A 916899-nucleotide genomic window follows, 5' to 3' on the forward strand; every position below is an offset into this window, starting at 1 on the left:
GAGCCATGAGGTTCGTGACGACGCCGAGGTCGTTCTCGGCGGCCTGCCGGTAGCTGTCAGGATTGCCGACCACCGCGACGTACAGCGGTGGCCGATCTTGGATGGGCCGCGGCTGCGTGCGCAGCGCCACCTGTTTGCCGTCACCTGTGGTCGTCGTGACCTCGCCGCCGGCCCAGAGGGTTCGGACGGTCTCCAGCTGGCTGTACACGAGTTCCCGGTGACGGCCGTAGTTCTCCGGCGCGAGCGCGAAATCGTTGGCGTGCCAGCCGCTTGCCACGCACAGGCCCGCGCGGCCGTGCGAGATGTTGTCCACCACGGCCCACTCTTCGGCCACGCGGAACGGATTGTGCAACGGCAGGACCACGGAGCCCGCGTGTAGACGCACCCGCTCCGTTCGAGCCGCCAGCGCGGCCGCCAGCACCGACGGATTCGGGAAGAGCGCCCCGAAGGAGTGGAAGTGCCGCTCTGGCAGCCACAACGCGTGGAAGTCGTGTCGGTCGGCGAAGGCCGCGGCTTCGTCGATCAGACGGTACTTGTCCGTCGCGGCCGTGTCCGGATAGTCGCCGAAGAAGTACAGGCTGAAGTCGACCCCGCTGCGGGGAACGGATCCATTCCAGGGCAACGGTTCTCGCGTGGATTTTACCGTCACCTGAGGACGATGTGGTTCGGCCTCCTGCCGCGCGGGGACCGGTGGTTCGACCAGGTGGACCGCGTTTTCCCGGGCGAGCAGACCGAGTTGGCCGCGCATCAGGTCGGCGAGCTGTTCAGCCACGGACAGTTGACGCTCGACCAGATGCCGGACGACATCCGATGCCCCGCCGCGGAGGGAGGTGGTGGTGACCACTGCCGGTGGCGCCGGCGGGACCTCGAGCGGACTGGTCGAGGCGGCCGGGACGACGACGGATGCAAGGTGAGCGGGCGAAGCCGCGGCGGTGGGGGCAGGAAGCAGCGCTGCCAGCTTTCGTGGAGTGTCCACCTCGGCGAACAGGTCCCGGACGGGGATCTGGACGCCGTGCCGGTCGGCCACACCGCGCACCAGAGCCATCATCGACAGGGAATCGGCGCCCTGCTCCAGGAAGGTCCGGTCCGGGGCCACCTCGGTGGCGGGGATGCCGAGGCGGTGGCCGACCAGGGCCTGCACCTCGGCGAGGGCGAAGTCGTTCATCGGCGTGGCCTCGCTGACTGGAGGGAAAGGCTTGGTGTGGAACGGATACGTGGGCAATGGGAGGCGGCGGCCACCGGTGGCGAGTGGATGCCAGGTGACAGGGAAACCCGCCTCGTACAGGTCGGCGAGCGCGGGCAGGACCTGGTGAGAGCCCGAGCGGCGTTGGGTGGCGTGCCAGACAGTGCCGGGTAGGGCTTGACGGCCGAGGGAAGCCACACCGCCATCGGGGCCCAGGTCGAGGAAACGCTGAGCACCCAGGCGGACCGTGGTGGCGAGCGCGAGATCGAAGCGGACGGGTCGGCGGGCGTGCTGGACAAGGTGGTCGGGTGTGAGCAGGGCACCCGTGGGAAGGACCGCGCCGTCGAGTGAGCTGACCACAGGGATCTTCAGTGGGCACAGCGACAGTTTCGAGGCGGCGCGGCGGAGATCGGGTAGCACGGGGTCCATCAGACTGCTGTGGTACGCGCGGTCGACGGAAAGACGCCGCCAGCGGATGTCCTCGCGGTCGAGCAGGGTGATGGCAGCGTCCATGGTTTCCGGTGCGCCGCACAGGACGTGACGGTCGTTGCCGTTGACGGCAGCGATCTCGGCGCCAGAGCGGTCGGCGATGTGGCGTGCGGTGTTTGCGTCGGCGAGGACGGCGATCATGCCGCCGGCGGCGGTCGACGCCATGAGCTCGCAGCGCCTGGTCACGAAGCGCAGGCCGTCCTCGTAGGAGAAGGCGCCGGCCACGCACAGTGCGGCCAGTTCGCCGATGCTGTGGCCCACGACCATGGTGGGTTCGATCCCGAACGAATGCCACACCCGGGCCTGGGCCACCTGAAGTGCGAACTGCGCGACCTGGGCGGAGCCGGGACGGTCCAGGAGTTCGCGGACGGCAGGGAAATCGGCCCGGAGCATGTCGGCCATACCGGGGTACGACCCGCCCTGGCCGGAGAACGCGAACACCAGGGCGGTCGCCGGCGATGGCTCGGCGACGGGGCGCGTTCGCAGCGCGGCGGCCAGGTCGCGGGCGGACTCGCCGACCACGGCCACGCGGTGGGCGTGATGGGCACGGCCCAGGCCCAGGGTGGTGACGAGGTCAGCCGGAACAAGGGTGGGGTGGGCATCGAGGTGATCGGCCACGCGGACCACCAGACGGGCCAGGCTGTCGGGGTTCTTGGCTGACAGCGGCAGCACGACGGCTCGCGGCGGGACGGCATCCCGCTGCGGCGGGGCCTGTTCGAGCACCACGTGGGCATTGGTGCCGCCAACGCCGAAGGCGCTGACACCGGCCCGCCGGGGGCCGGTACACACCCATGGCTGCCGTGCGACGGCCGGTGTGAACGGGCTTCCTTCGAGGCCCAGATCCGGATTCGGGGTGTGGAAGTTGAGCGTGGGCACGATCTCACCGTGCCGAAGCATCAACACCGTTTTGATCAAGCCGGCCATGCCGGCGCACGTGTCGAGGTGCCCGATGTTGGGCTTCACGGAGCCGATCGCGCAGAAGCCCGTGCCCGGGGCGTTGCCGAAGGCCTCGCGCAGGGCGCTGAGCTCGATGGGATCGCCGAGCCTGGTGCCGGTGCCGTGCGCCTCGACGTAGCTGATGCTGTCGGCGGCGACACCGGCTCGGCGATGTGCGGCGCGCACGACGGCCGCCTGCCCGGCGACACCAGGAGCGGTGAAGCCGACCTTGCTGGCACCGTCGTTGTTCACAGCGCTGCCCAGGATCACGGCGTGCACGGTGTCGCCGTCGGCGATTGCCTGGTCCAGCCGCTTCAACAACACCGCGGCGACCCCGTTGCCGCCAACCGTGCCGTCGGCGTCCGCGTCAAAGGTCCGGCAGCGGCCCGACTCTGACAGGATGGAGCCGGGCTCGTGCCGATAGCCGCGCTCCTGTGGCACCCGCACGGCCGCGGCGCCGGCCAGCGCCAGGTCGGCGTCGCCGGTCAGCAGCGCCTGAACGGCGAGGTGCACGGCGACGAGCGAGGTCGAACACGCTGTCTGCACGCCGATGGCCGGCCCGGTCAGGCCGAGTCGGTACGCCACACGCGAGGCCAGGAAGTCCGGCTCGCCGCCGATCGCCGCTTGCATCGCGTGCTCCGCGTCGAAGGCGGGACCGACGCCGTCCTGATGTCCGTAGAGTTGCATGCCGGAACCGGCGAAGACCCCGATCCGGCCGTCGAAGCCGGCCGGGTAGCCGCCGTGCTCGAGGGCGTGGTGGCAGCACTGAAGAAACAGCCGATGAGCCGGGGCGGTCAGCTCGGCCTCGCGTGGACTGACGCCGAAGAACTCAGCGTCAAATCCCGTCACGTCGTCGAGCACGCCGGCGACCGGCCGGAAGCCGGCCGCCTCGGTGACCGCGACCGGCACGCCCGCGTCGGCGAGTTCCCCTGCGGTGAACACCCGCACGCTGTCGACGCCGTGGCGCAGGTTCGCCCAGAACTCGTCGATGTTGTCGGCCCCGGGGAAGCGGGCGGCCATACCGATGATCGCGATTCGGTCGTCTGCCGCGGTGTCGGTATCCGACCGGTCTTCCACGGGGCGGTCGCCGACCAGATGGGCGGCGAGAGCAGCAACGGTTGGATGCTCGAACAACACCGTGGGACCGACCGGCATCCCCAGCTCCTTGGCCAGCCTGACCCGGGCCTGGCTCAAGGTCACGGACGTGAGCCCAAGCTCGTAGAACGGTGTGTGGTCGTCGACGTCGGCGCCGACCAGGTCACGCACCACGGCCCGCACCGTGTCGAGGGGGTTGGCCGGCAGATCGTATTCGCCGGCGAGCAATCGCTCCCGCAGTTCGACCCGTCTCACCTTTCCACTGCTGGTACGTGGAAACTCCGTGTCCGGCAGCACGATGACCCGAGATGCCGTCAGCCGCAACCGGTCGAACACGGCCGCCTTCACCTCGGCCGCGATGGCGCGGCCCGCCACCACGAACACCACGAGCCGCTCGGTGCCGTGCTGGTCGTCGGGCACCCCGACCGCGGCGGCGGCCGTCACACCGGGCACTGTGCCCGCGACGGCCTCGATCTCGTGGCAGTAGTGGTTGTGGCCGTTGAGGATGACGATGTCCTTGGCCCGTCCGGTGATCACCACCTCACCATCGGCGATGTAGGCCAGGTCGCCGGTGTCCAGCCAGCCGTCTACAAAGGACGAACCGGTCGCCGCCGGGTCCTCGGCATAACCGGGTGTGATCCGATTGCCGCGCACCTGAAGCCGGCCGATGTGCCATTCCGGCCGTACCGCACCGGCCTGGTCGGTCACGCGGACCTCGGCCCCGGGCGCCGGGCGGCCGACGCTGACGAAGGTCAGGGCGTCCTGCTCCGCGACGCCCGGATCGGCCTGTCGGAGCCGACCGGCCAGGCTGGACTTCAGCACGGTGTGCCAGCCCCGGTCGGCGGTGAGCCGGCCCCAGGTGATGCCGGTTGTCGTCTCCGCCATGCCCCAGGCCGGCCGGAACGCGTCCGACGGCACGCCGAATTGTGTGGTCGCGGCCAGGAATCGGGCCACCGCCGGCCGCGTGATCTGCTCGCCGCCGGACACCAGCGTACGCAGACAGGTCAGGTCCCAGCTGCGTCCCGGTTCGGCCGCCAGGGCGTCGGACACCAGTTGGTAGCCGAACATCGGAGCCCAGGTGTGGTTCGCGCGGTGTTCGGCCACGAGGTCGAGCCAGCGCAGCGGCTCGCCGAGCACCAGGTCGGTCGGCGTCTGCACGTTGTCACAGCCGACGAACACCTCCAGCACGTGGTACAGCAGGAATGAGCCGCTGTTGTCCACGGGCAGCCAGTTCAGGCTGGTGTCCGACGGCGTGATGCCGAGCTCACGCCTGGTCCCGGCGGCGAATTCCGCGAGCGCCCGGTGTGTCAGCTGCACGGCCTTGGCCGCTCCTGTGCTGCCCGAGGACAGCATCAGCACAGCGGTGTCGTCTTCGGACGGTCGGTGCAGCGGCTCGTCCGGGTCGCCGTCAAGGCAGGCGATGTCCTGTGCCCGATCACCCACGGTCTCCGGCAGGGCGTCCACTCCGTGGGCGTCGGTCACGACAATCGGCCGCCGCAGCAACTCCCATGTGTCCACCACGCGGCTGACGACCGGACCCGTCCGCGACGACGGCACTGGATCCGCGATCGCAACCGGCTTGGCCCCGCCGAGCACGCATGCCCAGAACGCCGGGAAGAAGTCCGCCAGCGGAAGGCCTTGCAGCAGGACGTGATCACCACGGAGCACCCCGGCCGCTCGCAAGCCACCGAGCAGTCGTCGGGACCGGGACAGGAGGTCCCGATAAGGCAACCGAGTCGAGCTGCCGTCGGCGTTCACCGTCACGACGCCGTTCTCCGGAAACTCCTGGGCGGCCCGCAGCAGCGCGGCCACCGCGTCGCGAGGCTCGTCGGCGGCGAGGACCAGCCGCGGCCCACGGCTGAGTGCGAGTGGCATCACAACTACCTCCCTGATCGGGACCTGACCAGCCCGGCCAGGAGGAACGCACCCGCACCCGCTACGGGCACGGCGTGAAAGATCGCGACGACCTCCAGCGCCGGAAGCCTCTGCAACAGAGCGGAGCTGGCCAGCAGGCCGCCGCCGAGGCCGGCGGTCTCCACCGAGCTGGACAGGCCGAACAGGTATGCCCTCGCCGCCTCCGGTGCAGCCTGGAGCCGGGTGGTGTAGGCGATTTCCGTGAATCCGTCAGCGAAGCCCGCCACCAGCCCGACAACCGTGAGCAGCACCGGCGGAGGTCCGGTGAACGACAGCACGAACGCCGCCGACATCGCGCAGGTGCCGACCGCGAACGCCCGACCGCCGAGCGCGCCCGGCCGACGCTTGATCACGCGGGACACCACGCGGTAGGTCACCAGGCTGCCGACCGCCCATGAGGCCATGAACCGGCTCATGTAGCCGGCCGGATCCGCCGGGTCCACGAGGGTCGCGAATACCGGCAGCGCGACGTTGTGCGAGCCGGAGCCGAAGGTGTCCGCGCCACGCAACAGAATCATCGCAAGCAGCGGCGCGGACAGCATGCGCAGGCGGCCAGGTCCCGAACCCGGTTCGGCCGAGGACCGCCAACCGCGGTCGGCAGGCAACCGCAGCAGCGTTGCGGTGGAGAAGAGGAACGACCCCGCGTTGATCAGGAACGCCGCTTCGTAGCCGCCGATGGAAACCAGCGGCGCCGCGGAGGCCAGCCCGAGCACGGTGGCCAACGACTTGGCGGTGACGAGATAGCCATTGGCGCGCAGAGCGTTCGCCTCGCCGACGATGCCGACGACACTTGTCCGCAATGCCACCGTGAACAGGCTGGCGCCGGCCCCGAGCACCACCGTGGCCGCGACAAGCGTCACCGGGTTCGCCCACAGCACCAGCGCGACCATCGCCAGCGCCTGCGCGAGGTCCGTGCCGATCATCAGTCGGCGGCGGTCCGTCCGGGCCGCGAGCCGACCCGCGACCGTGCCCGCCGCGAACCCGGCGGCGAGCCGCAGCGCCATCACCTCGCCGGTGCCCACCGCGTTGCCGGTGATCCGGTAGGTGAACAGGCTGAGCGCGACCAGGTTCAGGTACGTGCCGTAGGTGGAGACGGAGAAGCCGACGGCCAGTGCCACCAGGGGCCGACCAGTAGTTCCAAGGATTGCGGTGTTGGCCATGAGACTCCCCGTACCTCCACGTGCCGGGACCCGGCGCTCATGTCGGCCACAAACCGTTGTCTGACAACCGGTCCCGCGCATTCACCAACGTGGCGAGGGTCGGCCCGAGGTAGAGCCGCACGTAGCCGGTGGCGTCGCCGCCGCTGGCCCGGGCAAGCGGCCACGCATCGGAGAGCACGACACCGCACTCGAGCACTGCCCGCCGCTGATACTCCTCGGTCGTCAGACCAGAAGGCACCGGATAGAGCACGTACGGCGCCGCCGGCCCGGCAATCGTCCGGTCCAGTGTGGACGGGGGAAGCCAACTCAGCAGAGCTGCCCGTTTCAGTGCGGTCTCGGTCCGCTGTGCCTCCAGATACGCGGCCACCTCCACGCGATCGGCCAGCCACTGTGCCATTGCCCACTGCAGATGGATGGCGTAGTTGAAGGTGTGCTGCGGCCGAACCTCGTTGACGAGGTCGTCCAGTGGGCCAGGCTCGGCGATCACCGCGCCCAACGCCCAGCCGTTGCACCGGAACTGCTTGCCGAGGGAACGAACGCCCAGCCATGGCACCGGCGACGGCCGACCGCCCAACCGGTCGAGCAGGATCTCGACCGCCGAGGTCGCCGGGCCAGGGCACATGCCGAAGTAGGCGTCGTCGATGAGGATCGCGCAACCACGCCGCAACGCCAGGTCGACCAGCGCCGTGACCAGGCTCGGTGCCCAGTTCGCCCCGGTCGGGTTGTGCTGTGCGTTGATCACGACCATGGCGAGGTCGTCAATCGCGTCGGCGGCCGCCAACACCTCGTCCGAGGTCGGTCCGCCGTGCTCGGCCGGATCGAACGGGACGTAGCCGGAGGTGAACCCCAGCGGCTCGAACACGCCCGCGTAGTCCCACGCCGGGGCGACGGCAAGCACGGTGCCCCGAGGCAGATCGCTCGCGAAATCCCGCATCGCGCTGCGGGTTCCGGTCCAGCTGACGGCCACCTCCCAGGAGCTGTTCCCGGGAAGGCGCTGGGTGTCGGCGACGTACTCCTTGACCAGTCGTCGCAGTAGCGGCAGTCCGTACATGGAGAGCTGGTACCCGTGCGAATCCTGCGGTGCGTTCCGCAGTGCCGACAGCAACTGCGGCGGTGTCTGGCTCCAGGTCTCGCCGAGGCTGAGCAGGATCGGCTCGCCGGCGGGCGCACCCGACCGCAGGTACTCGTTCAGCCACGCCACCTCCCGCAGCCGGTTGGGCCGCACGTCGTCAGCCAGCAAGGAGCGCAGCGGGGACTGCTCGACGCTGGTCATCGCGCCGGCCGCGTGGCGTGCAGCACCGGCTCCGGGTTCGGGTGGCCCGCCCGGAACAGCAGGATCGAATAGCCGCAGTACGACAGGTTCTCATCGAAGAGTTCGTAGAAGTAGGTCAACCGTTCCCGGAGCGCGTCCACCTTGTCGGTCGGCTGGGCGTCCAGATGCGCCTGGCCCATCACGGTTTCCACGTACTCGGCGATCCGGTCGCCGGACTGCCGCACGTACTCGTACGGCTCGTCGGCGATCAGGCTCACGCCGGGACGCGAAAACACGTCGACCCAGTAGTCCTTGCTCGTCACCGGCAGCGGTACGCCGATGGCCTGCTCGACTGCGCCGCGCAGCGACTCCGGCGGCGCGGAACGGTAGTAGATCGGCACCGCGGCCAACACACCGCGCGGCGCCAGGACCCGATAGTACTCGTCACCCGCCTTGCCGTGGTCGGACATGAAGGACGTGACGTTGCTGGCGAAGACCAGCTCAAAGGTGTTGTCCCGGAACGGCATTCCCTGGCCGTCGCCGAGCACGAAGGTCACGTTGTCGATGCCGGCGGCCCGCGCCTTGGCGTCGGCGAAGGCGTTCGACACCGGGTTGACGTCCAAGCCGGTCACGGGTGCGTCCAACCAGCTCGCCAGCTCGATCGTGGTGTAGCCCGTGTTGCTGCCGACCTCCAGCACCGGCCGGCCGGGGCGCGGACGGGCCAACTGCAGCACGCGCCGCACGGTGTCGCCGCCTCCGGACGGCATGTTCGGCTCGTTGATCAGGCCGACGACGCTGGAGAAGTCCAGCGCCCTGATCTCGGCGACGGACAGTTGTTCGACGGCCGCCGCGCCGGTGGCGATCGTGGTGGCATCCATGGGAACTCCTCAGGTTGGTAGTTGGCTCAGTCCACGTTCAGCGGCGAGGGGATGCCCAGTTCGACAGCGACCGCGCCGACCGCCGATGTGCGCAGGTTGACGTTGCTGAGCTTGTGCAGCGCCTCCTCGCGGGTCATGGCGCCGATACGAACGTGGTGCGCCATCTCGTAGACGTAGGGGTGGTACCCGAATCTGCGGATGTGGTCGATGATCAGCAACCCGTTGAGCCGGCAGTTGGTGGAGCAGGAGTCGGTGTCCTCCGGCGCGGACCAGCCATGGTCGGCCAGCACCTTCAGCGCACCCGCCTCGGTGTACCCGGTGGCGTACAACGGGTTCAGCAGGCCGACCGGCAACTCGCCGGAGTCCCGGGTCCACGCGTCCAGGTCCGTCGACAGCTCGGGCGCGGTGGCCCGGACCGGGTCGATGTTGCGGTCGATCACCTCTCGCAGGAAGGTCGTCGGCACGAACGCGGAGTTCGTGAGCTGACCCGGAGTCCAGCCGCCGGCCAGCAGCGGCACCCCGTACGACGCGGCAGTGCGCATGCCCGCGGCGAAAACCATGCCGATGCACGACCCGCACGCCGCCGTCGAATACTTGACGGTCTCCGGGCCGAAGGTGCCGGTCAGCGCGCTGCGGTAGACGCCGTGCATGACGTGCCGCCTCGGCCGGACGATGATGTGGTCGGCGCCGACACTGTCCAGCACCGCGCTCATGTTCGCCGCGGTCACCTGGGACAGGAAACCGTTGTCGAGCGTCAGCGCCAGCACCCGCAGCCCGTGCTCGGTGACGAGCTGGATCAACGACAGCGAGCTGTCCTTGCCGCCGCTGTAGAGCAGAACGACGTCGTGGTCGCCATCGCCGGCGCGGCGGCGGCTCTCCGCGAGCACGGCGCCGACCTCGTCGCGAGAATGATCAACTCGTTCGGCCTCGGAGCGGCAGTACTCGCACACGCCGTCGGAGTCGAAATCGGCGCCGGGGAAATGCTCCGGCAGCACGCATCGGGTGCAGATCGGATGGTTGGCATGCACGACGACAGCACCGTTGTCGTCGGTGAAGTAGCTGCCGGTCACGGCGTCCTCCTCGGGGTGGGGGTGGTGGCAGGCGCCAGCAGAGTGAGCTGGCACGCGGTGGCGTCCAACACGGCGCGGCTGCCGACCGGCAGCGTGACCATCGGCTCGGTGTGGCCGAAGTCCACGTCGACGAGCACCGGGAGATCGCGGTCGCCCACCACGGCGCGAACAACGGCGTCAAAGTCGGTGGATCCCCCGGCCGCGGCGCGTGCGCCGCTGTGTCTGCCGATCACCAGTCCGGCGACGCGGTCGAGCAGGCCGCTGTCGGCCCACTGAATCAGGTGCGCCCACACCTGGTCCGGCCCCATGCCGGTGAATTCCAGGCACAGGAGCGCGCCGTCCACATCCGGCAGGTAGGACGTGCCGAACAGATAGGCGGCCGTCTGCGCGCAACCCGGTAGCAGCCAGCCCTCGGCGGTCCCAGGGACGAGGCACCGCCACGGTCCGGTCCGCTCGACGCGGCGGCGGGTGTCCTCACGATCCCACCACAGCGTCTCGTCGGTCCAGGATGCCGGTGCCCGCAACGGCTCTGGCCTCATCGCCGGATCGAGCGCGCGGCGCAGGGCGTCCATTGTGTACGCCCACGGGCCGCCCCATTCGCCCCATTCCGACATCAGCATCGGCCCGTGGAAGGTGACCAGCCCGGCGCAGGCCAGGGTGGCCCACAGCATGGACGTGACGTCGCTGTATCCGATGATCGGCAGTGCCGCCTCTCTGACCAGTTCCCAGTCGATGTGCCGAAGCACCGCGGAACAGGTGTAGCCGCCAGTGGTGCACAGCACGGCCCCCACTCGGTCGTCGAGCAGCAGCTTGTGCAGCTCGTCGGCCAACTGCCGGGGATCGGCGGCAGAAATGCCGTTGTTCGTCGCGGATGACGGTGTCACCACGACTTCGCGCCCGAGTGCCGCGAGCGCGCGGCGGTAGCGGCGCGGGAACAGGGCGGGCGCGGGTGACGACGGCGTCCAGACAGCGATCGCGGCGTTCGGCGCGGGTTGATGGGGAAGCCGAGTCACCATGTCAGCTCCAGCCTCGGGAAGAGGTGCGGCTTGACCACGATCTTCGCGTTGTCGCCGGTGCCGAGCGCGGCCGCCATCCGGCTCGAGGCGCCGGGCAGGATCGGACCCAACAACCTGGCCGCCATGCGTAGTACCTCGACGAGCGTGTGCAGCGCCGTGTCGAGCACGTCGTGGTCCGTGACAGCCCACGGCGCGCGCTCGTTGACGTAGGCGTTGGCGGCGTGGACGAGCTGCGTCAGTTGCCGCACGGCTTCCTGGTGATCGAACCTGTCGAACGCCTCGTCGTAGCTTGCCGCTTGCGACTTCGCCGTGGCCAGCAAGGAGATTTCCAACGGCCCTCGTGCGCCCGCCGTGGGCACGATACCGCCTCGGTAACACCCGACCATCGCGGTGACCCGATCGACCAGGTTGCCAAGACCGTTGCACAGATCGGTGTTGTACCGGGTGACCAGCCGCTGGTCGGTGAACTCCGCGTCGGCCCATGGCGAGAACTCCGCGAGCATCAGGTATCGGACGGCCTCAGTGCCGTACCGGTGTACGAGCTCGAGTGGATCGACGACGATGCCGAGCGACTTGCTGAGCTTCTGTCCGGACAGGGTGATGTGCCCGTGCACCACGAGGTCCGTCGGCAGTGGAAGGCCGGCCGACATCAGCATCGCCGGCCAGTACACGGCATGGAACCGTGCGACATCCTTGCCCAGCACGTGGATCCGACGCGCGGCATCCCGCCAGAACCGCCCGTAGTCGGCGTCATCGCGCACCCAGCCCAGCGCGTTGACGTAGTTCGTCAGCGCGTCGAACCACACGTACATGATCTGACTGTCGTCGCCGGGGACCGGAATACCCCAGCCGTGCGCCCTCGATGTCGACCGCGAGATGCTGATGTCGGTCAGGCCGCCGCGGACCAGGCCGAGCATTTCGTTGCGCCTCGATTCCGGCCTGACCCTGATCTGACCGCTGGCCAGGGCGGTGGCCAGGGTCTCCTGGTAGCGGGACAGCCGGAAGAAGTAGTTCCGCTCCTTGACGACGACAGGTTCCCGCTGGTGTGCCGGGCATTTGCCGTTGACCAGATCGGCGGGCACGCGAAACTCCTCACACCCGACGCAGTACACGCCCTCGTAGTAGCGGGAGTAGATGTCGCCCCGCTCGGCCATTCGCCGCCAGAGCGCCGCGGCGCCGGTCATATGGTCCTGATCCACACTGGTCCGCACGAACCGGTCCACCGTCACGTCCAGCTGCTCGGTCAGGACGGCGAAAGTGGCCGCGTGCCGCGCGACGACAACTGCCGTCGGCTCGCCGAGGCGTTGTGCGGACTGAACGTTCTTCAGACTGTTCTCGTCGGTGCCGCTGGAGAAGAAGACGTCATCGGCCCGGGACAGGTGCCTGGCGAGTGCGTCGGCCTGCACGAACTCGAGCGCGTGACCAAGGTGCGGGCGTGCGTTGACGTACGGGATCGTCGTGGAGAGGAAGGTGGCCATCAGTAGAACCGTCCTTCGTCGCTGACGAACAGCTGCTCGCCGGCGGGCCCGCCGCAGGTGTCGCAATGCCCGGCGACGCCGGGCACCACCGCGCCGAAGACCGCGAGATCACGGGAGCAGCTTCCGCACACCGAGCGCAGATGACCGCCTTCGGCCATGCCGGACTCGAACACCGCCGTCGCCCTGGTGGCCAACCTGGCGTCGGCGGCCGCCAAGAGGTCGCGAACCTGTTGCGGCTCGGGAAGTTCCGGTAGCTCCACGCGGGCCATCGGCAGTCGGGTGCACACCGCGACCGCCTCACGTGCTCGGCCCAGACCGATGACGAGCGGCACTCCGCGGCGGTGCCAGGCCCGCTCCGCCCGATCCCGTCCGGCCGCCTGCCCGGCGACCACGACATCGCACCGCAATCCACCGGCCCGCAGTCGGGACAACCAGTCGTCGGCACCGTGCTCCGGGGGCAGCGTGACACCTACCTGTGTCGGGGCGATCGCGCTGGGCAGAACGAGACCTCGAGCGTCCGCGTGCAGCATCGCTGTCGTTGCCAGAATTTTTCCGGTGAAGCCGACATCGATCACGTCCTGCTCGACGCCGAGCGCAGACCGCAGTTCGTCGGTGAGCACGTACAGGGTGGCGAGCACGGTAGGCCGTTTGTTCGGGAGCACGGCGACCGTGAGGTAGGACAGCTTGCCGTAACCGGCCAACGCCGGAGTTCTCACGGTCACCGTCGGGATTCCGATGGCGGCCAGCAGGTCTTCGACGATGGTCGCGTACGCGGTCAGCAATGACTCGGCGTCGGCCGCCGCCACGATGTGATTGAGCTCGACCACCGGCCAGATGCTGCGGTCCCGGAACAGCGGCGGGGTCTTGCCCGGCGCGTCCCTGATCACCTCGCCGATCGACACCACCGGACCGCGCTGGGCCGCCCGAGACCAGCCGGTGACGACCGTGACGATGTTGTCCGAACGGAACTGCACGCCCCGGTGCCCCGGTAGGTCCCGCACGTCGTAGACGTTGTCGTAGGCGCCGAACACCTGCCGGCCGGCCGCGGCATCCGCGAGGAACCCGTGTTGCAGGACGGTTGGCTCGCCGTGGCGCGCGACGAGATCCAGAAAGAGGTCGGTGAGCAGGCGCACGGCCTGGATGCCGGCGGCCCGCCACAACGGGATGCCTTTGATCATGGGCGGGCCGGTGATGAATTCGGCCGCGTGCAAGGCCTGGGCGTAGGGGAGCGGCCACGTCAGCACCGCCCCTCGGGCATTCGGTCCAGCGTCGCACACACCCGCAGCTCGCGGCCGTGACGGCCGAGCCCGACCGAGCTACAGGCCCGCACGCTCGACAGCGCCGCGTTCACCCTGTCCAGCACGCCTTCCATCTCGCTGTGTGGCAGTACTGCCTGTAGCAGCAGCAGTTCGGCGACTTCGCGACCGTCATGCAGGCCCCAGCCGACCGAGTACCAGCGGCCCACGGCGGCGCTCCGGATCGGGTCGACCAGGTCGAAGCCGGTGCCGAACGAGCGAAGGCACCACCGAGCTCCGTCGACGCTGGTCCGCACGGTGACCGGGTATCGCATCCGCCTCGGGTTGTTGGCCGGGATGGCGGGCAGCGCAAGCAGTTCCTCGAACCCCAGGTTGTCCAGTGCCGACATCACGGCCTTGGTCGGGGCGGTGGCATAGAGCATCGGGCTACCTCCGTCGTGCGCGAGCCGAAGTCCCGGCGACCTGGCGTCATCGCCGTGCGCTGACTCCTGCTGGGATCAGGGAATCGAGATCTCGCCGTTGTAGCGCTCGACCAGTTGCAGATCGCGGATGTCCGGGTGGCGCAGCACCCACATCAGGAAACGCTCGACGCCCATGCCGAAGCCGCTCGTGTGCAGCGGGCGGTGCTCCTTCATGTCGACATACCACTGGTAATCGCATTCCGGCACGCCGTGACCCCGTAGCGCGGCCCGCACGTCTTCGGCCAGCGTGTGCCGTTCGCCGCAGCCGATCACCTCACCTGGACCAAGGAGGAGGTCCGCGTTGAGCGCCTTCTCCCCGGAGGCGTCGACGGCTTGGTAGAAGGGCACGGAGAGCTGGTCGTAGTGGTCCAGCCAGACGCCGGGCCCGTACTGCTGAATCAACTTCTGCTCACCGGCGCGCGTGATCGTGCGCCACCCGTCGTGAGTCTGGAAGCACGTCGAATCCCCGTCCAGGGCGTGCACGGCGTCGTCGAACGTCATCCTGGTGGTGGTGGAGTCCAGGAAGCTCTCGATGTGCGCGATGCCGCCGGCCAACGGGCCGACCTTGGGGGACAGCTGCTCCAGCACGGCCCGCGCGAGGTGGCGGATGTAGTCGTCGGCCACGGCGATGACGGTGTCGAGATCACCAGGGATCTCGGCCTCGCTGTGGAAGAACTGGCTCAGATGGGTTCCGTCGGCCTGCTCGCCCCGGAAACTGGGCATCAGGTAGTAACAGCCGTCCTCGGCCAGGCGGCAGCCGTACTCCAGCATGAACTGCATGGAATCCGCGAGGTAGGTCGGTATGCCGAACATGTCGATCATGACCGGAAGGGAGTCGCTGCCAAGGCCCATCGGTGAGGAGACCGAGCTGGTGGTCACCGGCAGGTGCAGCGCGCGAACCCGGCGTCGCCGCCAGAACTGCGCCGTCTCGTAGTTGACCAGGTCTTGCAGTTCGACCAGGCAGGAGTACAGCGGCTGATCGAGGATCGCCAAGTAGCGCTGGCCGGCGTCGGCGGCACGCCGTAGGGGTACGGATTTGGCGACAGCAGTCACAGGGACCTCCACGGTAGATCGGGGTGGTGGGCGCCGGTCGGTGTGCTCGGCTTGCCCGGAATCCTGATCGCCATGCCCTCGTCGGGCGTCTCGGCGGGTGATGTCAGGTTCATGACCTCTGCTCGATGTGAACCTAGCTCACCGAACCATCCCGAACATGCGGCGAACGGCAGGAGGGAAGCGGTGGCGTTCGTTTGTTGCATGTTCTGACCTGTTTCCAACCGATCTGGCCACCGTTGCGCGCCGACAGTCTGTGCGCCGAGTGTCTGATATGGACAGTTGTGGTCCGAGGCGGCGGAATGCGCTCGCACGTAAGCAAAGTCGGACAAGCGCGCACTGGTCTGCCGTCGCACGTACGGTCTATGGTGGTGTCGTTGGGTGACCCGGTCGGTCACGTTGGCCCGCTCATGCGAGCACCGAGAGTCTGGAACTTCCGCTATGTTCGGCTGGTTACGCCCTCCCGCGCCGCTGACAAGGCGACTGGCCTTGCAGGCCGCGCTGTTCGCCCTCGGGCACGGCACCTTCCTTTCCGGCAGCGCGGTCTTCTTCACGCAGATCGTCGGCCTGTCGCCGGCCGAGGTCGGCCTTGGCCTGACGATCGCCGGCGCGGTGGTGTTTCTCGCGGCGGTGCCGCTGGGCCGGGCGGTCGACCATGTGGGGCCGAAGAAGATGTGGGCGATCGCGGCAGCGGTGCAGGGAGCGCTGTACCTGGTGTACCCGTGCGTCCATGGCTTCTGGGGCTACGTGCTGGTCATCCTGATGGTCGAACTCGCTGACACGGCCGGTATCGCGGCTCGCGGGGCGTACACCCTCAACGCCTTCCCGAACGGTGAACGGGTCAAGTCCCTGGCCTATATGCGAGGTGCCCTCAACCTCGGCTGCGCCGTCGGCGCGTTGCTGAGCGGACTGGCGCTGGCCAGCGGCAGCGAGGCCATCGTCCGGGCAATCCCGCTCGGCACCGCTGTGGTTCTGTTGGTGAACGCGGTTCTGATCACCCGACTGCCGGTCGTCGCGTCCGGCGCCGTGGCGCCCCGGCTCGACGGACCGGTGCTGAGGACCCTTGGCGCGTTGCGTAACCGAGGATTCCTCGCGGTCAGCGTATTGAGCGGGGTCCTGAGCACCAACCAGGTCTTGTTGAGCGTGGTCATCCCGCTGTGGCTCGTGCGGGACACCGACGCCCCGCACTGGCTGCTGGCCTGGCTGTTCGGCACCAACACCGTGTTGGTCGTGCTGTTGCAGGTGGCCGCTTCGCGCGGGGCGAACACTGTCGCCGGTGCGTTGCGCGCGGCCTTGCGCAGCGCCATCTTTCTGGTGGCATCCTGCCTCGTGGTGATGCTGACCGGCACCACGATCGGCTGGATCACGGCCGGGCTGATCTGGTTGGGACATGTTGCGCTCACCGCCGCCGAACTGTTCGGCGCCGCGGCGGACTGGGGTCTCACATCCGAACTGTCCGACCCGGCCCGCCGCGGCGAGTATCAGGGCGTCGCCAGGGTCGGCACGACGGTGGGCACCGTGTGGGCCCCGGCTGTCTACACGTTCCTGGCCGTCAATTGGCACACCGCCGGCTGGCTGGCCATCGGTGGCATCGTCGTGGTAGCCGCCTTGGCCATGTGGCCGGCAGCCAAGGCGGCCGAGCGCTACCTGGCCAAGCACGCGGGCGTCCCAGTTGCTGACGCGATGGTCAACCGTCAGCGCCCGTGACGGTGAAGTCGAGGGCGGCCAAGGCATTCGCGGCCCGCTGACGCAGCTCCTGCTCGTCGCGCCCGGTCACCATCACCGCGGCGAAGAAGTTCTCTTTGTCCACGGACGACACCTGGTAGCCATCGATCACGTAAGCGTCCATGACACCGTCGATCGCCCGCAGCTCATCGGCGGTCGTACGGCACCGTACGACACCGACCGATCCGGCTTCCACCGGCACGATCGCCAACAGGTCGTCGTGCCCGGCCGCCGACGGCGGGAGTCGATTCCCCAGGGCGAGGTCCAGCGAGACCTCGATCGGATCCACTCCGGACCGGTGCCGGATTGCCGCCGGGTACAGGCCGCCGCCCGGCCGGGGATTGACCTCGATCAGCCCGATGCGCCCGTCCGGTCCGACCCGGCCTTCCGCGTGCAGCCAGGTCCGGTCCAGACCGAGCTGGTCCACCAGCGCCTGAAGCCCGTGCACGAACCGGTTCACGGCGTCCGCTGGCACGCGGACCGGCGGAGACACCCGCAAGCCACGGTCGTGCAACCGGACCGAGTCGTGGTCGGGCTTGTCGGCCACGAAGGCAGGGTGGAACCGGCCGTCGACGACGTAGCCGTCGACCGAGAACTCCTCGCCGTCCAGGAATTCCTCGAGGATGAACGGTTCTTCGCCGCGTTGGCCCAGGCCGGTGGCCACGCTGGCCAGCTCCACCATCGAGGACGCCAGGTGCACGTCTCGCGAGGCGCCGCTGACCACGGCCGGTTTGACCACGACCGGGTACTCCGTAGGGGGATTGGCGGCAATCTCCCTGACAGTGCCCGCCGTCCACCGGATCGGGAACACACCGGCCGCATCCGCGGCTCGGCGTACCTCGGCCTTGTCGGTCAACGCGGCCACGCCGGCGGTGGGGTCGGCGAGGCCGAGTTGGGCTATCAGCGAAGCTCTGCGGACCACGAGCGACTCGACCATGTTGACCACCGCGTCGGCACGGATGCCGGCGTGGTCAAGCGCATCCGCGACGGCCTCGTCACCGCCGTCCCAGTCGACCATCACGTGATCGTCACAAGCCTCGGCGTTGGGATCGTCGGCCACCTCCGACAACAGCACGACCCGCCACCCGCGTCGCCGCATCGCGGAAGCCAGGACCCGCACCCCGCCCGCCAGCTTGGCGGACAGCAGCAGCGCGGTCCCGTTGTGAGGGATACTCATCCGCTCGGACTGATGTCGTCGTGCTCGACCGGCACGGTGCGCACCGGCAGCGCTTGGGGAATCGTCTTGAACAGCTGGTGCAGCTCGTCGGCGGTGTCGGCGCCGACGAAGGCGAACGCGACCCACTCCGAGGGATGCCGCATCTGCAGCACATCGCCCTCACCGCGCCAGACCTGAGCCTGGATCACCCCGGGCGTCGCCTCGATCTCCGCGACGGTGGGAACCTCGACGATCCGGCCCGGGCCGTCCGGCCGCAGGTGCAGCACGCCCAGGTACGGCGCGTCCGGGCGGGGCGGTTCGGTCCGACCGTCGATCGCGATGTCGGCCATGGCCGACCAGATCGGACGGCCCATCGCATGGCTGATCAGACCGCTCACCCAGCCGCCGCCGACGCGGCTGGCGATCTCGGAGAAGACGAGCCGGCCGTCCGGCTGGCGGAACACCTCGAGGTGGATCATGGTCTCGGTCAGGTCGAGACCGTCCATGACCTGCTTGGTGAGCGCCTCCAGTTCCGCGTACAGCTCCGGGTGGTCCTCTCGACACAGCAGCTCGCTGCCGTCGGTGTTGAGCTGTCCGTATTGGACTGTCAGTCGCGGCGCGAAGTACCGCGACACGAACAGGAAGTGCGGCCCATCCGCGCCCCAGTAGCTGTCCACATGCAGCTCCTCGCCGTCGATGTAGGTCTCGACGGTGAGTTGCCTTGAGGCCAGCTGCGGCTCGTACGCGAACGACTCGCAGATCGCCGTGAACTCCGCGGCACCGCGCGCCAGGTACGTGCTCATGGTGCCGAAACCGGCAGCCGGCTTCACCACCACGGGATAGTCGATCTGGTCGGCCAGCGCGGCCACCGCAGCCTCGTCGGACCGATCCGGCAACGAGTGGAACGGCGGCACGGCCAGCCCCTTGACAGCCAGCAGGTGCTTCATCCACCGCTTGTCCCGCCCGGCCACCGAGCCGGGAACGCAGACGCCGAGTCCGAGCACCTCACTGAGATAACCCGCGCCCAGCTGGGAGAACTCGGTGAAGCTCACCACCTTGTCCACACCCTGGTCCTGCAACCGGATGGCCACCGCGGCCGTGCCCAGCTCTTCGAGGGCGTTGAAGCTGCTCACGACGTGCACCGACGCCGCCCTGGACAGGACCTCCTGGTCGATACCGGCGTGCGCCACGTCGAAGTCGTCCAGCACGACGTGCACGCGGACGCGGTCGATCAGGTCCTTCGCCAACTGCGGCTGCCACTTGCACAGCACGATCGACCGCCCATTGGTCGGGCTGTTCATCGTCACTCCCCACTCCGTTCGCGCGAACTCGCGGTCAGATGTTCATGAAGGCGTAGGTGCTGCCGCAGTCGAACACGTCGCCCAGGCGCAGGTTGTCGGACTCGCCTCGCAGGTACTTCGCGGTGGCGTCCAGCTTGGCGTCCCACTCCTGGGGCGTCAGTGCGACCGCCTTCTTGAGGATGTCGGAGTTGTCGCGGTGAAACTCCGCCATCGCCGGCACCATGTACGACTTGGGGATCTGGGTCGTCTCCGCGCACAGGAACAGCGTGATCGTCGGTCGGTCGGTGGCCGTGGTTCGATCCACCTCGACGTCGTGGATCTGGTCGGTGGACATGTAGTAGCTCTCGCCCTGGCTCAGCAGGAGGCGGTCTTCCAGTGTGCGCAGACGGTTGGCCGCGTACTCGTTGTGCGGTGGCCAGACGCCGTCCACCCGCTCCAAAACCATGTCGTGGTACCGATCGCCCTCGGTGTCGGCCGTCGGTTCGGCCAGCTCCTCGTAGATGGACTGCCGCATCTGGCCCTTGGACACGTACGAGACGAACGAGAACGGGTGCGAGTGCGGCGGCTCGACGATCGCGCCCGGCTCGTGCCGCTTGGTCGACTCGAAGCCCTCGGCCGTCGGGTTGGGCTGCCAGATGTGAATGCTGGCATGCCATTCCGAGACCGGGTACCCCATGAAGTCCTCGACGCCGTCGGCCGGTGGCACCGTGGTCGCCAGTGGGTGGTTGCCCGAGGCCAGCACGATCGACTGTCCGGCCCAGCCGTAGATGCAGTGACTGCGGCCGGACCGCGACCGTTCCGCCACCTTGTGGTCGTCCGGCCCGCCGGTCTTCAGCGACGCCCGCATGATCTCGAGGAACGCGGCCAGGTTGTCGGCCCGGCCGAGCGTGCGCACGAAGGAGTTCATGCGGGCGACCCGCTCCGGGCCCGCCGGTGTGTCGCGGATGTCCTCCAGCAGGTCCTGGAGATCCAGCAGGGCGCCGTTGGGGTCGTTCACGCCCTGGTCGGCGGCGGCCAGGACATCAGTGATCGATTTCTCCACCACTTGGTCGAAGTACCCTGTCGACAGCGCATTCCTTGACTCGTCCAGGGAAACCCTGTCCGGGTTCTCGTTGCCAAGCCAGTGTGCCATCGCTCATGCCTTCCTTCTGTAGTCCGTTCACATGACGGCCGTAAGGTCAGTGCGGCCGGCTTCGGGTGCGGGTAGTTCTCGTCGCGGCCGCCGAGCTTGTTGCCGGCACTCACCTTGCGGCTAATGCGTCGGCCATCGGCATCATCATGACGCTCCCTCATGATTACCGGTCATGAGGGGCCGGTGGCCGAGACAGTACGAAGAGGCACACAATTCGAGGTGTCACGCGGCCGTGCGCACACATTGTGCCAACATCCTGGCCGATGTGTGCGCTCAGGATCCGTGGCGGATTCGGTTGTGCTGTCGCTGAAATCGCGGGCGGCGTAAGCACTTCCGCCGACGGCCTGGAACCGTCCGGTCCAGCCGGTGTCGGGAAGGTCGATCGTGGTGCGGGCCGGGGCCGCGACCGGAAGACTCACGCGGGTCCGGGTGCTCGCGGCGGCCTCGGGCAGCGGCACCAGCACCGCCGGCGGTATGAGCGCGGCGATCACGCCTGGTCTTCGGTTCATGGCGGAAACGTAATCGACAGGGCACGGGAATGACCGCCGTGCCACGGATCCGGCCACAGTCGGACCGAACCCGTTGGTGTGCTTACCGGCCGACCTACGGCGACAGCGTCATCCGACGCTGTCGGCCGCCGGGCACGGTTGTTACGTTGTCGCGAAACCGCCGTTCGCGCCGTGAGGAGTCCTTGTGGGGGAGGAAGTGTTGGCCACCAAGCTGGCGCGCTGGGTGTTCGACCTCGATTTCGACCAGCTGCCGCCACTGGTGGTCGAGACCGCCAAACAGATGGTGCTCGACCAGCTAGGACTGCAACTGCTCGGCGCGACGCTGCCCAACGTGCAGCCGGAGAGGCGGCTGGTCGCGAGCATGCAGGCCACCCCGGAAAGCACGGTGGTGTTCTCCGGATCCGGGACGGTCGCGCCGTACGCGGCCTACGTCAACGGCGCGCTGGCGACCAGTTGCGAGTTCGACGACGTCCATGGGCATGCCGGGCATCCGGGCGCGAACGTCGTGCCCGCCGCACTCGCGTTCGGCGAGTACACCGAGGCCTCCGGCCGCGAGGTGATCGTGGCGATCGTCGCCGGTGTGCAGGTGATGTCGCTGCTCGGCGCGGCCACGCAGCTCGACATGCTGCGCCGGGGCTGGCACGGGGCCAAGGTGCTGGGCGTGTTCGGCGCGGCGACCGCCGCCGGCGTGCTGCTCGGCCTGACCACGGACGAACTCGCCAACGCCTTCGGCATCGCCGGCAGTGACGCCTCTGGAACCATGGAATACGAGCTTGCCGGCGGCGAGGTGAAACGAATGCACGCCGGGGCCGCCGGTCGCAGCGGCGCGCAGGCGGCACTTCTGGCCCGCGACGGACTCACCGGCCCACTGACGATCTTCGAAGGCGAGCGCGGCATTCTGCGCCAGTTCACCGGCAGTGCGGACCTGTCCCGTATCGATCGGAACTGGGACCATTTCCACATCCAGGACGTCATGTTCCGGCGCTACCCGGTCATCGGATCGGCGGCCGTGGTGCTGGACGGAATTCGCCACCTGATGCGCGACGCCGACTGGCGATGGCGCGATGTGGCCGAGATCCGACTTGGGCTGCCGGCGTTCGCCATGGGGCACGGCGCTGTCGTCACGCGTCCGTCGGATGCGGTGTCCGCGCAGTTCAGCACGGCTTTCAGCGTCGCCCTGCGGCTCGTGCGGGGCCGCAACCGGGCCAAGGACTACTTCGACCCCGTATTGTGGACGGACCCCGATGTGCTGTCGGTGGTCGACAAGGTGGTGCCGTACGAGGCGGATGTCGCCGCCGAACCGCAGTCGTTGCACTGCCGTGTCGGCATTCGGCTCTACGACGGCCGGGAGCTGTCCCACTTCCAGCGCGGCTTCACCGACGGCTCGGTCGTCGGCAAGTTCCGCGACAACGTGACCGGGCTGCTCGAACCGACCGTCGCGGACGAGGTCGTCGACCTGGTCGCCGGCCTTGACGAACTCGACGAGGTGGCGACGCTGATGCGGCCGCTGGCCGTCGACCCGTCGCGCCGGGTCAGCCGATGACGTCGCGCAGCTCGCCCCCGGCAAGGCATACCATCGAGACGACAGGATTTGAACCTGCGACGCCTTGACGCCCAGTTGAATCCAGGGCCACCGGCGTGCTCGTAGCCGTTCTCCAAGCTCATGTCCAAGTCTACTTGCCCAAGTAAAGGAGTCCTCGATTTATCATTTTGATCATGGGTGTGGGCGGATTCCGCGGCTGCTTCGCAACCTGCTGACATTGAGTCGTGGACGGCCTTCAATCGGCGGGAACGTCATTGTGCCGGTTTTGGCCTGATTGGCCGGCTCACCGAATTCTCCTCGGCGGTCGACGGCGAACGTTGCGTTGGGTAGCAGTGTCCCGTGCGCTTGCCACCCGATCGGCCCATTGTTCTGGGCAAATGCTTAACCCACTCTTAGGCAGCGGTCACGCGGACGTCGGGGGACGCACCGCCTACCTGTTCCGCAACAACCGGGGGGATCGGTGTTTCCAGCCCGTCATGGCTGGGTGCGGCGCGCGCCCAGCAGACCTGCCCTGCATTTGATCAGTCTGGCCACGGCGTTCCTCCTTGCGGTGGCCCTGGTGCAGATCGTGGTGACGCCGGCCGCGGCCGCTGCGTCCAAGGCCTCCGACCCGCGCGACGTCGCGTTGGTGCACAGTGAGCAGCCGAGGCCGGCGGCCGTCGAGTCGCCGAAGACCACAGCGGACTTCACGGTTCAGTCAAGCCTGGCCGGGGTGAGCGGCAGTCACTTCGACCCGAAGCGTTCGAAGGTGATCTCCCGGTCGATGTTCACCGAGGAGTACCTCAACCCGGACGGCACGCACTCGACTCGCGAGTCGACGGCGCCGTTGAACGCCAAGGACGCCGCCGGCAACTGGCAGCCGGTCGACACCGGCTTGCAGGTCGACGGGTCGAGCAAGCGGGCCAACGCCAAGCGGCAGGCCCTGAACCCGTCACTGGCCCAGCGGGCCGACGATCCGGCCGTGGTGTCGGTCCAGGTCGACGGCAAGACCGCGTCGCTGGCGCTCGACCAGGCCGCTCCGGCGACGGCGGCGGTCGCCGGGGACAAGGCGACCTACGCGAATGTGCAGCCGGACACCGACCTCGACTACGAGGTGACCGCGTCCGCCTTGAAGGAGACCGTGCTGCTGAAGAAGGCGCCGGCGAAGTCCTCGTGGCGTTTCAAACTCAAGACCGGCGGCCTGACACCGGCGCTGGACGGCGACTCGGTCCAGCTCAAGGACGCGAACGGCGCTGTTGTTGTTGTGCTGCCGCCGATCGAGACCTGGGACTCGTCCGGTTCGGACCGCACGGCGCCGGCCCGGACCGGCGGCACGTACGGCCTGGACAAGACGGCCGACGGCTGGTGGCTGACGGTGTCGGTCGACCCGAACTGGCTGAGGGACGGCAAGCGGGTCTACCCGGTACACGTCGATCCGACGTTCGCCTTCGGTGTCAACGAGTCGCATGTGTACCGCACCGACGGCTACAGCTGCCTCAACTGTGCCCTTCAGATCGGCAACAGCCTCAACAAGGGCGATTCCTACAGCCGCAGCGTCTTCCACTTCGACTACTCATCACTGTGGGGCAAGACCGTGGTCGGCGCGAAGATGGACCTGACGCGGGACACCGCGTCCACGGGTTCCCTGCTGACCTGGAACGCGAACCTGTACCACGCGACGGCTTTCGACTTCAACGGCGTCGGTGAGTACTTGGCCAGCGCCAATGTCGGCGATGTCGGCACGCTGGTGGGCGACGCGTTCACCAACTACCTGCGCGACCGCGTCAACGCCCGTGACATCACGCCGTTCTTCATGCTGATCGGCGCGGAGAATCCCGGCACTTGGACGTACAAGTACCTCAACGCCACGCTGACCGTCGACACGGGCACGGCCCCGCCGGCTCCGGGCCTGGTCACGCCGGCGGACGGTTCGGTGCTGGCGTCGCTGACGCCCACGCTCCAGGTGAGCCCGGTGACCGACCCCGACGGCGATCCGGTCAAGTACTGCTTCAAGGTGGCCACCGGTTCGGACGCGAAGTCCGGTGTTGTCGTGGAGTCCGGCTGCCTGGACTCTCCACAGTGGACTGTCCCGTCAGGTGTTCTGCACGACGGCGTCTCCTACACCTGGCAGGCCACCGCCTACAGCGGGATCACCACGACCACGCCGACGTGGATCGGACATCTCAAGGTGGACCTGCGGATCGGCGCGCACAGCCCGTCCCCTGTCGACTCGGCCGGCCCCGTTGCGGTGAACCTGGCCAACGGCGACGTCTCCACCACGGTCGCCACGCCCACCTTCACCACGGTCGGCGGCAACGCCGGGCTGACCTTCACGTACAACTCGCAGCAGGTCGACGACAAGGGCCTGCGCGCGTCGTACTTCAACGACATCAGCCACAACGGCAACATCAGCTCCTCGCAGCAGCCCGTGCTGGTGCGCAACGAGCCCCAGGTCAACGTGGACTACGGCACCGACTCGCCGTTCGCGCCCGCGCTCGGTGCGGACTACTTCGTGGTCCGCTGGGAGGGCTACTTCCAGGCTCCGGCCACCGGCACCTACCAGTTCGCCGGCGTGCACGACGACGCCGCGCAGGTGTGGATCAACGGCAACAAGGTGTACACCAGCACCGGGGTCAGCGACCTCAACTGGACGCAGGCCACCGGCGTGGCGCTGACCCAGGGTCAGCGGGTGCCGATCAAGGTGGAGCTCCAGGAGATCACCGGTGCGGCCCGGATGCGGCTGTTCACCCGGACCGCCGACGGCACGACCGTGCCGGCGCAGATCGTGCCCGCGGACTGGCTGTTCTCCGGCGACCTGCCGGCGCTGCCGAAGGGCTGGACGCTGTCGGCCGATCTTGACGGCAACGGCACCACCTACACGACCGCGCAGGTCACCGACCAGAACGTGGTGCTGACCGACGGCACCGGCGCCAAGCACACGTGGACCAAGAAGTCCGCCGGTGGCTACAGCCCGCCGCTGGATGAGGACGGCGTGCTGGCGCTGGACAGCGGCGGCCGGGTGACGCTGACCGAGGGATCGGACGTGTTCGTCTTCCGGGCCGACGGCAAGCTGGACAGCCAGTCGGCCACGGCGGATTCCCGCAAGCCGGCGGCATTGCAGAACATCTACGACGGTGATCCGTCGCGGCTGTCGCAGATCAAGGACCCGGTCAGCGGCCGAGCCCATGTGCTGCACTACAACCGGGCCGGCGACGACTGCTACGGCGGCGCCACCCCGCCCTCCGGCGCGGACACGACGGCTCCGTCGCAGATGTTGTGCCGCATCAGCTACTGGGACGGCACCGAGACCCGACTCTGGTACAGCGGCGGACGGTTGAGCCGGGTGGAGGATCCCGGTTCGCAGGTCACGGACTTCGGTTACGACGCCGACAGCCTGCTCACCTCGTCGCGTTCCAGCCTGGTCAACGACTGGATCGCCGCCGACCCGGCCAACCGGTCCGGTGCGACCGATGTCGTCACGGCTGTCGCGTACGACAAGTCGTCCGGCAAGCCGAAGGGCAGCGGCGTGACCCAGGCCGCGCCCGCCCCCGGCCAGCCGCGACCGGGGCACGGCTACCGGTACGACCCGGCCAACCGGATATCCTATGTGGACACCGTCGGGCTGAGCCCGGCTGTCGGCTTCACCACCAAGGTCGCCTACGATGACGCCGATCGGGTGCTCAGCTCGACCGACGCCACCGGCCGCACCACATCGCAGTCGTGGAACGTCAAGGACCAGCAGTTGACGTCCACCGACGCGGCCGGCCGGGTCACCACCAACGTCTACGACTACGACGACCGCGTCACCGACAACTACGGCCCGGCGCCCGCGTCCTGCTTCGCCGGCCAGCTGCCCACCGCGGCGTGCGCGAACACCGTGCCGCACAAGCACACCAACTACGACGAGAACATCAACGGGCTGTCCGTCGCCTACTACGACAACCTCGACCTGGCCGGTGCGCCCAAGGTCTACGGCACCGGTGTCGGCGAGCCCAGCGGCAAGCTGGTCGCCAACTACAGCGCCACCACGCCACCGGTCGCCGGCCTGTCGTCGGCCAGCTTCGCGGCCCGTTTCACCGGGGAGATCCAGTTCCCGGACGCCGGCACCTACACGATCAAGGTGTGGGTGGACGACGGCGTGCGCGTGTGGATCGATGACCAGCTGATCGTCGACGCCTGGGCGGACGGCGGCTCGCACGCGGTCTCGGGCACGTACAACAACACCGATGCCGGGGCGTACAAGCGAATTCGGGTCGACTACTACAACCGGGTCGACGTCGGACTGATCAACCTGAACTGGATCCGGCCCGGCCAGGCCGAGGAGAACGTGCCCGGCCAGTATCTCAAGCCGCGCTACGGGCTGACCACGTCGAGCACCTCGTCGGAGTCCAACGGCGTGCCGGACAAGACCAGCGCCAGCAGGTTCGGTGACGGCAACCTCGACCCGACCTTCGGGCTGCCCGGCTCGACCGTCAACGACCCGGCCGGTCTGGCGCTGGCCAGCACTGCCGGCTACGAGGCGGTCGGCAGCGGCTACCTGCGCCGCACCAGCGAGGCCAAGCCGAGCGGCGCCACCACGGCCTACGCCTTCTACGGCGATACCGAGACGCGGGCCAACCCCTGCGTCGCCGGCAGCGCCGCGACCAACCAGGGCGGTCTGCCCAAGCTGACCACCGCCGCCACGCCGGCGGCCGGCTCGGCCCGTACCGACGAGGACGTCTACGACGCCTCCGGCCGGGTGGTCGCCAAGGCCACCAGCGGTGACTGGGCGTGCACCAGCTACGACAGCCGCGACCGGGTCGTGCAGCAGACCTACCCGGCCAACCCGACCGCGGGCGCCCGCACCGTCAGCTACGACTACGCCGTCGGCGGCGACCCGCTCACCAGCTCGGTCACCGACTACAACGGCACCGTCACCACCAAGCTCGACCTGTTGGGGCGCACGGTGTCCTACACCGACGCGGCCGGCGTGCGGACCGACTCGGCCTACGACCAGATCGGCCGAACGGCTAGCACCACCGTGACACCGCCGAACCAGGCCAACAGCCCACTGGCGACCACGTCGACCTATGACGACGCCGGCCGGCTGTTGACCACCAAGCTCGGCACGACCGTGCTGGCCACGGTGACCTACGACGCGGCGGGCGAGCTGGCCTCGGTCGCGTACGCCAACGGCAGCGCGCTGTCGGCCGTGGGCAAGGACGCCGCCGGGCAGGGCACGTCGCTGACCTGGAACACCAGTGACGGCAAGCAGATCGTCTCGCAGGTCACCCGCAGCCGGGCCGGCACCATCACCGACGAGTCGCTCGGCGGCCTCGACCCGAATCCGACCGGCGCCAACTACGTCTACGACGGAATGGGCCGGCTGACCCAGGCCTTTGTCACCGGGCACCACTACACGTACGACTTCACGTCGGCGGCCGCGGCGGCCTGCCCGACCGGCACGCAGGCCAACGCCGGCCGCGACACCAACCGGGTTCGGCTGCTCGACCAGACCGGTGCCGGCACCGCCGAGACCGACTACTGCTACGACGCCGCGGACCGGCTGCTGGCCACCGTCGGCGCCACCGCGCTGTCCGGTTTCCAGTACGACAGCCACGGCAACACCACGCAGTTCAGCTCGGGCGGCACGACGAGCTACTTCGGGTTCGACTCCGGCAACCGCAACGTGTCCGCCCGCACGACAAGCAGCGATCCCAACCAGGTGGCGGACATCTCCTACACGCGGGACGTGCTCAACCGGATCGTCCGCCGGGACGCCCATACCGGCGACGGCACGACCGCGGTGCTCTACGGCTACACCGGCACCGGCGACTCGGCCAGCCTGACCATGGACGGCAACAAGAATCTCCAGACCTTCAGCATCGTGTTGCCGGGCGGCGTGCTTTACACCAAGCAGGTCGCCGGCGGCCAGGACACCTGGGACGCCCCATCGGTTCGCGGCGACCTGTCCGTCACCACCAACGGCAGCGGCGTGCAGGTCGGCTCGCTGCGCACGTACACGCCGTACGGCGAAGCGCTGCGGACCGACGGCACCGTCGACAATCAGGCCGTGCCGGACAACCAGCCGGGCAACATGGACTACGGCTGGCTCGGCCAGAACCAGCGGGAGTACGAGCACGCCGGCGCGCTGTCGCTGGTGCAGATGGGCGAGCGCCCGTACAGCCCGCTGCTGGGCCGATTCCTGTCCGTGGACCCGGTCGACGGCGGGTCGGCCAACGACTACGACTACGTCAACGCCGACCCGATCAACCACGTCGACCTGGACGGCACCTCGTTCTGGGGTTGGCTGGGCAACACCGTCAAGAGCGCCTTCACCGATCACCTGACGACCACGCTGAGCGTGCTGGCCGTGGCCACGTCGTGGGTGCCGTTCGTCGGGGTCGCGTTCACCGTGGCCGCCGCGGTCAGCAGCGGCTATGACGCGTACAACGACTTCCGACACGGCGACATCCTCGGCGGCATCCTCGACATCGCCGGCGGCTTCACCGGTGTCGGCGGCCTCGTCAAACACGCTGCCGCCTACGCCGCCAAGAAGGCCGCGGCCAAATTGTTCACCAAGGCCAAATCCTTCCGAGGGGTGGCAAACAGCGGGCGGTGGGCGCGAAAAGCGGCTCGTCAGGGCGCAAAACAGGTGCGCGCGGCGGCCAGGTACTCCGCTCGTGAGAAGCGCTACACCCGATATGGAATTGCCGCGACCGCGCTGTACGAGGGCAGTGCGCAGGTGCGGAGCAGGTATCATTTCTAGCTGGACCGGCTGATGGGGCCGGGCTGTGTCCACAGCCCGGCCCCTACGGCGTTGAAGGGAGCTGTGCGCGTGGGCACCCCGTACCTGCCCGAGTGGTACCTGACGCTGGCCGGGAAGCTGCTGGACCGCAAGGGAACGGCGGCCCGTGGCAGCGGGCGGATTCTGCGCCGGGTGGCCGACGGCAAGGCCGATGACGTCGACTGGCTCTATTTCTACGCGATTCAGTCCTACGGCTGGGGTGGCGTCGCCGCGGCCGGCGCCGTGTTCGCCGGCGTTGCCGGTGTGCTCAGCGGTCCGTTCGGGTACGGGCCGGTTATTGGATTCCTGGTGTTGTGCGGAGTGTCGGTCGTGGCCGCCGCGGCCGCGTTCTTCGCCATTATCCAATTGCACATCATGTTGGTCGACAAGGAGGCGTCGTACTTCCACCGGCCGCGGGCGGTGAACGTGATCGTGGTGCCGATCGTGTTCGTGGCAGCCCTCGTCGTGCTGCTCTTGCTCACTCGCTCATAGAGCGAATACCCACTGCCAGAGCGAGTTGATCGACAGCCTCCGGAGGGTTCATCGAGGGCCAACGCGCCTGAAGCGCCAGCCGGATAGGCTCCACCGGTGTCCCGCGAAATGGTGTGCCACCCCATGACCGAGTCTGATCAGGACCGCGCCCTGTGCATCGAGGTCAGCGAGCCGATCTGGTGGCTGGGCGCCGACGCCTGGCGCGCCGAGGCAGCCCGGCGCCAGTACCGTCCTGAATGGACGTGGATCGCGGAGGACGAGGGCCGGGTCCTCGCCCGCGCCGTGTGGTGGGGCCAAACCGACAGCGAGCACCCGCTGGCGCTGGACTGCCTGGTCACCGACGACGCCGTCACCGACCGCGCCGGCGTGGCGGCCGAGCTGCTCACCGCCGCGCACAAGGCGTTCGTGGACGCCGGCGCGCAGCGGCTGCCGTTGTACAACATCATGAAGCTGCCCGGCGGGTGGCGGGGCGACCCCGCTCTGGCCGCCGCGGTGGCCTGGCGGCAGGACGCGGCCCACCGCGCCGGGCTCACCGTCGAGGTCGAGCGGCTGCAATACGAGTGGACCCCCGACGCGGGCGTCCCGGAGCCGGGCGGGCGGCTGGTGTTTTCCCCCGAGCCGGACGACGAGGTGTTCCTGCAGGCGCTGCTGCGGGTAGCCGAGGGCAGCCTGGACGCCCACACCCGCGAGAACGAGGCGGCCCATGGCGCGGAGGCCACCGCCCGCGAGGCGTTGGAGTTCTACCTGGACCGGCCCGGCAAACGGGAGTGGTGGCGGCTTGCCCACACCCCCGACGGCGTGCTGGCCGGCCTGGCCATCCCCTCGGCCACCCCGTACAACCGCAATGTCGGCTACCTCGGCGTCGTGCCCGAGTTGCGCGGCCAGGGCCTCGTCGCGGAGATTCTGGCGGAGATCACCCGGTTTCACGCCGCCGACGGCGCGGACCGGATCACCGCTACCACTGACCTGGGCAACCGCCCGATGGCTGCGGCGTTCGACCGCGCCGGCTACCGCAACACCGAAGTCCGGGTGATTCTGTCCGCCCCCGCGTGACACCTCGACGAAGCGCGCCCGCGACCCTCCGCCGCCCCGCAGAGGGGCCGGTGCGTAGACGTGCAATCCGGCGGCACCGCCAACGGTGCCCGCGTGTAGCTCTGCGAATGCAACAGCACCGCGTCGGCCGCTGCGGCCTGTGGGTGCCGGAAACATTGGCGTAGGTGCTGGCCAGCTGGTTTGTCGTGCGCGGGCTACGTGGTCCGACTGGTGGTGATGCTATGTTTCATGATCACAGGCTGTGGTCATGAGGCTGCTGTATCTGTTGATGGCGCACGTGTCTGGATGGCTGACGCTGCTCTCGCAGTCTCTGGAACGAGCCCGGTAAGGGCGGCCACTTCGCGGCGTTCGAGCAGCCGGCGTTGTTCGTCGACGAGGTCCGGTCATTCTTCCGGCTGGTCCGCTGATGGTCACCCGTACTCGGTGAGCGGCTGGCTAAAGATCAACAAGTGCCCATCGGGTGTCCGTACGTTGAAGTCGCGCATCCCGTAGGGCCGGTCAGCCAGTGGCTCGACGATGTCGGCGCCGCGGGCGCGCAGCTCGTCGTGGCAGGAATCGACGTCGTCGACGACAACCGTCACCCTGGCCGGGCCGACGCTGCTTTCGGCATACAGGTGGAACTCGGCGGTGTCGCGGATCACGGCTGCGTAGCTAGGTGGGGTCTCCCAGGTGAATATGGTGTCGAATCCGAGCGCGTCCGTGAAGTACGACCGCGCTGCCTGCACATCTCGGCACGGCAGCACGGGAATCGCCACCCGCATGACCATTCCGTCACCTTACCCGTCTTTGGTTCAAGATCGCTGATCTTGGGTAGGGTGCTGGCAGTTGACCTGCGGTTTCGTCGTGTGAACGGCGAAAATCTGCGCACGGTGAAGACGGCGTCGGGGGCCAGGGCGGTGCAGATCGTGCACTCCTCGCGTCGCGGGTCGCGGGACATCGAGCACATCGGCTCGGCGCATGACGATGCGGCGTTGGAGGGGCAGATCACGATCGGGCTGCTCACCGACGCAAGCGGGTTTCCGTTGATGGTTAACGCGTTCGGGGGCAACCGGGGCGAGACCACTACGATGCTGCCGACCATCCGTGCGTTCATGGATGCCCACCAGCTGGCTGATGTCACGGTCGTGGCCGACGCTGGCATGATCTCTGCGGCCAACCAGCAGGCCATCGAGGCCACGGGGTTGTCGTTCATCCTCGGCGCGCGGACCTGGCAACCGAGAACCCCAGCGGTCCGTCAGGCCGCAGGCCTGGCCGCACAGATCGACGAGGGACGGCGCCCGATATTCAACCGGCGCCGCTGAGTACCCGGCGTTGCATCGGGTAGTCAACCGGTGTGCCTGTGGAACGGACTGTCCTACTGGGCCTGTTGGCCGATCCCGGTCTGGCCACCGAGCTCGCGGAGCCGCTGGCCGACCGGCTGCCCCAACTGCTGGCGCGGCGGGTGGACAGCGGCGTGCGCTGGCGGGTGATGCTGGTGCGGGATCAGTTCGCGGCCGACGAGCACGGCAGCGTGCGACACGTCGTGGGCATGGTCCGTGGGCAGGTTGTCGAGGACCGGTGCGACCTGTGGGTGTGTCTGACCGACCTGCCGCGGCGTGCCGGCACGGACCCGGTCATCGCCGACGTCAGCGTGGCGGACGGCTTGGCCGTCGCCTCGCTGCCCGCGATGGGTGGCTGGGCGCTCAGCCACAAGGTGGCCGACACGGTCACCGCGCTGGTCGGCGAACTCGTCGACCGGCCGCGTCTGTTGTCCGGCCTGGCGCGGCGGATCGAGGCGCCCACCGACGACATCGGGGTGCGGTACGTCGCGCCGGGATTCTTCGGTCGGCTACGCATGATCGCCGGCATGGTCCGGGCCAACCGACCATGGCGGCTGGCGATCGGGTTGTCCAGCGTGTTGGTCGCCGCGTTGGCCACCGGTGCGTACACGATGATCAGCCCGACCATCTGGCAACTGGGCATCCAGTCGCATCCGCTGCGGCTGCTGGCCGCGATGCTGCTGTCCCTGTCGGCCATGGTCGCTTGGCTGATCTCGCGGCACCGACTGTGGGAACGCCCGGACGACGCGCTGGGCCGAGGCCGCGCCGTGTTGTACAACCTCACCACGATCATCACCCTGGTGTGCGGCGTCCTCGCGTTGTACGTCGTGCTGTTCGCGCTGGTGTTCGTGGGGGCCACGCTGCTGCTCGATCCGGCGGTTCTGCAGCGCCAGATCGGCCATCCGGTCAGTGTGCTCGACCACCTGCGGTTGGCCTGGCTGGCCGCGTCGGTGGCCACCATTGCCGGCGCGCTCGGCGCTCGCCTGGAAAGCGAGGAGGCGGTGCTCAGGGCGACGTACGGTTACCGCCAACGCAAGCGCCGGGAGCAGTTCGCCGCCGAGTGAGCACCACGCGTTTGCCCCGGCATCGCGCGGGCCACCTGCGGCCATGGTGTCGAACGCGCTCGCCGTCGTGCGACCGGACGACCTCGCGGCCGCCCGTGCCCAGATGGGCTTCTCGCTGGCCTGGCACATCGTGGTCGCCTGTCTCGGCGTCGGCCTGCCGCTGCTGACCGTGCTGGTCGAGTGGCGCGGGATACGCACCGGCGACCGGAGCTACCGGCTGTTGGCCCGGCGCTGGGCGCGGGCCATGGGCGTGCTGTTCGCTGTCGGCGCCGTATCCGGCACGATCCTCAGTTTCGAGATGGGGCTGTTGTGGCCGGGGCTGATGGGCCGCTTCGGCCAGGTCATCGGGCTGCCGTTCGCCATGGAGGGCATCGCGTTCTTCGTCGAGGCCATCTTCGTGGGTATCTATCTGTACGGCTGGGATCGGCTACCGCCCCGCCGGCACGTGCTGACCGGTGTGCCGATCGTCATCGCCGGCATCTGCTCGGCCTTCTTCGTGGTCAGCGCGAACGCGTGGATGAACCAGCCGCAGGGCTTCACTCTGCGCGACGGCCACGTCGTCGACGTGCAGCCGTGGGCGGCGATGTTCAATCCGGCGACCCCGCCGGAGACGATCCACATGATCCTGGCCGCGATCATGGTCGCCTGCTTCTTCACCGCCGCGGTCTACGCGGTGGCCCTGCTGCGCGGCCGCCGGGATCGTTACCACCGCATCGGTTTCGCCCTGCCGTGCGCGGTCGGCGCGGTGGTGACCCCGTTCCAGATTGTCGCCGGTGACTACGCGGCACGGTTCGTCGCCCAGTACCAGCCGGCCAAGCTGGCCGCGATCGAGGGCGTCTACCACACCGGCTCGCACGTTCCGTTGACCGTTGGAGGAATCGCCGGCAACGGGCAGCTCGACTACGGCGTGCAGATCCCGGACGGTCTGTCGCTGCTCGTCGGCTCCAACCCGGACACGGTGATCACCGGGCTTGATCGCGTGCCCCGGAACCTGTGGCCGCCGGTGACGGGCGTGCACCTGTCCTTCGATCTGATGGTCGGTGTCGGATTCTTCCTGCTGGCGCTGGGAGTCTGGTTCGCCGCGGCGCGCTGGTGGCGAGGCGTGCCGAGCCGCGTGTTCCTCGTTCTGGGGGCGATCGCCGGTCCGGCCGCGGTTGTCGCGCTGGAATGCGGTTGGACCGTCACCGAGGAGGGGCGGCAGCCGTGGGTGGTGCAGGGCGTGATGAGCGTGCACGACGCCGTGAACCCGGCACCGGGCCTGATGGTCGGACTGTGGCTGGTGCTTGTCGTGTACGCCGGCCTGACCGTCGCCGTGGTCCACGTGATGCGCCGGCTGGCCAGGCAGACGCCGGTGCCGACCGCACCCCAGGAGCGGGACGTCGAGAACTACCCCGTGACGTGAAGGGAATCCGATGCTGGCCGATGTCTGTCTCGCCGCGATGTGGATCGGATTGAGCTGCTACGGGCTGTTCGCCGGGGCGGACTTCGGGGGCGGCGCATGGGACCTGCTCGCCGGCCGCGACGACCGTCAGCGGCGGCAAGTCGAACACAGCATCGGTCCGGTCTGGGAGGCCAACCACGTGTGGCTGATCTTCGTGGTGGTGTTGCTGTGGACGTGTTTCCCGACTGTCTTCGCGGCAGTGATGTCTACTTTGTACATTCCGCTCACGTTGGCCGCGCTGGGCATCATCGCGCGGGGTTCCTCGTTCGCGTTCCGCAAAGTGACCGAGCAGCCTGGTCTGCGACGACTGTTCGGCGGCCTGTTCGCGCTCTCATCGGTGTTCACGCCGTTCTTTCTCGGCACGGTCGCCGGCGCCGTCGCCTCCGGCCGCGTGCCGCTGGGCCTGGCGGCCGGCGACCCGGTCACGAGTTGGACCGGGCCCAGTTCGCTGCTCGGAGGCGTGCTCGCCGTGCTCGCGTGCGCGTATCTGGCGGCTGTGTACCTGTGCGCCGACGCCGTTCGTGAGGGCGAACCCGAGGTGGCCGCGGCGTTTCGTGCCCGTGCCCTGGCCACCGGCGTGGCGACCGGCGTCGTCGCGCTGGCCGGAATCTGGATCCTGCGCGCCGACGCTCCGCTGTTGTTCGCCGGTCTCACCGGCCGGGCGCTGCCGCTGGTGGTGTTCTCCGCCGTGGCCGGCGTCGCCGAGTTCCCGCTGCTGTGGCTACACCGCTACGGCATCGCCCGCATGGTCGCGGCGGCCGCGGTGGTGGCCGTCCTGTGGGGTTGGGGTGCCGCACAGTACCCGACCATGCTGGAGCCCGACGTCACCGTCGGCAGCTCGGCGGCGACCGACAGCGTGCTGGCGCCCGTGCTTGTCGTGCTGGCCGTCGGCGCGGTGATACTGATCCCGTCGCTGTGGTGGCTGTACAGCATGTTCTCGCGTCCTGCGCCGGGCACCGGCACTGGTGCGCGGACCGAATGACGACCGTTGCGGCGAGTGGCGAGGGTGTCGGGGTCCGGCGAACACGGCGTGGCCGGCGCGCGGCCCGTCTCCGGTCACTCCATTTCGCGCATCACCTGCCAGGCACGGGCCGCCATGTGCAGGTTGAGCCGGCTGTCGACATCGTTGAGATCGAGCTCGGTGATCTTCCGGATCCGGCCGAGGCGGTAGCGCAGGGTGCTGCGGTGGATGGTCAGCGCGGCCGCCGTCTCGTCGTAGCTGCCACCGCATTCGAGGTAGTGGAAGAGCGTTCGCACCAGGTCGGCGCGCTTGCTGCGGTCGTAGGCAAGCAGCGGCCCGAGCCATTCCTCGACGAAAGCCACAATCTCGACGCGGTTCCGCCCCGTGTCCAGCAGCCGGTAAACCCCCAGCTCGTGGTACGCGGTGACGCCGTGGGGGGCGCGGGAGTGCTGCCGGATGTCCAGTGCCCGAATCGCCTCGCGGTAGGACCGCGGGAAGTCGCCCGGGCCGGCGCAGGGACCACCGATGCCGATCGCGCCGTCCGGACTGCCGAGCAGCTCCACCATCACGCGATGCATCGCGTCGCCGTCCGGGCGGCCGGACACGACCAACACCGCCGCCTCGGACCGACGTGAGCAGAGCCCTCGCAGGCCGAGCGCGGACACCATGCGACCGGCGGCATCGGTGGTGGCCTGCCCAGGCCAGCGCAGTACGACGACATGGTGCGGGCCGCGCAGGTCGTGGCCGACGGCGTCGGCCCGCGTGTACGCGCTCTCGTCGTCGACGCCGGTGATCAGGTCGTCCACCAGCTCGCGGTGCACCCGCAGCTCCACCTCGGCCAGATTGCGCTCGTGCGCCAGTTCCAGCGAGAGCACGGTGGTGCCGTACTCCAGGGCGAACAGCTCGTGCCGGCCGACGGTCCCGGCCGGGTCGATCAGCGCCAGCACGCCGAGCACCTCGTGGCGCGGCCGGACCACGGACACCACCCGGTCGCGGATCCGGACCGGGTGCGGTGTCGTCGCGGCCTGCCGCAGCAGTTCCGTGCGCTCGGCCGCGCCCGGCTTCGGATACGGGTCCAGCCGCCCCGGCCCGCTCCACACGCGCAGATTGCCGAACTGGTCCTCGATCGCCACCGGCAGCGCCGTCAACCGGTGCAGCGCGTCGGCGATGCCGGCGTCGCCCGCGCCGGCGGCGGACACGCGGTTGAGCTCCTCGTGCACGGCGGTCCGCTCCTCGAGCCGGGCGACCGCCGCGGACAGGTCAGTGTTGAGGTCGCGCAGGTCGTCGATGTAGGCCCGCTCGCGGCTGTGCATGGAGGCGTTCGCCAGCGCGGCGGCCAGCTGCTGCCCGAGTGCCCTGAGCAGGAAGAGCTCGTCCGGTGACGGGCCGTGGGGGGCTTTCACCACCAGCCGGCCGGTGTCGCCGCCCAGTCCGGTCAGCGGATAGGCCCACCGCCACATGCCGTCCCCGAGGACGATCTCGCCGCCGCCCTCGCCCAACTCGCGGACGTGCCGGTCCAGCTCGGAATCCGCCGCCGGACCGCGTGCCGCCGGCTCCAGCCGGCCGTCCGCGACGACGTAGACAGCCACCACCTCGCCGCCGCCCAGCGACGGCACGGCGGAGACCGCGAGCGCGACGATGTCGTCGGCGTCCCGGCCGTCGAACATCATCGTGGAGATCGCGAGCAGTCCGCGCCGGCCCGCCAGCTGCTGTTGCCACCAGCCGTCCGGCCCGTCCTGGCCATGTACCGAAATCGCGATCCTCCACGCGTGCCCCTCGCCGAGAACCCTACCCGCGGGCACCCGACCCGGCAGGGCGACCGCGAGCCGGAAGTTCGACCTCGCAGGCGCAGGCGGCCGGATCGTCCCGGTGCCAGGGTTGTCAGTGCCGCCGGTGCCGCGTCCAAAGCGGAAAGCCTGAGCAGGCAATGGAAATACGGCCGTGAGCCGTGCCGCCGGCGGTGGACGTGCTGTGGACAAGGGAGGAGCGAAGCTGTGACATTGATGCGTTTTGACCCGTTCCGCGACCTGGACCGGCTGACCGAGCAGGCCTTCGGCCGCGCGGCTCGGGCGATGCCGATGGAGGCGTTCCGCCGTGGCGACGAGTTCGTGGTCGCGCTGGACGTGCCCGGCCTCGATCCGGCCGATGTGGACGTGACCGTGGAGCACAACGTGGTGAGTGTGCGGGCGCATCGCCGCCCGCTGCACGCGGACGGTGACGAGCTGGTGATCGACGAGCGGCCGCAGGGCGAGTTCAGCCGGCAGCTGTTCCTCGGCGACAACCTCGACAGCGCCAAGCTGTCCGCGAACGTGGACCGAGGTGTCCTCACCATCACCGTGCCGGTCGCCGAGTCGAGCAAGCCCCGTCGGGTGGAGATCGGTCACGACACCGGCGAACGCCGCACCATCGAGACCGGCTCCCGCGAGCCGGCACACGCCTAGGAGGAGCGAAGATGGCCGCGCAGCAAGACGCGCCCGCACCCTCGCGCGCGAGCGGGCACCGCACGACGATCGCCGAGTACCCCGATTACGGTGACGCCGAACGGGCGGTGGAGTACTTGACCGATCACGACTTTCCGGTCGAGCGGGTCGCCATCGTTGGCGCTGACGTGCGGCTGGTCGAACAGATCGTGGGCCGGGTGAACTACCCGGGCGCCGCGCTGCGCGGAGCCGGATCGGGCGCGTTCACCGGCGTGCTGATCGGCTGGTTGTTCGGACTGTTCAACTGGGTCGCTCCGGTCGTCGCATCGCTGGCACTGGCCGCGTACGGGCTGGTCATCGGCGCGGTGCTGGGCGCGGTCTTCGGTCTCGTCGCGCATGCCCTTCAGCGCGGCCGCCGGGACTTCGCCTCCGTCCGCGCGATGGCCCCGAGTCGCTACCAGGTGGTCGCCGACGCCGACGTGGCCGACCGGGCACGCGGCCTGCTGGCTCAACTGGACGGTGGTCGGTGATGGCCAGGGCCGTCGGCATCGATCTGGGCACCACCAACTCGGTGATCGCCGCATGGGAGGGCGGCGAGCCCGCCGTGATCCCCAACGCGGAGGGCTCCCGCACCACCCCGTCGGTGGTCGCCTACACGGAGTCCGGCGAGCGGCTGGTCGGCCAACTGGCCCGCCGCCAGGCGATCCTCAACCCCAAGGGCACCATCTACTCGGCGAAGCGATTCATCGGCCGCCGCTTCGACGAGATCGCCGAGGAGGCCCGGGCGGTCGGCTTCGACGTGGTCGAGGGCGACGGCGGCGTGGTCCGATTCAAGGTCCGCGGCAAGCTGTACGCGCCCGAGGAGATCAGCGCCCAGGTGCTGCGCAAGCTGGCCGACGACGCCGGCAAGGCGCTCGGCGAGAAGGTCACCGAGGCCGTGATCACCGTGCCGGCGTACTTCAACGACGCGCAGCGGCAGGCCACCAAGGACGCCGGCCGGATCGCCGGCCTCGAGGTGCTGCGGATCATCAACGAGCCGACCGCCGCGGCGCTGGCCTACGGACTGGACAACAAGGGCCACGAGACCGTGCTGGTGTTCGACCTGGGCGGCGGCACCTTCGACGTGAGCCTGCTCGACGTCGGCGACGGCGTTGTCGAGGTGCGGTCGACGGCGGGCGACACCCACCTCGGCGGCGACGACTTCGACCGCCGGATCGTGGACCACCTCGCCGAGCAGTTCCAACGCGACAACGGCATCGACCTGCGCTCCGATCCGCAGGCGCTGCAACGGCTGTTCGAGGCCGCCGAGAAGGCCAAGGTCGAGCTCAGCTCGGTCAGCCAGACCAGCGTGAACCTGCCGTTCATCACCGCCGACCGGGACGGCCCCAAGCACCTGACCACCACGCTGATGCGGTCGGTGTTCGAGGAGATCACCCGCGACCTGGTCGAGCGCTGTCTCGAGCCGGTCAAGCGGGCGATGGCCGACGCCAAGGTCACCGCCGACGACATCGACGAGGTGATCCTGGTCGGCGGCTCCACCCGGATCCCGGCCGTGCAGGCCCTGGTCCGCCGGCTCACCGGCGGCAAGGACCCGAACATGAGCGTGAACCCGGACGAGGTCGTCGCGCTCGGCGCGGCGGTGCAGGCCGGCGTGCTCAAGGGCGACGTGAAGGACGTGCTGCTGCTCGACGTCACGCCGCTGTCGCTGGGCGTGGAGACCCGCGGCGGGGTGATGACCAAGATCGTCGAGCGGAACACCACGATCCCGGCCCGCCGCACCGAGGTGTTCTCCACCGCCGAGGACAACCAGCCCGCGGTGGACGTGGTGGTGCTGCAAGGCGAACGGGAACGCGCGGCGGACAACCGGGTGCTCGGCCGGTTCCAACTGACCGACATCCGACCGGCGCCGCGGGGCGAGCCGCAGATCGAGGTCACCTTCGATGTCGACGCCAACGGCATTCTCGACGTCACCGCGAAGGACAAGGACACCGGCGCCCAGCAGAGCATCACCATCAGCGAGAGCTCGAACCTGGACCAGGCCGAGATCGAGCGCATGGTGAGCGAGGCCGAGCGCAACCGCACCGACGACGAACGGCTGCGCACCGAGGTCGACGCGCGCAACGCCCTCGACACCGTCGCGTACCAGGTGGAACGGGCCATCAACGACAGCACACCCGAACATGAGCGGGCCCGTGCGCAACTGTTGGTGGAACAGGCCCGTGACGCCGTCAAGTCGGAGGCGCCGCTGGACCAGGTTCGGTCGCTGACCTCGGAGTTGCAACAGGTGCACGCGTCGCTGAGCGCGGCCCGTCGCGACGACGGCGGCGGCAGGAGCACCTCGTCGGACAGCGACGACGACGTGGTCGACGCCGAGTTCGACCGGGCGTGAGGGACAGTCATGACCAATCCGGAGCACGCCGCGGCGGACCACGCTGCCACCGCGGCCGATGTCGGGGCCGGCGCCGACGCGCGCCCCCAGGAGCCGGTCCCGACCCGGCAGGCTCGGATCGAGGATCTCGAGGACCGATGGCGGCGGGCGATGGCGGAGCTGGACAACACGCGCAAGCGTCACGCGGTCGAGCTGCGGCGGGCGACGGCCGCGGAACGGGCGAGGGTCGCCGCGGCGTGGCTGCCGGTGCTGGACAACCTGGAGTTGGCGCTCGCGCACGCGGATGCCGACCAGGGCAGCGTCCTGCAAGGCGTCCGCTCGATCCGGGACCAGGCCGTCCAGCTGCTCGCCGCGCTGGGATATCCCCGCGATGACGAGACCGGCGTGCCGTTCGACCCGAGCCGGCATGAGGTGGTCGCCGTGGTCAACGACCCGGAGACGGAACCGAACACCGTGGTCGGGGTGGTGCGGCCGGGCTACGGCGGGAGTGGCCACGAGCTGCGTCCGGCCGCCGTCACGGTGGCCGGGACCAGGGAGTGATGGTCCGTGGCGACCGACTTCTACGACTCGCTCGGTGTACCCCGGGACGCGTCCGCCGAGGACATCCAGCGGGCGTACCGGCGACTGGCCCGCCGCTACCACCCTGACGTGAACTCAGATCCGGGAGCCGAGGAGCGGTTCAAACAGGTCAGCGAGGCCTACGCGGTGCTGTCCGATCCGGCGCAGCGCCGCCGGTACGACCAGTTCGGCACGGACTTCCGCCGGGTTGCCGAGAACGCCGGCCGGCCGCGCCGAACCTCGGCGCCACAAGGCTTCGAGGGCATCGACATCGAGGACCTGCTGAGCGGGCTGTTCCGCGGCCGCGGGCCGGTTCCCGGCGCCGACCAGGAGGCCGTGCTCGAACTGTCCGTCGAGGAGGCGTACCGCGGTGGACACCGGCGGCTGACCCTGCCGGGCACCGACCGGCAGTACGACGTCACCGTGCCGCCCGGAGTCCTTGACGGGCAACGGATCCGGCTCGCCGGACAGGGCGGGCGCGGCGGTGGCGACGCACCGGCCGGGGATCTGTACCTGGTCGTCAGCATCCGGCCGGATCGGCGCTATCGGTTGTCCGGCCGGGACATTCACCTCACGCTGCCGGTGACGCCGTGGGAGGCCGCGCTCGGCTCGACCGTGCCGGTGACCACGCCCGGCGGCGAGGTGAAGGTCCGCGTCGCCGCCGGATCGTCCAGCGGCCGGCGGCTTCGGCTGCGCGGCGAGGGCATGCCGAATCCGCACGGCCCGGCCGGCGACCTGTACGCCGAGGTGCGGGTGATGGTGCCCAAGCACCTCACCCGGCGGGAACGCGAGCTCTTCGAGGAACTGGCCGCGGTGTCCGAGTTCACCCCAAGGAGGACCTGATGGCCGCATACCAACTCGTCCGGCCGGTGCTGCTCAGCGCCGAGACGGTGGCCGCGCGCAGCGGGCTGCATCCGGACCTGATCCGCCGCTACGCCGCGCTGGGCCTGGTGGAGAGCACGACCGACCGGTCCGGACGGTTGTGGTTCCCGCCGGCGACGGTGCCGGCGCTGGCCCGCGTGCAGCGGCTGCGCACCGGGCTGGCACTGAACTACGCGGCGATCGGGCTGGTGCTCGACCTGCTCGACCGGATCAGGGTGCTGGAAGCCCAAGTCAGGAGCCAACAGCGATGGACATGAGCGAACTGACCCAGAAGTCCCAGGAGGCGCTGCGAGACGCGCAGGCCGTCGCGACCCGGCAGGGGCACACCGAGACCGACGCCGAGCACCTGCTGCTCGCCCTGCTCGACCAGCCCGACGGCCTGGCGCCCCGGCTGCTGGACCGGGCCGGTGTCGACGTGTCCCGGTTGCGCGCGGCGGTGCAGGAGGAGCTGGGCCGCCGGCCGAAGGTGACCGGGCCGGGCGCGGCCCCCGGGCAGGTGTACCTGACCCGCCGGCTGGCCGCGCTGCTGGAAACGGCGGAGCGGGAAGCCAAGCGCCTCAAGGATTCCTATGTCTCCGTCGAACACCTGCTGCTGGCCCTGCTCGACGACGGCCCGGCCGGCCGGCTGCTCGCCGATGCCGGGCTGACCAGGGACCGTTTCCTGGCCGCGCTCACCGAGATCCGGGGCAACCAGCGGGTCACCTCGGCCAGCCCGGAGGGCGCGTACGAGGCGTTGGACAAGTACGGCCGCGACCTGGTCGCCGACGCACGGGCCGGCAAGCTCGACCCGGTGATCGGCCGGGACGCGGAGATCCGGCGGGTGGTGCAGATCCTCTCGCGCAAGTCCAAGAACAACCCGGTGCTGATCGGCGACCCCGGCGTCGGCAAGACCGCCATCGTGGAGGGGCTGGCGCAGCGCATCGTGCGCGGTGACGTGCCGGAGGGCCTGCGCGACCGGACGATCTTCTCGCTGGACATGGGCGCGCTGGTGGCCGGGGCCAAGTACCGCGGCGAGTTCGAGGAGCGGTTCAAGGCCGTGCTGGCCGAGGTGAAGGCGGCCGACGGCCGGATACTGCTGTTCGTCGACGAGGTGCACACCGTGGTCGGCGCGGGCGCGACCGAGGGCGCGATGGACGCCGGCAACATGCTCAAGCCGATGCTGGCCCGCGGCGAGCTGCACATGATCGGCGCGACCACGGTGGACGAGTACCGCAAACACGTCGAGCCGGACGCCGCGCTGGAGCGCCGGTTCCAGCCGGTGCTGGTGGACGAGCCGACGGTCGAGGACACCGTGTCCATCCTGCGCGGGCTGCGCAAGCGGTTCGAGGTGTTCCACGGCGTCAAGATCCAGGATGCCGCGCTGGTCGCGGCGGCCACCCTGTCGCACCGGTACATCACCGACCGGTTCCTCCCGGACAAGGCGATCGACCTGGTGGACGAGGCGTGCGCCCGGCTGCGCACCGAGATCGACTCCATGCCGGCCGAGCTGGACGAGCTGACCCGGCGGGTGACCCGGCTGGAGATCGAGGAGGCCGCGCTGGCCAAGGAGGACGACCCGGCCAGCCGGACCCGGCTGGCCGACCTGCGCCGAGAACTGGCCGATCTGCGCGCGGAGGCGGACGCCAAGACCGCCCAGTGGAGCGCGGAACGGCAGGCCATCCGCCGCGTGCAGCAGCTGCGCTCGGAGCTGGAACGGCTGCGGCACGATGCCGAGGAGGCCGAGCGCAACTATGACCTCAACCGCGCCGCGGAGCTCCGCTACGGCCAGATCCGCGAGCTGGAACGCCGGCTGACCGGCGAGGAGGAGCAGCTGGCGGCCAAGCAGGGCGGCGCGCGGCTGCTGCGTGAGGTCGTCACCGAGGACGAGATCGCCGAGATCGTCGCCGCCTGGACCGGCATCCCGGTCGCCCGGCTCCGCGAGGGCGAGCGGGCCAAGCTGCTGCGGCTGGACGAGATCCTGCACGAGCGGGTGATCGGCCAGGACGAGGCGGTGCGGCTGGTGGCCGACGCGGTCATCCGGGCCAGGTCGGGCATCCGCGATCCGCGCAAGCCGATCGGCTCGTTCGTATTCCTCGGCCCCACCGGCGTCGGCAAGACCGAGCTGGCCAAGACGCTGGCCGCGGCGCTGTTCGACAGCGAGGAGAACATGGTTCGGCTGGACATGAGCGAGTACCAGGAACGGCACACAGTCAGCCGGCTGCTCGGCGCGCCGCCTGGCTACGTCGGCTACGACGAGGGCGGCCAGCTCACCGAGGCGGTCCGTCGGAAGCCCTACTCGGTGGTGCTGTTCGACGAGATCGAGAAGGCGCACCCGGACGTGTTCAACACGCTGTTGCAGGTCCTCGACGACGGTCGGATCACCGACGCGCAGGGTCGCACCGTCGACTTCCGCAACACCGTGGTGATCATGACGTCCAACATCGGCTCGCAGCATCTGTTGGACGGCGTCACCGCGACCGGCGAGATCAAGCCGGACGCCCGCGAGGCGGTGTTCGGCGAACTACGCCGGCACTTCCGGCCGGAGTTCCTCAACCGGGTCGACGACATCGTCCTGTTCACGCCGCTGGGGCGGCCGGAGATCGAACGGATCGTGGAACTCCAGTTCGGGCAACTGCGGGACCGGCTGGCCGAGCAGGGCGTGTTCATCGAGCTGACCGACGCGGCCCGCAAGCTGATCGCCGGCCGCGGCTTCGACCCGGTCTACGGGGCCCGACCGCTGCGACGGTTCATCTCCCACGAGGTCGAGACCAGGATCGGCCGGGCGCTGCTGCGTGGCGAGCTCGTCGACGGGCAGGCGGTGACGGTCGACGCGGAGGACGGCGAACTCGCCGTGCGGCTCGGGGCGGTGGCAGCGGCATGACCACGGTGGTGTGTGCCCACTGTGGACACCGAAACCGGCTGCCGTCGGCGGCCGCCGGTCGGCCGAGGTGCGGCAACTGCCACGAGCCGCTGCCGTGGATCGTGGACGCCGGCGACGACGACTTCGCGGAGGTCGCCGAGCGAGCGACGCTTCCCGTGCTCGTCGATCTGTGGGCGACGTGGTGCGGGCCGTGCCGCATGGTCAGCCCCGCCCTGGTGCAGCTGGCGACGGAGAAGGCCGGCGAGCTGAAACTCGTCAAGGTCGACGTCGACCGGGCGCCGATGCTGTCCGAGCGGTTCACTGTGCGCGCCGTGCCGACCCTCCTGGTGCTCAGGGAAGGTCAGGTCGTCGCACGGCAGGCCGGCGCCGCGCCCGTGCCGGAGCTGCGGTCCTGGGTGGACCGCGCGCTCGCGGACCGCAGCGAGGAGGCCAGGACATGACCGCGATCGTGGATCCGCATCTGATGTGGGTGCGGAACGTGCTGCCCCGCACCCCGCAGGGCTGCGAGGAGTGCCTGGCCGGCGGCACTTCGTGGCTGCATCTGCGCCTGTGCCTGACCTGCGGGCACGTCGGCTGCTGCGACTCGTCGCCGATGCGGCACGCCAGCCGGCACGCGCACACGGTCGGCCATCCGATCGTCGAGTCGTTCGAACCGGGCGAGAACTGGCGATGGTGCTACGTCGACCAGGCCTTCGTGTGATCGCCGGGTCGGGGCAGTCGCTGATGGAGACGCCGGACCCGGACGGCGCCTTCCCCCGCCTGACCGACGAGCAGATCGACACCCTGGCCCGACTCGGCTCCGTGCGGCCGACGAGGGTCGGCGACCGGCTGTACGAGCAGGGTGCGCAGGCAGGCGACTTCTACGTGGTGCTGGCCGGCATGGTCGCCGTCGTCGAAGGCGCCGGCGCACGGCAGCGCATCGTGCAGGTGCACGGCCCCCGCCGCTTCCTCGGCGAAGTCGGTCTGCTGGAAGGACAACCGGCCTTCGTCGGCGCGGTCGTCGTGCAGCCGGGCGAGGTGCTCGCCGTGCCGCTGGACTCGCTGCGGCCGGTGGTGCTCGGCGACCCGGCGCTCGGCGAGGAGATCCTGCGCGCCTACCTGATCCGCCGGTCGCTGCTGATCGGGCACGGCGCCGGCCTGCGGATCATCGGCTCGTGTTTCTCGCCGGACACCCGGCGACTGCTGGAGTTCGCCGCTCGCAACCGGCTGCCGCACCGGTATCTGGACGTGGAGAAGGACGCCAAGGCGGAGACGTTGCTCACCCGGTTCGGCGTGCCGCCGGACGAGACACCGGTGGTCGTCCTGGACGGCAAGGACCTGCTGCGCAACCCCAGCAATGCCGAACTGGCCAGCAGGATGGGGTTGCGGCGACCGGAGCCGCGGCCCGAGGTGTCCGACCTGCTCGTGATCGGCGCCGGTCCGGCGGGACTGGCCACGGTCGTCTACGCCGCGTCGGACGGGCTGACGGTCGCCGCGGTGGAGGGCACCGCCACCGGCGGCCAGGCCGGCACCACCTCCAGGATCGAGAACTACCTGGGCTTCCCGGCTGGGATATCGGGCGCGGAGTTGGCGGAGCGGTCCACCATCCAGGCGGACAAGTTCGGCGGGCGGGTCACGGTGCCCGCGGCGGCGCTGACTCTTCGTCCGTGCGGGGGCCATCACCTCGTCGGCCTCGACGACGGCACGGAACTCACCGCCCGCGCGGTGGTGATCGCCACCGGCGTGCGCTACCGGCGCCTGCCGGTGCCGGGCATCGAACGCTACGAGGGGACCTGCGTGTACTACGCCGCGACCGCGCACGAGGCTCGGACCTGTCGCACCGCGCCGGTCTCTGTCGTCGGTGGCGGCAACTCGGCCGGGCAGGCCGCGGTGTTCCTGGCGCGCGAGTCGTCGCAGGTGCACCTCCTGGTGCGCGGTGGCGACCTGGGGGACAACATGTCCCGCTACCTCGTCGATCAGGTGACTTCTCATCCACGGATCGCGGTGCTGACGCACACCGAGGTGCGGGACGTGGTGGGGGACGAGGATCTGCGAGGACTCGTGGTCGAGGACACCGCGGCCGGCGAACGGCAGGTGGTGGACACCCAGGTGTTGTTCGTGTTCATCGGCGCCCGCCCGCACACCACGTGGCTGGCCGGCGCGGTCGCCCTCGATCCGGACGGATTCGTGCTCACCGGCCCGGACGCGGATGGCCATCGGGATGACGGCGTGTGGCGGCATGTGCCGCGGCGACCGCTTGCGTTGGAGACGACCCGGCCCGGCGTGTTCGCCGTCGGCGACGTGCGCCGTGGGTCGGTCAAGCGGGTGTCCGCCGCGGCGGGCGAGGGCGCGACGGCGGTGCGGATGGTGCACGACCATCTCTTCGAGGAGGACTGATGCCGGTTTTCAGCGTGACCCGCTTCGAACGGTTCTTTCGCGAGGCCGCGGGTCTGCACATGGACAAGAGCGACCTCAAGCGGTTCGAGGACTTCCTTGACCGGAACGTGCACGACCTGTTCGTGGCGGCCGGTGTGACCGCGAAGGCGAACGGCCGAGACGTGATCGAGCCGGCCGACCTGCCGATCACCAAGGGTCTCCAGGAATGCGTGCGTGAGTTCCGCAAGCTGGACGAGGAACTGGACGTGGCGCCGATGCTGGCGCAGGTGATCGCGCTGCCGCCGCCGTTGCACCGGACCGTCAGCGCTGACGCGCGAGACCGGTTGCCGCACATCGCCGGCGGACTCGGCGTCGCTCTGGCGCGCGCGTTCCCGATCGTCGCCCCGTCCGTGAAGAACCCGGGCACCGCCGAGTGGGAACAGGTGTTCGCGCTGTTCGACCTGTTGCTGTAGATCCGGGCCGATGCCGGGCCTGGCTCGAGGTTCTGCGAAAGGTGGAGACGAAGACAGTGGCATACAACGGAAAATTCGAGTCGGCCGACCGCGGCACCTGGTGGCGGACATGACCGCCACGCACGTCCGGCCGGTCCGCCGGCAATGGCCCCGGATCTTCGGCGTCGGGCTGACGCTGTGGCTGCTGTCGGCGGTCGTCACCTACCTCACCGGCAACCCCAACCTGCTCCCGACGCTGGTGCTGGTGGGCAGCTTCCTGCTGCCGGTCACGTTCGTCGCGTGGGCGTTCGAGCGCCGCGACTCCGGCGAGATCACCGCGGAGCTGGTGTGCGGCACGTTCCTGGTGGGCGGCGTGCTGGGTGTGCTGGGCGCCTCGGTGCTGGAGGCGTATCTGCTGCACCCGTCGTCCTGGCTGTACCTCGGGGTCGGTCTGATCGAGGAAGCCGTCAAGCTGGTCGCGCTCGCCCTGCTGACCAGGAGACTCGTCGTGCGGTCGCCCCGGGACGGGATGATCCTCGGCGGCGCCGTCGGTTTCGGCTTCGCGGCGTTCGAAACCGCCGGCTATGCGCTGACGGCGCTGTTCACACCGCAGGGACTGTCCCTGTCGGACGTGGTGACCACCGAGCTGCTGCGCGGCGTGCTCACGCCGGTCGGACACGGACTGTGGACCGCGATCCTCGGCGGCGTCCTGTTCGCCACCGTCCACAATGGTCGGATCAGGTTCACGGTCCGGTTGCTGGTGGCGTACCTGGGTGTCTCGCTGCTGCACGCGGTGTGGGACTCGATGTCCGGTATCGCGTTGACACTCACGCTGCTGCTGACCGGCGGCCCGCACTGGGAGTTCGACCTGTCCCGCGGCTGGCTGGCGGAGCCGACAGCGGGCCAGGTGCGGGTGTACACCGAACTGACCTGGCTCGGCTACGCGGTGGTAGGGCTGATCGGTGTTCTCTGGCTGGCGGCCATGGTCAGGCGGGCCCGCAGGTAGCACGGGTGGTTCCCGCGATGCGGAAAGTGGACACGAGTCGGCGCATAGCGGACGGACAACGGTGTGTGCCGTGGTTATGGTCAGCGGTGTGGTCGAAGATCGACAGGCCGCGGTTGCTGCGGCGATCGGGAAGGTCGCCCGCCTCGACGACGTGCCGATCGCGTTGGACCATGTCTGCCGCGCCTGTGCCCAGATGCTCGATGTGGACGGGGTCAGCCTGTGCACGATCAGCGACCTCGGCCTCGGCGAGCCGATCGCGGCCACCAACGCCCTGAGCGACCACGCGGTCGAGCTGGAGATCACCATCGGCGTGGGACCGGGTATGGAGGCGCTCGACGAGGGGGAGACGGTGCTCGCGCACGACCTGACCAGCGTCAGCAGCAGCGCTCGATGGCCGGCGCTGGCCGCGATGCTGGTGGGGCTCGGCGTGCAGGCGGTGTTCGCCTTGCCGCTGACCACCAGCGATGTGACGGTCGGGGTCCTCGAACTGTATCGGCGCAGGCCGAAACCGTTGACCGAGGCGGAGTTGGCCGATGCGCAGCTGTTCGCCGACTACGCCCTGCACCTGCTCGTCATCGGCGATCGCGACCCGTCCGGGTGGGGGATAGACGCCCTGCTGACCGGTTCGCTCAGCGCACAGTGGGCACGGGTCCACCAGGCCATCGGCGTGGTGTCCGCCCAGCTGGAGATCGGTGCCTCGCAGGCATATCAGCGGCTGCGGGCCCACACGTTCGCGAGCGACCTCGGATTGCGCGAGGTGGCCGGGGCCGTGCTGGACGGCCGCGTCCGGTTCACCGCCTGACCCGCGTCGGTCAACGCGGCGTGGCCCGGCGAAGCGTGGTCGACGGGCCGACCCCGTAGCGTGTGCGGTAGGCAGCTGCGAAGCGGCTGACGTGCCCGAAGCCCCACTTGTGGGCGATCTGGGTCACGGTCACCTGGTCGGGCCCGAAGGCGCTGAGGTCCTGGTGGGCGCGGACCAGGCGCACCTGGCGCAGATAGCTCATCGGAGACATGCCAAGGTGCCGCTGGAAGCCGTGTTGCAGGGTTCGGACACTGACGGCGGCGACCTCGGCGAGCGCCGACACGGTGAACGGCCGTTCGGGATGCGCTTCGATGACGTCGACGGCGGGTTTGATCTGGGACGCCGAACACGGAGCCGGATTCATCAGGGCGTCGTGGTGGCGGTGGTTCACGGCCAGCAGGAGTCCGGTGAGCAGCGCTTCCTGTATGCGGCCCGCGAGAAGCGGATTGGTGAGCAGGCCTCGTGGGTTGGCCATGTCTCCCGCGACCATCGTGGCCAACTGCGCCCAGGTGCGTCCGGGACCTTCGGTGACGTCCATCGTCGGGTCCAGATGCGGTGGCGTGCCTATCGTCGTGCCCAGCAGTTGTTCCAACTGGCCTTGCAGTGCCGTGCGTTCGATCTTGACGGCCAGCAGACGGCAATCGTCGTTCCAGCGGTCCAGCGTGGTGTCCCCGATCGGTTGGAACACGGCGGCGCGGCTGGTGGTGGCCAACGAGGGATCGGCGCCGCCCTGGTGCCAGGCCAGGGCACCGGACAGCGGAAGGTCGACGTGATAGGCGCCGAGTTCGCCGAACCGCATGCGGAGGTCGCTGGCGAAGCGGAGGTCTCCCAAACTGATGTCCCCCATGCGTGAGAGGTCGAAAGACGCACCGAACTGCTCGGCGGGTGCCAGGAGATCGATCTTGTTGGCGTAGAAGTAATCGGCCAGGACGAGTCGGGCCTCGTCGAGATGGGTCGTGCGGTAGTCAGCCTTTCGTGCGAACTCTGCCCCATGTAGATCATGCATGTTGTTCGCTCCCGCAGAACCCGGCCGTAGACATAACGGTCCCAGGATAGGGTGGTGCTCGCGTCCAGGGCCCGCTCCGCACAGCCGGAAGCACGCTCGCGTCTCCCCGATTGGTCCCACGGTTGTGTGTGCCGAAAACCACGTGCACGCAGGCCAAGCGAGCCGCGCCGACCTGCGGAAGTTGCATTCCCGCAGGTCGGCGGGGAGTGAACCACGCCGGGATCGGTGGAGGCCCGGGGACAGCGTGTGGCACGTTCGACTGGACGTGTCCTGCTGTGGATCATGACTGCCTTCGCGGGAATCCTGGAGCTGGGAGTGGTCGTTGGAACGGTGTCCGGCGGGTTAGGCGTGACGGTGTTCGGGATAGGTGGAGACGGTCAGGTGGGACTCGGCCAGCACCAGCACCATGGTGACGCCGTGGGGCTGGAACTGGACCGGCAGCTCGCCGACGACGGTGCAGCCGAGCTGGGCGACGGCTTCACGCATCGCCGTGGCCAGGTCGGCGGAGCCGTATTTGACGTAGAGGGTCTTGGACAGCTTGCCGCCGGAGCGATGCCGAGCGTCGCCAGGGCTGGCGCGAGGACATGGGCGTGTTGGCGTCGTGCCAGCCGGTCGTGCCGGCGATGTCGATGACCTCCTCGTCGCTGCCGCGTATCGGGCAGCGGTAACCGAGGATCACTCGACTATCGCCCGACGAGTCGCAGTCTGCCCCGTCGCTCGGCCCGGGGCTCCGGTCGATCGGACCAGAGAGAGACCGCCGGCTCCTTCGTCGAGCCGACCGGCAGGGGAGTTGCGGATGGCGTCACACCATTCAGCTGCAACCTACCAGCGGATGGCACGTCCTGGCGGATCAGCTGGTGTCGCCGTCGAGTCCGGCGATTGCCGCGATGTCCTCTTGGGACATGTGCAAGACCGCAGCGATCTCCTTGACGAGAACCGGATGCGGGTTCAGGCGTCCGCTACGAAGCATGTGGATGGTCGAGATCGACCGAGCGGTTTGCTCCGCCATGTCCTTGACCGGGATCCCGCGCAGACCGTGCCTGGCACGGATACCTCGGTGAATCTTGTGTCGGAGCGGTCGTGATCGCTTGCGACCTCTAGGGGGAGACCGGGCTCGACCTGGGTGACTTTCCAGTCGCGGTTCCACCATGGCAGGTCCCGCAACATGTCGTTGAAGAAGGAAGGCAGGACGGCGAGATCCACCGGGTCTGGTGGGAACTTCCGACCTGGGACAATGGAGCCTGGCCAATATGTCAACGCCGCGATCACGTCTGCACTCAGCGTTCGGCTGGCGGGACCCATCGCCAGAGCCTATCGATCGCGGGCATCAGCAATCCATGGTCTGGCTCAGGTGGGCTGTGGGACGATACGACGTGCACTCCAGGTAGGCACGTCACTCCACGGGTTTCCTCTCCGCGGGCTACCACACGGATCTTGCGCCCGTGCGGGCTCTGCTGGACCGCGCACACCTGGGCTTGACCACGTGGGATGAGCTGCCGGCCGGCGGGAACCCGCCCCGCCAGTCCGGCCCCAGGCTGGCCACCAACGCCCGGGCCCAAGATCGTCAACCCGTGGCATTGTCGGCCCCACTGCTTCGATTGATTCGGGCGCTGCGTTGAACGGCCGGCCCGGAAACATCTCGTCCCGGCAACGAGCGGCGCAATTCGGTACCGCGGCCGCCACCCGACCGCGAAGATGCCTACTCGTGTCCGACCAATGCCCCCAGTGCGCGGGCCCGCTCGTCAGCGAACAGTCGACGGTTGCCTGGTGCGCCGTGTGCGACTGGAATCTCGACGCCTACGAGGCGGTGAAGCCGCGCCGGCTGGCCCGGTGGCAGCACCGCACGGCCTACCGGCTGAACCGGGAGATGTTCGACTCGCTGGCTGCCTCGGCGCCCGGGTCGCGCGGCTGGTCGACGGCCCGGGTCACGCTGGTGACGGCGGCGGCGCTGCTGTTCGCGACGACGGTCGGCCTGGCCGCGCTGGGCATCTGGCTGCTGGTCAGTTTCCCGCTCGCGAATGTCGCGACGGTGCTGTTGGGCCTGCTGACACTAGGCCTGGCCTGGCTGCTGCGCCCGCGCCTGGAGCGGTTCACCGACGACCGAGGGGTGCTCTCCCGCACCGACGCGCCGACCCTGTTCGCGCTGGTGGAACGGGTTGCCGCGGCGATCGGGGCGCCGGTCCCGTCGATCATCGTCGTCGACGAGGACTTCAACGCGTCGGCGATGACGGTCGGCGTGCGCGGGCGCCGGGTGCCGCGGATCGGCTTGCCGCTGTGGGGTGTGCTCGACCCACAGGTGAGGGTCGCGCTGCTGGGGCACGAGCTGGGGCATTTCGTGAACGGCGATCCGACGCACTCGCTGCTGACCCAGCAGGCTTTCCGGACACTGGGCCAGGTGTCCGTCATTCTGTCGCCGGACACGCTGACCATGCGCCGCCCGTCGGAGCGGCTGGTCCAACTGGTCGTGTGGCCGTTCTTCTGGCTGGCCAGCCGCTTCGCCGCGGTCGGTCAGCTCCTGCTGCTGTGGGTAGGCATGCGCGAGCACCAGCGCGCCGAGTACGCCGCCGACGCCGTGGCCAGCCGGGTCGCCGGCAGCGCCGCGACCATCCGGCTCATGGACGACCTGGTCATCGGCGAGTCGCTGGTGCTGGCGATCCGCACCACCGAGCTGAACGCCCGCGCGCACCGCTCGGGCAGTCCCGGCGTCGGCGAGTGGCGGCAGGCCGCTCAGCGTGTCCGCGCCACGCTCGCCGACCGCCTGCCGGTGCTGCGCCAGCAGACGATTCGCAGCAACGCCAACCTGTCCCACTCGCACCCGCCGGCCGGCCTGCGGGCACGGATCCTCGAGTCGTGGCCGGAAGAGGTCGCCAGCCTCGAGCTCAGCACCGCCGACTCCGACCGCATCGACGCCGAGCTGGCCAAGCGCTACGCCCGCGCCGGCCTCGACCTGGTTCAGTCGTAGTACGAGTCCACCGCCGGCTGGCCGGTGTAGTTCGGCCCCGCCCGATCGTCCGCTCCGCGGTATCGAACCGGCAACCGCACCTCGCGCCGTCCCCGGCAGGTGATGCGCCGCCGCCGCCCGTCGTACTCGAATCCGTTGGCACGCAACGTAGTACCCAGCCTGCGTCCGAGTCCCGTCCGCACGGTGGCGACGTCCAGGTTCGCCACCAGCAGGCCATCCTCGGCGAGACAGGACGCCGCCTTGGCCAGCACACCGAGCTTGTCGCCGACATAGTGCAACCCGTGCGCACAGGTGACCAGGTCGTACCGGTCGTCAGGTGTCCAGGCGGTGACCGACGCGACTATCAACCGCACGCACGGATGTCCCGGTCCGGCAAAGAAGTCCACGAGGTCGAGTCCGGTGATGCGCAACCGCTCGTCGCCGATCAGCCGGGCGCATTCCAGCAGCGCCGTTCCCGTGCCGCAGCAGAGATCCAGCCACCTGACCGTCTCGGCGCCGTGGTCGAGCCGTTCCCGGATCATCCCGGCGATGTCGACACCCAGCTCCCGCACGTACCCGGCGAGGCGCCGTTCGCGATTCATGTCGCGGTTGGCCACGACCGCCGATCGTTCCAGCGCGTCGTCGTCGAGCAGCACCCGTCGATTTTAGCCGCGGTGGTCGGTCGACGTCGTCGAGCGGCCGGCACGAGCGGTGCAGGATGTATCCCTCGGCGTGTGAGGGTGGCGGAGAGCAGACGGTGGCCTCGGGCAGCGGCTCCTATTCGCCTGACGATGGGCTGATGGTCAGGCAGTATGGGCTGGTGAACGGCCGTGGCAGTCTTGGTGACCGCTTCCGGGACCCGCTGGTCTGGGTGGAACGGTTCGCGGATGAGGTGTTGGTGAGGTGTCCGACGTGCGCTGAGTGCGCGATCGTGCTTGACCATCTGGGAGTGCCGGAGTGTCAAGCCAGCCGCGGCAACGGCCGCCTGGTGGCTCGGCGGCGTCTGCGCTGCCTGGCCTGCGGCCTGACCAAGGACGGGTTTCCGTCGGAGCGTGTGTTCGGCGTGCCGGTGGATCCCTACTTCCGGCTTCCCTTGTGGCTCCAGGCGGACTGCTGCGGCAAGCTCTTGTGGGCCTACAACGCCGAACATCTTGATCTCTTGGAGTCGTATGTCGCCGCCCGGCTTCGCGAACGTCGGGCAAGTCCTGGCTCGATGAGCATGCTGGCGCGACTCCCGGCCTGGCTCAAGTCGGCGAAGAATCGTGACGAGATTCTGCGGGACATCCGGCGGTTGCGGTTGTCGCTGCCAACTGCGCGACAGTGAGACGCGGTGCGTCTTTGGATTCGAAGGCGTGGCGGTCATGGGGTCTTCACCTGCGCTGCGTCGTGGTCGAGCACTGCGGCCAAGTCGCCCTGACCGCCACGTCACGCCGACGAGCCGGTGATGTCCTTCATGTACTGCGGCTGCGGAACTCGGAGGGGGTCTGCTTCGCGTGCTGGCGGAAGAACTTGGTGAACGCCGTGGCCTCGGGGAAACCCACTCGCTGACCGATGGCTGCCGCGGTCAGGTCGGTGTGTGTGAGCAGGCGCTTGGCTTCCAACAGGACCCGGTCGTCGATGAAGCGCTTGGCGCCACGGCCCACGGTCGCCTGGCTGGCCCTGGTCAGGGTGCGCACGCTGTACCCGAGCCGGACGGCGTAGTCCGCGACGCGATGGGTACGGGCGAAGTCCCGCTCCACAGCGGCCTGAAAGCGCCGGAACGCTTCTCCCTCAACCGTTTCCCGGTCGGTGCCGTACGTGACGGACAGCCGCAGCACGAGCGCGGCCAAGAGGTGCCGCAGGAGCTCGACCTGGATTTCCGCCGGCCGCTCGCCCCACTCCACGTACGCGGCTTCCAGCAGGTCGAGCACGGGCTGCGCGCTGTCGCCCCGGACCTCCGCAGACGGCAAGGCGGGCCCGCGGTCGACGCCGGCGATCTCGGCCGTGGCGCCGTCCAGGAAACCGGACAGGAACAGCACGACCCGCCCCTCGGCGCAACGGAGGTCCGAGTCGTACCGGTGCACCTGTCCGGGGCGGACCCACAGCCAACTGCCGGCGCGCAGTTCGTGATCGGTGAAGTCCAGCGAGCAGCGCAGCGTCCCGGACCGGACGGCGATCAACTTGTGGAACTCAGGCCGCTGCAGGCTCCAGGGGTCGACGCCGTGCCCGGCGGCTCGTGCGGCCAGGCCGGCGAAGTCCACCACCTCCACACCTGGCGGCGCGCCGACACCAGCCCGGTAGGGCAGCGCGACGATCTCAGACTGACCGCTTTTCACCATGACGTGTCTCCAAATGCCCAGCTGAGTGCCCTCTTAGCATCTTAGCCTTGACTTTGCTCGACCGAAAAAGTCTAGGAGCTGACTGTGCGACTCATCGTGGGAATGACCGGGGCGACCGGCGCGGTGCTGGGCGTGCGCCTGCTGGAGCAGCTGGCCACGATGCCGGAGGTGGAGACCCACCTGGTGGTCTCCCGCTGGGCTCGCGCCACCATCGAGCTGGAGACCGGCCGCTCGGTGCGGGAGGTCGGCGCGCTGGCCGACGTCGTGTACGGGCCCGACGACCAGGGCGCGGCGATCTCGTCCGGCTCGTTCCGGGTCGACGGCATGGTCATCGTGCCGTGTTCGATGAAGACGCTGGCCGGCGTTCGCGCCGGCTATGCCCACACGCTGGTCGGCCGGGCCGCGGATGTGGTGCTCAAGGAGCGCCGGCCGCTGGTGCTGGTGCCCCGGGAGACCCCGCTGAGCGACATCCACCTGGAGAACATGCTCGCGCTGGCCCGGATGGGCGTGCGCATCGTGCCGCCGATGCCGGCCTTCTACCAGCATCCGTCCACTGTGGACGAGATCGTGGACCACATCGTCACCCGAGTGCTCGACCAGTTCGACCTGCCCGTGCCGGCGGCCAGCCGTTGGCAGGGCATGCACGCCGCCCGGACGTCGAGCGTCTGACCCGAGGAATCACCATGGCGTATGACGACCTCCGCAGTTTCCTGCACGCTCTCGACGACGAGGGGCAGTTGCTGCGCATCACCGAGCAGGTGCGGCCCGAACCCGACGTCGCCGCCGCGGCCAACGCGGCGGCCCGGATGGGTGAGGCCGCGCCGGCACTGTACTTCGACAACATCTGGGGTTTCACCAGCGCGCGGATCGCGATGAACGTGCACGGCTCGTGGGCCAACCATGCGCTGGCCCTGGGACTGCCCAAGCAAACCGGTGTCGAGCAACAGATCCGCGAGTTCGTGCGGCGCTGGGACCGGTTCCCGGTCAAGCCGCAGTGGCGCGACGACCCGCCGTGGGCACAGAACAGCCTTGCCGGAGCGGATGTCGACCTGTTCCGGGTGCTGCCGCTGGTACGTCTCAACGAAGGCGACGCGGGTTTCTACATCGACAAGGCGGCGGTCGTGTCCAAGGATCCCGACGACCCGCACGACAGCGGCAAGCAGAACGTCGGCGTCTACCGCATCCAGGTCAAGGGCCGGGCGCGGCTGGCGGTGCAGCCGGTGCCCGTGCACGACATCGCCCTGCACCTGAGCAAGGCCGAGGCGCGGGGTGAGGATCTGCCGGTGGCGATCGCGATCGGCAACGAGCCGGTGATTCCCATCGTCGCGGCCACGCCGATGCGGTACGACGAGAACGAGTACGAACTGGCCGGTGCGCTGCGCGGAGAACCGGCGCCCGTCGCGGCGGCCCCGTTGACCGGTCTGCCGGTGCCGTGGGGCAGCGAGGTCGTGATCGAAGGTGTGATCGAGGGGCGCCGCCGGGAGATCGAGGGGCCGTTCGGCGAGTTCACCGGGCACTATTCCGGTGGGCGGCGGATGCCGGTGATCCGGGTCGACCGGATCTCCCACCGCACCGATCCGATCTTCGAGCACCTCTACCTGGGGATGCCGCCGACCGAGATCGACCACCTGATCGCCGCCAACACGTGCGCCCCGCTGTACCGGCAGCTCAAGGCTGATTTCCCGGAGGTGCGAGCGGTCAACGCGATGTACACGCACGGCCTGGTGGTGATCGTGTCGACGGCCAGACGGTACGGCGGGTTCGCTCGGTCGGTGGGCCTGCGCGTGCTGACCACCCCTCACGGTCTCGGCTACGCCGCCACGGTGATCGTCGTGGACGAGGACGTCGACCCGTTCAACCTTCCGCAGGTGATGTGGGCGTTGTCCAGCAAGTTCAATCCCGCTCACGACTTGATCACCGTCCCGGGCTCGCCGGTGATGGAACTCGCGCCGCAGGCCGATGTCCCCGGCGTGGTCGACAAGCTGATCATCGACGCGACCACACCGGTTTCACCCGACAGCAGGGGCAACCACGGCAGCCAGGTGCACGACCTGCCCGAGGCGGCCGCGTGGCTGACCAGGTTGCGGGAACTGGCCGCGAACCGCTGAGCCGTGATCACCACAGGAGGCCACCTCATGCCGACGACCTGTCCGCGCTGCGCATACGACGCCATCGAGTTGCTGCATACCTCGCCGGTCGCCGGGGCGTGGGAAGTGCTTCAGTGCCAACGATGTCTGTACGGCTGGCGGACCAGCGAACCGGCCAGGCGCACCGAGCGCGCCGCCTATCCGGAGGGCTTCCGGATGACGCCGGAGGACATCGCCGGCGCTCCGGAGATTCCGGCGATACCCGCACTGCGGTGAACAACGAACACCCCTCGAAGAAAGGACTGTCTCGATGAACGCACTTGTCCTGGGCGGCGGTGGACCGGTCGGTGCCTCGTGGACCGCGAGCCTCCTGCACGGGTTGATGGCCGCCGGGGTGCCGGTGGCCGACTCCGACGTGGTGGTGGGGACTTCGGCCGGATCCGTGGTCGGCGCCTGGCTGACGATGCAGCCGGACGGCGTCGGCTCGATCCCCGGTCTGATGCGCGAACGCGCCGCGTGGCATGCCGGGAACGCCACAGCCGGGCGCCGCGACAACAGTCTGATGCGACAGCTGGTCGGCCAGCCCGGGCAGGGGGCCGAGCTGTCGAGGAAGCTGGGCCAGGCGGCGATCGCGGCGATACCGCCGATCTCCGTCGATGAGGCCGAAACGCTCTGGAAGGCGTTTCTGCCGGAGGGGCCGTGGTCGCCGCGGCTGCGGGCCGTCGCGGTGAACGCCGACACCGGACTCGCGCACGCCTGGTCGTCCGAGGACGGCATCTCGGTGCCGGTCGCGGTCTCGTGTTCGACCGCGGCGCCCGGCGCCGCGCCGCCGGTCTCGGTTGCCGGCGGGGTCTGGGTCGACGGCGGGGTGCGGTCCGGGGCCAACGCCGACCTGGTCACCGAATTCACCGAACCTGGCCGGGTGCTGGTCGTCGCGCCGATGGCCACCGACGACCTCAGCAGCCAGGAGGCCACTCTCGCCGAGCGCGGATACGACGTCCGCGTGATCGTGGCCGAGCGCTTCTACCAGGCGCCCACCGATCTGCTCGATCCCGGCTTCATCGACGTCGCGGTGGATACGGGTGCGAGTCAGGCTCGCGAGGTCGCCGAGAGTCTGCGAACGTGGTGGCAGGACTGACGGGACGGGGCTGGACAGCCCCTGCCCGGCCGTTGTCCGTCAGCCGCGTCCACGGTGGAACTCGATGACCGCGCGACCCGCGCCGTACAGCAACGCGGTGACGGTGGTCGCGTCGCCGAGGTAGCCGCCCACCATCGCGCCGTCGCGCAGCATCACCAGCCGGTCGGCCGCTCCCGGGACGTCGTCGGTGACGCCACTGCTGCGCAGCAGGTCGGCGAAGGCCTCCCGGAACCAACGGCGATGGGCGTCCACGACCTGTCGCACCGGGTGGTCGGCGTCGGGGTACTCGGCCGCGGCGTTGATGAACGGGCAGCCGCGAAAGCCCGGGGAGCAGCTCGGCGCCGATCCCCTCGGCGATCATGCGGAACACCTCGGTGATGTCGTCCCCGGCGGCCTGTCGGGCCCCTTCGACGGCGTCGCGCTCCCACTGGGCTCGACGTTCCAGGTAGGCCACGATCAGGTCGTCCTTCGACGGGAAGTGCCGGTAGAACGTCACCTTGGTGATGCCGACCCTGGCGATGATCTTCTCCGCGCTGACCGCGCGGATGCCCCGTGAGTAGAACAGCTCCGCCGCCGCCTCGATGATGCGCTCCCGCATGGACGGTTTGCCGGTCCGAGGGCCGGCGGCCGGCGCGGTCTCTGCTGCTTCGGGGTCCTGCGACGTCATGCCGTTCACCCTCCCATCCTGCCTCGTTCCCCGCGCACGCCGCGGTTCCCATGCCCGGGAGCGCGTGCTACGGTCCAGTAGAGTTACTAGTTAGTCTACCTCTGAGCGGGAAGAAGGTCGATCATGTCCAGTGGCACCCCGGTGGTCTTCGTCCACGGCCTGTGGATCCACGCCAGCGCCTGGCAGGGCTGGGTGGAGCGCTATCGGGCCGCCGGCTACGACCCGATCGCTCCGGGCTGGCCGGGCGACGCCGAGACCGTGGCCGAGACCCGCCGCAACTCCGCCGCCGTCAGCGATCGCGGCCTCGACGAGATCACCGCGAGCTATGTCCGGGTGATCAACGGCCTTGACGCCAAGCCGGTGGTCATCGGCCACTCGTTCGGCGGCCTGTGTGCCCAGAAGCTGCTGGCGGACGGGCACGCGGCGGCGGCCGTGGCCATCGACCCCGGCCAGATCAAGGGCGTCAAGCCGGTGCCGATCGCCCAGATCCGCTCGGGACTGCCGGTGCTGTCCAAGCCCGGCAACAAGAAGCGGGCCGTCGCGCTGACCAGGAAGCAGTTCCGGTTCGCCTTCGGCAACGCCATCCCGCAGTCCGAGTCGGACGAGCTGTTCGAGCGCTGGACCATCCCCGGCCCCGGCCGGCCGCTGTTCGAGGCCAGCTCGGCGAACTTCAGCAAGAACTCGCCCGCGGCGGTGGACACCAGGAAGAACGACCGAGGTCCGCTGCTGATCACCGCGGGCGGCCGGGACCACACCGTTCCCCAGAGCGTCGCCAAGGCGGCGTACAGGCTCTACCGGCACTCGACTGCCACCACCGACTTCCAGGTGTTCCCCGACCGGGGCCACTCGCTGGTCTTCGACCACGGCTGGCCCGAGATCGCCGAAGCGACCCTCACCTGGCTCAAGCGCCAGGGCATCTGAGTCCGCGGTGGCCATCGCCACAGCGATCGTGCCCGCCGCCTCCGGCAGCACACCGGCGCGCGGCCGCCGCGATGACAGGACAAACACCCGACGAACCGCGTGAGACGTTGCGCCGAAGGGTGCCGGTCCAGCCGGACGCACTCTGTGGATGTTCACCCCCAGTGCGTGGACTCGCCCCCGTGACCTTCGGTCGACTGTGCCGAGCGGAACTCTGGAAGGCGGCACATGGGCGAGATCACTCGGCGGACATTCCTGGCCACGACGGGCGCGGCAGCGGCGATGACGGGCCTGGGGGCCACGGCCGGGACGGCGCGGGCGGCGGCGACGGGGACCATCGCGGACGTCAAGCACGTCGTGGTGCTGATGCAGGAGAACCGGAGCTTCGACCACTACTTCGGCACGCTGAAGGGCGTCCGGGGCTTCGCCGACCGGGCGACGATCCCGCTGGCCGGCGGGTACTCGGTGTTCAACCAGGCCAACGGGAGCGGGCGGCAGTATCCGTTCGCGCTCAGGGGCACGGCAAGCAACGCGGAGACGCTCGCGCAGTGCCAGGGCGACATCTCACACTCCTGGTCGGACCAGCACGCGGCGTGGAACCAGGGCAAGATGGACAGCTGGATGGCGGCGAAGAACAAGATCGGCTGCCTCGGCTACCTGGACCGGGTGGACCTGCCCGTCCACTACGCGCTGGCCGACGCCTACACGATCTGCGACGCCTACCACTGCTCGGGCCTGACGGCGACGGGACCGAACCGGACGTTCCTGTTCAGCGGCATGATCGACGCGGCCGGGCAGTTCGGTTCGCCGGCCAACGACGGTGGCGACGAGTCGGGGCTGACCTGGCCGACCTATGCGGAGGTCCTGCAGAACGCGGGCATCAGCTGGCGGGTCTACCAGAACGCGAAGGACAACTTCGGCGACAACGCGCTGGCGTATTTCAAGCAGTTCACCAGCGCACCGGCGGGTTCGCCGCTTCAGGTCCGTGGCATGGGCAGCGTGCCGGCGAAAACCGGCAGCACCCCGGACGACATCCTGGCCGCGATCAAGGCGGACGTGCTGGCCGGCACGCTGCCGCAGGTGTCCTGGGTGGTGACGGACCAGATCACCTCCGAGCACCCGATCGGCCCGCCGGTCAACGGCGAACGCTTCGTCAGCGGCCTGCTGCAAGCCCTCGCCGCGGACCCGAACACCCTGAACAGCACGGTGTTGTTCCTCAACTACGACGAGAACGACGGGTTCTTCGACCACGTCCCGCCACCGTCGCCGGCGGCCGGCACGACCGGCGAGTTCGTCGGTTCAACCCCGGTCGGCCTGGGTTTCCGGGTGCCGATGCTGGTGATCTCGCCGTGGAGCCGCGGTGGCTGGGTCGACTCCGAGGTCTTCGACCACACCTCGGTGATCCGCTTCCTCGAGACGTGGTCGACGGCCATCGGCACGCCGGCGATCTGCCAGTACATCAGCGCGTGGCGGCGGTCCGTGTGCGGCGACCTGACCTCGGCGTTCGACTTCGCCAACCCGGTGCCCGGCCTGCCGGCGCTGCCCACGCCCGGCGCGGTGATCTCCGGCGGCACCTGCGCCCTGCTGCCCAATCCGTCGCCGAAGACGAATGCCCTGCCACCACAGGAATCCGGCACCAAGCCGGCGCGGGCGCTGCCGTACCAGTCGAACGCCTCCATCTCGTCCTGGTACTACTCCGGCGGCACCGTCCAGCTCAACATCACCATGGCCGACGACGGCACCAGGGCGGCGCACTTCGCCGTGTACGCCAACAACTTCCGCACCGGAGGCCCGTGGCAGTACACGGTGCCGGCCGGCGGGTCCACAACCGACTTCTTCAACTGCGGCACGGGGTTCGGCGGCGGCAACTACGACCTCACGGTGGTCGGCCCGAACCGATTCCTGCGCCGCGTGCAGGGCAACGCCAACAGCGCCAGCAAGAACGTGGAGGCGCGGTCCCGGATCGCCGTCACGTCCAGCACCGGCAAGCTCGCACTGTGGCTTGACTTCGTCAACGGCTCCGGCGCCGCGGCGACGTACACGGTGACATCGAACAACTACCGCACCGACGGCCCGTGGACCTATCAGGTTCCGGCCGGCCAGACCGTGAGCGACTACTTCAACGCCGTCGCCTACAACGGCGGTTGGTACGACTTCACCGTCACCGTGTCGGCCGACAGCACCTGGTCGCGGCGTTTCTCCGGGCACATCGAGACCGGCGCGGCCAGCGTCACGGGCTGACCAGATGGCGGGAGCGGATGACAAAGGGGCTGAGGCCGGGCTCGATTCGACAGGCTGCGCGGCTGAAGGGGCGTCGGCGGCATGGTCCGCAACCACACGCCGCCGACGCCCGGCTCACTCAGCCCGCCCAGGGGGCCGCCGGTTGCCAACTGGTGTCGTCGACCCAGCCGGCCGCCACGTCACCGACCCGTGGGCCGCCGTCGGCGCCGATGTAGACGGTGCCGCCGAGCTGCCGTAGGTAGTGGTCCTCATAGGCGTAGGCCTGCCACGAGACGCCCTTGCCGTTGTGCCCGGCCGTTGCGCAGAACGTCGCGTCCTCGGCGTAGAGCGAGGAGTCGTCCTTGCGGTTGAGCACCACCTGGAAGTTGTAGTGCCGCAGGTAGTAGCCCGGGAAGTTGACGGATTCGAACGAGTAGCAGGAGTGGTCGGCGAGGCCCGGGACCAGGTTGAACGTGGCGTCCTGCCGGTCGGTGACCGAGCTGTCGGCCGTGATCGGCGCGGTCTTGCCGACGAAGTTCTGGTGTCGCAGGGAATCGCCGCTCACGCTCAGCCAGGACGAATGCCCCAGCGGGACGGCGACGTCGCTGCGCCACCACGGCTCGCCGATGGTGAAAGTGCTGTCGGCGCAACGACTGTCGTTCAACCTCAGGCCGCCGTCGTGATAGCTGAGGAAACGTCCCGGTTCGTCGTACGCCCGGAACGACACGCCGGTCCCGCTGGTGCCCACGACCGCGCAGAAGGTGGCGGACCGCTTGCTGACGCCCAGCGTGATGCGATCGCCCTGGTGGCTCAGGTACTGGCCGGGGTTCGCCCGCGACTCGAGGGAGTAGCAGGACGGGTCGGCCAGGCCGGGCCGCAGCAGGAAGGTGGCGCCGAGCTTGTCGGCGTCCGGCGACGACGCGGTGACCGCGGTGGTCGTGCCGACGCCACCGGCCACCGCGACGGACCGGTCGGTGGCGCCGGGCGTCGTCACGTGCAAGGACAGGCCACGGTCGACGTTGAGCACCGGCGAGATCGGCGCGGAGGTGTTCACCTTCAACGCCACCACGGAGTTGGCCGGGAAGGTGTAGGCGAAGGAGCTCGACGCCGTGAAGGCGGCGGTTGTCGGCGCGATGGTGTTCGGCGCGGTGATGGAATTACGCGCGTTCGGGTCGCCGGTCAGCACCGTCGCGGTTCCGTTAGGACGGACGGAGGTGGTGCCGTTGAGCCGGATCTGGCTCGTCACGGGGGAGTTCGTCGGGTTGGCCACCGTCACGTACACCGTGCCGGACGCGGTCCGGGTGACGACCTCGTTCACGGCCGCGTCGGCCCCGGTCAGCGAGGAGGAGACCACGTAGTCGCCGGTGTTGTTGCCGAAGATGTGCTGCACCCAGTACGACGGCGAGCCGAACGACATGGCGGCGTCGAACGCGATCTCGTTGGTGGGCCACTGAAAGTTGTTGACGTCGGCCAGCGCCGGCGCGTAGGACGCGCCGACCACCACGTCGGCGTTGCGGACCATGCCGGTCATGAACGCGGCCTCGCTGATCGCGCCGGCCAGCGTGCCGGTCGGATTGTCGTTGCTGCCGTTGGTGGTGGCGTACTCGCCGACCAGGTGCTTGGGGCCGTTGCGCGAGGTGCCGTCGTAGGTGTGCGCGGCGTTGGTGAAGTACGACGTGTCGCCGCTGTAGTAGTGGTCGTCGATCACGTCGACCGACCGGCTGGAGACGCTTGCCGAGGCGACGAGTTGCAGCTGCGGGTAGGCGGCCTTGATGGCGTCGTGGAACATCGGGAAGCGGTAGCTGTTGTAGCTGCCGGTCCCGTCGAACCAGTCCTCGTTGCCGATCTCCACGTAGCGCACGTCGTACGGCGCGGGGTGTCCGTCGGCGGCGCGCTTGGCGCCCCACGTGGTGTGCGGGCTGCCGATGGCGTACTGGATCTCGTCGAGCGCGTCCTGCACGTACGGCGCCAGCTGGTCCCGCGGCACCACGGTGTGGTCGAGGGTGTAGCCGGCGAACACCGCCAGCAGCGGCTGCGACCCGGTCTGCTCGGCCATGTCCAGATAGGACTTGATGCCGGCCTGGTCGGTCGACCAGTAGCCCCACGCGTCGTTCTGGTGGCCGGGGCGGTTCTCGATGGGGCCGATCGTGGTCTTCCAGTCGAAGCGGGTCGACAGCGTGTTGCCCTCGAGGTAGTTGCCGCCGGGGATGCGGAAGAACCCGGGCCTGGTCGCCGCGAGCTTGTCCATCAGGTCCTTGCGCAGGCCGGTGTCGTGGTAGGTCGGCGGCTGGCAGGTCACGACGTCGAAGTACAGCGAGGAACCCGCGCCGACACCGTCGGCGGAGATGACGAACCGGTTGGCCGTGGACACCGGCGTGTTCGCCGCCGTGGTCATGGTGAGGCTGTACTTCGTCCACGTCGAGTTGACCGAGTGGACGGGCGCCTTGGCGTACACCGTGCCGGTGTCGCTCTCCAGGTCGACAGTGAGGCCGCCGCGGAACGGGCCGTCGGACCGGGCGAAGAAGGTGGTGGTGTATCTGGTCGACGGCGCCAGGCCGATGCCGTAGAAGCCGCTGTTGGCCACGCCGACGCGCTGGCCGCGGGCGTTGGCGGTGATGGACAGCTTGAGGGCGTTGCCGTTGGCCGAGTTCAACGGCCGGGTGGTGTCCAGGGCGATCGTGCCGGCCCCGCCGCCGGACGTGACAGCCGACCAGGAGGAGACGCCGTTCTCCTTCATGGTGCTGTTGCGCACCAGGTTCGCGTCGAGGCCGCCCTCGACGGAGTGGTTGATGTCCTCGACGATGTCGCCGAACTGGGTCTTGTTGACGCCGGTGGTCGAGCGGCTGACGTCGGCGGTGAGCGTCGGACCGGACCCGTCAGCCGCCGACGCGGACCAGACGCCGGCGGCCGTCGATCCAGTCCCTAAGAGTGTTAGCGCCAACATTGTGGCGATCAACCGAGGCCTGTGCACAGTGGGACTCCCGAGTTGGCGAAGGATCGACTTCCACGACGGTCAGGCCAGTGCCTGTGACCGCCGCCACGCGCCCGTCGCCGACGGTAGGTGCAGCTCGGGGCCCCGACAATGATCGCGGGGGCCTTTGTTGCCGACCCGTTACCGCGGCGGTTCCGACCGGTTGCCGCTACCGACTCGTTACCTCTCGGCCATTGACCGGAGGTGCTGTTATCGCTAACACTGCGCCGGCGACTGGCGTGAGTTCAGCAGGGGTTCGGGTCGACCGCGGGTCCCGTGGTCGACGAACTGGTCGGTGGCGTCCAAGGTCGCGAGGTGGGCGGCGGCGAACCGGGCGTCGGCGGCGCAGACGGCGACCAGCCGGTCGCCGTCTGCCTGGGCCTGGCCGGCGTGGAAGTCGGATGCGTCGAAGCTCTTCGGGTCCCCGGCATCGGTGGTGGACACCTTCGTCCATTGAGGACGGTGAGGTTCGCGCTGTAGGTCGGGGTGACTCCGGCAACCACAAAGCCTTTGCTGGCCAGGTTCTCCGCCAGCGTGGTGTACTGCGGTGCGGCGAAACCGAGACCGGGTTCGAGCACGACAACGGGAAACCGGCCGGCCGCCACGGGAACATCGGCGAACGCATGGCTGTGCACGTGGTCGAAGCCGGTCTCCGCCAAGCCGACCGGGCCGCCCAGGGCCGGTGGGCGCGGGCAACGTGACCTGCTGGGCCGACCTGATCGCCACATAGCCGACGTAACCAGCGACCACGACGACGACCACAAGCGTCACCGCGAGTGGGGGCTTCAGAACGCGGCGCGCCATGGTGGCGATATCACCGGCGCCGGTCACATGACGTCAGGCGTCGCGGCGACGCAGCAGCACCGCGCCGGCGACCAACGCGACGGCCGCGTAGCCGCAGAAGACGCCGAATCCAGGCCACGGTCCGAGCAGAGCCGCCGGGTCGGGGTGCACGACCATCAGTTGCTGCCCGGCGTTGCTGGGCAGGTAGGGGTTGATGTTGGTGGCCCAGTCGGTGGGCAGGGCCTCGCCGAGCACCGGCAGCACCAGCAGGATGCCGAACAGGCTGGCGATGGCGCCGGCAGTGCTGCGCACGACGAACCCAAGACCGACGCCCATCAGCCCGACGACCGTCAGGTACAGGGCCGTGCCCACGACGGCCCGCGCCACGCCGTCGGCGCCGATGGTGGTCTCGATGTGTTGTGAGCTCAGCAAGTACTGGCCGAGGAAGAACGCCACGAACGCGGTCGCGACGGTCACCCCCAGCGTGATCACCGCGAAGACGACGGCCTTGCCGATGAGGACGGGCAGCCGCCGGGGCGCGGCGCCGAGGCTGGAGCGGATCATGCCGGTGCTGTACTCGCCGGTGACGATCAGCACGCCCAGGACGCCGACGACCAGCTGGGCGAGGTAGAAGCCGCGCAGGCTCACCGCCGTCGGGTCGAAATGCGCCTGCTCGATCGGCCGCATGTGCGTCCAGCGGTTGGCCGTGACAGCGGCGAACAGGCCGCCGAAGCCGATCATCGCGATCAGCGTCGCGGCCAGGGTGAAGTAGGACGAGCGCAGCGACCAGAACTTGTGCCACTCCGAGCGCATGACGCGCCACTGGGTGACGCGGATGTCGTCCGGCAGCGGCTGCGGCGCCGACGACCGCTGGGCCTCGGGGAGCGTCGCGGTCATGACGCGGTCCTTTCGGTGAGCACGTCCGGGTGGACGGAGAATTCGACGGCGTCCTGGGTGAGGTCCATGAACGCCTCTTCCAGCGACGCGACGACCGGCGTCAGCTCGTCCAGCGGGATCGCGTTGCGGCAGGCGATCTGGCCGATCTCACCGCTGGTCAGCCCGTGCACCTCGAGCAGGCCGGTCTCTGGCGCGGTCACGCTCACCTCGGGCCCGACGAGCAGATCCCGCAGTGTGCCCGCTTCCTGAGCACGGACGCGCACGACCTTGCGGGAGAAGCGGGCGGTGAAGTCGGCCATCGAGGTGTCGGCGATCACCCGGCCCTTGCCGATGATCACCAGGTGGTCGGCGGTCAGCTCCATCTCGCTCATCAGGTGCGAGGACAGGAACACCGTGCGACCGTCGGCGACCAGCGCCCGCAGCAGCTGCCGGATCCACCGCACGCCTTCGGGGTCAAGGCCGTTGACCGGTTCGTCGAGCACCAGCGTGTGCGGATCGCCCAGCAGCGCCGCGGCGACGCCGAGGCGCTGACCCATGCCGAGGGAGAAGCCGCCGACCCGCTTGCGGGCCACCTCGCGCAGACCGACCAGGTCGATGACCTCATCGACGCGTCGACGAGGAATACCGTGCGTCAACGCCAAAGCGAGCAGATGGTTGTACGCCGACCGTCCGGTGTGGACGGCTTTGGCCTCCAGCAGCGCGCCGACTTCACGCAGCGGCGCAGCATGGTCGGCGTACCGCTTGCCGTTGACCCGCACCTCGCCGGCCGTGGGAGCGTCCAGGCCGAGGATCATCCGCATGGTGGTGGACTTGCCGGCCCCGTTCGGGCCGAGGAAACCGGTGACCAGGCCGGGACGGACGGTGAAGGTCGCATCGTCCACGGCGACCCGGTCGCCGTACCGCTTCGTGACACCGACGACTTCGATCATGGGTTCCTCGTCCCTGCGGGGTGCGTGCCGGACACCGGCATGCCAGCGAGGTTGACACGGCTCGGCACGGCAGGCAAAGGCACGCGCTGAGACCGGCCTCAGTACGGACAAAGCACCCGGCGAACCTGTCAATTCCCATTCGATGCCAACGGAATGCGTAACGGATGGCCACCGGCCGACCACGCTCAGGCTCGGCCCACCGGCCAGCGCGAAGAACTCGTGGCCCGCCGCCAACCGGAGACGGAAGGCGGCGGCATCACCGCAGGGGGACGCGCGACCGCCGCCGAACGGAAGTTCGGCGGCGGCAGTGCGGGTTTGCCTCAGACGTGCGGGTTCAGCGTCATGCCGAAGGCGCCGAGGATGTCCGGCGACTCCGTCCAGTACGTGTCGGAGTCGCTGTTGCCGGCCGACACCATGCCGCGGGCCTGCCGCGCGGTCGAGCTGGTGACGGTGAACACCAGGGCGCCGGAGTCGCCGTCGGTCGACGAGTAGCTCGCCGTCCCGTGGACGCCGCGCACGGAGTGCGTGCTGCCGTCGTCCCATGACTCGGTGTAGGTGACGTCCTGGTTGTCGACCTTGGTGCCACAGGGCACGCCGTGGCCGTTGTAATAGGAGCGGGCACCGTCCTGGCACACGGTCTGACCGTTGTAGGAATAGGCCGACGAATTGACCACGTACCACTTTCCGGTGGGCGTGTCGGCTTCGTCCGAATTGGATCCGGCGCCACCCGACGAGCCGGTGTCGATCACCTCGGCATCCCAATGGGCGTTGAGCGAGGTGACGGTGCCGATCGAATTGCCGAACGTGTAGTTGAAATGGCCGACGGCGTCGCCCTCGCCGTAGACGTGCGCACCGTTGGGGAAGCAGTGGGCGGCGGTGAGCAGATAGTCGTGGCCGCCCTTCTCGGTGGCCAGGCCGGAGGTGCACTGGGCCAGATAGCCGGACTTGTGGTCGTTGCCGACCAGGACGTCGCCGCCGATGAACGGCTTGGTGTCGTTCCACCGCCACGAGCGCGGCGTGATCGGCTTGCCGGCCGTGACGGTGACCGGGATGCCGCCGCCCGCGCTCGCCGACAGCGCGGACCGGAACGAGGGCGACGTGGCGCTCTGCTTGGCGGTGACCTGGATGCCGGAGCCGTCGGGCGCGGCCGCCGCGCTGTAGACCGTCAGGTCGGCGGCCTTGACGCCGTCGTTGCCGGCCATGATCTTGGCGATACCGGCGTCCAACGCGACCTTGGTGTAGTCCGCGTGCACGACGGTGGCCAGCGCCAGGTCGATGTCCGGGTGCGCCCTCTTGGCCGCGGCCAGCAGCTTCGCCGCCCGGCCCGCGTCGGTCGCGTAGACGGTGACCCGGTGGTGGTCGGTGTCCACGTATAGGTTGCTGTAGGTGTCGGCGAACGCGCCCCGCCCCTGCTCGCCGACGGCGTTGGCCACGGCGTCCAGCGGCGCCTCGGCCTGGAACTGGGCGATCACGGCCGGGTCGAAGCCGCTGGGCTTGGCGATGGCCGCGGCCGGCGCGCCGACCAGGCAGGCCGCCGCCAGCGGGGCCACGAGCAGCAGGCGTCTCGCCCGTGTGGTGCTCATCATGGTGAATCGTTTCCCTTCCGATTCATGACGCTATTGCATGCGTTCAAGACGCACGGCACACGGCATGGACAGAAGGACACGCTGGAACCGGCGGCAATCCATCCCTTTTGCCGCGTTCCGGTCGCGTGAATCCCCCCGGTTATGCCCCCGTTTGCTGATTTCCCCTAGCTCGCTAAATTTCGCCCGTGACTCCGCGACCCGGTACCGCCGTTCGGTCGACCGGGCGTGCCCGAAGCATTGACGCCGGGGTGGATGCCGACCCGGGTCAGGACGGTGCACACCCGGGTGGCCAGGGTGTCGAGGGAATGGCGTTGGGCGCGGCAGGTGGCGACGGCGTCGGAGAGGGACCGGCGGCGGAAACGGAGGACGTCGCCGGGAGCGGCCTGGCCGAGGGCGGACCGGGCGACGCTGGTGGCGACGGCGGCCACCGGGTAGCCGGCGGTGACCGGGCGGCCGCGTTGCAGGACAAGCAACTCACCGGCCGGGGTGACCTCGATCGCGCCGACGGGAACGCCACGGGAAAGGATCTCGCCGCCGTCCGTGCGGACCGGCGCCGGACCCCGCAGGCGAAGGCCGATGTGATTGCTGTCGGGGGTGACGAGGTACGGCGCCGCGAACAGGCTTTCCTCCAGGCGGCCGAAGTGCAGGAGGTCGGGGCCGTCGGTGACGGAGATGGTCCACGGGCTGCCGAATCGGGGTACGGGCACCGACAGTCGGAACAGCGGGTGGCGGAAGACGGGATGGTCGAACGGAACGTAGTCGGTGTCGAAGGGGACGCGGCTGCCCGCGCGCAGCCAGGTGCCGACGCCGAGGAGGGTGTCCGGCGCGCAACTGCCGTGCGTCAGGGAAACCTGGAGCGTGCCGCACACGGCCAGATAGCACCGGAGTCCACTATGGACGTCCGATATGGACAGAGTAGCGCCGGCGGGCACGCAGATGGGTTGCCAGGTGCGCTGGAGTTGTCCGTCGCAGGCAACGGTGGCGGGTGCTCCGGTGACGGCAACCAGCGCGGCGCGGGCGAAGCCGACCGTGAGGGCCGACGCGGTGATCTCGACCAGTGGGGCGGACTCCGGATTGCCCACCAGGATGTTGGCGGCGGTGGCGGAGAACTGGTCGGCGGCGCCGTTGACCGCGATGCCCTTCCTGGACAGTCCCGGCCGGCCGAGGTCGGTGACGCAGGCGATCCCGGCGGCGAGAACCTCAAACACCGGTGGGCCAACGGGTGATGGGCTCGAATCTGACGACATCGCCCGGGCGCGGCGACAGGTGCGCCGGGGTACGGCCGATCAGCCGCCAGCCTCCCGGTGACGACACGGGATAGATCACGCACTGACGGCCGGACACCGCCACCGATCCGGTCGGGACGCGGGTGCGAGGACTCGGACAGCGGCTGATCGGCCCGGGCAGACGGGACCCGTCCATCATGGGCGCGCCAACGGGTGAGCCGGTGAAGCGAACCACCCAAGAAGTCTCCACGTGCAGGCCGACCACCGCCTCGGGGGACAGTCCCAACTGGACCGCCACGTCCGGCAGGTCCGGGCCGTGCTCGCCGCCGTAAACCACCGGGACTCGCCACGTCGTCGGCGGGGTCGTGGACCGGACCGGGCGGCCTGAAGCGGCGCGGCACGTCGACGCCACCTCGTCGTGGGTCGTGAGGGTGCAGTCGAACTCCACCAACACGCTGTCGTAGGTCGCCACGAGGTCGCGGACTCCAGTGACCTGGTCGGCTTCGATGACGTCGGCGAGGCGTTGCACGGCAGACCACCGTTCCTCGGCGGTGCCACCGGTCGCGGTGACGAGCACCGCCGAATCGCCGTACGGCACGGTGTCCAGGGTGATCACAGTCGGGCGGCCAGGGGTTCGATGCCGACGCCGGCCGACGTCAGGGCGGCACGGACGGCTCGCGCCAGATCGACGGAGCCGGGAGTGTCCCCGTGCAGGAGCACGGTGTCCGGCCGCAGCGCGATGTCCCGGCCCGTGATCGCCCGCACCACGCCGTCGGTCGCCATGCGGACCACCCGTTCCGTCACCTCTCGTTCTGCGGTGATCACGGCCCCCGGGGACGAGCGGGCGACGAGTGAGCCGTCCTCGCGGTAAGCCCGATCCGCGATGCCCAGCACGGCCACGGGCAGGCCGGCGCTGCGGGCCGCCTTCGTCAACGCGCCTTCCAGCGCGACAACGGCCAGCGAGGCGTCGAAGTCGCGCACGGCATCGACGATCGCCTCGGCCCAGTCCACATCGGACACCGCGACATTGCCGAGTTGCCCGTGCGGCGTGACATGGCGGATTCGGGTGCCGTGCACCCGGGCGAACGCATCCAAGGCGCCGAGTTGGCACAGCACGTAGGTGTAGACCTCGTGCCGGCTGAGCGCCATGGTGCGGCGGCCGAAGCCCTCGCGGTCCGGTAGACCCGGGTGGGCGCCGACGCCGACGCCGAGCCGTACGCACTCGGCGACGGTGGTGTGCATGATGCCCGGATCGCCGGCGTGGAACCCGCAGGCGATGTTGGCCGACGACACGACCCGGAGCAGGGCCGCGTCGTCGGCCGCGCGGTAGGCGCCGAACCCCTCGCCGACATCCGCCGACAGGTCGACCGTCATCACGCGCTCGTGGCGTCGATCAGGTCCCGGATCGCCGTGATGCCTCTGGCCACCCGGTCCACCGGCTCGGCGCCGACCGAGATCCGGATGTGCCGGTCGCACGACCTGCCGTACGCGATGCCGGGCACCACGCTGACCCCGCCCTCCCGCAGCAGCCGGGTGCAGAACGCGGTCGAGTCCAGCACCGAGTCGCCGAGCGAGGCGAACAGGTAGAACGACGCCGAGCCCGGCACGACGGTCATGCCCGCGTCGGCCAGCTGGCCCGCGACCTCGTTGCGCAGGGCCACGACCCGGCGGATCTGGGGCCGGGTGATCTCCAGGATGTCGTCGAAGTGCTCGGCCAGGTAGCAGGACAGGATGGTCGGCGCGCACGTGATCAGGTGCTGGTTGATCTTGAGGACCTCGTCGACCAGCCGCCGGTGCGCGATGACGTAGCCGATGCGCCAGCCGGAGATGCCGTAGTTCTTGGACATCGAGTTGACCGTGACCGTGTGGTGCTTGTCCGGGTCGAACGCGCCGCAGGCCCGGAACGACGTGCCCGGCGGGACGAACTCGTTGTACGCCTCGTCGGCGATGACCAGCAGGCCGTGCGCCTCGGCCAGGTCGTGGACGTGGGCCAGCTCGGCGACGGTGTGCACGCGGCCGGAGGGGTTGTTCGGATTGTTGATCACGATCGCCCGGGTTCGCGGCGTCACGTAGCGGCCGAGGTCGAACACGCTCACGTCCTGCGGCACCATGACCGGGACGCCGCGACAGAGCCGGACCTGTTCGGGATAGCTCAGCCAGAACGGCTCCGGGATGATCACTTCGTCACCGGGTTCCAGCACCGCCAGCAGCATCATGTAGATCGCCGCCTTGGAACCGGCGGTGACGATGATCTCCTGCTCCGGGTCGACCGGCACCTGGAACTCGTCCTGGTAGTACTTGGCCAGCCGCTGGCGCAGCTGCGGCAGGCCCCGCGAGTGCGAGTAGTGGTGCAGCCCCACGCCGGACAGGTCGTCGAACCGGGGCAGCGGCAGGTCGAAGAACGCCTCGCCGAGCGACAGCGTGATGATGTCGTGGCCGGAGTCGCGCAGCTCGTAGACGAGGTTGTTGTACTTGATGGACAGTGCCTGGTCCACGGCGCTCATCAGGGACGCCGGGTGGGTGGCTGACATGCTTCTCCTCACACGACCCGGGTCTGGCCGCTGCCCCAGACGATGTTCTTCACGGTGGTCAGCGCCGCCAGCCCCATCGGGCCGCGCACGTGCAGTTTCTGCGTGGACACGCCGATCTCCACGCCGTAGCCGAACTCGCCGCCGTCGGAGTAGCGGGTGGAGGTGTTCACGAACACGCTGCCGGAGTCCACCCGCGTGACGAACGCCCGGGCCACGTCGATGTCCCGCGCGACGATCGCCTCCGCGTTGGCGGTGCCCCAGCGGTCGATGTGGGCGATCGCCTCGTCGAGGCCCGGCACCACGCGCACGGCGAGCACGAGATCCAGGTACTCGGTGCCCCAGTCCTGCTCGCTCGCCCGCACCGCCTTCGGCCAGACCTCGCACACGGTCGGGCAGCCCCGGATCTCCACGCCCGCGGCGGCCAGCTCGTCGAGCACGTCGGGCAGCCAGTCGCGGGCGAGATCCTCGTGCACGAGCAGGGTCTCCATCGCGTTGCACACGCTGGGCCGGGAGGTCTTGGCGTTGACCGTGACCGCGGTGGCGACGGCCCGGTCCGCCGAGCCGTCGATGTAGACGTGGCAGTTGCCGGCGCCGTCGATCACCGTCGGCACGGTGGCGTTGCGCTCGACAGTGTCGATCAACTCCGGGCCGCCGCGCGGCACCAGCAGGTCGACATACCCCTTGGCCCGCATGAGCTCCAGCGCGGCGTCGCGGGACGGGTCGGCGATCAGCTGGACCGCCGCGCCCGGCACCGCCTCGTGCCGGGCGATCGCGTCGGCCAGCGCGGCCATGATCGCGGAGTTGGTCGCCGCGGCCATCGACGATCCCCGCAACACCGCGCAGTTGCCCGACTTCAGGCACAGCGCGGCCACTTCGGCGGTGACGTTGGGCCTCGCCTCGTAGATCACCGCGACCACGCCGAGCGGTTCGCGGACGCGCTCGATCAGCAGGCCGTTCGGCCGGGTCCAGCCGGCGACCACCTCGCCGACCGGGTCGGCCAGGTCGGCGATGGTCCGGATGGCCTTGGCCAGCCCGGCCATCCGGCGGTCGGTCAACGTCAGCCGGTCGACCAGGGTGGCGGAGACGCCGGCCGCCCGCGCCGCCGCCACGTCGACCGTGTTGGCCTCGATGATCGACGGGCGGTGTTCCTCGATCGCCGCCGCCATGTCCAGCAGCACCGCGTTCTTCTCGGCGGTCGGCAGGCACTTGACCGTGGCCCACGCCTCGGCCGCGGCGCGGCAGACTTCGATCACAGACATGGCTGTTCCTCCACGATCCGCACGTAGTCGCCGGCGGCGACGAGGGTGAGGCGGGGTCGGCCGTGCACGGTCCGGCGCAGCGAACCTCGCCGCGCGCCACCGGACGGCCGTCGGGGGCACAGATGTCGACGACGTCTCCGTTGTCGAAGGTCTGGTGCGACTCCACGATGTGCTGGTGGCGCAGGGTTTCACCGCGTTCGACGGCGGAGAGGCCGGCCGGCGCGCAGCGGACCGACCCTCGCGGTGGGGTACGGAAGGCCCGCCACAGCGTGCCGATCCCCGGGGTCGCGCCGGTCACGGCCCGCGGCCGGAAGGCGGTGCCCACCGGGTCGGCGCTGTGCGCCGCGACGAGCACGTCGGGATCGGTGGTGTCCGCGATGACCGTGCGCACGCCGGAGAACGTCGCGATCCAGCACGCGCCGAGCTTCATCCGCATGCCGCCCGTGCCGCCGCCACCGGCCGATCCGCCGGCCAGCCGCTCCAGCTCCGGGGTCAGGGCGACGACGTCGCCGATGGGCCGGGCGTCGTCGGACCGGGTCGGGTCCCGGTCGTAGAGGCCGGGCACGTCCGTCAGCAACAGCAGCAGGTCGGCCTGGAGGAAGCCGCTGAGCAGCGCGGCGAGCACGTCGTTGTTGCGCACACCGAGCGCGTCGTTCTCGTTGACCACCGGGATCATGCCCAGCGTCAGCATGGTCTCCAGGGTGTGCCGGACGCCGCCGCGGTGGGCCTCGACCAGTTCGTACGGCGTGAGCAGGAGTTGGCCGGTCTGCAGGCCGCGGTCGGCGAAGGCGGCCTGGATCGCGGAGTACAGCCGGGACTGGCCGAGCGCGGCGGCGACCTGCTGCACCACCGTGCCCGCCGCGGCGAGGGCGGGGTGCCGGGTGCGGCCGATCGCGATCGCCCCGGACGTGACCAGCACGGGGGACAGGCCGGCGATCACTCCTCTGTGGACGGTGTCGCACAGGCGGTCGAGCTTGGCCGGGTCCAGCCGTCCGTCCGTGACCAAGGACGACGTGCCGATCTTGAGCACCACGCGGTCGCCCGACCCGGCGGGCGAGCCGGCGCGCGTGCCGGTCGCGGGCGAGGGGTCGGCCGGGGTATTGGTCAGCATCGGTTCTCCTGCTTCGCATGACGTGTGCGGCAAGGGCCGGCACGGCAGATCGTCGTCGCCGCCGATGTACCGGCGATGTGCTCCCGATACGCCGCCGTTGTTGCCGCCGACGATCACAGCCCGCCCCCGCGCGGTCGCCAACCGCAACCGACCATTGCTTCACCCGAGTGACACGGCAGACCGTTCGGAGTACGCGCCACAAGTCCCGGCTCCCCAATCGGGAACGTCCCGTAGCACGATGGGCCGGCGTCACGTTGCGCGGGCAACAACCGCGCCGCGGCGTCCGCATTGTGTCCTACCGACCTGGGGGAGAACCAATGCCACCGAGTTCGTCCCTGCGCGCCGCGCCGACCCGATTCCGGGTCCTCGGCACGCTGGAGTTCTTCGACGGACAGCGCTGGTCGGCCGTCGGCGCGCCCAAACAGCGCGCGCTGCTGGCCGCGTTGCTGCTCAACGCCAACCAGATGGTGCCGGCCGAGCGACTGGTCGCGGAGCTGTGGCCGGACGAGGTTCCCGACAGCGCAAGCGGGTTGCTCGCGGGATACGTGTGGCGGCTACGGCGCGCGCTGGGCAACGGAGACGTGTTGGTCACCCGGCCGCCCGGCTACCTGCTCAGGCTGCCCACCGGCGCGCTGGACGTGCACGACTACGAACGACTGGTGGCCGCGGGCCGGAAAAGCCTGGCGGCGCACAATCCCGCCGCGGCCACCGCGTCGTTCACGGCGGCGCTCGACCTGTGGCGCGGCGCGCCGCTGGCGGACGTGGCGCCCACCCCGTGGGTGATGGCCGAGGCGGCCCGGCTGGACGAGTCACGCCTCGCCGTGCTGGAGGCGCGCATCGGCGCGGAGATCGAGCTCGGCCGGCACGAGCCGCTGTTGCCCGAGCTCAAACAGCTGGTGTCGCAGTTTCCGTTGCGGGAACGGCTGCACGCCCATCTGATGGTCACTCTGTACCGATGCGGACAGCAGGCGGAGGCGCTCGGCGCCTACCACGACCTGCGCCGGTTGCTGGTCAACGAGCTGGGAATCGAGCCGAGCAAGCCGCTTCGCGAGTTGCAGCAACAGATCCTGCGCGAGGACCCGCAGCTGTCCGTGCCGGTGGCCGAACCCGCGGCGGCCGCGCCGGTCCAGGTGGCCAGGACGCCACAGCTGCCACCGGCCGATTCGGACACCGACATCGTGGTCGGCGGGGAAGCCGAGTTGTCCACGACGGTCTCGTGGCTGGTCGACGGCGGCGCGTGCGCGGTGTACGGTCCGGCCGGCACCGGGAAGAGCACTCTCGCACGGCGAGCGGCCCGTGCCGTCGAGGCGCACTTCCCCGACGGGCAGGTGTGGTTGGACCTGCGGTCATCGAATCCGTTGACAGCACAGGAAGTGAACACGGCGCTACACCGTGCGCTCGGCGTCACCGCCGAGGAGGGCACCCTTGCGCGCTGGCCGGAGGTGGTGGCGCGGCGCCGAGCACTCGTCGTACTCGACGATGTGGTCGACGCCGACCAGGTGCGTCCGCTGCTTTCCCCGCCGCCCGGCTGTGCGGTGCTGATGACCGGCCGCGCCGCCGTCGGTGCGCTCGGCACCCACCGGCAGGCCCGACTGGGCCGGCTGTCCCAGAGCGCGTCGGTCCTGCTGCTGCGCCGACTGCTCGGCGACGAACGGGTGGACGCCGATCCGACCGCGACGGCCACGGTGGTCCAGCTCTGCGAGCGGCTCCCGCTCGCCCTGCGGATCGCCGCGGCCCGGCTGGCCACCCGTCCGGAGTGGACGATGGCGGAGTTCGCCACGCGGCTCGGCGATCCGCGGCGAAGACTTGACCTGCTCTCGTACGGGGAACACAGCGTGCGCGAAAGACTGCTCACGAGCGTGCGTCTGCTCGAACGGGATCCCGATCCGCGACCGCGCGTGGCCCTGCAACTACTCGGTGCGCTCGATCTGCCGGTGGTGGATTCGGGCACCGTCGCCGCCCTGCTGGACCTCCCCGAGCACACCGCCCAGCCGGTGGCCGAGCGGCTGGTCGACGTCGGCCTGATCGAGACCATTTCCATCGAGCGCTACCGGCTGCCCGACCTGGTGCGGCTGTTCGCCCGCGAACGACACGATCCGGACGTCGACACGAACGCCGCGGTGCACCGGGTGATCAACCGCCTCGTGCAGCTCGTGCGCGAGCAGCTGGCCAAGCCGCCGGGCGCCAGGCTGGCCTGGTACCGCCGGGAGTTGAGCTCGCTGCGGGCGCTGGCCGACCGGGACGACACCGACACGCTGCACAAGGTCGTGGACGAACTGCGCCGGACGCTGCTGGGCTACTCCGCCTGACCCGGTGGCACATCGACGCAACATCGGCGGTACATCGCGGCTGGCGATTCTTCCAGCGGTGAACAGTACCCACGAGGAGGCGGGGAACCGGCGATGACGGCACAACTGGACCTGGACTCGACGATCGCCAAGTACGCCACGGCCTCCTTCGACGACGACACACCGCTGCTGGACGCCGGCCTGGAGTCGCTGTCGCTGCTGCGCCTCGCGGTCGACGTCGCGGCCGACGACGACGCCGAGATCGACGCGACGCGGCTGGTCGAGCTGCACACCGTCGGCGAGTTGAAGGTGTGGCTGCGCGAGCTCGCCGCGGCGGGGAGCAGCGATGACGGCGTTGCCCGTGACAGAGCCGGAAACGCTGCCGATCACCGAGTCCCAGAAGGGGCTGCTCGTGGTCGACAGCCTGGTGCCGACCAGGCAGATCTACAACCAGGTCATGCAGTTCGACCTTGACCCGGGGCGGTGTGCGGCTCCGTTGCGGGACACCGTGACGCGGGCGCTGATCACCCTGGTCACCGTCCAGCCCGCGCTGCGACAGGTGTTCGGCCTGAAGCCGGAGATGCACGCGACACTGCTGCCGCCGCCCGACACCGGGAGCCTGCCGCTCACCGTGGTCTCCGCGGCGCCGGCCGACTACGCGGCGGCGTTGACGGCTCTGGGCCACGACATCGGGCGCGTGCCGTTCGACGTGACCGTGGGACCGTTGTACCGGTTCGGGTTCGCGTGTGCGGAGGACGGCAGCGCCGCGTCGATCATCCTGTGCGGGCACCACCTTGTCGGCGACGGCGTGTCGATGGGTCCGATCGTGCGTGACCTGGACCGGCTGCTCACCGGCACGTTCGACGACGACGTGGAAACCCCGCGGCAGAACCGGGAGACCGCTTTCCTCAAGGAGATCCGCGCCCAGGAACGGTCGGCCGTCGCCGAGAAGACCGCGGTCAAGGCGGACGCCTGGGCGCTGCGGCTGCGGGAAGTGCCGCCGCTGGTGCTCTACCCGCGGCCCGACCGGCCCGACCGGACGGACTTCTCCGGCACGCGGATCTCCTACACCACCGACGAAATCCAGACCGAGCGGATCCAGGCCGCCTGCCAGCGTCTGGGTATCTCACCTTTCGTCTTCTTCACCGGTCTCTACGGCGCGGTGCTGGCCCGTCACGGGGGTGTCACCTCGGTGCTGGTCGGCAGCCCGTTCGCCGCGCGGCGCACCGTCGGGGCGTTCGACCTGTGTGGATTCTTCGTCAACACGCTGCCGGTCACGGTGGACGTGGACTGGACGCGCACGGTCGACGAGCACCTCGGCAAGACCGTCCGTGAGGCGGTGGACTTCTGCCGCGCGGCCGTGGACGTTCCGTTCAGCCAGCTGGTGGCGCGGGTGCAGCCCGACCGGCCGAGTGACCGCAACCCGTTGTTCTCCTGCATGCTGGCCATGCAGAACACGGCCGACCCGGGCGCGGCCAACGGCGCGGTGATCGGCGTGCGCGAACCGGGCAACGGCACCGCGAAGTTCGACCTCTGGCTGGGGGTGACCCCGATCGAGGGGCACTGGCTGCTGGAACTGGAGTACGACCGCGCGCTGATTCCGCCGGCCGTCGCGGACGGCCTGCTGGACTCGCTGCGCTCGGCCGTGAGCCGTGCTACCACGGACGGCACGCGAAGGCTGGCCGACCTGTTCGTGGACGCGCCCGTCTGGCAGAGCCTGCGCAACGACGGCCTGCCGGTCGAGGTGCCGACGCCGACGCTGAGCGAGTGGTTCGACAACACCGCCCTCCGCACGCCGGACGCGATCGCGGTCGAGGAGCCCGGACGGCGGCTCACCTTCGCCGAGCTTTCCGCCGCGTCCCGCCGCGTCGCGGCCGGGCTCGCCGCGCGTGGAGTCGGCCCTGGCGATGTCGTCGGCCTGCGTCTTGACCCGTTGTCCGAGAACCTGATCGCGATGCTCGCGACGCTGCGGCGCGGTGCGGCGTACCTGCCGCTCGAACTCGGCCTGCCCGCCGATCGGCTGTCCTACATGGTGCACCAGGCCGGTTGCCACGTCATCGTCGGCGCCGGGCTGGACATCGACGGCGCGGTCACCGTGCCGCTGGCCGAACTGGAGTCCGAACAGGACGTCCCGTCGGCAGCGGATCCCGGGTCCGGTGTGTACGTCATGTTCACCTCGGGCTCGACCGGCCGCCCCAAGGGCGTGCTGGTGGGGCACCCGACGCTGCTGAACCTCACGGCCTGGCAGCTCGCCGCGCTGGACATGAACGGGGACAGCCGGTTCCTGCAGTACGCACCGGCCGGATTCGACGTGTCGTTCCAGGAGATCCTGCCCACGCTGCTGGTCGGCGGCACGGTGGTGTCCCGGGAACCGGCCGACCGCCGCGACTTTCCCGCGCTGGTGCGCCGCATCGCGGACACCCGCGTCACCCACGCGTATCTGCCGGTGGCCGCGCTGCGCCCGTTCACCCAGTGCGTGCGGTCCCAACAGGTTCACCTGACAGCGCTGCGGTACCTGTGCGTGTCCGGGGAGCAGTTGCTGGTCGATGACGACGTACGGGCCTTCTTCGACGATCACCCGCACTGCACGCTGGTCAACCACTACGGCCCGACCGAGGCCCAGGCCGTCACGTCGTGGCGGCTGGCGGCCGACGATCCGCCGTGGCCGCACCACGTTCCGATCGGCCTGCCGATGACGAACGTGACCGCCCACGTCGTCGACACCACCGGTCACCTTGCGCCGCCCGGGGTTCCGGGCGAGTTGCTGCTGGGCGGCTGCTCGCCGGCGCACGGCTACATCAACGATCCGCAACGTACGGCCGAGCGTTTCGGGCCCGATCCGTTCATCCCCGGCGGCACCTGCTACACGACCGGTGACCAGGTCGTCCGGGACGAGCACGGCGTGCTGGTCTTCCTCGGCCGCGCCGACACGCAGGTGAAGATTCGGGGCCACCGCGTGGAACTGGGCGAGCTGGAGACCGTCGCCAACGGCATCGACGGCGTGCGGCAGGCGGTGGCGGCCGTGCGGGGTGACGGCGCCGACCGTGAGCTGCTGCTGTTCCTGCTGCCGGAACCGGATGCCGTGCCGGAGCACGAGAACGTCAAGGCGCGGTTGGCGAAGGTGCTGCCGGGTCACATGGTGCCGACCCGGGTCTTCGACATCGAGTCGGTGCCGACGTCCGGCACCGGCAAGACCGACCGCAAGGCGCTGCTCGCCCTGGCGGAACAGTCGATCGACCGCCAGGCCGGGGAATCCGCGCCGGTCGCCGAGTACGCGGACGACCTGGAACGGGAGCTCGCCGGGATCTGGGCGGAGCTGCTCGGCGTGCCGACCGTCGAGCGGGACCGGCCGGTGCTGTTGTACGGCGCGCACTCGTTGAACATCTTCACCGCGCTGAACACCGTGCAGGAGCGGTTCGGGGTGGCCGTGCAGGTGGTCGACTTCTTCCGGTCGCCGACCGTGGCCAACCTGGCCGCCCTGGTCCGCGGAGGAGCCGCATGAGCGGGACCACGCTGCCCGGCCGGCTGATCACCCTGGTGCGGCGCAAGGACAGGCCGGTCTGTGTGATGCTGCCCGGCGCGGGCGGCGGGCTGACGCCGTACCTGCGGCTGGCCTCGCATCTGGGCCGGACCCACAGCGTCTACGCCGTGCGGGCGGCCGGTCTGCTGCCCGACGAGACACCGGAGGACACCGTCGCCCGGATGGCGGACTCGGCCGTCGACGCACTCGGCGGCCTCGCGCCGGCGCTGGTGTTCGGCTGGTCCCTCGGTGGCACGGTCGCCTGGGAGGTGTGTCTGCGCCTTGCCGACCGTGGCCTGCGGCCGGACCTGGTGATCGTGGACAGCTCGCCGCTGCCGCGGAAGTCCTCCGCCGAGGACGACGAGCGGGTCCGCGCGAGCGTCGTGTCCGGCCTCGGACCGCGGCCGGACGAGCAGACCTCCGCCAGGGTCGAACGTACGGTCCGCGCGCAGATGGCCGCGCTCGCCGACTACGCCGCCACCCGGGAGTACGGGGGCCGGGTGTTGCTGCTGATGTGCCCCGACGACACCTTCGCCGAGCGTGCGGAGTCGGTTCACCGCTGGCACGAGCTCGCGCCGGATCTGCGCAGCGGGACGCTCGACGCGGACCACTACGCCGTGTTCGACCCGGCCAACCTGCCCCAGCTGACCGACGCGATCGGCGACTTCCTCGGCCATGAGAAGGCGGAGGCAACGACATGACCCGCCCGCTTGCGGTGGTCAGCGGCGGTACCCGGGGCATCGGGCTGGCGTTGAGCGACCGGCTGGTCAAGCTCGGTCACCGCGTGGTCGCGTTCTACCACTCGGACGCCGAGGCCGCCGGCCTTGCCGCCGATCGGTTGGGACTGCACGTGATGCGGGTCGACGTCGCCGACGCGGATGCGGTGGCGCGGGCCGCCGAGACGGTGCTGGCCGAGCACGGCGCCCCGCGTGTCCTGGTCAACAACGCCGGGTTGAACGTGGACCGGCCGTTCCTGGAGATGTCCCTCGACGACTGGCGTCGAGTCGTCGACACCAACCTGTCCGGTGTTTTCCACCTGTGCCGTGCGCTGGTGCCGGCGATGCTCGACAGCGACGACGACGGCGGAGGGGTGGTGGTGAACGTCGGCGCCACGACCGGGATCCGGCCGCGCCGCAACGGCGTCAACTACTGCGCGAGCAAGGCGGGCGTGCTGCACCTGACCAAGTGCCTCGCGCTGGAACTGGCGCCACGGGTGCGGGTCAACTGCCTGATCCCGGGCCTGATCGAGACCGACGAGGTGGTTGCCCGGCTCGACCTCGACGACCCGGACAGCCGGGCGGCGGCGCTGGCCGAGATCCCGCAGCGGCGCATCGGCACGCCCGAGGACGTCGCCGACGCACTCGAGTTCCTGGTCGGGTCGGGCAGCGCGTACCTGACCGGGCAGAAGATCATCGTGGACGGCGGGCAGTTCATGTGGTGAACAACGACACGCAGACCTACGACCGGGTGTGGTCGCCGCTGCTGGAGACCGTGCGCGCGAACGCGTTGGACTGCGTCCAGGCCAACCTGGCCGTCGTCGCCGATCGCCACGCGGGCGCCGGTGCCCATCTCGAACTGGGCTCCACGCTGCGGTTCGACACCGAACCGGGGCCGGACGGCGTGCCACGGGTCGTCTCGTCGGTGCCGTACCGGCTCGCCGCCGCGCACGATGTGCTCGGCCTGCGGGTGTCGCAACGCTGGGACGGGATCGGCGGCGGGCAGCTCCGCCGGTTGGTTGCGGACACCGGCCCGCTGTACGTGGTCGCCGACGCGTACACCCTGGGCTGGACGCCGTACGCGGGCCGCCAGCACACCGACCACACCTTCATCTTGTCCACATCGGACAGTGTGGTCGACGCCTACCACGACGAGACGCCATGGGGATCGTGTCGACCGGGCGTATGGCGCCTGTCGACCGCCGAGCTCGACGCGATGGTTTCCTCGGCCACGGCGTTGCTTCTCGCGGCGGAACCGGTGACCGCCCGGCCGAGTCCGCTGGCCGCCAACGCGTGCGCCATGGCCGACGCCGTCTCGTCGATCGAGGCCTACCTCGCCGCCCAGCGCGGCCTCAGCGACCAGCTGGTGCTGGACGTCTGGCTGCTGAGCCGATCCCGCCTGCTGCATGCCGCGTGGCTGGCTCATCACGGTCGGCCTTCGACGGCGATGGATGAGCAGGCGCAGGCCTGGCTCACGCTCGCGTCTCAGGCCTATGTGGCTCGGCGCAGGGCCAGGACTCCGCACGCGACCGTGCTCGACGAACTCGGTCGGCTCCTGGGTGAGGACGTCGCCATCGCCAGCCGGCTGGCGGCGATGGAGCCGGCCGTGCCGGCGTCGGCGGACGCCGTGCGCGCCGCGGTTCTCCTTGCGGTGCAGGAGGTGTTGCACATCGACGAGCCGACCGTCCTGGCCGCGCGGACGCTGCGAGCGCTGCCGAACTACAACTCCTTCCGCCTGGTGGACATCATCGAACGTGTCGAGACCCGGCTGAACGTCGAGCTGGACGACCTGACCCCGGAGGCCCTGCGGGACATCGACTCGCTGTGCGCCGCGTTCGCCGGACGGTCTCGGTGATCCATCTGGCCGTGCGGAACCGGCCAACTCCGGACGTGCTGACGCTGTTGCGGCGGCTGTTGGCGGAGGTGGCCGACGAGCCGGCGGCCAGGATCGCGAAACGCCCGTCCGGGCAGCCCTACCTGCCGGACCGTCCCGATCTCGCGGTGAGCATGTCCCACGACGGGAATTGGGTGGCGGCGGCGGTCGGGATCGGGGTGTCCGTCGGGATCGATGTGCAACAGCCGCAGCCGGTGACGGCCGGACGGCTGCGCCGGTGTGGGTCGCCCGAAACGCGTCTGGCGCTTGCCGCGCTGCCGGACGCGGACCGCGAGCGCGAGTACGCCCGGATCTGGTCTGTGCAGGAGGCGTGCGTGAAGGCGGCCGGCACGGGCCTGGCCGGGCGGCCCTGGTCGATCCCGGTCGGCGTCGGCCAGCACGACGGCGAATGGCAGAACCTCGTCTGGCACAGCCACTCAGAACACGGAGTCCCGGTCGCCGTCGCGCACGGACTCCCGTCTACCGAAGGGGAAGCACGATGACGAGCCAGACCCTCTACGGGTGGTTCCTCGCCTCCGCCGACGCGCATCCGGACGACATGGCGCTGGAAGTCACCACGACCGCCTTGACGTACGCGCAGCTGCGCACCGCCGTCGAGCGCATGTCGGCGCTGATGCACGACGAACTCGGCCGGCCGCCCCACCGGGTCGGGCTGTTGACCTCGCGCAGCCTGGTCGGCTACATCGCCTACCTTGCCGCCCAACGCCTCGGCGCGGCCTGCGTGCCGCTGAACCCGGCCGCGGCGGCGGGCCGGAATCTGGCCATCACCGCGGACGCCGGCCTTGACCTGACCGTGGTCGACGACACCTCCGGCGACGGCGCGACGGAGTACCAGGTCACCACGGACGCGGCGATCCTGGACATGCGCGGCGACCGCACCGGTGTGGTGCTGGCCACCGAACCCGCGCTGACCATTCCGCCGCGGGTGGCACGTGACACCGACGACGTCGCCTACATCATCTACACCAGCGGCACGACCGGGAAGCCGAAGGGCGTGCCGACCACGCACGCCAACGTCTCCGCCTTCCTGGACGACGTGATCACCCGGTACTTCCTGGCGCCCGGCTGCCGGGTCTCGCAGACCTTCGAGCTGTCCTTCGACGGCTCCATCGTGGAGATCTTCGGCAGCTGGGGCTCCGGCGCCACCCTGTGCGTCGCGCAGCACACCGACGTGTTCACCCCGGTGAAGTTCGTCAACGCCAAGCGGTTGACGCACTGGATGTCGGTGCCGTCGCTGATCTCGTTCGCCCGGCGGCTGCGCGCGCTGCCCCCCAACAGCATGCCGAACCTGCTCGGCGGCTTCTTCGGCGGCGAGGCACTGACCATGGAGCAGGTGCAGGCGTGGTCGGCCGCGGCGCCGAAGGCCCGCGTCTTCAACTGCTACGGCCCGACCGAGACCACCGTGACGGTGACCGGCTACCAGGTGCCGCTGGCGCAGGACGAGTGGGTGGAGACGTCCAACCGGTCCATCCCGATCGGCGACCTGTACCCGCGCATGGAATACGTGCTGCTGGACGCGGACCTGCGGCCCGGCGACGACGGCGAGCTGTGCATCCGCGGGCCGCAGCGGTTCCCCGGCTATCTGGACTCGAGCGAGAACGCCGGCCGTTTCGTGTCCTTCGACGGCGAACGGGCGTCGGTCTACGACGGCGCCGAGCCGCTGACCGCCGAGCACTGGTACCGCACCGGCGACCGGGTCCGCCGCGAGGGCGGCGAACTCGTGCACCTCGGCCGGATCGACGACCAGATCAAGATCCGGGGCAACCGGGTCGAGCTGGGGGAGATCGAGTCGGCGCTGCGCAAGCACCCGGCGATCGCGGAGGTCGTGGTGATCACCCTGACCGCGCCCGACGGCGAGATCGACCTGCACGCCCTCTACACCGGTGGCGAGGTGCCCGACGCCGAGCTCGCGGGCATGGTGGAGGAACTGCCGCAGTACATGCGCCCGCGCGGTTTCCACCACCGCGCCGAGATCCCGCTGACCACGGTCGGCAAGGTCGACCGCAAGCGGCTGACCGACGAGTTCGGCATGACCCCGGCGACGGGCCAGCGGTGAGCGTGGACCTCGATGCCGCCACGGTGACCGTGCCGGCCACGGCCATGCAGGAGGCGCTGTGGTGGGTGCACCAGCGGGCCCGGAACCAGTCGGTCTACAACCTGACCTGGCGCCTGGCCTGCGACCGCCCAGTCGACGTCGAGGCGTTGGCGGTTGCCTGGCAGGCCGTGGTGGACCGGCACGAGGCGCTGCGCACGTCCGTCGTCCAGTCGGACGGCGCGCTCTGGCTGGCGGTGGCGCCACACGTGGAGTCCACGATCCGGCGCGTCGAGGTGGACGATCCGGGCTCGGCCGGCACGGACACGCTGTTGCGGTTGGTCGCCGAGGAGGTGCACGAGCAGACGATCGAGTTGGACCGGGCGCCGCTGGCCCGGCTCACCACCGTGCGGGTCGGCGACGAGCATGAACTGGTGCTGACCGTGCACCACGTGGCGCTGGACGGCTGGGCGATCCAGCTGCTCGTGCAGGACCTCTCGTCGGCGTACCAGGCGGCCCAGCGCGGCGTCCGCCCGGCCTTCGACACGGTGCCGGTGCCGTTCTCCGTCTACGCCAAGGAGTCCCAGGAGGCCAGGGACGCCGGCAAGTGGCAGCCTTCACTGGACCACTGGCGGTCCACATTGGACGGTGCGGTGTCGACCACCATCGCGGCCGACCACAACCGGTACGCCGGCACCGGTGCGGCCGGCGTCACCCTGCGCTATGCGTTCAGCCACGAGGCCAACGCCGGCTTCGCCGCCCTCGGCGCCTCCGCCTTCGCCACCCCGTTCGCGGTCGCGTTGGCCGCGCTGCACATCGTGCTCGCCCGCGGCGGAGCCGGCCCGGACGTGTCGGTCGGCGCCGTGCTGGCCAACCGGATGACGCCCCGCGACCAGGAACTCGTCGGCTACCTGGCCAACCTCTGCATCGCCAGTACGACGATCGGGACCGGCGACACCATCGCGGACGTCGTCGGCCGGTCGCGTGATGCCATGTGGACGATGCTGTCGCACCAGAGCGTGCCCTACGCGGCGGTGTTCGGCGCGCTCACCGAGTCGACGCAGGCCATGTTGAACGACTATGCGCCGCTGCTGCTGAACTACCTGGGCCCCATCGGGACCGGCGCCCGGCTCGGCGACGTCGGCCTGCGGTTGCACCGCACGCCCAACCGCGCCGCCCGGTCGGACATCGCCATCGCCTTCTGGGAGACCGAGGACGGCTTTCTCACCGAGATCGAGTACAACACGGGCCGCTACGAGCGGCAGACCGTGCTGCGGCTGCTGCACGACATCGACACGGTCCTGGCCGCCGACCCGAGCACGCCGGTGGCGAGCCTGCCGATCAGATCCCGTTCCGTGGCCGGGCACGTCGACCACCGGGCGGAGTCGCCGCGGGCGACGAGCCTGCCCGACTCGCCGGTGTGGCGGCAGGTCGCCCGCCTGTGGGGTGACGTGCTCGGCACGCCGCCGGACGATCCGGACGAGGACTTCTTCGCGGTCGGCGGCCGTTCGCTGAAGGTGCTGCAACTGGCCGCCGTGATCGAGGCCGAGTCCGGCCACTCGCTCGACGTGATCCGGTGGCTGGCCGACCCGACCCCGCGGCGGCTGGCCGACCAGCTGGGCTCGACCGACCGGGAGCGGCCGACCAGCACCCTGGCCGTGCTGCGCGACGGTGACGGTCCGCACGTGCACCTGGTGCACGGGGCCGGCGGTGCGGCGCAGGACTACCGCCATCTGCTGGCCGCCCTGCCCGCGCACTGGCGGGTCACCCTGTCCCAGGAACGTGATCCACTGCCCGGCGTGCCGGAGATGGCCGCCCGGTACCGCCGCGACCTGGATGCGGTCTGCTCGCGGCCCGATCTGTTGTGCGGCTGGTCGATGGGCAGCCAGATCTGCTTCGAGATGGCCGCCGGATATCCCGATCCGCCGCGACTCGCGGTGCTCGACGGCGCCCCGCCGGTCGGGTACGAACGGGATGCCGCCCGCGAGGCGGAACGGCTCGGGGCGTTCGCCACCGCGATCTGCGACTCGTTGGGCGTCGAATGGTCCGGCTCGCTGCCGCGAACCTCTGGCGACGACGTCGAGCTGCCGATGCGGGCGCTCGCGGCCTGCCTCGGCGCCTCCGGGGAAACGGTCCCGGCGAGCACGCTCGTCGAACGCTGGCAGACCTATCGCCGGCACACCAATGCCGTGGCCGACTTCACCACCGACCGGGTCGTGCACGCACCGGCGCTGCTGATCGGCGCCGACCTGCTTGACGTCCAGCTCGACCAATGGGCGCAACGGCTTTCGCCGGCCCCGCGCCGCGTCCGGATGCCCGTCGGCCACTACGGGTTGCTCGGCGCCGAGGCGGCCGAGCGGATCGCCGCCGAGCTCAAGGCCCTGCTCGACGCGTGACGACCGTCAGGCGCCGTCGCGTCCGCGCAGTTCGGACGCGAGGCGCCGACGGTCGATCTTGCCGCTGGCGTTGACCGGGAACGCGTCCACGGCGGTGACCGTGCTCGGCACCATGTACTCCGGCAGTCGCCGGGCGACAGCGTCGGTCAGCTGCTCAGCGGGCACGACCTCGCCGGTGTACAACGCGTGCAGGTGGATCTCGCCGCCGGCGGCGGGCAGTGCCAACACGATCACATCCTGCACGGCCGGCTGCTCCCGCAGCACGGATTCGATCTCGCCGAGCTCGATGCGGTAGCCCCGGATCTTGACCTGGTCGTCGATCCGTCCGATGTGGACCAGCTCGCCGTCCTCGACCCGCACCCGGTCGCCGGTGCGGTACCAGTGCTCGGGCCGAACCGGCGTGTCGGCCACGACGAAACGCCCGTCGAGGCGCAGAAAGCGATCCTGGTCGTGGCGGGGATCGAGGTAGCCGTCGAACCGCTGGCCGCCACGGACACACAGCTCGCCGTCCTCGCCCGCCACACCGTCCTCGGTCACCAGGACGGCGTCGAGCCGTTCGTGCGCACGGCCTATCGGCACGGTGCCGTTCGAGGTCCGCGGCCAGTCGTCGTGGTCGGCCGGCAACCGGTACACCGTGCACGTGACCGTCAACTCGGTGGGACCGTAGGCGTTCTCCAGCACGCTGTTCGGCGCCGCGACGGCCCAGTCACGCGCCTGCGCCAGCGTCAACTGCTCGCCCGCGAAGACGCTCCAGCGGACGTCGGGCATGCTGCCGGGGCGCAGGCCGCGCAGCCGGCGGGCCAGCGAGATCACCGACGGCACGGAGTACCAGTGGGTGATCCGGCGGTCGGCGACGAACCGCGCCGGGGTCAGCACGTCCGCCGGTTGCGGCACCACGAGCGTCGCGCCGGTGCTCCACGCCACGAACATGTCGAACACGGACGGGTCGAAGGTCAGGTCGAACGTCTGCGACAGCCGGCACCCCGGCGTCACGGCGTACCGATCGATGCAGTGCTCCAGGTAGCCGGCGAGGTTGCTGTGCCTGATCGGCACTCCCTTGGGCGTACCGGTGGAACCGGAGGTGAACAGAACGTAGGCCACGTCGTCGTTCTTGCCGTCGTAGCGGACGTCCCACGCCGCCGGCAGCCGGTCGCGCCACGGACCATCCAGCGTGAGCGTGCCACCGTCGATGACCCGCGGCGCGTCCACGTCGTCCGTCAGCACGACATCCACACCGGCCGCCGCGCACATCGACCGGTTGCGGTCAGCGGGGAAGCTGGGATTGAGCGGCACGACGATCGCGCCGAGCCGCAGCGCCGCCAGGTACCCCGCGTAGACGGGAAGGCTACGTGCGGCCAGCAGGCCCACCGCGCGCGGCCGTCGACCAGTCACCTCGACGAGCTTGGCCGCCAACCGGTCCACGAGGGCGAGCAGCTCGTGGTAGGTCAGCGCATCCTCGCGTACCTCGATCGCCGTGGCGTCGGGGAACCGCCGTGCGGCATCACGGAACCAGGTGTAGAGAGTGCCGTCCGGGTCGATCGTCATGACGGTTGTTCAACTTCCGCCACCGCCGCCGGGGTGACCACTCGCAGGTACGGATAGGCGAGCAGCAGGCAGATGGCCGCGAAGAAGCCGAACGCCACCCGGAAGCCGAGCAGTTGGGCCAGCCCGCCGGCCACCGCCGCGGCCACCGGTGTCATGCCCCAGGAGATCAGCCTGCTCGCCGCGTTGAACCGGCCGAGCAGCTCGTTGGGCACCAGCGACTGGATGATCACCCGCGAGTTGACCGTCCACATCGTCCCGCCGGCCCCGGCGACGAACGCGGCCAGCCCGACCAGCCAGGCGCTCCACTGGGCCGCGGGCACCACGGCGGGAATGCCGACCATCACCACGGTGCCGATGATGTCGGCGAACATCGCCCACCGCCGGCCGAGCAGGCGGTTGACCGGCCCGACCAGCACGGTGCCGAGCACCCCGCCCGCGCCGAGGCTGGTCAGCAGGAAGCCGTACTGCTGCACGGTCAGGCCCAGCGGGCCGCCGACCGCGAACGCCGGGATGATGGCGTACCAGGCGGCCCAGCAGCCGGCCATCACCGAGATGAGCCCGGCCATCGTGCGCAACAGCTTGTGCCGCACCAGGAACTGGAGCCCCTCGCGGATCTCGACGTGGGCCGGCCGGCGCTCCTTCGTGGCCGGGACCGCGAAGTTGCCCACCAGCATGGTCAGCAGCACCGCACCCAGCAGGTACACCGCGCCGGTGGCGCCGAGGGCGATCGCGAATCCCGCGGCGACCAGGAAGCCGCCGATCGGGGCCCCGACGAAGCTGAAGCTGACGTACTCCATGGCGGTGATCCGCGCGTTGAGCGACTGCCAGCGGCTCTTCGGCACCACGGACGGAATGATCGACACGGCCGACAGCTGCGCGACCACCTCGGCGACACCGAGGACCAGCGCCACGGCGTAGATCAGCGGCAGGCTGGCCGCGTCCAGCAGCGCGGCACCCAGCGCAACCGCGATCGACCCCATCCGGGCGAACTCGGCCGCCACCATCAGCGTTCGCCGGTTCATCCGGTCCACCAACACGCCGACGTGCAGGGCGGTGAGCAGCCACGGCAGCGTCAGCATGATCGCGACGCCGGCCACCAGCGCCGGTGAGTTCGTGAGCCGAACGGCCAGCAGCGGCAGCGCGACCCGCATCACGGCGTCCGCGGTGTTCGTCGTGCCGGTGAACAGCACGAGGAGCCATTCGTTGCGCCACGTGGACGCCTGTTCCGGCGCGGCCGCAGTGTTCCCGGACACGACACCTCCGCGTGTTCGCCCGAATTGGCCGTGACGGCAAGGGCAATCCTCGGCCGTGCCCGGTCGGGTCGTCAAGACCCGTTACAGGACAAGCACATTCTTTCCGTAACCGGTCGAACACCGTACATCGGCGCTCCACCCGGCGCGCCCCGGGCGCGTCAGATGTCCAAAAGGGAAGCGGTTTCGTCCTTTAGGGCAACAAACCGTTGACCTCGGCGGACGGCCGTTCCATCGCCGTTCCATCGGGCCGATCCGGACGTGCGCAGACGCCGTCCGGGCCCCGGGACATGCGGCGAACGGGGGACGGGTGACGACGCTGGTCGCGGCGAATCCGCTGACGTACCGTCGCGATCAGGGGCAACGGCCGCTCGACGGCCGAGAAATCCGCGTCATCGTTCGCGTCTGGGAGGCGGCCAGTGGTCGTGTCAGCGTTGCAGTACGGCGAATCCGTGGCCGCGACCGTCGCGGAGTTCGCCGAGTCCGAGCCGTACCGCCCGCACACCGCGCCGTTCGTGTCGGGCGACCCGTACCACCGGCCGCTGGACGCCGCCCGGCTGGCCGCCGTGGACTGGTCCCGGCCGCTGACCGAGGAGCAGTTCGTCTCCGACGAGAGCCTGATGGCCAACCGGCTGCTGATGAACGTCTACGAGAGCGACGCGCTCTTCCTGCCGCGGGACGGCCTGCGCGGCCAGGAGCGCGGCTTCGAGGCCTTCTACAGCAGCAGGAACCGGCAGCTGGCCGACCGGCTTCGCCCCACCGCCGAGCACTTCGCGCTCGGCTTCCTCGGCGACAGCGTGAAGATCACGGGGGCCTGGGAGTCGGACGCGCTGGTCGCGCATCTGGAGCACACCATCGACGAGACGGTCAACGCCGACCGGCCGGTGCTGCGGGCGATCGAGGCCGCACCGGACGCGCGCCGTGCGGCCGGCATGCTCATCGCGCAGATGGCGCTGGACGGGCTGACCGAGGCGACCGCGATGTCACAGAACCTGGGCGGCGCCTTCGGCCCGGAGCAGAGCGAGCTGTTCAAGATCTTCATCGACGAGTTCGGCTACGGCGTCTTCGCCGCCAAGCACAGCACGCTGTTCACCGACCTGTGCACGAGCGCCGGTATGGCCACCGACGCGCACCACTACTGGTTCTTCTACCTGCCGACGTCCATCGCGGTGAACAACTACTTCTACACCGTGACCCGCAACCGCACCGGCTTCTTCCGCTACGTCGGGGCGATGGCGCTGCTGGAGGCGACGTTCGCGCCGTACTTCGACGCGCTGGCCAAGACGCTGCGCTCGGTGTACGGCGACGCCGTCGACCTCAAGTACTGCGACGAGCACGCGCACATCGACCAGCACCACGGCCGGATGGCCGTGCACGACCTGCTGGTGCCGCTGGCCCGCAAGCACGGCCCGGCGGCCGCGCGGGACCTGATCCGCGGTGTGGAGGAGATCCGCCTGCTCGGCGCGCTGGCCGACCAGGACGTGCTGGCCCAGCTCCGCTGGACGCCGTCCGTGGTGAAGGCCGACCCGTCCCCGGTGGATCCGGCCGACGCCGTCGAACTGACCGCGCGGACACCGTTCGAGACGCGGGTGGCCGGCGCGGACTGCGTGGTCCGGGTGCTCGGCGGCCAGGCTCAGCTGCACTGGTCGGCGACCGGCGATCCGCTGACGCCGGCCGCCGGCGAGGCGGTCGTGGTGCCGAAGGGCAGGCTGTACGGTATCCGGTCCGATATGGACAGTGCGATCGTCGTGAGCCCGGTCGGATGAGCCGGGTCAGGCGCGTCGAGCTCTTCTTGCCGGAGCACAACACCGTGCTCGTGGGCGAGGATCTGTACTTCACCTTCGCCACCAACGGTTCGGTGCACCTGATCGCCAGCCGGTGCGCGCACCGGGGCGGTCCGCTGCACCTGGGCGAGGTACGGGCCGACCGGCTGCGATGCCCCTGGCACGGCAGCACCTTCAAGGTGGATCGCCTGTGTGCGCGTGCGGTGTCGGTGGTGCAGCGCGGCAGCACGGTGATCGCGTACGTGCCCGTGCCGGAGTCCACTTCGGACGACCTGGTGGCGGCGCACACGTTGGTCTTCGCCAGATGAGTGAACGAGGTGGTCCTTGACAGCGCAACGCTCAGCGGAGTCGACGCATCCCGGACACGCGGACGTCGAACGGGTCTATACGGTCGAGGAGCTCCAGGACCGCGGCCGGATCGCCATGGGCCGCGCCGACTACGCGGCCGCGGCGAACTACTTCGCCCTCGCCGACAAGCTGGCGCCCGGGCACGACGACGCGCCGGGCCGGTTGTTCAACCGGGCGATCCGGCAGCTGGTGCCGCGGTGGCACTTCGCCATGCTCAACGACGAGGACCGCAACACGGCGTACGCGACCGCGATCGCCCGTGCCGTCCGCCCCGGCGACGTCGTGCTGGACATCGGGACCGGCACCGGGCTGCTGGCGATGCTGGCGGCCCGTGCCGGCGCGGCGCACGTGTTCAGCTGCGAGGCGGAGCCGCTGATCGCCGACGTGGCCCGGCAGATCATCGAGGCCAACGGCTACGCCGACCGCATCACCGTGATCGACCGGAAGTCCACGACACTGCGGGTCGGCGTCGACCTCCCGGCGCCGGCGGACGTGGTGATCACGGAGATCTTCGACTGCGCGCTGCTCGGTGAGGACGCGCTGCCGACCCTCGACCATGCCCGTGAGCAGCTGCTCGCGAAGGACGGCCGAATGGTGCCGGCCCGCGGCCGGCTGTGGGGGCAGCTGGTCACCTCCGACCGGCTGCGCGCGCACAACCAGGTCTCCACCGCGTGCGGGTTCGACGTCAGCGGGTTCAACCGGTTTCGGTCCCTCGAGTACTTCTCCACCTACCTCGGCAATCATCCGCACCAGCCGCTGACCGCGCCCTTCCCGTTGCTGAGCCTCGACTTCACCGGAGACTGCCCGGCCGGCCGGGAGGTGGTCAAGGTGGTGCCCGACGTCGACGGCACGTGCGACGCGATCGCGTTCTGGTTCGATCTGGACCTGGTCCCGGGCGTGTCCCTGTCCAACGGGCCGCAGCACCGCCACACCCACTGGCGGCAGGCCGTGCAGACCTTCGAGGAGCCGTTCCGCTGCGAGGCCGGCCGGCCGGTCCCGCTGGAGGTCCGGCACGACCGCGAGCGGGTGCTGGTGCTGACCGACCCTCGACCGTGGCGCAGCTGATCCCGGGGACCGGGCGCGGTCAGCAGGACGGCACCAGCTGATAGTACCCGGTCGAGGTCTCGGACAGGTTCGTGGTCACGGCGACGTGCCGCCGGGATTCAGGCCCCAGAACACAGCCGTGTAGTACGTGGAACAGATGTAGTCGAGGTAGTACGTGCCGGTGCTGCCGCAGCTGCCGGGATGCACGGCCAGACCGTGGGCCATGCCGGAAACCGAGTACACCTCGACCGCGGGTTTGCCCTGCGGGTCGTGGTAGATGCTTTCCGTGGTGTTGCCGATTCCTACCGTGCTGGACGGCGTCTGGCTGAGGCCCCAGACGTTCGTCCACTGATCACGCAGCTCGGTGGCGTTCACCGGGGACACGGTGGTGTCGGCGGTGCCCTGCCAGATGGCGACGCGCGGCCACGGCCCGCCGTAGCCGGGATCGGCGGCGCGGACCAGATCGCCCCACTGCGCCGGCGTCTTGTTCTGGTTGTTGTACTGGCAACCCGTCGCTTGGACGAGACTTCCCGCGCACTGTGCCGGCAGGCCGGAGTTGATCGCGCCCCCGGCGAAGACGTCGGGGTAGTCGGCCAGCAGGTCGGCCGTCATGCCGCCGCCGGCCGACAGTCCGGTGACGAAGACGCGCTCGGCGTCGGCGTGGTACGTGGACTGCGCGTACGACACCATCTCGCGGATCGACTCCGCCTCGCCCTTGCCGCGGCCGTCGTCCGACGGTGTGTACCAGTCGAAGCAGCTCTGGGGATTGTTGGCGGAGCTCTGCTGGGGGAAGACGACGGCGAAGCCCCACTGGTCGGCGTACTGGGACCAGCCGGAGTGCTGGTAGTAGTCGGTGGCGCTCTGGGTGCAGCCGTGCAGGGCGACCACCAGCGGCGCGTCGGCCGGCAGCGACGCCGGGACGTAGCTGTACATCGAGAGGTTGCCGGGATTGGCGCCGAAGCCGGTGACCTGGCCGAATGACCCGGCCGGGGCGGCGGCGACGGCGGAGCCGGCGACGACCAGCGCCGCCGCGGTCCAGGCGAGCGTGCGACGAAAAGCAGGCAGGGGATGCATCGTTGCACCTTTCCGACGGTTCGCCGTTCGACGGTAGGGGCGTGACCGGCGTCAGGACCATGTCGCCGCGACCCACCATCCGCCGCACCCGATGTGGCAAGCACACATGACCCGCATATGGGGTTCAGAGCCATAAGCGGCCGGCAAGACATGGTTGTCGCACACATGTTCAGCCGGGGCGTCACTGCCTACGGTGGGCGACCATGACAAGCCAACTCGACGGCAGAACCGCCCTGGTCACCGGCGGCGGCAGCGGCATAGGGCGGGCCTGCGCCGAGGAGTTGGCCGCCGCCGGCGCCAAGGTGCTGGTGGTCGACATCGACCCCCGCACGGCGGCCGAGGTCGCCAGCCAGGTCGGCGGCACCGCGCACGTCGTGGACCTCGCCGACCCGGCCGCCATCGACGAGCTGCCGTCGGACGTCGACATCCTGGTCAACAACGCCGGCATCCAGACGGTCGCGCCGGTGCACGAGTTCCCGCCGTCGCGGTTCGCCCACATCCAGCAGCTCATGGTCACCGCCCCGTTCCTGCTGGCCAGGCGCTGTCTGCCGCACATGTACGGCAGCCGCTGGGGCCGGCTCGTGCACATCTCCAGCGTGCACGGTGTGCGGGCCAGCCCGTTCAAGGCGGCCTACGTGGCGGCCAAGCACGGGCTGGAGGGCCTGAGCAAGGTGATCGCCCTCGAAGCCGCGCCGCACGGCGTGACCAGCAACTGCGTCGCCCCCGGCTACGTGCGGACGCCGCTGGTCGAGGGGCAGCTGGCCGACCAGGCCGCCGCCCACGGCATCGACCCCGACCAGGTGCTCACCGACGTCGTGCTCCAGCGGCCGGCGATCAAGCGGCTGATCGAGCCGCGCGACGTCGCCGCCCTGGTCACGTGGCTGTGCGGCGAGCGGGCGGGCCACCTCACCGGCGCCAGCCTGCCCGTCGACGGCGGCTGGACCGCCTCCTGACCTGCTGATCCCGCTCGACGACCCGGAAAGCGTGAGTCAACGATGACCCAGACCCTGTCCCCGTCCAGAGAACGTATTGCCCGCGTCGTCACGGCCAGCCTGATCGGCACCACCGTGGAGTGGTACGACTTCTTCCTCTACGGCTCCGCCGCCGCGCTGGTGTTCAACAAGGTCTTCTTCCCGACCGCCGACCCGCTGACCGGCACGCTGCTGGCGTTCGCCACCTACGCCATCGGCTTCGGCGCCCGCCCGCTCGGCGGCCTGGTGTTCGGCCACTTCGGCGACCGTCTCGGCCGCAAGAGGCTGCTGGTGCTGAGCCTGCTGATGATGGGTGGCGCCACGTTCCTGATGGGCCTGCTGCCCGGCTACGCCTCGATCGGGATCGGCGCGCCGCTGCTGCTCACGGCATTGCGGCTGGTGCAGGGCTTCGCCCTCGGCGGCGAGTGGGGCGGCGCCGTGCTCATCGTCGCCGAGCACGGCAGCGCCAAGCACCGCGGCTTCTGGGCGTCGTGGCCGCAGGCCGGCGCACCCGGCGGCAACCTGCTCGCGACGGCGGTGTTGGCGGTGCTCGCGGCCGTGCAGTCCGATCAGGACTTCGCGTCCTGGGGCTGGCGAATCCCGTTCCTGCTGTCCGGTGTGCTGGTCGCGATCGGACTGTGGATCCGGGTGCGCGTGTCGGAGACGCCGGTGTTCCAGGCCGCCGCCTCACGGGCAACCGAGAGCGTCGAGCGGATGCCGATCGTCACGGTGCTGCGGACGCAGTGGCGTGAGGTGTTGGTGGCCATGGGCGCGCGCATGGGCGAGAACATCTCGTACTACGTGATCACGTCGTTCATCCTGGTCTACGTCGTTGAGGCGCTGAAGCTGCCGAAATCGGTCGCCCTGAGCGCGGTGCTGATCGGCTCCGCGGTGGAGTTGGCGGCGATTCCGTTGTGGGGCGCCCTGTCCGACCGCGTCGGCCGCCGCCCGGTGTACCTGTTCGGCGCGATCGGCATGGCGGTGTGGGTCTTCGTGTTCTTCGCGATGCTGGGCAGCCGCTCGGCCGGCTCGATCATCGTCGCCACGACGATCGCCCTTGTGTTGCACGGCGCGATGTACGGGCCGCAGGCGGCGTTCTTCTCCGAGCTGTTCGGGACCAGGGTGCGGTATTCGGGTTCCTCCATCGGGTACCAGCTCGCGTCCATTCTGGCCGGTGGGCTCGCGCCGCTCGTCGCCACCGCGCTGCTGGCGGCCTTCGCCTCGGCGACGCCGATCGCGCTCTACGTGGCGGCCGGGGCGGCGATCTCCGTGCTGGCCGTGGCGCTGGCGCGGGAGACCACCGGTGGGTCGCTGGAGGACGTAGAGTCCTGACCAGATGGAGGCTTTGTGGCGACTGCTCGAACTGCTCGACCGAGGTGGCTCGGCCGAGCAGTTCGCGCATGTCGCCACCTCGGCCCGCCGTGCCGGCCTGAGCCACGAGGAACTCGCGGACGTCGAGCGTGCGACCGAGGCCGCGCTGCGGATCCGGGCCACGCTCACCCAGCACCGCCGTCGTGAGGCGGAGTTGGCGGCGCTGTTCGACACCGCCAGCGACCTGGCCAAGCTGCGCGACACCGACGGCGTCCTGCGGGCGATCGTGCACCGGGCGCGGATGCTGCTGCACACGCACGTCGCGTACCTCAGCCTCAACGACCTGGCCGCCGGCGGTACGTACATGCGGGTCACCGAGGGCTGCACCTCCGCGTTGTTCCAGCAGGTCATGCTCGGGATGGGGGAGGGGCTCGGCGGCCTGGTGGGGCAGACCGCGCGGCCGTACGCGACGACGGACTACCTGCCGGACCCGCGGTTCGAGCACACCGTGACCATCGACGCCGCGGTGCAGGACGAGGGCTTGGTGGCCATCCTCGGCGTGCCGCTGCAACTGGGCAGCCGGGTCCTCGGCGTGCTGTACGCCGCCGACCGCACGCCCCGTGACTTCACCACCGCCGAGGTGTCGCTGCTGGGTTCACTGGCCGACCATGCCGCCATCGCCTTGGAGGCCGCGCAGCGTATGGAGGAGGCGCGGTCGGCCCACGAGACGATCCGGCGGCACAACGAAGCCATGCGACGCGCCGAGGACGCCCACGACCGGCTGTCCGACCTCGTGCTGCGTGGCGGCGATGTCGTGCAGGTGGCCACCGCGCTGGCCGAGGTCTTGCACGGTGGCATCGTCGTGCACGATGCCACCGGCGGTGAGCTGGCGCGCGTCGACACCGTCGCGTTGGAGCAGCCGCTGCGGTTGGTCGAGGAGTCGCGGGCCAGCGGGCGGGCCGTCGCGGACAACGGGATCTGGGTCTGCGCCGTGCTCGCCGGCCCGAAACCGTTGGGCAGCATCACGTTGACCGGTCACCGCGAACTCGGCGACGCCGACCGGCGGTTGTTCGAACGCGCCAGCGTCGTCACCGCCCTACTGCTCCTGCTGCGGCAGTCCGTCGCCGAGACCGAGGACCGGGTGCGCGGCGAACTGGTCACCGACCTGCTCACCGCCCCGGACCGCGACCCCGGTGGGCTGGTCGCCCGTGGCAAGCGGCTCGGCGTCGACCTCACCGCGCCGCACGTCGTCGCCGTTGCCCATGCCGCGCAGGAATCCCGGCATCGGTTGGCCACCGCTGCCGCCGCCCGCGTCCCTCGCACCAGCCTCATCGGCACCCATGCCGACCGTCTGGTGCTGCTCGTCCCGTCCACCGACGCTGCTGAGCTGGCTTCTTCCCTAGCGCGGCAACTCGGCGACGCCCTCGGCCGCCCCGTCACCGTCGGCGCCGCCGGTCCGGCCGCCGACCCGTCCGCGCTGGCCGCCGCCCACGCCGAGGCCGAACGGTGCCTGCGCGCCCTGCTCGAACTCGGCCACACCGGCCGTGGCGCCTCCCTCGCCGGGCTGGGCTTCGTCGGCGTCCTGCTCGGCGACCGCCCCGACCTCGACGGCTACGTCCGCCGCACCCTCGGTCCCGTCCTCGACTACGACTCCCAGCGCGGCTCCGACCTCGTCGCCACCCTGCACGCCTACTTCGACTCCGGCGGCAACCTCAACCGCGCCAAGGACATCCTGCACGTACACGTCAATACCGTCACTCAGCGCCTCGACCGCGTCACGGCCCTGCTCGGCCCCCACTGGCGCGACCCCGAGCACGCCCTGGAGATCCAACTCGCCCTCCGCCTCGACCGCATCACCCGCCGCTGACCTCGGCCGGGAATTGAGTAATTGCCCGGATGCCCGGGCTGCGGCCAGGCGTGAGGATTCCCGCTGTGCACAAGCGACCGGCCGCGTCGGCCGAACAGGTTCTTCCCGCGCGTGGGCTGGCGGGGCAGTGCGCTCGGGCCGCGGCTGTCGGCGGTGCGCTCGGGCTCGTGGTGATCGTGTTTGCCTCTACCATCCGCAACCAGGAACTGGAGGCGCTGGGCGAGTTGGCGGTCGCTGTGCTGGCAGCCTGGGCGTTGTCCTGGCCGCTGCTGCGGATCGTCCGAGTAGGGCGGCCCTGGCTGACAGCCCTGCTGGCCCCAGTGGCGCTGGTGGCGCTGGCGCGGGGCCTGGCCATGCTCGCCTCCTCTGTCTCAGTCCTTGGCCCCTGGTATCAGGCGACCACGGTGATCGCGGTGACCGTGGTGACGGCCGGCAGCTATGCAGCAGCCGCGTTCGTCGGCGGGCCGGGTGCCAGGGCGCATTGGCGGATCACCGTGGCGGTGGCGGTGGTTGTGCTGATCTCCGTGTCGATTGTGGTGGAGCCGATCTAGCACGCCGCCCGCGATGCCGGCGAAACCGACCAGCCGGCGGCCTTCCCGCATCCGCTACCGGCAAGGCGTTCGCGGTTCCCGGACTCACACGTAAGTCCTCAATGGACAGTTATCGCGTCCGGCGCGGCCGTTTCCCACTTCAGTGGGAAACGGCCGTTCAGGCGATCAGCTGACGTTCGGGCACTCGTCGTCGGCCGACAGGGTGCCGTACTTGCCGCCGACCAGGTACGCGGCGCTGACCCACAGGGGCTTGCGGTCGTCCGGGCTGATCCGCACCCAGATGTAGTTGATGACGTCGTTCACCGTGACGCTGTCGCCGACCGTCCAGCAGTAGCCGTTGACGGGAATGCCGGGCTTGAGCACGCCGGCGAGCCGGCAGACGGTGGACGGGCACTTCTCGCGCACTTCGTCGTCGTGCCAGGCCAGCACCTTCGTGTACGTCACCGTGCCGTGCGGTGCTGCCGTGCCGGCCGGCGTGGCCGCGGTCGCGGTGGCCACCCCGCCCAGCAGCATCGCGAACACCAGGCCGAGGGCGGCGGTGATCCGGGCGATCGTCATGGGAGTCCTTCCTCGTGGTTGTCGATCACCGGGCATGACGACCAGCAGGGCAGGACAGTTGCCGCATGGTCACGCTAGTTGATCCGAGCAACCGGTTGGCGCGCGTCGCTTGGAGGACCAGCTGCTGTTTCGGTAGTTGTGCGAAGTTGTCCGCCTTAGGATCGGCAGCGCACAACTGCCAAGGGGGACATCGCTTTGAGACCTATCTTCGTGCTGGTCGCTGCCGCCACCACGCTCGGTCTGCTGGCGGCCTGCTCGACTCCCGTCGCGGCGCCGGCAAGCACCACGAGCACGACGACCACCAGTACGGTCGCCACTTCAACGACGACTCAGGCACCGGCCGACGGCAGCGCCACGCACCCGTTCGCGTTCGGGCACACCTGGGGCGGGCCGGGCACGTTGGCTGTCACCGTCGGTGTTCCGGCCGGCTACACGCCGAGCGGCGCCTTCGCACCGGGGTCGTTCCCGCGCGCGGTCGTGCTGGACATCGAGGTCGCGAACCCCGCCGACTCGCCACCGCTGCCGGCGGCCGCGATCATCTTTCAGGCCACCGCCGGCAACACGACGGCCGAGCAGATGAAGGACCCGACCAACGGCGTCGGCCGGCCGGAGGCGTCCATCGAGCCCGGCAAGTCGCTCAAGTGGAAGGCGGCCTTCATCGTGCCGGCGACCCCGGTCGACCTCACCGTGCAGGTGAAGCTGGTCTACAGCAGTGTGCCGGCCTACTTCGCCGGCAAGATCTGACGGCGATCCGGCTTGGTGTTCCTCGCGGCCGTCAGTCGAGGCCTTCGACGATGCGGAAGTCGCGCTTGAAGCCGTCGGGGAGTGCGGCCAGCGCCTCCTGGTAGGCCGCACTTTCGTAGGCGGCGACCGCCTGGTCGAAGCTGTCGAACTCGATCAGGACGACGCGCTCGGCGATGCCGGCTTCGTGTGCCACGACCCGGCTGCCGCCGCGGGCGAACGTCCGGCCGCCCGCGGCCTTGACGGCCAGACGGGCCAGCTGGTTGTAGGCGTCAAGCCCCTCGGGGTCTGTGATGGCGGGGTAGACGCTGACCCAGTAGCCCTTGGACATGGAACCTCCAGTGTCGGAATGCACGTGTCCTATCCTGCCTGCCAGGACTTGCGGCGCACCGGGGAATCGACAGCTGACACGGGTGATCGCCACCACCTGCCGGGTCAGCGGACCAGTGACGCCGGATACGTGCGGGTGACTCGGTAGACCCCGAAAGGGTGGGCCAGGCGCGGGTCCCGGTACGGCCGCAGCGATGCGGTCGAGCGGCGGTGGTCCGGGCCTTGCTCCCACCGGGAGAAGGCGTCGAGATCGGCCCAGCGGCTGGCGACGACGAACCCGGTCGGATCGACGACGGATTCCAGCAGTTCGTTGCCGAGCAGGCCGGGCACGTCCCCGAGGGCCAGGCTGACCTCGCGGTAGGCGGCGCGCAATGACGAAGCGTCGTCGGCCTGGTGGTAGACCAGCACCCGGACCTCCTCGCCGGTCAACGGGTTCCCCTTCCGGTCAGCGCGGCCACGATCCGCATGGTGACCATGGAGCCGTCGCTGCGATACGGGTGCAGCTTCTGGCGGTGGGTGAGGTGCCGTTCGCTGCGCTCGAACTCCCGGAACCGCTCCTCGTCGGTCCAATCGCTGGTGATGTAGTAGACGCCGTCCTCGTCAAGGCTGCGGGCCAGCCACTGGCCGAGGTTGGCCGGATGGTCGGTGACCGAGTCGCCGACCTCCTGCCACACCCGCTCGAACTCGGCCTCGCAGCCGGCCTTGATCCGCATCCGCAGCTGGACCCGGAACATCACGAGATCCCTCCGTCCACATGCAGCACCTCGCCGGTGACGTACCCGGACAGCGCGCTGACCAGGAACAGCACGGCCCCGCCGACCTCGGCCGGCGCACCGAGCCGTCCCAGCGCGGTCTTGCCCTGATATCGAGTGCGCAGCTGCTCGCGCTGGTCCGCCGGCATGGCCAGCATCGCCTCGGTCTCGATCACGCCGGGAGCGACGACGTTGACCCTGATCCGCTCCGGCCCGAGCTCCTTGGCCAGCGACCGGGCCAGGCCGACGAGCGCCGCCTTCACGGCGGTGTAGTGCGCCCGCAGCGGAATGCCGACCTCGGCCACCTTGGATCCGATGTAGATGATCGACCCGCCCTCGCCCATCAGTGGCAGGGACAGCTGTGTGAGCAGGTGGGCGGCGGTGAGGTTGACGTCGAGAGTCCGCTGCCACTCGGTCAGCGCCAGCCGCGGGTACGGCACGTGGCTGATCACGCCGGCATTGCTGACCACCGCGTCCAGCCGGCCGAAGCGGTCCCGGCACTCTTGCGTCAGCCGCTCGATCTCCGCCGGATCGGCCAGATCGGCCTGTATCACGTGGTGCTGCCCCGTGGTTTCCTTCAGCTCACGCTCCAGGTCCGCGGCGGCCGCGGCGTCCTGCCGGTAGCAGGTGATCACGTGGGCCCCGGCCCGCGCCAGCACGGTGACGATGCCCCGGCCGACACCGCGGGTGCCGCCGGTCACCAGCACCTTGCGTCCACTGATCGACCATTCCATCGCCGTCACTGCTCCGCCCCGGCCAACGCCGCCTCGATCTTCTGCTTGATCAGTCCCATCTGGATCACCGTGTTGGCGTTCATCCGCTCGGTCATCCCCGCGTCGTCGATCGGCGCGCTCGGCTTGAGGTGGAAGTCCTGCACCCAGCGCATCCGCACCCCGCCGACGACGTCCGAGTACTCCCAGTAGATGCGCATGAACTCGAAGACGCCGGTTTCGACCCGGTGCGAGCGAACGGTTCTGGACGCCGGATCCGCCGTGCGCTCGGACACCCAGCTCCAGACCCGGCCCTGCTCGTCGGGACGCATGGTGAGCCGGAACGTCACCCGATCTCCTTGCCGTGACAGGATTTCGGCCGCCTGGTACTCGCTGAACAGCTCCGGCCAGCGCTCGACGTCGTTGGTCATGTCCCACACCAGCTTCATCGGCGCGTCGATGACGATCGCGTTGTCGATGTGCCCGGCCATCTCACGCCACCCCGGCCAAGCGCGCGTTGATGTAGGCGACCGCCGCCCGTGGCGTCGGCATTTCGCCGAGCGCGTCGTCAGGGATGGCGACGCCGTATTCCCGCTGTACCCGCCCGGCGAGGTCCAGCAGCGCCAGCGAGTCGTAGCCCAGCTCCGTGAACGGCTCGTCGGCGTCTGAGCCGTCGAGGTCGACCGGGTGGTCGCCGCCCGCGCAGGCGACCAGCAGCCGCGCGAGGTCGGCAAGGGCGAACCGCATCATCTTCTACACACTCCCGTCTGTGGTGGTGGGAAAGTCACGGCCGAGCACGACGGCCGAGGTGAACCCGCCGTAGCCGCGGGCCAGCACGACGACGTGTCGCACCCGGCGCTCGCGCGGCTGCCCGAGCACCAGGTCGATGTCGCAGCCAGGGGCCAGTTCGGACGGTCCGACCGTGGGCGGAACGACACCGTCGCGCATGGCCAGCAGCGCGGTCGCGACGTCCAGCGCGGCGCCGCCGCCGTAGAGCCGGCCGGTGAGGGTCTTGGGCGCGGTCACCGGCACCCGGCCGGCGCCGAACACGGCGCTGATCGCCTGCGCCTCGACGAGGTCCGCGTCGACGTCGGCCATCGCGTCGGCGAACACGACGTCCACATCGGACGGTTCGAGCCGGGCTCTGGCCAACGCCAGTTCGATGGTGCGGCGCAGTGCCGGCGGTCGAGGCGATCCCGGTGGCGGGTCGAAGCCGGCCGCGTAGCCGAGCAGGACGCCGTATCCGGCGCCGACGCCACGCCGCCGAGCGGCCGTCAACTCCTCGGCGACCAGGATCGCCCCGCCCTCGCCCGGCACATAGCCCGCGGCGGCGACGTCGAACGGCAGATACGCGCGGGCTATCTCGTCCGAAGTGGACAGCAGGCCGGTTGGCAGCTGCGCGACCAGCCCGTACGGGCACAGCGAGGCGTCGGTGCCACCGGTGACGACCAGCCGGCAGCCCGCCTCGGCCAGGCGGCGAGCCTGGCCGAGCGCGTCGAGGCCGCCGGCCTGCTCGCAGGCCAGCACGCCGCAGGGACCGCGCATGCCGTGCCGGATCGACACCTGGCCGGTGGTGGCCGCGTAGAACCAGGCGATCGACTGGTAGGCGCCGACGTGGGACGGCCCGTCGTGCCACAGCCGCTCGATCTCGCGTTGCCCGAACTCGGTGCCACCGGACGAACTCGCGGTCACCACGGCCATCTCGTACTCGGGCAGGTCGGCCGGATCGATGCCGGCGTCGTGCAACGCCGCGTCGGCGCCGGCCAACGCGAGATGGGTCCACCAGTCGGTCTGCGGGATCAGTCGGCCCGGCACGAGCCCTGTCACGTCGACGTCGGCGACCTGCCCGGCCAGTCGCACCGGATACCCGCTCGCGTCGAACCGGGTGATCTTGCCGACGCCGGTCCGGCCGGTGAGCACCGACGCCCAGTGCTCCTCGATGCCGACGCCCGTCGGTGCGACGATGCCGAGGCCGGTCAGCGCGATCGTGGTCGGGCCGTGGTCACGCCGCCTCGACATCGCCCCGCCCCAACACCATCGCGGTCTGGAAGCCGCCGAACCCGCTGCCGACGCTGAGCACCACGTCCATCGGGTGCTCGCGCGCGGTCAGCGGCACGTAGTCCAGGTCGCACTCGGGATCCGTGGTCCGCAGGTTCGCCGTCGGCGGCACGGCCTGCTCGCGCAGCGCGAGGGCGCACGCGGCGACCTCGATCGACCCGATGGCGCCCAGCGAGTGCCCGACCATCGACTTGATCGAGCTGACCGGCACCTCGTAGGCGCGGTGGCCGAGTCCGCGCTTGAACGCGGCGGTCTCGTGCCGGTCGTTCTGCTTCGTGCCGGAGCCGTGCGCGTTGATGTAGTCCACTTCGGACGGATCAAGCTCGGCCGCGGCCAGCGCGCGGGTGATCGCCTCGGCCATCTCCCGGCCGTCCGCCTTGAGCCCGGTCATGTGGAAGGCGTTGCTGCGGCTGGCGAAGCCGAGGACCTCGGCGTAGATCCGGGCGCCGCGCCGACGGGCGGCCTCGCGTTCCTCCAGCACCATGACGGCCGCCCCCTCGCCGAGCACGAAGCCGTCCCGGTCGGCGTCGAAGGGGCGGGACGCGTGCTCCGGGTCGTCGTTGCGGGCCGAGGTGGCCCTGATCGCGTCGAAACACGCCGAGGTGATCGGCGAGATCGGGGCGTCGGTCGCGCCGGCGAGCACCACGTCCGCGCTGCCCTCCGCGATCAGCTGCGCGCCGTGCCCCACGGCGTCGAGGCCGGACGTGCAGCCGGTGGAGATCAGCGCGACGGGCCCCTCGGCCTCGAACTCCCACGCCACTTCGACGGCCAGTGTGCTCGGCGCCATGTACCCGTACAGCTGCGGCACCCGGTATTCGTGGTCGAGCAGCCATTTCCGGCCGCCGTCGGAGAGCACGACGTACTCCTGTTCCAGGCCGGTGGTGCAGCCGACGGCGCTGCCGATGCTGACGGCCCGGCGGTGCGGCGGCCCCGCCGACGGCTCGATCCCGCTGTCCCGCAAGGCTTCTCGGGTGCAGACCACGGCGAACTGGGCGGCCCGGTCCATCCGGCGGATCTGCTGTGGGGACAGGCCGCTCGCCACCGCGTCGAAGTCGCACTCGGCGGCGATGCGCGAGCGGAAACCGGTGGCGTCGAACAGGGTGATGGTCCTGGTCGCCGTCCTTCCGGAGATGATGGTGTCCCAGAACCGCTGCCGGCCGACCCCGCCGGGTGCGACGACGCCGATGCCGGTGATCACCGCCGTGCGGCTCATCGCGGACCGCCCACCGCAGTGTTCGGCGACGCCGCGTCCGCCACCGGTTCGGTGTCGACGTGTCCCAGTTCGGGTCTGGGAGCCAGCGGCGAAAGGTGGAAGACCACGCGCGCCGTCGAGTCGCCGGCGTTGACCAACCGGTGCCGCACGTTCATCGGCACCAGCAGCGAGTCGCCGTCGGTCAGCGCCACCGGCGCGCCGTCCAGCGTCATCACCAGGTCGCCGGCGACCACGTGCAGGAACTCCTCGGAATACGGGTGGTAGTGCTCGGTGACGTGCTCGCCGGGCGCCAGCAGCAGGACGCCGCCGAATCCGGACGTCGCGCCGACCGTCTTCGGGCTGAGAGTCACTCTGATGTCACCGCCGCGCCTGCGGTTGGCCACCACCTCGGTCGCGGCAATCTTGCGCGGCTGGGCGGTCATTGCGCCGTCCATTCGTAGAAGGACGTCGCCATGGCGTCCTTCGGCTCTCGCCAGTTCGGGTCGTACGGTGACACCAGTGCGGCGAGTTTTGTATTCAGCTCGGCGTACAACGGATGGGAGCGGGCCCGGTACAATGCCGGAGAAATGTCTTCGTCGGCCTCGACGAGATGGAAATAGAGGTCGTGGAAGCGGAACAGCGTCCGTCGTGACACGCCGATCATGTGCGGCAGGTCGGACGCGTCGGACGCGGCGAACGCCGCGGCGACGGCCTCCGCGTTGCCGTCGCGCATCTTTGCGACAATGAGCGTGCGGTGTGCCATACGGCCTCCCCGTGCCGGGCGAATCGACGGCGGCAACGGTCGGCGCGACGGCTCGGAGTCGGCTCGAAGTGCGGTCGAACCGGAGAATGCTCGATTCGGCCGAACCCGGCCCGCCGGCGCGGCGGATGGTGCATGATGGGTGTCATCGCCCCGTTTTCGCACCACAGGGCGATGCAAGCGCGGAAAAGATACCCCGCGGCTCACCCAATTGGCCGCGCGGGTAACGCTGACAGGCTTCAATCGCCTTGCCGGTTTCGGCATGGGGGATACGGGGACGGCGAATGCGAATCCATTTCAGGATTCTCGGTCCGCTCGAGGTGGTCGTCGACGGCGAGGACGTCACGCCGGCCGCGGCGAAGCCGCGGCAGGTGCTGGCGCTGCTGCTGAGCCGGGCGAACCGGCCGGTGCAGGCGCACGAGCTGGTGGACGAGCTGTGGGGCGAGACGCCGCCGGCCAGTGCGACGGCCACCCTGCAGACCTACGTCTACAAGCTGCGCAAGGTGCTGCCCGCTGGCACGCTGAGCCGGATCGGCGGCGGCGCCGGCGGCCGTGACGCCTATCAGCTCAACGTCCCGCCCAACCGGATGGACCACTGCCGCTTCGACGATCTCGTCGAGCAGGGCATGGCGGCGTGGCGGGTCAGCGACCCGGAACGCACCGCGGACCGGCTGGTCGAGGCGCTGCGGCTGTGGCAGGGCCCGGCACTGACCGGGGTGTCCGTCGGCACCCTGCTCACGCCGTTCCTGACCAGGCTGGACGAACGCCGGCTGGGCGCGGTCGAGTCGCGGATCAACGCCGAGCTGGTGCTCGGCCGGCACCAGTCGGTGATCAGCGACCTCAAGGAGCTGACCCAGACCCACCCGCTGCACGAGGGATTCGTCGCCGAGCTGATGGTGGCGCTGTTTCGCAGCGGCCGCCGGTCCGAGGCGCTCATCGAGTACCACCGGCTGCGCGAGCTGACCAGCGGGGAGCTCGGCGTCGAGCCGTCGGAACGGCTGCGGCAGCTGCACCACGCGCTGCTGGCCAACGACCGCGACACCATCGGCGGGCACGGACCCGGCCGCCGGCGGGTGCTCGGCCCGGCCCAGCTGCCGCCCGACACCGACGACTTCACCGGCCAGCAGGAGGCGTTCGATCGGGCCCGGCGGTGGCTGACCGATCCGAACCGGCGTGGCGCGCCCGCCGCCGTGCTGATCACCGGCATGCCCGGGGTCGGCAAGACGGCGCTGGCGGTGCGGATCGCGCGCGGTCTGCGGTCGGAGGCGCCGGACGGGCAGTTCTTCGCCGACCTGGCCGGCCTCGGGTCAACCCCGGTCGATCCGGCCCAGGTGCTCGGCGGCTTCCTGCGCGCCGCCGGCCTGAACGCCGGCGAGATCCCGGACGACCTCGACGGACGGGCCAAGCTGTTCCGCGGCTTGACCGCTGACCGCGCGGCGGTGGTCGTGCTGGACAACGTGGTCAGCACCGAGCAGGTGCTGCCGCTGTTGCCCGGTGGCGCGCGCTGCGCGGTGATCCTCACCAGCGATCTGCGGCTGTCCGGTCCGCCGGGCACACTGCTGGTCGACCTCCCGCCACTGTCGATGGACGACGCGTTCTGCCTGCTGTCCAAGCTGATCGGGGCGGAACGGGTGGCTTCCCAGCGCCGGGACGCGCAGGCGCTGCTCGACCAGTGCGGCGGCCTGCCGATGGCGATCCGCTGGGCCGCCGCCAAGCTGGCCGAGGCTCCCGGCTGGCCGGTGGCCACGCTGCTGGACCAGCTGGCCGGGCCGGCGACGCCGCCGCCGGACTGGGGCGTCGGCGGGCCGGACATCCTGACCAGGCTGCAGTCCGGTCTCGGCCGGTTGGACGACCAGGCGCGGGACGGCTTCGCCCGGCTCGCCGCGCTGCCGGCCGAGGGGTTCGACGCCGACCAGGCCGCGGCCGAGCTCGGCGTCTCGGCCGCGGAGGCGGTCCTCGATCGGCTCGTCGAGCACAACCTGCTGGTCGCGGTCGGGCCGACGCGCTTCGCGTTCCACCGGCTGGTGCTGCGCTATGCCCGCAAGCTGTTGGTCAGCACCGACGCCGGAACAACACGGCCACCAGGGGAATCGACACCGCCATGACCACGGCGAGCCAGCCGACGCACAGCGCGAGAGAGGATCCGACCGGCTCGCCGAGCATCAGCGCGCGCACGGTGTCGACCACCGACGTCACCGGGTTGAGCCCGACCACGACGCGCATCCAGTCCGGCATCGAGTCGGCCGGCGCGAAGATCGAGCTGGCGAACGTGAGCGGCAGCACGACGAGGAAGACCACGATCTGGACGCTTTCCAGGTCGCGGACGGCCAGCCCGACCACGGCCATCGGCCAGCACATCACCACGCCGAACAGGATCGCGAGCAGCACGGCGGCGACCGTGCCGGCCGGGCCGCCGGCGAACCGGAAACCCAGCACCGCGCCGACGCCCACCAGCACCGTCGCGCCTGCGGTGATCCGGACGGCGTCGGCCAGCACCCGGCCGCCGACCAGCACCGCCGGCGGGACCCGCAGCGAGCGGAACCGGTCGACGATGCCGCCACGGAAGTCGGCGTTGAGGCCGATGGCCGTCTGCATGCCGGTGAACACGACGGCCTGCACCAGCATCCCGGGCAGCGAGAACTGCAGGTACCGCTGGCTGGAGCCGGCCACGGCGCCACCGAAGACGGACACGAACAGCACCAGGAAGACCACCGGCTGGATCAGCATGGCGATCAGCTGCTCGCGGTCGGCGCGCAGGTGCAGCAGGTTGCGGCGGGTGATCACGCCGAGCCGGCGGATCACGTCCGGCGTCCGGTCAGCGCGAGGAAGACCTCGTCGAGGCTGGGCCCGCGCATGGTCATGCCGGCCGGGGCCATGCCCCGTTCGTCCAGTCGCCGCAGCACCTCCGCGACCTCGGCCGGCGGTCCGGCCGGCACGCTGACCAGCCTGGACTGCTGGTCGACACGGGCTCGCTCGCCGGTCAGGTCCGACAGCAGGGCGGCCGTGTCGACCAGGTGCTCGGGCCGAACCGGGCCGATCTCCAGCCGCTGGCCGCCGACCCGCTTCTTCAGCTGGTCCGGCCGGCCCGCGGCGACCACCCGACCGTGGTCGACGATCACGATGTCGTCGGCCAGCGCGTCGGCCTCGTCGAGATACTGCGTGGTCAGCAACACCGTCGTCCCCTCGGCGACCAGCCGGCGGATCTGGTCCCACAACTGGTTGCGGCTGCGGGGATCCAGGCCGGTCGTCGGCTCGTCGAGCATCAACACGCCCGGCCTCGTCACGATGCTCACCGCGATGTCCAGGCGTCGCCGCAGGCCGCCGGAGTAACCGCCGGCGGTGCGCCTCGCGACGTCGCCGAGGCCGAACGCGGTGAGCAGGTCGGCGGCCCGGCCCACCGCGTCCCGCCGGGACAACCCGGCCAGCCGGCCGACGAGGTAGAGGTTCTCCTCGCCGGACAGCAGTTCGTCCACGGCGGCGTACTGGCCGGTCAGGCCGAGCAGCCGGGCGACGTCGTTCGGCCGCCGGAACACGTCGACGCCGTGCACCCACGCGCCGCCCGAGTCGGCCCGCAGCAGGGTGGCCAGCACCCGGACCGCGGTCGTCTTGCCGGCGCCGTTGGGGCCGAGCAGTCCCAGCACCGTCCCGTGCGGGACCGAGAAGCTCAGCCCGTCCAGCGCCCGCGCCCCGCCGCGGAACGTCTTCACCAGCTCCTCGACGACGATCGCCGGCCGCATCTCAGTCGTCGAAACGGGTGCCGGTGCCGGCCGAGTGGAACGTGCCGATCTGCGTGCCGGCCAAGTTGAACACGGTCGCGACCGCGGTCACCGAGACGGTGTCCGGCGAGGTGAAGGTGGCGTTCATCCGCACCCGGAGCTCGGACTCGATCTCGTTGTCCACGCTGAGCAGGAAGTCCCGGAAGCTGATCGTGAAGGCGTTCGGCCCGGTGCGCCTCCACCGGCCGACTCCCGGCGTGCCGCTGCTGCTGGAGTGCAGGAACATGCCGTCGGCGAACACTCCCCACAGGGTGCGCTCCACCCGCTGGATCTCCTGGATGGTCAGGGTCACCTCCCACGGCCCGGTGATCTGGTAGGCCGGTCTGGCGCCGTCGGTCGGCTCCTGGCGGGCACTCGCGGTGGCCGCCGGTGCGAGCGCGGCCGCGCTTGCGCCGGCCGCCCCGAGCAGACCGAAGGCCGTCGACATCCGCAGCATGGACCTGCGGTCGAGATCTGGCTTCACGGGTTCCACTTCCCTTCTCGGCAATGGCGTGCAGACGGTGCGGACGACGGCTCGCGGCGGCCTCGAAAGGCGCTCGACGAACCGGCCGCGCCGGTGTCGAGCGCGAGCCGAGCCGGTCTCTAGCGGCCGTGCCGACCCTGCCCGACGCCGGAGCAAGTAGTCGAGAAGGAGCAGCCGATGCCGCGTGAGCCGGCCGAATTCACCTTTCCCTTCCACAGTTCGCATCCCCTCGATCCGCCGGCGGAATACGCCGCGCTGCGGGCCGACGAGCCGGTGGCGCGGGCCACCCTGCCCAACGGGCACCGCGTGTGGCTGGTGACCCGCTACGAGGACGTCCGCACGGTGTTCGCCGACGGCCGGCTGAGCCGGCAGGCGATCACCGCGCCGGGCGCGCCGAAGATCCTGCCGATCGCCACCGGCTCCAAGTCGATCTTCGTGATGGACCCGCCCGAGCACACCAGGCTGCGCCGGCTGGTCGCCAACGCGTTCACCACCAGACAGATCGAGCGGCTGCGCCCGAGGATCGCCGAGCTCGCCGACCAGATGGTCGGCCGGATGCTCGAGCAGGGCCCGCCCGGCGACCTGATCGAGCACGTCGCCGAGCCGCTGCCGATCACGGTGATCTGCCAGCTGCTCGGCGTGCCGGAACGGGATCGCGCGGTGTTCCGGGACTGGACCGAAGTGATGCTCAGCTTCACCGCGCACACCCCGGAGCAGATCCGGTCGGCGGTCGGGCAGCTGCGCGGCTACCTCGCCGAACTGGTCGCCCACAAGCAGCGCAACCCGGCCGACGACCTGCTCACCAGCCTGGTCGAGGCCCGCGACGAGGACGACGCGCTGAGCACCGAGGAACTGCTCGCGTTCGGTCAGACGATGCTGGTCGCCGGCTACCACGCGACCTCGGCCGAGATCGCCCACGCGGTGCTCAACCTGGTGAGCATGCCGGACGCCGTCGCGCGGCTGGCCGCGGATCCGGCCCGGCTGCCCGTCGCGATCGAGGAGCTGCTGCGGTACTCGCAGGCCGGCGGCGGGGTCGGCCCGGTCCGGATCGCCACCGAACCGGTGCGGGTCGGCGACGTCACGATCCAGCCCGGCGAGGCGGTGCTGCCGTGCATCAACTCGGCCAACCGGGACGACACGGTGTTCGCCCAACCCGACCGGTTGGACCTCGACCGCGAGCGCAATCCGCACGTGGCCTTCGGACACGGCGTCCACCACTGCCTCGGCGCGCAGCTCGGCCGGGTCGAGCTCCAGGTGGTGCTGGAAACACTGCTGCGTCGGCTCGGCGAGTTCTCCCTCGCCGTCGAGCCGCAAGAACTGGCCTGGCGCACCGGAACCGCGTTCGCACGGCCACTGTCCCTGCCACTGCGGTGGCGAGTGTCCACAAAGGAAGGAGCGGCATGCTGACCACGACAACGGTGAGCCCGCGCCCGCTGATCGAGCTCGGCACCGCGTTCTGGGCGTCCAAGACGCTGCTGACGGCGGTGGAGATGGGCCTGTTCACCGAGTTGGCGGCCGGCCCGGCGAGCGAACCGCAGCTGCGCGAGCGGCTCGGCCTGCACTCCCGGTCGTCCCGGGATTTCCTGGACTCGCTGGTGTCACTGGGCGTGCTGGACCGCGAGGACGGCCGGTACCGCAACACACCGGCCAGCGACGCCTACCTGGACGAGGGCAAGCCCGGCTATCTCGGCGGCTGGATGCGCCAGGCCAGCAGGCGGCTGTTCGTGGCGTGGGGCGGGCTGACCGAGAGCCTGCGGACCGGCAAGCCGCACATCGGCTCGGACGGCCAGGACTACTTCCGGAAGCTGTACGCCGACCTCGACCAGCGGCGGGCCTTCATCGCCGCGATGGACGCGATCACCAACCAGATCGGCCCCGAGCTGAGCGCCCACCTGGACTGGTCCTCGTTCCGCACGGTGCTCGACGTCGGCGGCGCCCGCGGCAACCTGCTGACGTACCTGCTGGCCGACCATCCCGAACTGCACGGGGCCGTCTTCGACATGCCCGAGCTGCGGCCGCTGTTCGAGGAGCACACCGCCGCGCACGGCATCGCCGACCGGACCCGGTTCCTCGTCGGCGACTTCTTCGGCGAGCCGCTGCCCGAGGCCGACGTGCTGATCTTCGGCCATATCCTGCACGACTGGGACGAGCAGCAGCGCCGGGAGCTGATCAGGCAGGCGTACCAGGCGGTTCGGCCCGGTGGCGCGGTGGTGGTGTACGACCGGATGATCGACGACGACCGCCGGGAGAACTCGGTGTGCCTGCTCGGCTGCCTGAACCTGCTGCTGGTCACCCCCGGCGGCTCGGAGTACACGGTCGCGCAGTGCCGGTCCTGGCTGGCCGAGGCCGGCTTCGCGGACCTGTCACAACTGTCCCTTGTGGACGGTCTGGAGACGGCGGTGATCGGCCGCAAGCGCTGAACGCACGTCGATCCGGCCCCCGCCGCGTCGGCAGGGGCCGGATCGATGCGCGTCAGTGCAGCGTCGTCGCCACCGCGACCAGGTTGAGCACGAACGCCGCGACGGCGAGCGAGGACCTGACCAGGTTCCATTTCGCCCAGCGCGCCCGGGGATCACGCTGTTCCCAGTCCGCGGGCAGGCGGCCCGGATCCAGCGACATCACCCACCGCTTGATCGGCACGTTGCGGGTCAGCGACACCAGCAGCACCTTGACCGCGAGCATGCCGGCCGTGCCGAACAGCGGCCCGGCGGGCAGGCCGGCGATGATCGCCAGCGCGATGTCGCCGGCCGCCGTCAGCACGACGCAGATCGGTTGGAAGGGCTCGAACCGGTTGCCCCAGAACTGTTCCGTCTCGACGTAGCGGGCGGCCGGCAGCCAGCGCAGCATCGGCACCCCGCCGATCACCGACCAGAGCAGCACGCCGGCCGCCAACCCGTTGGCCAGCAACACGATCGGCACGAGTACCGGGAACATGCTCACAGCTCCAGCCGGGGACGGTAGCCGGCCAGCCAGGTGTTGACCTGGAGCACCATCTCCACGTCACCACGGCCCTGCCAGCCGGTCGCGAGCTGGTCGACGTCGGAGATGGCCGCCCGCGCCGCGGTGGTGTCGATCAGCGGCAGCACCGGGGCGTGCGGATCGGCCAGCAGCGCGGTCATCTCGTCGCGCAGCAGCCGGGCGTGCGCGGTGTCCGGCGTCGACGGGAACGGGTTCTTCGGACGGTCCAGAATGGACGCCGGCACCAACCCGTCGGCGACCTTGCGCAGCAGGCCCTTGGTCTTGCCGCCGAGATTCTTCATCGACCACGGGATGTTGAACACGTACTGCATCAGCTTCGGGTCGGCGAACGGGGCCCGGAACCGCAGTCCGTGCGCCGAGGTCAGGCCGTCGTCCTGGGCCAGCCCCATTTCCATCCAGCCGCGCAGGTACAGGTAGCTGATCTCGCGCATCCGGCGGTCGTGCGCGGACTCCTCGACACCGGGCGGCATCTGGGCGATCTCGTCGTGGTAGCGGTCGGCGCAGTAGCCCGGCAGGTCGAGCTGCTTGAGCAGGGTCTGGTCGAACAACCCCGAGCCCAGTCCGGTGCTGCGCACGTGCAGCTGTCCGGACGCGACCCATGGCAGGGTCTGCCGCGCGACCACCGCCGGATCCTCCATCCGCAGGTATGCCCCGAACAGCGTGTCGGCCCACTCGCCCATCATGGTCACCGAGCTCTCCGCCGCCACCGCGCGGAAGAACACGTACAGCGCGGTCGTCATCTCGCCGACCGGGCAGGGCAGGTCGGGATAGGACCGCAGCGCGGCGGCCCTGGTGATCGGGCCGAGCAGCTCGGCCCGGTCCAGTTGGATGTCCCGGTGGTCGGTGCCGATGTGCGCGGCCATCTCGGCGGCGAAGGTGCCGTCGTCGGTGCCGCTGCGCTGAGCGTTGCGAGCGTGCTCACGGAAGTCCACGGCCAGCGTGCGCGCCGCCGGCGCGCCGCGCCGCCGCAGTTCCCGCATGGCCAGCGCGGTGACCAGGCTGGAGTCGAGGCCGCCGGACAGCATGATGCTGAAGCCCGGCTCGGTGTCGATCCGGCGGCTGATCGAATCCGTGAGCATGCCCCGGATCGTGGCCACCGTGGTGTCGAGGTCGTGGGTGTGCGGGGCGCCCGTCAGCTGCCAGTACCGCCGGGTGGTCAGGCCGGCCCTGCTGACTCGGATCAACTCGCCGGGCAGCGCCTTGCGCATGCCCCGGTAGACGGCCTCGCCCGGCGTGCCGGCGAAGGACAGCACCTCGCGCAGCCCGTCCATGTCGACCACCGTGTCGACGACGGGGTGCGCCAACAGCGCCTTGGGCTCCGACGCGAACAACACGCCGGACTGGGTCGGGTAGTAGTACAGCGGCCTCAGGCCGACGTGGTCCCGCGCCAGCAGCAGCTCCTCGCGCGCGTCGTCCCAGACGCCGAACGCGAAGCTGCCGCTGAGCTGCTCGACGCACTCCTCGCCCCATTCGAGGTAGGCGGCCAACACCAGCCCGGCATCGCCGTCGCCGACCGGAGTGAGCCGGGCCCGCAGTTCGTCCCGGTTGACCAGCTCGCCGTCGAAGGTCAGCGCGACGGTGCGGTCCCGCTCGTTCGCCACCGCCGGCTGCGGCCGTCTGTCAGCGGCCGCAAGCCTTCGATGACCGAGGACGGCGTGCGTCGCCGCCCACAGCTGCTCGTCGTCCGGGCCCCTTGTCGCCAGCGTCGCCGTCATCCGCCTGGCTGTCGTCAGGTCCTGACCGACGTCGCGGCGGTAGTCCACCCAGCCCGTGATACCTGCCATGTGCGCTCTGCCTCCCGCGGATCGTGTGAGGCGGACAGGGTGGGAGGCCGCACTCGAAACGGCTTCGAAGACGGCGCAGTCAGCGGGTCTGGCCGCGCAGATAGGCGAGCACGGCGAGCACCCGGCGGTGGCCGGCATCGTCCGCGTGCAGCCCCAGTTTGGCGAAGACGGCGCCGATGTGCTTGGACACGGTCACCTCGGAGATGACCAGCGCCTGGCCGATCCCGGCGTTGGAGTGCCCCTCGGCCATCAGGCGCAGCACGTCCATCTCGCGGTTGCTGAGCTCGCCGAGCGGATCCCGCCGGTGGGCGATCAGCCGCCGCACGATGTCCTGGTCGATCACGGTGCCGCCGCCCGCGACCTCCCGCACGGCGGCGACGAACCGTTCCCCGTTGGCGACGCGGTCCTTGAGCAGGTACCCGACACCGGCGCCGCCGGTGGCCAGCAGCTCGGTCAGCGACTCGGTGTCGGTGTGCTGGCTGAGCACCAGCACCGGCAGCGTCGGATGGTCGCCGCGCAGCTGGATGGCGGCGCGCAGCCCCTCGTTGGTGAAGCCCGGCGGCATCCGTACATCGGTCACCACGACGTCCGGCCGGTCCCGGCGCACCACGGTGATCAGCTCGGCCGCCGTGCCGACCGCGGCGAGCACGTCGTGCCCGAAGTGCGAGAGCAGGGACACCAGACTTTCCCGCAGCAGCCCGGAATCCTCCGCGAGCACGATCCGCATCACCGGCCCTCCGGCCCGCAGGGGATCTCCACGCACAGCACCGTCGGGCCGCCGCGCGGACTGGACAGCTTGACCCGTCCGCCGACCGCGGCGACCCGGTCGGCCAGGCCGCGCACGCCGCTGCCCTTCGCCGGATCCACGCCGCCGCGTCCGGTGTCGCCGATCTCGACCGTCAGCACGCTGCCGTTGGTCCTGCCGTCCACCCAGGCGCGGTCCGCGTCGGCGTGCTTGGCGATGTTGGACAGCGCCTCGCTGACCGCGAAGAAGGCCGTGCTCTCCACCGCGGATGGCAGCCGGCCGGCGATCCGCATCCGGACGTCGACCGTCAGCGGAGAGCGGGTCACCAGCTCGGCAACGGCCGCCGGCAGGCCGCGCTCGGTCAGCACGTGTGGATGGATGCCTTGCACGAGCTCGCGAAGTTCGGCCAGCGTGGTGGTGGCCTCGCCGTGCGCCCGGGTCAACATCTCGGCCAGTTCGGGCGTGTCGCCCGCGCGCATCCGCGCCATGTCCAACATCACGGCCAGTGCGACCAGTCGCTGCTGCGTGCCGTCGTGGAGGTCGCGCTCGATACGCCGTCGCTCGGCGTCGAATGCGTCGAGCATCCGCCCACTGGAACGCACCAGTTCCATCACCCGGTCGTCGGTTTCGTTGCTCACCAACAACATCCGAGCCAACGCGGCATGCAGCGCGGAGACGGCGGCGACCAGATACGCGCTGAGCACGAGCAGGGGAGCGGCCACCGCGGCCGAGATCAGTGCCGATCCAGGTGTCGGCAGGTCGACGCCGAGGACGACAAGGCCACCGGGACCGGCGAACAGCGCGTACAGCAGCGGGGACGCGACGAACACCAGCAGGACCAGCGGCACCGCGGCGGTCACGTAGTCCAGCGGCCACAACCCCGTGGCCAGCAGCATGGTGTAGCCGAGCTCGCGCCAGGTCACGGTCTCCCGCAATCTGGTGCGCACCCAGGACCGCACGTCCACACGGGGCAGCGGCCGATGCGGACTCGGCGCCACCGCATCGCCCAGCAGCCGCAGTCGTCGACGCTCGACTGCGCCGACGGGCAGACCGGCGAGTCCCACCGAGACGAGCATCGCCAGTCCGACGGCGACCGGCGACAACAGCACGCCGAGCCCGGTCAGCACCAGCGTCACCGCCAGCGTGACCAGACCGAGCGGCGCCCCGGTCGCGACGTACAGCCACCCCCGCCACGGCACGGAGGTTCTCAGCAGCCGCGGCGAGCGCCACGTCATCCCACCCTCGCCCATCACCGGCAGCTTACGAGGTCTCACGCCGCGCGCAGTACAGCTGGCTATACCCCGGAAGGGGAGTTGGCCGTGATTCGCCCGGCGGTGGTCCGCGGTGTGCTGGACGCGGGACGACGAGGGAGGACCCAGATGTCCGAGCACACGACGACCGCGGTCGTCGCGACCCGCGGGCGAAGACTGACCTGGCAGATGAAGCCGCCGGCCCGCAAGGCCTGGCTGCTGGCGCATGTCGCGGTGTCGGTGGGCTGGTTCGGCGGCGGCTACGCGATGCTGGTGATGGGCATCGTCGCGATGACCAGCGCCGGCACGCCACTGCGGCCGGCGGCGTACGAGCTGATGCACCTCAGCGACACGGCGATCATGATTCCGGGCAGCCTCGGCGCCCTGATCACCGGCCTGGTGGTCGCGCTGTACAGCAAGTGGCGGGTCCTGCACCACTGGTGGGTGGTCATCAAGCTGCTGCTCACGGTCGGCGCGATGGTCTTCGCCTACGCCTACATCGCGCAGAACGTGAAGACCGCACTGGAGGCCACGCTGGCCAATCCGGCCGCCGACGTGGAGCGGATCGCGGAGAGCGTCATCTCGGGCAACGTGGTGATGCTGCTCGCGCTGCTCGCCACCACGCTGCTGTCGATCTTCAAACCGTGGGGGCGCACGGCTTATGGACGCCGGGCGCTGGCCGGCCGGCGGCCCGTGCGGAGGTCCTGATGGGCCGGCCACTGCGGGTCGCGGTGGTCGGCGCGGGGCCGGCCGGTGTCTACACCGCGGAGGCGCTGGTCCGGTCCGGCACGCCGGTGTCGATCGACGTGCTGGACCGGCTGCCGACCCCGTACGGACTCGTCCGGTACGGGGTCGCGCCGGACCACCCGAAGACCCGAAGCATCGCCGACGCGCTGCGCCGCACGCTGGAGCATCCGGCGGTGCGCTTCCTCGGCAACGTCACGCACGGCGTCGACGTGCATCTGGCCGACCTCAAGGCGCACTACGACGTGGTGGTCTACGCGACCGGCGCGGACGACAACCGCCGCCTCGGCGTGCCGGGGGAGGACCTGCCCGGCAGCTGTTCCGCGACCGAACTGGTGGCCTGGTACAACGCGCATCCCAGCGTCGTCCGGCCGCCGTGCGGGGTGCTGGCGGCCAAGGCGGTCGCCGTAGTCGGGGCCGGCAACGTGGCGCTGGACGTCGCCCGGGTCCTCGTGGCCGGCGCCGACCGGCTGGGCGACAGCGAGGTTCCCGACCGCGTGCTCGCCGACCTCCGCCGCCGCGCGGTCACCGACGTGCACGTGGTGGCTCGACGTGGACCCGCACAGGTCAAGTTCACCGTTGCCGAGCTGCGTGAGATCGGCACGCTCGAGGACGTTGACGTGATCGTCGACCCGGCCGAGCTCGCCGATGTCCCGCCACCGGCGGACCGGCGGACGCGCGGGAACGTGGCGCTGCTGCACGAGTGGTCGCGACGGCCACGGGGCGACGCGCGGCGGCGGATCCACTTCGCCTTCTGGCGACGGCCCGTTGCCGTTGTCGGCTCCGCCGCCGTCGAGGCACTGCACTTCGCCGACGCCCGGCCGCTGCCGGTGCAGGCGGTGGTTCGAGCCATCGGCTACCGCGGGCGGCCGATCCCGGGGCTCCCCTTCGACGAGGTCGCCGGCATCCTGCCGAACCGGATGGGCAGCGTGGTGGACCACGCCGGGGTCGCGGTTCCCGCCGTGTACGTCGCCGGCTGGCTCAAACGCGGCCCGACCGGCGTGATCGGCAGCAACAAGTCCGACGCCGCCGAGACGGTCCGTCAACTCCTCGCCGACGGCCCGGCCCTGTCGGCGACCGAGCCCGAACCCGACGCGGTCACCGACCTGCTCGACGCCCGCGGCGTCCAGTACGTCACCTGGGCGGACTGGCAGCGCCTCGACGCGTACGAGCTCGGCCTCGGGCGGGCCCGGGGGCGGTCCCGGGTCCAGACCGACGGCCTCGCCACGATGCTCGCGGTGTGCCGGCCTCAGACCCCGTCCAGGCACACCAGGGCCGGTTCCAGGCGGCCGGCGGCGACCAGCCGGACCAGCGGCGAGAACCCGTAGCGGAACCTGTCGTCCTCGACGTCACCCGGCGGTGCGACATCCGCGAGCTGGAACTCGACCAGGCTCTCCAGAATCGACTCGGCGGCCTGCTCGTCGACACCGAGAACGGTGGCCGCCTGTGCCGACGAGAGTGGTTCGGCGGCGGCGCCGGCCAGCGCCGGGAAGGCGGCCCGCGCGGCCGGCGGCAGCAGCAGGCAGGTCGCGTGGACCGACCCGCCGATGCCCAGTTCGCCGACCAGCCGCTCGCGGGCCGACGCGTCGTCGTTGGCCAGCCGTCGAACCAGCCGCCGGATCGGCCAGTGTAAGCGAACGCGGAGCATGGTCGCGGCGGCATGCAGCACCTGTGGGCTGCCACCGCACAGCTGCACCAGGTTCTGCGCGTCAGCGATCTCCCGCACCACGCGGTCGTTGCCCAACTCGGCGACGAGCAGCGCGAGGGCGTCAGCTTCGCCGAGCGGCCGCAGGTCGACCAGGCCGGTCGCCGACGGCGCGAACATCCGGCAGCGCGTCGTGGCCAGGGTGGCGCAGCGGGAACCGGTGGGCAGCAGGGGAGCCAGCTGCCCCGCGTCGACCACGTCGTCGAGCACGACCAGCACCCTGCGGTGCGCGGTCCAACTGCGGAACAGCCGGCCGCGCTCGTCGAGATCCCCGGCCAACCCGTCGCGCGGCATCCCGGTGGCCCGCAGGAAATCGGCCAGCACGTCGCTCGGATCGACCGGCGCGCCCGACGTCGACTGTAGGCGCGCGTAGAACTGGCCGTCCGGGAAACTGGCGCGGACGCCGTGGGCGCTGTGCACGCAGAGCGTCGTCTTGCCGATGCCGGGCGGTCCGCTGACCAGCATGACCGGCGGCGTCGCACTCGGCGCGGCCGTCAACGCCTCGCGCAGATCCGCCTCGTCGGCGTCCCGGCCGATCACGCTGGGCACGTTCGCGGGCAACTGGGCCGGCGGCTCGACGGCCTTTCCGGTCCGTGCGGCGAGCCCGGCCGCCGGGCGCGTGTCCAGCGACGGGGCGGCCGACAGCACGTCCCGCTGGAGCTGTTGCAGCACGGCGGACGGTTCCAGACCGAGTTCCCTGGCCAGCGCGTCCCGGGCGCGCTGGTAGACCTGTAGCGACTCGGACCGGCGGCCCGCGGTGTAGAGGGCCTGCATCAGATTCGCCTGGAAACCCTCGTGCGTGGGATGCAGCGCGACCAGATTGGTGAGTTCGCCGATCAGCTCGTGGTGCCGGCCGAGCTGAAGGTCGGCGGCGATACGCAGCTCCAGCACGCTCTTGCGCAGCTCTTCGAGCCGCACGGTCTCCGAATGCAGGAGCCGACCGACCGGCACGTCGCGCAGCATCTGCCCGCGGTAGCCGCGCAGTGCGGCGCGCAGCGTCTCGGCCGCCGACTCCACGTTTCCCGCGCCGAGTTCGAGCCGGCCACGCTCGGCGAGCTGCTCGAACACGTGCGCGTCCACCGAGTTCGCGGCCAGCCTGAGCAGGTAGCCGCCGGGCCTCGTGGTCAGCACCGGGCTGTCGTCACCGCTTGTCCTGAACACCTTCCTCAATTGGTAGACATAGGTCTGCAGGGTCGTCATGGCACTGACCGGCGGTCGCTCCGCCCACAGTTCGTCGATGATCTGGTCGATGCCGATGACCTTGTTCGCGCTCACCGACAGCAGGGCGAGCACCTGCCGCAGCTTCGGCGCCGACGGCGTGATGATCACACCGCGGTGCACCACCTGAAAAGATCCGAGCACAGAGACCTGCACCTCAGCATTCCCCCTCGTAATTGGCCGCGAAAACCGCGATCCCCCGGTCGCCGGGCCATCCAGATCCCCCCATGTCCCCACCCGTTCCGGGCGACCCTACGTGCGCGCTCTAGCACGTCAGTAGCACGACACTCGAACGGCACTCGAAAGCGGTGGCCCCCTCACTCGAATGCGACAACCCCTATCCTGTGAAAACTTGGGCAGCAGGATAAACGAAGTGCACGGAATGTGTCGGTGGAGTCACTCCAGGTCGAAGTGGGTGAGCGTCAAACAATTTTTCCTGCCAATATTCCAGCAATCCACACATGCGCTCCCGGGCGGCCGAGGCCGACTGTATCCTGCGCCGGCGCGGTCATCGCCCGGTCATCGCCGTGAGCCACGCGCTGCTCGGCGGCTGCCCCGTCGCAAGTGTTTACGCGGAACGGCGCATCCAGATAGCGGGTTCGACGGGGGTGGTCACCCGGTGAGCGGTGGTGTCACGATGAGGTGGCTGACCGTCGTCGTCGACGTAATGTGCGTCTGGGGGAATGGATGCCATGGCACTGGAACCCGCATTACAGCACGCGTTGGCGGTGTGGCGGACCGAACTCGGTTACGCCGCCGAGGGACGTCATCCCCGGCTGAGCGAATCGGAGCTCGCGGGTCGGCGTGTCCCGGTGATCGTGCGGTACTCCGGCGACATCGAGGCGTTGCGGGAGGCGGGCCTCGACACCGGCTACGACCAGGGCGGAACGGTTTCGGGAAGTATCGCGCTGGCCGACCTGGAACGATTCGGCGCGGTGGCGGGAGTCGAATCCGTCGCGCTCGTGCCGGAGGTGCGGCCGTTACTCGACAACACGGTCAAGGAAATGCGGGTGCCGTGGAAGGTGCCGCCGTCGACGCCGTGGCCGGGGCAGGGCCTCCACGTGATCGTCGCGGTGATCGACACCGGCATCGACGTCTTCCACGATTCCTTCCGCGACGAGGACGCCGACGGGTCGACCCGAATTCTGGAGTTGTGGGACCAGAGCGCGACGACCGGCGGCTCGCCGCCACCGGTCGGGTTCCAGCAGAAGGGCCGGCTCTACTCGGCCGCCGACATCAACGCGGGCATCGCCGCCGGGCCGCCGTTTGCGAGCGTCGACAAGGACGGCCACGGCACCCACGTCGCGGGCATTGCCGCCGGGGACGGCAGCCAGACCGACAAGTGCAGCGGCCCCGGCACCTACACCGGGGTTGCGCCGGACGCCGATCTGGTCATCGTGAAGGCGGTCGGGGTGCCGGACGCCAAGCTGGCGGATGCCATCCGGTGGTGTGCCCAGGCCGGCGCCAGGAACCCGGTGGGGAATCCGCCGGTCGCGCGCCCGGTCGTGATCAACTGTAGCTTCGGCGCCGACCTCGGTCCGCACGACGGCACCGACACCCTGGACGGGGTCGTCAACGAGATCCTGCGCCCCGCGGCCGGCCCGCCGGCCGGCATCGCCATCGTGGTGGCGGCGGGCAACGCGGGCCGCGACGAGATACACGAGGCCGGCACGGTCCCGGCCAACGCGTCCGTCACCGTTCCCTTCTTCGTGCCGGCGGATTCGAAGACGCCGGACACGCTCGACCTCTGGTACTCCGGCGGTGCGTCGCTGAACGTCGAGATCGTCGCGCCGCCCGATTCCGCGCGCGGCGGCACGAACACGACCGGCGTCATCGTGCCCGGTGGTGCCACGGTGAACCGCAATATCGGCGGGATGACGCTGAACGTCATGTCCTCCGCGCCGCAGCCGGCGCACAGCGCCATGCGGCAGATCATGGTCACGATCTCGGTGCCGGCGAACCAGACGGTCCGCAACGGGGTGTGGCAGCTGAAGCTGACCAACACGACCGCGACTCCGGCCGTCTGGAACGCGTGGTGCCAGACCAAGCACGCCGACAGCTTCCCGACGTTCCGTCTGCCGTCGGAGTCGGATCGGGTCGAGCGGCGGCGGCTGAACACCATCGCCTCGCCGGGCACCTCGCGCAACGCCATCACCGTCGCCAGCTACGACGACCGGGGCGGGGATCTCGCCGAGTCGTCCTCGCGGGGCGCGCCGACCCAGCCCGTCGTCCCGGCCGGCGAGATCAAGCCGACGATCGCGGCCCCCGGTGTCTCGGTGGCGGCCCCGCGCAGCCGCGACGACGCGCACGAGAACTCGTCCTGCTGCGACCAGTTGGTGATCGACAAGAACGGCACCAGCATGGCGTCGCCGCACATCGCCGGTCTGGTGGCGCTGATGTTCGAGAAGAACCGGACGCTGACCTTCGAACAGGCCCGCGCGCACCTTCAGCAGTCGGGCCGGATCGACGGCATCCCGGCCGACGAGGCGCCGCCGGAGATCGACCCGGCGACCCACATCCGCGGCAACCACATCTGGGGCTCGGGCAAGGTCAACGCCGCGGTGGCGCTGGCCGGCATTCCGGTCTTCACGGGCGTCGCCGCGAGCGGTGGCGCCGCCGGAGCGCGGCCGCTGGCGTACGCCCCCGAGGACATCGGCCTTACGCCGCACACGTTCCGGTCCCGCCTCGCCGACCTGCAACGGCGCTTCGGCTCCCGTCCCGGCTTGCAGTTGTTCGCGTCGCTGGTGAGCGAGCACGTCGACGAGGTGCTGCGGCTGGTCAACGAGAACCGCAGGGTGCTTGTGGTTTGGCGGCGGCGCGGCGGACCGCAGCTGGTGCGTCGCCTGCTGCACGGCCCCGCGCCGAGCAACACGCTGCTGCCCGAGGTGATCGACGGTCACGACGTGGCCGAGCTGATCGCCGGGTTCGTCGCGGTGCTCGACCGGTTCGCCGGCCCACGGCTGCGCGCCGACATCGCGCGGTTCGCCGACTTCGTCCGACTGTGGCCGGGCGCCAGCCTCGACCGGCTCGACGAGGTCGCGCTGAGCTACGGGGCCGGCCGGTGAGCGGCGCGGGCACCCTGGAGGTGCTTGCCCGGGAGATCGCCAACGCTTTGCTGCCGCTGCAACAGAATCTCGCCGCGGACAAGCGTGACGCGTTCTTCGCCGACCTCGGGTTCCGGCTGCCGAACGGTCTCGGCGCGGCCGGCGACGCCCTCGCCACCGTCGTCCGGCAGGTCGGCGCCGCCGCGCCGATCATCGTCCAGCTCACGCAGGCCATCACCGACGGCGACGACGCGGCGATCGTCCAAGAAGGACTGGCCCTGCTGCGTGGCATCACGGAGACGTTCACCGCGATCGACGCACTGGCGCCCGCGCTGACCGCGGCGGTGAACGGCGCCACCGGCCTGACCGCGGCGCAGCGCACCCGTCTGCTGGCCGACGCGGCGCAGATGCCCCAGCGGCTCGTCGAGCTCGCGGTGATCTCGTACATCGAGAGCAAAGGCCGCGCTGCCACCGAGTTGCTCGCACTGCTCGGGGTCGTGGACGACAGCACGGTGAGCGATCCCGAAGACCCGGAGACGGTGTCGGGGCGCCGCCGGCGGCTGCGCATCGATCGCTTCCTCACCATCCTGACGGACCCGGCCCGCTGGCTGCGCGACACGTTCGGCTTCGGGACGCCCGGTTTCGACGGGTCGCTGCTGTGGCCGCGGGTCTCCGAGCTGCTTGCCGGGCGCGACATGGACTTCGTGCTGCTCACGCCACCGGGCGCGCCGCCGGTGCTCGAGGCGTACCTGTTCCGGCTGAGCGTCGACCCGGCCACGAGCCCGCCCGCACTCACGGCACGGCTGCGGGTGCCGGCGAAAGAGGACGTCCTGCTGACCATCCCGGTCGGCTCGCTGTGGAAGCTGACCCTCGCGGTCGCGTCGCGTTTCGAGTTCGGACTGGACGCCAGCGTCCAGCCGCCGTTCGACGTCGAGCTGACGCCGCCGACCGGCGCGCTGGAAGTGGACCTGAGCGCCGGCGTGCTCGCCGAGCGAGCCGGCGTGCCTATCGTGCTGATCGGCCAGACGGGTTCCTCGCGCCTGGAGGTCGGCCGATTCGCCATCGACGTCGGGCTGCGGGCGACCGCCGACACGGGTGGCCACATCACTGTGGAGCCGTCCGCACGCGTGGAGCTGAGCGGCGGGCACGTGCTCATCGACCTGTCCGGCGCCGACGGCTTCATCGGCACCATCGCGGACGGCGCGAAGATCGAGTCGAACTTCGCGATCATCGGGACCTGGTCGCCGTCGACCGGGCTGCGGCTGGAGGGCAGCGGCGGGCTCGACCTCGAACTGCCGCTGCATGTGGCGGTGGGGCCGATCGAGATCACCGCGCTGCACCTCGGCGCCGCGCTCGGCGCGGACGGCTCGGTGCCGATCGAGGTCTCCGGCGCGTTCAACGCAAGCCTCGGCCCGATCAGCGCGGCCGTCGACCGGGTCGGGCTGATCGCCGACCTGACCTTCCCCGACGGCGGCGGCAACCTCGGCGTGGCCGACCTCGCGTTCCGGTTCAAGCCGCCGACCGGTGTCGGGCTGGCAGTCGACGCCGGGATCGTGGCCGGCGGCGGGTTCCTGTCCTTCGACGAGGCACGCGGCGAGTACGCGGGCGCGCTGGAGCTGGAGTTCGCCGGCTTCATCGACGTCAAGGCGATCGGGCTGATCACCACCCGGATGCCGGACGGCAGCAGGGGATTCTCCCTGCTGATCGTGCTGACCGCCGAGTTCGGCAGCGGCATCCAGCTCGGCTTCGGGTTCACCCTGCTCGGCGTCGGCGGCATCCTCGGGCTCAACCGCCGGATGGACCTGGACGCGCTGGTCGAGGGCGTCGTGACCGGGTCGATCCAGTCGGTGATGTTCCCCCAGGACGTGATCGCCAACGCGCCGCGGATCCTCAGCGACCTGCGGAAGTTCTTCCCGCCCGAGGACGGCACGTTCCTCGTCGGCCCGATGGCCAAGATCGGCTGGGGCACGCCGACGCTGATCAGCGTGTCCCTCGGGGTGATCGTCGAGATCCCGCCCGGCAACATCGCGGTGCTCGGCCTGCTCGAATGCGTGCTGCCCAGCGAGGACGTCGCGCTGCTGGTGTTGCGGGTGAGCTTCGTCGGCGCGCTGGAGGTCGACCGGTCGAGGCTGTGGTTCTTCGCCAAGCTCTTCGACTCGCGGGTCCTGTCCATGACCATCGAGGGCGGCATGGGCCTGCTCGTGGTCTGGGGCGACAACCCCGACTTCGTGCTGTCGGTAGGCGGGTTCCACCCGGCCTACACGCCGCCGCCGCTGCCGTTCCCGGTGCCGCCACGGATCTCCGTCGACATCCTCAACGCGCCGGGCCGGCTGATCCGCGTGTCCGGGTATCTGGCCGTCACCAGCAACACCGTCCAGTTCGGCGCGAAGGCCGAGCTGCGGCTGGGTTTCAGCGACTTCGGCATCGAGGGTCACCTCGCCTTCGACGCGCTGTTCCGCTTCTCCCCGTTCTCCTTCGTCGTGCACGTGTCCGCCGGGGTCTCGTTGAAGGCGTTCGGCGTCGGCATGTTCGGCATCGACCTGGACTTCACGCTGGAAGGTCCCGCGCCGTGGCGGGCGCACGGCCGCGGCTCGATCTCCCTGCTGTTCTTCGACATCTCCGCCGACTTCGACATCACCTGGGGCGAGGCGCGGACCACCACACTGCCACCGGTCGCGGTACTTGCGCTGCTGGAGGCCGAGGTCCGCAAGACGGAGGGCTGGCAGACCAGGCTGCCGGCCGGCGGGTTCAACCCGATGGTCACGCTCCGGCACCTGCCGCCCGGCGACGACCTGGTGCTGCACCCGCTCGGCACGCTGGCCATCCACCAGCGGGCCATCCCGCTCGGCGTCCGCATCGACCGGGTAGGCGCGCAGCGTCCGAGCGACGGCAAGCGGTTCACCGTCGCCCCGGCGCAGAACAGCGGGCTGGTGCGGCAGTCGGACGTCGGCGACAAGTTCGCCATGGCCCAGTTCCAGGACATGTCCGACGCGGCGAAGCTGTCCCGTCCCGCGTACGAGACCCAGGACGCCGGGCTGGAGCTGGTGGCCGCCGGCGGCGCGATCGCCTCGCCGCGAGTGGTGCGGCGCAGCGCCCGCTACGAGCTGCACGTCATCGACAGCGAGGCCCCGTCGCAGCCGGCCGCCGTGCGCATCACGGCCGTGCGGGCGACCGCCCGGCGCGCCCCGCGCCTGTACACGCCACCGCCCGCCGTGTTCGGGCAGCTCCTGGCCGGCAGCAGCACGGCGAGGTCGGCGCTGTCCCAGCAGGAGGCCCGGCAGCGACAGCCTTTCGCCGCCGACGAAACCGTGCAGGTCGCCGGCAGCCGGTACGTGGTCGCCTACCTGCGTAACAACCAGCAGGCGTTCCCGCCGGCGACCGCGAGTGCCACGACGTCGAGCTTCCGCAGCGCGGCGACCGCCGAGGACGCGATGGCCGACTGGATCCACGCGGACCCGACGCTGGCCGGTCAGCTGCACGTCCTGCGGCAGGCCGAAGTGGTCGGCGGTGTGCTTGCCCAGTCCGGTGTCTGGTCGGCTGCCGGCTCGCCGCCGGTCGCCGTTGCGGACACCGACGCGGTCCGCCTGACCACCAACCGGATCCTTGTTGCGGGCGGCGCCGATGCCACCGGTGCGGCGGTGGCATCGGCAGCCGTGTTCGACCCGATCGCACGGACGTGGGCGGCCCAGGCCGCGCTCGCGACGGCCCGCCGGCGGCACTCCACCACGAAGCTCGGTGACGGCCGGGTCGTCGTCGCGGGCGGGCTCGCTGCTGACGGGGGCTCGCTGGCCGGCGTCGAGGTGTTCGATCCGGCAGCCGGCACGTGGACGACCCCGGCGAACGGGCTCGCGACCGCCCGATCGAGGCACTCGGCCGTGCTCGCCGGCAAGCGGCTGCTGGTCGCCGGCGGCACGAGCGGCCGTGGTGCCGCGCTCGCGTCCGCCGAACTGCTCGACCCGGCGACCCTGACCTGGACCACGGTCGGGTCGATGATCGAGGCGCGGACCGGGCACGGTGCCGTGGTCCTCGGCACGGGCAAGGTCCTGGTCGTCGGCGGCGCCGTGCCGACCGGTGAGTCGGAGCGGGCGCTCGCGTCCTGCGAGCTGTACGACCCCGCCACGGGGACGTGGTCCCCGACCGGCAGCCTTACCGTGCCGCGCAAGGGCCATCAGACGACGCTGCTGCCCGACGGCCGGGTGCTGGTCACCGGCGGCGACGCCGTGCCGGCCATCCCGTATCGGCTCGACAGCCTGGCCACGGCCGAGGTGTACGACCCGAAGACCGGTGTCTGGACGCGGGTCGACGACCTGCCCGGCGGCGGCCGCAGCGGGCACCGGTGTGTCCGCACGCCCCGTGGTGCCGTCGTTGTCGGCGGTGTCGGCCGTCCCCATGCCACCGCTGGGTTCCCGACCGTCCTGGCCTTCGACCCGGCCACCGGTTCGTGGACGCCGACCGGCGCCCTGGCGGCCGGCCGCTGGGACTTCCCGGCCGTGGACCTGGCCGACGGTCGTGTGCTCGTCGTGGGCGGCCGTGCTTTGACCGGACCGGCCGCGCCGGACGGCGACCAGCTCGCCACGACCGCCGAGACCTACCTGCCGTGACCCGAGGGGAGCCACACCATGACCACCGTTCTCGCGGCCGCCACGTGGTCGACCGCATCCGACTACGCCGTCGCCGCGTGCTGGCGTGGCCAACACGACAACGCCGTGGCCCTGGATGGCGCGAAGTTCCTCGTTGCCGGCGGCGCGGACGCGACCGGTGCGGGCCTGCGCCAGAGCGCGGTCTACGACTTCGCCCAGGACAAGTGGTCGACGACCGCCCTGCTCGGCACCGCCCGGCAGCTGCACGCGCTGGCGCTGCTGCCCGGTGGGAAGGTGCTGGTCACCGGCGGCGTCAGCAGCGCGGCCGCCGCCCTGCTCGGCACGGCCGAAATCTACGACCCGGCCGCGAACAGCTGGCAGCCGACCGCGCACGACATGACGACTCCCCGCTTCGGGCACAGCGCCACCACGCTGTCGAACGGGCTCGTCCTCGTGGCGGGCGGCAGCGGGCCGCGGCCGGGCGGCGGGGTGATGGCCCTGCGTTCGGCGGAGCTGTTCAATCCCGCCGACGGGACGTGGCAGCCGGTCGCGCACGACATGGCCGACGCCCGCACCGGCCACACCGCGATCTCGTTGCAGGACGGGCAGAAGGTGCTGGTCTGTGGCGGCACGGTGCCGGTCGGCGCCGGCGGCGGCGCGGACCTCGCCTTCTGCGAGCTCTACGACACGGCGACCGGGACCTGGACGCCGACCGGAAGCATGCACCACCCGCGCAGCGCGCACTCCGCGACCGCGCTGTCCGCCACCACCGTCCTGGTCGCGGGCGGGCGCGCCCCCGGCGCGAACGACGACGGGGGCTTCGATCCCTTCGCCCGCGCCACGGCCGAGACGTACGACCTGGCGACGGGCGTCTGGCAGGACGCGCCCGCGATGCCGGCCGGGCGGGCGTTCCACCGTGCGGTCGCCCTGGGCGCGGGAACGGTGCTGGTGGTCGGCGGAGCCGACCACGTCGACAACGAGTCCGGTTATCGGGGCGCGATCCAGTTCACGGCCGGCGCCTGGACCACGTTCGCGGGGCTCGGCGAGGGCCGGTTGGCGTTCGCCGCCGCGGCGTCCGGCACGAAGGTGCTCGTCGTCGGCGGCGTCACCCGCACCGGGTTGGCCGCGGCCGCCGCAGCCGTGGAGCTCACCGCGTCGGCCGAGCGAAGCGGCACGTGACCGACGGCGCCTACTCCTTCCTGCCCTGGCTGCGGACCGGGCTCACGACCAAGATCGCCGGCCCGCCCGGGGTGGGGCGCGCGACCATCCCGGTCCAGCTCGAGCTGACCGGCGACGCGCTCACGGCCGGCGCCACGGCGCCGCACAAGCTGATCGAGCAGCCCGTGCAGCTCTACGGCCCCGGCGACGTCATCGGCGTCGACCCGCGCGAGATCTCGCGGATGGAGCCGCGGCCGTTCACCACCAACTTCGAGCCGAACTACCTGGCGCACATCGAGTTCTACGAAGAGGACTTCGCGTGGCGGTACAGCCCGGCGGCGCCGGACACCGCCACCCGGCGGCTCGCCCCCTGGCTCGCGCTCGTGGTGCTCGCCGCCGGTGACGAGTCGAACCCGGCGGAGTTCGAGGAAGGCGGCGCGGGCGACGGGCCGCTGCCGTTCATCACCGTCACCGCGCCGGACGCCTTGCAGTCGCCGAGTGAGCTGGGTGCGTTCGCGCACGTCCACGTCAACGGCGCGCTGGACGCCCCGCTCGCCGTCGACGACAGCACGGGCATGGGCACGGCACTGGCCAACCTCGGGCAGGTGCTGCGCAACGCGCCGGACAGCGCCTGCTCCCGGCTGATGTGCCCACGACACCTCAAGCCCACCACCACGTATCACGCGTTCCTGGTGCCCGCGTTCGAGACCGGCCGGCGGGCCGGGCTGGGCATCGAGCCGGGGAACATCCTGTCGACGACCCCGAGCTGGGGCGTCGCGGGCATGCCGGCGTCCGGCCGGCTGCCGTACTACCACCGCTGGCAGTTCGCCACGAGCCCGGCCGGCGACTTCGAGTTCCTGGTGCGGCTGCTGAAGCCGATCGAGGCCAAGGAGCCGGTCGGCCTGCGCGACCTGGACGCGCACCGCGCGCCCGGCTTCGGGCTGAAGGGCGTGACCACGCCGACCCAGCCCGACGGCGTGCTCCGGCTCGGCGGCGCGCTCCAGGTGCCCGACTCGGACAAGGTCATCGACCTGCACGAGAACTGGGACAACTACTACGGGCGGCAGAACCCTTCCGACCCGTCGGCGCCGCCCTACCCGAACGACTGGCAGCGCTCGCTGGCCGGGCTGATCAACCTTGCGGACGCGTACCAGCACCAGTCGGCGGCCGACGCGAACACCGCCCTGTCGGCGCAGATTCCCGTGCTGACGGGTCAGGTCGACCCGGTGATCACGCCGCCACTGTACGGCCGCTGGCACGTGCTGACCCCGAAACTGCTGACCGGGCCGGACGGCAGCCCGCTGCCGGACGCCGAGGTGCACAACTGGGTGCACCGCCTCAACCTGGACCCGCGCTTCCGGGTCGCCGCGCACTTCGGCACCAAGGTCGTCCAGGCGCGGCAGGAGGAACTGATGGCCGCCGCGTGGGAGCAGCTCGGCGAGGCCCGGCGGGCGAACGCCTGGATCAGGGCGCGCAGCTGGCCCGAGAAGTCGGAAACCTCCTGCACGACAAGCACATCGAGCCGCACACCGCGCCGGCCCGGTTCGCCGCCGACGCACCGCCGCTGCCCAACGGCCGGGCGCTGACGATCACCGCGCCCGCGCACCCGAAGGTGCTGGACCGTCCTTCGGCGTTTGCCGCTGCGGCCGGGGAGGTGTTCGCCGTCGGCTTCAAGGTGGCGCAGAGCCGGGTCGCGTCGGCCCCGGTGTCGCCCACCATGCGCCGGATCACCCGGCCGGGCGGCCGCCTGATGAAGACCCTCGGCACGTCGCTGGACACGCTCGTCGCACGTATCGACGAGCAGCAGGTCGCCGCCGCGCCGCCGCTGGCGGCGCCGCCCGGACTCACCGCACAGGACCGGCCGCCGCTGAACGTCGCCGGCACGACCACCTCCGTGGTCACCGGTCTGGCGGCCGACACGACCGTCACCGAGAACATCTTCGCCGCGGTGAACCTGCCGGCCCGGCTCGCGCCCAAGGACGGCGAGCTGACCGAGGTGATGGCGTACCCGAAGTTCGACCTGCCGATGTACGCCGACCTGCTGAAGATGTCGACCGACACCTTCGTGCCCAACCTCGGGCTGCTGCCGCCGAACTCGATCAGCCTGCTGGAGAACAACCGCCGGTTCATCGAGTCCTACCTGGTCGGCCTGAACTACGAGATGGCGCGCGAGATGCTGTGGCGGGAGTACCCGACCGACCAGCGCGGCACGCCGTTCCGCCAGTTCTGGGACCCCCGCGCCGCGCCGGCGCTGGCCAACGAGACGGCGGCGGCGCGCCGCGAACGCCTGTACGACATCCCGCCGATCCACGAGTGGGGCACCGCCGCCCTGCTCGGCGAGAACCCGAACCCCAAGCCGAAACCCGGCGATCCGCCGCGCACCAACGATCTCGTCCTGGTGATCAGGGGCGAGCTGCTGCGCAAGTACCCGACCGCGGCGGTCTACGCGCACAAGGCCGACTGGCCCGACAAGCCGGGACAGCCCGGCGTCCCCGACAAGACCGGCGAGCGGACGCTCGCGAAGCTGCCGGCGGGCGTCGACCCGCCGCGGAGCCTGGTCCGGCTGCCGATCTACGAGGCCAAGGCCGAGCCCGACATCTACCTGCTCGGCTTCGACCTGGACGCCGACACCGCCCGCGGCAAGGGCGGCGACCTCGGCTGGTTCTTCGTGCTGAAGGAACGCCCGGGCGACCCCCGGTTCGGGCTCGACGAGGACCAGCCGGGGCCGCCGACGCCGGTCGAGGTGTGGAACGACCTCTCCTGGGGCCGGGTCGACCCGACCGGGCACGGCTTCATCCGCTTCGACGGCAACGTCACCGTCGCGCTCGACCCGTTCAACGGCGACGAGGACGACCAGGAGAAGACCGAACAGCGCGCCGACGACGTGCAGGTCTCGGCGTGGCAACCGGACGTCAGCGCCGCCGACGCCGCCTACATCCTCTTCCAGGCGCCGGTCCTGGTAGCCATCCACGCGCAGGAGATGTTGCCGGATGCCCCGCTCAGCCTTGACTTCCCGGTGCTGCTGGGCCCGGTCCGGGTCGAGACCAGCTTCACCGCGACGGAACTGCTGGTCCGCGTGTTCCCCGACGAGTGGTCGGTGACCAAGCTCGAGCCGCTGCCGACGCCGGCGGAACTCGCCGCGCTGGACGCGTACTGGGTCGCGCTGTGGGCCTCCGGCGGGTCGCCGGTGAGGGAGCAGGCCGCCTGGCACGAACTCGTCGCCCGGATCCCGGCCGGGCGCGCCGCCTGGCTGCTGCGCGGCCGGCAGCCGTCCAATCCGAACGACCGCCCGCTCGGCGTGCCGGCCGGCACGGCCGTGCTCGTGGTCGTGAGCCCACAGGCGGTCGCCGCCAACGACCGACCGCCGACGATCGCGTACTGGACCGCCGTGTGGCAGGCGCACGGCGACCGCGTGCGGCTGCGGAACGCCGAGATCGCGTTGGTCGCGGCGGTCGGCCAGAACCAGACCAGGGCCACCGCGATCAAGGCACTGCGTCCGTCCGGAGTGGACGCCGCGCCCGCCACGCCGGGCGACAACGTCACGATCGCCTTCCTCGTGCTGCCAACCCGTGACGCCGGGCAGATCGCGGCACAGTCCTGGACCGTCGCCGCCACTGCCACGCTGCTTCCCGACCGCTTCACGGTGTTCGGCTACGTCGGCGGCACACTCGTGTTCTCACAGACCGGCGGGCTCGTGCGTCAGGGGCTGGCGGTGAGCCCCGACCCGAAGGAACCGACGGCGACGCAGCTCAAGATCGACGAGACGGCCGGCACGCTGTCCGTGCCGCCGGCACTGCGCTGGCTGACCGACTTCACCGAAGCCGTCGCTGCCGGCATGGGCCTGCGGATCCCGTTGCAGGACAGCTTCCGCAACGGCGTCGACCGGCTCGTGGTGCTCGGTCTGCGCGAGCAGGCGACGCCGGCGCAGACCGCGACGGCGCTCGGCGGCCTGCTGTCCGACCAACTGCACAGCCCGGCCGGTCTGAGCCTGCTGCCGCAGGGCACGCCGACCAACAACTCCGAGGACCAGGACGCCGGCCAGGATCCGACGGCCGAGGCCGACGCCGCCCAGTCTGCGGCAGCTCGGTCCGCGGCCGCCGGGTTCGCCGCCGCGGCGGTCGACTGGACCACCAAGACCGACGGCCAGTGGTTCGCCGAACTGCTCGGACTCGACCCGGCCGTGCTGGCCGGCGTGCCGAACTCCGACGGCACCGACCGGCGGGACGCCCGCGCCGCGCAGACCGCCCTGTGGCCGGCGACCTCGGGCTACTTCCTGCCGGCGCTGCTGAACGGCGGACTCACCGCCGACCAGATCGAGCAGACCCGGCAGTTCTTCGTCGCCAACGTGTCCGGCCGGGGACCGCTGCCCGCGGTGAAGATCGGCCGCCAGCCGTACGGGATCCTGCCGACGACCGTGTTCTCGCGGCTCGCTTTCCCCGCCGCGGCAACGCATCGGACCGCGCTCAACGCCGTGCTGAAGCAGCTGGCCCAGCGCTGGCACGACGCGCTCGCGCACGTCGCCGACCTCGACGCGCCGAGCGCCGACCCGCACCAGACGCTGCTGGACATCCTGGCGCTGCATCCGACCTCGGCGGAGTACCACCTGCTCGCCGACGCCGCGCACCCACTGGCCACGCCCGTGGTCGACGACCGGCCGCTGTCCGAGACGGACCTGGTCCGGCCCTACACCACCGACGGCCGCGACTACCTGACCTGGCTCGCCGAGAGCGACCTGTCCACGATCGGCGGCCAGCAGGGCTTCACCGACGACGTGCCGCCGGCGACGCTGCTGTACCTGCTTGCGCGGCAAGCGGTGCTGGCCGCGTCGACCGGGACCGTGCCGGCGGAGCTGGTGCAGGCGCTGACGTTCCTGGCCGGGCTGTCCACCGCGAAGCTGGAGCGGGTGTTCGCCGAGCACGTCGACTGCGCCACCTACCGCCTGGACGCGTGGCGGCTCGGGCTCGTCAACGAGCGGCTGGCCGAGATGCGCTACGGCCCCGACGGCACCGGCCAACCGGTGCCGGGCCTGCACCTCGGCGCGTACGGGCTGCTCGAACAGGTCACCAGGAACACCGACCCGGTCGACATGGTCACCGTGCCGACCGACCTCACCGCGGTGTTCGGCACCGGCCAGATTCCGCATGACCGGAACAACGCCGGCTACGTCCACACCCCGTCTCCCGCCCACGCCCGCACCGCCGCCGTGCTGCGGGCCGGCTACCTCGCGAACGCCGATCCCGCCAAGGCCAACGTGTTCGAGGTGAACCTCAGTTCGGAACGCGTCCGGCTGGCCATGACCATCGCCGACGGGATGCGTCAGGGCCAGGCCCTCGGCGCGCTGCTCGGCTACCGCTTCGAGCGCGGGCTGCACGACCGCGACGCCGGCCTCGATACCTTCATTGCCGGGCTGCGCCTGAAGTTCCCGTTGCGGGCCAACAAGATCGACGACACCGCGCTGGCGCCGGACGACCCGGCCGCGCCGACGAGCATCGAGCAGGTCGAGGCCGGCAACGTGATCGACGGGCTGGCCCTGCTGCGGCACGTCAACGCGCTGCGGGACGGCGGGAGCCCGGACGACTATCCGTTCGGGTTCACCGACCTGACGCCGGCGAGCCCCACCCAGATCGGCCACATCAGGGCCGAGGTGAACTCGCTGCGCAACACCCTGGACGCGGTTGCCGATGTGGCCGTCGCCGAAGGCGCGCACCAGGCGTTGCAGGGCAACGCAGAACGCGCGTCGGCGGCGCTCGACGCGTACGCCAAGGAGGGGCTGCCGCCCGCGCCATCGGTGGTGGAGACGCCGCGCAGCGGCACCACCCTCACGCACCGGCTGGGACTTCAGCTCACCCCCGGCCTTGATCCGGACCACGGCGCCCCGCTGTTCGGCCACAACAAGCCACGAGCGCAGGCCGAGCCCGCGGTCAACGACTGGCTGCCGGAGGTGCTGCCGAAACCGGAGACCGTGGCCGCCCTGGTGACCTGGCACGACGAGGACGGCCATGCCCACGACCACACCGTCAGCCAGGCGGACGCCGGGCTGTCGCCGATCGACCTGCTGTGGGCGCTGCGGCCGACCGACCAGGCCGCGATGACCGACCTGGACGACCGGATCATCGGCGTGGTCGTCGACCAGGTGAAGCCGCGGCCGGACTTCGAGCTGCACATCGAGTACACCACCCAGATCGACGGCATGGTCACCTTCTTCGAGGTGTCGCCGCTGGTCGCGGCCGTGCGCACGTTGCTGACGACGGCCAGGCCGCTGCGCCAGAGCGATCTTGTGCCCGCCGCCGGCCCCGCGGACGTGAACCGCGCCGCCGACGACGCCGTGACGCTGCCGAAGAACCGCCCGACGGCCGTGCTGGCGTCGCTGACCAGCCTGATCAGCGACGTGGCCAAGTTCGTCGCCGACCTCGGACCGCTCTATCCCGACGGCGCACCGCCGAATCGGACCGCCGTGCTGAACGGGATCGACACCTTCCCCACCCGGTACGCGAAGCTGGCGGTGACGGCCGGCGGGTTCGGCCTGCTGCGCAGCGGCTGGGGCGAACTCGCGCAGTGGCGGCGCGGAGTGTTCGCCGACGTCCTCGCCGCCGTGGCGGTACTAGCCGCCCGGATGGCGGCCGCGCTGGCCGCCGCCAACGCGCTGCTCGACCAGTACGAGCACCTGCCGAACTCGACCCCGAACGAGCCGCGGTTCCAGTTGCTGGAGAAGGCCGAGCGACTGCTCACCACCAGGCCGAAGCCGCGGGACGACACCCCGGCGCACATGCGCACGCGGGTCCGCAACCTCCGAAATACCTTCACCAACAACGTCAACGCGCTCCAGCAGCTGGCCGGCACCAACAGGACGGCCCTGAGCGACCTGCTCAAGGACGTCGCCGCCATCCTGCCGCCGGCCGAGTTCGACCCACAGGGCCTCGACCTCACCCCGTTCCGGGACCGCGTCGTCGTCTTCGGCGCGGACCTGTTGGCGCGAGGGAGAAAGCTCGCGGACGAGCTGGCCGCGCGACGCGACGCCGCCACCACGGCGCTCCAGCTCTACGACCAGGCCGTCCCCGGGCCGGACCAGGTGCGGGCCGGCACCGACGCACTCAAGGCCTTGCTGGGCGAGGACGTCCTGTCCGTGCCCGAGTTCACCCCGCCGGCGGCCGTCATCGACCAGTGGCGCAAGGCCCGCAACGACAGTGACAAGCTGGTCGCGCACCTCAAGCCGGCACGGGATTTCCCGGTCGACGACTGGCTGCACGGCATGGCGCGGGTGCGGGAGGCGCCGAGGCTGTGGGAGCAGACCGTGCTGCTCGCCGACGCGCTGCTCGGGCCGGGCGGGTTGCTGGGCGTCAGCATCCTCGACTGGACCGAACCCCAGCTGTCGCCGATCCAGCTGCCGTTCGTCCAGGGCGACCACTGGCTCGGCATGGAGTTCGCGAAGGACCCCAAGCTGCCCGACCAGCTCGGCCAGGACCGGCTGCTGTTCACCGCGCACTATGCGACGGGGCTGAGCGGAAACCGGCAGTGCGGGCTGCTGCTCGACGAGTGGACCGAGGTCATCCCGGCCGAACGCGAGACCACCGGGGTCGCCGTGCACCACAACGGGCCGGACTCGGAACCGCCGCAGTCGATGCTGCTGGTGGTCCCGCCGGTGCGGGTGACCGGCGGGCAGTGGGCGGCGGCGGACCTGGTCGACGCGATCACGGAGACGTTCGAGATGGCCAAGACCCGCGCGGTCGAGCCGGCCCATCTCGGTGCCGCTACGGACCGGAGGACCGACCGATGACCGATCCCGGCGCCCGGCTCGAAGGCCGGCCTCGCACCACCGAGTTCGACCGGGCCCTGCGTGCCGAGGTCCGTGATCCACTGTGGCTGCTCACCCGGCAGTGGCAGCTCGGCGAGTTCCACGGCACCGACGGCGGTTCGCCGGTGACCGTGACGTACTCCGTCGCGCAGTCGCGGCCCACCCGGTTCCGGCCGTTCGGCGGTGCACCGGAGGACCTGCCGACCGACCGTCCACTGGAGACGGTCGCGGAACGCCGGCCGCTGACGTTCACCTACGGCGCCGAGAAGATCTCGTTCGACCTGCGGCTGGCGATCGGGCACCGCTGGTTCAAGCTGCTCGGCCAGCTGGGGCTGCTCGGCCACGTGCTCAAGTTCGAGGAGCAGTACGCCGCCAGGTACCCGATCAAGCTGCCGACCGCCGACGACGTCACGCAGCGGGCCAACCCGACGGTGTGGGCCACGATGCAGGCGGTCGCCGGGCGCCGGATGGACGGGTACGAGCTGTACCTGTTCGTGAAGGGCGGCGGCAACGCCGACGCGGGCATCCACACGATCCCGATCCTGCACCACACCCCGCTGGTCAACGCGGGCAAGCGGCTCGTCGCCTGGTTCGACGCGCTGATCGACCAGCCGACCGGTATCACGCAGGCGGATCCGGACGGGGACGCCACCTGGGACCCGCGGCGGCTGGAGCACCGGTTCACGGTGGCCGCGTCGATGCCGGGCGGCGCCGAGAAGACCCTCACCGCGCGGGAGTATCCCGGCGGCGAGCTCGACTGGCACGCGTTCTCGGTGGACCCCGGCCCGCCGGTCGGCGGCGCGAAGCCGCCGCTGCCCGCGCTCGCGAGGACGGTGTTCCCGGCGCCGGTCCGCTACTCCGGGATGCCGCTGCCGCGGTGGTGGGCGATCGAGGACGGGAAGACCAACTTCGCCGCCGTCCGCCCGGACAGCACCGACCTGGCCCGGCTGGTGTTCCTGGAGTTCGCGCTGGTGTTCAGCAACGACTGGTTCCAGGTGCCGTGCGACCTCCCGGCCGGGACCGTGGCGCGGATCCGCGGCCTGGTGGTCACCGACGTGTTCGGCAACCGGCAGTGGATCACCCCGGCCGGCGCCGGCTTCGACGAGGACTGGCAGCGCTGGTCGATGTTCACCCTGGACACCATCGGCGACGACGACGTGCCCGCCGACACCGACCTGTTCCTGCCGCCGAGCGTGCCCAAGGTGGCCGAGGGACCGCCGCTGGAGGAGGTCCTGCTGATCCGGGACGAGAACGCGAACCTGGTGTGGGGCATCGAGCAGACCGTCCGCCTGCCCACCGGCGATCCGCACCGGGGCTCCGAGGCAGCGGGGGAGGTCCTGGCCTACCGCCGCCGGCAGGCCGGCACCCCGCCCGTCACCGATCCGCCCCGCGCCGCCCTCTCGTACGAGGTGATGAACTCCATCCCGGAGCACTGGATCCCGTTCGTGCCGGTGCACGTGCCCGGCGACAACCGGGAGATCCAGCTCCAGCGCGCCGCGATGCCCAGCGCCGTCGACGGCCAGCCGGTCCGGCCGCGCACCACCTTGCTGCGGGAGGGATTCGACCGGGGGAAGCAGTACTTCGTCAACGAGGAGGAGGTGCCGGCGGCCGGCACCCGCCTGTCCGTCGCGTACAACCGAACCCGCTGGCGCGACGGCCGGGTGGTCGTCTGGCTGAGCGCCCGCCGCGGCGAAGGCCGGGGCGAGGGGTCGAGCGGCCTCGTCTTCGACCTGCTCGTCAACACGCCACCGCCGGCCTGACCATCGTCCGGGGCCGACGACTCGGTCACTCCTCGGTGATCGACACCAGGCGGGCGTCGAGCCTGGCCGGCACGGCCGCCAGGGCCCGGGACACCAGGCAGCTGCGCTTGGTGTTCTCGGCCATGGCCTGGAACTGGGCGTCCGGAATGTCGGCGACGGTGGCCTCGCAGCGCAGTTCGATGTCGCTCAGGGCCATGCCGCCGGGGCCGGTCTCGGTCTGGACCTCGGCGAAGGTCTCGATGCGCAGCGGCGCATAGCCGGCGGCGTCGAGGTCGGAGGCGAGCGCCATGGAGAAGCAGCCGGCGAAGGCCATCCCGAGCAGCGCCTCGGGGCTGCCGACGGTGTCGTCGGCGTCCTCGATGAGCTCGGGGTTGGCGCGATGCGCCAGGTCGTAGCGGACCCGCACGGCACCCTTGATCATCTCGCCGGCGCCGGTCTGCTCGGTGCCGGTCCACACGGCCCGCCCGGTGTGCGGGGCGCTGCGGTCGGGGGCGGTGCTGTCGCTGGTCAGCAGGTCGCCGGGGGAGAGGTCGAGCGCGGCGGCCAACGCCAGCAGCGCACGCAGCGACGGGGCCCGCTCACCCTGCTCGAGCCGGTAGAGGTGCACCTCGCTGAGCCCGGTCATGCCGGCGACGTCGATCAGCCGCAGCCCCCGTGCGAACCGGGCGGTGCGCAGCCGCTCGGCCATCACCTGCAACTGGGCATCGATCTGGGCCTCGTCAAGGGTCACCGAGCCAGCATGCGCGAGAGGCAAGTGGTAGGCAAGTGCTTGACTGGGTGGCAAGCGATAGGCAAGCTGGCCTTCGAACCGGAGGAGGCAAGCCATGGGCATCCAGGTCCGCCGACGCGCCGAAGCCCGCTGGACGGGGCCGGTCCCGACCGGGGTCGGCCACATCAGGACGGCCAGCAAGGCCCTCGACAGCGACTACTCGCTCCGCTCCCGCGAGTCCGACGACGCCCCGCTCAACACCAACCCCGAAGAGCTCATCGGCGCCGGCCTGGCCGGCTGCTTCGCCATGTCGGTGGCCAACCTGCTGGAGCAGGACGGCTACCAGGACGTGCAGGTGAACGCGAACTCGGTGGTACGGCTGGAGGAGACCGACGCGGGCTACCGCATCACGGAGATCGCGCTGTCGGTCACCGGGACCGCCGACGCGCTCACCGACGACGACTTCGCCCGCATCACCGACCAGGCCAAGCGCGCCTGCCCGGTGTCGCTGGCGCTCGCCGGCACGACAATCACCTTGGCGCAGACGAAGGTGGTGAGCTGATGGGCTCTCGTTACGTCGTGTACCGCGACGACGTCGCACCGCAAGGCATGAGCCGGCCGGTGTTGACCGAGGCGTTCGGCTGCCGGTACCTGACCGAGACGGTGCACTGCCTCGATTCCGGGGCGACACCGCAGTTCGACTCCGGCGACCACGAGGAGCTGCTGTTCGTGCTGCACGGCCGCGGCCGCCTGCGGCTGGGCGACGAGGCCGAGGAGTTCGGACCGGAGAGCGGCATCTACCTCGCGCCGGGGGAGCGCTACCGGCTGGAGATCACCGACGCGGCGGAGATCGTCAGCGTCCGGGTGACCGCGCCGGAACCGGACGTCGAGATCGGCGATCGGCGCACGGTGTCCGCGCTGGACGCACAGGAGATCGGCCACGCGACGGCCGGCCGCGAGTACCGGATCCTCGCCGACCCGTCGACCGGCTTCCGCTCCGGCACGCACTTCGTCGGCGACGTGCCGACCGGCGAGCCCGCCCCGGTGCACTACCACCGGTACAACGAGGTCATCTACGTCATACAGGGCAACGGGATCCTGCACATCGACGGCGAGCGCAACCCGATCCACCCGGGCGCCTGCATCCACCTCCCGGCCCGCACCCTGCACCAGGTGGAGAACACCGGCGACGTGCCGATCCGCGAGGTGGCGGTGTTCGTGCCGGCCGGTTCGCCCGCGGCGGCGTATCTGCCCGACGGCACCAGCGCCTACCCGACCCAGCCGGACGACCCGCAGGGCGGCGTTCGTTAGGAGCAGCCATGGACATGCCGACCCTGGCCGGACACGAGGTCGTCGACACCACCGACGTCGACGAGGCCCGCCTGGTCGGCAGCCGGCTCTTCCGTGACCACCAACTGCTGCCGGACACCCGCGGCGTGAAGTTCCGAGCAGTGCTCAGGTCCACTGTGGTCGGTGGTCTGACGCTGAGCCACGTCGACCATCGGGCCGGCGTCCGGATCGTCACCGCCGCGCCCAGCAACGGATTCCTGGTGCACGTCCCGCTCACCGGCCGGGCCGACATCACCTGCGGGCGCGATCGGATCACCTCGGATCCGGCGACCGCCGTGGTGATCGACCCGGCCGAGCGCCTCGACATGACCTGGTCCAGCGGCACGCCACAGCTCATCGTCGGCATCGACCGTGAGCGCCTGGAACTCCATCTCGGCCGCGTCCTTGGTCGAACCCTGGACCGTCCGCTGCGGTTCTCGCTCGGCATGGACCTCACCAGCGCGGCGGCGCGGGCCTGGCTCGACGTCATGGCCCTGCTGCTGCGCGAGGTCTCGTCCGGAGAACCTGTTGCGCCGGAACAGATGGAGGCGCTGATCTTCCAGCGTTTCCTGCTCGCCCAGGCGAACACGTACAGCGAGGCGCTCGGCGAGGACCGGCCGGTCGCGTCGAGGGCCGTGCGCAAGGCGATGGCGCTCATCGAGAGCCATGCGGCCGAGCCGCTGACGGTCGAGGATCTCGCCGAGGCGGTCGGTGTCGGGGTTCGCTCCCTACAGATCGGGTTCCGCCGTTTCGCGGACACCACGCCCATGAGCTACCTGCGGGACGTCCGCCTGCGCCGAGTCCACGCGGAACTCCTGGCCGCACAGCCCGGCGGCGAGACGGTCACCGATATCGCCACGCGGTGGGGATTCCTGCACGCCGGCTGGTTCTCCGTGCTCTATCGGGAACGTTTCGGCGAGAAGCCGTCCACGACGCTGCACCGCTAGCGTCTGCGCGACCCGGACAGCGGGTTCGCCGGCCGGATAGCGACGTGGTGGCGGCCACCCTAAGCTTCCGCCCAATTCGTCGAGAACGAGAGGGAAACACCGATGTTGACCTCCGGAGAGTTCCGGCTGCGGTTTCCGGCACTGGCCGAGATGACCTACCTGGCGTCGTGCAGCCAGGGTGCGTTGTCCGACACGCTGGCGGCCGCGCTGCTGGAATTCCAGCACACGCTGCTGAAGTACGGTGCGCCGTGGGAGCGGTGGATGGGTGAGGTTGACCGCGCCCGCCGGCTCTTCGCGGAGCTGATCAACGCCAGTCCGGACGAGATCGCCGCGCTGCCGTCGGTCTCCGCGGCCGCCTATCAGGTGGCGTCCACAAGGGACTGGCGCGCGCGGCCGCATGTGGTCAGCACCGACATGGAGTTCCCCTCCGTCGCCCACGTGTGGTTGGCGCAGCAGGCAAACGGCGCACACGTGCGCTACGTGCCGGACCGTGACGGCGTGGTGACGGCCGAGGACTACGCCGCCGAGACCGACGAGTCGTGCGGACTGGTGTCGGTGCCGCTGATCTCCTACCGCAACGGGGTTCGGCTGCCGGTACGGGACGTGATCGCCGGCGCACAGGCCGTCGGCGCACTGACCTTTGTGGACGCATATCAGGGCGCCGGTGTCGAGCCCATCGACGTCCAGGAACTCGGGTGCGACTTCCTCGCCGCCGGTGCGCTGAAGTACATGCTGGGCATTCCCGGCATCGCCTTCCTCTACGTTCGAGGCGGCACAACCGATTCCCGCGATCCGCAGGCGACCGGGTGGTTCGGCCGCCGAAACCCGTTCGAGTTCGACCCGCGGCACATCGACTACCCGGCCGACGCCCGCCGCTTCGAGGCCGGCACACCCGCGATTCCCGCCGCCTACGGCGCAGTCGCCGGCCTACGCGTGCTGGGCGACCTTGATCTGAAGGCGGTCCGGCAGCACATCGCCGAACTCGGCCAGTACGCGCACGACTCGCTGACCGCGGCCGGAGAACACCTCTGGTCGCCGGCCGACGCGGTCCTGCGTGGTCCCCAGGTGGCGGTGCGTACCGGCGATCCCAACCGCCTGGCCGGCTATCTCGCCGACCGGAACATCGTCACCAGCCCGCGCGGCGAGCTGCTGCGGATCTCGTTGCACTACTACTCCACCGCCGACGACGTCGATGCCGTCGTCACCGCCATTCGCGACTTTCGACGTACCGGAGGATGATCACCATGGACGCCAGCGGGTCACCGCATCCCGAGCTGTCGAGACGGCTGAAGTCCCGGCAGCTGGCCATGATCGGCATCGGCGGGGCGATCGGCACCGGGCTCTTCCTCGGCTCCACGCTCGCCATCAGCAACGCCGGACCGGCGACGATCGTCGCGTACATCCTTTGTGGACTGGTCGCCATGGTCATCGCCTGGGCGCTGGCCGAGATGGTGGTGGTGCATCCGGAGGCCGGCGCGTTCGGCGCCATCGCGCACCGCTATCTCGGCGGCTGGGCCGGCTTCGTCGTCCGGTGGACGTACTGGGCCGGCCAGGTGATCGCGGTCGGCGGCGAGGTGATCGCGGCCGGCATCTACCTCCAGTACTGGTGGCCGCAGCTGCCGCTGTGGATCCCGGTCGTGCTGTTCTCGGCGGTGATCCTGGTGGTCAACGCCGTGACGGTGAGCTTCTTCGGCTCGCTGGAGTACTGGTTCTCCATGATCAAGGTCACCGCGATCGCCGTCTTCGTGGTGCTGGGCTTCGTGCTGATCTTCTTCGGGCTGCCCGGCCAGCCGGCCACCGGCTTCGGCAACCTCGCCTCGCACGGCGGTTTCCTGCCCAACGGCATCGGCGGGCTCGGACTGGCCATGATCTTCTCGCTGTTCAGCTACATCGGCACCGAGGTCGTCTCGGTGACGGCCGCGGAGTCCAAGGATCCGGTGCGCGACATCCCGCGCGCCGCCCGGAAGATGGTGCTGCGGATCGGGTTCTTCTACGTGCTGGCGATCGTCGTCATCGTGTCGATCGTGCCGTGGACGGTCGCGGCCCAGGGCGGCTCGCTGGAGTCGAGCCCGTTCGTGAAGGTGTTCGCCGCGGCCAACATCCCGGCGGCCGCCGGCATCATGAACTTCGTCGTGATCACCGCGGCGCTCTCCAGTGCCAACACCAATCTGTACGTGACCACGCGAATGGCGCATTCCCTTGCCCTGCACCGGCTCGCGCCGGCCTGGATGGGCCGGCTGACCGTCACCGGCGTGCCCCGCAACGCGCTCGCGCTGTCGGCGGTGGGCATGGCGATCGCGGCCGTGCTGTCGGCGCAGTCCAAGTCGCAGGCCTACCTGGTGATCTTCGGCATCTCCATCTTCGCGGCGATCGTGGTATGGATCCTGATCATGTTGTCGCACTTCGCGTTCCGGCTCCGGCGACGCCAGCAGGGCCTGCCGCCCTCGCCGGTCCGGCTGCTGGGCGCGCCGGTGACCTCCGGGGTGACCACCGTGTTCCTGGTGGCCGTGCTGGTGTCCACGTTCTTCGTGCCGGGGCTCGACCCGGCCTGGGAGTTCGGCATCCCGTTCTTCGTGCTCCTGCTCCTGGTGTACGGTGCCCTGCGGCTGCGTCCGGGGCGGACCGTGGCGCCGGTGGAGGAAACGGCGTGATCCTGGACCTGGAGCGCTGGATCCGTGGCGAGTTCACGGAGATCAACACGGCGCTGGAGGAGATCTACTTCGCGGAGCAGGCGATCGTCCTTTCGGAACGGTCCGATGTGGACGACCTGACGCGAAGGCTGGTGCGGGACGGCGAGACGCTGATCGGACGGGTGGCGCAGCGGCGAGAGCTGCCGGCCGGCCCGGACGCCCGCTACGAACTGCTCGGCCTGGTCGGGTTCTACCTCGGCGCCTGCCGCCGGCACGAGGTGGAGCCCGACCAGGCCCGGGTTGCCCCGCTGGCCATGGCCCTGTCGTCGTCCCTCGGCGTCGCTCCCCGGTTTTCCTCGGCACACCAGCACATCCACAACCGAGCCGTGGACGGCGCGTTCTACACCTTCACCACTCTCGACAGCGAGCGGATCTTCCTCACCTACAACGGGTTGGCGGTGATCGCCTACCGCCGAGCCGCCAATGCCCTGCTCAGCATTCCCCGGCTCGGCGTGTCCAATCCGTTGGCCGCCTACCACTTCGCGGACGCCGTGGCCGCGCTGGGCGACGTCCTCCGGCACAGCAGGAAGCTCGCGGACGAGCTCGACCGGGACCGGTTCTTCTACAACATCCGGCCGTACTTCAAGAGTCATCGCGTCGGTTCGGCGGAGTACCGCGGCGCGAACGCCGGCGACTTCGCCGCGATCAACGCCATCGACGTGCTGCTCGGGCTGTGCTCGCCGCACGACCCGTTCTACCAGTGGGTGACCACGGACAAGTATCCGTACGTCGCGCCGGAGGACCAGCGGCTGCTCCGCTCACTGGTGACCACGGAGTCGTTGCTGGACATGATGGTTCGCGAGCTCGAAGGGCCGTTGTCGCCGTCGCTGCGGGAGAACGCGGAGCTGTTCCTGGAAGCGTGCCGGCAGCACGGCGCCGCCACGGTCTTCCACCACAACCGGTTGGTGCTGCCCTTCCTTGCCGAGCCCGCGGCCGATGCGCCGAGCCGGCCCGACCTGACCGCGAGCGGGCCGCCGCTGGAGGTCGTCATCGAGACCTTGGCCCGGCTGCGGGACCTGCGTGCGGCCCGGCCGCGTCCCGGCCTCGACACCGCGCGGCCGGCCCTCGACCGCGTCCGTGAACTCCTGGAACGGTAGGAAATGCCCAGCACCGACGTGCACACCCACCTGGCCCCGATCCTCGAACGCCCGGTCGACGGGGTTGACCAACGCGATGGACGCCTGGTGATCGACGGCCACCTGCTCGGCGCGCCTGGCCTCTATGATGCGTCGAGGCTGGCCAAGCACTTGGCGGGTAACGGAATCGAGCGCGCTTGGGTGTCCGCGCCGCCGCCCTTGTATCGGCAGGGCCTGGACCGTCACCAGACTCGGGCGTGGGTACGGGCGCTGGACGACGGTCTCCGCGCCCGCCTGGAGCACGAGCCGATGCTGGACCGGCTCACCTATCTTCCGTTGGACCGGCCGGATATCGCGCTCGAACTCGTCGAGGACGTGCGAGATTGCCTCGGCTGGACCGGATCCGCCGGCGGCGGCTCACCTGCCCTCGACGACCCGGCGCTCGAACCCCTGTGGTCAGCGATCGCTGCCCAGCGCAAGCCGCTCCTGCTGCATCCCGGCGAGTCGCCGGACACCCGGCTACAGCGGCACTATCTGTCGAACCTGCTCGGCAATCCCGTGGAGACCGGCCTCGCCGCCGCGCAGCTCGTGTTCGGCGTCCTGACCAGGCACCCTGAGCTGAGGATCGTAGTGGTGCACTGCGGCGGGATCGTGCCGGCCCTCGTCGGCCGCTGGTCACGGGGCGTGGCGACCAACCGGCCCGGGATCGCGCCCGGCACACCGGATCCCGCGGCGACTGTCCGTCTACTGTGGAGCGACTGCCTCGGACACGGCCCGGGAGTTGTCGACCTCGCCCGTGCGACCTTCGGCGACGAGCACCTTTTGCTCGGCAGCGACTACCCGTTCCCGATGGGCCTCGACGACCCGTACCAGGCGATCGCCCATCTGCCGGCCGAGCTGCGGCACCGCATCGCCACCAACGCCGACGCACTCACGCGCGTGTGACCACCCGGTTTCGAAGCGTGCCAAGGCCCGACGCGCGGGTGACGATCACATCGCCGTCGGCCAGGAAGACCTGCGGATCACGGGCGTTGCCGATACCGCTGGGAGTGCCGGTGAGCAGCACGTCACCGGCCCGCAGGGTCATGCCGCGGCTGAGCTCGGCGATCAGCCGTTCGAACCGGAACGCCATCTGGCCGGTGGACGCGTCCTGGCGCAGCTCGCCGTTGACCTCGCACTGGATCCTCAAGGCCTGAGGGTCGTCGACCTCGTCCACGGTGGTGATCCACGGGCCGAGCGGCATGGTGGCGTCTATGCTCTTGCCCTTGAGCCACTGGCCGCCGTGCGCACGCTGGAGATCACGCTGCGAGACGTCGTTGGCCAGGCAGAAGCCGAAGACGTGCCGCCAGGCGTCCCGCTCCGGGATGTCCCGGCCGTCAAGGCCGATGACCAGCGCGACTTCCGCCTCGTAGTCCCATTTCTCGGACAGCCGGGGGTCGTAGGCGATGTCGTCGGCTGGCCCGATGACGGTGTCCGGGCCCTTGGTGAAGAAGGTCGGATGCTGGGGGACCTCGGGCGGGTCCTGGCCCTCACGCTTGCCCTTGGACTCCTCGAAGTGGTCCCAGTAGTTCCAGCCGGTGCACAGGATGTCCCGGTTGAACCGCCGCAGCGGCGCCCCCAGCCGCACGTCGGCCAGCGGGACGGTCGACGCCCGCGACACGGCGGTCTGGACGGCGTCCAGCGCGGACGGCCCGCCACGGACCACGTCGTCGAGCGAACCGGGGATCAGCGCGATCTCCTTGTCGTCGGCGACGATCGCGCCGAGCCACCACTGGCCGTCGGCGAAGGCACGGGCAAGCCTCATGACAGCACCCCGATGGCGTTGATCTCGATGAGGTAGTCCTTCTTCACGAACCCGGAGACCTCGACCATGGTGGAGGCCGGCGCGACGCCGGTGAAGTACTGCCGCCGCACGGCGTGGACGGCCTCGAAGTCGGCCATGTCCCGCACGTAGACGTCGACGCGGGCAATGTCGTCGAGGGTGCCGCCGGCAGCCTCCATGGCGGCCGCAAGGTTCTGGCACACCTGGTGGGTCTGCGCGGTGATGTCGCCGACGCCGGTGATCCCGCCGTCGGCGTTGCGCGCGGTCATACCGGAGATGAACACCAGCCGGCCGGGCGCGGCGACGGTGGCCTGGGCGAAGTGTCCATTCGGGACGGCCAGGTCCGGCGACACGATTTCGTTCTTGGGCATGGGTTCCTCGTCAGCGGGCGTCGTCGGGGCTGGCGTACCAGTCGGGCTGGGTCGGGTAGTGCGGGCCGTCGTAGATCTCCAGCAGCACGGTCTCCTCCTCAGCCCGGGTGGGGCCGTGCAGGCTGCCCTTGGGGTTCCAGTAGAAGGAGCCCTCGGTCAGGGTGAGCCCGGTCGGCACGTACGTGTAGCGGCCGCGCAGGCAGAACATGAACTGGTTGGAGGCGTGCGCGTGCCGGGACGGGATACCGGCTCCCGGCTGGAACCGGACCAGCGCGATGGACGCGCCGGAGGCGTCGTCGCGCCACAGCATCTTGTGCGACAACCCGGCCAGGGTCTTGTCCACCCAGTCGAGGTCGTCGGTACGCAGCAGGATTTCCCGGAAGCGGCCCATCACCTCGCCGCCGGGGCCGGTCTCGAGGCGCTCACGGGAGCGGTCCGGGGCCTCGCCGGAGTAGGCGGCGGGCTCGGACAGGTTCGCCGCCCACTCCTCGTCGGTGATGTCGGTCATCGGCGCTCCCCGAGGTAGGTCAGCTCGATCAGACGGCCGGCGCCGGTGATCTTCTCCGGCCGGTAGGAGACCTCGCCGTCGGGCAAGGTGATCAGGACGAACGCCCGGTCCGACGGCAGTTCCAGCTGCTCGTCGGCGACTGCGTGGACGCGGACCTCGTCGCTGGAGAACACGATCGGCAGTCCGGCCAGCGGAGTGCCCGGCCGACCCGTCACCAGGTCGCCGACGGCCTCCTCGCCCAGGTCCTTAAGCTCGACGATCCGGTTGCGATAGGTCTTCTCGCCGTCGTTGGTCAGCATGTGCACGGGCGAGGTGGGCCGGAACAACACTCCACCGGGCGTCTCCTCCAGATACCGCGGCGGGTCCCCGTTGAGCCAGTCCATGTGGCACGGCGAGGAGGCCAGGTTCAGCACGAGATACGGGTTGTGGTGCAGGTGCCACGGCTGGACCTCGCCGGGCGCCAGCACCACCTCCCAGACCCGCACCCGCGGGTTGTCCAGCAGCACGGTCTGCCCGATCTCGCCGAGCACGATCCGCTCGCCGCTCGGTGAGTACACGATCTGGCCGGCGGTCATCGGGTCGCTCCAGTGATCTGTAGGTACCTGTCGCGGACGGGGTCCTTGGTGTCGTCGGCCGGATCGAACGGCAGGATCGCCGCGACATGGCCGTCGGGCCGCACCAGGACGGCGGTGTCGGGCAGCACACCGATCCGGTGGGTGGCGTGCTCGCCCGGGTCGAACAGGGCCACCTCGCGCAGGCCGGAGTCCAGCGGCGCGTCCCACCGGCTCACCAGGTACCGGCTCAACCCGGGTGACACGGTGCCGGGTAGCCGAGGCCGCCGCCGTACGTCGGTGAAGTAGAAGGCGGCGAAGGAGTCGCGGGTCAGGTCGTGCAGCGACACCTGGCCGTGTGGGCCGAAGAGCGGCACGTCCGGCAGCCGGTCGCCGGTGCGGACCGGCTGCGGGGTGTCCCCGGCGGCGATCATCGACCAGTCGCCGCTGCCGTCCACGTCCAGCCGCACTCCCAGCAGTGACCGGGTGACCGCCACGCCCCAGCGGCCACCGTCCATTGCGGACACTTCGGTGGCGCGCCGGTCCATGTAGGCCCGTGCGGCCTCGGCCATCTCGCCGGAACCGCGGACCGCCACCGGCGACTGCTCGCGCTCGTAGCCGTCGAGCAGCGACTCGTCCGCCCAGCCGCGCAGCACCCAGGCCAGCCGCCACGGCAGGTTGGACGCGTCCAGCACGCCGGTGTTCAGGCCGAGCGCCCACATCGGCGTGATCAGGTGGGCGGCGTCGCCCATCAGGAACACCCGCCCGTCCCGCCACCGGTCGGCGACCCGGTGGTGCACGGGGTAGACGTTGGTGCCCAGGACCCGCAGGCCGTCCACGTCGCCGATGAAGCGCTGGGCCTTGGCTGCCAGCTCGGCCCGGTCGGGTTCGGGTCGGCCCGGCTCCAGCGGGTAGAGGAACCGCCAGCAGTGCGGCTGCCGGACCAGGATCATCCACTCGGTCGGATCGCCGAAGTAGGCCAGGTACGGGAAGTCGCGCGGGTTGGCTTCGTCCAGGTCGACCTCGAGGTCGACGAGCATGTAGCGCTGCGCGAGGGTGTGGCCGGCGACCGTGATGCCAAGCGCCTCCCGTAGCTGGGACCGGCCGCCGTCACAGGCGAGCAGGTAGCTGCCCCGGATGGTCTTCCGGCCGCCGATCGACTCGACGACCACATCGACATGGTCGCCGCCCTGGGTGAAGCCAACCACCCGGTGTCCCATGTGGACGGTCTTCGGAGCGAGCGCCTCCAGCCGCTCGCGCAGCACGGGCTCCAGGTGGTGCTGGGGAATGTTGAGCACGAACGGGAACCTGGTGTCGTGCACGAGTTCGCCCGTGTGCACGCTGGCCCGGGCTTCGCCGGTGGCGCGGTCGATGTCGCCGATCTCGTCGATCCGCAGCGCGGCGGCCAGCACGTCCCCGGCGGCGTCGTAGCGGTCGAGGACCTCCAGCGTGCGGGTCAGCACGGTGCCGGCCTTGGTGTCCAGGGAGAGCTGGTCGTCCTCCTCGAACACCACGACGTCGATGCCGTAGTGCGCCAACCCCAGCGCGGTGATCAGCCCGACCGGGCCGCCACCTGCGATGATCACCGGTAGCATCCGGGTCACTCCTTGGCGTAGGCGCGGTCGCGGGTGAGGGTGGAGCCGGTCATCGTGGCCGCCTCGGACAGCAGGAACAGCAGCGGCCCGACCACGTCCTCCGGCGTGCCGATGCCGGTGGTGGCGGCCCAGTGCGCGCGCTCGGGGCCGTCCGGGTTGGCCGCGCGGAACTGCGGGGTGTCGATCACGCCCGGGAACACGGTGTTGACCCGGATCCGGTGCGCCGCCACCTCGGCGGCCAGCGACTTTCCGTACGAGATCAGCGCCCCCTTGCTTGCCGCGTAAGCGGATGACTGCGCCCGGCCCATGTGCGCCAGACCGGAGGCGAACACCAGGATCGAGCCCCGCCGCCGCTTGATCATGTGCGGCAGCACGGCCTGACACGCCCAGACCACGCCGTCCAGGTTGACCGCGAGCGTGTGCCGCCACACGGCCGGATCCATGTCGACCACATCGGCACGGGGCTGAACCGCGGCGGCGCACACCAGGCCGTCAACCCGGCCGTACTTGGCCACCACCTCCGCGACTGCGGCGAACACCGCGCCGCGGTCGGCCACGTCCACCCTGAGCTGGGTCACGCCCGGCACGTCGGGGGAGTCGACGATGTCCAGCACCACGCTGCGGCCGCCGGCCTCGGCGAACCCACGGGCCAGCGCGGCGCCGATCCCGCTGGCCCCGCCGGTCACGACCAGGACTTCGCCGGAGGCGTCGAAACTCGTCTTCATCGGCTCGCTCCCAGCGATACGTGAAGGCTCTCGGCCGTCTTGTGCAGGGCCGCCAGGACGCTGTTGTCTATCGGGATTCCCTCCCGGACTGCGGTTTCGGCCCGTTCGTGCTCCAGCTGTCCTGGTAGGTAAACCCTCTCGACACTCGGCCGGGTCGGTGATTGCTCGATCTCCTCGGCCAGGCGCAGCGCGTTGCGCGTGAAGTCGTCCGAGCCGAACGCGGCCGGTTCGATGGCCAGGAAGAAGTGTGCGCAGTTGTTGGGCACCGACGTGTCGGCGTACAGGCCTTGCACACCGGAGCCGAAGGCGCCACCGGACAGCACGCCCGTGAGCACGTCGATGATCAGTGCCAGGCCGTAGCCCTTGGGGCCGCCGGTCGGCAGCAGCATGCCGTCCAACGCGGCCAGCGGATCGGTCGTCGGCGCGCCCGAGGCATCGGTCGCCCAGGTCGCCGGGATGGCACGATTCTCTCGCGCCGCCAGGCGAATCTTGCCCAACGCGGCTTCGGACAGCGCCATGTCCAGCACGATCGGCGGCCGGTCGGGCAGCGGGACGGCGATGGCGATGGGATTGTTGCCGACAACCGCCCGCGCACCACCGGGCGCGGGCATCAGCGGCCGGGTGTTCGCCGCCGCCACGCCAATCAGGCCGGCGTCGGCAGCTGTTGTGGCGTAACGGAAAGCGGCACCGAAGTGGAACGCATGCCGCACCGTGACGGCCCCGATGCCGAATCCGCGGGCCTTCTCGATGGCCATGCCCATGGCGTGATCACCGCTGAGCTGGCCGAGGCCGTGGTGGGCGTCGAGGGTCGCGATCGCGCCGAAGTCATGCAGCACCTCGACCGCTTCGGCGCGGCTGACCGAGCCGCGCCGGATGCGCTCCACGTACATCGGCACCAGCAGCGCCCCGTGCGACGCGACGCCGCGAAGATCCGCGGCCACCAAGGATTCCGCGACGGTCCGCGCCGCGGTGGAGGAGTAGCCGAGTGCCGCGAAGATCTGCTCGATCGCGTCGGTCAGCCAGGACGCGGTCACCACGGCACGCTCGGTCATAGTGGCAGAAGGTAAGCGGGTGGCACCGCACCCGCTATCCCGAAAGCGCAGCCCTTGTGAGGATCGCGCGCCCTACAAACCCCAGCCCCAGCGCAGCTGCACGACGCCGGACGCGTTGTTCACCGCCAGGCCGCTGCCACTCTGCCTCGTGATCGAATAGGTGTCCCCGGAGCGCAGACCGGGCCAGTAGACGACGCCGATCTGCCGGGACCGCGCCAGATCGGTGGTGGCGGCGAAGTACGCGGTGAAGTTGTTGCCGTCCTGGTGCCCGGCGGAGTAGTCCAGTCCGGTCGTCATCGGGGCGCCGGCCTCGTCGATGATGGTGCGCGACGAGTACGACCCGAGCCGGTTGCTCAGGTTGGTGGTCCAGGCCGCGCGGGTGGTGTCCGAGGCCCAGTAACCGTAGAAGTGCAGCGACAGCAGGGTTCCGGTCAGTGCGCTGGCGGCGCCGACACCGGTCACGTTGTCGTTGTAGCCGGTGCCGCTGATCACCACCCGGCCCCGCGGGATGCCCGAGTGCCGGGACAGCCAGGTCGAGCAGAGCGACACCCAAGCGTTCAGGCTGTAGCCGAACGGCTCGTTCATCGGTTCGAAATAGACGTTGCCGTTACCGCCGTAGTCGGCGGTCACCTTGTCCCACATGGTGTTCCAGGCGGCCAGGTCGTCGACGAGGCCGTCCTTGTTCGCCTCCCAGTACCCGAGGATGACGTTCATGCCGTGGGCCAGCGCCGAGTCGATGGCGCCCTTGTACCGCGACCACCAGTCGGAGTTGACGCTCTGCGGGTTGACCGGCAGTCGTACGGTGTTCGCGCCGAGTTGCTGCTGGAAGCCGGTGATGATGCCGTCCGCCTTGGTGTGGACGGTGTCGTAGCTGTCCCCGGCGGTGAGACCGGTCGGGATGACCCACCCGTCCACGTAGTTGTCGCGGGCGTCGGCCCAGTTCACCCCGCGGAAGCCGTTCGTGGCGCCGGAGGCCGCGGGCGGGACCGCGAGCAGAGGCGCGACGAGAACGGCGATCATGGCTGCGCGTAGCAGGAAGCGCGTCATGCGAACTCCGATGTCCGAGAATGCCATCCCAGGATGTTGACGTCAACATGCGCTGCGAAGAATGCGCCAACGTCGTCGCCGGTGTCAAGGACCGGCGTCCGGCCGGCCGGTACGCGAAGAACAGCCGGGAAGCCGAGCCATACACGACTTTCGGCGGATGGCCTTGGCGGCGGCGGGTGCCTACCGTGGTCCGGCGCGCACTCCGACGGCATCGGTGCCCCTGCCAGCCCGAGACCAACGAACGGAGCTGACCTCGTGATCCCTGCACGCTGTCACCACCCGGCCAGAACACTCGTGGCGACCAGCATCGGTGTGCTCGTTGCCGGTCTGACCATCGCTGCGCCGGCCGCGAACGCCCAGACGCCCCAGGCGAAAGCGCCGCTGTCCGCGCGCCAGGCGGCGAACCTCAGCAGCACGGCGAAATCCCTACTCGGTGACCGCACCATCGGCTCCTACTATGACGGCAAGCGGCTGGTCGTCACCGTCACCGACGACAGCGCGGCCGCACAGGTCCGTGCCCTCGGCGCGGTGCCGGCCAAGGTGCCCTACCGCGCCTCCGAACTCGCCGCCGTGACGGCACAACTCGGACAGAAGGCACGGATTCCCGGCACTGCCTGGCGAATCGACGTGCATACCGGTCAGGTGCTGGTGACCGCCGACTCGACCGTCACCGGCGCCAAGCTCGCGGCGCTGACCAGCACCGTCAACGAATTCGACGGCAAGGCCAGGCTGCGGACCACCGGCGGCAAGCTACGCCCGCTGATCGCCGGCGGCGATGCCATCTGGGGCCAGGGACTCCGCTGTTCCCTGGGCTTCAACGTGCGCGACTCCAACGGCAATCCGGCCATCCTCACCGCCGGCCACTGCGGCGTCGCCACCAACGACTGGTGGGCCGACAGCGGCAACAACCAGCACATCGCCACTACCGCCCAGGCCGACTTCCCCGGCACCGACTACTCGTACGCCACCTACGACCAGGGCGTGGACGCACCCAGCGCGGTCAACACCGGCCAGGAGATCTCCCAGGCCGGTGACGCGACCGTCGGCGAGCAGGTGACGCGCAGCGGCTCCACCAGCGGCGTGCACACGGGCTCCGTGACCGGCCTCAACGCCACGGTGAACTACGAGGAAGGCTCCGTCAGCGGTCTGATCGACACCGACGTCTGCGCCGAGCCGGGCGACAGCGGCGGCGCCATGTACGACGGCAGCACCGCCCTCGGCCTCACCTCCGGCGGCAGCGGCGACTGCCAGTCCGGCGGCGAGACCTTCTTCCAACCGGTCCCGGCCGCGCTCTCCGCGTACGGCCTGACCCTGCCCTGATCGATGACCATCGGCGCCCGGCCACCCGGCCGGGCGCCGATGGTCACGAGCGGTCGGCCACGTGGTGCCTGGCCAGCAGGAGGTACACGCTGGCGGTCCAGGTGTAAGCCCGGTCCCGCAGGGCCGCGCCGGTGAGTGCGTCGAAGTTCTCGGCGAAGCCGGACGCCTCGCACAAAGCTCGGAACCGGTCGGACACCTGGCGGGCGAGGTCGACGTGGCCGGCGCGGCGAAGGCCGTCGACGACGAGCATGGTGGCGGGGGCCCAGATCGGGCCCCGCCAGTAGCCGTCGGGGCGGTAGTGCGGCGAGGTGGGCAGTTCGCTGGCCAGGCCGTGCGGCGTGAGGTGCGCGGTGATCCTTTCGGCGAGCACGGTGGCGACCGACGCGGGCAGGTGCTCGCCGAGCACGATCGGCATCAGGTCGAGCAGGCTGCCGGTGGACCACTTCTGTCCACTATGGACGCCGCGGGCGTAGAACCGGTCGCCGCTCCACAGCTCGTCGAGCAAGGCGTGACCGGTGGTGGTGGCCAGGTCGGCCCAGCGGGTGGCGTCGTCGGCGAAGCCGAGTTCGGCGGCGAGGTCGGCCAGTTCACGCAGTTGCAGCACGAGGAACGCGCTCAGGTCGGCGGTGACGACAACTCGTTCGGGGTCGAACGTGGTGGCGTTGTCCCAGCCGCTGTCGTTGCCGTGCTGGTAGTGCGGCAGCCGGTCGCCGGGCGCGCGCCGGCGGGTGAGCCAGAATTCGGTCCAGCGGACCAGTCGGTGGTACGCCTCGGTCAGTTCGTCACGGCCGAGCCGGTCGGCCAGCAGCCGCCGCAGCTGGCCAAGGGCCCAGCCGTGGATGGGGGGTTTGACGAAGTTGTACAGGACCTCGGAATGGGTGACGGAGTCGGGCAGCACGCCGGCCGGGGCCTGGTGGTCGAAGATGACGGAGAACTGGTCCCAGGCCAGCTCCGGCGCGCCGGGCGCGAGGGCCAGCGCGTTGAAGCAGTGGTCCCAGCTCCACACCTTGTCCATCCAGTGCTTGGACATCAGCACGCCGGGGCGGTTGAGGAATCCCTCCGCCGCCACCGTGGCCGACCACAACGTGTAGCAGGCCAGTTCGGCGGCGGGGGTGTCGGGGAGCGCCACGGCGCGACCGCGTCCACGAAACCGGCGAAGGCGTCCGTGCCGGCCTTCACCACCTGCTCGAAGTCGTTTGCCGCACGGTAGGGCACGCCGCCGCCGGTCAGTTCCTCGATCGCGATCTCCCACGGGCTCGAGCCGTCGCCGGTGATCGTGAGCCCGCGCTCGGCCTCACCGAGTGCCTGTGCTCGAACACCGCCGGCTCGCCGGCGAGCACAGTGATGCGGTAGCGGTGCCCAGTTTCGTAGGCGGTGAAGGTGTATCCGCCGTCGGCCGCGTCCGGGTAGAAGTAGGTTCCGGTGAACGGGGTCAGCGCCGCGGCGGCTGCTTCGACCCGCAGACCGAGGCCGACCCCACGCAGGCGCACCGCGTCCACCGTGTCGTAGGCGATGTCGATGCGCCCGCCCGCATGCTCCCAGCTCAACACGGCGGGCGTGGCCCGGACCGTGGTGTCGACGCGTTCCCCGGTCGCCGGGTCGACCGGCACCAGCCGCAGCACGCCGTGCATCCCGTTGCGGTGCGACACCAGATGCAGGTCGTCGGCCCGGGACCGCTGGCCGAGCACCGGCGAGATGCCGAACCAGGAACCGTGACGGGAGAACGGGATGTCGTCGACGGAGAACTCGAGGACGGTGGTCATCGAACGGCACTCGATTCGTTCACGGGGCACGGTCAGTCCTTGACCGCGCCTGCGGTGACGCCGGCGGCGACATAGCGCTGGGCCAGCACGAGTATCACCGCGGCCGGGATGGACGCGAACACGGCGGTCGCCATGATCGCGTTCCACTGCTGGTTGTTGTTGCCGATGTAGTGGTAGATGCCGAGCGTGATCGGCTCGTGCGCGCCGCCGTTGTCCAGCGTGCTGGCGAAGACGAAGTCCGACCACGCCCACAGGAAGGCGAACACCGACACCGTGACGACCCCGTTGCGGCTCATCGGCAGCACGATCGACCAGAAGGTGCGCAGCCGGCTGGCCCCGTCGGTCTTGGCCGCCTGCAACAACTCGTCGGGAATCGACGACATCAGCGCGGCGAAGATGAGCACGCCGAAGGGCACCGCGATGGTCGAGTCGGCGACGATGAGGCCGGGAACCGACTGGAGCAGGCCGAGGTCGAGGTAGATGGCGTAGAAGCCCATCGCCATGATGATCCCCGGCACCATCTGCGCCGCCAGCAACAGGAAGTTCAGCACGCCGGCGCCGCGCGGTCGCAGTTTGGCCAGCGCGAACCCGGCCGGCGCGGACAGCGCCACGGTCAGCACGACCGTGCCGAGCGCGATCACCACGCTGGTGCCCAGGTAGGGGAGTTGCTCGGTCAGCGCGGCCCGGTAGCCGTCGAGCGTGCCGTGCACCGGGAACAGGTCGGGCGGCGACTTGCGCATGTCCTGTTCCGGCGTGAAGGACACGGTGAGCATCCAGTAGACCGGGAACAGCATGATCGCGGTCAGCAGCACCGCGATGCCGGTCTGCCATCGCCGTGTGGTCACGACGTCACCAGCTTGCGCTGGAACCGGATGTAGGCCAGGCCGAACACCAGCGCGGTGACGACGAGCAGGTTGCCGACGGCCGCCGCGGGGCCGAACGACGGCAGCAGGGTGCCGAAGCCGAGCCGGTAGGACCACGTGGCGAAGGTGGTGGACGAGTCGGTCGGGCCGCCCCGCGTCATGATCCAGATGACGTCGAACACCTTGAGCGTGTAGATCAGCCCGAGTAGCAGCGTGATGGCGGACACCGGGCGCAGCAGGGGAAAGGTGATCCGCCAGAACCGCTGCCACGCGCTCGCCCCGTCCAGCGCCGCCGCCTCGTACAGGCTGTCCGGGATCGTCTGGAGTCCACTGTAGAGGATCACGAGGTTGAACGGGATGCCGATCCAGATGTTGGCGATGATCACCGAAACCAGCGACCACTGCGGCGAGGTCAGCCAGTTGACCGGGCCGAGGCCGACCAGGCCCAGCGCCGTGTTGACGATGCCGGAGTCGCTGTTGAGCATCCACGACCACGTGGAGGCGGACACGATCAGCGGCAGCAGCCACGGCACCAGGAACAGGGCGCGTAGCGTGGCCGACAGCCGGAAGCGCTGCCGGAAGAACACTGCCAGCGCCAGCCCGATGGTGTACTGGAAAGCGATCGACGCGCCGGTGAACACCGCCGTGTGCGCGAGCGCAGGCAGGAACGTCGGGTCGCTGAGCACGGTCCCGTAGTTGGCCAGGCCGGTGAACGGGGCGTCGCCCTGGACGAAGGACCGGACGGTGTAGTTGCGCAGGCTCAGGTCGACGTTGCGGAACAACGGGAACGCGTAGAACACCGCCAGGTACACAGTGACCGGGAGGAGGAATCCCCAGGCGGCCCACTGGTCCAGGTTGCGGCGACGGCGGCCGGCCGGGACGGCGGCCGCCGTCGCACGCGCAACGGTGGTGGTCATCCCTTGCCCACGGATGCCTGCGCGGCTTGCAGCGCGGCGGCCGGCGCCTTCGAGCCGGACAGGGTGGCCTGCACGGCGGTCCACAGCTGCTCGGAGATCTTCGGGTACTTGGTGCCCAGGTTGTCGCTCGTGCGCCCCTTGGCGGCGTGCACGGCATCCACCCACACTTGCAGCGCCGGGTCGGCGGCGGCCTGCTTCTGCTGCACAGCAGCAGCTGGCGCGACGTAGGACAGTGTGGTGTCGGTGGCGTAGATGTTGTCCGGACTGGTCAGGCAGGACACGATCTTCTGGTCCGTGGCGTAGCGGGCGGCGTCCTTCTGCGTCGGCACGGTGACGAATTCGCCGCCGGTCGGCACCGGCGCGGCGCCGCCGTGCTGGGCCGGCACGGTGATCGTCCCGTACTCGAAGCCGAGCTTCTTGGCGTTGCCCAGCTGCCAGGTGCCGTTCTCGGCGAACGCGACGTTGCCGGCGGCGAAGTCCTGCCAGCTCGTGGTCTGGGTGTTGTTGAGCACCGAGTTCGGCGCGTAGCCGGCCTTGAGCCAGTCGCTCCACAGCGTCAGCGCGGCGGCGCCCTGCGGGGAGTCCAGCTGGTCGAGCCGGGCGCCGGAGCCCCAGAACCAGGGCAGGAACTGGAAACTGCCCTCCTCGGTGCCGATCGCGGAGAACGTGATGCCCTTCTTGCCGGTGCCCGCGATCTTGGCCAGCGCCGCCGTCAGCGTGGCCCAGTCCTTGACCGACGCCGGGTCCACGCCGGCGGCCTGGAGGATCGTCTTGTTGTAGAACAGGGCCAGCGTGTTCGCGCCGATCGGCGTGCCGTAGGTCTTGCCGCCGAGCTGGCCGGCGCCGAGCAGATTCGGGTCGACGCCGGACGTCTCGATCTTGGTGTCGTCGGTGGTCGCGAGCACGCCGGCGTCGGCCAGTGTCGACACCACCGGGTTGTCCACGATCAGCACGTCGGGGGCATTTCCCTGCTGGGCGGCGAGCAGGACCTTGTTGGTCAGGTCCGTGGTGTCGAACGCGGTCCGCTTGACCTTGACGCCGGCCTTGTCGCCGCACGACTCGACCAGCTTCGTCCACGCGGCGTTGCCGTCGAACTGCGGATACGGGTCCCAGATCGTGTAGTCGGCGCTCGAGGCGCCGGAACCGCTGCCGGCGGAACCACAGGCGGTGAGTCCCACCGCGGCGGTGACGGCGACCGCGACGCCGGCTAAGCGTCTGGGCGTGGAAGTCTTCATCACGGAGATCCCTTCGGGAAGCAGGGGCCGGCGGACCGGCGGTGGTTCAGCAGGTCGGCACCGGTCCCGTGCTGCCCCGCAGCGAGACCGGTGGGGCGAGCAGGTGGTGCCGGGGCGCGCCGGCCGGATCGGCCAGGCGAGCCATGAGCAGGTCGACCGCCAGCCGACCCAGTTCCGCCGCGGGCACATCCGCGGCCGTCAGCTGCGGTGACACCATCTGGGCCCAGTGCGGCAGCGCCACTCCGGCGATGGAGAAGTCGCCCGGCACGCTGCGTCCGGCCCGGGCCAGTCCTTGGTACAGACCGCCGAGCGCCGCCTCGTTCAAGGTGACGATCGCGGTGGTGCCCGGGTCGTCGTGCAGGATCTGCTCGACCCGGGCCTGGCCCGACGCGGCGTCGTCGTCGCACGGGTAGTGCCGGCCGGTCAGGCCGCGCGCGGCGATGGCCCGCTCGAAGCCCTCCAGTCCACGGTGGGCCGACTCGTAACCGATGCGCAGCAACCGTTCCGGCCGGTTGACCAGCGCGATCCGCCGGTGGCCCAGATCGGCCAGATGATCGACGCAGGCCGTGACCAGCGCCCCGTGGTCGACGCCGACCCAGCAGGTGCGGTCCGGCGCGGCGGTGCGGCCGATGGTGACGAACGGGAAGTCGGCCTCGAGCAGCTGGTCGACGCGCTCGTCGGCCAGCCTGACCTCCATCAGGACCACGCCGTCGACCCGGCGTTCGGCCAGCAGCCGCCGCAGCGACGAGGTGCTGTCCGGTCCCGCGGTCGACAGCAGCACGTCGTATTCGTGCACGGCCGCCGCGTCGGCCAGGCTGCCGATGAAGTCCAGCTGCATCGCCGTGTAGTGGTGGCCGACGGCGGGCGGGAACACCAGGCCGATCGTGCTGGTGCGGCCGGCGGCCAGCGCGCGGGCGCTGGCATTGGGTTGATAGCCCAGTTCGTCGACCACCTGCTGGATCTTCCGGCGGGTGGCCTCGGACACCGACCGCTTGCCGCTGAGCGCGTAGGAGACCGTGCTCCGCGACACGTTGGCCCGTCGGGCGATCTCTCCGATGTTCACGCTGCTCCCTTGTCGAACCGGTTCGCGTGAGAGGCAGGTTAGGGAGGTGTGTCCGGCGTGTCAACGGGCCAGCAGTTGAGGGTTGACAGGCCTGGCCTGCGCTCCTAGCTTTCTCGGCACGACGCGAACCGGTTCGACAATCACTGGTCGACAGACCGAGAGATTCCCGCCGCGCCGACCTGCTTCCCCATACCCCAGACCGGTATCCGCCGGCGCCATCCCGACTTCACCCACCGGGAGGAACACGCATGCCCACATCCTGTCGACGCGGGGCCGCCGTCCTGCTCACCGCGCTGGCCACGGCCACGCTGGCCGCCGCACCGGCCCACTCCGCCACCACGAGCGTGACGATCGACTTCGCGACGGCCGGCGGCGCACCCACCTATCACGCCGCGGGCACCCTCTACGGGATGTCGCCCGACGGCTCGCTGCCGCAGGACCACTTCTACACCGACATCAAATGGCACTTCGAACGGGCCGGCGGCGCCCAGCTGAACAACGGCGGCTACGCCACCAGCCTGGCCGACTACCAGACCCGCTGGGCCTCGACCCTGGCGCAGTACCGGCGGACCGCGGCGCTGGGCGGGACCTTCATCCTGCTGCCGCACGACCTGTGGGGCGCCGACGGCACGACCAACCAGGGCTGGCCCGGCGACAACGGCGACTGGACCCAGTTCGACAACTTCGTCACCCAGCTGATCGGGGACGTCAAGGCCAACACCATGACCGTCCAGTGGGACCTGTGGAACGAGCCGGACGGCAGCGGCTTCTGGGGCCGTTCCCAGGCCCAGTACCTCCAGATGTGGTCGCGGTTCTACGCCCGCGTGCGGGCCGCGTTCCCCGGCCAGCTCGTCGTCGGACCGAGCATCGCGAACAAGCCAGGCTCCGGCAACCCCTGGTGGACCACGTTTCTCAGCTACGCCAAGGCGAACAATGTCGCGCCGGACATCTGGAGCTGGCACGACGAGCCCGGCGACCCGGTCGGTGAGACGGCCGCGGCCAACTCGACCCTCGCCGCCGCGGGCCTGGCCAACACCCGGCCGTACCAGATCAACGAGTACGCCACGTTCGACATGCAGACCCCCGGCGGCGGCGCCTGGTTCATCGGCCGGCTGGAACGGGCCGGCGCCGACGGGCTGCGCGGCAACTGGGCCTCCGGCACCGCACTGCACGACTACCAAGCGAATCTGCTCACCAGGAACAGCGCCGGCCAGTACCTGCCGCTCGGCGAGTGGTTCATGTACCGCTACTACGGCTCGCAGACCGGCAACATCGTCAACTTCATTCCCGGCAGCGGTGTCGACGGGTTGGCCACCAAGGACAACACCGCGCACAACGCCAAGGTGCTGCTCGGCAGCAACGGCAACACCGGCACCGTGACCGTCAACCTGGCCGGTCTGAACACCACCTCCGTCGTGACCAACGGGCAGGTTCGTGCTGTCCTGCAACGGATCCCTGGCAACGGCGGCGGCGCGGTGACCGGGCCGCAGACGGTGTCGGACCAGATTCTGACTGTCAGCAACAACTCCGCCGCGGTGAGCGTGCCGTACACGAACGCCACCGACGGCTACACCGTCACGGTGCTTCCGCCGACCAACGCCACCATTTCGACGGTCGCGGTCAGCGAGAACAGCGGGCAGTGCCTGGACGACACCAATCGCAGCACCGCGAATGCCGCGCAGTACCAGCAGTACTACTGCGAGGGCGGCTACCAGCAGATGCTCGATCTCACCCCGGTTGCCGGCCGGGCCAATACCTACACGGTGGTCAACAAGCTGAGCGGCAAGTGTCTTGACGTCAGCGGAGCGTCCACTGCGGACGGTGCCGCGGTGATCCAGTACACGTGCAACGGCCAGACCAACCAGATGTTCACGCTCACTCCGGTGACGGCGCTGGGCAACAGCCAGGACTACCAGTTGGTCGCCGTGCACAGCGGCAAATGCGTTGATGTCAGCAATGTGTCGACCACGGCCGGCGCGCTGGTTCACCAGTGGACCTGTGACGCTGCCGGCGCGCTGAGCACCAAGAAGAACCAGATCTGGCGGCTACAGGGCAAAGCCTGACGCCGCAACGCTTCCCCGGCTGGTCACTTGCAGTGCACCCCGTGCCAGGGCCCGGCCTGGCCGACGCCGTAGTACGAGTCGACGATCTGCGCGAGCAGGCTGATGCACAACCCGCGGGCCGGCACCGACACCGGGCCGGCGTAGTACTTGAACGACCCGTCGTCGGTCGCGGTCGGGCTGACCTGGTCGCAGTCGCCGTCGGCGCCGTAGGCGCACGGATACATGCTGATCGACATCTCCTTCTGCCGGCCGTAGAACGATCCGTAGGCGACGTTGACCGCGCAGTTGCGGCCGGTGTTGTTGTCCCAGTACAGATAGACGGTGCCCATCTTCAGGGTGCCGGCGGTGACCGGGTAGCTGTCGATCTGGCTGCCCGCGCACCCCCAACCGTCGGCCGAGGCCGTCGCCGGAACGGCCACGGACAGGCCGAGGAACACCGCCGACGCCGCGAGCATCCCCGCGATGCCGTGTCGCCCCATTCGTGTGCCGGTTCTGCCACGTCTGAACATGCGAGATGCCGCCTTTCTCCGGGAACGCAGGCTTCCCAGCCTGGCGCGGTCCACGGAAGAGGCGCGGAAACCGCACTGCAGCGTTTCTGCAGCGGCCTGTGCCATGAGCTCGGCAGTCCACGTTGCAGCGAAACTTCCGCGTTAGTGCAGCCGGTCGGGCCAGGCTCACGAGCCTCACGCCGACGAACCGTGGCCACGGTCCACGGGGGTCCGACAGAAGGGACTCACCTGCCCATGCGTCCACTCGTTCGCACGCTCGCACCGGCGGCCGTCGCCGTTCTCGCCATGACCGGTGCCGCCGTGATCGCCGACACCGGCACCGCCTCCGCCGCCGGTTGGGGCTGTTCGGGATCCGAGGTCAGTGACTCGCCGTACCCGGTGAAGACCCCGTCCGGCGCCATCTTCAGCTACGTCCACCTCTACTGGGACGGGTCGACCGGGCGCAACTGCGCGGTCAACGTCAAGACCGGCGCCCTGTACGGCACGCCGTCCCTCACCGAGGTCGCCCTGCGCGAGTGTTCCGGGGACACGCCCAGCCCGCATTGCGACCAGATCAACGTGGCCGGCGACAACAAGGTCTACAGCTACTACGCGGGACCCGTCAGCGTGCCCGGCGCCGGTCACTGCATCATGGTCGAGGCCTGGACCCTCGACGCCAACCGCGACAACCAGGCCCTTCTCGACCTCGGTCCCTTCCACTGCTGACCTCGCCGCCATCCTGGAAAGGACTCTTCCCCATGCACGCCATGCGCAAGCTCGCACCCGCCGCCGCGGCCGTCCTCGCCATGACCGGCGCCGTCACGATCGCCGACACCGGCACCGCGTCCGCCGCCGGTTGGGGATGCTCGGGCTCCGAGGTCAGCGACTCGCCGTATCCGGTGGTCGGCCCCGCCGGCTCGGTCTTCAGCTACGTGCACCTGTACTGGAACGGGTCGACCGGCAAGAACTGCGCGGTCAACGTGAAGACCGGCGCCCTCTACGGCACCCCGACCCAGACCGAGATCGTCCTCTACCAGTGTGCCGCCGACACGCCCGCGGCCGGGTGCAGCGCGACCCTGGCGGCGTCCGACGGAGGCAACTTCGCCTACTACGCGGGACCCGCCTCCATCCCGGGCGCCGGCCACTGCCTGGTGGTTCAGGCCTGGACCGACGACACCAGCGGCAACGAGGCCAACTTCGCGCGGGGCCCCTTCCACTGCTGAGATCACCGTGTATCCGTGAATGGTCGTCGCTTGACCGGTCGTGACGGGCCCGCGTACCTTCGTCGCTGCATAAGGAAACCTTCTTAACAATTAAGCAGGTGGCCCATGAGCAGGGTGACGACTCGGCGTGCCGTGCTGTCGGCGGTGGCCGGCGCGGCGTCGGCGGCGGTGATGGTCGGCGCCGCGCCGGCCGCGTCGGCCGTGCCACGGGACGGTGTTTCGGCTCCCTACGGTCCTTTTCCGCCGCACCTGCTCGAAGCCGAGCAGCTGTTGGGCTATCTCGATCTGCTGGTGTGGGAGGCGGGCAACAACCAGTACCGGTATCCCGCGCCGCCGGGGCAGCCCAACGTTCCGGACCAGATGACGTGGGGTGGCCCGGGCGATCCGGCTTCCTATCGCAACCTGGCCCAGTGCGCGTCGTTCCAGACCGGCCTGCTCAAGCACTCCTATCCGCAGTGGGCGACCGACGGCTTCTTCGCCCAGTATTTCGGCTCGACCAGCCCGCAGGCCTGGCAGTACCACCGCATGTTCACCGGGCGGCATGGCGCGGTGCCGCACTTCACCCCGGTGTCGACGATCGATGATCTCCAGGTCGGCGACCTGATCGCGCTCGACGACAAGGACCGCAAGCCCGGTGACACCGACACCGGTCACATGATGCTGGTACGCCGCCGCGGCGGCACGTATCACGGGGTTGGCGAGCAGGCCGGCAGCACCCAGCATGCCGTCCAAGTGGTGGATTGCACCAAGACTCCGCACGGTGTCTACGGTGTCGGCGACTATTCGTCCTATCCGGACAGTCGCATCACCAAGTCCGGCGCGTGGCCCGGCGGGGGTTTCGGGCATCTGATGCTCTACGCCGACACGGTCACGGGCGCGTTCACGGGCATCCGCTGGAGTGTGAACTCCTCGGTGTTCAACCCGATCACCGAGCGGGCCATCGCCGCCGCCCACGTGAGCTGACGTGCCCTGCCGGGTGGTTACGCGATCTCCGGCGAGGCCAGCAGCGCGGTGATGGTACGGGCGGCGAGGGCCTCGGCGCCCTCCCTGATGCCGACCGCGCGGAACTTGTGGCCGATCTGGAGCAGCGCGATGCCGTGGATGACCGACCACAGCGGTCCGGCGACGGCGCGGGGATCCTGCGCCCGGAGCAGGCCTGCCTGCTGGCCGGCCTCGATGGCGTTGAGCAGGACCAGGAAGGTGTGCCGGCCGGCCGGGCGCACGTCGGAGAAGTCCTCGACGCCGTACGCGTCGTCGAACATGACCTTGTAGTGGTCCGGGTTGGCCAGGGCCCACCGCACGTAGCCGCGGCCGAGCCGGACCAGCAGCTCGCGCGGATCCCGGCCACGGGCGGCGATGCGGTCCAGCGCCTGACCCAGCGCGACAAATCCCTGCTCGGCGACCTCGCCGAGCAGGGCGTCCTTGTCCGCGAAGTGCCGGTACGGGGCGGCCGAGCTGACTCCCGCGCGTTTGGCCGCCTCGCTCATCGTGAACCCCTGCGGCCCCTTCTCGGCCACGAGCTCCAGTGCGGCGGCGAGCAGCGCCCGCCGCAGGTCGCCGTGGTGGTAGGAACCGGCCGGCTTGGGCATGTTACCGAGGCTAACATTCACGCGCTGTCACGCCACCAGGAGTCCGTTGTGGGCGCGTCCGTCACGAATTCGCCCGGGCGCGGCACCGCCACGCGCAGGTCCGGTGCGGCGGCCAGCAGTCGTTCGATCGGCTCGGACCAGGAGTGCCCGGCGAGCGCGAAGGTGCCCCAGTGCACCGGGATCAGCAGCTCGCCGCGCAGGGCTCGGTGCGTGGCAACGGCTTCCTCCGGCGTCATGTGCACATCCGGCCAGAGCCGGGAGTACGCGCCGATCTGGATCAGCGTCACGTCGAACGGGCCGTGCTGCCGGCCGATCTCACGGTATCCGTCGAAGTAGCCGGAGTCGCCGGTGTAGAACACCCGGTGGGTCGCGCCGGCCGCCACCCAGCCCGCCCATTGGGTGACGTTGCTGCCCGGACGAACCCGCCCGGAGAAATGCCGCGCCGCCGTTGCCGTGAGCGTGACGCCGGCGACGGTCACCGACTCCGTCCAGTCCACCTCGTCGATACGGTCGGCCGGGACGCGCCAGCGTTGCAGGTGCGCGCCGACGCCGAGCGGCACCACGAACCGCGTCTTCGGCCACCGGGCGGCGATCGCCTTGATGGTCGCGGTGTCGAGGTGGTCGTAGTGGTCGTGCGAGATCACCACCGCGTCAACCGGTGGCAGGCCGGACAGCCCGACCGGCACCGGATGCAGCCTCTTCGGGCCGACCAGCGCGGACGGCGAGACGCGGTTGCTCCACACCGGATCGAACAGGACGGTGCCGCCGTCGAGTTCCACCAGCACGGTCGAATGCCCCAGCCAGGTGGTGCGCACACCGTCCGCCGGCACCGTGAAGTCGGGCCGGACCAGCGGCACCGGTCTGGCCGGGCGGCGCCGGTCCGCGCTTGCGGACGGGTGGTGTCCCGACGGGATCGGCTCCGCCGGGCCGGCCGGGTTCTGGAAGGCGCCGTCCCGGTAGTTCGGGGACTGCCGGATCCGGACGAGACGGTCCCCACCGGGCCGTCCGCCGAGTGCCGTGGTGCCGATCAGGGTCATGACTCCTCCTCCGGGGCGCCGCACCCACTCCCCAGAATGTAAGAGGTCATAACATCGCGGGACAGGTGTCGTGCTTGACGACACAACGCCCCGCCACGAGGCGATGTTCCCCGGTCGGATCCCGTTCACCCACAGCCGAACCCCGGCGCCGGCATGCCCTGGTCGCGGTCAGCGCCGTGAAGTGTGCCGTAACGCCATGTAGGCGAGCACACCGCCGCCCACGGCGACGAACAACAGGGCGGCCATGATGGCCGTGAGGATGTCGTCGGGCCCCTGCCCGGCGGCGCTGGCGGCAAGCACGAGGTTTGCGGTCATGACGATCGGGTGCCCGCAACCGTGCCGGGTTATTCCCGCTGCGCCCTGTCAACCGATCAACCGGCACAGCGCGCCGACCAAGCCGGCGTGGCGGCCAGGGCCTATTTTGAGGAGGGCACTCCGCAGGAGGCCATCGACATCGCCACGAAGTGGCTCGGCGACGGCGACTTCCCGAAGTAGGCAGGAAATGTCTGACGGTTTTGTGCGACTGTACCGGCGGGACTGGACGCCGGCGCGGGTACGGCGGCGGGTCGACTCGCTGGCGGCGACCGGCATGGTGCTGGCCTATCCCGGCACTGGCCGGATCACCGCGTTCGACGAGATCGGCGAGCAGGTCGAGATGTTCCGCGAGGAGCTGCTCGCCGCCATGGCCGCGGTGGGAGACAAGCACTTCACCTTCCGGTACTGGCTGGAGGACGACCCGGACGCCACCGTCATCGCCTCGGTGCGGCGGGTCGGCGGCGATGTCGTGGTCGAGGAGTACAGCCTCGACGGCTTTGGCGGCCCGGTCTACCGGAAGGGCCAGGACACGGTGATCCGCCGGCTGCTGGCCGAGTTCCGGGCCACCGAGTCGGCCATCGGCCTGATCGTCGACCGATGGGGGCCGTCGGGTGAGGACGACCAGGACGACATCGTGATCGGCGGCCCCGCTCGGGTGACGGTCGTGCCAGAGCTCATGGTGCTCCGGCCGGACATCGCCCGGCGCAACTGGGCTTCCTCGGAACTGGTGCCGCACGGCGATTTCCTCGCCCACGACACCGACGGGATCCTCACCCTGGCGGGATGACCCGTTCCTCACGCTATTCCTCGTCCGGGTGGTAGGGCGAAGACCAAGCCGGTTCGACGTAGAGGCCGAGGGCTTCCACCGCGGGCACGACGTCAGAGATGTCGGCAACCGCTCCGGCGTACAGGTAGTAGTCCCAGCCGATGTGCACGAAGCAAGCTTCGGACGACGTCGAGTGCCTCGGCAAGGTCGAGCCGCTGTCCTTCTTGGAGGTCCAGGGCCGGCTTGCCGTGGCGTTCGAGGCCTCGTACGAAGAACTCGGTGATGCGGGCGGTCTCGGCGAAGATCTGCACGACGCCGCCGAACTCGCGGCCGATGTTGGAGAACGCCGTCCAATCGTCGTCGGGATGGGCGCCGTGCTTGTCGGCGAGGTCGCTGCCGCGCTCACCGGCCGCGTGGCGCAGTTATTAACTATGACTTCAGTGACGAGTGAAACTGGCACCTTCGGGCCAACCGCTTCTGCCAAACAGCCTGTGCCGGTCGTGTAGGCGGGCTGCACTACACAGGCTGGCCGAGGCGTGTTACGTTCAACAGCACTGAACGAGCGGTTGACAGTGCTGAACGTTGAGCGACCGTCTGGCCCGATGGAGTGCCGATGTCCGATCCCCGTGTTCACGTCGATCTGGGTGGCCGTGCTCGTCGCCGGCGCGCGGGTGGCCGGCTGGCGGCGACCCCGGGCCGAGCGGCGCCTAGTCACGGAAGGAATCGGGTGCCATGTCACGCAAGCTGATCAAGAACGCCTGGGTTGTCAGTGTCGACCCCGACGTGGGTGAGATTCCGAACTGCGACATTCTCATCGAGGACAAGGTCATTCGCGAGATCAGGCCGGGACTGGAGGTCGCGGGGGCTGAGGTGATCGATGCTACGGGCATGGTGGCTATTCCCGGGTTCGTCGACACTCACCGGCACACGTGGCAGGCGCTGGTGCGGGGAGTGGGCTGCGACTGGACGCTGGATGACTACTTCCAGGGAATCCGCGGCATGCTCGGCTGGAATTACCGGCCGGAGGACGTCTATGCCGGCAACCTGGTCGGAGTGTACGAATCGCTCAACGCCGGGATCACGACCCTGCTCGACTGGTCGCACATCATGAACAGCCCGGAACACGCGGACGCGGCGATCAGCGCGCTCCAGGAATCGGGCTCGCGGGCGATGTTCGCGCACGGGGACTCCAATGCCGGCTGGCAGCCGGTGAGCGATCTGCGGCACTCGGACGACGTGCGCCGGCTTCGCGAGCAGTACTTCTCCAGTGACGACCAATTGGTGAACCTCATGGTGTCACTGCGCGGACCGCAATGGGCGACCACCGAGGCCACCATCGACGACTTCCGTCTCGCCCGCGAGGTAGGCGCCCGCATCACCGTGCACGTCGGTGACGGTCTGTGGGGAATTCGCAGCAAACCGGTCGAACAGCTCGAAGCCCACGGTCTGCTCGGCGACGACACCACCTACGTCCACTGCAATTCCCTGACCGAGCGCGAATACCGGCTCATGGCCGACACAGGCGGCACGGCGTCCGTGTCCGCCGAGCTCGAGATGCACATGGGCCACGGCTACCCGCCGATCGAACCGCTGCTGAAGGTCGGTATCCGCCCGAGCCTGTCGATCGACGTCGTCGACTCGGTGCCGGGCGACATGTTCGGCGCGATGCGGGCGACGCTGGCCATGCACCGGGCGGTGACCCATCAGAGGTATCTCGACCAGGGCCTGATGACGCCCGCCGGCGGCATCACGACCCGCGACGTGCTGGAGTTCGCGACGTTGCAGGGCGCGCGGGCCTGCGGCATCGACCACAAGGTGGGCAGCCTGACCCCGGGCAAGCAGGCCGACATCGTGCTGGTGAACACCGACGCCTGGAACCTCATCCCGTTCAACGACGCGCTCGGCACGGTGGTCGGGCAGGCGACGATCCACAACGTCGACACCGTCCTGGTGGCCGGCAACGTCGTCAAACGCGACGGGCAGCTGGTGAACGTAGACTTCAACCGGGTCAAGAACCTCGCCGAGCAGTCGCGGGACCACCTGCTGGCGAAGGTCGGCGTCGAGGTGGGCCAGCGCTGGTTCGACCGGGTCGAGTCCAACTTCCAGGCGGCGAATCGATGACCAAGCCCGACGCCGTCCCCGCGGATTTTCGGGGTATCGCCGCCGCCCCGGCTGAAGTGGACCTGGCGCCGAGATTCCCGGATCTGGCCGGCAAGCTGATTCTCGTCACGGGAGCGACGACCGGAATCGGTGCCGAAATAGCTCGGCAGGCGGCCCGGAATGAGGCGGTTCCGCTGCTGATCGGTCGACGCAAGGCGGAACTCGAGCGGGTCGCCGTACAGATAGCGGAGGAGACGGGCGTGCGCGCTCCGGTCGTCACCGCGGACATCGGCGATGACGACGCGATACAGCGGATCGTCGCCGCGGCCCGCGAAGTGGCGGCGCAGATCGACGTGCTGGTGCACTGCGCGGGTGTGTTCCACTATCTGCCTTTCGCCGACACCGACACCGCATTGCTGGACGAGATGCATCGCGCTAACGTGAGGGGCCCGTTCGCGCTCACCAAGGCGGTGCTCCCGCATCTGTCGAAGAACGCGAGCATCGTGTTCATCGGCAGCAACGTCAGCACAATGGGGTACGCCTACACCTCCGCCTATACGGCGACCAAGGGCGGGGTCGAGGCACTGGCCCGCTGCCTCGCGGTCGAACTCGCGCCACAGGGGATCCGGGTCAACACGGTGTCACCCGGGCTCACCAAAACCGATATGACGATTCGCATGCGGGAGGAGCCGGAACTCGAGCGCGCCGCCCGTGCGGTGATTCCGGCCGATCGAATCGGGGAGACGAGGGAGATCGCCGCGGCGACCCTGTTCCTCTGCTCGGCGTCGTCGTCCTACGTCGTCGGGGCCACGCTGACGGTCGACGGCGGTCACAGCGCCCCCTGAGCCTGCGGCTGAACCTCACCGGCGGCGCACCGCTGCCTACGTCGGGAGGAAGAATGGGCCGCGGTGACGACGGCGGGAGGAACTGGCGTGAAGCGGGTGGGGTCGGCCGAAGGTGGTCCGCTGCGAATCGCGGTGATCGGCCTGGGGAGCATCGCCCAGAAGGCTTATCTGCCAACGTTGGCGGCCCGGCCCGGCCCGGCCTGGATCTGCACCTGATGACGCGCAGCCGGGAGCGGCTGGACGCGGTCGCCGGCACCTACCGGGTGCCGGCCGACCGCCTGTTCACCGATATTGAACAGCTGCTGGCCGCCGGACTGGACGCGGCGTTCGTGCACGTGCCGACCAACCAGCATCTGCCGGTGGTCGGTCGGCTGTTGACGGCCGGCGTGCCCGTGTACGTGGACAAGCCGTTGGACAACACCCTGGCCGGGGCGCGGCAGCTGGTCGACCAGGCTGAGCGGGCCGATGTGCTGCTGCGGGTGGGTTTCAACCGCCGGCACGTGCCGGCGTACGAGCAGGCCCGTGAGCGGCCGCGAGACCTGATCTCCGTGTGGAAGAACGAGATCGACAGCACCGGTCCGGTACGGGAGATCGTGTTCGACGACTTCATCCATGTCGTTGACACACTGCGGTTTCTGCTGCCGGGCCCGGTCGAACGCACTGTGGTCTCCGGCCGCGTCGCGGCCGGAGACCTGCACCACGTCTCCCTCACGCTCAGCGGCCCCGGGTTCACCGCGGTCGGCTCCATGCACCGGTTGAGCGGGGCGAAGGAGGAACGGCTGGAAGTGACGGGAGACGGGGCGAAGCTCGCGGTGCTCGATCTCGATCAGGTGGTGGTGCACCAGGCGGGGACGCGGACGCTTCGCCCGGCCGACGGCTGGAGTCCGGTCGCCCGACGGCGCGGGTTCGAGCAGGTGTGCACCGCCTTCGTGGACGCCGTACGAGCTGGGGCGCCGGACCCGGTCGGGCTTGCGGATGCCCTGCTCACACACGAGCTGTGTGAGCAGGTGGTCCAGCAGCTCGAGGCCCGGTGACTCAGCTCCACACGAGTCGCAGGACGAGCGCGACGACGGCGAGGATCAGCAGCACCACCGCGGGCGGCGTGCCCTGGATGTCCTTCCTTCGCACGTGTTGGCCGGCCGCGAGCACGAAGTACAGGATCACGCCGACCGCGGCCGCGATGCCGAGGGCCGGCCGCCAGATCCCGACGACCAGCCCCGCCGCCCCGGCGAGTTCGCACAGGGCCAGCGGTGGAAACGCCCGCAGCGGCACGCCGACCCTGGTCATGCTGTCGACGATCGCCTTGGCGCGAGTGAGCTTTCCCAGGCCCGATGCCACGAGGGCGGCGGCGAGTACCGTCGCGACCACGACGTAGGGGATTTCCATGGAGACTCCTGTGAGTGGGGCAGGGGTGAGCCGGCGTCGATCCGGCCAGCACGGTGGTTCGTCACGCGAAGACGGGAGTCAGGTCGTAGTAGAGGCGGAAGTCCGTGATCAGGTCGTCCTCGCCGACCCGCCAGATGGACACCACGGGAATGGTGACCTGCTTGTCGTCCTGGCGTGTGTAGGTCACGTCGGTGACGGCGATCGTGGTGTCGTCGACCGTCCACTTGGAACGGATGACGTGCCGGATGCCCTTGAGCATCGCCATGTACGCGATATTCGCGGCCAGGATCGCCGGCCGGCCGAGCACCGGATCGCCGTTGCCGGCCACCGCCGTCGCGTCCTCGGCGAAGAACTCGGCAAAACCGTAGGCGTCCAGCCGGTCGATCGTGGCGAACATTTTCTGCGCGTTGACCATTGCAGGCTCCGAAAGAGTATGAGTGAGACGCCGTCGCGTGGTGAACGCTTCAGCGGTTGTCGGCAACAGTGCGAATGAATCGGGCAATCCTGGGAAACATCGGTCGAACGGGGGCGGTCACGCCGTCAATTGAGCGGTGAGCTGAAGGAGTTCCTCCGCATGTCGGAGTTCGGTGACCTTCCCGTCGACGACCCGCATGAGGTCGATCCCGGTGAACGACACCGCTCGCCCGGTCGCGGCCGTGCCGAACCAGGGGCCGGTGTGCGTGCCGGTCATCCGCCACTGGCAGACGGTCCACCCGTCGGCCGTCTCGCCCTGGTAGATCACCTCGTGCCGGGTTCCCGTGAATCCGTCCCTGACCGCGGCGACCAGCAGCCGCAGGCCGTCGATGCCGGTCTCCGCTCCGGGAACGGGATTGTGATCGATCATGTCCGGCGCCACGACGTCGTCGATGCCGGCGACATCGCCATCGTCGAAAAGCTGGTAGATCCGAACGGGAACTGTCATATCCGCATCGTACAGACCGGTATTCTGACGGATTCCGTGAATTGCGCCGTCCTTTCCGGAAATTGCAGATAATCGCTCGCCGTTCCGTGATCACTGCACGAGCGGTCAACCGGCTTGAGTCCGAGCCGGTCGCCTACCTACGGTCACCACCGCAATGTGACGGTCACTCACGCCGGCCGCCGACGGGTGGCGGCCAGGACGTGCCACTGCGAAGGGCTTGTCATGCGGATCTTGCGTTGGACCGTGCTCATCGGATGCTTCATCGCCTATCTCTTCGACGCGTTCGAGATAACCCTGCTGTCGCTTGCCCTGCCGGCGATCCGCCACGATCTCGGGTTGTCCGGCGGGCAGGCCGGACTGCTCGCCACCGCGACGCTGCTCGGCATCGGCGTCAGCAGCCTGGCCATCGGCTACCTCGCCGACAACTTCGGGCGCAAGAAGGCTCTGATCCTCTCGCTGGCCGCGTTCGGCGTCTTCACCTCGGCGCTCTGGGCAGTGCCAGGGTTCGGCACCTTCCTGGTGATCCGGTTCCTGGCCGGGCTCGGTCTCGGCGGGGTGTGGAGCGTCGTCTCGGCCTATATCACCGAAACCTGGCCCGACCGGAGCCGCAACCGGGCCTCGGCCTTCGTCATCAGCGCGTTCCCGATCGGCGGCGCGCTCGCGGCCGTCACCTCCGGCCTGTTCCTGCCCGACTGGCGGCTCATGTTCCTCATCGCCGGCCTGCTGGTCGCGCTGCCGATCCTGATCGTCGCGGCGTTCTTCCGGGAGTCCTCGAGTTGGCTGGCCGACCGGACGGACAGCGAGAAGCCGGTTGTCGTCGGCGATGTCCTTCGTGGTCCGCTGCGGCGGGCGACACTGCTCGGCACGCTGATGGCCGCGCTCGCCCTGATCGGGTTCTGGGGCTCGTCCACCTGGCTGCCGACCTACCTCGGCACCGAGCGAGGCCTGTCCCCGGCGTCGGTCGCGTGGTCCCTGACCGCGTTGAACCTGGGAATGTTCCTGGGATACAACGCTTTCGGTGTCCTGGCCGACCGCATCGGGCAGCGGGCCGCGATCCTGCTCTCGCTCGTCGGCGTCACGATCGCCCTGCCGGTCTACGCACTCACCACCCGGGCGGACACCCTGCTCTGGCTCGGCCCGCTCTACGGGTTCTGCACCGCCTTCTTCGGGCTGTTCGGCGCCTATCTCGGCGAGCTGTTCCCCACGCGGGTGCGGACGACCGGGGTCGGCTTCTGCTTCAACGTGGGGCGGGGCATCTCGGCCTTCGCCCCGTTCGCCCTCATCGGTGTCGCCGGCGCGATCGGGTTCAGCGGCGGTCTGGTCGTCTGCGCCTTGTTCTTCGGCCTGTCGGCCGTGGTTGTCGCGGTCCTGCCGACGACCCGCTCCGCGGTGCCGCAGGACACAAGCGTTCAGTATTGAACACTAGTGTCTCACCCGGTACGCTCCTGTCCAGTACGATCGATCCAAGGGGTGACGGTGAACGCGACGGAGAAGCGGCTCCACGCCGCGGCGCTGCGACTGTTCGCCGCTCGGGGCGGCACCAACGTGACCATGAGCGAGCTGGCCGAGGAGGCGGGCGTCGCCCGGGGCACGCTGTACCGGAACGTGGAGTCGGTCGAGCAGCTGTTCGTCCAGGCCAGGACCCAGCTGGTGGCCGACCTGCACGACACCAACGCGCGGGTGATGGACGCCGATCGTGTCCTCGACCCGCCGCTGCGGCTGGCCACCGGGATCCGCATGATCGTGCGCCGCGCCCACGAGGACCCCACGATGGGCCGGTTCCTGGTGCAGTTCGGCATGACCGACGGTTCGCTGCGCGAAGCCCTCTCCGGTCCGCCGATGCGTGACGTCGAGGAAGGCATCAGGACCGGTCGCTACACGGTCGCGCCGGACATGGCGATCAGCCTCATGTCCCTGGTGATCGGCGCCGTCGTCAGTGCGATGTGGACGGTCCTCGAAGGTCACCAGACCTGGCGCGAGGCGGGGACGGTCACCGCCGAGCTCATCCTGCGCGCCTTCGGCGTTCGCGGCGAGGAGGCCGCGAAGCTCGCTTCGGGGCCACTTCCCGAGCTGCCCGCCCTCTGACCGGAGAAGGAGGACGGCCTGAATGTCCGCCGACGAGATACCGTCACACGTGGCGGCTGTGGCCACGATCCGGCAGGCCGACCGCACCCTGCCGTCCTCGCTGCTGCTGACCAGCGAGGGGCTCGGGTGGACGACCATGCTGGCGCGCACCTACGCCGATCCGCTGGTCGCGGAGTTCACCACGACACCGACCGCCGCGCTGCACGTCGTGGTGGCCACTCGAGGGCGCTGCATGCTCGAAAGCCGGGAGCAGCGGGTCGCCTACCAGCCCGGGTCCGCCCGGATCACCGCCCCGCAGACCTCGCGCACACTGCGATGGCAGGTCACGGAACCGCAGCCGCCGCGGTCGGTTCACCTGTACCTGTATCCGCATCTGATCGACGAGGTCAGCTGGGAACTCGGCGGGCTCGGTCTGCTGCTGCCCGAGGAACTGCCCGACCGCCTCCTCATGAATGACCCGTTCGTCGCCGCGACCGGCTACGCGGTCGCCGACGCCATCCACGACCGTGCCTCCGCGTTCTACGCGGACTCCCTCGCGACCTCGCTGGCCGCGCACCTGCTCCGCGTCACGTCCGGCGTCCGTCCGGTCGAGCGGCGGGCCGCGCTCGACCGGACCACGCTGCGCAGCATCATGGCCTACTTCCACGACAACCTGGCCGAGGACATCACCCTCGACAGCCTCGCCGCCCACGTGAAGATGAGCAAGTATCACCTGCTGCGGTCGTTCAAGAACGCCACCGGAACCACGCCGCACCGCTGCCTGGTGATGCTGCGGCTACGACGGGCGGCGCACCTGCTCCAGACCACCACGCGACCGCTGGAGCAGGTGATGAAGGCGAGCGGCTACCAGAGCATGGGCCAGTTCTCCACGGCGTTCCGGCGGGAATACGGCCGGCCGCCGGGCCAGTACCGACGACAGACCGGCAACTGATCGCGCCTTGGCGGATCTCGTCAGTTGATCGTGAAGTTGGCCATCATGCCCATGTCCTCGTGCTCGAGGTTGTGGCAGTGGAAGACGTAGCGGCCCTTGTAGTCGCTGAAGCGGATGGCGATCCGCACCTTCTCGCCCTTGTTCAGGAAGACGGTGTCCTTCCAACCCCGGTCGTACGGGCCGGGGTCCTGGCCGTCGCGGGAGACGACCTGCATGGTGGCGTTGTGCACGTGGAAGGGGTGGTGGAAGTCCGAGGTCACCGTCCACACCTCGGTGCTGCCGGCCCGCACGTCGGCCTCGGAGTACGTCGGGTCGAAGACCCGTCCGTTGATCTCCCAGTCGGTGCCGGCGCGGTGGAACGTCATGGTCCGGGTCGCCACCGACGAGCTCGGGTCGATCGGGTCCACAGTGGACAGTGTGGCCGGGACGCTGCTGGTGTCGGTGGCCGTTCGGGCTACTTCGAAGCGCATCACGACGCCGGTGGAGTCGGAGCCGAGCTGGTTGGTCAGGGTGATCCGGTCGCCGACCCTGTGCCTGCTGAAGTCGATCACCACGTCGAACCGCTGGGCCGGCGAGAGGGCGATGGCGTCGAGCTGCTGCGGCGCGGCCAGCAGGCCCTGGTCGGTGCCGATCTGGGTGAAGCCGGTCGAGTCGTCGAGGGCGAGCTGGTAGGTGCGCGCGTTGGAGGCGTTCAGGATCCGGAAGCGGTAGCGCGCCGCGTCGACCTTCATCGCCGGCCACGGCGCGCCGTTGACCAGGATCACGTCGCCCATGACGCCGTTGCCGGCGTCCCTGTCCACGCCAGGGGTCGACCGCATCGCGGGATCGAGTGCGGGGTAGCGGAAGGAGCCGTCGGCGGCGAAGGCACGGTCGACGATCATCAGCGGCACGTCCCGGGATCCTTGCGGCAGGGGAGTTCCTGCTCCTCGGCGTCGTGGGCGAGGTGGAAGCCGGCCAGGCCCCGGTGCACGCTCGCGCCGGTGAAGTCCATCCGGTGGTCGTGGTACCAGAGCGTCGCCGCCCGTGGCGGTGTCGGATACGTGTAGTCGCGGGTCTGCCGGGTGACGACGGCCTGGGGGTCGGTCATGGCCGGCATGTCGCCCATCGCCGGCATGGCCGGGAAATCGCCGTAGGACGCGGCGGGCAGCACGAAGTCGGTGGGGTAGCCGTCGCTGTCGTGCGGGATCGCGCCGCCGTGGAGGTGCACGACGGTCGGCACCGGCAGGTTGTTGCGATGGGTCACGACGACGTTGCGGCCGGGGTTCTGCACGATGGTCGGTCCGGGGAAAGTGCCGTTGTAGCCCCAGATCGGCGTCTTCAGGCCGGGCAGGATCTCCGCGGTCGCCGCTGACTGCACGATGTCGTAGTAGTCGGTGTCCGAGGTCTGGCGGGTCGGCTGGAGCTGCTTCGGGATCGGCAGCGTCGCACTGAACTGCGCCGGCAGCGGAGCCTCGCTGGTGAGCGTCTTGATCCCGGAGTTGGGGTCGTTGCCGCTCTGCGTGTTGTCGTTGTGGTGCGTGCCCGGAAACGGCTCGCCGAACGGGCTGTCACCTCCGCCGCCACGGCCGAACGCCCCGGTGACATCGGCGATGACGGTGGCCGCGGCCAGGGCACCGGCGATGCCGGCGGTGGTCAGCACGGTCCGGCGGCTCAGCGCGGCCTCGATCAGTGGAATCTCGTCGGCCGCCGCGAACGGTGGCGCCTGCGCCGGCTGCCCGAGCGCCGACTGAACGGCGTTCGACCCGAGGTAATCACGGATTCGCGCCGCCAATGCGGAAAGGGCGCGCCGAGGCGGCTCCGGCCGTAGGCATGAATGGGCCGGATGACGAAAAGCAATCCTCATGCGGAAAGCGTCGCCGCGAACTCGGTCGCCGGCATCGCGCCACGGGAGTCAGTTGGTACTCCCGTGCTACTCCTGAGGAAGTGTCGCCACCTACTTCGTGGGGAGTACGGTCGGCCTTCCCGCGGCAGATGACCGCCACCCGCGTTCTCCCTCTACCATTGCGAGGTGAGCACCCAAGGCTTCGCGCCAGGCGTCCACTGGCGGCTGCCACCGCTGGTCGCCGACATTGTCCTGGCCGTAACGGTGACTGCCGTCACGGTGTGGGGCTGTTACAGCGAGTCGAATCCGTCCTTCGATTCCGGACCGTTCTATCATGGGAATGTCATCGTTCCCGCTCCCGGATGGGCCTATCTTCTGGTGGCCGCCGCGGGAATGGCCCTGGCCTGGCGGCGCCGACACCCGCGGGGCGTGCTGGCGGCCACGATTGTCGGTGTGCTGGCCTTCGCGCTGCTGGGCTACGTCAGCGACGCCGCACTGGTCATCCCGCCCATCGCGCTGTACACGGTCGCGCTGATGGTGCCGGTGCTCGACGCCGTCCTGCTGGCCGTCGCGACGCTGGCCGCGCTCGCGGTGGCCATCGTCGTCGGCCCGGCGGTCGCGGTCACCAGCGGTGACATCGCGTTGACCGGCCTGGTCGCGGTGGCGCTGCTCGGCGGGATCGCCAGCGCCAACCGGCGTCGCTACATCGAGGAGGTCCGGGTGCGCACGGAGCTGCTCGAACGGACGCACCAGGAGAAGACCCGCCGCACCGTCGACGCCGAGCGGCTGCGGATCGCCCGCGAGCTGCACGACGTCGTCTCCCACACGATGTCGACCATCAACGTGCAGGCCGGCGTCGCCGCCTACGTCGGCAGCGATCTTCCCCCGAACACGGCCAGCGCATTGCAGGCCATCAAGACCGCCAGCAAGGACGGTCTCCGTGAGCTGCGGGCCATCCTGGCCGTGCTCCGGCAGGTCGACGATCCCGATTCGACCCAGCCGCAGCCGGGCCTGGCCCGGCTCGACGCCCTGGTCGCCGGCGTCATCGCCGCCGGGCTGCCGACGGCCGTGGTCACCAACGGCGCGCCTCCGGCCGCGCTTCCACCGGCGGTCGACCTGGCGGCCTACCGCATCGTGCAGGAGTCGCTGACCAACGCCATCCGCCATGCCGGTCCGGCCACCGCAACGGTCGAGATCACCTACGGCCGCCGGGCGGTTCACCTGCGCGTCACCGACACCGGCTGGGGGCCGCCGGCCAGTTGGCCGACGAGCGGGCACGGCGTGATCGGGATGCGGGAACGGGCGGCGGCCGCGGGCGGGCGGCTGGACATCGGCAAGGCGAACACCGGCGGATTCGAGGTCACCGCGCGACTTCCGCTGGAGTCCGTGTGATCCGCGTGCTGCTGGCCGACGACCAGGCCCTCATCCGCGCCGGCTTTCGCGCGCTGCTCGAGCACACCGACGACATCGTCGTGGTCGGGGAGGCCGCCGACGGCGAACAGGCCGTCAGCCTCGCGGCATCCGCCCGGGCCGACGTCGTCCTCATGGACATCCGGATGCCCGGCGTCGACGGGCTCGAAGCGACCCGGCGCATCGCCGACAGCGAGGATCTCGCCGGCGTGCGGGTGTTGATCCTGACCACCTTCGAGTCCGACGAGTACGTCTACGAGGCGCTGCGGGCCGGCGCCGCCGGCTTCGTCGTCAAGGACACCGAGCCCGCGGATCTGGTGCAGGCCGTGCGGATCGTCGCCGCCGGGGACGCCCTGTTGTCGCCCGGCGTCACCCGTCGTCTCATAGCCGACATCGCGGCGCGGGGACGTCCCGGCACAGTGGCGTCCGAATACCGTATCGACCGGCTCACCGATCGGGAGCGGCAGGTGTTGGCCCTGGTCGGCCGCGGCCAGTCCAACGACGAGATCGCCGGCACGCTGTTCCTGAGTCCCTTCACCGCGAAGACGCACGTGAGTCGGATCATGACCAAGCTCGCCGCGCGGGACCGGGCGCAGCTCGTCGTCATCGCCTACGAGACCGGGCTGGTGACCGTCGGCCACGACCCCGGCAACGGCGTTGTCGGATGACCCGTGATCAGGCGCTTTCCCGGTCCTCCAGTCCGACCGCGGCGCGCAGTTCGGTCCGGCACTCGGCCAGGTCCAGTTTCTCGCCGGCGTGATGGCTCATCAGCACCGCGAGTCCCTCGGCGATGGCGTTCAGCTTGTGCTGCACGGCGTCGTCGGCGCGTTTCTGCGTGTTCTGCAGCAGCGCCACCAGCAGGAAGGTGACGATCGTGGTGACGGTGTTGATGATCAGCTGCCAGGTGTCGACGCTGCCGAACAGGAAGAACGACGGCGCCCACACCACGACCAGCAGCACGCACAGCGCGAAGAACCACGCACGTGACGCGAATCCCTCGGCGTGGGTGGCCACCCGGTCGAAAAGCGACAGTCTGCCGCTGATGTCGGTGGGCATCGTTGCCGGATCACTCAGCGTGATGTGTCGGCGGGAGTGGGTGGGCGTACTCATCGCGCTGACCTCCTTGGCCACACGTACAGGGCGTGGACATACCCCGATCGGGTAATGGTGAAACGCCACGACCCGTCGTGGCGGCAGGTGTAGACCACTCGGTGGCACGCGCTGATTTTATGAGTGATGCTCGGATTACCGAATGCGGTCGTCCGGCACGCTTTCGTCGGCGGGGTGGAGAGATAATCCTTCCGTAACAAGCTGATCGGCTTGCGTGGCGGTAGCGTCGGCGGTGCCGAGATCAGACCGTGTCGAGCATTCCCTTGCGCGGCAACATGTCCGTCTCGCGCTTCCCGTTCGAACAACAGCAAGGAGTCTCCTGTGGGGATTCACGGTCGTAGACACGCGGTCGCCCTGGCCGTGGTGGGCTTGGCGGTGGCGTCGATCGTCACCACCCAGGCCAGCGCCTCGGCGGCGGGTGGTGGCTATCCAGGCGGGGCGACGCCGGGCACCGGGGCGACGTCGGGCACGCTGCCGGTCAGCAAGACCATCCTGCCCAGCGCGATCAAGGTGGACCTGCAGAACGAGTACGTCCGCTTACCGCTGCACCGGGGGGAATTCAAGGGGCAGACGGTCTGGTACGTGCTGACCGAGGCCTCGGACCAGGGCGCGGCCGACGACCTCGGCCTGAACTTCGCGCCGAAGCTGGCCAACGCGGGGATCGGGTGTGCCACCTGCGTCCAGGACGTCACCCTCAACGGCCCGTCGGACAACATCTTCGGCGAGGGGACTGTTCACTTCGCCGGCATCCCCGACTTCAGCCCGACGCGTGTGCTGACGGCCGGCCCGACCGGTTTTCCGCCCAGCCAAGCCACTCCCGGCGCGGTCGGTGACGCGAAGTACAGCCCGTTCATCCGGGTCGAGGGCTCGCAGACCGTCTACAACGCACCGATCGTGGCGGTCGGCGACGGCCCCTTCGACGTCGAACACCACACGAACACCGCGGACCGCGTGCTGGCGATCCACCCGGCGGCCAAGGCCACCGGCCCGTCGCAGTTCCACGGCGCCTCCGTCGATCTGCTCTTCATCCGGGGCTTCGACTCCGGCAAGCCGATCGTCTACCTGTCCTCCGACGCCAGCGACGCGACGACCGCGGTCCTGGAGCGCGCGACCTACGTTCCGGCGCTGAACAACGTGGCGTTCACCGGCGGCGACGACTTCCTCGGCAGTGCCCGCGAGCGCATCTTCCCGTTCGTCAACGGGCAGACCGGCGCGACCAACCCGCAGGCGCAGGGTTTGGCGCACCTGATCGTGGACGGCCACGCGAGCGAGGACGCGTCGCTGGGCAACAAGGCTCTGCTCCAGGCGCTCAGCCATGGCGGCGACGCGCTCAACGTCCAAGGCGATTTCCCGACGTTGAGCCAGGACAACCGGCGTGACGCCTACAGCCCGCTGTGGGAGGCGCAGTTCGGCCAGTGGACCCCGAAGGCGGTCCAGCAGGGACTCAACACCCGGCAGACCGACGAGTTCCAGATCCTCAAGCTCGCCGCCGCGCATCCCGACCTGCTCACCGGCCCCGGTGGCGCGCCGTACGGCAGCGTCAAGGCGCTCATCGACTGCCCGGTGATCGCCTACCTGGACACCGAGCCGCAGGAAGACCTGATCCAGCCCGCACCGGGCTCGGCGGTCGACTTCTCGGGCGCGTACTTCCAGGGCTGACAACGCCCGCGGGTCGTGTGTGCTGCCGTGTTCACGCCGGCAGCACACACGGCGTCGATCGGCCGGCCTGGCAGAATCGACGGCTGACGGCAGCCGAGAAACTCGAGGGGGCGTGGGTGTCCGTGGATACCGCCGCCAGCCGGCTCGCGTCCCACCTGCGGCAACTGCGCAAGCAGACCGGGCGCAGCCTGAAGGACCTGGAAGCGGAGCTGCACGTCAGCGACTCGTCGCTGTCCCGGTACTTCAGCGGCCAGTCGGCGCCGCCGTGGCCGGTGGTCGAGCAGCTGGGCCGGCTGGCCGGCCAGGACGTCGCCGAGCTGCGGGGGCTGTGGCAGGAAGCCGGCCAGCGCCGCCGCGCGACGGAGCCGGAACCCGACCCGGAACCGGCGCCGCAGCCGGAGAAGCCGCGGAGTCGCCGCTGGCTGCTGGCCGGCGCGTTTGTGCTGACGGCCGTCGTGTTCGGCGGTCTCGGCCTGTACGCGGGCGTGCGGATCGGGCAGTCGAAGCCGCCGGCCGAGGACGCCGCGTGTGCGAGCTGGCCGTGGCCGGGCGGCAACGGCGAGGACGTCGTCCCGTTCGTCTCCTTGAACGCGACCGAGCACAAACCGACCGTGGAACTGATCATCGGAAAGGGTGACGACGGCCGGAGCGCGGCATGGGCGAAAATCTCCGGCGCGAAATTCGGCGATCGGGTATGGCTGGACTGGAGCTCGGACGGCGGCCGGAGCTGGGTGCAGTGCGGGCCTTTCCCGGTGAGTGCGGAGTCGGGCACATCGCGTGCGCACGACACCGGGCCGAATTGGCTGTTCCGGGCCTGCGGCGACGTGCCACAACCCATTCGCCGCACCGGCGGCGAGGGCTGCACCGACTACCACTGACGCCCCACGTCCCGGGATGAACAACCGAAACCCCTGGTAGCGGGCATCCCGCGTCCCGACATCGCCGGTTGTCCCGCGCCGGGTCCGGCGGCTGCCTACGCTCCGCGTCATGACAGTTCCAGCGCCACCGGAAAAGCGTCGAAAAATTGTCCTCTGGGTGGGTTTCGCCGTTGCCGTCGTGGTGCTGCTCGGCGTGGTTCCGTTCGTCTTGTTCACATTCATCGACGACAACACGGACTCCGGGCTCCCGGCGAAGGCGGCCGATTACGTCGGCAACGATCCCGGTATGCCGACCACCGGCGCGCGAAACTTCAGCAATGGCCTCGGTGCGCTCGTCGGACCGCATTTCGCGCTCCGGTTCACCACCGTCGAGGTCAGCCGCACCGCGAGCTACCAGTACGAGGCCGCGCCCGGCTATGAGTTCCTGCTGCTGACGATCGACCCCGCGACGCTGGCCGACGCCCCTGGTCCGGACGACGACGTGACCGCCGCGATCATGGTGGACGGCGCCGGTCACAAGACGAGCGTGGCCGCCATCCAGCGTGGCTCCGGCCTCGTGGTCAGCGTGGCCACCGGGCACACCGCGCTGCTCAAGATCACCGACACCGGCCGTACCCAGACCCTGGACCTGCGCACCGGGAAGCGCGCTTCGGACGAGATCCAGGGCTACTACCCGGAACGGGCGCTGAACCTGAGCCCTGACACCTACGCGCAGAGCGGCAAGACCAGTTCGGGCGGCTGCCGCCGGCAGACCACGATGTCGATCGACTTCATCGGCGGCGGCACCGGCACGGCCGTGCTGCCGTGGGGGCCGGACGTCGGCTGGGCCAAGCCCGGCCGGGCCTGGCTGCCGATCAACTACACCATGCTGACCAACCCGGTGTCGGTGCCCGACTACGACACCCTCTTCGACCTGCCGCCGGCCTGCGCAGTCGACCTGAACTTCCAGTTGGACCCGAAGCAGACCTTCGCCGTCGAGTTCGACGGCGGCACCGCCGCGCCGGTCAAGGTGACCGACCAACTGCTGCTGTTCGACGTGCCGGTCACGATGACCGGCGGCACGCTCGTGATCCACCCCGCCGGCACCTTCAACGACGGCAGCACCCATCCCGTGGTGTGGTCCGAGCCGCCGCCGGACGGCCGGATCACCTTGGCGGCGGCGAAATGAGGGCCGCCGCCGGCGTCATGGCCCTCATCGGGGCCGCGATCGGCCTGCTGCTCACGCCCGTCGAACTGGTCCTGCTCCTGCGGCTCACCCGTGACCTGGTGCCGGCCGTGCTCACCGCCGGCATGCTGATGACGGCATTGGCGCAACTGGTGCTGTACGGGCTCGGTGGCGTGGGGCTGTTGGCCCGCAAGCGATTCGGACCGCCGACGGCCATCGGCGGGTGTTGCGCAGCCGTTGCCTGGATCGCGTTTCGAGTGGTGGACGCGGTGGTGCTGGACAGTGGTATCGGCCCGCTGCTGATCTTCGTGTACTGCGTCGGACTGCCGGCGCTGGCCGTGCTGGCCCTGACCATCGTCAGCCGTGAACGGTCCGTCGTGGAGCCGGCCACAGCACCGATTCCGATGTCCATTCCGGCGTCGATTTCTGGGCCGGCGTCGGTCGAAACGCCGCGACGATCTTTCGACGCACCGCCGCCGGCCGATGACCAGACCGCCCTGGTCCGGATGTTCGCCGGCTGCGCCGCGGTTGCCGCCGTCATCGGCGTGGTGGGCATCATCGCCGCGTTCGCCCCGGTGTCGACCGACTTCCAGCTGCCCTCCGTGCCGGGCATGCCGCAGCGCTCGGGGCCGACCAACCAGACCGGACCGCCGTCGGGGCTGCCGAGCGTGCCGTCCACCGTGCCGACCTTCCCGTCCCTGCCGTCCGACTTTCCTTCCCTGCCCAGCTTTCCGACTTTTCCGACGGCAGGATGACCGCCGTGTCGCGAGCGATCCTGCTCATGGCCACTCTGCTGTCCGCCTGCTACGCGGTCGCCGTGCTGCTGGAGTTCCTCAAGCCGGCCAACGGGGGAACCACCGCCGGCATCTTCTACCCGGGCGTGCCGGTGGAGAACTTCATCCCGTTCTGGGGCGCGATCGCGAGCTGGCCGCTCGCGTTGGCGCTGGTCCTGTTGCGCCGCAAGCTGATCGCTGCGGCGGTGCTCGTGCTGCCGTTCGTCATCGACCCGGTCATCGACCTGGTCCGGTTCTTCCCGCTCACGCTCTCGTGCCTGCCGACCACAGCGGCGGCGGTCTGGGCGATCCGTCGCACGCAGCGGCTGCGGCGGCTGCCCGGCGGCGTGCTGCCGACGGCGTTCGCGGGCGGCTTGCTGGTGGCGACCGGCTTCGGTGGCTCGATGAACGCGCTGAACATCGACTACGCGCCGGCGTTTCTGGTGTGGTCGAAGGTGCAGGGCATGCTCGCCCACCCCGACCTGGCGCGGCTGCGTGACGGCTCGTTCCAGCGGGAGTTGTTGGCCGCCAAGCAGTTGACCGGCACCTTGCTGGCGGTCGACGCCGGCGTGTTCGAGGAGCTGGGCAAAGGGCTGGTGATCGGCGCGATCTACCTGGCCACCCGGCAGCGCTGGCACGGCGTGGCCTCGGGCATCGTCGTCGGCGCCACCGTCGGCCTGGGGTTCAACCTGCTGGAGAGCGTCGAGTACATGACCGGCGACGGCGCCTTCCAGTTCTGGATCCGCCAGGCCGTGGGTCTGTTCGGCGCGCACACGGCATTCTCCGCGCTGGTCGGCGCCGGGTTCGGCATCGCCGGCCGGCTGGCCGATCCGCGCCGCCGCCGGCTGGTGATCGGGCTCGGCTTCGGCATGGCCATCTGCGGGCACTTCGCCAACGACTCGATCCTCACCGTGGTCGCCGGTCGGCTGACCGTCGGCGACCCCACCCTGTCCGCGCTGGTGGTCCAGCCGCTGGCCGTGATCGCGTTGCAGCTGCCGTTCGTGCTGATGTACGTCTTGTTGCTGCGCAAGGGAATGCGTGACCAGTCCACGGCGATGGCGGCCGGCCTCACCGCGGCGGCGGCCGACGGCTCCGGCGCGGTCATCGGGGCCGAGGTGCCGATCCTGCTCGATGCGCGGCGGCGGTTCGGCCTCCGGCTGGCCACCTTCGCGCAGCGCGGCCTGCCGGCGTATCGATGGCTGACCGAGTTGCACGACCGGCAGCTCGAACTCGGCGTGACCATGGCGCCGGAGCTGCGCGCCCGAATCATCGACATGAAACGAAACCCCTGGGTGGTGGCCCCGTGAGGTACCTGGTCGGACTGGTCGGCACCGTCGTCCTGATGCTGCTGGTGATGCCGGGGACGGCGTCGGCGTGCGAAGTCCGCTACGCCGCGGCCGCGGCCGCCGGCAATTGCGGTGACACCGGCAAGATCGTCGCCGTCTCCGTCACCGTGGCCGGCGGGTCGGTCAGCCTCGCCGCCGCACGATCGCTGATCCAGGCCACCGGCTTGTCCGCACGGGAGCTGGCCTCGGTTGACGCCCGGGTGCTCGAGTGGGCGTTGCGGCGCGCCGGCACCGTCGGCGACGAGCTCGAAGAGGTCGAGGCGGCCGCGGACGGACTGGCGGGGATGCGCGGCGCCGCCCGAAGCGGCGCCGGCAAAGTGGGCGATGTCGTGGGGTTCACCGAGAAGGAGATCCAGCACCCCATCGTCGAGGCCGAGGTCGCCCAGCAGTCGACGCCGCTGTACGACCCGCTCACGCCGTTGGCCCTCGGACTGACCTTCGGCATGCACGCCTGGGCCTTCCGCGACCGGCTGATGGTTCCCCTTCGTCGCATCGCCGGCGCGTTCCGGCGCTAGGGCTTGCGGGCGACCAGGCCGGCGATGCACTGCTCGACGTCGTTGAGCGGGGTCAGGCGGGGGCCGTCCGGCCACCAGTCGTCGCACAGCGCCAGGCCGGGGGCCTTGTTCAGGCCGGGCGGCATGAGTTCGAGGCCCTCGACGAAGGCCATGAGCTCCCGCTCGGTGCGGAACCGGCCGGAGCCCATGGGGCTGTGGATGAACAGCTGCTCCATCTTCTGGGCCAGCTCGGTCAGGCCGGGCGTCTCCGGGTCGAAGAAGTGGGCGATGATGACGAACGAGCCGCTGGGCAGGGCGGCGATGTACTCGCGCATCATGTCCGCGCCGTCGTCGGCGTTGTAGTGGTGCAGCGTGCCGACCTGGAGCAGCGCCAGCGGCCGGTCGAAGTCGATGTAGCGCCGGATCTCCTGATTGGCCAGCAGCTGGCCGGGCTGGAAGATGTCCTCGGCGACGACGTGCGTGTGCGGCGCGTCCTCCAGCAGCGCGCGGCCGTGGGCCAGCACCACCGGGTCGTTGTCGACGTAGACGACCATGCTGTCCGGGTTGACCCGCTGCACGACCTGGTGGGTGTTCTCGGCGGTCGGCAGCCCGGAGCCGCAGTCCAGGAACTGCGTGACGCCGCCCTGCTCCGCCACGAACCGCACGGCCCTGATCAGGAAGTTCCGGTTGGACCACGCCAGGTCGCGCACCTCGGGCGCCCGGGTGGCGACCTGCTGGAGCACCAGCCGGTCGATCTCGTAGTTGTCCTTGCCGCCCAACGCCGCGTCGTACACGCGGGCGATGCTCGCCCGCGTGGTGTCCACGCCCACCGGTACCGAGCTCGGTGCGGCGTACCCCAGATCCGACGACGACATCTCGCCCCTTTCGTGGACGGCGCGGAATTTCGCGGACTTCAACCGTAGTGGGTCGAGTGCGGACCGCAACGTCAACCCGTGTCCATCACCGGAACGAGGTAATGGCGCGGCTGGCCATGGTGAACACCGTGTCGCATAGTTCGGGATCGTCCTGATCGGGCAGCCAGCGGTGGGCCGGGGTGTGGGCGGCGAGGGCGAAGGCGCAGGCGCGCAGGACGTCGAACTCGGGGCGGGTGCCGGGGTAGGCGAGCAGGGCGCGGACGAGCCCGGGTAAGGCGAGTAGTGGGTAGGCGGGGTCGTCGGCGGCGATCAGAGGTGGTTGGCCGGTTTCGGTGGAGGGCAGGACGACGGGTACGCCGCCGCCGAGGGGGTCGATGACGGCGTCGGAGTGGTAGGTGATCTGGCGTAGTGGGTAGCTGAGTGCGTCGGTGGGTTCCCACGAGACGATGTCGCCGATGCCGGCGGCCAGCAGCAGCGTGCACAGCGTCGGTATGGCGGTCGATTCGACGATGACCACCCGTGCCGATGCCGGTGTTCGGCCGGTGCGGGAGAGCAGGACCAGTAGCCGTCCGGTGAGGCCGACGGCGGTCATTTCCTCGCGGGTGAGGCAGGGGACGTCGGTGAACTCGGCCTTGCGGCGGCGGGCGTGGGCTTGATCGATGCCGCCGAGGTAGATGGCGTCGTAGTGGCTGGTCAGGGGCACGATGTCGAGGCCGGGGATCTTTTCCGGCAGCTCGGTGTCGGCGTCACCGATGATCGCCACGCGCGGCGTGTGTTCCATCGGTCCTCCACTGCCCCGCTCCATGCAATTGAAGATTATCGCAACTCTTTGACACCGTGGGGCGGGGGTGAGTCCCAGGTCAGGGTTCCGGCGTCGATGTCCGCGCACACGGCACGGATCCAGTGCAGGTTCAGGAACGAAGCTAGCCGTGCTTGCCGTTCCCCGGCCCCGGCTTGCCGTGGCCGGTCTTCTTGGCCTGACCGGGCGGCACACGGTTGACGGCGCCGGGATCACGTTTTTCAGGGCTGTCGACGCCGGCGGCCAGGTCAACACCTGGCGTCGTTGTGGCGGTTGGCGTTGTGGTCGGCGCCGGACTGGTCGTGGTCACGGCCGGGGCAGTGGTGGTTGCCGGGGAATCGGTGTCTCGGAGCGTGACTGCCAAAGCCGCGCCCGCCACGAGAAACACGACGGCCGCAGCGACCACTCGGCGCCGGCGCGGTTGCCGCGGCAGCGGCATCGTCGGCACGTCGACGTTCCCGAGCTGGGCGAACCGCTCAGCACAGTGCGCCGATGACGGCCGCTGTGCCGGATCGGCGCTGGTCATCGCGGCCAGCAGCGCCGCCAGCTCGACAGGCAGCCAATCCGGGATCACCGGGTCCCGCGTCAGCCGGGCGAGTGCGGCTTCCGCCTGCCCGCCTTGGAATTCCTGGTAGCCGGTCAGACATTGCAGCAGCACCAGACCCAGCGCGTAGACGTCGCAGGCCGGGGTGGCCTTCTCGCCGCGCACCTGTTCCGGGGCAAGGTAGGCGGCCGTGCCGACGATCTCCCCGGAGCGGGTGATGCTGTCGGCGTCGACCAGCCGGGCCAGGCCGAAGTCGGCCAGGTAGGCCTCGCCGTCCAGGTCGATCAGGATGTTCGACGGCTTGATGTCGCGATGCACGATGCCGCGGGAGTGCACGTACGCCAGCGTCGGCAGCAGGCGGTTGGCCAAGGCCACCACCTCGTCGACAGTGGGTCGCTCCTTGGACAGCGCCAGGTGCAGGGCCGGGCCGTCCACCAGCCGCATCACCAGGTATCGGCCGTTCTCGTGCTGGCCGGCGTCGTAGACCGTGACCAGTCCCGGATGGGAGAGGCCGGCCAGCAGCCGGGCCTCGTCGTCGAACCGCCTGCGGTTGATCACGCTGGACGTCGAGGTGAACCGCTTGATCGCGACCGGGCGTTCCAGCTTCAGGTCGTAGGCCCGGTACACCTCCGCCATCGCGCCGGCGCCCACCAGCGCGCCGATCCGGTAGCGGCGGGACAGCAACGGTCTCTCGCCCGCCGCGCTGAACGGGTCACCCTCCATGTGCCGGCCCTCCCGTGCTCTGCGACGACCACCGGGGTTACCCGCGGCGGCCCCGCATACACCGCCGAATCACGTGACCTTTTGCGGCACAAGCACGACCTTGCCCGTGGTGCGCCGGCCGACGAGATCGGCGAAGGCCCGGCTCGCCTCGGCCAGCGGATACCGCGAGCCGGTGACCGGACGCAGGCGGCCCTGCGCGGTCAGGCTCAGCAGCTCGGCCAACGGCTCCCGGTAGCCCAGCTCCAGCGCCGGCCGCAGCCAGAACCCGGCCACGGTGAGGTTGCGGCGGGACAGCACGGACGGGTCGACCGCCGGACGGCCGCGCTTGCCGGCGTCGCCGTAGCTGACCAGTCGTCCGAACTGGGCCAGCGCGTCCAGCCCGGCGGTGATCGCGTCGCCGCCGTTGGCGTCCAGCACCACGTCCACGCCCTGGCCGTCGTTGGCCTGCCGGACGCGCTCGGCATAGCCGGTCGGCTCGCTGTCCACGGCGACGTCCGCGCCCAGATCGAGGGCCAGCCGGCGTTTGTCCGAAGTGGACGCTGCGGCGATCACCCGCCCGGCGCCGAACTCCCGGGCCAGCTGGACCGCGAGCGAGCCGACGCCGCCGGCCGCGGCGTTGACCACCACCGACTCGCCGTCCCGCAACCGGGCTGAGCTGCGCAGCAGGTGCCAGGCGGTCAATCCCTGCACCAGCAGGGCCAGAGCCTGCTCGTCGGTGACGCCGTCGGGCAGGTCCACCGCGGCGTCGGCCGGGATCGACGCCTGCTCGGCGAAGCCGCCGCCGTCGAAGGTCAGGCCGACGACCCGGCGGCCGTCGGCCGTGCGGCCGGCCACCTCGGTGCCGGGCACGAAGGGCAGGTCGACCGCGGGGGAGTAGGTGCCGGCCACCCGGGAGACGTCGGCGTAGTTGACGCCGGCCGCCGTGACCGTGACGACGAGGTCGCCGACGGGTGCGTCGATCTCGCTGACCGTGAGGACCTCGGGGCCGCCGAACCGCGTGACGTGGATTGCCTGCATGCCTTCGCACGATATCCGAGCATGATCGGGTCGGGCACGGCATGTGCAGGATACGAAGTGGAGGCAGTGTGAAGCTCTTGCTGACGTCGGGCGGCGTCACCAACCCGAGCATTCAAGCGGCGCTCGTGGAGCTCCTCGGCAGGCCGATCTCGGACTGCCACGCCCTCTGCATCCCGACAGCGCAGTGGGGTCACCCGATGTGCGGACCGAAATCGGTGCGGGGATTCGTGGCGGCCGAGCCCAGGTGGCGGCATTTCTCGGGTCTGGGCTGGGCGTCGCTCGGCGTCCTCGAACTGACCGCGCTGCCGACGATCGGCGCGCGGCGATGGGTTCCCTGGGTTCGGGAGGCGGACGTGCTGCTGGCCGACGGCGGCGATGCGACGTACCTGTGCCACTGGATGCGGGAGTCCGGTCTGGCCGATCTGCTGCCGTCGCTGACCGACACGGTCTGGGTGGGAGTGAGCGCCGGCAGCATGGTGATGACGCCGCGGATCGGGACGTACTTCGTGGAGTGGCCGTCGGCGGCGGACGACCGGACGCTGGGAGTCGTCGACTTCTCGATCTTCCCGCACCTGGACGCCTTCCCGACGAACACCCTGGCCGACGCGGAGCGGTGGGCGGCCGACCTCGGTGTCCCGGCCTACGCCATTGATGAGCAGACGGCCATCAAGGTTGTGGACGGGACCGTCGAGGTGGTGTCCGAAGGCCGCTGGACGACGTTCGGCGATTGACTCGGCCGGAGCCGTCATGTTTCATGTCGGCATGAAACATGACGGTGCCGAGGCGCTGCGGGCGGCGGCGGAGGCCATGGCCGAGCTGGGCAAGCAGCTCGCGCACCCGTTGCGGTTGCTGCTCCTGACGTACGTCAGCGAGCACGGCCCGTGTGCGTTCAGCGAGTTGGTGGAGGTCGCGGGGGCGTCGCAGGCCCAGGTCGGCAACCACCTCACCGTGCTCAGATCGGCCGGCCTGCTGGTGACGGAGCGCCGTGGGCGGCAGAGCCTGTACCGGCTGCCGAACGCGGATCTGGCCGAGTTGCTGGCCAACCTCGGTGCCGCGGCCGGCGTGTCGGCCGTGGACGTGCCGGTGGCCCGGCCCGGGGAGGAGGCCCGCTGCTGCTACGACCACGTCGGCGGTCGTCTCGGCGTGGCGGTGTTGCGGACGCTGCTGGAACGCGATGCCGTGATCGGCGATCCGGCCGGTGCCGACGATCTCGTGCCTGGTGCCGGTGCGGACACCGTGCTGCCGGAGTTCGGCGTTGCCGAATGGGCGCAGCTGCACGGAACCAGGCGACGGTTTGCCTACGGGTGTCCTGATTGGACGGAGAAGGCCCCGCATCTGGGCGGTGCGCTCGGTGCGGCGGTGGCGGAGAGCATGCGCGAACGCCGCTGGACCAAGCCGCGATCCGGCAGCCGGGCCTTGGACCTGACGCCGCGGGGCCGCAGCGCCCTGCGTGAACTGGGGGTATCGGTCTGAGCCCATGAGTGGCTCGGCTGGGGGATCAACCGCACCGGAATCGACCGATTCCGTGCTCTGCCCTGCTCATAAGCAATCCCCGGAGGATCCCCATGTCACAGAGACCGGCCCTCGCGCGTGTCCTGGGCACGCTCGTCGTCGCGGCCGCCACGCTGGCCGCCGAGTACGGCAGCGGCGTGAATCTCGTCCTGGTCAACGCACTTGGCACGCAGCCGCAGGTCACCTACCTCGTCCCGGTGGCGCTGATCGTCGCCGGCGTGGTGCTCGGACCGGCGGTGCTGCTGTTCGCGCGCTTCGCGCAGGCGATGCCCCGCGCCGGCTCGGCCTACGTCTGGATGACCCGTACCGTCGGGCAGCGCACGGGTTTCGCGGCGAGCGCCCTCTATCTGGTCGGCGTGATCGGGTCCATCGGCTTCCAGAGCTACGGCTTCGCCGTCTTCTTCGCGAGCCTGCTCGACGCCGTCGGCTGGCACGCGGGTGCGGTCGCCGCCGCCAGCAGCGTCGGGCACATCGTGTTGGGCGGTCTGCTGATCCTCGCGTTCACGATCGCGCAGCTGCGGGGCATCAGCTCGTTCGGCCGGATCATGGCCGTGATGCTGGGCATGGTGCTCGTCGTGGTGGTGCTGACCGTGGTGGTCTGCCTGGCCGGCGATCCCGGCGCCTACCTGCGGCACGCGGCAGACCTGCTCGGCCATCCGGTGCAGGCCCCGGCCGACAGCACGCCGACCCTGGGCGCGTTCGTCGGCGTGCTGGTGCTGTTCGTCTACTCCTACGGCGGCGTGAGCGCGGCCCCGTCGCTGGGCGGCGAGACCCGTGACGGCAAGTCGTTGTCCCGTGGGCTGGTTCGCGGCTGGCTGATCGCGATCCTGTTGTACGCCGCCGTCGCGTTCTCCGTGTTCCACGCTGTGCCTTGGTACGCCGTGCATCCGCTGGTCGCGAGCGGCCACCAGGACGCCGCGACGGTGCCCGGCATCATCGCCGTGCTCGCGCCGCGAGCCGTCACCGTCGTCTTCGATCTGTTCGTCATCGTGGTGGCCGGCAAGACCGTGGCGCCGCTGATGATCGACTGTTCCCGCATCATGTACGCCTGGAGCCGTGACGGGCTGCTGCCCGCCTCCTGCGCCCGCACCACCGACCGCCAGGTGCCGATCGTCCCGATCCTGGTGACCTCCGTGCTGGGCCTGCTGTTCGTGGTCGAGGAGGCCACAGCCGGGTTCCAGATCGGCGTCGCGCTGCGGTCGGTGACCTTCATGCTGGTCATCGCCATCGTCGGGCTGGGCTGGCTGCGGCTGCGAGCGCTGCCGGCCCGACGTCCGAGCTGGGCCACCGAGCTGGTCGGCCGGCGTGAGCTGCTGGTCGCGGCGCCGATCGCCGTCGCCGTCGCGGTGGCGTTGATGATCTCCGGCTTCGTCCAGCCGAACACCCCTTTGCTGCTGCAGCCCGGTGTGCAAGCCCTGATCACACTGGCGATCGCCGCCGTGCTGTGGGTGCTGGCCGTGCGCCGGAACCAGGGCCGCCTCGGTGAGGACCAGGCGGCGAGCGAAATGGAGCGAATTTCCGGATGACCCCGCAGGTCCAGCTCGTCCACGTGTTCCCGGCCGGCCCCGGCGGCGGGAATCCGGCGCCCATCGTGGTCGACGCCGACGGCATGTCCGACGACGACATGCAAGCCGTCGCCCGGGAATACGGCCACGAGAGCGGCTTCGTGCTGGCCGACGAGCACGGCTACGAGCTCCGGTTCTGGGTGCCCAACCACGAGATGTCGATGTGCGGGCACGCCACGGTCGGCGCGGTGTGGCTGCTCGGCCGGCTCGGGCGGTTGCCCGACGGTGAGGTGTCGCTGCGTACCCGCAGCGGCCCCGTCACCGCGCGGCGGATCGACGGCGGCGCGGAGATCACCCAGCCCCGGGGACGAATCGAGCCGGTGGCGGACGAGGCCGTGCCGGCCATCCTTGACGTCCTGGGAATCGGTCCGAGCGATCTCGCTGAGGCACCGGTTCGCAACGCCTGCACCAGTCGGGTGAAGACGCTCGTGCCGGTCGCGGACGTCGCCGTGCTCGACGGGCTGCGGCCGGATTTCGCCGGTGTGAAACGGGTATGCGACTCGGTGGGGTCCACCGGGCTGTATCCGTACGCGCCGTCCTCTCCGGCCGGCCAGGTGTTCGACGCGCGGCAGTTTCCGCGTTCCTCCGGCTATCCCGAGGACGCCGCCACCGGGATCGCCGCCGCCGCACTGGCCTTCGGCCTGGTGGACACCGGATCGGTCGACCCCGGCCGGCCGATCCGGATCCGACAGGGGCGGGCAATGGGCCGGCCGTCCGAGATCACGGTCCGTTTTCGTTGGCAGGACACTGTGATCGACGGCGTTTGGCTCGGTGGAAAGGTGACCTCGTGATCATCGAACAGCGCATCGCCGAACTCGGCTTCGCCCTGCCGCCGTCTCCCGCGCCGCGCGGCGTCTATGAGCCGGTCGTGGTGCACGGCACCGTGGCCTACGTCAGCGGCCAACTGTCCCGTGTGGACGATACGGTCATGCGCGGCCCCGCGGAAATGCCGTCCCGGCTGACCACTTCCGCCGCCCAGGCCTGCGTCTTGCGGGCGCTGAGTGCGCTGCGGCACTCCCTCGGCGATCTGGACCGGGTGAGCCGGATTCTCTTCCTACGCGGATTTGTCAACGCCCGCAGCGATTTCCAGGATCACTCGGCCGTACTCGACCCGGCGTCGACCCTGCTGCTGGACATCTTCGGCGATGCCGGCCGCCATGCCCGCTCCGCCATCGGCGTCGCCAGCCTGCCGAGCGGCGGCCTGCTGGAGGTCGAGCTGACGGTGGCACTGACCGACCTTTGACGGCTGTTGTGCGACGGCCACTACTCCTAGCGTCGCCTTCGTCACGGCTCGGATCCGTACGAAGGAGATCGGATGCTTCGGTTAGCAGCGGCCGTCGCGCTCGTCGCCACGATGGTCGTGCCCTCGGCCCATCCCATGGACGACGACGATGACGGCGGCCCGGCGGCCCCGGCGGACTACAGCTACGTGCAGAAAACGGTGCCGGGCCAGACCCTTCCCCGGCACGCCTACGACATCGCCGCAGCTCAGGCCGGCCGCCTGCCGAAGGTTGGCGGCACCTGGCAGTCGCTCGGCCCGACGAACATCGGCGGCCGTGTGGTCGGCATCGCCATGGACCCGACGACCACCGACGCGCTGTATGCGGCGTCAGCCAGCGGCGGCCTCTGGCGGTCGACGGACGCGGGCCGGACCTTCACCGCCGCCTGGCCGCAGGATGCGACGCAGGCGATGGGGGCCGTCGCGACGGCCCCCGACGGCACGGTCTTCGTCGGTACCGGCGAACCCAATCCGGGCGGCGGCAGCGTCACCTACGAGGGCACCGGCGTCTACCGCTCCACCGATCACGGCGCGACCTGGCGGCCGGTCGGCCTGCCCGACTCCGGCACCATCGGCGCGATCGCCATCGACCCGGCCAACCCGCAGCGGATCCTGGTCGCGGCCAACGGATCGCTGTACACGGCCGGCGGGGATCGCGGCGTCTACCTCAGTTCCGACGGCGGCAACTCCTGGCACAGGGTGCTCGACGTGCCCAACACGTTCACCGGGGCGGTCGACGTCCAGTTCGATCCGGCCGACCCGCACCGTGTCTACGCCGCGCTCTGGGATCACCGACGCCAGCCCGACCAGCGGGTCTACGGCGGTGTCGGTTCCGGCCTGTACCGCTCGACCGACAGCGGGGCCACGTGGCAGCAGCTTGGTGGCGGGCTGCCGGCCACCGGACCCGACGTCGGCCGGTACGGCTTCGGCATCTCCGCGTCCCAGCCGGGACGGGTGTACGCCATCGTCGGCACGGCCGCCGGCGCCTACGGCAGCGCCTACACCTCGGCCGACGCCGGCACCACCTGGATGCGTCTGCCCGACGACCCCGAGCTCGTCGACTCGCAGTCCAGCTACAGCTGGTGGTTCGGCAAGGTCTGGGTGGATCCGCGCGACGCCAACCACGTCCAGCTGGCCGGCGTGCCCCTGCTGACTTCGCACGACGCCGGCAAGACCTGGACTCCCAACGACTCCGTGCACTCCGACCAGCACGTCATCGTCTGGGATCCGCGCCATCCCAAGCGCGTGTACCTCGGCAACGACGGCGGCGTCTACCGCTCCGACAGCAACGGCGACAGCGGCTGGACGCACGCCGTCAGCGAGCCGTTCACGCAGCTCTACAGCGTGGCGATCACGGCGGCCGACACCTCGCGGATCTCCGGTGGCGCGCAGGACAACGGATCCCTGCGGTCGTGGGGCGGGACGCGGTTCAACGAGTACTTCGGCGGTGACGGCCAGGAGAACCTGATCAACCCGGCCAACGACAACATCGTCTTCGCCTGCCTCCAGTACGGCGCGTGCGCGCGGTCGACCAACGGCGGCACGTCGATGACCGAGTTCACCACCACCGCCGACCGCCGCAACTGGTTCACGCCGGTCCAGTTCGACCCCACCAACCCGAAAGTCATGTACTACGGCGGAAACCGGCTCAACCGGTCGACCGACGGCGGTGTCACCTGGACCGCGATCAGCCCCGACCTGACCGGCGGCCCCGGCAAGGACGACTACCCGTTCGGCACCATCACCACCGTCGCCGCGGCCGGCGACCAGCACACCGTCTGGGTCGGCACCGACGACGGACGGGTCTGGGTCACGCACGATCTCGGCACCACGTGGACCAACGTGCTCACCGGTCAGCCTTGGGTGACGCGGGTCGTCGTCGATCCGCAGAACCCGGACTCGGCCTACGTCACGCTGTCCGGCTACCGCTCGGGTTCGCGGCAGCCGCATGTGTTGCACACCAGCGACAACGGCAGCCACTGGACGGACCTGTCCGGAAATCTGCCGCAGGCGCCGGTGAACACGCTCGTCATCGGCGCGGGAGGCCTCCTCTACGCCGGCACCGACCAGGGCGTCTTCGTCGGCACGGCCGGATCCGCCCAGTGGGCCCGGTTGGGCCAGAATCTGCCGCTGGTGCCGGTCGACGACATCGCCTACGACCCGTCGCACCATCGACTCGTGATCGCCACGTTCGGGCGCGGCTTCTACTCGCTCACCGTCGCCTGACCGCCGATGCCGGCGGCCTGAGCGGGGTCGCCGGCACGGGCGTCGTAGCGGCAGTGGGTGCCGGTGCGCACGGCGGCGTCGAGGGTGGCGCCGAGTTCGGGCGCCTGGTCGGCGATGCGGCGGATCGCCGTGCGGATGGCCCGGGTGACGTTGACCCGGGCCCGCTCGGCGTCCGACCCCAAGCGGCGGGGCCGGCCGCCGAGACCGACCGCGGCGGCCAGTTCACGGACCAGGAAGTCGCGCTCGACCTCGAGACCGGCCTTGCGCTCCGTGTCGTGCCAAGCGGCGGCCTGATCGATCTCCTCGTCCAGGTCGTGCAGCCGGCGGCGATAGGCGGCGCGGGCGGTGGCGTCGAGCACGACGTCCGCTGTCTGTCCGATGTGGACGTCCACATCGGACACAGACTCCGTATTGCCCGGGGTGGTGGCCAGCTGCTCGGCCGCGATGTCCTGGCCGGGGTTGCGGACCAGCTCGGCGAGATGGGCCAGCCCGCGGCTGCGGGGGAGCCGCACGACGACATCACCCTGCCGTACGGTCCAGACATCACCCTCGCGCGCCATGGAGATCGAGGCGGTGACGACCGGACCGGTCAGGAGTGCGTCAAGGCGGTGCACCCGGGCCAGCCGTTCGCCCTCCTCGGCCAGCGACCGCGCCTTGGTCCTTTCCCCTTGGCGGCTGAGGAAGCGGGCGAACTCCAAGCAGGACAAGGCAAGCCAGGCCGGCGTGCCGGCCGCGCGATGAGCGGCGACGGCGGCCTCGAAGTGCTCCCGGGCTTCGTCGTCACGGCCGGTCAGCGCGGTTACCTGCGCCAGACTCAGCTCAACCGACCCCAGGCAGCTGACGGCGCCAGCGGGGACAGCGAACCGGCCGGCGAACGGCGTGAGAGCCGCGCGAAGCACGGCCGCGGCGTCTCGATCCTCGAGCGCGGCGCAACCACCGGCCAGCAGACAGAGCGTCCACACGTAGACCATGTCATGCGGCAGATCGGGCAGCTCGGCCACCATCCGCGCGAAACGCGCACGGGCGTCTTCGTGCTCGCCGCGCTCGATCAGGATGAGCACCAAGGCGGCCTCGTGGGCGGCGCGGAGCCGGGAGTGCTCGACCAGGTCGACCAGCATGCGCTCCATGTGCTCGGCGTCGTCCGCGTCCAGGCCGCCGAACCGCCACACCGAGAACAGTTGGCCCCAGTACACGGCGTCGGCATCGGGCAGCCCGCAGCGTTGGGCGAGTTCCCACGCCTCCCGAGCCAGGTCGCGCGCGTCGGCCAGCCGTCCGTGCAGCGCGCCTAGGGTTGACCGCCGGGACAGCGCCAGATGCAGGACCGTGGGCCGGCGCAGGTCAGCGGCGAGGCGGTCCAACTCGGCGAGCACGGCGTCGGCCTGGTCGAGGTCGCCGCATTCCAGCGTGAACACCAGCCGCCACATCTCGCCGTCGAGCGTCAGGGCGGAATCGCCGGCGGCTCGGCCCAGCTCGGCGATCCGAGCTCCGGCCGCCAGCGCTTGGACGGGATCGTGCGCACCCCACGCGACGTAGAGCTGCGCGGACAGGGCGATCGCCAACGTCGCCGGGGCGCCGCAGGATTCGGCCACCGACACCGCCGACCGCGCGTGGCCGGCCGCGGTCGGCCGGTCGGCGTGGATCGAGGCGACCGCGAGCCGGGCCAACACCCGGCCCCGGGTCGGCGTCGCGGCCCCGGCCCAGGCCAGGTCCGCTCGCCGGAGCAGGTTGATGACGTCCTCGTCCACCGTGTTGAAGTCAAGGTGTTCGGCGCGCAGCAGCGCGGCCGCGCTGTACCGCTCGGGATCGTCCAGGCTCGCGGCCAGCTCCACCGCGTGGTCGGCTTCGCGGCGAGCCTCGGCCAGCCGGCCGGACCGCTGCAACGCCGAGGCCAGGGCGAGCAGCAGATCGACCCGGTCCGTCGTGGTGTCCGCTGTGGACCGTCCCACTGCGACGATCGCCTGGCGGTAGTGCGCGACCGCGTCCTCGTAGGCCAGCGCCGCGACGGCCTCGTCCCCGGCCTGGCCGGCGTAGTGCAAGGCCTCCACCTGCCCGCCCACCGGCCAGGCCGCCAGGAAATGCCGGGCCAGGGTCGGGGTCGCCACGTGCGGATCGGCGGCCAGCGCCTGCCCGACGGCGAGGTGCAGCGCCGCCCGGCCGGTGCTCTTCTGGTCGTCGTAAAGGACGTCCCTGACCAGGGAGTGCGTGAACACGTAGCGGTCCGGTCCGGCCGGATCCCGGCCGAGCAGGTCGGCCCGGACGGCCTCGTCGAACGCCCGGCGGACAGCGTCGGGCGGCTCGCCGAGCACGCCGGCCACCAGGCCGACGCGGATCTCCCCGCCGAGCACCGCGGCCGCGTCGAGCGCCGCCGTCACACCACCGGCGACCCGCTCGGCCCGGCGGCGGATCGCCTGCCGCAAGCCGGCCGGAATGTCCGTGCCCGCCGGCGAATCGCGGTCGAGCTGGCGCAGCACGTGCATGACGAACAACGGATTGCCCTGCGTCCGGTCGAGCACCTGGTCGACCAGCTCGGCCGGCGCACCGGCCATCAGGGCCTCGACCTCCGGCCGGGCGAACGGCCGCGGCGCCAGCTCCGCGCCGTGCTCGGCCAGCCGCTCCACCACCGCCGACAACTCCGGATCGAGGCGGACCTCCGCGTCACGGTAGGTCGCGACCAGCAGCAGGCGGGTGTGCCGGCAGTGCCGGGCGACGAACTCCAGCATCAGGGCGCTGGCGCAGCCGGCCGCGTGCAGGTCCTCCAGCACGACCACCACGGGCGCGGCGTCCGCGATCGAGTCCAGCACCAGCGTGACCGCTTCGTACAAGGAGAACCGGTCGGAGCTCGCGACCTCGCCGGCGCCCGGCCACAGCGGCGACAGCGCCGCCCCGAACCCGTCGATCGCCGGCCCGGCGCCGGCGGCCGCCGCCCGGCGCATGACCTGCACCCACGGCCAGTACGTCGGCGCGCCGCCCTCGTCCCAGCCGGCGCCGACCAGCACCGCAACGCCCTGACCTCGGATCTCGTCGCAGAAGGCCTCGACCAGCGTGCTCTTGCCGATGCCGGCCTCGCCGCGGACCAGAACCAGCTCGCCCGCCCCGGCGCGCACCCGGGCGAGCGCGGACCGCAGCGCCGCGAGTTCGCCCTCGCGGCCGACCACAACCCTGGGAACAGCCGATCCGTGGTCCATCCGTGCCCGCCGATCCGGTGTTCATTCGCGATGAACACCGCGTGCATTCTAAAGTCACGCCTTCCTGTCGAGCGTGAATCCACTCATCGACAGGAGAAAGCCATGGACGAGCAGCAGGCAGCCGAGTTCACCGGACGCGTGCTCACCGACACCGCCGCCGCCGCGACCACCGTGCTGGCCGCGTTCGGCGACCGCCTCGGCCTGTTCAAGGACCTGGCCGCCCAGGGTCCGGCCACCAGCGCCCAACTCGCCGGCCGCACCGGCCTCAACGAGCGGTACGTGCGGGAGTGGCTCGGCGGTATGTACGCCGCCGGCTACCTCACGTACCAGGAGTCCGACCAGCGCTACACCCTGCCGGCCGAGCACGTGCCCACCCTCGCCACCGAGCCCGGGCCGGCCTTCTTCGGCGGCGTGCACCAGGAGCTGCTCGGCGCCGTGCAGCGTTACGACCAGGTGTTGGCCGCCTTCCGCGTCGGCGGCGGCGTGCACGCCGAGCACCTGCACCCCGACGTCGCCGCCGGCACCAGCCGGTTCACCGCCCAGTGGCACCGCAACCTGCTCGTGCAGGACTGGCTGCCTCGGGTTCCCGAGACCGCGGCCAAGCTCCGCGCCGGCGGCCACGTCGCCGACGTCGGCTGCGGCGCCGGCCTCGCCGTCACCACGCTCGCCGAGGCCTTCCCTTCCGCCACCTTCGTCGGCTACGACGTCTCACCCGCCGCCGTCGAAGCCGCCCGTCACCACGCCAAGCAGGCCGGCATCGAGGACCGGGTCCGCTTCGAGGTCCGTGACGCCGCCGCCGGCCTACCCGAGCACTTCGACGTCGTCACCACCTTCGACGTCGTCCACGACGCCGTCGACCCCCTCGGCCTGCTCCGCTCCATCCGTGAGGGCCTGCGCCCCGGTGGCCGCTACCTCTGCCTGGACATCAACTGCTCCGCCGACCCCGCCGAGAACGCCGGCCCCATCGCCTCCCTGCTCTACGGCTTCAGCCTGCTCTACTGCATGACCACCTCGTTGGCCGAGGACGGCGCCGGTCTCGGCACCCTCGGCCTGCCCGAGCCCGCCCTTCGCGACCTCGCCACCCGTGCCGGCTTCTCCGCCGTCGACCGCGTCGCCATGGACAACCCCTTCAACTCCCTCTACGAACTGACTCGGTGAGGTGGCTCGTTCCTGACCGCAGCGCACGAGAGCGGCCGGCATTTAGGTCGGCCGCTCGCGTCGGTGCGTTCAGGGCATGGTCTCGCGTTGTTGGGGCGTCGCGTGCTGTCGACCGGCCAGGTCCAGGAATCCTTTCTCGGACACGATTTCCTCGGGGCCGGGGCGCTTCGCTCTCATCGGGCCAGCGTCCCCGACGGGCATGACGTTGCCAAGCTGACATGGCCCGGGACGCGTGTCAGGGCTGTGTCAGGGGGGTGACACCGGGCGCGAAGACAGTGCTGGGTATGACGAATCTGGCGATTGCGGTGTCGGGGCTGCGGAAGGCGTACAAGGACAAGGTGGTGCTGGACGGGGTGGACCTGGAGGTGGGGACGGGGACGGTGTTCGCGCTGCTGGGGCCGAACGGGGCGGGGAAGACGACGGCGGTGAACGTGCTGACGACGCTGACGGCGGCGGATGGGGGAGAGGTGCGGGTGGCGGGGTATGACGTGGGGAAGGAGGCGAAGGAGGTGAGGAGGGCGATCGGGGTTACGGGGCAGTTCGCGGCGGTGGATGAACTGCTGACGGGGGAGGAGAACCTGCGGCTGATGGTGGATCTGAGCCGGCGGGCGGAAGAAGGGGTCGTCGGGAGGCTGCTGGAGCGGTTTGAACTGGGGGAAGCGGCGAAGAAGGCGGCGGGGACGTATTCGGGAGGGATGAGGCGGAAGCTGGATCTGGCCATGACGCTGGTGGGTGATCCGAAGATCATCTTTCTGGATGAGCCGACCACGGGGCTGGATCCGCGGAGTAGGCGGACGATGTGGGAGATCGTCAAGGAGCTGGTGGGGGAAGGGGTGACGGTTTTCCTTACCACGCAATACCTTGAGGAAGCGGATCAGCTGGCGGATCGGGTGGCGGTGCTGGACGGCGGCCGGGTGGTGGCGGAAGGCACTCCGGAGGAGCTCAAGCGGCGGATCCCGGGAACGCACATCAGGCTGCGGTTCACGAACGTGGAGGAGCTGGAGGCGGCGGCGCGGGTTCTGACGGACGGGAAGCGTGAGGACGAAGCGCTGACGCTGCGGGTGCCGGGCGACGGGGGGACGAGGTCGCTGAGGGTGCTGCTGGACCGGCTGGACGAATACGCGGTCAGCGCGGAAGAGCTGTCGGTGCACACGCCGGACCTCGATGACGTCTTCCTTGCCCTGACGGGCCACGCGACGGAGGTGTCGGCGTGATGAAGACCCCATCGATGGTGATGCTGCGACGCAACCTCAAGCACGTGGCCCGGAATCCGACCTCGGTGTTCAACGCGGTGCTGATGCCGGTGGTGGTGATGCTGATGTTCGTCTACCTGCTGGGCGGCGCCTTCAGCGTGGGCGTGGACTACGTCGACTACGCGACGCCGGGCATGCTGCTGCTGGCGGTTTGCTACGGCCTGGGCGCGGTGGCGACCTCGGTGAACGCGGACATGACCAAGGGCGTGATCAACCGGTTCAAGGTCATGGATGTCTCCCGCGGCGCGGTGCTGACGGGCCACGTCGTCGCCAGTGTGCTGACCAACCTGGTGGCCATCGGGGCGATCATCGGAGTGGCTTTCCTGCTGGGCTTCAGCCCGGCGGCGAGCCTGCTGGACTGGCTCGGCGTGCTCGCAGTGGTGCTGCTGCTCGCGGTGGCGGCGGGCTGGTTCACGGTGGCGCTGGGACTGTTCGCGAAGTCGCCGGAGACGGCGGGGCTGGCGGCGGTGCCGCTGGTGATGCTGCCGTTCTTCAGCAGCGCGATCGTCCCGGCGGCGAAAATGGGGCCGGGCGTAAGGGAATTCGCGCAGTACCAACCGTTCACGCCGATCATCGAGACGTTGCGGGGACTGCTCGACGGCACGCCGGCGGCCGGCGACGCGATCGCGGCGGTCGCCTGGTGCCTCGGTATCGCGGTGGTCGGCTACCTGTGGGCGCGGTCCACGTTCACGAAGCGAGCGTGACGGCGGCCAGCTCACGCCAGCCAGCCGTAGTCCCCTCCTCAGTCGCCTCGGCGAATCGCGATTCGCCGAGGCGACGAAGCGCGGCCTGCTCGATACGGGTCACGTCCGGCTGCGAACGGTCCCAAAGGCCGCGAAGGCCGACACTCGCCGCCAACAGCCGCGCCGCCTGCTCGTCCTGATCCTCACGCAACGCCAGGTCGGCCAGCCCGAGCAGCGCCTGGGCGATCACCGGCGGGTTCCCGTGCTCGGCCGCGGCCTCGAAGGCGGCGACGCGATGGGTCCGGGCCGAGGCGATGTCCGAGGCCAGGTAGCCGAGGAGGTCCTGCCGCATCGCCCGGACCTGAGCCCGCTCGGCGGCGCTGCCCAACAACCCGGTGGCGACGTCGAGCTGCCGCCGCGCCTCCGAGACGTCACCACGCCAACGGGCGAGGTTTGCCTTGCCCAGAGCCAACTCGACCAACGCACCGGGCCACGCGACCCGCGAAGCGGTCCGCTGCGCCTGCGCCATGGCGGCGGCGCTCGACGAGTCGTCCCCGGCCAGCCAGTGCAGCTGGGCCTGCCGCGACCGCATCCGCACGACGTCCTCGATCGCGCCGACCTCGGTGACCACGGCGATCGCCTGCTCGTAGTGCTCGCACGCGCCGGTGAAGTCGCCACGCATGGCGATCCGGTCGGCCAGCTCGGTCAGCGCGAACGACATGCCCCACCGTTCGCCCAGCGCCCGGTACTCGGCCAGCGCCGTCTCCAGGCACGCGTCGGCCTCCAGACTGCCGTCGCCGGCCATGATCCGCATCTTGCCGAGCTGAAGCCGAGCCAGCGCCCGCACCCACGGCTCCTCGTCGGCCAGCAGCGGCTCCCACACGGCCACGAACGCGTCCGGCTCCCGGACCAGCCGCTCCAGCGCGGCGACGAGCCGCACCGCCGGGTGGCAGCCGTCGACCCGGAGGTTGATCTCGTGCACCTCGTGGATCCACTCGGCGGCCTGGTTCTGATCACTCTCCAGCCCGGACGTGACGAAGCCGGTGGCCAGCGCGTAGACCGCGGCCCGGATCCGGTCGGGCACCTCGCCGGGCACGGCGGCGGCCGCCACGATCAGCTCGTTGCCCTCGTTCTTGTGCCCGCCGAGCCACCAGTACCAGCCGCCGGCCGCGGCCAGCCGCATCGCCCCGGTCGCATCGCCGGCCGCGAGCGCGCCGCGCATCGCCGCGACGATGTTGTCGTGCTCGACCTCGAGCTCGGCCAGCCATTCCAGCTGCTCGGCGCCGCGAAGACGCGGGTCGGCGGTCTCGGCGAGGTCGGTGAAGTACGTGAGATGGGCCCGACGGGCCAGTTCCGACTCACCGGCCTCCGAGAGGCGTTCCTGGGCGTACTCCTTGATGGTGCCGAGCAGCCGGTAGCGCGTCGCCGTGTCGCCTTCGGCGACGACCAGCGATTTCTCGGTCAAAGCGGTCAGCAGATCGAGCACGTCCCCCGCGCAGACCCGCTCGGCGGCTTCCTGGCTGGCGCCGCCGGCGAACACCGACAGCCGCCGCAGCGCCGACCTTTCGTCGTCGGTGAGCAGCTCCCAGCTCCAGTCGACCATCGCACGCAGCGTCCGGTGCCGGGGGAGCGCCGTGCGGCTGCCGCCGGTCAACAGCCGGAACCGGTCGTCGAGCCGGTGGGCCAGCTGATCGACGGACATCGTGCGCAGCCGGGCCGCGGCGAGCTCGATCGCCAGCGGCATGCCGTCCAGCGCCCGGCAGATGCGGGCCAGCGTGGACGACGTGCCGGCGTCGGTCCCGAGGTCCTTGCGCACCGCGCCGGCCCGGTCCCGCAGCAGCCGTACGGCCGGCGACGACTCGATCTTCTCGGGATCGGCGTCCTCGGCCGGCAGGACCAGCGGCGCGACCGGCCACAGCGTCTCGCCGGTGATGCCGAGCGGTTCCCGGCTGGTGGCGAGGATGCGCAGCCGCCGGCACTCGCCGAGCACCCGGTGGGCGAAGGCCGCGGCGGACTCGATCACGTGCTCGCAGTTGTCCAGCACCAGCACCATCGCCCGGTCGCGGAGCGCCGCCACGACCCGGTCGGTCGGCTCCGCGTCCGGCGCGTCGCCGAGCAGCGAGTCCCGCAGCTTGAGCGCGGCGAGCGTCGCCTGCGCGACGTCGCTGCCCGCGCCGATGGGCGCCAGCTCGACCAGCCAGACCCCGTCCGCCTGGTCGTCGAGCAGCGTGCGCGCGGTTTCCGTGGCCAGCCTGGTCTTGCCCGAGCCACCCGGCCCGATCAGCGTGGTGAGCCGGTGGTCGGCGACGAGCTCGCGGACCGCGGCGACGTCGCCGTCCTTGCCCACGTAACTGGTCAGCTCGGCCCGCAGGTTGGTCCGGCGGGTCTCCTCCCGCCGCCCCAGCTCGCCCCGCAGCAGCGCGACGTGCACGGCGGACAGCTCAGGTGATGGGTCCACGCCCAGCTCGTTGGCCAGGGTTTCCCTGGTGCGCTGGTACAGCAGCAGCGCGTCGGTGTCACGGCCGGTCGCGGCCAGCGCCCGCATCAGGGCGGCGACGAGCCGTTCGCGGACCGGATGGGCGACCACGAGGTCGGTCAGCTCCGTGATGGTCTCCGCGCTGTGACCGATGCTGGTCTCCGCGTCGAAGCGGTCCTCCAAGGCGGTCAGACGCAGTCCCTCGAGCCGGGTGACCGCCGCGTCGAAGGCCGCGCTGTCCAGCAGACCGACGTCCTGCATGGCCCCACCACGCCACAGGGCCAGGGCATCGCGCAGCCGTCGTGGATCCTCGCGGGCCTCGCTGACCAGGCGCTGGAATCGCACGGCGTCGACGGCGTCCGGTTCGATCACCAGCCGGTAGCCGTTCGCCTGCCCGTCGACCGCCCCGTCCGGCAGCACCTTCCGCAGCCGGGAAACCAGGCGCTGCAAGGCATTCGCCGCGTCGGCCGGCGGGTTCTCGCCCCAGATCCAGTCGACCAGCGACGCCTTCGGGACCACGTGACCGGGATCGAGCGCGAGGGCGGCCAGCAGCCCACGCAGCCGGGCGCCCGGCACGTCGGCCACCGCGCCGTCCGTACGCACCTCGAATGGTCCGAGCATCCCGATCTGCACCGGCCGATTTTGCCACGGGTGATCGACGCGAATCGGTAAGTTGCGCTGACAGCGGTGTCAGCGCCGTGACCGTCCGGTGTCAGCGGGCCCGGCGACTGTGGTGACAGCACACGCCACGAGAGGAACTTCTGATGAGCCAGGGCATGCCCACCGAGCGCGACGCCGGCCCGTTCGACCCGCCGAGCCGGATGAGCGAGCTGCGCGCGACCCGCCCGGTCAGCCCGCTGGTCTTCCCGGACGGCCACGAGGGCTGGCTGGTCACCGGCTACGACGAGGTCCGCCAGGTGCTGGCCGACACCCGGTTCAGCTCCCGCCAGGACATCGGCGTCCTGCACGTGCCGTGGGAGACGCCGGGCATGCCGCCGGCCACCGAGCCGTCCCCGCAGATCCCGGGCCTGTTCATCGCCATGGACCCGCCGGACCACACCCGGTTGCGGCGCAAGCTGATCGGCGCCTTCACGGTGAAGCGGATGAAGATGCTCGAGGAGCACATCATCGAGATCACCGAGCGGCAGCTGGACGAGCTGGCCGCCATGGCCCGGCCGGTCGACCTGGTCACGGCGTTCGCGCTGCCGGTGCCGTCGCTGGTCATCTGCGAGCTGCTCGGCGTGCCCTACGCGGACCGGGCGACCTTCCAGGCCAACTCGGCCCAGTTCCTGGTCAAGGACCAGTCGCTGGAGGAGAAGATGGGCGCGTGGAACGCCCTGACCTCGTACCTGGCCGGGCTGATCACCGCCAAGCGGGCCGAGCCGGGCGACGACCTGCTGTCCGACCTGGCCCGTGACGAGGACCTGAGCGTCGAGGAACTGATCGGCATCGCCTTCCTGCTGCTGCTCGCCGGGCACGAGACCACCGCGAACATGCTGGCACTGGGCACTTTCGCCCTGCTGGAGCACCCGGACCAGCTGGCCGAGCTGCGGGCCGACCCGGAACTGATGCCTGACGCCGTCGAGGAGCTCATGCGCTACCTCGCCGTCGCCGACACGTTCCTGCGCTACGCCACCGAGGACATCGAGCTCGCCGGCGAGACGATCACCAAGGGGACGACGGTCGTCGTCTCGCTGCTGGCCGCCGGCCACGACCCGCAGCGGTTCGAGAACGGCGACACGCTGGACGTGCACCGCAAGGCCCGTGGCCATGTGTCCTTCGGGCACGGCGTGCACCAGTGCCTCGGCCAGCAGCTGGCCCGAATCGAGATGCGGGCCGGCTTCGCCGGGCTGCTGCGCCGCTTTCCGACGCTGGAGCTGGCCATTCCGGCCGGCGAGGTGCGGCTGCGGACCGATATGAGCATCTACGGCGTGCACGAGCTGCCGGTGACCTGGACGGACTAGAGTCGGAGGCCGGACCGGCGGTGAGGAGACGGTGATGGACGAGGACCGGCACGACGTCGTGGACGGCGAGATCGTCGACGACGCCCCGAGCACGGCGGTCGCGGTCCCCTCGACACCGGAACCGACGCTGCCGGAGCCGGACTACAGCGACGGCGGCGTGCCGAGCTTCGACTTCGTCCGGGACAAGATCGAGAACCGGTACACGACGTCGGTGGGCTCGACCGAGCTGGCCGGGCTGGGCACGGAGAACACCGCGGAAGCCCTGGACAAGCAGCTCGCCGACCGTGAGCAGGCGGCCAAGGACCGGCTGGCCGAGATCCGCCGGTCGCTCGGCCAGTAGCTCAGAGGAGGTGGGCCAGCGCCTGGTCCACCACGGGGTGACGGAAGCGGTGCCCGGCCAGTTCCAGCCGGCGGGGCACCACCCGCTGGCTGGCGCTGGCCAACTCCTCGGCCCCCTCCCGGCCGAGCAGCAGGCGGGGACCGATGGACGGAACCGGGAGCACGGCCGGCCGGTGCAGTGCCGAGGCCAGGGCCCTGGTGTAGTCGATGTTGCGAACCGGTTGCGGGGCAACGGCATTGACTGCGCCGGACAGTCCACTGTCGACGATCGCCCGTAGGTAGACGTCGAGCAGGTCGTCGATGCCGATCCACGGCAGCCACTGCCGGCCGGTGCCGAGCCGGCCGCCCAGTCCGGCCGCGAACAACGGGAACAGCAGGCGCAGGCTGCCGCCGCGTGGCGACTGCACGATGCCGGTCCGCACGGTGACGACCCGGACGCCGTCCTCGGCGGCGGCCGAGGCCGCGTCCTCCCAGTCCGCCACCAGGTCGGCGAGAAAGCCTTCGCCGCGCGGACTTTCCTCGGTCAACAGCTCGTCGCCGCGATCGGGGCCGTAGATGCCGACCGCCGAGGCGCTGACAAACGTCGACGGCCGATGCCGCCCGCGTGCGGCCAGCTGTGCCAACCGTAGCGTCGGCTCGATCCGGCTGTCCCGCACGGCGGCCTTGTGCGACGGGGTGAATCGCCCCGCGATCGACGCGCCGGCCAGATGGACAACTGCGTCCACGCCGGCCAGCAGGTCGGCGTCCGGCTTATCGGGACGCCACCGCCGCTCGCTCGCCGAACGCGGTGCGCGCCGGACCAAACGGATCACCTTGTGGCCGCCGGTGGTCAGCAGGGCGGCCAGCTGCGTGCCGATCATGCCTCCGCTGCCGGTGATCGCAACGGTCAGCGGGTCCGGCCGAAGGTCGCGGGACCACCGGTGCGCGGCGAGATCGCCGGCCAGCTGCCGGTGCCGATAGGCGACCATGGACCGCAGCAGCGCGCCCGGCACCGGCGTTTCGATCCGGTCGGTGACCTTGGTCTTCGAGTCACCCTCGGCGGCGAATTCGTGGCTGTGCCGCCAGGACAACACTGTTCGCAGCGGCTGCGAGGCCAGTTCGTCGACGAACCGGTACGGCGGGTCGTACGCGCCCGGCTGGTGCGCGGCCAGCCACCGCAGCCCGCCGGGAAGTCCCAGCACCGCCTGCCCGTCCCGCAGCGACGAGGCCTCCGCGATCACCCGCAGCGGCGCCCACGGCGGCGTCAGGCGAGGCATGGCTCCGGGCCGGCTGTGCCAGGCGAACACCTCGGCCAGCGGGAAGTCGACGACGGTCGACTGCACGATGCTCACGGGTTGAGCTGCCAGACGGCGTAGGTGAGCACGGTGGCGAAGGTAGTCCACGCCCAGTAGGGCAGCAGCAGCACGGCGGCGGCGCGTCGGATCCGCGCGAACAGCACCACTGTCACGCCGATGGCCAGCCACAACACCACGATCTCGGCGAAGGTCGCCCCGAACAGCCGCAGGCCGAAGAAGATCGGCGTCCATGCGGCGTTGAGCAGCAACTGCACCCCGTACGTGGTCAGCGCCCAGCGTGCACCGCCCGTGCCGGCGCGTCGCCAGACCAGCCAACCGGCCACGGCGATCGACACGTAGAGCAGGGTCCAGACCGGGCCGAAGACCCAGGCCGGAGGGGCCCACGAGGGCTGGGCCAGCCGTCCGTAGTCCTGGGCCGTGCGGGTGCTGGCCAGCGCACCGGCCAGCGCCGCGAGCGCCACCGCCAGCCCGAACACCGCGCCGGCGCCGGCCTGCCGGCGGACCGTGAACACCGTCATCATCGCCTCCCGACTTGAACCGATTTCGAATCGATTCTAGGCTCACGGGGACCGGCCCGCCCGGCGAGCGACAGGAGACCGCCATGTCCGACCTGAGCCGACTGCCCGGTCCGATCGCCGAAACCTGGGCCGGCCGGCGGGGCACACCATGACCACGGCCGCCGACCGGGTCACCACGCTGATCTGGACGGTGCTGCTCGACGCCGGCCGAAGCGACCTGACCGACGTGGTGGCCGAGCGCCTGGCCCGAATTCCCGGCCCCGACCTGCGGACTCGCGCGGCGAGGGCGTTACGGGCGGTGCTCGGTGCGGTGATGCCCGAGCGGGACGCGGTGGAGCTGCTCCGGCGCGGCATCGCCCGTGACGAACTCGGCTTGCTCGAGGACGGCGATCGGCGGCTGGTCGAGCGTGCGCGTGACCTCGATGCGGACGGAAGGCGTCGAGCGGTGCGGGTGGTCGCCGAGCTGCTGGACCGGGTGGCTCAGGTGCTGAGCGCGGCGATGCCGCTGAGCTCCGACACCACGGTCACGGCCTCCCGTAGCGAGCTGACCTGGCGCACGTCCGGCGGCACCGACTGCCAGCCGGGACCGGCCACGACGACCGTCGTGTGACCGGACGCCAGCAGGTCGTCGAGCGGGACGAGACCGGCCAGGACCTCGGTGTGCGCCCATACGACCGTCACGGCGGGACGGAGCTGGTCGACGGCCTTGACCAGCGCCGGGGCGGGTACCCGTGCACCGAGGCTCCGATGGGCGCAGCCCTGCTCCGACAGCACGGCGGCCAACGCGTCGAGAGGCAGCGTGTGCTGCTCGTCCGGGGCGCACGCGAGCAGCACGGGCAGCCGACCCCGTTCCCGCGCCGCCGGGATCTGCCGCAACGCGTGCTGGATGCTGGCGCTCGCCATGTGCTCGACCTCGATCGCCGATCCGGCCCCGAGTTCGACCAGTACGGGAGTGAACACTTCCTCCCACGCCGTGGCCACGTCGTGTTCGGCGATCAGCCGCCGCGCGAGCTCACGCATCAGCGGGGCGTCCAACCGCGCCGCGGCCCGGCGAAAGCCGCGCACCGCGGCCGCCGGCGAGAACGGCTCAACCGCAACGCTCGGAGCCTGCGATGCGGACTCGCCGCGAGCAATGGCGGCGGCCGCCGCCGTGCTCATGCCGCTGGCGATCAAAGCGACCATGCGACGGAGCCGGCGCTCGTCACCCTCGCTGTAGCGCCGGTGCCGCCCGTCCTGGCGGACGGTCGGTCCCAGGCCGTACCGGCGATCCCAGGTGCGCAGCGTGTTGGGCGAGACGCCCAGCATGCGGGCCAGCGCACCCGGGGTCCACTCCGGCTCCATCGGCACCTACCTCAGTGCTGGCGTTCATCACCGTCGAGGCGGATTCTAGCCCGAAATCGATCCGAAAACGATTCATCCTGCCGGTGTTACACCGTCCGCAGACCCCAGACGCTGCGGTAGGTCTGCCCGGGCGCCAGCACGATCAAGCCGTCGCCGCTGTTGAACGCGTTGGCGGCGGAGGTCAGCGGCTCGACGGCGATGGCCTGCCGCGCCGGGCGGCCGGGGTCGGGGTAGTCGTCGGAGTAGACGGCGAGGAACTTGTGGTTCTCGTCGGCCCACAGCTGGACCTTGTGCCCGTCCGGCGCCTCGATCTCGGCCAGCGTGCTGTCGGCGGTGGTGCGAACGAGGTCGGTGAAGGCCACGTCGACCTGCGCGGGGCCGATCGGCTTGGGGGAACGGAAGTCGACCGCGGTGCCGGCCACCGGGGCCTTGCCGGTCGGGATGCCGTTGTCGTTGTTGATCAGGTACGTCGAAGCGTTGACGGTGAGCTTGGCCTGGTCCACCGACGGCGGGACGGCGAAGTACGGGTGGTAGCCGCTGCCGAACGGAGCCGGCTGCTTGCCGATGTTGGTCGCGGTGAGGCCGACTCGCAATCCGTTGCGGTCCAGCAGGTACTCCGTCTGGAAGCGCAGCATGAACGGATAGCCGTACTGCGGATACAACGTGCAGCCCAGCACAAGCCGGTCGCGGTCCTGGCGAATCGGCGTCCACGGCAGGAACAACGCGAGGCCGTGCAGGGCGCAGTTGCTCCAGTGCTCGCTGATCGGGGTTTCCTGGGCCGTGCCCTGGAACGTGTAGTTGCCGCCGGCGATGCGGTCCACCCACGGCAGCAGGATCTTGCCCATGTGGCTGTCGCCCAGGCTGTCGTCGGCGTGGTTGGCCAGCACGGGCCGACCGTCCACGATCCATGAGCGCAGCTCGGCCCCGACCTCGGCCACCACCAGACTCTGCTTGCCGCTGGCGACCCGGTACTGCCGCCCGGTGGGCAGAAGCGGCTCGGTCTCGGTCGTGGCGACGGCCGGCGAGCCGCCGAAGGCCAGCGCGGCGCTCGTGCCCGCGACCGTGGCGAGCGCGGTTCTGCGGGAGAACATGCGCATGATCGGACCTCGAATCCTTGTCGTACTCCGAAGAGGCGGCGTGCGATCATGAGAACACGCTGTCCCGCCGTGGATCGGCGGCCGGCCGAGGATTCGGGCGATGAGGGCTCAGGATGTGCCCATCCGGTCGGAAGCGTGCACCAACTCGACCGGTGCCTCGACGTGGCGGGCGCGCAGGAACTCGCCCAGCGACTTGCCGATCTGGTCCAACCCGAGGTGGGCCGAACCGCTGGGCGGGAAATAGTCGCGCAGCACGAAGGAGATGCCACGCAGATTCGGCAGCTCGTACCGTTCGATGGCAACGGAGTCCGCGCAGCCCAACAGTTCCCGCAGGCGATCCGCGGTGAGGTAGGCGGCCAGCCACGGCCAGGCGGCCTCATGAGGGGTCCACACGCCGAGGTTGGCGTTCGCCCCCTTGTCGCCGGCGCGCGCGTAGCCGATCCGTCCAAACGGGACAGTCACGGTTGGTTCGAACGACGTAGGCGGCACGGTGCTGGCGCCCGAAGGCTGGCCGGTGAACGGCGCCATGACCGGAGGGGAGCGATGTCCAGCACCCGGCCGTCGGGCAGGTGCACCTGGTGCGCCAGGTCGGCCTGCCGGATCAGCCCGGGCCAGTAGTCGATCCGCGGCTGCGCGTTGGTCGACCAGCCCTGGTTCATGTCGACGTAGAAGCCGGGGATGCTGCTCAGCGCGTACGAGCCGAGCTGGGCCAGGAACGCGGTCACGGCCCGCTGGGTCGGCGCGGCGACGACGACCTGCGTGGCGACGGTGGCCTGCCACTGGTCACGCGGATCGGCCGCCGGCCGGCCGCACACGAAGAAGTGCAACTCGTCCACCGGGCGGTCCTGTCGGACCTGTTCGGCCTGCGCCTTGAGCATGTCGACCTTGGCATCGACGTCGAGACCGGTGGGAAACAGCCACATCGCACCGCGGTAACCGCGCTGGAAGTTGATGCCCACCTTGGTCGTCTCCGACGCGGCGCTGCCCTTCGCGCCGGTGACCAGGACCCGGTCCGGGCCCTGCTGGGTGAGCTCGATGGCATCGGTGTGCCAGGTGACGTCCGGGTTGAGGTAGCGCGGCCCCTGGATCTCGTACATCAGCTGCGCGGTGACGGTGTCGACGGTGACCGCACCGCCGTCGGCGGCCCGCTTGGTGATCACGAAGCTGCCGTCGTCGGCGACCTCGGCGATCGGGAAGCCGGGCCGCGTGTTGTCGGCGATGCTCGTGAAGCCGGCGAAGTTGCCGCCGGTGGCCTGCGGGCCGCACTCGATGACGTGCGCGGCGGCGGTCGCGCCGGCGATGCGGTCCAGGTCGTCACGGGCCCAGCCGTGCCACCAGGCAGCGGGCCCGGTGACCAGTGAGGCGTCGGCCACGCGGCCGGTGATCACGATGTCCGTGCCCTCGTCCAGGGCGGTCTTGATGCCCCAGCCGCCGAGATAGGCGTTGGCCGCCAGGAAATCGTCCGGGTCGACCGTCGGCGCGGCGCCCGTTTCCAGATGGGCCAGCTGCCCCTGGGCGACGAGATCTTTCGCCGTGTCGGTGAGATCGTCGCCGGTCACGTACGCGACGGACAGGTCGAGACCCTGGTCGGCGATGTCCTGCCGGATCGCCTCGGCCAGCCCGGCCGGGTGGTAGATGCCGGCGTTGGTGACCACCTTGATCTTGCGTTCGGCGACCGTCGCGAGCTGCGGTCGCAGCTGGCGCAGGAAGGGCTCCCAGTAGAACCCGCGCCGGGCGTCCGCATTGTCGACGAAGCCGGCGACGATCATGGACATGGTGATCTCGGCCATGGCGTCGCCCATCACCACGTCCACCGGCTCGCCCCGGACGGCCTCCTCGAACGCGGAGAACCGGTCGCCGATCGCCCCGGCGAAGTTCGCGATCCGGATGGGACGCGCCATGGTCGCTGCCTCCAGAAATGGTCAGCTGGGAACGGTTTCGGTCGTGCGGAGGTGGCGGCGAAGGCGCTCGGCCTCCTCGTTCCGGTGCTGGGCATGGTAGAGCTCGATGGCCTCGGACCACACGCCGTGCGCCTCGGCGAGCTGGTTCAGGGCGTGGTGGGGATGGCCGAGCGCCTCCAACGTGCTGGCGAGCTGATAGAGGTCGCCGACGGTACGAAGCAACGCGACCGACTGCCGGTAGTGCTCGATGGCGTCGGCATGACGGCCGAGGTGGTGGTCGATGTAGCCGAGGCTGTCCAGGACAACGGCTTCGCTGTCCTGGTCGTGCAGACGTCGTTGCAGCGTCAGGGCTTGCTGGCAGTACTCCCACGCCTGGTCGAAGTCGCCGAGCTTGGCGGCGTACCACCCGACCGAGTTGAGCGCGTCGGCCTCCCACTCCAGGGCGTGCAGGTCCTGGTAGATCCGCAGCGCCTGGACGGCATGCCGGTACGCCTGCCGATCCTGCCCGGCCCGGCCCAGCACATACGTGAACATCTGATGCACGTTGGCCAGTTCCTCAGGTCTCCCACGGCCTTCCGCGAGGGCGAGGGCCTGCTGGAGGTGATCCAACGCCGCCGTCGGCCGGCCGTCCCGGACCAGCGCCAGTGCCACCAGGCGGCGGGTTTCGATGCGCGCCGAGGTGTCGCCGAGCCGTTCGGCCGCGGCGAGGCCGAGTTCCGTGACGGCGATGTCGTCCACGAGATAGCTGCGTCGGTAGTGGAAACGGTTCACGCTCCACGCCAACTGCCACACCACATCGTCCCAGCCGGCGGTGACGGCCGAGCGCTGGACGGCGAGCAGACACGCGTGCTCGGCGGCGAACCACGCCATGACGGCGTTGTCGTCCTTCAACGCGACGGGAACGACATCGGACGGCGGCAGGCTGATCGGATGCCGCTTGGGGGCCAGCTGCCGGTCGCCGGCGAACGCGGTGTGGAGGTAGAACTCGGCCAGCCGGCGTAACGCGGCGTCCCGGTCGTCGGCCGACAGACAGCAGTCGGCCTGCTCGATGGCGAGCTCGCGAACGAGGTCGTGCATCGAGTACCGGTCGGCCGGCTGTCGATCGATCAGCGAGGATTCCTCCAACTCGCGCAACACCTTCCGCAGCCGAGCCGGCGGAAGACCGGTCAGGGTGGTCGCGGCCGGCACACCGATGTCCGGACCGGGCGCGATGCCCAACAGCGCGAACACCGTGCGTTGCCCGGTGCTCAGGGTCCGCATCGACCACGACAGCACCGACGGCACGCTGGCCGCCGGATCGTCGTCGTCCAACGCGGTCAGGCCGGATTCCCGCAGTTCAGCGGCGAACTCGGCCAGCGGGATGCGCGGGCGGGTCTGGGCCCGGCCGGCCACGATGGCCAAAGCCAGGGGATACCGTCCGCACAACGCGATCAGCTGCGCCACCGCATCGGGTTCGGCGGCAACACGCGGCTCGCCCAGTCGCAACGTCAGCAGCGCGGAGGCGTCGTTCTCGTCCAGGGTCCCCAGCGGCAGGTGGTACGCGCCGTGCCGGAGCACCAGTGCCGTGAGGGTCCGCCGGCTGGTCGCCAGCACGGTGCAGGTCGGCGTGCCGGGCAGTAGCGGTACGACCTGGTCGGCGGTGGCGGCGTTGTCGAGGACGACCAGCATTCGCCGACCGGCGACCAGACTCCGGTACAGGGTGATCTGACCGTCCAGGGTCGTCGGCAGTCGGCCGTCGTCGACGCCGAATGCGTCGAGGAAGCCGCGCACCGCGGTCGACGCGTCCAGGGGTTCGTGGTCGGGACTGAACCCCTGGAGATCGACGAACAACTGGCCGTCCGGGAAGCGGTCGGCGTGTGTGTGGGCCCAGTGCAAGGCCAGCCAGGTCTTGCCGATGCCGCCGGAACCGACGACGACCCGGATCTCGCTGTCGCCGGCCCGGTCCAGCGCGGTGAGCTCGGCGTCACGACCGGCGAACCCGGGCGACGGCGACGGCAGCTGCCGGATCGCCCGGCTCGGCGGCGGCTCCTCGGCCGTGCCCAATCCGGCCAACTGCTCACGTTCGTGCGGCGTCAGCCCCAGCGCATCGGCCAGTTGGCGCAGCGACGCACGCCGGGGATTGCTGCGGGTTCCGTTCTCCAGCCCGCGGATCGTCCGGGTCGAGACGCCCGACAGGTCGGCCAGCGACTCCTGGGTGAGGCCGGCGCGCAGACGGAAGTGCTTGAGCATCGTGTCGTACTGCTCGACCACTCCGGCCTCCACCGTCCGTACCGCTACGGGTGCCGACAGTAGCGTCCGGCCGGCACCATGTGTCCGGTTCGTGGCCGGGTGCGCCCAAGAGAGCAATGGTGCTTGCCCATTGCCGTGTCGGCTAGTACTTTCCTGGTAGGAAAGTACTGTCGGGGAGGGAACATGGAAGTCGAGCCGGAAGACGCCGCGCGGGCCCTGGACGAGATCCGCCTGCGGCGGGAGCAGGTGCTCACGCGGAAGGTCATTCCCGCCTGGCACTGGTGGGGGCACGCGGCGCTGATCGTGATGCTCTCGGCGTGCATCGAGACCGGTGGCGTCTTCGTCTGGGTCGGTGTCGGCGTGTTCATGGCCGTCGGGCTGGCCATCGACCTGCCGGTGCGCCGCCGGGCCCGCGCCGCCGCGCCCCGCCGCAGCCTGGCCGGCCCCGGTTCCGGCTGGCGAACGCTGCTCGCGCTGTTGACGTTCCTGGTGGTCGTGCTGGGGGTGTGCCTGGCGACCGGGCTCACCCTCAAGGCGTTCGGCGTGCCCTATCCGGGGACGATCGCCGCCACCGTCGGCGCGCTGGTGTTCGCGGTGGCCGGGCAGCTGCTCGTGCGCTACGAGCAGACGATGCTGGTGCGGCTGTCCAGGGGGCGCGGATGACGCCGCGGTTCGACGAACTGATCCACGCCCCCACGCGGTTGTCGCTGGTCGCCTTCCTGGCCGCGACCGGCTGGGCCGACTTCGCCGTGCTGCGCGACAGCGTGGGACTGTCCGACTCCGCCTTGTCCAAGCAGCTCACAACGCTGGAGCAGGCCGGCTACGTGGAGATCCGCAAGGCCTTCGTCGGGAAGCGGCCGCGTACGTCGGCCCGGCTCACCCCGGACGGCCGGACCGCCTTCGACCAGCATGTGCTGGCCCTCCAGGAGATCGTCGCCGGGGCGGGCGCGTCGGTAGTCCCGCCGGGTCAGTCCCGCAGCGCCGGCACGGTCACGCCGGCCAGCTCCGAGTAGATGATGAACTTGAACGGGGCCAGCGCCTGGTTGCGTTCGACCAGCCGCAGCAGGGTTTCCTGGCGCAGCTCGGCGATCGTCGTGCTGGCGGGGTTGGTACGCAGGGCGAGGTCGGCCAGGCGCAGGGCCGGCGGCAGGTCGTCACGGTCGAGCAGGTCGCGGATGACCCGGGTGTAGACGCTTTCGTCGCCGCCGGTCAGCAGGTCGAGCACCGCCGCCCACGCGGACGGCGTGACCGGGTCGATGCTGTCGAGGTCGGGCTGCCAGTAGCCGGTGCGCTGCCGGTGGACCCGACGGATCATGTTGTCCCGCATGATGAGGTACGGCAGCACGACGTCCGGGTTGTCCCGTAGCACCGCCGGCAGGTGGTTGCGGTCGAGCATGTCGAACACCGTCGCGCCGGCCCGGATGTCGGCCCGGATCACCTGGTAGAGGTCGTCGAAGGCGATACGCAGCGCGGGAATCACGCCGACGGTGAAGTTGGCCGTCAGCGTGGGGTGCCCGTGGATGAGCAGGCGTGGCCCCAGATCCTCGACGGTGCGCAGCGTGTCGATCAGGCCCTCTGCGGAGCCCTCGGCGAAGAACGGCGCGCCGAGATACGGCATCAGCACGTCACCGACGAACGTGACTCCGCGCTCGGGCACGTCGACCAGCAGCGCGTCATCGGTCTCGCCGCCGTGCACCGGAATCAGGTGGAAGTCGACACCGCCGATGGTCACCGTCTCGGGCTCGGTGACGAGGTGGTCCGGCGCGGCCTGCACACGGTGCTCGGCGCCGGCCGGCATGAATCGCTTCCACAGCAAGGGAACGTCGTTCTGGTGCTCGATCTCCTCGGCCAGACCGGACTGGGCGATCACCTGGACACCGTGTCCCAGCAACGCGTTCAGGCCGCCGACGTGGTCGAAGTGCCCGTGCGTGATGATCACGTGGCTGAGCGGCAGCGCCGTGTGGGCCGCGACCGCCTGCAACGCCGCCCGCGCGTTGTCCTCGGTGCTGCCCGCGTCGATCGCGACCAGTGAGCTGTCCGTTGCCACGAAGGCGATATCGGCGAAGTCGTAGCCCTGGGCCACGAAGACCCGGTCGGCGAACTCGCGCACCGCCGGCGGCGTGAACCGGAAGCCGTCCGCTTCGGTCATCCAGTAGTCGATGGTCAGCTCGGGCAGGTCCGATTCAGCCGTCAGACCGACCTTGCGCAGCGCCGTCGCCGAATCCTCGGTCCGGCCGGCCACTCGGTAGGCGTTGCCCACCGCACGCAGGGCGGCGCGGCGCAGGCCGATCGGGAAGTCGTGCAGTGCCGTCACGAATTCGAGATCGGCGATGGCGTCGTCGGTGCGGCCGAGCTGCACCGGCAGCTGGGTCAGGACCAGGCCACGGAAGTAGTTGGGCAGGCCGGGGCCGGCGGCCACGGCCTTGTCGAGCTTGTCCAGCGCGTCGGCCAGCCGGCCGTCCATCAGCCTGGCCTGGAAGAGCCCGGCGGCGGCGAGCAGTAACGGGTCCCCGGGCCGTTGGCCGGACAGCTCGGCGAAGAGCTCGTACGCCTCGTCGTCGCGGCGGGCCGCCGCGAGCTGGCCGATGAGGGCGAGCACCGTGCGGGGGAGGGAGTGGGCCACCGGATGGCGGCCGTCAGGGCTTCAACCGAGGAAAACCGGGCTACACGAGGCTTGCTGGTCATCGTCAGGGCCTTTCGTGGTGGGTTCGTGGTTGAAGACTACACACACATGGTTGATTTTTTCTACTTGGTGATTGAGTTCCTGACCCTTACCCTGGTGGCATGCGCAGCTACGGCCACTTCTGCTCGGTCGCCCGGGCCCTCGACGTCGTCGGCGACCGCTGGACCCTGCTGATCGTGCGCGAGCTGCTGCTCCAGGGCCCGTGCCGGTTCACCGACCTGCGCAACGGCCTGCCGGGAATCGCGCCGAACCTGCTGTCCACCCGGCTCAAGGAGCTCGAGGCGGCCGGGCTGATCACCCGCGAGGACGCGCCGCCGCCGATCGCCACCGTCCTCTACACGCTGAGCGAGACCGGCCAGGCGCTGGCGCCGACGTTGAAGGCGCTCGGGCAGTGGGGGCTGCGGTTCATGGCCGAGGAACGGCCGGAGGACGCGTTTCGGGCGCAGTGGCTGGCCTACGCCCCGGAATGGTTCACGGTGGACGCTGGCGGGCCGCCCGCGGTCATCCAGCTCGTGGCCGGTGGCGAAGCGGCCGTGATCGAACTGGGCGACGGCGAGGTCCGCACGCGGGTCGGTCGCGCCACCGAGCCCGACCTCGTCCTGGACGGGCCGCCGCGAGCCGTGCTCGGCCTGCTCAACGGGCTCATCGGTGTCGAGGTCGCCGAGCAGCTCGGCCTGGTCGCCACCGGCCGCCGTGAGCTGCTCGGCCGCCTGCGGCCGATCGCCTCAGTTGACGCCGAAGGTGACGGTGATCAGCCGTAGCCCGGTGCCGTCGAACGTGACGTACAGGTCGCATTTCTCCTTGAGCGGGGCCAACTTCGCCGTGATCACCGCGGCCCGTGAGTCCGGCTGGACCGTGATGGAGGAGAGCAGGGGGCCGTCCACGGCGTCGGCGTGCAGGTGCACAGTGACGGGCTGGTCGCCGACGTGGGCCGCGACCAGCCCCAGGATCGCACTCCGGTGGTGTCACAGCGAAGGAAGCCGAGCCAGGCGCCCGGCCGCGTCGGCCACATCACCGGGCACGCCCGGTCGTCGGTGTCCACGACGACGACACCGGCCGACAGGTCCGCCGTGCTCGCGCGAACTCCGCCCTCGGCCAGCTTGCGGCCGCGAAGTGTGGTGCCGTGCACGGTGATCGTGGCCGTGCCGACGAAATCGTCGGACGAGCGGCCGACGCACACCTCGTGGGTGCCGGTCTCCACCACCCAGCGCTGATCGACGACGTCCCAGAAGGCGAGGTCGGAGGCCCGCAACAGGAAGTGCACCGTGCGGCTGGACTGCGGCGCCAGGGTGATCTTCTGGAAGTCGCGGAGTTGCTTGTGCGGCTGGGGGACCGCGGAATCGAGTTGGCGCGTGTAGAGCTGCACGACCTCGGCGCACTCGCGGAAACCGGTGTTGCGCACCGGAACCGAGATCACGATCTCCTGGTCGTCGGTGAGTGTCGTGCCGCTGAGCCGTGGTTGGCCGTACTCGAAGGTGGTGTACGTGAGGCCGTGTCCGAAGGGGTACAACGGCTTGCTGTCGGTGTACATGTAGGTCCACCCGCCGGCAACGGCGTCGCGGTCCGGCTCGGCTGTGACGTCTTCGTCGCTGCGATACCAGGTCTGCGGCAGCCGGCCCGACGGAGCCTGCTCGCCGAACAGGATCTCGACCAGCGCGGCGCTCGTCGTCCGTCCACTCGGGACGGACCAGAGGATCGCCGGCACGTAGTCGTCTTCCCAGGCCAGCGCATAGGGCTGCGGACTGAGCACCGCCAGCACGCTGTTCGCGTTGGCGGCGCGGACTTCTCGGATGAGACGGTGCTGCTGGGCGGGCAACGCCATGCTCTTGCGCAGCCGACCCCGGTTGTCGTCCGCCGCCGGGTTGTCGCCGACGGCCAGCACGACGATGTCGACGTTGCGGGCGAGTTCGGCCGCGTGCGCAGCACCGTCCACAATGGTCTCCCATCGCAGCGGAGTGGCCCGGGAACGGTCGGTCGTGGTGGAAATGCCGTGGTCGGACCGGTCCATCGTGAGATAGACGCCGGCCGACACGTCGCCGGCCAGCAGCGTGCCGTCGGGCTGTAGCTCGGCGGTCATGTGCAGGTCGCCGGCCTGCAACGTGAAGCGGCCGGGCTGCCACTCGGTCATCTCCAGCTCGATGTCGAGCCGTACGTCGGTGTCGGCGGCGGTCAGCCGCACCCGGTCGGCGCCGGTGCCGTGACGGACCACGTCGACGCGCTTCTCCAGTTCCTCGACGAGTTCGGCGCCTTGCGGACCGAGCACGGCGACGCGGAGACCGGGGCTCGTGAGCAGTGGCAGCAGACCGTCGTTGCGCAGCAACACGATCGACTCTCGGGCCGCCTGCCGGGCCAGCCTCCGGTGCGCACGCCGATCGACCCGGGTCTCGTCGCCGGGGCCCAGTCGTTGGCGCAGCGTCAGGATTCGGCGCGCGGCAAGGGAAAGCCGCTGGTTCGGCACCGTGCCGACGCGGTGGCCCTCGGCCAGCTCCGCGCGGACGTCCCAGGGCCCGAGGAAGCCGTCCACGTCCATCCGCAGTGTCTGCACCGCCGCACCCCGGGCCGGCGGCGTCTTGGCCTCGAACCACACCACGGCGTTGTCGCCGCTCCACGTCCGGACGACCTCGCTCACCAGGAACGCCGCCATCGCGGGCGCACGGCCGAAGCGTTCCAGCGACAGCACCGCGCCGACCGCGCCGCCGAGCTCGAAGCACGCCCGGTAGACGGTCAGCTGGTGCTCGTGGGTCAGCCGCAGGTTGAACGACTCGCGGGGATTGGTGTCCGCGTTCTCACCCCACCACATGACCGGCGCGGTGCGCAGTTGCTCGTCGTCCGGCCCGCGCAGGCCGGCCGTGTGCAGGGCGGCGAGCTTGGCGCACAGCAGGGGGTCCTCGGCGTAACGGTGCTCGTTGCGGCCCAGCCGGGGATCCTCCAGCGGGACCGGCGCCGGCATCTCCCGGACGGGTCCCGCGCCGGCCGCGCGGATCTCGTCGGCCACGGCCGCCCCGACCTGGAATGCCAGGTGCGGATTCCAGCTGCTGCCAAGCCCGAGTGGTGGCGGGAAAACCGTCGAGACGTCCTCGGTGACCGCGTGCACGGTGAAATCCGTCTCGGGAAGACGCAGTCGCGGTACGGCCGGCTGGGCCGGTCCGAACAATTCGATCTTGTCGGCGGGACTCAATCGAGTCAGTTCGCGTTCGACGGTTCGACGATCTGCGGTCGGATCGTCGTGAAGCACGCGTGCGGATCGCACCGCTACCCCCAATGCTGCGCCGCCGCCCCGATCGGACGGCCGCCTTCGATCATGTGGAGCAGCAGTGTTTACGCTGGACGCGGCGCGGTCAAGACCGTCGAACATCGAATGTGTCGAATTCTCATGTTTTCCCCCATAGGCACGAACCCGCAGGTCATCGGGTCACTGATGGTCAAGTCGGCGGCCGTCCGGTCGGGTGACGGGCGCGATGGAGTGGATCGGGACGCGGGTGAAGAATCGGCACCGTCGAATCTTCGACTCGTCGTACTACGTTTCTTTTGTCGAATTGCCGTCGAAGGCGCAGGTCGGTGCCGACCGGTCGGATCGGCCCTGTTCAGCTGTGAAACGTCGGTTCTTGACCGGTCGGCAATTGGCCTGCGACAGTGCAACCGGTCGGCGGCATTCTCCCTGGTGAAGAAATTCGACGGCCGCCATCTGTGCAACGTCGCCCAGAAGGGAAAGTCTTTTCATGCGCACAATCCTGCGATTCGCCCTGCCCGTCGTGGCCGCGGCCGCCGCCGTGGTGCTGACCGCGACCTCGGCCCAGGCCGCCACCTGGTCCTCGTCCGACAAGTTCGGGTCGTGGTCCAACGGCGGATACACCATCAGCAACGACGTCTGGGGCGGCGGCGCCGGCCCGCAGACGATCTGGGCCAACTCGTACAGCAACTGGGGAGTGTCGTCCAACCAGCCGAACACCGGCGGCGTGAAGTCCTATCCGCACTCGGGACGGGCCATCAACCGGACGCTGAGCAGCATCGGCAGTGTGACCAGTTCCTTCAACGTGTCGGTGCCGGGCGCGGGCGCCTATGAGACGGCCTACGACATCTGGGCCAACAACAACGCCTACGAGATCATGCTGTGGATGAACAAGACCGGCGCGGTCGGGCCGATCGGCAGCCTCCAGACCACGGTGTCGGTCGGCGGCCACACCTGGGACGTCTACAAGGGGTCCAACGGCTCCAACGCGGTGTTCTCGTTCCTGCGGCACGGCAACACCAGCTCCGGCTCGGTGGACATCAAGGCGGTGCTGAACTGGATCAAGTCGAAGGGCTGGTTCGGCGATGTCACGCTGGGCGACGTCCAGTTCGGCTTCGAGATCACCTCCACCGGAACCTCGCGGAGCTTCACCTCCAACAGCTTCTCGGTGCACTCCTCCTGACTGGGGGTCGGCGGGGCGCGCGTGCGCCCCGCCGACATTGCGAACGGGTTTCTGGCTCTTGACGTCCGGAGTCTGACTGCGTAGACATGACTACGCAGTCAGGCTCCTGACCTGCATCGATACTGTCGAACGTGCGGGAGACGTCATGGTGCGAGTGACCCGGGACGGCGACGGCCACGCGCCGGTGCGCAGCGTGGACGTGGCGCGGCTGGCCCAGGTCTCGCAGAAGACGGTGTCGCGGGTCTTCAACGACGAGCAGTACGTGTCCGACGAGGTGCGCAGCCGCGTGCTGGCGGCCGCCGACCGGCTCGGGTACCGGCTCAACAACGCGGCGCGGGTGCTGGCCTCCGGCCGTACTCGCTCCATCGGCGTCGTCACCCTGGGCACCGCGATGTACGGTCCCGCCTCGCTGCTGATGGGCATCGAGCGCGCGGTTCGGGACGCGGGGTACACCCTCCGGGTGGCCACCACGGCGGAAGGCGACCCCGGGGGTGTCGCCGGTGCCGTGGAGTCCCTGCTGGACCAGGGCGTGGACGGCATCGTCGCGTCGGAGCCGATCGACGAGGGCACCGGCTCCGTCCGGGTCGACGTGCCGGTGCTGGTGCTCGGCGCGCCGCCCGTGTTCAGCGCCCCGCGCGTGGTGACGGCCGGTGTCGACGCCGCCCTGCTGGCCCAGGTGGCCACCAAGCACCTGCTCGATCTGGGGCACCAGACGGTGCACCACGTTGCCGGGCCGCAACAGTGGTTCTCCGCCCGTGATCGGCTCGACGGCTGGCGTACCGCGTTGCGGGCACACGGCTGCCGCGAGCCCACGGTCGTCGAAGGCGACTGGACGGCCGAGTCCGGTTACGCCGCCGGACGCGAACTGGCCGGGATCGGCGACGTCAGCGCGGTGTTCGCGGCCAACGACGACATGGCCATCGGTCTGATCCGGGCGCTGCTCGAAGCCGGCCTGCGGGTGCCGGAGGACGTCAGCGTGGTCGGGTTCGACGACATCCCGCTGGCCGCCTACGTGACGCCGCCGCTGACCACCGTGCGGCAGCCGTTCGACGCCGTCGCCCGTGAAGGCCTGAAGTTGTTGGTGCACGCGATAGAACAGCCGGACGCCCCGGCCGGGAGCGCGACCGAACCGCCGGTCGAGCTCCTCGTCCGCCGCTCGACCGCGCCGCCGCGCGGAGCAGCTCGAACCGAATAACCCGACGAGCCGGCCGAAAACCCTCGGGGCGCACCGGCTCGGCCACACCCCCGCACACGCCGCCGCCAGGTGTGTCGAACGCGCCTGCCCATGACGGGAGTCCCACCATGTCCCCACAACCCTTGAACCGCAGATCCTTCTTCGCCGCGGCGGGCGCCGTGTCGCTGGGCGCGGCGCTGGCCGCCTGTGGCGGCGACACCGGCAGCGCGCAGTCGGTCAGTCAGTCCGATGTGGACAAGGCGCTGTCCACGCCGACCGAGCTGACCTTCTGGACCTGGCTGCCCAACGTCGACCGGGAAGTCGCGCTGTTCCAGAAGAAGTACCCGGCGATCAAGGTGAACGTGGTCAACGCCGGGCAGGGCACGCCGCAGTACACCAAGCTGCGGACCGCGCTTCAGGCCGGCGCGGGCGCGCCGGACATGGTGCAGATCGAGTACCAGTACATCCCGACCTTCACCATCACCGACAGCCTGCTCGATCTGCGGCCCTACGGCGCCGCCGCGCTCAAGAGCCAGTTCGTGGACTGGACGTGGGGCCAGGTGACCGGGGCCGGCGGCGAGATCTGGGCCATGCCGCAGGACACCGGCCCGATGGGACTGCTGTACCGGCAGGACATCTTCGACCAGCACGGCATCACGGTGCCCAAGACCTGGGACGAGTTCGCCGACGCCGCGCACAAGCTGCACGCCGCCGACCCGAACGTCTATCTGACCAACCTGGCGGCCAATCAGGCCGCGGCCTGGCACGGGCTGCTCTGGCAGGCCGGCGCCAAGCCGTACGTCAGCACCGGCAAGAGCGACATCGCCATCAGTGTTAGCGATAACATCAGTAAGCGGCTCGGGAGTTACTGGGGTGGACTGGCCCGCGACGGTGTCATCGGCACCGAGCCGGACTTCACCGACGCCTGGTATTCGGCGCTGAACAACGGCAAGTACGCCACCTGGATCACCGCCGCCTGGGGGCCGGTCTTCCTGTCCGGCTCGGCCAAGGCCACGGCCGGCAAGTGGCGGGCGGCCCCGCTGCCGCAGTGGGACGCCGGCTCGCCGCACTCGGGCAACTGGGGCGGCTCCACCACAGCGGTGATCAAGACGACCAAGAACCCCATCGTCGCCGCCATGTTCGCCAAGTTCCTCAACACCGATCCGGCATCGACCAAGATGTTCGCCACCGAGCAGTTCCTGTTCCCGGCGACCAAGGCGGTGCTGGCCGACCCGGCCTTCGCCGGCGACAAGCCCGCGTTCTACGGCGGCCAGGCCGTCAACCAGGTGTTCGCCGACATCGGCAACACCGTCAGCTCCTCGTTCCAGTGGCCGCCGTTCCTGGACCAGGTGGTCACCGACTGGACGGAGACGGTCGGCAAGTCGTTGGCCGACAAGACCGACACCGTCGCCGCGCTCGACCAGTGGCAGTCGCGGATCACCGCGTTCGCCAAGAACCAGGGATTCACGGTCGGTGGGAAATGAGGGCGGTGACCATGGGACCGCGTCGGGCCGGGGCGCTGTTCGTCGCCCCGTTCCTCGCGCTGTTCCTGCTGCTCTTCCTGGCCCCGCTCGGCTACGCCGCCTATCTCAGCCTGTTCCAGCACCGGCTGATCGGCGGCACGGTGTTCGTCGGGCTGGACAACTACCTCAAGGCCGTCACCGATCCGGTGTTCCTACGCGGAGTCGCCCGCGTTGCCACGTTCTTCGTGATCCAGGTGCCGGTAATGCTGGTGCTGGCCCTGGTGTTCGCGCTAACACTGGACAGCGGCCTGCTGCGGCTGGCGCGGGTGGTGCGGCTGGGCATCTTCGTGCCGTACGCGGTGCCGAGCGTGGTCGCCGCGCTGATGTGGGGCTACCTCTACGGCCGGGACTACGGGCCGTTCGCCCAACTCGGGCGGCTGCTGCACGTGCCGGTGCCGGACTTCCTCGGCGGCAGCTGGCTGTTGGGCAGCCTGGCCAACGTCGTGACGTGGGAGTTCGTCGGCTACAACATGATCATCCTGTACGCGGCGCTGCGCACCATCTCGCCCGACCTGTACGAGGCGGCCGCGGTGGACGGCGCCGGGGCGTGGCGGATCGCCTGGTCGGTCAAGCTGCCGGCGCTGCGGCCGGCGCTGGTGCTGACCCTGCTGTTCTCGGTGATCGGCAGCTTCCAGCTGTTCAACGAGCCGAAACTGCTCCAGCCACTGGCTCCCGCCGTGATCGACAGCGGCTACACGGCCAACCTCTACGCCTACTCGCTCGCGTTCACCGGCCAGCAGGTCAACTACGCGGCCACCGTGTCCTTCCTGCTGGGCCTGGTCATCGTGGCGGTGTCGTACGGCTTCCTGTTCGCCTCGAACCGGAGGAGGGAAGTGTGACCGCTACCATTTCCGCCCCACCAAGCACTTCGGTCGCCGGCCGGGTGTCGACGCCCCGCCGCCGGAGCCGCCGCAGCACACCGCTGACCATCGCCATGGTCGCGGCGCTGGCGTACTTCCTGTTGCCGCTGGTGTGGCTGCTGATCTCGGCGACGAAGAACACCCAGGACCTGTTCACCACGTTCGGGCTCTGGTTCTCCCGGTCCCCGCAACTGCTGGCCAACGTCGGCGCGACGGTGACCCACGACGGCGGCGTGTTCCTGCGCTGGCTGCTCAACACCGTGCTGTACGCGGGCGTGAGCGCCGTCGGCGCCGCGCTGCTGGCCGCGGCGGCGGGCTACGGCTTCGCCAAGTTCCGGTTCCGTGGCCACGGCGCGTGGTTCAACCTGGTCGTCGGCGCGGTCATGGTGCCGACCACCGCGCTGGCCATCCCGACGTACCTGCTGTTCGCGCAGGTCGGCCTGGTCGACACACCGATGGCGGTGATCCTGCCGTCGCTGGTCAACCCGTTCGGCCTGTTCCTGATGCGGGTCTACGCGCAGGACGCGGTGCCCGACCACGTGATCGAGGCGGCCCGCATCGACGGCGCGGGGGAGTGGCGGATCTTCGCGCAGATCGCGTTGCGGCTGCTGGCCCCGGGACTCGTCACGGTCGTGCTGTTCACGCTCGTCGCGACGTGGAACAACTACTTCCTGCCGCTGATCATGCTCAATGACCCGAAGCTGTATCCGGTGACGGTGGGGCTGGCCTCCTGGGCGGCCCAGGCGCAGAACGGCGGCGCCGGCGCCAGCGGCGAGATGCTGCCGCTGGTGGTCACCGGATCCCTGCTGTCGATCGTGCCCCTCGTCGTCGCTTTCCTGCTGCTGCAACGGTACTGGCAGAGCGGCCTGGCCGCCGGCAGCGTCAAGCAGTGACCACCCCGCTGGGAGGTTCGTCCATGGCGGTGTTGCCCGCCCGCGTCCTGTTCGGTGCCGCGTACTACCACGAGTACCAGCCGACCGACCGGCTCAAGACCGATCTCGCCCTGATGGTCGAGGCCCGGTTCAGCGTGATCCGGGTCGGCGAGTCGGTGTGGTCGACCTGGGAGCCGGAGAACGGCCGGTTCGACCTCGAGTGGTTGCAGCCGGTGCTCGACGGCGCCCACGAGCGTGGGATCTCCGTCATCCTGGGCACGCCGACCTACGCCGTGCCGCCGTGGCTGGCCCGTCAGTACCCGGAGATCGCGGGGGAGCGGGCCACCGGGCACCGCATCGGCTGGGGCGCTCGGCAGGAGGTCGACTTCACCCACGCCGCGTTCCGGTTTCACGCCGAGCGGGTGATCCGCCAGATCCTCGGCCGGTACGCCGCGCACCCGGCCGTGATCGGGTTCCAGGTGGACAACGAGCCGGGCTTGGAGTTGCTGCACAACCACGGTGTGTTCCAACGGTTCGTCGACCACCTGCGGGACACCTACGGCGACGTCGAGACGCTGAACCGCGAGTGGGGCCTGGTCTACTGGTCGCACCGACTGTCCACCTGGGCCGATCTGTGGACGCCGGACGGCAACGCCCAGCCGCAGTACGATGTGGCCTGGCGGGCCTTCCAGGCCGCTCAGGTCAACGAGTTCATCGGCTGGCAGGCGGACATCGTCCGCGAGTTCGCCCGTCCTGAGCAGTTCGTGACCACCTGCATCTCCTACACGCGGCGGGCCGTCGAGGACGACCAGCTGACCGACCGGCTGGACGTCACGGCCGGCAACCCGTACTACGACATGCAGGACGGGCTCGAGCTGCCCGATCCCACTCCGGACGGCCACCAGCAGAAGTGGAAGAACACCGGGGTGTGGTCGTTGTACGAGACCGCCGACCAGATGTTCTCCTCGCGCCAGGAACCGTTCCTGGTCACCGAGACCAACGCCGGCAGCATCGGCTTCCCGTGGGACAACCGCCCGGGCTACGACGGCCAGTGGCGGCAGGCCGCCTGGGCGTTGGTGTCCCGGGGTGCGCGGATGATCGAGTACTGGCACTGGCACACGCTCCACTTCGGCGCCGAAACCTATTGGGGCGGCGTCCTTCCGCACAGCGGCGTGCCCGGCCGCACCTACGCCGAGCTGGCCCGGCTGGGCGCGGAGTTCGAGACCGCCGGCCCGCTGGTCGCCGGCCTCGAGCCCGATGCCGACATCACGATGGTCTACTCCACGGCCAGCAAGTGGCTCATGGAGAAGTATCCGCCACTGTCCACTGCGGACGGAGGCCCGGATTCTGCTGCGTACCACCGGTTCTTCGACCCGTTCTACCGGGGAGCGTTCGACGCCGGCCGGCAGGTGCGGATCGTGCATGCCCGTCAACTGCACGACCTCGACCCGGCACGGCATCCCGTGCTGATCGTCCCCGCGCTGTACGTCGTCGACGACGCCACTCTCGACTGGCTGGAATCCTATGCGCGGGCCGGCGGACACCTCGTCATCGGCGCGCGCACGGCTTACGCGGACCAGGAAGCGCGTGCCCGCAACGAAGTTGCGCCCGCCCGACTGGTCGAGGCAGCGGGCGTTCACTACGACGAGTTCAGCAACCTGACACGCGACATTCCCTTACGCGGCAAGGGAATGGACCTGCCCGAGGGGGCGGCCGCCACCCGATGGGTCGACGGTCTCAAGGCCACTGACGCCCAGGTCCTGGTCGAGTACGATCACCCGCACTTCGGCCGGTGGCCGGCGGTCACGACCCGTCGGCACGGCGAAGGCCGGGTCACGTACGTCGGCACCGTGCCCGATCGCAAGCTGGCCCGGGCATTGGCGTCCTGGCTGGCCCCGGTGGCGTGCAGCGGCTGGCCCATCCTTCCCGAATCCGTGACGGTGTCGACCGGGACCTCCCCGGACGGCCGGCGCGTCCACGTGGTGCACAACTGGGGCTGGTCGCCGAACGGCGTCCCGGTGCCGGTGGACCTGTCGGATGCGTTGGACGGCACCATTTTCCGCACCGGCCAGGCATTGCGCCTCGGCGCGTGGGACGTTCGTGTTCTCGTCGGCGCGGCCCCTACGACGAAGTAGAGAGGCATCGATGTTCCCTGCCAACAGATTCCTCCGGGTGGCGCTGCTGATCGCCGTCGCCCTGGTGCTGTCGGTCTGCGCGCCCGCGCAGGCCCAGACCAGCTCCGTGCAGACCGTGTTCACACCGACCGCGGCCGCCGGCTACGTCAACCCGGGCGTCATGTACGCGCGGGCGCTCACCTTGCAGCACAACGGCTCCGCCAACGGCACCATGCTGAGCACGTTCGAGGTGTACACGAACTCGACGCCGTACTTCCCGGTGTACCAGAGCACCGATGGCGGGCACAGCTGGTCGTACCTGTCCAGGGTCACCGACACCGTGAACGGCTTCGGGATGCGTTGGAATCCGCAGATCTACGAACTCCCGGCCCCGCTGGGCACACTGCCGGCCGGCACACTGCTGGAGGCTGGGCTGTCGGTGCCGGCCGACCGAACGTCGACCGAGATCCTGTTGTACGCCAGCACTGATCGCGGCAGGTCGTGGAAGTTGCTGAGCTCGGTGGCCAAGGGCGGCCCGGCGTGGGTGAACGACCCCAACACGCCGATCTGGGAGCCATTCCTGCTGATGAGCAACGGAAAGCTCATCGTCTACTACTCCGACCAGCGGCAGAATCCCGTGCACTCGCAGAAGCTGGTGCACCAGACCAGCACCGACGGCGTGCACTGGCGGCCGGTCGTCGACGACGTCGCCTACCCGGCCCAGTCCGCCCGGCCCGGCATGGCCACCGTCGCGGCCATCGGCGGCGGCCGGTGGATCATGACCTACGAGTACTGCGGCGCCCCGGCCGGCAGCTGCCCGGCGTACTACCGGATCGCCACCGACCCGGAGAAGTTCGCCGCCGCCGACGATCACCAGATCGTGCTCAACGACGGCACCAAGCCGTGCTGCCAGCCGTATGTCGTCTGGACGCCCAGTGGCGGCCCGAACGGCACCATCGTCGTCACCACCGGCGGCCAGACCGCACTGTCGATCAACACCGCCGGCGGCGATCCGACCGCCTGGCGTTCGCAGGCCTCCAACGCCCCCGGCGGCTACAGCCGCTCGCTGATGCTCATGCCCGACGGCAACACTGTCATGACGCTCACCGGCGGCTACCACGACAGCAACTACCTCAACCAGGTGCAGTACGCGTTCGACCACATCGCACCGGGCATCTCCTCCGGCGCGACCTACACCCTGACCAATGGCCGCACCACCCTGACCTCGCCCATCACCCGCCAGCCCGACGGCTACTTCCGCTTGAAGGACGAGCAGGAGTGGTCCATCGTCCAGCAGACCGACGGCAGCTACACGCTGACCAGCCGCCGCAACGGGGACAGCTCTCCACAGTGGACGCTCACGCAGACCGCGCTGCCCGACCTCACCGCCGGTGATTTCACCCTGCAGAACGACTTCGGCAAATACCTGGAGATCCCGGCCGGCTCCACCGCTGCCGGCACGCAGGCGGACCAGTGGTGGTATGCCGACCAACCCTGGCATCTGTGGCACTTCACCGCCGCGACCGGCGGCTACCGGATCGTCAACGTCCAATCCGGACTCGCGCTCACCGACACCGGCTCGATCACGCAGACCGCGGTCGGCGGCGACAACCAGGTCTGGACGCTCGTGCCGAAGGGCAGCCGGTTCCTGGTCAGGAATGTCGGCACCGGGCGGTTCCTGACCATCGCCCAGGGCGTGCCGACCGATCTGGCCAAGGCGTTGTCCTGGACCGAGATCGACACGCCGGACCAGTACTGGACGGTCCGCCGGATCAACAACTGAGCAGTGATCGGGCACCCGATGTTCATGTGCCGGCAAGGGAGAACGGCGTACCGTGGGCCGATGAACACAGGAGACCTGACGCGGACGGCGCTGGCGGCGATCCGCATCTTCAACGGCGCGGTGGGACTGTTCGCGGCCCGGCGCATGGCCGCGCAACTCGGCGGCGAACTGGGCGAGGACAAGAGATTTGTCTATCCGGCCCGAATGTTCGGGATCCGGACGATCGTGCTCGGCGTCGATCTCCTGACCCTGCGGGCGAACGACCCGGGGGCGCGCCGGGTGCTGCAACAGGCTGTCCTGATCCACGCGTCCGACACGGCGTCGGCGGCCTATGCCGGCTGGCGGGGCGAGCTGCCGGCGAAGGCCGCCAAGTTCACCACGGCGGTGTCCGCGGTCAACACCGCCTTGGCGGTCGTCTCGTTGGCTACCTGTCGCCGGCAGTGACCGAATGCCGGAACTCGCCCGGCGTCGTCCCGGTGTGGCGGGTGAAGAACTTGCCGAAGTTGGTGGGTTCGCTGAACCCCAGTCGCCGGGCGATGGCGGCCACGGGCTCGTCGGTGTGCGCGAGCAGCCGGCGAGCCTCCAGCGCTACCCGCTCGTCGATCACGTGCTTGACCGGTTGTCCGGTGGCGGCCAGGCAGGCGCGGGTGAGCGTGCGCACGGTATACCCGAGCCGCTGCGCGTAATCCTCGGCGCGACGGGTCGTCCGGTACGAGCGCGCCAGCTCGGCCCGGAACCGGGCGTACGGCTCGCCGCCGGCGTGCGGGTCGTCGGCCTCGTCCGGGCGCGGCAGCCGGTCGATCTGGAGCAGCAGCGCGGCCAGCAGGAACTGGAGGATCTCCGTCGAGACGAGCCCGTCGCCCCGGGTGAACTCGGCCCGCAGCTGGTCGAGCAGCGCGGCGACGAGGGTGTGGTCGGGGCCGGCGTCGAGCTGCCAGCAGACCGGTCCTGACCAGTCGGCGACCAGGCGGTCGGCCCCGCTGAACGGGGCCGGGAAGGCGGACGTGAACAGCACGTGCGGGCCGTTCATCGCGCCCGACCAGTCATAGCGCTGCACCTGGCCCGGCCGGATCCACAGCAGCGTGCCCGGGCGGCAGGGGTACGTGGTGAAGTCGGCCGCCCGGTCGCCGTGGCCCTCGGTGACGAGGTTGATGGTGTGGAAATCCGTGCGGTGCACCGCATCGGGCAGTTCCATCCGGCCGCGCAGGGTGGCGAGGTCGGTGACCTCGAAGCCGGCCCCGCCCGCGTCGGGCGGGTTGAAGCCGTACTCCGGGATCGACATCGGGCCGCTCCTGTCCGATTTTGACCATTGCCGGTCGTCAGCGTACCTCGCCCGTTCGGCGTGTCCGGGACGAGAGTGTCGGCGAACCACCCCGCTCGACCACCCAGGGAGCTCATCATGTTCGGCACCATCACCGTCCTCGACCGGGGTGCGGTCCGCATCCACACCTACGTGGCTCCGGACGACAGCGTGAACGTCACCACGCACCTGATCGAGACCCCGAACCGGATCATCGCGGTGGACGGGCAGTTCCTGGCGGGCTACGCCGACGAGGTCGTGGCCTACGCGCACACCATCGGCAAGCCGCTGGACCGGCTGATCGTCACGCACGCCCACCCGGACCACTACTACGGCGCGGCCCGCTTCGGCGCGCCGATCCACGCCCTGGCCGCTGTGCGGGACCAGATCGCCGCGCTGGGCGACGCCCTGGACCCGACCGGCGCCACCGTGCTGGCCGCCGATGTCACGCCCACGGTCGAGGTGGTGCCGGGCAGCGAGGTGATCGACGGTATTCCCTTCGTGTTCGAGGCGTACTCGGGTGGCGAGGCGGCCGACGAGCTGGTGATCAAGCTGCCGGCGCAGCGGGTGCTCGTCGCGCAGGACCTGGTGTATCACGACATTCACCTGTTCCTGGGCAACAACGACATCGCCGGCTGGCGGCAGGCGCTGGACAAGCTGGCCGTCGACGGCGCCTACGACGCCGTCCTGGCCGGGCACGGCGCGCCGGCCGGCCCCGAGGTATTCGCGGAATTGCAGCGATACCTGGACGATGCGGGCGTGCTGCTCGGCGACGACGGCGACGCGTACAAGGCGGCAATCATCCGTCGGTATCCGAACTACTCCGGCCGGCTCCTGATTGACATCGCCAACGGATACCTGTTCGGCACCGGACATTGAGTCGTCGAACGCGAGTTCTCTTCGCGTTGATGGTGGACATGAATTTACGGTGACAGGCTTGAGCCGGAGGAATTCCGGTGGTTATGGTCCACCTGCCCCAGCAGCGGTGTCGAATGAATCGAAAGCGCCATAACCTCTCGGTTGAGCACTCCTCACGTATGGAGCCCCGGCATGAGTGATCTCCACTTCACCGTACTCGACCTCGATTTCCCGGTCGGGTCGAAGAACAAGACCGCGACCCTGGTGACCGGCGGGCACGACGCGCTGCTGGTGGACGCCGGCTTCACGCGCGCCGACGGTCACCGGATCGTCGCCGCCGTGCTGGACTCCGGCCGAAGACTCACCACGGTGTTCATCAGCCACGGCGATCCGGACTTCTACTTCGGCGCCGAAGTGATCGCCGACGCGTTCCCGGACGCGGTGTTCGTCGCCACGCCACCGGTCATCGACCACATCACGCATTCCTACCAGGCCAAGCTCAAGGCGTGGGAGGCGCTGGGCCCGAACCTGCCGACGCGGCTGGTCGAGCTGACGCCGCTGCTCGGGGACCTGGTGCTGGAGAGCTATTTCTTCCAGCTGCGCGGCGGGGTCGACCCGCTGCCGGATCGGCACTACCTCTGGCAGTACGAACATCGGGCGATTCTCGGCGGCGTGCTGCTATTCGCACACGAGCATGTGTGGCTGGCCGACACGCCGAAAACGGCGCAGCGCGTCGCATGGGACGCCCTGCTGAAGGAGATGGCCGCGCTGGAACCGCAGCTGGTCGTGGCCGGACATCGCCTGCCGGCCGCGCCGGCCGACGCCGCGGCGATCGCCGACACCCGGGAGTACCTGGTGGCGTTCGAGGAGGAACTGGCCGCGGCGCCCGACGGTGCGGCGCTGACCGAGGCGCTGCTGGAACGCTTTCCCGATCACGGCATGGTGATCGCGGCGCAGATCGGCGCCAGGGTCGCCAAGGGCGAGATGATCTGGGCATGAGCGAGCACACGCTGGCCGCGGTGGTGCGGCGGCAGTACCTGGCCGCGGCGGCCGGCGACCTGGAAGCGTTGCGGGCCACGCTCGCCCCGGATGTCGAGTGGACGGAGATGGCCGGGTTCCCGCTGGCCGGCACCTACCGCACGCCGGAGGACGTCACCGCCAACGTGATGGAGAAGCTGACGCAGGACTGGGAAGACTGGACCGCGCACGACGACAGCTATGTGGTCGACGGCGAGAACGTCGTCGTGCTGGCCCGGTACACCGCGGTGAACCGGGCCACCGGGAAACTGCTGAACGTGCGGGTGGCCCACCACTTCGTGGTGCGCGGTGGGCTGATCGTCCGGTTCGAACAGTTCGTCGACACCGCCCTGGTGCGGGCGGCCATGGCCGACTGACGGCGGGGGCCGGGAATCCTGCACCAGATTCCCGACCCCCTTTCGTCGACCCGAACCCGCCGCCGGGCCGACGAGTCAGGAGACGGCGATGACCGCGTTGTGGTCGCCGCCCGGCGTGACGCTCACGGTGAACAGGTGGGTGGAAGCGTTGTAGGACACCGTGCCGGCGCTGCCGTCGGTCGCCGTCACCTGCGGGGCCGACGGGGCGTAACCGTGCAGGGTGACCGACTTCTCGCTGGATGCGAACGCCACCGTGGCGTGCACTGTGCCGTTGTCCGACAGCTGCGAGATTCGCTTGCCGCCCAACGACACGAACTTGCCGGCGTCGCCGAGGAAGGCGATCCCGGACTGTCCGACCGGTGCGATCACGTAGTACGAGCCGGAGTTGACCGTGTCGGTGAAGGTGCCGCCGGCCGGCACGATCTTGCCGGTGCCGGTGAAGTAGTTGTACACGTAGGCGTCGCCGGCCACCCCGACGTTGCTCGGGCTGAAGCCGACCGCCTGGGAGCCGTTGTTGCGGGCATAGGCGAAGACGTAGCCGTCGCGCAGTCCATTGTGGTCGGTGTAGGTGCCGGCCACCATCGGCGCGCTCGAGTTCTGCGCCACCGCCGGGTAGACGGAGTCCAGCGGCACCAGCGAGACGTCCGGCTTGACGATCACGCCGTCGCCGCGGACCGTCTTGGCCAGGTTCGACACGCTCTCCTTGCCGATCGCGTCACCCACGCCGACCATGCCGCCGGACAGCGTGGACAGCACCAGGTTGTTGGTCTCGGTGCTCATGAAGACGTCGGTCCACGGCCATTCGCCCAGCGCGCCGGCCATCCGCGAGTCGAACAGGAACGTGTCCCACTTGCTCCGGTCGAACCGGTCAAGGCTGACCCTGGTCGTCTGGAGGTTCTGGTACTGCGTGCTCTGGAGGTTGTTCCATGGCAACGCCATGCAGTACTGGAGGGTGACATTGTCCGCGGCGGCCGAGTGGGCCATGTTGCCGAGGAAGGCGTTGGGGTCGCTGAGGTTGTAGTGCGGCTGGGCATCGGCGGACAGCCAGTCCTGCTCGTACGTGACGACCCCGGAGTTGGCCAGGTAGCTCATGGTGCTGTTCCAGAAGTTCGGGTCCGTGATCACGGAGCCGGACATCGAGTACTGCCCGTGGTAGGGACTGGACGGGTCGATCCACCGGGCGTGCGTGATCAGCGGGAGGTTGACCTGTTTCTGGAACGCGGCCAGCCCGCCGGGGAACAGATCCGGTGCGGCGCGGTAGGTGTACTCGCCGCCGCGGTTGGTTCCATTGCCCTGCCAGCTGTTCGACGACCCCTTCGGATACCACCAGCTGTCCAGCTGCATGTAACCCAACGGAATCCCGCGTGAGGCGAAGTCCTGGGCGACGGCGGTCAGCGTGCCGGCATACCCCTTGGACGTATCGTAGTTGTAGTAGTAGGTGGCGCCGTTGTCCGTCCAGTAGCCCAGCTTGTTGAGCGTGGCGTTGGCGTCATTGGCGATCGTGTGCTTCCCGCCCAGCGCCATCAGCGCCGAACCCCAAGTGCCATAGGTGTTGTTGACGCCGTCACCCAGCGCCAGCACCGTGCGGTGGGTGAAGTTCGCCGGCAGCGTCGACACGCCGGAGATGATGCCGGCCGCCACAGTGTTGCTACTGCTGCGAGTCAGGTTCGCCACCGCGAAGTTGTCGGCGGCGGATATCAGGTAGCCGTGGTTCTGCGCGTCGAACGTCAACAGTGGACTGTCGTGGGCCACCGATCCGTTGAACTGGTACGGGGACCAGGCCGCGTCCTGAAAGGACTCGTGGTAGGGCAGCGCGGGCGCGGCCAGCGACGGGAACGGCGTGCCGGTGTTGGCCGCTGAGGTCGTGTTGGTAGCGCTGAACAGCACCACCGGAGTGTTCTGGTACACCCGGATGCTGGCCGTGCGCCGCACGCTGTCGGTGTAGGCGAAGTCGATCTCCTGGTACGGGCCGACAGCGTCGCTACCGGATGCGTTGCTCTGGCTGGTGACCGGGTGGCCGACGCCGCCGGTGAACGTCCAGGCGGCCGGCTGGGTGGTGTGGAGCTGGTAGCTGCCGTCGGCGGCCACGGACGCGGTGATCCCGGACGCGGCGACCTTGGCCGGCGGCGTCTGGGCGCTGGCTGTGCCGCCGGTGCACGCCAGGCCGGCGACCAGCAGCGCCGCCACCGGAAGAGTGAGCTTGTTCATCAGGGGCGTCTCCGAACAGTGTGATGAGGTGGTGGCGGCGACGAAAACGGGGCTCAGCCGGGAATCGGACCGGAGAAGGTCAGCTTCACGACGTAGGCGAGGGCGTTGAAGGGCGCGGTCGCGGACGGCATCGTGAAATGGAGTCCCGCGCTGTCCTGTGTCGGCCGGGGCAGCGTGAGGTAGCTGCCGGTGACGTTGTTCAGCAGCTGCGCTGAGACCAGCGTGCCGAGGTTGAGGCGGCTCGACGTCAGCGTGCTGACGGTCATCGTCCCGCCCTGCCAGCCCAACGCGGTCGCGTACAGCACCTTGCTGTCGGTGCTGCGGGTGAAGCGGATATCCTGCGGTGTACCGGGTTTGGGGCCGGTGAACGAGCCGCCGCCCATCTTGGTCGGGCCCTCGCCGTAGGAACTCCAGGCCCGGGTGCCGTAGATCGACTCGCCGAACCGGCCGAGGTAGTCGCCGATGGTGAGCAGGATGCTCTGCTGGCCGGCCGGAATGGTGCCGTCGGCCATCGGCGCGATGTTCAGGATCGTGGTGCCGCCCTTGCTGACCCGGTCGATGATCGAGTGCAGGATCGCCTTGGCCGCGTAGTAGCCGATGCCGTTGGTGTAGCACCAGCTCGAGCTGGAGATGCTGTCGTCGGTCTCCCAGTACGGCGTCAGCAGCCCGGCCGGACCGCCACGCTCGTAGTCGAACACCTCGCCGCGATTGTCGAGGCCGTCCTTGTAGGTGGCGACCACGTCCTTGTTCCAGGACACGGCCTTGTTGTAGTAGTACGAAAGGAAGTTCAGCCGCTGCGACTCGGTCACCCGGGACAGGTCGAAGTCCTGGTAGATCAGGTCGGGCTGGTAGCCGTCGATGACCTCACGCAGCTTGTCGTACCACAGCTGGTTCTCCGCGGTCGTGCCGAGCTGCCCGTACAGCTTTTTCAGCGTGGTCGTGGACTGCGCCGGCACGTGGTCGTAGTACCCGTTGAAGTGGTAGGCGTGGTGCAGGGCGCACATGAATTTCAGGCCCTGCCCGCGGATCGCCTGCCCGTGCAGGCCGACCAGGTCCAACTTGGGGCCGGTCCGCACCGAGTTCCACTCGTTGGCCTGGCTGTTCCACATCGAGTACCCGTCGTGGTGCTCGGCCACCGGGCCGGCGAACTTCGCGCCGGCCGCCTTGAACAGCTGGGCCCACGCGGTGGGATCGAATTTCCCGCCCGCGGACACCAGCTTCGGCGCGAACTGGGTGAAGTGGCCCGACTTGTCGTTGGCCCCGTTGATGAAGTTGTGGTACGGCCAGGCCGTCGGGCTGCCGTAGGTGTTGACGTGGTGGGTGTTGCAGCTGTCACCGGAGATGTACATCCGGCGCGGGTACCACTCGTTGCCGTAGGCCGGCACGCTGAAGACGCCCCAGTGGTAGTAGATGCCGAACTTGGCGTCCTGGAACCAGGTCGGGGCCGGTGGATGCTGGTCGACCGAGGCCCAGGTCGGGGTGTAGCTGCTCGGGCCGGTGGTCGCGGCGGCATCGGGGGCGAAGCGCAGCAGGCCGAACGCGGTGGCGGTGCCGGCAGCGGCGAGCAGGGTGCGACGGTTGATCGGGGACATTGCGGACACCTTTCGGGCAGGGCTTCGCGGCGTGACGGCCGCCGCAGGCGGCGGCCGTCACGGGATCGGTCAGCGGTATCCGGCGGAGACGACGTTGGCCTGCACCGCGTTCTCGGTGGCGTCGGACGGATAGCCCGACGTCATCACGCCTTCGTAGAAGGTGCCGGCGGAGCCGTGGCTGTTGTCGCCACCGATGCCGAGGATGATCGCGCCCTGCTTGCGCATCGGGTTGTAGCCCGAGACGTTGGGGCGCTTGCCGTCGTAGAACGTCGACACGCCGCCGGACTGCGCGTTGGCGCCGCGGATGGCCCAGTGGTTGGCGCCGCCCTTGACGATGGCTGTCAGGTAGCGGTTGCTTATCGTCGGGTCGTTGGCGTTGTAGTGCTGGTTCACGCCGGAGAACAGGCCGTTCTCCAGGTCGGCCATGATCCACGGGCCGTTGCCGGCGCCGTAGCCCCAGACCTTGATCTTCCCGAAGTAGATCGCTTCCATGGTGCCGTTGCCGTCGTCACGGGAGTTGGTCTCGGCGTTGCCGTAGTCGAAGCAGCAGCCGCCGTTGGAGTGCGTGCCGTCGAGGATGGCGTACATGCCCTCGGGCTGGTCGCCGGTGGCGATGCCGTTGGTCTTGTTGTTGCGGTAGCCCGTTCCCGGGGCGACGAAGACGCCGTAGGCCTTGTGCCCGCCGACCGTGGTCGGCGCGGCGGTGGCGTTCGCGAGGTTGTCGTAGCCGCCCGCCGCGGGACCCTGGAAACCGCCGGGCGGCGCCTGGGTCAGGTTGTTGCCACGGCCCGACTGGTCGTATATCACGGTGATCAGACAGGTCGTGTTGGCGCAGAAGGAATCCTGCGCGGCGGCGTTGGCGTAGCCGCCGGCCGAAAGCAGGCCGATGTTGGCGGTGTGGCTGTCCGAACTGCGCCGGACCTGGTACAGCGGGCCGTTGTAGGCCGAGTAGAGGGCCCGGGTGGTGCTGTGCGCGGCTACGCACGGTGTGCCGCCGGCCGCGTAGATGTCGCACGGGCCGCTGCCGGCCGCCGAAGCCGTCTGTGCTCCGACGACGCCCACACCGGTGAGGGCGAGGCCGACAGCCGCGGAGGTGACTGCCAGCCTTCCGAACTTCCGCACGGATGTGCTCCCTTCTCTGTGACGATGTCCGTCAGCGGTAGCCGGCGGCGACGATGCTCGCCTGCACCGCGGTGTCGGTCGCGTCCGACGGATAGCCGGACACCATGGCCCCCTCGTAGAAGGTCCCCTGGCTCAGATTGGTGTTCTGGGCGCAGCAGTCGCCGCCGCTGCCGAGCACGATCGCCCCCTGCTTGCGCATGGGGTTGTAGCCGTGGGGGAGTGCGCCGTCCCATAACGTGCTGAGGGCGCCGGCCTGTGCGTTGCTGCCCTTGAGTGCGAACCGTGTGGTGCCGTTGTTCTTCAGCATCGCCGTGACGTACCTGTCGGTGAACGCCCGCTGGTTCGGGTTCCACTTCGAGCTGCCGCCGGGGAACAGGCCGTACTCCAGGTCGGCCTGCACCCAGGGGCCGGTGCCGGTGCAGCCGCCGAACCAGCAGCTGGTGCTGAAGTTGATGGCGTCCATCGCGCCGGCCCCGTCGGCGCGGCGGTCGGTCTCGCTGTTGCCGTAGTCGAAGCAGCAGCCGTGGTTGACGTGCGTGCCGCTGGTGACCATGTACTCGCCCTCGGGGGCGCTGCCCTTGGGTACGCCGGTGCTGGAACCGTTGCGCCAGTAGCTGTTCCCCGGGTTGATGTACAGCGAATAGACCTTGTGCCCGCCGGCCGTGAGGGACTCGCGGGCCGCGGCGGCCGGGGTGTCGTGGCCGCCGGCGCCGCCCGGTCCCTGGTAGGCCAGGTCGTTGCCGTGGCCGGACTGGTCGTAGAGGACGGTGATCACGCAGGAAGTGCCGGCACAGAAGGCATCCTGGGCCGCGGCATCGGCGTAACCGCCCCTGGCCAGCACGCCGATGCTCGCGGTCCGGCTGTCCGAGCCGCGTCGGACCTGGTAGAGCGGGCCGTTGTAGGCGGCGTAGAGAGCCCTGGTGGTGCTGTGGGCGGCTACGCAAGGGGTTCCGCCGGCCGCGTAGATGTCGCACGGCAGGCTGGTGGCCGCCGCTGCCACCGGGGCCGTGACGCAGGCGATCGCGACAGCGACGGCTAGGGCCCAGATTTTACTGCTTCGCATGGCTTCCCGGCCTTTCGGTCAGCGCGTGATGCGGAAGGTCACGAGGGATCGCCCGGGCACGGTCGCGGTGAAGGCGCCGTTGGTGAGCGGAATCGAGGCCTGGGCGGCGATGTTGCTGCTGCCGTTGGTCAGGTAGGGCGTCACGGTCCCGCTGGACAGGCCGGTATTGGCCGTGGTGTACGCCGCCGACGTGCTGCTGGTGCCGGAATTGAGCGCCACCACGATGATCGAGCCGTCTGGGTTCTTGTAGGCCGACACCTGGAGGCCGCCGGTGGTGCTGCTGGCCGAGATCCGGGTCGCGCCGGGGCGGATGAACCGGCTGTAGTTGGCCAGCGAGTAGTAGCGCTTGGCCGGGGTCAGCGTCGAGCCGCGCAGCCCGATCAGCGAGCTGTCGTGGCTGGTGGTGCTGATGCCCCAGAAGTAGAAGAAGGCGTTGAGGTTCGCGCCGGTCAGGCCGGCCTGCACGTGCTGGGCCCAGGTGAAGCCGTCGGCCTGGTTGCCGTCGTCCCACGCCCCGTCCCACTGGTTGCCGTTGACCGACCACTCGGACTGCCAGACCGGCTGGCCACTGGTGTTGACGGGCGTGGTCGGCGCGCCGGAGTAGCCGTGGCTGGTGTAGACGCCCGCGTTGCCCTGTACCGCGCTGACGTAGCTGGGGAGCTGGTTGAAGCCCAGCGTGTCGCAGCAGGTGATCTTCGTGGACAGCCCGGACGAGCGCAGCGTCGGGCCGAGCACGGACAGGAAGTTGGCCGCCTGTGTTGGCGTGAACAGCATGCTGCCGAAGCCGCCGGTGCTCGTTGCCGGCTCGTTGACGAAGCCCAGTGTCGAGGGCGTGACCCCGGCTGACGCCCAGAACTTGGCGTCCTGCACGAGGTAGTTGGCGTAGGCCTGCCGCCAGTCACCCGAGGAGCACGAGACGCCCGGCACGCCACACAGCCCGCCGCGCTGGGCACTGTTGGTCATGAAGCTCGGCGGCTCCCAGGCGTTGTTGTAGAAGTTCGTGACCCCGTAGCCGTTCTTGGCCTGCTGGGCCAGCCACAGCTGCCCCTCCTCGGTGCCGCCGTTGCTCGGGTTCCACACGTACTGCGGGGGCGCCGACGGGCTGCCGGGGCTGCGCGGCTCGATGGAGGCGCTGCCGGACGGGATGTCGTTGCGGATGATGGTGAAACCGGCGCCGCTGGTCGGGCTGAACAGCATGTCCAGCGCCTGCTTCTGGGCTGCGCCGGTGAGCCCTCGAATGGCGTTGGCCATGCCGAAGGACTCGGAGATGCCGAATCCGTCGATTCGCTGGTAGGTGGTGGCGCCGTTGACGGACACCGTCGTCGCGGCGTCGGCCGGGATCGCGCAGAGCGGGCCGAGGCCCGCGATCGCCGCGGCGACCAGCGCGATACGACGGGTGGGTCGGGACATGGTGGCCTCCGTATCGGCCGCAGGGAGGAAGTGTTAGCGCTAACATCACGCGCCGCGGGGCTGGTGGGCAGGGTTGCCGTGCGATGGGCTAGCGGCCCTCGTCCGATGGGACGTCAGGCCCGGGGCGGCGAGGCCCGAATTCCTTGGAACACCGATACTTGGTCACGTTCGCACGTCCTTGGGCGAGTGTGGGCGGGGCCGAAGCGCTCGTCACGGTCCGCGACTGCGCTGTTGCTCGGACCGCATGCCGATGCTGGAACCTGGCTGTCGGCGGTGTCAACAGGTTGAACAAATTTCACCGAATGGTCCCACCGGCTCGTCGAATTGCCGTCGAATATGGTCAGGCGTACGCGAGGCACACCCGGGATTTTGTTCACTGCTTGTCGGGCCGGCGGCCACGGGTGTACATCTCGGTTCGTGCACAGGGAGATTCCGGCGGCGCGGCCGGGAAATCGCGAGCGGGTCGTCGAGCTGCTGCGGACCCGCGGCGCCCTGAGCCGAGCGGACATCGCCCGGTTGCTCGACGTCTCCCGGGCGACAGTGTCCAATGTGGTCGCCGTGCTCCAAGCCGCCGGGTTGCTGGTGGAGAGCGGCAGCACCGGCAGCGGGGCTCAGCAGCGGCGCGGCCGTCCCGGCAGCCTGCTCACGCTCAACCCTTCGGCCGGGGCCGTGGTGGGGATCGACTTCGGGCACACGCACGTCCGGGTCATCGTGGCCGACCTGGCGCACACGGTGCTGGCCGAACACGTCCGGACGTTGGAACGTGACCACGACGCGCGCGACGCGCTGCGCATGGCCAGCGTGCTCGCCCGTGAGGCGCTGGCCGCCGCGGACGTGGCGCAGGGCAAGGTGATCGGGGTCGGGGCCGGCCTGCCGGGGCCGATCAACACCCGAACCGGCGCGATCGGGTCGTCCAGCATCGGCCCGAGCTGGGTCGGCCTGCGGCCCGCGGACGAGCTCGGCACGCTGCTCGGGCTGCCGGTGATCGTCGACAACGTGGGCAATCTCGGCGCGCTGGCCGAGGTCACCTGGGGCGCGGGCCGTGGCGCGCAGGTGGCCGTGTACATCAAGCTCGATGCCGGTGTCGGCGCCGGGTTCGTGCTCGGCGGGCGGCTGTACCGCGGGGCCTGCGGGACGGCGGCCGAGTTCGGCCACATGACCATCGACCCGGCCGGGCCGATCTGCCGGTGCGGCAACCGAGGCTGCCCGAGACGTTCGTGAGCGTGCCGGCCCTGCTGGACCAGTTGGGGTCACGGCACGACGGCGCCCGCACCGCCCAGGACATGGTGCGGTCGGCGCTCGACGGCGACCGTGCGGGGGTGCGGGTGCTGGCCGACGCGGGTCAGCGTATCGGCGCGGCCGTGGCCATCATCTGCAACCTGGTGAACCCGGACCGTGTGATCATCGGCGGCGAGTTGTCGGCCGCGTATGACATTCTGGTCCCGTCACTGCGCACCGCCCTTGAACGGGACGCGCTGCCGTTCGCCTCCGCGCAGGTGACCGTGTGCCGAGGACAGCTCGGCGACCGTGCCGTGGCACTGGGCTCCGTCGCTGCCGTCCTCCACTCCACCAGCGGATTTCTCCGACGCTCGCGACCCGATGGGCCTGGCGCTGAACAAAATGCCGCCATGCGGTAGCGCCGATCGGCCGTGTGGACGGCTTTTCGGTCGAATATGTTCAAGTCGTTGACATCCTCCGCTTCCCGGTCCCACCATCGGTCCTCGCGACGACGGGCCGGCGGAAGTGACCGGTCCCGCACCGCGCTCTCGGCTTTCGCACCTCGCCGGAATTCCCTGACGTGACAAGGAAGAGGGCGTCATGAGAAGCTCAGTCCACGTGCGCCGGCGCACCGCCGGACTCGCCGCAGTGGCGGCGGTTCTCGCGCTCATCACCGCAGCGCCACCGGCGTCCGCGCAGCCGTCCGGCACCACTCGCGGCCCGAACCCGACCATGGCCATGATCGAGGCCAGTCGTGGCCCGTTCGCGACCGCGCAGCTGAATGTCGCTCCGGGCAACGGATTCAACGGTGGCACCATCTACTACCCGACCGACACGAGCCTCGGCACCTGGGGTGCGGTCGCCATCGTGCCCGGATACACCGCCCTGTTCCGCAACGAGGAAGCCTGGATGGGACCATGGCTCTCCTCGTTCGGCTTCGTGGTGATCGGCGTGGAGACCCTCAGCCGCACCGACAGCGCCGACGCCCGGGGCACGGAACTGTTGGCTGCCTTGACCTATCTTACCCAGCGCAGCCCGGTGCGCGATCGCGTCGACCCGGCTCGTCTGTCGGTCATCGGCCACTCGGCCGGCGGCGCCGGCGCCATCCTCGCGGCCGAGCGACAGCCGTCGTTGCGGGCCGCGGTGGGGCTGGCGCCCGGCTCCCCGGTGGGGAGCACCTCCCTGGCCACCGACCACGTGCCCATGATGATCGTCGGCGGACAGCGCGACGCCGTGGTCACACCGACCTATCTGAACAACCTCTACGCCACGGTTCCGGCCGCGACCCAGAGCGACTTCGTGCAGATCGCCGGCGCCGATCACGTCTACTACACCCATCCGAACAACGTCGAGATGAAGGTCTTGATCCCGTGGCTCAAGACCTTTGTGGACGGTGACGCCCGCTACACCCCGTTCCTGTGCCCGAAGCTGCCGGACCCCAGCGGAATCTCGCTCTACCGACCCAAGTGCCCGTACACGCCGCCGGCCGGGCGGCAGCCGTGAGCCGACCGCGCGCGTACCGGCTCGCGGCGCTCACCTGCGGCTTGCTGGTGATGGTGACGCCAACCGCGCCGGCGATGGCCGCGAGCCAGACCGTGACGGTGGACCTGTCGAGCACGCAGGGGCCGCCGCAGTACCGGGCCTCGGGCACGCTGTACGGGATGACGGAGAACGGGGCCAACCCGCCGGACCACTTCTACCGCGACATCAAATGGCACTTCGAACGGGCCGGCGGCGCCCAGCTGGACCGGCCCGGCGGCTGGGTGTCCGGCAAGTTCGCCCGGCGCTGGAACTCCACGCTCGCCCAGGCTCGCCGTACCGCCGCGCTCGGCGGGACGTTCATCATCCTGCCGCACGATCTGTGGGGCGCCGACGGCACGTCCGGCCTGCGGTTCCCCGGCGACAACGGCGACTGGACGGATTTCGACGACTTCTTGGCCACCGTGCTGTCGGACGTGAAGGCCGCCGGGCTCACCGTGGAGTGGGACATCTGGAACGAGCCGGATCTGAGCGGGTTCTGGGGACGGCCGCAGTCGCAGTACCTCGCCATGTGGTCCCGCGCCTATCGCCGGATCCGCGCGGTGTTCCCGACCGCGGTCATCGTCGGGCCGAGCACGGCCGGCAAGCCGTCGGCCGGCAGCGGGTGGTGGCGGGCGTTCCTTGATCAGGCCAAGGCCGACCACACGCTGCCCGACGTCTACAGCTGGCACGACGAACCCGGCGACCCGGTGGCGGAGCGGGCGAGCGCGGACGCGCTGCTGGCCGAGCATGGTATCGCCAACACTCGCCCGTACCAGATCAACGAGTACGGCACCCACGGCCAGCAGAACGCCGGCTACGGCGGCTGGTTCATCGGCCGGCTGGAGCGCGCCGGCGCGGACGGCCTGCGCGGCAACTGGGGCAGCGGCGCGAACCTGCACGACTTCGCGGCCAACCTGCTCGTCAAGAACGGCGCGGGCCAGTACCAGCCGCGGGGCGAGTGGTGGATGTATCAGTTCTACGGCGGCATGACCGGAAGCCTGGCCGCCACGACACCGAGCGCCGACGTCGAGGCGGTGGCCACGAGAACCACCGGCGCGGCCAAGGTCCTGCTCGGCAATCGTGGCAGCGCCGGCACTGTGAGCGTGAACATCAATCGCTTGGACGCTGTGCCCGGTCTCGTGACCGGCGGACAGGTCCGGGTGATCGTGCAGCGCGTGCCCGACAACAACGGCGGCGCCGTCACCGGCCCGGTCACCGTTACCGACCACATCGTCGGCGTCGAGGGCAACTCGGTCGCCGTGTCCGTGCCGTGGACCAACGCCAGCGACGGCTACACCGTCACGGTGCTGCCTTGACGTGTTTCGTTCGACAGTAGGGAGATCACGTGAAACTCACTCCACCTGGGCGCATGCTGGCCGTGATAGCGGCCGCCGCCGCACTGCTGGCCACGTCGACCAGCCAGGCAGTGGCGGCCCCGACGGCCTCGGCAGTGCCGGCGGCGTCGACCGCCGGCTGCGGCCAAGCGCCCACGTTGTCCAGCGGCACGCACACGATCACCAGCAGCGGCAAGGCCCGCAGCTACATCCTGACCCTGCCGAGCAACTACGACCGCAACCATCCGTATCGACTGATCTTCGGCCTGCACTGGCTCGGCGGCAACGCCGAGGACGTCGCGACCGGGCGAACCGTGCTGGCCGGCGTCTGGGCCTACTACGGGCTTCAGCAGCTGTCGGACAACAGCACCATCTTCGTTGCGCCGCAAGGGCTCAACAACGGCTGGGCCAACTCTGGCGGCCAGGACGTCACGCTCATCGACGACGTGCTCAAGCAGCTCGAGGGCGGCCTCTGTGTCGACACGACACGGGTCTTCTCGGTCGGCTTCAGCTACGGGGCAGCGATGACCTACGCCTTGGCCTGCGCCCGGCCGACGGTGTTCCGGGCGGTCGCGCTGTACTCCGCCGGCCTGCTCAGCGGGTGCAGCGGCGGCACGCAGCCCGTCGCCTATCTCGCCTCGCACGGTGTGAGCGACCCGGTCCTGAGCATCGCCGGCGGCCGGTCGCTGCGTGACCGGTTCGTCAAGAACAACCAGTGCACGCCACAGAACCCGCCCGAGCCGGCGAAGGGCAGCCGCACCCACATCGCCACCACCTATGCCGGCTGTTCGGCCGGCCACCCGGTGGAGTGGGTCGCGTTCGACGGCGGCCATGACGCGAGCCCGGCGGACGGCGCGAACGCCACCGCGCCCGCGCCGGTGAAGGGCCGCACCACCTGGCTGCCCAAGGAGACCTGGAAGTTCTTGACGCAGTTCTGAGTGGACACGGCGCCGGGGATCCACGGATCTTCGGCGCCAGTTCATCGAAACAGCCGTCGAACGACGTTGACGCCGTCACGAGGCGACTCCTAGCCTCCGGGCAATCGGCTGTTGCGCGCCACCGGAGGTCCCTGTGCCCAAGCCCGAATCTCCGTTGTGCCAAGGGCAATTCCTCTCCGGTGGGGTGCCGCTGCCGCCGTTGCGCATACCGCGGTCCGATATGGACCTGGACCAGCAGCCGATTTCGCTTGTCCGCTGGCGGGAGGACGCGAAGATCGGGTTGTTCGTCCACTGGGGCGTGTATGCCGGGCCGGGCAAGGGGGAGTGGCACCAGCACGAGGCGCGGATCAAGCCGAGCGTGTACCGCGGCTTCCTCGAGGACGATTCGCCGGAGCAGTTCACCGCCGATCGCTACGACCCGGCGGCGTGGGTGCGGCTGGCCGAGGAGATGGGTGCGAAGTACGTGGTGCTGACCGCGCGCCACCACGACGGCTTCGGCCTCGCCGCCAACTCCCATCCGAACGCCTGGACGAGCCTCCAGCCGCCGCTCGAGCGGGACTTCGTCGCCGAGTACGTGTCCGCGGTGCGAGCAGCCGGTCTGAAGGTCGGGCTGTACTACTCGCCGATCGACTGGCGCTACCCGGGTTATTACAACGTCACAGGTGCAGCGAGGCCTTCACCGTGGAACCTGGAGGACTCCTCCGACGCCTTCGACTATCACGCCGACGCACGCGTGTTGAAGGAGGAGGTCTACCAGGCGGTCAAGCAGTTGGTGACCGAGTACGGCCCGATCGACGACCTGTGGTGGGACGGGGGCTGGCTGGCCGAGGAGGGCCTCGACGCCGACGCCGCCTTCTTCTGGGAGCCCGGCCGTTTCCGCGATCCGGCCAACGAGTGGCCGGTGGACGAGTACGGCTCCATCGACGACTCGACCGGGCGACCGCTGGGGTTGATGGGGATGGTCCGTGCCCACCAGCCGCACCTCGTGGCGAACTCCCGTTCCGGTTGGGCCGGTGACTATGGCGTCGAAGAGGGCAGCTACGTGTCGACCGGGCCGCTGCGCCGAGGCCTGGTGGAGAAGACCTTCACCATTCGGGGCCACTGGGGCTACACCGCGGCGGCCACGTCGATGAGCTACGACGAGATCGTCGCCTTGGTGGTCAACAGCCTCGTCCGGAACATGACCACCCTCATCAACGTCGGTCCGGACCGGCACGGCGAGGTGCCGCAGGACTCGGTCGACGTGCTGCGCCGGCTCGGCACCTTCCTGTCCGAGTGCGGCGAGTCCGTCTACCACACGCGGGGCGGCCCGTGGCAGCCCGTCGACGGCCAGGTCGGCTATACCTACCGTGGCGCAACCTTTTATGTGCACCTGTTGCCCGGGCAACCCGCCGGCCGGTTCACCACACCGGCGATCGGCGACGCCCGCGTCCGTCGCGTTTTCGACGTGCGCACCAAGCGGAATCTGCCGTTCCAGGTGAGCCTGGACGGCCGCGTGACGATCTCCGACATCGACCGCCGCGGACATCGGCCGGATACCGTGCTCGCCGTGATGTTGGACCGCTCAGTCGTGGCCACCGATGTCGCGGCCGCCGGAATCGCCACGGCGGACAGCGAAGTTAGCGGTAACACCGCCGCCAGCGCGATCGACGGCGACACGGCCACTCGGTGGTGTGCGGCCGATGATGCCGTCGGTCATCGGCTCCAGGTCGACCTGGGCCGCTTCGTCGACCTCACCGGCGTCCGGATCGCGTGGGAGCTGCCGGACCAGACCTACCGCTACCGCCTCGACAGCTCGATCGACGGCATCACGTGGTCCACCGTCGCCGACCGCACCGACAACACCGACACCGCGCAGGTCCACACCTTGGCCTGCACCGGGACGACACGCCATCTGCGCGTCACGGTCACGGGCCTGGACACCGGCCGTCGGGCCTCGATCCGTTCGTTCGAGGTCTTCGACCGCCCGTTCAGCTGACCCGCGACGCTGGGAAGGGGGCCTTCCTCGACTCCGAGTGGAGGAAGGCCCCTTCCCAGCATGCGTCGGGAGCGTTGTGCTCAGGTGGTGCCGGTGATCGTGGTGCCGGACTTGGTCACGTGGTAGGTCACGGTGGTGCCGCTCCAGAAGTGGAAGGTCAGCGTCACCGGCGACCCGTCGGTGATCGCGTTGACGAAGGTCGGGAGCACCGTGATGGCGTTGTGGGGGTAGTCGGGGGAGAACGCCGTGTTGAACTGCTGGTACGAGGTCCAGTTCGCCGGGCCGGCGTTGGTGCCGTCGGCGTACCGGGCCTCCATGGTGGCCAGCCTGTCTCCACGGAACTGGGCCGGCACGGACAGGGAACCCGTGCCGGTGGCGGCCGACAGCACGGGCTGGTCGAACGTGGCCACGGCGATGGACCACGGGACGCCGCTGGAGTACCGGGCCTGAATGGTCGCGTTGACACCGTAGGCGCGGTTGCCGACCAGGGTGGTGAGCTCAGGAGCGGTCAACGTGATCTGGTTGCCGGCCACGGTGTAGTCCCGGCCGGGGACGAGCGGTGTGGTGCCCCGCCACAGCCCCAGGAACCTGGCACCGTTCGGGTTCAGCGTGAGCGTCTGGGCGGTGACGGCGCCGGACTTCGGCACGTAGACGGTGTCGGTGGACGCGGTGCCCGAGCGGGTGGTGTAAGCCGACTTGATCTGCGCGAACAGGCCGGGGTCACGCCACTGGAAACTGGTGCGGTTGAGGAACGAGCCGGCGTCCCACAGCGCGGTGGTGACGCCGCTGAGGCGAGCCTGGTAGCCGAGCTGCTCGAAGTACTTCATCGCCTCGCCCCGCTCGACGGCGTCGGGCTGGGTGTAGTCCGGGTAGCTGAGCAGGCCGAACTCGCCGACGTAGACCGGGATGCCCTTGGCGACGAACGTGCTGCGCATGCGGGCGAAGGTGTCGACCATGTCCTGCTGGGTGGTGGCGTCGAACCTTGTGGTGCCAGCGATGTTGGCGCTGAACGGCCAGTAGCCGTAGTAGTGCACTGTGGCGACGAGGTTGTGGTCGTGCAGCGAGGTCATCTCGGCGGACAGGTTGTCCATCAGCGTCTGGTCCGGCGTGCAGCCCAGTGTGGGGAGGACGAGAAGACGTGAGGCGTTGCCGCCGCCGGTCTGCCGCACAATGGTGTGGAACGACGTGTTCAGCTCGTTCATGAACTGCGTCTTCTGGGCATCGGTCGCGTTGTTGAACTGCGGTTCGTTGACGCTTTCGAGCAGCAGCGATCGTGGTTCGTCCCGGAACGCGGTGGCGATCTGCTGCCAGGTGGCGTTGAACCGGGCCAGCACGGTGTCGTGGTCCGAGGCCATGTTGGCGATCCACTGCCACGAATCGTGGTGGACGTTGAGCTCCACGTAGAGACCGTCGGCCAGCGCCCAGTCGACGACCTGCTTGACCCGGGTGAGGAACGTGGCGTCGATCGTGTACGGGGTGCCGGCCGACTGATGGCCGCTCCACGTGACCGGAATCCGCACGCTGTGGAAGCCCTGGGCCCGGATGGTGTCGAAAAGTGGCTTGGTGACAAGAGGATTGCCCCAGGACGTCTCGTCCGGGATGGCGTCGAGGGTATTGCCGAGGTTCCAGCTGGGCTGCATCGCGGCCACGGCCGCCATCGGGTCCGACGGCACGGACCGATGCGCCGGTGCGGCTGCGGCGGTCGTGCCGCCTGCGACGAACATCGCCACGAGCGCAGCTGTCGCTAATCGGCGTCCCGCTTTCCTCCACTGTGCCATGAGCTGTTCTCCTCAGATCTCGAGCGGTTGGTAGTCGAACCAGTCGAAGTGGACAGTGCCCGCGCCGGCGTACATGCCGATGACGCGACCGGTGAAGCCGCCGGCCACCTCGGTCGACAGGTAGCGCCCGTCCAGTTCGGCGAGTGTGGTCAGCACGCCGGCCGCGTCCTCGATGCCGAGGCGGATGAGATCGGGGCCGGAACGGGCGTCGTTCTGCGGCTGGGGAACGATGTGCGCGCTAACCACCAGTGGCCCGGCGGCAACCGGCTGGGACGCGACCACCGTGCGGAGTGGACCGATGCGGGCGAGCACCGACACCTCCCCGTCGGCCACCTCGATCTCGTAGTGGTGTTGCTCGTCCATACGTACGGCCAGGCCGCCACGGCCATCGGCCAGGTCGATCAGCACCCGGGTCACACACGACGGATGTTGCTGGCGCCGACCGACGAAGACGACATCGGGTTCGTCCATCGACGATCCGACAGCGTGCAGGGTCAGCCAACCGGGTTGTTCCCTGGTGGTACAGGTCTTCTCGCTGCGGCTGCGCAGCGACAGCCATTCCGGCGCGAGCTCGCCGAGGTCGAAGTCGTCACGTGGAGCCGGCGCGGAGCCAGGCCGGAGCGGCCAGGGCGGCACGGCCATCGTCGGCGACAGCCCGCCGACGACCGGCCAACCGTCCACAAAGGTCACCGGCACGAGGAACGTCTCCCGCCCGAGTACGTGCCAGCCGGGAGTGCCGCCGCCCGGTCGAACTCCCAGCAGCACCATCCACCATGACCCGTCCGGCGCCTGCACGAGGTCCGCGTGCCCGGTGTTCTGGATGGCGTAGTCGGTGCTGCGGTGGCTGAGGATCGGGTTGGCCGGGCACGGCTCGAACGGTCCGGCCGGCGTGCTGCCGCGAGCCACCGAAACCCCGTGTCCCCGTTCGGTTCCACCCTCGGCGATCATCAGGTACCAGAACTCGCCGATCCGGTAGAGGTGCGGCGCCTCCGGTGCCTTCGCACCCGGCGTGCCGGACCAGAGCTGTTGCGGCACACCGAAGGTCTCACCGGTGTGCGGGTCGATGCGGATCTGGGAGACGCCGGCGACCGTGCACCAGCAGTTGCCGTCGTCGTCCCAGGCCAGATCGGGATCGATGCCGCCGACCCCGGGCAGTCGCACCGGATCCGACCACGGTCCGGCCGGATCGGTCGCGGTCACGATCAGGTTGCCGCCGTCGCTGACGTTGGTCACGATCAGCCAGAACCGGCCGTCGTGATGGCGTAGGGTCGGCGCGTAGATGCCGGCCGACGACGGCGTGTCGACCGGCAGCCGGAGCTGGCCCGGTCGGTCAAGGACGTTGCCGATCTGCTGCCAGTGCACCAGATCCCGGCTGTGGAAGATCGGCACACCCGGGAAGTACTCGAAGGTGGAACACACGAGGTAGTAGTCCTCGCCGACCCGGCAGACGCTGGGGTCCGGGTGGAAGCCGGGGATCACGGGATTGGCGAACACAGGGTCAATTCCTTCGGTGCGAAGGCGTAGCAGCACGGCGGACGGCGCGGTCGGCAGGGTCACCGTGAGATCGGCGGCATCCACCGTGAACACGGCCTGGCTGGTCGAGGGGTAGAGCAGTTCGGCATCGCGGACATGCGGCAGGCGCAAGGTGGTGGTGTCATCGCCGCCGCGACGCCACACGGTGAGGTAGGTGACGTTTGAGGCGCACAAGGAAAGCGCTATCCATGGGTCGTCCCACGCCGGCAGGCCGAGTGGCCAGGACGGCACGGCGGTCGGGATGTCCGCGCGAATTGCTTTGTAGACGGCGACCGCCTCGTGTACCAGGTCACGGGCCTCTGGTGTGAGCTCGGGGAGGTTGCCGGACAGGTGGATCCGGCCCAGCATCGCGTTGGCCATGGTGAAGGCGACTTCGTCGAGGGTGTCGGACGGTTGCGGGTACGCCCAGACGGCGCCTTGCTCCGGGGTGACGGCAGTGGGGGCAGAGGCCGCGATCGGCGCGTAGCGGGCCAGGTTCTGCTGGTCGCTGGTGGAGTGCAGTTGAAGCCGTGACAGCAGGGCGTAATCGGTGCGCATACCGCCGGAGGCACAGTTTTCCAGCACCAGACCGGGATGTCGGTCGAGGACGCCGTCGAGCCAGTCGAGATGGGCCCGGTTGTGCCCGAGCAGGCCGGCGGCCGGGGTCTCGTCCGGGCCGGCGCTGGTGCCGGAGCCGGGGTCGATGTTGTGGTCCAGCTTGAGGTAGCCGATGCCCCAGCCGACCAGGCGATCCACGACCCGGTCCAGGTGGTCGCGGGCAGCGGGGTGACGCAGATCGAGGTGGTGCCGGCCGGTCTCGCTGATGCGAACCCCGTTGCGCCGGAAGAAGGCTTCGTCGGGCAGCGTGGTAGCCAGTGGACTGCGCACGCCGATCACCTCGGGTTCCAGCCAGAGCCCGGGCACCATGCCACGGTCACGGATGCGATCGAGGACCTCGTGGATCCCGTTGGGGAAGCGCGAAGCGGCCGGCTCCCAGGCGCCGACACTGTCCCACCAGCCGGCATCGTCGTCGTACCAGCCGGCGTCGATCACGAAGTACTCCGCGCCGGCAGCCGCCGCCGCGTCGATGTGCGGCAGCAGCTTGGCCGTGGTGGGATCTCCCATCAGGCAGTTCATGTAGTCGTTGAAGACTACGGAAAGCCAGCGGCGGTCGGGATGTGGCCGGCGGAGCGCACGCCGGTATCGTGTCAAAGCGGCGAACGCGTCGTAGAGTCCACTATGGACCGCCAGGGCGACGGGGACGGTACGGAACTCTGCGCCGGGCGGGAGCACGTGCCGCCAGCCATGGTGGCCGTCACTCGGGCCGGACAGCGCGAGGTAGGCGGTGTCCTCCCGTTCGCCGCATTCCCACCGCCAGCCGCCGCCGTTGTGCTCGATCTGCCACAGCCAGGTGCGGCCGGTTCGATGGTCGGTGAGGCCGCCCATCGGCAGGTGGTCGCAGCTGGACCACACGCCCTGCCCGGCTTTGGTGAAGCCGCCTTTGCCGTTGCGGTAGTGGACCCGGCCGCCGAGTTCGGGCGACGTCAGCCGCAATGGCCCTTGCTGCCAACGGTATTCGGCCAGCCAGTCGTTCTCGGCCCACAGCACATCTGTCGCCTCAAGTCCGCCAACCACGAACGAGGTCACCGACTCCAGTGACAGCGGCGTTTCCCCTTCGTTGCGCAGGATGACTTCGCTGCGCAGCACGGGAATACCGTCCGGCGTGCGGTAGCGCACCGTCGCCGCAAGGTTGCTCACCGGGTCGTGGAGTTCGACGGCGAGCACGTGCCACTGATCCACGCATCCGCTGACGTGCCGCCGATAGCGCATCCGGCTGCCGATGGCGGTGTCGATGAGCCGGTGGCTCGACCAGTGGCGACCGTGGCCGGCGGCGGTCACCTCGATCAACGGCAGGTCAGCGTCGAAGGAGTGACGCAGTCGAGCAACGCCGTCCTGGATGCCGATCTCCACCGTCAGGGCCTCGTGGCCCCAGCGGATCGTCTGTTCGTCGGACACTGGGCCCTTTCTCAGCGCAGCACGGCGCAACCGCCGGGCGGCAGTTCGCGCACGGTGGTGGCGGTGACGAGGTCGTGAGCGGCTTCCGGTAGGCGCACCGGTTCGGTGGTGTGGTTGAGCACGAAGCGCCAGTGCCGGCCGTCCGGGGCATGACGCGTGACGCACTCGACGCCGGGCGGCAGGTCCGGCAGATCTGGTGTGACATCGGCATCGGCCAGCAGACGCGCCACCAGAGCGGCATAGGCGGCGTCGTCGAGACGGGTGGACACGTACCAAGCTCGGCCGTGCCGGGTGACGGCCGGAGAGTCGGCGAGCATGCCGGTGGTGTACGTGGCAACGGCTTCCGCACCGTCCAGTCGCACGGACTCGCTCCAGACGGAGGCAAATGTGCCGTCGGACAGCGGGATTCGCTCGTCGCGCGCGAGCGGCCGGTGCTCCTCGACTCGAATGCCCAGCGCCTGCCGCAACTCAGCTGTCGGGTAGCCGCCAAGCCGCGCGTGGAGGCGCTCATCGACCACGCCGGTTGCGTACTGCACGAGCAGCGTGCCCCCGGCCTCGACATAACGGCGCAGGTTTGCCGCGCCTGCATCGGAAAGCACGAACAACGCCGGCGCGAGCACGAAGCGGTAGCCGTGAAGGTCATCCTCGGGATGGGCGAAATCGGTGGTGACGCCGGCATCCCACAGCACCCGATGGACGCGGCCGAGGGTTGAGTGGTAATTGAGGTCGGCAGACGGTGAGCCGTCGCCTGTCATGGCCCACCAAGAGTCGGAATCGTGGAGGACGGCGACGTCGGCCCGGACGGTGGAACCGGCCAGCTCGCCCAGCCGACCGAGGATCTCCCCGAGTTCCGTCACCTCACGGTGGATGCGGCTGTCCGGCCCGGCGTGCGGGACCATCGCCGAATGCCACTGCTCGGCCCCGGCCTTGGACTGCCGCCACTGGAAGAACAGGGCGCCATCGGAACCGTGGGCGATGTGGGCGAGGCTGTGCCGCAGGATGTCGCCGGGTTCCTTGGGGAGAATGCGATCGCCCACGTAGACGGTGTTCGTCCCCTGCTCCATCAGCAGCCACGGGCGGCCAGCGCCGAACGACCGGGCCCGGTCGCCGCCGAACGCGGTGTCGGCGGCGGCGTCGATGCCGGGCGCGATCGGATAGTGGTCGATGGCGACCACGTCGACTTCCCGGCCGAACTGCCACAGGTCGAGGTTCTGGTAGCCGGGCACCATGAGGTTGGTCGTCACCGGGCGGTCGCTGTGGGCGCGGATCGCGTCGCGCTGTTCGCGGTAGGCGGCGAGCACCTCGTCCGACCAGAACCGCCGGAAGTCGAGCGCCTGACCGGGGTTCTTGTGCCACTGGGTGGCGCGCGGCGGCAAAATCTGCTCCCACGCCGTGTAGTGCTGGCTCCAGAAGGCCGTTCCCCAGGCTTCGTTCACCGCGTCGAGCGAGAGGTAGCGCTCACACAGCCAGGCGCGGAACGCTTCGGCGACATGGTCGCACCAGCACAGTGTCGTGTATTCGTTGTGCACGTGCCACAACGCCAGCCCGGGATGGTCGCCGTAGCGTTCGGCCAGGGCGGAGGCGATGCGGCGGGCTGCCGTGCGATAGGCCGGCGCGGCGGTGCAATAGGTGTCGCGGCTGCCGTGCACGAGCCGAACGCCTTCGGCGGTGACCGGCAGCGCATCGGGGTGGGCGAAGGTGAACCAGGGCGGGGGAGAAGCGGTCGGGGTAGCCAAGTTAGCGCTAACACCGTTGGCATGTAGGCGATCGAGGTGGGCGTCGAGCCAGGCGAAGTCGAAGACGCCCTCCGCCGGTTCCAACAGAGCCCAGGAGAAGACGCCGACCGTGGCCAGGTTGACCTTGGCCCGGCGCATCAGCTCGTCGTCCTCCTTCCAGACCGGCTCGTCCCACTGTTCGGGGTTGTAGTCGCCGCCGAAGGCCAGCCCACCGAGCCGGTTGGTCAGGCTCATGACCGCCCCCTGACCGGGAGTTCGGTGCCGTCGCGCAGGAACAACGGGATCCGCGAGAGCGGGGCCGGCACGGTGATCATCTGGCCGCCCTCGTGCTCCTCGCCCGTCCACGCGTCCGTCCAGCCGGCGCCACCGGGCAGGTACACAGCCCGTTCCCGCGCGCCGGCCGCGGTGATCGGGGCGACGAGCAGGTCCGGGCCGAGCAGGAAGGCGTCCTCGACCAGCCAGGAGCCGGGGTCGTCCGGGAACTCCAGGAACAGCGGGCGCATCGGCGGCACACCGGTCTCGGCGGTGGTGCGCATCTGCGCCATCACGTACGGCCGCAGCCGCTCCCGCAGCCGCAGGTGCTCGGCCAGGATCTCGTAGACCTCCTCGCCGTACGACCAGACCTCGTTGGGCAGGCCGGTCATCGAGGGCTCCAACACCTGCGATGGACCGCGGAAGCCGTGCAGACGGAACAGCGGGCAGAAGGTGCCGTACTCGAACCACCGCACCAGCACCTCACGATAGGCCGGATCGTCCGGGTCACCGCCGTGGAAACCGCCGATATCGGTTGTCCACCAAGGGATTCCCGACAACATCACGTTCAGTCCGGCCTTGATCTGCACCCGCAGCGAAGCGAAGTCGGTCCCGATGTCGCCCGACCACAGCGCGGCCCCGTAACGCTGCGCGCCGGCCCAGGACGAACGGTTCAGCGACACGATCTCGGTCTCGCCGGCGGCCCGCAGGCCGTCGTGCACCATCCGCGCGTTCTCCCGTGGATAGAGATTGCCGACTTCCAGACCAGGACCGGCGTGGTAGCGCAAACCGTTCTGGTGGCCGGGCTTCAGCTCCGGCTCGGAAGCATCCAGCCAGAAGACCTTGATGCCGAGCGAGTGATAGCCGCGCCGGATCTGCTCCCAGACGTAGTCCCGCGCCTCGGGATTGGTCGCGTCGTAGAAGGCGACCTGCGCGGAGTACGCGCCCAGGCCCTTGTCCGGCCAGTCGGCGTGCGCGACCGGGCCGTACTCGGAGCCGATGAACAGGCCCTGGTCCAGCATCGGATGGAAGTTGTCGCTGCCCGGGCTGACCGACGGCCACACCGAGACCATCAGTTTGACGCCGAGCTCGTCCAGTTCACGGACCATCGCCGCCGGATCGGGCCACTCGGCCGGGTCGAACCGCCACTCGCCCAGATGCGTCCAGTGGAAGAAGTCGCTGACGATCACCGACAGCGGCAGCCCACGCCGCTTGTACTCGCGGGCGACTTCGAGCAGCTCCTCCTGGGTGCGGTAGCGCAGCTTGCACTGCCAGAACCCGGCCGCCCACTCGGGAAGCTCGGGGGCGTGACCGGTGGCGTCGGCGTAGCGGCGCAGGACGGAGGCCGGCTGGCCGGCGGTGATCCAGTAGTCGATCTGCCGGGCACTGTCAGCGACCCACCGGGTGCCGGTCTCGGCCAGCTCGACGCGACCGATCGCGGGGGAGTTCCACAGCAATCCGTAGCCACGGTTGGAGATCAGCAGCGGGATGGTCACTTCACCGTTGCGCTGCACCAGGTCGACGACCGCGCCCTTCTGGTCGAGCAGACCGTGCGTGCGCTGGCCGAGCCCGTACAGCCGCTCGCCGGGATAGGCACGGAACCGTTGTTCGAGCCGGTGATAGCCGTTGCCGGTGGCGGTGGCCAGACGTGGCCCCGGCCACCAGAAATGGGCCGGCTGCTCGGCGAGGAGCTCGCTGCCGTCCTCGGTACGCAGGAAGGTCAACCGCCCGGCCGCCGCCGGCAGATCGGGCGTGAGCCGGCCCTCGGTGCCGGCGTCGATGCACACGGCGATACCGCCGTTGATCAGGGTGGCATAGTGCTCGTTGACCGTGATCTGCGCCTTGCTGCCGGGTGGCGGCGAATCGAGCAGCGCGCCGGGCACGTCGACGAGCGGACCACCGTACGTGACCCGGACCCGGAGGGCGTCCGGTCCCCACGGCTCGATGCGCAGAGTCTCGCCGTGGGCCCGCCACTCGAGGGCGTCGCCGAGGTCACGGAAGTGCATGGGAGTGCTCCTTGTTCGGGCGCGCTGAACCGGACCATGCCGTGGGCATGGTCTGGTGTGGGTGACCGGCTAGCGCGGGGCGGGGCCGGTGCTCTCGCGGACGGTCAGGACGGGATCGAGCAGCACGAGCTCATCGGTGGGCCGACCGCCGCGACCGGCCGCGACGATCCGGCCCATCACCTGCTCGACGGCCACGCGGCCGAGTTGCTTGGTCGGGCCGGTCACGGCGGTCAGCCGCGGGGAGTACTGCTCGGCCAGCTGCTCCGGGCACAGCGCCACCACGGAGGCGTCCTCCGGCACTGTACGACCGAGGCCCCGCAACAGGTTCAGCAACGGACCGATCGCGCCCTCGTTCTGCACCACGAAACCCGTGGTGTCGGGCCGGTCGGCCAGGATGCGGGCCAAGGTTCCCGCAGTGCTCTCGTACGTCCCCTCGCACGGCCGATGCAAGAACCGAAGCCCACGGAGTTCGGCGCGGGCACGAAAGCCGGCGAGGGTGCGCTCGGCATAACCCGCATGCCGGTGGTACACACCGGAGCCGTAGCCGATGAACGCGATCTCACGGTGCCCGAGGTCGGCCAGGTGATCAGCGCACAACGCCCCGGCGGCGGCGAAGTCATGGTCCACACAGGACACACCGGCCGGGTTGTCCGGCAGGCCGATCAACGCGGCCTGTGTGCCCTGCGCCCGTAACGCGGGAATGCGCTCGTCGTCCAGTTCGACGTCCATCAGGATCACGCCGTCGGCCAGGCCGCTGGCCGCGACCCTACGCACGCCGTCCACACCCTCGTCGTTGGTGATCAGCAGGACGTCGTAGCCGTGCTGGCGGGCGGCCATGGTCACCGAGATGGCGATTTCCATCATGATCGGCACGTAGACGTCGGCCCGCAGCGGCACCACCAGCGCGATGATGTGGGAGCGCCGCGCGGCCAGCGCCCTTGCCCCGGCGTTGGGGTGGTAGCCCAGCTCCACCACCGACTGCTCGACCCGGCGGCGGGTCTGCTCGGAGATGGACCGCTTGCCGCTGAGCACGTAGCTGACCGTGCTGGCCGAGACGCCCGCGTGCTTGGCCACATCGTTGAGTGTCACCATCGATGCTCCTCGGGTCAGCCCTTGATCGCGCCGGTGAGCACACCGGTGCGGAAGTGCTTCTGCATGAACGGGTACACGATCAGCAGCGGCACCAGGGTCAATACCACCACGGCCATCTGGAGCGACAGCGGGGCGGTCTGGACCTGGCCGGTGCCGAAGCCGGAGTTGACCGAGCCGGGCATGCCGTTGCCGCGGTTGACGAAGGTCAGCAGCACGTACTGGAGCGGCCATTTCTGACTGTCGGTCGGCAGGTACAGCATCACGTTGAAGAACGCGTTCCAGTAGCCGACGGCGTAGAACAGCGCGATCACCGCGGTCACCGCGCGGGATGTCGGCAGCACGATCGACCACAGGATCCGCCACTCGCCCGCGCCGTCCATCCGGGCCGCGTCGATCAACTCGGACGACGTGTTCGAGTAGAACGACCGCAGCACCAGGATGTTGAACACCGAGACGGCGCTGGGCAGGATCAGCGACCACCACTGGCCGTAGCCGCCGAGGTCGGTCACCACCAGAAAGGTGGGGATCAGGCCGCCGCTGAGGAACATGGTGACGATCAGCGTGATCAGGATGACCCGGTGGCCGAGCGAACGGGGCCGGGACAGGCCGTAGGCGCACAGCACCGAGACCACCATGGACACCACCGTGCCGACCAGGGTGATGCCCAGGCTGACCAGCAGCGCTGTCCGTACGGTCGGGTCGCTGAGCATCTCACGGTACGGCTCCAGCGTCAGGCCTTCCGGCCAGATCACCAGGCCGCCGGCGCGGTTGATGGCGGCCGGCGTCGACAGGCTGGTGACCACGATGATCCACAGCGGCACCAGGACCACGGCCAGCACCCCGCCGAGGGTGAGTCCCTTGGCAGCCTGGCCGACCGTCGTCGGCGGTTCCTCCCACGGCGCCCGCCTGTCCACCCGCGAAGCGGCCGTGACGGGTCGTTCGATCGTCAGTGTCATCTGCGGTACAACCCGTCCTCGCCGAAGGCGTGCGCCAGCCGGTTGGCGCCCCAGATGAGCACCAGCGAGATGACGCTCTTGAACAGCCCGGCCGCCGCGCCGTAGCTGTAGTTGTTGGTGGTGATGCCGTAGTAGAAGGAGAACGTGTCGAGCACGTCGGCCGCGTCGTGGCCGACCGCGTCGCGCTGGATGAGGAACTGCTCGAAGCCGACGGACAACGCGTTGCCCAGGCGCAGCACCAGCATCAGCATGATCACGCCGCGCAGGCCGGGCAGGGTGATGTGCCACATCCGCCGGAACCGGCCGGCCCCGTCCGCCGCGGCCGCCTCGTACAGGTCGGTGTTGATGGCGGCCAGCGCGGCCAGGAACACGATGATGCTCCAGCCGGCCTCCTTCCACACCGCCTGTGAGGTCACCAGCAGCGCGAACGTGCTGGGGTTGGTCATGATGTCCCAGGTGCCGATGTCGTGCGTGCGCAGGAACTGGTTGAGCACGCCGGCGCCGCCGAGCATCTGCTGGAAGATCGTGATGGCCAGCACCCACGAGAAGAAGTGCGGCAGGTAGACGATGGACTGGATGAAGTTGCGCAGCCGCTCGGACAGCACCGAGTTGAGCAGCAGGGCCAGCGCGATGGGAATCGGGAAGAACAGCACCAGCTGCACGAAGCTGAGGTAGAGCGTGTTGCCCAGCGCCTGCCAGAACAGCGGGTCGCCGAACAGCGCCCGGAACTGGTCGAGGCCGACCCAGTCGCTGTGCCACACGCCGACCAGCGGGTCGTACTCCTGGAACGCGGTGACCAGGCCGAACAGCGGCGCGTAGTTGAAGACCACCAGCAGGACGACCGCGGGCACGACCATCAGCAGCAGCGCCCGGTCCCGCCGCAGCCGGACCCGCCAACTGAGTCGCGGGTTGGTCATTGGCCGGTGCCGTACTTGTTCAGCACGTTGTCGGTCATCCACTGCTTGAGCCGGTCGCCGCCGCCGGACTTCCAGCTGGCGATGGCCGCCTGCACGTCGGAGACCTTCTTCTTGCCGTGGTAGCAGTCCTTGATGGTGTCCTCCACGGCCTGCGCGGCGTCGGCCGTCGCGGCCCACTGCGGCATGCTGATGTTCATGCTCCAGAACACCGGCTTGGCCAGCGCCTTCACGTTGGCCGCCTGCCAGGCGGTGTAGTCCTTGGTGACCACGTCGGCGCCGGGGTTGCTGATCACCGAGGACGGCGAGGCCAGGAACGGGTAGGTGGTGGCCTGCACGTACTTCTTGCCGTCGTCGGTGGCGGTCGGCACCCCGTTCTGGCGGTTGAAGTGCACGCCCTCGACCCCGAAGTTGACCATGGTGTACTCGGCCGTGCCGTAGGGCGCGGCCAGGTAGTTGGCGACGGCCAGCAGCTCCTCGATCTGCTCGGGCTTGAGATTGGCGTTGAGGTAGCTGAGCGCGCGGGCCGATGCGTCGGCCCACTGCCGGGGCGTGGACTTGCCGTCGGCCGACAGGGCGTTGAGCGCGCCGCGCCGGTAGCTCGGGGTCGCCGCGGTGCCGGACTGGTGGTCGCCGAGGTTCCACGCGCCGGTGCCGTCGCCCTTGACCAGGATCTGGCCGGCGTAGAAGCGGGTGTTGCCGCCGGCGTTGCTGTTGGAGATCGCGTCCGGGTGCAGGTAGCCCGAGTTGGCCAGCTGGTAGTGCCACTGCATGGCGTCGAGGAACTGCGGCAGCTCGTACTTGTGCACCAGCTTGCCGTCCTGGACGGTCCACTTGAGCGGCAGGTCCCATGACGGGAACAGGTAGGTCCACACGTCGCCGAAGGCCCACACGTTGCGCTTGGCGTCGGTCAGCTCCTTGCCCAGGTTCATCAGGTCCTCGGCGGACTTCACCTGGTCGGCGGTGATGCCACGGGCGTCGAAGATGTCACGGCGGTAGAAGAGCGCGCCGATGACCGAGAAGCCGCTGGAGTACGAGGGAATGCCGTAGAGCTTGTCGCCCCAGGCGCCGGCCCGCCACGCGGCGGTGGGGACGGCGGCCAGGTTCGGGTACTTCTTGATCTTGTCGCCGGCCAGGTACGGGGTCAGGTCGGCCAGCTGCGTGCCGGCCAGCTCGCCGACGTTGAAGTTGGGATTCCACCAGGCCGGCAACTGGATCCAGTCGGGCAGCTTCCTGGCCGCCGTCATCGTCGGCACGATCGTGTTGTAGTTGGTGCCGTCGGCCGGCTTCATCGTCAGGGTGAGGCCGAGCGCCGCGTTCATGGCCTGGTAGAACGAGTTGTCGGCGGCCGGCACCGTTCCCCACAGCGGCGTGACCGCGGTGTAGCTGCCGCCCTTGCCCGGCTTGCCGGACACGGTGGCGACCGGAGTGGCCGGGTAGCTGAGGAACCCGGGGTCGGTCATCATGTCCGGCCCGCCGGCGACCGAGGCGATGTCCGGCTTGACCGCGGTGCTGGGCACGTAGGCCGGCAGCGCGTCCTTGAGGCCGGCCGCGCTGTTCGTGCCGGTCGAGGCGGCCGTGCCGCCGCTGCACGCGGACAGCAGCGGGGCCGCCGCGACGGCGCCGGCGATGGACGCGGCGGTACCGAGGAAACGTCTGCGGTTCAACTCGTTCATGGCAGCGGCGGCCCTTCTCCGGTGAAGTGTCGAAGCGCTTGAATTGACGCCGACCGTAGCGGGCCGTTTTCTTCTTCGACAAGCGTTTCGATGAGTCCGGAAACCGCACTGACCGGGCTCGTTGACAGCACCAGGGCCGCATGCGACGGTCGAAGCGCTCCACCTTCTGCCGCTGCCCGAGGGGTTCCCCACGTGAGTTCGCTGCCCGACGCCGCCATCGAGCGGCCGCCCTTCCGCGACCCCAGGCTGGATCTGGACAAGCGCATCGACGACCTGCTGCACCGGCTGACGCCGGACGAGCGGCTCGCCATGCTGCACCAGTACTCGCCGGCCGTGCCGCGCCTCGGCCTCGCCGCGTTCCGCACCGGATCCGAAGCCCTGCACGGGGTTTCCTGGCTCGGCCCGGCCACCGTCTTCCCGCAGGCGGTGGGGCTCGGGGCGACCTGGGACGACGAGCTGGTGCACCGCGTTGCCGAGGCCGTGTCGACGGAGCTGCGGGCCTTCCACTACCACCGGCAGCCGCTGGTCGGCGACGGCGCGATCAGCCTGCAGGCCTGGGCCCCGGTGGTGAACCTGCTGCGCGACCCGCGGTGGGGGCGCAACGAGGAGGGCTACTCCGAGGACCCGGTGCACACCGCCCGGCTGGCGATCGCGTACTGTCGCGGGCTCACCGGCGACGATCCGCGGTTCCTGCGGACGGCCACGGTGCTCAAGCACTTTCTGGCCTACAACAACGAGAACGACCGCTGCACCACGTCGTCCAGCGTGCGGCCGCGGGTGTTGCAGGAGTACGACCTGGCCGCGTTCCGTCCGGTCGTCGCCTCGGGTGCGGTCACCGGCGCGATGGCCGCGTACAACCTCGTCAACGGGCATCCCTGCCACGTCAGCCCGCTCATCGAGACCGAGCTGCGGCGCTGGACCGACGACGAGCTGTTCGTGGTCAGCGACGCCGAAGCGCCGTCGAACCTGGTCGACCCGGAGCACTATTTCGACGATCACGCCGAATCCCATGCCGCGGCGCTGAAAGCGGGCATCGACAATTTCACCGACCACGGTCAGGACGGCGATGTCCCGATCGGACGGTTGCGTGATGCGTTGGCGCGCGGGCTGATCGCTCAGTCCGATGTGGACCGTGCCGTGCGGCGGCAGCTGCTGGTCCGGTTCCGGCTCGGCGAGTTCGACGCTGATCTCGACCCGTACGCGGCCATCGGCCCGGAGGTGATCAACTGCGCCGGGCACCGTGGACTCGCGCTGCGCGCCGCGACGGAGTCCGTTGTGCTGCTGCGCAACGACGGTCTGTTGCCGTTGTCTGATGGCCTTCGGGTTGCCGTGATCGGGCCGCTGGCCGACATGCTGTGCGAGGACTGGTACAGCGGCACGATGCCGTACCAGGTCACGGTCGCGGCCGGGCTGGCCGAACGCCTTGGCGACGTGTCGTGGGTGGAGGGCTCCGATCGCATCGCCTTGCGGTCGAGCTCGACCAGCGAACCGCTCGGTTCCTTTGACGTCGTCGACTGGGGCGGCGGCGCCGTGACGCTGCGGTCGGTCGACAACGGCCGCTACCTGAGTCTCCAGGAGGACAACACCCTCGTCGCCGACAAGGAGTTGTTGAAGAGCTGGGAGGTTCGCGAGACCTTCCGGCTGGAGGCCGATGGCGGCTTCGTGCTGCTGCGCAGTGTCCACACCGGACGGTACGCCGTCGTCGATCCGGACGACGGCCTTGTCACCGTCACCGCGGAGTCGCCGGTCAACGCCGAGCGTTGGCATCGTGACGTGCTGCGCGACGGCACGGCGGTGGCAGTGGCCGCGGCCAAGGCGGCCGACGTCGCGATCGTCGTGCTCGGCAACCACCCGATGATCAACGGCCGTGAGACCGAGGACCGGGCGAACATCGCCCTGCCGGACGGGCAGGAATCCTTGCTGCGCGCGGTCGCCGCGGTCCGGCCGCAGACGGCGCTGGTCGTGATGAGCAGCTTTCCCTACGCCCTCGACTGGGCCGACGAACACCTGCCCGCCGTGGTGTGGACCTCCCACGGCGGGCAGGAATCCGGCAACGCGCTGGCCGCCGTGCTGCTGGGCGACGCCGAGCCGGCGGGCCGGTTGCCGCAGACCTGGTACCGGCGTGACGACACGCTGCCGCATCCGCTCGACTACGACATCATCAAGGCCGGCTGGACCTACCAGTATCACCGCACGATGCCGCTGTACCCGTTCGGCCATGGCCTGTCCTACACCGACTTCGCCTACAGCGACCTGCGGTTGTCCAGTGCCGCGGTGGCTGAGGACGGATCTGTTGACGTGTCGGTGATGTTGGCGAACACAGGACCGAGGCCCGGGGCCGAAGTCGTCCAGCTCTATGTCCGGCCGATACACCCGCGCTACGAGGCGCCCCGCCTGCGGCTGGCCGGTTTCACCAAGGTTCGGCTGGACGTGGGGGAGCGCCGTGAGGTCACCTTCCAGCTGCCAGCCGAAGAGCTCGCCCACTGGGACGTCGGCACGAACGCCTTCACCGTCGATCCTGGCGAGTACGAGGTGCTGATCGCCCGGTCCGCCGAGTACATCGCGTTGTCAGCCCCATTGACGGTGACGGGACCGCCGCCTGCCGCAAGGGTCGTGCTCGATCGCCGCACCGGTGCGGTCGACTTCGACGACTACGCCAACGTCACGCTCGTCGACGCCACCCGGACCGCCGGCTACGCCGTCGCCTCGTCGTGGCCGTCCACGCCTGCGCACCTGTGGTTCCGTGCCGTGGACCTGTCGGGCGCCACCAGCGTTGACGTCGAGGTTGCCCGGGAAGTCGACGGCCCGGCCCGGCTGGAGATTCGCGTCGGTGGTCAGCGGCTGGGCGAGATCACCGTGCCGGTGACCGGTGATCGCTACGCCTGGACCACCGTCGGGACCGACCTGCCGGCGCGGTTGGACGGCGTCCACGACCTCCAGCTGGTGCTGCACGGGGACTTCCGCCTGGCCGCGTTCCGACTCGGCTGATTCACCGCTGGACGCTCGCCGGCGGCCCGAGGTAGCTCGGCCGGAGGCCGCCGGTGTCGACCACCAGCTTCTGCACGATGACCGTGGGATCGACCATCCAGAACTTCAGCGTGTGCGGTCCCGGCGTGCCGATGGTGTGCCGGGTCCGCGTCAGGTTGATGTTGTCGGAGGTGTTGCGCTCCCACTGCCGGTTCAGCGCGGTGCTGTCCGACCCCGTCGCCGCGATCACGTCGACCACCTGCGGCGCCTGGTCGTCGAAGGCGACGGCGTAGCGGAGCCCGGGTGTGGGCAGGACGTCGTTGCGGGGTGAGAGATAGGCCCAGACGGTGACGACGCCGGTGGTGAACAGCGACATCCGGTATTCAAGGCGCGGGCCGGTGCCGGCGGGCTGGCTCGTGGCGGTGACCGGGAACGGCTTCATGCCGGCTCCGTGGCGACCGATGTCCGGAATGCGTTGCCAGGTCACACCGTGCGCAGCAATGTTCGCGCTAACATCATCGGCGTTGACGGACACGTATCCATTGGCTTCGACGAAGCCGTGTCCCCAGGTGGGCGGTAGCTCCCGGTGGGCGACCACGGCCCGGACGGTCACGCTCTCGCCCGCGCCGGTGATGACCACCGGCACCGTGGTCGTGCCGATCGGGGCCCGTCGCCAGTCGACGTGGAACGTCACCCGGGTCTGCCGGTCCACGACGCCGGCCGGGCGATCGGCCACAAGCCACGGCGTATCGGTCCACACGCGATAGGTGAACCGCTTGGCGCCACGGTTGAACACGTCGATGTACTGCGCCGGCTGGCTCTGGAACGGGCTGAACTCCGGCAGCATGGCGGTCTCGGACGCACCCGGCCAGGACAGCGCGGAGCCGTCGATAGCCACTCCCAGCACGCCGTCCTCGGCCAGCGGGATGCGGCGGACAGCCGGGAACAGCACATCGGGAATGGCGGCGTTGTCGACCTGCGGCTGCTGCCAGCCGGCGTCCGGCCCGTAGCGGGCGACGTCGCCGTAGTCGATGTGCGGCTGCGTCTGGAAGCCACGCCACTTCCCGCCGGCGATCTCGGTGTTGAAGCGGTCGGCCAGGGCGAGGTCCTGGGCGAACCGGGCCTCGGCCTCGTCGGCCAGGTCGTTGGCTGCCGCCCGGCCCTGCTCGGCGTACAGGAGGTTGGTGAACTCGGCCCGGCGCAGTGCGTGGAGGTTGGCCATCGAGGACACCTCGTACTGCACCAGTTCGAAGTACGGGTCCCGCGACGCGGCCGGCAGCCGGTCGCCGATCTGTTCGGCTCGCACGGCCAGCTGGTGCCACTGATCGGTGACCCGGTCCAGCTCGCCGTAGTCGACCAGGCTGTACGGGCTGGCCTGGTCGTCGTAGACGATGGCCGTCGGATCGGTCGAGGGATCCTTGCCCGGGGCGACACTGATGCGCCGGTTGAGCAACTCGGGTTTGCGCAGCGCTTGCAGCCGGCCGTAGTCGTGCAGCAGGTCACCGAGCTCGTCGGCGACTCCGGCGCCGAGGTTCTGTCCGGCGTACCCACGTTCCCAGGTGGACAGTTCCGACAGCGGCAGCGCGGTCGGATTCCAGGCGTAGTCCAGGAAGAACTGCAACGGCAGCTCGTTGCCCTTCAGGTCGCCGACGTTGGCCACCCACAGCCGCCTGATCCCGTACTCGTAGGCCTGGTTGAGCTGCTCCCAGGTGTTAGCGATAACACTGGTGTCGTTCCACTTGTAGCAGCGGCCCGACCCGACGAAGTCGAAGTGGTAGTACAGGCCGTACCCGCCGGACCGTGACGGCAGGCCCGGGTCAGGCAGCTTGCGCAGGTTTCCCCAGTTGTCGTCGGGAAAGACGACCGTGACGTCGTCGGCCGGCCGCAGGCCCTCGACCCAGTACCGCATCACTTCGGTGTAGAGCGTCCACACCTGGGGGACCGTCGCCGGGTCGCGCCCGGTGACGTCGGCCAGGATCTTCCGCTCGGCGGCCAGGATGTCGCGCATCAGGTCGATGCTGTCACCGTCGGGCAGCCGGGTGTCGCCGGTGCCGCGCATGCCGACGGTCACCACGCCCTCGAAGTCCTGGGTCACCATGCGGCGGATGCCGTCGGCCCAGTACGCCCGGAGCGCGTCGGCGTTGTGCCGGAAGCTCCACTCGCCCGTGCCGCCATACGGATCGTGCCCCGGCGTGGTGATCGTGCCGTCCGGGCCGCGGACGGCCGGGACGGCGTGCCGGTTCCACTCCTCTATGCCCCGCATCATCGGCGCTTCGTGCGAGGTCCCCATGACGATCCCGTACCGCTTGGCCGTGGCGTGGTTGAGCGGATCGTCCTCGGCGAAGGCCCGCCCCCACACTGCCGGCCACAGGTAGTTCGCCCGCAGCCGCAGCATGGTCTCGAAGACCTTCTCGTAGAAGCCGTGGTTGAAGCCGCCGGGATGGCCGGGCGCGAGTCCCGGCCCGAAGAAGGCCGGCGCCCACGTGCCCAGCGCCGGATTCTCGTCGTTGATGAACAATCCTCGGTATTTGACCGCCGGCGGGCCGAGGCTGTGCCGGCCGGGCCGCACGTGCAGCTCGTGACGGTGCAGCGGCGGCACATCGTCCCACCAGTACCACGGCGAGACACCGATCTGCCGGGAGATCTCGTAGATGCCGTAGATCGTGCCGCGCTGATCGCTGCCGGTCACCACCAGCGCGCGCTGCGCGGACCGGGTCACGGTCTCGGTCAGCGAAGTCTCCCACCGGCCGGCGATCCCGGTCGTGTCCAGACCGACGGCCCGCACCAACGGGCTCGCGTCCAACGAGCCGATCAGCACGACTTCGGCGACCGCCGGCACATGGTCGACGTACAGTCCCGGGCGGACGCCGGTGACCCGCTCGATATCGGCCTGGAGGTCACGGGCCGCGCGCACGACACCGGGGTGGTCAGCGGAGCTGACCACCAGTGGCGTGGCCTTTCCGTTGGCCACCAACGGAAAGTCTTCCGGGCCGCCGCGGGACGACAGGTACTGCCCCGCGGCAAGGGCTCCTGCCATGCCGAGAAATCCTCGTCGTCCCAACGGTGCCATCGCGTCCTCCCCGGCAGGGCGGGCAGCGGGAGATCCGAAAGATTCGGTGACAGCCTCGAAACTAGGGCGGTCGCCGCATCGCGTCAAGGGGGACCGTTCCGGCCGCCGATGGCTTACCATCCGAAGCCATGGGTGCCGAGCAAGCCGTGACCGCGGACGGAGTTTCGACCACGCCGGCCGGCATCCCGACGCTGGCCGAGATCGCCGCGACGGCCGGCGTCAGCGTTCCGACAGTTTCGAAGGTCCTCAATGGCCGGGCCGACGTCGCCCCCGGCACCCGGGCCCGGGTCGAGGAACTGCTGCGGGACCACGGCTACCGGCGCAAGCGCGGCGGCGCGCGCCCGTCCAAGCTGCTCGACCTGGTCTTCCACGAGCTGGACAGCGCGTGGGCGATGGAGGTCATCCGGGGCGTGGAGAACGTGGCCCGCCGCGAGGACATGAGCATCGTGCTGTCCGAGTCGGCCGGCCGGCTCACCCCGGGCCAGACCTGGGTGGACGGGGTGCTGGCCCGCCGCCCCAGCGGCGTGGTGCTGGTGCTGTCCGGCCTGGACCAGGTCCAGCGGGCCCAGCTGACCAGCCGGGACATCCCGTTCGTGGTGCTGGACCCGGCCGGTGACCCGGCCGACGGCGTGCCCGCGGTCGGCGCCAACAACTGGCTCGGCGGCCTGACCGCCACCCGGCACCTGGTCGAGCTGGGCCACCGGCGGATCGCCATGCTCGGTGGGCCGTTCCGGATGATGTGCAGCCGCGCGCGGGTCGACGGCTACCGCACCGCGCTGGAGACCGCCGGCATCGGCGTCGACCCGGCGCTGGTGCGGGAGGGCACCTTCCACCACGAGTCCGGCTACACGGTCGGCCGGGAGCTGCTGACCCTGCCCGACCGGCCGACCGCGGTCTTCGCCGGCAACGACCTGCAGGCCCTCGGCATCTACGAGGCCGCCCGTGAGCTGGGCCTTCGCATCCCCGACGAGCTCAGCGTGGTCGGCTTCGACGACCTGCCGCTGGCCCGCTGGGTCGGCCCGCCGCTGACCACCGTGCGTCAGCCGCTGGTGGCGATGGCCGAGACCGCCACCCAGCTCGCGCTCGACCTCGGCCGGGGCCAGCGGCCGGCCGTCACCCGGGTGGACCTGGCCACCACGCTGGTCGTCCGCAACAGTACAACGGCGGTCCGCTGACGGCGTCGAAACTTTCGATGTCCGCGACCGCGGTGGCCGGACCGCGCCACCGGTCGAAGGTCCATTGTGGACATGGTGCGGGATTCCCGAAATAACAACGAAAGTTGTTGCCCACGGGTCGTGACCAGGTCGACACTGCTCGACACCACACGGTTTCCTCATCGAGGAGGACCATCGCCCATGGACCACATCCCCCCGTTTCCGATCACGCGCCGAGGTCTGCTCACCTCCGGGGCGCTGCTCGCCGCCTCCGCGCTGGCCCTGCCGGCCACGGCGCACGCGGACACCACGATCACGACCAACCAGACCGGCACCAACAACGGGTACTACTACTCGTTCTGGACCGCAGGCGGCGGCTCGGTCGCGATGACCCTGTCGTCCGGCGGCAGTTACCGCACACAGTGGACCAACTGCAACAACTTCGTCGCCGGCAAGGGCTGGAGCAACGGCGGCCGGCGCACCGTGAACTACTCGGGCAGCTTCTCCCCGTCCGGCAACTCCTACCTGTCGCTCTACGGCTGGACGTCCAACCCGCTGGTCGAGTACTACATCGTCGACAACTGGGGCTCCTACCGGCCGACCGGCACGCACAAGGGCACGGTCAGCAGCGACGGCGGCACCTACGACATCTACGAGACGACCCGGTACAACGCCCCCTCGGTCGAGGGCACGCGCACGTTCAACCAGTACTGGAGCGTCCGGCAGAGCCGCCGCACCGGCGGCACGATCACCACCGGCAACCACTTCGACGCGTGGGCCCGCAACGGCATGAACCTGGGTAGCTTCCGCTACTACATGATCCTCGCCACCGAGGGCTACCAGAGCAGCGGCAGCTCCTCCATCACGGTGAGCTGAGCCATGCGAAGGACTTCCTGCTGCTTGCGGCGGCCCTGACCGCCGCCGTGCTCACCCCGGGCGTCGCGGACGCCGCGCCCTGCAACGGCTATGTCGGGCTGACCTTCGACGACGGTCCGTCCGACGCGCATACCCCGGCCCTCCTCAATGCCCTGCGGCAGAACGGTTTGCGGGCAACGGTGTTCAACGAGGGCCAGTACGCCGCCGCGTATCCGGCGCAGGTACGGGCCGAGGCCGCGGCCGGCATGTGGATCGGCAACCACAGCTACACCCACCCGCACATGACGCAGCTGAGCCAGGCGCAGATGGACAGCGAGATCACCCGGACCCAGCAGGCGATCGCCGCCGCCGGCGGCGGCACGCCGTCCCTGTTCCGCCCGCCGTACGGGGAAACCAACGCGACGCTGCGGACCGTCGAGGCCAACCACGGCCTGACACAGGTCATCTGGGACGTCGACTCGCAGGACTGGAACGGCGCGAGCGTCGACGCGATCGTGCAGGCCAATGCCCGGCTCACCAACGGCCAGGTCATCCTGATGCACGAGTGGCCGGCCAACACCCTGGCCGCGATTCCCCGTATCGCGCGGGGACTCGCCGGCCGTGGACTGTGCGCCGGGCGGATCTCGCCGCAGACCGGCCGCGCCGTCGCACCGTAACCACGCCATCCCGCCACGCAAGAGGGGACCATTGTGCCCAGAACCACCACGGCGCTCGCCGCCGCGGCCACGCTGGCTGTCGGCGGGCTGCTGCTCGCCGCCGTCACCAGTCAGGCCGGCGCGGCCGGCACCGGCCTGAAAACCCTGGCCGAGGCCAAGGGAATCTACTTCGGCACCGCGCTCACCCAGTCCAACCTGAGCAACTCCACCCTGACCGCGGTGGCCGGCGCCCAGTTCGACATGGTGACGCCGGGCAACGAGATGAAGTGGGACACCACCGAACCGTCCAACGGCAGCTACAACTTCGGGCCGGGCGACGCCATCGTGTCCTTTGCGCAGTCGCACGACATGCGGGTGCGCGGGCACAACCTGGTGTGGCACAGCCAGTTGCCGGGCTGGGTCAACGGCCTGCCGAGCAACCAGGTGCAGGCGGCGATGGAAGCGCACATCACCACCGAGGCCACCCACTACAAGGGCAAGCTCTACGCCTGGGACGTGGTCAACGAGCCGTTCAACGAGGACGGCAGCCTGCGCCAGGACGCCTTCTACAACGCCATGGGCAGCGGCTATCTGGCCGACGCGCTGCGCACCGCGCACGCCGCCGACCCGAATGCCAAGCTGTACCTGAACGACTACAACATCGAGGGTCAGAACGCCAAGAGCGACGGCATGTACCGGCTCGTGTCGCAGCTGAAGTCGCAGGGCGTGCCGATCGACGGCGTCGGACTGGAGAGCCACTTCATCGTCGGCCAGGTGCCGTCCAGCATGCGGGCCAACATGCAGCGCTTCACCGCGCTGGGCCTCGACGTCGCCATCACCGAGCTGGACGACCGGATCCAGTTGCCGGCCAACAGCTCCACGCTGGCCCAGCAGGCCACCGACTACGCCACGGTGGTGAACAACTGCCTCGCGGTCAGCCGCTGCGTCGGCGTGTCCCAGTGGGGCGTCGGCGATGCCGACTCGTGGATTCCGGGCACCTTCCCGGGCCAGGGCGCTGCCACCATGTACGACAACAACTACCAGCCCAAACCGGCCTACAACTCGACGGCCACGGCGCTCGGCGGCTCGACCACGACGACCACCACCACACCGCCTCCACCGCCGAATTCCACCTGCGCGGTCACGGACTCGGTGAACGCCTGGAACACCGGCCTCACCGAGAGCATCACGATCACCAACACCGGCACCGCGCCGATCAACGGCTGGTCGCTGGCCTTCACCCTGGCCGGCGGGCAGACCGTCACCTCGGCGTGGAACGCCTCGATCACGCCGGCCAGCGGCCAGGTGGCCGCGAAGAACGTGGGCTACAACGGATCCGTCGCCCCCGGCGCGTCGGTCTCGTTCGGCTTCCAGGCCACTCATACCGGCAACACCTCCGCACCCGGCGACTTCACCCTGAACGGAACTCGCTGCGCCTGACCGAACGCCGGCCCCGACCACGGTCGGGGCCGGTTTTCGGTCAGAACGAAGAGAAGTGAGCGCGAACACCCGCACCGAACGCCGTCGGCGTGCCGTCGTACGAGGTGATCAGCGACGGCCCGCTCGAGCAGTCCCAGGTGTTCCAGGTCCACGCCAGGTAGGAGGCGGCGTGCTGGTCCAGCCACGACATCAGGCCGTCCACATAGGAGTGTCCGCAGTCGTTCTCGCCGATCTCGCCGGCCACCAGCGGCACCTTGGCCGCCACCGGCGCGATCTGGCTGTCCCAGCAGGACGACGACGAGCACGTGTTGAAGTTGTACGAGTGCCAGGACGCGGCCAGGTTGTGCAGTGGATCGGTCGGCTCGTAGGTCAGCCACTGCGACAGGTCGTTGGCGTACGCCAGGCCGCCCACCATGATCACGTTGTCCGCGCCGGCCGATCGCACGGCGCTGACCAGCGACTGCGTTCCGGCCACCTGGTACGGGATGCCGGCGCAGGTGCCGCCGTCGCGCAGGCAGGCCCAGCCGTTGGCCGTGGCGCGGTCCGGATACGGCTCGTTGAACAGGTCGAACACGGTCGAGTCGTCGCCCTTGAAGGCCGCCGCGACCTGGCTCCAGAACGTCGGCGCGTACTGCGCGTCCGGCATGGGCTTCTGGCAGGTGGCGTTGACGTCCGAGCAGCCGGCGGAGTTGCCGGTGTACTGGCCGTGCGTCCAGTGCAGCTCGACGATCGCGACGATCCCGTTCTGGTGCAACAGGTTCACGTAGTCCTTGATCGCGTTCTGGTAGGTCGTGCCGGCGTACTGCGGCTTCACGTCGGACAGCGCCAGCCAGCAGTCCTCGTTGAGCGGCACCCGGACGGCGTTGACGTGCCAGCTCTTGATGGCCGCGACGGACGTCGCGTCCACCGGGCCGTCGAAGATGCCGTTGCCCTGCACGCACGCGAACTCCGCGCCGGACCGGTTGACCCCGTGCAGCGTCACCGTTTTCCCGTCGGCGTCCACGAAGTGGTTGCCGGACACCCGCAGCGCGGGTGCGGGTCCGCCGGGCGGGGGAGGCGGCGGGGGAGGAGTGGTTCCGTTGCAGGGACTGCCGTTGACGGCGAAGTCGGTCGGTTTGTCGTTGCTGCCGCTGTAACTGAAGTTCGCGCCCGCGGTGACCGAGCCGCTCGGCGGCACGGTCGCGTTCCACGGCTGGTTGGCCACGCTGACTGTCTTGCCGGACTGCGACCACGTGCCGTTCCAGCCCTGCTGGAGGGTCTGGTTGCCGGCGTACGAGTAGGTCAGCCGCCAGCCGGACAGTGGCGCGGCGCCGAGATTGCCGATGGTGACCGAGGCGGTGAAGCCGGTGCCCCAGTCGTTGACGGTGTAGTCGACGCGGCAGGCGAGCGTGCCGTCGGCGGCGGCCGGCGCGCTCGGCCCGGCCAGGCCGACCAGGGCGAAGGTCGCGGCGAGCAGGGGTGCGGCGAAGGTGCCCAATCGCATTGTCGCTCCTCGAAGGCAGGGTTACACCGACTGGGAGCGCTTCCAGAGTGCCAGGAGAGTAACTCCGGTGGAACTCGCTGTAAACAATTCTGGGCCGAGCGGGGTAAAACACATCCGGCGAATGACCGCAGACCGGGCCATGTGTGGTGAATGTGAACGCGAACCCTTCCGGTCGGGTTGCTGGCTCGTTACAGTCGGCGTCGACTGGAAGCGCTTCCAGAGCGATCGGTCAGCACTCCCCCAACGCTGCGAGGAGTACTCCGCACATGCCTGCAACCGCATCACCCGGCTCCCGTCGCACCCGTCTGATCAGCGGGCTGTCCGCGCTCACCGCCCTCGGACTGACCGCGGGCTTCCTGGTCGCCACGGGCAACGAGGCCTCGGCCGCCACCGCCTGCAAGGTCGACTACTCGGTCAATCAGTGGAGCACCGGCTTCACCGGCACGGTCACCGTGACCAACCTCGGCGACGCCATCGCCAACGGCTGGACGGTCGGCTGGGACTTCGCCGGCAACCAGCAGGTGCAACAGGGCTGGAGCGCCACGGTCACGCAGTCCGGCCAGCACGTCAGCGCCGCCGGCCCGGACTGGGCGAAGTCACTGGCCACCGGTGCGTCCGCGACCTTCGGCTTCAACGCCTCCTACTCCGGCACGAACGCCGTCCCGGCCGCCTTCACGCTCAACGGCACCACCTGCACCGGTTCCGCGCCACCCACCACGACGACCACCACCACGACAACGACCACGACGACCACCACGACCGGCAACCCGCCGCCGCCCGGGACCCACGTGGACAACCCCTACGCCGGCGCGAAGGGCTACGTGAACCCGGACTGGTCGAGCGAGGTCACCGCCGCCGCGGCGACCGCCGGCGGCACGCTCGGCAGCAAGATGTCCAAGGTGGCCAACACCTCCACGGCGGTGTGGCTGGACCGGATCGCCGCCATCGCCGGCACCGACACCCAGCGCGGGCTGCGCGCCCACCTGGACGCCGCGCTCGCGCAGGCCACCGGCGGCACGCCCGTCGTCGCCCAGTTCGTGATCTACGACCTGCCGAACCGGGACTGCGCCGCGCTGGCCTCCAACGGCGAGCTCCAGGTCAGCCAGGACGGCCTGAGCAAGTACAAGTCCCAGTACATCGACCCGATCGCGGCGATCATGGCCGACCCGAAGTACGCGAGCCTGCGCATCGTGAACATCGTCGAACCGGACTCGCTGCCCAACCTCGTCACCAACACCTCGATGGCCAAGTGCGCGGAGGCCCAGTCCAGCGGCGCCTACGTGCAGGGTGTGCAGTACGCGCTGAACAAGCTGCACGCGATCAGCAACGTCTACAACTACATCGACATCGCGCACTCGGCCTGGTTGGGCTGGGACAGCAACCTGCAGCCGGCGGTCAACCTGATCACGCAGACGATCAGGGGCACCACGGCCGGCGTGAACAGCGTTGACGGCTTCATCAGCGACACCGCCAACGACACGCCGGTCACCGAGCCGTACCTGACCGACTCCAGCCTGAACGTCGGCGGGCAGCCGCTCAAGTCGGCCACCTTCTACCAGTGGAACCCGTACTTCGACGAGTCCCACTACGACAACGCGATGTACAGCGCGTTCGTGGCGGCGGGTATGCCGAGCAGCATCGGCATGCTGATCGACACCTCGCGCAACGGCTGGGGCGGCTCGGCCCGGCCGACCGGCGCCAGCGGGTCCACAGTGGACACCTACGTCAACTCCGGGCGGATCGACCGGCGGCTGGCCCGTGGCAACTGGTGCAACCAGGACGGCGCCGGCCTCGGCCAGCGACCGACCGCCAGCCCGGCGCCGCACTTCGACGCCTACGTGTGGATCAAGCCGCCGGGTGAGTCGGACGGGGCCAGCAAGTCGATCCCGAACGACGAGGGCAAGGGCGCCGATCCGATGTGCGACCCGACCTTCCACGGCAGCCAGCAGGCCAACGGCGGCAACCTGACCGGCGCCCTGCCCGACGCGCCGCTGTCCGGGCACTGGTTCCAGGCGCAGTTCGCGCAGCTGGTCACCAACGCCTACCCGCCGGTGCAGTAGTCAGCCTCTCCCGTCCCGGGCGGTGCCTCCTCCTCCGACCCGCCCGGGACGGGAGTCCCATTCCGGAAAGGAATCCCTGCGCATGCGTCGACGACTGCGGGTCGCCCTTGGCGCCGTGGCGGCGCTGATCGCCGCCCTGATCACACCGACTGTTAACGCCAACGCGGCGGCCGTGGCCTGCACGGTCGTCTATACCACCAACGACTGGTCCAACGGCTTCACCGCCAACGTGGCCCTCACCAACAACGGCCCGGCGCTGACCAGCTGGTCGCTGACCTGGACCTTCCTGGACGGCCAGCAGGTGCAGCAGGGCTGGAGCGCCACCATCACCCAGTCCGGCGCCAAAGTTACCGCTAACAACCTGAGCTACAACGGGAATCTGCCGACGGGTGCGTCCACGTCCTTCGGCTTCAACGGCAGCAAGGGCGCGGCCAACCGGCCGCCGACGGACTTCGCCGTCAACGGCACCGCCTGCACCGGCCCGAACCAGGCCCCGACGGTGTCGCTGACCTCGCCGCGCGCCACCGACACCTACAACGCCCCGGCGACCATTCCGTTGGCCGCCACGGCGTCGGACAGCGACGGCACCATCAGCAAGGTCGAGTTCTACGCCGGCGACACGCTGCTGGCCACCGACACCACCGCCCCGTACGCCGGCAGCTGGACCAACGTGCCGGCCGGCACGTACTCCATCACCGCCAAGGCGTACGACGACAAGGGCGCGTCCACGTCGTCCAGCCCGGTCGCGGTGAAGGTGTTGTCCGGCCCGACGATCGTGGCCTCACCGGCGACGGTCAGCGTCAAACAGGGTTCAACGGCCACCTTCGGTGTGAGCCTGGCCAGCGCCCCGACCGCCAGTGTGACCGTGAACATCGCCCGGACCTCCGGCAGCGCCGACCTGACGGCGTCGCCGACCAGCCTGACGTTCACCCCGTCGAACTGGCAGACCGCGCAGAACGTCACGGTCACCTCGGCCGACAACGGGGAGACCTGGGTTCCGCGGTCTTCACCGCCACGTCCGCCGGCTACGCGTCCGGCACGGTCACCGTGACCGAGGTGTCGAAGTCCACTTCGGACTACCAGGTGGAGTTCCTCAAGCAGTACAACAAGATCAAGGACCCGAACAGCGGCTACTTCCGCAAGCTGGGCAACCTGCTGGTGCCCTATCACTCGGTGGAGACGCTGGTCGTCGAGGCCCCGGACTACGGTCACGAGACCACCTCCGAGGCGTTCAGCTACTACCTGTGGCTGGAGGCGTCCTACGGCCGGATCACCCAGGACTGGGCCCCGTTCAACGCGGCCTGGACCTCGCTGGAGACCTTCGCCATCCCGTCCAGCACCGACCAGCCGACCAACTCCGGCTACAACGCGAGCAAGCCGGCCACCTACGCGGCCGAGTACCCGAGCCCGTCGAAGTACCCGTCACAGCTGCAGTCCGGCGTGTCCGTCGGCAGTGACCCGATCGCCGGCGAGCTGAAGAACGCTTACGGCACAAGCGATGTCTACGGCATGCACTGGCTGCTGGACGTGGACAACATCTACGGCTTCGGCCACTGCGAGGACGGCACGAACACCGCGCCGGCGTTCATCAACACCTTCCAGCGCGGCTCGCAGGAGTCGGTGTGGGAGACCGTCACGCAGCCGTCCTGCGACATGATGAAGTTCGGCGGCAAGAACGGCTACCTGGACCTGTTCACCGGGGATTCCAGCTACGCCAAGCAGTGGAAGTACACCGACGCGCCGGACGCCGACGCCCGCGCCGTGCAGGTGGCGTTCCAGGCCGAGCAGTGGGCCAAGGCCCAGGGCAAGTCCTCGGCCGTCGCCGACGTGGTCAAGAAGGCGTCCAAGATGGGCGACTACCTGCGCTACTCGCTGTTCGACAAGTACTTCAAGAAGATCGGCAACTGCGTCGGGGCGAGCACCTGCGCCGCCGGCACCGGCAAGGACAGCGAGCACTACCTGATCTCCTGGTACTACGCGTGGGGCGGCTCGGCCGACCCGTCCAACGCCTGGGCCTGGCGGATCGGTGACGGGGCCGCGCACCAGGGCTACCAGAACCCCCTTGCGGCCTACGCACTGTCCACCGATCCGGGACTGAAGCCGTTGTCCAGCACCGGGGCGAGCGACTGGGCGACCAGCCTCGGCCGGCAGCTGGAGTTCCTCCAGTGGCTGCAGTCCGCCGACGGCGGCATCGCCGGCGGCGCCACCAACAGCTGGGACGGCCAGTACGGCACGCCGCCGGCCGGCGACCCGACGTTCTACGGCATGTACTACGACTGGCAGCCGGTGTGGCACGACCCGCCGAGCAACCAGTGGTTCGGCTTCCAGACGTGGGGCATGGAGCGGGTCGCCGAGTACTACCAGGCGACCAAGGACGCCCGGGCCAAGAAGATCCTGGACAAGTGGGTGCCGTGGGCGATCGCCAACACCACCGTGGGCACCGGCGGCTCGTTCCAGATCCCGTCCGACCTGACCTGGACCGGCGCCCCGGACACGTGGAACGCCAGCAACCCCGGCGGCAACACGAGCCTGCACGTGGCGGTCAAGAACTACAGCCAGGACGTCGGTGTCGCGGCTTCGCTGGCCAAGACCCTGATGTACTACGCGGCCGGCTCCGGCGACACGAAGTCGAAGACGACGGCCGAGGGTCTGCTCACGGCGCTGACCGGGCACGAGGACGCCAAGGGCATCGCGGTGCCCGAGACGCGGGCCGACTACAACCGGTTCGATGACGCGTACAACGCCTCTACGGACCAGGGTCTGTACGTGCCGCCGGGGTGGACCGGCACCATGCCCGACGGGGACAAGATCAGCTCCAGCTCGACGTTCGAGTCGATCCGGTCCTTCTACAAGAACGACCCCGACTGGTCCAAGGTGCAGTCCTATCTGGACGGTGGCCCCGCGCCGACGTTCACCTACCACCGGTTCTGGTCCCAGTCGGAGATCGCGACCGCGTTCGCGACGCACGTCGACCTCTTCGGATGAGGTGCACATGAAGCGATGGCTCGCCGCCGTTGCCGCAGTGGCCGGGCTCACCGCTGTCACGGTGAGCCCGGCCCACGCGGCCGCGAGCGCAGGCTACTACCACACGGTCGGTTCGCAGATCGTGGACTCGACCGGGGCGCCGGTCCGGCTGACCGGGCTGAACTGGTTCGGCGCGGAGACGGCCAACTACACCTTCCACGGCCTGTGGTCCCGCAACTACAAGGACATGGTCGACCAGATGGCGTCGCTGGGCTACAACGCCGTCCGGGTGCCGTACTCCAACCAGCTGTTCGACCCGGGTTCCACGCCCAACAGCATCGACGCCAACTCGAACCCGGAGCTGATCGGCCTTTCCGGCATCCAGATCCTGGACAAGGTGATCGACTACATCGGCCGCAAGGGCATGCGGGTGGTGCTCGACCAGCACCGCCCGGACAGCGGCGCGCAGTCCCCGCTGTGGTACACCGCGCAGTACCCGGAGAGCCGGTGGCTCTCCGACTGGACCATGCTCGCCCAGCGGTACAAGGGAAATCCCACCGTGGTCGGCATGGACCTGCACAACGAGCCGCACACGATCCAGGGAGGTGGCGGCGCCTGCTGGGGGTGCGGCGACACCGCCCACGACTGGCGGCTCGCCGCCGAGCGGGCCGGCAACGCCATCCTGGCGGTCAATCCGGACGTGCTGATCATCGTCGAGGGCATCGACTGCGTTTCCGGCACCGGCGATCCGCAGTGCGGCTGGTGGGGCGGCAACCTGTCGGGCGCCGCGCAGTATCCGGTTCGACTGTCCAAATCGGACAAGCTGGTGTACTCGGCCCACGAGTACGCCACCTCGGTGTTCCACCAGACCTGGTTCGACGACCCCACCTTCCCGGCCAACATGCCGGCCCTGTGGGACCACTTCTTCGGCTACCTGGTCAAGCAGCACATCGCGCCGGTGCTGGTCGGCGAGTTCGGCAGCACGCTGGTCGATCCGAAGGACACGGTCTGGTTGCAGAAGCTGTTGGCGTACATGGGAACCGGGCCGACCGGGATGAGTTTCACCTACTGGTCCTGGAACCCGGACTCCGGGGACACCGGCGGCATCCTGAAGGACGACTGGAAGACCGTCGACCAGAACAAGCAGTCGATTCTCCAGCCGTACCTGATCCCGCCGGTCGGCGGCGGCGGAGGTGGCGGTGGCGGCCCCACCCCGCCGCCTGCCTCCTGCGCGGTGACCTATCACGTCGACAGCAGCTGGAACGGCGGTTTCAACGCCACCGTCACGCTCAAGGACACCGGCACCGCTCCGCTGGCCAACTGGACGCTGACCTGGACCGAGCCCGGCGGAGTGCAGATACTCAACGGCTGGAACGCGACCGTGAGCCAGAGCGGCACGACCGTCACCGCCAAGGCTCCGAGCTGGGCACCCACGCTCAATGCCGGGGCCAGCGTGTCGATCGGCTTCCAGGCCAACGGTTCCTCGTCGGGACAGCCGACGGGGTACGCCGTGGACGGCACCGCCTGCGGGGTGAGCTGACATGCGGATGTTGTTGGCAGCAGCGCTGATCACGGCGCTGCTGCCACACCCGACGACCACGGTGCTCAGCGACGGTTTCGAGACGCAGACCGGGTTGTGGACGACCGGCGCGGCCAACTGCCAGGGCACCGGCACGGTGTCGGTGGACAACACGGTCGCGCACAGCGGCAGCCATTCGATGCGGGTCGACGGCAAGGCGTACTACTGCAACCACGCCTTCTTCGGCACGAAGCTGTCCGGCGGCACGCCGCTCTACGTCCGCTTCTACTTACGGCACAGCACACTGCTGCCGACCGGACACGTCACTTTCCTCGCCATGAAGGACAGCAACGACAACGGCCGTGATCTGCGCATGGGCGGCCAGAACGGTGCGTTGCAGTTCAACCGCGAGTCCGACGACGCGACACTGCCGGCGCAGAGCCCGGTCGGCGTGGCCCAGAGCCGGCCGCTGCCGGTCGGCGACTGGCACTGCCTGGAGTTCGGGTTGGACGGCAGCCATCTCCAGACCTGGTTGGACGGCGCCGTGGTGCCGGGTCTGGTCGTGGACGGCGTGCCGACACCGGACGTCGACCAGCAGTGGCTGGCTCGGGCTCCTGGCGTCCCGCGCCGGTGGACCTGCGGTTCGGCTGGGAGAGCTATGCCGGCGGCGACGACACCCTGTGGTTCGACGACGTCGCCGTGGCCACCACGCGAATCGGCTGTTGAGGAGTTGATCGTGAAGATGTGGAGATCGCTCGTCGTGATCGCGGCGAGCGCGGCACTGGTGCTGCTGGGCGCGGGACCCGCCTCGGCCCACGGCGCGATGATGAAACCCGGTAGCCGCACCTTCCTGTGCTGGGAGGACGGGCTGACCTCGACCGGCCAGATCGTGCCGCAGAACCCCGCCTGCTCGTCGGCGGTGAACGTCAGCGGCACGAATTCCCTGTACAACTGGTTCGCCGTGCTGCGGTCCGACGGCGCCGGCCGCACCCGCGGCTTCATCCCCGACGGAAAGCTGTGCAGCGGCGGCAATCCCAACTACGCCGGCTTCGACCAGGTCGGCAACTGGCCGCTCACGCACCTCACGGCCGGCGCCCGGTTCGACTTCGCCTACAACGCCTGGGCGGCGCACCCCGGCTGGTTCTACACCTACGTCACCAAGGACGGCTGGGATCCCACGAAGCCACTGACCTGGGACGAGTTGGAGGACCAGCCTTTCCTCACCGTGGACCACCCGCCGGTGACCGGCCAGGTCGGCACGGTCAACGGCCAGTACGACTGGTCGGGGGCGTTGCCGGCCGACAAGACCGGTCGGCACATCATCTACTCGGTGTGGAAGCGTTCGGACAGCACGGAAACCTTCTACGGCTGCTCCGACGTGACGTTCGACGGCGGGCACGGCGAGGTCACCGGCATCAAGGACGCGCCGCCGCCCCCGCCGCCCGGCAGCGGCGACCACGGGTGCATGGCCGAGTTCGCCATCACCAACCAGTGGAACGGCGGCTACCAGGCCACCGTGCAGGTCATGAACCACGGCACCGCGCCGATCAACGGCTGGACCGTCAGCTGGACCCAGCCGGCCGGGCAGACCGTGAACAGCCTGTGGAACGGCGTGATGAGCCAGGACGGTTCACTCACGGTCGTCCGCAACGCCGACTGGAACCGAACGGTGCCGGCCGACGGCTCGACCACGTTCGGACTCACCATGAACGTGACCGGGTCCAATCCCGCGCAGCCCACGGTGAACTGCTCTTCGCCGTGACGTGACCGACGCCCCCGGTTCCCCGGCCGGGGGCGTCACCCGCCGGAGGCCGGGCGGTCACTGGCTGTGAGCGGGGTTCGGCGGCGTCCGTCTCGGGCATTCTCAAGGTGACGAAAGGACGTTGCCTTGACCTCATCGCATTCTCGTCCCGTCCTGGTCGGCACCGACGGGTCGCCCGGCGCCCGGGACGCCGTGGTGTGGGCGGCGCGGGAGGCGACCGTGCGTGGCCGGCCGCTGCATCTCGTGCAGGCCGTCGAGACGCAGTGGCCGGTCGGCTACCTGCCGGGCTCGATCGCCGAGTACCCGCCGGAGCCCGACCGCGACCAGATCCGGGAGGTCCTCGCGGAGCAGTTGGCCGCGCAGGCCGCGGAGTTGGATCAGGAAGTCACGACTGCGCTGCGTGACGGCCCGGCCGCCGACGTGCTGGCGGCCGAAGCCGAGGCCGTGGAGGCCGAGCTGGTCGTCGTCGGCGGGCGCGGTCACAGTGCGTTGGCCCGCACGCTCCTCGGCTCCACGGCCTCCGAGCTCCTGCACGTGACATCGCGGCCGGTCATTGTCGTCCGAGGGACGGCTCCGGGATCGTGTGTCGTGATCGGTGTCGGCGGTCTGGGCGGCGGCGATCACGCCGCCCGCTTCGCCCTCGACTTCGCCGCACGGCACAAGCTGCCGGTGCGCGCCGTGCATGGCCGGGCCGACAGCCTGTTCGCCCTGGTCGCCGAGCGGCTGACCACTGAGCAGCGCAATGCCGCCGCGGCCGAGCACGACGTCGTGAACGCGGCCGTCGCCGCCGAGGTCGACGCGTGGCGCACGGCGCATCCCGAGCTCGACATCCAGCGCGAGGAGGTCGACGAGCAGCCCGTCCAGGCGCTGCTCGACCGTGCCGGCGACGCCGCGCTGCTGGTCGTGGGCAGCCGCCATCGCGGCGCGCTACAGCGGGTGATCCTCGGTTCGATCAGCCACGCTGTGGTCCATCACGCGCCCGTCCCGGTCGCCGTGATCCGCGAACCGGGCTGACAGGGGTGGGCGTCGGTCGAGTCGGTGGCGGCCGTCAGCGCGTTACACCCGAAGGTGCGGTGTCGGTTGGTGAACGGGTGACGGTTGCCTCCTGGCGTTCACGTTGACTGTGCAACGACGACGTCACGGGCGCATCCACCCTGTGACAGGAGCCAACCCTTGGAGCCCTTCCGGCAGACGCTCGACGCCATGTCCGAACGCGTGCGGGCGCAGGACCGACGCCCGGACTGGCGCGAGGTGCTCGGCCGGGTGCTGCTCGACGCCCGCCCGCAGGAGCAGCCGCGCGCCTTCCTGAGCACGTTGCTGGACAGTGCGGCGGTGTGCGGTTCGGCCGACACCGCCGTGTTGGCGGTGCTGATCGACGGTGGACGTTGGCTGCGGGTCGCGATGACGGCCGGCGGTTTCGGCGACTGGGCCGGTCGGCTCATCCCGGTCGAGGGATCGGTGTCGGCACTGGCGATCGAAGCCGGCCGGGCCGTGCTGCTCAGCGACATCGAGCGGGACAGCGGCGCGGTGCGGGCCGAACGCAGCGTGCGGGTCGGTCCGGCGCTGGTCGCGCCGGTGTGGCTGAACTCGCGGATGGTCGGCGTGGTGGCGCTCGGCCGGCACATCGGCCGGCCGGAGTTCCGTGCCGGCGACCGGGACATGCTGGTGGGCTTCGCCGAGCACATGGGCTGGTCGCTCGTGCTCGGCGAGCACGACGACGAGCCGGCGCCGATCACCGTCGAGGAGTACGCCGGCATCGCGACCAGAACGGCGGCCGAACTCTTCGACGTCACCATCGATCTGTCGCGGATCGGCACGGCCGCCGACGAGCACGTCCACCGGCGGCTGGCCGGCCCGATCGCCGCGCTGGCCACCGCGATCGAGCGTCTGCACGGACGGCTGCCCGGTGGTCCGCGGCCGGACCTGCGTCAGCAACTCGTGGCGGCCTTGCTGACCGAAGCCGGGCAACGGGGTCTGGTGGCGCATGTCGACGTGCCCGCGGAGCTGGGGCCGGTTTCCGCCCAGGAGCGGGCCGATCTGGCGGCGTGGGTGGAGCGTGGTGTGCGGATCGCCGCGACCTGCGCGGAGAAGCCGCACGTGGGCTTGATGCTGACCGCCGAGCGCGTCGAACTCCGTTACCAGGGACGAAGACCCGGCCATCACCTGGACGGCGTGGAAGTCCAGGACGACACCGTCGTGCTCACGCGGGCCTTCGAGCCGCAGCCGTGAGCGCGGCGGCACGGCTGTCGTCCGCCGCCGTACGTCGTGCGCTCCAGGTCGCCGCCGTCGAGTACGCGGTGCATGGTTGGCCGGTGGTGCCGGTGTCGTTCTTCGACGGCCGGAACTACGTGTGTGTGCAGGCAGATTGTTTCGAGCAGACGCTGCATCCGGTGTGGCGGCTCTGGCACGACCGCGCCAGCGCGGACCCGAAGGTCGTGGCGGCGTGGTTCCGTATGCTCACCGTGTCGGTGGGCATTCGAACCGGCGTGGTGTTCGACGTCGTCAGCCTGCCCGAAGTGGCTGCTACCAGGGTGCAGGGCGTGCTCGAGGAACGCCGTACCCCTACTCCGGTTGCGGTGTGGCGGGAACGTGGCCGGCGGCTGTTCTGGGTGGCGCGGGATCTGCCGTGGCGGCCCGCGTTGGGACGGTTGGATGCCCGCGTGTCCAGCCGTGACGGGTGGGTCCCGGCCCCGCCGACCCCGACCCGGCACGGGCCGGTGCAGTGGGCGGTGGAACCGGCGCAGACCGAATGGGGCATCGTCCAGCACGCCGATTTCCTTGCCGCGGCAGCGTCCGTGCAGTGAGCGCCATTGCTGGCGGGCAGTGTGAGTTGCCGCCATGACCCTTGTCGGCCCCGGTTCCGCAACGGCCGTCCCACGATCGCGTCGATCAATACTGGGCCCGATGAGCCCGCCAGGGTGCGGAACTGAGGGCGATTCACCAGTCGCGAGCGAGGGAGACAGGCATGGTCCGGATCGACACCGGCGACATGATGGCTGGTCCACGGGATATTGGTGCGGCGGCAAGACGGGTGGAGGCGGCCGGGTTCGACGGTGTGTGGATCGCCGAAGCCCAACACGATCCGTTCGTGCTGGCGGCATTGGCCGCGCAGGCCACCACCACGCTGAAGGTGCAGACGATCGTGGCGATCGCGTTTGCCCGCAACCCCATGTCCATGGCCGTCGCGGCCAATGACACGCAGCTGGTGAGCGCGGGGCGGTTCACCCTTGGCCTGGCCTGTGGGGTGGAGAGCCAGATCCGGCACCGCTACGGCATGCCGTGGTCCCGCCCCGCGGCCAGGATCCGGGAGTACGTGCTGGCCGTGCGGGCCATCTGGACGGCGTTCCGCACCGGGACGCAGCCCGATTTTCGGGGCGATTTCTTCACCCACACGGAACTTCCACCGTTCTTCGACCCCGGCCCCAACCCGTACGGCTACCCGGACATCAACCTGTCCGGGGTCGGCCGGCGCATGGCGGAGGTGGCCGGTGAGGTGGCGGACGGCTTCCTGTGCCACAACTTCATGACGGAGCGCTACCTGCGGGAGGTGACCCTGCCGGCGTTGGCCCGGGGCCGGGCCCGGGCGGGAAAGACCATGGCCGGCTTCCGGATCGGGCCGCCGTCGTTCCTGGTGACCGGCGCCGACGAGGCGTCGTTCCAGCGGTCCAAGGACATGGTCAAGCAGGAGATCGCCTTCTACGCCGCCACTGCGAGCTACCGACCGGTGTTGGAGTTGCACGGCTGGGACTCGCTGGCCGACGAAGCGGTGAAGCTGGCGGCCGACGGCCGGCTCGATCTCCTGGGACCGTCGATCGACGACGAGATGCTGGCGGCCTTCGCGATCGTCGCCGAACCCGATCACGTGGCCGACCGGATCAAGGCCCGGTTCGGCGACATCGCCACCCAGATCATCGTGCCCATGCCGGCGGAAGGCCACGACACCTGGTCCGGTGTGCTGGCCGCGCTGCGGTAGTCGACGCCTTCGCCGTCCCGGCCGTTCGGCCGGGACGGATGTCCTCGGCCGAACAGCTGAGTGGTCGTCGAATTCGACGGATTCCGCCGCGGTCGGCGACGAACCGGTGACGGGCGGGGGAATCTCGGGTTCTGCCCTTGACGGCTCCCGGCGGAACCGCTGATCATTCCATTCGACCGCAAGAGATGTTAGCGCTAACGCTGCGCTGTGGTGTTCCGTTGGCACACGCGGAAGAACGCCGGTCGACGTCGTAGGGGAGAGCCCGTGAGGAAAAGCCTTGTCGTCCTTGTTGCCGCAGCGGCCATGGTCGCGCCGGCGATGGTCCACGCCGACACCGCGGACGGGGGCAGCTTCTCGGTGCTGAGCTACAACGTGGCCGGGCTGCCGGAAGGGATCTCCAGCGCGCCGACGCCGCGCCAGTCGGCGACAACCGCCATCGGGCAGCGACTCGGCCCGTACGACGTCGTGCACGTGGAAGAGGACTTCAACTACCACGCCGCGTTGTACGCCGCCGACAGCCACCCGTACCGGACGCCGACCAGTGGCGGCGCGGGCATCGGCAGCGGCCTGAACTCCCTGTCGTCACTGCCGTACGACGAGGACGACTTCGAGCGCGTGCACTGGAAATCGTGCCAGCTCGACTCGGGGGACTGCCTGACGCCCAAGGGTTTCACCTTCATCCGGGAGCGGCTCGCCGAGGGCGTGTACGTGGATGTCTACAACCTGCACACCAACGCCGGCGACAACAGCGGGGACGAGTCGTCGCGGGCGTCGAACCTGGCTCAGCTGAGCGACTTCATCCAGAGCCACTCGGTCGGCAACGCGGTGATCGTCATGGGCGACACCAACACTCGCTACACCCGTGCCGCCGACACCATCGCCGGTTTCGCCGCCGCCAACGGCTTGACCGACGCGTGGGTGCAGCTCGTCCGGAACGGCAGTGCCCCGGCCCCGGGCAGCCCGGCGCTGGTGTGCGACGAGCAGCACGTCACCAATGACTGCGAGGTGGTGGACAAGATCCTCTACCGCGGCAGCCGGCTCATCGACCTCACTGCCACGTACTACAACAACGAGCACGCCAAGTTCCTCGACGACGCCGGGCGGATGCTCTCCGACCACGACCCCGTGACGGTCCGGTTCACGTGGACGCGCAACCCGGCGCTGCGCCTGTCCGACCAGTTCGGCGGTCCGCACGGCGACTACTTCACTGATGTCGCAACGGTTCCGTCAGCGGCGCGTGTCCGCACGGTATCGCTGCGCAGCGGCTCCCGGGTGGACCAGGTCGGCGTCACCCTGGCCGACGGCACGACACTGGCGCACGGCGGCAACGGCGGTGACCCGGCGTCATTGACGTTGGCCGGCAACGAGTTCATCACCTCGGCGACGCTGTGCCAGGGCAAGTACAAGGGCAACACCCGCATCTTCTCGGCCCGGTTCGTCACCAACCTCGGGCACACGCTCGCCGGCGGCTCGCCGACCTCGGACTGCGTGACGCGCACAGCACCCGACGGCTGGCAGATCGCCGGCTTCCACGGACGATCCGGCGACGAGGTGGACAAGGTCGGTTTCGTCTACACGCAGCGCTGACCGGCGGGAAGGATGGGCCGCTGTCGATCTGCGACCGGGGCCGGCAGTCGCGTCCGTCCGCGACGGGTGGAGCGCGACCAACCGCGGCACGATGATCTCGGGCTACGCCGTCACCGTCCACGCGCAGGCGGCGGTGCTGCTCGCCGTGACCGGCGCCGACAAGGCGGGCTCTTGATCGTTGGTTGCCGTGACAACCATCGTTGGACTTACCCCGCGCCCGGCAACTCGCCGGCTGCTGTTTGGCCGCCATGAACAACGGATCGGCAACGGCGTCGACCGGTCAACGCCTTTTTTCGCGAGTCGGACAATAGGCCGTGGCGGCCTCGTTTGAACATGGGATGTTTTCCCCGCCGCAGGCTCGTGACCAGGTGATATCGGGCACAGTGAATTGCCGTCCAGTGGTCTGGACATATTTCCGGCCGTGATGTGTTCGACACATTCGACGAGTGTCAATGCTAACGATTGCCATCCATGCTTGTGTGCCGTCTCCGCTCTCGTCTACTTTCCCTCCTCATCGACGGAATTCGACGGCAAAGGAGCCGGCGCGTGGTGACGATCATCGACGTGGCCCGTGCGGCCGGGGTGGCGCCCAGCACGGTGTCCTACGTGCTCAACGGGAAAAGGCCGATCTCGGCCGACACCCGCCGGCTGGTGGAGCAGAGCATCCGCCAGCTCGGCTACCGGCCGCACAGCCGGCGGACGTCCGCGCCCCGACAGCGCACGGGGGTCATCGGCCTGCTGGCGCCGCTGCACTCGGCCAACACCGTGCCCACGTTGACCAGGTTCGTGGGCTCGGTGATGACCGCCGCCCACGCCCGGGACCACGACCTGTTGCTGCTCACCCACGGCACCGGCATGGCCGCCCTGCGGCGGGCGGTGTCCACCGCGGTCGCCGACGCGCTCATCGTGACGGACGTGCAGGCGTCGGACCCGAGGATCCCTGCGCTGACGGCTCTTGGCCGCCCGGTGGTGCTGGTCGGCGAGCCGGCGCAGTCGACGGGCCTGTCGTGTGTGACGCTCGACTTCGATGCGGCGGCCGCCGGCGTCGTCGAACACCTGGCGAGTCTGGGCCACCGGACCGTCGGGCTGGTGGGCTCGCCGCTGTCCACCACCGTGTGGGGGCCGACCACGCGCGGCAGTGCACGCGAACATTCGAGGCTACGGCGGCACGGTCCGGCATTCACGTGCGTCGGCGTCCGTGCGGGGATTCCGCCGATGCCGTGCGGAGCTGCCTCCAGGCGTTGTTGGCCGGGGAATCGGGCGTCACGGCGCTGGTCGTGGAGAACGAGGTCGTGCTGCCGGGCGTGCTGGAGCACCTGCACGCGCTGGGGCGACGGGTGCCCGAGGACATCTCGGTTGTCGCCGTTTGCCGGGATGAGACGGCCAGGCGAGCGCCGATTCCGCTCACGTCCGTCGCCGTGCCCACGGCCGACCTCGGCGCGCTCGCGGTGGACACGGTGTTACGCCAGTTCGAGGGGGAGGACGAACCCGAGGTGCGGCGGATCGTGCCCCGGCTCACCGTCCGGCAGAGCTCGGGACCCGCACCGGCCATTTCGTCGTGCGCATGATGTTAGCGCTCACAGCAGATCCGGCCAGAGGGCGGACGACGCCGTTCGCGCCGTACCAGGCCGGTTCGGCGGCCGGCATCGAACCGTTATCCGACCGGTCATTGACCCGCGGCCTGTTATCGCTAACACTGTCCACCTCGACAAGCGGTGGTGAACCGCGGACGACGGGGGCTGACACAGGTGGCACGCACATCCTCGACCGACGGCGGTCGCAAGAACGCGGGGACGCCCGGCGTACGGCAGGCGAGCCTGACGGACGTGGCCGAGGTGGCGGGCGTGTCGCACATGACGGTGTCCCGGGTGATCAACGGCACCGGGCCGGTGCGGCCGGAGACCCGCGCACGGGTCGAGGCGGCCATTCGCGAGCTGGACTACCGCCCCAACTCGGCGGCGCGGGCGCTGGCCACGGGCAAGTCCGAGACGCTGGGCGTGGTCGCGCTGGACTCCACGCTGTTCGGGCCGGCCAGCATGCTGTACGGCATCGAGCACGCGGCGCGTGAGGCCGGCTACGCCATCACCATCTCCAGTGTCGGCCGGCCGCAGCCACAGTCCATTTCGGACGCCGTGGAGAACCTGCGCCGGCAGGCGGTCGAGGGCATCCTGGTGATCGCCCCGCACGTCTCGGCCGGTCACGCGCTGGACGTCGTGCCGAGCGACGTTGCGCTGGTCGCCGTCGGCGCCGCCGATTCGGCACCGGTTCCGGTGGTGACCGTGGACCAGTTCGACGGCGCGCGGCGGGCCACCGAGCACCTGCTGGCCCTTGGGCACGAGACCGTGTGGCACGTGGCCGGTCCGTCGGACTGGCTGGAGGCCGGGGCCAGGGAGCGGGGTTGGCTGGAAACGCTGCTGTCGCACGATCTTGTGGTGCCGCCGGTCCTGCGGGGCGACTGGAGTCCTCGCTCGGGCTATGAGGCGGGGCAGGCCCTGGTGAAGATGGGCAACGTCACCGCCGTGTTCGTGGCCAACGACCAGATGGCCCTCGGCATGCTGCGGGCCTTCGCCGAGGCCGGCGTCGCCGTGCCGCGGGACGTGCACGTGGTCGGGTTCGACGACGTGCCCGAGGCGGCGTACTACAGCCCGCCGCTGACCACCGTCCGGCAGGACTTCATCGAGGTCGGCCGGCAGGCGTTCGAGTTGTTGCTGCTGCGGCTGCGTGAGGAGGCCCGCGGGGCGCGTCAGCTGATCACGCCGGAGCTCATCGTGCGGGAGAGCACCGGCCCCCGATAACGGGCGGGACGGCCCGGCACGCCGCCGCCGAGCCCGTCGAATGTTAGCGCTAACGGATCGGATCAACGGTGATCGAGGAGTGAACGTGTTACGTACCAGAGTGGCGTTGCTCGTGGCCGGCGCGCTCGGCCTGACCATGCTGGCCGGCTGCGGTGGCGGTTCCCCCGCCGCGGGCGGCGACGGCGCCATCACCCTGGGCTTCGCCCAGGTCGGCGCGGAGAGCGGCTGGCGGACGGCGAACACCAAGTCGATCCAGGAGTCGGCCAAGTCGGCCAACATCACGCTGAAGTTCTCCGACGCACAGCAGAAGCAGGCCAACCAGATCCAGGCCATCCGCTCCTACATCCAGCAGAAGGTCAGCGTGATCGCCTTCTCGCCGGTGGTGGAGACCGGCTGGGACACCGTGCTCAAGGAGGCCAAGACCGCGAACATCCCGGTGATCCTCACCGACCGCGCGATCGACTCCAAGGACACCTCGCTGTACAAGAGCTTCCTGGGCTCCGACTTCGTCAACGAGGGCAAGGAGGCCGGTGACTGGGTGGCCAAGGAGTACGCGTCGGCCACCGCGCCGGTGAACGTCGCCGTGCTGGAGGGCACCACCGGCTCGGCGCCGGCCAACGACCGGTCCAAGGGCTTCAACGACGTGGTCAAGGCCGACCCGAAGTTCAAGATCGTCGCCTCCCAGAGCGGTGACTTCACCCGGGCCCAGGGCAAGCAGGTGATGGAGTCGTTCCTCAAGTCGCAGAGCAAGATCGACCTGCTCTTCGCGCAGAACGACGACATGGGCCTCGGCGCGCTGGACGCCATCCAGGCCGCCGGCCTGACCCCCGGCAAGGACATCAAGATCGTCACGGTCGACGGCACCCACGACGGCCTGCAGGCCCTGGCCGACGGCAAGTTCAACTACGTCGTCGAGTGCAACCCGCTGCTCGGCCCGCAGCTGATGGACCTGGTCAAGAAGGTCGCCGCCGGGCAGAGCGTGCCCGAGCGCATCCTGACCAAGGAGACCGCGTTCGACCAGGCGGCGGCCAAGGCCGCGCTGCCGAGCCGCCAGTACTGATCGTGTCCGCCCGCGTCCACCCCAGAACGGCCATGCGATGAACCAATCCCGAGCGATCCTCCGGATGACCGGCATCAGCAAGCGGTTCCCCGGCGTCACCGCCCTCGACGGCGTCGACTTCCGCCTGTTCCCCGGCGAGGTGCACGCCCTGATGGGCGAGAACGGCGCCGGAAAGTCGACCCTGATCAAGGTGTTGACCGGGGTCGAGGGTGTGGACGCGGGCGCGATCGAGTTGTCCGGGTCGCCGGTGGCCTTCGGCGGCCCGGACCAGGCCCAGCGGGCCGGCGTCAGCACGGTCTACCAGGAGGTGAACCTGTGTCCGAACCTGTCGGTCGCGGAGAACATCTTCATCGGCCGTGAGCCGCGCCGGTTCGGCCGCATCCAGTGGTCGCGGATGCGCAAGCGGGCCGAAGAGCTGTTGGCCCGGCTCGACCTTCGCGTCGACGTGTCGGCCGAGCTGGGCACGCAGTCGATCGCGGTGCAGCAGATGGTGGCCATCGCCCGCGCCCTCGACGTGCAGGCGCGGGTGCTGGTGCTCGACGAGCCGACGTCCAGTTTGGACGCCAAGGAGGTCGAGCAGCTGATGACCGTGCTGCGGGCGCTGCGCGCCGACGGCATGGCCATTCTGTTCGTGTCCCACTTCATCGACCAGGTTTTCGCCATCGCCGACCGGATGACCGTGCTGCGCAACGGAAAGCTCGTCGGCGAGTACCTCACCGCCGAGATGACGCCGGTCGAGCTGGTCCGGAAGATGATCGGCAAGGAACTGGCCGCGCTGGACGAGCTGGAGGTGTCCGAGCGGTCCCGGCCCGACGCGGACCCTCCGGTGCTGGTGTCGGCCGACGGGTTGGGCCGCAACGGCGCCATCGAGCCGTTCGCGTTAACAGTCAAGCGGGGCGAGGTGGTCGGGCTGGCCGGGCTGCTCGGCTCCGGCCGCACCGAGCTGGCCCGGCTGCTGTTCGGCGCCGACCACGCCGACGCCGGCACCGTCGACATCGACGGCCAGCGCGTGCACCTGCGGTCGCCTCGGGTGGCGATGAAGCACCGCATCGCCTTCTGTTCCGAGAACCGCAAGACCGAGGGCCTGATCGCCGAGCTGACCATCCGGGAGAACATCGCGCTGGCCGTGCAGGCCTCCCGCGGTTGGCTGCGGCCGATCCCGCGGCGGCGTCAGCTCGAACTGGCCGCCCGCTACATCGAGGCGCTGGACATCCGCCCGGCCGATCCCGAGGCCGTGGTGGGCACGCTGTCCGGCGGCAACCAGCAGAAGGTGCTGCTGGCCCGGTGGCTGGCCACCGAGCCGCGGCTGCTGATCCTGGACGAGCCCACCCGCGGCATCGACATCGGCGCCAAGGCGGAGATCCAGCGGCTGGTGGCGTCGCTGTCCGAGGACGGCATGGCCGTGCTGTTCGTCTCCGCCGAGCTGGAGGAGGTGCTGCGGCTGAGCCATCACGTGGCCGTGCTGCGTGACCGGCGCGTCGTGGCCCAGCTGGCCAACGAGGGGCTCACCCCGGAGGAGATCATGTCGACCATCGCGGACGGGACCGGATCATGACCAGGCATCGGCTGTTCTGGCCGGCCGCGGCGCTGGTGGCGCTGCTGCTCGGCAATGTCGCGGTGTCGCCGCGGTTCTTCGCGATCGAGATCCGTGACGGCCACCTGTACGGCAACGTCATCGACATCCTCCGCAACGGCGCCCCGCTGATCCTCGTCGCCGTCGGCATGACCCTGGTCGTCGCCACGCGGGGCATCGACCTGTCCGTCGGCGCGGTGGTCGCGGTGAGCGGCGGCATGGCCTGCGTGCAGCTGGGCAGCACCTCCGTGGTCCTCGCCGTGGCCATGGCCCTCGGGCTGTGCCTGGTGCTGGGCGCGTGGAACGGCTGGCTGGTGGCGGGACTGAAGATCCAGCCGATCGTCGCCACGCTGATACTCATGGTGGCCGGCCGTGGCCTGGCCCAGCTGATCACCGGCGGCCAGATCGTCACGGTGTCTTCGGCGCCGTTCCTGGCCATCGCGGGCGGCTACCTGCTCACGCTGCCGCTGTCGTTCCTCATCGCCATGGCGGTGTTCGCGCTCACATCCCTTGTCGTGCGCCGAACTGCGCTCGGTCTGCTGCTGGAGTCGGTTGGCGGCAACCCCGAGGCCAGCCGGCTGTCCGGGCTGCGGTCGGGCCGGCTGATCTGGCTGTGCTACGTCTTCAGCGCGCTGTGCGCCGGCATCGCCGGGCTGATCATCAGCTCCAACGTGACCGGGGCCGACGGCAACAACGCCGGCCTGTGGATGGAGCTGGACGCCATCCTCGCCGTGGTGATCGGCGGCACCCAGCTCACCGGCGGCCGGTTCTCGTTGGGCGGCACCGTGATCGGCGCGCTGCTCATCCAGACCCTGACCACCACGGTGTACGCGCTCGGCATCCCGTCCCAGGAAACCCTGCTGTTCAAGGCAGTTGTCGTCACCGCCGTGTGCCTGGTGCAGTCGCCGGCGTTCCGCGCCAAACTCGTCCGTCGCCGACGACGGCCAGAACCGCCGGCGTCGCTGCCCGCGCCCGAGAAGAAGGTGGAGGTGGCCTCGTGACCGCGCTGGCCGTTCGTCTGCGGTCCTACCGGCCGCAGCGCCGCTACCTGCCCGTGTTGGCCGCCTTCGCTTTGTTGGTCGGCGCATACGGCTTCGGTGCCGCCCGGTACCCCGCGTTCGGTTCCGGCCAAGTGGTGCTGGACATCTTCATCGACCATGCCTTCCTACTGGTGGTCGCGGTCGGGGCGACGTTCGTCATCCTGACCGGCGGCATCGACCTCTCGGTCGGTTCCGTCGCCGCACTGTCCACAATGGCCTCCGCTGATCTGTTGCAGCACAAGGGCTGGCCCGCCTACGCCGTCATCCCGTTGGTGCTCGCGATGGGCGCGATCCTCGGCTTCGCGATGGGGCTGGTGATCCACTACTTCGAGATCCAGCCGTTCATCGTCACGCTGGCCGGCATGTTCTTGGCCCGGGGGCTGTGCTACACGATCAGCACCGAGTCCATCGCCATCGACAACGGCACCTACACCGCCATGGCCCAGACGCCGATTCCACTCGGTGGCACCCTGCACGTGTCGCCCAGCGTCGTGATCGCCCTGGTAGTCGTCGCGATCGCCGGCTACGTCCTGCACTTCTCCCGCTTCGGCCGGACCGTCTACGCCGTCGGCGGCGGTGAGCGCTCCGCGCTGTTGATGGGCTTGGCCGTCGCGCGCACCAAGGTTGCCGTCTACACCATCAGCGGCCTTTGCTCCGCCCTCGGCGGTGTGCTCATGGCCTTCTACACCCTGTCCGCCGACCCCCTCGGGGGCGTCGGCATGGAGCTCGACGCCATCGCCGCCGTAGTCATCGGCGGCACCATCCTCACCGGCGGTTCCGGCTACGTCCTCGGCACCGTGCTCGGCGTGCTCGTCCTGGGCATCATCCAGACCCTCATCACCTTCGACGGCACGCTGAGTTCGTGGTGGACCCGCATCGTGATCGGCGTGCTGTTGTTCGTGTTCATCGCCCTCCAGCGCCTGATCGCCCGCCGCTCGCGCTGACCGCCACGTGTCCCTGCCGATCCCCACCACCTTGTCCGGCCAGGAGGAGTTGTTCATCGCCTACCTGACCCGGCCCGTTGGTCGCCTGCTCCACGCCGCCGTACACCGCCTTCGGCACCGCAGCCGCCAGGCAGGGCGCACAAGTGATCCCGGCCGCCGCCCGATGTGATGCGGGTGGGTGGGTGGCTTTTGCGCCCCGCCCGCCCTCGGCGGTCTAGCGGTTGGGGTTGGTGTCAGCGACTGCTTCACTTCTCGGCCGGGCTGAGCGCGGGTACCCACGTCACACTCTGCCGTTGCGAGCTCGACGACCACGTCCAGGACACTGCCTCGCGCCGTGTGTGACCTTGGTGCCCCACCCGCCCGCCACTCCGGTGTACCGCCCGTCGTCCGAGCAAGCCCGCGGAACCCAGCCCCACCAACACCCGTGCGGTGATCCCGACGCAAAATCGAGCCCGGTGCGACCGAAGGTCGCACCGGGCTGTCGTGCTCAGGGATCCGACTCACAGATACCAGGATCGGCCGCAGTGGTGTGAAGGGATCCACTGCGGGGCAACGCTTTCCAAGGTGGGCTTGACCGCCGCGATGGTGCCGTCGCGGTTGAACGTCAGCTTGTCGATGGTGGTCTCACGGTGTGTGCCGTCCCCGCCGGGAATACCGAAGCGGTGGTAGGCGATGTACCAGTCGTCGGTGCCGGGCACCTGGAGCATGGAGCTGTGGCCGGTGCCGAGGATGCCGAGCTGAGGATCCTTGCTCAGGATCACGCCGTGGTTGGTGAACGGCCCGGTGGGGCTGGACGACGTGGCGTAGCCGACCCGGTAGTTCTGGCTGCCGGTGTCGTCGATCGACCAGCTCAGGTAGTACGTGCCCCGCCGCTCCACCATGAACAGGCCCTCACGGAAGTCGGCCAACCCGGCGAGGTGCGTGATCTTCGTGGGATCGTAGGAGATCATGTCGTCGCCCAGCGGCACGACGTAGGCGTTGCCGTTGCCCCAGTACAGGTACGGCTGTCCACTGTGGTCGATGAACACGGCGGGGTCGATGGCCTGCCCGCCGTCCGGGTTGGACGCGATCAAGGGCTTGCCGGTGTCCTTGAACGGACCGGTGGGCGAATCGCCGACGGCGACGCCGATCTTGGCCTCGGCGCAGAAGTAGAAGTAGTACTTGCCGTTGCGCTCGGCGATGGTCGGGGCCCACGCGTTCTTGTCGGCCCAGCTCACACCGGGACCGAGGTCGAGCACGACGCCGCGGTTCGTCCAGTGCACGAGATCCTTGGAGGACCAGGCGGAGAACGAGGTGCTGCCCCAACCGGGAAAGCCGTCGGTGGTCGGGTAGATGTAGTACGTGTCACCGAACGCCACGATGTTGGGGTCCGCGTTGTAGCCCGCCAACACGGGGCTGCGCATCTCGTGTGCCTCGACCGTCCACACGCGACTGCTGCCGTCCGGCCCGGTGACGGTGAACCGACGGGGTCGGCTCAGATCCACCGTGCGGCCACTGCCGGGCTCGATCCGCGAACCCGGTGCGAGCCCGAACTTCGGGGCCAGCCGGCGCAGGTCGGTGCCCGGTTTGACGGGCAGCACGACGGTGCCCGCGGCGCTGTCGATCACGGCCGGGGCCTTGAGGGAAGCCAGGTCAACGGAACGGATCAAGGTGCTGTTCGACGGCAACGCGGCGACCTCGTCCCCGGACAGCGCCCGGTCGTACAGGCGGACGTCCTTCATCCTGCCGGTGAAGAACTTGTCCGGCGCGTACACCGACCGGCCGAGATAGTTCGCCGCGGTCACGCCGCCGCCGATGTCCGACGGCTTGATCGTGGCGCTGGTGTTCCGGCCGACCTCGACGCCGTCCAGGTACAGCACCTCCACGCCATTGCCGACGGTCAAGGTCAGGTTCTTCCAGACCCCGCGTGGCAGTGGTGTGGTGGACTGCGCCTGCTGTTCGGTGGTCCAGTTGCCGGTCGCGATCGCGCCGCGCAGGCCGCTGTCGGCGGTGCCGCCGGTGGCGAACAGGTAGCCGTTGCCGACGCCGGAAGGTGCCGTATTGCCGAAGCCGTAAAGGAAGTACGGCGTCTGCTGGTTCGGATCGACGAAGACGTCGGTCGAGACCGTGGCGGCGCTCGCCCCGGTCAGCAGGTTGTTGGGCAACTGCACGTGGCCGTTCGTGCCACCGAAAGACAGCGCGCCGCCGGACCACGCCACGTCGCCGGCCAGTGCGCCGTCATAGCCGTGACCGGTGGTGTCGGCGGCGACCAGGCCCGACTTGGCGTCGAGCGGCCAGTGCGCGACCAGGCCGTTGGCATCGGCCTTGACCGGGGCCGGGGGAGCGGTCAGCCGGTTCAACTCGGCCTGCGTGACCGGCAGGACGGTGCCGTGCCGCGGCGACGCCGGCAGGTGCGCGCCGGTGGACATGGTCCACTTGCCCGAATTGAGATCCGTGGTCTCGAACGGCACGTAGCCGCGGCCGCCGTACTCGTCGATGAACAGGTACCACTTGTTCTCGGTGTTGGACTTGAAACCGGTCGGCCCCTCGCCGGCGGAAAGGCCGGGACTGTCCACAGTGGCCTTGCCGATGCACTCGGCGACGAAGTCGAAGTTCGGGTCGAGCAGGTCGGCGGACTTCTGCTCAAGGATGTACTTGCTGCACGGCGACGAGGACGTGTTGTTCCGCTCGTCCTTGGTGAACCGGTAGTAGGTGCCGTTGTTCTGGATCACCGTGGAGTCGATCACCGAGTAGCCGGGGTCGATCCACACCTTGGGCGCGCTGAATGTGACGAAGTCCCGCGTGGTCGCGTACATCATGCGGTTGTAGCTGTCGCCGGTGTGGCCGGGGTCGTTGTCCGCGTACAGCTTGGACGCCCAGAAGACGACGTAGTCACCGCGTTTGGCGTCCCAGAAGGCTTCCGGGGCCCAAGTGTTGCCGGCGTTCGGCGGGGCGACCTGTGCACTGCGTTCCTGCGACCAGTGGACCAGATCGTCGGACTCCCAGATCATGATCGACCGGCTGCCGGTGCGCTGCTCGGCGTCCCAGCCGCGGCCGCCGTTGATCTTCAGATCGGTGGCCAGCAGGTAGAACTTGTCGCCGTCGGGGGAGCGCATGACGAACGGGTCGCGCACGCCCATCTCGCCGAGGCTCGACTTGAGCACCGGCTGCCCGTTGTTGAGCTCGGTCCAGTTGAGCGGGTCGTTGCCCTTGCTGGCCGCGGAGTAGATCTGTTCCCCGTTCGAGTTTCCCTCGCCGGTGAAGTAGAAGAAGCTGTAGCCGGCCAACGGCTCCTTGGGCGGCAGCGGCGCGACGGTCGCGGTGAACCGACGTGTGGCGCTGTCCCGCCCGAGGCGCACCGTCGCGGTCAGCCCGACCTTGGCCGGCTTGCCGCCGGCGGCCGGCCGGGTGACCTCGCCGGTCGGCGTGATCACCTTGCCGTCGGACGACGTCCAGGTGACGGTCGCGCCGTTCGTGCCGGTGGTGGGCAGGGTGATGTTGCCGCGAACATCGTCGATGTTCGGCACGGACAGGGAATTCGCCGCGCTCCGCACGGGTGAGTCGGCCTCGGCCCGCACGGTGGGGCGTGGCGCCGCGTCGGCCGTCACGCCGCCGAGCGGGAGGACCGTGGCCGTCACGGCCAGTGCGACGCCGAGCCGGCGTAACAGGAACAACTTCATCGTTGTTGTCTTCTTTCTCGCCGCCCTGCCGTGCGATCACGGGAGTGTTAGCGCTAACACAACTGAGGGCATGTCGACATTAAGTTCCTGTGTGGTCGACGGTCAAGATTCGGCGGCCCGCGTTCACCCCACGCTCGATCAGTTCGACGGTGGCGCGGTGCTCGACCGGACGACGAGCTCGGTCGGGATGCGGACGGTGGTCGACTCCTGCCGGCCGCTGCTGATCTCCGCGATGAGGGCGGCGACGGCGTGCCGCCCCACACTGTCGAAGGACTGGCGGACCGTGGTGAGCGGCGGCCAGAAGTGGGCGGCCTCGGCCATGTCGTCGAAGCCGACGACGCTGACCTCACCCGGCACGTCCCGGCCGGCTTCGTGCAGTGCCCGCAGCAGCCCGAGCGCCATCTGGTCGTTGGCGGTGAACACGGCGGTGACGGACGGATCCGCGGCGAGCCGTTTGCCGTGCGCATAGCCGGCCGCCGCCGACCAGTCGCCGACCAGCACGGGCGGCACGCGACGGCCGGCCGACTCCAGAACCTCCCGCCACGACCTGAGACGACGCTCGGCGGCGTAGGACTGCGGCGGCCCGGCGATGTGCCAGACGGTGTCGTGGCCCAGCTCCAGCAGGTGCCGGGTCGCGGAGGCGGCGCCCTCGGCCTGGTCGGTGTCGATCACGGGGGAGGGGTAGCGCGCGCTGGAGTCGATCACGACGACCGGCAGGCCCTGCGGCAGCTCGATCTCGTTCTGGTCCAGCTGGTGCTGCTCGATCAGGATGATCACGCCGTCCACCGCCTGCTCGCCGAGCCGGCTGAACGCCCCGGTGACCTCGCCCTGGGTGGACCGCGGCACGGTCATCAGCACGATGGAGAAGCCGTGCTCGACCATGGCGGCGGCGATGGCGTCCAGGGTGCGGCTGTTGCCGAAGGTGGACAGCGACGAGACGATCACGCCGATGGTGCGGAACCGGCCGTTGCGCAGGGCGCGGGCGGCGCTGTTGGGCCGGTAGCCGACCCGGCGCATCGCGGCCAGCACCCGCTCGCGGGTGTCGGCGTCGACATTGGACCGGCCGTTGGCCACCCGGGACACGGTCTGCCCGGACACGCCGGCCTCCCGGGCCACATCGGCCATGGACGGCCCGCGCTGACCTGCTCCGGGACTCTGTCGCACCGGTTCGTCTCCCTCGATGTCGACGCTGGACATGTTTACGTCAACAAGTTAGCCTCGCCGAACTCATGTTGACGTAAACATCTGGGTCGAATCGGCGATTCGGCCACGAATCCGGAGGGACGATGACGTCCACGGTTGGCTCGCCCCCGATGCGGGCCGGCGCGCGCGGCCGACGCCAGCATCGGCGCGGGTGGATCTTCGTCGGGCCGTTCGCGGTGGTGTTCGCGCTAACATTCCTGGCCCCGCTGGCCTATGCGTTCGGCCTGAGCCTGTTCCGCGACCAGGCCTTCTTCGGCGGCACGGTGTTCGTCGGCCTCGGTAACTACACCCAGGCGCTGGCCGACGCCAACTTCTGGGCGGCGTTCCTGCGCGTGCTGCTGTTCCTGGCCGTGCAGGTGCCGATCATGCTGGTGCTGGCCCTGGTCGCGGCCTTCGCGATCGACAGCGCCCGACTGCACGCCGCCGGCTTCTTCCGGATGGTGATCTTCCTGCCGTACGCGGTTCCCGGCGTGGTCGCGGTGCTGATGTGGGGCTTCATCTACGGCGACCACTTCGGACTGGCCGCCGACCTGAACCACCTGCTCGGCCAGGACGCCGTGCAACCGCTGTCCGACAACTGGATCCTCACGTCCATCGGCAACATCGTGACCTGGGAGTTCGTCGGCTACAACATGCTGATCTTCTACTCGGCCCTCAAGGTCGTGCCGCCGGACCAGATCGAGGCCGCGGCGATCGACGGCGCCGGCCCGCTGCGCACGATCCTCAGCGTCAAACTGCCGGCCATCCGCGGCGCGATCGTGGTCGCCACCATCTTCTCCATCATCGGCAGCTTCCAGCTGTTCAACGAGCCGAACATCCTGCGCACGCTGGCCCCCAACGTGATCACCACCTACTTCACGCCGAACATGTACGCCTACAACCTGTCCTTCTCCGGCCAGCAGTACAACTACTCGGCCACCGTGGCCATCGTGATGGGCGTGATCACCGCGGTCATCGCCTACGCCGTGCAGCTGCGCGGCCAGCGGAAGGAGCGCTGACCGTGAGCTCCGTGCTGCGGCCCCGCCGCTCCCGCACCCTGACCGCCGTGATGGCGCTCTACCTGCTCTACACGCTGATCCCGTTGGCCTGGCTGGTGATCAGCGCGACCAAGACCCAGCCCGACCTGTTGTCCACGCCGGGCCTGTCCTTCGGCGGCGTCTTCGCCCTGTTCGACAACATCGGCCAGACGTTCACCTACAACAACGGGATCTTCCTGCGCTGGCTGGGCAACACCGTGCTCTACGTCGTGGTCGGCGCCGGTGGCGCGACCGTGCTGGCCACCGCCGCCGGCTACGGCCTGGCCAAGTACCGGTTCCGGGGCCGGCGGGCGGTGTTCGCGGTGGTGCTGGGCGCGATCGCGGTCCCGGGCACCGCGCTCGCGGTGCCGACCTTCCTGCTGTTCAGCCGGCTCGGCCTGACCGACACCCCGCTTGCGGTGATCATCCCGTCGCTGATCAGCCCGTTCGGCCTGTACCTGATCTGGGTGTACGCCACCGACGCCATCCCGGACGAGATGATGGAGGCGGCCCGCATCGACGGCGCCGGCGAGATCCGGATCTTCCTCGCCGTGACACTGCGGCAGCTGGCGCCGGGCATCGTGACCGTGGCCCTGTTCGCGGTGGTGGCCACCTGGAACAACTACTTCCTGCCGCTGATCATGCTGAGCGACCCGGACTGGTACCCGCTCACCGTCGGGCTCAACCAGTGGAACGCGCAGGCCATCGGCGCCGCGGCACAACCGGTGTACCACCTGGTGATCACCGGCTCGGTGCTCACGATCATCCCGCTCGTGATCGCTTTCCTTTTCCTGCAACGGTTCTGGCAGTCCGGGCTGACCGCGGGAAGCGTCAAGCAGTAACCAGTCACCACGTCGCGAAGGAACCTCCCGATGGCACTATTCCGCCGCCACAGAGCACTTGCCGCGCTGGCGCTGGCCGCCGCGCTCGCCACCGCGTGCGGCTCGCCCGCCCAGGACACGGCCAAGGCCACCGGCACCCAGGACTCGGTCGACGCCGCGCTCAAGGCCGGCGGCACGATCACCTACTGGACCTGGACGCCGTCGGCCAAGGCGCAGGTCGCCGCGTTCGAGCAGGAGTACCCGAAGGTCAAGGTCAACCTGGTCAACGCCGGCACCGGCAAGGACCAGTACACCAAGCTGCAGAACGCGATCAAGGCCGGCTCCGGCGGCCCGGACGTGGCCCAGATCGAGTACCAGGCGCTGCCGCAGTTCGCGCTGCCGGGCTCGCTGGTCGACCTGAACCAGTACGGCTTCGGCACGTTCCAGAAGGACTACACGGCGTCCACCTGGACCAGTGTTACCGTGAACAACGCGCTGTTCGGGCTGCCGCAGGACTCCGGCCCGATGGCGTTGTTCTACAACAAGGAGGACTTCGACAAGTACGGCATCGCCGTGCCGAAGACCTGGGACGAGTACCTGGACGCGGCCAAGAAGCTGCACGCCGCCGACCCGACCAAGTTCATCACCTCCGACATCGGCGACCCCGGCTTCACCACGAGCATGATCTGGCAGGCCGGCGGCCACCCGTTCAGCACCGACGGCCGCAACATCAAGATCAACCTGGACGACGCCGGCGCGCAGAAGTGGACCAAGGTCTGGGACCAGCTGGTGCAGGGCAAGCTGCTGTCCACGGTCAAGGGCTGGAGCGACGACTGGTACCGCGCCCTGGGTGACGGCTCGATCGCCACGCTGGTCACCGGCGCCTGGATGCCCGGCGTGTTCAAGTCCTCGGTGACGGCGGGCAGCGGCAAGTGGGCGGTCGCACCGATGCCGACCTACGACGGGCAGCCGGTCAGCGCGGAGAACGGCGGCAGCACGCAGTCGGTGCTCAAGCAGAGCTCGAATCCGGCGCTGGCCGCGGCGTTCGTGCGCTGGCTCAACCACGGCAACGGCATCAAGCCGTTCATCGCCAGCGGCGGTTTTCCGTCCACCACGGCGGATCTGAGCTCGCCGGCGTTCCTGAACGCGGCCGACCCGTACTTCGGCGGCCAGCAGGTCAACCAGGTGCTGAGCGCGTCCAGCGGCGTGGTTGCCAAGGGCTGGAGCTACCTGCCGTACCAGCTCTACGCCAACAGCGTCTACGGCGACACCGTCGGCAAGTCCTATCTCAACGGCACGGACATCGGCAGCGGTCTCAAGGCCTGGCAGGCCACGCTGGTCGACTACGGCAACCAACAGGGTTTCACCGTCAGCGCGGGCTGACCTGACCGGAGGCACGACCACGCATGGCTGAGTTCGCCATCGGCGACGCCGACTTCCTGCTCGACGGGCAACCGTTCCGGATCCTTTCCGGTGCGCTGCACTACTTCCGGGTGCATCCGGAGCTGTGGGCGGACCGGATCGACAAGGCCCGGCGGATGGGCCTGAACACCATCGAGACGTACGTGCCGTGGAACGCCCACGCGCCCGAGCGCGGCACGTTCGATCTCACCGGTGGTCTGGACCTTGACCGGTTCCTTGGTCTGATCGCGGATGCCGGCATGTACGCGATCGTGCGGCCCGGCCCGTACATCTGCGCCGAGTGGGACAACGGCGGCCTGCCGACCTGGCTGCCCGCGTCCGGCGTCCGCAGCTGCGAGCCGGGTTATCTCGACGCCGTCCGGGAATACCTGGGGCAGGTATACCGCGTGGTCGTGCCGCGCCAGATCGACCGGGGCGGCCCGGTGCTGCTGGTGCAGATCGAGAACGAGTACGGGGCCTACGGCAGCGACCAGCGCTACCTCGCCGAACTCGCCACTCACACCAGGGAAGCCGGCATCACCGTGCCACTGACCACAGTGGACCAACCGGTGGGTGACATGCTGGCGGCCGGCAGTCTGGACGGACTGCACCGCACCGCCTCGTTCGGATCCCGGGCCGCCGAGCGACTGGCCGTCCTGCGGGCCTACCAGCCGACCGGACCGTTGATGTGCAGCGAGTTCTGGTGTGGCTGGTTCGACCATTGGGGCGCGCACCACCACACCACATCGGTCGAGGAGTCCGCGGCGGAGCTGGACGCGCTGCTGGCGGCCGGCGCCTCGGTCAACATCTACATGTTCCACGGCGGCACCAACTTCGGCCTGGCCAACGGCGCCAACGACAAGGGCACGTACCAGCCGATCGTCACGTCCTACGACTACGACGCGCCGTTGGACGAGGCCGGCAGTCCCACGGCCAAGTACCACGCGTTCCGGGACGTCATCGCGCGCTACCACAAGGTGCCGGACAGCGTGCCGCCGCCGGCCCAGCCGTTGCCGACACCGGTCACGTCCCTGCACGATCCGTTCCCGTTGTTGGCGTTGACAGGGCAATGGGAGCAGTGGTCGACGCTGCCCACTTTCGACGACCTGACGCCGACTCCGCGCCTGGTGTTGGCGCGCACGCAGATTGCCGGCGACGGACCTGGTGTGCTGGTGTTCGGCGAGATTCGGGACCGTGTCACGGTTTTCGTCGACGGCGTGCGGCTCGGCACGCTGCTGCGGGAGCACCACGACGAGGCCATGGGGCTGCCGGTCACCAGCGGTGAACTGACGTTGCTGATCGAGGACCTCGGGCGGGTGGACTACGGTCCCCGGCTCGGCGAACCCAAGGGGGTCATCGACGGCGTCAGCCTGAACGGGCAGGCGCTGACCGAGTGGGACGTGCTCCCCATCGACGCCGCGACGCTGCCGGACCGCTGTCCCGGCAGCGTCGACGGCCCGGCCGTCAGCGGGCCGCTGGCCGGGCCGGTGCTGGTACGCGCCTCGCTGACGGTCGAGGAGTCGACGGACCTGTTCCTCGACACCGCCGGCTGGGGCAAGGGAATGGTCTGGTTCAACGGGTTCCTGCTCGGCCGCTACTGGCGCCGCGGGCCGCAGCGAACGCTCTACGTGCCCGCGCCGCTGGTCGAGGCCGGCGGCAACGACCTCGTCGTGCTCGAACTGGACACGATGATCGATCCCGTGGTCGCCTGCGCCCCGCGGGCGCGCCTGGGCCACACCGAAGCCTGAGGAAGGTCGACAATGAGCTCAACCCTGCGCCGCCGGCTCGCCGCGGTCTGCTGTGCCGTCGGCGTGGCCGGCGCGATGGTCGCCGCCGCTCCGACCGCAGGCGCCGCGACCACCAGCGACTTCCGCGGCGTGAACTGGGCCGACCCACGCGACAACTACGCCTCCGACGCGGTGGTGCCGTCCGGTCTGTCCACAACGGACAGCTACGCCACCACCTTCGCCAAGGCCAGCGCGATCATCGGCCAGTTCCGGGCGAAGGTTGGCGCTAACACTGTTCGCCTGCCAGTGAATCCGACCTCGGTGAACGGCCCGTTCTGGCAGTCCTACACCGCGGCCGTCGACGCGGCGACGGCCAAGGGCTTCAAGGTCATCCTCGGCTACTGGGAGTCGCCGACGGCCAAGGACGGCCGTATCGACGACCAGTCCACGTTCAACGCCATGTGGCAGCGCATCACCACGCGGTTCGCGTTCTACCCCAACGTCTACTTCGAGCCGATGAACGAGCCGTTCGGCTACAGCAGCCAGGAATGGACCGGGATCGCCACGTCCTGGCTGTCGACCTACTGGTACGTGCCGCGCTCCCGGGTCGTCGTCGACGGCACCGGCTACGCCGACGACGTCAAGTCGGTGTGCGCCGACGACCGCCTGGCCGGCACTCACCTCGCCCTGCACTTCTACGGCTTCTGGCACAGCACGTGGACCGACCCGCAGCAGTGGCTGGCCGATTTCGACCAGCGGCTCGGCACCTGCTCGTCCCGGACGATCCTCGACGAGTTCGGTGCGAGCATGACCACCGGCCTCAACTACAACGGCCCGATCAACGGCTCCAACGAGATCGCCTACCTCCAGACCGTCACCAACCGGCTGCGCGAGCTGCACATGGGCTCGGTCTACTGGCCCGGGCTGCGCACCGGCGACACCTACTCGCTCACCGAGCTGCACGGCAGCGGCACCGTGCTGTCGCTGAGCGTCACCAATGCCAGTGGCGCCGATCTCCTGGCTCGGGCCTGGGGCCGATGATCACGGCGTGACGGTGAGCAGCCGGGTCACCGGCCGCGCGCCGATGCCGTGCACCAGCACGCTGCCCAGCACACAGATCACGGTGATCACGAGGATGACGTCGGCCGTCGGTCCTTCCGGCAACCGGTTGAACGCCAACAGGCCGAACACGATCGACGTCGTTCCCCGTGGTCCCAGTGCCCCGACGAGCAGCCGCTCACGGGCCGAGAACCTCGAGCCGATCAGCGAGAGGAGCACCGGCCCGACCCGGACCACGGTGAGGGCCAGCGCGCAGAACACGACCACCTGCCAGGGGATCCCGATCAGCACCGTGAGCACGGCCGCGATGCCGACCATGAACCACATGGTCATGGTCAGCACGGACGTGATGTCCTCCAGCAGATGGAAGTCCTGGCTGAGGGCGTGCGTCGCGCCGGCCGGCGTCGACCGGAGGCGGCGGGCCTTGGCCAGCCGGTGCACGTACCGGAAGGCGATGCCGCAGATGAACGAGGCGACGAACCCGTTGCCGTCGATGCCGACCGTGACGGTGTAGGTCAGCAGCGGAGCCAGCAGAACGGTGATGCGACCGGACTGCCCGGTCATCCAGCCGGCCCGTTCGGCGAGATTCATCAGCAGCGCCAAGACGGTGCCGAGCACGACACCGACGACGAGGGCCTTGAGCGCGAACGGGATCGCGGTGCCCAGGGCATCCAGCGGCGTGCGCTGCTGGTCGTGGTCGCCGGCCAGGATCAGCGCGAACAGGAACAGCGGGGAGACGATGCCGTCGTTGTAGCCGCTCTCCACGTTGAGCACGCTGCGCACCCGCGTGGGGAGCCCGCGGTCGCGGACGAGGCGTTCGGCCGGCGCGAAGTCGGTCGGCACGACGACGCCGGCGATGAGCAGCAACACCGGCCACGGCAGCCCGGGGAACAGCAGCCAGCCGCACGCCATTGCCAGCAATAGGCTCAGTGGTAGCGCTATCAGCAGCACCCGGGCGACCAGGCCGCCCGATCCGCCGAACAGCCGACCGCCGCGGACCTCGGTGGCGTCGGTGAACAGCAGCACCGCGAGGATGATCTCCGCCGCCTGCTGCACCGCCTGTGTGTTCAGCACGGCCGACAGCGAGTCCTCGTTGAGCAGCCCGACGGCCACGCCGGCGAGCACCAGAACGACCGGCGCGCCGAGGTTCAACCGGTCGAGGCGCGCGGCGGCCAGTGACCGGACCATGAGGGCGACGGCGATCGCGAGGAAGAGGGAGTTCATTCGACCGGTGCTCGTTTTCGTCGTCGGGCCGGTTGGTCGGCTCGGATCATAGACGAGGTCAGGCCATGTCCACATCGGACCGACCGGGCGTCGCGCCACTTCGACGAATTCGACCGTGACCAGTGCGCGAAACGGCGGCGGAAGGGGAGAGGCCCGACCTAGCCTCACGTTCATGTCGAGACACACCTGGGCTGTGGCGGTCGCGCTGGTCACCGCCCTGCTCCCCGCCGGCGCCGCCGCGGCGGCGGGCACGCCGCACACCGTCGTCGCCGACCCGCGACCCGAGATCGGCTCCCTCTCGGACGGCTCCGATCCCAGCAACCACCACTGCTCGGCCAGCATCGTGGCCAGCCCCAAGGGCAACGTCATCGTCACCGCGGCGCACTGCGTGGCCGGCAAGGCCCACGTGTACTTCACGCCCGGCTACCACGACGGCCAGGCCCCGTACGGCACGTGGCGCTCGGCGGCCACCTACCTCGACCCGGGCTGGGCCACCAGTCACGATATCGACGGCGCCGGCTCGCCCTACGACTACGCGTTCGTGGTGCTCGAGCCGCGCAACGGCAAGAACGTCGCCGACGTGACCGGCGCCTCGCTCACCCTGAAGACCGATGCCACCCTGCCGGCCGACCTGAAGGTGTACGGCTACCCGTCCACCGGCACGTCCGGATACCAGGACAAGCCGTACGTCGGGACTAGCACCGCTAACAAGGACGGCCAGTACTGGGAAACGCTCCAGTGCACCGGCATTCCCGGCGGGTTCAGCGGCGGTCCGTGGATCCTCGGCGGCGGCAAGGACCTCATCGGCGTGATCGGCGGCAAGGGCCAGAACCTGCCGGCCAGCGATCCCCGCAACTACAGCGTCCGCTTCGACGAGCGCGTCAAGGCCTTGTACGACAAGGCCGTCGCCGCGCCGGTGCCGCCGAGCGACGGCAACCTCGGCTATCCGCTCGGCGACGGGCCGCTGTGGAAGCACGCCGACCTGATCACCAGCGGCGACTTCACCGGCAGCAGCCAGCTCGACATGATCGTCAAGTGGAGCGACGGCGAGGTCACGCTCTACCAGGGCGGGTCGACCACCGATCCGCAGAAGCCGTTCGTCGGCGAGACCCAGCTGGCCGCGCCGGGTGGTCTCTGGACGCACGCCAAGGGCATCGCCACCGTCAACCGCGGTGTCGTGGTCACGTGGAGCGACGGCGAGGTCACCTACTACGGCTCCGTCGGCAAGGGCGGTTTCGGTGGCGAGGTCCAGCTCACCGCCCCGAACGACCTGTGGCGCGACCACGCCTCCCTCATCGCCGGTCTCGGCGGCGACCTCGCGGTTGTCTGGAACGACGGCGAAACCACCCTGTACCAGGGCATCGCCGCCAACGGCATCCACTCGGAGCGTCAGCTCGCCGCCCCCAACGGCACCTGGACCCACGCCCAGACCATCTCCGGCGGCGACTGGGTCGGTTCCGGGGCTTCTGACCTGCTGGTCCGGTGGAGCGACGGCGAGTTCACCATCTACGGCGACGTCGCCGGCGCCGGCCTCGGCCAGGAGCACCAGGTCAAGGCCCCCAATGAGCTGTGGACCCACGCCACCGTCACCGCCGGCCGCGGCAACGCGATCGTGGTCCGGTGGAGCGACGGCGAGGTCAGCCTCTACCCCGCCGTGGACGGGCAGCTGCACCGCGAGATCCAGCTCGTCGCGCCGTGACGCGAAGGGCCAGGCCGGGTATCGCCCGGCCTGGCACCGTCACGTCACCAGGTGTCAACAATGTGAGCGTTAACATAATCGAGGTTCCAGTCGTCGCCGAGTCCTGGCACGGTGGGCATGGCGACCATGCCGTCCTCGTCCACGGCGTCGAGGATCGAGTTGCGGTGGGGTGGCAGGCGGTCGAAGTCGACGTGGGGGTGCAACAGGCCGCGCTCGTACCAGCGGGGATTGGCGGTGGCGCCGAGGACGGCGAGATTGCCGGAGCCGTTGCCGTGGATCTCGCAGTCCATGTTGAACGCCTCGGCGAGGTGCACGGTCTTGAGCGTGGCGCTGATGCCGCCGCAGTCGTCGACGCCGGCCCGGAGGATGTCGCACGCGCCGGCCCGGATCCACTCGGCGCGGACGAAATGCTTGCCGGCGGCGGTTTCCGGCCCGATCACCGGCACGGCCAGCTGCTCGGCCAACCACCGGTAAGAGCTGATCGACGCCTCGTCCATCGGCTCCTCGTACCAGGCGAAGTCGAGCTTCTCCAGGGCCCGCCCGAGCTCGAGGGCTTCGGTCCGGCGGTACCAGTGGTTGGCGTCGAGCATCAGTGCGACGTCCGGCCCGACGGCCTCCCGCACGGCGGCGCACGTCCGGATGTCCAGCTGGAGATCCGGGGCGAACGGCACCGGCGGCATCCAGGTGTGCAGTTTGATGCCCCGGTAGCCGCGTTTGGCCAGCTGCTCGGCGAACGCCGCGTAGTCCTCGGGGCTGCTCAGACCGCCGGGGATCTCGTCGCCGCACATGGTGCTCGCGTAGGCCGGCACACGGTCGCGAGCGCCGCCGAGCAGCTTCCAGACCGGCAGTCCGGCGCGGCGACCGAGCAGATCCCACAACGCCTGGTCCACGTAGCCGAGCGCACGATCGGTCAGGCCGCCATGGGCGCCGCGCTGGCGTCGGGACAGCGTCTGCCAGATCTGCTCCCGCTGCCACGGGTCGCGGCCGAGCAGCGCCGGCCGGATGTGCGCGGACAACACCGGTTCCCGCAGATGGTCGGGCTGCACCTGGCAGTAGCCGGTGTGCCCGTCCTGGTCGGTGATCTCCAGCAGCGCGGCCCGGACCTCGTGCTCGGGCGCCGGATGACGGTGCCCGGCCTCGTCGACCTCGGTGCACGCGGTCGTGGCGAAGACCCGGACGGCCACGGCTTCGATCAGCATCGGCGGTGTGTTCCTATCCGTTGTGCGAACGCCGGTCGCGCTCGGCGGCGGTCAGTTCGTCGGCCAGCTTGCGCAGGAAGTCCTTGGGGGACAGGGAACCGAGCAGCACCTTCTGGTACAGGGGCTCGCTGTCGGCCTTGGTGATGGCGGAGAACTGCGGTAGTGCGAACGGCGCTGTGGCCAGCACCGTGTCCTTGGCCCGCAGCACGCCCAGCGCCATGGCCACCGGTTGGTTGGCGCGCAGCCAGTCCTCGGTGTACACGTCGGTGTTGGCCGGGATCTGTCCGACCTTCTGGTTCCAGTAGCTGTTGCTGTCCTTGGACAGCAGGAACTGGACGAACCGCCAGGCGGCATCCTTGTGTTCACTGCCCTTGAACACGCCGAAGCCATCGGTCGGGTTGGGCACCACGGTGCGCTTGCCGGACGGCCCGACGGGCAGCGGAACCGCGCCGACCTTGTCCGGCCCGAGCGCCTTCAGCAGGTCGGCGGACGAGCCGAGATTGTGGTGCATCATCGCCACCGTGCCGCCGGTGAACTCGGCGACCATCTGGGTGTAGCCGTTGTTGACGTCGGCGCTCGGCGTGGCCTTCCCGTACAGCGCGGCGACCTTGCCCACAAGATCGACGTTGCCCTGGTCGGCGACGGTGCTGACGCCGTCGGCGGTGAAGAACGCCGGCACACCTGAGTAGGCGTAGGCCTCGCTGAGCAGTTGGAACACCGATCCGCCGCCGCCGCGAACGGTGTAGCCGTAACGGTTGGCGGCCTTGTCGGTCAGCCGGGTCGCGTCGGCCAGCAGTTCGTCCCAAGTGGACGGTGGCTGGAGACCGGCCTGCGCGAACCAGTCCTTGCGGTACCAGAGCACATCCAGGTTGGCCGAGGACGGCAGCTCGAACAGCTGCTTGCCGCCGCCGGCCCGGCGGACGTCGTCGACCAGGTCGGGCAGCAGTTTGCCGTTCAGGGGACCGGCCGACACCCGGTCGTCCAACGGCTCCAGCGCGTCCTGGCCGACCAGGTCGGCCAGGTACGAGGTGGTGATACCGCCGACATCGGGAGTGGCGCCGCCCGCGATCGCCGTGTCGTACTTCTGCTGCACCGACGAGCTGGGGATGCCGACGTACTCCACGTGGACGTCCGGGTTGGCCTGCTCGAACTGAGCGATCAGATGCTGGAACACCGGTGTCCGAGCCGGCCCGCCGTTGTTGTCCCAGAACGTGATCGTCTCCTTGCCGCCGCCACCGTCGTCGCCGCAGCCGGCCATCGCCAGCCCACACGCCAGGATCAGCGCCACAGCCTTGGCTCTGCTCATCCCTTCACCGCTCCCGCCGTCAGTCCCTGCACCAGGAATCGTTGGATCACCGCGAACACCGCGACCACCGGCACGGCCGCGACCAGACCACCGGCCGCCAGCGCGCCGAAGTCGACGTTGAACTCGCCGAGCGTGTAGCTCAGCCCGACCGGCAGCGTGAACCGGTCCTGCCGGCCGGCGAACATCAGCGCGAACAGGAAGTTGTTCCAGGAGCCGATGAACGCGAACGAGCCGACCGCGACCAGCGCCGGCCGCAGCTGCGGCAGCACCACCGCGAGAAACGCGCGCAGCCGGCCGCAGCCGTCGACCATCGCGGCTTCCTCGAGGTCGACCGGAACGCCCCGGACGAAGCCGCTCATCAGGATCAGCGCCAGCGGCAGCTGGAACGCGCTGTCGGCGATCACCAGGCCCTGCAGGCTGTTCAGCAGGTGCGTGGCCTTGAACACCAGGAACAGCGGGATGAGCACCATCGCGCCGGGCACGAACTGCGAGCACAGCAGCGCGAGCAGGAACGCCCGGCGGCCGCGGAAGGCGAAGCGCGCCAACGCGTAGCCGCCCATCAGCGCGAAGACGCTGACCACGACCAGGGTGCCGAGCGCGACGATCAGGCTGTTGCGGAAGAACACCGCGAAGCCCAGATCCGTCCACACGGTACGGAAGTGGTCCAGCGTGATCGGCCACGGCACCAGCGCCGTCGACCCGGTCGGCCGGAACGCGAACACCACCATCCAGTAGAACGGCACCAGTGTGACCACCAGATAGGCGCCGAGCGGCAGGAACAGCCGGGCCACCCTGTCGTGCATCCTCACCTCCGGTCGAACTTGGACAGTCGCAGGTACAGCACCGAGAAGAACAGCAGCACGACGAAGCCCGCGGTGGTCAGCGCGGAGCCGTAGCCGAAGTCGTGCGAGTCGACGGCCTTGCGCGCCACGTACAGCGGCAGCGTGGTGGTCTGATCGGCCGGGCCGCCGCCGGTCAGCGTGTACAGCAGGTCGACGTTGTTGAACTCCCACACTGCCCGCAGCAGCGTGGACAGCACGATGGCGTCCCGCAGATGTGGCAACGTCACCAGGCGGAACCGTTGCCACCGCGTCGCGCCGTCCACCTCGGCCGCCTCGTACAGCTCATGGGGAATGGTCTGGAGGTCGGCGAGCAGCAGGATGGCGAAGAAGGGCACGCCGCGCCACAGCTCCGCGACCACCGTGGCAGGGAAGACGGTGGCCGGGTCGCCGAGCACGGACGTGCCGTGGTTGCCGACGCCCCACGACGCCAGCTGCTCGAAGATGCCGGTGGACGGGTTGTAGAGCAGGATCCAGATGCCGGTGGTCAGCACGCCCGACACCGCCCACGGCGAGAACACCAGGGCCCGTGCCAGGCCGCGGCCGACGAACGTCTCGTTGACGATCAGCGCCAGCACCAGGCCGAGCAGCAGCTGGAGTCCGACCTCGACGACCACCCAGCGCGCGCTGAACCCGAGGCTCTGCCAGAACAGGGGGTCGTGCAGCAGCATCTGCCGGAAGTTGTCCAGACCGGCGAAGCCGTTGGCCCAGCTGCGGGTGGCGTTGTAGTGCTGGAGGCTGTAGTACACGACGCTGCCGACGGGATAGGCCAGGAACACGGCCATCAGCAGCACCGTCGGTGCGATCAGCAGGTACGGCGTCCATCGGGCTCGGCTCACGCCGTGTCTGTCCTTTCGGGATGAAGGGCGCCGGTGCGGCTGCGCGCACCGGCGCCTCTGGCGGGACGGCGGCCCGTCAGCCGAGGTGGCCGGCGCCGGTGCTACCGGGAAGCTGTCGGGGCAGCACGGATGCCGGTTGCAGATCGGTGTAGAGGGTCGGTGTCCAGTCGACCGTCGTGCCCAGTTGCTTGCCGGGATTGGCCGCGTCGTACGCCGCCACCACGTCGACCGCCTTGCCGTCGACCACGCTGCCGGTGGCGTGGATGCCGGTGCCGCCCCAGTTGTAGAGCGCCTTGTCCGCCGACACGCCACCGAACTGGAAGTAGTTGTTCTGGGCGTAGATCTGCGACTGCTTGCCCACGCCGAGGCTGTAGTCGAACCCGGCGCCGGGGCGGTAGAGGTTGTCGTAGACGTGGACCTCGCCGAAGCGCACCCGCGGCGACCGTTCCTGCACGCCGTCGAACACGTTGTGGTGCACGGTGACCCGGAGGTGCCCGGCGTCGGAGGTCTTGCCGTCGGAGTTGCCGATCAGCATGGTCTTGTCGTGCTGGGTGAACACGTTGCGCTCGACCGTGACGAGGTCGGCCGCGTTGGTGATGTCCAGCTGCCCGTCGTGCTGCTGGTACGGCCGGCCGAAGTAGGTCGGCTCCTTGCTGTCCGGGTAGGGCGCGTCGGTGAACGTGTTGTGGTCGACCCACACGTGCGTCGCGCCGGCCAGCGACACGTTGTCGAACAAGGAGTTCCAGTTGCCGGTGCTGCCGTCGGTCGGGTCCCACTGCGGGAAGCAGTCGGCCGCGTCGGCCAGGGTGAGGTTGCGGATGATCACGTTGTCGCCCTTGACCATCAGGTTGGCACCGAGCAGCCGGGCCGTCGGGCCGATGCCGACGATGGTGGTGTTAGCGCCAACACTGATCTGGACCCTGGCTGCCTGCCGGGATTCCGACGCCGCGCGGGCGCTCTCCAGCGGGCCGGACGGGACCTTGGTGCGGCCCCAGGTCGCCGGGTCGTACGCCTTCAGGTAGCCGGCGAGCGTGTAGCCGCCGGTCGCGTAGTCCTGGCAGGACAGCGACTTGCCCGACGCGTCGGTGTTGGCGTCGATGGTCCCCCGGACGTACACGATCTTCGGCGTGCTGCCGGCCACCGCGGCGGCCAACTGGTCGCGGGTGGTGACCGTGGTGACGTGACCGGCGGTGGCGGCGGAACCGCCGGTCGTGCCGTTGGCCCAGCCGTCCTTGGCCGGCAGCGGCTGGTGGCCGGGGTCGGCGGCCGGGTGGGACAGCAGTGCGACGACCGAGAGTGCGGTCATGAACAGCTTCATTGCTGTTGCCTTCCAGGGTGATCAGCCGACGACGCCGGTGCCGGCGCCCGCGGTGACGGAGCTGACGACGGACGAGGTCGGCGTCAGGGTGTAGCCGTAGGGCGGCTTGGTGAAGGTGCCGGTGCGGGTGATGTCGGTCTTGGCGCCGCCGAGGTCGTTGCCGGACAGGTTGGCGTAGCCGTCGGTCTTGCTGTCGCCGGTGGTGGTGACGGCCGTTCCGACGCTGCGGAACACGTTGTTCTGCACCAGAGCCTGGGCGTTCATCCGCGAGTGCACGGCGCTGTCGGAGACGTTCTGGAAGTAGTTGTCGTAGATGTGTGCCGTGCCGAACCGGACGCTGGGCAGCCGCGAGTTGACGTTGCTGAACCAGTTGTGCGCGTAGGTGACGTGCAGGTGGCCGGTGTCCTCGGCGGCGTTGCTGTCCGAGTGGCCGACCAGCGAGACCTTGTAGTGGTCGTGGAAGTGGTTCCAGGACACGGTGATGTAGTCGGCGGCGTGGGTGATGTCGAGCAGGCCGTCGTAGTAGTCCTTGCCGTGGGACAGATCCGAGGACAGGTCGTCGTGGTCGACCCAGATGTGGTTGGCGCCGCGGATGACCGTGATCGCGTCCGTGCCGACCGCCTTGCTGATGCGCAGGTTCTGCACGATGACGTTGTGCACGCCGTCCAGCGACAGTCCGCCGCCGGTGAAGCCGGAGCCGGAGCCGACGCCGACCACGGTGGTGTTGGAACCGACTTTCACCTGACCGGACAAGGTGATCGTGCCGGAGACCCGTACGGTCTTGGCGGCGTCGCCCTTGACCGCCGCGGTGAACGCGGACAGCGAGCTGACGGTGGTCGTGCCGCCGCCGGCGCCGCCGGTCGTGCCCGCGCCGTAGCCCTCGGGGCCGGCGGCCGCGGCGTGCGCGGGGCCGCCGAGCAGGTTCACGGCGAGGGCGGCGCAGGCGGGCAGCAGGGCGAGCGTGACCTTTCGCCGAAGTGTGGCAGACATGGAAACCCTCTTTTCCAGCAGGATGGGGCGAGTGGTTTCTGCGTATGTGAAACACATCCGGATGTGTGAACGAAGTGTTGTGCCGCTGTTCGTCGAATGTCAACTTTCGATGTCGTTCGATGAAAGGCGTCGAATTGCGTTCGACAGTTTCGGCGTCCGGCCGTCAATTGTGAACCGCTTGTCGGCGCGATCGGCCGCCGGTAACGTGGGTTGGTGGTCACGATCGCCGACGTCGCCCGGCATGCCGGCGTGGCGCCGAGCACGGTCTCCTATGTGCTGACCGGAAAACGTGCGATATCGGGGGAAACCGCGGACCGGGTCCGCGAGAGCATTCGGTCGCTCGGTTACCGCCAACGTGCCGCCGCCATCGGTGTGCTGCTGCCGCTGCGGGACGGCGTCAACGTGGCCGTCGCGATGCGATTCGTGCGCGCGGTCGTCGCGGCCGCGCGCGTCCGCGACCGGGACGTCCTGGTGATCTCCGCCGACGAGGGGGCGGACGGCGTGCTGCGGGCGGTGGAATCGGGCGTGGCCGGCCTGGTGGTGATGGACGTCGAGATGGACGACCCGCGCGTGCCGGTGCTGCGGGCCTGCGCGGTGCCGTCGGTGCTGATCGGCGTGCCGACCGACCCGTGTGGCCTGAGCTGTGTCGATCTGGACTTCGCCGCCGCGTACGCGCTGTGCGTGGACCACTTGGCGGACAAGGGACATACGGACATCGCGCTGCTCGGCCCGGCGCGCGCGGTCTACGAGCGGCGCACCGGATACGCCGAGCGCGGCGTGGCCGGCTTCAGCGCGGCGGCCCTGCGTCGCGGCGTGAACTTCGTGGTGCGTACCTGCGAATCCGACGGCCTCGCGGCCAAGCAACTGCTGACCGACCACGCCGAGATCACGGCTGTGGTGGTGCACAACGAAGCCGCGCTGTCGGCCGTGCTGGCTTGCGTGCAGCCGCCGATCGACCTGGTCGCTATCTGCCCGGACGAGGTGGCGCGGCGGACCGAGCCGAAGGTGTCGTCGGTGCACGTGCCGGCCGAGGACCTGGGCCGGCGCGCCGTCGAACTCCTGATGGCCAGGATCGACGGTGCGCCGCCGCAGGGTGTGGAGCTGTCGGTGCCGACGTTGACCGTCAGGGACTGATCAGCCGAGCGTCCACTGCTGGTTGCTGCCGCCGTTGCACGGCCACAGTTCGAGCAAGGCGCCGTTGGCGGTCGACGCACCCGTGACGTCCAGGCACAGCCCGGACTGCGCGCCGACTATCGTGCCGTCGGAGTTGACGTTCCACTGCTGGTTGGTCTGTCCGTTGCAGGACCACGTGATCACCTTGGTGCCGGCGCTGGTCCCTTGGCCAGAGGCGTCCAGACACAAGGTGTTACCGCTAACAGTAACCGTCAGCTGGTTCGACGAGGAGTGGGTCCAGGCCTGGTTCGCCTGGCCGTTGCACGTGTAGATCTGCGTCTGCGTGCCCTGCGTCGAGTTCGGCACATCCGCGCACTTGCCCGCGCCCACGGCGTGCAGCGGACCGGTGGCAGCAGTGCTGGTGGTGGCGTACCCGGCGGCCGTGATGTTGGCCTGGACGGCGTTTTCCGTGGCGTCCGAGGGATAGCCGGTGGTCAGCACGCCTTCGTAGAAGGTGCCGGCGGAGCCGTTGCTGTTGTCGCCGCCGATGCCGAGGATGATCGCCCCCTCCTTGCGCATCGGGTTGTAGCCCGAGACGTTCGGCCGCGCGCCGTCGTAGAACGTGGACAGCGCGCCGGACTGGGCGTCGCCGCCGCGGATGGCCCAGTGGTTGGGGCCGCCCTTGACGATGGCGGTCAGATAGCGGTGGCTCACGCTCGGGTCGTTGGCGTTGTAGCCGGCGTTCACCCCCGAGTAGAGCCCGTTCTCCAGGTCGGCCATCACCCAGGGGCCGTTGCCCGGGCCGTAGCCCCAGACCTTGCTGTTGCCGAAGTAGATGGCCTCCATGGTGCCGTTGCCGTTGTCCCGGCTGTTGGTCTCGGCGTTGCCGTAGTCGAAGCAGCAGCCGCCGTTGAAGTGGGTGCCGTCGAAGATCGCGTACTCGCCCTCGGGCTGGTCGCCGGTGGCGACCCCGGCGGTGTTGTTGTTGCGGTAGCCGGTGCCTGGGGCGACGAAGACGCCGTACGCCTTGTGCCCGCCGACCATGGTCGGCGCGGCGGTGGCGTCGGCCAGGTTGTCGTAGCCGCCGGCGGCCGGGCCGTTGAAGCCGCCAGGGGTGCCTGGGTCAGGCTGTTGCCCTTGCCGGACTGGTCGTAGATCACGGTGATCAGGCAGCTCGTGTTGGCGCAGAAGGAATCCTGCGCCGCGGCGTTGGCGACACCACCGACGCTGAGCGGTGTGATGTCACGCGTCGAGCCGTCGGAGGAGCGCTTCACCTGGTACAGCGGGCCGTTGTAGCCGCCGTAGAGCGCTCGGGTGGTGCTGTGCGCGGCGACGCAGGGCGTGCCACCAGCCGCGTAGATGTCGCACGGGCCTTGTGTGGCGGCGGTGGAGGCGGGCGCCGTGACGACGGCGAACGCGGTCGCCGCGGTCGCGGCCAGCAGGGCCCGCCCGAGTCGGGGCAGCCGTGCCCGAAAGACCATTGTGAGCTCCTTTGCCCATGGTCGAATGAATGGTGGCGGCCGCATTCGACAGCGCGGCCGCGATGATTTCCGAGCGAGAACGACGGCCGTGCGGGCCCGATTTCCGGGGCACGTTCGCCGCGTACTGTTAGCGCTAACATCTCACGTCGCTCGTATTTGCAGGCGTGACCTCCGGCAGGGTGCAGGGTTGCTGGCGCATCACTATCCCGGCGGGGTGATGGCGCGTCAAGGCTCGTCCCGGGTGATCACCGGGCCGGCGCCGCCGTGGAGTCGCGAATCACCAGCCGGCACGGATGGATGTGCCGTCGTGGCGGCGTCTCGCCGTTGATCGCGGCCAGCAGCAGTTCGGCCGCGGTCCGGCCGAGCTGCTCCAGCTCCATGTCCACACTGGTCAGCGGCGGCTGGCAGGCCAGGGCCATGACGTCCCAGTTGTCGAAGCCGATGAGGGCGACGTCGTCGGGCACTCGTCGGCCCACTGTCCGCAGCGCGTCGGCGACGCCACGGGCGATCTGATCGCTGCCGCAGAACACGGCGTCGAATCCTTGATGGGGCAGGATCTTCGCCGCGTGCCGGCCCCAGGCCTCGCTCCACTCACCGAAAAGCGGTGGTGCGACCAGGTCCAACCCGGCCTCGGCGAGCCGTGCCACGGTGGCCGATGCTCGCACTGCCGCCGAATGGTGGTGCTCGGGCCCAGTGACATGGGCGATCCGGCGGCGGCCGATCGCCAGCAGGTGCTCGATCGCCTTGCGCGCGCCGCCGGCCTCGTCGGGCACGACCGACACGTCCCGGGGATCGGTGGAGCTGGTGAACGCGTACACCACGGGGATCGGCAGATCCGCGCCGATCGGCGGACGGGCGTGGCTGCGCCGTCCGGTGACGATGATGCCGTCCACCCGGCGGCTGAGCAGCGTGCGCAGGTAGTACTGCTCCCGGATGCGATCGTCGCGCGCGTCGCACAGGAACACGGACATCTCGCCGGCGCCCAGTGCGTCCTCGACGCCCATCAGCAGCGGGATGCTGAACCGGCCGATGGTGTCGGTGGTGATCATGCCGACCGTGTAGGTCCGGCCGGAGTTCAGCGTGACCGCCGCCCGGTTCGGGTGGAAACCCAGCTGCTCGGCCGCGGCCAGCACGCGGTCACGGGTCTCGGCGCGCAGCGTGCCACGACCGTTGAGCGCCTTGGACACCGTGCCCGTGGACACGCCGGCCAACTGGGCGACGTCGGCGATGGTGGTCGGCCGGTCCCGGCCATCGGTTGCCGAAAGTTTCCGTGAGGGCATGGTCGGAGACTACCTGGAGCCGGCCGACCATAGCGCCGGAACCATTGGTGAACAAGGTTCTTGACGCCGCTCGCGGCCGGGTCTAGCTTGGCGGCAACCGGTTTCCGGTTTTCTCTCCTCGAAGCCAGCAGAGCCGCTAGCGGCCGTTAGGAGAAGCAGATGATCGCGCGGGCCCGTGCCGCGGTCGCCGTGGCCGCAGTGTTAGCGCTAACAGCCTGCCAGGCCGGCCCGCCGTCGACAGCGGACGGCGGCACCGGGGCGGTGGACGACGGCACGACCATCACCATGTGGACCCGGTCCCCGACGGCCACGTTCAGCCAGACGCTGGTGGACGCGTACAACGCGAGCCACAAGAACAAGGTGAAGCTGACCGTGTTCCCGGCCGACTCCTACCAGCAGAAGGTCGGCACGGCCGCCGGCGCCAAGCAGCTGCCCGACCTGCTGGCGTCCGATGTGGTGTACGCGCCCAACTACGCCGCCAACGGCGTGTTCATGGACCTCACCGCGCGGGTGAACCAGTTGCCGTTCAAGGCTTCCCTGGCCCCCGCGCACATGAAGGCCGCCGCGCACGACGGCAAGGAGTTCGCCGTCCCGCACGACATCGACCTGTCGGCCATGTTCTACAACAAGGCGTTGTTCACCAAGGCCGGCCTCGACCCGGCCAAGCCGCCGACCACCCTCGCCGAGATCGTCGCTGACGCCAAGCAGATCAGCGCCCTCGGCGGCGACGTCAAGGGCTACTTCTTCGGCGGCGCCTGTCCCGGCTGCCAGCTGTTCACCAGTTGGCCGATGATCTGGGCGTCCGGCGGCACCGTGCTCAACGAGCAGGGGACCGCGTCCACCATCGACAATCCCGTTGCGTCCCAGGTGTATGCGACGCTGCACCAGCTCTACGCCGACGGTCTCGTGCCGGCGTCGGCCAAGGACGAGTCCGGTCCGACCTGGACCCAGTCCTTCCTCGACGGCAAGATCGGCATCCAGCCCATGGGCGCAACCGCCTTGCAGGGCATCAAGGAGGGCCCCGACCTCCAGGTCGGCGTCGCCCCGATCCCCGGTCTTACCGGCGGCAGCTCTTCGTTCGTCGGCGGCGACGTCCTCGGTGTTGGCGCCAACAGCCAGCACGCAGCCGCCGCGTGGGACTTCATCTCCTGGACGCTCTCCGACCAGGCTCAGGTGGACGTCGTGGCCAAGCACAAGAACATCACCGTCCGGTCCGACCTCGCCGACAACACCTATGCCAAGCAGGATCCCCGCCTGGCCGTGTTCAACAAGCTCGCCGGCCAGGGCCAGACGCCCATCTCGGTCAACTTCGGCAAGACCTACAACGACACCAACGGCCCCTGGACCCAGACCGTGATCGACGCCGTCTTCGCCGCGACCGGCCCCGCGACCGCCCTGCACGACCACAACGCCGCCATCACCGAGTCGCTGGCAAGTGGGGGCTGACGTGGTGTCACTGTCGCCGCCCCGGCCCTCGGTGCGCCCGGCCCCGACGCCGACGCCCCGGCGAGCGTCGATCAGTCGGCATCGGGCCAGGCTCGGCCTGCTGTACGCGGCGCCGATGGCGGTGCTGGTGGGGACGCTGTTCGTGGTGCCGCTGCTGTTGATGGTGTGGATGTCGGTCAACCACTGGCCGCTGCTGGGGGCGTCGGCGCCGAACGGCGTGGCGAACTACAGCGCGCTGGGGGATCCGCTGTTTCTGCGGGCGGTGTGGTTTACCGCCAAGTACACGGTGGTGACCACGGTGGTGCTGGGCCTGATCGCGTTTGGGCTGGCCCTGCTGGTGCAGAGGAACCGGCGTGGGGTGGGGGCGGTCAGGACGGTGCTGTTCCTACCGAGCGCGGTGGGGCTGGCGTCGACGAGCCTGCTGTTCTACGGGCTGTTCACGACGGATTCCTCGCCGCTGAACGGACTCGTGCAGGCGATCGGGCTGGGGCGGGTGGACTGGCTGGGCTCGACGGGCACGGCGCTCGGCTCGACAGTAGCGATGATCACCTGGCGGTTTGCCGGGTTCTACATGCTGATCCTGATGACGGGCCTGCAAAGCATCGACCCGGTGCTGTACGAAGCGGCGCGGATCGACGGGGCCGGACGGTGGCAGACGCTGTGGCGGGTCACGCTTCCGCTGCTGCGGCCGACGCTTGCGCTGGCAATGGTGTTATCGCTAACAGGATCGCTGCTGGCCTTCGACCAGTTCTTCATCCTCACCGGCGGCCGGCACGACACGGCGACGGTGGTGATCGACATCTATCGCGAGGCGTTCCTGTCGCAGGACCTGGGCCGGGCGGCGGCGGTGTCGGTGGCGACGCTGGCCGTGCTGATCGTCGTGAACGTGGCGCAGCTGCGGCTGATCCGGCGGGAGGGCCGGTGAAGACACGCGGGTTCTACCTCACCGGAGCGGCGCTGGCGGTGCTGTTCCTGCTGCCGATGGTGTGGACGTTGTACGCCTCGGTGCACGGCAGGGAGGCCGCCGGCGGCGGTGACGGCTGGGGATTGTCGAACTACCAAAGGCTTCTGGACTACGGCAGTGGCCTGAGCACGTATCTGGTCAACACCGTGGTGGTGGCGGTCGTCGCGGTGAGTGTCACGGTCCTGACGACGACGCTCGGCGGATATGCCATGGTGCGGCTGCCGTTTCGCGGACGCAACGCGCTGTTCCTGGTGACGTTGGCCGTGCTGATGGTGCCGTACACCACGATCCTGGTTCCGCTCTACATCCTGCTCGGCTGGATCGGCCTGCAGAACTCGCTGGTCGGCCTTGGCCTGGTGCTCGCCGTGCTGCAACTGCCGTTCGGGCTGTTCATGATGCGCAACTCCTTCGAAGCCCTGCCGGCCGAACTGGAAGAGGCGGCGCTGGTCGACGGCTGCACGATCACCGGCGCGCTGCGCCGGGTGCTGCTGCGCGGCGTGCTGCCCGGCATCGTCACGGTCGCCCTGTTCTCGTTCCTGGCCTCCTGGAACGAGTTCGTCGCGCCGCTGATCTTCCTCACCGACGGCGCGAAGTTCACGCTGCCGGTCGCGTTGTTCAACCTCCAGTCCGGCAGCCTCGGCTCGGTGGACTTCGGGGCGCTGCAAGCCGGCGTGGTCGTGTCCGCCCTGCCGTGCGTCGCCGTGTTCCTGGTGTTGCAACGCTACTACGTGCGTGGTTTTACCTCTGGTGCCCTCAAGGGCTGACAGACAGGAGAGGCCTCGATGGCCGAACTTGGTCCCGTCCATCCAACCGAGGACGCGGTCGCGGCGCTGGGCCCGCTGCCGCTCACCGCGACCACCGTCGCTGACGACAGCCTGTGGGGGACATGGTTGCGGCGCAATGCCGTGCACACCCTGCCGCACTGCGTGCGGCAGCTGCACGCCAGCGGCGCGGTCGACAACCTGCGGCGTGTCACCGGTGAGGTCGACGGCGAGTTCCAGAACATGTGGTTCGCCGACTCCGACGTGTACAAGACACTGGAGGCGGCGGCGTGGCAGCTCGTTCACACGCCGGAAGACCTTGAACTGCGGTCGTTCCTCGACACCACCGCTGCGCTGTTGGTGAAGGCCCAGGGAGAGGACGGCTACCTCAACTCGTACTTCACGGTCGCCAAGCCGGAGAAGCGGTGGCAGGAACTGCATTGGAGTCATGAGCTTTACTGCGCCGGCCATCTCATCCAAGCGGCCGTCGCGGCCGCCCGTGCGGGGGTGGGGGCCGAGATCGTCACGGTCGCCCGCCGGTTCGCCGACCTTATCGTGGAACGGTTCGCCGACGTCAACGCGGTCGACGGCCACCCGGAGATCGAGACCGCCCTGGTCGAGCTGTACCGGGTGACCGGCCACCGGCCGTACCTGGACCTGGCTGCGCGGTTCGTCGACCTGCGCGGCCACGGGCTGCTCAACCCGGATCGCTTCGGGCCCGTGTATCTCCAGGACCACGTGCCGGTCCGACAGGCGGAAGCCGTTGCCGGCCATGCGGTGCGGCAGCTCTACCTGCTGGCCGGCGTGGTGGACGTGGCGGTGGAGACCCATGACGACGAACTGCTGGCGGCGGCGAATCGTCTGTGGGAGGACGCTTTCGGCAGCAAGACGTACCTCACCGGTGCGCACGGTTCACGGCATCGCGACGAGGCGTTCGGCGACCCGTACGAGCTGCCCGCCGATCGCGCGTACGCGGAGACCTGCGCCGCGATCGCCAGCTTCCAGTGGAACTGGCGCATGCTGCTCGCGACCGGCGACGTGCGCCACGCCGACGAGATGGAACGCGTGCTGCACAACGCCATCGCCGGCTCGATCGCCGCGGACGGCGAGCACTTCTTCTACTCCAACCCGTTGCACCTGCGTACCGGTCACGACGGCTCGCACGAGGATGCCCCGTCGCAACGCCTGCCGTGGTACAGCTGTGCCTGCTGCCCGCCCAACCTCGCCCGCCTGATGGCCTCGCTGCCCGGATACGCGGTCACCACCGACCACAGTGGACTCCAGATCCAACTTTACACGGCTGGCGAGATCGAGACCACTGTGGACGGACACGCGGTGCGGATCTCCCTGCGCACCGACTATCCGTGGGACGGTCGGGTCGAAATAACCGTGACCACGGATGCGCCACTGACCCTGGCCCTGCGGATTCCGGGTTGGTGCCGCACCGAGGACGTGCGTCTGGACGGAGCGGCCGTCGATCCGGTCGGCGGTTACGTGCGGCTGCGGCGGGATTGGGCACGGGGATTCACCCTGACGCTGGATCTGCCGATGCCGGCCCGTGTCGTCCGACCGCATCCGCGGATCGACGCCGTGCGCGGGTGCGTCGCCCTGGCCCGCGGGCCGCTGGTGTACTGCGTCGAGCAGGCGGACCTGCCCGACGGCGTGACGTTGGAGGACGTGCGAATCGACCCGTCGACAGTGATGGTCAACCGTACGTCCGTGGTGACGTTGGCGGTGGCCGGCAGCGTCCGGAGCGCCGACACCGAGCTCTATCCGCCGGCGGTCGACGAGACCGCCGAGCCGATCACCCTCACCGCCCTGCCTTATTTCCTGTGGGGGAACCGGAAGCCCGGCCCGATGCGGGTGTGGATCCCGCTCTCCTGACCCTGCCCTGGAGGAAAGACCCGATGTCGTCACGACGTCTGGGTATCGCCGCTGCCGTCATCGCGGTGACCACCCTGCTCGCACCGCCCGCCCAAGCCGCCGGCCACACCCTGCTGGTCGACGTCGGCTCCCCGTTCCGGCCGGTCACGCACGTCGCGTCCGGCGGACTGTACGCGCTCGCCGAGAACAGCCGGCCGGCCGACTCGACGCTGCTGCCGATCAAGATGAACACCCTCACCCAACCACCGCCCGGGGTGGGCCAGCGGCCCAACGGCCAACCACCCGGCGGCGACGGCCTGCTGGTCGCGCCGCAGGCCGACCGGGTCGGCGCCGGCGAGGTGATCCGCATGCCGGACATCTATCCCGACTTCCCGTACAAGTGGGTCAGCTGGGACGACTGGCTGTCCAAAGTGGACACGATGGTGTCGGCCCGGCTGGCTGCCGGCTCGGTGAGCAACGTCGCCGCGTGGGAGATCTGGAACGAGCCCGACGGCACCTGGAACACCGCTGCCGCCGGCGACTTCAACGCCGGCTGGACCCGGACGGTGCAACGGATCCGCACCCGTGACACGGTCACGCCGGTCGCCGGCCCCGGCTACTCGCACTGGGATGCCGCCCGGATGCGCACGTTCCTGGTCAACGCCAAGAACACCGGCACGGTGCCGGACATCATGGTCTGGCACGAGCTGGACCACAGCAGCGGATCCGTCGCCGCCGACGTGGCGGCGTACCGGTCGCTGGAGTCGTCGCTGGGCATCAGCCCACGGCCGATCTTCATCAACGAGTACGCCTGGACCGACGAGGTGGACGTGCCGGGCCGCGTCACCGACTACATCGCCAAGTTCGAGCGGGCCGGTGTGTGGGCGGCCGACCGCGCGTTCTGGTACGAGTACGGCACGGTCAACGGCTTGGTGGTGAACAACAACCAGCCGACCGGCACGTGGTGGCTGTACAAGTGGTACGGCGACATGGCCGGCTCGATGGTCACGACAACGCCGCCGGCCCAGACCGGGCTCGACGGATTCGCCTCCTACGACTCCACCCGCCGCCGGACCGACGTCGTCTTCGGTGACGAGTCCGGCACGAACTCCGTGCGTGTCAACGGTCTTTCCGGCAGTCAGGTCCGGGTGACCCTCGAGTCGACTCCGGCCTCCGGTCGGTTCACGGCGGTCACCGCACCGATGGTGATCGCCGACTCCACCTACACCGTCGCCAATGGACAGATCACCGTGGCCGTGCCGAATATGGTGGCTGGCAGCGCGTACCACCTGGTGATCCAGCCGACCGCCGGTGTCCCGGCGTACCAGCAGCGGTACGAGGCGGAGAACGCGTCGGTGTTCCGGGCGCAGCGGCTGTCCAGCTCGACCGCATCCAACGGCGGCTATGTCGGCCGGATCGACAACACCGGCGACCCGCGCGCTGACAGCTACGTCGACTTCGTGGTCAATGTCCCGAACACCCGGGCGTACACGATGACCATCGGCTACGCCAACGGCACCGGGGCCGTTGCGACGCAAGGCCTGGCCTACAACGGCGGCGCCTGGTCGACCGTGAGCTATCCGCCGACGGCCGGCTGGGGCAAGTTCGCCACCACGACCACCACCGTCTCCCTGCACGCCGGCTACAACGTGATCCGGCTGGCCAAGGGCTCGCCCTACTTCGCCGGCGGCACCGGATACGCGGAACTGGACTACATCCAACTCAACTGAACAACCGATTCCCTGCGAGGGCCCGATGAAGCGTCCTGTCGTACCACGACGATCGGTTCTCCTGGCGGTCGCCGCGCTCGCCATGATGGTCCCGGCGACCGCGGCGCACGCCGCCGACGGCTTCACCAGCACGATGGTCAACCAGGCCAACGGGAACTGCGCCGACGTGCCAGGCGGCGCAGGCACCAGTGGCCTGCAACTCGTCCAGTGGTCCTGCAATTCCGGGACCAACCAGTCGTTCACGTTCACCCCCGTCTCCGGTGACGTGTACACAATCGGCACGGTCACCGCCGGGGACTGCGTCGACATCTCCGGCGCGTCCGGCAGTGACAACGCCGCGGTCATCCAGTACGGCTGCCACTCCGGCACGAACCAGCAGTTCCACGTGTCGGCTGTTAGCGCTAACATTTACAGCATTGCCTCGGTCAGCTCCGGCAAGTGCATCGCGCCGTCCGGCGACAGCTCGGCGAACAACACGGCGCTGGTTCAGTTGCCCTGTACGAACGTCGCCAGCCGGACCTGGCGGCTCCCGGGCTTCGGCGGCGGCACGACCCCGCCGCCGAGCGGTTACCAGGGCATTCCGAACCTCAACCCGAACGCGTGCCACAACTCCGGCCTGCCGCGGGCGTACGGCACGAACTTCCAGACCCCGACCGACCCGAACGGCCAGGGCTTTCAGAACACCACGGCCCTGGGCTGGGACGGCAACTACTGGCCGGTCTTCGCCTACCTGTCCGGCTCGTTCTTCGCCCGTGGCGTGAACAGCACGTACAACGGCGTTTGCGGTGGGATGTACTCGTTCAGCGCGTACAACTACGGCGGTGCACCCGGCCGCCAGAGCGTGCAGTGGACCGAGGACAACGGCTACCTGCCGGCGATGAAGACCAGCCGCTCGTCGGGCAGCGTCGGCATCGCGATCAAGAACTTCGCCGACAAGGAAACCATCAACGGCAACAGCTTCATGCTGGTCTACACCCGGGTTTCCGTCACCAACAGCGGATCCGCCGCGGTGACTGTGCCGCCTGGGGGCTCCGGTCCGAACCTGGTGCGGCTGACCAGCTCCTCGCTGGACACCGTCCAACCCGGACAGACCAGCAACCACGACTTCGTGGTGGCGGTGGACAACTTCGGCAACGGCGCGGCGCTGCCCACGGGGTCGGTGCTGTCCGGTGGCGCACCGAACTACGACACTGCCTACAACCACATGGCCTCGTACTGGAACTCGAGGCTGGCCGAGCTGAACACGTTCACCCTGCCCAACACCACGCTGCCCAACACCGGCAACCTGGCCAACCCGGGTACCGCGCTGGCCAACGCCGACAAGGCCGGCACCATCTACAACCTGATGATGCAGATCGGCCAGGCGCAGTTCTCCGGGGCCAACAACTACAACTGGATCCTCAACCATGACGTGCCCGGCGAGCTGACCGCCAAGTTCGAGACCGGCGACTTCCACGACGGCCGCAACCTGCTGCTGACCGCGCGGATCTCCGAGCAGGACAACTGGGACGAGGTCGGCGCCAACTGGTACTGGGACGGCGTGTGGAAGACGATGGGCGCCTGGGCGACCTATCTGGCCAAGACCGATGACACCTCGTTCGTCAGCCAGTTCTTCCACGACGACAGCAGCGGTTCCGGGCAGTGGGGACCCAGCCTGTACACCATCGCCCGGGTGAAGTACCCGGCGCAGCTGGCCTCCGATGGCACGCTGCAGACCAACTTCGACAACGACTCCACCGGCCGCTGGCTGTTCAGCAACTTCTCCGCGTTGCAGATGCTGGCGTCCTACAAGTACATCGCGACCAAGATCGGCCAGACCGGCGAGGCGCAGTGGGCCGACGGGGCCTACACCAAGCTGCTCAACGCCCTCAACACCGTGGTCGGCCGCAACCAGTCCGCGAACGGCTTCAACTACCTGCCGTGCGAGGTGGACAAGCCCAACAGCGCCAACCGCTGCAACATGACCAACGACGCCAACTGGGCGTCGCCGGGCTGGGTCGGGCAGAACCAGTGGTCGACCATGCTGGCCGGTGGGGCACTGACCGGGATCATGGGCGACCCCGGGCAGATCGACCGGATGTACCAGTGGGGCTTCAACCGGCTGTCCGGCGCGGGCTATCCCTATCCCACCTTCGGTGCGTTCAACGGGTATTCCACCGCGTACAACACCTCGTACTCCTCGGACGGCTTGTTCTCCAACACCTATCGTGACCTGCCGATCACCAGCTACGCCTGGCAGGTCAAGACCACGACCGGCGGCCCGAACGCCTGGTGGGAGGCCAACGGGGACGGTCCGGACCCGAACAACCCGTGGATCGGCAGCCATGCCGGGCCCGAGTTCGGCGCCTGCCCGTACGCGTGGCCGGTCGCCGGCCAGCAGCAGGGCCTGCTCGAATCCCTGGTGGCGGAAGGACTGTCGGCCAGCGGCTCGGGGCCGTACACCTACACCCGGCCGCTCTACATCGGACGCGGCGTGCCGAATGCCTGGCTCACCGCCGGCCAGACGCTCTCGGTCGGCAACCTGACCACCAGCTACGACGTCTCGTCGGGCAGCCGGTCGACGTACGGCGTCTCGATCTCCGTCGCCGCGGGTCGGACCGTGACGGTCACGTTGTCGGGTTCGCTGCCCGGCGGTCCGGTCTACATCCAGCTTCCGGCGTTCCTCAACACCGGCGTGACCGCCGTCAGCGGCGGCAGCTACAACGCCGGCACGCACACCGTCACCGCGAGCTCGAACACCGTGACGATCACCCTGGCCAGCTGAGCCGAACAGCGCCGGTGCGCGTCCGCGCACCGGCGCTTCCTGGGAAAGGTGCACACGATGATCTCTTTCGACCGACGCACCATGCTCAAGGCCGTCGGCGCGGCCTCGGCCGGCGTCGCACTCGCGCCGGCACTGGCGCCGACCGCGGCCGCCGCGCCGACTCCCGTTGGCGTGGCGGCGAATCCGTTCCCGCTGGGCGCGGTCCGCCTCCAGGCCGGACCGTTCCTGGACAACATGAACCGCCAGCTGGCCTACTTCCGGTTCGTCGACCCGGACCGGCTGCTGCACATGTTCCGGCTCAATGTCGGCCTGCCCAGCTCGGCCCAGCCCTGCGGCGGCTGGGAAAGCCCGGACACCGAGCTGCGCGGCCACTCCACCGGCCACCTGATGTCCGGCCTGGCCCAGGCTTACGCCAACACGGGCGACACCACGTACAAGAACAAGGGCGACTACCTCGTGAGTTCCCTTGCCGCGTGCCAGAACGCGTCGCCGAACGCCGGCTTCCACGGCGGCTACCTGTCGGCCTATCCGGAGAACTTCTTCGACCGCTTGGAAAGCGGCCAGCAGGTGTGGGCGCCGTACTACACCCTGCACAAGATCATGGCCGGCCTGCTCGACCAGTACAACCTGGCCGGCAACAGCCAGGCACTGACCGTGCTGACCGCCATGGCGGCGTGGGTGAAGTGGCGCACCGACCGGCTCAGCCAGTCCCAGATGCAGGCCGCGCTGAACACGGAGTTCGGCGGCATGCCCGAGGTACTGGCCAACCTCTACCTTGTCAGCGGTAACAGGGACCATCTCACCACGGCCCAGCGGTTCGACCACGCCCGCATCCTGGACCCGCTGGCCGCCAACCAGGACCAGCTCGCCGGCAACCACGCCAACACCCAGATCCCGAAGATCATCGGGGCGATCCAGGAGTACCACGCCAGCGGCACGACCCGGTACCGGGACATCGCCGACAACTTCTGGCGGATCGTCACCGCCCACCACAGCTACGTGATCGGCGGCAACTCCAACGGCGAGTACTTCCAGACCCCCGACGCGATCGCCGGCCAGCTCTCGGACACCACGTGCGAGGTCTGCAACACGTACAACATGTTGAAGCTGACCCGACAGCTGTTCTTCACCGACCCCACCCGCGCCGAGCTGATGGACTACTACGAGCTGGCGCTGCTCAACCAGATCCTCGGCGAGCAGGACCCGACCTCCGCGCACGGGTTCGTCACGTACTACACGCCGCTGCGTGCCGGCGGCATCAAGACCTACGCCAACGACTACGACGACTTCACCTGCGACCACGGCACCGGGATGGAGTCGCAGACCAAGTTCGCCGACAGCATCTACTTCTACGCCGGCGAGACGCTGTACGTGAACCTGTTCACCGCCTCGGTGCTGACCTGGCCGGGACGGTCGATCACGGTCAAGCAGGACACCGCTTTCCCGAGCTCGACCAGCACCCGGCTCACCATCGGCGGCACCGGCCACATCGCGCTGAAGATCCGCATCCCGGCCTGGACCTCGGGCGCGACGATCAAGGTCAACGGCGCGGCGCAGAACATCGCCGTCACGCCGGGGACGTACGCGACGATCGACCGCACCTGGGCCAACGGCGACGTGATCGACGTGTCGCTGCCGGCAGTGCTGAGTTTCCCGCGGGCCAACGACAATTCCGGCGACGGGGCGGTGAAGTACGGACCGGTCGTGCTGGCCGGCCAGTACGGCACCACCGATCTCGGCGGTGTACTTCCCACGCTGCGTACCGACACTCTCGTGCAGGACGCGGCGAATCCCTTGCGCTTCACGGCGACCGCGAGCACCGGGTCGGTGTCGCTGCTGCCGTTCCATCAGACCCACCACACCCGCTACACGGTGTACTGGAAGATCGCCGGTACGCCGCCGCAGGGCACCTCGTACGAAGCCGAGGCCAGCGGCAACACCCTCGGCGGCCAGGCCGCCGTGCGCAGTTCGTCCGGTGCCTCGGGCGGCGCGCTGGTCGGCTACGTCGGCAACGGCACCGCGAACTACCTGCGGTTCAACAACGTCACCGGCACCTCCGGCACACACAAGATCACTGTCTACTACGCCTCCGGCGAAGATCGCTCGATTGCAGTTAGCGCCAACAATGGCGCGGCGACAACGGTCGCCACCCCCAACACCGGCGGCTGGGACACCGTCGGCTCCGTGACCGTCACCCTCACGTTGGCGGCCGGCGCCAACACCGTTCTGATCACCAACCCCGCCGGCTGGGCGCCGGACATCGACCGAATCGTGGTGAGCTGATCATGGGGACGATGGTGGCCGCCCTCATGCTTGTGCTGTCGATGACGACCGGCGTGCCGGCCGGGGAGTGGTGCCGGGACTGACCGGCCCCGCCGCGCTGGCCGACGCCGGCGCGGCGGCCGACCACTTCCGTGCCCTCACCCCACATCGGGTCGCCGAACTGCACGACGCGTGGGGAATCTTCTTCAACGACACCGCCAGCAGCGGCCTGCGGGCCACGCACACGGTGCTGGACATCACCGCCAGCGGCGGCGATTACGTCTACGCCCCAACGGCTCTACCGCCCGGCAACGCGTGCATCGAACTCACCACGGCCTACACACCGGACGGACCCAAGCTGTGGGCCTGGGACTGGTGCGGCGGCCGGGACACCATCGGCAAACTCGTCGACATGGACGCGGCGTTCACCGCGACCTACACGACCGTCGTCAACGGGCGACGTGTGTACAGCATGGATGAACACCGCACGTCAACCACGGCAAACACCTGGACCGTGTACCTGATGAACTACCGGACGCACGCGTGGGACGTCTTCTACACCAGCAGCGGGCAGAAGGACATTCCTGGCTCCAGCTGGGACTTCTTCGAGGTCTACACCGCGTCCGGCAGCTACTGCAACGACCTCCGCGGGCGGACGATCGAGGCATCCAGCGTGAAGGTGTCCCGCAACGGCGCCTGGGTGTCGGCCGCGCCGAGCAACTCCACCATCGACCCGCCGCCGTCCGGCGCGGCGTTCGACTGCCCGTCGATGACGTTCACCGTCACGCACGCGAACGACGACTGGACGGCCGTCACCAGGTGACGGGGAGTTCGTGGACGCCGTAGGCCGACATGTCGTGCCGGAACTTGACGTCCTCGAACGGAATGGCGAGCCGCAGCGTGGGCAGCCGGCGCAGCAGGGCCGGCAGCGCCACCTGGAGTTCGGCTCGGGCCAGTGACTGACCGAGGCACTGGTGGATGCCATGGCCGAAGGCCATGTGACCGCGAACATTGCGGTCGAAGGAGAAGATGTCGGGCTGGTCGAGGAACACCGGGTCACGGTTCGCGGCCGGCAGGTTGATGGTGAGCAGGTCGCCGGCCCGGACGGCCTGCCCGCCGATGGTGAGGTCCTCGGCCGCGACGCGCAGGATCATGTCCTGGGCGATCGACAGGTAGCGCAGCAGCTCCTCGACCGCGTTGGCGATCACCGCCGGGTCGTCGGTGTCCCGGATCCGGGCGGCCTGGTCGGGATGGCGCAGCAGGGCCAGCGTGGCCAGGCCGATCATGTTCGCCGTGGTCTCGTGCCCGGCGAACAGCAGGATCATGCCGTTCATGGCCACCTCCGGCCGGCTCAGCTCGCCGGTCGCCACGCGGTCGGTGAGCAGCCGGCTGATCAGGTCGTCCCCGGGCTCGGCCTGTTTGCGCTGCACGAGACCGGCCAGATAGCCGAACAGTGCCTTGCCGGCCGCTGCCTTCTCCTCGGGGGAGGCGTTGGCGTGGTTGATGGTGGCGCTGTGCTGCTGGAAGAACTCGTGGTCGGCGTACGGCACGCCGAGCAGCATCGAGATCACCAGCGAGGGGATCGGTAACGCGAAGTCGCGGACCAGGTCGGCCGGCCGGCCCTTGTCGATCATCTCGTCGAGGAAGTGGTCGACCAGCTCCTCGATGTGCGGGCGCATCGCCGCCACCCGCCGGACCGTGAACTCGCCGGTGAGCATGCGGCGCAGCCGGGCGTGGTCGGGGTCGTCCATGCGTGGGAACGAATGCGGCTGCCCGTTCTGCGCGCCCGGGTTGAGCTCGGGATAGCGGCGCGCGTCCGCGCTGATCCGGGAATCGGCCAGCACCGCGCGGACGTCGTCGTAGCGGCTCACCACCCAGGCCGTCGCGCCATTCCAGAGGGTGGCCCGTTGCAGGCCGTCCGCCGCGCGCCAGTCGGCGTACTCCGGCGGCGGGTCGAACGGGCAGCGCTGGGCGCGGACGCCGGGGTAGACGGGTGTCGACACGGTTCCTCCCGATGATATCCAACAACCGATGGTTATCCGACAACTGTTGGATAGTCTACGCTGAGGGCGTGCCAGCGCAACCAGTCGACCCCCGCGCCCGGCGATCACGCGCGGCGCTGGAAGCCGCGCTGCGGGAGCTGATCGCCGAGCGGGACCTCGCCCAGATCTCGATTTCCGACGTCACCAAGCGGGCCGACGTCAACCGCTCGACGTTCTACGACCACTACACCGACCTCGACGACCTGGCCGCCGCCGCGTGCACCGGGCTGTTCGACGAGCTCGTCGCCGCGCTGTCCGGCCACGACCTGGATGCCGCCGAACCCACGTCGCTGGCCGGGTTGTTCGCGCACGTCGCCGAGCACGCCCACCTCTACCGAACCCTGCTGGGGTCGGCCGGCAGCGCCCGGGTGATCAACCACCTGCTGCGGCGCATCACCGACAACGCCCAGCTCCGCCGCGGCACCGTCGACCACGATCCCGTTGCCGCGTTCCTCGCCGGCGCCGTCCTCGGCACCGTGATCGACTGGCTGCGTCGCGACTGCCCCGGCACGCCCGAACAGATGGGCGCGGCCATCTGGCCCCACCTCGTCGCCGCGTCGTCAGGGTGACCCCGCCCCTTCGGGCGCATCGCCCGGTGGCGATCGTGACACCGGACCGGGCGGCGCGGATAGTCGAGGAATGACGAGTCCGTTCGCGGTGAGTTCGTCGAGCCCGACCACGATCGGGATGTCGCTCGCGGAACTGGGGCGGGCACGGGCGACGGTGTTCGACGAGCACATGGGCGCGCTGGTTGTGTTGCGGCACAAGGACGTCTCCGCCGCGCTGCGGGACACCGGCCGGTTCGGCACCGGCTTCTACGCGGCCAGCCCCGCGGTCGAGTCGATGATGATCGCGCACGACGGGGCCGAGCACAGCCGCCAGCGGCGCGTCCACAACCGGTTCTTCAGCCCGGGGGCGAGCGCGCGGTACGCGGCCAGGATCGCGCCGATCGCCGAGCGAACCTTCGGCGCGCTCGCCGGCCGGGACCGAGCGGACCTCGTTGATGACGCGTTCGCGCGGTACCCCATGGAGGTATTCCTCGACCTGCTCGGTATCCCCGACGAACTGGGCGACCAGGGTCGGGAATGGGTGCGGGCGATCGTCACGTGGCTGGGATCGCCGATGGACGAGCAGCTGGCGGCTGCGGGTCGGACGGCGTTCACCGACCTGAGTGCGTACGCCGGCACGCTGATCGAGGCCGAAGTGGCGAATCCGGGGGACAACCTGCTGGGCGAGATCATTCGGGCCCATCTGACCGAGGGCGGGTTCACGGTCGACGCGTGCACGGTCGCGGTGGTCAGCCTGCTGCTGGGCGGCCTGGAGACCACGATCCAGATGCTGTCCGCGACCGTGTCTTCGTTGCTGCTCAACCCCTCCGCGCTGGACCGGGTCCGGACCGACCGCGATCGGCGGGACGACGCGCTGGACGAGTCGTTCCGGTGGGCCAACCCGTCCGCCGGCCTCTACCGGCTCGTCAACGCCGACACGACGGTCGCGGGCGTGCCGGTCAGCGCCGGCAGCATGATCTACCTCTGCATCGCCGCGGCCCACTACGACCGTGACGCCTATCCGGATCCCGAGGTGTTCCGCCTCGACCGCAACCCCAGCCACCTCGGCTTCGGTCTCGGCCCGCACTGCTGCGTCGGAGCACCGCTGGCCCGCATCGAGGTTCGAGCCGCGTTGGACGCCCTGCTCGACCGGTTCCCGCGGCTGCGTCTCGACCCTTCTCAACCGCTCGCTTTCCGTTACGGCGCACGAGGTTTCGTGCAGCACGGCACGGAATCGCTGCCCGTGCTGCTCACGTAGCCATCTGCTGGCGGATCCAGTCGGCGACGACGTCGAGGGTGTAGGAGTGCAGCGCGGCGACGGTGAAGGTGCAACGCGGCCGGGGCGTTCCTCGTTGCACCTCGGGCTGTCGGGATCACTATCTTTCCTGTCGGATTCGCCACTGATGAGCCGCGGTATCGGCCGTCTAGATTCCTTCACGTCGAACGGCTCAGGAGGAGAAAATGCCGCTGCTCACCGCGTCAGCCACGCCCGCGGGATTTGTCGAGGAAAGGCGTCAGGTCAACGGAATCACGATGAACTACGCGATCGGCGGCGCCGGTCCGACGGTTGTGCTGCTGCACGGATATCCGGAGACCTGGTATTCGTGGCGGAAGATCATGCCGGCGCTGGCCGAACGGCACACGGTGATCGCGCCGGACCTGCGCGGGTCGGGCGGCTCGGACGCGCCGCCGAGCGGGTACGACAAGGCGACGCTGGCCGAGGACGTGCACCAGCTGCTGGTCGCGCTGGGCCGTGACGAGGAGGTCGACGTGGTCGGCCACGACATCGGCACGATGGTGGCGTACGCCTACGCGGCGGCGCATCGGAGCACGACCCGGCGGCTGGCGTTGCTGGAGGCGCCGCAGGTCGACGAGCTGGCGTACCAGCTGCCGGCGTGGACCCGGGAAGGCCCGGGCCTGTGGAACTTCGGCTTCTTCACGCTGGACAACGGCTTGCCGGAGAAGATCGCCACTGGCCGCGAGGATGTCTGGGTCGAGGGGTTCATCGACTGGATGGAGGTGGTGAAGGGCGGCGTCGGCGACCAGGCGCTGGCCGAATACGCGCAGTCGCTGCGGCGTCCGGGCTACCTGCACGCGTCGATGGAGTACTTCCGGACGTTCCCCGGCGACGCCGAGACGACGATCCGCAGCCGGAACCGGCCGCTGACCATGCCGGTGCTGGCCGTCGGCGCGGCCGGCGCGCTAGGAGTGATCGTGCCCGACCAGGCCCGGCACTACGCCGAGGATGTGACCGGCGTGGTGATTCCCGGCGGCCACTGGATTCCCGAGGAAGCGCCGGAGATTCTGCTCGACCATCTGCTGCCGTTCCTCGACAAGTAGGTTGTGCCTCCCAGCTGAGAGGAAATGCGTCGTAGCAAGATCTCGTGGCGGAAAACAATGCGTTGCTAGTGTTTCCGACGTGAAGATCGCGGTCCTTGTCTGTGACGGTGTGTTCGATTTGGGGCTGGCGGCCGTGCTCGACGTTTTCGACACCGCCAACGCAATGGCCGATGAGCCGCGTTGGACCGTGACGAAGGTCGGGTTCGCGCCGCGCGTCCGGACCTCGGCCGGCAGCCTCGTCGACTGCGCGCCGGCTGCCCAGGCGGAGTCGGCGGACCTGCTGGTCGTGCCGGCGGTGAATGAGCGTGAGCCGAAGGGCATGGTCGAGTTCGTCAGCGGCGACCGGTCCCGCCGCGCCCGGGAGTTGATCGTGCGGACCCGGGCGCGCGGCGCGGCGGTCGCGTCCGCCTGCTCGGGCACGTTCCTGCTGGCGGAGGCCGGCGTCGTGGACGACGTGCGGGTCACCACCACCTGGTGGCTGACGCCGGTGTTCCGGACGCGTTATCCCCACGTCCGGCTCGACCAGGACCGCATGGTGGTGCAGGAGGACGGGATCACCACGGCCGGCGCGGCCTTCGGTCACGTCGACATGGCGATGGCCCTGGTCCGCGAAGGCAGCCCGGCGGTCGCCGATCTCGTCGCCCGCTACCTCGCCATCGACGAGCGTCCCTCGCAGGCCCCGTACGTGCTGCCGAGCGTGCTGGCCCAGCACGATCCGACGGTCGCCGCGTTCGAACGCTGGGTGCGCGACCATCTCGCCGGGCCGATCAGTGTGCCCGCCGTGGCCCGGCGGCTCGGCGTCAGCGAACGCACGTTGCAGCGAGCCGTGCAGCGGACCATGGGCACGTCCCCGATTCGCCTCGTGCAGGACCTGAGGATCGAGCGGGCCACGGAGTTGTTGCGTACCACCGATCTCTCAGTCGAGACGATCGCGCGCCGGGTCGGCTACGAACAGGCCAACACCCTGCGGGTGCTCCTGCGCGAACGTACCGGCAAGACCACCACGGCGCTGCGGGCGGGCTGACCTGCTCGAACCCGAGTGGACAGTTGCTCGAAACGAGCCGTGTCGCGGTCGCGAAGCGCTTACAGTGTGCCGGCCGGGCCATCTGGTGGCCTGAGATGGAGGGGACATGCTGGCTCGAATCGTGCCCCCGGCCGGGCCGTCCAGGGCGCTGGCGCTGGCCCAGTTGACCAATTCCATCGGTGACGGGGCGTACTACGTCTGCTCCGTCCTCTACTTCACGCGAACCGTGGGGCTCTCGGCGACGGAGGTCGGCCTCGGGCTCACGCTCGGGTGGTCGCTCGGCACGCTGGCCGGGACGCCGCTCGGGCATTTCGCCGACCGGCGCGGCCCGCGGGGCGTCGCCGTGTTGCTGGCGGTGCTGACCGCGTTCGCCGTCGCCGGGTTCGCGTTGGTCCAGAGCTTTCCGGCGTTCCTCGTGGTGGCGTGTGTCTACACGGTGTGCCAGTGCGGGTTGGTCGCGGCGCGTCAGGCGTTGTTGGCCGGCGTGGTCGACGCGGCCGGTCGCACGCAGGCCCGTGCGTATATGCAGTCGACCGCCAACGCCGGCATCGCCGTCGGCGCCGCGCTCGGCGGCGTCGCGTTGCAGTTCGACACCGCGCCCGCCTATCTCGCCGCTTTCGGCCTCGACGCGTTGACCTTCCTCGCCGCCGCCGTGGTGTTGCGACGGCTGCCGCGCGTCCCGGGGACCGCCCGCGCCACCGACGGCGAGCCGGCGTTGGTTGTGCTGCGGGACCGGCCGTACGTCCTGATCACCGTGCTCAACTCGATCATGATGCTCTACATGCCGCTGTTGAGCGTCGTGCTGCCGCTGTGGGTGGTCGAGCACACCTCGGCCCCGCGGTGGATGGTGTCCGCGCTGATGGTGGTCAACACCGGCTGCGTGGTGCTGTTCCAGGTGTCCGTGGCCAACCGTGTCACCGATCTCGGTATCGCCGTCCGGTACGTGCGGTGGGCCGGCGTGCTGCTGTTGACCATGTCGGCGGTGTTCGCCTGCTCCGCCGGCACCATGGCCGTGTGGGCCGCCGCCGCCGTGCTCCTGGCCGGCGCCTTCCTCCAGGTGGCCGGCGAGATGATGTTGGCCTCCGGTTACTGGGAGATCAGCTTCGGGCTCGCCATCGACGGCCGGCAGGGCCAGTACCAGGGCTTCTTCGGCAGCGGCATCGCCGTCGCCCGCGCCGCCGGGCCCCTGCTGCTCACCACCCTCGTCATCGGCGGCGGCCCGATCGGCTGGCTGGTGCTCGGCGGCCTCTTCCTGCTGGCCGCCCTCGCCACCGCCCCGGCCGTCGCCTGGGCCAAGCGCACCCGCGCGGTCAGCCCGTCACTTCCCAGCTCGACGTGACACCTCGGCCGCGTATCCGGACAGCACGGTCTTGACGGCGTCGTACGGGGCGGGGCTGCGGCGGGCCCGTGAGGTGATCATCGCACCTTCGACACCGGCGATGACGGCGTCGGCGAGAGTGCGGGCGGCGGCGCGGTCGACGCCGAAGGTGATGAAGTGGAACGCGAGCCGGTCGATCATCTCGGTGAAGGTGCGGCGGCCGGTCTCGTCGATCGCTGTGGACTCCTGCATCGCGCCCTCGGTGACGAGTGGAGCGATGGCGCAGCCGCGCGAGTAGTCGCTGGTCACCATGCCGTCCCGGCCGAGGTCGACGTACCGCTCGACGAGCTCGGCGGCGGAGGACGACGCCTCGGCGGCGCGGTCGATGATCTCGACCTGGTCGTGGGCATGGGCCTCGGCCGCCGCCACGGCCAGTTGGGTCTTGCCGTCGGGGAAGTGGAAGTACACCGAACCGCGGGGCGCGCCGCTGAGCTTGAGCACGTCGGAGAACGCGGTGGCGTGATAACCGCGCTCCCGCATGAGCTGCTTGGCCGCCTGCACCATCTTGACCTTGGCGTCGGAGCGCGCGCCCACGGCTACCTCCAGCATATATGTCGGATTACATACTACCAGGCCAGTTCGGTCGGCAGGAACGGGACGGCCTCGGAGGCAGCCTTCCGGGCCTTGAGGAGCTGCTCGGCCGGCGCGCCGACGGGCACGCGCAGCGGGGGATCGGCGCGCTCGATGGTGTCGGCCACGGCGGCGGCGACCTCCTGAGGTGTGATGACTTCGCCGCGGAGGACGCCGAGCTGCTGGAGCAGTGGGAGGTAGGGGTCGTCGTCGGCGAAGATGGACTTGGCCCCGGCGGCGCCGTCGGTGGCCACCGCGCTGGGCTGAATGATGCTCACTTTGATGCCGAAGTGGCCGACCTCCAAGGCCAAGCCCTCGGAGAGGGCCTCCAAGGCCCACTTGCTCGCGCCGTACGGGGCGATGATCGGCAGCACGACCCGGCCCTGCACGCTGGACACGAACACCAGCCGGCCCGCGCCGCGTTCACGCATCTGCGGCAGTACCCCCTGCGCCACCCGCAGTGCGCCCAGGGTGTTGAGCTGGAACAGGTTGTCGATCTCCGCCAGCGGCACGCTCTCGAGCGGCGCGCGCACGGTCGCCCCGGCGTTGCTGACCAGCACGTCGATCTCGCCGGCCTGCTCAAGAGCCCGGTCGACGCTGTCCTGGTCGGTCACGTCCAGCTGTAGCCGCTGGTCGACGGGCAGATCGTCCAGTGTCGAAGGCTGTCGGGCGGTGGCGACGACGCGGTGGCCCCGGGCGGCCAGCTCGACCGCGACGGCGCGGCCGATGCCCTTGGACGCGCCGGTGATGAGCACGGATGACATGGCGGAACTCCTCCTGGCCGGGTGACGGTCCTATAATATGTCGGGCGGCATACTTGTCAAACTGGCCCCTGCCGGCGGTGGGGATGAAGCGCGGACGCCGTTGGCCAAGTAGTGCGGGCCGACGTTTGTCTTGCGTGCAAAGCGTTTCGACGCGTTCGAATACTCACGGCCGGCGACCTCTTCTCGGTGCCGGACACCAGGATCGTTCGAAGCCGGCCCCAGCGGCGGCTGTCACGGTCGGCATCCGAGGGGTCCACGTGCGCCGCGGGAGGGTCGTTGAACGGGCAGCAGGTTCTGATCACCGGACTGGGAGTGGTTGCGCCCACCGGGGTCGGCGCGGACGCGCACTGGCAGGCCGTGTTGGCCGGCAAGTCGGGGATCGCGAGGATCACGCGCTTCGATCCGACGGCCTACCCGGTGCGTATCGCCGGTGAGGTCAAGGAGTTCGACGCGGCCGAACGGGTGCCGCGCAAGGTGATCCCGGAGACCGACCGGTGGACGCACCTCGCGCTGGTGGCGGCGGACGAGGCCTTGCAGGACGCGGGCGTCGACCTGTCGGTGATGCCGGAGTTCGACGTCGCGGTGGTGACGTCGAGCTCGTCCGGCGGGACCGACTTCGGCCAACACCAGATGGAGCAGCTCTACCAGAACGGCCCCAGCTGGGTCGGCGTGTACCAGTCGATCGCCTGGTTCTACGCGGCGACCACCGGTCAGCTGTCCATCCGGCACGGCCTGCGCGGCCCCTGCGGCGTCCTGTGCGGGGAGCAGGCCGGCGGCCTTGACGCCATCGGCCAGGCCCGCCGGCTGCTGAGCTCGGGCACGCGTCTGGTGGTCAGCGGCGGCACCGACGCGTCGCTCTGCCCGTACGGGCTGGTGGCGCAGCTCTCCTCGGGTGAGCTGTCCACAGTGGACGACCCGGCCGGCGCCTACCTGCCGTTCGACGCGGAGGCCAGCGGCCACGTGCCGGGCGAGGGCGGCGCGATCGTCATCACCGAAACCGCCGACGCGGCAAGGGAACGTGGCCACGAGGCGTATGCGGGAGTCCTGGGCTACGCGGCGGGCTTCGACCCGCGCCCCGGCTCCGGTCGCCCGCCGGCACTGAAGCGCGTCATCGAACGCGCTCTCCAGGACGCGAACCTGACGCCGGCGGACGTCGACGTGGTGTTCGCCGACGCCGCCGGCGTGCCGCAGCGAGATTTGGACGAGGCGCAGGCCATCGGCGCGATCTTCGGCCCCCGCGGGGTCGCCGTCACCGCGCCGAAGACGCTGACCGGCCGCCTGTACGGCGGCGGCGCGGCGCTGGACGTGGCCACCGCGGCGCTGGCCCTGCGGCACGGGGTGATCCCGCCGACGACGGGCCCGACGCGGCTGGCCCCGGGCATCGAGCTCGATCTGGTCACGGCCCCGCGCGAGCCGGCGCGACTGCGAACGGCCCTGGTGCTGGCCAGGGGGCATGGCGGGTTCACGGCCGCGCTGCTGCTCGGCCGACAGTGAAGAGAGGGACGGACATGAGCACCTTCACCCTGGACGATCTGCGCGACCTGTTGCGCGGCGGCGCCGAGGAGGGCGCCGTCCTCGACGGCGACATCGCCAACACCCGCTTCGACGAGCTGGGCTACGACTCGCTGGCGGTGCTGGAGATCGCCGGCGAGATCCAGCGCCGGTTCGGCGTCGTGGTGCCCGACGACGCCGTGTCGGAGATGCCGACCCCGGCCAGGGCGGTCGAGTTCGTCAACTCGCTGTTCGCGCGGGCGGGGGCGTGACGATGGCCGGGCACACCGACAACAGCGTGTTCATCGACGCCCCGATGGACCTGGTCTGGGACATGACCAACGACATCGAGTCCTGGCCGAACCTGTTCAGCGAGTACGCCAAGGCGGAAGTGCTGACGCGGCAGGGCAACACCGTCACCTTCCGGCTGACCATGCACCCCGACGCCGGCGGCACCTCGTGGAGCTGGGTGTCGGAGCGCACGTCCGATCCGGCGACCAGGACCGTGCGCTCGCACCGGGTGGAGACCGGGAACTTCGAGCACATGAACATCTTCTGGGAGTACGTCGAGGAGGACGGCGGCGTCCGGATGCGGTGGGTGCAGGACTTCCACATGAAGCCGGCGGCGCCGATCGACGACGCGGCGATGACCGACCGGCTCAACACCAACACCGGCATCCAGATGGCCCTGATCAAGACCAAGATCGAGGCGGCGGCCGCGAGGTCGCGGGCCTGATGTCCGTCCTGACGGCGTTGGTGCTGCTGGCCAACGGATTGTCGGCCGGCGTGCTGGTCGGCACGCAGCTGGGCGGCTGGCCGCTGCTGGTCGCCCTGCCGCCCGACCGGTACGTGCACGCGCACGCGTTCTTCTCCACCCGCTACGACCCGTTCATGCCGGTGTGCCTGATCGCGACCGTGCTGGGCGACGCCGCCCTGGCGGTGTTCGGCACGGTGCCGCCGGTTCGGCTGGCGCAGGGGGTGGCCGGACTGCTGGCGCTGGCCGTGGCGGTCATCTCGCTGACGAAGAACGTGCCGGTGAACAAGTGGATCCGCACGGTTGACCCGGACCGGCTGCCGGCCGATTTCGCCGCCCGGGACCCGCGGCCGAGCTGGGGCCGGTGGAACCGGCTGCGCAGCCTGTTGGCGGTAATGGCGCTGGTGGCCAACTGCGCCGCCGTCGTGCCGTAGAAACCTCTGGAAAGGTGGACATGGACCTGTCGTTGAAGGGCAAGAAGGCGCTGGTGACCGGCGGCAGCCGGGGCGTCGGCCGGGGCATCGTGCTCGCGCTGGCCGAGGCCGGCATGGACGTCGTCACCTGCTACCGCGAAGGCAGCGATTTCGTTGCCTCGCTGGAGAAGGAGCTCGGCCAGACCGGCGGCAGCCACCGCGTGCTGCAGGCCGATCTGGCCGATCCCGCGCAGATCAAGGGCTTCGTGGAGGAGGCGGGCGAGGCGCTCGGCCACTTCGACCTGGTGGTGCACAACGCCGGCGCGATCACCCACGTGCCGTACGGTGAACTGCCGCTCGAGCAGTGGCACCGGATCATCGACGTGAATCTGACGGCTGCTCATCTTCTCGTGCAGTACTCGCTGCCGCTGCTGGCCGAGGGCGCGTCGGTGATCACCATCGGCTCGAAGTCCTCCGAGGTCGGCATTCCGCAGCGGGCCCACTACACGGCGGCCAAGGCGGCGCTGCGTGGGCTGACCCGCTCGCTGGCCAAGGAGTTCGGCGGCCAGGGCCTGCGGTTCAACACGCTGGCGCTGGGCGTGATCGAGACCGAGGCGTTCGAGACGATGCCGCCGGAGCAGGCCAAGCTGATGCGCGAGCGCTACAGCACGAAGACCGCGCTCGGCCGGCTGGGCACCCCGCGCGAGGTGGCCGGGGCCGTGCTGTGGCTGGCCAGCGACCTGTCGAAGTACGTCACCGGCGCGGTGATCCACGTGGACGGAGGCATTTCCTGATGGCCGACAAGGTGTTCCGGGTGATGCTGCGGATGCAGATCAAGCCCGGCATGGAGGCCGACTTCGAGCGGGTCTGGCTGGAGGTCGGCGACTCGGTCACCGGGCACCCGGCCAACCTCGGCCAGTGGCTGTCCCGCGACCTGGAGACCGACGGCGTCTACTACATCGTCAGCGACTGGGTCGACGAGCCGAAGTTCCGCGAGTTCGAGACCAGCGACGGGCACCTGGCGCACCGCCAGAAGCTGCACCCGTACCGGTCCGGCGGCTCGATGACGACCATGACCGTCGTCGCTCACCTCGCCGGAGCCGCGACGTGACCGAGGTTCGGGTGCTCATCTACCACGCGACCGGCGACGCCGACGGCGTGCTGGAGGCGTACCACCAGGTGAGCAAGGAGATGGCCGGCGTGCCCGGCCAGCTGGGCAACGAGCTGCTGCACGGCGTGCACGAGACCGACCGGTTCATCGTGATCAGCCGGTGGTCCAGCCTTGACGCCTTCACCACGTGGGAGCAGGGCCGGGACCACAAGGGCTCGACCGAGCCGCTGCGCCAGTACCGCGACACGTCGATGGCCCGGCCGTTCGGGGTGTACGCGGTGACCGCCCAATACTGAGGGCGCAAACCCAAGGGGCCGTTCGGACTCTGTCCGAACGGCCCCTTTGTGTCGTGGCCTCAGGCGGCCTGGTGCACCAGCTTGGGCACGGCGGCCTCGGGCTGGGCCGGCATCACGAAGGCCAGCACGACGCCGATGACCAGCGCGGCGCCGCTGAACGTGAAGGCCAGCACGAAGCCGGCGCCGGTCGGCAGCTGGCTGCCGGGCGCGATGCTGGCCGTGATGATGGTCGTGGTGATCACGCTGCCCAGCGCGATGCCGATGGCCCGGGCCAGGTTGATCAGGCCGGTGGCCAGCCCGGTCTCGTGCGAGCCGGACGCCGAGATGCCCAGGTTGTACATGCCGGCGCTGGCCGCGCCCATGCCGAAGCCGAAGATCACGGTCAGCAGCAGCACCGTGCCCAGGCTCGGCGACATGACCAGGCCGGCCACGCCGACGAGCTGGAACACCGAGCCGACGGCGATCACCGTGCGGGCGCCGACCCACTGGCCGGCGATGCCGCCCAGCGGCGTGCCGATGACGCCGGCGATGCACGACGGCAGCAGGTACAGGCCGACCTCGGTGATCGAGCCGCCGAGGCCGCCGTTGGCCGTGGGCAGGGTGATCAGCTGCGGCAGCAGGATGGTGCCGACGACACTGCCGACGCCCTGCACCAGCGCGGCCGCGTTGGACGTCCAGATGCCGCGCCGGGCGATCATGGCCAGCGGCACGAACGGCGCGCGGGACCGCCGTTCCAACGTGAACCAGCCGATGCCCAGCGCGACCACGACCGCCGCCATCACCAGCGTGCCGACGGAGGCCAGGCCGGTCTGCGGGATCGTCTCGATGGCCATGATCAGCGCGACCAGGAAGACGGCGAACGAGAGCGCCCCGGGCCAGCCGATGACCAGCACGTGGTTGCGGTTCGGGGTCGTGGACGGCACCAGGAACCAGGCGGCGACGGACGCGACAGCGGCCAGCAACGCCGGCAGACCGAACAGCCAGTGCCAGGACAGCAGCGTGGACACCGGGCCGACCATGACCAGGTTGACGGTCGCACCCAGCACGTACATCGAGGTCACCGCGCCGACCACGCCCTTTACCCAGCGCTCGGGCAGCTCGGAGCGGACCAGCGTGAAGGTCAGCGAGAGCAGACCGGCGCCGAGGCCCTGCAGCGCCTCGCCGACGATCATCAGCGGGTATGACGCGCCGATGCCGGACAGCACGGCGCCGACGATGACGATCGCCGTGGTGCCGAACAGGATCCGGCGTGGCCCGAAGGCGTCGCCGAGCTTGCCGATGATCGGCGTGGAGATCGCCGCCACCAGGGTGAGGGCGGCGATCAGCAGCCCGCCGGCGGCCGGCGTGATGCCCAGCGCCGGCTGGATGACCGGCAGGGCCAGCCCGGGCATGGTCTCGAGGATCGCGTTGGCCAGCACCAGGGCGGCCAGCGCGACGGTCATGGCGATGGCGCGGGAGGACGGCTTCTCGGTGTCTCTCATCGGGCACCGCTGATCGAACATAACATGGCGCGTTCACCTTGGTTTCGTTGTGCGAGTGGACATGTGACTGGGTGAGGAGCAGGCCTAGCTGGCCTCGTCGGCGTCCCGCCGGACGTGCCGGTTCTTGGCGTCCGGGTCGAGCCGGACGACCCTCGGCAGCGGCCGCGAGTCGGGATCGCGCTCCGGCAGCTCGCCGGACAGGTGTTGCTGGTCGCTGCGCTCGAGGGACAGCCGCAGCGCGAGCGGGCGGCCGGTGGCGGCGACCATCAGCGCGCGGGGCTGGTGGCCGATAGTCGTTGCCACCAAGAGGAAAGTGCCGGGGGCTGGGGTGGCGAGGCCGAAGCGGCCGCCGTCGCCGGTGCGGTACTGGTCGACCTGACGGCCGAGCAGGTCCATCAGCACCAGCGTCACGCCGGGGATCGGCGTGCCGTCCGGGTGCTGGACCATGCCGTGGATCTGTGCCCCGGGCATGGTCGGCATGAACCACTGGAACGGGGCCGGCGGACGTTCGAAGTCGTTGCTGGGCCAGTCGATCCGCGGAATGGGCACGGTCATCTCGACCATGGGGATGTCCGCGTCCAGCCCGGACCGGTCGACCCCGGACGCCTCGACGCCGGACGCCTCGACCGCGGCGGCCAGCGGCCGTTCCCGGACGAAGAACATCAGCACCACGCCGACGACCACCACCAGGCCGATCAGGAACCCGATGGTGATCGACGAGGAGAAGCCGACCAGGAACGGCCGGGCCAGCTGGGGCCCGAGCTGCTGGATGAACGTGGAGTCGGTGAGCACCCGGGCGGCGAAGGCGTCGGTCGTGCCGTCGTGGACCGACTGGGCCAGGTTCGCGCCGACGCCGGTCGCCGACCGCAATGCCGCCTGGTACGCGGGATCGGCGAGCGAGGTCCGCAGCGCGTCACCGATCCGGCCGACCACGCCGCCGAACACCGCGGCGATCACCACCGAGGTGCCGATGATGCCGCCCATCTGCTGGAAGAACGTGGCCAGCGAGGTGGCGACGCCCATGTCCTCTGGCGGCACGGTGTTCTGGGCGGTGAGGATGAGCGGCTGGATGGACAGGCCGAGGCCGAGTCCGAAGATCGTCAGGTACGCCTCGGAGGCGAACAGCGAGGTGTCCGCGTCGACGAAGCAGAACAGCACCATGGCCACGCTCATCAGCGCGATGCCGATCAGCGGGAAGATCTTGTACCGGCCGGTCTTGGAGATCAGCACCGCCGAGATGCCGGAGGTCACCGTCAGCCCGACCATGACCGGGATCATCAGCAGGCCGGCGGTGCTGGCCGAGGTGCCCTTGACGATCTGGAAGTACTGCGGGTACAGCGACATCGCGCCGAGCATGGCCGCGCCGACCACCACCGTGGCCAGGCAGGCCACCACGAACGACCGCTCGCGGAACAGCCGCAGCGGCACCAGTGCCGCGTCGGCCATTCGCCGTTCCACGAAGAAGAATGCGATCAGGCCGACGACCGACGCGGCGTAACAGGCGATGGCACCGGGGAGGCCCAGCCCCAGTCCGGGCCCTCGCTCGACACCAGCAGCAGCGGGACGACGCCGACCGAGATGGTCAGCGTGCCCCACCAGTCGACGCGTTGCTTCTGGCGTTGCTGCCGGTTGCGCAGGGTCTTGGCCACGACGGCCAGCGCGGCCAGGCCGACCGGCAGGTTGACCAGGAAGACCCAGCGCCAGCCGGCCACGCCGAGAATCGAGGACTGGGCCGCGAGCAGCCCGCCGATGGCCGGCCCGAGCAGGTTGGACATGCTGAACACGCTGACGAAGGCGCCCTGGTACTTGGCCGCCTCCCGGCCCGGCGCGATGTCCGCGATGATCACCAGGGCCAGCGAGATCAGCCCTCCGGTGCCCGCGCCCTGCACGGCGCGGAACGCCGCCAGCTCGATCATGGACGTCGACGTCGCGCAGGCCACCGAGCCGACCAGGAAGATCGTGATGGCGGCCAGGTACATCGGCTTGCGGCCGAGGATGTCGCCCAGCTTCCCGTACAGCGGGGTGCTCAGCGTCGAGGTGATCAGGTAGGCGGTGGTGGCCCACGCCTGAAGGCTCAAGCCTTGCAGGTCGTCGGCGATGGTCCGGATGGCCGCGCTGACGATCGTGGTGTCCAGCGCCGCCAACAGCACGCCCAGCAGCAGGCCGACGACGATCGCCGCGGTCCGGCCCCGGCTGAGCGGCGGGTCGGTCACCACGGGCGGCGCGGTGCTCGGGCGACCATGGTCCTGGGTACCTCTTTCGCTGCGGCCGAACGGAGAAGACCCGCGCCACGGTCCCATTCCGTGGACGAGGCTCGATGGTGTCCGGATCCAACCGATCCCCAGCGGCGGCCGCCATGCTGCTCGGGTCCGTCCGTCGAGACAGGAGTGACCATGCTGCGCGACGACCTGTGGGAGCTCGGGGAACCGGTGCTGCGCAAGGTGAACGACCATCCGTTCTGGTCGGGGCTGCGGGACGGCTCGCTGCCGGACGGCGTGCTGACCTACTTCGTGGAGCAGGACACCGGCTACCTGTTGCCGACCTTCGGCCGGGCGCTCAACCGCTGCGCCGCGATCGCCGTCGCCGACCAGCACGCGGAGCTGCTCACCCTGTGCGCCGGGGCGACGTTGGCCTCGGCCGGCCGGCTGCGGGCCGCTTTCGACGAGCTGGGGCCGAAGATGGACCAGCCCGCCCGGGCCTCGGAGCCGCCGGTCGACCCGGCCGTGCAGGCCCATTGCGCCTTCTTCACCGCGACCACCGCGACGTCGCTGCCGGCGGCGATCGGCGGCGTGCTGCCGATGGTGTGGTTCAACCTGCACCTGAGCAACGCGATGACCGCCACCACCGGGTCCCGTTACCAGCCGTGGATCGACGCCTACGACTCCGGCTCCGGCTTCGAGCAGGCCGTCGAGCAGGTCCTGGTCATGGTCGACGAGATCGGCGCCGACTGCACTCCGGCCGAGCGCGACCGTCTGATCACCCAGTTCACCCTGGGCGCTCGCCACGAGCTCGCCTTCGCCGAACTGGTGGTGCGCCGGGACAACTGGGCCGTCCGTCAGTCCTCTTGACATTCGAGGGATCTCTCAGCAGACTCAACTCCCTTGATCATCCAGTTATTTTGTCTTTGAGATACCTTTTTTGAGAGGAAGTTGTCGTGCCGGACCGCACCGTCCTGACCGAGGCCGACGAGCACACGCTGCTCACCGCCGCCTACGGCACCGTCGTGCTGATGACCGCGGCCAACCCCGGCCCCATCGCCTCCGCCAAGTCGAGCACCGCGGCGAGCCTGGCCATGACCTCGGCCACCGGCCTCACCGGTCACGTGTTCGCCATCAAGACCAAGGCGAAGGACCTGGACCTCAACGGCGGCAACACCGCCGAGATCGCCGAGACGGTGTTCCCCGCGCTCACCGCGTCGGTGGAGCTGTTGCAGGCCAAGGCCCCCGACGAGGCCGAGAACTTCCGCGCCACCATCACCACGATGACCGCGGCCGCCATGCGCTCCCACCACGGCGAGCCGCTGCCCACCGAGCTCGAGATGGCCCGCAAGATCCACAAGGCCTTGGAGGCCGCCGGCGCGTGACCTGACTCCGACAGAAAGAAGGGGCGCCGCCGGCGCCCTTCCCTGCTATTCCACGACCAGCTATGCCACGACTGCCCGGAACAACGCCGTCGTGCCCTTGATCACCAGTTGGTGGTCGGGCAGATGGCGCTTGAGCTGTCGCCGCAGCCCGTCCGGGTCGTCGCCCTGGTTCTGGAAGTTGCCCCGCTCGTGCTGCTCCAGCAACGCCCGGTGGGTCACGGCGTTCATCGGCACGCCCTCGGCCAGGATGGTGGTGCCGAAGATCCGACCACCGGGCCGCACGACCTTGGCCAGGTGCTCGAAGATGATGCCCTTCTCCTCCCAGCCACCGGGAATGCAGTGCAGCACCAGGTTGAGGCCGACGGAATCGAAGTGGTCGGGCGGCAGGGGCAGCGGGTCGAGCAGGTTGGCCTGGCAGGTCTCCGGCTTGAACCGGGCCAGCCGACGAGCCGACACGGTCAGGCACTCGGTGTTCAGGTCGAGCAGCGTGATCTCGGGATCCTTGACCCGCCACCGGGTCTTGTCCACGAAATAGCCCGTGCCCGGACCGACGTCCAGGTGCCGCCGCCCGACGGAACGGTCGTAGAGGCGGCGCATGGGACCGATTCCGCAGCCCCACACCAGCGGACAGAACAGCCGGAGCACGAGCGTGTCGTAGATCCGGAGGGTGCGCTCGTCGTACGTCTCCAGCGAATGCGTGATCCGCGGATCCAGCTCGTCGGTCATGCCGAGGTCTCCCGGTGGGAAGGGGGCGCCGGCGGGCCTGGGGGAGTCCGCCGGCGTCCCGGGGTCAGTGCAGGGACACCGGCAGGGACCGGATGCTGTTGGTGAAGTTGGTGTGCGCCCACACCGCCGGCCCGCCCAGCGCAATGCCGGGCTCGGCCACGACGTGCTGGATCAGGTGCCGCAGCTCCATCATGGCCAGCAGCCGCCCGATGCAGACGTGCGGACCGCCGCCGCCGAAGGTGATGTGCGGGTTGGGGTGCCGCGTCACGTCGAACTTGAGCGGATCGGTGAACACGCGCTCGTCGTAGTTGGCCGAGCTGAACCACAGCGCGACCAGCTCGTCGGCCTTGATCTCCTGGCCGTTGACCACGGTGTCCTCGGTGACCCGCCGGGCGAAGTGCGTGACCGGCGTGACCCAGCGCAGAACCTCCTGCACGGCAGTGGGAATCTGCGTCGGGTCCTTGCGGAGGATGGCCAGCTGCTCGGGATTGTCGAGCAGCGCCAACACCGCGCCGGTCAGTGCGCTGTACGTGGACTCGCTGCCGCCCAGCATGGTCATGGTGAACTGGGCGATCTCCTCGGTGGTGAGCAGCATGTCGCGCACCGGGGTGGACAGCAGCACGCCGATCAGGCCCTCGCCGGGCTCGGTCCGACGGCGGTGCTCGGTGAGGTCCTTGAGGTACTCGAACATCTCCCGGAACATCTCATCGGTCTGCTGCGTGTCCTGGGTGTAGTCCGGGTGGCTCCGGTTGACGGTGCGCTTGGCCCACTCGTACGCGTACGGCCGGTCGGACTGCGGGATGCCGATCAGCTCGGCCAGCGCCCGTACCGGCACCTCCAGCGACACCTCGGTGGCCAGGTCGAACTCGCCCAGCTCACGGGCCTGGGCCCAGACCTGGTCGACGACCCGCCCGACCGGCTCCTCCAGCCCGGCGATGCGGGTCGGGGTGAACGCCTTGAGCGCCAGCCGGCGCATCCGGGTGTGGTCCGGCGGGTCGATGAAGGAGATGTCCCGCAGCTTGGACGTCACCTCGCGGAACCGGGTCATGGTGGTCGGATAGGACGAGAACAGCTGGGTGTCGCGAGAGGCGGCCACCACGTCGGCGTGCTTCACGATGTACCAGAACTGGTCGCCCTCGTGATTGTCGCCGCGGGCCAGGCCCTCGCGGTCGCGCAGATCGCGGAAGTACTCGTGCGGTATGCCGTCGACGAAGGCCGTGGAATGCATGAGATCCGGTTCGGTAGTCGTCATCCTGCTCTCCGCCGCGAAGTCGGGTGCTGTGGCCTGCGAGCGTCACAGGCGGCAGTGGGGAGCCGATCCAGCGGCGGTGGGAGGGTGCCCGAGCGCCTGACCAACGGTGCACCAGAGCCGTCGGCCACGCTGCACCGGTCGTAGACCCGGAGCTGACGCGAGGAGTTCGCGGTGGACATCAAGGACGGCTTGCTCGACGTATTCTCCGCACTTCTGCCGCCACGGCAACGGGTGCTGGCGCTGTTCACGGCGAAGTGGACGATCGGCGCGCTGCGGCCGATCGTGGAGCTGGGCATCCCGGAGCTGCTGGCCGCCGGCCCGCAGACCGCCGACGACCTGGCCGCGGCCACCAGCGTCGACCCGGACGCGCTGTACCGGGTGCTGCGCTGCTGCGCCGCCGCCGGCATCTTCGCCGAGACTGAGGGCCGCACCTTCGCCCACACGCCGGCCTCGGACGCGCTGCGGATGGACGTGCCGGACACCATCCGGGACATGTTCCTGTTCGCCTCGGACATGATGATGTGGCGCCCGTACGAGGACGTGCTGCACACCGTGCAGACCGGCGAGACCGCCTTCGACCACGTCTTCGGGATGTCGTTCTTCGAGTTCCTCAAGGCCAACCCGGACCGCAGCGCGCTGTTCGACCGGGCCATGATCCAGAACCGCTACCCGGCGACCAACCAGATCCTGGACGAGTTCGACTTCGGCCGGTTCCGCAAGATCGCCGACGTCGGCGGGGGCAAGGGCCAGTTCCTGGCCGACATCCTCACCCGCTTCCCCGAGTCCACCGGTGTGCTGTGCGACCTGCCGCACGTGGTGGTGGACGCGAAGCCGGTGTTCGAGGCGGCCGGTGTGGCCGAGCGGGTGGAGATCGTCGACACCGACTTCTTCGCCGAGGTCACGCCGGGCTGCGACGCGTACCTGATCAAGCACGCCATGCACAACTGGAACGACACCGACGCGGCCCGCATCGCCCGCACCATCCGCACCGCCATCGGCGACGACCAGAACGCCCGGCTGCTGATCGTGGACATGGTGCTGACCGCGCCGGGCGGCTGGGACATCGGCAAGCTCACCGACATCGAGATGCTGGCCGCGCTGGGCGGCCGCGAGCGCAGCGCCGACGAGTGGCACCGGATGCTGGCGGCCGAGGGCTTCGAGCCGGCCAACGACCCGCAGCCGGGCAACCTGGCCATCCTCGAATACCGGGCGAAGTCGTGAAGGCGCCCGGAAAGAAGGCGATCGTCGTAGGCGGCGGCATCGGCGGTCTGTCCGCCGCTGCCGGCCTGCACCGCATCGGCTGGGACGTCACGGTTCTCGAGCGGCACGACACGCTGCGGGAGATCGGCGCCGGCATTTCGCTGATGCCCAGCGCGCAGAAGGCCCTCGATCAGCTCGGCGTCGGCGACGAACTGCGCGCGATCGCCGCGATCGTGCCGCCGCCGGGCGTGCGCGCGCCGAACGGCCGGCGGATCATGCACGGCATCGACCCGCTGGTCATGCAGCAGCGCGGTCTGGTGTCGGTGGCCCTGCTGCGGGCCGACCTGCTGTCGGTGATCGGTTCGGCCGTGCCGACGGCGTCGGTGATCACCGGGGCCGAAGCCACCAAGGTCACCGAGGACGGCAGCGTCGCCTACACGAAGGGCGACGATCACCTGAGCCTGCAAGGTGATCTGGTCGTGGTGGCCGACGGCATCAGCAGCCGGCTGCGCCGCCAGCTCTGGCCGGACGCGCCCGCGCCGTCCTACAGCGGGCACAGCGTCTGGCAGGGCGCGACCTCCCGTCCCGTCCCGCACCCCGAGTTCAGCGGCAACACCTGGGGCCGTGGCCACCAGTTCGGGCGGATGCCGCTGGCCGGCGGCCGGGTCGGCTGGTACGCCGTGGCCAACACCCCGGCCGGCACCCGCTACGACGACGAGCACGCGGAAGTGCTGCGCCGCTTCGGTTCCTGGCACGACCCGATCCCGGAGATCATCCGGGCCACCGAGGTCGTGCTGCACCACGACAGCAACGAGCTGCGGACCCCGCTGTCCACCTTCGTGCAGGGCCGCGTCGCGCTGCTGGGCGACGCCGCGCACCCGATGACCTCGGACATCGGTCAGGGTGCGTGCCAAGCCATCGAAGATGCCGTGGTGCTGTGCGCGCACCTGCAACGCGCCAACGATCTGCCGACCGCGCTGAAGCAGTACGACGAACAGCGGCGGCCGCACACGTGGAAGATCACCGAGGCCTCGCACAGCATGGGCAAGATGACGATGCTGGAACACCCCCTTGCCGTGCTGCTGCGGGACCGGGTGGCCGGAATTCTGCCCTCGGGCCCGGCGGTGAAGGCGACGGCTGACGTCGGTGGCTGGCAGCCCCCGACCCTGGACGTCAATGGAGGCGGCAAGTGATCCTGGTTCTCGGTTCCACCGGCAACGTCGGCCGGGAGCTGGTGGCGCAGCTGGTCGCCGCCGGCGAGTCCGTGCGGGCGTTCACCCGCACGCCGGAGAAGTTCCCGTCACTGCCCGGCTGCGAGGCTGTCGGCGGCGATCTCGACGACACGAACACCCTGTCCGCCGCCATGGAAGGCGCGGACAGGGTGTTCGTGGCGGTGCCGGCCGGCCCACATTCGTCCACACAGGACGCCAACGTGGCCGAGGCCTTGACGGGGAGCAAGGTTCGCCACGTGGTGAAACTGTCCTCATTGGACGTGCTGCCGCCGGTCGACAACCTCTACGCCGAACTGCTGGCCGCGGGGGAGCGGAGCCTGCGCGAGTCCGGCGTACGGTGCACGGTGCTGCGGCCGACCGGGTTCATGACGAACGCGTTCCAGTGGCTGCATTCCGTGAAGTCCCAACGAACCGTGTACGGCATGTACGGCACCATCGCCCGTGCGCTGATCGACCCCGCCGACATCGCCGCGGTGGCGGTGCAGATGCTGCGCTCCGAGGACGGCGACAACGAGATCCACGCCCTCACCGGACCCCAGCCGCTGACCATGCCGGAGCAGGTGGCGATCCTGGGTTCCGTGCTGGGCGAGGAGATCAGCTACGTCGACGCGCCACCGGAAACCGTGGGCGAGGCGATGAAACAGGCCGGTATGGACGCCGATTTCGTGGCCGGCATGCTCACCGCGCTCGGGAACACCGATCCCGAGCGCGGTGGCGTCGCACTGCCGACGGTCGAACGGATCACCGGTCGACCGCCCACCTCGTTCGCGGCCTGGCTGACCAGCAACGTCAGCCGCTTCCGCTAGCGGCCGCCGGCGGTCCGGACGACCTCGCCGGTGACGTTGCCGTTGGCCTCGGAGCCGAGGAAGACGATCAACCGCGCGATGTCCTCCGGATCGCTGAGCCGGCCGCTCGGCGTGATGGACAGCTCGTGGTCGGCCATGCCCTTGGTGATCGGGCTGGCCGCCATCGCCTCGTAGGCGCTCTCGGTCAGGGTGAGCCCCGGCGCGACCACGTTGACCAGCACGCCGCTGCCCTCGCCGCCCCACATCGCGCCGCGGGCGAAGCCGTGCATGGCCGCCTTGGACGCGCTGTAGATCTCCGAGCCGGGCAGTCCGTTGTGCGCGGTGGTGGAGGACAGGATCACGATCCGCCCCCACTTCCGCTCCCGCATGCCCCGCAGCGTCAGCTGGGCGGTGCGGATGGTGCCGTCGACGTTGGCCCGCAGCCGCGAGCCCCACTCCTCGGCCTCGGTGTTCTCGAACGTGGGCGTGGTCGCCGGGTCCTCCCACGTGAAGTACAAGGCGTTGGCCACCAACACATCCACGCCGCCCCAGCGGTCGTCGACCGCGTCGACGGCGGCGTCGATCGAGCCCATGTCGCGCAGGTCGTACGGGACGGCGAAGGACCGCTCCTCGCCGCCCAGCTGCGCGACCACCTTGGCCGCCTCGTCGGCGGCCGAGTTGTACGTGATGGCGACCTTCGCCCCTTCGGCCCCGAACGCCAGGGCCACGGCCTTGCCGATGCCCCGGGTCGCCCCGGTGACCAGAACTCTGCGGTCCCGCAAACCAAGATCCATGTGCCGCGCCCCTCGTCGTAGCCGCGCGGCCCGACCGGGCCGCTCATAGTAGAAAGTATACTAGTCGACGAGCGGGCACTAGCCGCGGCCGAGCACCATGGCGCTCTGGAAGCCACCGAACCCGCTGCCCACGCACAGCACCGCGTCCGTCTTGTGCTCACGGGCGGTCAGCGGCACGTAGTCGAGGTCGCACTCGGGGTCACGGGTGCGAAGATTGGCCGTCGGCGGCACCACCTGCCGTTGCAGCGCCAGCGCGCACGCCGCCACCTCGATCGACCCGATCGCGCCGAGCGAGTGCCCGACCATCGACTTGATCGAACTGACCGGCACCTTGTAAGCGTGGTCGCCCAGCGACCGCTTGAACGCCGCGGTCTCGTGCCGGTCGTTCTGCTTGGTGCCGGAGCCGTGCGCGTTGATGTAGTCCACATCGGTCGGGTCGAGCCGGGCCCGGTCCAGCGCCACCCGGATCGCCTCGGCCATCTCCCGCCCGTCCGGCTTGAGGCCGGTCATGTGGAAACCGTTGGCCCGGTTGGCGAAACCGGAGATCTCGGCGTAGATGCGGGCGCCACGCCGCAGCGCCGCCTCCCGTTCCTCCAGCACCAGCACGGCCGAGCCCTCGCCCAGCACGAATCCGTGCCGGTCGGCGTCGAACGGCCGGGACGCGGTCGACGGGTCGTCGTTGTCGGCCGAAGTCGCCTTGATCGCGTCGAAACAGGCCGACGTGATGGGGGACAGCGGGGCGTCCGTCGCGCCCGCGATCACCACGTCGGCACTGCCCTCGGCGATCAGCTGCACGCCGTGCCCGACCGCGTCGAGCCCGGACGTGCAGCCGGTGGACACCAACGTGACCGGTCCCTCGGCGTCGACCTCCCACGCCACTTCGACGGCGAGCGTGCTCGGCACCATGTAGCCGTACAGGTGCGGCACGCCGTAGCTGTGGTCGACCAGCCAGCGCTGCCCGGCGTCGGACAGCACGGCGTACTCCTCCTCCAGGCCCATCGTGCAGCCGACCGCGCTGCCGATGCTGACGCCGATCCGCTCCGGCGACAGGCCGCCGAGCTCGATCCCGCTGTCGGCCAACGCCTCGCGCGTGCAGACGATGGCGAACTGGGCCGCCCGGTCCATCCGCCGGATCTGCTGCGGGGACAGGCCGGCGGCGGCCGGGTCGAAGTCGCACTCGGCCGCGATCCGCGAGCGGAAACCGGTCGGGTCGAACAGGCTGATCGTCCTGGTCGCGGTGCGACCGGCGGTCAGCAGGTCCCAGAACGCCTCGCGGCCGATGCCGCCGGGCGCGACCACGCCGATGCCGGTGATGACCGCGCGGCCGGTCATCGGCCGCCCTCGGGCTGACCCACCGGCGTGTGCGGGATCTCCGGGTTGGGCACGGCCTCGGTGTCCACGTGGCCGAGATCGGGCCGAGGGCCAGCGGCGACAGATGGAACACCGCGTGCGCCTCCTCCTGTCCGATATTGACCAGGCGGTGCCGCACCCCGATCGGCACCAGCAGCGAGTCACCGGGACCCAGCGGCACCTCGACGTCGTCCAGGGTCATCGTCAGCGATCCCGTGACGACGTGCAGGAACTCCTCGGAGTACGGGTGGTAGTGCTCGGCCACGAACTCGCCGACGCCCAGCCGCAGCACCCCGCCGAAGCCCGACGTGCACCCGACCGTCTTGGGGCTGAGGGTCACTCGCAGATCGCCGCCGCGCCGCTTGTTGGGCACGCAGTCGTCCGCGGCGATCTTGAGCTCTCGGGAAGTCGTCACAGGACCCTCCCGTCGGCCGGCGTCCACACGTAGAACGGGGAAGCCATGGCGTCCTTGGGTTCCTTCCAGTTGGGGTCGTACGGCGAGATGTACTTGCCGAGCTTGGTGTTGATGTCCTTGTACAGCGGCGTGCTGCGGGCCTTGTACAGGTCCGGGTTGATGTCGGCGTCCGCCTCGACCAGGTGGAAGTACAGGTCGTGGAAGGCGAACAGGGTCCGCCGGGACACGCCGATCAGGTGGGGCAGCTCGGTGTTGTCGGACTCGGCGAACACGTCGGCGACGGCGGACGCGTCGGCCGCGTCCATCCTGGCCACGATGAGGGTGCGATGCATCGTGTCTCCTGTGGGGGACGGGATTTCCTTGCGACGATGGCAGATCGGCCTGGGAGCGGACTGGGGCCGATCTGGAATCACCAGTCGGTCTGCTTGCCGTGCCGGAGAAAGGCGCCGGTGGGCCCGTCATCGGGCAGCTGGGCCGCGTCGACGATGTCGGCCGAGGCGTCCCAGGCCGAACGGTGCGCCTGCGGGGCCATCCGGGTCTTCACCAGTCCGGGATTGACCGCGTTGACCAGCACCCCGGTGCCTTTCGTGGCGGTGGCCAGCAGCTGCATGACGCCGTTGACCGCGGTCTTGGACAGCGAATAGGCCGGCGCGCCGGGGAACAGGCCGTTGGTGAACGAGCCGGTGCCGCTGGACACGAACACCACCCGGCCCCAGCCCCGCTCGACCATCGCCGGCACGAACGCCTGCGAAACCCGAAGCGCGCCAAGGGCATTGACGGTGAGATGCCGGTGCACCACGTCGATCGGCACGGTCAGCGGGTCGTAGCCCTGGTCCGACATGATGCCGGCGTTGTTGACCAGCACGTCCACCGGTCCGGCCAGCTTGACCGCCCGCTGCACGCTCTCGTCGTCGGTGACGTCGAGCTCGATGCCGGTCGCGCCGTCGCCCAGCTCCTCGGCCACGTCCCTGGCGTCGCGGCCGTCCCGGCCGGCGACCACCACCCGCAGCCCCAGTCCGTGCAGCCGCCGGGCCACGGCCCGGCCCAGTCCCCGATTCGCGCCCGTGACCAGCGCCGATCGTGCGGTGTCCACCATGCCGACATGGTGGCGACGGCCGGTTGTCGGCCGCTGGGCGCGACCACCAGCCCGGCCCGATCCTGGCCCCATCCGCCGCTGCGACGGTGGCCGGGCGAGGTCCGCTGGCCTGGGAGGACGAGACAGATGCGCGTGTTGTTCACGACCTGGGCCTGGCCGTCGCACCTGGCCGCGATGACCCCGCTGGCCTGGGCGTTCCAGTCCGCCGGGCACGAGGTCCTGGTGGCCGTGCAGCCCTCGCTGCTGCCGACGGCGGCGAAATGCGGCCTGTTGGCGCACCCCATCGGCGATGACGTCGACTCGGTGGCCATGGTCCGCCAGTACGTACTGCCCTCGGCTGCCGGCGGCACTGCGCCGAGTGGCGGCGGCAAGGGACCGCGCGCCCTCCAGATGTTCCTGGCCCACACCGAGGCGATGACCGACGATCTGGTCGAGGTGACCCGCCGCTGGGCCCCTGACTTCGTCGTCTTCGACACCACGACGTGGGCCGGCCCGATCGCCGCGGCGGCGGCCGGCGTGCCGCCGGTTCGACACCTGTACGGGCCGGATCTGTTGCTGCGAGCCGGAAACCTGCTGCCCGAGCTGCTGGCCCCGATCGCCGATCGGCACGGCGTGTCGCACGTCGACCCGATGGCCGCGGTGGCCGTCGACCCGACCCCGCCGAGCCTGCGCTTCCCGGGCGGCGGCGACCGGATCACCATGCGCCACTTGCCGTTCACCATCGACAGTCGTCGGATCATCGACCCGCCCCCGGACACCGGCAAGCCCAGGGTGCTGGTCAGCTGGGGACACACCATCGCCAAGCTGGATCCCGCGCTGTTCCCGGTCGGCGACATCGTCCGCGGCCTCAAGGGCCTGGACGTCGTGGTGGCAATCTCGGCGGCGCAACGGGATCTGCTCGGCCCGCTGCCCGACGGCGTCACGGTGGTCGAAGACGTGCCGCTGGATCTGTTGCTGCCGCAGTGTCAACTTCTGATCGGCCATGGCGGCGCTGCGACTGTCCTAACCGGACTGGCGCACGGGGTCCCGCAGCTACACGTGCCCCAGCTCCCCGACCACGCCGGCCATTCTGGCCGGGTGGAGGCGGCCGGCGCCGGCATCGTGCTCACCAGGGACGAGGCCGTGACGGGAGCGCTGCGCGTCGAGGTCGAGGAACTCCTTGCCGGCGAACGGGAACGGGACAACGCCCGCCGGATCGCCGCCGAGATCGCCGCGTCGGCCACGCCGGCCGAGGTGGCCCGATCCCTGGTGGCGGCGGCGGAATCGGCCACCATCGGCCTTGGATCGGCCCCACAGCCGGCTGCCACACACTGACGCCATGTGCGGCATCACAGGATGGGTCGACTTCGAGCGGGACATGCGACTTGAGACGAGCACCGTGCGCACGATGGCCGCCACCATGGCCAATCGCGGGCCGGACGCCGAGGGCGTGTGGGCGGACCGGCACGCGGCGCTCGGCTACCGTCGGCTGGCGGTGATCGACATCCCCGGCGGCAACCAGCCCATGGTGGCCGAGGAGTCGGGCCAGGTGCTGGCCGTGCTCGCCTACAACGGCGAGGTGTACAACTTCCGAACGCTGCGAACGGAACTGGAAGGCCGCGGCCACCGGTTCCGCACCGCCAGCGACACCGAGGTGGTGCTGCGGGCCTACCTCGAGTGGGGCGAGGACTGCGCGGAGCGCCTCGAAGGCATGTACGCCTTCGCGGTCTGGGACCCGCGCAACGACACGCTGCTGCTGGCCCGCGACCGGCTCGGCGTGAAACCCCTGCTGTACGCCAAGACCGGCAACGGTGTGGTGTTCGGCTCGGAGGCCAAGGCGCTGCTGGCCCACCCGCAGATGGACGCCGTGGTCGACGCCGAGGGCCTGGCCGAGCTGCTGGGCTACATCGCCACTCCGGGCCACGCCGTCTACCGCGGCATGCACGAGGTCCAGCCGGGACACGTCGTCACGGTCAAGGCCGGCCGGATCACCGCGCGGCGCTACTGGTCGCTGCCGGCCATGGAGCACACCGACGACTGGGACACCACGGTGTCCACGGTCCGCGAGCTGCTGGCCGAATCGGTGTCCGCCCACCTGGTCTCCGACGTGCCGCTGTGCACGCTGCTGTCCGGCGGCCTGGACTCCAGCGCGATCGTCGCCCTGGCCGCGAAGGCGACCGGCGCCAAGCCGACCACCTTCGCCGTCGACTTCGAAGGCCACGAGAAGCGGTTCCGCAAGGACTTCTGGCACGAGGACCCGGACGCCCCGTTCGCCACCGCGGTCGCCGAGCACGTCGGCACCGACCACGAACGCGTGGTGCTCCAGACGAGCGACATGGTCGACCCGCTGGTCGAGGCGGCCGCGCTGCGCGCCCAGGACCTGCCGCGGCCGATCCCGGACATGGACCGCTCGCTGTTCCTGCTGCTGCGCTCGGTGCAGCAGCGGTCGAAGGTCGCCCTGATGGGGGAGATCGCCGACGAGCTGTTCGGCGGCTACAAGTCGTTCCGCGACCCCACGCTGGTCGACACCGGCAACTTCCCCTGGGTGAGCATGGGTTTCAAGGTCGCGCCGCACGGCATGGGCACCGGCCTGCTCGACCCGTCGCTGCTCAACAAGGTCGACGTCCGCGGCTACACCGCCGACCGGTACGCCGACACCCGGGCCGAAGTCCCGACCACGCCGGGGGAGTCGGCCGAGGACCGGGCCAAGCGCGGCATCAGCTACGCCCACCTGACCCGCTGGCTGCCGCTGCTGCTGACCCGTGACGACCGGCTGAGCATGGCCGTCGGCCTGGAACTGCGGGTGCCGTTCTGCGACCACCGGCTGGTCGAGTACGTGTTCAACATCCCGTGGTCGATGCAGACCGCCGACGACCGGGAGAAGAGCGTGCTCCGGGCCGCGGTCGCCGACCTGCTGCCGGAGCAGGTGCTCAACCGGCCCAAGAGCCCGTTCCCGGTCACCCAGGACCCCGGCTACGGCCAGGTGCTGCGGGAGCGGTTCGACGCCGTGGTGGCCGATCCGGCCAGCCCGGTGCGGCCGCTGCTGGACGGCCCGGCCGCCGCCGCGCTGCGCGACGAGCGCCGCCCGATCGCGGTGGACGGCTGGGGCGAGCGCAGGAACGTCGAAATGGTGCTGCAACTGGACTCGTGGCTCCGCCACTACCGGGTTCGCCTGGACGTCTGAGAGAGGATCGCATGCTGCACAAGGAACTTCTCGCCATCGCCGAGCCGGCGCTGGAGAAGGTGCTGGACAATCCGTTCTGGGCGGGGCTGCGGGACGGCACACTGCCCCCCGAGGCGTTGCTGCACTTCGTCCGCCAGGACTCGGAGCACCTGCTGCCGACCTACGCGCGTGCCCTGCACCGCGTCGGCGCGGCCGCGCCCAAGGACTCCCAGGCGCTGCTGTTCGGTCGCTCGGTCGTGGGCAGCCTCGAGGCCGCCACGCGGCTGCGGGCCCGCTACGAGGAGCTGTCCGAGGAGCTGGAGCTGCCGGCGCTGGGCACCGAGCCGACCCCGGTCGACCCGTACACCCACGGCTACATCAGCTCGCTGGCCGCGGCCAGCGCCACCTCGTTCGCCGCCGGTGTCGGCGCGCTGCTGCCGATGGTGTGGTTCAACGACAAGGTCAGCCTCGACCTGGTCGAGCGGCACAAGCTGGACTCCCGCTACGACAAGTGGATCGAGGCCTACCTGCCGGGCCACGGCTACGCCCGCACCGTGCAGTGGTTCCTCGACCTGGCCGACGAGGTCGGCGAGAACTCCTCGCCCACCGAGCGGGACCGGCTGGTCGAGCAGTTCACCATCAGCACCCGCTACGAGTTTGTCTTCGCCCAGGCGTGCTGGCAGCAGCCGGCCTGGCCGGCCTGAGGAAAGGCGAGCCATGACCACGGAAGCCCCTAGGTACCCGTTCGCCTGGGAACCGCCGATGCAGGTGCCGCAGGCCCTGCAGGGCCTGCACGACAAGTCGGCCGTCCAGGTCACGCTGCCCAGCGGGGACAAGGCGCTGCTGGTGACCCGCTACCGGGACGTCCGGTCGCTGTTCGCCGACCACCGGCTCAGCCGCAACATCGCCCGGCCCGACGCGGCCCGCATCTCGGCCGACAACGACCTGTTCACCAACCCGCACATCGATCCCGACCCGCCCAAGCACACCCAGGTCCGCAGCCTGGTGACGCGGGCGTTCACCGCCCGGCGCATCGAGGGGCTGCGCCCGGTGGCCCAGGAGATCACCGACGAGCTGCTGGACGCCATGGAGGCGGGCCCCCGCCCGGCCGAGCTGAACGAGGCGTTCGCCTTCCCGCTGCCGATCCGCGTGATCTGCAAGCTGCTGGGCATCCCGCCGGAGGACCGCAGCCACTTCCGGGCCAGCGTCGACGGCTTCCTCTCGGTCAGCAAGCTGCCGCCGGACGAGGTGGCCAAGGCCCGTGGCGACCTGTTCCGCTACCTGGCCGAGCTCATCGAGTCCAAGCGGTCGACGCCGGGCGACGACCTGATCAGCGCGCTGATCAAGGTGCGGGACGAGGACGACAACCGGCTCAACGAGCACGAGCTGCACTTCTGGGTGACCGGCCTGCTCATCGCCGGCTACGTCACCACGGCCAGCCAGATCGGCACCGGCACGGCCGTGCTGCTGCACCACCCGGAGCTGGTCAAGGAGATCCGCGACGACTGGTCGCTGGTGCCGTCGGCGGTGGAGGAGCTGCTGCGGACCCAGATCATGGGCTCCTCGGTCGGCACCCTGCGCTACGCCATCGACGACATCCCGCTCACCGACGGCTCGGTCATCACCAAGGGCACCAGCGTGCTGCTGTCCGAGGAAGCGGCCAACATGGACCCGGAGGTGTTCGACCGGCCGTTCGAGATCGACATCCGGCGGACCGAGAACCACCACATGACCTTCGGCGCCGGCCTGCACTACTGCGTCGGGGCCGCGCTGGCCCGGATGGAGCTCCAGGTGGCCACCGAGTCGCTGCTGCGCCGGTTCCCGGACCTGCGCCTCGCGGTGCCCGGCGACCAGCTGCCGCGGGCGCTCGGCGGCTTCATGGAGGGCTTCACCGAGGTCCCGGTCGAATGGTGATGCGGGTCGCGGCCAACCGGGAGACGTGCGTGGTGAGCAGCCTGTGCGTGTACCGCGCGCCGACGGTGTTCGCCCAGGACGACGACCTGGGCCAGGTCGTGGTGCTCGACGAGGAGCCCGGCGACGAGCTGCACGCGGCCGTTCGCCGGGCCGCTCGCGGCTGTCCGACCAAGTCGATCAAGGTGACCGAGCCGGACGGGTCCACCGTGGCCAGCGCGTTCGACTTCGACTAGAGGGAGCACGATGGCGATCGCGGCGATCAGGTACGACATCAAGGGCGGCTACGAGAAGGAGATCGAGGAGATCTTCGGCGGGTTCCGCCGGGTCGGCGCGGCCGACGTGCCCGGCAACCCCGGGACCCGCATCCTCGGCACCGCCCTGTTCATCCGGGACGACACCATGGTCCGGTTCATCGAGTACGAGGGCGACCTCGACGTGGTGGCCCGGCACATGGCGAGCCACCCCGGCGTGCAGGAGATCGAGCGCAAGCTCGCGCCCTACCTGACCATTCCCCGGGACACCGGCACCGTGGACGGGTTCGTGGCCACGTTCCAACGCAGCCTGCTGCGGTGCATATCGCAGCTGTCGGTCAAGGAATGACGAAAGAGGGGCCAGCCGCGCTGGCCCCTCTTTCGTCACATGCGCTTCCCGCTTGTCGCCAGAGCACAAGTAGGAAGCGCATGTGGCATTACTGCCGGTGGGAGTTGCCACATGCGCTTCCTATGTGGCACCAGACGCCACATGGGAAGCGCATGTGGCGCCACCCGGTTGGTGGCTCACTTGGCCTTGCGGCACACCACGATCGTGTCGAAGTCGCTCAGCGGCTCCTGCGTGATGGACTCGAAGCCGGCGGCGGTGGCGTGCTCCACCACCTCGGCGGCGGTGTACTCCGAGCCGCCGTCGGTCACCAGCAGCATGTCCAGGCTGATCACCAGGTTCTCCACGTGCCGCGGGTCCTCGTCGAGCATGCGGTCGTAGACGATCAGCGCGCCGCCCGGGTTGACCGCCCGGAACGCCTTGGTGATCAGGTGGCCGCGCTGCTCGCGGTCCCAGTCGTGCAGGACGTGGCCGAGCACCACCACGTCGGCGTTGGGCAGCTCCCGCTCGAAGAAGCTGCCGCCGTGGAAGGTCAGCTTGTCGGTCAGCCCGAGCGCGGCCGCGTGCTCGTCGAAGAACGGCTCCATCTCCGGCAGGTCGAGCACGTTGCCGGCCAGGTGCGGCTGGGCCTTCACGATCTGGCTGCACAGGTTGCCCCGCGCGCCGCCCACGTCCAGCACGGAGGTGAAGTCCGACCAGTCGAACGCCTCGATCAGCGCCGGGCCGAGCACCTGGGTCAGCGCGTCCATCATGCCGATGAACTGGCGGAGGATATGGGGATTCTTGGTCACGGCGGTGAAGTCGGAGCCGGACTGCTGCTGGCCGGTGCGCAGCGCCTCGCCCAGCTTGCCCCACGCCGGGTACAGGTTCCGGTTGGACCGCTCCAGGAAGCCGCCGACGTAGGAGCTCTTGCCCCGCACCAGATAGCGGTCCGCGCCGGTGGCGTTGCCGTAGCGGCCCTCACCGTCGCGGACCAGCAGTTCCAGTGCTGTCAACAGGTTCAGGAAGTCGGACAACCCCCGGCCATGCAGAGTCAGTCGAACGCGGATGTCCTCCTCGGTCAGTGGCCCGGTCTCGTGCAGCGTGTCGAACAAACCGAGCTCGACCGCGGTCAGCAGTGCCTTGGCGTCGCAGAAAGCGTTGCCCAGTCGGATGATCCCGGCGGGAGTGCCGGTGTCCTGCGCGATGCCTGTCATCCGCGTCGTTCCTTTCCTGGTCGGTGTCCGTCACGCTGGCACGCCGGTGTGGGGCCGACTTGGGGCGCGGGTCCAGGACCGCCGGGCCACCACGGTGTCACCAGGATTTCCCGACCGGGGCACGGAATGCTCCTTCCGAGCTGGTCTACCCCAGGGAGTCGCCGTGTCTGACATGAACGTCCCCGTGCTGATCGTCGGTGGCGGGCCGGTGGGCCTGGCCACCGCCGTGTTCCTCGGCCGGCACGGGATCCAGAGCGTGCTGGTGGAGAAGCGGGGCGAGACCTCGCTGCTGCCACGGGCGCCGGGCCTGCAGGCCCGCACCATGGAGCTGTTCCGCGCGGCCGGCATCGGGCCGGACATCCGCGCGCTGGAGATCGGCGACTCGCACGCCTTCTTCGAGGGCGGCATCATCAAGGTGAACACCTTCGCCGAGATCGACGACAAGGTGGTGCTCGAGGCGCCGAGCCTGGACGGGCCGCGGGTCAGCCCGGAGCGGGTGATGGGCTGCGGGCAGGACCGCTACGAGCGGATCCTGGTCGACAAGGCCCGGATGTTCGGCTCGCAGGTGCTGTTCGGCACCACGTTGCAGTCGTTCGAGCAGGACGACGAGGGCGTGACCGCGGTCGTCGAAGAGGCCGGAAAGCTTCGTACCATCCGGGCCAAGTACCTGGTCGGCGCGGACGGCGCCGGCAGCCGGGTGCGCAAGGCGCTGGGCGTCGAGCGGCACGGCCGTGGCACCGTGTTCAACGCACTGAGCATCTACTTCCGTGCCCCCGAGCTGGAGGACCTGCTCAAGGGTGCGAAGTTCATCCTCTGCTACGCCAACGCCCGTGACTCCATGATGGGCCTGTCCCGGCTGCACGGGCGTGACCCGTGGCTGGCCGCCCCGCTGTACTTCCCGGAGCGCGGCGAGTCCCCGGCCGACTTCACCGACGAGCGCTGCGTGGACATCGTGCGCTCGGCCGCCGGCCGTGACATCGACGTGGAGATCGTGGACAAGGTGCCGTGGACCGGCGCCCAGCTGGTGGCCGAGCACTTCCGGGTGGGCCGGGTGTTCCTGGCCGGCGACGCCGGGCACGTGCACCCGCCGGCCGGCGGTTTCGGGGCCAACACGGGTATTCACGATGCCCACAACCTGGCCTGGAAGCTGGCCGGCGTGATCAACGGCTGGGCCGGCGACAAGCTGCTCGACACCTATCACGACGAGCGGCACCAGGTCGGCAACGCGATGGCCGAGCAGGCCTTGGCGCGCAGCCGGATCCGGCACGGCCACGGGTCCGAGGAGGACCTGGTGGCCATGGTCGACGACGTGATCATCACTTTGGGCTACCGCTACCTGTCGTCGGCGGTGATCGGCAGTGAGGACGACCGCGTGCTCACGCCGAAGCTGGAGCTGTCCGGCGAGCCCGGCACCCGGGCCCCGCACGTGTGGCTGGAGCGCGGTGGGGCGCGGCTGTCCACCATCGACCTGTTCTGGGACTCGTACGTGCTGCTGCACGGCCCTGACGGCGCCGCATGGGCCGCTGCCGCTGAGGACGTCGCCCAGCGGCTCGGGATTCCGTTGGTGGCGCACGAGATCGGGCCCGACAGCCCGCTGCGGCCGGCCGACTGGGACTTCGCTGAGACGTATGGCCTCAAGCCCGAGGGCGCCGTGCTGGTCCGTCCGGACGCTTTCGTGGGGTGGCGTTCCGCCGAGGGCGTCGCCGACCCGGCCGCCGTGCTGGCCCCCGTTCTCGCCGGCTTGGCCGGCCTCGACGCGTGAGCAGGAGCGAGTAGATGAGCACCATCGACCTGGCCACCGTGCAGCAGCAGGCCACGGCCTTCCAGACCGCGAAGTTGGTGTTGACCGGCGCGGAGATCGGCCTGTTCACCGCGCTGGCCGACGGTCCGGCCACCGCCGCCCAGCTCTGCGACCGTCTCGAGTTGCACCCGCGGGGCACCGGCCTGTTCCTCGACGCCCTCGTCGCGTTGGGGCTGCTCGAGCAGTCCGGCGGCAAGTACGGCAACGGTCCCGTGGCCAACCAGTTCCTCAGCGCGAACGGCGAGAACTTCCTCGGCGGCTTCCTCAGTTGGGCCGACCAGGTCATGTATCCCGCTTGGGGTCAGCTGGGGGCGTTGCTGCGCACCGGCAAGCCGCCGCTGGCCGCCGAGAGCGGCCACGAGATGTTCGACGGCCTGTGGGACGACCCCGTGCGGGTGGCCCTGCTGACCAAGATGACCGAGAGCATCAGCCGGCCGCTGATTCCCACGCTGGTCAAGGCTTTCGACTGGGAGAGCCACCGCAGCGTCGTCGACCTCGGCGGCTGCCGTGGCGACACGTTGGCTCTGGTCGCCCAGGAGTACCCGCACCTGGACGCCATCGTCTTCGACCTGCCCGCCGTGCGTCCCCAGTTCGACGAGCACATGGCCGAGCTCGGCCCCGACGCCGCCCGCCTGCGGTTCCACGGCGGCGACTTCTTCGCCGACGACATCCCGGCCGCCGACCTGCTCATGCTCAACCACGCGTTGGTCGACTGGACCGAGGACCAGCGCCGTGAGCTCCTCGCCCGCACGTTCCCGGCGGTCAACCCCGGCGGGGCCCTGCTCATCTGCGACTCGGTGATCGTCGAGGGCGAGCCCAGCTACTTCCGGAACCTGGTGCGGGGCATCAACATGCAGCTCATGACCCCCGGCGGCGGCGGGCACCGCCTGTCGCAGCTCACGGAGTGGCTGCACGACGCCGGCTACGGCAAGGTCGAGCACCGGCCGCTGAGCACCGACATGTCCCTGGTGATCGCCAACAAACCGGCGTGACGTGGAACCGGCCGGTGACTGGTGCCACCGGCCGGTTCGGGGCCCTACCGAACCGTGGTCCCCGCGTAGTCGGGCAGCTCGACACCGTTGATCGCGCGCCCGACCAGCTCGGTGAACCAGTCGCCGGTGAAGTCGGGGCTCGGCTCGGCGTCCGGTCCGGGCACCTGGCGGCTGCGGGCGTTGAGCCGGCCGATCTCCTGGTTGGCCTCGACGAACGAGCGCATCCGCGCCTCGTAGCCGGCGAACCCCTTGTCGGGATCCCATCCGGCGGCGGCCAGTTCACCGGCCAGCACGTAGGCGCCGACCAGGGCCAGCCCGGTGCCCTGCCCGGACATCGGCGACGAGCTGAACGCCGCGTCCCCGAGCAGCCCCACCCGTCCGCTCGACCAGCGGTCCATCACCACCTGGGCAACCTGGTCTAGGTAGAAGTCCGGAGTGTCGTCCAGGTGCGCGAGGATGTCCGGGGTCAGCCAGCCGAGGCCGGCCATCCGGGCCCGCAGCAGGACCTTCTGGGCCGCGACGTCACGGTGGTCGACGTCGAAGTCGGCCGAGGGGAAGTAGAACATCGCCATCGCGCGGGTGGCGTCCTGGATCGGGCGCAGGAGGGCCGAGCGCCCGGACTCCTGGTCCTGGTGTTCGAGCAGCCACTGGTCCAGGCCGAACTCGTTGGGCACGCTGTAGAAGGCGAGCACGTGCCCGAGGTGGTGGAGGAAGCGGTCGTGCGGCCCGAAGACCATCTCCCGCAGCGACGAGTGCAGCCCGTCGGCCCCGACCACCAGGTCGAAGCGCCGCCGGTCGCCGCCCGCGAAGACCACGTCGACCCCGTCCGCGTCCTGCGTGAGCTCGGCGATCCGGTCACCGAAGACGTACTCGACGCCGTCGCGGGTGTCGTCGTACAGCACCCGCGACAGGTCCCCGCGCAGGATCTCGATGTCCGCGATGAACCCGTCGCCACCGTCGTCCTCAGCGCGGAAGGTCTCCAGCACCTGCCCGTCCGCGTCCACGATCTGCGCACCCGCTGTGTCGGTGCAGGCCGCGCGTACCGTGTCGGCCAGCCCCATCCGCGCGATGACCTCCCTGGCCACCCCGCGCGCGTCCACCGCCTGTCCGCCGGGCCGCAGCTCGGAGGCCCGCTCCACCACCGTCACCTCGGCTCCCCACCGCCGCAGCCAGTGGGCCAGCGCCGGGCCCGCGATGCTCGCCCCCGCCACCAACACCCTGGGACCGCGCGTCCCCCGCTCCTGCTCGGCGTCGCCCATCAGTGCCTCCCCGTGCTTCCTCCCGCGCTGGAATGGTGCCAGCACCCGCCCCTCCGCCGTCGGGAGTCGGCCAAACCCGCGTGTCGCGGGTCCGGGAGCACGAGGCGAACGGCCCTGAATAGCGAGCCGAGCCGGGCGAGTTGGGCAGGGAGATGGTAGGTGCGCGGCGCGGGCGCTCGACGCGACCACGGCACGTCCGGGACCTAGACGGTCGCGACGGTGTTGACCGCCAAGGCCAGGATCGCTGATCCCGTGTGCACGGCAAGAGAGGCGCGGCCCGGCACCTGATTTGCCGTGGGGTGGTGGTGCTGTGTGGTGCCCGCGCCGCGCGTTCGCCACTCTGCTGCCTACCACCCGCCGGCCGCCGACCCGGACCGGTGGGACAGGGAGGCGGTAGTCGCGCGGCGCGGGTGCCAGACGCGACCACCGCACGCCCCAGACCTAGACGATCGCGACGGCGTTGACCAGCAGGGCCAAGATGGCCAACACCGTGCGCAAGGTGTGGAAGCGGCGCCACAGAGGACGTGGATCGGGCCACTCCGCCGGGATGGACGACGTGTCCAAGGCCTTGACGCGGCGGTTGATCGGCACGTTGCACAGGTGGGAAACGCCGGACACGGCAAGGAGAAGCACGGCGCCGGTGCCGAACAACACGGCGTGGTCGGTGAGCACGGCCAAGGCGACGTCCACTGCGGTCGAGGTGAGCACGATGACGGGCATGGTGGGATCCCAGTTGCGGCCCAACAACCGGTGGGTCTCGATGTAGCGGTCCATGGGCATGGCGAACAAGGCCGGCAGGACGCTCAACGCCACGGCGAACAGGACGCCGGCGGTGAGGCCGCTGCCGAGAAGCTCCACAATGGACAAGGCGCTGACGATCACGGCAAAGCCTCGGCGGCGATGAGGTCGAGCTGGGCGGGATCGGTGGTGCACGGGAACAGGATCAACTCGTCGCAACCGACTGAGGCGTAGGCGGCGATCGTCTCCCGCAACCGGCCGGCGTCGGTGATGGCGCCGGCGGCGGCCATCTCGGCCTTGGGACCGGCGAAAGCGTAGTACGCACGGAGGTAGCTCTGCGCCTGCGAACGGCCGTCAGGGCCGAGGCTGACGTAGCCCAAGGACATCATCCGCGGCGAGTCCGAGCGGCCGGCCTTCTTCCACGCCGAGCGGGCCTGCTCGGCCAAGGCGGCGTAGCCGGCGGTGGAACTGCCGCCGCCGATCCAACCCTGCCCATGCGCCGCCGCCCGGCGCATGGCGGCGGGGGAGTGCCCGCCCATGACGAGCGGGGGAGCGGCGGCGGGGCCGACGCCGGAGCCGGCCCACACCTCGCGGAAAGTGGCGACGATGTCGTCCAACCGCTTGCCACGCCCCGCGAACGCGGTGCCGGCCTCGACGAAGTCGTCCTCACGCCCACCGGCGGCCACGCCGACCACCAACCGGCCACCGCTGAGATGGTCGACGGTGGCGAGCTGCTTGGCCAACACGGCAGGACTGTCCCGGTAGGCGGCGATCAAAATGGTCGCGGCCAACCGAATCCGCGAGGTCACGGCGGCGGCCGCGGCCAACGCGACCACCGGCTCGTAGTTGTCGTACACCAGCCGGTCCAACACACCGAGGCTGGCGAAGCCGAGGCGCTCGGCCCGGCGGGCCCACTCGGTCAGCACCGGCCCGGTCACTCCCGGCACAGTGGTGGGCAGCCCGACCCCGATGTCCATGCTCACTCCTTGCGACCGATCACCACAGCGTTGCCCCGTCCGATCCTGGTGCTCGTGACGTCGGCGAAACCGGCGTCCTGCAACCACTGCTGGCACTCGACGACCGGATAGGCCTGGCCGCCCTCGGTCATCAGCAGCATGTGCAGCCCGGCGACCGACGCGTCGCGCACGGGGCGCTCCAGGTCGGTCATGGGGTCGTAGACCAGCAGTGCCCCGCCCGGCTTGACGGCCTCGAACGCCTTGAACACCAACGAGATCCGCTCGTTGAGCGAGAAGTCGGCCAGCACGTGCCCGATGACCAGCACGTCGGCCCGCGGGAACGGGTCGCGGAACAGGTCACCGCCGGTGAAACCGGCCCGGTCGGACACGCCGCGCAACCGCATGTGGTCGCTGAACGGACCCTCGTTGGCCGGCTGGTCGAACACGTGCCCGTGCAGATGCGGGAACGCCGTCAGCATCAGGCTGACCATGTTGCCGCGCGCGCCGCCGATGTCGGCCATGGTGTTGTACTTGGACCAGTCCAACGCGCCGGCCAGGTCGTCGGCCAACGGGCCGCTCAAAGCGTCCTGCATGGCCAGATACCCCAGCTGCGCCCGCGGATCGGCGACCGCGTCGGCGGCGGTGCCGGGCACCTGGGCCTGGCCGGTACGCAACGCGGTGGTCAGCTGAGCCCACGCCGGATACAGGATGTAGTTCGCGCCTTCGAGGAAGCCGCCCTGGTAGTCGGGGCCGCGCACGAGCTGGGCGGCCGCAACAGCGCTGTTGCGGTACCGCGTGCCGTCACGCACCAACAGGCCCAACGCCACCAGGGCGTCGAAGAACTCGCCGGCCGCACGGGCGTGCAGCCCGAGCCGGGCCCGCAGCTCGTCCTCGGTCGCCGGCCCGCCGGCCAGCTCGGTGAACAGCCCGAGCTCGACCGCGCTCAGCACGATCTTGGCCGTGCAGAACGCCGTGCCGAGCTCGATGATGTCCACCGCAGGTTCCGTCGCCGTCACCCCTGCTCCCTTTCCCGTCGCACCTCGACCAGCACGGCCGCGTCCTCGTCGCCGCGGCCGGCGGCCATCACGTCGTCGTAGCGCGACACGGCCGCGTCCACCACCGGCAGGTCGATGCCGTTGGCCCGGGCCTGCTCGCCGGCCAACAGCAGGTCCTTGCGCATCAACACCGTGCGGAACGCCGCCGGCGAGTACCTCCGCTGCCGCATGAAACCCGACCGGAAGGCCAACACCGGCGACTGCCAGCCACTGTTGTCGATGGCGTCCAGCAACACGTCCCGGCCCAGCCCCGCGCCCTCGGCGAACTCGACGGCCTCGGCCAGCCCGGCCACCTGCACGCCGAGCATCAGGTTGAACGCCAGCTTCAACGTGCTGGCCCGGCCGGTCGGGCCGAGGAACCGGATCTCCTGGCTGAGCACGGACAGCACGTCCCGCACACCGTCCACATCGGACTCACGGCCGGCCGCGAACACGCGCAGCTTGCCGGCCAGCGCCATCTGCGGATTGCCCAGCACGCACGCCTCGACCCGGGTGACGCCGGACGCGTTCAGCCTCAGTTCGGTGTTGCGGGCGAAGGTCGGCGACACGGTCGAGGTGTCGACCACCACCGTGCCGGGCTTGAGCCGCCCGACCGCGTCGCCGAACAGCACATCGTCCACAGCGGACTCGTCGGCCAGGCTGATCAGCACGACCTCGGCCCCGTCACAGGCCTCGGCGGCCGAGGCGGCGAGCGTCGCGCCGGCCTTGACCAGCGGTTCGGCCTTGGCCGCGGTCCGGTTGTACACGGTGACCGGCAGGCCGGCCGCGACCAGCGCGGCGGCCATGCCGGAGCCCATGCCGCCGAGGCCGAGGAACGCGATCGGGCGGCCCATCAGACGCCCCCGTCCACGTTGAGCGTCACGCCGGAGATGTAGCTGGACGGGTCGCCGGCCAGGAACAACACCGCATTGGCGACATCGGAAGGCTGGCAGATCCGCCCGAGCGCCGTCATCCCGACGATGCGCTCCACCGCCGCCGGCGGCAATCCCGCCCCCGGCTCGGTTTCGGTGAGGCCGGGGGAGACCGTGTTGACGCGGATCCGTCGCGGCCCGAGTTCCTTGCACAGCGCCCGGGTCAGGCCGATCAGGGCCGCCTTCGACGTGGTGTAGTGCACGCCGTTGACCCGCCCGCGCAGCGCGACCGAGGAGCCGACGTTGATCACCGAGGCGCCGTCGGACAGCAGTCCGAGGGAGGCCCGGGTGACCAGGTAGGCCGTAGTGACGTTGTGGTCGAGGACCCGGTGCCACTCGTCCTCGGCCAGGTCGCCGAACGGCACGAAGCCGTCCACGCCCACGTTGTTCACCACCACGTCCAGGCCGCCGAGAGCAGTCCCGACGTGCTCGAGCAGCCGCGTCACGTCGGCCTGGTCGGTGACGTCGGCCCGGACGACCTCGTTGCCGTCGCCGAGTTCCTTGAGCCGCAACGCCAGGCTCGCCGCCGCTTCGCTGTCGTTGCGGTGGCACACGATCACCGACGCGCCCTCGCCGGCCAACGCCAGCGCGGTGGCCCGGCCGATGCCGCGGGTGCCGCCGGTGAGCAGCACCCGCTTGCCGGTCAACCCGAGATCCATGACCCGCCCCTACTTCTCGCCGGCGACGGCGGCCAGGGCCTTGCGCAGGCCGAACGGGAAGAAGCTCAGGTACAGCCCGTCGACCGCCTGCTCGGGGTTGATCGGCGCCTGCTTCTGCTCGTGCACCTTGTTCAGGTTGGCCAGCGGGTTGGGGTTGCCGCTCTCCGCGCCGTGCAGGTGCTGCTGCACCCGGGCGTAGACGTCGGCGGCGTCCTCCATGTCCTCGATGCCGGTGATGATCCGGTCGAAGGCGGACTGGAGGTTGAGCCCGTCGCGGTCGGCCTGGCTGAGCGTCTGGGCCTGGTAGAAGTGGTGCTCCTTGCCGCGGTAGGACTCGTAGAACGTGGAGACCAGCACCAGCAGCCGCTCGTAGGCGTGCCGGTACACCGTGGAGAAGAAGCTCTGCGCGTGCTCGATCTCGACCTCGCCGCGCTCCACGCTGACGATCGCCGCGGCGGCCAGCATCGCGCTGTAGGTGGCCAGGTGCACGCCGGTGGACAGCAGCGGGTCCAGGAAGCAGGCGGCGTCGCCGATCAGGAAGTAGCCCGGACCGGTGAACGACTCGGCGGCGTAGGAGTAGTCCTGCTCCACCTTCATCTCGCTGACCTGGGTCGCGCCCTCCAGCAGGCCGGCGATGGACGGGCACGTGCCCAGCGCCTCGTCGTAGACCGCCTGGATGGAGCCGAGCTCGCTGCGCTTGGCGTTGAACCCGTCCCGGCCGGTCACCAGGCCCACGCTGAGCGTCCCGTCGTGCAGCGGGATGCCCCAGAACCAGCCGTCCTCCACCGAGCTCACCGTGATCGCGCCGTCGGGGCCGCGGTCCAGCGGCTTGGCGTCGCGCCAGTACGACCAGGCGGCGACGTTGCGGAACACGTTGTGGAACTTGCGGTTGCGCAGGTTGCGGACGGCCATCAGGCCGTTGCGGCCGGAGGCGTCGACCAGGTAGTCGAAGGTGATCCGGCCGCCGACCGAGGCATCGTCGCTTTCCGCCCAGACCGCCGCGACCGGGCGTTCCCCGTCGAACTCCAGCTCCTTGACCTGCACGCCCTCGTGCACCTCGACGCCGAGCTCACGGGCGTGGTCGAGCAGCAGCTTGTCGAACTCCGAGCGCACCACCTGGAAGGCGTTGGCGCCGTCGTCGCCGAGCTCGCTGAACACCACCTCCCATTCCTCGGTGCCCCAGAAGAAGTAGGCGCCGCCCTTGGGCTGGAAACCGTGCGACTGCACCTTGTCGAACACCCCGAGCAGCTCGAGGATGGGCCGGCAGGAGGGCAGGATCGACTCCCCGATGTGGTAGCGCGGGAAATGGTCGCGCTCCAGCAGGGTCACCTCGAGACCCTCCTTGGCGAGCAGGCCCGCCGCGGTGGAACCGGCGGGACCGCCGCCGATCACCAGCACCCGTGTCGATTCACGCATGTGCCACTCCGTCCCTGACGATCGCTGGCAATGCCGTGGACGATGGCAGCCGTTCTTGGTGCGTCGCTGTGGAAGCGGTCCAGAACGGCGGGTGACCGTTACCATGGGTCCGGTGAGCCGTGCGCATCGTCGATCCCCACTCGCCCTGGCCATCCTGAGCCTGCTCAAGGTCGAGCCCATGCACCCGTACCGGATGCAGCAGCTGATCAAGCAGTGGGGCAAGGACGAGGTGATCAACGTCGAGCCGCGGGCGTCGCTGTACAAGATGATCGAGCGGCTGCGCAACACCGGGCTGATCGCCGTGCTGAACACCGAGCGGGACAGCCAGTGGCCGGAGCGCACGGTGTACGAGATCACCTCGGAAGGCGACGAGGTGGCCGCCGAGTGGCTGCGGGACATGCTGTCCGACCCCAAGAAGAGCTTCGCCGAGTTCCCGGCGGCGGTGTCGTTCATCCCGCTGCTGGAGCCGGCCGAGGTGATCACCCGGTTGGAGACGCGCCTGGAACGGCTGCGGGCCGAGGCCGACCGACTGGCAGACGGCATCAAGGCCACCGCGTCGGTCGTGCCCGCGGTGTCCCTGTTGGACGCCGAATACCTGCTGGCCGTCACCTCGGCCGAGATCCGGTGGGTCGACGCGGTGCTGGTGGAGCTGCGCGCCGGCCGACTCACCTGGACCCAGGAGGGTCTGCGTGCGGTCACCGAGTCGGAGGCCGACGGCCTGCCGACCCGGTGACCGGCGGGGTCACACCGTGGCCAGCTCGACCTGGACCGGCGCGTTGAAGTCGATGTGGTGCGACAGCAGCCACGCGTCGGTCGAGTCGGGCTTGTAGAAGTACTTCAGGCCGATACCCATGAAGGTGTCCCGCATCATCGCGGCGAACGGGCCGGCCGCCTTGGAGTTGGCGCTCTTCTGGCCGTACGCGATGATCTTCTCGGCCCGCTTGCGGCGGATCTGCTCGTAGGTGGTGAAGGCCTCCTCCGGGGTGGCGCAGTCACGCAGGCACCGGCCCAGCGTCACCGAGCTCTCCATGGCCATCGACGCGCCCTGGCCCGAGCTGGTCGACGCGGCGTGCGCGGCGTCGCCGACGATGACCACCCGGCCCTTGTGCCAGTGCTTGACGTCCGGCAGGTCGTACTGGGCGCCGAGCACGATCAGGCCGGCCGGACCGGTGGCCCGGATGACCGCCTCGGCCTTGGTGTTGTCCTTCTTGAACAGGTCGATCAGCTGGTTGCTCCAGCGCTCAAGACCGTCGTTGACGATCTGCTCCTTGGACAGCGGCTGGTCGCGGGGCACGTTGATGAACCACCAGACCTCCTTGGCGTTGGGCACGAACACGCCGAGGAAGGCCTTGCGGCCGAAGGTCATGTGCCAGCCGGTCGGGTCCGGCTTGAGGCCGGGGTTGGCCGCGAAGCCGCCGAAGGAGACCAGCCCGGTGTAGCGCGGGCTGGGCGCGGAGCTGTCGATCATGTTGCGGATCTGCGAGTGGATGCCGTCCGCGCCGATCAGGATGTCGGCGGTCACCGCGCTGCCGTCGGCGAAGTGCGCGGTGACCGAGTCGCCGTTGTCGGTGTAGCGGACGAACCGCTTGCCGTACTCGGTGCGGATGCCGCGCCGCTTGAGCTCGCCGTTGAGCGCCGAGAACATGTCGGCCCGGCGGAAGCTGGTGCTGTTCACGCCGTCCGAGCGCGGGATGCCGGTGGCCAGCGTGCCGATCAGCTTGCTGTCCGCGTTGTACATCTGCATCCGCGGCGCCCGGTAGCCCAGGCCCTCGGTCGCCCCGAGGGCGTCGATCGCGTCCAGCGCGTCGAGGCCGTTGGTGGCGATGGTGAACGCGCCGCCGACGTTGGCGGCCCGCCCGTCGTAGGCCTCGAAGATGGTGACGTCGATGCCGGCCTTCTGCAGTGCCATCGCCGTCACGGGCCCGGCGATGCCGCTGCCGATGATCAGGGCGGATTTCACTGCGGTCATGATTCCTCCAGTTGGTGCGAGCGCCCCCGTGCGGCGGCGGTCCGAGTGTGACGCCGACCGCTGTCGGCTGGCTGGTGCTCGATACGTGCGATGAGACGGTCCACGAAGTCCTGTTCCAGTTCGAGCTGGGCCCGGCGGTACTCGTCGACGAGCGGGTGGCTCGGTGCGGCCCTGACCGTACTGATCTCGGCCGCCAGCGCGGCGCACCGCGCCCGAAGCAGTGTGGCCGCTTCGGCCGGCGGGAGCACGGGCAGCAGTCGCAGGCCGGTGGGGAAGGCGCCGTGCTCCGTGCTCGGCACGGACAGCAGCTCCTTGGCCCAGTCCAGCAGCTGCGCGCGGCCGGGCTCGGTCAGGGTGAACACCGTGTGCGTGGGCCGGTTGGCCGTGCGGCCGGTGGCCACCGCTGCCACGTGTCCGTCCTTGGTGAGCTGGCCGAAGAGCAGGTACACCGTGCCTCGGCTGATCTTGATGCTGCGGTCGAGGCCCTGTTCGCGCAGCGTGCGCTGCACGGCGTAGGGGTGTGTCGGGCCCTCCCACAGGACGGCCAGCACCGCCGCGGCCAGGGTGTTGCTGTGCCTGCGTGCCATCACCGCCTGCCCTTTCGTCAGTGGGTCTCGCTCGAACACCGCTAACGCTAGTATACTTTCGACTAGTCGAACATCAGGGATATACCCTGAGGTCGATCAGGGGTCGGCGAGGAGGCGGTCCGCTGGTGCCGGTCGCGTCCGGTTCTCCATCGATCTCCGATGATCGGCTCCGACGATGGGCACCGATCCGAGCCGGTGGCGGGGGTGTTCGACAGTTGTGTTCGACATCGACGGTGAGGCGGTGATTCGCGCTGTGGACTTCGACTTCGGGCAAGTGAATCGTGACTTCAGCGGCGCGGAGGTGCTCTTCCACGCGGTCGTCGGCGAGACCCTCGGTGTCTCACCGACCGACTACAAGTGCCTCGACCTGCTGATGCGGGCCGACTCGATGGTGACCGCGGGCCGGCTGGCCGACATGTCCGGCCTGACCACCGGCGCGATCACCGGCGTCGTCGACCGACTGGAGCGCGCCGGCTACGTGCGCCGGCTGCGCGACCCCAACGACCGCCGCCGCATCCTGGTCGCGCCCTGCGACGGCGTCGACGCCAAGCTGGCCTGGGTCTTCGAGCCGCTGCGGCAGGCGGTGAACGCGTTGGTGGAGAGCGAGTTCCGCAACGGCGAGCGGGAAGCCATCCGCCGCTACCTGCAACGCATGACCGAGCTGCTGCGCGAGCACACCGGCCGGCTCCAGACCGCCAAGCGCTGATCCCCGCACCCCTCACCCTCCCCGAACTCCATACGGCTCAACCACAAGGCCGCCTCCCCGTCCTTCGACGGGGAGGCGGCCTTGTCAGTGCTCAGGCGGTCGCCGGGTGGTTGGCGACGTCCAGCTGCGAGACGCACCGCATCGTGGCGTCACGGAAGTAGGCGGCGAAGCCCTCGGGCGAGGTGGTGTCCCGCTCGTCGAGCAGATACGGCGCCAGCGCCTCCTCGAGCTTGTGCACGCCCTTCTGCCGAGCCATGTGCCGGCCGACCGCGGCGAAGTCGCCCTCGTAGTGGATCACGCGGACCAGGTTCTCGCCCTTGACGAACACCGCCGTGCCGAGCAGCCGCCCGACCTGCTCGCCCGTGTCGTCGCTGAGCTCCGGCGTGTCCACGCGCTGGAAGTTCGCGAAGATCTGGGCGATCTCGTCCTCGTGCCCTGGCTTGATCCGATAGCTGATTGCCGCGTACGGCATCGTGTTTCTCCCATCGCCGGGTCAGGTGCGCAGCTGGTGTACGGGGAGCCGGTCGTGCGTGCCCGCGTACGGGCTCGGGGTCAGCGGCAGGTTCCGCGCGCTGTCGTCGAGCACGGCCGCCGCGGCCCGGTACAGCGCGTGGGTCCGGTAGACGAACGTGCCGTCGGCCTGCCGGTAGGCGTCGGCCAGCAGGAACTCGACGAGATCCTCCAGGTAGGACTCGGCGGTCGCCTCGTCCATCCCGGTCAGTGCGGCCACCGCGGCGGCGGTGATCGCGCCGGCGTCGGAGTCGAGCAGCACCAGGAACACCCGCCGCGCGCCCGGCGGCAGCAGCCGATGACTGCGCAGCATGCTGTCGGTGATCTCGGTGTCGCCGACCCGCATCCGGTCCACCTGCCGGCCGATCAGCCAGTGTGTCCGCAGGCTCAGCCGCGTCGCGGCCTCGCGCAGAGCCAGCGGCAGTCCGGCACAGAGGGTGAGCAGGCGGCCGGTGCCCTCGGGGTCGGCGGCCAGTCGCTGCGCGCCGAGCACCGTGGTGAGCAGCTGGGTTGCGTCCTCAATGGCCAGTGGCGCCAGGTCCACGGTCATCGAGATGGCCGGGCCGGCGATGCGGCGGCGGCTGGCCACCACGGTCGCGCAGCCGGCGCCGACCGGCAGCAGCGGCAGCACCTGGTCGATGCCGGCCGCGTCGTCCAGCACGATGAGCACCCGTCGGTTGGCCGTCCAGCTGCGTAACAACTGGCTGCGGGCGGCCAGGGTCGGCGGGATCTTCTCCGGGGCCACCCCGATCACGCGCAGCAGCTCGGCCAGCACCTCGGCCGGCGGCTGCGCGGTGCCGTCGTCGTCGGTCAGCCGGTGGTGCAGCTGCCCGTCGGGATAGCTGGCCCGCACCTTGTGGGCCAGGTGCACGGCGAACGCCGACTTGCCGATGCCGGGCGCGCCGGCGACCACGATCACCGGGGCGGTCGTGCGGTCCGCCCTGGTGAGCAGTTCGCCCGCCGCGGCCAGCTCCTGGTCCCGTCCAACCTGGACGGCGACGTCCGGCGGCAGCATGTTCGGCGGGGTGGCGGCGCCGGCGAAGCCGCCGGTGGTCGCGGTGCCCGGCGGCACATCCAGCCGCAAGTCGTTGTCCAGGATGGCTTTCTGTAGCCGGCGCAGCTCGGTCGACGGCTCGAGCCCGAGCTCGTCGTGCAGGGCCGCGCGGGCCCGCTGATAGGTCTGCAGCGCCTCGGAGCGCCGGCCGACCCGGTACAGCGCGAGCATCAGCTTGGCCTGGAAGCCCTCGTGCGTCGGCTGTTCGCTGACCGTGCTGATCAACTCGCTGATCAGGTCGTGGTGCCGGCCGAGCTGGAGGTCGATGTCGATTCTCTGTTCCAGCACGCTCTTGCGCATCTCCTCGAGGCGGACCGCCGCCGCCTGGAGGACCGGGCCGGTGTTGACGGCCGTGAGCGCCGGGCCCTTCCACTGCTGAAGGGCCAGCCGGAACGTCCAGGCCGCCGTGGTCAGCTCGCCGGCGGCGAGCTGACCACGGCCCTTCTCGACCAGCTGCTCGAAGCGCAGGGCATCGAGCGCCTCCGGCCGAAGCGTCAACATGTAGCCGCCGAACGTGGTGTGCAGCATGCCGCTGCCGTCCGGGTCGTCCGCGCCGAGATCGTGGCCCGCCTGGTCGTACTGCCGGGTGACCTTGCGTACCTGGTAGACGTAGGTCTGCATGGTGGTGGTGGCGCTGGGCGGCGGGCGCTCGTCCCACAGCTCCTGGATGATCTGGTCGATGCTCACGACCCGGTTCGCCTGGACGGCGAGCAGCGCGAGCACCCTGCGCAGTTTCGGCGCGGAGGGTGTGACGTCCGCGCCGGAGCGGGCAACCTTGAACGGGCCAAGTATGGAGACGTCCACGAATACCGCCTAAGGATCCATTACCCCAGTAATGCTCGTCCGGGCGCCGGGCATACGCCGGAGGAGGTCAAGCAGATGGAACTTTTCCGCGCCCCTTGTCAGCCTTGTCAGTTCGGGTAGGCCGAGACGCACGTTAGCACTGAGTGGCTTGACCGCACACAGGACGTGATCATCAGCAGCGACGGAAGTACGCCGATCCTTACCCCCAAGTCCACAATCGTTTAGGCCGTCATTGGTCGACGGGGCAGGAAGTTCCAGCCTATTGATGAGCCCGTAGGGCTGTGACCTGCTGGTTTGTCGGTTACTGGTTGGTAGCCGGGACTATGTCGGGGTCACTGTGAGCGCGTTGGGTGACCGGAGGTTCGGCCGAACGGCTGATGCGCGTGAATCATCTCCCCGGTCACGGTTCGACCGTTCTCGTGGCGGAATGGCAATGGGCCGTGCGGAAGCACGACGGCTTGTCCACTTTTGCCTGCTTCTGTCAGGGTGGGGGAGGGGGTATCGTTTCATGGGGCTTCTGGGGGCTGGGTAGCTGCATGTTCCGATATGTCCGTTTTGCTGGGTTGTCAAGCATCTGCTGGCGGTGTTCCCACAATTTCACCGACAATTGAAAGGGTCGTCATGACCGCGCTACCCGCGGCCGATCCGGTCGCCCACTTCCTCTTGGCACTGGCAGTGATCGTGGTGGTCTGCCGCCTGTTGGCCGGCGTGGCGAGACGGTTCGGCCAGCCACCCGTCGTCGGTGAGATCCTGGGCGGCATCGTGCTCGGGCCCAGCGTGTTGGCGCCGCTGTGGCCGGCCGGCTCGGCCTGGCTGCTGACACCGACCGTGATCGGCAGCGTCACCGTGGTCGGCCAGTTGGGGCTGGTCACCTTCCTGTTCCTGCTCGGCAGCGAGGCCCGGCTGGAGAATCCGCGGGCCGACGGCCGTGTGGTCGCGGGCATTGCCGCCGGCAGCATGCTGCTGCCGTTCGCCGGCGGCGTCGGAATCGCCGCGCTCGGCCAGCCGCTGATCGCCGGCTCCAACCAGCACCCGGTGGCCTTCCTGCTGGCCTTCGGCCTGGCCATGTCCATCACCGCGATGCCGGTGCTGGCCCGGATCCTGGTCGACATGGGCATGGACACCTCGCGCATCGGTCGGATCGCGATGGCGTGCGCCGCGATCGGCGACGGCACGGCGTGGCTCGCCCTCACCCTGATCCTTGCCCTGTCCGGCCTTGCCGGGAACTCCGGTCCACTGACCACCATCGTGCTCGTCGCGGGGTTGGTCATCCTCACTTTCGTGGTGGTGCGGCCGCTGCTGGCCTGGCTGGTGCGCCGCATCGGCGACCGGGCCCTGCCGCTGGTGATCGCCTGCGCCGCCGCCTATGCGGCCTGCACCCAGATCATCGGGCTGCACGCCGCGGTCGGCGCGTTCCTGTTCGGACTGCTGCTGCCGCGACACGAGGCACTGGTGGAGCGGGTCCGCCGACAGCTCTACGGCTTCACCGAAATCGTGCTGCTGCCGTTGTTCTTCGCCACTGTCGGCCTGAGCACCGTGATCACGTCGGTCACCGGCTCGGCCGACGGCTGGCTGCTGCTGGCCGCGGTCGTGCTGGTCGCCACCGTGACCAAGTTCGTCGGCGCCGGCGGCGGCGCCCGCCTCGCCGGACTGCCGGCCAGGGAGTCGCTGCGCGTCGGCACGCTGATGAACTGCCGAGGCGTCACCGAGCTGATCGTCGCCTCGATCTGCCTGCAGTATCACGTGGTCAACACGCTCGGTTTCACCATTCTGGTGCTGATGGCCCTGCTCACCACCGCGATGACCGGTCCGCTGCTGCGGCTGATCGGTGTCCGCGAGCCGGAGCTGAGCGTCGCTGCCTGAATTGCCCGTCCCCGGCGCCGGAACTCGACGCCGGGGACGGATTTGTCGTGCCGGTACTGCGGTTGCGGTCAGTGCGCCAGGCCCGGGCCCTGGTAGGCGCCGATGTTGTTGTAGCAGGTCGAGTTGCCGTAGAAGTCACGGCCGCCGTCCTGCGTGATGGCAACACCGGTGCCGAGCGCCGGGGAACCGGTCGCGAGCTTGTAGCCGTCCAGGTTGGCGATGCTGGTCGCGTCGCCACCGTGGAGCAGCTTCGGGTCGCTGACCGCGGTGTTGTACGAGCCGGCCGGCGCGGCGACGCCGCCACTGGCCAGGTTGTGGTCGTAGGCGCCGTTCGGGTCGTCGATCGCACCGGAGCCGACAAAGATGTTGTTGGCGAAGTGGACCGAGGTGGTGGCGGAGTTGGCGATCAACTTCGCCGCCGACGGGCTGTAGACCACGTTGTTGTAGAACTGCGCGCCCACCTGCGGGGTGCAGGCGATCGTCACCACGCCACCGGCGCCGGCGGCGTCGTTCTGGCTGATGTTGTAGCGCACGATGGCGTTCTTGGAGACCATGCCCGGAACCGCGCAGAGCAGGGCCATGCCACCGTTGTTGTCGTGCGTGAAGTTGTACTGGTAGATGGTGCTGTTGTCGCCGCCGTCCACGTCGAACGCCTCGGCCGGCAGGCTGCCGCCACCGTGGGCGATCTCGTTGAACTGGATCACGGTGTTGTCCGAGTCCCACGTCCAGATACCCGAGTGGTACTCGGCCGCCCGCAGGCTGTACCCGTTGACGACGTTGTGCTCCACCTTGGCGTTGACGCCGTTCTGGACCACGATGCCGTCGCCGCCGAGGTTGCTCAGCTGGTTGCCCGAGATCAGGATGTCCGGGATCGCCACGTAGGTCGAGCCGGCGCCGCCCGGGAACTCGGGGCTGCGCTTGGCCCACTGCGACGAGGTGCTGATGCCCATGCCGTTCACGCCGTCGACGTGACTGTTGGTCACGTGCACACTGCTGAACCCGGTCGGTGTGGCGGAACCGTTGACGTTGAACAGGATTCCGCCGCTGGGCTCGTCGTAACCGGTGCAGTCGCAGCCGTTGACGTCGTGCACGTGGACGTTGTCGACCACGTAGTGGTGACCGGTGCCGAAGTCGGTGAGCTGGACGTAGATGCCGGTGCGGGTCGGCCCTGCGGAGCCGCCTGCGTCGGACACGTCGAGATCGTGCAGCTCCCAACCCTCAACGTTGTGCAGGTAGACGGCCGCCCGCACGCCGGAGGGCGCGATCTTCGGGGCGGCGCCGCTGCCGTACGCGTTGAGGATCACCGGCGCGGGGGCCGTGCCGGAGCCGTGCGGCGCGAAGGCCTCGGCGCAGGTGGTGCCGCGCTTGAGGCTGATCACGTCGCCGGGCCCGAAGGTCACCGTGCTGGCCCGGGCTAGGGTTTTCCACGGCGCGGTCTGGGTGGTGCCTGCCGCGCTGTCGTTGCCGGCCGCGCAGTCGACGTAGTAGTGCGTCGCGGTGCGCGGCGCGGCGGCCTCCGCCGAGCCGACGGCGATGGCGCCGAGGGCAAGGACGGAGGACGTCACGAGTGCGCCAGCGCGAAAGGCTTTTCTGGCCATGCTTCCTCCCATTGGGGGCGTTGCGTAGTGGACACCCGCACGACCGGTTCTGTGGGCGTGCGGATAAGCACAGACGTCGGGCCGTGTGTGGTCCGGTCTGATACTGTGGTATTGCGGTTGGCGCGTTCGAATACCCCTCCGCTGCGGGACAATACACGATCGGCGGTGGCTCGTGACGCTTTTGGTCACGGGAGAACGGGCACTCATCGTTGCCTGCGAGTAGTCACAATTCGCTTACGTGTCGTGTTCAGCTGATCACCCTGTGCGGCGTATATGGTCGCCGTTCATATACGTGTGATGACCCGATGGTGGTTTTTTCATGATCGATCATCCGCTGACCTGCTGGTATGAGGTTCGCGTTGGCCATGCCGCAAAACGCGTCGATGACCGACCAGTTGGTATGTGGTTGCGCGCGCTCATCATTTTCCATGAAGTTGCTCATGCCAACTAAACTATCAACTGCGTCGGGGTTTTCGGCAATTTTGTGCAGCGTTACGTGGTAGCCGGGTGTCATTCACGTCAATCTTCGGCACCATGGCGGTGTGCCATCGGTGTGCCGTTGTCGGGTCACGGTAAAAGGTCACGGTTGGTTGCGTTCTGGTTGGGGAATCAACACCAAGGTCCCCGGTTCGTTGCCCCTTGGGGCACGCTCGCCCGGTGACGACCAACGAGTTCGACGGTGAACCGACCGGGTCGCTGATCCAGGCCGGTGTGATCAACGCCGAGTCGATCACCTTCGGTCCCGGGGCGGGGCGGGGCGGCCCGGTCTCGGCTCCGCCGAGGTCCCGTGGGGCCGCCTCACCGACCGCATCCGCGGCCGGGACTCCTCGGTTGCCGATCTGGTGGATGCCGTGTGCACCGGCACCGGAGTCGTTGTGCTGCACGGTGGTGGCGGCACCGGAAAGACCACAGTGGCCTTGTCGACGGCTTCGGCCGTGCGCAACGAGATCCCCGTCCGGTGGGTGGATGCAACGCGCGATGGAGCTGTCGGCCACCCTCGATGGCCTGGCCGGCCTGGGTCTGATGGACCTGCCGACCGAGGGCTTGGTGCTGCACCCGGCGGTCCGCGACTCCTGCCGCTGGCCGCCCGATGCGATTGCCGATGCCGTGGATTGCCGAGTGCTGGCGATGAACTTGCTGTTCGGGGCGTGGGGGTGCTTGAACGGCTGGCCTTCGACACGTGGACGCAGTGGCGGCCGGTGTGGCCGTGCACCTGCTGGCCGATCTGCGGATGCTGGATGGGGCGGACAACGACCAGGACTGGATAGTGGCGGCGGTGGCGACCATGGCCGCGGAGCTGGCCTTCCAGGTGACCGGCGGTCCCGAGACCGAACGCTGGTTCCGTCGCGCGGTCGACATCCGGCTGCGGCTGCACGGCCCGAACTGGGCGGACACCGTGCTCGCGCGCCAGGGTCTCGCGATGGTGCTGATGGACTTGCAGGACTACCCCGGGATCGAAGCAGAGCTGCGCGCGGTTGCCGCGAGCATCGCCCGCTCCGTGGGCGCGGATCATCTCAATGCCGTTGGCGCTCGACACGACCACGCGATAGCACTGCTGGAGTTGGGAGACCTGGCAGGAGCCGACGCCTCACGTACGTTGGCCGCGCGACACCGAGACCGCCACGGCGGAATTCCGAGACATTCTCGCCGTGGCGGAAGCCGACCTCAGTCCGCGGCACTGGATCATCGCGAACGAGTGTGAGCAACTACGGGGCCGGTGACAGGTACTCCTCGCGGATCTCCTTGGGGCCGAAGGGCCATACGCGTTCGGCGCGAGCGTAGATCAAGAAGGCGACAGCGCCGACGATGACCCAGACGACGGACAGCACGATGGAGACGGTGTCGGTCGAGAGGTAGACGAAGACCCAACCGGCGACGGCGACGATGAGGGGCAGGGGGAACAACCACATCTTGTACGGGCGGGGCAGGGTGGGCTGGCGGCGGCGCAGGACGATCAACGCCGCGGCCTGGGCCAACGCCTGGACGAGCACGATGGCGGTGGTGAGGGCGTTGATCACGACGGTGAGCGGGAGCAGGGAGCCGACGGCGGTGATGACGCCCATCACCAACAAGCCGACGGTGGGGAAGTGGCCCCGAGGGTGCAGACGGGCGAACTGGGGCAGGAACAGCTTGTCACGAGCGGCCTCGTACGGGACGCGAGAGCCGGCGAGGAGGCCGGCGAAGACGGACGCGAAGGCGGTGACGACGATGAGCACGGTCACGATGTCGGCGGCGGTGGAGCCCCATGCGGTGGACACGGCCAGGGTGGCGATGGAGGAGGACTTGGCGACGTCCTGCCAGGGGAGTACGCCGAGAATGCCGACCTGCAACAACAGGTACAGGCACATGATGCCGACGATGGACAGCACGATCGACCGTGGCAGCGTCCTGCCGGGCTGCCGGACCTCGGCGCCGAGGTAGGAACTGGTGTTGTAACCCAGGTAGTCGTACACGGCGAGGACGAGTCCGGCGCCGAGGCCGGTGAAGAACGGGCCGCCGGCGGCGAACGTGCCGGGGGCGTAGTCGAAGGCCATCGCGCCGTTGAAGTGGCTGTACGCGGCGACGATGACGGCCAGGATGCTGACCAGCATCACGCCGAAGAACACCGTCGTGATCCGGGTGGTGTCGCCGACCTTGCGGTACAGCAGGACGACGACGAATCCGGTGATCACGATGCCGACCACGTGGCCGAACGTGTTGACGGTGCCGTCGCCGGCGACCACGGCCGGCCACAGCGCGCCGAGGTACTGGACCAGGCCGATGACGCCGGTGGCCATGGTCAGCGGGATGTAGAGGATCGCCGTCCAGACGAACAGGAACGGCATCAGCCGCCCGGTCCGGTACTGGAACGCCTCCCGCAGGTAGATGTACGTGCCGCCGGCGCCGGGCAGCGACGCGCCGAGCTCGGCCCAGATCAGGCCGTCGGCCAACGCGATGATCGCGCCGATGATCCAGCCGAACACCGCCTGCGGACCGCCGACATCGGCCACCATGAACGGGATCGTCAGCAGCGGCCCGACGCCGCACATCTGCGTCATGTTGATGGCGGTCGCCTGCCACGGCCCGATCTGGCGCTCGAGGCCGGACTGCCCCTGCTGTGGGATCGCAGCCACGCCCACCTCCCTATGGTTAGGAAAGTTTCTTAACATATAGGCGCGGTGTGCGGAACCCTCACGAACTCACGACACCGGACAGGAGGCGTGGCTTTCGACGGGGGTCCACGGGCTGACCGCGACCTTTCCGGTGTTGCCGAGGTCGATGGGGCCGTCGGGCGTTTGGGTCTGCCACGGCTGGCCGGCGGCCGGGGCGACGTCGAAATAAGCGCCGTTGGTGGCCTCGACGGTGGAGTCGGTGACCCGGTTCTTCCACAGCACGGCGGCGTCGGCCTGCTGGCCCGGTGTCAGCGTGAACGTGGTGGGCGGGTGCTGGAGGCTGGGCACCAGGGCCACGGCGTCGGCCCCGCTCTCCACCTTGACGTCGATGGCCTTGCGGTCCTCGTCGAGCACCCGCAGGGCCGGGAAACCGGTGACCGTCAGCGCACCGGCACCGCAGTTGACCAGGTGGATCGGGATCACCCGAAGCCCGGACGCCGCGTCGGACGGGCCCAACGAGATCCGCGGGCCGAGGGGCTTCGCGGGGGTGGTGCTGGTGGTCGTCGCCGGGGAGGCGCAGGGGCGGGAGCCGTGCAGCCGACGAGAAACGCCGCCGTGCCGAGCAGGGAGAGGTACCGGAGCTTCACCTGATCAACTGTGCCACGAAAGAGCAGGCACCCGCGTCGCCGAGCGCTGCCGCCCTCGGCGACGCCGCCGGTGGTCAGCCCACGGACGCGCCGCTGGACAGCCGGTCCGCGTCGGTCGACCACAGGTCGGCGCCGAACACCTCGAAACGGATGCGCTCGGCCGGCATTCCCCGACGCAGCAAGGATGCGCGCACGTCACGCATGAACGGCAGCGGACCGCACAGGTACGCCGACGCGCCCGCGGCGATCGGAATCTCGTCCGGCCGGATCAGCCCGGACCGGGCGCTGGGGCCGGCCTCGTACTCGTAGTACCGGATGTGCTCGAAGGAATGCAGCCGTGCGCCGTGTCGAATCATGTGCCCGTGGAACGCATGCCGGCCGGGCTCGCGCTCGGCGTGTACGGCGACCACGGGCCGCAACGGCTGTGCGCGGGCCACGTGCTCGATCATGGCGGCCATCGGCGTGATGCCGATGCCGGCGCTGACCAGGATCAACGGCGACATGTCCTCGTCCAGCACCAGATCGCCGAACGGCCGGCTCATGTCCACGGAGTCGCCAACCGTGAGCTGATCGGCGAGGAAGTTGGACACCAACCCGCCCTGCACCGGACGGACCGTGATGCGCAGCGCCGAATGCCCGGCCCCGTGCGAGATGGTGTACTGCCGGGCCTGCCGGCCCGCGCCGGGCAGATCAACGGTGACGGTGACGTACTGACCGGGCCGATGCGGCGGCACCGCGCCGGATTCCGGGGCCAGCAAAAGGGAAACGGCGTCGTGCGCCTCGTCGTACTTGCCGACCACGCGCCACGGCGTGTGCGGCTGCGCCGGGTCGACACCGTTCTGTTGGTACAGCAGGGTTTCGGCCTCGATGAGGCGGACGGCGAACAGCCAGTACACCTCGTCCCACGCCGCCTCGACCTCAGGCGTCACCGCAGCGCCCAACGTGTGGGCCACGGCGGCCAACAGGTAGCGCCCGACCAGCGTGTACTGCTCAGGCCGGATGCCCAGCGACGCGTGCTTGTGGGCGATGCGGTGCAGCACCGGGCCGACCGGCACGTCGTCGACCAGGCTCTGCGCGAACGCGATCACCGCGCCGGCCAGCGCCCGCTGCTGGTCCCCGTTGGCCTGGTTGCCCCGGTTGAACAGGTCGAGCAGGCCAGGGTGGTCGGCGAACATGGTGGCGTAGAAGTGTTTGCTGATGTCGACCGCCGCTTCACGGACGGCGGGCAGCGTCGCGGCCACGACGGTGGCCGATGACGAGGACAGCATGGTTTTCTTATCCCCTAGGTGAGTGTGAGCAGCGTACTGCCCGTCGGGGGCGCGATCAGGTCCTGCAGGACCACCTCGTCGAGGGACGCGAAGAACGCCTCCTGCGCGGTGCGCAGCGCGCCGCGCAGCCGGCAGGCTGCGCGCAGCGGGCACGGGGGCGTCTCGCAGTCGATGACCTCGGCGACCCCTTCGAAGTCGCGCACGATGCGACCGACTGAGGTCCGCAGGGCGGTGTCGGGCAACGAGATGCCGCCGCCGCGACCGCGCGTCGTGGTCAGCCAGCCGGAGTGCCGCAGTTGCTGGACGATCTTGGCGACGTGGTTGCGCGGCGCGTTGAGGGCCGCGGCGAGCTCGTCGATCGTCAACTGCCGGCGCTGGGCGGCCGCCAACATCAGCACCCGGAGGGCGATGTCGGTGGCTCGGCTGAGATGCACATGATCACCGTAGCCAAAGAGGTATCGCTCGTACTTGTTTTGTGTCGGCGATCACCGGTCGCGTCCGTCGTGACCGTGACGCGCTGGTGATCGGTTACGGCGCACCGTCACGGAGCGCGTGGCCGTGTGCGCTCGACGCGTTGCGGAGCGTGTCACCGTGAACATCGATGGGGCGCATCGGGCAACTGTCGTTGCACCTGCGGTGCCGAACTTCGTGTGGAACCGTTGTCCCGGTTAGGGTTTTTGCCATGTCTTCGTCCGGCGACCGTCCCGCGCTCGAACAACTGGCCGACCTGCGCGTCAGCTGGGCCGCGCGCGCCTATCGGCACAGCCTGGTGCGGCTGGAGATGGCCAGCACCCAGCTGCTGACCACGGTGGAGCGCAACGACATCGGCACGCGTGGCGCGGTCCGGCGTGGTCGGCCGGTCGAGATCGTCAGCCCGCTGGCCTCGGCCTACATGTCCGCGCTGGACGCCAAGAACCTGGCCGATCGGGTATTGACCGCGGCCCTGGTTCGTGAGCGGGACAAGCGTGCCGACCGCCTTCGTGCGGTGCTGGCCGGCCGTGGCACGTGCTGGCCCGATGGGCTCGGTGAGCTGGACCTTTGTCTGATCCTGCAACGAATGGCGGGCGAGCCGGCAGCCGAACGCGAGTGGTCGATCGAGGAGGTCGGCCTGGCCGAGGAGCTGTCGGAGCTGGTACTGGCCCATCTCGACGGCGACCAGGCGGTGCTCGACTCGCTGCCCGGCACGGACCTGAGTGATCTGCCGCTGGTCATGGTCGGCGACTTCGCGCCACGCATCGTCGTGGGCGATGTTTCCGTGCAGCACGCACAATGGTGGTTCGCCCGCGAGGAAATCGTTGGCGCGGATCCGTTCCGGGCTATGCAGCGGCTGCGCGGTCGGCACCGGCTGCCCCGGCACTGCGTGGCCAGATCAACCGCCGATCCGGCACAGTTCCTGGTCGATCTGGACGTGCCAATGCTGGTCGAGGCCGTGGTCCACCACCTGGCGCAAGGGGGCGACCTGCTGCTGACCGAACGACCCGAAATGGTTCAGGACAGCGGGCGGGCAGCCGCTGCCGAGCCGGGGGATGAGCTGACGGCGAAGTCGTCGGCGTAGCCGACGCTGACCGATCAGCGCGGCTCCAATCGGAAAACCCTGATCTCGCGGTGGTCCGCGCGTTCGGCGTAGGTCGCGTACGCCGGCCAGTAGGTGATGATCGCATCCCAGGCCTCGGCGCGTTCCGTGCCGGTGAGCAGCTTGCCCCGTACGGGAATGGTCGTACCCGCGACAGTCGCCGTCGCCTCCGGCTGCGCCAGGAGATTGACGGTCCACGCGGGATGGTGCTCGCCGCCCCAGTTCGAGCCGACGACGAGGAAGCCGTCGCGCTGCCGAAGAAAGACCAGCGGCACCTGCCGGGGTTGGCCGCTGCGCTTGCCGACGGTGTTGAGCAGCAGCGTGCGCAGGCCGACCGTCACCCCGACCCCGAGCCGGCCGCGGCTGACCCGCAGCAGCGTGGTGTCGATCGGCGCGAGTGCGCGGCCCACCGTGGCATAGAACTTCGTCTTGCCGATGCCGAAGAAGGCACGGCGCAGGTCGGCCATGGGGAAACCTTAGCAGGCAACGTTTTCGGCCAACGGCACCGGGCGGCGCGCAGTAATGTTAGCGCCACCATCGGACCGTCCTAATCGGTCTCAGTCACTGTCCTATGTGGACCAACACCGCCGGGCCGCGTGCCGAAGGAGTCTGCGGGGCGCCACGACACGACGTAACGGTTGGGTAACGCCAGTGTGCCGCGTCTTCAATTTGTCGAGCATTCAGGGATCTACTCGGTAATCACATATATGTCCATCGTTCATGAATGTGAACGGAGTGGTAGTGGTGTCCCTGAGATCCCTGCGACGGGTCGGCGTGCTGGCCACCGTGATGGCCGTGCTCAGCCTGCCCATGGCGGCCGGCGTCGCGTCGGCCGCCCCGGCGGCCGGTGACGGCCTCTGCTCGCTGCCCGTGCTCTCCCGCCTCTGCCCGCCCAAGACCGTCGTGCTCGACGGCAACCGGCTGCTGGTCAACCGGCTGGCCCTGCTGGCCGGCGAGAAGACCACCCGGACAGCGCTTTCCGACCTGCTCAAGCAGGCCGACGTGGCCGTTGACGCCGGGCCGTGGACCGTGGTCGACAAGGAGCGCGTGCCGCCGAGCGGCGACAAGCACGACTACCTGAGCCTCGCCCCGTACTGGTGGCCCAGCAAGCCGAAGACGCCGGACAACCCGCTGGGCTGTCCGTACGTGCAGCGTGACGGCGTCCTCAACCCCGAGACGACCGCCGTGCCGGACAAGGCCGAGCGGCTCAAGGCGTTCAGCGCGATCTACCAGCTGTCGCTGGCCTGGTACTACACCGGCAAGCCGGCCTACGCCCAGCGCGCGGCGCTGGACCTGCGGACCTGGTTCCTCGACCCGGCCACGAAGATGAATCCGAACCTCAACTTCGCGCAGGGCATCCCGTGCCGCAACGACGGGCGCGGCATCGGCATCATCGAGTTCTCCTACACCTTCACCCAGGTGCTCGACGCCGCTGCCATCCTCAGCACCGGCGCCCCGAGCTGGACCAAGGGTGACGAAGCGGCGTTCAAGGGCTGGTCGAGCGACTTCCTGAGCTGGCTGCGCACCAGCCAGTACGGCAAGGACGAGGCCGCCGCGAAGAACAACCACGGCACGTTCATGGACATGCTGACCGCCGGGACCGCGCTCTACACCGGGCAGCCGGCCGTGGCCAAGGACATCGTGGAGCAGGCCAAGGTCGGCCGGATCGACCACCAGATCGCCGCCGACGGCAGCCAGCCCGAGGAAGTCGCCCGCACCCGGACCTTCCACTACTCGTCGTTCAACCTGGTGGCGCTGACCCGGCTCGCCCAGATCGGCCGGCACGTCGGCGTCGACCTGTGGGGCTACACGAACCCGGCCGGCGGCAGCATCGTCAAGGCGGTCGACTTCCTGCTGCCGGCGGCGACCGGCGGCGCGGCCAACTGGCACTACCCGGATCTCAACTTCACCCAGTACGCGCCGCTGGACAGCGTCCACGCCGCCGCGGACGCCGGCGATCGCCAGGCCCGGGCCGCTCTGTCACAGGTCCCGGCCCCGCCCGGCGGCGATCTCTACCCCGTCCGTCCGGCGTCCGAGCAGCTCGACGACATCTCCACCACGGGCTGAGAAGCGAACGCCGAGGCCACGCAGCGCCTGAGCGGTTGCGTGATCATCGGCCGCGGTCAGCCAGATGTGCCCGTCGGGCCGGATGAGCATCGTGTCCGGCCCGACGCGCACGTCGATGCCCAGGTCTGCCGCTGTGGTGACGGTCTCCGGTCCGGGCTCCGGCGCGGTCAGCACCGGCCGGCCGTTGAGCGAGACGTGGTCCCGCACGCGAGGGCCGGCCTGGTAGGTGACGTCCAGCCCGGACAGCTTCCGCGCCAGCGTCAGCGCGAGTTCGGGCACGTCGGCCAGCAGGGTGTTCAGCAGTGACCGCAGGGCCATGGTCTCCGGCGTGGTCGCGGAGATCAACGCCGCCTGGGCCATGGTGTGCTCGATCAGCTCCTCGCCGACGGCATGGCGTTCCTCGTGAAAGCCGTCCAGCAGTGACGGATCCGCGTCGCCACGGGCCACGGCGGCCAGCCGCCAGCCCAGGTTCATCGCGTCCTGCACGCCGACGTTGAGTCCGACACCGCCGGCCGGCACGTGCCGGTGGGCCGCGTCGCCGGCCAGCAGCACCCGACCCTTGCGGTAGTGCTCGGCCAGCCGCGTGGCGTTGCCGAACCGGGACAGCCAGGCCGGGTCGTGCATGCCGAAGTCGGTACCGGCGACGCGAGCCACCGACGTCCGCAGCATGTCCATGGTCAGCGGGCCGCGTTCGCTGCTGTCATGCGCGTCCGTGCCGGCGAAGCGATAGCGGCCGTCGGCCAATCGGACGCTGATGAAGGCGCCGTGCTCGTTCTGTGCGCTGACCACCGGCGTTTCGGTGACGTGGACCTCGCCGAGGTAGTGGTAGGCCGTGGTTTCGGTGCCGGGGAAGGCAATTCCCGCTGCGGTGCGTACGGCGCTGCCGACGCCGTCCGCGCCGACGACGTAACGCGTGGCGAGGGTGTAGGGGCCGTCCGGCCCGTCCACGTGCAGCCGCACGCGGTCATCGTCCTGGTCGAGGCCCGTCACGGCATGACCGCGTCGAATCTGCACGCCCAGCTCGACGGCTCGCTGTTCGAACAACTGCTCGGTGCGCAGCTGCGGAATCGCCAGCATGAACGGGAACGGCGTGTCCAGCACCTGGTAGTCGAGGCGGTTGGCCAGCATGCCGAAATGCCAGTTCGGGATCTGCCGGCCCTCGTCGAGGAAGGGCTGGACCAGGCCCCGCATGGCCAGCACCTCCAGCGTGCGCGGCTGCACGCCCAGCGCCTTGGAGTGCGGGCTGCGCTCGACCGCCCGCTCGAGGATCACCGTCGGCACGCCGCCCAGGGCCAGTTCCATGGCCGTCCACAGGCCGACCGGGCCGGCCCCGACCACCACGACCGGTTGGATGCTGTCACTATTCATAGTAATGACGTTACTACGAACTCGGCGCGGTAGCATCCGTCGCATGGCTGAGCGCGGCTACCGGTCACCGGTGCGGGAGAAGCACGCGGAGGAGACCCGGCGAATGATCGTCGAGGCCGCCACGGAGCTGTTCGCCGAGCGCGGGTACGGCCGGACCAGCGTCGCCGCCGTGGCCGCGGCGGCCGGTGTCGCCGTGAACACCGTCTATACGAGCGTCGGCGGCAAGCCGGCCCTGCTCATCGCCCTGGCCGAGGACGGCGTGGCCGACGAGGCCGCGCTGGAGACGGACCGGCTCGTCGCGGCGAGCAGCGATCCCCGCGAGATCATCCGCCTGGTCGCCGAGGGCACGGGCAAGGTCCGCCGCCGCCGGCAGAAGGCGTTGGCCGTGCTGCTGGACAACCGTGACGCTGATCCCGACGTCGCCGCGGCGGCCGAAGTCGCGCTGCGCGGCATCCGCGACCGCATCGCCGTCGTCGCCGCGCGGCTGGTCGAGGTCGGTGGGCTCCGGGGTGGCCTGTCCCGTAAGAAGGTCGAGCAGATCCTCTGGTTCTACTTCGGCATCGAGGCCTGGCGCACCGCCCGCGGCTTCGGCTGGAGCTGGGCCGAGGCCGGCGGCTGGCTGGCCGAGCAGGCCACGAAGGCCCTGGTCAGCGCAGGTGTGACGCCCCGTTGACGTCGAGGATCGTGCCCGAGCTCCAGACCGCCTCCGGCGAGGCCAGGTACAGCACGGCGGCGGCGACCTCGGCCGGCGTGCCGACCCGGCCGAACGGGCTCTGCCCGCGCACCGCGTCACCGTCGGCCCCGGCCAGCTTGGCCGTCTGGCGTTCGGTCGCCACGAAGCCGGGCGCGACCGTGCTCACCGCGATGCCGTGCGGGGCAAGGGCAACGGCCAGCGACTGACCCATCGCATGCAGCGCGGCCTTGCTCGCACCGTAGGCCGGGTGCTCCGGCTCGCCGCGAAAAGCACCCCGTGACCCGACGTTGACGATGCTGCCGGCCGCGCCCCGTTCGATGAGGTGGCGGGCGACCGCCCAGGAGACGTTGGCCGCGCCGAACAGGTTCACGTCGAACGTCCGCCGCCAGATCGACACCCAGTCTTCATACGCGACTTCGGTGATGTCGTGACGGGTGGCGGCGGTCGGGGCCACTGCGGCGTTGTTGACCAGGACATCCACCGTGCCGAGCGCGCTGACCGCTTCGGCGACGACATCGGTCGCCGCCTGCGCGTCGCCAAGATCGCCGCCGACCAGCGCATGTCCATCGCCCGGCAGCCCACGCAGGGTTTGCTCGGCGTCGACTCGACTGTTTCCGTAGTGCACGGCAACGCGATCGCCTCGCGCGGCGAATCCCTCGGCCACCGCCCGGCCGATGCCCCGCGATGCGCCGGTGACCAGCACGCCCCTCACTCGGTCGTCCATTCGCCGAGCCTAGCGTGTCCATAGTGGATGGTCATGAGGTCACGTGATCATCGTCTCTTCTTGATCGCGGCTGAACGGGCCGGCGCTGGCACAAGGCCTGCCACGAAACGGATGTTGAACAACCGTGGAACGCGGCCGCGCATAGTCGACATAGGGATCAATACGGATATTCGAGTTCACAGAACCGAGCGTCCCTGTCAAATTTCGACCTGTTCCGCTCCCGCCGGAACGTGTTTACGGTGCGTTTCGGCCCGCCGTGATTTCCCTGCTGCGGCATGGTCGTCCGCCCGAGCGACATCGTCCCTGCGAGGAGCTCTCGAATGTCACGCCCTGCCTTTGCCATCGCGGTTTCCGTGTGCGCCACCGCCTTGCTCGTCGCCGCGCCCGCCGTGGCGTCGCCGTCGGCCCCGCACAGCACGGCTTCGACCTGTTCGACGTCGTATCTGCCGCTGCCGGATCCGTCCTGCACGCCCGGCGCCACCAACCCGGACGTCAGCCAGGGCACCATCAACCAGACGATCTGCGTGTCCGGCTGGACCAGCACGGTCCGCCCGCCGACGTCCTACACCAACCCGTTGAAGGTCAAGCAGATCGCCGAATACGGCTACTCCGACACCAGCACCGCGGACTACGAGGAAGACCACCTCATCCCGCTCGAACTCGGCGGCGCGCCGCGTGACCCGCGCAACCTGTGGCCCGAGCCGCACTACGGCAGCAAGACGGCCTACACCAAGGACTCCGTCGAGAACGCGCTCAAGAAGGCCGTGTGCGACGGCCGGGTCAAGCTGGTCCCCGCGCAGAACGCCATCGCCACCGACTGGACCACCGCCGAATCCGTCGTCGGCATCGGCTGACCCCGCCCCGCCCGCCGTCGCACCCGCGTCGGCACTTTTCCGCCCCACAAGGAGATTTCGTGCGCCTCACCAAGCGCGTCACCCTGACCCTGTCCGCCCTGGGCATGATGTTGGGCCTGGCCCTGGTCGCCACCCCGGCGGCCAACGCCACCGTGCACAACTCCTGCTCCATCTCGGGCTGCTCGGCCGCGGCCTCGGCCAACTCGACCTGGCAGTCACTGGGCTACCCCGGTCAGCGCGGTTGGTACGACTGGCCCAACGGCCAGTGCAGCTACGCCGGCGGCACGTACTACAACAACGACGGCCAGCTGCCCGGCGGCGACTCCTTCCAGGAGTTCGACGTCTACCCGCGCACCTGCGGCGCCCACCGCGACGCCGCCCGCATCGTCGTCGACATGGACAACGGCGAGGTCTGGTTCACCCCCGACCACTACAGCAACTTCTACGAGCTGTAGGCCACTCCCCGAAGCCCGTGCCGTCCCGACCGGGACGGCACGGGCTTCGTCCATTGTGGACAGCTAGACGTGCCAGTGGCGTTGCTGGTCGGGCAGGTACGAGCAGCTGGTGCCGGTCCGCAACGCGGCGCGGAGGTGGTCGGCCAGCGGGGGATGGACGCGCTCGATTCGGCGCAGGGTGTCGTGCACCCGGGCGGAGATGGTCTTGCGGGCGCGCTCGGTCTCGGAGCCGAGGGAACGGGGACGGCCGCCGAGACCGGTGGCGGACTGGAGCTGGGCGACGAGTGCGTCGCGTTCGGTGCGAGCGCGGGAGGCACGGTGCAGGTCGCTCCAGGTCTCGGCCTCGGCGATCTCGGTCTCGAGGTCGGCCAGCCGGGACCGGAACTCGGCGACGGCACGGCGGTCCAGCACGGGATCGGAGCCGGTGGCGGGGGCGTCCCGGCCGAGCAGGGTGAAGACGTGGACCGGCCGGCCGGGGGAGCCGAGCAAGGTGGCGATGTCGTGCATCCCCTTGGCGTCGGGCAGCTGCGCCTCACGGCCCTCGAAACGCATCCGCCACGTGCCGTCGACGAGCTGGAAGGCGTCACCACCGGAATCGAGGTGCCGCAAGGAATCCCGGCTGCGGGCAGCCCACGCGTCGGCGCCGAGCCGCTCGTACAGGTCGATCGCGGCGGTGAAATGCGTGCTGGCCTCCGAAGAACGACCGGAAGCGGCGGCGAGCAGACCGAGGTAGTGGTCCACGACGCCGTGATAGGCGGCGCACCCGCCGACGACGGCGTGCAGCCCGGCGAACGGCGCGAACCGGCGGTAGGTCAGGTCCCGCTGCGTCTCCGAGCCGACGGCGGCAAACACCGTGCACGTGATGGCGACGAACTCGAGGTCGTACTTGTCCGGCACGGTCTGCACGGAAAACCCGTGCACGGAGGCGGCCGCGGCGGCGAGATCACCGACGTGCACCTCGTTCCACGCCCGCAGCAGTGGATAGACCGGCCACATCGGATCGGCGGCGGGCATGAGGTCCTCCCGCGGCTCCGGCGGCCCGCCGATCTCGGCCAGCGAGAAGATCAACGTCCCGTAGCAGCCGTTCGCGTCGGGCAGCCCGATCGCCTCGCCCAGGGCCCGCGCCTCGGTCGCGAGTGTGACGGCCTCGTCGACCCGGCCGGCCAGCTCGGCCAGCGTCGCCCGCCGGCTCAACGCGCTCCACCGGCCGCGGGCGTGGCCGAGGAGGTCGGCGAGCCCGGTGTAGCGGGCGAGTTCGGCCGGCCCGGCCGGATCGCCCTGCTCGATCAACGCCGCCGCACGCAACAACGACGCCTCAGCAACGAGATCGGCGTCGCCGGCGGCCTCGGCGGCGTCCGCCATCTCGGCCACCAGGCGCAGCCGCGTCGCCCCCGAGCCCGGTACCCACGCGACGTCATGCGCGGCGAGTAGCACATGCGCGAGCGCACCGGGATCCTGAGCCTCGCGGGCCAACGACACCGCCTCCTGCGCGGCCGATGAGGCCCGCGGATCGACGAATTCCGGCGTCGCATGCCGCCGGGCCCGGGCCAGCTCGGCGAGCACTCGAGCCCGCAACGCGCCGGCGGCCAGCAGCCGATCCGCCTCCTCGAGCAGCCCGATGCTGACGGGATCGACGCTCCCGGCTCGTGCTCCGAGACCGGCAACGCCCAGCGCCGCCTCGGCCAGAGCGTCCACGTCCGGCACGGTGCGAGCCAGTTCCGCCGCTCGCAGGTAAGCCTCCCGGGCGGCCTGCGCGTCGCCGGCCCGGTCATGTGCCCCGGCCAGCCCGAGCAGCAACGCGACCCGGTCGGCCTCCGCGTACGTGAGCGCGGTTTCGTAGTGACGAGCTGCTTCCTCGTGACCCAGCCGCGCGGTGGCCTCCTGAGCCGCCACCACGGACCAATGCAACGCCTCGGCCGCGCTACCGGCGGCCACGAAATGTGCGGCCAACCTCGCGGCGCCGCCAACTGCGGCCGTATCGGCCCCGTCGGCCGACAAGGCGAGCAGCCCGCGCCCGACCGCGGCGTGCAGTTTCGCCCGGCGCGCGGGCGGAATCTGCGCCAGCACGGTCTCGCGATAGAGGTCGTGCGCGAAACTCCAGCCGGCCGGCTCGGCAATCAGGATTCGGGCCCGTTCGGCCTCGCCGAGCAACTCGGGCACGTCGTCCGGGCCGATACGGGCGAGCAGGTCGAGCCGCGCCTCCGAACCCGCGACGGCGACCACCCCGAGCAGGTCGGCACACGGCTGCGACAGCCGCGCCAACCGCATCCGCAGCGTGTCCCGCACCTCGTCGGGCACCGACACGGCCGCTGTGCCCCACTTACCCCGCGCGACCATCAGCCGGGTCAGCTCCCGGACGAAGAACGGGTTGCCGCCGCAGCGCCGCCGTACCGCATCGGCCAGCTCCGCGTCCGGCCCCGGCCCGGCGACGGCCGCCATCAGCGCGGCGACGCCGGCGGTGTCCAACCCGGCGAGCGGCACTCCCGGCGCGGAACCGACGAGCGTCCGCAGCACCGGCCCCGCTTCGCCGTCCCGGTACGCGCCGAGGAACAGGATCGGCGCGGTGACCAGGCTGCGGCGCAGGAAATCCAGTAGCCGCAAGGAATCGTCGTCGGCCCAGTGCAGGTCGTCGAGCACCACGAGCAGCGGCGCGGCCTCGGCCAGGGCCACGCCGACCGCGTCGAACAACCGGAACCGGGCCTCGGCCCCGCCGGCCGACGCCCGGTCGAAGATGCCGGCGGCACCGAGGCCACGGAGCACCTGCGTCCACAGCCAGAACGAGGGTGCGCCCTCCCACCCGGCTCCGTGCAGCACACGGACGGTGGCCCGACGGCTCTGCTCGGCCAGCAGCGCCGACTTGCCGATCCCCGGCTCGCCGGCCACGAGCAGCAGCCCGCCGACGCCCGCGACGGCGTCGGCGAGCGCGGCCCCGGTGGCCGCGAGGGCGGCATCCCGGCCGACCAGGCGTCCGCCGGTGTCCACAGTGCTCGGTGAGCGCACGTCAACCACTGTCTCAGGGCTTGAGCGCCAAAACCAGGTTCATCGGCGCCGGCACGTCGACGCGGCGAACCCGGCCGAACCCCGCCGCGGCGGCGGTCGCCCGCAGCAGCGGCTCGCCGGCCTGCGTGCCTAGCGGCGCAGCGTCTTCCTGCCCGGTGACCTGGGAGACGGCGTTCGGCGTGCAGATCAGCGTGGAGACGGCGTAGAACATCCGGCCGGACGGGGTGAGGTTGTCCTCGACACGGTCCGCCGCGGCCGGTTCGACCAGCAGCACGACGCCGTCGTCGGCCAGCACGGACCGGGCCTGGGCCAGCGCGCCGACCGGGTCGCCGAAGTCGTGCAGCGAGTCGAAGAACGTCACCAACCCGTAGCCGGAGCCCGGCAGGTCGGTGGCCGAGCCGACCTCGAACCGCAGCCGGTCGGCCAGCCCGGCCTCGTCGGCCGCACGCCGCGCGTGCGCCACGGACGCCTCGTTGTAGTCGATGCCGAGCACCCGCGCGGCGGGGAAGTGCCGGGCGATGGCGATGGTCGGCGTGCCGTAGCCCGAGCCGACGTCCAGCACGGAGCCAGGGGCCAAGCCCACCTGGTCGAGCACAGCCGAGATCAACTCGTCCGGCAGCGCGACCTTGGTCAACGCGTCGCTGCCGTGCCAGAACCGCTCGTCGTGCCGGTGCCAGCCGAAGCCGCCGCCGTTGCGGAACGCCGTGACGAACTCGTCGAACTCGGCACCCTGCGAGCACAGCATCTCGGCACAGGCGTCGACCATGGCCGCGCCCGGGCCGTGTAGGAGAGCGCCGGCAACGGCATCGGGCAGCTCGAACGAGTTCGTGTCGGACCGGTAGTCCAGATAACCGCCGGCGGCCTGCGCCCGGCACCACTCGCGGACCAGAATCGTGTTCAGCGCCGTGCGGCCGGCGATTTCCTCCGGCGACAGCGGCCCGGCGCCGGCCATGGCCGTCCACAGGCCGGCGCGGTTGCCGAGCGCGGTGAGCAGCACGCCCAGCGAGCCACCGAGCTCGCCGATCAGCTGGCCGATGACCATCTCGGGCGTCCGCTCGTCGACAGTCGGGATCATCTCGCACCTCCGGGTGACGTGGGGTTGTTCGCTCAGTCACCGCGCGAGATGGCGCCTCGCGAATCGCGAGCCGCCATCTCGCGCCCTCGCGGGCAAACCCGACAACCGGAGGTCACCATGTTTCTCAGCGCCTACCACTTCGACGGCGACCCCGCCGTGCTCATCCCGGCCTACGAGACCCTGATGAGCGGCTTCCCGCCGGACGCCGCCCAGCTGCACGTCTGCGTGGTGACGGACAGCGGCATCACCGTCTACGACGCCTGCCCGTCCCGGGCGGTCTTCGAGGAGTTCAGCCGCGAATTCCCGGCCATGGTGGTCGCCGTAGGGCTGCCGGCGCCCCGGATCACGCCGCTCGGCGACGTGCACAACGCGATCACCGCGGTGTCGCGATGACCACCGTCGAGCTGTCCACAATGGACGCGACCGCGCAGGCCGAGCTGGTGCGGTCCGGCGAGGTCACGGCGCTGGAGCTGGTCGACGCGGCGATCGAGCGGATCGAGCGCCTCAACCCGACGCTGAACGCCGTGATCACGCCGATGTTCGACCGGGCCCGCGCGGTGGCACGCACGAACCCGACCGGACCGTTCGCCGGGGTTCCCTTCCTGCTCAAGGATCTCGTCGCCGAAGTCGACGGCGTGCCGTTCAGCGAGGGTTCCGTCTTCGTGCGCGGCACCACGTCCGGCTACACCAGCGAGCTCGTCACGCGGCTGCACCGGGCCGGGCTGGTCGTCGTCGGCAAGACCAACACGCCGGAGTTCGGTATGGCCCCGGCCTGCGAGCCGGTGCTGCACGGCGCGACCCGCAACCCGTGGGACCTGAGCCGGTCGACCAGCGGATCCAGCGGGGGATCGGCCGCGGCGGTGGCTGCCGGGCTGGTGCCGATGGCCCACGGCAACGACCTTGGCGGCTCGATCCGGTTCCCGGCCGCCGCCTGCGGGCTCTTCGGCCTGAAGCCGACCCGGGCCCGGACGCCGCTCGGGCCCGAGTACGGCGATGTGATCAACGGCTGGGCCGTCGAGCACGCGTTAACCCTCACTGTACGAGACAGTGCAGCCCTGCTGGACGCCATTGCCGGCCCTGCGCTCGGCGACCCGTACCAGGCGCCGACGCCGGTCCGGCCCTTCGCCGAGGAGGTCGCCGTCGATCCCCGGAGGCTCCGCATCGCGTACAGCCCGCGGACCCCGGGCGGCGAACTCGGCCATCCCGACTGCGTGGCGGCCGTCGAGGACGCCGCCGCGCTGTGCGCCGCGCTCGGCCACGAGGTGATCGAGGCCGACCTGCCCGGTCTTGACGGCGAGGTCGGCGGCGCGATCGGCACCGTGTTCAACGCCGCTACCGCCTGGATTCTCGCCTACTGGATCCGTCGGGTCGGCCGAGAGCCTCGCCCCGGCGAGCTCGAGCCCCTCACCGTCGCCTACTGGGACGCCGGCCGGCAGGTCAGCGCCTCCGACTACCTGCTCGCCATCGAGACCCTCCAGCGGTTCTCGCGCACCGTCGCCCGCTTCCTCACCGGCGTCGACCTCTGGCTGACCCCGACCATGTCCGAGCCGCCCGCGCCCCTCGGTGAGATCACCGCCTCGCCCGACGACCCGCTCCGCGCCATCAGCCGCGGCGCCCGTACAGTCGCCTACCCGGCTGTTATCGCTAACATCACTGGCAATCCAGCAATGTCCGTGCCGCTGTGGTCCAACGCCGACGGTCTGCCGATCGGCGTGCACTTCCTCGGTCGCTACGGCGACGAGGCCACCCTGTTCCAGCTCGCCGGCCAACTCGAACGCGCCCGACCCTGGGCCCACCGCCGCCCGCCAACTCACGCGACAAGGCTGTAACCGCTCCGCCGGTGCCGGACATCTACCGAGTATGGGCGGAACGGATGGGGGCCCGATGGATGTCGAGGCGTTCGAGCAGCTCTACCACGCGCACCACGCCGCGCTGATGCGGTACGGGACGCGAAGAGTCGGCCACGACGCCGCCAAGGACGTGGTGGCCGAGACCTTCCTGGTCGCGTGGCGACGGCCGGATGCCGTGCCGCTGGACGACCCGCTGCCGTGGCTCTATGCCACGGCACGGCGCGTGCTGGCCAACCACGTGCGGTCCGAGACCCGGCGCGGACGCCTCGACGAGCGGATCGGCGCTGTTGGCGTTAACAGTGCCGTTGAGGCCGACCATGCCGACGGTGTCGCCGTGCGGGCCGATGTGCTGCGCGCCTTGGCCGAGCTGCCGGCGGCCGACCAGGAGGTCCTGATGCTGACCGAATGGGACGGCCTGTCCGCGCAGACCGCGGCCGAGGTCGTCGGCTGCTCGCTGTCGGCGTTCAAGGTCCGACTCCATCGGGCCCGCCGGCGCCTCGCCGCGCGGCTCGCCCCGCCCCGACTGGCCCCGGTGAGAGGAGAAGCGAAGTGAACGACGAGCTCAAGGCGCTGCGGGAGGCCAATCCCGTGCCGGCCGACGCCTATCAGGACGCCAGCCGCAGCCCCGAGGGACTGGAGCTGCTGGCCCGGATCACGAAGACACCTCAGGTCAAGCGGTCCCGGCGCGGACTCGTGCTGGCCGGGGTCGGCGCCGCCGCTGCCGTAGCGGCGGTGATCACCGGCGTCGGACTGTTCCCGGTCGGCGGCGGTGGCGGCGCGCCGCCTGCGTTCGCCATCGAGCGCACCGCCGACAACACGCTGATCGTCACGATCAACGACTTCAGTGGTTCGTGGGGACTCAACGCCGACCTCGGCCAGTACGGCGTGCGAGGCCGGGTCGTGGAGATGCAGCAGCCGACCAAGGACTGCGTGGTCAGCGAGGCCGGCAAGGCCCAGCTGCCGGCGGACGCGCTGCGCCCGGTGCCCGGCGCACCCAACCGGATCGAGATCAAGCCGGGCGCGATCACGCCGGACACCACCCTGGTGTTCGGGCGGGTGGCCGGCGCCGGTTCACCGCCTGCCCTCCAGGTGTTCGCGGTGAAGTCGTCCGTCGACCACCCGATCACGTGTCCGGCGGCCGGTGGCGGCAGCACCCCGGCACTGACCACGCAGCCGGTGGTCAACCCGAACGCCGTCAACGGCAACGGGGCCGACTCCAACGGCCTCACACCCACGCCGACCCGGCGATAGCTCCTGAGCGGGGCTCGGCGAACCGATAGGCCCGTGGCCGACGAACACCGGCCATGGAGCAACGTTCGCGCTTGCCGGTGACGGCGGCGATCACTGTCGGCGTGCTCGGGGTCGGGGCGGCACTGGCGGTCGGTGACCTGGTGGCGGCGTTCGTCGATGCTGACGCGTCGCCGCTGCTGGCCGTCGGCAACAGCGCGATCGATCTGACGCCGTTGCCGCTCAAGGACTTCGCGGTCCGCACGTTCGCCACGTACGACAAACTGGTGTTGCTGGGCGGGATGGGGCTGTTCCTCCTGGCCGCGGCGGCGCTGGCGGGGCTGGTGTCCCGCCGCACGCCGTGGCCGGGCACAGTGGTGGCCCTGCTGTTGGGCGGCCTCGGCATCATTGCCGTCCTGACCCGCCCGAATCTGACGCCGGCCGCGGTGCTCGCACCGCTGGCCGGCGTCTTTGTTGGTGTGGCGGTGTTTCGCTGGCTGCATCGGCTGGCCCGTAGAACGGCCGATCCACCACGTGAGGGCCGGCGCGCATTCCTGCTCGGCGCAGTTGGTGCCGTGGTCGGCATTGGACTGGCCGGCGCTGGCGGACGCCTGCTCGCCGGGCGCGTCGACGTCGAGAGTTCGCGGGCGAAGGTCACGCGAATGTTGACGGCATATCCGCTGCCGGCGAAGCCTGCTGGCGCGGACTTCGCCCGGGACGGCACGCCGAGCTTCGTCACGCCGAACGCCCAGTTCTACCGCGTGGACACGGCATTGTCGGTGCCGCAGCTGCGAGCCGAGGACTGGACCCTGCGGGTGCACGGCCTGGTCGACCGGGAGTTGCGTCTGACCTTCGCCGACATCATGGCCATGGAACTGGTCACCAGGACGATCACCATGACCTGCGTGTCCAATGAGGTCGGTGGCCCCTATGTGTCCACGGCGGACTTTACCGGCGTGCTGCTGCGTGACCTGCTGGCCAAGGCCGGCGTCAGACCGGAAGCCGATCAGGTGCTGTCGTCCAGTGTGGACGGATACAGCGCCGGAAGCCCGGTTTCGACGGTGCTGGACCCCGATCGGGACGCGATGCTGGCGATCGGCATGAACGGCCAGGCGTTGCCACCCGAGCACGGCTTTCCGGCGCGCCTGGTCGTGCCCGGTGTCTACGGCTACGCCTCGGCGACCAAGTGGCTCAAGGAGATCGAGCTCACCACGTTCGCCGCGAAGCAGCAGTACTGGGTGTCACGTGGGTACAGCCAGCGGGCGCCGATCAAGACCGAGTCCCGCATCGACGTGCCCCAGGGCTTGCAGTCCCTGTCCGCCGGCCGCGTTGTGGTGGCCGGAATTGCCTGGGCGCAGACCAAGGGCATCGCCAAGGTCGAGGTGCGGATGGACGGCGGTCCGTGGCAGGAAGCCGATCTGGCGGTCAGCGTCACCAACGAAACGTGGCGGATGTGGCGCAAGGTCTACGACCTCAAGCCTGGCACGCACACCGTGATCTGCCGCGCCACCGACACCACCGGCTATGTCCAGACGCAACAGCGGGTCAGCCCGATCCCCGACGGTGCAACGGGTTGGCACACGATCGTGTTCACCACCTCCTGATTTCAGGCCGTGACCGAAGCGTTACCGACCAGGTCGAACCGATCGGGCTCCAGGGTCGAACGCCTGGCAGATACCGAGGACGTCCCGCCGATCGATCGGGGCGTCGATCCCTCACCATTACCGGAGGTTTTTGTCATGCGCGCATTCCACCGCGTCCTCGGCGGCGTCGCCATCACCGCGGCGGCTGTTTCCCTTGCCGCCTGCGGCAACGGCATGGGCTCCACGAGCTCGGGCAGCACCAGCACGTCGATGGCGTCGCCGACCACCACGACCACCGCATCGGACGGCGTCACCAAGACCAGCGACACCTTCGGCCCGGCCTGCGACAAGATTCCCAGCAGTGGCAAGGGTTCCCTCAACGGCATGGCCTCCGACCCGGTTGCCACCGCGGCCGGCAACAACCCCCTGCTGACCAAGCTCGTCGCCGCCGTCGGCGCGGCCAACCTGGGCGACACCCTGAACTCCCAGAAGGCCATCACCGTGTTCGCCCCGTACGACCCGGCCTTCGACGCGCTGGGCGCGGACAAGTTCGCCGCCCTGGCCAAGGACCCGGCCACGCTCGCGCCGATCCTCCAGTACCACGTGCTGCCGCAGCGCATGGACGCCGACGGCCTGATCGCCGCCGGCTCCGAGAAGACGCTCCAGGGCGGCACCGTCAAGATCGCCGGTGACAAGACCTCCGGCATGACGGTCAACGGCGCCAAGGTGTTGTGCGGCAACATCCCCACCGGCAACGCCACCGTGTTCGTCATCGACAAGGTGCTCACCCCGGGCAGCTGAGCCAGCCGCCGTCGGGCCCGCCGGTTCTCGGCGGGCCCGACGAACGGGTGACGCGGTGCAGGTCGAGCCGGCACACGGTCACCACCGGGAGAAAGTCTGCACGTGACTGGCGCCGCGGGTGCCCGCGAGGTCGGCCTTGACCAAGATCCTCCCCTCGTAGGTCACGGTGATCGAGCCGGCGGTCTGGGTCGGATCGCTGACCGCGACGGTGAGCGCACGGCCGGTGCGCCGGATCAGCACCGAGCAGGGGGCGTCCACGGACAGCGGGCTGGCGCTGCCGGCGGCGAAGAAAGTGGCGGCGATGGTGTTGGTGACCGGGTCCTGGATCGCTTGCACCTTGGCGGTGTTGGCGATGATCCGGGGCAGCAGCCGCAGCTGCGGCTGCGCGTCGCCGGGCATCAACACGTAGCTGTACGAGGCATTGACCGGGTCCACGCCATGGTCGAACCACAAAGTCAGGTAGTCCCGGGTGATCGGCTGGGTGCTGCTGGAGGCGTTGATGTCGTGCCACGCACCGGTTCGGCTGATCCGGGCGGCGTTCACGGTCGCGCCGCCGGGGAACAGATAGCTGGCGGTGTCGCCGACAGTCGCTATGCGGGCGCGGGGGAGTTGCCGAGACCAGCCGTCGATGCGCGGCTGCTGTCGCCCGTCCACGGACAGCGCCTCGGCGGTTCGCCGATTGTCCACAATGGTCTCTACCGCCACGCCGTCGGTGGCGGTGATGCCCGCGCCGAGGCAGACCACGATATCGTCAAGGCAGAACCAGGATTTCTTGGCCACCAACGTGCTGCCCAACCCGCGGATGTCCTGGCCGAGTGCGGCGAACACGCCGTCGGTGGCGCCGCCGGCAAAGGTGGCGGCCGGCTTGGGCGCGCCCCAGGCGCCGCCGAAGCCGTCGGCGAGCTTCTTGGTCGACACGGTGGTGCCGGGCAGCCGGTACGGGTCGACGGTCGGCCAGAACCCGTCGGAGTACTGGTCGTCGGATTGCCGGTCACTTGGGCCCCACCAGTACAGCATGCCGGCTCCGGTGTGCCAGCCGCGCAGGTTCTCGCCGTTGCCGTTCTCGTAGTACGTGGTGCGGACCGAGCACATGCTGATCGCGACCGTCCACTTCGGACGCCGATGCACCGCGCGGTCCATGCCGAACACGCGATGTCCGACCGGCTCCGGCGTGCCGGACACCGTGCCGTCGGCCAGCAATGCCTGCGCTCGGGCCAACTCCGGCACGCCGACGCCCGGATCCTGAAGATACGGCTGGAACTTCTCCCGTTGCAACCAGCCCTTGACCATGGCCCGCCAGGTCGCGGTCTGCGTGGCCGTGCCGATGCCGGACTCGGCCAGCCGCAGGATGTCGGAGATCAACAGGTGTCCACGGGTGTGATCGCTCTGCGGCGTCGGATTCGCGCCCTGCCGGCCGCGGCTGATCGCCCGCCCGGACACGCCGTCCATGGCCAGCCCGTTGACGATGAACGGCGCGAACGCGTGCTGCACGGAGTCGAGCACGGTGCTGCGCAAGGGATCCGTCACGGCCCAGGTCGAGCCGGCGAGCAGCGTGAACAGCCGGCTGAAGTCGCCGAGCATGACCTCGCCGTAGGAGTTGGTGTACGGGACCCAGGTGTGCTGGATGAACGAGCCGTCGGCGTAGAGGCCGTCGCCGGTGGTGACGTACGGGAAGATCGGCGACAGTGCCGCCGACGCCGTGGCGATCTTGGCCGCGGACCGGCCGAGCACGCCGCGCAGCGCGATCACCCGGCACAGGTCGGCCCGGTTGGCCCCGGTGCTGGTGCCGCTGTAGACGGCGACGGCCGAGTCCGGCACGAAGTGGTCGACGGCAGCGCTGTACGTCGCCAGCTGGGCGGCGGTGAGCAGCGGAAACGCCAGCACGCAGGCGTCGAGCATGGCCTGCGGCGAGCCGATCTGCCAGTCCCACCAGTTGTCGTAGGTCGCGGTGGTCGGCGTGTACGCGGTCGCGACGAGCCGGTCGAGGCCCGCGGTGATCTGCGCGCCGAGTGTGGCGTCGCCGGTCAGGCCGGTGCCGGGCTGTGCGTAGGCCAACGCCATGGTGGCCAGCCGCTTGTAGCTCTGGGTGATGTTGTTGGATGCCTTGCCCAGCGGCAGATCCGGCCACAGTGTCGCGGTCATCGTCTTGGCGTGGCCGGCAGCCTGCGTGCCCAGGGCGGTCAGCGCGTCCCGGTACGGCTGGGCGGCGGGGTCGAATCCACTGCCGGTGAGCAGGTTTCGCCACCGTCCGCGCAGGGTGTCGAACTCGTCGTCGGCCATGGCGAGCGACGGCGTCGCGGCGAAGGCGGTGATCGCGGCGGCGCTGCCGAGCACGAGACGCCTGGACAGGGGTCGTCCGGAGAGTTCCATGAGGTGTCTCCCGACTGTCAGGGGAGCGCTTACGGTAAGCGGTTTCATGGATGGCCGTCAATGGGCGATGATGAGCAGCGGGAAAGCCGTTTCTCAGGGCAGCCGTGGGGCGACGGACTGCCGCACCACGATGTGTGTGCCCAGCACGACGTGCTGTGCCGGCAGGTCGGGGTCGTCGCGGTGGAGCGCGAGCCGCAGCGCCGTGCGGCCGATCTCGTCGTGCGGGATGTGCACGGTGGTCAACGCCGGATAGACGTCCTCGGCCGGGCTGAGGTCGTCGTAACCGATCACCGACACCTGGCCCGGGACGTCCACGCCGGCATCGCGCAGCGCCGCCACCGCGCCGGCCGCGACCAGGTCGTCGCAGCCGAAGATCGCGGTGAACGCCGGCCCGTCGGCCAGCAGTCGTTTCGTGGCCTGGTAGCCGAACCGCCGCACCAACGCGCCCGGAACCACCATCGCGGGATCCAGCTCCAAGCCGTAGGCGGCCATCGCCCGCCGCACCCCGGCCAGCCGTCCCGTGGTGGTCGTGTCCTCGCCGCCGCCGAGGAAGACGATCTCGCGGTGGCCGGCCGACAGCAGGTGGCTGGCGGCGGCGAAGGCGCCGCCCTCGTTGTCGTACTCCACCACCGTGACCGGCAGATCCGGCCCCGGCGACGGCCGACCACACAGCACCAGCCGGGAGTCGGCCTCGTGCAGGGCGTTGGCCAGCGCCGCCATCCGCGACCGGTACTCGGGCGTGTCCCGCACGCCGCCGATCAGGCACACCGCGCCGGTGTTCTGCTCGCGCAGCATGGACACGACGGCCAGCTCACGGTCCGGATCGCCGTCGGTCGAGCTGATCAGGCACAGCCGCTGCTCCACCGCCGCCTGCCGCTCGATGCCCCGCGCCACCGTGTTGAAGAACGGGGCCGACACGTCGGTCAGGATGATCGCGACCGTCCGCGGCTGGCGGCCCGACAGCGCCCGCGCCGCCGCGTTGACCACATAGTCCAGTTCACGGATGGCGCGCAGCACCTTCGTCCTGGTCGCGCCGGAGACAGGATGGTTGCCGCTGAGCACCCGCGACACCGTCGCCGCGGACACGCCCGCGTGCCGCGCCACATCGCTGACCGTCGCCTTCGCGCTCATCCGTCCGTCCTGTCGGAGCCTGAAGTGATCAGGACGACGTTACCCTCACGCGATGCGCGCCAGGTCCTCGACGCGCACGGCGCCGGCCAGTGGCTCGCCGGCCAGCCAGCGGCCGATCTCGGCGATCGCGAACTCGCCGAGCCGCCGGATCTCGCTGCCCAGCGCGCCGGCGATGTGCGGTGTGACAAGGACGTTGGGCCGGCTCAGCAGGGGATGGCCGGGTGGCAGCGGCTCCGGATCGGTCACGTCGAGCACCGCGTCGATACGGATGCAGTGGCGGACAAGGGCATCGGTGTCGACCAGCCCGCCGCGGGCGGTGTTGACCACCACGGCGCCGTCCCGCATCAGACCGAGACGGCGGTCGTCGATGAGCAGCCGGGTCTGGTCGAGCAGCGGGGCGTGCAGGGTGACGACGTCGGCCGCGGCGAGGAGATCATCCAGCGTTGCCAGCTCCGCGCCGAGCTGCCGGGCCGTCGACGGCGTCAGGTAGGGATCGCTGACCAGCAGCCGGAAACCGTGTTCGCGCAGCTGGGCCAGCACGAGCCGGCCGATTCGGGACGCCCCGACCACGCCGACCGTGCGACCGGCGTTGCCGGTGCCGAGGCCGGGTGGGACGTGGTGGAAGTGCCCGGCGGCGTAGTCCGCGGCCAGCCGAAAGGCCCGTTTCCCGGCCAGCAGGATCGCCGCGACGGTGTACTGCGCCACCGGCACTGCGTTCACGGCGGCGGCCGAGCTGACGTCAATGCCGCGCTGCCAGACCAGCGCGCCGAGGCCGGCTTCCTTCACGCTGCCGCCGGTGTGCACCACCAGCCGCAGCCTCGGCATTGTCGCCAGACGCCCGTCGTCCAGCACCGGCCCGCCCCAGCCACTGATGATCACCTCCGCCGCCGGCGCCGGGCCTTCGGCGAAGTCCGCCGTGCTGACCAGGCCGTCCAGTGTCGCTCTCAGGTCGGGCGGAAACACCTGGTCGCGCAGATCTGGACCGATGGCGAGCAGCGCGTGGGGGGCCGTGCGGTCAAGATCCCCACCTCTCGTCGTCTGGCATGAAACCGAATTCATAGTAGGACGAGCAGGTCAGATGGCAAGCATTGAGACTGCGATGGAAACCGATTACCATCCCGCTGTCACAGGAAGGGCGGTGAACAGCATGGTGCGGTACGCCTTCTCCACGCTCGGCGTACCTGGGCTGGAGCTCGGCTCTGTGCTGGCGTTGGCCGCCGAGCACGGCTACGACGGCGTGGAACTTCGTTGTGCCGCGGGGGAACCCGTGCACCCGGAGCTGACGCCGCCGGAGTGCGGGTCGGTGCGGCGGGCGTTCGCGCGGAACCGGATCGAGCCGATGGGACTGGCGTCGTACGTGCGAGTCGCCGAGCCTGGCGACGATGAGCGGGTGATCGACGACCTGTGCCGGCACGTCGAGCTCGCGGCGGCGCTCGACATACCGGCGGTGAGGGTGTTTCCGGGCGGGGAAGACGCCGAGGCCGCGGTCAGGCGACTGAGGGCTGCCGCCTCGATGGCCGACCAGCGTGGCGTGAGACTGTTGCTGGAAACCCACGACACGCAGCGAAGCGCGGCCGCCGTGACCGGATTGCTCGAGCGGGTCGGGCAGCCGGCGGTCGGCGCGATCTGGGACGTCCTGCACACCCATCTGGCCGGTGACGACCCTGCGCACGCGGCGGCGACGTTGCGGCCGCACCTCGGATACGTGCAGGTCAAGGACATTGTCGCGGCTGACGACCTGACCCCGGCGCGGCTCGGGACCGGGGTGCTGCCGCTGGCCCGGTCGGTCGATGCCCTGCTGGCCGCCGGCTATGACGGCTGGCTGGTCTGGGAGTACGAGGGCCGATGGTTCCCCGCCGCGCCACCGCTGCCGGCGATGCTGGCCGAGGGCCGCGAGTGGCTCGGACGGGCCGCCTGATAGCGAATTCCGTGTGTCGAATGGCGTACCGGCTGAATTCGGTGGAGATGAGAACGTTCGGCGAATGGCCCCATCGCCGCGTCCAGAAGTCGGAGTGAAACAATTCGCCGGGGAGAGTTGGTTCCGTGCCTGACGCTGTCATCGCCTCGTTGACATCGGGAATGTCATCCAGCAGACTCGTGGCGTAGCGGCGGCTTTCACGTGTTTACGGTGCTGCGCGAAATGATTCATCGGGGTAGGCTGCTGGTGTGGCGCGATCCAGCGGAATAGCGGCGAGCGCGCGCGGTCTCGGACTTCACGACCATGTTTGTTGGAGTTACGACGACGGCGACGGCTTCCGTCGCCGTGCCCGCGAGTTCCTCGCGGAGGGGCTGGCCCTGGGGCAGCGCGTCGAGTACATCGCCGACGATTCGGCCGACCGGTTGGCGGCGGACCTGCGCAAGAACGCCGACCTGGGGCAGGCGCTGCGAGCCGGGGCGGCGCGCGTGGTCGCAGCCCGGGATCTCTACCCGCCCGACGCCGTGATCGAGCCGGCGGAGCAGGTCGCGGCCTACGCGGCGGCAACCGAAAAAGCGCTGTCCGACGGCTACACCGGCCTGCGCGTCGCGATCGACGTGACGGGTCTGGCTCGGAAGCCGAGGCAGCGCGAGGCTTTCGCCCGCTACGAGCACCTCATCGACCAGTACATGACCACGCGGCCGTTCGCGGCGTTGTGCGGCTACCACCGCCCCGAGCTGGGTGAGCACACGGTGGCCGAGCTGGCTTGCCTGCACCCCACGACCAACAGCCGTACCGCGCCTTTCCGGCTCTACGCGTCGACCGACGGCGAGTACTCGGCCGAGCTCGCCGGGGAGCTGGATCTCATGGGCGCCGAGCTCTTCCCGCTGGCCCTGCGCCGCACGCGTCCCAGCGCGCGCCGCGGCCGCGTGCTGCTCGACGCGGCCAGGGTGAGCTTCGTGGACCACCGGAGCTTGATCGCGCTGGACGACCACGCGCGCGAACACGGCACGACGGTGGTGCTGCGCACCGGTTTGTCCACGCCGGCGCGGGTGATCGCCGCGTTGCAGCTCAGGTCCGTACGGGCCGAGGCCGCCGGCTGACCGGTGTCAGCTCGAAGGCCGCCGTGCCTGCTCGCCCTCGTCGGTGACGGCCTCGATGCGGTCGGCGAGATCGGGATGGCTGGCGTGCAGGTGCCGAAACGCGTCGGTGAGCGGGCCGAGCAGGGTGGCCGAGTCGGCGTCGCCGAGCGCCGCCGTGACCATGTCGATGTGCTGCTGGGCGTCGCCGACGAGCGTCTGGTCGCCGTCGAGGGCGCTGACCAGTGCTGCCAGCTTGCGCAGGCCGATCGCGTTGTCCCGCGCCCACTTCGTGACGGCCCGGTCCCCGGCGCGGCGGTCGCGCTCGGCCCGGACGCGCTGCTCGCCGGTGGTCGCGGAGCCGGTGTCGTCCGGCCGTAGTCGCAGGTAGCGGCGCTCGGCGGCCTGCCGGCTGGCCACGCCGAGCGCGGGGGCCAGCTGGATCCAGCTCGCGCCGTGGGCACGGGCGGCGGCGATCAGCCGCGGCTCCCAGTCGGCCAGCTCGTCGCGCAGGTGGCGCAGCAGCGTGAGCGCGGCCAGCGCGTCGGCCAGCGCCTTCTCGTCCTGGTCCGGGTGCTCGGGCTGGTGGTGGGTGACCTGGTTGATCAGTCCGAGGTCGGTCACGGCCTCGTCGCCGTCGTGCGTGTCCGGCTCGGCCGGCCGGTCCACCAGCCACTGGCGCGCCTGCTCGCGCTCAGTGCCCTCGTCCGCCATGTCATCCCTCCGTTGACCCATGGCCTGTCATCTCATGGATGACATCTTAAGGGCGTAGGGGTCACCGTGCAGCAGGGCGAGAGGGAAAATCCTAGAAGGTCAGCGGTCGGCGAACCTTGGCCGTCCACTTCGCGAGCAGCGGACCCAGTGCCGTGTAGACGGCCGGGTCGAACGCCATGCCGGTGTGCGTGCTGGCGACCTCTACGCAGGTGGCGTACGGGTCGAGGCACAGCTGCCACGGGGCGATGGCGTCGTTGCGCGAGTAGAAGGCGACGGCCGGCACCTCGGGCGGCAGCGCGGCTCGAAGGGCCTCGGAGTTGACGGTGTAGCAGTCGCCGCGGAAGCAGTCGTCGTCGAGCAGGCCGCGGATGCCGAGCGCGGACAGGCGGGCCAGCATCCGGGCGACCGGGATGACGCCCAGCCGTGCGCCGAGCAGGTCCAGCACCGGGCTGCCGAGCATCACCAGGCCACGCACCAGTTCCGGCCGCCGGGCCGCGACGAGCCGGGCCAGCGCGCCGCCCCGGCTCTGGCCGAGCAGGACGACCTTGCCGCCGGTCGCCATGGTGTGGGCCACCAGGCGGGCCTCGATCCGGTCGACCAGTGTGGACGTGCAGCCGACGTCCAGGCCGATACCGGCCGGCAGCGGGCGGTATCCCCGTGCGGCCAACCACTTTCCGGTCAGCGACAGTCCGATGTCACCGACACCGAAGCCCGGCACCAGCAGCACTCCCGCGCCGCGGCCCAGTGTCGGGTCGGCGACGCGCCAGGCCGCGTGCCGCAGCAGCGCCGGCACGCCCAGCGCCGCGACCAGTGCCTGCTCGCGGGCGTAACTCCGCGCCATCTCGAGCACCTTGCGGACGTTCATGCCGTGGAATACCCCGAAAAGCCGGTGCGAATCGACCGGCCGGCGCAGGCACTCGTCAGAGCGAACTTGCCGCTCGAAATCCCGGGACGGCGGGCCCAACATCCACTAGGCTGGTGCGGTCCAGGACTTCCTGGCCACGCAGGTGATTCGGGGGGAACACCATGCCAGCAGTCGACCGGCCCCGGCCGCATACACGGCGCATCGGCGCCGCCTGTTCGACGTCAGCTGACCGCGCGTAAACCTCGCTTCGACCACCACCCGACAGCCCGTACGGGCTGCCGTGTGCTGCCGTGCGCCCCGTCACTCAACCAGAGAGGGAAATATGAACAAGTTCGTCTCCGCGCTCGCGGTCCTGACCGTCGGCGGCACCGTGCTGGCCAGTGGCGTCGCCACTGCCGCCGCGGCGCCGGTCAGCTCCAACGCCCACAAGCCGCACAACGTCGCGAGAAGCACTGCGGCGGCGCACGGCAAGGCGTCCACGCTGAAGTCGACCACGGCGGGCAAGGCGCAGGCCAAGGCCGCGACGCCGAAGCTCGACGCCAATGCCTCCGTCGTGCTGAAGCAGTACAACTTCCTCAGCTACCGCGCGCTGGACGCCGACACCGACACGCTCGGCGCCAACGGCACCCGCGTGCAGCTGTGGGACGACGCCGGCAGCGACGCCGCCAACCAGACGTGGGTCTACACCGGCACCGACACCGCCGGCCTGTACAAGATCAACAACCTGGCCAGCGGCCGCGCCCTCGACGCCGACTCGGACACCCTCGGCGGCAACGGCACGGTCGTGCAGCTGTGGGACGACCTGGGCAACGGCCAGGCCAACCAGCTGTGGTGGCTGATCGACACCGGTTACTACGACGTCGACAGCGGCAATGAGCTGTACAAGTGGCAGAACTACGCCAGCGGCCGGGTGCTCGACGCCGACTCGGACACCGTCGCCGACAACGGCACCACCGTGCAGCTGTGGGACGACCTCGGCGTGGACGCGTTCAACCAGGACTGGGAGTTCTGAGTCTTAGCGCGAACAACGGGGTGTGGGGCCGACGGCCTCACACCCCGTTCGTCAGTTGCCGCGCAGCGCCGGCAGCAGCTCGTCACGGGCGAAGGTGAAGAACTCGTCCTGGTGCTGGCCGCCGATCTGGACCAGGGCGACGTCGGTGAACCCGGCGTCCAGGAACTCCGTGACGGCATCGACGATCGGCTTCACGTCCGGTCCGCACGGGATCGCGGCGGCGACGTCGTCCGGCCGCACGTACTGCGTGGCGGCGGCGAAAGCGGCGGGACCGGGAAGCTCGGAGTTGACCTTCCAGCCGCCGCCGAACCAGCGGAACTGCTCGTGCGCGCGCTGAACCGCGGCTTCCTCGTCACGGTCGAAGCAGATCGGCAGCTGGCCGATGATCCGCTCGGCGTCCGGCGCGGCCTTTCGCCACGCCTGGCACAGCGCCTTGTCCGGCTCGACGGCGATCATCAGGTCGGCGCTGGGCGCGAACAGCTCGACCGACTGCGGCCCCGACACGGCCACGCCGACTGGAACCCGCTGCTCGGGCAGGTCCCACAGCTTGGCCGAGTCGACCCGGAAGTGCTTGCCGGTGAAGTCGAGGTGGCCGCCGTTGAACAGCCGCGAGATGATCTCCAGAGCCTCGCTCAGCATCTCGTGCCGCACGTTGACCGGCGGCCAGCCGCGGCCGATCACGTGCTCGTTGAGGTTCTCCCCGGCGCCGAGGCCGAGGGTGAACCGGTTGTCCGACAACAACTGGACGGTCGCCGCCTGCTGGGCCACGACCGTCGGGTGGTAGCGCATGGTCGGGCAGGTGACGTAGGTCATCAGGCGTACCCGCTCGGTGGCCCGGGCGATCGCGCCGAGCACGGCCCAGGCGTTGGGCGCGTGGCCCTGCTCGGTCAGCCAGGGGAAGTAGTGGTCGCTGATCACCTCGAAGTCGAAGCCGGCCTGCTCGGCCCGCACGGCGTGCTCGACGAGCTCGCGCGGCCCGGCCTGTTCCGTCATCAGGGTGTAGCCGATCATCACGAACCTCTCCCGGGTGGACGTCTGTTCGGCCCGGATACCCGAACGTCGGGGACATAAGCCGGATTGTGCCGACGGCCGGCGGGGTAGCCGGTGCCCATGACGACCACAGACGTCCCGGCCCGGATGGATCGGCTGCCGTGGTCGCGGTGGCACTGGACGGTCCTGATCGGGCTGGGCACGGTGTGGATCCTGGACGGCCTCGAGGTCACCATCGTCGGCGCGCTGGGGGAGCGGCTGACCGATCCGGGCAGCGGCCTGCACCTGACCGAGACCGAGGTCGGGCTGGCCGCGTCCTGCTACGTGATCGGGGCCGTGCTGGGCTCGCTCGGCTTCGGCTATCTGACCGACCGGCTGGGCCGCAAGAAGCTCTTCCTCGTCACGCTGGCGCTGTACCTGGCCGCGACCGTGCTGACGGCGTTCTCGTTCAACCCGATCTGGTTCTTCGCGATGCGGTTCCTCACCGGGGCCGGCGTCGGCGGCGAGTACGCGGCGATCAACTCGGCCATCGACGAGCTGGTCCCGGCCCGCCTGCGCGGCCGCGTCGACCTGCTGGTCAACGGCTCGTACTGGCTGGGCGCGGGTGCCGGCGCGGCCCTGACCCTGCTGCTGTTGAACCCGGCCCTGTTCGCGGAGAACCTGGGCTGGCGGCTGGCTTTCGGCCTCGGGGCCGTGCTCGGCGTCGGCATCCTGCTGGTACGCCGCACCGTGCCGGAGAGCCCGCGCTGGCTGTTCACCCACGGTCGGGCCAAGGAGGCCGATCGGCTGGTCGGCGAGATCGAGGAGCAGGTGTCGGCGCAGACCGGCCAGAAGCTCGAGCCCGTGCACGACACGATCGACGTGCACGAGCGGGACAGCAACGGTTTCGGCGTCATCGGCCGCACGCTGGTGCGGAAGTATCCCCGGCGCACGCTGCTCGGGCTCGGGCTGTTCGTCGGGCAGGCGTTCCTGTACAACGCGGTGTACTTCACGCAGGCGTTGGTGCTGGCCAAGTTCTTCGGCATCTCCGGCACGAGCGTCGGCGGCTTCCTCATCCCGCTGGCCGCCGGCAGCCTGCTCGGGCCGCTGGTGCTCGGCCGGCTGTTCGACACCGTCGGCCGCCGGGCGATGATCGCCGCCACCTATCTCGGCTCGGGCCTGCTGCTGGTCGTGACGGCCGTGCTGTTCGAGCAGAACCTGTTGTCCGCGTGGACGTTGACCATCGCCTGGAGCGTGGTGTTCTTCCTGGCCTCGGCCGGCTCCAGCGCCGCCTACCTGACCGTGTCGGAGATCTTCCCGCTGGAGATACGGGCCATGGCGATCGCCCTGTTCTACTCCGTGGGCACGGGTCTTGGCGGCATCATCGGGCCGGTGCTGTTCGGCAGCCTGGTGTCCACCGGCAGTGTGGCCATGGTGGCCATCGGCTACTACCTGGGCGCGGCCGTGATGATGGCCGGCGGCGTCATCGAGCTGTTCATCGGCGTGGAGGCGGCGCAGAAGTCGTTGGAGGACATCGCCAGCCCGCTGTCGGCCGAGGAGCCCGAGGCCGCGTGACATGATCGTCAACTGACAACGGGTGTGAAACCCTTGCCGGCCGGGAATCCCACGGTACAACGGTCCATTTGGGACCGTCTGACAGCCAGGGGTTCGACGTGGTTGCACGCAGCGAGCGGAGACGGACCGCGCTGTTCATTCCCAGTCAGGTGATGCGGGTTCGCCCCGGTCGGGTGACCGTGGGCACTGACGGTTCGTACTGGGGACAGCTGGCCCTGGGCTGGGCGGTGCGCCATGCCCACCGCGCCGGGCTGGAGCTGGACGTCTACGAGGCCGACCGGCGGTTCGAGCTGATCCCGGCCGACCTGCCGGCCGACATCGGCACCGGCTCGGCGCTGCGGTCGTATCCGATGCTTCCGGTCCGGATCCGCAGCAGCGGACCCGACCCGGCGGCAGCGCTGCTGGAGGCCGCGACCGAGACCGGACTGCTCGTGGTCGGTTGCCGTGGCCAGCACAAATGCCACCTCGGCGTCGGCCACCACGCCCTGTTGCTGGCCCAGACCGCGACCTCCGACGTCGTTGTCGTTCGGGGCCGGCCGCAGGCCGTGCACGGCGAGTTCCGCAAGGTCACGGCCTGGGTGGGGGAGGACGACACCATCGTTTCCCGGGCGCGGGAGTGTGCCCGGGCCACCCGGTCGGTGCTGGAGATCGTGCGGCAGGAACCCGGTGGAGGGGTCCCGGATACGACCGACCTGGTCGTGGTGCGGCGCGGTCCGTCCGTCCGAACCGCGCTGCACCACGCCACCTGCCCGGTGTACGTCGTCAGCTAGACCGGCGTGAGCTCGGGCAGCTCACGCAGCACGTGCTCGGTCCAGAACTCGAAGAACTGGTCCTGGTCGGGCCCGATCTGCTGGATGTAGACCTCGTCGTAGCCAGCGTCGATGAAGGTGCGGAGCTGGTCGAGGTAGCGCTTCGGATCGGGCCCGCACGGCACCGCCTCGGCGACCATGTCCGGCGTGACCAGGGTGCTGGCCTGCTCGAAGTGCCGCGGCGTCGGCAGCACCTGGGCCAGCTCGCCGGGCAGCTGCTCGTTGGGCCACAACCGGTGGGCGGTTTCGATCGCCTCACGCTCGTCGGGCGCGTAGCACACCTTGAAACCGCCCTGCGCCGGCCTGCTGCCGCCGCCGGACTCGCGGAACGTGTCGATCAGCTCCGGATTCGGCTGCACGCAGGCGAATCCGTCGCCGATCCGGCCGGCCAGGGTGGCGGCCTTGGGGCCGAAGCCGGAGACGTAGATCGGCACCGGGTCGGCCGGCCGCGTGAAGATCTCGGCCTGCTCCACCGTGTAGTGCTGGCCGTGATGGGTGACCGGGCCACCCTTGTGCAGCTTGCGGATCACCTCGACGGCTTCCTCCAACATGGACAGTCGCACGTCGGCGGTCGGCCAGGCGTCGCCGAAGATGTGCTCGTTCAGTGCTTCGCCGCTGCCCACGCCGAGCGTGAACCGGCCTTCGCACTGGACGGCGGCCGTAGCCGCCGCCTGGGCCAGCACGGCCGGGTGGATCCGCACGGTCGGGCAGGTGACCGCGGTCGTGATCGGCAGCGTCGTGCGCTCGGACAGCGCGCCGATGACCGACCACACGAACGGGCTGTTGCCCTGCTCGTGGTTCCACGGGTGGTAGTGGTCGGAGATCCACAGCCGGCTGAAGCCCGCGCGTTCGGCGAGGGTCGCCTGGCGCACCAGCTCCCGGGGGCCGAACTCCTCGCTGGACAGGAAGTAACCGATACTCACCATGTCGTGCCGGGTACCCGGCGGATTCCGGTCGAACCGGGTTAGGCTCGGCCATGGACCTGGACGAGGCGATGGACCGGCTCTACGGGCGGCCGCGGGCGGAGTTCATCGCCGCGCGGGACAAGCTGGCCAAGTCCCAGCCGGGGTTGGCCGACCGCATCCGCAAGCTGCGCAAGCCCACCGTCGCCGCGTGGCAGGCCAACCACCTCTCCCGGACCCGCCGCAAGGACATCGCCGCCCTGGTCGACATCGGCCGTCAGCTGCGGGCCGCGCAGGAAAGTCTGAACGGTCCCGAGCTCCGTGAGCTGTCCGGCCGGCGGGCCGGCGCCCTGGACAAGCTCGTGGCGCGGCTACCCGATGCCGCCCCCGACCTGCGGGAGCTGCTGGAACGTTCCATCGCCGACCCTGCCGCCGCCGACGACCTGCTGGCTGGCCGCTTGGTGACCATGCCCGAGACCACCGGCTGGGGCTTTGGCGACGCCCCGCTCGTGGCCAGCACTGCTCCCGTCGACCGCAAGCGCGCCGAGGAACGCCGCCGCGCCCAGCAGGCCTTCGACGACGCCACGGCCGCGTCAGAGGAGGCCCAGCAGCAGCTCGACGCCGCTGAGGCCGAGTTGCAGTCGCGTACCGACCATGTGCAGCGGCTCCAGAACGACCTGGTTGAGGCCCGCCGCGCCCGGGACGCCGCCGCCACCGCGGCAAAGGAGCGTCGGCAGGAGGTTCAGCGCCGCGCCAAGGACGTGCGGACGGCGGAAGCCAGGCTTGCCGGCTTGTAGCTGTTTGATCATCAGACGGAGCGGGTATCTCAAGGTTCCCTGAATGTCCTCCACGGAGGTGTCTGATGCTTGGTCTTATCGGTCTGCTGCTGGTGATCTGGCTGGTGTGCGCCGTTGTCGGCGCGGTGGTGAAGGGCCTGGTATGGCTGCTGATCCTCGGCGTCGTGCTGTTCGTCATCACCGCGGTGGTGGGCTGGGTGAAGCGCGAGGCGCTACGCCGCTGAGGCCGGTCGTCGTCGGCCGCCACTGAGTGGCGGCCGACGACCTGCCTCAGGATTTCTGTGGCGTGACGGTGTATTTCGGGTCCTCGGCGGATTGCACGCCGGCCTGGAACAGGCCGAGCCTGGTGCACGCGGAGCCGGCCAACAACGCCGCCCCGGCAACGGTTGCGGCGATGCGGCTGCGACGGCCCAGCAGCGCACCGGTGATCGCGCCGCCGATGGTCAACACCTCGGCCGCCTTCAGCAGTGTGCCGGCCTTTCCCTCATGATGGGTCTCGGCAATCATACCGAGTCGTGACCGCATCCGGTGCATGGCAAGGGTTTCCAACGCCGTGCCGAACACGGCGGCCCTCCGCGCCGGACCGGCTTCGGCCGGCGAAGCGGCGATCATGCCCAGTCCGGCCGCCGCCGTCGCCGCCGAGCCGACGAACACGAACGGCATCTCCCGATATCCGTTGTGCCAGGCGGGCGTGGCCGTGTCGGAGATCAGCACGGCCGTGTACGAGGCAACCGCCGGCCCCAGCAGACCCGCCCCGATGGTCGCCGCCCGGCCAACTCCCGGCAGGATCCCGGTGACCGCGGTCGCCGCCGCGACGCCCGCCGCCGGACCGTATCCGGCCAGCAGCCACGATCCGACGCTCATCGGCGAGGTCGGCTTGACCACCCGCAGCATGTTCACGAACCGGCCCGGCCGACCCAGATCGTGCACCAGCGCCGCCGCCGACGCCGAGATCGCCCCCAGCGCGGCAATCTTCCCTGCCCGCGCCAGCCCCGGCCTTGCGGTCAGCTCTGCCCCGGCGGCCAGCACAGAGGACGCCCCGGCCAGCCCGCCCAGGAACAGGTAGCCACCGATGTCCACCGGCGACCACACCGGCGCTTTGACCACCGGCCGGCCGTAGTACGACACCGGCCGTTCCTTCTCGCCCTTCATCGCCGGCCTCCGAAGAACGTGGCCGCCAGGCCGACCAACAGCGTCGCGGCGGCGACCCCGGCATGCCGCCACATCGACGGCAGATCCCTTGTCGTGACAACGGGATCCGGCGGCAGGCCGTAGACCTCGGGCTCGTCCAACAGCAGGAAGAACGCGCCGGCACCGCCCACGCCGTCGGCCGGATTCTCGCCATACAGCTGAGCGGCGTCCATGCCTTGCTCGTGAAGCTCCTCGAGCCGGCCGGCGGCCCGTTCCCGTAGCTCGTCGAGCTCGCCGAACTGGATGGAGTCGGTCGGGCATGCCTTGGCGCAGGCCGGTTCCTGCCCGGCGCCGAGCCGGTCGTAACACATGGTGCACTTGAAGACGCGGCCGTCGTCGGGACGTTGGTCGATCACCCCGTACGGGCAGGCCGGCACGCAATAGCCGCAGCCGTTGCACACGTCCTCCTGCACGACGACCGTGCCGAACTCGGTCCGGAACAGCGCGCCGGTCGGGCAGACGTCCAAGCACGCGGCGTGCGTGCAGTGCTTGCACACGTCCGAGGACATCAGCCACTGAAAGTCCGGAGTGGACTGTCCAACCGTCGGCATTCCCAGATCTACGGCCGGCTTTTCGATAAAAGCGACGTGCCGCCAGGTGTCGGCGCCGAGCCCGCCGGTGTTGTCGAACGAGTTCCCGGTGAAGTTCAGGCCGTCCTCGGGGACGGCGTTCCACTCCTTGCACGCGACCTCGCACGCCTTGCATCCGATGCAGACGCTGGTGTCGGTGAAAAAGCCCATCCGCGCCACGCTCACACCTCCATACCCGTCTGGTCGGTGATGCCGGCCCGCTGCTGGTAGTCGCGGACGAGATCCACCCGGGCGGCCCCGCGCGGCCGACGCCCGGGCCGGATGTCGGCGGTCACCGCCTTGTCCTCCTGGATGTGCGCGTTCGGATCCAACGCGATCGCGGTGAGCTCGTTGGCGGCGTCGCCCTTGGACAGGCCGTTGGGACCCCAGTGGAAGGGCAGCCCGATCTGGTGCACCTGCCGACCGAGCACGGTCAACGTGGGAATTCGGTCGGTCACCAGCACCCGTGCTTCGATCGCGTTGCGGGCGGTGACGATCGTCGCCCAGTCACCGTGTTCCAGCCCGCGTTCCTCGGCCAGAGCCGGTGACACCTCGCAGAAGAACTCCGGTTGCAGCTCGGCCAGATACGGCGTCCAGCGCGTCATACCACCGGCGGTGAAATGCTCGGTCAGCCGATATGTCGTGACCACGTAAGGGAAGACCGGCGATCCGGTGGGGTGGTAGCGGTTGTGCTCGCCGTCGAACACCAGCCGGCTGGGACCGCGCTGCTGCGCGTAGAGGGCATTGGCGAACGGGGAGTCCTGTGGCTCGTAGTGCGTCGGCAGCGGGCCGTCGTCCAGCCCGGCCGGCGCGTACAGCCAGCCCTTGCCGTCGCCCTGCATGATGAACGGATCCTTGCCGCTCAACGCATCCGAGCCGCGAGCGTCCTCATCGGGCTCGTAGTCCGGCAACTTGTCGGTGTCGAAGTCGGGCACGTCGTGGCCGGTCCACTGCTCGCCGTCCCACCAGACCAGGCTCTTCCTGTCGCTCCAGGGCTTTCCGTCCGGATCGGCCGACGCGCGGTTGTACAGGATGCGCCGGTTGGCCGGCCAGGCCCACGCCCACTCCGCGGCGATCCAGTCCTGCTCCTGGCCCGGTTTGTGGCGGGCCGCCTGGTTGACGCCGTCGGCGTAGACGCCGCAGTAGATCCAGCAGCCGCACGTCGTCGAACCGTCGTCCTTGAGCTCCTTGTACGAGCCCAGGTGCTTGCCGTCCGGCCCGAAGCCGTTGATCTCGGCCAGCACCGCCGCCGCGTCCGGGTCAGCGGTCTCACCGACCACCGGGTAGTCCCAGGTCAGGTCGAGCACGGGCCGGTCACGGGGATCGGTGGAGCCGGCCAGCTCGGCCCGGATGAGCCGGCCCAGGTGGAACATGAACCACAGGTCGCTGCGGGCGTCGCCGGCCGGCTCGACGGCCTGCTCGTGCCACTGCACCCAGCGGTTGGTGTTGGTGAAGGTGCCGGACTTCTCGGTGTGCGCGGCGGCCGGGAAGAAGAACACCTCGGTGGCGATGTCGGCGGTGCGCAGCTCGCCGGACTCGATCTCCGGGCCGTCCTGCCACCAGGTGGCGCTCTCGATCAGCGAGAAGTCCCGTACCACCAACCAGTCCAGCTTGGCCATGCCCAGCCGCTGCATCTTCGCGTTGGCCGAGCCGACGGCCGGGTTCTCTCCCATCAGGAAGTAGCCCTTGCAGCGGCCGGCCAGCTGCTCCCGCACGGTGTCGTAGGTGGCGTGCGAGCCGGTGATGCGGGGCAGGTAGTCGAAGCAGAAGTCGTTGTCCGCGGTGGCCTTCTCGCCCCACCAGGCCTTGAGCAGGCTGACCAGGTACGACCGCATGTACGCCCAGTAGCCGGTCTCGGCCGCGTCCGCCGCGACGAAGTCGTCCAGCGACTCGTCGGCGTGCGCGTGCGGCATCGGGATGTAGCCGGGCAGCAGGTTGAACAGGGTCGGGATGTCGCTGGAGCCCTGGATGCTGGCGTGGCCGCGCAGCGCCTGGATGCCGCCGCCGGGACGGCCGATGTTGCCCAGCAGCAGTTGCAGGATCGACGCGGTGCGGATGTACTGCGCGCCAACGGTGTGCTGGGTCCAGCCGACGGCGTAGGCGAAGGAGCTGGTGCGGTCCCGGCCGGAGTTCTCGGTCAGCACGTCGCAGACCGCCTGGAACTTCTCCACCGGCGTGCCACAGATGTCGGCCACCATTTCCGGCGTGTAGCGGGCGTAGTGGCGCTTGAGGATCTGGAACACGCAGCGCGGGTGTCGCAGCGTCGGGTCGGTCCGCGGTCTGCCGCTGAGGCCCACGCCGCCGGAGCCGCGTCCCTCGGCCTTGCCGGCCTTGTGCTGGCTCGATCCGCCGCTGCTGTGCTGCTCGTAGCCCTCGTCCCGGTCGCCGGTGGCCGCGGTCATCTCGACGCCCTCGTACTGCCAGGTGTCGAAGTCGTAGTGCCGGGTCTCGGCGTTGAAGCCGGAGAAGAGGCCGTCGAGGTCCTCGGTGTCGCGGAAGTCCTCGCGCACGATGGCGGCGGCGTTGGTGTAGTTGACCACGTAGTCGTGGAAGTACTTGTCCGTGCTCAGCACGTGGTTGATCACGCCGCCGAGGAAGGCGATGTCGGTGCCCGGCCGGATCGGCACGTACAGGTCGGCCAGCGCGCTGGTGCGGCTGAACCGGGGGTCGACGTGGATGACCTTCGCCCCGCGGGCCTTGGCCTCCATCACCCATTGGAAGCCGACCGGGTGCGCCTCGGCGAAGTTCGAGCCCTGGATGACGATGCAGTCGGAGTGTTGGAGGTCCTGGAGGAACATCGTCGCGCCGCCGCGGCCGAAGGACGTGCCGAGGCCGGCCACCGTGGCGCTGTGGCAGACCCGGGCCTGGTTCTCCACCTGGATCACGCCCAGTGCCGTGAACAGCTTCTTGATGAGGTAGTTCTCCTCGTTGTCCAGGGTGGCGCCGCCCAGGCTGGCCAGCCCCATGGTGCGGGCCACGCGGACGCCGTCCTGCTCGTCCTGCCAGCCTTCGGCGCGGGCCTTGAGCACCCGGTCGGCGACCATCTCCATGGCCTGGTCCAGCGGGATCTCCTGCCAGTCGGCGGCATGCGGGGCCCGGTAGAGCACCTTGTGCCGCCGCGACCGTCCGGTGGTGAGCTGGAGGCTGGCCGAGCCCTTCGGGCAGAGCCGACCGCGGCTGACCGGGGAGTCCGGGTTGCCCTCGATCTGCACGACCTTCTCGTCCTTGACGTACACGTTCTGGCCACAGCCCACCGCGCAATACGGGCAAACCGACTTCACCACCCGGTCCGCCGTCGCAGTCCGCGCCGTCAGCCGTTCCGTCGTCGGCGACTTCACCGCCGAGCCGCGGCCCAGCGGGTCGTCGCCGTGCAGTTGCCGGTACACCGGCCAGCCCTCGATCCACCGGCGAACGCCCACAGCTGGCTCCTCGGCTCGACAACAGATGGCCGGGGCTACCCGATACGCGGCCGGCTATGCCTGGCCGGTTAACTCTTGACGATCCATGTCGGACCCGGCCGGCCCGTGCCATCATGGTGGTTGTGAATCATCTTCACGTTCAACCGGTCCTCCTGGAGTTGGCGAGTGCACGGCGGCGGACGAACCGCCGCAGATGTGTATCGCAGTAGGAGGACCGCATGACCCTGACTCGCATTCTCGTCGGTCTGTCCGCCGTCGCCGGCAGCGTGCTGCTGGCCGTCCCCGCCTACGCCGCCACCGGCCAGGTCGACGGCAACATCACCGTGGGCGGCTCGAGCTGCTCCTGGACCAACGCGACCACCAGCGACGTCGCCCCCAACACCCTGACGATCGACCACACCACCGTCCACCCCAGCTGTTCCGGCAGCATCACGGCCAGCCTGACCAACGACCCCACGGTGACCTTCGACGACACCGCCGGCACGGTGACCGCGCCGGAGGTGGACGTCAACGGCACGGTGCTCGGCATCACCTGCTCCTACAAGGTGAGCAACGTGTCGTACGCCCGCCAGGGCACCGGCCGGTCCTACACCGGCGGCCCCTTCACCGCGACCCTGAGCGGCGGCGGCGGCCTTTGCCCGGCAACGGAAAACGTCGACTCCGCATCGTTGACCTTCCACTGAGCGAAAGTCGCGTGGCGACTCCTCCCCAGGAGTCGCCACGCGACATCACCCTTTCGCCACATGCGCTTCCTATGTGGCATCAGACGCCAAGTGGGAAGCGCATGTGGCGAAGGGGGTTATGGGGTGCTGTGGGCCAGCGGGGGAGTCGCGGCGTCGGCGTTCTCGGCCAGGCCCCGCAGCAACGCGAGGACGGCCTCCTGAGCGGAATGCCTTGGCCGCCAACCGAGTTCGGCGGTCGCCCGGGTCGTGTCCAGCACGGGAATCGAGTCGGCGAGGTCGAGCCAGCCGGGCTCGGTCGGCTGGAGCCGGAGCCGCCAGCTCAACGCGGCGAGCATCCGCAGTGTACCGGTCGGCGCGGGCAGGTGCACGGCCCCGAGCAGGGACGCGAGCCGGCGCGGGGTCATCGGCGGGTCGGCGGCGAGGTTGATCGCGCCGGGAAGACGTGAACGCAGGGCCAGCACGACGGCGTCGGCGACATCGCTGGCGTGCACGAACTGAAGCGTGAGGCTGCTGGGCAACGGCAACACGGGCAACCGGCCGCGCGCGGCCAGGTCGAACAGGAGGTTGGGGACCAAGCCACCGATGAAGTACCGCCGGATCTCGCTGGCGGCGTCGTGCTGGAGCACCAGCCCAGGCCGGAAACGAGTGACCGTCAAGCCTGGATCGCCGACCTCGGTCAGATCGAGAATCCGTTCCACGGCAGCCTTGTGGGTGCTGTAGCTGGAGGACGGCACGCCATCGACCGGCCACGACTCGTCCACCGGGCGATCGGTCGGGCCGGGCGAATACGTGCCGACCGAGGACATGTACACCAGATGCGGCACGCCGGCGGCGACGGCGGCGTCGAACACGCGCTGGCTACCGTCCACATTGGTCCGGGCCAGCCGGGCGACGTCATGGCTGGGCTGGAGCAGCCACGCCAGGTGGACCACGGCATCCGCGCCCTCGAAAGCGGCCCGGAGCAGCACATCCGCGTCCGGACGGGAGATGTCGATCTCGTGCCACGGCAGGTCGACGGCCGGCGCGCGGCGGGACACGCCCACGGCGTCGATGTCGGCGGTCCGTGAGATCGCGTGCAGCAGGGCGGTGCCGAGGTTGCCGGACCCGCCGACCACTACCACTCGCATCGTGCTCACTCCTCGAGGTTGGTCACGCCCCGTCGACTACCCGCGCCACCTGCGCCGAAACGGAGGGGGACCGCCTGGCCGGCGACATGGTCCGGACCAGTACTGTCAGCGGCGAGCAGCGACACCGACCGGGGGATGCCGTGCCTACCTTCACCGAACGACTGGCCGACCTCGCCGGCGGCGCGTTCCTGCAGGCCGCAGATGTGACGGCGGTCGAGCCGTGCGCGCCCGGCTTCGTCCGCGTCGAGCTGCGGGCCGACGCCTTCCGCCGCACCGAGTGGGTGCCGGGCATGAAGGTGCAGCTCCGCACACAGCGCGGCACCATGAAGATGCGTGCCTACACCCCGGTGAGCTGGGTTGATGACACGACCGAGCTGATCGCCTACACGCACGGCGACGGCCCGGCGGCCGACTGGTTCCGAGGCGTGCGGGTCGGGGACACGTGTGAGGTCTTCGGGCCGCGCAAGTCGATCGACCTGCGGGGGCTGGACCGCGTGGTGTTCGTCGGCGACGAGTCGAGCATCGCCCTGGCCTGCGCGCTGACCGTCGTGACGCCGCAGGTCAAGCACGTCTTCGAGGCATCGGACCCGGCGGCCGTCTCAGCACTGCTGGCGGCGCGTGGGCTCGCCGAAAAGTCGGTCGTCGTGCCCAGGACGAACGTGCTGGACCACGTGCGCGAGGCGCTGCCGGACGAGCCGTTCGACCTGGTCGTCACGGGCGACGCCGCCACGGTGCACGCGGTTCGTCGGGACTCGCGGAACTGGCCGCGCCGGCCGGGCGAGATCAAGGGCAAGGCGTACTGGGCCGAGGGCCGTACGGGCCTGGACTGAGGGTTTTGTCGCGGTCGCCGGCGGGAATCCGAGCGGCATGACCACGACCAACCGGGACGCGTGATGGCCCGGCCGATCTGGAGCGGTTCCATCAGCTTCGGGCTGGTGACGATCCCGGTCGCGCTGTACAGCGCGACCGAGGACCACACCGTGCACTTCAACCAGTTCGAGCGCGGCACCTCGGACCGGATCCGCTACCAGCGCGTCAACGAGCGGACCGGCAAGGAGGTGCCGTACGACGACATCGTGCGCGGGCACGAGGTCGGCGACGGCGAGTACGTGCTGGTCGAACCGGACGAGCTGGCCGCGATCGCGCCGGGGCGGTCCAAGTCGATCGAGATCACCGGCTTCGTCGACCTGGACGAGATCGACCCGATCCACTTCCAGAAGACCTACTGGCTGGCGCCGGCCAAGGAGGAGTACGGCCGGCCGTACGCGCTGCTGACGGCCGCGCTGGCCAAGGCCAACCGGGTGGGCATCGCCTCGTTCGTCATGCGGGGCAAGCAGTATCTCACCGACATCCGCGCCGACGACGGCGTGCTGGCGCTCGACACGCTCTACTACGCCGACGAGATCCGCGATCCGCGCGACATGCTGGACACCATCCCGGCCGGCAGCCGTCCGCACGCCAACGAGCTCAAGATGGCCGCGCAGCTGATCGAGTCCATGACCATGCCGTGGCAGCCCCGCGACTTCCGCGACACCTACACCCGCAAGGTGCGCAAGCTGATCGAGGACAAGCGCAAGGGCAAGGAGATCGTCGTCGAGGCCGAGCCGCCGGAGCCGACCGGCGCCACCGACCTGCTGACGGCGCTGCGCCGCAGCGTCGAGGGCACGCGCAAGCGGACCAAGTCCGAGCTGGACGACGCGGCCCGCGAGCTCGGCATCAAGGGCCGGTCGAAGATGAACCGCGACGAGCTGGCCTCGGCCGTGAAACGTGCCGAGGCGTCCTAGAACCCCCAGCGGGACACGGGTTTCACCGGGAGCGACACGAAGTTGTACGGCGGCAGCGGTCCGATCGCGCCGGCGGTGACCGGCAGCGCGCCGATCGCGTCAGCCAGCCGGTCCAGTTCGTCGTGGCGGACGAGCAGTGCCCAGCGCTGCTCGCCGTTGTCGTTGTCCGCCAACCGAACCAGGTCGTCGGCGATGGGCCGGAGCAAGGCGTCGGCCTGTCGTGCGGTCCAGGCGTCGACCCGGTCGGCAATGCGCCGGCCGCGCTCGACCGTGGCATCGAAGCCGACGACCGCGCGGGCCAGGGCCGGATCCTCGGCCAGCAACGCGTTCAGCACCGTGGTCTCGTCGAACGTCAGCTGCACGTGCACCTCGGCCATCCCGGTCAACCGATCGAGTTCGTGCCGGACGGCCGCGGGATCGGCGATCACCGCGTTGTCCCGCACGGAATCGTCGTCAGCGGCCGTGCTGGCGAACCGCAGCGGCAGCACCGGCCCGGTCTCGATCAGTCCACAGAGGACGTCCAAATGCGACCTCGCGTCCTCGGCGGTCGGCTCGGCCGCGCCGAGATCCGACACGACCACGGCGAGATCGTCCCGTACGACGGCCCGCAGCCCGGCCGGGAGCCGGTGATCGGCGCGGACGATTCCGTACAGCAGGAGGGTCACGTGGTCTCCATCGGGGTGGACTGCTGCGGGTACACCGCGACCGGCGGCGCCACGGGGGTGGTGAGGGCCGGCGGGGTTGCGCGGCGAGGCAGCGCGCCAAGCTGCTGCATCGCCTCCACGTAACGGATGTACGTGTCGACGCTGGCGATCACGATGCGGGCCTCGATGGTCAGCAGCTCGATGCCGATCACCGAGACCCGCACGAACGCGTCGATGACGATGCCCTTGTCCAGCACGATGTCCAGCACGTCGGCCAGGCTGGTGGACCCGCCGCCGGGCCGTTGGATCATGGTGGTCACGCGGTTCCTCCGTCGTCGAAGAGGGTGCGCAGCTCGCGGAACTGCCGGTCGAGGTCGATCAGTGCGACGCCGAGCCGCTCGATCTCGTCGGCGGTGAGCGTGCCGGCGTCGATGCGGCGCAGCACCTGCCGTTCGATCAGCTCGCGCAGGATGTCCAGCACGGCCACGACCAGCCCGCCGAGCCCGCGGCCGGCATCCACGGCGAACGTGCGCGGCGGCGTCGTCACGTGAGCTCCACGGTGTCCACGGCGGCGAGCAGGGCGCGCAGATCCAGCCGGATCAGGTCGACGCCGGCCAGCGAGATCAGCACGTCGCCGTGGATCACCACGCCGCCGGCGATCGCCCGGTCCAGCAGGTCCACCAGGTCGTCGGCGGTCATCCGGCCGCCGTCCGCAGCTCGCTGAAGGAGTACGGCGGCCACGGCCCGGTGGTGTCGACCTCGCCTTCGATCCGCCCAACCTCGGCCAGGAACGCCTTCTCACCGATCCTGGGCACGAGATAGACCGCGTCGAGCCGGAGGTCGCCGCGGCGGATGGTGCCCCGGCTGGCGTGCCGGACCAGGCGTTGATGAAGGTGGACGCCGTCGCGCTCACGCCGCCGCATGGCCAGGTACTCGGTGCCGCTGAGGCCCTGCGCCGGCGCCCCGCCGGGCCGACGGACCCGAACGCCCCACTCCCGGTGGTCCGCGAAGGCGGTCAGCATGGCAACGGCTTCGTCGTGACAGCGCCGCAGCATTTCCCGGGCCGCGTCATCGTGCGCGAATAGCGTGCCGAAACGCAGCGGCAGCACGGTTGCATGCTGGAATAACGCATGGACGACATCGTGATGCCGTCGAACGAGTCGAAGCATCGCCGGATCGGTGAATTCTGCCGGATTTGTGTCCGTCACGACGAGGGAAAGTTGCCCCTCCGTCAGGATGCGAAGTGGCGGTGCCGGTGTTGTCGGCGACGTCATCGCATAGGCGTATACGGCGGTCTCACGGCGAATGCTCGGCGGGCAGTTCGCGTCGGCCGGGGAGAAGAACGGATCATTGGTCCACCAGTCCATGCCCATTTCCTGCGCGGTCTGCGCGGACGCGATGAACAGCCGCACCCGCAGCGTCAGCAGCTCGACGTCGACGACGCTCACCGAGATGTCGCCGACGATCACGACGCCCTTGTCCAGCACCCGTTCCAGCACGTCGGCCAGTGATGCCCCGGCCAGTGACGCTCTGGGCCGGGCCGCCAGCTCGTCGGTCACCCGTCGGTCGCTCCTCTCGTGTACCGGCGCAGCCGCTCGTACCCGCACAGCGCGCCGGCCCCGTCGATGTCGACGCGATAGGTCGCCATCACGCTGGTCGATGCCGGAATTCGCGCCAGTTCGACCACGTCGAGCAGTACCGACCAACCGCCTTCCGGGCGCGGCTTCAATCCGGTCACGGAACTTTTCTCGTGACCGGTGAGACTCTCGAACTGGCCCCTTGCGCATTCCGCGGCGGCCGCCGCCGTGTTCGGCGGCTGCTGTTCCGGCAACGGTGTTCACCTGCCCCGTTCGTCACAGCGACCCTATCGCCATTCGGACTCGGCAGGCTGCGTAATTTCACCGGGCACGAATGCACCACGTGTCGGGCTGCCATTCGGCGGTTCCCGGTCCTAGCCGAACCGATAGCGCAGGTGCAGGATCGAGTCCCGCGTCCAGCCGGCCTCGATCGCGCGGAAGTACAGCCGCCCGAACAGGTTGCCGCTCATCCGGGACACGAGTTCGGGCAGTGTCAGGAACGGCACCGAGTCGGTGAGCTTGAGCTCGGGCAGCTCGGCCCGCAGCGCCTGCGGCAGGCCGGTGTGCAGCTGGACCGGCGTGCGGCCGAGCTTCGAGGCCAGGGTGACGACCTTCGCGGTCGACGCGGCGTAGACGTCGAAGATGAACTGCCCACTGGGAAACGCGCCCATGATCCGCCGGAACAGGGCGACGTCCTCGGCGGTCGGCACGTGCATCACCAGCCCCTCGCCGACCACCAGGACCGGCCGCTCGGCGGCCAGCTCCTCGACCCAGCCGGGCTCGGTGATCGACCGGCTGACCAGCTCGTAGCCGGCCCGCGACGGGTAGAGTTCCCGGCGCAGCGCGATGATCTCGGGCTGGTCGACGTCGTACCAGCGCACGTCCGGCCCCGGATCGACCCGATGGACGCGGGTGTCCAGCCCGCACCCGAGGTGCAGGACGACGGCGTCGCGGTGCGCGGCCAGGAACTCCCGCGTCCAGCCGTCGAGCTGCTTGGCCCGCACCGGCAGGCTGATCTGACCGCCCTTGGGCAACTTCAGAGTGCTGAAGTCGAAGTCCATCTTGTGCACGGCTGCGTCGGCCATGGTGTCGCCGAGGATCGGGTCGTCGGCCCGCGCGTCCAACGCCTTGCCGTACATCGTCATCAGCGCGGTTTGCTGGACGTTGGTCAGGTCCATGCCTCATTGTGCGCCTTGAGCAGCGCCTCGGCAGTCTCCACGATCGTGGTGCGCACGGGACGGGGCTGCCAGCCGAGCTCGGTGCGGGCGCGGTCGGCGCTGATCACCGGACGGCGTCCGAGCTGTGTGAGAGCGTCCCGCAGCGCGGGATTGGCCCGCACCTCGGCTTCGGTGAGCTCGACGGTCGGGACGTTGGCGGCCGCGTCGCCGAAGTGATCGCGGAGCATGGTGGCCAGGTCGAGGAAGCTGATCGTCTCGCCGCTGACCGCGAGGTAGCGGCGGCCGGCCGCCGCCGGGCTGGTCATGGCGCGAAGGTGCAGGTCAGCGACATCGCGGACGTCGACGACGCCAAAGCGTGTCGGCAGCGCGAACGGCATCTGCCCGTCCAGCATCGCCTTGACGATCCCGACCGAGGAGTTGACCCGGCTGTTCAGCGGCGGTCCGAAGATCCCCACCGGGTTGATCACCGACAGCTCGGGGCCGCCGTGCGCGGCCACGTCGTCCCACGCCGCTCGCTCGGCGATGGCCTTGGACCGGATGTAGGCGGTGTTCGGGTCGCCGGGGTCGGTCCAGTCGTCTTCGGTGTAGCGGGACTGGGGGATCGCGCCGTAACCGACAGCGGCGAACGAGGACGTGAGTACTACTCGCTCAACGCCGGCGGCCCGCGCCGCCGCGAGCACGCGGAGCGTGCCGCCGACCGCCGGGGCGATCACGTCGTCGTCGTGCTTCGGGCTGCCGGGCGGGAATGGCGAGGCGGTGTGCAGCACGTACTGGACGCCGTGGTGCGCGGCGGCCCAACCGTCGTCGGCTGACAGATCGGCTTGGACGACCTCGACGTCCGGCAGGTCTGCCTTCGGGCTCCGCACAGTCGTGCGGACCCGATAGCCGGCGTCGAGCAACTGCGCGATGGCGTGCGCCGCGACGTAGCCCGTGCCGCCGGTGACCAGCACGAGCGGGGAAGCGTTGGTGGACAAGGTGAATCCTCTCAGAACTGGGCGATGAGCGCGGTCAGCGCGACGATGGCCGCCTGCTCGGCCGGCTCGTCGCCGCGTGCCCGCGCGGCCCACAGCTCGGCTTTCAACGTGAGGTAGTCGAGGCGCAGCCGGAGACCGTCGATCTCGGCGACCAGGCGGGCGGCGTGGCGTTCGAACAGCTCCTGCTGCTGCTCCGCGGCGGCATTGCCCTCGGTCAGCAGCTCCAGATGTACGCGCATGTCGCCGATACCCATGCCCGCGCCACGCAGGCAGGCCAACGCTTCCAGGCGCTCCACCGCCTCGGCGCTGTAGCGCCGGTGGCCGCTGCTCTCGTCCCGCGGCACCGGGTCGATCAGGCCGATCTGCTCGTAGTAGCGCAGCGTGGGCTCGGAGAGCCCGCTGCGCCGGGACGCCTCCTGGATCGTGGCCCAGGGACCTGCCTCGACTGCCATGGACCCATCATGCGGAACTTCAAGCGCTTGAAGTCAAGGTAACGATTCGGTCTCGGGAGGTTTGAGAATCAAATGTGAGGATTCGTGTCGCTTTTACGCGGTGTGCTCGGATTTCCGTGAAGTTCACGACCTTCGTCGGGTTGTCCGCTGTTCACCCGAACGTGAACGCTTGATCACGGCCGACCCCTTCCCCTGCCCGGAGGAGCACCCGCCGATGACTTTGCGACGACCACTCATCCTTCTCGCCGCGGTGGTGACCGCTGCCGCGACGACCACCGCCGCCGCACACGGCCTGCCCGGACCGTCCGAACCCCAGGCGAAACCGGCCGCCGTGCTGGCCGCCGACGCCGCCCAGAGCCTGGTGGCCGCCCGCCCGGCCGCCCTGCACGCCAGCGCCAACGACAGTTTCGTGGCGCACAAGGTGATCTCTTCGACCAACGGCCTCAAGTACGTGCCGTACGAACGCACCTACAAGGGCCTGCCGGTGGTCGGCGGCGACTTCGTCGTTGCCACCGACTCCGCCGGCCACGTGCTGAGCACCTCGGTCGCCCAGGACAAGACCATCGACCTGGCCTCCGTCACGCCCAAGCTGACCGCCAAGCAGGCCGAGGCCGTGGCCCGCACGCAGGTGCCCAAGGTGGACAGTGTGAGCGCCGCTCGGCTCGTCGCCTACGCCCTGGGCACGCCCGCGCTGGCCTGGCAGAGCACGGTCATCGGCCGCAACGCCGAGGGCCCGAGCAAGCTCGACGTCGTCGTGGACGCCACCAGCGGCAAGGTGCTGCACACCCAGGAGCACGTGCTCTACGGCGACGGCCAGGGCAAGTGGAACGGGCCTGAGCCGCTGCACATCGACACCAGCCAGGCCGACGGCGGCTACTCGCTGACCGACCCGAACCTGACCAACGTCAGCTGCCAGGACGCCGACACCAACACCACGTTCACCAAGTCCACCGACAGCTGGGGCAACGGCGACGCGACCGACAAGGAGACCGGCTGCGTCGACGCCATGTACAGCATCCAGGCCGAGAACAAGATGCTGACGCAGTGGCTGGGGCGCAACAGCTTCGACGGCGAGGGCGGCGGCTGGCCGATCCGCGTCGGCCTCGACGACGAGAACGCCTACTACGACGGCAGCCAGGTGCAGATCGGCCACAACCAGGCCGGCCAGTGGATCCCGTCCATCGACGTGATCGCGCACGAGCACGGCCACGGCATCGACGACCACACGCCCGGCGGCATCTCCGGCAACGGCACCCAGGAGTTCGTGGCCGACGTCTTCGGCGCGTCGACCGAGTGGTTCGCCAACGAGCCCGCGCCGTACGCCGTGCCGGACTTCCTCGTGGGCAACCAGGTCGACCTGGTCGGCTCCGGCCCGATCCGCAACATGTACGACCCGTCGCAGCTGGGCGACAAGAACTGCTACGACAGCTCCATCCCCAACACCGAGGTGCACTCCGCCGCGGGGCCCGGCAACCACTGGTTCTTCCTGCTGGCCGAGGGCAACAAGCCGACCAACGGCCAGCCCACCAGCCCGACCTGCAACAACAGCAATGTCACCGGTCTCGGCGTGCAGAGCGCGCTGAAGATCTTCTACAACGCGATGCTGCTCAAGACGTCCGGCAGCTCCTACCTGAAGTACCGGACGTGGACGCTGACCGCGGCCAAGAGCCTGTTCCCGGGTAGCTGCACCGAGTTCAACACCGTCAAGGCGGCGTGGGACGCGATCTCGGTGCCGGCCCAGTCCGGCGACCCGAGCTGTAGCTGATCCGAACGCCTCGGGGAGGCGGCGGCCGCCTCCCCGAGACGTCAGTGCTTCTCCAACGTGGCGGCGTGGTCGGGGACGAAGTTCTGGATGGACATGGGCGGCCGGACGTAGCCGTGGGACTCCGGACGGTCCGGCAGGTGCACCGGCTGCTGGCGCACGTCGTGGTACGGGATCGACGACAGCAGGTGGGCGATCATGTTGATGCGGGCCCGGCGTTTGTCCTCGCTGTCCACGACGTGCCACGGCGCCTCGGGGATGTCGGTGTGCACGAACATCTCGTCCTTGGCCCGGGAGTAGTCCTCCCAGCGGGTGATGGACTCGGCGTCCATCGGGGACAGCTTCCACCGGCGCATCGGGTCGTCCAGCCGCGAGCGGAAACGCTTCTGCTGTTCCTTCTGGGACACCGAGAACCAGTACTTGCGCAGCAGCAGACCGTCCTCGACGAGCAGCCGCTCGAAGATGGGGCACTGGTGCAGGAAGCGGTGGTACTCGTGGGGCGTGCAGAAGCCCATCACGTGCTCGACGCCGGCCCGGTTGTACCAGGACCGGTCGAACAGCACGATCTCGCCGCCGGCCGGCAGGTGCGCGGTGTAGCGCTGGAAGTAGAACTGGGTGCGCTCCCGCTCGGTCGGCGCCGGCAGCGCGGCGATCCGCACGACGCGGGGATTGAGGTACTCGCTGACCCGCTTGATCGCGCCGCCCTTGCCGGCCGCGTCCCGACCTTCGAAGATCACGGCCACGCGGGCCTTCTCGGCGCGGACCCATTCCTGGAGCTTGACCAGCTCGGCTTGCAGCCGGAACAGCTCCGGCTCGTACAGCTCACGAGCGAGACGCTTGCCCATGAAGGCCACCGTAACCCGCGCCGCTCACCCCGCTGGCGGCGGCCCTTGGCGATGGCGAGGGGATCACGGTCGGTGCGCGGCACCTCGGGGTCGCCGAAGAGCTCGCGGGTCGCCGCGGGGGACAGGGTCTGCTCGGCGGGATGCTCGCCGTTGGCGACCGGCTCCGCGTCCTCGCGGCGGGACTTGCGGCCCCACCAACGGCGGCTGGGCTCGCGCTCGTCCCGGCCGACGACCCGCAGGCCGGGCTGCCGCCACTCGGGCTCGGGGGCGGGCTCGTGGTTGCCGGCGGCCCGCTCGGCGGCCTCGAACAACGCCGCTTCACGCTCGGCGGCCTCGCGTTCGGCGGCTTCCTGGAGCGCGGCGGCCTCCTGCTGGGCGGCGAACTGGGCCGCCTCCTCACGCTGGGCGGCTTCCCACTGGTCGGCCTCGAGCTGCGCGGCCTCACGCTGGGCCTGCTCCCGCTGCGCCGCTTCCCGTGCGGCGACGTCACGGTGGAAGGCGTCCCGCCGGGCCATCTCGCGCTGGGCGGCCTCCTCCTGAGCGATCTTCTGCTGCGCCGCCTCCCACTGGGCCACGTCGATCCGGGAGATCGGCTGCGAGTGCGGCACCGGGGCCTGCAAGTTCTGCACCGCCCCCCAACCCGATTCCCGGGCCACCAGCTCACGGAACTCGGAGTCCCACTGGTCCTCGGCCCACTGGGACGACGCCCGCTGGGAGCGGTCGACCGGACGCTGATCAGCCTGCGGCCGCTGCTCGTACTGCGGGCGCTCGGTCCGGGACGGCATGGGGCGGGACTGCTCGGCACGGGGTCGTTCGTACTGGCCGGACGCCGGCTGGGCGTTGTCCATGGCGCGCATGGCATCCCGACGGGCGGCCAGCTCGGCGGCGCTCATCTTGGTGGTCTCGAGGTGCGCCGGCTCGGCGCGCGGCGGCGTGGGACGGGGCTGTTCGACGTGCGGCGGCTGGGGCCGGACATGCTGGCCCGACGGCGGATTGGTCCGCCACGCCTCCATCCGCGCGGCCAGCTCAGCTGCGCCCAAGACGGTGGTCTCAAGATGAGCCGGCTCGACGTGCTGCGGTTCCATCCGGGGGCGTTGGTGCTGGCCCGACACCTGCTGGATCCGCTCGGGAATGCGCTCGGCCGGGGGCTGCTCGACGGGAGCGCGCTCCGGTCTCCGCTCGGCCGGCGCCCGCTCGTACTGGGCCGCTTCGTACTGGGGTGCCTCATAGTGGGCCGCCTCGTACTGGGGCTGCTCATGGTGCTGCGCCGGCTCGACTTCCGGCCGCTGATGTGCGCCGGACCGCTGCTGGCCGGCCTCGGCGGCCCGCAGCGCCTCCACCCGGGCGGCCAGCTCGGCCGCGGTCATCACGCTGGTCTCGAGGTGGGCCATCTGCTGCCGGTTGAGCTTCTGGGCCTTGGGGGCCGGGGCCGGCTCCGTCGCCGGCCGGTCGACCGGCCACAGCTCGCTGCCGACGGTCTTGTGCACGTCGCCGCGGCTGGCGAACTTCTCGACGTACTCGAAGAAGCGGGTGAAGGCGTGCGACCGTTCCCACTCGTCCAGGTCGTGCTGGTCCTCGAACCGGTAGAAGAGCTGCCACTCCCGTCCGCCCGCCGCGACACCGGTGATCCCGGCGCCGAGGTAGCCCGGCTGCTGCGCGGCCGCGCCGAGCAGCGCCGTCGCCGCGGCGGAGAACTGGCTCGCTCGTCCGCGACGCACCTGGTAACTCAGAGTGACGGTGATCGGCCCGCTCATCTGCGCGGCACACCCCCTTCAGGCATCCTGACGTCGATACGCGACAAGGTGGGCCCCGGTTCAGCCCGGTTCGAAAGGGCGTCCGAACGGGCGATCCGGTGTACCCCGCCGAGATCACCGAAGGCTGCCGCCGCCACCCCGGTTTTCGGTAGGGTCGAACCGGAGGAGCTGTCGTCAGGGGGATCATGCGAAAGCTGTGCGCGACCTGCGCAATGGTGGCGGTGACGGCGCTGGTGTCGACCGGTGTGGCGCAGGCCGACGACCCGCCGACCACGGTGGCCGGCCTGATCGGCCGTTACGTGGATCTGAGCCGCCAGGCCGAGAAGGTCAACGAGCAGTTGCTCAAGGCCCAGGAGAAGGCGCAGGGGCTGCGCGAGCAGGCGGCCACGGCGGATGCGGCGTTCCAGGCGGCGGACAAGAGCTGGAAGCAGGCGCAGCAGCAGGCCGACGGCGTGGTGGCCGATCGCCGGCACCGGGCTGAGTTGCTCCGGTCGCTGGTGCCGGCCAACAGCGTGGCGGCGGTGTTGAACAGCTCCAGCGCCGACGCCTTCACGTCGGCGTCGATCGCCGTCGGACTTGCTCACGATGCTGATGACGCGGTTGCGGCGGCATCGGCTCAAGCCCTCGCGCAGACGTCCAAAGCCCGCGAGGAAGCCCAGAAGCAGCAGGACGCCGCGAGCAAGGCCGCCGCGGCGGCGACGGCGATCGAGGCTCAGGTCGGCAACCAGCGCTCTGATCTGCAGAAGCGGGTCTCGCAGGTGCGGGCGGCGCTCGACGCGCTGCCGGCGGACGAGGTCGCCATGTTGCAGTCCGGCGTCACCGCCCCGAACGTGATGACGCCGCCCGGCGCGGTCGGCGTGGCGCTGCGGTTCGCCATCGCCCAGCTGGGCAAGCCGTACGAGTGGGGTGGCACCGGGCCGATCGCCTACGACTGCTCGGGTCTGGTGCAGGCCGCCTACCGCGCCGCCGGGATCGCGCTGCCTCGCGTCGCGGCCGACCAGGCGCAGGTCGGTGTGCAGGTGTCGCGGGCCGACGTGAAGGCCGGCGACCTGATCTACTTCTACCAGCCGGTGCAGCACGTGGCGATCGCGTTGGACCACAACCAGGCCGTGCAGGCGGCGACCTTCGGCGAGCCGATCAAGGTGAGCCCGATCGACGCCATCGGCCCGATCACGGTGATCCGCCGAGTCGTCACGAATTGAGCAGCTGTTCCACGGCCAGCACCACGCCCAGCACGATCAGCACGACGCCGGCCAGGCGTTCGGCTGCCTCGCGGAACCGTTCGGCGATGCGGGCTCCGAGCCACAGGCCGAGCTGCGTGGCGATGAGCGCCTGCGCGGCGATGCCGACGATCACCGGCACGAGCGGCAGGTGGGCCAGGCCGAGGCCGAAGCCGATGGCCAGCTCGTCCAGGCTGATGCTGACGCCCAGCCCGAGCAGCGCCGCACCACGCGCACTGGCCAACCGCTCGGCCTGCTCATCGTCGTCATGCAGCAGCATCCACAGGCCGACCGCGACCACCGCGGCGGCGGCGACGTAGTTGGCCACCGGACCGATCGCCGACGCCAGCGGCGCACCGAGCGCCAGCCCGAGCAGCGGCATTCCCGCCTCGAACAGCACGAACAGCGCCGTGATCCGCCATCGGGCGGCTGCCGTCACCTTCCCGGCGGCCCCGACCGCCGCGGCCACGGCAAACGAGTCGAGGGCTAGCGGCAGCAGAAAACCTAGCAACGCTAGCGTCACCGCAAGAACTCCCGGGCCGGCAGCAGCAGGCCGACCAGCGAGAGCACGATGAACACCACCTGGTGCACGTGATCGGTGCCCGGTGGCAGGGCGAACACCAGGTGGGCCAGCCACAGGATCGGGTAGAACCAGAGCACCCACCAGGCCCACCGCTCGCGCCGCCGGAACGGGACAACCGTCAGCAGCAGCCCGAACAGCCCCAGGCCGACCGAGGCGAGCCCGTCGGCCCGGTAGAGCTGGGCGTCACTGGCCGGCGGGGCGACGATCACCACCAGGCCGAAGCCCAGGATGCCGACGCCGACCACGGCCAGGCAGAGCCAGCTGATCCGCATCACCGCTGTGGACTGCACCCGGCGAACCTACCGCCGGTGTATCGCGGGCATATCGAAAATCGCATACGCCCCGGCAACAGCGGCACCGGTTGGGTGAGGACCCGGCACATCCGATCTTGGGGGGACCATGGACTCGGCACGGGGTATCGACCGACGGACACTGCTCGGCCTGGCGGCGGCCGGCGCGGTGGCGGCGCCGCTGATCGGCGCGCCGCCGGCCAATGCCGATGACACGCCGCCGGGCTGCCGACCGGGCGGGGCATACGACCGGTACGTGGCGGATCTGGCCGCGCGGGACGAGTTCTCCGGCGTGGTGATGCTGGCGCACAACGGACGGACGGTGCTGTCCCGCAGCTACGGCCTGGCCGACCGGGAACGGGGCATCCCCAACCACGAGGGCATCGCGTTCAACCTCAGCTCGGCCGGCAAGCCGTTCGGACCGGTGGCGATTCTCCAGCTGGCGCAGCAGGGCAGGCTGCACCTGTTCGACACGGTCGGCACGCACCTGTCCGGCTTCGCGCCGGAGATCGCCGACCGGGTGACGCTGCACCACCTGCTGTCCGGCACTTCCGGCCTCGACACGCCGGACGAGGACGTGCACCGGATCTTCACCAGCCGGGACGAGGTGCGGGCGTACAACCGGCAGTGGGCCCGGTCGTCCAAGGCGGTGGCCCCGCCCGGCACGCCGACCGACCACTCCGGCGCCGAGGTGGCGATCCCGGCGGAGATCGTCGAGGTGGTCAGCGGCATGTCGTACTGGGACTACGTCGAGCAGAACATCTTCCGGCGCGCGGGCATGACCGGCACGGGCTTCTACACCCGGCCGCAGTGGCTGACCGATCCGCACATCGCGCACGCGTACATGACGGTGGCCGGCGGCGGCCGGGTGGACGCGGTCCGCAACCTGGACCAGGACTGCTCGAGCCCGCTCAGCCTGGGCAAGAACCCGGGCCGCGCCTTCATCGACGCCCCGGGCGACGGTGGTTTCGCCACCGCGCCGGACCTGGTCCGGTTCGCGCGGGCGCTGGGCGACGGCACGCTGCTGAGCAAGCCCTACGCCGACCTGTTCACGGGGGCCAAGATCCCGCACGTGCCGCAGGGCGGCGGTTTCCGCGCGGTGGCGTCGGCCGACGCCTCGTTCGGTGCGTACGGGCTGCCGGTCGGGATCGTCAACGGGCAGTGGGTGTACGAGCGGGCCGGTGGCAATCCCGGCAGCGGCGCCAACTGGCGCATCTACGCCGACAGCGGCTGGGTCGGCGTCATCCTCGGCAACCGTGACGACTTCCCGCTCCAGGACATGATCGCGCGTGAGACGCAGGCCGTGCTGGGACGGGGCTGACGTGCTCAAGGACTGGCACGACTGGTTCGAGACGTTCACGGGTGTGGTGGCGCTAACGGTGGTGGCGTTACCTGTGGCCGTGCTGGCGGTGGTGGCGCTGGCCTGGTGGCGGAGGTCGTGGCGTACGGCGCTGGCCGATGTCGGCATGGTCTACGGGACGCTGTTCCCGGTCTGGATCACGCTGCTTCCCGGCGGCCCGGGCACTGAACCCGCCCGGGTGAGCCTGGTGCCGTTCAGGGATCTGTCGGCGATCATCGCACACGGCCCGGCGTCGGCGACCGTCCAGATCGTCGGCAACCTGCTGGTGCTAGCGGCGCTAGGGTTGTTCGCGCCGCTGCGGTTCCCGGCGTTGGCGTCGGTGCCGAGGATCCTGGCCCTGGCCGCGGTGTGCTCGACGCTGATCGAGACCGCCCAGTACGTTTTCCAGCTGGACCGAGTGTCCTCTGTGGACGATGTGCTGCTCAACACCGCCGGCGCGGGGCTGGCCGCGCTGGCGTCACGGCACTGGTGGCGCGTGCCGGTGCCGTTAGGCTGCTGACATGCGCGTGTTGATCGTGGAGGACGAGCCGTTTCTGGCCGAGGCCGTTCGTGACGGCCTGCGGCTGGAGGCGATCGCCGCCGACATCGCGGGCGACGGCGACACCGCCCTGGAACTGCTCGGCGTCAACACCTACGACCTCGCCGTCCTCGACCGCGACATCCCCGGCCCGTCCGGCGACGAGATCGCCCGGCGCATCGTCGCGTCGGGCAGCGGCATGCCGATCCTCATGCTCACCGCGGCCGATCGCATCGACGACAAGGCATCGGGCTTCGAGCTGGGCGCCGACGACTATCTCACCAAGCCGTTCGACCTGCGCGAGCTGGTGATGCGGCTGCGGGCGTTGGACCGTAGGCGCGGGTACGTCCGGCCGCCGGTGCGCGAGCTCGCCGGCCTGCGGCTGGATCCCTTCCGCCGTGAGGTTTTCCGGGACGGCCGGTACGTGGCGTTGACCCGCAAGCAGTTCGCCGTGCTGGAGGTTCTCGTCGCCGCCGAAGGCGGGGTGGTCAGCGCCGAGGAGCTGCTGGCGCGGGCCTGGGACGAGAACGCCGACCCGTTCACCAATGCCGTCCGCATCACGGTTTCCGCTTTGCGCAAGCGACTTGGCGAGCCGTGGCTGATCGCCACCGTGCCCGGTGTCGGCTACCGGATCGACACGCATGGATAGGCGTCCCGGGCTCAGCGCCCGGCTGCGACTCACGATCAGTTACGCCGCGGTGGTCTTCGTGACGGGCGCGGTGCTGTTGGCCGTGGTGTGGCTGTACCTGCTGCGGTACGTGCCGGACAACTCGAAGGGCCTCATCGGGATCTCGCCCAATCGCTACCTGCTCTCCCGCATCTTCGGCAGCGCCGCGGCTGTCGCCATGGCCGTCCTGCTCGTGCTCGGCCTGGTCGGCGGCTGGTTCCTGGCCGGGCGGATGCTCGCGCCGGTCACGCGGATCGCCGACGCCGCACGGCTGGCCGCCCAGGGCTCGCTGTCGCACCGAATTCGCCTGGCCGGCCGCCGAGACGAGTTCCGGGAACTGGCCGACGTGTTCGACACCATGCTGGACCAGCTCGAATCGCAGGTCGCCGAGCAGCAGCGGTTCGCCGCCAACGCCTCGCATGAACTCCGTACGCCGCTGGCGATTTCCCGGACCCTGCTCGACGTCGCCCGCAACGACCCCACGTACGACCGTGCGGAGCTGATCGAGCGGCTGCATACCGTCAACACACGGGCTATCGACCTGACCGAGGCCCTGCTGCTGCTCAGCCGGGCCGACCGGCGCGGTTTCGCCCGCGAACCCGTCGACCTCTCGCTCATCGCCGAGGACGTCGTGGAAACCCTGTTGCCGCTGGCCGACCAGTTCAGCATCACCGTGGACGTCAGCGGTGAGGCCACGCCGGCTCTCGGCTCCGAAGCGCTGATCCTGCGCATGGTCACGAACCTCGTGCAGAACGCCATCGTGCACAACCAGGACGGCGGCACGGTCACCATTCACACCGAATCAGGGCCCGATGCGGGCGTGTTGCGCGTGGAGAACACCGGGCCCCGGTTGCCGTCCGAGCTCCTGCCCACCCTGACGGAACCTTTCCGCCGTGGCACGGAACGGATCCGCGCCGATGAACACGCCGGTGTCGGCCTCGGGCTGGCCATCGTGCACAGCATCGTCCGGGCCCACGACGGCACCCTCGACCTCACGCCGCGCCCCGGCGGCGGTCTGGTCGCGACGGTTCGGCTCAGACGACCGGGTACACCTGGAACTCGAAGATCGAATAGCCGAAGCGGGTCGAGCGGCTGACGCCCTGCATGCGGAGGAAGCGCACGCCGTTCTGTTCCAGCCACACGGTTTCGGTGCCGCCCTGGCTGTCGGCGACAGTGGCGGCCGTGGTCCAGGTGGTGCCATCGGGCGAGGTCTGGATCTGGTAGGCGTTGGCGTGCGCGAGCTCCCACTGCACCACGACTTTGCCGACGTGTTGGGTCTGGGCGAGCTGAACCTGGAGCCACTCGCCGTCGGTGTAGTTCGAGGACCAACGGGTGCTTGTGTTGCCGTCGATGGCGTGATCCGGGGTGAACTGCGGCAGATCGGCCTCGGTGCTGGACGCCGTCGCGGCGGAGGTCAGGGCGACGTTGGTGGCGGCGGTCTTGGGGTGCACGTGAACGACCACAGTGGACTTTCGTGCGCCGAAGGCGATCGGCACCTCGTAGGTGCCAACGGATAAGCTCGTCACGGTCAGGTTGCGGCTCGGCTGCGCGCCGCGCGGCACGGACACCAGGTTGGCCATCGGCGTGACGCGCACTCCGCGCGGCGGCGTCGCGACCAGCAGGCCGTGCTGGTCAGCGACGCCGAAACTGCTCAGGTGGACGGACAGCGTCCCCGGGATACCGACCTGCACGTCCAGCTCCAACGGCACCGGATTCACCGCGACACCCGTATCCGCGTATCTCGGCACCACTTCGGAGACCGACGGCGGGGCGCTGTGCGGCGTCCACAGTAGACGGATCGAGTCCGCATCGGCGTGGTGCGCTGGCAGGTCGGTATAGCCGTCGGCCAGCGCACCGATGCTGTGCCAGCCGTTCGCCTCGTGCACCTGCACGGTGCCGGAGCCGTGACCGACCACCTCGACCGAGCTCAACGCTCGGCCGCCCGGCAGACCGACGACCAACGAGTCACCGGATGCGGGGAGGAGCCGGCGACATACGCGGTGTCCGCATTGCCGTCCGCAGCGGCGGCCAGGTTCGAACCGGTGGGCGTTCCGGTGACCGGCAGCGGACCGATGCCCGGCCCGGTCACGGAGAACTCCCGCACCACGACCCAGTTCGTCTGCGTCCCGGTCGCGCGCAGCCGGACGTAACGCGCAACCGTGCCGGCCGGCAGATCGGCGTGCACGGTGGTCGTGTTGGCGAACGCCTGCACTGCCTGCCAGCCGCGGCCGTCACCGGAGTACTCCAGCACCCCGCTGTGCAGATAGTCATCCGGACTGTCCGATTTGGACATCGTCACGTTCACGGCCGTGACGGCTTGGGACACACCGAGATCCACGCCGACATGATCGCCGTCCGCCGGCGGCCGGTTGCTCCAGAAGTAGCTGCTGTCGTCCCCGTCGACCGTCTTCACCGCCGTGTGGTCCAGGTACGCCGACAGGGAGATGTCGGCCGCCGGCCGCCGACCGGCCAGGCCCAGCCAGCGATCGTTCTCGGCCAGGGCGTCCGTGACGAACTTGTCCAGTACCCCGTCGCCGACGCTGACGTTGACCGACCCGCTCAGCCCGACGTACTGGTACGACGCGGCCTTCGCCGCCAGCGACTGGGCCTGCGTCCGATCGGCCATGGCCGCCGCGCCCTGGCCGTTCCGCTCGTCGACCAGCATGCGCAGCGCGGCCCGCGTGGCCTGCCCCCACGTGCCGGCCGAGTCCACCCACGGCCGGGCGTCCGTGACGAAGGCGGCGTTGGCCAGGTCCGTCGGGATGCTCTCGATCGCCCGCAGGTACGTGTCGAGAAGGTCGGCGGCCGTGTTGTCGCCGTTCTCCCACGACGGCCAGAACGCGGCGATCCGGTCGGCCAGCACCGGCGCCTGCGTCGGGTTGAGCAGCGAGTAGTGCTCGAGGTCGGCGAACGCGTCCATGGCCTGCCGGCCGGCCAGACCCGGCCCGGCCAGCTCGTTCAGACCGGCCTGCCACGACCGCTGCGGGTCGTACGCCTGGTCGTTCCAGGTGAAGTCGGCGACGCCGAACAGCGCGACGTCCGAGGCGACCGGCTGGATCATCGGGTTGGCGGTGATCCCGTACAGCGACGACGCCAGCCCGGTCTGACGGCCGGTGTACGGGCCGAGCAGCAGCCGGTTGGCGGTGTAGTCGTTGACCGGATAGTTGTCCCAGACCAGGATGTCGTGCCCGAACGCCGCCTTCGCCGCCGCCACCTGGTCGGCCCTGATCGTCGTCGCGATCACGCCGACGCCGGTCCACTCCACCACGATCGACGGATCGAGCTGCGCCTTCAGCGTGTCCTTGTACGGACTCGAGGCCACGTCGGAGTACTCGGTCGGCACCATCTCCAGCCGGGCCGCGCCCGGGTGGGTGGCGATGAAGTCGTGCTGGACCTCGTTGAGCAGCAACGACTGCGCCGCACCGGCCGCCGCCCCGCCGTCGCCGAACCGCGCCTGGTCCTCGTCACAGTTCCACTTGGTGTAGCTGATGTCGTCCAGCGGCACGGCGAAGGTCCGCACGCCGACGTCCCACAGCGACTGGAGCTTGGCGACAAGGGCCTGCTCGTCGGCCGCCGAGCTGTAGCAGACCGACAGACCGGGGGAGACGGCGTAGGTGAAGTCGACGTGGTTGGCGACCGCCCGATCGACCAGGGTCTTGAGCTGCGCCAACTGATCCGGCGGGTATTGGTCGCGCCAGCGGGCCCGCAGGTAGGGGTCGTCCTTCGGGGTGTAGACGTACGTGTTCAGCTTGTGCCGGCCGTCGAAGTCGAACTGGTCCGCGCGGGCGGCGTTCGACCACGGCGTGCCGTAGAAGCCCTCGACCACCCCGCGCGCCTTGTACGACGGCCAGTCGCGGACCTCAACGCCTGGCACCGCGCCGCGGATCGCCAGCTGCCGCAGCGTCTGGGCCGCGTAGAAAGTGCCCGCCGCGTCGTGCCCGTCCAGCACGATCACCGGCCGTCCGTTGAGCTGTCCGGCAGCCAGCACGTAACCCTCGTCCGGCAGACCGCTGGCGTCCTGGACCCCCAGACCGGCCAGCGCCGACCCGTCGTCGACCAGGACGGTGGCCTCGTTCGCCCGCGGCTTGTCGTCGATCTGGCGCACGCCGTTGGCCTGGAGGGTCTCTCGGATCACCCGCACCGCCGCCGGGTCGCTGTCCGGCCGGGCCACCAGGCCCATCGACGGCGTGAGGGTCACTCGCTCGCCGTGCCGTTGAATCGACTGCGGCGTCGGATAGACGTTCGGCACGGCTTCCCGATCCGGGTCTGCCGATGCCGGCGGCAGCGCCAGGCCGACCGCCAGCAGCACCACCGACAGGGCACACACCACGTGTCGCGACATCGCCCCTCCAGAGTTCGGCGTGCCACCCCTCGATCAAGTCTTACCGTGACCCCTGCTCGCCTGCTACCCGCAATCGGGTCTACCTGGCCCCGTCGAACATGCGACCGGCAAACGTCAACAGGTAGGGCAGGCTGGCCCGGGCAGTGTGCCAAGTATGGTTGAAACCCTGCTCCATGCGCACGACGACGTCCTGCCCACGGGCCTGCAGGGCCTTGCCGAGCCGGTCGGCGGTGGCCGCGTCGGTCGGGGCGCCGGTGCCGGCGGTGAGCATGACGGACAGCTTCTGCGGGAACGGCATGGTCGGGATGTAGTCGCGAGGAGTGTTGGCCCGCACCAGTTTCTGGTTCCCGCCGAGGAAACCCTCGTTGCCGTCCAAGGTGTCGTACGGCAGCGAGATCAGCAGCGCCCCGAACTGGTCGAGGTGGTGTAAACCAACATTGAGGGCGGCGAAGCCGCCGCCGGACATGCCGCCGAGGGCCCGGTGGCCCCGGTCGGGCCGGGTGCGGTAGCGCTGGTCGATGGCCGTCACGACGGTGCGGGAAAGGTAGGTCTCCAGCTGCGGACCGCCGGGCACGTCGAGGCCGTCCCACGCGCGGCTGGGCTGCCCGGCGGTGAGGTCGACACTGACGACGATCACCGGCTTGAGGGCGTTGTGCTGGTAGAGCCCGCGTAACGTGCCGGCGGCGTCGCCCGCGGCCAGCCAGTCGTCGGGGCTGCCGTACGGATAGCCGTGCACCAGGTAGACGACCGGATAGCGCTGCTCAGGGTGGTCCCGGTAGCCGGGCGGCAGCAGCACGAAGGTCCGTCCCGACGGCACCGCCAGCGCGGGGTCGGCGATGTCGATCCGCTCCACGTCCGAGTCACCGACGCTGCCCGTCCGGTCGTTGTCCGGACGGTCGATCGACTCCCCGAGCCAGCGCAGCGGCCCACCGCCCCGGGCGATGAGCTGGGCCAGGTCGTGCCGGGTCCGGACGTAGCCGACGTAGCTGTTCAGGCCGGTGATGCCGGCCAGCAGGGACAGGCAGACGACGGCCACGATCGCGCTTCGCCGGAACCGGCGTAACCAGATGGCCGCGGCCAGCGCCGCCACCGCGAGGAAGATCAATGTGAGCCAGATCCAGGGCGACTCCAGCGGCCCCGTCTGCCGAGCGTGCTCGGCCACCTCGTCCGGGACCATGGTGTCACTCATGCTGTCCATGCTCCGTACGGGTGACGCGGCCGGACACCGGTTGACCGGCCTGGAGCACCCGCCACCTGGCTGCCCCGGGCCAGCCGGTCGGCTGGCCGCGCCCTGCCGGGCCCCGGATGGCCGCCCCCGCCCGGGCCGACGAGACTGGATCGGTGGAGAGCACGATTCGGGTGGTCGTCGTCGACGACGAGGAGCTGGTGCGGTCGGGGTTCCGGCTGATCCTGCAGGCGGCCGGTGACATCGAGGTGGTGGCCACCGCGACCGGCGGACAGGCGGTGCGCGAGGTCGGCCTGCACCAGCCCGACGTGGTGCTGCTGGACATCCGGATGCCCGATGTGGACGGCCTGACCATCCTGCGCCAGCTGCGCGGCCTGCGCCGCCCACCGGTGGTGGCCATGCTGACGACGTTCGACTCCGACGAGTACATCGCCACCGCGCTGCGCGCCGGGGCGGCCGGCTTCATCCTCAAGGACACCGGCCCCGACCAGCTGGCCCAGATGGTCCGCACGCTCGCGGCCGACGGCGTGGTGCTGTCGCCCAAGGTCGTCCGCACGGTGGTGGACGGCTACCTCGATGCCGGCAGCGGCTCGGCCGCCGCCGAGCAGGTCAGCCAGCTCACGGAGCGTGAACGGGCGGTGCTCGTGCTGATCGCCGACGGGCTGTCCAACACCGACATCGGGGCCCGCATCCACGTCAGCGTCGGCACGGTCAAGGACCACGTCAGCGCGATCCTGACCAAGCTCGGCGTGGGTAGCCGCGTGCAGGCGGCGCTGGTCGCGCAGCGGGCCGGCCTGCTCAACGGGGACCAGCAGTGAACCGGGCGCTCCGGCTGCTCGCCGAGGCGGCGCTGATCGCGGCCGCCGCGCTGGACGCCGGCCTCAACGCCGACCCGGCCTGGCAGGAGATGACCTACGCCGTCGTCGCGGTGGCGGCGCTGCTGGCCCGCCGGTGGTGGCCGGTGCCGGTGTTCGTGCTGACGCTGCCGGCGCTGGTCGTATCCGGCTCGGTCATCGCCACCTTGATCGCGCTGTACACCGTCGCGAACCGCTACGCCAACCGCTGGCTGCTCGGCGTGTGCGGGGTGCTGGCCGCGACCGCATACCTGTTCCCGGGCATGGACTTCGACCTGCTCAGCGCCGACCTGCTGCTCGGTGTCATCTACGCGACGATGACCGCCGCCGCGCCGATCTTCCTCGGCCAGTTCGTCCGCACGCAGCGTGAACTGGCGCTGCGACTGACCGACATCGAGGCGGCGCGGGAGCACGAGCGGCGCCTCGATGCCCAGGCCGTGCTGGCCAAGGAGCGCAACCAGCTGGCCCGCGAGATGCACGACGTCGTCTCACACCAGGTCAGCCTGATCGCCGTGCAGGCCGGCGCGCTCCAGGTCAGCACCACCGATCCGGCCGCCCGGGACGCGGCGGTGAACATCCGCCGGCTGTCCGTCGACACGCTCGACGAGCTGCGGCACATGGTGAACCTGCTGCGCGCTGCCGGCACGCCGGCCACCGAGCTCACGCCGCAGCCGACGCTGTCCGATCTGGAACGCTTGCTGGACGGCAGCGGCATCGAGACCCGGCTGGTCGGCAGTGCGCCGTCCGGCATGGACGCGCCGATGCAGCGCACGATCTACCGCACCGTCCAGGAGGCCCTGACCAACGTCCGCAAGCACGCGCCCGGCGGTGTCGCCACGGTCGAGTTCGCCCAGGACGACACCGATGTGACCGTCACCGTCACCAACACGCCGCCCACCCGACCGACGCTCACGCTGCCCAGCGCGCGCCACGGTCTCGTTGGTCTGCAAGAACGAGCGGCGCTGCTGGGCGGAACCGTCCGCACCGCGCCGAGGTCCGACGGCGGCTTCGAACTCCAGCTACGGCTGCCGCTGTAGGGCTGCCCGCTGGTGGCGCGGGACGCCGTAGCGGCGCTGGATGTAGAACTCGGCGGCCACCACGACCATCAGCACCCCGACCCAGATGCTGCTGCTGGCGATGTCGTGCGTGATGGCCAGGCTGTCGCCCTTGTAGGCCGGCCCCGTGGCCTGCGACACGATGATCAGCGCGAGCGGCACCTGCACGATCCGGCTGAACAGCGAGGAGAACGTCAGCGCGTAGTTGCGGATCATCCACCGGCGGTGGTCGGCGAACCGGCGCTGCCGGGCCGCCCGGTAGCCGGCGATGGCGGTGCCGGACCAGGCCAGGTCGACGATGAGCAGGCCGGCCTGGTTGGACACGCCGAACGGCGCGGCCAGCGCGACCGGCACGGCCAGCACCATGGACGGGAAGACGCCGGCGAAGAAGTAGGCCCGGCCCACCCAGCGGTGCACCCGGGGATGGTTGTTCCGCAGCCACGGCACGAACTGGGCCAGGCCGCTCACCGTGGCCACGGTCGCGGTGAAGATGTGCCCCACCAGCAGCCAGAAGAACACCGGGTTGTCGAACTTCGCGCGGCTGGTGCTGATGTCCGGCGGGATGTACGGCGTCAGCATGTAGACCAGCAGCGCCGCGCTCACCACCGCCAACGACACCAGCGGCCACCGGCGCCAGCGCCGCGGACGGGCGGTGGTGGCGGTCGGCTCCGGACGTGTGATCACGGACATCTGTTGGGCCCCCTCGGCTTTGCGTGCCTTCAGGGTTCAAATCCTGTCGCGACCCGGCCGGCCGAGCACTGGTCCTGAGATCCGTCTCCATGGTGGTGCTAGGTCCACCCGTGACCGGGTCGCGTCCGGCCGGACAGACCGGACGCGACCCGACCGTCAGCGGCCCGCCGGTGCGGGCCACCGCACGGCGAGCGGGCGATAGTCGTTGGGGCGGTGGGAATTCCCGGCGACCCAGCCGCTCGGGCTGATGGCGTTGGCGATGGCGTCGCCGTCGGCCGGGTTCACACCGAGATCGACGACCTGGCCGTCACGACCCCACTGCACGCCGTGCGACGGGGTGCCGGCCGCGTTGGCGAAGCCGACCGCCACGCCGTCGCGGTTGATGGCCTCGGCCCCGCTGTTGTCGCCGCCGGGCAGGGTCGGCAGCACGGTGATCGTGCCGTCGGTGTTCCACCGGGTGGCGTAGTTCTTGCGGTCGGCCGACTGCGAGGTGCCGACGATGGTGCCGTCGGCGCCGATGCCCGCGGCCCAACTCGTCACGGCACCCGGCGCGGTGCCGAGATCGGTGACGGTGCCGTTGGTGTTCCAGCGGATGGCGTGCTTCTTCTTGTAATTCTCGTCCCACGCCGAGCCCACGACGGTCCCGTCATCGGACACCGCGTCGGCCTCGCTGCTCCAGTAGCCCGTGGGCACACCGAGATCCGTCACCGAGCCGTCGGCGGCCCAGCGCAGCGCGTGGCTCACGAAGCCCTCGGTGCCGACATAGGCGGAGCCGACGACAACGTTGCTGTTGTTGATGGCGCGGCCCTGGAAGTAGCTGGCGCCGGGCAGCACGTCCAGCTCCGTGATGGAGCCGTTGGCCGACCAGCGCACCGCGTGGTTGTCGATGTTGGCGGCCTCGGCGGTGCCGGCGATCACGCCGGCGTCGTTGATGGCCGCCGCGTGCGTGTACTCGCCGGCGACCAGGCCCGGCAGCGGCTTGGCCGTGCCGTGCACGTCCCACAGCGTCGCCCGCACCGGCCCGCTGTTGGCGGCCGTCCAGCCCACGGTGGTGCCGGCGTCGTTGATGCCCTCGGCCGCCCCTTCGACACCGCCCGGCAGCAGCGCCGGCCCCGTGGTGTCGGCCATCGCCGGCAACGCCGTGCTGATCGTCAGCGCCACGGCCGTGCCGCAGGCAGCCGCCAGCAAACCCCGTCTGTTCACGGTTGAGCCCCCTGAGTACCTGTCAGATCTGGCGACAGCGTAGCAACCGGGTCCGACGGACCGGGCAATTCGCCCTCATCTTGCCGCCACGGTCTGAGATCATCGGCGCATGCCGAGACGTCGGGGATCGAAGCACCTGCTGGTCTACCTGACGGTCGTGCTGGCCGTGACGGCCGTCGTGCTGTGGTCGCTCGTGCTGTTCGGGCCGCGCACCGAGTACCTGGCCCTGATGTCGACCCTGATCGGCACGGTCACGGCCATGGTCACGCTGTTCAACACGCTCAAGCAGAACAAGGCCCAGTCCGCGCCGGCGCCGGGCGTGGCCGAGATCGTCAAGCAGGCCGGCGACCAGCTGTGCGGCAGCGTGCGGGCCGAGATCGAGCAGCAGCAGAACCGGTTGCAGGTCAAGCGGGATCTGCTCGACGTCCGGTGGCGCACGGTTCACGGCGAGGACGTGCCGGCGGAGGGTGACCTGGCGACGCTGGTGGACGCGCTGCGGGGCATGCCTCGGCGGCGGCTGCTGATCCTGGGTGCGCCGGCCTCCGGCAAGACGGTGTACGCGGCCCGGCTCGCCCTGGAGTTCATCAACGACCGGGCCGGGTTGGGCAGCATCCCGGTGCTGCTGCGGTTCGCGTTGTGGGAACCCGGAATCGACCTGTCGCAGTGGATCGCCGACCAGGTCGAGAAGGACTACGCCGGCGCGCTGCCGCTGCTGGCCGGTGACGCGCTGGTGCCGATCCTGGACGGCGTGGACGAGGTGGGGCCGCTGGTGCTGCCGGCGGCGCTGCGTGAGCTGGACCGCAGCCTGGGCGATCGGTCGCCGCTGGTCGTGGTGTGTCGGACCGACCTCTATCACGCGGCCGTCGAGGCCGGTGGGCCGGAGTTCGACAACGCCTGGGTGATCGAGCTGCGCCGGCTCGACCGGGACGCGGTCGTGCGCTACCTGGCCGGCACGGATCGCGACCGCTGGCCGGAAGTGGTCGCGGAGCTGGAGGGCGGCGCGCCGTCGGAGACGGCGCGGGTGCTGCGCAACCCGTTCAACGCGTGGCTGATGAAACGGTTGTATCCCAAGGGAAACGCGCAGCTGGGCGACGGTTTGCAGGAGCGGCTGCTCAGCGATTTCGTGCCATCGGTGCTCGGTCCGGCCATGGACGCCCGCCCCGAACGGCTCATCCGCTTCACGCTGCCCGGGGCCGTGCGCTGGCTGCGCTTCCTGGCCCGGCACCTGGTGCGCGACGGCCGCGAGGACTTCGCCTGGTGGGAGCTCGGCCGCGCCATCCCTTTTCTGTTGACGGAAGCGGTGGTCGGGGTACTGGCCGGCGCGCTCTACGGGGTGCTGCTGTTGCTGGCCGGGTCGAACGCGCTCGGCGTGGGTGTCGGCGCGGCCTTCGGTGTCCTTTTCGGACTGACGTTCTGTTCGGCGTACATGCTGGTGTGGAAGCGTGGATCGCAGGAACTTCGTTCCGGCGGCGGGGGATTCCGTGACAACGCGGACCTGCGCACACAGGTGCGACGCCTGGCCGAGGGCATGGTCACCGTGGCAATCGCCTGGGCGGTGGCGCTGGGCGTGGTCGCGTTGTGGGGGAGCCTGTCGACATTGTTCGCCGGCGCCCGACCGGCCGTGCTCGGCGTGATCGGCCTGGGCGCGGTGGTGTCGCTGATCTTCGGCGCGGCGGTCGGGGCCATCGCGGCGTTGCTGTTGCGCATGATGACGTCTTACGTCGTGCTGGCGACCGTGCGGGCCACCACGCCACGTGATGCGCTTAACCGGGACCGGCTGTCGTCCATCGTCTGCTACCTGATGTTCGCGGTGCTCGTCGGGGCGGTCACGGCCAGCTCTTTTGCCGTGCTGTCCACGGATCCGCTGTTCATCGTGCTGACCGCCGTCGGTGGCGGCATCACAGGCGGCGTCACCGGGGCGATGATGTTCTTTGCCTGGCCGCCCTATCAGGTGCGGCACGCCTGGCTGGCCGTGCTGAGGCTGACGCCCTGGCGGCTGATTCGGTTCCTCCAGGTGGCGCGGGATGCCGGCGTCCTGCGCCAGTCCGGGGCGCACTACCAGTTCCGGCACAAGATCGTGCTGGACCACCTGGGAACTAGGCAATCGCGCTGAGCGCGCGGCGCAGCGCGGCCAGGAACAAGGCCACGTGCCGCTCTTCCCAGACCAGCGGCGGTCGCACCTTCAGGACATCGCCGCGAGGCCCGGTGTTCCCGGCCAGGACGCCCTGGTTGACGAGCTCGGACACCAATGCCTTGGCGGCTTTGCGGGAGGTCACGTCGACGCCGGCCAATAGGCCGAGGCCGCGGACCTCGCCGAGCAGCTTGGACTCGGAAGCCAAGTCGCGCAAGCCGTTCCGCAGCAGCTCGCCGATCGCGACGGCTTGGTCCGGCAGTCCGGTCAGCGTGAGCACATCGAGCACGGCATGGCCGGCCGCGGCGGCGGCCGGCGTCGCGGCGAACGTGGAGAAGTATTCGTAGCGGCTGGCCAGCACATCGGCGATCTCGCGGCGGGTCACCACCGCGCCGATGGGGTAACCCGCGCCCATCGGCTTGCCGAGCGTCACCAGGTCGGGCGTGACGCCGGCGAGCAGGAACCGCCACAACTGCGGGCCGCTGCGGCCGTAGCCGGACTGCACTTCGTCGGCCAGATACAGCGCGCCGGCCGCGTGAGCCCCGTTGACCAGGCCGGCGACGAACTCACCGGGCACGTCGAGAATGCCCTCGGACGTGAACTGCGAGTCGGCCAGCACCAGCGCCGGTCGTTCGGTCCGTAGTGACTGGACGGCGAGCGAGATCCGGTGCGCGCCAACGGATTCCGTCATGCCGTCGCCGCGCGGTGCCGCGAACGTGGCGACATGCGCCGGGCGGTAGCCGGCGGGCCACTCGTTCGAGCTCAGGTCGGCCAGCCATTTCGACGACCCGTGATACGCGTGCTCGGCGATCACGGCCGCCGTCGCGCCGGTGTACTCGGTGGCCAGCCGCCACGCGAGCTCGTTGGCCTCGGTGCCGGACGTGGTGAACAGGATGGTGTCGAGCGGGTCCGGCATGGTGGCCAGGATGCGTTCGGCCAGGTCGACGATGCCCGCGTGCAGGTACCGCGAATGCGTGTTGAGCTCCGCCAGCTGTCGCCCGACGGCGCGGGTGACCGCCGGGTGGGCGTGGCCGATCACGGCGACGTTGTTGTAGGCGTCGAGGTAGCGGGTGCTGTCCCGGGCGAACAGCCACGGTCCCTCGCCCCGTACGAGTTCGAGCGGCTGCCGGTAGAACAGCGGCGACAGGGGGCCGCCCATGGCGTCGGCCCTGCGCCGGGGCAGGCTCGTCGGCGCGATGGCGTTGGTCAGATCGCGAGTGCCGGCCAGGCGGTCGAGGCGGTCGGCGAGGTCGTCCGGCGGCGCGCCGAGGAACTCCAACGCCTGGCTACTGCTCCTGTCGTACTGGGTGATGTAGCGGACGTTGTCGGCATGCGTGTCACGGCGAAGCGCCGACACCGCCAGCGTGGTGAGCAGACGGGCGATGACCAGCTCGCCCAGCACGGCCACCTCGGCCGTTGACAACAGTTGTTGTCGCTGATAGCCGCGCAGCACGGCTTCGGCCAGCCGCCAGAAGTGGTCCTCGTCGTCGGTGCCGCGCAGCACGGAGGCCAGCGTCACGGCCAGGTCGGCCACCTTCGCGGTGTGGTGCATGTCGCCGAAGTCGATCACGCCGGTCACGACGCCGTCGCCGGCCAGCACATTGGTCAACGTGACATCGGCGTGCTGGATCCCCGACGGCAGCGTTGCCGTGGCGGCCAGCGCCGGCCGGACCCGGTCGACCAGCTCGGCCTGGCCGATACCGGCGGACGTCACGACGTCCGGCGTCCGCCGGACGTCCCACAGCAGCGACCGGCCGGCCGCCGGGTGGAAGAAGCCTTGCAGCGCAACGGAGACCCGGCCGGCGATCGCGCCGACCTGCGCCGCCAGGTCGGGGTCGAGCGGACGGCCTTCCAGTGGTGCACCGGGCAGCAGCGTGATCAGCCGCGCCAGGCACTCCCGTCCGGAATCGTCGCCGACGCGGACGATCTCGCCGACGGTCTCCGGCACCAGCAGACTCGGGTCGGCCGCGCGCACGTGCGCCAGCGCCCGCGTCTCCATGTCCACGACGTCGGCCGACTCCGCGGGGTTGGAGATCTTGAGTACGAACCGGCCGTCGACCAGCACGTTCAGGTCGCGCTCACTGTCCAGCGGACCCAGTTCGACGTCCGCCAGCCCCCAGTGCTCACGCAGCACGGCCCGTAGGCAACTTCGGGGCCGGTTCCGCGAAAATCCCCAGCATGCCCGTCACACCTCGGTGACGTGCTCCACCTGCGGCGTCGCCGCGAAGTACCCGCCGACCAGCTCACGCCAGCGGCCGAAGTCCGCCGACTCGCGGAACTGGACGGTGTGGTGCTCCACGGTTTCCCACTCCACCACCAGGAGATAGCGCTGCGGGTTCTCGATCCCGCGGTGCAGGCTCGCGCCGAGGCAGCCGGCTGCCCGCTCGAACAGCGGCCTCGCCTCCTTGAACCCGGCCTCGAAACCGGCCTCCTGGCCCGCCGGCACCTCGATCCGCGCGATCTCCCTGACCATCCGCACTCCTCGCTCGCCGGGTCTTGATCGGCATCATACGGGCCTCATGCGCCGGGAAGCCGGTGCCAGGGCGTGACGGAGTCGATGTAGACCACGGCGTCGAAGGCGTTCGGTTCGATGGGGTGGGCCGCCGCGCCGTTCATGATGTGGGTGGCGGCCACGGGCTCACGGCGTAGGTCGGTGAGGGACAACGGCAGGCCGCCGAGCGCGGCGTCCACAGTGGACGGTTCGAACGGTCCGACGGTCTCGTTGAACACCTCGACATGCCCGGGCGGGCCGTCCAGCAGCGGACGGTACAGCTCCAGGGTGCCGCCGCCGAAGGCCGAGCCGATGACCACGAGTTCGTCGCCGAGCACGTGGGTCAGCTGATGGCCGACCGTGGTCAACCTGTCGTTGATAACCGGTGGCGCCCACAGCGGACACCGCTGCACGTGACCGTTGTGGGCAGTGATGACAATCCGGGACTCGCGCTTGAGGATCCACTCCACGGTCTCGGCCATGGCGAAGTCGCGGATGTTGGCGCCGGGATATGTGCGAGTGGCCCCCTCGGGCATGGCGGCGCAGAAGGCGTCGGTGTGGCGGGCCATGGTCGCGCAGTGCAGGGCCAGCTCGACCCGGTCGCGGTCCGCGCTGGCGGCGTAGTCGACCCGCATGGTGTGCAGCCGCTCGGCGAACGACCCGATCCGGGCGGTGATCTCGTACCGCAGATCGGAGCCAAGAGCCATGTACGCCTGGAGCGCCGGGGCCGCCCACGCCCGACCGGTGCGATCGGTCGGCAGGTAGTCGAACAGCGGCAGCAGGGTCTCGCGAACGACCTTGGCATAGGCGGGATCGACCTCGTCCAGCAGCGGTAGACAGGCTTCGATCGCCGGGACGGCCGACGCGCTGTAGCCGGAGATGTCCATGCCGTAGAAGCGAACCCCGTGCTCGCGCAGCCACGGCAGGTGCTCGCGCATCTCCTCGCAGCGGCCGAAGTGGTAGGTGATCCCGTGCTCCAGCACGGCATCGAGGTCACCGCCGTCGCTGATCCACGAGTTCACGGCCAGCCCCTCGGCGAAGCCGGACTCCATGACAAAAGCCCCGAAACCCAGCTCCCGCACCAGGAATCGGGTCAGCCGGTGGCGCAGGTCGTAGAACTCGTGGGTCCGGTGCGCGCTCTCGCCGATGGCCACCACGCGGGCGTCGCCGACGATCTCCCGCAGCGGTTCCAGGTCGCTGAAGTCCTCGTCGGCCGGATCGAGCGTACGAAGCGGATGCATGCGTCAACCGTAGGTTGACGCATGGCCGAAGTCAACCTCAGGTTGACGCCGTCAGTCCGGCGAGCACGGCGGTGGTCAGCTCCTCCAGCCGGCGCGGGAAGTCCGTGAGGGAGTGCCCGCCGTCGGGCTGCTCGGCGTAGAACCGGGCCAACGTCTCCGGCGGATGCGAGACCTGCCAGAACGTCGCGGCCAGCGAGCTCACCGCAGCGACGGCCTTGCGTCCGCCGTCCGGGCCCAGTCCGGGCAGGGCGTCGCTCAGCAGCTGGCTGATCGCGGCCACCCGGTCCAGCGTGGCGACCTTGAACGCCCGCACGGTCTCCAGTGACACGTTCCGCTCCAGGTTGAGCGGCGCGTGGGCCAGCAGGTCGCAGAACAGCGGCCGGGCCGCCAGGGTCGACGTGATCACCGCCGACCCTCCTGACGGCGTGGGTTCGGCGTCGGCCAGGGCAATCCGCAGCGCCTCGGTCCACTCCTGCCAGCCCTCGGCGGTCAGCTGGAGGTAGATCTCCTCGCGGGTCTCGAAGTACCGCAGCAGCGCCGATTTGTGCACACCGACCTCGGCCGCGATGTCCCCGAGGGTCACCGTCCGCACGCCGTCCCGAGTGGCCAGCACCCGCGCCGCCGCCAGGATCGCCTCGCGCCGCTGCTCCTTGTGCTCGGGCCGGCGCGCCCGCTGGAACTCCGCTGTGACCACGTCCCCAGGTTAACGCAACAGGGTTGCCTTGTTGCTTGCCAAGGACGAGCGGCGGGCCTAGCTCGGCTACTTGGCGGTCAGCACGGTCTGCCGGGCGAGGACGACCTGCACCGGTCCGCGATGGCAGTCCGGGCACAGCGTCTCCGCCGCGGCCGGCGCCTCGCAGGGCAGGCCGCCGCGGCTGTAGAAGGAGCGGACATTGCTTCGCTGTCGGTGATCAGCAGGGCCTCCGAGAACATCCGCCTCATCTCCTTCGGCCACGACCATTGTATGCTGCAACTGTTGTCATGGACAGCAATTTCTGGCCGAGCGTGGACGGGCAGCTGTTGCCGCCATCGAGAGCGTGGTGCCGACGACGCCGGCCTTCGACCTGACCGCGTAGCCGGTATCATCCCCGGCCGTGAGCAGCGAGTTCGACGACCAGGACGACATCGCCGACGAGATCGGCGACGAGCTGGTGTCGGGGGAGGCCGACGACGGGCCGCGGGCGCTGCCGCGGGGGATCCGGCCGCTGCTGGTGCTGGGCAAGATCCGGCAGATCATCGAGGTGTTCGCGCCGGACCGGCCGGAGCTGACCTTCCTGGAGATCCGCAAGGCGACCGGGCTGCCGGCCAGCACGTGCCAGCGGCTGGTGGCCAACATGGTGGCCGAGCAGTTCCTCGACCGGCACGGCGACCGCTACCGGATCGGCCTGCGCTTCGGCTACTGGGCCTCGCCGGCCGGGGCGGGCATGGACGTGAGCGAGGTGGTTCGCCCGGCGCTGGAGTGGCTGCGGGACGCCACCGGGGAGACCTCGTGCCTGTACCGGCGGGAGGGTGACGTCCGGGTCTGCGTGGCGATGGCCGAGACGTACCACGCCATCCGGCGTGAGATGTACGTCGGCAAGCTGATGCCGCTGCACGCAGGCTCGGCCAGCCGGGTCCTGCTGGCGTGGGACGAGTCCATTGTGGACTCAGTGTTGGACCGCGCGTTGGAGCGGTTCACCACCACCACGGTAACCGACGCCGCGCTGCTGCGGGCCTTGCTGGCGCAGACGCGGCACCAGGGCTACGCCGTGACGTTCGAGGAACGCGACCCCGGCGCCGCGTCCGTATCGGCCCCCGTGTTCGGGCCGGGCCGGGTGCTGGTCGGGGCCTTGGGCATCAGCGGCCCGACGATGCGCATCTCCACCCAGCAGAGCGCCGAGTGGGCCCCCTCGTCGTGCGTGCCGCCCAACAGGCTACCCGCCTCCTCGGCGGCCAGTAGCCCTCCTCCCGCCCCACCGCCGCCTCCTTCGCCACATGCGCTTCCTACTTGGCGCTGTGTGCCACATAGGAAGCGCATGTGGCGAAGCAGTGTCACTCGATGGGGTTGCTGAGCTCGATGAGGTTCTGGTCGGGGTCGCGGAGGTAGATACTCACAATCGGGCCCCCGGCGCCGGTTCGCTCCACTGGCCCCTCCTCGATCAGCGAGCCTAGCTCACGCACGATGTGCTCGACGGGGTCGTCGACGATGAAGCACAGGTCGGCGCTGCCGGGCGTGGGCCGCCGGGCCCTGGGGGTGAACTCCCGCCCGGCCTCATGCAGGTTGATCTTGGCAGATCCGAACACGAGCGCCGTCCGGCCGCCGCGAAAAGTGACGGCCTCCATGCCCAACACGCCGGTGTAGAAGGCAACGGAAGCCTCGATGGAGGCGACGGTGAGCACCAGATGATCAAGCCGGTCGATCCTCATCCGAGCGCCCACGGGTGCGTGCCGGGCGACCGCGCCGCACCCTCGGCGGCCCGGCTCCGTGACGGCTCGCCGAGCTGCACAACCAGATCTCGCCCGCGTGCCACCAACTGGCGGAATCCGTCCTGGCTGAGCCACGAAGGCCGCAGCGCGTAGACAACGTCCTCCAAGGCGGTGTTGCCACTCGCCCCCGGCGCGAACGGGCAGCCGCCGAGCCCACCCAGTGACGCATCGACGGCAACGGCCCCGGCGTCGATAGCGGCGAAAGTGTTGGCCACGCCCAAACCCCACGTGTCATGCCCGTGGAACCACACCTCGTCGGCCACCGCGCATACCGCCGCGGTGAGGCTGGTGACGTCAGCCGGCACGGCCTGCCCGATGGTGTCGCACAGGACAACGCTGTCCACGCCGGCGGTTCGGGCGTCCGAGACAACGGCCAGCACGGCGTCCTCCGGCGTCGCGCCCTCGAAGGGACACGTGAAAGCCGTGGCCAGCGCCAACTGCACCCTCACCCCGTGCTTTGACCCGAGCACGACGGCGGCGGCGAGGCCGTCGAGGCTCTGTTCGACATCGCAGCCGACGTTGGCCTTGTTGTGTGACGGTGAAACGGACAGCACGTACTGAATCTGCCGCACGCCGGCCTCAACCGCCAGCCGAGCACCTGTCACATTCGGCACGAGCACCCAGCAGCGATCCAACTCCGAGCTGTCCAGCGCGGCAACGACGTCCACCGTGTCGGCCATCGTCGGCACGCGCCGCACGACCGCGCCGATCTCCAACGTCGGCAGGCCACACGACAGCAGGAATCGCACGAGGTCGACCTTGTCGGCGGTCGGCAGGAGCGTGGACACCAGCTGCAAGCCGTCCCGCAATGTCACATCCCGCACCAAGACGTCGTTCACAGCACCTCCTCGGCGTAGAGACCGTCGATCTGGTCGGCGGTGAAATCGAGCAGCCCGCCCAGCACCTCACGAGTGTGCGCACCGAGATCCGGCCCCAGCGAACGGATCTCGGCCGTCTCGTCGTCGATCCTCGGCACCACACCGGGGAACCCGACGGGCGAGTCGAGCCCGGGCACGTCGAACCGCTGCACCATGCCGCGCGCCCGGTACTGCGGGTCGCGCGCGATGTCCGACGCCTGGTAGATCCGCCCGGCCGGCACACCCGCGTCCTCCAGCGCGTTCAGCACGAACGCGATGTCGTGCTGCCGGGTCCACTGGCCGATGGCGAAGTCGAGCTCGTCGCGACGGGCCCAGCGGCCGTCGTTGCTGGCCAGCAGCGGGTCGTCGGCCAGGTCCGGCCGGCCGATCACGCCCATGAACCGCCGGAAGATCGAATCCCCGTTGCCGGCGATGATGACCGTGCCGTCGGCGCAGGCATAGGCGTTGCTCGGCGCGACGCCCTCCATGCGGCCGCCGAGGCGTTCCCGCCGCACGCCGAAAGCCTCGTAGTCCGGCAGCAACGACTCAGTCAGGCTGAACACCGCCTCGTGCAGCGCGACGTCCACGGTGCCGCCTTCCTTGCGTAGCAAGCACATCACCGCCCCGATCACGGCGTACAGGCCGGCCACCGAGTCGGCCAGGCTGACGCCCGTACGAGCCGGCAGCCGGTCGGCGTCACCGGTCAGCTCGCGCAGGCCGCCGACCGCCTCGGCGATCGCGCCGAAGCCCGGCCGGTCGCGGTACGGGCCGTTCTGGCCGTAGGCGGAGATCCGCACCAGCACGATGTCCGGCTTCACCGCCTTGAGGTCGTCCGGTCCGAGTCCCCAGCGCTCCAGCGTGCCCGGCCGGAAGTTCTCCAGCACCACGTCGCACTGCGCGGCCAGCTCCAGCGCGATCTTGCGGCCCACGTCGCTGCGCAGGTCCACCGTGACGGATCGCTTGCCGCGGTTGATGGTCCGGTACAGCAGCGAGGTGTCGCCGTCGACCAGCCGCCACCGCCGCAGCTCGTCGCCGCCGGCCGGCCGCTCCACCTTGATCACGTCGGCGCCGAAGTCGGCCAGCAGCCGGCCGGCGGTCGGCGCCGCGATGTAGTTGCCCAGCTCCAGCACCCGGATACCGCTCATCGGCCCCACGGCCCCACCTCCGTAACCACGATGTGGTGCACTCACCACAATGAAGCTACTCCGCCCTCCACCCCCGTGAACTGTCACCTCAATCACCCCGCCCGTTCGGTGGCACATGCGCTCCGCACTTGACGTCTGGAGGCAAGTGCGGAGCGCATGTGCCACAAGAGGGGGTGTCCAGGGGTGGGACCGCGGTTGTGAGCCCGGATGAAGAGGTTTACGGTCGCCGTCACTGGGTGGCCAAGTAATCACATCGTGGTGGTTGGAGGCGTCAAATGCTCGACGGACGATCGGCCCGGACCCGGGTGGCCCAGCGGTTGGACGACCTACCGGTGACCCGGACCCACGTGCGGGTGGTGCTCGCGGTCGGCCTCGGGCTGTTCTTCGACATGTACGAGGTGTTCCTCGCCGGCACCGTCAGCACTGCCCTCACCTCGAAGTTCGGCCTGTCCGGCAGTGGACTCGCACTCGTGCTGGCCTCGGCCTTCCTCGGCATGTTCGTCGGCGCGTTCTTCGTGTCCCGGCTGGCCGACAAGCTCGGCCGCCGCCGGCTGTTCCTGTTCAGCCTGCTCTGGTACTCCCTGTTCTCGCTGCTCGGCGCGTTCAGCCCGAACGCGGTGATCGTCGTGGTCTGCCGCTTCCTGGCCGGCATCGGCGTCGGTGCGGAGTACCCGGTCTCGGACACGTACCTGAGCGACGTGCTGCCGGCCAGTTCCCGCGGCCGGCTCGCCGCCTGGGCGTACACCTGCTCCTTCCTGGCCGTGCCGGTGCTGGGCTTCCTGTCCCTCGGCCTGGCCACGAAGGCCCCGCTGGGCATCGACGGCTGGCGCTGGCTGCTGGCCATCGGCGCGGCCGGCGCGATCGGCGTGCTGGTGCTGCGCCGCCGGCTGCCGGAGTCGCCGCGCTGGCTGGAAAGCGTGGGCCGGTACGACGAGGCCGAGACCGCCTACCAGCAGTTCGCGCAGGCCCAGCCGCTGCGCCGGCAGCCGAGCCCGTCGCCGTTCACGGCGACCAAGGCCGCCGAACCGGGCCAGCCGCTGACCACCGCCGCACTGGCCAAGCAGCCCTACCGCGGCCGGATGGTCATGCTCGGCGCGTTCCACCTGCTCCAGACCTTCGGCTACTACGGCTTCGGCACGCTCGCCGTGCTCGTGCTGGCCACGCGTGGCTTCACCGTGCAGCATTCGCTGCTGTACACCGCGCTGTCGTTCCTCGGCTACCCGATCGGCTCGCTGCTGTCGGTGCCGCTGATCCACCGGGTCGAGCGCAAGTTCCTGGTGATCGGTTCGGTGCTCGCGATGGCCGTGGTCGGCATCCTCTTCGCCACGGCCGGCTCGCCCGCGCTCATCGTGGCCGCCGGCTTCGCGTTCACTGCCGTCAGCAACATCTTCTCCAACGCGTACCACATCTATCAGGCCGAGATCTTCCCCACGGAACTGCGTGCGTCGGCCACCGGCTGGACGTACTCGCTGTCCCGGCTGGCCACCGGCGCGATGCCGTTCGTGCTGCTGCCGCTGCTGGGCAGTGGCGGTCCGGCCGTCGTGTTCACGGTGGTCGCGGCCGCGCTGGCACTGGTGGCCGTGGACATCGCGGTGCTCGGTCCGCGGACCTCGGGCCGGTCGGTGGAGGCGATCAATCCTCGCTGAGGTGTGGTAAACGGACAGTGTGCAGATCCGGGTGCTGGGCACGGTCGAAGCCCAAGTCGGCGACGAGCTCGTGGCGCTCGGACCGCGGCAGCGACGGCTGGTGCTCGGCGTGCTGGCCTGGGAAGCCAACCGGGTGGTGACGGTCGACCGGCTGATCGTCCTGGTCTGGCCCGACGACCCGCCGCGCTCCGCGGCCCATGCGGTCCGCGTGGCGGTGTCCGACCTGCGGGCGCGGCTGCCCGTGGACATCGAGACGCACGGGACCGGCTACCTGCTGCGCTGTGACCCGCTCATGGTCGACGTGCACCGGTTCCTTTCCCTGGTTGCGCAGGCCCGCAAGACCGCCGACGACCGGGCGCGGCTCGGGCTGCTGGACGAGGCGCTGGGCCTGTGGCGGGGCCCGGTGCTGGCCGACGTCGCCTCGGATCGCACCCGCGACCTGCTCGCTTCCGGCGTCGAGGAGACGCGCCTGGTGGCCGTTGAGGACCGGGTCGAGGCGTTGCTCGGTCTCGGCGGGCATCGGGACGTCGTCGAGGAGCTGCTGGGCCTCGTCGACCTCCACCCGACCCGGGAGCGGCTGGTCGGGCAGCTGATGCTGGCGCTCTACCGCAGCGGCCGGGCCGGCCAGGCCTTGGACGTCTTCCGGCGCACGCGGGCGTATCTGGCCGACGAGCTGGGCATCGATCCCGGTGCCGGGCTGCGGCGGCTGGAGCTGGCCATCCTCCAGAACGACGAGGAGCTGGACCTGCCGGTCGTGTCCACGGCCCTGGTCGGCCGGCGGCACGAGCTGGCCATGCTGGGGGAGTGGCGGGCCAAGGCCCTGTCGGGCCGGACGACGGTCGTGCTGCTGGAAGGCGCCGCCGGCATCGGCAAGAGCACGCTGTTGGACGAATTCTCGCGTGGCATCAGGGTTTTGCGGGGTCAGGGCGTGGCCGAGGAGGGTGCGCCGGCGTACTGGCCGTGGCGGCAGGTCTTCCGGCAGTGGCTGGCCGAGACCGATGCCGGTGTGGCCGCCGAGGTGCTGGGCGAGGCGGCCGACAAGATCGGCCGGATCGTGCCGGAGCTGGGGCGGCCGGCCGACGCGGAACGGTCGGCCGAGGAGCGCTTCGCGCTGTTCGACGAGGTCACGGCGCTGGTCGGCCGGATGGCCGCCGGCGGGCTGGTGATCGTGCTCGACGACCTGCACTGGGCCGACCCGGCGTCGCTGCTGCTGTTCAGCCACCTTGCCCGCGGGGCAAGGGATGTTCCGCTGCTGCTCGTCGGGGCGTACCGGCCGTACGAGTTGCGGCAGGCCCGCGACACCCTGGCCGAGATCACCCGGCTCGGCGGGGCGATCCGCCTCGAGCTGCCCGGGCTCTCGGCCGACGAGGTCGCCTTGCAGCTGACCGCCGAGCTCGGCCGCCCCTGCGAACCAGCCGAGGCCGCGGTGATCACCACCCGAACCGGCGGGAACCCGTTGTTCGTCCGGGAAATCGGCCGGCTCCGGCGCGCCGATCCACGGGCGTCGATCAGCGAGGTGCCGACCGGCGCCCGGGACGCGATCCGCCAGTACCTCAGCGTGCTCTCCCGCCTTGTCGAGCACTGCTCGCCACGGCCGCGGTGCTCTCGGTGGACATCGACCCGGTGACGGTCGCGGCGGTTTCCGGCGTCACCGTCGAGGACACGCTGACCGAGCTGGACGAGGCCGTCGCGATAGCCGCGGTGCTGCCCGGGTTCCGCTTCGCCCACGACCTCGTGCGCGACAGCCTCATGCTCGACCTGGCCCCGACCGACCGGGCCCGCATCCACCTCCGCGCCGCCGAGCACTTCGAGGCCCGCGACGGCCATCCGGCCCAGATCGCCCACCACCGCCTGGCCGCCCTGCCGCTGGGCGATCCCTTGGCGGCGTCGAGGGCCGCCGCCGCGGCAGCCGAGGAATCGTTGCGCCAGTTCGCCTATGAAGACGCCGCCCGGCTGTTCGACCAGGCCCTGTCCGCGCTCGGCCGGCCCGACGGCGAGCTGCTGATCGGCAAGGCGGTCGCCCAGTACCTGGCCAACGACATCCCGTTGGCCCAGCGGACCAGTGAGCAGGCAGCGGAACTGGCCCGCCGCACCAGCGACCCCGTCACGCTGGCGCGGGCCGCGCTCGTGATGCCGGAGCAGGCCGACCCCATCTGGTTGCGTACGATCAAGCCGTGGTGCGAGCAGGCCCTGGCCGAGCTCCCGGCCGAGGACAGCGTGCTGCGGTCGAGACTGCTGGCGATGCGCGCGGTCATCGAGGTCACGGACTACGCCGCCGATGAGGCCATGCGCACCAGCAGTGCCGCGCTGGCCATGGCCGAACGGCTCGACGACCCCACGACCCTGATCGAAGCCCTGCGGGCGCACAAGCACGCCCACTCCGGTCCCGCCGGCGCCGAGGTGCGGCTCGAACTCGGCCGCCGGGCCGTTGCGCTGACCGTCCGGGCCGGTGATGCGGCGGCGTGTTGGGGGCACCTGTGGAGGTACGACGCGTTCATGCAGCTCGGCCGCGTGCACGAGGCCGAAGGCGAGCTCGATCTGTGCGAGCGAGTGGCCACTCGGCTCAATTGGCAGCTGGTGCGCTGGCACCTGTGCCTCGGCCGGGCCGCGATCGCCCAGGGGCAGGGCCGGTTCGCCGACGCCGACGCCCAGCTCGACCGGGCGAGCCGGCTGGCCGACCGCGGCGACAACCCACACGCCCACGCCGGCACCGAGATCACCCGGGCCTACTACACGGCGGCGTCCAGCAACCAGGTCGGCGACGCCGTGGCCGCCATCGTCCGCGGCTTCGGCTCGTCGCTGATGACCCGGTTCACGCTGGCCGGTCTCTACAGCCTGATCGGCGACCTCGACCGGGCGCGGGCGCAGTTCGACACCTGGCCGCCGATCGCCGAGGCCCAGGTGCAGGAGTGGTACCGGCTCTCCGTCTACGGCGGGTACGCCCAGGTGGGCGCCGCCCTCGGTGACACGGTGGCCTGCGCCGGCGCGTACGAGCGCCTGCTGCCGTACGCCGCGCTGCACATGACCACCGGCTCCAACGCCGTGATCACCGGCGGTTCCGTGCACTTCTACCTCGGGCTCGCCGCCGCCTGCTGCGGCCGGACGTCCGTCGCCGCCGACCACTTCCGCGCCGCCAACACCTCCAACGCCGCCGCCGGTCTTGTGCCGCATATCGCCCAGGGTCACTTCCAGCTCGCCCTCGTGCTCCCTCGCGCCGAGGCCCTCGCCCACGCCCGGGAGGCCCACGCCATCGCCGTCCGCCTCGGCATGTCCCGGCTCAGCGCCCGTACCCAGGAGCTGCTCACCTCTTATGTCTGACTTGCTCGACGTCGCCGCCGCCGTGCTGCCCGGCCAGTCCCTCCGCGGCGCTTTCGTCTCCCAGGGCGGTTCTCACCACGCCGTGGTGATCCCCGACGTCGCCGTCGTCCGCATCGCCCGCAAGCCCACCGCCGTGTCGTTGTTGCCTCGGCGCACGGAGTTGTTGCGGCGCTTGGCTCTCATGGACCTACCCTTCGCCGTCCCCACGCCGTTGACCGATGTCGTCTCGATCTCCGGCTACACAGCCGTTGCCCTCTCCTGGCTGCCCGGAACCGCCTTGCCCCGTGGCACCGCCGTCGACCCCGCTTCGTTGGCCGGACTGTTGGATGCGTTGCGGGGCATAGACCTCGCCGACCTGGACGGCCTGCTCGGCGAGCCCCACGAGTACGCCGGCGGTTCCCGATGGCCTTCGCTCATGCTCGACGAGGTCATCCCTCGCCTGCCCTCTTCCGTCCGCCCCGACGCCCGTCGTCGCATCTCAGCCGCTTTGGCTCTGCCTCCCGTCACGCCTTCCCTCGTGCACAACGACCTGGCCGGCGAGAACATGCACTGGTCGCCCGATCACCGTCTGATCGGCGTGCTCGACTGGGACCTCGCCCAGCCCTTCGACCCCGCCATCGACGTCGCCTGCCTGGGTTGGTACGGCTGGCCCACCATCGCCGCGGCGGTGCCTTCGTCCACTATGGACCGCGCCAGGGTCTGGTACCGCACCTTCGGTCTCGAGCAGGTCGCCTTCGCCGTCCTCAACGGCGAGTCGCCCGCGTCCATCGCCCAGCGCTGCACCACCGCCGCCGCTTGGCTCGAGCGCACCGCCTCCTAATTCGCTTCGCCTACCCACGTCGGCCCGCTACCGTTGCGCCGATACCGAAGGAGGCTGTCATGGACCGCCACGAGATGTCCTTTTGAGCCGACCAGCAAGCGCCGCAGGGGGTTCCCTCTAGCGAGGCCAGGGTCAAGCGCGGTCACCGCGTCGTCGGCGAGGACACCGAGCTCATCGAGAAGCTTGGCGGCAACGACCCTTGCCCGTGCGGTTCCGGGCGGCGTTTTCAAGCGCTGCTGCCGTCCGCTCGGCAGGTTCGACGACACGCTGGGCCACTACTACGTCCACGACTGAATTGAGTCTCCACCATGAACGACACGCAGCCCGGCCTTGACGAGATCGAGGCATGCCTCGCGGCTGTGGTCGAAGGACGCATCAGCCGGGATGCGGCTGACCGGTGGGCCGGACGATGGTTCGTCGACGACACGCTCGAATGGGACGAACTGGCGTGGTGGGCGCTGGATCTCCTGTACGGGATCGACATGCGGACGGGGCCTGGCGCGCAGTACCTGTACGGGGATGACCAAGTGCGGGGATGGCTTGCGGAGTTTCGACGCCGCCGCGCCGAGTGACGCAGCGCTGCTCACCCCGGCCTGACGGCCGGGGTGAGCGTGGGGGTCACCAGGGCAGGGGACCGTTGGCGTCGAAGTAGCCGCCGGTGGGGCCGTCGGGCCCGATGAGGGCCAGACCGATGATGACGGCGGCGCCGTCCTCGACGGACTGGTGGCCGGTGTTGTGGTTGAGGTCGGTCTTGGTGAAACCGGGCTCGACGGAGTTGATCCGCATGCCGGGGAAGGCCTTGGCGTACTGGACGGTGATCATGTTCAGGGCGGCCTTGGAGGTGGGGTAGGCGACGCCGGGATAGCCGTAGCCCTGGAACGACGGGTCGCTGAGGCTGGCCAGGGAGGCAAGGCCGCTGCTGACGTTGACGACGACGGGGGCGGACGACTGCTGGAGCAGCGGCAGGAAGGCGTGCAACACCCGGACGGGACCGATGACGTTGGTCTCCAAGGTGGTCCGCATGATGTCGCCGGTGTGCTCGCCGGCGCCGAGGACACCGGTGGAGCTCATCTCGGCCTGGATGCCGGCGTTGTTGATCAGTACGTCGAGCCCGCCGGCCGCGGCGACGACCTCGGCGGCGGCCGCCACGGAGGCGTCGTCGGTGACGTCGAGCTGCACGGGCATGGCCCCGACGTCGTTGGCGGCGCGAAGGCCGCGGGCCGCGTCCCGGCTGCCGAGGAAGACCTTGTGCCCGGCGGACACGAGCTGGCGGGCGGTCGCCAGCCCGAGACCCTTGTTCGCGCCGGTGATCAGGATTGCCGTCATGGCTCCCGACCGTAGGGGCTGGTGCGCGGTCCAGGTCAACACCCTGCCGCTGGTAGTCCCGGTCCAGGCCAATCGTCAGATGACTGGTCGCTGGAACCGGTCAAATCGCCGGTGTAACGCGGTGTAAACGTTCTTGACATCGGATGTCTTGCTGCCTAGCGTGGTGACGCCGCCGCACGTGATTCTCTGGACGACTGGGCGAAAGGCGCTGGTCATGAGGCACTTAGGGCTGGCCGCAGCTGTTCTCACCGCCATGAGCCTGGCCGCGCCGGCGGCGGCCGCACCCGACACGGCGATCTACGCCGCGCCCGACGGCTTCGGCCGAACCTGTGCGCGCTACCTGCCGTGCACAGTCCAGACGGCCATCGACCGCCTGCACCACGGCTCCGTCCTCTACCTGCGCGGCGGCACCTATCGGCTGACCGACACGATCCAACTCAACCAGAGCGACGTGTCCATCCGGGCCTATCCGGGCGAAAAGCCGGTGCTGACCGGCGCGAAGCGGATCACCGGCTTCACGCCGCACGACCCGGCCAAGAACATCTACGTCGCCCGGGTGCCGCGCGGCACCGACACCCGCCAGCTGTTCGTCGACGGCATCAGGGCGGAACGCGCCCGCACCGCACTGAACCCGGCCACCTTCATCGCCACGCCGACCGGCTTCACCACACCGGATCCGAGCTTCGCCAACGTGACCAACCAGGGTGACGCGGAGGTGGTGCAGGAGAACAAGTGGAAGCACATGCGCTGTCCGCTCTCCGCGATCACGGCCACCGGCGCCGGGTCGAACCTGGTCGTGCAGCCGGACTGCTGGCAGGACAACAACACCGCGGTGATCAACAGCCAGTTCCCGTTCAACGGCAACGGACTGCCCAAGTTGGACGGCATCAGCTGGCTGGAGAACGCCTACCAGTTCCTGGCCAAGCCGGGCCAGTGGTACCTGGACCGCGAGGCCTCGCAGCTCTACTACATCCCGTTGCCCGGGCAGGACATCGCCCGGGCCGACGTCGAACTTCCGTTGCTGGACACGCTGATCGAGGCCAGCGGCACGCCCGGCCACATCGCACCGGTCGACGACACCGCCGGCACGTACACCGGCACATGGACGAACTCCACCGGTCGCCAGCTCGGCGACTTCCAGGACGGCGTACACGCCACCCAAGCCGTCGGCGCATCGGTCAGCTACACCTTCACCGGCACCGGCCTGGACGTGCTCAGCGAAACCGCCACCGACGGCGGCCAGTTTACCGTCACCGTGGACGGAAAGCGTGACCCGGCAACGTATTCCGAACACGGCGACGTCCGCCTGGCCCAGCAGGTCGTGTACTCGACCCAGAACCTTCGTTCCGGCCGCCATACCGTCACGCTGACCAACGCCGGCCCGAACCTCCTGATCGACGCGTTCACCGTTACGCCACACCAGGTCCGGCCCGTTCACGACGTAACGATCACCGGACTGACCTTCACCGGCACCACCTGGACGCTGCCGTCGCACGTCGGCTACATCGACAACCAGGCCGGCGTGCAGTGGGCCGTCAAGGCGCCGCACGCGCCGCTGCGCCCACCGGCCGCGCTGGAAATCCACCGTGGCAACAACATCACCGTCAGCGGCAACACCTTTGACCACCTCGGCGATGTCGGTATCGCGTTCACCGACGGCACACAGAACTCCGCCATCACCCGCAACACGATCACCGACACCAGCGCCGGGGGAGTGGCCGTCGGCGAAGTCGACGACTACTACCTCACCGACCCGGCCCGCATGACCCTCAACACCACGATCGCCGACAACACCATCACCAACGTGGGCCAGGACTATCACGACGCCGTCGGCGTCTGGGTCGGACACGGCCGGCGCACGGTCATCGAGCACAACGAGATCGCCCACACGCCGTACTCCGGCATCTCACTCGGCTGGGGATGGGGCTGGGCGTCGCCGTGCGAACTCCAGGCCAAGCAGGGGCTCGCCGTCTGCCGGCGCGGCACCATCTACTCCGGCGACAACCACATCCTCGGCAACAACATCCACGACGTCATGCGCACCCTGCTCGACGGCGGCCCCATCTACACGCTCGGCGGCCAGGACATCAAGGCGGAGAGCACGGTCGTCGGCAACTGGGTGCACGATGCCCCGAACAACAACAACATGCTCTACCACGACGAGGGCAGCTCCTACTGGGACACCCACGACAACGTGGTGAGCAACCGGACCGGCCGCTGGGTCGGCATGTGGACGCCGACCATCCACGACATCACCATCCACGACAACTTCACCGACAACACCGTCGTGAAGAACCTCGGCACCAACGTGATCATCAGCAACACCACCGTGGTCACGAACAACAACTGGCCCGCCGCGGCGCAGGCGATCATGGCGGCCGCGGGACCACGGCCGTAGGGGAGTTCTCTGGTGGCCGGCCAGGGCCGGCCACCAGAAAGGTCAGGCGACGAGCAGGCGTGCCAGCGCGAATCCCTGCGCCGTCCGACCGACCAGGACGACCTTCCCGTCGGACTGGACGTGGATGCCGTAGGCCCCCGACTCGGACCCGAAGTCGACGGTGGTCCGGCCCTGGTCGAGGAATCCCGAGGCCGGGCGGCCGTTCTTGTCGTACCAGGCGACAGCGAAGTTGTAGCCGTCCGTGCCGGCCACCGCGAAGTCGCCGTTGTCACGGAGGATGATCGCGCGTGCGGCGTCGTTGCTGATGACGCTGATGTTGGTCCGCACCCGGCCGTGGTCGCCGAACGTGTCGTCCAGCGTGCCGTCGCTGTTCATACGCATCGTGCCGAAATCCGTGTCGCTGTTGCCGATCCGCACCTTGCCGGTGACCAGGAACTTGCCGTCGCCGGTGATCGCGAGCGCCGACGAGGTGCTCGAGTTCTCGTCGACGGCGAAATAGTCGGTCACGGCGAAGTCGGTCGATCCGTCGGTGTTCAGGCGTTCCAGGTAGAACTTCTGGCCTTGTTCGAGGGAAGCAGCGGGAACCTCGATGGTCGCCGCCACTTTGCCGTCGTCCTGGAACACCAGCGCGCTGACGTTGCAGTAGTAGCCGCCGGGTTGGTACGTGGCCGAGCCGTTCTCGCCGAAGGAGGTGCGGAGCTTGCCGGTGTTGTCGAACTCGACGATGAGAGAACGGCCAAGGGTGAGACGCGGGGCCGCGCTGCCGCCGACCGCGATGGTGCCGTCCTTCGCGACGGCGACGGCGTCGGCCTCGGCATAGGTGTCGCGGCTGTACTCCACCTTGCCGCTGCTGCCGAACGTGGTGTCGACGGCACCGTCGGGCAGGTACCGGCTCACCATCACGTGACTGGAACTGACGTCGGGCGAGACCGTGCTGGCCACGACGAACTTGTCGTCCGCCTGAACCACTATCGCCGATGCCCGACCGGGATCGAGCGTGATCCGCCCACTGCTGCCGAAGCTCTTGTCGCGCTCGCCGTCCGGCGTGTACCGGTAGACGTAGCCCTTCTTATCGCCAGGATAGGTCACCAGCACGAGGGTCTTGTCGTCGTGCTGGACGGCGGAACGGACCCAGAGGTTCTCGGCTCGCAGGTTCGGCGCGACCTTGCCGGCCGTGCCGAAGCCGGGGTCGAGCTCGCCGGGACTCGCGCTGGCGACGCCGGCTGTCAGCACAGTGCACAGGAGCGCCGCGGATGATGCCCCGATCGCGCGGCGAAGGGCTGCCGATCTGACGAATGATCGCATTGCCTCAGTTTTGAACGCGCGCGATCGTGGGTGAAGGAGGTTCACGCCACGGTCGCGTGACATCGCCCGTCCGGTGCACCCGGCGATGACGCAAAGTGCGTCGTCCGAGGCCGGCAAACGTGATAGACAACGCGCGTGGAAGAGACCTTTACGTTCGCCGACCTGCTGCGGCTGATCGACGAACGGTCGAACGCGTTCGTGGCCGCGGTCGCCGCCGCGCCCAGCCTCGACGTGCCGGTGCCGACCTGCCCCGAGTGGACGTTGTTCGACCTCGTGCAACACCTTGGTGTCGGTCGTCGGGCCTGGGCCGCGACCATCGCCGCCGGGCCGGCCGACGCCAAGGCCGCGCCCGACGAAGCGACCGCGCCGCCGGACCGTGAGGCCCTGCTGGCGTGGATGGCCGCGTCAACGAAGCAGCTGGTGGACGCACTGACAGCGGCCGGTCCGGACCGCGGCTGCTGGACGTGGTGGGGCGACTCGCAGTCGCCGGAGACGTCCGGCGCCGCGGCCCGGCACCAGCTCCAGGAGATCGCGATGCACACCTACGACGCCCAGCTGGCCGCGGGCCTGCCGGCGGCGCTGGTGGACGAGATCGCGTACGACGGCGTGGACGAGTTCCTGTTCACCTGCAACGCCACGAAGTCGCCCTGGCCGCACGAGCCGGCCGTGATGAACTACCACGTCACCGACGGCCGCTCGTGGCGGCTCGAGTTCAACTCCGACGGCCTCCAGGTCACCCGCATCACCGCCCCCGACACCGACGCCGACCTGTCGGTCACCGCCAGCGCCGCCGACCTCGAGCTGTCCATGTACGGGCGGATCCCGGTGGACCAGCTCAAGCTCGACGGCGACCGGCGAGTGCTCGACCAGCTCGTCGAGTGGGAGCCCTAACGGTAGGCGACCACCAGCCCCTGGCTGGTCGGCTGCCTCGGCGTCGTCACGGTGATCGTCCGCTTCGCGCTGTCGTACGTCCACGTGCTGACGGCCAGGGCGTTCACCGTGACACTGCTCGGCGCGTTGGCGTTGGCGAACACGACCGTCCACTGCCGTCCCGCCTGAGGGCTGGCCGCCGGTTCGATGGTCAGCTGCTGGCCCGCGTAGCGGATCGTCGTGGCGGCGCTGTGCGACGCGTCAGTGCCGTTGTCCTCATACAGCGCGGTCTGCCCATTGGCCCCGGCGGCCACCGTGACCGTCGCCTGCGTCAAGGCGTTCTGCACATCGTTGTTCACGTTGGCTGTACGGGTGGTCACGATGCCGCCGGATCGGATGAACACCGGCATGGTGCCGAGGTCGGTCGTCACGTTCTGCGTCGAGCCGCCGGCGTAGGTCTTGCCGGTGAAGTAGTCCGTCCAGCTGTTGCCGGGCGGGAACCACACCGACGTCGTGGCCGTGCTGCCCGGCGTCGTCACCGGCGCGACCAGCACGTCCGGCCCGTACAGGTACTCGGCCCCGTCCTGCGCGTACGCGTCCTGTGAGTCCGGGTACTGGAGGTACAGCGGCCGCACGACCGGGATGCCGGTCACGGAAGCCTGCTGCGCCAACGTGTACGTGTACGGCACGAGGTTTTCCCGTAGGTTCAGGAACTTCTCGGCGGAGTTCTTCGCGTCGGTGCCGTACTGCCAGGGCAGCCGGTCGCTGTGGTTGCCGTGCAGGCGATCGATCGGCTGGAACGTGCCGAGCTGCACCCACCGGGCGTACAGGTCGTCGGCCTCGCGCGTGCTCCCCGGCTCGGCCCCGGCGGCCTGAGTGCCGTCGTTGTTGAAGCCGCCGATGTCGTGGCTCACCGCTGACAGCCCGGTCGACGCCGATTCCCCTGGTGTGTAACCGACTTCCCACTTCAGCACGGACCAGTTGGACGTGGTGTCGCCGGTGAAGTGCACGGTGCTGCGCTTGTCGGCCCACGGCCCGGTCGGCAATCCGGCCTGCCCGCTGTACCCGCCGGCCTGCAACGATCCGTACGCCCGGGAGAAGGCGAATCCGCGACCGATCTGCTTGTTGGAGTCGGCGGCGTACTGCTGGTTGATCCACGCGTCCGGGGTGACGCCGGGCAGCGAGGAGTACGAGCCCTCGCAGCACCAGTCCAGCCACCAGAAGTCCGCGCCCTGCTTCTCCATGGTCTGGTGCAGGTCGAAGTACGCCTTGAGCTGATCTGCCTTGCCCCAGTCGAAGATGTAGTTGTCGCCCTGCTTGGTCAGTCCGTTGTGGGCGGTCGCCTGCGCCTGGGCGTACTGCGGGTCGTTGGGCACGATGCTCGGGTGGATGTTCAACGTGTTGTGCAGGCCCTGCGCCGCCGACCAGTCGAAGAATGCCTTGGGGTCGGGGAACTTCGCCGGATCCATCTCCCAGCCGTCCCATGTGGACGGTGACTTGAAGTCGGTGTCGGTGACCAGCACGTCCAGCGGCACGGCGTCGGCCCGGAACCTGGGCAGGATGTCGTTCTCGTACTGGGCGGCGGTGCGGTCGTAGTACTCGGAGTACCAGACGCCGTAGGCCCAGCGGGGGAGCAGCTTGGACGGGCCGGTGAGCTTGGCCAGGTCGGACAGTCCGCGCTGGTAGTCGTGCCCGTAGCCGAAGACGTAACCGTCCTGGTAGGGGAGACCGGCGTGGGCGGGCCGTTGGGAGACAACGCCATTGGTGTAGAGCGCCGAGGTCGTGTCGTCGAGCAGGCTCCAGCCGTCCTGATACAGCAGGCCCGGCGTGGTCACGGCGTAGCCGCTCACGCCGTCGAGGCCGCGCCGGTAGCCGCCGAGGGGAGCGTGCGGCGCCAACATCTGCGTTCCGCTGTCCGTAACGGCAACGGTGTCGATGTTCAGCTCACAACTGGCGGCATCGGGACAGCCGATGGTCACGTCGTTGGCCCCGGCGGCCAGCGTCACCGGCGTGGCGATCGTCCGCCAGGCGTCCCAGCTGCTCGTTGTCGGCAACGACACCGAACTGCCCTGCACGGTGATCGGCCGCGCGGCCGGCTGGGCGTTGGAATACCGCAGCTGCAAGGAATACGTGCCGGCGGCCGGCACGCCCGTGACGTGGATCTTGTCACTCGCGCCGGTGCTCAGGCCGGCGACGAAGCCCGCGCCGGAGTAGTCGTTGTGGTCGGTGGCCGTCGCGGCGGAGCCTCCGAACGTGCCGGTCTCGGCTTCGCAGACCGCGCCGTACGAGCAGTTGCCGGCCACCGGCGGGGAGGGGCGGGGTAGCTCGAGCCTGGGGTGACGAGCGCCAGGCTGTCGATGTTGACGTTGCCGGAATCGTTGGCACCACGGGCAATGGTCACGGTGTGCGTGCCGGCCGTCAGCGAGAACGAGGTGTTGACGAGCGCCCACGTGTTCCAGTCGGCCGTCGTGGGCAACGACAGTGTGTGCGACACGCCGTCCGCCGAGGCGGTGAGCGTGCGGGTGGTGTTCTGCCCGTCGCCGCCGGTCGCGTTGGCGTAGCGGGCATCCAGCTGATACGTGCCGGCCGAAGCCACCGTGACCTGGAACGACAGTGAGTTGCCGGCGGCCTGGAAGCCCGCGGCGAAGCCCCGGCCGGTGTAGCCGGTGTGGTCGTCGGCCACGGCGATGCCGTTCAGGGTCAGGTCCTCGGCCTCACACAGCACGCCGGGGAGCAGGACGGCACCGTCCACGGCCGCGCGGTTACGTCCTGCACGCCGGCCTTCACCTGGACCTGGAGGTTGTCCGTGTTGAACGCCCCCGAGCCGACCTTGTACCGCAGGGTCAGCGAGCCGGTGTCGATGGTCAGCCAGCCGTCGACCGTCTTGGACGTGAACGGGGAGGCGTGAAGGAGTCTCGCCCGATCGCGTTGAACGTCGGTGCGTCGACGAAGTGCGTGTCGCCGGCGTACTCGGTACGGACCAGCGTTGGTGACAACACCTCGAATCTGGCGTTGCCCGAGGTCACGGCATGGGGATGGGGTGCGGCGACGGCCGTGGGTTGGACGGTGGCAACGGTCAGGAGCAGGGCAGCGGTCAGCGCGGTTCGGCGCATGTCACTCCTCGGCGGTGGTTCGAGGTGACGCTCGCAGACCGGTTTACGGGCTGGACACAACGTTGTAAAGGATTCTGTCCACCATGGTCACGGGGTTGACGCGGGGGAATGCCGGGGACGTCCCCGATGTCGGTTGATTAAAGCACTATAGCTTCAGTGACAACTGAATCTTCTCTCTACCTGAGTGGCTCATATGGCCCCTGAGCGCAAATGAGCCACTCACGTGCGGATTTCGGGGCCACGTGAGTGGCTCATTTGGTGCTTGGGCGCAAGTGAGCCACTCAGGTGGAGCACCCGGGGAGTCTCGAAGATCGGGACGGCCGGCCGCGCGGTGGTAGGAATGGCTGGTGAGCGAGAACGGGCTGCGGCTGGCCGAGCGGGAAGCGGTCGAGCTGGCGAGTGAGCTGATCCAGATCGACACCACCAACACCGGGGATCCCGCGACGCTGGTGGGGGAGCGGGCGGCCGCCGAGTACGTGGCGGGCAAGCTCGCCGAGGTCGGCTACGAGACGACGTACGTGGAGTCCGGGGATCAGGGCCCGGGCCGTGGCAACGTCGTCGCCCGCCTGGCCGGCGCCGACCCGAGCCGCGGCGCGCTGCTGGTGCACGGCCACCTGGACGTGGTGCCGGCTGAGGCGTCCGACTGGTCGGTGCACCCGTTCTCCGGCGCGGTACAGGACGGCTACGTCTGGGGCCGCGGCGCCGTGGACATGAAGGACATGGTGGCGATGAGCCTGGCGGTGGCCCGCCGGCTCAAGCGGGACGGCATCACGCCGCGCCGTGACATCGTGTTCGCCTTCCTGGCCGACGAGGAGGCCGGCGGCCAGCAGGGCGCGAGCTGGCTGGTCGACCACCGGCCGGAGCTGTTCGAGGGCTGCACCGAGGCGATCAGCGAGGTCGGCGGCTACTCGATCACGCTCAAGGACGGCGTCCGCGCCTACCTGATCGAAACGGCCGAGAAGGGCATCGCCTGGCTGAAGCTGCGGGTGCGCGGCCGCGCCGGGCACGGCTCGATGGTCAGCGAGGACAACGCGGTGACCAAGCTGGCCGAGGCCGTGGCCCGGCTGGGCCGGCACCGGTTCCCGGTGGTGCTGACCGACTCGGTGCGGGAGTTCCTGGCCGGCGTCACCGAGCTGACCGGCCTCGACTTCCCCGATGACGACCTGGACGGCGCGATCGCCAAGCTGGGCGGCATCTCCCGGCTGATCGGCGCGACGCTGCGGGACACCGCCAACCCGACCATGCTGGCCGCCGGCTACAAGGCCAACGTGATCCCGGCGATCGCCGAGGCCACCGTGGACTGCCGCATCCTGCCCGGCCGTGAGGCGGCGTTCGAGCGGGAGCTGGCCGAGATCCTCGGGCCGGACGTGGAGCGGGAGTGGCTGAGCCTGCCCCCGGTGGAGACGACCTTCGACGGCGCGCTGGTCGACCAGATGCACCGGTCGATCCTGGCCGAGGACCCGGCGGCCAAGCTGCTGCCGTACATGCTGTCCGGCGGCACCGACGCCAAGTCGTTCCAGCGGCTGGGCATCCGCAACTTCGGTTTCGCGCCGCTCAAGCTGCCGGCCGACCTGGACTTCACCGCGCTGTTCCACGGCGTCGACGAGCGGGTCCCGGTCGAGGCCCTCGAGTTCGGCACGCGCGTCCTCGACCGCTTCATCCAAGAGGCGTAATAGCACTATAGCTTCAGTGACGACTGAAAGCAGGCCTCTTCAGGCGCACACTGCCCAAAACCGGCTCAGGACTTGGTGATCACCCGGCCGATCGGGTCGGGCGCCGCCGGCCACGGCTGCTTGTCGAACTGGGCGTGCAGGTAGGCGGCGGTGAGTCGGCCGATGGCCTCGACCTGGGCCGGGTTCTCGTCGTCGAGCATCGCGCTCTCGGTCGAGTCGTAGCCGGAGATACCGCCGAGGATGTGGCCGGAGTCGACCACGGTGAGCATGGCCTTGGGGGCGGGGGAGAGGTGGTACGGGTCGGCGTGCCAGTCGGGGCCGAGGTCGGTGAAGTGCTGCGAGTCGTCACGGTCGCCGTAGACGATCAGGGCGGGCGTGGTCATCGTCGAGTAGTCGATGACGCGCATGAACGGCACGGCCTCGGCCATCGGCCCGTTGAGGACGTCGCCGCCGCGCCCCGGCGCGCCCAGCAGCACGCCGGCCTTGACGCGCGGGTCGAGCAGGTCGCCGTTGGCCCCCAACAGAATGCTGGCCGCCCAAGCGCCGTAGGAGTGGCCGGCGACGGCGATCTTGTCGTGGTCGATGCGGCCCTGGAGCAGTGGCACGGCGCGTTCGATCTCGTCGAGCCGGTCGATGATGTGGATCAGGTCCGTGGGGCGCTCGTCGGCGAACAGCGGGGCTCCGGGGACGTCGGTGAGCTGGTCCCGGAGGGTCGCCGAGTCGAGATGGGTGGGCTGGACGACGACGAACCCGGCCGCCGCCCAGAGGCTGACGATGGGGGCGTACCCGTTCAGCGAGGACAGGTTGTTGGTGGCGCCGTGGCCGTGCGAGAAGACGATCACCGGCAGGTCGGTGCCGGTGGCGGGGGAGGAGACGCGGACCTGGAGGTCCACGGGCCGTCCGGGCATGGCCAGGGTCAGCGGGCTGTACGACAGGACGGGTGCGGTAGTGGTCATGGCTGAGGTCCTCTAACCTTAAGCGGAACGTTGCTCCACAAGTATCCGGAGCGATGTTCCGCTTTGTCAACCCGAGGGGAGTCCCATGGTGGAAGCTCGCGCCAGGCGGGCCGACGCGGTGCGCAACCAGCAGGCGCTGCTCAGCGCCGCCGCCGAGGTCTTCGTGACCTCAGGCGTCGACGCGCCGATCCGCGAGATCGCGGCCAAGGCCGGCGTCGGCATGGGGACGATCTACCGGCACTTTCCGACCCGAGCCGACCTGATCACCGCCGTCTACCAGCACCAGATCGAGGCCTGCGCCGAGGCCGGGCCGGCCCTGCTGGCCGCGAGCTCCTCGCCGTTCGAGGCGCTGAGCCGGTGGATCGACCTGTTCGTGAACTTCCTGGTCACCAAGCACGGCCTGGCCGACGCCCTCCAGTCCGACAGCAGCCGCTTCGCCGCGCTGCACACGTACTTCCTGGAACGCCTGGAGCCTGTCTGTGCCGCGCTGATCACCGCCGCGGTCGAGTCCGGCGACATCCGGCCCGGCTACCAGCCCTACGAGCTGATGCGGGGCATCGGCAACCTGTGTGTCGGACGAGACGGAGACCCCCGCTATGACCCCCGCCGACTCGTCGAGGTCCTCCTCAACGGTCTTCGTCCCTAGGAATAATATCACTATAGCTTCAGTGACGACTGAAAGCAGTATCCAACACAAGACAGAAGACCCAACAACGCTCAGAGGGAAGGGCCAGGTCATCGCCGTCTGCGGCTCTCCAGGAGCCGGCAAGACCACCGTCGGCCGGGCCATCGCCAGTCACCTCGGCGTGCTCCTGCTGACCCGTGACGAGATCACGACCGGCCTCCGGCGGTCCGCCGGCGGCTCCCACCGCGAGCAGGCCGAGGCGATCATGATCGACCTTGCCCAGCGACTCGCCGGCGTGCGCTTCGTTCTCGAGACGTCCTTGGTGCCCAAGGAACTCGCGCACATGGTTGGCCTGTGGGTGCACGTCGTCGCCCGCCCCGAGGTGATCGACGCGCGCCTGCACGCCCGTCCGGACCAGCGGCTGGCGGATCAGTTCCGGCGGGGCGAGATGCCGGCGGCGATCTTCGCCCCGCCGGCCGGGGTCGACGTGATCGAGATCGACACCTCCGACACCGAGGCCCCGGACCTCGAGCCGGTCATGACCAGACTCGGTCCAGGTCCTCGGCGTACAACGTGATGGCCCGTTCGTAGCGCCGGATCTCCTGGTCGGACGTGGTGTCCACCAACAAGGTCAGCAGGCCGGCGACGGCTTCCTTGGCGTCGCCGGCGTTGTACCGGGCCATGGCCAGGAACACCGCGAGCGCCCGGTCGGTCGGGAACTCGAGCACACCCGCGGTCAGCACGTTCACGGCTTCGACGTACTGGCCGAGCGTCCGATAGGTGCTGCCCAGCCCGAGCATGGCGCCGCGGCGTTCGACGGAGGAGAGGCCGTCGCCGTCGAGGGCCCGTTCGTAGAACGGGACGGCTTCGCGTTCCAGGCCGAGGGCGTCGTGCACCCAGGCGGTCTGGTAGGCGACCTGGCTGTCGTCGGGGGCGACCGACGACAGCTCCAGCAGCAGCTCGCGGGCCTCGTCGAGGGCCCCTGCTTCCCGCAGCGCCACGGCTCGGGCCAGCTCGGCTTCGGTCACCCGCTGACTTTCTCACGCCGCATGAGCAGCGCGCGTTCGAATGCGGTCCAGGCGGTCGTGGTGAGCAGGTAGATGCCGGCGGCGAGCGGCACGAACATGGCGAAGACGACCGACGCGTACGGCGCGGCCCGCAGCAGCTTGGGTCCGCCGGTCATCCGCAGGGCCGACCATGTGGCGACGGCCGCCATGAGCAGGAAGAGGCAGACCGCGGCGATGCTGGGGGAGGTGAGGAACACCGTGCTGAGCGGTGTGCCGAGCAGGGTGTGGGTGAGCAGGAGGTTGGGCTGGCCGGCGACGGTCGGTGAGAGGAACAGCCGGTACATCACGGAGAAGATGGGCAGCTGGATGAGCATGGGCAGGCAGCCGGCGAACATGCCCTTGCCTTCGCCGCCGTAGAAGGCGGCGAGTTCCTGGTTGAGGCGGTCGAGGTTGTCGCGGTGCTTGTCCTGGATGTCCTTGAGCTTGGGCATGATCTCGGCGCGCGTCTTCTCGCCGCGGACCTGGATGCGGGCCAGTGGGTGCAGGCAGAGCCGGATGATCATGACGAAGACGACGATGGCGCCGGCGGTGCCGGTGAGCGGGGCGAGGAACGAGACCAGGTGGTAGGCGGCCGTGATGAACGGATCGAGGAACGCGAACACGTGTGAGCCCTTCAGCGGAGGGTGAGTGTGGGTGCCTGAGGTGGGTCAGGCGGCTGAAGGTGCTCGGGATCGGGTGTGTCCGGCCGCGTCGGGGTCGAGTTGGCGCAGGACGCGGCGGCTGCGGGCCTGCTCGCGGGTGGCGAGGCCGACGGTGCGGGGGATGGCGTGGTCGGCGTGCCGGGTGGAGCGCAGGTGGATGGCCAGTGCGGCGATGAGGATGCCGGCGAAGAGGATGAGGCCGGCCAGGCCGGGTCCGGCGGTCATCAGGGTGGTGAACGTGGTGACGAGATCGTGCACGGTGCACCCCCTGGTTCTGCTCGGTCCGTGTCGAAAGCGTACGACATCGGTCGCAGGTGTCCTGACTACATGACACGATTCACGAATGGATGAAGTCTTCCCGCTGGAAGACGGAGTCGGGCTGAACGTGGTTCGGTCCGGTGCTCCGGACGCACCGGTGACCGTGGTGCTGGCGCACGGTTACGCGTTGGATCACCGCAGTTGGCATCGGGTGATCCCGGAGTTGGCGCATGACCAGTTGCAGGTCGTGGCCTATGACCATCGTGGGCACGGGCAGTCGGGTCCGGCGACGGCGGAGACCGCCACGATCGAGCAGCTGGGTGATGACCTGGCCGAGTTGATCGAGCGGGGTGTGGACTCCGAGCGGGTGATCGTGGTCGGCCATTCGATGGGTGGCATGGCGACGATGGCGCTGGTGGAGCGGCATCCGCGGTTGTTCTCGCAGCGGGTGTCGGGCTTGGCGTTCCTGTCGACGGCCGTGGGCCGCCGTGGTGAGACGTCGCTGGCGTGGCCGCAGGCCGTCGGCAAGCTCGTGGAGGAGTTGGAGAAGGTTTTCGGGCCGGTGGTGCGGCATATCCGGGGTCGGATCGAGCCGGCCAAGGCCGCCGGGTTGAAGTGGTGGCTGTTCGGTGACGACGCGGATGAGGATGACGCGGCGTTGACCGCGGAGATGGTGGCGGAGCACTGGCCGGCGACGGTGGCGTTGTTCCGTCCGGCCTTCGACCGGTATGACCGGGAGGCGGCGTTGACGGTGGCGGCGCGGGTGCCGGTGGTGGCCGCGGTGGGTGAGCGGGACCGGTTGTGTCCGTCGTCGAATGCGCAGGCGTTGGTGAAGGCGGTGGGGTCCGGGGACGCGGTTGTGCTGCCGGGCGCCGGGCACATGGTGCCGTTGGAGCGTCCTGACGAGGTGGTGCGGTTGGTGCGTGGGTTGGTCGGTTCTAGCTGATGGGGCCGGGGGCGAGGCTGTCGGCGCGGCGTTTGCGGCGGAGCCAGACCTTGCGGGTGCCGTCGCCGTAGAGCAGGACGCGGGACAGTTCCCAGCCGGCGAATTCGGCGTGGATGGCGAGTTGGGTGGCGGCGGTGCGGCGGGAGACCGCGGGCGGCAGTCGCAGGCCGCGGTATTCCCAGTCGCCGTCGACCACCTCGTTCGTGGCTGCTGTCATGGGTTGATCACCTGTACTCCTCCGCCGTCGGCGGACGCGACGAGCACGCGTCCGGTGGTGGGGTCGACCGCTACCGAGTTGGGTTGGCGGACGGTGTCGATGCGGTGTTTTTCGACGGGTTCGCCGCCGGCGACGTCGTAGCCGACGACCTGGTTGGTCGCGGTGAGGGTGACCCAGGCGAGGTGGCGCGCTGCGTCGTAGGCGATGGCGTAGGGGGCGCCGGGGACGGGGTATTGCTGGAGTTCGACGAGGGTGTCGGGTTTGTAGACGAGGAGTTCGCCGCCGCGGCGGTCGGTGACCAGGACGCGTCCGTAGTTGTCGGTGACGGCGTTGGTGGCGCCGTCGCCGGCGCGCAGGCCGGCGCCGATCTTGCCGGTGGCCGGGTCGAGGTCGAAGACGGCGGTGCGGAGTTTGTCGAGTACGACGGCTTTGTCGCCGATCTGGAGGGCTTGGTCGGCGCTGGCGAGGCCGGTGATGGTGCGTTCGGTTGTGGTGCCGTTGAGTACGGCGACGGCTTTGGTGTCGTGGAGGGCGACGAGGGTGTGGGTGCCGTTGGTGCTGGCGGCGACGGGTCCGCCGGGGAGTGTGATCTTGTCCACGGTGCCGGTGGGCAGGGTGATGCGCAGGAGCTGGTTGGCGGTGCGGACGGGGGCGAGGATGGTGTCGCCATCCGTGCTGAGGTTGTCGACGCGGCCGGGTAGGTCGATGGTCTTGGGGGGCGTGTCGATGCTGGTCAGGTCGTAGAGGCGCAGCGCGGGCGGGTTGTCGACGGCGACCGCGGCGGTGTGCTGGGCGGTGTCGACGGTGATGGCCGTGGCGTTCTGCGTGAGGGGCAGGACGGTGCCGGCGGGGGTTTTGCTCAGCGCTGGTGAGTCGGCCGGGGTCGCGGCGGTGACGGTGTCGGCGACCTGGAGGTCGTCCCCGTGTTCGTGCCGGACGAGCAGCCCGTGACCAGGGCCGATCCGGCGATGAGGGCGACTGCGAGCCGGCGCAACGGGTGCCTCCTTGGTGCTGTGCTGTCTCCAGCATCCCCTGCCGGCGCGTTGTGGTCACGTGGGGGTCACCTGCGTGTCATGCACGACACCCGGTCAGCCGAGCGGTCGTTCGGGATAGGCGAGTTCGATATCGCTCACGTCGTCGAGGGCGGCGCGGATGGCGGGTGGGAGGGTGAGGTCTTCGGAGTTGAGGCTGTGGTGGAGCTGGTTGGTGTCTCTGGCGCCGACGATGGGGGCGGCGACGCCGGGGCGGTCGCGGACCCAGGCGAGGGCGACGGCCAGGGGGTGGTGCCGAGTCCGTCGGCCGCGGTGACGACGGCTTGCACGATGCGTGCGGCTCGTTCGCTGCGGTGGTGTTCGACGTAGGGGGCGTAGTGCGGTGAGGCGCCGCGGCTGTCTGACGGGGTCGCGTTGCGGTATTTGCCGGTGAGCACGCCGCGTCCGAGTGGGGCCCAGCACAGGATGCCGAGGCCGTGGTGTTCGGCGGCTGGTCGGACTTCGCGTTCGATGCCGCGTTCCAGCAGGGAGTATTCGACCTGGGTGGACACCAGGGGGAAGTCGGCTTTGACGGCGGCGGTGGCGAGTTGCCAGCCGCTGTAGTTGGAGATGCCGGCGTAGCGGATCTTGCCGGCGCGGGCGGCGGCGTCGACGGCGCTGAGGGTTTCCTCGAGGGGGACGTTGTTGTCCCAGGCGTGCAGCTGCCAGAGGTCGATGTGGTCGACGGCGAGTCGGCGCAGGGAGCCGTCTAGGGCGGTGAGCAGGGCGCCGCGGCCGGCGCCGCCGCCGAAGGGGCCGTCGTCGCGGCGGGCGACGGCTTTGGTGGCGATGACGAGGTCTTCGCGTTCGACGATGTCGCCGACCAGTGTGCCGAGGATTTCCTCGGCGTGGGGGTGGACGTCGGCGGTGTCGACGAGTGTGCCGCCGGCCTCGATGAAGGCGGTGAGCTGCCTGGTCGCCTCTTCGGCGTCGGTGTCCTTGCCCCAGGTCATGGTGCCCAGCGCCAGCCGGGAGACCCGAAGGCCGCTGCGGCCGAGGTGTCTTTGCTGCACGGGTGGGAGCCTATGCCGATCTTGGCGGTTGGGCCTGTTGCCGTAGAGGTTACTGGCGGGTAGGGTCCGGCTGGTGCGACTTGGGCTGAACCTCGGATACTGGGGCGCGGGTAACGACGCCGACAACCTGGAGCTGGCCAAGGAGGCCGAGCGGCTGGGTTTCGCGGTGGTGTGGGCGGCCGAGGCCTATGGCTCGGACGCGCCGTCGGTGCTGTCGTGGGTGGCGGCCCACACGTCCACGATCGACGTGGGCAGCGCGATCTTGCAGATTCCCGCTCGTACTCCGGCGATGGCCGCGATGACCGCGGCGACCCTGGACACCCTCTCGGGTGGTCGGTTCCGTCTCGGCCTCGGTGTGTCGGGTCCGCAGGTGTCGGAGGGCTGGCACGGTGTCCGGTTCGACAAGCCGCTTGCGCGGACCCGTGAGTATGTCGACATCGTGAAGTCGGCGTTGCGGCGGGAGAAGCTGCGGTACGAGGGCAAGCACTACACGCTGCCGTTGCCGGACGGGCCGGGCAAGGCGCTGACGTTGACCGTGCATCCGGTGCGGGAGCAGATCCCGATCTATCTGGCGGCGGTTGGTCCGAAGAACCTGGAGCTGGCCGGGGAGATCGCCGACGGCTGGTTGGCGGTGTTCTACTCGGCCGAGTTCGCGTCGGAGTCGTTGGCGCAGGTCGCGGCCGGTCGGGCCAAGGTCGGCAAGACCCTGGAGGGGTTCGACGTCGTGCCGACCGCGCCGCTGGTGCTCGGTGACGACTGGCAGGCCGCCGCCGATCAGGTCCGTCCGTATGCGGCGCTGTATGTCGGTGGCATGGGCAGCCGGGAGAAGAACTTCTACAACAACTTGGCGTGCCGGATGGGCTTTGAGGCCGAGGCGGCCGAGGTGCAGGAGAAGTACCTCGCTCGTGACTACGCCGGCGCGATGGCCGCGTTGCCGGTCGAGTTCCTGGGCGCCACCTCGCTGCTGGGCCCGGTGGAGCGTATCGCCGACAGCATGCAGGCGTTGGCCGGGGCGGGCGTGACGACGTTGACCGTGTCGCCGATGCACTTCGACCTCGACCTGAACGTGACGGCGTTGCGGGCGGCGGCGGAGGCGCTGGACAAGTCGGGCGTGGCCTGACCGTAGGCTGCGGGTGTGGCGACTCTGATTCTGCTGCGGCACGCGCAGTCCACCGCTAATGGTTCCGGTCTGCTGGCCGGCCGGTCTCCTGGCGTGCAGTTGGCCGAGGCCGGTCAGGCCCAGGCGGCCAAGCTCGTGGAGCGGTTGGCCGGTGTCGAGCTCGCCGGCATCGTGTCGTCGCCTTTGTTGCGCTGTCAGCAGACCATCGCGCCTCTCACTGCCGCTCGGGGGATCGAGCCGGTGATCGAGGACGATCTGTCCGAGGTGGACTACGGGGAGTGGACCAACAAGGCGATCAAGGATCTCCTCAAGGAGCCGTTGTGGTCGGTGGTCCAGCAGCATCCTTCCGCCGCCGTTTTCCCTTCCGGTGAGGGGCTCGCCGCCGTGCAGTCCCGTGCCGTCGCCGCCGTCCGTCGGCATGACGCGCGTATCACCGCTTCCCATGGCGATGAGGCCGTGTGGTTGGCGTGCAGCCACGGCGACGTGATCAAGTCCGTCCTGGCCGATGCCTTGGGCACCCACCTGGATTCGTTCCAGCGCATCGTCGCCGACCCGTGTTCGGTCTCGGTCGTCCGCTACACGCAGACCCGGCCTTTCGTCGTGCGGATGAACGACCACGGTTCCGAGTACGCCGCCATCGTTCCCGTGAAGCCCAAGTCCGAGGAGGAGGCCAAGGCCGCCTCCGATGCGGTGGTCGGTGGCACGACCGGCCCTTGATAACCGGAACGCTGACTCCGTATTCTGGGTTCGTCACCGAACCCAGGGGGAACACCATGCCGACTCCGGCCGAGGTCTTCGAGCAGTTCCGTCAGGCCGGCGAGCACGCCGATGTCGAGGCCTTCCTCGACATGCTCGCCGATGACGTGCTGATGGAGTGGATGTACCCCATCCCCGGCTTCCCGGCCCAGCTGCGGGGCCGCTCCCAGCTCCAGGAGTTCTACGGCCGCCAGTCCTCCCGGGTCGGCAGCCACCGCAGCACCTACCGCGACGTCGTGCTGCACCAGTCCACCGACCCCGAGGTCGTGATCGCCGAGTACGTCCGCGACATGACCGCCGTCGACACCGGCCAGACCACCACCAAGCCCTGCGTCGCCGTCCTGCGCGTTCGCGACGGCAAGATCCTCAACTTCCGCGACTACGTCCGGTTCTGATCGATCAGCTCGAGCAGCCGTTCCCGAACCTGCCGGGCGTTGCTGAGATCGGTCTCGGCCGTGAGCAGCGCACGGCATTCGCTGTTGGCCGCCAGGGCCTCGTCCAGGTCGGTTCCCGAGAAGGTGCGGGACATCGCGAAGGCGTGCAAGGCGGTGGCTCGGGCGGTGTCCGCGACGTCGGCGTCCGCCGCCAGGGCCCGGGCCCGGTCGGCTTGAACCACGCCCGCCGACACCCGGTCCGACAGGCACAGCGCCATGGCCAGGGTGGCACGCCACAGGACGTGATGGTCGGCATCGGCGGTTTCGGCGACGGCGTCCACCCATCGCTCGCCAAGGTCAGCCGCGTCCGCGCAGTTGTCGTCCCGCAGCAGGGCGAAGAGAAGTCCGAACAGTGCGCCCATGAACGCCATCCGGTCGCCACCGACCCGGTGCCGGCCGGGATGGTCGGCCACTGCGCGTGTGAGTAGGCCGATGACCTCCGCCACGGGCGCGCCGGCGGCTTGGCGGACCGCGCCCAGCACGCCGAGGGCCCTGGCCACCAGCTCCGGATCACCTTGCTGCTCCCGGATCGTGACCGCTTCGCGCAGCATGCTCGTCGCCTCGACGAGCTGACCGTCGGGCGCCAGCGTCGCGCCGAGCTGTTCGAGGTGGTGGGCCAGCCGATGCGCTGTTCCCGGGTTGCGCTCGACCATCGATCGGGACAGCTCGACGGCGCGGCGGCGCACGGCGAGCTCGTCCGCCGCCCGCCCGGCTTCGTCCAGTCTGGCCGCGTGGTCGTCGAGCTGGCCGACCAGCAGCTCGGCCAGCGACCAGTCGGCGCTCAGGCGCACCGCGAGCTCGTAGGCCTCGTCCAACACCGGCGCGGCCCGCTCCCACTCGCCGACGCGATCGAGGATCTTGGCCAGGCCGACCAGACACCGGGCCAGACTGGGCAGGTGCGGGACGGGGTGGCCGCGGACGATGTCGACGGCCTGCCGGGCCAGGGCCTCGGCCGTGCTGAAGTCGCCCGTGCTGGCGTGTTCGTCGGCGACGATCAGCAGTGTCGAGGCATAGCGGTCGGCGTGGGCGGCCGGATTGCTCTCGGCCAGCCGGGCGGCGGACTCGAGTGCCTCGCGGCGATGGTGTTCGCTCTCCCGTGCCTGTCCCTCGTCGCGCAGGCAGGCGGCCAGCAGGCTGTGCATCGCCGACTGCTCGGTCTCGAACGCGGCGGGGTTGTGGCGCCGGATCTCGTCGAACGCCGCGATCGCCCGGCGCAGCACCGGCAGCGCTTCGGCACGCCGGTCAATGGAAGCGGTGAGGGCCTGGCCCAATGCGCCGAGCGCGGCGGCCCGGGCGGAGTCGGCGGATGGGGCGTGGTGGTCGAGTGTTCGCAGCGCCGCTTCAGCCATTTCGACGGCGTCGTCGGCCAACCCGACGGCCACGAGCACCTGGCTGGTGCCGGTCAGCATGACGGCCAGTTCAACGGGGTCGTTCGGGCCATCGTGCAATGTCCGGGCCAGCGCTGTGGCTTCACGGCACAGTTCGACCGCCCGTTCCACGGCGCCGGCCCACCACGCTCGGGTCGCGAGTGAGACAAGCATCGACGCCTTGGCGATTCCGTCGGCCTGTTCGAGCGCGCGGCCCAGCAGCGACTCGACCACCGCGAACATGCCGGCATCGAGGTTGATGTCGCGGGCGGGAAACGTGTTGGCCACGGCGATCAGGGCCTTGGGCGCCAGGTGGGTGAGCGCGGTGAGCGCCGCGCCGCCCGCGTCGAGGGCCAACCGCGGGTCGGCCAGCAGCAGCGTTTCGAGGTGGGCGGCGACGTGCGGGTGGCGTCCGGGGGCCGACGCCGCGGCGAGGAAGGTGATCGCACGGTCGACGCCGGTCGGCGGGGAGCCGTCGGCGGGCCGGGCCAGCAGGGCGTCGAGGTCGGCGGTGGCCCACGGTTGGGCTTGCAGGGTCAGGGCCAGGAAGTCCTCGGCCAGGCGGTCGGGCAGCAGTGGTTGCAGTACGTGATCGGCGGCGGGATAGCAGTACGAGTGGTCCATCAACACAGTCGCCGCGTCCGGCATGAACGAGAGGGCCTGGGCGGCTTCGGCGTAAGGGCGAGCGCCGATGAGGCAGGCGGCGAAGACGGTGCGGCGCATGGCATTCGGCACCGTGCGGAAGTCGGGGCGTTCGAGCAGACGGACCCAGTGGGCTTCCTCGCGGTCGAGCAGATACGCCGACAGGTCGCCGGGCTCCGTGGGCGGCGCGACCTGGCGGAGGTGAGCGTCGACGGCCACCAGGGCGGCCATGTGCAGGGACAGCGCGAGGCCGAGGTCCGGGTGATCGAGATCGGCCGGCGGAATGATCCCCTCGGCGTCGGAGACGCCGAGAGCACGGGCGAAGGAGTCGCGGGCCAGGGCGAAGACCCGGGCTCGATCGTCGACGGTTGAGGCCAGCGCGGGCAGGGACAGCTCGGCGGAAGTGGCCTGGCGACTCGACAGCTCGTGGCGCAGCGCCGGCCAAGGGGACGTGGATCGGGCCAGCAGGAGGAACCGGGTACGGCGGCGGGGATCGGTGTGGCGGTCGACCAGGGCCACGAGGTCGGTGTGCGGGATGCGGTCGGCGTAGTCCACGACCACCACCAGATCGCCGCGTTGGCCGGTGGTGCCCCAGCTCGCCTCGACCTGCCAGCCCGCGGCGGCGGAGTCCGTGGCGAATCGGCGGCCCAACCGGGTCTTGCCCTGACCGCCCGGGCCGTGCAGCCACAGCGCGGACACCCGGGCTTCGCCCTCGCGCCACGCGGACAGTCGACGCAGCTCGTCGACCCGTCCGGTGAACTCGACGATCTCGTTCTCGGTGACCAGCAGCTGGCTCGGGCGATCGACGAACCGGACGGGGTCGACGACGGCCGGTGGCGCAGCGGTCGCCGCGTCGAAAGCCCGTAGCCAGTAGGCGGCATGCCGCTTCTCGGGGTCGAGACCATCGGACCGGCCCGCCGCCAGGCACCCGACCACGAACGCCTCGACGGTCTCCCGCCGGGGACTGGTCCTGCCCAGCAGCAGATCGCTGAAGGTGGACCGGCCGATCCCGGTTCCGCCCTGGCCAGCGTGACCGCGCAGCTGAGCCTTCTTGGTGATCTCCCGATAGGACGGTGTCCCCAGTTCGGCCCGCAGCTGATGCAGCACGTCGAGCCATGGCCGCGCCGGCACAACCCGCCCCCTGTCCGGTGTGTCCGGCCGGACCAACCGGACGACCGGGACTCCCACGCTGGATCACGTCCACCGATGAAGGGAGAAAACCGATGTGGTCCACGGCTTTCGACGCCATCACCGCCGCGGCCGCCTGGCCGTGGCTGGATCCGCTGACGACGGTGCTGCACACGGTGGGCAGCGTGCTCGGGCTCGCCGTCACCGTGCGTCAGATGATCCAGTGGCAACGCGACCAGCATCGCGGCCGTGCCGTCGGCCGTTACCGACGCCGGCGGTGAGAAGAACACGGAAAGGCCCCGGTCCCAGGGACCGGGGCCTTTCACACGGCGCGACTAGTTGACGTTGACGCCGCTCCACGCGGCGGCGACGGCCTTGTACTCGGCGCTGCCGGTGCCGCCGTAGAGGTCGGCGGCGGCCGCGAGGGTGCCGGTGCGGGCCTGGGCGTACTTGGTGGTGGAGACGAACTTCGTGGTCAGGGCGCGGAACCAGATGGCCTGGGCCTTGGCGATGCCGATGCCGGTCAGCTTGGCGCCGTTGGAGGTCGGGCTGTTGTAGTTGACGCCGTTGATCGTCTTGGCGCCGCTGCCCTCGGCCAGCAGGTAGAAGAAGTGGTTGGCCACGCCGGAGGAGTAGTGCACGTCCTTGTTGCCGACGGTGGAGGACCAGTAGTCGGCCGAGTTGCCGTCCTTGGAGGGCTGGTCCATGTAGCGCAGCGGCTTGCCGTTGCCGAAGATGTCGATCTTCTCGCCGATCAGGTAGTCGCCGACGTCGGAGGCGTTCTTGGCGTAGAACTCGACGGCGGTGCCGAAGATGTCACTGGTGCCCTCGTTGAGGCCGCCGGACTCGCCGGAGTAGACCAGGCCGGCGGTGGCCGAGGTGACGCCGTGCGACATCTCGTGGCCGGCGACGTCGATGGCGGTCAGCGGGTGGGCGTTGCCGGAGCCGTCGCCGTAGGTCATGCAGAAGCAGCTGTCGTCCCAGAAGGCGTTGACGTAGCTGTTGCCGTAGTGCACCTTGCTCAGCGCGCCGACACCGTTGTTCTTGATGCCGTTGCGCCCGAAGGTGTTCTTGTAGAAGTCCCACGTCTCGGCGGCGCCGTAGGCGGCGTCGGCGGCCGCGGTGTTGACCGTGGTGGCCTTGCCGTCGCCGAAGACGTTGTTGGTGCTGGTCGCCAGGGTGCCGGTGCCGGAACCGTGGTTGAGGGTGTTGACCTGCTGGTTGCCCCGCGAGCCGTCCTTGAGCTGGTACGTGCTGCCGGACTGGGTCGTGGTGAGGGTGACCTTGCCGGAGTACTCGGTGTTGCCGGTGCCGGTGGCCTCCTCGATCCCGTTGTAGGAGTACAGCACCTTGCCGGTGGCGGCGTCGGTGAACACGTGCTGCTGGATCGGCGTCTGGTCGGCCTGCACACCGGTGACCACGGTCTCGTACGCCAACGTGGGCGCGGTGTCGACCGCGTAGACCACCAGCTGCGGGGCGGACTTGGCCAGGTTGGTTCCGGTCACCGAGGCCAGGGCGTCGGCCGCGGCGACGTTGGCCGACAGCTTGGGCGCGGCCGCGGGGGCGAGGCGGGCGGTGTTGGCGTAGGTGACGTGGCTGACCGCGCCGGCCGCGGACTGGTCGACGATCAGATCGCCGCCGAGCACCTTCAGACCGTTGTAGGTGCGGTCGTAGCGCAGGTGCCGGGTACCGTTCGCGTCGGTGACGACGTCCTTGACGACCAGCTTCTCCTGGCTGCCGAGCCCGAGCGTGCCCGCCAGCGCGGGCGCCTGGTCGGCCGCCGCCTGCAGCGCCGCCTGGTGGGCGACGAGCGGGTTGACCGGCGCCGCGGTGGCGGTGGTGTACCCGGCGACGGAGCTGAGCAGGGCCGCCGCGGTGGCCGCGGCGCAGCACAGGGTCACACGTTTCATCGAGTCTCCTCGTTCCTGGTGCAGGGATGTCCGTCGCCGCGCAAAACCTGCGATTAGGTACGGAACGGACATCGGGAACGAGTTCGATCCTGCCGAGAAGCGAACACGGTACGTAATAGGGAAATCCCTTGCAGTCACCGGGCATCGTTGACTGTTAAGGCTGCCCACGGAGGGGGATCACTGTGCGTCACGTCGAGGTGGGTCCGGACGGGGCCCGCATGCGGTGGGTGGAGCTGGCCGGTGACGGCCCGCCGGCGGTGTACCTGCACGGGCTGGGCTCCTCGTCGCCGGCCTACTTCGCGCAGGTCGCGGCGGCCACCGGGGATCGGTCGCTGCTGGTCGACCTGCTGGGTTTCGGACTGAGCGACCGGCCGGCGGCGTTCGGGTACAGCATGGAGGAACACGCCGACACGGTCGCCGAGCTGCTACGCAGCGTAAATCTGGACCGGGTGCGGGTGGTCGCGCACAGCATGGGCGGGGCGATCGCGATCCTGCTTGCGGAGCGTCACCCCGCGCTGGTCGGCGAGCTCATCCTGGCCGAGCCGAACCTGCGTCCGGCCGAGCCGAAGGCGCTCAGTGCCCGCATCGCCCGCTACGACGAGCAGGAGTACGTGCAGACCATGCACGGCCGGATCCTGTCGGTGATCGGCAGCGAATGGGCCGCCACCGCGCGGCAGGCCGACCCGACGGCCATGTACCGCAGCGCGGCGTCGCTGGCCGGGCCCCGGGACCGCTGGTACGCGCACAGCCTGTGCGCGCTGGACATCCCGCGCACCTATCTGCTGGGAGAGTTGACCACGCGGCCGCCGGACGTGGACACGCTGGTCGAGGCCGGCGTGTCGGTGGCGGTGATCCCCGGCGGCGGCCACAACATGATGCTGGACAACCCCAAGGCGTTCGTGGAGGCGCTCACCCGATGCTGACGCTCGTGTCCACACAGGACACTCCGACCACCCGGCTGCTGATCAAGGGCGGCACGATCATCAGCATGGACCCGGCGGTCGGCGACCTCGCCCCCGGCGACCTGCTCGTCACCGACGGCGTGATCACCGAGATCGCCCCGCACCTCGACGCCCCCGGCGCCGAGGTCATCGACGCCACCGACCGCATCGTGATGCCCGGGTTCGTCGACACCCACCGGCACACCTGGCAGACCGCGTTTCGCGGCATCGGCGCCGACTGGACGTTCGCCGAGTACCTGGCGGCCATGCACGGCACGCTCAAACCGCTCTACCGGCCCGAGGAGATCTATCTCGGCGTGCTGGCCGGCCGGCTGGAGGCGGTCAACTCCGGCATCACCACCATGCTGGACTGGTTCCACGCCGACCTGTCGCCCGAGCACGTCGACGCCGCCATCGAGGGCCTCGACGAGTCCGACGGCCGCTCGATCTTCTGCTACGGCGCCGGATTCGGCTCACCCGACCCGATCGACGCCGACCTGCGGCGCGTGCGGCACAACCTGCACGACGACGACGCCAGGGTGACCATGGCGCTGGGGCTGCGCGGCCCGCAACTGACCACAATGGACGTCACCGCCGCCGACCTGAAGACCGCCGGCGAACTCGGCCTGCGCGCCAGCGTGCACGTCGGCTCCGGCGGCGCGCGGGGCAGCCGCCCGATCGCCGCGTTCCACGACCACGGCCTGCTGTCGGACACGCTGACCTTCGTGCACGCCAACGGAATCGACGACGACGAGATCGCCATGATCGCCGGCTCCGGCGCGTCGGTGTCGATCAGCCCGGACGTGGAGCTGAAGATGGGCTTCGGCTGGCCGATGACCGGCCGCATGGTCGCCGCCGGCGTGCGGCCCTCGTTCTCCATCGACGACTGCCCGGCGGCCGGCGGCGACATGTTCGCCACCATGCGCACCGCGTTCGCCGTGCAGCGCGGCCTCGACGGCAGCCTCACCTCGCGTGACATCCTCGAGTTCGCCACCGTCGACGGCGCGCGGGCGTGCGGACTTTCCGCCCGAACGGGCAGTCTCTCTGTCGGCAAGGACGCCGATGTGATCCTGCTGCGGGCCGACGACCTGAGCGTCTGCCCGGTCACCAATCCGGTCGGCACGATCGTCGCCGCCGGCCATCCCGGCCTGGTCGACACGGTGTTGGTGGCCGGCAAGGTGGTCAAGCGGCACGGCCGGATGGTCCGCGACGACATCGAGCCGATCATCCTGAGCCTGCGCGGCACGCGCAACCGGATCGCCGAGGCGGCCGGTATCCCGCTCGACGGAACGTGGCGTCCCCGGACAGAATCGGAGTAACACCTCTGGGGGAGTAGCAGCATGCACATCGCGTTCATCACCGCGCCCGCGTCCGGTCACGTCCTGCCCACGTTGCCGCTGGTGCAGGAGCTGACCCGGCGCGGGCACCGGGTCACCTACGCCACCTCGGCCGACTTCGCCGACATGGTCGCCGCCTCCGGCGCGCAGCTGTTCGCGCTGGACTGGTCGCCGGGCAAGGTCGCGGCGTCCAAGGGCGGGCAGACCACCGCCGAGCTGGCCGACATGCTGCTGGCCAGCATCCGCTCGACCGAGCGGGTGCTGCCCGCGGCGCACGAGCACTTCGCCGCCGACCGGCCCGACGTGATCGTGCACGACGCGATCACCGTGCTCGGCTCGATGCTCGCCGCGAAACTGGGGCTGCCGTCGGTGACGACGTTCCCCAACTTCGCCGGCAACGACAAGTTCGACATCGCCCGCGTGCTGCTGCCGCCCGACTTCGACCCGCAGCACCCGGTGTTCCGGCAGTTCGTCACCGAGATGCACCAGCTGGCCGCCGACTTCGATGTCCCGCCCGAGGCGGTGGCCGGCGCGGCCCAGACCGCCGAGCTCAACCTGGTGCTGCTGCCGCGCGAGTTCCAGCTGCACGGCGAGGTGTTCGGCGACGAGTTCCGCTTCATCGGCCCCTCCTTCGGCATCCGCGAGGACCAGGCCGGCGACTGGCAGCCCCCGACCGGCCGGCTGCTGTTCGTGGCGCTGGGCACCGTCGTCAACGACCGCGCCGACTTCTTCACCACCGTGATCAAGGCGTTCGCCGGCAGCGACTGGCACGTGGCCATGGCCGTCGGGCACCAGGTCGACATCGCCGAGCTGGGGGAGATCCCGGCCAACTTCGACGTGCGGCCGTTCTTCCCGCAGCCCGAAGTGCTGCGGCACGCCGACGTGTTCCTCTCCCACAGCGGCATGGGCTCCACCATGGAAGCGATCATGCGGCAGGTGCCGATCGTGTCGTACCCGCAGATTCCCGAGCAGTCGGCCAACGGCCGCCGCGTGCAGGAGCTTGGCCTGGGCCGGCTGCTGGACATCAGCCGCGACGTCGACCCGGACGAGCTGCGCCGGGTGGTCGAGGAAGTGTTGGCGGACAAGGAGATTCCCGTCAACCTGGCCGCCATGGCCGCGCACGTCGCAGCCGCGGGCGGACCGTCGGCCGGGGCCGACGCCATCGAGCAGCTCATGGCGCGCAAGGCGGACCGCTGACATGGCCCACATCGGTTTCGTCGCGCTGCCGGCGGCCGGGCACGTCAACCCGACCCTGCCGCTGGTAGCCGAACTCGTCCGCCGTGGCCACCGCGTCAGCTACGCCGCCGGCGCCGACCACGCCGAGGCCATCACGGCCACCGGCGCCACCGCCCTGCCCGCCCGCACCTCGTCGGTCCGCCCGACCGGCAGCCTGCACCAGATGCTGCTGGCCGGCGTCGAGATCTGCCGGGCCGTGGTGCCCGTGCTGGAAGAGGTGTTCCAGGCCGACCGGCCGGACCTGCTCTGCTACGACGTGCTCACCCCCTACGCGCCGCTGCTGGCCCACCGGCTCGGCGTGCCGACCGTCGTCACGGTGCCCACCCACGCCAGCAACGACTCGTTCAACCTGATGACCCTGCTCATCCCGCCCGACTACGACCCCACCGAGTACGTCGCCGCCCGGGCCAAGCTCGCCGCCGACCTCGGCGTGCCGGTCGAGCCGCCCACGCCGCGCCGGCAGATCGTGTTCCTGCCGCGCCGGTTCCAGCTCGCCGGCGACACCTTCGACGACTCCTACGTCTTCGTCGGCCCCACCCTCGACCAACCCCATGAGGACTGGCGTCCCCCGGCCGGGCGGCGAGTGCTGTTCGTGTCGCTGGGCACGGTCGTGAACAACCGGCCCGACTTCTTCCAGGCCGTCGCCCAGGCGTTCGCCGGCACCGACTGGCACATCGCCATGGCCGTCGGCGACCGCGTCAACCCCGCCCTGCTCGGCGCCGTCCCGGCCAACGTCGAGCTGCGGCCCTACTTCCCGCAGCAGAACGTGCTCAAGTACGCGACGGCGTTCATCACCCACGCCGGCATGAACTCCGTCATGGAGGCCATCGCCCGCCAGGTTCCCATGATCGCCTACCCGCAGACCCCCGAGCAGACCGCCAACGCCCGGCAGCTGGCCGACCTCGGCCTCGGCCGGGTCCTGTCCGACGGGGCCGACCTGGCCGTCACCGTGACGGAAGTCGCCGGCTCCCAACACATCCGAGCCAACCTCGCCACCATGGCCGACGACCTCCGCAACGCCGGCGGAGCCCCGGCCGCCGCCGACGCCGTGGAGGCAGCGCTGGCCGGCGCGCCATGATCGAAGCCGGCTGGGCCGCACAGAGCAGCGAAACCGTCGCGGCCGCAGGTATGCCGGCGGCCGATCGGGAGATCGCCGCTGGTCTGGACTATGTGGACGGTCCCGCGCGAATGTCCACGCCACCCAAGGACATCCGTCGCCGCGCCGGCACCCGGTCCGGTGTGATCCACGCCACCGCAACGGATCGCGGCACCGTGGCCCGGCCTGTTCACACGGTCGTCGCCGGCTGAAGTCCCGGCAGGACAGGCAACAAAAGTGCGGAAACACGGACATCCGCCCCGCGCCGGCCCTAAGTTCCGTGCCATGACAAAGATCCGGGCCTTGGCCACGACCTTCGCCATCTCGGTGGCCGCGGTCGCCGCCTCCGCCGGTCCCGCGGCCGCTGCCGGCGCCCAGACCTTGACCGTGCCCGACGGAATCTCCGCCGGCATCATGGTCTACGACAGGAACACCAACTCCGTCGAGCTCCAGTACAACGCCCACCAGCAGTTCCGCTCCGCCTCCGTGGTGAAGCTGATGATCGCCCTGGACTACCTGGAGACCAACGGCACCAACGTGCCCGAGGTGGACCTGGTGCAGCTGCAGCCGATGCTGCGCTCCAGCGACGACGACGCGGCCAGCTACCTGTGGGTCAAGGACGGCTGGGAGACCATCGTGCAGCGGGTGGTGGCCAAGGTCGGCCTCACCGACAGCGCGCCGCCGGTCAACCGCGGCATGTGGGGCTACACCGCGATCAGCGCCGCCGACGTGGTCAAGCTCTACGACTACATCCTGACCAAGGCCGACCCCGCGGTCCGCGACTTCATCATGTCCAACCTGCACCAGTCCACCAAGTGCGGCGACGACGGCTTCGACCAGTCCTTCGGCATCCAGAGCGCGGTCAACCGGCCGTGGGCGGTCAAGCAGGGCTGGTCCGGCTTCGGCGACACCCCCGACCCGGTGTGCAGCCCGGCCAACCCGGTGCCGCCGCCCCCGGGCACGCTGCCCGGCCAGCCCCAGACCCAGGCGCGGACGCAGCAGTTCAACCCCGCGGTGGTCGGCTCCGGCGAGCGCACGCTGGCCACCACCACCGACCCCGGCGGCCTCGACCTGACCCGCCGCGCCATGCACACCACCGGCACCGTCGGCCCGTGCGACGACAAGATCATGGTCGTGCTGACCCTGGAGCCGGTCGGCACCACGTGGAAGGACTCCGCCGACCGCATCACCGCCCTGACCTCGGTCGTGTACCACCTCAGCCAGTGGCCGTGAGCCTTTGATTGACTAGGGGACGTGACCGACGACCTGCGCGCCGACTGCTCCCGCTGCCAAGCCCTGTGCTGCGTGGCGCTGCCCTTCACGGCATCGAGCGACTTCGCGATCACCAAGGCCGCCGGCACGCCCTGCCGTAACCTGCTCGCCGACCACCGCTGCGGCATCCACACCGACCTGCGGGCCAAGGGATTCCCCGGCTGCACGGTGTTCGACTGCTTCGGCGCCGGTCAGAAGACCAGCCAGCTCACCTTCGCCGGCCAGCCATGGCGCCTGGCCGGCAAAGGTGAGCGGCGGCACATGTTCGACGCCTTCGGCATCATGCTCAACCTGCACGAACTGCTCTGGTACCTGGCCCAGGCCCGCGAACTCAAGCCCGCCGCCTCCCTGCGCGACCGGATCATCGCCGCCTACACCGCGGTGGAGGCCGTCACACTGTCCGATCTGGACACCGTGCTGGCCGTCGACGTCGCCGCGCACCGCAAGGACGTCAACGAGTTGCTGCTGCGGGCCAGCGAACTCACCCGCGCCACCGTGAAAGGCAAGCGGGCCGACCGGCGCGGGGCCGATCTCATGGGCGCCAAGCTCACGTCGGCCAACCTCGCCGGCGCGAACCTGCGCGGCGCCTACCTGATCGCCGCCGACCTGCGGCAGGCCGACCTGCGCCTGGCCGACGTGATCGGGGCCGACTTCCGCGACACCGACCTGCGCGGCGCCGACCTCGGCAACGCCCTGTTCCTCACCCAGTCCCAGGTCAACGCCGCCCGCGGCGACGCGGCCACCCGCATCCCCGCCACCCTCACCCGCCCCGCCCACTGGCGTTAACGCCCCCGCACCCCCGGCGTTACCAACTTCGCCACATGCGCTTCCTATGTGGCATCTGGCGCCACATAGGAAGCGCATGTGGCGAAAAAGGCGCCGGTCAGCGGCGGGGAGCAGGCGCTTGACGGCCCGGGTCAGCAGTTGCCGGGCTTCGTCGTCGTCCAACGCCGGCAACGTCGAGATCGTGTCGCTGAGCACGGCGATCGACCGCACCGCGAACAGCTGGTCAGGCGTGGGATCACTGCCGTAGACCACGCGAGCGAGTCGATCGAGCAGGTCCAGCATCTTGCTCGCCGCCTTCATCCGCCCGTGCATCACCGGATCGGCCGCCAACACGCTGATCGTGGCCCGCCGCGACACCGTCAACTCGGCGAAACTCTCGGCCACCGCGTCGATCCGCGCCGCCCGCGTGGTCCGGCCCTCGGCCCGCTCGATGATCGCCGCCACGCCCTCGTACACCGGCTCGCAGATCGACTGCAGCAGCTCCAACTTCGACGGAAAATGGTAGTACACCGCGGCTTTGGTCAACCCGAGCTCGTCGGCGATGTCCTGCAACGAGGTGGCGTCATAGCCGCGCGCGGCGAACAGCGCCAGCGCGATCTCCTGGATGGTGGCGCGCGTGCGGCGGGCCTGCTCGGCTCTGACTCCTGGGCTCACGGCCACCAGCATCCCATTTCACCTGCCGAGCGACAAGTGACTCACTTGACGAGCGGCAGGTGAACGGAGCAAGGTTGAACGGGCAACCTCCCTCACATGATGGAGCAGAAGCCATGCCGCTGCAGGGCGAGTACGAAGCCAGCGCGCAGGACTGGGTGCGCGAGCAGGTCGAGAAGTTCGAGGCGTCCGGTGGCACCGAGGCCACCGAGCTGCAGGGCGTGCCGATCATCGTGGTCACCTCGGTCGGGGCCAAGTCGGGCAAGCTGCGCAAGAGCCCGGTGATGCGCGTCGAGCACGACGGCTCCTACGCCGCGGTCGCCTCCTACGGCGGCGCGCCCAAGCACCCGGTCTGGTACCACAACTTCAAGGCCAACCCGCTGGTCGAGGTGCAGGACAAGACCGTCAAGAAGGACTACCGGGCCCGCGAGCTGGCGGGCGAGGAGCGCCAGCAGTGGTGGGACCGGGCCATCCAGGTGTGGCCGGCCTACGTCGACTACACCAAGAAGACCGATCGGCTGATCCCGGTGTTCGTGCTGGAGCCGGTCAACTGAGGAAAACCGCTATGAGACCCGGCTAGGGTCGGTCTCATGATCTCCGTGCGCGCCGTGGGCCGGGTCGCCGGCCTCGAAGACGAACCAGCAGACAGGGTCGCCTGACCATGGTCCACGGTGCGCCCACCGCCCGGTTCCTGACCGAGCTCAACGCCGATATCTGGCAGCCCTACCGAGACGCGCACGCCAGCGGCGACACCGAGGCGTTCCTCGCCTTGCACACCCCCGAGCTCATCCGCGCCGGCGGCCCGGGCAAAACCGTGCAGGGCTTCGACGAGTACGCCGCCCTGTCCCGCGAATGGCGGGCAGGCATGAAGGAACGCGGCAGCAGCGTTGCCATCGAGTTCCGCTTCACCGAGCGCATCACCGACGGCGAGCTGGCCAGCGAACGCGGCGTCTACCGCCTCACCGCCACTCGCGCCGACGGCGACCAGAAGATCTTTCACGGCCACTTCCACACCTTCTCCCGCAAGATCGACGGCCACTGGCGCATCGCGGTCGACTACGACGACACCAACGCCACCCCCGCCGACTTCACCGCCGCCACCGCGCCCGAGGACTTCGCCCCCTACCTGGTGCGGGGCTGACCAGGCTCGCACGCCCCGCCCCGCCCCGACGCCCTGGCGAACCTGAACCCCGGCCAAACTTGCACTCCGGCGAAACTTGCACCGCGTCCAAGTTTGGTCGTAGGGTGGGGCCATGGCCGACTCCGAGCAGCAGGGCCTGCGGGAACGCAAGAAGCTCCAGACCTGGCGGACCATCCGCGAGGCCGCGTTCCGGCTGATCGAGGAGCGCGGGTACGACGCGGTGAGCGTGGAGGACATCGCCGCGGCGGCCAACGTCTCGCGCAGCACGATGTTCAACTACTTCCCGACCAAGGAAGCGATCGTGCTCGACCCGGACCCACAGACGCCGGCGGTCTGGCGGGCGCTGCTGCGCGACCACCGCGACGACCAGCCGCTGTGGACGGCGCTGCAGAACGTGTTCCTCGGCTACATGGGCACCTTCTCCGACAGCCTGGCCGTGCAGAAACGCCTCAAGACCACCTACCCCAAGCTCGCGGAGTCGGTCCGTGACCACGGCGAGCAGTTCGGCGTCGAACTGCGGGCCTGGGTGGCCGAGCGCACCGAGCCCGGCCACGAGCTCGAAGCCACCCTGATGCTCAACACCGCCCAGGCGGTGGTCGGCACGGCCTACAGCATGTGGTCGCCGGACGACGGGTTCGACCGGCTGCTCGACCTCGCCCGTGACTGCTTCGCCCGGGCCGGCAACGGATTCTCCTGACCGCTAAGGACAGTTCCCCATGACCAAGATCTGGTTCATCACCGGCGCGTCCCGCGGCTTCGGCCGCAGCTGGACCATCGCCGCCCTGGAACGCGGCGACAAGGTGGCCGCGACCGCCCGCGACACCGCCACTTTGGCCGACCTCGCCGACAAGTACGGCGACGCCCTGCTGCCGATCCAGCTCGACGTCACCGACCGCGCCGCCGACTTCGCCGCCGTGCAGTGGGCCCACGCCCACTTCGGCCGGCTCGACATCGTGGTCAACAACGCCGGCTACGGCCACTTCGGCTTCGTCGAGGAGGTCACCGAGGCCGAGGCCCGCGCCCAGTTCGACACCAACCTGTTCGGCGCGCTGTGGGTCACCCAGGCCGCGATCCCGCTGATGCGCGAGCAGGGCTCCGGCCACATCGTGCAGATCTCCAGCATCGGCGGCGTCGCCGCGGTCCCGACCGTCGGCATCTACAACGCCTCCAAGTGGGCGCTGGAGGGCTTCACCGAGGCACTGGCCCAGGAGGTCGCCGGCTTCGGCATCAAGACCACGCTGATCGAGCCCGGCGGCTACGCCACCGACTGGAGCGGCTCCTCGGCCGCGCGGTCCGAGCCGAACCCGGCCTACCAGCAGCTGCGCGAGGCCATGACCGCCCGCCGCGCCGCCGGCAACGCCACCGCACCCGGCCCGGACGACACCACCGCCGCGGTGTTCGCGGCCATCGACGCCGACAACCCGCCCAAGCGCCTGCTGCTGTCGGGCACCGCGTTCGACATCGCGCAGAACGTCTACGCCGACCGCGTCAAGACGTGGTCGGACTGGGAACAGACCTCCCGCTCGGCCTGACCGGTCACGGACCGGGAGATCCACCGGGCAGTACGGTGCGCTCTGCGCAGCCCACCGGAAGGGGTCTCCGCGATGTCCGCACCACAGCCCGGCGTCACCCCACCCAAGGGCGGCGTCGGGCTCGGCGTGCTCGGGCTGTCCATCCTGTGCCTGCACAACCGCGGCCGCGGCACCGTGCTGGCCCTGATCTTCGGCCTGATCCTGGTCACCAACTACGCGCTGCACTACATCCCGTGAAAACTCGGTCGTGGCCATCGGCCGATCGCCGTAGCGTGCACGGCCATGAGCGACATCGAACGTGAGTCACTGCTGGAATTCCTGCAACGACAGCGGGACCTGGTGCCGTGGAAGCTCCAGGACGCCGCCGACGACGCGCTGCGCGCCGTCACCACCGCATCGGGGCTGACCGCGCACGGCGTCGTGCTGCACCTGACCAACGTGGAGCGGTCCTGGTTCCGCCGGGTCTTCGCCGACCAGCCGGATCTGACCTTCGACTACACCGAGCAGGACGACGACGGCGACTTCAAGCCGCCGGCCTCCGTCACGATGGCCGAGCTGCTGGCCGACTACGCCGCCGAGACCAAACGCTGCGACGAGGTCATCCTGGCCGCCGACTCCCTCGACGACATCGCCGCGCTGCGCGACAAGAGCCTGCGCTGGATCGTGCTGCACCTAATCGAGGAGACCGCCCGTCACCTCGGCCACCTCGACCTGCTCCGCGAACAGGCCGACGGTGCCGCCGGCGAACGCCCCGAGCTCTGACGCCCTCGTTGTCACATGCGGTCCGGATGTGCCTCTGGGAGGCAAGTACGGCGCGCATGTGACATTCGAATGTGGTCAGCGCAGCTCGGTGAGCACCCCGGCCATCTGCTCGTAGCTGGCCGGGATCTTCTCCGCCAGCCCGAGCCGGTGCCGTTCGATGCGCACCGCTCCCAGGTGAACTGCCCGGTACAGCGCCGACCGCCACGCCGCGTGACGGGAGTCCGCCGGCCGGCCGTAGGTGTCCCAGAACGCGTCCCGGTCGGTGCCGGGCCGCCGGCCGGCCTCGAAGATGCTCCAGTCCGCGGCCGGATCACCCCACATCGCCCGGTCGTGGTCGAACACCCCGACGATCCGTTCCCCGTCCAACCGCACGTTGGGCACCCACAGGTCGCCGTGCAGCAGCCGCGGCTCGGAGATCTCGTCCAGCACCGCGGCGTTCTTCGCCGCCAGCGCGGCGACCTCCCGCACGTCGGCAGAATCCAGCCCCGCGTCGTGGATGTCGGCCACCGTGTCGTCCACAATGGACAACACCGCCTCGCTCCACGCTGCGAACAGCGGCCCGGCCGGGCGGCCGAACCGCTCGCCGCGCACCCCATGCACCGTCCGCACGATCTCGCCCAGCCGCCGAAAGAACCCCGGCTTGTCGGCCAGCGCCCGAAACCCCTCCGCACCAGGCAGCCCACCCAACACCGTCTGGAACGTGTAGTCCCGCGGCACCAGATCACGCGTGAAATCCACGAACAGCATGCGCGGCATCAAATCGGCGATCGGCGCGAAGAACGGCAGCGCCGCATGCTCGTGTCGCATGAACCCCCGCTCGATGCGGTACGACCACGCCGGCGCCACCCGCAGGATCGCCGCCAGCCCACCGAGATCCACCCGGTAGGTGGTGTTGAACGAGCCCCCGCCCAACTCCACCGCCGACACCGGCGCCCGCCCGAACCCCCGCCGGCACACCGCCACGACCTGCTCGGCGGTCAACGGCTGCTGGAACGCCCCGTCCGGACGGGTGATCGACTCGAAGTGCACCCGCCGACCCTGCCACCACGGCTGCCGGCCGGCGACCGGGTTGTCACGGAACCCGTGCTCAGCGCTCCAGGGTCTGCGTGAGCAGCGCGGTCATGGCGGTGTCGTCAAGCTTGGCACCGTCCCAGGTGGCGATGAGCCGGGTGATGCGGCGCTGCTCGTCCAGTTCGAACGCCACGATGCCGTGATCCACCGGCGCGTTGCGGCGGATCCATTCGTAGCCGCCGCCCCGGGCGCTGCCGACCGTGTGCCGGATCGTCGTGCCCTTGCTGTACGGCAGCATCGCGCGCTTCAGGTACGCCTCGATCGCCTGCCGGCCGACGATCTGCGTCCGTAACGCCAGATCCTCCAGCACCGCGTCCGCCGCGAACAGGCCGTCGGTGTCGCCCGCGACCAGCTTCGCCGCCACGGCTTGCACCACTGGCGACGACTGGTCCTCGACCACGTTCTCGCCGTACGTCGGCGGATACTGCTCGGCCGGCACCCGCAACGCGTTGGTCGCCTCGATGCCGAAGTGCCGGCCGTCCCAGTAGTCGACCTGCCGGATCACCTTGCCGTCACGGAAATCCACCGCCGCCACGATCCGGATCTCGTGGCCGAACAGCTCCGGCGAGTCGGTGAACACCACGATCGCGCTGCGCTCGTCGCCGATCAGCCGCGTCGGGTAGGAGCGGGCCGTCTTCGGCCACGTCGGCATGTACTGCTGGAACACGTCTCGCAGGCTCTGCCACGTCGGCAGGTACCAGCCCAGCGTGGCGTCGGTGTAGAACATCGGGCTGCGGGCGAAGTGGGCCATCGTGCGGTCCACCGAGGCCGTCGACTTGTCCCGGTACAGGCTCGTCACCTGCCGCACCAGCCTCGGCGTCGCGTGGCCCGCCTCCAACTCCTCCGTTGTCCCGGCCTCGGCCACACCTCCGCCCGCCACCACCGCCGTCGCCGCCAGCGCCCCCACCATCATCGTCCTGCGAGTCAGGTCCATGTCGTCCTCCAACGGTTGAAGCTTCAACTCTCGTGAGCGTAACCCCGTTTGGGTTGAAGCTTCAACCGTCAGTTAGGATGGGCCCCGTGAGCACCTCGCCGCGCTGGCTGTCCGCCGCCGAGACCGATGCGTGGGTCTCGTTGATCGGCGTGCTCATCAAGGTTCCCGCCGCCCTCGACGGCGAGCTGCGCCGCCGCGTCGGGCTCGCCCACTTCGAGCTCCTCGCCTTGAGCGCTTTGTCCGAGGCCGCCGACCGCACCCTGCCCATGAGCGAGCTCGCCGCCCTCTCCAACGCCTCCCTGTCCCGGCTCTCCCACGTCGTCGCCAAGCTCGAGCAGAAGGGTTGGGTCACCCGCGCCGCGTGTCCCGGCAACGGCCGCGTCACCAACGCCACCCTCACCGACGCCGGCTTCTCCCTCGTCGTGCAGGCCGCCCCCGTCCACCTGGAACTCGCCCGCACCTACGTCTTCGACGCCCTCGGCCCGGACCAGGTCACCCAGCTCGCCGCCATCGCCCGGCAGATCCTCGCCACCGTCGACCCCGAGGCCAGTTACCCGCCACGCGGCACCGCAATCCGGCCCGCGTAACGACTCCAGGGCTCGGACCGACTGTCGGGCCGTGACCAAGTGGGATGAGCTCCAGGTACTGGACAAGGTTCGCGCCGCCCTCGCCGAGGTCAAGCCGTCCCCCAACGGATCCGGCCGCCCGTACCTCACCGCCTACCAGCTGGCCATCCGGGTCGACCGCGCCCACCCCGGCCTCAAGCACCACTTCGGCGGCACCGTCGGCGGCGCCGGCATCGGCCAGCACAACAGCCTCACCGAATACCTCGCCGGCCAGCTCACCCAGCGGGTTAGCGCCGACTTCCCGATCGAGCGGGTGGCGCTGTCCAACGACGACGTCGCCACCATGACCTTCAAAGCCACCGGCGGCGGCGAGATCGCCAACAGCCTGCTCGGCAGCGAGTACCCCACCTCCCTGTTCCGCCTGCGGGACTGAGCCTGTTCGTCCCTCTCAAGGAGTTCAGTGTGGCCTCTGACGCCATCGAAGGACCGGTCCGGGAGTCGAGCGGACGGGGCAAGTTAATCCTCGATCTATTAGACAAAGCCATCGGCGCGCAGACACCGTTGGTCCGCAAGAACATCGCCCGTGCCCGCCAGCGCAACCCGGATGCGACGCCGGCGCAGGTCGTTCGCACCCTGGAGCGGATGTACGTCAGTGCCGTGGCAGGAACTGGGGCCGCGGTCGGGGCCACTGCGGCCGCGCCCGCCGTCGGCACCGGGATCGCGCTGGCGCTGTCGGCGGGCGAGTTCTTCTCCTCGCTCGAGCTGAGCACCCTGTTCGCCCTCTCGCTGGCCGAGATCTACGGGGTCCAGCTGGACGAGATCGAACGCCGCCGCACGCTCGTGATGGGAGTCCTGCTCGGCGAGTCCGGCTCCACCACCATCAGCAAGGCCGCCGAGCGCACCGGTCAGCATTGGGCCCGCCAACTCGTCGGCAAAGTGCCCACGGCAACGCTGAAACAGATCAACAAGGTCCTGGGCAAGAACTTCGTCACCAAGTACGGCACCAAGCAGGGGATCATCGTGCTCGGCCGGGTGGTCCCGTTCGGCATCGGCGCGGCGATCGGCGGCGGCGCCAACGCCACCATGGCTGCCCTCGCCGTGCGGGCCGCCCGGCGTGCGTTCGGCCCAGCACCCGAGGCGTGGTCTGAGACACCTCGGGATGCCGGGCTTCCGGCGCTGGATTCCCAGCTTGTTCGTCCTGATCAGGTCTCCTGATCGGCACCGAGCAACCCATTGAGTGCCTGGCGGAGGGTCGGCTCGTCGGTCTGCTGCTCGAGGGCGTGGGCTAGTGCGGCGCGGAGGTCGGTCGAGCGGCGCTGCTCGGACTGGGTGGCGGCGGTGGCGACGTCGAGGTCGCGGCGGAGGTCGCTGAGCTGCTGGTGGAGGGGGCCAAAGACTGGGCGTAGGACTGGCTGGCTGCGGTGAGCTGGCTGGTCAAAGCGTCGATGCGGGCCTCGGCGGCGGTGGCGGCGGACTGGGCCTGCTGACGGAATTCGGTGGCCTGGGACTGGAGGCGCTCGTCCTGGCGGTGGGCGAGCGAGGTCTGGAGCTCCTGTAGGGCCTGGACGTGAGCGGCGCGGAGCTGCTCGCGCTGGGCGGCGGAGTCCTGGCGTTCGCGTTCCAACGCCTGCTGGAGATCGGCTACGCGGTCCTGGGACTGGGTGACCTTGTCCAAAGCGGCCTGCTTGGTGCGGACGGCGTCGTCACGGAGCTGCTCGGCGGCACGCTGGTCGGCCAAGGCCTGGTCGCGGGCCTGTAGTGCTTCGGAGGCCTGGCGGACGGCGGTCTCCCGGGCGGCGATGGCGTCGGCGGCCTCCTGACGAGCGGCGGATGCCTCGGCCAGGGCCTGGTCACGTTCGGCGATGGCCTGGGAGGCCTCGGCGCGGGCCTGCTGGCGCTGCTCCTCGGCGGATGCCTTGGCGGCCAAGGCATCCGAGGCCTCGCCGGTGACCCGCGTGCTGAGCTCGCCGACGACGGTCCGGAGCGGATCCAACGCCGCCAGCGCCGTTGCGAGGGTCCCGTCCAAGGCCGTGAGGTCCAGGGGAGTGATCGGCTGGGGGCCGTAGAGGTGCACCCAGATCTCACGCTGCTCGTCGAGCATCGCGCAGGTGATCACCTTCGCGCCCCAGTTCCCGTACCGCTCGGGGTCCGGCGCGCAGTAAGGGGTCGGCCGACCGCCGCGCGGGGACAGCTCCGGCAGTGCCCGTCCGCAATAGGCGCACTGCGCCCCGATGCCGGCCGTCAACGCCCGCAGTGTCGCCTCGCGACGTTCGTCGCGGCTGCCGCGTCGCACCGGAGGGGAGAGGTGCCGTTCACCTGCGTCAACGCTCACAGTGGATACCCTACAGCAATGGGTTTCAGAACCAAAACTGGCAGGTTTGAGTAGTGATACTCAAATTGCTAGCCAGGCAGGGTTGGCGAGAGTCATATGGATAAGTGAGATTATTGATATGACCTGTGAATGGGTATCTGCGACGGGGCCGAAGGGGATCATGAGGCCCGCGATCGTCACGGTGACGAAACGCATCGGCCCTACCTGAGTGGCTCACTTGCGCTCAGGAGCCAAATGAGCCACTCAGGTGGCGAACCCCGGGGTTAAGCGGTGGGGTGGCCGAACCAGCGGGCGAGGTGCTGCTCGAGGTCACGCTGATCGTCGCCGAGCCAGGCGATGTGGCCGTCCGGACGGAGCAGGACGGCCGGAACGTCAAGTGCCGCAGTGGGATCGGCGAGCTGGTCGACCCGATCCGACCAACCGCCGACGGTCAGCCGCTCGGTGCGGTCCACCAGCAGACCCCGACCACGGTGCAGCAGGGAGTAGAGGCGGCCCTGCTTGACGTCGATGTCGCGCAGCCGGCGGCCGAGCAGGTCAGGACCGGGACCGAAGTCGTAGCGTAGGCCGATGGCGGTGATCTTCTCCATCAGGTGCCGGTTGACCTCGTCGAAGTCCATCAGCTCGGTGAGCAGCCGCCGCACGGCCCGCGGCCCCGGCTCGGTGGACGACAGCTCCATCTGCGCCCGGGTGTTGTCCAGCACGTCAGCGGCGACCGGATGCCGCTCGGCCTGGTAGGTGTCCAACAACCCGTCGGGCGCCCAGCCGGCGACCGCGGCGGCGAGCTTCCACCCGAGGTTGACGGCGTCCTGCACGCCCAGGTTGAGGCCCTGCCCGCCGGTGGGCGGATGGATGTGCGCGGCGTCGCCGGCCAACAGCACCCGACCGACCCGATACCGCTCGGCCAGCCGGGTGGCGTCACCGAACCGGGACAGCCACCGCGGCGAGTGGACGCCGAAGTCCGTACCGGCGAAGGCCACGAGCTGCTGTTGGAAGTCGGCCAGCGTGGGTGGTTCCGTGCGGTCGCTGACGTCGGCGGCCGGGACCACGACGCTGTAGATCCCTTCGCCGAACGGCCGGAGCCAGAACCGCTGCTGGGTCCGGTTGACCTCGGCGACCTTGGCGGCGATCTCCTCCGGCGGCGCGGAAGCCTTCATCTCGCCCATCAGCGTGTCGTTGCGTGACGGCTCGCCGGGGAAACCGACGCCCAGCAGCTTGCGGACCGTACTGCGCGCGCCATCACAGCCGACGAGATAGCGGGCCCGGAGCTGTTCGCCGCTGGTCAACGAGACGGTCACGCCCTCGTCGTCCTGCGAGAAACCGGCCACCGCGCACCCGCGTCGGATCTCCGCGCCCAGCTCGATCGCGTGCTCCTCGAGCAGACGCACGATGACCGGGTGCTGGATGCCCAACATGTAGGCGTGCGCGGAATCCAGGCCCTCGGGCGCGGGCTTGGGGATGCCGGCGAACAGGCCGCCGGCCGGGCGCTGACGCCCGTGTTCGAGCACGCGGTCCAGCAGCCCGCGCATCGCCAACAGCTCAAGGCTGCGGATGTGCAGGCCGACGATCCGTACGAACGACGCCGGCTCGGTGTCCTGCTCCAGCAGGAGAACCCGCACGTTGTGCAGTCGCAGCTCGGCGGCCAGCATCGCGCCGGTCGGCCCGCAGCCGGCAATGATCACGTCCATGGTGTTGCCTTTCGGGAGGATCGAGGCTGCTCCCGGCGACACCTACGTCAATCGCCCGGCCGTGACGGAAGGGGAGCACCCACATCGCTACTGCGGTCATGGGTCTCACCTCCTCGGGCGGTGTCACGGACGGCAGCAAGCTACCGGCCCGGACACCGCACCGTCCACTCGATATCGACTCAGCCGGCCGCCGCGGCCGCCGGCGCCTGGGCCAGCTCGATGATCAGCCCCTCCGGCCCCCGCACGTAGCAGAGCCGGTATACGTAGTCCGCCACCTCGCCGACCAGGTCGAAACCCTTGCCCCGCAAGCGATCCAGCTGGGCGTCCAGGTCCTCGACCTCCAGGCAGATGTGCCGGAACCCGAAGCGGTTGGCGGCCAACGCGTGCGGGCCGTCGGTGTCGGCCGGCACGTGGTACTTGAGCAGCTCCAGCTTGCCGGTGCGGTCGGGCGTGCGGACCATCGCGAACTCGGTCCGCACGTCGTCAAGCCCGTTGATCTTGTCGATGGCCGTGCCGGAGACGTGCCCCCGGCCCTCCAGCTCGAACCCGAGATCAACGAAGAACGCGACGGTGGCGTCGAGATCCTCGACGACGACCCCGACATGGTCGAAACGCAGCATGACCGGATCCCCCTTCAGTTGTCCGCGGCGCCGAACCACCGCGACAGGTGCTCCACCAGCGACTCCTGGTCCTCACCGACCCACGCCACATGCCCGTCGGGCCGCAGCAGCGTGGCCGGCACGTCCAGCTCCTCGCTGACGTCCACGACATGGTCGACCCGCGAACCCCAGCCCGCCACCGACAGCCGGCCGGTCTGGTCGAGCAGCAGCCCACGGCCGGCGTGCATGAGCTCGTACAGCCGCCCCCGCTTCAGCGCCACGTCCCGAAGTCGCTTCCCCACCTGCGGATTCGGATCGCCGAAGTCGTAGCGGACGCTGATCGCCGTCACCTTGGAGATCAGGAACTCCCGCACGTTGTCGAAGTCCATCAGCTCGGACAGCACGTGCCGCACGGCCTGCGGCCCCGGCTCGGTGGAGATCAGCTCCATCTGCGCCCGGGTGTTGATCAACACGTCGGCCGCCACCGGATGCCGCTCGGCCTCGTAGGTGTCCAGCAGCCCCTCCGGCGCCCACCCGGCGACCGTGGCGGCCAGCTTCCAACCGAGGTTGAACGAGTCCTGCACGCCCAGGTTGAGCCCCTGCCCGCCCAGCGGCGGATGGATGTGCGCGGCGTCGCCGGCCAACAGCACCCGCCCGACCCGATACCGCGAGGCCTGCCGCGTGGCATCGCCGAACCGGGACAGCCAGCGCGGCGAGTGCACGCCGAAGTCGGTGCCGGCGGTCACCAGCAGCTGCTGCCGGAACTCCTCGAACGTCGGCGGCGTCGCCCGGTCCTCGACCACGTCGGCCGCCGGCACGACCGCCCGCACCAGCCCGCCGGCGATCGGCCCGATGCCGAACCGCTTCTGCGTCTTGCGGATCTCGGTCATCACGGCCAGCATCTCGTCGGCCGGCGCCGTCGCCTCCATCTCGGCGATCAGCGTGTCCACTCGGGACGGCTCGCCCGGGAAGTCGATGCCGGCCAGCTTGCGCACCGTGCTCCGGCCGCCGTCACAGCCGACCAGGAACCGGCCCGCGAGCTCGCCGGTGTCGGTCTGCACGGCGATGTAAGACCCATGGTCGGTGAAGCCTGTTACATCGACACCACGACGGACGTCCGCGCCGCTCTCCACCGCCCATTCCTCGAGCAGTCGGTCGGTCACGGGCTGATGGATGCTCAGGACGTAGCTGTGCGCGGTGTCCAGCCGCACGCCGGCGGGCTTCTGGATCCCGGCGAAATATCCCCCGACCGGGTGTTTCGTGCCGGCGGCCAGGAACCGGTCCAGGATCCCGCGCTGGTCGAGCAGCTCGATGGTGCGGGCGTGGATGCCCAGCGACCGCACCACCTTCGTCGGCTCGGCGTCCCGCTCCAGCACGACCACGTCCACGCCGTGCAGCCGCAGCTCGCCGGCCAGGGCCAGTCCGGTCGGCCCCGCACCGACGATGATCACGTCGAACACAAGAATCCCCCTGTTTTCGCTGCTCCCGGGCTTCGGCCGCACATTCTGCGGCACAACCGGGGTCTTGCCGCAAGACCCCCTGTGCGCTATATGTTGAAGTGGAGGGGAGTGGCGTCCACCCCTGACAACCCCCGGCATGGCAGACTCTTCCTTGATCAAAAGGGGGCCCTTGATCGAGGGGAGTCGGGGCGTGACGCTGGCGCTGGTCGGGGAGGACAAGACCGCCCGCGAACGCCTCCAGGAATTCCTGCGCATCTACGCCTCGGTGAACACACGCCTGGCCTATGCGACCGATCTGGGGATCCCGCTGGAATGGGTGCCGGGCTACACGCCGCCGGACCCCACCCGCCGTCGCGGCCGCAAGCGGGCCGCGCCGACCGGGCTGGAATGGCTGAACTGGTGCGCCGGCAACGGAATGCGGTTCGCGGACGTCAAGGTCGAGCACGTGGAGCGGTGGCTGGACGAGCTCCGCCAGGCCGGCTACAGCGATGCCACGCGAGGGCGGATGCTGTCGGCGGTGTCGGCGTTCTACGCCAAGTACCTGCTGCGGGAAGGCCTCGCCCAGCAGAACCCGGTGTCCCTTGTGGACCGACGGGCCCAGCACCTGAACAAGCCGGCCGGCACGCCGTCGACGACCAAACGCTGGTCGTTCCAGGCCTGTCGGGCGCTGCTGATGGCGGCCTACCTGCTCAAGGACGAGCGCCGGGACGGGCGGCGGGACCGGGCGATGATCGAGATCCTGATCGGCACCGGGGTGCGGGCCGACGAGCTGGTGGGCGTGAACCTGGACGACTACCGGCGGGCCGCCCCGCACGACATCGGGGTCCTGCGCGTGCATGGCAAGGGCGGCAAGGACCGGGAAGTGGCGCTGGCCCCGCCGGTGGCCGACGCGCTGGAGGACTACCTGCGTGAGCGGACCGAGCCTGCGGTGCCGGCGCTGCCCGGCCAGGTCCGGGCCGGGGTTCGGCCGATTTTCGTGACCAGCACGGGCCGGCGGGTCCACACCTCGCACCTGCAAGCCGTGTTGACCCGGCTGTGCAGGGCGTTCACCGACTCGTCCACCCCCGAGGCGGAGTTCATCGCCACCCACCTGGGCCCGCTGCGCGACAGCATCCACCCGCACTCGGCCCGCCACTCCTACGCCACCCATGCCGTCGAACGGGGCGTGCCGCCGCGGCAGGTGCAGCGCGACCTCGGCCACGCGGTGCTGACCACGACCGAGGGCTACCTGCACGACGAGGACAACGTCCGCAACTCCGCCGCGCACGAGCTGGCCCCGGCCCTGCACCGCGGCTGGCTGACTACGCCCTCCTGAGCAGCGCGGCGATCCCCGCCGCGACCAGCATCCCGGCCTGCACGTCCAACAGGACGTCCAGCCCGACCGTGCCGACCAGGAAGCCGGCGACCAGCGTGCCGACGGTGGTCAGGCCGGCGAAGCCGGCGTACACGGCGGCCAGCACCCGGCCGGTCTGCTCGTCGGGGACCCGCAGCTGCACGGCGGTCAGCGCGGCCGACTGCGCCACCACCGCCGGCGCGCCGATCGCGGCGAAAAGCACCACGTAGAGCCAGAAAGTCACGGTCACGTGCGGCAGGTTCCAGATCAGCGCCGAGCACAGGCCCAGCGTGAGAATGCCCAGCCCCATCATCCGCACCGCGCTGACCCGGTTGGCCACGGCCGCGATGAGCAGCCCGGCCCCGAGCCCGCCGATGGCCTGGATTCCTCGCAGCAGACCGACATCCGCGTCGCCGCCGTGCAGCGGACCGGTCACGAACACCACGAACAGGACCAGGAACATGCCCTGCCCCAACGCGATCAGCCCCAACGACACACCGGTGGCCCGCAGCGACGGGTCCCGGAAGGCCCGCACACCGTCGAGCCAACCGCCCGGCTCGGCCGGCGTGGATTCCACGTGCACACCGAACCGGGGCACCAGCAGCAGCGCGGCGAGCACCAGCGCCGCCAGGTAGCCGACGATCACCCAGCTCAGGCCCCACACGCCCAGCACGAGCCCGCCGAGGGCGCTGCCGGCCAGCCGGGAGATGCTGCTGTTGAAGCCCATCAGGCCGTTGGCCGAGGCCAGCCGGTCCGCGCCGACCAGCGCCGGCACCAGGGCGTTGCGGGTCGGCTCGAACAGCGAGGCCAGCGCCGACTGGGCCACCATCACCACGTAGATCAGCCCCTGGTGGCTGCCGAACAGCAGCGGCACCGACACCGCCGCCTGGGCCAGGCACACCACGTACAGCACCCGCCGCCGGTCGAACCGGTCGGCGACCACCCCGGCCACCGGGCTGACCAGCAGCATCGGCAGGATCCCGGTGACCATCACCAAGGCCGTCGAGCCGGCCGACCCGGTGGCCTGGTAGACGTACACCGGCAGCGCCACCTGGAGCATCCACTCCGCGGTCTCGGCGAACAGCCCGGACAGCCACAGCCGCACGAACGCCGGGTGGCGCGCCAGGGTCGTCATGACCGGCAATATGCCGGAGCGTCGCCGAGCCGTCACCACCGGGCGTTGGATACGGTGGGCCCGTGCCTGACGCGATCACGTTGCCCGAGTCCCTGCGCGCCCTGATCAACAGCGGGCCGATGGCCCACCTGAGCACGGTCAACGCCGACGGCAGCCCGCAGGTGTCGGTGATCTGGATCGGCCTGGACGGCGACGACCTGGTCAGCGGCCACCAGCACACCGGGGTGAAGATCCGCAACATGCAGCGGGACCCGCGCGTGGTGCTGTCCTTCGACGCGCCACGGGTGCGCGGCACCTTCCTGGACGAGAACGCGGTGCTGCGCGCGCGGGCCACCGTCGAGCCGACCGACCAGGCCTGGGACCTGCTGGACCGGCTGACCAAGGTCTACGTCGGCCCGGACTCGACGTTCCCGGTCGAGCGGGCGCCCGGTTTCATCGTGCGCTACAAGGTGACCCGCATCGGCGGGGTCGGCCCGTGGGCGGGCTGACCCGGTTCGAGCTCGAGGCGATCCTGTTCGACATCGACGGCACGCTGGTCGACTCGACCGGCGCCGTCGAGCGCACGTGGCGGATCTTCGCCGCCGAGCGCGGTCTCGACGCGGAAGCGATCCTGCGGGTCTGCCACGGCCGGCGCAGCGAGGACACCATCGCCGACCTGCTGCCGCCGTCCGAATGGGACGATGCCGTGGCCGAGCTGGCCCGGCTGGAGCTGGGCGACCTGGGCGACGTCGTGGCCCTGCCGGCGACCAAGACCCTGCTGCCGCAGCTGCCGAAGGACCGCTGGGCGGCGGTGACCTCCGGCTCGCAGGAACTGATGCGGGCCCGGCTGGCCGCCGCCGGACTGCCGGTGCCGGACGTGCTGATCGCAGCCGACGACGTCAGCGCGGGCAAGCCCGATCCCGAGGGCTACCTCAAGGCAGCCGCGGCCCTGGGCTACGACATCAGGCGCTGCCTGGTCGTGGAGGACGCGCCGGCCGGACTGTTGGCCGGGCGCAACGCCGGCGCGACAACCCTGGCCGTCGCGACCTCCCACGACGCGGCCGAGCTCACGGCGGACGCGGTCGTCGCCGACCTCACGTCCTGCCGGGTCGACCGCGTCGCGGACGGCCTCGTGGTCACGGTCAGTGCCGGTCCTGGATGAGGCCGATCTCGTTGCCGTCGGCGTCGAGCACACTGGCCACGGTCCGGCCGTTGCCGACCTCCTTGGGCTCCTGAGCCATCGACGCGCCGGCCTCGATCAGCGCGGCCAGACCCTTCTCCAGGTCGTCCACGTGCCGGTAGCAGGCCGGGCCGTTGGTGCTGCCGTTGGGCACCAGGCCGATGTGCTGGCCGTCGATGTCGTAGCCCACGTAGTACGGGGACTCGACGCCGGGCGCGGTGCCCAGCAGCGCGGTGTACACGGCCTTGGCCTTCTCGACGTCCTTCACCGGGAACAGAATCGTCTGCAACATGATGTCTCCTTGAAATGGTCACATCGGGCGGGGCCCGTCCGTCACTGCTATGACGGAGCCCGGACGGAGGATGTGACCGTGGACGAAAAATGGCTGGCCGACCAGTTCGAGAGCAATCGGGACCACCTGCGGGCGGTGGCCTACCGCATGCTCGGCTCGACCAGCGACGCCGAGGACGCGGTGCAGGAGTCGTGGCTGCGGCTGTCGCGCACCGACACCAGCGAGGTGGAGAACCTCGGCGGCTGGCTGACCACGGTGACCGCGCGGGTGTGCCTGGACATGCTGCGGTCCCGCAAGTCACGGCGTGAGGACCCCATCGACGAGGCACCTGATGCCGCGGTGGCCGGCCCCGAGCAGGAGGCGCTGCTGGCCGACTCGGTCGGGCCGGCGCTGCTGGTGGTGCTGGAGACGCTGGCCCCGGCCGAGCGGCTGGCCTTCGTGCTGCACGACCTGTTCGCGGTGCCGTTCGACGAGATCGCGCCGATCGTCGGCCGCACGCCGACCGCGACCCGTCAGCTCGCCAGCCGGGCCCGGCGGCGGGTGCAGGGCGCGGACCGGCCCGACTCCGACCTCAACCGGCAGCGCCGCGTGGTCGACGCGTTCCTCGCGGCCTCGCGGGACGGCAACTTCGACGCGCTGCTGGAACTGCTCGACCCGGACGTCGAGCTGCGGGCCGACGAGACGACCGTGGCGGCCTCGATGGCCAACCACGACAAGGGCGCGCCGCTGCTGTCGGCCCGCATGGCCGGCGCCCGCACGGTTGCGACGGCGTTCTCGGGCAAGGCCCGCGGCGCGCTGCCCGCCCTCATCGACGGCAACGTCGGCGCGGTGTGGATGTACAAGGGCGAGGTCATGGGGCTGTTCGTGTTCACCGTCGAGGACGACAAGGTCGTCGGCCTCGAGCTGGTCAACGACCGGGAGCGGGTGGCTACGGCCGAGGTCGAGGTGCTGCCTTCGCGCTGAGGTAGCGCTGCTCGGGCAGGCTCAGGGTGCGGCGCGCGGCCGACTCGTAATGGACGCGCGCCGCATCGTCGTCACCGGCCAGCTTCAGCAGGTGCGCCCGCACGGCATCCACCCGGTAGTGCCCGCCCAGCGCCGATTCCGCCTCGGCCAGCTCGGCCAGGGCCGTCGCCGGGCCGCGGACCATGGCCACGGCGACGATCCGGTTGAGTGTCACCATCGGCCCGGGGGCGGCCGAGTTGAGCAGCTCGTACAGGCCGAGGATCTGCATCCAGTCGGTGTCCTCGGCCCGTGGCGCCTCGTCGTGCACCGCGGCGATGGCGGCTTGCAGCTGGTACGGGCCGATGACGGCGGTGGCCAGGGCGTGCGTGATCAACGCAGTGCCCTCGGCGATCGCGTCCTGGTCCCACAGCGACCGGTCCTGCTCGGCCAGCGGCACCAGCGTGCCGTCGGGCAGCGTCCGCGCCGGCCGGCGGGCGTCGGTCAGCAGCATCAACGCCAACAGCCCGGCGACCTCGCCGTCCGCCGGCATCTGCCGGTGCAGCTGACGGGTCAGCCGGATCGCCTCGCCGGTCAGCTCGACGCGGTTCAACGCCGAGCCGGAGCTGGTCGTGTGCCCCTCGTTGAAGATCAGGTACAGCACGGCCAGCACGGCCTTGAGCCGCTCGTCGCGCTCCTCGGCCGGCGGCGGCGCGAAGCGGGCCCCGGCGGCCTTGATCTTCGCCTTGGCCCGGCTGATCCGTTGCCCCACGGTCGATTCCGGCACCAGCAGCGCCCGGGCGATCTCCGGGGTGGTCAGGCCGCCGACCGCGCGCAGCGTCAGCGCCACCTGTGACACCCGGGTCAGCGACGGGTGGCAGCACAACGTCAGCAGCGTCAGCGTGTCGTCCTCGGCCGGCACATCGGCGTCGTCGGGCTCGGCGGTGAACACCGCTTCCTCACGGCGTCGCCGCGCTGCCTCGCTGCGCCACACCTCGGTCAAACGCCGCTGCGCCACGGTGATCAGCCAGCCCGTCGGATTCGACGGCACACCGTCCTTGACCCACTGCTGGGCCGCCGCGAGCAGCGCCTCCTGCACCGCGTCCTCGCACGTGTCGAAGCCGCCGTTGCGCCGCACCAGCACGCCGAGGACCTGCGGCGCCAGCGTGCGCAGCAGGTCCTCGACCTCGGACGTGACCTTCACAGGTCCAAGGTGCTCATGTCGAGCAGCGGCCGGACCTCGACCGCCCCGCCCAGCTGCGCGTCCGGCGTCTTGGCCGCCCAGGCCAGCGCCTGCTGCTCGGTCTCGGTGTCCAGCAGCAGGAAGCCGGCCACGTACTCCTTGACCTCGGCGAACGGCCCGTCGCTGGTCATGGTCTCGCCGTCCTGCACCCACACCCGCTTGGCCAGCGCCAGATCGGTCAGCCCGTTGGAGATCACCATCTCGCCGGCCGCCTCGATCTCGGCGCTGAGCGCCATGTAGCCCCGGCCGAACTCCATGCGCTGCTCGTCGGTCAACGTCTCCCACAGCGCCCGGGACCGCGGGTTGCTGTGGATCAGGATCAGGTACCGCATGGCGTGCCTCCCGTAGGTCGCGGAAATCCTCTCACCGGCGTGGTGTCGAGGCCGGTTCGGCGGTTTCGACACGGGTCGATGTTCGCCAGGGTGGCGGGATGGACTTTCGGGAGGTCGGCCGGCGCCTGTCCAACTGGGGCCGCTGGGACGTCGGCGGGCACCGGGACGAGCGCGGCACGACCAACCTGCTGACCCCGGAGCGGGTGGTCGCGGCGTCCGCGCTTGTGCGCGAGGGCAAGGTGTTCGACCTGGGCATCCCGTTCGGCGCGGACGGCCCGCAGACCGGCGCGCTGCGGATCAACCCGGTGCTGACGATGAAGGAGACCGGCGTCGACCAGCACCTGCCCGGCGGGGCCCACTACTCCGACGACTACGTGTTCATGCCGCTGCAGTGCGCCTCGCAGTGGGACGGCCTGGCCCACGTCTACTACGACGACCTGCTCTACAACGGGTTTCCCGCCTCGGACATCACCCCGCACGGCACCAAGCACCTGTCGATCGAGCACCAGGCCAAGGGGCTGGTCGGCCGCGGCGTGCTGATCGACGTCGCCGGCCATCGTGGCGTGGACTGGCTGCCGGCCGGCGAGGTGATCACCCCGGACGAGCTCGACGCCGTGCTCGCCGCGCAGGGCACCGACCTGCGCGGCGGCGACATCCTCGCGATCCGCACCGGCTGGCGGCGCAAGTTCCTCGCTGAGCACGACCCGGCGTCGTTCATGGCCGGCGAGCCCGGTCTGGGCCTGGCCAGCTGCGAGTGGCTGGCCGACCACGAGGTGGCCGCGGTCTGCTCGGACAACTGGGCGGTCGAGGTGCTGCCCGGTGAGGACCCGGCCGTGCTGCTGCCGGTGCACCTGGTCCTCATCCGCGACATGGGCATGACGCTGGGCGAGATCCTCGACTTCGAGGAGCTGGCCGCCGACTGCGCGCAGGACGGCCGCTACGAGTTCATGATGACCGCGCCGCCGATCAAGTTCCGCCGCGCCGTCGGGTCGCCGACCAATCCGCTGGCGATCAAGTGACCGGTGTCGAAAAGTAGCGAGCGGCTTCGACACCGGCCCGACCGAGCGGAAGGGACACAGTCATGAGCAGCAGCGACGAGATCCGAGACCTGATCATTGCGGCCGAGGCGGCGATGAAGGACGGCGATGCGCAGCGGTTGATCGACCGCTACACGGCCGACGTGGTCAAGTTCGACCTGGCCCCGCCGCTGGGCCGCCGCGGCGACGCCGCCCGGGACGTGCCGGGCCAGCTGGCCTGGTTCGCCACCTTCGACGGCCCGGTGGACTACCGGATCACCGAGCTGGAGATCGAGGTCGGCGGCGATCTGGCCTTCGCCCACTCGCTCAACCGCCTGTCGGCCACCCCGAAGGGCATGGACTTCGCCTTCGAGCTGTGGTTCCGCGCCACCTACGGCCTGCGGCGGACGGCCGAGGGCTGGCGCATCGCCCACGAGCACACGTCCACGCCGTTCTACATGGACGGCTCGCTGCGCGCGGCCACCGACCTCAAGCCGTAGGGGAGCCGAACCAGCGGGTCAGCGCCTCGGCCAGCCCGGCCGACGACGTCCCGGCCCAGGCGACGAAGCCGTCGGGGCGGATGAGCAGCGCGGGGTGGTCGGGATGGGCGCCGGCGACGACGTCCACCCGATCCCGCCACCCAGCCGCGACCTCGCCGACGCCGGCCAGGTCGAGCAGCACCGGCCGGCCGGTCCGCAGCAGCTCCGCCAGCCGCACCACCCCAGCGGTGGTGGTCACCGACAGCTCCGGCATGAGCCGCCCGACCAGCGGATCGTCGGCCTGCTCGTAGCGGATGTCGTTGCCGGACATGGTGTTCGCGATGTGCCCGATATTGTCCGGCGAGGCCAGCAGCTCCCCGAACAGGGTGCGCAGGGCGGTGACCTTCGTGCCCGGGGCGAGCAGCGCCGACTGGGCCTGGGTCTGCATCGCCACCCGCTCGGCCACCGGATACCGCTCCGAGTGGTAGGTGTCGAGCAGCCCGTCCGGGGCCCAGCCGTGGATCGCGGCCCCGAGCTTCCACGCCAGATTGGTGACGTCCTGCAGGCCCGCGTTCAGCCCCGGCGCACCAATGCCGGCATGCACGTGGGCGGCGTCTCCGGCCAGGAAGACCCGGTCGTCACGGAACCGCCCGGCGATCCGCGTGTTGTTGCCGCTGAGCCGGCGCAGCAGCGGCGTCCGGTCCAGCATCGGCGGCTCCAGCGGCACGTCCACCCCGAGCACCCGCTTCACGCTGGCCCGCAGCTCGTCCAACGTCATGGGCCCAGGGTCATCCAGCGCTGTGTCGTCGGGCGCCCCGCCCCATTCCATGGTGTTCACGGTGACGGCGTCCTCGAACCGCGCCCAGATGAACACCCCGGTCTCGGTGCGGTGGAACATGAACGCCGGGATGTCGCCGTGGCCGGGCACCGGCAGCGCCATGGCCGCCGCGGTCGGCAGGCTGACATTGGCCGACCGGCTGACCACGTCGTCGTCGGTCACGCCCGGGAAGTCGATGCCGGCCAGCTTGCGCACCGTGCTCCGGCCGCCGTCACAGCCCACCAGGAACCGGGCGGTGAACTGGCCGGCGTCGGTCTCCACCGCGATGTAAGACCCATGGTCGGTGAAGCCTGTTACATCGACGCCACGACGGATCTCCGCGCCGAGTCCGACGGCGTGCTCCTCCAGGATCGCCTCCAGCCGCCGCTGCGGGATCTGGATCGCGTACATCGGGTTCTCGGGTAGTTCCCGCAGGTCAAGGCGCATGCCGCCGTAGGTGAAGAACGGTGTGGCGGCCGGTGGGGCGGGCCAGCCGGCGAGCTTCTCGTAGAGGCCGCGGGCGTCGAGGAGCCGCGCGACCACGCCCATCAGGCCGTTGGCCTTGGGCGCGGTCGCCCGTTCCGGCAAGCGTTCCAGCACCAGCGGCCGCACCCCGGCCAGCCGCAGCTCGGCGGCCAGCATCAGCCCGTTCGGTCCGGCGCCGGCGATCACCACATCGAAGTCCGTGTCGAGGTCCATGCCACCCACGCTACAGAAACTTGCGCGTCACGCAAAGATGCGGGGCGCGCAAATTGGTGACCCGGGACTGTTGTGCCAGGGTTGCCGGCGTGACTGATCTGCGGGTGACGACCCGCAACGCCCGGTTCCAGCAGTGGGAGGCGTTGCTCGGCAACCGGACCAAAAGGCAGCGCACCGGCGAGTTCCTGGTGCACGGCGTCCGACCCATCACGCTGGCCGTCGAGCACGGCTGGCCCCTGGCGGCGCTGCTCTACCCGGCCGGCCGGCGGCTGTCCAAGTGGGCCGAGGAGCTGCTGGACACCACCACCGCCACCCGGGTGTCCATGGCCCCCGAACTGCTGGCCGAGCTGGGGGAGAAGGACGCCGACGACGCGCCGGAACTGATCGCCGTTGCCGAGCTGCCGCCCGACGACCTCGACCGCATCCCGGTGCCCGACGACTTCCTCGGCGTCGTGTTCGACCGGCCGACCAGCCCCGGCAACATCGGCACGGTCATCCGCTCGGCCGACGCCTTCGGCGCGCACGGCGTGATCGTCGCCGGGCACGCCGCCGACATCTACGACCCCCGCACGGTCCGGGCCAGCACCGGCTCGTTCTTCGCGCTGCCGGTGGTCCGCGCCGACGCTGCCGCAACTGTTATCGAATGGATTCGGTCCCAACCCGTAACGGTCCGCATCGTGGGCACCGATGAGCACGGCACAGCGGTTGTCGACCGGCACGAGCTCACCGGCCCGACACTGCTGGTGGTCGGGAACGAGACCGCGGGCATGAGCAACGCATGGCGCGCGGCCTGCGACGACGTGCTGAGCATCCCCATCGGAGGGGCGGCCAGTTCGCTCAACGCGGCGAACGCGGCGTCCATTGTTCTCTATGAGGTAGCACGACAGCGCAGACTGTGATGTATCTGCGGGCCCTCTCCATTCATCTTGGTTTACATTGGGTGTTCACCATGGGGAGGTCGAGAAGGTGGACGACGAGACGAGGCCGGCCGAACGCAGCACGGGGGCTGCTCGGAACCAGGTGCTGCGGGGCCGGCTCAGCCGGGCGACCGAACTGGCGGCGCGCGCGGTGGCCGCCGCCCAACACATCGGCGGCGCGGGTCTTGGGGAGGACCTGCCCGCCGCGCTCGCGGTCCAGGCCTGGGCCGCGGCCTGGCGGGGCGACTCGCAGCTGGCCGACCAGGCGTCGGCCCGCGTGATGAGTCAGCTGGACGCCAACTGGGCCCGTCGACTGCTGGTGGAGCTGCTGGGGTCGCGGCTGCACCTGGGAGACGTCGACGGCTGCCAGCGCCTGGCCACGCTGGCCGGCGTGGACACCGACCCGGGCCGCGTCGCGCCGGTGCTGCGGCCGTGGGTCTGCGAATCGATGGTCAACCTGGAGCTCACCCGCAGCCGGCCGGCCCGCGCCGCGCTGTGGGCCGAGCACGCCGCCGAGTCGTCCTCGCCGGCGATGTGGGGGCACACCGCGGTCATGCACCTGGCCAACGGCCAGGTCGCGCTGGCCCGCAACGACCTCCAGGTGGCGCAGTTACGGGCCGGCCGGGCCGCCGAGGCGTTCACCGAGGCCGGCATGCCCGGCTACGCGGCCCGGTCGCACGCCGTGGTCGGCGCCGCGCTGATCGGCATGGGGGAGCGGGACTCGGCGCTGCGGGAGCTGAGCGTGGCCCGACGGCTGGCCGAGAGCTGCGGGGCACGGGCGCTGGCCGCCGAACTGGTCGACACCCAGCTCAGCCTGTCGGTGCGGCGCGCGCCGCAGGTCCGCAGCATGGACACGCTGACCGTGCGCGAGCACGAGGTCGCCGAGCTGGCCGTGCGTGGGCTGACCAACCGGCAGATCGCCGAGAAGCTGGTGGTCAGCGTGAAGACCGTGGAGGGCCACCTGTCCCGCGTGTTCACCAAGCTGGGGGTGCCCTGCCGGACCGCGCTGGCCGCGCCGCTGCGCAAGATGGACGCCGAACTGGTGCACTGAGAATCTGTTCTGGGGTTGCCGTTTCCGCACGGGACCGGCGTGTGGTTCCGTGCGGAAATAACCTGATCCGTGGGAATTCGGTGAACTGTCACCATCGTTGGTGATCTTGCTCTACGATCGCGCCGACCACGCTGTCCCGCGATCCAGGAGAACATCCGATGCCCAACCGTGTCGTCACGGCGCTGGCGGCCACGGCCGTGCTGCTCGCCACCGCCGCTGCCCCCGCGACCGCGTCCACGCTGCCCCTGACCTACCAGGGCAGCGCCGGCCAGGTCATCACGGTGATCGCCGACAGCCCCACCGCCACCACCGCGGTGCTGACCGCGTGGGAACGCCACGGCTCGAAGTGGCGCGCCGTGCACGGCCCCGTGACCGCCAACGTCGGCTCGCAGGGCATCGGGCAGGCCAGCGAGACGACGTCCAAGACCCCGGCCGGCGTGTGGACGCTGACCGAGGCGTTCGGCATCCAGGCCAACGACGGCACCCGGCTGCCCTACCGCCAGGTCGGCACCTCCGACTGGTGGGTGTCGGACACGACCTCGCCGCTCTACAACACCTACTACCACTGCGACCCCGGGACGTGCCCGTTCAACGAGGGCGCCGGCGAGGACCTGGGCAAGGCCGGCCCGGTCTACGACCACGCCGTGGTCATCGACTACAACCGCACCCCGGTCGTGCCCGGCGCCGGCTCCGCGTTCTTCCTGCACGTCTCGGCGGGCAAGCCGACCGCGGGCTGCGTGTCCATCCCGGCCGACGACCTCAAGGCGGTCATGGCCTGGCTCGACCCGGCCCAGCACCCGGTGATCGACATCGCCGTCAAGTAGGTCAGCACATCGTGAGGAACCGGTCGAGGACCTTCACCCCGAAGTGCAGGCCCTCGACCGGCACCCGCTCGTTGACGCCGTGGGCCATGGCCCGGTAGTCGAAGCCTTCGGGCACCCACAGGGGGTGAAGCCATAGCCGGGGATCCCCAGCCGGGCGAACGCCTTCGCGTCGGTGCCGCCGCCAAGGCAGTACGGCACGACCACGGCCGCCGGATCGGCCCAGCGCAGGGCGTCGGCGATCGCGTCGAACCATGGCGAGTCCACCGGCGCCTGCACCCCCGGCTGCGGGTTGAGCACCTCACGCCGCACGTGCGGGCCGATCAGCTCGTCCACCGTGGCCAGCAGCTCTTCCTCGCCGCCCGGCAGCACCCGGGTGTCGATCAGGGCTTCCGCGGAGCTGGGGATGACGTTGACCTTGTAGCCGGCATTCAGCGCCGTCGGCGTGGTGCTGTTGCGGATCGTCGACTCCACCAGCGAGGCCGCGCCGCCAAGCCGTGCGACGGTACCGTCCACATCGGACAGATCAACCTGCACGCCCAGCGCCGCCCCGACCTGCTCGATGTAGGCCTGCACCGACGGGATCAGCCGCACCGGCCAGCGGTGCTCGGCCAGCCGCTGCACCGCCTGCACCAGGCGGATCACCGCGTTCTCGTCGTTGCGCCGCGAACCGTGACCGGCCCGGCCGCGGGCGGTCAGCCGCAGGTGCGAGGAGCCGCGCTCGGCCGTGCCGACCGGGTAGAAGTGGATGCCGTCCACCCGATGGGTGTGGCCGCCGGACTCCCCGATCGCCGCCGCGCAGTCCGCGAACAAGTGCGGGTGTTCGGAGACCAGCCAGTGCGCGCCGTAGTCGCCGGCGTCCTCCTCGTCGGCGACGAAGGCCAGCACCACGTCCCGCCGCGGCTTTCGCCCCGTGACGTGCCAGTCCGTGACCACGGTCAGCAGCTCGGCGACCATGTCCTTCATGTCCACCGCGCCCCGGCCCCACAGGTAGCCGTCGCGGATCTCCCCGGCGAACGGGTCCACGTCCCAGTCCGCCGCCTGCGCCGGCACCACGTCCAGATGGGCCTGCACCAACACCGGCGGCAGGGTCGAATCCGCGCCCTCGACCCGGGCGATCACGTTGGTGCGCCTGGGCTTGCGCTCCAGCAGCGTCGGCTCCACCCCGGCCGCCGCCAGCTGCGCGGCGACGAACTCCGCCGCCTCCCGCTCACCCTCGCTGTCGCCGCCGCCACGGTTGGTCGTGTCGAACCTGATCAGCTGGGCACACCGCTCGACGACGTCCATCCACCCTCACCCATAAACCTTTTCCACGGCACCACTGGCAATATTGGTCACGATCTTGAACGCCATCATCGCCTCGGTCATCGTCGGGGCGTCGTAGCCGACCCGCAACAGCGAGATCCGCTCCACGGTCGGGATGACGGCGGCGGCCGCGGCCAGGTGCGCGGCGTCGAAGGCGACCTCCATGTGGTGGCTGGAGACTACGGGCTCGACGCGGCCGGCGTGGGCCATGGCCAGCCGGGCCTGCTCCTCGATGATCCGGGACGAACGCGCCGGTGGCAGGCAGATTGCCGAGTACCGGCTGATGCACTCCTTCACCGCGGCCTGCCGCGCGCCGGGGGCGTATTCAAAGGCGTCCTCGCACGTCTTGTCGTCGCCCGTGACCAGCAGGACCGGCACGCCGTGCTCGGCGGCGACGGCGGCGTTGAGCCGGCCCTCGCCGGCCCGCACGCCGTCAAGCCACACGCCCGTGACCGAATTTCCCAGGTAGGTGTGCGACAAAACGCCTTCGGCGCCGGCCCCGGTGTGATATCCCAGGAACACCACACCGTCCACACCGGAGTCAATGCCCTGCATCATCGACAGCGGTTTGTGCTTGCCGGTCAGCATGCGGGCCCGCTCGTCGAGGTCCTCCAGCAGCAGGTTGCGCTGGGTGTCGTGGGCCTCGTTCACCAGCACGTCGTCGGCGCCGCCGTCGACGAGGCCGCGCACACAGGCGTTGACGTCGCCGTTGAACATCCGGCGGAACCGCTGCCACTGCTCGGTGCCGGGCTCGACGTCGGCCGGCCACGTGACTCCGGTCGCGCCTTCCATGTCGGCCGAGATGAGGATTCGCACGATCGGTACGTTACGGGTTGGCGGCCGTTGTCGACAATTGTTGACACGTTGCCTTACTGGGTGGTTACTTCTTGCCAAACATGGGGAAGGGGAGGTGCGCGGCTATGCGCATCAGACGGATCGGCATCGGCCTGATCGCCGCGGGGATGGCGGTGCTCAGTGCGCCCATCGTGGCCCAGGCGCAGGACACACCGCAGCCCAAGACCCTACGCGTGGCGGTCACCGGCACGATCGCGTCGATGAACCCGTTCATGGCCTACCACCTCGGCGACACCGAGATCGGGCGGGTGATGTACGCGTTCCTCACCTCCTACTCGCGTGACGACTTCAAGCCCGCCCCGGGCCTGGCCGACAAGTGGCAGGTGTCGGGCGACAACCTGACCTGGACCTACCACATCCGCTCGGGCGCCAAGTGGTCCGACGACCAGCCGATCACGGCCAAGGACGTCGCCTGGACCTTCAACAAGATCATGACGGACAAGACCGCGGCCACCGCCAACGGCAACTTCGTGGCCAACTTCGACACCGTCACCGCGCCCGACGACAGCACCGTCGTGATCAAGACCAAGAAGCCGCAGGCCACCATGCTGGCCCTGGACGTGCCGATCGTGCCCGAGCACGTCTGGTCCAAGGTCACCGACATCGGCAAGTACGACAACCTCCAGTACCCGGTGGTCGGCAGCGGCCCGTTCACGCTGACCAACTTCACCCAGGGCCAGTCCATCACGCTCAAGGCCAACCCGGACTACTACGGCGACAAGCCGGCCTACGACCAGCTCCAGTTCCGCCACTACGACAACGCCGACGCGGCCGTGCAGGGCCTCAAGAACGGCGACGTGGACGTGGTCAGCGGCCTCACCCCGGCCCAGTACACGGCGTTGCAGAGCACGCCCAACGTGACCACGGTCAAGGCCCGCCAGGGCCGGCAGAACGACCTGCTGATCAACTACCAGGCGCAGACCAACGACCGGCAGCCGGTCGGCGACGGCAACCCGGTGCTCAAGGACCCGAAGGTGCGACAGGCCATCGCCCGATCGGTGGACGTCAAGACCCTGGTGGACAAGGCCTACGGTGGCCTGGCCGAGCCCGGCAGCGGCTTCGTGCCGGCGGTGTTCGAGCAGTGGCACTGGACCCCGGACCCCTCCCAGGACCAGAAGTTCGACCTGGCCGCCGCGGGCAAGCTGCTCGACGAGGCCGGCTACCCCAAGGGCGCCGACGGTGTGCGCAGCGACAAGCAGGGCAAGCCGATCACGTTGCGGCTGCTCGTGGACAGCGGCATCCCGGCCCAGACCGCCGCGGCCAACTTCATCAAGGGCTGGCTCAACCAGGTCGGCCTCGGCGTGACCCTGCAGGCGCTCAGCTCGGACGCGCTGACCGACGCCGGCAGCACCGGCAAGTACGACCTCCAGATCAACGCCTGGACCGGCAACCCCGACCCGGACGCGCTGCTGTCCATCCAGACCTGCGGCAACCTGCCCGACGCACAGGGCAACGGCAACACCGAGAACTTCATGTGCGACGGGATGATCGACGACCTGTACAAGGCGCAGCTGTCCGAGATGGACCAGGCCAAGCGGGTCAAGGACGTCAAGGATCTCCAGGCCCGCCTGTACTCGCTGGACAGCTCCGTGGTGTTCGCCTACCCGAACTCGCTGGAGGCCTACCGCTCCGACCGCTGGGCCAGCTTCGGCCTCCAGCCCTCGCAGGGCGGCTCCATCACGCACCAGAACGGCTACTACGGCTACCTGCTGGCCAAGCCGGTCGACTCCGCGGCCGGCGGCGGCAGCAACACCACGCTGATCGTCGTGATCGTGGTGGTCGTCGTGGTGGTTCTCGGCGGCGGCGCGTTCCTGCTGTCGCGGCGGCGCAAGGCCGGCGCCGACGAGCGGGAGTAGCCCGTGACCTCACCGGCAACCGCGCCGGCACTGGCCGAGCCGAGCACGTCCGCACGCCGTGACAGCGGCGCGCGGTACGTGCTCGGCAAGGTCGGCGGCGCGGTGGTCAGCCTCTTTGTCATCGTGGTGCTCAGCTTCTTCCTGATCCGGGTGGTACCCGGCGACCCGATCCGGCTACTCACCCGCAACAGCTCGCTCGGCCCGGCCCAGGTGGCGCAGCTGCGTCACGACCTCGGCCTGGACAAGCCGCTGCCGGCGCAGTTCGTGGACTACCTGGTCGGCCTGCTGCACGGTGACCTCGGCACGTCGGCGAACTTCCAGCAGCCGGTGGCGCAGCTGATCATGCAACGCCTGGGGCCGACAGTGCTGCTGGTGGGCGCGGCCACCGTCATCTCCGTCCTGTTGGGACTGTGGCAGGGCACTCGGGCCGGCTGGCGGCGCGGCAGCCGCTTCGACCGGTTCTCGACGGGCTTCGCGCTGACGCTGTGGTCGGCGCCGACGTTCTGGCTGGGCATGATCCTGCTGTCGGTGGCCGGCACGTGGTTCCCGACCCAGGGCATCTCGGACCCGGACACGCCGCCGTCGTTCTTCCCCCAGGTGCTCGACGTGGCCCACCACCTCGTGCTGCCGTGCCTGACGCTGGTGGCCGTGCTGTACGCCCAGTACCTGCTGGTGATGCGTTCCTCGCTGCTGGAGGAGATGAACGCCGACTACCTCACGACCGCCCGGGCCAAGGGTCTGCGGGACGACCTGGTGCGCGGGCGGCACGCGGTGCCCAACGCGCTGCTGCCGACCGTGACGCTGATCTTCATCCAGCTCGGGTTCGTGGTCGGCGGCGCGGTCACCGTGGAGACGGTGTACTCGTGGCCGGGCCTCGGGTTGCTGCTCTACCAGGCGCTGGCCGACCACGACGGTGCCCTGTTGCAGGGGCTGCTGCTGGTGCTGGCCGGCGCGGTGCTGGTGATGAACCTGATCGGCGACCTGCTGCTGCATGTGATCGACCCGAGGGTGCGTGCCGCATGACCGCTTCCATTGCCTGGCAGCGCCGTCGGGCATCGCTCGGCCGGGTGTGGGCCCAGTTCCGCACCGACCGCGGCGGGCTGATCGGCCTGGCCGTGCTGACCGTGATCGTGCTGCTGGCGCTGCTCGCGCCGGTGATCAGCGACGCGTCCGGGCTGGACGTCACCAAGGCCACCGGCGGGCTGCTCAAGCCACCCGGCGACGGGTTCGTGCTCGGCACCGACGAGAGCGGCCGGTCGGTGCTGCTGTTGCTGCTGTGGGGTTCGCGGATCTCGCTGCTGGTCGGCCTGACCGCGACGCTGCTGTCGGTCGGCGTCGGCACCATCGTCGGTGTGCTGATGGCCCATTTCGGCGGCTGGGTGCAGGCCGTGCTGATGCGCGTGACGGACTTCTTCCTGGTGCTGCCGTCACTGGTGCTGGCGGCGGTGCTGTCGACCGTGCTGACGCCGGGCATCGGGTCGATCATCATCGCCATCGGCGCGACGGCGTGGCCGACGACCGCCCGGCTGGTGCGGTCGCAGACCTTGGCCGTGGAGTCGCGGCCGTACATCGAGCGGTCGTGGGCGCTGGGGGCAGGGCACCTGCACGTGATCGGCAAGCACGTGCTGCCGGCCGTCGCGCCGCTGGTGTTCGCCAACACGACGCTCAACGTGGCCAACTCGATCATCACCGAGTCCACGCTGTCGTTCCTCGGCCTCGGCGACCCGAATTCGCCGTCGTGGGGCCAGATGCTGCACAACGCCCTGCAAAGCGGCGCGGTCACCGCGCGGGCCTGGTGGTACCTGCTGCCGCCGGGCGTGGCGATCGGCGTGGTCGTGCTGGCGTTCATGATGTGCGGGCGGGCCCTTGAGGCCGTGCTCAACCCGCGGCTGAGGGAGCGGTGATGGGCGAGCCGTTGTTGGAACTGCGGTCCGCGACCGTTTCGTATCGGACTGCCGGTGGTCTCGTGCCGGCGGTGCGCGGGGTGGACCTGCGGATCGACGCCGGGCAGACGGTGGGGCTGGCCGGGGAGTCCGGCTGTGGGAAGTCCACGCTGGCCATGTCGGTGCTGCGGCTGCTGCCACGCAATGCCGTGCTCGGCGGGGAAGTGCTGTTGGGCGGGGAGAACGTCACCGATATGAGCTGGGGCCGGCTGCGGGCCGTGCGCTGGGCCGAGGCGTCGGTGGTGTTCCAGGGCGCGATGCACGCCTTGAACCCGGTGCAGCGCGTCGGTGACCAGATCGCTGAGCCGATTCGCTTGCACGGCAAGGGTTCTGGCGTCGAGCAGCGAGTCGGTGAGCTGCTCGAGCAGGTCGGTCTGCCGGCACGGCGGGCGCGGGCCTATCCGCACGAGCTGTCCGGCGGGCAGCGGCAGCGGGTGATGATCGCGATGGCGCTGGCCTGCTCGCCGGGGCTGATCATCGCCGACGAGCCGACCACGGCGCTGGACGTCATGGTCCAGGCTCAGGTGCTGGACCTGGTGAAGCGGTTGGTGGATGAACTGGACATCGGGTTGCTGATGATCAGCCACGACCTGTCGGTGCTGGGGTCCACCTGTCAGCGGCTGGCCGTGATGTATGCCGGACGGATCGTTGAGCAGGGGCCGGCGACTGAGGTGTTGCGTTCGCCGGCGCATCCGTACACGCGGGCGTTGGCCGCCGCGTTTCCGACCATCGGCGATCCTTCGTCTCGGATGGCGCCGCGTGGGTTGGCCGGTGATCCGCCGGATCCGGCGGCGTTGCCGTCGGGATGCCCGTTCCATCCGCGCTGTCCGTCGGTGATGCCTGAGTGCTCGGGGACCGATGTCCTGCTGCGTCCGGTTGCTGCTGACCGTACGTCCGCGTGCCTGTTGGAGGTTTCGCCGTGACGCTGCTTCGAGCCTCTGATGTCGCCGTGCATTTCGGTGGTGCGCGGGCCGTGGACGGTGTGCAGCTGGACATCCGGGCCGGCGAGATCATCGCGTTGGTGGGGGAGTCCGGCTGCGGCAAGACCACGTTGGCCCGGACCTTGTTGGGGTTGCAGAAGACCACGTCCGGGCAGGTGTTGTACGAGGGCAAGCCGTTGGCTTCGTCGACTCGGGGGCTGCGGGAGTACCGGCGACATGCCCAGCTCGTGCTTCAGGACCCGACCGGCGCGTTGAATCCCCGGCACAGCGTCTACGAGGCTGTCGCGGAGGGGCTTCGGATCCATCGGGTGCCGGGCGACGAGCGGGAGATCGTGGCTTCGGCGTTGTCCCGTGCGGGGTTGAGGCCGCCCGAGCGGTTCTTCGGGTTGGTGCCGCATGAGCTGTCCGGCGGTCAGCGGCAGCGGGTCGTCATCGCGGGCGCGTTGGCGTTGGATCCGAGCGTGCTCATCGCCGATGAGCCCGTCGCGTCACTGGACGCTTCGGTGCGCGGCGAGATCTTGGCTCTGTTGCTGCGGTTGCGTGACGAGCTGGGGTTGGCGGCGTTGGTGGTCACCCATGATCTCGGGCTGGCGTGGAACATCGCCGACCGGGTCGCGGTGATGTATCTGGGGCGGATTGTGGAGAGCGGGCCGGTGGAGGAGGTCCTCACCGCACCGCGGCATCCCTACACCCAGGCGCTGCTGTCCGTGCTTCCCGAGTCGTCCACCCCGCCCATGGTGCTCGCCGGCGAGACCCCCGACCCCAGCCGAGTTCCCGCCGGCTGTCGTTTCCATCCCCGGTGCCCCCTGCTTGCCGCCGGGCTGCCCGAGGATGTGGCTCAGCGCTGCCGCACCGTCGATCTGGCCGTTGTGGACGGCGCTGAGCCCGGGGTGGCGTGTCACGCGGTGGAGGTCGGCGTACGGCAGTGAGCCGCAGTTCCGCGGGTGCGCCGTCTTCGTCTGAGGCGCCGGACTCGACGACGTCAGAGCTGGACGCCCGGCGGGGCCTGCTGGATCGGATGGGGGACGACTTCCGTCGACTCGACCTGCCAGCCGCCGCCCTCGATGCCCATGCGGACCGCCTCGGCCCACAGCTTCTCGACGTCGAGGCGGTACCGGCCGTCTTCGTCGGGCTCGGGCAACATCACCTCGGCCGTCACCGGCACGCTGACGTACGCCTCTTCCAGGACGGTACGGCGCAGGCGCATGGAGATCGAATAGCTCGGTGGCGTGGTCATGACCGGAGACTAGTGCGGCGTGCCACGAAAATGTGCTAGCCGAAGGGGTTGTCGGGGTGCAGACCAGTCGTTCACCCGAGCATTGTGGACGGTCAGGGCAGCAGGGTCAGCACCTGCGGACCGTTCTCGGTGATGGCGATGGTGTGCTCGGAGTGGGCGGTCCGCGAGCCGTCGGCCGATCGGATGGTCCATCCGTCCGGGTCGAAGGCGATGCGGTCGGTGGTGGCGGCGAACCAGGGCTCGAGGGCGAGGGTCATGCCGGCACGGAGCCTGAGGCCACGGCCGGCGCGGCCGCGGTTGGGGATGTGAGGCTCCTCGTGCATGGTGCGGCCGAGGCCATGGCCGCCGAACTCGGTGTTGACGGGATAACCGAAGCTCTCCGCCACAGCCCCGATGGCGGCGGAGATGTCGCCGAGGCGGTTGTCGGGCACGGCGGCGGCGATGCCGGCGACGAGGGCTTCCTCGGTGGCGCGGATGAGACGCAGGTCGGCCTCCGCCGGGGTGCCGACGATGATGGTGCGCGCCGAGTCGGCGACCCAACCGTCGATGCCGACGGCGATGTCCATGGTGAGCACGTCGCCGTCGCGCAGCACGTAGTCATGCGGCAGCCCGTGCAGCACGGCGTCGTTGACCGACAGGCAGATCACGTTGCGGAACGGCCCGTTGCCGAAGGAGGGGGCATAGTCCCAGTAGCACGACACGGCCCCGCGCTCGCGGATCATCGCCCGGGTGTGGTGCTCCAGGTCCATCAGGTTCACGCCGGGCTCCGCGATCTTGGCCAGCTCGGCCAGCACGGTGGCGATGAAGCCGCCGGTCACCCGCATCCGCTCGATCTCAGCCGCGGACTTCAACTCGATCACGATCACCCCTCGGTACGGTATTTGTATACCGACTCTAGCCCTTGCCGGTATACAAATACCAGCCCTATCCTGGACACGTGGTCCGCAACCCTCTCACCCCGGAACAGCTCGAGGCCGGCCGCCGCCTCGGCCAGCGGTTGCGCGCCGCCCGCGGCGACCGCCCCCTGGTCGAGATCGCGCTGACCGCCGGCATCTCGCCGGAGACCCTGCGCAAGATCGAGACCGGCCGGCTGCCCACCCCGGCCTTCGGCACCATCGCCTGCCTGAGCGAGGCGCTCGACCTGCCGGTCCAGGACCTCGCCGACGCCTGGACGGCCGCGCTGCGGCTGCGCAGCGCCTCCTGAGGCAGACCCCCAAGCCCGGGATGTTCACCTTCTGTTGACCAGTGCCGATCGTCCGAGGCTGAACAACGACGGCCCGGGTAGGAACGGTGGTGCGCCGCATCGGGTGAGCGGCGAGCAGCCACGGAAGGAAACACCGAAGTGATCAACCGTTTTGGCACGACCATCGCCGGCGCCGCGGCGGCCGCGGTCCTGATCGGCGTGTGCGCGGTCCCGGCCCAGGCCGCGCCGCCGACCGGGTTCTGGTCCAGCACCTGCCAGGACGGGCGGGCCTGCATCTCGGACGCCACCACCGACCCGAGCTGGTGGAACGCCAACGGCTGCGGTTTCCAGCCGCTGGCCATCTGGGCCTGGCGCGGCCAGGCTCACGGCAACAGGTTCCGGGTCACCTACCAGGACGGCCGTTGGGACGAGGTCCAGCCGTGGACCACGCGCTCGCTGGACGGGACCAACCCGACCAGGAGCGTGTTCGTGTACTGCTGACGGCGTCGGGGTGTCGGTCACGACCGACACCCCGACGAGGCCGTTCAGCCGGCGCAGCAGGCGTGGGCGCTGTGCGTCACGTAGTGCTCGTCGTGCCACCAGAAGCCGGCGTTGGCCGGATGGTCGGGCACGGGGGCGACGACCCGGTTGGCGGCGATGCCCGCCGCAGTCCCGGTGAACGGCTTGAGCAGATCGTCCACGGTGAACAGTCGGCCGTTGCTGACCACGGACCGAACATTCGCCGCCTGCTTGATGTCCGTCAGCGGGTCACCGCCCACAATGGACAGATCGGCGTACATGCCAGGGGCGATACGGCCCAGCGGCTCGCCGAGCAGGTCGCCGGCGTTGCGGGTGGCGGTGACCAGCGCCTCGAACGGGGTCAGCCCGTACTTGACCATGGCCCGCAGGTTCATGTGCGTGCTGACGGCCGTGTGGTCGATCGGCGAGTCGGTGCCGGTGACGATGCGCCCGCCGCCCCGGACCATGGCGGCGATCTGGGCGACCTGCTTGGCCAGATCGGTGAGGTTGGCGGTCTGGTCGGTGGTGGCGGCCCCCTGCGCCGAAGCGACCAGAGACGCGTACTCCCAGCTGGGGTACAACGTCTTGACGCGACGGTCGTCGACCAGGCTCCGATCCTCGCCGAGCAGCGCCCCGGACAGGAACAGCGTCGGCGTGCGACCGGCGCCGGTCTGGTTGAACAGGTCGATGACGTCCTGGTAGCCGGCACCGAGAGCGGTGATGGTCCGCGAATACCCGAATCGGTTGGTGGCCCCGATGTGCTCGACCCCGTCGCCGCCGAAGGCCAAAGCGGGGAAGTGGTAGTGCGAAGTGGCCAGCACGCCGCGGTCGTGCGCCCACCGGATGACCTGCTTCTGCCACTCCGGCCGCAGCCGCACGTAGCACTTCATCAGGTCGTAGTCGAGCGCGGCCGCCCGCTCCAACTCCAGGGCCAGTTGGTCCGTGGAGTAGGTGGGACGCATGAAGTTGTAGAAGATCCGCGACCCGTCGATGGCCTCGCCGGTGGCGAAGTAGCGCGGCCCGACGCGCTTGCCGGACTGGATGGACTCCCGCTCCTCGACCATGTGGTACGCCGGACTACCGGGCGACCGCGTCGTCGTGATGCCCAACGACAACCACAGCCGGCCCTGCCGCGCGCCGTAGCTGTAGCCCTGCATCTCCCGGTGGTTGTGGATGTCCACGATGCCGGGCATCACCACGCCGTCACGGGCGTCGATCACCTGCCCGTCCACGCCGGGACCGCTGGGCCGCACGGCCTTCACGCGATGCCCCTCGACGATGACGTCCACATCGGACTGCAAGGTCGGGCTCTGTCCGTCCCACAACTTTCCGGCCCGAATGACCAGACGGCCACGCGGGCTGGTGTTGGTCCAGCTCAACCCGACCGGCACGGTCCGAACCCCGGCACCATCGACGCCGATCAGCCGCAGTCGGCCGTTGTTGAGGTACAGCAGGTGTCGTGAGTCGCCGTGCCAGGTCGGCGCGTCGGTGACCTCGTCGTTGATCGCCACCGGCGTGCCGGCGAACGTGCCGTCCGGGTGCACGTCGACCACGTGCAGCCGACTGCCGACGACAAACGCCATCTTGCTGCCGTCCGGCGACCACACCGGACCGTCGTCGCCACGGGTCTGTAGCGAGCGGTCAGGCAGCGGATCGACGTAGCGGGCCGCGCCGGTGACCCGGTTGACCAGCAGGATCTTGCTCAGGCCCTCGCGATAGCGGGTCGAGTACGGCACGATCGCGGCCAACGCGATCACGGTCCCGTCGGGCGACCACGTCGGCCGGCCGGGCTCGAACGTCGCGGTGAACACCTTCTGCACCGCGCCGGTCGCGACCTCGACCGTGTACAGCGCCCCGGTCTGGTCAAGGAACGCCAGGAACTTGCCGTCACGCGACCAGGACCCGGACACCGCCGCCGCGTTGGGCAGATTGGTCAACTGCCGCTCGACACCAGAACTCAGGTCACGCAGCCAGATGTCGAGCTTGCCGGCCCGGTCGGTGGAGTACGACAGGTAGCGCCCGTCCGGCGACCACGCCGGATCCGACTTCCAGTAATCTCCGCGCGTTAACGGGTCACGGGTCAGTGGCTGCGGCGACCCGCCGACCGTCATGGTGTAGATGTCGTTCAACGCCCGGAACGCGACCTTCGTGCCGTCCGGCGAGAGCACCGGGCTGCCGATGCCGACCACCGGCTTGGGCCGCGGCGAGTCGAAGTCCCGGCGGCGCTTGGTGTACCGGGCCGGCTGTACCTCGACCGGCGCGGTGAACGCGACCTCGGACGCCGGCCCGCCGGACAGCGACCGGCGGCGCAGCGCGCCGTCGGAGGCGTACAGGAAGTCGTTGCCACGCCAGGAAACCCGGAACGGGTACGCCTCCTCGCCGGTGACCAGCGGCTTCCCCGACAGGTAGAGCTCGGAGGCGGCTGCCGCGTTGGGCGGCGCGGCCGCGGTGACGAGGTTGTAGACGAGATCCTTGCCGTCGGGCGTGAACGTCGGCCCGTGGATCTGCTGCGTCGCCGCCGCGGTCAGAGCCGTGCTGCGGCTGCCGTCGGCGACCGTGACGACGTCGATACGGCTGGCAGCCGCGACGAAAGCCACCCGGGCACCGTCCGGCGACCACGCCGGCTCGTACTCCTCGATCGGCGTGTCGGTCAGCTGCGTGATCTTGTTCGTGGCCAGGTCGAGAAGGTGAATGCCGTAGCTGCCACCGAGATCGGAGGAGAACACCACCGTGCGGCCGTCCGGGGAGAACCGCGGCTCCCGGTGGTCGAACGGGCCCTCGGTGAGCTTGCGGAGCCCGGAGCCGTCCCGGTCGACGGTCCAGATGTTGAAGTTGCCGTCCCGATAGGCCTGGAACACCAGGCGCCGGCCGTCCGGCGACCAGTCCGGCTGCGCGATGTCCATCAGGTCGTCGGTGATGCGCCGGGCCGCGCCGCCGCCCGCCGGCACCAGCCACAGCACACCTAAGAGGTCCATGGCGATCGTGGTGCCGTCGGGGGAGTACTGCCCGGCGACGTTGGTGCCCTGACGGATCGCCAGCGGTGTGCCGGCGCGATCCGGTGCGGCAGCCACGGACGGCGGGCTCCCCAGCTCGACCCCGGTCAGCGCCACCGCGCCGGCCACACCGGCCAGGAATTCCCGCCTGTTGACAGCGGACATGACGTCCCCACCCCCACGTGAGCCGTTTTCCGCCAGGCTAGGGGGAAAATCCCGGCGGCGACCAAGAAACCGACTCGAAGTCGGGAATCCCCGACCTGATCAACCCTCGGCGTGCCGGGCCACCGCGCGCTCCAGCCGCCCGATGTGCGCCCGCAGGTGCTCGACCAGCTCGGGCGGCTCCAGCACCTCGAACTCGAAGCCGAACATGCTGACGAACACCGCCATCCCGGTCAGCGAATCCGCGCCCGCGCGCAGCAGACAGCTGTTCTCGTCGACCTGCTCCAGCCGGCCGGACGTGGGCGTGACCCGCTCCGCGACCCGGTCGATCGGCGCGTGGATGAGGAACGTGCCCTCGAACTTGTAGGCCCGCCCGGTCACGCCCTTGGACACAAAAGTTGCCGCGTCGGCCGGCGGCGTGCGGGGCTGGAACCGAGGACCGGTCGGCGTCTTGAGCTCGGCCCGGTCCAGCCGGAACGTCCGCCAGTCGCCCCGATCCACGTCCCAGGCCAGCACGTACCAGCGCCGCCCGATGTTGACCAGGCTGTGCGGCTCGACCTGACGCCGGCTGGCCGCGCCGTCGTGCGAGCGGTAGTCGAAGCGCAGCCGCATGTGCTCCCGGCAGGCGCCGGCCACCTGCGCCAACACCTCGGCGTCCACACTCGGCCCGTACGTCGAGGTGTGCACCACCACCGCCTGCAACGCCGACACCCGGTGCCGCAGCCGCGACGGCAGCATGTGCTCCAGCTTCGTCAACGCCCGGATCGACGTCTCCTCGATGCCGGTGACGCTGCCGGCGGCCGCGGTGCGCAGGCTGATCGCCACCGCGACGGCCTCCTCGTCGTCCAGCAGCAGCGGCGGCAGCGACGCCCCGACGCCCAGCCGGTAGCCGCCGGCGACGCCGGGGGAGGCGTCGACCGGGTAGCCGAGGTTGCGCAGCCGGTCGACATCACGCCGCACGGTGCGCACGTCCACCTCGAGGCGGGTCGCCAGCTCGGCGCCCGACCAGTCCTGACGAGCCTGCAGCAGCGACAACAGGCGCAGCAGCCGGGCGGAGGTCTCCAACACGGTCACCAGTCTGCCACCCATTGCGGACAGCTCCTGTCCGCAACACTGCCTAGGCTGTCGCCATGACCGTGCTGACCCGCCGAGCCCTCAACCGGGCGCTGCTGCACCGGCAACTGCTGCTGCGGCGTTGGAAGCTCACCCCGGCCAAGGCGATCGAGCGGCTGATCGGTCTCCAGGCGCAGGCCACGAACCCGCCGTACGTGGCCTTGTGGACGCGGCTCGACGGCTTCCGGCGCGAGCAGCTGACCCGCCTGCTGACCGACCGCAAGGTGGTACGCCTGGCGCTGATGCGCTCGACCCTGCACATGGTCACGGCCGATGACTGCCTCGCGCTGCGGCCCGTGCTGCAACCGATGCTGGAAGCCGCCTACACGCGCAGCGTGTACGGCCGGGAGAACCTCGATCTGGACAAGATCGCCAAGCTCGCCCGCGAGCTCGTCGAGGCCGAGCCGCTGACCAACGCCGATCTCGGGCGGGCACTGGCCGAGCGGTGGCCGGGCAAGGACGTCACCGCGTTGCTGCACGCCGTGCGTACCACGCTGGCCATCGTGCAGCTGCCGCCGCGCGGGCTGTGGGGCGTCGGCGGGCAGCCCACCGGCACCACCGCCGAGGCGTGGCTGGGCCGGCCGTTCAACCCGACCAGCACGGACGAACTCGTGCGCCGCTACCTCGCCGCGTTCGGGCCGGCCAGTGTCGCCGACGCGCAGCAGTGGTCCGGGCTGACCCGGCTGCGCGAGGTCTTCGACCGGTTGGCGCTCAAGACGTTCACCGATGAGAACGGTGTTCAGCTGTATGACCTGCCCGACGCGCGCCGCCCGCACCCGGACACCCCGGCGCCGGTGCGCTTCCTGCCGGAGTTCGACAACACGCTGCTCTCCCACGCCGACCGCGCCCGGATCCTCGCCCCCGAGCACAAGCCGCACGTGTTCACCAACAACGGCCTGATTCGCGGCACGGTCCTGGTCGACGGCTTCGTTGCCGCCACGTGGAAGCTCAGGCCCGACGCGCTCACCGTCACGCCATTGTGGGCCCTGCCCGACGAGGTCGAACAGGAGGCGCACCGGCTGGCCGCCTTTGCCGACGCCGACGTGCCCATCCGGTTTGTTGCCGAACCAGCAACGTAGTTTGCCAACGGGCTCGCGGTTGCCGCACGGTGTACGACAGAGACACCGAGAGGGGACGCGATGAGCCAGGGACACGGCCACGGTCACGGGCACGGCCATGCCGACGCGGACTACGACTGGGCCGCGCTGGGCGAGATGCTGGAGCGCAACGCCGAGGTGCACCGGGACTTCCTGGACCAGGCGATGGACTGGCTGCGGGTGCAGGTCGACGAGCCGGCCCGGGTGATCGACGTCGGCAGCGGTCCCGGTGTCGCGGCCTGCGCGCTGGCCGAGACCTTCGGTGACGCCGAGGTGGTGGCGGCCGACCGCGCCCCGGAGTTGTTGGCGCTGGCGGCAAAGCGGGCCGCACGGCTGGGGATCGAGCTCACCACGCTCCAGGCCGACCTGCCCGAGGCGTTCGGCGAACTGGGCCCGGCCGACGTGATCTGGACCAGCGGCGTGATGCACCACATCGGCGACCAGCAGGCGGCGCTCGACGAACTCGGCGCGCTGCTGCGGCCCGGCGGCGTGCTGGCGGTCGTGGAGGGCGGGCTGCCGATGCGCTTCCTGCCGCGCGACATCGGCTTCGGCCGTCCGGGCCTGCAGTCGCGGCTGGAGGCGGCCAACGACGAGTGGTTCAGCGACATGCGCGCCGGCCTGCCGGGCTCGACGCGGACGGTGGAGGACTGGCCGGCGATGCTGGCCAAGGCCGGCCTGATGCCCAGCGCCAGCCGCACCTTCCTGCTCGACCTGCCGGCCCCGCTGGACACCGAGCCGCGGCTGCTGCTGCGGGACATGCTTGTGCGGCGACGGGAAATGCTCGGCGACCGGATCGATGCAGACGACCACGCGACCATCGACCGGCTGGTCCACGACGACGACCGGGACAGCCTGCTGTGGCGGCCGGACGCCTTCGTGCTGAGCGCACGGACCGTCCACTCGGCCCGGCGGCTCGGACCGGCCTGATCAACTGCACATTGCATAATGCGGGCGCTGAATCGTTTACGTGGCCCCGATCACATTTGTTTCCGGACGGGAAGCAAATGGTTTCTGACAACGTTGACCGCTAATTGCGACCGGAGTGCGCCGGACGGGTTTCCCGTCCGGCGCACTCGCATGTGGGCGGAACACAGGACGTGACCGCCAGCTCGGACAACGTCGAGTCCCAAGAGGACCCTCGCGCTGCCGGAACGCCCGGTCGGCCGGAGTTAGGCTTCGCGCCACCGGTTTCCAGGCAGAGGGGGATCCGCTGGTGGGACGAGCACTTCCTCGACACTACGAGCAGCACACCGGGGCCGTACGGGTGACGCGGAGGCGTGAGTCCACCGTCACGGCGGCCCGACCGGGGCCACGGCGGACCTGTGCCGCCGGGGACAAAACCCGTGTTCGGACCGTTCGCCCCGGTCCGTCCACTGCGGACATACGGGCGTACACGATCGCCAGAGTTAAATGCTTCGTAACGTCTGGCCACTGGAATTGGTCATGAGAACAGGCCAAGGTAGAGACATCCCGGGAGAGATCGCCGTCATCGGCGCCAGGAGGATGGTCATGGCGCAAGCGCACGCCGCCGCAACGCTCAACGCACCTGTCGTCACCAGAACCACACTCGTCACCGCGGTAGCCGCGCCCGTCGTGACCAAACGAATAGCGGTCGGCACCGACGGCTCCTACTGGGGCGACGCCGCGCTGGGCTGGGCCGCCCGGCACGCGCTGGTCACCGGGGCCGAGCTCGAGGTACACCAGGCCGACCGGCGCTATGTCGACATCCCTGACGACATTCCCAACGACGCCGGCATCGGCTCCACGCTGCGCAGCATGCCGATGCTGCCGGTGCGGATCCGCCGCAGCGGACCGGACCCGGTCGGCACGCTCGTCGGCGCCAGCGCCGACGCCGACCTCATCGTGCTCGGCTGCCGCGGTCACCACCACGGCACGCTCGGCGTGGGCCGCAGCGTCGTCCCGATCGTCACCCGCGCCCGCTGCGACACCGTCGTGGTCCGCGGCGTGCCGTCCGGACTCAACGGCCGCACCCGCTGGATCACCGCCATGGTTCGCGGCAGCAGCGAGGACATCGGGGTGCTGGCCAAGGTGGCGAAGCTGGCCACCTCGTTGCAGTCCAAGGTCCGCGTCGTGCACGTGACGCCGCCGGCCGGGCCGCGCTGGCTGCCCGAGCAGCTGAGCTCGGCGACCGTGCTGGAGCGGGCCGCCGCGCAGCTGGCCAAGCTGGCCCCGAAGTTCACCCCCGATCTGCGCTCGTTCGCCTGCCAGCCGCCGGAGGCCGCCGTCGCCTGCCCGGACACCGACCTGCTGGTGGTCGGCGACACCCGTCTCACTGATCGAGACCGCCTTGATCCCATGACCAAAGCGGCCCTGTACCATTCCCGTTCGCCCGTGCTGGTGGTGCGTAACTGAACCAATCCAACTCGGCCCCTGGCGATCAACGCGGTCGGGGTGCAGAGTGTGTCAGGTAATCCAGTACGTGCGAGATTCCCTGTGCCGCCAGGAGGGTTCGCATGGCGAGAGTGCTGCCGAGCGCGACGACGACTCGTCCTCATCACGTCACCCCGGAAGGGTTCGGGCCGAGCGTCGTGGTCGGCGCCGACGGATCCCCGTGGGGGTCCGCCGCACTGGCCTGGGCGGCCAGGTATGCCTGGCTGCGTGGGGAAAGCCTGACCGTCTACGCCGATTCCACTCTTCCGGGTGAACCTTCGGCGGCAGACCAATTGGCGACCATGCAGCCGCTGCCGGTCAGCATCGTGGAGAGCTCCTCGGATCCGCTGCGCACCCTGGTGCCGGCCAGCGAGCACGCCGAGCTGGCGGTGCTGGGCTGCCGCGGCCGGCAGCACGTGACCATCGGGCTGGGCCGCTGGGTCCTGCCCGTGGTGGCCGCCGCGCACTGCGACACCGTCGTGGTGCGCGGCCTGGACGCCGCCGTGCACGGCATGCACTCGGTCATCACAGCCCTGGTCGGCGGCGGCGCCGAGGACCGGCCGGTGCTGCGCCGGGCCGCCGAGCTGGCCGAGACCTACCACGCCAAGCTGCACGTCGCCCACGCCTGGCCGACCCCGTCCAGCCGCACCGCCAGCCCGTCCGGCGACGTCCACGGCGAGGTGCTCGACCACGCCAAGGACTACCTGGCCACGGTGAACCGGCAGCTGTCGGCCAACTTCGAGGCCGTCCGCGCCCAGCCGTACGAGCTGGTGTCCAGCCGCACCCACACCGACCTGATCGTCGTCGGCTCCGGCGGCCCCGGCCGGCTCGGCGGCGTCACCCGGGACGCGCTGCACCACGCGCTGTGCCCGGTCCTGGTCGTCCGGAACTGAAAACCTCGAGTCACATCTCCCTGGCTCCATCCGTCAGGTAGACAGTGGGCAGTTGCCCGCGTCGACCGGACCGATGGAGAGACGATGAGCAAGGCCAGCACCCCGAGAAAGCCGGGACACGTCGCCGACAGCCACGACCTGATCCGGGTGCTGGGCGCGCGCGAGAACAACCTGCGCGACATCAGCGTGGAGATCCCCAAGCGGCGGCTGACCGTGTTCACCGGCGTGTCCGGCTCGGGCAAGAGCTCGCTGGTGTTCGCCACCATCGCCGCCGAGTCGCAGCGGATGATCAACGAGACCTACAGCGCGTTCGTGCAGGGCTTCATGACCGCCCAGGCCCGCCCGGACGTGGACGTGCTGGACGGGCTGACCACCGTGATCACCGTCGACCAGCAGCGCCTCGGCTCCGATCCGCGGTCCACCGTCGGCACGGCCACCGACGCCAACGCCATGCTGCGCATCCTGTTCAGCCGGCTGGGCCAGCCGCACATCGGCTCCCCGCAGGCCTACTCCTTCAACGTCGCCTCGGTCAGCGGCGCCGGCGCGGTCACCCTGGAGAAGGGCGGCCGGCAGGTCAAGGAGAAGCGGACCTTCAGCATCACCGGCGGCATGTGCCCGCGCTGCGAGGGCCGCGGCTCGGTCACCGACATCGACCTGACCCAGCTCTATGACGACAGCAAGTCCCTGGCCGAGGGTGCGCTGACCATTCCCGGCTACACCTCGGGCGGCTGGAACTACCGGCTCTACGCCTCCTCCGGCTTCGTCGACGCCGACAAGCCCATCCGCAAGTACACGAAGCGCGAGCTCAACGACTTCCTGTACAGGGAACCGACGCGGATGAAGATCGAGGGCATCAACATGACCTACGAGGGACTGGTCCCTCGGATCCAGAAGTCCTACCTGTCCAAGGACAAGGAGGGCATGCAGCCGCACATCCGGGCATTCGTCGACCGTGCGGTCACGTTCACCGTCTGCCCCGACTGCGGCGGCACCCGGCTGGCTGAAGGCGCGCGCTCGTCCAAGATCAAGAAGATCAGCATCGCCGACGCCTGCGCCATGCAGATCAGCGACCTGGCCGAGTGGGTGCGCGGGCTCAAGGAGCCGTCGGCCGCGCCACTGCTGGAAAAGCTCGCCCACACGCTCGACTCGTTCGTGGAGATCGGCCTCGGCTACCTCGCGCTGGACCGGCCGGCCGCCACGCTGTCCGGCGGCGAGGCCCAGCGGGTCAAGATGATCCGCCACCTCGGGTCGTCGCTCACCGATGTCACCTACGTCTTCGACGAGCCGACGATCGGCCTGCACCCGCACGACATCCAGCGGATGAACGAACTGCTGCTCCGGTTGCGGGACAAGGGCAACACCGTGCTTGTCGTGGAGCACAAGCCCAACACCATCGCCATCGCCGACCACGTGGTCGACCTCGGCCCCGGCGCCGGCTCGGCCGGCGGCGAGGTCTGCTTCGAAGGCACGGTCGCCGGCCTGCGTAAGAGCGGCACCGTCACGGGCCGGCACTTCGACGACCGGGCGTCGCTCAAGAAGACCGTCCGCACGTCGACCGGCGCGTTGGAGATCCGCGGCGCGACCGCGCACAACCTGCGCAAGGTCGACGTGGACATCCCGCTCGGCGTGCTCACCGTCATCACCGGCGTGGCCGGCTCCGGCAAGAGCTCGCTCGTGCACGGGTCCATGCCGACCGACCTCGGTGTGGTGTCGGTGGACCAGACGCCGATCCGCGGCTCGCGGCGCAGCAACCCCGCCACCTACACCGGTCTGCTGGAGCCGATCCGCAAGGCGTTCGCCAAGGCCAACAACGTGAAGCCGGCCCTGTTCAGCGCCAACTCCGAAGGCGCCTGCCCCAACTGCAACGGCGTCGGCCTGATCTACACCGACCTGGGCGTGATGGCCACCGTGTCGACCACGTGCGAGGTCTGCGAGGGCAAGCGGTTCGACGCGTCGGTGCTGAAGTACAAGCTGGGCGGCAAGGACATCAGCGAGGTGCTGACCATGCCGGTCACCGAGGCCCTCGACTTCTTCGCCACCGGCGAGGCCCAGCTCCCGGCCGCGCACGCCATCCTCGAGCGGCTGGCCGACGTCGGCCTGGGGTACGTCAGCCTGGGCCAGGCGCTGACCACCCTGTCCGGCGGCGAGCAGCAGCGGCTCAAGCTGGCCACCCACATGGGCGACAAGGGCGGCGTGTACGTCCTCGACGAGCCGACCACCGGCCTGCACCTGGCCGATGTCGAGCAGCTGCTTGGCCTGCTGGACCGGCTGGTCGACAGCGGCAAGTCGGTCATCGTCGTCGAGCACCACCAGGCCGTGATGGCCCACGCCGACTGGATCATCGACCTCGGCCCGGGCGCCGGCCACGACGGCGGCCAGATCGTCTTCGAGGGCACGCCGGCCGAGCTGGTCAAGGCCAGGTCGACGCTGACCGGCGAGCACCTGGCCGCGTACGTGGGGCGTTAGAGGCGGAAGACGCGGCGCGCGTTGCCGGCCAGGAACAGCTCGCGCGCCTCGTCGTCCAGCCCCAGCTCGTCGAGGTGCCCGAGTGCCTTGGCCGGTGTGATCATCGGGTAGTTGGAGCCGAAGAGGACCTTGCGCCGGCCGCGGCCACGCACGTAATCCACCAGTTCCGCCGGATACCGCTGGGCGGTGTAGGCGCTGGTGTCGATATAGACGTTGGCGTGCTTGTCGGCCACCGCGATCATCTCGGTCGTCCACGGATAGCCGATGTGCCCGCACACGATGGTCAGCTCCGGGAAGTCCAGCGCGACCTGGTCGATGTACGGAATGGGGCGGCCGGTCTCCGACGGGCGCAGCGGGCCGGTGTGCCCGACCTGCGTGCAGAACGGAATGCCGAGTTCGACGCAGGCCGCGTAGAGCGGGTAGTAGAGCCGGTCGGTCGGCGGCAGCTGCCACAGCCACGGCACCAGTCGTAGCGCCACGAAGCCGAGTTCGTTGACCGCCCGGCGCAGCTCCCGCACCGCGTGCATCGGCCTGGTGATGTCGGCGCCGGCCACGCCACGCAGGCGTCCGTCCGACTGCGCGACGAATTCGGCGACTTCGTCGTTGCTGATCAGGACTTCGTTCGGGCCGTACCAGGCGCAGGCCAGGCCGATCTCCACGTCGGCCTCGGCCAGGGCGGCGACGGTGGCCGACACCGGCGGGGCCTGCTCGGCCAGCTCGAGGCCGGTCCAGCGGCGTAGGGATTCGAGCATCTCGTGGTTGAGGTGACGCAGCGTCGGATGCTGCATCCACGCGTCGATGACCACCATGATCGTGGACTGTACGCGCGTCGTGTTGTCCACATACCGACTGGTCGGTACTATCGCGGCGTGCCGACACGTGACCAGGTGGACGCCGTCGTCTTCGACTACGGCGGCGTGCTCACCACGCCTTTGAGCGCCACAACCGGCAGCTGGCTGCGGGCCGACGGGATCGACCCGGACGGCTTCGCCACCCTGATGCGGGACTGGCTGGGCCGCGACGCCGAGCCGGACAACCCGATCCACCTGCTGGAGACCGGCGAGCTGCCGGTGCCGGAGTTCGAGCGGCGGTTCGCCGCCCGGCTGGTCAGCACGACCGGGTCGCCGATCGAGCCCGAAGGGGTGCTCGGTCGGCTGTTCGCGGCCATGAAACCCAGCGACGAGATGACGCAGCTGGTCCGCGACCTGCGCAACCACGGCCTGCGCATCGGCCTGCTGTCCAACAGCTGGGGCAACGACTACCCGCACGAGATGCTGGCCGAGCTGTGCGACGTGGTGGTGATCAGCGGCGAGGTCGGCCTGCGCAAGCCGGACGAGCCCATCTACCGGCTGCTGCTCGAACGGCTGGACCTGCCGGCCGAGCGGGTGGTCTTCGTGGACGACTTCACGGCCAACGTGCGGGCCGCCGAGAAGCTCGGCCTGCACGGCATTCGACACCTCGATCCCGTCAGCACCCGTGCGGCGCTGGCCGAACTGCTGGGGGAGGACCTGTGAGCGCGCTGCCCGGCCTGGACATCGACGCCCTGGCCAAGCACATGGACGCCGCGGGCGTGCTGGCCGGCCCGCTCACCGCGGAGCTGATCCCGGGCGGCCGGTCCAACCTGACCTACCGGGTCGACGACGGCGTGCACCAGTGGGTGCTGCGTCGGCCGCCGCTGGGCCACGTGCTGGCCACCGCGCACGACATGGGCCGTGAGTTCCGGGTCATCTCCGCCTTGGCCCCGACCAAGGTCCCGGTGCCCAAGACCGAGCTGTTCTGCGACGACACGGCCGTCATCGGCGCGCCGTTCTACCTGATGGAACGGGTCGCCGGCACGCCGATGCGGTCCCGCGCCGACACCGCCGGCCTGTCGGTCGAGCAGGCGGGCAGGGTCGCCGACGAGCTGATCGACGTGCTGGCCGAGCTGCACGAGGTCGACCCGCGGCAGGTCGGGCTGGGCGACTTCGGCCGTCCCGAGGGCTTCATGACCCGACAGGTCGCCCGCTGGCGCAAGCAGCTCGACGCCTCGCGCAGCCGGGACCTCCCTGGTATCGAGGAGCTGCACGCCCGGCTGGCCGCGACCGTGCCGGCGGCGCAGCGGACCACGATCGTGCACGGCGACTACCGCCTGGACAACGCGCTCGTGACGACCGAGCCGCTGGGCATCAGCGCCGTGCTCGACTGGGAAATGTCCACCCTCGGCGACCCGCTGTCCGACCTGGGCCTGTTCGTCGTCTACTGGCAGGGCGTCGGCCAGGACGACGACCCGATCACCAACGGCGTCAGCGCCACGCCCGGCTTCCCCGCCATCGACACCCTGGTCGAGCGCTACACGCGTCGCACAGCCATCGACGTCTCCGGCCTCGGCTGGTACGTCGCCTTCGCCTACTTCAAGCTCGCGGTGATCTTGGAGGGCATCCACTACCGGTTCGTGCAGGGCGGCACGGTCGGCGCCGGGTTCGAGCGGATCGGCGCCCTGGTCGGCCCGCTCGTCGAGCACGGCGCCGCCGCGGCCGCCGCAGTCAAGGAGGACTGATGGAGTTCGAGTACGACCAGCGGACCCAGGAGCTGATCGGTCAGCTGACCGACTTCATGGAGTCCCACGTGTATCCGGCCGAGGCCGCGCACAAGCAGTGGGTGCTGGACAACCCGACCTCGTGGGACGCGCCGCCGGTCATCGAGGAGCTCAAGGCCGAGGCGCGCAAGCGCGGTTTGTGGAACCTGTTCCTGCCGGACAAGGAGCACGGCGCCGGCCTAACCAACCTCCAGTACGCGCCGCTGGCCGAGATCACCGGCCGCAGCCCGTCGCTGGCCCCGGAGGCGACCAACTGCGCCGCACCGGACACCGGCAACATGGAGGTGCTGGCCCAGTTCGGCACCGCGGCCCAGCAGGAGCAGTGGCTGCGGCCGCTGCTGACCGGCGAGATCCGCTCGGCGTTCTGCATGACCGAGCCGGACGTGGCCTCCTCCGACGCGACCAACATCGCCACCCGCATCGAGCGTGACGGCGACGAGTACGTGATCAACGGCCGCAAGTGGTTCGCCTCCGGCGCGATGAGCCCGCGGGCCAAGATCTTCATCGTGATGGGTCAGACCGACCCGGACAACCCCGACCGGCACCGCCGGCAGAGCCAGGTGCTGGTGCCCCGCGACACGCCCGGCGTGAACGTCAAGCGCGGCATGCACGTCTTCGGCTTCAGCGACGGCGCGCACGGCGGGCACGCGGAGATCGAGTTCACCGACGTGCGCGTGCCGGTCGCGAACGTGATCGCCGGCGAGGGCGAGGGCTTCGCCATCGCGCAGGCCCGGCTGGGCCCCGGCCGTATCCACCACTGCATGCGGCTGATCGGTATGGCCGAGCGGGCCGTGCAGGCGATGTGCGAGCGCACGGTGAGCCGGGTGGCGTTCGGCAAGCCGATCGCCGACCAGGGTGTGGTGCAGGAGTGGATCGCCGAGGCGCGGGTGGCCATCGAGCAGGCCCGGCTGCTGGTGCTCAAGACCGCGTGGCTGATGGACACCGTCGGCAACCGGGGCGCGCACACCGAGATCCAGTCGATCAAGATCGCCACGCCTGCGGCGGTGGAGAAGATCATCGACCGGGCCATCCAGTCGCACGGCGGCGGCGGCGTGAGCCAGGACTTCATCCTGACCACGCTGTGGGCGTCGGCCCGCATGCTGCGGCTGGCCGACGGGCCGGACGAGGTGCACAAGATGTCCCTGGCCCGGCGGGAACTGCGGCCGTACCGGCCGACGCGCTGATCCGTTGCGCTGGTGATGTGACGGCCGCTCACCCCGTGCGGGGTGAGCGGCCGTCGCGCGGTTACAGCTTGCCCAGGACGGCGTCGGTCAGGCGGTAGGCCGTGGCCTTGCCGTTGGTGGCGGTCGCGCAGCCGCTGGTCTTGATCGTCACGTCGATCGGGTCGCCGCCGGGGTAGGCGAAGATCACCATGTCCTGGCCGCCGTGGTCCAGCGGGCACATCGTGCCGCGCGGCGGTGGCGTGGTGTCAGCGGCGTTCAGCGCCTCCTGCAACGCCTTGACGTCTTTGACCTGCACCGATTTCGCCAGGTGCCGCTGGACGGCTTCGTACTGGCAGACCACCGCCGCCGTCGGCATGCCCGGCACCATCGGCCCGTCCGGCGCCGCGGCCAGGTGCTGCGGCAGCGTGTCCGCGCAGACCGGCGGGTGCGCGGCCGGCTGGGTCTGCGGCTGGGGCGGTGCGGCGCAGGCGGCGGCCGCGATCAGCACACCGGTCAGCAGTAACGGCGTCGAACGCGTGAGTGCGACCATGCCGTGGAGACGGAGTCACCCTCGTCCGGGGTTGCATCCGGCACGAAGTGGTCCAGCCACGGCTGGACATTTGTGCCGATTGCCGCGATATAGCCGTCGGGACGGACGAGGACGTCGGTGCCGGGCTCGACGTCGTAGCCCTCATAGCGGCCGTTGATGGTCAACCAGGTCAGGTGCGGGCCGCGGAACAGGTCGAACAGCCTGGTGCCGTCGGGGCGGACGCCGTCCGGCGCGCGGTCGCCGGCCTGGAGCTGGCCTGGGCGTTGTTGACCGGCCAGCGGGCCGCCGCGATAGGTGATGTCCAGCTGGTGGATCGCCGGCGCGGGGCCGGTCGTCGGCCGGAAGTTGCGGGCGTGCATGGCGGTGGACAGGCCGAGCACCTGCGCCGCCACCGGCATCCGTTCGGCTTCGTAGCTGTCCAGCAGCTCGTCCGGCGCACCTTGTATTACGGCGGCCAGCTTCCAGCCGAGGTTGTAGGCGTCTTGCACGCTGGTGTTCAGGCCCTGACCGCTGGCCGAGGAGTGCACGTGCGCGGCGTCGCCGGCCAGGAACACGCGACCGACGCGGAAGCGGTCCACCATGCGCACGTTGATGCGGTACACCGAGATCCAGCGCAGGTCGTGCAGACGGATGTCCGTGCGGCCGGTGCGTTCCTCGAGCAGCTCCTGCACGTCTTGGAGCGTCGGTTGTTCGGCTTGTGGCACCGAGGCGACCAGTTGGTAGTAGTCGCTGCCCGGCAGGTTCCACACCGAGAACCGCTTGGTCACGTCACCGGCGTGCGTGATCATGTGGCAGGCGATGCCGTTGAGGCCGTCTACTTTGACGTCGCCGACCAGGGTCTGCTCCGTCTCGTAGGTCTCGCCTTCGAAGCCGACGTTCATCAGCTTCCGCACCGCGCTGCGGCCGCCGTCCGTGCCGATGAGGTAATCCCCGGTGATCACCTCCTCGATACCGTTGCGGCGCACCGTGATCCGCACTTCGTCGTCCTGTTCGACGCCGACGACCTCCGTGCCGAATTCGACCTTGCCGCCCAGCGCTTCGAAGCGGTCGCGCAGGATCTCGTCCGTGCGCCACTGCGGGATCAGCCAGGGGAGTGGGTAGGGGATGTCGGGGGACGGCTTGGGCTCGTCGATGCCCAGCATCTCGTGGAGTTCCCGCTCCCAGACGATGTCGTGTCCGGAGTAGAGGCGGAACCTCGGGAACGGCATCCCGCCGGCCCGGATCGCGTCCAGCACGCCCAGGTCGTCGAACACCTCCAGCGTTCGGGGCTGCAACCCCTTGCCTCTGGAGCCGAGGAACAGGCCGTCGGCCTTGTCCAGCAGCCGGCACGGAATTCCCCGGCGCGCCAGCTCGATTCCCAGCGTGAGGCCCGTCGGTCCGGCCCCCGCGATCACCACTGTCATTTCTTCTCTCCCCTTTTTCCAGCAGCACCAGCAGGACGTCGTCCACCACCCGTGCGATGAACTCTTCGTCGAAAGTCCCCGTCGCCAGCTGGCGCATGATCATCCCTTCGGCCACGTCGTGCACCAGTTCGCCGTCCGCGTCCGGCCGCAGTTCTCCTCGATCCACCGCCCTCTGCAGGCACACCAGGAACGGCGACAGCTCTTCGTTCGCCACGTGCTCCCGCAGCGCCGCCGCCAGCTCGTCGTCGTGTTTCGACGCCGCGATCAGGCCGTTGATCATCGCCAGGTAGCTCTCGCTCGCCCGCTCCTTGAGCGCCCCCATCACCGCGTACAGATCGCTCCGCAGCTCTCCCGTGTCCGGCATCGCTTCGTTCTGCCTCGCGTCGTAGGCATCCAGCGCCGCCTTCACCAGCTGCGCCTTGTTCCGCCACCGCCGGTAGATCGTCGCCTTGCTGGCCTGCGCCTTCCCCGCCACCGCGTCCATCGTCAGTCCCGCATACCCCACCTCCCCGACCAGCTCGATCACCGCCGCCAGAATCGCGTCTTCCCGCTCCTTGCCTCGCACCACGACTGAAGTGTACGAAACCGTTTCGTACACTTCAAGCCCGCGGTGATGAGGTCTGGACCATTGTTCAGGCGTTATTGATCACGGGGTGAGCACCGGCACTGAACAACGTCCGCCCGGCTACAACTGCCGTGGTCCTGCGCTGTCCGCGCAGACCAGCAAGCCAAGGAACGGAGATGTGCGTGTTCTCCATCAAGAAGACGGCGTCGGTCGCGATCGCCGCGGCCGCGATCGCCCTCACCGCCGGCGCAGCGTCCGCCGCGGCGGCCCCGCAGGCCTACGACCCGCCGAGCATCGCGGGTGGCGGCTGCCCGAACTACATCGAGCGCACCGGCAACGGCAACCTGTACGGCTACACCCTGCTCAAGGTGTGGGCGCCGAACGGCACCTTCTACGTCGGCGACTACAACGTGCGGGCCTACCTCGGCGGCGGCGCGTGGTGGAACCTCGGCACCTACGAGTACCGGTGCTGATCGGTCGGTGATGCGGTAGCGCCGTGGCCGTGCAGGCGCACGGCCACGGCGCGGACGTCACCAGCCAAGCCGGGGGCGGCGGACTCACCGAAACCGCTCCGTTCTGTACCTAGTGGTATGTACAGTGGCGGCATGCATGCGATGCAGTACGAGATCACGCTGCCGGCCGACTACGACATGGGCATCATCCGCGAGCGGGTGGCGACCAAGGGATCGCTGCTGGACGCGTGGCCGGGGCTCGGGCTGAAGGCGTACTGCGTGCGGGAGCGGGCCGACGGGTCGCCGGTGAACCAGTATTCGCCCTTCTACCTCTGGCGGACGGTCGAGGGCATGAACGCTTTCCTGTGGGGACAAGGCTTTCGTGGCCTGTGCGAGGCGTTCGGACGGCCCGTGGTGCAGCAGTGGACCGGCCTGGCGTTCCAGCGCGGGCCGGCCAGTACGGCGACGCGGGCCCGAAAGGTGACCCGGCCGATCACGCCGGAGGAGATCCCGGACGTGGTTGCTTCGACACGGGTCGAGGACGGGATGCACTCGGTGGCGCTGGCGGTCGACACCCGAGGCTGGCAGCTCGTGGAGTTCACGCTCTACGAGGACAATCCGGCCGCCGAGTACTCGGTCCGGCACCTGTCCGCGCCCGAGCTGGACCAGCTGCCGGTGGGTCGGCAGTGGTGATCCGCACGGTTCTCGGTGACGTCGACCAGCTGGGCGTCACCAACTCACACGACCACCTGTTCTTGGCCAGCCCCGTGCTGCCCGGCCAGGAGTTGACCGACGTCGAGCCGGCTTTCACTGAGCTGCAACGGTTTCGTGCCAGCGGCGGCGAGACCGTCGTGCAGTGGACACCGATGGGCATGCATCGCCGGCTCGACGCCCTACCGGACCTCTCGCGGCGCACCGGTGTCGCCATTGTCGCCGCCACCGGTCTGCACCAGGCCCAGCATTACTCGCCGGAGTGGCTGGCGGAAACGTTGCCACGCCTGGACGAGCTGTTCGTCAACGACGTCACCGAGCATCGCGCCGGCCTGATCAAGGTCGCCGGCGGCTTCCACGGCCTCGACACCCATGCCGTGCACACAATGACCGCCGCTGCCAATGCCCATCACGCGACCGGCGTGCCGATCACCGTCCACCTCGAACTCGGCACCGCCGCATTGGACGTGCTGGACCTGTTGTGCGACAAGCTGAACGTCCCTCCGCACCGGGTCGTCCTCGGCCACCTCAACCGCTTCCCCGACCCGTGGGTCCATCGGCAGGCCGCCGCAGCCGGTGCCTTCCTCGCGTTCGACGGCCCTTCGCGCGCGAATCACGCCACCGACTGGCTGACCCCGTCCACGCTCGCCGATCTCGCCGACGCCGGCTTCGCCGCGCAGCTCCTGGTCGGCGGCGACACCACGACCGCCGCCGCGCGCGGCATGCCCGGCATGTCGTACCTGCTGACCCACCTCCGTCCACGCCTCGATCCCGACCTCGCCACCCAGATCTTCGTCGCCAACCCCACGCGAGCCTTCAGTTTCTAGGCCGCCGCCCCCACGAACGCCATCCTGTCGGCGGCCGTGCGCGTCAGCACCTGGGCGCTGTGCCAGCCGACCGGCACCCGCTCAGCCAACAGCGTCTCCCGCAGCCGGGCCGACCTGCGCACGTGCCGCTCGAACGTCCGCCGACCCAGCACCCGTCCCCGCACGTGTTGCCCTTTCAGCGCCTGCTCCGGCGTCACCTCCAGCCACACCATCCGCACGCGCCGCCCCGTCACCGCTCCCAGCATCACGAGCCAGGCTCGGGTCGTCGCCCGGGTCGACGGCTCCTGCACGATCAGCGGCCCACTGCCGACCGCCGCGAACGCCACCCGAAGCCGTTGCCACACATGGACAATCGGCCGGTAGTACCGATACCGCGTGCCCGGCAGTCTTGCCGCGAACCACGTCCGTACCTGATCGGGATCGAGCACGGTGATGTCGCCGGACAGGCGGCCGAGCAGTGTGCTCTTGCCCGCCCCGGGCAGTCCGGCCACGACCAGGAGATCGCGTCGGCCCAGTTCGACGGTGATCCTCATACCCGTCCAACGGTCCGACCAGAGTAATGGTTCCTTTACCGATCGCGCCGGTAGTAGCCGTGTAAGGGCTGGTCGTCGGAGTCACGCGGCGAAATCGGCCGCGTCGGCCAGCGTTGGCACCGAGTAATGGGCCTGCTGCGCCAATCGCCGAGAGGTCGGCCGCCTCACTCGCTCGCGCAGCTGCCGCCACTCCCACGCGAACCGCTGCTCCGGCCGACCTGCGCGCATCTGCTGCCCTCCTACAGAAAGTCCCGCCAGAATGGCACGGTCGCCACCGGCTCCCAGGCCGGGTCGCTCCGGGACAGGCCGGGGCCGCCGAACTCCTGGTGGATGTAGTCGGACAGGTCCAAGCCGTAGTAGATGATGTCGGTCTGGTAGACGGACAGCACGGGATGCCCGCTGATGCCGGCCGGCAGGTAGCGGTGGCCGTAGACGGGCACCAGCGGCGGCACGGTCGCCAGGTGCCGGCGGGCGACGGCCAGGCGGTCGGGCACGGCGTCGGGCCGCGGACCCCACGCCGGATCCCACATGGCGTTGCGCTCGACGTCGAACAGCACCCCTTCGACCGGCCAGTCGAGCATGTCCCGCAGGACGGCCGGGTCGCCGTCCCGCCAGTCGGGCCAGCCGTGCAGACGGTCGTCGTCGACCGGCAGCGCGGCGGCGAGGAAAGCTCGGTGATCGGCGGCGAACGTGACGCCGTATCGGGCCTCTACCTGGGCGAACTCGGCCGCGGTCAGCCCGGGGGTCAGCCGGCAGCAATTCAGGGCGGCCAGCCGGGCCGCGGCATCCCTCAACTGGGGCATCTGGTCGCACCCTTCGCCATCTTTATCGATTCGTGCTCGTTGTGGTCGACAACCTATGCCACCTTTTGAGAGCGCTTCCAGCCGCCACTGCGCGCCTGTCCGTGTGTGCTCAGTGAGGAGAGACCGTGTCCGCACGTCGCTGGCTGGGCGTAGCCGCAGCCGTGAGCCTGACCGTCGCCGCGTTGACGCCGACAACGGCGGCCGCCGCACCGAACGCCACCTGCCCGTGGGTGGGCTCGACGGCCCCGGTGCCGCAGCGGGTGGCCCAGGTGCTGGCCCAGATGAGCCAGGCCCAGAAGATCAGCCTGCTGCACGGCGCCGGCGGCGCCTACGTGGGCAACACGCCGGCCATCCCGGCGCTGTGCATCCCGGCGCTCGGCCTTGAGGACGGCCCGGCCGGCGTGGGGGAAAACCTCAACGGCGTCACCCAGTTACCGGCGCCGGTGGCCGCGGCGGCGACGTGGAACGTCGACGCCGAGACGCAGTACGGCCAGCTGGTCGGCAGCGAGGAGGCCGGCAAGGGGGCCAACGTCAACCTGGGCCCGACGGTCAACATCGTCCGCGACCCGCGCTGGGGCCGGGCCTTCGAGTCCCTGTCGGAGGACCCGTACCTGGCCGGGCAGCTCGGCGCGGCGGAGATCCGCGGCGTGCAGGGCACGGGCGTGTTGGCGCAGATCAAGCACATCGGCGTCTACAACCAGGAGACGAACCGCAACACCCCGTCCGACAACGCGATCGTCGACAACCGCACGCTCCAGGAGATCTACCTGCCGCAGTTCCAGGCCGGCGTGCAGCAGGGCGCGGCGTCCTCGGCGATGTGCTCGTACAGCACGGTCAACGGCACCTACGCCTGCCAGAACCCGGCGCTGCTCAACGGCCCGCTGCGCACCCAGTTCGGCTTCCCCGGCTTCGTGACGTCCGACTGGGGCGCCACGCATTCCACGGTGGCCTCGGCCAACGCCGGCATGGACCAGGAGATGCCCGGTGGCGACTTCTTCGGCAGCGCACTGCAGACGGCCGTGCAGAACGGGCAGGTCACGGCGGCGACGTTGAACTCCATGGTCAGCCGGATCCTGACGGAGATGTTCGCCTTCGGCCTGTTCGACAACCCGCACGCCGGCAACACCGGCGCGACCGTGACGTCCGCCGCGCACAAGACAGCGGCCCGCCAGATCGCCGCCGAGGGCACGGTTCTCTTGCGTAACAACAATGTCCTGCCGGTGAACACGACCAACGTGCACTCCATCGCGGTGATCGGCGCGGACGCGAGCACCTCGCCGCAGACCGCAGGCGGCGGCAGCGCCCGGGTCAACTCCTCCGGCACGGTCACGCCGCTGCAAGGCATCACCAGCCGCGCCGGCTCCGGCGTGAGCGTGCAGTACGCGGCCGGCGACACCTCCGGCAACATCGCCCAGGCCGTCACGCTGGCCCGCAACTCCAACCTGGCGGTCGTGTTCGCCAGCTACAACGAGTCCGAGGGCAGCGACATCGGCACCATCGACCTGCCGGGCGTGCAGAACTCGCTGATCAGCCAGGTCGCCGCGGCCAACCCGAACACCGTGGTCGTGCTGAACACCGGCTCGGCCGTGACGATGCCGTGGTCGGACAGCGTCGCCGGCATCCTCGAAGCCTGGTACCCGGGTCAGGAGGACGGCAACGCCATCGCCTCGGTGTTGTTCGGCGACACCAACCCGTCGGGCAAGCTGCCGGTGAGTTTCCCCAAGAGCCTCAACGATGTTCCCGCGCACACCCAGGCGCAGTGGCCGGGCGGCAACGGGACCGTGCAGTACTCGGAGGGCGTGCAGGTCGGCTACCGCTGGTACCAGGCGCAGAACATCGCCCCGCTGTACCCGTTCGGCTTCGGCTTGTCCTACACCAGCTTCGCCTTCAGCAACCTCCAGATCACGCCGCTCGACGCGCACGGCAAGGCGACGGTGACCGCCACCGTGACCAACACCGGCAGCCGCGCCGGCTCCGAGGTCGCGCAGCTGTACGTCGGCGATCCGGCCAGCACCGGCGAGCCGCCCTTGCAGCTCAAGGGTTTCGACAAGGTCAGCCTCCAGCCCGGGGCCAGCACCACGGTCAGCTTCCCGCTGACCCTGCACGACCTGGCCTACTGGAACAACGGCTGGACCACGGCGCTGGGCTCGTACCGGATCGCCGTCGGCAACACCTCGGCCACCCCGCAGCTGTCCGGCACGCTCAGCGTCACCAGCACCAACGCCGGCAACACCGTCACCGTGACGAATCCCCAGGGTATGAGCAGCCCGGTCGGCACCGCGGTCAGCCTTCCCATACAGGCCACCGGAACCGGGCTCACCTTCACCGCGACCGGTCTGCCGGCCGGCCTGACGATCAGCGGTGACGGCACGATCTCCGGCACGGCCACGACCGGCGGCACCAGCACCGTGACCGTCACGGCGACCGACAGCACCGGGGCCTCCGGCGACACGACCTTCGTCTGGACGGCCACCACCGGCAACGGCGGCGGCACCGGGCACACCGGCCCGATCCTGGCCGGTGTCGGCAGCAACCTGTGCGTGGATGTCCGCTCCGCCAGCACGAACAACGGGACGCCGGTGCAGATCTACGCCTGCAACGGCTCCGGCGCGCAGACCTGGACGGTCGGCTCGGACGGCACCGTGCAGGCGTTGGGCAAGTGCATGGACGTCAGCGGCGCCGGCACCGCCAACGGCACCAAGGTCCAGCTGTACGACTGCAACGGCACCGGCGCCCAGCAGTGGCAGGCCCAGAACGGCGGGCTGGTGAACCCGAATTCCGGGCGCTGCCTTGATGATCCGTCGGCGTCCACGGCCAACAGCACGCAGTTGCAGATCTGGGACTGCAACGGCCAGCCGCAGCAGCGCTGGCAGCTGCCGGCCTGAGTCGCACGCGGATCCGCCGACCGGGTGATCGTCGGCGGATCCGCGATGCGGCGGAACCGGCCGCCGTAAGGTGCGCAGACGGTGAGCATCGACGCTGAATCCGCAGCCGGGCGATCTCCCGACGCTGAACCGTGGCGGCTTCGCCTCAAGGACAGCCGCGGCACCATTCTCGGCGCCGGCATCGCCCTGACCGGCGGTGCCGTGCTCACCTGCGCCCACGTCGTCACCAAGGCCCATGACTACGGCGAGAACGTCGAGATCACCGCCGAATGGGTCGAGCTCGGCACGTCGGCGACGGCCACGATCGTGCCCGGCTGCTGGGCCCCGACGCTGCCCGGCGGCGGCGCGGACATCGCCCTGCTCCAGACGACGACCGACCTCCCCGGGGCCACGCTGCACCGCCTGCCGGCGCCGCGCAACCGGACCGTGCACGCCTTCGGTTTCCCGGCCGAGCACGACTTCGGCATCTGGGCCTCGGCGGTGCTGGCCGGCACCGGCGGCCCGGACTGCGAGTGGATCCAGCTCGACCACACCGAACTCGGCACCCGCATCCGCCCCGGTTTCAGCGGCGCGGCCGCGCTCGACGACGTCAGCGGCGCGGTCGTCGGCATGGTCGTCACGAGCTTTCGCGACCGGGACTCCAAGCTGGCCTGGATCATTCCGGTCGACACGCTGCGCCGGCACGTTCCCGCCATCGACCGGTGGATCGGCGACGACGTCGAGGCCGACGGCTGGCAGCCGACGATCGGCGTGCTGGTGATCCAGATCGGGTCGCTGTCCTCCGACCGGGTCGTCGACGCCAGCGGCAAGTCGACCGCCGAGCTGTCCCAGGCCGTCCGCCCGATGGACCGGCACGTCTCGCTCGGCTTCGCCGGTATCGAGCAGGCCCAGCAGCCCGAGCAGGTGCTGGACGACGTGGTCGCGCCGCTGGTCCGCCAGGGCGCGACGGTCGTGCTCCAGTTCGACGACGGCTCGTCCCCGTCGGCCATGTTGGCCAAGCAGTGGCAGCTCGACGCGCTCCAGCACCGGGTCGACGACCTGGCCCGCGGCGTCGAGCATCTGACCGAGCACGAGAACCGGGCCCGCCGCCGTCGGGCGATGATCCGCACCCGCTTCACGCCGCGGCCGAACCTGGCCGACATCCCGGCGCTGGCCGCGGAACTCGAGCTGCCGCTGGCCATCCTTCGCTCCGGCGTCCGTGACCAGGACGCCGCCCGACTGGCTCGGGCGCTGCACCACTACGAGCGCGAGCTGGTCGACAGCCTCGACGCCGTCAAGCAGGCCGGCGAGGAGAACGACGCCGCGCTGAAGGACTTCGAGCTGCTGCGCGGCCTGCTGATCAGCTACAACGCCAAGGCCGCCGAGCACGGCCTGATCGAGGACGCCGCACTGGCCGCGATGTACCGGGCCGCGCTGGCCGCCCTCGACGCCCATCCGTGCGTGCTGACCACCGCCCATGACCGAGTCCATGCCTACGTCGCGGAGGTGCGCCGGCGGACATGACCGACACGATGTGTTGCGGCCAACCTGTTGCCCCGACGGGGTTCTGTGACGTCTGCGGGCAACGCAAGATCGCCAAGCCCGTGACCCACGAGGAGCCGGCACCGCCGCCCGCGACGAGCTCCTGGGGCGGCACCGACGTCTACGCCCTGTCCTCGGTCCCGGCCGGCGACCCGAGCCTGCTCACCGATCCCGGCTACCCCGAGCGCCGCCAGTTCTGCGGCCACTGCCACCAGGCCGTCGGCCGCGCCATCGGCGACCAGCCGCCGATGGTCACCGGTTTCTGTCCGAACTGCGGCACGCCGTTCTCCTTCGTGCCCAAGCTCGAACCCGGCGCGGTCGTCGGCGACCGCTACGAGGTGATCGGCTGGCTGGCCCTCGGCGGCCTCGGCTGGCTCTACCTGGCCCGCGACCTTGACCTGCCCGACCTGCGGGTGGTGCTCAAGGGCGTGATCAACCCGAACGACGTGACCGGCCGGCAGCTGGCCCGGCGCGAACGCGACGTGCTGACCCGCCTCGACCACCCCAACATCGTCCGGATCATCACCTACGTCGACGAGTACATCGTCATGGAGTACGTGGCCGGCCGGACGCTCCAGGAGATGCTGGACGCGGACGAGCCGCTGCGGCTGGAGGACGTCACCGCCTACGGCCACCACATCCTGTCCGCGTTGCAGTACCTGCACGACCTCGGCCACCTCTACTGCGACCTCAAGCCGGACAACGCCATGCACACCGGCACCCGGCTCAAGGTCATCGACCTCGGCGCGACGCGGGCCATCGGCGACCGGGGCGGCGCGATGGTCGGCAATGCCAACTTCCGAGCGTCCGACGACGAGATCGCCCGGCACGGCCTGACCGTGCGGTCCGACGTGCACACCGTCGGCAAGACGTTGGAGGTCCTGCTCAAGCACGCCACCAGGCACGAGGCCGACATGGACCGGGTCCGGTTCGCCGTCGACTCCATGACCCGGCTGATCACCCGGGCCGTCGCGCCGTACGAGCAGCGGTTCGCCACCGCCGCGGAGATGTCCGAGCAGCTCGACGGCGTGCACCGGGAGTTGTTGTCGCTGCGGCAGCACAAGCCGCACCGGATGGAGGCAACGCGGTTCGCCAACACCCACGAGCTGCTGGACACCGGCCTCGGCGCGGTGCCGGGCCTGGACCGCTGGACGCAACGGGAGAAACCGGACGGCGCCATCGAGGACGGTCTGCCGTCCGCACCGGTCGCGGCCGCTCGGCTCCCGGTGCCGCAGCCGGCGGAGTCCGATCCCGTGATGAAGTTCCTGGCCACCAGGTCCGTTGCCGCGCCACGGCAGCTGCTGCGGGAGTACGAGGAGTTCCCGGCTCGGTCGGTCGAGCTCGACCTGGCGGCCGCCCGCGCCCACATCGAGCTCGGCGAGACCGACGAGGCCGGCGAACGCATCGACCGGGCCGCGGCGATGCTGCGCGAATGGGCCGAGCACGACTGGCGGATCTCCTGGCACCGTGGACTGTTGGCCTTGGCTTTGAACACCGTGCCGGCCGCGCTGGCCGCCTTCCGCAAGGTCTACGACGACGTGCCCGGCGAACTGGCGCCGAAGCTGGCCATCGGCTTCTGCCTTGAGCGGCAAGGACAACTGGCCGAGGCCGAGCGCCACTACCGGGTGGTCTGGTGGCGTGACGACGAACAGGCCAGCGCCCTGTTCGGGCTGGCCCGCATCGCCCTGCGGCAACGGGACCGGGCCGGCGCGGTGGCGGCGCTGGACGAGCTGCCCCGCCTGTCCCGACACTACGACGCGGCTCAGGTCGCGGCGGTCCGGGTGCTGCTGGCGCGCATCGGCGGCGAGCTGCCATCGGTGGCCGACATCGACGCCGCCGCCGACCGTCTGCCGCGGCTCTATCTCGACGGCGGCGAGGACAACGGCGAGACCCGGGTCCGGCTGACCACCACGTTGTACGAGGTCGCGCTGGCCCGGCTGGACCAGACCGGCAGCTGGCCGGGCGGGGCGCTGCTCGGGCGGCCGGTGACCGACGGCGGCCTGCGCGACCGGCAGGAGGCGGCGCTGCGGGTGCTGGCCGATCACGCCGACATCGCCCGCAGCCACGTGCTGATCGATGCGGCGAACACCGTACGGCGACGGACGAGGACGTGACGGTGAGCGAATTCTTCCTAGAGCTGAGCCAGAACAAGTATCTGTCCACTTCGGACACCAACATGCACGCGGCGCTCGCGGTCCGGGCCGACGGCGTCGAGGGCGCGACCGTGCGGCCGGCGGCCGAGGTGCTGGTGGTGGACTGCTCCAGCTCCATGGACTGGCCGCCGACCAAGATCGCCAACGCCCGCCGGGCCGCCGCGGCGGCGGTCGACGCGCTGCCCGACGGCACGTGGTTCGCCCTGGTGGAAGGCACCGGCCAGGCAACCATGCGCTTCCCGGACACCCCTCGACTCGTGCAGGCCGACGAACACACCCGCCGGCAGGCCCAGGCCGCCGCCCGGCATCTGATCGCCCAGGGCGCCACGGCCATGAGCACGTGGCTCACGGCGGCCCGCAGCCTGCTCGACCAGCATCCCGACGCCGTTCGGCACGCGCTGCTGCTGACCGACGGCCGCAACGAGAGCGAGTCGGCCGAGCGCCTGCACACCGTCCTTGACGCCTGCGAGGGGCAGTTCACCTGTGACGCCAGGGGAATCGGCGACGACTGGGAGCCGGCCGAGCTGGAGCGCATCGCCGGCGTGCTGCGCGGCACGGCCGACGCCGTGCTGGAGGACCACGACCTGCCCGAGGAGTTCCGCCGGCTGATCCGGACGGCCACCGACAAGGCCATCCCGGACGTGCGGCTGCGGATCGTGCTGCCGCCCTTCACCCGCGTCGCGGTGATCCGGCAGGTGGTGCCGACCGAGATCGACCTGACCGACCGGGTCGCGGCGGTCAAGCGCGGCACCGTGGAGGTGTCCACCGGCGCGTGGGGCGAGGAGACCCGCGAGTACCACCTGAGCCTGGCTGTCGACCTGGCCGGCCGCCCGCACTTCCAGGACCTTCAGCTGGGACGGCTGGAGCTGGTGCCGCCGGACGACGCCGTCACGGTGCCGGAGCCGGTCGCGGTGCTGGGGCACGTCACCGAGGACGACCGGCTGTCCACCCGCATCGACGAGAACGTGCTGCGCCACACCGTGCAGGCCGACCTGGGCCGGCACATCAAGGCCGGCTGGATCCGGTTCGGCGAGGACGACCGGGCGGGCGCGGAGGCCGAGTGGCGTGAGGCGGTGCGGCTGGCGACCCGGCTGGGCAACGAGGAGATCCTGCGCCGCCTGGGGCGATTGGTCGACATCGACGGCGACGACGTCACGCTCAAGGAGGGCATCCGGCCGCGGGACGGCTTCTCGGCGGTGCTGAGCCTGGCCAGCTCCGCCACCTCGGGCCGGCCGGTGACGCCGGCCGTCACCAACGGCAAGCCGCGCACCTGCCCGAACTGCCCGGCGCTGTCGCCGCCCGGGGCGAGGTTCTGTCAGAACTGCCGCTACGAGTTCGAGGTCGCGCCATGACGGAGCGAACCAGCACCACCCGCCGCGACCTGCTGCGGTTACGCCTCGGCCTGCTCGGGCTGACCGTGGTGGTGCTGGCGATGTCGGTGTGGTCGTTCGCCGCCACGCAGTCCGTGCTGGGCACCGTGCGGGATCGGACCGCGCCGGCCGTGCTGGACGTTGCCGCGGCGCGGTCGGCGTTGATGGGGGCGCACTCGGCCGCCGTGGGCAGCTTCGTGCACCAGGGCGCGACGCTGGTCGGCCCCGGCGAGGAGTACACGGCCGACCTGGCCGTGGCCGAGCAGGACCTGGCCCGCGCTGCCGGGGACAACGCGGGCGGGTCGACCGGCAGCGGCGAGCTTCAGCTGATCGCTGGTCTGCTGACCACGTACAGCGGGTGGATGAGCCAGGCCGGCACGCACTTCCGCGACGGCACGCCGGCGCTGTACGCGACCGATCTCTGGTACGCGGCGCGATCGCTGTACGGCAGCGAGCAGACCCTCGCGCACATCACCCACCTGGCCGACCTGCAACGCACCGAGCTCGACGAGCAACTGTCCGGCGGCTGGCTGAACCCCTGGACCGTCCTGGCCTGGGCCGTGCCGTCGGCGGCGCTGGCCTTCCTGCTCTGGTTCACCCAGCACCACCTGTGGCGGAAATTCGGGCGGCGGTTCAACCCCGCCCTGCTCGGGGCGTCCGCCCTGCTGGTGCTGCTGGTCGCCGCCACGGCCAGCCAGTTCCTGCTGGCCGGCCGGGCGCAGACCGCCGGCGCCGCCCTCACCTCGTACGTCACCAGCACCGACCAGCAGTCCGACGCTGTGTCGGCCGACGCCCAACACAGCCTGATCCTGTTCGTACGCACGACCTGCGATCAGACCGGTTGCGGCGCAACGCTTCCCGACACGCCACCGCCGCAGCAGCTGACGCTGCCGCCGACCACCACCACGGCCTCGGCCATCACGACCGGGTTCACCGACGCCACCGACCTCGGCTGGCTGCTCGTGCTGATCCCGGTGCTGGCCCTTGGCGTCGCCGGCCTGTCGCTGGTCGGCCTCCAGCCCCGTATCGACGAATACCGGTACCGGCCATGAAACTGCCCAAGATCCTGCTGGCCGCCGCGCTGGTCGCCGGCCTGCTCACCGGCTGCTCGGCCCGAGCCACGCTGACCGTGCTCGGCCCGTGGAGCGACGCCGAGGAGCAATCGTTCCGGGCGGTGTTCGCCGACTTCGAGGCCGAGCACAACGTCACCATCGACTACATCGGCACGCCCGCGGTCAACCAGGTGCTGCAAGCCGACGTCCAAAAAGGACAGCCGCCGGACGTGGCCGTGCTGACCAGTCCCGGCGAACTCGCCCGCTACGCCGCCAGCGGCGGCCTGCGCAAGATCGCCGGGGTGTCCGACAGCGAGTACAGCCAGCAGTGGCGGACCCTGCTCCGGCTGGGCACCCCCGACCTGTACGCGGTGCCGGTGAAGGCCGACCTCAAGAGCATCGTCTGGTACAACGCGCACACCCCGCCGAGCCCGGTTCCCTCGACGTGGCCAGGACTGCTGGACTACACGGCCAAGGTGAAACCGGCCTGGTGCCTGGGCATGGAGGCGTACTCCACCTCGGGCTGGCCCGGCACCGACTGGATCGAGGACATCCTGCTGCACCAGGCCGGCCCCGACACCTACGCGGACTGGGCCAGCGGCAAGCTGTCCTGGAAATCCGATGCCGTGCGGGCGGCGTGGACGACGTGGGGCCAGCTGCTGGCCGCGCAAGGCGCACCCGGCCTGCGCACGGCCGCGCTGCTCACGTACTTCGGCGACGCCGGCAAGCAGATGTTCGCCACGCAGCCGGGCTGCCACCTGGAGCACCAGGGTTCCTTCGCCACCGGCTCGTATCCCAAGGACGCCGCCGCCGACTTCTTCCCGTTCCCGACCATCGGCCCGGTGCCGGAATCGTGGGAGGTCTCGGTCAACCTGGCCGGGCAGTTCACCGACAACCCCCTGGCGGCCGACTTCATGGCCTACCTGGCCGGCGCGCGGGCGCAGGCGGTGTGGCCGGCCCGCCAGGACAGCAGCGCCTTCTCGGTGAACCAGCAGGTGCTGGCGGCCAGCGTCTACAAAGGACCGGTCCGTACGCACATCGCGCAGGTGTTGGCCTCCGCGCAGCACCTGTGCCTGGACGCCTCGGACGTGATGCCGGCGGCGATGGCCGACGCCTTCTCCCGGGCGGTGCTGGAGTTCCTGGGCGATCCGAGCCGGCTGACGGACATCCTGTCCGGGTTGGACAACGTTCGGACCGGCGTCGCCGGGCAGGGCAAGCTGACCGAGCCGTGTGGCTGAAGGGGGCCGATGATGACCGAGCTGATGCGGATTCCGTTGGAGCGCGGGGGAGAGGTGTACGTCGAGGCCGAACCGGTGCCCGGCCTCGAGCGGGCCGGGCGGGTGGCCGATCTGGTCGAGGACGCGTCCCAGTCGTTGGAGCAGGCGCTGCGGCGGGTCCGGGACGCCGCGGCGGCCGCGGTCACGCAGTTCGTCGAAATGGCCGAGAAGCCCGACGAGGTGGAACTCAAGTTCGGCCTCAAGCTCGACGCCCAGGCCGGCGCGATCATCGCCCGCACCGGGATGCAGGGGCACTTCGAGGTGAAACTCAAGTGGCGCGCCAACGCCGAAACGCCCTGACCGGCGGCCAGGGCGAAAAGGCTTGGGGTTCAGCGCTTCTTGAGGATGTCCACGCCCAGCGCGGTGCGCAGCGCGGCGTTGCGCAGGTACAGACCGGCCCACACGATGATCGCGACATAGACCGGGGACAGGATGGTGGAGAACAGCGGGAGCTCCAGGCGCAGGTTGGAGCACAGCGCGCCGCCGAGGTACGCGGTCTGCACGATCGCGCCCAGCACGGACGTCTTCGGGATCACGTACAGCACCAGGCAGCCCAACTCCAGGACCCCGATCAGCACGGCCTGGTAGGCCGGGAAGCCGGCCTGCTGGAAGGCCTGCGCGACGAAGTCGGGGTTCATCAGGTGCATCGTGGCGTCCATCAGCAGGAACGCGACGGCGAGCACGCTCAGGCCGCGGCCGATCTTGGTGGCGACCGGGGTCTTGGCCTTCGCGGCGGTCGTGGTGACGGTGGCGGGAGTGGCGATCGCGGTCATCTCGGGGCTCCTTCGAGGGGGTCTGTTGTGCTCTCACCCCTGCGTCGGACGGGACCCACCCCGGATCGACACGGTCACCAGAAGTTTTTCAGGAGATTTTTCCGAAGGTCGCCAGCAGGCCCGCCTTGATCTCCGGCCGACCGGCCGCGACCAGCAGGAACGTCGCCTCGCGAACCAGACGCTGGGCGTGGTTGCCGGCCAGGATGCCGCGGCTGCCGGTCGCCGCCACCAGCGCGCCGGCCGACCGGTAGGCCAGGTCGATGGCCGCGACCCGGGCCGCCGGCATCGAGTCCTGGTCGATCAGGCCGCCGTCCAGCCGATCGCGCGCGTCGCCGATCTCCTTGCGCAGCCGGTCCGCGATCTGGCCCTGGCCGGCCTCCTCGATCAGCCGGGCCGCCCGGTCGGCCACGCCCAGCGGGGCACAGCCGTTGAGCCGGGACGCGAAGGCTGCGTTGCCGGCCACGAACTCCTCGTACGACACCGTCGAGTAGATCCGCTCGTCCGGCACGAAGAAGCCGTCGAAACTCAGGTGCACCGTCGCTGTGCCCTGGGCCGCCACCAGGGTCAGCGGCTGCGCCGTCACGCCGTCGGCCTCGACCGCGTCGACCACGGCGTTGACGACCGTGTCGCCGTCACGGCCGGCCACCTGGACCAGGTCGATGATCCCCCAGCCGCTGACGAACGGCGCCTCGCCGTCGTAGACGTAGCCGCCGTCCACCCGTCTGGCCCGCACCTTCGGCACCGGCGGGATCACCGCCGCGTACGCCACGCCGCCCTTGAGCCGCCCCGCCGCCAGGTCGTCCAGGTACCGCTCGCGCAGCGCCTCGTTCGTCGAGCCGTAGATGCCCCGGGCCAGGCCCAGATGCTGGATCCAGGTGAACATCGTCGTCAGGCAGCCGCCCGCGACCGCCTCCAGGATCGCCACCACCTCCGGCAGGCCCAGCGCCTCGTCCACGGAGATCCCGTAGAACCCCTCCGCCGCCAGCCGCTCGAAGTGGCTGCTCGGCACCACACCCGCCCGGTCGACCTCGGCCGCCGCCGGGAACAGCACCTCGTCCGCGATGGCCCGCGCGCGGGCGACCAGATCAGTCATGTCCGCCAACTTAGGTCGGCCGGGGTCCGCGCGCACCGGATCAGCCACATTGTGAGGGGCGTCCCGGCGGAAAATCTGTCGCCCCACCGGCCGGTCACCGACAGACTCGCCGCCATGGGGTCGGTTCTGGTCAACTTCGTCTACGCGCAGCCGGTCGGCCACGCGATCGAGGCGCTGCACTACGCCAACGGCTATCACACGGCGGATCCGAGCCGTCGGATCGGCGTGGTGCTGAACGCGAACACGCCGGCGGAGCTGGCCACCTGGTGCCCGTTCATCGACGAGGTCCACACCATCGACCTCGACCTGTTCGACCCGGCCACCGACACCCGCGACCAACTGGCCAAGATCGCGCCGGACTAGGACTGCGTGGTCAACGACTACCGGTCGGCGCAGGCCGAGCAGCGGGCGATCTTCCCCGGACTGGCGGCGTACTACGACCAGGCCAACGCTTACTTCACCGGTACGAAGGGCTTCGCCGGCTTCAAACTGCCGCCCTCATACGCGCCGAGGCAGCCGCTGCGCCTGGACCTGCCGAAGACCGAACGGCACGGGTTCACGGTGCTGCTCGGCGGCAGCGCCGACCGGCACATGTACCCGACGGTGGCGTCCTGGCGGCTGATCCTGACCGAACTGGCGCAACGCTTCCCCGGCACGGACATCCGCCTGCTCGGCCGGCTGGCCAAGGACGGCCGCACCAGCACGACCTACAGCCGCGACGAGTACGAGCAGCTCGCGGCGACCGTGCCCGGCGCACGGCTGGCGCTGGACCTGCCGCTGCGGGACCAACTGTGCCTGGTCGGCGCGTCGAAGGTCTTCCTCTCGCCGCACACCGGGTTCGGCATGGCCGCGCTGGCCACCGGCACCCCATGGCTGTGCCTGTCGGGCAACCGCTGGCCGGAGTTCTGGTTCAACGACGGCGTGCCGTTCTACTCCGTCCTGCCGGACCGTGTGCGCTTCCCCAGCTACACGGCGCTCGGCCCGGAGCCGGAGCCGGTCGAGGACGAAGGGCAACGCACGCCGAGCATGTCGGCCGCCCGCATCCGGGCGGACCTGCCGGAGTTGCTCGACGCCGCGACGCTGCTGCACGACGGCGAGCTGGACTTCCCGGCCGCGCTGGCCGGTCACCGCGACCGGCTGGACCGGTGCTGGGGCGGCGACCGCTCGATGATGTGGTCGATCGACAACGTGCTCGTGGGCTAGCTGACCGCGGCGAGCAGCGCGCTGCGCTGCGCGGTGCCGACACCCCCGACCCGGCGCGACTCGGCGATCTCGCAGCCGCGCATCAGCTCGGCGGCGCGCACCGGTCCGACTCCCGGTAATGCCTTGATGACGGCGATGATCCGCGTCTTGCGGACCACCTCGTCGGTCTCGGCGCGCTCGAACACTTCCGGCAGCTGCACGGTCCCCGCCTTGAGACCGGCCAGCAGTTCGGCGCGGGCCTTGCGGGCGCGCTGAGCCTTGGCCAGCGCCTCGGCACGCTGCTGGGCCGTGAGTGCGGGCAGAGCCATGGTGATCCCTTCGACGTCGATGCGGTGATGCGGCGACCTCCGATAATGGCCTCGACTTCGCCGCTGGCACGGACATTCGACGATCTGCGAAAGAAACCACCCGGTCAGCGCAACGCGGACGACCGCATGGTGAGGGTTCCGGACACCGCGTCCAGGTCCCCGACCAGTCCCAGCGGCACGGTCAGCGCGGCCGGGCAGTGCCCGAAACCCATTTCCCACCCAATGGGCACGCCCAGTCCGCCGAGCCGGTCGAGCATCATCGCGCGCACGTGCGCCAGGTCCCCGCACTCGGTCCACGACCCCAGCGCGATGCCGGCGACGCGATCGAACCAGCCCGCACGCAGCAGTTTCGTGATGATCGCGTCCAACCGGTACGGATCTTCGGTCACGTCCTCGAGCACGACGACGGCCCCGTCCGGCACCGGCGACGCCGTCGGCGCGGCCAGTCCGGCGGCCAGCAGACTCGCGTTGCCGCCGACAACCACACCCGAGGCGGTGCCCGCAACAAGCGGGCCCGCACCCGGCCGGGTCAACACCCGAACGGTCTCAGGTTCGAACACGGTCGAGTGAAGATGGCGTTGGGCCTGCTCGTCGGCGGTGAAGGCCAGCGTGGCGATCATCGGCGCGAACAGCGTCACGAGCCCCAGCCGGGCGCCGAACTGCTCGTGCAGCACGGTCACGTCGCTGGAGCCGGCGAACACCTTCGGCCCGGCGGCGGCCATCGCGTCCCAGTCGACCAGGTCGACCATCCGCAGACAGCCGTAGCCGCCGCGGACGCAGAACACGGCCGCGACTTCTGGATCGCACCAGGCTTCCTGGAGATCGGCGGCCCGGTCGGCGTCGGTGCCGGCGAGGTAGTCCAGCGTCGGATGCCGGTCCAGCACGTGCTTGCCCACCCGCACCCGCAGACCCCACGACTGCACGATCTCGATACCAACCTGAAGCACCTCGGGTGGCGGCGGCCCGGCCGGCGCGACCAGGCCGACCAGATCCCCGGCCCGCAGCCGCGCCGGGCGCACTCGATCCGTCACGTGTGCAGCGCCAGCCGCGGCACGTCGGCCGGCTCGAACTCCAGCACCTGCCCGTAGAACGACAGCTCCGCCTCCAGCGCCGCCTTGATCGTCTCGGCCCGGCGGAAACCGTGCTGCTCACCGGGGAAGCCGATGTAGGCGTGCCGGATGCCCAGCCCGTCGATGGCCCGCGCGAACGCCTCGGTGTGGGCCGGCGGGCAGACCTCGTCCTCAAGGCCCTGCAACAGCAGGATCGGCCCGGTCAACTTGTCCGGCCGCTCGCTGGGGGAACGCTCCAGGTAGAGCTCGCGGCTGGTGGCCAGCGGGCCGATCAGCCCGTCCAGGTAGCGCGACTCGAAGTCGTGGGTCTCGCCGCTGGCGAAGGCGACCATGTTGATGGCCGGGAACATCGCGTTGCCGCAGGCGAACGGCGACGGCATGGTCATCGCCGCGGCCGTGGTGTAGCCGCCGGCGCTGCCGCCCCGGATGGCCAGTCGCGCCCGGTCGGCGCTGCCCTCGTCGGCCAGCGCCAGCGCGACCGCCGCGCAGTCCTGCACGTCGACCACGCCCCACTGGCCACGCAGCCGCTCACGGAACTTGCGGCCGTAGCCGGTGGAGCCGCCGTAGTTGACCGCCACGACACCGATGCCGCGGCTGGTGAAGTAGGCGAAGTTCAGGCTCAGCGTGCCGGAGACGCTGCCGGTCGGGCCGCCGTGGACGTGGATCAGGTACGGCGGCCGCTCGCCCTCGGGCGCGGCGAAGTCCGGGTTGGTCGGCGGGTACACGAACGCCGGGATGCGCTCCCCGTCCGGGCTGGTGAAGATCCGTTCCTGCGGCGTCGGCAGGTACGTCTCGTCCAGCGGCAGCGCGGGGCCGGCGGTCAGCTCGACCAGATCGCCGGTGGCCAGGTCCAGCCGTGCCACCACGCCCTCGGTGTGCGGGCCGGCGGCGATGCCGACGACCACGCCGTTCTCGGCGGCGATCTGCCCGTGCCACACCGGCAGGTCCGTCTCCACGTCGGTGACGGTGCCGCTGCGCTCGTCCAGCACGGCCAGGGCGGTGCCGCGCACGATGACGTGCCGGCCGTTGCCCAGCGGCGCGAACCAGCTGCCACCCAGCCGCCACAGCGGCCCGCCCAGTTCTTCCTCGCACGGCGCGAGGTTGGTCGCCGTCCCGTCCAGGGTGACGCGGTGCAGGTTCCACCAGCCCCGCGGGTCGGTCAGCACCAGCAGCGAGTCCGGGCTCTCCCAGCGCAGCTGGCACACCGACTCGGCCGGGCCGCCGGCCAGCACCCGGTGGTCGCCGATCTTGCCGTCCTCGGTCAGCTCGGCCACGCACAGCTCGGTGCCGTCCCACGGCATCGCCGGGTGGTTCCAGCCCAGCCAGGCCACGTGCCGGCCGTCCGGCGCGGCCTGCGGCGCGGACATGAAGTGGTGGCTCGCGGCCAGCACCCGGACCTGCTGCGAGCCGTCGAGCGGCAGCGCCACCAGGTCACGGCGCACGTCCACCGAGGCGTCGCTCACCTGCGTCTCCCGCACGCACCAGACCTCGGTGCCGTCCGGGCTCGACCTCAGGTCGGCGTAGCGATCACAGTGCTCGCGGGCCGGCTCCGGGCTGATCGGCGACGGCGCAGCGGTGTCCGCCGGGTCCACCGCGTACACCCGCTGATCGACCCAATGGGTGAAAACGATCTTGTCGCCGACGAAGGCCCACGGCCGGCCGCCGTACTCGTGCACCCGGTTTCGGGCGTTCCACGGCGCGTCCAGCACCTGCCGCGGCTGCTCGCCAGGGCCGCCCGAGCGCATCAGCGCCACCCGGCCGCCCTCGTCGGGCCGGCTCTCCGCCCACCAGGTCTCCCCGTCCCGCAGGTCGACCCACTGCACCGAGCCACCCGCCGCGGCCACGTCCTGCGCGGCCAGCGGGGACACCCATGTTCCGTACGACGCGATCTTCACCACGGCACGACCCTAGCCAACCCCGGCCGCGCCGGCGCGGGCCTTCTGCTCACCGTGAAAGCGGAGGGGGACGTGCGGCCCGGACGGGCGGGATCGATTAGGGTCATGAACGCCATGGCTCGTGTCATTCATGTATTCCGCCAGCCCGACCGGTTCGTCGCCGGGACCGTCGGGGAACCTGGTGACCGCACCTTCTACCTGCAGGCGGCCGAGGACGGCCGCCTGGTCAGCGTGGTGCTGGAGAAAACGCAACTGACCGTGCTCGCCGACCGGATCGGCTCGCTGCTCGAGGAGGTGCAGCGGCGGTTCGGGGCCGAGGTGCCCGAGAGCCCGCCCGACGACCTGGTCGACACCGAGCCGCTCACGGTGCCGGTCGAGGAGGAGTTCCGCGTCGGCACGATGGGGCTGGGGTGGGACGCCGAGTCGACCGCGGTGGTGGTGGAGCTGTTGGCCGCCACCGAGGACGAGGTGGACGAGGCGGTGGTGCTCGACGACACCGAGGAGGGCCCGGACGCGGTCCGGGTGTTCCTCACGCCGCCGGCCGCCCGCGCCTTCGCCGTCCGCGCCGACCGGGTCGTCAACGCCGGCCGCAAACCCTGCCCGCTGTGCGAGGAGCCGCTCGACCCCAGTGGTCACGTCTGCCCGAGGCAGAACGGCTACCGCCGCACCGAGGACAGCTGAGCCCGCGGTGCTGCCCACCGACCCCGGGGCGTTGGAGCTGGTGCAGCGCGGCCGGATCGAGGTGACCGGCCGGCTGGTCGACGCGTCCAACGCAACGCTGTTCGGCACCATCAGCCGGCACGGCGTGCAGGCCAACTGCGTGTACAAGCCGATCAACGGCGAGCGGCCGCTGTGGGACTTCCCGGACGGCACACTGGCCGGCCGCGAGGTTGCCACCTACCTGGTGTCGAACGCGGCCGGCTTCGATCTGGTGCCGCCCACGGTGTTACGCCCGGGCCCGTTCGGGCCCGGCATGGTGCAACTGTGGGTGGACACCGACGAGGACGCCGACCTGATCGACATCGTGTCGACCAGCGAGGTGCCCGACGGCTGGAAGGCCGTGCTGCACGCGACCGACCGGTACGGCGATCCCGCCGTGCTGGCCCACGCCGACCACCCTCGAATGCGGCTGATGGCGGCGATGGACGTCGTCGTCAACAACGCCGACCGCAAGGGCGGGCACGTGCTGCACACCGCGACCGACGCGGTGTACGGCGTCGACCACGGCATCTGCATGCACGCCGAGAACAAGCTGCGGACCGTGCTCTGGGGTTGGCTCGGCGAGCCGCTGCCGCCCGAGGCCGTCGAGGCGCTGCGCAAGCTGCGGGCTGGGTTGGACGGCGACGTCGCCGAGCAGCTGTCCGAGCACCTGACACGGCGCGAGGTGTCGGCGTTGATCACCCGTACCGACCTGCTGCTGGCCGCCGGCGCCTACCCGGAGCCCTCCGGCGAGTGGCCGGCGATTCCCTGGCCGGCCTTCTGACTTCCCTGCATTCACGACGCGCGGGTCGCGGTGCGGTACTGGCCCGGCGCCTGAGATCGGGATCGCCGGAAGGCCCGGCTGAAGGCGTACACCGAGGTGTAGCCGACCGAGTGGGCGATGGCGTCCAGGGTCTCGTCGGTGTCGCGCAGCCGTAGCGCCGCCAGGTCCATCCGCCAGCGGGTCAGGTAGTCGGCGGGCGCGACGCCGACCACGGTCTGGAAGCGGCGGGTCAGAGTGCTTCGGGACGTCGCCAGCGTGGCCGCCAGGGAATCCGTGGTCCACGGGCGGGCCGGCTCGTCGTGCAGGAGGCTCAACGCCGCGCTGATCACCGGGTCGGTCAGCGCGCTGAGGCAGGTGCCGCGCACCTCATCGGGCTTGCCGGCCAGCCACACCCGCAGCACCTGCACCAACAGGATGTCGACCACCCGGTTGAGCACGTACGAGGTCGCGGCCTGCGGGTGCGCCAACTCCCGGGCCAGCAGCCGCACGGTGTCGTCCAGGTAGACGCCGTGCTCGGCCTGGATGTGCAGCACCGGCGGCAGCGCCGACATGACCTGCGTGGTCACGGCGGGGTCGTGCTCGTAGCAGGCGGCGAGGATGTGCGTCTGTACCTCGCCCGTGCCCAGCCGCAGCACGCTGCCGGCGGCGTTGCAGTCCGGGCGTGGCATACGCGCCACGTCGGGGCTGCTGCCCAGCGAGTGCGGCGTGCCGCTCGGCAGCAGGACCACGTCGCCCGGCATGAGCTGCCGCGGCTCGCGCTCGGCCACGCAGAGCCAGGCCGTGCCCGAGGTGACCGCGTAGAACGCCGCGCCACGCAGCTTGAGCGAGGTCAGTCCCCACACGCCGCCGGCCTCGATCCGCGCGCCGAGCACACCACGTACGCCGCCGACCGCCAGCATGTCACCCAACAGGTCCATGCTCGCCATCGTACTGACGCAATCAGCTATGGATCTGAGCGATTCAGCTATCGATCGACCCACTGCGCGCGTCATATGGTCGAGCCATGACCGAGATCGACTTCATCGAGATCAACCGCCAGGTCGTCGCCGAGTTCCGGACCAACGGCGGCAAGGGCAGCGGCATGGTCGAGGGCTACCCGATCGTCCTGGTGCACCACCGTGGGGCCAGGTCCGGCATTGAGCGCGTGACCCCGCTCGTGCCGTACGTCGAGGGCGACCGGATCTTCATCTTCGCCAGCAAGGGCGGCAGCCCCGAGCACCCCGCCTGGTTCCACAACCTGGTGGCCCACCCGGAAACCGAGGCGGAGTACGGCACCGAGCGCTTCCCCGTGGTGGCACGCGTGCTGACCGGCACGGAGCGCGATGACGTGTACGCCAAGCACTCCGCCCTCCAGCCCCAGTTCGCCGACTACCAGCAGCGCACCGAGCGGCTCATCCCGGTGATCGAGCTCCAGCGGGTGTGATCAGTTGAGCCGCCAGCGCCGGCATAGAGCTTCACGGCTCGATCACCAACTCGGCGATCCGGTCGCCGCGCAACGTGAACTGGAACCGCAGATCGACTACGCCACCAGGGAAATCACCCTCCAGGTGCTGCACCGCCACATGGTGTTCGTCGTCGACGCGGTGGGTGGACAGCAGCGTCGTCGTGTACTTCACGGCCGTCGCGCGGGCCAGCCAGGCGCGGATCTCGGCGGGGCCGCGGTAGGTGTGGCCGTCGTCGACGGCCACGGCGTCCTCGGTGTAGCAGGCCATGGCCGGGTCCAGGTCACGGGCGTTGTGGGCGGCCAGGTAGCGGGTGACCACCGCCGGCAGGTTCGAGTTGCTCATGTCGACGACGGTGAGCCCTCCCGCAGGGAGAGGGTCAAGCGGGCACAGTGGAGCCATGTTCGGCGGAGTGACGATCGGCGAGTTCGCGCGGCTGACCCATCTGAGCGTGCGGACCCTGCGCCGCTACCACGAGTCGGGGCTGCTGGCACCGGCCACAGTGGACCCCGACAGCGGCTACCGCTACTACACCGCCGACCAGATTCCGACCGCGCAGGTGATCCACCAGCTGCGCGAACTGGACGTGCCGCTGGCCGACGTGGCCAAGATCCTGGCCACCGAGGACGCCGAGGAGCGAGCGGGCCTGGCCGGCGAACATCTGCGGCGGCTGGAGGCGGAGCTGGCCCGAACCCGGGCCGCCGTGCTCTCCCTGCGACGCCTGCTCCGGCCGCACGACGACACCCTGCGGGTGGAGCTGCGCAAGATCGCCGCCAGGACGGTCGCCGGGATCGAAGACGTTGTCGCGCAAGACGATGTCCTGTCCTGGTACGACGAAGCGATGGCCGAACTCGATGCCGCCATCGAAAGCCGGCCGCTCGGACCACCCGGCGGTCGCTACGCCAACGAGCTGTTCACCGACGGCCGGGGCACGGTCCTCGTCTACCGGCCGGTGGCGGATCCGCCGGTCCGGGGCCGGGTGCACCCGGTGCACCTCCCGCCGAGCGAGCTCGCGGTCGTCGTCCATCCCGGGCCGCACGACGACATCGGCGTGACGTACGGCCGGCTCGGCGCGTGGGTCGTCGACCACGCCCTCGCCGTCGACGGTCCCGTGCACGAGACGTACCTCGTCGGCCCGCGCGACACCCCGGATCCGGCGGCCTGGCGTACCGAGATCGGCTGGCCGGTGTTCCGGCTGGCCGTGACCGACGTCATGCCGGGAAAGAATCCCGGACAAACCGGGAATCCGCCCCCTGACACCCGGTCCGGCACCGGTCAGCCTCGTCGACAGCACAATCGACGAGGGGAACCCATGCGCTCGAGATGGATCGCCGGCGCGCTCGCCACGGTCGGCCTGCTGACGGTGCTCGCACCGGTCGCCCAGGCCCGGCCGTCCGGGCTCGGCATCGTGACCACGCTGGCCGGCGACGGCTACGCGCGGTACCCGCGCCCGGGCGTCACGATGAAGCTGCTCAACCCGGAAGGCGTGGTCGTCCGCAACGGGTCGGCGGTCGTGGCCGACACCTTCAACCACCGGATCCTGCGGATGTCGTCGACCGGCCAGGTCGACCTGGTCGCGGGCACCGGGGACGGCGGCTTCAGCGGCGACGGCGGCGATCCCCAGGCCGCCCGGCTGAACGTGCCGATGGGCCCGGCGCTTGACGCCTCGGGCGCGGTGTACTTCGCCGACCGGGACAACAACCGGGTCCGCAAGGTGGCCGCCGACGGCAGCATCGTCACCACGATCGCCGGGGGCGCGGGCGGCAGCATCGTCACCACGATCGCCGGGGGCGCGGGCGGCGGTTTCGGCGGCGACGGCGGGCCGGCCACCGCGGCCGGGCTCGCCTCGCCCAACGGTGTCGCGGTCGACCAGGCCGGCAACGTCTTCATCGCGGACACCTTCGACAACCGGATCCGCAAGGTCAGCCCGCAGGGCGTGATCAGCACCGTGGCCGGCAGCGGCCCGACCGGCCCGTTCGACGGCGCCTACGCCGGTGACGGCGGCCCGGCCACCAACGCCCGGCTCAACCAGCCGACCTCGGTCGCCGTGGCCGGTGACAGCACGCTGTACATCGCCGACACCGGCCACGGCCGGATCCGCCGGGTCACGCCGGCCGGCGTGATCACCACGTACTCCACCGTCGCGGCCGGCGCGGTGTCGCTGGACCCCAGCGGCAACCTGCTCACGGCCACCAGGGACAACCAGATCATGCGGATCCCGCTGAGCGGGCCGCCGACCTTCATCGCCGGCAACGGCAGCAGCACCTCGTCCGGCGACGGCGGGCCGGCCACCGCGGCCGGCGTCGCGTCGCCGACCGGCGTGGCGATGGACACCGACGGCTCGATGTTCATCACGCAGGCCGACAGCCACGTCCGCAAGGTCGCCATCAGTGGGACCATCAGCACCCCGGCCGGCGGCGGGACGGCGATCCCCGCCGTGGACGGCCCGGTCGCCGGCATCGCCGTGCAGACCACCGGCATCGCGCTCGCCCCCGACGGCGCCATCGTGATCGCCGACCACTACCGGATCCGCCGGCTGGCCAACGGCGTGTTCAGCACGCTGGCCGGCACCGGCGTCGGCGGCACCGGCGGTGACGGTGGCCCGGCGACCCAGGCCCAGTTCTCCGGACCGAGCGGCATCGTGCTCGCCCCCGACGGATCCCTGTACGTCGCCGACGCCAACGTGATCCGCAAGGTGTACCCGGACGGCACCATCCGCCGTTACGCCGGCACCGGCGCGTACGGCTTCAGCGGCGACGGCGGGCCGGCCACCCAGGCCACCTTCAGGTCACTCGGCGGCCTCGCGCTCGACGGTGCCGGCAATCTGTACGTGGCCGACACCAGCAACGAACGCGTACGCCGGATCAATCCGGACGGCATCGTCACCACCGTGGCCGGCAGCGGCGACCGGTCGGGCCCGCTCGGCGACGGCGGTCCGGCCCTCATGGCGAGTCTGTACGAGCCCGACCACGTGGGGATCGACGCGGCCGGTGCGCTGTACATCGCCGACCCCGGCAATGTCCGGCTGCGCAAGGTGGCCAACGGGACCATCACGACGGTCGCCGGCAACGGCCAGGACAGCTACTCCGGCGACGGCGGCCCGGCCACGGCGGCCGGACTGCACGTCAGCGACTTCGCCTGGGACGCCGCCGGTGTTCTGTACGTGCTCGACAGCCACCACCAGCGGATCCGCCGGATCACTCCGGACGGCCTGATCAGCACCGTCGCCGGCACCGGCGTGATCGGCTTCAACGGCGACAACCAGCTGGCCACCGCCACCCAGCTGACCTTCCCCAACTCGATCCGGGTCGGCCGGGACGGCAGCGTGTACTTCGGCGACGGCTACGGCCTGCGCCTCCGGAAGATCACGTTCAACGGTTAGGCAGCGCCGTCGCGGACCTGGCGGCCGCCCAGCGGTGACTTGAGCGTCACGGTGGTCTCGAAGGACGCGGCGATCATGGGCTGCTCTCCGCCGCACTGCGCGGTGGGGAGCCGGCCCAGCTGCACGGTCACGGTGACGGCGTCGGCGGTCTCGGCGACATCGACCCGGCCCAGCTTGGCGCAGTCGGCCTTGCCGCCGGCGGTGTACTGCACGACCAGGTCGGTGCCCGTACCGGCGGTGACCCGGTCGAACCGCGTCTTGCGCAGGTCGACCACGGACGGGTCGGGGACGGCGTGGTTGAGGCCGGTCGGCGCGCCACCGGTGGGCATCGGCAGGTTCGTGGACGAGACGTCGGAGGAGCCGTTGCCGGGATGGACCGAGCCGCAGCCCGTCATGAGCAGCAGCAGGGCCAGCGCGGCGCCGGCGGGCATTCTTCGCATCATGTCCCCGGGACGCCGACCGGCCGATATTCGGTTGCACGAAAACCGGGGATGCCGCGTGACGGCATCCCCGGGTCATCCGATCGGACTATTTTCTACTCACGTCGAAATGTTGCGCACGGAGTTGTAGAGACTCAGCACCTGATTTCCGTAGTACGGCGAGTACATGTACTGCGGCAGCGAGTTGTACTTGAAGTCGTTGTGCCCGTTGATGTAACCCCAGTTTCCGTCGAACGACATCAGCCAGGCCCCGCCGGACGAGCCACCGGTCATGTAGTTGACCATGTAGATGGTGCCGCCGCCGCCGTTGTAGGTCGGGCCGTTCTCACCGACCAGGCAGCAGCCGTTGAACGGCGCGGCCTGCGGGTAGCCGAAGGCGTACACGTACTGGCCGATCGGGTAGTTCCAGGCGATGCCCTGCCCGCCGAGGTAGTCGGTGATCCGCCAGCCGTTGTTGCGGTACAGCACCGCGGAGCCGACGTCGTTGGCGAAGTCGTTGTTGTTGTTGAACCACGCCGTGGTGGTCCACAGCTGGTAGGCGTACCAGTAGCCGTAGGGCGCGGACCCGCTGGCGTAGTTCGGCACGAAGGTCCAGTTGGTGTTCCAGGCCTGGCCGTCGGACACGCAGTGGCCGGCCGTCCAGACCTCGGACTTGCCCTCGGTGTTGACCACGGTGGCCGAGCAGACGTAGTTCAGGCCGAAGCTGGTGAAGAAGACCTTGCCGTAGGTGCGGGCCACCGGGTGGCCGACCGGGTAGTTCGGGTAGTACGCCTGGGGCGTCACGTCCTGCGCACCGCCGACCGCCTTGGGCTCGGCCTTCGGCGCGGCCGCCGCGACCTGGCCGGCCGGCCCGGCCGGGCCGTTCTGCGCCGCCGGCGCGATCCCGTTGCGGTCCTTGACCGCCGGGATCTCGGTCTCCGGTCTGGCCGCCTTCATGCGTTCCGGCGTCCAGTAGGCGGCCAGCGCCTGCTCATGCGCGTCGACGCCGGCGCCGTGCACCGTGGCCGCGACCTCCGGGCTGAGCCCGGCCGGGCCGGACACCACGCCGGTGTCGGTGCTCGCGCTCGCGCCGTTCGCGGCCAGTCCGACGGCCAGCAGCGCGGCCGCCACCGCCGCGCCGAATGCGGATAATTTCATGAATTCGTTCCCCTTCATGAGAAATGAACTCGAAATTTGCCCGGCCAACGCTAGCGGTCACCCGTCGTCCCGAAACGCCGCCGTTCGGAGATTCCGGGTCGGCGTGCCGAATGCGTCAAGGGTCGTTCACAACGGGCAAACAATGCGCTGGCCCGTCCGATGCATGCGCGACAATTCCGCCGTACGGGTGCCGGGTGGGGGAATCACCGACCTGAATCGGCCCCTACGAACGGCGCGGGCCGGCCGGTCGACGGTCACGGAAGCCGGCGGGCGCAAGGGTGTCGGCCGGTTGTCTCACGCCGGGTGGCGACGGTCACCGCGTCGTCACGGGCTGCATCCGCAGCAAGGTTCGGCATCCACCGGTCCGGCAAGTGTCCGACCCGGGTGGTTCCATTCGACGTGTCGGTGCGAACCGATCCGAGGAGGGACCCACCATGCAGTACGCGTTGCTGATCGCCGGTGACCGCGAGCCCACGCCCGATGAGCTGGCCGTGGGCTGCGGCGGCTGGTCGGAGGAGATGGCCGAGCGCGGCGTCGTCCGCGGCGGGGCCGGCCTGCGGCCGCCGACCGAGGCGACCACCGTGCGGGTGCGCGACGGCGAGGTGCTGCTGACCGACGGGCCGTTCGCTGACACCAAGGAGCAGATCGGCGGGCTGGTGCTGATCGAGTGCGCCGATCTGGACGAGGCAGTGGAGATCGCCGCCCGGCATCCGGCCGCCGGCTACGGGATGATCGAGATCCGGCCGATGATCACCCTGTGATTTCGGCCGACGACGCTGTTGCCGAGGCCTTCCGTACCGAGTGGGGCAAGGTCGTCGCGACGCTGATCCGGGTCACCGGCGACTGGGACCTGGCCGAGGAGTGTGCCCAGGAGGCGTTCGCGGCCGCAGTCCGGCAGTGGCCGGTGGAGGGTGTGCCGCGCAAGCCGGGCGCGTGGCTGACCACCATCGCCCGGCACCGGGCCACCGACCGGATCCGCCGCGAGGTCGTCGGCGCGGCCAAGCTCAAGGAGATCGCGGTGACGGCCCACGAGCCGGACGTCCCGGTCGACAACGCTGGTATCGAGGACGACCGGCTCCGGCTGATCTTCACCTGCTGTCACCCGGCGCTGGCCTTCGAGGCCCAGGTGGCGCTGGCGCTGCGCACGCTGGCCGGGCTGAGCATGGCCGAGATCGCCCGCGCGTTCCTCGTGCCGGAGACGACGATGGCCCGCCGGGTCGGGCGGGCCAAGGCGAAGATCCGCAATGCCGGCATCCCGTACCGGGTGCCGCCGGCGCATCTGCTGCCGGAGCGGACCGCCGCGGTGCTCGGTGTGCTGTACCTGATGTTCAACGAGGGTTACAGCACGCCCGAGCGCCGGCCGTTGTGCGACGAGGCCATCCGGCTGGCCCGGCTGCTGACGCAGCTCATGCCGGACGAGCCGGAGGCCGGCGGCCTGCTGGCGTTGATGCTGCTGCACGACTCCCGCCGGCACGCCCGTCTCGACGAGCACGGCGACGTCGTACTGCTGGCCGACCAGGACCGAAGCCGTTGGGACGCAACACAAATCGCCGAAGGACGGGCCGCGCTGGAACGAGTCATGCGGCTGGATCGGCTTGGGCCGTACCAACTTCAGGCGGCCATCGCCGACAGCCACGCCGCCGGCTCCGACTGGCCGCTGATCGCCCGCCTGTACGCACGGCTGGCGATCGTCGTGCCGTCCCCGGTGGTGCGCCTCAACCACGCGGCCGCGGTCGCCATGGCCGAGGGCCCGGCCGCCGGCCTCGCGTTGCTGGACGGCATGGACATCCCCGGCTACCACCTGCTGCCCGCGACCCGCGCCGACTTTCTCCGCCGTCTCGGCCGCCACGCCGAGGCGACGGTGGCGTACGAGCAGGCGCTGGGGTTGGCTACGGCCGAGGCCGACCGGCGTTTCCTGACCGCACGACTGACCGAGACGAGAGGACGGGCCATGCAGCCCACCGTGATCGAGCGGGGCGAGCAGCCCTACGTCGGTATCCGGCGCACCATCACCATGCAGACCTTCCCGGAGCTCGCCGACCGGATGGCCGGCATCGTCGGCTGGCTGGCCGAGCGCGGACTGGCCCCGACCGGCGCGCCGTTCTTCCGCTACCTGGTCATCGACATGGCCGCCGAACTGGTCGTCGAGGCCGGTTTCCCCGTCGCCGGCCCGGTCGAGGGCGACGGGGAGGTCTTCTCCGACGTCCTGCCGGCCGGCCGCTACGCGTCGGTCACCCACCACGGCCACCCGAGCGAGCTGATGGGCGTGACCAAGCAGCTCAACGAGTGGGCCGAGGCCAAGGGCCTGCGCTGGGACGCCGAGCAGACCCCGGCCGGCGACAAGTTCGTCTGCCGGCTGGAGATCTACAAGACCGATCCCCGCGTGCAGCCCGACATGTCGCAGTGGGAAACCGAGCTGGCCTTCAAACTGGCCGACTAGGGAGTGCCTGCTCGACGTCGGCCCAGATGTCTTCTGCCTGCTCGATGCCGACCGACAGCCGGATCGTGCCCTCGGTGATGCCGGCGGCGGCCAGCGCGTCGGCGTCGAGCTGGCGGTGCGAGGTGCTGGCCGGGTGCAGGACCATGCTCTCCACGCCGCCGAGCGACGCCGCGAGCTTCACCAGCCGCAGGCCCTTGGTGAACGTGTAGCCGGCGTCGCGGCCGCCGGCGAGGTCGAAGCTGACCATGCCGCCGAAGTCGGACAGCACCCGCTTGGCCACGTCGTGGTCGGGGTGCGTGGGCAGGCCCGGGTAGTGCACCTTCGTCACGGCAGGGTGCGCGGCCAGCAGCTCGGCGATCCGGCTGGCGTTGGCGCAGTGCTGACGCATCCGCAACGCCAGCGTCTGGATGCCGCGCAGCGTCAGCCATGCCGCGAACGGGTCGATCATCGCGCCCATCTCCATGGTGTGGTGCCAGCCGTGGCGGTAGCGGGCGTCGTCGGCGAAGACCAGGATGCCGGCGGTGACGTCGGAGTGGCCGCCCAGGTACTTCGTGATCGAGTGCAGCACGACGTCGGCGCCGTGCCGGATCGGCTGGCACAGCAGCGGCGTGGCGAAGGTGTTGTCCACCACCGTGATCAGCCCGGCTTCCTTGCCAGCCTTGAGGAACGCCGGCTGGTCGGCGACCCGCGTGACCGGGTTGGTGATCGTCTCCAGGTACAGCATCTTCGTGGTGGGCCGGACCGCGGCGGCGACCTCGGCCGGGTCCTCGCCGGGGATGTAGCTGACCTGGACGCCGAAGTTGTCGTGCAGGTAGGACAGCGCCGCATAGGTGCCGCCGTACAGGCAGCTCTGCGCGATCACGTGGTCGCCGGTCTTCAGCACGCCCAGCAGCGCCGAGCTGATCGCGCCCATGCCCGACGCCGTGGCCACCGCCGCCGTGCCGCCCTCAAGTGCGGCGACGGTCTCCTCCAACGCCCGCGTGGTCGGGTTGCCGTAGCGGCTGTAGGCGAAGCCGCGGTCCGGGCCGGTGAGCGCGTCGGCCAGCGCGTCCGGGTCGTCGAAGCCGAAGTTGGACGCCTGGTAGAGGGGCACGCTGATCGGGTGCGAGTTGGGCAGGGTCGGGGTGTGGTGGTGGACGACTCGGGTGGCTGGGTGCTGGTCCATGCCATCGAGCCTGCTCGGGTCGAAGTGTCGGGAACAGCGCCAATCCCGGCTAGATTGGTTTGGTGACGGAGCCAAGCCCGTGGCCGGTGGACCGGCTCGTGGCCCAGCTGGGGCGGTGGTCGGCCAGCCGTGGGCCGCTGTACCTGCTGCTGGCCGCCCGGCTGCGTGAGCTGATCGACTCCGGGCTGCTGCCGCCGCGGGCGATGCTGCCGCCCGACCGCACGCTGGCCGGTCGCCTGGCCGTCGGCCGCAGCACCGTGGTCGCGGCGTACGAACAGCTGCGGCAGGACGGCAAGGTCGACCGACATCAGGGCCGGGGAACGTGGGTCAAGCCGGCCGTGCTGGGCGAGGTGCGGCCCAACGCCGTGCCGCCGGCCAACTCCCTGTTCGTGAACTACCTGGAGCCCATGGGCGACGTGCTGTCGCTGGCCTGCGCCGCACCGCAGGATCGGCCGCCGGAGCTGACCGCCGCGCTCACCCGGGCCATCGGGCGGCTGCCCGTCGGCGACATCGGCTACTACCCGCTGGGCCTGCCCGCGCTGCGGGACGCGATCGCCGACCGCTACTGCCGGCAGGGCCTGGCCACGACGTCCGATCAGATCCTTGTCACGACCGGCGGTCAGCAGGCGCTGTCGCTGATCACCCAGCTTTTCGTCGCCCCCGGTGATCACGTCGTCGTGCAGACGCCCACCTATCCCGGCGCCCTGGAGCTGGTGCGTCACACCGCCGCGGTCGTCTCCCCGGCCCTGGCCGACGACCTGACCGCGGTGATCGCCGCGTCACGGCCACGGCTGGCCTATGTCAATCCCACCAACCACAATCCGACCGGCGCCACCATGTCCGCCCTCGTGCGCCGACGGCTGGTCGAGTCGGCCGGCGACACCGTGCTGATCGACGACGAGGTGCTGGCCGACCTCGCTTTCGGCGGGGTTCGCCCACCAGGTCTCGCCTCTTTTGACCATGGGCGGGTTCTCACGGTCAGTTCCGTGACGAAGCTGCTGTGGGGTGGGCTGCGCATCGGCTGGATCCGCGGTTCGGTCGGCGACATCGCCCAGCTCGGCCGGCTCAAGGCGATCCACGACCTCGGCTGCGCCGCCTTGGAGCAGCTCGCCGTCGCCGGCCTGCTGCCGTCGATCGAATCCGTCGTCACCGCCCGGGTCGCCGAGCTCCGCGTGCGCCATGACCACTTGTGTGCCGAGCTGGGCAAACACCTGCCGTCCTGGTCCTTCGAGCCGGCCGACGGCGGCCAGTGCCTGTGGGTCCGGCTGCCGTCCGGTGACGCCTCCGCCTTCGCCCAGGTCGCGCTGCGCCACCGCGTCGCCGTCCTGCCCGGCTCCGCCCTCGGCCAGTGGGACTCCCACCTCCGCATCCCGTTCACCGCGTCGGTCGACGAGCTGTCACTGGCCGTGCGGCGCCTGGCCGCCGCCTGGCACGACTACCGCCCGTCGACCGGCCCCGCGCCGGCGTTGCACGCTTTGGTGGTTTGACGTACGACCGGGTGGTCCGGCCTTCCCGGCCGCCTTCTGCCCTGGTTGGCCGGACGTATGAGGAGAGCTCAGTTCGTCGCCGTCGCCGTGGTGTCGCTGGCCGCCCTGACCACCGCCCCGGTCGCCGCCGCGCCCGTGTCGCACCAGGATTCGGGGATGCCGAACGTGGTCGGCAAGACCGTGTGGGACGCCGAGAACGCCGTCCCGTTCGGCACCCACCTGACGTTCGTCGACGGCACGGGACAGCACCGCAAGGTCGTGTGGCCGGCCAACTGGCAGGTGTGCCGGCAGGACCCCGCCGCCGGCACGCCGCTGACCTCCACCACGGCCGTCACGCTGACGGTGGTGAAGCTCGAGGAGAAGTGCTGATCGGACCACTCGGGTTCTAGGCCGCACGCAGCACATCCGTGGGGCCGTTCGCCCGATCGCAACCGGGCTCGGGGCGGGCAAGGATGGCTACTTCATCCCATCCCCGACCACAGCGGTGTCGCGGTTCGCCGCGCGCCCATGGAGCTGCTCGGCATGAAGAAGATGCCCAACCTGGTAGGCAAGTCGGTCACCCACGCCCGGCTCAAGCTGCCCTTGGCCACCCAGTACGTGTACGTCGACCACAAGTCGCGCAAGCCGGACATCACCTTCTACAGCAACTGGATGGTCTGCAAGCAGGAGCCGGCGGCCGGCGCGCAGATGGCCCCGTACGTGGTGCTCACCGTGATCAAGCGTGGGGAGACGTGCAAGGTCAGTCACTGACCGCGCCGCCGGTGATGTTGAGCGAGGTCGCAGTCATCGAGGCGGCCAGGTCGGAGGCGGCGAACACGGCGACGTTGCCGACGTCGGCGAAGGTGGCGGCGCGCTTGAGCATGGTCTTGGCGACGATCGAGTCGGTGATGCCGTGGCGGGCGTCGAGCTCGGCGGGGATGCCCTCGGGGACGCCGCCGGTGTGCAGGCCGAGGACCCGGATGCCGTGCTGGCCGAGTTCGGCGGCGAGCTGGCGGCGCAGGAAGTCGACGGCGTTGAGGGCGACCTGGAGCCCGCCGATCGAGTAGTCCCGCATGGGCTCGCCGCCGCCGTCGCCGCCGAACGTGAGGATCACGCCGGAACGCTGGCGGATCATGTGCCGGGCGGCGGCGCGGGCGGTGAGGAACGTGGACCGCACGGCGATGCGGATGGGCCGCTCGAAGTCCTCCAGCGCCATGTCGACCAGGGGAGTGCCCTGGTGGTCGGCGATGTCGATCAAGCAGACCGAGATGTCGACGCTGCCGTCGCGCGCCGCGACGGCGTCGGCGTGAGCGGTGACTGCGCCCTCGTCGAGGGCGTCGACCACGGCCGGCTCGGCCTGGCCGCCGTCGGCGCGGATACGGTCGGCGAGGGCGTCCAGGGTCTTGGCCGTACGGCCCGTGACGTGCACCTTCGCGCCGGCGCGGGCGAAGGCGGTGGACATCGCGGTGCCGATCCCGCCGGCGGCCCCGTAGACGATCGCGTTCTTGCCGTTGAGCAGCATGGATTTCTCCTCAGAGTCGGGCGAGCCAGTCCTGCCAGCGACGGTGTTCCGTCGCGGCCCTGGCCTGGGCGTCGGGGCCGTAGAGGCGGCCGGTCACGTTGACGGACAGCGTGACCGCGTCCATGGAGAAGCAGGAGACGGCGAACATCCCCGAGGTCGTGCGGAGCAGCGTGAAGGACGGGTCCTGGTGTTCGATCACGCCGTCGACCGGCAGGTTCGTGATGTCGGCCTGCTCGACCGGCCTGATCAGGTCGACGGCGGCGGATGGCTGGCCGGCGAAGTGCGTGGCGTAGCAACGGAGAACGTGGAGCGTCATGCCCCAGCCCTTGCTGGCCTGCTCGGCGATGTCGTCCCAGCCCTCACCCTCGACGCGCAGGCTGCTGACCACCCGTACGACGCAACTGCCCTGGTCGCGGGCGGTCACGAGGATCTCCGTGGCGAAACTCGGGTCCTCGTAGGCGAAGCGGTGCGGCGGCTCCCACGCCGTCACGGTCGCCTCGGCGTCCGGCGCGAACGGCTCGCGGTGCAAGCGCGCCGTGTCGCCGTCGACGTCGACCTGGAACGACCAGGCCCCGCTGTCGGTGGTGATCGCCGCCCAGACCTGCTCGGGGCTGGCCGGGATCTCGATGCTCTCCTCGTTCATGGGCGGGGATGCACGCCGATGACGACGCGCTGCCAGCGGCCGTCCGGCGCCTGCTCGTCGTGGTACTTCGCGGCAACGCGGGAGACCGCCGCGGTGAGCTCGTCGGCGAACGCGGCACGGTCGGCCGGGCCGGCGAAGCGGATCTCGGTGTCCAGGGCGAACACCGGCACCGCCTTGCCCGCTGACGCCGCCCGCCCGGCCAGCCGTCCGACTTCCCGGACCATGCGGGCGGCCAGCGCGATCAGGTACGCCGCCGATCGCGGGTTCGCCTTGGTCGGCGCACCCAGCGGTGCCGGCGCGATGACGAAGCCGGCTGCCGAGGCCACGAGCAGCCGTTCGGTCAGGCCGCCCCAGGTGCGCGTCTCGGCCACCTCGACCAGGCCGTGCGCCTCAAGCTGTTTGAGGTGGTAGTTCACCTTCTGCCTGGTCAGGCCGACTTTGGCCGCCAGCGCCGCAGCCGACGCCGGCTCCCGCAGCTCCGTGAGCAGCCGGGCCCGCATCGGGTCCAGCGCCGCCACAGCCGCCGCCGGTTCGGCGATCACCTCCACGTCCCGCATGGCCCCAGTCCACCCTTGACAAATATTTTTGTCAAGGGGTTGGTAATCGAGTTGCCGGCACCTGTCTCCGCTGGTTAGACCTACGGCTGTGCTGATCCGCCGTGAAACGCCCGCCGACATCGACGCCATCCGCGCGGTCACCGCCGCCGCCTTCGCGCCCTCCACCGCCGAGGACCGCCTCGTTGACGAGCTGCGGGCCGATCCAGGCTGGCTACCTGCGCTTTCCCTCGTCGCCGTGGACTCGTCCGGCGCCGTCATCGGTCATGTCCTGTCCACCCGAGCCCATGTCGACGCCTCGCCCGTGCTCGGTCTCGGGCCGCTCAGCGTCCATCCCGATCACCACAGGCGTGGTGTCGGCAGCGCCCTCGTGCACGCCGCCCTCGGTGCCGCTGACGCGTTGAGCGAGCCGCTCGTCGCCCTGCTCGGCAGCCCCGCCTACTACCACCGCTTCGGCTTCGTGCTCAGCGACCAGTTCGGCATCGTGCCGCCTGTGCCCGAGTGGCAGCCGCACTTCCAGGTCCGCACCCTCGCCGCGTACACCCCGGCCCTTCGGGGCGCTTTCACCTACGCGGAGCCGTTCGCCAGGGTCTGACTGACGGCATCATCGCCTCATGTCCAGCAACCGCAGCGAACTCGTCGACGGTTGGCTCCTCGCGAGCGACCTCGGCCCCTCCGGCCCCCAGATGCAGATGGACCAGCTCGACGGCCTGCACATCGTCGCCGAGCGCAACGCCGACCCCTGTCCCGACGAGATCCTCGGGCACTGGCACTACATGCTCGCCGGCCATCGTCTCCACGCCGTGCAGAACGAGCACGCCTTCATCACCCAGGCCGTACGCGCCGGCTGGTCGTGGGACCGCGTCGCCGCCGCCATCGGCCTGCCCGACGCCGCTGCCGCCCAGGCCCGCCGGGAGTTCCTCGCCGCCGAGATGATCCGCTGCCACCCCAGCCACGACGACCGCCCCTGGCGACCCACTACGCCGGAATGAGCCATCCCGCGCCGGATCACCGGGTAGAAAGGACGGCAGATCAACCAGGGGGTGAGATGGAGCAGCGGATTCTGTCCGACGGCGGCTCCGGGCTCGGCGTGAGCGCGCTGTGCCTGGGCACCATGTACTTCGGCACGACCGTCGACGAGCAGGCCGCGTTCGCCGTGCTCGACCGGTTCGTCGAGGCCGGCGGCACGTTCATCGACACGGCCAACACCTACTCGTTCTGGGTGCCCGGCGGGACCGGCGTGGAGAGCGAGGCACTGCTCGGCCGATGGCTGGCGTCGCGTGGCAACCGGGACCAGGTCGTGCTGGCCAGCAAGGTCGGCGGGTTGCCCGTGCCGCTCGGCGCGGCCTGGCCGGAGAACGCCGAGGGGTTGTCGGAGGACGTCGTCCGCACCCAGATCGCCGGCAGCATGCGGCGGCTGGGCACCGATCACCTCGACGTCTACTACGCGCACATCGAGGACCGCCGCACATCGCTGGACGACACCGTCGCCACCTTCGCCTCGCTGGTCACCGACGGCCTGGTCCGGGTCACGGGATGCAGCAACCACCCCGCATGGCGGGTCGCCGCCGCGCGGGAGATCGCCCGCGCTGCCGGCCTGCCCGGCTTCACCTGCGTGCAGCAGCGTCACACCTATCTTCGGCCCCGCCCCGGCGCCGACTTCGGCGCCAACCCGCACCTCAGCGACGAGCTGCTCGACTACGCCCGTGAGGACCGGTCCCTCGCCGTGCTCGGCTACTCCGTGCTGCTCTCCGGCGCCTACACCCGCTCCGACCGCCCGTTGCCCGAGCAGTACGACCATCCCGACAGCCACCGCCGTCTGGCCGTGCTCGCCGACGTCGCCAAGGAGCTCGGCGCCACCCCGAACCAGGTCGTCCTGGCTTGGCTGCTGCGCTCCGACCCGCCGGTGCTGCCCGTGCTCGGCGTCAGTTCCGTCGCCCAGCTCGACGAGTGCCTCGGCGCCCTCGACCTGGACCTGGACGACGAACTCCGGCATCGTCTCGACACCGCCGGGTGAGCGCCGTGGAGGTCTACCTGCTCTGGCACATCCGGCACAGCTCGGACCAGCATGCCGACGCCGACGGCAATCTCGTCTGGGACGAGGAGGACGGCGACCATCCCAAGATCCTCGGCGTCTACTCCACCGAGCAGCGCGCCCAGGACCGGATCGAGCGCGCCCGGCGCGACCCGGCTTCGCCGACGAGCCCGACTGTTTCATGATCGACCGCTACGTCGTGGACCGTGATCACTGGGCGGACGGCTTCGTGTCCGTTCAGGGTCCTGGCGGGTGAAGCCGTCCGGGCGAGGCGGTCAGCCGAAGAACTTGAGCAGGTGGCCGGCGACGGCTTCCGGCTGTTCCTCGGCCAGGTAATGCCCGCTGCCGGCGATCCGTTCGAACTGGAATCCGGTGGTGTGCCTGCGCAGCGCCGGTTCCAGGTAGTCGTTGTGCTGCGCGGCGAGGCCGAGGACCGGCAGCGTCACCGGTGCGTACGTCCTTATGTCGGCGATGTCCTGGGCGAACGCCTGGTACCAGCCGTTCGACGCGCGGATCGCGTCCGGGGAGTCGTACGCGTCGGCGTAGATCTCCCGGTCGGCTTCGGTGATGGCGTCCGGGTTGACCAGCTGCAACTCGCAGAGGTAGTCGATCAGTGCCCGGAACCGGCCGGCCAGCAGGGTCTGCGGCAGTTCGGCGAGCTGGTTGAAGGCGTACCACCAGAGGTGTTGCACCGGCGGCTGCGGCAGCATGGTCAGCCCGAACAGGTCGTCGTCCGGGTGGGGAATGTCCAGCAGGGCGAGTCTGCCGATCGCCTCGGTGTGGTTGACCGCGACGCTGTAGGCGACCATGGCGCCGATGTCGTGTCCGACCAGGTTCGGCTGGTCGAGACCGAGGGCCTCGATCAGCGCGGCGATGTCGCGTGCCATGGTCTTCTTGTCATAGCCGCTTACCGGCTTGTCCGAGCCGCCCATGCCGCGGAGATCCACGGCGACCACTCGATGGTGCCGGGCCAACCGCGGCAGGATCTTGCGGAATTCCCACCAGGTGTGGGGCCAGCCGCCGAGCAGCACGAGCGGGCTACCGTCGCCGCCGGTCACGTAGTGCAGCCGTGTTCCGTTGACCTCGGCGTACTCGCTGGTGAGCCCCAGCGACGCCGCGAGCTCGGCGTTGTTCATCGTCCGGTCCATTTCGGGTTCGCCGTCAGACCGTGAAGCCGCCGTCGACGTTCCAGTTGGCGCCGGTGACGAACGCCGCGTCCGGTCCAGCCAGATAGCTGACCGCGCCCGCGATCTCCTCCGGCCGGCCGAACCGCCCCAGCGCCATCAGCTCACGCAGCGCGTCCGCGATCTCGCCGTCTTCCGGCGTCATGTCCGTCGCGGTCGGTCCCACCTGGAGGTTGTTCACCGTGATGCTGTGCGGCCCCAGCTCCCGGGCCAGTGCCCGCGTCATCCCCGCCACCGCCGCCTTCGACATCGCGTAGATCGACATCCCCGCCAGCGGCACCCTGTCCGCGTTGATGCTGCCGACATTGATGATGCGACCGCCCGTGCCCAAATGCGGAAGCGCCGCTTGGACCGCCGCGAACACACTCCGAACATTGACCGCCACCACCCGGTCGAACTGCGCCATACTCAGCGATTCAATCGGCGCCGCCGGCAGGATGCCCGCATTGTTCACCAGAATATCCAGGCCGCCCAATTGGGCCACCGTCTCGTCGATCGACCTCCGCACCTGCTCCGGGTCGCCGCTGTCGGCCCTGATCGCCACCGCGATGCCCCCGGTTTCGGCAACCTCCGCCACCAGCTTCTCGGCGTCGTCGACCGAGGCACTGTACGTGAAGGCCACCGCCGCCCCGTCCCGCACCAGCCGCCGCACGATCGCCGCCCCGATTCCCCGGGCCGCCCCCGTCACCAGCGCCTTCCGACCCGCAAGTACCGTCATTGCCGTCACCCTTTTCGCGCCGCGTATTACCGCGCCTCACGGAATTCAGTGGGATTGATCCCTGCCCGCAACGCTACAAGTTCGGCCGTTCGTCAGCCTGTCCCTGTTGGTAGTACCCATACGGGAAGCACGACAAGGATGCCGGAATCAGATGCCGGCCAAGGAAAGCGCGTCGGGGCGGGGCAACGCCAGACCTCGGCGGTAGGCGGTGTCGAAGTCGTCGCCGATGAGGGCGCGGGCGGCGGCGATGGTGCGGGCTACCTCGGTGTCGCCGACGAGCTCGGTGCCGCGGATGACGACGGAAGCGCCGAGGAGGAGGGCGGCCTGCGTGCCGTCGCCCTCGAGGACGGCGAGGGAGGCGAGGCCCTCGGCGATGTCGGCGGCCACGAGGTGCAGGCCGGCGGCGGTGGAGCGGACCTGGTCGTGGAGGGAGCGGACGGCGGCGGGGTCGGTGGCGAGGTGGGCGAGCCCGACAAGCACGGCGGAACGAACGCCGGAAGCGCCGACGGTGTCGGCGCGGGAGCCGGCGAGGGCGAGCTCGTAGAAATGCTGGGCCTCGGACCGACGGCCCAGCAGACGGGCGATGTCGCCGAGACCCCGCTGCGCGTTGGCGATGGTCTCGGGAATGCCGGTACGACGGGCGAGCACCTCGGCCCGCAGGTAGTCCTGCTGTGCCCCGGCCAGATCACCGGAGTGCAGCAGCCGCGCAGCGCGGCGGCAGGTCAGGTCGGCGAGGTCCTCCATGCCCTCCAACTCGGCGGTGAGCGAAATGGCCTCGTCGGTCAGCCGCAGCGCCTCGTCGAACTCGCCACGCCAGTGGGCGAGCATGGCCAAGGCGTCGACGGCGTTGGACATGCCCCATCGGTCACCGACGGCCCGATACCGGACGAGCGCCTGCTCGAAGCCGTCACGGGCCGTCGCGATGTCGCCGGTGAACAGGCCGTTCCACCCGGCGGAGAAGTGCCGCAGCCCCTGTAGCCAGCCCGAGGAGTCGAAGTAGGTCTCGGCCGGCCGGTCGTCGGGCACGTCGAGCGGCCCGGCGGTCAACGCCCACAACACCACGAGGTACGGCAGCCGAGGCGGCGAGGCCTGGGCGAAGACGATGGCCCGGGCGGCGGCGAGATGCGGCAGCAGCCACGGGGTCTCGGCCCCGTGCACGATCACGGCGTTGAGCACGCAGAGCACGTACTCCTCGGACAGCCCCTCCGGCGGCGTGGTGCCGATCTTGCCGAGCAGCTCGGTGGCGATGGGCGCGACCTCGGCCCGCAACCCCCGCAGATACCAGTACGAAGCGAGTTCGCCGGCCAGCAGCAGCGCGGTGTGCGGCGCGGTGTGCACGGCCCGCCGCAGCGCGGCGAGGATGTTGGCGTGCTCGGTGTTGAGCAGCGCGATCCACCCCAGCTGCTCAGAACCGCGAAGGTGCGGCTCGGCGGTCTGCACGAGCTCCAGGAAGTACGCCAGATGCGCGTCACGAACGGCGTCGGCCTCGCTGAGATGCTCGGCGCAGAAGGCACGGATGGTCTCGAGCATCCGGTAGCGCCCGTCGACGACCTCGATGAACGACTTGTCGACGAGGTCGGCCAGCAGCTCGATGGCGTCGGGCAGCGCGCACACGCGTTCGGCGGCGGCCAGGCTGGCGCCGCCGGTGAACACGGTCAGCCGCCGGGCGACGGCCTGTTCGGAAGGGCTGAGCAGATCCCAGCTCCAGCCCACGACGGCATGCAGGGTCTGGTGCCGGTGCGCCTTGGTGCGGTCGCCCCGGGACAGCAGCTGGAACCGGTCGTCGAGCCGCGCGGCGATGTCGGCCGGCGACAGGGTGCGCAGGCGCGCGGCGGCGAGCTCGATGGCCAGCGGCAGCCCGTCCAGCCCGGCGCAGATTCGGTCGATCAGCGACGGGTCCGCGACGAAGTCCCGTCGCACGGCCAAAGCCCGGTCGGTGAACAGCCTGCGAGCGGCCTCGGGAGTGAGCCCGCTGAGCGGATGGAGGGTCTCGCCGGTGATGCCCAGCGCCTCACGGCTGGTGGCCAGCACCCGCAGCCGTGGACACGCGGCGAGCAGTTCGTGCATGAGCTGCGCGATGTCGGCGATCACGTGCTCGCAGTTGTCCACGAGCAGCAGCACCGGCCGGTCGGCCAGCGCCGTGGTGAGCCGGTCGACGATGTCGCCGGTCGCGGCAGCCGAGAAGCCGCCCGCATCGCGGAGTCCCAGTGCGGCGACGAGGGCATGCGCGACCTGGTCGCCCTCGGCCAACGCGGCCAGGTCGACGAAGCAGATCTCGCCGTCCAACGTCCCCGCGGCTTCTACGGCCAGGCGCGTCTTGCCGGCGCCGCCGGGCCCGAGCAAGGTCACCAGCCGTGACGTGCCGAGCAGCGCGGCGACGTAGTCCCGCTCCTCCGCGCGTCCGACGAAGCTGGTCAGCTGCGCCGGCAATGCACGTTTCTTGGGACGGTCCTGCGAGCGCAGCACGGCCAGGTGCGTCTCGGCGAGCTCAGGCGAGGGGTCGGCGCCGAGCTCGTCGGCCAGCAGCGTGCGGGCCTCCTCGAACACCTCCAGCGCCTCGGCCTGCCGCCCGGCGGCGTAGAGGGCCCGCATGAGCAGCGCCCGTTGCCGTTCCCGCAGCGGGTTACGGGCGACGGCCTGCCGCAGCTCGGCGATCAGCCCGGGGTTGTCGCCGGCGGCCAACTCCGCCTCGAAGAGGTCCTCGCTGGCGGTCATCCGCAGCTCTTCGAGTCGCGTCGCCTCGGCCTCGGCCAGCGGCGCGTCGCTCAACGCCGGCCCACGCCACAGGTGCAGCGCCTCGCGCAGCAGCTTGGCCGCACGGGCGTGATCGCCGCCGGCCAGGGCGTGCCGGCCGTCGGCGGCCAGCCGGGCGAACACGTGAGCGTCGATCTCCACCCAGTTCGCCGACAGTCGGTAGCCGGTCGGGTGGGATTCGATCTCGCCGGCCAGCGCGCGGCGCAGCCGGGACACCTGGGCCTGGAGCGCGTTGACGGCGTTGGCCGGCGGGTCCTCCCCGTACAGGCCGTCGATGAGCCGCTCGGTGGTGACGATCTGCCCGGCGTCCACCAGCAGCAGCGTCAGCAACGTCCGCACCCGCGGTCCGCCGACGGGGACCTCGTCCCCGTCGGCGGACCACATCAGGGTCGAGCCGAGCACACCGAACCGCATTGATCCATTATTCAGGCCACGGAGATGGCGAAGACATGCATGGCTCCCTGGTTCGTCGACGCCGGCAATGTCACGCTGCGCACCTGCTTGCCGGCGGTGAGTGACGCGGGCGTAGTGGCGAACAGGTAGGTCTTCAGACTCGAGCCGTCGGCGGCGTTCCAGTGGGCGATCGTGGCCGCGATGGTGTTGCCCGACTGGGCGGTGCCGACGGCCCAGTCCGTCATGGTGATCGACACCGACGAGGTGGTGCCATCGGTGTAGGTGACGGTCGCGGTGCCGGTGGCCGGCCCGTTGCTGGCGCTGCCCAGGAACGAGATCCGGCTGGCCGACCGGCCGCCCAGATCGATCACCTGCCCGTTGACCAGCCAGTTGTCCGGCTTGCCGGCCGCGGCCGTCGGCCACGTGAAGCTCATCCCGTTGGCGCTGACCGTGCCGCCGGGGTTGATGCCGGCCGCCGACAGGGCCTGTACGGAGTAGCTGTGCCCGGACGAGTCGAGGTTGGCGGTGGTGGCGGCCCCGTCGTTGGAGGCGCCGATGTTGTTGAAGCCGTTCTGGCCGTCGGAGAACGACGGCGGGGCGTCACCGGAGCGGGTGCCCCAGGACGTCGGCGAGCCGGTGAGCGTGAAGTCGACGGTCCCGCCGTTGGCCACGAACGACTCCGGCAGCCAGGTCCGCGACTGCCCGACCCCGTTGACCGCCAGCGCCGACACGTACTGGTTGCTGGCCGACGACGCGGGCGCGTTCACGGTGATCACCCGGCCGTTGTCGCGGCTGATCACGGCCTGGGTGAAGATCGGGCTGGCCAGCACCAGCTCCGCCCGGCCGGTGACCGAGGGGTACATGCCCAATGCTCCCCAGACGTAGCTGGCGGACAGCTCGCCGAGGTCGTCGTTGCCCTGCAACCCGTTGGGGGCGTTGGTGAACAGACTCGACAGCACCCGCCGGACCAGGGCCTGCGTCTTGCTCGGCGCGCCGACCCAGTCGTACAGGTAGGGCGTGCCGATGGTCGGCTCGTTGGTCAGCCACGCGTACGCCCCGTTGACCACGCCGGCGTTGAGCTGGCTGAAGAAGGTGTCGAGCCGGCTGGAGACGGTCGCGTTGCCGCCCATCTTGGCCACCAGAGCGGCCACGTTCTGCGGCACCATCCAGCTGTACTGGGTGCCGGTGCCCTCGACGTACTGGTCGTTGTTGTCGGAGTTGAGGTTGTAGTCGGTGGCGAACAGCCCGTTCTGGTAGCGCGGCGTGATCGACTTCGTGGCCGGGCTGAACAGGTTCTGCCAGTTCTGGGCCCGCTGCATGAAGGCGTTGTAGTTGGCGGTGTCGCCGAGCCGTCCGGCCAGCTGCGCGATCCCGAAGTCGTCGATGGCGTACTCCAGCGTGGTGGCCCCCGGACCCCACACGTTGCTGGTGCCGCGCGGGATGTAGCCGGTGCCGGCGTACTCGTACAGGCCGCCGCGGATGGTCTTGGTCGCCGGCAGCGACTGGGTGGAGACCATGCTGGACAGCGCGCCGGCGGCGTCGAAGCCGGTGCCGCCGAAGGAGTAGATGCTGGACACGACCGACTGGAGCGAGTCGCCGTTCATGATGTTCGTGGCCACGTTGGCGTACGGCCAGTTGTACCAGCTGCCGGCCTGGTTGGCGTCGTTGACCAGCGACTGGGCCAGGTCGGAGCCGACGCTCGGGAACAGCAGGGTGATCAGCTGCACCTCGGAGCGGTAGACGTCCCAGCCGGAGAAGTTGGCGTACTGGTGGTGCCCGGCGGCGACGGTGTGGATCTGGCCGTCCATGCCGGGGTACTCGCCGTTGCTGTCGTCGAAGACGTTGGGGTGCAACAGCGAGTGGTAGAGCGCCGTGTAGAACACGCTCTGCTGGGTCGCCGACCCGCCGGTGGTGTTGATCGCGCCCAGCTTGGCCGCCCAGGTGGTGGCTGCGTTGGCCGCCACGGTGTCGAAGCCGGCCGACGGGTTCTCCGCGGTCACGTTGGCGGCGGCGTTGGCCGTGCGCACATAGGACAGTCCAACCCGGACGGTGACGGTGGAACCGGCCGGGAAGGTCAGGTAGGTGCCGGTGTTCGTGCCGGACGCCGAGGTGCCGCGGGCGGTGACGGTGCCGCCGTTCCACGTGCCGAAGTTGCTGACGGCCTGGTCGAACTTGGCCGAGAAGTACACGGTGTAGCTGCCGCCGCCGCAGGTCCCGGTGCTGCGGGCCGACCCGGTGACGGTGTTGCCGCTGATCGCCACCGACGAGGCGCTGGTGCCGTTGGCCGAGCCGCCGGCGTTGATCAGCACGGTGGACGACGCGCCGGCCGGGAAGGTGAAGCGGGCCATGCCGGTGCGGGTGGTCGCGGTCAGGTCGACCTTGGCCCCGTTGGCCAGGGTGACGCCGTAGCGGCCGGGGCTGGCGGTCTCGGTGCTGTGGCTGAAGCCGGAGCGGTAGGCGGCGGCGTTGGTCGCGGGGGAGGAGGGCAGCGATCCGTTGCCGTTGAGGCTGCCGGTGTAGGGCATGAACGGCAGGTCGTGGAAGCCGAACGAGCCCTCGCAGCCGGTGCCGTCGAGGTGGGTGAGGCTGAAGCCGCGGATCTGGTTGGCCGGGTACTCGTAGCCGCCCCAGTTGTCCGCGCCGGACGCCGTGTTGTACGTGTCCGGGCTGAACTGGACCATGCCGAACGGCGTCGTCGCGCCGGGGAAGGTGTTGCCGTAGCCCTTGCCGAAGGGCGGGTAGCTGGCGTTGGGGTTGTTCTGGGTGCCGATGAACGGGTTCACCGACCCGACCGGGTCGGCCGCCGCCGTGAACGGCGCCGCGACCAGCACCGACAGGGCCATCAGGACCGAAACGACGAGAGCAGGGGGTCTCATCCGTTACCGCCTTCGCTGACATCGATGTCACCACGCGTTGGCGGGACGGTACGGCCAGTTGATTGGTCTAAACAAGATACGGACGGTGGTTCTGTCCTTGAATACTGCGGAGATGGACAACGGCGCGGTGGCCGCGGCCAGGTCGGTCGCCGACGAGCTGGGCCTGGCGGTGGACCGCACGGTCGTGGTGCAGGACTCCAACAAGCTCACGCTGCGGCTGCTGCCGTGTGACGTGCTGGCCCGGGTCGCGCCGGCGACCGACCAGGTCGCCCAGTTCGAGATCGACCTCGCTGCCCGGCTGACGGACTCCCCGGTGGCGGCGCTCGAGTCGCCGCACGTCCACGAGCGCGACGGCTTCGTGGTCACGCTGTGGACCTACTACGAATCTCGCGGCCCCGTCGCGCCGGCCGACTACGCCGAGGCGCTGGCCCAACTGCACGCCGGCATGCGCGAGGTCGACATCCCCACACCTCACTTCACCGACCGAGTCGAAGCCGCGCAACGACTTCTGGCCGACCGCGACCGCACGCCGGAGCTCCCTGAGGACGACCGCCGACTCCTGGTCGACACGTTGCGGCACGAGATCGGCGGCGCTGACGAGCAGGTGCTGCACGGCGAGCCGCACCCGGGCAACCTGCTGAACACCGCCCACGGTCCGCTGTTCATCGACCTGGAAACCTGCTGCCGTGGGCCGATCGAGTTCGACCTGGCCCACGCACCGAAGGACGTCGCCGACCATTACCCGGACGTCGATCACGACCGGCTCCAGGCCTGTCGACGTCTCGTGCTGGCGATGATCACGACGTGGCGCTGGGACCGCGACGACCAACTCCCCGACGGGCGGCGGTTGGCCGAGCAATGGCTGTGCGAACTCCGGTCCTGACCGCCCACCCTTTCCCGCGAAAGGCGCAGGACCGAGTCCATCCCCTGACCGGCTTCACTCGATCGGTCACACCCTTGTTCCACTTCGCACGAGTCTTCTCCAGGTGTAAAAATCGGCCCATGCGACGCACGGAACAGGCGACCCAGGTCAATCTGAACTGGCCCCACCTGCGGACCGTCCGCCGGAATCCGCTGCGCGCGAAACTGGCCGAGCGGCTGTTCCGGTGGACCGTGCGTGATCTCCCGTTGTCGGTCACCCTGCCCGACGGCACCAGGTTCGGGAAGGGCGCGGCCGGCGATCCCACGCTCACGGTCAACGATCCCGAGGTCTTCTTCTCCCGGACGGGCCGGGACCGCTCCCTCGGCTTCGGCGAGGCGTACCTGCTCGGCGCGTGGGACTGCGGGAAATCCCCGCTCCTCGAGCCGGCCGCGGCCGACGAGCTGGTGGCCTGGCTGGCCGTCTACAGCGAGCACCTGAAAGCCATGGAGACGCCGCTGTACTACCGGCTGCGCAGCCTGCTGCACCTCGCCCATCCACTGTCCCAGCGCAACAGCGAGGAAGGTGCGCTGGCCAACGTGCAGGCGCACTACGACCTCAACGGCCGGCTGTTCGAGACCTTCCTCGACGAGGCGATGATCTACTCGTCGGCGTGGTTCGAGCCGGGGGACGATCTGGCGTCGGCCCAGCGGCGCAAGGTCGACGGCATCCTCGATCTGGCCCAGGTGGGGCCGGGCACGCGGCTGCTGGACATCGGGTCCGGGTTCGGCGGCCTGGCGCTGCGGGCCGCGTCGGAGCGGCGGGCCGACGTCGTCGGGCTGACGCTGTCGGAAAGCCAGCTCGAATACGCCTCGACGCGAGCCCGCAACGCCGGGCTCGATGGCCGGGTCGGCTTCCTGCTCGAGGATTTCCGACGCCACCGGGGTGTCTACGACGCGGTGGTGAGCGTCGAGATGATCGAGGCGGTCGGTTCCGAATACTGGGTCGAGTACTTCCAGGCCGTCGAGCGGCACCTGAAGCCCGGCGGTTTCTTCGGGCTTCAGGTGATCACCTTTCCGCATCGGCGAATGCTGGCGGCGAAGAAGGATTTCAGCTGGGTCGACCGGTACATCTTTCCCGGCGGCGAGCTGCCGAGCCTGCGTGAGATCAACCGGATCCTCAAGGCGCACACCGGCATGGAGATGGTGGCGACGCGACGGCTCAGCGACTCGTACGCGGAAACGCTGCGGCAGTGGCGAGTCCGGTTCGTCGAGGCGCACGATGCCGTGACCGCACTGGGTTTCGACGAGACTTTCTGCCGGCTGTGGGTGCTCTACTTCGCCTATTTCGAGGCCGGATTCCGCTCCCGGTACTGCGATGTGTGGCAGGTCGGCATCCGCAAGAATGCGTCACCGTGACAGATCAAGGTGGTATGTCTCGCCGACCACGTCGACGCCGAACCGCCGTTCCGGCTGCTCGCCGACGAGGGCGAAACCGCGCCGCAGATAGACCTGGCGGGCCGCCTCCTGCCAGTTCGTCGTCCACAGCCGCAGCCGCTTGAAGCCCTGTGCCCGGGCGTGTTCCACGCAGGTGTCGACCAGCCGGCCGCCGATGCCGTGACCGCGGCCGTCCGGGTGCACGAGCAGGATCCGCAGCACCGCGTCGCCGTCGTCGCCGGCCATGCAGGACACGCACCCGACCCGCTGCCCGTCCAGCTCCGCGATCCACACCGCGTCGCGCACCGGGTCGAGTTCGCCGACGATCCCGGCCACCAGCCGTTCGAAGCTGGCGTCCCAGCCCAGCTCACGGGCGTAGAGCTCGCCGTGCGCCTGCACGATCCAGCCCAGATCACCCGGTTGGTCCGCAGTTCTGATCAGCATGGCCGCCTCCACTGAAACGAGTGTTTCAGTAGGATAGCTCTCATGTCCGACCGCCGCGACGACCTCCTGCGCCAGGCCTACGACTACGCCCTGGAGCACGGCCTGGCCGATTTGTCCCTGCGTCCGCTGGCCACCGCCATCGGTTCCAGCCCGCGGGTGCTGCTGTTCCTGTTCGGCAGCAAGGACGGCCTGGTCCGCGAGCTGCTGGCCCGTGCCCGTGCCGACCAGCTGGAACTGCTCGCCCAGACCGGCGGCCGCAGCCTTCCCGAGGTCGCCGCCGCTGTCTGGTCCTGGCTGGCCGCGCCCGAGCACCGGGCCCTGCTCACCCTGTGGCTGGAGGGCTACGGCCGGTCCCTCGTCGTCCCCGACGGTCCGTGGGCCGAGTTCGCCCGCACCACGGTCGAGGACTGGCTCAAGGTGTTGGCCGACGCCCAGCCCGACCCCGCCACGCCGGCCGCCGAAGCCCAGCGCACCCTCGTGCTGGCCGTCCTGCGCGGCGCGTTGCTCGATCTCCTCGCCACCGGCGACGTGGAGCGGACCACCGCCGCGGTTCGGACGGTCATGGCCGAATATGGCCAGACCTGAGCCGCCGGTCCGGCGATGCTGGTCGGTGTGAATCCGCTTCGTGAACTGCCGAAACCCCTGGTGCTGCCCAATGCCTGGGACCCGCCGTCGGCCGCCGCGATCCAGGCCGCCGGGGCGAAGGCGATCGCCACCACCAGCGGCGGCGTCGCCTGGTCGCGGGGTGTGCCCGACGCGGGCGGCCTGACCCGCACGGTGGCGCTGGAGGCGCTGCGCCGGATCGTGCGGGCCGTGACGGTGCCGGTGACCGCCGACATCGAGGGCGGCTACGGCGACACGCCCGAGGAGGTCGCCTGGACGGTCGCCGAGGTGGCCTCGATCGGGGCGCTCGGCGTGAACATCGAGGACAGCGCCGGCGGCCAGTTGCTGGACGTCTCGGCGCAGGCCGACCGACTCGCCGCCGCGCGTCAGGCCGGCGACCTGGTGATCAACGCTCGTACCGACACGTTCCTGATGGGCTCGGGCGACATCGACGAGACCCTGGCCCGCGCGGAGCGCTATGCCGCTGCGGGGGCCGACGGGCTGTTCGTGCCCGGCGTCGTCGATCCGGCGGTGATCAAGGTCCTGGTCGACGGGCCGTTGCCGCTCAACGTGATGGCCCATCCCGGCGCGCCGTCCGTCGCGGAGCTCGCGGCGTTGGGCGTGGCCCGCATCAGCGTCGGCACGGGAATCGCCCAGGCCGCCTACGGCGTGGCCGCCGCGGCGGCGCGCGAGGTGCTGACCGTCGGCACCTATGAGTCGATGTCCGACGGGCTTTCCTACGGCGAGCTCAACGACCTGGTAGGCCGAGCCGCCGGCTGATCCGATCAGCGGCAGACTCGGCAACGCCGACCGCGACCAATGAAACGCGCAGGTCCTCGACCGGTTCGGCCCCGTCAAGGCGGAGCCGGCCGGCCAGGACCGCCCGCGCCACCTCGCCGACGGCCCCCGGCTCGCCGGCCAGCGGCTCCGCGGCCGGAAAGGCATGGGAGAGACCGAATCCGAGCCCGGCGATCGGCGAACCGTGCCGGCGGACCAGCGCGGTCACGTCCTCGGCGACGGCGTTGACGACGATCTCCAGCGGGGCCCACGCGCCGGGCTCGCCCCAGTCGATGCCGACCAGCCGGGCGGCCCGCTCGACCACGTGGATCACGCCTTCCCAGTGCGGCAGATGGGCCCGCAGCAGCAGGTGGTCCACGCCGCCGGGCTCGATCTCCAGCAGACCGGGGTCGCCGTCCAAGGTGATCGTCCGCCGATAGACACCGTCCACAATGGACTCCACGCCGGGCACGGCAGCGGCGCTCAGCACGGCCAGCGCCGCATTCCAGTCGTAGGAAGGATCGAACGGCATCCGCAGCACCAGCCCGCCGTCGGCGGCCAGCCGGTCGGCCTTGCGACGGCGGGCCCGCAGGTCGCTGGGCGCGGCCCGGAACACCTCGCGCATGGCCCGGTTGAACTGCCGCAGGCTGCCGAACCCCGCCGCGAACGCCACCTCGGCGATCCCCAGATCGGTGTCGTCCAGCAGCCGTCGGGCGAAATGCGCCCGCCGCGACCGGGCGAAACCGTCCGGCGTGACGCCTAGGTGATCGGCGAACAGCCGCCGCAGATGCCGGGCCGAAAGACCAAGCCGAGCCCCGACGGCCTCCTCGGTCGCGCCGTCGAGCACCCCGTCGATGATCAGCCGCACCGCCCGGCACACCAACTCCGGCGGGTCGTCGGGAATCGTGCCCGCCACCCGGTACGGCCGGCAGCGCAGGCAGGCGCGGTAGCCGGCGGCCTCGGCCGAGGCCGCCAACTCGAACGTGCGGACGTTCTCCGCGAGGGGCTTGGCACCGCAGCCCGGCCGGCAGTAGATGCCGGTCGTGCGCACGGCCGAGTACGTCGTCACGGGCCCATGCTCGGCCGTGACCTCGGTGCCCGCTAGCGGTTTCCGGTTTTGACCGTCCGGTACGGCAGCGCGTCGAGCGCGTCCACCACCGACTTCTTCACGTGACAGCCGTCGGTGGGCAGCACCGGCTGGATCCCGTTGCCGGCGGCGTCGACCAGCACGTAGTCCGGCAGGTTCTGTCCCCACGACGAGCAGGCGTCGGGCTTCGGGTCGCTCGGCATCTTCAGCACCCGCATGACCTCGGTGGCCGGACCGTCGGCCCGCTGGGTCTGCACCGGCTCGGCTCTGAGTTGGACCGGGCAACGTAAGACCCAGGACACCGTGAATCCGTCCAGCGACACCGTGTCCGGCGACGGGTTCAGCGCCCCGCACACCGGCTGTGCCCGGTGTCCGGAGCCGGCGGTGGAACTCGAGGCGGCGCCGCCCGCCAACAGCAGTGCGAACACGATCAGCATCACCTTCATGTCGCCGGGACGTAGCCCGATGATGGGTTGGTTGCCCGATTCGACACACTCGACGGGTGACCGAGAGCCTGCTCCTCACCCAGCCCGTGTCCGCGCCCGGCGTGCTGCTGCTCGGCGGCTCCGAAGGCGGCCTGCACGAGCGTGACGCGCGGGCGCTGCACGCCGAGGGCTACAACGTCCTGGCCCTGGCCTATTTCGGCACTTCGACGCTGCCGCCGGGGCTGGTGGACATCCCGCTGGAGTACTTCTTCGCCGCGGTGGACAAGATCGCCTCCTTCGCCACGGGCAAGATCGGCATCGTCGGCGGTTCCCGCGGCGGCGAGGCGGCGCTGCTGGTCGGCGCGCACGACGACCGGGTCGGGGCCGTGGTCAGCGTGGCCGGCGGCGGACTGGTCACGCAGGGCATCGACTACCGCGCCGGCACGTTGCTGGACATTCTCTCCACGCCGGCGGCGTCGTGGACGCTGCGCCGCAAGCCGTTGGACTACCTGCCCTACGACATCCGTGACGAGCTGCGCGAGCAGATCGCCAACGACGAGCCGGTACGGCTGCGGCTGGCGTTCGCGGACGTGCCGGCGGAGGTGGACCGCTATCGGATTCCGGTGGAGCGGATCGGCGGCCCGGTCCTCATGCTGTGCGGCGACGACGACCAGACCTGGCCGACCGTGGAGTACAGCCGCGCCGCGACCGCCGACAACGTGGAGCTGCGGATCTACGAGGGCGCCGGCCATCCGCTCAACGGCCCGCCCGGGCAGCCCTACCTCGACACTCTCTCGGACGGGCCGGGTGTGCGGTTCGAGCTCGGCGGCTCGGCGGAGGTCAACACCAAGGCCCGGGCCGCGGCGTGGGCCGCCACGCTGGAGTTCCTCCACGAGAACATCGGCATCACCCGATAGGGTGCGGCGCTGTGCGTTCCCACGACTACGGCCGCGACGTGCTGTCCGGTCCGGCCAAGCGCCGGCCGATCCCCGAGGTCGAGGCCGAGCCGGGCCTGGTCGCCGAGGATCCGGCGTCCGGGTTCTGCGGCGCGGTGGTCCGGTTCGAGTCGGGCAACGTGGTGCTGGAGGACCGGCACGGCCGGCACCGGGTGTTCCCGCTGACCCCGGCCGGTTTCCTGATCGACGGCCAACCGGTGACCCTCGTCCGTCCCAAGCAGGCGGCCGACCGGAAGATGTCGGCGTCGGGCTCGGTGAAGGTGGAGGGCCTGCGGGCGCGCACCGCCCGGGACAGCCGGATCTGGGTCGAGGGCCTGCACGACGCGACGCTGGTCGAGCGCGTGTGGGGGCACGACCTGCGCGTCGAGGGTGTCGTGGTGGAGCCGCTGGACGGCGTGGACGTGCTGCCGGAGCGGATCGAGGAGTTCGGCACGGGGCCGCGGCGACGGCTGGGGGTGCTGGTGGATCACCTGGTCGAGGGCTCCAAGGAGTCGCGGCTGGTGTCGTCGATCCGTGACGAGCACGTGCTGGTCACCGGACATCCCTATGTCGACATCTGGCAGGCGGTGAAGCCGGCCTCGGTCGGCATCAGGGCGTGGCCGGTGATTCCGCGTGGCGTGCCGTGGAAGGAAGGCATCTGCGAGGCGCTCGGCTGGGGCGAGCCGACCGAGGGCTGGCGGCGGGTGCTGGCCGGTGTGAAGGGGTTCCGTGATCTGGAGACGCCGCTGCTGGGCGCGGTCGAGCGGTTGATCGACTTCGTCACGGAACCGGTGTAGGTCACGCCCGTGTCACGTGCGGAGTGGTCGCCCGATGGTGGCGGGCGTGTTCTGCCACGATGGAGGCATGGCCGCTCTGTTGTGGCTCCTGTTCGGTGTCGCGCTGGTGCTCGCCGAGGTGGTGTCCGGGGACTTCGTCCTCGTGATGCTCGGCGCGGCGGGGCTGGCGGCCGCGCTGGCCGATGTGATCGGCGGCAGCCTGCTGGTCGACGCGATCGTGTTCGCCGTGACGGCGGTGGTCGGCATCTTCGCGGTGCGGCCGATCCTGCGCAGCCGGCTGATGTCGGGTCATGAGCACCTGACGACCAATATTCAGGCGCTCAAGGGCGTGCAGGCCGAGGTGGTCGCCACGGTGGACGAGCACGGCGGCCGGGTGCGCATCAAGGGCGAGGTGTGGTCGGCTCGCGCGTTCGAGCCGACGCAGCGGTTGGAGCCGGGCCAGCAGGTGATCGTCATGGACATCTCGGGAGCGACGGCAATCGTGTGGGCGGAGAACTGATGGAGGCAGCGACAGTGACCACGATCATCGTCGTGATCGTCATCATCCTGGTGGTGTTGACGATCGCGGTGAAGTCCGTGCTGATCATCCCGCAGGCGCAGGCCGCGGTGATCGAGCGGCTCGGCCGGTACCGGGCTACGGCCACGCCCGGGCCGAAGCTGCTGATGCCGTTCCTTGACCGGGTGCGGGCGCGGATCGACCTGCGCGAGCAGGTGGTGTCCTTCCCGCCGCAGCCGGTGATCACCGAGGACAACCTGACGGTCTCCATCGACACCGTGGTGTACTTCCAGGTGACCGACCCGCGGGCCGCGGTCTACGAGATCTCCAACTACATCGTCGGTGTCGAGCAGCTGACCACCACCACGCTGCGCAACGTGGTCGGCGGCATGAGCCTCGAGCAGACGCTGACCTCCCGTGACTCGATCAACAACCAGCTGCGCGGGGTGCTGGACGAGGCGACCGGCCGCTGGGGCATCCGGGTCGCCCGGGTCGAGCTCAAGGCCATCGACCCGCCGCCCTCCATCCAGGACTCGATGGAGAAGCAGATGCGCGCCGACCGCGAGAAGCGCGCGATGATCCTGACCGCGGAGGGCCAGCGGGAGTCGGCGATCAAGACGGCCGAGGGCCAGAAGCAGGGGCAGATCCTGGCGGCCGAGGGCGCCAAGCAGGCGGCGATCCTGGCCGCCGAGGCCGACCGGCAGTCGCGGATCCTGCGCGCGGAGGGCGAGCGGGCCGCCCGCTACCTTCAGGCACAGGGCCAGGCCAAGGCGATCGAGAAGGTATTCGCGGCGATCAAGGCGGGCAAGCCGACGCCGGAGGTGCTGGCCTACCAGTACCTGCAGACGCTGCCGCAGATGGCGCAGGGCGACGCCAACAAGGTGTGGCTGATCCCGTCGGACTACGGCAAGGCCCTCGAGGGCTTCGCGCGGATGCTCGGCGCGCCGGGCGAGGACGGCGTGTTCCGCTACGAGCCGCCGGCCCCGGACGTCTCCACGCCGGCCGTCGAGGAGATGGACGACTCGGTGGCCGACTGGTTCAACCCGCCGGCGCCGACCGAGGCGACCCAGGCGGTGCGGGCCGCCGAGCGGGCGGCCGCGCAGATCACCTCCGAGGAGCCCGGACCCAACGCCGGTTACACCGAGTTGTCGGACGGCCCGCGCTCCTGATCGTGCGGCGAAGCCCCGGACCCGCTCCGGTCCGGGGGCTTCCGCATTTCCTGGATTAGCGGACGGGGCTCGCCCGTCCGGCCGCCGGTTATGTGTTTCCGAGATTTACGACACACCGACGGTGGGTGCTCGACTACCCGTCGAGACGTTCGAGGACGAGGAGGTCCGCCGTTTGGATTACCGGCTCCGGCGGCGCGCCTTCGGCGGCCTCGGCGGCCCGCTGCATGGCGGCCATGCCCTCGGCGATCTCGTCTTCCGTCATATGTTGCAAGGTGGAAAAGGAACGGTGTCGAAATCGCTCGAAATAGGCCGGCAGACTGGCCGCGACCTGCTGGTCGACCTGGTCGAGGCCGACGTAGCCGATGCCGGCGTCGGCGAACTGCGCGATGACCTCGTCCAGCCGTGGGAAGACCAGGTCGTCGACCTCGCGGGCGCGGGTGAAGTAGCGGTACCAGACGTGGTCGTGCATCTGGCCGGAGAAGCCGCTGTGCACGCACAGCCGTGCGCCCGGCCGCAGCACCCGGGCCAGCTCCTTCACGCCCAGCATGCGGTGCTCGATGTGGTGCAGCACGAGGAACATTACGGACAAATCGCAGCTGTTGTCGGGCAGCGGGATCGCCTCGGCCCGGCCGTCCAGGTAGGACACGCGCTCGTGCGGGTGCGCGGCCTCGGCTACCTCGCGCATGCGCGTCGAGGGCTCGACGCCGTAGACCGGGCCGCCGAAGGTGTCGGCGATGGCGTCACTGAACCGACCGGTTCCGGAACCGAGGTCGAGCACGGTCAGCGGGCGGCGCGCGGGCGCGTTGCGCTCGAGGGCGGCCATCCACGTGGCGACGGTCTCCGGCGGTAGCACGCGTCCTCGTTCGTAGACTGCGTGCAGCCCCTCGTCGTAATCCACGCGAATATGCATGGACCAACCCTAGAGTTACCGATATCCTGCCGCACTGCTCCGGTCGAGTGATGGGGCCGAATTGGTTGCATGCGCTTCACCATCGTGACCGGACGGCAACAATTGACGGTTCTTCCGGACGCGAAATACGCGTCACGATCGGCGCACCTGTGCTATCGATGCGTGCCGGCCAATTCGGTCGGCGTTGACGCTGCGGAGGGTACGGTCGGTCACGCCCCGCGCTGTTTCGCGTCCGCGCGGTGACCGGACTGCTCCGAACGGTTCGACTGCGTTCACCTGCCGTGTGAAGTGGGGTTTGATTGTGCGGTGATCAGCGGCCAACCCGGTGGTCCGGGGGCGGAGGAGCTCGGGGACGCGGTGCGGGCCCGCGTCGCCGTGGAGGCCGCGCTCACGGGCGGTGACGATCCCGGGCGGGCGTTGGCCGATGTCGTGTCGGCGTTGGAGGGCCTGGTCCGCGCCGCCAAGACGATCGACGCCGTGGAGCTCGCCGAGTACGTCGTGGAGGCGTTGGCCGCCGCATTGGCCCGGTTGCCGGAGCGGGTGCCCGTGCTGCGTGGGCTGGCCGAGCGGGCCCTGTCCGCGCACGCCACCGCCTGCCGTCTGCACCAGGGCGATCCGTCGCGTCTGGCCCGGTGGCTGCTGGCGTTGCAGATCGAGCATCCCGAGGGGCCGCATGTCCGGCTGACCGACTACGCCGGCGCGTTGGGATCGCCCGGGCTCTCGGCGTACCGGGAGGCCGCCGAGGCACTGTGCTCCGCACTGCCCGTGTTGGAGTTCGCGCAGCGGCCCGCGTTCGACCGGCACCGGTGGGCCGTGTTGCACGTGACCGAGGACCTCGCCGAGCACCTGGGCGACGTGGACCTGCACGTCACGGCGTTGGCCAAGGACCTGTCGTCGGGTTGGCACTACCTGCGCATCGCCACGCTGCTCCAGGAGGCCGGCCGATCCGAGCAGGTACTCGAGTGGGTCGGCCGCGGCCTGTCCGCCTGCGGGTGGCGCGGCCCCGCTTCGCGTCTCGTCGACGTCGCCGTGGACGAGTGCGTGCGCATGGGCTGGTTCGACCGGGCCGTGTCCATGCGGATGCGCATCTTCAGCAACCAGCCCGCCATGGACACCTACCTGCGGCTTCGCACCGTCGCCGAGCACGCCGGCAGTTGGTCCGAGCAGCGTGACGCCGTCGTGCGGCGCCTGTCCGAGGGCGCCTCGGATGTCGCCGTCAACTCCGTGCTGGTGCGCGTGCTCATCCATGACGACCAGCCCGAGGCCGCGTGGCAGACCGCCGTCGCCCACGGCTGCACCGACGAGGTCTGGGCCGAGCTCGCCCGCGTGCGCTCCGCCGACCACCCCGGCGACGCCATTGCCGTCTACCGGGGTCTGGTGGAGCAGGCCCTCGACGACAACACCCATGCCCACAACGAGGCCCTCGTCGTCGAGCTCTTGGCCCAGCTGCGCACCTTGTTCACGCGCACCGGCCGGCAGGACGCGTTCAACTCCTACCTCGACGGCGTCAAGGGCCGGCACGTCGCCGACCGCCAGCTGTTGGACGAACTGACCAAACGCGGCCTGTAGTCCCGGATACGCTGCGCCGGTGCCCTACATGATCGAGATCGGCTCCGAGACCGCCGGCCCGGACGCCCGGAACACCGTCGGCGGCCGGCCGGTCCTCGACACCGGGCTGCCGTGGCCGGCGTGCGACTGCGGCCAGCGGATGGTCCTGTTCTTCCAGCTCGACGTGCCGGCGGACGTCGAGGCCTTCGGCGACGACCATCTGCTGGTGTTCCAGTGCCCCAAGCACAACGACGCGAACGACCCGCTGTCCGGCGAGCAGCTGCCGCCCCGGTTCTGGGACACCCCGCCGGAAGGCCAGCTCCGGTTCTGGCAGGTCCTGCTGCATCGGGGCAGCGTCGTGGCCGCCGAGCCGGAGCCCCACCTTCAGCCCCGGCCGCTGACCCTGAGCCGGGTCGAGGAGCAGGGCGACAGCAACTGGGGTTTCAAGCTCGGCGGCGAACCCTGTTGGTACCAGGACGCGGAGCACTGCGTCTGCCAGTGCGGGGCCGACATGGTCGTGCTCTGCCAGGTCCCGTCGAACTTCGGCTTCCCCAAGCGACCCGGCCGGCCGGACCAGCCACCCGAGCCGGACCGGCCGGCCACCTTCATCGACGACGAGTACGTGCTGTTCCTGGGCAACAGGGTCTACATCGCGGCCTGCCCCGCGCACTGCGACCCGGGCGCGGCCTGGCCGATCCTGCAGAACTAGTCCCGGTTGCGGGAGCGGAAGGCCGCGACGTGGACGCGGTTGGCGCAGCGCTGGGAGCAGAAGCGCTTGGCGCGGTTGGTGGAGGTGTCGAGGTAGAAGCGGCCGCAGTCCGCGGCGGCGCAACGGCCCCAGCGCTCCAGTCCATAGTGGACGATGCCATGGGCGACGCCCCACGACGCGGCGGCGGCGACCTCGGTGGCGGGGGGCTGGCCGGGGTCGGCGACGTGGACATGCCAGTTCTCGGTCTCGCCGTGGCCGGAGGAGAGCTGGGGGCGTAGCGGATGGGCGGAGAGCAGGGCGTTGGTCTCCGCCTGCACGTCCACACGGTTGGCGGCGACGGCGGCGGTGAAGACGCGGCGAAGGCCGTCGGCGACGGGGCGAAGGGCCCGAAGGTCGGACTCACGGACGCGCTCGGCCCACCAAGGCTCCTCGTACAAGGCCTCGCGGAGGCCCTCGACGTCGCGAAGGTCGGCGTTGGCCAGCCGGAGCGCGACGTCCAGGTAAGCAGCGTTGTCCACGAACGGACCTTACCGTAGCCTCCACGGTCAGGGGTCAAACCGGCAAGTGCTCATTACAGGGGGCGGCGTGCGGGAAGTGCTGAGGCTGGCGGTGCCGGCGCTGGGGGTGCTGGCGGCGGAACCGCTGTACCTGCTGGTGGACACGGCGGTAGTCGGGCATCTCGGGGCGACGCAACTGGCTGGACTGTCGGTCGGGGCGATCGTGTTGTCGCAGGTCGGGCAACAGATGGCGTTCCTGAGCTTCGGCACGACGGCCCGCGCGGCCCGGCTGCACGGCGCGAACAGACGGGCCGACGCGGTGGCTGAAGGGGTACAGGCGACCTGGGTCGCGGCGCTGGCCGGCCTGGTGCTGCTGACGGTGGGACAGCTGCTGGCCGAGCCGATCGCGGGGCTGCTCGCGGGTTCGGGATCGGCGGCCGACGCGGCGGTGGGGTGGCTGCGGATCGCGCTGTTCGGAGCCCCGCTGGTGCTGATCACGATGGCCGGCAACGGCTGGATGCGCGGCGTGCAAGACATGCGCCGGCCCCTGTGGTTCGTACTGGCCGGCAACGGCATCTCCGCGGTGCTGTGCCCGGTGCTGGTGCACGGGCTCCACTGGGGCCTGAACGGCTCGGCCATCGCCAACGTCGTCGCACAACTGATCTCCGCGGCCCTGTTCGTACGGGCATTGAGCGCCGAAGGCGTGTCGCTCAAGCCGGTGCCGGCGCACCTGCGCGCGCAGCTGGTCTACGGCCGCGACCTCGCACTGCTGGGCCTGGCCTTCCAAGCGTCGTGGATCTCCGCGACCGCGGTGGCCGCGCACACCTCGGCGGCGGCGGTCGGCGCGCACCAGATCGTGTTCCAGTTGTGGATGTTCCTGGCCTACGTGCTCGACGCGCTGGCCGTCGCCGCGCAGGCCCTGGTCGGCGCGGCGCTCGGTGCCAGCGACGGTGAGCGGGCGCAGCGCGTGGCGTGGCAGGTCGTGCGCTGCGGTCTGGTGTTCGGCAGCGTGCTGTCGGCGGTGTTCGCGGCGCTGTCCGGGGTGCTGCCGCACGTGTTCACGGCCGACCCAGCGGTGCTGACGGAGATGCCGAAGGCGTGGTGGTTCTTCGTTGCCGTGCAGCCCATCGGCGGCGTCGTGTTCGTGCTCGACGGCGTGCTGCTCGGCGCGGGCGACGCGAAGTTCCTGCGTACGGCCAACGCCTGCGCCGCGCTGCTCGGATTCCTGCCCGTGGTGTGGGCGTCGCTGGCGCTGGGCTGGGGGCTGGTCGGCGTCTGGTCCGCGCTGACGGTGTTCCTGCTGTTCCGGCTGGCCAACAACCTGACGCGGCTGCGCTCGGGCCGGTGGGCGGTGCTCGGCGCTACAACAGAGCCAACGCGGCGGCCACGGATGACGGGTCGGCGGGCAGCAGCGGGAGCCGAACGTCCGGCGTAGGGATGCGGCCCTGGGCGTGCAGCACGCCCTTGAGCACGGTGGGGTTGGGCTCGACGAACAGTGCCGTGGCCAGCCGGGCCAGCGTATGGCCGAGGGGACGCGCGGTGGCGACGTCGCCCTTGTGCCAAGCGGACACGAGACGAGCGAAGTCGGCGGTGGCCAGGTGCGCGGAGGCGGTGATGCCACCACGCGCGCCCAGCGCCAGCATCGGCGACAGGTAGGCGTCGTCGCCGGCGAACACGGCGAAGTCGGGCGGGCAGTCGCCCAGCAGCGCCACGGCGTCCTCGGTCATGCCGCTGGCGACCTTGGCCCCGACGATGTTCGGGATGCGGCTCAGCGTCAGCAGCGTGGTGGCGCTCAGCGGCTGGGCCGTGCGGTGCGGCACGTGGTAGACGAGCAGCGGCACGGGACTGTCGGCGGCCAGCCGCGTGAAGTGCGCGATGACGCCGGCTTCGCCGGGGCGCACGTAGTACGGCACCGGCACCAGCGCGGCATCGGCTTGGGGTATGCCGCCAGCGCTGAGGCGCTGCTACTGGTGTCGCTGGTGCCGGCCCCCACGACCAACGACGCGCCGTGGTCGGCGCAGGCCCGCGCGCAGATGTCGAGCACCGTGCGCTTCTCGTCGGCGTCCAGCGCGAACGGCTCGCCGGTGGTGCCCAGCGCGACGATGCCGGCCGCGCCTTGGGCCAACACGTCGTCGGCGAGCGCGGCGAGCGCGTCCGTGGCGATCGTGCCGTCGGCGGCGAACGGCGTGATCAGGGGTACGAGGATGCCTTCCATGGGCCCAGCCTGCGGCCGCTGATCGTGCAGGTCCAGTTCGTATTTGTGCGGCTATCCGTAAGCTGGGCTGATGCTTGACGTGCGCCGGCTGCGGCTGCTGCGGGAACTGGCCCATCGCGGCACCATCGCCGCGGTCGCCGAGGCGGTCTCCTTCACGCCGTCAGCGGTGTCGCAGCAGCTCAGCGCCCTGGAACGGGAGGCCGGAGTGCCGCTGCTGACCCGCAGCGGCCGCAACGTCGTGCTCACGCCGGCCGGCCGCACGCTCGTCCGGCACGCCGAAGTCGTCCTGGCCCACCTGGAGCGAGCCGCCGCCGAGCTAGACGGGGCTCGTCAAGGCTTGGCGGGGTCGCTGCGGATCGGCACGTTCCCCAGCGCCGGCCGGGTGATGGTGCCGGCGGCGCTGGCTTCACTGGCGCAGCGTCATCCGGGGCTGGAACCGATGGTCGTGGAGCTCGACCCGGCGCAGGTCGCCGATGCGCTGCGGGCCGGCGATCTGGACGTGGCGCTGGTGCACTCCTACGACTTCGCCCCGGTGCCGGCCGAGGCTGGTATCGCCGTGATACCGCTGTGCCGGGAGGCGATGTACCTGGCCACCGGCGACCCACACCTGACGACCGTCGCCGACTGCCGTGACCAGCCGTGGATCCTCGCGGTCAAGGGGACGCTGTGCCATCGGATGACGGTGCACGCCTGCGAGACCGCCGGCTTCACCCCACAGGCCCGCCACGAGATCGACGACTTCGCCACCGTGCTCGCACTGGTCGCCGCCGGCCAGGGCGTGGCGCTCGTGCCGGAGCTGGGGTTGGTCGACCGGCCCGACGGCGTGACGTTGACCCGGCTGCCGCTCGCCCGGCACACCCGCATCGCCCACCGCGGCGGCGCCGAGGACCACCCGGCCGTGCGGGCGTTCGCCCAAGCGATGCGGTCAGCCGTGCCCGCGGGGCTCTAAAGAGGTCGCTGGTCGGCCCAGGGACGGGCCTGCTCGATCTGGGACGAAAGGGACAGCAGCGTGCACTCGTCGTGCGGCCGGCCGACCAACTGCACGGCCAGCGGTAGCCCCTCGGGCGTGAACCCGGCCGGCACAGAGGCGGCGGGGTTGCCGGCGATGTTCCACTGCGGCAGGAACGCCGTGTACCGGTTGGCGGCCAGCAGCGTGCTCAACGTGGACCGGTGCTGCCACTGGCCAACCCGGATGGGCGGGCGGGTCAGCGTGGGCGTGAGCAGCACGTCGGCGTGCTCGAAGATCTCGTTGGCGACCTGGGAGAAGCGCTCCCCGAACCGCCGTGACCGCACGACCAGCCAGCGCGGCACGGCCCGTCCTAGCGCCGCGACCTGCCTGGTGCGGCGCTCCACGGCGTCGGGACGGTCGAGCGCGGCCAGCGACTCGGCGGCGCTGGACAGGTAGCGCGGGGCCAGCGCGAGCTGCGTGGTCGGGTCCAACAGCGTGGGATCACGCTCGATCACCTCGTGCCCCAACTCCCGCAGCAGCCCGGCCACGCCCAGCACGGCGTCCCGCACGCGGGGATCGATGGGCGCGCCGGCGACCCACGGCTTGAGCGACACGGCCACGCGCAACGGGCCCGGCGGCGTCGCCGCGGCCTCGACGAAGCTGGTGCGCGGCGGGATCGCGGCCACCGGATCACTGGGCAGCGAGCCACGGATCTGGTCGGCGACCAGGGCCCAGTCCCGCACGTGCCGGCTCAGCGGCCCGACCACGACCATGCCCGTCCACTGCTCGCCGCTGGGGTGCAGCGATACGCGCCCGCGCTGCGGCTTGAGGCCGAAGATGCCCGTGGACGCGGCGGGGATACGGATCGAGCCGGCGCCGTCGGAGCCGATGGCCGCGCCGGCCAGGCCGGCGCACACGGCGCTGGCCGAGCCGCCGCTGGAGCCACCCGAGGTGTGGTCGGGCGACCACGGGTTGCGCGTCACGCCGGCGAACGCCGACTCCGTGTACGGCCACAGGCCCAGCTCCGGCATCCGCGTGCGGCCCACGATCACCGCCCCGGCCGCGCGCAGCCGCCGCACCACCTCCGAGTCCGCCGGCTCCGTACGGTCCACGGCGTACGTGCCGGTCGTCGTGGGCAGGCCGGCGATCGCCAGGTCCTCCTTCACGGCGATCGGCACGCCCAGCAGAGGTGCATCCTCGCCGTGCGCGCGGCGCTCGTCGGCCTCGGCCGCACGCTCCAGCGCCTGCTCGGCGAACACCAGGCGGTAGGCGTTGAGCTCGCGGTCGTGGCGCTCGATGCGGCGCAGCGTGGCGTCCACCAGCTCACGTGACGACAATTCGCCGGCGCGCAGCAGTTCGGCCTGGGCGGCGGCGCCGGCGAAACACGCGTCGGCGAGGTCCATGCCCACGACCCTAGGGCCGTTGACTACATCCGGGCAGGGTGCCCGTGACGCCGGGGCCCGAACTTCATCGCCAGGATGACCAACGGAATCAGCGGGAACAGCCAGCCGTGCGTGACGACGACCAACGCCGCCAACGCGGCGATGACGACCAGCACGCGGGGGTCGAAACCCGGTCGGCGACGCGAGCCTTCGGGCTTCGGGGGAATCGGGTCGGGCAGGTCGGCGGTCAGCGGAGGGAGGTCGTCCAGGTAGCGGGCGGCGTAGGCGGTGGCGATGCGCTCCTCGGCCTCGGGCAGGGTCAGCAGGCCCTTGCCGACGGCCTCGTTGAGCCGCGCGACGATCCGTTCCCGGTCCTCGTCGGACGCCCTCATCTGAGTGGTCATGTCCCCATGCTTCCCGCCTGAAAGGGCGTCGGCATGGGCCCAGAAGCGGAAACCCGGCATACGTCGAGCGACGTAGGGCCATGATCGACCTATGGGTTCTGCATTTGCCGGAAGGACCGCGTTGGTGACCGGCGCGGGTCGGGGGATCGGGCGGGCGCTGGCGGTGGGCCTGGCCGCCGAGGGCGCGGATGTGGTGCTGGTCGCCCGCTCCCGTGACGAGCTGGAGGGCACCGCCGCCCTCGTGTCCACCAAGGCCACCGTCGTGACCGCCGACCTGGCCGATCTGTCCCAGGTGGCCGAGGTCGCCGCCGCGGCCGGGGCGGTCGACATCCTGATCAACAACGCCGCCGTGCCGTGGCCGGCCGGGCCGACCGCGACGCTCGATCCGGCCGAGTTCGCCAACGCCGTCGCGATCAACGTGACGGCCGTGGCCGCGCTGAGCATCCACCTGCTGCCCGGCATGTTGGAGCGGGGCTGGGGTCGCATCGTCAACCTGTCCAGCGGCGCCGCGCAGGTGCCGGCGTTCCTCAACGGCGGCAACGCCTACACCACGACCAAGTACGCCGTGGAAGGCCACACCATCAACCTGGCCGCCGAACTCGCCGGCAGCGGCGTCACGGCCAACATCTACCGACCCGGCACCGTGGCCACCTCGATGATGACCTGGGTGCGGGAGGGCGGTGGCACCGCGATGGACGCCACGGTCAACGAGTACTTCGCCGACGTGCAGCAGCGCGGGGACCTGCTGACCCCGGAGCAGAGCGCCGGCTTCCTGCTGGCCCGGCTGCCCGGCGAGGACACCGGCCAGACCTGGCACGCCGAGGACGGCATCATCGCCCGCCTCGAAGCCGACCCGTCCTGACCCCCTTCTTTGCTACCTGAGTGGCTCATTTGGCTCCGGAAGCCAAGTGAGCCACTCAGGTAGAGCACGGCCCCGGGCGGCTCGGGACGGGTGGTGGCGATCTTAAACCGTGATCGACATCGCTGCTGGCCTGCGGCGCGTCGCGAGCACCACAGGCGTGGTACCACAGCTATGGTGATCATGTGGGTGATCGACGTCCGGGACCGAGGCGGGCGCTGCTGGGAGACGCGGCGATCGCGATCCTGGCGCGGGAGGGCGGCCGCGGGCTGACCCACCGCGCGGTGGACCGTGAGGCCGGGGTGCCGCAGGGCACGACCAAGAACTACTTCCCGACGCGGGAGTCGCTGCTGGAGGCGGCGGCCGGCCGGATGGCCGAGGAGCACCGGGCGGCGGTGGAGCGCCTGCACAGCACGACGCCGCCGCAGGTGTCGCCGAGCCAGCTGGGGGAGCTGTACCCGGCGCTGCTCAACCGCGCGGTCAACGGGGATCCGACGCAGCTGCTGGCCATGGCCGAGCTGTACCTGGAGGCGGTGCGCCGCCCGGGAGTGCGGCAGGCGCTGGGGGAAATGGCGATCGCCAATGCGGAGTCGGCGGTGGCGCTGCACCAGGTCGCCGGCCTCGACAGCTCGACGCGCGATGTCGGCGTGCTGGACGCCTATCTGTTGGGAATCTCGTTGTCGCTGCTGGCATTGCCGCCGGACGCGCTGCGCAGGATCGGGTTGGACGACCCCTATTCACTCGGACTCGGGGTGTTCGCGGCGGCCGCTTCCCGACCGGCCGACGCCGCCGAGCAGGAATGCTCCTAAACGCGTTTCACCCGGCCGGACGAATTGTTTTCCCGCATTTCTGTGTCATCCTGGCGTTCGTGCATGACCGGCAGGTGAGCACGTCCGTGCTGGTGGACGTGGTCTACGTGCTGGGCGGCGACGTCATTTCCACCCCGGCCGCCCAGCCGATGTGCGATGCCGAGACCGCGGAGCGACTGCTGGCCGCGGCGGCCCTGATGGGCATTGCCCGTCAGATTATGCATGAAATCGTGGTGACGAACGGACTGCCGATCGAGCAGGCCCGCCGACTCGCGATGGAGGCGATGGCCGCCGCCGGATGGATTTCCGGTGACGAGGCCGGAACGGAATGGTTGCGCGCCGGCTGATCAGCGGGTGCGAATGACGGTGTCGGCGACAAAGGCGGTCGGCACCGAAGGCGCCTTGCCACAACTGGCCGGACGGGCCGGCGGCAGCGGGTGTTCCGTCACGGTGACGGCCCATTCCCGGCCGTCCGAATGCGTGACCACAACACCGTCGGGGGATACCGACAACGCCTCCGGATCCGGTTCCCCGAGCAGTTCCCGCACCGCCAGCTCGGCCACCTGACCGGGCCGTGACCAGCAGGAACGTCCCCTGTTGCCGGTCAGCACGACACCATGGGAATCGAGTAGCCGCTGCCCGTCGACCGGCGTCACCCGGCCGTAGAGATATCCGGTCGGCAGCAGCACGGCCGTCGGCGCGAAACGGTGCCCGCCGGTGTGCGTGGTCTCCCAGACCTGGCCCGGATTGGCCGCCGCCAGCGCCCCGGCCAGCGGCCGTCCCTCCACCGCGCAGCACACGTCCCGGCGGCCGTTGGTGCACACCAGCAGCACCGACTCCTCGACGGGACTGCCCAGGCCCACGTGCTTGCCCGCGCCGGCCGCGCGGAAGTCGAGATCCAGCAGCTGCTTGGGGTCGGTCAGCACCGTCGACTCCAGCCAGCACGCCCCCGGCCGCGTCGAAGCGAAGTACACCTGGCGGGGCTGGGCGTGATGGAAGTCGGCATGCGCGCCGGGCCGCCGGATCAGCACGATCCGCACACCGCTGCCCTCGGCCCGCGCCGACAGCTCCGTCGCCACACCGTGGTCGAGGTGGCTGTCGCGCAGCGCGTCATGGCCCCACGGGCCGGGCTGTTCCACACACAGCCAGCCGGTGGCGACGGACGCGGTTCCGGCGGGCGGCTCGCTCAGCGCGGCGGACAGTGCCGAGCAGCTGCCGGACATGTCGTGCACCTAGGCAAGACTACAACCGGGTGATCTCCGCCGCCGTCGCCCTAGGCTGACTCCCATGATCGAGGACTGGTCGGACGAGGTAGCCCAGATCCAGCGCCGCCGCGAGCGGGCGACCGGCCTCGGCGGACCGGACAAGATCGCCCGCCAGCACGCCGGCGGACGGCTGACCGTGCGGGAACGCATCGAGGCCCTGGCCGACCAGGGCAGCTTCACCGAGATCGGCGCGCTGGCCGGCTTCCCCAACGCCGACGGGACCGTCACGCCGGCCAACTTCGTCACCGGCACGGCCCGTGTCGACGGCCGCAAGGTGGTGCTCGGCGCCGACGACTTCACCGGGCGCGGCGGGTCCGGCGACGCCGCGATCCACGCCAAGCAGGTGTACTCCGAGCAGCTCGCCGGCCAGTTCCGACTGCCGCTGATCCGCCTGCTCGACGGGGCCAGCGGCGGCGGCAGCGTGAAGATGATCGAGCAGGCCGGCTACAGCTATGTGCCGGTCAACCCCGGCTGGGACCACGTCGTCGACAACCTGTCCACGGTGCCGGTGGTCTCGGCCTGTCTCGGGCCGGTGGTGGGGCTCGGCGCGGCCCGCGCGGTGATGTCGCACCTGTGCGTGCTGGTCGAGGGCCTGGCCCAGCTGTTCGTCGCCGGCCCGCCGGTCGTCAAGGGCGGCATCGGCGAGGACGTGGACAAGGAGCAGCTCGGCGGCGCGGAGGTGCACCGCCGCAACGGGAACGTGGACCGCTTCGTGGCCACCGAGGCCGAGGCGTTCGCCGTGATCCGGCAGTTCCTGTCGTACCTGCCGTCCAGCGTTCATGATCTGCCTCCCGTCACGACCTGCGACAACGTCCCCGATCCCGAGCCGCTGCTGTCGGCCATCCCGCGCAACCCACGGCGGCCGTACCGGATCGCCCCGATCCTGGACGCGCTCTTCGACACCGGTTCGGTCTTCCGCTACGCCGACTACGGCGGCGCCACCGTCACCGCGCTGGCCCGCCTCGACGGCCATCCGGTCGGAGTCGTGGCCACCGACCCGTATCGCGGCAACACGCTCTCCGCCGCCGGCGCACTGGCGCTGACCCGCCTGGTTGACCTGTGCGAGACCTTCCACCTGCCGCTGGTCAGCCTCACCGACCAGGGCGGCATGACCATCGGCACCGCCGCCGAACGCGCCGGCACGCTACGAGCCGGCGCCCGCGCCATCAGCGCCGTCTACCAGGCCCGTGTGCCGCAGGCCGAACTGATCCTGCGCCGTGTGTACGGGGTCGGCGGCGCCGGCATCGTCAACCGCCATCGCGGTGGCCGCAGCTGGGCCTGGCCCTCGGGCGACTGGGGCTCACTGCCGGCCAAGGGCGGCATCGAGGCCGCCTACCGCGCCGAACTGGCACGCGCCGAGGACCCCGAGGCCGACCTGGCAGCAATCCAGGAGCGCCTGGCCACGCTCACGTCCCCGTTCCGCACGGCCGAGCACTTCGGCGTGCAAGACATCATCGACCCGCGCGAGAGCCGAACCCTGCTGTGCGAGTGGGTGCACGACGCCTACCGGCTACTACCGGCACAGGTGGGCCCACCCAACTGGGGAACCCGGCCCTAGTGGCAAGATCGAGCCGGTGCGCTTCTACGCCGACCTGCACATCCATTCGAAGTACTCCCGGGCCTGCAGCCGCGACTGCGACCTCGAGCACCTGACCTGGTGGGCCCAGCGCAAGGGCATCAGCCTCGTCGGCACCGGCGACTTCACCCATCCCGCCTGGTACGACCACCTGCGCGAGACGCTGGTGCCGGCCGAGCCCGGGTTGTTCAAGCTGCGCCCGGAGCTCGACCGCGACATCGCGCGGACGCTGCCGGCCAGCTGCGTCGGCGACGTGCGGTTCATGCTGTCGGTCGAGATCTCCACGATCTACAAGCGTGACGACCGCACCCGCAAGGTCCATCACCTGATCTACATGCCGAACTTCGACGCCGCCGCCGAGTTCAACCGGCGCCTCGGCAAGATCGGCAACCTCGGCTCCGACGGCCGTCCCATCCTCGGCCTCGACTCCCGCGACCTGCTGGAGATCACCCTGGAAAGCGGCGACGGCGCCTACCTCGTGCCGGCGCACGTGTGGACGCCGTGGTTCGCAGTGCTCGGCTCCAAATCCGGCTTCGACGCCATCGCCGACTGCTACGCCGACCTGGCCGACCACGTCTTCGCCGCCGAGACCGGTCTGTCCAGCGACCCGGAGATGAACTGGCGGGTGTCCGGCCTGGACAAGTACACGCTGGTCAGCAACTCCGACGCGCACTCGCCGCCGGTGCTGGGCCGCGAGGCCACCGTCTTCGACACCGACATGGACTACTACGCCGTTCGCCGCGCCCTGGAGACCCGCGAGGGCTTCGCCGGCACGGTCGAGTTCTTTCCCGAGGAGGGCAAGTACCACTCCGACGGGCACCGCAAGTGCGACGTGCGGTTCGACCCGGCCCAGACCATCGCCCACAACGGCCTGTGCCCGACCTGCGGCAAGCCGCTGACCGTCGGCGTGCTCAGCCGCATCCAGGAGCTGGCCGACCGCGAGGTCGGCCACCGGCCGGCCGACGCCGTGGACTTCCGCAGCCTCATCCCGCTGCCGGAGATCATGAGCGAGCTGCTCGGCGTGGGCCCCAAGAGCAAGAAGGTCCTGTCCGAGATCGCCTCGTTGACCGCCGTGCACGGCCCCGAGCTGGGCATTCTCGACGACGTGCCGCTGGACGACCTCGCCGCGTCCAACCCGGTGCTGGGCGAGGCGATCGGGCGGCTGCGGCGCGGCGAGGTCATCCGCGACGCCGGCTACGACGGCGAATACGGCGTGATCCGACTGTTCGAACCGGGGGAGCTGAGCAAGGCCGCCGGGGCGGTGTCGCTGTTCGACGACGACCTGTTCGCCCCGCCGAAACCCGTGAAGCCGGTCGTCCCGGCGCCGGTCGCAGTCGTCGAGGAGCCGGTGGTCCTCGAACTCGAGGAGCCCGAACTCCCGCTCATCGACCCCGTGCCCACCCTGCTCGACGGCCTCGACCCCGACCAGCGCGCCGCCGCGGCCGTGCCGTCCGGGCCACTGCTGATCATCGCCGGCCCCGGCACCGGCAAGACCCGCACCCTGACCCACCGCATCGCCCACCTCGTCACGGAGCGGGGTGTGCCGGCCGAGCACTGCCTGGCCATCACCTTCACGCGCCGCGCCGCCGCCGAGATGGCCGAGCGCCTGGAAGCCCTGGTCGGGCCACAAGCACAGGATCTCACCGTGGCGACGTTCCACTCGCTCGGCGTCCGCATCCTGCGCGAGCAGCACGCCCGCGTCGGCCTCACCGCGCGCTTCGGCATCGCCGACGAGACCGTCGTCCAGCAACTGCGCGACGAGCACGGCGAGACGTACAAGAAGGAGCTGCGTGCCCGCGACCTGGTCGACTTCGACGACCTGGTGGAAATGCCGGTCGAACTGCTGGCCGGCGACACCTCGCTGATCGAGCACTACCGCGCCCGCTGGCCGTGGATCAGCGTCGACGAGTACCAGGACGTCGACGAGACCCAGTACCGGCTGCTGCGCCTGCTCTGCGCCGCCGACGGCAACCTGACCGCGATCGGCGACCCCGACCAGGCCATCTACCGTTTCCGCGGCGCGGACGTCGGCTTCTTCCTGCGGTTCCAGGAAGACTTCCCGGGCGCCACCCGTGTGCAGCTGGGCCGCAACTACCGCTCCAGCAAACACATCCTGGCCGGCGCCGTTCAGGCCATCACCCCGACCACCCTGGTCGAGGACCGCGCCCTGACCCCGTGCGGACCGCACCGCGAGCACGCCCGCATCGGCCTGCACCACGCCATCGACGAACAGGCCGAAGCCAGCTTCGTCGCCCGCACCATCGACCAGCTGCTCGGCGGCTCCTCGTTCCACTCGCTCGACACCGGCCGCGTCGCCGGCGACGGCACACAAGGCTTGTCGTTCAACGACTTCGCCGTGCTCTACCGGACCAGCAGCCAGGCCAAGGCCGTCATGGAGGCCCTGACCCGCGCCGGCGTGCCGTTCCAGAAACGCTCCCACGACCGGCTCACCGACCGCCCCGGTGTCCGGGTCCTCGCCCGTGAACTCGGCCTGGTCGGCCTGCACGGCTCCGTCGTGGACCGCGTGCGGCAGGCCGCTCACGCGGTCCACGACGAGGACGCCTTCACCGCTCTGGAACTCCTCATGCCGCTCGCCGTCCGACACGGCGACGACATCGCCGGCTTCCTGTCCGAACTGGCGCTCGGCGCCGAGGTCGACACCTGGGATCCGAGAGCCGACCGGGTGTCGCTGCTGACCCTGCACGCGTCCAAGGGCCTGGAATTCCCGGTCGTGTTCCTCGTCGGCTGCGAAGACGGGCTGCTGCCCATGCGCTGGCCGGGGAGGACCTCGAACCCGAGGCCGTCAACGAGGAACGCCGCCTGTTCTTCGTCGGCATGACCCGCGCCCAGCAGCACCTCTACCTCAGCCACGCCTCCACACGTCTGCGCCAGGGCGCCGTCCGCACCGCCAGCCCGTCACCGTTCCTGTCATCCATCAGCCCCACGGTCACCGAACGCATCGGCGACCCCGTCCCCAAGAAGCGCAAACCCCGCCAGGAAACCCTTTTCTTCGGAACGGACCATTCCTCAACTCGGAGTAGAGGAATGGTCCGTTCCGAACTTCACTCTGGGTTACTGGGACAGGGTGGTGCAGGTGAGCTGGGGGCGGCCGGGGAGGAGTTGGGGGAGCCGGCGACCAGGCCGAAGCTGGTGGAGGTGTTGGCGGCCAGCACCGCGTTCCACGACGCGTTGCGGACCACCAACACCGAACCCTGCTGCGAGAACGTGCCGTTCCACAGGCTCGTCACACGCTGACCACCCGGCAGCCGCCAGCTCACCTGCCAGCCCGTCAGCTGCGCACCGGTCAGATTGGTGATCGTCACCGCCGCCTGATACCCCGTCGACCAGCTGTTCATCAAGTCATACCGAGCCGAGCAGCTGGCCGAGGACGACACCGGATCGGCCGCCTCGCCGCTGGTGGTCGACGTCGGCGCGGGAACCGAGGTCGCGCCGATCGGATGCTGCGGCGACGCCACCGTATGCACGGCGAACTGCTGCGCCACCACTAGACCCACAGCCACCACGGCCGCCGCCACCGGCACGGCCAACGCCAACCACCGACCCACCGGCGAACCCCGACGCGGCGCCGGCATCCGCTGCGTGCCCGGCTGCCCCGGCGCTCCGACCGCCTGGGCCATCAGCGGGGCGACCGACGGCGTCATCGGCGGTGCCGGCAGAGGGGACGAACCGGCCAACAGCTGCTCGAACCGGTCCGCCACCTCCACCATCGTCGGACGCGTCTCCGGATCCCGCCGCAGCATCTCCACCAGCAGATCCGCCACGGCGCCGCCGCGCGTCGGCGGCGTGATCTCCCCGTAGGCGACCTGGTGCAACAGCGCGATCGTGTTCTGGTCCATCCCGTACGGCGGCTTGCCCTCGAAAGCCGCGTACAAGGTCGAACCCAGCGAGAACACGTCCGAACGCGGACTGCTCTCCGACCCGGTCGCCACCTCAGGCGCGAGGTAGGCCGGGGTGCCCGCGAGAATGCCCGCCGCGGTCACCGCCCCGTCGTCGGACGCCCGCGCGATCCCGAAATCCGTGATCTTGGCCGTGCCGTCCTCGGCCAGCAACACGTTGTCCGGCTTCACATCCCGGTGCACGATGCCCAACTCGTGCGCCGCCGCCAACGCCGAGGCCACCTGGAAGCCGATCGTCGCCAACTCCGTCGGCGACAACACACCCTTGCCCTCCACGACGTCGGACAGACTCCGCGAGGGCAGGTACTCCATCACCAGACACGGCCGGCCGTCGTGCTCCACCACGTCATGCACGGAAATCGCGTTGGGATGCTGGAGCCGGGCGGTGATGCGACCCTCACGCTCGGCCCGCGCCACCGCCTCCCGCTCACTGGCGTCGTCGGGGGACAGGCCGCGCACCGTCACCAACTTCAACGCGACATCGCGGTTCAGCCGCTCGTCCCGGCCACGCCACACCGCACCCATGGCGCCGCGTCCGATGCACGACACCAGGCGGTAGCGCCCGTCGATCAACTCACCACTGTCCGGCACACCGCTACCTACGCGGAGATCGGCTGACCGGATCAGTGAACCCGAATCCGGGTTTGAACGTCCTCCCTCACAGGAACCCCGCAAGGGCGTCCGCTAGCATTCCGCCCACCCCGACACCCCCACTGCGAGACGGCCGACCACACATGCCCGAGCACATGACGGTCCACCTCCCCGCACCACTGGCCTTGATCCGGCGTGGCGCCCAGCACCTGCTGGAATCCACCCTGGTCCCGCTTGGCCTGTTCTACCTCGTCTTCACCATCGTCGGCCTGCAGGGCGCGCTGTTCGCCGCCCTCGGCTGGTCGCTGGCCGCACTGGCCCGACGCGTCGTGCTGCGCAAGGAAATCCCCGCCGTGCTGTGGGTGACCACCGCGCTGCTCTGCGTGCGCACCCTCGTCGGCTACCTCACCGGCAGCGTCTTCCTCTACTTCCTACAGCCCACCGTGCAGAATTTCGCCTTCGCCGCGATCCTGCTGGCCACGCTGCCGCTCAACCGCCCGCTGCTGGCCAAGCTGGCCGACGACTTCTGCGCATTCCCCACCGTGGTCACCGGCCACCCCCACGTGCAGAAGTTCTTCCGCCAGGTCTCGTTCCTGTGGGCGCTGGTGTTCATCACCAACGGCGTCACCACGCTGTGGGCCCTGGCCAGCGCCACCGTCGGCAGCTTCCTCATGGTCAGCACCGCCGGCTCCTACAGCATGGTCGCCATCGGCATCGCGGTCTCCCTGCTGTGGTTCCGCCGCCTGCTCAAGTCCCACGGCATCACGCTGCGCCTCGGTCAGAAGACGGTCGCCGCCTAGACCAGGCTCTTGCCGAACCAGTGATCGGCGTGCGGCGAGTCGTTGAACGCCGGGATCTCGACGTATCCGTGGCGCGCGTACAGCCGACGCGCTTCGACCAGGTCCTTCCGCGTGTCCAAGCGGGCGGTCGTCAGCCCAGCGCAGACGGCCGCCCGTTCCAGTTCCCGCAGCAGCACGGCCGCCCCGCCCCGACCCCGTAGCGACGGGCGCACGTAGATGCGGGTCAGCTCGGCCAGGCCAGGGGAGGGCACCCGGAAGCCGCCACACCCGGCCGGCTCACCGTCGTACGAGGCCGCGAGCAGCAGGCCGGTCGGCGGCACCAGGTCGTCGCTGGGCTCGTCGGCCAGCACCTGATCAATTTCGGCCGCCGGCGCCGGTCGTCCCCAGTAGCGGTGGACGATGTCCGTGAAGTACTCCCGCAGCAGGCCCGCGCCCACCGCACTGTTGGGATCGACGGCCTCGACTGTCCACGTCACCGCCGCATCCTGACCTTTCGGACCGGTCGGCGACGACCGATTTTCCCGTGCATGCCGTTGCCAGTATATTCCCGTAGGGCTATATTCGCGGCCATGGACCCGACACTCGGCACCCACACCGACGGCCGCCCGGCGCTGCGCTTCGAACGCCACCTCAAGCACGCGCCCGAGGTCGTGTGGCGGGCCATCACCGACCCCGACCAGCTCAACGCCTGGTACCCGATCCGCGCCCTGATCATCGACCTGCGCATCGGCGGCCGCATCGACTTCGACGGCATGCACGCCGTCGTCACCCAGCTCGACCCACCCAAGGTCTTCGCCTTCTCCGAACACGCCCCGCCCGAGATGCACCGCGAGAGCGACGACCTCATCCACTTCGAGCTCACCCCCGACGGCGACGGCTGCCGGCTCGTGTTCACCCACGTCTTCGACGACCGCCCCGCCGCCGCCAGCTACGGCTCCGGCTGGACCGTCTGCCTCAACGCCCTCGTCGCGGCGGTCAATGGAGAGGAGGTGCGGATGGAACGGCCTTCCGACCAGCACCACGAGCAGCTCATCCACCAGTTCGGCCTGGACCAGGGGAGTGTCACCCCAATCGGCGACGGGTACGAGATCCGCTTCTCCCGGCAGCTCACCCGGCCGATCGACGTCGTCCAGGCCGCACTGGGAGACCTGGCCACCGACGCGCACATCGAGCTGTCCGCCGGCACCGGTCACGGCGCACGCCTCGAGCTCACCCGAACCGTGGCTTCGGCAGACCAAGCCGACCTCGACGGCTGGCGTCAGCGCATCAACGACCTGGTCCGCCGCATCACAGCCGATTGAGCGCCGCGTGCAGAAACTCGTCCCGCCGCGCGTTCAAGGTCGGGCCATCCAGATCGGGCCGGCCCTGGTCGACCGCGTTCGGCAGCCACTCACCGACATCCGGCGGCGTGCTCAGCGACGCCACGACATCCCAGTACGCCACATCCGGCGCCTCACGGCCGGCCTTGTCCCGCCAGCCGTCCAGGATGCGATCCGCGTACTCCGGTCCGTAGAACAAGGCCGCATCACACCGCAGGGAACCCAGATCCACGCCCGGATGGCCGACGCCCGCACAGTCCCAGTCGATGACCGCCACCAGCTCGCCGTCCACCCACATCGTGTTGCCCTGCCACAGATCCCCGTGCACCAGCACCGTCGGATGCGGCGGCTCCGGCCGCGAGGCCATCGCCTCCATCGCCCGCAGCAGCAGGGAGAGGCGGTCCGGCGGGCCCGCCAGTCGTCGAAGTCCACCAGCTCGATCGGCCGATGCCGCGCCGGCAAGTCCTTGCTGGGAGCCAACTCCACCGCGTGGATGGCTGCCGCGGCCGCGCCGATCGCCTCCAGCCTGTTCGGCCCGGGTTCAGTCGGAATCAGGCTGCTGCCCGGCACCACCGAGATCAACAGCTCAGTGTCGTTGCTCGACAACACCCTCGGCGCCGGCACACCGTTGGCCTCGGCCACCGTCAGCGCGGCGATCTCCGTGTCGAACGGGCCCTGGTCGCGCAGCACCGCCTGACGGCCGTCCGCGTAGGTCAGCAGCCAGGGCGACTTGCTGCCCTCGCGCAGCCCGACCCGCGAGATCACCGTTTCCATGCGGCGGAGCGTAGGGGAGACCGCTACTGTGTGCCGACCGTTTTTGTTGCAGGGGAGTGCCTGATCGACATCGTCACCAGGCTTCGGGCGGCGGGCTGCGTGTTCGCCGAGGACGAGGCCGCATTGCTGACCGCCGCCGCGACATCGTCGGCCGACCTCGAGTCCATGGTGGACAGACGGGTCGGGGAGAGCCGTTGGAGCAGATCGTCGGCTGGGCCGAGTTCTGCGGGCTGCGCATCGCCGTCGAGCCCACGGTTTTCGTGCCTCGCCGCCGCACCGAGTTCTTGGTGTCCCAGGCTTCCGCACTGGTTTCCCCAGGCGCTGTCGTCGTCGACCTGTGTTGCGGCTCCGGGGCCATCGGCGTCGCCACCGTAGCCGGATTGTCCGATTTCACCCTGTACGCCACCGACATCGACCCGGCCGCCGTCCGCTGCGCCCGCCGCAACGTCGAACCCGTTGGCGGACAGGTATTTTTCGGCGATCTCTACGCCGCCTTGCCGTCGGCCATCCGTGGGCAGGTCGACGTGTTGCTCGTCAACGCCCCGTACGTGCCGACCGATGACATAGGGCTCATGCCGCCCGAGGCACGTGACCACGAGGCCCGGGTCGCGTTGGACGGCGGCATCGACGGCTTGGAGATTCACCGCCGCGTCGCCAGCGACGCATCGGCGTGGCTCAAGCCCGGCGGGCACGTGCTGATCGAGACCAGCGTTCGCCAGGCGGCCTCCACAGAGCGTTTGCTCACCGACGCCGGCCTGGAAGCTCGCGTAGAGCACTCGGAGGAGGTCTCCGGCACGGTCGCGGTGGGACGCCGGCCGGCTAGCAGGGGCTCCACATCCACGACTTAACATAATGTAGATTATCGGCCTTACGACAGCGAGCGTCTCAGCCTGGGCTGAAGGCATGCTGATGAGCTGTCCAGACGCTGGATTCGCCTCAATGGGCAATCAACGCCGCTGCGTGTGCGCTCAGAGCTATCGTCGGCGCGGTGACCGTGTGGACGGCGGGCTGGACAGGACTGAAAGGCGCTCAGGGGCGGATCGGGAGCGTCGGATCCCCCTGGAGGCGTCGCCGCCGGTATCGACCGGGACAAGCGGACTTTTCATGCATAATCGCCATTATGCAGCAAAACGGACACTGATCGTCCAGTGTAGACCAGGGAGCACAGGGGAGTCACGCATGTCGGACGAGATGGCACGGCTGCACGAGCGTGGGCGGGACACCTTTGCCGAGCTGGTGGACGGCGGGAAGGAGCGGCTGGATCAGCTGTTCCGGGCCTCCCCTGGGCTCGCCGAGCTGGCGGTGGGCACGGTGTACGGGCATCTCTCCCACCGGCCGGCCCTGGACGAACGTACCCGCGAGGCGGTGGCGATCGCGGCGATCGTGGCGGCGGGATGCTGGGAGTCTCCCTGTCGGTGCACGTCAAGACGGGTCTGGCGGCTGGGCTGACGCCGGCGGAGATCAGCGAGATCCTGGTCGAGACGGCGGCCTTCGCGGGCTTCCCGAGGGCGGTCAGCGCGGTGTCGAAGCTGCCGGAGCTGTTCGAGGCGGCGGGCTCCCGCGTGCCGCCGGAGCCGGCGCCGAGAGAGGTTCTGCTGAGCAACCTGGACCAACTCGAAGGGCTGAGCGAGTACGAGGTCCAGGTGCTCACGACCGGCCCGAACACGGCAGTGGCGCTGTTCAGGGACGGCCAGGGCACGCTGGTGGCTTCGGCACAGGCCGACACGTCCGGCGGGAAGATCGAGATGCTCACCGTGCTGCGCTGAAAGCGGATTCGCGCCGGTCTCTGGACCGGTTGCCGCATTTCGGGCGCCGCGACCGACGTGCCCCACCGGGGAACCGGATGCGGCGCTCGAAATGCGGCAAGGGAAGAGACCGGATCAGAGCGAATCCGCCCGCCGCGGCACGCGGCGCATGAAACTGTCAGGGGTGTGCGGTACAAGATCCACATGAGGCTTGTGGAGGCTCAGCTGGCGTTCTTCGCGGCGCGAAGGCCGCGGAAGGACTCGCCGCACACGACGGCGGCCTATCGGCGCGACCTGGCGGGTATCACGGCGCTGCTGGTCGACGAGATCGGCGGCGAGGCGGAGATGCTGATGGTCGAGGACCTGACGGGGCCGGCGCTGCGGGCGGTGTTCGGGGTGTTCGCGGACAGCCACGCGAAGTCCTCGGTGCTGCGGGCCTGGTCGACGTGGAACCAGTTCCTGACGTTCTGCGTGGCGGACGGCCTGCTGCCGGGCAACCCGATCGGGGCGGTGGCCCGCCCGCGTACCCCTCCCCTGTCCCCCAAGCCGCTACGTGGCGAGGACACGCCGGAGCGGCTGCTGGCGGCGGCCCGCAGCGGCGATCGCAAGGCGCGGGATCCCTGGCCGGAGCGGGATGTGCTGGTGATCGCGCTGGGGCTGCTGGCCGGGCTGAGGTCGGCGGAGATGCGCACGCTGACGGTGAATTCGCTGGTGGGGCGGCCGGGTGAGAAGCGCCTGCACGTTCACGGCAAGGGCAGCCGGGACCGGTCGATCCCGGTGGAGCCGTCGATGGAGAAGGTGATCGACACCTATCTGGCCTCGTGCCGGACCCGGTTTCCCAAGGAGCGGTTCGGGCGGGGTGCTCCCCTGCTGCGTGACCGGGCCGGCGGGCCGATCGGGCGGGGTGCGCTGGAGTACCTGGTGAAGTCCTGCTACCGCTGGGCGGGGTTGCACGACCGGGTGCCGGTGGGGGCGAGTCTGCACGCACTGCGGCACACCTTCGCGACGCGGCTGGCCGAGGACGGGGCGACGGCGTCGGAGATCATGACGCTGCTGGGTCACGCGAGTCTGGCCACGAGCCAGAACTACATCGAGGCGACGGGTCGGGAGCAGCGGGCGGCGGCGGCCAGCAACCGGACGTACCGTGCGCTGGATGTCGAGACGGGGCAGGCGGCTCCGACCTCGTCGTGACGCGAGCGGTGACGCGAGGAGAGCTGCGGTGAAGTACCTGCTGATGATCTACATGAACGACGAGACGTGGGCCGGGCTGTCGACCCGTGAGCGGGACGCGGTGATGGCCGGGCACGACGAGTTCCAGCGGTTGACCCGGGAGTCCGGGGAGCTGCTGGACACCCATGCGCTGGGCGGTCCGTCGACGGCGGCGGTGGTGCGGGTGCGCGACGGGGAGCCGGTGGTGACCGACGGCCCTTTTGTCGAGACGAAGGAGTACCTGGCGGGGTATTACCTGATGGACTGTGAGTCGCGGGAGCGGGCGCTGGAGTTGGCGGCGATGATCCCGGACTCGCGGCACAATGCGACGGAGGTCTGGCCGGTGATGTTCTCAGCTGGGGTGGACGTGTGAGTACAGAGGTGGAGGGCCTGCTGCGCGAGTTGGCGCCGCAGGTCCTTGCCGCGTTGGTGCGGCGGCACGGGCAGTTCGACGCGTGTGAGGACGCCGTGCAGGAGGCGTTGCTGGCGGCGGCGACACAGTGGCCGGTGGAGGGGGTGCCGGACAATCCGCGGGCGTGGCTGGTGACGGTGGGTTCGCGGCGGTTGGCGGATCTGTGGCGCAGTGACAGCGCACGGCGGCGGCGTGAGGAGGCGGTGTTCGCCGCCGAGGTTGAGGACGTTGAGGTCTCGGCGCGGGATGACACGTTGACGTTGCTGTTCCTGTGCTGCCATCCGGCGTTGACGCCGGCGTCGCAGGTGGCGTTGACGGTGCGTGCGGTGGGCGGGTTGACCACGGCGCAGGTGGCGCGGGCGTTCCTGGTGCCGGAGGCGACGATGGCGCAGCGGATCTCGCGGTCGAAGGCGAAGATCAAGGCGGCTGGTGGGCGGTTCTCGGCGCCGCCGGTTGGTGCGGAGCGGGTGGAGCGGCTGCGGGCTGTGCTGCACGTGTTGTATCTGATCTTCAATGAGGGGTATACGGCGACCGCGGGTGAGCAGTTGGTGCGGGGTGAGCTGACCGGCGAGGCGGTGCGGCTGACGCGGGCGGTGCGGGAGTTGTTGCCGGCGGACGGTGAGGTGGCCGGGCTGTTGGCGTTGATGTTGTTGACGGAGGCGCGTGGGGCGGCGCGGTCGCGTCCGGACGGGTCGCTGGTGCCGTTGGCCGAGCAGGATCGGTCGTTGTGGGATGCGGCGGGGATCGCCGAGGGCGTGAAGCTGGTGAGTGAGGCGTTGTCGACGACGCAGTTGGGGCCGTATCAGGTGCAGGCGGCGATCGCGGCGGTGCATGCCGAGGCGCCGTCGGCGGCGGAGACGGATTGGGCGGAGATCGCCGGTCTGTACGCGTTGTTGGCGCAGATGGCGCCGAATCCGATGGTGACGTTGAACCATGCGGTGGCGGTGGCGATGGTGCGTGGGCCTGAGGCGGGGTTGGCGATGCTGGCCGAGCTGGAGGGTGATGACCGGGTGTCGGAGCATCATCGGGTGGCGGCGGTGCGGGCGCATCTGCTGGAGATGGCCGGTGACGTTGTCGGCGCGAAGGAGGCGTACCTGGCGGCGGCGCGGTTGACGTTGAGCATGCCGGAGCAGCGGTATCTGCTGGGCAAGGCCGCCGATCTGGCGTGACCGGCGGCCCATCGCGGTCAGCCGACGGGGTTCATGAAGCGGGCGAGGAACTCTGCGAGTTCGTCGTGTGCGTCGAGGGGCAGGACGTGGGCGACGTACTGGTCGGGCCGGACGACGACGAGGGCTCCCTGGTCACGGTCGATCCCGCGCTGGTCGAAGATGTCGCCGTCGGTGTCGGGGGTGAATGCCTTCTCGTAGTCGTTGAGGCCGAGCGAGCCCTTGACCGGGAAGAGCAGCGCCGGCAGGTCCTCCGGGTCGACGTCGTGGTGGCTCTGCTGGAGGATGCCGCGGACGTCGAGGATGGCGTCGATGTCGGCGTCGGCGGGTGTGAAGCGACGCAGCGGGGACTGTGCGCTGTCCCTGAGGAAGTCGCAGAGCGCGCGGAGGCGGGATGTGTCCGAGGTGATCGGTGCGCCGTCCGCGAAGGCGTAGAGCCGCCACCGTCCGTCGGCCTGGTGGACGTGGCCGAGGTGCATGCGGCGGGAGTCGGCCATGCGGGTGACCTGTGCCGAGTAGAAACGCATGCCGATCGGGTAGCCGGTGGCGAGCTTCTGGTGGGTGTCCTCGCCGATGAGCAGCGACGGCGGGTAGTGGGTGGCGAGGCCGGTGGTGAAGCGCCGTGATTGCTGGAATCGCGCGCGGATCTCGTCGGTGCTCAGGGTTTCGTCGGGTGCGTCGGGGTTCTTGCCGCCGAGGATGGGGGCCCAGGCCCGGTCGAAGTCGATCAGGCTCTGCGCGACCGGCTGGCGTTCGGCGTTGTAGGTGTCCAGCAGGCCGGCCGGGCTGCGTCCTTCGAGCACCGCGGCCAGCTTCCAGCCGAGGTTGAAGGTGTCCTGCATCGAGACGTTCATGCCCTGGCCGGCTTTGGCGCTGTGGGTGTGGCAGGCGTCGCCGGCGATGAAGACGCGTGGGGAACGGGTGCCGCGCTGTTCGTCGGGGACGTCGTCGAAGCGGTCGGTCAGGCGCTGTGCCACCTCGTAGCGCGACCACCACGTGATCTCCTTCGGTTCGAAGGCGTACGGGGCGAACAGCTGCTTGGCCTTGTCGACGATGAACTCCTTGGTCACCTGGGCGCGCTGTTCGTGGTCGCCGGGCTGGATCTCGCCGAGGTCGACGTAGACCCGGGTCAGGTAGCCGCCTTCGCGTGGGATGACCGAGAGTCCGCCGGTCGGGGTGACGATGATCGCCCGGCGGCGGATGTCCGGGAAGGTGGTCTGGGCGAGGACGTCCAGCACTCCCCAGGCGTGGTATTGGGGGTCGCCCTTGAGCTCGAGGCCGAGTGATTGTCGGACGACGCTGCGCGCGCCGTCGCAGCCGACGACGTATCGGGCGTGGATGACTGTCTCGGGTTGTCCGGGCCGGGTGAGCTGGCGGACGGTCACGCTGACTGGTTGCGACGGGTCGGCCGGGACCGTGACGTTCTGTACCTCCATGCCGAATTCCGGTTGGAGCCGGGTCGGTGAATTGCCCATCTTCTCGACCAGGATCTGTTGAAGGCGGGCCTGGTTGACGATGACGGAAGGGTATTCGGAGAGGTCGTCGGCGGTGCTTGGGGTGCGGCCGGTGCGGACGATGCGGTGGTTGTCCTCGTCCGGACCCCAGAACACCGTCTCGTTGAGGCGGTAGGCCTCGCGGTTGAGTTTCTCGGCCAGGCCGAATGCGGTGAACATCTCGATGGTCCTCGAGGCGACGCCGTCGGCCTGTCCCTTCTCCATGGCGGTTTCCCGGCGCTCGATGAAGCGGGTCGAGATGCTCGGGAATTCCGCGAGCTGGGCGGCGATGATGGAGCCTGCGGGTCCGTTGCCGATCACCAGCACGTCGACGACGTCGGCGGGGTCGGTCTTTCTCGGCGCCGCCGGCCGAATGTCGGGGTCACCGGGCCGGAATCCGTCGAGATAGTACTGCATACTGAGCCACCCTTGTGTTTTCGCGTGAATTCAAGGGCGAGTGTAGGTCTGGCCCGGTATCCAGGACCTTGTTCGTGTCCGAACGTGCGGCGAATACCTGCTCGGACAGGTCGGAATATTCCCGAAATTGCTCAGGGCCGGGTGGCGCGGTCGAAGGTGTCGGCGAGTTCGCGGCCGAATTCGGCGGCGTCGACCTCGGGGTGCAGCACGAGGCCGATGACCATGGCGTCGATGGCGCCGATGATGGTGACGGCCATGGCGTCGGCGTTGAAGGTGCCGAACTCCCCCGCGTCCTGGCCGGCGCGCAGGTGGGCGGCGAACAGGCCGAAGCGCTGGTCGACGAACTCGGGCGTCTTGGGGGCGTTCTGGGCGATCTCCATGAGGGCGCGGACGTGGCCGGGGTGGGCGCGGACGAGCTGCATGTTGGACTCGAGTCGGGCGCGCAGCTTGGCCCGGTAGCCGGTGGCGGCGTCCATGCGCGGGGCGATGAACTGGTAGGCGACGGTGGTGGCCTCGGTGAGCACTTCGCCGATGAGGTCGTCCTTGTTGGCGAAGTGGTACGAGATCATGCCGGTGCTGGACAGGCCGGCCTGTTTGGCGATGCGGGTGAAGGATGCGGCGGCGTAGCCGTGCTCGTTGATCACGGCGATGGCCGCGGCGACGATCTGGGCGCGGCGGGCGCTCTCGGTGAAGGTCCTCCCCTTCGCTGCGTTTGCGGGCATGAGCAATATTTAGCACGACTGAGCTGGGAGGTGCCGGTGGAGGCGTTCGTGCGGGAGCACACGACGGCGCGGGCGACGGAGTTCGTGCCGGAGGTGGTGCTGCGCGTCGCCGAGGACGTGACGCCGTTGTGGGAGCTGACGGGCTCGGCGGAGCCGCCGTTCTGGGCGTTCCCGTGGGCCGGCGGGCAGGGTGTTGCGCGGTACGTGCTGGACAACCCGGCCCTGGTGGCCGGTAAGCGGGTGTTCGATCTGGCGTGTGGGTCGGGGTTGGTGGCGATCGCCGCGGCGTTGGCCGGGGCGGCCGAGGTGACTGCGTGCGATGTGGACGAGTTGGCGCTGGTGGCGGCCGGCATGAACGCTGCTGCCAACGGTGTCGCGTTGATCCCGTTGGTCGCCGATGTGCTGGCGACGACTGTGGACGCTGACGTGGTGTTGGCCGGGGATGTGTTCTACGACAAGGACATGGCCGCGGCGTTCCTGCCGTTCCTGTTCCGGGCGTCGGACGCCGGGGCGCTGGTGTTGGTCGGTGATCCGAGTCGCCCGTACCTGCCGAAGGACCGGTTCGAGCTCCAGGCCCGGTACGAGGTGCCGGTGCCGCGGTCGTTGGAGGGCGTCACGGTGTTGACGACGTCGGTGTGGCGGCCGGGGCGTTAGAAGTCGGTGGTCGTGCCGCGGCGGGGCCAGGCGATGTCGTCCACGGCGATGAACGGTTCGGCGGCCACGGTCGCCGGGGTGGTGCCGGTGAACTCGTGCACGTCTCGGTGCAGGTGGGACTGGTCGGTGTAGCCGGTTTCGGCGGCGACGTGGGCGGCGGCGTGCCCGGCGGCGAGGCGGTGGGCGGCGTGGTCGAAGCGGACCAGCTTGATGGCGCGCTTGGGTGGCAGGCCGAGCTGGGCGCGGAAGCGGGACCACAGCCGCTTGCGGCTCCAGCCGACTTCGGTGGCGAGGTCGTCGACCCGGGCGAGGCCGCGGGTGCCGACGATGCGGCGCCAGGCCCAGGTGACTTCCGGGTCCACCGGTGGCGGTTGGGCGTGTCGGCGGGCGAGCAGTGCGTCGGTGAACGCGAAGCGTTCCGGCCAGGACGTGGTGTCCGCCAGTTGTTCGCGGATCCGTGACGCCTCGCGTCCCCAGAGGGCGTCCAGTGGGACGGCGTCGCCGTCGAGGTCGGCGGTGGATGCGCCCAGGACGGCGCGGGCGATCAGCGGGGACAGTCGCACCTGGACGCATTCGAGGTTCTCGCCCCACGCGCGGACCGCTCCCCGGAGCCGAAACCTGGTCCGGCGACAAGGCATCCGCGGTGCTGTCGGCCCGTGCCTTCGAGGACGGGTGAGCCGGCGCCGAATTCGAGGAGCAGGGTGACGGCCGGGTGCGGGACCATCCGGAGTGCGGTGAGGTCGTGGAGGCGGAAGCCGGCCATGGTGACGCCGGCGACCTGGCCGGGCTGCTGCGGGGTGGCGACGTCCCACACCGCGGTGCCGTGCTCGAACGTCCGCACGGCGCCATGCTACGTGCGGTGGCGGGAACATTTGTCCAATTCAGCGGCATGCCCGGCCGCAGACACTGGCCGCATGACTGTTTCGACCGTGTCGCTGGACGACGGCGACATCTCCGTGTGCGAGGACGGCCCTGGCGACGCCCCCGTGCTACTGCTTGTCCACGGGTCGGCGTCGTCGGCTCGTTCGTGGGACGCATTGGTTCCGCTGCTGACCGGATCCCACCGCGTGATCCGGCTCGACCTGCTCGGGCACGGTAGGTCGGCCAAGCCGGTCGACCGCAGCTACGCGGTCCCCGACCAGGCCGCCCGGGTCGGGGCGGTGCTGGAGCGGCTCGGTGTCGGGCAGGCCGTGGTGGTGGGGCATTCCAGCGGTGGTGTGGTCGCCACGGCGTTGGCCGAGCAGCGGCCGGAGCTGGTGACGGCGCTCGTGTTCATCAACACCGGCCCGAGTCTGGACGCTTACATCGGACCCGAGACCGCTCTGGATCCAGCGCAGTGGCCGCCGAGCGACGAGGTGCTCCGGCAGTTCGCGAGCAGTGGTTTCAGTCGGGTGGGCTACGAGATGCCGGCGGAGCTGCTGGACGAGGTGCGGGCCATGACGTTCCATTCGCTTGTCGCCACGATGCAGGCGACTCGGGTCTACCTGGCCGAGCGGCCGCTGCCGGCTCGGCTGGCGGTCGTGGGCAAGCCGCTGCTGGTGATCTTCGGTGAGGACGATCGGCGGTGGCGGTCCTCGTCCGCGTTCGACTACCAGGTGGCCGGCGCGCAGGTCGAGTTGCTGCCCGGTCTGGGGCACTCGCCATTGCTGGAGGATCCGCCGCGGACCGCCGCCGCGCTGCTGGCCTTCACCATGGCGGCCTGAGTGACGCGGCGGTGCGATCACCGTGGAGGACTATCCCTAGGCCGGGCCGGTCCTGACGAAGCCGAGGGTGGCGAAGAGTTTCTCCGACGGGGTGTTGCCGTCGGTGATGCCGGCCAGCACAGGCGTGTCGGCGAGTGCGGTCAGGGAGGCGGCGACGACGGCCGTGCCGAGTCCGCGGCCCTTCCATCCGGGGTCGGTGATGACGTAGGAGATCCAGGCGGTGTCGTTCGCCCCGGCGGTGACGAGGGAGGCGCTGACGGGCTGGTCGTCGATGACGGCGACGAAGCTCGCAGCGGGAATCGCGCCGCGGCCGCGCCAGGTGGCGATCTCGACGGCGCCGTCGTTGTTGTCGCCGAGGTCGTCGTCGATGGTGCCGGCGTAGGCGCGTTCCATGAGTCGGCCGAGGGCGGCGTCGTCATGGTCGGCCAGCGGTCGCACGACCACGCCGGGCATGGAAGGTGGGGTGAGGGCGGCGGGGTCGCGGCGGCGTCGAACGAGATTCGGGCTTAGGGTCTAGATCATGGCTGTTGCGACCAACGAGTCGGTGGACCGTGCCGCGCTGACGGAGTTCCTGCGCACCCGGCACCGGGCGATCATCATCACCATGCGGGCCGACGGCAGCCCGCAGTCCTCCCCCGTGACCTGCGGGGTCGACGGCGAGGGCCGGATCGTGGTGTCGACCTACCCGGAGCGGGCCAAGGCGCACAACGCGCGCCGCGACGCGAGGGTGTCGTTCTGTGTGCTGTCGGACGAGTGGGACGGCCCGTACGTGCACGTGGAGGGCACGGCCGAGGTGCTGGACCTGCCGGAGGCGCTGGAGCCGTTGGTGGAGTACTTCCGCGGCATCTCCGGTGAGCACCCGGACTGGGACGAGTACCGGGCGGCGATGACGCGGCAGGGCAAGTGCCTGATCCGGGTGACGCCGACGCGCTGGGGCCCGGTGTCCACCGGCGGGTTCCCGGCCCGCCTGGCCTGACTACACGACGGCTCGGACCGGTTGAAGCGGGTGGATGCCACGGTGACTCCGGCGGCGAAGTGCCGAAGCGAGGGTCTGAACTTCGACTCGGTGCACGAGCTGTGCATGATCAGCACGGACAAGGCGACCGCGTGCTACGGCGACTCGGGTGGGCCGGCGCTCAACATGGCCACCGGTCGCCTGGTCGGCGTCACCAGCCGGGGCGGCCTGAAGTGCGGTGACCAGGACACGCTCTACACACGGGTCCAGCCGTACCGGGCCTGGATCAAGCAATTCACCGGGGTGTGATGGGTGGGGTGCCGCGGCGCGAGGCCGCGGCACCCCGGCTTCTCATCGGCGGGCGACCGCCAGCAGTCGGTGACTGCCGAGGTGGAACTCCGTGCGGTCGGTGTCGCCGTACAGGTCGACCTCCCGATACCCGGCCGCGGTGAGCATGCGGCTGAGCTCGCCAGCGGTGTAGACGTGCTGGACGCAGGTCGCCTGCTGGGTCCGCTCCCCCATGGTGAAGGTGAAGTCGATCAGCAGGCGGGCCTGGGCCGGGTCGTAGTGGTTGACGGCGATCATGTCGACGCCGCCGGCGGACATGGTGATCTCCCCCGGCGGGTGCGGCAGGATCGCCTCGGCGACACAGCCGTAGTCGATGACGAGCGTGGGCGCGGCCGCGGCGAGGTCGGCCAGGAACCGCTGGTTGGCGGCGTGGTCGAGGTAGCCGAAGCTGTTGCCCATACAGATGGCCACGTCCGCGGACAGGCCGTGCGAAGCCAGGTCGGCGAAGTCGGCCAGCCGCCAGTCGACGTCCACTTCGGACTGTCGGGCGTGGGTGATGGCCTCGGTCGAGACGTCGAGGCCGGTGACGTCACAGCCGCGCCGGGCCAGTTCGATGCTGTGCCGGCCGCTGCCGCACGGCACGTCCAGCACGCGGGCCCCGGGTTGGATCCCGGTGACAGCCAGCACGAAGTCGATCTCGGCGACGGTCTGCTCCTGCGCGACGGCCCCACGCCAGAACGTGTTGGCCGGTTCGGTGAAGAAATCCGTGTACCACGGCAAGGTGAAACTCCTGGTGAGTGCGAAGAAAGATGGTTCGCAGTGGTCACCGGGCAGGCGGAAGCACACGCCCGGTGGGTCCGGGGGTGCCCATGGCATCGACCTTGTCTGTGCGGCACGTCAGGTGGCCCTAGCGTAGCCGGCAACTTCGGCGAATGGACCGTCGCTGCCCCTTCGCGCAGTGGATCATGGCGTGGTGATGGGGATACGCCCGTTCTGGGCAGTGCTGGCCGCGGTGGTGTCGGCGGTGGGCTGGTGGGAGTCGCAGCAGCTGATCAACGGCGGGGCGATGGAGATCTACGTCTACGGCGGCCTGGTCCTGATTCTGCTGCTGCCGACGGCGATGGCGCTGTGCCTGGTGCGGCGGCGACGGCTGGGCCGGTGGACCTCGGTCTGCTTCCTGGCGCAGGCCCTGGCACTGGTGTTGTGGGGTCTGCTGATGCCGGCCACCATCGAGGATCGTCGACTTGCGCCGGTCGCGTGGCTGCTCGGGCAGTCGAACCTGACTGACGGCGCCGCGTCGGCGCTGCTGGTGGCGGCCGAGCTGATGTTCGTGCTGTGGGTGCTGCTGATCCCGGTGACGGCGCTGTTCGCGTGGCAGTTGGAGCCGGCGACACCCGGCCAGGACGGCAGCGGCCTGCGGCCGTGGCAGGCCTTGGCGCTGGCGGTTGTCGGCTGGCCGGTGTGGCTGGGCATCCATGCCGTGGTGCCGTACCAGGATCTGGCGGATTTCGCGCGCAGCCCGTGGGGGTGGCTGCCGGCGGCGGCGATCGTGCTGGCCGTGACGTTGCTCGGGCGCGACAGGTTGGGCCTTGTCACGTCCAAGGGGTTCGTGGCGCAGGCCCTGCTGCTTCAGGTATGGGCGCTGTCGGCGACGGCCAAATTGCTGCCAGGGACGGCATTTCTGCTGTCGTCCGCCCTGTACACCGTGCTGGAGGCGGCGTGGGTGCTGGTGGTGATCTGGCTGGCGCTGGTGGCGTGGATCCCGGAGCGCCGGCCGGTGCTGGCAGAGGCCTAGCTCCAGGCGCCGCCCCAGCCGGCGGGGTCTTCGAGCAGGGTGCAGACGGTGCCGTACGGGTCGGCGAACGCGGCGATGACGCCGGTGGGGGCTTCGCGGGGCTCGATCAGCAGGGTCGCACCGCCGGCCACTGCGGTGTCGGTGACCAGGGTGATGTCGGTGGCGGCGAGGTAGCACATCCAGCCGGCCCCGACGTTGGCGGCGGTGACGGTGTCGACGAGCAGCCGGCCGGCGATGGCACGGGCGCCGGTGTCGTCGGGGGCGTCGTACAGGGCGAACGGTTTGACGTCGCTGTCGGCCCGCACGGTCCACGCCAGATGGCGGGTCCAGTAGTCGTCGGTGGTGTCGGCGGTCATCAGCTCGAGCCAGCAGGGCTCACCGTGGCGGGGCGCCGGGGCCCACGGTCCGTGCCGCACGCGACCGGGGTCGAGGGTGGCGGTGACGCCGGTGGGGTCGGCCAGCAACGCGGTGGGCCGGCCGCCTAAGACGGGGTGCCAGCCGGGGGTTTCCCAGTCGGCGGGTCTTCGGATCAGCGCGGCCAGCCGGTCGCCGACCCAGCATCTCAGGGTGCCGTCGTCGGCCGACATGACGATCCAGCCGAACAGGCTCCGGTAGTACTCGGCCGACCCGGCCGGGTCGTTGCTGCGCAGCTCGACGCGACGCAGTCCCTTGACGGGAACGTCCTCGGACACAGGGCAAATCCTTCTCTCACAACAGTTTCAGGAACGCCCATCGTCGGCCGCCGGCAGCTCGCCGGACAAGGCCCCATCCGGCCGCTTCAGCACGCTGCCCAGCGGTTTCGGCTTGCCCAGGTGGAAACCCTGGCCGACCGAGACGCCGAGTTTGGACAGCATCTCCACCTGCGCCGGCCGCTCCACCCACTCGGCCACCACGGACAGGTCGAAGCCGCGGGCGATCTCCAGGATGCCGGAGACCAGCACGGCGTCGCGGGTGCCGGAGTCGATGCCGCGCACGAACTCGCCGTCGATCTTGAGGCCGGTGATGGGCAGGTGCTTGAGGTGGACGAAGGAGCCGAAGCCGGCGCCGAAGTCGTCCAGGGCGATCCGGCAGCCGGTGGCGCGGACCTGGTGGGCGAGGCTGCGGGCGGCGTCGAGGTTGGTGACGGCCGCGGTCTCGGTGATCTCGAAGCCGAGCCGGCCCGGGGCGACGCCGGAGGAGGCGAGCCGGTCCAGCACGAAGTCGGCGAAGTCCTCGTCCTCCAGGGTTCGCCCGGAGACGTTGACGTCGAAGCGCAGGTTGGGGTCGGGGTGGGCGACCAGGGTGTCGATGGCCTTGCCGAACACCCAGCGGTCGATCTCCAGCACGAGGTCGCTGCGTTCGGCGGCGGGCAGGAAGTCGGCCGGGCCGAGCAGCGGGAGCTGGCCGTCCTCCAGGCGCAGCAGCAGCTCGTAGCCCAGGGTCCGGCCCGAGGACAGGGCGACGATGGGCATGGCGTGCAGGGCCAGGTCGCCGTGTTCGAGGGCCTTGCGCAGGCGATCCTGCACGGAGACGCGCTTGGCGGTGTCGGCGTAGTGGCCGGGGTCGTAGACGGTGACGCGGTTGCGGCCGGCCGCCTTGGACGCGTACAGGGCGAGGTCGGCGTTGGCCAGCACCGCTTCCCAGCCTTCACCGGAGGTGAAGCCGGCGACGCCGGTGCTCACGGTCATCCGGGTCGTCGCTCCCCCGGCGACCAGCGGCAGGCCGGCGACGGCGTCACGCAGGCGGGCGGCGACCTCGGCGGCGTCGGACTCCTCGCAGCCGGGCAGCACCACCGCGAACTCGTCGCCGCCGAGCCGGCCCAGCAGCTGGCCGTCGTCGAGGCGTTCGCGCAGGGCGGCGGCCATGGTGCGCATCAGGCGGTCGCCGACGGCGTGCCCGCGCAGGTCGTTGACGTCCTTGAAGTTGTCCAGGTCGAGCAGCAGCAGCGACCCGGTGCCGCCGGCGGCCAGCTGCCGCTCCAGCTCACGGGTGAGCGCGCGGCGGTTGGGCAGGCCGGTGAGCGGGTCCTCCTCGGCCAACTGGCGCAGCTCGTCCTGTAGGCGGCGGTCCTGGGTGACGTCGTGGCAGGTGCCCATCATGCGCACCGGCGTGCCGTCCTCGTCGCAGATGACCTCGCCGAAGCACTCGAAGAAGCGCTCGTTGTCGACGCCGACCAGCATGCGGTGGGAGAAGGCGAACCGGTCGCCGTTCTCCCGCGCCACGGCCAGGCTGGTGGCGATCATCTCCTGGTCGTCGGCGTGCACCTTGGCCATGTAGCCGGCGAAGTCCAGTTCGGTGCCGGGTTCCAGGCCGAACATCTCCAGCAGGGCGTCCGACCACAGCACGCGGTCGGTGGTGATGTCCCACTCCCAGTTGCCCATGCGGCCCAGCACCTGGGCCCGGCGCAGCGCGTTGGCCTGCTGGGTGGCCTCCAGCTCGCGGTCGCGCCACGAGGTGATGTCCATGATCCGGTACAGCAGCTCGTCGCCGCCGGGCAGCGCGGTGCAGCTGATCTCCAGCCAGCGGTGCTCGTCGCCCTCCGGGCCGGCGGCCTGCACGACCATGCCGGGATCGGGCATCTCGGGGGCGCCCGGCAGGAGGGCCGGCAGGGACCGCCCCAGCGCCTGGTCGGCGGGCACGCCGATGAGCGTGCCCAGCGCCGGGTTCGCCCAGCTCAACTTGCCGTGCAGGTCCGTGACCCCGAATCCGACGTCCGCCCAGCGCAGGACGTGGTTGTGCACGGCGCCGTGGTCCGCCACCAGCTCCTCCTTGCCACCCGGCGCCATAGTTGTCGGTTCACCGGTCACTGGGCAAGTCCGTCCCGGTCACCGTAGGCGTTCCAACCCGGTGGCGGTGCCCAGCAGTGCCCGCGCCATCGAGTGCAGTTCGTCCGGTTGCGCCCCGTCGGCGGCCGCGGTCGCGATGTCCTCGGCGGCGCAGCGGAGCTGGAACAAGCGGTCCTGGAGGTTGGCCAGCTCGGTGCTGGACAGCACGACGGCGTCCTCGGGCAGGCCGCCGCGCTGCACGGCGCTGCGGCGCTCGTAGGCGCGCTGCCGGCAGGTCTGGGCGCAGTACTGGCGGCGTCGTCCGAACTGGCCGTCCGCGGGCAGCCGTTGGCCGCACCACGCGCAGTGTCGAGTCGCCTCCCGTCGCCGGGTGCTGGTGACCTCCATGGGCGGCGAGGTTATCCGTACACCTGACGTCCACCGAAAGCGCCACGCCGCTGCGGCAGACTGCGCAGTGTGCGAAGTGGACATCCCTACCTGGCCGACGGGCCGTATCCGCGGGCGTTGGCGCACCGCGGCTGGCATGTCGGCGACCTTGCCGGCATGGAGAACTCGCTGAGCTCGTTCCGGCGGGCGATCGAGGAGGGCTACCGGTACATCGAGACCGACGTGCAGGCCACCACGGACGGGGTGGTCGTGGTGCAGCACGACGACGTGCTGGACCGGACGACCGACCGGCACGGGGTGATCAACCAGCTGCCGTGGTCGGAGGTCGGCAAGGCGCTGGTCGGCGGGCGGGAGGCGATCCCGCGGCTGGAGCACGTGCTGGAGGAGCTGCCGACGGCGCTGCTCAACGTGGACGTGAAGGCCGACAACGCGGCCGGGCCGGTGTTGCGGGTGCTGGAGCGGTGCAACGCCTGGGACCGGGTGTGCCTGGCCTCGTTCTCCGACGCCCGGCTGGCTCGGCTGCGGAAGGTCGCGGGCGACAAGTTGGTGACGTCGATGGGGCCGTTGACCGTGGGTGCGCTGTGGGCGTCGGGGCGGTGGCCGTGGTTGGGCACGGGTCGGTTCGTGGCCGGTCAGATGGCGCAGGTGCCGGTGCGGCAGGGGCCGCTGCGGGTGGTGGACCGGCGGTTCGTGGACCGCGCGCACCGGGTGGGCCTTGAGGTGCATGTGTGGACGGTCGACACCGAGGCCGAGATGACCTCGCTGCTGGACCTGGGCGTGGACGGCCTCGTCACCGACCGGCCCGACCTGCTCCGTGACGTTCTGCGATCCCGTTCCCAGTGGCCAGCCTGATGTGAAGTTCGGAACGGACCATTCCTCAACTCGGAGTTTGGGAAAGGTCCGTTCCGAACTTGGGGGTGGTTACTGAGGGTGAGAGCCTAGGGGTGGGTGGCCTAGCCAGGCGGCGTTCCAGGTGAGGCGGCCTAGTTGGCCGGTGACGGCGATGTCGTTGGCGGCCTGGAGGTCGCGGACGGCCTGGCGGGTGGCGCCGTCGTAGCAGCCGGGGGTGCCGAAGACGTAGCCGAAAGTCGCCATGCGGTGTTGCCAGGTGGCCAGGCCGGGAGCGCAGTCGCCGGCGAGGAAGACCTTGCCGGGCCAGATCGGCACGGCGATGTAGGCGGCGTCGGCGGTGGTGGGCACGCGGCGGGAGGCGGCGTCGTGGTCGGGGGTCAGGCCGAGCTTGTCGCCACACTCCCACGGCTGCCAGCCGCGCATCCGGTACAGATACAGGGCGCGGTAGTCCTGCTCGGCCGGGGTGGCCTGGCTGGGCAGGCCGGCGCCGCCGACGCTGGCCCAGGTGGGCAGGTCGAACTGGTAGGCGCCGAAGTACTTCCCGTCGGCCGAGACGGCGGTGTAGGAGTCGGTGGACTCGCACATCCGCAGCCGGGCCCAGTCCTGCTTGCTGGGGTCGGCCGCGGCGATGCCGGCCGTGCCCGCGAGCACGGTCAGTACGGCCGCGATGACCAGCGGCGATCGGGTGATCACGGGACAGAACGTAGGTCGGCTGCGGTGCTGTCACAACTTGGTGACCCACATGGCTGACGGCCCATGATCACCGATACCGTTCGGCTCCACCCGACGACGACGCCGGAAGGCAGCGATGACTGACGCCACGACACGGGCGGCCGGCGACCCGGCGACCAAGCGGCTGCGTTTCGGCTGGTACAGCTACGGCTGGGCGGCGCAGGTGTTCGAGACGACGGTGCTGGCGGTGTTCATGAGCCGCTATCTGCCGGCGGTGGCCGAGCACGCGGTGGGCAAGACCGGCCGGCTGCACGTGCTGGGCATCCCGATCGCGCCGGGCTCGCTGTTCACCTACATCATCTCGCTGGGCTCGGTGCTGCTGATCGTGCTGATGCCGATCGTCGGCGCGTTCGCCGACCGGACCGGCCGCAAGCGGCAGCTGCTGTTCGGCTTCGCCTATCTGGGCGCGTTGTCGTGCGCGGCGATGGTGTTCGTGGGGCTGACCGACTGGGTCCTCGGGTCGGCGCTGTTCATGGTGGCGTTCCTGACCTACAAGTGCGCGCGGGTGGTCTACAACTCGCTGCTGCCGGAGCTGGCCGGGCCGGACGAGCGGGACTCGGTGTCCTCGGTCGGCTGGGCGGCGGGCTATCTGGGCGGCGGCTCGTTGCTGGCGCTGAACTTCGTCGCCTCGTTCCTGATCGACGACAGCTCGGTGCTGGCCCGGCTGTCGCTGTGCAGCGCCGGTGTGTGGTGGGCGGCGTTCATGATCGTGCCGGCGGTGATCCTGCGGAAGATGCCGATGACGGCCGACAAGCACGCGCCGGCCGCCGGCTCGGCGATCACGGCCGGTTTCAAGGAGCTCGGGGACACGCTGCGGCATCTGCGGCTGTACCCGTGGACGCTGCTGTTCCTGCTGGCCTATCTCGTCTACTACGACGGCATCGCCACCACCACGACGCTGGCCGCCGACTACGGGCAGAACGAGTTGCAGCTCAAGGACAACATCCTGCTGTCGGCGATCCTGCTGGTGCAGTTCGCCTCGTTCGGCGGGGCGCTGCTGCTGGGCAAGCTGTCGCAGCGCTGGGGCGCCAAGCGGGTGGTGGCCGGGTCGCTGGTGGTGTGGTCGGTGCTGATCACGCTGGCGTACTTCCTGGAACCGGGCCAGCCGGTGCAGTTCTACCTGCTGGCCATCGGGATCTCGCTGGTGCTGGGTGGCAGCCAGGCGCTGTCGCGGTCGATGTTCGCCAGCATGATCCCGACCGGCAAGGAGGCCGAGTACTTCAGCCTGTTCGAGATCTCCAGCTCGGGCACGTCGGCGCTGGGTCCGCTGCTGTTCGGCCTGGTGCTGCAGAACACCGGCAGCTACCGGTCGGCGATCTTCTCGCTGATCGCGTTCTTCGTCATCGGGCTGGTGCTGTTGCTGCTGGTCAACGTGCGCAAGGCGATCACCGCGGCCGGCAACGAGCTGCCGGCCACCCTGCAACAGAGCCGGTGATCACACCTTTCGTCCAAAATCAACAGCCCATTGTGTGATCTGGGTAACAGCTCTAGGGTGGGACAGTACTGTCCGCTTTACCTCCCACCACGAGGGAAGTGACCCCGCATGGCGCGGGCACCCGGCAGCGCGTCGCCGCGCGCGCTGTTCGAACGCCGCACCGCCCCCGTCGACGACCTGGCCGGGCACGCCGAGGACGTCGCTCGCGCCTGTCACGCCATGGCCGTGCGCTTCCACGCCGGCGGCAAGCTCGTGGTGTTCGGCAACGGCGGCTCCTGCACCGACGCCCAGCACGTCGCCGTGGAGTTCGTGCACCCGGTGATCGTCGGCAAGCGGGCGCTGCCGGCCGTCTCGCTGACCTCGGACGTGGCCACGCTGACCGGCGTGGCCACCGGGGCCGGCATCGACGAGGTCTTCGCCCACCAGATCCGGTTCCTGGCCGAGCCCGCCGATATCGCGCTCGCGCTGTCGGTCGACGGCGACTGCCCCAACATCCTGCGCGGCCTCGAGCAGGCGCGGGCCGTGGGCATGCTGACCGTGGCGCTGGTCGGCGGGGACGGGGGCCGGGTCGTGGCCGAGCGGGCCGCCGACCATGTGCTGGTGGCCCGCTCCGGCGACCCGCGGGTGGTCAAGGAGGTGCACGTCACCACGTACCACGTGCTGTGGGAGCTGGTGCACGTGTTCTTCGAGCAGCCGGGAGTCCTGGAGCCGGCGATGCTGCGATGACCACCGGATCGGGTGACTCAAGCGGCTGTGCGGATAACAGCTGCATCACCTGTGGCGACACCGCCGTGGAAGTCACGGTGGTCGAGCTGCTGGCCGACGACCTCGCGGTCGTGGACACCGGGTCGGGCCGGGAGGAGGTCAGCGTCGCCCTGGTCGACGCCCAGGTCGGCGCCACCGTGCTCGTGCACGCCGGCGAGGCGATCGCCGTCATCGAGGAGGGTTCGGCATGACCGACGTGGAAGCCCTCTATCCCTTCCTGTACGCCGACAAGGTCGATCTCGACGCGGTGCTGGCGCAGGTCAGCGCCTCCACGGTGGCCAAGGCGCGGGAGATCACCGCACTGCGGCGGCAGGTGCTGGCCGCCGATGGGGACCGGATCGCGCGCTGCGCCACGGAGATGGCCGAGCGGTTCGCCGACGGCGGGCGGCTGCTGTCGTTCGGCAACGGCGGCTCCTCCACCGACGCGCAGGAGGTCGCCGGCCTGTTCCTGTCCCCCGGTGGCGGGCTGCGGCCGCTGCCGGCGTTCTGTCTGACCAACGACATCGCCGTGGTGACGGCGCTGTCCAACGACATCGGCTTCGACGTGGTGTTCGCCCGGCAGCTCGCGGCGCTGTCGCGGCCCGGCGACATCGCGATGGGGCTGTCCACCAGCGGCAACTCGGCCAATCTGCTGGCCGCCTTCGACGAGGCGGGCCGGCGCGGGCTGTTCACGGTGGGCATCGCCGGCTACGGCGGCGGGCGGATGGCCGAGCTGGACAGCATCGACCACCTGTTCACCGTGCCGTCGGCCTCCGTGCACCGGGTGCAGGAGGCCCAGACCACCGTCTACCACGTGCTGTGGGAACTCGTTCTCGACCAGCTCAGGGGTGATGACCAGTGAGCACAACGGAAGAGCAGCCCATCCATATTCTCTGGATCAACGCCGGCCTGAGCTGTGACGGGGACTCCGTCGCGCTGACCGCGGCGACCCAGCCGTCCATCGAGGAGATCGTGCTCGGCGCCCTACCGGGGCTGCCGAAGATCGCCGTGCACTGGCCGCTGATCGACTTCGAGTGCGGTCCGGTGCAGGGCGCGGACAACTTCATCGACTGGTTCCACAAGGCCGACGCCGGCGAGCTGGAGCCGTTCGTGCTCGTGGTGGAGGGATCGATCCCCAACGAGTCGATCAAGTCGGAGGGCTACTGGTGCGGGTTCGGCAACGACCCCGCCACCGGCCAGCCGATGACCACCAGCGAGTGGCTGGACCGCTTGGCCCCCAAGGCCTTGGCCGTGCTGGCCGTGGGCACGTGCGCCGCCTACGGCGGCATCCACGCGATGGCCGGCAACCCGACCGGCGCCATGGGCGTGCCGGACTATCTGGGCTGGGACTGGAAGTCCAAGGCCGGCATCCCGATCGTGTGCGTGCCCGGCTGCCCGATCCACCCGGACAACCTGTCCGAGACCATCCTGTACCTGCTCTACCTGGCCGCCGGGCAGGCGCCGATGATCCCGCTGGACGAGCAGCTGCGGCCGCAGTGGCTGTTCGGCAACACCGTGCACGAGGGCTGCGACCGGGCCGGCTACTACGAGCAGGGCCAGTTCGCCGACGAGTACGGCTCGCCGCGCTGCCTGGTCAAGATCGGCTGCTGGGGCCCGGTGGTCAAGTGCAACGTGCCCAAGCGGGGCTGGATCAACGGCATCGGCGGCTGCCCCAACGTGGGCGGCATCTGCATCGGCTGCACCATGCCCGGCTTCCCGGACCAGTTCATGCCGTTCATGGACGAGCCGCCCGGCGCACGCGTGTCGGCCGCGGCCAGCGGCGCGTACGGGTCGGTGATCCGGCGGCTGCGCGGCATCACGCTGCGCAAGGCCAACCGCGAGCCCAAGTGGCGGGCCAAAGGCAAGGAGCTGCACACCGGCTACACCTCGACCTGGCGCTGAGGAGGGACTCGCGATGACCACGTCCGCTGACAACCTGGTGGAGATGTCGTGGGACCCGATCACCCGGATCGTGGGCAGCCTCGGCATCTACACGAAGATCGACTGGGCGGCCAAACGGGTCGTGGAGTGCCACTCCACCTCGTCGGTGTTCCGCGGCTACAGCATCTTCATGAAGGGCAAGGACCCGCGCGACGCGCACTTCATCACCAGCCGCATCTGCGGCATCTGCGGCGACAACCACGCCACCTGCTCGGTCTACAACCAGAACATGGCCTACGGGGTGCGGCCGCCGCACCTGGGTGAGTGGATCATCAACCTGGGCGAGGCCGCCGAGTACATGTTCGACCACAACATCTTCCAGGAGAACCTGGTCGGGGTGGACTACTGCGAGCGGATGGTGCGCGAGACCAACCCGGGCGTGCTGGAGCTGGCCGACCGGACCGAGTCCGCACATGCCGGCGAGCACGGCTACCGCACCATCGGCGACATCATGCGGTCGCTCAACCCGCTGGAGGGCGAGTTCTACCGCGAGGCGCTTCAGGTGTCCCGGTCGACGCGGGAGATGTTCTGCCTGATGGAAGGCCGGCACGTGCACCCGTCCACGCTGTATCCGGGCGGGGTCGGCACGGTCGCGACGGTGCAGCTGTTCACCGACTACCTCACGCGGCTGATGCGGTACGTGGAGTTCATGAAGCGGGTCGTGCCGATGCACGACGACCTGTTCGACTTCTTCTACGAGGCGCTGCCCGGCTACGAGGAGGTCGGCCGCCGCCGCGTGCTGCTGGGCTGCTGGGGGTCGCTCAACGACCCGGCGTTCTGCGACTTCTCCTACCGGAACATGGCCGACTGGGGCCGCAAGATGTTCGTCACGCCCGGTGTGGTCGTGGACGGCAAGCTGGTGACCACGTCGCTGGTCGACATCAACCTGGGTATCCGGATCCTGCTCGGCTCCTCGTTCTACGAGGACTGGGAAGACCAGGAGATGTTCGTGACGGCCGATCCGCTGGGCAACCCGGTGGACCGCCGGCACCCGTGGAACCAGCACACCATCCCGCGGCCGGCCAAGCGGGACTTCGACGACAAGTACTCGTGGACGATGTCGCCGCGCTGGTTCGACGGCACCGACCACCTGGCGCTGGACACCGGCGGCGGCCCGATCGCCCGGCTGTGGACGACGGCGCTGGCCGATCTGGTGCACACGCCGTACGTGAACGCCACCGGGCACTCTGTCCGCATCGACCTGCCGCGCACCGCGACCAAACCCGAGGCGCACTTCGAGTGGAAGATTCCCCAGTGGAGCAACGCGCTGGAGCGCAACCGGGCCCGCACCTACTTCCAGGCCTATTCCGCCGGGCTGGCGCTGCACTTCGTGGAGCAGGCGCTGGCCGAGATCCGCGGCGGCCACACCAAGACGTGGGAGAAGTTCACCGTCCCGGACGAGGCGATCAGCTGCGGGTTCACCGAGGCGGTGCGGGGCGTGCTGTCGCACCACATGGTCATCCGCGGCGGCAAGATCGCCAACTACCACCCGTACCCGCCGACGCCGTGGAACGGCAGCGTCCGTGACTCCTTCGGCACGCCCGGCCCGTACGAGGACGCGGTGCAGAACACGCCGATCTTCGAGGAGAACAGCCAGGAGAACTTCAAGGGCATCGACATCATGCGCGCGGTGCGCAGCTTCGACCCGTGCCTGCCGTGTGGGGTCCACATGAACCTGTCCACCGGCAAGGTGATCGACACGATGCACACCCCGCACGCGTTCATGGGCGCGTGAACCGATGGCGTCCGCGGGTGAGGTGGGCGACCGGGTCGAGCGGCTGCTGGCCGAGTTCGAGGCGCTGTCCGACCCGGCGCTGGCCGCGCGGGCCGAGGAGCTGGTCCGCACGGTCGTGGAGTTCTACGGGACCGCGCTGGAACGGGTGGTGGAGCTGACGCCGGATCCGGTGCTGGAGCGGCTGGCCGCCGATCCGCTGGTGTCGGGGGTGCTGGTGGTGCACGACCTGCACCCGCACGGCCTCGAGCAGCGGGTCCAGCACGCGTTGGACGGCGTGCGGCCGTACCTGGGGTCGCACGCGGGCGACGTCAGTTTCGTGGAGATCACCGACGACGGGGTGCTGCGGCTGGCCCTCGGGGGCAGCTGCGACGGCTGCCCCTCCTCCATGGTCACCGTGAAGCTGGCGATCGAACAGGCCATCGAGCACGCGGCGCCGGAGATCGTGCGGATCGACGTGGAAGGCGTCGTGCCGGCGCCGACCGGGCCGGGTGGGCGGCCGCTGCTGCCGCTCGCGACGGCGGACAAGGCGTCGTGGGTGGAGCTGGGCGAGGCCGACATGGTCGCGCCCGGGGCCGTGTCGTCGGCACGGGCTCGGGGCGAGGCGACGGTGGTGTGCAACGCCGCCGGCACCCTGTACGCGTACCGGGATCGCTGCGCGGGGTGTCAGGGGGCGTTGTCCGGTGGGCATTTCGACGGGCGGCTGTTGTCGTGCCCGTCGTGTGGGGCTTCCTACGACGTGGTGGCCGCCGGTCGGGCGGTCAGCGGCGACGGGCATCTGGATCCGTTGCCGCTGTTGGCTTCTGACGGCACGATCCGGGTGGCGGTGCCGGCATGACCCGTGTCGCGCAACAAGGTGGCCTGCGGCGTTTCGCGCGGCGGCCTCCTCCGGCGGAGCCGGAGGAGCGGTGCGAGCTGTGCGCGCGCCCGGTCGACGCCGAGCACTCGCACGTGGTGAACGTGGAGTCGCGGGCCATCCTGTGCGCGTGCCGGCCGTGCTATCTGCTGTTCACGCACGGCGCCGCCGGCAAGCACCGGGCGATCCCCGAGCGCTACGTGCACCTGCCGGAGCTGGCCGGCGGCGCGGCATGGTGGGAGTCGGCCGGTATCCCGGTGCGGATGGCGTTCGTGTTCACCAACTCCGAGCGGGGCGCGCCGGTGGCGTTCTACCCGAGCCCGGCCGGCGCGACCGAGTGCCTGCTGGCGTTGGAGTCGTGGGACCGGCTGGTGACCGACAACCCGGTGTTGGCCGAGTTGGAGGCGGATGTCGAGGCGTTGCTGGTGAACGTGGACGGGGATCGGTTCGAGGGTTTCCTGGTGCCGATCGACGCCTGCTACCGGCTGGTCGGCCTGGTGCGCCTGAACTGGAAGGGCTTCGACGGCGGCACCGAAGCGTGGCGGGAGATCGACGCCTTCTTCGAGGACCTGCGGGCTCATGGCTGAGTTGGCCTTCGAGTGCCTGGACGTGCGGCCCCTGCGCTACGGCGTGGGGCCCGCATTGGTGTTCCGGCTGCACATCGCCGAGGTCAACGCGGCCGCCGTGCACGCGATCGCGCTGCGCGTGCAGATCCGCATCGAGCCGCAGCTGCGGCACTACGCCGAGCACGAGGCCGAGCTGCTGGCCTACCTGTTCGGGGACCGGTCGCGGTGGGGCGAGACGCTCAAGCCGATGCAGTTCACCGCCGCGTCGGTGATGGTGCCCAGTTTCACCGGGGCCATCGAGGTCGAGCTGGAGGTGCCGTGCACCTACGACCTGGAGGTGGCCGCCGGCAAGTACTTCCATGCCCTCGACGGCGGTGAGGTGCCAATGGTCCTGCTGTTCTCCGGCACAGTGTTCGCCAAGGGCGACAAGGGCTTCTGGGTCCATCCGATCCCCTGGCACCAGCAGGCGACGTACCGGATGCCGGTGACGGTGTGGCGGGAGCTCATGGACGCCTACTTCCCGCACGGCTCCTGGATCCGGCTGGACCGCGACACCATCGACGCGATGCTGCGCTACAAGTCGGCGCACGCCATCCCCACCTGGGACGACGCCATCCGGGCGCTGCTGAAGGAGGCGTCGCCGTGAGCCTGGAGCAGGCCCGAGCGGTCGCCGATGCCGTGCTGTACGAGGGATACCTGCTCTACCCGTATCGGGCGTCGGCGGTGAAGAACCAGCTGCGCTGGCAGTTCGGTGTGCTGATGCCGCCTGGCTTTCCCGAGGAGGCGTCCAACTCCGTGACGCAGCTGCTGGTGGAGCCGTCGCTGCACAGCTCCCTGCACGTGCGGGTGCGTTTTTTGCAGCTCCAGGCCCGCACGGTCGTCGTCGACGGCGTCGAGGTGCCGTCGGCAGTGGTGGACGGCACGGAGTGGACGACGTGGGACGAGGCCGTGGAACAGGAGGTCGACGCCGTGCTGCGGTTCGCCGACCTGCTGGGCGGCGACAACACCGTGCCGTTCCTGATCGACGGCGCTTCCGTGGAGGAGCAGCTGTCGGATTCGGTACGTCTGGTGCGGCGGCGGTGGCCGCTGTCCGGGACTCTCACGCTGCGTGCCGATGCCCTGCCGGGGCCGTACGGGGCGTCGCGGCTTTCCGTCACCGTGGCGAATGTGTCCGGGTGCTCCGGGACCTCCCGTGACGAGGTCCGAAGAGATGAAGCACTGCGGCATGCGTTGATCGCCGCGCACTCGATGATGTCGGTGACGGGCGGGCGGTTCGTGTCGATGGTGGACCCGCCGGAGTGGGCCAAGCCGGCGGTGGCCGAGTGCCGCTGCGAGCGCACGTGGCCGGTGCTGGTCGGTTCGGACGACACCGTGCTGTCCTCGCCGATCATCCTCTACGACTACCCGTCCATCGCCCGGGAGAGCGCCGGCGAGCTGTTCGACGGCCTGGAGATCGACGAGATCCTCACCCTGCGCACGATGGCCCTGACCGACGAGGAGAAACGCCAGGCCCGGGCCACCGATCCGCGGGCGGCGGCGATCGTGGACCGGGTCGACGCGATGCCGCCGGAGCTGCTGGACCGCCTGCACGGCACGATCCGCTACCTGCGGTCGGTCACGGAGCAGGAGCAGCCCTGGTGGGATCCGGGGGCCGACTCGAGTGTGGATCCCGACACGGACAGCGTGATCGTCGACGGCGTGCGGGTGGCGCGGGGTTCGCGGGTGCGGCTGCGGCCGGGGCTGCGGCGGGCCGACGCGCAGGACATGTTCCTGCGCGGGCGGGAAGCCACCGTGCAGGCCGTGCTGCACGACGTGGACGGCGACCTGCATGTGGCCGTGACGATCGACGGCGACCTCGACCCGTCCTACGGGCGGTTCCGCTACTTCTCGGCCGAGGAGGTGGAGCCGCTGTGAACGTGCTGATCGCGGGCGTCGGCAACATCTTCCTCGGCGACGACGGCTTCGGCGTCGAGGTGGCCAAGCGTCTGTCCACTGTGGACCTGCCGGAAGGCGTGCAGGTCCGCGACTACGGCGTCTCGGGGCTGCATCTGGCGTTCGACCTGCTCGACGGCTACGACACGACGATCCTGGTCGACGCCACCTCCCGCGGCGACGTCCCCGGCACGGTGTACGTCGTCGAACTCGACCCTGTCAGTGAACCTGCCGGCGCTATCGACGCCCATGGCATGCAGCCCGACGTCGTGATGCAGCTGCTGGCGATGCTCGGCGGCTCGTGTCCGCGGGTGCTGCTGGTGGGCTGCGAGCCGGCCAGCGTGACCGACCACATCGGACTGTCCCCACCGGTCGCGGCCGCGGTCGACGCGGCCGTGCGGGCGGTGCTCGAACTCGTGGAGGTGTGTGATGTGCCTTGGCATTCCCGGTGAGGTCATCGAGATCCTCGCCGACCGGCCCGACCTGGCCAAGGTGGACGTGTCCGGGGTGAAGCGGGCCATCAACATCGGCCTGCTGGAGGGCGAGGACGTGGCGCCGGGCGACTGGGTGCTCATCCACGTCGGCTTCGCGCTGTCCAAGATCGACGAGGGCGAGGCGCGGGCGGCGATGGAGTTCCTGGAGTCCATCGGCAAGGCCTACGAGGACGAGATGGCCGCGCTGGCCGCCTCCCGGATCGAGGAGTGAGCCGTGCGTTTCGTCGACGAGTTCCGTGACGCCGAGAAGGCACGGGCGCTGGCCTCGAAGATCGCCGGGTTGTGCGCGCCGGGCCGTCGTTACAAGTTCATGGAGGTCTGCGGCGGCCACACCCACACCATCTACAAGCACGGACTCGAGGACTACCTGCCCGAGCAGGTGCAGCTGGTGCACGGGCCGGGCTGCCCGGTGTGCGTGATCCCGATGGGCCGGGTCGACGACGCCATCCACATCGCCCGCCGTCCCGACGTGCTGATGACCTCGTTCGGGGACATGATGCGGGTGCCGGGCAGCGGCGGGAACTTCTTCGACTCCAACGCCGAGGGCACCAGCATCCGCATGGTGTACTCGCCGCTGGACTCGCTGAAGCTGGCCCGGCAGAACCCGGACCGGCAGGTGGTGTTCATGGCCATCGGGTTCGAGACGACCGCGCCGTCCACCGCGATGACGGTGCTGCGGGCGGCCGCCGAGGGGCTGGAGAACTTCTCGGTGTTCTGCAACCACGTGACGATCATCCCGGCCATCAAGGCCATCCTGGACTCCCCTGACCTGCGGCTGGACGGCTTCATCGGGCCTGGGCACGTGTCCACGGTGATCGGCTGCCGCCCGTACGAGTTCATCGCCGCTTCCTACGGAAAGCCGGTGGTGGTGGCCGGGTTCGAGCCGCTGGACATCCTCCAGTCGATCTACATGCTCATGCTCCAGCTGCACGAGGGCCGCTCCGAGGTGGAGAACCAGTACTCGCGGGTGGTGCCGTGGCAGGGCAACCCGGTGGCGCTGCGGGTGATCAACCAGACCATGCAGCTGCGGCCGTACTTCGAGTGGCGCGGCCTGGGCTTCATCTCCCACTCGGCGCTGCGCATCCGTGACGCCTATGCCCGGTTCGACGCCGAGACCCGGTTCTCGGTGCCCGGGGTGCGGGTGGCCGATCCGAAGGCCTGCCAGTGCGGCGAGGTGCTCAAGGGCGTGCTGAAACCGTGGGAGTGCAAGGTGTTCGGCACCGCCTGCACGCCGGAGACGCCGATCGGCACCTGCATGGTCTCGCCCGAGGGCGCCTGCGCCGCGTACTACAACTTCGGCCGGTTCAGCCGGCAGCGCGTGCAGGAGGTGACGATCGGATGATCGACCGCGAGCAGCAGGTGCTGGACCGGATCGAACGCCAGCGGCGGCGGCCGGCCAAGGTGCGGGAAGAGCGGATCACGCTGTCGCACGGCGCCGGCGGCAAGGCCACCCACACCCTGATCGAGGCGGTGTTCCTGGCGGGGTTCGGCAATCCGCTGCTGGCGCCGCTGGAGGACTCCGCCCGGCTGCGGGTCGGCGACGCGCGGCTGGCGCTGACCACGGATTCCTATGTCGTGTCGCCGCTGTTCTTTCCCGGCGGGGACATCGGGGATCTGGCGGTCAACGGCACCGTGAACGACCTGGCCGTGTCCGGGGCGACGCCGCTGTACCTGACCTGCGGGTTCATCCTGGAGGAGGGCTTTCCGATCGCCGACCTGACCCGGATCGTGGCCTCGATGCGGGCCGCGGCCGACCGGGCCGGCGTCACGATCGTCACCGGCGACACCAAGGTCGTGCAGCGCGGCAAGGCCGACGGCTGCTTCATCAACACGGCCGGCATCGGCATCGTGGAAGGTACTTCCGACTTTGGTGTTTCGGCAGTTCAGCCCGGAGATGCGATCTTGGTTTCCGGGCCGGTCGGCGAGCACGGCGTGACCATCATGCTGGCTCGCGGCGAGCTCGACATCGAAGCCGACCTGGTCTCCGACACCGCCCCGTTGAACGGGCTGATCGCCGAGCTGCTGGCGGCGTGCGGCGGTGTGCACGCGATGCGGGACGCCACACGCGGCGGGGTCGCGACGATCCTCAACGAGATCGCCGTCGACGCGCAGGTGTCGGTGGTGGTCGACGAGAACGCCATCCCGGTGCGGGCCGAGGTTCGCGGCGCCTCAGAGCTGCTGGGCATCGATCCGCTGTACGTGGCGTGCGAGGGCCGGTTCGTCGCGGCCGTCGCCGGTGACCAGGCTTCTTCCGCGCTGGCGGCGCTGCGGCGGCACCCGTTGGGCGCGGAGGCGGCGATCATCGGGCGGGTCTCGGCCGAGCAGCCGGGCATGGTGCTGCTCAACACGGCGTTCGGCGGGACCCGGATCGTGGACATGCTCGTCGGCGATCCCCTGCCCCGGATCTGCTGACATGCACGAGCTGTCGCTGACCCAGGGCGTCGTCGAGGCGATCACCGCGCGCCTGGGCTCGCGCCGGGTGGTGATGGTGCGGCTGGAGATCGGCAAGTTGTCCGGGGTCGTGGTCGACTCCGTGCGGTTCTGCTTCGACCTGGTCGTGGCCGGGACGTCGGTGGCCGGCGCGCGGCTGGAGATCGTGGAGCCCGGCGGGCGGGCGCGCTGCCGGGACTGTGCCGTGGAGTTCGCCACCGACGACCCGATCCTGTTGTGCCCGTGCGGGTCCAGCGACGTCGAGGTGCTCGTCGGTACCGAGTTGTTGATCAAAGCTGTGGAGGTGGAGCCCGATGTGCGCGACGTGCGGGTGTGAGGACCACTCCCACGGCACGGTGATCAACCTGGAGGAGCGGCTGCTGGCCCGCAACGACCACCTGGCCGCCCACGTGCGGGAGTGGCTGGCCGGCATCGACGTGCGGGCCTACAACCTGATGAGCTCCCCCGGTTCCGGCAAGACCACGCTGCTGGAGCGGACCGTGCGGGAGCTGGGCGTGCCGTGCTCGGTGATCGAGGGCGACCAGGAGACCGCGTTCGACGCCGACCGGATCCGGGCCACTGGTGTGCCGGCGGTGCAGGTCAACACCGGGGCCGGGTGTCACCTGGACGCGGTGATGGTCCGCAAGGCGCTGGCCGAGCTCGACCCGGTGGCCGGGTCGGTGGTGTTCGTGGAGAACGTCGGCAACCTGGTCTGCCCGGCGCTGTTCGACCTGGGCGAGACCGGGCGGGTGGTGATCCTTTCGGTGACCGAGGGCGAGGACAAGCCGCTGAAGTACCCGCATCTGGTGCGTACCGGCGATGTCGTGTTGCTGAACAAGGTGGATCTGCTGCCGTACCTGGACTTCTCGGTCGACCGCTTCCTGCGCTGCCTGCGCCAGGTCAATCCGCACGCCCCGGTGTTCCAGGTGTCGGCTCGGACCGGGGACGGCTTGGCCGACTGGTACGACTGGCTGTCACTGCTCCCGTGAACAGGAACAGGGCGAGGGCCACGGCGGCGATGGTGAGCAGGACGTGGCCGTCGGCGGCGTTGCTGGACAGCGTGGTGTCGGCGGTGCCGGTCGGGTCGTAGCGGATCTCGACCTGCTGGCCGACCGTGAGGTCGTCGCTGCCGCTGGTGTAGTCGGTGGGGTGGCCGCCGTCGCAGTTCAGCGCGTAGTGCTCGGCCGGGGCGTAGCCGATGGAGGTTTCGGTGACGCCGGTGACCGTGCACGTGACGTCGTGGCCGCGTTCGTGCAGGACCAGCTCGTCGAGGCCGGCCACGCCCGTGCCGAACAGGGCAATGCCGGCGACGATGGCCAGGGCGATGCTGATGGCGAAGCCGGATGCGGCGGTGAAGACGATGAACGCGAAGCCGGTCAGCAGGACCGCGAGGATGATCGCGATGCCCAGCACCGCCCTGACCAGTTCGGGCGGGCCGTCGACCAGGTTCCACGCGTAGGCCAGCACCAGGCCCGCGTAGAGGACGGGCAGGCCCAGGCCGAGCAGGATCCGCCACATCCGCCGCATCGGTCGAGGATGGCACCGCAAAACCGGGTGCGGTGGGGTTCGCCGGTGATGTTGCATGATCGGATGAGCCCCTTGGACTTGTTGCGGGACGCGGTGGCGCGAACCGGCGCAGTGACCCTTGACCGCCCGGCCACCGGTCTGGGCCATGACGACGCCGACGACGTGGCCGGCACCATCGCCACCGACAGCGCGGTCGGCTTCGACCCGTTCCCGCTGCTGCGGGCCGTGCATGCCGCCGGGGCGCGGGTCGTGGTGATCGGGCAGGTCGCCGGCATCCTGCACGGCTCTGTCGAGCTGACCGGGGACCTCGACCTGTTGTGGGACGGCTCCCCCGCTCAGGCGCCGGCTCTGGTTGCCGCGTTCTCGTCGGTCGGCGCTTCGGTGGTCGACGACGATCTGCGGCCCGTCGCGTTGGCTCCGGCGGCGTTCGCACTGCCCAAGGTCCAGTTCTCGTCAGTGTCCGCCAGTGGTGATCTCTGCACGCCGGCGCTGCCGTGGGGGTCGCTGGACGTGGGCTCGTTCCTCGAACGGGCCCTGTCTGTGTCCGATGTGGACGGTCTGGTGGTGCACTACCTGCGCCGCGACGACCTCGTGCTCATGCGTCGTGCGGTCGGTCGTCCCAAGGACATCCGCCGGGCCGAGGAGCTCGAACGCCGGTGAGCGCCTTGGTGCTGCACCTGGCGGCCGTTGAGGCGTTGGTCGCCCGACCGTTTCCCGCCGCGCCGCGGGTTGTCGGCGGCGACTCCAGCGGTCCGTCGCACCATCTGGTCGTGCTTCGGGCCAGCCGGGACTCGCCGCAGGCGGCCGCCCGCCGGGCGTTTCAGGCCGAGCTCGACTCGTTGGCCACCCTTCTGACTGCCCGATGGGGCTCATCTGCCGCGGTGTCGCTCGCCCCTTGTCTTGAGGCCGACGGGCCGGTCGCCGAGCCGTTCGAAACCCTGTGCAACCTGGCCGGCAGCATGCACGTGTGGCGTCCGCCGGGGTCCGGTCGGTGGGTGGGGTTGGCCCTTGGGCAGGGGGATCGGGAGCTGCCGTTGGAGCTACTGGCCGCCGTCGGCGTGGACGATCTCTGACAGACTGCTCGTCGTGGCCGTGCCGGTAGAACAGTGGATCGCCGTTCGACGGCTGCTCGACCAGTCCCGCGGGGCGCTGTCGTTGCTGGCCGCCCAGCGTTATCCCGCGTCACGGCTGGTGCCGGGCTCGCCTTTCCTGGCGTTGTCCGTGCCGTCCTCGCCTGTGCCGGCCGCCGATCTGCGCTTGTCATGGGCCGCTTCCCCGCCGTTCTCCGTGCCCGCCCCGGATTTCCTGCCTTTCGGCTTCGTGACCTACAGCGCCGCCATCGCGTCCGTCGAGCCTGTGGAAAACCGCTCCTGCTACCGGCTGTTGACCGTCGCCGGCCCGCAGTTGACCTTCGGACCAGGCAGTCTGTTCGACCGGCTCGACACCGCCGAGGCCCTGGCCCACGAGTTCTGCGGCGGCGGCACCGCTTTCCGGGACCGCCTCGGCGATCCTTTCGACCTGTGTGGCCGGTCGGTCATCCCGGACGTGCAGACCCTGCTCGTGAGCCGAGACGGCTACTTCGCCCCTCCCACCGGCCAGTTACCGCCCGCCGGCGCCGACCTGCCGCACCTGTTCGACGGTAGTTCTTTCTACCTCGGCGTCGGCCTCGACCCGTTGCCCCTCTCCGCCAGCATCCTCACCGTCTCCGTCGTCGACTCCCTGCCCGACGCCGCGCCGTTCACCCCCGACGCCGTCTCGCGCTTCCTGCGCTCCGAGCCCGTCACCCCCGCCGGCGCCGCCGTTCTCGCCCTCGCCCTCCGCCACGCCGCCCTCCTACTCTGATCAACGCCGGGATGGCATCGAGGGCCTGCATCACCGTCCGTAATAGGGTGGATACATATCACATCGGATCGGACCCCAGCCCATGCAGACGGAATACGCACTTGAGCATTCACACTGGCAACGCTGATCGCGCGGATCGCAGCCATAACGCAGGCAGGTCGCCAACGCGATTGCGCAACCCGGGTCCGGCCATGCACCCGTGCCGGCCAAACCAGTGCTAATGTTTGGTGGAGCCTGAATTCTCGCCGTCCCCAAGTTGCTCGAATCGCTTGCCATGAACCGCACCGAGGGCGGCGCATACGGCATCCCACCACTGACGGCGGACACTCCCCGCTCATTCGCGCGATCGGTCAACTGTCGCAGAATGTCCGCCACCACCGGTTCGGCGAATTCCACCTCGACGACAACAAGTTGCTTGCCGCAGCAGACATGCGTGTCCCCGGTCTCCGTTATTCGCATGACACTACTCTTGGGCAACACCAGTGAATCGACACAGTGACATCCCGGGGTTACCGAATATGGCGTGACCTTGACATGATCCAAATCGTCTGGAATCGATTCGATGGTAACCCTCGATGATTGAGTGGCTTGTTCCTGTCGGAGAAGCAAGTCATCCAACGAAATCTCGCCCATATCGTCCTCCGATGTCTCGGGATCACGATAGCCCTAACTTGGATCTTTGCATGTGATTATGACACACCCTGTACAGGTCCGGATTGGGGTTCGGGCGCGTGCCGTGGGACAGGAAGGCCGCGACGTCCTGGGCTCGGCCGATCTATATATTCGCCACGCCTGCCACGATCCAGACGCTCTGAAAGAACCGGACTGCCTTCGACAACGGCTTGGCGGCCCTGGAGGCGGTCAGCGACAGGCACTGATGGCGGCCTGGCCAAGGCTGATGCCGCCGTCGTTCGTGGGCACACGCCGATGGGTGAGCACCCGGAAGCCGTTGTCGGCCAACAGGTTCACCGCCCGGGTGTGGAGCAGCACGTTCTGGAAGACCCCGCCCGACAACGCCACGGTGCTCAACCCGCTGCGATCACGGGCCTGCTGACAGCCGTCGAGGATGGCGGCGGCGACGCCGTTGTGGAAGCGGGCGGCCATCACGGGGCGGGGTGTGCCGCGGTCGTCGAGGATGGCCCGCAGCAGGTCAACGCCTTGCACGATCAGCTCATCGATGCGGACCGGGTAGGCATCAGTGATGGTGGGATCGGCAAGCTGTTCGAGCTCGACGGCGGCCTGACCCTCGTAGTTGATCTCGTCGCGGACGCCGAGCAGCGCGGCGGCGGCGTCGAACAGGCGACCGGCGCTGGAGGTGAGCGGCGAGTTGATTCCCTTGCGTGCCATGGATACCACGGTTTCCCAGTCCGGATGCCAGCCGCGGATCTCGGTGCCCAGGTAAGCAGCGGCCATGCGCCACGGCTGACGGATCGCGGCGGCGCCACCGGGCATGGGCACGGCGGCCAGATGCCCGATCCGCTCAAAGTCGTCGAGGGAGGCGAGTAGAAACTCGCCGCCCCAGATGGTGCCGTCGGGGCCGTAGCCGGTGCCGTCGAAGGCCACCCCGATCACCGGCCCGGCCTCACGGTTGTCGGCCAGGCACGAGGCGATGTGCGCATGGTGGTGCTGCACGCCGACGAGCTCCACCCCGTCCAGCCCGAGCGCGTACTTGGTGGACAGGTAGTCGGGATGCAGGTCGTGGGCCACCACCCGCGGCGTGATCTCGAACAGGCGGGAGAAGTGTTCGATGCCCTCGGTGAACGACCGGTAGGTCTCCAGGTTCTCCAGGTCGCCGATGTGGTGGGAGACGAAGGCGTGGTCGTCCTTGGCCAGGCAGAACGTGTTCTTCAGCTCCGCGCCGCAGGCCAGCACCGGCTGACGGCAGCGGCGGGCCAGCGGCACCGGCTCCGGCGCGTAGCCACGGGAGCGGCGCAGCAGCGCGCCGGCTCGGACGACGGAGTCGTCGGCGCGGATGTGGATGGGCCGATTGTGGTCGAGCACCGCGTCGGCGATGCCGGCCAGTGGCGTCGGGTCGCGGTAGGCGATCGGCTCTTCGGACAGGTTGCCGCTGGTCAGCACCATCGGTTCGGCCAGGTCACGGAGCAGCAGGTGATGCAGCGGCGTGTACGGCAGCATCAGCCCCAGATGCCGGTTCCCTGGTGCCACCGCCTGGGCCACTGGGGCATCGGCCAGCCGCGGCATGAGCACGATCGGCCGCCGATGGCTCGTCAGGTCGCGGAGCGACTGCTCGTCGACCGCACACAGCTCCCGGGCCTGCTCCACGTCCGTACACATGACGGCGAACGGCTTGTCCTCACGGTGCTTTCGGGCCCGCAGCTCAGCCGCCGCCGTCGGATGGGATGCCACGACCGCCAGGTGGTAGCCGCCGAGGCCCTTGATCGCGAGCACCTCCCCGCGCCGCAGCCGCCGAACCGCCTCGGCGATGGGGTCCGAGGCCTCGCCCAGCGTCAGACTCGGGCCACAGTCGGGGCAGCAGGTGGGTTGGGCGTGGAACCGGCGGTCGCGGGGATCGTCGTACTCCGCCCGGCACGGCCCGCACATCGGAAAGCCGGCCATCGTCGTCAGCGGCCGGTCGTAGGGGACGTCGCGGACGATGGTGAAGCGGGGGCCGCAGTTGGTGCAGTTGACGAACGGGTACCGGTAGCGGCGGTCGGCCGGGTCGAACAGCTCGCGCAGGCGGTCGTCACACGTCGCGGAGTCGGCCGACACGAGGGTGTTGCGGACACCGTGGGCGTCGCTGAGGGCGATCTCGAAGCCGGACAGCCCCCGCGGCGGCGACTCGCTCACGCGGACGCGCTCGATGCGGGCCAGCGGCGGCGCGTCACGCTCCAGCAGCGTCAGGAATTCGCCCACATCGGCCGGCGCGCCTTCGACTTCCACGAAGACGCCGGCGACGTCGTTGCCGACCCGCCCGGCCAGCCGCAGGCGGGTGGCCAGGGCGTGCACGTAGGGCCGGAAGCCGACGCCCTGCACGACCCCGTCGACCCGAACGTCCCGGTGGATACGCCGGTCCACGGGGCCAGTGTCGCACCCGTTAGGGTCACCCGCCGTGAGCGAACCCGGATCGATCATCGACGCCACCGACGCGCTGTCCTCGGTGCCCGCGGCGGGTGCGCGCCGCTGCGCACCGCAGACCGGCCGGATCCGCTGGTATTTCGGGCCGATGGACTGCGGGAAGTCCACGCTGGCCCTGCAGATCGACCACAACCAGGCCCGCCAGGGCCGCCACGGCCTGGTGCTGGTCCGCCACGACCGCTCGGGCCGGCCGCAGATCTCCAGCCGGATCGGCATCAGCCGGCAGGCCACCGAGGTCGCCGACGGCGACGACCTGCGCCGGCTGGTCCGGTCGCGGTGGGCCGAGGGGCAGCGGGTGGACTACCTCGTGGTCGACGAGGCCCAGTTCCTGTCCACCGAGCAGGTCGAGCAGCTGGCCGAGCTCGCCGACGACGCGCAGGTGGACGTGTACTGCTTCGGCATCGCCACCGACTTCCGCAGCCGCATGTTCCCCGGCGCGCGGCGGCTGTTCGAGCTGGCCGACGAGCTCAACCCGGTGCAGGTGGAGGTGTTGTGCTGGTGCGGTCTGCCGGGCCGGTTCAATGCCCGGGTCAGCGGCGGCCGGGTGCTGCGCGAGGGCGACACCGTGCTGGTGGCCGACACCGACCACGCCGACGAGGTCCGCTACCAGGTGCTGTGCCGCCGGCATTTCCGGCTCGGCGAGCTTGCCGCCGAGCCGGTGTCCCCCGCTCAGCTCAGCCTGACCTGAGGGCGCGGCAGCGGGCCGGCCCCCAGGCTGGACGTGGCGAACCCGGCCCGGCCTGACCACCTCCCGCGCATGTAAGACCTGAAACCGCGAAAGGGTCTTACAGCGCGATGTGACAGCCGACTCCAGGGCCGGCGTTCGGGTTTGACGGACAGCGAAGGGCGGGTACTCGCGGTGATCGATGCAGCGTGGCGGCGGGAGGTGCTCAACGCGGAGGCCCTGCGGACTGGCGGCGACCAGGGCGATCAGAGTGATCGGCAGTGGTCGAGGCGGGAGGCGCTCGGCGTGGAGCACTTCGGCCCTGGCAGTGCCCGGGGTCTCGGGCGCAGACTCGAGCGGTATGCCCGCGGCCGCTGCGCCACCATGGACGCCGGTGCGAGGCGGGTTGGGATGCGCGTTTGTGCGCGTTCGCGCGTCGTGGCGCTGTCGTTCGGGCAGGTTCCGGGCGTCGTCACGGGCCAGTAACCGCTTAGCGTTGGCCACATATGCTACGCTCTGTCATCAGAAGACGGGAAAAATGTCACTCATTGATGGTCTTGCCGGCACGCTTGGTTGCGGAATGCAGTCAGCTGGCCGGCCGAGTCGGCGGAATGCGGCTCGGACTAGGCTGAACGAGTGATAGTTGCACTCGGTGGCTGGATAACGCGTCACGACGTCCGACCGATTGCATCCCTGAGACGGGACACTCTGGTTGACACGTGAACGACGTCACCCTGGGTGCCGAAACCCCTCACCGGGGAACGATTGGACCAGTCCCGTCGTTGCACTCGGTAAGCACAACCCGGGGCGTCAAGCCCCGAGCCGAGCGAAAGGACACCGTCATGGCCGACCGCGTTCTGCGTGGTAGCCGGCTCGGTGCGGTCAGCTACGAGACCGACCGCAACCACGACCTCGCGCCGCGCCGGTCGGTGCGGTACGCGTGCCCGAAGGGGCACGACTTCGAGGTGCCGTTCTCCGACGACGCCGAGATCCCGCCGGTCTGGGAGTGCCGACTGCACGGCCTTGAGTCGAAGATCATGGACGGCAACGAGCCGGAGCAGAAGAAGATCAAGGCCCCGCGCACGCACTGGGACATGCTGCTGGAGCGTCGCAGCATCCCGGAGCTGGAGGAACTGCTCACCGAGCGCCTCGAGGAGCTCAAGGGCCGCCGCACCCGCACCGCCTGAGCGACGGGCGGACCGCGGCGCGGGTGGTCCCCGCACGAGGCCACCGACCGCATCCGCCCCACCGCCCGGTCGACACCGGACGCGAGGGATCCACTCCGAGCCCGCCACGAAGTAAAGATCACCCCCTGGCCGCCGCGGCCAGGGGGTGATCTCGTGTCTGAGGACCGAGCTAGCGCTTGATGCCGTCGGCCGGCCACGCCACCGACAGACTCGGCCTGGGCGGTCGGCCCGGGACCGCGTGGTCAGCGCTTGATGAGGCCGACCTGCTCAAGGCGGCGGCGGGCGCCCCACTTGGTGACGCGCCACAGGGCCTCGCGCACGATGTTGCCGCTCATCTTGGACTGGCCGATGGCGCGCTCGGTGAAGGTGATGGGCACCTCGACGACCTCGAAGCCGGCCTCGATGGTGCGCCAGGTCAGGTCGATCTGGAAGCAGTAGCCCTGCGAGGCCACCGACTGGATGTTGATCTTCTCGAGGACCTCGCGGCGGAAGGCCTTGAAGCCGCCGGTGATGTCGCGGATCTTGGCGCCCAGCGCGAGGCGGGAGTAGAGGCCGCCGCCGCGGGAGATGAGCTCGCGGTACTTGGGCCAGTTGACCACGCGGCCGCCGGGCACGTAGCGGGAGCCGAGCACGAGGTCGGCGTCGGTGAGGGCGTCGAGCAGGCGGGGCAGGTCCTCGGGCCCGTGCGAACCGTCGGCGTCCATCTCGACGATGACGCCGTAGTCGCGCTCCAGGGCCCAGCCGAAGCCGGCGACGTAGGCGGCGCCGAGGCCGGCCTTCTCGGTGCGGTGCAGCACGTGCACGCGCTCGTCGGCGGCGGCCATCTGGTCGGCGAGCTCGCCGGTGCCGTCGGGGCTGCCGTCGTCGACGACGAGGGCGTGCACCTCGGGCAGTGCCTCGTGCAGGCGGGCGACGATGGGGCCCAGGTTCTCCCGCTCGTTGTAGGTGGGGATCACCACCAGCACCTGGCCGAGCTCCGCGCGGGTGTCCGACTGGTCCGCCATCAAAGATCCTCTTCCGATGTACTCGTGTCGTCAGTTCGTGCCGGCGCCGACCGCTTGCGCAGGCGTGCGCCGATGGCCAGCGCCAAGGCGGCCAGACCGGTCACGGACGCCACCCATTCGGGCCATGCGCCGAGCCGGGTGGCCAGCGTAGCGGTCGTCCGCAGCGGCACTGACGCCACCAGCGTCGCGGCCGTGTACAGCTCACTCTGCCGGGTGACGGTGCCGTCGGGCTGGACGATGGCGCTCACGCCGCTGGTCGCGGAGACCGCCACGGCGCGGCCGTACTCCACCGCCGCGACCCGGGACATGGCCAGCTGCTGGTAGCTCATCTCACCGGGCCCGTACCAGGCGTTGTTGGTGGGGACGGCGAGCATTGTCGCACCGGCGCGCACGGCGTCGCCGACCACCTGGTCGTAGGCGACCTCGTAGCAGATGGCCACGCCGACGGTGGTGTTGTCGATGGCCAGGGCGCCGGGCTGGGTGCCGGGGATCATGTCGCGGGTGTCGGCGACGAACGGGGTGACCGCGGCGGAGATCTCGCGCAGCGGGATGAACTCGGCGAACGGCACCAGCTTCCGCTTGGCGTAGCGGTCCCCGGGTCCGGTGTTCGGGTCCCACACCTGCACGACGTTCTGGATGGTGGTGGGGTTCTCGATGAGCCGGCCGCCGATCAGGAACGGCACGCCGACGTCGCGGATGGCCTGGGACAGCTCGCTGTCGTAGCGGGGGTCGGGCTCCAGGTCGGTGGCGACCTCGGGCCACACGACGATGTCGGGCTTGGTGACGCGGCCGGCTTTGATGTCGGCGGCCAGCTTCTCGGTGGCGGCGAGGTGGTTGCGGCGCAGGATCGGCGTGTCGTACATGAGGTTGATGCCGTCGTCGGGGGCGTTGCCCTGGATGATCGCGACGGTGCGGGTGCCGGCCTGGGCGTCGGTGCCGACCAGCGACCAGCTCGCCGCTCCCGCGACCACCGGCAGCACGATCAGGATCACCGGCAGCACCAGGGCGCGGCGGCGGTCGCCGGCCCGCCAACGCACCACGAGCTCGGTGAGGCCGGTGCCGGTGACGACGACGGCGAAGCCGAGCAGCATGGTGCCGCCGATCGCGGCCAGCGGCAGGAACAAGCCCTCGGGCTGGCCGTAGGCGACCTTGCCCCAGGGGAAGCCGTCGAACGGGAAGTAGGTGCGCAGGACCTCGCTGCCCATGAACGCCGAGGCCATCCACACCGGGCCGCCGCGCAGTTTGCTGACCACGGCCATCACCGCGCCGGCGATCGCCATGTACAGCGAGACCACGAACGACAGGCCGATCCACGGGAACGGGCCGAAGTCGGCGCCGAGGAAGCTCTGCAGCCAGGTCAGCAGCGGCATCACGAACGCGAGGCCGAACGCGAGGCCGTAGAGGAAGCCGCCGCGGGCGCTGCGGTGCCGCAGCGAGAACGCCAGCAGGGCGAACGCCAGCGGCGCGAGGTACCAGAGGGTGCGCGGCGGGTAGCTGGCGTAGAAGATGCCGCCGCCGGCGAGGGCGGCGGCCAGCCGGATCAGCACGGGGGCGGCGCGGCGGCGTCGGGACGGCAGCGCGATCGAGGTGTCGGTTTCCGACGTCACAGCGGGGGCGACCACCCGTTCAGCCTACGGGCCGGGTGTGAGGCCCCGGTCCGGCCGTGGACACGACTCGGTAAACACGGTTCCCCCATCACAACTCACAGGCACAACTCACGGGGCGGCGAGTTGCGTTTCGACCGGTTCGTAGGTCTGGCCGAACGTGAACGCGGCCGGGGTCGGCCCCGATTCACGGAGTCGGTAAAGGCGGTCGCGACCTTCGAGTGAAGTGGGGATGTGGCCGGCCGGAATCCACCACAGCACGGTGGACGCCTCGGTTTGGGGTAGGAACCATTCCCGTCGGCGGTGCAGGAATTCGCGGTGTTCCGCACGGTAGGTGAATTCCCACATCGCCTCCCGTGACTCCCACACGGTGAGGTTGACGACCACGTCGTCAGCCGGGTCGATGGCGGCGGAGTCCTTGCCGCCCACGCCGGTCAGCCGCCACACGAATCCCGGCGCCTGGTCGACGAGCGCGTTGATCGGGTCGAGTGCGGCGATGAATTCGTCGGCCTCGCCGGAACCGAAAGGATATCTCAGCCGGCCGATGTTGAGTTGCGCCAGGTGGTGTTGTGCCATGGCCCCAGCGTCGCTATCGACTGCTGGAACCGTCAATATTCACCGGTGTTTTGTTGCCCGTTCTGTCAAGGGCGGCACACAGCCCGGTGCCGGCGGCCAGGAATCCCACGCCGGCCGCGAGCAGTCGGGCTTCGGGATAGCCGTGGGCCAGCAGGTAGCCGGCGGCCGCGCCGATGATGCCGACCAGCGCGGCCAGGCCGAGGCGGCCGAACCGGCGGTGATCCCAGCCCCGCCACACCGCCGCCGCGACGATCACGGCGCCGGCCAGCGCCGACACGTACGGGGTGCCGAAGATGAAGCCGTAGCGCAGGGGAAGTGCCGGCACGAGGAACAGCACCAGGAACCAGCCGAGCGCCTGGGCCACCGAGGTCATGGTCGGCCCGTGCTGCACCGGCCGTCGCGCCCACGCCCGCGCGATCGCCAACACGACCAGTGCCACGGTGATCAGAGGCAGCCAGGACAGGGTGTGGCCGAGGTTGTAGAGGGTCACGGTGTCGTAGACGGCGAGCACGATGCAGCCCAGCGCCCCGACCGACGCGACGAACGGCGCCAGGCGAGGCAGCGTCGTCGCGCCTTCGGACAGCAACGGCAGCAGCAGCGGCGTCACGATCCCGGAGACGAGCCGGATCACGATGTCGCCCGTGGTGTACGGGCTCGGCAGGTCCCATTCGATCAGGCAGAACGTCACCGTGTACGACGCCGACATCAGCCACCGCGCATGCAGCGCCCGCCGGAACACCTCGGCCCCGAACCACCGGCACACCAGCAGATAGGCCAGCATCCCGAACGGCAGCTCGATCGCCGACTGCGTGTGCAGCACGGTCCACGGCCACGCCGGCAGCGCGTCGGACAGCCAGCCGAGGTCGGCCAGGTCGAACCAGCCCGGCGGCATCAGCCGGGCGATCGACGAGGTGTCGCCGTGCCAGGCCTGTTGCACGAAGGCCGTGAACAGCAGCTGGTTGACGAAGAACAGCGCGATCACCACGGCCAGCCAGGTCCCCGGGTGCCGGGCCCATCCCCCGCCCGGCCGTTCCGGCGCGCCGCCTCGCGGCACCCACCACACGCCCGCCACCGTCGCCGCGACGATCACCGCCGCCAACACGATCTCCCCCACGGCCGCAGCCTAGGCCACCCCCAATGCAGTGAAGGCGTCCTTCCCTGCATCCGGGCTTTGCCTCGCGCCCGATTGACGTGATAGGTCACGGTCCGACAGGAGGGCAGTACATGAGTGACTCGGTGGTGCGGCGGTTCCGCCAGCGGGCCCGGCTCACCCAGGAGGAACTGGCCGCGCGCTCGGGCGTGTCGGTGCGCACGATCCGTGGCCTTGAGACCGGGGACCGGCCGAATCCGCAGCTCACGTCGCTGCGGCAGCTGGCCGACGCGATGGACCTGACGCCGGCCGACCGGGACGAGCTGATGACCGAGGTGCTGGGCGTCGCCACGGTGCCCACTGCGTCCCCGGGTCCCCGGCAGCTGCCGGGCGCGCCGACCGGCTTCACGGGCCGCGAGGCCGAGCTGGCCGTGCTGGCACAGGCCATCGACGCCGAGCAGTCGCCGACCATCGTGATCAGCGCGATCGCCGGCGCGGGCGGCATCGGCAAGACCACGCTGGCGCTGCACTGGGCCCACACCCACGTCGACCGGTTTCCTGACGGGCAGCTGTTCGTCGATCTGCGGGGTTTCGGCCCGGACAGCGACCCGCTGGATCCGCTGACCGCGGTGCGGGGTTTTCTTGACGCCCTCGGCGTGGATCCGGCGCAGGTCACCGGCGGCCTGGCCGAGCACACCGCCCTCTACCGCAGTCTGATCACCGGCAAGCGGCTGCTGATCGTGCTGGACAACGCCGCCTCGGCCGAGCAGGTCTCGCCGCTGCTGCCCGGCGGCCGCACCTGCACCGTGATCGTGACCAGCCGTCGGGCGCTGTCCTCGTTGATCACCCGGCACGGTGCCAGGCACATGTCGTTGGCCGTGCTGGCTCAGGACGAGGCCGAGGCGCTGCTGGCGTGGCGGCTCGGCGACGCGCGGGTGGCGGCCGAGCCCGAAGCGGTGGCCGACCTGATCCGCTTGTGTGGGCGGTATCCGCTGGCGTTGGCGATCATGGCCGCCCGCGCGCAGACACATCCGGACTTCCCTCTCGCCGAGTTCGCCGACGAGCTGCGTGAACTCGGTCTGGACGCGCTCGACGACGAGGAGCCCACCGCCAGCCTGCCCGCCGTGCTGTCCTGGTCCCTGGACAACCTGTCCGAGCAGGACCGCACGGTGTTCGGGCTGCTCGGCACGGCCCCCGGCCCCGACATCAGCGCGCCGGCGGCGGCAAGCCTCACCGGTCTGTCGCCGGCGCAGGTCACGAAAGCCTTGCGCACCTTGGAAGAAGCGTCCCTGATCGGCCGGCAGGCGCACGGTCGGTACGGGATGCACGACATGGTTCGCCGCTACGCCGTCGCCACCGCCGACCAGCTGCCCGAGGACATGCGGACGGCGGCGGTGCGGCGGGTGATCGACTTCTACCTGCACACCGGCTACGACGCCGACCGCATCCTCAACCCGCACCGCGCACCACAGAAGCTCGACGCACCCGAGCCCGACTGCCAGCCGCTGCCGCTACCGGCTTACGACGCAGCGTTGGCCTGGTTCGACGCCGAGCACCAATGCCTGCTGGCCGCCCAACACACCGCCGTCGACCACGGCTGGCACCGGGCCGCGTGGCAGGTGGCGTGGACGTTGACCACGTTCCAGATCCGCCGCGGGCTGCGCCACGACCAGGCCGCGGTCTGGCAGATCGGGCTGGCCGCCGACGAGCATCTCGACGATCCCACCGCGCTCATGCTGGCCCACCGGTTCCTCGGCTTCGCCTACGGCGACCTCGGTCGGCACGACGACGCCGTGCGGCATCTCAACGAGTCCGCCGCGCTGGCCGAGCAGCACGGCGACACCAGCAACCACGCCCGCACCGAGTCGATGCTGGCCCGCGCGTGGGGTCTGTCCGGCGATTACCGGCATGCCCTGGAGCACGCCAACCGCGCGTTGGAGCTGTATCGGACGCTGGAGGACGTGCCGGGGACGGCGCACGCGCTCAACGACGCCGGCTGGTGCGCCGCCCAGCTGGGCCGCTACGACGAGGCCCGCGCCAACTGCCGCGCCGCGCTCGAGGTGTACGAGCGGCACAACGATCCCGACGCGCAGGCCGGCACGCTGGACAGCCTGGGCTACATCGACCACCGCACCGGCGATCACCAGCAGGCAATCGAGCACTACCAGCGTTCCCTGGCGCTGCGCCGCGGGCTCGGCGACAACAGCCAGATCGCCAACTGCCTCGACGGTCTCGGCAACCCGTATGCCGCGCTCGGCCGTCGCGACGAGGCGCGCGCCGTGTGGCAGGAGGCGCTGGTCCTGTTCCAGGCACAGCAACGCCACGACGACGCCGCCCGCATCGAACGCCAACTCGACGCCCTCTAGGCGGAGCGCCCCCTCCCGGTGGATGCAGGGAAGCAGGTGGAGTAGGCCGGCTTCGGTGGTGCGGAAGCCGCAGGCGTCGAGGTAGAAGTGCCGCAGGTGGGGCTCGAAGTCCACGTGCAGCCACTGGCAACCCGCATCGCGAGCGCCAGTGGCCGCCGCGGCGACGAGCTCGGCCCCGATCCCACGGCCCCGGAGCTCGTCGACACCGCGTCAGATCAAGGCACCACGACGGTGCCGGTGGCCGTGGTGGCGATGATCGGCTCGGTCAGCACCTCGGCCGCCGACGCACCTTTGTCCGGGGTGGCCCGGCACACGACCCGCAGCTCGAACGCCACGCCGCGAGAGCGGGTGCCGATACGGGTCAGGGTGGCGGTGGCCTCGACCATGTCACCGGCCTTCAACGGCGCCACGAACTTCACGTTGTCGTAGCCGGCGAACAGGCCCTCGTCGCCGTCGGTGCGAATGCACAACTCCGTGGCCACATCGCCGAACATGCCCAGCCCGTACGCCCCGTCGACGAGATTGCCGCCGTAGTGGGCGTGCGAGTACGGGACATAACGGCGATGGGTCACGGAGAAGCCCTCGACCAAGCTCACGCGGCGACGCCTTTCTGGGAAATGGTGTGCACGAGATAGGAGGCGACCTCGCCGGGGGTCGTGCCGCGGCCGAAGACCCGGTCGACACCGAGCTCGCCGGCCATCAGCGGATCGAACCGCGGCCCGCCGGCCACCAGCGTCGGCCGCGTCGAGCCCATGGCCTCACGAAACGCCGCCGACATCTCCTGGGTGTTGAGGATGTGCGCGTCCCGCTGCGTCACGACCTGCGACACCAGCACGGCGTCGGCCTTCTCCGCCCGGGCCCGCTTCACCAGCTCCGGCACGGAGACCTGCGCGCCGAGGTTGATCACCCGCAGCTCGCGGTAGTACTCAAGGCCCTTCTCGCCGGCGAAGCCCTTGATGTTCAGGATCGCGTCGATGCCCACGGTGTGCGCGTCCGTGCCGATGCAGGCCCCGACGACCACAAGCTTGCGGCCCAGCTCGTTCTTCACCGTCGAATTCACCTCGTACGGCGACAGCAGCGGATACTCCCGCTCCACCACCTTCACCTCGTCGAGGTCGACGAGATGGCTCACCGAGCCGTAGACCACGACGAAGGTGAAGTCGGCGCCGATGGCGTGCGAGTGCACGACCATCGCCGGGTCCATGCCCATCTTGTTGGCCAGCTGCTGCGCCGCCCCCTCCGCCCGAGGCCCGTGCGGCACGGGAAGCGTGAACGACATCTGCACCATGCCGTCGCCGGTGGTGTCGCCGTAGGGCCGCACATAACGCTTCTTCTCACCGCTCACAGGCTGCTTCTCACTCATGGCCCGCCTCCAACAGCTCGCTGGCCGGGTTCACGTACCCGTCGGCCTTGGCCACCACGCCGTCCGCGCCCTTGCCACCGTCGGCCGGCCGCTTCATCAACCCGAACGTGCCCTCGGCGATCGCCCGCAGCAGACCCTCGTCGACGATCCGCTCCAACAGGTCCACGGCCTCGCCCAGCACCTGCTCGGCCCGCTTGACGATGAACCCGTCCGGCGACGGCCGGAAGTCCTCGGCCAGGTTGCCGGCCGCGCCCAGCACGTACTTCACGTTGGCCAGTGCCAGATCCCGGTCGGACAGGAACGGCGTCACCACGGCCTCGGTCATCATGCCGACGAGCAGGATCGACTGTCCGGTGAGGACACCGGCCAGGTTGAAGAACCCGTCCAGCAGGTAGCCGTTGAACACGTCGCCGGTCATGTGCTTGGTCGGCGGCATCCACTTCAGCGGCGCGTCCGGGAACAGCTCCCGCGCCAGCAGGGCGTGGGCGAGTTCGAGACGGAACGAGTCCGGCACCTTCGGGTTGATCTCGAACGCGTGCCCCAGGCCCAACAGCTCGTCCGGCAGCCCGGCCTCGTGCGCGAAACGCTCGTTGAGCAGCTGCGACACCGTCACGGTGTGCGCGGCCTCGACGGCGTCGGCGGTGGTGAGGTAGTTGTCCTCGCCGGTGTTGATGATGATGCCGGCACGGGCGTGCACCTGCCGCGAGAACCGCTGGTCCACGAACGTGCGGATCGGGTTGATGTCGCGGAACAGGATCCCGTACATCGAGTCGTTCAACATCATGTCGAGCCGCTCGAGACCGGCCAGCACCGCGATCTCCGGCATGCACAGGCCCGACGCGTAGTTGGTCAGCCGCACATACCGGCCGACCTCCTTGGACACCTCGTCCAACGCCGCCCGCATGATCCGGAAGTTCTCCTGCGTGGCATACGTGCCGGCAAACCCGTGGTGCGTAGCGCCTTCCGGCACATAGTCCAGAAGGGACTGACCGGTCGAGCGGATCACCGCGATGATGTCGGCGCCGGCGCGGGCGGCGTTGCACGCCTGCACCACGTCCTCGTCGATGTCCCCGGTCGCCACGATCAGGTAGATCCACGGCCGCTGCGCCGGATCCCCCAGCTTCGCCACCAGCTTGTCGCGCTGCCCCCGGTTGCGGTCGACCGTGCGCAGGCCCTTGGCCACCGCGGTCTTCGCCGCCTTCGCCGCGTGCGTGGCGTCCTTCCCGGTCGGCACCGTGAACTGGATCTGCCCGGCCGCGGTGGCCTCGGCCAGCTCGGTCAACGAGCCCAGATCATGCCGGCGCAGCGCGTGAAACGCCGGCAGCACCACACCGTGCTCCAGCCCGCACTGCTCCCGCACGGTGTCCACCACCCGGTTCACCCACGGCACGTCCCCCGCCCGATGCGTGGTGTCCGCGCCGGTGATCCCGGCCAGCCGCAGCGTGGCCCGCTCCACCGCCACCGTCGTGTGCGCCCGCGCCAGCTCGATCACCGGCTCCGCCGCGCGCGCCGCCAGCGCCCGCGCCCGCCCGGTGACCTCCGGGTCCAGATCCAGCAACGTCACCCAAGCGCCCCTTCCCGTTCGTAGATCACCTGACCGCACAACACCGTGCGCAGGCATTCCGGCAGCGCCGCCCCCGGCTCCAGCACCGGCAGCGCCGGCACCCGCGACCGGGGATCGGTCGACCAGCGCTGCACGCGCGAGTCCGACGCCCCCACCACCAGCTCGTCCGCACGCCACACCGCGTACGTCGCCGGCGCGCCCGGCACCAACGTGCCCGTCACGCCGTCATCCACCCCAGCCGCCCGCCAACCCCCGCGCGTGTGCGCCGTGAACGCCGCGCGCGGGGACACACCGAAACCGTCGGTGCGGTGGTGCACCGCCGCCCGGACCGTCTCCCACGGCGCGACCGGCGTCACCGGCGCGTCCGAACCCAACGCGAGCAGCGCCCCAGACGCCGCGAGCTGCGAAAACGGGTTCAACCGCGTGCCACGCTCGGCCCCGAGACGCTGCACATACATGCCGTCCGGGCCACCCCACGTGGCGTCGAACTGCGGCTGCACCGACGCGACGACACCCCATGACGCCAGGCGCGCGGCCTGCTCGGCGGTGACCATCTCCACGTGCTCCAGCCGATGCCGACACGACGCCAACTCCGGCGCCCCGACCTGCTTCTCCGCCAACTCGAACCCGGCGATCACCTCGGCCACCGCGGCATCACCGATGACGTGGAAACCGGCCTGCATACCGGCTGCGGTGCACGCCAGGACGTGCTCGGCGATCGCGGCGGCGTCCAGGTAGAGCGCACCGGAGTTCCCGGGGTCATCGACGTAGGGGGAGCACAGCGCAGCGGTCCGGGAGCCGAGCGCGCCGTCTACGAACAGATCACCGGCGGCACCATGAGCACCCAGCGACTTGGCCGTGTCAACGCCGTTCAGCTCACCCCAATAGCCGACCACCTGAGGACCTGTGCCCAGCTTGAGCAGCTCGGACAGGTCCTCGGCGCTGGAAATATCCGGGCCCGCGCATTCGTGCACGCTCGCCACGCCGCGTGAAGCCGCCAGCTGAAGGAAAGCTTCCTGAGCCTGGCGACGCTGCGCCGGGGTGACAGCGTCCTTGGCCGCGCGGCGCACCTCGTGATGCGCCTCCCGCGACAACGGACCCGACTCCGACCAGCCATCGCAGTCCCGCGCCTTGGGGGCCAGGGCGATCAACGCGGTCGACGCCAGCGCGGAATGCACGTCGATCCGGGACAGATAGACCGGACGGCCCTGCGCGGCCTCGTCCAACTCGGCCCGGGAAGGCGCACGGCCCTCGGCAAAGCGGGTCTCGTCCCAACCGTGACCCCACACCGCCGCGCCCGGCGCACCACGCACCGCCGACAACACGTCAGCGACCGAACAAGCCCCGGTCAGATCCACCCCGGTCAGCAACAACCCCGCCGACGTCGCATGGACGTGCGCATCCACGAACGCCGGCGCCACGAACGCCCCGTCCAGATGCACGACCTCGGCGTCCCCGTACAACGCGATACCGGGCGTGTCCTGACCCACCCACACGACCTGCCCGTCGGCCACCGCCATCGCGGTCGCGTCCGGGGAGGCCGAGGAGTAGATCCGGCCACCGACAAGCAGGGTTGCAGTCACAGTGCTCACGCCTGCGCAGTCTGCCGTTCACGGCCCTCGAACAGCGACCGCACCCCCGGTGTCCGACGCACGACGTCCAGCGCGAATTCCGCATGTCCGGGCACGTAGCCGTTGCCGATCAGCATCTCCACGTCGGCCGCGACACCCTCGGCGCCCAGCGCGGCCGCCGAGAACGACGTCGCCATCGAGAAGAAGATCACAGTCCCGCCCGGCGCCGTGGCCAGGATCGCCCCGTGCTCGCACCCCGACACGTCCACACACACCACGGTCACCTCGACCGGCTCACCCACGGCCTCCGCCACCGCGACCGGGTTCCGAGCGTCGGCCACCACGACCTCGTCGGCCAGGTTCGTCTCCCGCACCGCGGCGGCCTCGGCCTCGGTCGGCACGAGCGCCACGAGCCGTGTCGCACCGGCGGCCCGAGCCGCGGCCAGCGACAGCGAACCCGACTTGCCGCCGCCACCAAGGACACAGACCGACTTCGCGGCCTTCGACCGCACGACACGGTCGGTCAACGCCGGCGCGCCACAGACATCCAACACCGACAACGCCAAACCATCAGGCATGTCATCCGGCAACACCGCGGCGATCGACCGTCCGAACAGGACCGCCGTCCCCTCACACGGCACCTGCTCCCCAAGACCATCCCAACGCCGAAGGCCATCGGTGATCCGCAACGGGGTCAACGTCAGCGAAACGAGCGTGGCGACACGGTCGCCGACCTTCAGACCCAACGGCGAATCCGGACCCACCGCGGTAACCGTGCCCAGCAGCATCCCGCCCGAACCCGTCACCGGATTCTGCATCTTCCCGCGCCTGCCGACGATCTCCAGCACGGCCTGGCGCACGGCAGCCCCGGAGCCGTGCGCCTCCCGCAACTGCCGATACGACGCAGCGTCGAGATTCAACCGCTCCACCGCGACCACGACCTCATCCGGCCACGGCGACGGATCCGCGTCCAGCACCTCGGCCTGCTGCGGCAGCACACCCGCCGGCGCCAGCACCCGGTGCAACCCGATCGGCGACCCGGTCACGTCACCCGCCATTCCCGAACTCCTTCGTCACTGGACGCGGCCCCGCCGGAAGATTTACGCTCAGCCGACGTTCCGACAGCATATCTTTACGGAACCCTGAGGGCGAGGAGTAGGGATGACAGCGCTGTACGAGACCCGTGCCGCCGAGGTCACCGCGGCGGCCACCGCCGCCGAACCCCAGCCGTACGAGTACGTCCGGCGCGAACTGGTCGAACCCGACTGGCGACGCTTCCCCGGCTGGCGCGACATCACCGAAGCCCAGTGGCGCGACGCCCAATGGCAGCGCGTGCACTGCGTCAAGAACCTCAAGCAGCTCCGCGCCGTCGTCGGCGACCTGCTCACCGAGCGCTTCTACGACGACCTGGCCGCCGACCAGCAGAACCTCGCCACCATGTCGATGCTGCTGCCGCCCCAGATGCTCAACACCATGGCCGTCGACGCGGCCCTGGAACCGGCCGCCTTCACCGAGGCCTTCTACGCCGACCCGGTCCGCCGCTACATGCTCCCCGTGGCCAGCGACCGCATCACCACCTGGGCCAGCCACCCCCACAGCTCCCGCGACTCACTGCACGAAGCCGAGATGTGGGTCGTCGAAGGCCTCACCCACCGCTACCCCACCAAGGTCCTGGCCGAAATGGTCTCGACCTGCCCCCAGTACTGCGGCCACTGCACCCGCATGGACCTGGTCGGCAACTCCACCCCCCAGATCGACAAGCACAAACTCCTGCTCAAACCGGTCGACCGGCAAGACGCCATGATCGACTACCTCAAGCGCACCCCCGGCGTCCGCGACGTCGTCGTCTCCGGCGGCGACGTGGCCAACATGCCCTGGCCCCAGCTCGAGTCCTTCCTCATGCGCCTGCTGGACATCCCCACCGTCCGCGACGTCCGACTCGCCACCAAGGCACTCGCCGGCATGCCCCAGCACTGGATCCAGCCCAAGGTCGTCGAAGGACTCGAGCGCGTCGCCCGCACCGCCCACCGGCGCGGCGTCAACCTCGCCATCCACACCCACGTCAACCACGCCCAGTCGGTCACCCCACTGGTCGCCGAAGCCGCCCGCACCGCCCTCGACGTCGGCGTCCGCGACGTCCGCAACCAGGGCGTGCTCATGCGCGGCGTCAACAACACCGCCGAGAACCTGCTCGACCTGTGCTTCGCCCTGCAAGGCGAAGCCAACATCCTGCCGTACTACTTCTACATGTGCGACATGATCCCCAACGCCGAACACTGGCGACTGGCCGTCTGGGAAGCACAGGAACTCCAGCACGCCATCATGGGCTACCTGCCCGGCTACGCCACCCCACGCATCGTCTGCGACGTCCCCTACGTCGGCAAGCGCTGGGTCCACCAGCTCTCCGAGTACGACCGCGAACTCGGCATCTCCTACTGGACCAAGAACTACCGCACCGGCATCGAACACGACGACGCCGACGCGCTCACCCGCACCTACCCGTACTACGACCCGATCTACACCCTCGGCGACGCCGGCCAGACCTGGTGGAGCAACCAGGAAAGCTGACAGCGAAGCGGGCCGCCGACCTCAGCCGGCGGCCCGCTTTCCTCACGGGATCAGTGCGCGTCCGGCGCGACCAACGTCGGCAGCTCGGCGTCGAACATCGCCCCGAACGTCCGACTCGGCAGGATGTGCCCCTGCGGACGGGCCGAATCGGCCACCCCGTACGCCCACTCACCGGTGCGCTGACGCTGCGCCGGCGTGCCATGGTGGCTCAGCGACGAGAACCCGCAGTCACCCACGTTGTAGTACACGCCCAGGAACTCGTTCACCCGCTTGGTCTGCATGGCCTCGCCCCGCGCATGCGACAAGAAGTACGCGCTGAACGCATCGGCCATCAACTCGGCCCGACGACTGTCCTCCGGCGTCGTCGCGTCACTGATCAGATCATCGGCGAACTGCACCTGGTGACCGAACTCGTGAGCCAGGATCGCCTGCGGCGCAACATCACCGAGACCGATCGCCGCATACCCGGCCAGCACACCATCACCCATCACAACCCGGCGACCACCGAACTCCTCGGCTGACGTCGCGTACGAGTTGAACGTGAACAACGGGAAGTCGCCGCCGTTGAACCGCGGCACCGACCGCACCAACTGCCCGACGAAATCGGCCAGACTCGCAGAATTCGCCGCCGACTGCCCGTACACCACCTCGAACACCCGCGTCATCCGCGCCTTGTCCACCAACACCGAACCATGCATCGGCAGCAGCTTGATGCCGTTCGAGTCGATGTCCCAGAACTTCCCCAGATCCCGGAACGTGTGCGTCACCGGAATGGTGAACTCGCCGGACGGCCCATACACCGTCGGCACCTGCGCATCGTTCACCCGCGCATCCCACGTCACCAGGTCCAACTGCAACAGAATCAAGGCCGCGGTGAGTTGCTGAACGGTGAAACCCTGCAACGTCCCACGCAGCCAATCCTGCAACGGAGTCGACGCCGGGCACGTGTAGCTCCCCGGGTTGATGGCATCACGGACGGCCTGCACGGCGTCCGAACTGGACCCAGACCGGGCATCCACATCCGGAACCAACGCCCGGATCCCATCGATAGCGGACTGGACATCGGCCGAACCACCGGCAACGACCGGCGTGGCCGCCTGCGCGGCCGGCAAAGCCGACAGCCCCGCGGTCAGCGCGACACCGAGCGCGACCAGGGCAAAGGCTCTTCTCATGAGGGCACTCCAGCGATCGAGAGCAAGCGACGTGCGGCCCAGTGTGCGACGCCCACCAGCCCACCGACCGCGCCCGACCATGACGGAATCCGGCATGGCAGAAACCTGACGCACCACCAGCCCCTCACCACGAGCACGCTCACCCCATGCAGCCGACATCACCCGTGAACGCGCGACCACAGACCGCGACCACGACATTTGACCAGCTCACAGCCGGTGTACACCGTGGTAGAACAGCACTCGTGGACTCGCTACAGGCACTGGGAGTCTCGGTCGACGCCGAGGCGATCTACCTCGACCTCATCGAACACGGCGAATCCACCACCACCGAACTCGCCCAACGCCGCGGCCACACCGAAACCGAACTCCAACCCTGGCTCGACGAACTCACGGCCATCGCCCTCGTCGACCACCGCGAGGACAAAGTCGGACCACGCCCACCCCAACTCGCCCTCGAGGCCTACGCCCAACGCCACGCCCGCCAAGCCGAACTCGCCCGCCAAAGCGCCACCAAACTCACCGAACTCTGGTCCGCCGGCGCCGGCCAACGCCGCTACCTCGAAATCCTCCCCGGCTTCGACGCCGCCAGAACCGTACTCAACTCCGCCTTCGGCGACGCCGGCGAACGCGTCCGCGCCATGACCATCGGCAACCAGGCCACCGCCCGACACCGCATCGTCGACGGCCTCTTCGAAGCCCTCGAACGCGGCATCGACCTCCACGTCATCTACGGCGCCCACGTACTCGAAGACCCCGAATCACTCCACAAGATCCAGCACTGCGTCGACGCCGGCGAACAAGCCCGCGTCTTCCCCCACATCCCCCTCAACGTCACCATCGTCGACGACCGCTGGGCCCTGGTCTCCGCCCGCAGCGAAGTCCAACTCGGCAGCCGACACACCGTCGCCGCCGTCGTCGTCCACCAATCCCCCTTCCTCGAAGGCCTCGTCGGCGTGTTCGACGCCTTCTGGCGCATGGCCGTGCCACTGTCCGGCGACAGCGACGGACCGACCTCCGAGACCAGACGACTCCTGACCTACCTCAGCGCCGGCCTCACCGACGAATCCATCGCCCGCGAACTCGGCGTCAGCGAACGCACCATCGCCCGCCGCATCAGCCGACTCCAGGACACCCTCGGCGCCAAGACCCGCTTCCAACTCGGCGTCCAAGCCGCCCGACAAGGCTGGCTCTGAACCCGTGACCTAGAATCACCCGGCGATGCGGAACTTCCTCCGCCGGGCCACGACCATCCTCATCGTCATCCCGGTGCTCGCCCTGCTCCTGCTGGCCGCCGACCACCGCATCGTGCCGCCACCGGCCCCACCGGACAACGCCCCACACGCTGTCGTCGCCCTCGGCGACTCCACCATGTCCGGCGAAGGCGGCGGCACCTACACGCCCGACACTGATGGTGCGCGCAACGACTGGTGTCACCGGTCGCCGCAGGCCATGGTCCAGCACATCAAACTCGACGGCGTCACCAAGAACTTCAACTTCGCCTGCTCCGGCGCCGACGCCCAAGCCATCCGGCTCGACGGACCCCACCCCGGCGAACCCAGCCAGGCCGCCCAGCTCGCCGCCATCGCCAGCACCTACCGCATCGACGCCGTCGTCATCGCCGTCGGCGCCAACGACGACCCCCAGTTCGGCACCCTGCTCACCAACTGCGTCGACGCCCTGTTCACCAGCGCCAAACCCGGCTGCGGCAAACAGATCGACCCCACCTGGCAGCGCCGCGTCGACGCCATGGTCCCCAAGATCGTCGCCGCCCTGCGCGACGTCCGCCGCGTCATGATCGAACACGGCTACCCGGACAGCGCCTACCAACTCGCGCTCCAGTCCTACGCCGCCCCCGTCGCCCCCGACATCCTGCGCAACCTCCAGAACGTCAGCGGCTGCCCCCTGCGCACCGACGACCTGCGCTGGGTCCAGGACCGCGGCGTCCCCGTGCTCAACGACGGCATCCGCCGAGCAGCCGAGCAAGGCGGCGCCCGCTTCCTCGACCTGTCCCGCGCCGGCATCGGCCACGAGGCCTGCACCGGCGGGCAGGAGTGGTTCACCCGCCTGTCCGTCAACCTCGCCGACTTCCAGGACAAGAACCGCTACCCCCACGCCCTCCAGGAGTCCTTCCACCCCAACGCCGCCGGCTACACCGCCTTCGCCCGCTGCATGAGCCAGTTCCTCACGCTCACCGTGCGCCAGGCCGCCTGCGTCGCCGACGGCCGCGGTTCACTGCAACTCGCCCTGCCCAACACGTGACAGTTCGGCCTTCGCCGAACACCCGGTTGTCTAGCTTGGACGGCATGCGCGCCCATCCGTTGGCCGAAGTCGCCGCCGTACTCGCCGACCCGACCCGCGCCGCCATGTGCATGGCCCTCATCGACGGCCGGGCCTGGACCGTCGGCGAACTCGGCAAGATGGCCGGCGTCACCCCGCCCTCCGCCACCGAGCAGGTCACCAGGCTGGCCGACGCCGGCTTCGTCGAGACCGTCCGCCAGGGCCGGCACCGCTACGTGCGACTCGCCGACACCCGGGTCGCCGAACTCATCGAGCAGCTCAACGAACTCGCCACGGATCCTCTGCCCCGACCCGTCGGCCTGCGCGCCTCTCGACGCGCCGAGCGGCTCGCCTTCGCCCGTACCTGCTACGACCACATCGCCGGGCACCTCGGCGTCGCCCTGCGCACCGGCATGCTCACCGCCGGCCTGATCGACACCCGCAGCGGCCTCGCCCTCACGTCCCGCGGCCACGACGTCCTGGACTCCCTCAAGATCAAGCTCCCCGGCGGACGGCGGCCCCTGCTCAAGGAGTGCCTCGACTGGACCGAACGCCGCGAGCACCTCGGCGGCTCACTCCCCGCAGCGTTGCTCCAGCACGCCGTCGACAACGCGTGGGTGGAACGCGGACCCGATCGCAGCATCAAGCTCCTGGACCCCCATGCCTTCGCCGTCCTCGGCGTCGAGGAGCTGTAGGCGTTTTGCTCTACCTGAGTGGCTCATTTGGCTCCTGAAGCCAAATGAGCCACTCAGAGGCTGTTCCTGAACCCTACGATTTGAGTCCTAAAAGGACATTGAGCGGACGTTGGCCCTCGGTGATGATCACGCTTCCAGGCCGCCAGCGCTGCGGCCGGTGCCCCGAGGCCAGGCGCCCGTGAACGCACGAAAGCGCCCCTTCGCACCCGGGACAACTCAGGTGCGCGCCGCGGACATCTGCCCGAGGTCGCCGAGGCGGCCCCCGCTGAATGTTTACGGTTGCCGGAGAAATGACTTACCGCGTAGTGGTGGGTTTGCCGCCCGTGATTCGGGTGAGTTGGCGGCGGAGCGCCTGCCAGGGTCGCGTGTCCGACAGAGGACGCCGGAGGGTCGCGGTGATCGTGATGGAGACGCCGTCCACGCGCGTGGTCACCTGAGCGTTGCGATACACCTCGTAGTGGATCGGAGTTCCCAGAAATTCAGCCCAGCGGGTGAGCTCGACCCGCGCCTCGTGACGCGAGTAGGTGTGGATATCCATATCCACATTGAGTTGCGGCTCGCGGTTTTTAGGAGGGTCAATCCGCCAGCAGACGGGCGGCAGGTCTGCGGACAGCAGGCCGATCAGCACGGTCACCGCTTGGAGCTGGGCGGTGACGACCGGATCCCGCAAACGAGCCCGACGGGCCTGACGGGCTTGGTGGGACTTCAACTTCGGCACAGTCGTGTGCTTGGCGGTGCCTTCAGGTGCCGAACCTTTAAACGACACCTGCACGCCGCGGTAGACCCCTTCGATGCGGTAATTCTCTTCGTCGGATCTAAAGAATTCTACAGGAGAGCAATTTGCTTCGCTGCCAGTGCTGCCGGTGCTGATCCAGCGCCCAGGCGCGGGAGGTGTGACCTTCAGCTGCATCCCCAAACGCTCGGCGCAATGCGTCAACTTGAGGTAGCCCTCGCTGTCGCGGAAGCCGAGGCCCGGAGAACCATAAACGCAGCGGGGCACGTCTGTGGCAATAAACCACTCCATTGCGGGAATCCCAGTCCTGATGATCTCGATCAGCACCTTGGCCGCACGCGACTGCTCGTCCAGGATTCCCGCTCTGTCCATGATGAGGAGTGTCACCGAGGCGGACTCACAGAACAAGACTGCTCTGGTAGGTCGGCTGCCACGATCATGGGACCGGCTTTGAGCTCAGGTAGCTCCGATTCCCTGGCGGTAGTGGCTTGTGGTTGCTTTGTGCTCGTCACAGCACTGTTTTTAGTCGTCACTGAAGCTATAGTGATATTATCCATCTATACTACACGGGGGTTGGCTCGAACGAACTCCGCCGGCACGGGTTCCCACTTCGTCGCGCCGGCCTCGTCCCGCACCAGCCGGCCGAAGGCCTGGTCGCCGAAGTGGATGCCGAAGCCGAGCGTGCCGGGCCGGGTCAGCTCCCCCACCAGCCGCGCCCGAGCCCTGAGGACGCCGTCGGTGTCGGTGTCCGGCATCGAGCCCCAGTCCGGGTGGTCGATCTGCGCCGGCACGTGGAAAGCGTCGCCGAACACGACGATCCGCTCCTCCCCCGCGGACACGATGTACGAGGTGTGCCCCGGCGTATGCCCCGACATCACGATCGCCCGCACGCCCGGCCAGACCTCATCGCCCTCACGGATGAGCTCGTGGTTGCCCCGCATCGGCTCCACGGTCATCGACGTGATCACCCCGGGCACCTCAATGCCATGCTCGTGCGGCGCCCACTCCTCCGCCGCCACCAGATAACGCGCGTCAGGAAAGAACTTCCGACCGTCCACAAAGGCCCAACCCACGTGATCAAGGTGCAGGTGCGTGTAGGCCACGGTGTCGATGTCCCCCGGTGCCACGCCCAGCTCGGCCAGCACGTCGGGCATCGACCCGCAGTCGGCCGCCCCGAGGACCTGATCCCCCACCGAGATCGGCCCCCGGTACGACCCGAAACCGGCGTCGATGAGCAGCTTGCGGTCGCCCCGCTCCACCAGCAGCCCGCCGGCGGACATCGCAATGTGCCCCTGCGCATCCACCGCCTCCGGGTGCTCACGCCAGTACTCCCCCGGCACCGCCGGGAAGAACCCGCTCGCGCTCATCGCCATCGCCCCGTCGATGACGTACGTGAGCCGCACGTCCCCCAGCTCCAGCCGCCGCACCGCCGACTGCTCGTTCAACAACCCCAGTTCAGCCATGGATCTTGTTCTACCGACGGCCTCTGCACTCGAGGCCGTTTTTCGTCTGACTGAACGGATCTTGCGTTTAGTGTCACCCGTTGAGGCAGCCTGCCTTCAGTCGTCACTGAAGTCATAGGGCCACCATACATACGAACTGGTAGGTACAATTTCGGCCATGTCCACCCGCGACCGGCTGGTCGAGAGCACCCGGGAGCTGCTGCGCGAGCGGGGCTACACGGGCACCAGCCCGAAGGCCATCCAGCAGCGCGCGGACGCCGGTCAAGGCAGCATGTACCACCACTTCGCCGGCAAACAGGACCTCGCGCTGGCGGCGATCGACCGCAACGCCGAGGAACTCACGGCGAAGGCCGAGCGAGAGCTCGACTCCCCCGGCACGCCGGTCGAACGCATCGCGACCTGGCTGCGCCGCGAACGTGAAGTGCTCAAGGGCTGCCCGATGGGCGTGCTCGTGCAGGACCCGGAGATCATCGCCAGCCCGGCGCTGCGCGCCCCCATCGCCGGTCACTTCGACTGGATTCGGGGCCGGCTAAGGAAATCCTCGCCGAGGGTGGCCTGGACACCAGACTGGCCGACACGTTTCTCGCTGTGCTGCAAGGCGGTTACGTGCTGGCCCGCGCGGCCGGCGACCCGACGCCGTTCGCCGATGCCGTCGAGGGGGCCATCGCCCTGCTGGAGCGGGCGGCCGCCGAGTGACGGCCGCCCGCGTCGGCTACGGCAGGTGCCAGATCTGGTTGGCCGTGCCGGCGCAGTCCCAGATCTGCACCTGGGTGCCCGGTGTCGTGGAATACGCCGGATCATCCAGGCACTTGTTGGACTGCGGGTTGTAGAGCGTGCCGTTGGACTGCGGTATCCACACCTGCGCGCCGGTGTTGTTGCAGTCGTACAGCTGGACCTTGGTGCCGTTGGCCGTGCCGCCGCCGGTGATGTCCATACACTTCCCGAGCACGTGCAGCGTCGTGCCGGCCTGGACGAACGTCCACTGCTGCGCGGCGGAGCCGTTGCAGGTGTAGATCTGGATGTGGCTGCCGTTGGCCGTGCTGGCAGCGTTGTCGTCGAGGCAGAGGCCCTGGTAGCCGGTGATCGCGCCGCCGCCGGGCGGAGGCGGCGGGTTCCCGCCACCGGTCGTGGTGTACGCGGCGACGTACTGCACGGTCATGGCGCCGCCGGAGGTCGTCGCACCGTTCGGCGACGTGCAGCCGCACACGCCGTTCGGGAACGCGCCGCCCATGGCCAGGTCGAACAGGATCGTCAGGTTGTGGTCGTACGCCTGCTGCCAGGTGCTCGTGCCGACCTGGCCCTCGGTGACGGTGAAGTACGAGGCGCCGTCCAGGTAGAAGGTGATCGACTCGTTCGAGGTGTTGGTCCGGTCCAGGATCATCGTGTACGTGTGGAAGCCGGTCTGGCAGCCGTTGCAGGCGCGCAGCCCGCTGCCGATGCCGTTGCCCTCGTTGCACGGCCCGCCCGGGGACACGCCACAGTGGATGGTGCCGGCGACCTGGGAACGGGCGTTGACGTCCTCCATGATGTCGATCTCGCCGTTCTCCGGCCACTGTCCCTGGCCGAGCATCCAGAACGCCGGCCAGTAGCCGAGTCCGCTGCCCGGGTTGGGCTGCTGGATGGAGGCCGTCACCTCGAGCTTGCCGCCGGCCGGCGCGCCGGCCACGGCCGACGGCGTCTGGATCCGGCCGGACGTCCAGTTGTTGCCGGAGCCCAAGGCGATCAGCTGGAGGTTGCCGTTGCCGTCGAGCCGGACGTTGTTGGTCGAGTTGGTCATCGTCTCGATCTCGCCGGTGCCGAAGTTCGAGCCGGGACCGGTGTTGTACATCCAGTTCGCGGTGTTCACCCCGCTGCCCGCGGGGCCGTTGAAGTCGTCGCTGAACACGGTGGTCCAGCCGGAAGGCGGGGCCGGCACGGCGCCTTGCGCCGTGGTGCCGCCGAACGCGGTGATCAGCACCGTCATCGCGCCGACGGCGAGCAGGCAGGTGGCACGTCTGAATCTGGCAGGCAGGGTCATCGTTGACTCCACTGGGTCGGCGGTCGGTTCGTGGCGGCCGACAGCGCGTTGTCGGCAGGGCAGGACCTGCCGAAACTCATGGAAGCGCTCCCACAACCCGACGGCAATAGCCCGTTCGACGTAGTGGCGCGGAAAAACCGGACATGCGGCACGGAAACCGCGTGACCGTTGCGTGGATCAGACCCCCGGCGGGCGGTCCTCGTACGGCGTGGACAGCACCACCGTGGTGCGGGTGGACACGTTGGCCTGCTCCCGGATCTGGCGCAGCAGGTCCTCCAGCGCCGTCGGACCGGCGACCCGGACCTTCAGCACGTACGAAGCGTCGCCGGCGACCGAGTAGCACGCCTCGACCGCGGACAGGTGCTCGAGCCGGTGCGGGTAGTCGTCCGGGGCGGCCGGGTCGATCGGCGTCAGCGAGATGAACGCGGTCAGCGGCAGGCCGACCTGCTCGCCGTCGACCCGGGCGGCGTAGCCCTTCAGCACGCCGCGCTGCTCCAACCGCCGAACCCGCTGGTGCACGGCGGACACGCTCAGGCCGACCCGCTCGGCGAGGTCGGTGAAGCTGCACCGGCCGTCCTGGGTCAGCTCGCGCAGGATGGCGCGGTCGATCGGTTCCAGCGGCGTGGTCACGACGGCAGCACCGCCAACTCGTGCGGCCGGGTGTTCAGACGCACCGCGCCCTCCTCGCTGACCACGACGATGTCTTCGATGCGGGCTCCCCAGCGGCCCGGCAGGTAGATGCCGGGCTCGATGCTGAACGCCATGCCGACCTCCAGCACGAGGTCGTTGCCACTGACGATGTACGGGTCCTCGTGCACGTCGAGACCGATGCCGTGACCGGTGCGGTGCACGAAGTACTCGCCGAAACCGGCGTCCGCGATGACGTCGCGGGCCGCCGCGTCGACCGCCTCGGCCGTGACGCCAGGGCCGGCGGCGTCGACGGCCGCCTGCTGCGCGGCCTTGAGCACCGCGTACGTGCCCATCACGTCGTCGAAGGCCGGCACACCGACCGAATAGGTGCGCGTGGAGTCGGAGTTGTAGCCCTCCGGCACCGGGCCGCCGATGTCGACCACGACGACGTCGCCCTTCTCGATCACGCGGTCGGAGACGCCGTGGTGCGGGCTGGCGCCGTTGGGGCCGGAGCCGACGATGACGAACTCCGCCAGCTCATGCCCCTCGGCCACGATCGCCGCCGCGATGTCCGCGCCCACCTCGGCCTCGGTTCGACCGGGGCGCAGCCACTCGCCCATCCGCGCGTGCACCCGGTCGATGGCCGCGCCGGCCTTGCGCAGCGCCTCGATCTCGCCGTCGTCCTTCCGCATCCTCAGCTCGCGCAGCACCGGACCGGCTAGGCCCTGCCGCGCGTCCGGCAGCGCGTCACGCAGGCCCAGGGTGTGCAGCGCCGGCATCATGTCGGTCACCGCCATCGACTTCGCCGTGCCCTTGAGCAGGTCGGCCACTAGTCGGTACGGATCCTCGCCGTCAACCCACGTCGCCACGTGCACGCCGAGCTCGTCGGTCGGCACGCCCGCGTAGCCCGGCTGCTCCAGCTTCGGCACCACCAGCGCCGGCTCGGCCGCGCTGCCCGCCGCCGGCAGGACCAGACAGGTCAGCCGCTCGAACGAGGAGCCGCCGGCGCCGAGCAGATAGCGCAGGTCGGAGCCGGGCGACACGAGCAGGGCGTCGACACCGGCCGCGGCGGCCGCCTCGGCGGCCCGGCGGAACCGGTCACGAAGGGACTCGACGGCGATCGGGGCTGCGCTGACGGACATGAGCCAAGAGCCTAGCGAGGTCGGACCGAAAGCGGATCATGCCCGTGAAGCGCGGGCCGCCCGAAGGGGTACTTCCGGATAACTTTCTAGTCACCGGCGGTGCACGCGTCCAGATGGCGGATGTTTCTAGCGCTGAGTCCCGGTTAACTCCATAGGTGTCACCCGAATGGGGGCTCAAGTCGACGAGAGTCGACCGGCTGGCAAACAGAGAGTGACCACGAGGAGTAGATGATGTTCGTTGTGTGGACGTCAGTGCTCGTTGTGGTGGCGCTCGGCTGCTGGGCCCACATTCTCCATCCGTCCCCGACACGGGCCGTGACCAGGCCGATCAGCCTGCGCCGCACCCGCCGGTCCACCGACCGGCTGCTGCGCGAGCTGGCCGAGACCGGGCAGCTCGTCGCGCCGCTTCCGCTGCCGCGGCGCGAGGACGACGCACTGGCCGCCGGCCGGGTGACCATCGTGAGCCGCCGGCCCACCCCTGAGCCCGAGTCGTCAGGCGACCGCACCCCCGACGTGGTCGCCTGACGACTCGCCTTTCTCGTCCAGCCGGCGCCACACCCGGAAGACGAACGGGCACAGCGTCACCGTGAGGTAGAGGGCCGCCGCCAGCAGCAGCGCCGTGGTCAGTCCGGCGAACTGCACCGCCGCCCCACCCAGCAGCGCCCCCACCGGCATGCCGGCCAGCGCCCCGGCCCCGACCACGCCGAACACGCGACCGCGCATCGACTCCGGCACGCGGCTGTACAGCTGGCTCAGCAGGATCGGGTTGATCGTGCCGAAGGCGAACGACGTCACCGCGATCACGGCCAGCAGCACGGGCATCGGCGGCGCGGCCGCCATGATGACGAGTCGCGGGGCGCCAGCCAGGAGAAACGCGATGGCGTAGGTCCCCCATTTCGGCAGCCGCTCCCCCACCGCCCCGTAGGCCGCGATCCCGCACAGCATTGCCGCGCTGGACGTGCTGGCGACCAGGCCGAGCAGCACGCTGCTGTGCAGGATCTGCTGGCCGAACGCCGGGAGCAGCACCGAGCTGTAGGCACCGTCCAGCATGTTGGTCACCATGACCATGCCGACCACCGCGGCCAGCAGCCCGTCTCGGCGGAGGTAATTGAGCCCTTCCCGGAGTTCCGCGAAGTGGCCCCGGGCGGACCATGCCTTCGGCTTGTCCTGGTGCAGATGCACCCGGATGAGCGTGGCCGTGAGCAGGGCGGAGGCCAGGTAGCTGGCGGCATCGACGTACAGGACCTCGGCCGGGCCGAGGAAGGCGATCAGCGCGCCGGCGCTGACCGCGCCGATCATCCGCCCCGCTCGCGCCGACCCCTCGAACCAGCTCGACGCCCGTGAGATCGGCGTCCCGGCGAGCTTCGCCGCTGACGGCAGCATCGCGTCGGCCGCCGTGGAACCCGGTCCCCTTGTCAGCCCCAGCAACGCCGTGAGCAGCACCAATGCCCACAACGGCAACAGGTTCAGCATGGTCAGCGTCGGGATCAGGCCGACCGCCACCGCCGCCAGGACGTCCGAGCAGGCGCTGACCAGCCTCGGCTGGATCCGGTCCACGATGGGGCCGGCCAGGCCGGCGGCGACCGCGAGTCCGGCCACCTCCGCCGCCACGACCAGGCCGGTCTGGGCCGGGCTTCCGGTGCTGTGCAGGACGAACCATGGGATGGCGAGGACCGTCATCGCCGTGCCGATGAGCGACACCGTGGTACCCGTGAGCAGGGCTAACAGAGGTGTTTTCACCGCTTCGACTGCCTCGGGAAGCCCTGTAGCTGCGTCACGACGATCTCGTCGCCCGGGCGTTGCGGGCGTCGGTACTTGTCGATCACCTCGTGCAGCTCGTTGCGCAGCGCCTTGAGCTCGTCCGGGGTGAGCGGGAGCTCCTGGTCGGACATGACGAACGACTCCCGCCAGGACTGGTCCCAGTCCTGGGCCAGGAACGTCGTCATGCGGCGGTAGCTGTTGGACGCGATCTCGTACAGGTAGGCGTTGAGGGCGCCGGCCGACTCGTCGTCGTCGCGGAAGTCCTCGATGCGCAGCTCGGTCGACTCGTACGCGGCCTTCCACCAGCGTTCCCGCTTGTTGCCGCGGTCCGTGTCCTGCTCGATGAGGCCGTGGTCGGCCAGTTGGCGCAGATGCCAGCTGGTGGTGCCGCTGGTCTCCCCCACCCGCTGGGCCAGGCCCGTCGCCGTCGCCGGGCCGTCCGCCCGGAGCAGGCCCAACAGCCTGACCCGCAGCGGATGGGCCAGCGCCCGCAGCGTCTTCGCGTCCAGCCTGATCTCGGTCACAGGCCCACCTCGCTGACGCTCGGCGGGTCTGCGACCCAGGTCCCTGCGCTGAATGGTTCCCTCGCAAGCTCGGTCACGCCGGCAGCGTAGCGATTGCAGAGGATCCTTTGCAGAGGTTTCTCTGCAATTGGCCTCGACTCGTTCGGTGTCAGGGGTAGCTGGTTGACTTGTCCGATGACCGCTGCCCCGCTGGTGCTCCTCGACTCGGCCAGCCTGTACTTCCGGTCGTTCTACGCGCTGCCGGACTCGATGACCTCCCCCGACGGCCAGCCGGTCAACGCCGTGCGCGGCTTCGCCGACACCGTCGCCCGCATCCTGGTCGACCGGCATCCGTCGCGGCTGGTCGCTTGTCTCGACGCCGACTGGCGGCCCGCGTTCCGGGTCGAGGCGCTGCCTTCGTACAAGGCGCACCGGGTGGCCGTGGAGAGCGACGGGTCCGAGGAGGAGGTGCCCGACGCGCTGACGCCGCAGGTGCCGATCATCCTCGACCTGCTCGACGCCGCCGGTATCGCCACTGCCGAGGCCACCGGCTACGAGGCCGACGACGTCATCGGTGCGTTGGCCCATGCCGAGAAGGTCGATCCGGTCGAGGTCGTCACCGGTGACCGTGACCTGTTCCAGCTCGTCCGCCACGAGCCGACGCCCGTCACCGTGATGTACGTCGGGCAGGGCTGGAACAAGGTCCAGATCATCGGCCCGGAGGAGCTCGCCGCCAAGTACTCCCTCCCCGTCGAGTCCGCCGGGGACGCCTACGCCGAGATGGCCGTCCTGCGTGGCGACCCTTCCGACGGCCTGCCCGGCGTCCCCGGCATCGGCGAGAAGACCGCCGCCAAGCTCATCACCGACTTCGGCTCCCTGTCCGGTGTTCTCGAGGCCGTCCTCGATCCCCGCGACCGCCGCCTCACCGCCCGCGTCCGCACCAAGCTCATCGAGGCCGCCCCCTACCTCGCCGCCGCCCCCGTCGTCGTCCGCGTCGCCGTCGACGCCCCCGTGGTGATGGACCGCCCCGATCCCGTCCCCACCGGTCCCGCCGACGTCGACCGGTTGATGGCGTTGAAGAAGCGTTGGAACCTGGGAACTTCAGTCGATCGGCTCATCGCCGCCTTGAAGCGTTAGGGCTCGTGCACCGATAACCCCGTCGTGGCTCGTGGACTCTCGTACCGAGATGCGGCGGTGTTGCTGGGCGGCGGCCCCGAGACCAAGGTGGTCGCCGCCCTGGACAAGTTGCTCGGCGGCGCCCTGTTGGTCGCCACCGCCGGCGGCTCGGGCTTCGCGCTGAGCCTGTTCGACGCCAAAGCCGAGCTGTTCAAGCTGTGCACCGACCTGATCGGCGGGCTCGGCGAGCGGGTGCGGGGGCTGAACCGCTACGACCGCACCCGCCGGTTGGAGGCTGCTCACGCGGTCGCCGTGCTGGCCGCGTTCTTCGAGGTCGCGGCTGAGCTCAAGATGCCCCGGACGCTGCTGCCCACCAAGTCCGAGCAACTGGCCCTGGTCGACGCCCGCGCGGACAAGGGCCTTGCCGCGGCGCTGGTGGAGTTCATGCCACCGTTGCCGAGTCCGCACGTGCCCCATGAACAGCTTGCCGCCGACCTGCGCGGTTGCTACGCCGAACTGACCAACGTCCTGGCCAGGTTCGAATCGGGCCTGGCCGCTTGGGTCCGGCTGTCCCGGGCCGAGATCGATCTGCATGACCGGGAACTCGCGACGGTCCCGGACCGCGCCGTCCAGCGCTACGAGGTCCTGTTCCGCCGGCTGGCCTTGGAGTTCCCCGAATTCGGCTACTGGGCCACCATGCTTGACCACCAGGCCACCCGGGCCGAGGTCCGCACCGCGCTCGCCGGCCTCGCCGACTCCCTGGCTCAACTCCGCATCGGCCGTGATCCGGCGGGCGTCCGCATCGACCTGACCGCCAAGTACCAGGCCGTGCTCCGCCGACCCGCCTTGACCTTCGGCGACGGGGAGCTTTCCGCACCGACCATCGAGCGCTGTTACGTCAATCCACACTTCCGGGTCGGCCAGCCACGGTTGGACGAGATCACCCGCACCGACTGGTGGGAGTCCCAGCCGCTGCGCACCGATCTCCAGGACCTGCTCGTCGGGCATCTCACGTCGCCGCTGGCCACTGAGGCACCGCTGGTCGTGCTCGGACATCCCGGCGCCGGCAAGTCCTTGCTCACCCACATGCTCGCTGCTCGCCTGCCCGCCAGTGATTTCCTCGCCGTCCGCGTGCCGCTCCGGGACGTACCCGCCGACGCCGACCTCCAGACCCAGATCGAGCTCTCCATCCGTGCCGACACCGGCACCGACGTCAACTGGCCCGCCCTGGCCTCCACGGCCGGCGACGCCCTGCCCGTGATTCTCCTGGACGGGTTCGACGAGCTCCTCCAGGCCACCGGCCAGAGCCAGTCCAACTACCTGGAGCTGATCACCGCTTTCCAGCAGCGCGAGGCCGACCTCGGGCGACCGGTGGCGGTCCTGGTCACCAGCCGTCTCACCGTCGCCGACCGGGCTCGTCCCGTCCCCGGCGTCGTCACGTTGCTGTTGGAACCTTTCGACGACTCCCAGGTAGCCCTGTGGTTGGCCGCGTGGAACCAGTGCAACGCCGCGGTCTTGTCCAGCCGCGGTCTCCTCCCCTGACCGCCGAAACCGCCCTCTGCTACCGCAACGTCGCCCAGCAGCCCCTGCTCCTGTTGCTGCTGGCCCTCTATGACGCCGACAGCAACGCCCTGCACGACGAAACCCGTCGGCTCGGCGAGGCCGAGGTCTACGAGAAGCTGCTCACCGGCTTCACCCGCCGCGAAGTCCTCAAGTCCGGCCAGTCCCTCACCGACAACCAGATCTCCGCCGCCGTCGCCCAGGAGATGCTCCAGCTCTCGGTCGTGGCTTTCGCCATGTTCAACCGTAACCAGCTATGGGTCACCGAGTCCGAGCTGGACGCCGACCTTCGCGTGCTACTCGGCCAGCCCCACTCCCCCGACCAGCTCCACCTCACCGCAGCGGAGCTGTTGGTCGGCCGCTTCTACTTCGTGCATGTCGCCCAAGCCGTGCACGACCAGAAGCGCCTCAAGACGTACGAGTTCCTCCACGCCACCTTCGGCGAGTTCCTGGTGGCACGGCTGGTCGTGCGCGAGCTCGACAACCTCCTTGCTGCCAGCCGGTTACCCACCACCTGGGGCCGACCACGCCCCCAGGACGACGCCTTCCTCTACACCCTGCTGTCCTTCGCCCCGCTGACCACTCGGCTCACCGTGGTGGAATTCACGCATTCGATGATCAAGCCACGGCCCGATCGTGACCGGCTGGGTGCCTTGCTGCTTGATCTGTTCAGGACATCGCTGCATGCTCGACATCACACGCCGCTGGACGAGTACCGCCCGCTGCGAATGACCGTGCCGGCACGCGCGGCGACCTACTCGGCCAACCTGTTCCTGCTGATCAGCCTGGCCCAGCGTGAGATCAGCAGCACCGAACTCTTTCCGGATCGCGCCGATCACGCGATCGAGTGGACCAGCGTCGCCCAGCTGTGGCAGTCCCAGCTGCGGTCGGAGGGCTGGCGAAACCTTGCCGCCCGCTTCGCCGTGGTTCGCACCTGGGACGATTCGGGGCGCGTCATCCGCATCACCCCGCCCAACAATGGTCTGGCCAACATCGATCCGAAGTGGACATATGGATACCCGCCGGAACCAGCGGAGAGTTGGCACGCTTTCTACATCCCCGACGACTGGAGGCTCTTTGCCGAGACCGGGTTCGCGGGCGGCCGGCTCAGTGAGGTGGCGACCCACACCCTCGAACCGTTCCGCGACGCGCTCGGGACCATGCTGACGTCGTTCCACGACATGCGGGGCCAGGGCATGGTCAGCGCCGCGCGGGCACTCATCAGCCTCTGGCTGGCATCCACGCTGGGCACCGACTCGGCCAGGCTGGCCGAGGAATACGAGACCTGCCTGCGGATCGCCACCAGAGGCTTCGCACCGGAGGACAAGGAGAACCGCGGCACTTTTCGGGAGCTGGTGCTCCGCCAGCTCAACGCGGACTTCGGGGAGCTCCCCGAAGGATGGCTGCGGGCAGCCCTCGACGTCATCGAGAGTGAGCCCATGGCCGATGACAAAGATGGCAAGCGGTACCTCGACCAGGTACGGAAGTCATTCGATCTCGGGTGAGTTAATCCGAGCTGTTGTCGGGTACTCGTCCGTATGGATGGACGACTGGGGAGGGCCACGGCGGCCTTGACGGTGGTGCTCGGACTGGCGGGGTGTGGGGCCACGCAAGCCGCAGCCCCGGTGCATCAGGCGAAGTTGCAGCCGCCGACGACCACGACGACTCCGCCACCGGAGCTGCCGCAAGGTGGGAGGACGGTGTTCCCGCAGTATCGGGTGGTGTCCTACTACGGCACGGGTGGCACGGCGGCATTGGGGGTGCTGGGCCAGGGCACGCCGGAAGAGGCGGCGGAGGCGGTGGACAAGGCGGCGCAGGGGTTTGCGACGCCGGATCGCAAGGTGCAGCCGGCGATGGAGTTCATCGCGACGGTGGCGGACGGGTATCCGGGGCCGGATGGGGCGTACAGCCACCAGGTGGCGGAGGAGAAGGTTCAGGAGTATCTGGACGTGGCCCGTAAACACCACCAACTGTTCATTCTGGACGTCCAGCCAGGGCGAACGGACTTCATGGACGTGGTGCAGCCGTACCGGGATCTGCTGGCGCAGCCGGATGTGGGGCTGGCGCTGGACGCGGAGTGGCGGATGGATCCGGGTGAAGTGCCGGGAACGGTGATCGGCCATGTGGGGACGCCGGAGGTGAATCAGGTGCTGGACTGGGTCGCGGGTCTGACGAAGGACGCCAACCTGCCGCAGAAGGTGGTGGTGCTGCACATGTTCCGGGCCTCGATGATCCCGGATCTGCCGAGCATCGCTCAGCACCCGGAACTGGCGCTGGTGCAGCATCTGGACGGGTTCGGCGGTGTCGAGACGAAGATGGACATCTACCACGCGATCGCCGACCCGCGGCGATTCCACATGGGGTTCAAGCTGTTCTACAAGCAGGATGAGCCGTTGCTGGGACCCAAGGACGTGCTGGCGATGCAGCCGCAGCCGGAGTTCGTGAGCTACCAGTGACACCACTGGCGCCCTTCTCAGCTGATCACGAGTCGCCGGCATCCATGGCCGTGGTGACTATGCGGCTGATGAACGCCGACTTGGCGGCGGTGTAGCCCGCCCGGTCGTCGCGGAAGCGGTCGGCGAGGAAGTACTTGAGCTCGGCGTACGCCCGGGCGGTGTCGGGGTGGGTGCGCAAGTAGTCGCGGAAGGCGAGGACCCGGGCGAAGTCGGGGTTGTCGTGGGCGCAGACGTAAAGGTGGTGGGCGGGGGCGCCGGCGGGGGTGGTGAAAGCGTGCCGGCCGGTGACGCCGAGGTCGCCCTCGTGGGAATAGCCGAGCGGGGCCAGCCGGCCGATGACGGCGGGTAGGTGGTCCAAAGACGGCACGACGGCGGTGAGGTCGATGACGTCCTTGGCGGCCAGCCCGGGCACGGCGGTGCTGCCGACGTGCTCGATGTGGGAGGCCAAGCCGCGCAAGGGACCGACGAGGCCGTCACGGAGTGAGGCGAAGACGGCAGGCCAACGCGGGTTGTAAGCGACGATGGAGATCACGAGGCGACTCGCAGCCTGGACACGAGGACGGCGCCGGCGACCATGACGACGCCGATGGTGACCAGGCCCCACTGGCTGGAGCCGAACAGGTCGGTCATCCACCCCACCCAGTACGGGCCGAGGAAGCCGGAGAGGTTGCCGATGGAGTTGATCACACCGATGCCGGCGGCGACGGCGGCGCCGGAGAGGAAAGCGGAGGGCAGCGTCCAGAAGCAGGGGAACGCGGCCATCACGCCGATCGCGCACGCGCACAGCCCGGCGTAGCCGAGCCACGGGGCAGACGTCAGGAAGGCGGACACGGCCAGCAGTACGCCGCCGGCGGCCATCGGGGCCAGGGTGTGGGCCACAGGTCGCCCGATCCGGTCACAACGACGACCCCACCAGACCATCGCGATGGCCCCGATGGCGTAAGGCGCGGCGGTCAGCAGGGTCACCGGCAGGTTGGCCAGGCCGAGGGACGTCTTGAGGATCGTCGGCATCCAGAAGCCGAGGCCATACAGGCCGAATGCGATGGCGAAGTACACCAGCCCCAGGGCGATCACCCGAGGATGCAGCACGGCCCGCCGCACGGGCATCTCGGCGACGGCTTCACGGTCCAGCGACGACGTGATCCACTCCCGCTCGTCGGCGCTGAGCCACCGGGCGTCAGCCGGCCGGTCGGGCAGCAGCCACAGCAGCAGCACGCCGAGCACGATCGACGGCAGGCCCTCCAGCAGGAACAGCCACCGCCAGCCGGCCAGCCCGCCGACGCCGTCCAGACCGAGCAGCAGACCGCCCAGCGGCGCGCCCACCGCCGTCGACAGCGGCACGGCGACCATGAACAGGCCGGTTACGGTGGCCCGCCGCGCGGCCGGGAACCAGTAGCTCAGGTAGAGGATCATGCCCGGGAAGAAGCCGGCCTCGGCCACGCCCAGCAGGAAGCGCAGCACGAAGAAGCTGACCTCGCCCTGGATCGCGGCGCACAGCGAGGCCACGATCCCCCACACGACCATGATCCGGGCCATCCACACCCGCGCCCCGACCCGGTGCAGGATCAGGTTGCTCGGCGCGTCCAGCAGCACGTAGCCGACGAACAGCAGCCCGGCGCCCAGCCCGTACGCGGTGGCGGACAGGCCGAGCTGCTTGTTCATGGTCAGCGCGGCCACCGACAGGTTGGTGCGGTCGAGGTACGCGAAGAAGTAGCAGACGGCCATCAGCGGGACCAGTCGCCAGGTCGCCCTGGCCAGGGCCCGCTCCCCCACATCGCCGGAAATCACGCGCTGAGCGTATCGACAGGTTCGAACCGGACACTTCCCCACCGCCCCGCACGTTGGAGGGATGAGACGAAGGAGACGAGATGGGCCTGATCGCAACGCTGCTCGGCTTCGTGGTGACGCTGTTCATCCTGTTGCTGATCGCCCGGATGGTCCTGGACTGGGTGTCGCTCGCCGGTCGCGGTCCCTACTGGACGGTCCGCGCCCGACGGCTGGCGCACGCCGGCACCGAGCCGGTGCTCGCGCCGGTGCGCCGTGTGGTGCCGCCGATCCGGGCCGGCGGCATCGGCATCGACCTGGCGTTCACGTTGGTGTTCGTGGCCGCGCTGATCGTGCGCGGCATCCTGTTCAGCCTGTGACGGCGACCAGCGCGACGGCCTCCCGCACGTGCGCGGCACAGTCGGAGTCGGGCGTGGTCAGCCACGTCTCGATGGCCACGCGCAGCGCGGCGTAGGTGGCGGCGACCAGCAGGCGGGTGCGGAGGACCTGCTCCGGGGCGGGATCGGCGGGCAGGAGCTTGTCGACGAGTTGACGCTCCTGCTCGACGGTCCGCTCCAGGAAGGTGGCACGCAGCGCCGGCGTACGGGCGAGGAGCTCCTGGACGCGGCGGAAGCGCTCGTGGTCGCCGTCGATGGTGCTGACCACGGCCTCGGCCAGGCTCTCGGCGGTGTCCACCGCGTCCAGCAGCCGGGCGAACTCCTCGTCGTGCACGGCGAGCAGCACGCCTTCCTTGGCGGTGAAGTACCGGAAGAAGGTGCGGGGCGAGACGTCGGCGGCGGCGGCGATCTCCTCGACGGTGGTGGCCTCGAAGTCCTTGGCCTCGAACAGCGTCAGCGCGGCGTCCACCAGGGCGGCCCTGGTCTGCTGCTTCTTGCGTTCCCGCAGCCCGCACAGCTTCGTCACCAGGTCACCCTACCGCAGCAAAGTGTCATTTGACGCCAAGTGGCAGGCTGTGCCACTTTAGCCGGCATGACCTCCTGGCGGACCGCCGACATGCCCGACCTGACCGGCAAGACCGCGCTGGTGACGGGCGCCAACAGCGGCATCGGCTTCCACGCGGTGCTGGGCCTGGCCGAGCATGGCGCCCACGTGCTGCTCGCGGCCCGCAACCCCGAGCGCGGCGAGAAGGCCGTGGCGGCGGCCAGGGCCAAGCTGCCCAAAGCCACCATCGACCTGGTCCAGCTCGACCTGGCCGACCTGGGCAACGTCCGGGAGACGGCCAAGGCGGTGCTGGCCGAGCACGAGCACCTGGACTTCCTGATCAACAACGCCGGCGAGAAGGTGGTGCCCGAGCGGCGCACCACCAAGGACGGCTTCGAGGCCCAGTTCGGCACGAACCACCTCGGCCACTTCGCGCTGACCGGCCTGCTGCTGCCGGCGCTGCGGGCGGGCGCGCGGGTCGTGACGATCACCAGCGCCTCGCACCGGTTCAACCCGTTCGACATCGACGACCCACAGCAGGAGCGGGCGTACAAGCCGATGCGGGCCTACGGCCGGTCCAAGCTGGCCAACCTGATCTTCACGCTGGAGCTGGACCGCCGGCTGGCCGGCACCGGCATCGGCAGCTACGCCGCCCACCCCGGCTTCGCGGTCGACCCGGAGATCGGCCTGGGCAACCCGGTGATCGACGTCCTGGCCAAGCCGATGGTGCAGGACATGGCCGGCGGCGCCCGCCCGACACTGTACGCCGCGACCGCGCCGAACCTGCCCGGCGGAACGCTGGTCGGCCCGGGCAACGTGTTGCGCACCAAGGGATCCCCGCGTCCGGAGAAGCCCTCCCCCAAGGCGACGGACCCGCGTCTGGGCCGCCGGCTGTGGGAGCTGTCCGAGGAGCTGACGGACGTGCGCTACCTCAGTTCTTGAGCAGCTTGCTGACCAGCCGCAGCCCCTGCCGCGCCGTGAGGTGCGGCAGGTAGGCGCGGCCGATGGCGTTGCCGATCGACGGCAGCGCCGAGGAGTCCGGGTAGGCCATGAACAGCGGCCGGTACTCGGGCTGGAACTTGGCCTTGAACGACAGCAGCGACCGGAACCCGTACACCGGCTCCAACGCCTTGCCGGTGACGTCGAGAATCCGTTGCAGCGACGACACTTCCTCGCCCCGGTCGAGCCGGGCCAGCGGCGCGCCGGACAGGCTGAGGAACCGCGCGCCCTCCTCCTTCAGCGACAGTGCGGCCGAGGCGATCATGAACTCGGTGACGCCGCGGAAGCCGGCCCCGCGGCGGCGCATGAAGTCCAGCGTCCAGCCGACCGGCTCGCCGTCCTCGAACACCGGCAGCCAGCTGGTGACGCCGTGCACGGTCCGGTCCGCGTCGACCGCGATCAGGCAGCGCACCGACCGGTCGGCCAGCTCGTCGAGGCCGCCGAGGGTGAAGCCCATCTCGGGCATTCCCTTGTCCGCCACCCATTCCTCGGAGATGGCCCGCACCTGGTCGCTGATGGCCAGCGGCGCGTCCGGATAGGACAGCCACTCGGCGGTGATGCCCTCCTTGCCGGCCTTGTTCAGGGCTGTCCGGACGTCCTGCCACTTCTTGCCGGTGAACTCCAGATCGGCCAGCCCGACCACGGTGTCCTCGGCCACCTGCACGGCCCGCCAGCCCAGCCCCACGGCGGCGTCGCGCACCTGGTCGGTCACGCTGTACAGGCACGGGGTCCAGCCGTTGTCGGCGCAGAACTGTTGGAAGCCAACAACAACGTCGCGGTGCAGGGCCGGATCGCCGACCGGCCCGCCGGTGGTCAGCGCGACGGTCGCCGACACGCGGTAGGCCAGGGCGGCCTGCCGGCAGGGCGTGAACCAGTACTGGTTGCCGGGCCAGGTCGTCATGTACGCCAGCGAGGAACCGCCGTGCTGCTCCATCAGCTTGCGGGCGTCCACGCTGGCCGCGGCGTCCTGCACCGGCTTGGCCCGCCAGAAGCTGATCAGCAGCCCGATCAGCAGCACCACCCAGAACACCGCGCCGGTGTACTCCCAGACCAGGATGGCCAGGCCGCCGGTGGGCAGGAAGTCGATGTCGGCCAGCAGGGCGTAGCCGGGCGGCAGGTAGCGGGTCGGCAGGTCGGTGAGCAGCAGCGTCAGGTCCGGCACCGGTTTGAAGTGGGCCCGATCCATGTAGCCGATGCTGATGTACGCCGCCGAGGTGAGCAGGAACGTCACCAGCAGGCCGGCCGCGAGCCGACGGTACGTGCGCTGCGGCGCGGTCACCGTGAACACGCGGCGGGTGCCGAGCAGCAGCCCGCACACGGCGAACGGCAGCACGATCGGCGCGATGTTCGGGATGACGACGCTGAGGTCGGTCTCGCCGTAGAGGTAGCCGGTGACGAAGGCGACGCAGCCGAGGCCGAGCATCACGTTGAACACCAGCGCCAGCCACCACGCGAACCGGCGGCCCCGGCGCAGGCCCTCGGCCACGGCGAGCAGCAGAAGCGCCGGGCCGATCGAGGTGATGGCCGAGCCGATGCCGGTGCCGATCGTCTCGGCGGTGACCACCCGGCAGTTCACGGTGTCCTGCAAGCCGTTCGAGCAGTACTCGGAAACGGTGGCGGCGTCCACGGCCGGCGAGGCGAACATGTACTGGAGCAGGCCGAGCGGGCCGATGGCGGTCTTGGAGAACAGGGTCGCGACCGGGCCGAGGGCGGTGGCCGCGACCAGCAGCGCCACCAGGACCCTGGTCTCCTGCCGGGAGGGCGCGTTGATCGCGGCCCGCTGCGGACGGCCCAGCACGGTCAGCCCGATGACCAGGCCGACCAGGCCGGCGACCAGCCGCACCACGTCCTGGATCGTGCCCGAGTACAGCACCATCACGCCCGCGCCGACCAGCAGGAACAGCCGCAGCCGGCGTCGCCACATCGCGCCGAGCTGACCGGACAGCGCCAACCCGAGGCCGACGATGCCCGGCGACGCGCCGAGCGTGGTGTCGACGACAATCTGAGCGGTCCACGGTTCGCCGGTCTGCGACACCAGCCACACCAGCGGGATGGCCACCAGCACGCCGCCGACCTGGCTGGCCAGCAGCACCAGCAGGGTCCGCACGCCACCGAGGCGGCGCTCGGCCGGCACGCCGATGCCCAGCAGCAGCACGGTGGTGGCCAGGTAGCCGGTGAGGTCGAAGCACCACATGCCGTTGGTGACGACCGTCCACAAGCGACCGCCGGCCAGGTCGTCCCAGGACACGGCGACCACGTCGAACAGGTTGTCCGGCGGGCCGCCGGGCAGGCTGCCGGTGACGATCGCGGTCAGCCACAGCAGGCCGATCAGGCCGATCGTGAACGGGGCACGCCGCAGTGCCGCCAGCACGCGCAGTGAGTTCTGCTGCCAGCCGGCTAGCGTGGTCAAGGGAGCTCCAGCCGAGAGAAGTCCGTCAGAAGTACGTGCCGCACCAGGGGGTGCGGTCGAGCAGGAACAGCCGGTCGGCGGCGGGCAGCGCCGCCGGGTCGAGCACGTCGACCAGACCAGCCGCAGCGTACTGGCTCAGCGGACGGTCGCCGAGATAGGCCGCGCCCAGATCGGCGACGCCCAGCCGGAGCTGCGCCGAGCGGTCGGTGCGCTCGGCGCCGTCCGGGCCGATCACGTAGCGGCCGCTGTTGGCCGGCAGCAGGTCGTCGACGACCTCGAGCACCACCGGCTCGGCGTCGCCGTACGTGCGGGCGGCCAGCGCCGCCGGCACGTCGACCAGCCGCAGCCAGGTCTCGTCCTCGAAGTCCTTGTACGTGACCGCCCGCGGGTCGACCAGCAACAGCTCCAGGTCCTCGTCCACCGGCCGGCCGTCGAAGGTCGCCGTCCGCACGAGGTCGATGCCGAGCAGGAACTTCAGCAGCGTGGCCAGCGCGGTCGGCGTGGTCGCGAACATCGACCGCACCTTCATCTCGTACGCGTAGTGCCCGTCCGGCAGCTCCACCACCTTGTACGCGGCGAAGCCGTCCTCGTGGATCGCCAGCCGCATGGTCTTCTCGCGGCCCAGCACCATGTTCCAGTAGCCCTCGGACATGGTGATGCCACCGGTTCGGGCGGTGCCGAAGCGCTGCGTCAGCTCCGGGACCAGCCGCCTGACCTCGTCCATGTCCTGCACCAGCCGGACGTCGCCGGCCACCGGCGCGCGGTCGTGCAGGCGGGCTTTGGCGAAGTTCAGCTCCGTGCTGCGGAACCGCGTGGCCACGCCGTAGCCGAAGCGGCGGTAGATCGTGCCCTCGGTGGCCCGCAGCGTGGCGATCGGCGCGGACGTGCCCTCCAGGTGGGCCCGCATGATCGCGCTGACCACGCCGCGGCGGGTGCGGTCGGGCCGCACGCCAACCCGGCTGACCGCGTCCATCGGCACAACCTTGCCGCCGGGCAGCGCCAGCACGCTGCCGTTAGCGGTCAGGGTGCCGATGATGCCGGTGTCGTCGTACGTGCCGAGGACGGTCGCGCGGTCGAACGAGCCGTACGCGCGCGGCCAGTCCTCGTCGCTGGGCGCCTCGCCGTGCAGGCACTGCCGGAACAGCGTGAGCGCGGCGCGCAGCTCCGCCTCGCCGGTGACGGTGCGTACCTCGTGCGGGGTGCTCATGATGCCGACTCTACTGACGCCGGTAACCGAGTTATTGCGGCTGCCCGACCTCGTAGTGGCCGTCGTCGCTCTTCACCGTGATCTGCACGTTCTTCTGCGCGCCGTCCACGGTCACCGTGCAGGTGAAGGTGCTGCCGGCCTTCACGGCCTGGTTGTCCGGGCACTTCACGTCGCTGGCCTTGAGCTTGTAGTCGTTGGTCAGCACACCAGTGACGCCCTGCTCGACCTTGGCCGTGTCGAACACCTTCTTGGTGAACACGCCCGACACCAGCAGCACCACCAGCACCACCGCGATCAGCACCGCCACCACGACGATGCCGATGATCAGGCCCTTCTTGTTGCCGCCCTTGGGCGCGGGGGCGCCGGGGAAGCCTGGTCCGCCGAACTGGCCGGGCGGCTGCTGGCCCCACTGCGGCTGCTGCCCGGGCGGGGGCTGCTGGCCCCACTGGGCGGTCTGCTGCGCCGGCTGGCCGTAGGGGTTGAAGCCGGGCTGCTGCTGGGGCTGCTGCTGCGGGTAGGCCGGCTGCTGGCCGCCGTACGGGCTGGGCTGCTGGTACTGCCCGGGCTGGGGCTGGCCGTACGGGTTGGGCTGCTGAGGTTGCTGGCCCCACTGCTGCGGCTGGGCCGGGAAGCCCCCGGACGGTGTGCCGGGGTACCCGCCTTGGGGCTGTTGGCCCCACTGCTGCGGGTCGTTGCCCCCGGACGGTCCGTACGGGCTGGTCATTGTTGCCTCCGCGCTTCTGCTTCACTCCGACATCCGGCCGCTTGGCCGCGATCAAACCACAGGTCGGCCCCACCGCGTGGCCGCCATGGACAAACGCGTGTCGCCTGGCACGCTGCCACCTTCCCGGCGGCCGCGGATCCGCCGTTCAGAGGGTGCCCATCGCCACCACGCCGCGCCGCAGCGCCTTGACCGCCTCGGCCGCCGTCGCCCCGACCGGGTCGGCCTTGCCGACCACGTCGCGCAGCTGGTCGAGCAGGTCGATGACCTGCCGGCACCAGCGCACGAAGTCGCCGGCCGACACCTCCTGGCCGTTTGTCTCGGCCGCGGTGAGCACCTTCTCCAGTGACTCGCCGCGGGCCCAGCGGTACACCGGCCAGGCGAACCCGGTGTCGGGCTGCCGGGTGCGGTCCAGCTTGTGCCGGCGCTCGTCCTCCTCGATGGACGCCCACAGCCGCATGGTGTCCTGCATCGCCGCCGACACCTCCGGCGTGGGCAGCCGCGTGTCCACGGTGCCGTCGCGGCGGGCCTCGAACACCAGCGAGGACACGACCGCGGCCAGCTCGGGGACCGTCAGGTTCTCCCACACGCCCTGCCGCAGGCACTCGGCGGCCAGCAGGTCCGACTCGCTGTACAGGCGGGCCAGCCGGCTGCCGTGCGGGGTGACGCCGTCGCCGTCAGCGGCGAGGTAGCCGCGCTCCCGCAGCAGGCTGCGGATGCGGTCGAACGCCCTGGCCAGGGAGTGCGTGGTCGACGCGACCTGCCGCTCGAGGCGCTCGGTCTCGGCCAGCAGCCGGTGGTAGCGCTCGGCCCAGCGGGCGTGTGCCTCGCGGTCGTTGCAGCCATGGCACGGGTGCGCGCGCATGGCCCGGCGCAGCGCGTTCAGCTCGCCGTCCTCGTTGGCGTCGGCCTTGCCCCGGCGGCCCTGCCGGTGCGGCGGGGTGATTCCCGTCTCACGCAGGCTGTTGGCCAGGTCGCGGCGGATCCGCGGGGACCGCCAGTCGACGTTCTTGGGCAGCCGCATCCGGCCCAGCGCCTCCACCGGGGCCGGGAAGTCGGCCACCGACAGCGTGCCGGCCCAGCGGTCCTCGGTGAGCACGAACGGCCGGGGCTCGCCCAGCGGGTCCAGGCCCGGGTCGATCACCACGGCGATGCCCGATCGGCGGCCCGACGGCACGGCGATGACGTCACCCTTGCGCAGCCGCTCCAACGACTCCGCGGCCGCCGCGCGACGGCTGGCGCTGTTCTGCCGGGACAGCGCCTTCTCGCGGTCGGTGAGCTTGCGGCGCAGCTCGGCGTACTCGGCGAAGTCACCGAGATGGCAGGTCATGGACTGGGCGTAGCCGGCAAGGGCGTCCTTGCCGCGCTCGATGCGGCGGGACAGGCCCACCACCGAGCGGTCGGCCTGGAACTGGGCGAAGGACTGCTCCAGCATCTCCCGTGCGGCCTGCGCGCCCAGCTGCTGCACCAGGTTGACGGCCATGTTGTAGCCGGGCCGGAAGCTGGAGCGCAGCGGGTACGTGCGGGTCGAGGCCAGGCCGCCGACCTGCTTGGGGTCGATGCCCGGCTGCCACACCACCACGGCGTGGCCCTCGACGTCGATGCCGCGCCGCCCGGCCCGGCCGGTGAGCTGCGTGTACTCCCCCGGCGTCAGGTCGACGTGGGCCTCGCCGTTGTACTTGACCAGCTTCTCCAGCACGACCGTGCGGGCCGGCATGTTGATGCCCAGCGCGAGCGTCTCGGTGGCGAAGACGACCTTGACCAGGCCGCGGACGAACAGCTCCTCGACCGTCTCCTTGAACGCCGGCAGCAGGCCGGCGTGGTGGCTGGCGATACCCCGCTCCAGGGCCTCCCGCCACTCCCAGTAGCCGAGCACCATCAGGTCGCCCTCGGGCAGGTCCTTCGTGCGCTCGTCGATGATGCCGCGGATGACCTCCAGGTCCTCCACCGAGGTCAGGCGCATGCCGGCCCGTACGCACTGCGTGACGGCCGCCTCGCAGCCGGCCCGGCTGAACACGAAGTCGATGGCCGGCAGCAGGCCGGCCTGCTCGAGGCGGCCGACGACCTCGACCCGTGACGGCGGGCGGAAGCGCGGGGGCCGCCACGGGAGCGGGTCGCGCGGGGACCGCGGCCGTGGCTGAACGGCACGTGGTGGCGGCCCATCTCCTCGGCCCGGCGGAGCAGCTGCGGGTTGATCCGGGCCTCGTCGCCGCCGTCGTCGGCGAACAGGTCGACGACCCGGCCGCCCAGCAGCATGTGCTGCCACAGCGGCACCGGGCGGATCTCGTCCACCACCACCGTCGTGTCGCCGCGGACCTCGACCAGCCACTCGCCGAACTCCTCGGCATTGCTGACCGTGGCCGACAGGCCGACCACCTTGACCGTCTCCGGCAGGTGCAGGATCACCTCTTCCCACACCGCGCCGCGGAACCGGTCGGCCAGGTAGTGGATCTCGTCCATCACCACGAAGGCCAGGTTGTGCAGGGCCGAGGAGCCGGCGTACAGCATGTTGCGCAGCACCTCGGTGGTCATCACCACCACCGGGGCGTCGCCGTTGATCGAGGAGTCGCCGGTCAGCAGGCCGACCTTGTCGGCGCCGTAGCGCGCGGTCAGGTCGGCGAACTTCTGGTTGGACAGTGCCTTGATCGGGGTGGTGTAGAAGCACTTGGCGCCCTGGCCCAGCGCGAGATGCACGGCGAACTCGCCGACCACGGTCTTGCCCGCGCCGGTCGGGGCGCAGACCAGCACGCCGTGCCCGTCCTCGAGGGCCTCGCAGGCCTCGCGCTGGAACGGGTCGAGTTCGAAGGAGAGCACCGAGATGAAGTCGGTCAGCCGGGGCCGGGTGGCGCGGCGCTTGGACGCCGCGTATGCCTCGGCCGGGGACCGGCCCGGTGATGCGCTGGAAGCCACGAGTCAAGGGTTTCACATCGGCCTGACAATTGCTTCCAAGATCTACTACGGCACGCCGTCGCAGATGTCGCCCGAGGTCCGACCACGCGGGTTCGCGCCGGTCTCTGGACCGCGGGCTCATTCGAGCACCCACCCGACTCAGCCCACCACCCGAGCGGCTCGAATGAGACAAGGGAAGAGACCGGATCAGAGCGAACCCGCCCGCCGCGGCACGCGGCGCGACGACACTGTCAGGGGTACACGTCAGGATGTCTTCGTGCGGGTTGCCGTGGTGCCCACCGGCGATGGTGGGGCGTGGACGCAGGAGCTGACCAAGGACGGTCAGCCGGTCGGTGACGCGCGTTTCGTGGACGACTTCGTGGCGGCGGTGGCTGCACGAGAGCGGGCATCGCCGCGCTGGGTGTGGTCGCACACGATGGACCTCTATCCCCGGCTGCTGGAAGCCGGGGTGCGGGTGGAGCGCTGTCACGACGTCGAGCTGACCGAGACGTTGCTGCTGGGGTACGTCGGCCGCTGGGGTGAGCCGCGGAGCGTGCCGGCGGCGTGGGCGCGGCTGACCGGCGGGCCGGTGCCGGCCGACCGCGCGCCGCGGGCTCGGGACACGCAGCCGACGCTGTTCGACGCGGAGCAGCCGGCGGATCCGCTGGGCGGGTCGGATCCGTTGGCGGTGCTGGTGGCCGTGCACGCGGACCAGCTGCGGCGGATCGGCGAGACGGCATTGCCGGCGCGGTTCCGGCTGTTGGTGGCGGCGGAGTCGGCGGGGGCGCTGGCGGCGGCCGAGATGGGGCATGTGGGGCTGCCGTGGCGCGCGGACGTGCACTCGGCGCTGCTCACGGAGATGTTGGGGGCGCGGCAGGCCTACGGGATCCCGCCGCGCAAGCTGGGCGACCTGTCCGAGCGGATCGCGGCGGCGCTGGGTGATCATCGGCTGCATCCGGATTCGCCGGCCGAGGTGCTCAAGGCGTTCGCGAAGGTCGGCATCCGGCTGCCGTCGACCCGGTCGTGGGTGCTGAAGGAAGTGGATCACCCGGCGGTGCCGCTGCTGCTGGAGTACAAGGAGCTGTACCGGATCTACACCGCACACGGCTGGGCCTGGCTGTCGTCGTGGGTGCACGACGGGCGGTTCCGGCCCGAGTACGTGCCTGGCGGCGTGGTGTCCGGGCGCTGGGCCACGCGCGGCGGCGGGGCGTTGCAGATCCACAAACGGGTGCGGCGGGCGGCCATCGCCGATCCGGGGTGGACGCTGGTGGTGGCCGACGCCGGGCAGTTGGAGCCGCGGGTGCTGGCCGCGCTGGCCGGCGACGACAAGCTGGCCCTGGCCGGCAGTTCCGGCGACCTGTACCGGGCGCTGGCCGACGAGGCGTTCGGCGGCGACCGGCCGCGGGCCAAGATCGGCATGCTGGCCGCGCTGTACGGGCAGACCAGCGGCGAGGGCGCGGCGTTGGTGGCCGCGTTGCGGCGCAAGTTCCCTCGGGCCGTCGACTACGTGGAGAAGGCCGCGCAGATCGGCGAGTCCGGCGGACTGGTGCGGTCGTGGCTGGGGCGTACCTGTCCCCCGGCGACGTCGGGCTGGACCGGCGGTTCGTTGGACCCTGAGCCCGTGGAGGAGGTCTCCGACTCCGCCGCCCGCAACCGGGCCCGTGGCCGGTTCACGCGCAACTTCGTCGTACAGGCCAGCGCCGCCGACTGGGCGTTGGCCCTGCTGGCCACGCTGCGTCCGGCGCTGGCCGGCATCGGCGTCGAGCGCTCGCGGCCGGAACTGGTGTTCTTCCAGCACGACGAGGTGATCGTGCACTGCCGGGCCGAGGACGCCGACGAGGTCACCGCCGTGCTCGAGCAGGCCGCGGCCACGGCCGGACGGGTCGTCTTCGGCGACACCCCGGCCCGCTTCCCGCTCGATATCGCGGCCGTCGAGTGCTACGCCGATGCGAAATAGCAGGATGGAGCCCGTGACAGAGACACCGATCCGGCTGGGCGTCATCGGCCTTGGCGTAATGGGCCGCCGCACGTTCGAGCAGGCCCTGCGGCACCCCGACTTCGAGGTGACGTTCGCGGCCGACGCCAACCCGTCAGTGGTCGAGACGCTCCAGGCCGAGCATCCGGAGGTCCCGTTCCTCGGCGCGACCGAGTTCCCGGACCACGTGGACGCGATCTACATCGCCACTCCCCCGTCGTTGCACGCCCCGTACGCGTTGCTGGCGCAGAGCCTGGGCATCGCGGTGTTCTGCGAGAAGCCGCTGGCCGTGGATCTGGCCGAGGGCCGGGAGATGGTGGCGGCGGGCGGCGTGACGGCGGTGAACTTCCCGCTGTCGGACACGAACGCGACCGTGTACCTGGAGAAGGCCATCCCCGACGCGGGCCGGCTGCTCGGCGTGGACGTGCGGATGACGTTTCCCCAGTGGCCGCGGCCGTTCCAGGCGCCGGCGGCGTGGGTCGGCGAGCGGGCCGAGGGCGGCTTCATCCGTGAGGTCTTCTCCCACTTCGCCTATCTGACCGACCGCCTGGTCGGGCCCATTCGTACGGAACAGGCCACAGTGGACTACCTCGACTCCGGAAGCGAAGTCGCCGCAAGGGGTTTGCTGCGGGCCGGGGACGTGCCGGTGCAGGTGAGCGGGTACGCCAACGCTGCCACGCCCGAGCACTACGAGTGGACCCTGTGGGGCACTTCTCGCTCGTACCGGCTCACCAACTGGGCCCAGCTGTCCACTTCGGACGGTGGCCCGTGGACGCCCGTCGACCTTGCCGGCGACGGCACCGGGGCCGAATCCACCCGGCTTTCCCTGTTCGCCCAGGCGATTCGCGGGCAGCGCCCGCCCAACCTAGCCGACTTCGCCGACGCGCTGCGGGTACAGGAGGCCGTCGAGGCGTTCTACTAGGTCACATGGCTGAGGGGTGTTCGGGCAGCCCGAACACCCCTCAGCGGTTATGGACTAAATGGCGCTGAGCACGCCGGCGCCCCAGAAGTCGCCGTCGCGGTGGACGGCCCGGGCCTTGAGGATGAACGTGAGCAGCTCGGGTGAGATCCAGCGGCCGCCGAACTCCTGGCGAGTCAGGGCGGCGACGCCGGCCGAGCTCGGGGTGGCGGCGGAGGTGCCGTAGAAGCGGCAGTCACCGGGCTTGACCGAGGGGCAGGTGCCGGCGCCGAACGGGCCGACGCCGCTGACCTGGACACCATCGGTGGCGGTGTAGGTCGGTGCGCCGAAGGTGCGCGGGTGCCCACCGGGGACACCCTGGCACGGCCCGATTCCCTTGCCGGGGCAGCGAGTGGTGGTGATGATCTGCACCGGACCGGCGGCGCTGTACGCCTCGAGCGGGCTGGTGGTGGGGTCGACGGTGTTGGTGGCGTCGGTGGCCCCGGCACTGGTGGCGTAGCCCAGGTAGTTGGAGTCGGGGTTGAGCGAACCGGCGCGGTCGACCGGGTCGAGGGTCTGCACGCCGGCGGACAGGGCCCGCCAACGCAGGTCGAGGGTCGGCACGGCGCGAGCGGAGGACGTGCCGGCGACGTCGACGACGAGGCGAGCCGGCTGGGCGGCGCCGGTCTGGTTGGTATAGGTGAACTGCTCGATGGTGTCACCGACACCGTTGGCCTGCTTGGCATTGCTGTACGCCAGGCAGTTGCCGGCGGCGTCGACCAGGTACAGGTTCAGGTCGGTGAAGCCGCCCTGGCCGGTGGTCGGGTAGATGGCCCGCGGCTCGCTCCACTGCAGGGTCGGCATGACCGAGGCGCCGGGCAGCAGGTTGAGGTTGTAGGAGTTGTCCGTGCCGCGCAGGTTCACGGTGTTGTGAATCGGCGTGGGGCAGTTGGTCTGCGGACCGGTCTGGTCGTCGGGCGTGCGGCCGGTGCCCTTGGCCGCCACGCGCGGGGCGTGCCGGGTGCCGAGGTTGCCGGCCGAGGAGGAGACCCAGATGCCGTGCTTGGCCAGGTTCTCCGCGGTGGTCGCGCCGAGGCCCTGCTGGAAGGCGGGCTCGTCGTCGAAGGCCAGGTCCTCGGTGATGATGGTGGCGCCGTTGGCGGCCAGGTCGTGGAAGCCCTTGACGTAGTCGGCCAGCGTCTCGCCGCTGGTGGCGTACATCAGCTTCGCGTCGGGGGCGATGTCGTGGACGATCTCCATCATCGCCGTGCCCTCGTCGTTGTCGTACGCGGCCGAGCTGATGATCTTCGTGTCGGCCGGCAGCTCACCGCGGGCGATGGCCTCGGCCACGTGGTCGGCGTCGCCGGACATGACGCCGACGGTCTGTCCCTTGCCGGTCAGGCCGTGCTGCTGGGCGATGTCGGCCTTGTGCAGCTTGACGCCCTCGGCCTCGTTCGGGCCGACGTCGGTGGCCGGGCGGATGCTCGGCCGCAGCGTCGCCACCCACGGCAGGGCCGCGACGGCGTCCAGCTTGTCGGTCGGCACGAGCGTGCTGACCAGGCCGGCCACCGGCAGGTCGTCGACGCCCGGCACCGCGGCCAGCTTGGCCGCGTTCGTCTGCACCGTCACGCCGAGTGAGCGCAGCTGGCTCTCCTGCTCGGCGGTGACCGGGCCGTCGGCGTACACCTGGACGCCGAGGCCGTGCTGGTCGGCCGTCAGCGTGTCGGGCGAAAGCTGTCTGGCCTTGGCCGCGCCCAGCTGGGAGACCTGTTGTGCCTGCTGCCGCAGCATCGACGGGATCTTGTACGACGTGTCCGGTGCCGCCGAGGCCGCCGTGCCGGTCACGGTGAGCAGCGGGGCCACCAGCGCGACACCGGCCACGAGCGCGCGTAAGCGCCGTGTCATGTTCCCTCCTCAAGGTCACCCGTTAGGGGGTCACCCTAGAAGGGAAGCGACTAATCGGACACCGGCCGTTCGGCGGGTGTACAGGGCGAAAACGACATGCTGCCCCAAGGGGTGGCCATCAGTGCGAACCTTGAAGTTCGGAGCAGATGAGGCGGTGGATCTCCGCCGGGGGCGGGAACTGCCGGGTGAGGATGTCGCCGAGGGCGCTGGCTGACACGCCGGGCTTGGGGCGGACCTTGACCAGGGCGGGCATGGCGTCGGGGCGCGCGGTCTTGAGTACGTCGGGTTGGTCGGCGAACATGCGGCGGAAGTCCTCGTAGGACTGCTGCTTGGTCTGGGTGGTCACGGACTCGACGTCCTGGTGTGTGGCCAGTACCTGGGCCTGGACCTGGGGTAAGTCGGTGTCGTTGTGGAGATAGATGTCGACTTCGTCGGGCTTCAGGCAGGGCTGAGGGGCGGCGGCGGGGGTGGGGGCGGTGGTGGTGGACCAGAGCAGGATGCCGACGCCGGCCACTGCGACGAGGCCGAGGACGAGGGCCATGACCGTGTACTTCGTGCGCACGGGCGAAAACTCTGCCACGCCCGCGGGTCACTCCCCGCGGCCTCCAACGACACCGAGTCCAACAGCTCGGCCATCCGGTCCAAGGTGTCCTTCTGCTCGGCCAGCTCGTAGCTGCCGGCCAACTCGCGCGGATCGTGGTGGCCGACGAAGGCCAGCTGCGGGGCGTCCTCCCAGACCACCATGCGTAGCGGCAGGTCGAGGCCGACGCGAGGGTCGGCGGCCATCAGGCCGGTGCCGGCCTTGGGGTTGCCGAAGATGACAACGTCGATGGGCGGCAGCGACAGCTCAGCCTGGCGGGCGTGGGCGGCGTGGTCGATGTGCGCGAAGATCGTCAGTTCCCGCCGCTCGAGTGCGGCGATCAGCCGCGCGACGGTGGATCTCTGGCTCAGGGTGCTCTTCCGGATCAACACGGGCCCAGTCTCCACCCCGTGTCACGGTCTGTCCTCACCGGTGAACCGGCCAAGATCGGCAATACTCGCCGGCGTGCTGATCGTGACCGGGGTGGCGGCGCTGGCGTGGCTGTACCTGCTGCTGGCGCACGGGGGCTTCTGGCGGACGTCCCAACGGCTGCCGGCGGGCGGACCACCGAGAACCTGGCCGGCGGTGGTGGCTGTGGTGCCGGCACGGGACGAAGCAGACATCCTGGGACTGACGCTGCCGACGCTGCTGGGGCAGGACTACCCAGGACCGTTCCGGGTGGTGCTGGTCGACGACGCCAGCACGGACGGCACGGCACAGGCGGCGCTGGCGGTGGGGACGGGACGGCTGGACATCGTCCGCAGCGAAGGGCCGCCGCCGGGCTGGGCCGGCAAAGTGGCGGCGATGCAGACCGGGGTCCGCAACGCCAGCGACGGCGAGTACCTGCTGTTCACCGACGCCGACATCGCGCACCCGGCCGACGGGGTCCGGAAGCTGGTAACGGCGGCGCTGGCCGACGACCGGGCGCTGGTGTCGCAGATGGCGTTGCTGCGCACGGAAACGTGGTGGGAGCGGCTGATCGTGCCGGCGTTCGTGTACTTCTTCAGCCTGCTGTATCCCTTCGGCAAGGTGAACGACCCGAGGTCACGGATCGGCGCGGCGGCGGGCGGCTGCATGCTGGTGCGGCAGGAGGCGCTGGAGCGGGCCGGCGGCCTGGCGGCGATCAAGGACGCGCTGATCGACGACGTGGCGTTCGGGCAGCTGCTCAAGCGTGCAGGCAATCGGACGTGGCTGGGGTTGTCGACGTCGATCACCAGCCGGCGGCCGTATCCGAAGCTGGCCGACCTGTGGCAGATGGTGGCCCGCTCGGCCTACACGCAGCTGCGAAACTCGCCCTTTCTGCTGGTGGGCTGCGTGCTGGGGCTGCTGGTGATCTTCGTGACGCCGCTGCTTGCGGTGGCCTTGGGACCGCTCGACGTACGGCTGCTGGGCCTGCTGGCCTGGCTGGTGATGGCGGCAACTTACGTGCCGATGCTGCGGTTGTACCGGCTGCCGCTGTGGCTGGCGCCGATGCTGCCGGCGGTGGCGGTGCTGTACACGGCGATGACGGTCGACTCGGCCCGCCGGCACTGGCTGGGCAAGGGCGGCGCATGGAAGGGCCGGACCGCGAAAACCTGCCAGTAGCTGTCAGTCTTCTAGGCGAGGATGGTCCCATGGCAACACTGATGACGCCTCCGACCGGCACCGACGAGCGTGCCGCGCTCCTGACGTTCCTGGCCAACCAGCGCGATGCGCTGATGGCCGCCGTGCAGGGCCTGACCGACGCCGACGCCGGCAAGACGTCCACGGCCAGCGCCCTGTCGCCGCTGGCCCTGCTCCGGCACGCCAACCGCACCGAGCGCCGCTGGGTGCTGGCCGCGCTGGCCGGCCAGGAGCTGCCGGGCGAGTGGCCGCCGGCGGACTGGTCCAAGGAGTTCGTGCTCGACCCCGAGGACACCGTCGCCGCGTCGATCGCCGCCTACCGCGAGACTGCCCGCGGCACCGAGGAGATTGTCAACGCCCTGGAGTCGCTGGACGTGCCGTGCCGCAACGAGCAGGCCGCGCCGTTCAACGCCCGCTGGGTGCTGCTGCACCTGATCGAGGAGACCGCCCGGCACGCCGGCCACGCCGACATCATCCGCGAGTCACTGGACGGCGCGCTGGCCCCGGCACTGATCGACCAGCTCAACGCGGCCGAGTGACAATGAGGGCGGGAGGCGCGCATGGGCTATGACCTGGAGAAACGACTCGTGGTCGGCATCGCGTCGAGCGCCCTGTTCGACCTGGCCGAGTCGGACGGGGTGTTCCGGCGGGAGGGCGAGGAGGCCTACCGGCGCTACCAGGAGGAGCACCTGGCCACGCCGCTGCGGCCCGGGATGGCCTTCCCGTTCGTCCGAAGGTTGTTGTCGCTCAACGACATCAGCCCGGAGGACCCGCTGGTCGAGGTGATCGTGCTGTCGCAGAACGATCCCGACACGGGGCTGCGGGTGCTGCGGTCGGTCGAGCACCACGGGCTGGGCATCACCCGGGCCGTGTTCAACCAGGGACGCGCGCCGTACCGGTTCATGCCGGCGCTGAACATGTCGCTTTTCCTGTCGGCCAACGAATCCGACGTCCGCGCGGCGGTGGCGGCCAAGCTGCCGGCCGGGCGGGTACTCGACTCGGCGTTCACCGACGACCCCGCGGACCCGGAACTGCGGGTGGCCTTCGACTTCGACGGCATCCTGGCCGACGACGCCTCGGACCAGGTGTGGCAGCGGGAAGGCCTGCCGGCGTTCCAGGGGCACGAGGTCGCCAACATGGTCACGCCGCACGAACCGGGGCCGCTGAGGGATTTCCTGGCCGGCCTGAACCGGATCCAGCGGCGCGAGGAGCAGCAGGGCCTCGACTACCGCCGCCGCCTGCGCATCTCGATCGTCACGGCCCGCGGCGCGCCGGCGCACGAGCGGGCCGTGACGAGTCTCAAGCGGTGGGGCGTCATGGTCAACGACGCCTTTTTCCTTGGCGGTGTTGGCAAAGCGGGTGTGCTGGACGTGCTGCGGCCGCACATCTTCTTCGACGATCAGCCGCACAACCTGGCCGGGCTGCACGTGCCCGGCGTGCACGTGCCGTTCGGCGTGATCAACGAGCAAGCCGGCTGAGCGCGTGCGGCAGGGGCTGGTCGGCGTCCAGAGGCCGGGCATCGACGATGGTCTTGTTGTCGAACACCGCCATGGCGTGGTCGGCCGGCAGGGCGTTGAACCAGCGGCGCAGCAGGAACGCCCGGCCCTTGTCGGTCGGGTCGCCGCTCAACCGCAGCCGGGCCATGCCGCCGTCGGGGAAGACGTCGAGGCGCACGTGCTGCACGGCCCGGTCGACGTCCAGCACGAAGCGGTGCCGGGTGTCGGGCTGCAAACGGGTCTTCGGCATGAGCTCGAACCACGCGGCGGGGTCGTCGACACGGTCGGCGCAGCCGCTGAGCGAAGCCCAGCCGGGGGCGTTTCCCTTGAAATGACTGGTATCCAGCTCGGCGATCCGCACGACGCCCTCGGCGGCCAGGCGCAGCAGCACCCAGTCGTTGCCGTCGTCGCGACGGCGAGCGGTTTCCCAGCCATCGCCCATCACGGCGGCGAAACCGGGGGAAATCAGGTTGGTGGGCTTGGAGTAGAAGACATTGCTGGCGTCGAGGATCTCGCCGCCGTTCTCCAACGCCGCCAGGTCGACGGCACCGATCAGTAAGCGCGGGTCGGCGATCGGGTCGCCGTGCACACGAAGGCGGGCGACGCCGCCATCGGGATAGATCGTCAGCCGCACATGCGTCCAACGTCGGTCGGAGTCGACGTCGAAGACGTTCTCCGCGTCGCCGGCCAGCTTGGACCGCGAGACGATCGGGTGCCAGGACGCGGCGGCCAACTCCTCGGCCGAGGGATAGCCCTCCAGCGCGCACGCCTCGACCGAGCCCTCCGGCGGGTAGTTGCCCTTGAAGAACGCGGTGTCGATGACGACACCCCGCACCACGCCGGCCACGCCGAGCCGGACGATCGCCTGGTCGACGCCGGGCTCACGGCGGCGGCGCGTCTCCCAGCCGTCGTAGACCTGGCCCTTGTGGCCGAACGTGTACGTCTGGAACACGGGCGGTTCCGGCTTGATCAGGTTCTCCCGTTCGGCGAAGAACTCGTCGTTCGCCCACGGCACCGCGCCACCCAGCCGACGGGAGGCGAGATCGGGCAGCGTGGTCCAAGCCGGTGTCATGAATCTCCTCTGGTCAACAGCTTTCCGAACGGCAGGTCGGTGACTTCGCGGCCGCGCAACCAGGTGGTGCGCACGACGCCGGTCAGCTCACGGCCGTGATACGGGGTGACGGGATTGCGGTGGGCCAGCTTGTGCACGTCGACCGTGAACGGCTCGTCGGGGGCGAACCGGCTCAGGTCGGCGTCGGCCCCGGCCACGATCTGACCTTTGGTGGCGAATCCGGCCACGAGTGCGGGTTTGGTGGCCATCCAGGACACGACCTGGGTCAGGTCGAAGCCGCGACGGCGGGCCTCGGTCCATACGGCCGGCAGCCCGAGCTGGAGGCTGGCCACGCCACCCCACGCGTGCCCGAAATCGCCGGTGTCCAGGCGTTTCAGGTCCTCGGTGCACGGCGAGTGGTCGCTGACGATGAAGTCGATCACGCCGTCGGCCAGCCCCTGCCACAGCGCGTCCCGGTTGGCGTCCTCGCGGATCGGCGGGCAGCACTTGAACTGGGTGGCGCCGTCGGGGATGTCCTCGGCGTTGAAGCACAGGTAGTGCGGGCAGGTCTCGGCGGTGATGCGCAGGCCGTCGGCCTTGGCCTCGGCGATCAGCGGCAGCGCGTCGGCCGACGACAGGTGCAGGACGTGCACGCGGGCCCCGGTCCGCCGGGCCAGCGCGATCACGGCCTTGATCGCCTCGTTCTCGGCCTTCCGCGGCCGGGACGCCAGGAAGTCGCGGTAGCGGCGGCCGCACGAGGGCGGTGCGGCGTCGATGACCTCGGCGTCCTCGGCATGCACGATCATCAGGCCGTCGAACTCGCGCAGCACCTTCAGCGCGTCGGCCAGCTCGAAGTGGGTCAGCGGCGGGAACTCCGGCACGCCGGAGTCGAGCAGGAAGCACTTGAAGCCGAACACGCCGGCCTCGTGCAGCTTCGGCAGCTGCGCCAGGTTGCCGGGCACGGCACCGCCCCAGAAGCCGACGTCGACGTACACCCGGCCTTCGGCGGTCTTCCGCTTGACCTGCAAGGCGTCCGGGTCGACGGTCGGTGGCAGGCTGTTCAGCGGCATGTCGACGATGGTCGTGACGCCGCCGGCCGCGGCCGCCCGGGTCGCGGTGTCGAAGCCCTCCCACTCGCTGCGCCCGGGATCGTTGACGTGCACGTGCGTGTCGACCAGGCCGGGCAGCAGCACCTCGTCGTCGTCGAGCGTGACCGTCACGGCCGCGGGTGGCGGGTTGTCCATCGGCGCGAGGGCGGCGATACGCCCGTCGCGAATGCCGACGGCGACCGGTCCGATCCCCTCCGGCGTCACCGCGCGCCGCGCCACCACCGTCAGATCCACTGTGGACATAGATCCTCCTCGGCCCCGCTCAGCAGCATAGGTGATCTCTCACGATGCGCTCGGCCGTCGCCTCCAGCAAGGGGCCCGGTCTGGCCCGGCAGCGCGCCGGGTCCGGCTCCAGGTCGGTCAGCGCATACGCGGCGCGGATCCCCGTGCCGACCAGGTCGTCGGCGGTCAGCGAGCACACGCCGGCAACCGCGACCACCGGCACGCCGCGGGCCGCCCGGGCGACGCCGACCGGAGCCTTGCCGCGCAGGGACTGGGCGTCCAGGGAGCCCTCGCCCGTGATCACGAGCGAGGCGTCGTGCAGGGCGTCACCGAAGCCGAGCAGGTCGAGCAGCACGTCGACGCCGGCCCGGCGAACGGCCCCTAGCACTGCTAGCGCCGCGTAGCCCACTCCCCCAGCCGCCCCGGCGCCAGGCAGGTCGGGGTCACCGCCGACGACTGCGGCCCAGCGCTCGAGTGCCTCAGCGAGCAATGAGACCTGGAGTGGTGAGGCCCCCTTCTGTGGCCCATAGACCGGCGCGGCATCGGACAGCGGATTGTCGACGTCAGTCGCCAACACCAGCTCTATCTGCGACAACCGGCTGTCCAGGCCGCTGAGATCGAGCCGGTCGACACGGGCCAGGCCACCGCCGCCCGGCTCGACCGGCACGCCGTCGACGTCCAACACGAGCGCGCCGAGCGCCCGGAGCATGCCGGCGCCGCCATCGGTGCAGGCGCTGCCGCCCAGGCCGAGCACGATCCGGGCGCAGCCGAGATCCATCGCCACGCGAATCAGCTCGCCGACGCCGTAACTCGTGGCGGACATGGGCGAGCTGCCCCAGCCCAGCCCGGACGCCTGCGCGAGCTCGACGACAGCCGTGTGCCCGCGCAGCGCCAGCATCGCGCGCACGGGCGTGCCCAACGGCCCGGTCACCGTGGTGACGAGCCGGTCGAAGCCGGCCGCGCAGGCCGCGTCCACGGTGCCCTCGCCGCCGTCGGCCACCGGCACCACCCGCACCTTGACGGACGGGTCGGCCCGCCGCAGGCCGGCCGCCAGGTGATCGGCGACCTGGCCGGCGGCGAGCGTGCCCTTGAACTTGTCCGGGGCCAGCAGCACCTTCACCTCAGCTGACCGGCTCGAACTCGACCACGGTGTTCAGCGCGCTGCCCATGGACGCGTTGGCGGCCCGGTCGATCATGATCTCGACCAGCACCGGCCGGCTGGTCCGGGAGGCCTCCTTGCGGGCCCAGGCCAGCGCGTCGGTGATCTCCGACGGCTCGGTCACCCGGCGGCCGGCGCAGCCGTAGGCCTCCATGATCTTGACGTTGTCGGTGCCGTACTCGTCGTAGTGAATGTCCACCTGGTAGTTCATGTTGTAGCCGGTCTCGGCCTGCCGGATCAGGCCGAGGTACTCGTTGTTGAGCATGATCAGCACGAACGGCACGTCGTACTGCGCGGCCACCGCCAGCTCCTCGACCAGGAACTGGAACGAGTAGTCGCCGACCACCGCGACGACCTCGGCGTCCGGCTTGGCCGTGCGGACCCCGATGGCCGCCGGGATCTCCCAGCCGAGCGGGCCGGCCTGGCCGCAGACCTGGTAGTGCCGGGGCAGATGTGCCCGCTGGAACTGGCCCGACCAGATCTGGTAGAGGCCGATCGCGGTGACGAAGTAGGTCTCCGGACCGTAGAACTCGTTGATCTCCCGGAAGACCCGCGGCGCCTTGATCGGCACGGTGTCGAAGTCGTCCCGGCGCGGCAGTTCCGTGCGCAGCTCGGCGATCCGGCCGACCCACTGCTGCCACCGCCGCTTGGCGTCGTGCTTGCGCGCCGCCTTGAGCAGGGCCTCCAGGAACAGCTTGGTGTCGGCGACGATGCCGAGATCCGGCCCGAAGACGCGGCCGATCTGCAACGGGTCGACGTCCACGTGCACGAACTTGCGGTCGCCGCGGTAGACGGAGAGCTCACCGGTGTGCCGGTCCCCGAACCGCGCGCCCAACGCCAGCACGAAGTCGGACTCCAGGAACAGCGCGTTGGCCCAGCGCTGGCTGGTCTGGATGCCGGCCATGCCGGCGAACAGCTCGTGATCCTCGGGCAGACAACCCTTGCCCATCAACGTGATCTGCACCGGCACGCCCAGCAGCTCGGCCACCTCGCGCAGCACGCCGGACGCCTCGCCGCCGATCACACCGCCGCCGGCCAGCAGCAGCGGCCGCTCGGCCGCCAGCAACATCTCCAGCGCCCGGTCGACCCGGGGCTGGTGCGGGTGGACGGACTCGATCGGCAGCGGCGCGTCGATCGCGCCGTCCCACTCGATCTCCTGCTTCTGCACGTCCAGCGGCAGATCGATCAGCACCGGTCCGGGCCGTCCCGACCGGGCGATGCGGAACGCCTCGCGGAAGATCCACGGGGCCTGCGCCGCCTCCTTGACCTGGACCGCCCACTTGGTGACCGGCTTGGCGATCTCCACGATGTCGACCGCCTGGAAGGCTTCCTGGTGCAGTTTGGTCGACACGGCCTGGCCGGTGATGCACAGGATCGGCACGGAGTCGGCCTGCGCGGTGTAGAGGCCGGTGATCATGTTCGTGCCGGCCGGGCCGGAGGTGCCGACGGCGACGCCGACGTTGCCGGTGGTGCGGGCCCAGCCGTCGGCCATGTGGGTGGCGCCCTCCTCGTGCCGCACGATGAGGTGGTCGATCGGGCTTTCCTCCAGTGCCGCGTAGAACGGCAGGATGGCGGCGCCCGGGCAGCCGTACACGGTGTCGACGCCTTCGGACGCGAGCACCTCGACGACCGCCTGCATGACGGGAATCCTCGGCATCGGTCAGTCCCTTCCGGACAGGGTCTCGACGACCTTGAGCAGGGCGGAGTGGTCGAGCGAGCCGTGGCCCATGGCGCGGGCGGCGGCGATCAGCTGGGCGGTGAGGCCGGCCATCGGCAGCGACACGCCGGCCTGCCGCGCGGCGGCCTGGACGATGCCCATGTCCTTGTGGTGCAGGTCGATCCGGAAGCCCGGCTGAAAGTTCCGGGCGATCATGGAGTCGCGTTTGAGGTCGAGAATGCGGCTGGCCGCGAGACCGCCGGCAAGAACGTCCATACCGGCCTTGGCATCCACGCCGGCTGCTTCCAGCAGCACGATCGCCTCGGCCACCAGCGCGTAGGTGCCGCCGACGACCAGCTGGTTGGCCGCCTTGACGACCTGGCCGGCGCCGTGCGGGCCGACGTGCACGATGGTCTTGCCCAGGCTCTCCAGAATCGGCAGCGCCTCGGCGAAGTCCTCGGCCGTGCCACCGACCATAATGGACAGTGCGGCGTTCTTGGCCCCGGTCTCGCCGCCGGACACCGGCGCGTCCAGCACCCGGATTCCCTTGCGTGCGGCCGATTCGGCCACGTTCTTGGACGTCTCGGGGCGGATCGTGCTCATGTCGATCAGCAGCAGTCCGTCGCCGCCGGCCGCGATGACCTCGGTGGTCACCGCCTCGACGTGCTCGTCCTGCGGCAGCATGGTGATCACGACCTCGGCGCCGGCGATGGCGTCGCCGACGCTGCCGGCCCGCTGCCCACCGGCTTCGGCCAGCGTGGCCATGGCCGGTTCGGACAGGTCGAAGCCGGTCACGGTGTGGCCGGCGGCCACCAGGTGGCCGGCCATCGGCGAACCCATGATGCCGAGGCCGATGAAGCCGATCTTGCTCATTGCGCCTCCTGCGGTGCTTGTTGACCGAAGCATTCAAGCCAGCCGAAGCTGTCAGTGGTCGCGCCGGTCGGCCGGTACTCGGCCCCGACGTGGCCGCGATAACCGTTGGCGGCCAAGGTGGTCAGGTGTCGCAGCAGCTCCAACTGCCCGCTGCCGGGCTCGCCGCGGCCGGGCGCGTCGGCGAACTGGACGTGGCCGATGCGCTTGATGTGCTTGCTGGTCACGGAATCGAGGTCGTCGCCGTTGACCGCGAGGTGGTAGAGGTCGCACAGCAGCGCGACGTTGTCCAGCGGTACCAGGTCGGCCACGGCCAGTGCGTCCGCCGCGGTCAGCAGCGGGTAGTCGGGCGCGCCGGACAGCGGCTCCAGCACGATCGTGCCACCGACCGCCTGCACGGCGGTGGCCGCCACGGTCAGGTTGGCGGTCGCCAGTTCGTCCTGTTCGGACGGTGTGAAACCGTTGACCCGGTTGCCGTACAAGGCGTTGAAGGTGCGGCAGCCGGTGCGGCGGGCGATGTCGACGGCGATCTCCACGCTGGCGGTGAACTCGGCCTGGCGGTTGGGCCAGGACACCACGCCGCGGTCGCCGGCCGGCATGTCGCCGGCGAAGAAGTTGAGGCCGACCAGTTCCGTGCCGGCGTCGGCCAGTGCGTCGACGAACGCGTCGACCTCGGCCGTGGTCGGGCTCGCGGTGTCGAACGGCCACCAGAACTCCACCGCGTCGAAGCCGGCCTTCTTGGCCGCCGCCGGCCGGTCCAGCAGCGGCAGCTCGGTGAACAGGATCGAGAGGTTGGCGTCGAGAAGCACCGGATCACTCCGATTTCCGTATCGCGGAATTACTTTTCCGATTAGTGAGAGAGTAGAGCGCGCCGCTGCGGTCGGTCAACGGTCGGCGCTACGGTTCGGCGGTGGATCTGGAGGCCGAGTTCACCACCGAGCCGTTCCGCGCCGAGGCCGGCGGCGAGCCGCCCGCGCACGCCGTCGAGGCCGCCGAGCAGGCCCGAAAGGCCGGCCTGGACACGACATTCGGGCCGCTCGGCACCACCGTGCGCGGACCGTCGGACGAGGTGTTGGACGCCCTGCCGGCGATCTTCCGGGCGGCGCTGACCGGCGGCGCGACCCGCGTGACGTTACGGCTGGGCGTGCCGGGCAGCGACGAAGCGCCCGTGGGTATCGGCTCGCTGGAACGGGTGATCGCCGAGGTGGAGGCCGAGCTCGGCGGGCCGTTGAGCACGCTGTCGCGGGCCGACAAGCAGCGAGCCGTGCGGCTGCTGGAGGAGCGTGGGGCGTTCGAGGTGCGCAAGTCCGTGCCCGCGGTGGCCGAAGCGTTGGGGGTCACCCGCTTCACCGTCTACAACTACCTGAACCGGTCGAGCTCGTGATCCACTTCAACAAATTGTTGACACCGCCGGCCCGGCGCTTCTACCGTCGCTGCACATGAACCTCGACGAGGCTTCGCTGACCCAGTGCCTGGCGGTTCCCCGCTGGGTGCGGGCCGTGCTCGACGGGCAGCCGTACTCCTCGAAGGCCGCACTGTTCGCGGTGGCCGAGCGGGAAGCCGCGACGCTGACCGCCGACGAGGTCGAGCAGGCCCTGGCCGGCCACCCGCGCATCGGCGACAAGTCCGGCAGCGCCACCTCACGGGCCGAGCAGTCCGGAGTGGACAACGTCGACCAGTTCGTCGCGGCCAACCGCGAGTACGAGCAGCGGTTCGGGCGGATCTACCTGGTCTGCGCCGCCGGCCGCGGCGGCGACGAGCTGCTGGCCGATCTCCGTGAGCGGCTGGTGAACACCGACGAGGCCGAACTGGCCGTGACCGTCCGAGAACTCGGCAAGATCGCGCTGCTGCGCCTGGCGAAGGTCGTCCAATGATCACCACGCATGTCCTCGACACCACCTCCGGCCAGCCCGCGCCGGGAGTGTTGGTACGACTGGAATCCGGCGGCCGGATCATCGGCGACGGCGTCACCGACGACGACGGCCGCTGCCGCACGCTCGGCCCCGAGCACGTCGAGGCCGGCGTCTACCGCCTGGTCTTCGACACCGACACCTACTTCGCGCGGGTCGGACGCGAGGCGTTCTTCCCCGAGGTGACCGTGACGTTCCGGATCACCGATCCCGACCGGCACCACCACGTGCCGGTCCTGCTGAGCCCGTTTTCCTTCACCAGCTACCGAGGGAGCTGATCCGCGTGGCCGTCCACCTTGGCCCCAACCAGTACGGCAAGGCCGAGAACCGGCTGGTGACGGTGTCCCGCAACGGTTCCGTGCACACGCTGCGGGACCTCACCGTCAGCACGTCGCTGCGCGGCGAGCTCGCCGCCACGCACCTGACCGGCGACAACTCCGGTGTCGTGCCCACCGACACGCAGAAGAACACCGTCTACGCCTTCGCCAAGGAGGCTCCCGTCGGCGAGATCGAGGAGTTCGCCCTGCGGCTCGGCCGGCACTTCGTCGGCTCGTTCGACCAGATCACCGGCGCCCGGGTGCTCGTCGAGGAGCACGGTTGGGGCCGCATTCCGGCCAACTCCCACTCCTTCGTACGGGGATCCGACGAGAAGCGCACCACCGCCGTCACCATCTCCGGCACCGACGCGTGGGTCGTGTCCGGGCTTCGCGACCTCGTCGTGCTCAAGACCACCGGTTCCGAGTTCCACGGCTATCCGCGGGACAGGTACACCACCCTGCCCGAGACCACCGACCGGATCCTGGCCACCGCCGTCAGCGCCCAGTGGCGCTTCGCCGGCCTGGACGTCGACTGGGACAAGAGCTTCGCCGAGGCCCGCGACGCCCTGCTCGCCGCCTTCGCCGACACCCACAGCCTTTCCCTGCAACAGACCCTCTACGCCATGGGCACCGCCGTGATCGAGGCCCGGCCCGAGATCGCCGAGGTGCGGCTGTCGCTGCCCAACAAGCACCACTTCGTCGTCGACCTGAGCAAGTTCGGGCTGGCCAACGACAACGAGGTCTTCTACGCCGCCGACCGCCCGTACGGGCTCATCGAGGGCACCGTCCTGCGTGACGACGCCCCCGACGAGGGCCTGGCCTGGCACACCCTCCCGGCGTTCTAGTGGCAGTGTCCGTCCCGGCCCAGGGTTTCCTCCGCGGTCACGGCGGGACGGGTCCACTGCGGCGCCGGCCGGCTGGTGCCGTCCCAGGTGGCGTGGCCGTCGGCGTCTGAACGCCAGTACCAGCAGGGGTGGTTGCCGTCGGGGACGCCCTGCCAGGTCTCGCCGCGGCCGCGGGGAGTCATGTCGAGCAGGGCGAACGAGCCGGACATCGCCTCGGTGCCGCGACCGGTGGTCGAGTAGGTGAGGAACACGCGGTCGCCGTCGCGGAGGTACGAGGTGATGTACCCCATCTCGCCGCCGGCGGGGCCGTCGATGCCACGGACCGAGTACCAGGGCACGGTGTAGCCCATGAACTCGACGAAGGGCTCCACCTCGGCCCAGCGGCCGACGGTGAGGATGGCGAACGAGACGCCGCGGGCGTTCAGGTAGACGTCGGTCGCGTGCCACGCCGCGTAGGTGCAGCCCTCGCACTGCCCCTGATGCGGCGCGCCGTCCCACCACATGTGCTTGTACACCAAAAGCTCGTCCCGCCCTTGGAACAGGTCGATGAACGGGACGGGGCCGTCCGGGCCGACGACCTCGACGGTGCCGTCGAACTCGACCATCGGCAGCTGCCGGCGGGCCGCGGCGATGGCGTCGCCCTCGCGGGTGTGCGCCTTCTCGCGAGCCAGCAGCTCGTCGCGGGCGGCCTGCCAGGTCTTCAGATCGGCCAGCTTCGTCGACATGAGTTCCTCCAGTGGGTGTCGGTTCCCTCATGGCGTTGTCGAAGCTGGTGTCGTCAGTTCGACATGGGAGGTCGTTTTTAGTCCTCACTGAAGTAATAGTGTATTAAGCACTCTCTCGCTCGGCGCGCTGCTTGGCCAGCTGCTCGACCGGGGTCGGCAGAGTGGTCTCGAAGTCGATGAGCTTGACCCACGTCGGCGTGACGACGACACGGACCATGCCCTGGTAGAGGGAGTGGACCTCGGCCTCCCACACGACGCGCTGCTCGGCGCTCATCTCGTAGGAGCCGTTCATCTGGAGGTACTCCTCCGGAATGCCGTCGACGACGTCGAGCTCGACGCGGCCGCGGATGAGCAGGATCTTCGGCGGGTGGACCTCGGTGTCGATGGTGATGGCGACGTTCGGATTGCGGCGCAGCGAGTGCAGCTTGGGGGCGTTGAGGGCCGTGCAGAGGACCAGCTCGGCGCCGTTCCAGGTGAACGCGATGGGGATGTTGCGCGGCGTGCCGTCCTTGGCCACGTAGGCCAGCCGGCACAGGTCGCGGGCCAGCAGTTCCTGGCTGTACGGGCGGTTGAGGACCTCGGCGATCTCGCTGGGCTGCATGACGGGCTCCTTCGTCGGCTGTTGTATCCCTGGGACGGACCCGCCGTGACGTTCTCGACAACCCGGCGCGCCTTTTTTCCGACGAGTTTGCGCGCCGGCAGAATCCGGGGCGTGAGCCAGGAGCGCGGCAAGCGGGTCGGCTGGGTCGAGCTGTACTTCGACCTGGTCTTCGTGTTCGCGGTGGGCCAGGTGGCGCACGGCATCGTGACGGACCCGCACTGGTCGAGGGTGGGCGCGGCGCTGGGCCTGTTCATGACGCTGTGGTGGACCTGGATCGGCTTCGCCGTGCTGTACAACCGCCGTGGCGACGACAGCCGCACCGCGGATCGGCTGTTCATGCTGGCCGGCACGCTGCCGTGCGGGATCGCGGCGACGCAGGCGCATCACGTGTTCGAGGGGCACCCGGCGGTGTTCGCGCTGGCCCTGGCCGGGGTGCGGCTGATCCTTGCGGTCGCGCACCGGTGGCCGGCGGAGGGCGAACTCGACCAGCATCGGGTCAGCTGGGGCTACGCGGTGTCGACCGTCCTGTTCACGGCTTCGGCCTTCGTGCCGACGCCGTGGCTGTACGTGCTGTGGGGCGTCGCGCTGGCCCAGGAAGCCGGTTTCCTGCTGCTCGGCGGTCGGCCCCGTGGTCGCAAGGGGGATCGGCCGACGCGCAAGGCCAGGTGGCGTGCGCTGCTCACGCCGCCCAAGCAGGCCAACCGCGCGGTGGACTCGGCCCACCTGTCGGAACGCTTCGGCCTGTTCATGATCCTGCTGCTCAGCGAGTTGGTGATCACCGTAGGCAGCGCCGTGCTGGAACGCCCGTCGGACGATCTCGGCTACTGGTTGGTGCTGGTCAGCGGCCTGGTGCTGGGCGGGGCGCTGTGGTGGATCTACTTCACCTCGGCGGCCGAGATGTACGAGCGGCTGCTCGGGCTGTCCGGGGGCAACCCGGCGCTGGCCTACTCCCTGTACGCCGTCGGTCACCTGCCGCCGGCCTTCGCACTGCTGCTGGTCGCGGCCGGCGTGAACCTGGCGCTGCACGAGCCCGCCCCGTCGGCGGCGGCGTGGTTCGTCACGGCCGGGCTGACCATCTATCTGCTCGGTACCAGGGTGTTCGCCGCCGGCGAGCGCCGCTGGTACCTCAGCCTGCTCCGGTTCGCACTGCTCGCGGCGACGGTGTGTCTGGCGTTCGTCAACCTGCTGCTGCCGGCGTCGGGCGTCGTCGCAGTGGTCGCGGTCTGGGCGATCGGCACCGCCGCCGTGGCCGGCCGGATCCGCCACCGGGCCTTGGACCGGTTGGGCGACACCCCCGCGGAGTTCCTGCGGCATCTCCCGACCGGGCCGGACCTCGACTGAACCCGTTCGCCGGGCAAGGCGATGCCTTACCCGGCAAGGGAACCGCTCAGCCGTCCTGCTTGGCGCTGTCGGTGACCGCGGCGCCGTTCACGTGCATCTGCGCGGCGATCTTCGTGGCCAGCAGGTCGTAGTCGATGGCCGGCGTGCCGATGCCGGCGATCTTCTGCTCCACCTCGGCCTTGATCGCGTCCAGCTGCTTGCCGACCGCGTTCTTGAGCCCGTTGAGGTCCGAGTCGAACCAGGCGACGATCTGCCGCAGGCTGGTCACGCCGGTCTCGGAGCCCTGGCGGTTGATCGGCAGGTCGAGTAGTTCCTCGGGGGTCATGGTGTCTCCCTGCTGCCCGAAGTCGTCCTTGCGGGCCTCGTTGACGTCGCAGTCGACACCGTCAACGGAGACCGTGCCGACTCGCTGGAACAGGTTGATGCGCGGGTCTTCCTGGCCGCCGGACCACGCCGCGGTCTGCCACGCCCACTGGGCCAGTCCGGCGTCCAGCGCCCGCGACACCGCGTAGAAGCCGCCGTACACGCCGACCCGCTCGCGGGGCAGCACGCTGAGTACGCCATCGAAGTAGTCGCCGACGGGGCCGAGCTTGGCCCGGGCGCTCGCGTTGCCCGGGCTGTAGTCCGGGATGTCGAAGTCGACGCAGAAGTAGATCGGGTTGTCCGGCAGGCCGACGTCATTGGCCTGCGCCACCGCCGCCTGGGCGTCGGCAACGCCGGCCCCGTGCCCTTCGGTGGCGCGGTCCGGCTGACCGATGATCTTTCGTTCCCAGGTCAGCGCGACCGCGACGCCGTTGGCGTGCATGTCGGACACCTCGCCGGCGGACAGATTCACCCGGCCCGATAACCCGTTGACCAGGTAGCGCACGACGAAGCCATATCCGGCGCGGGCCACCGCGGCCCCGGACGGACGGCCGCCGCTGTAGTCGAGACCGAGCATGATCATCCCTTTCCGATTCGCAACGCCGACAAGGTTTTCCGACAGGGAAATACGCCCGCCGGGCCATTGTCGTTCGACACGACCGTCCAGGCCGTGCTCGCGGTTGACGATGATGCCGTCCCGCCCGAATTGTCCTCGCACGTCACGGCGACGGCAAGGCTTGTCGGCGTACCCTCCCCAGTAGCACCGGAATTCCTGTGCACACGCGACATTGTTGATCACACGGAAATAGGCGATCACGTTGTCGTCGCACGGTTATCTTGACGCACACAGCCACTCTGCGTCATCCGCATCGGACGACCTCTGCCCGATCAGGCTAACGACCCTGCTGCGGCAACGATACATTCGGTATGTGTTCGGCCACGGCCGATACGCCGGTGAAATGCCGTGCACCCTGGCTTCGACGGCATGAGAACTCCGCGCCTGATCGCGCTAATGGCCCTTGCGCTCGCCGCCACCCTCGTGTCGGGCGGCCGACCGACGAACCCCTTCCGTTCCGGCGTCGGCGTCGCCGCTCCACAACAGACTGTTCACGCAGCCGCAGCCGGGCACCATCCCGTTCTTCTACACCAGCGCGTCGGCGTACCTGGGCTGGATCGTGCCGATCACGTCCTGATCAGACCGATCGGGCAACCGTTTCCCGGCTGCCCGATCGGGTGATCATGGCAGCCGCCAGAGCTGGTTGGCCCCGCCGTTGCAGTCCCAGATCTCCAGCTGGGTGCCGTTCGCGGTGGTGAAGCCCGGATCGTCGAGACACTTGCCGGACTGCGCGCTGCGCAGGCTGCCGTCGGCCGCCTGCGTCCACTGCTGGTTGCTGCCGCCGTTGCAGTCCCACAGCTCGACCAGCGTGCCGTTGGCGGTGGCCTGACCCGTGACGTCCATGCACTGCCCCGAATTCATCAGCGCCCCATTGCGTGCCGTCCAGTTCTGGGCCGCGGAGCCGTCGCAGTCGGCCAGCACGACCTTGGCGCCGGCCTGTGCGCATTTGCCCGCGAGGCCGGACGTGATCGGTCCTTGGCGCGTCGGCGATCCGGTGCCGGGCGTGATGGCGAGGTTGTCGAACTGGTCGGTGGCGTAGCCGACGATGCCGATGCCGGCCTGGCCGTTGGTCCAGCGGCCGTCGGTGGCGGTGCCGGCGGTGTGGCCGTCGACCGCGCCGGTGATGGTGTTTCCTTGGAACGTCACGGAAAGCGTGTGCCAGGCGTTCGTGCCGAGTGCGGTGGTGGTGCCGCTGGCCAACGTCGTGAGGGTGCCGCTGTTGTCACCGGCGACGATCGACCACGCACCGGTGTTGCTCACCCGGAAGTAGTAGGCGTCCTGATGGGACTGCGGCCGGGACTGGCTGTTGGCCCGGCCCATCAGCTCCACCGTGCCGGCGGCGGCCAGCCGCACGTCGGCGGAGACCGTGTAGTTGCCCCAATCCTGGTCGCCCAGCAGGGAGAACGCGTCGGAGTCGTCCTGCCACTCGATCGGCCGAACCGGGGCCATCTGGGTCACGCACTTGCCGGCGCGGCCGACGCACGGCTGGATCTCGTACGAGCCCTGCATGTCCGAGAGGTACTTCGCCTCCGTGCCGGTGGCATAACCGTCGAAGTTGTCGTTGTACGGCAACGCCAGGCCGTGATCGGCCGGGCTGGTCGCGGTTCCCTTGCCCTGCCCGGTGGTCGTGGAGACGGTATAGATCATGTTCGGTTGCAGGGTGAGCGTGTAGCCGGCGCCGTTCACGTCGGCGGTGTGCTGGAAATCGGGGCCACTGCCCAGACTCGTGGCCCACACGTGCGCGGAACTCGTGTTCAGACCGCCGGTGACGGCAAACGTGGCCGTCTGCGCCGTGGTCGCCGTGGACGTCTCGATGACGGTGCTGTAGTCATGGCCGTCGGTCAGGGTGACGTAGCTGCCGCTGGTGCCGAGATAGCCGCCGGCGGAGTCGATGAAGTGCCAGCCGGGCTTGGTGAACTGGGTGACCTGCGCGGTCGCCCAGGTGCTCTTGCCCGTGCGGTAGGCGCCCGACCACGGCGACGGCGCGACCGCGAGACCGACCGTGCTGTACGGCAGATTGGGGTAGATCGCCGCGAGCAGCGGCCAGTTCAGGTAGGCCGTCATCTTCGCGTCGAGATAGCCCCGGGTGATGGAGCGGATCAGGGCGGCGGTGCCGGAGTTGACGTCCTGAGAGCCGTTCTCACTGGCCCACAACGGCTTTCCGGTGCTCAGCGCGTCCGCCGTGGTGCCGCACGAGACCGCGTCGCCGCCGTCGCCGCCGTGGCACGGATAGTGCGCGCCGACGATGTCCACCGCCCGGGCGAAGGTCGGGTCCTTGACCATGTCGGTGGCGACCTCCCAGCCGGAGTCCGCGCCGACCACCTTCACCCCGCCGTATCCCTTGGCCGCCAGGGTGTTGTGCAGGTTCTCGTACCAGCCCTTGTCGTAGCCGCGCTCGTTCCAGCCGCCGAGGAAGTCGATCGCCAGGCCGTGCTGCCGGGCGCAGCCGAGCCAGGTCATCAGGTAGTCGACCATGTCCTGGGACCAGAAGTTGCCGTTGCCGATCCAGCCCGGGGCGGCCCAGGCCAGGCCGTACAGCTCGATGTTCGGGTTACGGGCCTTGGCCTGCTCGGCCAGCCACCACTCGTAGCCGCCGCCACAGTTCACCGTGCCCCTGGTGTGCTCGATGCTCGGCTCCGAGCCGTCGGTGGAGTTGGCGTCGCCGCCGATCTCCAGCTTCAGCACCTGGAGGTCGGCCCCGTAGCCGGGCTTGAACAGGTAGTCCAGCACCTGGCCGCGCTGCGGCTCCGGGTAGTCGATCAGCAGCCGGGAGTTGCCGCCGCCGCCGCTGATCGCGCCGATGCCGTCGAACGTCCGGCCGCCGTGCGTGCCGTCGATGGTGATCGTCGTCGCCGCCTGGGCCATGGTCGGGCCGGCAAGGGCGATGGCCGTCACGGCGGCGAGCAACGCGGTCCAGATCCTGGCCACGGCGGGTCCCCATTCATCCTGGCACCGTGGCGGCGGTGCTTTGACATCGTTGTCAGCGCGGAGCACCCTCCATGCTGCCCGGGTCCCGTGGGGGCGGACAAGGATCGAACGTTCACAGTTGTGATCAGGCCAGGATGAGATCGACGGCCGCCGCGGCAGTGGCCACGATGTGGTCCGGCTTCGGCACCTCGGGCCAGCGACGGCCGTGGGGCAGCCAGACCGTGCGCAGGCCGGCGGCGCGGCCGCCGAGGATGTCGGCCGCGCTGTCACCGACCATCCATCCGTCGCCGAGCTCCACGCCGGCGCGGGTGGCCGCGATCTCGAACAGGCGCACATCCGGCTTCCAGATGCCCTCGGCCCCGGAAATCGCCCAGCCGTCGACCACATCGGCAATACCGGCGCTGGTCAGGGTGTTGGTCTGGACAGCCTCGTATCCGTTGGTGACAACGCCGATTCGCCAGCCGGCCGCGCGCAGGCGGGCCAGACCGGTCAGCACTCCGTCGTAGACGGGAATCAGGGTCGGCTGGCGGTCGCGGTACTGCTGCCAGAGCGCGTCGAACGAGGACGTGAGCCCGTAGCGTGCCGTGACCTGCGCGAAGAATTCCTCCTTGGGCACCCGCCCGTCGCCGTCGGCCGCGACCAGCCAGTCGGCCTCGGTCGGCGGCAGTCCGTGGTCGGTGCAGAACTCCGCCGCCCAGGCGCGCAGGCCGGCGGCGCGGTCGACGAGCGTTCCGTCAAGATCGAAGAGCGCGAGCACGGGCCGATCCTAGAATGAGGCGTGGACTTCGACGGGGTGGTTTTCGGGGCCGGGCCCAACGGGTTGGTGGCGGCGAATCTGCTGGCCGACGCGGGGTGGCGGGTGCTGGTCCTCGAAGCGGCGGACGAGCCGGGTGGGGCGGTGCGCAGCGCGGAGGTCACCGCGCCGGGGTTCGTGACGGATCTGTACAGCTCCTCGTATCCGCTGGCGGCGGTGTCGCCGGTGATCAAGGAGCTGAACCTGGAGCGGCACGGCCTGAAGTGGCGGCACGCGCCGGATGTGCTGGCGCACGTGCTGCCGGACGGGCGCGGAGTGACGCTGTCGACGGACATCGAGCGGACCGTGGCCTCGGTGGCGGGGTTCGACTCCGGGGACGGGGATGCCTGGCGGGCGATGCACGACGAGTGGGCGAAGGTCCGCGAACCGCTGATGGACGCGCTGCTGCGACCGTTCCCGCCGGTTCGGGCGGCCGGGAAGTTGTTGGGGGCGACGGGATCGGCGGCGGCGCTGCGGCTGGCCCGGATGCTGACGCTGTCGGCGCGGGGACTGGCCGACGAGCGGTTCGGCGGCGAGGGTGCGCAGTTGTTGTTGAACGGCAACGCGATGCACGCCGACGCCGGGATCGACGGTGCCGGCAGCGGGGTGTTCGCGTGGATGCTGGCGATGGTCGGGCAGGACGTGGGCTTCCCGACGCCGGAAGGCGGGGCCGGCGCGTTGACGGCGGCGCTCGTGCGCCGGTTGGAAGCCCTTGGCGGGCAGGTGGAATGCGGTCGGCGGGTGACGGAGGTGCTGATCGCCCGGGGCACCGCGGTCGGCGTACGTGATCATGAGGGCAACGTGATCCGTGCGCTGCGGGCGGTGCTCGCGGACGTGCCGGCTCCGCAGTTGTACACCGAACTCGTTGGCCCGCAGCACCTTCCGCCACGACTGCTGGACGACCTGACGAGGTTCCGCTGGGATCCGGCCACGGTCAAGGTGAACTGGGCCCTGTCCGCGCCGATTCCGTGGACGGCAAAGGAAGCGACCTCCGCGGGCGTTGTGCATCTGGGCGGCGACATGGCGATGATGTCGGGTGCCTGCACGGACATGGCGATCGGGCGGACGCCGCGCAATCCGTTCCTGCTCCTGGGCCAGACCACGACCGCCGACCCGACCCGCTCCCCCGCCGGCACCGAGTCCGTATGGGCGTACACCCATGTGCCGCAAGGACAACGCTGGACCAAGGACCGGGTCGCCCGGTTCGCGGACAAGATCCAGCAGGTGGTGGAGAAGCACGCCCCCGGCTTCGGCGACCGGATCATCGCCCGGCACGTGCAGGGCCCGGACGGCTTTCCCGGCACGGTCAACGGCGGCACCGCGATGATCGGCCAGCAGCTGGTGTTCCGCCCCACCCCAGGCCTGGGCCGGGCCGATACGCCGGTGGACCGCCTGTACCTCGCCGGCAGCTCGGCCCATCCCGGCGGCGGCGTGCACGGCGCGCCCGGCGGCAATGCCGCTCGGGCGGCGCTGGCCCGTGAGAAATGGGGCGGGGCTTACAAGTCCTTGCTGGGCACGGCAAACCGACTGGTGTTCGGTTAGCCGTTCGCGCTGGTGATCACCTCGAAGTGCGCACCCTGTCCACCGCTGAACGCGTTGACGTCGTCCAGGATCGTGCCGATGGGCGAGTAGCTGCTGGACTCCCCCACGGCGCAGGCCCCGGTCACCAGGGTGCGGCTGCCGGCCAGAATGCCGAGCGCGGTGTTGTCGACCTGGCTGAACAGCGGGCCGCCGCTGTCGCCGGGGCGGGCGCAGATGGTGGTGTTGATACCGACGTCGGTGGACGTGACCTGACCGCACCGGGTGCCGGGCAGGTAGTCGACGCCGGCGCCGCTGTCCGCGGCCTGCGGGTAGTTCCGCTGACTCGAGGCCGAGCCGTCGGCGCACACCACCCAGCCGGGCTTGACGTCGGCCAGCGCATGCACGCCGGTGATCGGCTGGCTGCCGGACTCGGCGTAGTGGCCCTCGCAGTTCTGCTTGGAGTCCATGCAGTACAACAGAACCGAGTTGTGCGGGGCCTGCTTGTTCAGCCAGGTGTCGGCGGTGCCCTGGTCGACGTACGGCAGGAACTGGTAGTCGTACGGGTAGAAGTCCTTCTGCACGCCGTGTTGCTGCACGACCGACATGCCGTTGTGCTGCACCGGCAAGGAGTTCTTCTGGTCGCAGTGGCCGGCGGTCAGCACCCATGCCGTCTTGTCGGCGTAGCCGCCGCCGGTGGAGCGCACGTTGAAGCCGGTGGTGCAGGCGCTCGTGCCGCCGTCGGCCCGGGTGTGGTCGAGCCGCAGGCCGCCGCGCATCGGGCCGTAGCCGCCGCAGAACAGCGGATGGCAGTAGCCCCAGTCGATCGGGCCGGCCAGCGGCGTCAGCAGCGGCAGGTCCTTCACCACGACACCGTCGGGTGCGGTGATCTTCGCCGCCGCCGGGTCGCGCCGCCACAGCACCACGGTGTTGGCCTGCTGGTCGACGGCCGGCAGGTACGCCACGTCCTTGCCGGCCTCCTTGGCCAGCCGGTCACGGACCGCGGTCAGCTCGGCCAGCGAATGGTCGACCGTTCGGGTGAGAACGTGCCCGCGGTCGGGGAACTGGGCCAGCAGCGACCTGATCGCCGCCGGGTTGGTCGTGTCCACGACCAGCACGCCGCCGTGCTGGTGGTCGATCGCCATGCCGCCGTAGACCTCGGCCGCCTTGGCGCGCAACGTCTCGTCCAGCTGCGTCGCGTCGAGTTGCAGCTCCAGCCGCCGTAACGCCTCGGCCGGGGTCACGCCGTAGGCCTGCTCCAGGTAGCCCATCGAGCCGGCCACCGCCGCCGGGTCCAGCGTCGGCTTCTTGCTCACGGCCGCCGCGTTCACGGTCGACCCGACCAAAGCCGGCAGTGCCACCGCGACAGCCGCGGTCAGCACGACAACTCGACGCACTAACTCCCCCTTGGTCGTCACACGACCGGGGAACTTTACAGAGCCCGCAGCAGCGCCAGCGCTTGGGATGATCTAGAACCCGGCTCGGCGTGGAAGACCACCAGCAACTGGCCGTCCGTGCCGGTCACGGCCAGCTTCTCGTGCCGCAGGTCCAGCGGGCCGACCAGCGGGTGGACCAGGTACGACCAGCCGCTGGTGCGGGTGCGGACGTCGTGCCGGGCCCACAGCCGGCGGAACTCCTCACTGCGCACCGACAGGTCCCCGACCAGCTCGGCCAGCGCCGGATCGTCCACCTCGGGACCGACGAGCGCACGCAGCCCGGCCACCGAGCCGGCGATGATCTCGTCCCAGTCCCGCCGGTACATCGCCCGCACGGCCGGATTGAGGAAGGCCTCGCGCATCATGTTGTTGCCCTCGCGATAGCTCGGGCACAGGGCGGTGGCCATCGGGTTGGCCACGAGCACGTCGTGCAACCGGCTCTGCACGTACGCGGGCGTGTCGGTCCAGGACAGCACCAACTGCCGGATGCCATCGGCCGCCTTCTCCGCCTTCCGGGCCCGGCGGCTCGGCCGGGCGGTCGGCCGGGCCAGCGCGTGCAGGTGCGCGGTGGCCTCCCCGTCCAGCTGCAATGCCCGGGCAATGGCCGCCAGCACCTGCTCGGACGGGTTCTGGTCGCGGCCCTGCTCCAGTCGCAGGTAATAGTCGCTGCTGATGCCGGCGAGCAGCGCCAGCTCCTCACGGCGCAGCCCCGGCACCCGCCGCCGACCCTGGTCGGGCAGGCCGACGTCCTCGGGCCGCACCAGCTCACGCCGGGCCCGCAGGTACTCGCCCAGTCGCGTGTCCATAACCCCAGGTTAGGGCGGCGTCCGACGCTGTGGGTGTCCCTGCTGGCCCCAGGATCACGGGAGCACTGGCCGGCCTTTGTGGACTGTAAGAGGCTTCGGCCATGACACGTATTACAACCCCGTTCGGGTTTGCCTCCACCGCCGACGAGGTGGCCGCCGGCATCGATCTGACCGGCCGCCGGGCGGTCGTCACCGGCGGCGCGTCCGGCATCGGCATCGAGACGGCTCGCACGCTGGCCCACGCCGGCGCCGAGGTCACGCTGGCCGTCCGCGACGTCGGGGCGGGCAAGCGAGTGGCCGCCGGCATCGGCGGGAACGTGCTGGTAGCGCACGTGGATCTGGCCGACCGGCGCACCGTCGCGGACTTCGTGGCCGGCTGGGACGGGCCGCTGCACATCCTGGTGAACAACGCCGGCGTGATGGCGATGCCGGAGCAGCACACCTCCGAGGGCTGGGAGATGCAGTTCGCCACCAACCACGTCGGCCACTTCGCCCTGACCGTCGGCCTGTACCCGGCGTTGCGGGCCGCCGGCCGGGCGCGGATCGTCTCGGTGAGCTCCAGCGGGCACAAGCACTCGCCGGTGATCTTCGACGACCTGCACTTCGCGTTCCGGCCCTACGACCCGGGATTGGCCTATGGCCAGTCCAAGACCGCCAACGTGTTGCTGGCGGTGGAGGCGACCCGGCGCTGGGCGGCTGACGGGATCACCGCCAACGCCGTGATGCCGGGCGCCATCCGTACCAACCTCCAGCGCCACAACACTTCCGTGCTGAACACGGCGGTCGAGTGGAAGACGCCGCAGCAGGGTGCGGCGACCTCGGTGTTGCTGGCGGTGTCGCCCCTGTTGGACGGTGTCGGCGGCCGGTATTTCGAGGACTGCAACGAAGCCGAGCTCCTGCACGCGCGGGGCGACCGGCTGCTGCACGGCGTCGCGGCGTACGCTCTGGATCCGGCCAATGCCTCGCGGCTGTGGCAGGTCACCGAGCAGATGCTCAGTGCACACCCCGTGGCCGGAACTGGACGCTGATCCGCGGGCCGACCGGCTTCGCCGTCTTCGGCACCGCGTGCTCCCAGGTGCGCTGGCACGTGCCGCCCATGACGATCAGGTCGCCGTGGCCGAGCATGTGCCGGACGCTCTCGCCGCCGCCCTTCGGGCGCAGCAGCAGCGCCCTGGGAGCGCCCAGCGACACGATCGCCACCATGGTCCGGTCGGTGTTGCGGCCGCTGTTGTCCCCGTGCCAGGCCACGCTGTCGTGGCCGTCGCGGTAGTAGCACATGCCGGCCGTGCGGAACGGCTCCCCCAGCTCCGGCCCGTAGTGTTCGGACAGGTCGTCGCGGGCCTGGTCGAGCACCGGGTCCGGCAGTTGGACCTGTTCACGGTAGAAGCAGACCAGGCGGGGCACGTCCACGATCCGGTCGTACATCTGGCGGCGCTCCGCGTACCAGGGCACGTGTCCGACCAGCCGCTCGAACAGCAGATCCGCGCCCGTCAGCCAGCCCGGCAGCACGTCGATCCACGCGCCGTCGGTCAGCTCGGTGCGCCGCGCTCCGGTGAGTGCGCCGAGGGTGGGCGCGTCGGCCTGGTCGAACAGTGAACCTTGCAACGCCATGCCACCGACACTATCGAACGTCTGTTCGAACCGCCAGCCCGGTCTGGTCGAGCCACCGCTGCCAGCTGGCGCGTTTGACCGGCCGCTCCGGGTGGTCGGCAACGTGCAGCAGGAACCGGGCGCGGGCCGACACCAGCGGCTCGGGGTCGTCGACGCGATCCCGGAACACGTCGGTCGGCACGTGGTGGATCAGCCGGGCGTACAGCCAGTCCTTGCACCGATACGGCCGCAGAATCGCCGCCAGGAGAAGGTCGACGGCGTCGTCCCGCAGCGTCGCCGGCACGCCCGCGCGCCCGAACCTTCGCAGCACCGTCTCCTTCAAGGACCACGGCGAGAACATGGTCGACTCCCTCGCCCGCCAGGCCTGCGGATACCGCGCCTCCCAACGCAGGAAGAGCAGCGCGTACGAAGCACGGTCGACGTCAGGCGTGCCCGCGTTGAGCCAGCCGCTCATCGCGCCACCGAGGCTGCGCTCCCGGTTCCAGCGGACCTGCGCCACGGCCTGGTTCCATTCCGGTGCCAGCTCCGGAAACAGGATCGGCGCTCGCCAGCCGGCCCTCGCCCAGACGTCGTTCGCCCACGCCTGTGCCCGCCACGCCTCGGCCACAAAGGACTGCTGCCGTTCGAGCGCGCGACCGCGGACCTCGTCGTCGGGGTCGATGAGGTCGTACAGCCAGGCGTGATCAGGCACGGCCGGAGCATGCCAGATCTACCAGGGCAGGCCGACGTAGTTTTCGGCGATGGCGGTCATCGCGGCGCGGCTGCCGGCGGTGTAGCGGAGCTCGGCCAGCTGGACCTGGCGCTGGAAGGCGTCGGCGGTCGGGGACACGTGCAGCATCGAGGTCATCTTCCACGAGAAGGCCTCGGCCTTCCACACGCGGTGCAGTGCGGTGTCCGAATAGGACTCCACCAGGCGGGAGTCGTTGTGCTGCAACAGCTGTGTCACGGCACGCGAGAGCAGGCGGACGTCGGCGACGGCGAGGTTCATGCCCTTGGCGCCGGTCGGCGGGACGATATGGGCGGCGTCGCCGGCCAGGAAAAGACGACCGTGGCGCATGGGGGTGGCGACGAAGCTGCGCATGGCGGTGATTCCCTTGTCCAGCAGAGGGCCTTCCAAGACCGGGCTCTCGCCGTCGACGGCCATCCGGGTGTGCAGCTCGGCCCAGATCCGGTCGTCGGGCCACTCCTTGATGTCCTCGTCCGGCGCGACCTGGAGGTACAGCCGGGTGATCTCGGGCGACCGCATGCTGTACAAGGCGAAACCGCGCTCGTGAAAGGTGTAGGCCAACTCCTCCCGGGTCGGGGCGGCCTTGGCCAGGATGCCCAACCAGGCGAAGGGATACGTGTGGTCGTAAGCCTCGTGCGGCACGGCTTTCCGGCTCGGGCCATGGAAACCGTCGCACCCGGCGATCACGTCGCAGACCAACTCTTGCGGCTGCCCGTCGGCGTCACGAAAGGTGATGCGGGGGCGGTCGGTGTCGATGTCGTGCACGGCGGTTTCGCTGATGTCGAAGAGGATCTGGCCGCCGTCACGGGTGCGGGCGTCGATGAGGTCCTTCACGACCTCCTGCTGTCCGTACACGGTGACGTTGCGGCCGACGAGCTCCTCGAACGCGATGCGGTGGTCGGCGCCGTCGAAACGCAGCGAGATGCCGCCGTGCACCAGGCCCTCGCGGTCCATCCGCTCCCCCAGGCCGACCTCGCGCAGCAGGTCGGTGGTGGTGTTCTCGAGCACGCCGGCCCGCACGCGCTGCCGCACGTAGTCCTCGCCGCGCTCCTCGAGCACCACCGACTCGACGCCCTCGAGATGCAGCAGGTGCGACAACAGCAGCCCCGCCGGGCCGGCCCCGATGATCCCGACCTGTGTGCGCACGGTGACCTTCCTCCCTGGTTGCGAGCGTCCAGCATGGAAGCCATGCTCGGTCCGGTCACCGCAGGTTTCCGATGGACGGAAGGGTAGCTCGTGCCGCCTCGCACCACCGATCCCGTCAGCGTCGGGGCCCGCCTGATCGCCCTGCTGGACGCCTTCACGGCCCGGGCGTCGGCGCTGACGCTGTCCGAGCTCAGCCGCCGGACCGGGCTGCCGCTGACGTCCACGCACCGGCTCGTCGGCGAACTGGCCGCGGGCGGGCTCCTGGAGCGCGGCGACGACGGCCGGTACCGGATCGGGTTGCGACTGTGGGAGATCGCGTCACTGGCGTCGCGCGGCATCGGCCTGCGCGAGAGCGCGATGCCCTTCCTGGAGGACCTGTACGAGGCGACGCACCAGCACGTGCAGCTCGCCGTGCTGGAGGGGCACGAGGTGCTGTACCTGGAGCGAATCTCCGGCCGCGACGCCGTGTCGATCATCTCGCGGGTCGGCGGGCGGCTGGCCCCGCACGCCACCGGCGTCGGCGTGGTGCTGCTGGCCCACGCCCCGGTCGAGGTGCAGGACGCGATCCTGGCGGCGCCGCTGCGCCGGTTCACGCCCCGGACCGAGACCAGGCCATCGGAGCTCCGACGAATCCTGGCCGACGTCCGCCGCGACGGCTACGCGATCACCGACGGCACCATCGAGACGGTGGCCTTGTCGGTCGCCGCACCCGTGCGAGGCCCGGACGATTCCGTGGTCGCGGCGATCTCGGTGGTGGTGCCGGCGGAGTCCGCCCAGCCGCGTGAGATAGTTCCGGCGGTGATCGCCGCCGCCCGCGGCATTTCCCGGGTACTGGGCGCACCGAGCAGCCAGCGACTGGCGCGCACCGTACGCCGTGAGACCCACCGCCGGGATCTCCCATTGTGAAACAACCGCGTCACAACCTCTGTGACGTAGTTGTTTCACCGTGGCAACCATCCTTTTCGCGATGCCGGCGACTAAACCGGCATGCGAATCCCAGCGGGCCTTGTCCTGGCGGTCGCGGCGCTGGCACTCGTGGGCTGCGGGCACGTGCGGGCCGGCACCGACACCGGCGTGAGCCACCCGTCGCCGGCCGCCCACACGGCCACGTCCATCGCCGTCACCAGCAGTTCCGCCGCCGATCCCGGCGCGGCGGCGGTCGAAGCCGAGTCCGACGGCCGGTTCTCGCTGGTGGTGTTCGATCGCAACACCGGCAAGGCCGTGGTGAATCAGAATCCGTCGGCCGGATATCCGGCCGAATCGGTCGTCAAGCTGCTCATCGCGATCGCCGCGCTACAGAACGGCGAGGATCCGGGCCTCGTCACGACAATGCTGACGATGAGCGACGACCAGATCGCCAATCAATTGTGGTCACGCTACGGCAATGTCGCGATCGTCTATCGGGCGGTCGACCAGATCGGCCTGCCCGGTGTGGTCGCACCCCGGATCCGGGCCGCTGGGGCGACACCCGGATCACCGCCGACGACGTGGTCAAGATCTACCGGTACCTGCTCGAAACGGCGCCGGAAGAGCTGTCCGCGGTCATCATGAAGGCCCTGGGCAACACCTCCAGGAAGGCCGCCGACAACTTCTACCAGTACTTCGGCATTCCCGACGCCCGCGACGATCACGACTGGGCGGTGAAGGAGGGCTGGGCCTGCTGCAGCCCGGACCGTGTCCTGCACAGCACCGGCGTGGTCGGCGACGACCGGCGGTACATCGTCGTCGCCCTCAGCGCGCACGACGCCTCGACCTCCACGTGGGACCAGGTCGGCGGCGAGCTGACCGACGCCGTGCGTCGGGCGCTGGCCGGGATCCGGAGGTAGTCACCCTTGTGAACAAATCCCGGCCAGTCATCCGACCTCTTCACCGGTACAGTGAGCCGTTCGGCCTAAAAAAGCCCGGTCACGGTTGCCCGTAAAGGTTCTCCGTCCTATGTTTCGCCTCAGTTACGGCGAGGAGGTCGGATGTGTCCGGGTCCCTGGGACGGGTGGACCTATTCGCCGTGCAGCTCCTGGACCGCCGACTCGATCCGGTCCAGCGCCCGTTCCATCGGCCCGAGGCCGACCGAGGGCAGCCAGAACACCGCGCGCCGGAAGCCGGCCCGCTCGAACCGCTCCAGCGACGACGCCTTGGGCTGAGCGTTCATCAGGACGAAGTCGAGCTTGCGGTCGGCCCGGTCCTGCATCTGCATGGCCCGGCCGACGATGTCGTCCGCGCGACCGCCGTAGTTGGGCATCCAGCCGTCGCCGAAGGACAGCACGCGGTCGGCAACCGTCGGCCCGTTGCCGCCGATCAGCACCGGCGGATGCGGCCGCTGCGCCGGCTTCGGCCAGGACCAGATCCGCTCGAACTTCACGAACTCGCCGGCGTACGAGGCTTCCTCGGCGGTCCAGATCGCCTTCATCGCCTCGATCCGCTCGGCCATCAGCCGCATCCGGGTCCGCGGGTCGGTGCCGTGGTTCTCCATCTCCTCACGGTTCCAGCCGGCCCCGACGCCGAACTCCAGCCGTCCCCCGGAGAGGTGGTCGACGCTGGCGACCTCCTTGGCCGTCGTGATCGGGTCGCGCTGGTTCACCAGACAGATCCCGCTGCCCACCCGCAGTGTCGTCGTCGCCGCGGCCGCCGCCGTGAGCGTGACGAACAGGTCGTAGGTGTGGGCGTACTTGCGGGGAAGCTCGCCGCCGCTCGGATAGGGAGTGCGTCGGTCGGCCGGGATATGGGTGTGCTCCGGGAAGAACAACGACTCGTGACCGCGCTCCTCGACCAGCCGCGCGAGCGGCCCGGGAGCGACGGTCGTGGGCGTGGCGAAAACGGCGACACCGATGTCCATGGTCGAACCGTACGCCGACCGCTGTGTCATCACGATCTGGAGAACCCATGAAACGATCAGTCCAGCTGGCGGTCGGCGCGGCCACGGCGGTGCTCGCCGCCGTCGCGCTGACCGGCACCCCGGCGGACGCGTCCGGGGCCGGCAGTGCGGACGTCTACGTCTCTCCGCAGGGCAACGACAAGCAAGCCGGCACGTCAGCGCAGCCGGTGCGCACGCTGCAACAGGCGCAGACCCTGGTCCGTCAGCGCGCGCCGCAAGCTACAGGTGACCTGACCGTGCACCTCGCCTCCGGGGTGTTCGATCTGTCACAGCCGCTGAAGTTCGACGCCCGCGACTCCGGTGTCAACGGCCATCGGGTGATCTGGCAGGGCAGCGCCGGCACTCAGATCAGCGGCGGCCGGCAGGTCACCGGCTGGCACGCGGTGTCCGGCAAACCCGGACTTTTTGCCGCCCCAGCACCGAAAGGCCTCGACAACACGCGGCAGCTGTACGTCAACGGCGTGCGTGAGCAGCGGGCCCAGGGGACGGTGCCGGTCACGGTGAAGGCGACCGCCACCGGCTACACCGCCTCGTCCGACGCCATGGCGGGCTGGCGGAATCAGAGCGACATCGAGTTCGTCTACACCGCGGGCGAGGCGCTGTGGAACATCCAGCGTGACGGCCTCGGGCAGTGGACCGAGCCGCGCTGCCCCATCGCGTCCATCAGCGGTACGACGATCACCATGGCCCAGCCCTGCTGGGACAACTCCACGAAACGCGTCCAGTTCCCGAACATTCCCGGGCGCAGCGTCAACATGGTCGGACCGTACGACCTGACCAACGGCCGGCATCCCACGTACGTGGAGAACGCGTTCGAGGTGCTGGACACGCCCGGCGAGTGGTACCTGGACCGGTCTTCGCACACCGTCTACTACATGCCGCGGCCGGGTGAGAACCTGAGCACCGCCGACGTCGAGGCGCCGGCGCTGGAGCAGCTGATCACCGCGACCGGGCTGAGCAACGTGTCGTTCCGCGGGATCCAGTACTCGTACGCGACCTGGCTGACGCCGTCGTCACCGGAAGGCTTCTCCGAGATCCAGGCCGGCTACACCAACACCGGTCCGGACGGCTGGGCCGTGCAGGGCCTGTGCCAGTTCGTGCCCAACGGCAAGTGCCCGTACGCCTCGTGGACGCCGGAACCGGGCAACATCACCGTGTCCGGCGGCAGCGGCCTGGAGTTCAGCGACTCCGTGTTCACCCATCTCGGCGCGGCCGGGCTGCGGCTGGCCGACAACACCGCGAACACCATGGTGCGCGGCAATATCTTCACCGACATCTCGGGCAACGGCATCGAGATCGGCGGCGTCGACCAGCCCACCACCGGCAGCACGCACGACGTGCAGGTGCTGGACAACCACCTGTACGGCCTGCCGCGGGAGTTCCACGGCGGCGTCGCCATCCTCAACGGCTACAGCCAGCACAACACGATCTCGCACAACCAGATCGACCACGTCGCCTACTCGGCCATCTCGATGGGCTGGGGCGGCTGGCCCGACAAGATCAAGGTCGCCGCGACGCCCAACAACTCGCACGACAACCTGGTGTCCGACAACCTGATCCACGACTACATGCTGTCGTTGGACGACGGCGGCGGCATCTACACCCAGGGCATCACCGGCAGCTCGCTGGCCACCGGCCAGAAGGTCACCGGCAACGTGATCTACGGGCAGTTGGGGCTGGGCAAGGGAATCTACACCGACAACGGCAACACGTACGAGAACGTCGTCGGCAACGTCGTCTACGGGGTGGCGTACGCCGATGTCGGCACCGCGCACGTGGACTACCGGGACAACCTCGGCAACAACGATCCCACGCTGATCCAGGGCAACTACTGGGAGCAGGGCGACAAGGACGGCAACAACAAGGGCGTCGTCACCCAGGGCAACCACCTGCTGGACAACCCGTCCGCCGCACCGAAGTCCATTGTGGACAATGCCGGGCTGGAGCCGGCGTACCGGGGACTGTTGGGACGAGCCGTTGGCGGTAACGGTGTGCCGGAGCAGCCGACCCGGGTTGGTTCGTTCGCCGCCGACGGCAAGGTGTACGTGACCTGGAATCCCAGCTATGCCTTCAACAATGCCGCTGTGGACAGCTATCTCGTCACCGCCGGGTCTCGCACCGTCACTGTTCCGGCTTCGCAGTTCAACCGGTTGGGCTATGCCGTTGTCGACGGGCTGACCAACGGCAAGTCCTATGTGGTCACCGTGCGGGCGCACAACCGTTACGGCGCCAGCACTCCGTCTCTGCCGGCCGGTGCCGTGACGCCCGGTCCGTTGGCCGGCAAACACGCGGATGCCCCGACCGGCGGCAAGGCGTTGCCGTCGTCGAGCGCCGTCAGCCTGCACTGGACGCCGCCGGCCGGGATGGGTGACACGCCCGTCATCGGCTACGTGATCACCGTGTCCGACGGGCGGACCATCGCCGTCAACGGTCGGGATGCCTTGGTGTCCCAGCCCACCGCCAAGGGCATGACCCGCGTCGTCGACGGTCTCAAGGCCGGCACTGCCTACACGTTCACCATCGCCGCCGTCACCGCCGACGGTCCTGGCGCCGCGTTGACCGTGCAGACGACTACCGGTTCGTAGAAGTTGCCGCCACGCCGGCGTTCTGCCGGCGTGGCGGTAATTCGGTGGCCAGCCGGAGGTGGTCGGCATCACACTGCCGGGCATGCTGGAGGACTGGAAAGCGCAGGGCTTCGTCATCCTGCCGTCGTTGTTGTCGACCGCCGACCTCGCGCCGGCTCTCGGTGAGCTGGGGTTGATGTTCCCCTCGCCCCAGGGCTTTCACGACGGCACCGATCCCCGGCGGTCGCGTTTCCTCGACGACGAGTTCGACGGCATCGACTCCTTTCCTTTCGCCAGCGTCGAAGTCGGGTTGCTCGCCGTGCATCCGAAGATCGTCTCCTTGGCGGCCGAGCTGTTGGGCACTGCCGACATCCGGCTCTACGGCGCCGAGGCGTGGGCCAAGTACACCGGGGCCACGTCGTACGACCAGGACCTGCACCGGGACTACCTCAACCACACCGTGCTCGTGCCCAGCACCGAGTTTCCGCAGGTGGAGATGTTCGTCTATCTCGTCGACGTGCCCGAGGAGCTCGGTCCCCCACACCTCGTTCCGCGGCGGTGGACGTCCCACCTGGACGCCGTCCCCAACTGGTTTTCCCGTTCCGGCCCCGGCCACGGCGACTTCGTCGCCCCCGGCAGTCCCGCCTTGTACTCCCAGGAGATCTCCGCCGCCGGTCCCGCCGGCACCGTCATCGCCTTCGAGGCCGGCACCTTCCACCGCGGCACCGAGCTCCGCCAGCCCCGCGGCGCCCGCTATTCCATGCACCTCTGCTTCCGCCGCTCCAGCGACGACTGGGCCCTCCGCCAGGGTTGGGCCGTCGAGAGCCACAAGCCCGAGTGGTACTCCTTCGTTCCCCGCGCCACCCCGTCGCAGTTGGCCCTGCTCGGCTTTCCGCCGCCCGGGCACCCTTTCTGGACCGCCGAAACCCTCGCCGGCATGGCGCTGCGCTACCCGGACCTCGACCTGTCCCCGTGGAAGAGCGCCAGCAAGTCGAGTTGACGGCCGACGGCCGCCCTGGCCAAGATCGCCTGCAGACGGTCACTGAGGGGGCACCTGGATGGCGAAGCGTGAGTGGCGGCTCAGCAATACCCCTACCGAGTACCGGGACGCGGTGCTGAACGCGAAGTGGTACGGCTACGAGCTGATGAGCCTCTCGGCCCCGCTCCACGTCAACTGGCAGGTCGACGGCCGGATCGACAACGTCGCACGGGACTTCCCGATGATTGACCTCAACGAGATCCGGGCGTTCCTGGCGGAGACCGGGAAGACCGTGCCGTGGGTCTGGCTGGGCCGGCTCGAACCGCTCCCGGAGGGGATGAAGTCCTACTGGCGTCTAAGCCTGGACACGGCCACCCCGGACCTCATCCTGCGAATGCGGCCGAGCCATTTCCCGGGGAGGTACCTGGCCAGCCGGGCGTTGCAGCCGTACGACCCGTACGCGTCCGGGCGTCGGCGCTAGACGGAGCGGATGTCGGCCTTGATCAGGTGGGGGTCCTTGTCCTGGTCCTCGGCGGCGATGCCGAAGGCGATGATGCGGCGGGGATGGATCCGGATGATGGGCCCGGGCATCTGGCTACCGCCGTCGGCCGGATCGACGAGGGCCTCGGCGTCGCCGCGGATCTCCAGGCAGCGGACTCGCCACGGCGAGGTGGAGACGATGTCGTCGACGACAAAGGCGGCCTGGCCGTTGGCGGCGACGTTGCGGAACTTGCGGCTGGCGGCCATGTTGAAGCCGCCGATGTCGATGGTGCCGGTCGCGGCGTTGTAGCGGAAGCCGACGGGGTTGGCCTGGAGGGTGCCGTCGGGCTGGGCGGTGGCCAGCCGGCCGAGGGGCTGACCGGCGAGGTAGGACAGCTCGGCGTCGGTGAAGGACACGATGAGGAGGACCTTTCCTGTGGTGGAGGCTGCGACCTCAGTCTGCAACCTCCACCATCCTGGAGATCAAGCCCAGGAAAGGATCAGGCCTCGGCGACGACGGACGCGGGCGTCGGGAAGACGTCGCCGAGGATGGCCTCGCCCTTGGTCAGCCAGGCCACGCCGAAGGCCATCACGGCGATGGTCTCCAACCACAGCTCGGGATGCAGCCCGGCGGTGGCGGCGGCGAAGAACTGGTGCACGGCGGCGATCGCCAACAGGCAGCCGATGATCACGACACCACACGTCAGGTACAGCCGGTTGCGTTGCAGCTTGCGCTCGGTCGGCCCCATCTCGCTGGTCCGGCGGAACAGGAAGATGGCGAAGAAGGCGATCGTCAGGAAGAAGATGGACGCGAACACCAGGTGCAGCACGCCGATCAGCGCGGCGGTGCCGGACGGGTCGCCCGGCGCCGTGGGGAACAGGCCGACGCCGATGGCGGCGAGGCCGGCGAGGTTGCCGGCGACGTCGTCGATGACGTCATAACCACGGTAGGACAACAGGAACGCACCCACGGCGCACATGCTGCCGACGAAAACGCCGCGCATGTCGGTGTAGAAGTAGGAGCTGATCGAGTCCTGCAGCCCACCGCCCTGGATGATCAGCTTGCCGATGATCAGGACCGCCGGCAGGGCCAGGCCGATCAGGCCGATGGCGCGCCGCAGGTACAGGTACGAGTGGACGAGGGTGTCCGATGGGGATCGAGTAGTCGGGCTCATGGCCGCCTCCGCGCGAAGTCGCTGTCCTCTTGATCGGCGCACGCCGCCAGGGACCTTAGTCCTGACCTCGGGTTTTCACGTGATCGGCGGACACTTCGCGTTGTCGGCCCCCTCCCCCGGTGCGAGGATGGCCGCCTGGTTCCTACCCGAGGAGCACGTCATGGGCGCAAAGCTCGATCCCTACCTCAGCTTCGACGGCGACGCCCGCCAGGCCCTGGAGTTCTACCAGGCCGTCTTCGGCGGCGAGCTGTCGCTCAACACCTTCGGGCAGTACGGCATGGCCGGCGACGGCGCGGACAAGATCATGCACGGCTCGCTCAACGGCGACTACATCCTGATGGCCTCGGACACGCCGCCGGGCATGGAGTTCAACCCGGGCAGCAACGTCAGCATGTGCCTGTCCGGCGACTCCGAGGACGTGCTGCGCGGCTTCTGGGAGAAGCTGATCGACGGCGGCACCGTGTCGGTCCCGCTGGAGAAGCAGATGTGGGGCGACGTCTTCGGGTCCTGCGTGGACAAGTTCGGCATCTACTGGATGGTCAACATCGCCGGCTGAACCCCCTTGCCCATAGTCCGGTGATCGGTATATACCGATCACGTGACTGACGGTGCGCTGAGGGAGCCGACCTTCCTCGTCCTGACCGCGCTCGCGGCCGGGCCCCAGCACGGCTACGGGATCCTGCTCGACGTCGAGCAGATCTCGGCCGGCCGGGTCCGGCTGCGCGCCGGCACGCTCTACACCGCCCTCGACCGGCTGGTCGCCGACGACTGGGTGGCGGTGGACCGCGAGGAGGTGGTCGACGGGCGACTCCGCCGGTACTACCGCCTGACCGACCAGGGGGCGGCCAGGCTGGCGACCGAGGTGGAGCGGCTGCGGGTGACCACCCGGGCCGCCGAGACGCGCCTGCGGGCGCGGACCGTGGGGGAACGGCATGAGCAGGGAACAACACTACCGGCGACTGCTGCGGCTCTATCCGCAGGACCATCGGGCCACGCACGGCGAGGAGATGCTCGGCGTGCTGATGGCCGGCGGCGGTGGCCGGCGCGACGACCTGAACCTGGTCGGCGGCGCGATCGCGCTGCACACCCGCCGGATGTTCAATCTGGACGGTGGCGTGCCGCTGCGGGACGTGATGGCGATCGTCAGCCTGCTGGGCCCGATCATCCTGCTCACCGGGGCGGCGTCCGACCTGCACGAGATCGCCTGGTGGATCAAGGGCGGCGACCTGGCCGACATCCCGTACACGCAGATCCCGGAGTCGCCCGCCTGGGCCGCCTGGCTGGTCGTGGCGCTGCTGGCCCTGTCCGGGATGCGCAGGCTCGCGGCGCTGATGTCCTGGGTGGCCGTGCTGACGCTGCTGGTGATCATCACCGAGATCCGCTGGAACTACTCCGGCGACCCGTCCAACGTGGGCTGGATGCTGCTCGGCCTGATCACCGCGATCTCGCTGACCTGGTCGGCCGGGCCGAAGCGCGGCCTCGAGCTGGTCGGCCGGCGCGGCGTCCTGTTCGCGCTGGCCGGTGTGGCGACGTCGACCCTGCTGGTGGCCATCAGTCCGAGCCTGTACCGGCTGAGCTTCGCGGCCTACCAGCTGGGGCCGTGGCTGGCCGTGGCCGCCATCGGGCTCGCCGCCTACCTGGCCTGCAACCGGGTCCCGCACCGCCGGACGGGCCGGCACGCGGCGTTCCTGCTCGCGGTGCCGGTCCTGTCCGACGTGTGGCAGTACCTGCTGATGGAGATCGTCGGCGCGCCGCTGTTCTGGATCGGCATCGTCGAGAACAGCCTCTTCTACGGCGTCCCACTGCTGATCGTGTTGGCGGCCAACGGAATTCTCCGGACGATCAAGAAGTCGCTGCCGAGCTGAGCACCTGGTGCAGCTTGGCCGCGAACGCCACCGGGTGCCGGGCGTAGCCGAGGTGCTCGCCCGGGAACTCGACGAGCGGCAGGCCCAGCCGCTCCGACAGCACGACGTTGGGGCGGTAGGCCAACAGGCCCCGTGACTCGACGCCACAGGCGAGGACCAGCTTGTCCCGGTCGAGCGCGGCCAAGTCCAGCTCGTGCCGCGGATACGGGTTGAACTCGTGGTCGAACCAGAACGGGACGTTGTGCCGCATCCGCTCGAACATCTCCCGCATGGCCGGCGGCGGCTCGAAGCCGGCCGGCGGGGACTTCGGCGGGGCGAGGCCGACGACCTTGGCGAACAGGGCCATGGCCGCCTCGTGCCCCTCGGCGAGATAGAGCTGGTACACCTCGTCCAGCTCGGCCAGCAGCTCGTCGCGGTCGGGCAGCAGGGAGACGAGCGGCGGCTCGTGCGGCACCGCCTTGAGCACGACGGACGGGTGCTGGGCCAGCAGCTCCAGCGTCACGATGGCGCCGGAGCTGCTGCCGAACACGTAACCGGGCTCGTCGGCCAGCAGCGCGCGGGCATCCTCGACATCGGCGGCCAGCTTGTCGGCCGGCACGGTGTCGACGGGGCTGCGGGCGAAGCCGGCCCTGTCGTACAGCACGACCCGGTACCGGTCGGCCAGCTGGGCGGCGGCGGCCTCGAAGACGGTGCTGTCGCCGTTGCCGCCGACGATGAACAGCAGCACCGGCCCGCTGTCGCCGATTCTCTTGGTGTACAAGGTCATTGCGTCCCCCTCAATTGCCTGAGCGCCGTCTCCACGAGGCCGAGCAGCGGGACCGGAGGGTCCGCCCGCAGCCAGTGGTCGGACGCCACCTGGGTGGCGGCGCCGACCGCCGCCGCCAGGATCTCCGGATACATCCCGTGGTCGCCGGGCCCGAGTCGGTCGGCGATGGCTGCCGCCAGCCCCCGCTGCATCTTCACGTACGTCTTCAGCAGCTCGCCGGCCATCGCCGGCGAGCTCAGCACGGGCCGCAGGCCGGCCAGCCACCCGGGCGGCGGCAACTCGGCCGCGGGCGCGTGCACCTCGAGCACGGCGGCGGTGATCGCGTCCCACAGCGGCTCGTCGGCCGGCCGGTCGAGCAGGACCTGCCCGACGCGGAAGATGCGGTCGGTGGCCCGCGAGGAGATGGCCTCGTACTTGCTGGAGAAGTAGTTGTTGAAGGTGCGCGGGGACACGCCCGCCGCGGCGGCGATGTCCTCGACCAGCACGTTGTCCAGCCCGCGCTCGACGGCCAGCGTCAGCGCGGCCATGCTCAGCGCCTCGCGGGTGGCCTGCTTCTTGCGCTCACGGAGTCCGGACACCCCGCCACCCTAGCAAAAGTTGCGGGGCACGCAATTATTTCCGGAGCAGTTGCCGGTCGGCGGCGCGCAGCGTGACCACCCGCGTCACCTTGCCGTCCTCGCCGGTCACGTCGCGCACGATCTCGAAGCCGGCCTTCATGGCCATCGCCAGCGAGCGGGTGTTCTCGGCGGCCACGCAGCCGTGCACGGCGTCAAGGCCCAGCTCGTCGAAGCCGTAGTCGATCACGCGGTAGGACAGCTCGGTGCCGAGGCCCAGCCGCCACACGTCACGGATCAGGGCGCAGATCAGCTCGTGCCCGTCGACGTTGCCGGTCTTCTTCAGCTCGGCGTGGCCGATGTAGCGGCCGTCCAGCCGCACCGCCCACACGTCGAACATGTTCTTCGGGTACACCTCGGTGAACAGCAGCCCGAACAGCGTTCTGATCGTCTCTTCGGGCTGCCGTTCCTGCCCCATCCATCTACAGACCTCCTCGTCACGTAACAGCGCGACGAAGTCGTCGGAGTCCTCGGGCGTGTAGGGGCTCAGCAGAAGGCGCTCGGAGCGCAGCGTGGGAGTCACGGCCGAACGCTATCCGCAGGCCCGATCAGCGGCAATCATCCCATCGTGCAAGGAAAGTAGCCGATGGGGTGAGTAACGAGGGTTACCGTGCCTCGACATCCAGCGGCAGATGCCGAACGCTCACGATCATAGCCGGATTCTGGAACTCGACGGGCTCGTTGCGCGCCACGGAAAACGTCGAGTACCGGCGGTGCAGCGCCTCGAACGCGATGCGCCCCTCCATGCGCGCCAACGGAGTGCCGAGGCAGAAGTGGATGCCGTGGCCGAAGGTCAGGTGCGGGTTGGGGTTGCGGGCGAAGTCGAACCGTTCGGCGTCAACGAAAACCGCCGGGTCGCGGTTGGCCGAGGCGATGTTGGCCATGATGATCGAATTGGCCGGAATCGTGCGACCGCCCAGTTCGACCTCGGTCGTGGTGCGCCGGCCGAGCTCGTTGAACGGCGGCAGACAGCGCAGGACTTCCTCCAGTGCCACCGGAATCCGGGACGGGTCGTCGCGCAGCGCGGCCGACGCCTCCGGGTGCCGGTCGAAGCTGATGGTGGCGTTGCCGATCAGCGCCGTGGTGGTGATGTGCCCGGCCACCAACAACAACGCGACGAAACCGACGATCTCCTGGTCGGTCAGGCTTTCCCCGTCGACCGAGGCGCGGATCAGCTTGCTGGTCAGGCCGTCGCTGGGATTGGCCCGGTGGTGTCGGATGTGGGCCAGCACGTACTCGTTCATCTCACGGATGGTCGGCGCGATGATCTGTAGCGCCGCCTCGATCTCGGCCATGGTGGAGGTTTCGGTCAGCTGGTCGCCGCTGAACAGCACCTTGGCCCACTTCTCGAACAGCTCCCGGTCCTGTGCCGGGATACCGAGCAGCTCGGCGATCACGAGGATCGGCAGCGGATAGGCCAGCTCGTCGACGATGTCGAAGCGGCTCTGGCCGGCCACGCCGTCCAGCAGCTGTTCGGTGATCTCCCAGATGCGCGGCTCCAGCCCGGCCACCGTGCGCGGGGTGAAGGCCTGGCTGACCAGGGTGCGCAGCTTGCGGTGGTTGGGCGGGTCCATGGTCAGGAACATGCCGCTGCGGAACGCCTCGAAGTCCTCCTGCACGGGCGCGAGACCGGAGAAGTCGCTGGAGAACAGGCCCGGTTCGGACAGCACGCGGGACACGGCGGCGTGGTCGAGCAGCCGCCACATGCCGTTCTCCTCGTCCAGGTAGACCGGTTCCGCGGCGCGGCGGTCGATCCACTGGTCGAGGCGGTCCTCGAAGGCGTACCGCGGCGGGGCGAGCGTCATGGGGTGGGCTCCTTGACTCGGTCGGTGACGGGGAAGGCGCGCATGGTGGGGCTGACCGTGACGACCACCGTGACGACGGCGATGCCGGCGGCGCACAACAGGATCGCGTCGGATCCGCCGAACTGCTGCACGAGCACGCCGCCCAGCGCCGGCCCGGCGGCCGCGGACACGCCGGAGATCACCGCCATCACGCTGGTCATCCGGCCGTGCAGGCGTTCGGGGGTGAGCAGCAGTTGTGACGTGGCGATGGTGGTGTTGGCCGTGGGCGGCAGCAAAGCCATGCCGGCGAACAGAAGTCCGAGCAGGTAGCCGTTGTCGATGAACACCGCCAGCGGCGTGAGCACGGTCAGCACCCAGAACACGCCGGCAATGGACAGGAACGGGCTGATCACCTTCTGCAAGGTCGGTGCTAGCAACGCGCCCAGCAGGCCGCCGACGCCGAGCATCGCCGCCATGATGCCGATCTCGCCCGACGGCACGTCGCGTTCCTTGGCCAGCACGACGAGAACCACGTAGTAGGCGGAGAAGAAGAAGTTCAGGCTGACCGCGCAGGCGACCGTGGCGCGGACGTGTCGCTGCCGCCAGACGAAACGCAGTCCCTCCACCATTTCCTTGGCGAGGTCGCTGCTTTCCACCTTCTCCGGCCGTCGATGCGGGACCTTCACGAACAGCAGCGCGACGAAGCTGATCAGGTGGGTCAGCACCTCGACGGCGAACGGCACAGCCCGGCCGATCGCGTACAGGAAGCCGCCGGCGGCCGTGCCGGTGAGCTGGCCGAGCGCGCCGCGGGCGGAGTTCATCGCCACCGCCGTCGACAGCTGCTCCTGAGTCACGATCTGGGCCACGGCAGCGTTTTCCGCCGGCAGGAACAGCGCCCGGCACACACCCATCGTCGCCGCCACGAAGATCATGTGTGGCACCGTGGCGTCGCCGAGCACCAGAGCGACGACCAGGCTGGCCACCACGATCCCTTGCGCCGCTTCGCAACACAGCATGACGATCTTGCGGTTCCAGCGGTCGACCAGCGCGCCGGCCGGCAGGCCGGCGAGCAGCTGGGCCGCCGCGTCCACGCCCAGCACGAAGCCGGACACGGCCGGCGAGCCGGTGATGGCCAGCACCAGCAACGGGAACGCGATCATCGAGCCGCTGAAGCCCGCGGTGGACAGCGCCTGTCCGGCCCACAGCAAGCGGTATGACCGGTTCATCGGCAGTCCTCGGCGATCGCGCGCAGTGCTTCGGCGAAGTCGTGCACGACTCTCTCCACAGTGGACCGTTCGTGTCGGGCCGGTTGGTAGAGCCAGGAGAACGCCAGCTTGCCGTCCTGCACCGCGCCGACCACGTCGAGCAGATGCGCCTTGCGCTCGGCCGGATCGTGATCACGGCCGAAGGAACCGTGGGTGGCGGCGAACAGCCCGCCGCCGGCCTGGCCGTCGGCGGCGTCCCACTGGCCGAGGTAGTTGAAGGCGATGCCGGGCTCCACGACCGGCACCTCACCGCCGAGGTAGCGCAGCGCGCCGTAGCCGAAACCGTTGTCCGGCAAGGCTCGCAGCTGTTTGCGTACCGACTTGATCCGGGTCCGCCAGTCGCCGCCGACGGTGAGGCTCACCGGGAAGATCGTGGTGAACCAGCCGACGGTCCGGGTCAGGTCGACGTCGTCGAGCACGTCCTCACGGCCGTGCCCCTCCAGGTCGATGGTGACCCGCTCCTCCCCCGTCCACGTCGACAGCGCGGAGGCCAGCGCGGTCAGCAGCACGTCGTTGATCCGGGTGCGGTAGGCCGCGGGTGCCTTGCGCAGCAAGGCATCGGTGTCGGCTTCGTCCAGGACGATCGACACGGTGTCGGTCGTCGGGTCGTCGCCGTCGTGATCGGTCGGCAGCTCTGAGGCCTGAATGTCCTGCCAGTACTCGGCATCGAGGCCACCGTTGCGAACATGTTCGGTCAGCCGGTTCGACCACTCCTGGAAGGACGTGGTCTTCGGGCCGAGGTCGATCTCCTCGCCACGGGCGGCCTGGCGGTAGGCGGTGTCGAGGTCGTCGAGCAGGATCCGCCACGACACACCGTCGACGATCACGTGATGCGCGGCCAGGAACAGCCAGGGCTGACCGTCGCGGTCGAAGAGGACAGCCTTGAACAGCGGGCCGGTGGTCAGGTCGAAGCTCGCATGCACCTCGTCGGCGAAGTCCTCGCTGAACTCGTGCCGGATCAGCGAGGGGATCGGCTCCAGCGGGGCGTTGTACTGCTCGCCGTCGAAGCGCATCCGCAGGGCGTCGTGGTGGGACCACAGGGCTTGCAGGGCCTGCTGCAACGCCTCCTCGTCCACGTTGTCGACGAGTTCGGCCAACAGGGACTGGTTGAAGTGATGGGGATTCACGGTGTGGTGCTGGAAGAACCACTGCTGGATCGGGGTCAGCGGCACCGGGCCGGTGACCAGCTGGCGGCGCTCGCCGGCGTTGGCCACGGCGGTCACCGCCGACGCCAGCTGGCCGATGGTCTGGTGCAGGAAGACGTCCTTGGAGGCCAGGTGCAGGCCGGCCTGCCGGGCCCGGGACACCACCTGCATGCTGAGGATGGAGTCGCCGCCGAGCTCGAAGAAGTTGTCGGTGACGCCGACGTTCTGGACGCCGAGCACGTCCGACCAGATCTTGGCCAGCGCATGCTCGATCTCGGTGTGTGGTTCGACGTGATCGCCGCCGGCCGTCACGGTCACGTCCGGCAGCCGCTTGCGGTCGACCTTGCCGCTCGGGTTGAGCGGCAACGACTCCAGCTCCTGGAACGCGGCCGGGATCATGTAGTCCGGCAGCGTCTCGGCCAGGAAGGCCCGCAGCCCGGTCGTTTCGCCGACCACGTACGCGATCAGGCGCTTGTCACGGGCGATCACCACTGCCTCGCGGACGTCCGGGTGGCGGCGGATCGCTGCCTCGACCTCGCCGAGTTCGACGCGGAAGCCGCGGATCTTGACCTGGTCGTCGGCGCGGCCGAGGAACTCCAGCTGCCCGTCGGCCCGCCAGCGCACGACGTCGCCGGTGCGGTACATCCGTTGCCCCGGCTCGAAGGGGTTGGCGACGAAGCGGGACGCGGTCAGGCCGGGGCGGTCGAGGTAGCCTCGGGCCAGGCCGAGGCCGGCGACGTACAGCTCCCCCGGCACGCCGACCGGGACCGGCTTGAGCGCGTCGTCGAGCACGTGGACCTTGGTGTTGCGGATCGGCCGCCCGATCGGCGGGACAACACCTGTTGTCAGCTCATCGGACCAGGTGCTGACCACGGTGGACTCCGTCGGACCGTACGCGTTGATCATGCGGCGGCCCGGGGCCCACTGGTCGACCAGCTCGGCCGGGCACGCGTCGGCGCCGACAATCAGGGTGGTGAAGTGCGGCAACGCGACGTCCGGGAGCGTGCCCAGCGCGGCCGGCGGGATCAGGGCGTGCGTGATCCGCTGCTCGTGGAGCAGCTCGGCCAGCTGGTCGCCGAGCAGCGGGCCGGGCGGCGGGACGACCAGCGCCGCCCCGGACGGCAGGGCCAGGCACAGCTCCAGGATCGAGGCGTCGAAGCTGGGCGAGGAGAAGGCCAGCACCCGGTCGCCGGGCCGGATCTGGAAGTGCGCCGCTTCGGCGGCGGCGAAGCTGGCCAGGCCGGTGTGGGTGACGACGACGCCCTTGGGGCGGCCGGTCGAGCCGGACGTGTAGATCACGTAGGCCGGCTGGTCGATCCGGTGCCGACCCGTCGGGTTCGTCTCCTCGCTGCCGGTGTAGTCATCGATGAGCAGCAGCGGGATCTCGGTGTCCGGGGCCAGGTCTCGTTGCGTGACAACGAGGTGTGGCTTGGCATCGGCCAGCATGTAGTTGATGCGCTCGACCGGGTAGGTCGGGTCGACGGGGAGGAACGCGGCGCCGGCCTTGGCCACCGCCAGTTGGGCGATGACGATCTGCACGGACCGCGGCAGGGCCAGTGCGATGATCTTCTCCGGGCCGGCGCCGCGTTCGATCAACACCCGGGCCAAGGCATTGGCGCGGGCGTTGAGCTCGGTGTAGGTGACGCTTTCGGCCCCGGTAACGGCTAGGGCGTTAGGTGTCCGGACCACCTGGCCTTCGACCAGCTCGGCCACCGTGCACGGCTTCGTGGCCACAGTGGAGTTGTTCCAGGCGGCCAGGTTCTGGAGTTCGCCGGCGGTCAGGAGCGGCAGCTCGGCGATCTTGGCCGACGGTTCGGCGGCGATGCCGTCGAGCAGGATACCCAGGTGCTCGGTGAGCCGGGCGATGGTGTCGGCATCGAAGAGGTCGGCGTTGTAGGTGATGGCGACGAGCAGGTCACCGTCCTGCTCCTGGAACTCGATGGTGACGTCGAAGTTGGCCGTCTTCAGCGGCAGCGCGAAGTCCTCGATCTCGATGCCGGGCAGCTGCGGCGTGGCCTGCGGAGCGTTCTGGAGCACGACCATCACCTGGAACAGCGGCGTGCGGCTGGGATCGCGCTGCGGCTGCACGGCATCGACGACCCGTTCGAACGGAACGTCCTGGTGGCTGAAGGCTTCCTGGACGTTGCCTCGCACGGTGTCGAGGTAGTTGTCGAAGGTGCCGTCGACCGTCGAACGCAGGACCAGGGTGTTGACGAAGAAGCCGACCACCCGTTCCAGCTCCGCCCGGTCGCGGCCATTGGTGACGGTGCCGACGGTCACGTCCCGCTGGCCCGTCCACCGGGACAGCAGGATGTTGCAGGCGGCGGTCAGCGTGGTGAACAGTGTCGTCTCGTGCCGACGGCTGATCTGCCGCAGCTTCGCGGCGATGCGTTGCGGGATCACACTTTCCTGCACGGCACCGGTGGTGGTGCGGACCGCCGGGCGGGCCCGGTCGGTGGGCAGGTCGGCCGCCGGCAGCTCGGCCAGGGCGTTCGTCCAGTAGGCCAGCTGGTCGTCGAGGTCGCGGTTTCGCTGCCAGGCGGCGAAATCCGCATACTGACGTTTCGGCCGGTCCGGATTCTCGCCACGGTAGAAGGCCATCAGCTCGTCCAGGATCACGCCGTTGGACCAGCCGTCGGTGACGATGTGGTGGATCTCCAGCGTGAGCACGTGCTCGTCGTCGCTGAGGCGCTCCAGGCGCGGCCGGATCAGCGGCCCCCGACGCAGGTCGAACGGCCGGCTGTCATTGAAGGTCACCGCGTGCGGCGGGTGCACGATCTGCACACCGTCGTCGAAGGTCGTGCGCAACGCTTCGTGCCGGGCCACGGCCTCGGTGAACGCGTCGGCCAGCCGGTCGGCGTCGAGCGGTCCGCGCAGCCTCATCGCCAGCTTGGTGACGTACTCGTCGCCGCCGGGGTTGAAGCTGTCCAGGAACCACAGCCGCTGCTGGTTGTACGACTGCGGCAACGGCAGATCCCTTGGCGCAACCGGGATTTCCTCGATCCCCGCGAAGCTGCCGACGAGTTCGGCCACGGTCGGATGGCTGAACAGCGCACGCGGTGAGATCGACACGCCGCAGTCGGCCAACAGCCGCGACACCAGCCGGATGCTCAGGATGGAGTCGCCGCCCAGTTCGAAGAAGTTGTCGTCGATGCCGACCTTGGGCAGGTTGAGCAGCTCGGCCCAGATGCCGGCGACGGTGGCCTCCAGGTCGGTGCGCGGCGCGACGAAGTCGGTGTCGGCGGCCGTCGGCTCCGGCAGCGCGCGGCGGTCGACCTTTCCGTTGCGGCTCAACGGCAGTTCGTCCAGCGTGATCACGCTCGCCGGCACCATGTACTCCGGCAGCACGGCCCGCAGCGCCGCCAGATCGGCCGCGCCGACCACATAGGCGATCAGCCGCTTGTCACGGACGATCACCACCGCCTGCTCGACGTCCGACTGCGCGGTCAGCGCCGTCTCGATCTCCCCGAGCTCGATCCGGAACCCGCGGATCTTGACCTGGTCGTCGGCCCGCCCGAGGAACTCCAGCACGCCGTTCACCCGCCGCACGATGTCGCCCGTGCGGTACATGCGCCGGCCCGCGTCGAACGGATCGGCCACGAACCGGTCCGCGGTCAGCCCCGGCCGGTCGTGGTAGCCACGGGCCAGGCCGGCGCCGGCGATGTACAGCTCCCCCGGCGCGCCGTTCGGCACCGGCCGCAGCTCGGCGTCGAGGACGTAGGCGCGCATGCTGTCCAGCGGCCGCCCGATCGGCACCGAGTCCGGGACGTCGCCGGTCATGCGGTGCGAGGTCGCGAAGGTCGTGGTCTCGGTCGGGCCGTAGCCGTCGACCACCGCGATACCCGGGCAGGCGTCGAGCACGCCCCGGACCGCGTTGGCCGGGACGACGTCGCCACCCGTCCAGACCTCTGTAAGACCCAAAAGGCAGTTAGGGTCTTGCATCGCGATGAGACGGAACAGGCCGGCGGTCAGCCACAGGCCGGTGATGCCTTTGTCGGCGATCACGCGGCGCAGGTCTTCGACCGTCAGGTCCGGTCGGCCTGTCAGCACGACCTCGCCGCCGCGCAGCAGCGGCACCCACAGCTCGTAGGTGGAGGCGTCGAAGGCCAGCGGCGAGTGCGCCAGTACCCGCTCGTGGCCTCGGTCGAAGCGGCGGTCGTGCGCCAGGGCGACGACGTCGCGATGCCGGACCGCCACGCCCTTGGGCGTGCCCGTCGAGCCCGACGTGTACATCACGTAGGCCAGGTTGTCCGGGTGCGTCTCCACGTCGGGGGCCATCGCGGCGACGTCTCGGGTGATCATCTCCGGGCCGATGACCAGGCTGTCGCCCGCGATCGCCCGCCGCCGCTCCTCCGGCGCCCGGACGTCCAGCGGCACATAGGCCGCACCTGCCTTGAGGACCGCCAGCTCCGCGATCACGTGCTCGACCGACGGCTCCAGCAGCAGCGCAACCCGGTCCTCGGCCCGCACCCCCATCGCCCGCAGCCGGTGGGCCAGGTGATTGGCCCGGCCGTCCAGCTCCGTGTAGGTCAGAGTCGTATCGCCGCAGGTCACGGCCCGTGCCGACGGTGTCGAAGCCACCTGCCGGGCGAACAGCGCCGGGATGCTAGCAGCTGGCACGTTTCCGTGCTCCCCAGCCGCGTCGTGGATCATGCTCCGCAGCTCGTCCCCGCCCAACCACGGTAGGCTTGATACGGGGGCGCTCAAATCCGCCCCCAGCCCACTGATCAACTTTCCGACACGTTCCAGCAGGTCAACGGCGGTTTTCGCGTCGAACAGCGCCGGGTCGTAGCCAAGATCGAGCGTGAGCTCGGCGTCCATCGACGCCCGCAGGCACAGCGGGAAGTTGGTGACATCGCCGGACGACACCGACAGCACCCGCGGTGCCCCCGACACCTCCGGCTCGCTGATCGGGTAGTTCTCGAACACCACCATGCTGTCGAACTGGCTGCCTACCGGCACAAACCCGTTGTCCCGGGCCACGCTCTGCTCGTCCTGCAACCGGCGTAGCCACTCGCCGACCGGCTCGTCGCCCACGTCGACCCGCGTCGGCACGGTGTTGATGAACAGGCCGATCATCGACTCCACGCCCGGCAGCTCGGCCGGCCGCCCGGAGATCGTGGTGCCGAACAGCACCGACCGCTCCCCCGAGTACAGCGACAGCACCAGGCCCCACACGGCCTGGATCATCGTGTTCACGGTGATCCCGTTGCGCCGAGCGACCTCCGCCAACCCGGCTACCGTGATCCGTGTCGACCCGCTCGACCGAGACCGGTGTGCCTCGGCCGGCTGCCGGTCGTACGGCAGCGCCGTCTTCGCCACGCCGTCCAGCACGCCGCGCCAGTAGCTTTGGGCCGCAACGTGATCCTGCGCGGCCAGCCATTCCAGGTAGTCACGGAACGGGCGGCGGGTGATCGTCGGCGTGCGGCCGCAGTACTCCTCGCACACCTCGGCGAACACCTGGGCCAGGCTCCAGCCGTCCATCAGCACGTGGTGCGAGGTCCACGCCAGTTCGATCTCGTCGCCGTGCCGGGTGATGTCGATCCTGGTCAGCGGCGACCGGTCCAGGCTGATCGGGCCGTCGGTCAGCCGGGCGACCCGGTCGACGACCTGCACCGGCTCGTCGACCCCGGTCCACACCAGCCGGGTTCGCAGCGCTGGCGTCCGATCCACGACCCGCTGCCAGCACTCACGGAACCTCGGCACGTCGTCGATGCCGGCCATGCGGATCCGCAGCGTGTCGACGTACAGGTCCGGGTCGACCAGGCTGTGGAACAACAGGCCCTGCTGCAACGGGGTGAGCGGATAGATGTCCTCCACTCCCCGCCCATCGCCGACGATCGTGTCCACTTCGGACTGACGAAGTCGGGTCAGCGGGAAGTCCGACGGCGTGCGGCCACCGTGCTCGGCGCAGTGGGCCACGATCTCCCGCAGGCCGGACAGCATCGTGTCGGCGAGGTGCTGGACCGTCGAAGCGTGGTGGATCTCCGGTGAGTAGGTCCAGCCGAGTTCCAGCCGGCCGTCCTGGACGATGCCGATCACGTCGATCAGGTAGGTGCGGGAGCCTTCCTGGTCGCCGCCGGTGATTGAGCGGTAGAAGCCGGTCGGGTCGTCGGCCCACTGGCCGTGGTAGTTGAAGCTTATGTCCGGCGTGATTTCCGGGGCGGCGCCGTGCAGGTGCCGCAGCGCCCCGTAGCCGAGCCCCTTGGACGGCACGGCCCGCAGCTGCTCCTTGACCGACTTCAGCGTGACGCCCCAGTCCGCCGCCGGAATGTCCAGCGCCACGGGATATTCGGCGGTGAACCAGCCGACCGTGCGGGACAGGTCGACACCGTCCACAATGTCCTCACGGCCGTGGCCTTCCAGACCGACCAGCACCGTGTCCTGCCCGGACCAGCCGGCCAATGCCCGGCCCAGTGCGCTCAGCAGCACGTCGTTGGCCTGCGTCCGGTACGCCTCCGGGACCTTGCGCAGCAATGCATCCGTGGTCTCGGCGTCCAGCCGGACGGAGATCGTCTCGCTGGTCCGAGGCGTTCCTCAAGATCGACCGGCAGGCTGCCGTCCACCGAGGCCGTGTGCTCCCAGTATGGCCGGTCGGCCGAGAAGTCGTGGGCGGCAACACGACGAGCCCAGTCCACATAGGACGTCGTCTTGGGCGGCAGCGGCCGGCCGTGGTAGGCCGACTCGATGTCGTCCAGAAGGATCCGCCACGACACTCCGTCGACAACCAGGTGGTTGATGGTCAACGCCAGGCTGGGCGCGTCGAAACTCCAGCCAACGTGCTCGCACTCGTCCTGAACCTCCTGCTGCCACAGGCCATCCACGTGCGTGAACCTCGTGCGCAACGCGTCGTGGTGGGCGATCACCTTGACCAGGGCCGAACGCAGGCGGTCCACATCGGTATCCGGGCCGAGCTCGGCCACCAGCGACATGGTCAACGCGTCGATGCCGCTGTTGAGGAACCACGCCTGAATCGGTGTGACCGGGGCCGTCCCGCCCGCGTCGGTGACGATGGCCTGCTCGGCCCGTACGACCCGGGCCAGCTCGGCGATCGTCTGGTGCCGGAAGACGTCCTTGGACACCAGCGTCAGACCGGCCGCGCGGGCCCGGGACACGACCTGGATGCTCAGGATGGAGTCGCCGCCCAGCGCGAAGAAGTTGTCCGTCACGCCGACGCGCTCGACACCCAATGCGTCGGCCCAGATCCCGGCCAGGATCCGCTCGTTCTCGGTGCGCGGCCCGACCCACTCCTCGGCCGCGATCACCGGGGCCGGCAGGGCCTTGCGGTCGACCTTGCCGCTGGTCGTGACCGGCAACTGGCCCATCGGCACGAACACCGTCGGCACCATGTAGTCCGGCAACGACTCCCGCAGCCGGTCCCGCAGATCGGAGGAGTCCCCCACCACGTACCCGACAAGCCGGTTGTCCCGCACGACGACGGCGGCCTGCTCGATCGACGGCAGCCGCAGCAGGGCGGCCTCGATCTCGCCCGGTTCGACACGGAAGCCGCGCAGTTTGACCTGCTCGTCGATGCGGCCCAGGTATTCCAGGGATCCGTCGGTGGTCCAGCGGACACGGTCGCCGGTGGCGTAGAGGCGGCCGGCGCCGAACGGGTTGGCGATGAAGCTGGCGGCAGTGAGACCAGGGCGGTTGAGGTAGCCGCGGGCCAGCTGGACGCCGGCAATGTGCAGCTGCCCGGCCACGCCGACCGGCACCGGCCGCAGCGAGTCGTCCAGGACGTAGGTGCGGAGGTTGCTCAGCGGCCGGCCGATCACCGGCCGGCGCCCGACGATCGGTGCGATGGTGGCGTCAACCGTGCACTCCGTGGGGCCGTACAGGTTGTAGGCCCGCGTGCCGGGAAGTTGTTGCAGGTCATGCCAGAGCTGCTCGTCGACAGCCTCGGCCCCGAGCACCAGGACCGGCGGCATCGGCCGGCCGGTGGCCAGCAGGTGCCGGATGAACGACGGCGTGGAGTTGATCAGGTCGACGTCATGGTCCAGCACCGTCTCCGGGTCGACGATGTGCAGCTCGTGGCCACCGGCCATGAGCAGCAGGCCTTCCCACGACGCGTCGAACGACAGCGATGCGGTGAGCGCGACCTTCAGCCACCGGCCGTCGGCGAAGTCATCGCCGTGGTCGAAGTGCAGGTTGGTCAGGGCCCGATGGCTGATCACCACGCCCTTGGGCATGCCCGTGGAGCCGGAGGTGTAGATGACGTAGGCGGCGCTGTCGAGCTGCGGGGCCGGCAGCGGCCGCGGCTCGGCGTCTGAGCTCGCAGATGTCAGCACCAGCACCGGCTGCGCGTCGGCCTTGATGAACGCCGCACGGTCGGCCGGCAGTTCCGGGTCCAGGTACAGCACCGCCGCGCCAGCCTTGTGCACGGCCAGGATGGCGATCACGGCTTCGGCCGAGCGTGGCATCGACACCGCCACAATGCGATCGGTGGCGGCACCGCGATCGACCAGCTCGGCGGCCAGCTGCGAGGACCGGTCGTCGAGCTCGGCGAAGGTCAGCCGGATGTCGTTGTGCACCAGGGCGGTGGCGTTCGGAGTGACGGCGGCCTGAGCGGCAAAGATCTCCGGAAACGTGGTCGCCGGCACCTCGGAGGTCGTCCCGGACCACTCGATCAGCTGCGCGACCTCGGGTGACGTGAGCAGGGGCAGCTCGGCCAGCGGACGGTCAGGGTCGTCGGCGACTGTGGTCAGCAGCGTCCGCAGGTGGCCGATGAGCCGTTCGATGGTCGCGGCGTCGAACAGGTCGGTGTTGTAGTTGACCAGACCCCGCAGCTGATCGCCGTTCTCGGCGAACTCGAAGGTCAGGTCGAAGCTGGCCGTGGTCATCGGCACGGCCAGCTCGGCGGCGGTCAGGCCAGTGAAGGACGGCAGCTTGGCCCCGCTGTTCTGCAGGGTCACCATGGCCTGGAACAGCGGCGACCGACTGGTGTCGCGCGACGGCTGTACCTCGTCGACCACCCGCTCGAACGGAACGTCCTGATGCTCGAAGGCCTCCAGCACGGTGTGCTTGACGTCGGCGGCGAAGTCGCGGAACGTTCGACCACCGTCCACATGGGACCGGAGGACGACCGTGTTGACGAACATGCCGACCACGCGTTCCAGCTGCGCGTTGTCCCGACCGGACGTCACGGTGCCGACCGCGATGTCGTCCTGGCCGGTCCACCGGGCCAGCAGGGCCTGGCAGGCGGCGACGAGCGTCATGAACAGCGTGCAGTCGGCCAGGCGAACGGTCGGCAGGTCGAACTCGATGGCCGCGCCGTTGTGGGTTTGCGTCGCCGGCCGGGGACGGTCGGTCGGCAGCTCCAGCGCCGGGACGTCGCGCAGCCTTGAACGCCAGAAGGTCAGCTGTCCGTCCAGGTCCTGATCACGTTGCCAGGCGGCGAAGTCTGCGTACTGGATACCGGTAGGGGGTAGCTCCAAGCCGTTGTACAGGGCGGAGAGTTCGTCGACGAGGATGCCGATGGACCAGCCGTCGGTGATGATGTGGTGCATCGACAGCACGAGCTCGTGCGCACGCGGGGAGGCCGACGTCAGGCGTATCCGCAGCAGCGGGCCGTTGACCAGGTCGAACGGGCCTTCGACGTCGGTGAATTCCGCTTCGTAGGGCGGATGCACGACCAGGCTCGGCCGGTCGGAGATGGTGGTGCGCAGCGACTCGTGCCGGGCGATCAACGTCGTCAGCGCCGTGCGGAGTCTCGATACGTCCAGAGCGCCGAGCAGCCGCACGGCGAACACCGTGGTGTATTCGGTGCTGTCGGGCTCGAACTGGTGCAGGAACCAGAGTCGTTGCTGTGCATAGGACAGCGGCAGCTCGCCGTCGCGGGGCACAGCCGGGATGACGGTGACTTCGCTGGTCGCAGGCAGCGCGTCCGCCAACGCGGCGACGGTCGGGGCCGTGAACAGGACGCGCGGCGACACCTCGACACCGAACTCGGCCCGCAGCCGAGAGGTGATCCGGATACTAAGGATGGAGTCGCCACCCAGCTCGAAGTAGTTGTCCTCCAAGCCAACCCGCTCGACGCCGAGCGTGTCGGCCCAGATGGCGGCGATTGTGCGCTGCTCCTCGGTGACCGGCGCGACGTAGCCACGGCTGACGACCTCGGGCGCGGGCAGGGCCCGGCGGTCGAGCTTGCCGTTGCGGGTCAACGGGATCTCGTCGACCTCGACGAAGGCGGCCGGGATCATGTGGTCCGGCAACGACTTGGCCAGGTGCTCCCGCAGGTCTGCGGCCTCTCCCACAACGTAGGCGACGAGCCGGTGGTGCCCGGGCGTGTCCTCACGCGGAATCACGGCCGTGGCGCTGACCTGCGGCGACGTCAACAGGGCCGCCTCGATCTCGCCGAGTTCGATGCGGAAGCCGCGGATCTTGACCTGGTGGTCGGCGCGGCCGAAGTACTCCAACTCGCCGTCGGCCCGCCACCGCGCGAGGTCTCCGGTTCGATACATCCGGGTGCCAGGCATAAACGGGTTGGCGATGAACCGGGACGCGGTCAGGCCGGGGCGGTTGAGGTAGCCGCGCGCGAGACCGGCGCCGGCGACGTACATCTCCCCGATCACGCCGGGCGGCACCGGATTCAGGTCCGCATCCAACACGTACACCCGCAGGTCCGGCAGGCCGACGCCGATCGTGTTGCCAGCTGCGGCATCGAGCGCCCGGTGCGTGACGTGCACGGTCGTCTCGGTGATGCCGTACATGTTGACCAGCTCGACGCGACCCCACCACGCCTCCAGCCGCCGGGCATCGAGCGCCTCGCCGCCGAAGATCACGTACCGCAGGGCCAGGCCCTCGACCGGTTCCAGCTGGTAGAAGGCGGACGGCGTCTGGTTGAGCACGGTGACGCGCTCGTCCACGAGCAGCCGTAGGAAGTCCCGCGGCGACCGGGAGATCGCGTGCGGAACGACGACGAGCCGGCCGCCGTGCAACAGCGGTCCCCACAGCTCCCACACCGAGAAGTCGAACGCGTACGAGTGGAACAGCGTCCAGACATCGTTGCCGTCGAAGGAGAACAGGTCCCTGGTCGACGCGAACAGCCTGGTCACGTTGGCGTGCGTGACAACCACGCCCTTGGGCACGCCGGTGGACCCGGAGGTGTAGATCAGATAGGCCGGGCTCTCCGGTGCGACGGTGATCACCGGGTCGGTCGACGGCTGATCATCGGCATCGACCGAGGTCAGCGTGAGAAGCGCTCCGCTGTCTTCGACCATCCGCGAGATGCGGTCCTGCGGGTAGTCCGGGTCGATCGGCAGGTAGGCCGCCCCGGACTTCAACACCGCCAGCACGGCGATTACCAGGTCAGCGGTCCGGGGCAGGCACAGGGCGACGAACGTCTCCGGCCCAGCGCCTTCAGCGATCAGCTTGTGCGCCAACCGGTTCGCTCGCGCGTTCAGGTCCGAATAGGACAGACTCGTCCCCTCGGACGTGACCGCGACGGCGTTCGGCGTGGCCTTGACCTGCACGGCGAACAACGACGTGATGGTCGGGGCCGGCAGGTCGACGGCCGTGCCCTGCCAGCCGGCGAGCACGTCGTGCCGCTCGGCGTCGGACATCCACGGCAGGTTGCGCAGCTCATCGTCAGTGAAGTTGACGATCAGCGTCTCCAGCCGAGCGGCGAGAGTGCGGGCGGTCCGGACGTCGAACAGGTCGGGGTCGGTGGCCAGCTCGAAGGTCAGCCGGCGGTCGAGAAACGCCCGCAGCACGACCGGGAAGTTGGTGCTGTCCGTGGCCTCCACGTGCCGCACGGCCACGCCGGCCCGCTCGTCGAACGGGTAGTTCTCGAACGCCACCATGCTGTCGAACAGGCTCTGACCAGCGGGAACGTCACTGTAGGCGCGGAGCTTGCCCAGGGCTACGAAGTCGTGCCGGCGGGCCTCGGTCTGCCGGTCCTGCACCTCCCTCAGCCACGGCACGAGCCGGTCCTGGCTCCGGACCTGCACGCGAGTCGGGATGGTGTTGATGAACATGCCGATCATCGACTCGACGCCCGGCAGATCGTCGGGCCGGCCGGAGACGGTGGTGCCGAACACGACGTCGTCCGAGCCGCTCTGACGCGCCAGCAGCAACGCCCAGGCGCCCTGCACGACCGTGTTCACCGTCAATCCGTTGCGCTGCGCGAACTCCCGCAGCCGGTTGGACTGATCCTCCGACAGCGTCACCTGCACCGACTGCGCCGAGCGGGCCTGGTGGGCCTGCGCCGGCTGCCGGTCGTACGGCAGCGGCGTCGGTGCCTCGAACCCGGCGAGCGCCTCCCGCCAGTACGTCTCCGCCGACGAGGAATCCTGCGCCGCCAGCCACGACAGGTAGTCGCGGAACGGCCGGCGCACGGTGGCAACCTGGCCGCCGTACTGGGCGCAGACCTCTTCCAGAACCTGCCCGAGGCTCCACCCGTCGAGCATGATGTGGTGCGAGGTCCAGGTCAGCCGGACGCGGTCCCCGCCGAGCGGCACGATGGCCAGGCGCATCAGCGGGGCTTGAGTAAGGTCGAGGTCTGTGTCGTCCGAGTCCTGGTAGCTGATCGGCACGGTGACGTGCCGCTGCACGATCTGCACCGGCTCGTCCAGGCCGTCCCAGGCCAGCCGGGTACGCAGGGCCGGGGTCCGGTCCACGACCGCCTGCCAGGCCGCGCCGAACGCCGCCGGGTCGGCGATGCCGTCGAGCACCATCCGCGCCTGGTCGACGTAGATCTCCGGCTCGACCAGGCTGTGGAACAGCATGCCGGCCTGCAACGGGGTCAGCGGGTAGATGTCCTCGACGTTGCGGCCGTCGCCGACCAGCTCGTCCACAGTGGACTGGTCCAGGCGGGCCAGCGGGAAGTCGGACGGCGTGCGGCCGCCGGCCAGCGGCCAGGCGCAGTGGCCGATGATCTCCCGTAGGGCGCGCAGCATCCCGTCGGCCAGCCGCCGCACGGTCTGCCGGTCGTACAGATTGTCGGAATACAGCCAGGTCAGGGTCAGTTCGCCGCCCTCGACCGCGCCGGCGACGTCGAGCAGGTAGGCATTGCGCTCGTCCGGCGCGAGCTCGAAGCCGGGCGTCTCGCGCTGCCCACGGAACAGTCCGGCCGCACCGGATTCCCACTGACCGTGGTAGTTGAAGCAGATCCCCGGCAGCGGGGGCAACGAGTGCCCGCCGAGGTAGCGTAGGGCCTCGTAGCTCAGGCCGCGCTGCGGTACCGCCCGGAGCTGCTCCTTGACCGACTTGAGCGTCCGGTCCCAGTCATGGCCGCCCGGGATCGTCAGGGCGACCGGGAACTGCGTGGTGAACCAGCCGATCGTGCGGGACAGGTCGACGCCGTCGAACAGGTCCTCGCGACCGTGCCCCTCCAAGGCGATCAGGACGTCGTCGCGGCCGGTCCACTCGGCCAGCGCCTGCCCGAGTGCGCTCAGCAGGACGTCGTTGACCTGCGTGCGATAGACATCCGGGACCTTGTGCAGCAGGGCATCGGTCTCGTCACGGCCGAGGCCGACGGAGATGGTGCGGGTGGAGCCGGCGATGTTCTCACCGACGTAGTCGGTGGGCAGCGGCTCGGCGGCGGGAATCTGCTGCCAGTAGGGCAGATCCTCGTCGAAGGTGTGCCCGTTGAGCCGGTGTGACCACTGGGTGAACGCCGTGCCGGTGGGCTCCGACGGCCGGCCTTCGTACGCGGCCTCGATGTCGCCGAGCAGCAGCCGCAGCGACACACCATCCACGGCGAGGTGGTGCACGGCGAGGAACAGCAACGGGGTCTCGCCCGGGATGAAGATCGCCTTCACCATGCGACCGGTGGTGATGTCGAGACCGTCGCGGCTGATCTCCGTGCCGGTCTCCAGAACACCGGTCGGCGCGGCCGTCGGTTCCTGCCGCCAGACCCCCTCTGCGCAGGTGAAACGGGTCCGCAGCGCCTCGTGCTCAGCAATCACGGTGTCGATCGCGGTGCTCAACCGGTCACGGTCCACATCGGACGGGAGCTCCAGCAGCATCGACATGGTGAAGTGGTTCAGCGGCCCGTAGGTCTCGAAGAACCAGTGCTGGATCGGGGTCAGCGGGGCGGGCCCCTCGATCACCGGCACCGCGACGTCGGCCGAGCTGCGGACGACCAGCGCCAGCTCGGCGATCGTCTGGTGGGTGAACAGATCACGCGAGGTCAGCCGCAGTCCGGCGGCCCGAGCGCGGGACACCACCTGGATGCTGAGGATGGAGTCGCCGCCCAGCGCGAAGAAGTTGTCCTGCACGCCGACGCGCTCGCTGCCGAGCACGCCGGCCCAGATCTCGGCCAGCAGCCGCTCGTTGTCGGTGCGCGGCGCGACCCACTCCGCGGTCTGCACGACCGGCGCCGGCAGCGCGTTGCGGTCCAGCTTGCCGGTGCTGCTCACCGGCAGGCGCTCCAGCTGCACGAACACCGCCGGCACCATGTAGTCCGGCAACGACTCGCGAAGCCGCTCCCGCAGCGAGGACGCGTCTCCCACCACGTAACCGACAAGTCTGTTGTCCCGCACCACGACCGCGGCCTCGGTCACCTCGGGCAGGCGGAGCAGCGCCGCCTCGATCTCGCCGGGCTCGATCCGGAAGCCGCGGATCTTGACCTGATCGTCGGCCCGGCCGATGTACTCCAGCCGCCCGTCGGCACGCCAGCGCACCAGGTCCCCGGTCCGGTAGAGCCGGCCGTCGCCGAATGGGTTGGCCACGAAACGATCGGCGGTCAGGCCAGGGCGGTTGAGGTAGCCGCGGGCGACCTGCGCGCCGGCCAGGCACAGCTCCCCCACGACACCGGTCGGCACCGGCCGCAGGTAGTCGTCCAGCACGTACGCCTGCATGTTCCGCAGCGGACGGCCCAAAGAGGACTGATCACCGGCGACGACACAGGACAGGGCGTCGACTGTGCACTCGGTGGGGCCGTAGAAGTTGTGGGCGGTCGTCCCGTCGACGGCTGAGAGCTCCTGCCAGAGCTCGTCGCTCAGGGCCTCGCCGCCGAGCATCAGCACGCCGGGCCGGTGACGCGGATCGGTCAGCAACCCGGCCGGCAGCAGTTGCCGCAGGTAGGTCGGGGTGAGGTCGAGGAAGTCGATCCCGTTGCGCGCCACGTAGTCCACCAGCGCGTCGGCGTCCATCCGGGTCTCGTCGTCGATCACGTGCAGCTCGTGGCCGTCGGCCAGCAGCACCGGGCCCTCGAGCGAGGTGTCGAAGGAGAACACGGCGGTGGTCGCCACCCGCAGCCGCCGGCCGGCGGCGAAGTCGTTGCGGTGGTTGAACAGCAGGTTGACCAGGTTCCGGTGCTCGACCGCGACGCCCTTGGGGGTGCCGGTGGAGCCGGAGGTGTAGATGATGTACGCGGTGCTGTCCGTCCGCACGGGACGGTCGGGGTTGGTCTCGTGCTGCCCGTCGGCCTCCGAAAGCACCACCCGACCACCCACCACAGGTGTGGTGGTGTCATCCTCGGCGACCACCACAAGTGTGGTGCCGGCGTCGCGAAGCAGCAGATCAACCCGGTCCTTCGGCAGACCGCGGTCGACCGGCAGGTAGACCGCACCGGTCTTGAACACGGCCAGCATGGCGATGACCAGCTCGGCCGAACGGGGCAGCGCAAGGGCAATCACCCGCTCCGGGCCCGCGCCCAAAGTGATCAGGTGATGCGCCAACCGGTTCACCCGGGCGTTGAGCTCGGCGTAGGTGAACTCTGTGTCCTGGAACACAAGTGCCCGGGCCGTCGGTGCCGTGCGGACAGTGTCCTCGAAGACCTCGACAATGCTGGAGGCCGTCACGTCCAGCGCGGTGTCGTTGGCCTCGACGAGCAGCCGAGTCCGCTCGCCGACGGTAACGATCGGCAGGTCGCCCACCCGCCGGACCGACGTGATCTCCATCAGCAGCGTGGAAAGGTGCTCGGTCATCCGCGCGACGGTGTCCTCGTCGAACAGATCGGTGCTGTATTCGACGGATCCGGCCAGCCCGTCGGGGGTGTCCTGGAACTCGAAGCTGAGGTCGAAGGTGGCCGACCGCCGGCTCACGTCGATCGGCTCGACCGACAGCGCGCCGAATTCGGGTGCGGCGTCAGATGCCCCGTGCAGCAGCACGAGCACGTCGAACAGCGGGTTTCGACTGGGATCGCGTTCCAGGCGCATTGCCTCGACGACCTTGTCGAACGGGGCTTCGGCGTGGGCCAGCGAGGCCAGCACCGTCTCCCTGACCTGGGCCAGGAAGTCGCCGAAGGACACCTCGTCGTCCACAGTGGACCGCAGCACCACGGTGTTGACGAAGAAGCCGACCATCCGTTCCAGCTCGGGCCGGTTGCGGACGTTCACCACCGAGCCGACCGCGATGTCCGACCGGCCGGTGTACCGGGCCAGCAGCAGCTGACAGGCCGCCACCAGCACGGCGTACAAGGTCGTGTCGTGCTCACGGGCGAGCTCCGTCAAGCGCGCCGAAAGCGTTGCCGGCAGCCGGAAGTCGTGCACGGCACCGGCCGAGGTCCGCACCGCCGGCCGCGGCCGATCGGTCGGCAGCTCCAGCGGCTCCACTCCGGCCAGCCGCGAGGTCCAGTACTCCAGGTGCTTGTCCAGCGCGCGGCCGCGCTGCCACACGGCGTAGTCCGCGTACTGCACGGTCAGCTCGGCCAGCGTTGCGCCGCCGTACAGGCGACCCAGCTCGTCGATCATGATACCCATCGAGGCGCCGTCGGTGACCACGTGGTGCGCGGTCAGCAGCAACACGTGGTCCTCGGCGGCCAGCCGGATCAGAAGCGCCCGCAGCAGCGGGCCTTTCCGCAGGTCGAACGGCCGCGAGTACTCGTCGGCCAGCACCTCGTCCAGGTCGGCCGGCTCCGCGATCACCCGCAGCGGCACGTCGACCGTGTCGGCGATCGACTGCACCGCGACCCCGTCCACAACGGACACCGTGGTACGCAACGACTCGTGCCGGGCGACCAGCGCGCCGATGGCCTGTTCCAGCGCGGCCACGTCGAGGGAACCGGACAGCCGCAGCGCGACGGCGCTGTTGTACTCCGACTCCCCCGGCCGCAACTCGTCCAGGAACCACAGGCGCTGCTGGGCGTACGACAGCGGCAGCGCCGAGTGGCGATCGGCGCGCGGGATGCCGTCGGACGCCTTCGCCCGCCCGGCGAGACGTCGCCTGAGCTGCTCGCGCAGTTCCGCCGGCAGCGCGTCGATGCGGCTCTGCCTGGATGTCGTCATGATGTCCGTTTCTCTCGGGTGGGTTCGTCAGCGGCGGGCGGCCACGCGGCCGCCGGTCTGTAGGCCGTTGATCAGGCCGGTCGACGGGTCGCGCAGGAAGCGGCCGCCCAGCACACGCTGGCCGGATTCCGGCTCCAGCACGGAGAACGCCCAGTCGGAGTGCACCGTCAGCTCCGGGTAGAGCTCGCCGCCGACGCGCAGCACGCCGTCGCCGGCGTCGACGAAGTACTCCATGTCGCCGTTGGCGTAGCTGCCGGTCAGCCCGGCCGGCATGGGCATCTCGTCCGGGCGATGCGACAGGTCGTAGTCGGCCACGTCGAGCCCGCACGCGCGGAGCCGCTCGACAAGATCCACCCACAGCGCCGCGCCGGAAACGGCGTTCGTGGTGAGCGCGACGACCTGACCCCCGGCCGGGTCGATGCGCAGGTGGCAGGACGTGCCGTCGGCGGTGCCATCGTGGCCGACCCACCCGTCGAAGACGGCGAGGCCAAGGCCCCAGCCGTTGGCCAGTCCGAACGGCACGACGCCTGGCACCTGCCGGCGCATCGTGCGGAGCAGCTGCGGCGACAGCGGCCCGTCGCCGGTGACGTGCATCAGCCCGAACGTCACGAGATCCTCGGCGCTCAAAGCCAGCGCCCCGGCGCCGGCCTCGACCTCCAGCAACGTCTGCTCGACGGCGACGCCACGGCCGGCGTGACCAGCCATGAAGGTCTGCATCGACCGCTTGCCGCCGGGTTCGACGGTGAACGCCGGCTCGATGCCCAGCGGCGTCAGCAGCAACGCCTCGACGGCCTCCCACCAGTCCATGCCGGTGATCTCCTCGACCAGCCGGGACAGCAGCACGTAGCCGACGTTGGAGTAGGAGAAGCCGACTCCCGGACGTAACACCAGCTCCGCGTCACGGCAGGCCCGTAAGTACTGGCGCGCCGAGGAAGTCTCGCCGCCCAGCGCCGCCGGCAGGCCGCTGGTGTGACTGAGCAGCTGCCGCACGGTCAGCTTGCCGACCTGCGGGCCGAGCTCCCCCAGGTGCTCGCCCAACCGGTCCTCCAGATCGAGGTCACCGTCCGCGACCAGCAGCATCGCCAGCGTCGCGGTGAACGGCTTGGTGATCGACCCGATCGGATACTTGCCGTCAACGCCGACGGTGATCGTCTCACCGCCGGTGTGCACGGACAGCTGCGCCGCCGGCACGTCGTGCCGGACCATCAGCTCCCGCAACGCCTCCGTGAGGGTTGATCTGTCCACAACGGACCGGACCGTCGAGGTCACGGCTTGCCTCCCCAGCTCGTCTTCCGGGCCTGGTCTCCCGGCCCTGCTTTCCCAGCCTTGATTTCACTCGCCACTGAAGCGATAGTGCTATTGATTGGTCGCCATCCACTCGCGCAGGCTGCGCGGGCGCATGTCGGTCCACACCTGGTCGACGTGGTCCATGCACTCCTGCTTGCCGCCCTGGAAGCCGGTCGGCCGCCAGCCGGCCGGCACCTCGTTGGCCAGCGGCCACAGCGAGTACTGCTCCTCGTCGTTGACCAGCACCTGGTAGTCGATGTCGTCGCGCATGGCTTCCTTTCAGATGTCCTCGTCGCCGAAGGCGACGCGTTCCAGTTCGAGCAGGACCCGCTCCTCGATGAGCTCGGCGAGCGCGGTCACGGTCCCGCTGGTCAGCACGTCGCGCGGCGTCAGCTCGACGTCGAACGCGGTGCGGACCATCGAGGTGATGTGCAGGCTGCGCACGGAGTCGCCGCCAAGGTCGTAGAAGTTGTCGGTGGCGCCGACCCGGTCCAGCCGCAGCGCCTCGGCCCAGATGCCGGCGAGCACCTCCTCGGTCTCGGTCTCCGGCGGCACATAGCCGGTCACCGGAAGTTCGGCGCTGGGTTCCGGCAGCGCGCGGCGGTCGAGCTTTCCGTTGGGGGTCAACGGGAGTTCGTCCAGCGGCACGAAGACCGACGGCACCATGTGCTCCGGCAGCCGCCCGCTGAGGTGTTCCCGCAGGCCATCGGTGTTGCCGACGACGTAGGCGATGAGCCGCTGGTCGGCGGCGATCACCGCGGCTGCCTTGACGTCCGGACGGGCGGTGAGCACGGCCTCGATCTCGCCGGGCTCGACCCGGAACCCGCGGATCTTGACCTGGTTGTCGGCGCGGCCGAGGAATTCCAGGTCGTCGTCGGCGTTCCAGCGGACCAGGTCGCCGGTGCGGTACATACGCGCGCTGGGCTCGAAGGGGTTGGCCACGAACCGCGAGGCCGTCAGGCCGGGGCGGTCGAGGTAGCCGCGGGCCAGGCCGATGCCGGACACGTACAGCTCCCCCGGCACGCCGGCCGGCACGGGACGCAGGTTGTCGTCCAGCACATACGTCTTCGTGTTCCAGATCGGCCGGCCGATCGGCGGTGTGCCGGCTGGCACCAACGGATCGCTCCACGTGGCGACCACAGTGGACTCCGTCGGCCCGTACGCGTTGATCAACCGGCGGCCGGTAGCCCACCGGGCCACGAGATCCGGCGTGCAGGCGTCGCCGCCGAGTATCAGCGTCCGCAGCGAGGGCAGCGGCACCTCCGGCACCGTGGCCATGGCGACCGGCGGGACCAGGGCGTGCGTGACCTCGCGGCCGCTGAACACCGCGGCCAGGTGTTCCCCCAGCAACGGGCCCGGCGGCGGCACGACCAGCGCCGCGCCGGCCGGCAGCGACATGCAGAGTTCCAGCACGGAGGCGTCGAAGCTCGGCGACGCGAACTGGAGCACGCGGTCGCCGGGGCGGACGTCGAAGTGCTCGATCTCGGCGGCGGAGAAGCTGGCCAGGCCGGCGTGGCTGACCACGACGCCCTTGGGCCGGCCGGTCGAGCCGGAGGTGTAGATCACGTAGGCCGGGCTGGCCGGGGCCAGCGACCGCGCAACCGGTTCGTCCGAATAGGACGCTTCGGAGCCGTCCAGCACGATGTCGCCGCGAACCGCGCCGTCCGGCAACGTGATCGTGAGCACCGGTTGGGCGTCGGTGAGCATGAACTCGATGCGCTCGGCCGGGTAGGCCGGGTCGACCGGCAGGTACGCGGCCCCGGCCTTGAGCACCGCGAGCTGCGCCACGATGATCTCCAGCGAGCGCGGCAGGGCCAGCGCGACGATCTTCTCCGGCCCGGCGCCGGCGGCGATCAGCTTGCGGGCCAGCTGGTTGGCCCGCCGGTCGAGCTCGGCGAAGGTCAGCGTGGTGTCGGCCAGTACAGCGATCGCGTCGGGAGTCCGGGCGGCCTGGGCCTCGATCAGCTCGGGCAGCGTCGCCGGCACCACGACCCGTTCGGTCGCGTTCACGCCGGTCAGCAGGTGTTCCCGCTCCTCGGCGGTGAGCACGTCGACATCGCCGAGACGGGGGTTGTCGCACAACGCTTCCACGACCCGGGTCAGGTGGCCGACCATGCGCCGCACGGTGTTCGGCTCGAACAGCTCCGGGTCGTAGCCGATGCCCAGCGTCAGGGTCTCCCCCGGCACGCCCACGACGGTCAGCGCATAGTTCGTCGCCTCGGTGGCGTCGAGGTCGCGAATGCCCTGCTCGGAGCTGACCGGGTAGTTCTCGAACACCACGGCGCTGTCGAACAGGGTCGGCACGCCGGCCAGGGATTGCAGCCGTGACAGCGGAACGTACTCGAACCGCCGCGATTCCGCCTGCGCCTGCTGCATCTCGCGCAGCCAGTCCACAGCGGACACTTCACCGTCCACAGTGGCCCGTACCGGCAGCGTGTTGATGAAGATGCCGGCGATGTCGTCGGCCCCGGCCAGGTCGGCCGGCCGGCCGGACACGGTCGCCCCGAAGCAGACGTCGCCCTGCCCGCTGTAGCGGGACAGCAGCAACGCCCATGCGCCCTGGACGACCGCGTTGACGGTCAGCCGGCGGCTGCGGGCGAACTCGGTGACCCGGCCGGCCGCCCGCTCATCCAGCCGCGCCGACACCCACTCGGTGGAGGCCGTGTCGTGGCTGGTGGTCGGCGTGCGGTCGAACGGCAGTGGCGTCGGGGCCTCGATGCCGGCCAGCGCCTCGCGCCAGTACGTGTCGGCGGCGTCGAGGTCCTGCCGGCGCAGCCAGGCCACGTAGTCCGAGAACGGCCGCCGCACCGGGGTTTCCTCGGCCAGCACGTCCGACAGCACCTGGAACACCGACCAGCCGTCGAGCAGCACATGGTGGAAGGACCAGACCACCTGCACCTCGGTGGCCGACAGCCGGGCCAGGGTGATCCGCAGCAACGGTCCGGCACCAAGGTTGAAGCCCTGGGCCCGGTCGTCGGCCAGCAGGTCGGTCAGCAGCGCCTCGCGGTTGAGGCCCTGCCAGTCGTACATGGTGATCGGCACCTTGACCTGCCGGTCGACGACCTGGACCGGCTCGGGCACGCCGTCCCACACGATCCGGCTGCGCAGCACCGGCGTCCGGTCCACCACCCGCTGCCACGCCTCGGCCAGCCGCAGCACGTCCGGCGCGGCCTCGAGCACGAACGCGACCTGCTCGAAGTAGAGGCCACGGTCCTGTTGGGACAGTCCGTGGAACACCATGCCGGCCTGCATGGGCGTGAGCGGGTAGATGTCCTCGATCTCCCGGCCGTTGCCGGCGATCCGGTCGACCTGGTGCTGGGCTAGGCCGGCCAGCGGGAAGTCGGACGGCGTGCGGCCGCCGGCGCCGGGCTCGGCGCAGTGCCGGATGATCTCGTGCAGCGCGGCCACGAGATCACCGGCGAGCCGGCGGACGGTCGACTCGCGGTGCAGTTCCGTGCAGTACTGCCAGGTCAGCTCCAGCTTGCCGCCCTGGACGACGCCGACGACGTCGAGCTGGTGCGGCCGGCGCTCGTCCGGGCCGATCGCCGAGTCGAGCGTGCCGGCGTCGGTGAACTGGCCGAGGTAGTTGAAGCTGATCCGCGGCTCGGCGGTGGCGTGGATGAGGCCGGCGACGCCCTTGTTCGGCACCGCGCGGAGCTGTTCCTTGACCGACTTCAGCGTGTCGGCCCAGCCGCCGCCGATGGTCAGCTCCACGGGGTACATGGAGGTGAACCAGCCGACGGTACGGGACAGGTCGACGTCGTCGAACAGCTGCTCACGGCCGTGGCCTTCGAGATCGACCAACACCCGGTCGCGCCCGGTCCAGTTGGCCAGCACCCGGCCGAGCGCGGCCAGCAGCACGTCGTCGACCTGCGTGCGGTAGACGCCGGGCACGTCCTGGAGCAGCGCCCTGGTCTGGATCGCGTCCAATCCGACAACAAGTGTTGTCGTGGTGGCGAAGGTGTTGGGGCCCTTGCCGTCCGTGGGCAGCGTCGGATCGGCGGTGAGCCCGGTCCAGTGCGCGACCTCGGCCCCGAAGTCGTGCCGGTCGAGCCGCTGCGACCAGTCACGGAACGAGGTCGTCTTGGGCGGCAACGCCTTCCGGTGGTAGGCCGCTTCCAGGTCCTCGACCAGCACCCGCCACGAGATACCGTCGACCACCAGGTGGTGCGCGGTGAGCACGAGGACGTTCGGGGCTTCGAGCTTGGCGCTGATCACCGGGCCGTCGGCCAGGTTGATCTCGGCGTCGAGGATCTCGGCCGGCTCGTCCGGGGCATTGTGCTGCCACCACTGGCCGTCGATCCGGTGGAACCGCATCCGCAAGGCGTCGTGATGTGCGACCACAGTGGACAGTGCGGCCCGGAGTTGCGGCAGGTCGAAGTCCTGCGGCCACTCGATCCGCATCGACTGCGTGAACGACTCCGGCACCACCGCGCCGTCGAGGTACCAGCGCTGGATCGGCGTCAGCGGCACTTCACCGCTGACCGCTCCCTGTTCCGCGACGATCTGCACGGCAGCGGTGGCATTGGCCGCTAGCCCGGCGATCGTCGGGTGCGCGAACAGATCTCGCGGCGTGAGGTTGAGGCCGGCGGCCCGGGCCCGGGAGACGACCTGGATGCTCAGGATGGAGTCGCCGCCGAGTTCGAAGAAGTTGTCCTCCACGCCGATACGCTCGGCCCCGAGGATCTCCGCCCAGATGGTCGCGAGAATCCGCTCGTTGTCGGTCCGCGGCGGCAGATAGCCAGTCGTGACGGCGAGTTCGGGGGCCGGCAGCGCCTTGCGGTCGACCTTGCCGTTACGGCTGAGCGGCAGCTCGTCGAGCTGGACGATCGCCGCCGGCACCATGTAGTCCGGCAACCGCTCGGCCAGGAATTCCTTGAGCCCCTTGGCTTCCCCGACGACGTACCCGACCAGCCGCTTGCGCCCCTCGTCGGTCCGCACGGCCACCACGGCCTGCTCGACGGCCGGGTGCTCGGCCAGCACGGCCTCGATCTCGCCGAGCTCGATCCGGAAACCCCGCACCTTGACCTGATCATCGGCCCGGCCGACGAACTCGACCACGCCGTCACGCCAGCGCACCAGGTCGCCGGTCCGATACAGCCGCTCGCCGCTGCCGAACGGATCCGCCACGAACCGCGACGCCGTCAGCCCCGGCCGGCCGATGTAACCCCGGGCCACGCCGGCACCGCCGATGTACAGCTCCCCCACGGTCCCCGGCGGCACCAGCCGCAAGTCGCCGTCGAGCACGTACAGCCGCATGTTGTCCAGCGGCGAGCCGATCGGGATCGAATCCGGGACCTGGCCGCGCATCTTGTGCCGGGAGGCGAAGGTCGTGGTCTCGGTCGGCCCGTAGCCGTCCACCACGCACACACCGCTCGCGATCACGCGCCGAACCGACTCGGCCGGGACGACGTCACCACCCGTCCACACCTCTGTAAGACCCAAAAGGCAGTTAGGGTCTTGCATCGCGAAGAGACGGAACAGACCAGCGGTCAGCCACATCGCCGTCACGCCCTGCTGCACGGCCCAGCGGATGACCGAGGCATCGACGTCACCGGGCGGCGCGACGATCACGCGGCCGCCGTTGAGCAGCGGCACCCACACCTCGTAGGTGGAGGCGTCGAAGGCCTGCGGCGAGTGCAGCAGCGTGGTGCCGTGGCCGCGGGCGAAGGAACGATCGCGGGCCAGGTCGACGATGTCGGCGTGGGTGACGGCGACCCCCTTGGGCACGCCGGTCGAGCCGGACGTGAACATCACGTAGGCCAGGTTGGCCCGGGCAACCTTGACAACAGGTGTTGTCGGAGGCTCGTCGGAAGCAACGTCCTCCAGCACGATTCGCACGCCGGCCAGGTCCAGGACGGCCTGCTGCCGCGAGGCCGGGGCCCGCAGGTCGAGCGGCACGTACGCGGCGCCGGCCTTGAGCACGGCCAGCTCGGCGATCACCAGGTCGACCGAGCGCTCGAGGCGCAGCCCGACCCGGTCCTCGACCCCCACGCCGAGCTTGATCAGCCGGTTGGCCAGGCGGTTCGCCCGGGCGTCGAGCTCGCGGTAGGTCAGCGAATCCACCGCGAGGGCGTCGGGATCCTGCCGGGCGAACGCCGTCAGCACGGTGTCGAAGCTCGGCGCGGTCGCCGTGGCGTTCCACTCCCGCAGCACCAGACGGCGCTCGGCCTCGGTGAGCAGATCCAGCTCCCGCACCGGCTTCCCCGGTGCGCGGACGATGGCCGTGAGCACCAGGTCGAGCTGGTCGGCCAGGCCATGCACGGTCGACTCGTCGAACAGAGTTGGGTCGTAGTCGAAGCTGACGGCGAGCGTGTCGCCGGGCTGCACGACCACGCTGAGGGGGTAGTTGGTCGGCTGGACCTCCCCCATGCCGTGCATGCCGATGCCATGGGCGGCAATGGCTTCCTCGTCGAACGGGTAGTTCTCGAACACCAGCAGGCTGTCGAACAGGGTCGCGCCGACCCAACCCTGGAGCTGGGCCAGCGACACGAAGTCGTACTGCCGGGCCTGCGAGAGCTCCTGCTGCACGGCCCGCAGCCAGTCGGTGACGGACTTGCCGTCGTCGACCCGGATCCGGCTCGGCAGGGTGTTGATCACCATGCCGACCATCGACTCCACGCCGGGCAGGTCGGCCGGGCGGCCCGACACCGTGGTACCGAACACGACGTCACTGCTGCCGCTGCGGCGGGCCAGCAACAGACCCCACGCGGCCTGCACGATCGTGTTCACGGTCAGACCGAGGTTGTGGGCCAACGCCTTCAACGGCTCCGCCGCGTAGTCGACACGAACGGTCGCGCACGACTGGGCCCGGTGCGATTCCACCGGCTGGCGGTCGAACGGCAGCGCGGTCGGGCCTTCCACGCCGTCCAACGCGGTGCGCCAGAAGGACTCCGCCTCAGCCAAGTCCTGAGTGGACAGCCAGCGCAGGTATTCGGCGAACGGCGTCCGGCGCGCCGGCGTGCCGACGGCCTTGTAGTCCTCGCACACTTCCTGCACCAGCTGGGCGCAGCTCCAGCCGTCCAGCAGCACGTGGTGGAACGTCCAGACCAGCAGCACCTCATCGGCGGCGAGCCGGGCCAGCGTCACCCGCATCAGCGGGGCGACGGCAAGATCCATGCCGCGGGCGCGGTCGTTGGCCAGCAGTTGCCGCAGGCGGTCGTCGATGTCGCCGGACGTCCAGTCCAGCACGGTGACCGGCAGCGTGACGTCGCGCTGGACGACCTGCACCGGCTCGGCCAGCCCGTCCCACACGATCCGGCTGCGCAGCACCGGGGTCCGGTCGACCAGCCGCTGCCAGGCCGCGCCGAAGGCCGCCGGGTCGTCGATGCCGGTCAGCCGCAGCTGCACCTGGTTGAAGTAGGCGCCGGAGGAGCCGTCGACCAGGCTGTGGAAGATCATGCCGGCCTGCAACGGCGTCAACGGGTAGATGTCAGCGACGCCGCGGCCGTCGCCGACCAGTCCGTCCACATCGGACTGAGTGAGGCGGGCCAGCGGGAAGTCGGACGGCGTGCGGCCGCCGACGCCGGGCCGGGCACAGTGCCGGACGATACCGGCCAGAGCCTCGATCATGGCATCGGCGAGGGCGCGGACCGTCGCCTCGGCGTGCACCTGATCCGAGTAGTACCAGGTCAGGTCCAGGCGATCGTGCTGAACCAGCGCGACAACGTCCAGCAGGTGCGGTCGGCGCTGGCCGGGATCGGCGGAGCCGCCGATGGAACCGTCGTCGGTGAACTGGCCGAGGTAGTTGAAGCTGATCTCCGGGTCGACCGCCGGCGCGGAGCCGGCCAGGTGGCGCAGGGCGCCGTAGCCGACGCCTCGACGCGGCACCGCCCGCAGGTTTTCCTTGACCTGCTTCAACGTCTGGCCCCAGTCGGCGCTGACGGCCAGCTCGACCGGGAAGATCGACGTGAACCAGCCGACCGTGCGGGACAGGTCGACGTCGTCGAACAGCTGCTCACGGCCGTGGCCTTCGAGGTCGACCAGCACGCGATCACGGCCGGTCCAGTCGGCCAGCGCGCGGCCGAGCGCACTGAGCAGGACGTCGTTGACCTGCGTGCGATAGACGGCCGGCACGTCCTGGAGCAGCGCCCGGGTGTGCTCGGCGTCGAGGCTGACGGTGATCGTCCGCGCCGAACCCATGGTGTTGACGCCATCGGCGTCGGTCGGCAGCTCGGCGTGGCCGGTCAGGGACGTCCAGTGCGGCAACTCGTCGTCAAAGCCGCCGGCCTTGGTGAAGTCGGCCAGCCGCGTCGACCATTCCTGGAACGAGGTGGTCTTGGCCGGCAGGGCCTCGCCGCGCAGCGCTGCGCGCAGATCCTCGGCCAGGATCCGCCACGACACCGTGTCGACGACCAGGTGATGAGCTTCGACCAGCAGCTTGTCGCCAACCAACTCGGCCCGCAGCATCGGCCCCTTGAGCAGGTCGAATGCCGGTCCGTCGAGAATCTTGGCCGGTTCGACCGGCCACGTCCGCTGCCCGTCGGCGAAAGTGGTGCGCAGCGCGTCGTGGTGGGCCAGCAGGACATTGAGGGCCCGGTCCAGTGCCGCGCGGTCGACGCCGGGCAGATCGAGCAGCATGGACTGGGTGAAGTGCTCGGCGTGCACGGGTTCGGCGTCGAGGAACCAATGCTGGATCGGGGTCAGCGGCGCGTCACCGGTCACTGCCCCCTGATCGGCCGTCGCGGTCGTGGCCGTGCCGGCGGCCGCGGCCAGCGCGGCGATCGTGGGGTGTGTGAACAGATCGCCGGGCATCAGGCTCAGGCCGGCCTGCCGAGCCCGGGACACGACCTGGATGCTGACGATCGAGTCGCCGCCGAGCTCGAAGAAGTTGTCCTCGGCCCCGACACGGTCCAGGCGCAGCACCTCCGCCCAGATCGCGGCCAGCGTGCGCTCGGCGTCGGTGCCGGGCTCGACGTGCCCGCGGCTGATCTCCGGGGCCGGCAGCGCCTTGCGGTCGACCTTGCCGGTCGCGCTGAGCGGCAAGGACTCCAGCTCGACGATCACCGCCGGCACCATGTAGTCCGGCAGCCGCTCGGCCAGGAACTCCTTGAGCCCGTCAGCCTTTCCGACGACGTAACCGATCAAGCGCTTGCGGCCGTCGTCGGTCCGCACGGCCACCACGGCCTGATCGACGGCCGGATGAGCACCCATGGCCGCCTCGATCTCACCGAGCTCGATGCGGAAGCCACGGATCTTGACCTGGTCGTCGGCGCGGCCGACGAACTCCACCACGCCGTCACGCCATCGGACCAGGTCGCCGGTGCGGTACAGGCGATCGCCGTCGCCGAAGGGGTCGGCGACGAACCGGGACGCCGTCAGGCCGGGCTGGTCGCAGTAGCCACGGGCCACGCCGACACCGCCGATGAACAGCTCCCCCACCACACCGGGCGGCACCAGGCGCAGATCGGCATCGAGGACGTACAGCCGCATGTTGTCCAGCGGCGTCCCGATCGGCACCACATCCGGCACCACACCGGTCATCAGGTACCGAGACGCGAAGGTCGTGGTCTCGGTGGGGCCGTAGACGTCCACAACGGACAGTCCGTTGCAAGCAGCCAACACTCGGCGCAGCGCCTCGGCCGGCACCGCTTCGCCGCCGGTCCAGACCTCGGCCAGCCCGTCGAAGCAGCCCGGATCCTCCTGCGCCACCAGGCGGAACAGGCCGATGGTGAGGAACAGCGAGGTGATCCCCCGGCCGATCGCCCAGCGAATCACCGCCGGGTCGACGCTGCCCGGCGGGGCGACGATCACGCGGCCGCCGTTGAGCAGCGGCACCCACAGCTCGTAGGTGGAGGCGTCGAAGGCCTGCGGCGAGTGCAGCAGCACCACCTTGTGGTTACGCCGGAACGCCCGGTCGGCCGCCAGCGCCACGATGTCCCGGTGCGTGATCGCGACGCCCTTCGGCACGCCGGTCGACCCGGACGTGAACATCACGTACGCCAGGTTGGCCGGGTGCACCTTGAGCTCAACCGGGCCGTCCGACGCGCCCTCGTCGATCATGGCGATCTGTCCGTTGTGGACGGTCTCGCCGACCGGACGCCAGCGGTCGTCGGTGATCAGCACCGTCGTGTCGGCGGCGAGCATGCGCAGCCGCTCCTTGGGCGCACGGGCGTCCAGCGGCAGATACGCGCCGCCGGCTTTGAGCACCGCCAGCTCGGCGACGACCAGCTCCACCGACCGCTCGAGCAGCAGCGCCACCGGCCGGTCCCGCTCGACCCCGAGCTCGATCAGCCGGTGCGCCAACCGGTTCGACCGGCGGTCCAGCTCCGCGTAGGTCACGTCGTCAACGGCCAACTCGTGCGGCCGGCGGCGAACCTGGGCGGCGAACAGCTCGACCACGCTCAGTTCGGGCAGCGGCTGCGCGGTGTCGGTGTAGTCGTGCAACAGCAGGGTTCGCTCGGCGTCGGTAATCATCGGCAGCGCCGCCAGCGGCCGAGCCGGGTCGGCGGCGATCTCCTCGATGAGCGCCCGCAACCGATCGGCCAGCGCCGCGATGGTCGTCTCGTCGAACAGGCGCGGGTCGTAGCCGAAGGCCAGGGTCAGCCGGTCGCCGGGGTAGGCCACCACGGCCAGGGGGTAGTTGGTCGTCTCGACGCCGCGAACGTCGCGCAGGCCGAGTTCGGCGTCCACCGGGTAGTTCTCGAACACCAGGATGCTGTCGAACAGCGCGCCGGTCGGCGGGGCGTAGTCGAAGCGCCGGGCCGCCGCCTGCTCGTCCTGTATCCGCCGCAGCCACGGCACCAGCTCACGCGACTCGTCAACGTCCACAATGGACGGCAGCGTGGCGATGAAGATGCCGGCGATGTCTTCGGCACCGGCCAGATCGGCCGGGCGACCGGAGACCGTGCTGCCGAAACACACCTCTCGCTGCCCGCTGTGCCGGGCGAGCAGCAGCGCCCAGGCGCCCTGCACGACCGTGTTGACGGTCAACCCGTTGCGCTGGGCCATTTCCCGCAGGCCGTCGGCCGGGAAGTCGATTCGCAGGCTGGCCGTGGACTCGGCGTTCCCGGACGGCTGCCGGTCGTAGGGCAGCGGTGTCCGCTCGGCGGTGTGCTGACGCCAGAACGCCTCCGCCGCCGCAGTGTCCTGTTCGGACAGCCAAGCCACGTAATCCCGGAACGGCCGCCGCGCCGGCAGTTCGTCATCGTGCACGACCGCCATCACGTCGGCGAGAACCTGGAACAGGCTCCAGCCGTCCAGCAGCAGATGGTGGAACGTCCACAGCACCCGGGTTTCCACACCCTGGTCGACCAGGGTCACCCGCATCAGCGGGGCGGTCGACAGGTCCAGCCCGGCCGCCCGATCCTCGGCCAGCAGATCGGCGAAGTCGCCTTCGTAGCGGCGGATCGGCAGCTTCACACCGCGCCGGACCACCTGGACCGGCCGGTCGACGCCCTCCCATACGATCTCGCTGCGCAGCACCGGCGTCCGGTCGACCACGGTCTGCCAAGCTGCCGCCAGCTCGTCGGCCCTGGCGTCAACCGTGAAGCTGACCTGCTGGAAGTACGCGCCTTGACCGTGTTCGACCAGGCGATGGAAGACCATGCCGGCCTGGGTCGGCGTCAGCGGATAGATGTCCTCCACACTCCGGCCGTCGCCGACCAGCCGATCCACTGTGGACTGATCAAGCCCGGCCAGTGGGAAGTCCGACGGCGTGCGACCACCGGCACCCGACTGTCCACAGTGCTCGATGATCTCCAGGAGCGAGGCGCGAAGGGCGGCGGCCAGTCCCTCGATGGTTGTCGAATTGTGCCGTACGCCATGGAAGAACGTGAACTCCAGGCAGCCGTTCTCCACCCGGCCTACGACGTCCAGCAGATGCCGACGCGGCGCGGCCGGGTCCTCATGCAGCGCCATCTCGCCTGCATCGTCGAACTGCCCGAGGTAGTTGAAGCTCACCGACGGCTCGATCGCCGGCACGCTGCCGGCGAAGTAGTGCAGCGCCCCGTACGAGACACCCTTGTTCGGCACCGACCGCAGCTTTTCCTTGACAGTCTTGAGATCCCGGGCCCAGTCGCCGGCGATCTCCAGCGACACCGGGAAGATGGACGTGAACCAGCCGACCGTGCGGGAGATGTCGACATCGGGGAACAGGTCCTCGCGGCCGTGCCCCTCCAGGTCGACGACCACGCGCGGGCTGCCGGTCCAGTCCGACAGCACGCGACCGAGCGCCGCCAGCAGCACGTCGTTGACCTGCGTGCGATAAACCCCCGGCACGTCCTGCAACAGCGCCCGGGTTTGCGCGGCATCGAGCCGCACGCTGACCTCGCGCGTATCGGCGACAGTGTCCTCGCCGACCGTGTCGACGGGGATCGGCACGTCCTCGATCGCGCGCCAGTACTCCGCGTCGCCGAAGGCGTGGTTGGTCAGCTTGTGCGCCCACTCCTGGAACGAGGTCGTGCGCGGGCCGAGGTCGCCGCCGCGGTAGGCGGTCATCAGGTCCTCGACCAGGATCCGCCACGAGATGCCGTCCACCACCAGGTGGTGCACGTACAGCGTGACCTGGTCGGCGGCGGTGATCGCGGCCCTGATCAACGGGCCGGTGGCCAGGTCGAACACCGGATCCGGCTCGCCCAGCACGGTCACCGGCTCCGCCGCCGAGATGATCTGCCGATCGGTGAACCGCGCCCGCAGCATGTCGTGGTGGTCGACCAGCGCCTGCAACGCCGGTGCAAGCTTGGCCGCGTCGACCGGCTGATCGAAGGTCGCCACCACGCTCTGCGTGAAGTGGCCCGGCTTGGCCGGCTTCGTGTCGAGGAACCACCGCTGGACCGGGGTCAGCGGCACCTCGCCCAGCGCCGGCCCGCGCTCGACCAGCTCCCCGACAACAACTGTTGTCGCGAGGGCGGCGATGGTCTGGTTGAGGAAGATGTCCCGGGACGACACCTTGAGCCCGGCCTTGGCCGCGCGGGACACGACCTGGATGCTCAGGATCGAGTCGCCGCCCAGCTCGAAGAAGTTGTCCAGCACGCCGACGCGGGCGACACCCAGCACGTCGACCCAGACCTCGGCCAGCACCCGCTCGGCGTCGGTGCGCGGGGCGACATAGTCGGTGCCGTGCGCCTCCCAGTCCGGCGCCGGCAGCGCTGCCCGGTCGAGCTTTCCGTTGGGGTTCAACGGGAACTTGTCCAGTTGGACGAAGCCCGCCGGCACCATGTACTCCGGCAGCCGGCCGTTGAGGTAGTCGCGCAGACCGTCGGTGGCACCGACGATGTAGCCGACGAGCCGCTTGTGGCCGTTGTCCTCGCGCACGACCACCACCGCCTCGGTGACGGCCGGGTGCGCGCGCAGAGCGTTCTCGATCTCGCCGAGCTCGATCCGGAAGCCCCGGATCTTGACCTGGTGGTCGGCGCGGCCCAGGTACTCCAGCTCGCCGGCGGCGGTCCAGCGCACGAGGTCGCCGGTCAGGTACATGCGGCTGCCGGCCGGGCCGTAGGGATCGGCGACGAAACGGTCGGCGGTGAGGCCGCCGCGGTTGAGGTAGCCGCGGGCCAATCCGTTGCCACCCAGGCACAACTGGCCGGTCACGCCCGGCGGGACCGGCCGGAACGCCGAGTCCAGCACGTACGCCTTGGTGTTGGCGATCGGCCGGCCGATGGGCGGGTTCCGGTCCTGGCCGTCATCGAACCAGGCGGTGGCGTAGACCGTGGCCTCGGTCGGGCCGTAAATATTGGCGATCTTCACGCCGGGCAGCGCCGCCCGAACATCCCGCACCGCCTTGGCCGTCAACGCTTCGCCGGCCAGCACGACGTGCTCGGGCGTGACCGAGACCGCGCCCTGGGCCAGCAGCTGCGCGAACGCCGACGGCACGCCGCTGACCAGACTGGCCGGCCAGTCCGCGCCGCGCCGCTCGCCCAGCGCCAGCACGTCCCGGACGACCTCGATGCGGCCGCCGACCATCAGCGGGCAGAGGACCTCGAACACCGAGACGTCGAAGTTGAGCGAGGTCGAGGCGACCACAGCGGACAGGCCACCAGCACCGAAGTCCTTGGCCGCCCACGCCATCAGATCCACGGCCGTGGCGTGCGTGACGACGACGCCCTTGGGGCGGCCGGTCGAGCCCGAGGTGTAGATGACGTACGCCGGATGCGCCGGGAGCAACCCGGTGTCGCCGAGATTCTCGCCGCTGCCCGGCAGCTCGCCGACCTCCGTCAACACGACCACCGGCCGCGCGTCGGCGATCATCAGCTCGCGCCGTTCGGCCGGGTACTTCGGGTCCACCGGCAGGTAGGCCGCGCCGGACTTGAGCACGGCCAGCACCGCGACGATCATGCGCTCCGACCGCGGCATGGAGATCGCCACCAGCCGTTCCGGGCCCGCGCCTTGCTCAATGAGCCTGCGGGCCAAGCGGTTCGCACGCTCGTTGAGCTCGCGGTAGGTCAGCTGCCGGCCTTCGCACAGCACCGCGACGGCATCGGGCGTGCGGTCGGCCTGCTGCTCGAACAGCTCCGGCAGCGTCACCGACGGCACATCGATCACCGGACCCTGCCACTCGGTCAGCACCTGCCGGCGCTCGGCGTCGTCCAGCAGCGGCAGCTCGCCGACCGTGCGCGCCGGGTCGGCGGCGATGCCGTCCAGCAGCACCCGGAGGTGGCCGGCGATGCGGTCGATCGTGCTGGCGTCGAACAGATCGGTGTTGTACTCGACGGCCGCGACCAGGCCGCCGTCCCGCGGCACGAACTCGAAGACCAGATCGAAGCGGGCCCTTGGGCGCGGCAGATCGTGCTCGCTGATCCGCAGCTCGTTGGCCGTACGGGCCGGCACCATGGCGTTCTGGAGGATGATCAGGGCCTGGGCCAACGGGGTCCGGCTCGGGTCGCGCGCCGGCTGGAGATCGGCGACGACCTGGTCGAACGGCAGGTCGGCGTATGCGAAGGCCTCCAGCACCGTCTCACGCGCGTCCGTCAGGAAGTCGGGGAAGCCCTGCGCCGGGTCCACCCATGCCCGCAGCACCAGCGTGTTCACGAAGAAGCCGGCAACCCGCTCCAGCTCGGAGTGATCACGCCCGGAGACGACGGTGCCGAGGGCGACCTGCTGCTGGTTGCTGTGCCGTGCCAAGAGCAGTTGCACGGCGGCGGTCAGCGTCATGAACAGCGTGGCCCCGTGGTCCTGCCCGATCGCCGACAACCGGGTGACCAGGTCGGCCGGCAGGTCGTAACGGCGGATGGACCCGTTGGTGGTCCGGACCTGCGGGCGGGGACGATCGGTCGACAGCTCCAGCGGGGTGAGGCCGGAGAGCTTGCGCCGCCAGTACGCCAGCTGCCGCTCCCGCAGCCGCGGCGTCAGGCGTTCCCGTTGCCACAGCGCGAAATCCGCGTACTGTACGGTCGGCGTCGGCCGCTCGCCGCCGGTGTAGCCGGCGATCAGGTCGTCCACCAGCACGCCGACCGACCAGCCATCGGTGATGATGTGGTGCTGGCACAACAGAAGCACGTGGTCGTCGGGGCCGAGTTCGAGCAGCGACGCCCGGGTCAGCGGGCCCTCACGCAGGTCGAACGGCCGCTCCAGCTCGGCCTCGATGTCGTCGATCCGGTGCAGCGGCAGGGATCCCTCGTCGTGGATCACCTGGACGATCTCGTCGTCGACGGTGTCGAAGGTCGTGCGCAGCGACTCGTGCCGTGCCACCAACGCCGTCAGCGCCGTCTGGAGGGCATCGACGTCGAGCGGGCCGCGCAGGCGCAGGCCGATGGCCGAGTTGTACTCCGTGTCGCCGGCGGTCAGGTCGTTCATCAGCCACAACCGACGCTGCGCCGGAGAAATCGGCACCGGGCCGGTGCGTGCGACGTGGCGGATCCGGTTCTCGGCGGCGCGAGCCTGGGGCGGCAGCAGCTCGGCGATGCCGGCGACCGTGCGCGCGTCGAACACGATGCGCGGCGACAGGTCGACGTCGAAGCTGGTCCGGATCCGGGCCAGCAGCTTCGCGCCGAGGATGGAATCCCCGCCCAGCTCGAAGAAATCGTCGTGCACGCCGACCTCGTCGACGCCGAGCAGCTCTCCCCACAGCCGGGCCAGCACGGACTCCGCCTCGGTGCGCGGTGCCGCGTACTCGGTGCGCCGGGCAGCCGACCAGTCCGGTTCCGGCAGCGCCTTCCGGTCAAGCTTCCCGTTGGGGCCCAACGGGAACCGCTCCAGCCGCAGGATCGCCGCCGGCACCATGTAGTCTGGCAGGGTCGTCGCGAGATGGGCCCGCAGGTCCGCGTCCGTGTCGCCGACGACATAGCCGACGAGGCGCTTCACGCCGGGGCGGTCCTCGCGGGCGATCACCACGGCGTCGCGGACGCGCGGGTGCTGGCGCAGCGCCGTCTCGATCTCGCCCAGCTCGACCCGGAAGCCGCGGATCTTGACCTGGTGATCGGCGCGGCCGACGAACTCCAGCACACCGGCGGCCGTCCAGCGGACCAGGTCGCCGGTGCGGTACATGCGGGCGCCCGGCGCGAACGGGCTGGCGACGAACCGTGAAGCGGTCAGGCCCGGACGCTCAAGGTAGCCGCGGGCCAGGCCGATACCTTCGACGTACAGCTCCCCGGTGGCGCCGACACCGACCGGACGAAGATCGGCGTCCAGCACGTGGGCCCGGGTGTTCCAGATCGGACGGCCGATGGGCGGGGTGCCGCCCGGGGTCAGCGGGTCGCTCCAGGTGGCGACGACCGTCGACTCGGTCGGCCCGTACGAGTTGATCATGCGGCGGCCGGGGGCCCAGCGGCGGACCAGGTCGGCCGGGCAGGCGTCGCCGCCGACGATCAGCGTGCGGAAGTCGGGCAGCTTCGTGTCCGGCACGGTGGCCAGCGCCACCGGCGGGATCAGCGCGTGCGTGACGCGCTCCCGGCGCAGCACGTCGGCCAGTCGGTCGCCCAGCAGCGGTCCCGGCGGCGGCACGACCAGCGCCGCGCCGGCCGGCAGCGACATGCACAGTTCCAGGATGGACGCGTCGAAGCTGGGCGAGGAGAACTGGAGCACGCGGTCGCCGGCGCGCACCTCGTACCGGTCCATCTCGGCCGCGGCGAAGCTGGCCAGGCCGGCGTGCGTGACGACAACACCCTTGGGCCGCCCGGTGGACCCCGACGTGAAGATCACATACGCGGCGTGGTCGGTGCACTGTGGACCGTCGACCGGCCGATTCGGATGATCGTCGAACAGGCCCGGGGTGTCCAGGGTGATCAGCGGCACAGCCGCCGGCAGCCGGTCGGCCAGCGTCGCGCGGGTGACGACCAGCACCGGATCGGCGTCGTCGAACATGAGCGAAATTCGCTCTTTCGGGTAGTCCGGGTCCACCGGCAGGAAGGCCGCGCCGGTCTTGGCCACCGCCAGCTGCGCCGCCACCAGGTCGGCCGAGCGGGGCAGGGCCAGCGCCACGATCCGCTCCGGCCGCGCGCCGCGCGCCGCCAGCAGGTGCGCGAGCCGGGTGGCTCGCGCGTCGAGCTCGGCGTAGCTGACCGTGCCGTCCGCCCCCAGCAGCGCCGGCGCGTCGGGGGTGCGCGCGACCTGCGCCTGCACCAGCTGAGCCAGGGTGCGGGCGGGCAAAGGCCGGTCAGTGGCGTTCCACTCCGGTGGGACCGACATCGATCAGGGCACCTTTCGGGCACGGGTCATCAGGGCAGGGGACATCGCCAGAACCGGTGACGGCACTGGTCGGTGGAACAGGCAGGCGGAGCCGCCCGCTGTCAGGCGCGTTCCCGCCCAGGGGATGAGCACAATTCACGGCCGCGCGCCGACACCCACCCGGTTTCCGCTCCGCGCACACGCCACTGCGGTGGCGATTCCCCTTCGCCTGCGTGCCGCGGGAATGGACAACCGGGTCCCGTCGTCAGCGGACCGCGATCGATGGGCCCGACAGTTGGGGCCACCACAACCGTCGAGATCCGTAGGCAACGGTGCCCAACGAATCCAGAATGTTCTACCGCCGAATGGAGTATCCCCCGGTGTTCAGTTCTTCGACCGGAACACGCACGTGGGAACTCCATCGGAAAGGCCGAACTTCACTCAGGCGTGGCAGATTGCTCCATCAGAGTGGTTTAAACCACAACAGACCGACCGGGAGCAGTAGACGTCCAGACCTCTTGCCAGCCCCTAACCCGCTTGAGGTAACCCGCCCGGGGATTCGCTTACACAGTGCGACCCATTCAGGCCCCAGCACAAGGTCATCCGACTTGACACGGGGTTAACCCTACATTTCCTACCCGACGGTAGGAAGTATGCACGTGCACCAAGTCACGATCGTGCCGTTACGGTGACGTACATCGCATTAGCACGAAATTTATGACAGTGGAGCCACACCCCAATCACGAAGAACTCATTACGGTCACGAAGACCGTTACTTCACCCCGCAAGGATTCGCGCTCGGAAACGCCTTCGGTGCGCGCGCCACCCGTTCGAGTGCATCTTCGCTCCGTTAAACCTTCGGCCGGCCGTGAACCGACTGCGCGCATCGGCCGTGTACCCGGCACCTGAACGGAGAAGGGAGCCCACCGATGACCACGCCACTGCCGCACCGGGCGATCGCCATCCTCCGCGCCGTCGCCGCCGGTCGCGCCGAACTCACCGACAGCCGCGAGCCCGACCTGCGGGTCGACGGCCTGCCCTGTTGCGACCAGGCCATGGCCCACGATCTCGTGCACGCCGGCCTGGTGGTCGCCGCCCGGTCCACGAGCACCTGGATGCCGGCCCGGCTCACACCATCAGGTGAAAGGGCACTGGCCGAGGCCGGTCCACCGCCCGCCCAACGACCCGCCGCCTGACCCCACCCTTGACGTCACATGCGGTCCGGACGTGCCGCAGAGAGGCAAGTACGACGCGCATGTGCCATTCGAAGGTGCGCGGTGGGCGCTGCTCGCGGGGTCAGTCGGCGTGAATGCCGGGCCGGTACTTCGGCACCCGAAGGTGGATCTTCGTGCCGGCCCCGACGGCGGTCTCCACGACGAGGCCGTACTCGTCTCCGTATACCTGGCGCAGGCGCTCGTCGATGTTGCCGAGGGCGATGCCGGTCTGCTCGTCGGGCTCACCGGCGAGGGTCCGGCGCAGGCGGTCGGGGTCCATGCCGACACCGTCGTCCTCGATGCTGATGTGGGCCTCGGCCCCGGCATCGGCGGCCTGGATGCTGATCCGGCCGGGCCCGACCTTGCCCTCCATGCCGTGCCGCACGGCGTTCTCCACCAGCGGCTGCATGCACAGGAACGGCACGGCCACCGGCAACACTTCGGGCGCGATCTGGAGCGTCACATGGAGTCGTTCGCCGAAACGGGCGCGCTCCAGGGACAGGTACTGGTCGATGGACCGGAGCTCCTCGGCCAGCGTGGTGTACTCGCCGTGCCGCCGGAACGAGTAGCGGGTGAACTCGGAGAAGTCGAGCAGCAGCGTGCGGGCCCGCTCGGGATCGGTCCGCACGTAGGACGCGATGGCGGTGAGCGAGTTGAAGATGAAGTGCGGCGAGATCTGCGCCCGCAGGGCCCGCACCTCGGCTTCGATGAGCCGTCGCTTGGACCGGTCGAGCTCGGCCAGCTCCAGCTGACCGCCGGCCCAGCGGGCCACCTCGTTGGCCGCCCGCACGAGCCCGGCCGACGCCTCGGCGGCGTACGCCAGCAGCACGCCGGCGATCCGACCGTCCACATGCAACGGAACCATGACGGCAAAGCGCAGCGGGCACTCGACATCGTCACAGGAGACCCGGGCCACGTGCGAACGGCCATGGGTCAGCGCCTGGGCGATGATCTCCAGGGCTTCGGCCGAGTGTTGCTCACCTATGCCGTCCCAGGCCAGCACCCGTTCGCCGTCGGTCAAGGCCAGGGCCGGAGTGTCAAGCAGGGCACGAAGATGCGGGACGGACCGGCGGGCGGCCTCGGGCATCAGCCCGGCCCGCAACGGCGGCGCGGCCGACCACGCGGTGTGCAAGGTCTCGTACGTGGCCCGGTCGACGGCGTTGCCGGACTCGCGCAGGGCGTTTCGCAGGCGCCACAACAACACCAGCACGGCCAGCGTCATCACGCACAGCAGACCGGCCAGCACAGCGGTCGTCACAGCCCCACCTCGCTCACGCCCAGCAGGTCCGCCACCCAGGCCCCCGCGCTGAACGGTCCCCTCACAAGCCCGGTCACAAGCCCACCCCGCTCACGCCCAGCAGGTCCACGACCCAGGCCCCCGCGCTGAACGGTCCCCTCACAAGCCCGGTCACAAGCCCACCCCGCTCACGCCCAGCAGGTCCGCCACCCAGGCCCCCGAGCCCAATGGTGACCTCGCAAGCTCGGTCACGGCGTCTCCTCCTGGGCCAGCCCGAGCGCCTCCGGGGCGTGCAGCCGGACCATCGTCCGGTTCACCGACGCCGGCACGGTCCGCGGCGTGAGCAGCGAGCCGATGATCATCACCGCGAAGCCCAGCGGCACGCTCCACGCCGCCGGCCGGCTGAGCAGATCGTAGACCAGCCCCGATCCGGGTGGCACCAACAGCGTCACCAGCCCGGCGACCAGCGCCAACCCGCCGCCGGCGATCATCCCGGCCATCGCCCCGAACGGCGTCAGCCGCCGCCACCAGATCCCCAGCAGCAGCAACGGGCAGAAGGACGACGCGGCCACCGCGAAGGCCAGCCCGACGACGTCGGCCAGCGACATGCCCGACACCAGCAGCGCCGCCCCGAACGGCACGATCGCGGCGCAGAAGGCCGCCACCCGGAAACCGCGAAGTCCCCGCAGCAGCAACACATCCTGCGACAGCACGCCGGCCACCGACAGCGTCAGCCCCGACGACGTGGACAGGAACGCGGCGAACGCCCCGCCGGCCACCAGCGCGCCGAGCAGCTCCCCCAACGTCCCGCCGACCAGTCGTGCCGGCAGCACCAACACCACGGCATCGGTCTGCCCGGTGAGCAGCAGCTCCGGCGTGTAGATCCGCCCGAGCGCCGCATAGGCCGGCGGCAGCAGGTAGAACACGCCCAGCAGGGCCAGCACGACCACGGTCGTCCGCCGGGCCTGGCGGCCGTTCGGGTTGGTGTAGAAGCGAACCACCACGTGCGGCAACCCCATGGTGCCGAGGAAAGTGGCGATGATCAGCGAGTACGTGACGTAGAACGGGTCGCCGTGCCCCTCCCCGCCCAGCGGCTGCGCCCACAGCGCGTTCGTGTCGGCGGGAATGCCCTTCACCTGCGGTACAACGGATCCGCCCGGGAAACCCAGCTCCGCCCCGGCGGAGACCTGATGCGATCCCGGCCCCAGCGACACCGAAGTGCCGGTGTACGACCGGCCGTCCACCTTGCCGGAGACGCGCACCGACACCCGGGACGGCACCTCGATGTCCACAGTGGTCTGCACGGTCACCTTGGTGTCATTGGGAAACACCGCCGGCACGGATCCGTTGAGCGTCGGCGCGCCGGCGCCCCGCCAGGCCAGCACCAGGAAGATCACCGGCACGGCCAGCGCCGTCAGCTTCAGCCAGTACTGCACGGCCTGCACGAACGTGATGCTCCGCATCCCGCCGGCCATCACGTTCACCGCGACGACCGCCGCCACCAGCAACGCCCCTAGCCAGCCCGGCGCGCCGGTGACGGTCGTCAACGTCAGCCCCGCACCCTGCAACTGCGGCACCAGGTACAGCCAGCCGATGCCGACCGACAGCACACTGGCCATCCGCCGCACCCGCCGCGACTCCAGCCGCGCCTCGGCGAAGTCCGGCACCGTGTAGGCGCCAGAACGCCGAAGCGGCGCCGCGACCAACGCCAGCAGCACCAGATAGCCGACGGTGTAACCGATCGGGTACCACAGCATGTCCGGCCCGTAGGCGAAGATCAGCCCGGCGACGCCGAGGAACGAGGCCGCCGACAGGTACTCGCCGCCGATGGCCGAGGCGTTCCACCACGGCGACACGGTCCGCGACGCCACGTAGAAGTCCGAGGTGGTACGGGAGATCCGCAGTCCGTAGCCACCGATGAGCAGCGCCGCGACCAGCACCAGCGCCACGAAGACCGCGGAGTACGTGCTGCTCACAGCGTCAGGACTGCTCGACGAGGTCGGCGAACTCCCGCTCGGTCCGCTCCACCCGCCACACGTAGTAGCAGGCGACCAACACGACCACCGGGTACACCGCCGCCCCGAGCACCAGCCACGGCAGCGGCAGGCCCAGCACCACCACCGTCTTGGTCAGCGGCACCAGGTTGAACAGCACCGGCAACGCGGCCAGCGGCCCACACACCAGCAGCACCACCAGCACGCCGAGCCGCAGCTGGGTACGCATCAACGACCGCATGTACAGAGCGCCGACCTCGGACTGCTCGTCGATCTCCCGCACGATCGGATAGGACCGCGACCGCCGCGCCGCCCGCGTCCACGGGCTGGTGACGACGACCCGCTTCGGCCGCTCCGAGTTCATTTGCCGGCCCGCACCGCGTGCGGCCGGGCCCGCTTGACCAGCAGGTCCCGCAACTGGGGTGTGTGCCGCCGGCTCACGGTCAGCATCGCGCCGCCGATCTTCACCGACAGCTGGCCGCCGTCCAGCCGCAGCTCCTCCACGTGGGCCAGGGCGATCAGGTGGCTGCGGTGGATCCGCACGAAACCGGCGTCCCGCCAGCGTTCCTCCAGGCCGGTCAGCGGCGTCCGGACCAGGTAGCTGCCGTTGGCGGTGTGCAGTCGCGCGTAGTCGCCCTGCGCCTCGGCATAGCGCACGTCGGCCAGCCGCAGGAACCGCGTGATCCCGCCCAGCTCGACCGGGATGACGTCGTCCGGGGTCACCGGCGGCGGCCCAGCCGGCTGTTCCGCCGCCTGTTGCGCCGGCACCTGCACCGCGCTCGCGATCACCTTGTGCGCCACCCGGTGCACCGCCTCGGCCAGCCGCTGCGGCCTGATCGGCTTGAGCACGTAGTCCAGCGCCTTGAGCTCGAACGCCTCCACCGCCGACTGGTCGTCCGCGGTGACGAAGACCAGGGCCGGCGGGCTGGCGAACCGGGTCAGCACCCGGGCCAGCTCCATGCCGTTCAGGCCGGGCATCTTGATGTCCAGGAACACCGCGTCCACCGGCCGGTCCGCATCAGCCGCGCGATGCAGCAGACGCAGCGCCTCGGTGGAGTCCTGGGCACCCTCGGCCGTGCCCACCCGCGGGTCGGCGCCCAGCAGGTAGACGATCTCCTCCAGCACGGGGAGCTCGTCGTCGACGGCCAGCACTCGCAGCGGCCGGGCCGACGGCCCGTCGCACTCCGGGCACGACGCTGGACTCATGTCTGGCTACCTTAGTCAGCGGGCTGTGGTGAACGGTGGATCGACATTCGCCCCCGGCCGGCCGGTCCGCCAGGGCGGTCACCCATTCGGACGTATCGTACGGCCACCGGCCGCCCGGACGTCGCCCAGGGCGATCTCCAGTTCCAGGAGCGCCTCCTCGGACCGTCTCCTGGCCACGTCCACCGACGCCGCCGCGCCCGGCCCGGCCAGCCGCCGGGTCGGCTCACGCAGCGTGGTCAGCAGGTCGGTGAGCACACAGGCCATCCGGGCCGCGTCGGCGATCGCCGCCAGCAGCTCCCGCGGGCCGGCCGGGGACTCGTCCGGGAGCGCCGGGGCCGGTTCCTCGCCCATCCACCCCACCTCTCCCCCATTTGTTCCACAGTGGACGACCGTCGAGCACACCAACAGTAGAGATGTAGCTTTCGACGACACGACCGGTCAGGGTCCTTGCGCGCCGGACGACACCTGCCGCACGGTGTGCGGAGACGGGGGCGCGATCAGCGGGCGAGCGGTGCGACAAGGACGGTGGCGGGTTTGGAGTACTCAGCACTGGCGTCGCTGCACGCGCTGGTCCAGGACGACCCGAACCGGCCGCTGCTGACCTTCGTGGACGATGACGGCGCCGACCAGACCTCACTCACCTCCACCGGCATCGCGGCCCGCGGCGAGGCCGTCGCGGAAGCGCTGCGCCGCTGGGGTTTCGAGCCCGGCGACCGCGCGGTGCTCGTGTACCCGCCGGGTCCGGACTTCGTCATCGCCCTGGTCGGCTGCCTGATCGCCGGCGTCGTTCCGGTGCCGGTGTACCCACCGGACCCGTTCCGGCTGCGGCAGACCTTGCCCGGCTTCGCCGCCGTGCTCGACGACTGCCGGCCGAAGGCGGTGCTCACCGCCAAGGCGTACGACCGGGCCCGCACGGTCGGCGCGGTGGCCGGCGTGTTCGACCGGTCGAAGCCGAGCTGGCCGCGGATCACCTGGCGGCACACCGACAGCTGCCGCCCGCCCGCTGCTCCGGTCGAGTGGCATTCTCCGGTGGATCCTGATCAGCCGGCACTGCTCCAGTACACGTCCGGCTCAACCGGATCGCCACGCGGCGTGGTCATCACGCACGGCAACCTGATCGGCGAGGTCACCGCCAACGCCGTCGACCTCGGCCTCGGCGACGGGGCCCGCGGCGTGTTCTGGCTACCGCAGTACCACGACTTCGGCCTGATCAGCGTGATCATGTCCACGCTGAGCGGCAACGCGCACACCCGGCTGCTCTCGCCGCTGGCCTTTCTGCGTCGCCCGGCCGTGTGGTTCGAGGTGATGTCCCGGAGCCGGGCCACGCACACCGCTGCCCCGAACTTCGCCTTCGACCTCGCGGTCCGCAAGACCACCGTGGAACAACGGGCGGCCTGGGACCTGAGCTCGGTGCGGGTCTTCATGTCGGCGGCCGAGCCCATCCGCCCCGACACCGTCACCTCCTTCCTGGATGCCTTCGCCCCGTCCGGGCTGCACCGCGACAGCTTCTACGCGGCCTACGGCCTGGCCGAGCACACCGTCAGCGTCACCATGGGTGGTCGCGGCACGCTCAGCCTGGACCGGGTCAGCCTGGAAGCCGGCCGCGCCGTGCCGGCCCTACCCGACCGACCCGCGCGGACGCTGGTCGGTTGCGGGCGGCTGACCAAGTTCGACGCCCGGCTCCGGATCGTCGACCCGGACACCCACGAGGTGCTGCCGCCCTGCCGGGTCGGCGAGATCTGGGTCAGCTCTCGGACCAAGGCCCTGGGCTACTACGGCCGGCCCGAGCAGACCGAGCACACCTTCCGGGCCCTGGTGGCCGGCGGCGAGGACCCCACGCGCTACCTGCGCACCGGCGACCTCGGTTTCCTGCACGGCGACGAGCTCTTCGTCACCGGCCGGCTCAAGGACCTCATCATCGTGCGCGGCCGCAACCTGCACCCCGAGGACATCGAGGCCAGCGTGCGCGACTGCCACCCGGCCATCCGGCCAGGCGGGGTCGCCGCCTTCTCGGTGCCCGCGGAGGAGGGCGAGCGCCTGGTCGTCCTCGTGGAGACGCGCGACCGCCGCGCCGACGAGCAAGCCGTCATCGAGGCCGTCACCGACCGCGTGCGGGATGACCACCAGCTGACCTGTGCCCGGGTCGTGGTCGGCCCACAAGGCCTGGTGCGCAAGACAACCAGCGGCAAGATCCGACGCGGCGCCTGCCGTGCGGCGTTCCTGTCCCAGGAGGGCGTGCCTGCGTGAGGCGTGTTTGTGTGGTGGGTGCTGGCGTCAGCGGGCTGACGGTGGCCCGGGAGCTGGAGCGGCTCGGGCACGCCGTGACGGTGCTGGAGGCGGCCGACCACGTGGGTGGCAAGTGCGCGTCCATCACCCTTGACGGGCATGCCTTTGATGTCGGCGGGCACGTGTGCACGCTGACCTACCAACGCCTGGCGGCGCTGGTGAGCGAGCTCGGTCTGTCCATCGAGGACATCACGCCGGTGACCCGACGGCCGTTCCTCACGCCGGACGCGCGTCGGCGGTATGACGCGCTGAAGGCCGAGCAGTTCCCGGACATCGGCAAGGCGGGGTTGGCGCACTCCGCCCGGGCGCTGGCAATGCCGGTGCGGCAATGGCTTTCCCTGCTGCCGGAGTTCGCTGACACCTTTGAGTTGGGCTACACCTCCTCCGGGTACGGTCGACTGGCCGGCGACCTGCCGGCGCTCTATCTGGTCAAGTACGCCGAGATGACGGGGCTGCTGGCCGACCGGGACGCGTCGGTGCCGGGCCGGAAGTGGCCGTTCACCATCGCGGGCGGCTTCGGTCAGGTGTGGGAGCGGGTGGCCGCATCGCTCAGCGATGTTCGGTGCGGCGTCACGATTTCCGCGATTCGCCGACACGGCACGCGGGTGCTCGTGACCGTCGACGAAGAAACCCTCAGGTTCGACGATCTCGTGCTCACGGTGCCGCTCGACCAGCTACTGGCGGTGCTGGACGTCCGCGAGGAAGAACGTGATCTCGCGGGGCGGATCCGGTATCACGACTACCGTACCACCTTCGGCGCGGCCCCGGATCAGCCGCGAATGGCCTTCACGTTGTACGGCGACACCGCCTATCACCATCGGTACGCCGACAGCGAAGTCTACGCCTGCTACTCCTACGGACCGGCCGATGTGGACGACGTCATCGTTGAACGGCAATGGAAGTACATGCCGCACTTCGGGTCGGCCGACGTCGCCGACGGCATCTACGACCGCATCGAGGACCTCCAGGGCCGCCACAACACCTACCACGCGGGCAGCCTGCCGGCCTTCGAACTGGTCGAGTGCAACCTCGACCACGCCCACGACCTGGTCGCCCGCCACTTCGGCGGGGATCTCACGAACTGGTTGTGCCGCAAGGTGTCCTCCGAGCTCAAACGGCCGGTCGACCCGCAGGCGGCGCTCGCCACGCTGGGCCTGGAGTCCTTGCAGATGGCCACCGTGCTGGCCGATCTCTCCGAGCACGTAGGCTATCGGGTGCGGCATTCGCTGCTGCTCGAACTGCACACATTGGACGCCGTCGCCCGGCATCTCGGCGAGCACCGCGCGGAAGCCGGCGCGGAGAGCCTGGCGCTGACCCTGACCCCACCGCGGCCGTTCTTCTGTATCGGCGGCGCGGTCGGCGCGGCCTATTACCTGCTGCCACTGGCCCGGGCGATCGGGCCGCAGCAGACGTTCTATGCCTTGCAGAGCCCCGGATTCGATGGTGTCGACGAACCGCTGGACGACGTCGAAGCACTGGCCCGCCGCTACGTCGAGGAGATCAAGGCAATCCAGCCACACGGCCCGTATCTCATCGGCGGCCACTCGTTCGGCGGTCTGGTCGCCTACGAACTAGGCCGCCGACTTCGGCAGCAGGGCGACGAAGTGGCGCAGGTGATCCTGATCGACACCTACGTCGCCGAGCCGGGGCAGCCGGAGCCGCCGGCCGACGACGTGGCGATCATCGAAGAGCTGTGGCGGATGCGCAGCCTCGCCTTCCGCGGCGCGGACGCGCCTCGCCGCCGCGTCGATCAGAGCCTCTCCCCCGCCGAACAGCGTCGCGAGCTGGCCCGGTTCCTCGGCGCGAGCGGCCCGGCCGACGAGCACATCGGCAACATCATGCGCGTCTACCAGGCCCAACTCGAGGCCATAGTCCGCTACCAGCCGGGTCCGTCCGACCTCGACGTCACGCTACTCAAGGCCGAGGGCGGCTTCCCGCAGGTGCTGTTCGACGACCGCCACATAGCGCTGCGCCTGGACGATCCGGCCAACGGCTGGGAGGCCGTGCGACTCGGTCGGCTCAACGTGATCACCGTGCCGGGCAACCACTTCACGGCGTTCGCCCCGCCCGATCTCACCGCGCTCGCCAAGGCGATCAACGACTGCATCGCCAGGATCCCCGCCCCGCAGCCGCCCGCGCAGGCCCGCGTCGAGGCCAGCATCCACCTCAACCCGATGGACCCTGACTTCCTCCAGGATCCGTACCCGTTCTACCACCTGCTGCGCGATCTCGCGCCGGTCTACCGGGACGACGCCCTCGACGGCTGGGTTCTGACCAGGCACGCCGAAGTCTCAGCGCTGCTACGGGATCCGTCGGTGATCCGGCCGTCCACCGCCACCCTGTTGACGCGGCTGCCGGCCGAGACGCTGGCCGATCTCCAGCCGTTCATCGACTGGCTCGACGCCAGCCTGCCGTTCAGCAATCACGGCCACCACGACCGGATGCGGCAGCTCATCACCGGCAGATTCACCGCCCGCGCGATGGAAGCGCTGCGCGGCGACGTGGAAAAGGCCGTCGCCGAGCTGCTGGACGCGATCGACCGGCCGGGTCCGGTGGAGTTCATGTCCGAGGTGGCGTACCCGTTGCCGGGGCGCGTGGTGATGGACCTCGTCGGCGTGCCTCGTTGCGATCAGCCGCAGGTCGCCGAGTGGGGTCGGGACGTGATGGCCGTGCTGGGGCAAGCCCAGTTCGGCGAGGATCCGGTAGCGACGGCGTACCGCGCCCAGGCCGCCGCCGACGCACTGACGGCGTACGTCAGCGGCATGGTGGCCGACGACGACATGGTCACCAACATCATCTCGGTGATCAACGCCGGCCTGGAGACCACCGCGCACTACATCGGCAACAGCGTGCTGGCATTGCTGCGCCACCCCGAACAATACGCGCTGCTGCGTGACGACCCGTCGATCGCCCGGACCGCCGCCGAGGAGCTGCTACGCTACGACTCGCCGGCACCGATCATCACACCACAGCAGGCCACCGTGGACCTCAAGCTCGGCGGCAAGCGAATTGCCGCTGGGGAACTGGTCTTTCCCGTACTGGGCGCGGCCAATCGCGATCCCGGCCGCTACCCCGACCCGGACCGCCTCGACCTGCGCCGTCCCGACGCTGCCGGGCATCTCACGTTCGGCGCGGGCGCACACTACTGCCTCGGCGCGGCGTTGGCCCGCATCGAGGGACAGGTGCTGTTCCCGGCGCTCGCCGCGCGATTCCCCGGCCTGCGGCTGGCCGAGGAGCCGGCTTTCCGGCCGGATCCGGCGCTGCGGGGCCTCGACCGGCTCGACATTCTGGTCACCTAGAATGCGCTGTGGCCGTGATGCTCGACGACAAGTACATCCAGGACCGGCACACCATGCATCGGTGGCTGCGATTGCAGGCGCCGATCTGCGAGGCGGTGCTGCCCGACGGCCGCCGGGTGTGGCTGGTCAGCCGCTACGCCGACGCCTTCGAGGCGCTCAAGCCGTCGCCGGTCGACCCGGTGCCGGGTGACGTCGACGCGGTGCTCGACGGCCTGGACCACGACTTCGACCTGGTACGGGACTTCGCCGTGCCGGTGGCCGGGGACAACGCGGTCGCGCACCTGATCGTCAACGGCGTCGTCGATCTGCTGCGGCATCCCGACCAGACCGGGGTGAACGTGGCCGAGCTGTCCCGGCACGACGGCCCGTACGGCATGGCGCTGCGCACCGCCGACGCCCCGATCGGCCTGGCCGGCATCGAGATCGAGGCCGGCGAGACGATCGCCGTGCTGATCGGCTCGGCCAACCGCGACCCGATCATGTTCGACCGCCCGGACGAGCTCGACTTCGGCCGCAACACCACCGGCCACCTCACCCTCGGTGATCACGACGAGCTGGTCGGCACGGCGATAACCAAGCTGCGCCACCGCTTTCCGGCGCTGGCGCTCAACGGTGAACCGACGCGGCTCGACGACGTGATCGTCAACGGCTATGCCGAGGCCCTTGTCACGACGAGTGCCGGCCCCGCCTGACCGGCTCGACCGGCGTCTCCATGACCGCGCGGATCAGGTCCCGCACCGCCGCCGCGCGATCCTCCGCTTCGAGCAATATCAGCAGCCGTTCGGCCGACAGCTGGCGGGAGAACGCGAACGGCTGGGAGAAGTACAGCTGCATCCGCTCGGTGGTGGCCTCCTGGGCCCGGAGAAACGACCGCCCTAGGTAGGCCGCCAGCGCCGCGCCGATCACGCCGATCGAACCGGCGACGATGGTGATCACCGTCGAGCCGGTCAGCGCCACCACCACGACCGCGGCGACCAGCACCGCGAAGCCGACGAACACGGCCCGCTGGGCATGGTGAAAACTGCGCTCCGCCTGGAAAGTCGCCAGCGCGTGGTAGTAGTCCAGGCGACGCTGCGTCAACGCCCACAATACCGTGAGGTCCAGCGGACCCCGCTTGTCGGAGGCTTGCTCGGCCCGCTCAAGCAGCCGACGCGACTCCGCCACCTGCCAGCGCTCGCTGTGCTCCCGTTGCAGCGCATCGCGATACGCCAACGTGACGAACAGCATCAGCAGCCAGAAGACGACGGCCGTGGCCAGAGCCAGTACCCCATACGGAATCAGGTCCGGCAGGTCGAGGCCGAGCGTGATCCCGTGGTCCCGATAGAGCACAAAGGACGCCACGCCAACGGCAACCGCCACCACGACGGTCAGCCAGCCGCCCCGGCGTTGCCGGCGACGCTCCGGCGACAACCGCCACGACTCCAGGAAATCCACGGTGCCGGCGTCCACTCGCGAATGCTAGCCAGCACCCCCGAGCCGCCGACACCTCCAATGGAGTCAACCGAACAGCCGGGCCACCGGCCAGGCCGCATCACTCGAGTTGCCTACCACAGTATGAACGAACGCGCCGGACGGATCGGCCTCGGACCAGAACGAGACACCCGGATCCGAACCCATGACGATCACCGTGTCGGACGACTCGTGCAGCCAGAAGCCCAAGCCGTACCGCAGTGGCCGCCTGCCTTCGTGCACGCTGCGCGGACGCGTCATCTCCTCGACCCACTTCGACGAGACGACGCGGCCGGCGAAGAAGGACCGCCACAGCGCGTGGAAGTCGGCTACCGTGGTGTAGATGCCACCGTCGCCGCTGCCGCGCACCGGGAGGTCAAAAACGTTGGTGCGCAAGCCATCCTTGGCCAGATAGCCGAGCGCCGTCCGCCGGTCCGGCTCGTCGCTGCGCAGGTAGGCCGTGTCCACCAGACCGGCCGGCGCGCACACCCGCTGCGCCACCAGGTCGTGGAACGGGACGCCGCTCGCGCGTTCGGCGATGAGCGCCAGCACGACAAAGGCGCCGTTGTTGTAGTTGAACCTGGTGCCGGGCGGGAACTTCTGCGGATAGCCGTCCAGGATCGGCACGTACTGTTCGGTCGTCTCCAGGTCCTGCGCCGGCACCGGCAGCGACGGGTCGCCGTCCTCGTCGTAGTAGTCGCCGATGCCGGAACGGTGGGACAGCAACTGTTCCACCGTCACGGCGTCGTCGATCAACGGCAGGTCCGGGCCCAGCACGGACCTCGCCGTCGTCGACAGGCCGAGGGTGCTATCCTCGATCAGCGACACGACGGCCAGCCCCGTCAACGCCTTGCCACCACTGGCGATCGCGAACCGAGTGTCCACAGTGTTCGGAACACCCAGCCCGCGATGCGCCATGCCGTACGCCCGCTCGAACACCGCCGCGCCAGCCTCGTCCAGCCGTACCACGCCGGTGAACGATGTCTCGGCGGCCACGCGGTCCGCCTCGGTCCCCAGGTCCATTCGGCCAGGCTAGGTCAGCCGAGCCGGGCCGCCACCTGATTAACGTCGTCCAGGAACCAGATCCGGCTGCCCCGGTTGGACTCCCGGACGTACGCCCGCAGCGGCTCGCTCCCGGCGAGGTGTTCACCCAGGTCACCGACGATGGCCAGGCTCTTGCCGTAGCCGATGAACTTCTGCGTGAAGTGCCCGAGCAGGGTGGTGCGCAGGTCGAACACGCCGTCGGCGAACCGCTCCACCGGGATCACCACCAGCGGCACCGGCTGCCCCCAGAGCTGCCCGATGATGTCGACCGCGTCCTGCTCGGTTGACAGCTTCGGGCCGTCCGGAGCCAGCACGAACGCGGTGGTCCCGCCGATGTCGGTCACTGTGTCAGTCACGGAGGAAACCCCGATCCGCTCGCTCTGGTCCGGCAGCATGTGCCCGGTGTCGGGCAGCATCACCACGGTCGCGTCGGTCGTGGCGGTCAGCCGCCGCTGGGTCGCCTTGGAGTTCAGCAACTCGTCGCGGTCGCCGACGATGGCCAGCAGCGGCATGGTCAGCTTGCGCAGCCGGGCGGCGGAGAAGATCGGCATCAGCAGCCGCGGCCGGTAGTGCTCGAACACCATGCGCAGGTACTTCTCCGGCGGCGACTGGGGCTCCGGCTGCTTGCGGCCCAACAGCCGGCCGAGGAAGAACAGTGCCATCTTGCCGAGCTTCTGGCGGCCGATGCCGCCCGGCACCAGCAGCACCATGCGGCTGATCCGTCCCGGTCGACGGGTGGCGCAGTCGATGGCGAACCAGCCGCCCAGGGACGCCGCCACCATCTGCACCTCGGTCAGGCCCAGACCGGCCAGCACGTCGTCGAACCACTCGGCGTAGGCCGAAGAGCCCAAGGGCGGCCGGGACGGCGCGCTCAGCCCCGGCTCGCCGATGATGTCCACGGCGTAGAGCCGGAACCGGTCGGCCAGATTTCCCACCACCGACATCCAGCTCAGCGTGTTGCCGGCCGAACCGTGCAGCAGGATCACCGGCGGGCCGGTCTCGTTCCCCGACACCATCACGAAGGTGTCACCGTGCCGGGTCGGCACCGTGCGGCGGTCGGCCGGCACCGGCCAGTGCCCCAGCGCGCGCTCGTAGAACGCGCGGAGCTCCTGGCCACCGGCCTCGGTCTTGTAGATGGTCGCGGTCACGACTCCCCCTCTGCCAGCAAGGCGATCCACCGCAGCAGCTCCGCGGTGGTGGTCAGGTCCCCCAGGATGATCAGCTTCAGTCGGCCGCGTACCTCGTCGTACGCGGTCTCGATGCGCAGCGGCTGAGCTTCGTAGCCCCGCGTGTTGGCCGCCCCGACCGCGCCCATGGCGATCCGGCTGGCGTCCTCCCGGCTGATCGCGTCGATCTCGACGATGGTCGACACCTCCACGTGCCGGGTCCGCCGGACCTGCGACTCCGCGCCGGTGAAGGCGTCGAGGTCGGCCTGGGCGATCCGGTACTGCTTGCCGATCCTGACCGCCTTGAGCCGGCCGTCACGGACGTAGCCGCGGACCGTGCGCACGTGCAGGCCCAGCAGGTCCGCGACCTGCTCCACCGAGTACATCTCCTGGGACACAAGAGAGAGCGTACCGCATCCTTCCCTATCCGCATCTAATTAACGCACGATAGGGAGCGATGAGGAAGGTCGGTCCGCAGCCGGCCGCACACAGCGACGAGGCCGCGGGGCAGATGCCCCGCGGCCTCGTCTCGTATGCGGTTGACCCCGCCGGTATTTCGACTGAACTAAATCCGACCGGCAAAAAAAGAGAAGAATGTTCGACCGGGCAGCATGGCGGCGACCGTCCGGTCATATCACAACGGAGAACAATGACGTCGACCGGGTGGGCGCGACGGCGGTGCGCCGACCCGGCCGGCTCACTTCACGGTGACGTTCGTGAGTGACAGTTCGGTCTGCCGACCGTTCCCGTCCACCCACACGATGTCGAAAATCCAGATGTTGCCCGGCTTGCTCGGCGTCACATTCGGCACCGTGAAGTCGACAGCACCGGAATTGGGATCCACGTTCACGTCGATACGCGTGTTGGGCGCGTGGCCCATCCCGGTCGAGTGCGCGAGCCACAGTTGGACGGCGGTCACCTGTGACGCGTACGCGTGGTTGAACGTCCAGGTCGCATGGACCTGCTTGCCCGGAACGAACGTCGTCGTGGACAGGGTGGTGTCCGTGACGACGTCCGACAGCGACGGCGGGTTGGCGTGCGCTGCCCCGGTGGATGCGGCGATGACGGCGGCGGCGGAACCGGCGAGCACACCGGCCCGGCGGAAGTACTGCATTTTCTTGCCCCCAGAGACAAGGCGACGGTACCTCATTATTCGAGCAGATTCGATTCAGTGGCGCAAGGCGGAGAGACCCAGCACACACCGGTGTATACGTTTATGAATCCGCCGGGTCACCGGAGGTCTAGAACAATTAATGCATTCCTTCACCCGTTCGCCGGAAGCCACCGGGTGTCGGTCGTCAGTTCGTGCAGAATCTCGGGTACCGGGGTGATGCCGATTCCCGGCCCGGTCGGCACCCGGACGTGCCCGTTCTCGATTGTGAACGGCTCGGTGACGTCCCGGTGGAAGTAGCGGTCCGACGCCGAGGTGTCGCCCGGCAGGGTGAACCCGGGCAACGAGGCCAGCGCGAGGTTGGCCGCCCGCCCGACGCCGGTCTCCAACATGCCGCCGCACCACACCGGCACCCCGTGGGCCTGGCAGACGTCGTGCACGCGGCGAGACTCCAGATATCCGCCGACCCGCCCGGGCTTGATGTTGACGATGGCGCACGCGCCGAGGCTGATCGCGTCGGCCGCGACCTTGGCCGACGTGATCGACTCGTCCAGGCAGACCGGCGTGCGGATCTGCCGGGCCAGCCGGGCATGGCCGAGCAGGTCGTCCTCGGGCAGTGGCTGCTCGATGAGCAGCAGGTCGAACGGGTCGAGCTTGGCCAGCTGCCGCGCGTCGCCGACGGTGTAGGCGGTGTTGGCATCGACCTGCAACGGCACGTCGTCGCCGAAGCGCTCCCGCACGGCCCGGACCGGCTCGACGTCCCAGCCCGGCTCGATCTTCAGCTTGATCCGCACGTAACCCTGATCGAGGTAGCCGCCGACGGCGTCGAGCAGCTGCGGAACGGAATCCATGATGCCGACCGACACCCCGGAGGCCACCCGATCCACGGCGCCGCCCAGATAACGGGCCAGCGACAGGTCGAGCGACCGCAGTTCGGCGTCGAGAAAAGCCGTCTCCAGCGCGGCTTTGGCCATCTGGTGGCCGTGGAACCGTTGCATGGCCCGGGAAACGGCGTGAACGTCCGGATCGGACAGTGCGGCGATCTCCGGGAACAGCACGTGCTCGATCACATGCGCGGCCGCGTCCACGTACTCCGGCGAGTAGACCGGCGCGGTCATCGCCACGCACTCCGACCAGCCTTCGGCCCGATCGGTGACCAGCCGCAGCAGCAACAGATCGCGCGTGGTCTCGCTGCCGAACGACGTGCGGAACGTGCCGACCAGCGGCAGCGACGCCCAGCGCAGCTCGAGGCCCTCGATCTTCACGCGTCCTCCCCGCGGTCCAGCAGATAGCCGCCGTCACGGCTGAATCCGGTGATCACCGCGCCGTCGGCGAGCAGGCCGCCGAGCACGTCGCGCACGGCCAGCCGCCAGCGCAGCGCCGTCTCCGGCCGGGCCTTGCGCACGGCGTAGATGTCCGGCGGAATGCGGACTTCCACGTAGCGGCCCTTGATCTCACCCGGCACCGGCCGCTGGCTGTCGTCGATGTCCAACGCCACCAAGGCATCCGGCACACGCTCGACCGGATGACCGTCCAGGGCGCGGGCCACCGACGGGTCAGCGAGGTCCCACTCCAACAGGATGCGGTCGCTCTCGTCGCCGGCGTTCAGCTCGTCGGGCATGTCGCCGTAGAACGACTCCAGGTACACGTGGCAGCGCGCGCCCAGCTTGGCCAGATTGAAGTGTGCATTGCGGGACACCAGCGGGTCGAACGTCCAGTTGACCATGCGCAGGCCGTTGTCCAGCGCCCACGCCCGCTGATGCGTCTTCAACGCGAAACCGACGCCGCGAACCTGGCCGTCCGGGCGGACGCCGGTGATGTGCGAGTGCAGGCTCCTGGTGTCCGGCGGCCCGAAGAATCCCATGGTCGCGCCGACGATCGTGTCGCCGCGGTACGCCGCCGCGACGTAGCTGCCGATGTGCGACACGACCCGGAGAAGTTCCAGGGTGGCCGTGGGATTGGTCGGGTCCGGCCGCCACACGTCGTCCAGCAGCAGGCGGACCTCTTCGAGGTCCGGCAGCTCGTGCAGCACCCGCACGGTCACCCCGGCCTGCTCCGCTGCCGTCTCGGCTCTCGAGCGCGCCCGCTCCAGGACTTCCCCCGCCTCGATCATCCGTCATGCCTAGCACAGAAATCGCGGCCCGAGCAGGGCTGCGTCGCGATGGTCCACGCGGGTGACGGGTGTGCCACCGGCCGACGCGCCCGGGAGCGGTATCCGCGAGACCGGCGGCGGCCCGGGATGGGACAATGGCGGTATGGACAGACTGGTCCTGGAGGCCGCCTGGTGAGTGTATTAGGCATTCCCGATCCGGATGGCACCGTCGCCCCCTGCCCGGGCTGTGGCCACGCGACCGTGGTCGCGACCACCAGCACCGGCGCGGAGCGGCTGCACTGCGGGACGTACGAGCCCGTGTGCCGCCCGACCCGGCCCACCACCCGGGTGGCCCGCATGTTCGATCGCCTGACCAAGCTCGTCGGAGGTGACCCGCGTCACTAGTCGGTCGGAACCTCGGCCGATGCGGAACGAGACACGGCGCCGTCCATACCTGGACGGCGCCGTGTTTCGTGTTCAGCGCTCGATGAGCGAGATCACCGCGTTCGGGCACAGCGTCGCGGCCTCGCGCACCGCGGCGGTCTGCTCTTCACCCGGGTCAGCGTCCAGCAGCACGACCAGGCCGCTGTCGGCATCCTGGTCGAACACCGCAGGCGCGGTCATGGCGCAGACCCCGGAGGCGATGCAGAGGTCGGTGTCGGTCTCGACGTGGATCACGGCGTCTCCTCCCGAACCGGCAGCACGGCGTCGAACAGCACCGGCAGGTGGGCCGGCCCCGGCACGATGTTGTCCTGCCGCAGCGGGACTTCCGCCACCGGCACCGCGCAGCGCAGCGACGGCACGCGCCGCAGCACCGTCTCCAGCGCCACCCGAAGCTCCAGGCGGGCCAGCTGCTGGCCGACGCACGCGTGCGGGCCGCGGCCGAAGCTGAGGTGCGAATTGGGTGTACGGGCCAGGTCGAGCGTCTCCGGGTCCGGGAACACCGACTCGTCGTGGCCGGCGGCGCCGATGCCGGCGATCACGTAGTCGCCCGCCTTGATCTGGACGCCGCCCATCTCCGTGTCGGCCACGGCCTGGCGCAGGATGCCCACGTCGCCGGGCAGGAAGCGGACGAACTCGTCGACCGCGGTCGGCGCCAGCGACGGATCCGCGACCAGCCGGGCCATCTCGGCCGGGAACTCGAACAGAGTCAGCATGATGAAGGTCAGCATGCCGGCGGTGACGTCGAAGCCGGCCGAGATCAGCGCGAAGCCGATCGACTCCAGCTCGTCGTCGGTGAACGGCCGGTCGCCGGCCTCGCTGCGGGCGATGATGTGGCTGAGCGCGTCGTCGCCCGGGTTCTCCCGGCGGTCCACCAGCAGCTTGCGCACGTACGCCTTGAGCTTGTCGAACGCGGCAGTGGCGATCTCCGGGTCCATGGAGATGTCCAGCGCGGCGGCGGCCGAGTCGTGGAACAGCTGGCGGTCCGCGTACGGCACGTCCATCAGGTCGGCGATCACCGCCGTGGTCACGGGCTTGGAGAACAGCTCGTGGAAGTCGACCGGCTGCTCGGCGCCGGCGATGGCGTCCAGCGCCTCGTCGACGATGCGCTGCACCGACGGCCGTAACGCGTCCATCCGCTTGGCCGCGCCGATCTCGATGCCGAAGGCGCGGCGGAACCGCAGGTGCTCGGCGCCGTCCATCCGGTTGAAGTCACCGGGCTCCATCGGCTGCGGCGGCCACATCCGCGGCAGCATGTGGTTGATCGAGCCGGCGGCCGAGCTGAACCGGGTGGTGTCGCTGAGCACGTCCTTGACGTCCTCGTAGCGGTTGACCATCCAGGCGTCGATGCCGGCGGGCGTGCGCACCCGCGCCACGGGGCCGTTCAGGTCGGTGTCCTCGTGGCCGGGGGCAGCGGCGAACGGGCAGCCGCGGGCGCGGTCGGCAGCCCGCGCGGACAATTCGGTGTTGACAGACAAAGGCCCACTCCCCAATGTGTGGCATTTCCCCGGTACGCGTGACGTCGTCACGCAACCACCATCACGTTATCGGTGTTTACCGAAATTGCCAAGTATTCATGGGGAGAACGTTCGATCGACCGGGAACGGACGGCCATCGACCAGGCCGAATGGCGATCGGGCCGGTGATCGCGCCAGGGGACGGGACACGGGCGGCCGTGGCCGCCGCCCGTCGTCCGCTACAGCGAGATGCCGCGGGCCCTGGCCACGTCGGCCACGGTCTCGCGGATACGCACGATCTGCGCCCCGGTCAGGTCCGGGACCTCGACCAGCAGCGCCTCGGTCAGCTCGGCGCCGAACCCCGACACCGCGCCGCCACCACCCGAACCGCCCGAACCCCGCCCGCCGGACCGACCGGTCCGCCGCACGTCGACGGCCTTCAGGCCGCGGTCGCCCTCCTCGATCTGGAACTCGACCGTGGTGCCCGGCTTGAACACCGACTTGTCCTCACTGAGGTCGTTCGCGTGCACGAAAACGTCCTCGCTGCCGGAATCCGGCGCGATGAACCCGAAACCCCGCACGTCGTCGAACCGCAGCACCCGCCCTGTTGCCACACCCACCAACTCTCACCTCGCACAATCCAACCTTCAACCGGCTACTGTACCGTCGGGGAGATCAACGGTGAGTCGCCGGTCGGCCACCGAGCGTCCGACCTCGAGCCGGTGCCCGCCGGGTGCGTCCCGCCAGCCGCCCTCCCGCCACACCTGCCGTGACCGGCGCGGGACGGCGATGACCACGGTGGCCCGCTCGCCAGGGCCCGCGGTCACCGAGGCGAAACCGGCCAGCCAGCGCGCCGGACGCTCGGCATCGGGCCCGGCCGGTGCGAGATAGGTCTGCACGATCTCGCGACCGGCGCGAATGCCGGTATTGCGGACGACAACAGTGACCGTGCCGAGAATGTCGGGCTCGTCGGAAGCTTCGAATTCGGCGGATTCGTACGCCCAATCCGTGTAGCCGATTCCGTGACCGAACCAGTACGCCGGTTCGGTGTCGCCACGCTGCCAGGCTCGATAGCCGATGAATACGCCCTCGTCATAGCTCAGCACGCCGTCGGTCGGCGTCACGGTCAGCACCGGAGCATCCTCGGTGCGCCTGGGCCACGTCGTCGGCAGGCGGCCGCCGGGCTCGGCGACACCGGTCAGCACGTCGGCCAGCGCCGCCCCGGCCGCCTGGCCCGGAAACCAGGTCAGCAGCACTGCCGCCACGTCGTCCGCCCACGGCATCTCCACCGGCGACCCCGCGTTCACCACGACCACCGTGCGGGGATTGGCCGCTGCGACCCGGCGCACCAGCTCGTCCTGCGGCCCCGGCAGCGCCAACGTGGTGCGGTCGAAGCCTTCGCTCTCACTCTGGTCCGTCGTGCCGACCACGACCACCGCGACATCAGCGTCCTTCGCGGCGGCCACCGCCCGCTCGATCCGCCGCTCCGGGTCGGCCTCGGGGCCGCTGTGGCCCAGCGTCAGGGCGATCCAGACGTACTTGTTGATGCCGCGCTCCAGGCCCAGCGGCGTGAGCCGAAAGCTGACCTGGACCGGCCGCCCGGCTTCGAGATCGACGTCGAAGCGCCGTTCCCGCGGGTTGAGCACGGCCGTGAACGGGTCGTCGCCGGCCGGCATGTTCGACTCCTCGAACAGAACCGTGCCGGCAATCTCCAGGCGGGCCTGACCGAGTCCGATGAAGGCGAAGGTCTGCCGGCCGGTCTCGAACGGCGTGAACGTGCCGGCGATCTCCACCGTCCGCACCCGCTTGGGGTCCACTCCGGCCGGTGCCTCGCCGATCCACCGGATCGAGCCCTGGTCCAGCGGCCCGGACGCGACCTCAACACCGTCGCCGTCCAACGCGATCCAGCGGAGATCCGCGTTGTCCCCCAACGGAGGCAGCTGCGTGCGTGGGTCCGCGCCGAGCTCGTACACCACGTTCGGGAACACCTGGCGCAGACCGTCCAACGGCGAGATCACCTCTTGCGGGTACACCACCGCGCTGCCGCCGCCGAGGATCCGCGCGTCCTTCGCCGCCCCGCCGAGCAACGCCACCATTGGCGATTTGGTGGCGTCCAGCGGGAGCAAATCCACTGTGTTGTGCAGCAACACGAACGACCTGACCGCCACTTCACGGGCCAGCGACCCGCCGTCGATCGGCTCCGGCAGCGTCGTCACTGCCGGCTCGACGCCGTCCAGAATGCCCACCCTGGCCGCCAACAGCAGAACCCGACGGACCATCGCATCCACCACCTGCTCCGGCACCCGCCCGTCCCGGACGGCCTGCGCCAGATCCCGGCCGAAGGGCGTGATCGGACCGGGCATCGCCACGTCAAGGCCACCTTTCGCGGCCCGCTCGGTGTGCCTGGTCGCCGTCCAGTCCGAGACGATGAAGCCGTCGAAACCCCACTCGTCACGCAGGATCCCGTTCTGTAGCGGACCATGCTCGGTCATCGTCGCCCCGTTGACCGAGTTGTACGCCGCCATCACGCCCCACGGCCGCGCCTGCTTGACGATGATCTCGAACGGCGCCAGGTACAGCTCGCGCAGCGTCCGTTCATCAGCGTGAACGTCCACCGTGTACCGCTGCGTCTCGGAGTCGTTGGCCACGAAGTGTTTCACCGTCGTCGCCACACCCCCGTCCTGCACGCCGCTGACATAGCCCGCGCCGACGAGACCGGTCAGCAGCGGATCCTCCGAGTAGCACTCGAAATGCCGACCGCCCAACGGGGTCCGGTGCAGGTTCACGGTGGGCGCCAGCAGCACGTGCACGCCCTTGCGGCGGGCCTCCTGCGCCAACAGCCGGCCGACCTGCCGGGCCAGCTCCGGATCCCAGCACGCGGCCAGCGCCGTCGGGCTGGGCAGCGCCACCGACGGGTCGTCAGGCGTCTGCCGCGTGCCGCGGACACCGATCGGCCCATCCGACATCACCAGCGAGGCCAGGCCGATCCCCGGCGCCGCCGGCAGCGACCAGCGGTCCTGCCCGGCCAGCAACGCCGCCTTGGTGTCCAGATCCAGCCGTTCGACCAGCTTGTCGAGATCCATAGGCCCCACCCTGCCAGAACCGTGCCCCGGCCTGGAACAGCGCGAAACGCGGGCCGACCTGCCCGGTCACTCCTTGCCGGCGGCCGGCGGCTACCGGCCGCGCACCCTGCCCTTCACTCCGAAGGCAGCGTGCCCCTCCCACACTCGGCGCTGACACCGGCGAAAACACTGGAGTTAACGTGAATTTGCTCAGTACCCGACCGAAAGGGGACATCGATGTCGCCGACAGATCTGGTGGCACAGTGGCGGACGGTGGCGCATGCGTCGGACAACCCGGCGGGCCCGCTGTACGTGAGCGAGCACGCGGAATCCGAGGTGGCCAACCGCATCCCGCCGGACACGCTGCACGGCTGCGGCACGGCCTGCACCGGTTCGCGCACCCGGCAATGCTGCTGAGCCCGCGATGACCGAGGCCGGCGATTTCGACGATTGTCTTGGCTGCCTGGTCGAGCCGGCACTGGCCGACCTGGATACCGGGCTGCGCGGCATCGCCGGCCTCACCCGCGCCGAAGCGAAGGCGGTGCACGACGGGGCCGCCGCGGCGCTGCTGGAAACGGTGCGCCGCAAGGTGACCCGCACCCTGGTGTTGGAGTTGAACGCGGCGCGCGTGACCGGCCGGTTGACCGGCGCGGACCCGGCGGCGCGCTGGAGCGAGTTCCTCGAACTGGCCGCACGGCGCGAGTTCTGGGACTCGCTAACCGAGCACTACCCGACGCTGCTGGCGCGCGTCGATGCGATCGTAGCAAACCGCTGCGCCGCCGCGCTGGAGCTGGCGACCCGGTTCGCTGCCGACCGCGATCCCGCCCTTGGTGAGCTCCGCGAGGTCACGTTCGGGGCCGGCGACAGCCACCGCCACGGGCGGACCGTCGCGATCGTCCGGTGTGCCAACGGAAACACCGTCTACAAGCCGCGGCCGGTCGAGGTCGACCGAGCGCTGTCCTCCTTTCTGTCCACTCTGGACGTCCAGATCCGGGTACCGGACGTTGTCGTCCGCGACGGCTACGGCTGGGCCGAGTTCGTCACCCACCGGCATTGCGCCGACGACGGCGAGCTACGGGACTTCTATCGCGGTATCGGCCACTGGCTCGCAATCTCCCGGCTGGTCGGCGGCAGCGACCTGCATGCCGAGAATCTGATTGCCTGCGGCCCAGTGCCGATCGTCGTCGACTGCGAGACGCTGTTCACGCCGTCCCAACCGATCGAGCCCTCCCGCGGCGGCATCGCCGTCGACAAGGCCCGCGACCTGGTGGCCAACTCCGTGCTGCGCACCGGTTTGCTGCCCGGTCGTGGCATGGCGCTTGGCTGGCGTGGCGTGGACATGTCGGCCACCGGCTCGCTGCCCGATCAGCAGCCGGTCACTGAGTTGCCGGTGGTTCTCGGCGTCGGCACGGACACCGCGCACGTGGGCAAAGCCGTGGCGGAGATTCCGTTGGCCGGCAACCATCCCAGCCCGGAGCCGGTGCTGGCGCGGTACTGGCCGCAGGTACTGGCCGGCTTCGACGAACTGACCGGCCGGCTAACGGCACTGGACCGTGACGGCCGGCTGGCAGCGCTGCTGGAGCCGTTCCAAACGTGCGAGATCCGGATCGTCAAGCGCGCCACCGAACAGTACGCGGAAATCGGCCGCATGCTCTGGCACCCGGTCTCCCTGCACGGTCCGGAACAGGCGATCGAACGTGCGGCGAAGGTCCTGGAGTCGCCCGAGATCGACGATCTGCTGACCGGCGACATCCCCTTCTACCCCGCCGTTCCCGGCTCGGTCGGCGTCGGGGAGGCGCTGGACCGCTGGCGGCGTGGTGACGTCGAGGTGGAACGGCAGGTGATCCGGGCGGCGCTGGTCAGCGCGTACCTCAACGACGGTTGGATGCCGGACGAGAAGCCCATGCGCCCCACCGTGATCCGCACCGACGACCTCGACCGGCGTCGCCGCCGGCTCGCCGCGGAGTTGATGCAACGCCTGGTGCGGGCGGCGATCCGCGGCGCGGACGGGACGGCGACGTGGATCGCGCCGGTGCTGAGCGACACGGGGTGGACCGTCCGGCCGCTCAGCCAGGACGTGTACGGCGGTTCAGCCGGCGTCGCGATGGTGCTGGCCGGCTATCAGCACGAGGTGGCGGCCGACCGTGCCGATCCCGTACCGGGCGTCGACTCCCTGCTGGCCGATACCCGGCGCTCGTTCGACGGTGTCACCGCGGACATGACGCAGTGGCGCAAGGATCATCCCGACCATCGGCCGCCGCAGGTCGGCGCCTATCTGGGCCTCGGCGGGCTGCTGTGGTTCCAGGGCTCGGCCGGAGCCGCCGACCTCGCCGCCGCGGTCGCCGCCGACCAGCAGTACGACGTGCTCATGGGCATGGCCGGCGCGATCGTGCCGCTGCTCGGTCTCGGCCGAGTCGACGAAGCCCGCGACATCGGCGACCGGCTGGTCGACGCCGCACAGGTCGTCGACGGCAAGGCCCACTGGGCGTCGATCCGCTGGCCCGCCGGGCTCGGCGGCTTCGCCCACGGCTCGACCGGCATCAGCTGGGCGCTGGACCGGCTGGCGTTGGTCACCGGCGACGACCGCTACGCGGCGGTCGCCGAGGCGGCGCAGCGGTACGAGGAATCCCTCTACAAGATCGACCGCAATGGCTGGCTTGACAACCGCGAAAAGACCGAATCGGCACCGCTTGGTGCCATGGAGCTGCGGGAATAGGCATCGCCGCGGCCGACCTGTGGCACCGCACCGAGCACCCCCAGCACCTCGACGTGCTGCGTCGGAGCGCGCAGTCCATGTGGCCGGATAGTTTCGGCTGGAACCACACGTTGTGTCACGGCGACCTTGGCTGTTGGGAGGTGGTGAAGGAGGCACTTGACGCCGGCGTCGGTCCGGCCGGGTTGTGCAGACGCGAGTTGGACGCCCACGTGATCGGTGGGCTGGAGGAGTTCGGGGCGATTTCCGGGCTGGCACGGGACGCCTTCTCCCCCGGCCTGCTCCCGGGCCTGGGCGGAGTGGCGTATCAACTGCTGCGGATGCACCCCGCGTCGGACCTGCCGTCGGTTTTGTTGCCCCATGCTTGAGCAGGAGCTGGAGTCCCCGTACTGGCGGTTGGACGACGCCCGGGACACCGGACTGGGACTGTGGCAGCTGGTACGGAGGCTGCCCGGGACCGTTCGGCCCGTGCTGGGCATCATCCGCGCCGCCGCGCCCGGGTCCGCACTCACCGTGCTCTTCCTGCAGCTGGCGTCCGGCGTCGCCGCGGCCACCGGCCTGTTGGAAGCTGGTGACACGCTCCAGCACCTGCTCAGCGGTGGGGTGCTCGCCGCCGTGGGACCGGTGCTGCTGCTGGCGTCCGTATATGCGATCAAGGGCGCCCTGGACACCGGCGTGGCACTGGCCCACGCGCGGATCGGCCCGGCGGTGCACCGGGCGGCCGAGCAGCGGCTGATCGCCGCCGCACTGGCCGTGGAGCTGGTCGCCTACGACGACGACCGGTTCTACGACCGGCTGCACCGCGCCCGCGACCAGGGGCTGGACCATCTCGATCGGGCCAGCGACAACCTGGTCGAGCTGGTGGGCGCCGGTGTCGGCGTGGTCGCGGCCGGGGTCAGCCTGGCCGTGATGAACCCGGCGCTGCTGCCGGTGCTGGTGCTGGGACTGCTGCCGCAGGCATGGGCCGTGCTGCGGTCGGCGCGGCTGGGCTACCTGGGCTCCGCACGGACCGTGAGCCTGCTGCGTCGACTGTGGATGGTCAGCGGTCTGGCGACCGAGCGGGTTTCCGCCGCGGAGTTGCGGGCCTGCCAGGCCGCGCCGTTCGTGCTCGGCGAGTACCGCACGCTCGCCGAGGCGTACCGCGATCAACGCACGCGGGTCGCCGTGGCACAGGCACGAGTCGGCGCGGTCGGCCGCGCCCTGGCCGGCGTCGGCGTTGCCGTCACCTATGGGGCGCTGCTGCTGATGCTGGATGCCCAGTGGCTGCCGCTGGCCGTCGCCGGCGCGGCCGTGGTCGCCATCCGGTCGGCCACCGCCGCGCTGACCCGGCTGGTGCTCGCCGCCAACCAGGTGTTCGAGCAGTCCCTGTACATCGCCGACTACCTCGCCTTCCTCACCGACGCCGACACCCGCCTCCGCCCGGCCGGCACCCTCGCCGCACCCGCAGCGCCGGAGACGATCACCTTGCACGGAGTGGGCTTCGCCTACCCCGGCAGTGACCCATGCCTGCACGACGTCGACATGGTGATCCGGCGGGGCCAGACCGTCGCCCTCGTCGGCGAGAACGGGTCCGGCAAGACCACCTTGGCCAAGCTCATCGCCGGTCTCTACCAGCCGTCCACCGGCTCCATCGACTGGGACGGCACCGATGCCGCCCTCCTGTCCCCCGACTCGACCGCCGACCGCGTCGTCCTCGTTCCCCAGGACGCCGTGCGGTGGCCCCACACCGCCCGCGCCAACGTCCGCATCGGCCGGCACGACCTCTCCGACCCCGACGACCTGCTCCTGCGCTCCGCCGCTTCCCTGGCCCGGGCCGACGAGGTCGTCGACGACCTCCCCCATGGCTGGGACACCGTGCTGTCCAAGTACTTCCGTGGCGGCCGGGAGCTCTCCGGCGGGCAGTGGCAACGCCTCGCCGTCGCTCGCGGCATCTTCCGCGACTCCCCCGTCCTCGTCTGCGACGAGCCCACGGCTCCCCTCGACGCTCGCGCCGAGTTCGCCGTCTACGAATCCCTCCGCTCCCTGGCCACCGGCCGCACCGTCGTCCTCATCACCCACCGCCTCGCCAGCGTCCGCCACGCCGACTGGATCTACGTGCTGCACAAGGGAAAAGTCGTCGAGCAGGGCACCCACCCCCAACTACTCGCCGCCGGCGGCCGCTACGCCGAGCTCTATTCCCTTCAGGCCCGGGCCTACGCCTCCGAGCAGGACGCCGTTGTGCACGACGAACAAGCACAACGCTGATCCACGGCAGTCATTCGGAGGCTGTGCGGTCCTCGGCTCGTCGAAGTGCGCGAACCCAGCCGGCCACGACCGTCCACCATGGCCGTCCTTCGAGCAGCCGGCACAGTCGGAACAGCCGGCGGATCCTGCGTCGGTGGCGCGGGTGGTGCTCGGTCAGCCGACGCATCGCCAGCCGACGGCTGCCGCCGTCCAGCACCATGTCCATCAGCCCGAGCAGGCGCTCACGGGCCTTCGGGTCGTAGTGCGCGGACAGCGCCGCCTCCAACATCAGCTGCAACGCCCTGGCGCCGAATATCTCGTCCCGCAACACGTGCCAGAACAACGCCACGAGCAGGCGCCGCACGGTCGGCCGGTCCTGCTCGGTCGCCGGCGGAAACCAGAAGTCCGGATCGGGGTCGATGCCGGCCAGCGCCCAGCCGACCGACAGGGCGATCGTGCGCAGTCCCTCGGTGCGGTCGGCCTCGTACACCCAGCGGCACATCGCCTGCAACACGGTGACCTGGTTGTTCGGCCGCCGAAACTGCTCCCGCACGGCCCAGACCACCCAGTTCTGCTGGTGCCGGCTCTCGGTGCAGCCGATCCGCTTCAGCTGCGTGATGGCGTTCACCGGGTCCCTGGTGCCGTATGGGAAGCCGTACACCATGGCGGCGGTCGTCTTGCGCCACACGCCGGACCGCTGCTCGATCCAGCGGCCGAGAGTCTCGTCGACCAGTTCGCGACAGCCGTGCTCAGTGGCCAGCTCCGACAGCGTCATCGCGGCGAACATCCTCTTGCCCACCGAGGGCCGGCCGGCAAAGTCCCGTACGTAGCTGAGCGGATCGCTCGCCGGAACGGCTCGTACCACTGTGCACAGTGCCGTGACGCCCTTCGCGAATGCCGTGTCCGCCAACCAGTCGGCCAGCAACGGCTGGAGCGCGGGGTACTGCACCCAGGCGTGGCAGAGCAACGCGTGCGCCCAGTCGTGCCGGGTGAATCGGACGGTCTCCTCGGACAGTCCCGGATACAGCGCATGGTCCCGCAGCTCCACCTTCGCGCCGATGGTGGCCAGCAGCTCATCGCGCGAGAACCGGAAAACCCGACGTGGCTTGGGTTTCTTGTCCGCCGGCAACTCGGCCTCGCGGATCGCCTGCTCCAACCGTTCCGCCTCGGCGAACACCCGGTCCGAGGCAAGGTCTTCCAGCACCGCGACGGCCACCATCGCCACGTACTCGGTCAGCCAGCGCCCGGTGTCGAACCACCGGCCGACCGCACCGGACAGCTTCTCGTTGAACTCGTCGATCGCCTCGTTCTCGCCGAGTTCGCCGGCCGCCTGCCGAATGGCCAACTCGGCCGCCCGCACCGCCTCGCGTGGCAGCGTGCCGGGCCGCAGCACCGGGCCGAACGTCTCGTCAAGCACGCGTAGCTGCTTGTCCATCTCCGGGCCGCGTTCCGCGCGCACGCAGGCACGCGCGACCGCCATCGGAGCCGGCGCGCCCAGCCGTACGACCTGATCCATCAGGGCGTGCGGGACCTCCCTCGGATGGTGCACCAACACCACGAGCCAGCCACCCGCTTCCTTGACGGCGGCACGGACATCGTTGAACTGGAATTCGTCGAACGACTGGCGAGCCGGCCAGACGTAGCCGTATCCGCGTTTCAGGCCCTTGGCCCGTTCCCGGTTGAGGTAGCGGGGCGGGTTCAGCTGGGCCACGTCGGTCGCGCCGACCTCCTGGAGCAGGCGGACCGCGGCGATGAACCACCCGGTCCCGTCGCCGTCGACCAGTACCACACCGTGCCGCCGAAGCCGCCGTTCCGCTTCCACGATCCCGGGCCGCTCGATGAAGAACTCACCCGCGGCCGCCAGCTCCTCAGGGGTGGGACGACCGGACACGAGGTCCGGCTCGGCCGGGCCGGCTGGGGCATGGAGGTGCTGGTGGTCGTGGTGATGCTGCTCGACGCCGCCGTTCACGGTGCCGGCCTGGACCACCGATCGCTGCTCGCCGGTCGCTTCGTTGGTCGTTGTCGTGCTCTCCGGAACGGTTCTGGTCGGGATGAACTTCTCGTCGCGCGGATCCACCGGTTCGGCCATGCGCCCACCCCCGTCGGTTCGTTCGATGGCGGAGAGTGTGGGCTCACGGCCGGCGGCGGTCTCCCCGAAAATCGGGACTCCGCCCGGCCCGGTCGACGGGGCGGCCGGCGGGTGGGACGGGTTCCGCGGCGCACCAACCGGTTCACCCGATCCGGTGACGACATCGCCGGGTGTACGTAGCCGCGGAGAAGTCCTTGGTGTGCCAGGGAAATCTCGCCGTACGTGCGGCATTGCCGGACAACGCAAGGAGTGTGTGACGGCCCCGACAGCGACATGGAGGTCATCCGCGGGTAAAGTACAACGTCGGCCCGCGACGGTGAACAAGATCGCTGAGCGTCCACTGTGGACGAAGCTAACCGGTGCGCCGGGCTACCGGCACCTCGGAGAGGCTTGAATTGACGGCGGTTCAGGATCCGCGCGTTCTCGTTGAGAACGCGGTGTTCACGACGCGGGGCGAGGCCCCGGCCCGGACGTTGCTGGACGTGGTGGGCGAGACGGCGAGGCAGCATCCCGCGGCGGCCGCGGTGGACGACGGCGAGACGACGCTGTCCTACCGGGCGCTGGCCACGGAGGTGGACCGGCTGCGAGGGACGCTGGCGGGCCACGGCATCGGTGTGGGCGACCGAGTGGGCGTCCGGGCGCCGTCGGGCACGGTGGACCTGTACGTGAGCATCCTGGCGGTGCTGGCGGCGGGTGCGGCGTACGTCCCGGTGGACTTCGAGGACCCGCAGGAGCGGGCAGACCTCGTCTTCGGCGAGGCCGACGTGTGCGCGGTGATCGGCGCGGGGCGCGAGATCACGCTGACCGGCACGCCGCTGGGGGTGCTGGGCACGCCGGGCCTCGACGACGACGCGTGGATCATCTTCACGTCCGGCTCGACGGGCAAGCCGAAGGGCGTGGCGGTCTCGCACCGCGCGGCGGCGGCCTTCGTGGACGCCGAGGCGGAGCTGTTCCTGGTCGACGAGCCGATCGGCCCCGGCGACCGGGTGCTGGCCGGCCTGTCGGTGGCCTTCGACGCCTCCTGCGAGGAGATGTGGCTGGCCTGGCGGCACGGCGCGTGCCTGGTGCCGGCCCCGCGAGCCCTGGTGCGCACGGGTGTCGACCTAGGCCCCTGGCTGGTCGAGCGAGAGATCACCATCGTCTCCACGGTGCCGACGCTGGCGGCGCTGTGGCCGGCGGAGGCGCTGGACGAGGTGCGCCTGCTCATCTTCGGCGGCGAGGCGTGCCCGCCGGAGCTGGCCGAGCGGGTGGCGGTCGAGGGCCGCGAGGTCTGGAACACGTACGGCCCGACCGAGGCCACGGTGGTGGCCTGCGCGGCGCAGCTGACGGGCGAGGGCCCGGTGCGCATCGGCCTGCCGCTGGACGGCTGGGAGCTGGCGGTCGTCGACCAGCGGGGTGAGCTGGTCCCGATGGGCGAGCAGGGCGAGCTGGTCATCGGCGGCGTCGGCCTGGCCCGCTACCTGGACCACGCCAAGGACGCGGAGAAGTACGCGCCGCTGCCGGCGATGGGCTGGGACCGCGCCTACCGCAGCGGTGACCTGGTCCGCGCGGAGCCGGAGGGCCTGCTGTTCGTCGGACGGGCGGACGAGCAGGTCAAGCTGGGCGGCCGCCGGATCGAACTGGGCGAGGTGGACGCTGCCCTACAGGCGCTGCCGGGCGTTGCCGGCGCAGCGGCGGCGGTCCGCAACGGCACGCTGCTGGTGGGCTACGTAGTGCCGACGACCGACTTCGACCGTGAGGCGGCGCTGGAGCGCCTGCGCGCGGCACTGCCGGCGGCCCTGGTGCCGCTGCTGGCTGAGGTGGAGACGCTGCCCACGCGCACGTCGGGCAAGGTCGACCGCAACGCCCTGCCCTGGCCGCTGCCGCACAGCACGGACACGAGCAAGCTGGCCGGCACGCAGGCGTGGCTGGCCGAGCAGTGGGGCGAGGTGCTGGGCGTGGCCCCGGCCGAGCCCGACGCGGACTTCTTCGCCAGCGGCGGCAGCAGCCTGGCCGCGGCCCGACTGGTCGGCCTGATCCGGGCCAAGTACCCGAGCGGCTCGGTCAGCGACATCTACCAGTTCCCGACGCTGCGGGCGATGGCCTCGCGCCTGGACGAGTTCGACGCGAAGGCGCTCAAGGCCCGTACGGTAGCGCCGACGCCGCGCAAGGCACAGGTCAAGCAGCTGCTGTGGATGCTGCCGCTGACGCTGCTGGTCGGCCTGCGGTGGTCGGTGGCGGCCGCCGCCGGCAGCACGCTGCTGAACCTGATGGGCGCCGCCTGGGCGCCGACGCTGCCGTGGTGGGCGATCGCGCTGGCCTGGCTGGTGCTGTTCCACCCGGCCGGCCGGGTGGCCATCGCCGCCGGCAGTGCACGGCTGCTGCTGCGCAAGGTGAAGCCCGGCCGCTACCCCCGCGGCGGAAAGATGCACCTGCGGCTGTGGGCGGCCGAGCAGCTGGCTGCGGCGACCGGCGCGACCAACCTGACCGGCGCCTGGCTGGCCCGCTATGCCCGCGCGCTGGGTGTGAAGATCGCCGACGGCGTGGACCTGCACTCGCTGCCGCCCGTGACCGGCCTGCTCAAGCTGGGCAAGGGCAGTGCTGTCGAGCCCGAGGTGGACCTGTCGGGCCACTGGCTGGACGGCGACATCCTGCACATCGGCAAGATCCGCATCGGCGCCGGCGCGACGGTCGGGGCCCGCAGCACGCTGTTCCCGGGGGCCCGGATCGGCAAGCGCGCGGAGATCGCCCCCGGCTCCGGCGTCACCGGCTCCGTCCCGGCTGCTCAGCGCTGGTCCGGCGTGCCAGCCGTGCGTGACGGCAAGGCCGAGCACCGCTGGCCCAACAGCCGCCCGCCGCGCCGCCGGATCTGGGGCTTCGCCTACGGCGCGGCCACGCTGGCGCTCGGCCTGCTGCCGGTTGCCGCAGCCCTGCCCGGCCTGGCGATCGTCGCGCTGTTCCTGCACGACACGCCCACGCTCGGCTCGGCCCTGCTTGCCGTGCCGGCGGCGACCGTGGCCGCCCTGGTGACGTACGCGCTGCTGGTGCTGGTCGGCGTGCGGCTGTGCTCGATCGGCCTGCGCGCCGGCTACCACCCGGTGTTCGGCCGGGTCGCCTGGCAGGCGTGGACCACCGAGCGGCTGATGAACATGGCCCGCACCACGCTGTTCCCGTTGTACGCCAGCCTGTTCACGCCGGTGTGGCTGCGGGCGCTGGGCATGCGGGTCGGTCGCCGGGTGGAGGCGTCCACGGTGCTGGCGCTGCCGTCCATGACCACGGTCGGCGACGGCGCGTTCCTGGCCGACGACACCATGGTCGGCAGCTACGAGCTGGGCGGTGGCTGGCTGCGCATCGCCAACGCGCGCATCGGCAAGCGGGCCTTCCTCGGCAACTCAGGCATGACCGCGCCGGGCCGGGCGGTGCCCAAGCGCGGCCTGGTCGGCGTGCTCTCGTCCACGCCGAAGGGCGCCAAGGCCGGCAGCTCCTACCTGGGCATGCCTCCGATCAAGCTGCCGCGGGCCGTCGAGGACGGCGACCAGAGCCGAACCTTCGACCCGCCGACCAAGCTGGTCGTGGCTCGCGGCCTGGTGGAGATCTGCCGGGTGCTCCCGGTCATGGCATCGGTGGCGCTGGCCGTGCTGGCGCTGTTCGGCATCGCCGGTATCGCCAGCGCGCTCGGCTTCGCCGTCGCGGCCCTGCTCAGCGGCCTGGTCCTGGCCCTGTGCGGCGTCGTCGCGGCGACGGTGGCGCTGGCCGCGAAGTGGCTGCTGGTCGGCCGGTTCAAGGCGGTCGAGCATCCGCTGTGGAGCTCGTTCGTCTGGCGCAACGAGTTGGCCGACACGTTCGTCGAGGTGCTGGCGGTGCCGTGGCTGGCCGGCTCGGTCGCCGGCACGCCGGTGATGAACGTGTGGCTGCGCGGCCTCGGGGCCCGTATCGGCCGTGGCGCCTGGGTCGAGACATACTGGTTGCCGGAGGCCGACCTGGTCAGTGTCGGCGCGGGCGCGACCGTGAACCGGGGGTGCGTGGTGCAGACCCACCTGTTCCATGATCGAATCATGCGCATGGACGAGGTGACGTTGGCCGCGGGCGCGACGCTCGGCCCGCACGGCATCGTGCTGCCGGGGGCGACCATCGGCGCGGGGACCACGGTCGGGCCGGCCTCGCTGGTGATGCGGGGCGAGAGCGTGCCGGCCAACACCCGCTGGCTGGGCAACCCGATCTCCGCGTGGAGCAAGCGCGGGTGAGGGGCACGATCGGCGCGGACCGGTCCGCCGACTCGTACCTGCCCCAGCACGGCAACGGGGGTTACCGGGTCACGCACTACGACCTGGAGCTGGACTACAAGCCGGGTCCCGGCCGTCTCGGCGGCCGGGCCCGGCTGGCCGCGCAGGCCCGGGCCGACCTGGCCCAGTTCAGCCTGGACCTGCACGGACTGCGGGTCGAACGGGTGCTGGTCAACGGCAAGCCGGCCAAGTACAGCCATCGCGGCGACAAGCTGCGGATCACGCCGGCCCGGCCGGTCATGGTCGGGGCGGCGTTCACCGTCGAGGTGCGCTACGTCGGCACGCCCCGGCCGGTGCGCAGCCCGCACTGGGGCGAGATCGGCTGGGAGCAGCTGGAGGACGGCGCGCTGGTGGCCAGCCAGCCGATCGGCGCCCCCTCCTGGTTCCCGTGCAACGACCAGCCCGGCGAGAAGGCCACGTACCGGATCGCGGTGACCACGCCGTCGCCGTACACCGTGGTGGCCAACGGGTCCCTGGTGTCGCGGCGGGTCGGCGGCAGCAGCACCACGTGGGAGTTCGAGCAGCTCGCGCCCATGTCGACGTACCTGGCCACCGTGCAGATCGGCCTGTACGCCGAGGTCGAGGTGTCGGCCGGGCAGCGGGCGGCCGTGCCACCGCGGCTGGTCGGCGTGTTCGGGCACGACTTCGGCCGGCAGCCGGAGATCATGGCGGCCTTCGTGAACCTGTTCGGCGCCTACCCGTTCACCGAGTACCACGTGGTGGTGGCCGACGAGGACCTGGACGTGCCGGTGGAGGCGCAGGGGCTGTCCATCTTCGGTGCCAACCACGTCGACGGGCACCGGGGCAGCGAGCACCTGGTCGCGCACGAGCTGGCCCACCAGTGGTTCGGCAACAGCCTGACCATTGCCGACTGGCGGCACATCTGGCTGAACGAGGGCTTCGCCACCTACGCCGAGTGGCTGTGGTCGGAGTCCTCCGGCGGTCTGTCGGCGGCCGTGCTGGCCGCCCGGTCGCACGCCGAGCTGACCCGTCAGCGTCAGGACATCCGCGTCGGCGACCCGGGCGTGCGGCGCATGTTCGACGACCGCGTCTACCAGCGTGGGGCGGTCACCCTGCATGCCCTTCGGGCACGGATCGGCGACGACGCGTTCTTCGCCGTGTTACGGGAGTGGACCGAGAAGCACCGGCACTCGACCGTGACCACGGACAAGTTCATCGCGGTGGCGCAGGAGCACTCGATCAAGCCGCTGGACCGGTTCTTCCGGTCCTGGCTGCAGGACACGGCGCTGCCCCGCAGCGTCGAGTGAGCCGGGGCCGGGAGCGTTCCCGGCCCCGGCTCACCGCCGGACTCAGCTCGCGTCGGCGTTGGCCTCGGCCGAGTCGATCTCGTCGATCATCTTGGTCCAGTCCTCGATGGACATCCGTCCCCTCCTTCCCTGGTCAGTTCTCCAGCAGGTTCACGAAGTTCAGGTGCTTGCCGGCACCGGACTCCGCGAACTCCTCGGCCCGGGCGCGGCGTAGCCGCACGGGCAGCCGGTGGTGCAGCGCGGCGTTGGCGGCCTCGGCCGCCCGGCGAAGGTCATCGTCGGTGCACCCGGCGGCGGGCAGCACGAGCACGGTGAGCTCGGTGGTGTCGGCCTGCACCACCTGGAGCCGCTCCAACGGGACCCGGTCGAGCAGCTTGACCAGCCGCAGCACGTCGATGCTGGATCCGTCGGGCAGCGTGATCGCGCCGTACTGCCGACCGGCGATGAGCCGCAACACCTTCTGGTCCCGCCCGCACGGGCAGCGTTGCGACGACAGGGCGCCGACGTCGCCGGTGTTGTAGCGGATGAACGGCATCACGGTGTTGAACAGATTGGTCACGACGATGTCGCCCTCGACGCCGTCGGCCACCGGCCGGCCGTCGGCGTCGACGATCTCGACCCACAGCCGCTCGCCTTCGATGTGGTACGAGCCGAATTCCGGGCACTGGGCGGCGATGGTGCCGGCCTCGTTGGTCCCGTAGCAGTCGCGGACGGGGGCCTGGAAGTGGTCCTCGATCGCCACTCGGCCGCCGTCGGTGAGCTGTTCACCGAAGGTCTGCACGATCAGCGGCCTCAGGCCGGGCGCCAGGTCCCGCAGGGCCAGCGCCCGTGAGGGATGGGTGAAGATCGCGTCGGGGGCGAACTCGCGGCAGCGGCGGGCGATCGCGGCTTCGTCGGTCACGAGCCCGAATTCGGCGAACCGCAGGAAGCCCGCGGAGGGCAGGGTGTATTCGAACCAGTCGTCGGACTCGGACTTGAAGGGGCGCAGCATCTTCCGGTCCAGCGGCAGCCCGTAGTCCAACGCCCGGCGCAGGGCCAGCGCGTTCACGTGCACGAAGTGCTCGGAGTTGTGCACGATCTTCAGCGGCACGCCGGTCGTGCCGGAGGTGACCACCGACGCGCAGTCCTTGGGCTCGATGTCCTCGGCGAAATGGCCGCGGTAGTCGTCCCGGATCCGCTGCTTGGTCACGATCGGCAGCCGGGCCAACGTCTCGAACGGATCATCGGCCAGCTCCAGGCCATGGGCCCGCATCACCGGCACTGTCCGCAGCACGCAGCCGAGCAACGCCGACAACCGCTCACGTTGCAGGTCACGCAACGAACCGGTGCGGGCGCCGTAGTCCAGAAACGCCTGGTACGTACGGCCGAACAGCCTCCCGTGCCGCACGGCATCGACCGCCAGCGCCTCACGCCGTCCCATGCAACGGCCTCCCCTCCGTCGCATCCGACCCTAATCGATCAACCCGGATCCCCGGGGAAGAGTCACGCTCATGAAATTCCCTCGCCGACTCCGGGCCACCACCGGGCTTTCCCCTAGAATCGAGGTCGTGAGCCGGCACGAGGTGGAGATCATCGCACTGCACGTGTCGCCCGAGCACGCCCTCGAAGGCCGGCCCGCCGACGGTCCGCGCCCGGATCCCGTTCCGGTGCAGCGAGATCATGTGGAAGTCCGAGCGGGACTCGGGCTGGTCGGCGACCGCTACTTCAACCACCGTGCGCACCGCAACGCCGCCGTCACGATCTTCGCGGTGGAGTCGTTGGAGGCGCTGCATCTCGACCCGCCGCCGGACCCGCATGCCGTGCGCCGCAACATCGTGCTGCGCGGCTTTCCCGTGGACGAGCTGGTGGGCCGGCACTTCACACTGAACGGAATCCGGTTCGAAGGCCACCGCCCGGCCAGTCCGTGTGCGTGGATGGATGTCGTGGTCGCCCCGGGCGCGTTTCGCGGCCTGCGCGGGCATGGCGGTGTCCGTTGTGTGCCGTTGGACGACGGCGTGCTCCGCCTCGGCCCGGCCGTGTTGGAAACATCGGCGGCGGAGTCGGTGTTGGCGCAGGCATGAGCACACTCCTCTCGCCGTTCACGGTGCGCGGCATGACCGCCCGCAACCGGATCTGGGTGTCGCCGATGTGCCAGTACTCGGCCGTCGACGGCGTGCCCAACGACTGGCACTTCATGCATCTCTGCCAGTTCGCGGCCGGCGGCGCCGGCCTGGTGATGTCCGAGGCGGCGGCAGTGTCGCCGGAGGGCCGGATCAGTCCGCGTGACGCCGGCATCTGGAACGACGAGCAGGTGGCGGCGTGGCGGCGAATCGTCGACTTCATTCACGGCCAGGGCGCCAAGGCCGCCATCCAGCTCGGGCACGCCGGCCGCAAGGCGTCCACGCAGCCGCCGTGGCTCGGCCGCGCCACTGTGCCGGCGGCCGAGGGCGGCTGGCAGTCTGTCGCACCGAGCGCGGTGGCGTTCGGCGACTACGCGACGCCCCGTGAGCTCACCGAGGCGGAGATTCAGGGCGTGGTGGCCGCTTTCGCCGCCGGTGCCCGGCGTGCGCTGGACGCCGGAGTGGACGCCATCGAGATCCACGCCGCCCACGGCTATCTGATCCACGAGTTCTCGTCGCCGCTGTCCAATCTCCGTACCGACGGCTACGGCGGCGATTTCGACGGCCGGGTCCGGTTCATGCTGGAGGTGGCGACGGCCGTCCGGGCCGAGATCGGCGACGAGGTGCCGCTGTTCACCCGGCTGTCCGCGACCGACTGGGCCGACGGTGGTTGGACCGGCGACGACACCGTGCGACTGGCCCGCTTGCTGGCTGATCACGGCGTCGACCTGGTCGACGTGTCCTCGGGCGGCCTCACCCCGGCCCAGCGGATCCCACTCGGCCCCGGCTACCAGGTGCCGTTCGCGCAGCGCGTCAGGGCCGAGGCCAAGGTGCCGACCGGGGCCGTCGGACTGATCACCGAGCCGCAGCAGGCCGAGCAGATCGTCGCCACCGGCGCCGCCGACGTCGTCTTCCTGGCCCGGGCTCTGCTGCGCGACCCGCACTGGCCGCTCAACGCCGCCCGGGTGCTCGGCGGCGACATCGAGTGGCCGGTCCAGTACGTCCGGGCGCGGCTGGAAAGATAGACCGCATCCGCGACGTCAATAGTGGGAGGAATGGCTGTGGCCACCGAGGGTGACCTCATCGCCGAGCGCTACAAGCTGGTCAGGAAGGTCGGCAGTGGCGCGATGGGCACCGTCTGGCAGGCCCGTGACCAGCTGCTGCGGCGGGACGTCGCGGTCAAGGAGCTGCTCGTCCGCACCGGCATGACCGAGCTGCAGACCGACGAGGCCCGCAACCGGGCCATGCGGGAGGCGCGGCTGGCCGCCCGGCTGCACCACCCCAACGTCATCTCCATCTACGACGTGGTGGAGTACGAGGGCCGGCCGTGCCTGATCATGGAGTACCTGCCCTCGCAGAGCCTGGCCGACCTCATCGCTGAGAACGGTGTGCTGCCGGTCGGCACCGTGGCCCGCATCGGCACCCAGATCGCCTCCGCGCTGGCCGCCGCGCACACCGCCGGCATCGTGCACCGTGACGTCAAGCCGGCCAACGTGCTGCTGACCGGCGACAATGTGGCCAAGCTGACCGACTTCGGCATCTCTCGGGCCGACGGCGACGCCACCGTCACGGCTGCCGGCTTACTCGCCGGCACTCCCGCCTACCTGCCGCCCGAGGTCGCCCAGGGCCACGACTCCGTCTTCGCCAGCGACGTCTACGCCCTCGGGGCCATGCTCTACGCCGCCGTCGAGGGTCATCCGCCGTTCGGCACCGACGACAACGCCGTCGCCCTGCTGCACCGCATCGCCACCGAGGAAGTCCCGCCGCCCGAGCACGCCGTGCCGCTCACCGCCACGCTCGTGTGGATGCTGCGCCGGGACCCCAAGCACCGGCCCGAGGCCAAGGAGGTCCAGGACGCCCTCGGCGCCCTGGCCGAGTCCATGCCGGCTGAGATGCCCGCACCCGCTCCCGTGCCGGTCGAGGAGGCACCCCGGTCGCCGCCGCCGAGGGTCCCGACCGGCGCAAGGTCGTCGCCATCGCGCTGATCGTCGGCGCGGTCGTCATCGCCATCGTGGTGACGGTCTACGCCCTCAACCAGCCGCAGCCCTCATCCACCGCCGGCAGTCCGTCCACCACCCCGTCGCACACCACGACCGCCTCCAGCACCACCACGACGCCGGCTCCCACCAGCACCACCACCGGCACGACGACTACGACCAGCACCACCACGACCACGTCCGCCGCCCCACCGCCGGCGGACGTCAGCAGCCAGCTCACCGCTTTCATCACCGACTACTACAAGCTGATGCCCAACGATCTTCAGGACGGCTGGGGCCACCTCACCGCCGCCTACCAGTCGGGCACGGCCGGCGGCTTCGCCGGGTACCAGCAGTTCTGGAGCCAGTTCTCCGGCATCGACCTCAGCGGCATCACTGCCACCCCGCCCGGCACCGTCGTCGCCACGCTCACGTACCACTACAAGAACGGCGGCACTCGGGTCGAGCGCACCACCTTCGGCCTCGTCCAGCAGGACGGCGCCTGGAAGATCGCGTCCTCGGTGGTCGGCTGAGCGGTTCGGGAATGCCCGAGCGGGTGGCCAGGCGGAATGACCCGCATGGCCCAGCGGTCGGCGAGGCGGCAACAGTTCTGCCGAGATACCCGGATTTCGCCTGGTAAACTACGGTTTCCGGTACCGTCGCGCTGGTGTGGACGCCACGCCGGGATCCCAAGCAGGAGCCCGAGGCCACGGACGCTCTCGGCCGCCTGGACGAACCCGCGCCGGACGAGATGCCCATGCCGGTCGAGGACGAGCCCTCGACCGCCGCCTCCCCCGCCGCAAGCTCGTCGCTGTCGCCGTGCGCATCGGCGCGGTCGCCGTAGCCGTCGGGGTCACCGTCTACGCCCTCAACCAGCCGCAACCCTCGGTCACCGCCCGCGCTTCATCGCCCACGGCCAAGTCGACCACCGCCGCCCCCACCACCACTGCCGCTCCCACCACCACCGACGAGCAATCGCCGGACGAGGACACGGACGACCCGGCGCCCTCGGACGATCCGATCGTCGCCACGATCACCGCGTACTTCAACTTCCTGCCCGGTGACCCCGACGCCGCCTGGGCCCTCCTCACCACCGACGCGCAGGCCAGTCTGGAGCGCTACGACGACGCCCACGCCCGGTATCGACAGGGCTGGGACCAGTACTCCTCCATCCACATCACCCACGTCACCCACGTGAACGCCGACAGCACTTCCGCCACCGTCATGTACGACTCCCAGTACAAGGACGGCAGGCCCGGTGGTACCAATCTTTATAGCTACACGGTGGCCAAGGAAGACGGCCAGTGGAAGATCGCCAGCTGGATGATGATCGGCGGCTGAGGGCTAGCGGGACAGCTCCAGGGCCAGGAAGAGGTCGACGCGGTCGGCGAACCGGGACAGGTCGCGGGCGGTGAGCTCCTCGACGCGGCCCATGCGGTAGCGCAGGGTGTTGACGTGCAGATGCAGGCGAGCGGCGGCCTGGCTCCACGAGCCGGAACAGTCGAGGAAGACGCGCAGGGACTCCAAGAGCTCGGAGTGGTGCTCCTGGTCGTAGGCCCGGACAGGGCCGAGCAGGCGGAGGCAGAAGGACTGGCGGAGCTCGTCGGGCAGGGCGCCGAACAGGAGCTGGTGGGAAGCGAGCTCGGAGCCGGCGACGACGGCGGCCCGCGATCCGTTGTGGGAAGCGACGTTGCGGGCGTAACGAGCCTCGTCGATCGAGGCGCGCAGGCGGGAACCGGGGCCGGGGGTGCTGACGCCGAGGGCCAGGCGGCACGAGCCGAGACCGGACTCGATGGCGCGAACGCCGGAGCGCAGCGAGTCGAGCAAGTCGTTGTCGGCCACGGTGATCGCGACGGCCTCACCGTCCACATCGGTCACGAGGCCGTCGACGAGCTCGTCGAGGACGTCCAACGCGAGACCGGCCTCGCCGGCAATGGTCATGGACACCACGCACAACCGGTCCTCGGCACCGAAGCCGGCGGCGGTGAGCCGGGCGCTGATGTCGGCGGCGGGCGTGGACTCGTCGGCCAACAGCCCCAGCAGCTGGGTGGCGGCCCGGCGCCCGACGACCCGGCCGGCGGCCAGGGCGGAGCGTTCCAGGCCGATCAACGTGGCCAGCTCGACGGCGATCTCGTGATGGTCGGCCGTCCAGTCGGCGACGACCAGCGCCCAGCACGACAGCCGATGCCCGGTGCCTATGGGTAGCACGCGGTAAGACCCAACCTGGAGTTTGCCTCTTACGAAGCCGGCAGCGACAGTCGGGCCGTCCGGAAGTTCGGCCACGCCGGCCACCACACGGCCGGTCTGGCTGATCACCCAGCACGGAACGCCCAGCTCAGCGGCACCGGCGGCGACCAGGCCGTCCAGGCCGCCGCCCTGGCCCAACGCGGCGACCAGGCGGCGGTGGTGCTCCAGGACGGCGCTGGACCGGCGGACGTGCTCGGCGGCCAGGGCCGAGACGACCCGCTGGGTGATGGACGTGAACGAGACGTCCAACGGCACGGTGAACAGCCGCACGCCGTGGCGCTGGCAGGCGTCGACGACGACGTCGAAGGTCACGGGGCCGATCTCGGCGGTGCCGACGCCGAGGGCGGCGACGCCCATCTCGGCGACGGCCGACACGAAGGCCTCGGCGTCGGCCGGCTCGTGGTACCAGAGCATGCCGGTGAGCACGACCTCGCCGCCGCCCAGGTAGCGGCGCGGGTCACGCAGGTCGGTGATGTAGATCCAGCGGAACTCCGGATCGGGCTCGGTCGCGCCGACCAGCAGCCGCAGCCCGAGCGCCGGGTCGGCCAGCAGCTCTCCGAGACGCACGCCGAGCAGCCTACTTGGAGGATCCTCCAAAAGACCCGCCCGATCGGGTCGGCGTTTCGTGCCCTCCGCCGCTAGCAGCCGCCACGGCCGGACTGTGTACTACGTCACGTGGAATTCCTACGACCGAACTCCCTGGCCGAGGCCCTGGCCGCCAAGGCGGCGCAGCCGGACGCGGTGCCGATCGCCGGCGGCACCGACGTGATGGTCGAGCTGAACTTCGACCACCGCCGGCCGGCCGCGCTGCTGGACCTCACGCGGGTCGACGAGCTGGCGCAGTGGTCGGTCATGACGAGCGGCACCCGGCTGGGCGCGGGCGTGCCCTACACGCGGATCATCGCCGAGCTGGGCGACCGCCTGCCGGGGCTGGCCATGGCCTCCCGCACGGTCGGCTCGCCGCAGATCCGCAACCGCGGCACGGTCGGCGGCAACCTCGGCGCCTCCTCCCCCGCCGGCGACACGCACCCCGTGCTGCTGGCCACGGACGCGATCGTGGAGGTGGCGTCGGTCAGGGGCACGCGGAAGATCCCGATCGGCGAGTTCTACCGGGGCGTGAAGCGCAACGCGCTCGAGCCGGACGAGCTGATCATCGCCGTGCACCTGCCGACCGGCAGCGGTCCGCAGCAGTTCAGCAAGGTCGGCACGCGCAACGCCATGGTCATCGCGGTCTGCTCGTTCGGCCTGGCCCTGCACCCGGACGGCCACAAGGTCGGCGCGGGCATCGGGTCCGCCGGGCCGACGCCGATCCGCGCGGTCGAGGCCGAGCGGTTCGCCGCCGAGGAGCTTTCGTGGGATTCGCCGAAGCCGCTGACCGACGGGCTGGCCCGGCGCTTCGGTGAGCTGGTCGCCGCCGCGGCCACACCGATCGACGACGTCCGCGGCACCGCCGCCTACCGCCGGCACGCGCTGTCCGTGCTGGCCCGCCGCACGCTCACCTGGGCATGGAAGGACTACGCGCGATGCGCCTGAACGTCACGGTCAACGGGGAGGCCAGGCAGGCTGACGACGTGTGGGAGGGCGAGAGCCTGCTCTACGTGCTGCGTGAACGGCTCGGCCTCCCGGGCTCGAAGAATGCCTGTGAGCAGGGCGAATGCGGGTCCTGCACGGTGTACCTGGACGGCGTGCCGGCCTGCTCCTGCCTGGTCGCGGCGGGTCAGGCCGAGGGCCGCGAGGTGCGGACCGTGGAAGGGCTGGCCGAGGGTGACCACCTGGACCGCGTGCAGCAGTCCTTTGTGGACGCAGGGGCGGTGCAGTGCGGCTTCTGCACGCCGGGGCTGGTGGTCGCCGCTCACGACCTGCTCGAACGGGTGCCGAACCCATCTGATCCGGAGATTCGCGAGGCGCTGGCCGGCAACCTGTGCCGCTGCACCGGTTACGAGAAGATCCTGGACGCCGTGCGACTGGCGGCCACCCGATGAGCGTCACGGTCATCGACAACGCGGCCATCGCGACGGTTGACGCCAACGGCACCGAGCATGCCAGCGGCCACATCGTCATCCGCGACGGTCTGATCGAGAAGGTCGGGAACGGCCCGGTCGAACGACCGGCCGACAACCACGACTTCATCGACGCCCGGGGGCGCCTGGTCACGCCGGGCCTGGTCAACACGCATCACCACCTCTACCAGTGGGCGACTCGCGGCTACGCCAAGGACGCCGAGCTCTTCGAGTGGCTGACCACGCTCTACCCGGTGTGGGGCCGGCTGACCGAGGAGGTCACCCGGGCGGCCGGCGCGGCCGGCATGGCCAAGCTGGCGCTGACCGGCTGCACGACGATCGCCGACCACCACTACGTCTTCCCCGACAACGGCGGCGACCAGATCGGCGCGCTGGTCGGCGAGGCGAAGCGGCTGGGCGTGCGGCTGCACGCCGTACGTGGGTCGATGGACCGGGGGCAGTCGCAGGGCGGTCTGCCGCCGGACAACATCGTCGAGGATCTCGAAGCGGCCTTGCTCGGCACGGAAAAGGCCATCAACGATTTCCACGACCCGGATCCGCTCGGCCTGATCCGCATCGCCGTCGGCCCCTGCTCGCCGTTCTCGGTCAGCCGGGAGCTGATGGAGCAGGCCGCCGCGCTGGCCCGCCGGCACGGCGTCCGGCTGCACACGCACCTGGCCGAGACCATCGACGAGGAAGAGCAGTGCCTGGCCGAGAACGGCTGCACGCCGGCCCAGTACGCCGAGCAGCTCGGCTGGCTCGGTGACGACGTGTGGCTGGCGCACACCATCCACCTGTCCGACGAGGCGATCAAACGCTTCGGCCAGACCGGCACCGGATCCGCGCACTGCCCCAGCTCCAACGGTCGGATCGCGGCCGGCATGGCCCCGGTGCGGCAGCTGCTTGATGCCGGCGCGCCGGTCGGACTCGGTGTCGACGGGGCCGCGTCCAACGAGTCCGGCGGCCTCGGCGAGGAAATCCGCCAGGCCCTGCTGGTCGCCCGATTCCGTGGCGGCGCAACGGCTTTGAGTATCCGTGAGGCACTGTGGATGGCCACCATGGGCGGCGCGCGCTGCCTCGGCCGCGACCACGAGATCGGTTCCATCGAGCCGGGCAAGGTCGCCGACCTCGCCGTGTGGCGGTTGGACGACCTGGATCACGCCGGCATCGCCGACCCGGTCGCGGCGTTGGCGCTGGGCTCCGCCCCGACCGTGGACCGGCTGCTGGTCGGCGGCCGCAGTGTCGTCGCCGACGGCGAACTACGCACCGCCGACGTCGAATCCATCACCCGTGATCTGAAGAACGCCGCGGAGGTGCTGCGATGACCTCCCCCACCAGGGAATCCACCACCAGGACTTCAGGGGCGGGGTGGGCGACAGCCCGCTGCGTCCCGACGGCACGCTGAAGGTGCGCGGCGAGTTCGCCTACTCGTCGGACCTGTGGCACGAGGACATGGTCTGGGGCGCAACGCTTCGCAGCCCGCATCCGCACGCTCGCATCCGCAGCGTCGACATCACCGAGGCGCTGAAGGTGCCCGGCGTGTACGCGGTCCTCACCCACGAGGACGTCCCCGGCACGAACCTGTACGGCCTTGAGCACCCCGATCAGCCGGTGCTGGCCGTGGATGTGGTGCGCTACCACGGCGAGGCCATCGCCCTGGTCGCCGCCGACCACCCGGAGACGGCCCGGCGGGCGATGAAGAAGATCAAGGTCGACTTCGATGTGCTGACACCGATCGTCGACGCCGAGGAAGCGGTCAAGCCGGAGGCGCCGCTGCTGCACCCTGGCGGCAACACAGTCCGCAAGGTGCACATCGAGCGCGGCGACCAGCAGGCGACGGCCGAGGTCGTGGTCAGCGGCGTGTACGAGGTCGGCATGCAGGACCAGGCCTTCCTCGGCCCCGAGTCCGGCCTGGCCGTCCCGGCCGAGGACGGCGGCGTCGACCTTTACGTGGCCACGCAATGGTTGCACGTGGACCAGAAGCAGATCTGCTTCGCGCTGGACCTGCCGACCGACAAGGTGCGGCTGACGCTGGCCGGCGTCGGCGGCGCGTTCGGCGGCCGCGAGGACCTGTCCATCCAGGTGCACGCGTGCCTGCTGGCCCGGCACACCGGCAAGCCGGTGAAGATGGTCTACAATCGCGAGGAATCCTTCTACGGCCACGTGCACCGGCATCCGGCGAAGCTGTACTATGAGCACGGGGCCGACCGCGATGGGACGCTGCGGTACGTGCGGTGCCGCATCTACCTCGACGGCGGCGCTTACGCGTCCAGCACGCCGGCGGTGGTGGCCAATGCCGCCACGCTCGGCATCGGTCCGTACAATGTGGACAACGTCACGATCGACTGCTGGGGCGCGTACACGAACAACCCGCCCTGCGGTGCCATGCGCGGATTCGGTGCTGTGCAAGCGGGTTTCGCCTATGAGTCGCAAATGGACAAGCTCGCCGAGGCGCTGGGCATGGACCCGGTCGAGGTGCGAGTACGCAACGCCATGAGCGAAGGCAGCGTCATGCCGACCGGCCAGGTCGTCGACTCGGCCGCGCCGGTGGCCGAACTCCTGCGCCTCATCAAGGAACGTCCGCTGCCGGAAGTCCACAATGGACCGCTGGACCTGACGGCCATGCCCGGCGGCGTCTCCAACACCACCCACGGCGAAGGCGTGATCCGAGGTGTCGGCTACGCGGTCGGCATCAAGAACATCTGCTTCTCCGAGGGTTTCGACGACTACTCCACCGCCCGGCTCCGGCTGGAGGTCATCAACGGCGAGCCGGCGGCCGTGATCCACACCGCCGCGGCCGAGGTCGGACAGGGGTTGGTCACCATCCAGCAGCAGATCGTCCGCACCGAGCTGGGCATCGACCAGGTCACCGTGCACCCGGCCGACACCACCGTCGGAAACGGCGGCTCCACCTCGGCCTCCCGCCAGACCTACGTCACCGGCGGCGCGGTCAAGGCGGCGTGCGAGGCCGTCCGGGAGAAGCTGCTCAAGCGGGCCGTGGCCCGCTTCGGCGAACCCCGATCCGAGCTCACCACCGAGGACATCGTTGCCGTGCTGGGCAATGACGTGATCGAGGAGACCGTCGAGTGGCGGCACCGGCCGACCACCGGACTGGATCCCGAGACCGGGCAAGGGTTCGCGCATGTGCAGTACGGCTTCGCCGCGCACCGGGCCGTCGTCGACGTGGACGTCGACCTCGGGCTGGTCAAGGTGGTCGAACTGGCCTGCGCGCAGGATGTCGGCAAGGCGATGAACCCGCAGGCCGTGCTGGGCCAGATCCATGGCGGCAGCACGCAGGGCCTCGGCCTGGCCGTCATGGAGGAAATCCAGGTGGCAGGCGGAAAGGTCCGCAATCCGTCGTTCACCGACTACCTGATCCCGACCGTGCTCGACACCCCGCCGATGCCGGTGGACGTGCTCGAGCTGGCCGACCCGCACGCCCCGTACGGGCTGCGCGGGGTGGGCGAACCGCCCACGATCTCGTCGACGCCGGCAGTGGTCGCAGCCATCCGCGCCGCCACCGGCCTGGCGCTCAACCGAGTTCCGGTGCGGCCGGAACACCTTACGACAGCGCCCATTTCCGACCCGCCCACCCACCTGACAGATGGGGAGATCCCCCGATGACGACGACAGCCGCCACCGACCAGGCGTGGCTCGACGAGGCCGTCAGGCTGGCGGCCGCCAACGTCGCCACCGGTGGCGGCCCGTTCGGCGCCGTCATCGTGCGCGGCGACGAGCTGATCGCCACCGGCGTGAACCGGGTCGTGCCCACGCTCGACCCGACCGCGCACGCCGAGGTGGTGGCGATTCGCGAGGCGTGCCAACGCATCGGCGACTTCCGCCTCACCGGCTGCGTGCTGCTCTCCTCGTGCGAGCCATGCCCGCTGTGCCTGGCCGCATCGCTGTGGGCCCGGCTGGACCGGGTGGTCTTCGCCGCCGACCGGCACAACGCCGCCGACGCCGGCTTCGACGACCGCGCCTTCTACGACCTGTTCGAACAGCCCAAGCAGACGTGGCCGATCCCCGTGCTGCACGTCAAGACCGCCGAGCACGACACCCCGTTCTCCGCGTGGCTTTCCCGCACCGACCGCGTCGAGTACTGATCCTCGCCGCGCGTGCTGACCGGAGCACCTCCGCTTAAACGCCCGCCGAATCAGGCCGTTCCCCCAACGCATCGGGGCGGCCTGGTTCCGCGCGCGCCCACCGGCATGGGAGTACGTCATGACCCAGTTGCGCGACCGCCGCCCGACAACTGCCCTGTTGGAACGACGTTTCCGGCTTGCCGAACGCGGCACCACCGTCGCCCGCGAGGTTCGCGGCGGCGTCACCACGTTCGTCGCGATGGCCTACATCGTGTTGCTCAACCCGTTGATATTAGGCGCTTCCGCCGACATCACCGGCGCACGGCTGACCGTCACCGAAGTCACCACCGCCACCGCGCTGGCCGCGGGTGTGATGACCGTCCTCATGGGACTGGTCGGCAACGCTCCGCTGGCCCTGGCCGCCGGTCTCGGCGTGAACGGCATCGTCGCGTTCCAGCTGGCCCCGACCATGACCTGGGCCCAGGCGTTCGGACTCGTCGTGCTGGAAGGGGTCTGCATCGTCGTGCTGGCCGTCTCCGGCATCCGGGAACGCATCATGAACGCGATCCCGGCGGCGCTGAAGACCGCCATCTCGGTCGGCATCGGCCTCTACATCGCCCTGGTCGGCCTGGTCTCGGCCGGCTTCGTGACCAGGACCCCGGACTCCGCCCACTCTACCGTCCCGGTGCGGATGGGCGAAAACGGGCACCTGGTCGGCTGGCCGATGGTGGTGTTCGCGGTCGGCCTGCTGCTGATGATCGTGCTGTTGGCCCGGGCGGTGCCCGGCGCGGTGCTGATCAGCATTGTGGTCGCCACGGTCATCGCGGTGATCGCCAACGCGCTGTGGCCCGGTGCGGACTGGGGCCTGGTCACCCCGAAACTGCCGTCGAACCTGGTCGCCGCGCCCGACTTCGCCCTGTTCGGCCACGTCGACCTGTTCGGCGGCTTCGCCTCGGCCGGCGCGATCACCGCCACGGTGTTCCTGTTCACCTTGGTGCTGAGCGGTTTCTTCGACGCCATGGGCACGATCACCAGCGTCTGCCACGAGGCCGGCATGACCAGGAACGGCAAGGTCACCGGCATGGGCAAGATCCTGCTGGTCGACGGCATCGGCGCGATCGTCGGCGGTGGCACGGGTTCCGCGCCCAACACCGTGTTCCTGGAGTCGGCGGCCGGTGTCGGCGAGGGCGCTCGCAGCGGTCTGGCCAGCGTGGTCACCGGGGCACTGCTGGGCGCGACCATGCTCGTCACGCCGATCGCCGGCATCGTGCCGGCGCAGGCCGCCGCGCCGGCGCTGGTCGTGATCGGCGGCATCATGATGGCCCAGTGCCGGCACATTCCGTTCCAGGACACCGACTTCACCATCCCGGTGTTCCTGACCATGGCCATCGTGCCGTTCACCTACTCGATCACCAACGGGGTCGGCGCCGGCATCGTCAGCTACGTGGTGGTCAAGCTGGGCAAGGGCCAGTGGCGTGAGGTGCACTGGCTGGTCGCGGTCATCGCCGCGATCTTCGTCGCGTACTTCGGCATCGCCGGGATCGAGGCACTGGCACGATGAGGGAGCTAGCCCGATGAGGGAACTAGCCGTGACGCTGTCCGGACAACACTTCGCCGTGGCCAGCGTGATCGCGGTCAGCGGGAGCGCGCCGCGCGGGCTGGGCTCGGCGCTGGCGGTCACCGCGGACGGCGAGGCGTTCGGCAGCGTCTCCGGCGGTTGCGTGGAAGGGGCCGTGTACGAGCTGGCCCAGGAGGCACTCGCCACGGGATTGCCGCAACGGCAACGTTTCGGCTACTCCGACGACGACGCGTTCGCTGTCGGCCTCACCTGCGGCGGCGAGCTGGAAGTGTTCGTGCAGCCCACCACCCCGGCCATCGCCGCCGCGCTGGCCGCCGATCCCGAGCCGGTGGTGCTGGTCCGGGTGGTCGGCGGGCCGGAGTCGGCGCTGGGCCAGGGCATGGCCGTGTTCGCCGACCGTGTGGTGGGCGACCGCATCGTCGACCCCGAACTGGTCCGGCACGCCACCGCTACCGGCCGGCAGTGGTTCGACGGACTGGAGCTGTTCGTCGAGCCCTGGTCGCCGCCGCCCCGCATGCTGGTCTACGGGGCCATCGACTACGCCGCCGCACTGGCGAGAATGGGCCGATTCCTGGGCTATCACGTGACGGTCTGCGATGCCCGCCCGGTATTCGCCACCAAGGCCCGGTTCCCCGACGCCGACGAGGTGATCGTCGACTGGCCGCACCGGCATCTGGCCCGCACGGCGACCGACGCCCGCACGGTGGTCTGCGTGCTCACCCACGACGAGAAGTTCGACGTGCCGCTGCTGGCCGACGCACTGCGCCGCCCGCTGGCCTTCGTCGGCGCGCTGGGTTCCCGACGCACCAACGCACAACGCCTGGAAAGGCTGCGTGAGGTCGGCCTGACCGGCCGTGAGCTGGCCTCGCTTCGCGCCCCGATCGGGCTCGACCTCGGCGCCAGCACACCCGAGGAGACCGCGGTGTCCATCGCGGCCGAGATCGTCGCCTCGCGCCACGGCGCCAGCGGATTGGCGCTCACGGGAGGTACCGGCCCCATTCACGCGTCCGGCCCCCGCCCCGGTGGGGACGAGGGCCGGCCGATGGTCGCCGCTACTGCCCGGGGACGGGGATGCCCGCGTTGATGCACGCGTTGCGCATGTCGCCGCCGCAGAGGTCGTCGGTCTTGACGACTCCCTTGGCCACCAGGCCCTGCACGTCGATCTTGCTGATGGACTGTGGTCCGAGCAGCACCGACTTGACGTCGCGGTTGCCCTTCGGGTCCTTGGTGTTGCCGGTGGCGAGATCGTCCGCGTCACCCTGCCGACCGGTGGCCAGTGCGATGGCCAGCCGCGCGGCGGCCTCCGCCTCGATGTCGATCGGCTTGTACACGGTCATGCACTGGGTGCCGCGCAGCACCGACTTGAGGCCGTCGAGCGTGGCGTCCTGGCCGGTCACCGGCACGGAGCTCATGTTGCGCTGCTTGAGCACGGCCTCGATGCTGGCGGCCATGCCGTCATTGGCGGCGAGCACGCCGTCGACCTTGCCACCGTTGCCGTCCAGCAGGCTGGTGAAGGTGGCGGCGGCGGTGTCCGGGGACCACTTGTCGATGCCCTTGCTGGCCACCAGGCGCAGCTGGCCCGAGTCGTAGCGCTGCTTGAGCACCTGCTCGTGGCCGTCGTGGAACTGGGTGGCGTTGTTGTCGGTCGGCGCGCCCTCGATCTCGATGATCTGCGCCCCCGACTTGGCGCCGAGGCACTGCAGCAGGCCGTCGGCCTGGAGCTGGCCGACCGCGAGGTTGTTGAACGAGACGTAGTACTCGGCCGTGCCGCCGAGGCTGATCCGGTCGTAGTCGATGACCGGAATTCCGGCCGCCTTCGCCTTCTTCTCCACCACCGCGCCGCCGTCCGAGGACAGCGGGGTGATCATCAGGACGTTCACCTTCTCGGCGATCATCTTGTCGGCCAGCGACTCGAAGCGCTTCTCGTCGCCCTGCGCGTTCTGGATGTCCGGCTGGATGCCGGCGAAGCTGAGCTGGGATGTGAGCAGTGGCTTGTCCGAGTCCTCCCAACGGGCGGAGGTGGTCGTGTCCGGCAGGATCACGCCGACCTTGGGCTTGGCGGTGTTTGTCGCGGGTCCGGTGGCAGCGCTGTTGGAACCGGTGCTGCCGCAGGCGGAGGCGACAAGCACGAGTGCACAACCGGCTACGGCGACGACGGTGCGCATCCGTTATGCCTCCACAGTGAATTGGCTTAGGTGCGGTAGTTCACTACCTCGGCCTTACGCCCGTCAAGCCGGCTGTCGCCGGGAAACAATCACCAGACAGAGTGCGGCGACAACTAACACGATCATGGCCGCGCGCGGGCCTGCCCCGTGCATTGCCAGCGTCACGGAAGCGACACCGAGAGTGGTGCCCAGGCCACGAGCCATGTTCACCAAACCGCCGCCGACACCGGAGCAGGCGGCCGGAATCGCCGCCATCACGGTGGCGTTGTTGGCCGGCGTGAAAAGCCCGAGTCCGATACCGAGCACGGCCAACGAGGTGGACAGCACCGGATCGGTCAATGGCAGTAGACACAACGGAATCAGCGCGGCGGCGGCGAGCATACCGCCCACCGTCGCTCGGCGCCGATCCGGCCACCGGTTGCCGCCGAACGTCGCAGCGAGGGCGAAGCCGACCGGAAGGCTGGTCAGCACCAGGCCGGCTCGAACAACGGAACCGCCGAGTATCGGTATTACGACCAGCGGCCCGAACAGGACGAGATATCCGAGCAGCGCGGCGAGTAGACCACTCGCGATCATGGGATTCCGCAACAAATTGAGGTCGACCATCGGGGCGGCCGCCCGACGCTCCCTCAGGACAAAACCGACAGCCGCTCCGACGCCGGTCGAGAAAAGGATTACTACCAGCCAGAGCGGCGCGTCCAATCCGGACAGCGCCGAAAGGCCGAGCAGCAGCGCGGTCGAAGAAGTGCCCAAAAGTGCGACGCCCGGCCAGTCGACGGAGCGCATCTCGGTGCGCTGCCGGGTACGCGGCAACAAATACCAGCCGGCCGCGATACCGAGCAGTCCGAAGGGGACGTTGACCCAGAACACCCACTGCCAGCCGAGCCCGGACACCAGCACGCCGCCCAGCGTCGGCCCCAGCGCCAACCCCACGGCCTGGGCCGCCGCCTGCACGCCGAGAGCCGCCCGCAGCCTGCGCCGCGGCGAGCTGGTCGTCACGAGGGCGACGCTGTTGGCCTGCAACATGGCCGCGCCGACGGCCTGCACGACGCGCAGCCCGACCAGCAGCGGCAGCGAGTCGGCGAACCCACATGCCGCCGACGCGGCCGTGAAGACGACGAAGCCGTACAGGTAGAGCAGCTTGCGCCCGGCGGCGTCGGCCAGCCGGCCGACCGGCAGCAGCAGCGCGACCAAGGTGAGCAGGTAGCTGAGCGACACCCACTGCACGCCGGCCAGCGAGGCACCGAATTCCCTGCTCAGGGCCGGAAACGTGAGGGTGACGATGCTGGCGTCGAGCTGCCCCATGAAGGCGCCGAGGCAGACCGCCGCCACGGCCAGCCAGTGGGCGTGTGGCCAGCCGGCGACGGCACGGGGACGGGCCGGTTCGGCGCCGAGGCGGCGGAGCAGCGCGGTGTCCACGCGCCGATTTTATCTCGGTGACCGACATATTTTTGGGACGGAGACCTATGGTCCGGGTCACCACTCGATACGCTTGACCGATGTCGCAGGTCACGCCCGAGCACGAGGCCCCGTCGAGCGCGAACGACGCGCGCACCCTGACCGAGGTGGTCACCAGACTGCGTCGCGCCCTGCGCACCAGCATCCGCACCGACTACCCGTGGGAAGCGCTGCCGATGGCCCAGGTCGAGCTGCTGATGGCGCTGGCCGACCACGCCCCGGCCAAGATCGGCCAGCTGGCCTCGTTGCAGCGGCTGGCCCCCAACACGGTCAGCGGCCTGGTCCAGCAGCTGGTCGAGGGCGGCCTGGCCGTCCGGGACAGCGACCCGACCGACCGGCGGGTGGCCCGGGTGTCGCTCACCGAGGCCGGCCGCACCCAGCTGGCCGAGTGGCAGCAGGCCCACGAGCGGCGCATCTCCGCCGCCCTCGACCAGCTCCCGCCGCAGGCCAGGGCGGCCGTCGCCGACGCACTGCCGGCGTTGAACCTGCTGGTGGACCATCTCGTCACGCCCTGACCCGAACCGGTCGGCGGTCCCGCGCGAACACCACTCGTGACAGAAGGGGCCAATGTGACAATCGCCCAGACCCTGGCGGCGCTGGTGCGCCGGTTTCTCGGCGTCGACCTGCCGGTGCGGCTACGGGCGTGGGACGGCAGCGTGGCCGGCCCGGCCGATGCCCCGACGGTGGTGATCCGCTCGCGGCGGGCCTTGCGCCGGCTGCTGTGGGACCCGAACGAGCTGGGGCTGGCCCGCGCCTACGTTTCCGGCGAGCTGGACGTCGAAGGCGATCTTCGTGACGGGCTGTCCCGGTTCTGGGGACTGGCCCGGCGCGAGGGGCTCGGAAAGGTGAAACTTTCGTCGGCCGACCGCCTGCATGCCGTGCGGCAGGCGCTGAAGCTGGGCGTGATCGGCACGCGGCCGGCGCCGCCGCCCGAGGAGGCGCGGCTGTCCGGGGCCGAGCACACCAAGTCCCGCGACCGGGACGCCATCGCCCACCACTACGACCTGTCCAACGAGTTCTACCGGACGCTGCTCGACCCGAACATGGCCTACTCCTGCGGCTACTGGACGTCCGACGCTCCGGACTACACGGTCGAGGACGCGCAGCGGGACAAGCTGGATCTGGTCTGCCGCAAACTCGACCTCAAGCCGGGCATGCGGCTGCTGGACGTCGGCTGCGGGTGGGGCTCGCTGATCCTGCACGCCGCCACGTACTACGGCGTGCACGCGACCGGGGTGACGCTGGCGGCCCAGCAGCGCGACTTCATCCGGGCCCGTATCGCCGAGCGCGGGCTGGAGGACCAGGTCGACGTGCGGCTCCAGGACTACCGGGACATCCCCGACACCGGCTTCGACGCCATCGGGACCATCGAGATGGGTGAGCACGTCGGCCTCGGCAACTACCCGACGTACGCGGCGCAGCTGTGCCGGCTGCTCAAGCCCGAAGGGCGGCTGCTGCTCCAGCAGATGTCACGGGTGGCGAGCGCGCCGAAGGCCCCCGGCGGCGGCTCGTTCATCGAACGCTACGTGGCCCCCGACATGCACATGCGGCCGGTCGGCGAGACCATCGCCATGCTGGAGCAGGCCGGCCTCGAGGTGCGGGACGTCGAGGCGATGCGCGAGCACTACGTATGGACGGTCGACGCCTGGGCGGACACCCTGGAGAAGCGGGCGGCCGAGCTGACCGCGCTGGTCGGTGAAGGGCAGCTGCGGGTGTGGCGGCTGTACTTCGCCGGCGGGGCGCTGGCGTTCCAGGAGAACCGGATGGGCGTGGACCAGATCCTGGCCGTCCGGCCCACCGCGACCGGCGGCAGCGGCATGCCGCGGACCCGCCGCAACTGGGAGGTGGTCTCGTGAACGTGGCCGGGCTGCTGGTCAATCTGGGCATCACCGCCGGCGCTGTGCTGGTGGTGATGCTGGTGGCGCTGGGCGTCGCGGTCGCCCGCGGCCGTCACGACGGCGTGGACACGGTGTGGGGCCTGGGCTTCGCGGTGATCGCCGTGGTCGGGCTGATCGTCTCCGGGTCGGGCTGGCTGGTGACGGCGCTGACCGTGATCTGGGGACTGCGACTAGCCGTCCACATCCAGCTGCGCAACGGCCGCCGTCCCGAGGATCCCCGCTACGTGGCGCTGATGAAGCGGGCCACCGGCAACCCGCACTGGTACGCCTTCCGCAAGATCTACCTGGTCCAGGGCGTGATCATGTGGTTCGTGTCCTGGCCGGTGCAGGCCGCCCAGTACGAGGGCGCCACCGGCGTGCTGACCTGGATCGGCGCGGCGGTGTGGCTGGTGGGCATCGTCTTCGAGGCGGTCGGCGACTGGCAGCTGGCCCGGTTCAAGGCCGACCCGGCCGGCAAAGGTCGGATCATGGACCGGGGCCTGTGGCGCTACACCCGGCACCCCAACTACTTCGGTGACGCGACCGTGTGGTGGGGGCTGTACCTGATGGCCGCTCAGCACTGGGTCGGCGCGCTGACCGTGTTGTCGCCGCTGGTGATGACGTTCTTCCTGACCAGGGGCACCGGCAAGGCGCTGACCGAGCGGGCCATGGGATCGCGGCCCGGCTATGCCGAGTACGTTCGGCGCACCAGCGGTTTCTTCCCGCTGCCGCCGAAACCGGAGGGATCCCGATGAACAACGGCGACGTGGTCGCGGACTTCGAGCTGCTCGACGACCACGGCGAGCCCCGCAGGCTGTCGGAGTACCTGGCCAAGGGGCCGGTCGTGCTGTTCTTCTACCCGGCCGCGATGACCGGCGGCTGCACGGCCGAGAGCTGCCATTTCCGGGACCTGGCCGCGGAGTTCGAGGCGGTCGGCGCGCAGCGGATCGGCATCTCCCCCGACGCCGTCGGCAAGCAGCGCGAGTTCTCGGCGATCAACTCGTTCGACTATCCGCTGCTGTCCGACCCGGACGGCGTGGTCGCCACCCAGTTCGGCGTGCGGCGGCGGTTCGGGCCGGTACTGACCCGCCGTCAGACCTTCGTCATCGGCACCGACAGCCGGGTGATCCTGTCGATCAAGAGCGAGCTGCGGATGGCCGTGCACGCCGACAAGGCACTTGAGGCGCTGCGGGCCCACTGAGCAGCGGTTTTACTTCCTTCGACGTAACCGGGGCGGCCGAACGGCCGCCCCGTTCGCGTTCATTCCCCTACGGATGGGAGTAGCGCGTATCACAACTCACCAGTAACATCCGGCCTGTGGCCTTGATCACAACGGCGTCCTCGGCTCGGCGGGGCTTTCGGCACCCGTGCGTCTACTGTGGACTTCCCGTGCTCGTCGACGACGTCGGCGAGTTCCATCCGGGCCACGTCGTCGTCGACTACCCCGACAGTTCCCCGTCGGGGCGAGGTCTGCCCGATCTGGTCCTGTTGCACCGGTTCTGCAACGAGCACCTGCTGCCCGACTGCGGCGTCGCGTTGCGGCGCGCGCATCTGGGCTGGGCCACCGAGCAGTTCGACGGCGACACGAGCTCGTCGTTGCGGCACTACGACCAGCTCGGCCTGCACAGCGCACCCTGGCGTGGCTTCGAGCTGTACCAGCGGCACTGGCGGGTGCGGAAGATGCGCTACGCGTGCAAGGCATGCCGGTACTACGCCGGCTGGTTCCGACCGGAGTGGAGCTGAGCCCCGTTGATCGTTCGTCTCGTCCTCGGTCTGCTGATCACCGTCGTCGGCCTGGCGCTCGCCGGCCGACGGGTGCTCTGGCTGGCCAACCTCATCCGTTCCGGCCAGCCCGCCTCCGGGCGGACCGACCGGCTCGGCGCGCGGGCCGCCGCCCAGCTGCGTGAGGTGTTCGGCCAGCGCAAGCTGCTCAAGTGGTCGGTGCCCGGCCTGGCCCACTTCTTCACCTTCTGGGGCTTCGTCATCCTGATCTTCACCATCGTGGAGGCGTGGGGGGCGCTGTTCGACGAGAACTTCGCGTTCTGGTGGATCGGCCGGCAACCGTGGCTGGGCTTCCTCGAGGACTTCTTCACCGTCGCCGTGCTGGTGGCGCTGGCGACCTTCGCGGTGATCCGGGTGCGCAACGCTCCCGAGCGCAAGGAGCGCGCCTCCCGGTTCTACGGCTCGCACACCGGGCCGGCCTGGCTGGTGCTGGGCATGATCGCCGCCGTGATGGTGACGCTGCTGCTGTACCGGGCCGGCCAGTTCAACACCGGCCACTTCCCGTTCGGCGACAGCGGCTGGCCGTTCGCCACCTGGTTGCTCGCGCATGCCCTCGCGCCGCTTGGCGCGGGCGTGAACGCGGCCATCGAGACGGTGTTCCTGCTCGGCAACATCGCCGTGATCATGGGCTTCCTGGTGCTGGTCGTGCATTCCAAGCACCTGCACATCTTCGTGGCCCCGCTGAACGTGTCGACCAAGCGGCTGCCCAACGCGCTCGGCCCGCTGCTGCCGGTGGAGTCGGGCGGCAAGCCCGTCGACTTCACCGATCCCGGTGACGACGACATCTTCGGTCGCGGCAAGATCGAGGACTTCACGTGGAAGGGCATGCTCGACTTCGCCACGTGCACCGAGTGCGGCCGCTGCCAGTCCCAGTGTCCGGCCTGGAACACCGGAAAGCCGTTGTCCCCCAAGATGGTCATCATGGACCTGCGGGACCACCTTTTCGACCGCGCGCCTTATGTGCTGGGGCAGCAGGAAGGCGAGCCGGTGCCGCTGGTCGCCGAGGGCGGCGTGATCGAGCCGGACGTGCTGTGGTCGTGCACCACCTGCGGGGCCTGTGTCGAGCAGTGCCCGGTGGACATCGAGCACGTCGACCACATCGTGGACATGCGGCGCTACCAGGTGATGATCGAGTCGGAGTTCCCGACCGAGCTCGGCGCGCTGTTCCGCGGCCTGGAGAACAAGGGCAATCCGTGGGGGCAGAACAACAACGCCCGCCTTGACTGGGCCAAGGACCTCGGCTTCGAGGTGCCGGTGATCACCGGCGAGCTGCCCGACGAGACCGAGTGGCTGTTCTGGGTCGGCTGCGCCGGCGCGTTCGACGACAAGGCCCGTGCCACCGTGCAGGCCACCGCCGAGCTGCTGCACATCGCCGGCGTGAACTACGGCGTGCTGGGCAACCGCGAGCGCTGCACCGGCGACCCGGCTCGCCGCTCCGGCAACGAGTTCCTGTTCCAGATGCTGGCCCAGGAGACCGCCGGGCTGCTCAACGAGACGTTCGGCGAGCGTGAACCCGGGCGTCGCAAGATCGTCACCACCTGTCCACACTGCATGAACACACTCGGCCGCGAGTACCCGCAGCTGGAGGGCAACTACGAGGTCGTGCACCACACGCAGTTGCTGAACCGGTTGGTACGGGAGCGCAAGCTCACCCCGATCCAGCCGGCCGGCGCCGGGCAGCCGGTCACCTTCCACGACCCGTGTTATCTGGGGCGGCACAACAAGGTCTACGAGCCGCCGCGTGAGCTGGCGGCCGCCGCCGGCGCCGCGCTGACCGAGATGCCCCGGCACGGCGACCGTTCCATGTGTTGTGGCGCCGGCGGCGCTCGCATGTGGATGGAAGAGCGGATCGGCAAGCGCATCAACCTGGAACGCGTGGACGAGGCGCTGGCCACCGGGGCCGAGACCATCGCCACGGCGTGTCCGTTCTGCCGCGTCATGGTCACCGACGGCCTGGTTCAGCGTCAGAGCGAGGAAATCGGGGCGAACGTGTCCGTTCGCGACGTGTCCCAGTTGCTGCTGGACGCGGTGCACCGGTCTCGGGACGCCATCGGGTAAGGGTGTCGGCGGCGTGAACTCCCTTGGAACACAAGGGAGTCACCGAATCGTGCCTTGATCGTCGGGGCCGATCAGCGCATAGTTTCTTCACGCCGCCAAGAAACACCCTAGGAGTGGATGTGCGCAAACTGTCCGCGCTCGCCGCCGCCTTAGGCGTCGCAGTGCTGACCTTGTCCCTGCCAAGCCCTGCCAGTGCCGCCATCCTGACCCCGTTGCCGCAGAACGCGGACGGTTGGGAGCAGTCCTTCTCCCCCGCGTACGACTATGACGGCGACGGCTGCTACGCCACCGCCGCCATCGATCCCAGCGGCAACCTCAACCCCGGGCTCAAGCTCGGCGGCGATGTCAACGGTCATTGCCACGACCCGGCCCAGTTGCAGAACTCCAACACGTACTCGCGGGAGAAGTGCAACGGCGACTACTGCGCCGTGATGTACGCCAGCTACTTCGAGAAGGACCAGGCCACGCTCGGTCCGCTGGCCATCGGGCACACCCACGACTGGGAGCACGTGGTCGTGTGGATCAACGTCGCCGCCAACCGCGTCGACTACGTGTCCACCTCGCAGCACAGCACCTGGAAGTGGTACCCCGCCTCCCAGGTTCGGTTCGACGGCAGCCACCCCAAGGTCGTCTACCACAAGGACGGGGCCAGCACGCACTTCTTCCGCCTGGCCAACTCCAACGACGACCCGCCGGAGAACTACACCCACGGCTGGTTCTACCCCCGGCTCGTCGGCTGGAACGGCTACCCCGACGGCCTGCGCGACAAGCTGATGACGGCCAATTTCGGCGACGCCACCATCAAGATCAACGACGGCAACTTCAACTACGGGCTGGAGCACTCGATGCCGACCGGCATCAACTTCAACCCCAACGCCTGACCGCGGTCCCCAGCGGCCCGCCTCCCCCGGGAGGCGGGCCGTTCGCTTAATTCGGTTGCCCGCCGCGAGTCCGTCCACCACCATGGCCGGCATGTTCGTGTGATCAGTGGCTGCACGCGTGGTCCGAGGCCGGAGCTCCCTTGACGCTCCCGCCTCCGGCCGGCGTTCCCTTCTCAAGCCCGACAAGGGCTTCCCACACACGGCGTCCGAGGCGACGTCGTGCCTCGGCCGGCGCTGCCGGCCGTCCAGCCGCTGATCCCAGGGGGTGCTCACGCGCGCCCCCGCTCCGTCACTGGAGTGCGCCCGAACCATGAGCGAAATCGACCGCAAGGCCCTGTGGACCGTCCGGGAACTCGGCCTGCCGGCCATCGTGCGCGGCTGCCCGTCGTGCCGAACCCACCGCCACCACCCGACCGGCAAGGTCCGGGTCAACGCCAGCGGCAAACTGCTGGACGTGTGGCTGCTGATCGGCTGCGACCACTGTGGCCGCACGTCGAAAGTGCCGGTGCACGAACGCATCCACGTCTCGGCGCTCGACCACGACCGGCTGGTCCGGTTCGAGGACAACGACCCGGCCATCGTCCGGGAGCTGGCCACGGACATGTCGCTGGCCCGCCGAACGCCGTACCGACTCGACTGGGACGGCACCTGGGAACTGGAGACCGACCAACCGTTCTACGACCTGCGAAGCCCGGACGCGGCGCCGATGGAGGTCGTGGTGCGGTTCGAGCTGCCGGCCCCGATCCGGGTGGTCAAACTGCTGCTGGCCGGCTTCGGCCTGAGCCGCACGGTGCTGCGCCACATGGTTCTCACCGAACAGATCCGGCTGCCGATGGACATGGACGCGCGGGTCCGCGAGGACTTCACGTTCGTGGTCGTGCCCTGAGCATCTACAGCAGGCTCGCCGGTGCGCGCGGATCCGCGCGCATCGGCGGGCGGCTGCGGGTCCCGATGTACTGGGGCCAGTGCTCGAAATGCCACCATTCGTTGGCATACGTGCGATAGAGGCCGTAGCGGTGCCCGTGGATCTCCAGCCACCGGGCGCCTTCGCGTGGCCGGACGTCCAATGCCCGCCCCTGGACGTGCAGGGATTCCGACGGCGGCAACACCCACTCGCGAGCGGCGGACTCGCTGCCGTACTCGGCGACGGCCTCGTCGAACAGCTGCTGCTGCTCGACGACGGACCGGGCCCCGGAGGTGAGGCCGATGACGAGACCGTGGTGCCATAAGGCCTCGGCGCGGGCGGCGGCGAACGCCACGCGCGCGCCGAGGTCGAGGCCGGCGAGGTTTTCGTGGGGGAAACGCAGGCCCAAGGCCCACTCGCTGGCCCGCTCCTCCGGACGCCACCGCCCGGCGAGGGTGTCCAGCGGCCGCCGCAGACCCGCGAGGCCCAGTGTTGCCAGCCGATAGACGTCCATTGGCTCAGATTACGAAGCCCTGACCTGCGCTGACGTCATACCGGCAGCTGATCGGAGAATCATCCCTGGGTAGCGCAACCCCTACTCGAGCAGCGGAAAGGAACCGGAGCGCAACAACCCGACGATGGCGTCCGTACGGTCACGCGGCGCCGCGTAGTCGGGGTGGGCCCGCAGCACGGCGGCGGCGTCGTGCAGCCGATGCAGCTGTGCAGCGGCCTCCCGAACACCGCGGCCGTTGACGGCATGACCGACCAACGTCGGCGCGGCCGGGTCGATGCGACCGACCGACACGGCCTGCTCGACCCTGCGGGTGCAGCGACAGAAGCCAGCCTCGGTCACGACCCCACACGTCGAGCCCATGAACGCGCGCAGCCGCTCGCGGGCCCGCTCCAACCGCTTCCGGTACGCGGCAGCGGAGATGTCCAGCACCCAGGCGGCTTCGGTGGACGTCAGCTCGAAGATGTCGCCGAGCACGAAGGCGATCCGCTCGGACCGTTCCAGGCACTGGAGCACCGCCTGAGTGCACGACAGCCGCACCTCGTGGGCCAGCAGCTCGGCGTCGGGACCGCCGTAGTCCTCGGCGGCCAACCCCTCGGCCAGGTTCGCGCCGAACTCGTCCAGGCTGAGCTCCCGCTCCTCCTGCGGAGTCTTGCGGCGCAGGTTGAGCAGGTAGTTCACGCCGATCCGGTACGCCCAGGTGAGCAGCGCGGCCTCGCCACGGAACGAGGACAACCGGGTGATCACCCGGATCAGGATCTCCTGGGTGGCGTCCTCGGCATCGGCCGGCCGCCACACCATGCGCAGGGCCAGCCGATACAGGGGATCGCGCAGCTCGCGCACGATGTCCCGCAACGCGTCCTGGTCGCCGTCGACGGCCCGGGCGACGAGCTCGCTCATGCCCACAGCCAGGATGCGACGGCCCGGCCGATGGCCTCGGGCTGGTCCTCGGGCGCGTGGTGCCCGGCCGGCCCGACCGAGACCACGGTCGTCGCGGCGAAGGTCTCCTTGGCCCACGTCGCGGTCTCGTCCGAGCCCATGCCCACCCCGTTCTCCACGGTCATCACCAGCTTCGGCACCTGTGGCGTCGCCGCCATCCACCGCCCGTAGGCGACGACGCGATCATGCACGTCGGCCGGCTCCCCGTCGAACGGGATCTCCCGGGGCCAGGCCAGCAGCGGGCGGCGGGATCGCTCGTCCGGATAGGGCCGGCGGTACTCGTCGTGATCGGCCTCGGCCAGCCCGGACGCCACCCCGTACGGCAGGTTGAACTCGATGAACTGGTTGTCCCGCAACACCATCTGCTCACCCTCGGCCGAGCGCATCCGCCGGAACAGGTCCTGTCCCAGCGGCGGCAGCTCGGCCCAGCTCATCGGGCGCAGGAACGTCTCGATCAGGGCCAGGCCACGGATCCGGTCCGGGTGCCGACGGGCCCAGTCCATACCCAGCGCGCCGCCCCAGTCCTGACCGACGATCACCACGTCGTGCAGGTCCAGCGCGTCGAACCAGGCGTCCAGGTAGCGGACGTGGCCGACGAACCGGTAGTCGATGTCCGGCTTGCCCGAGTCGCCCATGCCGATCAGGTCCGGCGCCAGGACCCGGGCCCGGTCGGCCAGCAGCGGGATGACGTCGCGCCACAGGTAGGACGACGTCGGGTTGCCGTGCAGGAACACGATCGTCGTGTCTCCCGCGCCGGCCTCCCGGTACGCCATGAACGAGTCCTCGACCTCGATGGTCTTCACGGTGTCTCCCCTTGTCGAAGTGCCTTCACCTGGTTGGACACAGGCCGATGGCCGGGTGTGACATGGCTCCGCCTTGACACCGTGACTCTTGCCGGCCAACCTGGAAACTATGGAAACCGAAACCGTTTCCGCCGTTTCCGAGCTCATCCTGGACGCGGCCGGCCGGATGTTCCTCGGCCCGGGCCGGGTGAGCATGGACGACCTGGCCCGCGAGCTGCGGATGAGCAAGAAGACGATCTACCGGCACTTCCCGGACCGGCAGGCGCTGCTGACGGCGGTGCTGGACCGACAGTTCGGGACGATCGAGCGCACGGTGGTCGACGCGCTCGCGGCGGCGGAGGGCCGGCCGTTCGGCGAGCGGGTGCAGCGGTTCCTGCTCGCGGCCGGCGCGGAGATGGCGCGGATCGGGGCGGCCCAGCTGGCCACCGGACGCGGCGGGGACCCGGACGTGCGCCGGCACGTGGAGGAGCGCATCGACGCCGTGATCTACCGGCGGCTGGACGCACTGTTCCAGGAGGGCCAGCGACAACAAGTGTTGTCGGCGTCGCCGGAGCTGCTGGGCGAGATCGTCCGCGGGGCCGTGGAGCGGCTGCTGAACTCGCGGCTGCCCGGCGAGATGAACTGCTCGGCCGCCGACCTGCTGCGGGCCACGGTCGACACCGTTCTTTACGGAGCGATCAGGGAGTAGACACATGACTGGGGAACGGGTGGCATTGGTCACCGGCGCGAGCAGCGGCATCGGCGCGGAAACCGCGCGACTGCTGGCTTCGCGAGGAATGCGAGTCATCGTCAACTATCTGCACAACCACGACGCCGCCAAGGAAGTCGTGGCCGACATCGAAAAAGCCGGCGGCACGGCCGCTGCGGTGCAGGCCGACGTACGTGATCCGGCCGCGGTCGAGGCGATGACCGAGTGCGCCCGGAACACCTGGGGCGGCGTGGATGTGCTGGTGCACAACGCACTCACGCCGTACGCGATCAAGTCGTTCCAGGACATGACCTGGCCGGAGCTGGGGAGCAAGCTGGACGACGAGCTCAAGGCCGCCTACGTCGTGACCAAGGCGGTCCTCCCCCACATGACCGCCCGCGCCGGCCGGATCATCTTCATCGGCACGGGTTTGAGCCGCCGCCCCCGCGCCGGCATGATCGCGCTCGGCACGGCCAAGGCGGCGCTGGCGCAGTTCGCCCGCTACCTCGCGCAGGAACTCGGCCCACAGGGCATCACGGTCAACGTCGTCGAACCCGGCCCGGTGGCCGAGACCCGCATCTCCGCGCAGGTCTTCGACGACGACCTGACCAAGCGGCAGGTCGCCGCGACGCCGATGGGCCGTCTGGCGCGGCCGAGGGACGTCGCGCAGGCCGTGGCGTTCTTCGCCGACGCGGACAACGACTTCATCACCGGCAGCACGACCGCCGTCAACGGCGGCATGGCGATGTACTGAGGGGTCGGATCATGCACACCATCGATCTCGCCTATGTCGGGCGGGGCATGCACGAGGAGCTGGTCGCGTACATCGCCGACCAGGAAGGCTTCTACGAGGCGGAAAACGTCCACGTCTCGCTGCGTGACGGCTGCGCCTGGCCCGAGGAGCGCCTGCGTCGCGGTGCCACGATCGGCCTCGGCCGCGCGCTGCTTTCCCGCCTCACCAACGGAATTCCGTGGGTCGCGCTGACCGTCAACACCCACAGCCCGCTGTTCTGGTTCCTCGCCCGCCCCGGTCTCGAATCCTTGCCGGACCTGGCCGGACAACGACTCGCCGTGCACCCGGCGCACACCGCGCCCGGCTGCTTCGCGCGAATCGTGTTGCGCCAGGCTGGTCTCGACCCCGATCGTGACGTCGACTGTGTCGTCCGCGCGCCGGGCGACTACGGACTGGATCTCCGTCACCTCGCCGACGGCACGATCGACGCCGCATACGTCGGCAGCACCATGAACCCCGAGGCGATGCCCGGCTGGAACGTGCTGGCCTGGGTCGGCGACCACTTCAAGATCCCCACGGTCGGCGTGGCCGTCGACCCGACCCATCTCAGCCCGGACGACCCGGCCGTGCAGGCCGTCGTCCGCGCCCAGCGCCGGGCCCTCGACGTGCTGCACAACGACCCCGACACCACGGTCAAGCATCTGGAGACGTTTCTCGGCCGGCACACGACCGAGGAGATCCGGGCCTACTACGACAAGTTCGTCGCCCCGCACTACACCACCGACGGCCAGGTCGACCACGGCATCGCCGAGCAGGCGATCATCGCCGTGGCGGCCGAGCTCGGCGTGCCGGCAACGGTGTCCGCCGCCGACTTCTACCGGACGAAGTGACCATGGACGTCTATGAGGCGGTCAGAAGCCGCCATGCGGTCAGGAAGTTCGTCGACCGGCCGGTCCCGCCGGAGGTGCTCAGGCGGGTGCTGTCCGCCGCGACCTGGGCCCCGTCCGGCTCGAATCTCCAGCCGTGGCACGCCTTCGTGGTCACCGACGCGCCACTGGCCGAGCTCAAGAAGCGCATCGCCGAACGGATCGCGGCCGGCGAGCAGTGGGACGAGCCGCAGTACACGATGTACCCGGACTCGCTCAAGTCCCCCTACCAGGAGCGCCGCGCCGATTTCGGCCGGCAGCGCTACGGCTCGCTCGGCATCACCCGGACCGATGTCGAGGCCCGCCAACGGGCCGCGACCGACAACTGGGCCGCGTTCGGTGCACCAGTGGCGTTGTTCTGCTACCTCGACCGTCAGATGGGCCGGCCCCAATGGTCGGACGCCGGCATGTTCCTCCAGACGGTCATGCTCCTGCTCCGCGCCGAGGGCGTGCACAGCTGCGCGCAGATGGCCTGGGCCAAGTTCCACCGCAGCGTCGCCGAGGTCGTCGAGCCACCGGACGACCTGATCCTGTTCTGCGGCATGTCGATCGGCTACGAGGACTCCACGGTGGACCTCGGCCGGGTGGGCCGCGCCCCGCTCGACGAGACGGTCACGTTCGTCGATGGGCTCACGCCGAGAACGAGCGGCGGTAGTCGGTCGGCGTGACGCCGATGACCCGCTGGAAGTGGTGACGCAGCAGGGCCGGCGTGCCGAAGCCGGCCAGCCGTGAGATCTCGTCCACGCCGAAAGAGCTCTGCTCCAACAGATTCCGGGCGTGCAGCACCCGCTGCGTGGTCAACCAGCGGTGCGGCGTGGTTCCGGTCTCGGCGACGAAGCGGCGGGCGAAGGTCCGCTCGGACATGGCGGCCCGGCCGGCCAGCTCGGCCACGGTGTGCTCCTCGGTCAGCGTCTCCAACATCCACAGCAGCACGGGCTGGAGGCTGTCGGCGGTGGTCTCCGGCACCGGCATCTCGACGAACTGCCGCTGACCGCCGTCGCGCTGCGGGGCGACGACCATGCGCCGGGCGATCAGCGCGGCCACCCGCGAGCCGAGTTCACGGCGCACGATGTGCAGGCAGGCGTCGATGCCGGCGGCGGTGCCGGCGCTGGTGATCAGGTTGCCGTCGTCGACGTAGAGCACGTCGGCGTCGACGCGGGCCTGGGGGAACCGCTGCCGGAAGGACTCGGCGTAGCGCCAGTGCACGGTGCAGGCCCGGTCGTCGAGCAGGCCGGCGGCGCCGAGCACGAAGCCGCCGCTGCACACCGACACCACCATCGAGCCCCGGTCGACCGCCGCCCGCAACGCGTCCAGGACGGCCGGCGGGTACTCGTCACGGATCGTGCAGGCCGGCACGGCGACCAGGTCGGCCGACACCAGGTCGGACAGCGGCCGGTCCGGCGTCAGGGACACGCCGACGCTGGTCCGCACCGGCTCGCCGGGCCGCTCGGCGCACACCCGGAAGTCGAAGGGCGGCACGCCGTCGTCGGTCCGGTCGATGCCGAACACCTCGCAGACCACGCCGAACTCGAACGGGGCGACCCCGTCCACCACCAGCGCGGCCACTGACGTCAACACGCCCTCCAGCCTACGTGGCCGGATTTTGTGCATCAATGGCTCTCCTGCCACTGGTGGCAGGATTTACATCAGCGCACACTTCATGCCATGACGACGAACCACTTCACCCAGCGCCTGCGCAACGCCTTCCGCCGCGGCCCCGCGATGCCGCACCCCCGCCTCTACGGCAGCAGCGACATCGAGGACCGCGACCTGGCCCGCGTGCTGTGCGAGCTGCGCTTCACCCTGAGCGGCAAGGAGCTCGCGAACCAGCGGAATGACCTTGGTGCCGTAGAGCTCCAGGTTCCGCATGGCGTGCTCGTGCGGGATGGTCCCGTTCGAGTACTTCAGGTCGAACCGCTGCACACCGAGCGTCCTGACCGTGCGGGCGATCTTGCGGGCGACGGTCTCCGGCGCGCCGATGTACTGCGAGCCGTTGGCGATCTCCCCGTCGAACTGGGCCCGGCTCATGGGCGGCCAGCCGCGCTCGCGCCCGATCCGGTCGTGCATCGCCTTGCTGTGCGGCCACACCAGGTCGGCCGCCTCCTGGTCGCTGTCGGCGATGAAGCCGGGCGAGTGCACGGCGACCGGCAGCCGGTCGAGGCCGACCTGCTCCAGCGCCCGGTGGTACAGGTCGACGTACGGCGCGAACCGGGCCGGGTCGCCGCCGATGATGGCCAGCGTCAGCGGCATGCCGTAGCTGGCCGCGCGCACCACCGACTCGGGGCTGCCGCCCACGCCGACCCAGGTCTTGATGCGGCCGCTCTCCGTCTTGGGGAAGACGTTGGCGTCGGCCAGCGGCGGCCGGACCGTGCCCTCCCAGGTGACCGGCTGCTCGGTGAGCAGGTGGGCCATCAGGTCGATCTTCTCGCTGAACAGCACCTCGTAGTCGGCCAGGTCGTAGCCGAACAGCGGGAACGACTCGGTGAACGAGCCGCGACCGAGGGTGATCTCGGCCCGGCCGTTGGACACGGCGTCGAGCGTGGCGAAGCGCTCGAACACCCGGACCGGGTCGTCGGAGCTCAGCACGGTGACCGCGGTGCCGAGCCTGATCCGCCGCGTGCGGCCGGCGATGGCGGCCAGCACCACGTCGGGCGCGGAGATGGCGAAGTCGTCCCGGTGGTGCTCGCCGACGCCGAAGTAGTCGATACCCACCTCGTCGGCCAGCACGGCCTCGTCGACGACGTCGCGCAGCACCTGCGCGTACGACTTGCGGTTGCCGTCGGCGTCCACGGTGACGTCGCCGAAGGTGTCGACCCCGAACTCCACCGGTGTGGTCATGCTCTGCCCTTCTCCAGGTCCTACCTCAACGAACTATTGAACGTTGAACCATCATCATGGCATTCCCGCTGTTTTCACTCGTCACTGAAGTCACAGTGCTTCAGAACCTGGAGCAAAGTGCCTTCCTCCTGCGCCGAACGGCCCTACGATCCGCGCCATGCCCAGGACGCGGCTCGCGCTGCTGCTGATCGTCGCGGCGCTGATCGTCGGGATGTCGGCCGCCGGCTGCGCCCAGAGCAAGGTGCCGTCGACCGCCAAGGTCACGCTGACCGGCCGGGTCGACCGCCAGGACGGCACGCCGGCCGGCGGTCTGCGGCTGGCGCTGACCCGCGTTCCCGATCTCGGCGAGGTGGCCTTCCAGGGCATCCCGGTCGCGGCGACGCTGGGCACGGCCTGCCTGGCCGACGACCCGCCACCGATCTGCAAGCTGTTGCAGCGCACGCAAACCGACACCACCGGCACGTACACCGTCCACATGAACGGGTCGGACGTGCAGGGAACCTTCAACACGGCAACGAACTTCGACCTGACCGCCCAGCTGCCGGCCACAGCGTCCCAGGTGGACGGTCCGAGCGTGCGGGCGGGCTTCCAGATCCAGCGCACCGAGTTGACCGTGCCGGTGCTGCGGTTCTGGGAACCCGATCACATCGCGGCCCGCGGTGACGCGAAAAACGTCACTCTCGACTGGGCCGCATTCAGGAATGTGAACGAATACACCGCGCATTTCGCGGTCCGCGGCCAGGAAATCTGGTCGGCCGCGACCGATCCCGGGGCTGCAATGGACGCTCGCGCGTTCGAAGACGCCGACGGTGTCGTGCACATCTCGACCACGGCGAGCGCGGCCGGGCCGGACACCACCTTCCAACTCTTCTACACCAGCCAGGGCATCGGATTCCACGGCACCGCGGGCGCGCCGGAATCCCGCGGCAAGCCCTGCGTCGCCGAAGGCCAGCAATCCCCCTGTGCCCTTACCGACGGGTCCTTCGACCATCCGCTGACCGAACCGTCGTGCGCCCAGACACCGTGTGCGGCCAACAGTTGGGTGTACGTCGACCTGGGCAGATCCGAGCCGGTCGGCACCGTCTTCGTCCGCGCGAATCCCGGTGGCGCGCTCACCGTGGAGACCAGTGACGACGCGAAGAACTGGACGGTGCGGGCCACCGCGCGGGACGCCGGCCGGTTCGCCGGAATCGCCTTGCCCGACCCGGTCTCCGCACGCTACGTGCGCGTGCGCGGGGCCGAGGGGACCCGGCTGACCGGCCTGACCCAACTGTCGGTCTGGCCCTGACTTCGTTCGGCGGCCGATCCATCCCACCATTAGTTCTCGTTCAACTGATCTGCCCTTGTGTGCGTATTGTTTGCCCGACCGCACTGAGGGGACGTAAGTGACTGCGACCAGCCGCCCGATCGTCGGACGGGAACGTGAGCTCGCGCTGCTGCACGCGCCCGGGCCGGCCCGGCTCATCGAAATAGTCGGCGACCCGGGCATCGGCAAGACCAGCCTGCTCGGCGAGTTCGGCCGCGGCCGCGGTGCCGTGTTCACCGGCCGGGCCACCGAATTCGAGCAGCACGTGCCGTTCGCGGTGTTCCTCGACGCGCTGGGCGACCGCGTGGCCCGCCTCGACACCCGGGAACGAGACGAGCTCGGCGCGCCGGCGGTGGAGCTGCTGACCGCGGTCTTCCACGGCGCCGACACCGCCCAGGCCGACCTGCACGGCGTCGGCCGGCACCGGCTCTACCGTGCGGTGCGCGCGCTGCTCGAGGTGGTCAGCCCCGAGCCGGGCGGCACGCTCGTGCTGGACGACATGCACTGGGCCGACGAGGGATCCGTTGGCCTGCTGGAGTTCCTGGTCCGTCACCCACCGGCCGGCCGGTTCCGGCTCGGCGTCAGCTACCGGCCGCGGCAGGCCTCCGAGCGGCTGTTCGCCGCGCTGTCGCACGCATCCGGCGCGGAACGGCTGCGCCTGGAGCTGAAACCGTTGACGCTGCAACAAGTCTGCCAGCTGCTGCCGGACGTGGACGCGGCGCGGGCCCGGCAGCTGCACGATTCCAGCGGCGGCAACCCGTTCTATCTCGACGCCCTGACCCGGGTGGCCGCCGACGGCGACCCGGAGGTGGCGCTGTCGGCCGAATTCGCCGCCCTGACACCGAGAGTGCTGCTGGTGGCCCAGGCCGCGGCGCTGGCCGGCGACCCGTTCGACCCGGAGCTGGTGGCCGAGGTCGCCGAGCTGCCCGAGGCCGACGCCCTGACCGACCTGGACGAGCTGGTGGCCCGCGACCTGATCCGGGCCGAGAACAGCGCCCGCCGGTTCCGCTACCGGCATCCGCTGGTGCGCAGCGCCGCGTACCGTACGGGCCGGCCGGGATGGCGGCTGGACGCGCACGCGCGAGCCGCCGCCGGGCTGGAACGCCGTGGTGCGCCGGCAACTTCGCGTGCGCACCACGTGGAGCGGGCCGCCCGCGCCGGCGACGACAAGGCCATCGCCGTACTGGTCGAGGCGGCCGAGTCGGTGTTGGCCAGCGTGCCGACGTTGGCCGTGGACTGGCTGCGCACGGCCATCGACCTGCTGCCACGGACGTCCCATGACCGGACCCGGCTGTGCGGCCTGATGTTGTTGCGGGCCAGGGCTTTGCTGGTGATCGGCCGGCTCAGCGAGTGCCGCGCCACCCTCCAGGAAGTGCTGGCCCTGCTGCCCGAGGCGCCCAGCGACCAGCGCAGCGCCGCGGTGTCCATGTGCGCCACCGTGGAACGCCTGCTCGGTCGTTACGACGAGGCGCAGGCGCTGCTCGTCGGCGAGCTGAGCCGGCGTCCGGACCGGCACGACCGTGCGGCGTTGGGCATGCGCATCGACATCGCCGCCGGCCTGTTGCAGTGCGCGAAGTTCGAGGACGCCCGCGCGTGGGTCATGCAGGCGATGGATTCCCCGGCCCGGCACCAGATGCGACCGCTCACCATGACCATCGGGCTGAGCATCCTGGCCACCGCCGACACCTACACCGGCCGCTTCGAGTCCGCGGTCGGCCACGTCCGCCGGGCCGCGGCCATGCTCGACGGCTTGTCGGACAACGAGTTGTCCGAGCGGCTCTACCTGACGCTGGAGCTGGCGTGGGCGGAACTGGTGCTGGAGCGCTATTACGACGCGCAGCGCCACGTCCGCCGCTGCGCGTCGTTGGCCGAGCGCACCGGCCACAGCCATCTCCAGCCCGACATCCAGCTGGCGTTCACCCATGTCTACGCCTGGCTCGGCGACCTGACCCAGGCCGCCGAGCACGCCGAGGCGGCGCTGGAGTCGGCGCTGCTGACCGGCCGGACCGAGCTGTTGGAGTTCATCCACGTGCGGCAGTCGGAGATCGCGTTGTGGCGTGGTGATCTCAAGGCCGCGCTCCAGTTCGCCGAGCTGGCCGTGGAGAAGACCCAGCCCGGCGCCTACTGGTGGTCCGGCGAGGGCGCGGCCGCACTGGCGGCGGCCCGGTTGGCCAACGGCGACCCGCAGGGGTGCGTGCAGGAGCTGATGCGCGGCGGCGATCCCGAGGAGGTCGGCTACGCCCCGTCGCTGCGCCGGCTGTGGTTCGACGAGCTGGTCCGGGCCGAGATTGCCCTCGGCCACGTCGACGCCGCGTTGGACTGGGGTCGGCGGGCCGAGGAGTCCGTGGCCGGCGGCGACCTGCCCGGTCGGACCGGCCAGGCTTGGCTGGCTTCGGCCCGGGCCCAGCTCGCCGGCAAGGATGCCGACGCCGCCGCCGCGCTCGCCGGCAAGGCCGCCGACAACTTCGCCCAGGTGCACCTGCCCGTCTTCGAGGGCCAGGCCCGGCACCTGCTCGGGGCGGCGTTGGCCGACCTCGGCCGTCGCGAGGAGGCTCAGCAGCAGCTCGGCCGGGCCAAGGAGCTGTTCGCCAACTGCGGCGCCGCCGGCATGCACGCCGCCGTCGTCCAGCAGCAGCGCCTGCTCGGTGCCCGCTCCACCCGCGTCCGCAAGGACGGTGGTCCGCTCACCCAGCGTGAACTGGAGATCGCCGAGCTCGTCGCGCACGGTTACACCAACCGCCAGATCGCCGGGCAGCTGTTCATGAGTCCCAAGACCGTCGAGGCTCATTTGTCCCGCATCTTCACCAAGCTCGGGGTGGCCTCCCGAACGGCCGTCGCCAGCCATCTGGCCCGGCATGCCCGGGAAATGTAGGGACTTTCCCGATGCTCCGCCGCCCCGCACCGTGCCACCGTTGACCCGCGCGGCTGCACCCGGCCGCTCGCCCTTCAGCGGCCACCCCCGCCGCTGCCCCGACTGGTCCGCCGGCGCACCGCCATCCGCCCGCTGACCGACCTGCTGGTCGTTCGCGACCAGCGGCTGGTCACCGTCACCGGCATCGGCCGCGCGGGCACCTTCCCGCCGTCGACGCCGCCTTGCTCGCGGAGTTCGGCCGGTCCCGTGGCCCGACCGGCATCGGAGCTCCGGGTCGCCGGACCAGCCGACCCTGCTGGTGCTGGAAGGCGAGTGGCGGGACCGGCCGGTCGCTATCGGGATTCGGGCCGAGGGCTCGACGAAAGTTTTCCGGTCAATCCCCGCCACAATTGCGGCGCGCGCAATCGGAAACCGTCAGCCGCGGCCGTTGCCGGCCGATGTGCGGATGTCCGATAAAGGTTGCCCGAACGGCAGCGCGTAGTACTTTCGGCCTATCTCCAGGCCGCGGAAACCCTACGAACGGCGTGAGCCAATTCAGCGTATTTGAGCCGTCGTCGGTTTTGCCGCCCCTTTCGGTTCTAGTGTGGGAATGCTTAGTGATCTTGAACCGGAACCGAAGAGGGGTACCACCTTGCCTGACCGGACCAGATTCCTCGGCAGGACGCTCGCGGTGGCGGGCGCCGCGGTGGTCGCGCTGGCCACGGCTGTTCCCGCCGCCGCCGCAACCGCGCCGCCCACCGTCGACCAGGACGTCGCGCAGCTGTACCAGGACGTCGTCGACCTCTACAACGGTCTGCCCGCGAGCGCGCTGCGCGGCGTCGACCCGCTCATCAACTCGCCCATCCCGCGACCCGGCCCCCGCTTCAAGGCCGCGCAGGACCCGATCCCGGGCTGCACCGAGGGTTCGCTGCTGACCTACGCGAACAAGCTCGCGGCCCAGCTCACCCCGCTCGAGAACAAGGCATTCGCCGCGTTGTCGGGGCTCAGCCAGCTCTACGTGCAGGGCGTCGCGTCCGACAAGTCCCCGCAGGTCTTCGGCACCGACGGCCAGTACAGCTCGCGCGCGACGGCCACGATCGACAAACTGCGTGGCTTCTGGGACATCGAGAGCTGGAACATCCAGCTCGTCGCCTGGAAGGGCACCGATCTCGGCAGCCAGGTGAAGATGGCGCAGACCTTCAGCCTCGGCCTCGCGCCGGCGAAGGTGAAGGGGGCCGCCGCGCTGGCCACCAAGGTGCTCTACGAAGTGCCGGCACTACAGGGCGGCCGCCACCCGTTGCTCACGCTGAACGCGTTCTCCGCCCCGGCCGACAGCCTTGGCGGCAAGCGCGTGGCGCTCGGTGACGGGCTGCTCGACACCGTCAATCTCCTCGGGTTCGACGACGTCTCGGTGGAGTCCGTTGTCGGGCACGAGTACGGCCACCAGGTCGACTTCGCCCACAACAACTACCCGCCCAACGAGTCGTCGGAGATGGGCCCCGACGCGTACGGCGGCTATTTCGTCGCCCACGCCAAGGGTTTCGCGTGGGATGCCCGTACCCAGCAGGAGGTCACCTACCTGGACGCCTCCATCGGCGACTGCTTCCACAGCCACGGCACCCCCGACCAGCGCAAGGCCGCCGGCGCGTGGGGCGAGAAGCAGGCGACGAGCCAGGGCAACCCGAACCGGGTGATCCCGTCGGCCACGATGATCGACAAGTTCCAGAAGGAATACCCGAAGTTGATGCCGCCGGCCACTGACCAGTCGGGGGCGGCCACACTGGCCTCCGCTCACAGCTGAGCTCCGGTTCCCGACAGCGGGTCGTCTCCCTCGACCAAGGGGGACGACCCGCTCGCCGGTCACTGGTCGGTCGGCGGTTGCAGCGAGTTCCAGGTGAGTTCCGGCAGGGTGCCGCTGGCAATGCCGAGGTCGGCCCTGGCGCAGGCGTAGAAGTCGTTGCGGAGTCGCATGGTGTTCTTGTACGCCTCGACGAATGCCTCTTCCTCGGGGCGGTCCTCGCGCAGCAGGCGTTCGAGCTGCCATACCTGTTCGTGCCAGGCTCGGGCCGCGGTGATGGTGGCGGGATCACCAAGCAGCAGAACGGTTTCCCAGTTCAGCGCCCGTTCCGTCTCGGCCTCGGCCAGCTCGGCGAATGCGGCGTCGACATCGGTGGGCCGACCGGTGCCGAGCAGGTTCCTGGTCTCGGCGACCCGTCGGCACAGCCGAACCATCCGCTTCACCGCGTTCGCGTACTCCGTGTAGGCCGCAAGGCGCTTGTCGTCCCACCGCGCGGACTGCGTGCGCCGCCAACGCATTCGCTCGCTCGCAGTGGTGACGACGAACGTCGCCGCGGACCCCAGCAGGACGCCCGCGATGGTCAGGATCTGTGTGACGACCGGGTTCACGGACCGAAGCCTGCCACGCCATCGCCGAGCCAGGGGTGTAAGCCGGTCAGCGGTTATCCGCCGGGCCGACGGCCGTGAGAATCCTTTCGTCACCGTACGAGGGGAGAAACCCGTGAGAAACGTGCGCCTGTTCGTCACGGCAGCGGCGCTTGCCCTGAGCCTCGGGGCCGTGATGCTGCCCGCCGGCATCCAAGGTTCCGGTCACCCGATGGCCGGCATCCAGGGCACCGGATCGAGCGTGTCGGCGGCACGCTGACGCCTTGACCGTGAGATCGGGTGTATCGACGGTCTACGGGTAGCCGGAAAGCTTTACGAGGGGAATACATCGGACCTATAGTCGCCCGCGGCAACCGAGCCGCCCGGTGCCGCGACGCGAGGGAGCACGGATGGCGGCCGGGCAGATGGTGGTGGCGGGGCTGGTGTCGCTGGCGGTGCTGGTGGCGGCGCCGGAGCCGGCGGCGGTGACGGTGCGGGTGGACAGCGCGGCGAGTGGGCACGTGGGGCGGGGGTTCGCGGGGTTCAGCTACGAGAAGGACCGGGTCGGGGCGGGACTGTTCGACGCGGCGGACACGGATCTGGTGAAGCTGTTCCGGCGGCTGGGCCCGAATGTGCTGAGGCTGGGCGGGAACCTGGGCGACCAGGTGAACTGGAATCCGCAGGGCAAAGGCGGCGACGAGAAGGAAGTGGCGCCGACGGACGTCACCAGGCTGGCCGGGTTCGTCAAAGCCACCAGGTGGCGGGTGATCTACGGGATCAACCTGAAGACGAACACCGCGGAGAACGCGGCCGACGAAGCGGCCTATGCGGCGAAGGCGTTGGGCGGCAGCCTGATCGCGTTCGAGATCGGGAACGAGCCGAACGTCTACACGACGGAAGCCAAGTACGAGCAGAGCTTCGAGGCGTACGCGAAGGCGATCAAGGCCCGGGTGCCGCAAGCGGTGTTCGACGGGCCGGGCGAAGCGGACTCGACGGCCTGGACGAACATGTTCGCCCAGCACGAGAAGGCCAACGGCCTGCAACTGCTGTCCACGCACCTCTACATCGGCAGCAACACCAACGCCTCGATCCCGGCGCTGCTGGCGTCCAACACGAGCGGCCGGCTGCCGACCAACGAGAAGGCGATGCAGCAGGCGACCACGGCCAATGGCCTGCCGAAGTGGCGGGTGACGGAGTCGAACTCGTACTTCCACGGCGGCGCGAAGGGCGTCAGCGACGTGCAGGCGGCGGCGCTGTGGTCGCTGGACTACATGCACGGCATCGCGGCCAACCACGGTGACGGCGTCAACTTCCATGGCGGCACGTCCTCGCAGTTCCCGCTGACCTACTCGCCGATCGTCTTCGACGGCCTGAAGCCGACCGGCGTCCAGGCGATCTACTACGGCGAGCTCCTGTGGACGCTGGCCGGCACCGGTGATCTGCACGCGGCGACGGTCGCCGGGGCGCCGAACGTCACGGCCTGGGGCATCGGAACGAACGTGTTCGTGAACAACACGGGCTCCGACGCGGTCCACGTGACGGTCACGCTGGCCGCGACAGCCCACAAAGCCGACGAATACCTGCTCACGGCTCCGTCGATCGACTCGAAAGCCATCACGGTGGCCGGCGCGACCGTCGGCCAGAACGGGCAGTTCGCGCCGAGGCCGAAGCACCCGGCGGTGCACGACGACACCGTCACGATCGACGTCCCGGCCGGCAGCGCGGCACTGCTGGTCACGCACTGACACCCGAGCCCAACGGCTGGGAGCTGGGCTTTCGCCGGCTCCCAGCCGTTCTTGTGCGATCCCCGAGATCCGCTCAAGACAGTAGGGGGAGACTGCACGCCGACAGGGTCGACGCCCGGAAAACGGAACTCCCACCGGCCGAAAAGGACGCCATGCGCGCGAGGGACGGCGACAACCGAGGTTGTCCAGCGCGACACGCCGGCACGGCGCGGCGGTCGGCCACGGCCCGTGTGACTGCGGTCATCTTTTGTGGGGTCTCTACAACTTCCGGTGCCCGGCACCGTCACTTGCAGCATTTCGCCACTGGCGGATACACGAGAGTGTTCAGGGTGGGAGCGGAGTCTGTCGGCTCCGCACGTGTCTAGTAGGAGGCTCGGTCGGTGTTCAGTCGTGTCGCCATCGTCAACCGCGGAGAGGCCGCGATGCGGCTGATCCACGCCGTCCGGGATCTCGCCGCGGAGACCGGGGCGCGCATCGAGACCGTCGCGTTCTACACCGACGCCGACCGCAACGCCACGTTCGTGCGCGAGGCCGACCTCAGCTACGACCTGGGCCCGGCCTCGGCCCGCCCGTACCTCGACCACGCCAAGCTGGAGAAGGCGCTGGTCGAGAGCGGCGCTGACGCCGCCTGGGTGGGCTGGGGCTTCGTCGCCGAGGACCCGGCCTTCGCCGAGGTCTGCGAGAAGGTCGGCGTCACCTTCGTCGGCCCGAGCGCGGACGCCATGCGGCAGCTGGGCGACAAGATCGGCGCCAAGCTGATCGCCGAGGAGGTCGGCGTCCCGGTCGCGCCGTGGAGCCGCGGCGAGGTGGCCACGCTGGAGGACGCGCTGACGGCCGGCGCGAACATCGGCTACCCGCTGATGCTCAAGGCCACCGCGGGCGGCGGCGGGCGCGGCATCCGCAAGGTCGCCTCGGCCGACGAGCTGGCCGACGCCTACGAGCGCACCAGCCAGGAAGCGCTGCGCGCCTTCGGTTCCGGCGTCGTCTTCCTGGAGCGCCTTGTCACCGGCGCCCGTCACGTCGAGGTCCAGGTGATCTCCGACGGCGAGACCGCGTGGGCGCTGGGCGTGCGCGACTGCTCGGTGCAGCGGCGCAACCAGAAGATCATCGAGGAGTCGGCGTCGCCGGTTCTCTCGAAAGAGCAGACCGCCGAGTTGAAGCGCTCGGCCGAGCGGCTGGCCGTGAAGGTCGGCTACCGCGGCGCCTGCACCGTCGAGTTCCTGTACCACCCGGGCGAGAAGCTGTTCGCCTTCCTCGAGGTCAACACCCGCCTCCAGGTCGAGCACCCGATCACCGAGATCACCACCGGCACCGACCTGGTCCGGCTTCAGCTGCACGTGGCGTCGGGCGGCAAGCTCGAGGGCGAGCAGCCGGCCGAGCTGGGCCACGCCGTGGAGGCCCGCCTCAACGCCGAGGACCCGGACCGCGACTTCGCGCCGTCGCCGGGCCACATCGCCCGCCTCGACCTGCCGGCCGGCCCGGGCATCCGGGTGGACACCGGGGTCAGCGAGGGCGACACCATCCCGGCCGACTTCGACTCGATGATCGCCAAGATCATCGCGTACGGCCGCGACCGCGACGAGGCGCTGGCCCGGCTGCGCCGGGCGATGGCCGAGACCAAGGTCATCATCGAGGGCGGCGCCACCAACAAGAGCTTCGTGCTGGACCTGCTCGACCAGCCCGAGGTGATCGACGCCAGCGCCGACACCGGCTGGATCGACCGCGTCCGCGCCGAGGGCCGCCTGGTCTCGCACCGCCACTCCGCGGTCGCCCTGGCCGCGGCGGCCATCGAGGCGTACGAGGAAGAGGAGCGCGGCGAGCGCCAGCGCCTGCTGTCCACGGCTTTCGGCGGTCGCCCGCAGGTGCAGCACGAGAGCGGCCGGCCGCTGGACCTCAAGCTGCGCGGCGTCGGCTACCGCGTGCGGGTCGCCCGCGTCGGCGCGACCCGGTTCCGCGTGGCCATCGAGGCCGGTGAGGACGTGCGCACGGCCGACGTCGAGCTGGACCGCTTCGACCACCACAGCGGCCACATCCGGGTCAACGGCTCCCGCCATTCCCTGCTCACCGGCACCCACGGCCCGATCCACATGGTCGAGGTCGACGGCGTCGCGCACCGCGTCAGCCGCGACGAGGGCGGCGTGGTCCGCTCCCCCGCACCGGCGCTGGTCGTGGCCACGCCGGTCGAGGTCGGCGACGAGGTCGAGGCGGGCGCGCCGATCATCGTGCTGGAGAGCATGAAGATGGAGACGGTGCTCCGCGCGCCGTTCAAGGCCCGGCTCAAGGAGCGCCCGGTCTCGGTGGGCAGCCAGGTGCCGACGGGCGCCCCGCTGCTGCGGCTGGAGCCGATCGCCGACGACGCCGCCGAGGAGACGACCGAGGTCCAGACCGTCGAGCTGGACCTGCCGGCCGCCAACGGAAACGCGCCGGCGCTGGACCGCCTGGCCCGAGGCCAGGAAGACCTCCGCAGCCTGCTGCTCGGCTTCGACGTCGACCCGCTCGACGAACGCCGCGTGCTGGCCGACTACGTGGCCGCGCGCAGCGAGGCGACGGACGACGGCCACCGGCCGCTGGCCCAGGAGCTGGCGCTGCTGGACGTGTTCGCCGACCTGGCCGAGCTCACCCGCAACCGCCCCACCGGCGAGGACGACAGCCACTCCTACAGCGCCCGCGAGTACTTCCACACCTACCTGCAGAGCCTGGACGTGGAGCGGGCCGGCCTGCCGGAAGCGTTCCAGGCCAAGCTGTCCAAGGTGCTGGCCCACTACGGCGTCACCGAGCTGGACCGCACGCCGGAGCTGGAGACCGCGGTCTTCCGCATCTTCCTGGCCCAGCAGCGCGCCACCCAGGACGCCACCGTCGTGACGACGCTGCTGCGCTCGTGGCTGCGGGAGCTGCCGCCGGACGAGGCGCTGCGTGAGCCGACCGGTCTGGCCCTGGAGCGGCTCGTCGCCGCCACGCAGGTCCGTTTCCCGGTGATCTCCGACCTGGCCCGTGGCGTGGTGTTCGCATGGTTCGGCCAGCCGCTGCTGCGTCGCAACCGCGCTCGCGTGTACGCCGCCGTGCGCAACCACCTGCGTCACCTCGACGCCCACCCGGACTCCCCGGATCGCGCCGAGCGCGTGGCCGAGATGGTCCGCAGCACCGAGCCGCTGGTCCGGCTGCTCGGACAGCGCCTGATCCGCGCCGACCTCGACAACGCCACCATGCTCGAGGTGCTGATCCGCCGCTACTACGGCAACAAGGGCACCACCGACGTGCACCGCAGCGAGGTCGCCGGCTGCACGTTCGTCGTCGCATCCCGCGCCGACGCGCAGATCGCCTCGGCGGCGGTCAGCTTCGACGCCTTCGGCGGCGCGCTGCGCGGCCTGGCCGAGCTGGCCGGTGGCGACGAGGCCGTCGACGCCGACATCTACCTGGCCTGGGAGAAGCAGCCCGAGGACCACGACGCGATGGCGGCCGAGCTGCTGGAAGTCATCAGCGCCCACCCGCTGCCGGCCCAGGTCCGCCGGGTCACCGCGACCGTCGCCGGCCGTGGCGGCGCCGTGATGCACCACCACTTCACGTTCCGGCCGTCCGCCACCGGGATGGCCGAGGAACGGCTGATCCGCGGCCTGCACCCGTACATCGCACAGCGCATGCAGCTGGAGCGGCTGCGCAAGTTCGAGCTGACCCGCCTGCCGTCCTCCGACGAGGAGGTGTACCTGTTCCAGGCCGTCGCCCGGGAGAACCCGGCCGACGACCGGCTGGTCGCCTTCGCGCAGGTCCGGGACCTGACCGAGCTGCGCGAGCACGACGGCCGGCTGGTGGCCCTGCCCACCGCCGAGGACGCGGTGGCCGCCTGCCTCGACTCGATCCGCCGGGCCCAGTCCCGCCGCCCGTCCAAGAACCGGTTCACCACCAACCGGATCGTCATCTACGTCTGGCCGGCCAGCGAGATGACGAGGGCCGAGCTGGAGATGATCGCCGGCCGCGTGCTGCCGACCACGGCCGGCGCGGGCCTGGAGGAGATCCTGCTCATCGCCCGGCAGCGAGACCCGCAGACCGGCGCGCTGGCCAAGATCGCGGTGCGGATCGCCTTCGACGCCACCGGCGGCACCACGCTGGGCATCGTCGAGCCGCCGTCCGACGCGGTCGAGCCGCTGGACGACTACCGGCTCAAGGTGATGCGGGCCAGCAGCCGCAACACCGTCTACCCGTACGAGCTGACCGGGCTGCTGGGCGACTTCGCCGAGTACGACCTCAACGCCGACAACGCGTTGGTCCCGGTCGACCGGCCCAAGGGCCAGAACAAGGCGGCCATGGTGGCCGGCGTGGTCAGCACGGCGACCGAGCGCTACCCCGAGGGCGTCAAGCGCGTGGTGCTGCTCGGCGACCCGACCAAGTCGCTGGGCGCGCTGTCCGAGCCGGAGTGCCGCCGGGTGATTGCCGCGCTCGACCTGGCCGAGGAGCTGCGGGTTCCGGTGGAGTGGTTCGCGCTGTCCTCCGGCGCGCGCATCTCCATGGACTCCGGCACCGAGAACATGGACTGGGTGGCGGCCGCGCTCAAGCGGATCGTCGAGTTCACCCAGGACGGCGGCGAGATCAACATCGTGGTCACCGGCATCAACGTCGGCGCGCAGCCGTACTGGAACGCCGAGGCGACGATGCTCATGCACACCAAGGGCATCCTCGTCATGACGCCGGACTCGGCGATGGTGCTGACCGGCAAGCAGGCGCTGGACTTCTCCGGCGGCGTGTCGGCCGAGGACAACTTCGGCATCGGCGGCTACGACCGCGTGATGGGGCCCAACGGCCAGGCCCAGTACTGGGCCCCGAACCTGGCCGGCGCTCGTGATGTGCTGATGGCGCACTACGAGCACACCTACGTCGCGCCGGGCGAGGCGACGCCGCGGGCCGCCACCACCACGGACCCGGTGGACCGCGACATCTCGCCCTTCCCGCACACCTTCGGCACCGACTTCGCCACGGTCGGCGAGATCTTCTCGCCGTCGGCCAACCCGGACCGCAAGAAGGCGTTCGACATCCGCACGGTGATGCGGGCGGTGGCCGACCAGGACCACACGGTGCTGGAGCGCTGGGCCGGCATGGCCGACGCCGACACCGCCGTGGTGCAGGAGGTGCACCTGGGCGGGCAGCCGGTCTGCCTGCTCGGCATCGAGTCGAAGTCGGTGCAGCGCCGTGGTTTCCTCCCACCGACGGCCCCGACACCTACACCGCCGGCACGCTGTTCCCGCAGTCGTCGAAGAAGGCGGCGCGGGCGATCAACTCGGCCAGCGGCAACCGGCCGCTGGTGGTGCTGGCCAACCTGTCCGGCTTCGACGGCTCCCCGGAGTCGATGCGCAAGCTCCAGCTGGAGTACGGCGCCGAGATCGGCCGGGCGATCGTCAACTTCCAGGGCCCGATCGTGTTCTGCGTGATCTCCCGGTACCACGGCGGCGCGTTCGTGGTGTTCTCGAAGGCGTTGAACCCCAACATGACCGTGCTGGCGGTCGAGGGCTCGTTCGCCTCGGTCATCGGTGGCGCGCCGGCCGCGGCCGTCGTCTTCACCGCTGACGTGAACCGCCGCACCTCCACCGACACGCGCGTGGCCGACCTGGAGGCGCGTATCGCCGAGACCACCGGCGCGGAGCGGGCCGAGCTCAGCGCCAAGCTGGCCGAGGTCCGGTCGTCGGTGCGGACCGAGAAGCTGTCCGAGGTGGCGGCCGAGTTCGACCGGGTGCACAGCGTGCACCGCGCGGTCGAGGTCGGTTCGGTGGACGCCGTGGTGAGCGCGGCCGAGCTGCGGCCTCGGATCATCGAGGCGATCAGCAAGGGCTGAGCCCGGTTATGCAGGGAAGGACGCCTTACCTGCGTTGGACGCAGGTAAGGCGTCCTTCCCTGCACCGGTGTCGGGTGCGACCGTCCAGTGCTGATGCGCCTCGGACATGACCGGATCCCGTTGTCTCGCGATGGATGTCGGCCGGAACAGTTGCCCGACCGGGACGTCCAGCTAGTCGGACTCGGCAATCCAGGTGGCGACCTGGGTGCGGGATCTGACGCCCAACTTGCTCAGGATGCGGCGGAGGTGGCTGTCCACGGTGTGGTCGGAGATCAGCAGGCGGGCCGCGATCTGTTTGTTGCTCAGGCCATCGGCGACCAGGCGGGCCACCTCGGCCTCGCGATTGGTCAGCGGACCGGCATCCGTGCTCGCCTTTCCGTCGGTCGCGGCGGTTTCGCCCAGCGCCAGGGCGATGGCGGCGTCACGGCTCATCCGACGCCCGTTCTCCAGGCACGCCTTCTGAGTGCTGTCGCCGAGGGCGGCCCTGGTCATCTCGTACGCCTTGTCCAGATCCGTTGCCAGGTAAGGCGCGAGCGTGGTGCCGATGCTGGCCTGCAATGAATCCGCGGCACCGAGCAGTGCGGCGGCGAGCCGCGGCTGACAGGTGGCGGCGGCGTGGCACGCCAACGCACCGAGCACGTGGTGCTGGGCGACCCGGTCGTCGAGCCGGCGGGCGATGTGCAGCGCTTCGGTGAGCAGTGGCTCGGCCTCGTCGAAATCCTGTTCGGCCATGGCGGTCAGGCCGAGGTTGGCCAACATCATCTGCAACGCGTAGGGGTCGCCGGCCGCGCGACTGAGGCGTATCCCGGTGGAGGCCGCGGCCCGGACGGCGGCATGTTCGCCGTCGAAGATGCCGATCAACGACTGTGCCTGCAACACGGAAATCGTGGCCAGGTAGTCGTCGAGGTCCTCCGCGCGTGCAGCGGCGGCCGCGAGCAGATCGCGGCTCGTCCCGTCGCCGCCCGTGACGTGCGCGGCGATCGCGGCCAGCGACAAGGCATGCGCTTGGACGGAGACGAGCCCGACACGTTCGGCCGTAGCCGCGGCCCGCCGGAGCAGCGGACCGGCGCAGCCGGGATCGGCTTGGAGCACCGCGAGAAATCCGCGCATGAACAGGGCGAGTACGTGCGGCGGATCCTCCGGCCCGGCGGCGAGCAGTTCGTCGAGCCAACGGACACCTTCGCTGGTGGCGCGAGTGGCCCAGTACCAACCGACCGCGCCGGCGAGGTCGAGCCCGAGTTGCCGGTCCGCCCGCAGCACGCACTGGTACAGGACGGATCGAATGTTGTCGATTTCGAGGTCCATCCAGTCCAGCCACGCAAGCAGGTGGTACCGCACGTCCGGCAGCGTCCGCAGGCATCTGTCGCGGTAGTACTCGGCACAGCGTCGGCGGATCGATTCCTCTTCGCCGGCCCCGCGCAGCTTGAGACCGGCGTACTCGCGCATGGTCTCGTGCAGCCGATAGCAGGCCACGTCCGGCGCGTCGTCGCGGATCAGCAGCGACTTGTCGACAAGCGACGACACCGCATCGAGCACACTCGTCGCCGGTATTCCTTGCGCACAAACGGTTTCGACATCGTCCACTGTGAACCGTCCAGCGAACACACACAGCCTCCGGAGCAGGGTCTGCTCGTCGGCGGTCAACAGGTCGTGGCTCCAGTCGATCGCGTTGCGCAACGTGTGATGCCGCGGCAGCACCGCGCGGCCTCCCCGGTCAACAGGGCGAAGCGGTCGGTCAGCCGAGCGAGGATCTGCGGCACCGACAGCACCTTCGTCCGTGCCGCGGCCAACTCGATCGCCAACGGCAGGCCGTCGAGCCGATGGCACAGCTCGACCACGGCCGGCGCGTTCGCGGCGGCCAGTTCGAACCGTCCCACTGCTTCCGCGCGATCCACGAACAGCCGAACGGCCTCGTTCTGGCCCAGTTGAGCCAGCGGCAGCGTCGGCTGCGCCGACGGAAGATCCAGCGATGGCACCACGACGACGTGCTCGCCCGGCACCGACAGCGTCTCCCGGCTGGTGACGAGCACGCACACCCCCGACGCCGCGTGGAGAACCTTGACCAGCAGCGGCGCGGTCGTCGCGAGCAGATGCTCGCAGTTGTCCACCACCAGCAGCAGGCGCTTGTCCCGCAGATACGACAGCAGGAGTGCCGCCGGTTCGACCATGGCCTGATCCCGCAGGCCGAGTGCGGCGATCACGGCGTGGACGACGAGTGCCGGATCCCGTATGTCGGCGAGCTCGACCAGCCAGGCCCCGTCCGGGAAGCCGCGAACCAGGTCGGTCCCGGCACGCACCGCGAGGCGCGTCTTGCCCACCCCGCCCGGCCCCACGAGGCTGACCAGCCGCGCCTTGGCGAGCGTCTGCCGCACCAGGGCCAACTCCCGCCGACGCCCGACAAAGCTCGTCGCGTCGGCCGGCAGGTTGCCCGGGCGGCGCACCGGTCTGGCCATGACTCCCGCACCCCGCTGTCCCGTGCGCATCACGAATTTCCGTGATACCGAGCGCCGGGCACCGGATCCTAGTGTCGCCGCTGTGACCACGTGGCCACCAGCCCGCCGGGGTGACCGGCGTGCACGGGAAGAAAGGCAATCCTCGAATGACCGACGTGACGCTCGGCCGACCCGGCCTGTCGCCCCGTGCCAGGGCAAGACTGGCCGGCGTCTTCGAAGCGTTGGAGGGGCGGCATCCGCCGGCGGCCAGGTCATTGTTCTCAGTCGGTTCGTCGTGCCCGACGATGCCGCCGCGACGGCACACAACATTCTCGCCAACGAATCGTTGTTTCGCTTCGGTTTCCTGCTTTCGGTGGCCGGTGTGGGATTTCACCTCGCCTGGGGTCTGTTGATCTACCAGATCCTCAGACCGGTGAACGCAACGGTGTCGGCGCTGGCCGCCTTCATGATGGTCATCACGAGCGCCATGCAGGCGGTCACCGCCCTGCTCTATCTCGCCCCACTGCTCGTGCTGGACGACAGTTCACTGGCCACCGAGCTGATCAAGTTGAACGGCGCCGCGTTCGAGGTCGACCTGACCTTCTTCGGATTCTGGTGCGTTCTGACCGGATATCTGATTCTCAGGTCGCGATTCCTGCCTCGGCTGCTCGGCGGTCTGCTGATGCTCGACGGCGTCGGCTGGAGTCTGTACCTGTGGCCTCCGTTGGCCACCGTTCTGTTCCCCGCCATCGCGGCGGCGTCCGCGCTCGCCGAGGTTCCCATGCAGCTCTGGCTGATCGCACGGGGTGTGAACAACGAGAAATGGCGGGAACAGGCGCTTCGCCCATCAATCACACGCGGGGAAAGCAAGGAGGAGTCTCGACAGTGATGGTCAGGAAACTCGGCTTGCGGCGACACGGATTGCGAACCGCGCTCGCCGGCGCCATTGCCCTGCTGTGCTTCGGAACATTCGCCGCGACACCGGCGTACGCGGCGAACCGAGTCGGCCGCGCCACCTTCTTCTCGACGGGCGTCTCCCAGGTTTCCGACGTCGCGTCCGGTGCCGACGGCTCGGTCTGGGTCACCGGCGTGACCGGCACCTTCGACATCGTGCGCGGATCGGGCCAGGCCCCGGCCGGCTACGGTCTGGCCGGCGCCCGGATCGCGGTCGGGCCCGACGGACTGCCGTGGATCATCGACTTCGGCAACCGAATCTTCCGCGGCAATGCGGACGGAACGGTCACCCAGGTCACCGGGCTCGCCCACGACGTCGGCGTCGGACAGGACGGCAGCGTCTGGATCGTGAGCAACATCCCGACGAACCGCAGCTGGGCGGTGGAGGAGCTGATCGGCGGCGGGTTCGTGATCCCGCTCGGCGGCGGCTCGGGCCTGTCGATCGACGTGTCGGCCAACGGCCAACCCGTGGTCAACGGCATCGACGGCAAGATCTGGCAACGCGACCCGAGTGGCAAGTGGGGGCAGCTGACCGGTCTCGCCGACGACGTCGCCGTCAGCCCGAACTTCGTCGCCGGGGGCCCGGCCGGCGGCTCGGCGCTGTGGATCGTCGGCCGCAACGCCGTCACCGGTGGCGGCGGCATCTGGAACCTCAACGGTGACTGGTGGTTCTTCCCGGGGCAGGGGGCCACCGAGATCACGATCGGCAACCAGGGCGTCTGGTTCGTGAACAACAACGGCAACCTGTTCCGCATCGCGGCGGCCAGCGAGCCGTGATGCCCCGTCCTCGTGTCCTGCGGTGAATCCGCAGGACACGAGGACGTAAGGCAGCGGGGCCGGCGACGGGCCGGTGTTGCCGGCCGGCGATCCAGGCAGCAAGGTCCTCACCGGTCAGCACAAGATCGACACATTGCACAATCATGATCACGAAGTGCGGCTGGGGTGCTGGGGCTGTCGCAACAGGGCCAGCGCGCCGGTGACTTCGGCGCTGTCCCCCAGTTCCCCGCACAACACCTTCACCGCCGCCGCGGCTTGCGGGGCACTGTGCCGGTTGATCGACTCCCGTACCGACCGCGCCACGATCTCCCCCGCTGCGCCCAAAGACCCGTCCACCACGATGGCGGCCGGGTTGAGCAGCGTGCAGAAGTCGGCCAGGGCACGGCCGATGGTCAAGCCGAGGTCGCCGAGGATGCGCCGCGGGCCGGGCTCCCCGCCGCGGCCAACGTCAGCACGTCCTGGAACGTGATGTCGCGTTGGTAGGCCGGCCGGACGGCGTCGAGCAGGGCGGGACCGAGCAGCCCGCGCAGGCAGCCGCGGCCGCCGCAGTAGCACAGCGGCCCCTGCGGATCGGCCTGGAGATGGGCCAGCTCACCGGCGAAACCGTTGGCACCACGGTGAATTCGCCCGGACAGCACGATGCCCATGCCGATGGTGTTCGGCGTGACCTTGAGGTACGCCAGGCTGTCGAGCCCCTGGGCGGTGGCTTCGCCGAGGGCGGCCAGGTTGGCGTCGTTCTCGGCGATCACCGGCACGCCCAGCAGGTCTTCCAGCGCCGGCACGGGATCGGTGGACAGCCAGCCGGCGTGGGCCCACATCGGGGATTCCTCGGGCTTGGCCGCCCAGGCCGACGGCCCGGGCCGCGGCATGCCGACGCCGGGCTGGAACGGGGCCGGCACCGCCAGCACGACGCCGAGGGTGTGCGCGGGATCCCGGTCGGCCAGCCGGTGCAGCTCGGCCAGTTCCGCGGCGACGTCGGCCAGCAGCTCGGTCTGGTCCAGGTCGACCGGCCCCTCGCCGAACTGCCTGGCGAGCATGCCGCCGCCGAAGTCCGACAGCGTCGACCACAGGTGATGGCCGCTCCACCGCAGCACCGCGAACGCCCGGTCCGGCCCGGTCAGGCGGACCATCGTGCCGGGCCGCCCGACGCCGCCGGCGCTCGGCTCCGCCTCGATCACCGCGCCGCGCGCGAGCAGGTCGCCGACCAGGCCCGACATGGTCGCCTTGGACAGCCCGAGCTCACGCGCGAGCTGGGCCCGGGTCAGGCCGACCGAACGTCCGAGCAGGGCCAGTAGCCGCTGTTCCGCCTCCATTCGTTCAGACTAAACTATTGGAAGCCGTTGATAGCCTCCTCTTAGTTCATCGACGAGGGGGCGAGATGTTCGGGGCGCTGCGCCGATCCGACTTCCGGTGGTGGTTCGGCACCCAGGTGCTGTCCGCGTCCGGCACCATGACCCAGGGCGTCGCGGTGTCGTGGCTGGTGCTGCGGCTCAACTCCAACGCCCTGTTCCTGTCACTGGTCACCGTGTGCACGATGGCCCCGCTGATCCCGCTCGGACCATGGGCGGGCTCGCTGGTCGACCACGTGGACCGTCGTCGCCTGCTGATGCTGACCCAGTCCTTGCTGGCCACGCTGTCGCTACTGCTGGCCGTACTGGTCGCGACGGACACCATCCAGCTGTGGATGCTCTTCACCATCTCGTTCCTCGCCGGCTCGATCAGCGCGGTCGACGCACCGGCCAGGCAGGTGTTCGTCCGGGATCTCGTGGGCGGGCAGGGCGTGGCCAGCGCAGTGAGCCTCAACGAAGTCGTGGTCAACGTGTCGCGGGTGCTCGGCCCGTCGCTCGGCGGAGTGCTGTTGTCCACCGCCGGCATCACGTGGTGCTTCGTGGTCAACGGGCTGTCGTTCGTGGCACCGCTGATCGTGCTGCTGTTCACGGTGACGCGGTCCGAGACGATCGACCGTCCGGCTCGCGAACGCGGCGCGGTGCTGGCCGGACTTCGTTACGTCGCCGGACAACCGGCGATCCTGGCCTGCATCGTGCTGGCGGCCGCCGCAGGCATGCTTTTCAATCTCGGCGTCGCGCTACCGGTGCTGGCGACCTCGGTCTGGCATCTGGACGGCGCCGGCTTCGGCACGCTGATGGCCGCCTTCGGCATCGGCGCGCTGCCCGGGGCCGCGATGGCTGCCGCGACAACGTGGCCGACCGGGCGGCGGGTCCGGACGTTGGCCGTGGCGACCGGCCTGTCGGCCATGCTCGTCGGCTACGCCCCGCAGCCCGTGCTCGGCTACGCCGGCATGGCGCTGGCCGGGTTCACCTCGATCTGGTTCATCGCCACGGCCAACACCCTCGTGCAGCTCGACGTCGACCCGGCGATGCGGGGCCGGGTGATGGGCGTGTGGACCATGGCGCTGCCGGGCATGCTGCCCGTGACGAGCGTGCTGGCCGGAGGCATCACCGAGTGGCTCGGGCCGCAGACCGGTTTCGCCGCGTCCGGCGTGGCCGTGTTGGGCACCGTGGCCGTCGGTTGGCAGGCGCTGGGCCGCCATCGCAGTTCCGAGGACCGCTCGGCCTTGACATCGTAAGGCCCCTTTATGAACATGGGGACTCCGCCATCGCCTCGACCGGCGGCGACATGCTCGACCTGGTCGAGCACTACACCGACCTGGAGTCCGGCAACGTCCTGGCCAAGTACCTGCCGGCGCTGCGGCAGGTCAACGGCAGCGACTCGCACGCCGGTCTCGGCTCAGCCTTCACGAACGACCGGGCCACCGCCGCCGAGGACACCGTGTTCCAGCAGGCGCAGAACGACGAGCGGGACCGCGTCTACTTCGACCCGTCGGTCAGCCAGGCCAAGGCCGACGGCCTGGGCGCGCTGGGTCAGTTCGCGTACTACGACGCGATCGTCATGCACGGCCCGGGCGGCGACGGCACCTCGTTCGGCGGCATCCGGGCCACGGCCATGCGCAACGCCAGGACCCCGGCCCAGGGCGGCGACCCGCCGCTGAACTGGAAGGTCTGCGGCGACTCGTACTCCATCGACGGCTGACCTTCGAACGGGCGGCCTTCCCTTTCACGCCACCAACTTCGCCGCCGGGTCGGCCGTCAGCTGGTCGGTCCCGGCGTCGTAGTCGAACAGCTCCCCGTAGCGGCCCCAGTCGACCGCGATGTCCAGCTGCTGCTGGGCATCGGCCGCGGCGAAGCCTCTCCGCAGCACGTCAAGGAAGAACCCGGCCCGCAGGTGACCGTCGGCACGAGCCAAGGCCCGGCAGATCGTCCGGACGAGCGGGGCCCGGTCGCGGGCCTGCGCGGCGAACAACTCCTTGCTGCGCTGGATGTCCGCGGTGGTGAAGTCCTTGCCGACGCCGGTCAGCGCGAGGTCGCCGCCGGTCACCTCGACCAGCCCGAGCATGGTCGCGGCATCGACCAGCGGCAGCAGGTCGTCGATCTCGAAGTTCAGGTCCGCGGCGATATCGGGCAGGTCGACCCGACCGCCGCGGGCGTGGACGATCTCGACCAGACCGGCGAGACCACCGACCGACACCGCCGGCAGCGGCCGCGCCGTGGGCGTGGCCTCGGCCGGCTCGGGACGATCGGGTTCGCGGCCGGTGAGCAGGTCGTACAGCTTGTCCACCAGCGCCGCGAAAGTCGGCGACTTGCGGTCGCGCGGACGATCCAGGTCGACGGGCACCTCGGCGCGAATGTGGCCGGGGTTGGCGCCGAGCACGATCACCCGGTCCGCCAGCAGCACGGCCTCCTCGATGTTGTGCGTGACGATGCACACCGCCTTGGTCGGGAACTTCTGCCCGGCCCACAACGACATGAGCTCGTTACGGAGGTTCTCCGCGGTCAGCACGTCCAGTGCGGAGAACGGCTCGTCCATCAGCAGCACGTCCGGCTCCAGCACGAGCGCCCGCGCGAAGCCGACCCGCTGCCGCATACCACCGGACAACTCCTTGGGATAGGCCGACTCGAAGCCGTCCAGGCCGATCAGGTCGATGGCGGCCAGCGCCCGCTCCCGTCGCGGCTTTGCCGGAACGCCCTGCGCCGCAAGGCCGAGCTCGACATTGTCCAGCACGGTCAGCCACGGCATCAGCGCGAACGACTGGAACACCATTGCCGTGCCGGGGTTCGCGCCGTTGAGCTCCTGGCCGCGGTAGCGGACGGTGCCGTGGGTCGGCGGGATCAGGCCAGCGATGGTGCGCAGCAGCGTCGACTTGCCGGAACCGGAACGGCCCAGCAGCGCGACGATCTCACCGGCTTTGAGCTCAAGCGTGATCTCGTCGAGCACCGGCCGCCCGTCGAAGCTCTTGCTGACTTTCTCCACGGTGATCAGGCTGTCCTGCACGGGAAACTCCTAGAGGCTGAAGCGGCGCTCGGCGATGGCGTAGAGACGCCGCCAGAACAGGCGGTTGAGGCCGACGACGTAGAGGCTCATCACCGCGACGCCGATGAGGATGTGCGCCGCGTCGCCGGCGCCGGTGGCCTGCGCGATGTACGCGCCGAGGCCGGTCGCGGTCAGCGTGGTCGAGCCGTAGCTGACCACCTCGGCGACGATGGAGGCGTTCCACGCGCCGCCGGCCGCGGTGATGCCGCCGGTGACATAGCTGGCGAAAATCGCCGGCAGGATCAGCTTGCGCCACCACAGGATTCGCGGCAGCCGCAGGTTGGCCGCGGCCTCGCGCAGGTCGTTGGGGATGGCACTGGCCCCGGCGATGACGTTGAACAGGATGTACCACTGCGCGCCCAGCGCCATCAGCACGATGCCGCCCCAGTCCAGGCTGATCCCGGTCGCCACCAGCACGCCGGTGACCAGCGGGAACAGGAAGTTGGCCGGGAACGACGCGAGCACCTGCACGATCGGCTGGGCCAGCCGGGAGATCCGCGGGTTCAGCCCGATCCACACCCCTACGGGCACCCAGACCACGGTCGCCACGGCCACCAGCAGCAGCACCCGGCCGAACGTGACCAGCCCGAGCAGCAACACCTGGCCCACCTCGGCGAAGCCGGCCGTTTCGGCAATGAACGTGACCATTGTGGACAGTCCATAAACGACAGCCAGCAGGACCGCGATGCCGAACACCACGTCGCCGATGCGGCGTTTCACCGGCGAGACCCGCAGCGGGTGCTCGGCCAGGCCGAAGATCGCCATCGCCCGGTCGATCGGCGCCACCAGCCAGCCAAGCGCCCGGCCCAGCAGACGTGGAATCCGGGACCGCCGCAACAGATCCAGCACCAGGCTGCGCGGTGCCTGCGCGGATTCCGAGTCCTCGACCCGGAACCGCTCGGCCCACGCCGTCAGCGGCCGCCAGAACAGCACGTTCACGCCGACCACCAGCACGATCATCACACCGATGGCCAGCAGCACCCGGCCCAGCTCGGCGTTGGCCGTCGCGCTGGCCACGTACGCGCCGATGCCGGGCAGCGCATAGCTGTGGTTGTTCACGCTCAGCGCCTCGGACGCGACCAGGAAGAACCAGCCGCCGCCGAAGCTCATCATGCCGTTCCAGACCAGCGGGATCATGCCGCCGGGCACGTCCACCCGCCAGAACCGCTGCCACTTGGACAGCCGCAGCAGCCGCGACGCCTCGTCCAGGTCGCGCGGCTGGGACACCAGCGACTGGTAGAACGCGAAGGTCATGTTCCACGCCTGCGACGTGAAGATCGCGAACACCGACGCGCACTCCAGCCCCAGCTGCGAGCCCGGGAACAGCGCGATGAAGCCGGTGATGGTCACCGAGAGGAATCCCAGGATGGGCACCGACTGCAGGATGTCCAACACCGGCAGCAGCACCTTCTCGGCCCGGCGCAGCCGGGCCGCCGCCGTCGCGTAGACCAGCGTGAACACCACCGACAGTGCCAGCGCGGCGAACATCCGCAGCAGCGATCTCGCCGCGTAGTACGGAAGTTCGGCCGGATCGGTGGACACTGTGGACGGTGCCGTGGTCTGGTCGAACGGCACGGTGACGCCGTGCCACAGGCGCACGACGACCCACACCAGCCCGGCCGCGCCGACCAGCACGACCAGGTCGATCACGCCCCGATGGGGCCTTGACGCGGAGAAAGGGCGCAGCTGCGCCGAAAAGGTACGAACCATGAGAGCGGTCCTGTCACTGGGGCGGACATGGTCGCAGGCGCGACCGCCCCGGGACTACGTGAACTGCACCCGGGTCGCCGCGCTGCGGGGACTACTTCCGTCGCCGGTCATCCGGGTGCACCTCCTCACGTAGATCGCTGACACAGTAGACCCGACGGTCCGTCACTTCCGCAAGGTTCAGGAGATCCAGGTCTCCGTCAGGTTCTGCACCGCCGAGCCGTCGAGGTCGGCCAGCTTGAGTCCGTTGAAGCCGCGGGCGACGTCGGAGGTCTGCACGCGGAACGGCGGCTTGTCGTCGGTCAGCGCGGCGACGATGGCGTCCGCGGCCTGCTCGGAGGTCTGAGCGTTGGCGAAGGCGCCGGCGGTGCGGGCCAGGTAGCTGCGCAACTGCGGTGCGTACGGGCCGAACGCCTCCTCCTGCGCCGGGTCGTAGCCGACGTTGCTGATGAACTCACTGGCCACCGCGCCGGGCTCGACCACGGTGACGCGCACGCCGTGCGCGGCGGCGAGCGGCGCGAGGGACTCGTAGAAGCCCTCGACGGCGAACTTGGCGGCACAGTAGGACTCGTTGAACGGCTGGCCGATGACGCCGCCGACGCTGGTGATGGCCAGCAGCCGCCCGGCCGAGGCGCGCAGGTGCGGCAGGGCCGGCTTGGTCACGTTGAGCACGCCGAAGAAGTTGACCTCGAACACGTTTCGGACGTCGTCGATCGAACCCTGCTCCAGCGTGCCGAGGTGGCCCGCGCCGGCGTTGTTGATCACGGCGTCGAGCCGGCCGTAGTCCTGGACCACGCCGTCCACGCAGGCCGCCGCACCCTCGGCGTCGGTGACGTCCAGCGCGCGGACGTCGATCAGGTCGGTGACACCGGCGGTGGCGGCGGCCTCGCGCAGGGCGGTCGCCTTGCCGGTGTCGCGCATGGTCGCGACGACCCGCCAGCCGGCCTTGGCGGCGGCGATCGCCGTGGTCAGGCCGATGCCGGAGGATGTACCCGTGATGAGCACGGTGTCGGTCATGTCGCCTACTCTCTACTAGTTATCTTCCATAACCATTATGCTCCATAACTACCTGGAGGAGGACGTGGCCCTGGACACAACCGCCGAGGCGGTCGGCCTTATCGCCGCCGTCACCCGCCGCTACATGGTCGAAGCCCAGGCCGCGGCCGCCCGGCACGGGCTGACCGCGACCCAGGCCAAGGCCCTGCGCGCCGCCCGCGCACCGGTGCCCATGCGCCGCATCGCCGAGACCCTCCAGTCCGAGCCCTCCAACGTCACGCCGATTGTGGACAAGCTGGCCGAGTCCGGCCTGTTGGAACGCCGTCCCAACCCGGAGGACCGCCGCGGCAAGCTCGTCGCCGCCACCGAGGCCGGCCTGGCCGTGATCGCCGATCTCGAGGCCAACATGCCGTTCGCCCGGGATCCCCTGGCCAAACTGAGCCACGAACAGCGCCAAAACCTGCGGGATCTGCTCAGGCGCGTGCTGGAGGACTAGGGCACTGGGACCCTGGGGTCGCGCACACCAGGGTGTTCCACGGGTTCGAGCGGCCGGGTCCGGAGCGCACCCTTGGTCCAGCGGTCGTCACGAGACGGCCCCGAGTCAGGGAGTTCGACGATGGACATGAAGCTCGAGGTTGTGGTCCTGCCGGTTTCCGACGTGGACCGGGCCAAGGCCTTCTACACCCGGCTGGGCTGGCGCGAGGACGCCGACTTCCCCGGCAAGGACGGCTTCCGCGTCATCCAGCTGACCCCGCCCGGCTCGGCCGCCTCGGTCATCTTCGGGTCCAAGATCAGTGGCGCGCAGCCCGGCACCGCCCAGGGCCTGCACCTGATCGTCAGCGACGTCGAGAAGGCCCGTGCCGAGCTCGTCGACCGGGGCATCGAGGTCAGCGAGGTGTTCCACGACGCCGACGGCGTCTTCCACCACGCCAACGGCGAGAAGGACGTCGAGGGCCCGGACCCGGAGCGTCGCAGCTACTCCTCGTTCGCGCGGTTCAGCGACCCCGACGGCAACGAGTGGGTCCTCCAGGAGATCACCACCCGCCTGCCCGGACGGGAGTGACCATGAGCGCGACGTACGAGAACGCGGCCGAGCTGGCCGAGGCGCTGCGGCGGGCCGCCGCGGCCCACGGCGAGCACGAGAAGCAGCTCGGTCATGAGGACGCGGACTGGCCTTCGTGGTATGCCCAGTACATGGTCCACGAGCAGTCGGAGTGACCACGTTCGACGCCATCGGGCCGAGAACCTGACTATGAGCCCTTCCCGCACGATCGGATGGTTCGTCAGATCGGCCGACATGGTGTGTGGTACTCACATTCCATGGCTGCGATGACGGCGTTGCTGATCGGGTCGTTGTTGGTGGCGAACACGCAGGGCTCGTTCGCGCCCGAGTACGTGGCGTTGGGCGACTCGTATGCGGCCGGGGTGGGAACCGTCGGCTCCAGCGGCCAGTGTGGACGGAGCCCGGCCGCCTACCCCAGCCTGTACGCGGCGCAGCACGACCTGGTCAACGCGCACTTCGAGGCATGCAGCGGGGCCAGCACCGCCGACGTCGTCGAGTCGCAGCTGGGGGACCTGACGCCGGCGACGTCGCTCGTGAGCATCACGGTCGGCGGCACGGATGTCGGGTTCTCGGACGTGATGACGACGTGCGTGCTCAGCGGCGATGACGCTTGCGTCGATCGGGTGCACCAGGCCGAGGGAGTCGTGAACGGGCCGCTCGGCGGGAACCTGTCTTCGATGTTCCAGGCGATTCACGCTCATGCGCCGAATGCGCGGGTGATGGTCCTGGGTTATCCGCACGTGGTCGAGGAGGACGGCCCGTGTTCGTTGAGCCGGACCAAGCGGCAGGCGTTGAACGAGGGCGCGGACCAGCTGGCCGAGGTGATGCGGGATCGGGCTTCTCAGGCGGGGGCGACCTTTGTGGACGCCCGGCCGGCGTTTGCCGGGCATGGGTACTGCGCTGACGACGCGTGGATCAACGGCGTGATGTTCCCGAACGTGTCGGGGTCGTTCCACCCGAATGCGGCCGGGCAGCGCTTGGGTTATCTACCCCTCCTGGGCGGCTGACTCCCGGGCGGTTCGCTTGGCCCGCGGCAGGGTTTCGGCCGTCAGCACCAGCGTCACCAGGAACAGGGCGACCGCCGGCGGCAGCTCGTCGGCGAAGATCGTCAGGGCGGTCAGCATGATCAGGTTGGGCATGAGCCAGCCGAGGACGCGCCGGACCGAGTAGCGCATGGCCAGCCGTCCGACGACGGCGTTGTTGATCAGGTAGACGGCCATCGCGGCGGCGCACAGCCGGAGGATTTCGCCGGCGTCGTGACCCTCCGCGCCGGCCGTGACAAGTCCGTTCAGGCCGGCGGCAAAGGCCACCAGTGCCACCACCGGCAGGAAGTGCCCGATCACGAAGATCTGCACCGTCAGCCGGTACGACTCGGCGCGGCGGGCGCTCATCGTCTTCTCCGCCACCGCCGACCCGTAGTCGAAGTACAGCCACCACAGCATCGCCAGCACGGAGAACGCCGCCAGGCCCGTGATCACCGCGAGCGGTGTGCCGTGCGCGCCGGCGACCGCCGCGACGATCTGGGCGATCCCCTCGCCGAACACGATGATCATGAAGCCGCCGAAGCGTTCCACGAGATGGGTCAGCGCGATCCGCCCCGCGATCAGCCGCTCCCTGATCGACGAGCCGCCACGACGGCGCAAGACGCCGTACACCTCGATCACCAGGCCAGCGAACCACGGCACGTAGGCCCATGGCGGCTCCAGCCAGATCGAGCCCGTCCACAGCGCCGCCGACACGATGAGCGGCCAGTTCGAGCCACCCGCCGGCCACTTCCGTCCCGCGAGAATCCGGAACGCCAGCACCGCCAGCCTCGACGCCGCGTAGGCGCCGGCAAACAGCGCAGGATGCCCTTCCGCCGCCTGCTCCGCCGACGCCGCCATCACCAGCACGATCGCCATCTGGCCCAGCACGTCCAGGCGGCGCTCCGCGCCCACCTCCGCCGTGAGGTTCGTGTAGATCGTCGAGCCCACCCACACCCACCACGCCGGCAGGAACAACACCAGCAGCCGCAGCCCCGACTCCCAGCCCGGATCCGCCACAACGGAATGCGCCAGCTGCGCGATCAGCACCACGAACAACAGGTCGTAGAACAGCTCCAGCCAACCGGCGTGCCGCTCCGAACTCTCCGCCACGGCCGGATTATTTCGCGGCCGTGCGAACGTCGCCCGCCAGGGGCCGACAACGTCCGGTAATCCGCCCCCAAAGGGTGCTCGTTCGGTCAGGCGGATGCTTTTAACGGTTGGATACGCGGGTTCGGGCGGGTATGCGCCTGCCGGCCAGGTGACGGTCTGGGGGAACCGTCGCCTGGCCGGCGTTCGGGCGGATTATCCCGTGGCCTCGATGGTCAGCACTGCTTCCAGGCGAACTGGTAGGTGGTGTTGACGCTGGCGTGCGAGGTGTCCATCTCGATGAAGCTGCCGGCGCTCTTGTCGGTGGTGCTGGTGCGGAGCTCGGCGTTGATGTTGAGGTTTCGGTCGACGCCGCACGGGGCGTACACCAGGGTGGCGACGTCGGCGACATCCTGGTTGTGCCACTGGCCGTCGAACGGACCGGTCAGGCTGTGCGGCACCCGGGCCGTTGCCGCGGTGCCGGCGAAGTAGTAGTTGGCCTGTTCCAGGGCGGTGGCGCCGGCGGCGAGGTGGGCGAAGCCGGAGTAGTCGGCCTCGGCGACGGCGTAGGTGAAGCCCTGCGGGACGTGGACGAGAACGTTGATCTGGCAGTTCTTGCGCTGGTCGACGGCCGAGGCCCCGGCGCCGGTGCGGGCGACGAAGTTGTTGTAGGTCACCGTGAACGAGGTGTTGTCCTCGGAGACGACGGCCGCGGCGTCCGCGGTGCCGGCCGGGCAGCCGGAGCCGTTGATCGTTTTGATATCGAGCGTGATCTTTCCGGGCGGCGGCGACGAAGTCTGCGAATCGGTCACGGGTGTGAACAACGACAGGACGAGGCCGGCAATGGCCAACGCACCACGCATAATTCCCTCCGAAATGCGCGACAATTCGGTCGCACTGCGGAGATGAGGCTATATGATTCGATGGTGCGGGGTTGCCCACTGAATGGAGTAAAAGGTGGGGTACGCTCGCGAAGGGGCTCATCGGATGAGGGGAGGATGGGCAGGGCGGGTCGGTGGTAGGTTGGAGCGGCGGGTTGGGTTTGGTGGGGTTGTTTGGCGTCTGGGGTGGGGTTGTTTGGTTTATGGGTCGATTTGGTGTGGCGGGATGGCGGCGGTTGGGTTGGATTGGGTGGCCCGCCCGCCCGCCCTTTGCTGGGGTTGGGTTTGGTGCGCGTGCTGCGTAGTTTTCCGGGGGTTCTTCGGTTTATGGGTCGATTTGGTGTGGAGCCTCTGCGCGATGGCACAAAGGGCTGATTAAGGGCAGGCGAAGCCTGCCCTTTGCCCTGTCAATTGTACGCCATCGCGCCCCTCCACACAAAATCGACCCAATTCGGGAGTTGGCGGCGGGGGTGTGGCGGGAATGGCGGTGGCTGGGTTTTGACTCCCGCTGTGCGCCCTTTTTGTGGTGGCTGTGGGAAGTCCTTTTCCCGGTGCCCGTTCCCCGGTTAGTGCCGCATGGGGCGGGTGGTGTGGTGGCGGCCGGCCGGGGTGATCCAGTGGGTGGTGCCATCTGAATCCTGAGTCACTGTGTAGTTGTCGTGTTTGCGGTGGTGGTGCCAGGTGCAGAGCCCTTGCAGGTTGGTCGCCTCTGTGGGGCCCTCTGGCCAGGGGGTGATGTGGTCGTGTTCCTGGATGGGCAGGGTGCAGCCGGGGGCGGTGCAGGTCCCGCCGGCCCGAGCAACGGACGTCTCCTTCATCAGCGCCGTGGGCCGGTAGGTGTCGGTGCTGATCGCGGAGATCTGCTGGTACTCATCCAGCAGGAGCCCTCGGAATGGGCCGTGCATGGCCAGTTCCCGTGCTGCCTCGGCCGCGATGGGGCCGTAGCCGGCGAGCTGGCCGGGGTCGTTGGTGAGGCCGAGCAGGGTCTCCATGGAGATGGTGACGAAGGTGCGGACGTTCCAGGTGGTGTGCTTGCCCCGCAAGCGGTCCCAGAGCACATCGGAGCTTTTCTGGTCGGTGGTGCGGTCGTCCTTCGGGAGGGACTTGGCGTCGGCGCAGATCTGCTGGAACAGCTGGTGAGCCTCAGCAGCCGGGAGGATCCAGGTCAGCTTGGCCATACCGTCGGGCAAGGCCGAGAGTCCGACCTGCCGGTCGTCCTTGGCCTTGTGGCAGCGCTGCTCGTGGCCATCGGGGTCGGCCTTGGCGACCAGCGCGGTGGCCTTGCGACACACCTGAGTCCGGGTCATACCACCGGCCTGCTCGGCCAGGGCCTGGTCGACGTCGGCGACCTGGGCCGGGTCGGCGAGGTGGCGGGTCCGCTCGTGGACCGCCGCGAACCGGGCGAGGTCGATCTCGCCCCGGCGGAACCGCTCCGCCAGCGCAGGGTGAGTCTCCAGGGCGGCGGCGACCTCTTGCGACCGGGCCAGGGCCGGCTCCGAGACCTTCGTGGCCATCGCCAATTCGGTGAGGTCGTCGATGTGGTTGAGGGCCTCATGTTCGGCCCATTCACACACCGCCCGCACCTTCCGGGCCACCCCCACAAAATTGACCAGATCTTCTTGCGTCAGGCTCGCCGGATCCACACCCACCACCAGATCGAACATGGCCCCAGTGGGTTCCATGCTCTCAATCTCGCGGGTGAGTTCCATACCTTTGAGAATACTCGAACACAAGATCGAACACGAATCCCTAACGGGTGAATCCCGTCCGACGGAAAGGCTTTTCTTTCTCCCCGTCACACCGCAACACGGCAACTCTAACCAGTCGCGTGGATTTTGTGTGGAGGGGCGCGATGGCGTACAATTGACAAGCCAAGGGCAGGCTCGTCCTGCCCGCTTTTAGCCCTTGGGCCATCGCGCAGAGGCTCCACACCAAATCCACGCGACCACCCCGAATTAATCCCCCCACCCAAACCAACCCCACCCACCCATGGCAAGATGTGGATCTTGAACGCCGCACAGACCCAACCACGGGCGACCCCGCCAACCCGACACGCCAGCCCACCAGCCAGAACACCCCAAAAACTTGATTGATTCCAGATTATCCGCCAGACTGCCGCGGTGCCCACCTCCTCGGACTACGAGCGGATGCTGCGCGGGGCCGCGCTGCGGGTGACGAGGCCCCGCGTGGCGGTGCTGTCCGCGGTGCACGCCCTCCCCCACGCCGACACGGACACGATTCTCACCACCGTCCGGCGGGACCTGGCCGAGGTCTCCCACCAGGCCATCTATGACGTGCTCAAAGTCCTCACCACGGCCAACCTGGTCCGGCGCATCCAACCGGCCGGCCACGTGGCCCGCTACGAGTCCCGGGTCCGGGACAACCACCACCATGTCGTGTGCCGATCGTGCGGCGTGATCGCCGACGCGGACTGCGCGGTCGGCGCCGCACCCTGCCTGACCGCCTCGGACGATCACGGATTCACGATCGACGAGGCCGAGGTCACCTACTGGGGGCAGTGTGCGGACTGTGCCTCGGCACCGCGCCCATAACACGCCGTATCTCACGTTCCGGAAGGATTCCCGTGTCTGACAAGCCCGACGCCGTCGTTGGAGAAATGAACGATCTCAGCGCCGGCGGGTGCCCGGTCACCGGGCGGTTCAAGCACCCCACCGAGGGCGGCGTGAACAGCGACTGGTGGCCCAACCAGCTGAACCTGAAGATTCTGCGCAAGCACCCGGCCGTCGCCAACCCGATGGGCGAGGAGTTCGACTACGCGGCCGCGTTCGCCACGGTCGACCTGGACGAGCTGGCCCGCGACGTGGACGCGGTCATCACCACCTCGCAGGACTGGTGGCCGGCCGACTTCGGCCACTACGGCGGCCTGATGATCCGTATGGCCTGGCACAGCGCCGGCACGTACCGCACGCACGACGGCCGCGGTGGCGCGGGCGCCGGCATGCAGCGGTTCGCGCCGCTGAACAGCTGGCCGGACAACGCCAACCTGGACAAGGCCCGCCGCCTGCTGTGGCCGGTCAAGCAGAAGTACGGCAAGTCGATCTCCTGGGCCGACCTGATGATCTTCGCGGGCAACCGCGCGCTGGAGAGCATGGGCTTCACGACGTTCGGCTTCGCCGGCGGCCGCGCCGACGTGTGGGAGCCGGACGAGGACGTGTACTGGGGTCCGGAGACCACCTGGCTGGGCGACGAGCGCTACACCGGCGACCGCGACCTCGAGCAGCCCCTTGCCGCCGTGCAGATGGGCCTGATCTACGTCAACCCGGAGGGCCCCAACGGCAACCCGGACCCGCTGGCCTCGGCCCGCGACATCCGCGAGACGTTCGGCCGGATGGCGATGAACGACGAGGAGACCGTCGCGCTGATCGCCGGCGGCCACACCTTCGGCAAGACCCACGGCGCCGCTGACGCCGACGCCAACGTCGGCCCGGAGCCGGAGGGCGCGCCGCTGGAGGAGCAGGGCCTCGGCTGGCGCAACGCGCACGGCAGCGGCAAGGGCCGCGACGCGATCACCTCCGGCCTTGAGGTCAGCTGGACCGCCACGCCGACGCAGTGGAGCAACGGCTTCTTCGACAACCTCTTCGGCTACGACTGGGAGCTGTTCCAGTCCCCCGCCGGCGCCAACCAGTGGCGGCCGAAGGACGGCGCGGGCGCGAACACCTTCCCCGACCCGGAGACCGGTGAGCTCAACCGCACGCCCACGATGCTCACCACCGACCTGGCGCTGCGCTTCGACCCGATCTACGGGCCGATCTCCAAGCGTTTCCACGAGAACCCCGACCAGTTCGCGGACGCGTTCGCCCGCGCCTGGTTCAAGCTGACGCACCGCGACATGGGCCCGATCCAGCGCTACCTCGGCCCGCTGGTGCCGCAGGAAGAGCTGATCTGGCAGGACCGCGTGCCGGCCGTCGACCACGAGCTGGTCAACGACGCCGACATCGCCGCGCTCAAGGCGCAGATCCTCGGCACCGGCCTGTCGGTGTCGCAGCTGGTGTCGGTGGCGTGGGCGTCCGCTTCCACGTTCCGCGGCAGCGACAAGCGCGGTGGCGCCAACGGCGCGCGCATCCGCCTTGAGCCGCAGCGCACCTGGGAGGTCAACGAGCCCGACGCGCTGGCTCAGGTGCTGCGGGCCCTGGAGGGCGTGCAGTCGGCGTTCCAGGCCGGTGGCAAGAAGGTCTCGCTGGCCGACCTGATCGTGCTGGGCGGTGTCGCCGCGGTCGAGCAGGCCGCGAAGGCCGCCGGTCACGACGTGACGGTGCCGTTCACGCCGGGCCGCACCGACGCGACGGCGGAGCAGACCGACGTCGAGTCGTTCGCCGCCCTCGAGCCCGCCGCCGACGGTTTCCGCAACTACCGCGGCAAGGGCCTCCGGCTGCCGTCCGAGTACCTGCTGGTCGACCGGGCCAACCTGCTCACGCTGAGCGCGCCCGAGATGACCGTGCTGGTCGGCGGCCTGCGGGTGCTGGGCGCCAACTTCCAGCAGTCGCAGCTGGGGGTGTTCACGTCGAACGTCGGCACGCTGACCAACGACTTCTTCGTGAACCTGCTCGACATGGGCGTGCAGTGGCGCAAGGGCTCCGACGAGGAGACCTACGAGGGTGTCGACGCCAGTGGCGCGGTCAAGTGGAACGGCAGCCGGGTCGACCTGCTGTTCGGCTCCAACTCCGAGCTGCGCGCGCTGGCCGAGGTGTACGCCTCCGACGACGCCAAGGACAAGTTCGTCGCGGACTTCGTGAAGGCGTGGGCCAAGGTCATGGACCTGGACCGCTTCGACGTCTGATCCTCACAAACCGCAGGGCCGACCGCGCAGCGGTCGGCCCTGCGGCGTTTTCGCCCTACGCTGATCACGTGAACCTCGACGCGGCAACGATCCCGGACCTGCAAGCCCGTATGGCCGACGGCACGATCACCGCGGTCGATCTCACCGAGGCGTACCTGGCCCGAATTCGCGAGCTCGAGCCGAAACTGAACTCCATCCTGTTCCTGGACCCGACGGCCGTCGACCAGGCCCGGGCGTCCGACGAGCGCCGCCGAGGCGGCCGCACGCTGGGCCCGATGGACGGGATTCCCGTGCTGCTCAAGGACAACATCGACACCCACGACCTGCCGACCACCGCCGGTTCACGGGCGTTGGTGGCGGCCAACGCGACCGCGGACGCCCCGCTGGTGCGACGGCTGCGTGACGCGGGCGCGGTGATCCTGGGCAAGACGAATCTGTCGGAGTGGGCCAACTTCCGGTCGACCAAGCCGACTTCGGGCTGGTCGGCGGTCGGCGGCCAGACGAGCAATCCCCATGTGCTGGACCGGAATCCGAGTGGGTCCTCGTCGGGGTCGGCGGTCGCGGTGGCGGCGTCGCTGGCCCAGGTGTCGATCGGCACCGAGACCGACGGCTCGATCGTCTCGCCCGGCGGCGTGAACGGCATCGTCGGGCTGAAGCCGTCGCTGGGTGTGATCGACGGCCGTGGCATCGTGCCGATCTCGCACGAGCCGGACACCGCCGGCCCGTTCGCGCGGCACGTCGTCGATGCCGCGATCACGCTGTCGGTCCTGGCCGGCCGGGATTTCCGGCCGGCCGAGATGTCGTTGCGGGGTAGACGAATCGGGGTGTGGACGATCGACGGCACCGGCGACGTGTGGCAGCAGACGCTGGACACGCTCGGCCGGGCCGGCGCGATCCTGGTCAACGTGCCGCCGGCCGACCAGGACACGATCGGCGACAACGAATGGCCGGCGCTGATCGCCGAGTTCAAGCGTGACCTGCACGCCTATCTCGCCACACGGCCGGGTGTGCCGCAGACCCTGGACGAGCTGATCACCTTCAACCGCAACGATCCCGTCGAACTGTCGAAGTTCGGGCAGGAGCTGTTCGAGCAGGCCAAGGCCGCCCCGCCGACCACCGATCCGACCTACCGCCAGCAGCGAGCCACGGCCACCGAACTCGCGCGGGGCTATATAGACGGTCTGATCACCGGCGAAGGTCTGGACGCGATCATCGCGCCGACCAACGCACCGGCCTGGCTCATCGACTACGCGGTCGGCGACGTGGAGGGCGTCGGGTCCTCGACGCCAGCAGCCGTCGCCGGCTATCCGAACATCACCGTGCCGGCGGGGTTCGTCGGCGCATTGCCGGTCGGTGTGTCGTTCATGGCCGAGAAGAACGCCGACACGCGGCTGCTGGCCCTGGCCGCGGCCTTCGAACGCGTCGCCGACGCCCGCCGGGCACCGGAGTTCCGGCCTCACCAGTGATCGTTGCAGGCCACCACATGCAGGCGCAGTGGGGCATCGCGGCGCTTCCAGATCGGCCCGCTGCCTGAGCACACGCCGAGGTCGAGTTCGCCGCAGACGTGGGCATCGGGCGCCGTTGCGAGCTCTGCCGGCCCTTGTTCGACAAGGTCGACGAAGGTTTTGCTGCCGAGCTCGTAGCCCTGGCGGCTGCCGACGACGAACAGGGTGTCGGCAGCGAAGTCGTAGCGCAGGTGATCCTTGAAGCCGCGCCGCCATGACCGCTCGTGCTCCGCGCGCTCGACAGTGCGGAACGGCGTGGCCGGCAGCTCCACCTTCTGCAGCCCGGTCGGCGTGAGCCGAGCCCGCACGTCTTTCCATTGCGCGGTGGGGAACTTCAGGGTGTGGTGCAGGAACACGAGATCGAGGCGGCGGCCGAGGTAACGGACCTCCGGGTCGCAGGCGCTGGAGCGCAGCGGTAGGTACACCAGGCTGTGCGGCGAGCGTGCGGCGAGCCACCAGGCCAGGGCGAAGTCGACCGTGGCGGCCTTGTTCACGTACATCTCGACGCCCCAGCCGGCTTCGTACATCGCGCCATGGGCGATCGGGCGGGCCGGGTGGATCACGCGGTAGGTGTCGCGGCCGCGGCGGACCTCGTTGACGTGGAACTGGCGGTCTCGGCGTCTCATGGCCGCCGCTGGCTGGTCTCGGGCACATGATCAGGCTACGGCCGCGCCGCCACCGAATATCGGCCGGCCAGCCGTGTGGGACGCACTGAACCGGTTCGAACACGACCGGGTTCGACTGCGAATTGAAATGAGTGGGTAACACAGCGCAATTGTGTGTCGGCATGCCGATAAACACGCTGTACGGTATCGATTCAGAGCCATCTGACGTGCCCGTTCGACGAATTCGACAACCGTTTGCAGTGGGCGGTTTCCGAATGTTTCGAAGCCGGCGAATTGCTTCTTGCACAGGCACGATCGTGTGTTCTAGCGTCGATAACGTTGTCGATGCGCTCCAACCTTTGCGAGGGGACAAATTTCCGTGGTGACCATCATCGATGTCGCACGGGCGGCCGGCGTCGCGCCGAGCACGGTGTCGTACGTGCTCAGCGGGAAGCGGTCGATCTCGCCGCAGACCCGACGGGTGGTGGAGCAGAGCATCCGCAGGCTGGGCTATCACCCGCACGCCGGCGCCCGCTCGCTGGCCAGCAGCCGCACCAATGTGCTGGCCCTGGTGGCGCCGCTGCGCGAGGACCTGACGGTGATGGATTTCGTGGCGGCGGTGGCATCCGCGGCCCGCGATCACGACCAGGACCTGTTGCTGCTGACCAAGGATGAGGGGCCGACCGCGCTGCGCCGGGTCATCTCCTCGGCGCTGGCCGACGCGATGATCGTGTTGGACGTGGAGGCGGCTGATCCCCGGCTGCCGACGCTGCTGGCGCTGGGCCGCCCGGTGGTGTTGATCGGCACTCCGAGCCAGCCGACCGGCCTGACCAGCGTGGACCTGGACTACACGGCGGCCGGCGAGCGCTGCGTCGAGCATCTGGTCGACCTCGGGCACCGGTCGATCGGCATGGTCGGACCGGCGCCGGCCGTGTACCAGCGCGGCGTCAACTCGGCGTTCCGGTTCCTGCGCGGCCTCACCGACTCCGCGCAGGCCCACGGCATGCTGTTCCGCGCGCGGCCGTGCGGGCACAACTACGACGCCGTCCGCGACTGCCTGGACGCGTTGCTGCGGTTGGAGCCGACAGCCTTGGTGGTGCACAACGAGAGTGCGCTGCCGATCGTGCTGGCCGAGCTGCACCGGCGCGGGCTGCGCGTGCCGGCCGACATGTCGGTCGTGGCCGTCTGCTCGGACACCGCGGCGACCTCCGGCGCGGTGCCGCTGACGACGGTGTCGATCCCGGCGGCGGAGCTTGGCCGGCTGGCCGTGGAGATGGTCATCCGGCAGATCACCGGCAGCACGCAGCCGGAAACCCGGCTCCTGCCGCCGCGGCTGACTCCAAGGGCAAGCACCGCTTCCCGTCCGTAACACTCCACAGTGCACCGAACGCGTCGACAGGCGGCATGATTACCGCGGTCGAAGGAGGTCGACGTGCTCGGTCTTGAACTCGTGGTGGCGCTGGGTGTTGCGGTGTTGGTGTCGGGCGTGGTGGCGCAGCGCTTCCGCGTCGCCCCGCCGGTCGTGCTGCTGGCGTGCGGTGTGCTGCTGGGGTTCGTGCCCGATGTGCTGAACGTGCAGCTGCCGTCCGAGGTGGTGTTGCTGCTCTTCCTGCCGGCGTTGCTCTACTGGGAGAGCCTGTCCACGTCGCTGCGCGAGATCCGCAACAACCTGCGCGGGATTGTGCTGGTCAGCACGGTGCTGGTGGTCGTCACGGCCGGCGCGGTGGCGGCGGCCGCGCATTGGCTGGGCATGGAGTGGGGGCCGGCGTGGGTGCTCGGCGCGGCGGTCGCGCCGACCGATGCGACGGCCGTCGGCGTGCTGGCTCGGATGCTGCCGCGTCGGCTGATCACCACGTTGCGGGCCGAGAGCCTGGTCAACGACGGCACCGCGCTGGTGATCTTCGCGCTGGCCGTGGGGATCACCGTCGGGCAGCAGGAGTTCACCGTCCCGCACGTGGGCGGGCTGTTCGTGGTGGCCTACGTCGGCGGGATCGCCGCCGGTGTCGTGACGGCCGCCGCGACCATCCCGATCCGCCGTCGGCTGGACGATCCGCTGCTGGGCAACGTGGCGATGATCCTCACGCCGTTCGTGGCCTTCCTGCTGGCCGAGGCGATCTACGCCTCCGGCGTGCTGGCCGTCGTGACGACCGGGTTGATCATGAGCCAGGTGATGCCGCGGATCGGCCGGGCCGAGACCCGTCAGCTGTCGCAGGGCTTCTGGGGTCTGGCCACGTTCCTGCTCAACGGGGCGCTGTTCGTGCTGGTCGGGTTGGAGTCGCACGCCGCCGTGCGTGGGCTGGCCAGCGGTAACCTGATCCTCGGGCTGATCACTGTCGGCGTGGTGTGCGTGGTGCTTGTCGCGGTGCGGATCGTGTTCTTGTTCGTCAGCGTCTACATCATCCGGGCCGTCGACCGGCGGCCGTCGCAGCGGCTGCGCCGGATGAGCCATCGCAGCCGTATCGTCAGTGGCCTGTCCGGTTTCCGCGGCGCGGTGTCCCTGGCCGCCGCCCTGGCCGTGCCCGACACGGTCGTGGGCGGGGCGGCCTTCCCCGGTCGCGACATGATCGTGTTCGTCACGGCCGGCGTCATCATCGTCACGTTGGTCGGGCAGGGTCTCGTGCTGCCGCGAGTCGTGCGCTGGGCCCACCTGCCCGATGACAACGCCGTCGCCGCGGAGCGCCGGTTGGCCCAGCGGATCGCCACCGAGGAGGCCCTGGCCGCCATGCCGTTGGTGGCCGACGAGCTCGGCACCGACCCCGATGTCGTGGCCCGGCTCAACAAGGAGTTCGAGAAGCACCTGCACGTGCTCCACGACGGCGACGAGGACGACGCCGACGGGCCGGCGCTGCGCCACGACCAGCACTACACCGCCCTGCGCCTCGCCCTGCTCGCCCGCAAGCGCGCCACCGTCGTCCGGCTGCGCGACGAGAACCGCATCGACGACACCGTGCTGCGGCAGCTCCAGGCCCGTCTCGACATCGAGGAAGTCCGGCTGTCCCAACGAGAACTCGTCGACTGACCGAACAGGCATCCCATCCGGGTCAACGGGCTGCCGGGGTGACCGCGGGAGCCGCCGGATCGACACTTTGGGCGGATCCGGCGGCGCGTAGGGCTCGGAGCGACAACAATCGGTGCCTATGACGGACGCCCAGTATCAGGCCGTGGAGAAGCACCTGCGCGCGCTGCACGAGCCGGCCTTCGGGCGGCCGTCGGCGATTCGTGAGGCGGACGTCTCGCCCGACGGGCGGCGGGCGGTGGTGACGGCGGATGTGCTGGACGAGCTGGTAGGGGTGCCGCGCAGCGCGGTGTACACGGCGGAGAACGGCCGGCTGCGGGCGGTGAGTGCGAGGGGTGGATCGGCCTGCTGGCCGAGGTTCTCACCGGACGGGCGGATGCTGGCGTTTCTGTCGGATCGGGCCCGGGCGGGCGTGTTCCAGCTGCAACTGCTGGCGGAAGGGCATTTCGGCGAAGCGCTGGCGACGACGAAGGTACCGGGCACGGTCGAATGGGCGCACTGGTCCCCGGACAGCCGGCGGATCCTGCTGGGTGTGGCCGGAGTCGGCGCGGACATGGCCAGCGGGCAGGGATCCGGGCAGAACGACTACGCGAAGGCGGAGCGGCCGGCCTGGTATCCGGAGACCGATACGGGCACGCCGCCGGAGCAGGCCTGGCGCAGCCTGTGGGTGTACACAGTGGACAGTCAAGAGGTCGGAAGGGTTTCGCCCGAGGGGCTGAACTGCTGGGAGGCCGGGTGGTCGGGGCCGGATGCGGTCGTCGCGATCACCTCGACCGGGCCGACTGAAGACGACTGGTACGACGGGGTGCTGTCCCGCATCGAGCTTTCCGGTGCGACCAAGACATTGCTGACCAGCGACGTCCAACTTGGACTGCCGGTCGGCTCCCCCGACGGCCGGTATGTCGCGGTGGCGCAGGCGTTGTGCAGTGACCGGTGGCTGGTGGCCGGCGACGTGCTGCTGCACGACACGACGACCGGCAGTACCAAGCAGCTGGACACGGCTGGCACAGACATCACGCGGCTGGCGTGGATCACCGACAACCGGCTGGGGTACTTCGGTTTGCGGCACATGGACTCCGTTGCCGGCATCATCGACGTGCCCACAGGTACGGTGACGGAGCTGCTGGCCACGTCGTCGCACTGCGGCGGCAACAGCTTCTACCCGGACGGGGCGTTCACGGCGGACGGCCGGATCCTGGCCATCCGGGACAACTACGCGCTGCCGCAACAGGTGATGCTGGGCGACGAAGTGCTGGCGTCGATCGCCCACCCGGGCACGGATTTCCTGCGCTCGGTCGCCGGCACGGCCGAGGTCGTCACGTGGACCGCGCCGGACAGCCTGGAGATCGAGGGCATCCTCTGCCGGCCCGAGGGTGACGGGCCGTTCCCGCTGGTCGTGCACGTCCACGGCGGGCCGATCTGGGCCTTCCGCAACCAGTGGGCCATGCGGTTCAGCTGGGTGCCTTTCTTGGTGTCACAGGGATATGCCGTGCTGAACCCGAATCCGCGCGGCAGCAGCGGCCGCGGGCAGGGCTTTGCCGAGCAGGTGTTCGGCGACATGGGCGGCGCCGACGCCGCCGACATCCTGGCCGGCGTCGACGCCATGGTGGCACAGGGAATCGCCGACCCGGCGCGGCTCGGGGTGATCGGCGGCAGCTACGGCGGTTTCATGGCGGCCTGGCTGGCCACGCAGGACACCCGCTTCGCGGCGGCGGTGCCGCTGTCGCCGGTGACCGACTGGTACAGCCAGACCTACACGAGCAACATCGCCGGCTGGGGAATCCGGTTCCTGGACGGGGATCCGGAGCGCCCGGACAACCAGGTGCACCACCGCAGCCCGATCCTGCACGCCAGCAAGGCCCGGACGCCGTGCCTGACCATGGTCGGCGGCCGTGACCGGTGCACACCGCCGGGCCAGGGCCGAGAGTTCCACCAAGCCCTTGTGGCCCAAGGGGTGCCGTCCGAGCTGGTGGTGTATCCCGAGGAGGGGCACGGCGTCCGGACCTATCCGACCGTGATCGACTACCTGAGCCGGATCGGCGGCTGGTTCGAGCGGTTCATGCCTGCCTAGCGGCCTCCACCACGGCGGCGGCGTCCGGCGTCTGGCTGCCGGCGAACGCGGGACGGCCGCCGTACGGGTCGGCGTCGGTCCACAGGGTGGTCGGGGCTTCCTTGCGCACCACCGGAATCACGTCCGAGGCCAGCCGCTCCAACATGCCCAGCTGCTGCTCGTGCGGCAGCATCGTGGGCAGGCTGAACGACTGGAGGTCGTGCCGGTAGGCCTCGTGGAAGTAGAGGATCTTCTCGATCACCTGCTGCGGGCTGCCGACCAGCACCGGCCCCTCGGCGATGGCGTGGTCGATGTCCCGGTACGGGGTCGCGGTGCCGCGCGAGCCGTCGCTCATCCGGTTGAGCATGGCGATGATCTGCTCGTACACCGGGCCGAACTGCTCCTTGGCCTCCTGGGTGGTGTCGGCCAGGTACAGAAAGCCGGCCCCGGCGGCGACGAAGGCGTAGCGCGGGTCGTGGCCGTGGCGGCGGTACTCGGCCCGGTAGTGGTCGATCAGCTCGGTGTAGCTGTCCCGCGGCTGGATCGCGTTGGCGCTGAACAGCGGGTCGCCCCACTTGGCCGCGAGCTCGGCCGAGGTCAGGGTGGTCGCCGAGCCGTGCCAGACGCGGGGCGCGCCGGCATAGGGCCGCGGCAGCGTGGTGGCGTCGGTCAGCGGGGCCCGGTACTTGCCCTCCCAGCTGACGTTCTCCTCGCGCCACAGCCGGCGCAGCAGCTCGTACTTCTCGGCCAGCTGGTCCCACTGCTGACCGGGCTCGACATTGAACAGCGGCAGCTGCTTGGCCTCGTTTCCCTTGCCGATGACCAGTTCCAGCCGGCCACGGGACAGCTGGTCCACGGTGGCGTAGTCCTCGGCGACCCGCACCGGGTCCAAAATGGACAGCACCGAGACGCCGGTCTGCACGCGGACCCGGCTGGTGTTGGCGGCGATCGCGCCCAGTAGCACGGTGACGCCGGCGGACAGGAACCGGCCGGCATGCCGCTCCCCCAGCGCCACCGCGTCGAGTCCGACCTCCTCGGCGAACCGCGCGCTGGCCAGCGCCTGGGCGAATCGGTCGGCCGGGCTGACGACCCGCCCGGTCACGGGGTTCTCCAGCAGCGGCAGGATGTCCAGGACTTGGAATCTCATGGGGCCGATCCTCCGTGAGCAGCGGTGGTGTCTCTGGCCAACGCTGTCACGCGGCCGGTATTCCCGGCCCGACCGAACGGGCAATCGCACATATCCCGCCATACCGCACAGCGCCGGCACCGAGAAGGCGGGAATCGGACTGGTCCCCCACCGCCGGTGGCCCTATGCTGAAGCGGAAGTTGAAATGCGAACGTTCTCCTTCACGGCGATCTCACACGCCGAGCGGAACGGCATTCAACACGGGGTGTTCGATCGCAGGACGTCCGCCACAGCGGCCACGGCGACCGCCAATTCGCGCGATGACGTAACGGGCGACCTACACAGGCACCGTCGGATGACTGATGCTCATTCCCCGCCCGGATGGGTACGTTCTCGACAACCCCCGCATACCACCCGCAGGAGCGTGCGTGGACATCACGAAAGGCAGGCGACCATGGCGACGCCGCTGCAGGTGCATTCGACCTACACCACTTTCGCCAGCAACCACGGCAAGGTGTGGCGGGCAACGCCGCACGGGCAGCAGGCCGTCGTGATGCGCACCGACACCGTCCGCGGCCCCGGGCGGCCCGCGCTGTCCCGCGGCCGCTACCGCCACGTCATCGCGCTCGTCGTCACCGGGGACGCCGTTTCCCTCGATATCGACGTCGTACGCCAGGTATTCGGACCGAGAGCGGCGGCCGAGTCCGATGTCGCCGGCCAGTACGAAGTCGTGCTGTGCGGCGAACAGGCCGAACTGGCTCCACTGAATGCGCTGACGACCGCCGACACGGTTGTCGTGCCCGGCGTGGAGAATCCGCTCACGCCGCGTAGTCCGGCGCTCATCGATGCGTTGCGGGTGGCCTATGCCGGCGGCGCGCGGATGGTCGGTTTCGGCAGCGGGGTATTCCTGTTGGGCTATGCCGGGGTGTTGGACGGTCGGCGCGCAACCACGCATTGGAAGTATGCCCGCGAATTCCGCGAGCTCTTCCCGTCCGTTCGGCTCGACGGCGACCACGCGTTCATCGACGACGAGCGGGTGCACACCGGTGGCGGCATGCTCTCCGGCGTCGATCTCGCGCTGCACCTGCTGGCCATGGATGTGGGCCGGGCGCGGGCCGAGGCCGTCGGCCGGGCGGTGATCGCCGCCCCGTGGCGTGGCGACGCCCGGGCCCGGCGCGCCGACGACCGTGAGCCGATGGCCCCGGTGATGGCCTGGCTGCGTGAGCACCTGCACGAGCCGTTGTCGCTGGCCAAGGTGGCCGAGGAGTCGTTCATCAGCGAGCGCAGCCTGGTCCGCAAGTTCCGCGCGGCCACCGGCACGACGATCTTCGACTGGGTCAACCGGGAGCGCATCGACCGGGCCAAGCTGCTGCTGGAGACCACCGACCACCCGGTGGCCGAGATCGCCGGCATGGTCGGCTTCGGCTCGCCGGAGACGTTGCGCCGCAACTTCCAGCGCCACGTCGGCACCACCGCCCGCTCCTACCGGCACAAGTTCCGGCACGCCGCCGCGCGGGACGCACGGGACTGAAATACCGGGTGCTGCGCCGACGTCGGGGCGGCGCAGCCCCGGGCGCTACTTGCGGTAGATGTGGATGTTCTTGACGTCCACGTCGCAGCGGGCCGACATGCCCTTCTGGTGGTAGACGCCGACCTTGAAGTAGTGGTTGGCGGCGCCGTGGTCCTGGAACACGCCGTGGGCCACGCCGTTGACGTAGACGCTGACCTTCCCGGTCGCGGTGTCGTGCACGACGTTGAGGGTCAGGTAGTGGTCGTAGAGCGGCTGGTAGAGCGTGGACTGGTCGTAGTACGACAGGCGATTCGGCATGGCCCAGGCCATGAACGCGGTTGCCCGGCCCTGCGCGCCGAAGACCTGCATGATCGAGGCGCGCGAGCAGCCGGCGGCCACCTTGATGTCGGCCTGGAACTGGGCCTGTCCGGACGTGTAGTCGTTGAAGAAGCGCAACTCCGCCCGCGGGCCGGAGTCACGGCCGGGGTACTTGCTCGGATCGGTGCTGAGCACCCACAGGTGGTGCACCCCGTTGGTCTCGGTGTGCCGGACCAGGCCCGGCGGCTCGTCCAGCTGGTACTGGGGGATGATCTCCGTCCAGCCCGAGCCGATCGGGCCGGCGGGGGCAGCCGAGGCGGGGGTGGCGATCAGGGTCAGTGCTGCGCTCAGGGCCAGGAGAAGTCGACCGATACTCATGTCTTGACTCCGCAGGGATGGCAGGGTCGCGACGGCGTGGCCGGACTGTAGCAACGCCGGAGAATCGGGGTAAAGGTTTACACCGCCCGACGCAGCCGATCATCGCGAAATCGGGGCCGGGTCATCGACAGCCCCGATCGCTACGGCTTGCGGCCGACGCCGACGAAGGCGCCGCTGCGGTCGGGGTGGTCGCCGACGTCCTCCGGCGACTCCGGGTGCCACAGCGGCGTGAAGACGATGCCCGGCTCGACCAGGTCGAATCCGGCGAACATGCCGGCGATGTCGTCCTTGCCCCGCGCGGTGATGGGGTTCTGCGACTGGGCGTAGAGCCGGATGATCTGGTCCACCTGGTCGCTGCCGACGTCCCGGGTGAGGTGCGACAGCGCGAAGTAGCTGCCGGCCGGCAGGGCCTGGCGGTAGGCGGCCAGCACCTCGTACGGGGAGACGCCCTCGGGCAGGAAGTGCAGCACGGCCACGGCCAGCAGCCCGATCGGCCGGCTGAAGTCGAGCACCGCACGGGTCTTGTCGTGCCCGAGCACGGTGACGTGGTCCTGGAGCTCGGCCTCGATGGCCACCGCGGTGGGATTGTCCTCGAGGATCAGGTCGGCGTGCGCGACGGCCACCGGCTCGTTGTCCACGTACACCACGCGGGCGTCGAGGTTGGTGTTCTGGGCGATCTCGTGCACGTTGCCCGCGGTGGGGATGCCGGAGCCGAGGTCGAGGAACTGGTCGATGCCCTGCGCCAGCATGTAGCGGACGGCCCGCCGCAGGTAGGCGCGGTTGAGGAAGGCGAACTCGGGCACTCCGGGCGCGGCCTGCTCGATCTGCCGCCCGAGCGCGCGGTCGACCTCGAAGTTGTAGCTGCCGCCCAGGAAGTAGTCGTACAGCCGCGCGGCGCTGGCCTTCTCGATGTCGACGTCCTTGGGGGCCCAGTCCGGTCGCTCCACCCGTTGCCTCCTCGCAGTCGCCGACCAGCCTAGTGATCACCGCCGGTGGGTCGATATACCCCGGAACGGGTGACGGACTGCGATACTGCCCACTGTGGACGCTCGGCAGCTGGAGTACTTCCTGGCGGTGGTGGACCACGGCGGCATGAGCCGGGCCGCGGCCGCGCTGTACGTGGCCCAGCCGTCGCTGTCGCAGGCGCTGCGCACCCTGGAGAAGGACCTGGGCCAGCCGCTGTTCCACCGGATCGGCCGAAAGCTGGTGCTCAACGACGCCGGCCGGGCCCTGGTGGAGCCGGCGCGGCAGGTGGTCCGGGGCCTGGCGACGGCACGGGCCGGCGTGGAGTCGGTGTCGGGGCTGGTCGTGGGCCGGGTGGAGATCGCGGCGACGCCGTCGCAGGCGGTGGAGCCGCTGCCCAGCCTGATCGGGGCCTTCACGGCTGAGCATCCGGGCATTTCGGTCGCGGTGAAGGCGGCCTTCACGGCGTCGTCGGTGATCGACATGGTCCGGGCCGGCACGGTCGAGGTCGGGCTGCTGGCCTCGACCGAGGAGCCGACGGCCAACGGCGTGCACTTCACGTCGTTGTGGCGCCAGCGGTTCGTGCTGGTCACGCCGCCGGACGGGCCGTTCGCGCCGGGGCACGTGGTGCAGCACAAGGAGCTCGCCGGCCGTCGGTTGATCGTCGGCCAGGTCGGCAGCGGCATGCGGCGCCTGGTGGACCAGATCCGGGACAGCGGCGTGGACCTGGCGGCGGTGGTCGACACCGAGCACCGCGAGGCGATCCTGCCGCTGGTGCTGAACGGCACCGGCATGGCCGTGCTGTCGGACGCCTGGGCGGGCCTGGCCACCCGAAGCGGGGCGCGGGTGCACGACCTGGAACCCGCGGCCTACCTGCACATCTCCCTGGCGACCCGACCGGATTCGCTGAGTCCGGCCGCCGCGGCGTTCATGGCCAGCGTCTCATAGGCAACGCCTATGAGACGGGCTGGAAACCGGTCTTGGACCGATCACGAGCAGAGGTGCTGTGATCGGACGCATGGTCTCCCATCGGATCGCGCTCATCCCCGGCGACGGCATCGGCCACGAGGTCACGCCGGCGGCCCGGCATGTGCTGGACACGGTCGGCGCGCGGCACGGCATCAGTTTCGCGTATGATGAGTTCGACTGGTCGTGCGCCCGCTACCACGAGACCGGCGAGATGATGCCGGCCGACGGCCTTGACCGCATCCGCCACCACGACGCCGTTTTCCTCGGCGCGGTCGGCGATCCGTCGGTGCCGGACCACGTTTCCCTGTGGGGGCTGCTGATCCCGATCCGCCGTGGCTTCCGGCAGTACGTGAACCTGCGGCCGGTCAAGGTGTTCGAGGGGCTGCCGAGCCCGGTGCGGACGGCGCTGCCGGGCGAGGTCGACCTGGTGGTGGTGCGGGAGAACGTGGAGGGCGAGTACGGCGAGATCGGCGGCCGGCTGCACCGCGGCTTCCCGGAGGAGATGGCCGTGCAGGAAGCCGTGTTCACCCGGGCCGGCGTCACCAGGATCGCCGAGTACGCGTTCACGCTGGCCGAGAACCGGCGCGGTGTGCTGACCTCGGCCACCAAGTCCAACGGGATCGTGCACACGATGCCGTTCTGGGACGAGGTGGTGGCCGAGGTGGCCACCAGCCATCCGGACGTGGCGTGGCGGCCTGAGCACGTGGATGCGTTGGCGGCCAAGCTGGTGCTCGACCCGACCCGGTTCGACGTGATCGTCGGCTCCAACCTGTTCGGCGACATCCTCAGCGACCTGACCGCGGCGGTGGCCGGCGGCATCGGCATCGCGCCGGCGGCGAACCTCAACCCGGAGCGGGATTTCCCGTCGATGTTCGAGCCGGTGCACGGCTCGGCGCCGGACATCGCCGGGCGCGGGGTGGCCAATCCGCTCGGCGCGATCTGGACCGCGGCGCTGCTGCTGGACCACCTCGGTCACGCCGAGGCGGCGGCCCAGGTGGAGAACGCCATCGCCGCCTGTCTGGCCAAGTCGCCGGTGCGGACGCCGGATCTGGGCGGCACCGCGACGACCGTGGAGTTCACCAAGACGGTGGTGGAGTTCGTATGAGCCTGCTGCCGGATTCCTTTGTGTACCAGGACATCGACACCGGCGAGGTGCGCATCCACTGCGCGGTCGCGGGCGACGGGCCGCCGCTGCTTCTGCTGCACGGCTATCCGCAGACCCACCTGATCTGGCACCGGGTCGCACCGCTGCTGACCTCGGACTTCACCCTGGTGCTGGCCGATTTGCGTGGTTATGGCGACAGCGACAAGCCCGCGCCGACGGCCGGCGAGCCGGAGTACACCAAGCGGGCCATGGCCGCCGACCAGGTTTCCCTGATGCGGCAACTGGGTTTCGACCGTTTCGGGGTGGTCGGGCACGATCGCGGCGGCCGCGTCGCGCACCGGATGGCCCTGGACACGCCGACCGCGGTGGAACGGCTGGCCGTGCTGGACATCGTGCCGACCCGCCACACGTTCGACAATGTTGACGCGGCGTTCGGGTTGGGCTACTTCCATTGGTTCTTCCTGGCCAACGGCAACGGCATCCCGGAGCGGCTGCTCGCGGCCGAGCCCGAGTTCTGGATCCGGTCACGGATGAACTCCCGGCACAGCGGCGGCACAGCGTTCGACCCGGCCGCGGTCGACGAGTACGTGCGCTGCTTCTCCGATCCGGCGGCGATCGCCGCTTCCTGCGCCGACTACCGGGCGGCGGCGGGCGCGGATCTGGTGCACGACAACGCCGACGCCGGCCGGCTGCTGGCCTGTCCGGTGCTGGCGCTGTGGGGCGAGCACAGTTTTGTCGGCCGGACCTACGACGTGGTGGAGGTGTGGCGGGAATATTCGGCCGAGGTGACCGGCCACGCGGTGCCGAGCGACCACTATCTGCCGGAGGAGCAGCCGGCGCTGGTGGCCGCGGCGATCGGGGAGTTCTTTCGGCCGACGTGATCCCCCCGCTCGGGGGTGACAGGGGGACCACGCGGCACCGGGTGGAGACTTGGGAATCCCGGCTACGCGACTATTCGCGGCCGCGACACTGATCGTTAGCCTTTCGGGCACGACAACTGCCCAGCGGTTCCTTTCCGCCGCTCAGCGGTGGATTCTCGTCGGCCAGCGGTCGATCAGTGCCCTTCGGAGGCGTGACCGCGACCAGGGAACGTGCGGGCTCCGGTGGCCAGAAGCGCTGCCCTGACGGCAAAAACGGCCGGAATGGCCATAGTCGAAACGCTACCATGATACACGATCTCACCGCCCACCATGGCAAGAACGGCCGTGATGTCCCGAATGTCGGACGCTGTGACTCAGGACACATTGCGGTCGGTGTGCACGAGATCGGCCTGCTTGCCGACCTCCCGCCGGCCAACTGCAACTGCATGCAGCACAACACTTTGACCCGGGCCGCCCGCGCGATGTCGGCCGGGTCGATCAGCTGCACGTGGGCCGTTTGTCGCGATTTCCGTTGGCCCACAACGCCGTCTCGTACGCGTCAGCGCGGTGCGCCCGGCCCGGTCGCCGTGCCAGCCGGATTTGTCCACCAGGAACACAAGGGTCCTTGGCCCGATCCGGCGCGACCCTCTAGGCCGAATGCGTGCGCGCGGTGAATTTCCATTGGCCGCAAACGCCTTGAAGATGTCGGCGCGCTCAATGGTGCCGCCGGGCGGATTCGGCGGGCTGCGACACCCACTGATTTCGTCGCAGGAACGAGCAGTGTCGATGTTGATCGCACGAATGTGAGTGCTTGACAAGCGAAACCGTCGATCCCTGCCGAACTCGGTCCACTTTTCCGAGCCACCTGTGACAGGGTGGGGACATGACCGACTGGATCACCACGCCGATCACCCTCGAGCTGCTGCGCGGCGCACTGGAGCTGGAGCCGACCGAGCAGGGCGTGCGCCCGCACCGGCTGCCGGCGAGGGCGCGGGTGCAGATCCCCGACGCGCAGCTGACCATGGCCGAGGCGCAACCGGCCGGCGTGCGCCTGGTGTTCCGCACCGAAGCCACCGCCGTGGAACTGGATGCCTTGCCCACCAAGAACTTCTACGTCGACGGCCCGCCGCGGCCGGACGGCCGGTACGACCTGTTGATCGACGGACAACTGGTCAGCCAGGCCAGTGTCTCCGGCGGCAACCAGCTGCGCATCACCATGGCCACCGGCCAGGCCGAGCTGGTCCCCGGCCCGGCCGGCACGGTCCGGTTCGACCTGCCGGCCGGGTCGAAGGAAGTGCAGATCTGGTTGCCGTACAACGAGATCACCGAGTTGGTGGCGCTCCGCACCGATACCCCGATCGAGCCGGTGACCATCAACCGCCCGCTCTGGCTGCACCACGGCAGCTCCATCAGCCACGGTTCCAACGCCGCCAGCCCCAGCAGCACGTGGGCCGCCATCGCCGCCGCGCAAGCCGGTGTCGAGCTGATCAACCTGGGCTTCGGCGGCGGCGCACTGCTGGATCCCTTCACGGCCAGGGCAATGCGGGACACCGCCGCCGACGTGATCAGCCTCAAGCTCGGCATCAACCTCGTCAACGCCGACCTGATGCGCCTGCGCGCCTTCGGCCCCGCGGTGCACGGCTTCCTCGACACCATCCGCGAGGGCCACCCGTCGACACCGCTGCTGGTCGTCTCCCCGATCTACTGCCCGATCCACGAGGAGACGCCCGGCCCCTCCATGCCGTACCTGGACGGCGACCGGCTCCGCTTTCGCGCCACCGGCGAGCCCGCGCCCGGCAAGCTCACGTTGACCGTCATCCGTGAGGAGCTCGAACGCATCGTCAAGCAGCGCGCGGCCGACGACCCCAACCTGTACTACCTCGACGGCCGGGAGCTCTACCGCGAGGGCGACCCCGCGCTGCCCGACGACCTGCACCCCGACGCCGAGACCCATCGCCTGATGGGCCCGCGTTTCGCCGAACTGGGCCTAGCTGTTCTGACCCGTGAGGTTGGGAACGCGGCTGGCTGGGGGTAGGCCCTTGAGCGCGGTGTGGCCGCGGTGGTGATTGTAGGCGTGTAGCCACTGCGGCAGGGCCTGGCGGCGTTCGGTCTCGGACCGGTAGGGGCGGGCGTAGGCCCATTCGTCGAGCAGGGTGCGGTTGAACCGTTCCACTTTGCCGTTGGTCTGGGGCCGGTAGGGGCGGGTGCGTTTGTGGGTGATGTCTGCGGCGGCCAGGGTGTCGCGCCAGAGTCGTGAGCGGTAGCAGGACCCGTTGTCAGTGAGTACCCGTTTGACGGTGATTCCGTTGGTGTGGAAGAAGGTCTGCGCCCTCTGCCAGAACGCGGCGGCGGTTTCCTTGGTCTCGTCGGGCAGGATCTCGGTGTAGGCCAGACGGGAGTGATCATCGATCGCGTTGTGCAGGAATCCGTAGCCCAGCAAGGGGTTGCGGTAGGCGCTGCGGGTCGCGTTGGCTGTTGCGGCCGCCGATCTGACGGCCGTGCACCCGGTGACCGCCGCCGTCGGGGATGTTGCCCAGCTTTTTGATGTCGACGTGGATCAGGTCGCCGGGAGCGTCGCGTTCGTAGCGGCGGATGGGTTGCGCGGTGGCGCGGTCCAGATGCGTCAGGCGAGCCAGGCCGTAGCGACGCAGCACCCGGTGCACCGTAGCCGGGTTCAGGCCGAGCAGGTAGGCGATGCGGGCCGGTCCCCAGCGGCGTAGTACGCGGACCTTGATGATGCGGCGTTCGGTGCGGGTAGGGGTACGGCCAGGGCTGGTGCGAGGACGGGAGGACCGGTCGACCATGCCAGCGGCACCGAGTTGGCGGTAGCGCCGCGCCCAGCGTTGAGCGGTGCTGACCGAGACCTGGAACCGGTCGGCCGCTGGTCGCAGTGGCCAACCGTCGTCCACGACGCAGCGGGCCAGCCGCAGCCTGCCCAGCTCGGTCAAGGGTGCGTTACAGTGGGGCATGAGGGCCTCCGGGAGCTCGGTGTAGACGTCGCAATCCACACCGAACCTGGAGGCCTTCCCTCATTTCAAGATCATCGGTTCACGTGTCTGCCCGTTCGCAACCTCCCAAGGCAGTACACCTAGCGCAGCTGCTCGGCCAGTAGCGCCGTGACACGGGCGAAGGCGTCGTCCGCGGCATCGGGGCGGTAGGTGTCCCGCTCGTGGCAGAAGAAACCGTGCGGGGTGTCGGGGTAGACGACGAATTCGTGGTCTACCCCGTCGAGTCGGCCCGCGATTTCGTCGAGGACGGCCGGGGTGAACAGGTGATCGCCGTCGCCGACGAGGAAGAGCAGCCGTCCCTTGATGCCCGGCGTCAGGTCGAGGGTGGGCGTGGGGCGGCCGAGCGGGATGGTGTCGTCGGTGAGCCAGCCGGGATAGAACGTGGCGACAGCGGCGAGCGGGAACTGGGTGGCGGCGTAGTAGGCGATGTGGCCGCCGACGCTGAGGCCGACCATGGCGTGCGGGCCGGGGAACTCGTCGAGCAGGGCCCGCAGGTCACGGTCGACGCCGTCACGGGTGACCTCCGACAGCAGGTCGAGGCCCCGGGTTCGGCCTTCGGCCGTGGCGGGCAGGCTGATGCGACGGCCGCTGCGATGGTAGAAGTCCGGCACGACGGCGGTGTAGCCGAGGGCCGCGATGCGGTCGGCGACCGACCGCACGTAGTCGGTCACGCCGAACATCTCGAAGCCCACCAGGACGGTCGGGCGCAGACCGGGCTCGGCGGGCTGGGCGACGTAGGCGGACATGGGCTCAGCCGAGCCGTCGACGGGCACGTCGAGCCAGTGGTTCTCGATCTTCACGTGGCGACGCTAACCGGCGGCTAGGCTGCCAACCAGCTGCCGCTTTTGCTAGTAAGACGGGTACCAGGATGAGTGAGCTGGCCGATCTGCTGCGCACCCGCCGGGAGGCGCTCCAGCCGGCGGACGTGGGCCTGCCGCCGCACGGCCGTCGTCGCACGCCGGGGCTGCGGCGCGAGGAGGTGGCGCAGCTGGCCGGGATCTCGACGACGTACTACACGTTCCTCGAGCAGGGCCGGGACGTCAGCCCGTCGCAGCAGATCCTCGACGCCCTCGCCGACGCGCTGCGGCTGACATCGACAGAGCGTGACCACATGCGGGCACTGGTCCATGGCGCACGGGAAGAGCGGCCGCCGGAGGTGCTCGTGCCAGGCGTGGCCGACCTGGTGGACCGGCTCGACCCGCATCCGGCGTACGTCAGTGGCCGGCACTGGGATGTGTTGCACGCCAACAGATCGGCGTGTGCACTGTGGACGGACTGGCCGGCGCTGCCGCCGGCGGAGCGCAACATCCTGTGGTGGACGTTCGTCGATCCGAAGGCGCGGACCGTGCTGGTCGAGTGGGAGGCAGAGGCCCGGGCGCAGCTGGCTCGGTTCCGCACGGCCGCCGCACGCCATCCGGACGACCCGGCGTACGAGGCGCTGCTGGAACGGCTTCGCTTGTGCAGCAAGGAGGTTCGGGACTGGTGGCCGCGTCACGACATCGCGCCGCTCAGCTCCGGCCGCAAGGTGCTGCACCATCCCGAGCTCGGCCGGCTCGACCTGGGGCTGCTGGTGCTCCAGGTGGCCGATGACCCGGAGCAGAAGCTCGTGACCTTCCGGGCCGAGCCGGCCGACGCCGACCGGATCGCCGCGCTCCTTCACTCGAACGGCTGATCAAATGATCTTGTACGGCGCGTCTGCCGTGAACGCTCACGGAACGTGCGCTGCACTGCCGGCATGCGTATGTCACCACTGGTCCGCACCCTCGCCGCGCTGACGGTGGGCTGTGCGGCGCTCACCGCCACCCCCGTCGTCGCCTCCGCCGCCCCGGCGGCCGTGCACGCGCCGGCCAAGCACAAGATGAAGGTCCAGGCCGCCGCGGCCAAGGGCAAGGTCAAGAAGGGCGAGCACACCCAGGTCAAGGGCCGTATCGACGACCTGGCCCGGTCCAACGCCACCGGCACGGAGACCCTCTTCGTGCAGCAGCTCCAGGCCGGGGTCTGGGTGAACGTCTTCAGCGACACCTGCCGCCCCAACGGCGCGTTCGACATCGACGTCAGCTTCAACGTCTCGGCCACGCTGTCGCTGCGCGTGTTCCACCCGGAGAGCTCGCTCTACGTGTCGGCCTACTCCGACGTGTTCGCGCTGGTAGTGATCTGACCCTGTCGGCCGAACGGCCGACGTGCGTCGTCTGATCGGCGGCGCACGTCGGCTGTTCACCCTCTGTGACGGCCATCCCGAGAAGCTCACGCTGTGCAGTGTCCAGCGCATCGAGCGGAAGCGGGGTGACCGAGATGGCTCTCCTCTACGAGCCGACCGCGGTCGTCGCGGTCCGCCTGATGGCCGCCATCCCCGACGAGCCCCGGGTGGCGACGACGCGGGCCGGCGCGATCGGCGCGCTGCCCCACGACGACGACGGGGTGCTGATCCTCGGCCCGACCCTGCCGCTGCACACGGCGCTCGAGGTCGCTGCCGAGGCTCGACTCGCCCGGCCCGGCGCCGGCATCGTCCTGCTGCGCCACGTGATCGACGACGACGTGCTGGTGCGAGCGATCCGCGGCGGCGTGCTGGTCGTCGTCGACGCCAACGACTCCACGGCCGTCGCCAACGCCTGCCAGAACGCCCACCCGGCCGAGGTCTCCTACCGGCCCGGCCAGATCACGGTGGTGCTCGGCGCGACCGGCGGCTGCGGCAAGACCACGGTCGCGATCAACCTGGCCACCGTGCTCGCCGCACAGGGCGCGCAGGTGTGCCTGGTCGACCTGTCCCTTGACACCGGCGGCACCGCCGCGGCCCTGGGCATCGATCCGGTGTCGCCGCTGGTGACGCCGTACCGGCCGGGCCTGGACTGCGCGCTGGCCCAGGCCAAGCCGGGCGACGCCGAGCGGTTCTCGCCGATGTTCGTGGCGGAACTGCTCGTCGCACTGGAAGGCGAGTACGACCACGTGGTCGTGGACACGCCGACCCGGTTCACCGAGCAGGTGCTGACCGCGCTCGACACGGCCCGGCACCACGTGCTCGTGGGCACGTCCGAACGCCCGTCGCTCAAGGCGATGCGGCTGGCCCTGGACATGCTCGACCTCCTCACGTACGACCGGCGGGGGCGCC

805 protein-coding genes and 21 pseudogenes (2 of these 826 only partly in view) are annotated in these 916899 nt (G+C 70.1%); 449 read left to right on the forward strand and 377 right to left on the reverse strand.

Annotated elements, in window-relative coordinates; genetic code table 11:
* The 10 genes from M3Q35_RS07905 to M3Q35_RS07950 all read right to left on the reverse strand — a co-directional run.
* A protein-coding gene (locus M3Q35_RS07905; RefSeq protein ID WP_273940995.1) for a non-ribosomal peptide synthetase/type I polyketide synthase crosses the window boundary here: on the reverse strand, positions 1–5578 show its 5' portion. It extends 3488 nt beyond the left edge of the window; only the first 5578 of its 9066 coding nucleotides appear in the window; its start codon is at positions 5576–5578; the stop codon falls past the left edge of the window.
* 5 nt (positions 5579–5583) lie between these two features.
* Positions 5584–6777: an MFS transporter gene (locus M3Q35_RS07910; RefSeq protein ID WP_273940996.1), complete on the reverse strand. Its 1194-nt coding sequence runs from the start codon at positions 6775–6777 to the stop codon at positions 5584–5586.
* Positions 6778–6814: 37 nt separating this feature from the next.
* Positions 6815–8050: a pyridoxal phosphate-dependent aminotransferase gene (locus M3Q35_RS07915; protein WP_273940997.1), complete on the reverse strand. Its 1236-nt coding sequence runs from the start codon at positions 8048–8050 to the stop codon at positions 6815–6817.
* Entirely contained in the window at positions 8047–8907 is an 861-nt protein-coding gene (locus M3Q35_RS07920; RefSeq protein WP_273940998.1) for a class I SAM-dependent methyltransferase, read from the reverse strand. Before M3Q35_RS07920 ends, M3Q35_RS07915 begins: the two co-directional genes overlap by 4 nt.
* A 26-nt stretch (positions 8908–8933) precedes the next feature.
* On the reverse strand, positions 8934–9977 hold the full coding sequence (locus tag M3Q35_RS07925) for an adenine nucleotide alpha hydrolase family protein (RefSeq protein ID WP_273940999.1): 1044 nt from the start codon (positions 9975–9977) through the stop codon (positions 8934–8936).
* Positions 9974–10993: a S66 peptidase family protein gene (locus M3Q35_RS07930; RefSeq protein WP_273941000.1), complete on the reverse strand. Its 1020-nt coding sequence runs from the start codon at positions 10991–10993 to the stop codon at positions 9974–9976. Before M3Q35_RS07930 ends, M3Q35_RS07925 begins: the two co-directional genes overlap by 4 nt.
* On the reverse strand, positions 10987–12471 hold the full coding sequence (locus M3Q35_RS07935) for a methionine--tRNA ligase (protein WP_273941001.1): 1485 nt from the start codon (positions 12469–12471) through the stop codon (positions 10987–10989). Before M3Q35_RS07935 ends, M3Q35_RS07930 begins: the two co-directional genes overlap by 7 nt.
* Positions 12471–13715, reverse strand: coding sequence for a hypothetical protein (locus M3Q35_RS07940; protein WP_273941002.1), 1245 nt, complete (start codon positions 13713–13715; stop codon positions 12471–12473). Before M3Q35_RS07940 ends, M3Q35_RS07935 begins: the two co-directional genes overlap by 1 nt.
* Positions 13709–14149: a hypothetical protein gene (locus tag M3Q35_RS07945; protein ID WP_273941003.1), complete on the reverse strand. Its 441-nt coding sequence runs from the start codon at positions 14147–14149 to the stop codon at positions 13709–13711. The genes M3Q35_RS07940 and M3Q35_RS07945 overlap by 7 nt, the downstream gene beginning before the upstream one ends.
* 75 nt (positions 14150–14224) lie before the next feature.
* Positions 14225–15241 carry an amino acid--tRNA ligase-related protein gene (locus M3Q35_RS07950; protein WP_273941004.1) on the reverse strand — a complete coding sequence of 339 codons (1017 nt, stop codon included), beginning with the start codon at positions 15239–15241 and terminating at the stop codon, positions 14225–14227.
* A 438-nt stretch (positions 15242–15679) separates the two neighbouring features.
* Here M3Q35_RS07950 and M3Q35_RS07955 point away from each other — a divergent pair, with 438 nt between their 5' ends.
* Positions 15680–16945: an MFS transporter gene (locus M3Q35_RS07955; protein WP_273941005.1), complete on the forward strand. Its 1266-nt coding sequence runs from the start codon at positions 15680–15682 to the stop codon at positions 16943–16945.
* On the opposite strand, the gene M3Q35_RS07960 is transcribed toward M3Q35_RS07955, so the two are convergent.
* The 3 genes from M3Q35_RS07960 to M3Q35_RS07970 are packed head-to-tail and all read right to left on the reverse strand — an operon-like array spanning position 16926 to position 20552.
* A complete protein-coding gene (locus M3Q35_RS07960) occupies positions 16926–18140 on the reverse strand; it encodes an ATP-grasp domain-containing protein (protein ID WP_273941006.1) in 1215 nt (404 codons plus the stop codon). The genes M3Q35_RS07955 and M3Q35_RS07960 overlap by 20 nt on opposite strands.
* Positions 18137–19420, reverse strand: coding sequence for an ATP-grasp domain-containing protein (locus tag M3Q35_RS07965; protein ID WP_273941007.1), 1284 nt, complete (start codon positions 19418–19420; stop codon positions 18137–18139). The genes M3Q35_RS07960 and M3Q35_RS07965 overlap by 4 nt, the downstream gene beginning before the upstream one ends.
* Positions 19421–19454: 34 nt before the next feature.
* A complete protein-coding gene (locus M3Q35_RS07970; protein WP_273941008.1) occupies positions 19455–20552 on the reverse strand; it encodes a cupin domain-containing protein in 1098 nt (365 codons plus the stop codon).
* 366 nt (positions 20553–20918) lie between these two features.
* On the opposite strand from M3Q35_RS07970, the gene M3Q35_RS07975 reads away from it, so the two are divergent.
* From M3Q35_RS07975 to M3Q35_RS07995, 5 genes are all read left to right on the forward strand, one after another.
* Positions 20919–21074 carry a hypothetical protein gene (locus tag M3Q35_RS07975; RefSeq protein ID WP_273941009.1) on the forward strand — a complete coding sequence of 52 codons (156 nt, stop codon included), beginning with the start codon at positions 20919–20921 and terminating at the stop codon, positions 21072–21074.
* A gap of 171 nt (positions 21075–21245) precedes the next feature.
* A complete protein-coding gene (locus M3Q35_RS07980) occupies positions 21246–22604 on the forward strand; it encodes an MmgE/PrpD family protein (RefSeq protein WP_273941010.1) in 1359 nt (452 codons plus the stop codon).
* 559 nt (positions 22605–23163) lie between these two features.
* Complete coding sequence (locus M3Q35_RS07985; RefSeq protein WP_273941011.1) at positions 23164–29331, forward strand: PA14 domain-containing protein; 6168 nt, start codon at positions 23164–23166, stop codon at positions 29329–29331.
* A gap of 69 nt (positions 29332–29400) precedes the next feature.
* Complete coding sequence (locus M3Q35_RS07990) at positions 29401–29841, forward strand: hypothetical protein (protein WP_273941012.1); 441 nt, start codon at positions 29401–29403, stop codon at positions 29839–29841.
* Positions 29842–29964: 123 nt separating this feature from the next.
* Positions 29965–30894 (forward strand): GNAT family N-acetyltransferase, encoded by a 930-nt coding sequence (locus tag M3Q35_RS07995; protein WP_273941013.1) that lies wholly within the window; start codon positions 29965–29967, stop codon positions 30892–30894.
* Positions 30895–31304: 410 nt separating this feature from the next.
* Here the strand turns inward: M3Q35_RS07995 and M3Q35_RS08000 are convergent, their stop codons facing one another.
* Positions 31305–31661 carry a VOC family protein gene (locus tag M3Q35_RS08000; protein WP_273941014.1) on the reverse strand — a complete coding sequence of 119 codons (357 nt, stop codon included), beginning with the start codon at positions 31659–31661 and terminating at the stop codon, positions 31305–31307.
* Between the two features lie 48 nt (positions 31662–31709).
* On the opposite strand from M3Q35_RS08000, the gene M3Q35_RS48775 reads away from it, so the two are divergent.
* The 4 genes from M3Q35_RS48775 to M3Q35_RS08020 are packed head-to-tail and all read left to right on the forward strand — an operon-like array spanning position 31710 to position 35700.
* A complete protein-coding gene (locus M3Q35_RS48775; protein WP_379794005.1) occupies positions 31710–32195 on the forward strand; it encodes a transposase in 486 nt (161 codons plus the stop codon).
* A 38-nt stretch (positions 32196–32233) separates the two neighbouring features.
* Entirely contained in the window at positions 32234–33277 is a 1044-nt protein-coding gene (locus M3Q35_RS08010) for a hypothetical protein (RefSeq protein WP_273941015.1), read from the forward strand.
* A gap of 43 nt (positions 33278–33320) precedes the next feature.
* The gene (locus M3Q35_RS08015; RefSeq protein ID WP_273941016.1) at positions 33321–34679 is read left to right on the forward strand and encodes a cytochrome ubiquinol oxidase subunit I; all 1359 of its coding nucleotides are present in this window, start codon (positions 33321–33323) and stop codon (positions 34677–34679) included.
* A gap of 10 nt (positions 34680–34689) precedes the next feature.
* Entirely contained in the window at positions 34690–35700 is a 1011-nt protein-coding gene (locus tag M3Q35_RS08020) for a cytochrome d ubiquinol oxidase subunit II (protein WP_273941017.1), read from the forward strand.
* Positions 35701–35774: 74 nt separating this feature from the next.
* Here the strand turns inward: M3Q35_RS08020 and M3Q35_RS08025 are convergent, their stop codons facing one another.
* The gene (locus M3Q35_RS08025; protein ID WP_273941018.1) at positions 35775–37349 is read right to left on the reverse strand and encodes a PucR family transcriptional regulator; all 1575 of its coding nucleotides are present in this window, start codon (positions 37347–37349) and stop codon (positions 35775–35777) included.
* Positions 37350–37673: 324 nt separating this feature from the next.
* On the opposite strand from M3Q35_RS08025, the gene M3Q35_RS08030 reads away from it, so the two are divergent.
* The 13 genes from M3Q35_RS08030 to M3Q35_RS08090 all read left to right on the forward strand — a co-directional run bounded on the left by M3Q35_RS08030 (position 37674) and on the right by M3Q35_RS08090 (position 49403).
* Positions 37674–38120 carry an Hsp20/alpha crystallin family protein gene (locus M3Q35_RS08030; protein ID WP_273941019.1) on the forward strand — a complete coding sequence of 149 codons (447 nt, stop codon included), beginning with the start codon at positions 37674–37676 and terminating at the stop codon, positions 38118–38120.
* Between the two features lie 11 nt (positions 38121–38131).
* A complete protein-coding gene (locus tag M3Q35_RS08035) occupies positions 38132–38629 on the forward strand; it encodes a YflT domain-containing protein (RefSeq protein WP_273941020.1) in 498 nt (165 codons plus the stop codon).
* The gene (gene dnaK, locus M3Q35_RS08040) at positions 38629–40488 is read left to right on the forward strand and encodes a molecular chaperone DnaK (protein WP_273941021.1); all 1860 of its coding nucleotides are present in this window, start codon (positions 38629–38631) and stop codon (positions 40486–40488) included. Before M3Q35_RS08035 ends, dnaK begins: the two co-directional genes overlap by 1 nt.
* A gap of 9 nt (positions 40489–40497) precedes the next feature.
* Positions 40498–41028, forward strand: a complete 531-nt coding sequence (locus tag M3Q35_RS08045; RefSeq protein WP_273941022.1) for a nucleotide exchange factor GrpE — start codon at positions 40498–40500, stop codon at positions 41026–41028.
* Between the two features lie 6 nt (positions 41029–41034).
* Positions 41035–41889 carry a J domain-containing protein gene (locus tag M3Q35_RS08050; RefSeq protein WP_273941023.1) on the forward strand — a complete coding sequence of 285 codons (855 nt, stop codon included), beginning with the start codon at positions 41035–41037 and terminating at the stop codon, positions 41887–41889.
* Positions 41889–42185, forward strand: a complete 297-nt coding sequence (locus tag M3Q35_RS08055) for a chaperone modulator CbpM (protein ID WP_273941024.1) — start codon at positions 41889–41891, stop codon at positions 42183–42185. Before M3Q35_RS08050 ends, M3Q35_RS08055 begins: the two co-directional genes overlap by 1 nt.
* On the forward strand, positions 42176–44788 hold the full coding sequence (gene clpB / locus M3Q35_RS08060; protein WP_273941025.1) for an ATP-dependent chaperone ClpB: 2613 nt from the start codon (positions 42176–42178) through the stop codon (positions 44786–44788). Before M3Q35_RS08055 ends, clpB begins: the two co-directional genes overlap by 10 nt.
* The gene (trxA, locus tag M3Q35_RS08065; protein WP_273941026.1) at positions 44785–45228 is read left to right on the forward strand and encodes a thioredoxin; all 444 of its coding nucleotides are present in this window, start codon (positions 44785–44787) and stop codon (positions 45226–45228) included. Before clpB ends, trxA begins: the two co-directional genes overlap by 4 nt.
* Complete coding sequence (locus M3Q35_RS08070; RefSeq protein WP_273941027.1) at positions 45225–45488, forward strand: UBP-type zinc finger domain-containing protein; 264 nt, start codon at positions 45225–45227, stop codon at positions 45486–45488. Before trxA ends, M3Q35_RS08070 begins: the two co-directional genes overlap by 4 nt.
* Positions 45489–45511: 23 nt before the next feature.
* Positions 45512–47164 (forward strand): FAD-dependent oxidoreductase, encoded by a 1653-nt coding sequence (locus tag M3Q35_RS08075; protein WP_273941028.1) that lies wholly within the window; start codon positions 45512–45514, stop codon positions 47162–47164.
* Positions 47164–47616 (forward strand): DUF1931 family protein, encoded by a 453-nt coding sequence (locus M3Q35_RS08080; protein WP_273941029.1) that lies wholly within the window; start codon positions 47164–47166, stop codon positions 47614–47616. The genes M3Q35_RS08075 and M3Q35_RS08080 overlap by 1 nt, the downstream gene beginning before the upstream one ends.
* Before the next feature lie 109 nt (positions 47617–47725).
* Complete coding sequence (locus M3Q35_RS08085; protein ID WP_273941030.1) at positions 47726–48601, forward strand: PrsW family intramembrane metalloprotease; 876 nt, start codon at positions 47726–47728, stop codon at positions 48599–48601.
* Between the two features lie 88 nt (positions 48602–48689).
* Positions 48690–49403, forward strand: coding sequence for a GAF and ANTAR domain-containing protein (locus M3Q35_RS08090; protein WP_273941031.1), 714 nt, complete (start codon positions 48690–48692; stop codon positions 49401–49403).
* 10 nt (positions 49404–49413) lie between these two features.
* Here the strand turns inward: M3Q35_RS08090 and M3Q35_RS08095 are convergent, their stop codons facing one another.
* From M3Q35_RS08095 to M3Q35_RS08105, 3 genes are all read right to left on the reverse strand, one after another.
* On the reverse strand, positions 49414–50409 hold the full coding sequence (locus tag M3Q35_RS08095; protein WP_273941032.1) for an AraC family transcriptional regulator: 996 nt from the start codon (positions 50407–50409) through the stop codon (positions 49414–49416).
* Positions 50410–50751: 342 nt separating this feature from the next.
* Positions 50752–50946, reverse strand: coding sequence for an S-adenosylmethionine decarboxylase family protein (locus tag M3Q35_RS08100; protein ID WP_379794106.1), 195 nt, complete (start codon positions 50944–50946; stop codon positions 50752–50754).
* Between the two features lie 313 nt (positions 50947–51259).
* On the reverse strand, positions 51260–51418 hold the full coding sequence (locus M3Q35_RS08105; protein ID WP_273941034.1) for a hypothetical protein: 159 nt from the start codon (positions 51416–51418) through the stop codon (positions 51260–51262).
* Between the two features lie 696 nt (positions 51419–52114).
* On the opposite strand from M3Q35_RS08105, the gene M3Q35_RS08110 reads away from it, so the two are divergent.
* On the forward strand, positions 52115–53371 hold the full coding sequence (locus M3Q35_RS08110; RefSeq protein WP_273941035.1) for a M48 family metallopeptidase: 1257 nt from the start codon (positions 52115–52117) through the stop codon (positions 53369–53371).
* Here M3Q35_RS08110 and M3Q35_RS08115 read toward each other — a convergent pair.
* A complete protein-coding gene (locus tag M3Q35_RS08115) occupies positions 53362–54006 on the reverse strand; it encodes a class I SAM-dependent methyltransferase (protein WP_273941036.1) in 645 nt (214 codons plus the stop codon). The two genes, M3Q35_RS08110 and M3Q35_RS08115, sit on opposite strands and share 10 nt — an antisense overlap.
* A 101-nt stretch (positions 54007–54107) precedes the next feature.
* Here M3Q35_RS08115 and M3Q35_RS08120 point away from each other — a divergent pair, with 101 nt between their 5' ends.
* The gene (locus tag M3Q35_RS08120) at positions 54108–54674 is read left to right on the forward strand and encodes a TFIIB-type zinc ribbon-containing protein (protein WP_273941037.1); all 567 of its coding nucleotides are present in this window, start codon (positions 54108–54110) and stop codon (positions 54672–54674) included.
* A 127-nt stretch (positions 54675–54801) separates the two neighbouring features.
* Here M3Q35_RS08120 and M3Q35_RS08125 read toward each other — a convergent pair whose 3' ends face one another.
* A complete protein-coding gene (locus M3Q35_RS08125) occupies positions 54802–55668 on the reverse strand; it encodes a helix-turn-helix transcriptional regulator (protein WP_273941038.1) in 867 nt (288 codons plus the stop codon).
* Between the two features lie 84 nt (positions 55669–55752).
* On the opposite strand from M3Q35_RS08125, the gene M3Q35_RS08130 reads away from it, so the two are divergent.
* From M3Q35_RS08130 to M3Q35_RS08145, 4 genes are read left to right on the forward strand one after another with little or no spacing between them, the layout of a single operon-like run.
* Positions 55753–56337 carry a non-oxidative hydroxyarylic acid decarboxylases subunit B gene (locus M3Q35_RS08130; protein ID WP_273941039.1) on the forward strand — a complete coding sequence of 195 codons (585 nt, stop codon included), beginning with the start codon at positions 55753–55755 and terminating at the stop codon, positions 56335–56337.
* A gap of 14 nt (positions 56338–56351) precedes the next feature.
* A complete protein-coding gene (locus M3Q35_RS08135) occupies positions 56352–57776 on the forward strand; it encodes a non-oxidative hydroxyarylic acid decarboxylases subunit C (RefSeq protein WP_273941040.1) in 1425 nt (474 codons plus the stop codon).
* Positions 57777–57803: 27 nt separating this feature from the next.
* Positions 57804–58031, forward strand: coding sequence for a non-oxidative hydroxyarylic acid decarboxylases subunit D (locus M3Q35_RS08140; protein WP_273941041.1), 228 nt, complete (start codon positions 57804–57806; stop codon positions 58029–58031).
* Positions 58032–58065: 34 nt separating this feature from the next.
* The gene (locus M3Q35_RS08145) at positions 58066–58893 is read left to right on the forward strand and encodes a patatin-like phospholipase family protein (protein WP_273941042.1); all 828 of its coding nucleotides are present in this window, start codon (positions 58066–58068) and stop codon (positions 58891–58893) included.
* Between the two features lie 39 nt (positions 58894–58932).
* Here M3Q35_RS08145 and M3Q35_RS08150 read toward each other — a convergent pair.
* Both M3Q35_RS08150 and M3Q35_RS08155 read right to left on the reverse strand, forming a co-directional pair.
* Positions 58933–59199, reverse strand: a pseudogene (locus tag M3Q35_RS08150) (TetR family transcriptional regulator); the annotation flags it as partial.
* A gap of 154 nt (positions 59200–59353) precedes the next feature.
* Positions 59354–59560: pseudogene (locus M3Q35_RS08155) on the reverse strand (TetR/AcrR family transcriptional regulator); the annotation flags it as partial.
* Between the two features lie 123 nt (positions 59561–59683).
* Between M3Q35_RS08155 and M3Q35_RS08160 the strand changes: the two are divergent.
* Both M3Q35_RS08160 and M3Q35_RS08165 read left to right on the forward strand, forming a co-directional pair.
* Positions 59684–60481 (forward strand): alpha/beta hydrolase, encoded by a 798-nt coding sequence (locus M3Q35_RS08160; RefSeq protein WP_273941043.1) that lies wholly within the window; start codon positions 59684–59686, stop codon positions 60479–60481.
* A 225-nt stretch (positions 60482–60706) separates the two neighbouring features.
* Entirely contained in the window at positions 60707–62719 is a 2013-nt protein-coding gene (locus M3Q35_RS08165) for a phosphocholine-specific phospholipase C (RefSeq protein ID WP_273941044.1), read from the forward strand.
* Positions 62720–62837: 118 nt separating this feature from the next.
* On the opposite strand, the gene M3Q35_RS08170 is transcribed toward M3Q35_RS08165, so the two are convergent.
* The 11 genes and pseudogenes from M3Q35_RS08170 to proB form a co-directional block, all read right to left on the reverse strand.
* Complete coding sequence (locus tag M3Q35_RS08170) at positions 62838–65669, reverse strand: AbfB domain-containing protein (protein ID WP_273941045.1); 2832 nt, start codon at positions 65667–65669, stop codon at positions 62838–62840.
* Positions 65670–65885: 216 nt separating this feature from the next.
* Positions 65886–66113, reverse strand: coding sequence for a hypothetical protein (locus M3Q35_RS08175; RefSeq protein ID WP_273941046.1), 228 nt, complete (start codon positions 66111–66113; stop codon positions 65886–65888).
* Positions 66114–66506: 393 nt separating this feature from the next.
* Positions 66507–67349: an ABC transporter permease subunit gene (locus tag M3Q35_RS08180; RefSeq protein ID WP_273941047.1), complete on the reverse strand. Its 843-nt coding sequence runs from the start codon at positions 67347–67349 to the stop codon at positions 66507–66509.
* Positions 67346–68278 carry an ABC transporter ATP-binding protein gene (locus M3Q35_RS08185; protein ID WP_273941048.1) on the reverse strand — a complete coding sequence of 311 codons (933 nt, stop codon included), beginning with the start codon at positions 68276–68278 and terminating at the stop codon, positions 67346–67348. The genes M3Q35_RS08180 and M3Q35_RS08185 overlap by 4 nt, the downstream gene beginning before the upstream one ends.
* A gap of 320 nt (positions 68279–68598) precedes the next feature.
* Positions 68599–69864, reverse strand: coding sequence for a chymotrypsin family serine protease (locus M3Q35_RS08190; protein ID WP_273941049.1), 1266 nt, complete (start codon positions 69862–69864; stop codon positions 68599–68601).
* A gap of 164 nt (positions 69865–70028) precedes the next feature.
* Positions 70029–71072 carry a 5-oxoprolinase subunit C family protein gene (locus M3Q35_RS08195; protein ID WP_273941050.1) on the reverse strand — a complete coding sequence of 348 codons (1044 nt, stop codon included), beginning with the start codon at positions 71070–71072 and terminating at the stop codon, positions 70029–70031.
* Entirely contained in the window at positions 71065–71688 is a 624-nt protein-coding gene (locus tag M3Q35_RS08200) for a 5-oxoprolinase subunit B family protein (protein ID WP_273941051.1), read from the reverse strand. The genes M3Q35_RS08195 and M3Q35_RS08200 overlap by 8 nt, the downstream gene beginning before the upstream one ends.
* 14 nt (positions 71689–71702) lie before the next feature.
* Positions 71703–72464, reverse strand: a complete 762-nt coding sequence (locus M3Q35_RS08205; RefSeq protein WP_273941052.1) for a LamB/YcsF family protein — start codon at positions 72462–72464, stop codon at positions 71703–71705.
* Entirely contained in the window at positions 72464–73621 is a 1158-nt protein-coding gene (locus M3Q35_RS08210) for a pyridoxal phosphate-dependent aminotransferase (protein ID WP_273941053.1), read from the reverse strand. Before M3Q35_RS08210 ends, M3Q35_RS08205 begins: the two co-directional genes overlap by 1 nt.
* A gap of 8 nt (positions 73622–73629) precedes the next feature.
* Complete coding sequence (locus tag M3Q35_RS08215) at positions 73630–74880, reverse strand: glutamate-5-semialdehyde dehydrogenase (RefSeq protein WP_273941054.1); 1251 nt, start codon at positions 74878–74880, stop codon at positions 73630–73632.
* A 139-nt stretch (positions 74881–75019) separates the two neighbouring features.
* A pseudogene (gene proB, locus M3Q35_RS48780) lies at positions 75020–75991 on the reverse strand (glutamate 5-kinase); the annotation flags it as partial.
* 317 nt (positions 75992–76308) lie between these two features.
* On the opposite strand from proB, the gene M3Q35_RS08225 reads away from it, so the two are divergent.
* The 9 genes from M3Q35_RS08225 (at position 76309) to M3Q35_RS08265 (ending at position 88837) form a co-directional block, all read left to right on the forward strand.
* Positions 76309–78300 carry an AfsR/SARP family transcriptional regulator gene (locus tag M3Q35_RS08225; RefSeq protein WP_273941056.1) on the forward strand — a complete coding sequence of 664 codons (1992 nt, stop codon included), beginning with the start codon at positions 76309–76311 and terminating at the stop codon, positions 78298–78300.
* Positions 78301–78393: 93 nt separating this feature from the next.
* Positions 78394–78753, forward strand: coding sequence for a phosphopantetheine-binding protein (locus M3Q35_RS08230; RefSeq protein ID WP_273941057.1), 360 nt, complete (start codon positions 78394–78396; stop codon positions 78751–78753).
* Entirely contained in the window at positions 78641–81781 is a 3141-nt protein-coding gene (locus M3Q35_RS08235) for a non-ribosomal peptide synthetase (RefSeq protein WP_273941058.1), read from the forward strand. The genes M3Q35_RS08230 and M3Q35_RS08235 overlap by 113 nt, the downstream gene beginning before the upstream one ends.
* Positions 81778–82500 (forward strand): alpha/beta fold hydrolase, encoded by a 723-nt coding sequence (locus M3Q35_RS08240; RefSeq protein WP_273941059.1) that lies wholly within the window; start codon positions 81778–81780, stop codon positions 82498–82500. The genes M3Q35_RS08235 and M3Q35_RS08240 overlap by 4 nt, the downstream gene beginning before the upstream one ends.
* The gene (locus M3Q35_RS08245; protein ID WP_273941060.1) at positions 82497–83240 is read left to right on the forward strand and encodes an SDR family NAD(P)-dependent oxidoreductase; all 744 of its coding nucleotides are present in this window, start codon (positions 82497–82499) and stop codon (positions 83238–83240) included. The genes M3Q35_RS08240 and M3Q35_RS08245 overlap by 4 nt, the downstream gene beginning before the upstream one ends.
* Positions 83237–84370, forward strand: a complete 1134-nt coding sequence (locus M3Q35_RS08250) for a hypothetical protein (RefSeq protein WP_273941061.1) — start codon at positions 83237–83239, stop codon at positions 84368–84370. Before M3Q35_RS08245 ends, M3Q35_RS08250 begins: the two co-directional genes overlap by 4 nt.
* Positions 84340–84891, forward strand: coding sequence for a 4'-phosphopantetheinyl transferase family protein (locus M3Q35_RS08255; protein WP_273941062.1), 552 nt, complete (start codon positions 84340–84342; stop codon positions 84889–84891). The genes M3Q35_RS08250 and M3Q35_RS08255 overlap by 31 nt, the downstream gene beginning before the upstream one ends.
* Entirely contained in the window at positions 84888–86465 is a 1578-nt protein-coding gene (locus M3Q35_RS08260) for an AMP-binding protein (RefSeq protein WP_273941063.1), read from the forward strand. The genes M3Q35_RS08255 and M3Q35_RS08260 overlap by 4 nt, the downstream gene beginning before the upstream one ends.
* A complete protein-coding gene (locus M3Q35_RS08265) occupies positions 86462–88837 on the forward strand; it encodes a condensation domain-containing protein (protein ID WP_273941064.1) in 2376 nt (791 codons plus the stop codon). The genes M3Q35_RS08260 and M3Q35_RS08265 overlap by 4 nt, the downstream gene beginning before the upstream one ends.
* Before the next feature lie 6 nt (positions 88838–88843).
* Here M3Q35_RS08265 and M3Q35_RS08270 read toward each other — a convergent pair whose 3' ends face one another.
* Positions 88844–90382 carry an amino acid adenylation domain-containing protein gene (locus M3Q35_RS08270; protein ID WP_273941065.1) on the reverse strand — a complete coding sequence of 513 codons (1539 nt, stop codon included), beginning with the start codon at positions 90380–90382 and terminating at the stop codon, positions 88844–88846.
* Entirely contained in the window at positions 90379–91635 is a 1257-nt protein-coding gene (locus tag M3Q35_RS08275; protein ID WP_273941066.1) for an MFS transporter, read from the reverse strand. Before M3Q35_RS08275 ends, M3Q35_RS08270 begins: the two co-directional genes overlap by 4 nt.
* 416 nt (positions 91636–92051) lie before the next feature.
* Between M3Q35_RS08275 and M3Q35_RS08280 the strand changes: the two genes are divergently transcribed.
* Genes M3Q35_RS08280 through M3Q35_RS08290 form a run of 3 tightly spaced genes read left to right on the forward strand, consistent with a single transcriptional unit; the run spans position 92052 to position 94829 of the window.
* Positions 92052–93398, forward strand: coding sequence for an iron-containing redox enzyme family protein (locus tag M3Q35_RS08280; protein ID WP_273941067.1), 1347 nt, complete (start codon positions 92052–92054; stop codon positions 93396–93398).
* Positions 93395–93724 (forward strand): Rieske (2Fe-2S) protein, encoded by a 330-nt coding sequence (locus M3Q35_RS08285; protein ID WP_273941068.1) that lies wholly within the window; start codon positions 93395–93397, stop codon positions 93722–93724. Before M3Q35_RS08280 ends, M3Q35_RS08285 begins: the two co-directional genes overlap by 4 nt.
* A 16-nt stretch (positions 93725–93740) precedes the next feature.
* On the forward strand, positions 93741–94829 hold the full coding sequence (locus M3Q35_RS08290) for a class I SAM-dependent methyltransferase (RefSeq protein ID WP_273941069.1): 1089 nt from the start codon (positions 93741–93743) through the stop codon (positions 94827–94829).
* Positions 94830–94904: 75 nt separating this feature from the next.
* Here the strand turns inward: M3Q35_RS08290 and M3Q35_RS08295 are convergent, their stop codons facing one another.
* The gene (locus M3Q35_RS08295) at positions 94905–95882 is read right to left on the reverse strand and encodes an extracellular catalytic domain type 1 short-chain-length polyhydroxyalkanoate depolymerase (RefSeq protein WP_273941070.1); all 978 of its coding nucleotides are present in this window, start codon (positions 95880–95882) and stop codon (positions 94905–94907) included.
* A gap of 203 nt (positions 95883–96085) precedes the next feature.
* On the opposite strand from M3Q35_RS08295, the gene M3Q35_RS08300 reads away from it, so the two are divergent.
* From M3Q35_RS08300 to M3Q35_RS08315, 4 genes are all read left to right on the forward strand, one after another.
* Entirely contained in the window at positions 96086–96835 is a 750-nt protein-coding gene (locus M3Q35_RS08300) for a 3-hydroxybutyrate dehydrogenase (RefSeq protein WP_273941071.1), read from the forward strand.
* Between the two features lie 42 nt (positions 96836–96877).
* Positions 96878–98185: an MFS transporter gene (locus tag M3Q35_RS08305; RefSeq protein ID WP_273941072.1), complete on the forward strand. Its 1308-nt coding sequence runs from the start codon at positions 96878–96880 to the stop codon at positions 98183–98185.
* A gap of 4 nt (positions 98186–98189) precedes the next feature.
* The gene (locus M3Q35_RS08310; protein ID WP_273941073.1) at positions 98190–100031 is read left to right on the forward strand and encodes a helix-turn-helix domain-containing protein; all 1842 of its coding nucleotides are present in this window, start codon (positions 98190–98192) and stop codon (positions 100029–100031) included.
* A gap of 65 nt (positions 100032–100096) precedes the next feature.
* A complete protein-coding gene (locus M3Q35_RS08315; RefSeq protein ID WP_273941074.1) occupies positions 100097–100582 on the forward strand; it encodes a hypothetical protein in 486 nt (161 codons plus the stop codon).
* Positions 100583–100747: 165 nt separating this feature from the next.
* Here M3Q35_RS08315 and M3Q35_RS08320 read toward each other — a convergent pair whose 3' ends face one another.
* Positions 100748–101140, reverse strand: a complete 393-nt coding sequence (locus tag M3Q35_RS08320; protein WP_273941075.1) for a hypothetical protein — start codon at positions 101138–101140, stop codon at positions 100748–100750.
* A gap of 195 nt (positions 101141–101335) precedes the next feature.
* Here M3Q35_RS08320 and M3Q35_RS08325 point away from each other — a divergent pair, with 195 nt between their 5' ends.
* Positions 101336–101884: a hypothetical protein gene (locus M3Q35_RS08325; protein WP_273941076.1), complete on the forward strand. Its 549-nt coding sequence runs from the start codon at positions 101336–101338 to the stop codon at positions 101882–101884.
* 31 nt (positions 101885–101915) lie between these two features.
* Here the strand turns inward: M3Q35_RS08325 and M3Q35_RS08330 are convergent, their stop codons facing one another.
* From M3Q35_RS08330 to M3Q35_RS08375, 10 genes are all read right to left on the reverse strand, one after another.
* Entirely contained in the window at positions 101916–102212 is a 297-nt protein-coding gene (locus M3Q35_RS08330; protein WP_273941077.1) for a DUF1330 domain-containing protein, read from the reverse strand.
* Between the two features lie 104 nt (positions 102213–102316).
* Positions 102317–102640 (reverse strand): antibiotic biosynthesis monooxygenase family protein, encoded by a 324-nt coding sequence (locus tag M3Q35_RS08335; RefSeq protein ID WP_273941078.1) that lies wholly within the window; start codon positions 102638–102640, stop codon positions 102317–102319.
* Positions 102637–102945 carry an antibiotic biosynthesis monooxygenase family protein gene (locus M3Q35_RS08340; RefSeq protein ID WP_273941079.1) on the reverse strand — a complete coding sequence of 103 codons (309 nt, stop codon included), beginning with the start codon at positions 102943–102945 and terminating at the stop codon, positions 102637–102639. Before M3Q35_RS08340 ends, M3Q35_RS08335 begins: the two co-directional genes overlap by 4 nt.
* Entirely contained in the window at positions 102945–103697 is a 753-nt protein-coding gene (locus M3Q35_RS08345) for an SDR family NAD(P)-dependent oxidoreductase (protein ID WP_273941080.1), read from the reverse strand. Before M3Q35_RS08345 ends, M3Q35_RS08340 begins: the two co-directional genes overlap by 1 nt.
* A gap of 5 nt (positions 103698–103702) precedes the next feature.
* Positions 103703–104164: an SRPBCC family protein gene (locus M3Q35_RS08350; RefSeq protein WP_273941081.1), complete on the reverse strand. Its 462-nt coding sequence runs from the start codon at positions 104162–104164 to the stop codon at positions 103703–103705.
* A 1-nt stretch (position 104165) separates the two neighbouring features.
* Entirely contained in the window at positions 104166–104423 is a 258-nt protein-coding gene (locus tag M3Q35_RS08355; protein ID WP_273941082.1) for an acyl carrier protein, read from the reverse strand.
* A gap of 3 nt (positions 104424–104426) precedes the next feature.
* Positions 104427–105692 (reverse strand): ketosynthase chain-length factor, encoded by a 1266-nt coding sequence (locus tag M3Q35_RS08360; RefSeq protein WP_273941083.1) that lies wholly within the window; start codon positions 105690–105692, stop codon positions 104427–104429.
* Positions 105676–106944: a beta-ketoacyl-[acyl-carrier-protein] synthase family protein gene (locus M3Q35_RS08365; RefSeq protein ID WP_273941084.1), complete on the reverse strand. Its 1269-nt coding sequence runs from the start codon at positions 106942–106944 to the stop codon at positions 105676–105678. The genes M3Q35_RS08360 and M3Q35_RS08365 overlap by 17 nt, the downstream gene beginning before the upstream one ends.
* A complete protein-coding gene (locus tag M3Q35_RS08370; protein ID WP_273941085.1) occupies positions 106941–107366 on the reverse strand; it encodes a cupin domain-containing protein in 426 nt (141 codons plus the stop codon). The genes M3Q35_RS08365 and M3Q35_RS08370 overlap by 4 nt, the downstream gene beginning before the upstream one ends.
* Positions 107363–107656, reverse strand: a complete 294-nt coding sequence (locus M3Q35_RS08375) for a TcmI family type II polyketide cyclase (RefSeq protein ID WP_273941086.1) — start codon at positions 107654–107656, stop codon at positions 107363–107365. The genes M3Q35_RS08370 and M3Q35_RS08375 overlap by 4 nt, the downstream gene beginning before the upstream one ends.
* A gap of 311 nt (positions 107657–107967) precedes the next feature.
* Here M3Q35_RS08375 and M3Q35_RS08380 point away from each other — a divergent pair, with 311 nt between their 5' ends.
* A complete protein-coding gene (locus M3Q35_RS08380; RefSeq protein ID WP_273941087.1) occupies positions 107968–109788 on the forward strand; it encodes an AfsR/SARP family transcriptional regulator in 1821 nt (606 codons plus the stop codon).
* Here the strand turns inward: M3Q35_RS08380 and M3Q35_RS08385 are convergent.
* From M3Q35_RS08385 to M3Q35_RS08395, 3 genes are read right to left on the reverse strand one after another with little or no spacing between them, the layout of a single operon-like run.
* Complete coding sequence (locus M3Q35_RS08385; RefSeq protein WP_273941088.1) at positions 109736–110485, reverse strand: ABC transporter permease; 750 nt, start codon at positions 110483–110485, stop codon at positions 109736–109738. The genes M3Q35_RS08380 and M3Q35_RS08385 overlap by 53 nt on opposite strands.
* Entirely contained in the window at positions 110482–111420 is a 939-nt protein-coding gene (locus M3Q35_RS08390; RefSeq protein WP_273941089.1) for an ATP-binding cassette domain-containing protein, read from the reverse strand. The genes M3Q35_RS08385 and M3Q35_RS08390 overlap by 4 nt, the downstream gene beginning before the upstream one ends.
* A 1-nt stretch (position 111421) precedes the next feature.
* The gene (locus M3Q35_RS08395) at positions 111422–111922 is read right to left on the reverse strand and encodes a hypothetical protein (RefSeq protein ID WP_273941090.1); all 501 of its coding nucleotides are present in this window, start codon (positions 111920–111922) and stop codon (positions 111422–111424) included.
* A gap of 177 nt (positions 111923–112099) precedes the next feature.
* On the opposite strand from M3Q35_RS08395, the gene M3Q35_RS08400 reads away from it, so the two are divergent.
* Both M3Q35_RS08400 and M3Q35_RS08405 read left to right on the forward strand, forming a co-directional pair.
* Positions 112100–113329, forward strand: coding sequence for a cytochrome P450 (locus M3Q35_RS08400; protein ID WP_273941091.1), 1230 nt, complete (start codon positions 112100–112102; stop codon positions 113327–113329).
* Positions 113323–114342 (forward strand): methyltransferase, encoded by a 1020-nt coding sequence (locus M3Q35_RS08405; RefSeq protein WP_273941092.1) that lies wholly within the window; start codon positions 113323–113325, stop codon positions 114340–114342. Before M3Q35_RS08400 ends, M3Q35_RS08405 begins: the two co-directional genes overlap by 7 nt.
* Positions 114343–114394: 52 nt before the next feature.
* Here M3Q35_RS08405 and M3Q35_RS08410 read toward each other — a convergent pair whose 3' ends face one another.
* The 4 genes from M3Q35_RS08410 to M3Q35_RS08425 form a co-directional block, all read right to left on the reverse strand.
* Positions 114395–114856 (reverse strand): DUF1772 domain-containing protein, encoded by a 462-nt coding sequence (locus tag M3Q35_RS08410; RefSeq protein WP_273941093.1) that lies wholly within the window; start codon positions 114854–114856, stop codon positions 114395–114397.
* A 2-nt stretch (positions 114857–114858) separates the two neighbouring features.
* The gene (gene asnB, locus M3Q35_RS08415) at positions 114859–116685 is read right to left on the reverse strand and encodes an asparagine synthase (glutamine-hydrolyzing) (protein WP_273941094.1); all 1827 of its coding nucleotides are present in this window, start codon (positions 116683–116685) and stop codon (positions 114859–114861) included.
* Positions 116686–116764: 79 nt separating this feature from the next.
* On the reverse strand, positions 116765–117412 hold the full coding sequence (locus M3Q35_RS08420) for a response regulator transcription factor (RefSeq protein ID WP_273941095.1): 648 nt from the start codon (positions 117410–117412) through the stop codon (positions 116765–116767).
* A complete protein-coding gene (locus M3Q35_RS08425) occupies positions 117412–118680 on the reverse strand; it encodes a sensor histidine kinase (protein WP_273941096.1) in 1269 nt (422 codons plus the stop codon). The genes M3Q35_RS08420 and M3Q35_RS08425 overlap by 1 nt, the downstream gene beginning before the upstream one ends.
* Positions 118681–118809: 129 nt before the next feature.
* Between M3Q35_RS08425 and M3Q35_RS08430 the strand changes: the two genes are divergently transcribed.
* Positions 118810–119388 (forward strand): hypothetical protein, encoded by a 579-nt coding sequence (locus M3Q35_RS08430; protein ID WP_273941097.1) that lies wholly within the window; start codon positions 118810–118812, stop codon positions 119386–119388.
* Positions 119388–120752, forward strand: a complete 1365-nt coding sequence (locus M3Q35_RS08435) for an FAD-dependent oxidoreductase (RefSeq protein ID WP_273941098.1) — start codon at positions 119388–119390, stop codon at positions 120750–120752. The genes M3Q35_RS08430 and M3Q35_RS08435 overlap by 1 nt, the downstream gene beginning before the upstream one ends.
* Here the strand turns inward: M3Q35_RS08435 and M3Q35_RS08440 are convergent.
* The gene (locus M3Q35_RS08440) at positions 120674–122491 is read right to left on the reverse strand and encodes an AfsR/SARP family transcriptional regulator (protein WP_273941099.1); all 1818 of its coding nucleotides are present in this window, start codon (positions 122489–122491) and stop codon (positions 120674–120676) included. The genes M3Q35_RS08435 and M3Q35_RS08440 overlap by 79 nt on opposite strands.
* 548 nt (positions 122492–123039) lie before the next feature.
* Here M3Q35_RS08440 and M3Q35_RS08445 point away from each other — a divergent pair.
* From M3Q35_RS08445 to M3Q35_RS08465, 5 genes are all read left to right on the forward strand, one after another.
* Positions 123040–125412, forward strand: coding sequence for a S8 family serine peptidase (locus tag M3Q35_RS08445; RefSeq protein ID WP_273941100.1), 2373 nt, complete (start codon positions 123040–123042; stop codon positions 125410–125412).
* Positions 125409–129992, forward strand: a complete 4584-nt coding sequence (locus M3Q35_RS08450) for a DUF6603 domain-containing protein (protein WP_273941101.1) — start codon at positions 125409–125411, stop codon at positions 129990–129992. Before M3Q35_RS08445 ends, M3Q35_RS08450 begins: the two co-directional genes overlap by 4 nt.
* Before the next feature lie 18 nt (positions 129993–130010).
* The gene (locus tag M3Q35_RS08455) at positions 130011–131150 is read left to right on the forward strand and encodes a Kelch repeat-containing protein (RefSeq protein ID WP_273941102.1); all 1140 of its coding nucleotides are present in this window, start codon (positions 130011–130013) and stop codon (positions 131148–131150) included.
* 1402 nt (positions 131151–132552) lie between these two features.
* Complete coding sequence (locus tag M3Q35_RS08460; RefSeq protein WP_273941103.1) at positions 132553–138903, forward strand: hypothetical protein; 6351 nt, start codon at positions 132553–132555, stop codon at positions 138901–138903.
* On the forward strand, positions 138900–140681 hold the full coding sequence (locus M3Q35_RS08465) for a hypothetical protein (protein WP_273941104.1): 1782 nt from the start codon (positions 138900–138902) through the stop codon (positions 140679–140681). Before M3Q35_RS08460 ends, M3Q35_RS08465 begins: the two co-directional genes overlap by 4 nt.
* 25 nt (positions 140682–140706) lie before the next feature.
* Here the strand turns inward: M3Q35_RS08465 and M3Q35_RS08470 are convergent, their stop codons facing one another.
* Positions 140707–141411, reverse strand: a complete 705-nt coding sequence (locus M3Q35_RS08470; protein WP_273941105.1) for an OsmC family peroxiredoxin — start codon at positions 141409–141411, stop codon at positions 140707–140709.
* 94 nt (positions 141412–141505) lie between these two features.
* On the opposite strand from M3Q35_RS08470, the gene M3Q35_RS08475 reads away from it, so the two are divergent.
* From M3Q35_RS08475 to M3Q35_RS08505, 7 genes are all read left to right on the forward strand, one after another.
* Positions 141506–141952, forward strand: a complete 447-nt coding sequence (locus tag M3Q35_RS08475; protein ID WP_273941106.1) for an OsmC family peroxiredoxin — start codon at positions 141506–141508, stop codon at positions 141950–141952.
* Positions 141952–142701, forward strand: coding sequence for a cupin domain-containing protein (locus M3Q35_RS08480; protein ID WP_273941107.1), 750 nt, complete (start codon positions 141952–141954; stop codon positions 142699–142701). Before M3Q35_RS08475 ends, M3Q35_RS08480 begins: the two co-directional genes overlap by 1 nt.
* A gap of 8 nt (positions 142702–142709) precedes the next feature.
* A complete protein-coding gene (locus M3Q35_RS08485) occupies positions 142710–143666 on the forward strand; it encodes an AraC family transcriptional regulator (protein WP_273941108.1) in 957 nt (318 codons plus the stop codon).
* Positions 143667–143768: 102 nt separating this feature from the next.
* Complete coding sequence (locus M3Q35_RS08490; RefSeq protein WP_273941109.1) at positions 143769–144905, forward strand: aminotransferase class V-fold PLP-dependent enzyme; 1137 nt, start codon at positions 143769–143771, stop codon at positions 144903–144905.
* Between the two features lie 5 nt (positions 144906–144910).
* Complete coding sequence (locus M3Q35_RS08495; protein WP_273941110.1) at positions 144911–146317, forward strand: amino acid permease; 1407 nt, start codon at positions 144911–144913, stop codon at positions 146315–146317.
* The gene (locus M3Q35_RS08500) at positions 146314–147453 is read left to right on the forward strand and encodes a monodechloroaminopyrrolnitrin synthase PrnB family protein (protein ID WP_273941111.1); all 1140 of its coding nucleotides are present in this window, start codon (positions 146314–146316) and stop codon (positions 147451–147453) included. The genes M3Q35_RS08495 and M3Q35_RS08500 overlap by 4 nt, the downstream gene beginning before the upstream one ends.
* A 3-nt stretch (positions 147454–147456) precedes the next feature.
* The gene (locus M3Q35_RS08505) at positions 147457–148377 is read left to right on the forward strand and encodes an amidohydrolase family protein (RefSeq protein WP_273941112.1); all 921 of its coding nucleotides are present in this window, start codon (positions 147457–147459) and stop codon (positions 148375–148377) included.
* Here the strand turns inward: M3Q35_RS08505 and M3Q35_RS08510 are convergent.
* The 8 genes from M3Q35_RS08510 to M3Q35_RS08545 form a co-directional block, all read right to left on the reverse strand.
* Positions 148364–149236 carry a fumarylacetoacetate hydrolase family protein gene (locus tag M3Q35_RS08510; protein ID WP_273941113.1) on the reverse strand — a complete coding sequence of 291 codons (873 nt, stop codon included), beginning with the start codon at positions 149234–149236 and terminating at the stop codon, positions 148364–148366. The two genes, M3Q35_RS08505 and M3Q35_RS08510, sit on opposite strands and share 14 nt — an antisense overlap.
* The gene (locus tag M3Q35_RS08515) at positions 149233–149625 is read right to left on the reverse strand and encodes a RidA family protein (protein ID WP_273941114.1); all 393 of its coding nucleotides are present in this window, start codon (positions 149623–149625) and stop codon (positions 149233–149235) included. Before M3Q35_RS08515 ends, M3Q35_RS08510 begins: the two co-directional genes overlap by 4 nt.
* Before the next feature lie 10 nt (positions 149626–149635).
* Complete coding sequence (locus tag M3Q35_RS08520; RefSeq protein ID WP_273941115.1) at positions 149636–150133, reverse strand: cupin domain-containing protein; 498 nt, start codon at positions 150131–150133, stop codon at positions 149636–149638.
* Complete coding sequence (locus M3Q35_RS08525) at positions 150130–150708, reverse strand: cupin domain-containing protein (RefSeq protein WP_273941116.1); 579 nt, start codon at positions 150706–150708, stop codon at positions 150130–150132. The genes M3Q35_RS08520 and M3Q35_RS08525 overlap by 4 nt, the downstream gene beginning before the upstream one ends.
* Entirely contained in the window at positions 150705–152279 is a 1575-nt protein-coding gene (locus M3Q35_RS08530) for an FAD-dependent monooxygenase (RefSeq protein WP_273941117.1), read from the reverse strand. Before M3Q35_RS08530 ends, M3Q35_RS08525 begins: the two co-directional genes overlap by 4 nt.
* A gap of 5 nt (positions 152280–152284) precedes the next feature.
* Positions 152285–153004, reverse strand: a complete 720-nt coding sequence (locus M3Q35_RS08535) for an SDR family NAD(P)-dependent oxidoreductase (RefSeq protein ID WP_273941118.1) — start codon at positions 153002–153004, stop codon at positions 152285–152287.
* Positions 153001–154056 carry an Ldh family oxidoreductase gene (locus M3Q35_RS08540; protein ID WP_273941119.1) on the reverse strand — a complete coding sequence of 352 codons (1056 nt, stop codon included), beginning with the start codon at positions 154054–154056 and terminating at the stop codon, positions 153001–153003. Before M3Q35_RS08540 ends, M3Q35_RS08535 begins: the two co-directional genes overlap by 4 nt.
* A gap of 72 nt (positions 154057–154128) precedes the next feature.
* Entirely contained in the window at positions 154129–155103 is a 975-nt protein-coding gene (locus M3Q35_RS08545) for a cellulase family glycosylhydrolase (RefSeq protein WP_273941120.1), read from the reverse strand.
* Positions 155104–155397: 294 nt separating this feature from the next.
* Here M3Q35_RS08545 and M3Q35_RS08550 point away from each other — a divergent pair, with 294 nt between their 5' ends.
* Positions 155398–156423, forward strand: coding sequence for a S1 family peptidase (locus M3Q35_RS08550; protein ID WP_273941121.1), 1026 nt, complete (start codon positions 155398–155400; stop codon positions 156421–156423).
* 43 nt (positions 156424–156466) lie between these two features.
* Here M3Q35_RS08550 and M3Q35_RS08555 read toward each other — a convergent pair whose 3' ends face one another.
* The 6 genes from M3Q35_RS08555 to M3Q35_RS08580 all read right to left on the reverse strand — a co-directional run bounded on the left by M3Q35_RS08555 (position 156467) and on the right by M3Q35_RS08580 (position 162264).
* Entirely contained in the window at positions 156467–157552 is a 1086-nt protein-coding gene (locus tag M3Q35_RS08555; protein ID WP_273941122.1) for an amylo-alpha-1,6-glucosidase, read from the reverse strand.
* A 97-nt stretch (positions 157553–157649) separates the two neighbouring features.
* Entirely contained in the window at positions 157650–158186 is a 537-nt protein-coding gene (locus M3Q35_RS08560) for a hypothetical protein (protein WP_273941123.1), read from the reverse strand.
* Positions 158187–158218: 32 nt separating this feature from the next.
* Positions 158219–158980: a carbohydrate ABC transporter permease gene (locus M3Q35_RS08565; RefSeq protein WP_273944285.1), complete on the reverse strand. Its 762-nt coding sequence runs from the start codon at positions 158978–158980 to the stop codon at positions 158219–158221.
* A gap of 47 nt (positions 158981–159027) precedes the next feature.
* The gene (locus M3Q35_RS08570) at positions 159028–159966 is read right to left on the reverse strand and encodes a carbohydrate ABC transporter permease (protein ID WP_273941124.1); all 939 of its coding nucleotides are present in this window, start codon (positions 159964–159966) and stop codon (positions 159028–159030) included.
* On the reverse strand, positions 159963–161201 hold the full coding sequence (locus M3Q35_RS08575; protein WP_273941125.1) for a sugar ABC transporter substrate-binding protein: 1239 nt from the start codon (positions 161199–161201) through the stop codon (positions 159963–159965). The genes M3Q35_RS08570 and M3Q35_RS08575 overlap by 4 nt, the downstream gene beginning before the upstream one ends.
* Before the next feature lie 46 nt (positions 161202–161247).
* Positions 161248–162264: a LacI family DNA-binding transcriptional regulator gene (locus tag M3Q35_RS08580; RefSeq protein ID WP_273941126.1), complete on the reverse strand. Its 1017-nt coding sequence runs from the start codon at positions 162262–162264 to the stop codon at positions 161248–161250.
* A 248-nt stretch (positions 162265–162512) separates the two neighbouring features.
* On the opposite strand from M3Q35_RS08580, the gene M3Q35_RS08585 reads away from it, so the two are divergent.
* Positions 162513–164327 carry an RICIN domain-containing protein gene (locus M3Q35_RS08585; RefSeq protein WP_273941127.1) on the forward strand — a complete coding sequence of 605 codons (1815 nt, stop codon included), beginning with the start codon at positions 162513–162515 and terminating at the stop codon, positions 164325–164327.
* 23 nt (positions 164328–164350) lie between these two features.
* Here M3Q35_RS08585 and M3Q35_RS08590 read toward each other — a convergent pair whose 3' ends face one another.
* Positions 164351–164782, reverse strand: a complete 432-nt coding sequence (locus M3Q35_RS08590) for a hypothetical protein (protein WP_273941128.1) — start codon at positions 164780–164782, stop codon at positions 164351–164353.
* Positions 164783–165070: 288 nt separating this feature from the next.
* On the opposite strand from M3Q35_RS08590, the gene M3Q35_RS08595 reads away from it, so the two are divergent.
* The 3 genes from M3Q35_RS08595 (at position 165071) to M3Q35_RS08605 (ending at position 167001) form a co-directional block, all read left to right on the forward strand.
* Positions 165071–165541 carry a hypothetical protein gene (locus M3Q35_RS08595; protein ID WP_273941129.1) on the forward strand — a complete coding sequence of 157 codons (471 nt, stop codon included), beginning with the start codon at positions 165071–165073 and terminating at the stop codon, positions 165539–165541.
* Positions 165542–165582: 41 nt separating this feature from the next.
* Positions 165583–166038 (forward strand): hypothetical protein, encoded by a 456-nt coding sequence (locus M3Q35_RS08600; protein ID WP_273941130.1) that lies wholly within the window; start codon positions 165583–165585, stop codon positions 166036–166038.
* 105 nt (positions 166039–166143) lie between these two features.
* Positions 166144–167001: a hypothetical protein gene (locus M3Q35_RS08605; protein WP_273941131.1), complete on the forward strand. Its 858-nt coding sequence runs from the start codon at positions 166144–166146 to the stop codon at positions 166999–167001.
* Positions 167002–167018: 17 nt separating this feature from the next.
* Here M3Q35_RS08605 and M3Q35_RS08610 read toward each other — a convergent pair whose 3' ends face one another.
* The 3 genes from M3Q35_RS08610 to M3Q35_RS08620 form a co-directional block, all read right to left on the reverse strand.
* Positions 167019–167627 (reverse strand): TetR/AcrR family transcriptional regulator, encoded by a 609-nt coding sequence (locus M3Q35_RS08610; RefSeq protein WP_273941132.1) that lies wholly within the window; start codon positions 167625–167627, stop codon positions 167019–167021.
* A gap of 17 nt (positions 167628–167644) precedes the next feature.
* Positions 167645–168664: an MBL fold metallo-hydrolase gene (locus M3Q35_RS08615; RefSeq protein WP_273941133.1), complete on the reverse strand. Its 1020-nt coding sequence runs from the start codon at positions 168662–168664 to the stop codon at positions 167645–167647.
* A gap of 168 nt (positions 168665–168832) precedes the next feature.
* The gene (locus M3Q35_RS08620) at positions 168833–168979 is read right to left on the reverse strand and encodes a hypothetical protein (RefSeq protein ID WP_273941134.1); all 147 of its coding nucleotides are present in this window, start codon (positions 168977–168979) and stop codon (positions 168833–168835) included.
* Positions 168980–168988: 9 nt separating this feature from the next.
* Between M3Q35_RS08620 and M3Q35_RS08625 the strand changes: the two genes are divergently transcribed.
* Together M3Q35_RS08625 and M3Q35_RS08630 are read left to right on the forward strand one after the other, a co-directional pair.
* Positions 168989–169159 carry a hypothetical protein gene (locus tag M3Q35_RS08625; RefSeq protein WP_273941135.1) on the forward strand — a complete coding sequence of 57 codons (171 nt, stop codon included), beginning with the start codon at positions 168989–168991 and terminating at the stop codon, positions 169157–169159.
* A 7-nt stretch (positions 169160–169166) separates the two neighbouring features.
* Positions 169167–169766, forward strand: a complete 600-nt coding sequence (locus tag M3Q35_RS08630) for a hypothetical protein (protein WP_273941136.1) — start codon at positions 169167–169169, stop codon at positions 169764–169766.
* Positions 169767–169779: 13 nt separating this feature from the next.
* Here M3Q35_RS08630 and M3Q35_RS08635 read toward each other — a convergent pair whose 3' ends face one another.
* Positions 169780–169914 (reverse strand): hypothetical protein, encoded by a 135-nt coding sequence (locus M3Q35_RS08635; RefSeq protein ID WP_273941137.1) that lies wholly within the window; start codon positions 169912–169914, stop codon positions 169780–169782.
* On the opposite strand from M3Q35_RS08635, the gene M3Q35_RS08640 reads away from it, so the two are divergent.
* The 5 genes from M3Q35_RS08640 to M3Q35_RS08660 all read left to right on the forward strand — a co-directional run bounded on the left by M3Q35_RS08640 (position 169907) and on the right by M3Q35_RS08660 (position 173724).
* A complete protein-coding gene (locus M3Q35_RS08640; protein WP_273941138.1) occupies positions 169907–170251 on the forward strand; it encodes a hypothetical protein in 345 nt (114 codons plus the stop codon). The genes M3Q35_RS08635 and M3Q35_RS08640 overlap by 8 nt on opposite strands.
* 226 nt (positions 170252–170477) lie before the next feature.
* The gene (locus M3Q35_RS08645; RefSeq protein ID WP_273941139.1) at positions 170478–171866 is read left to right on the forward strand and encodes an amidohydrolase family protein; all 1389 of its coding nucleotides are present in this window, start codon (positions 170478–170480) and stop codon (positions 171864–171866) included.
* On the forward strand, positions 171863–172690 hold the full coding sequence (locus tag M3Q35_RS08650; protein WP_273941140.1) for an SDR family NAD(P)-dependent oxidoreductase: 828 nt from the start codon (positions 171863–171865) through the stop codon (positions 172688–172690). The genes M3Q35_RS08645 and M3Q35_RS08650 overlap by 4 nt, the downstream gene beginning before the upstream one ends.
* Before the next feature lie 87 nt (positions 172691–172777).
* Positions 172778–172906 (forward strand): hypothetical protein, encoded by a 129-nt coding sequence (locus M3Q35_RS08655; RefSeq protein WP_273941141.1) that lies wholly within the window; start codon positions 172778–172780, stop codon positions 172904–172906.
* Positions 172906–173724, forward strand: a complete 819-nt coding sequence (locus tag M3Q35_RS08660; RefSeq protein ID WP_273941142.1) for a Gfo/Idh/MocA family protein — start codon at positions 172906–172908, stop codon at positions 173722–173724. The genes M3Q35_RS08655 and M3Q35_RS08660 overlap by 1 nt, the downstream gene beginning before the upstream one ends.
* A gap of 1 nt (position 173725) precedes the next feature.
* On the opposite strand, the gene M3Q35_RS08665 is transcribed toward M3Q35_RS08660, so the two are convergent.
* The 3 genes from M3Q35_RS08665 to M3Q35_RS08675 all read right to left on the reverse strand — a co-directional run bounded on the left by M3Q35_RS08665 (position 173726) and on the right by M3Q35_RS08675 (position 174998).
* The gene (locus M3Q35_RS08665; protein ID WP_273941143.1) at positions 173726–174076 is read right to left on the reverse strand and encodes a DoxX family protein; all 351 of its coding nucleotides are present in this window, start codon (positions 174074–174076) and stop codon (positions 173726–173728) included.
* A gap of 61 nt (positions 174077–174137) precedes the next feature.
* Positions 174138–174491, reverse strand: a complete 354-nt coding sequence (locus M3Q35_RS08670) for a nuclear transport factor 2 family protein (protein ID WP_273941144.1) — start codon at positions 174489–174491, stop codon at positions 174138–174140.
* Positions 174492–174608: 117 nt separating this feature from the next.
* Positions 174609–174998: an ester cyclase gene (locus M3Q35_RS08675; RefSeq protein WP_273941145.1), complete on the reverse strand. Its 390-nt coding sequence runs from the start codon at positions 174996–174998 to the stop codon at positions 174609–174611.
* A gap of 222 nt (positions 174999–175220) precedes the next feature.
* On the opposite strand from M3Q35_RS08675, the gene M3Q35_RS08680 reads away from it, so the two are divergent.
* The 3 genes from M3Q35_RS08680 to M3Q35_RS08690 are packed head-to-tail and all read left to right on the forward strand — an operon-like array spanning position 175221 to position 178014.
* Positions 175221–176417: an MFS transporter gene (locus M3Q35_RS08680; RefSeq protein WP_273941146.1), complete on the forward strand. Its 1197-nt coding sequence runs from the start codon at positions 175221–175223 to the stop codon at positions 176415–176417.
* A gap of 57 nt (positions 176418–176474) precedes the next feature.
* Positions 176475–177083 carry a TetR/AcrR family transcriptional regulator gene (locus M3Q35_RS08685; RefSeq protein ID WP_273941147.1) on the forward strand — a complete coding sequence of 203 codons (609 nt, stop codon included), beginning with the start codon at positions 176475–176477 and terminating at the stop codon, positions 177081–177083.
* Positions 177084–177105: 22 nt separating this feature from the next.
* A complete protein-coding gene (locus tag M3Q35_RS08690) occupies positions 177106–178014 on the forward strand; it encodes a helix-turn-helix domain-containing protein (RefSeq protein WP_273941148.1) in 909 nt (302 codons plus the stop codon).
* 20 nt (positions 178015–178034) lie between these two features.
* Here the strand turns inward: M3Q35_RS08690 and M3Q35_RS08695 are convergent, their stop codons facing one another.
* Positions 178035–178895: a multicopper oxidase family protein gene (locus M3Q35_RS08695; protein WP_273944287.1), complete on the reverse strand. Its 861-nt coding sequence runs from the start codon at positions 178893–178895 to the stop codon at positions 178035–178037.
* Positions 178895–179785 carry a multicopper oxidase family protein gene (locus tag M3Q35_RS08700; protein ID WP_273941149.1) on the reverse strand — a complete coding sequence of 297 codons (891 nt, stop codon included), beginning with the start codon at positions 179783–179785 and terminating at the stop codon, positions 178895–178897. The genes M3Q35_RS08695 and M3Q35_RS08700 overlap by 1 nt, the downstream gene beginning before the upstream one ends.
* A 237-nt stretch (positions 179786–180022) precedes the next feature.
* Here M3Q35_RS08700 and M3Q35_RS08705 point away from each other — a divergent pair, with 237 nt between their 5' ends.
* Both M3Q35_RS08705 and M3Q35_RS08710 read left to right on the forward strand, forming a co-directional pair.
* Positions 180023–181228 (forward strand): histidine kinase, encoded by a 1206-nt coding sequence (locus tag M3Q35_RS08705; protein ID WP_273941150.1) that lies wholly within the window; start codon positions 180023–180025, stop codon positions 181226–181228.
* Entirely contained in the window at positions 181225–181914 is a 690-nt protein-coding gene (locus M3Q35_RS08710; RefSeq protein ID WP_273941151.1) for a response regulator, read from the forward strand. Before M3Q35_RS08705 ends, M3Q35_RS08710 begins: the two co-directional genes overlap by 4 nt.
* A 7-nt stretch (positions 181915–181921) precedes the next feature.
* Here the strand turns inward: M3Q35_RS08710 and M3Q35_RS08715 are convergent, their stop codons facing one another.
* Positions 181922–182356, reverse strand: a complete 435-nt coding sequence (locus M3Q35_RS08715; RefSeq protein ID WP_273941152.1) for a low affinity iron permease family protein — start codon at positions 182354–182356, stop codon at positions 181922–181924.
* 321 nt (positions 182357–182677) lie between these two features.
* On the opposite strand from M3Q35_RS08715, the gene M3Q35_RS08720 reads away from it, so the two are divergent.
* From M3Q35_RS08720 to M3Q35_RS08745, 6 genes are all read left to right on the forward strand, one after another.
* Entirely contained in the window at positions 182678–184015 is a 1338-nt protein-coding gene (locus M3Q35_RS08720; protein ID WP_273941153.1) for a hypothetical protein, read from the forward strand.
* Positions 184016–184131: 116 nt separating this feature from the next.
* Entirely contained in the window at positions 184132–184893 is a 762-nt protein-coding gene (locus tag M3Q35_RS08725; protein ID WP_273941154.1) for a helix-turn-helix domain-containing protein, read from the forward strand.
* A gap of 157 nt (positions 184894–185050) precedes the next feature.
* Positions 185051–186061 carry a hypothetical protein gene (locus tag M3Q35_RS08730; protein ID WP_273941155.1) on the forward strand — a complete coding sequence of 337 codons (1011 nt, stop codon included), beginning with the start codon at positions 185051–185053 and terminating at the stop codon, positions 186059–186061.
* Complete coding sequence (locus tag M3Q35_RS08735; RefSeq protein ID WP_273941156.1) at positions 186058–186813, forward strand: hypothetical protein; 756 nt, start codon at positions 186058–186060, stop codon at positions 186811–186813. Before M3Q35_RS08730 ends, M3Q35_RS08735 begins: the two co-directional genes overlap by 4 nt.
* Positions 186814–186818: 5 nt before the next feature.
* Entirely contained in the window at positions 186819–188138 is a 1320-nt protein-coding gene (locus M3Q35_RS08740) for a PrsW family glutamic-type intramembrane protease (RefSeq protein ID WP_273941157.1), read from the forward strand.
* Positions 188135–188692: a hypothetical protein gene (locus M3Q35_RS08745; protein ID WP_273941158.1), complete on the forward strand. Its 558-nt coding sequence runs from the start codon at positions 188135–188137 to the stop codon at positions 188690–188692. The genes M3Q35_RS08740 and M3Q35_RS08745 overlap by 4 nt, the downstream gene beginning before the upstream one ends.
* Here the strand turns inward: M3Q35_RS08745 and M3Q35_RS08750 are convergent.
* The 4 genes from M3Q35_RS08750 to M3Q35_RS08765 form a co-directional block, all read right to left on the reverse strand.
* The gene (locus M3Q35_RS08750) at positions 188689–189546 is read right to left on the reverse strand and encodes an SAM-dependent methyltransferase (RefSeq protein ID WP_273941159.1); all 858 of its coding nucleotides are present in this window, start codon (positions 189544–189546) and stop codon (positions 188689–188691) included. The two genes, M3Q35_RS08745 and M3Q35_RS08750, sit on opposite strands and share 4 nt — an antisense overlap.
* Positions 189547–189631: 85 nt before the next feature.
* Entirely contained in the window at positions 189632–190327 is a 696-nt protein-coding gene (locus tag M3Q35_RS08755; RefSeq protein WP_273941160.1) for a hypothetical protein, read from the reverse strand.
* Positions 190328–190469: 142 nt separating this feature from the next.
* On the reverse strand, positions 190470–191612 hold the full coding sequence (locus M3Q35_RS08760; protein ID WP_273941161.1) for a serine/threonine-protein kinase: 1143 nt from the start codon (positions 191610–191612) through the stop codon (positions 190470–190472).
* A gap of 69 nt (positions 191613–191681) precedes the next feature.
* Positions 191682–192629 carry a quinone oxidoreductase family protein gene (locus tag M3Q35_RS08765; protein ID WP_273941162.1) on the reverse strand — a complete coding sequence of 316 codons (948 nt, stop codon included), beginning with the start codon at positions 192627–192629 and terminating at the stop codon, positions 191682–191684.
* A 68-nt stretch (positions 192630–192697) separates the two neighbouring features.
* On the opposite strand from M3Q35_RS08765, the gene M3Q35_RS08770 reads away from it, so the two are divergent.
* The 6 genes from M3Q35_RS08770 to M3Q35_RS08795 all read left to right on the forward strand — a co-directional run bounded on the left by M3Q35_RS08770 (position 192698) and on the right by M3Q35_RS08795 (position 199211).
* Complete coding sequence (locus M3Q35_RS08770; RefSeq protein ID WP_273941163.1) at positions 192698–193360, forward strand: Type 1 glutamine amidotransferase-like domain-containing protein; 663 nt, start codon at positions 192698–192700, stop codon at positions 193358–193360.
* 31 nt (positions 193361–193391) lie between these two features.
* The gene (locus M3Q35_RS08775) at positions 193392–194102 is read left to right on the forward strand and encodes an ArsR/SmtB family transcription factor (RefSeq protein WP_273941164.1); all 711 of its coding nucleotides are present in this window, start codon (positions 193392–193394) and stop codon (positions 194100–194102) included.
* 92 nt (positions 194103–194194) lie between these two features.
* Positions 194195–195667 carry an APC family permease gene (locus M3Q35_RS08780; protein ID WP_273941165.1) on the forward strand — a complete coding sequence of 491 codons (1473 nt, stop codon included), beginning with the start codon at positions 194195–194197 and terminating at the stop codon, positions 195665–195667.
* Complete coding sequence (locus tag M3Q35_RS08785; RefSeq protein ID WP_273941166.1) at positions 195664–196497, forward strand: PhzF family phenazine biosynthesis protein; 834 nt, start codon at positions 195664–195666, stop codon at positions 196495–196497. The genes M3Q35_RS08780 and M3Q35_RS08785 overlap by 4 nt, the downstream gene beginning before the upstream one ends.
* On the forward strand, positions 196494–196949 hold the full coding sequence (locus tag M3Q35_RS08790) for a RidA family protein (protein WP_273941167.1): 456 nt from the start codon (positions 196494–196496) through the stop codon (positions 196947–196949). Before M3Q35_RS08785 ends, M3Q35_RS08790 begins: the two co-directional genes overlap by 4 nt.
* Positions 196950–197021: 72 nt before the next feature.
* Positions 197022–199211: a WD40/YVTN/BNR-like repeat-containing protein gene (locus M3Q35_RS08795; protein ID WP_273941168.1), complete on the forward strand. Its 2190-nt coding sequence runs from the start codon at positions 197022–197024 to the stop codon at positions 199209–199211.
* On the opposite strand, the gene M3Q35_RS08800 is transcribed toward M3Q35_RS08795, so the two are convergent.
* Positions 199190–202396 carry an ATP-binding protein gene (locus M3Q35_RS08800; RefSeq protein ID WP_273941169.1) on the reverse strand — a complete coding sequence of 1069 codons (3207 nt, stop codon included), beginning with the start codon at positions 202394–202396 and terminating at the stop codon, positions 199190–199192. The two genes, M3Q35_RS08795 and M3Q35_RS08800, sit on opposite strands and share 22 nt — an antisense overlap.
* A 102-nt stretch (positions 202397–202498) precedes the next feature.
* On the opposite strand from M3Q35_RS08800, the gene M3Q35_RS08805 reads away from it, so the two are divergent.
* The 3 genes from M3Q35_RS08805 (at position 202499) to M3Q35_RS08815 (ending at position 205511) form a co-directional block, all read left to right on the forward strand.
* The gene (locus M3Q35_RS08805) at positions 202499–203554 is read left to right on the forward strand and encodes a class I SAM-dependent methyltransferase (RefSeq protein WP_273941170.1); all 1056 of its coding nucleotides are present in this window, start codon (positions 202499–202501) and stop codon (positions 203552–203554) included.
* A 284-nt stretch (positions 203555–203838) separates the two neighbouring features.
* Complete coding sequence (locus tag M3Q35_RS08810; RefSeq protein ID WP_273941171.1) at positions 203839–204768, forward strand: ATP-binding cassette domain-containing protein; 930 nt, start codon at positions 203839–203841, stop codon at positions 204766–204768.
* Positions 204768–205511, forward strand: coding sequence for an ABC transporter permease (locus tag M3Q35_RS08815; protein ID WP_273941172.1), 744 nt, complete (start codon positions 204768–204770; stop codon positions 205509–205511). The genes M3Q35_RS08810 and M3Q35_RS08815 overlap by 1 nt, the downstream gene beginning before the upstream one ends.
* On the opposite strand, the gene M3Q35_RS08820 is transcribed toward M3Q35_RS08815, so the two are convergent.
* Entirely contained in the window at positions 205495–208599 is a 3105-nt protein-coding gene (locus M3Q35_RS08820) for an ATP-binding protein (protein ID WP_273941173.1), read from the reverse strand. The genes M3Q35_RS08815 and M3Q35_RS08820 overlap by 17 nt on opposite strands.
* A 131-nt stretch (positions 208600–208730) precedes the next feature.
* Here M3Q35_RS08820 and M3Q35_RS08825 point away from each other — a divergent pair, with 131 nt between their 5' ends.
* The gene (locus tag M3Q35_RS08825; RefSeq protein ID WP_273941174.1) at positions 208731–209930 is read left to right on the forward strand and encodes a cytochrome P450; all 1200 of its coding nucleotides are present in this window, start codon (positions 208731–208733) and stop codon (positions 209928–209930) included.
* A gap of 34 nt (positions 209931–209964) precedes the next feature.
* The gene (locus M3Q35_RS08830) at positions 209965–210270 is read left to right on the forward strand and encodes a hypothetical protein (protein WP_273941175.1); all 306 of its coding nucleotides are present in this window, start codon (positions 209965–209967) and stop codon (positions 210268–210270) included.
* A gap of 1 nt (position 210271) precedes the next feature.
* Here M3Q35_RS08830 and M3Q35_RS08835 read toward each other — a convergent pair whose 3' ends face one another.
* From M3Q35_RS08835 to M3Q35_RS08865, 7 genes are all read right to left on the reverse strand, one after another.
* Positions 210272–211600, reverse strand: coding sequence for a TIGR01777 family oxidoreductase (locus tag M3Q35_RS08835; RefSeq protein ID WP_273941176.1), 1329 nt, complete (start codon positions 211598–211600; stop codon positions 210272–210274).
* Positions 211597–212082: a TspO/MBR family protein gene (locus tag M3Q35_RS08840; RefSeq protein ID WP_273941177.1), complete on the reverse strand. Its 486-nt coding sequence runs from the start codon at positions 212080–212082 to the stop codon at positions 211597–211599. Before M3Q35_RS08840 ends, M3Q35_RS08835 begins: the two co-directional genes overlap by 4 nt.
* A 480-nt stretch (positions 212083–212562) precedes the next feature.
* On the reverse strand, positions 212563–213423 hold the full coding sequence (locus M3Q35_RS08845; protein ID WP_273941178.1) for a MerR family transcriptional regulator: 861 nt from the start codon (positions 213421–213423) through the stop codon (positions 212563–212565).
* An 86-nt stretch (positions 213424–213509) separates the two neighbouring features.
* On the reverse strand, positions 213510–214514 hold the full coding sequence (locus M3Q35_RS08850) for an aldose 1-epimerase family protein (RefSeq protein ID WP_273941179.1): 1005 nt from the start codon (positions 214512–214514) through the stop codon (positions 213510–213512).
* Positions 214515–214628: 114 nt separating this feature from the next.
* Complete coding sequence (locus M3Q35_RS08855; RefSeq protein WP_273941180.1) at positions 214629–214982, reverse strand: AtuA-related protein; 354 nt, start codon at positions 214980–214982, stop codon at positions 214629–214631.
* On the reverse strand, positions 214979–216421 hold the full coding sequence (locus M3Q35_RS08860; RefSeq protein WP_273941181.1) for an acyclic terpene utilization AtuA family protein: 1443 nt from the start codon (positions 216419–216421) through the stop codon (positions 214979–214981). The genes M3Q35_RS08855 and M3Q35_RS08860 overlap by 4 nt, the downstream gene beginning before the upstream one ends.
* Before the next feature lie 21 nt (positions 216422–216442).
* Positions 216443–218683: an ATP-binding protein gene (locus M3Q35_RS08865; RefSeq protein ID WP_273941182.1), complete on the reverse strand. Its 2241-nt coding sequence runs from the start codon at positions 218681–218683 to the stop codon at positions 216443–216445.
* A gap of 150 nt (positions 218684–218833) precedes the next feature.
* Here M3Q35_RS08865 and M3Q35_RS08870 point away from each other — a divergent pair, with 150 nt between their 5' ends.
* Together M3Q35_RS08870 and M3Q35_RS08875 are read left to right on the forward strand one after the other, a co-directional pair.
* Positions 218834–219313 carry a hypothetical protein gene (locus tag M3Q35_RS08870; RefSeq protein ID WP_273941183.1) on the forward strand — a complete coding sequence of 160 codons (480 nt, stop codon included), beginning with the start codon at positions 218834–218836 and terminating at the stop codon, positions 219311–219313.
* The gene (locus M3Q35_RS08875; RefSeq protein WP_273941184.1) at positions 219310–219663 is read left to right on the forward strand and encodes a winged helix-turn-helix domain-containing protein; all 354 of its coding nucleotides are present in this window, start codon (positions 219310–219312) and stop codon (positions 219661–219663) included. Before M3Q35_RS08870 ends, M3Q35_RS08875 begins: the two co-directional genes overlap by 4 nt.
* Here M3Q35_RS08875 and M3Q35_RS08880 read toward each other — a convergent pair.
* On the reverse strand, positions 219618–221273 hold the full coding sequence (locus M3Q35_RS08880; protein ID WP_273941185.1) for an MBL fold metallo-hydrolase: 1656 nt from the start codon (positions 221271–221273) through the stop codon (positions 219618–219620). The genes M3Q35_RS08875 and M3Q35_RS08880 overlap by 46 nt on opposite strands.
* A 161-nt stretch (positions 221274–221434) precedes the next feature.
* Here M3Q35_RS08880 and M3Q35_RS08885 point away from each other — a divergent pair, with 161 nt between their 5' ends.
* On the forward strand, positions 221435–222094 hold the full coding sequence (locus M3Q35_RS08885) for a winged helix-turn-helix transcriptional regulator (protein ID WP_273941186.1): 660 nt from the start codon (positions 221435–221437) through the stop codon (positions 222092–222094).
* Between the two features lie 65 nt (positions 222095–222159).
* On the opposite strand, the gene M3Q35_RS08890 is transcribed toward M3Q35_RS08885, so the two are convergent.
* Positions 222160–224511, reverse strand: a complete 2352-nt coding sequence (locus M3Q35_RS08890; protein WP_273941187.1) for a glycoside hydrolase family 3 C-terminal domain-containing protein — start codon at positions 224509–224511, stop codon at positions 222160–222162.
* 505 nt (positions 224512–225016) lie between these two features.
* Between M3Q35_RS08890 and M3Q35_RS08895 the strand changes: the two genes are divergently transcribed.
* From M3Q35_RS08895 to M3Q35_RS08930, 8 genes are all read left to right on the forward strand, one after another.
* Entirely contained in the window at positions 225017–225745 is a 729-nt protein-coding gene (locus tag M3Q35_RS08895; RefSeq protein ID WP_273944288.1) for a glycoside hydrolase family 12 protein, read from the forward strand.
* A gap of 145 nt (positions 225746–225890) precedes the next feature.
* Complete coding sequence (locus M3Q35_RS08900; protein ID WP_273941188.1) at positions 225891–226940, forward strand: LacI family DNA-binding transcriptional regulator; 1050 nt, start codon at positions 225891–225893, stop codon at positions 226938–226940.
* A 122-nt stretch (positions 226941–227062) separates the two neighbouring features.
* Positions 227063–228403, forward strand: a complete 1341-nt coding sequence (locus tag M3Q35_RS08905; RefSeq protein ID WP_273941189.1) for an ABC transporter substrate-binding protein — start codon at positions 227063–227065, stop codon at positions 228401–228403.
* Positions 228404–228414: 11 nt separating this feature from the next.
* Positions 228415–229281 carry a carbohydrate ABC transporter permease gene (locus tag M3Q35_RS08910; RefSeq protein WP_273941190.1) on the forward strand — a complete coding sequence of 289 codons (867 nt, stop codon included), beginning with the start codon at positions 228415–228417 and terminating at the stop codon, positions 229279–229281.
* 95 nt (positions 229282–229376) lie between these two features.
* Positions 229377–230195: a carbohydrate ABC transporter permease gene (locus tag M3Q35_RS08915; RefSeq protein ID WP_273944289.1), complete on the forward strand. Its 819-nt coding sequence runs from the start codon at positions 229377–229379 to the stop codon at positions 230193–230195.
* A gap of 23 nt (positions 230196–230218) precedes the next feature.
* A complete protein-coding gene (locus M3Q35_RS08920; protein ID WP_273941191.1) occupies positions 230219–232309 on the forward strand; it encodes a beta-galactosidase in 2091 nt (696 codons plus the stop codon).
* Positions 232310–232346: 37 nt separating this feature from the next.
* On the forward strand, positions 232347–234071 hold the full coding sequence (locus M3Q35_RS08925) for an RICIN domain-containing protein (RefSeq protein WP_273941192.1): 1725 nt from the start codon (positions 232347–232349) through the stop codon (positions 234069–234071).
* Positions 234072–234131: 60 nt separating this feature from the next.
* Complete coding sequence (locus tag M3Q35_RS08930; RefSeq protein WP_273941193.1) at positions 234132–234515, forward strand: hypothetical protein; 384 nt, start codon at positions 234132–234134, stop codon at positions 234513–234515.
* On the opposite strand, the gene M3Q35_RS08935 is transcribed toward M3Q35_RS08930, so the two are convergent.
* Positions 234496–235353, reverse strand: coding sequence for an AraC family transcriptional regulator (locus tag M3Q35_RS08935; protein WP_273941194.1), 858 nt, complete (start codon positions 235351–235353; stop codon positions 234496–234498). The two genes, M3Q35_RS08930 and M3Q35_RS08935, sit on opposite strands and share 20 nt — an antisense overlap.
* 117 nt (positions 235354–235470) lie before the next feature.
* On the opposite strand from M3Q35_RS08935, the gene M3Q35_RS08940 reads away from it, so the two are divergent.
* From M3Q35_RS08940 to M3Q35_RS08950, 3 genes are all read left to right on the forward strand, one after another.
* Complete coding sequence (locus M3Q35_RS08940; RefSeq protein WP_273941195.1) at positions 235471–236250, forward strand: MBL fold metallo-hydrolase; 780 nt, start codon at positions 235471–235473, stop codon at positions 236248–236250.
* A gap of 171 nt (positions 236251–236421) precedes the next feature.
* Positions 236422–237228: an MBL fold metallo-hydrolase gene (locus M3Q35_RS08945; RefSeq protein WP_273941196.1), complete on the forward strand. Its 807-nt coding sequence runs from the start codon at positions 236422–236424 to the stop codon at positions 237226–237228.
* Complete coding sequence (locus M3Q35_RS08950) at positions 237225–237623, forward strand: nuclear transport factor 2 family protein (RefSeq protein ID WP_273941197.1); 399 nt, start codon at positions 237225–237227, stop codon at positions 237621–237623. The genes M3Q35_RS08945 and M3Q35_RS08950 overlap by 4 nt, the downstream gene beginning before the upstream one ends.
* Before the next feature lie 75 nt (positions 237624–237698).
* Here the strand turns inward: M3Q35_RS08950 and M3Q35_RS08955 are convergent, their stop codons facing one another.
* From M3Q35_RS08955 to M3Q35_RS08975, 5 genes and pseudogenes are all read right to left on the reverse strand, one after another.
* On the reverse strand, positions 237699–239831 hold the full coding sequence (locus M3Q35_RS08955; RefSeq protein ID WP_273941198.1) for a hypothetical protein: 2133 nt from the start codon (positions 239829–239831) through the stop codon (positions 237699–237701).
* A gap of 53 nt (positions 239832–239884) precedes the next feature.
* Positions 239885–241423, reverse strand: coding sequence for an alpha-L-fucosidase (locus M3Q35_RS08960; protein ID WP_273941199.1), 1539 nt, complete (start codon positions 241421–241423; stop codon positions 239885–239887).
* Between the two features lie 75 nt (positions 241424–241498).
* Positions 241499–242485 (reverse strand): annotated as a pseudogene (locus M3Q35_RS08965) (arabinofuranosidase catalytic domain-containing protein); the annotation flags it as partial.
* A 91-nt stretch (positions 242486–242576) separates the two neighbouring features.
* Positions 242577–243608: an arabinofuranosidase catalytic domain-containing protein gene (locus M3Q35_RS08970; RefSeq protein ID WP_273941200.1), complete on the reverse strand. Its 1032-nt coding sequence runs from the start codon at positions 243606–243608 to the stop codon at positions 242577–242579.
* Positions 243609–243626: 18 nt separating this feature from the next.
* On the reverse strand, positions 243627–245018 hold the full coding sequence (locus M3Q35_RS08975; RefSeq protein WP_273941201.1) for a glycoside hydrolase family 30 beta sandwich domain-containing protein: 1392 nt from the start codon (positions 245016–245018) through the stop codon (positions 243627–243629).
* Positions 245019–245435: 417 nt separating this feature from the next.
* On the opposite strand from M3Q35_RS08975, the gene M3Q35_RS08980 reads away from it, so the two are divergent.
* The 6 genes from M3Q35_RS08980 to M3Q35_RS09005 all read left to right on the forward strand — a co-directional run bounded on the left by M3Q35_RS08980 (position 245436) and on the right by M3Q35_RS09005 (position 252007).
* On the forward strand, positions 245436–246239 hold the full coding sequence (locus M3Q35_RS08980) for an ROK family transcriptional regulator (protein WP_273941202.1): 804 nt from the start codon (positions 245436–245438) through the stop codon (positions 246237–246239).
* Positions 246236–246655, forward strand: coding sequence for an ROK family protein (locus M3Q35_RS08985; protein WP_273941203.1), 420 nt, complete (start codon positions 246236–246238; stop codon positions 246653–246655). Before M3Q35_RS08980 ends, M3Q35_RS08985 begins: the two co-directional genes overlap by 4 nt.
* A gap of 181 nt (positions 246656–246836) precedes the next feature.
* Positions 246837–247739: a dienelactone hydrolase family protein gene (locus M3Q35_RS08990; RefSeq protein WP_273941204.1), complete on the forward strand. Its 903-nt coding sequence runs from the start codon at positions 246837–246839 to the stop codon at positions 247737–247739.
* Entirely contained in the window at positions 247736–249073 is a 1338-nt protein-coding gene (locus M3Q35_RS08995) for a GNAT family protein (protein ID WP_273941205.1), read from the forward strand. The genes M3Q35_RS08990 and M3Q35_RS08995 overlap by 4 nt, the downstream gene beginning before the upstream one ends.
* A gap of 29 nt (positions 249074–249102) precedes the next feature.
* Positions 249103–250029: a CE1 family esterase gene (locus M3Q35_RS09000; RefSeq protein WP_337960572.1), complete on the forward strand. Its 927-nt coding sequence runs from the start codon at positions 249103–249105 to the stop codon at positions 250027–250029.
* A 220-nt stretch (positions 250030–250249) separates the two neighbouring features.
* On the forward strand, positions 250250–252007 hold the full coding sequence (locus M3Q35_RS09005; protein ID WP_273941206.1) for an alpha-L-fucosidase: 1758 nt from the start codon (positions 250250–250252) through the stop codon (positions 252005–252007).
* Between the two features lie 80 nt (positions 252008–252087).
* On the opposite strand, the gene M3Q35_RS09010 is transcribed toward M3Q35_RS09005, so the two are convergent.
* The 8 genes from M3Q35_RS09010 to M3Q35_RS09045 all read right to left on the reverse strand — a co-directional run bounded on the left by M3Q35_RS09010 (position 252088) and on the right by M3Q35_RS09045 (position 265936).
* The gene (locus M3Q35_RS09010; protein WP_273941207.1) at positions 252088–253731 is read right to left on the reverse strand and encodes a cellulase family glycosylhydrolase; all 1644 of its coding nucleotides are present in this window, start codon (positions 253729–253731) and stop codon (positions 252088–252090) included.
* 66 nt (positions 253732–253797) lie between these two features.
* Complete coding sequence (locus M3Q35_RS09015) at positions 253798–257313, reverse strand: family 43 glycosylhydrolase (RefSeq protein ID WP_273941208.1); 3516 nt, start codon at positions 257311–257313, stop codon at positions 253798–253800.
* 11 nt (positions 257314–257324) lie between these two features.
* Entirely contained in the window at positions 257325–259283 is a 1959-nt protein-coding gene (locus M3Q35_RS09020; protein ID WP_273941209.1) for a beta-galactosidase, read from the reverse strand.
* Positions 259280–261307 (reverse strand): glycoside hydrolase family 31 protein, encoded by a 2028-nt coding sequence (locus tag M3Q35_RS09025; protein ID WP_273941210.1) that lies wholly within the window; start codon positions 261305–261307, stop codon positions 259280–259282. The genes M3Q35_RS09020 and M3Q35_RS09025 overlap by 4 nt, the downstream gene beginning before the upstream one ends.
* Before the next feature lie 69 nt (positions 261308–261376).
* A complete protein-coding gene (locus M3Q35_RS09030; RefSeq protein ID WP_273941211.1) occupies positions 261377–262399 on the reverse strand; it encodes a LacI family DNA-binding transcriptional regulator in 1023 nt (340 codons plus the stop codon).
* Between the two features lie 14 nt (positions 262400–262413).
* Positions 262414–263355: a carbohydrate ABC transporter permease gene (locus tag M3Q35_RS09035; RefSeq protein WP_273941212.1), complete on the reverse strand. Its 942-nt coding sequence runs from the start codon at positions 263353–263355 to the stop codon at positions 262414–262416.
* A complete protein-coding gene (locus M3Q35_RS09040; RefSeq protein ID WP_273941213.1) occupies positions 263352–264272 on the reverse strand; it encodes an ABC transporter permease in 921 nt (306 codons plus the stop codon). Before M3Q35_RS09040 ends, M3Q35_RS09035 begins: the two co-directional genes overlap by 4 nt.
* Complete coding sequence (locus M3Q35_RS09045; RefSeq protein WP_273941214.1) at positions 264269–265936, reverse strand: ABC transporter substrate-binding protein; 1668 nt, start codon at positions 265934–265936, stop codon at positions 264269–264271. The genes M3Q35_RS09040 and M3Q35_RS09045 overlap by 4 nt, the downstream gene beginning before the upstream one ends.
* Before the next feature lie 201 nt (positions 265937–266137).
* Here M3Q35_RS09045 and M3Q35_RS09050 point away from each other — a divergent pair, with 201 nt between their 5' ends.
* Positions 266138–268933: a glycoside hydrolase family 3 protein gene (locus M3Q35_RS09050; protein ID WP_273941215.1), complete on the forward strand. Its 2796-nt coding sequence runs from the start codon at positions 266138–266140 to the stop codon at positions 268931–268933.
* 1 nt (position 268934) lies between these two features.
* On the opposite strand, the gene M3Q35_RS09055 is transcribed toward M3Q35_RS09050, so the two are convergent.
* Positions 268935–271949: a glycosyl hydrolase 115 family protein gene (locus M3Q35_RS09055; protein ID WP_273941216.1), complete on the reverse strand. Its 3015-nt coding sequence runs from the start codon at positions 271947–271949 to the stop codon at positions 268935–268937.
* 161 nt (positions 271950–272110) lie between these two features.
* Between M3Q35_RS09055 and M3Q35_RS09060 the strand changes: the two genes are divergently transcribed.
* The 4 genes from M3Q35_RS09060 to M3Q35_RS09075 all read left to right on the forward strand — a co-directional run bounded on the left by M3Q35_RS09060 (position 272111) and on the right by M3Q35_RS09075 (position 276087).
* Positions 272111–273157: a LacI family DNA-binding transcriptional regulator gene (locus M3Q35_RS09060; protein WP_273941217.1), complete on the forward strand. Its 1047-nt coding sequence runs from the start codon at positions 272111–272113 to the stop codon at positions 273155–273157.
* Positions 273158–273337: 180 nt separating this feature from the next.
* Positions 273338–274012 (forward strand): glycoside hydrolase family 11 protein, encoded by a 675-nt coding sequence (locus M3Q35_RS09065; protein WP_273941218.1) that lies wholly within the window; start codon positions 273338–273340, stop codon positions 274010–274012.
* Between the two features lie 47 nt (positions 274013–274059).
* On the forward strand, positions 274060–274668 hold the full coding sequence (locus M3Q35_RS09070) for a polysaccharide deacetylase family protein (protein ID WP_273941219.1): 609 nt from the start codon (positions 274060–274062) through the stop codon (positions 274666–274668).
* Positions 274669–274701: 33 nt separating this feature from the next.
* Positions 274702–276087, forward strand: a complete 1386-nt coding sequence (locus M3Q35_RS09075) for an endo-1,4-beta-xylanase (protein WP_273941220.1) — start codon at positions 274702–274704, stop codon at positions 276085–276087.
* Between the two features lie 40 nt (positions 276088–276127).
* Here the strand turns inward: M3Q35_RS09075 and M3Q35_RS09080 are convergent, their stop codons facing one another.
* Positions 276128–277570: a cellulase family glycosylhydrolase gene (locus tag M3Q35_RS09080; protein ID WP_273941221.1), complete on the reverse strand. Its 1443-nt coding sequence runs from the start codon at positions 277568–277570 to the stop codon at positions 276128–276130.
* Positions 277571–277836: 266 nt separating this feature from the next.
* Between M3Q35_RS09080 and M3Q35_RS09085 the strand changes: the two genes are divergently transcribed.
* From M3Q35_RS09085 to M3Q35_RS48465, 11 genes and pseudogenes are all read left to right on the forward strand, one after another.
* Positions 277837–279630 carry a glycoside hydrolase family 6 protein gene (locus M3Q35_RS09085; RefSeq protein ID WP_273941222.1) on the forward strand — a complete coding sequence of 598 codons (1794 nt, stop codon included), beginning with the start codon at positions 277837–277839 and terminating at the stop codon, positions 279628–279630.
* 82 nt (positions 279631–279712) lie between these two features.
* Positions 279713–280681 carry a cellulose binding domain-containing protein gene (locus M3Q35_RS09090; RefSeq protein ID WP_273941223.1) on the forward strand — a complete coding sequence of 323 codons (969 nt, stop codon included), beginning with the start codon at positions 279713–279715 and terminating at the stop codon, positions 280679–280681.
* A gap of 5 nt (positions 280682–280686) precedes the next feature.
* Complete coding sequence (locus M3Q35_RS09095) at positions 280687–282615, forward strand: glycoside hydrolase family 48 protein (RefSeq protein WP_273941224.1); 1929 nt, start codon at positions 280687–280689, stop codon at positions 282613–282615.
* Positions 282616–282622: 7 nt separating this feature from the next.
* The gene (locus M3Q35_RS09100; RefSeq protein ID WP_273941225.1) at positions 282623–284134 is read left to right on the forward strand and encodes a cellulase family glycosylhydrolase; all 1512 of its coding nucleotides are present in this window, start codon (positions 282623–282625) and stop codon (positions 284132–284134) included.
* Between the two features lies 1 nt (position 284135).
* Complete coding sequence (locus tag M3Q35_RS49140) at positions 284136–285875, forward strand: lytic polysaccharide monooxygenase auxiliary activity family 9 protein (RefSeq protein WP_273941226.1); 1740 nt, start codon at positions 284136–284138, stop codon at positions 285873–285875.
* A gap of 126 nt (positions 285876–286001) precedes the next feature.
* Positions 286002–286889: a universal stress protein gene (locus tag M3Q35_RS09110; RefSeq protein ID WP_273941227.1), complete on the forward strand. Its 888-nt coding sequence runs from the start codon at positions 286002–286004 to the stop codon at positions 286887–286889.
* A 159-nt stretch (positions 286890–287048) separates the two neighbouring features.
* The gene (locus M3Q35_RS09115) at positions 287049–288104 is read left to right on the forward strand and encodes a GAF domain-containing protein (protein WP_273941228.1); all 1056 of its coding nucleotides are present in this window, start codon (positions 287049–287051) and stop codon (positions 288102–288104) included.
* Positions 288101–288679 (forward strand): bifunctional DNA primase/polymerase, encoded by a 579-nt coding sequence (locus M3Q35_RS09120; protein ID WP_273941229.1) that lies wholly within the window; start codon positions 288101–288103, stop codon positions 288677–288679. The genes M3Q35_RS09115 and M3Q35_RS09120 overlap by 4 nt, the downstream gene beginning before the upstream one ends.
* Positions 288680–288840: 161 nt before the next feature.
* Complete coding sequence (locus M3Q35_RS09125; protein ID WP_273941230.1) at positions 288841–289848, forward strand: TIGR03617 family F420-dependent LLM class oxidoreductase; 1008 nt, start codon at positions 288841–288843, stop codon at positions 289846–289848.
* Positions 289849–290112: 264 nt separating this feature from the next.
* Entirely contained in the window at positions 290113–291435 is a 1323-nt protein-coding gene (locus M3Q35_RS09130) for a jacalin-like lectin (RefSeq protein WP_273941231.1), read from the forward strand.
* Positions 291436–291906: 471 nt separating this feature from the next.
* Positions 291907–292062, forward strand: a pseudogene (locus M3Q35_RS48465) (LacI family DNA-binding transcriptional regulator); the annotation flags it as partial.
* Positions 292063–292112: 50 nt separating this feature from the next.
* Here the strand turns inward: M3Q35_RS48465 and M3Q35_RS48470 are convergent.
* The gene (locus M3Q35_RS48470; protein ID WP_337960573.1) at positions 292113–292340 is read right to left on the reverse strand and encodes a hypothetical protein; all 228 of its coding nucleotides are present in this window, start codon (positions 292338–292340) and stop codon (positions 292113–292115) included.
* Positions 292341–292550: 210 nt separating this feature from the next.
* Between M3Q35_RS48470 and M3Q35_RS48475 the strand changes: the two genes are divergently transcribed.
* The 6 genes from M3Q35_RS48475 to yjfF all read left to right on the forward strand — a co-directional run bounded on the left by M3Q35_RS48475 (position 292551) and on the right by yjfF (position 298847).
* Positions 292551–293003 carry a substrate-binding domain-containing protein gene (locus M3Q35_RS48475; RefSeq protein ID WP_337960574.1) on the forward strand — a complete coding sequence of 151 codons (453 nt, stop codon included), beginning with the start codon at positions 292551–292553 and terminating at the stop codon, positions 293001–293003.
* Positions 293004–293183: 180 nt separating this feature from the next.
* Positions 293184–294230, forward strand: coding sequence for a LacI family DNA-binding transcriptional regulator (locus tag M3Q35_RS09140; RefSeq protein ID WP_273941232.1), 1047 nt, complete (start codon positions 293184–293186; stop codon positions 294228–294230).
* Between the two features lie 79 nt (positions 294231–294309).
* Positions 294310–295290: an ABC transporter substrate-binding protein gene (locus tag M3Q35_RS09145; protein ID WP_379794034.1), complete on the forward strand. Its 981-nt coding sequence runs from the start codon at positions 294310–294312 to the stop codon at positions 295288–295290.
* 64 nt (positions 295291–295354) lie between these two features.
* Complete coding sequence (locus M3Q35_RS09150) at positions 295355–296845, forward strand: sugar ABC transporter ATP-binding protein (protein ID WP_273941233.1); 1491 nt, start codon at positions 295355–295357, stop codon at positions 296843–296845.
* Positions 296842–297864, forward strand: a complete 1023-nt coding sequence (locus tag M3Q35_RS09155) for an ABC transporter permease (protein ID WP_273941234.1) — start codon at positions 296842–296844, stop codon at positions 297862–297864. The genes M3Q35_RS09150 and M3Q35_RS09155 overlap by 4 nt, the downstream gene beginning before the upstream one ends.
* Positions 297861–298847, forward strand: coding sequence for a galactofuranose ABC transporter, permease protein YjfF (yjfF, locus tag M3Q35_RS09160; protein WP_273941235.1), 987 nt, complete (start codon positions 297861–297863; stop codon positions 298845–298847). Before M3Q35_RS09155 ends, yjfF begins: the two co-directional genes overlap by 4 nt.
* Positions 298848–299347: 500 nt before the next feature.
* Here yjfF and M3Q35_RS09165 read toward each other — a convergent pair whose 3' ends face one another.
* Positions 299348–302506, reverse strand: a complete 3159-nt coding sequence (locus tag M3Q35_RS09165) for a family 43 glycosylhydrolase (RefSeq protein ID WP_273941236.1) — start codon at positions 302504–302506, stop codon at positions 299348–299350.
* A 138-nt stretch (positions 302507–302644) separates the two neighbouring features.
* Entirely contained in the window at positions 302645–303631 is a 987-nt protein-coding gene (locus M3Q35_RS09170; protein WP_273944291.1) for a LacI family DNA-binding transcriptional regulator, read from the reverse strand.
* Positions 303632–303792: 161 nt separating this feature from the next.
* Here M3Q35_RS09170 and M3Q35_RS09175 point away from each other — a divergent pair, with 161 nt between their 5' ends.
* From M3Q35_RS09175 to M3Q35_RS09195, 5 genes are read left to right on the forward strand one after another with little or no spacing between them, the layout of a single operon-like run.
* On the forward strand, positions 303793–304707 hold the full coding sequence (locus M3Q35_RS09175) for a carbohydrate ABC transporter permease (RefSeq protein WP_273941237.1): 915 nt from the start codon (positions 303793–303795) through the stop codon (positions 304705–304707).
* Between the two features lie 50 nt (positions 304708–304757).
* Complete coding sequence (locus tag M3Q35_RS09180) at positions 304758–305567, forward strand: carbohydrate ABC transporter permease (protein ID WP_379794108.1); 810 nt, start codon at positions 304758–304760, stop codon at positions 305565–305567.
* Positions 305568–305597: 30 nt separating this feature from the next.
* Positions 305598–306929 carry an ABC transporter substrate-binding protein gene (locus tag M3Q35_RS09185; protein WP_273941238.1) on the forward strand — a complete coding sequence of 444 codons (1332 nt, stop codon included), beginning with the start codon at positions 305598–305600 and terminating at the stop codon, positions 306927–306929.
* 23 nt (positions 306930–306952) lie between these two features.
* Positions 306953–308695: a glycoside hydrolase family 35 protein gene (locus M3Q35_RS09190; protein WP_273941239.1), complete on the forward strand. Its 1743-nt coding sequence runs from the start codon at positions 306953–306955 to the stop codon at positions 308693–308695.
* A 12-nt stretch (positions 308696–308707) separates the two neighbouring features.
* Positions 308708–309715 (forward strand): glycoside hydrolase family 5 protein, encoded by a 1008-nt coding sequence (locus tag M3Q35_RS09195; protein WP_273941240.1) that lies wholly within the window; start codon positions 308708–308710, stop codon positions 309713–309715.
* On the opposite strand, the gene M3Q35_RS09200 is transcribed toward M3Q35_RS09195, so the two are convergent.
* Positions 309716–310957 carry a cation:proton antiporter domain-containing protein gene (locus M3Q35_RS09200; RefSeq protein WP_273941241.1) on the reverse strand — a complete coding sequence of 414 codons (1242 nt, stop codon included), beginning with the start codon at positions 310955–310957 and terminating at the stop codon, positions 309716–309718. It lies immediately after the preceding gene.
* Between the two features lie 172 nt (positions 310958–311129).
* Here M3Q35_RS09200 and M3Q35_RS09205 point away from each other — a divergent pair, with 172 nt between their 5' ends.
* Positions 311130–312656: a trypsin-like serine peptidase gene (locus M3Q35_RS09205; RefSeq protein ID WP_273941242.1), complete on the forward strand. Its 1527-nt coding sequence runs from the start codon at positions 311130–311132 to the stop codon at positions 312654–312656.
* 44 nt (positions 312657–312700) lie between these two features.
* Here the strand turns inward: M3Q35_RS09205 and M3Q35_RS09210 are convergent, their stop codons facing one another.
* The 6 genes from M3Q35_RS09210 to M3Q35_RS09235 form a co-directional block, all read right to left on the reverse strand.
* The gene (locus tag M3Q35_RS09210; protein WP_273941243.1) at positions 312701–313855 is read right to left on the reverse strand and encodes an enolase C-terminal domain-like protein; all 1155 of its coding nucleotides are present in this window, start codon (positions 313853–313855) and stop codon (positions 312701–312703) included.
* Positions 313856–313868: 13 nt separating this feature from the next.
* Complete coding sequence (locus M3Q35_RS09215; protein WP_273941244.1) at positions 313869–315161, reverse strand: ABC transporter substrate-binding protein; 1293 nt, start codon at positions 315159–315161, stop codon at positions 313869–313871.
* Positions 315158–315964 carry a carbohydrate ABC transporter permease gene (locus M3Q35_RS09220; protein WP_273941245.1) on the reverse strand — a complete coding sequence of 269 codons (807 nt, stop codon included), beginning with the start codon at positions 315962–315964 and terminating at the stop codon, positions 315158–315160. The genes M3Q35_RS09215 and M3Q35_RS09220 overlap by 4 nt, the downstream gene beginning before the upstream one ends.
* A 2-nt stretch (positions 315965–315966) precedes the next feature.
* A complete protein-coding gene (locus tag M3Q35_RS09225) occupies positions 315967–316839 on the reverse strand; it encodes a carbohydrate ABC transporter permease (protein ID WP_273941246.1) in 873 nt (290 codons plus the stop codon).
* Positions 316840–316915: 76 nt separating this feature from the next.
* A complete protein-coding gene (locus M3Q35_RS09230; protein WP_273941247.1) occupies positions 316916–318145 on the reverse strand; it encodes a pectate lyase family protein in 1230 nt (409 codons plus the stop codon).
* A 33-nt stretch (positions 318146–318178) separates the two neighbouring features.
* Entirely contained in the window at positions 318179–319147 is a 969-nt protein-coding gene (locus M3Q35_RS09235; protein ID WP_273941248.1) for a pectate lyase family protein, read from the reverse strand.
* A gap of 213 nt (positions 319148–319360) precedes the next feature.
* Between M3Q35_RS09235 and M3Q35_RS09240 the strand changes: the two genes are divergently transcribed.
* Positions 319361–320281 (forward strand): LacI family DNA-binding transcriptional regulator, encoded by a 921-nt coding sequence (locus tag M3Q35_RS09240; protein ID WP_273941249.1) that lies wholly within the window; start codon positions 319361–319363, stop codon positions 320279–320281.
* Here the strand turns inward: M3Q35_RS09240 and M3Q35_RS09245 are convergent.
* A pseudogene (locus M3Q35_RS09245) lies at positions 320282–321741 on the reverse strand (arabinofuranosidase catalytic domain-containing protein). It abuts the gene before it with no gap.
* A 245-nt stretch (positions 321742–321986) separates the two neighbouring features.
* The gene (locus M3Q35_RS09250) at positions 321987–323021 is read right to left on the reverse strand and encodes a LacI family DNA-binding transcriptional regulator (RefSeq protein ID WP_273941250.1); all 1035 of its coding nucleotides are present in this window, start codon (positions 323019–323021) and stop codon (positions 321987–321989) included.
* A 159-nt stretch (positions 323022–323180) separates the two neighbouring features.
* Here M3Q35_RS09250 and M3Q35_RS09255 point away from each other — a divergent pair, with 159 nt between their 5' ends.
* From M3Q35_RS09255 to M3Q35_RS09290, 8 genes are all read left to right on the forward strand, one after another.
* Complete coding sequence (locus M3Q35_RS09255; RefSeq protein ID WP_273941251.1) at positions 323181–324467, forward strand: ABC transporter substrate-binding protein; 1287 nt, start codon at positions 323181–323183, stop codon at positions 324465–324467.
* Between the two features lie 115 nt (positions 324468–324582).
* Complete coding sequence (locus M3Q35_RS09260) at positions 324583–325392, forward strand: carbohydrate ABC transporter permease (RefSeq protein WP_273941252.1); 810 nt, start codon at positions 324583–324585, stop codon at positions 325390–325392.
* A complete protein-coding gene (locus M3Q35_RS09265; protein WP_273941253.1) occupies positions 325389–326195 on the forward strand; it encodes a carbohydrate ABC transporter permease in 807 nt (268 codons plus the stop codon). The genes M3Q35_RS09260 and M3Q35_RS09265 overlap by 4 nt, the downstream gene beginning before the upstream one ends.
* Before the next feature lie 18 nt (positions 326196–326213).
* A complete protein-coding gene (locus M3Q35_RS09270; RefSeq protein WP_273941254.1) occupies positions 326214–328076 on the forward strand; it encodes a glycoside hydrolase family 127 protein in 1863 nt (620 codons plus the stop codon).
* A gap of 23 nt (positions 328077–328099) precedes the next feature.
* The gene (locus M3Q35_RS09275; RefSeq protein ID WP_273941255.1) at positions 328100–329785 is read left to right on the forward strand and encodes a carbohydrate-binding protein; all 1686 of its coding nucleotides are present in this window, start codon (positions 328100–328102) and stop codon (positions 329783–329785) included.
* Positions 329786–329810: 25 nt separating this feature from the next.
* A complete protein-coding gene (locus M3Q35_RS09280; protein WP_273941256.1) occupies positions 329811–332549 on the forward strand; it encodes an RICIN domain-containing protein in 2739 nt (912 codons plus the stop codon).
* A gap of 57 nt (positions 332550–332606) precedes the next feature.
* The gene (locus tag M3Q35_RS09285; RefSeq protein ID WP_273941257.1) at positions 332607–334832 is read left to right on the forward strand and encodes a beta-L-arabinofuranosidase domain-containing protein; all 2226 of its coding nucleotides are present in this window, start codon (positions 332607–332609) and stop codon (positions 334830–334832) included.
* 70 nt (positions 334833–334902) lie between these two features.
* Entirely contained in the window at positions 334903–335634 is a 732-nt protein-coding gene (locus M3Q35_RS09290) for a hypothetical protein (RefSeq protein ID WP_273941258.1), read from the forward strand.
* On the opposite strand, the gene M3Q35_RS09295 is transcribed toward M3Q35_RS09290, so the two are convergent.
* Positions 335624–336814, reverse strand: a complete 1191-nt coding sequence (locus M3Q35_RS09295; protein WP_273941259.1) for a cytochrome P450 — start codon at positions 336812–336814, stop codon at positions 335624–335626. The two genes, M3Q35_RS09290 and M3Q35_RS09295, sit on opposite strands and share 11 nt — an antisense overlap.
* A gap of 68 nt (positions 336815–336882) precedes the next feature.
* On the opposite strand from M3Q35_RS09295, the gene M3Q35_RS09300 reads away from it, so the two are divergent.
* The 5 genes from M3Q35_RS09300 to M3Q35_RS09320 all read left to right on the forward strand — a co-directional run bounded on the left by M3Q35_RS09300 (position 336883) and on the right by M3Q35_RS09320 (position 342104).
* Entirely contained in the window at positions 336883–337422 is a 540-nt protein-coding gene (locus M3Q35_RS09300; protein WP_273941260.1) for a TetR/AcrR family transcriptional regulator, read from the forward strand.
* Between the two features lie 70 nt (positions 337423–337492).
* Positions 337493–338659: a cytochrome P450 gene (locus M3Q35_RS09305; RefSeq protein ID WP_273941261.1), complete on the forward strand. Its 1167-nt coding sequence runs from the start codon at positions 337493–337495 to the stop codon at positions 338657–338659.
* Positions 338660–338862: 203 nt separating this feature from the next.
* Positions 338863–339741 (forward strand): alpha/beta fold hydrolase, encoded by an 879-nt coding sequence (locus M3Q35_RS09310; RefSeq protein ID WP_273941262.1) that lies wholly within the window; start codon positions 338863–338865, stop codon positions 339739–339741.
* 79 nt (positions 339742–339820) lie between these two features.
* A complete protein-coding gene (locus tag M3Q35_RS09315) occupies positions 339821–340765 on the forward strand; it encodes a GlxA family transcriptional regulator (RefSeq protein ID WP_273941263.1) in 945 nt (314 codons plus the stop codon).
* Between the two features lie 106 nt (positions 340766–340871).
* On the forward strand, positions 340872–342104 hold the full coding sequence (locus M3Q35_RS09320; protein ID WP_273941264.1) for an MFS transporter: 1233 nt from the start codon (positions 340872–340874) through the stop codon (positions 342102–342104).
* Here the strand turns inward: M3Q35_RS09320 and M3Q35_RS09325 are convergent.
* Entirely contained in the window at positions 342084–342692 is a 609-nt protein-coding gene (locus M3Q35_RS09325; protein ID WP_273941265.1) for a TetR/AcrR family transcriptional regulator, read from the reverse strand. The genes M3Q35_RS09320 and M3Q35_RS09325 overlap by 21 nt on opposite strands.
* 17 nt (positions 342693–342709) lie before the next feature.
* Entirely contained in the window at positions 342710–343477 is a 768-nt protein-coding gene (locus tag M3Q35_RS09330; RefSeq protein ID WP_273941266.1) for an SDR family oxidoreductase, read from the reverse strand.
* A gap of 276 nt (positions 343478–343753) precedes the next feature.
* Between M3Q35_RS09330 and M3Q35_RS09335 the strand changes: the two genes are divergently transcribed.
* From M3Q35_RS09335 to M3Q35_RS09365, 7 genes are read left to right on the forward strand one after another with little or no spacing between them, the layout of a single operon-like run.
* Positions 343754–344971 (forward strand): ketosynthase chain-length factor, encoded by a 1218-nt coding sequence (locus M3Q35_RS09335; protein WP_273941267.1) that lies wholly within the window; start codon positions 343754–343756, stop codon positions 344969–344971.
* 14 nt (positions 344972–344985) lie between these two features.
* The gene (locus tag M3Q35_RS09340) at positions 344986–345240 is read left to right on the forward strand and encodes an acyl carrier protein (RefSeq protein WP_273941268.1); all 255 of its coding nucleotides are present in this window, start codon (positions 344986–344988) and stop codon (positions 345238–345240) included.
* A gap of 2 nt (positions 345241–345242) precedes the next feature.
* Complete coding sequence (locus M3Q35_RS09345) at positions 345243–345704, forward strand: SRPBCC family protein (RefSeq protein ID WP_273941269.1); 462 nt, start codon at positions 345243–345245, stop codon at positions 345702–345704.
* Positions 345704–346156, forward strand: a complete 453-nt coding sequence (locus M3Q35_RS09350) for a DUF1772 domain-containing protein (RefSeq protein ID WP_273941270.1) — start codon at positions 345704–345706, stop codon at positions 346154–346156. The genes M3Q35_RS09345 and M3Q35_RS09350 overlap by 1 nt, the downstream gene beginning before the upstream one ends.
* A gap of 20 nt (positions 346157–346176) precedes the next feature.
* Positions 346177–346929 (forward strand): SDR family NAD(P)-dependent oxidoreductase, encoded by a 753-nt coding sequence (locus M3Q35_RS09355; RefSeq protein ID WP_273941271.1) that lies wholly within the window; start codon positions 346177–346179, stop codon positions 346927–346929.
* Entirely contained in the window at positions 346929–347246 is a 318-nt protein-coding gene (locus M3Q35_RS09360) for an antibiotic biosynthesis monooxygenase family protein (protein ID WP_273941272.1), read from the forward strand. The genes M3Q35_RS09355 and M3Q35_RS09360 overlap by 1 nt, the downstream gene beginning before the upstream one ends.
* Entirely contained in the window at positions 347243–347542 is a 300-nt protein-coding gene (locus M3Q35_RS09365) for an antibiotic biosynthesis monooxygenase family protein (RefSeq protein ID WP_273941273.1), read from the forward strand. Before M3Q35_RS09360 ends, M3Q35_RS09365 begins: the two co-directional genes overlap by 4 nt.
* A gap of 59 nt (positions 347543–347601) precedes the next feature.
* Here M3Q35_RS09365 and M3Q35_RS09370 read toward each other — a convergent pair whose 3' ends face one another.
* From M3Q35_RS09370 to M3Q35_RS09380, 3 genes are all read right to left on the reverse strand, one after another.
* Entirely contained in the window at positions 347602–349023 is a 1422-nt protein-coding gene (locus tag M3Q35_RS09370) for an MFS transporter (RefSeq protein WP_273941274.1), read from the reverse strand.
* Between the two features lie 84 nt (positions 349024–349107).
* Positions 349108–350469 carry an MFS transporter gene (locus M3Q35_RS09375; protein WP_273941275.1) on the reverse strand — a complete coding sequence of 454 codons (1362 nt, stop codon included), beginning with the start codon at positions 350467–350469 and terminating at the stop codon, positions 349108–349110.
* A 26-nt stretch (positions 350470–350495) separates the two neighbouring features.
* The gene (locus tag M3Q35_RS09380) at positions 350496–351239 is read right to left on the reverse strand and encodes an MFS transporter (protein WP_273941276.1); all 744 of its coding nucleotides are present in this window, start codon (positions 351237–351239) and stop codon (positions 350496–350498) included.
* A 177-nt stretch (positions 351240–351416) separates the two neighbouring features.
* On the opposite strand from M3Q35_RS09380, the gene M3Q35_RS09385 reads away from it, so the two are divergent.
* Both M3Q35_RS09385 and M3Q35_RS09390 read left to right on the forward strand, forming a co-directional pair.
* The gene (locus M3Q35_RS09385) at positions 351417–352091 is read left to right on the forward strand and encodes a TenA family protein (RefSeq protein ID WP_273941277.1); all 675 of its coding nucleotides are present in this window, start codon (positions 351417–351419) and stop codon (positions 352089–352091) included.
* A gap of 86 nt (positions 352092–352177) precedes the next feature.
* Entirely contained in the window at positions 352178–352606 is a 429-nt protein-coding gene (locus M3Q35_RS09390; RefSeq protein ID WP_273941278.1) for a hypothetical protein, read from the forward strand.
* A 60-nt stretch (positions 352607–352666) separates the two neighbouring features.
* Here M3Q35_RS09390 and M3Q35_RS09395 read toward each other — a convergent pair whose 3' ends face one another.
* Together M3Q35_RS09395 and M3Q35_RS09400 are read right to left on the reverse strand one after the other, a co-directional pair.
* Positions 352667–353332, reverse strand: a complete 666-nt coding sequence (locus M3Q35_RS09395; protein ID WP_273941279.1) for a class I SAM-dependent methyltransferase — start codon at positions 353330–353332, stop codon at positions 352667–352669.
* A 64-nt stretch (positions 353333–353396) separates the two neighbouring features.
* Complete coding sequence (locus M3Q35_RS09400) at positions 353397–354584, reverse strand: cytochrome P450 (RefSeq protein WP_273941280.1); 1188 nt, start codon at positions 354582–354584, stop codon at positions 353397–353399.
* Positions 354585–354755: 171 nt separating this feature from the next.
* Here M3Q35_RS09400 and M3Q35_RS09405 point away from each other — a divergent pair, with 171 nt between their 5' ends.
* From M3Q35_RS09405 to M3Q35_RS09415, 3 genes are read left to right on the forward strand one after another with little or no spacing between them, the layout of a single operon-like run.
* Positions 354756–355805: a methyltransferase gene (locus M3Q35_RS09405; protein WP_273941281.1), complete on the forward strand. Its 1050-nt coding sequence runs from the start codon at positions 354756–354758 to the stop codon at positions 355803–355805.
* Positions 355802–356977 carry an FAD-dependent monooxygenase gene (locus M3Q35_RS09410; protein WP_273941282.1) on the forward strand — a complete coding sequence of 392 codons (1176 nt, stop codon included), beginning with the start codon at positions 355802–355804 and terminating at the stop codon, positions 356975–356977. Before M3Q35_RS09405 ends, M3Q35_RS09410 begins: the two co-directional genes overlap by 4 nt.
* A complete protein-coding gene (locus M3Q35_RS09415; RefSeq protein ID WP_273941283.1) occupies positions 356974–357822 on the forward strand; it encodes an NAD(P)H-binding protein in 849 nt (282 codons plus the stop codon). Before M3Q35_RS09410 ends, M3Q35_RS09415 begins: the two co-directional genes overlap by 4 nt.
* On the opposite strand, the gene M3Q35_RS09420 is transcribed toward M3Q35_RS09415, so the two are convergent.
* From M3Q35_RS09420 to M3Q35_RS09440, 5 genes and pseudogenes are all read right to left on the reverse strand, one after another.
* Complete coding sequence (locus tag M3Q35_RS09420) at positions 357819–358595, reverse strand: SDR family NAD(P)-dependent oxidoreductase (protein ID WP_273941284.1); 777 nt, start codon at positions 358593–358595, stop codon at positions 357819–357821. The two genes, M3Q35_RS09415 and M3Q35_RS09420, sit on opposite strands and share 4 nt — an antisense overlap.
* A 78-nt stretch (positions 358596–358673) precedes the next feature.
* Entirely contained in the window at positions 358674–359927 is a 1254-nt protein-coding gene (locus tag M3Q35_RS09425; RefSeq protein WP_273941285.1) for a beta-ketoacyl-[acyl-carrier-protein] synthase family protein, read from the reverse strand.
* Between the two features lie 169 nt (positions 359928–360096).
* Positions 360097–360387, reverse strand: a pseudogene (locus M3Q35_RS48800) (cupin domain-containing protein); the annotation flags it as partial.
* Positions 360357–360692 carry a TcmI family type II polyketide cyclase gene (locus M3Q35_RS09435; RefSeq protein WP_273941286.1) on the reverse strand — a complete coding sequence of 112 codons (336 nt, stop codon included), beginning with the start codon at positions 360690–360692 and terminating at the stop codon, positions 360357–360359. The pseudogene M3Q35_RS48800 and the gene M3Q35_RS09435, both read right to left, overlap by 31 nt.
* 77 nt (positions 360693–360769) lie before the next feature.
* Positions 360770–361456 carry an SDR family NAD(P)-dependent oxidoreductase gene (locus tag M3Q35_RS09440; protein WP_273941287.1) on the reverse strand — a complete coding sequence of 229 codons (687 nt, stop codon included), beginning with the start codon at positions 361454–361456 and terminating at the stop codon, positions 360770–360772.
* Positions 361457–361582: 126 nt separating this feature from the next.
* Here M3Q35_RS09440 and M3Q35_RS09445 point away from each other — a divergent pair, with 126 nt between their 5' ends.
* The 6 genes from M3Q35_RS09445 to M3Q35_RS09470 are packed head-to-tail and all read left to right on the forward strand — an operon-like array spanning position 361583 to position 367112.
* Complete coding sequence (locus M3Q35_RS09445) at positions 361583–362770, forward strand: nucleotide disphospho-sugar-binding domain-containing protein (protein ID WP_273941288.1); 1188 nt, start codon at positions 361583–361585, stop codon at positions 362768–362770.
* Between the two features lie 4 nt (positions 362771–362774).
* Positions 362775–364619, forward strand: coding sequence for an asparagine synthase (glutamine-hydrolyzing) (gene asnB / locus M3Q35_RS09450; protein WP_273941289.1), 1845 nt, complete (start codon positions 362775–362777; stop codon positions 364617–364619).
* An 11-nt stretch (positions 364620–364630) separates the two neighbouring features.
* The gene (locus tag M3Q35_RS09455; RefSeq protein ID WP_273941290.1) at positions 364631–365302 is read left to right on the forward strand and encodes a TenA family protein; all 672 of its coding nucleotides are present in this window, start codon (positions 364631–364633) and stop codon (positions 365300–365302) included.
* Between the two features lie 13 nt (positions 365303–365315).
* Positions 365316–366512: a cytochrome P450 gene (locus M3Q35_RS09460; protein ID WP_273941291.1), complete on the forward strand. Its 1197-nt coding sequence runs from the start codon at positions 365316–365318 to the stop codon at positions 366510–366512.
* The gene (locus M3Q35_RS09465; protein WP_273941292.1) at positions 366506–366745 is read left to right on the forward strand and encodes a ferredoxin; all 240 of its coding nucleotides are present in this window, start codon (positions 366506–366508) and stop codon (positions 366743–366745) included. Before M3Q35_RS09460 ends, M3Q35_RS09465 begins: the two co-directional genes overlap by 7 nt.
* Positions 366746–366755: 10 nt before the next feature.
* A complete protein-coding gene (locus M3Q35_RS09470) occupies positions 366756–367112 on the forward strand; it encodes a SchA/CurD-like domain-containing protein (RefSeq protein WP_273941293.1) in 357 nt (118 codons plus the stop codon).
* Positions 367113–367288: 176 nt separating this feature from the next.
* Here the strand turns inward: M3Q35_RS09470 and M3Q35_RS09475 are convergent, their stop codons facing one another.
* Positions 367289–368305: a methyltransferase gene (locus tag M3Q35_RS09475; RefSeq protein ID WP_273941294.1), complete on the reverse strand. Its 1017-nt coding sequence runs from the start codon at positions 368303–368305 to the stop codon at positions 367289–367291.
* Between the two features lie 172 nt (positions 368306–368477).
* Between M3Q35_RS09475 and M3Q35_RS09480 the strand changes: the two genes are divergently transcribed.
* The gene (locus tag M3Q35_RS09480) at positions 368478–370067 is read left to right on the forward strand and encodes an FAD-dependent monooxygenase (RefSeq protein ID WP_273944293.1); all 1590 of its coding nucleotides are present in this window, start codon (positions 368478–368480) and stop codon (positions 370065–370067) included.
* Between the two features lie 14 nt (positions 370068–370081).
* Positions 370082–371098, forward strand: coding sequence for a methyltransferase (locus M3Q35_RS09485; RefSeq protein WP_273941295.1), 1017 nt, complete (start codon positions 370082–370084; stop codon positions 371096–371098).
* 44 nt (positions 371099–371142) lie between these two features.
* Here M3Q35_RS09485 and M3Q35_RS09490 read toward each other — a convergent pair whose 3' ends face one another.
* The 7 genes from M3Q35_RS09490 to M3Q35_RS09520 form a co-directional block, all read right to left on the reverse strand.
* Positions 371143–372357, reverse strand: coding sequence for an FAD-dependent monooxygenase (locus M3Q35_RS09490; RefSeq protein ID WP_273941296.1), 1215 nt, complete (start codon positions 372355–372357; stop codon positions 371143–371145).
* A gap of 441 nt (positions 372358–372798) precedes the next feature.
* Positions 372799–373239: an anthrone oxygenase family protein gene (locus M3Q35_RS09495; RefSeq protein ID WP_273941297.1), complete on the reverse strand. Its 441-nt coding sequence runs from the start codon at positions 373237–373239 to the stop codon at positions 372799–372801.
* Positions 373236–374072 carry an LLM class flavin-dependent oxidoreductase gene (locus tag M3Q35_RS09500; RefSeq protein WP_273941298.1) on the reverse strand — a complete coding sequence of 279 codons (837 nt, stop codon included), beginning with the start codon at positions 374070–374072 and terminating at the stop codon, positions 373236–373238. The genes M3Q35_RS09495 and M3Q35_RS09500 overlap by 4 nt, the downstream gene beginning before the upstream one ends.
* A 2-nt stretch (positions 374073–374074) precedes the next feature.
* Complete coding sequence (locus M3Q35_RS09505; RefSeq protein WP_273941299.1) at positions 374075–375067, reverse strand: methyltransferase; 993 nt, start codon at positions 375065–375067, stop codon at positions 374075–374077.
* Positions 375064–375939: an NAD(P)-dependent oxidoreductase gene (locus tag M3Q35_RS09510; protein ID WP_273941300.1), complete on the reverse strand. Its 876-nt coding sequence runs from the start codon at positions 375937–375939 to the stop codon at positions 375064–375066. The genes M3Q35_RS09505 and M3Q35_RS09510 overlap by 4 nt, the downstream gene beginning before the upstream one ends.
* Positions 375939–376676, reverse strand: a complete 738-nt coding sequence (locus tag M3Q35_RS09515; protein WP_273941301.1) for an SDR family NAD(P)-dependent oxidoreductase — start codon at positions 376674–376676, stop codon at positions 375939–375941. The genes M3Q35_RS09510 and M3Q35_RS09515 overlap by 1 nt, the downstream gene beginning before the upstream one ends.
* 9 nt (positions 376677–376685) lie before the next feature.
* Entirely contained in the window at positions 376686–378092 is a 1407-nt protein-coding gene (locus tag M3Q35_RS09520; protein ID WP_273941302.1) for an NAD(P)/FAD-dependent oxidoreductase, read from the reverse strand.
* Positions 378093–378204: 112 nt separating this feature from the next.
* Here M3Q35_RS09520 and M3Q35_RS09525 point away from each other — a divergent pair, with 112 nt between their 5' ends.
* Complete coding sequence (locus tag M3Q35_RS09525; protein WP_273941303.1) at positions 378205–378825, forward strand: PadR family transcriptional regulator; 621 nt, start codon at positions 378205–378207, stop codon at positions 378823–378825.
* Positions 378826–378834: 9 nt separating this feature from the next.
* Here the strand turns inward: M3Q35_RS09525 and M3Q35_RS09530 are convergent, their stop codons facing one another.
* Together M3Q35_RS09530 and M3Q35_RS09535 are read right to left on the reverse strand one after the other, a co-directional pair.
* The gene (locus M3Q35_RS09530; protein ID WP_273941304.1) at positions 378835–380061 is read right to left on the reverse strand and encodes an FAD-dependent monooxygenase; all 1227 of its coding nucleotides are present in this window, start codon (positions 380059–380061) and stop codon (positions 378835–378837) included.
* Entirely contained in the window at positions 380058–380648 is a 591-nt protein-coding gene (locus M3Q35_RS09535) for a PadR family transcriptional regulator (RefSeq protein ID WP_273941305.1), read from the reverse strand. The genes M3Q35_RS09530 and M3Q35_RS09535 overlap by 4 nt, the downstream gene beginning before the upstream one ends.
* Positions 380649–380865: 217 nt before the next feature.
* Here M3Q35_RS09535 and M3Q35_RS09540 point away from each other — a divergent pair, with 217 nt between their 5' ends.
* Positions 380866–381354 carry a MarR family winged helix-turn-helix transcriptional regulator gene (locus tag M3Q35_RS09540; RefSeq protein WP_273941306.1) on the forward strand — a complete coding sequence of 163 codons (489 nt, stop codon included), beginning with the start codon at positions 380866–380868 and terminating at the stop codon, positions 381352–381354.
* 91 nt (positions 381355–381445) lie between these two features.
* On the opposite strand, the gene M3Q35_RS09545 is transcribed toward M3Q35_RS09540, so the two are convergent.
* Positions 381446–381826, reverse strand: coding sequence for a SchA/CurD-like domain-containing protein (locus M3Q35_RS09545; protein ID WP_273941307.1), 381 nt, complete (start codon positions 381824–381826; stop codon positions 381446–381448).
* A gap of 21 nt (positions 381827–381847) precedes the next feature.
* Positions 381848–383722, reverse strand: a complete 1875-nt coding sequence (locus tag M3Q35_RS09550) for an AfsR/SARP family transcriptional regulator (RefSeq protein ID WP_273941308.1) — start codon at positions 383720–383722, stop codon at positions 381848–381850.
* A gap of 621 nt (positions 383723–384343) precedes the next feature.
* On the opposite strand from M3Q35_RS09550, the gene M3Q35_RS09555 reads away from it, so the two are divergent.
* Entirely contained in the window at positions 384344–385585 is a 1242-nt protein-coding gene (locus M3Q35_RS09555) for a cation:proton antiporter domain-containing protein (RefSeq protein ID WP_273941309.1), read from the forward strand.
* Positions 385586–385653: 68 nt separating this feature from the next.
* Here M3Q35_RS09555 and M3Q35_RS09560 read toward each other — a convergent pair whose 3' ends face one another.
* Together M3Q35_RS09560 and M3Q35_RS09565 are read right to left on the reverse strand one after the other, a co-directional pair.
* The gene (locus M3Q35_RS09560) at positions 385654–387183 is read right to left on the reverse strand and encodes a right-handed parallel beta-helix repeat-containing protein (RefSeq protein ID WP_273941310.1); all 1530 of its coding nucleotides are present in this window, start codon (positions 387181–387183) and stop codon (positions 385654–385656) included.
* 247 nt (positions 387184–387430) lie between these two features.
* A complete protein-coding gene (locus tag M3Q35_RS09565) occupies positions 387431–387697 on the reverse strand; it encodes a hypothetical protein (protein WP_273941311.1) in 267 nt (88 codons plus the stop codon).
* A 666-nt stretch (positions 387698–388363) separates the two neighbouring features.
* Here M3Q35_RS09565 and M3Q35_RS09570 point away from each other — a divergent pair.
* Positions 388364–388885 (forward strand): hypothetical protein, encoded by a 522-nt coding sequence (locus M3Q35_RS09570; RefSeq protein WP_273941312.1) that lies wholly within the window; start codon positions 388364–388366, stop codon positions 388883–388885.
* Between the two features lie 4 nt (positions 388886–388889).
* On the opposite strand, the gene M3Q35_RS09575 is transcribed toward M3Q35_RS09570, so the two are convergent.
* The 4 genes from M3Q35_RS09575 to M3Q35_RS09590 form a co-directional block, all read right to left on the reverse strand.
* Positions 388890–390287 carry an APC family permease gene (locus M3Q35_RS09575; RefSeq protein WP_420704773.1) on the reverse strand — a complete coding sequence of 466 codons (1398 nt, stop codon included), beginning with the start codon at positions 390285–390287 and terminating at the stop codon, positions 388890–388892.
* A gap of 75 nt (positions 390288–390362) precedes the next feature.
* Complete coding sequence (locus tag M3Q35_RS09580; protein ID WP_273941314.1) at positions 390363–390791, reverse strand: DUF4232 domain-containing protein; 429 nt, start codon at positions 390789–390791, stop codon at positions 390363–390365.
* A gap of 205 nt (positions 390792–390996) precedes the next feature.
* Entirely contained in the window at positions 390997–392190 is a 1194-nt protein-coding gene (locus M3Q35_RS09585; protein WP_273941315.1) for a globin domain-containing protein, read from the reverse strand.
* 14 nt (positions 392191–392204) lie between these two features.
* Positions 392205–392624 carry an RrF2 family transcriptional regulator gene (locus tag M3Q35_RS09590; protein ID WP_273941316.1) on the reverse strand — a complete coding sequence of 140 codons (420 nt, stop codon included), beginning with the start codon at positions 392622–392624 and terminating at the stop codon, positions 392205–392207.
* A gap of 248 nt (positions 392625–392872) precedes the next feature.
* Between M3Q35_RS09590 and M3Q35_RS09595 the strand changes: the two genes are divergently transcribed.
* Positions 392873–393745, forward strand: coding sequence for a hypothetical protein (locus tag M3Q35_RS09595; protein WP_273941317.1), 873 nt, complete (start codon positions 392873–392875; stop codon positions 393743–393745).
* A gap of 14 nt (positions 393746–393759) precedes the next feature.
* Here M3Q35_RS09595 and M3Q35_RS09600 read toward each other — a convergent pair whose 3' ends face one another.
* On the reverse strand, positions 393760–394230 hold the full coding sequence (locus tag M3Q35_RS09600) for a nitroreductase family deazaflavin-dependent oxidoreductase (protein ID WP_273941318.1): 471 nt from the start codon (positions 394228–394230) through the stop codon (positions 393760–393762).
* A gap of 277 nt (positions 394231–394507) precedes the next feature.
* Here M3Q35_RS09600 and M3Q35_RS09605 point away from each other — a divergent pair, with 277 nt between their 5' ends.
* Positions 394508–395830, forward strand: a complete 1323-nt coding sequence (locus tag M3Q35_RS09605; protein WP_273941319.1) for an alginate lyase family protein — start codon at positions 394508–394510, stop codon at positions 395828–395830.
* Here the strand turns inward: M3Q35_RS09605 and M3Q35_RS09610 are convergent.
* Entirely contained in the window at positions 395744–397198 is a 1455-nt protein-coding gene (locus M3Q35_RS09610) for an FAD-dependent monooxygenase (protein ID WP_273941320.1), read from the reverse strand. The two genes, M3Q35_RS09605 and M3Q35_RS09610, sit on opposite strands and share 87 nt — an antisense overlap.
* Positions 397199–397241: 43 nt before the next feature.
* Here M3Q35_RS09610 and M3Q35_RS09615 point away from each other — a divergent pair, with 43 nt between their 5' ends.
* Positions 397242–397871 carry a TetR/AcrR family transcriptional regulator gene (locus tag M3Q35_RS09615; RefSeq protein WP_273941321.1) on the forward strand — a complete coding sequence of 210 codons (630 nt, stop codon included), beginning with the start codon at positions 397242–397244 and terminating at the stop codon, positions 397869–397871.
* Here the strand turns inward: M3Q35_RS09615 and M3Q35_RS09620 are convergent.
* Positions 397846–398616, reverse strand: coding sequence for an SDR family NAD(P)-dependent oxidoreductase (locus M3Q35_RS09620; RefSeq protein WP_273941322.1), 771 nt, complete (start codon positions 398614–398616; stop codon positions 397846–397848). The genes M3Q35_RS09615 and M3Q35_RS09620 overlap by 26 nt on opposite strands.
* Positions 398617–398936: 320 nt before the next feature.
* On the opposite strand from M3Q35_RS09620, the gene M3Q35_RS09625 reads away from it, so the two are divergent.
* Positions 398937–399470 carry a hypothetical protein gene (locus tag M3Q35_RS09625; RefSeq protein WP_273941323.1) on the forward strand — a complete coding sequence of 178 codons (534 nt, stop codon included), beginning with the start codon at positions 398937–398939 and terminating at the stop codon, positions 399468–399470.
* 59 nt (positions 399471–399529) lie between these two features.
* Positions 399530–399925 (forward strand): ribonuclease domain-containing protein, encoded by a 396-nt coding sequence (locus tag M3Q35_RS09630; RefSeq protein ID WP_273941324.1) that lies wholly within the window; start codon positions 399530–399532, stop codon positions 399923–399925.
* A gap of 63 nt (positions 399926–399988) precedes the next feature.
* On the opposite strand, the gene M3Q35_RS09635 is transcribed toward M3Q35_RS09630, so the two are convergent.
* Together M3Q35_RS09635 and M3Q35_RS09640 are read right to left on the reverse strand one after the other, a co-directional pair.
* Positions 399989–402925: an ATP-binding protein gene (locus M3Q35_RS09635; RefSeq protein WP_273941325.1), complete on the reverse strand. Its 2937-nt coding sequence runs from the start codon at positions 402923–402925 to the stop codon at positions 399989–399991.
* Positions 402926–402938: 13 nt separating this feature from the next.
* Positions 402939–404000: an SAM-dependent methyltransferase gene (locus tag M3Q35_RS09640; protein ID WP_273941326.1), complete on the reverse strand. Its 1062-nt coding sequence runs from the start codon at positions 403998–404000 to the stop codon at positions 402939–402941.
* 117 nt (positions 404001–404117) lie between these two features.
* On the opposite strand from M3Q35_RS09640, the gene M3Q35_RS09645 reads away from it, so the two are divergent.
* The 6 genes from M3Q35_RS09645 (at position 404118) to M3Q35_RS09670 (ending at position 409461) form a co-directional block, all read left to right on the forward strand.
* The gene (locus tag M3Q35_RS09645; protein ID WP_273941327.1) at positions 404118–404393 is read left to right on the forward strand and encodes a hypothetical protein; all 276 of its coding nucleotides are present in this window, start codon (positions 404118–404120) and stop codon (positions 404391–404393) included.
* Positions 404390–405829, forward strand: coding sequence for an amidase (locus tag M3Q35_RS09650; protein ID WP_273941328.1), 1440 nt, complete (start codon positions 404390–404392; stop codon positions 405827–405829). Before M3Q35_RS09645 ends, M3Q35_RS09650 begins: the two co-directional genes overlap by 4 nt.
* A gap of 55 nt (positions 405830–405884) precedes the next feature.
* Entirely contained in the window at positions 405885–406403 is a 519-nt protein-coding gene (locus M3Q35_RS09655) for an RNA polymerase sigma factor (RefSeq protein WP_273941329.1), read from the forward strand.
* The gene (locus M3Q35_RS09660; RefSeq protein WP_273941330.1) at positions 406400–407101 is read left to right on the forward strand and encodes a hypothetical protein; all 702 of its coding nucleotides are present in this window, start codon (positions 406400–406402) and stop codon (positions 407099–407101) included. The genes M3Q35_RS09655 and M3Q35_RS09660 overlap by 4 nt, the downstream gene beginning before the upstream one ends.
* A gap of 53 nt (positions 407102–407154) precedes the next feature.
* Positions 407155–408681 carry a molybdopterin-dependent oxidoreductase gene (locus M3Q35_RS09665; RefSeq protein ID WP_273941331.1) on the forward strand — a complete coding sequence of 509 codons (1527 nt, stop codon included), beginning with the start codon at positions 407155–407157 and terminating at the stop codon, positions 408679–408681.
* A gap of 135 nt (positions 408682–408816) precedes the next feature.
* Complete coding sequence (locus M3Q35_RS09670) at positions 408817–409461, forward strand: fasciclin domain-containing protein (RefSeq protein WP_273941332.1); 645 nt, start codon at positions 408817–408819, stop codon at positions 409459–409461.
* Positions 409462–409539: 78 nt separating this feature from the next.
* Here M3Q35_RS09670 and M3Q35_RS09675 read toward each other — a convergent pair whose 3' ends face one another.
* The 3 genes from M3Q35_RS09675 to M3Q35_RS09685 form a co-directional block, all read right to left on the reverse strand.
* Positions 409540–411831 (reverse strand): polysaccharide lyase 8 family protein, encoded by a 2292-nt coding sequence (locus M3Q35_RS09675; protein ID WP_273941333.1) that lies wholly within the window; start codon positions 411829–411831, stop codon positions 409540–409542.
* Positions 411832–411924: 93 nt separating this feature from the next.
* Entirely contained in the window at positions 411925–412962 is a 1038-nt protein-coding gene (locus M3Q35_RS09680) for a LacI family DNA-binding transcriptional regulator (protein WP_273941334.1), read from the reverse strand.
* A gap of 45 nt (positions 412963–413007) precedes the next feature.
* Complete coding sequence (locus M3Q35_RS09685; RefSeq protein WP_273941335.1) at positions 413008–414021, reverse strand: hydroxyacid dehydrogenase; 1014 nt, start codon at positions 414019–414021, stop codon at positions 413008–413010.
* 88 nt (positions 414022–414109) lie between these two features.
* Between M3Q35_RS09685 and M3Q35_RS09690 the strand changes: the two genes are divergently transcribed.
* Positions 414110–414880, forward strand: a complete 771-nt coding sequence (locus M3Q35_RS09690; RefSeq protein WP_273944294.1) for a sugar phosphate isomerase/epimerase family protein — start codon at positions 414110–414112, stop codon at positions 414878–414880.
* A 248-nt stretch (positions 414881–415128) separates the two neighbouring features.
* Positions 415129–415980, forward strand: coding sequence for an MEDS domain-containing protein (locus M3Q35_RS09695; RefSeq protein ID WP_273941336.1), 852 nt, complete (start codon positions 415129–415131; stop codon positions 415978–415980).
* A gap of 6 nt (positions 415981–415986) precedes the next feature.
* Here M3Q35_RS09695 and M3Q35_RS09700 read toward each other — a convergent pair whose 3' ends face one another.
* Complete coding sequence (locus tag M3Q35_RS09700) at positions 415987–416670, reverse strand: HSP18 transcriptional regulator (RefSeq protein ID WP_273941337.1); 684 nt, start codon at positions 416668–416670, stop codon at positions 415987–415989.
* A gap of 91 nt (positions 416671–416761) precedes the next feature.
* Positions 416762–417511 carry an alpha/beta fold hydrolase gene (locus M3Q35_RS09705; RefSeq protein ID WP_273941338.1) on the reverse strand — a complete coding sequence of 250 codons (750 nt, stop codon included), beginning with the start codon at positions 417509–417511 and terminating at the stop codon, positions 416762–416764.
* A gap of 346 nt (positions 417512–417857) precedes the next feature.
* Between M3Q35_RS09705 and M3Q35_RS09710 the strand changes: the two genes are divergently transcribed.
* The gene (locus M3Q35_RS09710) at positions 417858–418547 is read left to right on the forward strand and encodes an RICIN domain-containing protein (RefSeq protein WP_273941339.1); all 690 of its coding nucleotides are present in this window, start codon (positions 417858–417860) and stop codon (positions 418545–418547) included.
* A gap of 51 nt (positions 418548–418598) precedes the next feature.
* Here M3Q35_RS09710 and M3Q35_RS09715 read toward each other — a convergent pair whose 3' ends face one another.
* The gene (locus M3Q35_RS09715) at positions 418599–419561 is read right to left on the reverse strand and encodes an LLM class F420-dependent oxidoreductase (RefSeq protein ID WP_273941340.1); all 963 of its coding nucleotides are present in this window, start codon (positions 419559–419561) and stop codon (positions 418599–418601) included.
* A gap of 96 nt (positions 419562–419657) precedes the next feature.
* On the opposite strand from M3Q35_RS09715, the gene M3Q35_RS09720 reads away from it, so the two are divergent.
* On the forward strand, positions 419658–421091 hold the full coding sequence (locus M3Q35_RS09720) for an MFS transporter (RefSeq protein WP_273941341.1): 1434 nt from the start codon (positions 419658–419660) through the stop codon (positions 421089–421091).
* Positions 421092–421264: 173 nt separating this feature from the next.
* Positions 421265–421861 (forward strand): hypothetical protein, encoded by a 597-nt coding sequence (locus tag M3Q35_RS09725; protein ID WP_273941342.1) that lies wholly within the window; start codon positions 421265–421267, stop codon positions 421859–421861.
* Here the strand turns inward: M3Q35_RS09725 and M3Q35_RS09730 are convergent.
* Positions 421858–422826 (reverse strand): TIGR03557 family F420-dependent LLM class oxidoreductase, encoded by a 969-nt coding sequence (locus M3Q35_RS09730; protein ID WP_273941343.1) that lies wholly within the window; start codon positions 422824–422826, stop codon positions 421858–421860. The two genes, M3Q35_RS09725 and M3Q35_RS09730, sit on opposite strands and share 4 nt — an antisense overlap.
* Before the next feature lie 50 nt (positions 422827–422876).
* On the opposite strand from M3Q35_RS09730, the gene M3Q35_RS09735 reads away from it, so the two are divergent.
* Positions 422877–423599 carry a hypothetical protein gene (locus tag M3Q35_RS09735; RefSeq protein ID WP_273941344.1) on the forward strand — a complete coding sequence of 241 codons (723 nt, stop codon included), beginning with the start codon at positions 422877–422879 and terminating at the stop codon, positions 423597–423599.
* Positions 423600–423664: 65 nt separating this feature from the next.
* Positions 423665–423823 (forward strand): hypothetical protein, encoded by a 159-nt coding sequence (locus M3Q35_RS09740; RefSeq protein ID WP_273941345.1) that lies wholly within the window; start codon positions 423665–423667, stop codon positions 423821–423823.
* Positions 423824–423869: 46 nt separating this feature from the next.
* Here M3Q35_RS09740 and nrfD read toward each other — a convergent pair whose 3' ends face one another.
* From nrfD to fdh, 3 genes are read right to left on the reverse strand one after another with little or no spacing between them, the layout of a single operon-like run.
* A complete protein-coding gene (gene nrfD, locus M3Q35_RS09745) occupies positions 423870–424751 on the reverse strand; it encodes an NrfD/PsrC family molybdoenzyme membrane anchor subunit (protein ID WP_273941346.1) in 882 nt (293 codons plus the stop codon).
* Positions 424748–425530, reverse strand: a complete 783-nt coding sequence (locus M3Q35_RS09750) for a 4Fe-4S dicluster domain-containing protein (protein WP_273944295.1) — start codon at positions 425528–425530, stop codon at positions 424748–424750. Before M3Q35_RS09750 ends, nrfD begins: the two co-directional genes overlap by 4 nt.
* 11 nt (positions 425531–425541) lie before the next feature.
* Complete coding sequence (gene fdh / locus M3Q35_RS09755; RefSeq protein ID WP_273941347.1) at positions 425542–428778, reverse strand: formate dehydrogenase; 3237 nt, start codon at positions 428776–428778, stop codon at positions 425542–425544.
* Between the two features lie 218 nt (positions 428779–428996).
* Here fdh and M3Q35_RS09760 point away from each other — a divergent pair, with 218 nt between their 5' ends.
* Positions 428997–429461, forward strand: a complete 465-nt coding sequence (locus M3Q35_RS09760; protein WP_273941348.1) for a hypothetical protein — start codon at positions 428997–428999, stop codon at positions 429459–429461.
* 116 nt (positions 429462–429577) lie between these two features.
* Here the strand turns inward: M3Q35_RS09760 and M3Q35_RS09765 are convergent, their stop codons facing one another.
* Positions 429578–430588 carry an NAD-dependent epimerase/dehydratase family protein gene (locus M3Q35_RS09765; protein WP_273941349.1) on the reverse strand — a complete coding sequence of 337 codons (1011 nt, stop codon included), beginning with the start codon at positions 430586–430588 and terminating at the stop codon, positions 429578–429580.
* Positions 430589–430728: 140 nt separating this feature from the next.
* On the opposite strand from M3Q35_RS09765, the gene M3Q35_RS09770 reads away from it, so the two are divergent.
* Together M3Q35_RS09770 and ku are read left to right on the forward strand one after the other, a co-directional pair.
* A complete protein-coding gene (locus tag M3Q35_RS09770) occupies positions 430729–431418 on the forward strand; it encodes a siderophore-interacting protein (protein ID WP_273941350.1) in 690 nt (229 codons plus the stop codon).
* 63 nt (positions 431419–431481) lie between these two features.
* Positions 431482–432372 (forward strand): non-homologous end joining protein Ku, encoded by an 891-nt coding sequence (gene ku / locus M3Q35_RS09775; RefSeq protein ID WP_273941351.1) that lies wholly within the window; start codon positions 431482–431484, stop codon positions 432370–432372.
* Here ku and M3Q35_RS09780 read toward each other — a convergent pair.
* The 9 genes from M3Q35_RS09780 to M3Q35_RS09820 form a co-directional block, all read right to left on the reverse strand.
* Positions 432369–433037: a GvpL/GvpF family gas vesicle protein gene (locus M3Q35_RS09780; RefSeq protein WP_273941352.1), complete on the reverse strand. Its 669-nt coding sequence runs from the start codon at positions 433035–433037 to the stop codon at positions 432369–432371. The two genes, ku and M3Q35_RS09780, sit on opposite strands and share 4 nt — an antisense overlap.
* Complete coding sequence (gvpJ, locus tag M3Q35_RS09785; protein ID WP_273944296.1) at positions 433034–433327, reverse strand: gas vesicle protein GvpJ; 294 nt, start codon at positions 433325–433327, stop codon at positions 433034–433036. Before gvpJ (M3Q35_RS09785) ends, M3Q35_RS09780 begins: the two co-directional genes overlap by 4 nt.
* Positions 433328–433332: 5 nt before the next feature.
* Positions 433333–433563, reverse strand: a complete 231-nt coding sequence (locus M3Q35_RS09790) for a gas vesicle protein K (RefSeq protein ID WP_273941353.1) — start codon at positions 433561–433563, stop codon at positions 433333–433335.
* On the reverse strand, positions 433560–433715 hold the full coding sequence (gvpJ, locus tag M3Q35_RS09795) for a gas vesicle protein GvpJ (protein ID WP_273941354.1): 156 nt from the start codon (positions 433713–433715) through the stop codon (positions 433560–433562). Before gvpJ (M3Q35_RS09795) ends, M3Q35_RS09790 begins: the two co-directional genes overlap by 4 nt.
* Complete coding sequence (gvpJ, locus tag M3Q35_RS09800) at positions 433712–434575, reverse strand: gas vesicle protein GvpJ (protein ID WP_273941355.1); 864 nt, start codon at positions 434573–434575, stop codon at positions 433712–433714. Before gvpJ (M3Q35_RS09800) ends, gvpJ (M3Q35_RS09795) begins: the two co-directional genes overlap by 4 nt.
* Positions 434572–434847 (reverse strand): gas vesicle protein GvpO, encoded by a 276-nt coding sequence (locus M3Q35_RS09805; RefSeq protein ID WP_273941356.1) that lies wholly within the window; start codon positions 434845–434847, stop codon positions 434572–434574. Before M3Q35_RS09805 ends, gvpJ (M3Q35_RS09800) begins: the two co-directional genes overlap by 4 nt.
* Before the next feature lie 120 nt (positions 434848–434967).
* Entirely contained in the window at positions 434968–435771 is an 804-nt protein-coding gene (locus M3Q35_RS09810) for a class I SAM-dependent methyltransferase (protein ID WP_273941357.1), read from the reverse strand.
* Entirely contained in the window at positions 435762–436745 is a 984-nt protein-coding gene (locus tag M3Q35_RS09815) for an NAD-dependent epimerase/dehydratase family protein (protein WP_273941358.1), read from the reverse strand. The genes M3Q35_RS09810 and M3Q35_RS09815 overlap by 10 nt, the downstream gene beginning before the upstream one ends.
* An 11-nt stretch (positions 436746–436756) precedes the next feature.
* A complete protein-coding gene (locus M3Q35_RS09820) occupies positions 436757–437197 on the reverse strand; it encodes a MerR family transcriptional regulator (RefSeq protein WP_273941359.1) in 441 nt (146 codons plus the stop codon).
* A 214-nt stretch (positions 437198–437411) separates the two neighbouring features.
* On the opposite strand from M3Q35_RS09820, the gene M3Q35_RS09825 reads away from it, so the two are divergent.
* The gene (locus M3Q35_RS09825) at positions 437412–438962 is read left to right on the forward strand and encodes a M4 family metallopeptidase (protein ID WP_273941360.1); all 1551 of its coding nucleotides are present in this window, start codon (positions 437412–437414) and stop codon (positions 438960–438962) included.
* A gap of 41 nt (positions 438963–439003) precedes the next feature.
* Here M3Q35_RS09825 and ppk2 read toward each other — a convergent pair whose 3' ends face one another.
* Together ppk2 and M3Q35_RS09835 are read right to left on the reverse strand one after the other, a co-directional pair.
* On the reverse strand, positions 439004–439804 hold the full coding sequence (gene ppk2 / locus M3Q35_RS09830) for a polyphosphate kinase 2 (RefSeq protein ID WP_273941361.1): 801 nt from the start codon (positions 439802–439804) through the stop codon (positions 439004–439006).
* Positions 439693–441558, reverse strand: a complete 1866-nt coding sequence (locus M3Q35_RS09835; RefSeq protein WP_273941362.1) for an antibiotic biosynthesis monooxygenase — start codon at positions 441556–441558, stop codon at positions 439693–439695. Before M3Q35_RS09835 ends, ppk2 begins: the two co-directional genes overlap by 112 nt.
* Before the next feature lie 185 nt (positions 441559–441743).
* On the opposite strand from M3Q35_RS09835, the gene M3Q35_RS09840 reads away from it, so the two are divergent.
* A complete protein-coding gene (locus M3Q35_RS09840; protein ID WP_273941363.1) occupies positions 441744–442760 on the forward strand; it encodes a C40 family peptidase in 1017 nt (338 codons plus the stop codon).
* On the opposite strand, the gene M3Q35_RS09845 is transcribed toward M3Q35_RS09840, so the two are convergent.
* Positions 442750–443301 carry a manganese efflux pump gene (locus M3Q35_RS09845; protein WP_273941364.1) on the reverse strand — a complete coding sequence of 184 codons (552 nt, stop codon included), beginning with the start codon at positions 443299–443301 and terminating at the stop codon, positions 442750–442752. The genes M3Q35_RS09840 and M3Q35_RS09845 overlap by 11 nt on opposite strands.
* Positions 443298–443651 (reverse strand): hypothetical protein, encoded by a 354-nt coding sequence (locus M3Q35_RS09850; protein WP_273941365.1) that lies wholly within the window; start codon positions 443649–443651, stop codon positions 443298–443300. The genes M3Q35_RS09845 and M3Q35_RS09850 overlap by 4 nt, the downstream gene beginning before the upstream one ends.
* Before the next feature lie 109 nt (positions 443652–443760).
* On the opposite strand from M3Q35_RS09850, the gene M3Q35_RS09855 reads away from it, so the two are divergent.
* Genes M3Q35_RS09855 through M3Q35_RS09870 form a run of 4 tightly spaced genes read left to right on the forward strand, consistent with a single transcriptional unit; the run spans position 443761 to position 447291 of the window.
* The gene (locus tag M3Q35_RS09855; RefSeq protein WP_273941366.1) at positions 443761–444972 is read left to right on the forward strand and encodes a serine hydrolase domain-containing protein; all 1212 of its coding nucleotides are present in this window, start codon (positions 443761–443763) and stop codon (positions 444970–444972) included.
* Positions 444941–445510, forward strand: a complete 570-nt coding sequence (locus tag M3Q35_RS09860) for a VanZ family protein (protein ID WP_273941367.1) — start codon at positions 444941–444943, stop codon at positions 445508–445510. The genes M3Q35_RS09855 and M3Q35_RS09860 overlap by 32 nt, the downstream gene beginning before the upstream one ends.
* Before the next feature lies 1 nt (position 445511).
* Entirely contained in the window at positions 445512–446177 is a 666-nt protein-coding gene (locus M3Q35_RS09865) for a response regulator transcription factor (RefSeq protein ID WP_273941368.1), read from the forward strand.
* Positions 446170–447291: a sensor histidine kinase gene (locus M3Q35_RS09870; protein WP_273941369.1), complete on the forward strand. Its 1122-nt coding sequence runs from the start codon at positions 446170–446172 to the stop codon at positions 447289–447291. Before M3Q35_RS09865 ends, M3Q35_RS09870 begins: the two co-directional genes overlap by 8 nt.
* Here M3Q35_RS09870 and M3Q35_RS09875 read toward each other — a convergent pair.
* The 3 genes from M3Q35_RS09875 to M3Q35_RS09885 form a co-directional block, all read right to left on the reverse strand.
* A complete protein-coding gene (locus tag M3Q35_RS09875) occupies positions 447230–448156 on the reverse strand; it encodes a discoidin domain-containing protein (RefSeq protein ID WP_273941370.1) in 927 nt (308 codons plus the stop codon). The genes M3Q35_RS09870 and M3Q35_RS09875 overlap by 62 nt on opposite strands.
* Positions 448123–450537 carry a glycoside hydrolase family 84 protein gene (locus tag M3Q35_RS09880; RefSeq protein WP_273941371.1) on the reverse strand — a complete coding sequence of 805 codons (2415 nt, stop codon included), beginning with the start codon at positions 450535–450537 and terminating at the stop codon, positions 448123–448125. The genes M3Q35_RS09875 and M3Q35_RS09880 overlap by 34 nt, the downstream gene beginning before the upstream one ends.
* A 79-nt stretch (positions 450538–450616) precedes the next feature.
* Positions 450617–451726 carry an alpha/beta hydrolase gene (locus M3Q35_RS09885; protein WP_273941372.1) on the reverse strand — a complete coding sequence of 370 codons (1110 nt, stop codon included), beginning with the start codon at positions 451724–451726 and terminating at the stop codon, positions 450617–450619.
* A gap of 170 nt (positions 451727–451896) precedes the next feature.
* Between M3Q35_RS09885 and M3Q35_RS09890 the strand changes: the two genes are divergently transcribed.
* Both M3Q35_RS09890 and M3Q35_RS09895 read left to right on the forward strand, forming a co-directional pair.
* Positions 451897–452541 carry a response regulator gene (locus tag M3Q35_RS09890; RefSeq protein ID WP_273944297.1) on the forward strand — a complete coding sequence of 215 codons (645 nt, stop codon included), beginning with the start codon at positions 451897–451899 and terminating at the stop codon, positions 452539–452541.
* Positions 452538–453614 (forward strand): sensor histidine kinase, encoded by a 1077-nt coding sequence (locus tag M3Q35_RS09895; protein WP_273941373.1) that lies wholly within the window; start codon positions 452538–452540, stop codon positions 453612–453614. The genes M3Q35_RS09890 and M3Q35_RS09895 overlap by 4 nt, the downstream gene beginning before the upstream one ends.
* Here M3Q35_RS09895 and M3Q35_RS09900 read toward each other — a convergent pair.
* Together M3Q35_RS09900 and M3Q35_RS09905 are read right to left on the reverse strand one after the other, a co-directional pair.
* Positions 453597–454322: a DUF2306 domain-containing protein gene (locus M3Q35_RS09900; protein WP_273941374.1), complete on the reverse strand. Its 726-nt coding sequence runs from the start codon at positions 454320–454322 to the stop codon at positions 453597–453599. The genes M3Q35_RS09895 and M3Q35_RS09900 overlap by 18 nt on opposite strands.
* Before the next feature lie 156 nt (positions 454323–454478).
* Positions 454479–455525: a hypothetical protein gene (locus M3Q35_RS09905; protein WP_273941375.1), complete on the reverse strand. Its 1047-nt coding sequence runs from the start codon at positions 455523–455525 to the stop codon at positions 454479–454481.
* 109 nt (positions 455526–455634) lie between these two features.
* Here M3Q35_RS09905 and M3Q35_RS09910 point away from each other — a divergent pair, with 109 nt between their 5' ends.
* Positions 455635–457638, forward strand: a complete 2004-nt coding sequence (locus M3Q35_RS09910; protein WP_273941376.1) for an NACHT domain-containing protein — start codon at positions 455635–455637, stop codon at positions 457636–457638.
* Here M3Q35_RS09910 and M3Q35_RS09915 read toward each other — a convergent pair.
* The 5 genes from M3Q35_RS09915 to M3Q35_RS09935 all read right to left on the reverse strand — a co-directional run bounded on the left by M3Q35_RS09915 (position 457622) and on the right by M3Q35_RS09935 (position 462343).
* Complete coding sequence (locus M3Q35_RS09915; protein ID WP_273941377.1) at positions 457622–459790, reverse strand: aminotransferase class III-fold pyridoxal phosphate-dependent enzyme; 2169 nt, start codon at positions 459788–459790, stop codon at positions 457622–457624. The two genes, M3Q35_RS09910 and M3Q35_RS09915, sit on opposite strands and share 17 nt — an antisense overlap.
* Before the next feature lie 51 nt (positions 459791–459841).
* Entirely contained in the window at positions 459842–460129 is a 288-nt protein-coding gene (locus tag M3Q35_RS09920; protein WP_273941378.1) for an antibiotic biosynthesis monooxygenase family protein, read from the reverse strand.
* 44 nt (positions 460130–460173) lie between these two features.
* Complete coding sequence (locus tag M3Q35_RS09925; RefSeq protein WP_273941379.1) at positions 460174–461388, reverse strand: erythromycin esterase family protein; 1215 nt, start codon at positions 461386–461388, stop codon at positions 460174–460176.
* Positions 461389–461425: 37 nt separating this feature from the next.
* Positions 461426–462082 (reverse strand): TetR/AcrR family transcriptional regulator, encoded by a 657-nt coding sequence (locus tag M3Q35_RS09930; protein WP_273941380.1) that lies wholly within the window; start codon positions 462080–462082, stop codon positions 461426–461428.
* A gap of 66 nt (positions 462083–462148) precedes the next feature.
* Positions 462149–462343, reverse strand: coding sequence for a hypothetical protein (locus tag M3Q35_RS09935; RefSeq protein ID WP_273941381.1), 195 nt, complete (start codon positions 462341–462343; stop codon positions 462149–462151).
* 139 nt (positions 462344–462482) lie between these two features.
* Between M3Q35_RS09935 and M3Q35_RS09940 the strand changes: the two genes are divergently transcribed.
* Entirely contained in the window at positions 462483–463439 is a 957-nt protein-coding gene (locus M3Q35_RS09940; protein WP_273941382.1) for an IclR family transcriptional regulator, read from the forward strand.
* On the opposite strand, the gene M3Q35_RS09945 is transcribed toward M3Q35_RS09940, so the two are convergent.
* Genes M3Q35_RS09945 through M3Q35_RS09955 form a run of 3 tightly spaced genes read right to left on the reverse strand, consistent with a single transcriptional unit; the run spans position 463420 to position 465856 of the window.
* The gene (locus M3Q35_RS09945; RefSeq protein ID WP_273941383.1) at positions 463420–463794 is read right to left on the reverse strand and encodes a VOC family protein; all 375 of its coding nucleotides are present in this window, start codon (positions 463792–463794) and stop codon (positions 463420–463422) included. The two genes, M3Q35_RS09940 and M3Q35_RS09945, sit on opposite strands and share 20 nt — an antisense overlap.
* Positions 463791–464693, reverse strand: coding sequence for a hydroxymethylglutaryl-CoA lyase (locus M3Q35_RS09950; RefSeq protein ID WP_273941384.1), 903 nt, complete (start codon positions 464691–464693; stop codon positions 463791–463793). Before M3Q35_RS09950 ends, M3Q35_RS09945 begins: the two co-directional genes overlap by 4 nt.
* On the reverse strand, positions 464690–465856 hold the full coding sequence (locus M3Q35_RS09955) for a CaiB/BaiF CoA transferase family protein (protein WP_273944298.1): 1167 nt from the start codon (positions 465854–465856) through the stop codon (positions 464690–464692). Before M3Q35_RS09955 ends, M3Q35_RS09950 begins: the two co-directional genes overlap by 4 nt.
* Positions 465857–466131: 275 nt before the next feature.
* Between M3Q35_RS09955 and M3Q35_RS09960 the strand changes: the two genes are divergently transcribed.
* The 6 genes from M3Q35_RS09960 to M3Q35_RS09980 all read left to right on the forward strand — a co-directional run bounded on the left by M3Q35_RS09960 (position 466132) and on the right by M3Q35_RS09980 (position 472212).
* The gene (locus tag M3Q35_RS09960) at positions 466132–467502 is read left to right on the forward strand and encodes an MFS transporter (protein ID WP_273941385.1); all 1371 of its coding nucleotides are present in this window, start codon (positions 466132–466134) and stop codon (positions 467500–467502) included.
* Positions 467503–467521: 19 nt separating this feature from the next.
* Positions 467522–469129, forward strand: a complete 1608-nt coding sequence (locus tag M3Q35_RS09965) for an ATP-binding protein (protein ID WP_273941386.1) — start codon at positions 467522–467524, stop codon at positions 469127–469129.
* Entirely contained in the window at positions 469111–470820 is a 1710-nt protein-coding gene (locus M3Q35_RS09970) for an ATP-binding protein (protein ID WP_273941387.1), read from the forward strand. Before M3Q35_RS09965 ends, M3Q35_RS09970 begins: the two co-directional genes overlap by 19 nt.
* The gene (locus M3Q35_RS09975; RefSeq protein ID WP_273941388.1) at positions 470813–471640 is read left to right on the forward strand and encodes an aminoglycoside phosphotransferase family protein; all 828 of its coding nucleotides are present in this window, start codon (positions 470813–470815) and stop codon (positions 471638–471640) included. The genes M3Q35_RS09970 and M3Q35_RS09975 overlap by 8 nt, the downstream gene beginning before the upstream one ends.
* Positions 471641–471813: 173 nt before the next feature.
* Positions 471814–471939 carry an SEC-C metal-binding domain-containing protein gene (locus M3Q35_RS48805; RefSeq protein ID WP_379794110.1) on the forward strand — a complete coding sequence of 42 codons (126 nt, stop codon included), beginning with the start codon at positions 471814–471816 and terminating at the stop codon, positions 471937–471939.
* 9 nt (positions 471940–471948) lie between these two features.
* Positions 471949–472212: a hypothetical protein gene (locus M3Q35_RS09980; RefSeq protein ID WP_273941389.1), complete on the forward strand. Its 264-nt coding sequence runs from the start codon at positions 471949–471951 to the stop codon at positions 472210–472212.
* 46 nt (positions 472213–472258) lie between these two features.
* Here M3Q35_RS09980 and M3Q35_RS09985 read toward each other — a convergent pair whose 3' ends face one another.
* Positions 472259–472966, reverse strand: a complete 708-nt coding sequence (locus M3Q35_RS09985; RefSeq protein WP_273941390.1) for an SDR family NAD(P)-dependent oxidoreductase — start codon at positions 472964–472966, stop codon at positions 472259–472261.
* Between the two features lie 214 nt (positions 472967–473180).
* On the opposite strand from M3Q35_RS09985, the gene M3Q35_RS09990 reads away from it, so the two are divergent.
* Complete coding sequence (locus tag M3Q35_RS09990) at positions 473181–475364, forward strand: right-handed parallel beta-helix repeat-containing protein (protein ID WP_273941391.1); 2184 nt, start codon at positions 473181–473183, stop codon at positions 475362–475364.
* 42 nt (positions 475365–475406) lie between these two features.
* On the opposite strand, the gene M3Q35_RS09995 is transcribed toward M3Q35_RS09990, so the two are convergent.
* Positions 475407–476597, reverse strand: a complete 1191-nt coding sequence (locus M3Q35_RS09995) for an NHL repeat-containing protein (RefSeq protein WP_273941392.1) — start codon at positions 476595–476597, stop codon at positions 475407–475409.
* Positions 476598–476804: 207 nt separating this feature from the next.
* Here M3Q35_RS09995 and M3Q35_RS10000 point away from each other — a divergent pair, with 207 nt between their 5' ends.
* Positions 476805–477560 (forward strand): maleylpyruvate isomerase N-terminal domain-containing protein, encoded by a 756-nt coding sequence (locus tag M3Q35_RS10000; protein ID WP_273941393.1) that lies wholly within the window; start codon positions 476805–476807, stop codon positions 477558–477560.
* Here M3Q35_RS10000 and M3Q35_RS10005 read toward each other — a convergent pair.
* From M3Q35_RS10005 to M3Q35_RS10015, 3 genes and pseudogenes are all read right to left on the reverse strand, one after another.
* Positions 477557–479842: a TIM-barrel domain-containing protein gene (locus tag M3Q35_RS10005; protein ID WP_273941394.1), complete on the reverse strand. Its 2286-nt coding sequence runs from the start codon at positions 479840–479842 to the stop codon at positions 477557–477559. The genes M3Q35_RS10000 and M3Q35_RS10005 overlap by 4 nt on opposite strands.
* A 98-nt stretch (positions 479843–479940) precedes the next feature.
* Positions 479941–480291: pseudogene (locus M3Q35_RS10010) on the reverse strand (CBM35 domain-containing protein); the annotation flags it as partial.
* Between the two features lie 112 nt (positions 480292–480403).
* Positions 480404–480652 (reverse strand): hypothetical protein, encoded by a 249-nt coding sequence (locus tag M3Q35_RS10015; protein WP_273941395.1) that lies wholly within the window; start codon positions 480650–480652, stop codon positions 480404–480406.
* 347 nt (positions 480653–480999) lie between these two features.
* On the opposite strand from M3Q35_RS10015, the gene M3Q35_RS10020 reads away from it, so the two are divergent.
* On the forward strand, positions 481000–482325 hold the full coding sequence (locus tag M3Q35_RS10020) for a M20/M25/M40 family metallo-hydrolase (RefSeq protein ID WP_273941396.1): 1326 nt from the start codon (positions 481000–481002) through the stop codon (positions 482323–482325).
* Positions 482326–482390: 65 nt separating this feature from the next.
* Here the strand turns inward: M3Q35_RS10020 and M3Q35_RS10025 are convergent, their stop codons facing one another.
* The gene (locus tag M3Q35_RS10025) at positions 482391–483281 is read right to left on the reverse strand and encodes an alpha/beta hydrolase family protein (protein WP_273941397.1); all 891 of its coding nucleotides are present in this window, start codon (positions 483279–483281) and stop codon (positions 482391–482393) included.
* A gap of 85 nt (positions 483282–483366) precedes the next feature.
* Between M3Q35_RS10025 and M3Q35_RS10030 the strand changes: the two genes are divergently transcribed.
* Together M3Q35_RS10030 and M3Q35_RS10035 are read left to right on the forward strand one after the other, a co-directional pair.
* A complete protein-coding gene (locus tag M3Q35_RS10030) occupies positions 483367–483927 on the forward strand; it encodes a TetR/AcrR family transcriptional regulator (RefSeq protein WP_273941398.1) in 561 nt (186 codons plus the stop codon).
* Positions 483928–483949: 22 nt separating this feature from the next.
* Positions 483950–484483 (forward strand): P-loop nucleotide/nucleoside kinase family protein, encoded by a 534-nt coding sequence (locus M3Q35_RS10035; protein WP_273941399.1) that lies wholly within the window; start codon positions 483950–483952, stop codon positions 484481–484483.
* Here the strand turns inward: M3Q35_RS10035 and M3Q35_RS10040 are convergent.
* The 3 genes from M3Q35_RS10040 to M3Q35_RS10050 are packed head-to-tail and all read right to left on the reverse strand — an operon-like array spanning position 484443 to position 485872.
* Positions 484443–484934: a tetratricopeptide repeat protein gene (locus M3Q35_RS10040; RefSeq protein ID WP_273941400.1), complete on the reverse strand. Its 492-nt coding sequence runs from the start codon at positions 484932–484934 to the stop codon at positions 484443–484445. The two genes, M3Q35_RS10035 and M3Q35_RS10040, sit on opposite strands and share 41 nt — an antisense overlap.
* Positions 484931–485575: a YidC/Oxa1 family membrane protein insertase gene (locus M3Q35_RS10045; RefSeq protein ID WP_273941401.1), complete on the reverse strand. Its 645-nt coding sequence runs from the start codon at positions 485573–485575 to the stop codon at positions 484931–484933. Before M3Q35_RS10045 ends, M3Q35_RS10040 begins: the two co-directional genes overlap by 4 nt.
* 45 nt (positions 485576–485620) lie before the next feature.
* Positions 485621–485872 (reverse strand): DUF6412 domain-containing protein, encoded by a 252-nt coding sequence (locus M3Q35_RS10050; RefSeq protein WP_273941402.1) that lies wholly within the window; start codon positions 485870–485872, stop codon positions 485621–485623.
* Between the two features lie 85 nt (positions 485873–485957).
* On the opposite strand from M3Q35_RS10050, the gene M3Q35_RS10055 reads away from it, so the two are divergent.
* Positions 485958–486818: an alpha/beta fold hydrolase gene (locus tag M3Q35_RS10055; protein ID WP_273941403.1), complete on the forward strand. Its 861-nt coding sequence runs from the start codon at positions 485958–485960 to the stop codon at positions 486816–486818.
* On the opposite strand, the gene M3Q35_RS10060 is transcribed toward M3Q35_RS10055, so the two are convergent.
* From M3Q35_RS10060 to M3Q35_RS10070, 3 genes and pseudogenes are all read right to left on the reverse strand, one after another.
* On the reverse strand, positions 486811–487035 hold the full coding sequence (locus tag M3Q35_RS10060; RefSeq protein ID WP_273941404.1) for a DUF5703 family protein: 225 nt from the start codon (positions 487033–487035) through the stop codon (positions 486811–486813). The two genes, M3Q35_RS10055 and M3Q35_RS10060, sit on opposite strands and share 8 nt — an antisense overlap.
* Complete coding sequence (locus M3Q35_RS10065) at positions 487032–487634, reverse strand: YncE family protein (RefSeq protein WP_273941405.1); 603 nt, start codon at positions 487632–487634, stop codon at positions 487032–487034. Before M3Q35_RS10065 ends, M3Q35_RS10060 begins: the two co-directional genes overlap by 4 nt.
* Before the next feature lie 489 nt (positions 487635–488123).
* A pseudogene (locus tag M3Q35_RS10070) lies at positions 488124–489079 on the reverse strand (aldo/keto reductase).
* 73 nt (positions 489080–489152) lie between these two features.
* Between M3Q35_RS10070 and M3Q35_RS10075 the strand changes: the two are divergent.
* Genes M3Q35_RS10075 through M3Q35_RS10085 form a run of 3 tightly spaced genes read left to right on the forward strand, consistent with a single transcriptional unit; the run spans position 489153 to position 491350 of the window.
* Positions 489153–490199: an LLM class F420-dependent oxidoreductase gene (locus M3Q35_RS10075; RefSeq protein ID WP_273941406.1), complete on the forward strand. Its 1047-nt coding sequence runs from the start codon at positions 489153–489155 to the stop codon at positions 490197–490199.
* Positions 490200–490214: 15 nt separating this feature from the next.
* The gene (locus M3Q35_RS10080) at positions 490215–490916 is read left to right on the forward strand and encodes a histidine phosphatase family protein (protein WP_273941407.1); all 702 of its coding nucleotides are present in this window, start codon (positions 490215–490217) and stop codon (positions 490914–490916) included.
* Between the two features lie 56 nt (positions 490917–490972).
* Entirely contained in the window at positions 490973–491350 is a 378-nt protein-coding gene (locus tag M3Q35_RS10085) for a nuclear transport factor 2 family protein (RefSeq protein WP_273941408.1), read from the forward strand.
* On the opposite strand, the gene M3Q35_RS10090 is transcribed toward M3Q35_RS10085, so the two are convergent.
* The gene (locus M3Q35_RS10090; protein ID WP_273941409.1) at positions 491335–494529 is read right to left on the reverse strand and encodes a tetratricopeptide repeat protein; all 3195 of its coding nucleotides are present in this window, start codon (positions 494527–494529) and stop codon (positions 491335–491337) included. The two genes, M3Q35_RS10085 and M3Q35_RS10090, sit on opposite strands and share 16 nt — an antisense overlap.
* Before the next feature lie 92 nt (positions 494530–494621).
* On the opposite strand from M3Q35_RS10090, the gene M3Q35_RS10095 reads away from it, so the two are divergent.
* Complete coding sequence (locus M3Q35_RS10095) at positions 494622–494807, forward strand: hypothetical protein (RefSeq protein ID WP_273941410.1); 186 nt, start codon at positions 494622–494624, stop codon at positions 494805–494807.
* Positions 494808–494861: 54 nt separating this feature from the next.
* Here the strand turns inward: M3Q35_RS10095 and M3Q35_RS10100 are convergent, their stop codons facing one another.
* Positions 494862–496436 carry a M4 family metallopeptidase gene (locus tag M3Q35_RS10100; protein WP_273941411.1) on the reverse strand — a complete coding sequence of 525 codons (1575 nt, stop codon included), beginning with the start codon at positions 496434–496436 and terminating at the stop codon, positions 494862–494864.
* Positions 496437–496618: 182 nt separating this feature from the next.
* Between M3Q35_RS10100 and M3Q35_RS10105 the strand changes: the two genes are divergently transcribed.
* The 9 genes from M3Q35_RS10105 (at position 496619) to M3Q35_RS10145 (ending at position 503609) form a co-directional block, all read left to right on the forward strand.
* Complete coding sequence (locus tag M3Q35_RS10105; protein ID WP_273941412.1) at positions 496619–497359, forward strand: alpha/beta fold hydrolase; 741 nt, start codon at positions 496619–496621, stop codon at positions 497357–497359.
* Positions 497353–498696 (forward strand): amidohydrolase family protein, encoded by a 1344-nt coding sequence (locus M3Q35_RS10110; RefSeq protein ID WP_273941413.1) that lies wholly within the window; start codon positions 497353–497355, stop codon positions 498694–498696. The genes M3Q35_RS10105 and M3Q35_RS10110 overlap by 7 nt, the downstream gene beginning before the upstream one ends.
* Before the next feature lie 21 nt (positions 498697–498717).
* Positions 498718–499911 carry a macrolide family glycosyltransferase gene (locus M3Q35_RS10115; protein ID WP_273941414.1) on the forward strand — a complete coding sequence of 398 codons (1194 nt, stop codon included), beginning with the start codon at positions 498718–498720 and terminating at the stop codon, positions 499909–499911.
* Position 499912: 1 nt separating this feature from the next.
* Entirely contained in the window at positions 499913–501028 is a 1116-nt protein-coding gene (locus M3Q35_RS10120) for a macrolide family glycosyltransferase (protein ID WP_273941415.1), read from the forward strand.
* On the forward strand, positions 501025–501258 hold the full coding sequence (locus tag M3Q35_RS10125; RefSeq protein ID WP_273941416.1) for a hypothetical protein: 234 nt from the start codon (positions 501025–501027) through the stop codon (positions 501256–501258). The genes M3Q35_RS10120 and M3Q35_RS10125 overlap by 4 nt, the downstream gene beginning before the upstream one ends.
* 73 nt (positions 501259–501331) lie before the next feature.
* Positions 501332–502279 (forward strand): hypothetical protein, encoded by a 948-nt coding sequence (locus M3Q35_RS10130; RefSeq protein WP_273941417.1) that lies wholly within the window; start codon positions 501332–501334, stop codon positions 502277–502279.
* A gap of 21 nt (positions 502280–502300) precedes the next feature.
* Positions 502301–503104 carry a pentapeptide repeat-containing protein gene (locus M3Q35_RS10135; RefSeq protein WP_273941418.1) on the forward strand — a complete coding sequence of 268 codons (804 nt, stop codon included), beginning with the start codon at positions 502301–502303 and terminating at the stop codon, positions 503102–503104.
* A 118-nt stretch (positions 503105–503222) separates the two neighbouring features.
* Positions 503223–503351, forward strand: coding sequence for a hypothetical protein (locus tag M3Q35_RS10140; RefSeq protein ID WP_273941419.1), 129 nt, complete (start codon positions 503223–503225; stop codon positions 503349–503351).
* Between the two features lie 36 nt (positions 503352–503387).
* Complete coding sequence (locus M3Q35_RS10145) at positions 503388–503609, forward strand: hypothetical protein (RefSeq protein ID WP_273941420.1); 222 nt, start codon at positions 503388–503390, stop codon at positions 503607–503609.
* Between the two features lie 23 nt (positions 503610–503632).
* Here M3Q35_RS10145 and M3Q35_RS48810 read toward each other — a convergent pair.
* Positions 503633–503770 (reverse strand): annotated as a pseudogene (locus tag M3Q35_RS48810) (TetR family transcriptional regulator); the annotation flags it as partial.
* Between the two features lie 101 nt (positions 503771–503871).
* On the opposite strand from M3Q35_RS48810, the gene M3Q35_RS10150 reads away from it, so the two are divergent.
* From M3Q35_RS10150 to M3Q35_RS10175, 6 genes are all read left to right on the forward strand, one after another.
* Positions 503872–504309 (forward strand): nitroreductase family deazaflavin-dependent oxidoreductase, encoded by a 438-nt coding sequence (locus M3Q35_RS10150; protein ID WP_273941421.1) that lies wholly within the window; start codon positions 503872–503874, stop codon positions 504307–504309.
* A 107-nt stretch (positions 504310–504416) separates the two neighbouring features.
* Positions 504417–504896, forward strand: a complete 480-nt coding sequence (locus M3Q35_RS10155; RefSeq protein ID WP_273941422.1) for a YybH family protein — start codon at positions 504417–504419, stop codon at positions 504894–504896.
* Between the two features lie 112 nt (positions 504897–505008).
* Entirely contained in the window at positions 505009–505593 is a 585-nt protein-coding gene (locus M3Q35_RS10160; protein ID WP_273941423.1) for a TetR/AcrR family transcriptional regulator, read from the forward strand.
* Between the two features lie 19 nt (positions 505594–505612).
* Positions 505613–506428 (forward strand): SDR family oxidoreductase, encoded by an 816-nt coding sequence (locus M3Q35_RS10165; protein ID WP_273941424.1) that lies wholly within the window; start codon positions 505613–505615, stop codon positions 506426–506428.
* Positions 506429–506500: 72 nt separating this feature from the next.
* A complete protein-coding gene (locus M3Q35_RS10170; protein WP_273941425.1) occupies positions 506501–506665 on the forward strand; it encodes a hypothetical protein in 165 nt (54 codons plus the stop codon).
* Between the two features lie 45 nt (positions 506666–506710).
* Positions 506711–507190: a DinB family protein gene (locus M3Q35_RS10175; protein ID WP_273941426.1), complete on the forward strand. Its 480-nt coding sequence runs from the start codon at positions 506711–506713 to the stop codon at positions 507188–507190.
* A 75-nt stretch (positions 507191–507265) separates the two neighbouring features.
* Here the strand turns inward: M3Q35_RS10175 and M3Q35_RS10180 are convergent, their stop codons facing one another.
* Together M3Q35_RS10180 and M3Q35_RS10185 are read right to left on the reverse strand one after the other, a co-directional pair.
* Positions 507266–508219, reverse strand: coding sequence for a phosphotransferase family protein (locus M3Q35_RS10180; protein ID WP_273941427.1), 954 nt, complete (start codon positions 508217–508219; stop codon positions 507266–507268).
* 58 nt (positions 508220–508277) lie between these two features.
* Positions 508278–509195: a hypothetical protein gene (locus M3Q35_RS10185; RefSeq protein WP_273941428.1), complete on the reverse strand. Its 918-nt coding sequence runs from the start codon at positions 509193–509195 to the stop codon at positions 508278–508280.
* 86 nt (positions 509196–509281) lie between these two features.
* Between M3Q35_RS10185 and M3Q35_RS10190 the strand changes: the two genes are divergently transcribed.
* The 3 genes from M3Q35_RS10190 to M3Q35_RS10200 are packed head-to-tail and all read left to right on the forward strand — an operon-like array spanning position 509282 to position 510976.
* Complete coding sequence (locus tag M3Q35_RS10190; RefSeq protein ID WP_273941429.1) at positions 509282–509782, forward strand: MarR family winged helix-turn-helix transcriptional regulator; 501 nt, start codon at positions 509282–509284, stop codon at positions 509780–509782.
* 31 nt (positions 509783–509813) lie between these two features.
* On the forward strand, positions 509814–510194 hold the full coding sequence (locus tag M3Q35_RS10195) for a hypothetical protein (protein WP_273941430.1): 381 nt from the start codon (positions 509814–509816) through the stop codon (positions 510192–510194).
* A 29-nt stretch (positions 510195–510223) separates the two neighbouring features.
* Complete coding sequence (locus tag M3Q35_RS10200) at positions 510224–510976, forward strand: hypothetical protein (RefSeq protein WP_273941431.1); 753 nt, start codon at positions 510224–510226, stop codon at positions 510974–510976.
* Between the two features lie 70 nt (positions 510977–511046).
* Here the strand turns inward: M3Q35_RS10200 and M3Q35_RS10205 are convergent, their stop codons facing one another.
* The 4 genes from M3Q35_RS10205 to rox (M3Q35_RS10220) all read right to left on the reverse strand — a co-directional run bounded on the left by M3Q35_RS10205 (position 511047) and on the right by rox (M3Q35_RS10220) (position 515837).
* On the reverse strand, positions 511047–512093 hold the full coding sequence (locus M3Q35_RS10205) for a hypothetical protein (RefSeq protein WP_273941432.1): 1047 nt from the start codon (positions 512091–512093) through the stop codon (positions 511047–511049).
* A gap of 263 nt (positions 512094–512356) precedes the next feature.
* Positions 512357–513778: a rifampin monooxygenase gene (gene rox / locus M3Q35_RS10210; RefSeq protein ID WP_273941433.1), complete on the reverse strand. Its 1422-nt coding sequence runs from the start codon at positions 513776–513778 to the stop codon at positions 512357–512359.
* Between the two features lie 179 nt (positions 513779–513957).
* Positions 513958–514398 (reverse strand): VOC family protein, encoded by a 441-nt coding sequence (locus M3Q35_RS10215; protein WP_273941434.1) that lies wholly within the window; start codon positions 514396–514398, stop codon positions 513958–513960.
* A gap of 14 nt (positions 514399–514412) precedes the next feature.
* Positions 514413–515837 carry a rifampin monooxygenase gene (rox, locus tag M3Q35_RS10220; protein ID WP_273941435.1) on the reverse strand — a complete coding sequence of 475 codons (1425 nt, stop codon included), beginning with the start codon at positions 515835–515837 and terminating at the stop codon, positions 514413–514415.
* A gap of 190 nt (positions 515838–516027) precedes the next feature.
* Here rox (M3Q35_RS10220) and M3Q35_RS10225 point away from each other — a divergent pair, with 190 nt between their 5' ends.
* A complete protein-coding gene (locus tag M3Q35_RS10225) occupies positions 516028–517152 on the forward strand; it encodes a tyrosine-type recombinase/integrase (protein ID WP_273941436.1) in 1125 nt (374 codons plus the stop codon).
* Here M3Q35_RS10225 and M3Q35_RS10230 read toward each other — a convergent pair.
* On the reverse strand, positions 517139–518344 hold the full coding sequence (locus M3Q35_RS10230; protein WP_337960575.1) for an MFS transporter: 1206 nt from the start codon (positions 518342–518344) through the stop codon (positions 517139–517141). The two genes, M3Q35_RS10225 and M3Q35_RS10230, sit on opposite strands and share 14 nt — an antisense overlap.
* A 23-nt stretch (positions 518345–518367) precedes the next feature.
* Between M3Q35_RS10230 and M3Q35_RS10235 the strand changes: the two genes are divergently transcribed.
* Both M3Q35_RS10235 and M3Q35_RS10240 read left to right on the forward strand, forming a co-directional pair.
* Entirely contained in the window at positions 518368–518793 is a 426-nt protein-coding gene (locus tag M3Q35_RS10235) for a PPOX class F420-dependent oxidoreductase (protein ID WP_273941438.1), read from the forward strand.
* Positions 518781–519446: an HAD-IA family hydrolase gene (locus M3Q35_RS10240; RefSeq protein WP_273941439.1), complete on the forward strand. Its 666-nt coding sequence runs from the start codon at positions 518781–518783 to the stop codon at positions 519444–519446. The genes M3Q35_RS10235 and M3Q35_RS10240 overlap by 13 nt, the downstream gene beginning before the upstream one ends.
* On the opposite strand, the gene M3Q35_RS10245 is transcribed toward M3Q35_RS10240, so the two are convergent.
* Entirely contained in the window at positions 519427–519756 is a 330-nt protein-coding gene (locus M3Q35_RS10245) for a VOC family protein (protein WP_273941440.1), read from the reverse strand. The two genes, M3Q35_RS10240 and M3Q35_RS10245, sit on opposite strands and share 20 nt — an antisense overlap.
* Before the next feature lie 78 nt (positions 519757–519834).
* Here M3Q35_RS10245 and M3Q35_RS10250 point away from each other — a divergent pair, with 78 nt between their 5' ends.
* Positions 519835–520719, forward strand: a complete 885-nt coding sequence (locus tag M3Q35_RS10250; RefSeq protein WP_273941441.1) for a sigma-70 family RNA polymerase sigma factor — start codon at positions 519835–519837, stop codon at positions 520717–520719.
* Here the strand turns inward: M3Q35_RS10250 and M3Q35_RS10255 are convergent.
* Both M3Q35_RS10255 and M3Q35_RS10260 read right to left on the reverse strand, forming a co-directional pair.
* Positions 520685–521899 (reverse strand): RNA polymerase sigma factor, encoded by a 1215-nt coding sequence (locus M3Q35_RS10255; protein WP_273941442.1) that lies wholly within the window; start codon positions 521897–521899, stop codon positions 520685–520687. The genes M3Q35_RS10250 and M3Q35_RS10255 overlap by 35 nt on opposite strands.
* Positions 521896–522270: a YciI family protein gene (locus tag M3Q35_RS10260; RefSeq protein ID WP_273941443.1), complete on the reverse strand. Its 375-nt coding sequence runs from the start codon at positions 522268–522270 to the stop codon at positions 521896–521898. Before M3Q35_RS10260 ends, M3Q35_RS10255 begins: the two co-directional genes overlap by 4 nt.
* Positions 522271–522368: 98 nt before the next feature.
* On the opposite strand from M3Q35_RS10260, the gene M3Q35_RS10265 reads away from it, so the two are divergent.
* Both M3Q35_RS10265 and M3Q35_RS10270 read left to right on the forward strand, forming a co-directional pair.
* A complete protein-coding gene (locus M3Q35_RS10265) occupies positions 522369–523289 on the forward strand; it encodes a cyclase family protein (protein WP_273941444.1) in 921 nt (306 codons plus the stop codon).
* A gap of 62 nt (positions 523290–523351) precedes the next feature.
* A complete protein-coding gene (locus M3Q35_RS10270) occupies positions 523352–523786 on the forward strand; it encodes a YybH family protein (protein WP_273941445.1) in 435 nt (144 codons plus the stop codon).
* Here the strand turns inward: M3Q35_RS10270 and M3Q35_RS10275 are convergent.
* Entirely contained in the window at positions 523776–525281 is a 1506-nt protein-coding gene (locus M3Q35_RS10275; protein ID WP_273941446.1) for an FAD-dependent monooxygenase, read from the reverse strand. The two genes, M3Q35_RS10270 and M3Q35_RS10275, sit on opposite strands and share 11 nt — an antisense overlap.
* Before the next feature lie 89 nt (positions 525282–525370).
* On the opposite strand from M3Q35_RS10275, the gene M3Q35_RS10280 reads away from it, so the two are divergent.
* The 3 genes from M3Q35_RS10280 to M3Q35_RS10290 all read left to right on the forward strand — a co-directional run bounded on the left by M3Q35_RS10280 (position 525371) and on the right by M3Q35_RS10290 (position 528073).
* Positions 525371–526180 (forward strand): TrmH family RNA methyltransferase, encoded by an 810-nt coding sequence (locus M3Q35_RS10280; RefSeq protein WP_273941447.1) that lies wholly within the window; start codon positions 525371–525373, stop codon positions 526178–526180.
* 67 nt (positions 526181–526247) lie between these two features.
* Complete coding sequence (locus M3Q35_RS10285) at positions 526248–527249, forward strand: LuxR C-terminal-related transcriptional regulator (RefSeq protein ID WP_273941448.1); 1002 nt, start codon at positions 526248–526250, stop codon at positions 527247–527249.
* 158 nt (positions 527250–527407) lie between these two features.
* Positions 527408–528073, forward strand: a complete 666-nt coding sequence (locus M3Q35_RS10290) for a L,D-transpeptidase family protein (RefSeq protein WP_273941449.1) — start codon at positions 527408–527410, stop codon at positions 528071–528073.
* Position 528074: 1 nt separating this feature from the next.
* Here M3Q35_RS10290 and M3Q35_RS10295 read toward each other — a convergent pair.
* Positions 528075–529357 (reverse strand): annotated as a pseudogene (locus tag M3Q35_RS10295) (M20/M25/M40 family metallo-hydrolase).
* Between the two features lie 6 nt (positions 529358–529363).
* Positions 529364–530191 carry a M55 family metallopeptidase gene (locus M3Q35_RS10300; RefSeq protein ID WP_273941450.1) on the reverse strand — a complete coding sequence of 276 codons (828 nt, stop codon included), beginning with the start codon at positions 530189–530191 and terminating at the stop codon, positions 529364–529366.
* Between the two features lie 104 nt (positions 530192–530295).
* On the opposite strand from M3Q35_RS10300, the gene M3Q35_RS10305 reads away from it, so the two are divergent.
* From M3Q35_RS10305 to M3Q35_RS48815, 4 genes and pseudogenes are all read left to right on the forward strand, one after another.
* Positions 530296–532086 (forward strand): ABC transporter substrate-binding protein, encoded by a 1791-nt coding sequence (locus M3Q35_RS10305; RefSeq protein WP_273941451.1) that lies wholly within the window; start codon positions 530296–530298, stop codon positions 532084–532086.
* A gap of 3 nt (positions 532087–532089) precedes the next feature.
* Positions 532090–533109 (forward strand): ABC transporter permease, encoded by a 1020-nt coding sequence (locus tag M3Q35_RS10310; RefSeq protein ID WP_379794060.1) that lies wholly within the window; start codon positions 532090–532092, stop codon positions 533107–533109.
* Positions 533106–533990 carry an ABC transporter permease gene (locus tag M3Q35_RS10315; protein ID WP_273941452.1) on the forward strand — a complete coding sequence of 295 codons (885 nt, stop codon included), beginning with the start codon at positions 533106–533108 and terminating at the stop codon, positions 533988–533990. The genes M3Q35_RS10310 and M3Q35_RS10315 overlap by 4 nt, the downstream gene beginning before the upstream one ends.
* Positions 533990–535734: pseudogene (locus M3Q35_RS48815) on the forward strand (dipeptide ABC transporter ATP-binding protein); the annotation flags it as partial. The gene M3Q35_RS10315 and the pseudogene M3Q35_RS48815, both read left to right, overlap by 1 nt.
* A gap of 218 nt (positions 535735–535952) precedes the next feature.
* Here M3Q35_RS48815 and M3Q35_RS10330 read toward each other — a convergent pair.
* Together M3Q35_RS10330 and map are read right to left on the reverse strand one after the other, a co-directional pair.
* Positions 535953–536207: a hypothetical protein gene (locus M3Q35_RS10330; RefSeq protein WP_273941454.1), complete on the reverse strand. Its 255-nt coding sequence runs from the start codon at positions 536205–536207 to the stop codon at positions 535953–535955.
* Between the two features lie 92 nt (positions 536208–536299).
* Positions 536300–537067: a type I methionyl aminopeptidase gene (gene map, locus M3Q35_RS10335; RefSeq protein ID WP_273944301.1), complete on the reverse strand. Its 768-nt coding sequence runs from the start codon at positions 537065–537067 to the stop codon at positions 536300–536302.
* 77 nt (positions 537068–537144) lie between these two features.
* Between map and M3Q35_RS10340 the strand changes: the two genes are divergently transcribed.
* Together M3Q35_RS10340 and M3Q35_RS10345 are read left to right on the forward strand one after the other, a co-directional pair.
* Positions 537145–537411, forward strand: coding sequence for a helix-turn-helix domain-containing protein (locus M3Q35_RS10340; RefSeq protein ID WP_273941455.1), 267 nt, complete (start codon positions 537145–537147; stop codon positions 537409–537411).
* Between the two features lie 138 nt (positions 537412–537549).
* Entirely contained in the window at positions 537550–537891 is a 342-nt protein-coding gene (locus tag M3Q35_RS10345) for a hypothetical protein (protein ID WP_273941456.1), read from the forward strand.
* A gap of 44 nt (positions 537892–537935) precedes the next feature.
* Here M3Q35_RS10345 and M3Q35_RS10350 read toward each other — a convergent pair whose 3' ends face one another.
* Both M3Q35_RS10350 and M3Q35_RS10355 read right to left on the reverse strand, forming a co-directional pair.
* Positions 537936–541067 carry an amidohydrolase family protein gene (locus M3Q35_RS10350; RefSeq protein WP_273941457.1) on the reverse strand — a complete coding sequence of 1044 codons (3132 nt, stop codon included), beginning with the start codon at positions 541065–541067 and terminating at the stop codon, positions 537936–537938.
* Between the two features lie 99 nt (positions 541068–541166).
* Positions 541167–542132 carry a helix-turn-helix transcriptional regulator gene (locus tag M3Q35_RS10355; protein WP_337960630.1) on the reverse strand — a complete coding sequence of 322 codons (966 nt, stop codon included), beginning with the start codon at positions 542130–542132 and terminating at the stop codon, positions 541167–541169.
* Between the two features lie 62 nt (positions 542133–542194).
* On the opposite strand from M3Q35_RS10355, the gene M3Q35_RS10360 reads away from it, so the two are divergent.
* From M3Q35_RS10360 to M3Q35_RS10380, 5 genes are all read left to right on the forward strand, one after another.
* On the forward strand, positions 542195–543256 hold the full coding sequence (locus M3Q35_RS10360) for a winged helix DNA-binding domain-containing protein (RefSeq protein WP_273941459.1): 1062 nt from the start codon (positions 542195–542197) through the stop codon (positions 543254–543256).
* A 60-nt stretch (positions 543257–543316) separates the two neighbouring features.
* Complete coding sequence (locus M3Q35_RS10365; protein WP_273941460.1) at positions 543317–544201, forward strand: class I SAM-dependent methyltransferase; 885 nt, start codon at positions 543317–543319, stop codon at positions 544199–544201.
* A 582-nt stretch (positions 544202–544783) separates the two neighbouring features.
* A complete protein-coding gene (locus M3Q35_RS10370) occupies positions 544784–545647 on the forward strand; it encodes a universal stress protein (protein WP_273941461.1) in 864 nt (287 codons plus the stop codon).
* Positions 545648–545748: 101 nt separating this feature from the next.
* On the forward strand, positions 545749–546558 hold the full coding sequence (locus tag M3Q35_RS10375) for a universal stress protein (RefSeq protein WP_273941462.1): 810 nt from the start codon (positions 545749–545751) through the stop codon (positions 546556–546558).
* A gap of 84 nt (positions 546559–546642) precedes the next feature.
* Positions 546643–549024 (forward strand): excinuclease ABC subunit UvrA, encoded by a 2382-nt coding sequence (locus tag M3Q35_RS10380; protein WP_273941463.1) that lies wholly within the window; start codon positions 546643–546645, stop codon positions 549022–549024.
* Here M3Q35_RS10380 and M3Q35_RS10385 read toward each other — a convergent pair.
* Complete coding sequence (locus M3Q35_RS10385) at positions 549021–549833, reverse strand: amidohydrolase family protein (RefSeq protein WP_273941464.1); 813 nt, start codon at positions 549831–549833, stop codon at positions 549021–549023. The two genes, M3Q35_RS10380 and M3Q35_RS10385, sit on opposite strands and share 4 nt — an antisense overlap.
* A 60-nt stretch (positions 549834–549893) precedes the next feature.
* Here M3Q35_RS10385 and M3Q35_RS10390 point away from each other — a divergent pair, with 60 nt between their 5' ends.
* From M3Q35_RS10390 to M3Q35_RS10400, 3 genes are read left to right on the forward strand one after another with little or no spacing between them, the layout of a single operon-like run.
* The gene (locus M3Q35_RS10390; protein WP_273941465.1) at positions 549894–550538 is read left to right on the forward strand and encodes an HAD family hydrolase; all 645 of its coding nucleotides are present in this window, start codon (positions 549894–549896) and stop codon (positions 550536–550538) included.
* Between the two features lie 41 nt (positions 550539–550579).
* Complete coding sequence (locus tag M3Q35_RS10395; protein WP_273944302.1) at positions 550580–551560, forward strand: phosphotransferase family protein; 981 nt, start codon at positions 550580–550582, stop codon at positions 551558–551560.
* Complete coding sequence (locus M3Q35_RS10400; protein ID WP_273941466.1) at positions 551560–552783, forward strand: acyl-CoA dehydrogenase family protein; 1224 nt, start codon at positions 551560–551562, stop codon at positions 552781–552783. The genes M3Q35_RS10395 and M3Q35_RS10400 overlap by 1 nt, the downstream gene beginning before the upstream one ends.
* Positions 552784–552844: 61 nt before the next feature.
* On the opposite strand, the gene M3Q35_RS10405 is transcribed toward M3Q35_RS10400, so the two are convergent.
* From M3Q35_RS10405 to M3Q35_RS48820, 3 genes and pseudogenes are all read right to left on the reverse strand, one after another.
* Positions 552845–553312 (reverse strand): hypothetical protein, encoded by a 468-nt coding sequence (locus M3Q35_RS10405; RefSeq protein ID WP_273941467.1) that lies wholly within the window; start codon positions 553310–553312, stop codon positions 552845–552847.
* Entirely contained in the window at positions 553276–554715 is a 1440-nt protein-coding gene (locus M3Q35_RS10410; protein ID WP_273941468.1) for an FAD-dependent monooxygenase, read from the reverse strand. Before M3Q35_RS10410 ends, M3Q35_RS10405 begins: the two co-directional genes overlap by 37 nt.
* Positions 554716–554761: 46 nt before the next feature.
* A pseudogene (locus M3Q35_RS48820) lies at positions 554762–555313 on the reverse strand (TetR/AcrR family transcriptional regulator); the annotation flags it as partial.
* A 149-nt stretch (positions 555314–555462) separates the two neighbouring features.
* Between M3Q35_RS48820 and M3Q35_RS10415 the strand changes: the two are divergent.
* The 3 genes from M3Q35_RS10415 (at position 555463) to M3Q35_RS10425 (ending at position 557270) form a co-directional block, all read left to right on the forward strand.
* A complete protein-coding gene (locus M3Q35_RS10415; protein ID WP_273941469.1) occupies positions 555463–555753 on the forward strand; it encodes a hypothetical protein in 291 nt (96 codons plus the stop codon).
* 132 nt (positions 555754–555885) lie between these two features.
* Positions 555886–556425 (forward strand): DUF4865 family protein, encoded by a 540-nt coding sequence (locus M3Q35_RS10420; protein WP_273941470.1) that lies wholly within the window; start codon positions 555886–555888, stop codon positions 556423–556425.
* Positions 556422–557270 carry a phosphotriesterase family protein gene (locus tag M3Q35_RS10425; RefSeq protein ID WP_273941471.1) on the forward strand — a complete coding sequence of 283 codons (849 nt, stop codon included), beginning with the start codon at positions 556422–556424 and terminating at the stop codon, positions 557268–557270. The genes M3Q35_RS10420 and M3Q35_RS10425 overlap by 4 nt, the downstream gene beginning before the upstream one ends.
* On the opposite strand, the gene M3Q35_RS10430 is transcribed toward M3Q35_RS10425, so the two are convergent.
* The 3 genes from M3Q35_RS10430 to M3Q35_RS10440 all read right to left on the reverse strand — a co-directional run bounded on the left by M3Q35_RS10430 (position 557267) and on the right by M3Q35_RS10440 (position 558606).
* On the reverse strand, positions 557267–557803 hold the full coding sequence (locus tag M3Q35_RS10430; protein ID WP_273941472.1) for an AAA family ATPase: 537 nt from the start codon (positions 557801–557803) through the stop codon (positions 557267–557269). The two genes, M3Q35_RS10425 and M3Q35_RS10430, sit on opposite strands and share 4 nt — an antisense overlap.
* Positions 557804–557884: 81 nt before the next feature.
* On the reverse strand, positions 557885–558031 hold the full coding sequence (locus M3Q35_RS10435; protein WP_273941473.1) for a hypothetical protein: 147 nt from the start codon (positions 558029–558031) through the stop codon (positions 557885–557887).
* Positions 558032–558042: 11 nt separating this feature from the next.
* Positions 558043–558606: a hypothetical protein gene (locus M3Q35_RS10440; protein ID WP_273941474.1), complete on the reverse strand. Its 564-nt coding sequence runs from the start codon at positions 558604–558606 to the stop codon at positions 558043–558045.
* Between the two features lie 125 nt (positions 558607–558731).
* On the opposite strand from M3Q35_RS10440, the gene M3Q35_RS10445 reads away from it, so the two are divergent.
* The 7 genes from M3Q35_RS10445 (at position 558732) to M3Q35_RS10475 (ending at position 569164) form a co-directional block, all read left to right on the forward strand.
* Entirely contained in the window at positions 558732–561491 is a 2760-nt protein-coding gene (locus M3Q35_RS10445; protein ID WP_273941475.1) for a glycoside hydrolase family 3 C-terminal domain-containing protein, read from the forward strand.
* A gap of 81 nt (positions 561492–561572) precedes the next feature.
* Positions 561573–562994, forward strand: coding sequence for a S1 family peptidase (locus M3Q35_RS10450; protein ID WP_273941476.1), 1422 nt, complete (start codon positions 561573–561575; stop codon positions 562992–562994).
* Positions 562991–565126: a serine/threonine-protein kinase gene (locus M3Q35_RS10455; protein ID WP_273941477.1), complete on the forward strand. Its 2136-nt coding sequence runs from the start codon at positions 562991–562993 to the stop codon at positions 565124–565126. Before M3Q35_RS10450 ends, M3Q35_RS10455 begins: the two co-directional genes overlap by 4 nt.
* 2 nt (positions 565127–565128) lie before the next feature.
* Positions 565129–566517 (forward strand): VWA domain-containing protein, encoded by a 1389-nt coding sequence (locus M3Q35_RS10460; RefSeq protein ID WP_273941478.1) that lies wholly within the window; start codon positions 565129–565131, stop codon positions 566515–566517.
* Complete coding sequence (locus tag M3Q35_RS10465; protein ID WP_273941479.1) at positions 566514–567587, forward strand: hypothetical protein; 1074 nt, start codon at positions 566514–566516, stop codon at positions 567585–567587. The genes M3Q35_RS10460 and M3Q35_RS10465 overlap by 4 nt, the downstream gene beginning before the upstream one ends.
* Positions 567584–568825 (forward strand): ABC transporter substrate-binding protein, encoded by a 1242-nt coding sequence (locus M3Q35_RS10470; RefSeq protein ID WP_273941480.1) that lies wholly within the window; start codon positions 567584–567586, stop codon positions 568823–568825. The genes M3Q35_RS10465 and M3Q35_RS10470 overlap by 4 nt, the downstream gene beginning before the upstream one ends.
* Positions 568826–568837: 12 nt before the next feature.
* The gene (locus tag M3Q35_RS10475) at positions 568838–569164 is read left to right on the forward strand and encodes a CU044_2847 family protein (RefSeq protein ID WP_273941481.1); all 327 of its coding nucleotides are present in this window, start codon (positions 568838–568840) and stop codon (positions 569162–569164) included.
* Between the two features lie 29 nt (positions 569165–569193).
* Here M3Q35_RS10475 and M3Q35_RS10480 read toward each other — a convergent pair whose 3' ends face one another.
* Positions 569194–569637, reverse strand: a complete 444-nt coding sequence (locus M3Q35_RS10480) for a DoxX family protein (protein ID WP_273941482.1) — start codon at positions 569635–569637, stop codon at positions 569194–569196.
* A gap of 88 nt (positions 569638–569725) precedes the next feature.
* Entirely contained in the window at positions 569726–570730 is a 1005-nt protein-coding gene (locus M3Q35_RS10485; RefSeq protein ID WP_273941483.1) for an acyl-CoA dehydrogenase family protein, read from the reverse strand.
* A 114-nt stretch (positions 570731–570844) separates the two neighbouring features.
* Here M3Q35_RS10485 and M3Q35_RS10490 point away from each other — a divergent pair, with 114 nt between their 5' ends.
* A complete protein-coding gene (locus M3Q35_RS10490) occupies positions 570845–571093 on the forward strand; it encodes a hypothetical protein (protein WP_273941484.1) in 249 nt (82 codons plus the stop codon).
* A 6-nt stretch (positions 571094–571099) separates the two neighbouring features.
* Positions 571100–571933: a hypothetical protein gene (locus M3Q35_RS10495; RefSeq protein WP_273941485.1), complete on the forward strand. Its 834-nt coding sequence runs from the start codon at positions 571100–571102 to the stop codon at positions 571931–571933.
* On the opposite strand, the gene mihF is transcribed toward M3Q35_RS10495, so the two are convergent.
* The 3 genes from mihF to M3Q35_RS10510 form a co-directional block, all read right to left on the reverse strand.
* Positions 571930–572241: an integration host factor, actinobacterial type gene (gene mihF, locus M3Q35_RS10500; RefSeq protein ID WP_043714162.1), complete on the reverse strand. Its 312-nt coding sequence runs from the start codon at positions 572239–572241 to the stop codon at positions 571930–571932. The two genes, M3Q35_RS10495 and mihF, sit on opposite strands and share 4 nt — an antisense overlap.
* 104 nt (positions 572242–572345) lie before the next feature.
* Entirely contained in the window at positions 572346–573272 is a 927-nt protein-coding gene (locus tag M3Q35_RS10505) for a S66 peptidase family protein (RefSeq protein WP_273941486.1), read from the reverse strand.
* On the reverse strand, positions 573269–575209 hold the full coding sequence (locus tag M3Q35_RS10510) for a prolyl oligopeptidase family serine peptidase (RefSeq protein ID WP_273941487.1): 1941 nt from the start codon (positions 575207–575209) through the stop codon (positions 573269–573271). Before M3Q35_RS10510 ends, M3Q35_RS10505 begins: the two co-directional genes overlap by 4 nt.
* Before the next feature lie 111 nt (positions 575210–575320).
* Here M3Q35_RS10510 and M3Q35_RS10515 point away from each other — a divergent pair, with 111 nt between their 5' ends.
* On the forward strand, positions 575321–575887 hold the full coding sequence (locus tag M3Q35_RS10515; RefSeq protein ID WP_273941488.1) for a DUF3090 domain-containing protein: 567 nt from the start codon (positions 575321–575323) through the stop codon (positions 575885–575887).
* Between the two features lie 7 nt (positions 575888–575894).
* Positions 575895–576689: an SCO1664 family protein gene (locus M3Q35_RS10520; protein WP_273941489.1), complete on the forward strand. Its 795-nt coding sequence runs from the start codon at positions 575895–575897 to the stop codon at positions 576687–576689.
* 11 nt (positions 576690–576700) lie between these two features.
* On the opposite strand, the gene M3Q35_RS10525 is transcribed toward M3Q35_RS10520, so the two are convergent.
* On the reverse strand, positions 576701–577606 hold the full coding sequence (locus M3Q35_RS10525) for an AraC family transcriptional regulator (protein WP_273941490.1): 906 nt from the start codon (positions 577604–577606) through the stop codon (positions 576701–576703).
* Positions 577607–577692: 86 nt separating this feature from the next.
* Here M3Q35_RS10525 and M3Q35_RS10530 point away from each other — a divergent pair, with 86 nt between their 5' ends.
* Complete coding sequence (locus tag M3Q35_RS10530; RefSeq protein WP_273941491.1) at positions 577693–578112, forward strand: nitroreductase/quinone reductase family protein; 420 nt, start codon at positions 577693–577695, stop codon at positions 578110–578112.
* A 31-nt stretch (positions 578113–578143) separates the two neighbouring features.
* On the opposite strand, the gene M3Q35_RS10535 is transcribed toward M3Q35_RS10530, so the two are convergent.
* Positions 578144–578476, reverse strand: coding sequence for a nuclear transport factor 2 family protein (locus M3Q35_RS10535; protein WP_273941492.1), 333 nt, complete (start codon positions 578474–578476; stop codon positions 578144–578146).
* Between the two features lie 55 nt (positions 578477–578531).
* Here M3Q35_RS10535 and M3Q35_RS10540 point away from each other — a divergent pair, with 55 nt between their 5' ends.
* A complete protein-coding gene (locus M3Q35_RS10540; protein WP_273941493.1) occupies positions 578532–581513 on the forward strand; it encodes an NHL domain-containing protein in 2982 nt (993 codons plus the stop codon).
* Here M3Q35_RS10540 and M3Q35_RS10545 read toward each other — a convergent pair.
* Together M3Q35_RS10545 and M3Q35_RS10550 are read right to left on the reverse strand one after the other, a co-directional pair.
* Entirely contained in the window at positions 581510–581944 is a 435-nt protein-coding gene (locus tag M3Q35_RS10545) for a hypothetical protein (RefSeq protein WP_273941494.1), read from the reverse strand. The genes M3Q35_RS10540 and M3Q35_RS10545 overlap by 4 nt on opposite strands.
* 108 nt (positions 581945–582052) lie before the next feature.
* Positions 582053–583090, reverse strand: coding sequence for a trypsin-like serine peptidase (locus M3Q35_RS10550; protein WP_273941495.1), 1038 nt, complete (start codon positions 583088–583090; stop codon positions 582053–582055).
* A 434-nt stretch (positions 583091–583524) separates the two neighbouring features.
* Here M3Q35_RS10550 and M3Q35_RS10555 point away from each other — a divergent pair, with 434 nt between their 5' ends.
* Positions 583525–583851, forward strand: coding sequence for a YciI family protein (locus M3Q35_RS10555; RefSeq protein ID WP_273941496.1), 327 nt, complete (start codon positions 583525–583527; stop codon positions 583849–583851).
* Complete coding sequence (locus M3Q35_RS10560) at positions 583848–585530, forward strand: DUF6596 domain-containing protein (RefSeq protein ID WP_379794065.1); 1683 nt, start codon at positions 583848–583850, stop codon at positions 585528–585530. Before M3Q35_RS10555 ends, M3Q35_RS10560 begins: the two co-directional genes overlap by 4 nt.
* On the opposite strand, the gene M3Q35_RS10570 is transcribed toward M3Q35_RS10560, so the two are convergent.
* Positions 585514–586695 carry a trans-sulfuration enzyme family protein gene (locus M3Q35_RS10570; RefSeq protein WP_273941497.1) on the reverse strand — a complete coding sequence of 394 codons (1182 nt, stop codon included), beginning with the start codon at positions 586693–586695 and terminating at the stop codon, positions 585514–585516. The genes M3Q35_RS10560 and M3Q35_RS10570 overlap by 17 nt on opposite strands.
* 62 nt (positions 586696–586757) lie before the next feature.
* Here M3Q35_RS10570 and M3Q35_RS10575 point away from each other — a divergent pair, with 62 nt between their 5' ends.
* The 3 genes from M3Q35_RS10575 to M3Q35_RS10585 all read left to right on the forward strand — a co-directional run bounded on the left by M3Q35_RS10575 (position 586758) and on the right by M3Q35_RS10585 (position 588932).
* Positions 586758–588182 (forward strand): aminotransferase-like domain-containing protein, encoded by a 1425-nt coding sequence (locus M3Q35_RS10575; protein ID WP_273941498.1) that lies wholly within the window; start codon positions 586758–586760, stop codon positions 588180–588182.
* 57 nt (positions 588183–588239) lie between these two features.
* Complete coding sequence (locus M3Q35_RS10580; RefSeq protein ID WP_273941499.1) at positions 588240–588551, forward strand: PASTA domain-containing protein; 312 nt, start codon at positions 588240–588242, stop codon at positions 588549–588551.
* A gap of 153 nt (positions 588552–588704) precedes the next feature.
* A complete protein-coding gene (locus M3Q35_RS10585) occupies positions 588705–588932 on the forward strand; it encodes a PASTA domain-containing protein (RefSeq protein ID WP_273941500.1) in 228 nt (75 codons plus the stop codon).
* Here M3Q35_RS10585 and M3Q35_RS10590 read toward each other — a convergent pair.
* Genes M3Q35_RS10590 through M3Q35_RS10600 form a run of 3 tightly spaced genes read right to left on the reverse strand, consistent with a single transcriptional unit; the run spans position 588922 to position 590883 of the window.
* The gene (locus M3Q35_RS10590) at positions 588922–589683 is read right to left on the reverse strand and encodes an SDR family NAD(P)-dependent oxidoreductase (RefSeq protein ID WP_273941501.1); all 762 of its coding nucleotides are present in this window, start codon (positions 589681–589683) and stop codon (positions 588922–588924) included. The genes M3Q35_RS10585 and M3Q35_RS10590 overlap by 11 nt on opposite strands.
* A 10-nt stretch (positions 589684–589693) precedes the next feature.
* Positions 589694–590326 carry an SRPBCC family protein gene (locus M3Q35_RS10595; protein ID WP_273941502.1) on the reverse strand — a complete coding sequence of 211 codons (633 nt, stop codon included), beginning with the start codon at positions 590324–590326 and terminating at the stop codon, positions 589694–589696.
* Positions 590323–590883, reverse strand: a complete 561-nt coding sequence (locus M3Q35_RS10600; RefSeq protein ID WP_273941503.1) for a winged helix-turn-helix domain-containing protein — start codon at positions 590881–590883, stop codon at positions 590323–590325. The genes M3Q35_RS10595 and M3Q35_RS10600 overlap by 4 nt, the downstream gene beginning before the upstream one ends.
* A gap of 88 nt (positions 590884–590971) precedes the next feature.
* On the opposite strand from M3Q35_RS10600, the gene M3Q35_RS10605 reads away from it, so the two are divergent.
* Genes M3Q35_RS10605 through M3Q35_RS10620 form a run of 4 tightly spaced genes read left to right on the forward strand, consistent with a single transcriptional unit; the run spans position 590972 to position 593100 of the window.
* Positions 590972–591475: a GNAT family N-acetyltransferase gene (locus M3Q35_RS10605; RefSeq protein ID WP_273941504.1), complete on the forward strand. Its 504-nt coding sequence runs from the start codon at positions 590972–590974 to the stop codon at positions 591473–591475.
* 19 nt (positions 591476–591494) lie between these two features.
* Entirely contained in the window at positions 591495–591872 is a 378-nt protein-coding gene (locus tag M3Q35_RS10610; protein WP_273941505.1) for a hypothetical protein, read from the forward strand.
* A 56-nt stretch (positions 591873–591928) separates the two neighbouring features.
* A complete protein-coding gene (locus tag M3Q35_RS10615) occupies positions 591929–592897 on the forward strand; it encodes an aldo/keto reductase (protein WP_273941506.1) in 969 nt (322 codons plus the stop codon).
* Entirely contained in the window at positions 592894–593100 is a 207-nt protein-coding gene (locus M3Q35_RS10620) for a hypothetical protein (RefSeq protein ID WP_273941507.1), read from the forward strand. The genes M3Q35_RS10615 and M3Q35_RS10620 overlap by 4 nt, the downstream gene beginning before the upstream one ends.
* Positions 593101–593190: 90 nt before the next feature.
* Here M3Q35_RS10620 and M3Q35_RS10625 read toward each other — a convergent pair whose 3' ends face one another.
* The 4 genes from M3Q35_RS10625 to M3Q35_RS10640 form a co-directional block, all read right to left on the reverse strand.
* Complete coding sequence (locus M3Q35_RS10625; RefSeq protein WP_273941508.1) at positions 593191–594051, reverse strand: alpha/beta fold hydrolase; 861 nt, start codon at positions 594049–594051, stop codon at positions 593191–593193.
* Between the two features lie 25 nt (positions 594052–594076).
* Entirely contained in the window at positions 594077–594817 is a 741-nt protein-coding gene (locus tag M3Q35_RS10630) for a 3-oxoacyl-ACP reductase family protein (RefSeq protein WP_273941509.1), read from the reverse strand.
* Positions 594818–594964: 147 nt separating this feature from the next.
* Positions 594965–597985 carry an AfsR/SARP family transcriptional regulator gene (locus M3Q35_RS10635; RefSeq protein WP_273941510.1) on the reverse strand — a complete coding sequence of 1007 codons (3021 nt, stop codon included), beginning with the start codon at positions 597983–597985 and terminating at the stop codon, positions 594965–594967.
* 11 nt (positions 597986–597996) lie between these two features.
* A complete protein-coding gene (locus M3Q35_RS10640) occupies positions 597997–600840 on the reverse strand; it encodes a GH92 family glycosyl hydrolase (RefSeq protein ID WP_273941511.1) in 2844 nt (947 codons plus the stop codon).
* 97 nt (positions 600841–600937) lie between these two features.
* Here M3Q35_RS10640 and M3Q35_RS10645 point away from each other — a divergent pair, with 97 nt between their 5' ends.
* Together M3Q35_RS10645 and M3Q35_RS10650 are read left to right on the forward strand one after the other, a co-directional pair.
* Positions 600938–601723 (forward strand): phosphotransferase, encoded by a 786-nt coding sequence (locus M3Q35_RS10645; protein ID WP_273941512.1) that lies wholly within the window; start codon positions 600938–600940, stop codon positions 601721–601723.
* A gap of 119 nt (positions 601724–601842) precedes the next feature.
* Positions 601843–603117, forward strand: coding sequence for an SAM-dependent methyltransferase (locus M3Q35_RS10650; RefSeq protein ID WP_273941513.1), 1275 nt, complete (start codon positions 601843–601845; stop codon positions 603115–603117).
* Here the strand turns inward: M3Q35_RS10650 and M3Q35_RS10655 are convergent.
* Positions 603109–603579 carry a GNAT family N-acetyltransferase gene (locus tag M3Q35_RS10655; protein WP_273941514.1) on the reverse strand — a complete coding sequence of 157 codons (471 nt, stop codon included), beginning with the start codon at positions 603577–603579 and terminating at the stop codon, positions 603109–603111. The two genes, M3Q35_RS10650 and M3Q35_RS10655, sit on opposite strands and share 9 nt — an antisense overlap.
* A gap of 42 nt (positions 603580–603621) precedes the next feature.
* Between M3Q35_RS10655 and M3Q35_RS10660 the strand changes: the two genes are divergently transcribed.
* Together M3Q35_RS10660 and M3Q35_RS10665 are read left to right on the forward strand one after the other, a co-directional pair.
* On the forward strand, positions 603622–604164 hold the full coding sequence (locus M3Q35_RS10660; protein ID WP_273941515.1) for a TetR/AcrR family transcriptional regulator: 543 nt from the start codon (positions 603622–603624) through the stop codon (positions 604162–604164).
* A gap of 27 nt (positions 604165–604191) precedes the next feature.
* On the forward strand, positions 604192–604962 hold the full coding sequence (locus tag M3Q35_RS10665; RefSeq protein ID WP_273941516.1) for an isocitrate lyase/PEP mutase family protein: 771 nt from the start codon (positions 604192–604194) through the stop codon (positions 604960–604962).
* Here the strand turns inward: M3Q35_RS10665 and M3Q35_RS10670 are convergent.
* Together M3Q35_RS10670 and M3Q35_RS10675 are read right to left on the reverse strand one after the other, a co-directional pair.
* Positions 604931–606028, reverse strand: a complete 1098-nt coding sequence (locus M3Q35_RS10670) for a helix-turn-helix domain-containing protein (RefSeq protein ID WP_273941517.1) — start codon at positions 606026–606028, stop codon at positions 604931–604933. The two genes, M3Q35_RS10665 and M3Q35_RS10670, sit on opposite strands and share 32 nt — an antisense overlap.
* A gap of 32 nt (positions 606029–606060) precedes the next feature.
* Entirely contained in the window at positions 606061–606492 is a 432-nt protein-coding gene (locus tag M3Q35_RS10675; RefSeq protein WP_273941518.1) for a hypothetical protein, read from the reverse strand.
* Between the two features lie 56 nt (positions 606493–606548).
* Here M3Q35_RS10675 and M3Q35_RS10680 point away from each other — a divergent pair, with 56 nt between their 5' ends.
* The 4 genes from M3Q35_RS10680 to M3Q35_RS10695 all read left to right on the forward strand — a co-directional run bounded on the left by M3Q35_RS10680 (position 606549) and on the right by M3Q35_RS10695 (position 609868).
* Positions 606549–607388: an alpha/beta fold hydrolase gene (locus tag M3Q35_RS10680; RefSeq protein WP_273941519.1), complete on the forward strand. Its 840-nt coding sequence runs from the start codon at positions 606549–606551 to the stop codon at positions 607386–607388.
* Positions 607389–607399: 11 nt separating this feature from the next.
* Positions 607400–608203 carry a DUF3097 domain-containing protein gene (locus M3Q35_RS10685; protein WP_273941520.1) on the forward strand — a complete coding sequence of 268 codons (804 nt, stop codon included), beginning with the start codon at positions 607400–607402 and terminating at the stop codon, positions 608201–608203.
* 67 nt (positions 608204–608270) lie between these two features.
* Positions 608271–608702 carry an NfeD family protein gene (locus M3Q35_RS10690; RefSeq protein ID WP_273941521.1) on the forward strand — a complete coding sequence of 144 codons (432 nt, stop codon included), beginning with the start codon at positions 608271–608273 and terminating at the stop codon, positions 608700–608702.
* A complete protein-coding gene (locus tag M3Q35_RS10695; protein ID WP_273941522.1) occupies positions 608702–609868 on the forward strand; it encodes an SPFH domain-containing protein in 1167 nt (388 codons plus the stop codon). Before M3Q35_RS10690 ends, M3Q35_RS10695 begins: the two co-directional genes overlap by 1 nt.
* Positions 609869–610001: 133 nt before the next feature.
* Here the strand turns inward: M3Q35_RS10695 and M3Q35_RS10700 are convergent, their stop codons facing one another.
* Entirely contained in the window at positions 610002–610778 is a 777-nt protein-coding gene (locus tag M3Q35_RS10700) for a class I SAM-dependent methyltransferase (protein WP_273941523.1), read from the reverse strand.
* A 306-nt stretch (positions 610779–611084) separates the two neighbouring features.
* On the opposite strand from M3Q35_RS10700, the gene M3Q35_RS10705 reads away from it, so the two are divergent.
* Positions 611085–612347: a hypothetical protein gene (locus M3Q35_RS10705; RefSeq protein ID WP_273941524.1), complete on the forward strand. Its 1263-nt coding sequence runs from the start codon at positions 611085–611087 to the stop codon at positions 612345–612347.
* Positions 612348–612375: 28 nt separating this feature from the next.
* Positions 612376–613035 carry a hypothetical protein gene (locus tag M3Q35_RS10710; protein ID WP_273944304.1) on the forward strand — a complete coding sequence of 220 codons (660 nt, stop codon included), beginning with the start codon at positions 612376–612378 and terminating at the stop codon, positions 613033–613035.
* Here the strand turns inward: M3Q35_RS10710 and M3Q35_RS10715 are convergent.
* Positions 613032–613553: a CGNR zinc finger domain-containing protein gene (locus tag M3Q35_RS10715; protein ID WP_273941525.1), complete on the reverse strand. Its 522-nt coding sequence runs from the start codon at positions 613551–613553 to the stop codon at positions 613032–613034. The two genes, M3Q35_RS10710 and M3Q35_RS10715, sit on opposite strands and share 4 nt — an antisense overlap.
* 67 nt (positions 613554–613620) lie before the next feature.
* Here M3Q35_RS10715 and M3Q35_RS10720 point away from each other — a divergent pair, with 67 nt between their 5' ends.
* Positions 613621–614967 (forward strand): MATE family efflux transporter, encoded by a 1347-nt coding sequence (locus M3Q35_RS10720; protein ID WP_273941526.1) that lies wholly within the window; start codon positions 613621–613623, stop codon positions 614965–614967.
* Here the strand turns inward: M3Q35_RS10720 and M3Q35_RS10725 are convergent.
* The gene (locus M3Q35_RS10725; protein ID WP_273944305.1) at positions 614894–615433 is read right to left on the reverse strand and encodes a dihydrodipicolinate synthase family protein; all 540 of its coding nucleotides are present in this window, start codon (positions 615431–615433) and stop codon (positions 614894–614896) included. The genes M3Q35_RS10720 and M3Q35_RS10725 overlap by 74 nt on opposite strands.
* Entirely contained in the window at positions 615325–615747 is a 423-nt protein-coding gene (locus M3Q35_RS10730) for a dihydrodipicolinate synthase family protein (RefSeq protein WP_273941527.1), read from the reverse strand. The genes M3Q35_RS10725 and M3Q35_RS10730 overlap by 109 nt, the downstream gene beginning before the upstream one ends.
* 70 nt (positions 615748–615817) lie before the next feature.
* Here M3Q35_RS10730 and M3Q35_RS10735 point away from each other — a divergent pair, with 70 nt between their 5' ends.
* Positions 615818–616696, forward strand: a complete 879-nt coding sequence (locus tag M3Q35_RS10735; RefSeq protein ID WP_273941528.1) for a LysR family transcriptional regulator — start codon at positions 615818–615820, stop codon at positions 616694–616696.
* Here the strand turns inward: M3Q35_RS10735 and M3Q35_RS10740 are convergent.
* Together M3Q35_RS10740 and M3Q35_RS10745 are read right to left on the reverse strand one after the other, a co-directional pair.
* Complete coding sequence (locus M3Q35_RS10740) at positions 616693–618099, reverse strand: amidase (RefSeq protein WP_273941529.1); 1407 nt, start codon at positions 618097–618099, stop codon at positions 616693–616695. The two genes, M3Q35_RS10735 and M3Q35_RS10740, sit on opposite strands and share 4 nt — an antisense overlap.
* Before the next feature lie 23 nt (positions 618100–618122).
* Positions 618123–618482, reverse strand: a complete 360-nt coding sequence (locus M3Q35_RS10745; RefSeq protein ID WP_273941530.1) for a DUF1707 SHOCT-like domain-containing protein — start codon at positions 618480–618482, stop codon at positions 618123–618125.
* A gap of 124 nt (positions 618483–618606) precedes the next feature.
* Between M3Q35_RS10745 and M3Q35_RS10750 the strand changes: the two genes are divergently transcribed.
* The 3 genes from M3Q35_RS10750 (at position 618607) to M3Q35_RS10760 (ending at position 620497) form a co-directional block, all read left to right on the forward strand.
* Positions 618607–619344 carry an SDR family NAD(P)-dependent oxidoreductase gene (locus M3Q35_RS10750; RefSeq protein ID WP_273941531.1) on the forward strand — a complete coding sequence of 246 codons (738 nt, stop codon included), beginning with the start codon at positions 618607–618609 and terminating at the stop codon, positions 619342–619344.
* A gap of 182 nt (positions 619345–619526) precedes the next feature.
* Positions 619527–620150 (forward strand): TetR/AcrR family transcriptional regulator, encoded by a 624-nt coding sequence (locus tag M3Q35_RS10755; protein ID WP_273941532.1) that lies wholly within the window; start codon positions 619527–619529, stop codon positions 620148–620150.
* Between the two features lie 59 nt (positions 620151–620209).
* Positions 620210–620497: a hypothetical protein gene (locus tag M3Q35_RS10760; RefSeq protein ID WP_273941533.1), complete on the forward strand. Its 288-nt coding sequence runs from the start codon at positions 620210–620212 to the stop codon at positions 620495–620497.
* Here M3Q35_RS10760 and M3Q35_RS10765 read toward each other — a convergent pair whose 3' ends face one another.
* Positions 620498–621373 carry a sucrase ferredoxin gene (locus tag M3Q35_RS10765; RefSeq protein ID WP_273944307.1) on the reverse strand — a complete coding sequence of 292 codons (876 nt, stop codon included), beginning with the start codon at positions 621371–621373 and terminating at the stop codon, positions 620498–620500.
* 64 nt (positions 621374–621437) lie between these two features.
* On the opposite strand from M3Q35_RS10765, the gene M3Q35_RS10770 reads away from it, so the two are divergent.
* On the forward strand, positions 621438–622973 hold the full coding sequence (locus M3Q35_RS10770; RefSeq protein ID WP_273941534.1) for an acyl-CoA carboxylase subunit beta: 1536 nt from the start codon (positions 621438–621440) through the stop codon (positions 622971–622973).
* A 1021-nt stretch (positions 622974–623994) separates the two neighbouring features.
* Positions 623995–625707, forward strand: a pseudogene (locus M3Q35_RS10775) (ATP-dependent helicase); the annotation flags it as partial.
* Positions 625708–626053: 346 nt separating this feature from the next.
* Here the strand turns inward: M3Q35_RS10775 and M3Q35_RS10780 are convergent.
* Positions 626054–627499: a protein kinase domain-containing protein gene (locus M3Q35_RS10780; RefSeq protein WP_273941535.1), complete on the reverse strand. Its 1446-nt coding sequence runs from the start codon at positions 627497–627499 to the stop codon at positions 626054–626056.
* Between the two features lie 155 nt (positions 627500–627654).
* Between M3Q35_RS10780 and M3Q35_RS10785 the strand changes: the two genes are divergently transcribed.
* Positions 627655–628299 carry a VC0807 family protein gene (locus M3Q35_RS10785; RefSeq protein WP_273941536.1) on the forward strand — a complete coding sequence of 215 codons (645 nt, stop codon included), beginning with the start codon at positions 627655–627657 and terminating at the stop codon, positions 628297–628299.
* On the opposite strand, the gene M3Q35_RS10790 is transcribed toward M3Q35_RS10785, so the two are convergent.
* Positions 628296–628775: a GNAT family N-acetyltransferase gene (locus tag M3Q35_RS10790; protein ID WP_273941537.1), complete on the reverse strand. Its 480-nt coding sequence runs from the start codon at positions 628773–628775 to the stop codon at positions 628296–628298. The genes M3Q35_RS10785 and M3Q35_RS10790 overlap by 4 nt on opposite strands.
* Before the next feature lie 93 nt (positions 628776–628868).
* On the opposite strand from M3Q35_RS10790, the gene M3Q35_RS10795 reads away from it, so the two are divergent.
* A complete protein-coding gene (locus tag M3Q35_RS10795) occupies positions 628869–629600 on the forward strand; it encodes an SRPBCC family protein (protein ID WP_273941538.1) in 732 nt (243 codons plus the stop codon).
* On the opposite strand, the pseudogene M3Q35_RS48825 reads toward M3Q35_RS10795, so the two are convergent.
* Positions 629587–630392: pseudogene (locus M3Q35_RS48825) on the reverse strand (aminoglycoside phosphotransferase family protein). The gene M3Q35_RS10795 and the pseudogene M3Q35_RS48825 sit on opposite strands and share 14 nt — an antisense overlap.
* 63 nt (positions 630393–630455) lie before the next feature.
* Between M3Q35_RS48825 and M3Q35_RS10810 the strand changes: the two are divergent.
* The 6 genes and pseudogenes from M3Q35_RS10810 (at position 630456) to M3Q35_RS10835 (ending at position 634927) form a co-directional block, all read left to right on the forward strand.
* A pseudogene (locus M3Q35_RS10810) lies at positions 630456–631240 on the forward strand (putative protein N(5)-glutamine methyltransferase).
* Between the two features lie 331 nt (positions 631241–631571).
* Positions 631572–631841 carry a hypothetical protein gene (locus M3Q35_RS10815; RefSeq protein WP_273941540.1) on the forward strand — a complete coding sequence of 90 codons (270 nt, stop codon included), beginning with the start codon at positions 631572–631574 and terminating at the stop codon, positions 631839–631841.
* Positions 631808–632158, forward strand: coding sequence for a carboxymuconolactone decarboxylase family protein (locus M3Q35_RS10820; RefSeq protein ID WP_273941541.1), 351 nt, complete (start codon positions 631808–631810; stop codon positions 632156–632158). The genes M3Q35_RS10815 and M3Q35_RS10820 overlap by 34 nt, the downstream gene beginning before the upstream one ends.
* Before the next feature lie 165 nt (positions 632159–632323).
* A complete protein-coding gene (locus tag M3Q35_RS10825) occupies positions 632324–633328 on the forward strand; it encodes a tyrosine-type recombinase/integrase (RefSeq protein ID WP_273941542.1) in 1005 nt (334 codons plus the stop codon).
* Between the two features lie 28 nt (positions 633329–633356).
* Positions 633357–633719, forward strand: coding sequence for a YciI family protein (locus M3Q35_RS10830; protein WP_273941543.1), 363 nt, complete (start codon positions 633357–633359; stop codon positions 633717–633719).
* Positions 633716–634927, forward strand: coding sequence for an RNA polymerase sigma factor (locus tag M3Q35_RS10835; protein WP_273941544.1), 1212 nt, complete (start codon positions 633716–633718; stop codon positions 634925–634927). Before M3Q35_RS10830 ends, M3Q35_RS10835 begins: the two co-directional genes overlap by 4 nt.
* 17 nt (positions 634928–634944) lie before the next feature.
* Here M3Q35_RS10835 and M3Q35_RS10840 read toward each other — a convergent pair whose 3' ends face one another.
* Together M3Q35_RS10840 and M3Q35_RS10845 are read right to left on the reverse strand one after the other, a co-directional pair.
* Positions 634945–636834, reverse strand: coding sequence for an FAD-dependent monooxygenase (locus M3Q35_RS10840; RefSeq protein ID WP_273941545.1), 1890 nt, complete (start codon positions 636832–636834; stop codon positions 634945–634947).
* Positions 636835–636965: 131 nt separating this feature from the next.
* Entirely contained in the window at positions 636966–637556 is a 591-nt protein-coding gene (locus tag M3Q35_RS10845; protein WP_273941546.1) for a TetR/AcrR family transcriptional regulator, read from the reverse strand.
* 36 nt (positions 637557–637592) lie between these two features.
* Between M3Q35_RS10845 and M3Q35_RS10850 the strand changes: the two genes are divergently transcribed.
* Complete coding sequence (locus M3Q35_RS10850) at positions 637593–638210, forward strand: class I SAM-dependent methyltransferase (protein ID WP_273941547.1); 618 nt, start codon at positions 637593–637595, stop codon at positions 638208–638210.
* On the opposite strand, the gene M3Q35_RS10855 is transcribed toward M3Q35_RS10850, so the two are convergent.
* Together M3Q35_RS10855 and M3Q35_RS10860 are read right to left on the reverse strand one after the other, a co-directional pair.
* Complete coding sequence (locus M3Q35_RS10855; protein WP_273941548.1) at positions 638207–638773, reverse strand: helix-turn-helix domain-containing protein; 567 nt, start codon at positions 638771–638773, stop codon at positions 638207–638209. The two genes, M3Q35_RS10850 and M3Q35_RS10855, sit on opposite strands and share 4 nt — an antisense overlap.
* Positions 638755–639051: a hypothetical protein gene (locus M3Q35_RS10860; protein WP_273941549.1), complete on the reverse strand. Its 297-nt coding sequence runs from the start codon at positions 639049–639051 to the stop codon at positions 638755–638757. Before M3Q35_RS10860 ends, M3Q35_RS10855 begins: the two co-directional genes overlap by 19 nt.
* Before the next feature lie 73 nt (positions 639052–639124).
* On the opposite strand from M3Q35_RS10860, the gene M3Q35_RS10865 reads away from it, so the two are divergent.
* The gene (locus M3Q35_RS10865; protein ID WP_273941550.1) at positions 639125–639913 is read left to right on the forward strand and encodes an alpha/beta fold hydrolase; all 789 of its coding nucleotides are present in this window, start codon (positions 639125–639127) and stop codon (positions 639911–639913) included.
* A 36-nt stretch (positions 639914–639949) separates the two neighbouring features.
* Here the strand turns inward: M3Q35_RS10865 and M3Q35_RS10870 are convergent, their stop codons facing one another.
* Positions 639950–640357 carry a GNAT family N-acetyltransferase gene (locus M3Q35_RS10870; protein ID WP_273941551.1) on the reverse strand — a complete coding sequence of 136 codons (408 nt, stop codon included), beginning with the start codon at positions 640355–640357 and terminating at the stop codon, positions 639950–639952.
* A gap of 76 nt (positions 640358–640433) precedes the next feature.
* Here M3Q35_RS10870 and M3Q35_RS10875 point away from each other — a divergent pair, with 76 nt between their 5' ends.
* A complete protein-coding gene (locus M3Q35_RS10875; RefSeq protein WP_273941552.1) occupies positions 640434–640889 on the forward strand; it encodes a PPOX class F420-dependent oxidoreductase in 456 nt (151 codons plus the stop codon).
* Between the two features lie 21 nt (positions 640890–640910).
* Entirely contained in the window at positions 640911–641177 is a 267-nt protein-coding gene (locus tag M3Q35_RS10880) for a trypsin-like serine protease (RefSeq protein WP_273941553.1), read from the forward strand.
* A 42-nt stretch (positions 641178–641219) separates the two neighbouring features.
* Here M3Q35_RS10880 and M3Q35_RS10885 read toward each other — a convergent pair whose 3' ends face one another.
* Positions 641220–641936 carry a class I SAM-dependent methyltransferase gene (locus M3Q35_RS10885; RefSeq protein WP_273941554.1) on the reverse strand — a complete coding sequence of 239 codons (717 nt, stop codon included), beginning with the start codon at positions 641934–641936 and terminating at the stop codon, positions 641220–641222.
* A gap of 193 nt (positions 641937–642129) precedes the next feature.
* Between M3Q35_RS10885 and M3Q35_RS10890 the strand changes: the two genes are divergently transcribed.
* Positions 642130–642951, forward strand: a complete 822-nt coding sequence (locus tag M3Q35_RS10890) for a hypothetical protein (protein WP_273941555.1) — start codon at positions 642130–642132, stop codon at positions 642949–642951.
* Here M3Q35_RS10890 and M3Q35_RS10895 read toward each other — a convergent pair.
* From M3Q35_RS10895 to M3Q35_RS10905, 3 genes are all read right to left on the reverse strand, one after another.
* Positions 642948–643643, reverse strand: a complete 696-nt coding sequence (locus M3Q35_RS10895; RefSeq protein ID WP_273941556.1) for a VOC family protein — start codon at positions 643641–643643, stop codon at positions 642948–642950. The genes M3Q35_RS10890 and M3Q35_RS10895 overlap by 4 nt on opposite strands.
* A 27-nt stretch (positions 643644–643670) precedes the next feature.
* Positions 643671–645689: a putative bifunctional diguanylate cyclase/phosphodiesterase gene (locus M3Q35_RS10900; RefSeq protein ID WP_273941557.1), complete on the reverse strand. Its 2019-nt coding sequence runs from the start codon at positions 645687–645689 to the stop codon at positions 643671–643673.
* A 66-nt stretch (positions 645690–645755) separates the two neighbouring features.
* On the reverse strand, positions 645756–646103 hold the full coding sequence (locus tag M3Q35_RS10905) for a hypothetical protein (protein ID WP_273941558.1): 348 nt from the start codon (positions 646101–646103) through the stop codon (positions 645756–645758).
* Between the two features lie 69 nt (positions 646104–646172).
* On the opposite strand from M3Q35_RS10905, the gene M3Q35_RS10910 reads away from it, so the two are divergent.
* Positions 646173–646955, forward strand: a complete 783-nt coding sequence (locus M3Q35_RS10910) for a glycerophosphodiester phosphodiesterase family protein (RefSeq protein ID WP_273941559.1) — start codon at positions 646173–646175, stop codon at positions 646953–646955.
* Between the two features lie 69 nt (positions 646956–647024).
* On the opposite strand, the gene M3Q35_RS10915 is transcribed toward M3Q35_RS10910, so the two are convergent.
* On the reverse strand, positions 647025–647645 hold the full coding sequence (locus tag M3Q35_RS10915) for a transglycosylase family protein (RefSeq protein WP_273944309.1): 621 nt from the start codon (positions 647643–647645) through the stop codon (positions 647025–647027).
* Positions 647646–647763: 118 nt separating this feature from the next.
* On the opposite strand from M3Q35_RS10915, the gene M3Q35_RS10920 reads away from it, so the two are divergent.
* From M3Q35_RS10920 to hypB, 16 genes are all read left to right on the forward strand, one after another.
* Positions 647764–649122 carry an MFS transporter gene (locus M3Q35_RS10920; protein WP_273941560.1) on the forward strand — a complete coding sequence of 453 codons (1359 nt, stop codon included), beginning with the start codon at positions 647764–647766 and terminating at the stop codon, positions 649120–649122.
* Between the two features lie 108 nt (positions 649123–649230).
* On the forward strand, positions 649231–649848 hold the full coding sequence (locus M3Q35_RS10925; RefSeq protein ID WP_273941561.1) for a D-sedoheptulose-7-phosphate isomerase: 618 nt from the start codon (positions 649231–649233) through the stop codon (positions 649846–649848).
* A complete protein-coding gene (locus M3Q35_RS10930) occupies positions 649845–650078 on the forward strand; it encodes a HypC/HybG/HupF family hydrogenase formation chaperone (RefSeq protein ID WP_273941562.1) in 234 nt (77 codons plus the stop codon). The genes M3Q35_RS10925 and M3Q35_RS10930 overlap by 4 nt, the downstream gene beginning before the upstream one ends.
* Positions 650075–650728, forward strand: a complete 654-nt coding sequence (locus M3Q35_RS10935; protein ID WP_273941563.1) for a D-sedoheptulose-7-phosphate isomerase — start codon at positions 650075–650077, stop codon at positions 650726–650728. Before M3Q35_RS10930 ends, M3Q35_RS10935 begins: the two co-directional genes overlap by 4 nt.
* Positions 650725–651768, forward strand: a complete 1044-nt coding sequence (locus M3Q35_RS10940; protein ID WP_273941564.1) for an NADH-quinone oxidoreductase subunit B family protein — start codon at positions 650725–650727, stop codon at positions 651766–651768. The genes M3Q35_RS10935 and M3Q35_RS10940 overlap by 4 nt, the downstream gene beginning before the upstream one ends.
* A gap of 13 nt (positions 651769–651781) precedes the next feature.
* A complete protein-coding gene (locus M3Q35_RS10945) occupies positions 651782–653542 on the forward strand; it encodes a nickel-dependent hydrogenase large subunit (RefSeq protein ID WP_273941565.1) in 1761 nt (586 codons plus the stop codon).
* 4 nt (positions 653543–653546) lie between these two features.
* Complete coding sequence (locus M3Q35_RS10950; protein ID WP_273941566.1) at positions 653547–654377, forward strand: NifU family protein; 831 nt, start codon at positions 653547–653549, stop codon at positions 654375–654377.
* Positions 654374–654982 carry a DUF5947 family protein gene (locus M3Q35_RS10955; protein ID WP_273941567.1) on the forward strand — a complete coding sequence of 203 codons (609 nt, stop codon included), beginning with the start codon at positions 654374–654376 and terminating at the stop codon, positions 654980–654982. The genes M3Q35_RS10950 and M3Q35_RS10955 overlap by 4 nt, the downstream gene beginning before the upstream one ends.
* On the forward strand, positions 654975–655607 hold the full coding sequence (locus M3Q35_RS10960) for a DUF6084 family protein (protein ID WP_273941568.1): 633 nt from the start codon (positions 654975–654977) through the stop codon (positions 655605–655607). Before M3Q35_RS10955 ends, M3Q35_RS10960 begins: the two co-directional genes overlap by 8 nt.
* The gene (locus M3Q35_RS10965; protein WP_273941569.1) at positions 655604–656875 is read left to right on the forward strand and encodes a hypothetical protein; all 1272 of its coding nucleotides are present in this window, start codon (positions 655604–655606) and stop codon (positions 656873–656875) included. The genes M3Q35_RS10960 and M3Q35_RS10965 overlap by 4 nt, the downstream gene beginning before the upstream one ends.
* A 2-nt stretch (positions 656876–656877) precedes the next feature.
* Positions 656878–657345: a hydrogenase maturation protease gene (locus M3Q35_RS10970; protein WP_273944310.1), complete on the forward strand. Its 468-nt coding sequence runs from the start codon at positions 656878–656880 to the stop codon at positions 657343–657345.
* On the forward strand, positions 657323–657598 hold the full coding sequence (locus M3Q35_RS10975) for a HypC/HybG/HupF family hydrogenase formation chaperone (RefSeq protein WP_273941570.1): 276 nt from the start codon (positions 657323–657325) through the stop codon (positions 657596–657598). The genes M3Q35_RS10970 and M3Q35_RS10975 overlap by 23 nt, the downstream gene beginning before the upstream one ends.
* 3 nt (positions 657599–657601) lie before the next feature.
* Positions 657602–658729, forward strand: coding sequence for a hydrogenase formation protein HypD (hypD, locus tag M3Q35_RS10980; RefSeq protein ID WP_273941571.1), 1128 nt, complete (start codon positions 657602–657604; stop codon positions 658727–658729).
* Positions 658726–659799 (forward strand): hydrogenase expression/formation protein HypE, encoded by a 1074-nt coding sequence (gene hypE / locus M3Q35_RS10985; protein WP_273941572.1) that lies wholly within the window; start codon positions 658726–658728, stop codon positions 659797–659799. The genes hypD and hypE overlap by 4 nt, the downstream gene beginning before the upstream one ends.
* Before the next feature lies 1 nt (position 659800).
* Entirely contained in the window at positions 659801–660154 is a 354-nt protein-coding gene (locus tag M3Q35_RS10990) for a hydrogenase maturation nickel metallochaperone HypA/HybF (RefSeq protein WP_273941573.1), read from the forward strand.
* Positions 660132–660806, forward strand: coding sequence for a hydrogenase nickel incorporation protein HypB (hypB, locus tag M3Q35_RS10995; protein ID WP_273941574.1), 675 nt, complete (start codon positions 660132–660134; stop codon positions 660804–660806). Before M3Q35_RS10990 ends, hypB begins: the two co-directional genes overlap by 23 nt.
* Here the strand turns inward: hypB and M3Q35_RS11000 are convergent.
* A complete protein-coding gene (locus M3Q35_RS11000) occupies positions 660718–661344 on the reverse strand; it encodes a hypothetical protein (protein ID WP_273941575.1) in 627 nt (208 codons plus the stop codon). The two genes, hypB and M3Q35_RS11000, sit on opposite strands and share 89 nt — an antisense overlap.
* A gap of 63 nt (positions 661345–661407) precedes the next feature.
* Between M3Q35_RS11000 and M3Q35_RS11005 the strand changes: the two genes are divergently transcribed.
* The 3 genes from M3Q35_RS11005 to M3Q35_RS11015 are packed head-to-tail and all read left to right on the forward strand — an operon-like array spanning position 661408 to position 663186.
* Positions 661408–662004, forward strand: a complete 597-nt coding sequence (locus M3Q35_RS11005) for a hypothetical protein (protein ID WP_273941576.1) — start codon at positions 661408–661410, stop codon at positions 662002–662004.
* Complete coding sequence (locus M3Q35_RS11010; protein WP_273941577.1) at positions 662001–662417, forward strand: hypothetical protein; 417 nt, start codon at positions 662001–662003, stop codon at positions 662415–662417. Before M3Q35_RS11005 ends, M3Q35_RS11010 begins: the two co-directional genes overlap by 4 nt.
* A gap of 13 nt (positions 662418–662430) precedes the next feature.
* The gene (locus M3Q35_RS11015) at positions 662431–663186 is read left to right on the forward strand and encodes a hypothetical protein (RefSeq protein WP_273941578.1); all 756 of its coding nucleotides are present in this window, start codon (positions 662431–662433) and stop codon (positions 663184–663186) included.
* 861 nt (positions 663187–664047) lie between these two features.
* Here the strand turns inward: M3Q35_RS11015 and hypF are convergent.
* Complete coding sequence (hypF, locus tag M3Q35_RS11020; RefSeq protein ID WP_273944311.1) at positions 664048–666210, reverse strand: carbamoyltransferase HypF; 2163 nt, start codon at positions 666208–666210, stop codon at positions 664048–664050.
* A gap of 46 nt (positions 666211–666256) precedes the next feature.
* Between hypF and M3Q35_RS11025 the strand changes: the two genes are divergently transcribed.
* The gene (locus tag M3Q35_RS11025) at positions 666257–666970 is read left to right on the forward strand and encodes a thymidine kinase (RefSeq protein ID WP_273941579.1); all 714 of its coding nucleotides are present in this window, start codon (positions 666257–666259) and stop codon (positions 666968–666970) included.
* Positions 666971–667788: 818 nt separating this feature from the next.
* Positions 667789–668133, forward strand: a complete 345-nt coding sequence (locus M3Q35_RS11030; RefSeq protein WP_043714016.1) for an RNA polymerase-binding protein RbpA — start codon at positions 667789–667791, stop codon at positions 668131–668133.
* A gap of 242 nt (positions 668134–668375) precedes the next feature.
* Here M3Q35_RS11030 and M3Q35_RS11035 read toward each other — a convergent pair whose 3' ends face one another.
* From M3Q35_RS11035 to M3Q35_RS11050, 4 genes are all read right to left on the reverse strand, one after another.
* Entirely contained in the window at positions 668376–669137 is a 762-nt protein-coding gene (locus M3Q35_RS11035) for a polyprenol monophosphomannose synthase (protein WP_273941580.1), read from the reverse strand.
* Positions 669137–670759 carry an apolipoprotein N-acyltransferase gene (lnt, locus tag M3Q35_RS11040; protein ID WP_273941581.1) on the reverse strand — a complete coding sequence of 541 codons (1623 nt, stop codon included), beginning with the start codon at positions 670757–670759 and terminating at the stop codon, positions 669137–669139. The genes M3Q35_RS11035 and lnt overlap by 1 nt, the downstream gene beginning before the upstream one ends.
* 93 nt (positions 670760–670852) lie before the next feature.
* On the reverse strand, positions 670853–671317 hold the full coding sequence (locus M3Q35_RS11045; RefSeq protein WP_273941582.1) for a DUF3291 domain-containing protein: 465 nt from the start codon (positions 671315–671317) through the stop codon (positions 670853–670855).
* Positions 671318–671330: 13 nt separating this feature from the next.
* Positions 671331–672431, reverse strand: a complete 1101-nt coding sequence (locus tag M3Q35_RS11050; RefSeq protein ID WP_273941583.1) for a hypothetical protein — start codon at positions 672429–672431, stop codon at positions 671331–671333.
* Positions 672432–672541: 110 nt separating this feature from the next.
* On the opposite strand from M3Q35_RS11050, the gene M3Q35_RS11055 reads away from it, so the two are divergent.
* Positions 672542–674773, forward strand: a complete 2232-nt coding sequence (locus M3Q35_RS11055; RefSeq protein ID WP_273941584.1) for an ATP-binding protein — start codon at positions 672542–672544, stop codon at positions 674771–674773.
* 215 nt (positions 674774–674988) lie between these two features.
* On the opposite strand, the gene kal is transcribed toward M3Q35_RS11055, so the two are convergent.
* From kal to kdd, 5 genes are read right to left on the reverse strand one after another with little or no spacing between them, the layout of a single operon-like run.
* Positions 674989–675369, reverse strand: a complete 381-nt coding sequence (gene kal, locus M3Q35_RS11065) for a 3-aminobutyryl-CoA ammonia lyase (protein ID WP_273941585.1) — start codon at positions 675367–675369, stop codon at positions 674989–674991.
* The gene (gene kamE, locus M3Q35_RS11070; RefSeq protein ID WP_273941586.1) at positions 675366–676136 is read right to left on the reverse strand and encodes a lysine 5,6-aminomutase subunit beta; all 771 of its coding nucleotides are present in this window, start codon (positions 676134–676136) and stop codon (positions 675366–675368) included. The genes kal and kamE overlap by 4 nt, the downstream gene beginning before the upstream one ends.
* Positions 676129–677700 carry a lysine 5,6-aminomutase subunit alpha gene (gene kamD, locus M3Q35_RS11075; protein ID WP_273941587.1) on the reverse strand — a complete coding sequence of 524 codons (1572 nt, stop codon included), beginning with the start codon at positions 677698–677700 and terminating at the stop codon, positions 676129–676131. Before kamD ends, kamE begins: the two co-directional genes overlap by 8 nt.
* A complete protein-coding gene (locus M3Q35_RS11080; RefSeq protein WP_379794112.1) occupies positions 677697–679283 on the reverse strand; it encodes an amidohydrolase in 1587 nt (528 codons plus the stop codon). The genes kamD and M3Q35_RS11080 overlap by 4 nt, the downstream gene beginning before the upstream one ends.
* 5 nt (positions 679284–679288) lie before the next feature.
* Positions 679289–680329 carry an L-erythro-3,5-diaminohexanoate dehydrogenase gene (kdd, locus tag M3Q35_RS11085; protein WP_273941589.1) on the reverse strand — a complete coding sequence of 347 codons (1041 nt, stop codon included), beginning with the start codon at positions 680327–680329 and terminating at the stop codon, positions 679289–679291.
* Between the two features lie 103 nt (positions 680330–680432).
* Between kdd and M3Q35_RS11090 the strand changes: the two genes are divergently transcribed.
* Positions 680433–681839, forward strand: a complete 1407-nt coding sequence (locus M3Q35_RS11090; RefSeq protein ID WP_273941590.1) for a KamA family radical SAM protein — start codon at positions 680433–680435, stop codon at positions 681837–681839.
* Between the two features lie 50 nt (positions 681840–681889).
* On the opposite strand, the gene M3Q35_RS11095 is transcribed toward M3Q35_RS11090, so the two are convergent.
* Positions 681890–683011 (reverse strand): M48 family metalloprotease, encoded by a 1122-nt coding sequence (locus M3Q35_RS11095; RefSeq protein WP_273941591.1) that lies wholly within the window; start codon positions 683009–683011, stop codon positions 681890–681892.
* 242 nt (positions 683012–683253) lie between these two features.
* On the opposite strand from M3Q35_RS11095, the gene M3Q35_RS11100 reads away from it, so the two are divergent.
* From M3Q35_RS11100 to M3Q35_RS11110, 3 genes are read left to right on the forward strand one after another with little or no spacing between them, the layout of a single operon-like run.
* On the forward strand, positions 683254–684204 hold the full coding sequence (locus M3Q35_RS11100; protein WP_273941592.1) for a helix-turn-helix transcriptional regulator: 951 nt from the start codon (positions 683254–683256) through the stop codon (positions 684202–684204).
* A gap of 25 nt (positions 684205–684229) precedes the next feature.
* Positions 684230–685270, forward strand: coding sequence for a GDSL-type esterase/lipase family protein (locus M3Q35_RS11105; RefSeq protein ID WP_273941593.1), 1041 nt, complete (start codon positions 684230–684232; stop codon positions 685268–685270).
* Positions 685271–685314: 44 nt separating this feature from the next.
* On the forward strand, positions 685315–685983 hold the full coding sequence (locus M3Q35_RS11110) for an ArsR/SmtB family transcription factor (protein WP_273941594.1): 669 nt from the start codon (positions 685315–685317) through the stop codon (positions 685981–685983).
* Between the two features lie 295 nt (positions 685984–686278).
* Here the strand turns inward: M3Q35_RS11110 and M3Q35_RS11115 are convergent, their stop codons facing one another.
* Both M3Q35_RS11115 and M3Q35_RS11120 read right to left on the reverse strand, forming a co-directional pair.
* Positions 686279–687088, reverse strand: coding sequence for a hypothetical protein (locus M3Q35_RS11115; RefSeq protein WP_273941595.1), 810 nt, complete (start codon positions 687086–687088; stop codon positions 686279–686281).
* A 185-nt stretch (positions 687089–687273) separates the two neighbouring features.
* Positions 687274–688179 (reverse strand): MBL fold metallo-hydrolase, encoded by a 906-nt coding sequence (locus tag M3Q35_RS11120; protein ID WP_273941596.1) that lies wholly within the window; start codon positions 688177–688179, stop codon positions 687274–687276.
* Positions 688180–688336: 157 nt separating this feature from the next.
* Between M3Q35_RS11120 and M3Q35_RS11125 the strand changes: the two are divergent.
* Positions 688337–688875, forward strand: a pseudogene (locus M3Q35_RS11125) (TetR/AcrR family transcriptional regulator).
* A gap of 16 nt (positions 688876–688891) precedes the next feature.
* On the opposite strand, the gene M3Q35_RS11130 reads toward M3Q35_RS11125, so the two are convergent.
* The 3 genes from M3Q35_RS11130 to M3Q35_RS11140 all read right to left on the reverse strand — a co-directional run bounded on the left by M3Q35_RS11130 (position 688892) and on the right by M3Q35_RS11140 (position 691968).
* Positions 688892–690196, reverse strand: coding sequence for a ricin-type beta-trefoil lectin domain protein (locus tag M3Q35_RS11130; protein ID WP_273941597.1), 1305 nt, complete (start codon positions 690194–690196; stop codon positions 688892–688894).
* Between the two features lie 177 nt (positions 690197–690373).
* The gene (locus M3Q35_RS11135; protein WP_273941599.1) at positions 690374–690826 is read right to left on the reverse strand and encodes an Lrp/AsnC family transcriptional regulator; all 453 of its coding nucleotides are present in this window, start codon (positions 690824–690826) and stop codon (positions 690374–690376) included.
* The gene (locus tag M3Q35_RS11140; protein ID WP_273941600.1) at positions 690823–691968 is read right to left on the reverse strand and encodes a M24 family metallopeptidase; all 1146 of its coding nucleotides are present in this window, start codon (positions 691966–691968) and stop codon (positions 690823–690825) included. The genes M3Q35_RS11135 and M3Q35_RS11140 overlap by 4 nt, the downstream gene beginning before the upstream one ends.
* Before the next feature lie 228 nt (positions 691969–692196).
* Between M3Q35_RS11140 and M3Q35_RS11145 the strand changes: the two genes are divergently transcribed.
* A complete protein-coding gene (locus tag M3Q35_RS11145; protein ID WP_273941601.1) occupies positions 692197–692493 on the forward strand; it encodes a hypothetical protein in 297 nt (98 codons plus the stop codon).
* On the opposite strand, the gene M3Q35_RS11150 is transcribed toward M3Q35_RS11145, so the two are convergent.
* A complete protein-coding gene (locus M3Q35_RS11150; RefSeq protein WP_273941602.1) occupies positions 692461–693708 on the reverse strand; it encodes an MFS transporter in 1248 nt (415 codons plus the stop codon). The genes M3Q35_RS11145 and M3Q35_RS11150 overlap by 33 nt on opposite strands.
* A complete protein-coding gene (locus M3Q35_RS11155; RefSeq protein ID WP_273941604.1) occupies positions 693705–694253 on the reverse strand; it encodes a winged helix-turn-helix domain-containing protein in 549 nt (182 codons plus the stop codon). The genes M3Q35_RS11150 and M3Q35_RS11155 overlap by 4 nt, the downstream gene beginning before the upstream one ends.
* Before the next feature lie 174 nt (positions 694254–694427).
* Between M3Q35_RS11155 and M3Q35_RS11160 the strand changes: the two genes are divergently transcribed.
* From M3Q35_RS11160 to M3Q35_RS11175, 4 genes are all read left to right on the forward strand, one after another.
* A complete protein-coding gene (locus tag M3Q35_RS11160; protein WP_273941605.1) occupies positions 694428–695369 on the forward strand; it encodes a 5'-3' exonuclease in 942 nt (313 codons plus the stop codon).
* A gap of 24 nt (positions 695370–695393) precedes the next feature.
* A complete protein-coding gene (locus M3Q35_RS11165; RefSeq protein WP_273941606.1) occupies positions 695394–696890 on the forward strand; it encodes an NACHT domain-containing protein in 1497 nt (498 codons plus the stop codon).
* A complete protein-coding gene (locus M3Q35_RS11170) occupies positions 696839–698413 on the forward strand; it encodes an NACHT domain-containing protein (protein WP_273941607.1) in 1575 nt (524 codons plus the stop codon). Before M3Q35_RS11165 ends, M3Q35_RS11170 begins: the two co-directional genes overlap by 52 nt.
* Positions 698414–698479: 66 nt before the next feature.
* Positions 698480–699364, forward strand: a complete 885-nt coding sequence (locus M3Q35_RS11175; protein ID WP_273941608.1) for a hypothetical protein — start codon at positions 698480–698482, stop codon at positions 699362–699364.
* 25 nt (positions 699365–699389) lie between these two features.
* On the opposite strand, the gene M3Q35_RS11180 is transcribed toward M3Q35_RS11175, so the two are convergent.
* On the reverse strand, positions 699390–699896 hold the full coding sequence (locus tag M3Q35_RS11180) for a GrpB family protein (protein ID WP_273941609.1): 507 nt from the start codon (positions 699894–699896) through the stop codon (positions 699390–699392).
* Positions 699893–701152 carry an MFS transporter gene (locus M3Q35_RS11185; RefSeq protein WP_273941610.1) on the reverse strand — a complete coding sequence of 420 codons (1260 nt, stop codon included), beginning with the start codon at positions 701150–701152 and terminating at the stop codon, positions 699893–699895. The genes M3Q35_RS11180 and M3Q35_RS11185 overlap by 4 nt, the downstream gene beginning before the upstream one ends.
* Positions 701153–701232: 80 nt before the next feature.
* On the opposite strand from M3Q35_RS11185, the gene M3Q35_RS11190 reads away from it, so the two are divergent.
* Positions 701233–701508, forward strand: coding sequence for a YggT family protein (locus M3Q35_RS11190; protein WP_273941611.1), 276 nt, complete (start codon positions 701233–701235; stop codon positions 701506–701508).
* Here M3Q35_RS11190 and M3Q35_RS11195 read toward each other — a convergent pair.
* Positions 701498–702052: a TetR family transcriptional regulator gene (locus M3Q35_RS11195; protein WP_273941612.1), complete on the reverse strand. Its 555-nt coding sequence runs from the start codon at positions 702050–702052 to the stop codon at positions 701498–701500. The genes M3Q35_RS11190 and M3Q35_RS11195 overlap by 11 nt on opposite strands.
* Positions 702053–702118: 66 nt before the next feature.
* Here M3Q35_RS11195 and M3Q35_RS11200 point away from each other — a divergent pair, with 66 nt between their 5' ends.
* The gene (locus tag M3Q35_RS11200) at positions 702119–703012 is read left to right on the forward strand and encodes an oxidoreductase (protein ID WP_273941613.1); all 894 of its coding nucleotides are present in this window, start codon (positions 702119–702121) and stop codon (positions 703010–703012) included.
* On the opposite strand, the gene M3Q35_RS11205 is transcribed toward M3Q35_RS11200, so the two are convergent.
* The 4 genes and pseudogenes from M3Q35_RS11205 to M3Q35_RS11220 form a co-directional block, all read right to left on the reverse strand.
* Positions 703002–705479, reverse strand: coding sequence for a bifunctional lysylphosphatidylglycerol flippase/synthetase MprF (locus M3Q35_RS11205; RefSeq protein ID WP_273941614.1), 2478 nt, complete (start codon positions 705477–705479; stop codon positions 703002–703004). The two genes, M3Q35_RS11200 and M3Q35_RS11205, sit on opposite strands and share 11 nt — an antisense overlap.
* Before the next feature lie 25 nt (positions 705480–705504).
* Positions 705505–706686 carry a GNAT family N-acetyltransferase gene (locus M3Q35_RS11210; protein WP_273941615.1) on the reverse strand — a complete coding sequence of 394 codons (1182 nt, stop codon included), beginning with the start codon at positions 706684–706686 and terminating at the stop codon, positions 705505–705507.
* Positions 706687–706717: 31 nt separating this feature from the next.
* Positions 706718–707410 (reverse strand): DUF4333 domain-containing protein, encoded by a 693-nt coding sequence (locus M3Q35_RS11215; RefSeq protein WP_273941616.1) that lies wholly within the window; start codon positions 707408–707410, stop codon positions 706718–706720.
* A 145-nt stretch (positions 707411–707555) separates the two neighbouring features.
* Positions 707556–710317, reverse strand: a pseudogene (locus M3Q35_RS11220) (DEAD/DEAH box helicase).
* Positions 710318–710573: 256 nt separating this feature from the next.
* On the opposite strand from M3Q35_RS11220, the gene M3Q35_RS11225 reads away from it, so the two are divergent.
* Both M3Q35_RS11225 and M3Q35_RS11230 read left to right on the forward strand, forming a co-directional pair.
* Positions 710574–712253, forward strand: a complete 1680-nt coding sequence (locus tag M3Q35_RS11225) for a bifunctional 3'-5' exonuclease/DNA polymerase (protein WP_273941618.1) — start codon at positions 710574–710576, stop codon at positions 712251–712253.
* A 13-nt stretch (positions 712254–712266) separates the two neighbouring features.
* Entirely contained in the window at positions 712267–713193 is a 927-nt protein-coding gene (locus M3Q35_RS11230; protein WP_273941619.1) for a Gfo/Idh/MocA family protein, read from the forward strand.
* A 54-nt stretch (positions 713194–713247) separates the two neighbouring features.
* Here M3Q35_RS11230 and M3Q35_RS11235 read toward each other — a convergent pair whose 3' ends face one another.
* From M3Q35_RS11235 to M3Q35_RS11245, 3 genes are all read right to left on the reverse strand, one after another.
* Complete coding sequence (locus M3Q35_RS11235; RefSeq protein ID WP_273941620.1) at positions 713248–715074, reverse strand: S8 family serine peptidase; 1827 nt, start codon at positions 715072–715074, stop codon at positions 713248–713250.
* A gap of 118 nt (positions 715075–715192) precedes the next feature.
* Positions 715193–715615 carry a permease-like cell division protein FtsX gene (locus M3Q35_RS11240; RefSeq protein ID WP_273941621.1) on the reverse strand — a complete coding sequence of 141 codons (423 nt, stop codon included), beginning with the start codon at positions 715613–715615 and terminating at the stop codon, positions 715193–715195.
* Positions 715513–716046, reverse strand: coding sequence for a DUF302 domain-containing protein (locus M3Q35_RS11245; RefSeq protein ID WP_273941622.1), 534 nt, complete (start codon positions 716044–716046; stop codon positions 715513–715515). The genes M3Q35_RS11240 and M3Q35_RS11245 overlap by 103 nt, the downstream gene beginning before the upstream one ends.
* A 73-nt stretch (positions 716047–716119) precedes the next feature.
* On the opposite strand from M3Q35_RS11245, the gene M3Q35_RS11250 reads away from it, so the two are divergent.
* The 3 genes from M3Q35_RS11250 to M3Q35_RS11260 are packed head-to-tail and all read left to right on the forward strand — an operon-like array spanning position 716120 to position 718734.
* Entirely contained in the window at positions 716120–717238 is a 1119-nt protein-coding gene (locus M3Q35_RS11250; RefSeq protein WP_273941623.1) for a glycosyltransferase, read from the forward strand.
* A 29-nt stretch (positions 717239–717267) separates the two neighbouring features.
* Positions 717268–717795: a DinB family protein gene (locus tag M3Q35_RS11255; protein ID WP_273941624.1), complete on the forward strand. Its 528-nt coding sequence runs from the start codon at positions 717268–717270 to the stop codon at positions 717793–717795.
* Between the two features lie 21 nt (positions 717796–717816).
* Entirely contained in the window at positions 717817–718734 is a 918-nt protein-coding gene (locus M3Q35_RS11260; RefSeq protein WP_273941625.1) for a 5'-nucleotidase, read from the forward strand.
* Here the strand turns inward: M3Q35_RS11260 and alc are convergent.
* Genes alc through M3Q35_RS11290 form a run of 6 tightly spaced genes read right to left on the reverse strand, consistent with a single transcriptional unit; the run spans position 718715 to position 725629 of the window.
* The gene (gene alc / locus M3Q35_RS11265) at positions 718715–719824 is read right to left on the reverse strand and encodes an allantoicase (protein ID WP_273941626.1); all 1110 of its coding nucleotides are present in this window, start codon (positions 719822–719824) and stop codon (positions 718715–718717) included. The genes M3Q35_RS11260 and alc overlap by 20 nt on opposite strands.
* Entirely contained in the window at positions 719821–721146 is a 1326-nt protein-coding gene (allB, locus tag M3Q35_RS11270) for an allantoinase AllB (RefSeq protein WP_273944312.1), read from the reverse strand. The genes alc and allB overlap by 4 nt, the downstream gene beginning before the upstream one ends.
* Positions 721147–721174: 28 nt before the next feature.
* The gene (locus M3Q35_RS11275) at positions 721175–722254 is read right to left on the reverse strand and encodes a glycerate kinase (protein ID WP_273941627.1); all 1080 of its coding nucleotides are present in this window, start codon (positions 722252–722254) and stop codon (positions 721175–721177) included.
* A gap of 1 nt (position 722255) precedes the next feature.
* Positions 722256–723950 (reverse strand): glyoxylate carboligase, encoded by a 1695-nt coding sequence (gene gcl / locus M3Q35_RS11280; RefSeq protein ID WP_273941628.1) that lies wholly within the window; start codon positions 723948–723950, stop codon positions 722256–722258.
* A 3-nt stretch (positions 723951–723953) separates the two neighbouring features.
* Positions 723954–724823: an NAD(P)-dependent oxidoreductase gene (locus tag M3Q35_RS11285; protein WP_273941629.1), complete on the reverse strand. Its 870-nt coding sequence runs from the start codon at positions 724821–724823 to the stop codon at positions 723954–723956.
* On the reverse strand, positions 724820–725629 hold the full coding sequence (locus M3Q35_RS11290) for a hydroxypyruvate isomerase family protein (protein ID WP_273941630.1): 810 nt from the start codon (positions 725627–725629) through the stop codon (positions 724820–724822). The genes M3Q35_RS11285 and M3Q35_RS11290 overlap by 4 nt, the downstream gene beginning before the upstream one ends.
* Positions 725630–725730: 101 nt before the next feature.
* On the opposite strand from M3Q35_RS11290, the gene M3Q35_RS11295 reads away from it, so the two are divergent.
* The 4 genes from M3Q35_RS11295 to pucL are packed head-to-tail and all read left to right on the forward strand — an operon-like array spanning position 725731 to position 727892.
* Entirely contained in the window at positions 725731–726204 is a 474-nt protein-coding gene (locus tag M3Q35_RS11295; protein WP_273941631.1) for a helix-turn-helix domain-containing protein, read from the forward strand.
* Between the two features lie 55 nt (positions 726205–726259).
* On the forward strand, positions 726260–726694 hold the full coding sequence (gene uraD, locus M3Q35_RS11300; RefSeq protein WP_273941632.1) for a 2-oxo-4-hydroxy-4-carboxy-5-ureidoimidazoline decarboxylase: 435 nt from the start codon (positions 726260–726262) through the stop codon (positions 726692–726694).
* Positions 726691–727008: a hydroxyisourate hydrolase gene (gene uraH / locus M3Q35_RS11305; protein WP_273941633.1), complete on the forward strand. Its 318-nt coding sequence runs from the start codon at positions 726691–726693 to the stop codon at positions 727006–727008. Before uraD ends, uraH begins: the two co-directional genes overlap by 4 nt.
* Before the next feature lie 5 nt (positions 727009–727013).
* A complete protein-coding gene (gene pucL / locus M3Q35_RS11310) occupies positions 727014–727892 on the forward strand; it encodes a factor-independent urate hydroxylase (protein WP_273941634.1) in 879 nt (292 codons plus the stop codon).
* Here the strand turns inward: pucL and M3Q35_RS11315 are convergent.
* Together M3Q35_RS11315 and M3Q35_RS11320 are read right to left on the reverse strand one after the other, a co-directional pair.
* Positions 727889–728617, reverse strand: coding sequence for a DUF899 family protein (locus M3Q35_RS11315; protein ID WP_273941635.1), 729 nt, complete (start codon positions 728615–728617; stop codon positions 727889–727891). The genes pucL and M3Q35_RS11315 overlap by 4 nt on opposite strands.
* A gap of 103 nt (positions 728618–728720) precedes the next feature.
* On the reverse strand, positions 728721–729218 hold the full coding sequence (locus M3Q35_RS11320; protein WP_273941636.1) for a pyridoxamine 5'-phosphate oxidase family protein: 498 nt from the start codon (positions 729216–729218) through the stop codon (positions 728721–728723).
* Positions 729219–729329: 111 nt separating this feature from the next.
* Here M3Q35_RS11320 and M3Q35_RS11325 point away from each other — a divergent pair, with 111 nt between their 5' ends.
* Positions 729330–730559 carry a low temperature requirement protein A gene (locus tag M3Q35_RS11325; protein WP_273941637.1) on the forward strand — a complete coding sequence of 410 codons (1230 nt, stop codon included), beginning with the start codon at positions 729330–729332 and terminating at the stop codon, positions 730557–730559.
* 46 nt (positions 730560–730605) lie between these two features.
* Here the strand turns inward: M3Q35_RS11325 and M3Q35_RS11330 are convergent, their stop codons facing one another.
* From M3Q35_RS11330 to M3Q35_RS11340, 3 genes are all read right to left on the reverse strand, one after another.
* Positions 730606–731499, reverse strand: coding sequence for a glycoside hydrolase domain-containing protein (locus M3Q35_RS11330; RefSeq protein WP_273941638.1), 894 nt, complete (start codon positions 731497–731499; stop codon positions 730606–730608).
* 660 nt (positions 731500–732159) lie between these two features.
* A complete protein-coding gene (locus M3Q35_RS11335; RefSeq protein WP_273941639.1) occupies positions 732160–734466 on the reverse strand; it encodes a ricin-type beta-trefoil lectin domain protein in 2307 nt (768 codons plus the stop codon).
* Positions 734467–734590: 124 nt separating this feature from the next.
* Positions 734591–735223 (reverse strand): HAD family hydrolase, encoded by a 633-nt coding sequence (locus M3Q35_RS11340; RefSeq protein WP_273941640.1) that lies wholly within the window; start codon positions 735221–735223, stop codon positions 734591–734593.
* Between the two features lie 21 nt (positions 735224–735244).
* Between M3Q35_RS11340 and M3Q35_RS11345 the strand changes: the two genes are divergently transcribed.
* Complete coding sequence (locus M3Q35_RS11345; protein WP_273941641.1) at positions 735245–736801, forward strand: phytoene desaturase family protein; 1557 nt, start codon at positions 735245–735247, stop codon at positions 736799–736801.
* On the opposite strand, the gene M3Q35_RS11350 is transcribed toward M3Q35_RS11345, so the two are convergent.
* A complete protein-coding gene (locus M3Q35_RS11350) occupies positions 736798–738174 on the reverse strand; it encodes a S1 family peptidase (RefSeq protein ID WP_273941642.1) in 1377 nt (458 codons plus the stop codon). The genes M3Q35_RS11345 and M3Q35_RS11350 overlap by 4 nt on opposite strands.
* 35 nt (positions 738175–738209) lie before the next feature.
* Positions 738210–739019 carry a helix-turn-helix transcriptional regulator gene (locus M3Q35_RS11355; RefSeq protein WP_273941643.1) on the reverse strand — a complete coding sequence of 270 codons (810 nt, stop codon included), beginning with the start codon at positions 739017–739019 and terminating at the stop codon, positions 738210–738212.
* Between the two features lie 101 nt (positions 739020–739120).
* Between M3Q35_RS11355 and M3Q35_RS11360 the strand changes: the two genes are divergently transcribed.
* Positions 739121–740047 (forward strand): SDR family NAD(P)-dependent oxidoreductase, encoded by a 927-nt coding sequence (locus M3Q35_RS11360; RefSeq protein ID WP_273941644.1) that lies wholly within the window; start codon positions 739121–739123, stop codon positions 740045–740047.
* Here M3Q35_RS11360 and M3Q35_RS11365 read toward each other — a convergent pair.
* Genes M3Q35_RS11365 through M3Q35_RS11375 form a run of 3 tightly spaced genes read right to left on the reverse strand, consistent with a single transcriptional unit; the run spans position 740013 to position 742503 of the window.
* Positions 740013–740630, reverse strand: coding sequence for an alpha-ketoglutarate-dependent dioxygenase AlkB (locus M3Q35_RS11365; RefSeq protein ID WP_273941645.1), 618 nt, complete (start codon positions 740628–740630; stop codon positions 740013–740015). The genes M3Q35_RS11360 and M3Q35_RS11365 overlap by 35 nt on opposite strands.
* Positions 740631–740640: 10 nt before the next feature.
* The gene (locus M3Q35_RS11370) at positions 740641–741321 is read right to left on the reverse strand and encodes a hypothetical protein (RefSeq protein WP_273941646.1); all 681 of its coding nucleotides are present in this window, start codon (positions 741319–741321) and stop codon (positions 740641–740643) included.
* A gap of 18 nt (positions 741322–741339) precedes the next feature.
* The gene (locus M3Q35_RS11375; protein ID WP_273941647.1) at positions 741340–742503 is read right to left on the reverse strand and encodes a 4-hydroxybenzoate 3-monooxygenase; all 1164 of its coding nucleotides are present in this window, start codon (positions 742501–742503) and stop codon (positions 741340–741342) included.
* Between the two features lie 90 nt (positions 742504–742593).
* On the opposite strand from M3Q35_RS11375, the gene M3Q35_RS11380 reads away from it, so the two are divergent.
* From M3Q35_RS11380 to M3Q35_RS11390, 3 genes are all read left to right on the forward strand, one after another.
* Positions 742594–743409, forward strand: a complete 816-nt coding sequence (locus tag M3Q35_RS11380) for an IclR family transcriptional regulator (RefSeq protein WP_273941648.1) — start codon at positions 742594–742596, stop codon at positions 743407–743409.
* An 81-nt stretch (positions 743410–743490) separates the two neighbouring features.
* Positions 743491–744054, forward strand: coding sequence for a hypothetical protein (locus tag M3Q35_RS11385; RefSeq protein ID WP_273941650.1), 564 nt, complete (start codon positions 743491–743493; stop codon positions 744052–744054).
* Positions 743991–744329 (forward strand): hypothetical protein, encoded by a 339-nt coding sequence (locus M3Q35_RS11390; RefSeq protein ID WP_273941651.1) that lies wholly within the window; start codon positions 743991–743993, stop codon positions 744327–744329. Before M3Q35_RS11385 ends, M3Q35_RS11390 begins: the two co-directional genes overlap by 64 nt.
* Before the next feature lie 170 nt (positions 744330–744499).
* Here the strand turns inward: M3Q35_RS11390 and M3Q35_RS11395 are convergent, their stop codons facing one another.
* Positions 744500–745336 (reverse strand): LLM class F420-dependent oxidoreductase, encoded by an 837-nt coding sequence (locus M3Q35_RS11395; RefSeq protein ID WP_273941652.1) that lies wholly within the window; start codon positions 745334–745336, stop codon positions 744500–744502.
* Between the two features lie 47 nt (positions 745337–745383).
* Here M3Q35_RS11395 and M3Q35_RS11400 point away from each other — a divergent pair, with 47 nt between their 5' ends.
* From M3Q35_RS11400 to M3Q35_RS11410, 3 genes are all read left to right on the forward strand, one after another.
* Positions 745384–747960, forward strand: coding sequence for a fibronectin type III domain-containing protein (locus M3Q35_RS11400; RefSeq protein WP_273941653.1), 2577 nt, complete (start codon positions 745384–745386; stop codon positions 747958–747960).
* Positions 747961–748042: 82 nt separating this feature from the next.
* Complete coding sequence (locus tag M3Q35_RS11405; protein WP_273941654.1) at positions 748043–748939, forward strand: phytanoyl-CoA dioxygenase family protein; 897 nt, start codon at positions 748043–748045, stop codon at positions 748937–748939.
* A gap of 58 nt (positions 748940–748997) precedes the next feature.
* Positions 748998–749399, forward strand: a complete 402-nt coding sequence (locus M3Q35_RS11410; protein ID WP_273941655.1) for a hypothetical protein — start codon at positions 748998–749000, stop codon at positions 749397–749399.
* Here the strand turns inward: M3Q35_RS11410 and M3Q35_RS11415 are convergent.
* Both M3Q35_RS11415 and M3Q35_RS11420 read right to left on the reverse strand, forming a co-directional pair.
* The gene (locus M3Q35_RS11415) at positions 749396–749815 is read right to left on the reverse strand and encodes a PPOX class F420-dependent oxidoreductase (RefSeq protein ID WP_379794083.1); all 420 of its coding nucleotides are present in this window, start codon (positions 749813–749815) and stop codon (positions 749396–749398) included. The genes M3Q35_RS11410 and M3Q35_RS11415 overlap by 4 nt on opposite strands.
* 83 nt (positions 749816–749898) lie before the next feature.
* Entirely contained in the window at positions 749899–750573 is a 675-nt protein-coding gene (locus tag M3Q35_RS11420; protein WP_273941656.1) for a DUF998 domain-containing protein, read from the reverse strand.
* Between the two features lie 160 nt (positions 750574–750733).
* On the opposite strand from M3Q35_RS11420, the gene M3Q35_RS11425 reads away from it, so the two are divergent.
* From M3Q35_RS11425 to M3Q35_RS11435, 3 genes and pseudogenes are all read left to right on the forward strand, one after another.
* Entirely contained in the window at positions 750734–751129 is a 396-nt protein-coding gene (locus tag M3Q35_RS11425; protein ID WP_273941657.1) for a VOC family protein, read from the forward strand.
* A 42-nt stretch (positions 751130–751171) separates the two neighbouring features.
* Positions 751172–751417: pseudogene (locus M3Q35_RS11430) on the forward strand (PadR family transcriptional regulator); the annotation flags it as partial.
* A gap of 88 nt (positions 751418–751505) precedes the next feature.
* Positions 751506–752438, forward strand: coding sequence for a hypothetical protein (locus tag M3Q35_RS11435; RefSeq protein ID WP_273941658.1), 933 nt, complete (start codon positions 751506–751508; stop codon positions 752436–752438).
* Here M3Q35_RS11435 and M3Q35_RS11440 read toward each other — a convergent pair.
* The 10 genes from M3Q35_RS11440 to M3Q35_RS11485 all read right to left on the reverse strand — a co-directional run bounded on the left by M3Q35_RS11440 (position 752416) and on the right by M3Q35_RS11485 (position 794032).
* Positions 752416–753204, reverse strand: a complete 789-nt coding sequence (locus tag M3Q35_RS11440; protein ID WP_273941659.1) for an alpha/beta fold hydrolase — start codon at positions 753202–753204, stop codon at positions 752416–752418. The genes M3Q35_RS11435 and M3Q35_RS11440 overlap by 23 nt on opposite strands.
* Positions 753201–753782: a TetR/AcrR family transcriptional regulator gene (locus M3Q35_RS11445; protein WP_273941660.1), complete on the reverse strand. Its 582-nt coding sequence runs from the start codon at positions 753780–753782 to the stop codon at positions 753201–753203. The genes M3Q35_RS11440 and M3Q35_RS11445 overlap by 4 nt, the downstream gene beginning before the upstream one ends.
* Positions 753783–753816: 34 nt before the next feature.
* A complete protein-coding gene (locus M3Q35_RS11450) occupies positions 753817–754341 on the reverse strand; it encodes a GNAT family N-acetyltransferase (RefSeq protein WP_273941662.1) in 525 nt (174 codons plus the stop codon).
* Positions 754342–754423: 82 nt separating this feature from the next.
* Positions 754424–755623, reverse strand: coding sequence for a cytochrome P450 (locus M3Q35_RS11455; RefSeq protein ID WP_273941663.1), 1200 nt, complete (start codon positions 755621–755623; stop codon positions 754424–754426).
* A complete protein-coding gene (locus M3Q35_RS11460; protein ID WP_273941665.1) occupies positions 755620–756828 on the reverse strand; it encodes an MFS transporter in 1209 nt (402 codons plus the stop codon). Before M3Q35_RS11460 ends, M3Q35_RS11455 begins: the two co-directional genes overlap by 4 nt.
* Positions 756825–764489 carry a non-ribosomal peptide synthetase gene (locus M3Q35_RS11465; RefSeq protein ID WP_273941666.1) on the reverse strand — a complete coding sequence of 2555 codons (7665 nt, stop codon included), beginning with the start codon at positions 764487–764489 and terminating at the stop codon, positions 756825–756827. The genes M3Q35_RS11460 and M3Q35_RS11465 overlap by 4 nt, the downstream gene beginning before the upstream one ends.
* On the reverse strand, positions 764435–775183 hold the full coding sequence (locus M3Q35_RS11470) for a non-ribosomal peptide synthetase (RefSeq protein WP_273941667.1): 10749 nt from the start codon (positions 775181–775183) through the stop codon (positions 764435–764437). Before M3Q35_RS11470 ends, M3Q35_RS11465 begins: the two co-directional genes overlap by 55 nt.
* A 27-nt stretch (positions 775184–775210) precedes the next feature.
* Positions 775211–776452 (reverse strand): serine hydrolase domain-containing protein, encoded by a 1242-nt coding sequence (locus tag M3Q35_RS11475; RefSeq protein ID WP_273941668.1) that lies wholly within the window; start codon positions 776450–776452, stop codon positions 775211–775213.
* An 87-nt stretch (positions 776453–776539) separates the two neighbouring features.
* A complete protein-coding gene (locus M3Q35_RS11480) occupies positions 776540–776740 on the reverse strand; it encodes an MbtH family protein (protein WP_273941669.1) in 201 nt (66 codons plus the stop codon).
* Positions 776741–776749: 9 nt separating this feature from the next.
* Positions 776750–794032, reverse strand: a complete 17283-nt coding sequence (locus M3Q35_RS11485; protein ID WP_273941670.1) for a non-ribosomal peptide synthetase — start codon at positions 794030–794032, stop codon at positions 776750–776752.
* Between the two features lie 908 nt (positions 794033–794940).
* Here M3Q35_RS11485 and M3Q35_RS11490 point away from each other — a divergent pair.
* Positions 794941–795207: a hypothetical protein gene (locus tag M3Q35_RS11490; protein ID WP_273941671.1), complete on the forward strand. Its 267-nt coding sequence runs from the start codon at positions 794941–794943 to the stop codon at positions 795205–795207.
* 100 nt (positions 795208–795307) lie between these two features.
* Here M3Q35_RS11490 and M3Q35_RS11495 read toward each other — a convergent pair whose 3' ends face one another.
* The 5 genes from M3Q35_RS11495 to M3Q35_RS11515 all read right to left on the reverse strand — a co-directional run bounded on the left by M3Q35_RS11495 (position 795308) and on the right by M3Q35_RS11515 (position 800013).
* On the reverse strand, positions 795308–796483 hold the full coding sequence (locus M3Q35_RS11495; RefSeq protein WP_273941672.1) for a sensor histidine kinase: 1176 nt from the start codon (positions 796481–796483) through the stop codon (positions 795308–795310).
* A 227-nt stretch (positions 796484–796710) separates the two neighbouring features.
* A complete protein-coding gene (locus M3Q35_RS11500; RefSeq protein WP_273941673.1) occupies positions 796711–798438 on the reverse strand; it encodes a sodium/solute symporter in 1728 nt (575 codons plus the stop codon).
* 4 nt (positions 798439–798442) lie between these two features.
* Positions 798443–798820, reverse strand: coding sequence for a hypothetical protein (locus M3Q35_RS11505; RefSeq protein WP_273941674.1), 378 nt, complete (start codon positions 798818–798820; stop codon positions 798443–798445).
* A complete protein-coding gene (locus tag M3Q35_RS11510; protein WP_273941676.1) occupies positions 798817–799662 on the reverse strand; it encodes a LytR/AlgR family response regulator transcription factor in 846 nt (281 codons plus the stop codon). Before M3Q35_RS11510 ends, M3Q35_RS11505 begins: the two co-directional genes overlap by 4 nt.
* A gap of 78 nt (positions 799663–799740) precedes the next feature.
* Entirely contained in the window at positions 799741–800013 is a 273-nt protein-coding gene (locus tag M3Q35_RS11515) for a hypothetical protein (protein ID WP_273941677.1), read from the reverse strand.
* A gap of 183 nt (positions 800014–800196) precedes the next feature.
* On the opposite strand from M3Q35_RS11515, the gene M3Q35_RS11520 reads away from it, so the two are divergent.
* The 3 genes from M3Q35_RS11520 to M3Q35_RS11530 are packed head-to-tail and all read left to right on the forward strand — an operon-like array spanning position 800197 to position 805939.
* Positions 800197–801909: a fatty acyl-AMP ligase gene (locus tag M3Q35_RS11520; RefSeq protein ID WP_273941678.1), complete on the forward strand. Its 1713-nt coding sequence runs from the start codon at positions 800197–800199 to the stop codon at positions 801907–801909.
* Positions 801910–801923: 14 nt separating this feature from the next.
* Positions 801924–805247, forward strand: a complete 3324-nt coding sequence (locus tag M3Q35_RS11525; RefSeq protein ID WP_273941679.1) for a cytochrome P450 — start codon at positions 801924–801926, stop codon at positions 805245–805247.
* A 17-nt stretch (positions 805248–805264) separates the two neighbouring features.
* The gene (locus tag M3Q35_RS11530) at positions 805265–805939 is read left to right on the forward strand and encodes a cytochrome P450 family protein (RefSeq protein ID WP_273941680.1); all 675 of its coding nucleotides are present in this window, start codon (positions 805265–805267) and stop codon (positions 805937–805939) included.
* Here the strand turns inward: M3Q35_RS11530 and M3Q35_RS11535 are convergent.
* The 7 genes from M3Q35_RS11535 to M3Q35_RS11565 all read right to left on the reverse strand — a co-directional run bounded on the left by M3Q35_RS11535 (position 805914) and on the right by M3Q35_RS11565 (position 812130).
* A complete protein-coding gene (locus tag M3Q35_RS11535; RefSeq protein WP_273941681.1) occupies positions 805914–806696 on the reverse strand; it encodes a hypothetical protein in 783 nt (260 codons plus the stop codon). The two genes, M3Q35_RS11530 and M3Q35_RS11535, sit on opposite strands and share 26 nt — an antisense overlap.
* A 48-nt stretch (positions 806697–806744) precedes the next feature.
* On the reverse strand, positions 806745–807719 hold the full coding sequence (locus M3Q35_RS11540; RefSeq protein ID WP_273941682.1) for a serine hydrolase domain-containing protein: 975 nt from the start codon (positions 807717–807719) through the stop codon (positions 806745–806747).
* Positions 807720–807733: 14 nt separating this feature from the next.
* Positions 807734–808888: an alpha/beta fold hydrolase gene (locus M3Q35_RS11545; RefSeq protein WP_273941684.1), complete on the reverse strand. Its 1155-nt coding sequence runs from the start codon at positions 808886–808888 to the stop codon at positions 807734–807736.
* Positions 808885–809304, reverse strand: coding sequence for a helix-turn-helix domain-containing protein (locus M3Q35_RS11550; RefSeq protein WP_273941685.1), 420 nt, complete (start codon positions 809302–809304; stop codon positions 808885–808887). Before M3Q35_RS11550 ends, M3Q35_RS11545 begins: the two co-directional genes overlap by 4 nt.
* A 299-nt stretch (positions 809305–809603) precedes the next feature.
* Positions 809604–810020 (reverse strand): hypothetical protein, encoded by a 417-nt coding sequence (locus tag M3Q35_RS11555; protein ID WP_273941686.1) that lies wholly within the window; start codon positions 810018–810020, stop codon positions 809604–809606.
* A 149-nt stretch (positions 810021–810169) separates the two neighbouring features.
* Positions 810170–811282 carry an o-succinylbenzoate synthase gene (menC, locus tag M3Q35_RS11560; RefSeq protein ID WP_273941687.1) on the reverse strand — a complete coding sequence of 371 codons (1113 nt, stop codon included), beginning with the start codon at positions 811280–811282 and terminating at the stop codon, positions 810170–810172.
* Positions 811279–812130, reverse strand: coding sequence for a GNAT family N-acetyltransferase (locus tag M3Q35_RS11565; protein ID WP_273941688.1), 852 nt, complete (start codon positions 812128–812130; stop codon positions 811279–811281). The genes menC and M3Q35_RS11565 overlap by 4 nt, the downstream gene beginning before the upstream one ends.
* A gap of 171 nt (positions 812131–812301) precedes the next feature.
* Between M3Q35_RS11565 and M3Q35_RS11570 the strand changes: the two genes are divergently transcribed.
* Entirely contained in the window at positions 812302–812514 is a 213-nt protein-coding gene (locus tag M3Q35_RS11570; RefSeq protein WP_273941689.1) for a hypothetical protein, read from the forward strand.
* Positions 812515–812586: 72 nt separating this feature from the next.
* On the opposite strand, the gene M3Q35_RS11575 is transcribed toward M3Q35_RS11570, so the two are convergent.
* The 4 genes from M3Q35_RS11575 to M3Q35_RS11590 form a co-directional block, all read right to left on the reverse strand.
* Positions 812587–812787, reverse strand: coding sequence for a ferredoxin (locus tag M3Q35_RS11575; protein WP_379794091.1), 201 nt, complete (start codon positions 812785–812787; stop codon positions 812587–812589).
* Positions 812784–814028 (reverse strand): cytochrome P450, encoded by a 1245-nt coding sequence (locus tag M3Q35_RS11580; RefSeq protein WP_273941690.1) that lies wholly within the window; start codon positions 814026–814028, stop codon positions 812784–812786. The genes M3Q35_RS11575 and M3Q35_RS11580 overlap by 4 nt, the downstream gene beginning before the upstream one ends.
* A gap of 218 nt (positions 814029–814246) precedes the next feature.
* A complete protein-coding gene (locus tag M3Q35_RS11585; RefSeq protein WP_273941691.1) occupies positions 814247–814627 on the reverse strand; it encodes a cold-shock protein in 381 nt (126 codons plus the stop codon).
* 27 nt (positions 814628–814654) lie between these two features.
* Positions 814655–817090, reverse strand: coding sequence for a beta-glucosidase family protein (locus M3Q35_RS11590; RefSeq protein ID WP_273941692.1), 2436 nt, complete (start codon positions 817088–817090; stop codon positions 814655–814657).
* A gap of 216 nt (positions 817091–817306) precedes the next feature.
* On the opposite strand from M3Q35_RS11590, the gene M3Q35_RS11595 reads away from it, so the two are divergent.
* Genes M3Q35_RS11595 through M3Q35_RS11610 form a run of 4 tightly spaced genes read left to right on the forward strand, consistent with a single transcriptional unit; the run spans position 817307 to position 822026 of the window.
* Complete coding sequence (locus M3Q35_RS11595; RefSeq protein ID WP_273941693.1) at positions 817307–817486, forward strand: DUF6229 family protein; 180 nt, start codon at positions 817307–817309, stop codon at positions 817484–817486.
* A 7-nt stretch (positions 817487–817493) separates the two neighbouring features.
* Positions 817494–819785 carry a type 2 lanthipeptide synthetase LanM family protein gene (locus M3Q35_RS11600; protein WP_273941694.1) on the forward strand — a complete coding sequence of 764 codons (2292 nt, stop codon included), beginning with the start codon at positions 817494–817496 and terminating at the stop codon, positions 819783–819785.
* Between the two features lie 17 nt (positions 819786–819802).
* Positions 819803–820150: a lanthionine synthetase LanC family protein gene (locus tag M3Q35_RS11605; RefSeq protein ID WP_273944315.1), complete on the forward strand. Its 348-nt coding sequence runs from the start codon at positions 819803–819805 to the stop codon at positions 820148–820150.
* Entirely contained in the window at positions 820143–822026 is a 1884-nt protein-coding gene (locus M3Q35_RS11610) for an ABC transporter ATP-binding protein (protein WP_273941695.1), read from the forward strand. Before M3Q35_RS11605 ends, M3Q35_RS11610 begins: the two co-directional genes overlap by 8 nt.
* Before the next feature lie 10 nt (positions 822027–822036).
* Here M3Q35_RS11610 and M3Q35_RS11615 read toward each other — a convergent pair whose 3' ends face one another.
* Positions 822037–824094 (reverse strand): hypothetical protein, encoded by a 2058-nt coding sequence (locus M3Q35_RS11615; RefSeq protein WP_273941696.1) that lies wholly within the window; start codon positions 824092–824094, stop codon positions 822037–822039.
* A gap of 437 nt (positions 824095–824531) precedes the next feature.
* Between M3Q35_RS11615 and M3Q35_RS11620 the strand changes: the two genes are divergently transcribed.
* On the forward strand, positions 824532–828317 hold the full coding sequence (locus tag M3Q35_RS11620; RefSeq protein WP_273941697.1) for a Pls/PosA family non-ribosomal peptide synthetase: 3786 nt from the start codon (positions 824532–824534) through the stop codon (positions 828315–828317).
* Positions 828314–829624: a M1 family metallopeptidase gene (locus M3Q35_RS11625; protein ID WP_273941698.1), complete on the forward strand. Its 1311-nt coding sequence runs from the start codon at positions 828314–828316 to the stop codon at positions 829622–829624. Before M3Q35_RS11620 ends, M3Q35_RS11625 begins: the two co-directional genes overlap by 4 nt.
* A gap of 133 nt (positions 829625–829757) precedes the next feature.
* Here the strand turns inward: M3Q35_RS11625 and M3Q35_RS11630 are convergent, their stop codons facing one another.
* Positions 829758–831044 (reverse strand): phenylacetate--CoA ligase family protein, encoded by a 1287-nt coding sequence (locus M3Q35_RS11630; protein ID WP_273941699.1) that lies wholly within the window; start codon positions 831042–831044, stop codon positions 829758–829760.
* Positions 831045–831171: 127 nt separating this feature from the next.
* On the opposite strand from M3Q35_RS11630, the gene M3Q35_RS11635 reads away from it, so the two are divergent.
* The 6 genes from M3Q35_RS11635 to M3Q35_RS11660 all read left to right on the forward strand — a co-directional run bounded on the left by M3Q35_RS11635 (position 831172) and on the right by M3Q35_RS11660 (position 835040).
* Entirely contained in the window at positions 831172–831684 is a 513-nt protein-coding gene (locus tag M3Q35_RS11635) for an MOSC domain-containing protein (RefSeq protein WP_273941701.1), read from the forward strand.
* Positions 831681–832748 carry an NADH:flavin oxidoreductase/NADH oxidase gene (locus M3Q35_RS11640; protein WP_273941702.1) on the forward strand — a complete coding sequence of 356 codons (1068 nt, stop codon included), beginning with the start codon at positions 831681–831683 and terminating at the stop codon, positions 832746–832748. Before M3Q35_RS11635 ends, M3Q35_RS11640 begins: the two co-directional genes overlap by 4 nt.
* Before the next feature lie 30 nt (positions 832749–832778).
* Positions 832779–833708, forward strand: a complete 930-nt coding sequence (locus M3Q35_RS11645) for a serine/threonine-protein kinase (protein WP_273941703.1) — start codon at positions 832779–832781, stop codon at positions 833706–833708.
* A 26-nt stretch (positions 833709–833734) separates the two neighbouring features.
* Entirely contained in the window at positions 833735–834232 is a 498-nt protein-coding gene (locus M3Q35_RS11650) for a hypothetical protein (RefSeq protein WP_273941704.1), read from the forward strand.
* A 134-nt stretch (positions 834233–834366) separates the two neighbouring features.
* Positions 834367–834543: a hypothetical protein gene (locus tag M3Q35_RS11655; RefSeq protein ID WP_273941705.1), complete on the forward strand. Its 177-nt coding sequence runs from the start codon at positions 834367–834369 to the stop codon at positions 834541–834543.
* On the forward strand, positions 834519–835040 hold the full coding sequence (locus M3Q35_RS11660) for a nuclear transport factor 2 family protein (RefSeq protein ID WP_273941706.1): 522 nt from the start codon (positions 834519–834521) through the stop codon (positions 835038–835040). Before M3Q35_RS11655 ends, M3Q35_RS11660 begins: the two co-directional genes overlap by 25 nt.
* Positions 835041–835043: 3 nt before the next feature.
* Here M3Q35_RS11660 and M3Q35_RS11665 read toward each other — a convergent pair whose 3' ends face one another.
* Entirely contained in the window at positions 835044–836513 is a 1470-nt protein-coding gene (locus tag M3Q35_RS11665) for a PucR family transcriptional regulator (protein ID WP_273941707.1), read from the reverse strand.
* A gap of 108 nt (positions 836514–836621) precedes the next feature.
* Here M3Q35_RS11665 and M3Q35_RS11670 point away from each other — a divergent pair, with 108 nt between their 5' ends.
* The 7 genes from M3Q35_RS11670 to M3Q35_RS11700 all read left to right on the forward strand — a co-directional run bounded on the left by M3Q35_RS11670 (position 836622) and on the right by M3Q35_RS11700 (position 844691).
* Positions 836622–837479, forward strand: a complete 858-nt coding sequence (locus M3Q35_RS11670; RefSeq protein ID WP_273941708.1) for an FAD binding domain-containing protein — start codon at positions 836622–836624, stop codon at positions 837477–837479.
* Complete coding sequence (locus tag M3Q35_RS11675; RefSeq protein ID WP_273941709.1) at positions 837470–837928, forward strand: (2Fe-2S)-binding protein; 459 nt, start codon at positions 837470–837472, stop codon at positions 837926–837928. The genes M3Q35_RS11670 and M3Q35_RS11675 overlap by 10 nt, the downstream gene beginning before the upstream one ends.
* Complete coding sequence (locus M3Q35_RS11680; RefSeq protein ID WP_273941710.1) at positions 837925–839271, forward strand: 8-oxoguanine deaminase; 1347 nt, start codon at positions 837925–837927, stop codon at positions 839269–839271. The genes M3Q35_RS11675 and M3Q35_RS11680 overlap by 4 nt, the downstream gene beginning before the upstream one ends.
* Before the next feature lie 43 nt (positions 839272–839314).
* Positions 839315–841570: a xanthine dehydrogenase subunit D gene (pucD, locus tag M3Q35_RS11685; protein ID WP_273941711.1), complete on the forward strand. Its 2256-nt coding sequence runs from the start codon at positions 839315–839317 to the stop codon at positions 841568–841570.
* The gene (locus tag M3Q35_RS11690) at positions 841567–842049 is read left to right on the forward strand and encodes a nucleoside deaminase (RefSeq protein ID WP_273941712.1); all 483 of its coding nucleotides are present in this window, start codon (positions 841567–841569) and stop codon (positions 842047–842049) included. The genes pucD and M3Q35_RS11690 overlap by 4 nt, the downstream gene beginning before the upstream one ends.
* A gap of 118 nt (positions 842050–842167) precedes the next feature.
* Positions 842168–843589 carry an NCS2 family permease gene (locus M3Q35_RS11695; RefSeq protein WP_273941713.1) on the forward strand — a complete coding sequence of 474 codons (1422 nt, stop codon included), beginning with the start codon at positions 842168–842170 and terminating at the stop codon, positions 843587–843589.
* 13 nt (positions 843590–843602) lie between these two features.
* Positions 843603–844691 (forward strand): XdhC family protein, encoded by a 1089-nt coding sequence (locus M3Q35_RS11700; protein ID WP_273941714.1) that lies wholly within the window; start codon positions 843603–843605, stop codon positions 844689–844691.
* Here M3Q35_RS11700 and M3Q35_RS11705 read toward each other — a convergent pair.
* Positions 844660–845772 carry a sugar ABC transporter substrate-binding protein gene (locus M3Q35_RS11705; protein WP_273941715.1) on the reverse strand — a complete coding sequence of 371 codons (1113 nt, stop codon included), beginning with the start codon at positions 845770–845772 and terminating at the stop codon, positions 844660–844662. The two genes, M3Q35_RS11700 and M3Q35_RS11705, sit on opposite strands and share 32 nt — an antisense overlap.
* Positions 845773–845835: 63 nt before the next feature.
* Positions 845836–847191 carry an MFS transporter gene (locus tag M3Q35_RS11710; RefSeq protein ID WP_273941716.1) on the reverse strand — a complete coding sequence of 452 codons (1356 nt, stop codon included), beginning with the start codon at positions 847189–847191 and terminating at the stop codon, positions 845836–845838.
* An 80-nt stretch (positions 847192–847271) separates the two neighbouring features.
* On the opposite strand from M3Q35_RS11710, the gene M3Q35_RS11715 reads away from it, so the two are divergent.
* From M3Q35_RS11715 to M3Q35_RS11750, 8 genes are all read left to right on the forward strand, one after another.
* Positions 847272–847745: a MarR family winged helix-turn-helix transcriptional regulator gene (locus M3Q35_RS11715; protein WP_273941717.1), complete on the forward strand. Its 474-nt coding sequence runs from the start codon at positions 847272–847274 to the stop codon at positions 847743–847745.
* Positions 847746–847799: 54 nt separating this feature from the next.
* Complete coding sequence (locus M3Q35_RS11720; RefSeq protein ID WP_273941718.1) at positions 847800–849086, forward strand: SAM-dependent methyltransferase; 1287 nt, start codon at positions 847800–847802, stop codon at positions 849084–849086.
* A gap of 56 nt (positions 849087–849142) precedes the next feature.
* Positions 849143–849862 carry a DUF1295 domain-containing protein gene (locus M3Q35_RS11725; protein ID WP_273944316.1) on the forward strand — a complete coding sequence of 240 codons (720 nt, stop codon included), beginning with the start codon at positions 849143–849145 and terminating at the stop codon, positions 849860–849862.
* Entirely contained in the window at positions 849859–850308 is a 450-nt protein-coding gene (locus M3Q35_RS11730) for a peroxiredoxin (RefSeq protein ID WP_273941719.1), read from the forward strand. The genes M3Q35_RS11725 and M3Q35_RS11730 overlap by 4 nt, the downstream gene beginning before the upstream one ends.
* 188 nt (positions 850309–850496) lie before the next feature.
* Positions 850497–850850 carry a hypothetical protein gene (locus M3Q35_RS11735; RefSeq protein WP_273941720.1) on the forward strand — a complete coding sequence of 118 codons (354 nt, stop codon included), beginning with the start codon at positions 850497–850499 and terminating at the stop codon, positions 850848–850850.
* A 6-nt stretch (positions 850851–850856) separates the two neighbouring features.
* Complete coding sequence (locus M3Q35_RS11740) at positions 850857–852947, forward strand: (Fe-S)-binding protein (RefSeq protein ID WP_273941721.1); 2091 nt, start codon at positions 850857–850859, stop codon at positions 852945–852947.
* Between the two features lie 119 nt (positions 852948–853066).
* Entirely contained in the window at positions 853067–853828 is a 762-nt protein-coding gene (locus M3Q35_RS11745) for an NPP1 family protein (RefSeq protein ID WP_273941722.1), read from the forward strand.
* A gap of 310 nt (positions 853829–854138) precedes the next feature.
* Positions 854139–854714: a DUF1062 domain-containing protein gene (locus M3Q35_RS11750; protein ID WP_273941723.1), complete on the forward strand. Its 576-nt coding sequence runs from the start codon at positions 854139–854141 to the stop codon at positions 854712–854714.
* Between the two features lie 4 nt (positions 854715–854718).
* On the opposite strand, the gene M3Q35_RS11755 is transcribed toward M3Q35_RS11750, so the two are convergent.
* The 3 genes from M3Q35_RS11755 to M3Q35_RS11765 all read right to left on the reverse strand — a co-directional run bounded on the left by M3Q35_RS11755 (position 854719) and on the right by M3Q35_RS11765 (position 856985).
* Positions 854719–855246: a D-alanyl-D-alanine carboxypeptidase family protein gene (locus M3Q35_RS11755; RefSeq protein ID WP_273941724.1), complete on the reverse strand. Its 528-nt coding sequence runs from the start codon at positions 855244–855246 to the stop codon at positions 854719–854721.
* Between the two features lie 81 nt (positions 855247–855327).
* Complete coding sequence (locus tag M3Q35_RS11760; RefSeq protein ID WP_273941725.1) at positions 855328–856143, reverse strand: RNA polymerase sigma factor; 816 nt, start codon at positions 856141–856143, stop codon at positions 855328–855330.
* On the reverse strand, positions 856140–856985 hold the full coding sequence (locus M3Q35_RS11765) for a haloalkane dehalogenase (RefSeq protein ID WP_273941727.1): 846 nt from the start codon (positions 856983–856985) through the stop codon (positions 856140–856142). Before M3Q35_RS11765 ends, M3Q35_RS11760 begins: the two co-directional genes overlap by 4 nt.
* Before the next feature lie 109 nt (positions 856986–857094).
* Here M3Q35_RS11765 and M3Q35_RS11770 point away from each other — a divergent pair, with 109 nt between their 5' ends.
* Genes M3Q35_RS11770 through M3Q35_RS11785 form a run of 4 tightly spaced genes read left to right on the forward strand, consistent with a single transcriptional unit; the run spans position 857095 to position 860000 of the window.
* Complete coding sequence (locus tag M3Q35_RS11770; RefSeq protein ID WP_273941728.1) at positions 857095–857673, forward strand: TetR/AcrR family transcriptional regulator; 579 nt, start codon at positions 857095–857097, stop codon at positions 857671–857673.
* 4 nt (positions 857674–857677) lie between these two features.
* Positions 857678–858427, forward strand: a complete 750-nt coding sequence (locus M3Q35_RS11775; protein ID WP_273941729.1) for an SDR family NAD(P)-dependent oxidoreductase — start codon at positions 857678–857680, stop codon at positions 858425–858427.
* An 11-nt stretch (positions 858428–858438) separates the two neighbouring features.
* Positions 858439–859296, forward strand: coding sequence for an ABC transporter substrate-binding protein (locus tag M3Q35_RS11780; RefSeq protein ID WP_273941730.1), 858 nt, complete (start codon positions 858439–858441; stop codon positions 859294–859296).
* 2 nt (positions 859297–859298) lie between these two features.
* Entirely contained in the window at positions 859299–860000 is a 702-nt protein-coding gene (locus tag M3Q35_RS11785) for a nitroreductase (protein ID WP_273941731.1), read from the forward strand.
* Here M3Q35_RS11785 and M3Q35_RS11790 read toward each other — a convergent pair.
* Entirely contained in the window at positions 859963–860910 is a 948-nt protein-coding gene (locus M3Q35_RS11790; protein ID WP_273941732.1) for a GlxA family transcriptional regulator, read from the reverse strand. The genes M3Q35_RS11785 and M3Q35_RS11790 overlap by 38 nt on opposite strands.
* A 63-nt stretch (positions 860911–860973) precedes the next feature.
* Positions 860974–862170 (reverse strand): LLM class flavin-dependent oxidoreductase, encoded by a 1197-nt coding sequence (locus M3Q35_RS11795; RefSeq protein WP_273941733.1) that lies wholly within the window; start codon positions 862168–862170, stop codon positions 860974–860976.
* Positions 862171–862327: 157 nt separating this feature from the next.
* Here M3Q35_RS11795 and M3Q35_RS11800 point away from each other — a divergent pair, with 157 nt between their 5' ends.
* From M3Q35_RS11800 to M3Q35_RS11810, 3 genes are all read left to right on the forward strand, one after another.
* Positions 862328–863458 (forward strand): discoidin domain-containing protein, encoded by a 1131-nt coding sequence (locus M3Q35_RS11800; RefSeq protein WP_273941734.1) that lies wholly within the window; start codon positions 862328–862330, stop codon positions 863456–863458.
* A 97-nt stretch (positions 863459–863555) separates the two neighbouring features.
* Complete coding sequence (locus M3Q35_RS11805) at positions 863556–866348, forward strand: helix-turn-helix transcriptional regulator (RefSeq protein WP_273941735.1); 2793 nt, start codon at positions 863556–863558, stop codon at positions 866346–866348.
* 631 nt (positions 866349–866979) lie between these two features.
* On the forward strand, positions 866980–868128 hold the full coding sequence (locus M3Q35_RS11810; protein ID WP_273941736.1) for a hypothetical protein: 1149 nt from the start codon (positions 866980–866982) through the stop codon (positions 868126–868128).
* A gap of 59 nt (positions 868129–868187) precedes the next feature.
* Here M3Q35_RS11810 and M3Q35_RS11815 read toward each other — a convergent pair whose 3' ends face one another.
* Positions 868188–868733, reverse strand: coding sequence for a hypothetical protein (locus M3Q35_RS11815; RefSeq protein WP_273941737.1), 546 nt, complete (start codon positions 868731–868733; stop codon positions 868188–868190).
* Between the two features lie 112 nt (positions 868734–868845).
* Here M3Q35_RS11815 and M3Q35_RS11820 point away from each other — a divergent pair, with 112 nt between their 5' ends.
* From M3Q35_RS11820 to M3Q35_RS11830, 3 genes and pseudogenes are all read left to right on the forward strand, one after another.
* Positions 868846–868989, forward strand: coding sequence for a hypothetical protein (locus M3Q35_RS11820; protein ID WP_273941738.1), 144 nt, complete (start codon positions 868846–868848; stop codon positions 868987–868989).
* A 130-nt stretch (positions 868990–869119) separates the two neighbouring features.
* Positions 869120–870454, forward strand: coding sequence for a glycosyl hydrolase family 79 C-terminal domain-containing protein (locus tag M3Q35_RS11825; RefSeq protein WP_273941739.1), 1335 nt, complete (start codon positions 869120–869122; stop codon positions 870452–870454).
* 380 nt (positions 870455–870834) lie between these two features.
* Positions 870835–876272 (forward strand): annotated as a pseudogene (locus M3Q35_RS11830) (ATP-binding protein).
* A 171-nt stretch (positions 876273–876443) separates the two neighbouring features.
* Here M3Q35_RS11830 and M3Q35_RS11835 read toward each other — a convergent pair.
* Both M3Q35_RS11835 and M3Q35_RS11840 read right to left on the reverse strand, forming a co-directional pair.
* Positions 876444–877970 carry an ATP-binding protein gene (locus M3Q35_RS11835; protein ID WP_273941740.1) on the reverse strand — a complete coding sequence of 509 codons (1527 nt, stop codon included), beginning with the start codon at positions 877968–877970 and terminating at the stop codon, positions 876444–876446.
* Positions 877913–878725: an ATP-binding protein gene (locus M3Q35_RS11840; protein ID WP_273941741.1), complete on the reverse strand. Its 813-nt coding sequence runs from the start codon at positions 878723–878725 to the stop codon at positions 877913–877915. The genes M3Q35_RS11835 and M3Q35_RS11840 overlap by 58 nt, the downstream gene beginning before the upstream one ends.
* On the opposite strand from M3Q35_RS11840, the gene M3Q35_RS11845 reads away from it, so the two are divergent.
* Together M3Q35_RS11845 and M3Q35_RS11850 are read left to right on the forward strand one after the other, a co-directional pair.
* Positions 878724–879593 carry a DUF4386 domain-containing protein gene (locus M3Q35_RS11845; RefSeq protein WP_273941742.1) on the forward strand — a complete coding sequence of 290 codons (870 nt, stop codon included), beginning with the start codon at positions 878724–878726 and terminating at the stop codon, positions 879591–879593. The two genes, M3Q35_RS11840 and M3Q35_RS11845, sit on opposite strands and share 2 nt — an antisense overlap.
* On the forward strand, positions 879593–880435 hold the full coding sequence (locus tag M3Q35_RS11850; protein ID WP_273941743.1) for an NHL repeat-containing protein: 843 nt from the start codon (positions 879593–879595) through the stop codon (positions 880433–880435). Before M3Q35_RS11845 ends, M3Q35_RS11850 begins: the two co-directional genes overlap by 1 nt.
* Positions 880436–880582: 147 nt before the next feature.
* On the opposite strand, the gene M3Q35_RS11855 is transcribed toward M3Q35_RS11850, so the two are convergent.
* Together M3Q35_RS11855 and M3Q35_RS11860 are read right to left on the reverse strand one after the other, a co-directional pair.
* Positions 880583–880831 (reverse strand): ROK family protein, encoded by a 249-nt coding sequence (locus M3Q35_RS11855; protein WP_273941744.1) that lies wholly within the window; start codon positions 880829–880831, stop codon positions 880583–880585.
* Positions 880828–881748, reverse strand: coding sequence for an ROK family transcriptional regulator (locus M3Q35_RS11860; protein WP_273941745.1), 921 nt, complete (start codon positions 881746–881748; stop codon positions 880828–880830). Before M3Q35_RS11860 ends, M3Q35_RS11855 begins: the two co-directional genes overlap by 4 nt.
* Positions 881749–881813: 65 nt before the next feature.
* Here M3Q35_RS11860 and M3Q35_RS11865 point away from each other — a divergent pair, with 65 nt between their 5' ends.
* Together M3Q35_RS11865 and M3Q35_RS11870 are read left to right on the forward strand one after the other, a co-directional pair.
* A complete protein-coding gene (locus M3Q35_RS11865) occupies positions 881814–883022 on the forward strand; it encodes an MFS transporter (RefSeq protein WP_273941746.1) in 1209 nt (402 codons plus the stop codon).
* Positions 882965–883486: a chitosanase gene (locus tag M3Q35_RS11870; RefSeq protein WP_273941747.1), complete on the forward strand. Its 522-nt coding sequence runs from the start codon at positions 882965–882967 to the stop codon at positions 883484–883486. The genes M3Q35_RS11865 and M3Q35_RS11870 overlap by 58 nt, the downstream gene beginning before the upstream one ends.
* A 24-nt stretch (positions 883487–883510) precedes the next feature.
* Here the strand turns inward: M3Q35_RS11870 and M3Q35_RS11875 are convergent, their stop codons facing one another.
* Positions 883511–884785, reverse strand: a complete 1275-nt coding sequence (locus M3Q35_RS11875) for an ABC transporter ATP-binding protein (protein ID WP_273941748.1) — start codon at positions 884783–884785, stop codon at positions 883511–883513.
* 9 nt (positions 884786–884794) lie between these two features.
* On the reverse strand, positions 884795–886474 hold the full coding sequence (locus M3Q35_RS11880; protein WP_273941749.1) for an ABC transporter permease: 1680 nt from the start codon (positions 886472–886474) through the stop codon (positions 884795–884797).
* 58 nt (positions 886475–886532) lie between these two features.
* Here M3Q35_RS11880 and M3Q35_RS11885 point away from each other — a divergent pair, with 58 nt between their 5' ends.
* On the forward strand, positions 886533–886667 hold the full coding sequence (locus M3Q35_RS11885) for a hypothetical protein (RefSeq protein WP_273941751.1): 135 nt from the start codon (positions 886533–886535) through the stop codon (positions 886665–886667).
* 44 nt (positions 886668–886711) lie between these two features.
* Here M3Q35_RS11885 and M3Q35_RS11890 read toward each other — a convergent pair whose 3' ends face one another.
* On the reverse strand, positions 886712–887548 hold the full coding sequence (locus tag M3Q35_RS11890) for an SDR family oxidoreductase (protein ID WP_273941752.1): 837 nt from the start codon (positions 887546–887548) through the stop codon (positions 886712–886714).
* A gap of 37 nt (positions 887549–887585) precedes the next feature.
* On the opposite strand from M3Q35_RS11890, the gene M3Q35_RS11895 reads away from it, so the two are divergent.
* From M3Q35_RS11895 to M3Q35_RS11910, 4 genes are all read left to right on the forward strand, one after another.
* Positions 887586–888023, forward strand: a complete 438-nt coding sequence (locus M3Q35_RS11895) for a MarR family winged helix-turn-helix transcriptional regulator (protein ID WP_273941753.1) — start codon at positions 887586–887588, stop codon at positions 888021–888023.
* A 120-nt stretch (positions 888024–888143) separates the two neighbouring features.
* Positions 888144–888590: a VOC family protein gene (locus M3Q35_RS11900; protein ID WP_273941754.1), complete on the forward strand. Its 447-nt coding sequence runs from the start codon at positions 888144–888146 to the stop codon at positions 888588–888590.
* A gap of 2 nt (positions 888591–888592) precedes the next feature.
* On the forward strand, positions 888593–888745 hold the full coding sequence (locus tag M3Q35_RS11905) for a hypothetical protein (protein WP_273941756.1): 153 nt from the start codon (positions 888593–888595) through the stop codon (positions 888743–888745).
* 102 nt (positions 888746–888847) lie between these two features.
* Positions 888848–889597: an SGNH/GDSL hydrolase family protein gene (locus tag M3Q35_RS11910; RefSeq protein ID WP_273941757.1), complete on the forward strand. Its 750-nt coding sequence runs from the start codon at positions 888848–888850 to the stop codon at positions 889595–889597.
* Here the strand turns inward: M3Q35_RS11910 and M3Q35_RS11915 are convergent.
* The 3 genes from M3Q35_RS11915 to M3Q35_RS11925 all read right to left on the reverse strand — a co-directional run bounded on the left by M3Q35_RS11915 (position 889577) and on the right by M3Q35_RS11925 (position 893264).
* Positions 889577–890725 (reverse strand): low temperature requirement protein A, encoded by a 1149-nt coding sequence (locus tag M3Q35_RS11915; RefSeq protein WP_273941758.1) that lies wholly within the window; start codon positions 890723–890725, stop codon positions 889577–889579. The genes M3Q35_RS11910 and M3Q35_RS11915 overlap by 21 nt on opposite strands.
* 212 nt (positions 890726–890937) lie before the next feature.
* Positions 890938–891564: a DUF4360 domain-containing protein gene (locus M3Q35_RS11920; protein WP_273941759.1), complete on the reverse strand. Its 627-nt coding sequence runs from the start codon at positions 891562–891564 to the stop codon at positions 890938–890940.
* Between the two features lie 584 nt (positions 891565–892148).
* Positions 892149–893264 (reverse strand): HNH endonuclease signature motif containing protein, encoded by a 1116-nt coding sequence (locus M3Q35_RS11925; RefSeq protein ID WP_273941760.1) that lies wholly within the window; start codon positions 893262–893264, stop codon positions 892149–892151.
* A gap of 438 nt (positions 893265–893702) precedes the next feature.
* Between M3Q35_RS11925 and M3Q35_RS11930 the strand changes: the two genes are divergently transcribed.
* The 3 genes from M3Q35_RS11930 (at position 893703) to M3Q35_RS11940 (ending at position 897846) form a co-directional block, all read left to right on the forward strand.
* Positions 893703–894134: a Fur family transcriptional regulator gene (locus M3Q35_RS11930; protein ID WP_273941761.1), complete on the forward strand. Its 432-nt coding sequence runs from the start codon at positions 893703–893705 to the stop codon at positions 894132–894134.
* A 32-nt stretch (positions 894135–894166) separates the two neighbouring features.
* Positions 894167–896380, forward strand: a complete 2214-nt coding sequence (gene katG / locus M3Q35_RS11935; RefSeq protein ID WP_273941762.1) for a catalase/peroxidase HPI — start codon at positions 894167–894169, stop codon at positions 896378–896380.
* Between the two features lie 110 nt (positions 896381–896490).
* Entirely contained in the window at positions 896491–897846 is a 1356-nt protein-coding gene (locus M3Q35_RS11940; protein WP_446685285.1) for an amidase family protein, read from the forward strand.
* Here M3Q35_RS11940 and M3Q35_RS11945 read toward each other — a convergent pair.
* Positions 897837–898448 (reverse strand): hypothetical protein, encoded by a 612-nt coding sequence (locus M3Q35_RS11945; protein ID WP_273941764.1) that lies wholly within the window; start codon positions 898446–898448, stop codon positions 897837–897839. The genes M3Q35_RS11940 and M3Q35_RS11945 overlap by 10 nt on opposite strands.
* 421 nt (positions 898449–898869) lie before the next feature.
* Between M3Q35_RS11945 and M3Q35_RS11950 the strand changes: the two genes are divergently transcribed.
* From M3Q35_RS11950 to M3Q35_RS11960, 3 genes are all read left to right on the forward strand, one after another.
* A complete protein-coding gene (locus M3Q35_RS11950; RefSeq protein ID WP_273941765.1) occupies positions 898870–899859 on the forward strand; it encodes a LacI family DNA-binding transcriptional regulator in 990 nt (329 codons plus the stop codon).
* Between the two features lie 63 nt (positions 899860–899922).
* Positions 899923–901509, forward strand: coding sequence for a Na+/H+ antiporter (locus tag M3Q35_RS11955; protein ID WP_273941766.1), 1587 nt, complete (start codon positions 899923–899925; stop codon positions 901507–901509).
* A gap of 118 nt (positions 901510–901627) precedes the next feature.
* Positions 901628–903577, forward strand: a complete 1950-nt coding sequence (locus M3Q35_RS11960; RefSeq protein ID WP_273941767.1) for a S9 family peptidase — start codon at positions 901628–901630, stop codon at positions 903575–903577.
* On the opposite strand, the gene M3Q35_RS11965 is transcribed toward M3Q35_RS11960, so the two are convergent.
* Positions 903564–904703, reverse strand: a complete 1140-nt coding sequence (locus M3Q35_RS11965; protein ID WP_273941768.1) for an LLM class flavin-dependent oxidoreductase — start codon at positions 904701–904703, stop codon at positions 903564–903566. The genes M3Q35_RS11960 and M3Q35_RS11965 overlap by 14 nt on opposite strands.
* A 433-nt stretch (positions 904704–905136) precedes the next feature.
* On the opposite strand from M3Q35_RS11965, the gene M3Q35_RS11970 reads away from it, so the two are divergent.
* Entirely contained in the window at positions 905137–906213 is a 1077-nt protein-coding gene (locus M3Q35_RS11970) for a GlxA family transcriptional regulator (protein WP_273941769.1), read from the forward strand.
* 45 nt (positions 906214–906258) lie between these two features.
* Here the strand turns inward: M3Q35_RS11970 and M3Q35_RS11975 are convergent, their stop codons facing one another.
* Together M3Q35_RS11975 and M3Q35_RS11980 are read right to left on the reverse strand one after the other, a co-directional pair.
* Positions 906259–906888, reverse strand: a complete 630-nt coding sequence (locus M3Q35_RS11975; protein ID WP_273941771.1) for a polysaccharide lyase family 7 protein — start codon at positions 906886–906888, stop codon at positions 906259–906261.
* A gap of 140 nt (positions 906889–907028) precedes the next feature.
* A complete protein-coding gene (locus tag M3Q35_RS11980) occupies positions 907029–907835 on the reverse strand; it encodes an SAM-dependent methyltransferase (protein ID WP_273941772.1) in 807 nt (268 codons plus the stop codon).
* Positions 907836–907929: 94 nt separating this feature from the next.
* Here M3Q35_RS11980 and M3Q35_RS11985 point away from each other — a divergent pair, with 94 nt between their 5' ends.
* The 4 genes from M3Q35_RS11985 (at position 907930) to M3Q35_RS12000 (ending at position 912820) form a co-directional block, all read left to right on the forward strand.
* Positions 907930–908799, forward strand: a complete 870-nt coding sequence (locus M3Q35_RS11985; RefSeq protein WP_273941773.1) for a LysR family transcriptional regulator — start codon at positions 907930–907932, stop codon at positions 908797–908799.
* Positions 908800–908869: 70 nt separating this feature from the next.
* Positions 908870–909925 carry a tartrate dehydrogenase gene (locus M3Q35_RS11990; protein WP_273941774.1) on the forward strand — a complete coding sequence of 352 codons (1056 nt, stop codon included), beginning with the start codon at positions 908870–908872 and terminating at the stop codon, positions 909923–909925.
* Positions 909922–910806 carry an alpha/beta fold hydrolase gene (locus tag M3Q35_RS11995; protein ID WP_273941775.1) on the forward strand — a complete coding sequence of 295 codons (885 nt, stop codon included), beginning with the start codon at positions 909922–909924 and terminating at the stop codon, positions 910804–910806. The genes M3Q35_RS11990 and M3Q35_RS11995 overlap by 4 nt, the downstream gene beginning before the upstream one ends.
* Before the next feature lie 862 nt (positions 910807–911668).
* Complete coding sequence (locus M3Q35_RS12000) at positions 911669–912820, forward strand: SGNH/GDSL hydrolase family protein (protein WP_273941776.1); 1152 nt, start codon at positions 911669–911671, stop codon at positions 912818–912820.
* Here M3Q35_RS12000 and M3Q35_RS12005 read toward each other — a convergent pair.
* Together M3Q35_RS12005 and M3Q35_RS12010 are read right to left on the reverse strand one after the other, a co-directional pair.
* A pseudogene (locus M3Q35_RS12005) lies at positions 912773–913754 on the reverse strand (IS481 family transposase). The gene M3Q35_RS12000 and the pseudogene M3Q35_RS12005 sit on opposite strands and share 48 nt — an antisense overlap.
* A gap of 119 nt (positions 913755–913873) precedes the next feature.
* On the reverse strand, positions 913874–914593 hold the full coding sequence (locus tag M3Q35_RS12010; protein ID WP_273941777.1) for a dienelactone hydrolase family protein: 720 nt from the start codon (positions 914591–914593) through the stop codon (positions 913874–913876).
* 68 nt (positions 914594–914661) lie between these two features.
* Between M3Q35_RS12010 and M3Q35_RS12015 the strand changes: the two genes are divergently transcribed.
* The 3 genes from M3Q35_RS12015 to M3Q35_RS12025 form a co-directional block, all read left to right on the forward strand.
* Positions 914662–915465 (forward strand): helix-turn-helix domain-containing protein, encoded by an 804-nt coding sequence (locus tag M3Q35_RS12015; RefSeq protein ID WP_273941778.1) that lies wholly within the window; start codon positions 914662–914664, stop codon positions 915463–915465.
* Positions 915466–915528: 63 nt separating this feature from the next.
* Positions 915529–915951, forward strand: a complete 423-nt coding sequence (locus tag M3Q35_RS12020) for a hypothetical protein (RefSeq protein WP_273941779.1) — start codon at positions 915529–915531, stop codon at positions 915949–915951.
* Positions 915952–916085: 134 nt separating this feature from the next.
* Positions 916086–916899: the 5' portion of a CpaE/TadZ family protein gene (locus M3Q35_RS12025; RefSeq protein ID WP_273941780.1), read on the forward strand. The gene runs 212 nt beyond the window's last position; 814 of the gene's 1026 nt are visible here — the first part of the coding sequence; it begins with the start codon at positions 916086–916088; the stop codon falls past the right edge of the window.

Origin of the sequence: Kutzneria chonburiensis (genome assembly GCF_028622115.1) — a bacterium.
GTDB classification, from domain to species: Bacteria; Actinomycetota; Actinomycetes; order Mycobacteriales; family Pseudonocardiaceae; genus Kutzneria; species Kutzneria chonburiensis.

What these genes read in the sequence shown, in the direction of transcription:
- M3Q35_RS07910 (WP_273940996.1), bottom strand. Translation starts at nt 6,777, where the DNA reads ATGGCCAACACCGCAATCCTTGGAACTACTGGTCGGCCCCTGGTGGCA.
- M3Q35_RS07915 (WP_273940997.1), bottom strand. Translation starts at nt 8,050, where the DNA reads ATGACCAGCGTCGAGCAGTCCCCGCTGCGCTCCTTGCTGGCTGACGAC.
- M3Q35_RS07920 (WP_273940998.1), bottom strand. Translation starts at nt 8,907, where the DNA reads ATGGATGCCACCACGATCGCCACCGGCGCGGCGGCCGTCGAACAACTG.
- M3Q35_RS07930 (WP_273941000.1), bottom strand. Translation starts at nt 10,993, where the DNA reads ATGGTGACTCGGCTTCCCCATCAACCCGCGCCGAACGCCGCGATCGCT.
- M3Q35_RS07935 (WP_273941001.1), bottom strand. Translation starts at nt 12,471, where the DNA reads ATGGCCACCTTCCTCTCCACGACGATCCCGTACGTCAACGCACGCCCG.
- M3Q35_RS07945 (WP_273941003.1), bottom strand. Translation starts at nt 14,149, where the DNA reads ATGCTCTATGCCACCGCCCCGACCAAGGCCGTGATGTCGGCACTGGAC.
- M3Q35_RS07955 (WP_273941005.1), top strand. Translation starts at nt 15,680, where the DNA reads ATGTTCGGCTGGTTACGCCCTCCCGCGCCGCTGACAAGGCGACTGGCC.
- M3Q35_RS07960 (WP_273941006.1), bottom strand. Translation starts at nt 18,140, where the DNA reads ATGAGTATCCCTCACAACGGGACCGCGCTGCTGCTGTCCGCCAAGCTG.
- M3Q35_RS07965 (WP_273941007.1), bottom strand. Translation starts at nt 19,420, where the DNA reads ATGAACAGCCCGACCAATGGGCGGTCGATCGTGCTGTGCAAGTGGCAG.
- M3Q35_RS07970 (WP_273941008.1), bottom strand. Translation starts at nt 20,552, where the DNA reads ATGGCACACTGGCTTGGCAACGAGAACCCGGACAGGGTTTCCCTGGAC.
- M3Q35_RS07995 (WP_273941013.1), top strand. Translation starts at nt 29,965, where the DNA reads ATGACCGAGTCTGATCAGGACCGCGCCCTGTGCATCGAGGTCAGCGAG.
- M3Q35_RS08000 (WP_273941014.1), bottom strand. Translation starts at nt 31,661, where the DNA reads ATGGTCATGCGGGTGGCGATTCCCGTGCTGCCGTGCCGAGATGTGCAG.
- M3Q35_RS08015 (WP_273941016.1), top strand. Translation starts at nt 33,321, where the DNA reads ATGGTGTCGAACGCGCTCGCCGTCGTGCGACCGGACGACCTCGCGGCC.
- M3Q35_RS08020 (WP_273941017.1), top strand. Translation starts at nt 34,690, where the DNA reads ATGCTGGCCGATGTCTGTCTCGCCGCGATGTGGATCGGATTGAGCTGC.
- M3Q35_RS08025 (WP_273941018.1), bottom strand. Translation starts at nt 37,349, where the DNA reads ATGATGTTCGACGGCCGGGACGCCGACGACATCGTCGCGCTCGCGGTC.
- M3Q35_RS08035 (WP_273941020.1), top strand. Translation starts at nt 38,132, where the DNA reads ATGGCCGCGCAGCAAGACGCGCCCGCACCCTCGCGCGCGAGCGGGCAC.
- dnaK (WP_273941021.1), top strand. Translation starts at nt 38,629, where the DNA reads ATGGCCAGGGCCGTCGGCATCGATCTGGGCACCACCAACTCGGTGATC.
- M3Q35_RS08045 (WP_273941022.1), top strand. Translation starts at nt 40,498, where the DNA reads ATGACCAATCCGGAGCACGCCGCGGCGGACCACGCTGCCACCGCGGCC.
- M3Q35_RS08055 (WP_273941024.1), top strand. Translation starts at nt 41,889, where the DNA reads ATGGCCGCATACCAACTCGTCCGGCCGGTGCTGCTCAGCGCCGAGACG.
- clpB (WP_273941025.1), top strand. Translation starts at nt 42,176, where the DNA reads ATGGACATGAGCGAACTGACCCAGAAGTCCCAGGAGGCGCTGCGAGAC.
- trxA (WP_273941026.1), top strand. Translation starts at nt 44,785, where the DNA reads ATGACCACGGTGGTGTGTGCCCACTGTGGACACCGAAACCGGCTGCCG.
- M3Q35_RS08070 (WP_273941027.1), top strand. Translation starts at nt 45,225, where the DNA reads ATGACCGCGATCGTGGATCCGCATCTGATGTGGGTGCGGAACGTGCTG.
- M3Q35_RS08075 (WP_273941028.1), top strand. Translation starts at nt 45,512, where the DNA reads ATGGAGACGCCGGACCCGGACGGCGCCTTCCCCCGCCTGACCGACGAG.
- M3Q35_RS08080 (WP_273941029.1), top strand. Translation starts at nt 47,164, where the DNA reads ATGCCGGTTTTCAGCGTGACCCGCTTCGAACGGTTCTTTCGCGAGGCC.
- M3Q35_RS08085 (WP_273941030.1), top strand. Translation starts at nt 47,726, where the DNA reads ATGACCGCCACGCACGTCCGGCCGGTCCGCCGGCAATGGCCCCGGATC.
- M3Q35_RS08095 (WP_273941032.1), bottom strand. Translation starts at nt 50,409, where the DNA reads ATGCATGATCTACATGGGGCAGAGTTCGCACGAAAGGCTGACTACCGC.
- M3Q35_RS08105 (WP_273941034.1), bottom strand. Translation starts at nt 51,418, where the DNA reads ATGGCGGAGCAAACCGCTCGGTCGATCTCGACCATCCACATGCTTCGT.
- M3Q35_RS08125 (WP_273941038.1), bottom strand. Translation starts at nt 55,668, where the DNA reads ATGGTGAAAAGCGGTCAGTCTGAGATCGTCGCGCTGCCCTACCGGGCT.
- M3Q35_RS08135 (WP_273941040.1), top strand. Translation starts at nt 56,352, where the DNA reads ATGGCGTATGACGACCTCCGCAGTTTCCTGCACGCTCTCGACGACGAG.
- M3Q35_RS08140 (WP_273941041.1), top strand. Translation starts at nt 57,804, where the DNA reads ATGCCGACGACCTGTCCGCGCTGCGCATACGACGCCATCGAGTTGCTG.
- M3Q35_RS08145 (WP_273941042.1), top strand. Translation starts at nt 58,066, where the DNA reads ATGAACGCACTTGTCCTGGGCGGCGGTGGACCGGTCGGTGCCTCGTGG.
- M3Q35_RS08160 (WP_273941043.1), top strand. Translation starts at nt 59,684, where the DNA reads ATGTCCAGTGGCACCCCGGTGGTCTTCGTCCACGGCCTGTGGATCCAC.
- M3Q35_RS08165 (WP_273941044.1), top strand. Translation starts at nt 60,707, where the DNA reads ATGGGCGAGATCACTCGGCGGACATTCCTGGCCACGACGGGCGCGGCA.
- M3Q35_RS08180 (WP_273941047.1), bottom strand. Translation starts at nt 67,349, where the DNA reads ATGACCGCGACGCTCCCCGAGGCCCAGCGGTCGTCGGCGCCGCAGCCG.
- M3Q35_RS08185 (WP_273941048.1), bottom strand. Translation starts at nt 68,278, where the DNA reads ATGATCGAAGTCGTCGGTGTCACGAAGCGGTACGGCGACCGGGTCGCC.
- M3Q35_RS08190 (WP_273941049.1), bottom strand. Translation starts at nt 69,864, where the DNA reads ATGATGAGCACCACACGGGCGAGACGCCTGCTGCTCGTGGCCCCGCTG.
- M3Q35_RS08205 (WP_273941052.1), bottom strand. Translation starts at nt 72,464, where the DNA reads ATGACGGTCGACCTGTCGGCGGATGTCGGCGAGGGGTTCGGCGCCTAC.
- M3Q35_RS08210 (WP_273941053.1), bottom strand. Translation starts at nt 73,621, where the DNA reads ATGTCAGCCACCCACCCGGCGTCCCTGATGAGCGCCGTGGACCAGGCA.
- M3Q35_RS08215 (WP_273941054.1), bottom strand. Translation starts at nt 74,880, where the DNA reads ATGTCTGTGATCGAAGTCTGCCGCGCCGCGGCCGAGGCGTGGGCCACG.
- M3Q35_RS08225 (WP_273941056.1), top strand. Translation starts at nt 76,309, where the DNA reads ATGCCACCGAGTTCGTCCCTGCGCGCCGCGCCGACCCGATTCCGGGTC.
- M3Q35_RS08230 (WP_273941057.1), top strand. Translation starts at nt 78,394, where the DNA reads ATGACGGCACAACTGGACCTGGACTCGACGATCGCCAAGTACGCCACG.
- M3Q35_RS08240 (WP_273941059.1), top strand. Translation starts at nt 81,778, where the DNA reads ATGAGCGGGACCACGCTGCCCGGCCGGCTGATCACCCTGGTGCGGCGC.
- M3Q35_RS08245 (WP_273941060.1), top strand. Translation starts at nt 82,497, where the DNA reads ATGACCCGCCCGCTTGCGGTGGTCAGCGGCGGTACCCGGGGCATCGGG.
- M3Q35_RS08260 (WP_273941063.1), top strand. Translation starts at nt 84,888, where the DNA reads ATGACGAGCCAGACCCTCTACGGGTGGTTCCTCGCCTCCGCCGACGCG.
- M3Q35_RS08270 (WP_273941065.1), bottom strand. Translation starts at nt 90,382, where the DNA reads ATGACGATCGACCCGGACGGCACTCTCTACACCTGGTTCCGTGATGCC.
- M3Q35_RS08285 (WP_273941068.1), top strand. Translation starts at nt 93,395, where the DNA reads ATGAGCCGGGTCAGGCGCGTCGAGCTCTTCTTGCCGGAGCACAACACC.
- M3Q35_RS08295 (WP_273941070.1), bottom strand. Translation starts at nt 95,882, where the DNA reads ATGCATCCCCTGCCTGCTTTTCGTCGCACGCTCGCCTGGACCGCGGCG.
- M3Q35_RS08300 (WP_273941071.1), top strand. Translation starts at nt 96,086, where the DNA reads ATGACAAGCCAACTCGACGGCAGAACCGCCCTGGTCACCGGCGGCGGC.
- M3Q35_RS08305 (WP_273941072.1), top strand. Translation starts at nt 96,878, where the DNA reads ATGACCCAGACCCTGTCCCCGTCCAGAGAACGTATTGCCCGCGTCGTC.
- M3Q35_RS08310 (WP_273941073.1), top strand. Translation starts at nt 98,190, where the DNA reads ATGGAGGCTTTGTGGCGACTGCTCGAACTGCTCGACCGAGGTGGCTCG.
- M3Q35_RS08320 (WP_273941075.1), bottom strand. Translation starts at nt 101,140, where the DNA reads ATGACGATCGCCCGGATCACCGCCGCCCTCGGCCTGGTGTTCGCGATG.
- M3Q35_RS08330 (WP_273941077.1), bottom strand. Translation starts at nt 102,212, where the DNA reads ATGTCCAAGGGCTACTGGGTCAGCGTCTACCCCGCCATCACAGACCCC.
- M3Q35_RS08340 (WP_273941079.1), bottom strand. Translation starts at nt 102,945, where the DNA reads ATGTTCCGGGTCCAGCTGCGGATGCGGATCAAGGCCGGCTGCGAGGCC.
- M3Q35_RS08345 (WP_273941080.1), bottom strand. Translation starts at nt 103,697, where the DNA reads ATGGAATGGTCGATCAGTGGACGCAAGGTGCTGGTGACCGGCGGCACC.
- M3Q35_RS08350 (WP_273941081.1), bottom strand. Translation starts at nt 104,164, where the DNA reads ATGGCCGGGCACATCGACAACGCGATCGTCATCGACGCGCCGATGAAG.
- M3Q35_RS08355 (WP_273941082.1), bottom strand. Translation starts at nt 104,423, where the DNA reads ATGATGCGGTTCGCCCTTGCCGACCTCGCGCGGCTGCTGGTCGCCTGC.
- M3Q35_RS08360 (WP_273941083.1), bottom strand. Translation starts at nt 105,692, where the DNA reads ATGTCGAGGCGGCGTGACCACGGCCCGACCACGATCGCGCTGACCGGC.
- M3Q35_RS08365 (WP_273941084.1), bottom strand. Translation starts at nt 106,944, where the DNA reads ATGAGCCGCACGGCGGTGATCACCGGCATCGGCGTCGTCGCACCCGGC.
- M3Q35_RS08370 (WP_273941085.1), bottom strand. Translation starts at nt 107,366, where the DNA reads ATGACCGCCCAGCCGCGCAAGATTGCCGCGACCGAGGTGGTGGCCAAC.
- M3Q35_RS08375 (WP_273941086.1), bottom strand. Translation starts at nt 107,656, where the DNA reads ATGCGCGACGGCAACGCGGAGGCCGTCGCCGCGGCGTTCGCCGCGTCC.
- M3Q35_RS08380 (WP_273941087.1), top strand. Translation starts at nt 107,968, where the DNA reads ATGCGAATCCATTTCAGGATTCTCGGTCCGCTCGAGGTGGTCGTCGAC.
- M3Q35_RS08390 (WP_273941089.1), bottom strand. Translation starts at nt 111,420, where the DNA reads ATGCGGCCGGCGATCGTCGTCGAGGAGCTGGTGAAGACGTTCCGCGGC.
- M3Q35_RS08400 (WP_273941091.1), top strand. Translation starts at nt 112,100, where the DNA reads ATGCCGCGTGAGCCGGCCGAATTCACCTTTCCCTTCCACAGTTCGCAT.
- M3Q35_RS08405 (WP_273941092.1), top strand. Translation starts at nt 113,323, where the DNA reads ATGCTGACCACGACAACGGTGAGCCCGCGCCCGCTGATCGAGCTCGGC.
- M3Q35_RS08410 (WP_273941093.1), bottom strand. Translation starts at nt 114,856, where the DNA reads ATGTTCCCGGTACTCGTGCCGATCGTGTTGCTGGCCAACGGGTTGGCG.
- asnB (WP_273941094.1), bottom strand. Translation starts at nt 116,685, where the DNA reads ATGGCAGGTATCACGGGCTGGGTGGACTACCGCCGCGACGTCGGTCAG.
- M3Q35_RS08420 (WP_273941095.1), bottom strand. Translation starts at nt 117,412, where the DNA reads ATGCGGATCGTGCTCGCGGAGGATTCCGGGCTGCTGCGGGAAAGTCTG.
- M3Q35_RS08425 (WP_273941096.1), bottom strand. Translation starts at nt 118,680, where the DNA reads ATGGGCGAGGGTGGGATGACGTGGCGCTCGCCGCGGCTGCTGAGAACC.
- M3Q35_RS08430 (WP_273941097.1), top strand. Translation starts at nt 118,810, where the DNA reads ATGTCCGAGCACACGACGACCGCGGTCGTCGCGACCCGCGGGCGAAGA.
- M3Q35_RS08435 (WP_273941098.1), top strand. Translation starts at nt 119,388, where the DNA reads ATGGGCCGGCCACTGCGGGTCGCGGTGGTCGGCGCGGGGCCGGCCGGT.
- M3Q35_RS08445 (WP_273941100.1), top strand. Translation starts at nt 123,040, where the DNA reads ATGGCACTGGAACCCGCATTACAGCACGCGTTGGCGGTGTGGCGGACC.
- M3Q35_RS08455 (WP_273941102.1), top strand. Translation starts at nt 130,011, where the DNA reads ATGACCACCGTTCTCGCGGCCGCCACGTGGTCGACCGCATCCGACTAC.
- M3Q35_RS08465 (WP_273941104.1), top strand. Translation starts at nt 138,900, where the DNA reads ATGACCGATCCCGGCGCCCGGCTCGAAGGCCGGCCTCGCACCACCGAG.
- M3Q35_RS08475 (WP_273941106.1), top strand. Translation starts at nt 141,506, where the DNA reads ATGGGCATCCAGGTCCGCCGACGCGCCGAAGCCCGCTGGACGGGGCCG.
- M3Q35_RS08480 (WP_273941107.1), top strand. Translation starts at nt 141,952, where the DNA reads ATGGGCTCTCGTTACGTCGTGTACCGCGACGACGTCGCACCGCAAGGC.
- M3Q35_RS08485 (WP_273941108.1), top strand. Translation starts at nt 142,710, where the DNA reads ATGGACATGCCGACCCTGGCCGGACACGAGGTCGTCGACACCACCGAC.
- M3Q35_RS08490 (WP_273941109.1), top strand. Translation starts at nt 143,769, where the DNA reads ATGTTGACCTCCGGAGAGTTCCGGCTGCGGTTTCCGGCACTGGCCGAG.
- M3Q35_RS08495 (WP_273941110.1), top strand. Translation starts at nt 144,911, where the DNA reads ATGGACGCCAGCGGGTCACCGCATCCCGAGCTGTCGAGACGGCTGAAG.
- M3Q35_RS08505 (WP_273941112.1), top strand. Translation starts at nt 147,457, where the DNA reads ATGCCCAGCACCGACGTGCACACCCACCTGGCCCCGATCCTCGAACGC.
- M3Q35_RS08510 (WP_273941113.1), bottom strand. Translation starts at nt 149,236, where the DNA reads ATGAGGCTTGCCCGTGCCTTCGCCGACGGCCAGTGGTGGCTCGGCGCG.
- M3Q35_RS08515 (WP_273941114.1), bottom strand. Translation starts at nt 149,625, where the DNA reads ATGCCCAAGAACGAAATCGTGTCGCCGGACCTGGCCGTCCCGAATGGA.
- M3Q35_RS08520 (WP_273941115.1), bottom strand. Translation starts at nt 150,133, where the DNA reads ATGACCGACATCACCGACGAGGAGTGGGCGGCGAACCTGTCCGAGCCC.
- M3Q35_RS08525 (WP_273941116.1), bottom strand. Translation starts at nt 150,708, where the DNA reads ATGACCGCCGGCCAGATCGTGTACTCACCGAGCGGCGAGCGGATCGTG.
- M3Q35_RS08530 (WP_273941117.1), bottom strand. Translation starts at nt 152,279, where the DNA reads ATGCTACCGGTGATCATCGCAGGTGGCGGCCCGGTCGGGCTGATCACC.
- M3Q35_RS08535 (WP_273941118.1), bottom strand. Translation starts at nt 153,004, where the DNA reads ATGAAGACGAGTTTCGACGCCTCCGGCGAAGTCCTGGTCGTGACCGGC.
- M3Q35_RS08540 (WP_273941119.1), bottom strand. Translation starts at nt 154,056, where the DNA reads ATGACCGAGCGTGCCGTGGTGACCGCGTCCTGGCTGACCGACGCGATC.
- M3Q35_RS08545 (WP_273941120.1), bottom strand. Translation starts at nt 155,103, where the DNA reads ATGACGCGCTTCCTGCTACGCGCAGCCATGATCGCCGTTCTCGTCGCG.
- M3Q35_RS08560 (WP_273941123.1), bottom strand. Translation starts at nt 158,186, where the DNA reads ATGACCACCGTCCTCGAGTTCTCCGTCGACGACATCCCGTTCTCCCGT.
- M3Q35_RS08565 (WP_273944285.1), bottom strand. Translation starts at nt 158,980, where the DNA reads ATGCTGTTCCCGGTCTACTGGATGCTCACCGTGTCCTTCACGCCGGAA.
- M3Q35_RS08570 (WP_273941124.1), bottom strand. Translation starts at nt 159,966, where the DNA reads ATGACCACCACCGTTGCGCGTGCGACGGCGGCCGCCGTCCCGGCCGGC.
- M3Q35_RS08575 (WP_273941125.1), bottom strand. Translation starts at nt 161,201, where the DNA reads ATGAAGACTTCCACGCCCAGACGCTTAGCCGGCGTCGCGGTCGCCGTC.
- M3Q35_RS08585 (WP_273941127.1), top strand. Translation starts at nt 162,513, where the DNA reads ATGCCCACATCCTGTCGACGCGGGGCCGCCGTCCTGCTCACCGCGCTG.
- M3Q35_RS08590 (WP_273941128.1), bottom strand. Translation starts at nt 164,782, where the DNA reads ATGCTCGCGGCGTCGGCGGTGTTCCTCGGCCTGTCCGTGGCCGTTCCG.
- M3Q35_RS08595 (WP_273941129.1), top strand. Translation starts at nt 165,071, where the DNA reads ATGCGTCCACTCGTTCGCACGCTCGCACCGGCGGCCGTCGCCGTTCTC.
- M3Q35_RS08600 (WP_273941130.1), top strand. Translation starts at nt 165,583, where the DNA reads ATGCGCAAGCTCGCACCCGCCGCCGCGGCCGTCCTCGCCATGACCGGC.
- M3Q35_RS08605 (WP_273941131.1), top strand. Translation starts at nt 166,144, where the DNA reads ATGAGCAGGGTGACGACTCGGCGTGCCGTGCTGTCGGCGGTGGCCGGC.
- M3Q35_RS08610 (WP_273941132.1), bottom strand. Translation starts at nt 167,627, where the DNA reads ATGCCCAAGCCGGCCGGTTCCTACCACCACGGCGACCTGCGGCGGGCG.
- M3Q35_RS08615 (WP_273941133.1), bottom strand. Translation starts at nt 168,664, where the DNA reads ATGACCCTGATCGGCACCACGGCACTCGGCGGACGGCCCGGTGGGGAC.
- M3Q35_RS08620 (WP_273941134.1), bottom strand. Translation starts at nt 168,979, where the DNA reads ATGACCGCAAACCTCGTGCTTGCCGCCAGCGCCGCCGGGCAGGGGCCC.
- M3Q35_RS08630 (WP_273941136.1), top strand. Translation starts at nt 169,167, where the DNA reads ATGTCTGACGGTTTTGTGCGACTGTACCGGCGGGACTGGACGCCGGCG.
- M3Q35_RS08640 (WP_273941138.1), top strand. Translation starts at nt 169,907, where the DNA reads ATGTGCACGAAGCAAGCTTCGGACGACGTCGAGTGCCTCGGCAAGGTC.
- M3Q35_RS08645 (WP_273941139.1), top strand. Translation starts at nt 170,478, where the DNA reads ATGTCACGCAAGCTGATCAAGAACGCCTGGGTTGTCAGTGTCGACCCC.
- M3Q35_RS08650 (WP_273941140.1), top strand. Translation starts at nt 171,863, where the DNA reads ATGACCAAGCCCGACGCCGTCCCCGCGGATTTTCGGGGTATCGCCGCC.
- M3Q35_RS08660 (WP_273941142.1), top strand. Translation starts at nt 172,906, where the DNA reads ATGACGCGCAGCCGGGAGCGGCTGGACGCGGTCGCCGGCACCTACCGG.
- M3Q35_RS08665 (WP_273941143.1), bottom strand. Translation starts at nt 174,076, where the DNA reads ATGGAAATCCCCTACGTCGTGGTCGCGACGGTACTCGCCGCCGCCCTC.
- M3Q35_RS08670 (WP_273941144.1), bottom strand. Translation starts at nt 174,491, where the DNA reads ATGGTCAACGCGCAGAAAATGTTCGCCACGATCGACCGGCTGGACGCC.
- M3Q35_RS08675 (WP_273941145.1), bottom strand. Translation starts at nt 174,998, where the DNA reads ATGACAGTTCCCGTTCGGATCTACCAGCTTTTCGACGATGGCGATGTC.
- M3Q35_RS08680 (WP_273941146.1), top strand. Translation starts at nt 175,221, where the DNA reads ATGCGGATCTTGCGTTGGACCGTGCTCATCGGATGCTTCATCGCCTAT.
- M3Q35_RS08690 (WP_273941148.1), top strand. Translation starts at nt 177,106, where the DNA reads ATGTCCGCCGACGAGATACCGTCACACGTGGCGGCTGTGGCCACGATC.
- M3Q35_RS08695 (WP_273944287.1), bottom strand. Translation starts at nt 178,895, where the DNA reads ATGATCGTCGACCGTGCCTTCGCCGCCGACGGCTCCTTCCGCTACCCC.
- M3Q35_RS08715 (WP_273941152.1), bottom strand. Translation starts at nt 182,356, where the DNA reads ATGAGTACGCCCACCCACTCCCGCCGACACATCACGCTGAGTGATCCG.
- M3Q35_RS08735 (WP_273941156.1), top strand. Translation starts at nt 186,058, where the DNA reads ATGAGGGCCGCCGCCGGCGTCATGGCCCTCATCGGGGCCGCGATCGGC.
- M3Q35_RS08750 (WP_273941159.1), bottom strand. Translation starts at nt 189,546, where the DNA reads ATGTCGTCGTCGGATCTGGGGTACGCCGCACCGAGCTCGGTACCGGTG.
- M3Q35_RS08755 (WP_273941160.1), bottom strand. Translation starts at nt 190,327, where the DNA reads ATGGAACACACGCCGCGCGTGGCGATCATCGGTGACGCCGACACCGAG.
- M3Q35_RS08760 (WP_273941161.1), bottom strand. Translation starts at nt 191,612, where the DNA reads ATGGAGGGTGACCCGTTCAGCGCGGCGGGCGAGAGACCGTTGCTGTCC.
- M3Q35_RS08765 (WP_273941162.1), bottom strand. Translation starts at nt 192,629, where the DNA reads ATGCAGGCAATCCACGTCACGCGGTTCGGCGGCCCCGAGGTCCTCACG.
- M3Q35_RS08775 (WP_273941164.1), top strand. Translation starts at nt 193,392, where the DNA reads ATGAAACATGACGGTGCCGAGGCGCTGCGGGCGGCGGCGGAGGCCATG.
- M3Q35_RS08780 (WP_273941165.1), top strand. Translation starts at nt 194,195, where the DNA reads ATGTCACAGAGACCGGCCCTCGCGCGTGTCCTGGGCACGCTCGTCGTC.
- M3Q35_RS08785 (WP_273941166.1), top strand. Translation starts at nt 195,664, where the DNA reads ATGACCCCGCAGGTCCAGCTCGTCCACGTGTTCCCGGCCGGCCCCGGC.
- M3Q35_RS08795 (WP_273941168.1), top strand. Translation starts at nt 197,022, where the DNA reads ATGCTTCGGTTAGCAGCGGCCGTCGCGCTCGTCGCCACGATGGTCGTG.
- M3Q35_RS08800 (WP_273941169.1), bottom strand. Translation starts at nt 202,396, where the DNA reads ATGGACCACGGATCGGCTGTTCCCAGGGTTGTGGTCGGCCGCGAGGGC.
- M3Q35_RS08805 (WP_273941170.1), top strand. Translation starts at nt 202,499, where the DNA reads ATGGACGAGCAGCAGGCAGCCGAGTTCACCGGACGCGTGCTCACCGAC.
- M3Q35_RS08810 (WP_273941171.1), top strand. Translation starts at nt 203,839, where the DNA reads ATGACGAATCTGGCGATTGCGGTGTCGGGGCTGCGGAAGGCGTACAAG.
- M3Q35_RS08815 (WP_273941172.1), top strand. Translation starts at nt 204,768, where the DNA reads ATGAAGACCCCATCGATGGTGATGCTGCGACGCAACCTCAAGCACGTG.
- M3Q35_RS08825 (WP_273941174.1), top strand. Translation starts at nt 208,731, where the DNA reads ATGAGCCAGGGCATGCCCACCGAGCGCGACGCCGGCCCGTTCGACCCG.
- M3Q35_RS08830 (WP_273941175.1), top strand. Translation starts at nt 209,965, where the DNA reads ATGGACGAGGACCGGCACGACGTCGTGGACGGCGAGATCGTCGACGAC.
- M3Q35_RS08840 (WP_273941177.1), bottom strand. Translation starts at nt 212,082, where the DNA reads ATGACGGTGTTCACGGTCCGCCGGCAGGCCGGCGCCGGCGCGGTGTTC.
- M3Q35_RS08845 (WP_273941178.1), bottom strand. Translation starts at nt 213,423, where the DNA reads ATGGAGCCGGAGTGGACCCCGGGTGCGCTGGCCCGCATGCTGGGCGTC.
- M3Q35_RS08850 (WP_273941179.1), bottom strand. Translation starts at nt 214,514, where the DNA reads ATGTTCTCCCGCAGAACCGCGCTCGCCACGGTCGCGGGCACGAGCGCC.
- M3Q35_RS08860 (WP_273941181.1), bottom strand. Translation starts at nt 216,421, where the DNA reads ATGGCGCGTCCCATCCGGATCGCGAACTTCGCCGGGGCGATCGGCGAC.
- M3Q35_RS08870 (WP_273941183.1), top strand. Translation starts at nt 218,834, where the DNA reads ATGGAAGTCGAGCCGGAAGACGCCGCGCGGGCCCTGGACGAGATCCGC.
- M3Q35_RS08875 (WP_273941184.1), top strand. Translation starts at nt 219,310, where the DNA reads ATGACGCCGCGGTTCGACGAACTGATCCACGCCCCCACGCGGTTGTCG.
- M3Q35_RS08885 (WP_273941186.1), top strand. Translation starts at nt 221,435, where the DNA reads ATGCGCAGCTACGGCCACTTCTGCTCGGTCGCCCGGGCCCTCGACGTC.
- M3Q35_RS08900 (WP_273941188.1), top strand. Translation starts at nt 225,891, where the DNA reads ATGGTGCGAGTGACCCGGGACGGCGACGGCCACGCGCCGGTGCGCAGC.
- M3Q35_RS08910 (WP_273941190.1), top strand. Translation starts at nt 228,415, where the DNA reads ATGGGACCGCGTCGGGCCGGGGCGCTGTTCGTCGCCCCGTTCCTCGCG.
- M3Q35_RS08915 (WP_273944289.1), top strand. Translation starts at nt 229,377, where the DNA reads ATGGTCGCGGCGCTGGCGTACTTCCTGTTGCCGCTGGTGTGGCTGCTG.
- M3Q35_RS08920 (WP_273941191.1), top strand. Translation starts at nt 230,219, where the DNA reads ATGGCGGTGTTGCCCGCCCGCGTCCTGTTCGGTGCCGCGTACTACCAC.
- M3Q35_RS08930 (WP_273941193.1), top strand. Translation starts at nt 234,132, where the DNA reads ATGAACACAGGAGACCTGACGCGGACGGCGCTGGCGGCGATCCGCATC.
- M3Q35_RS08935 (WP_273941194.1), bottom strand. Translation starts at nt 235,353, where the DNA reads ATGTCGATCCCGGAGTACGGCTTCAACCCGCCCGACGCGGGCGGGGCC.
- M3Q35_RS08940 (WP_273941195.1), top strand. Translation starts at nt 235,471, where the DNA reads ATGTTCGGCACCATCACCGTCCTCGACCGGGGTGCGGTCCGCATCCAC.
- M3Q35_RS08945 (WP_273941196.1), top strand. Translation starts at nt 236,422, where the DNA reads ATGAGTGATCTCCACTTCACCGTACTCGACCTCGATTTCCCGGTCGGG.
- M3Q35_RS08950 (WP_273941197.1), top strand. Translation starts at nt 237,225, where the DNA reads ATGAGCGAGCACACGCTGGCCGCGGTGGTGCGGCGGCAGTACCTGGCC.
- M3Q35_RS08955 (WP_273941198.1), bottom strand. Translation starts at nt 239,831, where the DNA reads ATGAACAAGCTCACTCTTCCGGTGGCGGCGCTGCTGGTCGCCGGCCTG.
- M3Q35_RS08960 (WP_273941199.1), bottom strand. Translation starts at nt 241,423, where the DNA reads ATGTCCCCGATCAACCGTCGCACCCTGCTCGCCGCTGCCGGCACCGCC.
- M3Q35_RS08970 (WP_273941200.1), bottom strand. Translation starts at nt 243,608, where the DNA reads ATGCGAAGCAGTAAAATCTGGGCCCTAGCCGTCGCTGTCGCGATCGCC.
- M3Q35_RS08975 (WP_273941201.1), bottom strand. Translation starts at nt 245,018, where the DNA reads ATGTCCCGACCCACCCGTCGTATCGCGCTGGTCGCCGCGGCGATCGCG.
- M3Q35_RS08990 (WP_273941204.1), top strand. Translation starts at nt 246,837, where the DNA reads ATGAGAAGCTCAGTCCACGTGCGCCGGCGCACCGCCGGACTCGCCGCA.
- M3Q35_RS09005 (WP_273941206.1), top strand. Translation starts at nt 250,250, where the DNA reads ATGGACCTGGACCAGCAGCCGATTTCGCTTGTCCGCTGGCGGGAGGAC.
- M3Q35_RS09010 (WP_273941207.1), bottom strand. Translation starts at nt 253,731, where the DNA reads ATGTTCGTCGCAGGCGGCACGACCGCCGCAGCCGCACCGGCGCATCGG.
- M3Q35_RS09020 (WP_273941209.1), bottom strand. Translation starts at nt 259,283, where the DNA reads ATGAGCCTGACCAACCGGCTCGGTGGGCTGGCCTTCGGCGGCGACTAC.
- M3Q35_RS09025 (WP_273941210.1), bottom strand. Translation starts at nt 261,307, where the DNA reads ATGCACTTCCGTGACCTCGGCGACGCCCTCGAGTGGCGGGCCCACGGC.
- M3Q35_RS09030 (WP_273941211.1), bottom strand. Translation starts at nt 262,399, where the DNA reads ATGGTGACACTCAACGATGTGGCCAAGCACGCGGGCGTCTCGGCCAGC.
- M3Q35_RS09035 (WP_273941212.1), bottom strand. Translation starts at nt 263,355, where the DNA reads ATGACACTGACGATCGAACGACCCGTCACGGCCGCTTCGCGGGTGGAC.
- M3Q35_RS09040 (WP_273941213.1), bottom strand. Translation starts at nt 264,272, where the DNA reads ATGACCAACCCGCGACTCAGTTGGCGGGTCCGGCTGCGGCGGGACCGG.
- M3Q35_RS09055 (WP_273941216.1), bottom strand. Translation starts at nt 271,949, where the DNA reads ATGGCAGGAGCCCTTGCCGCGGGGCAGTACCTGTCGTCCCGCGGCGGC.
- M3Q35_RS09060 (WP_273941217.1), top strand. Translation starts at nt 272,111, where the DNA reads ATGGGTGCCGAGCAAGCCGTGACCGCGGACGGAGTTTCGACCACGCCG.
- M3Q35_RS09065 (WP_273941218.1), top strand. Translation starts at nt 273,338, where the DNA reads ATGGACCACATCCCCCCGTTTCCGATCACGCGCCGAGGTCTGCTCACC.
- M3Q35_RS09080 (WP_273941221.1), bottom strand. Translation starts at nt 277,570, where the DNA reads ATGCGATTGGGCACCTTCGCCGCACCCCTGCTCGCCGCGACCTTCGCC.
- M3Q35_RS09085 (WP_273941222.1), top strand. Translation starts at nt 277,837, where the DNA reads ATGCCTGCAACCGCATCACCCGGCTCCCGTCGCACCCGTCTGATCAGC.
- M3Q35_RS09090 (WP_273941223.1), top strand. Translation starts at nt 279,713, where the DNA reads ATGCGTCGACGACTGCGGGTCGCCCTTGGCGCCGTGGCGGCGCTGATC.
- M3Q35_RS09100 (WP_273941225.1), top strand. Translation starts at nt 282,623, where the DNA reads ATGAAGCGATGGCTCGCCGCCGTTGCCGCAGTGGCCGGGCTCACCGCT.
- M3Q35_RS49140 (WP_273941226.1), top strand. Translation starts at nt 284,136, where the DNA reads ATGCGGATGTTGTTGGCAGCAGCGCTGATCACGGCGCTGCTGCCACAC.
- M3Q35_RS09125 (WP_273941230.1), top strand. Translation starts at nt 288,841, where the DNA reads ATGGTCCGGATCGACACCGGCGACATGATGGCTGGTCCACGGGATATT.
- M3Q35_RS48470 (WP_337960573.1), bottom strand. Translation starts at nt 292,340, where the DNA reads ATGAGCGCGTCGGCGACCGCGGTGGACACCGCCCGCCGCAGGGCGGCC.
- M3Q35_RS09150 (WP_273941233.1), top strand. Translation starts at nt 295,355, where the DNA reads ATGACCGGCATCAGCAAGCGGTTCCCCGGCGTCACCGCCCTCGACGGC.
- M3Q35_RS09155 (WP_273941234.1), top strand. Translation starts at nt 296,842, where the DNA reads ATGACCAGGCATCGGCTGTTCTGGCCGGCCGCGGCGCTGGTGGCGCTG.
- M3Q35_RS09165 (WP_273941236.1), bottom strand. Translation starts at nt 302,506, where the DNA reads ATGAAGTTGTTCCTGTTACGCCGGCTCGGCGTCGCACTGGCCGTGACG.
- M3Q35_RS09170 (WP_273944291.1), bottom strand. Translation starts at nt 303,631, where the DNA reads ATGGCCGATGTGGCCCGGGAGGCCGGCGTGTCCGGGCAGACCGTGTCC.
- M3Q35_RS09175 (WP_273941237.1), top strand. Translation starts at nt 303,793, where the DNA reads ATGACGTCCACGGTTGGCTCGCCCCCGATGCGGGCCGGCGCGCGCGGC.
- M3Q35_RS09180 (WP_379794108.1), top strand. Translation starts at nt 304,758, where the DNA reads ATGGCGCTCTACCTGCTCTACACGCTGATCCCGTTGGCCTGGCTGGTG.
- M3Q35_RS09185 (WP_273941238.1), top strand. Translation starts at nt 305,598, where the DNA reads ATGGCACTATTCCGCCGCCACAGAGCACTTGCCGCGCTGGCGCTGGCC.
- M3Q35_RS09190 (WP_273941239.1), top strand. Translation starts at nt 306,953, where the DNA reads ATGGCTGAGTTCGCCATCGGCGACGCCGACTTCCTGCTCGACGGGCAA.
- M3Q35_RS09195 (WP_273941240.1), top strand. Translation starts at nt 308,708, where the DNA reads ATGAGCTCAACCCTGCGCCGCCGGCTCGCCGCGGTCTGCTGTGCCGTC.
- M3Q35_RS09200 (WP_273941241.1), bottom strand. Translation starts at nt 310,957, where the DNA reads ATGAACTCCCTCTTCCTCGCGATCGCCGTCGCCCTCATGGTCCGGTCA.
- M3Q35_RS09205 (WP_273941242.1), top strand. Translation starts at nt 311,130, where the DNA reads ATGTCGAGACACACCTGGGCTGTGGCGGTCGCGCTGGTCACCGCCCTG.
- M3Q35_RS09210 (WP_273941243.1), bottom strand. Translation starts at nt 313,855, where the DNA reads ATGCTGATCGAAGCCGTGGCCGTCCGGGTCTTCGCCACGACCGCGTGC.
- M3Q35_RS09215 (WP_273941244.1), bottom strand. Translation starts at nt 315,161, where the DNA reads ATGAGCAGAGCCAAGGCTGTGGCGCTGATCCTGGCGTGTGGGCTGGCG.
- M3Q35_RS09220 (WP_273941245.1), bottom strand. Translation starts at nt 315,964, where the DNA reads ATGCACGACAGGGTGGCCCGGCTGTTCCTGCCGCTCGGCGCCTATCTG.
- M3Q35_RS09230 (WP_273941247.1), bottom strand. Translation starts at nt 318,145, where the DNA reads ATGACCGCACTCTCGGTCGTCGCACTGCTGTCCCACCCGGCCGCCGAC.
- M3Q35_RS09235 (WP_273941248.1), bottom strand. Translation starts at nt 319,147, where the DNA reads ATGTCTGCCACACTTCGGCGAAAGGTCACGCTCGCCCTGCTGCCCGCC.
- M3Q35_RS09250 (WP_273941250.1), bottom strand. Translation starts at nt 323,021, where the DNA reads ATGCCCTCACGGAAACTTTCGGCAACCGATGGCCGGGACCGGCCGACC.
- M3Q35_RS09255 (WP_273941251.1), top strand. Translation starts at nt 323,181, where the DNA reads ATGATCGCGCGGGCCCGTGCCGCGGTCGCCGTGGCCGCAGTGTTAGCG.
- M3Q35_RS09260 (WP_273941252.1), top strand. Translation starts at nt 324,583, where the DNA reads ATGGCGGTGCTGGTGGGGACGCTGTTCGTGGTGCCGCTGCTGTTGATG.
- M3Q35_RS09270 (WP_273941254.1), top strand. Translation starts at nt 326,214, where the DNA reads ATGGCCGAACTTGGTCCCGTCCATCCAACCGAGGACGCGGTCGCGGCG.
- M3Q35_RS09275 (WP_273941255.1), top strand. Translation starts at nt 328,100, where the DNA reads ATGTCGTCACGACGTCTGGGTATCGCCGCTGCCGTCATCGCGGTGACC.
- M3Q35_RS09280 (WP_273941256.1), top strand. Translation starts at nt 329,811, where the DNA reads ATGAAGCGTCCTGTCGTACCACGACGATCGGTTCTCCTGGCGGTCGCC.
- M3Q35_RS09285 (WP_273941257.1), top strand. Translation starts at nt 332,607, where the DNA reads ATGATCTCTTTCGACCGACGCACCATGCTCAAGGCCGTCGGCGCGGCC.
- M3Q35_RS09305 (WP_273941261.1), top strand. Translation starts at nt 337,493, where the DNA reads ATGACGAGTCCGTTCGCGGTGAGTTCGTCGAGCCCGACCACGATCGGG.
- M3Q35_RS09310 (WP_273941262.1), top strand. Translation starts at nt 338,863, where the DNA reads ATGCCGCTGCTCACCGCGTCAGCCACGCCCGCGGGATTTGTCGAGGAA.
- M3Q35_RS09320 (WP_273941264.1), top strand. Translation starts at nt 340,872, where the DNA reads ATGCTGGCTCGAATCGTGCCCCCGGCCGGGCCGTCCAGGGCGCTGGCG.
- M3Q35_RS09325 (WP_273941265.1), bottom strand. Translation starts at nt 342,692, where the DNA reads ATGCTGGAGGTAGCCGTGGGCGCGCGCTCCGACGCCAAGGTCAAGATG.
- M3Q35_RS09330 (WP_273941266.1), bottom strand. Translation starts at nt 343,477, where the DNA reads ATGTCATCCGTGCTCATCACCGGCGCGTCCAAGGGCATCGGCCGCGCC.
- M3Q35_RS09340 (WP_273941268.1), top strand. Translation starts at nt 344,986, where the DNA reads ATGAGCACCTTCACCCTGGACGATCTGCGCGACCTGTTGCGCGGCGGC.
- M3Q35_RS09345 (WP_273941269.1), top strand. Translation starts at nt 345,243, where the DNA reads ATGGCCGGGCACACCGACAACAGCGTGTTCATCGACGCCCCGATGGAC.
- M3Q35_RS09350 (WP_273941270.1), top strand. Translation starts at nt 345,704, where the DNA reads ATGTCCGTCCTGACGGCGTTGGTGCTGCTGGCCAACGGATTGTCGGCC.
- M3Q35_RS09355 (WP_273941271.1), top strand. Translation starts at nt 346,177, where the DNA reads ATGGACCTGTCGTTGAAGGGCAAGAAGGCGCTGGTGACCGGCGGCAGC.
- M3Q35_RS09360 (WP_273941272.1), top strand. Translation starts at nt 346,929, where the DNA reads ATGGCCGACAAGGTGTTCCGGGTGATGCTGCGGATGCAGATCAAGCCC.
- M3Q35_RS09370 (WP_273941274.1), bottom strand. Translation starts at nt 349,023, where the DNA reads ATGAGAGACACCGAGAAGCCGTCCTCCCGCGCCATCGCCATGACCGTC.
- M3Q35_RS09375 (WP_273941275.1), bottom strand. Translation starts at nt 350,469, where the DNA reads ATGGCCGACGCGGCACTGGTGCCGCTGCGGCTGTTCCGCGAGCGGTCG.
- M3Q35_RS09385 (WP_273941277.1), top strand. Translation starts at nt 351,417, where the DNA reads ATGCTGCGCGACGACCTGTGGGAGCTCGGGGAACCGGTGCTGCGCAAG.
- M3Q35_RS09395 (WP_273941279.1), bottom strand. Translation starts at nt 353,332, where the DNA reads ATGACCGACGAGCTGGATCCGCGGATCACGCATTCGCTGGAGACGTAC.
- M3Q35_RS09400 (WP_273941280.1), bottom strand. Translation starts at nt 354,584, where the DNA reads ATGACGACTACCGAACCGGATCTCATGCATTCCACGGCCTTCGTCGAC.
- M3Q35_RS09420 (WP_273941284.1), bottom strand. Translation starts at nt 358,595, where the DNA reads ATGGATCTTGGTTTGCGGGACCGCAGAGTTCTGGTCACCGGGGCGACC.
- M3Q35_RS09425 (WP_273941285.1), bottom strand. Translation starts at nt 359,927, where the DNA reads ATGACCGGCCGCGCGGTCATCACCGGCATCGGCGTGGTCGCGCCCGGC.
- M3Q35_RS09435 (WP_273941286.1), bottom strand. Translation starts at nt 360,692, where the DNA reads ATGCATCGCACCCTCATCGTGGCCAGGATGGACGCGGCCGACGCGTCC.
- M3Q35_RS09440 (WP_273941287.1), bottom strand. Translation starts at nt 361,456, where the DNA reads ATGGTGGACACCGCACGATCGGCGCTGGTCACGGGCGCGAATCGGGGA.
- M3Q35_RS09445 (WP_273941288.1), top strand. Translation starts at nt 361,583, where the DNA reads ATGCGCGTGTTGTTCACGACCTGGGCCTGGCCGTCGCACCTGGCCGCG.
- asnB (WP_273941289.1), top strand. Translation starts at nt 362,775, where the DNA reads ATGTGCGGCATCACAGGATGGGTCGACTTCGAGCGGGACATGCGACTT.
- M3Q35_RS09455 (WP_273941290.1), top strand. Translation starts at nt 364,631, where the DNA reads ATGCTGCACAAGGAACTTCTCGCCATCGCCGAGCCGGCGCTGGAGAAG.
- M3Q35_RS09460 (WP_273941291.1), top strand. Translation starts at nt 365,316, where the DNA reads ATGACCACGGAAGCCCCTAGGTACCCGTTCGCCTGGGAACCGCCGATG.
- M3Q35_RS09465 (WP_273941292.1), top strand. Translation starts at nt 366,506, where the DNA reads ATGGTGATGCGGGTCGCGGCCAACCGGGAGACGTGCGTGGTGAGCAGC.
- M3Q35_RS09470 (WP_273941293.1), top strand. Translation starts at nt 366,756, where the DNA reads ATGGCGATCGCGGCGATCAGGTACGACATCAAGGGCGGCTACGAGAAG.
- M3Q35_RS09475 (WP_273941294.1), bottom strand. Translation starts at nt 368,305, where the DNA reads ATGACAGGCATCGCGCAGGACACCGGCACTCCCGCCGGGATCATCCGA.
- M3Q35_RS09480 (WP_273944293.1), top strand. Translation starts at nt 368,478, where the DNA reads ATGAACGTCCCCGTGCTGATCGTCGGTGGCGGGCCGGTGGGCCTGGCC.
- M3Q35_RS09485 (WP_273941295.1), top strand. Translation starts at nt 370,082, where the DNA reads ATGAGCACCATCGACCTGGCCACCGTGCAGCAGCAGGCCACGGCCTTC.
- M3Q35_RS09490 (WP_273941296.1), bottom strand. Translation starts at nt 372,357, where the DNA reads ATGGGCGACGCCGAGCAGGAGCGGGGGACGCGCGGTCCCAGGGTGTTG.
- M3Q35_RS09500 (WP_273941298.1), bottom strand. Translation starts at nt 374,072, where the DNA reads ATGGACATCGGGGTCGGGCTGCCCACCACTGTGCCGGGAGTGACCGGG.
- M3Q35_RS09510 (WP_273941300.1), bottom strand. Translation starts at nt 375,939, where the DNA reads ATGGGCCGCCCGATCGCGTTCCTCGGCCTCGGCGGCATGGGCTCCGGC.
- M3Q35_RS09515 (WP_273941301.1), bottom strand. Translation starts at nt 376,676, where the DNA reads ATGGATCTCGGGTTGACCGGCAAGCGGGTGCTGCTCACCGGCGGCACC.
- M3Q35_RS09520 (WP_273941302.1), bottom strand. Translation starts at nt 378,092, where the DNA reads ATGCGTGAATCGACACGGGTGCTGGTGATCGGCGGCGGTCCCGCCGGT.
- M3Q35_RS09530 (WP_273941304.1), bottom strand. Translation starts at nt 380,061, where the DNA reads ATGACCGCAGTGAAATCCGCCCTGATCATCGGCAGCGGCATCGCCGGG.
- M3Q35_RS09535 (WP_273941305.1), bottom strand. Translation starts at nt 380,648, where the DNA reads ATGGCACGCAGGCACAGCAACACCCTGGCCGCGGCGGTGCTGGCCGTC.
- M3Q35_RS09545 (WP_273941307.1), bottom strand. Translation starts at nt 381,826, where the DNA reads ATGCCGTACGCGGCAATCAGCTATCGGATCAAGCCAGGGCACGAGGAC.
- M3Q35_RS09555 (WP_273941309.1), top strand. Translation starts at nt 384,344, where the DNA reads ATGACCGCGCTACCCGCGGCCGATCCGGTCGCCCACTTCCTCTTGGCA.
- M3Q35_RS09560 (WP_273941310.1), bottom strand. Translation starts at nt 387,183, where the DNA reads ATGGCCAGAAAAGCCTTTCGCGCTGGCGCACTCGTGACGTCCTCCGTC.
- M3Q35_RS09565 (WP_273941311.1), bottom strand. Translation starts at nt 387,697, where the DNA reads ATGACACCCGGCTACCACGTAACGCTGCACAAAATTGCCGAAAACCCC.
- M3Q35_RS09585 (WP_273941315.1), bottom strand. Translation starts at nt 392,190, where the DNA reads ATGCTGTCCTCGTCATCGGCCACCGTCGTGGCCGCGACGCTGCCCGCC.
- M3Q35_RS09595 (WP_273941317.1), top strand. Translation starts at nt 392,873, where the DNA reads ATGTCTTCGTCCGGCGACCGTCCCGCGCTCGAACAACTGGCCGACCTG.
- M3Q35_RS09600 (WP_273941318.1), bottom strand. Translation starts at nt 394,230, where the DNA reads ATGGCCGACCTGCGCCGTGCCTTCTTCGGCATCGGCAAGACGAAGTTC.
- M3Q35_RS09610 (WP_273941320.1), bottom strand. Translation starts at nt 397,198, where the DNA reads ATGAATAGTGACAGCATCCAACCGGTCGTGGTGGTCGGGGCCGGCCCG.
- M3Q35_RS09615 (WP_273941321.1), top strand. Translation starts at nt 397,242, where the DNA reads ATGGCTGAGCGCGGCTACCGGTCACCGGTGCGGGAGAAGCACGCGGAG.
- M3Q35_RS09620 (WP_273941322.1), bottom strand. Translation starts at nt 398,616, where the DNA reads ATGGACGACCGAGTGAGGGGCGTGCTGGTCACCGGCGCATCGCGGGGC.
- M3Q35_RS09625 (WP_273941323.1), top strand. Translation starts at nt 398,937, where the DNA reads ATGTCACGCCCTGCCTTTGCCATCGCGGTTTCCGTGTGCGCCACCGCC.
- M3Q35_RS09640 (WP_273941326.1), bottom strand. Translation starts at nt 404,000, where the DNA reads ATGATCCCGACTGTCGACGAGCGGACGCCCGAGATGGTCATCGGCCAG.
- M3Q35_RS09645 (WP_273941327.1), top strand. Translation starts at nt 404,118, where the DNA reads ATGTTTCTCAGCGCCTACCACTTCGACGGCGACCCCGCCGTGCTCATC.
- M3Q35_RS09650 (WP_273941328.1), top strand. Translation starts at nt 404,390, where the DNA reads ATGACCACCGTCGAGCTGTCCACAATGGACGCGACCGCGCAGGCCGAG.
- M3Q35_RS09655 (WP_273941329.1), top strand. Translation starts at nt 405,885, where the DNA reads ATGGATGTCGAGGCGTTCGAGCAGCTCTACCACGCGCACCACGCCGCG.
- M3Q35_RS09665 (WP_273941331.1), top strand. Translation starts at nt 407,155, where the DNA reads ATGGAGCAACGTTCGCGCTTGCCGGTGACGGCGGCGATCACTGTCGGC.
- M3Q35_RS09670 (WP_273941332.1), top strand. Translation starts at nt 408,817, where the DNA reads ATGCGCGCATTCCACCGCGTCCTCGGCGGCGTCGCCATCACCGCGGCG.
- M3Q35_RS09675 (WP_273941333.1), bottom strand. Translation starts at nt 411,831, where the DNA reads ATGGAACTCTCCGGACGACCCCTGTCCAGGCGTCTCGTGCTCGGCAGC.
- M3Q35_RS09680 (WP_273941334.1), bottom strand. Translation starts at nt 412,962, where the DNA reads ATGAGCGCGAAGGCGACGGTCAGCGATGTGGCGCGGCACGCGGGCGTG.
- M3Q35_RS09685 (WP_273941335.1), bottom strand. Translation starts at nt 414,021, where the DNA reads ATGAATTCGGTTTCATGCCAGACGACGAGAGGTGGGGATCTTGACCGC.
- M3Q35_RS09690 (WP_273944294.1), top strand. Translation starts at nt 414,110, where the DNA reads ATGGTGCGGTACGCCTTCTCCACGCTCGGCGTACCTGGGCTGGAGCTC.
- M3Q35_RS09700 (WP_273941337.1), bottom strand. Translation starts at nt 416,670, where the DNA reads ATGGCGGACGAGGGCACTGAGCGCGAGCAGGCGCGCCAGTGGCTGGTG.
- M3Q35_RS09705 (WP_273941338.1), bottom strand. Translation starts at nt 417,511, where the DNA reads ATGGCGCGGAGTTACGCCCGCGAGCAGGCACTGGTCGCGGCGCTGGGC.
- M3Q35_RS09710 (WP_273941339.1), top strand. Translation starts at nt 417,858, where the DNA reads ATGAACAAGTTCGTCTCCGCGCTCGCGGTCCTGACCGTCGGCGGCACC.
- M3Q35_RS09720 (WP_273941341.1), top strand. Translation starts at nt 419,658, where the DNA reads ATGACGACCACAGACGTCCCGGCCCGGATGGATCGGCTGCCGTGGTCG.
- M3Q35_RS09730 (WP_273941343.1), bottom strand. Translation starts at nt 422,826, where the DNA reads ATGGTGAGTATCGGTTACTTCCTGTCCAGCGAGGAGTTCGGCCCCCGG.
- M3Q35_RS09735 (WP_273941344.1), top strand. Translation starts at nt 422,877, where the DNA reads ATGGACCTGGACGAGGCGATGGACCGGCTCTACGGGCGGCCGCGGGCG.
- M3Q35_RS09740 (WP_273941345.1), top strand. Translation starts at nt 423,665, where the DNA reads ATGCTTGGTCTTATCGGTCTGCTGCTGGTGATCTGGCTGGTGTGCGCC.
- nrfD (WP_273941346.1), bottom strand. Translation starts at nt 424,751, where the DNA reads ATGAAGGGCGAGAAGGAACGGCCGGTGTCGTACTACGGCCGGCCGGTG.
- M3Q35_RS09750 (WP_273944295.1), bottom strand. Translation starts at nt 425,530, where the DNA reads ATGGGCTTTTTCACCGACACCAGCGTCTGCATCGGATGCAAGGCGTGC.
- M3Q35_RS09760 (WP_273941348.1), top strand. Translation starts at nt 428,997, where the DNA reads ATGACCCTGACTCGCATTCTCGTCGGTCTGTCCGCCGTCGCCGGCAGC.
- M3Q35_RS09765 (WP_273941349.1), bottom strand. Translation starts at nt 430,588, where the DNA reads ATGCGAGTGGTAGTGGTCGGCGGGTCCGGCAACCTCGGCACCGCCCTG.
- ku (WP_273941351.1), top strand. Translation starts at nt 431,482, where the DNA reads ATGGCCCGGCCGATCTGGAGCGGTTCCATCAGCTTCGGGCTGGTGACG.
- gvpJ (WP_273944296.1), bottom strand. Translation starts at nt 433,327, where the DNA reads ATGATCCAACGGCCCGGCGGCGGGTCCACCAGCCTGGCCGACGTGCTG.
- gvpJ (WP_273941354.1), bottom strand. Translation starts at nt 433,715, where the DNA reads ATGACCGCCGACGACCTGGTGGACCTGCTGGACCGGGCGATCGCCGGC.
- M3Q35_RS09810 (WP_273941357.1), bottom strand. Translation starts at nt 435,771, where the DNA reads ATGGACCTGACCAACGTCCAGCAAACCGCGCTGATGACGATGTACGGC.
- M3Q35_RS09820 (WP_273941359.1), bottom strand. Translation starts at nt 437,197, where the DNA reads ATGGCAGTCGAGGCAGGTCCCTGGGCCACGATCCAGGAGGCGTCCCGG.
- M3Q35_RS09825 (WP_273941360.1), top strand. Translation starts at nt 437,412, where the DNA reads ATGACTTTGCGACGACCACTCATCCTTCTCGCCGCGGTGGTGACCGCT.
- ppk2 (WP_273941361.1), bottom strand. Translation starts at nt 439,804, where the DNA reads ATGGGCAAGCGTCTCGCTCGTGAGCTGTACGAGCCGGAGCTGTTCCGG.
- M3Q35_RS09835 (WP_273941362.1), bottom strand. Translation starts at nt 441,558, where the DNA reads ATGAGCGGGCCGATCACCGTCACTCTGAGTTACCAGGTGCGTCGCGGA.
- M3Q35_RS09840 (WP_273941363.1), top strand. Translation starts at nt 441,744, where the DNA reads ATGCGAAAGCTGTGCGCGACCTGCGCAATGGTGGCGGTGACGGCGCTG.
- M3Q35_RS09855 (WP_273941366.1), top strand. Translation starts at nt 443,761, where the DNA reads ATGGACTCGGCACGGGGTATCGACCGACGGACACTGCTCGGCCTGGCG.
- M3Q35_RS09865 (WP_273941368.1), top strand. Translation starts at nt 445,512, where the DNA reads ATGCGCGTGTTGATCGTGGAGGACGAGCCGTTTCTGGCCGAGGCCGTT.
- M3Q35_RS09870 (WP_273941369.1), top strand. Translation starts at nt 446,170, where the DNA reads ATGGATAGGCGTCCCGGGCTCAGCGCCCGGCTGCGACTCACGATCAGT.
- M3Q35_RS09880 (WP_273941371.1), bottom strand. Translation starts at nt 450,537, where the DNA reads ATGTCGCGACACGTGGTGTGTGCCCTGTCGGTGGTGCTGCTGGCGGTC.
- M3Q35_RS09885 (WP_273941372.1), bottom strand. Translation starts at nt 451,726, where the DNA reads ATGAGTGACACCATGGTCCCGGACGAGGTGGCCGAGCACGCTCGGCAG.
- M3Q35_RS09900 (WP_273941374.1), bottom strand. Translation starts at nt 454,322, where the DNA reads ATGTCCGTGATCACACGTCCGGAGCCGACCGCCACCACCGCCCGTCCG.
- M3Q35_RS09910 (WP_273941376.1), top strand. Translation starts at nt 455,635, where the DNA reads ATGCCGAGACGTCGGGGATCGAAGCACCTGCTGGTCTACCTGACGGTC.
- M3Q35_RS09920 (WP_273941378.1), bottom strand. Translation starts at nt 460,129, where the DNA reads ATGGTCAGGGAGATCGCGCGGATCGAGGTGCCGGCGGGCCAGGAGGCC.
- M3Q35_RS09925 (WP_273941379.1), bottom strand. Translation starts at nt 461,388, where the DNA reads ATGCATCCGCTTCGTACGCTCGATCCGGCCGACGAGGACTTCAGCGAC.
- M3Q35_RS09945 (WP_273941383.1), bottom strand. Translation starts at nt 463,794, where the DNA reads ATGAGGATCGACCGGCTTGATCATCTGGTGCTCACCGTCGCCTCCATC.
- M3Q35_RS09955 (WP_273944298.1), bottom strand. Translation starts at nt 465,856, where the DNA reads ATGAGCGGTATCCGGGTGCTGGAGCTGGGCAACTACATCGCGGCGCCG.
- M3Q35_RS09960 (WP_273941385.1), top strand. Translation starts at nt 466,132, where the DNA reads ATGCTCGACGGACGATCGGCCCGGACCCGGGTGGCCCAGCGGTTGGAC.
- M3Q35_RS09975 (WP_273941388.1), top strand. Translation starts at nt 470,813, where the DNA reads ATGTCTGACTTGCTCGACGTCGCCGCCGCCGTGCTGCCCGGCCAGTCC.
- M3Q35_RS09980 (WP_273941389.1), top strand. Translation starts at nt 471,949, where the DNA reads ATGAACGACACGCAGCCCGGCCTTGACGAGATCGAGGCATGCCTCGCG.
- M3Q35_RS09985 (WP_273941390.1), bottom strand. Translation starts at nt 472,966, where the DNA reads ATGACGGCAATCCTGATCACCGGCGCGAACAAGGGTCTCGGGCTGGCG.
- M3Q35_RS09990 (WP_273941391.1), top strand. Translation starts at nt 473,181, where the DNA reads ATGAGGCACTTAGGGCTGGCCGCAGCTGTTCTCACCGCCATGAGCCTG.
- M3Q35_RS10015 (WP_273941395.1), bottom strand. Translation starts at nt 480,652, where the DNA reads ATGCGCCGAACCGCGCTGACCGCTGCCCTGCTCCTGACCGTTGCCACC.
- M3Q35_RS10025 (WP_273941397.1), bottom strand. Translation starts at nt 483,281, where the DNA reads ATGACCACTACCGCACCCGTCCTGTCGTACAGCCCGCTGACCCTGGCC.
- M3Q35_RS10030 (WP_273941398.1), top strand. Translation starts at nt 483,367, where the DNA reads ATGGTGGAAGCTCGCGCCAGGCGGGCCGACGCGGTGCGCAACCAGCAG.
- M3Q35_RS10055 (WP_273941403.1), top strand. Translation starts at nt 485,958, where the DNA reads ATGGATGAAGTCTTCCCGCTGGAAGACGGAGTCGGGCTGAACGTGGTT.
- M3Q35_RS10060 (WP_273941404.1), bottom strand. Translation starts at nt 487,035, where the DNA reads ATGACAGCAGCCACGAACGAGGTGGTCGACGGCGACTGGGAATACCGC.
- M3Q35_RS10085 (WP_273941408.1), top strand. Translation starts at nt 490,973, where the DNA reads ATGCCGACTCCGGCCGAGGTCTTCGAGCAGTTCCGTCAGGCCGGCGAG.
- M3Q35_RS10095 (WP_273941410.1), top strand. Translation starts at nt 494,622, where the DNA reads ATGTGGTCCACGGCTTTCGACGCCATCACCGCCGCGGCCGCCTGGCCG.
- M3Q35_RS10100 (WP_273941411.1), bottom strand. Translation starts at nt 496,436, where the DNA reads ATGAAACGTGTGACCCTGTGCTGCGCCGCGGCCACCGCGGCGGCCCTG.
- M3Q35_RS10110 (WP_273941413.1), top strand. Translation starts at nt 497,353, where the DNA reads ATGCTGACGCTCGTGTCCACACAGGACACTCCGACCACCCGGCTGCTG.
- M3Q35_RS10115 (WP_273941414.1), top strand. Translation starts at nt 498,718, where the DNA reads ATGCACATCGCGTTCATCACCGCGCCCGCGTCCGGTCACGTCCTGCCC.
- M3Q35_RS10120 (WP_273941415.1), top strand. Translation starts at nt 499,913, where the DNA reads ATGGCCCACATCGGTTTCGTCGCGCTGCCGGCGGCCGGGCACGTCAAC.
- M3Q35_RS10125 (WP_273941416.1), top strand. Translation starts at nt 501,025, where the DNA reads ATGATCGAAGCCGGCTGGGCCGCACAGAGCAGCGAAACCGTCGCGGCC.
- M3Q35_RS10130 (WP_273941417.1), top strand. Translation starts at nt 501,332, where the DNA reads ATGACAAAGATCCGGGCCTTGGCCACGACCTTCGCCATCTCGGTGGCC.
- M3Q35_RS10150 (WP_273941421.1), top strand. Translation starts at nt 503,872, where the DNA reads ATGCCGCTGCAGGGCGAGTACGAAGCCAGCGCGCAGGACTGGGTGCGC.
- M3Q35_RS10155 (WP_273941422.1), top strand. Translation starts at nt 504,417, where the DNA reads ATGGTCCACGGTGCGCCCACCGCCCGGTTCCTGACCGAGCTCAACGCC.
- M3Q35_RS10160 (WP_273941423.1), top strand. Translation starts at nt 505,009, where the DNA reads ATGGCCGACTCCGAGCAGCAGGGCCTGCGGGAACGCAAGAAGCTCCAG.
- M3Q35_RS10165 (WP_273941424.1), top strand. Translation starts at nt 505,613, where the DNA reads ATGACCAAGATCTGGTTCATCACCGGCGCGTCCCGCGGCTTCGGCCGC.
- M3Q35_RS10170 (WP_273941425.1), top strand. Translation starts at nt 506,501, where the DNA reads ATGTCCGCACCACAGCCCGGCGTCACCCCACCCAAGGGCGGCGTCGGG.
- M3Q35_RS10175 (WP_273941426.1), top strand. Translation starts at nt 506,711, where the DNA reads ATGAGCGACATCGAACGTGAGTCACTGCTGGAATTCCTGCAACGACAG.
- M3Q35_RS10185 (WP_273941428.1), bottom strand. Translation starts at nt 509,195, where the DNA reads ATGGACCTGACTCGCAGGACGATGATGGTGGGGGCGCTGGCGGCGACG.
- rox (WP_273941433.1), bottom strand. Translation starts at nt 513,778, where the DNA reads ATGGACGTGATCATTGCCGGCTGCGGGCCGACCGGCGCGATGCTGGCC.
- M3Q35_RS10215 (WP_273941434.1), bottom strand. Translation starts at nt 514,398, where the DNA reads ATGCTGCGTTTCGACCATGTCGGGGTCGTCGTCGAGGATCTCGACGCC.
- M3Q35_RS10245 (WP_273941440.1), bottom strand. Translation starts at nt 519,756, where the DNA reads ATGTTGCAGACGATTCTGTTCCCGGTGAAGGACGTCGAGAAGGCCAAG.
- M3Q35_RS10260 (WP_273941443.1), bottom strand. Translation starts at nt 522,270, where the DNA reads ATGCGGTACCTGATCCTGATCCACAGCAACCCGCGGTCCCGGGCGCTG.
- M3Q35_RS10265 (WP_273941444.1), top strand. Translation starts at nt 522,369, where the DNA reads ATGGACTTTCGGGAGGTCGGCCGGCGCCTGTCCAACTGGGGCCGCTGG.
- M3Q35_RS10270 (WP_273941445.1), top strand. Translation starts at nt 523,352, where the DNA reads ATGAGCAGCAGCGACGAGATCCGAGACCTGATCATTGCGGCCGAGGCG.
- M3Q35_RS10275 (WP_273941446.1), bottom strand. Translation starts at nt 525,281, where the DNA reads ATGGACCTCGACACGGACTTCGATGTGGTGATCGCCGGCGCCGGACCG.
- M3Q35_RS10290 (WP_273941449.1), top strand. Translation starts at nt 527,408, where the DNA reads ATGCCCAACCGTGTCGTCACGGCGCTGGCGGCCACGGCCGTGCTGCTC.
- M3Q35_RS10305 (WP_273941451.1), top strand. Translation starts at nt 530,296, where the DNA reads ATGCGCATCAGACGGATCGGCATCGGCCTGATCGCCGCGGGGATGGCG.
- M3Q35_RS10315 (WP_273941452.1), top strand. Translation starts at nt 533,106, where the DNA reads ATGACCGCTTCCATTGCCTGGCAGCGCCGTCGGGCATCGCTCGGCCGG.
- M3Q35_RS10330 (WP_273941454.1), bottom strand. Translation starts at nt 536,207, where the DNA reads ATGACCACGCCACCGAGCTATTCGATCTCCATGCGCCTGCGCCGTACC.
- M3Q35_RS10350 (WP_273941457.1), bottom strand. Translation starts at nt 541,067, where the DNA reads ATGTCCGCTGTCAACAGGCGGGAATTCCTGGCCGGTGTGGCCGGCGCG.
- M3Q35_RS10360 (WP_273941459.1), top strand. Translation starts at nt 542,195, where the DNA reads ATGACCGTGCTGACCCGCCGAGCCCTCAACCGGGCGCTGCTGCACCGG.
- M3Q35_RS10365 (WP_273941460.1), top strand. Translation starts at nt 543,317, where the DNA reads ATGAGCCAGGGACACGGCCACGGTCACGGGCACGGCCATGCCGACGCG.
- M3Q35_RS10370 (WP_273941461.1), top strand. Translation starts at nt 544,784, where the DNA reads ATGGCGCAAGCGCACGCCGCCGCAACGCTCAACGCACCTGTCGTCACC.
- M3Q35_RS10375 (WP_273941462.1), top strand. Translation starts at nt 545,749, where the DNA reads ATGGCGAGAGTGCTGCCGAGCGCGACGACGACTCGTCCTCATCACGTC.
- M3Q35_RS10380 (WP_273941463.1), top strand. Translation starts at nt 546,643, where the DNA reads ATGAGCAAGGCCAGCACCCCGAGAAAGCCGGGACACGTCGCCGACAGC.
- M3Q35_RS10385 (WP_273941464.1), bottom strand. Translation starts at nt 549,833, where the DNA reads ATGGTGGTCATCGACGCGTGGATGCAGCATCCGACGCTGCGTCACCTC.
- M3Q35_RS10395 (WP_273944302.1), top strand. Translation starts at nt 550,580, where the DNA reads ATGGACGCCGCGGGCGTGCTGGCCGGCCCGCTCACCGCGGAGCTGATC.
- M3Q35_RS10400 (WP_273941466.1), top strand. Translation starts at nt 551,560, where the DNA reads ATGGAGTTCGAGTACGACCAGCGGACCCAGGAGCTGATCGGTCAGCTG.
- M3Q35_RS10405 (WP_273941467.1), bottom strand. Translation starts at nt 553,312, where the DNA reads ATGGTCGCACTCACGCGTTCGACGCCGTTACTGCTGACCGGTGTGCTG.
- M3Q35_RS10410 (WP_273941468.1), bottom strand. Translation starts at nt 554,715, where the DNA reads ATGACAGTGGTGATCGCGGGGGCCGGACCGACGGGCCTCACGCTGGGA.
- M3Q35_RS10420 (WP_273941470.1), top strand. Translation starts at nt 555,886, where the DNA reads ATGCATGCGATGCAGTACGAGATCACGCTGCCGGCCGACTACGACATG.
- M3Q35_RS10430 (WP_273941472.1), bottom strand. Translation starts at nt 557,803, where the DNA reads ATGAGGATCACCGTCGAACTGGGCCGACGCGATCTCCTGGTCGTGGCC.
- M3Q35_RS10435 (WP_273941473.1), bottom strand. Translation starts at nt 558,031, where the DNA reads ATGCGCGCAGGTCGGCCGGAGCAGCGGTTCGCGTGGGAGTGGCGGCAG.
- M3Q35_RS10440 (WP_273941474.1), bottom strand. Translation starts at nt 558,606, where the DNA reads ATGCCCCAGTTGAGGGATGCCGCGGCCCGGCTGGCCGCCCTGAATTGC.
- M3Q35_RS10455 (WP_273941477.1), top strand. Translation starts at nt 562,991, where the DNA reads ATGACCGACACGATGTGTTGCGGCCAACCTGTTGCCCCGACGGGGTTC.
- M3Q35_RS10465 (WP_273941479.1), top strand. Translation starts at nt 566,514, where the DNA reads ATGACGGAGCGAACCAGCACCACCCGCCGCGACCTGCTGCGGTTACGC.
- M3Q35_RS10470 (WP_273941480.1), top strand. Translation starts at nt 567,584, where the DNA reads ATGAAACTGCCCAAGATCCTGCTGGCCGCCGCGCTGGTCGCCGGCCTG.
- M3Q35_RS10475 (WP_273941481.1), top strand. Translation starts at nt 568,838, where the DNA reads ATGACCGAGCTGATGCGGATTCCGTTGGAGCGCGGGGGAGAGGTGTAC.
- M3Q35_RS10480 (WP_273941482.1), bottom strand. Translation starts at nt 569,637, where the DNA reads ATGACCGCGATCGCCACTCCCGCCACCGTCACCACGACCGCCGCGAAG.
- M3Q35_RS10485 (WP_273941483.1), bottom strand. Translation starts at nt 570,730, where the DNA reads ATGACTGATCTGGTCGCCCGCGCGCGGGCCATCGCGGACGAGGTGCTG.
- M3Q35_RS10490 (WP_273941484.1), top strand. Translation starts at nt 570,845, where the DNA reads ATGGGGTCGGTTCTGGTCAACTTCGTCTACGCGCAGCCGGTCGGCCAC.
- mihF (WP_043714162.1), bottom strand. Translation starts at nt 572,241, where the DNA reads ATGGCTCTGCCCGCACTCACGGCCCAGCAGCGTGCCGAGGCGCTGGCC.
- M3Q35_RS10515 (WP_273941488.1), top strand. Translation starts at nt 575,321, where the DNA reads ATGGCTCGTGTCATTCATGTATTCCGCCAGCCCGACCGGTTCGTCGCC.
- M3Q35_RS10525 (WP_273941490.1), bottom strand. Translation starts at nt 577,606, where the DNA reads ATGGACCTGTTGGGTGACATGCTGGCGGTCGGCGGCGTACGTGGTGTG.
- M3Q35_RS10530 (WP_273941491.1), top strand. Translation starts at nt 577,693, where the DNA reads ATGACCGAGATCGACTTCATCGAGATCAACCGCCAGGTCGTCGCCGAG.
- M3Q35_RS10535 (WP_273941492.1), bottom strand. Translation starts at nt 578,476, where the DNA reads ATGAGCAACTCGAACCTGCCGGCGGTGGTCACCCGCTACCTGGCCGCC.
- M3Q35_RS10540 (WP_273941493.1), top strand. Translation starts at nt 578,532, where the DNA reads ATGTTCGGCGGAGTGACGATCGGCGAGTTCGCGCGGCTGACCCATCTG.
- M3Q35_RS10545 (WP_273941494.1), bottom strand. Translation starts at nt 581,944, where the DNA reads ATGCCCGCCGGCGCCGCGCTGGCCCTGCTGCTGCTCATGACGGGCTGC.
- M3Q35_RS10550 (WP_273941495.1), bottom strand. Translation starts at nt 583,090, where the DNA reads ATGAAATTATCCGCATTCGGCGCGGCGGTGGCGGCCGCGCTGCTGGCC.
- M3Q35_RS10555 (WP_273941496.1), top strand. Translation starts at nt 583,525, where the DNA reads ATGCAGTACGCGTTGCTGATCGCCGGTGACCGCGAGCCCACGCCCGAT.
- M3Q35_RS10570 (WP_273941497.1), bottom strand. Translation starts at nt 586,695, where the DNA reads ATGGACCAGCACCCAGCCACCCGAGTCGTCCACCACCACACCCCGACC.
- M3Q35_RS10580 (WP_273941499.1), top strand. Translation starts at nt 588,240, where the DNA reads ATGAGGAGAGCTCAGTTCGTCGCCGTCGCCGTGGTGTCGCTGGCCGCC.
- M3Q35_RS10585 (WP_273941500.1), top strand. Translation starts at nt 588,705, where the DNA reads ATGAAGAAGATGCCCAACCTGGTAGGCAAGTCGGTCACCCACGCCCGG.
- M3Q35_RS10590 (WP_273941501.1), bottom strand. Translation starts at nt 589,683, where the DNA reads ATGCTGCTCAACGGCAAGAACGCGATCGTCTACGGGGCCGCCGGCGGG.
- M3Q35_RS10595 (WP_273941502.1), bottom strand. Translation starts at nt 590,326, where the DNA reads ATGAACGAGGAGAGCATCGAGATCCCGGCCAGCCCCGAGCAGGTCTGG.
- M3Q35_RS10600 (WP_273941503.1), bottom strand. Translation starts at nt 590,883, where the DNA reads ATGCGGGACGTGGAGGTGATCGCCGAACCGGCGGCGGCTGTGGCGGCG.
- M3Q35_RS10610 (WP_273941505.1), top strand. Translation starts at nt 591,495, where the DNA reads ATGTCCAGCAACCGCAGCGAACTCGTCGACGGTTGGCTCCTCGCGAGC.
- M3Q35_RS10615 (WP_273941506.1), top strand. Translation starts at nt 591,929, where the DNA reads ATGGAGCAGCGGATTCTGTCCGACGGCGGCTCCGGGCTCGGCGTGAGC.
- M3Q35_RS10625 (WP_273941508.1), bottom strand. Translation starts at nt 594,051, where the DNA reads ATGAACAACGCCGAGCTCGCGGCGTCGCTGGGGCTCACCAGCGAGTAC.
- M3Q35_RS10630 (WP_273941509.1), bottom strand. Translation starts at nt 594,817, where the DNA reads ATGACGGTACTTGCGGGTCGGAAGGCGCTGGTGACGGGGGCGGCCCGG.
- M3Q35_RS10635 (WP_273941510.1), bottom strand. Translation starts at nt 597,985, where the DNA reads ATGCGGTTCGGTGTGCTCGGCTCGACCCTGATGTGGTCCGCCGACGGG.
- M3Q35_RS10640 (WP_273941511.1), bottom strand. Translation starts at nt 600,840, where the DNA reads ATGAGACCCCCTGCTCTCGTCGTTTCGGTCCTGATGGCCCTGTCGGTG.
- M3Q35_RS10650 (WP_273941513.1), top strand. Translation starts at nt 601,843, where the DNA reads ATGCGACGCACGGAACAGGCGACCCAGGTCAATCTGAACTGGCCCCAC.
- M3Q35_RS10655 (WP_273941514.1), bottom strand. Translation starts at nt 603,579, where the DNA reads ATGCTGATCAGAACTGCGGACCAACCGGGTGATCTGGGCTGGATCGTG.
- M3Q35_RS10660 (WP_273941515.1), top strand. Translation starts at nt 603,622, where the DNA reads ATGTCCGACCGCCGCGACGACCTCCTGCGCCAGGCCTACGACTACGCC.
- M3Q35_RS10675 (WP_273941518.1), bottom strand. Translation starts at nt 606,492, where the DNA reads ATGAAGGTGATGCTGATCGTGTTCGCACTGCTGTTGGCGGGCGGCGCC.
- M3Q35_RS10690 (WP_273941521.1), top strand. Translation starts at nt 608,271, where the DNA reads ATGGCCGCTCTGTTGTGGCTCCTGTTCGGTGTCGCGCTGGTGCTCGCC.
- M3Q35_RS10695 (WP_273941522.1), top strand. Translation starts at nt 608,702, where the DNA reads ATGGAGGCAGCGACAGTGACCACGATCATCGTCGTGATCGTCATCATC.
- M3Q35_RS10700 (WP_273941523.1), bottom strand. Translation starts at nt 610,778, where the DNA reads ATGCATATTCGCGTGGATTACGACGAGGGGCTGCACGCAGTCTACGAA.
- M3Q35_RS10710 (WP_273944304.1), top strand. Translation starts at nt 612,376, where the DNA reads ATGATCGAGATCGGCTCCGAGACCGCCGGCCCGGACGCCCGGAACACC.
- M3Q35_RS10730 (WP_273941527.1), bottom strand. Translation starts at nt 615,747, where the DNA reads ATGGAAGGCATCCTCGTACCCCTGATCACGCCGTTCGCCGCCGACGGC.
- M3Q35_RS10735 (WP_273941528.1), top strand. Translation starts at nt 615,818, where the DNA reads ATGCTTGACGTGCGCCGGCTGCGGCTGCTGCGGGAACTGGCCCATCGC.
- M3Q35_RS10740 (WP_273941529.1), bottom strand. Translation starts at nt 618,099, where the DNA reads ATGGACCTCGCCGACGCGTGTTTCGCCGGCGCCGCCGCCCAGGCCGAA.
- M3Q35_RS10745 (WP_273941530.1), bottom strand. Translation starts at nt 618,482, where the DNA reads ATGACCACTCAGATGAGGGCGTCCGACGAGGACCGGGAACGGATCGTC.
- M3Q35_RS10765 (WP_273944307.1), bottom strand. Translation starts at nt 621,373, where the DNA reads ATGTCCGGCAGCTGCTCGGCACTGTCCGCCGCGCTGAGCGAGCCGCCC.
- M3Q35_RS10770 (WP_273941534.1), top strand. Translation starts at nt 621,438, where the DNA reads ATGATCGAGGACTGGTCGGACGAGGTAGCCCAGATCCAGCGCCGCCGC.
- M3Q35_RS10785 (WP_273941536.1), top strand. Translation starts at nt 627,655, where the DNA reads ATGACGGTCCACCTCCCCGCACCACTGGCCTTGATCCGGCGTGGCGCC.
- M3Q35_RS10795 (WP_273941538.1), top strand. Translation starts at nt 628,869, where the DNA reads ATGGACCCGACACTCGGCACCCACACCGACGGCCGCCCGGCGCTGCGC.
- M3Q35_RS10815 (WP_273941540.1), top strand. Translation starts at nt 631,572, where the DNA reads ATGTCGGACGAGATGGCACGGCTGCACGAGCGTGGGCGGGACACCTTT.
- M3Q35_RS10840 (WP_273941545.1), bottom strand. Translation starts at nt 636,834, where the DNA reads ATGCAGTACTATCTCGACGGATTCCGGCCCGGTGACCCCGACATTCGG.
- M3Q35_RS10845 (WP_273941546.1), bottom strand. Translation starts at nt 637,556, where the DNA reads ATGCCCGCAAACGCAGCGAAGGGGAGGACCTTCACCGAGAGCGCCCGC.
- M3Q35_RS10865 (WP_273941550.1), top strand. Translation starts at nt 639,125, where the DNA reads ATGACTGTTTCGACCGTGTCGCTGGACGACGGCGACATCTCCGTGTGC.
- M3Q35_RS10875 (WP_273941552.1), top strand. Translation starts at nt 640,434, where the DNA reads ATGGCTGTTGCGACCAACGAGTCGGTGGACCGTGCCGCGCTGACGGAG.
- M3Q35_RS10905 (WP_273941558.1), bottom strand. Translation starts at nt 646,103, where the DNA reads ATGGAGGTCACCAGCACCCGGCGACGGGAGGCGACTCGACACTGCGCG.
- M3Q35_RS10920 (WP_273941560.1), top strand. Translation starts at nt 647,764, where the DNA reads ATGACTGACGCCACGACACGGGCGGCCGGCGACCCGGCGACCAAGCGG.
- M3Q35_RS10925 (WP_273941561.1), top strand. Translation starts at nt 649,231, where the DNA reads ATGGCGCGGGCACCCGGCAGCGCGTCGCCGCGCGCGCTGTTCGAACGC.
- M3Q35_RS10930 (WP_273941562.1), top strand. Translation starts at nt 649,845, where the DNA reads ATGACCACCGGATCGGGTGACTCAAGCGGCTGTGCGGATAACAGCTGC.
- M3Q35_RS10935 (WP_273941563.1), top strand. Translation starts at nt 650,075, where the DNA reads ATGACCGACGTGGAAGCCCTCTATCCCTTCCTGTACGCCGACAAGGTC.
- M3Q35_RS10945 (WP_273941565.1), top strand. Translation starts at nt 651,782, where the DNA reads ATGACCACGTCCGCTGACAACCTGGTGGAGATGTCGTGGGACCCGATC.
- M3Q35_RS10950 (WP_273941566.1), top strand. Translation starts at nt 653,547, where the DNA reads ATGGCGTCCGCGGGTGAGGTGGGCGACCGGGTCGAGCGGCTGCTGGCC.
- M3Q35_RS10955 (WP_273941567.1), top strand. Translation starts at nt 654,374, where the DNA reads ATGACCCGTGTCGCGCAACAAGGTGGCCTGCGGCGTTTCGCGCGGCGG.
- M3Q35_RS10960 (WP_273941568.1), top strand. Translation starts at nt 654,975, where the DNA reads ATGGCTGAGTTGGCCTTCGAGTGCCTGGACGTGCGGCCCCTGCGCTAC.
- M3Q35_RS10975 (WP_273941570.1), top strand. Translation starts at nt 657,323, where the DNA reads ATGTGCCTTGGCATTCCCGGTGAGGTCATCGAGATCCTCGCCGACCGG.
- hypE (WP_273941572.1), top strand. Translation starts at nt 658,726, where the DNA reads ATGATCGACCGCGAGCAGCAGGTGCTGGACCGGATCGAACGCCAGCGG.
- M3Q35_RS10990 (WP_273941573.1), top strand. Translation starts at nt 659,801, where the DNA reads ATGCACGAGCTGTCGCTGACCCAGGGCGTCGTCGAGGCGATCACCGCG.
- hypB (WP_273941574.1), top strand. Translation starts at nt 660,132, where the DNA reads ATGTGCGCGACGTGCGGGTGTGAGGACCACTCCCACGGCACGGTGATC.
- M3Q35_RS11000 (WP_273941575.1), bottom strand. Translation starts at nt 661,344, where the DNA reads ATGCGGCGGATGTGGCGGATCCTGCTCGGCCTGGGCCTGCCCGTCCTC.
- M3Q35_RS11005 (WP_273941576.1), top strand. Translation starts at nt 661,408, where the DNA reads ATGAGCCCCTTGGACTTGTTGCGGGACGCGGTGGCGCGAACCGGCGCA.
- M3Q35_RS11030 (WP_043714016.1), top strand. Translation starts at nt 667,789, where the DNA reads ATGGCCGACCGCGTTCTGCGTGGTAGCCGGCTCGGTGCGGTCAGCTAC.
- M3Q35_RS11035 (WP_273941580.1), bottom strand. Translation starts at nt 669,137, where the DNA reads ATGGCGGACCAGTCGGACACCCGCGCGGAGCTCGGCCAGGTGCTGGTG.
- M3Q35_RS11045 (WP_273941582.1), bottom strand. Translation starts at nt 671,317, where the DNA reads ATGGCACAACACCACCTGGCGCAACTCAACATCGGCCGGCTGAGATAT.
- M3Q35_RS11055 (WP_273941584.1), top strand. Translation starts at nt 672,542, where the DNA reads ATGAGTGACTCGGTGGTGCGGCGGTTCCGCCAGCGGGCCCGGCTCACC.
- kamE (WP_273941586.1), bottom strand. Translation starts at nt 676,136, where the DNA reads ATGAGTGAGAAGCAGCCTGTGAGCGGTGAGAAGAAGCGTTATGTGCGG.
- kdd (WP_273941589.1), bottom strand. Translation starts at nt 680,329, where the DNA reads ATGGCGGGTGACGTGACCGGGTCGCCGATCGGGTTGCACCGGGTGCTG.
- M3Q35_RS11090 (WP_273941590.1), top strand. Translation starts at nt 680,433, where the DNA reads ATGACAGCGCTGTACGAGACCCGTGCCGCCGAGGTCACCGCGGCGGCC.
- M3Q35_RS11095 (WP_273941591.1), bottom strand. Translation starts at nt 683,011, where the DNA reads ATGAGAAGAGCCTTTGCCCTGGTCGCGCTCGGTGTCGCGCTGACCGCG.
- M3Q35_RS11105 (WP_273941593.1), top strand. Translation starts at nt 684,230, where the DNA reads ATGCGGAACTTCCTCCGCCGGGCCACGACCATCCTCATCGTCATCCCG.
- M3Q35_RS11110 (WP_273941594.1), top strand. Translation starts at nt 685,315, where the DNA reads ATGCGCGCCCATCCGTTGGCCGAAGTCGCCGCCGTACTCGCCGACCCG.
- M3Q35_RS11115 (WP_273941595.1), bottom strand. Translation starts at nt 687,088, where the DNA reads ATGGACAGAGCGGGAATCCTGGACGAGCAGTCGCGTGCGGCCAAGGTG.
- M3Q35_RS11120 (WP_273941596.1), bottom strand. Translation starts at nt 688,179, where the DNA reads ATGGCTGAACTGGGGTTGTTGAACGAGCAGTCGGCGGTGCGGCGGCTG.
- M3Q35_RS11130 (WP_273941597.1), bottom strand. Translation starts at nt 690,196, where the DNA reads ATGACCCTGCCTGCCAGATTCAGACGTGCCACCTGCCTGCTCGCCGTC.
- M3Q35_RS11140 (WP_273941600.1), bottom strand. Translation starts at nt 691,968, where the DNA reads ATGTCCGTCAGCGCAGCCCCGATCGCCGTCGAGTCCCTTCGTGACCGG.
- M3Q35_RS11145 (WP_273941601.1), top strand. Translation starts at nt 692,197, where the DNA reads ATGATGTTCGTTGTGTGGACGTCAGTGCTCGTTGTGGTGGCGCTCGGC.
- M3Q35_RS11160 (WP_273941605.1), top strand. Translation starts at nt 694,428, where the DNA reads ATGACCGCTGCCCCGCTGGTGCTCCTCGACTCGGCCAGCCTGTACTTC.
- M3Q35_RS11190 (WP_273941611.1), top strand. Translation starts at nt 701,233, where the DNA reads ATGGGCCTGATCGCAACGCTGCTCGGCTTCGTGGTGACGCTGTTCATC.
- M3Q35_RS11200 (WP_273941613.1), top strand. Translation starts at nt 702,119, where the DNA reads ATGACCTCCTGGCGGACCGCCGACATGCCCGACCTGACCGGCAAGACC.
- M3Q35_RS11210 (WP_273941615.1), bottom strand. Translation starts at nt 706,686, where the DNA reads ATGAGCACCCCGCACGAGGTACGCACCGTCACCGGCGAGGCGGAGCTG.
- M3Q35_RS11215 (WP_273941616.1), bottom strand. Translation starts at nt 707,410, where the DNA reads ATGACCAGCCCGTACGGACCGTCCGGGGGCAACGACCCGCAGCAGTGG.
- M3Q35_RS11235 (WP_273941620.1), bottom strand. Translation starts at nt 715,074, where the DNA reads ATGACACGGCGCTTACGCGCGCTCGTGGCCGGTGTCGCGCTGGTGGCC.
- M3Q35_RS11240 (WP_273941621.1), bottom strand. Translation starts at nt 715,615, where the DNA reads ATGGCCCTCGTCCTCGGCCTCGTCGCAGTGGCCGGCGTCGGCATCCTG.
- M3Q35_RS11255 (WP_273941624.1), top strand. Translation starts at nt 717,268, where the DNA reads ATGGCAACACTGATGACGCCTCCGACCGGCACCGACGAGCGTGCCGCG.
- M3Q35_RS11260 (WP_273941625.1), top strand. Translation starts at nt 717,817, where the DNA reads ATGGGCTATGACCTGGAGAAACGACTCGTGGTCGGCATCGCGTCGAGC.
- alc (WP_273941626.1), bottom strand. Translation starts at nt 719,824, where the DNA reads ATGACACCGGCTTGGACCACGCTGCCCGATCTCGCCTCCCGTCGGCTG.
- gcl (WP_273941628.1), bottom strand. Translation starts at nt 723,950, where the DNA reads ATGCCGAGGATTCCCGTCATGCAGGCGGTCGTCGAGGTGCTCGCGTCC.
- M3Q35_RS11285 (WP_273941629.1), bottom strand. Translation starts at nt 724,823, where the DNA reads ATGAGCAAGATCGGCTTCATCGGCCTCGGCATCATGGGTTCGCCGATG.
- uraD (WP_273941632.1), top strand. Translation starts at nt 726,260, where the DNA reads ATGAACCTCGACGAGGCTTCGCTGACCCAGTGCCTGGCGGTTCCCCGC.
- uraH (WP_273941633.1), top strand. Translation starts at nt 726,691, where the DNA reads ATGATCACCACGCATGTCCTCGACACCACCTCCGGCCAGCCCGCGCCG.
- M3Q35_RS11315 (WP_273941635.1), bottom strand. Translation starts at nt 728,617, where the DNA reads ATGTCGACGAAGCTGGCCGATCTGAAGACCTGGCAGGCCGCCCGCGAC.
- M3Q35_RS11320 (WP_273941636.1), bottom strand. Translation starts at nt 729,218, where the DNA reads ATGCAGCCCAGCGAGATCGCCGAGGTCCTCAACCGCCCGTACAGCCAG.
- M3Q35_RS11330 (WP_273941638.1), bottom strand. Translation starts at nt 731,499, where the DNA reads ATGCTCGGTCTCGACTACAGCGGCGGCCGTCCGTCCGGGGCCGCGGTG.
- M3Q35_RS11355 (WP_273941643.1), bottom strand. Translation starts at nt 739,019, where the DNA reads ATGGACACGCGACTGGGCGAGTACCTGCGGGCCCGGCGTGAGCTGGTG.
- M3Q35_RS11360 (WP_273941644.1), top strand. Translation starts at nt 739,121, where the DNA reads ATGACACGTATTACAACCCCGTTCGGGTTTGCCTCCACCGCCGACGAG.
- M3Q35_RS11365 (WP_273941645.1), bottom strand. Translation starts at nt 740,630, where the DNA reads ATGGCGTTGCAAGGTTCACTGTTCGACCAGGCCGACGCGCCCACCCTC.
- M3Q35_RS11385 (WP_273941650.1), top strand. Translation starts at nt 743,491, where the DNA reads ATGCGAATCCCAGCGGGCCTTGTCCTGGCGGTCGCGGCGCTGGCACTC.
- M3Q35_RS11395 (WP_273941652.1), bottom strand. Translation starts at nt 745,336, where the DNA reads ATGGACATCGGTGTCGCCGTTTTCGCCACGCCCACGACCGTCGCTCCC.
- M3Q35_RS11400 (WP_273941653.1), top strand. Translation starts at nt 745,384, where the DNA reads ATGAAACGATCAGTCCAGCTGGCGGTCGGCGCGGCCACGGCGGTGCTC.
- M3Q35_RS11405 (WP_273941654.1), top strand. Translation starts at nt 748,043, where the DNA reads ATGCTGGAGGACTGGAAAGCGCAGGGCTTCGTCATCCTGCCGTCGTTG.
- M3Q35_RS11410 (WP_273941655.1), top strand. Translation starts at nt 748,998, where the DNA reads ATGGCGAAGCGTGAGTGGCGGCTCAGCAATACCCCTACCGAGTACCGG.
- M3Q35_RS11420 (WP_273941656.1), bottom strand. Translation starts at nt 750,573, where the DNA reads ATGAGCCCGACTACTCGATCCCCATCGGACACCCTCGTCCACTCGTAC.
- M3Q35_RS11425 (WP_273941657.1), top strand. Translation starts at nt 750,734, where the DNA reads ATGGGCGCAAAGCTCGATCCCTACCTCAGCTTCGACGGCGACGCCCGC.
- M3Q35_RS11435 (WP_273941658.1), top strand. Translation starts at nt 751,506, where the DNA reads ATGAGCAGGGAACAACACTACCGGCGACTGCTGCGGCTCTATCCGCAG.
- M3Q35_RS11440 (WP_273941659.1), bottom strand. Translation starts at nt 753,204, where the DNA reads ATGACCTTGTACACCAAGAGAATCGGCGACAGCGGGCCGGTGCTGCTG.
- M3Q35_RS11455 (WP_273941663.1), bottom strand. Translation starts at nt 755,623, where the DNA reads ATGACGCTCGCCCCGCCGCGGTACGCCTTCGAGGACCGCCTCGACCAG.
- M3Q35_RS11460 (WP_273941665.1), bottom strand. Translation starts at nt 756,828, where the DNA reads ATGAACCGGTCATACCGCTTGCTGTGGGCCGGACAGGCGCTGTCCACC.
- M3Q35_RS11470 (WP_273941667.1), bottom strand. Translation starts at nt 775,183, where the DNA reads ATGACGACATCCAGGCAGAGCCGCATCGACGCGCTGCCGGCGGAACTG.
- M3Q35_RS11480 (WP_273941669.1), bottom strand. Translation starts at nt 776,740, where the DNA reads ATGCGCGACGACATCGACTACCAGGTGCTGGTCAACGACGAGGAGCAG.
- M3Q35_RS11485 (WP_273941670.1), bottom strand. Translation starts at nt 794,032, where the DNA reads ATGTCGGTCCCACCGGAGTGGAACGCCACTGACCGGCCTTTGCCCGCC.
- M3Q35_RS11490 (WP_273941671.1), top strand. Translation starts at nt 794,941, where the DNA reads ATGACCACGCCACTGCCGCACCGGGCGATCGCCATCCTCCGCGCCGTC.
- M3Q35_RS11505 (WP_273941674.1), bottom strand. Translation starts at nt 798,820, where the DNA reads ATGAACTCGGAGCGGCCGAAGCGGGTCGTCGTCACCAGCCCGTGGACG.
- M3Q35_RS11510 (WP_273941676.1), bottom strand. Translation starts at nt 799,662, where the DNA reads ATGAGTCCAGCGTCGTGCCCGGAGTGCGACGGGCCGTCGGCCCGGCCG.
- M3Q35_RS11515 (WP_273941677.1), bottom strand. Translation starts at nt 800,013, where the DNA reads ATGGGCGAGGAACCGGCCCCGGCGCTCCCGGACGAGTCCCCGGCCGGC.
- M3Q35_RS11530 (WP_273941680.1), top strand. Translation starts at nt 805,265, where the DNA reads ATGCTCGACGACAAGTACATCCAGGACCGGCACACCATGCATCGGTGG.
- M3Q35_RS11540 (WP_273941682.1), bottom strand. Translation starts at nt 807,719, where the DNA reads ATGGACCTGGGGACCGAGGCGGACCGCGTGGCCGCCGAGACATCGTTC.
- M3Q35_RS11555 (WP_273941686.1), bottom strand. Translation starts at nt 810,020, where the DNA reads ATGCAGTACTTCCGCCGGGCCGGTGTGCTCGCCGGTTCCGCCGCCGCC.
- M3Q35_RS11565 (WP_273941688.1), bottom strand. Translation starts at nt 812,130, where the DNA reads ATGATCGAGGCGGGGGAAGTCCTGGAGCGGGCGCGCTCGAGAGCCGAG.
- M3Q35_RS11590 (WP_273941692.1), bottom strand. Translation starts at nt 817,090, where the DNA reads ATGGATCTCGACAAGCTGGTCGAACGGCTGGATCTGGACACCAAGGCG.
- M3Q35_RS11595 (WP_273941693.1), top strand. Translation starts at nt 817,307, where the DNA reads ATGTCGCCGACAGATCTGGTGGCACAGTGGCGGACGGTGGCGCATGCG.
- M3Q35_RS11600 (WP_273941694.1), top strand. Translation starts at nt 817,494, where the DNA reads ATGACCGAGGCCGGCGATTTCGACGATTGTCTTGGCTGCCTGGTCGAG.
- M3Q35_RS11610 (WP_273941695.1), top strand. Translation starts at nt 820,143, where the DNA reads ATGCTTGAGCAGGAGCTGGAGTCCCCGTACTGGCGGTTGGACGACGCC.
- M3Q35_RS11615 (WP_273941696.1), bottom strand. Translation starts at nt 824,094, where the DNA reads ATGGCCGAACCGGTGGATCCGCGCGACGAGAAGTTCATCCCGACCAGA.
- M3Q35_RS11630 (WP_273941699.1), bottom strand. Translation starts at nt 831,044, where the DNA reads ATGGGACGGCGTGAGGCGCTGGCGGTCGATGCCGTGCGGCACGGGAGG.
- M3Q35_RS11640 (WP_273941702.1), top strand. Translation starts at nt 831,681, where the DNA reads ATGAGCACACTCCTCTCGCCGTTCACGGTGCGCGGCATGACCGCCCGC.
- M3Q35_RS11645 (WP_273941703.1), top strand. Translation starts at nt 832,779, where the DNA reads ATGGCTGTGGCCACCGAGGGTGACCTCATCGCCGAGCGCTACAAGCTG.
- M3Q35_RS11675 (WP_273941709.1), top strand. Translation starts at nt 837,470, where the DNA reads ATGCGCCTGAACGTCACGGTCAACGGGGAGGCCAGGCAGGCTGACGAC.
- M3Q35_RS11680 (WP_273941710.1), top strand. Translation starts at nt 837,925, where the DNA reads ATGAGCGTCACGGTCATCGACAACGCGGCCATCGCGACGGTTGACGCC.
- M3Q35_RS11690 (WP_273941712.1), top strand. Translation starts at nt 841,567, where the DNA reads ATGACGACGACAGCCGCCACCGACCAGGCGTGGCTCGACGAGGCCGTC.
- M3Q35_RS11695 (WP_273941713.1), top strand. Translation starts at nt 842,168, where the DNA reads ATGACCCAGTTGCGCGACCGCCGCCCGACAACTGCCCTGTTGGAACGA.
- M3Q35_RS11700 (WP_273941714.1), top strand. Translation starts at nt 843,603, where the DNA reads ATGAGGGAACTAGCCGTGACGCTGTCCGGACAACACTTCGCCGTGGCC.
- M3Q35_RS11705 (WP_273941715.1), bottom strand. Translation starts at nt 845,772, where the DNA reads ATGCGCACCGTCGTCGCCGTAGCCGGTTGTGCACTCGTGCTTGTCGCC.
- M3Q35_RS11715 (WP_273941717.1), top strand. Translation starts at nt 847,272, where the DNA reads ATGTCGCAGGTCACGCCCGAGCACGAGGCCCCGTCGAGCGCGAACGAC.
- M3Q35_RS11725 (WP_273944316.1), top strand. Translation starts at nt 849,143, where the DNA reads ATGCTGGTGGCGCTGGGCGTCGCGGTCGCCCGCGGCCGTCACGACGGC.
- M3Q35_RS11730 (WP_273941719.1), top strand. Translation starts at nt 849,859, where the DNA reads ATGAACAACGGCGACGTGGTCGCGGACTTCGAGCTGCTCGACGACCAC.
- M3Q35_RS11750 (WP_273941723.1), top strand. Translation starts at nt 854,139, where the DNA reads ATGAGCGAAATCGACCGCAAGGCCCTGTGGACCGTCCGGGAACTCGGC.
- M3Q35_RS11755 (WP_273941724.1), bottom strand. Translation starts at nt 855,246, where the DNA reads ATGGACGTCTATCGGCTGGCAACACTGGGCCTCGCGGGTCTGCGGCGG.
- M3Q35_RS11760 (WP_273941725.1), bottom strand. Translation starts at nt 856,143, where the DNA reads ATGAGCGAGCTCGTCGCCCGGGCCGTCGACGGCGACCAGGACGCGTTG.
- M3Q35_RS11770 (WP_273941728.1), top strand. Translation starts at nt 857,095, where the DNA reads ATGGAAACCGAAACCGTTTCCGCCGTTTCCGAGCTCATCCTGGACGCG.
- M3Q35_RS11775 (WP_273941729.1), top strand. Translation starts at nt 857,678, where the DNA reads ATGACTGGGGAACGGGTGGCATTGGTCACCGGCGCGAGCAGCGGCATC.
- M3Q35_RS11780 (WP_273941730.1), top strand. Translation starts at nt 858,439, where the DNA reads ATGCACACCATCGATCTCGCCTATGTCGGGCGGGGCATGCACGAGGAG.
- M3Q35_RS11785 (WP_273941731.1), top strand. Translation starts at nt 859,299, where the DNA reads ATGGACGTCTATGAGGCGGTCAGAAGCCGCCATGCGGTCAGGAAGTTC.
- M3Q35_RS11795 (WP_273941733.1), bottom strand. Translation starts at nt 862,170, where the DNA reads ATGACCACACCGGTGGAGTTCGGGGTCGACACCTTCGGCGACGTCACC.
- M3Q35_RS11800 (WP_273941734.1), top strand. Translation starts at nt 862,328, where the DNA reads ATGCCCAGGACGCGGCTCGCGCTGCTGCTGATCGTCGCGGCGCTGATC.
- M3Q35_RS11825 (WP_273941739.1), top strand. Translation starts at nt 869,120, where the DNA reads ATGGCGGCCGGGCAGATGGTGGTGGCGGGGCTGGTGTCGCTGGCGGTG.
- M3Q35_RS11845 (WP_273941742.1), top strand. Translation starts at nt 878,724, where the DNA reads ATGACTCCCGCACCCCGCTGTCCCGTGCGCATCACGAATTTCCGTGAT.
- M3Q35_RS11840 (WP_273941741.1), bottom strand. Translation starts at nt 878,725, where the DNA reads ATGGCCAGACCGGTGCGCCGCCCGGGCAACCTGCCGGCCGACGCGACG.
- M3Q35_RS11850 (WP_273941743.1), top strand. Translation starts at nt 879,593, where the DNA reads ATGGTCAGGAAACTCGGCTTGCGGCGACACGGATTGCGAACCGCGCTC.
- M3Q35_RS11860 (WP_273941745.1), bottom strand. Translation starts at nt 881,748, where the DNA reads ATGGAGGCGGAACAGCGGCTACTGGCCCTGCTCGGACGTTCGGTCGGC.
- M3Q35_RS11865 (WP_273941746.1), top strand. Translation starts at nt 881,814, where the DNA reads ATGTTCGGGGCGCTGCGCCGATCCGACTTCCGGTGGTGGTTCGGCACC.
- M3Q35_RS11885 (WP_273941751.1), top strand. Translation starts at nt 886,533, where the DNA reads ATGAGAGCGGTCCTGTCACTGGGGCGGACATGGTCGCAGGCGCGACCG.
- M3Q35_RS11890 (WP_273941752.1), bottom strand. Translation starts at nt 887,548, where the DNA reads ATGACCGACACCGTGCTCATCACGGGTACATCCTCCGGCATCGGCCTG.
- M3Q35_RS11895 (WP_273941753.1), top strand. Translation starts at nt 887,586, where the DNA reads ATGCTCCATAACTACCTGGAGGAGGACGTGGCCCTGGACACAACCGCC.
- M3Q35_RS11900 (WP_273941754.1), top strand. Translation starts at nt 888,144, where the DNA reads ATGGACATGAAGCTCGAGGTTGTGGTCCTGCCGGTTTCCGACGTGGAC.
- M3Q35_RS11905 (WP_273941756.1), top strand. Translation starts at nt 888,593, where the DNA reads ATGAGCGCGACGTACGAGAACGCGGCCGAGCTGGCCGAGGCGCTGCGG.
- M3Q35_RS11910 (WP_273941757.1), top strand. Translation starts at nt 888,848, where the DNA reads ATGGCTGCGATGACGGCGTTGCTGATCGGGTCGTTGTTGGTGGCGAAC.
- M3Q35_RS11920 (WP_273941759.1), bottom strand. Translation starts at nt 891,564, where the DNA reads ATGCGTGGTGCGTTGGCCATTGCCGGCCTCGTCCTGTCGTTGTTCACA.
- M3Q35_RS11925 (WP_273941760.1), bottom strand. Translation starts at nt 893,264, where the DNA reads ATGGAACCCACTGGGGCCATGTTCGATCTGGTGGTGGGTGTGGATCCG.
- M3Q35_RS11940 (WP_446685285.1), top strand. Translation starts at nt 896,491, where the DNA reads ATGGCCGACGGCACGATCACCGCGGTCGATCTCACCGAGGCGTACCTG.
- M3Q35_RS11960 (WP_273941767.1), top strand. Translation starts at nt 901,628, where the DNA reads ATGACGGACGCCCAGTATCAGGCCGTGGAGAAGCACCTGCGCGCGCTG.
- M3Q35_RS11965 (WP_273941768.1), bottom strand. Translation starts at nt 904,703, where the DNA reads ATGAGATTCCAAGTCCTGGACATCCTGCCGCTGCTGGAGAACCCCGTG.
- M3Q35_RS11970 (WP_273941769.1), top strand. Translation starts at nt 905,137, where the DNA reads ATGGCGACGCCGCTGCAGGTGCATTCGACCTACACCACTTTCGCCAGC.
- M3Q35_RS11975 (WP_273941771.1), bottom strand. Translation starts at nt 906,888, where the DNA reads ATGAGTATCGGTCGACTTCTCCTGGCCCTGAGCGCAGCACTGACCCTG.
- M3Q35_RS11990 (WP_273941774.1), top strand. Translation starts at nt 908,870, where the DNA reads ATGGTCTCCCATCGGATCGCGCTCATCCCCGGCGACGGCATCGGCCAC.
- M3Q35_RS11995 (WP_273941775.1), top strand. Translation starts at nt 909,922, where the DNA reads ATGAGCCTGCTGCCGGATTCCTTTGTGTACCAGGACATCGACACCGGC.
- M3Q35_RS12000 (WP_273941776.1), top strand. Translation starts at nt 911,669, where the DNA reads ATGACCGACTGGATCACCACGCCGATCACCCTCGAGCTGCTGCGCGGC.
- M3Q35_RS12015 (WP_273941778.1), top strand. Translation starts at nt 914,662, where the DNA reads ATGAGTGAGCTGGCCGATCTGCTGCGCACCCGCCGGGAGGCGCTCCAG.
- M3Q35_RS12020 (WP_273941779.1), top strand. Translation starts at nt 915,529, where the DNA reads ATGCGTATGTCACCACTGGTCCGCACCCTCGCCGCGCTGACGGTGGGC.